This is a genomic window from Clostridium novyi NT (genome assembly GCF_000014125.1).
GTDB lineage: Bacteria > Bacillota > Clostridia > Clostridiales > Clostridiaceae > Clostridium_H > Clostridium_H novyi.
Genome location: NC_008593.1, coordinates 1 through 922,746, shown reverse-complemented (window position 1 = coordinate 922,746; position 922,746 = coordinate 1). Strand labels below are relative to the sequence as shown.

Below are 922,746 nucleotides of genomic sequence, written 5' to 3'. Positions count from 1 at the left end.
AAAGTGATACAAATAAGACCTCTAAAAGTAAGAAAAAAGTATCACCAAAAGATACTAATACTCTAATTATAAATCATGAAAATAAATTATCTGATGAACCCTGTATTAATAACTCTCCTAAATTAAAGTCAAATCAATTATCTATTGATCTAACAAATACTCAATCTAGTAGTGATATAAGTAACCTTAAAAATGGAAATAATGATGCCTTAAAATGTGATAATAGTAGTACTAATAAAATCCTTAATAAAGGTTCTTTAGATGAAACCATTTCGCCCTCTCAATATGCCGAATATATATCTACTTCTCCAAACGAAAAATTTTCTATATGTATAAACTCCTTTGTTATGAAATTACTTGAAGAAAGAGTATGTAATAAATATAACTTGCCCTTAAAAAGAAATCGTTCAAAAATTATTCAAACAGCTATAATAGAATATTTGCGAATTACTTATTAAAAATAAATGTACTATAAGAAAATAATAAAAAATATATGCTGTTATACTGAATTTTTATCTATTTTATTACCAATTTACCTAGTGTAAGAGATCAGTTTTGTCTTGGTGAAATCCATTTTTAATTATGTCTATGATATATAAGTATAATAACTTTTTTAAAGATTCATCTGTAGGAAATATGATTCTAGTTTTAGTACATTTTCTAATTTCTCTATTGAATCTTTCAAAAGATTTATAATATATATTATTTCTCCAATCTCGAGTAACAATTCCTAAACATAGATAGATCATCCCAATTATCATAACAAAAATCAATAACTATACCATACTTAGAAATCCTTTTTCATTAAGATTATCAAGTTCTAAAAGCGCTATCTCCTCAGTAATTGCTTTATAAATTAATTTTAAATTTTTTAACTTATGCCTTATAGTCAAAATCAAGTACTTCAAAATTTAAGATTTAAATTCCTTATAAATTCTTATAGTGGTGTTATCCTAAAATAACAAATCAACCATACAAAAATGTAGGTTAATCTGTTTTTACACAACTTAACCTACATTCCTATAATATTTTATGTATATTAATTCAATTAGTATTTTCAATTTTTTATGGCTAATTCAGTTTTATGAATTTTCATATGTATTTCATATTCTGTTGTTAATCAGCTCTACGATTTCATTAAGTTCATCATAGAAATCTTTCAAATCTTCTTTAGTACATACGGCAATTTCATCAAATGCATTATATACGTTACTTCCAAACCCCTTTAAAATTTCTTTATTTAAAACATTATTACATTGAAATCCCTTGTTAATTACTTCTTCATATTTATCATATATATTTGAATATAATTCTCTTATCCTATGATCTTTAAAATCTTTAATTTTCAATCCTTTTTTTAAATCAAAATATGATTTTTGTTTATTATCTAAATCAAAATACATATTAATATCATCATTATAAGATTGTTGCTTTTTCTGCCAACTTATTAGAGCTTTATCAGGTATATAGTTTTCAATTTCACGCCTACTTAAAATTATAAAGTCGTGTCCACATTCATCACATATTATTCTTAATCCATCTTTGCGTTGCAAACTATCTTGTGGATATTTCTTATCACTATCAACCAAACATATTAATCTACATGGTAATACATAAGTTTCCAATACTAAACCTACATTTCCTCCTCCACCATGTACAATTTTTAATTTTCCACTTAACTCAAGATCTTGCATTGTCGCATTATTATTAGTAATAAAATTATAAATGCTTCTAATAAATTTTCCATCAGAATCTTTATTCTCCACAACAATATATAAAGGTGAATTTAAGTATGAATTTATAATAGAAATATCTATATACTCAAATATTGTAGACGATTCTTTGTGGACAACCTTGTTTCCATTATAATGTATTTTTATGTTACTATCTATTGGTAATTTAAGTACTTCTTTTTGTGTAATCCTAATTAATCTATTTGGTAATTTACTATAGAATGAATGTTTTCCAATATTTTTTATAATCTCGGAATAACTTTGGAAATGTGCACAACTAATAATATCCTGTTCTATCATATTATTTTCAAAAATTAGTTCATGCTTACCTAGTTCCACCAAATTAAGTATTAGCTTAATTAGCTTAATTATATCTTTGTCATTATATAATATTGCCTTCTGCCAAATTTTACTTGATATGCTAATTACCATTCTATTTGTTCATTCCTTTTTTTTAATAATATACTTTTAATTTTCATAATTTCATTAAAATTTTCATCAAAAAACCCCTCAGGCCAATTGCTAATATTTCCAAACTCATCAAGGTGCAGTTTTTGTACACATGAATCATTATTAGACCTTTTTTCAATAAAATATAAACCAACATCATTAGGATTAATCTTATCTTCAAGTATTCTTCTTCTAAGTCTTAATATTAAGTGTTCACTGTGAGTTTCTATTAAAAAATAATTTTTTTTATCAATCTTATGTCCTTCTATAAATAAATCTGCTAAATTAGCTTGTGCAGATGGGTGTAAATGTAATTCTGGTTGCTCAATAATATTTAATTTTTTATTAAGAAATCGCCTAGTATAATTTTGTCTTATAGTTTTTGTATCATAATGCTTGTTCATAAAAACTTGTACAATTATAGGTAAAACTTGTGATAAACCAAATCCTACATCTATAATATTATTATTAACATTAGTCTCTAAATCTTTAATAAGAATTTTGTATAAATCTCCTTTTAAATCTTCAACTGTCAACTTCATTCCTAAATGTTTATTTAGCCACTCATTAATGTTTTCAAAAAATTTTGTATCACTTCTTCTATAATAACTAGCTAAAATTTCAGCAGTATATTGACCATCAAATCCTACATTCTCAAGATTTGCTTCTTTATACCTATAACTTCTCTCTGGAATCTTTCTAAAAGGTCCAATGTAAGAGATATTATCACATAATGTTGATAAATACATTTGTACAGCTCTTGTTATAGCTCTAACCATATATATTAATTCTTCTTTATATTCGCTTTCAGTATTATTAACACTTGGCTCCAAATCCATATAATTTATATTAGGTATAAAGCTATCGAATTGCAATGAATATTTTCCAAATTTTCTATCCATAACATTAACATCATACAATGTATCATTTTCATCACAGGATATTATGTTATCATCTCCTAAAAGTATTTGGAATTTTTTTACTTTTAATCCTTCTTTAGATTTAGAAACTTTTTTAGGTTTTCCTACTTCTACATGAATTATTAATTTCTTATTTTCAATATAAAATGCTTCCTTTAATTTACTAATTTTATAAGGTATATATGTTCTTTTTAATAAATACAAAAATTTCTCTGAATTAATTTCAATATCAAATGAAATATTTAAATTGGTATCGTGATTAAATACTACATCTTCAAAGTTTCCATAATCAATATATCTACCAAAACTTAAAAATGGAGAAACTGATTCTTGAACTGTTTGTTTTAAAACTAAAGGAAATCTAATTAAACTACTTTTTCCACTACTATTTCGTCCAATAATAACAGTTATCGGTTTTATCTCAAAACTTCCCGAATCCGGAAAGCCCTTGATATTCCTCAATCTAAAACTTTGCATAATCTCCTCCCTATGTACTTTATATAATATAATACTTTTTAAATATTTACACATCATTAACATTTAAATTATATCATAACTTTTCATTTGAGGAAATATTTACATTGAACATGTTCTTTAAAATGTATTCTAAAATATATATTATATCAACACTAGGAATATTCGTTTCAGTAATTATCTTAATTAAAATCTATCCTTTTTACCTTATATTTATTTAATAACCTTATTATTAAATAAATTATTTCTTCACTTTCAAAATCTTATCTGCTTAATGCAAATTTTTTATATAATAATACATTAATTCCACATCTTTTATTTTCATGACTATATTCTTCATGAAAAAAAGATACATCAAGATCCATAAATCCAATATTTTTTAATATTAGATAATCAAATAATGAATTGGATTTAACCATATTAAAATAATAGATTTGTGAAAACATACTATTAATCTCATAACTACTCAATTCTTTTTCAGATACAAATATGTATAGATTGTCCCATTCAAGATAATTATTATTTATGTAATCAAATTTAGTGTGTTTATTGATTTCAGTAAAATAATATGATGTAACTCTATCTTCTATAGGTTCAAAACAATTTTTTGATTCTTCTTGTATTTCAAAAAAATCTATTTTGCTCCAATTATATTTTATAAACTGTTTTTCTTTTAATTTTCTTCTAATCTTACCATATCCCCTTAATGGAGCAATCGCATAATAATATTTTTCATATTTATCTGTAAATTCCTTTAAATCTTCCAGTTCAATTAAACACATATTAATTTTATCTAATGCACTATATTCATGTTCTAATTTATAGTCCCAACTATACTTTCCTACATTAGACGCTGGTTCATACTTAGCTAATACACACATAATTTTCCCTCATTCTATTATATATTTAATATCTTGTTTTCTAATTACTAATCTGAATTTTATTTTAATCTATAGAACTTAACACTTCAACTAACAAATTCTCTCCGAATATTACTGAGCCTTTTCCCTAATACTATTAATAAACTTGTCTAATTCAATCTCACCATATTCATCTTTTAATATATTAATAATAATTCTAGCTTTTCTACGTTCTAATTCTATTAAATCTTCTTCACTATCCGGATAATTTAATTCTACTGAAATCTCTCTACTTTTTCTCATAAAATCACCAATATAAATATTATTCCATTATATAATATTGGTTTTCAGTAATTTTGTTACAATAACATTCTTTTAAATTATAATATAACATAAACTTTAATATGGTACTTTAACTTACTATGGAGGTGCTTTAATGATTGCAGCAATATACGCTAGAAAATCCATGGAAACAGACAAAGGAGAATCCATAGAAAATCAAATTCACCTTTGCAAAGAATTTGGTACTCGTGCCGGAGCTACAGAATTTTTATATTATAAAGACGAAGGTTTCAGCGGTGGTAATACTAATAGACCTAAATTTAAAGAAATGATACAAGATGCAAAATCAAATAAATTCTCTATGTTAATTTGTTATAGACTTGATAGAATATCTCGTAATGTAGCTGACTTTTCCTCTACTCTTGAAACCCTTCAAAAACATAATATAGATTTTGTATCAATTAAAGAACACTTTGATACCTCTACACCAATTGGTCGTGCAATGGTTTATATTGCATCTGTTTTTGCACAACTTGAACGTGAAACCATTGCTGAAAGAATTAGGGATAATATGCTTGAACTTGCAAAGACAGGTCGTTGGCTTGGTGGTATTACTCCCCTTGGCTTTAAGTCCGAAGCTATTAATTATATAGACTTTAATGGTAAAAATAAAAAAATGTATAAATTAATTGAAATCCCCGAAGAAATTGAACTTATAAAACTAATTTTTAATCTATATTTAGAAAAGAAAGGTTTTCCCTCAGTTGCAAACTATCTTTGCTCCCATAAATATAAAGGAAAAAACGGAGGAGAGTTTTCACAGGGGACTATAAAACAAATTATAGAAAATCCTGTTTACACTTATGCTGATAAAAAAATCTATAAATATTTTAAAAATAAAGGTGCAATACTTTGTGGCAATTTCGATGGGAAACATGGTGTTATCACATATAATAAGAGAGAACAAGGTAAAAAAGCAAATCCTATTAGTGAATGGATTGTATCCATCGGAAAACATAAAGGGATAATTTCAAGTGATGTATGGATTAAATGTCAAAACATTAATTCCTTGAATACTAAAAAATCCTCTCCTAGAAGTGCTACTGGAAACAAGTTTCTTTTATCTGGTCTTTTAGTTTGCAATGAATGTGGCAGTACAATGGGATCATGGAGTCGTAATAATCCTAAAAGTGGTAAATACGAAAAATATTATAGATGTAATTTAAAAAATAGAGCTTCAAATAGATGTAGTAGTAAAATGTTAAATGCCTATAAAGCTGAGGATTTAGTTTTATCTAGTATAAAAGGTGTTACTTTAAATGACCTTATAGAAGCTTATGATGATATAATCAATAATAAAAATGCCCTTTCTTCAATAAAAGAAAAACAAAATACGCTTTCAAAAGAAATAGAAAATAATAATAAAATAATCCATGGATTAATACGAAAATTAGCCCTTCTAGATGACGATCCTACTATTATTTCAGAATTCAAAAAGGAAATTAATAATTTAAATAAACAAAACACTTCTTTAAAAAAAGAAATAAACTCTTTAGAAAAATCCATTAAAAACACAAATTCTAATGCAAATTCCATTAATGAAATTAACTCTAAAATAAAAAACTTCAAAACTCTTTGTGATTCTACAACTGACACTGAAAAACTTCGCTCATATCTTTTAGAAATTATTAATTATATTGTATGGGATAGTAAAACATCAACATTAAAAATAAATCTTTTTAATGCTTCTTCTGATGTTCCTGTAGGTGGTATTAGAAGGCAAAAAGATAACTTGTCTTTTGGTAATAGTTCCAGATAAAACCATGCAACAAGTTTTATCTGGAAGTTCTGATATCGGATTTTGTGGACCTGAGCAAATAATCTATATTTACAATCAAAAACGTGAAGATTTACCTATTTTATTTGCTCAATTAACTGCAACAGACGGTGCTTTCTTAGTTGGAAGAGAAAAGACAAAAGACTTTGATTGGAAAAGTTTAAAGGGAAAAACTATTATAGGTGGAAGACCTGGTGGAGTGCCTGAAATGAGCCTTGAATATGTTATTAAAAAACATGGTCTTACTCCTAATAAAGATGTTAACTTAATAACTAATTTAGACTTTACTGCAACATCTAGTGCTTTTAAGGCTGGTACTGGAGATTATGTATCATTGTTTGAACCTAATGCAAGTGTTCTTGAAAATTCAAATGGCGGATATATAGTAGATTCTATAGGTGCAAATATTGGTTCTCTTCCTTACACTTGTTACTTTGCAACTCAATCTTATATGAATAAAAACCCTAAAGTAATTCAAAAATTCACAAATGCTATATATAAAGGTCAAGTATGGGTTTCTAATCATGGTGATGAAGATATTGCAAAAGCTATAGCCTCATTCTTCCCTGGAAGTGACATAAATATATTAACAAACGTTGTTAAAAACTATAAAAAGATAAATGCATTTTCTCAAAATCCATTAATAAAATCTGAAGATTTAAATAGACTTATGGATGTAATTCAAGGATATAAATCTGATTTAATAAAAGAACGTCCTAAATTTGAAACAATAGTAAATACTAAATATGCTGAAAATGCTATGAAATAAAAATACCCCCTATGACCTTTAATCATAGGGGGATTTATTAGTTTATACCACAAACTAGGTTAAGTCTATTTATCACTTGCTATTTCTTGTGCAGTTTTAAAAATAATATCATGTGCTAAATCATAATTATTATTTTCTAAATTTTTGTGTGCTACTGCCATCATTAACTTAATTCTGTTAATTTGATTTACTTCACTTGCACCAGGGTCATAATCTATTGCAACAATATTCGTGTCCTTATATCTTCTCTTTAATTCCTTAATAACTCCTTTTCCAGTTACATGGTTAGGGAGACATGCAAATGGTTGAAGACAAGCTATATTTTTAACTCCAGAGTTTATAAGTTCCACCATTTCAGCAGTTAAGAACCATCCTTCTCCTGTCTGATTTCCAATAGATAGTATAGGTTCTGCACCCTTTGCAAGTTCCTGTATTGATACAGGTGGTGCAAATCTTTCACTTTTTTCTAATGCCTTTTTAATATCTTTTCTGCAATGTTCTATATAAAATATTCCTATATCACTTAATAATTTAGATTTAAAATTGCCATTTAAATACTTGTGTTTAAATGTTTCATCATATGCACAGTAAAGGAAGAAATCAGTAAGATCTGGAACTACCGCTTCTGCTCCTTCGCTTTCAAGCATACCTACAATATCATTATTAGCTGTAGGGTGATATTTAACTAATATCTCTCCAACTACACCAACTCTTGGTTTTTTTACATCTAATAATTCTAAATTATCAAAGTCTCTAACTATTTCATATATATATTGTTTTACTAATTTAAAGTTTCCACATCTTAAAGCTTCTTTACACTTTTCATTCCATTTTTCATATAGTAAGTTAGCTGATCCTTTAATTTTTTCATAAGGTCTAACTCTATATAAAACCTTCATAAATAAATCACCTAATACAAGAGCCATTATACCTTTTTTCACCATAGAACGTGATACTTCAAATCCTGGATTATCCTCAAGTCCTACATAATTTAAAGATATAACTGGTACATTAGAAAATCCTGCTTCTTCTAGTGCTTTTCTTAAAAATCCTATGTAGTTACTTGCTCTACATCCTCCCCCTGTTTGTGAAATTATAAGGGAAGTATTATTAGGATCATATTTTCCCGATTGAAGTGCTTCTATAAGTTGTCCTATTACAATAATCGAAGGATAACAAGCATCATTATTTACATACTTAAGTCCAGTTTCAACTGCCCCTTTATCAACTGACGGAAGTATCTCTAAATTATATCCTGAAGATGAAAATGCTTCTTGTACAAGTTCAAAGTGTATTGGTGACATTTGTGGCGCTAATATAGTATGCTTTTCTTTCATTTCCTTTGTAAATGGTATTTTTTTAACAGGCTTATAGTTGTCCTCATGTTTTATTCCCATTTTTTCACGTTCATTCATAGCAGCTTTAAGAGAACGCATTCTTATTCTTATAGCACCTAAATTACTAACTTCATCAATTTTTATTAAAGTATAAATTTTATTATTTCCTCTTAATATTTCTTCAACTTGATCTGATGTTACAGCATCAAGACCACAGCCAAAGGAATTTAATTGAACAAGTTCTAAGTCATCTCTAGTAGCTACATAACTTGCAGCAGCGTATAACCTAGAATGATATACCCATTGGTCAAGTACCCTTAGAGGTCTTTTTACTTTTCCAAGATGAGCTAAAGAATCTTCAGTAAACACTACCATATCATATTCAGTAATTAAACTTGCAATACCATGTTGTATTTCAGGATCTACATGATATGGTCTTCCTGCAAGAACTATTCCTTTTTTACCAGTTAAGTTCATGTATGCAAGTGCTTCTTCTCCTTTATTTTGTATATCATTTTTAAAGCTTTCTCTTTCATTCCATGCCTTTTCCGTAGCATTTAAAATTTCTTGTTTTGAAATTTCAAATTCCTTTAAAACATCATAAAGTCTTTTACCTAGTTTGTTTTTATCATTCATTGCAATAAATGGATTCATAAACTTAATATTTTTTTCTCTTATAATATCCATGTTGTTTTTGATAACTTCAGGATAAGAAGTAACTATTGGACAGCTATAATTATTGTCCGCATCTTCTTGTTCCTTTTTATCAAATGGAATACAAGGATAAAATATCATATCAACATTTTTATTTATTAAGTCCATTATATGACCATGAACAAGTTTTCCCGGGTAACAAACTGACTCTGATGGTATAGTTTCCATTCCAAGTTGATATAATTCTTTTGATGATCTTCCTGAAATTTCAACTGTAAATCCAAGTTCATTAAAAAATGTAAACCAAAATGGATAGTTTTCATACATATTAAGAACTCTCGGAATACCTACAGTTCCCCTTTTAGCTTCACTGGATTCTAGCGGAACGTAATTAAATAGTCTTTTATATTTATAATCATAAAGATTAGGTATATGAGCCTTAGCTTTTCCATTACCTAAACCTTTTTCACATCTATTTCCAGATACAAAAACTCTGTTACCTGAAAATTTATTAATAGTTAAAAGACAATTATTTCCGCATCCTCCACACCGTTTTAGTGATGACTCTACTTGAAGTTTATCTAGTTCTTCTAAAGAAATTAATGTGGTTTCATGTCCCTTTCTATATCTTTCTCTAGCTATTAAAGCTACTCCAAAAGCACCCATAAGCCCAGCTATATCAGGTCTTACAACTTCTCTTCCAGATACATTTTCAAAACTTCTTAAAATGGCATCATTGTAGAAAGTTCCACCTTGAACAATAATTTTTTCTCCCATTTCTTCTGGGTTTCTAAGCTTTATAACCTTATATAGTGCATTTTTTATTACTGAATAAGAAAGTCCTGCTGATATATCAGCTACTGTTGCTCCTTCTTTTTGAGCTTGTTTAACTTTGGAATTCATAAACACAGTACATCTTGAACCTAAATCTACAGGTTCTTTTGCTCCAATTGCAGCCTCTGCAAATTCTTTAACACCCATATCTAAAGACTTTGCAAAAGTTTCAATGAATGATCCACACCCAGATGAACAAGCTTCATTTAGCATTATTCTATCAATAACACCATTTTTGATCATCATACACTTCATATCTTGTCCACCAATATCCAATATGAAGTCTACTCCAGGTAAAAAGAAATCGGCAGCTTTATAGTGGGCTATAGTTTCAATTTCTCCTATATCCATCTTTAAAGCATTTTTAAGTAGCCCTTCACCATATCCCGTTACCCCACAATTGGCTATTGTACAATTGCTTGGCAATTTCTTGTATATATCTTTTAAAATTTTAGAAGCAATTTTAAGAGGTTTACCTTCATTACTACCATAATAAGAGTAAAGTAAAGACCCATCTTCTCCAATTAAAGTTACTTTTGTAGTAGTAGAACCTGCATCTATTCCTAAAAAGCATTTTCCTTCATAGTCTTTTAACTCTTTTCTTTTAACTTTATACTTTTTATGTCTATTTTTAAAGTTCTCAAAATCTTCTTTTGTACAAAATAAAGGAGCTAGTCTGTTAACTTCACCATCAACATTCTCTTTTAATTTAGGCAATTTTTCATAAAGAGATTTAAATGTTATGGCTTCCTCTTCTCTAGCGCCTAGTGCAGCTCCCATTGCAACAAATAGTTGAGAATTCTCCGGGAAAATAACCTGACTATCTTCAAGTTTTAAAGTTTCTATAAATCTTTTTCTAAGCTCTGATAAAAAGTATAATGGTCCTCCAAGAAAAGCTACATTTCCTTTTATAGGTTTTCCACAAGCAAGTCCACTTATAGTTTGATTTACAACAGCTTGTAAAATTGAAACCGCTAAATCTTCCTTTGCTGCCCCTTCATTTAGAAGCGGTTGAATATCAGTTTTTGCAAAAACTCCACAACGAGATGCAATTGGATAAATAACTTTATAGTTCTTTGCAAGTTCATTTAATCCTTTAGCATCTGTTTTTAAAAGTACAGCCATCTGGTCAATAAATGCCCCAGTTCCTCCAGCACATGTACCATTCATTCTTTGTTCTATACCATCTTTAAAATATGTTATTTTCGCATCTTCTCCGCCAAGCTCTATTGCAACATCAGCTTCTGGAATAAACTCTTCCACTGTTTTTGTTGATGCAATAACCTCTTGAATAAATGCCACATTTAACCACTTGGATACTGCAAGACCTCCCGAACCCGTTATCATAATACTTATATTACAATCCTTAAATTCTAAGTATGCTTCTTCCATAAGATTAACAATAGTGTTTTTTATATCGGAAAAATGTCTCTTATACTTTCCATAAATTAGATTACTGTTTATATCCAAAACTACCAATTTAACAGTCGTCGATCCTACATCTAATCCAAAATACAATCTTTTTTTCATATTTTCCATCCTACTCTTTCCAATATTTTGTCTGTAAAAATAACCATAATTATTAGATAGCAGTATTTTTTTTAACATCAATAGATTTTCAATCTATTATAGAATTAATATTAATTTTTTTCAACACTTGCTTTTTATCCTTTATCACATTTTCACCTATTTATTCGCATATAAATTCCCACTATCTATTATAAACTGTCTATTATATTATCTATTGATATTTATGATTGTCCTTTTTTATTCATGTAACATATACTGAATTATAAAGTCTTAGGAGTTGATATTACATGAAAGAATTAAAAATGTCCCATATTTATCTAAATTACCACACAGTAAAAGGTGAAACTGAAGCATTAAAAGATATTACTTTTTCTATCCATCACGGGGACTTTATAAGTATTGTTGGTCCATCAGGTTGTGGAAAATCCACCATACTTAACATAATAGCCGGACTTTTACCTCCATCAAAAGGTGAGGTTTTAATAGATAATAAACATGCTTCTGAGTCTTCTTTAAAAATAGGGTACATGCTACAAAAGGATCACTTATTTGACTGGCTTTCAGTACTTGATAATGTCTTTCTTGGATTAAAAATTCAAGACAAGCTAACTGATGAAAATAAAAACAAAGTAAAAAAACTTCTTTTAAACTATAATCTTTGGGACTTTAGAAATCACTTTCCAAGTCAATTATCTGGAGGAATGAGACAAAGAGTTGCTTTAATTAGAACTCTTGCAGTAGATCCAGATATACTATTGCTGGACGAACCTTTTTCTGCTCTTGACTATCAAAGCAGGTTAAAAGCAAGTGATGATATATTTAAAATAATAAAAAACGAAAATAAAACAGCAATAATGGTAACTCACGATATATCTGAGGCAATTTCCATGTCAACTAAGGTTGTTATATTTTCAAAACGTCCTGCTATGATAAAACGTGAAATACCTATAGATTTATCTACAAAATACAATTCTCCTATTAAATGCAGAGAAGCTCCTGAATTCAGAGTTTATTTTAATGATATTTGGAAGGAGATTGATTCAAATGAATAACTACAGCTTAGAACATGAAAAATATTTAAAAACAGTAAAGAAAAATAAAAATAAGGTTATAACTACAAGACTTTTAATTCTAGTTCTGTTTTTTGTATTTTGGGAAGTTGCTGGAGACACCGGTCTTGTTGATCCATTTTTAACAAGTACTCCTTCAAGAATGTGGAAAAGCCTTGTTAAAATATATAGTGAAGGCACTTTATTTAAGCATATTTATATAACTTGCTTCGAAACAATACTCGGATTTCTTTTAAGTACAATAATTGGTACTATTATTGCAATACTTCTATGGTGGTCAGACTTTGCATGTAAAGTTTTAGATCCATACCTTGTAGTTTTAAACGCTCTACCAAAAGTTGCCCTAGCCCCTATTATTATATTTTGGGTTGGTAACGGAACATCTGCCATTGTTTTAATAACTGTTTTAATTTCCATAGTTGTCACAATACTTAATATTTTAAGCGGTTTTAAAGAGATTGACGAGGACAAAATTAAGCTTCTTAAAACCTTTGGTGCAAGTAAATGTCAGATTTTAAGATACCTTGTAATTCCAGCTACAATACCTACTATAATAGCATCTTTAAAAATAAATGTTGGTCTATCATGGGTTGGAGTTATTATGGGAGAATTCTTAGTTGCAAAAAACGGTCTGGGATTCTTAATAATCTTTGGAGGACAAATTTCTCAACTAGATATGGTTATGATGAGTATTTTAATACTTTCAATACTTGCATTCCTTATGTACGAGCTTGTAGCTATATTTGAAAAACGTATAACTAAAAATCAATTTCATAAAAATTAAATATTTTAAAACATATGAATAAAACTTCCTTGAAAAGGATATTAATTAAATATAATCATCAATTAACACATTTGATTAATGTTATCCAAACTTTAAGGAGGATATTATGAGTTACTTTGAAAATGCTAATGAACTTTACAATAAAAAAGAATATAAAAAAGCTATAGACATATATAAAAAAGCAATAAAGTTCAAAGAGAATACTACTGCTTCTTTATATAATACCGCAGTATGTTTTATTAAACTATGCGATTATAAAAGAGCAATTCCTCTTTTACGATCTGCCATAGAACAAAAGCAAGATAGTAAATATTATTTTAATCTAGGATATTGTTACTCTATGCTAAAAGACAGTAAAAAAGCTTTAATAAACTTTAACACTGCATGGGCTTTAAATAACGATGATACAGATTGTGAAAAGGCCATTAATATAATATTAAATAACTATAAAAACAAAAAGAGCTAATTACTTTTTAAGTAATCAGCTCTTTTTTATCCAGCTACTTTACCGTTCTTGTGATCTAAATTGAACACAGAACTATCAAAGTAGTTTCCGCCTTTATAAAATGTTGTATCAACATTTATCCATCTTTTTTCTTTTTCTATATACACTTGATTCCAAGCATGACTTATCCAATTAGAACCATTAAATCCCTCACCTGTTACTATTCTAACCTTTAATCCATTTGCCTTTGCCATTGCAGAGTAAAGACATGAATAGTCAAAACAAATACCTTTTCTTGTATAATAAGTATTTATGGCTCCTGATTTTATAGTAAAATTATTGTCTAAAATTTTATCAGCCTTTTCATAATCATAATCTATATTTTTTCCAATCCAATTGTAGATACATTTTGCCTTTGCTTTAGGGTCTCTAATATTTTTAGTTAAATTTCTTGAAAAAGCATCTATTTCACTGTTTGATTTTATTCCTTCAGTAAGAGTTATGCCATTATAATATACTATGGTTTTTCCTCTATTATTATTTTCACTAACTCCACCAGTTGCATCATTTTTAACTACAATCTTAAAAGAATTGTTAAGTATATTTGGTAGTTCACGAGCAAGGTTTGAATTTGTAATAGGATTTATAAATTTTTTAGATACAAAAGCATACAATTCTGATTTTTCTAGCTTAGCATTGTAACTTTCATTGACTCCAAGTATTCCAAAAATATTTAAGAAAAATGTACCTAAAAGAATAAAACATATTGCCTTTGGCAGTTGAAATAATGCTCCAATAACTCTTTTTGTAATGTTGCTTTTTTCCCTAAGTAATCTTTCAACACCATCTAAAAGTGGATAAAAAGTTACTTTATTGATACATAGCATTAAAATATCTACTATTTTATATATTATAAAAATAATAATAGGCATACATACTATATATATAATGATAGGTTTTCCTTCTATTAAATATATAATATTTTTCGGAATACAATTATATATAGTATTGTATATCCCTTTCTTATGTTCAATAAAAATACTCTTTGCAACATAAGTACCTAATATTGATCCTACTATAAATGATAAGTAACTTGAGCTTTCTTCTATATCACTTTTTAAGTTTTTAGACGAAAATTTAAATAAAAATCCTTTTAAAATAGGATAGATAAATATGATTAGCAACATCATATCAATGGGGTTTTCCCCAAAAAAATTCATCACATTATTCATTTTCCACTAGTTCCTTTAATGTATTTTTAATGTCTTCCCATAAATATCCTCTCCTCATAAGATATGCTGAGAGTTTTTTATAAATTTTCATAGAATCACTTTCAGATTTTTTTATTATTCTATATCTCTTTTCTGCCAACTCCTTCAAATCACCCTTTGCTTTGTCTTCCTGTTTTATATCTTCTGGTTTTATTATACGGTTTAATATACTATTTAAAATATTATAACTAAACCCTCTGCTTAAAAGATAATCTCCTGTTTTTTTATAAATCTTTTGATAATTTGTTTCTGAAGAAATCAGTAGTTTATATTTTTTTTCAGCTAGTCTATAGGCTACCTCTTTTTCAAAAGCTTCATCTATATCGTTTATTCTATATTCAATTATATCATCACTTATTCCTTTTTTAGATAACAAATACTTTATCTTATTTCTACCATAGGATGATATTTTCTCATTTATGAATAGTTTACAGTATCTATCATCATCTATGAAGTTATATTCCTTTAGAAAATTCATTATTCTCTCTATGGCTTTAGGTTCATATTCCTTAGCTTCTAGTTTATCTGTAATTTCTTTTTCTGTTTTATAACTTCTCTCTAATAACTTAAGAGCATAATTTTTTCCCTTTAAATAGTTATCCTCTGAAACTATCTCATTTAAAAATTCATCATTTACCTTTTTTCCTTTAGATAATTTATAATAATACACTAAATCTGCACTACAGGCAAAAGCAAATTCTTCATTTAAAAACACATTTACTCTGTCTTTATTTCTCTTGCCAACTTCTATTTTAGTTATTGTCTTTTCCATTACGTATCACTCTTTTCGCTAAGTAATATGTGTATTGTAGGATTTTTTAAAACTTTTTCTGCAACCTTATATATGTCCTCCCCCTTTATAGTTTTCATATTATTCATATCATCTACGAATTCATATATATCTTCATTGTCCATTACTTGATGAAGAATATAGTTTCCAAGTTCAGTTGAATCTTCTAATGTCTGAACTACAGCTGTTTTTAAAACCTTTTTCATAAGTGCTATACTTGTATCATCTAAAATTATCTTCTTATTAATTATATCATTTATTGTATTTTCTATAACATTTATACTTTCATCTACATCCTCTTCATTTACCGCAGTATAAATATTTAGTATTTTAACATTTTTAGTTGCATCTAATTCTGAATACACATCATATGCAAGTCCCTTTTCTTCTCTTAATTTTCTAAATAATAATGAATTTGCACTTTCTCCTAATTTATAATTTAATATTCTAAGTGCTAATTCCTCTTTTTTACTTAAATTATGAAATGTATATAAATATATTATGGTGCTTTGCTCTATATCTTTCTTATAGGAATACTTTTTAAGGGGAATATTTTTTTCGCAAATTATATCTTCCATTATAACTTTTTTTGAATCCCAATTTGAAAAGCATTCTTTTACTAATTGAAACACATAATCATGTTCCATTGATGATACTACGGTTATATATACATTGTTAGGTACATAATAAGATTTATAAAACTTAAGTAAATTCTCCCTATTAAATGATTTTACACTTTCATCTGTACCTATTGTATTTATTCTTATAGGACTTTCTTTAAATGCACATTCCATTGTCTTTCTATAACTATAATCCTCTATATCATCTTTGCTAGTCCTAATCTCTGCTAATATAACCCCTCTTTCCTTTTCTAATTCTTCCTGTGGAAAGTTAGAGTTTTTAACCATGTCTGAAATTAGTTCTAAGGATTTTATAAATTCTTCTCTTAAAGCAGTTATACTATACACAGTAGATGTATAATCAGTATATGCATTATACTCTCCTGCCCTTGCCTCTAATTCCTCATTTAATTTTTCATTATTTCTATTTTTAGTACCTTTAAATAGCATATGTTCAACAAAGTGGGCAATTCCTCTATTTTCTTTTTTTTCATATATAGAACCTATTTTTACCCCTAAGTTAATAGATGCTAGTTGAGTATCTTTTTTTATTGTTATTAAATTAATACCGTTTTCTAAAGTATATTTATTTAAGTCAAAAATGCTTTTATCCATATATTCTCCTTTTAAAATTTAATTTATAAAAACTATTATAAGTTAACTTTACTAAAATAAAAAGTTATATTAAGAAAAAAGGCATTAAAATCAAAAAAACTTGATTCTAATGCTTTAATCTTAATGTTATGAACTATAAATTCTATAATCTATATTTGGAAATATGTTATCTAAACTTTCTATATTACTTAACCATTTAGTATCTATTGAATTTCTACTTATATCTTCATAGATTTTATTAAATCTACTTATATGTGAGTTTACCCTTCTTACTGCATATTCAACAGTAGTATTATTTTTTATAATAAATGGCCAATCTGATGATTCTGCGAGCATAAGCTCCCTTGCAGCTTGATTTAATGCTCTCTTTGTTATTTCATCGGGTTCTTTATAAGTATTTGCAAGTCTTATCATAGCTTGTTCACTTCTATGAAGTTTTCTATATATCCAGTGATTAGAAGGATTTAACCAAACAGAATAATCACTATTTTCTCCCCAAGTAGAAGGACATGGACTTGAACATTGTACAATAGGATTTTCCTTTATATAATGATAAGGAGTTGTTAATTCATATTTAGTCCAATCTTCTGCTGACATTCTTATAAACTCATTTATAAAATCTGGACCTTCAAACCACCAATGTCCATATAACTCAGTGTCATAAGGACAAACTATTAAAGGAGAAACATCCATGTGTTCTTTTGCGTATTCTAGTTGAGCGTTTCTTCCATCAGCAAAGTGTCCCGCATGATCTCTTACCTTTTTCATTGCCATTTCTCTATTATAATATTGTTTATTGTCTGTCTTTCCAGTTATTTTATAATATTTTATTCCTGTATCAATTCTAATTCCACCTCTATTAATGTAAGGTGCTATATATTCCATAGGAGCTTCATATCCAATATCTCTATAGAATTCTCTATAATTAAAATCTCCAGGGTATCCCATGAAACTACTCCATACTTGTCTTGAAGACTCCATATCTCTTCCGAATACACATATACCATTATGAGTTGAAATAGGAGTGTATGTTCCATATTTAGGTTTAGGAGATGCATTTAATATGGCTTTACTTTCAGATATAAAATATTTTATACCATATTTTTTAAGTATTTTATCTAAATCGTAAGTATACGCACATTCAGGTAACCATATCCCCCTAGGTTTATGTCCTACACACTCTGTATATGATTGAACAGCAGTTGCTATTTGTGCTTCTATGGTTTCCGGATTTATTGTAAGCAATGGTAAAAGTGCATGTGTAGCCGAACAAGTTAATATTTCTAAGACTCCTAACCTATCAAATTTTCTAAAGGCGTTCATAAGTCTTCTATCATATTTATTGTATATATCAAGTATCTTTTTAAATCTATCATTATAAAAGTATGCTAACTTATTAAGTTCTTCATTATCCTTAGTTCTTATAATTTCATTTTCTGAAAGGTCTATTGATTGCTCTAAATAATTTAAATACCTCTCATTTAAATATTCATCTTCTAGCATGGACATAAGAGGAGGTGTTATAGACATTGTAATTTTAAACTTTATATTATCTTTAATTAAATTATCATATACATTTATTAATGGTATATAACATTCACTCATAGCCTCAAAGAGCCATCTTTCCTCTAGAGAATCCTCTTGCTCTGGATGTCTTACAAAAGGCATATGGCTATGCAATATTAATGATACATATCCTTTTTTCAAATTATCATCTCCCTTAAAAATAATTTATCTTGATGATCCTATCATATATTCACTTAAAACTTTTTGGAAATACTTATCTAAGTCCGAATCATAGGAATTTTTTTCTGAATTGTATATTAATGGATTATATTTGTATTTTTTTTTGAACTATTAAATGGATATGGTTTTGGTTCATTATGTCTAGTTTTATATTCATATTCATCATCAGAAACTGGTATCACTTCACTAGTATTGTCATCATAATCCTTAGAAACATCTATATAACAAATATCTCTATTGTAAGACTCTGAATCTCTTGGTGTTACAACTGTATTTGACATTGCAATAGATACAAATTTATTATTTGGAAGTAACCTTCCTAGCTTTACAAATACGTGTACATTAGCTTTAGTTAAATTTATATACCAATTATCAGCAAATACATCTAAATAAATCATTTCAACTTCTTTTGATTTTCCTTCATCCACCTCATAAACTTTTAAAACAGGTTTAGAATTTTTCCATGAATCCTCTCCATAAATATCTTGAAAATCTTTAATTGTCATAGGAGAAATTGTATAATAACAAAATACTTTATGAGAACTTTGAACCATAAGTACTATGGAAGATTTTTCATAATGTAACAAGTTAATCACCTCGCTTAATTACTCATTACAATTATACCTTATAATGGAATTTATGTCACTTATTATTCAGAAAATACATTTTGTATAAATAATTTTTCATGTAATAGATTGTGAATTTTTTAATTTTGAAAACGAATTCATACACTTATTTGTAGAATATTCTTATTTTTTAAAAGGATTTTTCTACATAACCATTGAATAAATTATAAAATATGATATCGTTATATTTATAACAATCATTTTAATTTATGCCAAAGGAGGATCTTATTATGATAGATTCATCTAATAAAAATAAAACAAATACTTCTTGTACCGAATCAAATACTGATTTAAATGATATTTTTTACTTTCAAATAACAGAAAAATGTGTAGGATGTACAAAATGCGCTAGAGTATGTCCTGTTTCCTGTATATCCGGTAAAGTTAAAGAAAGACATGTTATCGATACAACTAAGTGCGTTAAATGCGGTCAATGTATATCAGCATGTCCAATGGGTGCACTTCCTAAAATAAACTTTATATCAGAAGCTAAAAAAGCTCTTAATCAAAAGGATAAATTGGTTATTACTCAAGTTGCTCCTGCCATTCGTGCAACTCTTGGAGAATATTTTGGATTGGAACCTGGTACTTTAGTAACTGGAAAAATGGTAGCTGCTCTTCGTGCTATTGGCTTTGATAAAGTTTTTGATACAGATTTTGCTGCGGATTTAACCATAATGGAAGAAGCAACTGAATTTGCTCACAGACTTAAACATGGAGGTAAGCTTCCTATACTTACAAGTTGTTGTCCTGGATGGATAAACTTCTTTGAACACGATTTCAGAGATCTTGCTGATATACCTTCAAGTTGTAAATCACCTCAACAAATGTTTGGAACTATAGCCAAAACTTATTTTGCACAAAAAATGAATATAGAACCTAAAGATATTATAGTGGTTTCTATAATGCCTTGTCTTGCTAAAAAATATGAAGCTGCAAGACCTGAAATGACAACTGATGGAACTCGAGATGTAGATATTGTTATTAGCACACAAGAGCTTGCAGAACTTATAAAAGAAAACAATATAGATTTTAATTCTTTAGAAGATGATGACTTTGATAAACCTCTTGGAGAATCATCAGGTGCTGGAACAATTTTTGGAACTTCTGGTGGAGTGGCAGAAGCTGCAATTCGTACAGCATATGAACTGATTACAAATGAAACCATTCCAGCTTTAGAGTTTAAAGGTGTTCGTGGTCTTAATGGACTTAAAGAGGCGGAAGTAGAAATTAACGGAGAAAAAATAAAAATAGCTATAGCAAATGGTCTTGCAACTGCTCGTGAGCTTTTAAATTCCATTAGAAACGGTGAAAAAAATTATCATCTAATTGAAATAATGGCATGTCAAGGTGGATGTATTGGTTCCGGAATGCAACCATTTATAAAAAACCATTGCAATATAATACAAAAACGTTCGGAAGCTCTTTACTCAGAGGATAGACATAAAACTTTAAGAAAATCACATGAAAATCCTTATGTTTTAAAAATATATGAGGAATTTTTAGGAGAACCTTATGGAGAAAAAGCACATAAATATCTTCATACTGAATATGTAAAATAGGTTATTTCTTTTTCATTTGTATCATATGAATGTACCAAACTTACCATTTTAATAATATATCCATATTTTCGTATATTTTAACATTTATTCATATATATGTGATATAATTTAATAGTTATATACAAATGAAAAGGAGGATTTATATGCTAATACCAACAATTATATTTTTAGCAGTTTATTCATTAATTATTAGTGAAAAACTTAATAGAGTAGTAGCAGCTTTATTTGGGGCTTCTTTAATGTTACTTTTTGGATTTATAAGCCAAGCAGAAGCTTTTGCAAAAGTTGACTTTAATACAATTGGTCTACTAGTATCTATGATGATAATTGTCAACATCACAAAACGCACTGGAATTTTTGAATACGTAGCCATTAAAGCAACCAAGCTATCAAAAGGTAATCCCATTACTTTACTTGTAGTATTTTCACTGATTACATTTACTTTTTCAGCACTTTTAGACAATGTAACCACTGTTTTATTACTAGTTCCAGTAACTTTAGTTGTTACAAAAACTTTGGATACTAACCCCATCCCCTTTTTAATGTCTGAAATTCTGTCATCAAATATCGGAGGTACCGCAACATTAATTGGTGACCCTCCAAACATTATGATAGGTAGTGCAGCTAATCTTAGTTTTATGGATTTTATAGTAAACTTAGCACCAATAGTTGTAGTTATATTCATAATAAACATATTTTTAATAAAATACATCTACAAAAAAGATGTTCACACCACTGAAGAAAAGAAAAAAATAGTTATGGACCTAGATGAAACAAAAACAATAACAGACAGAGTTTTACTAAAAAAATGTTTAGTAGTTTTAGGTTTTACACTTTTAGGATTTTTAGTACATGGATATTTAGGATTTGAATCTGCAACTATAGCCATAATAGGATCTTCTGTTCTTCTTTTAATAAGTAAAGCAGATCCTGAAGAAATACTTCAAGAAGTTGAATGGGGAACTTTATTTTTCTTCATAGGTTTATTTATAATGACTGGGGTTTTAGAAAAAGTAGGATTAATGAATATACTTGCAGCTAAAACTTTAGAATTAACTAAGGGTAGCCTATTATTTTCTGCTGTTTTAGTATTATGGATATCTGCAATTGCATCATCATTTATAGACAATATTCCTTTTGTAGCTACTATGATTCCTTTAATAAAGGCTATGGCAACAGCAGGACATATGAATGTTCTACCACTTTGGTTTGCCCTTTCTTTAGGATCATGTCTTGGAGGAAATGGAACTATAGTTGGTGCTTCTGCAAACTTAATAGTAATCGGCATAGCAGAAAAAAGTGGACATAAAATAAGCTTTAAAGATTACTTTAAAATAGGATTTCCATTGATGTTAATATCTATTTGTATTTCTACAGTATATTTATTAGTTTTTTATTTATAGGAAATTAATAGTTAATCTTATATTATATGTTATAATATATTTAAGATAGGAGGTGTTACTGTGGACAAATATATGTCAGTACAAGAATCTATGCTAAAATGTCAGCTTGAACTTTTAGGTGCAAAGGTATACAAAATGAAAGGTTCAATTCGCTATGTAGAATTTTGTATAGACTCTATAAAATTTAAATATTTCTATCATGTTAATAGAAAAAATCTGTACTGTTTAGAAAGAATATGTCCTTACTCAATGCCTATTGCAACTTTTGAAAAAGAAGAACAAGTAATAAAATTCATAAAAGATGATATAGCTAAATTTAGAAATGCTCGAAATAGTAATAAGTTCGAAAGATTTATAAACACTAATAAAAACTTAGTTAAAATAGCCAAATCTTTTGAAGATATTTATCTTCATTATAATGTTTCAAAATATGACTTAAATGATATAGATGCAGAAATGGAAAAAATAGAATCTAAGCTTAACAAGATAATAAAAGAAAATGAAGTAGTTTATAAATTTTCCAAATAAAAAAAGGTAGAGATAATTTAAAGTCTCTACCTTTTTTTATTTATCCAATCAACTCTTTATTTACACAAATTTATCTTTTTACTGAAAGCGCTTTTATAAATACCTCAGCTGAACCTACATTTGTAGCTAATGGTATGTAGTGAACATCACATATTCTAAGTAATGCTGACACATCTGGTTCATGGGGTTGTGCTGTTAGAGGATCTCTTAAAAATATAATCATATCCATTTCACCTACTGCTACTTTTGCTCCTATTTGTTGATCTCCTCCAAGTGGACCTGATAAAAATCTTGTAACATTTAATCCTGTTTTTTCATTTATAAGTTTTCCTGTAGTTCCTGTAGCAAACAATTCATGCTCTTCAAATACATTCTTATACCTACTAACTAAATCAATCATGTCATCCTTTTTTCCATCATGTGCTATTAACGCTATTTGCATCTTGATTCCCCCTAATTCTATTAAAAGTTAATTTTCTTTCTTCTCATCCCTATATTTAAAACTAATCCTATAGACATACAATTGGATAAAATGGAACTACCTCCATAACTCATGAGGGGTAATGTTATACCAGTAATAGGCATAAGACCTATTGTCATACCTATGTTTTGTAATATTGAAAATAAAAATGTTGAAACAACTCCAACGGTTATTATTGTTCCAAAGATATCTTTTGAATTTTTTGCTATCTTTATAAATCTATAAACTAAGAATCCATATAAAAACAATAGGAATATAGCTCCTATAAGTCCCCATTCTTCTCCAACTACAGCAAATATAAAATCTGTATGTGCCTCTGGAATATTGTTTCCTGCAACTTGTAATCCCTTTCGAAATCCTTCTCCAAGTATATTTCCTGAACCTATTCCCATTATAGATTGCTTAAGCTGATATGTTAATCCTTGAACATGCGCCTCTGGATTTATGAAAGATGTTAGTCTTCCTTTCCAATAAGCAGGCATTAATGGTGAATTCCATACTCCTACAATAACTATAAAAATACTTACAAGTCCACCTAGTATTACTTTTAAATCAAGTCCACCTATAAAGAATATACCTAAGGCTATAAAGAATGTAACCATAGTCATTCCCATATCAGGTTGTATTACTATAAGTGTCATTGGTAAAATAGCATAAAAAGCTACTTTAAAGAAGTTTTTAGGTTCATTTATTTTTCCATCTATATCATCCCAAAGTTTTGCAAGCATTATAATCATTCCCAGCTTTGCAAACTCTGAAGGCTGAATAGCACGAGAACCTATTCCAATCCATCCTTTAGCACCTTTATGTGTACTTCCAAGTACGAAGTCATTTAGTATTAATAACACTATTCCTGCCCAATAGATAATACCTGCGTAATTTCCTATTATGACGTAATCTTCAAGAAGTATAATATATATGACTATTGCACCTACGATCATCCATAAAAACTGTAATTTAGCATAATAAATACCTACAGTTCTATATGTAGCACTATATATATTTAAACAACTAAATAATACTATTATTACACATGTAATTATAATTCCAAAGTCTAATTGTCTTAATAACTTTTTGCTTATCTTGAACTTATCTAGCACGTCTATCCCTCCATCATATATAAAAAATTATATCACATAACTGACAAAAAGCTATGCAGAAATATAAAATTTATGCATAGCTTTTAATTTATCTTTGTTTCATTTTTTTAATAGGTATACTTGCTATAAGTGCTGGAGAACTTGCATCTACTTCTTCTGTCTTAGTTAGCCTTACTTCAACTTCATCATCATCTATTATTACATATTTTGAAATAACCTTTAAAATATCGCTTTTCATCACTTCTAAAAGTTCTGGAGCAATACTTGATCTGTCATGAATTAGTATAAGTTTAAGTCTATCTTTTGCAACTTCTTTAGAGGAAGGCTTACCTGAAAATAATTTAAATAAATCCATTTGTTTTCCTCCTATTTTAAATTAAATATTTTCTTTAAAGATGCTAAAAATCCTGATTGATGGTTGTCAAATGTTTCAATTGGAATATCTTCTCCAGTTATTCTTCTTGCAATATTAGTAAATGCTTTACCCGAAATAGCCTTATTGTTTAAAACTACAGGTTCCCCCTTGTTTGTAGCTACAGTTATTTCTTCATCAATAGGAACTACTCCCATAAGCTTAATTGCAAGACTATCCAAAATATCATTTACATCTAACATGTCACCTTTTTTAACCATATCATAGCTTAGTCTATTTACTATTAAACGATGATCATCTATTCCTTTTGCATCTAATTTTCCAATTACTCTATCAGCATCTCTAACTGAAGTAACTTCTGGATTAACTACAACTAATGCTTTGTCAGCACCTATTATAGCATTTTCAAAGCCTTGTTCAATTCCTGCTGGTGAATCTATTATTACATAATCAAATTCCTCTTTTAGTGTTTTTACTAAATTAAGCATTTGTTCTGGACTTACATCATTTTTATCTCTTGTTTGAGCTGTAGGTAATAAACATAAATTAGGGAATCTCTTATCTTTAATAAGAGCTTGTTTAATTCTACATCTTTCTTCTATAACATCTAGTAGTGTAAATACTATTCTATTTTCAAGACCCATTAGAACATCTAAATTTCTAAGTCCTGTATCTCCATCAACAACAACTACCTTCTTGCCAAGAGAAGCAAGTGCAGTACCTATGTTAGCTGTAGTAGTAGTTTTTCCTACTCCACCCTTTCCTGATGTTATTACTATTGCTTCACTCATACTTTCTTTCCTCCATTATACAAATTTGTTCGGTAAATAAGGTTCTACTATTATAATTCCATCTTTTATTCTTGCAACTTCAGGGTACGAAGGTTTAGGTCCATCCTCTGGTGATCTAGTCATTATATTGGCAATTTGAAGTATACTTGGTTGAAGTTTAAAAGCTGCTATTATGGCTTTAGTATTTCCTGATGCTCCAGCATGAACTTCTCCACACAAATTTCCTATAACTATTACATTCCCACCAGCATAAACTTCTGATCCAGGATTCACATCTCCTACTATGACTATGTTTCCCGGATAATTTATTACTTGTCCACTTCTTAAAGTCCTACGATAAAATTTTGTACGACCTTCATAAACTCCTGTAAAAACCTTATTTTTTGTTTCCCTTATATCTTTAAATATACAATCTTTTATAAGGAAATCTTCAAATAAAACTTCTTCAAACTTTGATATTTGCTTTTCATTAAATTCTTTTAATTGGGTTGTGATTATTATCGTAGATCCCTTATAGAATTTCTTTCCTATGGACAACTTATGTATAAAAATTTCAAGCATTTCATCAAAATTTTGAAATTTATTCATATCAATTATAACATTTAAACCTTCTCTATTTCCTTTTACTACTATACTGTCCCTAACCATATTAAACCTCCATAACAGCCTTACTTAATATATTTCAACACATTTTTACTAATTCCTTCTTTTATATATAATAAACTTCAAATATATTACTAATATATATATTATATAATTTAACTACAAAAAACCAGATAAAATTATCTGGTTTTTTGTATATTATATATTATTGTCCATTACTTTCTGTATTAGGCTGATTTTCAGTTTCTGTATTTTCATTTTCTTTCTCTTTGTTTTCAGCTTCTTTACTTTGTGCATCCTTATTCTTCTCATCTTCTGATTTTTCTTTCTCTTTGTTAGATTTAAGTTCGTAGTTGTATCTTGGTTTATATCCTGGATATTCCTTTTGTAATCTCTCTTTGAAATATTGTTCATATACAGCTCTTGCAACAGATGCTGCCTCACCACCGTGACCACCATCAAAGATAATAGTGCAAATAGCTATTTCTGGATTATCAAAAGGAGCAAATCCTACGAATACCGCATAAGAAGTTCTTCCAAATTGATCTTGGACACTTGATACAGTGGCAGATCCTGTCTTACCACCATTTGATATTGGGAAGTTTCCAAGTGCAGCTCTTGCTGTACCTTCATTTACAACGTCCCTCATACCATTCTTTACAGTATTTATAGTACTTTGTTTTAGATTAACCTTTTCTACTATTTCTGGTTTAAATTCTTTAACTACTTTACCATCTTGGTCTAAAATACTATCTACTAAATGAACTTTAAATCTACTTCCTCCATTTACTAATGTAGCAACATAATTTGCCATCTGAACAGGCGTAAATTGGTTAGTTCCCTGACCTATTGAAGCATCATATACGTTATTTTGGTTGTTTATATTAAAGTTACCATCATCTATTGAATATGAAATAGCTGCCGTTGCTTGTTCAATTTGGTCACTTATAAACTTTTCTTTAGTAAATTTCTTTCTTTCATCACCTGAATAAGTATTTAAGTAATCTTCATATCCTTTATCATACTTTTCTTTTAGAGAAGCATCTTTTGTAGAAAGTTCGATTAAAATATTTTTTATATCATCTATTCCACGTTTCTTATACTTCATTTCATCAATTATTCTTGCTCTAAGTTTTTCCTTTATAGCTTTAACCTCATCTGAATCACTAGGCATATCGGTTATATTTATTCCTATGTAATGTATTCTATAATTAGGTGTTCTAGTATCTGTTCCTTTAGCAAGTAATCCTAGTAAAGAATTCATATATAATGATGAAAATATTGTTCTTCCTGATTCTAAATTGTATACTTGACCGAACTTTTCACTTATTTCTATTCCAGTTGAAGGATTAACTCCAGCTGGTGCACCAAGTCCAAATTGCCATGCATAATGAGCAATTGCATCAAATCCACCATTATATTGTTTTCTTTGTTGGTATAATCTGTCTCCAACTTCAAAGAAGAAATAGTTAATAGATTGTTCAAGAGCCATTGTAACATCAACGCCTGAATAACTATGTGAATTAAAGTTTTTACCTTTGTAATTATGTTTAGTAAATATATATGGACACTCCATAGTCTGTCCTGGTTCAATTACGCCTTCTTCCAGCCCTGCTACAGCTGTAAGTGGCTTAAATGTAGATCCAGGAGGCGCTAGAGTTTTTGTAGCATAATTGTAAAGTGGCTTAGGATATATATCATGATAATCCTGTCTTATAGTTTTATTATTAGCTATACCTTTATCTATAGGAAATAATATATCCACTATTTCATCTATAGATTTTCCACTATAAGCCTGATTTGCTTCATAACTTCTTCTAAGTAGTTTTGACACATATTGTTTTCCAAACTCACCTAAGTCAGGACTAAAAAATTGTTTTTGAAGTTCTGGCGTAAGTTTACCTGGCACTGCAAATAAATTGGCATCATATCCTGGTCTACTTGCCATAGCTAATACTTTTCCAGTTTTAACATCTATAACTACAGATGCACCTCTTGTAGCATTTGTAGTATCAACATCTCCATGTCTACCTATGGATTGAAGATATTTCATTGTATCATCTAATGCTTTTTCTGTTGTATTTTGAAGTTCAGCGTCTATTGTAAGTTTTACGGTTTTACCTGGATAAGGTTCTTTTCTTCCAAGCTCTCTCATTATTCTTCCGTATTTATTTATTTGAACTATTTTAGTTCCTTTAGAACCTCTAAGTGTACTTTCAAAAGCACCTTCTATACCATCTGAACCAATATAGTCACTACTTGGATCATATCCTTTTTCTTCATATTTTTTCTGTTGAGAAGGATTTATTTTAGATAAATATCCAAGGAAACTAGAACCAACTTCATTATATTGATACTCTCTTACAGGGTCTACTGTAACTTCTATACCTGGTAGTTCTTCGTATTGTTGCATAAATATAAAGGCTGTATTTCTTTTTATATTAGATGCAATAACTACTGGTTTGAATCCATAAGAACTTTGAAGCTTTATAGAATCTTTTATCATAATAAATTTTCTTTTTTCATCTAAAGAAAATCTATCTTTAGTTATATTATAAGATTTTAATAAACCTTCATAAACTTTGTCTTTGTCTAAATTTTTATATAATTGCTCATATTGCTTTTTTTTATCTTTCTCTTTAATATCATAAGATTTTAGATATTCTTTAAAACGAGCTTCTCCATTAGCTTCTTTTCTTATATTATCAAATAACTCAGTATATGCTATTTTGTTTTCTTCTGCATTTATTTTATATAAATCTAAAAGATAATTAAAAGTTTCTTCTGGTGTCTTTTTTAATAATTCTTCATCTATTTTCTTTTTATCATCTTCTGTTAACTCATCTGTTTTTTTATCTGGAAATAGTTCCTTTTGTACTTTTTCATTCATTCCTCTATCTTTTTTAAATCTAAGTTCAATAATGTTTCTAGCTTTTTCATTATTTGTACTAAATTCAAATCTAAATGGATCTATCTTTAATTCGAATGCATCCTGTACAACTTCACTATTTTCATCTAATATTTTAAACACTTTCTTCATTGTTGAAAAGAAATTTTCTTTACTGTCATCTGTTTCAGTAAAAGCTAAAGTATATCCTTGACTACTATCTGCAAATACTTTCCCGTTACAATCTATTATATTTCCTCTTGGTGGTGTAATGGGTATATTTCTAATGGATTTTTTACTAGTCATATCCCTATATTCGTCTGCTTTTACTATTTGTAGGTAGACAAGTTTTGATAAAATCAATGAAAAAATAAATACCATAACTACAGTTAAAGCTGTATATCTATCAAATTTATTATCTTTTCTCTTCTTGATTAAATTTTTATGTCTTTTAAATTTACCTATCATAATCAATCACCATTTCTAAAATCTCCATTTTTTAATCATAAAATCTTTTTGACATAGTCTATAAACCTTTTTATATATTAAAATAGAAATTATCATATTGTATAAGCTTACATATAGAATAGTATTAACATAAAAACGTTGTCCAACTAAATATAATATTATAAACATCAAAATACCCTTTAATATACTAAGTCCAAAACAAGTTATTATAGGTATAACTGATTTATCTTTAAATATATTTTTTCCGATTTCAGCTGCAATTAAACAAATAACCATATTTATAAACATATTGATACCAATACCATTCATAATATATACATCTTGTAACAAACCAGAAAATACTCCTACATAAACAGCACTTACATTGCCATTTATTATTGAATAAAAAACTACAAATATAAATACTAGACTAGGGTAAATATGCTTTATTGATAAAAAAGGCATTAATGAATTATCTAATATTGTGAGTAATATTAATATTAATGCAACAGTAACTACTCTTTTCATTTTTCATCCCCTGAATATGTAGCTTCACCATCTTTAGGAACTACAACAAATAATTCCTCAAGTTTGTTAAAATCAACACTTGGTTCAATTACTGCATTTTTTATTAATTTACCCTTGTCTTCTTCTACATCAATAACAGTACCTATTTTTATATCTTTAGGATAAAAAGGTCCTAATCCAGATGTTAATATAACATCACCTTTTTTAACTTTAGAATCTAATGGTAGGAAATAAAGTTTTGCAAGTAATTTATTACTATAATCTCTAAATCCTTTTACAACACCATCATTTTCTCTTGTACTATTTACCATTCCAGCTACTTGTATATTTTCATTAATTATTGACTGTACTATAGACCAGTTGCTACCTACAGAAGTAACCTGTCCAACTAAGCCATCGCCAGTTACTACAACCATTTTCTTTTTTATTCCGTCGCTGGCACCTCTATTTATAACAAATCCATCTAACCAATTTTCGCCGCTTTTTCCTATTATATCGCAACCTATATAGTTATATTCAGATTTTTGTTCTTTAAAATCTACCATCTTTTTAAATCTTTCATTTTCTTTAGCTAAAGTATCGTATTGTAAAGCTTTATCTTTTAATTTAGTATTTTCTTCTCTTAATCTTTTATTTTCTTCTTTTACATCTTTAAAATGAAATACAAAATTAACATTACTTTTTACTTTATTATTAAATTTATAAACAACACCCTGTACTGAATTTAAAACCATACCCATACCATTGCCCGCAGTAGACATTTTTTCTTTTCCTACAGTATAACCAATTAATATTAAAAAGCTAACTGACAGCACAATAACAGTAACTGTCAGTTTATTTTTGAATATTCCCATATATAGCCTTTTATTTTCTAGACATTTTGTCTATGTTTTCTAATGCTTTTCCTGCGCCTACTGCAACGCAGTCTAAAGGTGATTCTGCTATATGTACAGGCATATGTGTTTCCTTATGAATAAGCTTGTCAAGCCCCTTTAGTAAAGCGCCTCCTCCAGTTAGCATTATTCCTTTGTCCATGATATCCGCTGCAAGTTCTGGTGGAGTTTTTTCAAGGTTTGTTTTTATTGATTCTACAATAGCAGCTACAGGTTCTTTTAATGCTCCTCTAACTTCTACTTCACTTATTTCAATAACTTTTGGAAGACCTGAAATAAGATCACGTCCTCTTATTTCCATAATCTTTTCTCCGTTAACAACAGATACTTTAGATTTTCTCTTTTCTTCCTTATCATCCTTTTTATCTTCTTCTACAGCTATTTCTTCTTTGCTATCTTCTAAAACTTCTTCTTTTTCTACTTCTTCTTCATTTGTTGGATAAGCAGAACCGATTTCCATTTTAATATTTTCAGCAGTTCTTTCACCAATCATAAGACTATATTCTTTTTTAATATAAGCTATTATTGCTTGGTCTAGTTCATCTCCAGCAATTCTTAGTGACTTACTTGTAACTATTCCTCCAAGTGATATTACAGCTACTTCCGTTGTACCGCCACCGATATCAACAACCATGCTTCCTGTTGGTTCTTGTACTGGAAGTCCTGCTCCAATTGCAGCAGCCATAGGTTCTTCCATTAAATATACATCACGAGCTCCTGCTCTTTTACTCGCTTCTTCAATTGCTCTTCTTTCTACAGCAGTTATTCCTGTTGGAAAACATACAACTACTCTTGGACTTGTAAAAGCTGATTTTGAACATATTTTTGTTATAAAACTCTTAAGCATTTCTTCTGTAACATCAAAATCTGCAATAACTCCATCTTTTAGAGGTCTTATAGCAACTATATTTCCAGGAGTTCTTCCTATCATTTGCTTAGCTTCGTCACCTACAGCTAAAACCTTATTTGTTACCTTGTTAATTGCAACAACTGAAGGTTCCCTTAAAACTATTCCTTTTCCTTTAGAATAAACTAGAGTGTTTGCTGTTCCTAAATCTATTCCCATGTCCTTAGTCATACCAAAAAATCCCACTTGAAATTCTCCTTTCAATATTAAAACTACAAAATATTCTTTTCTTTTAAACTAATATAATTACTATGGCCAATTATTAAATGGTCTAATAAATTAATACCTAATATAATACCACATTGTTTTAATCGCTTTGTAACATTTATATCTTCCGAACTAGGTGTTGGATCACCTGAGGGATGATTGTGACATATTACAATAGACGCACTATTTTTTTTAAGAGCTTCACAAAAAACTTCTCTTGGATGAACAATTGCAGAATTCAAGCTTCCTATTGATACATCCTTACATGAAATCACTATATTTTTTGTATTCAACATTATAACTCGTAAATGTTCTTCTTTAAAATATTTCATTTCTTCCATAACTAATCCAGCTACATCACCAGGACTCTTTATTATGTATACATCACCAGATTTATAAGCCTTAAATCTTTTTGCAAGTTCTCCCACTGCTATAATTTTTGCAGCTTTTGCACTTCCAATTCCCTTTAAAGTCATAATTTCCTCTGGTGTTAATGTCAAAAGACCATTTAATCCTTCACATTGCTTTAATATTCTACTGCTAAGACTTAACACATTTTCATTACGTCCACCAGTTCCAAGTATTATTGCAATAAGTTCACTATTTGATAACGCCTGTGATCCATATTTTATAAGTCTTTCTCTAGGTCTCTCATTTTCAGGTAAATCTAAAATCTTCAAAGTATTAAACATTTTATATACTCCTCTTTTATAGATTTACCCCCATATCCCCAAATATCTTATATAATCTATTTAGAGGAAGTCCTACAACATTGTAGTAATCCCCATTTATTTCTTCTACAAAGACTCCCCCCAAACCTTGAATGCCATAGGCTCCAGCTTTGTCCATAGGTTCCTTTGTAGATATATACTTATTTATCTTCTCGTTAGTTATTGTTGAAAATTTAACATTAGTACATACACTCTCCGTACTAATATTGTTATTTTTAGTATCTAGTACAGCAATACCTGAATATACACTGTGTACATTTCCGCTTAAAGCTTTTAACATATTAAAAGCATGAGTTTCATCCTTAGGTTTGCCTAGCACTTTTCCATTAAAAGCTACTATTGTATCACATCCTATTACTATAGCATCTTCTTTTATATCCTTTGCTACTGATTCAGCTTTTCCCTTTGCAAGTTCTTGCACATACACACTAAAATCTCCATTAAACTTAACGGTACTTTCATCAAAGTCACTTACTATGATTTCAAAATCATCAATTATTCTTTTTAAAAGTTCTTGTCTTCTCTCAGAAGCCGATGCCAATATCACTTTCATGTGATCACTCCTAATATTTTCTATAAAGTAGTATAGCGATAATAACACCCACAATTGCCATTACATTAACATAAAAGTTTACACCAAATGTAAGCTCAACTACCTTTAAATTTAGTACAAATGGACTTGCTGTACCAATAGGATATGTAGCTTTCAAAAAGCCTAGGGGGGTTATACTATTTCCTAAAATTTCACCAATAAAACTTCCACATATTCCTCCTAGCAAAATAATAAATATGAAAAAACCACTCTTATTACTGCCTTTCACCATATATTCCCCTTTTAACTTTTTATCCTATATAGTTTATCACTTAATAGTGCCTTAAACAAGTATATATAGTTACATTTTTATTAATTTTACTTAAATAACATAATACAAATTTGTATTATAATACCTTGCATAGCTTATGTAATATCTATTGTAATAATTTTATATTTTTGTATAAGTTTTTATTTAATTCTTCTAAATTATCTCTAGTTATTTTTTCAGGTAATTTTTGAACATTGTTCCTTAAATCATTTAACACTTTATAATTTTTTTCATCTTCATTTACCTTATCTAATTTACTGCACCACTCTTTAATTTGATTTGTTTGTACAAATTTAGCTTTATTATCAGAAAAGCTATGTACTATTTGTAATTGTGCATTTATTATTTGAGCAATTTGTAAACTTGCTTTGTTTTCTAAATCAGGATTTATATTGACTTTAGTATATTCTATCTTTCCTTTATCTAAAGACTTTGTTACTTTGTCCACTTCTTCTTTTGAATAAACTCCAAGTATTACTTTGTACTTTTGATCTTCTTCACATATAAATGGATTTCCAAAATGCTTTATTTCATCTTTTAATACATCTGCATTCTCTACCTTAGAAAAAACACCACATTGTATTATTGTAAAGTTATCAATTTCCGTAATACCTTTATCTACTTTATTAGTTTTCTTTTTATTTTGTTCAGTTTGTTTTGAATTTTTTTGTTCAGAAGTCGCAGTACTTTTAGATTTTTTTATAAATACATTAGATATCATAGTTCCAGACACAAAGGCTACAATAAGAACTACACAAATTGATACTACAAATACAATACTATTGTTCTTTTTATTATTTTTCTTTAAATCATATCTAGTATACTTCATAATCCTACCCCCCATATTAAATTTATGCATTCTTACTTTAATCATATTTATAATTAATATCTTTTATACTATCATACCTATATTAACTAAGTTTTAAGCATATGTTTTTTTAATATGGTTACTTCTTCATTTTTATTTTTTAATGTTTTTGATACATAAAATTTATTTTTCTCAAAAAAATTTATGTATTTATAGTCTTCCTTTTGTACTCTAGTATAAAAATTAGATATACCGCAATCACAAAAGAAGTATTTTGATATTAGTTCTAAAATTTTACTTCCAACTTTATTATTTCTCATGTCCTTATCTAATAATAAATATCTTATCCAAACTTCATTTGGATTTTTAAACTCCGTTTTTCCTTTTAATACACCTATTAATTTATCATCTTTTTTAACTTTTAAAAAAAATTCACACTCGCTGAAATAATATTCTAAAAACCTATCGTAAAATTCACTATAATCTATATTATCCATATTTTTATTTTCAACATAAAAACTATTTTGCATCCTAATCCAATTATATATATCTTTAATATCTTCTCTTTCTACACTTGTGATTTTTATATTATTATAATCAAGTTTAATATCAAACATAATAACACACCTCTTTAATTTTATTTCTACACAAAGAAATTTTTTCCTTTAAAAAAACCTTTAAGCTTATAAAATAAACTTAAAGGTTATTTATTATTCAACAATTTATGTTAATCATTTTCATACATAAGAGTTACTGTTATTATCTTTTTTATAATTTTTTTAGCTTCTTCATAGGACATACCATATCTTCTTAAAAATTGAAATATTCCTGGATTATATCTCTCTATTTTCATTAAGATTTTATTTACATCTACAAAATCTTCGTAGTCCATATCACGAGATTTATCAACAGAATAGATATCTTCATCCATCATTTTCATTCCAAAATTATTTCTAAAATCAACATTTCTAAAATCATAGTTAGCAGATGAGTTACTATCGTCTAAATTATGGTCTATTTTATAATATGTCATAGGTTTAATACTATTACATTCCATATCATTTTGCCTAAACTGTGGCATAAAATAATTATTAGGATATCCTCCTTGAACCTCTTGGAACATTCTATAATTATTCATTGCTCTAATATAAGTATTAATAGGCACCATATCATAATCTTCATCTAATGTTTTTAAAGTGGTATCTTCTTTGTTTAAATTCATATACATACCTCCAAATAATATCAATATATTATAAGGTATGCTTTAATTTTTATTTTGAATACTCTTTTCTTTTTATTCCATAGCAATTAAAGATACTTTTACTACATTGTCCATCTCTTGCATCTCTCGAAGAAACTCATTTAACTCAACTACCATATTTGATATATCAAAAGTTATAGTAACACTAGCTGCATTATTTACTGGTATATCTTGATTTATAGTTAATATATTACCATTAATTTGAGCTATTCTGTCTAATATTCTTGAAAGAGTTCCAGCTTTATGCGATAACAAGAAACCAATTGTAGCCTTTTGCACATGAGTTCCTTCTAAAACGGAAAATACAAAGTCTTTATATTTATAATAAGAACTTCTACTAATCCCCACAATTTTAGATGCTTCAGTTATGTCTTTAGCTTTACCAGTTCTTAAAAGTTCTTTTGCTTGTAGCACTTTTCCAAAGACTTCTGGTAAAATTTTTGTATTTATTATTAAGTACTTATCCATATTCCTGTTGCCATCCTCCTAATATACCCAAAATCATTTTTTTATATATAAATAGAAAAGTGGCTAAAATGTTACGTTTAGCCACTTATTTGGTGCAGAAGATGGGACTTGAACCCATACACCAAATTGGTATACGCCCCTCAAACGTATGCGTCTGCCCATTCCGCCACTCCTGCATATATATTACAATTGTATAAATAATTTTATACTATCATAATATATATTGTCAATAGAACTATGAAAAATAACTTGAAATAACCTCTTTTATTCCCTTTATATATGCCTTATCTTTTTTATATAAAAATTCATATACGTTTTGGCTTACTTTAACCTTTTTCACATATTTATCTGTTTCCTTAAAAGGAATGTAGTGAAGGTCAACACCATTCTTTGAATTTTCCTCATTGTTAAGCCACTTTTTAACATTTCCTCTACCACCGTTATAAGCTGCTATAACAAGTTGCATATTATTATTAAATTCTTGTTTTAAATTGTCTAAATACCAACACCCCATTTTTATGTTAAACTCTTCATCATAAAGCATATCCACTTTAAAGTTTTTAACTTTCATTTGTTTTGCAGCCCATTTAGCTGTAGATGGTGTAAGTTGCATAAGACCAATTGCACCTTTATTTGACTTAGCATTCTTTTCAAAATCACTTTCTGTCTTTATAACTGATGCAACTAAATACGGATCTAAATTATATTGCTCTGAATATTTTACTATATATTCTTTATAATCCATAGGATAAAACATTCTACCTATTGGTTTTATACTAATAACAATTAAGATTAGTAAGATTAATATTCCCCAAACTGCAGTCAACTTTCTCTTTTTCATTTTTCCTCCTCAAGTCTAATAACCTTTCCTAAAACTTCTTCTAATTCTTTTTTTGTGTTATCTAAACTTCCACTATTATCTATAGTAAAATCAACATATTTACTCTTTTCTTCTAGAGACATTTGAGAATTTATTCTTTTTATAACTTCCTCATAATCCATATTATCTCGTAGTTTTACTCTTTCTATTTGAGTGTTCTTGTCTACCCAAACTAAAATATTATAATCCATTTTTTCATTTATTTTGTGCTCAATTAAAGTAGGCGCATCTACAACACAAATTTTTTCATTTAATTTATTACATTCTTCTATTCTATTAAATACTTCCTTTTTTATATATGGTATTATTATATTTTCTAGTTTTTTTCTAAGATCATCCTGTCCGAAAATATGATTTCCAAGTTCTCTTCTCTTTAAATTTCCATCCGCATCTACAAATTCTTCTCCAAAAGTTTCTTTTATCTCCTGAAGTATTTCTGGATATATATTTAGAACTTCTCTAGAAATAAGATCCGCATCTATAATAGGTATATCTTTTGACTTTATCATATTAGAAATGGTGCTTTTACCGCTTCCAATACCACCAGTTAATCCAACAGTTATCATAAAAATCCTCCCCCCAATTGTAGTAAATTTAAGTAACTAATTTTTTAATTTATTTTGCTTCGTACCATGTCTCTCCAACATTCACATCTGCTTCAAGAGGAACTAAAAGTTTCATTACATTTTCCATTTTATCTACTACCATTTCTTTAACTTCTTCTAATTCATCTTTGTAAACATTTAGTATAAGTTCGTCATGTACTTGTAATATTAATGTACTTTTTAAATTTCTATTTTTTAATTCATTGTAAACCTCAACCATAGCAAGTTTGATTATGTCAGCCGCACTTCCTTGTATTGGAGTGTTCATAGCAAGTCTTTCTCCAAATCCTCTTACTATTTTATTTCTTGATTGTATTTCTGGTATGTATCTTTTTCTATTTAATATAGTTGTTACAAAACCATCTACCTCTGCCTTGCTTATAATTTCATCTATATATTTTTTTACATTAGGATATCTACTAAAATAAGTATCTATATATTCTTTAGCTTCTTTTCTAGATACGTTTATGTCCTTTGATAAACTAAAAGCACCAATTCCATAAACTATTCCAAAATTAACTGCCTTTGCGTTGCTTCTCATAAGTGGTGTTACCTCATCAATTGGAACTTTAAACACTTCTGACGCTGTTATAGTGTGAATATCTTTGTGGTGTTTAAAAGCATCAATTAATTTCTCATCATCTGCAATATGTGATAAAATTCTTAATTCTATTTGAGAATAGTCCGCTGAGAATATAACTGATTCATCATTATTAGGTACAAATACCTTTCTTATCTCTCTACCCATTTCATGCTTTATAGGTATATTTTGAAGATTAGGTTCTGTACTTGAAAGCCTTCCTGTAGTTGTAACTGTTTGATTGAAACTAGAATGTATCTTTGCGTCTTCATCAATTACATTTTTAAGTCCTTCAACATAAGTAGAATCAAGCTTTGTTATTTGTCTGTACTCTATTATTTTTTCAATTATAGGGTGACTATCTTTAAGCTTTTCAAGAACCTCTGCATTAGTTGAGTATCCTGTCTTTGTCTTTTTAATTACTGGAAGATCTAACTTTTCAAATAATATTTTTCCTAGTTGTTTTGGTGATTTTATATTAAATTCTTCATCTGCAAGTTCATGAATTTCTTTTTCTAAAGTTTCTATTTCTTTTTTAAATTTTTCACCTATTTCAGTTAATCTATTTTCATCTACCCTAAATCCTTCACATTCCATAGAGGCTAAAACTTCAATTAAAGGTAACTCTACTGTATATAATAGTTCTTCCATATTTGATTTTTTTATGTCTTTTTCTAACTTTTCATAGACGTCTTTTATATAATAAGTTTCATTTATCTTTATGTTATCATCATCTTTTAAACTTAATAAAAGCATTTCTTCTATTAAATCCTTTAACATATAATCTGATTTTGATGGTTGAAGTAAGTAGGCTGCTATTTTAGTATCAAAAGCTATATTTTTTGCAGCAATATTGTGTTTCTTTAGAACAACATAAACTTTCTTACTATCGTGACATACTTTTTTTATTTTTTCGTTTTCAAAAAGATTTTTTAAAATTTCAAAATATTTTGCTCCATCTTTATCTTTTATTTCATTTGCACTTATTACGAAAACTTCTTCTTTGTGTCTTACATATAAATTATTAAATTCTATTTTTGAATAAATATTTTCATCTACAAAATCAGCTTGAATATAAATACTATCATCTATACCCTCTACAAATTTTGAAAAATTCTCTATTGTATTTATATTTGTAGATTTTATATTTATATCAGATTCCTTTACCTCTGCTTCATCTTCTTTATCTAAACCTTCATTATCACCTATATTGTCTAATAAAGATTTAAAACCTAAGCTCTGGAATAACAGTCTAACACCTTGTATATCGTAATCTTCTTTTGATTTTATTTCGTCTAAATTAATTTCTATAGGTACATCCTTGCATATAGTGGCCAGTTTTTTACTAAGAATAGCTTGTTCTCTATAGTCTATAAGATTTTGTTTCATTTTTTTACCACTTATGTTTTCTACATTTTCTAGAACATTTTCTATACTTCCATATTCTTTTATAAGTTTTAATGCAGTTTTGTTTCCTATTCCCGGAACTCCCGGTATATTATCCGATTTATCTCCCATAAGTCCTTTTACATCTATAAACTCAGTTGGAGTAACTCCATATTCTTCTATCATCTTATTTTTGTCGTATATTTCTTTTTCGCTCATTCCTTTTTTGTTTATAACAACACGGACATTATCAGTTGCAAGTTGAAGCGCATCACGATCTCCAGTTACAATGTAAACTTCAATACCTTTCTCTTCTGCAAACTTAGATAAGGTGCCTATTAAATCATCTGCTTCAAATCCTTCAATTTCAAATATGTTTATAGCAAGTTTGTTTAATATGTCCTTAACTATTGGGAATTGCTCGTTAAGTTCATCAGGCATTTTAGCTCTTCCTGCCTTATACTCTTCATACTCTTTATGTCTAAAAGTAGGAGCTTTTTTATCAAAGGTAGTTACTATGTAATCTGGTTTTATTTCTTCTTTCATTTTAAGAAGCATTTTTATAAATCCATAGATAGCATTAGTATGTATTCCCTCTTTATTAGTTAGTGGTGGTAATGCGAAGAACGCTCTGTACATAAGACTATGTCCATCAAGTATTAATAATCTTTCTTTATTCATTATAAACCTCCGTTATTAACTGTAATAACACAGTTATTTTAAAACATGTATACTTATTAGTTTACTAATTTTATATACTTATATCAATGAAATTAAATAATTCCTCCATTATTTATTATAACCAATTTTTATTAAAGATGAATCATGTGCTTTAACTACTTACCATGTGAATAAGTTCATATATGTCACTTATTCAATGTCAAATATGTATAATTAAGAAGCTTAACATATTTTATTAATTTTAATACATTGATTATTAAATTGATTTACAAAGATGTTTCAATATATTATACAGTATTTTATATTCTTTTAAAAACACCTCTATAAAATACAATATATTCATAAATTTATGTTATAAATTTCTATAATAAAATAATTTTCTTGACTTACTATTAAAAACATGTTACGATATTATTCGTAAAACGCGCCGAAGTGGTGGAATTGGCAGACGCAACGGACTCAAAATCCGTCGCTGGCAACAGCGTGCGGGTTCAAGTCCCGCCTTCGGCACCAATCGTATGTATGGCAAAAGGACTTTGGATTAATTCCAAAGTCCTTTTTTAATTAACATCTAAATTATCTACATACTCTTTTGCTTCCTTTAAACCCATACCAGTAACATCTCTTAGTTTTTTTATGGCTTTAACTTTTTGATCTGCTTTAATAAGTTTTATTAACTCATCTTTAAGTTCACAACTTATTTTTTCTTTATACTTATCCGGTACATCTATTCCAAAATAATCAATAATACTATTTAATTTTAATTCTATTTCTTCTTGATTACGTTGGAGCTTATTAATATTGCTATTTAATATAATACATAAAATGAGTACTAAACTTATAATTCCAGATTCCATATTCTCATCTCCCATAATTCTTTAATTTTAAATTTTTTTAATTAATTTTCATAGACTTATAATTATTTCACCTTATTCTTTTTTCTAATACATGCTCTAATAATATTAGATTTATTCATATATACCACCTAAACCCAACATTTTAACTTAATTGTATAATATTATAATATTAATTTCTACAGTCCACTTAATAATTTAGTTAAAATCATCTTTATATCTTAGAAACTATATAAAAAAGCTTATAACCTGAATGCTATAAAAATAGCAACCAAGCTATAAGCCTTTTAACTTTATATATTTATATTAAATTTCTTCTACACTTTCTTTTAAAATGCTGTATGCATACTCGATTATTTCTCTACAAGTTATGCCTTTTCTCTTTAATTCTATACATTCAAGTGTTCCATACTTTTCTTTTACTCTACTTACTAAATCTCTAGTATACATTCTTGAATTGTTTGCATCAGCAGCTTCTTCTCTACCCTTTAATGAACCTAATGCTATAAGCGCACCTGTAATAGCTCCACAAGTACCCCCTACAGCCATTCCGCCACCAAAAGGAGTAGCAACTGAAACTGGTATGTTTGTATTGTTTTCATCATTAAATGCCTTTACTATGGATTCGGCACAATTATATCCTTGACTATGATATTCTGATACTTTTGTCATTTTTATACCCCTCGTCTTAAATTTTAATTTTGTTTTAATAATCTTGTCTAAGGTTATTATAATATTAAACCTATTCTATATACAAATATAAATTTTAATCTTTAAATTAAATAATTGAATCTTTATTTTATACACTACAGCTATTTAGTGAATGCTTTAAAGCATATAATTTTTCTCTAAAGTTGTTATATAAGATTTTATCATTTTCAGCCCATATATACATTTCATATATATTAGATATTATTTTTTTCTTATTTTTTAAAACTTCTTCATAACTTTGTATATGACTATGAAGATTATCAAACTTTTCCTCTATAAGGGATGATATTATAAACAAATTTTCTATAGCATGATTATTATTTTTTTCTACTATATATAATTTAGCTTCTTCTATTAACTTGTCTACTGTAGAATTACCCATTTTAATTAGATCATCACTGGAATCCTTTAATATATAAGGTAGTATAAACTTACTTACAAGTAAAGCTAAAATTAATCCTAAAGACACAAATAACATTCTGTACAAAAACACCGTTCCTACACTAGATGTTATTGCCGCTGTTCCAAGGGCAGACAATGTGACGCATATCATTTTTCTATCGTATCTTGTGTTATATCCATCTATATATCCTGATCCCATTACGATTATTGATCTTATAAGTGGATTCTTAATTATAGTAAAAAGCACTAAGAATATTAACCCACCTATTAATGTTCCCTTTATTCTATTGTAAGATTTACTCTTTGAATTTTCCCCATACGGTTGTACAATTGCAAAAACTGTGTATGCCATCCATCTCGCTTCATATATTTTAAAATAATCCATTATAAATATAGATATGGTAGCACATATAGAAACTCTAATTGCATAGGTAAATCTTAAAGAACTACAATTAAAATTTCTTTTTAATATATTTATTATGTTAAAATCTTGTGGAATAGGATAATGTTTATTTATACAATCATGATTTTCTAACTCATTTAGTTGTATAAAATAATTGCATAAAATATCTAAGTTTACTAGTATTCTTTTTAATAGAGAATTACTTTTTATCTTTTCTTCATTTATACATTCCATTATTTCTTTTTTAATATTATTTAATGCATTTTTATCGTCTTTGCTCTTGTATAATCTTATAAGCTTATCTTGTACAGCTTTTAAAATTTCTTTATAGTCATTTTCCTCATAATCAGTGTATAAATCATTCATGCATAAATTTATACTTTGCAATATAAATGCTATATTAAGTTTTATTCGTCCACCTTCAGTTAAATAAAACCCATTTTTCCTTTTACCATATACTAGTTTTTTTATCTTTTTTATCTCTTTTTCAATACTTATATCTATACAATTATAATCTTCTTTAGATATTACTGCTTCGTTTTTATTAATTAATTCCTGAAATATACTTTCTATAGACTTATTTGTTGATTTTACTAGTCTATGCTTGTTACATATAAGTTGTAAAATCATAATAAAAACACTTCCAATTACTAAGGATAGTAATCTCATTAAAATTTGTTCATTAGAAACTGGTACACTTAACATAAATAAATACTGAAGTCCAAAAGGTATATAAAGATTAGTTTTTAAATCATAGCAAAATAAAAATCCTATAATAAACATTGCTATAAAATTTATAGGTATACCTACAAATAGATTTTTACTTGCAATAAATGAAAATACTCCAAGCAGAAGATTAATTGTTATTAAGTATGCCAAATGTTTCATAGGCGATATTGTCAAATCTTCTTCTAGTAGCATTAGTGCAGCAGTTATTACAGTTACCCCTATAAGAGTATTTTCTATTCCAAATAATTTTTGAAATAAAATTATAAAGGATATTATAAATATAAATAAAATAGTTTTTGAAAATATAAGTTTTTTATTTATCTTCATGCTCTTCCTCACTCCTTTTTTAGACAGTAAAGAAGAGTATATCACAAATAATGTTTATTTAACAATATTTTTATAATATTGAAACATGATAATAAAAACTATTTTCAATCGTTTTCATTTTTTTCATTATATTCATTTTATAACCTGTATTATTTTTGTCATTTCCGTACTATAATTAGCTTATAGTAATTCTAATTTTTATGAGGGGGTTATCATTATGACTAATGATGAAAAGATTTTATTAGAAAAAATTTTTAGAGAACTTCAAGATATAAAGGTTATCTTACAAGAAAATAGTGAATTTAATGATTCATATATTGAGAAATTAAAACAAAACAAAATTATAAAAGATAAATTACTAAATTTATAGCGTATACAAACTTAAAAGTATTATTAAAAAATATTTTATAGCCCATTTTTTAATAATACTTTATTTTTAAATTTTATCTATTATAATAATTTTTTATAGGTTCTTTAAAAATTACATTGCCTGTAAAATCCTCTTTTCTTTTTATGCTTTTAACCTGTTCTTTTAGTTCTTCTATTTCTTTTTCCATACTATCTATTTTCTCTTTTATATTTTCATCCATTTTTATCACCTCATTATTTAGTATTGATTTTTTAAATGTTTTTATGTAAGTTTCTAATTTTTTATTATAAAATAGCCAAGCATTTAGCTTGGCCTTTTAAATTTATTTTATTAATATTATATTTTTAATCCTTTTTGTCTATCTTATTTTCTTCTGTATTTGATGTATTTTTTAAATTTTGGTACACATTATTTATGGCTGAAACTATATCATGAGTAAAATTTGCTCCCCTTGAAATTACAATTCCAGTTAAAATAACCCCTACCCAAGGAATTTTAGTTGGTACTCCAGCAAGAGATAATATATTTATGTCTGTATCTAAAGCAAGTACTATGCAGACTACCAATGCACCTAATTTATCAATACAAATTTTTCCTTTTTGCCAAACCATTTTCAGACTCTCCCAAACAGCCTCTCCTACTATAGCAACTACAATTAAAGAAAAAATATTCATTGAATTTCCTCCTCAATTCATAGTATGTTTTTTGTCGTAATTTAGTGATATATGCATAAAAAATACAGCCAATTGGCTGTATTTTTTATATTCTATTATTCAATTATTTGAAGTTTTTTAGGATAACTATTTAATACCTTGCATCCATCTTTAGTTACTAGAACTAAGTCCTCTATTCTAACTCCTACTTTTCCTTGTATATATATTCCCGGTTCTATTGAAAAAATCATTCCTTCTTTTATGAGCATTTCATTATTAGCTCCTACATCTGGGAATTCATGAACATCTATTCCTGCATTATGCCCAGTTCTATGAGTAAAATACTCACCATATCCAGCTTTAGTTATTACATCTCTTGCTACTTTATCTACATCACAAAATCTAACACCTGGTTTTACTGTTTCAATAGCTTTTAAATTCGCTTCTAATACTGTATTATATATTTTTATATACTCTTCTTTTGGTTTACCGAAGAATACTGTTCTTGTCATATCTGAACAATAGAAATTTGTTTTTCCTCCTATATCAAGGATTATACTGTCTCCTATTTCTAATTTGCTATCATCTGAAGAATGATGAGGTTCTGCTGCATTTTTACCATAAGCTATAAGAGGATAAAAAGAAAATTCATAAGTTTCATATTTTTCATATATATCACCTAATAACTTACAAGCTTTATTTTCAGTAACATTCTTTGGTATAACATCTCTAATTAATTCTTCCATAGCCTTATCATTTACTTTTGATGCTTCTATCATAAGTTCAATTTCTTCATTATCTTTTACCATTCTAGCTTCATCCACTACTGATGAGCCATCTTTAAATTTTAACTTGCTATTTTTATTCATAAGACTAATTAAAAAATGTGAAGGCCACTGTTTATCTATTCCTAAAACTTCATTTTCATCTATAAAAGGAAGTAATCTTTCTATAGGATCTTCTGAATCACTATATACTTCCATGTCAACACCCAAATCCTCTTCTATTGGAAAAAGTCCGTTAACAAAAAACTTTGCATTACCATTGCTATTTATGTATAAAGCAAGCATTCTTTCTCCTGGTTCTATCCACTTTCCAGTTAAATAAAATATGGATGCTGTTGATGTTACAATTATTTGTTTTAAATTATTGTCATTCATATTTTGTATAATTTTATTTACTCTATTTTGATTCATTCTAAATCCTCCCCCTATAATAATACATTATTATTATACTCCTTGAAATATTATAAATAAACCAATTAAAAAGGTTGCTGATATTATCTTTATCAACAACCTTAAAATAATTAAATTATACAATTATCTTTTAAATAGACTTTAATCTAAATCTTCTTCAACTGATACTATTTTTGTTGTAGTTAAAACTAATTTCTCGTTTAACACCACTATTCCTCTTCCAACTCTAGTTATATTTCCAGTTAAAGTTCTAAATAATTCATCTCCTGAACGAGTATTTAATCTAACCATTTTTCCAGTTTCATTAGAAAGGCACTGTCTTAGATCTCCTTCACAACAATCACAGTTTATATCATTGTACGATTCTTCAGTATTCATTAAAGTAATATCTTTTATTGAATTTGTATAAATTCCTACAATTTGATATATAGGAACTAGTACATAATTATCTAAAGTTTGAAATTTTACAACTGATTTTTCTATTGAAACAACTCTACAGTTTAATATTGTTCCTTGCTTTTCTATACCTACCTCTAAATCATCTACATCATTTTGCATCAATTGTTGTAATACATGTTTCACAGGTTCTACACATACACTATTTATCCATTGAGATGGTGGTCCTTGTGGTCCCTCTGGTCCTTGTATATATCTAATGTTTTCTTCTATATAATCATCTTCAATATCTTCATCTATATCTTCTTCCACCTCACAATCTTCAATCTCATAATTTGAATGTACTAAATTACAATCATCATGGCATTTCCAACGAAATCCATCATTATAGTCACATTGGTCTCCCCATATGAAGTTATCATCCCAACTATAGTTTTCAGAATTACATATACAGTCCTTCCATCTATCAGTCATATACCATTCTTGTTTTTCATCTAACTTCATAAAACTCACATCCTTAATAAAATAAGTGTATATTATATATTCTTTCTCATTACTTATAATATGGTTGTACACTTACAATAGTTCATGATTATATCTAGTTTTAACTGTGAATTTTATGATAACTTTGTAAAAAAAACTAGAATTATTTTTTTATAATTCTAGTCAGGCTGTTGATAAACATAATTTGTCAACAGCCTTTTTACATTTATTACAAAAAGGGTTTTTAGTTTTTATGTAGAATATATATTTTAAACCAATAAATCTTTTAGCCCGTTAGGGCTCCTACGGAGGAAAAATGCTTACTAATAATGAAAGAAAACAAAATCAATTAGAACTAGTTTATATAGAAAATTTAGTACCTGAAAATCATATACTTAGAAAAATAGATAAATACATAGATTTTTCATTTATAAGAGATTTAACTAAGGATTTATATTGTCCTGATAATGGCAGACCTTCAGTAAACCCAGTTGTATTATTTAAAATGCTTTTTATCGGATACCTATTCGGTATACGTTCAGAGCGTCAGCTTGTAAAAGAAATCCAGGTAAATGTAGCTTACAGATGGTTTTTAGGATAGGACTTACTGATAAAATACCAAGTCATTCCACTATAAGCCAGAATAGAACAAAAAGATTTAGTAATACAAATATACATCAAGAAATATTTGATAATATTGTATTTCAAGCTATTAATAGAAACTTGGTTGATGGCAAAATTCTATATACTGATTCTACTCACTTAAAAGCTAACGCTAATAAACATAAATTTATTAAAAAAGAAATAACTAAATCCACAAAGGAATACTTTGATGAATTAGAGAATGACATTAATAAAGATAGAATTAATCATAATAAAAAGCCTCTAAAAAAAAAGACTAAAATAGCTGAAACTAAGGAAATAAAAGTAAGTACAACTGATCCAGACAGTGGATATATGGTTAGAGATGGAAAACCTAAAGGCTTTTTTTATTTAGATCATAGAACTGTTGACGGAAAGTATAATATTATAACAGACGTTCATGTTACTCCCGGGAATATAAACGATGTAGATCCTTATGTTAAAAGAATAGAAACTCAAATAGAAAAGTTTAATTTTAATACAAAATATTTAGTAGCAGATGCCGGATATTCTACGAATCCTATTTGTAAACAAATTTCAGACAAAAATTATCAAGGTGTTTTTGGGTTCCGTTTAGGACCCCATGTTAAAGGAAAATATACAAAATATAGATTTCAGTATGTTAAAGAATTAGATGGATATGTGTGTATTAATAATTGCTTTTTAAAATATAGAACTACTACGAGGGAAGGTTATAAAGAATATTTAAGTAATGCGGAGCATTGTGCTTATTGCAAATATAAAAATAATTGCTTAACATCTGATAAATCCATTAATAGAACTATACGTCGTCATGTTTGGGAAGACTATAAAGATCAAATTTTTAGCTTTACTAAAACAGAAAAAGGTAAAAGTATTTACAAACGACGTAAAGAAAAGATTGAGCGTAGCTTTGCTGATTCAAAAGAATTACATGGGCTACGTTATTGTCGCATGCGAGGAATTAAAAATGTTTCTGAACAATGCTTACTTACAGCGGCAGTTCAGAATATGAAAAAGATAGCCATGGTGCTATCGCATTATTTTTTGTGTACATTAATTCAAATTTATTCCAAATTAACATACATAATAAATATTTTTCGAATGCTATCGCATAAAAGAATTTTGGCGTAAACAAAAGCCCCCAATTGTTGGGGGCTTTTTGAACAATCTGACTAGAATTATTTTTTTATAATTCTAGTCTTTTTTATCTTAATATTAAAGTTGGTTTATAGGACAACCTTTACCTAATTTTCTTTTTTTATCTGTATTAGGCATTCCCATATCTTCGGCTGCTTCAGTATTTACCTTATCATATTCTCTTGAAAGCTTTTCTGTAATCATTTTAGATTTTTTATTTTTGTGATTTTTCAAAGTAGATTCCTCCTTAAATATATAATCTATACTTAGGATGCCCTACTTTATTTTAAACTTTCATTATACTGTATAATATTACATCAGCACCTGACACATGTAAACCTACACTATCTTTAATAACTCCTGATAGGGTTCCTAAATCTGCTGGTACATTTGATAAAAAATAATTAGCTTTACATATGCTCCAGGAACTGGTATGCTTCCTATTGTATTTGTTCTAAAATTGATTGTGCTAAAAAATAGTTGCATTAACTAAATTTGTATTAGTATTAAAGCTGTATTTATGGTATTATCTTAAATATATATCTTTTAAGGAGGACTTGTATGAACAAAAGAATAAAAGACTATCTAGTGATTGGTTTTGCACTTTTCGCTATGTTTTTTGGGGCAGGCAATTTAATATTTCCTCCTGCACTAGGACGAGAAACTGGATCAGGCTTTTTGATATCAATAATAGGATTTTTAGTAACTGGTGTTGGACTTCCTCTACTTGGAATACTTTCTTGTATAAAAAGTGGTGGAAATTTTGAATTAATGGCTAATAAGGTTGGGAAAAAGTTTTCAATAATAACTACTACAGCATTGATTCTATCTATAGGACCTATGGTTGCTATACCTAGAACTGCGGCTACAACTTTTGAGCTTAGTTTGCATCCATTATTTCCATCAATGAAACCTTTTATAATAATTTTGATTTATTTTATCATTACACTTGCATTCGTATTAAATCCAACCTCTATAGTGGATAATATAGGTAAGTTTTTAACACCTATTTTAATGATTATGTTATCTTTAATAATAATTAAAGGCATTATTTTACCAATAGGTCCAATCACAAATACTCATTTTAATAATTTGTTTTCTGGATCATTACTTCAAGGATATCAAACTATGGATGCAATGGCAGCAGTAATTTTTGCATCTATAATAATAACTTCTGTAAAAAATAAGGGGTATACCTCTTCTAATAGTATATTAAAGACAACCATATATTCTAGTATTGTTGCAGTAATAGGTCTTAGCTTCATATATGGAGGGCTTTTATATCTTGGATCACAAACTACTACTTTATTTGGACAAGATATAAGTAAAACTCAATTAATTACTGAAATCGCAAAAAATATTTTAGGTTCCTTTGGAACTGTTACCCTTAGCATATCTGTTGGACTTGCATGTTTAACAACGTCTATAGGACTTACTGCTACAGCATCAGAATTTTTTACAAGACTTTCAAAAGGAAAGCTACCTTATAAATTTAATGCTATAGCAATTTCTATAATAAGCATGATAATAGCACTTAATGGTGTTGATAAAATAGTATCTTTTGCATCACCAGTTTTAGATATTTTATATCCTGTGATAATAGTAATTATATTATTAAATCTTTTAGGTAATATAATTAAGAATAACTCTATTGTATCTATAACTGTTTATGTAACATTATTATTTTCTATAATAAGCACTATACATTCAATAAATCCTAATATATATTTTACAAAAACTATTTTTAATTTTATTCCACTATCTAGTTTAGGATTTATATGGGTTATACCCGCTTTAATTGCATTTGTAATTTCATACTTTACTTTAAACAATAAAGTATATAAAAATACTGATTTTAATAAAGAACTATTTGAAGAGCCAGGAATTTAATCCTGCCTCTTTTTATTTTGTAATATTATATTAAAGTTAATCATATTTTTATCTATATAAGTAAAAAAGGGGTGAACAGACTTTGAAAAAAGGAAGTTTTATATTTATTGTACTAGCATTGATTTCCTGTATTGCAATGTGTGGAAAAATGTACTTAACTAGAAAAAAGCCTAATAATTTTTATTATACAAATTTACTTGCTAAAAATTTAAATATAGATCAAAAAAAACAAGTTAAAGTTTTAGATACAAACTACTATAAAACCCAAGATGTTTCAAATGAGGACATACAAATAATATTTAGCTTTTTAAAAGAACTAAAAAAACCTAACTTTGTAACTCCTTCATCATCTTTTGATGAAAAACCTAGTTATAAAATATTTTTCTCATTCCCTGAAAGCTCTAAAAAATATGTTATGAATGTTTATAATCATGAATATTTATCTGTCCAGCCTTGGGATGGTGATTTCTCTATGGATTACATAAGTACAATAAATATACCTTATAGATTCAGTATATATAATGTTTGTAAAAATGCCTTCTTTAAAAATCAAAATAGTATAAAAAAATAAGAAATATAAAAAACCACCCTATTATTAAATAGAGTGGTTTTTACCTTTAATTTTATTTAAATACATCTACAAGTTCATTAAATAGTTCCTTGTTTTCTTTTATTTTTATGGAATTACCAAGTACACATATATAATTTTGATCCATACAATCCTTAATCATATTTGCAAATTCTCTTATATCTTCTTTTGTACAACTTAGAACTTCATCTCTTTCCTTTTGAATATCCTCTTTAGTTATATTACTCAAATAATAAGATATAGCTCTTTCTGATTTTAGTGAAGGAGTTAGCGGAGTATCAAGAGAACTTATTGTTCCTATTATATACTTTGTCATTTCTCTACTATCTGCATCAAAATTTCTTAAATATTCATAAGCATTATCATATACATTTAAGCTTTCTTTTATGTTAGGATCTCTGTATGATCCAAAGAACATGTTTCCACTTCTTCCGAAACTTGCAAAAGCACCATAAGCGCCTCCAATAACACGAATATTATTCCACAAATAATCTAAGCTTTCTATTACTTTTAATACTTGCATACTTCCCTTATAAGAATATCCTAAATCCTTATAATTATATCCTTTCATTACATACTGAACATTACCTTGAGTTAATAATCCTTCATTCTTTTTGTGGCATTTAAAATCATATTCATAAGTTTTAAGAGTTTCATTATTAAGTTTTCCTATAAATCTCTTTAAACTTTCTTCTACTTTTTCATAGTTTTCTTCTTCAACTGCAAAGTTTAAAATTAGATTATTTCTATTAAATACTGTTTTTTGTACTTCTTTTAGATTTTCTATGATTTCTTCATGTTTAGAATCAAAATTTTCTTCTATATCTTCTATAAATTTATAAAACTCTAATCCTGAAATCTTTTCTTCGTATTGTGATATATTTGAGAAATATGAAAGCAATCTATTTACTGCAACAATATGACCAGAATCAAACATAGCCATATCTAAACGTGATTTCATTTCTCTTATTATTTCTTTTAATCTATTTTTATCAAATTTAGTATTAAGTAAAATTTCTTCTATTATTTCAAATAACTTAGGAACTTTATCAACTATAGCCTTTGATTTTACAACAAATTTAGGCTTAAATTCATCCTTTGTATTGTTTTGTACAAATGTAACTGGAGCATAACTTATTCCACCAGTATATATATTAACCTCATTAGATAAATCTCCATAAGTATATTTATCTGTATCTATTTTGCCAAGTACTCCTGCTAAAAGTGATAAATAAGGGATAAGTTCCTCTTTTATAGTTTTAGTATCAAATATAAGTTTTACATAAGCTATTTTATTAGTAAACATAGGTTGGAATAATACTTTATTATCTTCAATACTTTTTTCTTGTAGTGAAAATTCTTCAGCCTTTTTATCTATATCTTCTAAAGAAAGTAGTGGTATTTTTTCTAAGTCTTCTTTTTTCTCACCACTCATTTGTCTTTCCTTTAAAGCCTTAGTTTCACTTACTAATTCCTCTAATTCCTTATCTGAAAGCGATGCTTTATATTCACTTAATTTCTTTCTTAATTCTTCATCCTTTGCTTCTGCAAGACCTGCTTTAGGATTTAATACTAGTAATGAGCCATGTTTTGTATTTATTAAATGATTTTCTATGAGTTCTTCAAAATACTTTGAAGTAAGTGCCTTTTTAACTTCTTTAAGTGCATTTTCATACTCTAAATAAATATATGGCTCTTTATCATATAACCAGCTATCCATTGCTTTAGTATAATAAATTAATCCCTTTGGATAAGTTCTTGTATCCATTTCTCTTAATTTAAATTCTTTTATATTTATACAAGCCTCTATTAAGTTCTTATCTATTCCATTTGAAACAAGATCTTTTAATATATCAAAAACTATATTACGAAACTCTTCTTTTTTAGATTCATGAGCATTTTTTACTACTATACTAAATACAGGTTGAAGTATTCCTGAATCAAAATATCCGTAAACATCTTTTCCTATTCCACTTTGTATAAGAGCTTTTTTAAGTGGTGCAGCTGGTGTTTCTAATAATAAGTACTCTAAAATTTCAAAGGCTAATGAAGTTTCTGGAGTGCTATTCTCTAAAACAAAGTTTAAACTAAAGAAACTTTTATCATTCCCTTCATCACCTTCTGCTACAGGATACTCATAAGTAAATTCTTTAATTTCACCAAATGGACTTTGAACTTCTATTTTAGAATCTACATCTATTTTTTCAAAGTTATTTAAGTACTCATCATTTATGAATTTAAGTTCTTTATCTAAATCTCCATTACCATATAAGTATATATAACTGTTTGATGGATGATAGAATTTTTTATGGAAATCTAAAAATTGCTCCTGTGTAAGCTTTGGAATAACTTCTGGGTCTCCACCTGATTCTACGCCATAAGTTGTATCCGGGAATAATGTTTCTTGTATTTTTCTAAATAATATATCTTCTGGAGATGAAAAAGCTCCCTTCATCTCGTTATAAACTACTCCTTTATAAGTAATTTCATCTTCTTTACTATCAAGTTCATAATGCCATCCTTCTTGCATTAGTATTTCTGGATGTTTATATATATTAGGATAAAATACTGCATCTAAATATACATCCATTAAATTGAAGAAATCTTTTTCATTTCTACTGGCAACAGGATATATTGTTTTATCTGAAAATGTCATAGCATTTAAAAATGTGTTCAGTGATCCTTTTGCAAGCTCTACAAATGGATCTTTTATAGGGAATTTTCTAGAACCACAAAGAACTGAATGTTCCATAATGTGAGGAACACCTGTGCTATCACTTGGTGGAGTTCTAAAACCAATTGCAAAAACTTTATTATCATCATCATTTTCTAAATTTAAAAGTTTTGCACCACTTTTTTCATGATAAAATACTCTAACTTTAGAATTTATATCTTTTATTTCTTTTTCTTCTATAAACTTAAATCCATGATATTCATTATTTAATTGAAACTCCATCTATATACCTCCTAGTTTAAATCTATATATTATATATTCTACCAAACTTCCCTCTAAAAAATATATAATTTTTGAAATTACCTTATTATTTCTTTATAATATTATATACTTAAGTGTATACTTACTAATAAGTTGTTTATTTTTTAATTAGAGGTGAATTTTATGTACAAAAAAGGCGATTTTCATTTACACACAACAGCATCCGATGGAAAACTCTCTCCCTATGAGCTTGTTAACTTAGCCAAAGAAGAAGGCTTTGATATTATAGCAATTACAGATCACGATAATACATTTGGAATAAATGAAGCTATAACTTGTGGCACAGAAGTTGGTGTTAAAGTAATTCCTGGTATAGAACTTTCAACAAGATATAATAATGAAAGTATTCATATACTTGGATATTTTAAAGATAATTCATACCAAAATGACTTTTTTCAAAATTATTTAAAAGAGATACAAGATTATAGAATAAAAAGGGCTAAGAAAATTTTAGATAATCTGTATAACTTTTTTAATATAAAATTGGACTTTCATAAAATACTTAAAGACAATAAAGGGGTAATTGCAAGACCTCATATAGCAAAAGCAATTGTTAATGCTGGATACCCTTATGATTTTGATTTTATATTTGATAATATGATTGGAAATGATAGTCCTGCTTATGTTCCTAACAAAGAAATTTCCATAGAAGAAGGTATTAAAGTTTTAAAATCTGCCAATGCAATTACATCACTTGCACATCCCACACTAATAAATAAATCTCCAATAGAAGAACTTCTAAAATATGATTTTGATTGCATTGAAGCCGTATATCCTTTAAACAAACCAGGTGAAACAGAAGTATTTATTAATTTAGCAAAGAAATATAATAAAAAAATTTCTGGTGGTTCAGATTATCATGGCCTCGGAAAAACAGATACAAAGCATGGCTATATCGGCGACGCATTTTTAACTAAAAATAACCTTGAAAGCTTTTTAAATCTTTTAAATTTATAATATTCTGTATCTTACCAATAATTTATTATTTATACAGGGGGGTTATCTTTAAAATGAAATTCTCAAACTTTAACAAAAATATTTTTAACAATTCTATTAACGATAAAGTTGTAGAAATTATAGCAAATAGAATATTAACTGAAAGTATAAATCCTAAAACTCATAGCCCATTTTTGTTAGAAGACATAGTTAATGATAAATATAGAGAAGCAGTTGAAGATTATATAATTCTTAATAGTGGTGCAATTTAGTTTATACATAAAATAAAAGGCATATTATTTATGCCTTTTATTTTTGATTTATTATGCTTCTTTTAAGAATGCACAATAAGCTCTCATAGTTTCATAAACATCTGCTTTAGAAACAACTTCCCATGGGGCATGCATATTTTGAACAGCAACTCCGCAATCTATAACATTCATTCCATATTCAGCAAGAATGTATGCTATAGTACCGCCGCCGCCTTCATCAACTTTTCCAAGTTCTGCTGTTTGCCATGATACATTGTGTTTTTCCATAATGTCTCTTATTTCTCCCATGTATTCTGCACTTGCATCATTTGAACCTGATTTTCCTCTAGCTCCTGTGTATTTGTTAAATACAACTCCTTTACCAAAATAAGCACAATTTCTTTTTTCCATTACTGATGGATAGTTTGGATCAAATGCAGCACTTACGTCAGATGATAACATTTTTGAGTTTGTAAGAGTTCTTCTTAATTTTAGTTCATTATAATCTCCTAATAGATTCATAACTTCTGCTACAACATTTTCAAAGAATTTTGAATGCATTCCTGTAGCTCCGACGCTTCCTATTTCTTCTTTATCAACTAATAATGCTACACAAGTTTTTGATGGATTTTCAACTTTTAATATAGCTTCGAAAGAAGTATAAGCACACACTCTATCATCATGACCATAAGCCATAACCATGCTCTTATCTAATCCATAATGTCTTGCACGTCCAGCTGGAACTACTTCTAATTCTGCTGATACAAAATCTTCTTCATCTATTCCATATTTATCATTTAATAATCTTAATATATTTTGTTTAACTCTATTTTTAGCTTCTTTATCTTTAATTGGCATACTTCCAATTAATACATTTAAATCTTCACCTTCTACTCCTTTTGCTAGTTTTTTATCCATTTGATTACCAGCTAAGTGAATTAAAAGATCTGATATTCCAACTACAGGATCGTTTTCATCTTCCCCTATAACAACTTTAACAACTTCTCCAGTTTTTTTTGCAATAACTCCATGAATTGCTAGTGGTAATGTAACCCATTGATACTTTTTGATTCCACCATAATAGTGAGTATCAAATAATGCTAAATCAGAATCTTCATATAATGGATTTTGTTTTAAATCAAGTCTAGGTGAGTCTACATGTGCTCCTAATATACTTAATCCTTTTTCAAAAGGTTCATTTCCGATTACAAACATAGCTAAAGTTTTTCCCATGTTGTTTGCATAAACCTTATCTCCTGGATTTAACTTTCCATTTTCAGCTATTAAATCATTAATATTTTTATATCCATTGTCTTCTGCTATTTTTATGAATTCATCAACACATTCTCTTTCAGTTTTACAATTTGACATAAAGTTTATGTATCTGTCATTTAATAAAAATACTTCTTTTAATTCTTCTTCTGAATATTTGTCCCAAGCATATTCATAGTTTTTTTCTAATTTAACTTTATTTTCTGCCATGGTTAGTCCCCCTTATTATAATTTTTATAGTTAAATATTCTTATTTACCATCATTTTTCATTATATCACAAAATATATATTTAAAAGTTTTTATAACCACTTTTTTATTTTAAAAATACTTATAAGAATACAAGTTGTTATAGCCATAATAATTAAAGTATAATAATATCCATATACTGAATTGCTAAAAATAATATTGGTAAAGTTCATTCCTTGAATACCGCTTATAAGTTCTAAAGGCAAGAATATACTTGTTATTATTGTAAATACTTTCATAAAATCATTAGTCTTATTGGAAACTTCTGATTCAAATGCTTCTCTTACCAAAGCTAAATTTTGCACTAGACTTTCTAAGTTGTTCATTAGTTTATTTATTTTTCCGTTAATATCTTTAAAATACTTTATATCCTTTTCATCAATTACTAGGTTATCGTTACTTATTAAAGTATCCCCTATATATCTCATTGGATTTAAGAATTTTCGTATTCTATACAATTGACGTCTTAAATGTATGAGAGCATCAGCTTGTTTCCTAGATGGACTTTTTAGTATTTCCATCTCTATTTTGTCTGCCTTTTCTTCAATAATACTCATTATGTCATAATTTTTTAGAATCATTCTATCTAATATATAGTAAAGTATCATTGAAGGTTTAGGATTATTTTTTAGAGTGAAACAATTTTTTAAATTCTTTATATCATCTATAAGCTCTTTTATAACTGTTATGTTATTATTATAAACAGTTATTATATAATCTTTGCTTAAATATATATCAAGCTCTCTAACTTTAATTATTTCATTTCTATAGGCTAGTATATTAAATCTTAAAAACATATAACTATCGAAAAAAATTATTTTAGATGAATCTCTTTTTAGAACTTCATTAAATTCTGTAAAATTATTCTCTAGAGAAATTTTATTTTGTATTTCTTTTAATTCTTCTTCATTAGCCAATATCCAGTAATTACTTTTGCCTACTTTCCAATTATCAGTACAATCACTAAAATCATTTATTATATCTATAACTTGCACCAGTCATCATCCTTGTATAAGGTTACATTTTTTATTAGTATTATCTTATAAATCTGTTATTATTCCATCTACTTTAATATCATGTTCTTCACAAGGAATATTCTCTAAAATTTGAAAATCATAGGCTAAAGCTATCTTTGGAATTCTACTATCTATTTTATTTAAAAATCTATCGTAAAATCCTCCTCCATATCCGATTCTTCCACAATTTTTATCAAATGCTACTCCAGGCATAAGTATAAGTTGTATATGACTTGTATTAATCTTCTTACAACTATCTTTAGGTTCTAATATATTGTACTTTCCAGGATTTAATTCATCAAAAGAATTTAGTATAATAGCTTCCATACCTTCTTTTTTAGATATTACTTTTGGTACACATATTGTTTTTCCAATATTTAAGGAATGTTTTATTAACCTGTGGGTATCAACCTCTCCCTTAAAACTCACATATAAAAAAATTACATTTGACTTTTTATAATAATCACTATTTATTATTTTGGTAAATATTTTTTCATCCTTAACTCTTTTTTCTTCTTCAGTTAAAGCATTTCTTTTTTCTTTAATTAAACTTCTTATCTTATCTTTTTGATTCATTTCGTACCATGCTTTCCATTCTATTATTTATTGTTTCAACAGGAGATACTTTGCACATTAACCCATATCTGTAGTTTGCTGCTGCTGCCTCAATTATTACAGCTAAGTTTCTTCCCGGTCTTATAGGTACAGTAAGTTTTTTTACTGGTACATTAAGAATTTCAAGAAAATCATCATCTATTCCAAGTCTATCGTAATTTCTATCTGGTTTCCATTGTTCTAGATATATTACTAAATGAATGGTTTTCTTTTGAAGTACAGAACTCAATCCATAAAGAGCAGGTATATCTATAATTCCCATTCCTCTTACTTCTAACATACCAGAAGTTATGTATGGAGATGTTCCTCTAAGTACACCATCTATTTCTTTTATGTCAACTGCATCATCTGCAACTAATCTATGACCTCTTTTTATAAGCTCTAATGCAGTTTCACTTTTTCCAATACCACTTTCCCCAGTTATAAGCATTCCTATTCCATAAACATCCACTAAAACTCCGTGCATTCTTGTTTCAGGTGCTAATTTTGCATCTAAATAATTCATGAGCTTAGTTACCACTTTAGTAGTTAATAGTTTACTTCTTAGAACCCATCTCTTATGTAGCTTAGCATTTTTTATTAATTGAGGATGTGGTTCTAGATCTCTTGCAATAATTATACAAGGGGTATCAAATTCAAAAAATTTCTTCATTCTTTTTCTTATAAGTTCTACAGGCATATTTTTAAGGAAACTCCATTCCGCATTACCTATAACTTGCACTCTGGAATTTGCAAAGTAACTATAAAATCCTGCAAATTGAAGTCCCGGTCTATTTATATCACTAGTTTTTATTTCTTTATCTTTTTCTCCTTGAACTAGTACCTCAAGTTCTAAATCTTTTATTATATCTTCAACAGTAATCTTCATTTACTCACCTTTTTCATATATAATTAATTAAATTTAATGATATCTATTATCTATCTTTTACATTATATCATTTTTTAATAAAAATAATTATATTTACTATATTAAAACAAAAGATCTATCTTATGTATTCACAAGATAGATCTTTCTTTGACTCTATGTATATTTATTTAAATTTTATAAAAGACAACTTTTTTCTGCACAGTGCACAGCTTCTACAAATCTTATAGTTCTTGTTTTTGATCTCATTACTACTGAATGAGTAGTTGCCATATCATTTTTTGAGAAAACTACTCCTTTTAATAAATCACTATCAGTAAGAGCTGTTGCAGCAAAATAAACATCATCACTTTTAACTAAATCATCTGTAGTTAAAACTTTATTTATATCTTCTATACCCATCTCTTTGCATCTTTTAATTTCTTCTTCAGTGTGTGGTTCTAATATAGCTTGCATTTCTCCACCCATACATTTAATAGCAGCAGCAGCAATTACTCCTTCTGGTGCTCCACCTGTTCCTATCATTAAATCTATTCCTGTGTTCTCAAATCCACATGCAAGTATAGCAGCTACATCGCCTTCTCCAAATAATTTTACTCTTGCTCCAACTTCTCTAGCTTGCTCTACTATATAATCATGTCTTTCTCTTTCTTGTACTATTATTGTTAAATCTTCTATATCCTTATTTAATGCTTTTGCAACGTTTATAATATTTTCTTTTGGAGATTTGTTTATATCAATTGCACCTACTGCTCCAGGTCCTACAGCTATTTTTTTCATATACATATCTGGTGCATGTAATAAACTTCCTTTTGGTCCCATAGCAACTACAGCTATTGAGTTTGGTAATCCTTTAGCAATAAGCACTGTTCCATCTATAGGATCAACTGCAATATCCATTTCTGGCATATCTTCTTGTCCAACCCCTACTTTTTGTCCAATATAAAGCATTGGAGCTTCGTCCATTTCTCCTTCACCAATAACAACATTACCTCTTATAGGCATCATATTAAAAGCTTTTTCCATTCCATTTACAGCTTCTTGATCGGCAGCATTTTTATCTCCTCTACCCATAAGCTTGGCCCCATTTAATGCAGCAGCCTCAGTTACTCTAACTAATCCCATAGATACATCTAAATTATTCATTCACAAACCCTCCACATTTTATATAAATAATAAAACTTTATTCGCATTATTTTTTATGTAAATTTAATATAATATATTCTTTTTTGAAAAATATCATAATTATTATAACACATTTATCATATAATACAAGATTAACATAAAAATAATCTACTCTATTTCAATGAATAATTTATTTTTTATTTATTTGTCTTTTTTTAAAATTTTATGTAAGTATTTTGATGTTGGTTTTGCTTGACATTGTTTTTATTTTTTGTAAAAATATACATAAGGATATTGAAAGGGGTGTTATATTATGGGTGTTGAAATATATTTATTGGAAAATCAAATTCAAATCTGTCGAGAGAATCTTCACGATTTAATATATATGTATCCACTAACTGATGATATAGTCGTTAATTGTAGTCATAAGTTGGACAAACTTCTTGTAGAATACGAAAAAAATATGTTCTTATATAAAGTTAGTCCAAATAAAAATTAGTTTTATGAAATTCATTGCATACTTACTGAGTGTATATCATAAATAAAATTCCCCACAAATAAAGTGTTATACTATTTGTAGGGATTATACATATGTTAGTATTATTTATTCATATTATTTAAGTAAAGAAATAAACTTATCTATAAATTCATCTGCTTCTTTAAAATCATTTTCTCCTGGAACAAATTTAAATCTAAATCCTTCGTCAACTACTTTCAATTTCATAGATTTTAATCTTGCTGTAAGCATAGGAACTGCTTCTCCACTCCATCCATATGATCCAAAAGCTGCTGCTACTTTTCCTCTTGCAGGTATTACACAAATAGATGTTAACACTTTCCATACAGGTTCAACCGCATCTTGATTTATAGTAGGAGAACCTATTAAAAATCCATTACAATTGTTGATTAATTCTAATGATTTATCTATTCCTATTTCTGTTATATCATGACATTCTGCTTTTATTCCTTTTTCATTTAATTTGTTACATATATACTTACTCATATCCTCTGTATTATGATAAGCAGATACATATAAAATTTGTATATTATTTTCAATAGATTTTTCTGTTGCCATGTTTCTATAGATTTCAAGAACCTTAACTACATTTTCTCCTTTATGAATAGGTCCATGACTTGGAGCTAACATATCAACATCTAAATCCTTTATTTTATTTAATGTAGCTAAAACAAATTTTTTAAATGGTGACATTATGCAGTTAAAATAATATTCAAATTCATGTCTGTATTCACTATCTTCAATATTGCTTTCAATGCTTCCATCTTCACTGCAATAATGAGCTCCTGTAACATCACAAGTAAATAGTATATGTTGTTCTGGCACATAAGTAACCATAGTATCTGGCCAGTGAACATTTGGTGTAGAAATAAATTTAAGTGTATTTTTACCTATGTTCAGTTCTTTTACTTCTGTTATAGCTTTTCCTTTAAAATCTCTATTTAAAATTTCTTTTAAATAATTTAAAGCAGCTATACTTGCTATAACTGTGGCATCAGGATATTCTTCTAAAAATTTAATAATAGAACCACTATGATCTAATTCTGTATGTTGAACCACTATGTAATCTACTTTTCTATCGCCTATTATTGATTTTATATTTTTTAAAGATTGATCCCAAAACCCATTTTTAACACTATCTATTACAACAACTTTTTCATCATCTATAAGATAAGAATTATATGTGCTACCTTTTTTTGTTTCCATTATAACGTCAAATACTTCAAGACCAGGATCTTTTACACCCACCCAATATATGTTTTCTTTTAACTCTATATTTTTCATAAAGTCCTCCTTACTAAAAGCTTTTTAACTTTTAAATACCCTAATTAAAAAACTCACACATGCTATCTTTATAAAATATATATTCAAAATGCAAAGCTCTTGTTAGGGCAACATATAAAAGCTTTTTATTCATTTCTTGATTACTGTAATTTTTATCATTACAGTTATATATTATAGAACAATCAAATTCTAGACCTTTTGTCATGTATGATGGTATTATTTTATTTTTGCTATTTAAACACTTTTCGTCATGTATAATATTCCACTGATTTTTACTAAATTTATTTAATATAGCATTAATATGATTACATTCTTTAATGTCTTTTCCTATTATACATATATTATTTTTTCCCAAACTATTTAATTTATCCACAATAGAGTCCACTTCATTACAAAAACATTCATCTTTAGCATATTTTATAAATTTTGGCTTCATACCATGCCTTAATACTGGCATTGCTGACTTTAGTGAATTATTTTGTTTTTCAAGAACTTTATTTGCAACTTCTATAATTTCTATAGTTGAACGATAACTTTGGGTTAAAGATACATAACTTACTTCATTTTTAAATATATCTTTAATAACCTTTTGCCAGTCTTCAATTCCCTTATAATAGTAAATTCCTTGCCCTACATCTCCTACAATAGTCATTGAATTATTTACTGAAAACTCTCGTATAACCTCCATTTGTAAGAAGCTATAATCTTGTGCTTCATCTATAACGATGTGTTTAAATTTTTTGTTAATTCCGTATAATTTAGATTTTAGATACATTATGGCAGCTAAATCATCACTATCAATTACACTGTTCTTTTTATTTTCATGTATCTCCTGTATCATATGGTCATGTAAAACCTTTGGAATTTTATTACTAGTTATAAGATTAAATAGGTTTTCATCTTCTATAAAATTATAATAGTCTTCTAATAAATCTTGTTTTTCCCATTGCTTAAAAAAGTTTTTTATAGAAGTTTTTAATTCTTCTCTTACAGTTTCCTTTTCCTTATCTCTTAAATCATATAATTCTATTATTTTGTTTCTTTTATCTTTCTCAAATAAATCTTCTTTTTTAATGTTGTTTATTTTGTTTTTATAATCTTCATCTATATATTCTTGTATAATTTTAGTTTTTTCTGTTATTTTTCCATTAAAGTATCTTTTTATTTCTTCTTTTCTTTTATTGAGTGATAGATACTTTAAATCTTTTAGATACAATTTTCTTATAAATGTCTTTTTAAATACTACATAATCTCTAACTTTTAAATCATCTATAAAGCAATCAGAATTTTCCAAATATTTTACATATCTGTCTATTATAGTTTTGAAAATTAAGCTTCCTTTTAATTTACTTGCATTCATTATTAAGTTCTTTTTGTTTTTATCTTCACATTCAAGTATATTAGAAAGTTTTTCATCCTTAGTATATATCTTATTATTTAGGTTTAAAAATTCTAAGGAAAAATCCTCAAATGTAGTCTGTTTTACTTCGTCCACACCTAAACTTGGAAGTATATCAGATATATAATCTAAAAATAATTTATTGGGAGCTATTACCATGACATCTTCCCCCATAATCCTATCTTTATACCTATATAACAAATAAGCTAGTCTATGCATGGCTATTGTAGTTTTACCTGAACCTGCTGACCCCTGAACTATTATAGGTTTTCTAAGATCAGCTCGTATAATGTCATTTTGCTCCTTCTGTATGGTTGCTACAATATCTTTTAACTTATTTCCTACATTTTTTTCTAAAGTTATTTTTAAAAATTCATCTATAAGAACATTTTCTTCACTATTGCTTTTTCCAGAATTTAAAATTATCTCATTGATACCTTCATCAAAAGCATCTACTAAATTCTCGTCTTTAAATAAAAACTTTCTCTTTAATAAAAGCTCTCCTTCTATCTCCCCCACAGGAGCTTTGTAACTCACTTTTCCTTCTGTCCCACTATAATATAAATCTGCTATAGGCGATCTCCAATCAACTACTTTTTCATTTTCAGTTTTATGATCATAAAGACTGAATTTTCCAATATATATATTCTCTATATCCTTATTTTTTTCTCTAAAATCAATTCTTGAAAAATACGGCTCACCATTTGCTTCTTTATATTTATTAAAGTTTTCAACTAATTTGTCATGTAATTTTAAATTCGTTTCAAACTCAACTTTATTTCCTTTTTTTTCTTTTTGTATTTTTAATAATTTTTCTTCTAATTCTTTCTTGTCCTTTTCAATATCATCAATCTGAATTTGTATCCAATTTCTTGTTTCTTTTAGCTTCTCTTGTTCACTATTCAATTCTTTATTATCTATACTCATAAGTTCTTCCTAATATAAAATTCTAATATACTAAAGTATCATAAGGATACATTTGCAAATATATCTCATATGCTTCTTTAGCTTCTTTTTGCGATATTCTTCCATCCTTTAAATTTCTATAAAGCATATATAATTTAACATTAAGTTCTTTGTTTTTCGTAGCAGATTCTTTCATTTTATTATAAATAATTTGTTCTAAAGTTTCTTTTGAATCTATGCTAGTAATTTCCCCTATCATCTGCATTAATTGATCAACTTTAAACTTAATAACATCATCGGAAGATAGATTTTCAATTTCTTTCAATTCTGATAGAATTTTTTTTACATCTTCTTCACTTATAGAAATCATACTTTTTTCCATTTACATCTCTCTCCTTTACTATATAATGTATCGTTTACTATATGGTAAATCTTGATTTTAAATATATTATACCATACTACTATATACATATTATTAATAAATACTTATTATTGCTTTTTACACATTTAAGGAAAGATATTATCCAGTATATTATTGAAAGTATGTTTCTTTCTTAAAACTTTTTATTCCTGTTTTTTTCATAGCTTCGACTATAATCAAAAATACAATTCCATCTGCTATATGATGAAGCATAGATCCTATTCCAACAACTACTAAAATCTTATAAACTGTAAATCCAAAGGGTATAACTGCAATTGCTTCTAATACCCCATGCAATGGAGCTGTTACTAAAATAGCCTTTTTCAAACTCATACCTCTTTTTATTAATATAGCTCCCAGTGAAGCTACAAACACATGCATTAATGCTCTAGCTGCAACTACTAGTGGTGAAGTAATTAAAAATCCAAAGGCTGATCCTAACGCAACTACAATGGCAATATACGGACCAAATAACATAGAAAAAAATACTGGTACATGAGCTCCTATTGTTGCTGTAAAAGGCCCCAGTTGTATTTTTAATACACCAAAACATACTGGTATTATTATTGCTAGTGCCGTAAGCAATGCTCCATAAGTTAATTTTTTTACACTATTTTTCATAAATATTCCCCCTTAATATATACTACTGTATATACAGTAGTATATATTAACTGTAATGTCATGTAAATATTTTTTGTAAAATAAGAACAGATAACCATATTGGAGGTCATCTGTTTAAGCTTATTAATTACTTTATAATTTTTAAATTATTGTTCTTCTTCTGTAGGTATCTTATACATTTTCTTAGCTAAATCCATATATAAAACTCCATCTAAATGATCTGTTTCGTGACATATAGCTCTTGCCATAAGTCCTGTAGCTACATATTGTACCATTTCTCCTTTTTCATTCATTCCAGCTACAATAACTTTTCTTGGACGTATAACTACTCCTTCGTATCCTGGATAGCTTAGGCATCCTTCTGCATCTTCATATTTACCTATCTTTTTTAATATTTTAGGATTTAATAATATTAATGGATCATTTCCATCTCTCAAATCTATTATAAAAGCTCTTTTTAAAACGCCTATTTGAGGTGCTGCAAGTCCAACTCCATCAGCTGAATATAATGTATCTTTTAAATCCTGTATAAGTTCTAGTACTTCATCATCTATCTTTTCTATTCTTCTGCTTTTTCTTCTTAATAATTGATTATCTGCTGTAACTATGTTCTTTATTGCCATTTAAATCTCTCCTCAAAAATATATACTTTTATTCTCACTATAATACATTATATATTTTTATATTTATTTTTTCTACCAAAATAGCCATTATAAATAACTTTAAATAAAATAGGGATAACCAATACTAAAACTTTATATTGATTATCCCTAAACATCTTTTCATATTGTTTATTATACACTTTCTTGTTCTTTTTCAAGCATAGTTTTTACTTTCATAAGTCTTGTAAGTGCTCCTCTTTCATTTTCTTCAAGTTTCATTTGAATATATTTTATAGTTTCTTCTAATTGAGGAATAGTCATATATTCAAGTGCATTAACTCTTCTTCTTGTTTTTTCAATTTCATCTGCCATAAGTTGAGTAGACTTTTCAACTTCTGCAAGTTCTAAAAGTTTTGGAAGTATACTATAAAGTTTTTCAATTGCATCATCAAGTTCTGCAGATGTATTAGAATAACCATAAGGATATATACTTCCATTGTCATCTTCTAATAGCCTTTTAAACTTCATTTCTGGAACATTTACACTCATTATATTTTTTATATTTACATCCAATGATATTTTTTCCTTTGGATACATAATAGCTTCTTCTAATATTTCAGATGACATTAATGCCCTTGCCATTACAAAATCCTTAAGAGAATTTTTTATCATTTCTTCTACATCTTTTCTAAGCTCATTGTTGTATTTAACAAGATCTATGAATCTTCTCATAAGTTCATCTTGTTTATCTTTTAATAGTTTATGTCCACGAGTTGCAGTAGTAAGCCTTTTTTTTAGCCTTGTAAGTTCCATTCTAGTAGGATTTACATTAAGTCTAGCCATACTTACTCACCCTCTTTTGTATCTAAGTATTTCTCTAAGTATTCATCTCTAATTCTCTTAAGTTCTGTTCTTGGAAGTATCTTTAGAAGTTTCCAACCTAAGTTTAATGTTTCTTCTATACTTCTATTTGTGTTAAATCCTTGAGATACATATTCTTTTTCAAATGCATCTGCGAATTTTGCATATGCTTTATCTATGTCAGACAACGCTGATTCTCCAAGTATTACTGCAAGTTCTTTTGCTTGTTTACCTTGGGCATATCCAGCAAATAATTGGTTCATTGTATCTGCATGATCTTCTCTTGTCTTATCCTTTCCAATCCCTTTATCTTTAAGTCTTGAAAGAGAAGGAAGTACATCTATTGGTGGCATTATACCTTTTTTATAAAGTTCTCTTGATAATATTATTTGTCCTTCTGTTATATATCCTGTAAGGTCAGGAATTGGATGTGTCTTATCATCTTCTGGCATTGTAAGTATAGGTATTTGTGTAATTGATCCTGGTTTTCCTTTTACTCTTCCTGCTCTTTCATATAATGTAGAAAGGTCAGTATACAAGTATCCTGGATAACCACGTCTTCCTGGAACTTCTTTTCTTGCAGCTGAAACTTCACGAAGTGCTTCTGCGTAGTTTGTCATATCTGTCATTATAACAAGTACATGCATTCCTTTTTCATAAGCTAGAAACTCTGCTGTAGTTAGTGCTATTCTTGGAGTTGCTATCCTTTCAACTGCTGGGTCATTTGCAAGATTCATAAATAAAACTGTTCTATCTATTGAACCTGTTTTAGTAAAGTCTTGTATAAAGAATTGAGCTTCTTCAAATGTAATTCCCATAGCAGCAAAAACAACTGCGAATTTTGAATCTGATCCTAAAACTTTTGCCTGTCTTGCTATTTGTGCTGCAAGTTCAGCATGTGGAAGTCCTGAACCTGAAAATACAGGTAACTTTTGTCCTCTAACTAGAGTGTTAAGTCCATCAATTGCTGATACTCCTGTTTGAATAAATTCTGACGGATAATCTCTTGCAAAAGGATTTAAAGGTTCACCATTAATGTCACGTCTTTCTTCTGGAATTATTTTAGGTCCTCCATCTTTTGGTCTTCCCATTCCATCAAAGACTCTTCCAAGCATATCCTCTGATAATCCAACTTCTAAGGGTTTTCCTAAAAATCTAGTTTTTGTTTCTTTTAAATTTATTCCTGTAGAACCTTCAAACAATTGTATCAAAGCTTTATCTTCTGATATTTCAAGAACTCTACCATGTCTTATTTCTCCAGTTTGAAGTTCTATTTCAACTAATTCATCATAAGTTACTCCCTTAGTTCCTTCAACTAGCATTAAAGGTCCAACTACTTCTTGTACAGTCTTATATTCCTTAAGCATTGATTACACCTTCTTCCGCTATTAACTTATCTATCTCTCTTCTTAATTCTTCTCCTATTTCATCAATTCTTCCCATTTCTTCTTCTGGAATAAATTTAGCTCTTGCTATTTTATCTCTTAATTCTACCATAGATGTTATCTTTTCTAAATAAACTCCTGCTTTTAAAGCACGCTCAGCCTCATCTTGGAATGAAAGAACAAGTTTTAACATTTTATATTGTTTTTCAAGTGAAGAATAAGTATCTACATCATGGAAGGCATTTTGCATTAAATAGTCTTCTCTTATGGATTTTGCAACTTCAAGTTTTAATCTATCACTTTCGGAAAGTGCATCTATACCAACAAGTCTAACTATTTCTTCAAGATTTGCTTCTTCTTGAAGTATTGTCATAGCTCTTGTTCTTAAATCTACCCATTCTTCTGAAACATTTCTATCCATCCACCTTCCTATACTATCCAGGTATAGTGAATATGAATTAAGCCAGTTTATAGCTGGAAAATGTCTTCTATATGCAAGTTGTGCATCAAGTCCCCAGAATACTTTAACTATTCTAAGTGTAGCTTGAGTTACTGGTTCTGATAAATCTCCTCCTGGAGGTGATACAGCACCTATTGCAGTAATGGCACCTTCTCTTTCATCGTCTCCTAAACACACAACTTTTCCAGCTCTTTCATAGAAATCAGCAAGTCTTGATCCTAAATAAGCTGGGTAACCTTCATCACCAGGCATTTCTTCAAGTCTTCCAGACATTTCTCTTAATGCCTCTGCCCAACGTGAAGTGGAATCCGCCATAAGTGCTACTGAATATCCCATATCTCTAAAATATTCTGCTATTGTGATTCCTGTATATATACAAGCTTCACGGGCTGCAACTGGCATATTAGAAGTATTTGCTATTAAAACTGTTCTTTCCATTATTGATTTGCCAGTCTTAGGATCTTTAAGTTCTGGAAACTCATTAAGAACATCTGTCATTTCATTTCCACGTTCTCCACAGCCTATATATACAACAATCTGGGCATCTCCCCATTTAGCAAGTTGGTGTTGAACTACTGTCTTACCACTTCCAAATGGTCCTGGCACAGCAGCTGCTCCTCCTTTTGCTACTGGGAAAAATGTATCTATTATTCTTTGTCCTGTAACTAATGGAGCTTCTGGATTTAACTTCTTAGCATATGGTCTTCCTTTTCTTACTGGCCACTTTTGCATAAGTTTAACTTTTTTAACACCATCTTTTGTGTCTATTTCACAAACTACATCTTCTACTGTATAATCCCCTTCAAATATAGTTATAACTTCTCCTTCTATGCCGTAAGGCACCATTATTTTATGATTGACAACTTCTGTTTCTTGAACAGTTCCTAATATATCTCCTGCCTTTACTTTATCGCTATGCTTAACTTTTGGTACAAAGTGCCACTTTTTATCTCTATTTAATGAAAAGACTTCAATACCTTTTGTTAGGTAACTTCCTGCCTTCTTTGCTATTGCTTCAAGAGGTCTTTGTATACCGTCAAACATAGATTCTATAAGTCCCGGTCCTAGTTCAACACTTAGAGGTTCTCCTGTAGTTTCAACAGGTGCTCCAGGTCCAAGTCCTGTAGTTTCCTCATAAACTTGAATAGAAGCTTTATCTCCTCTCATTTCAATTATTTCACCTATAAGACGTTTCTCTCCAACTTTTACAAGGTCATATATATTAGCCTCTTCCATACCTTCTGCTATAACTAAAGGTCCTGAAACCTTTATAACTCTTCCCGTCTTCAAGTTATCTACCTTCCTTCCTTATAAAATATTAACTCCTATAGCCTTTTCAACATTATCTTTAATTCTTTGTATACCGATATTTAAAGAACCTTGATTGCTTGGAATCAATATAATTGCGGGAAGTGTTTCCCTATTATATCTTTCTATAGTTTCTTCTATCCCTTTTGCAACCTGCTCAGTAACAAATATAACTGCATATTTATTTAAAGCCATTTTGTCTACAGTTTTTCTAGCTTCTTCTTCCTCTATAACAGGGTATACATCTATTCCTATAGCTTTGAAGGCTAATACTGAATCTTTATCTCCAACCACTCCAATCTTATACATAAATATCACGCAGCCTTTCTCTTATTACATCGGCATCAATGTTATTAAGTTTTCCAACCATTATTATTCGAACTATTTTTATTTCATTTTCTTTTGCAAATATATAAGCAATTAATGGCTCTGATCCAAAGCTTACATATTTTGCATCTTTTATAAAATTCATAATAAAATTATCTGAGAGTTTCTCAAGCACTTTTAAATTTTTGCTTTCAGTGTATTCCTCTATACCAACCTTTATTACATCCGTATAATCTGTGTACTGTAACTTATTAACTATATTTTCAACATTTAAGTTAAACATCTCAATGAACTCTTGTTTTTTTATTTCTCCATTATCTAATAAAACTTCTTTTAAAAAATTTCTAGATTTATCTTGCTTTTTTACTCTTAATAAAGTTTTTAAATTTGTTAAATCAATATTCATCTTTAAAAATTTTAAAAGATAACCATCATTTATTTCTTTAGCTCTCATCATCATGTCCTTATACATATAGTTATCAAGTACAACATCTATTTTTTGAGGATCTTTTTCTTCTTCAAAGACTTCCATAGATTTTTCTATTGCCTCTTTCATTGTTTTGGGAATGTCATTATAGTTTTCATTCAATATCCATTTTGTTAAAATATTAACATCGATAATACCCACAGGAATTAAAATTTCTTTAAAATCCTTGCCTAAAATTTTTGATTTTAATAACACTTTAATATTGTGGTAATCATATCTTATACTCATAATATCTATAAGCTTCTTCTCTGGAGTTATTTCGTACATAAAAGAGTATAATCTCACCAATTCCCTACTTAGAACTATTTCATAATCTTCAGGTCTCTTCACCTCTGCCATTAATGTCCCATAATCAGTTTCTTGTAATACTTTAAAAGCTTCATCAGCTGAGGTGCTATCTAGTAACCTTTGTATTTTAGCTCTATCTAGCAGTTTATTTTCAACTGCTCTTATTCTCGGCACAGCCTGAACATATTCAATGTTACTCATAAGCTATCCTCCTTTAGCTAAATAAAACTTTCGCAACTTCTGCTTCCATATCATCTCTTAGAGATTTTACTCTTGATTCAAAAGTATTATTTATTTCTATACCATTCTTAGCCAGTATATATCCACCTTTTATTTTAATTCTCTTTTGACTAAGCTTTATTTTTCCGAGTTTACCCTTGGCATTTAGTTCTTTATTGATTTCATTTATAAATTCAGTAGTTACTCTGTCCTCATTTTCTCCTACTATAATTTCTTCATCACCATCAATATCCAATAGTAAAATAGTATTTTTTATAAAATTTAATAATTCTCCTCCAGTCATTCTGCTAAGTTCTTCTACAGCAGCATTAAATACATTATCTAAAACTTCTATCTTAGCTGAAAGTTTCATATCTCTCACTTGCAAATTTGCATTTGAAATTATTCTTCCAGCCCTTACTTTTGACTCTTCTTCTGCCTTAGATAATATTAATTTTCTTTCATTTTCTGCTATAGAAACTTTTTCATCTATTATGATTTTTTCTTTTTTCTTTGCATCATCCATTATTTCTTTAGAAGACACTTTTGCATCTTCAATGATTTTATTGGTTAAACCAGTTATATTAGACATTCGTCTTCACATCCTATCACTGTTATATTCTCATTTTTATAATTGAATAAATAATATCATTAATAGAGATGATACGAATCCTAATAATGCATATGTTTCAACCATTACTGCAAAAAGTACACCCTTCATAACATGCTCTGGTTTTTTTGCAAGTATTGTCATTCCAGCTGCAGCTGTTTTAGCTTGTGATATAGCTGATCTCCAACCAGCAAAAGCTATTGGTAATGATGCTAATAGTAAAAGGAATCCTGTTCCAAGACTTATAGTTGATAAATTACCAGTTAGTAAACCTATTTTTGAAAGAATTATAATTGTTGTAACAAACCCATATAATCCTTGAGTACCTGGTAGTAATTCTAGGATTAAAGCTTTACCGAATTTCTCAGGATCTTCTGTAACAACCCCTGTTGCCGCTTCACCAACTAAACCTATACCTCTAGCTGATCCTATACCTGGTAAAAATGTTGCAAGTCCAGCACCTAATAATGTAAGCACTATTCCCCCATTTTGAATCATAAATTCCATAAAAGTTTTCATAATTTCTTCCTCCTAATTACCAAAATTTATTTTTACTTAATATTTTTCGCAATATTCTAAAAATTTACAATATTGAAATATCGCTTTACTTAATTGTCAATTTCTTCATTAGACACATTCATAAACTTACTTACTGATTTAAATGGAGTAAACTTTCTTCCTCCACCTTCATAAAACTTATTAAAAAATTCTAGGTATTGTAATCTACTTGAATGTACATATGCACCTAATGCATTTACTCCTAAATTAAATAGATGACCACCTATAAATATAATAGGTCCTACAAAATACTTAACTGGTGCTGGTATAAGATTTATCATTAGGTTAAATGCATTTGCTATAAATCCTGTTGCAAGACCTAATGCTAAAAGTCTGGAATATGAAACTATATCTCCAATATATCCTGTAATTCCATAAAGTCCATATATTCCTCCACCTAGTTTTCCACCAATTGTGTCTGCATCTCTTCCCTGTGTTAGTACAAGTCCTACAAAACCTACTATAACCATTATCTTGCCTATAGAACCTCCAACTTTGCCGAGCATTAAGAATATTCCTATAAGGGATATATACCATAGCCCTACATCATATATAGTGTCTAAAACTTTTCCTTGCTTTAATAAAATATAGGCTTTCATTCCAAGTCCAACAAATATGTGTATAACACCTAGAACTACAGCTAAGCCAAGTACTACCATTATTTGATTAGAAGGACTTAATAGATACGGAACTACTTTATGCATAAATTGTGAAGATGCATCACCAAACCATCCTCCATATATAGCTCCCCAAATCACTGTTGAAATTCCTAGATACAAAAATAATTTCATAAAATTTTTCATTGCTTTATCTAGTTTAAAAAGTTTTAAAGCAAGTAATGTAGTAACTACCATTACTAATCCATATCCTGCATCTGAAAGCATCATTCCAAAGAATATAAAATAGAATATTGCCATAACAGGCGTTGGATCTATTTCTTTGTAATTTGGAAGTGAATACATTTCTGTAATACTTTCAAAGGGTTCTACAAATCCATTATTTTTTAATTTGATAGGTACTTCTTCATCATTTGCCTCTTCAAAGGTTAAACAATAGGGATTCTTTGACATTTTTTTAACAATTGTTTCCAAGGTTTTGTTGCTTGATACGGTGTTCCACCCCTGTATAACAACTATATTATTTGATTCTAAGAAATTTAATTTAGCATTTTCCCTACATAATTCATTAGAATAATATTCATATACTAACTCTAAATCTTCTTCACACTTATTAAACTTCTTGAGTTCACTTATTATGCTATCTTTTTCATCATATATACTTTTAACTTTACCTTGTAACTCTTTTATTGTTTCAACTGGGTTGCCACTATAGCTTAAAGATATTTTTGAAAATCCAAATGTTCTCAAAATCTTACTAAAATCTTTTTCATATTCCTTTAGTGTCATTGCTAGTATATACATTTCATCCTTAGTTGTATTTATCTCTTCAAAATAGTACTGTAATTTACTTTCTTCTAAACTTTCCATAAGATCATTTTTTAATGCTAAAGGTATAGTTCCAAGAAAATAACTCGTTAGTTTCAAATCATATAAATCTTGAAATTTACCATCGAAGTTTTTCCAAGGTTCTAATGAAACAATATCAGTTTTTATCTTGGTTTCCTCATTATTTAGTTCGTTTACTCTATCTTCTCTAGACTTTAATTCATCATAAATTTTGTTCCAATTTATTGTTTTTACAGAATCTTCAAGCTCCTTAAAACTTATAGTTTTGGTACCTTCTTTTAAAGCTTGTAATGCTCCTTTTTTATCTGTATATGGCTTTAAATAATCTAAACAAAATTTAATTTTTGAGATTTTTTCTTGTAAGTCCAATGTTTTTTTATCTGAAGCTAAAGTTTTTAAAAAACTCAATTCTTCATTTTCTAGCTGAGGTTTAAGATCTACAAACTGAACTCCTTCAAATTCTTGTAACCTTTTTAGTAACTCCTCCTTATCCTTTTCAAAGGCAAGCAAAGTAAATTTATTCATCTTAACTATTGCCATTGATATTCACTATCCTCTCAATTACTAAATTTACTGCCTCATCTCTTTTTTTAGCACAAACACTTTTTATCTCTTGCACTTCTTTCTCTCCTTGCTGAATTATTGGAAGTGCCTCTTCTTTTGCTTTAGATATTGCTTCCTCTAAAATTCTATTTGCTTCTTCTTTAGATGTGTTCAAAATTCTTTTGTATTCTTCATCAGCTTTATTATGAGCATTTTTAATAATTTCATTACTTTCTACTTGAGCTGATTTTATGATTTCCATAGCTTTTTCCTCTGAAGACTTTATTTCTTTGATAACTTCCAGTGCCAAACTTATCACCACCTTCATTTTTATTAATATTCTAAAACCATATAAAATACTTGAAAGCATGTTATATGGTATTAATAACAGTTTAGTATATATATTATAAACCTTTATAGCTTAATATTACAAAATTAAAAAATTTGATTTTAATAAATCTTCAGTTTTTTTTGAATATTTTTCGTGTTTTTTCTTCATTATTCACTATAAAGCAATATTTTAAAAAAAATATTGCTTTATAGTTTTACTTAAATTTATATTATGCTAGTTACATCTGTTATATTATTTTCATTTTCACCATCATAAACTAAATATATATTTTTCTTTATAATTTTTTTCCTCAATATAAATTCATTTATATCTATATTAAATTCTTGCAAATACAATTTATTTTTATTTGCTTTAGGATTATTTTCTATAATTTTTTCTTTAATTTCATTTGTAAGCTTCTTATGAATTTTTGTTTCTAGGAATTTAGGCACCCAACTTTTTTTATTGTATTTAACATAATCATATTTTATAATATCTTTTAATATGTTATTATCTTCTCTTAGTTTTTCACTGTTAAACTCTAAAAATACCTTATAATAGTCGGTTCCTGAAATATTTCTATCAAAATATCCTTTTTGTTCAAAGAATTCACCTAATTGATAATAAAACTCAAAAGGTGTATCAAATTTTAATTCAAAATAACTTATAATATTATTAAATTTACCTGAATTATAATATTTATCAACCATAGCTTCTACTTTTTTAAGAAGTAATATCTCATCATAACTTATGTCCTTGGTGCTTAATATTTCATAAGGTGGATATGGAGAATATTTCATGCCCCATTTATCCTTTTCTTCAAGCATAGGGGAACCTTTTAGTAATTTTAAAAATCCTAACTGTATTTCTTCAGGTTTTATTGAATAAACATCATTAAATGAATTTATAAAAGAATTCAAATCTTCTCCTGGAAGTCCAGCTATTAGATCTAAATGTTGACTTATATTATTTAATTTTTTTATTTCTTCAACCTTTTCTTCTATATCTTTAAAATTTACATATCTATTTATATTTCTTAAAATTTTATTGTTTGTTGTTTGTACTCCTACCTCAAATTGTAATCTTCCCTTAGGTGACTTTGATAATACATTGAATTGTTTTTCTGTAAGAATATTAGCTGATATTTCGAAATGAAACTTTGTATTTGTATTTTGTTCAATTAAAAATTGCCAAATATCTATTGCAAATTGTTCATTAGCGTTGAAAGTCCTATCTACAAATTTTACTAATCTAACTTCTTTATCTATAAAATATTTTAATTCTTTTTTTACAGTTTCTATATTTCTAAATCTAAGATTTTTATCTACAGAGGACAAACAATATTTGCATCCATAAGGACATCCTCTTGAAGCTTCATAGTAAACTATTTTATTTTTCAAATCGTCATTTTCATCATACGGAAATACTACTTGATTAATGTCTATATTTTTTCTTTTGCTATTATAAAATACTTTTTCATCAATTTTATAGAAGAGACCTTTAATTTCGTTAATACATTTGTTATTTCCATCAATTTTACCAAAACTATCCTCATTAGTAAAGTTATTTTTTGAGTTACTGTGTAAAATTTTACTTTTAAAATTATAAATTTCAAATTCAATAAGCTCTTTAAATGTTTCTTCCCCTTCCCCTTCAATCAAATATTCACCTGGATTTAATGTTAAAAATTCTCTTCCATCAAAACTTACTTCTGGTCCACCATAAATTATTTTTATATTACTATTAACAATTTTTATTAAATTTGCAAGTTCTTTTATAAGTTCTATATTCCATATATAACAAGAAAAAGCTATTATATCTGCTTCTTCACTTATTATTTCCTTTAATATTCTTTCTCTTCTATCGTTAATAGAAAACTCTCTAATTTTACATTCATAATCTAACTCTTTAGTATATTCTCTTAAATATCTAACAGCCAAATTTGAATGTATGTACTTAGAATTTATCCCCACTAATAATGTTTTCAACTTTTTCATATTCACTTCTCCTTCTCTTTTGTGCCTTTATGTAATAACCACCATCAGAACACTTAAAATCTATTATATCAAAAAAGTCATTTAATATATTTTTAGTGCTTTCATAAGAACTCTCTTTAAATATATTAAACTCTTTAAAAATAATCTGTTTTGTAATATCATCACTTATTTTCACTTTTATATTTTCATTTAATATTTTTCCATATTTTTTATCTAAATCCCATATATAAAAAAGTCCATCTTCTCTTAAATAATCACATATTTTTTTAACAAGTTTTTGCTTATTTGCTTTTAACATTATACTACTAAAAGATAGAAACATAACACATATATCATAAGAATTATTCTTTATAAAATCTAGTCCTTTTTTATTATCTATATACTCAACATTAAAATCTGTGTTACTTTTTTTATATATATTATATATTACACCATAGTTATCCATACCTATATCTAGAATATCTCCATTAAAAACTTTTTTCTCCATGTTTATAACAATTTCATTATTCAATTTAAATGCACCTTCCTTTTCATTTTGCACAAAAACACCTTTTACATTTTTTGTAATTAATTATAGTATTTCTATACAAAAAAGATATCTCCTCCATTTACCGGAAGAAATATCTTCTCTACACTCAGATATTATTCAAATAATGAAATTGTATTTTTTATTTTATCATAATAATCAAGCATAAAACCTGCAGTAGTTATTTGAGCTTCTTCTATTATTATAGGTGCAACTTTCATATACTTTTCTTCTTTATTTTTCATATAATTATATCTAAAATAAACTGTATTTGCCATAAGTGCATTGGTTTGTATGTATTCTTCTACACTTCTGTACCTTTTTATATCTTTATCTGTTTCAAAATTATATCCTAGAAGTATTTGCTTTATAATCCATAGTTCAAAATCTCTATGTTTTTTTAAAAGTCTATTATTTACATGATGAGGTACAGTGGTGTCTTGTATTAAATGACAAGCTGCTCCAAAGAAAAACATACTTTTATGAACATCACCTATTTTTAGATATCTTAATGATAACTTATAATATTTTTTGCATTCTTCTAATGCATTTGAAAATCCATATATACCTTTTCTTTCATCAACATGATAAAAGTGATTTATACTTTTCAAATCCTGATCAGCCCAAGTTACTCCAGCATTTATATCATTTATATAATTTTTAAAATATCTATATTCGTGGATATATCCTTGAGTTTTTAGAAGTTCTAAAGATTTATTATTTATATATTTATGAGTAATGCAATGTGTTTTTATTACTGCCTTTTTTATGGGATTCACAGCTACCATAACACCTCTAGCTGTTTTGCCAAAAGCTCTTTCTAATATTGTTTTCATAGTATATCTGATTCTCCTTAAACTAAGTAATTTTTATTTTTTTCTTTTGTTAATTTAGAAATGAAAATCTTTAATATAGAAATTATCATAATAATTATTAATATTGATATAAAAACAATTATAGGCTTATTAGATATATTTTCTCCACAATTATTATTATATCCTATATTGTATATATTTCCAGTATTTGAATCTAATAAATATATATTATTAAATATGTTTTTTATACTTGTTATGTTACACTCTTTATAAAATTCTACCTTCTCTTTTACTATTCCTTTTTTATTTAACGAAAATAACTTTTTTTCTTTATTGTCAAAAAAACATATAGAATTTTTTTCTCCTACTATGCCACTTTTATCTACAAAAAGGCTTCCTAGTGTTCCTAAAGATTTGTGCATATATATAGGTGCACTTGGATTAGTTGTTGGATGATTATCTAGTATAAAATCCACTCTTCTATTTTTATTATCTTTAAATTTAGGTGAATTTACAGGATCTCCTCCACTGTAGTCAGGCCATCCATACCAATTTTCTTTATTTATTCTGTAGATATAATCTTTGTCTCCCTTTATTGGTCTTGAACCCCTATTTTCCATACCTCCTATGGATACTATAATTTTATCTTTGCTATCAAAATCTATTCCTTTTACATTTCTTATACCCCAAGCAAAGTTTTTTATTTTTCTATTTTTTAAATTGTAATATATTATAGAAGCATTTCCTGGAAAATGACCAGGTACTATTTGTCCTTGTATACTTTTTGTACCGTAATTTAAAAATCCACCTGTATTACCATTATAATTATTTCCTTTTAAAATAATCTTACGGGGAGAAATATCATGACCAAAAGGATAATCCCTCATCCACTTATTATCTTCTCCAACTACTCCTGAATTTGTAGCTGCTCCTATTGTTATATATAAAAAATCTTTATTTATTTTTATTAAACTTTTATTATAGTCTCCAAAATTAGGGATATTTTTTATGATTTCTGTTAGCTTTTTATTATGTAAATCATAACTATATACAGATGAATTACTTGCAAAGTATAGATTGTCCTTGTAATATTCAATACTATTTATATTAAGATTTTTATCTTTTAATACATCAAAGCTTTTACCTTGTTTGTCTATTAATTGTATTTTATCTTTATAGGCTATATAAAAATTTTTCTCATTATCTAATGTAAAATCTTTTGCACCTTTAACTCCCTTGTACTGCATGTTCACATTAATATTATCTTCTCTTACATGAATTTTATAATTTTTTATGTGATATTTTTTTAATAACAAAGCTATAATTGTAAAAATTATTATTATAACTAAAGATTTGAAGAATTTTTTCATTTTTTCCTCCTATTTTAAATTTCTCTTATATAAAATATACTTTATTTTAAAAACTATATGATTAAAATTTACTTTAATTGTTATTCTTTGATAATTTTAAGGTTAATTAATATAAAGCATGAGTATTTATCATTATTTTATTGATTTTATTATGAAATTATCTTAATATATCTATATATGTTTAAAATTTATCATATTATTTTATAAATAAATGAGGTGTATTTTGTGCAAAAGAAGAAAAAAAGCATTTTTAATAATCTAGGTGTATGGATTATAATTGCAATGATACTAGGCATTTTAGTAGGCTCTTTAATGGGTAGTAAGACATCTATATTTGCTCCACTTGGAGATGTATTTATGCAACTTATAAAAATGGTGGTTATTCCCCTAGTTGCAACATCAATAATTACTGGTGCTGCATCTATTGGTAATTCTAAATCAGCTGGAAAAATGGGACTTGCAACCTTTGCCTATTATTTAGGTACAACAGCTATAGCAGTTGCACTCGGATTAATTTTAGGAGAATTTTTAAAACCAGGAATAGGTATTGATAAAAGTGCTGTACAGTCTATGTTCTCACTTCAATACGCTTCTAAGGGTTCCATGCCAGGATTTTGGCAAACTATAAAAGAAATTATTCCAACGAATCCTTTTGAATCTTTAGTAAAGGGAAATATACTTGCTATTTTATTCTTTAGTTTATTCTTTGGATTTGGAATTGCATCTTTAAAAGATGACCGTAAAGATACTGTAATCTCATTTTTTAGTGGTGTCACAGATGCTCTTGTATATGTTATAACCAAAGTTATGTATACTGCTCCAATCGGGGTATTTGCATTAATGGCTGATGCTACTGGAAGTTTTGGAAACAAAGTTCTTTTACTTATTTTTAAACTTTTAATTATTTTCATATTTGGACTTTTAATACACATGTTTATGGTTTATGGAGGTTCCATTAAAGCATTTTCAAAAACATCTCCTATTAAATTCTTTAAAAAAATATATGAAGCTCAGTTACTAGCATTATCAACTGCATCTTCTATGGCAACACTTCCAGTTAGTATGGAAATATGCGAAAAAGAATTAGGAGTAAAAAAAGAAACAACTTCTTTTGTACTTCCTTTAGGAGCTACTATTAATATGAACGGTAACGCTATGTACTACGCTCTAGTGTGCTGTTTCTTTGCTCAAATGTTTGGAATGCATTTAGGATTCCATCAATACATTGCAATCATATTTACAGCAACAATAGGTTCTATAGGACAAGCAGGTGTGCCTGGTCCTTCTCTTTTAGTAGTCGCTGTACTAATATCAGCTGGAATTCCTGTAGAAGGACTTCCAATATTAATAGCAGTAGATAGAATTTTTGATATGATAAGAACTTCAGTTAATATAACTGGAGATGCAGCATGTGCTGTTATCGTTGATAGTATTGGTAAATCAAAATAAAATTTTACATTATGTTAAAAAGACTATGTTTCAAAAATTTTTGAAACATAGTCTTTTCCCACTATTACTACTTATCTTAACATTGCTTACAGTTGCAATCTAAATAAGAATATCCATACACTATAGCTACATTATTTCCTATTGAATCAGCTCTAGAATAAGAAGTTGCTAAATTTTCATTATTAATAACACCACTGTAAGAGTTGCTAGCCTTATCACCATATCCTTCTGATGAAGCATATCCTACGCAAACTAAGGTTACTCCATTTGATTTTATTATCTTTATATTGTCATCATCTATATTATTTATTTGTTCATATCGAGTAATCTTTATTATTTCATCTACATAACCTTTTATCCTTTGGCATTTATTTTTTATTGACTCTTTTAACTTTTTAATTTCTTTATTTTCTTCAATATCTTTATTAAATTTAGAAATATACTTTGTTTTCATATCTGTTCCATTTTTATTTTGCAAAGGAGCAAAATCACCACAAACACAACTCACCAAAGATTCTCCTCCTGCAATAGCATAACTCCATCCAATAGCTATTGCATAAAATTCACTATAATTAGGATAGGCCATAGTAGCAGTTGCAGTATACCAATCACTACTTGCCATTGCATTTGCCATTGAACTACAGTATACATCTCCATTACGCAAATTTGATGTTATTACTTCTGGATTAATTTCTTTTATATTCTTTATTATATTTTTTGAATTTTTTAACTCTAATTCTATTTCTTTTACTACTTCTTTTATTTTTTCTTTAAGATTATTTATATTATTCTTTAAATCTTCCATAATTGTCCAACCCCCTTACCATTAATGGCAATCCCTTATAGGTTTACATATACACCAATAAGCTCTATCATCACATTTTTTTGCACATTTACATTTTAACCAACTTGAAGTCATAGACCATACATTGTGCTTTCCGACTGCTATACTTCTTGCTACAGCTTTATTTTTAAGAACTTTATCCTCAGATACAGTATATCTTCCATGTGCTTCAGCAAAACTTTGTCCAGTACATTGTATTTTTCTATTTCCAGAACCATGTCTAGTAAATTTTTCATCATCATTTAAATGATTTATTCTATCTACATTATTGTTAATAATTTCTTCACTATTTTCTTCTATTCTATCTAATTCTTCATTTAATGATTCTATCTTATTTGTTTCTTCATTTATATTTTTAAAAAGCTCCATTAGTTTGTCTTCACATTTTTTTAAGTCTTCTAAAATATCTTCTTTACTTCTATTTTTAAGTGTTTCCAAAACACCCATCTCCTTTTATAAATTTTATACTTTCTAATTTATAATATGCTATTTGTCGAATTTAGTTCTTTTATATATAAATATAAATATATATGTAATATTTTCTGATTTATGAAATTTAGAATATAATGAGCTTCTGTAACATAATTATTAGTGTTATTAATTGTGAAAGGTTGGGTAATATGAAAGCTGATAAATTTGTAAAAAACTCCATACTATTAACCTTATCTAATTCTACAACAGGTATTTTAAAATTTGTTTTTTCCATAATCCTGTCTAGAGAACTTGGAGCTGAAGGTACAGGACTTTATGCTCTTATAATGCCTATATATGATTTGTTTTGTTGTCTTGTCTGTGGTGGTATGGTAACCGCCCTTTCAAAACAAGCCTCTTCATTTTATAGTAAAAATGACTGTAGAAACTTACATAAATGCGTTCATGCAACAATGGTATTTGATTTAATATGGGCTATTTTTATTGCTCTTTTTGTATCAATGAATTCAAAATACATAAGTATAAAAATTATAAAAGATCCTAGAAGTATTTATAGTTTAATACTAGTGTGTATCGCTTTAACATTCGTAGCACTTTCTTCAATAATAAAAGGGTATTTTTACGGAATATCCAATGTAAATACTCCTGCACTAATAGACATATTTGAAAAATTCATTAGGATAATAGTAACTATACTTATAATAAAAGCATTGCCTATAAAAGAAATAGAGTACACAGTAACCTCTGTTTATGCGGCCCTTGCTGCTGGTGAATTTGTAAGCTTCTTATTACTATATATTTTTTATAAAATAAGTAAAGCTAAAGATTTTAGTAAATGTGATGAATACCCTCTTGAAAATGGTGCTCAACTACTTTTTGATATTTTATTTATGGCAGTTCCGCTTTCATTAAATGGATTCTTAACTACAGCAATATCCACAGTTTCTACGTTAATTCTTCCAAGAAGACTTCTTCTTGCAGGATTTAGTCATACAACGGCTCTTGGAATGATTGGAAAGTTCTCTGGAATGGCGCTTACAATAATATTCTTTCCTTTAGTAGTTATAACATCAATGTCCATAGTTCTTATACCAGATATTGCAGAAAACGTTGAAAAGAAAGAATACATGCTTCTTGAAGAGAGATTAACACAAGTAATTAAACTTTCATTTTTAATTGGACTTGCGACTTTAATTGTATGTTTCAGCATTCCAACATCTTTAGGTAAACTATTCTTTGCCCGTGATGATCTTGGAACTTATATTAAGTTTGCCGCAATCTCTGCCCCGTTTACTTACTTATCAGTAACAACCTTTAGCATTTTAAATGGGCTTGGTAAACAAGGAGTTTTACTTAGGAATTCAATAATTGTAGCTGTGGAGGAACTTATTCTTTTATATATACTAACTTCAATTCCTAGCATAAACATACTTGGATATGGTATAAGCTTACTTATAACTTCCATAACTAGCTTTATTTTAAACATTCATGAAATAAATAAAAAATGTTATATGGAATTTCATAATGAAAATATATTTATAGATATTCTTTTAAGTCTACTAATTTATTTTATAATAAATATTATGAATAATTTAATACCAGGATCATTTTTTAAATTTAAAATAATAACAATAATAATTTTTGCCTTCTTCTTATTCTTCAGTATAAATTCTATTTTATCTAAAACACTAAAAAAACAATAATAAAATGCCCTAAAGAATAAGTCTTTAGGGCATTTTCATTATGCTAATTTTATTTTATTATATATTCATTCATTTATTATTTTACTTTTTCTAAAAGAAATTTAGGTATCAATCTTGTAATTTTACTTGGGAATTCATTCATATCTTCTTTTCTTATTCCACCTACTATAACAAGTCCATAAATGTATATAAACATACCTATTACAACGGCTATTATTGTAGATATGGCATCATTTAAATATCCTGTAACTGCAAAGTTCAGTATTAATATTTTAACTGAAATATATGAACCATAAACCACAATTCCCATTAAAACAGAAGCTAAGAATGGTTTTATAAAGTGAGCTATAAGTTTAACTCTTAATCTTAGAACTTTATTTATTAGTTTATAGTTAAGAACTAATGGTATTAAGAAAAACATCATGTTTCCAAATATAGCTCCTAATATATTTATTTTAGGAATTCCAACTAAAATGTAATTTGTAACTATCTTCCCAATAACACCAAACACCATAAATACTGTCGATGCATATAACTTTCCTATACTTTGAAGTATTGATGTTTGTATAAGAACTATAGCATTTAATATTAACACAATGGAACCATATAGAAGGAATACCCCTCCTTGCGATTCTTTAAATAATAATTGGAATACACCATCGTGTAACACTGCAAGTCCAATAGCAGATGGAACTGCCACTAAAAAGCAAAATCTAAATGCATAATTTACTTTATTTCTAACTTCATCCTTGTCCCTTATGGAATAAGCACTTGACACTGCTGGTAATACTGTTGCAGCAAGAGCAGATACCATAGTTATAGGAACACTAAGAAGCGTTCTATACATGTTAAATAAAGCCCACTTTTCATTACTTGCAACATCTGAAAGTCCACAATGTAATAATCTTCTCTTTACTATTCCAAGGTCAATTATATCTCCTGAATATTGAAGTCCAACACAAATTACTACAGGAAGTCCATAGAGAACAATTCTTTTTAATAGTTGTTTATTTGTATGCACACTTTTATCTTCATACTTATGTCCCTTTGGCACTCTAATAACTTTATTTTTTTCATATACAATTATAAGATATACAGCCGCAATAAGTGAACCAAGTGAAGTACCAAGCGTTCCCCCTGCACATCCTGCATCTACACCATACTTCATAAGCATAGCTGCAAATACAAGAGTAAAGATAGTATTTATTATCTGCTCTAATATTTGTGAAATAGCTGTTGGAGTCATATTTCCTCTACCTTGAAAATATCCTCTATAACAAGATACTATTGATGTAAAAAATATAGTTGGTGCAAGAGCCATTATAGATAATTTAGCATTAGGATACCCAATTGCATTTGCAAGTGGTCCCGCAAGAATAAACATAAATAAACTCATGACCGTTCCAATAATAAGCATCATAAATCTAGCTATTTTAAAACTTTTTATTGCATCTTTATAATGTTCAAGAGCCATATATTCAGATACTAGTTTTGATATTGCAACTGGTATACCTGAATTTGCAAGAACATATATCCAAACATATATTTTATAAGATGCACCATATATTCCATATCCATTTAAAGTTATTATTCTTTTTAAAAAGGGTATGTATAAAAGGGATAATAATTTTACAATTATCCCTGCTGCCGACAATATTGCGAACCCTTTAGTAGTTGATTGTTTCTTCATACTAAAACTCCCCTAAAATTTCAAAACATCCTTTTTTACCTTTTTAAATATTGGAGGTAAAGCTTGTGTTATGATTTTATTTTCCATATAAGCAAGTTCTTCTGGGCAATCTTTAAAGATTAATTTGTAAGCATACAAGAATTGAAAGCTCAATCCATATTTATTATTAAAGAAGCTATTTAACTTTCTATCACCATACTTATCATCACCTATTATTGGATTTCCAAGGAATGATAAATGTGCTCTAAGTTGATGGCTTCTACCTGTTATTAAATCAAGCTCTAAGAAAGAAAATGTTCCTACTGTGTCTATAACTTTTACTTCCATAGCTATTTTCTTAGAATTTGGTTTTTTGTTTAAATGTATTTCAGATATATTATTTATCTGATCTTTAGATATGTAAGCTTCATAACGTCCTTCTCTTATTTTTCCTTTAACTAATGCATTATAATATTTACTTATCTTTCTTTCTCTTATCATTTCATTTAGCAATTTCAAGCTTTTGAAATTCTTACCGAATATAACCATTCCAGAAGTGTTACGATCCAATCTGTTACATGGAGCTGGAGTAAATGTGACTTCATTTTCTGGAATATATTCTCCTTTGTTAAATAAGTAAGATAGTACATAATCTGTTAATGTAGGATCTCCATCTTTTTTATCAGAATGCACTAAAACACCTGGCCATTTTTCAATAATAAGCATATTTTCATCTTCATAAGCTATTTTAATTGAACTAAAATTAACTTCTTGAAACTTCTTTGGAACATTTTTTTTGTTTTTCTTGTAAGATTCAATGTATTTTGTCTCTACTACATCTTCTTCTTCAAGAAAATAATTTTGTTTTGCTTTTTTTCCATTTACTCTAATATCGCCTTTTCTAAGTGCTTTAAATATAGCTCCTAGTGGAACATCTTCTAACCATTTTCTGCAAAATTTATCTAGTCTTTGTCCCGCTTCATTAGGTCCTATTTCTATTCTCATATTATACCTCCAAATGATAATACCATATATTCTATTAATAATCTCTCTTTTTCGACGCAATACAAAAATTATATACTAATAAATATGAGTTTACAACTTAATTATTATATAAACCTTACAAGCCGTAGTTTATAATACTATAAATAGCTTGTAAGGTTCTTCTTTATAAGTTGTTTAAAAAGTCTATTACTGTCTTACAATGAATCTCAACACCAATTGTAATTGCATCTTCATCTACATTAAAATAATTACTATGAAGTGGATAATTTGTATCTTTTTCAGCATTACCTGTTCCTAAGTAGTAGAAAGCTGATGGTCTTTCCATAGAAAAATACGCAAAACTTTCAACTCCCATAGTTGGCTTCTTTAAAGATATTATATTTTCTTCTCCAATTATAGTTTTTGCTGAATTTTCAAGAATATCCACTACAGTATCATCATTATAAAGACAAGGATAACTTTCATCAATTTTAATTTCACATTTTCCTCTCATTGATTCTGTTACTCCTGTAACTACTTGAACTAATCTTTCCTTTACATACTCTCTATGCTCTTTTGTCATTGTTCTCATAATACCTGATATTTCAACTTCTTCTGGTATTATATTTTGAGCTGTTCCTCCATGAATTGACCCTATAGTAATTAAAGCCGCATCTGTTGGAGGTATTTCTCTACTAATTATATTTTGAAGTGCATTTATTACATTTGCACTTATTATAATAGGATCTATAGTGCTATGTGGATATGCACCATGACCACCTTTACCCATTATTTTTATGGTAAATGGATTGGATGCTGCATTTACAACATCTCTTTTTATTCCTATTTTTCCTGCACTTATATTAGGCTCTACATGAAGACCTATTATGGCATCAACTTTAGGATTTTCAAGAACTCCTTCATCAATCATATGAATAGCTCCACCTGTAGTTTCTTCTGCTGGTTCAAAAATAAATTTTACATTTCCATTTAGTTTGTCTCTCATGGTATTTAATACTTTACAGGCACCAATTAAAATAGTAGTGTGCACGTCATGACCACAAGCATGCATTCTTCCCTTTACTTTAGATGAATACTCACAATGTTTTCTATCTTCCATAGGTAGTGCATCCATATCCGCCCTTATTGCTATTGTTTTTTCACCATTTCCTCTTATAATAGCGCAAATTCCATTTTTAGATGTTCTGTAATATTCTATATTTTCTTTTTTTAATATTTCTTCTATTTTTCCTGTGGTCCTTGGAAGATCAAAATCTAATTCAGGATTCATGTGAAAATCTCTTCTTATATTAATTAATTCTTCTTTTATTTTATTAGCTTCTTTTATAATTTCCATTAGATTGCTCCCTTTTAGTTAAATATTTTCCCAAAATATTTTTATAACATCTCCGTCTTTAAGCTCATCATAGTATCCTGCTTTTTGTTCATTTAATAAAAGTACTAAATTTCCTTTTGAAACTGTTAAATCAAAGTCTATATAATTAAAAACATCAATAAATACATACTTTTCTTTTTCTTTTAAAGTAATTTTCTCATCATTAACTACTATATGAATTTCCTTATATAAGTTTTCACTTTTATTATTCATTTTATTATATTCTAAATTTTTTTCTTCTTTATTTTCAATGTCTTTATTTTCAATTAGCTCTTTACTTTCTTCAATTAATATTTGTTTATCTTTTCCATCTTTAATAATATTAGTGTTTTCTATGCAATCTTCAGTATACTTTTTTATTTTATATACTTTATCCCCTTCTTTAATCACATAAGAACAATCAACTTCACTATTATTTATATAATAACAATAATCTTCTTTTTCATCACTATTATAATATTTTATATATTCTCCTAAAGTATTTGGAAATGTTATTTTTACATTATCTCCTTCTTTTATAATATCATCAAATGATGCTTTTTCATCATTTATAAATACTATAGGATATATATTTTCTATTTCATCATTTAAATAAAAACTTACTGTATTAATATTTTTGAAATATTCTTTTACTGTAGGCGCTGCATCTTTTCCATCTTTTGCAAAGGAAATTTTAATTCTATCTCCCTCTTTTACTTCACTATCAATAGTAGCACTTTCTCCATTTACATATATTTTTGCACCTGTGGCTAGTGTTCCAAAGGCAACTCTTGTAATATCATTTAAAACAAATCTTATATTTTTACCATTCTTACCTATTAAGGCTTTATGATTTATTCCTGATTGAAGTACTACATCCATAACTTTATGTTTATGAGAGTTGAAAAGACTTATTACCTCATCGTTTAAAATAATATCAATAAAATCATGCCCTGACTTTTTAATTGCAACTAAAGCTATTCCAAGAACAGTAACACCTGTACTCCCTAAACTTTCATCATAATCTACACAATCTATAACTGCATCCCTTGATTTTATAGCTATTCTTTTTTCTATTAATCCTAAACTTTCCCCTAAGGCTTCCTTAAAATATGGTGTATGAGCTCCTCCACCAACTAAAAATAACGCATTTGGTGCTCTTCCGCCATTTAATTCAATTATCTTTTCTCCTATTTCTTCAGCTATTTTATTAGCAACTGGTTTTATAACTTTTTCAACATCTTCTACAGTAGCTTCATTTTCAATTCCAAGTACATCTACAAACTCTATATTTTCTCCCTTAGATGTTGCTATTTTTATCTTTTCGGCAGTATTAAAATCTACTAAAAAGTTTTGAACAATAGCTTCTGTAACCTCATCTCCAGCCATTGGCACCATTCCATAAGCACTTATACTATCATTACTACTTATGGCTATATCTGAGGTTCCTGCTCCTACATCCACTAATGCAATATTAAGTAGTCTTAATTTTTTAGGAACAACAGCTTCCATAGCAGCAATAGGTTCTAGTGTCAAGCTAGTTACATTTAGTCCAACTTTGTTCATAACCGAATAAAGGCTGTCCACTACAGAACGTGGAAGAAAAGTTGCTATTACTTCAATTGATATTTTTTCTCCTTTTTGAGAAAGTAAATTTGAAATTATATATCCATTTAAATAATAGTTTTTTACACTATAACCAACACAATATAATTTTCCTTGTGTTTTTTTGTTTACTTCTTCTTCTGCTTTTTTTACAGCGGTAAGTTCTAAACTTCTTATTATTTCTCTATCTATTTCCTTATCATCTTCTAAATTTATTTCTGCACTTACTTCTATTGTTCTTAAAAACCTTCCCGCTGCTGCTATAGATACATCTTGAAGGTTCACTCCAATTTCTTGTTCAATAGACTTTTTCACAGAATTTACTGTACTCGCCACCAAATTAATATCATGTATTTGACCATCTATCATGGCTCTTTCTTCGTGTTCTAAGTATTTTTCGCATATAGTATTAAATTTCTTATCCTTTACAATTCCTACATTTCCTATAATAGATCTAGTCCCAATATCTAGAGCAAATATTATATCTTTAGGATTTATATCTGAAATGTTCATATGCCATCTCCCTTTTTAACGCAATATAAAGGCTCATATTCTAAGAATATGAGCCTAATAAAATTATATATTATCCTATTATTTTATTCAATAAAGCCCTTAATTAGTTTTTTACTACCTACTCCATTATTTTAAGACCAGTAGCACTTTCACTAACATAAGGTAATTTTTTTAATATTTGATATACGCATCTGAATTTTTCATTAACTAATGCATCATCTTCTGATATGTTGTTGTTACAAATCATTTTACTCCATAAGTATATAAAATCGTCCTTATTTATAAACTCCATATCCTCATTTTCTTTTACCACAAATCCACCTTTATATGTTTCAACTATATTTAACTCCTTAACTTCATCTTTAGAAATCATTGTTAAAGAATCTTCCCACACTTTTTTAAAAGGAATCACTCTCTCACACCCCACTTAAGTATTATTTTCAACTTTCAAAATATACAAACAAACTTTCTTCAAACAGTTTAGCATATGAATATTAAAAATGTCAACATTTTTCACCTTATTAACATATACAATTTATAACTTAAAACATCATAATAAAAAACATTACTTTTATATGTGTTATACTAGTTTTTGTACAAGGCCATTATTATATAGAACTAATTTATCAAAACTTCTTTTTATGCTATTTTCAAATTCTATTTCAACTATGTTGTCATTTATATTAGTTATCTTACCTTTTCCAAAACTTTTGTGGATTACTATTTGATCTTTTTCAAATAACTTATCATAAACAGTTTTAAGGTTACATTCTTTTATAAATCTTGATGCTACTTTATTTTTTCCCTTAATTTCATTGCTCATACATATCCATAAATTTTCTATGGTTCTGGTTACCCCTACATAAAAAAGTCGTCTTTCTTCCTCTATATCTATATCCTCATGTTCTTTTCCAAAAGGAATATTATTTTCATTACAATTTATAATAAATACATTTTTAAATTCCATTCCTTTTACGCCATGAATAGTGCTAAATATAACTCCATTTTTTTCTTCATTATTTTTATTATTTTTTATTTCATCTTTTACTTCACTAATATGTGCAAGAAAAGTAATTATAGTAGTATAATCCTGTGATGCTGATATAAACTCTTCTAGAATCTCTTCTAATTCACTTATATCTAATTTAAATTTCATACTATAATCCTTTAAATACTGATAATAATCTAATGTATGTAATACTGAATTTATAGCTCCTGATAAAGACATTCTATTTAAATTTTGAATATCTTTCTTTATTTCATCTATTTTCTTTAATTGAAAAGGAGGAATTTTCTCATTTTCCTTTAAAATATCAAAACAATCATAACCAGAATTATCTTTTTCAACCTTTGCCAAATTAATTTTACTTATGTATCTAAAAGGCTTATTTATAATTCTAAGAAAACTTTCTTTATCTGATGAATCAATACTAAGTTTTAAATAGGCTATTATATCCTTGCATATAAAATGTTCAAAAAAATTGTATTCTTTATCTAATAATTTAAAAGGTATTTTCTTTCTAATAAATGAATCAATTAAGCTTCTACTCTCCACATTAGTCCTATATAAAATAGCATTATCCTCGTAGTTATAATCTCCCATAGACATTAATTTTGTAATATCCATAGCTATTCTGTCCGATTGTTCTCTTTCATCTTTATAACTTCTAACATTTATTTCTACCATATCTTTTTTATTAGCTTTAAAATTTTTATCATTCCTCATTTTATTATTTTTTATAAGATAATCTGATGCTCCAACTATGCTTTTAGGACATCTATAGTTTGTAGATAAAAATAACTTCTTTCCATCTTTAAAATACTTATGAAAGTTAACCATACATTCAGGTTTTGACCCTCTAAATCCATATATACACTGATCCTCATCTCCCACTGCAAATATTGAATTATCCTCATTTAAAAGTTTTAATATTTCAATTTGGATACCATCACAATCTTGAAACTCATCTATTAACATATATTTAAATAATTTCCTATACCCATTAAGTGTTCTTAGATTTTTAATAAACATATCTCTACACCTTAATTGAAGATCATCAAAATCCATAAGATTATTTCTAAGTTTAAAATCTTCATAGGCCCTGTAACATTCTGAAAATATATCTTTGTCCATGTTGGGGTTAAACTTTTCTTTATCATCAGTAAAAGTTTTGTAATAAGATATTGAATTTAATGTTTCTTTTACCTTATCATCACTTATTTCATCTAAATAAGTAGAAAGTACTCCCTTTATTAACTTATAAGATATTGATGTATTTATTATTTCTATTTTGTCTTCTGTTCTACTTAGAATTTTATAGAACAATCCATGAAATGTTCCGAAAAATGGGATGCCCTTGTGATTTCCAAGCTCTTTATATTTCTTTTTCATGTTTTTTGCAGCAGCTCTTGTAAAAGTTATGATTATTATATTATTAGAATCTATTGCCTTTTGTCTTAATAAGTAGTTCAACCTTGTATTTGTTTTATTATAATTAAGATAATCTTCTAAAATATTTAAATCCCTATTTGTGATTTCCTCTGGACAATAATCTGTGTTGTAAATAGGGCCAAATGTAACTAAATAATCTACTCTTCTAATAAGAGTTGTTGTTTTTCCAGCACCAGGACATGCTATTACTGCTAAATTATTTTCATCACTTAAAACAGCCTTCATTTGTTCTTCATTTAATTCTCTATATCTATTTTCAATAATTTTATCTCTTAAATAAAAAAACTTATCTCTTATACTATTTTCAACCATATTTACACCTACTTTACATTTACTGTTAATGTATAAACTATAACATACAGTATAACATATAATTACATATAGATTTTATTTAATAGTCTTTTCACATATATACCAATACACTTTTCATTATTTTCCTTTAGAAAATTAAAAATTGTTGTAATAATCTCAATAAAGGATTAAAATAATAGATGAGTAAATAAGTGTATATACACAAAGAATATACAAAGACTTTATTAGTTAGAGGGGAAATACATGGATATAAATAATATTTTTAGTGTTAAAAATACCAGAAATCTTACTATGCTTGTAGATTTCTACGAATTAACTATGGCAAAAGGATACCTTGATCATAATGTAGGAAATAAAATAGCTTATTTTGATATGTTTTTTAGAAGAGTTCCTGATGGTGGCGGATACTGTATAATGGCAGGAGTTCAACAATTAATAGAATATCTTTCTACATTGAAATTTACAGATGAAGACATAAACTATTTAAGAAGCAAAAATATGTTTTCAGAACAATTCCTAGATTACTTAAAAAACTTTAAATTTGAATGTGATGTTTGGGCTATACCAGAAGGTAATCCTGTTTTTCCTGGTGAACCATTAGTTACAGTTAAAGGACCTGTAATTCAAGCACAATTTATAGAAACCATGATTTTACTTACTATAAATCACCAAACATTAATAGCAACTAAAGCAAATAGAATATGTAGAGCAGCTGAGGGAAGACCTGTAATGGAATTCGGTTCAAGACGTGCTCAAGGATATGATGGAGCAATTTACGGTGCAAGGGCTGCTATTATAGGTGGTTGTAATGCAACTGCTTGTACAATAGCTGAGCAAATGTTTGACGTTCCATGTCTTGGTACTATGGCTCATAGCTGGGTACAACTTTTCCCTACAGAATATCAAGCCTTTGAAGCTTGGGCAAAATCTTATCCTGATGATTGTGTTTTATTAATAGACACATATAATGTATTAAAATCTGGACTTCCAAATGCTATAAAAGTATTTAATGAAATTTTATTACCTATGGGATACAGACCAAAGGGAATAAGAATTGATAGTGGTGATATTACTTATCTTACTAAAAAGTGCAGAGAGATTTTAGATGAAGCTGGTTTTGAAGACGTAAATATAGTAATTTCTAACTCTTTAGATGAACATATTATAACTGACGTTTTAAGTCAAGGAGCTCAAATTAATAGTTTTGGAGTTGGAGAAAGATTAATTACTGCAAGATCAGAACCTGTATTTGGGGGAGTTTATAAATTAGTAGCTGTTGAAGATGGTGACGAAGTAATTCCAAAAATAAAAATAAGTGAAAACGAAGAAAAGATAACTAATCCTGGATTTAAGAAAATATATAGATTATTTGATAAAAATAGTGATAAGGCTTTAGCTGATTTAATCTGTCTTAGAGATGAAAAGTTAGATTTTTCAAAACCACTTGAAATATTTAATCCTATTCATACATGGAAAAAGAAAAAACTTACTAATTATTATGCTAAAGAATTAATGATTCAAATATTTAACAAAGGTGAATGTTGTTATGAAAGCCCTTCTGTTAAAGAAATTCAAAATTTCGTAAAAAATGAAACTGAAAAACTTTGGGAAGAAGTTCTACGTTTTGAAAATCCTCATACTTATTACGTAGACTTATCAAGAGATTTATGGACATTAAAACATGATTTACTTGATAAATTCTCTAGTTTATACGAATAAAATTTTAGTGATTACATTTTATAAAATATATTATAATTTTATAAAGTGTAATCACTTTTTTAATATTTTAAATCCCTTGAAATATTTTTGTAAATTTTTTTTCTTCATACAATTCATCTAATAAACTGATACTTTGACTTTTAAATAAATCGTTATATAAATATCCTATTTTAAAGGTTTTATGTGTTTCCATTGCTTTAAAAGGACAAATTCCATCTGATTCTTCGTATTCATGAAATGGACATTCATCAAAACAATTAATTTTCTTTTTTTGTGTAGATAAGAATGGACACTTAGCCATATTTATACCCCCTAGACTTATATGAATAAGTCTATTATAACCCATTAATTGTAAAAAATGAATACCTTTTCTATTTTTTGTTATTTTTCTTTAATGGCTCGAAAGCTTCTTTAGGAGTAATAATTCTTCCAATAACTAAAACTACCAAAAGCACACCTACTCCAATTCCTATTCTTTGTTTAGAAATTTCTTTTTTACCTGCCGATACTTCCTTGCTTTTATCCTTGTTGTTTTGTCTTTCTTCTATGTTGTTTGTATTTTTAGTATTAGTATTTGCATATGCATAATCTCCACTAAAAAATACTACTTGAAACATTAAAATTAAACTTACTAAAACTCCAGATAATATCTTTTTTAAATTTTTTTTCATAACACATCCCCCTAAAAATATTAATATCCCATATCTTCTCCAACTATTATAACTGTCATATTAGCTCCCATAGGCTTTCTTTTTATTACAGAATAAATTCTACATATTCTGTCCTCATTTTTGCAGTTCATACATACCCCTGTTTTAGTACATGGCGTGCTTTTTGAAAGTCTTTTAGTGTTTTTGGGAGCTGCTAATACTTTAATTCTTTCAAATGCACTACTCTCATCAGTTGCAATTTTATTTATTCCAGCAACAACTATTACTTTTTTAGGTCCAAAGGTCATAGCTGCAACTCTATTACCAGCACCATCGATATTTACAAGCTCTCCATTCATTGTAATTGCATTACTACTACATAAAAATAAATCACTAGTTAACTGTGCTCTTTTTACATCTAGCTTTTCTTCCGCTGTAAGATTTGGATCTCCATGATCTAATATTGTTGTATTCATTTCTTTTATTTTCTCTTTTACGCCTAGTTGTTGTATAGTAACTGAACCTCCAAATCCTACACTATCTCCATCTTTTACGTTATCTAATATGTATTTTGCTGCATCTTCTCTTTTTTCAAAATATATTGCATCAAAATAATTTTCTTTTAAAGCTTTAACAACTTTTTCACCTATGATTTCATTATGCCATTTATTTATATTCTCCATTTGTTTTCTTTAGTGAAAATATGTATTTGACTACTTATTTATCACTAAATCCTCCTCCCTTTAACTTAATATATAAAAATTTCTTTATCTATATAATTATATTATAAATTTAAAATACATGTCTATTTTATCAAATCCGCAAATCTTTTTAAAATGGTTGCTGTAATACCCCATATAACATGTTCATTATAAGTATAAAAATATTGATTAAAAGTTTTTTGACTGAATTTATAATTTTTTCCATTAACTATTTTATCAAAAGGAAAATCCTCTTTAAAATGTTGTTTTATCAACACTTCATGTTCTTCCGGTTTGTTTTCTAAGAAAAATTTCACTGGAACTTTAAATACCTCAGCTACTTCATCTTCATTTCTATTAGGAAATCCATTAAAATTTTTTATTGTTCCAACAAAGGGATATATTACCGAATCAAAGGATGTTATAAAGTAATCCATTTCACCTATAACTTCAATATTTTCCTTTTCTATATTTAACTCTTCAAAAGTTTCTCTAATTGCAGCTTGTCTTGGAGTTTCCCCAATTTCTATTCCTCCCCCTGGAAGTGATATATCCCCTGGCTGCTTTCTTAAAGTTAATGCTCTTTTTTCTAAAATTAAGTATAAATCATTTTCTTCTTCAATTAACAAAATCATAACTGCACTTCTTTTTAACTTATTTATTGACTCTCCATTTCTACCACTAAAAATATCTACTATATGATTCATTGCTAAATTTCTCCTTTTAACTTGTTTATATTACTTTATATTACTTTTTTGTTGTTTATACCATATTTAAATGTTATACTAAAATCGTATTTAAATCTATTATAAATACATAAATTTTTAATTGGGAGAGATGGATTTTGAGACGTAAAATTTCAACTTTATTACTAACAACATTACTATTTCTTTCATTTTGTACAACAGCATTTGCTGATAATTTAAGTGAACCAAATATAGTTGGTAAATCTGCTATTGTAATTGATGCTAAAACAGGTGAAGTTATATATGCTAAAAATGCTGATGCATCTCCAATGTATCCAGCAAGCACAACTAAACTTTTAACAGCTCTATTACTAGCTGAAAACAAAAAACCTACTGATATGCTTACATATACTGAAGGTTCTATTAAACAACCAGAATATACTTTGCGTTCTTTCCTTAAAGGAAAACTTAAAGTTGGAGATACAATGAGTGCTGATGATGCAATGAAAGGACTTCTTCTTCATTCAGCTAATGACATAGCCTCTATGATAGCTGATAATGTAGGAGGAAATACTGAAAACTTTGCTAAAATGATGAATGACAAAGTAAAACAACTAGGATTAAAAAATACTCATTTTGTAACACCTAATGGATTAGATAGTGGAATTTCCGATCACTATACTTCGGCTTATGATTTAAGCATTATAGGTAAAGCTGCTTATTCTAATGAATGGATAAGAAACACTATGAATTTAAAAAAATCTAAAGTAGAATTATCTAATGGAATTCTTGGATATCCGCAAAATAGAAATAAACTAGTCGGCACAGTATTAGATTCTAAATTTCTTTCTACTATAGGAAATATTTCAAAAAACATTCCTGAATCTAATGCAGTATGTGTAGGTGGTAAAACAGGATTTACTACAAAGGCTGGAAGATGCTTAGTTGCTATGTTTAACAAAGACAATAGAGTTCTTATTGGAGTTGTAATGAAATCAGTTTACGATAAAAATGATACCTATGTTTTTAATGATATGGCTAAGATAATGAACTTTGCATATTTCCAAAAACCAGTTCCTCTATATAAAGCAAATATAGAATTAAAAACTTTACCAATACAGTATAGACCATTAAAATTCTTTGGTCCTGTAAAAACAATAAATGTTCCTGTAACTTTAAAAGAGGATGTCACTTACTATAATAATGAATTAAATAACTCTTATAATAAGACTGAATTTGAACTACCAAAACTTTCTATAGGCCAATTAGGTAAAAACACTAGTGTCGGAAAACTAGTTTTAAAAGAAAAAGGTATAACTAAAACTTATGACTTATACCCTACTATATCTTCTTCTACATTAGTTAAAGATAATATCTTTTTATACCTAGGTACTTTAGTTGGTGTTATAGTAATTATTGCATTAATTTTGGGTATAATTAAATTTATTTCAAATAAATTTAACCGTAGAAGAAATAGACGTATCTTTTAAAAAAAACTGCTGACTTTGCCAGCAGTTTTTTTATTATAATACTTCTTCTATAAGTTTACCATTTTCATAAAAAAGCTCACCATCAGCATATATCTTTCCGCCATTTCTCATGTCACAAAGCATATCCCAATGTATTGTTGATTTATTTTTTCCACCAGCTTCTGGCATAGAATCCCCTATTGCCATATGAATAGTTCCACCTATCTTTTCGTCAAATAACATATTTCTTGTAAATTTCTTAATACCGTAATTTGTTCCAATAGCAACTTCTCCAAATCTTGAAGCACCTTCATCAATTTTTAGTAAAGTATTTAGTAATTCCTCTCCCTTTTTAGCAGTAGCTTTTACAACTTTTCCATTTTCAACTTCAAGTCTTATTCCTTCAACTTCTTTTCCCATATAAATTCCAGGGAAACTAAAAGTTATATGACCATTAACTCCATCTTCTACTGGTGATGTAAATATTTCTCCATCTGGGAAATTAACTTTTCCATCGCAATTTATCCACTTTCTACCATCTATATTAACTTTTATATCTGTTCCATCTGATATAATATGTAATTCCTTTTTAGTGTCTAAATATTTTATCCATTTTTCATGATATTCACTTACTTTTTTCCACTCTGCTACTGGATCTTCAGTATCTAAAAGTCCTGCACCATATACAAAATCTTCATATTCACTAAGACTCATATTGGCTTCTTGAGCATCTGCATAAGTTGGAAATTGTGTACCACACCACCTAAGAGAACCGTCACCCATTTTTTCTGAATAAATTTCTCTCCAACTAGTGGCTCCCTTAGCAGCTAATTGAAGCACTTTAGAATCAATATTAGCATTTGCTTTAGTATTTTTTGTTCCCCATGCAGTAAGCCAAACATCAGCTTTTTCAAGTGCAACTTTTTGAATATAATTTTCTTCTTGTAGTTGTTCTTCTGAACTATATTTTAATTTTATTTGACTAACCTCATGAGAATCCAACTTAGTTTCTACATGAGCCCCTGCAAGTATAGCTTCCTTTACTACTTCTACCATCCAAGGTTCACAAACTTCATCACATTGTACAAGTACAAAGTCACCTTTTTTTACTTCTGCTGAATAATTCACCAAAAGTTTTGCAAGTTTTTTTAATCTTTCATCTGCCATTTTATTACCCCCTACACAAAATATTCTTCATAGATTATACATTTCCCCTATATATTCGTCAACTTAGCTTTTTTAAGAAATATATCACACATATCCAAAAGAAAACATATTGTATTATGTAGAAATATTTTAAAAGGGTGAATATTAATATGTACTTATATCCTGATTGGAAAAGACAATCTAAATCATTTATGAGATTATTAAATGCATCACCAAATGCACCAGCTGTAGATGTTTACTTTAATGGTCAATTAATAACTTCTAACTTAGCTTATAAAGAATTTACAGAGTATATGTCCACATCCCCTGGTCTATATAATGTAAAAGTATTTCCCCATGGAAAACTTTCGTCACCTATTATAGACACTAGAATGAAAATTCCAACTGATTCAATTTTAACTTTAGCTCTAGCCAATAATCTTCAAGATATTCAAATTTTACCTTATTTAGAACCTAAACTCCCAATTCCACCTGGAAATGCTTACGTAAAATTTGTTCATTTATCTCCTGGCACTCCAAATGTAGATATTACACTTCCTAACGGTACAATACTTTTCAAAGATGTAGAATTTGAAGAAGGCACAGATTATATACCTTTAAAAGTTGGAACTTATACAATAGAAGCTAAGCCTACTGGAAGTGATAAAACTGTTTTAACTGTACCTAATATCAATTTAAAACCAAATAGATTCTATACAATATACGCTGTAGGATATTTAGACGGTACTCCTTCTATACAAGTTTTAATTCCTCTTGATGGTAATTCATATATAAACTTATAACTACTTATATTTACTTAAATTAAATGGCAATAAGGCATACATTACAGAAGCTTTTAATAAATCATCAACTAAAACTTGTTCCCTAGGTCCATATGCAAGTATTTCCTTTCCAGGACCAAATCCTATAGTGGGAATATTAAATACACCAGCTGTAATACTGCCATTAGTAGTTAAAATCCATTTATCTATTTTAGGACTTTTATTATATAAGCTTTTATAAGTTTCAATTGTTGTTTTTAATATATAACTATTTTCCTCATTAATCCAAGGTAATAAAACGTGTTTTGCATTATAACCATATCCAGTATAGGTTTTTTTATTAGTAGTACTTATTTTGACCTCATAATTTTTAACACTTTTTAATGCTTTTACATCATTTAAAATATCACCTAAAGCATATCTATTCCACATTCTACTATCAACTTTTATGATACATTTATCTGGAACACAGGATTTACTTGGAGTTGTACAAATTATTTCATTAACTGATATTAAGGCTTTCCCTGAAAGATTCTTCATATATAGATCATTAAGTCTTTTTAATTCATTAACTATAGGGGAAGCCTTATATATAGAATTTATCCCTATTTTAGGGTACCCAGAATCAGCACTTAATCCCTTAATTATAATATCTATTTCAGCTCTACCCATACTCCCTATATGAATATTTAAATTTGTAGGTTCAGTTAATATAACATAGTCTGGATATATATTATCTTTATTAATTATGTATCTTAATGCCTCCCCATCATATTCTTCCTTCATTATGGATCCAATTATATATAAAGTATACTCTCCTTTAATATTCAAATCTTTTATAGCTTTTACTGCATATACCATAGAGGCAATTGCCCCCTTTTGCTCTAAAGTTCCCCTTCCATAAACTACACCATCCTTTATATTTGCTACAAAAGGATTTTGAACCCAAAGTTCTCTATCTCCAGCATTTACAGTATCTATATGAGCTTCTATTACTATAATATTTTTTCCATTTCCAACTTTTCCAATTACGTTCCCAAAATCATCAATAAAACTACAATCACACCCTACCCTATCCATTTCTTTTTTTATCCTAAAAGCAACCTTTTCCTCTTTTAACGTAACACTAGGTATATTTATTATATCCTTTAGAAAACTTACAATATCCTCTCTATATTTTTCTACATTAGCATTCAATTTATTTTCTAACTTCATACATACTGCTCCTTAATATTTTTCTATATATGGTATTGTAATTCTCAAAAAAATATAACCCTTTTTATAGTTAATATTTTTTTATTATCTTCATATATTTAAATTAAGATAGGAGGTATAAAATGAGAAAATGTGAAAACAATGCAATCATAATATTTTTTATTTTATTATTCATTTTAAGTAGCTTATGTATATGGAAAATTCATAAAAAATCTAACAATAATAATTTAGATACTAAAGCTATATCAAATACTAATACTTACAAAAACCCTCAACAAATAGAAGAAAAAAAGTCAGAAACTCCTAAAGACAAAAATAAATCTAGTGAATCAAAAGAAAAACCTAAAGAAGAAAAAATAACACCATTAAAACTTGGTTCTAAAGGAGATGACGTTAAAACACTTCAAAATAACTTAAACAAATTTGGATATAAAATAAAAGCAGATGGCGTTTTTGGATCTTCCACGGAAATTGCCATATATGATTTTCAAAAGAAAAACAACCTAAATAGAGATGGTGTTGCCGGAGAATCAACCTTAAAAAAATTAGCCTTAGAGCCAACAGAGAAAACCATGTATAATCCTAAAGACGATATTTTTTCTCCAGTAATTAGCTCTAATAACTTTGAAAATTTTATAAATAAAAGAAATGCTAATAGTCAAACAGACTATTATATATGGGTAAATACTAATACCCCAAAAACATATATATTTAAGGGTTATAATCATCACTGGAAATTAATTAAGTCCATGCCATGTACAGTTGGAAGAAGTTCCTCACCTACTATAAAAGGAACATTTAAAGTTGGAAATAAAGGAGACGCATTTATTGTGAAAAATAATCCTAGATTAATGTGCAAATACTTTACTCAAATATGTGGAAATTATTTATTTCATACGGTTTTATTAAATAGAAATGGAACTATTGCAAATGGTACTTTAGGTGCTAAAATTTCTCATGGTTGTATTAGACTTTCTATAGAAAACGCAAAATATATATATAATGAAATTCCTAAGGGATCAACCATATATATAAATTAAAAAAACTGTTTAAAGGCACAGCATCTTTTATACACAATTTGTAATTTGTGATGACAAAACATATAATTAATAATATAAGAAAAGTAATAAAAGTCTTTTTATTACTTTTCCTAAAAGCTTTTATTGAGCCAAAGGTCACTCCTAAAATTCCCCACAACTCTATTATGGGTATTCTATCTGGCATACAATTATCTATAAATAAACAAATAAAATTTAATGGTACATACATAAAAGAAATTATAGGTAAACAAACATTATATACAACATATGGCGATACTATTATTAAAAAGAAACTAACTAGTATTCCAATTGGAGACTTACTTATTAAAACAAATAATATGCTAAAAATTATAAAGCTTATAATCATATATTTAATTAAGTAGGATCTATTTTCAAAGACACTTAAAAAAGCACTATTAAAGTTCCCCCAAATATCATTATAGCTTGGACTATTATAAGTATAGCGATTATTGTATAATTGGAATAATCCCATTGTTCTACCTGAAAAAATGTAAATGGGCATGATAAAAATTAATCTTATTCCATAAAATATAAAGCAACACTTTATTATTTCTAATATACACTCATCAATTGAACTTCTCTTTTTTATAGTATTAAATGAAAATTTACTTAGGTCATCTATAATTATTAATTTGTCCTCCATATAGTCCCTCCATTTCACTTCCAATTATTTACATATATGTATATTACCATATTATGGAATAAAATGCACTAGACTATTTATTCATAATTAATAAAAAAATAATGCTATCTCAGAATATCTCTAAGATAGCATTTATTTTTATACTATATATTTTGTTGAATTATTCTTATTCATATTAGTATATATAAGTAAACTTATAAATACCAATACAGTTGATACCGTCCATCCTCCAACAACATCACTTATATAATGAACTCCAACATATACTCTACTTAGTCCTACTAAAGAACCATAAATATATACTAAAACACTTATTATAATAGCCAATGCTTTATTTTTAACTGTAGATAAAATAAAGTATATTATAAGTAGTGCGGCAGTCATGGAAAGAATTGAATGTCCACTTGGGAAACTATATCCCCCTATATGCACAAGCCAATTTCCTGTTGGTCTTGGTCTTTTAACTATGAATTTAATTCCTTGACTAATAAGTGCAATTATAAGAACTGTTATAGCATAAAAATATCCATCGCGTTTTCTTTTTTTAATATAGAAGAAAAAGAATACTAAAATCGTAAATATCATAGCAGTTATTGTATCCCCACTTCTACTTATTATAACTACCAATTTGTTAAGAGAAGCATTTCTTATGTTTGAAACATAATTAATAGCTAAGTTATCAAATTTGCCCCCTCCAGCTACAAAGCTATCTCTAAGTTTTAGTATAAAAAAAGATATCCAACCTATGGATAATAATCCTAAAAAGTATACATAATATTTTATACCGCCATTGTTATTATCTGAGTTACTTATGTACATTTTTTTCTCCCCTTTTTATATAATTTATATTTTAAATTTTTATTTAACTTCTTATTAATATAACACTAAAATTCTATATTAGTATACTATGTTTATATTACAATGTCATCTATAATTTAATAAATTTTCTTGAATAATTGACACACGCTATCCCTTAGTATATCATTAAAATAGAATTTCAATATACCTTTTATTACATATAAAGGGTATTTAAATATACATAACATAGGAGTGAAAATACATGTCAGCAAAGGAAGTTAGAACAAGATTTGCACCAAGTCCAACTGGATACATGCACGTTGGTAACTTGAGAACAGCACTTTACACTTATCTTATAGCAAAGCATGAAAATGGAAAATTCATACTAAGAATAGAAGATACAGACCAAGGAAGATATGTTGAAGGCGCCGTTGATGTAATATATAAAACTTTAGAAATGACTGGACTTAAACACGATGAAGGTCCAGATGTAGGTGGTCCTGTAGGTCCTTATATTCAAAGTGAAAGAAAAGGAACTTATATGGAATATGCTAAAGAATTAGTAGAAAAAGGTGAAGCTTACTACTGTTTCTGTGACAAAGAAAGACTTGATTCTCTAAAAGAAAACTCAGATACTTTTAAATATGATGGTCATTGTAGAAATCTTTCTAAAGAAGAAGTTGAAGAAAACCTTAAAAATGGAGTTCCTTATGTTATAAGACAAAAGAACCCTTTAGATGGAGTAACAACTTTTGAAGATGAAATATACGGAACAATCTCAGTAGATAACTCTGAACTTGAAGATATGATATTAATAAAATCAGATGGTCTTCCAACTTACAACTTCGCAAATGTTGTAGATGACCACTTAATGGGAATAACTCACGTTGTACGTGGAAATGAATACTTATCTTCAGCACCAAAATATAATAGATTATACAATGCTTTTGGATGGGATATACCAACTTATGTTCACTGCCCTCCAATAATGAAAGATGCTCACAACAAATTAAGTAAGAGAAATGGAGATGCATCTTTTGAAGACTTACTAAAAAAAGGATACCTAAAAGAAGCTGTTGTAAACTTTATAGCTCTTCTTGGATGGAACCCAGGAACAAATCAAGAAATCTTTACACTTGAAGAACTTGTTAAAGAATTTGATTATAAGAATATAAATAAATCTCCATCTATATTTGATACTACAAAATTAAAATGGATGAATGGAGAATATATAAAGAAACTTTCTCTTGATGAATTCCATAAGTATGCATTACCATACTATGAAGAAATATTCACAAAAGAAGAAATGGAAACTTACAACTTATTAAAATTAAGCGAACAAGTACAAACAAGAATAGAAGTATTCACTGAAATCCCTGAACTTGTAGCTTTTGTAAAAGAGTTACCTAATTATGATATTTCAATATACTCTCATAAAAAGATGAAAACTAATCCTGAAAACTCACTAGTAACTTTAGAAAAAGCTCTACCAGCTTTAGAAGCACTAGAAGATTGGACTTTTGATGCTCTTAATGATGTAATTTACTCATTGGTTAAAGAACTAGAAGTTAAAAACGGAGTTGTTTTCTGGCCTGTTAGAACAGCATTATCAGGGGAAGCATCTTCACCAGGAGGAGCTTTCGAACTTGCTGAAATTCTTGGAAAAAAAGAATCTTTAAGAAGAGTTAGAGTAGGAATAGAAAAATTAAAAGAAGCTATTAACTAATATAAATAAAAATGATATCTCAATATGAGATATCATTTTTATTTATTAATTAATATATAATTTATTATTACTTAATTATTATCCAATTTTTCTCTACCTTTTTACAATTTAATCCTATATCCTTGTTATCCTTTTCTATTTTTCCCTTACTTTTACTTGCAATTTCTGCATTAAAAACTATATACGCTGTATCTTTATTAACTTTCATTTCTTTTACTACAACTTTCCCCACTTTTACAGCTTCATTTCTGCCCTTTGCACTATCTTCAAATTCTTTTGTCCAATTATTAATTATAGTTTCCATAAATTCCTTATTATTCATATCCATGTTTATAGGTTTTATTATTTCAAATTTTACAGCATCACTAACCTTTGGAACTTTAATTACTGTAAATTTACCGTAAACAGGTTTATTTAGATTTTTACCTGATATTGATTTAACATCGTTCTTTACAACTATATAATAATCTCTTTCATCTTTATAATTTTTCTTTGGCTTTATTTTTATAGATTTACCATCATCATTAAGCTTAATGTCTATATCTTGTCTTTCTCCATCTTTAGTAACTACAATAATATTATTGTTATTTATAGTATCCTTATCTAACTTCATATTAAATTTTATAGTCCATTCTTTGTTATCTGCAACTAAACTATTTTCCTTAGGCATAACTTCTTTGTAATGAGCTGGATCTCTATCAACTTTCTCTCCATAACATATAACTCCTGAATTTATTGTACCTATATATACTCTACCATCATTTCCTTTAACCATACTTGTTATTTTATCAGTAGATGGTATATCATAAAGTCCTATAAACTTTTCCTCAGCTCTATCTTTTGTATACACCATATTTTTGCCAATCCATAAAACTAGTTTGCCATCATCTGTTCTACTTAATTTATTTATATCTTTATAAGTCTTCATTAACACTAGACCTTCATTATTAAACCTTTCATCTTCCTCTGGAAGAAGATTTTCATCTAGCTTGTATACTTTATACCCTGTTTTATTATCCTTATAAACAAATTCAAATTCATTATTTTCATTTAAAAATACATTAATAGGTTCTTTTCCATCTTGTGCTCTAAAATTAACTGCTCTAAAATTATTGCCTTCTAATTTATTGAATCTTATATTTTCACCACTTTGAGTTATTAAATAAACATTATTATCCTTGTCATTTTGTAATATATTTTTGTCAACTGATTTAAATGAATAAATCTTTTCTAAAGGTATATTGATTACATTTTTATTTTTATTTACAACATATATATTTTTATTTCCCAGAACATATATACTGCCATTTTTATCTGCTTTAGCATCACTTGCAAATTCATTATACTCACTTTTATTGAATTTAACATATTCTTTCATAGAATTATTTTTTAATGTATAAAGAGTATTATATTGTGCAAAATACACTTGTCCATTATATACAATAGCATTATTGTAATTAGCAAACTTAGTTACTGCTTTATTATTTAAATTAAATTTATCATCCTTTATACTAACATCCACTACAACATCATCATTTAAACTCTCATCTGAATACTGACTGTAATTATCACTTAATATTCTAATATCTGAATCATTATCCTTTAGAACTAATGCAGAATTTTGCACATAGCTATCTATTACAACATCTTCAGTTTTACCATTTTTTATAATTGTAAATCCTCTAGTGTTTTTAATTACTAAATTTTCTTTAGAATCTACACTTATTTCCTTACTATCCTCTGATACAGTATAAACTTTTTTAATTTTTCCATTACAAATTTCTTTAATAGAATCTCCTTGTAAAAGCCATATGTTGCCCTTACCGTCCTTTGTTATATTCTTTATGTTTGCTTCATTATAAGACTTTATAACTTTTCCATCTAAAGATATATGAGATATTTTCTCATTATCTAAAATCCATAAGCTTCCATCCTCTTCTATTTCATAATCATTAATATCACTTTTAATAGGAATCTTATCTGTTTTTCCATCTTTATGTACTTTAACTATAACATAATTTATTTTGCCATCTTTATCAGTCTCTTTAGTTTTAAAATAGTAACTTTCTTTATTGTCGGTTTTTAAATCAGTAATACTAGCATTGTAACTTAAAACTGTACTTTTTATAAAATCTTCTAATTTCTTAGGATTTCTTTTTAGTTTATCTATATCTATTATTACTTTATTATAAGATTCTCCCTCTTTACATGGAGTTAAATATATATATTTATCACACTTTAAAATATTTGTGTTTGATAGGATCTTTATTTCTCCTAAATCATATTTTTTACAATTTCCATCTTTTATTAGGTATAAGTTTGATTCACTTAGAGCCATTGTAAAATCTTCATTTTGTTCTACTTTTAATATTTTTTCATTAATTTTGTACTTATTTTCTATTTTTGTAGAACTTTTATCATAATCTTTATACCCTTCTAACGCCTGTGCATTGGTATTTGAAAAATTTATCGGTATTAATGAGAATATAAATAAACTTGCCACAAAACTTGTTACGCCATTCCTGTATTTCATTTTTATTCCTCCATTTCAATAATAACCATTTACAAACATTATACTACAATTAATATAATTCATTAAGTTAATTTTATTTTAAATAAATAAAAAAACCTGGCAGCAACTATACTACCAGATTTTTTTATTTATATTAATTAGATATTGAAAGGGCTTATTTAACTACCTTGTCAGGATTCAAGATATTTTTTTCATCAAAGGCTTTTTTAATACCTCTCATGATGTTCATGTAGTTTTGTCCATATTGTTCAAACATGTATTGTTTCTTAGCATATCCAATTCCATGCTCTCCTGATACAAGTCCATTTAATTCTTCTGACTTTTTATACATAAGTTTGAATAATTCATCTAAGTTCTTCTTCCAATCAGCGTCACTTAATTCATCACGACAGATGTAAACATGTAAGTTTCCATCTCCAGCATGTCCAAAGCTTGGAATTCTCATATTGAATTGTTTTTCTAATTCATGAGTGTATTTAATAAATGTAGCTACTTGATTTCTAGGTACAACAACATCACATTCATCCATTTCTGTAGTAGAACCTTTTATTGCTTCAAGGAATGCTCCTCTTGCTGACCATACAGATTCTTTTCTTTCATCTGTATCAACTATGAATACATCTAATGCTCCTTCTTTTAAGCAAAGGTCTGCAACTGTTTCATAATCACGTTCTACTTGTTCTGCACTATTTCCATCAAATGTTAATAGAAGGTATGCATCTGATGAACTATCTGGGAATTTCTTTCCTAGATACTCTTCAGCACATAGAATTACTTCTCTTTGCATGAATTCTATAGCTGTTGGTATTGCTTTAGATTTTATAATCTTTGGCACCATTTCAATTGCTGTATCTATATCTTTATATGGAATAAGTAAGCTTATTGATTTTTTAGGTAATGGTAATAATTTTAGTGTTGCTTTTGTTACTATACCTAATGTTCCTTCTGAACCAATAATTAAATCTTTTAGGCTATATCCAGAACTGTTTTTAACTACTTTTCCACCTAATTCTAAAACTTCCCCATTTGGAAGAACTACTTCAAGTCCTCTAACATAATCCCTTGTAACTCCATACTTAACAGCCCTCATTCCACCAGCATTTGTGCTTATGTTTCCACCTATTGTAGCACTTTTTTCACCTGGATCTGGGGGATAGAAAAGGTTGTTTTCTTCTACATATTTTCCTATTTCCATTAAAAGTACTCCAGGTTCTAGTGTTAGTGTTAAGTTTTCTTCATCTAATTCTAATATATGATTCATTTCAGTAGTTTCAAGCATTATTCCGCCGTGTAGTGGAACTGATGAACCAACAAGTCCAGTACCAGATCCTCTTACTACTACAGGTATAACATTTTCATAAGCGTGTTTCATTATCTTAGATATTTCTTCTGTTGAATGTACTCTTACTAAAACGTCTGGATAACTGCTTATACCACCTAATTCATCATGACTATAATCTTCGCTTATATCGTCTCCATATATAACATTATCATTACCTACTACTGATTTTAAGAATTCTAAGTCTTTATTATCTATTTTTTTGTATTCACACATTGCTATAACCTCCCTGATTTCAATACCGTAATTTTATTTAACTAATTATTTACAAGTTGAAGCTACTTCTTTTTTAGCCTCTTCTTTATTAAGTCTTTGTATTAAATTTGGTATTATTTCATAAAGATCTCCAACGATTCCATAGTGCGCTACATTGAATATTGAAGCATTTGGATCTTTATTTATAGCAACTATTGTATCTGCATTATTCATCCCAGCTACAAACTGTACTGCTCCTTGAATTCCTACAGTAATTATAAGTTTTGGTTTAACTGTTCTTCCGCTAAGTCCTATTTGTTGTTTTGCATCTATAAAGCCCGCTTCAACAAGTGGTCTTGTTCCAGCTATTTGGCCTCCTAATGCATTTGCAAGTTCTTCTATAAGCTTCATGTCTTTTTCTGATTTTATTCCTCTACCAGCTGCGACTATAACTTCTGCATCAGATATACTTACTTCTTTTTCTTTTTTAGTTATATTAAGAACCTTAATACCTGATTCAAACTTACTTTTATCAATTTCACAGTTAATAATTTCTCCATTAGGCATTTCTGTTCTATCTAGAGGTGAGAATATCTTATATCTAACTGTTGCAAACTGAGGTCTATTATTGCTTGTTATAATTTGTGCCATTATATTTCCACCAAATGCTGGTCTTATTTGTACTAAGTCTGTGTTGTCTTTCATATCAAGTATAGTACAATCTGCTGTAAGTCCAGTTTTAAATCTAGCTGCAACTCTTGGTGCAAGTGAACGTCCAACTGTAGTTGCTCCAACTAAGATTGATGATGGTTTAATATTTTCTATAAAGTCTTCAAATACTGCTGTATATGGCTCTATTCTAAACTCTTTTAGTTCTTCATAATCATAAACAAATACTTTATCAGCACCATAGTGTAGTAATTCTTGTGCTTTTTCTTTTATATTGTGACCTATGAATAGTGCGTACACTGGATGATTTATTTTTTTTGCAAGCTCTTTTCCTTTTCCAAGAAGCTCGTAAGTTACAGGATGGATTTCTCCTTCTACATGGTCTACATACACCGCAATTCCTTTCCATAAGTCTTTGTCTATTTGTTCAACTTTTTCCTCAACGTATTCAACTACGCCTTCAGGACCTTTTCTAACACATAACTTACACATTTTACACGCTGCTGATATTTCTAATTTATCTCCTTTTGCTTCCATAGCTCCAAAAGGACAAATCTTTACTAACTCATCAATAACTTCTTTGTTTAATTTATTTTCATGAATAACTAATTTTCCCATAATAAATCCCCCTTTGATTGTTTAAGGTTCTAGGCTATACTACTCGCCAAGAATTAGGTTCCATGTCTTAAATTTTAAACAAATTTAAGTTCTTTAAGTTTATTTAATAGTCTATCTGTAAGTTCTTCGCCACTTCCTTGCCACATTTCTTTGTCAGTATTGACTTCTGGTGGGAATATTCTTTCAACTTGAGTTGCAGATCCATTTAATCCGTAATGATTTTCATCTGTATCCTCAAAGTCTTTTAAACCAAATACTTTTATTTCTTTATCCTTAGTAGATAATTTAGTTTTGTAAGATGGTAATCTTGAAGTGAAAATATCCTTTTCTACAGTGATAAGACATGGATATTTAATTTCTTGTATTTCTACAGTTTCTGGCATATCCATTTCAACTGTTATTGATTTTTCATTAACTTCTACAATTCTTCTTACATTTGCTACATGTGGTATATCTAAATATTCTGCCATTTCTGGGCCAACTTGTGCTGTATCTCCATCAGTTGTTTGTTTTCCACATATTATAAGATCAGGATTTCCTGTCATTCTAACACCTTGAGATATTGTGTACGATGTTGCAAGAACATCTGCTCCAGCGAATTTTCTATCTGAAAGCAAAGTTCCTTCATCTGCTCCCATCATAAAAGCTTCTTTTATAATATCTTTTGCTTGAGGTGGTCCCATAGTGATTACGTTTACTTTACCGCCATTCTTTTCTTTTATTCTAAATGCAGTTTCTAAAGCAAATAAATCATAAGGATTCATTTTTGAATCTATTCCATCTCTTTTTAATACACCTGTAACAGGATCTACTTCAACCTTACTTGTTCCTGGCACTTGCTTTATACAAACTAAAATTTCCATAATTAATCCCCCAATCAAATATTAAAAATTTTAACTAAGCTTTAATACCACATTGTTATATATTTTTCAAACTTATTGATTTGTTATTGCGGAGCAAAACCTCCACCAAAATAAGCTATACAACCTAAAATTACTACATAAGCTAAACAGAATTTTAATGTTCCATTAAGGATTTTACCTTCTGTTCCTTGAATTCCTGTAGCTGCTGTTGCAACTGCTATACTCTGAGGTGAAATCATCTTTCCAGCTGTAGCTCCTCCTGTATTAGCTGCTGCAAGCCAATAAGGACTTAAATGTAATGAATTTGCAACTTTAACTTGAAGTTCACCGAATAAAACGTTTGCAGAAGTGTCGCTACCTGTTACGAATGTTCCAAGTGCTCCTATAACTGGTGCTATGAATGGATAGAATCCTCCAGTTATTTTAACTAATACTGCTGCAATTGCTGTTATCATTCCGCTGTAACCCATTACTTTTGCAAGTGAAACTATTGAAACTATTGTTATAGCTGACTTTGTCATTTGTTTTGTTGTATCCCAAAGCACTTTCATAATTTCACCAAACTTAGCTCCTTGAATTAATCCACCTATAGTAGTTGCTATTATTATAAGTGTTCCTGGAGTTGCTATCCATTTAAATACATATGGTTTAGCTCCTTGTCCAGTATAAATAGGAACTTCTGTTTTTATTGCTGATAATGCACTGTTAATAGGTCCGAATAATGGACTTGTAACAATTATAATTAAAAATACTAATATAAATGGTATCCAGGCTATGAATCCTTTTTTGAAAGGTATCTTTTCAGCACTTTTATCTGCTGTGTCTTTGTAGAATACCTTAGCCATTAATATAGTAACTCCCATACAAACTATACTTCCAAGTAATGCTGGTAATTCGGCTCCCATATACTTAGCCGCTAATACTTCTGGGATTGCAAATGCAAGTCCTGATGCAAGTGATATACCAAATACACCTTTTATTGCTTTTACATTTCTTTCTGTTATCATTACTAATAAAATAGGTACAATTGCTATTAATGCTCCCAGTTGAAGTGCTACTGCATAACTAAGTAATGTTGGATCTAATCCTGCAACCTTTGCAAGAGTTGATACTGGAATTCCAATTGCTCCAAATGCTGTTGGAGTAGTGTTAGCTATAAGACAAATTATTGCTGCAAATACTGGATCAAATCCTAATGCTGCCATAATACTTGCTGGTATTGCAACTGCTGTTCCAAATCCAGCTATAGCTTCTAAAAATCCACCAAATCCCCATGCTAATATTAAAACTAATATTCTTTTATCCGTAGTAATGCTTGTCATAATTTTCTTTATAATGTCCATACTTTTTGTATACATAGAAAGATTATAAGTGAAAACTGCTGCAATAATTACTAGCATTATTGGCCAAATTGCAAGAGCTGTACCTTCTAAAGTTGCAGTAAGTGCATCTATTATAGGCATCTTCCATACTATAACTGCTAATACAATAATTAAGGCCAAAGTAGCTGGACATGTTATATGTCCTGGCATTTTTAATGCACCTAATGAAACCATTAACCAAATGATAGGAACAAGTGCTATTAAACATAATACATACATATTCATTTTTTTACCTCCACATTTTTAATTTTTTACTTCGGTCTCAGTGGTATGACCATCTTTCCTGTAAATACATATTATCATAATTTTTAGACTATTTCTATAATAGTTATTTTATTAACATTTAAAATTTTCTAAAAACACTTAATTATTATTAATATTTTGTTAAAATTTTATAAAACACTTTTCATATAACAATCATTTATGTATATTTTTGACACAATATAGTTATTTTATTAACAATGTCGAAAAAATAATAAGAGTCTAGATTTTCATCTAAACTCTTATTAAAAACTAATTTAAATTTTCATTTATTAATTCTAAATGATTTCTCATAGCCTTTACAGCTTCATAGGGATTATGATTTTTTAGAGCTTTTAGTATATTATCGTGTTGTTCATCTATAATTTCTTTATGTAAATCACCTATTATGCTCTTTCTTGCATCCTTGATAAAATAATCCATAAGTGTAGAAACAGCATTTATTATACTCACTATTAAAATATTGTGACAAGCACCTGCAATAGAATAGTGAAATTGTGTATCCAACTTAACCTTTTCTTCTTCATCATCTGAGCTTTTTATTTTTTCCAAAATATTTTCTATTTTTTTTAACTCTTCATCAGTTATTCTTTCTGCTGATAATGCAGCAGTCTCTATTTCAATAACTTTTCTAAGTTCAAATATCTCTTCTAATTTACAATCATTAAGCATAAACATAATAGACAATGGTTCTAATAGAGTATCATTAAAATTAGTTCTTATAAAATTTCCCTCTCCCTGTTTACACTCTACTATTCCTACGATTTCTAAAACTCTTAAGGCTTCTCTTATAGAAGTTCTACTAACATGTAATTGTTCTACAAGATCCCTCTCTGATGGAAGTTTATCCCCTTTTTTTAAAGTTCCATCTTGAATCATTTCCTTAATTTGATTTATTACCTGCTCGTAAACCTTGGTATTCTTTATGGGAGTAAACACTTTACTCTTCTCCTTCCCCTATACTATAATAGTATTATACTTTTTCATTATATAATTTTTATACATATTTGGTCAATATTTCTTATTGTTTGCAAAAATTATTTATCCTTGACATTAATCTTGACATTAATATAATAAGTGATATAATACGAACATAGTTCATAAAAAGGTGGTTATTTTAATGCCTAAAATACTAGAAAATATAAAAGACACTATTTTAAGTGAAAGCAAAAGAATTCTAATAGAGGAAAATTACAAAGCACTTAACATAAGACAAATAGCTAAATCTTGTAATATTGGTATAGGTACTTTTTATAATTATTTTTCCACAAAAGATGAGTTAGTTATGGAAATTTTAAAAAATGATTTTAATAAAAGTATAGAACTTATTGAAGTCCTAAAGCATAGTGATATATCTTTCAAAGAAAAAATAGAGAAGTTATATAACTCTTTTAATTTATTTTTGGATGAATACATAGCTATATTTTATGAAATTTCCTCTGTAAAAGGAATTAAATGTAGACGTGATTCTTATTTTTCTAATCTATATAAACGTCTTAGTGAACTTATAGATATTGAAAAAGAAAAAGGAACTTTTAAGAATGATTTAGATTCATATAAATTTGCTATTTTTATAATATCTAATCTTTTTTATCTAACTAAAACTCACTACATATCTTTTGAGGAATTGTGTCAATTTCTAAATATATAAGTATATTATAAATATAAGTCTTGTAATGGGATTATTTGTTAGCTATTTATAAATATATTTTTAATATTTATTATTAAGAATATATTTATATATTTTATCTCTTTATGAACATAGTTCAACATTGAAAGGAGTTTTCTAACTATGAATAAAAAAAGTCATTTTGGAGCACTCATAGTCTTCTTATTAGGAATATTTATGGGTGCTATAGATAGCGGTATTGTATCTCCTGCAAGAACTGTAATAACAAACAGTTTTAATATAAGTGGGAACATAGGAGTTTGGATGATAACTATATACACCCTTGCTTATGCCGTTTCTATGCCAATTTCAAGTAAGCTTTCAGATATATACGGCAGAAAAAAAGTTTATGGTATTAGTATTGTGATCTTTGCCCTTGGATCAACCCTTTGTGGTATTACAAACTTTTATGGCAACTTCTCAATGCTTTTAATATCAAGAGTAATTCAGGCAATTGGTGGTGGTGGAATAATGCCTATTGCAACAGCTATGATAGGGCAAAGTTTTCCTAAAGAAAAAAGAGGTTCTGCTTTAGGACTTGTAGGTTCTATATATGGAATTGCAACAATGCTTGGACCAACTTTGGGCTCTACTGTACTAAACATAGCTGGAAATGAAAATTGGGGTTGGATTTTCTTTATAAATATACCTATAAGTATAATAATATTAATATTAATGAAGAATTTAGAAGAAAGTAAAGCAGATACTACAAAATCTTTAGATTTAAAAGGAAGTGTTATTTTAAGTTTAATTATAGTTTCAATTATGTATGCCTTAACTAATTTAAACTTCTTTCACTTTAAGGAAAGCATAAAAAGTACATCTGTTTATCCTTATCTTTTAATATTTGTTATTCTTATACCAGTATTTATTGCTGTAGAAAGAAATGTGGATGACCCTGTACTAAATTTAAAATATTTTAGTGATAGACAAATACGCCTAACTCTTGTAATAAGTTTTATTGTTGGTACAGGTCTTATGGGAGTTGTATTTGTTCCTCAATTTGCAGAAAATATACTTAAAATCAAAACAGGTAGTGGTGGCTACTTAGTTACTTTAATGGCCATATTCTCTGGAGTTGCAGCTCCCCTTGGTGGAAAATTAATTGATAAGTATTCAGCTAAATTTATAATGACTATTGGATTCTTATGCACCATTATAGGCACACTATTTATGGCATTTTTCGTAACATCTCATCCTGGATTTCTTTCTATTCTTATAGGACTTGCATTTATTGGTCTTGGAATGGGATTTACTATGGGAACTCCCCTAAATTACTTAATGCTAAATTATGTATCATCTGAAGAATCTGCCTCAGCTCTATCAACATTATCATTAATTCGTTCAATTGGAGTTACTATATCTCCAAATATAATGGTAAATTTTATAGTTGAGGCATCAAAAAAGATACCTAATAATATACAAAACATACTTCCTCCTATAAATGTTCCAGGATCACATGGACATGATATGATTTCAAATTCAATACCTAAACCTATTTTAGAAAAGTTTAAAACATCAGATGTTACAACAATAGTTGATGCAGTTAAAGATTTTTCATCAGCTATGATAGATAAAATGATGCCAAAAGGAAATCCTTTTGCCACTTCTTTTAAAGCTGATTATTTAAACAAAATAGAAAATAGCAGATTTTCAATAGAACAAGCTTTTCAAAGCACACTAAATAGTGGATTTAAAAATATGTTTATAGCATCTTGTTGTTTAGCTATACTAGGTTTAATATTTACTCTTATGCTTCGTAATAAAGCATCTAAAAATTAAATATATTATATAAAATAAAGGGATATATTAAGTAATATTTAGTACTTAATATATCCCTATTTTAATGGTATTAGTCTACATTTGGTAAACTATTTAATGCTTTAAAATTCATATTTCCATTAACTACAGCTTTATTTTTATCATTTTGTAATTCAATAGTGTTTTTCAATTCAAAACTTTTTTCTTTATTATTTTTGTCTTTATCATTATTACTAATATTTATAACATCTTCAACTAAAATATACTTGCCATTCTTTTTAAGAGTATTTTTAGGTATTTTAATACAATTATTCCCACTCTTTTTGATATTCTTTACTAACTGTATCTTGTCTCCATCTACTGAATACAATTTTAAATTAGATTTTCCAACTGTTTTTATACCAGAAATAGATGACTTTAGGATGCTATCATTTTCTATAAAATCTTCAGCCTTTTGTCCATCTCCTATATTTATAACAGTTCCTACTTGATATCTAAATCCATTTATTAATTTTATATCTTTATTTAAAATCTTTCCATTTTGTTGATAAAATACTCCCATCTTTTCTACAGATAAAGCCGCTTTATCATCTTTAATTGTAAATGTTTCTTTTCCGAAGGCTTTTTCTTGATGCTGTCCATCTACATCTGTATAATTTATACCTCCATAACTTTCTTTATCGCCTATTGTATATTCCCCACTTTTATTAGCTTTTACCTTTATACTAAACTTAAACTTCTCTAATTGATCCTTACTTACAACATATTTAATATTTCCATTTTCATCTTTTTCTTCATTGTATGATATATTATCTAATTTAAATTTTATACTTCTTCCATCTTTGCTTATGCTAACATTTAGCTTATCCTTTAAACTCTCTTTAGAACTATTTGAAACTATATCTTCTATAACTAATCCATCTGGTAAATTCAATTTAAATTCAATATCTTTTACTACGGGATTTTTTATTTCATCGGCTATTCTATTATAAACATCTTCAAGTTCATCACCATGCATAGCTTCTCTATAGTATCCATTACCTGCATCTGCTATCTGAGTTAGTTTATCTCTACTAATTCCATTACTAAAACCTACAACGAAGTTGTTTACCCCATTTTCACTAGCTCTTTTTAATGACTCTTTTGCGTAATTTAAAGCTATATTACCATAATCATTGTCACCACGATTTATAATAATATTTTCATCTGAATAAATGTAATCTTTAGGATTATACTCAAACTTATAGTTATAGTCTGTTATTAAATTAAATTTTTCTAACTCTCTTCCATATCCATCTAAAATTGCTCCAACTGGTGTATCATATATATTCCTTCTATAAAAATTACTATAATGCTCTGTTCTTTCACTTTTTACATTACTATAACAAGTAGCCGCTGTTGGAATACCATCTGTCATTAAAACTATATATTTATCAGCATTACTGCCATTGTTTAACAATCCATTAGCCTTTCTTATTCCATCTCCTATATTTGTAGCACCATAAACAGATAATCCATAATCTATTGAACTATTGATACGATCTAATTCATTAGTAAGCGAATGAACCACTTCTCCTTTATTACCATAAGACACTAAACCTATTTTTGTATTTGACTTTGTTTCAAACTTATTCACAAAATTCTTAGCCGCCTTTTGTAATTCATCAATTTTAGATTCTGAATATGCAATAGCATACCAACTTCCATCTGAATAATCATATTTTAAATAATATCTTTTATTATCTATCTCAATATACTCAGTATAAATTTGTCCATTTATTATAATATCTCTTTCAGATGTATATAACAATTCATGAATAATATACTTTTGTCCATTTTCTAAAGAAACTCTTCTGTACCATTTCCATTCTTTTTCAATAAATACTTGATCTACTGAATAATTTATTCTATATTTTCCCTCTACTTTTCTATCAATCATACTTCCAGAAGTATCTACTAGAAGAACTATTTCTTTATCCTTTGAATTAGCATCATCATAATCTTTTTTATTTACACCCATAAGAGAACCTATATCATAGCTTATATCAAATGTTTCACCTACTGTATAATTTTTTGCATTGATATTTTGTTTTAGTTGAAACTGGGATGTTAAATTAGATTTTTTATTTTCTGTAGCAAATACTTTTATACCTATACCCTGACTAATTATAAAAACTAAGCTCATAAACAAAATACTTATTCTTTTTAATTTTCTCATATTAACTCCTTCTTATTTATTTTAAATTCCTATTATTACATTATATTAATATTTACCAACTTATGATTATAACTACTTTTTTAGCTTTTATATTATACTATATTTTTCCAAAACAAAACACCACCTATTTAGAGGTGGTGTTGGTTTAATCAAGATTTGGTAAGTTATCAGTCTTATTTATTGTTATTTGTTTTGAAGTTTTATCACCATTTATTTCAATGTCATCTTTTAAGACTGTATTGCTTTCTATGTTTTTAAATAATATACCCTGGGTAACTATATATTGTTGTCCTTTTTTAAGAGTTCCTCCTTTTATAGTAATCTCTCCTTTATTCACAGATATTTTATCATTTGAAATTCTTTCTAAATCATTTCCATTTAACTCATATAAAAATACTCCATTAGGTGAATTTTCATTTATTAACTTAATATTAACATTATTATTTGTACTAAAACTATTTTTTATCTTTATATCTTCTTTTATATTACCTTCATCATTTTCATCTGATTTATTACAAGGTTTTATTACAATACCTACTTGATACATAAAATTATTCATTATCTTAATATCAGTATCTTGTATATAATTCTTTATAAAATCGTTATCTTTATCTAAATTCTCTTTATCCTTATCTGAAATTGACTTTAGTATTCCAAATTTATCAACTTCTATATCTAGTTTACTCATTGTTATATTAATTGTTGGAGTAAATCCTTCTGTATACTCAACACCATATAAATCTTTATAACTTAAAGTTGCTTTATTATTATTTTCACCTAATACATAGTCTTTGTTTTCTTTAATCTTTACTTTTATGTCAAAATTAATATTATCTCTTTCAGGAATATAAGTTTTTCCATCTTGGGACTTAATGTATTTTACATCATTTATTTTTCCTATAATAGTCGAAGAATTATCTGCGGATTTTTGCAATTTAAAATTTGAATTATTACTAAAGTCATCTACTAATTCTAAGCCTTTTGGAAGTTTTAAATTAAATTCTAAATTACTTACACAAGGTGCCTTTATAGTATTTATATCCTTTTGTATCTCATCATATTGTTTTGATAATTCACCTAAATCTTTAGCTTCTTTATATTGAGCATTATCTCCCGCTATTTCCTTTAACTTTTTAGTATCTATTCCATCACTAAAACCTACAATTACATTATTTATATTCTTACTCTTTGATTTTTGCATAGCTTGTTTAGCATATTCTAAAGCATTTTTATCATATTCATCACCAAATTTTATAACGTATCCTTCATCTCTATTATCATTTTCTAATTTAAAATCACCTTTGACTTCGCTATAGTAATACTTTCTATTATAACACTCAATATAACCTTCTGGACAATATCCCAAATCAAGTTCTTCTTCACCATATTTACAATTATTTAATGTCTTAATAGTGTTTGCATAACAAGTATACGCAGTAGGAACTCCATCTGTCATAAGAATCATATATTTTTCACTATCTTTATCACATTTATCAAGTATAGAATATGATTTTCTTATTCCATCTCCTATATTAGTAGCTACATCGGCTTTTAAAGAATTTATTCTCTTCTTTATTGTTTCATTATCTTTACTACTTAAAAATACCTTATTACTATTATCTAGTACTACATCTGCTTTACTTGAATATCTAACTATAGCAATTTCAGTATTTTCATCATCCTTAAACTTATCCACAAAATCATTTGCTACTTTTTTTACAGAATCAATTCTACTTCTATCTTGTTCATTAAATTCATATACTTTATTATCTTTTACATAATATTTCTTTCCATTAATAGTAAAGTTTCCACTTGCCAGTTGCACTGAAGATATTTCTATAGGATCTTCTCCAAAGAAAATATGTTGAAGTAATTCCATTAATTTTTGAAATGCATTCAATGGAGCACTAATTAAATTTTCATTTATGTCTATAAGTGTATCTATAGTCCTATCTATAAATTTTCCTCTTAATATCTTAGGAACAAATATTCCCTTACATAATTTAATTAAGTGAAATACTCTACCATTTATTTTTTGTAAATATCCTGGGGTTGCAATCATTGTGTTAAAATAAAAGTTAAGAGGTTTTCCCATAACTTGTGAAATAAACCCGTCTCCAAATATCCTATTCCAAAGTCCCTTAGTCTTATCATTATATAGAAACACTTTATACTTAAAAGTTTTTATATCAAAATAATACATTAACTTTCCCTTACATTTATCATCTTGTTGTTGTGATTCCGATAAACTTGCTTCTTTACTATCCATACTTCCAGATGTATCTATAGCTAAAACTATTCTTTTCTTTCTTTTTTTATTAACTTCTTCTTTTTTATTATCATTATTGGTTTCATTAAGATATTCCGTAGGTTTTAACTTTATATTATAATTAATTTTTATTTCATCACCCACATTATAACCTTTATCTTTTTTATCACATATATTTTGATTTAATTCTAATAAAGAATCTTTTATTATAATTATATCCTGTGAATTCGTGTATAAATTTTCTTTAGAATTATTTTCTTGTCTATTTATAAAGGATGTAATGCTGTATTTTCCCTCTTTTAAAGTTCTAAATTTTACTTTTATATTTAAATCTTTATTTTTACAAGAGTAAATATTAGAATTATCTTTATCAGAATCATAAACCATATTCTCTAAGTTGATATAGTATGCATTATTATCTTTTTTCATGAATTGTATAGTCTCATTTGTAATAGAATTTTTAAATTCTTCAATTGCTAATCCTTGTTGAACATTAAATTCAAGCTGTAAGTTCTTAATTAATGGCGCTTTTACTTTAGTTTCTATCTTATTATAAGCCCCATTTAAAGCATCTGTATTTCTAGCTTCTTCATATTCTCCACCTGCAGCTTTAGCTATTTTATTTAATTTCTCACTATTAGCACCATCACTAAAACCTATAATAAAGCTATTTATACCAACTTTTTTTAAACTATCGGCTTGATTTATAGAATGTTTCATAGCATAACCCCTATAATCATTGTAACCAAAATTTATAAAGGTATTATCTTGCACTTCATGTTCATTAAAATTTTCTTCAAATTTTTCACCCGCATAATCAAATGCAGTTGGAAAACCATCAGACATCAATATTACATATTTATCAGCATCTTCATTTCCTTTTTTTAGAATTTTTTGTGCACTTTTTAATCCAGCTTCTATATTAGTAGCTCCATTATAAGCTACTTTTAAATTATTTATACTGCTCTTAACTTCACTTAAACTTGATGTAAGCTCTTTTTGTTCAATAGCTCTAGTATCAAAAGATACTAATCCTATAGATATATTTTTATCATTTTCAAATTTTTTCACAAATTTTATTGCTGATTCTTGAGCATGTTTCAATCTATTTTTCTCATTATAAGAACTTTGTCTATAACATTTATTTCCCTGAATATAGTAGTTAGTAGTTCCCATTGTAATATAAAATAGTTTATGTCTACTCCCTCGCAAAAATGTAGTATTGACTAAATAACTTTTATCCTTAATATAAACTATATGACCTTCTTTAGTTGGAACACAATTATCAATATCATAACTTTCTGGTTCCACTAAACATTTCATACTTGTAGATGTATCCATAACCAACACTATTTCTTTTTTCTTATCTTTAGATTTGTACCAATAATCATATTCTTTCTTATTTATATCCTTAGGCTTGATTTTATAATTTATGTCAAAACTTTCCCCTAATTTATAAATATTATCTTTTGATTTTGGGGTGAAATCTTGTGTTACTTCTAATAATTTGTTTTGATTTTGATCGTTTCCTGTTGCCGCAAAGACTGGAACTGTAATTAGTTGAGTAATTGTAAAAATTGTAGATAGTAACAGCGTAAAAAATCTTTTAAAATTCCGACTTTTTTCCATATACATGCTACCTCCATTTTTATTAATTACATTATTATACTTCCTATAGCATTAATATAATTAGTTATATCTTTATCTTCAAGTTTTTTATCTAATGAAACTGTACTAATGTTTTTTATTAATTCTACTGAAATTCCCAATGAATTTTTCATATATTGACATAAACCAGGTATTTGGCTTGTCCCTCCATGTACATATACTTTTTTTATTTGCTTGTCTTTATTTTTGTTTTTAAAATAATCTAACATTCTAAGTATTTCTGAATTCCATCTATCAATAACATTTTTCATAGCTTCATTAACTATTTGTTTCTCTCCTGAAAAATTATCGAGAGTTAAATCTCCAAATATTATTTTCTTTTCTTCTGCAACATCCATATCAACTGAAAGTTCATTTGATATGCTTGAATCTATATAAGCACCTCCTCCCATAAGTACTCTTGTGAACTCTAAATTACCATTAGCTATTATGTTCATTTCAATTTCATCAGACCCTATATCAACAATTGCTATTGTATCTTCCTTTTGATAGTCTTTTTCATTAATTGTTATAATATCTTTAGATGATAATATTTTTTCCATTGCACTTAGACTTACTTCTAATGCCATTGGTTTAAGTTCTAATTCTTCTACTAAACTCCAATATGCTTTTGCCATTTTTTTAGGATAAACAACTACATTTGCTCTAACCATTTTAACTTCTTCCTTTTGAAATTCGTCTATTACTTTATGCTTTATTATGTATTCATTAAGGTCTATTGGTAAATATTGTTCTATATCATATTTTATCATTGATTTCATATCTTTTTCTTTCGCCCAAGGTATTTCTACTGTTCTTGTTATTATTGATGTGCTTTGAGATGTAAAGACCACATTTTTAGTCCTTGTTGATACTTTATCTATAAGTTTTCTAACTGCTTCTGCAATTAAATTAATATCAACTATACTCCCATCATTCATTGAATTTTTAGGAGTTTCTATCATGTCCATATTTGTAACAATAACTTTATCTCCGTCACATTTTCCTTCAACTAATTTTATATTTTTACTTCCAATATCAAATGATATAACTTTTCTTTTAAACATTTTGCACCTCCAGAACGTTTTTGTTTTTATGTTGTCTATTTTCTAATATAAATACCAGTTTATAATTTTTTCTCCAAACAATACTGCAATCATAGTTGCTATTGATATATATGGTCCAAATGGGATATAGTCTTTTCTACTTTTCTTTTTAGAAATAATGAGTATAGCCCCTACAGCTCCCCCTAATATAAATGATAAAAAGAGCATTAACACCGTCAATTTAGTACCTATATATATTCCGGAAAAAATACATATTTCAACATCTCCAAAACCCATTCCACCTGTTAATACTGCAATTAATAAAATAAATATTCCTCCTATAATAGCTCCTAGGAAATATGTTCTTACTGGTAATTTTAAATACCAATTTATAACTAAAAATAATATTCCAATTCCGATTCCAGTGGAAGTTGTGCTAAAGTAAACATCTGTTGTGTTGTAATCTATGCATCCTATTACAATTAAAAAACTAAACAAAATTAAGTATTTTATTAAGTCTAATGTTAGTCCATATTTTAAATATAAACTTAAAAACATAATTCCTGTAAATAGCTCCATAAGCGGTGATTTAATAGAGATTTTCTCTTTACAGTATCTACATTTTCCTCTTAAAATCACATAACTTACAATGGGAATTAAATCGTATGGTTTAATATTACTTTTACAGTTTGAACAATGTGATGGTGGATAAACTATTGATTCACCAGCTGGTATTCTGCATATACAAACACTTAAAAAGCTACCTATGATTGTCCCTAATATAAAAAAACTTACCGAAATCATTTTCCACCCTCTTCATTATTGTCTATTTTATTATTTTGTTTATTATAATTTCTAAAATAAACATCTGTACTTAGCTTTTGTTCTATTTTTTTCTTTTTTAAAGTTAATTTTATGTTTATTCCTTTAGCATTTTCTTCATTGCTTCCTTCTGGTAATAACTTCACCTTAATACCATTTTCATAATGGTTTTTCCATGTATACTCACTACCATCTTCATATTTGAATATTATTTCTTTTACATTATTTTTATCTTTTAATTCCTCTATTCCACTTGCTTCTAATGCCCTTTTGTTTATATCCTCTAAAATCTTTTCCCCTTTTCCTTGTAGCTCTAATCTTATATCAGCTTCATTTAAGGATTTAAAATTGCTATAAAAAAAGGGAGATACTATAGCTAGTAATATCATAAATATGACTAAAGCCAAGTTTACTTCTATTAATGTTAAACCATTCTTTATACGTATTTTTTCCATTTACATATCTCCCTTTTGATTATTTAATGATTTTCCAGTTTTTCATTTGTATAAGGTTATCTTTTTTAATAATAACTTCTTTGTCTACAATGCCTATACTTTCTTTACTTTCAAAGTTGTCTTTTTCTTTTATACCATCATCTACAAATATGTCCTTTAAAATTTTATAGTTATCCCATATTAAATTCATAATTCCTTCTTTATCCTCTGTTATGTCAAGTTTTCCACCATTATTTATTGTCAAGTTTTCTGTTACTATTAATATACCTGTAAATTTAAAATCTGAATCAACAGTTAAGTCACCATCTATTATCACAATAGATGCCTCATCTTTACTTAATAACTTTTCTAACTCTTTAGAACATACACTTTTATTTTTTATAATTATATTTGTAAGATTTTTAGTTTCATAATTTTCTACAATTTCTTTCTTATTAATAAACTTCTTTTTTTCACTTGTTTCTTCTTTATACATTTCTGTTACAGCCTTAACTTTATCTTGAATTTGATTATCTAAATTATATGTTGATTCATACAAATTTCCTTTTGAAACAATAGCACCTATAGATATATCGTTTTTTTTATTGGGTTTCCAATTTATATATACTCCTTTTTCCATATTATTGTTTTTATCCTTTTTATTATTGCCTTTATTTATTAACTCACTATAATCTTCATCTTCACAAATATATTTAAAATACTTACTTTTATCAAAAACATTTAATTTATCACCATTTAAAAACTTATCTACAAATGCTATATGTGGATACTCTGGATTTTTTATAAACTTATAATACTCGTATTCAACATCTAAAAGCTTTTTATAATACTTATCATCTTTATACTGATCTTTATAAATTAAAGGAAAACTATAAGCCTTATAGTTACCCTTTATGGATAAAGATTCTCCTGTTTGGTACTTTTTTTCTTCATCTTTTTTTAATTCTCCATTCTCATTTTTTTCCTCTTTATTTTTTATAAAATCAGCATAAGATGTTCCCATAATAATGCTTCCTTCATTCTTTAAGTCTCTTATTTTTAATAAGCAGTCAATATTTTCCATATTATCTACTGCATTTATATTAATAGAACTTGATTTATCAGCTGTTGAACTCTCTGATCCATCAGATAATCCATAATAAGCACCATCTATTAATACTTCACTTCCACTTGCATCAATCTCAAGGTCATCCTTAGTATACATTGATGCGTTTTTAACATTTAACGTGCTGTAAGGTGCATTTTCTTTAATTTGAACATTCTTTGCAAATAAGTCTCCTTCTACCATACACTTTGTCTTTCCTATAAATTTAAAATCCTCAGGTGTTGCTACTTTTCCACCAAAAGTTACATCTTTGGAACTATTTAATATGATTCCCCTATTTTCATTTATAGAATTTTTACCTTTTACATAAATATTTCCCTTTACCTTTGTTTCACCTTGAACATCCATGCTTCCATTTACTAATACATTTTTTTCTATAATTGGATATTTAGGTATTGATTTATTTTCAATTTCTTTATAATAAACTTTATTATAATCTGGTATATAAACATCATAATTGGTAGTTATTTCTTTAGGTATACCTTTGTGAATAAAATTAGATTTAATATTTATTGTTATTAATTTATTTTTTTCTTTTTCCGTAGCTTCTTTGCCTTCTGCAACTATTTTAGGTATTTCCTTATTACCATCTTCTTGAATGTTAAATTTATAATTATCCTCATTATTTAACTCATATACTATTCCATTATCTGATTCAGAACCCAATATATTCTCTTTATAAGCTAACTTAAATATTTTATTTTGACATTTTTTAAACTCATTATCTTTTAAAGTATAAATATAAGTCTTCTTATCATTCTTAATTTGGGGTTCATCTTTCTTATCAATACATAATTTATAGTAATTTTCCCATTCCATATGATTCAACTTTTGGAAATTACCTTTTTCATCAATCTTTTCTTCTGGATTTTGTATTATTGAATTTACTTCTTTTACAAATTCATTTACCTGCTCATCACCCTTAGTAATAGATTCATCAACCTTATTACCTATGATGCCATAAGCCTCATCAATTCCTGATTCTGCTCCATAAAGTCCTGTTTTTGCATTTGATTTTGCAATTCTTAATTTATAAGAAGATAGGGACATTGAAATAAAAGCCATACCTACTATACTAAGAAATGCAAACACCATTATAACAATGATTAAGCCTGAGCCTTTTTTAGATTTTTTTAATTTATCTATATTAATCAAATTATCACTTCCCTACTTTAAGAAAGTTCTATACCCCTCAATATTTTGTAGATTCTCACCTTTCTTACTTACCATAACTTTAATTTTATAAAGTCTACATGGCAAATAATTTTTCTTGTTGTTATTCTCATCGTTAATTAAATTAGAGAAAATTTTAACCTTTCCTTCAATCTCCTTAATGGTATAATCACAGGAACATCCAGAATCTTTTAAAAAATAAATATTTAAAGCTGAATTTATATTCCTATTTTCTATACTTACATTTACGTTATTATTTCCGCTTAATTTAACCTTTATATTTTTTTCATCTTTTCCCTGTTCATCATTTTTAATCTCTAAAGTTTTATTCTTATATTTATAGCTATCTACATCTATTTCTTCATCATATTTAATGTCTTTATATGCTTTATCCATATCTAATTCCTTAAACTTGTACTCTGTAGGCTCTACAAAAATTTTTACATTAAAATCATCTTTTTTATATTCCTTTTCTTTTTTTTCACTTCCAAATAAATTATCGTGTATATTGCCATTCTTTAACTTCTCCATTACCTCTTGCCCAATGGCTGAAGCTTTTAGTTTATCTTCTGATTGCTTTGTTATCTTTGTAGTTCCTAAAGTTAAAGAAAATATAGGAATTATTATTATCATAAATACTGCCAGTGCTATTATAACTTCTATTAAACTAAATCCTTTTTTTACTTTCATGGTCACCCCTCATTAAAACTTACTTACATTTATGGTTCCACCTTGTTTTATTATATTCACACGAGGTCTTTCTTTGTCATCACCTTGAACATCTACGTTTAGTTTTAGATTTGTTTTATTGTATATCTTTATATTTGCTCCAGCCTTATCATTTTTAGAATTTCTACTTGTAGAATATATCTTCATATTAAATTCCTTTGAATTTGGAGTAAATTCTTGTTCTTTCCCATTCTTCGGATATTGTTCTCCCTTAGTTTTATATCTATAGAAATACTTGTTGCCCTTTTGAACTAAGTATATTTCAACATCTTCTATACCATCATTATCAGCATAAACATAGGTCTTTCTTTCTTGATCCTTTGCCTTTCCAATCATTACTGTAGGTAAATCTGAAGATATTGGTTTTAAACTACAATAAAAATCATACTGTTTTTGAGGTTTACTAGATTCAAAAGCTTCTCCACTTGTTGTATTTGTAGCATTGTCTGCAGCTGTAGCGTCTCCATTTTGAGCTGGTTGTCCATTATATTTAAATACATCTACTCTTCCATATTCATCAGCAAAATTCCACTGTGTATATTCTGTATCATCATTATAAATCTTAGGAATAGCATAAAAATCTAATACCATATTTCCACTTATACCTTTTTCATCTACTGCAAAACTAATATTGCTTATTACTATTCTTTTATAAAATCCCTTTATTTCATCTATAAACTTTAATACATTTCCATAACTTCCTGTAAAATTAACTGTAATTGATAAATGTGTTGCCATAGGTTCTGATTTTTCATCTTTACTATTATTAGTTTTTTTAGGTTTATGTTCTTTACCTTTAACAGAAGTATTTCCTTCTAAATCATGGTACTTATTTACTAAATCTTCTAAAGGATTTTTTTCCTTCTCTTTACTATATTTTTTATCCTCATCTTTAAAAGTTTCTGTAACTGGTTCTGAAATTGACATTGAATTACACTGAACATTACATTTATTTATCATATCATCTAATGTTGTTATGATTTTTTCTTGAATAATTTCTGGGAAAAATGTACTACTAGAATCGTATATATTAGCATTTACTATTTTTATTTCTTTTTTTCTTTTTTCATTTTTTATTTTAAGTTGTGGTAGAGAGTCTACCTTTTCTTGAAGCTCTGTTCTTTGATCTGATAATGCTTTTATTTTTTCTGATTGCTTTGTGAAACTAAATTGATAATATAAAACTACTAAAGCTAAAATTCCTACTATTATTAATAATATTTTTTCTTTTTCACTAGTTTTTAGTTTATCTGATATTTTACTTTGCATTATCTTTGCCCTCCTTCAATTTAAAACTTATATTAAAATTGAAAGAATAACTGTTTTCATCATTAGAATTCTCTGATATGTCTGGAACATGTACTTCTTCAAAAATTCCAAGTTCCTTTAAATTATGTTCAAGTTCTCCCACAGCAACCCTAGTTTGTGATGTTCCTTGTATTGTAACTGTCTTATCTGAAACAGTAATATTTTGAAAAGAAACACTTTTAGGCACTGTACTTGATATGTCCTTTATTAAATCAGTATTTATGTAATCTTTTTTATTAACTGAGCTTTCAGCAGAAGAAACCAATTTATAGTAATCCTCTAATACCTTTAACTTTCTCTCCCCTTGCTCTTTTTCTCTATATGTAATCTTATACTCTTTTGAATTGATATTATCCTCTAATGATGCTATATCTTTTTTTAATAAATTAATTCTAAAACAATTTACAATAAATAAAGTAATCATGATTCCAATAACACAAGCCGCTCCAATAGCAGCATAAGTTGTTTTTGACTCTAGTCCACCTTTTTCTCCTTCAAAATACTCAAAGAAATTGTATCCCTTCATTTTCTCACTTCCTATCTATTGTTTTTAATAAACTCAATGCATTAAATGCATTGAGTTTACTTGACATTTATTCTTCTTTCTTATCACTAGCCTTGGGATAGTTACTTCCTTCTTTCAAAGGGTATAATTGACACGCTATAGTAGACGCACCATTTTCATCATTTTTTCCAACAACTTGAATAAAAACATTTTCTTCATCGTCTATTTTGATTTGAAATTTTCCATCTTCTAAAGCTTGCACTTTTGTTTTTCCATTTAACCCTTTTTCAACTATTTCCGTTGTGTCTTTATCTATATCTTTATACTCGTTAAATGTTTTTTTCAATTTTGAACTAGTCTCATCACCTTTAGCAAGTGCAGTAGAAACCGTACCTGCTATTGTTTTTGCAGTAGCTATATCTGCTTTAACTTTTGCATCCTTTTGTGCTGATCCAAACTTAGGTATTGCTATAAGTGCTAATATTCCTAAGATTGCTATTACGATAATAAGTTCAATCAATGTAAAACCCTTTTTCTTTTTTTGTTTTGCCTGGATACTTTCCATTTAAAACTCCCCCTATTCTAATTATTTATATATAACGTTTCCCCATAGAAACATTAATATCGTGACCTTCTGTAAATACAAGGTTATTTAAAAACCAGGGAGTTTAACTTAAAAGATATGACATAAATCAATTAGTGTTCTTTCCCTACTCCCTTGATCCTTCCCTTCCTATTCCCTTGTTTTACCTTTGCCCTTGTTTTGAAGTTTTCCCTATTGTACTGTCTTAAACATATCAAACATTGGCATTGCCATTGCTACTACTATTGCTCCAATTAAGATTCCCATGACAACTATTAAGATTGGTTCCATCATGCTTGTCATTTTTTCTAGGGATTCTTCTACTTCTTGTTCGTAGAAGGTGGCTGTCTTTTCTAGTATGTCATCAAGTCTTCCTGATTCCTCTCCTATTTTCGTCATAGCAAATAGCATTTCTGGAAATTCAGTTATATCTCTAAGGGATTCACTTAAAGTTATCCCTTTTATTACACTTTCTCTAGCTTTCATTATTTTTACTTCTATTAATTTATTGTCAATAACTTTTGCCACTATACTAAGTGCATTTATCATGCTAACTCCACTGTATAGTGTCGTTGAAAGTCCTCTTGAAAATCTCATAGCTACAATTTTTCTCATGGTCTTTTTTACTCCTGGAAATTGTAGCTTCATTTTATCTATAATTTTTGCCCCTTCTTCTCTTTTGGCAAATGCTTTAAGCCCTCCAAATATGAAAATTATTACTAATAATATTATGTACCAATGCTCTTTTACCCCATTACTGATTCCCATTACTACCTTAGTTGGTCCTGGAAGTTCTACTCCACTATCTTCAAACATTTGAACAAATGTTGGCATAACACAGGTTAATAAAAATGTTACAGCAGATACACATACTATAATTAATATTATTGGATACATAAATGCACCCTTTATTTTACTGTTTATTCTATGTTCTCTTTCATATTGCTCTGCCATCTTTTCCATAACAGAACCTAGTTGTCCTGTTTCTTCCCCTGATCTGACCATATTAACTAAGAGTTTTGGATAAACATCTTTAAATTTATCCATACAACTTGATAAAGTATATCCCTTTTGAATTTCTTCATATACAACTTCAAGACTATCTTTTAATTTTGGATTTTCAGCTTGTTTTCGGAGCAAATCAACAGAATTTAAAATATCTGCTCCTGCATCAAGTAATGTAGCAAATTGTCTACAAAATACAGCAAGATCCTTTGATTTTACTTTTGCAAAAGATTTTGCAATATCTATCTTTTTGCTTTCCACTTTTTCTTCTATTCTTACTGGTAAATAGTCTCTCCCTCTTATAATTGCAACAACTTCATTTGTACTACTAGCATTGACTTCCCCTTCAAGAAATCTTCCTTCTTTATTCATAGCCTTATATTTAAATATTGCCATAGGCTCACCTCCTTTTGTTTATTAATATTTATTCCTTTAAGAAAGATACTTTTGCAAGTTCTTCAACTGTTGTATCTCCCCTCATAACAACATCTCTGCAAGCCATTTTTATATTTTTAACACCATTTCTACTGTTAGCTTCCATAATTTCCTTCATGGATGCATTTCTTTGCATAAGTTCCCTAATCTCTTTTGTAATCTCCATTATTTCGTATATCCCAACTCTTCCACTATATCCTGTATTGTTGCAAAAGTTACATCCTCTCCCTCTGTAAAGCTTTACATTATCTTTCTCGCTAACTTCTAAAAGCTTTTTCTCATAATCATTTGCAATGTATTCTTCTTTACATTTAGGACATATTCTTCTAACAAGTCTTTGAGCTATTACTCCTGATAATGCCGCTGCTATAAGATATGACTCTATTCCCATATCCTTTAATCTTACAATTGATGAAGGTGCATCATTTGTATGTATTGTACTTAAAACTAAATGTCCTGTAACTGCTGCTCTTATGGCGATTTCTGCTGTTTCATTATCTCTTATTTCTCCTATCATAACCACATCTGGATCTTGTCTTAATATAGACCTAAGCCCTGATGCAAATGTAAGTCCAGCTTTAGTATTTACATTAACTTGATTTACTCCATCCATTATATATTCAACTGGATCTTCTATAGTTATTATATTTGTCTCTGTTGTATTAAGTTCTTGTAACATTGTATATAATGTTGTAGATTTACCACTTCCTGTTGGTCCTGTAACCAAAACTATTCCATAGGGACTTTTTATAATTCTTTCAAGCCTTTCAATATCACCTTTTGACATTCCTAATTTTTCTTTACCTATTAAAAAGTTTTCAGCTTTAAGAATTCTAATAACAATTTTTTCTCCAAAAATAGTTGGAAGGATGGATACCCTTAAATCTATCTTTTGATTATCTATTTTTGTAATTATTCTACCGTCTTGTGGAAGTCTTTTTTCTGCTATATCTAGATTAGCCATTATTTTTATTCTAGCAATGAGAGAATGTGCTGTTTCTATTGGAACTCTAAGCATTTCTTGAAGTGCACCATCTATTCTATATCTTATTTTCATATAGTTTTCAAATGGTTCTATGTGTATATCACTTGCTTTTGCTTTTACTGCATTTTTAGTAATGGAATCTATCATTTTTACAACTGGAGCATTTTTTACATCATACAACTCTTCTATATCTTCTGTTTGACTTTTTTGTCCAACACTTGATTTACTTAATTCTTCAGCTGCTTTTTCTACATCTTCACTAGAATAATACTTGTCTATTGCAGACTTTATACTAGCTTTAGACTCTATAAACGGAATAACTTGCTTTCCTGTAGATATATAAACATCATCTATTGCAAATACATTAAGTGGATCTACCATAGCTACTTTAATTTTATCTCCATCATAGCCAATGGCAATTAAATTGTATTTTTCAGCTAAATTTTCAGGAATAGACCTTACAGCATCTTTATCTAGTTTCATCATATCTAAATATACTCTTTGAACACCTAATTGATATTGAAGTACATCTATTATGTCATCTTCTGTTAATATATTATCTTTAACAAGTAATTCTCCTAATTTAATACCGGTAATCCTCTGTCTCTCTAACTCTTTAACTAATTGCTTCTCAGTTATTTTGCCAGCTTCTACTAATAAATCTCCTAACCTTTTCTTGTTAAATTTATTCATCCCATTAACCCCTATTTTATTCACATGTAAAATTTAGTTTGTTTTGTTATATTTACCTTTATTATATAGTATATTATGTTAAATTCAATAGATTTTATTACAAATAATGCATATTCACCTAATATTTTTCAATTTAAATTTTAATTTTTATTCAATTAATTTTTTCAATAAAAAAACATATTTTTCACAGGTATTTTCTTTATAACACATTATAAAAAAACAAAAATAAACATCCATAATCTTTCATGGATGTTTTAAAAGTTTGTAATTTTTTCATATTTTTAATTGTCATTTTCTTTTTTTAAATACTTTTTCCAACCTAAATATATGTAAAATAAACTAGATACATCTTGTTCATTATACAAAAGAATTCTCTGTCTTTTTTCTTCAGGCATTCTATTTATATAGTCAAAATCTTTCATAACTTTGCAAAATGTTTTAGATAAGTTTGAACCACTTATAACTTCACTTTCTCTTTCTATATTAAATTTCTTTTCTAAATTTTTTAGTCCAATATTTTGTCCCATAAGTTTTTCATATTCTCTTTGAAGATCTACTTTTTTAAAATGTTCGTCTATATTGAATTCTATTTTGCCCTTTTTATATAAATATTCTATTACATTAAAATCATTGTTTCCTGAAAAAGTTATTATATATCTTTTATTATGTTTTTCATACATTTCTTTAAAATACTCTTCGGATAATTTTAATATCTCTGGTGCATCTTTTTTATTTTCAATCATGTATTGAGTAACCTTAAGCTCATGGGTATCATTATCAAAATAACAACATCCAAATACTCCAATACATATTGGTTTTTTATATAGGTAATGCTCTAAATCAAAAAATATTGCATCCTTATATATATCACTTCTTCCATCAACTAGTAATGCAAATTCTTCAGACTCCTCCTCGATTTTAATACTGTTTTCTCTTGTAATCACCAAATCACTCTTTTCTAGATATGAATATTTCTTTATTTAAATTTAATATTTTTATTATCTCATACTTTTTCTTTTTTGTGAACATATTCATTGTTTTTATTTTGGTAACCTTTACTATTCCTTATATTAGGATATTTTATTGACAACTATCCTAATTGATGATATATTTTGGTTGATAATGATTTTCATATTTACATAAAGGGGGACGGACACATGAATATATTAGATCTAAAATCTGGTGAAATGGGATTTATAAAGGATATAAATGGAGATAAAAAACTTTCAAAACGTCTTTTAGCTTTAGGATGTATAGAGGGTACTAGTGTAACTGTAAAAACTTCAGCCCCTTTAGGAGACCCTATTATAATAAATGTTAGAGGTTTTGATTTAGCTATAAGAAAAAAAGATGCAAAGAACATAACTTTGAAGGAGGACTAAAATGTTAACAGTAGCATTAGTAGGTAACCCCAATGTTGGTAAAACTACTTTATTTAATGCTTTAACAGGTTCTAACCAATATGTTGGAAATTGGGCTGGAGTAACTGTTGAAAGAAAAGAAGGATTTTTAAAAAAATCTGCTAAAATAGTGGACTTGCCAGGAATATACGCAATGGATACTTATTCTAATGAAGAAAAAGTATCAAAAGACTTCTTATTAAATGGAGATGCAGATGTAATTATAAATATTGTAGATGCTTCTAATTTAGATAGAAACTTATACCTTACTACTCAATTAAAACAATTTAAAAAGCCAATAATTATGGTACTAAACATGATTGATGTCTCAGAAGCAAACGGTATAAGTATTGATTATGACAAACTTGCAAAAGAGCTTGGAGTTATGAAAGTAATTCCTATGTCAGCTTCTAAAGGAAAAGGTCTTATCAATTTAAAACAACTTATATTAGATTTAGATAAATCTAATCTTGCAATTTATAATGATTATGATTTTTATAATTTTGATAGTGAAAAAGAAGCCTATGCATTTATTGAAGGAGTACTTAATAAATGTATGACTAGAACTTCTAAAAATAAAATTAGTACAAAGGATAAAGTAGACAAAGTATTATTAAATAAATTTCTTGCATACCCTATACTTTTAGGTATTATGTTTATAATATTTAAATTTACATTTACTTGGGTTGGTCAACCTATAACTGACTTTTTAGATGATAAATTAAATCAACAATTACTACCTTATTTAAATACACTTTTAGTATCAAATAGTGATTGGTTTAGATCACTACTTGTAGATGGTATAGTTGGTGGTGTTGGATCTATAATTATTTTCTTACCTATAATACTTACATTATTTTTAGGTATATCTTTCCTTGAAGATAGTGGTTATATGGCAAGAGCTGCTTTCTTAATGGATAAATTAATGAGAAAAATGGGACTTTCGGGTAAAGCATTTATTCCTATGGTTGTTGGATTTGGATGTTCAGTACCTGCTATAATGTCTGCAAGAACACTTGAAAGCGAAAAAGATAGAAAACTTGCAGCACTACTTGTACCACTTATGTCATGTAATGCTAGACTACCTGTTTATGCATTATTTGCATCTATATTTTTCCCAGGACATGAATTTGAAGTAGTTTCTTCTCTTTATGTTTTAGGAATACTTATAGCATTCTTAGTGGGATTATTATTTAAAAATACATTATTTAAAAAGGATGAAGAACCATTTATTATAGAACTTCCTGAATATAAACTTCCTGAACTTAAAAATTTATTACTTCACACTTGGGACAAAGGAAAAGGATTTGTTAAAAAAGCAGGAACAATTATATTATCAATTTCAATATTAGTTTGGTTATTATCTAATTTTAACTTTACTGGACTTGTTGATATTAACGAAAGCTTCCTTGCATACATTGGAAAAGCCTTAACTCCTATTTTTAAACCTTTAGGATTTGGTAACTGGCAATCTTCAGTATCATTACTTGCTGGACTTATGGCAAAAGAAGTTGTTGTAAGTACTATGGGTGTTATCTTTGGAAGCAATCTTGAAACTATATTACCACAATACTTTACAGCAGTTTCAGCTTATGCATTTTTAGTTTTCACACTTTTATATACACCTTGTATAACTGCTATAGGTACAATGAAAAAAGAATTTGGTAGCAAAATGAGCCTATTTTCTATATTCTATCAACTTGTACTAGCTTGGGTGGTTTCTTTCTTAGTTTATAATATAGGTTCACTTTTAGTATAATATCTAAAATTTTATTATGTAAAAGAGGTATTTTTATGGAAATATTAATAGTTGTATTACTTGCTGCTCTTTCAATATTTATTATTGTAAGAAACTTTAAGCAAAAAGCCTCTGGTGGTGGATGCGATTGTGGAAGTTGTTCGTCTCACTGCGCTATGTACAAAAACACTGAAGAAAAGAAAGATAATAATAAATAACAACTGTTTTTAAAATTCTTTCAAAGTTTCTTTAAATATATAAAAAGATAGTAAAATTTATATATCAATTTTACTATCTTTTTTAAATTACATTAATAACTATCCTTAATTATTGCATTAAACTTATCTATATCTATATTTCCCCTTAGTATACTGTCTATAATTCTAGAGGCAGATTTTTTAGAAATTTTCTTTAAGTCATCTGTTACTTGAATATTATTCTTTTTCATCAAAAATCTTAGGTAGTCCAATTGTTTCTTTGTAATTCCACCTTCTCTTTTTAAAGTGTCATTTTTCTCAATATCATATGTTAGTTTGAATATTGATGGTAAATTTAATACATCTTCATAATTGTGAAGCATAATTACATATCTTAATCTTTCATCCTTAGTATCTAAAAAGTTATAATATAACTCCACACTTATTCCACCATCTATTTTGTCTGCTCTATGTATGCCTAAATACTTTTCTACACTTTTAAGATTACATCTTTCCATGCCTAATTGCTTATAATATGGTCTTATAATCCTATATAAGTCTATATGTTCTCTTGGTGGTGTAAATTCTATATTGTTTATATTCATTCTCTTTTTTATAAAAGGCTCATCAAAAGCCTTTCCATTATATGAACACCAGCTATTAAATTTTGTTACATCTTCTTTAAAAGCCTTTAATACCTGAACTTCTTCATCTAAAGACTCTGCAAAATATTGTTTTATTACAAATTTTTTATCTTGCAAAAACCATCCTCCAGATATTAATACAACTTTTTCTTTTTCCTTATCAAAACCTGTGGTTTCTATATCAAAAAATAAAATATTATCTTCTAAAAGCTTCTTATATATATCAAGTTCCAAATCTAAGTCTATTTGCTTTTGTACCTCTATCATAGCCTTTGTTCCACCTCCATCTATACATTATATTATTATACATATATATGTGCAAATTTTAATAAATTAAAAGACATACACTTTATTTGTATGCTAGTCAATATAACTGTGATACAAATTCACGCATATGCCTTTTATTATTTATAACTTAACTTTTATTTAATATTCTATTTCGTCTAGTATATTTTTTTCTACTTTTTTTATGTCTGGCACATAACTTTTTAATAACTTCATATTACCTTTTAATGTGTAATTTCCAAGAGTAGCTGGAATTAAAATGCTATCTCCAGTTTTTATTTCTTCTTTGCCATCTTTATATAAAATTTCTCCGTTACCTTCTACACATGTGAATATGAAGAATCTTTCTACATCACTTTCTTCTTCTGCACTGTTTTTTATATCATAAAGTTCTAAAGAAAAATCTCTTCCTAAGCATAGATAATTTTTTGTATATCCATCTTTTTTAATTTCTAAGCCTTCATTTTTTTCTCCATTTAGATTTAGATCTATAACATCTAAAGCCTTTTGAACATGAATTTCTCTTCCTCTGTTATAGTCATATACTCTATAAGTAGTATCACTATTTTGTTGTATCTCCGCTATTATTACTCCTTCTCCAATTGCATGAACAAGTCCACTTTGTACTAAATATACATCTCCCTTTTTAACAGGTATTTTATTTAGATAGCTATCAAGTTTTCCTTCTTCAATTGCAGCTTTAAATTCTTCTTTAGTACATTTTCCTTTAGTACCAACAACTAAATTAGCTCCTTCAAAAGCTTCAACAACGTACCAAACTTCAGTTTTACCCATATCTCCTTCAACTCTTTTAGCATATTCATCATTTGGGTGTACTTGTACTGAAAGTTTATCTTTAGCATTTATAAGTTTTATTAAAAGTGGAAACCAGTTTCTATCTATTTTAGTTCCAAGTAAGTTTTCCTTTTCCTTTTCTATAAGTTCATCTAATCTTAGTCCCTTAAATTCCCCATTTTCAACTATGCTCATACCATTTTTGTGACAAGCTACATCCCAGCTCTCACCGATATTTCCTTCTGGTATATCATCTCTAAATAGCTCTAAATCTCTTCCTCCCCATATTTTTTCATAATATAAGTTTTCAAATTTAATTGGATACATAATCTTCACCTCATGAATAATGGAATTAATTAAATCATTATTTTACTTTTTTTCTATTTTATATTACATTATTTTTGTTATTTTTTAAATATTTTTATCCATTTTATTAGTATTATTAAATTACATTCAATAAAAACGTTTAATTTTTGCTTTATTACGCTCTTATTATTATTTATGATGTTTTTTTATAATTATGTATCCAAAAAGAAAAAATCTAGTTACCTATTTAAATACATTTAAACTCATGTATCTAATAAGTAACTAGATTTTTAATTAATTATATCTTTATTACATTTTTTCTACAACTTCAATTCCAAGCAAGTTAAGTCCATTTTTAATTACTTGACATGTAGCTTCTACAAGTTTTAATCTTGCATTTTTAGTAGCTACATCTTCTGTTGCCATTATGTTATGAGCATTGTAGAATTTATTGAATGCTTTAGCAACTTCAATTGTATATCTTGTAAGAATTGATGGTTCTAATTTATCTATAGCATTTAATATAGCTTCTTGAAGGTTACCTAAAACTTTAACTAATTCAAATTCTTCTTTAGAATTTAAAGCGGCATAGTTAACTTCTTCTCCGATTTCTCCTGCACGTCTTAATATGCTCTTTCCTCTTGCATAAGTGTATTGAACGTAAGGACCTGTTTCTCCTTCAAAGTTTAACATTTCGTTCCAGTTAAACACAATGTCTTTTTCTCTCTTGTTCTTTAAGTAAGTAAATATAACTGCTCCTATACCTACCTTTTTAGCTACTTCTTCTTTATTTTCAAGTTCTGGATTCTTTTCATTTATAACTTCTAATGTTTTAGAAACTGACTCATTTAGTAAATCTTCAAGGAATATTACTTGACCTTTTCTAGTAGAAAGCTTTTTATCTGCAAATCTAACAAGTCCAAAAGCTACGTGTTTGCAATCCTTAGCCCAATCATATCCCATTTTTTCTATTGTCTTAAATACTTGTTTAAAGTGAAGACTTTGGTCAGATCCAACTACATATATGCTCTTGTGGAAATCATAATTTTTCTTTCTATAAAATGCTGCTGCAAGGTCACGAGTAGCATATATAGTCGCTCCGTCTCCCTTTACAATTATACATGGAGGAATGTTATCTTCATCCATCATTACAACTTTAGCACCGTTACTTTCAACAAGTAATCCCTTGTCATCTATTTCTTTTATTACAGCATCCATTTTATCATTGTAAAAACTTTCTCCAGCATATGAATCGAACTTAACTCCTAATGTATCATATACCTTTTCGAATTCTTTTAAACTTAATGTTTTAAATCTTTCCCATAATTCAACTTCTTCTTTTTCTCCATCTTCAAGTTTCTTAAAGTACATTCTTCCTTCATCTTCAAGTGATGGATCTTTTTCTGCTTCATCATGGAACTTAACATATATTCTAAGTAATTCTTTTATTGGATCTTTTTCTAAAGCTTCATCATCACTCCATCTTTTATATGCAGAGATAAGTTTACCAAATTGTGTTCCCCAATCTCCTAAGTGGTTTATTCCTATAGAATTGTATCCTTCAAAGTTTAACATTCTGTATAGAGCATTCCCTATTGATGTACTAAATAAATGTCCTACATGGAATGGTTTTGCTATGTTAGGTGATGAATAATCTATAGTTACATTTTTACCTTCTCCAATTTTAGAAGAACCATAATTATCCCCTTCTTCTAAAACTTTATTTAATATATCAGAAGTAAGAGATCCCTTATCCATAAAGAAATTTAAATAAGGTCCTAATGCTGTTACTTTTTCAAATCCTTCTTTGTTTATCTTTTCACTTAACTCCTCAGCAATCATGTTAGGAGCTTTTCTAAATGTTTTAGCTAGTTGAAAGCAAGGAAATGCATAATCTCCCATATCAGACTTTGGAGGTATTTCTATAAGTCCTTCTATTGTATTTACATCTAATTCTACATTTTCTTTTATTCTCTCAGCTATAATCTTTTTATAATCCATATGTACGTCCTCCTTATTTTAATTATGTACAAATCTAAAAATATAAAACTTAAATATAAAAAATCCGTCTCTATAAATATATAGAGACGGTTATATCCGCGGTACCACTCTAGTTGACTAAAAATTAGTCCACCTCATAACTTTATCGCAGTTAACGGCTTACCTCATCATAAAATTTAATATAACTTAGTAGCTTCTCAAAGGTTCTTTTCTCTAAATAAAATATTGTAGAACTTACACCATCTTCTACTCGCTTTTATATTTTAAAAAGATACTCTCCTTATCATCGAATTTTGTTTATATTATTATACTTACAGAATATTATATTATTACATTTTTCAATTTGTCAAGGATTATATAAAATCTTTGAGTGCACCTCTTATATTCCTAAAAAAAATGTGGCTGAAGTAAAATATATCATAAGTGCCACCGCATCTACTATTGTAGTTATAAGAGGGCTTGCCATAATTGCAGGATCCACCTTAAGTTTTTGAGCAATTATAGGTAGCATACCTCCTACAAATTTCGCAAGTATTACAGTAAAAAATAAACTTATACATACTGTTATTGATATATTAAAACCAACTTTGTCAAGGAAATATATTCTAATAAAATTTAAACTCGCCAAAACCGTTCCTACAAGTATTCCAACTCTAAGTTCTTTCCATAAAACTTTAAATATATCATCTAACTTTATTTCTCCAAGTGCTAACCCTCTAATAATAAGAGTGGAAGATTGAGAACCTGCGTTGCCTCCTGTATCCATAAGCATTGGAATAAAAGATGCTAATACAACTACTGATTGAAGAACATTTTCAAATCTTCTTATTATATTTCCAGTAAAAATTGCAGATATCATAAGCACAAGTAACCATATAATCCTATGCTTTGCTAAAACAAAGACGCCTGTCTTTAAATATTCTTCCTCTGATGGTTCCATAGCTGCCATCTTTTGAATATCCTCTGTATTTTCTTGCTCTATAATATCTACAACATCATCTATAGTTACAATACCAACAAGCCTACACTCTTTATCTACAATAGGCATAGTGACAATATCATACTTTTTAAATAGTGCTGCTATCTTTTCTTGGTCATCCATTGTGTGAGCATATATAACCTTTTTCTCCATAATATCTTCTATAATTTCATCATGATCACTTAATATCAATGTCCTTATTGATATAACCCCTTCTAATTTCCTTTTAGAACTAGTTACATAACATGTATGAATTGTCCTTTTATCAATTCCTATTTTTTTAATATGTTTAAGTGCTTCCTGTACAGTCATTGTTCTTTTAAGACTTACATATTCTATTGTCATTATACTTCCAGCAGAATCTTCTGGATAATTTAAAAACTGATTAATAAGTTTTCTTCTCTCTTCATCTGTATTTTTTAAAATTCTGCTTACAACATTTGATGGCATTTCCTCTAAAAGGTCAATTGTATCATCAAAGAATAAATCATCTATAATACTCTTAATTTCATGGTCTGTAATAGACTCAATTATATACTGTTGAAGCTCATTTGAAACATATGAAAATACATCTGATGCAATTTCTTTTGGAAGTATTCTAAAAACTATTAAAAGCTTTTCATTATCTAACTCTTCCATTAATTCTGCAATATCAACTACATTCATTTTTGATAAGTATTCTCTGGCTTTTACATAATGATTTTTGTTAATTAACTCTAATATTTCTTTTGTCATAGTGTAGCCCTCCTTATAACTTTAAGAACTACAACTAAATGTGATAGCTATAGTTCTTATACTCTTATTTAATTTCTGTACATACTGTTCGGGCACAGGACTTGATTCCATAACTACCACCTCCTAAATTTCCATAAAATAAAAAAATCCCCTTGCTAATACTAGTAAAGAGACTTTATAAAATTTAAACTAAGTTTAGTATAGTTTCTATTATATACGTTGTACAATAATTTGTAAACACTAGTATATTATTCTACATAATATTTATATTTTAATATCCCTAATTACATAATATGTTATGAATTTATCTATTGTTCATTTATTAAATTTTATTAAACTTTTTATAAATTGATTCATATTTATTCTAATTAAGAATAAAATTATTTAAATTGATTATTATAATATACATATGTAATTATTGACACTAGTAATGATCATTTATCTTTTTTATAATAGTATTTAATGGTCATGAGAGGAGATTTATATGAATAAAATTTTTAAAAACTTTATTATTGTATTTTTAATTATACTATGTAGCATAGCTTGTTCATTTTTGTATATTGAAAAATATAATAAAAAAAGTTCAGTATCAACATTAGAATATGAAAACTACAAAGGCAACACAGCAAATTTAAATAAAATAGTACAAAATGCTACAAAAGGTAAAAACAAAAGAGTTGCTAATAATTATAATAACATAAGATATTCTAGAGGATCACTTTCTTATAATACCGACTTTTACAATGAATACATTAAAAATCAAAAGAAACAAAAAGCATCTAAAAAAATAGAACTTTTAGATTGGAATACTGCTAAGAATATATTTAAAAGAGATTCAAAGGCTAAGGTTACAGATGTTTATACTCATAAGAGCTTTAATGTGCAAAGAACTATGGGTGATAATCACGCTGATACAGAAGCTTTAACCAAAGAAGATACTAAAATCATAAAAGAAATTTGGAACGGATTTTCTTGGACACGACGTCCTGTTATAGTTGAAGTTAACGGTAGATACTTAGCTGCATCTATGAGCGCTATGCCTCACGCTGGACTTGATAACAAACCTGCATTTGTGACAGTTGATAACCGTTCTGGTGGCTATGGTACTGGTGCAAATCTAGATGTTATTAAAAACAATGATATGGATGGTCATTTCGATATTCACTTTTTAAATAGCACAAGACATATGGATGGTAGAAAAGACCCTCAACATCAAAATGCAATTCAAATAGCTGCAAAATTAAAATAATCTTAAATTATATATTTTGTATGTTTTTTATTTAGATAAATAATAAAAAATAGCTGTAGGCTCTTAAACAATCTATAAAAAATACTCTCCTAAATAAAGGAGAGTATTTTTTATAGCATATTAGTTTTCTTCTGATTTTACTTCTTCAGATTTAGTTTCTTCTTTCTTAGGTTCTTCCTTCTTAACTACTGGTGCTGCTTTTTTTACTGGTTTACGGAAGTTTTGTATAGCTTTTGTAGGACATTTCATAGCGCATAATCCACAATTTACACACTTACTATAGTCAATTACTGGTAAGTTATTTTCCATAGTAATTGCTTCTTTTGGACATGCTTTAGCACAAAGTCCACATCCTATACATCCTGTAGAACAAATATTTTTAACATCTAATCCTCTATCATGAGAATTACATGATACTATTACTAATTGTTTCTTAGGTACTAATTCTATTATATTTTTAGGACATGTAGATACACAAGCTCCACAAGCAACACAGTTGTCCTTGTTAACTTTTGCAATTCCATCAACTATTTCAATAGCATCAAATTTACATGCGCTAACACAGCTACCGTATCCAAGACATCCAAAGCTACAAGCTTTTGATCCAGCTCCTGGAACGTTCATAGCTTCTCTACAGTCTTTTAATCCATAATAATTGTACTTTTCTTTAGCTTTTTCGCAAGTACCTTGACATTTAACATAAGCTACTTTAGGTTCTGAAGAATCTACTTCTATACCTAAAACTGATCCAATTTTAGCTGCAACAGGGGCTCCCCCTATTGGACAACAATTTGGAGGTGCTGATCCATTAGCAACAGCTTCTGAATAAGCATCACATCCAGCAAATCCACAACCACCGCAATTTGCTCCTGGAAGACATTCTCTAATTAGAGGAACTTTTGGGTCAACAGCTACTGCAAATTTTTTAGATGCATAACCTAATATTAAACCGAATAAAAGTCCAAGTCCACCTAAGCTAAGTACAGGAAATAATATTTCTTTCATCAAAGACCCCTCCTTATACTAGGCCTGAGAAGCCAAGGAACGCAATTGCCATTAATCCTGCTGTGATTAATGATGCTGGTAGTCCTTTTACCGCTTCTGGCATTTTGTCGTTTGCTTCCATTCTTTCTCTAATACCTGCAAGTAAAACTATTGCAAGCATCCAACCAAGACCTGAAACAACACCAAATATTAATGAATAAAGTAAGTTATAATGTTCATTCATGTTTATGATAACTGCACCTAGAATTGCACAGTTTGTAGTTATAAGTGGTAAGAATATACCAAGTGCTTTATAAAGTTCTGGCATAGTCTTTTTAAGTACCATTTCAACAAATTGAACTAATGCTGCTATAACTAATATAAATGCTATAGTATACATATATTCAATCTTTAATGGAACAAGTATAAATTTGAAAACTATATAAGATATAACTGATGCTAACGCCATAACGAAAGTAACTGCCATACCCATACCTTTTGCAGTTTCAACTTTTTTAGAAACTCCAAGGAAAGCACAGATACCTAGAAACTTAGCAAGTACCATGTTATTTACTAATAAAGCAGATACTATTAACGTAAATATACCCATTATCTATTCACCCTTCTTTCCTATTTCTTCTACTTTTTTTTCATTTTATATTGATTCATAATAGCCATTAAGATTCCAAGTGTAATAAATGCACCCGGTGCAAGAACAAATATTAGAGTAGGAGTTTCCATAACAGTTATTGGATGAATTCCATCTAGTATTTTTCCAGATCCCAATAGTTCTCTAATAAAACCAATAACTCCTAGAGATAGAGTAAATCCAAGTCCTTGTCCAAGACCATCGAAAATAGAAGCTATAGGACCATTTTTTGAAGCATATGATTCTGCACGTCCTAATATAACACAGTTAACAACTATAAGAGGTATAAATATACCTAATTCTTTGTTTAACGCTGGTACAAATCCAGCTAATAAGAATTGAAGTAATGTAACGAAGCCAGCAATAACGACTATAAATGCAGGTATACGTACTTTATCTGGTATAAAATTTCTAAGTAATGATATAACAAAGTTTGCTCCCATTAAAACTACAGTGGATGCAAGTCCCATACCAACACCATTTTTAAAGCTAGATGTAACAGCAAGTGTAGGACACATTGCCAAAACTTGTACGAATGTTACATTTTCTGTAATTATTCCATTCTTTAATCTTTCCATTAAAGTGCTCATTATTTTTGACCTCCCTTCAATTCTTTATTGTAATATTCAACTGCTTCATTAACACCTTTAGTTACAGCTTTTGAAGTAATAGTAGCTCCTGTTATAGCAGCTATATCATTTTCTTTTGATGCTTTTCCTTTAACTACTTCTAACGGTGTTTTAATTTCTTTTCCTTTGTATTGATCTGAAAAACTTGGTTCTGGTGCTTTTGCTCCAAGACCTGGAGTTTCACTATGGTTAAGTATTTTTATTCCATCAAGTTTTCCTTCTTTTGAAATACCAACCATCATTTCAATTTTTCCACCGTAACCTTTTGTTTCTACTTTGATAGCATATCCTGCAAGTTCGCTACCATTTTGACCCTTATTTACTTCAATGATAGAATTTTCTTTTGGTAAAACTTTATCTACTTTTTCGCCTTCTTTAACTTCTTGAGCAGCGATTTTTGCAAATTCTTTTGCTGATGGTAAAACTTGATTCATAGCTTCATTATTAGCTTTAACATTTTGCTCGTCGATACGACTTTTAGTTCCTACATATGCACATGATAAAACAAGTCCTGCAATGGCAGTAATTATTAATAATTTTAAACCTAATATTAATGTTTCTTTATTGCTATTTTGGTTTTCCATTTATTTCGCCTCCCCAGTTCCAAAGGTTCTAGGTCTTACATATTTGTCTATTAAAGGTACTGCTAAATTCATTATAAGAATTGAGTAAGAACATCCTTCTGGATATCCTCCAAATTTACGTATAATCATAGCTAAACATCCTGCTGCAATAGCAAATATTATTTGTCCTTTTTTAGTCATTGGTGAAGTTGTGTAGTCAGTAGCCATAAATATACCACCAAGCATAACACCACCAACCATTATTTCATATAAACCAGCCATAGCACCCATATCTCCTCTTCCGAAGATAGCTCCAAGTACAGCTACAGTTCCTATATAAAATACTGGTATATGCCAAGTTATAACTCTTCTATATAGAAGATAGATAAATCCTATAAGTAATGCAAGTGCTGATGTTTCACCTATACATCCACCAATTTGTCCTAAGAACGCTTGTGTAAGTGTAGGTAAATGTTGTCCAGCTGCTTCTCCACCTTTTAATATAGCAAGAGGTGTAGCCCCTGTAGTTCCATCTAGTGGATTTGTCCATGTTGTCATAGCTACTGGATAAGAAGCAAGTAAAAATGCTCTTCCTGCAAGTGCTGGATTGACAATATTTTGTCCTATTCCTCCAAATAAAGCTTTAACAATTATTATTGTAAATACTGAACCTACAACAACCATCCAAAGTTTAATTGATGGTGGAACGTTAAAAGCAAGTAAAAGTCCTGTTACAACTGCACTTAAATCTTTTGTTGTGTTGTTTGATTTAGTAACTTTACACCAAACCCATTCTGAAGCAACACAAGATATAACTGCTGTAAGGATTACCCATACTGCATCCCATCCAAAGAAATATATTCCTGCTACAGTAGCTGGTAATAATGCAATAATTACATCTCTCATAATTGACTGAACTGAACTATTGTCACGAATATGAGGAGATGATGATACTGTATACATTGTTTCAGCCATTATATTCACTCCTTATTTATTTTTTTCTTTTATTTGAAAGTACTGTTCTTTTTGAAGTACGTATAGATTGAATTAAATGACGTTTTGCTGGACATACAAATGTACAAGAACCACATTCTATACAATCTAAACCATTATTTCCTTCAAATTCTTCGTACTCATTTCTTCTTCCTAATGAATCAAGTTTTGATGGTATTAAGAACATAGGACATGCTTCAACACATCTTCCACATCTAATACAGCTTGACTCTTCTGGTAATACTGCTTGTTTTTCTGTTAAGCAAAGTATACCTGATGATCCTTTTATAACAGGTACTTCTAGTGTAGATACTGCCATACCCATCATTGGTCCACCTGATATTACTTTAACTGCTTCTTCTTTAAATCCTTCGCAAGCATCTACTAATTCTTTATAAGACATTCCTAATCTTACTCTTAAGTTTTTAGGATTCTTAATAGCTTCACCTGTTACAGTTACAACTCTTGATATAGTAGGTCTTCCATTTACAACTGCATTGTATACTTCTCTTACAGTATTTATGTTTTGAACAATACATCCTGCATCTGCTGGAAGTTTTCCTGAAGGAACTTCTCTTTTCATTACAGAATAAATTAATTGTTTTTCTGCACCTTGAGGATATTTAGTTTTTAATGCTTTAACTTCTATATTAGGTATATCTTTTGTAGCTTGTTTTAATGCCTCAATAGCATTTTTCTTGTTATCCTCTACTCCAATATATCCTTTTGCTTGTGGATGAATTTGTAGAATTATTTTTAAACCTTCTACTATCATATTTGTTTCCTCAAGCATTAATCTGTGGTCACATGTTAAATAAGGTTCACATTCTGCACCATTTACTATGATTGCGTCAATTTTTTTATCTGGTGGTGGAGCAAGTTTTACATTAGTTGGGAAAGTAGCGCCTCCCATACCAACTACACCAGCTTCTTTTACAAGTTCAATTATTTCTTCCTTGCTCATAGTTTTGTAATCTTTTGGCTTTGGCATTTCTATTTCTTCATATTGTCCATCATTTTCAACTATTACAGCAAGAGATTTTCCGCCTGAAGCTAAAAGTACAGGTTTTACATCTTTAACTGTACCTGATACACTACTATGAATGTTTGCAGAGATAAATCCATTAGCTTGACCTATTTTTTGACCAACTAATACTCTATCTCCTTTTTTAACTAAACATTCAGCTGGTGCTCCTATATGTTGAGACATAGGAAATACTAAAAGTTCTTTTGGTTCTAAGTCTTCTATGGCTTTATTTTCGGTAAGATATTTACCGTGAGGTGGATGGACACCTCTTTTAAAAGTTAAAAGTTCCATATAAATCCTCCTATCTTTACTTAAAATATGATACTAAATGTGAATTAATTTTTAAACTTATACTTGTACAGGAAACAAATTTTTCTACAAGTCAATAAAACTTACATTAAAAAATTTAACTACATATTAATATGTAGTATTTTTAACTTCCTTTAGATGCAACAATAAATATATAATAACACAATCTTCAGCAATTGTGTTAGATTATATACAATTTATTTTGACAAATTTTTCACTTTGTTTTTACTTAATATTTTTAGAATTTAATGACACTTTAATATTAATTTAATGATTTATTTTTATTCTATTACATAATATCACAAAATAATGAGTTTTTATTAATTTACAAAATATTAGAATAAGTCAATTTTATAATTAAATAAAGACTTTTATATAATTTATAAATCTTTTAATTTTTATGCTTTAAATTTGAATTTTTTTGAAAGATTACACCTAAGTAAATTTATTTTTAACAAATCTTTGTATATTCACCCCAGGTATACCAACGAAAAACACTTGTATTTTTAAATGTATGAATTTTCTCCTTCATTAAATTTCATGAATGCATTATTTAGGAGCATTTTGGGTAAATAACCTTGAAAACTCAACTAAATTTTACAATTCACTACTATAGGCTTAAAACATCTATAATTATAAAAAATTACGCTTTGAGTGTTATTTTTATTTATGCTACTATTAAGGCAAATAAGGACTAGTAAATTATTTATTTCACATTACTAAAATATATTTTAAGAGGAGAATTTTTATGAAAAATTTATTTAGGGACATAGGACTTCTAGTAGTAGGTTGTCTTGTATACTCACTTTATATTTCTGTACTTTTAGTTCCTAACAATATTGGTACAGGTGGAATTACTGGTATTTCTTTAGGCTTAAAACATTTATTCAACCTTCCAATAGGTCTCACAACATTGTGTTTAAACATTCCTTTATTTATTTTTGGATATGGTTTACTTGGAAGAAGTTTTGCTATTAAAAGCGGTATTATAGTTACAACTTCATCATTTATAATAGATTTTATGAATGCAAATTTTCATTTTAAACCTATAGGCGACTTATTAACAGCTACAATTTTTACAGGAGTAATTTCGGGAGTTGGAATGGCAATACTTTTTATGGCTGGAGCTTCCACTGGTGGACTTGATATATCAGGTAAAATGATAAAAAATAAATTTCATTCATTACCACTAACAAAAATTTTACTTGCACAAGATATTTTAGTATACATTTTTGTAGGACTAACTTTAGGTCCTCGTTCTGTAATGTATGCTATTATTATGAGTTTTATAAGATCAAAAACTATGGATGCCATGCAAGAAGGAATTGCATCTTCAAGACAATGTATAATAATTTCTGAAAATCCAGAACCAATAATAGAAGATATAAAAACTAAACTTGGTCGTGGTGTAACTCTTTTAGATGCTTACGGATGTTATTCACATACAAATAAAAAATTCATATATGTTGTTGTTCAAAAAATACAACTTAACTCTTTAAAAAATATAGTTAACGATATTGATCCACATGCTTTTGTAACGGTATCGTCTGTAAATGATATTCAAGGGAATTTTAAGCAAAAGACCCTTTCTATATAATTTTAAAACAAATCAATTAAATAAACTAAAAAACATGAAGAGTATAATTAAAAAAGGTAATCCATTTCAAATAATGGATTACCTCAGGCTGTTGATAAACATAATTTGTCAACAGCCTTTTTACATTTATTACAAAAAGGGTTTTTAGTTTTTATGTAGAATATATATTTTAAACCAATAAATCTTTTAGCCCGTTAGGGCTCCTACGGAGGAAAAATGCTTACTAATAATGAAAGAAAACAAAATCAATTAGAACTAGTTTATATAGAAAATTTAGTACCTGAAAATCATATACTTAGAAAAATAGATAAATACATAGATTTTTCATTTATAAGAGATTTAACTAAGGATTTATATTGTCCTGATAATGGCAGACCTTCAGTAGACCCAGTTGTATTATTTAAAATGCTTTTTATCGGATACCTATTCGGTATACGTTCAGAGCGTCAGCTTGTAAAAGAAATCCAGGTAAATGTAGCTTACAGATGGTTTTTAGGATATGGACTTACTGATAAAATACCAAGTCATTCCACTATAAGCCAGAATAGAACAAAAAGATTTAGTAATACAAATATACATCAAGAAATATTTGATAATATTGTATTTCAAGCTATTAATAGAAACTTGGTTGATGGCAAAATTCTATATACTGATTCTACTCACTTAAAAGCTAACGCTAATAAACATAAATTTATTAAAAAAGAAATAACTAAATCCACAAAGGAATACTTTGATGAATTAGAGAATGACATTAATAAAGATAGAATTAATCATAATAAAAAGCCTCTAAAAAAAAAGACTAAAATAGCTGAAACTAAGGAAATAACAGTAAGTACAACTGATCCAGACAGTGGATATATGGTTAGAGATGGAAAACCTAAAGGCTTTTTTTATTTAGATCATAGAACTGTTGACGGAAAGTATAATATTATAACAGACGTTCATGTTACTCCCGGGAATATAAACGATGTAGATCCTTATGTTAAAAGAATAGAAACTCAAATAGAAAAGTTTAATTTTAATACAAAATATTTAGTAGCAGATGCCGGATATTCTACGAATCCTATTTGTAAACAAATTTCAGACAAAAATTATCAAGGTGTTTTTGGGTTCCGTTTAGGACCCCATGTTAAAGGAAAATATACAAAATATAGATTTCAGTATGTTAAAGAATTAGATGGATATGTGTGTATTAATAATTGCTTTTTAAAATATAGAACTACTACGAGGGAAGGTTATAAAGAATATTTAAGTAATGCGGAGCATTGTGCTTATTGCAAATATAAAAATAATTGCTTAACATCTGATAAATCCATTAATAGAACTATACGTCGTCATGTTTGGGAAGACTATAAAGATCAAATTTTTAGCTTTACTAAAACAGAAAAAGGTAAAAGTATTTACAAACGACGTAAAGAAAAGATTGAGCGTAGCTTTGCTGATTCAAAAGAATTACATGGGCTACGTTATTGTCGCATGCGAGGAATTAAAAATGTTTCTGAGCAGTGCCTACTTACAGCGGCAGTTCAGAATATGAAAAAGATAGCCATGGTGCTATCGCATTATTTTTTGTGTACATTAATTCAAATTTATTCCAAATTAACATACATAATAAATATTTTTCGAATGCTATCGCATAAAAGAATTTTGGCGTAAACAAAAGCCCCCAATTGTTGGGGGCTTTTTGAACAATCTGAGGTAATCCATTTCAAATAATGGATTACCTTTTTTAATTAATATTATCACAAATAAAAGAATGTACTAAAGCAAAATACTCTCTTACATAATAATTAGGAGCTGATGATATATGCCCCTTAGACACAACTTCTTGAACTACAAGTCCACTTCTTTTTGCTAACATTTTGGCTCTAAGCATATGAAAATTTGTTGTAACTACAGATACTGTTGGTGTTCTACCATTTTCCATACTTCTTATGATTTTAGAAGAATACTTAAAATTTTCAGCTGTAGTTCTAGACTTTTCTTCCTTTATAATTTGATTATCACAAATGCCATTACTAACTAAGTACCTTCTCATGGCCTCAGCTTCAGTAATTGATTCTCCTGGACCCTTTCCCCCTGATACTATAATTTTTGTATTAGGATATTCTCTTAAATAATCTAAAGTTTTATCAACTCTTTCCTTTAAAATAAGTGACATATAATCTCCATGAACTGCAGCTCCTAACACTATAATATAATCACTTTTTACATACTTTTTAGAAATTCCAAAATAAATAATACAACTTTCTAATATGATAAATGAAACAAAACCAGCTATAATAACAAGTTTCACTAAAAATTTTAATCTTGAATTTAACAATCTATAAATATTAATTATAAATTTTTTAATAAAACTGTAAAACAAAAAACCTATTCCCATTAAAAACCAAATAATATGAAAACCTATTATACCTGAAAATCTAACAAAAAATAGATAATATAAAATGCTCAATACTCCAATTGCGTATCTAAAATTCTTTTTCCACATTTATTTCACTTCCTTTTCTTATATAAATTTTACTAAAAACATACTCTACTTATCACTATACATTAAATTAATATAAACCATATTTTCACAAATACTTTTAAGAGTGTTTCTATTAAATAATACTATATTATAACATATATTGGAAAGCGTTATATTGAAAAAATAAAATTTTATTCAAAAAACTTATAGACAATTTGTATTAAAAAAAACTAGTAATCCTTAATTTTTATATAAGAATTACTAGTTTTTTTGTACTTTATTATTATTTTTTAAATAAAAAAGCTAGACCAAATCACACTTTGACGTTAAGTAAATTATTTCCAATTAACTGATTCCATGTTAAAATCTTAATATCGCTTATTTGAATAAATTCAATAAATTAGTACATAATTCATTAATAGGATGGAGGTGTTTAACTATTAACATTAAAGCAACTTTAGGAATTATATCTTCAAAATTTATAATGAAACTATCAAGTTTGTTATATAAAGGTGGAACTAATTTTCCCGGAAAGGTAGCGCTTAAATTTGATAAAGATATATTGAGTAAAATATCTAAAAACTATAAAGTCATATTGGTAACAGGAACTAATGGTAAAACAACAACAACTAATATGATTTACTCGGTTTTAAAAAATGCTAAATTTGACGTAATAACAAATGATACTGGAGCAAATATGTATACAGGAATAATATCTTGTTTTATCAAAAACTTTAAATTCTTAAATACATCTAAAACAAGATATTGCGTACTGGAAGTAGATGAGGCAAATGTAAAGTACATTACGGACCATATACATCCTGAAATAATAACCATTACAAATTTATTCCGAGATCAATTAGATAGATATGGAGAGGTTTATTCAACATTAGATAAGATACTAGAGGGTATTAAAAAATCTCCAGAATCAACTTTAATTTTAAATGGAGATGAATCATTACTTGGCAATTTAGATGTTCCGAATAAAATACTCTACTATGGATTCAACACTCCAATTACAAAAACAGATAAACCCCCATTAAATGCTGATGCTAAATTTTGTAAAGTATGTAAACATCCATACAAGTATAACTTTATAACATATAATCATCTTGGTGATTTCTATTGCCCAAATTGCGGATATAAAAGACCTTCTCTAACTTATGTAGTAGATAATATATTAAATCTATATTCAGAAGGTTCTACAGTAGAAATAAACAAAGAAAACTATTATATAAATCAATGTGGAACTTACAATATTTATAATGCCCTTTGTGCTTTTTCAATAGGAAAATTGCTTGGCATTGAAAATTCTGTTATACGTTACACCTTGAAAAATATTAAAAGTAGCTTTGGAAGACAAGAAACCATAAAAATAAACAATAAAAATCTAAAAATAATACTAGTAAAAAATCCTGCTGGTTTTGATGAGGCATTAAAATCTATAAATTTAGATTCAGAAAATAAAAGTATAGCTCTACTTTTAAATGATAATTATGCCGATGGAAAAGATGTTTCTTGGATATGGGATGTAGACTTTGAAGATTTAAATGATAATAATATACACAATATTATGGTATCTGGTATAAGACTTTATGACATGAGTATAAGACTTAAAGTAGCTGGCTTTGATGAAGATCTGTTTTGCATATGTCATAACTATGATGCTCTACTTAATAGTATTGAGAATTGTAATGATTCTATGATTTATCTTCTAGCTACTTATACAGCTATGACAAGTTTCAGAAAGTTTTTAAATGCTAAAGGATATATTAAAAAATTATGGTGAGGTGGTATTTTGGAACTTAACATATGTCATATGTATCCAGATCTTCTTAATGTTTATGGAGATGTAGGTAATGTATTAATACTTAAATATAGAGCTGAACATAGAGGTATTAAAACAAATATTTTTAACATTAGTATAGGAGACAAATTCGATGCTAAAAAATACGATATTGTATTTTTTGGTGGTGGTCAAGATTATGAACAATCTATAGTATCAAAGGATTTAAATGAAAATAAAGCTAGTAGCATAATTGAATATATAGAATCTAACAAAGTCTTTCTTTCTATTTGTGGAGGATATCAATTATTAGGTAAATTCTATGTAACTCCTGATGGCAAAAAAATTAAGGGATTAAACGCTTTGGATATATATACAACTTCTAGCGAAAAAAGATTCATAGGAAATACCGTAATATATAACAAAGAATTTAAAGAAACTTATGTTGGATTTGAAAATCATTCTGGAAAAACTTATATAGGATCATTGAGACCTCTTGGAAAAGTTCTTTCTGGATTTGGCAATAATGGAGAGGATCATTCGGAAGGATGTATATATAAAAATACATTTTGTACGTATTTTCATGGTTCATTACTTTCTAAGAATCCTGAACTTGCAGACAGATTAATTTCCTTAGCTTTAAAAAATAAATATGGAAATCTATCTCTTCCAAGTTTAGATGATACTTATGAATTAAAAGCAAAAGAATTTATAATAAAAAGAGAATTAATTTAAGCAAACAAATACTACATTATCTTACTAATTCCCTCTCATAATATTTTTAAGATAATGTAGTATTTTAATTAATACTTGTATAAATTTTCAAACAATACAACTTATTATGTATACGTTTTAATATATATCTATAATTTCTTTTGTATAGATATAGCTAGTGTAAAGTATCTTAAAGATTCCTTAAGAGAACCTATTTCATAATATAATTCTCCCATAATCATATACATATCACATAGTTGCTTTTTATTCCCAAATTTAGTTAAACTATCCAGTGCTAAATTCATATACATTTCCGCTGATGCTAGATTTCCTTTTCTTCTTAAAAGTATAGCTTTTAAATAATAAGATTTTTCTATAAACTTTATATTATTAAGTTTTATAGCACAATTCAAAGCATTATCTATTAAATCCATAGCATCATGTAGTATTTCATTTTTTATAAGTTCTTCTGCACACAATAATGTAAATTTAACTAAATTATCTTTGTTCTCATTAGGATACATATCTATAGCTTTTTTTATGTAATCTATAGCTTCTTCTTTATATCCAACAGAAAACATAGTACACGCAAAATCCAGTATTGCTTTTGCACAATGATTTTTTTCTTCTCCGTAGAATTTATATGATTCTTTTTCATATTCTGAAAATTTTCCATCATCCATTTTTAATGACAATATAGCAAGTAATTTATACATTTTTGCTCTATCTACTAAATCACTTATACTGTCTATTAAATTTACTAGTTTATTTGCTACCTTATAAGCATCTTCATACTTTTTCATTTGTATATAGCATTTAGATTCACCATATATACTATAGGCCGCAAGCTGATCATCATTTTCATAAAGAGAATACATTCTAATGTTTTTAAAGTAACTAGCTGACTGATGAAACTCACTATTTTTATAAAAATAATTTCCTAAGTCCATATAATAAACATATTTTGCATATTTAGTATTACATTTATTACATATGTCATAATAAGTACCTATTAAATTTTGTACTTCTTGCATATTATTTTGCTTTAAAAAATGTTGAAATATTAAATGCATCATATTAACAGATAAGGAATAATATCCATACTTATCTGCTATTAAAAGATTATACCTTAGCTGTTTTGCATAATCTTTTGAATCACTATTTTCTAGTATGTTTTTCATGTTTTTCTTAATTTGTTTTTCTATATTTTCATTTAAATATTCTATATCCAACTTTAATTTTGAAGCTATATACTCAAGTACCCATTCTTCCGGAATTACCTTATTATTTTCAATACAACTAAGCTTAGAAACTGAAATTTTATCTCCGCAAACTTCTTTTAATGTATACCCACTATATATTCTAGCCCTTTTTATCTTTTCCCCAATTGAAAGAACTTCCATACAATCACCTATCCAATATTATGCTATTTTAAAATGCCTAATTTTTTAAATGCCTCAACCCCAGCATTTAAATATTTAGCAGCCTCACTATCATTACCATTATCAACATAAAACTTTCCAAGCAAAATAGATATTTCGGCATACTCATCACTTAATTCACTGATTTTTGCATATTGTAAGGCTAATATCAATGTATTTTCTGCTTCTTTAAAGTTTTCCTCCAACATATCTATTCTATATTTCAGTAAATAATACTTATAAAGGGTATACTTATCTCCATTTTCCTTATTGTCCAGTATTTCTTGCAAGATATCTTGAGCATTATCTATATCCTTTAGTTTTATATAATTTTTACATATATTTTCAAGAGTTTCTATATAGCTTGTATCTTTATATTCTTCTCTTAATTGCTTAGCTTTATTCAAATGAACAAAAGACTCTTCTATATTATCAAATTCAGCAAATAATTTTCCTAAATTATTTTCTATTTGAGCTATATACTTGCAATCATCTAATTCTTTTAGTAACTTTAATGTCTTATTAGAATATTTTATTGCATTATCAATATCGCCCTTTTCACTGTACTCTTTGGATAAAAGCATTAAAGACTTTGCATATCCTTTTTTATCATCTATTTTTTTGAATTTTTCATTTGCCAAATAAGAGTAATTTATAGCCTTATCTATTTCTTCTAATTTAAAATAAGTACTAGCAATATAATAATAAATCTGCCCTATTAAAAAATCGTTCCCTAAATTATTATCTTCATATACCTTTTCTGCTTGATGAAAATAACTGCATGCTGAATAATAGGCATGCATATCTAATGTTATAGATCCCAATTTTATATATGTATCGATAATTTTCTCGTAACAATTATCTCTTATAAATATTACATTGGCAGATAAAAAAAACTGTTGAGCCAAGCCCAATTCTTTTTTTAGAGTGTAAATTTCCCCTCTTAAATATAAATTTTTAGCTTTTCTGTATTCTAGTCCGTATTTTTCTCCATACAATATTGCATTTTCTACATATTGCTCTGCTAAGTTCAGTTGATTACTAAGGATATGAGATTCACATATATTTTCGTAATAAGCGCATATTTTCTCTGCTTGAGTTTCTTCAGATTCCATTAAATATTCTATTGATATATTTAATGAATCTGCTAAATATTCAAGCAAATCCATACTTGGATTAGACTTTCCTGATTCAACTAAACTTATTTGTCCCGGAGTAATTCTATCCCCAGCTAGATCTTTAAGTGTCATCCCCAGTTCTTTTCTTCTTCGCTTTATTTTTTCTCCTAAAGACAATATCTCCATACATGCATCTTCCTTTGATTTATTCTAGTTATCAAATTTAATACTACTTAATAATATAATAAATATTTATTACATTATAGCATATTCAAATGATTTTCTCCAAAAAAATATACAAGTTTTCAAAAATTATAAAAAAAATATCTCAACAAATTACTTTATTGAGATATTTTTCATCAACTTATAGTTACACTAACCAATCACCTAAATTTTCAAAAGCATTTTCTGCTTTATGCATCATACTTCTTTTTGCTCTCATAATCTTTTTCTTAGTTTTTCTATCCATTTGAGGTGACATCATCATCCCTGCAGTAGCTCCTATTATTGCACCTGCTGTAAGTCCTCTTAAAAATCTATGCATATTTACACACCCCTTTATTAATTTTTAATTATAGGTTGTGCAAATAATAATTTTTTAATCATTTTTATGTACTACAATTTTTTCTATATTAGTTTCATCTATTATTTCATTAAATTTTTCTTTTAAATTTTCACTTTCAACTATTATTGTGCCACTTTTTAAATACTTTTTAGTTTCTCCTTTTATAGCAACTCCACAAGCATATTTTGCAAATTCATCTACTATTTCATTAAATAAATCACCTGTATGACTATCTACCTTTACAAATGTTACATTTATATCGTTATCTTTTACTATTTTATTAAATTCATTATAGTATATTTCAGAAGATTCTTCTTTTCTCTTCCAAACACCAGTGGCATGATAACAAACTCCTACATAATCATGTATAATTAAGATATTTTTTATATTGTGCTCTGCTGCATACTTAAGAGATCTTATTGACGCTTTAAGTTCACCAGCTATCTGTCTTACATCTTTTTTTGAATTATTCTCTGCTCCACCATTTTCTATGTACTTAACTACTCCATTTTCCACCATAACCAATGCGTATGCATATTTTTGTATTTCTATATTATAACTTCCATCAACATAAAAATGCGGTATATCTTTAGGATAATTCTCAGCATCCTTTTTTAAAAGATTTTCTCCACCTTCAATGTATTCTTTTGCCTCAGAAAGACTTTTAAAACTTTTATACTTTGCACCCTTAGCACCTTTTACATATTTTAAACATTCATCCCATGTATCAACTATCATGTTTTCTACTTTTTTGTTTTGTACAAAATCAAATCCCTCTTTTATAGCATAAAATTTTTTAGCCATATATTGTCTTTAGTGAAAGAGTGTATTATAAATAATAATCCCTCACTAAATCCTCCCTTCTTATTTAGAATTACGTTTTCTATATATTAACTTTTTAGCCCCAATTAAACATCCGTTTATGGCCATAAGTGTATTTTTTCTTCCTATTGAATTAAACAAATTATTTTTTAGTTCTTTAATTTTTATTATAAATTCTCTATTACCTTTCCAATGTTTTAATATAATTTCTTCATCTACGCTATCTATAATCTTATCCAAAAGAACTAATCCTATTCCGATGTCGTCCATCTTACCTATAACTGGTATAGAATCCGGAATAATATCCACTGGAAGTAAAACATAGGTTATTGCAAGGCCAATTAATATTTTAGTCTTTTTATCAACTTTTTCATCCCTCATAAGAGAATATAGTAAATTAGTTATATCCGGCAATACCATAATATATTCCCCGAAGTCTCTATAATCCTCTGGAATTTTTTCTATTGCATCACATCTTGCTTTAGAATAACCAGTATCTTCTGTAACCACAGCTTCATCTTTTACTTCATCTTCCTTTAATTTATCTTTTAACTCATCTAAAGATAAAACATCATTCTTATCTTTATAAATTAAATCCTCAACATAAACCTCTGCATTATTTTCAAATAGTGTAATGTGTTTTAATGTAAATTCAACTAAAGGAATATATTTACAAAGCTTTTTAAAGTCAATAAATAATGTCTTTTTCTCTACTGTTAAGCCCATGTATTCAAAACTTTTTAATACCTTTTTTAATATATAATTTGCAAGGCCTGTACATATTCTTAATACCCCAACCTTTACTTTAAACACTCTTAATTTTAGTACATTGTCATCTATACTTCCTAATCCTAAAGTAACTTGAAAATTAAACTTTATTCCCTTTTTATAACTTCCCTTTACTTCTATAAGTTCTCCAATTTTTATATTATATATATTTAATTCTTTAATATTTAAAACTTCTTCTAAAATAGTTAGAATATCTTTTTCCGTTACTCTTACTTTAACATTTGATATATTCATACAAATTGCTCTTACACTATTTTATAAGAGCTTCCCCCTTCCCATTGAATATTATTACATCTAATGTAAAGTATACACAAGATTCTATTTATACACAACGCTTTCCACAAGTTTGGTTCACCATCCATGAATTACATTAACAAATATTATGAATTTCATTAGACACCCATGAAAAATTTTAATATAATAACCCTAACGAAAATTAAATTTTAATATTATATCATCTAGAAAGGGTGATAATTTGAAGAAATTCAAAAATAAATACATGATGATTCCACTTGTTACCTTAATACTTTCAATAGTATTTATGGGTATAAATATTTCTTTTATTTCTCCTAAGAAATCAGAAACTTACAATACATTCCTTAAAGACATTAAAGAAAAAAAAGTTGCTACTATTTACTATACAGATTCATCAAAATTAAAAGTTAAACTTTTTGATGGAAAAATCTACGAAACAGACAATCCTAGAAATAATGAGTTCAAAGAAAAAATGTTAAAAAACGGGGTAACTATTAATGAAAATCCTTATACATCACCACTTGATGTTATTCCTAAAGTTTTATTAGTAGTATCTATTGTAGCCCTTGTAACAATGGCAATAAAATCCTCAAGAGAAACTTCCAAAAATACATCTTCACTAGATTTTTTAGAAGCTAAAGAAATAACTGATAATAAATTTACCTTTGAAAATGTAGCTGGAAACGTTGAAGCTAAGGAAAGCATAAAAGATATAGTTGATTTTCTTAAAAATCCTGAAAAATATAATTCTTATGGAGCTAAAATGCCAAGAGGATTAATTTTATACGGGGAGCCTGGTACTGGTAAAACCCTACTTGCAAAAGCTGTAGCTGGAGAAGCAAACGTACCTTTTTATGCAATGTCAGGATCAGATTTTGTGCAAATTTATGTAGGTGTAGGTGCTAGTAGAATACGCCAACTGTTTAAAAAAGCTCGTTCTCATGGAAAAGCCGTTATTTTCATAGACGAAATAGATGCCATAGGTAAAAAACGTACAAACTCTCCTAGTAGTTCTGATGAAAGAGATCAAACCCTTAATGCATTACTTACAGAGATGTCTGGTTTTAAAGAAACCGATGGAATAATAGTAATTGCAGCTACTAATAGACTAGACATGCTAGATACTGCCCTTTTAAGACCTGGTAGATTTGATAGACACATAGAAGTTTCACTCCCTGATATTATAGCTAGAGAAAAAATATTAAATCTTTATCTTAAAGACAAGCCAACTAAAAATATAGATATAAAATCCTGGGCGGAAAAAACATCTATGTTCTCTGGAGCTAAACTTGAACACTTAGTAAATGAAGCTGCTATTTTAGCTTGTAAAGATGAAAATGATTATATCGAAGATATTCATCTTCACAAAGCATTTTCAATAGTTCTAGCTGGATACGAAAAACGGGATAGAGACCATATAAAAATTTTAGATAAAAAAATTACTGCTTTTCATGAAGCAGGACATGCTTTAATATCCTCAAAGGTTCTTCCTCTTGAAAAACTTTCTAAAGTAACCATAATTCCAACTACTAAAGGTGCTGGAGGATATACTCTTACAATACCAGAAGATACAATGTATCAAAGCAAAGAATACTTACTAAATAGAATAATGGTTCTTTTAGGTGGAAGAGCTGCTGAAGAAATTGTCTTTGGAAAAGATAAAATAACAACTGGTGCATATAGTGATTTAAAACACTCTACTAATATGATTAACAATATGATAACTTCTTATGGTATGGGTGAATCTCTTGGACTTCTTACCCTTGAGGAAATAGGTTCTACATCATCATCCATTAAAGATACAATAGTAAAAGAATGTAAAATCACTTTAGATAACTTATACAATAAAACCAAAGACATGTTAATAAAGAATAGAGAGCAACTAGAAAAATTAGCTAGTGAACTTCTTAAAGAAGAAACATTATATGAGAATAAGTTAAAAGACATATTAGATTTAAATTAAAAAACTAACTATTACAAATTATAATGAAGCTATTTAAACTAAAAAAAGAAAGGCTATTGATGAAACATAAATCAATAGCCTTTCTACTTAAACAATATTGATAATATTTTTATATTAGTAATATTGTTATATTACTAATAATACTTTTCTATTTTTCCGTTTTCTTCATACTCTCTTCTATATCTTGACATTATTTCTCCAAATATATCCCCTGGTGATGGAGGTGTCACAGTAATTGCATTTGCTCCTGCCTCTATAGTCTCTTTTATACTCTCATCAGTAGAACCACCTGTTGCAATTATAGGTATACTCGGAAATCTTTCTCTAATACTTCTAACAACCTCAGCTGTTCTCTTACCAGAAGAAACATTTAAAATGCTAGTACCTGCATTTATTCTCGATTCTATATCTTCTTTTTCAGATACTACAGTAACTATTACAGGTATATCTATTGTAGCTCTTATTTTAGTTACAACAGAATTTTCAGTAGGTGCATTTACTACAACTCCATAAGCTCCTTTAAATTCCGCATCTAGAGCTAAATTAACAACTCTCTTGCCTGTTGTTATTCCTCCACCTACTCCACAAAATACAGGTTTAGAATTTCCCATCATTATACTTGCAGTAATAACCGGTTGTGGAGTAAATGGATATACAGCCATTATAGCATCAGCATTTGTATTTTTTATAATTGCTATATCCGTTGTAAATAATAGTGATTTTATTCTTTTGCCAAGAACTATTATTCCACTAGCTTCTCTTATAATTTCTGGAACCTTAATCATATGACTTCTTAAAATTCCGTTTATTTCAGGTATATATTTTTTTTTCATTTGTTCCTCCTACTCCCTTAATATATTAGCTAAAATTACTCCTCCTAAAAGTCCTCCTAAATGGGCAAAATTATCTATATCGTTACTAGAAAGTCCTATAAAAATATTTATAACTATAATAAAAACAATATCTTTAATAACTCCATTACCAACTATATCTTTTCTTTCAATAGTAATTATAAGCATTACTCCTAATAAAGCAAATATTGCTCCTGATGCTCCAATTGATACACCTCTTAAAAAGAAGTGACTTGCAATAGAAGAAATAATTCCACCAACCAAGTATATTATAATATATTTAACTTTTCCATATATTCTTTCAACTATTGGTCCTATAGCACCTAAAGCATACATATTAGCTAGTAAATGAATAAGTCCTCCATGCAAAAACATACATGTAAATAATCTATAATATTCCCCATTTGAAACAAGAGTATTTTCATTTGCTCCTAAAAATAATAGTACCCTAATATCACTGTCTAAAATATTTTGAGAAAGTATCGCAGTAATAATATACATAATTACATTAATTATTATTAAAATAAATGTAACTCTTGATGTATCCTTTATATATTTAATTCGTCTTCCTATACTTTTTATTATATTATTTTCCTCCATGCTACCCCTCCTTATGTGCTTTAAATAGAATAACAACACCAAATAAGTTTTAAATAATATTTTACCTATTAGGTGTTGTTCTATATTATACAACAGAAATTATAGTTACATCCAATTTTTTTAATAAATCAATCTCATAATAAGGAATAGGGTTTTTAGTTGCTACATCGTATATAACTCTAATGATTGGCCTGTCTGGGAAACCCTTATTTTGCTTTACAACATATCCTTCTGTTCCATCTGAAAGCAGTACACAACATCCCAATGGATATATAGCAAAAGTATCCTTAAACTTCTTAACTATATCTGGGTCAAACATTCTTCCACTTTGACTTAATATAAACTCATATGCTTCATTTGGAGCTGCTTTTTTTCTATAAGATCTATCACTACTTAAAGCATCGTAAACATCACAAATACAAGCTATTTTACCATACTTAGTAATACAGTTTCCTTTTAGTCCATAGGGATAACCTGTTCCATCTACTCTCTCATGGTGTTGTTCAACCACATCTAATATAATATCTGAGATGGCAAAGCATTTTTTTAAAATGTTTTTTCCATATATAGGATGTTTTTTAATTTCTCTAAACTCTTTTTCAGTTAAAGACCCTTTTTTATTTATAATTTTATTTGAAATTTTTGTTTTACCTATATCATGTAGAATTGCACCTTTTCCAAGTTCTTTTAACTCATATTCATTTAAATTCAAAGACAATCCTAAAAATCCTGACATAATGCCAGTATCCACACAATGAACATAGGTATAATTATCATAAGTTTTTATATCATATAAACTTTTATTTACATCTCCATCACAAATAATATATTCCATTAAATTTTCAATAACCTTTAATGAATCTTTTGCTTTTTTATATCCACATTGATGAACACTACTTACAATTTCATTCATTCTCTTAATAGTTACTTGTTTCATTTCTTGAAGATGTTTATCTTCTATCTGTATATCTTCAAGGTTATCATCCTCTATATATAAATAAAGTACTCCAAGTTCTGTTAACTTTTTTATATACTGATTGGTAAGTTTTACACCAGCTCTCAGGAGTATTCCACCATCATTTGTAAAGATATTTTTGCCTAAAATATCATTTTCCTTTACTCTATTTATAAATTCTAGTCTCATTTGATACATACACCCCATAGTAATATAGTAATATTCTAATAAATTTCCTAAATTTAGACTTATATTATTATTATATTACAAATAGTATAATTTTTCACTTATTTTAATGAGATTTTTAATATAAATAAAATTTTCATTAATGTAACATATCAAGTAATTCGTTAAATCTCTTTATTGTATCTTCTATAGGTTTTGGAGTTGTCATATCTACACCTGCATTTTTTAATATGTTTATAGGATAATCTGATCCTCCAGCCTTTAAAAATCCTTTATATTTTTCTACAGCTTCTTCTCCATTTTCAAGTATTTGTTTAACAAAAGAATTAGCTGCTGAATATCCTGTAGCATATTGATATACATAAAAATCACTATAAAAATGAGGTATTCTAGCCCATTCCATATCAATTTCCTTATCGATAACCATATCCTCACCAAAATACTTAACATTTAAATCATGATAAATCTTGCATAAGTCCTCACTAGTAAGTGGATGTCCTGCATCTATTTTTTCATGAGTTATTTTTTCAAACTCTGCAAACATAACCTGTCTAAATACAGTAGTTCTTATTTGTTCTAATTGAGTATTTATTAAATATAATCTTTTATCTTTATCTGTTTCTTTTTTTATGAGATAATTTATAAGTAAGTTTTCATTTACTGTAGATGCAACTTCTGCACAAAATAAGGTATAATTTGCATATATATAAGGTTGCTCTTTTCTTGAATAATATGAATGTATAGAGTGTCCCATCTCATGTGCTAATGTAGAAACATCATTAAGTTCATGGTTATAATTTAAAAGTACATATGGCATAGTATCATATGTTCCCCATGAATAAGCTCCTTTTCTCTTTCCTTTGTTTTCATATATATCAATCCATCTATTCTTTATTCCTGAATTAAATATATTTAAATATTCCTCTCCCAATGGCTTTAGAGCATTATTTACCATATCTACAGCTTTAGAAAATTCTATATGTTCTTTTGGTGTATCAATTACAGGAACATATAAATCATACATATGAATTTCATCAAGTCCTAAAAGTTCTTTTTTTACTTTTACATATCTATGAAGACTATCCAAATTATCATTTATTGTTTTAATTACATTGTCATAAACTTCAACAGGTATATCATTAGGTTCTAGTGAACTTTCAATAGAACTATTATAATTTCTTTTCTTAGCTAAAAATGAAAAATTCTTTATAGATGATGTTAAAGATGTTGCAAGAGTATTTTTAAATTTATAATAAGTATTAAATAGTGCTTCAAATGCTTCTTTTCTAACTCTTCTATCCTTTGATTTTATAAATATAGAGTAATTTCCTTCTGTAAGTTCTACTTTATTACCATTTTCATCTTTTATAGTAGGAAAAGTCATATCCGCATTGGTAAGTATAGAAAAAATGCTAGCCGGTGCATTTAATGCATCTGAAACTGATGCTAACATCTCTTCCATTTCTTTGCTCAATGTATGAGGTTTTCTCTTTAGAATTCTATCCATCATAAGTTCATACATTTTAAGTTCTGGAACTTCATTTATTGCACTTTTTATAGTTTCTTCAGGATAAGATAAAATTTCTGGCACAAAGAAAGCACTCATAGCTGAAAGTTCTGCAAAATATGCTTCTATTTTATTTTTAAGAGCTTGATTTGTATTATTAGCAGTATCTTCATCAGCTTTTAAATAAGCATATACTAATAATTTTTCTCCAAGTCTTGATACCTTTTCATCTAACTTTAAAAATTCTAATAACATCTTAGGATCATTTAATTTCCCTTGAAAGTCTTGAAGTCCTTTTGCCATTTCAGTAAGATTATTAAAATCTTCTTCCCACTGTTTCTTATCAGCATATACCTTCTCTATATCCCATTTATCATCATTTAATATCTCTTCTCTAGTTTTTATCTTAGCTACTTCCATGAAATTACACACCCCACTTTTATTTTTAAATATATTCTTGTTTATTTTCTTCTGACTTTTTAAAAGCCTTTTCCATTTCAACCTTTATAAGTTCACAAACTTCAATTAGCTTTTCTACCATGTTTTTATAATCGTCAATATAGTTAAATTTTAATATCCAAGTAGGATTGTATTCATCATCCTTCTCTTCAACTTCAAATCCCTTATTTTCAAATACTTCTACATCAAATAAATCATATATTGCTGTATATTCCCACTCTTCAACATCTTTATGTGTATCAAAATATAATTTTACCTTTGCTTCTTCATCATTATAATAAAACTTTGTTATGTACTCTGCTCCGTCATTAACTTCATAACTTCCCATTTCTCTTATAAATTTATTATCTTTATCTACTTCCATTAATACCAATGCTGCAAAATCCATATAAATACCCACCTTTTATTAGTTTATTCTTTGTTAATTTATTTAATTTTATTATTCTTATTACATTCATCACATAGGCATTGAAACTTAACTTGTTCATCTATTACTGTAAACCCTGTTTTATTTTTTATAATTTCTTTAAGTTGTATCATTGGACAATCAATCTCAACTTCTTTATGACAAAGTTCACACTTTATTGTATGCTTATGCCACTTTTCTTTTAAAATATAGTTATATGTACCATCTTCCAGTGGAAATTTAGTTAATATATCCTTATCCTCTAGCATATCTAATGTTCTATATACTGTGGATAAATCTACTTTTTTACCTTCTTTTTTGCATTTATTATATATATATTCTGCTCCCACTGGTTCCACACTATCCATTAATATTTTAATGATAGATTGTCTTCCCTTTGTACTTCTTATATTGTTATTTTTTAAATACAATTGTATATCCATAATATCACCCAATAACTTTTATTATATAACAAACTTATTATATGTTATATTTAATATTAGCATATATAAATATTTAGGTAAATTCTTAATAACTATATTTTAAAAATTTAATAAGCTATCTAATTAAACCTATTAGATAGCTTACAGTATTTAACCAACATCTTTTGATGAATTATTCCAATCTAAAATATGTATCTCTTGAGCCACAACTTCACTCATAAATCTTCTATCTCCATTTTTAGTTTCATAGCTTTTTATTTGAAGTCTTCCTATGATATTAACACGGCTTCCCTTAGCAGTATATTTTGATAATATTTCTGCGTTTTTCTCCCAGGCAACTACTGGTATAAAATCAACGACTTTTTCGCCATTTTTGTCTATAAATCCTCTATCCACTGCTAATCTAAAATTGCAAACATATTTATTATTCTCTTTAAGTTGTCTTAATTCTATGTCCTTTGTAGTTCTTCCCATAATAATTACCTTGTTCATTCATATTCACTCCTATAATTTAAAGTTATTATTTAAATTATAGCCATGTAATAAAATTCTAAACTCTTTTACATAAATATCATTTCTAAACCAAATAACATTAAAATAACTCCACCAATATAGTTTGCATATTTAGATATAGTATTAATTCTTTTCAAGTAACCAGATATTAAAAAAGCAATTAAGCACAGTATAGAAGTTATAATCCCAATAAAGATTGTTGATTCTAATAATAAAAGTTTACTAGTTATACTATTTAATACTGTAAATCCTACAATAGCCGCATCTATACTTACTGAAATTCCTAAAATAAAGTACATTTTTTTATGGATATTCATATGTTTATTATCTTTTTTCATACCGTCCTTTAGCATTAAAATTCCCACTACAAATATCACTATTCCACCTATTATATTCGGTATAACTAATATGTATTTATTAAATAAAACCCCTAAATATGAACCTATATATGCAAGCATAAACTGAAAAAATCCAAAAGATATACAAAATAGTGCTTTGTTTTTATACCTTAGATTTTTACTTAATCCTATACTTAAAGATACTCCAAAAGCATCTAAAGCCAATGCTACAGCTATTACAAATAAAGAATATATACTTACAGTCATAAAAATTCCCTCACTTTAAAAATATAATTTACAAAATTAAATTTAACCTTAATTTTATATTTATACTATTAAATATGAGGGAAAAATTTCACTTATTACTATATTGTGATTATTATTTATAAATTGAGCTTTCTATTCAATGCTTATTACTTCTAAATCTCCAATTTCTTCTGAAGACGAGCTTCCACTATCTATGTCTGTATAAATAATTTTATTATCTGGAGCTGTTACCTTTTTAATCTTTTTAGGCATATCATTCATAGCCTTACCTACTTTTTCTGTGTAATTATCTAGGTTAAATCCAATTTTGCTAGCTTTACAATTTAAAAATTCTTTTTCAACCTCTTCATATGATATGTATTTTTTTGTATCATCATGAAAAGCATATAATCCATTTTTTGAAAATACCTTGATGTACTCTCTATATAATGCTGACTCTTCTCCACCTTTTACCTTTAAAAATGAATCTATTAATTCATTTTTATTAAAACTATAAACTACTCCTTGTGAATTGTCTTTAACTAAATATTCATCAGTTTGAGCATATGAGTTGGTGTAAATTCCAAACATCATTATCCCAGCTAAAAATAAAACAGAAAAAATTTTGTTTTTCATTAAATTATACCCCCTATTACGTAATTTTATTTTTGAGGTGTTATTTTTACACCTTTTTTTATAGCATTTTCATCATAAGAATCAACTATATTATGGAAAAACTTCTTTTCTTTTTTATACTCTAATTTTTTTCCTAATACTTCAACAGAGTATTTTTCAGGATTAGGTGTATTAAGTATAACTCTTACATATCTACTACTCATTACAAGTCCTGGAGCTATTTCAACTTTAGCTGATGGTATTCCTTTTCCTAAATTTATAGTAGTTCCATTAAAGTCAGATGCTACTTGATTCTTATACATAACCTTAACATTTACTTCTTTGCCTTTATATTTACTTTCAAGAGTTCTTGCATATTGTTCTGCAACATTATCTAATTGAATTTGATTTAATTCTTTAGTTGCAACTATAACTGCACTAACTGTATTATCTTTTACTTGAACTTTAGCGTTTTGCATATCTTTCTTTACATCTTCTGGTATGTCCTTGTTTAAAGTATCATTTATAGCTTTTTTATCTTTTGTACTTATGCTATCTTTTGTAACCTTTGTTTGATTTTCAGTTTTTGCACTTCTATTTCCAAATATACCTGCAAATGTGCTTACAATCATAGCGAGAGCTACCATAGCAATTATAATTTTCATAATTTTTTTTCTTTTTTCATTCATAAAAACTCAACTCCTTAGTTAACGTTACTATTTAATAAAAATTGTATTGTCCAATTTTTAAGATTATAATCTTCTCTTAAAAGTTCATCCTTTGAAAAAGTAAATAGATATACTTTTGCACTAATAGGATTTAAAGAAGCATCTTCTAAATAAAATGTACCTGACGCTACAAGCTTCTTGTCTTTATCATATATAGAAAGTGGAATTCTCTTTATATCAACTCCATTATGTCTTCCATTTCTAATTACTAATTCTACTGCTATTCCATCATCTTCATTAGTATAAACATCATAAGCATTCATAGTAACTTGTCCTTCTCTTAACAATGGAAGTTCTTTCAAAAACTTTTCATATTGTTCTCTTTTTTCTCTTGAAAGTCCTCTTGGAAGATTTTCGTATTGTACATTAACTACTCCTGCAGCTTTAATTCTACTATCGAATACTATTTTTAAATCTTTAAGATTTATACCCTCAACATTTAGTTCATCTTTTTCAAAATAAATTTTCCATGGTCTAACGCTTCTTGCAGGTATTTCGCCAACTTCTCTTAAATTAAATATTTTTCTTCCAACTTCTTTTTCATCTTTGTCCAATACTATAAATGGTATTTTTTCTAGATTAACTCCTGTACTTAGCCCATTTCTTATAAAAATACTAGCTTCGTATCTGTCGCCTAAATCAAAGAAAAAATCTACATTTACATCTAATTCACCTTCTTTTATGGCTGGAAGTGCTTCTAACTCTTCTTCTAAACATTCCATTTGAAATTTAGAAATACTTCCTTCCATGTCTGGATGAATAGAAATTTCTGTATTTATCGCCTTTCTTTTAGTCTTTTTTGCCATATAATTTCCCTCCAGATTTATAATTTAACTAATCTTTTCCTCGCAATCCATATTTACAAGTATATCACACTTAAAAAATATTTAAAATTAATTTTTTGTATATTCATATATTACCAATTATTTTACCATTGTTTTACCAAAAGATAAAAAGCCAAGATATAACTCTTGACTTTTTTATCTTTATTAATTTTTAGGTATTACTACGGTTTTATAACTTGAACTAACATTCCCTTTACTTGATGTAGATATTACATATACATAGTATGTTTTTCCTTTTTCTAACTTTGATATATCTATTTCTTGAGAGTTTCCATTCCCTGTTCCAACTTCTTTAACAATATCATTGCCACTGATATTTGACTTATCAGCAGAAACTACTATCTGATAGTTGTTTACAAACTTTTCTTCCTTAGCCTTATCAAAATCAACCTTTACTTTATTTCCTTTAAGCAATACACTTATAACTTCTGATTTAATGTCTATTCCTTTTACAGTTATATAGAATTCCTTTTTAAAACTTATATCCTTATCTGCATCTTTATCCTCTTTACTTTGTTTAGGATCATTTGAGCTATAGGTAACTGTAGCTGTAAGCTTCACTGAAGTATTTTTTAATGGTCTTTCAACTTGTCCATTATTTTTAATAACCTCTGGATTATCACTTGCCCATGAAATTTTAACATTACCATCTACAGGTGTATTTTCAACTAATTTTAAATCAGAATCTATAACGCTACTTTGCTTTACATACCCACCTTTCGCATCTCTTAAGTATAATCCATTAGATACAGCTTTAGCAATTTGCTTATGATTAGCTGTAAATCCTGGCACTCCTACTTTTTCCATGGAGCTTTCTACTCTATCACACATAGCATTTATATCATATTGTCTCTTTGTAGTTGCTATACTTAATAAATCTTTTGCTTGTTTTAATACAGGATCTAATGTTTTATGTTGATCATCATTTAGCATAAATAAATATTGCTCTGCTTTAGCTATAGTCTTTTCTAATTTTTCTACATCTACTATTATGTTAAAGAATACAGGTTTACTTATGTTTCCAGCTCTATCTACAGCAACAACTTTGTAGTTTGTTAAATCAGATTTATTTGGTCCTGCTCCTTTATAGTGTCTGTTATATTCATCCTTAGTAATAGCTTCAAGTCCTAAAACATTACAATTGTAAGGCACTCCTTTATTTACTGTGAATACTTTTCCTACCTTTTGTTTAACTGCTATATCTAATAATTCTTTATTATAGTCTTCTACTCCTATTTGTATTATATATATACTAACAGGATCACTTAAAGTATTTATATTCGTAACATCATCAAATACTTTAACTTTAAATGAATCTTCTGGTTTTCTATCTTCAATTTTCAATTGATGTTTTGCTTTTTCTTCTGGTGTTCCTTGAAGTATTGTTTTTGTTGCAAATTCATCAAACATTTCAGGTGCTTTATTATCTACTGTTATGCGTTCTTTAGATAATCCAGATGAGCCTACTTTATTAACTACAAGAACATTATATTCTATATCTCTATAGTTTTTATTTTCAGGTTTCATTCCCATAGGAGCCTTAATTACAGTTGCTGAACCATCACCTTCTAATCGTGTAGCTATCTTTTTAAGTTCTTCTATAGGCCAAACAACATCATTTTCTGAACGCCAATTTTCTACTTTTTCCATTATATTTCTCGAAACGTTTGTAGGTATAAGCCATACCTGTTCATCCTTTGAAGGAGCCTTACTAAGCACAACATCTGATAACCCTTGTACACTTCCTTTAGTCTTTAATGTTATATTTTGTGGAAGACGTTCTTCTGTAACATCAAAAGTTTCTGCATCACTACAAACCTTACCTTTAACTACAGGACTTTTACCTCTATTATCACAAGTTGCTGTTCCTTCAAAGTCTCCTACAACATAAAGGCTATACTTTCCTTGTTTTAAATCCTTACCACTACTATCAGTTTTTATATCTTTACTTCCTTGCCACTTCTTTTGATTTGCAGTTATTTTGTCTATAGGTTTAAATGTATCTTTACTTATATCAATTTTTCCAGAAGACAAAGTATATATATCATAACTAGATCTTCCCATAACTTGAGATGGTTCCCATGAAGTTATAGCTAAATCTCTTCCATCTACTCCAAGTCCTAATCCTTTATCATAAAATCTAAATGCTTCTGCATTATCAATATCTTCTCCTGTTGTAATACCTGGTACATCACCATGTTTTACTTCTGTAGGCTTACTTTGTGCTTTTCCTAACCTAGTTACAGTTATCCATACACTTCTTTGACCATATTTATCAATTTCTAATCTTTCTATTATAGCTTTATTGAATTTTCCATCTCTTATTACATTAGCTTTTCCTAAAAGCTTAGTACAATCTTCATTATCATATACACTAACTACGTCCCCCACATTTAATTTAGGTGGAATGGATACTAGATTATTATCATATGGATTTTCAACTATAATAACATCAGAATTTTTATCTGGATTATTATACACATTTATAGTATTGGTTTCATTTAACATTTCTGAAGGTATTGTAAGTTCTAGTTTAATTTTTCTATTATAACCTACTACATCTCCAATGTAAGTTCTTACTCCATTTCTAGCTTTCGCATTTTTTCTATCCCAATCAACAGTAAATTGATGCATTGTATTATCATCCATTATTCCAGGAACTTTTAAAGGTAAATACTTATTTTCCATATCTACCAGCTTCATATTTACATCTTCAAAAGCTACTGTAAGCTTTAAATCGTCCATCTGAATTATATTATGTTGTCCATTACTTTTGCTTATTTGTTGTGGCTTTATAGTACCATCTGTATCTATAGGTATCTTGAATAATTTACCTTTAGCTGTAAAGTAAATATCGTCACCTACAATATTTATATAATCTACTGTGTCATTTACTAATTTATGTTTTTCTCCACTTCCATCAGTACGTATTTTATATAACTTACCATTATCTAAATAGTTACTATAATATATCCAATCTCCTACTACATTTAAATGAAATCCCTTATCAAATTCCCTTGTTTGTCCTTTTATTGGAATTGTATGACCACTTCCATCTTTTCTTACTTTACTTAATACTCCTGTACTTGAAGTATAATAAATCCATTCTCCACATACTTGAATTGAATTTGCCCATTCTTCACTTAATTTTGCAATGTATGTACCGTCTGTATTTAATACATAAGGTCTATGCTTATCATTTACATTTGTAAAGTAAATCCAATCTCCTACTACGTCAATATAGGCTGTCTCATAATCCAATGACGAGCTAATTCTGCTTTTTTGTGTTCCGTTAGGTCTTATCTTATATATTCTACCTCCATCAGAATGGTTACAGAAATAAATCCAATCTCCTACCACTCTAACATATGATGCCATATCATCACATATCTTTTGTCTTGCTGTGCCATCAGTTTTTATCTTATAAAGATTACCCTTATCAGAATAATTAGAGTAGTAAACCCACTCTCCAACTACATTTAAATATTGAGCATTATCTTTTCCAATAGCATTGTTAAACATACCATTTCTATCTAATTTGTATAGACTATTTCTATCACCTGTATTATTGTAAAAAACATACCCCTCATTATCTTCCACAACATATCCATTATTATTTATGTTTCCACCTGTACTTCCTCTATTGCTATCAGCAATTTTTTTAAGAGATGTTGTTTTACTTGTTGAGAATTGAGTATTTAATCTTCCTTTAGCAATAACACTTTTGTTATAGTTCAATATATAAATAGGTTCTACTAAATCTTTGGATGTATATGCTATACTATCTCCTATTCTCTTACAATCATTACTATGTGCTAATCTAAAATATACAGCATCCTCAATTCCTTTTACTTCTTTAACTGTAACAGTTACTACTTTAGCTGAGGAATTAACTGTTACATCAGATTCTACAGATGGAGAAATCAATTCATATTCTTCTTCCTTACTATTCCACTTGTATATAGACTTATCTCCATTTCCATCTACATAAACCATCTTATCATAATGTTTATGAATTTGATCTTTGTCTAATTCTATATTTCCAAATATATTTCTTACCTTTTGTTCTGTAGGTTTGTAGCAATAATATATAGTATATGAATCATTCAAAAGTTCATTCTTAAGTTTAGAGTTCTGAGATAAATAATCTATTGAATAAGCCATATCCCTAACCACTATTAAACCATCTTCAAATGGTAACCCTGCAAAAGCATTTTTTATGTAAAAAAACATTCTAACATTTTTAGAATTTTTCTTACCATCTTTTTTAGCTTGGAATGCTTCCTTCTTTACAGTAATAGAATATCTCTTACCTTGTTTAAAATTACTATTTGGCTTAACTATAACTGTTTTTTTATCTTTATCATCTTTGTCTAAAGATACGTCACAGTATACCTTTTTATCATTCTCATCTTTAATTATTACATCATCATTGTTTATACTGCTTAAATCAAGTTCTTTGTTAAATTTTATCTTCCACACTTTGTTTTCTTGTACAGGATCTTTTTTGTATCTTAACTCACATTCAGAATCTTTGATATTATCACTAGCTGCGAATGTAATTTTAGGAACACTTAAAAGCATACTTAAAATAGTTAAGCACATGACTCCCGTTTTACACCTACTTTTCAAACTACTTCCCCTCCATTACTTTATTTAATTTATAGCATTAATATTATCTTCGTTCAAAATTACCAAAAGGTTATCCTTATTTTTAATTTCTATTAAATATTTTAACTATTCCAGATGGTTTTACATGCATACCATCATAAAAATCGTTTTTAGTACAAATTACAATTTCAGGATTATATGATCCATATACTTTAATATTCTCCTTTTTAGCAAAGCTCTTAAAGTATTTCTCTACATCAACTACTATCTTATAGTTGCTAGAATTTATTAGCGTATCATAAACTATTGGATGATATGGAGTTAATAAAAACTCTATTTCAACCCCATCTTTTTTTATAAGATTAATAAATCCCTCAAATTGTTTTTTATAATTTTCATCTATATTTTCAAAATTTCCAAAACAGTAAATAGGATTTTGTGATGCATATTTAATAGCTTCTTTGTCCACTTCATCTACAGTTTTATTTCTGAACTTTTCATTATAAGATAAACTTCCATCCTTCTTTTTCACATTAGTATTACAGTATTCAAGTTCAGTAGGCGTATATCCCTTGTTTCCTTTATCAGTTACCTTCTTTAGGGAACTCTGAAAATATGATAATGATATAAGTTCTAATGTTTTTTCATCAATGAAACTTTCTTTATATTTATTATTATTTACTAAATTACTTACATAAAAATAATACTCTTTTATAGATTTCCACCTATTTTGACCATTGTTTTTATTTAATATCCACGGATCCAATTCTAATATTATCTTTTTAGGCAACTTATTATCCTTTTTATATATTCCATATACGGCCATTAAATCTTCTAATGACGCTCCAGAAACACTACTATTAAACATGTTTCTTTCATTTAAAATTTTTGAACTTACCTGCATAGCCCTACTTGAACCAAGTATAACTACATCTTTAGGATAGGAAAGATTGTCCACATAAAACTTTTGAAGTAATCTCTCATCATAATTATCTAAATTATTTACATTCTTATTTGTACCTAATATCTTTACTATTCCTTTTTCATAAAAACCTTGTTTATAAAATATATTAGCTGCATCTCCAAAATAGTTAACACAAACTATTATTATTGGTATTGGAAGCAAAAATATTAATCTTTTAATAAACTTTCTCATATTTTCTACCTCGTTTTAAAATTGAAAATAAATAAATTGAGATTGCTCAAATACACCAAATACTATTATTGAAAAAATAATCGCATAATAACATATCCATCTAAATAACATTGGACTTTGAGATAAATTTTTTATTATATCTATCTTTCCTTTAATTAAGTGTATAATTTCCATTATTAATATTGAAATAACACCAATAAAAAATGAATTTTTATCAAGTCCCAAATTAAATAAACTGTTTAATGCACTATTTCCTATTTCCACATTAGTAAATAAATTTTTCACTATATATATGGCATCCTTCATAGAATTTGCTCTAAAGAAAATCCATGCAAAATCAACTAATACAAATGTAATTATCACTTTTATAAAATCATGAACCTTTGGAATCTTACTAATCCCTATAACATCTACGAATTTTTTTCTAACACTTTTAGTAATATGCCCTATAATTTGATAAACACCATGAAGGGCACCCCATATTACAAATGTCCAACTAGCTCCATGCCAAAGTCCACTAATTAGGAAGGTAAAAAATATATTAAAATAATATCTTGATATTTTAACTCTGTTTCCTCCCATAGGTATGTATAAATAATCTCTAAACCAAGTAGATAAAGATATATGCCATCTTCTCCAAAACTCTGCAATAGTCTTAGAAAAATATGGTCTATCAAAGTTCTTCATAAGGTCAAAGCCCATAACCTTCGCAGAACCTATTGCTATATCTGAGTAACCAGAAAAATCACAAAAAATTTGAAAAGCAAAAAATACAGATGCTACAATTAAAGGAAGTCCCCTATATTCAGTGGGATTATTGTAAACAGTGTTAACTAAAATAGCTAACCTATCAGCTATAACCACCTTTTTAAAATATCCCCATGCCATTATTTTAAGTCCATCGGTGACTCTTTTATAATCAAAGTTATGCTTTTCATAAAATTGAGGAAGTAGCCTGTCCGATCTTTCAATAGGTCCTGCTACTAATTGTGGAAAAAAGGAAACATATAATGCATATATTCCAAAATGTTTTTCAGCACTTTTAGTTCCTCTATAAACATCAATTGAGTAACTTAAACTTTGAAAAGTATAAAAAGATATACCCACTGGTAACAATAACTTAAAGTTAGGTATACCATATGATAAATTAAAATGATTAAATACATCTCTTAATGAGCCATTAAAAAAATTAAAATATTTAAATACAAAAAGTATTAATAAATTAGATATAATACTGAAATTTAAATAAAATTTCTTTTTTGACTTACTTTCTGTCTTTTCAATATATATTCCCGACAAATAAGATATTAATGTAGTTGTAAATATCAAAACTATATATTTAGGATTCCAACTCATATAAAAATAATAGCTTGATATTAAAAGTAATATCCACCTATATTTGTGGGGAATTAAAAAATATCCCCCCACTACTATAGGAAAAAATAAAATAAATCCTAACGAATTAAATAACATAAATAATACCACCTTATACAATTGTCTTTTTTAAATGTAAACATTAGATATATTGTATCATAATTTTATTTATATATAACATCAACAATCATACCAGGTTTTATTTTTCCATCTTCATTTTCAAATTCTAGTTCTATAGAGTTAAAGTTTTTCTTTATATCTTCCTTTTTATTAATTTTTACTATAGTCCCAATGGCTTTTTTCTTTGAAAGAGGAACTATGTACGATTCTAATTTATCTCCTACTTTAACCTTTTTTAATAAATCGTCATTTATTTCTATTGTTGAATATATTTTGTCCACATTAACAAGTGTCATAATAGGAGTTGAATTTGATGCAACTTCACCTTTTTTCACATTTATATTTAATATAACCCCTTTAATTGGTGCTTTAACTAGAGTATCTTCAACTGCTTTCTTTGCTTCTTCGTAAATTTTTTTAGATTGCTCATAACTTTCATTTGATACTTTTATTGTTTCTTTTGCTTTTCCAACACTTATTTGTGATTGCTTTAATGAATTTTCGGCAATTTTAAGATTATCATTTAAATCTTTTTTACTTCCATTTGCCGCTATAATATTAGCTTTTGTTAAATTATAACTAGCCTTTGATGCCATAAGTGCATCTTCACATTGCTTAAGTCCAATTTTGGCTTGTTCTACTGCTACAAACCAAGTATCCATAACAGTTTTAGATTGATTTATTTTATCGTTTATTTCTTTAGAGTCTAAAGTTGCAACAACATCTCCTTCATTTACAATATCTCCAACCCTTACAGGTAGTTTTTCAACTGTAGCTGATATTTTAGGAACAATAACTTTATTTTCTTTTGCAGAAAATGTTCCCGTTAAAACTATGCACTTTGAATCATCTTTATTTTTTACAACTGAAGTTTTTGCACTCTTTTCTTTTACATTTACTTTATCTTCTGTTTTAGTTTTACCTGAACATGCTGTTAGTGAAATTGTCAATATAGTAGAATAAATTAATATTTTTAATATTTTTCTTTTCATATTTTCCACCTTTTCATAAATTTTCTTACTATATAAATATATTGTATATCACATTAATATATATTTACAAATAAAAAATAATAAATTTAAACCTAAGATAAAAACTCCCTTTTGATATATGTGATCTTACTTATCACACTTCAAAAGAGAGCTTTAAATTTCTATAGTGCCACTTTTATATAGTTTTTGAAATTTTCTACTGCAATATAATAGTCAAGTTTAGCATTGTCATATTGTAATTTTGCCATAAGCAAAGCTTCTTCTGCAGCATCACATTGTATTTGTGTACTTGTTCCGACTTTAAATTTTGTCTTTTCAGTTTTAAATAAAGTATCTGCTTTGTCTACATCAAGCTTTTTAGCTTCAACATTATTTTGAAGATTTATTATATTATTATAGTCTATTCTAACTTTAGATTGTATTTTTTTCTTTTCATCATCCATTTTATATTTTATTTCTATTAAGTCATCTTCTAGGTCATCTTCTTTAGACTTATAGTTTTTCTCTGGATGCTTTGCAACCTCATCATCATCTTGAGCATTAGCATAACTATGAGTTATATTTTTTTCTTGTATCTTAGCATGTTCTTCCTTTTCTAGATACTTTATAGTATGGTACTTTTTAAGCATAGTGTCTATAACACTTTCTACATTATTAATAGTAAAAACCTTATATGGAACTTCTGCATCCTTTAACTTAACCTCTCCAGTTACAGGTGTACCCATTTTCATGTTAAGCTTCAATGCAAACTTCTCTTTATCCGATTTAAGTTCTTGAAGCTTCACCTCTGCATTTTTGAGATTAGTTTCGTCTCCCACCAAACTAATAGATGCTTCTGTACCCAATTGAATTTTTTTCTTTTTATTTTCTAATTCACGTTTTAGTCTTTCGACAGTTTTTTGCTGTACATCTATCATGCGATTTTGAAGTAAAATTTTATAATATAACTCTTTTGCTTCAACAGTTATTCTGTCTTGTATTTGCTCTCTTTCCCAATTCAAATTACCTAACTCAACTTCTTCTTTTAATGGAAGAACATCCTTTTTTATGTCCTCATCATAGTTAGAATCATTTTTTCTTTTCTTTTCCTCATGAGTATACCATTTTTCCCTAACTCTAACTTTATCTTTATAAAGAGTAATGTCCGAGTTATTTTCAACTACATTGCCTACTACATCATTTACACCAAGGGGGGAATCACTATTTGCACCAAAAACAACTTTCCCACCTAAAGTCATAACGGAAACCAATAGTATTGATGTGGTTAAAATTTTTGCCTTCTTATTCATTAAAAATCATCTCCCCCTTTGATTTCTTTAATCTTTTCTGCTACTTCAATTTGAAATGCCTTTACATTTTTCATGTCTATTCCAATGCCACTTGCTTTTTCAAGCTTATAAAGGGCTATTTTGTAATCCCTAATGGATGTATCATAGTCCATTTGTGCCTTTGCCACTGCAAGTTCTGCATCCCAAGTTAGTCCTATTGCCTTAACTCCTATTTCATATGCCTTATTTGCAGCATCTAGTTGAATTTGAGCCTTTTCTAATTTCTTTTTGTTCATTTCTATTTCATTTCTTTTTTGCTTAACCTCTAAATACTTATCTTCTATATCACGTTTAACATCTCTTTTAGCATCACTTAATGCTAGTTTAGTTTCATCTATTTGTTTTGCTACATTCATCCACTCATAATCATCATCTACAAAATAATCTTTTATGGTTTCAAAGCTTCTTTCATATTCTTTTAAATCTCTGTCAGCACTAAAAATTTCATATCTATTTTTAAAAGCATCATTTAAATATTCTTGAAATCCTTTAGGTTCCCTTACTGTTTTATCAATTTTGTCCTTTAACTCTATATTAGATGTTAAATCCACTCCAAGGGAACTTTTAAATTGAATTTTTCCGCTATCTACAGTTCTCTTAAGGGAATCCACATCAAGCTTCATTTGATCAAGAGATATTTTAGTTAAATCCTTTTGGAGCTTAGATGATGTTCCTATATCATAACTTTTAGTTACATCATTGTATCCCTTTTGTATTCTGTCACATAGCTTACTCTTTACCCCATATCCATCTTCACCATAAAGAATTTTTGTATATGCTTCATTTACTTGAACACTTGCAATAGACTTTACAAGTTCCTTTTGCTTTACGGCTTTTTCAAGTAAAACCTGAACAGCATAATATATTTCCTGTGGTCTTTTAAAATCATAATACTCTTCTTCTTGGGTAAGATTTAGTGGTTCTCCTGTTTTTATATCTACTAGTGGATACTCAAGACTTGTTCCTGGCTCTGAAAGTTCAATTAGGGTTTTCTTTCCTGCCTCAAACTCTGCAAGCTTTGCTTGTATTTCTGCATACTGCTTTTTAAATTCTGGATACTTTTCCTTTGCAGCTTCAATAGTCATGTTTCCCTGTTTTAGCTGAGATTCTATAGCCTTTTTAGTTCCTTCTGCCTTTTTTATTCCAGCTATTATTTGATTTTTTTGTGCCTTCATTTCAGGAGTTAACTTATCTTCTGGTATTTTATTTAATGCACTTAATTTTGCATTTAAATCTTTTAATACTTCATCAGATTTTGAATACCCCTCTACTGCTTTAATAGCACCTTCAAGCTTTGCCTTTGCAGCCTTAAATTCAGAACTGTTTATCTTTTTCCAAGCTTCTTTGTAGTCCGCAAACTTTTCTTCAAGTTCTTTTACTTTATCACTTAAATCTTTTGCATCTTTAAATTTTCTAGCTATTGTATCTACTCCAGTGTCAACTCTTTTTATGTCGTTGCTATTTTTTACAGCAAGTGCTACAGCTTCATCTCTAGATAATTTAAGTGGTTCTTTTGAGGATGCAGCACTTACTCTTAGTGCCGCTCCCCCTAAGAAAATGGATGTAATACCTAAAGTTAAGATTTTTAATAATCTTTTATTTTTCATAATTATCATCCTTCTAAAGTATTTTCTTTCTTTATTTTTCTACCACCAAATTTAAAATTGAATTTAAATCCACCTTTATGTTTGTTATTGAACTTATCAACAGAACTTTCAATTAAGTTGTATAAAACAGGTATTATAATAAGTGTCAATAGTGTAGATACTATAAGTCCACACATTAAGGCAACTGCCATAGGAACAAACATAGGATTTCCAGATGGTATTATAGGTGCAAGTCCCATAACCGTTGTAAATGCACTTAGTATAATAGGACTAAATCTCTTTTTCATAGCATCCATACAAGAATCATTTAATGAATATCCTTCTTTTCTTGCCTTATTTATATATTCAATAAGAAGTATTGCGTTTTTAACAACTACACCAACCAAACTTACAATTCCCATAAGAGCCATAAGTGATAGTGGTTGTCTAAATATAAATAATCCAAGTGCGGAACCAATTAATGATAATGGTATTGTAAGGAATATAATAAATGGTTGCATAAATGAGTTAAATTGTATAAGTAATATTATATATATGAAGAAAATAGCAACACCTGCTGATTGACCTAATGTTCCGAAGTATTTTACTATGTCAGCCTTTTCTCCAAAGAATTCTAATCTAACTCCAGGTAAATCTGTAGTTTTTATTTTTTCTTCTATTTTATCTTGAAGATCAACGGCGTTTCCACCTGGTTTAATATCCGCATAAACATTTATACAATCTTCTTTATTATATCTTTTTATAGTATCAATTTGTGTCTGTAGGTTAATTGTAGCAATTTCTTTTAATAAAACTTTGTGTCCTGCAAGAGTAGATTTTACAGCTAGATTTTCAAGTTTTTCTTTGCTATCTATATTACTCTTTACAATAATACTAAATTCTTTACCATTCTTTCTATAAACAGAACCTTCTGTTCCTCTTAAAGCTATGTTTATTTGTCTTTCTATATCGTATTTAATAATACCAAGTTGTGACGCCATATCAGAATCAATATCTACTTTATATTGATATGTTCTATCCGCTGCATCATCACGAACTTTAGTTGCACCATCAATTTGCCTAATTAATCCTTGAAGTTTTTCTGATGCTGCATATAATTTTTCCATATCATCACCTATAACTCTTATACCTATAGGAGCTTCTTTAGGTAATGCATATTGAAGTGGATAAACTGTACATTTAGCACCAACTATTTCAGAATCTAATTTTTCTTGAAGGAAATTTGCAAACTCTGCATTATCCTTAAATCTTCCACCCTTTTTAAGATCAAAATCAATCTTTGTTTGAGCAAAGTCATTAGATGGTACTGAAGGAGGCATTGCAACCCAGAATTTTGGAAGTCCATCTCCAATTCCTGTTGAATAACTCTTAACTTCAGGTTGTGCTTTTAATACCTTCTCTACAACCTTTGATAAATTTTCAGTTGCTTTTATGTCACCTTTTTTCTCAATTGTAGTATTTATATACATCATATTTTTATTGGCATATGGGAAAAACTGAAGTCCTAAAGTTGTTGTAATAAATGCTGCCACTGCTAGCATACCAAGAGAAATTAAAATAGTAAGCTTTCTCTTTTTAAGTCCAAAACTCAATGCATTTTCAAAGAATTTTTCAACTTTTTTCATTATCTTACCTTGTTTTGCATCTGATGTTTTCTTGTAACAAACTGCAGCTAATGCAGGGGTTATAAGCATAGCACATATATAAGACGCAATAAGGGATATTATAACAACCTTTGGTATACTCTCAACGTACTTTCCTGGAACTCCCGGTATTGTAAGTAATGGAGCAAAGGATGCAACTGTTGTAAGTGTTGAAGTAAATATAGGAATTGATGATTCTTTAGCACCTTCAAGGGCGGCTCGCACATTGTCAACTCCTTGATTTATCTTAACTTGAACAACGTCACTTATTACTATTGCATTATCAACCAGTATTCCCAGGGCAATAATAAGTGCCATAGTTGATATTTGGTGTACCTTTATTCCAGCAAAGTGCATCATTATAAAACTTAGAAGTATTGATATTGGAAGTGCTGTTGATACAACTATTGAGTTTCTAACACCAACACCTGCAAATATAACTACAATAACCAATATAATACCTTCTATTAAGTTAGTCATAAAATCAGAAACAGCATTATCAACATCTGTAGGTTGATATAATACTTCATAAAAATTCAAGTCATTTGGAAGCGTCTTTTTAATTGATTCAATTTCACGTCTTACATCTTTACCAATTAAAACTACGTTTTTGTTATCTTCAAAGTGACCTGTTAATAATATAGATTTTTTACCATCCTGTTTGTACTTAACATCATCTTGGTCATAATCCATATATATTTTTGCAATATCTTTAAGTCTTACTATTGCACCAGTGTCCTCTGACACATATACAACTACATTTTCTATATCTTTTATAGAATCGAAACCATTGCTTGTAATTACATCAATTTTTGAAGTTTTACTTTCAATAGCTCCTGGTGGTATTTTAACATTTTGCACCTTAAGTGCTTTTGTAACATCCTCTAATGATATTGGATAATTTTTTAATTTATCCATGTCCACATCAACTTTAACTTGTTTATCAAGCTTACCATCAATATCAAAACTGTTACACCTTCAATTTTACTTAATCTTCTGTTAATTTCTTCAGCATAACTATCTAATTGGTCGTAAGAGTAATTGTCTCCTGATAAACTTATTATCATTCCTGCTGTTGAAACCAAATCTGTATTTATTTGACTTGGAAAACATTCAGCTGGTAGTTCTGATTTTTTATCGTTTATCTTATCCCTAAGTTCTCTCCAAGCTTTATCATCATCTGCTGTATCTTTTAAATAAACAATTAATACAGATACACTATTTTTAGAATATGATTCCACATAATCAAAACCATCTATTTCCGATGCTGCATCCTCAAGCTTTTTAGTAACTAAGTTCTTAACGTCCTCAGGAGTTCCCCCTGGATATATAGTTAAAACTCTTGCTATTCCAACAGAAGCATCAGGATTTTCTTGCTTTGGTATTACTCTATATATGCCTAATCCAAAAATCAGTATTAATACCGTTAAAAATATGGTTATTTTTCGGTGTTTAATTGCACTCTCAACTAACCCTGACATATTTCCACCTCTTTTATTTTGCTATTTTAACTTTGTAACCTGGCTTAATATTTTTTAATCCCTCAGTTACAACTTGTTCGCCAACTGATACTCCTTTTATTAAAACTTTATCTCCAAATATGCTAGAGATTGTAATATTTTTTCTTGCAACTCTGCCCTTTTCTACTGTATAAACATAATCTTCTCCATCATTTAAAACAACTGTAACTGGTAACCAAATACCTTTTTCCTGTGCAAGTTTAATACTTACATTAGCTACAGTACCAACATAAAATTTATCCTTTGGAAGCTGTTTATCCATTCTTATTTTTGCTTTATAAGTTCTGCTTTTTGGATCTGGTACTTGCTCTATTTCAGCTATACTACCAGTTGTCTTTAAATCATTTATAGCTATATCTGCTTTTGCACCTACTTTTATCTTTTCTATATCATTTTGAGCTACACCAATATCAATTACTTGGTCATCTGTTCTTATAACTACTACTGGATATCCTGCTGCTACATTTTCACCAGCTTTGTTTAAAACCTTAACTACATATCCTGAAACACTTGCTCTTAACACAGTATCATCAAGCATACTTTGTTTTGACTCATATTGAGTTTGAGCAGATTCACGCATACCTTGTGCTGCTGCACTTTGTCCTTGCGCTGCATTTCTTTGTCCAAGGGCTGCATTGTATTGTCCTTGTGCTGCACTATACTGTGATTTTGCAGCTTCAAGTTGTGCTTTTGCAGCATTATAACCTGCTAAAGCTGCTCTCTTATCTTCTTCTCTAGCACCATTTTCTGCTTTAGCTAAAAGTTCCTTCTTATTGTCTAAATCTACTTTGGCACTATCTCTTTTTATTTTTATATCATCTAATTGTTGTTTTGACACAATACCTTCTTTATAAAGCTTTTCTATTCTTCCATAACTTTTTTCTGCGTATTCATAAGTATCTTCTGCATTTTTAACTGCAAGTCTTGCTCTATTTATGTCTTCTGCCTGAGCACCATTTAAAGCCTTATCATATTGAGCTTTTGATGCATCAACCTTAGCTTGTGCCATAGCTATTTGTTTTTGTGCAGCCTGCATTTGACCTTTAGCTGCTTCTGCTTGACCACCTGCTGCTTCTGCCTGACCATTAGCTGCTGAAACTTGCCCATTAGCTGCTTCAAGCTGTCCTCTTGCACCATTTACAGCAAAATTATAGTCTTTAGTATCAAGCTGACCTAATGCTTCTCCTGCACTTACATAATCTCCTTCTTTAACATTAAGCTGCGCAATCTTTCCAGGTAATTTGAAACTTAGCTTAATATTATCTGTAGAATTTGTATTACCTAAGTATTGTAGTAAAATTGGATTCTCTTCTTCATGGGCACCCATAACTTTTACCGGTAATACCTTTTCTTCTTCCCCTGATGCATTTTTCTTAGCACACCCAGTCATAGGGAAAATCATAAGTGCTGTAACTAAAAGTGAAATTATCTTTTTCATTGAACTCCCCCCAGAAGTTTTTTACTATAGCGACCACCTTGTCGCATAATCTAAAACAATATTACCACAGCAAGAAAATCATGTCAATAATCCCAGTATTAACTTTCCATAAATTTGCATTGACATTTTTCTCCAACTGTTTTATACTGACAATGTATTAAGTGACTACCTGGTCACTTTCCAAGGAGGTGATCTTTTGCCAAAACAAACTTTTTTGAATTTATCTAGCGAACGCCAAAAGGAAATTATAAATATTTCTTTAAAAGAATTTTCAAGTCATAATTTCGAGACCGCTTCCATGAATAAGATAATAACTGAACTTGGAATCGCAAAAGGAAGTTTTTATAGATATTTTAAAAATAAAAATGACTTATACTTATTTTTACTTGATTATGCCGTAGACAAAAAAATAGATTATTTAGAACGTCATATAGATACAGAAAGTAATAATTTTTTTGAGATATATAGGAGCGTAGTTTTTAATTACATGAAATTTGATTTAACTTTTCCTATAATGAGTAAATTTTTAAGAAGTGCTGTTGAAAATAGAGATATTGAGCAGACAAAAATATTAAATTCTTTAAATGGAAAAACTTTTATAGAAAATGTAGTTATTCACGGACAGGAACAGGGACAAATAAAGAAAACACTATCTGTAGACTTTATTATTCTTTGTATAATTAACTTGTCAGAATCTATTATTAACTACATAAAATTAAAACTAGGAATTGATTATAAAGATCTTTTAAATATGCTAGATGGCAAAGCTATTCATTATAAAAATCAACTAGAAGATATATTTAACCAATTAATGTCAGTTTTAGAAACAGGATTAAAGCCAGTGGAAATTCATTAATTTCCACTGACTTTAATCCTTGTCCTTTAATTTAATTATTTGTCTATTAATACATTTGCTAGATTCTTTCCATTTTGAACAACTTGTACATTTATCTTCATTCCTTTATATTCTTCTTGAAGATTTTTATATTCCTTTTTTAATTCTTTAGCATATTTATTTGCAAGGTCTTGTGCCTTCTTTTTAGCTTCCTTTTCTGGAACATCTTTTTTCATTATAACTGCCCCAATAATAGTATCTCCTGATATATATACTTTATTTCCACTTACTATTTTTTCTTTTTGTATTTTTTTAGTCATAGCTGTATCTTCAACCTTTTGTTTTGCATCTTTAGGACGCTCTACAGGCTTTGGCTTACCACAACCAGCAAGAGATGCTGTTATTGCCATTATTGAAATTACAGATAGTACTTTTTTTAATGATTTATGTTTCATAAAATCCCTCCACAGTATTATTTTTCTTGTACAGTATAATACTATATCACAAAAAATAAAAGGTATCATTTTAATGAATTATTTCATATATTTTTTTATTTTATTTAAAATAGATTTTTTTCTCTTTTGAAGCGTTCCATATTTTATTCCCTTTATTTTGCTATATTCTCTCATGGCGCCATGTCCATTGCTATAACAATATAAAATAAGTTCTCTTTCTTCACTGGATAGCTTCTTTAAGGCTTGTCTTAATCTTTTTATCTCAAAGTTCTTTAAAACTTCATTTTCTATATCTTCTTCATTTGTATATTCAAATCCTTCTTCTATTGATTTTTCATAACTAACATCATAATTTTCTTTTACTTTTCCTCTGATTTTATAATAGTAATTATTTTTTATAGAATTACAAACATAAGCAGTAAATGGAGTTTTACTATCTAAATCATACTTTTCAATTGCTTTTATTACACTTACATAGCCAATTTGAATTAAATCTTCTCTATCATATCCCTTTATGTACACACCCTGCATAGTTCTTAATATAAAGGGTCTATATTTTTCTATAAGTATCTTTGTTGCTTCTTCATCTTTAGCCTTACTCTTTTTTATCAATTCTTTTATATTCATAAGGCATCCTCCAAACTCCAGTTCTTGAACATAAGTTCTGAATATAATTATATATAAACATAAGTTCGTTGTAAAGTTTTTTATGGAAATATATTCAAATTACGTAAAAAAGGAACTATTTTAGAGGTATTCTAAAATAGTTCCTTTTAATTTTATATATTTAATTATAACCAGTTAAAATTAACTCTAATGTAAGAACCTGAGCTTGAAACATTCATTCCAAATCCATATATATTGTTATGTTGTGCAATTATTTGAATTCTTCTCATTAGATCATTTAATCCTATATTTACATTTTTCATTTTTAAACATAAACTTCCATCACGATTTTCTAAAGCTTTAAGTATTTCTGCGTGTAACTCATCTGAAGTTGTAAAATTAACAAAAAGTTTTCCATCAGCTGTGTATTCAGGAACATTAAGATTGTCAAATGAATATTTAGTTGCTGTGCAGCTTGGATAGTTTCTTGCAACTTCTCCTCTTGCATGATCTCTATTAAATATAGAATCTGGAACATTGAAATATTTATGACTAATTGGAACTAATGCATTTCCCCCTAAATTTCTATCTGATATTGGATCATCCCAAGTTGCATCAAGATTATACCATTGTCCATCTAATTTAACCATGTTCCAAGCATGTCCACCTCTATTACCATGTCCAGTAACATATTTACATTCAATTCCTACAGCATTTAAAAGTTCATACATTGCCTTTGCATAACTTTCACAAACTCCTGTATTTTTTACTAATACTCCATAAGCATTGTGATCTTCTGCTGTAACAACACCACTTCTATAATTTGCAACATTATAATCTGCATTTTTAACAACATAATCATGAAGTGCTAATTCCTTCTGTACATCTGTCATTCCAGGTTTGATAACTTCTCCTATTATTTTTTGAACCTTTGCTTTTACAGCTTGTTTTTCCATTTGCATAACTTCTTTAGTTTGTCTATAACTTATATTTACATTCATAGTCTTCTCTGGAGTATTATAGTATCCGTATATATTTCCACTTACCCCTTTATATCCATAATCTATTTCTGGATGCTCTAAAATAACCTTATTGAAAATATTTAAATTGTAATCTTTATTATTATAATCTGCAATTTTTATAGTTACATTAGTTTCAAAATTTTCTAAAGCACTCTTAACCTTGTCATAAAATTCTTCCTTGCTTTTAACTCCATCATTTTCTTTTACGTTTGTAGTTGCTGCTGCTACATTTGGATTTTTATAATCACTATATCTTGTTTCGGCATTAGCATTTGTAGCAAGTCCTCCCGACAATGCAATTCCTAAAATAGTAGCAATTGATAATGTTTTTAATTGTTTTGTATGTTTCATTGTTACCCCTCCTTAAATATTCGCTTATTAATAATATCGTTTTTTCTTTGAAATTTTCAAGATATTTTTGACATTTCTTCTTTAAACAGCACGAAATTTTCATTATTATGTATAATTTTAATAAAAAGATTTAATTTAAACTAAAAAAGTAATTAAATTAATACAAAAGTCCCTAGATTATCTCTAAGGACTTTTTATATTTAAACTATTTTATAATAACTTCTGTTTGATATCTTGATGCTTCTTTTTGTGTCAATATAACATTTGCTTGTTTAACTTCAATGTTATATAACCTTGAAATATTACTTTTTAATGCTTTAGCTATATTTTGAGCAACTTGTTCTACAGTCTCTTTTGCTTCTATTTCTACATTAACTTGTCCTAGTACATTTGAAGTTCCTTTAAGTTTCAAAGTAATATTTATTGTTGTCTTTTCACTTGAAGGTTTTTTTACTACTATTTGAAATTGTTCTTTTACTTCTTCTTTTCCTGGATCACCTGATGTTCTATTATCTTGGATAAACTTAATTTCATCAGTATCCTCTGCAAACTTATCAACATTTTCCTGCGCCCTTTTACAAATGTACCCAATACTAGCACCTTTTTCTTCTACAACCACATATCCTATATCAAAATTCCAATCTTTATGATCTTTAAAAGCTTCTAAAATTTTAGATTTAATCTTTGAACTATCGTCACCTTTTTCAAGTTTTATAACTTTATCTAAAACTTTAATTTCTTGATCTTTGTTTAGTTTATTTTGCTTTTCACCTTTAAATTTAAATCCAAAATGTCCTTCTTGCACTGTAGATGGTTGTACCACTGAACCCTCTTTTATAGATTCTGTTTCAATCAATAAAGTATTTTGCTGATTTTTTATCTTTTCTTTTTCAGATTGTTGATTTTCTGGTTGAATTTGTTTAATTTGACCTTCTTGTTGTTTTTTTTGTTCTTCTTCAACTTGTTTCTGTTTTAAATTTTCTGCTTCCTTATTTACTGGTGCACTTACACTTTCATGAGATTTTTCTCTATTATCTTCATTTTGAGATTTTTCCTCATTTTCAATTGTTACTTTAAGATTAAGCTTATCTGCTATATTGTTTTGTGTTAATACTATTTTATCTTCGTTATTTTCAACAGTGAAACATCTTTTTATTTCTTTATTTGCTTTTAATTCTGTAGCAATTCTTTGAGCCAATATATTTTTAGTTTCGCCACTTTTTACTTCTAATTTAAGTGTTGCAAATGTTTTATTAACAATATCTGATGAAACTTTAATATTTATAGTTTCATTCTTTTTACACTCATCTAAAACTGTAACTGTGCAAACTTCCCTATCTTCTCTAATACCTTTGAATCCATAAGCTTCATTTTTTATATTAAAAAATTCTATTCCATTTCCACTTACAAATAAGTTTCCTACATGATCTTCTGCTTTTTTAGCTTTAAATGTAAGATTAGATTGATAACCTGCTTGCACGTATTTATGTTCCACTTCCCAATGTTCATTGTTTTTAAAATGTTCCTTTATTTTGTCTGCTACTACACTATACTTATCGTCTTTTTTAACTTCTATCTTTTGTCCAGCAACTTCTATTTTGCCATCATTTTCTACAACACCTCTTATAAATACAGTAGTTTCTTGATTTATTGATGGATAACTCTTTTGAGCCACTTGTGTTATTTCACTTTTTAGTTTTACATCTTTTCCTGAAGTTATGGATGCTGGTTTTTCATTTTTTTCAACTACACATTTTTTTCCTTCAGTTATTTTAGGAATCATAGAATTTGTTTTTTCTTCTTTGTTCTTTTCAACTTCTGGTTTCTTTTGTACTTCTTCTTTCTTTTCTTCTGGTTTTACTACTTGATCCACTTTATTTTCTTCTTTATCTTTTACAACTTCTGGTTTCTTTTGTGCTTCTTCTTTCTTTGGCTCTTGATTTACTACTTCTTTTTTTGGTTCTTCTCTTCTTTTACTTGATGAACTTCTGCGTGATGAACTTCCCCCAGAAGATTTAGATGAACTTGTTGTTGACTTACTTGTTACTGTTTCTTCACTTTTTGCTTTATTATCATCATTTTTATTATCTTTGTTTTCATCTTCTTTTTTAGTTAAAACTTCGCTAATTTCATTTTTTTCATTAATTTTAATTTCTTTTACTGAATTTACTTCTATCGCTTTACAATCATCCATCTCTATAATTTTATCTATATTAAAAGTTTTTTTACTATATTTTGCTTCTAAAAAACCTTTTTCTAAAGTTTCATATGGTATAAATCCTTTTTTATCATCTTTAAAAGCATAAAATCCATTACCAGCTTTTAGCTTACTTTTAAAATCTTCATATAATTTTGCTGGTTTATTTATCTTATAATCTAAAAAAGAACTTATTAAATTATTCTGATTATAAGAATATACCTGATCATTTACCTTAATGGCATAATCAGTTACAACTGCATATGCTTCACTTTTTAATCCTGTCATTAACGCTCCACTTATAACTGCTACTGCAAATAATTTTCTAATTTTGTTTTTATTCACTAATAAATCATCTCCTTATTTTTATCATTTTATATAGTACTAAACTACTTATACAATTTATGATTATTTTTCGACTTTTTTTTTATGAACTTTATATATAAATTTTGATTTTCGAACAATTTATTTATAACTTTAAAAATTTACAGTAAATATCATTTATTTTATATAAAACAAAAGTTTATGTTATAATTTATTAAAAGAATTTTTCTAAGGAGGATTTAAATGTTAAACTTTAAATATGATATACCTACTAAAGTTTTCTTCGGCGAAGGACAAATTAAAGTTCTTGGACGTGAACTTAAAAAATACGGAAAAAAAGTGCTTTTAGTTTATGGTGGTGGAAGCATTAAAAGAAGTGGACTTTATGATAATGTTATTTCTATACTAAAAGAAAATGATTTAAGCTATATGGAACTTTCCGGAGTAGAACCAAATCCTCGTATTACAAGTGTTAGAGAAGGGGTTCGTATATGTAAGGAAAACAATATAGATGTTATACTTGCAATTGGTGGTGGAAGTGTTATAGATTGTAGTAAAATCATAGCTGCTGGATATTACTATGACAGTGATCCATGGGATTTTCTTATTGGAAAAGCTAAAATCAAAGATGCTCTACCTCTTGCAACAATTCTGACCCTTGCTGCAACAGGTTCTGAAATGGATAAAGGCGCTGTTATAAGTAACCTTGAAACAAATCAAAAACTATCTACTGGAAGCTCAAAAACTGCTCCTAGATTTTCTATATTAGATCCAACTTATACTTACACAGTTCCAAAACATCAAACTGCTGCTGGAACTATAGATATTATGAGCCATATATTTGAAGTGTATTTTTCTCCAACTAAAGGTGCATTTATACAAGATAGATTTGCTGAAGGACTTTTAAAGACAGTGTTCCACTATGGTCCAATAGCCTTCAATGAACCTACAAACTATGAGGCTCGTGCAAACTTAATGTGGGCATCTAGTCTTGCAATTAATGACCTTATTGAATACGGCAAAGACAGTAACTGGGCTGTTCACGCTATGGAACATGAACTAAGTGCATATTTTGACATTACTCATGGGGTAGGACTTGGAATATTAACTCCAGTTTGGATGGAATATATATTAAACGATAATACTGTAGATGATATTGCAACTTATGGAATAAATGTTTGGAACTTACCTTTAAATGAAGATAAGTATGTAACTGCAAAAGGAGCCATTAACTGTACTCGTAACTTTATAAAATCACTTGAAATTCCAATGTCCTTAAGAGAAGTTGGAATAAAAGAAGATAAACTTTCTGAAATGGCACACATGTGCATTGAAAATCATGGTGGAAAAACAACTGGAACATATCCTCCACTAACTGAGGAAGATGTTTTAAATATTTATAAGAGAGCGTTTTAGATATACATTTTTATATACTCTAAGAGTAGATTATTTTAATTCTAAACTAATTAAAAAAATAATTTTTTAAAAGCATAACAAAAAGCTATTAGAAAAATTATTCTAATAGCTTTTTAAATAAAAAACTTAAATCCTATCTTAGTTTAAATACACAATATGCATGACTTGAATCTGTAGGATTAACTCCATAACTGCTATATATATTTCCATCTAAAATTTTTCCTAGCATATTCATTAAATCTTGTTGGGTCATAGAAAATCCTTTAAATCTTACATACACTTCAGTTTTTCTATTTTTCATTACTTCTTTAAATACTCTTATAAGTTCATCTCTACTTGTTACTTTAGGTACTTTTGTTCCATCATTCATAAATTCATCTACATCGAGATTGTCATAGGAATATTTAGTTCCATTAGCTACTGGGTAATTATTTTGTTCAAAATCTCCTCTTATATGATCTTTATTAAATACTGAATCAGGTACATTAAAGTATGTATGAATAACAGGAGATACTATAGCTTCATTGTCACTTCTTCCTACTCTATCTGAAACTGGATCATCCCATGTTGCATCTAAGTTATACCACTCATTATCGAGCTTAACCATATTCCAAGCATGTCCACCACCTTTACCTCCATTAGGATTCCTTTTATATCCTGTTGCATACTTGCACTCTATTCCAACTTCATTTAATAATAAATGCATTGCTTTTGCATAACTTTCACATACACCTTTTCCTAAAACTAGTACACCATAAGCACTATGATCTTCTAAATCTGCTGGATTCTTATTAAGTCCAGCCATATTATAATCAGCATGTTTAACTACATAGTCATGTAATGCTAATTCCTTCTCTACATCACTCATGCCTGGTTTTATAACTTCTTTAACTATTTTTTTAACAACTTCTTCTGTAGCCTTTTTTTGTCTTTTTACTTCATCTATATCCCTTCTATAATTAAATTTAACTGTCATTTTTACTTTTCCATCAATTACAGTTCCACCACTTGTTTGAACTCCAGGCTTGCCATAATCATTTCCACCTAATTGAACCATAATATTATTGTAATTATTAAAATTATATTTGTTATACTCAGAATAAGGTACAACCGCTTCAAAACTCGGTTTTAATTGATTTAAAGATTCTTTTATAGCTATATCAAAGTTTTCTGGCTTTTTAAACTCTATTGGCTTATCTTCTTTTAATAATTCAACTATTTCTTCTTCTGTTTTTACTTTAGGTTTTTCTTGTGCCTTTACTATAGCTTCAAATTCTTTAGTTGATACCTCTTCACCTTTAGTAAATGTTGCAACTAATTTAACATTTTTGTCTTCACTATCTGCACTTGGTCTTGTAACTGTTCCATCACTTTTTATTGTTGCTTCATCATTAGACTTCCATGAAATCTTAACTCCATTGGAGTCTTCTGTTGATAATGTTAAATTAGCCTTTACATTAGCTAGATCTCCAAGATTCAAGTTATTTTTTGCTTCTTCTATCAATCTATTATTTTCATCTTTAATTCTTTGCTTTTCTTGTTCTTGTTGTCTTTTTAATGCTTCTTCTCTTTCTTTTGCTTCTCTTGCTTCTTTTTCTTTCTTTAATTGTGCTTGTCTTTCTGCCTCTATTTTTGCTAATCTATCCTTTTCTTCTTGCTCTTTCTTTAACTTTTCTTGTTTCTCTACTTCTTGTTGTTGTTTTAACTTTTCTGCTTCTTCTTTTTTCTTTTGCTCTTCTCTTCCTCTAGCTTTCTCTTGGAGTTTTAATTGTCTTGCTTCTTCTTCCTTTTGTACTTTTGCTTGATTTTCTTTTTCTATTTTATTCTTTTCTTCTTCTTGCTGTCTTTTTAGTGCTTCTTCTCTTTCTTTTGCTTCTCTTGCTTCTTTTTCTTTCTTTAATTGTGCTTGTCTTTCTGCCTCTATTTTTGCTAATCTATCCTTTTCTTCTTGCTCTTTCTTTAACTTTTCTTGTTTCTCTACTTCTTGTTGTTGTTTTAACTTTTCTGCTTCTTCTTTTTTCTTTTGCTCTTCTCTTGCTCTAGCTTTCTCTTGGAGTTTTAATTGTCTTGCTTCTTCTTCCTTTTGTATTTTTGCTTGATTTTCTTTTTCTCTATTTCTAGAATTATGCTTTTTCTTATGTCTTTTAGTAGCAGTATATTTATGACTTCCATTTTCTTCAGCTAATATACTAGATTTTTCATTGTTTTCATCGATTTTTTCTATATTATTATCTTTTACACTTGAATTATCCTTATCCTCTAATACATTTTGATTTTGATTTTCTTTAATACTATCAGTAATAGATTCTGGAGTAATATACTTAACATTTCCCTCCACAGTTACTATAGCCTTTTTAGTCCAATTAACTTCTATTATTTTACTTTCTTTAGATTCAGTATACTTTTCAACATTAAATTTAGTATTACTTTCTTTAGACTTTAAATAATTGTTTTCTATATCCTCATATTTTATGTATCCTCTTTTTTTATTATGAAAAGCATAGAAACCATTTGACATTCTTAATTTTATTGAAAAATCACTATACAGTTCAGCTTTGTTTCCGAGTTTATACTGTAAAAAATCATCAACTAATTCAATTTTATTATAGGAATATATTTCTTTTGAAATTTTAATTATATATGAATCTATAGCAGCTTCAGCACTTAGTGGCATACCAATCTGCATCATGCTACCCAATATAGCTCCAATAGATATTACTTTTAATAGTTTTTTATTCATCTAATACTTTCCTCCCAATTGTATTGAAATTTATTAATTTATTATCGATTACACAAAAAAAACTTTATCTAAATTATGGGAAATTATAATGAAACTTAATTTAATCCCATGTACCTCCACCAATGATTTCCCACTAAAAATATAAATTTTTATAAAATACACTATTTTAATACAAATACAATATTTTATGTACTTATAAATATTATTCTTGTAATGGAGAATTCATTCTAAAAATGGTATAATAGTACTTAAATATCCATAAAAAGGCGGTGTTTGACATTGAATGTAAAAAAAGCAATAATTCCGGCAGCAGGCCTTGGTACTAGATTTTTACCTGCAACTAAAGCTCAACCAAAGGAAATGCTACCTATAGTAGATAAACCTACTATTCAATACATAATCGAAGAAGCTGTTGCTTCTGGAATAGAAGAAATATTGATTATAACAGGTAGAAATAAAAGAGCTATAGAAGATCACTTTGATAAATCTATAGAACTTGAATTACAACTTGAAAACACCAATAAAACTGAATTACTTGAAATGGTAAGAGGTATTTCTAATATGGTTGATATTCATTACATAAGACAAAAGGAACCAAAAGGACTTGGACATGCTATTAGTTGCGCTAAAACCTTTGTAGGAAATGAGCCTTTTGCTGTTATGCTTGGAGATGACGTTGTAGATAGTGAAGTACCTTGTTTAAAACAACTTATAAATTGTTACAATGAATATAAAACAAGTATTCTCGGTGTTCAAAAAGTGCCTAAGGAAAATGTATGTAAATATGGAATAGTTGATGGCATTCATATAGAAGATAGAGTATATAAAGTTAAAGGTTTAGTTGAAAAACCATCTATTGAGGAAGCGCCATCAGATATAGCTATTCTTGGAAGATACATAATAACACCTGATATTTTTGATATTTTAGAAAACACTCCTCCTGGAAAAGGTGGAGAAATTCAACTTACTGATGCTCTTGGTATATTAATTCAAAATCAAGCTATGTATTCATATTGTTTTGAAGGAAGAAGATATGATGTTGGTGATAAACTAGGATTTCTTCAAGCTACTGTAGAATTTGCACTTAAAAGAGATGATATAAAAGAGCCTTTCTTAAAATATCTAAAGTCAATAGAGGATACTATTAATAAATAAAAATGAGAACATTCTTGGATGAATGTTCTCAGATTGTTCAAAAAGCCCCCAACAATTGGGGGCTTTTGTTTACGCCAAAATTCTTTTATGCGATAGCATTCGAAAAATATTTATTATGTATGTTAATTTGGAATAAATTTGAATTAATGTACACAAAAAATAATGCGATAGCACCATGGCTATCTTTTTCATATTCTGAACTGCCGCTGTAAGTAGGCACTGCTCAGAAACATTTTTAATTCCTCGCATGCGACAATAACGTAGCCCATGTAATTCTTTTGAATCAGCAAAGCTACGCTCAATCTTTTCTTTACGTCGTTTGTAAATACTTTTACCTTTTTCTGTTTTAGTAAATCTAAAAATTTGATCTTTATAGTCTTCCCAAACATGACGACGTATAGTTCTATTAATGGATTTATCAGATGTTAAGCAATTATTTTTATATTTGCAATAAGCACAATGCTCCGCATTACTTAAATATTCTTTATAACCTTCCCTCGTAGTAGTTCTATATTTTAAAAAGCAATTATTAATACACACATATCCATCTAATTCTTTAACATACTGAAATCTATATTTTGTATATTTTCCTTTAACATGGGGTCCTAAACGGAACCCAAAAACACCTTGATAATTTTTGTCTGAAATTTGTTTACAAATAGGATTCGTAGAATATCCGGCATCTGCTACTAAATATTTTGTATTAAAATTAAACTTTTCTATTTGAGTTTCTATTCTTTTAACATAAGGATCTACATCGTTTATATTCCCGGGAGTAACATGAACGTCTGTTATAATATTATACTTTCCGTCAACAGTTCTATGATCTAAATAAAAAAAGCCTTTAGGTTTTCCATCTCTAACCATATATCCACTGTCTGGATCAGTTGTACTTACTTTTATTTCCTTAGTTTCAGCTATTTTAGTCTTTTTTTTTAGAGGCTTTTTATTATGATTAATTCTATCTTTATTAATGTCATTCTCTAATTCATCAAAGTATTCCTTTGTGGATTTAGTTATTTCTTTTTTAATAAATTTATGTTTATTAGCGTTAGCTTTTAAGTGAGTAGAATCAGTATATAGAATTTTCCCATCAACCAAGTTTCTATTAATAGCTTGAAATACAATATTATCAAATATTTCTTGATGTATATTTGTATTACTAAATCTTTTTGTTCTATTCTGGCTTATAGTGGAATGACTTGGTATTTTATCAGTAAGTCCATATCCTAAAAACCATCTGTAAGCTACATTTACCTGGATTTCTTTTACAAGCTGACGCTCTGAACGTATACCGAATAGGTATCCTATAAAAAGCATTTTAAATAATACAACTGGATCTACTGAAGGTCTTCCATTATCAGGACAATATAAATCCTTAGTTAAATCTCTTATAAATGAAAAGTCTATGTATTTATCTATCTTTCTAAGTATGTGATTTTCAGGTACTAAATTTTCTATATAAACCAGTTCTAATTGATTTTGTTTTCTTTCATTATTAGTAAGCATTTTTCCTCCGTATGAGCCCTAACGGGCTAAAAGATTTATTGTTCTAAAATATATATTCTACATAAACACTAAAAATCCTTTTTGTAATAAATGTAAAAAGGCTGTTGACAAATTATGTTTATCAACAGCCTGAGAACATTCTTGGATGAATGTTCTCATTTTTATTTTCCTAATCTATGTTTTATCTCTTTTGCCTTGGCTACATCTACATAATTAAAAACCTGATTTTTAAATTTTGCCTTTTCTTTTGGAGGTAACGAATCATATATTTCCATTACCTTTTCTACATCTGGCCAATAATTATAAGAAATATTTGCATCTAACTTTGAAATAGTACTATTCATTATAGAAATCATTTGACTTTCTTTTGCTCCTAATGAAGATCTGCTATTATCACTTCTACTTGAAGAATTATTTGACTTATTACTAGCCTTACTATTTAATTTTGCACTAGATGCCTTTTCATTGATTTTGCTTTCTATTGACTTTGAATCTTTGCTATTTAATTTTTCTTCTATTTTCTTTTCCATATCCTTACTTTCAAACTTTTTTACAGCCTTATCTATTCTACCTGCCATCTTCTTTCCACTATCATTTATCTTACCCACAAACTTACCGTTTTCTATATTAGTAATTCTAACTTTTTTTGAAAATAAATTAGCATTAATTATTAACTTATCATCTTCAATATTTAATTTATTGTTATTCATTTTCTTTAGGTAGCTTAAAACTTTTTCTTTTGAAATAGAAATTTTACCTACCTTAAAATCTTCTGGCACATATATTAATTTAGAATCTTTCAATTGAATTTTTCCTTCAGTTGATAACATAAAAGGCAAAGATTTATACTTAACCGGAACTAACATCTTTATTTTATCTTTAGATATATTCGCATTGAAACCTTTTAGAGTTATGTTACCTTTTTTTATTCCTTGATTTAAATAACTTGATACTATTGAATTTAAACTTTCCTCATTTATTTCTAAAGAATCTTTACCCTTAGATGTTTCTAGAAGAATATCTATTAGATTTGCAAAGGACTCTCCACTTGTATACTCTTTATATCCATTTTTTGAAAATAACATATAAGAACATATTCCTATTATTAATATTAGTGCTGAAATTATTACCATTGGTTTTTTATGTTTCATAAATTCACCATCCCTCTTGTAATTTATTATATTTTTATCTTATTCCATTATTATAACTAAAATTCTAAATAACTTCACTAAAATTATAAAAATAATTCCTCCTAAGATAAAACTATACAATTAGTTCTATCTTAGGAGGATTATTTTTCATATTTAGATATTATATATCCTAAAATTCCTACAGTAGCTCCAGCAGTGTCAATGAAAACATCCTTAACCATTCCACTTCTACCTGGTACAAAAGTTTGATGTATTTCATCACTTATTGCATAAATAAAACAAATGAGTAATGCAAAAATTATGCCTTTATATCCCTTTACTCCACTTTTTCTTAAAGCACTTAAAGTTAATATTCCAAGAACTAAATAAATAAAGAAATGAGCATTCTTTCTTACCATATGATGAAATTCTATAATATTAAATTTAGTATTTGGTTTTACTTTTTCTATGGCTTTCACATTAATACTTGTTACTTTTGTGCTAAGTTTATTTGACTGGACTGCTGGCTGAGATGAAAACTTAAAAATAAGTCCCATCCACATAATAACAGTTAACCATAATAAAATTTTGCGCATTTTTTCACTCATAAATATTTTCTCTTTTATTTAAATTTTTTGTGCCAATTCCAGGCTGTTTCTATTATAGTTTCTAATGAATTGTATTTAGGATTCCATCCTAATTCTTTTTTAGCTTTATCACTAGAAGCTATTAATATAGCTGGATCACCTGCTCTTCTTTCTGCTATTTCAGCTTTTATATTACATCCAGTAACTTTTCGTGCCACTTCTACAACTTCTTTAACAGAAAATCCTTTTCCGTTTCCCAAATTATATGTTGCACTTTCTTTGCCTTTCTTTAATCTCTCTAGGGCAAGTATATGAGCATTTGCAAGATCTGTTACATGTATATAATCTCTAATGCATGTTCCGTCTTCTGTTGGATAATCCTCTCCAAAAATCATTATTTTTTCCCTTTTTCCTGATGCTACTTGAAGTATTATTGGAATTAAATGAGTTTCTGGATTATGATTTTCTCCTATTTCTCCACTTATATGAGCACCTGCTGCATTGAAATATCTCAAAGCAGTATACTTTATTCCATATGCTTTATCACACCATTTTAATATCTTTTCTACTGCAAGCTTTGACTCCCCATAAGGATTAGTCGGAAATGTTTTATCACTTTCTAGTATAGGAGTATTTTCAGGTTCTCCATAAGTTGCTGCTGTTGATGAAAATACTATATTCTTAACCCCGTGTCTTTTCATAACATCTAATAAATTTATAACAGATCCTATATTATTCTCAAAATATTTTAGTGGTTCTTCAACGCTTTCTCCCACTAAAGAATAAGCAGCAAAATCTATAACTGAATCTATATTGTTTTCAGTAAATACTCTGTCTAGTATTTTACTATCTCTTAAATCCCCTTCATAAAACTTACCACCTAGAACTGCTTCTCTATGCCCTTTTTCTAGGTTATCTAAAACTACTATATCTTGTCCATTTTGTAAAAGTTCTGCTACTGTATGACTTCCTATGTAACCAGCTCCTCCACAAATTAGTGTTGACATATTGATTACCTCCGTTTTGTATTTATTTCCTATTAATTAAATCACTTACTTCTTAACAAGTTTTCCGTATCCATTAGAATATATTTTGCCATAGTTAAAGTTTTGATAAAAATCGTAATTGCAAGAGTCTTTTATTACAAGCTTATCTGATAATATATTAAATTCTCTTACTATATGAACATCTCTATAAATAAGATATAGCTTTACACTATTAGAACTATAGTCCAATACATAGCACTTAGTTTCATTTTTCATAGAAAATGCATTAATAAAGGTATTTTGTTCCTCTTCCTTAATTATAGGTACATTATGAACTTTTATACTTCTAAACTTATCCCTTTTTTTAGGAAAAGGTGTATAAAGATACGTTCCTGGATCAACTATAATGTCTTTTCCTCCTAAATTTAGTTCAAAAGAAAGTTTATCATTATGAGCATGTCCTCCATTACCACATTGTCCGTTTTCCCCAGCCATAATACATAAATAAAACTCTTTTGATTTGTATAAGTATAACCCAAAGTTAGGATAATATATACTTTTTAATTTACTTATGTCTATACAATCATTATTATATTCTTTGAAATTTATTTCTTTAACTTTAACATAATCTAACTTAGGTATACTGCCTTTATATAAGTTTAACTTACTATGTTCCTCTACTTGAAAATCTATAGATATCCCTTTTGATAAAGACTTAACTATATTATATTCTATTGGATACTTATTATAGTATTCTTCAAATTCATTACTTGAAAAAAGTCCTCCTACTGCTGCAATAAAACTCTCTTGGTTTAATATATGTTCATCCCAATACTTATTTTCTCCATCTATACCATTGTAATTTTTTAAATTTAAGTATTTATTTTTTAATTCTCTTAAACTTAAAAATTCTCCTACAGGTGTAAATTTAAAAAATCTACCACTATCATTGTCACCTATTTGAGGTATATCATTATTTTCTTTAGTAATGTCTTTTGTAAATTTTGCAGCCTTATACAATCTTTCTAAATACCACTTCGGAAAAAATTCTTTATTTTCTAAATTATATAGTTGCTTTTCAAATGATAATAATCTCTTTATTAATTTATGATTGTAATTTTTTAAAGCATATTTTTTATCAGTATTTAATATTCCATATATAAGAGCCGTACTATATACCATAAGCTCCCCACTTAATCTATGATAACTTGTTGAAGCTTCAAAATTACTTCCATCTTCATAAAATTGATAATTCATCTCATTAATAATTTCTTGAACTGAAAATACAAGCCATGAATCCGTTTCTTCATTTCCATCTAAGTAAGCTGAAACAAATAATAATCCACAAATATCAGATAAATAGTGATTTCCTCTAATTTTTTCATACCATTCTAAATTATTTACTATAAACTTTCCGTGATCATAAACACTATTTGTAAAAATGCTTTTAAATTCTTCTCCTAATATATTATTTTCATCTATTTGAGAAAATATATCATAAGCTAAAAGCATATTTGATACTCTAATAGCTACATCCATAGTACATGTCCAGTTACATCCCATCCGTGGTGGATTCATTGCTATAAAATCAAGAACTTGATTTTTAAATTCTTTAATTAACTTATCTTTTAAGTCCTTAAAATTAACTGCACCTATAGCCATCTGTGGAAGATGTTGCATTCTAGATAATTCCCATGGAACTTTTATATCTACTCCTAAATCTTTTCCGATGGGTTGATCTTTATACCATCTCTTAGCACTATATCTATACCCACTTTTAAAATCCAATTGCCAATCTATGTACTCATACTCTTTACCTACTAATTTTAATATTTCTTTTGAATAAGTTATATGTAATGGCAACAATACTTTGTTAAGCCAATCCATGTTTTCTTTAAAATCATCTATGTTAAGTGACATAGAATAATTTTTATCTAGCACACCTATAGAATTTAATTTATAGTCTACTTTAATAAATCCACTACCTAGTAAGTCAAATTCATGAGATAGGTATTTATTGCATAAACTTCTTAGACTATTTAAATGATTATAATGTTTTATTACGGAATTGACCAATAAGTATGTATTATTTATTGATACATTCTTATCTGTAGTTCTAGTTTCTTTATTTAAATCTTTTTGTTTTAATAAAGTATTAGTAGATTTATTTATTATCTTTTTTAAAACCTTAGTGCAAATTTGTTTTAAGGTTAGATTTTTAAATTTATATAATATATCCATAAAATTATATTACTCCTTAAGTGTAGCTACTTCTTTACTACTTTCTAGCTCATCTACTGCCTTTTTATAATAATATACATGAGCTATATCATCTACCACTAAGCTTAATATAGTAGCCCAAATAGCTCCAATCATTTTATATCTAGGTATAAATAGAAAGTTAAACACTATATTAAATATAGTTAATATAAAAGCAGTATTTCGTAGATACTTCCCAAACCCCTTTACTGCTAAAAAATTATTATATGGTATAAAAAATCCTCTAAAAAAAGCTAATACTGCAAACCATATAAAGTTATCTGATATATACTTATACTTTAATCCAAACATAAGCATAAATATATATTTACCGATGGATATAAATAAAATTCCTACTCCAACTAACCATACAATATTTCCATAAATAATCTTTTTATCTAGCTTATTTTTTTTTGCAATATCACGAAATAATACAGACATTATTGAATCAGCAAACATAGTAATAGGATTTATACAACTTAAACCTAAATTATAAAATCCAACATATTTTACTTGTGAATATACTTTTATCATAATTTTATCTAAATCATATACTCCCATACTTGACACTCTTCCTAAATAAACATGGAAACCATACTCTTTTACTTTATCTATTAACAATGTCATATAAGATTTTATCTCTTTAAAGTTAGGCTTTAAATAATAAAAATAAATTATATTTGTATAGATAAAGTAACATAAAAAATAAATTATCAAATAATTTATATACGTAGTTTTAAATAAAATATATAAAATACATATAGTAATATTAATTAAAAAATTATTGAGAACCAATATTTTTACTCTCTTTAATGCAGTTACTATTCTATTTAATAGATCATTTATTATAATAGCATGAGAAAATAATATTAATAAAAAATTTATTTTTAATTCCTTATTATATGCTGCAAACACATAAAAAATAATGCAATATACAACGGAAAATATTATATTCGTTAAATAACCTAATCCACACAAGTTCTTATTTTTATAGTTATCATCACTATTTACAATTAAATTCATTAATGCATCATTAAATCCAAATCCAATAAATAGTGATATATACGCAGAAATAGAAATTACATAGGAATATTTGCCAAATAAATCAGTATCACAAATATTTTTTGTAGCCATATATGTAATTAAAAAACTTAATATGGCATTAATTACTTTAGATAAATACACTATACCTATAGACATATAATTATGATATCTTTTCATAATTTTTCTCCTTAATTCTGAACATCTTATTAAATAAGTACACAAAAAACATAGTGATTACTTTCTTAGTTATACACCATCTAATAAATTTCAAATATAAATTCTTTTCTTTTTTTAATTTTCTTAACCTCCACGCACTAAAACTATCTGAGAAAAAATTTTCTACGACTTCACAATAAAAATTAATCCAAGTACAATTTTCTAAATAATATTTATTTAAACTTACAATTTTTTTATAATTGTTATGTTCATCATTAATTTTTTTCAATACATTAGGTATCGTATTTTTAATGATAACGGGAATCAATTTATAATTTATTTTTCTCGACTTATCTACAAATACTTGTATTATATGAGAATATTTATCATCTATATCCGATGTAATAATTTGAAAATTTCCCAAAGAGTAAATAATTAACGAACCTTTATATTCTTCAATAGCTTGTATAACATGTGGGTGATGACCTATTATAATATCTGCCCCTAGATCAACTAATTTATGTGCTATATTAACTTGTCTAGGACTTTGACATAAAGACAATTCTTCCCCCCAATGTAAGTGTAGTATTACTAAATCAGCTATTTTTTTTGCATATATAACTTTATCGTATATATTCTTTATAGGTGTTAATCCAATATTATTTACCGATACATTATCACCATTATAAGCTCCAATAAAAGCTATTTTAATATTATTAATATTAACACAAGTAATACCTTGTTCTATATCTAGATTTGAAGAATACCCTGTATAATATATATTACTCTTGTTTAAATTCTCAATAGTATCTATAAAGCATTCTTCTCCATAATCAAAAATATGATTGTTAGCTATATTACAAATTATTGGACAATTTATACTATTTTTTAATGCATATAAATTATCATAATCAGTTTTAAAATTAAATGCTTTATTCCTTTTTTTTCCCTCTAATCCCGAAACAGTAGTTTCTAAATTAAATGTTATAAAATCATTTGTATTTAATATTTTACAAATATCTTTAAAATTTAGTGAATCTATAAATTTATTTTCTAGTAAGCAATCTCCAAATGCCATGAACTTAAAAGCACTTTCCAATTAAATAGCCCTCCCAAAATATAATTTATCTTTATGCTTAAATATTTTGTATTAAATATTTAAACTTGCCTCTTTTTGTTCTTTCTATATAGCCTACCTTTCTTGCTTCTATATGAATTTGTGGATAATACTTTATAAACACTTCCTTTATTTTATTTAAATCATACAGATCATTAACGTCCTTAAAATTTATATTTAATATAACTTTACCAGGCTCATTCTGTATGTATTGATATGCCCATATTCTATCTTTACATTGCCATAATGGATAATCAGCCCAGGTAAACGTTACTTTATTTTTATATAAATCTACAAAATATTCTTGTTTTCTCCCATCAATTTTCTTTATTAACTTATAATTTCTTCCGCAAGAACACTTTTCATTTGTATTTACTGCTATATCACATGTTTTGTACCTTATAAATGGAACTACATAGTTATTAAATCCTGTTGCAACTACTTCACCTAACCCATTTTCATTAGTTACTTCATTTCCATCGTCATCTATTAACTCCATATATCCATACTCACTTTGTATATGATAGTAGTTGTTTTTTTCACATTCCCCTCCTATACAAGCATGTTCTGTATGTCCATAAAAACTATAAACTCTAACCCCAAATGCATTCTCTATATCTTTTCTTTGATTTTTATAAATATTTTCTGAAGCACATATTATAGATTTTAAATTTTTACAATTAATTCTTCTATTTGTTTCATTTATATACTTTGATAATATAATTATAGATGAAGGATAGGCTTGTATGAAATCAGGGTCAAATTTTTCTATTAAATCTATATATTTATCCATGTTTTCTTCTGTTAACTTAAAAGATGATAAAATTAAATCTCTATTTTTATATTCATATATACCTTTATCAGGTACGTTACCTCTTAAAATTACACATCTATTGACTCTTCTTACATCATATCCTACTCTACTCCACATATGTGCTATAAAGGCCCATTCTCTAGCTTTATCATATTTAGGATCAATGTAAAATCCCATCGGAATTCCTGTGGACCCCCCTGTTGTTGCATAACTAAGTTTATTCTTATCAAACTTAGTAGATATTAAATCCTGTAAATTATCTTGTATTATCTGCTTTGTCAAATAAGGTATCTTTTTAATATCACTAAAATCCTGTATTTGTTTATAATTAATACCATATTCATTAAATAAACTTGTATAATAAGGTACTGTTTCATATGAATGTTTTATTATTTTTTGAAACTGTAAGATCTGATACTCTTTCTGTTTTTGTTTATCCCACCATTGAGATTCATTTAAAAAATTATATATTTGTCTTAACGTTTTTCCATATATAACATAATCAGGTATACTACCATATATATATCTTAAAGGTGTTTGAATAATTTTGGGAGTTTTTTTAAAAACATTTTTTATCATTTATTCCCTCCATTTTTTTGATATTTTTGCTTTTTTATATAAAAATTGCATATTCCTATTAATATCCAATATTCTAAATATGAAAAACTATCTTTATTACATCCGGACAATAATACACCTATTGAACATACTATTAAAATAATATTATTAATATTATCCGATTTTTTTAAAATATCAATTATATTTTTCAGTAAGTTTATCCATATATATCCCCATATCACCAATCCAATAATACCTAATTCGCAAAAAATTCTACAATATATGTTGTGAGTTGCCGGCCAAATATTCGATATTAAAACAGTATATAACTCATCATTTATAGGATAATTTTTTATAATATCTTTAAAATAAAATGCATATTGTCCCAATCCCACACCAAACACAAAATTATTAATTCCTAAATCTAAAGAAATTTTTTGTGAAGTAAACCTAGTAATATTAGATATATTATTTTTGTCTAGTAAAGATATTAAATTATTACTTAAATCCAATTTATATATAACTAAAATTATTATAAATATTGATATCAAAATTATACTATGAGTTGCATATATTTTTTTATAAATAGATTTTGAATGTTGTTTTAAATATAATACATTAAATATTATAAATTCAATTGCAATAACTATATATCCTGTTCTAGAATACGTATACGCTATTGTGAGCAATATATATATATTTAATAAAATGTACTTTAAATTATGTTTTTCAGTAAACACATAACTTAAAGTCCATGGGAAAATAAATGCTATATACATAGAATACCAAGATGCCTCTCCAGAAACAGATCTTAATTTATAATACTGGGAAAACCCCCATTCTTTGCCTCTTATTATCTCTCCAATAAAGTCCATATAATTACTTATATAATCTATTCTAAATCCTAATCTTAAAATTTCTATAAAAGCATATATTCCTGGTATAATAAATGATATTGTAATAATTTTTCTTATATAAAACATATCAGTTTTGTACTTATTTAGCATTAAATATATAAAATTTGAAACTAAAATACAAAATATTAATATAAATAAACTCAAAATAAATCTTTCTACTCCAGTTCTATTTTTATAAACATTGTCCAATATATTATTTAAATTGAAAATTGCTGATATTAAAGTCCAAATTAAAAATATAAATATTATTTTAAAACTTTTACTATTAATAAATGTTATTTTTTTATTTGAAATTATCTTTAAGTAAAATATTAACATCCCAATTAATAATGGATAAAATGCTCCTTCACTAGAAATTTCACCAAATACTTTTCTTAGATATGGTAAATCATTAAATGGTAATAAAATTATTGCTAAAATTATAAATAAATTCAGTTTCTTATCACGTAGCATATTTTCTCCTTCATTTATAGAATTTTTTCTATAAACTTAAATCTATTATTCCATGTATTCTCTTTAGCAAAATAAATATTTTTATGAACATTTTCTTTATTATATATAGCCATCTTTATATTATTTAAGAATTCATTATAATTATTAGCTACATAAGCTGGACTATCAATATAATTCATTTCTTTAAAATTTGTTGTTACTACATTTAATCCAACACTCATATATTCATATAATTTTATAGGTGTCACCGAATCAGTTAATTTATTTACTTTAAATGGAATAATCGCAACATCACTATAATATAAATAATTAGGTATATCCTTATAATTTCTGCCACCTAATACATGAATATTATTATATTTTTTTAATTGTTCCAAACTAATTTTTTCAGGTCCTATAATATAAAAATCTACTCCCGATAATTTTTTCACACAATGCTCAACTAAATCAACATCAAACCATGAATCTATAGCTCCTACATATATACATTTTTTATTATTATTACTTTCAAATTCTTTTGGTAATATATATTGATTTCTTATAAAATTACTTAGATCAACTCCATTAGGTAAATAAGTTAAATCCTTTCTTATTTTAGATTTCTTATCCATTAAATTCTTTGAAGTCACAAATGTTATATCTGATTCTTTTATTAATTTATTTTCAAATTCTATATAGCTATTAAATCCCTTATTAAATTCTTCCATATCATCACCGCATCTATGTATCATTTTTTTATAAGAAATCATATCTTTTAAATAGTAATATTTAGGATTAGTAATCCATAGTATATCTACTTTATCAAATCCACTTTTCTTCAAAACATTATCTATTTTAGGTATAGTCATTTTTAAACTTAATTTATTAAAAATTTTATTTTTCAATATTGGATAACTTCCGTACATAACCATAGAATATGGAGAATACGTATAAATATTATGATCAACTTCTACAAATTCATTTTTATTGTAACTTTTTCTCATATTATATGTTTCACGATTATTAAAAATAGATATAAAGTTATAAACTGGCAGCAGCCATAATACCTCATAACCATTTTCAGCAAATAACTTTGCATAATGATGTGCTCCAAATTTAAATACGCTATTATAATCAAAATACTCTGCCATTATGACTTTTTTCATCAAGTATCACGATCCTTTAATTAAATATATTTCTTTTACAAATCAACTTTTCATACTTTAATTCTTGCTCTACAACCTCATTGCATAACTCGTAAATATACACTAAACTATCTTTTCTACATTTAATCATTCTTTGCAAATTATCTATGTTTAAATCATTTTTTATACCTATACCTAGGTTGTATTTAGTAACTATCTCCTTTGGTGTTCTTAATGATTCCGATATTATAATATTTAACCCCGCTTCTATATATTCACTTACCTTATTAGGAAATGCTACATTATTAGTAAGATTATCATCCCTCAAAATTATTCCAAAATCACATGCAGTTAAAGCATTGATAACATCTTTAGATTTTAAACTTTTAATTATATACTTATCTTTATATAATGGATCAACAATATTATTTACCTTTTCTACTTCACCTGTAAATATACATAGCCTACTATTAGGTATATCTTTACTTAATTTATTATATAAGTTTATTATCTCGTTAATCTTTTGCCACTTTGACATTCCACCTGAATAAACAAATACAGTTTCATCATTATTTAAACTAAGTTTTTTTCTCCATTTGATTCTAGAATTTAATCTTTCATCTACACTTCTAAAAATAGAATCTATTCCACATGGAACATAATAAAATTGTAATTTATTTGCTATATTAGGATATTTAATTTTTACATACTTTTCCATCTCATGTGAAACTATAAATATTCCGTTACTTATTGATAATAGCTTTTTTTCTTGATGCTTAGTAAATAAATAATATATTTTTGACAAGAATTTGACTTTTATTCTAGGATGTACATATTCTATTGCCTCCTCAACACATCCATGCATATCATAAATTATTTTACACTTATTTCGTTTTATGTATCTTTTTAAAACATTGTGAAATAAGCCTATAAAATATCCCGATACTATTATAGTTGTTGGTTTCTCATCTTTTAAGTAATTAATCAGCTCCTTTTTAACGCTAAAGAATCTTTTTATAATATTGCCCAATTTATAATTCAAAAAAATTTTTTTATTAAAACATTCATAATTAAACAATCCTTCATCATAATGAGAAACCCTATTTTCTGTTTGGAAGGCAATAACATCCATCTTTTTTTTATAAACTTTAAAAGTTGCCATAGCTCGTCTATGTATTAAACTATATTCTCCCGTAGAACTAAAAATATTTCTACATGTAAATAATAAGTATTTCAAACTAATCACCAATACTTTCTAAACTCATATATAATTTTTTATATTCTTGTAACATAATTTTTTCATTATAAAACTTACAAATACTTTGTCTTGCACTTTTCCCAATTTCTTCTCTTTTTGAATCTTCTTCAATTAATATCTTTATTTTTTTTATAAACTCATCTACTCCACTGCAAACATATCCATTTTCATTACTTTCTATAACATCTCTATTTCCTATTACATCTGAAACAATTACTGGTTTTTCTAAATACATAGCTTCTAATAATGATATTGGCAATCCCTCCCACAACGAAGTCATTATATATATATCTAAATCTAGTAGCTTTTCTATGACTTTTTTTCTTTCCATCCATCCAGTAACCTGTATATTAGAAGATGTTAATTTATTTTTTAATTCTCCATCTCCTATCCATACAAAATTATACTTTGGAAACTTTTCAGCTATTTGATTAAATTGTTGAGGATTTTTTTGATAACATATCCTTCCTATGGTACCTATAGTAATACTTTCTTTTAAACCTTTCTTTTTATCTATGGATTTTAATATTTCATCTATTTTCTTTGTATTTATTCCATTGTTTATATTTATACAATTTTCTTGTATTTTTAGTGCTTCCTCATATTCACCTTTAGAACATCCAACAATACTTCCTCCAAATCTAGAAGCATATTTTTCTAATGCTAAAAATACCTTTCTTTTAAATTTAGACTCGTTCTGTTGTAAAAATGAAAATCCATGTGGATTGTAAAACACTTTATTCATATTAAATCTATTCATATAACTTGCTATTCTTCCTAAAAAACCAGCTTTTGAAGAATGTAGATGTATTATATCTGGATTTTCAATATCTAATACTTTTTTTAATTTAAATAAAGATCTTATGTTTTTATAAGGATTTAATCCTCTGCACATATCTACATGTACAAATTTCACTTTTTTACTAAAATCTTTTTTAAAGTTTTTAGGAGTTTGTTCTCTCACAGAATATACTACAACTATTTCATATCCATTTTTATCACATAGTGCATTACATAATTCAGTTAAAAAAGAATAAACCCCACCTCCAAAAGCTTCTACAACATGTACTATCTTCATTATATACCTCTCTTATATTCTCCAACATCTAATTCCGTATTTTTCAGCTTCAACTTGACTTATTACTGCTTTAGTATCAATACACACTGGTTTATCTTTCATAATGTTTGACATATGCTCACAATAATTAAAGTTTATTGCGTGTTGCTTTGTTAATATAAGCACTGCATCTGCACCTTTTAAAGCTTCATCTTGTGTATCCACTTTAAAATCATAACTTGTTGGAACTACTGGATCAAAGGCCTCAACATTAGCTCCTCTTTCTAATAATAATTTACATATATCAATTGGTGGGCTTATTCTATCATCGTTAGAATAATCCTTCATAGCTAACCCTAAAACTGCTATTTTAGAACCTTTTAAATTTTTATTTACATCTTTTAATAATTCCTCTGTTTTATTAACTATAAACTCAGGAAGTTGTGCATTTTTTTCTCTTGAAAGATTTAATATATCCATATCAACTGCCAATTCATTAGCTTTTGGTGCAATATAATGATAAGCATTTGGTATACAGTATCCTCCAACTCCTGGCCCTGGAGTTAAAAGATTAACTCTTTTATGAGTATTCGCAAGTTTTATAACTTCAAATATATCTATGCCAAGAGCCTCTGTAAATCTTGCAAATTCTTGAGACATAGCAATATTTACATCTCTTTGAACATTTTCAAATACTTTAGACGTTTCAACAGCTTTTATGCAAGTAGCAGGCACTACTTCTGCTTTACAAACTATAGATAATACCTCAGTTGCCCTATCTAAACTATCTTTATTTATGCCTGCAACTAATGTTGGCATATTTGCAAATTCATCAAAAGCATTTCCTTCTGCAATCCTTTCAGATGCATAAGCAAGATAAAAGTCGCTTCCAGCCTTCATTCCCGATTCTTTTTCTAATATGGGAAGTACAAAATCTTCTGTAGTTCCCGGTATAACTGTACTTCTTATAATCACCAAATCTTTCTTTTTTAAATTTTTTCCTATAGACACACAAGCAGCTTCTAAATAATCCATTATGTATTTACCATCTTTTATTGGAATACCTACAGTTACAATTATGTTATTGCATTCTTTAACTGCCTCTTCCGCCTCTGTTGTTGCCTTATATCTTTTTTCTTCTAATTGTATTTTTAATATGTCTTGTATAGTTACATCATAAAACTTTTCTGTATGATGCGTTAACCCTTTATTTGTATTAGCTACAAGAATATCATCTACATCAACTCCTATAGTACTACACCCTCTTAAAGCAAAACTCAATGCTAAGGGTAATCCAACAAATCCCTGTCCAAATACACAGACTTTTTTATTAATAGAATTTTCTTTTATATTTTCATTTAAACTCTTTATCTTTTCAATATTTGTATTCTTACTTTTAAATAACTCCATCTTTCTCCCCCTCTTTTCACCTTATTTTAACTTAATAAAAATTCTTCTAATTTATCAATATTATTTAAGTTAAAATAACATAGTATAGCTTGAACTATTCTATCTGAAGCTTTCCCATCTCCATATGGATTAACAGCTTCACTCATTTTTTTATAAACTTCTGCATTATTTATTAAAATTTCAGCACTATCAATTATACTATTAAAGTTTGTTCCCACTAACTTTACAGTACCCATTTTTACAGCTTCCGGTCTTTCTGTTACATCTCTTAACACTAAAACAGGTTTTCCCAAATGTGGTGCTTCTTCTTGAAGTCCCCCAGAATCAGTCATAACCATATAACACTTATTCATTAGATTATGAGTTTCCTTTGTATCTTGTGGAGGTAATAAATGCACTCTTTCTATTCCTTTTAGATGTTTTTCTACACCATCTTTTACAACTGGGTTTAAATGTACTAAATAAACTATTTCTACATTTTTATTATTTTCAACTATGTATTTAAGTGATTTACATATATTTTCTATGCCTTCACCCCAATTTTCTCTTCTATGTGCAGTTACCATTATTACTTTTTTATTTTTATAATCTATATTATTAAGTTCTTCTGTCTTAAACCTATAGTTTTTTTCAACTGTAGTATTCATAGCATCAATAACTGTATTTCCTGTTATATATATTAATTTTTCATCTATTCCTTCTTTTAATAAATTTTGTTTTGATTGATTAGTAGGTGCAAAATGAATGTCTGCAATAGACCCCGTTAACTTTCTATTCATCTCTTCTGGATATGGAAAATATTTATCAAAGGTACGGAGTCCGGCTTCAACATGTCCTACTTTTATTTTTTGATAAAAAGCAGCTAATGCTCCTGCAAATGTTGTAGTTGTATCTCCATGAACCAAGATCATATCCGGCTTTTCTTCTATAAACACTTCTTCTAACCCTTTAAGTACCCTAGAAGTTACCCCTGTTAATGACTGTCTTTCTTTCATAATATCTAAGTCATACTCAGGTTTTATATTAAATAAATTCAAAACTTGATCAAGCATTTCTCTATGTTGCGCTGTTACACACACCTTTGAATCTATGTATTCACATTTTTCTAATTTTTTAACTAAGGGAGCCATTTTTATAGCCTCTGGTCTTGTTCCAAATATAGTTATTATCTTTATTTTCTTCATACTCTCACCTTCCTACGCAGCATTTTCATCTCCCAAAAGTACTCCCACAGTCTTAAATATAAGTTTTATATCTACCCAAGTACTTCTTTCTTTTATATACTTAATATCAAGTTCCATCCATTCCTCAAAATCAATATTATTTCTTCCACTTACTTGCCAATAACAAGTAAGTCCCGGTTTTGCTAGAAGTTTTAATCTCTGATAATCGCTAAACTGTTCAACTTCACTCGGCAAATTAGGTCTTGGTCCTACTAGCGACATTTCTCCTTTTAATATATTTATAAGTTGAGGTAATTCATCTATACTTGTTTTTCTTATGAATTTTCCTACTCGTGTTACTCTAGGATCATCTTTCATTTTAAACATTGGACCAGACATTTCATTTTTTTCCTTAAGTTTATATAAAACTTCTTCTGCGTTTATAATCATTGATCTAAACTTATACATTTTAAATATTTTACCGTTTTTACCAACACGCTCTTGTGAAAAAAAAACAGGTCCTTTTGAATCCAATTTTATAGCTATTGCAGTTATTATCATTATTGGTGATAGAATAACAATGCCACATAAAGATCCAACTATATCAATTATTTTTTTTATAACAAAATAGGAAGTACTCTTTTTAAATTGACTTTTAATTCTAATTTTCTTATTTAAATTTAATTCCTCCACACTATACCTCCCTTCATCTTTTGGTTAATTCCGCCTGTAACAAATAATAGTATCACTAATTTATTATTTGTGTAACATATATACATTTATCTTTTATCTTCTCTTAAAAATCCCTAAAAATCCTCGTTTTACTTTAATTTTCTTATTTGTATAACATATTTCCTTATCATTTAATATTTCACAATTATTTTCAATTATTTTTTCATAAAGACTTTTATTTTTATTATGTATAATCATTAAAGCTTCTTTTAATTTTGGTGATCTTCGCCCTAAAGTATGAGCATCTGATGCAACAAAGTCACAAACTCCATATTCAATGAGCTTCATGGAAGTTTTTTGTACCTTCTTTCCAAAGACTCCTGTTATACTTCCTGAATTTAGTTGAAAATAACATTGTTCATTTATAAAGTCATTTAGTATAGTTAAATCATCCTGTACATATATGTATCTTTCAGGATGAGCTATTATTGGTTTTATCCCTTGTAGTTTTAATTCATATATTATGTCTAATGCATCTTTAGGATAATCCATCATTGAAAATTCAATTAACATATATTTAGTATCATTAAGCCCTTTTAATTTTTTCTCTTTGTAATACTTTAGAGTATATTTATCTAAATATATTTCTTGCCCAGGCAATACTTCTACATCAATATTATTTTTACTAGCCAATTTATTTAATTCTTCTACACTTTTAATTACATCCTGATATTCATTTTCGTAGTGTCCTCTATAAAAATGAGGAGTCGCGACTATTTTACTAATCCCATCCTCCTCCGCTATTCTAAGCATTTCAAGAGAAATATCTATATCCTTTGATCCATCATCAATACCAGGAAGTATATGACAATGAATATCTATCATTTTTTACTTTTTCTCCTTTTCTTGCTCTTTTCATCTTCATCTCCGTAATAGTAATAATAACTATACCCATATCCTTTTCCTTCATTTAAAGGGACCTTAGTTAGTACTACCCCTAATATATTTGCTTTTACTTTTAATAAAAGTTCCTTTGCTCTTATAGCAGCTTCCTTTTCAGCTTGTCCTGAAGCAGCTACAAGAAGTACACCATCTACTATTGTGGATAATATTTGTGCATCTGTAACAGCAATTACTGGTGGCGTATCTATAACAATGTAATCAAAATTTTCTTTTAAAGATTCCAAGAATTTTTTCATTTTCTTAGATGCTACCATTTCTGCTGGATTAGGAGGAATAGTTCCTGCCGGAAGCAAATATAAATTTTCATTATAATTAACTACTACTTCTTCAAAAGGGACCTCTCCAACTAAATAATTAGACAATCCTTTTTCATTGGATATATGAAACTTTTTATGTACTGTAGGTTTTCTAAGATCGCAATCTATTAATAATACTTTTCTATCTGATTGAGCCATAGACAAAGCTAAATTACCTGATGTTGTAGACTTTCCTTCTGAAGGTCCTGAGCTTGTTACTATTATTGTTTTTAATTCCTTATCAAATGAAGAATACTGTATATTAGTCCTTAAAGTTCTATATGCTTCTGCTGCAATGGACTTAGGTTCTTTTTCTACAATAAGCATGAAAAAACTCCTCTCTCTATTCTGATAAATGATTTGGTATTGTTCCAAGTACCGGAATATCCAAACACTTTTCTACATCTTCCTGTGTTTTAATTGTATTGTCCATATACTCAAGTACAAAAACTAGCCCTATAGATACCATAAGTCCTAAGAAAAAGGCTATTGCTACATTTAAAGCTTTATGCGGTTTTACAGGTTTTTCTGGAACTTGAACCTTGTCCAATATTTGAACATTTCCATTTGGTATTGTAATTTTAGATTTTTGTATAAAGATAGGTGTAAGAGTTTCAGCAATTTTTCTTGCTTTTTCTGGATCTTTACTTTGAACTTTTATGTCCATTATTTGAGTATCCTGTTGAGGTGTTACTTCTATCATTTTATCTAGCTCTTTTGTTGTAACATCTAAATTTAATTTTTCAATTACCTGTTCTAAAACGTCATTTGTTTTAGCAATGGTTGCATAAGTCTTTACAAGTCTTTGATACATCATAATATCTGATTCATTATATGATATCTTTTGACTTTGTTCATTTTCATTTTTTCCTATAAAAACACTTAATGTTGCCTCATATGTAGGATGTATTACAAAAAAACTTATAATACCTGATAATATTGTTGCTATTAAAGTAATGGATACTATTAATTTAAATCTTTTTCTTAAAACAAAAAAAAGATCACGCAAATCTAATGTTATTTCGTCTTCCATTATGCTTCCTCCATTCTAGTTAACTGGAATTATATATGTAAATTATAACATTTTTCACCTATTAATTCCATGGTAATCATTCTTCTATTTACTAATTATATTATATATATCCCTTATTGTAAATTATATCTTAGGAATATTTATGCTATATTAGCTTATTTCGATTATTTTTACCATAACTTTATAAATATACGTAATTTGTCATGTTAGAATATTTTACCAATTAGACATTAAAAATAAAGACTAATAGATCTTTCTTTCTACTAGTCTTACTTTTAATAATATTTAAACTCCTAACGCTTCTCTTATATCCATTAATTCTCCAATAGTAAATGTTGACTCAATAAGATTTTTGAATTCTTGTTGTTCTATTGATGAAAGACTTCTATATCTTTTCTTTACATCATCACTATTAATTTTGTATGATGGATTTTTCACTCTTTCATCAATTGTATTTATTAAATAATCTACTAACTGTTTTTCATTTTCAGTTTTTAATAATGGTTTTATTTTAACCAAACCTTCACGTGCTTTCTTAATAGATGGATTTATATTTGCAGTGCTTTCTTTATTTTCAGAAGTTGTAGTAGAACTGCTTGAACCTGAACCTCCAGTTGTTGTACCATTTTCTATTGTAAAACTCATTCTAGTTTCTTGTTTTAATGGTTTATTTGTTTTATCTTTTATTTTATTTGTAATTACAATTGAATATGTTTCCCCTTTTGTATACTTTGATTTTGCTAGAACTACTTCAACGGATTTTTCATCACCACTTAATATTAAGTTTATATCTATTGCTTGTCCGTTCTTATCTAAAACTTTTATAGCATCTTTTGTTAACGCTGCTTTATCTAATTGCTTAGAAAAATTTATTTTCCACTTTTTATCTATTGCTACTGGATTTTTAGGTGCATCAATTTGTTTTATTGAGTTATCACTTGCAAATGCTTTTCCATTACACATGAATATTAATGAAAATAATAACATTATAAGAAATTTATTTTTTGTTTTCATCTTTATACCTCCCTAAGAATTATATGTAACATTATATCACAAAAATTTTATTGTTCCATCTTGTATTTTTATAATTTTATCTGTTTTTTCTGCTATTCTCTCATCATGAGTAATTATTACAAAAGTAGTATTGAATTCTTTGTTTATTTTTCTAAATAAATTGTAAATTTCTTGTGATGATTTTGAATCTAGGTTTCCTGTTGGTTCATCTGCTAAAATTATTTTTGGATTATTCATTAATGCCCTTGCAATTGCTACTCTTTGTTGTTGCCCTCCTGATAGGTCATACACTTTTTTCTTTTTTAGTTCTAATAGTCCTACCATTTCTAAAAGACTTTCTGCTCTTTGCCTTTTTTTCTTTCCTATAAAAAAGCTTTTAATTCTACCTGGCATTAATACATTTTCTATTACATTAAACTCTGGAAGAAGATAATGAAATTGAAATACAAATCCTATGGTTTCATTTCTCATTTTAGATAAAGTTCTTCTACCTACCTTATTAATAATTTTTCCATCTATATATATTTCTCCACTAGATGGCTTGTCTAAAGTTCCTATTAGATTTAAAAGTGTAGTTTTTCCACTACCAGAGGCCCCTATAATTGAGTTAAATGATCCTTCTTCTATTGATAGGTTAATATTCTTTAGCACTTTAGTTTTTACTCTTTTTCCATATGTTTTATTTATATTTTTAAGTTCTATTATGTTAGCCATTTTTTATAACCTCCACAGGATTTAACTTAAAGGATTTTATTGATGGAAATATAGATGCAAATACTGATGCTATTACACTTATTGTAGCTGATTTTAAAATAAAATTCCTACTTATTATAATATTAACCAAAGGAACCCCTTCTTCTGTTAATATGTACTTATTAAATCCTTTAATATATAGCATACTTAATGCTATTCCTATTAAGGTTCCTAGAACACCTATAAATAATGCTTGGAAGAAAAATATTAATGATGTTTTACTGTTTTTCATACCCATGGCTTTTAGTATTCCTATTTCTTTATATTTTTGAACAACACTTATACTAAGTACACTAACTATACTAAGTACAGATGCTAAGAGTACAAAAAATTGTATTACAATTGTGCATACCTTTTGTCCCATTAATCCACTTACAATAAGTTTATTTTGTTGCTTCCAATTTTCTACTTTTAAATCTTTATCATTAAGAACCTTTTCTACTATCTTTCCTTCACTATCTGCTCCATAAACATTATTTATTGAAATTTCAATTGAACGTATTTTATTCTCATTTTGTAATCCAGAAAAATATTGAGCATCGCTTAAACTTGTCATTATCCAAGATTTATTTAACTTTATATTTCCTAAATCAAAAAATCCTGTAACTATAAATTCTTTATTTTTTCCCCATGGTGTTGTTATATTTATTTTATCTCCAACCTTAACTCCAAGTCTTTCTTTTAGGTCACTTCCAAGTATTGCTTCACCTTCATTTTGAAATAATTTTCCTTCATATATCTTGCTTTTAATTTTGTACATTTTATTAAGATCTTCGGAAGTAAAACCTCTTATTAATATGGGCTCTGTAATATCTTTTAGTTTTACATAGCCTTGTGTATCTACATTAGGAATTGCGGATACTATTTCTCCTTTTTTAGCCGTTAGCTTGGCTATTTTATCATCCCAATTGTCTATTGATCCATTTTTAGAATAAACAGTAATATGAGGTGCATTTCCTACTATTTTAAACAATAAGGTTCTTTCTAGTCCCTTACTTAAAAGTCCAATAAATATCTGAACAGATACTGCAATTGCAATTGACAGTATTATAACTAAACTTTGAAGCTTTTTCTTAGTTAAAAATCTCCATGCTACTTTTATAGACGCAAACATATTCTAATTTCACCTCTCTTAGTTAAAATAATGAAAAAAGAAAAGATGCTAAGAACTAGCATCTTTTCTAACGTCAGTGATAAGATCTGACCATTATGTGTTTGTGATTTGATTTTATTTGATGTGCTTGAATTTTGAAATGTTAATTACTTAAATTCCGTTCATCCATATAATAGCTGAATAAGAACCCGCTCTATTATATTCTTATTCAATTATAATTTAATTGCTTCAATTATACCAATCTAGATTCAGTGGTGATTGGGTTAGTGTTAAATATCATTATAATTTAAATAACCAATCATATAAACTAGTTTATATTGATTCCTGTTATTCTTTACTGCTATAAGATTTACTTTATACTATTTTATAGTATATCCGCCTAATTTAGCTTCTCCAAGTTCTTTAACGAAATTTTCTACTGTCATCTTCTTTATGTCTTCCATTGTCTTATCTTTAAATGAATTTTCTAATACCTTTTTGAAATCTTCATCTGATTGTAAGAATTTTAAAAGACCTAAGTTTTCATTATCTTTCTTAACTTCATCAATTATTGATTGTACTGTAGAAGCTTTTTTAGCTGCATCAATTGTTATTTCTTTTTTATCAGTATTTACTTTAGTACCTGCTCCAAGATATTTTTGTAATTGTCCTTCAATTATCTTATTATCTTTAATTTTATCGTTAGAATTTCCAACATGAACAGTTAATTCTGAAATTTCATTTCCTTTACCTTTATTAGCTAGTATAGCTTTATCACTTATTGGTTGATTTAATGATACAGTAAATCCTTGATCAATATCATCATCTTCATCTAATTTACCAGCAACATTTAATATAACCTTATTACCATCAACCTTAGTGTTAACTATTCTTAAATCTTCATAATCCTTGTGTTCATCTAATTTAAATGTATTGTTAGTTACAGAATTTGGATTTATATCTTCTTCGAATGTTAAAGTTATAGTACCAACAACTAACTTCTTACCATCAACTACTGGTGTTTCGTCAACTTTAGCTATAACTACATGTTCATTTTTGCCTACAGACGGATCCTTAGAAGCCTCTTTAAGTTTGCTATTATCCATAATTGCTGGTGCTATATGATCAACTACAGCTTCTGAAATACCTGCTTGTAATTTGGCGTCATATTTATTTTCAGACTTAATATCATCTTCTTTTTCTGTAGTCACAAGATATACTTGTTCCCCTTTGTATTTTCCATCATATGTTAATACATGATCTAATTTATCATCATCATATTTTTCATAGTTGTCTCCATCTTTTTCAAGAGTCATTGTAACAACAGTTTTTCCATCTTTTGATTCAGGATCCCATGCAGCTACTTTTACTTCATTTACAACTTTTCCATTTTCTATTTTTTTCTTTCCGTTATTTCCATAAACAAGCATTAAATCTTCATTTTTGAACTTTAATTCATCATCAAATACAACTTGAATTTTATCTGTAGAAATAGCTTTTAATTGTGCTTCTCCATCTTCTCTCTTAATTCCTACAGTATCTGATTTTTCAACTTTAGCAATTAATTCTACTGGATTTACATTACCACTAGCATCTTCAACTTTTCCAATATGAATTCTGAATTCTTTACCAGCTTTAATATCCTTTGCTAAATCATAAGAATCATCTTTATTATCTTTGTATGGCACTTGTAATTCTACTTTATGGCCATTTTGTATTACTTTAATATCTGAATTATATAAATCATCAATTAAAACAGTACTCTTTTCACCTTTAAAGTATTTTGAATCTGATACGCATTCTAAAGAATATTTTTTAATATCTCTTATAGAAGATTCTTTCATCTTTGTATCAAAATCCACTATAATTTTTTGTTTATTTCCTTCACCATATACGTGAACTTTACCTTCAATATCTTTGCTAGTTCTTGGATCCTTTTCATTAGCATTAAATGATACTTTTGTTTCTTTTATTGCCTTTCCGTCAACATCTTCAACATCTTTAATAGTTAAAGTATATTTTCCACTATCTAATTTCTTAGAAGTTTTAATTTTAACTTTTTTCTTATTATCACTATCTTTTTCAGCATTGTCTATGCTCCAGCTTCTTCCGTTTTCGTCTACTAACTTGTAGTTTGATGTATCTTCAGCTTTCTTAGTATCAACTTCTTTATTGAACTTAACTTCGATTAGTTTAGCATCATCTTTATCTTGCTCAATAGAATTAACTTTTAATTCAGAATCATCTACTTTTCTATTTACTGGTGCAACTATTTTTTCATTCTTTTGATTCCAAAGAGTTTTTAAGAAATCAGCTTTAATGTGAATATTTGCTGATCCTGCTGGTAATTCATAGTTTTCAAATTCTACTTTTAACTCTTTTCCATCTATTGTAGCTTTAGAAGCTTTATTTGTAGTATTAGTATGATAAATTGAATCATCTGTAATTTTCTTTTCTTTATTATCGTCACCATCAAATTTAATTTCTTCATTAAATATTAAAGTAACTTCACCTTTTTTAATATTTTTGTATCCTACTACTTCAGGCTTAGCTAAATTTTTCTTTACAACAAGATTTTCTTCTTTTACAGCAACTTCAAAGCCATTAAAATCTCCAACTTGACCTTTTACTTTTACTTTTATTTTTTGTCCATCTGTTAACGTATATCCTAATTTTATAATAGCTTCTGTATTATTATTGCATAATTCTACTTTGCTTACAGATATATCATCATTATTTATTTCAAAATCATCTGCTTTTAATTCGGGTTCTTTATCTTGATTATCCATATTTTCATCAGGTTTTACTGGTTTAGAGAATTTAACCTTAATAGAATCAGAACCTACAACTGTAATTGATTCAACTTTTAATACTTCAAAATCTTTAAAGAAAACTTTTTTAGTTTCTTCTTTTCCTGTTATATTATCTTCAAATTCTATTTTATATTCTTCTTGATTTTTTATTCCAAGATCAGTTTTATCTACTTCTCTTCCAATTTTACTATTTTTGAAATTAATTATAGCAAATTTTCCACTCTTATCTAATTCGACTTTATCAATAACATCAGTTACTTCTTTATCTTCATCATTGAATATTTTATAGTTATCTTCTTGTTCTATATCGTCTTTTTTATCAGAACTGGTTACAGCTTTATTGAAGTTAACTTTAACTTGTTTTAAGTTTAAAGCTTCAACTGAAGTAATTGATAATTCAGCTTTTTCATCTTCTTTTTTAACTTCATCAACATATTCAACTTTTCCGTCTTTAACTACTGCCTTTTTAACAACTTTAGCTTCTACGATTTTAGCATCTTTTGATTCAGTGAATGCATTGACATCAAATTTTTGACCTGCACCCTTAGCTTCTAAGAATTTAGCTTCGATTGAAGAGTAATCTACAAGTCCATTTTTGTTATCATTAAATCCGTAGAATCCTTTAGCTTCTGCTAATTTTTTAGTGAAATCTTCATATAATGCAGATTTTTCACCTGCTTTTGAATCTAAGAAAGATTTTTCAAGCTCTACTTTATCATATTTATATACTGCATCTCCAACTTTAACAGAGTATGCATCTACTGCTGCAAATGCTTGTGAAGACATCATTGCTGCAGCAATCATTCCTGCTACTGCTGTAGAAGAAAATACTTTAAGTGTCTTATTATTTGACATTATTTTTACCTCCCTAAAAATACCCTTTGATTTAATATTTATAATTTAGTTTCTATTTAAAATGTCTATTATTTTACAGTAACTACAACATGAGAATTTATTTCTTTTTCGTCTGTTTCAGTTACTACTCCTTGGAAGAATTTCTTTCCATTTTTATCAACGTATTGTAGTTTTTTACCACAAACTGTTACGTCGAATTTTTCTGGAGTTTTAGTGTCTAATGTTACTTTTACATATCTATCAAATGCAGTTAATCCTGCTTCAACAGCTTCAACTTTAAAGTTTGGAACTTCAACTTTTTCATTGATTTTTTCAACTTTAACATTAGCATTAATTTCTTTTTCGTCTGTTTCAGTTACTACCCCTTGGAAGAACTTCTTGCCATTTTTATCAACATATTTTAATTCTTTTCCACAAACTGTTACTTTGTAGTTTTCTGGATCACTTACGTTTAAAGTTGCTTCAACGTATCTATCAAATGCAGTTAAACCTGGTTCTATTTTGATAGTAGCTTTAACATCTTCGTCTTTGTTTTCTTCAACTGTTACAACTTTTAATTTCCATCCATCATAACCTTGAGCTTTAGCAGCATCTGAAGATTTGTTAGTCATTCCCCAAACGTCTACTAAATATTTTCCTGGTTTTGTGAATGTATAGCTTGTTGCATCACCAGTTTCATAAGTGTTGTCAATCTTCCATCCATCTCTTCTTACTTTAGCTGATGGATCATAGATGTGTAATTTATACTTATATCCATCTTTAGCTTTAAGAGTTACTTTTTCTCCTACTTTATAAGTATCTTTGATTCCTAAATCATTTAAGTTTACTCTATTTTCTAAAGATTTAGCAGTTCCAATTGAGAAGTTTTTAACATAATAAGTATCATATGAACCTAATGAATTTTTGTTAACTCCTTCTTTTACTTCTGCTCTTTTAACCCAAACAGAAGCTTTATATTTTCCTGCTGATAAGTTCTTTTTAATTTGTGGAATATATGGTACTTTTGCATTAACAGCTTCAGTATATCCATCTGTTAATTCTGTCCACTTTCCACCATCTTTTTGAACAAATATTCTGTATTGAACATCACCTTCATAGTTTGCAGCTTCTAATGCAAATGTAAATGGTACATTGTCAGTAGCAATAGTGTGTTCTGGTGCTATATAGCTTATAGCTGGTAATTGTTTTGGGGCATTTGCAGCAAATGCTGGTGTTGCCATTCCTACTCCTGATGCAACTACAACAGCTGATAGAAGTAAGCTCATTTTTCTTTTTATCACTTTCGTTCCCTCCCATTTGATAATTTATTTATAAAATAATAAAAAATTATTAACCTTTTTTGTGTATCTATGAATATTAATCCTTTATATTGGTAAAGATAAAAATATTAAAGAAGATACTATTAATATTAAAGAAAAAATAATGGTTATTTTTTCTTTAATAACATTAACTTTCATTCATATGAAAATTAAAACTCTATTTACATAATGAATACAATTAATATTATATAGGTTTTTATACCATTTATCAACAAAAATAAATATTTTATGTCTGGTAAATGTTACTACTAATACCTTATAAAATATAGTTTTTGTATTTTTTTTTAAATATGTATTGTATTTTTATGTATTACAGTAATATATTTTTCCTGTTTTTAAGGTAAATTAATTTACTATTGGTAAAATAATATAATGTTTTTCATAAATATTTCCTTATCGAATTGATTTTAAACTATTTTACCATAAAATGCAATAGTGCATAACACTTTTTTTATATTTATGATATTTTTGAGTTTATTTCTATATTTAATATTTCAAAATATAATTTTCCATTATTTATTATTTCACCCTCCTTCTAATGCATTTAAGTTATATTTCTGTTATATTCTTATATAATAGGAATTATTAATAAATTGATAAGGGGTTATAATTTTGAATAAATTAAAAAATAAAAATCTTATATTTAAGTTACTTTATAAATTAAAAAAAGATGAGATATTTGCACTTGCATCTCAACTTGCATATAGTTTGCTTCTTTCTTTTTTTCCTTTTTTAATTTTTTTATTTACTGTAGCAAGTTTTAGTTCTCTTAAAAGTGAAGGAATTATTATTACATTAAAAAGTGTAATTCCTGAAAGTGCCTATACTTTAGTTCATTCTATTTTAAATGAAACCTTTGAAGCTAGTAATGTAAATTTATTATCTTTCAGTTTTATAATAACCATATGGATAGCTTCAAATGGATTTAAGGCAGTAATAAGAGCGCTAAATAAAGCTTATGGACAAGAAGAAGAGCGTTCCTTTTTTAAAATTCAATTTATGGGAATCATCTCAACTATAATACTTACATTTTTAATTATATTTTCTCTTTTTATTTTGGTACTTGGAAATATAATAGGACTTAAGATCATAACAATGCTTTCTCTTTCAATTAATTTGTATTTTATATGGAATGTACTTAGATACTTTGTTATGTTGATTTTTATGATTGTTATCTTTGCTATAGTATATAAAATCACTCCTTGTAGAAAGCTAAAATTCAAAGATGTTATTCCAGGAGCTATTTTTGCAACTATAGGATGGATTGTAGTATCCCTTGGCTTTTCCTTCTATGTTGATAACTTTGCTAATTATTCAAGGCTTTATGGAAGTATTGGAGCTGTAATAGTTATTCTTGTATGGCTATTTTTATCTTCTATAATTATTTTAATAGGTGGAGAGATTAACGCTATACTTTTGGATGAATAATATTTTATCTGTCACATAGTTGTAACAAATGTATCTTATTATAAAGTTACAGTAAATCAATTAATAATTTTAAGGGGGAAGAGTTATGAATAATGATTACAATGAAAATGAATTTATAGATGTAAAAAAGAAAAGAGGTTTTGGTAAAGGGATACTTTCTTATATATTAGTTGGTGTGTTATCCGCATCTTTAGGTGGTACGCTTTCTACTATAGCTACAATTAAGTATTACAATAACAAAACCGCCACAGAGTATGTAGCACCAACCAATCCTTCTACAAATAAGCCTAGTGCATCTCCTGTTGCTATGTCTGTGTCTAATATTGCAAAACAAGTTGGTCCTGCTGTTGTTGGAGTTTCAACTAAAAGTATTTCATCTTTGGATATGTTTGGGTTTCCTGAAACTCAAGAAGGAATGGGTTCTGGAATTATATTTAGCGAAGATGGATATATACTAACTAATTATCACGTTGTAAAAGGCGCAAAACAAATTTCTGTTATATTTAACAACGGAAAAGAAGGCAAGGAAATACCTGCAAAAGTTATAAACTACAATGCTTCTATGGACCTTGCGGTTATAAAACTTACTGAAAAAGTGAAAGTACCTGCTGTAGCTCAATTTGGAGATTCTGATAGCATTCAAGTTGGAGATCCTGCTATTGCAATAGGTAATCCTCTTGGAAAACAATTCTTAGGTTCTGTAACATCTGGGGTTATAAGTGCCGTAAACAGACAAGTATCCGTTGGAGGCGAAAAACAAAAATTCATCCAAACAGATGCAGCTATAAACCCTGGTAATAGTGGTGGAGCCCTTGTAAATATGTATGGTCAAGTAATCGGAATAAATAGCGCAAAAATAGGTGGAAGTGAAGTTGAAGGACTTGGTTTTGCAATTCCTATTAATGCTGTAAAACCACAAATTCAAAATCTTACAAAACCTATACTTACAATAGGAATTATGTGCAGGGATATTGATTCTCAGATTTCAAAACAATTTAATCTTCCTATTGGAATTTATGTTCAGCAAGTTCAAGAATTTAGCCCTGCTGAAAAGGCTGGAATTGAACCTGGAGATGTAATTATTAGATTTGATAATAAGACTGTTAAAACAGTTCAAGAAATGAATGAATTAAAACAAAAACATAATTCAGGAGATAAGGTAGAAATTATAGTTAACAGAAACGGTAAAACTAAAAAGCTTACTTTAACTTTAAGTGCATAAAAAATAACCTAGATGAATTTTCATCTAGGTTATTTTCCTTTAATTAAATCAATATAATAATTATATCTGAATTAATTTATGCCTTATTTAATGTAAAATAAAACTTAACTCCCATTTTTGTGTTAACCACTCCATATTCACTACTATGAAGCTCTAATATGTTTTTTACTATGGCAAGACCAAGTCCTGTTCCTCCAAGCTTTCTATTTCTAGACTTATCTAGTTTGTAGAACTTATCCCATATCCGTGAAAGTTCTTTTTCATCTATGTGCTCCCCTTCATTTTCAACTTCTATTAGAATCTTATTATTCATTAACTTAGTTGAAACATATATATTACCTTTAGGCTTAGTGTATCTAATGGCATTGGTAAGAAAATTAGTTATAACCTGCTGTATTTTAGGTTCATCACCGAGAACTTGTAAATCATCTTTAAGTGAACATTCTATATTAATTCTATTAGTAAAATTTTTATCTTCATCTATTTTACTTAATTTTTTAACTACATTATTTATTAGATTATTTATATAGAAGTTTTTTATATTTATTTTTATGGTTCCCGATTCAAGTCTTGAAAGTTCTAACATATCCGTAACAAGCATTCCCATCTTTTCAGCTTCATCTATTATTACATTTATATAGTATTCTCTGTCTTCTTCTTCAAATATATTATCCTTTATTCCCTCTGCATATCCTTCTATTAAGCTTATAGGAGTTTTAAGTTCATGAGATACCGCTGCTACAAATTCTTTTCTCATTATTTCTAACTCTTTTTCTCTTTCTATATCCTTTTTTAATTTACTGTTACTTTCCTTTAATGATGATAGAGCAGAATTTAAATTATGTGATAAGAAATTTAAAGTTTTAGCAAGACTTCCTATTTCATCTTCCCTTGAAGTTTCACACTTTTCATTAAAATCTAGCTTTGCCATTTTAAGTGCCACATTGTTTAGGTTCACAAGGGGTTTTGATATCATCTTTGAATATATTGATGACAATATTAAAATTAGTATAATTGCTATTATATAAGTGTATATGTAAAAATCCTTCATTACTTTTACAGCTTCATCTACTGGCTGAAGTGATGATACTGCAAACAAAACCTTTCCTGCATGATTGTTTATTATTACAGGAGTTAATGCAACTATGTGTTTTAAATTATAATATTTATCGTTAAATATATAGGTTATTGTTTTACCCTGCTCTTGGATTTTTTTAAAGGCTTCTGGGTTTGATGTCCATTGCTCTATTATAGACTGAATTATGCTAACCTTATTTGTGTCCTTTAACTCTTCTTTGCTATCTGTTATGTAGCTTAAAAGTCCATTACTTTCTAGTATAACTATTTTTGCATTATTGTCTCTTTCAAACTTTTTTATATTAAAAAGAGTGGCTTCTGAATCTCTAAAATTCATAATATATTTTGCCTCAAACCCCTTAAAATTATCTTTTAATCTAGTAATTTTCCTATTTGTATAAAAGCTTTGAAAAAACAAAGATTGAAATACAAGTTGAGTTGTTATGAACAATACAAAAAATATAACTGTAGTCATAAATAGTTTTAATGTTATACTCTTTTTCATAATAAATTTTTTCATTATTTATTCCACCTCAAATTTATATCCTTTTCCCCTTACTGTAACTATATAATTTGATTTTTCTTTTAACTTTTCTCTAAGCCTTTTTACATGAGTGTCCACTGTTCTAAGTCCCCCATCATAATCAAATCCCCATACTTTATCTAAAATAGTATCACGGCTTAATACAATGTCTATATTATTCACAAAAAATATTAACAAATCATATTCTTTAGGGGATAAATTTACTATCTCTCCATGAATTTTAACTTCATTTGAAAGTTTATTTATGTAAAGTCCATTGTAGTTTTTTATATTAGTTTCTTTTTCTTCTATTCCACTTCTTTTTAATAGTGCCTTCACCTTTGCCACTAGTACTTTAGGACTAAATGGTTTTGTCACATAATCATCACATCCAAGTTCATATCCTAAAAGTTTATCTTCTTCCTCACTTTTAGCTGTGAGCATTATTATTGGAACTTTTGAATTTTGTCTTATACTTTTGCAAACTGTCCACCCATCTAAACATGGTATCATAATATCTAGTATGACTAAATCAACTGAATTTTCTTTGAAAACTTTTAATCCCTTTACTCCATCCTCCGCTTCTAAAACAGAAAATCCACTACGCTTAAAGTAATCCTTTAGTAACTTTCTCATTCTTTCTTCATCTTCTATAATTAATATTTGCATAAATATCCTCCTTTAACTATATACTTAATTTTATCACAATATTTAATTTTTCTACTTCATTATTTATATTTTCATTATGGTATCACAATTAAAAAATTTATAACAAATAACATATATCACTTGCATTTTATACGAAAATTGAGTATTATTTATATTTAATAATATACATTAATATATTCAATCTTTTATAAAATTAATAATATGATATAATATTATAGGTCAATATTTTATAGGGGGAGGAAACGGGATGACCTTCTGTGACGAAAACAATTTAGATTTAATCAAAAAAGACTTAAGATATTTAAAATTACTAGCTAATCAATATCCAAATATCTCTTCTGCAAGTACCGAAATAGTAAATTTAGAGGCTATATTAAATTTACCTAAAAGTACAGAACACTTTTTAAGTGATATTCATGGAGAGTATGAATCCTTTACTCACGTATTAAAAAACGCCTCTGGTGTTATTAAACGTAAAATAGATGATGTTTTTGGAAATTCTCTTAGGGATAATGAAAAATTAACTTTGGCCACGGTTATTTATTATCCTGAGCAAAAGTTAGAACTTATTAAGCAATCTGAAAAGGATTTAAGTGATTGGTACAAAATAACTTTATACAGACTTATTGAGCTTTGTAGAGTAGTATCTTCTAAGTATACTCGCTCTAAAGTTAGAAAAGCTTTACCTCATGATTTTGCTTATATAATAGAAGAATTACTTCACGAACATGATGGAACTATAAATAAACATGAGTATTATAATGGTATAGTTTCTACTATTATTGATATTGATAGAGCGCCTGAGTTTATAACTGCTATTTCAAAGGTTATTCAAAGATTGGTAGTTGATAGACTTCATATTATAGGGGATATTTATGATAGAGGTCCTGGTGCGGAAATTATAATGGAAGAATTAATGAAGCACCATTCAGTTGATATACAATGGGGAAATCACGATATTTTGTGGATGGGTGCTGCTGCTGGTTCTGAAGCTTGTATATGTAATGTTCTTAGAATCTCTCTAAGATACGCTAATTTAAATACAATTGAAGACGGTTACGGTATAAATTTACTTCCTCTAGCTACCTTTGCCATGGATGTTTACGAAAACGATCCTTGCAATAGTTTTATTCCTAAGACTATTAATAAGGAACTTACTCAAAATGAACTTAATTTAATATCCAAAATGCACAAGGCAATTGCTATAATTCAATTTAAACTTCAAGGACAAATAATAAAAAATCATCCTGAGTTTAAAATGGACGACCAGTTGCTATTAGATAAAATTAATTATGAAAAAGGTACAATAGATCTTGATGGACACATTTACAAATTAAATGATACTTTTTTTCCTACTGTAGATCCAAAAGATCCATATAAGCTTACAGAAAATGAAGACGATTTAATAAAGAAGCTTACTCGTTCTTTTGTAAATAGTGAAAAGCTTCAAAGACATATCCGTTTTATGTATAGTAAAGGATCTATGTATCTAGTTTATAATTCAAATTTATTGTATCATGGATGTGTGCCTCTTAATGAAGATGGTACATTTAAAGAAATAACAATTGACGGAGTACGCTATAGTGGAAAATCTCTTTTAGATAAGTTTGACTCACTTGCAAGAGAAGCATTTTTCTTTAAAAATGGTTCTTCCGCTAAAAGATTTGCACTTGATATGATGTGGTATTTATGGTGCGGTCCTAATTCACCTGAATTTGGTAAATTAAGAATGACTACTCTTGAAAGATACTTTATAGATGACAAGGGTACTCATATTGAATATAGAAATCCTTATTACAAGTATAGATCAAATGAAAAAGTCGTTACAAATATTTTAAAGGAATTTGGACTTGACCCTGATTGTTCTCATGTAATAAATGGACATATTCCTGTTAAAACTAAAGCTGGTGAAAATCCTATTAAAGCTAATGGAAAACTTTTGGTTATAGATGGTGGTTTTTGTAGGGCATATCAACCTGAAACAGGTATTGCAGGATATACTTTAATATATAATTCCTATGGACTTCTTTTAAGTTCTCATGAACCTTTTTCTTCTATTAGAAAGGCCATTGAGGAAGAAAAAGATATTTTATCTTCAACAATTATTCTTGAACAAGTTGTATCGAGAAAAAGAGTTGCTGATACAGATATAGGAAAAGAATTAAAGAAACAAATAGCTGAACTTAAAATGTTATTAATTGCATATAGAAAAGGTCTTATTAAAGAACAAGACAGCAAAAGCTAAGGATTTTTTCCTTAGCTTTTTATCTTACAATTTATTAAATATACTTTTATAATAAGTATACTTTTTATACATATAAATCTACTTTATAATTAACTAAATATGATTCATATTCTAGCTGATACCACTTGTTTACTTTAGCTTTATTCCCTATTAATTTATACATAGGTGATACATCCTTTTCAATATCTAGTGCATTTAATGTGTTAAACATAAATATTCCCTTTGCACCTGCTTTGTACCCTTCATATGCTCTATAAATATACTCTTCAGGTGTTAAATATTTATTTCCTGGTAATTTTCCATCTTCATCTAGGCTTTCTGAATCCTTTGTAGCATCTCCACCTTCTACATTTGCAGATATTCCAAGATACAATTCTACATTTGTGCCTCTTACTAGTTTTGAATATTTGTCTAAATTAAAGAAATCTTCATATGAAATTACTGATGGTATTATTCTATCAACAAGTCCTTCATTAACCCATGTTTTAACATCAAGTCCATATGATTTTGGATCCAAGTACGGAAATCTTACTGTTATTTTTTTTGAAGGTATTTCTTGTCTAACTTTTTTCATAAAGTAATTCATTATGTCTATCTTTTCTTTTAGTGTAGATTCACTTCCCATAATATATGGATATCTACAAAAATCTAATGTTATACCTTGAACATTTTCTGTATTTGAAATTTCTTTTAGTACATTTAATATATAGTTTCTATATTTAGGATAATAGTAACTTAACATATATCCTCCATTTTGATGACAGTCATAAAAGTCATCATACATAGAACCATTTAAATATCTTGTGTAGTCATTTGGATAAAATGTATTCATCCTTAAGCATCCATTTACTTTCATACCCAGTGTTTTTCCCTTGTCTGCTACGACTCCTAATGTTGATTTTCCTGAAGTATCTAGTATATTTAATATTTGCTTTCTTGCAAGTTTGTCTCCTTCTCTTACTTCATATTGGTATTTATAAAAATCTTCAAAGGCATCTCCTGCATATTTACTGTTGTAATTTAAAAGTCCTGTAGTTCCAACTGTCCAATTTAGTTCATGTGCATCTACTTTTGTCACTAAATTTAATGGTAATTCTTCTAAGGATTGTACACTTGGGTATCTTCCCCAAAAGAAATCTGTAAATCCATCATTATCATACACTACATTGCTGTCTACAGAATATGTTTTTTCATTATAAGCTTTAATTTGTTCTTTATTCAATGAAACTAGTTTTATATATGCTATATGAGTAGCTTTTCCCTTCTTAGGACATATTTCTATAACATCATCCTTAAAATCATTTGCAAAAATAAACCCTTCATTAATATATTTGTTTTTCCTATTTTTCTTGTAGTTATGATTTATATAGGTACTGGTTATATTTTTCTCTTTAACCTTCAAAGTTATTTCTTCTGTATCATTTAAATATCCAACATAAACTCCAAGCCATCCATTTAGTTTAAAAGGAAGTTGTATATTTTGTGCATTATCTGTGTTTATAATAAGTCCTTTTGTGTCTTTTAATTCATTGTATTGTATAACTCTTAATTTCCACCCATTTTCCTCTAATGTTTTTCCGTTTAAATTAGAAAGCTTTTGCATTTTATTAAATATGTATTTTTTTGTACCTATAGCTTTTATGGTGTCTTCAGGTTCTATACTAATCATATCTTTAAAAGGATTATCACATTTCACTCTAAAATCCACCTTTTTAAATTCTTTTAATTTTTTATCTCTATTTTTAGAATATATTTCTTTTTCTATATTTAAAGAATACGTTTCTCCTTGTATATATCCTCTTATAGGTGCTTTTACTTTTACTGTTTTTTCGTCATTTTTAAGTTCTAATCTAGCACTTACTTTTTCTCCATTCCTATCTTTAACCTTTATAAGTCTTACTGCCGTATCATAGCTTAGCTTGTCACTGAAAGTAATTGTCCAAGTTTTATGTGCATCTACCTTTGAATATTTTTCATCTAAAGCACTTACGGTTTTAACTTTAAACAGTGTAAAAATGCACATGAATATAGACATTATAAAAAATCTTCTTTTCTTCAAAATCTTCCCTCCCCACATCTTTTCACTTAAAGTTTGCCAATATATATATAATTATACACTAAAACCATATTATTTTATAACAACTAGTGCAATAAATATTTAAATCCCTGGAAACTTAGCATTATTTCCAAGGATTTAAATGAAATCAAATAACTTTTTTTACATCATATAATGAATTTAAAACAAGCCAATTTTGTGGGAAGTATTTTGATATAGTCCAGTAGCTTACTCCTCCTAAGTTATATCTATTTATAAGCATTAACTTTTCATTTATACTTCTAGCATCTTCAAACCAAACAACATGAGATCTTCCTAAATTATCATAATAATTAAAATATGGTGAAGCTGAACCCTCATCATACTTTATAATAGACCCTGTTCTCACTGCTAAATCTATGGCTTCTGTATTTGATATAGTTCTTGCAGCTGATCCTTTCATATAAGGTAAAGTCCAATCATATCCATAGTTTGGAATACTCATTAGAATTTTTTTACTAGGTATTTCTGTTACTGCATAGCTAAGTACTCTTGATACTTCATTAATTGGAGCTACTGCCATTGGAGGGCCATAGCTATATCCCCATTCATAAGTCATTATGATAACATGGTTTACTGTATTTCCATGGAAAGGATAATCATGAGATTCATATAATATTCCTGGTTGATTGGCTCTATATTTAGGTGCAACTGCTGTATTTACTATATACCCTAAATCATTTAATGTTTTTGTTATTTCTGATAAAAATCTATTGTATTTATCTCTATCTTGAGGATATACATATTCAAAATCTATATTTAATCCATAATAATTTTTAGATTGTAATTTATCAATTATATTATTTATTAGATTCTGCTTTATATCTTCATTATTAAATATTGAATTTAATATATCACTACTAAAATTTCTTCCTTTGTCTATATTGGTAATTACCATAAGTGGTGCAACTCCTGCGTCTCTTGCCTCTTTTATTAAGTTTTCATCAGGAATATCTACAAGCTCTCCACTTGCTGTTACTTCATAATTAAATATACTAAGATAAGTTAAGTAAGGTAGAGTTTTTCTTAAAACATCTACATTAATATTAGGATAAGCATATCCATTTACTTCTATGGTACCTATTTTTCTTGTGGATGGTATTGTTATAACTTGACCAACTGATAAGGACTCAGGATTTGTTATACTAGGATTTACTCCAAGTATACTTTGCACTGTTGTATTAAACTTTCTTGCAATTGTATAAAGAGAATCTCCACTTACTACAGTATAGGTTTTATCTTCTGGAAGAAGCACTAAAGACTGTCCAATTACTAGATGGTCTACATTGTTTATTTCATTATCTCTAATTATTTTATCTGGTGACATTCCATATCTATTAGCTATAGAATATATATTATCACCTGGTTTTACAACATAAATAACCAAGCTTTCACCTCATTTTAATTATTTATCTCATGTTATTATATGATTATCTTTTTAAAATGTTATAAAATAAAAAGTTGTAGATATACTAAATATCTACAACTTTAAGTTTAAGGTTTACCTTTTTTTAAAATCTTTAATTTTTTAATTTTATTTTTCTCGATTTCTTCTATTATTAATTTTACATCATCATATTCTACAAACTCACCTTTTTTAGGAAATCTGCCTACTTCTCCTATTACAAATCCACCTATAGAATCAAAATCTTCTGATTCTATATCTATTCCTAACATTTCATTTACTTCATCTATTTTTGTGCTTCCTTTTACTATATATTCATCATCTTTGATAAGTTTTATTTCATCATTTTGTTCATTGTCGTATTCATCTTCTATATCTCCAACTATTTCTTCTACCATATCTTCCATAGTAACAATTCCTGCTGTTCCACCGTATTCGTCAAGTACAACAGTCATTGCAACTCTATCTTTTCTCATTTCTTCAAATAGTTCTGTAGTTGGCTTATACTCGTAAGTGAAATATGGTTTTACCATATATTTTGTTATATCGAATTTTTCTTTTGAATTATCAAAGAAAACTAATTTTTTAATATGCAAAATTCCTATAATATTATCAGTGCTATCTTTGTATACAGGTATACGAGAAAACTGCTCTTTTTTTAATACTTCAAGAATTTCATCATAAGTTGAATCTATATCTACTGATGCCATTTCCGTTCTTGGCACCATAACATCCTTTACTTGAGAATCTCCAAATTCAAAGACATTGTATATCATTTTTCGTTCTTCCACCTCTAATACACCTTCTTCATGGCTCACATCAACTATAGTTTTTAATTCTTCTTCGGTTATGTGAGGCTTGCCCATACTAGCCTTACCTCCAAATATACCAACTATTTTATTTGTTAATGCCACAAATACAACTGTTAAAGGTCTTAATATAACTGTAGTAAAGTATATTGGTTTTGCTACCTTTAATGATACTTTTTCAGGATTGCTTGCTGCAATGGATTTTGGAGTTATTTCTCCAAAAATTAAAACTAATATTGTCATGATTCCTGTTGCAACGCCTACTCCCTTATCTCCAAAATATGTTATTGAAAGGGATGTAGCAAGAGCTGATGCAGCGATATTTACTACGTTGTTACCTATTAATATAGCACTTAATAATTTACTTGGTTTTTCTACTAACTTTCCAAGCAATTCAGATCCTTTTACTTCTTCATCAATCATATGTCTAACTCTTAACTTATTTAATGACATTAAAGCTGTTTCTGACGCTGAAAAGAAAGAAGATAATAATAAAAGAATTATTAAAGTAATTAACTGCCACGTACTGTCTGGATCCAATAAAAACACGCTCCTATAAATATATATTTTATGTTAATTATAGCATAATTTTTACTGTACTTTAAGTCAACCTATTTATTTTTTTATTAATAATTTTATTAAATACTTTATTCTTTTCTGCCTTTAGATACCAAAAATGCTAAGTCAATTAATAAAGTAGGCAATGACATAAATTGAGGATATGCCAAAAATCTGGATTCCCAATTTGGAGTAAACTTTTCTTTATATCTTCTAAGCCCCGAAAAACTATACCAATAGTTTCCGAATTTATATACAAGTTTAGCTAGTTTTTCTTGTTTATGAGCAAATGGTGCAACACCTACGTTGGAAAGTGGCGCCATACCCAAATTGAAGTATTTGTATCCATTTTCTTTACTCCAAAGCATTATCTTTAAAAATAATGTATCCATTGTTCCATTTGGAGCATCATTTACAAATCTCATTAAATCTATTGATATTGTTTTTCCATTATCGTATTTAGGCATCATTGTTGCAAAGGCTATTATTTCTTTATCTGAATTTTTTAATATAGCAACTGGCGCAGTATTTATATACTTTTCATCGAAGGCTCCAAGTGAAAATCCCTTTTCCTTTCTTCCATTAAGCCACTGATCAGATATTTCTTTTAATGTTCCCATAACTTCCCCTGAAAAAGGAGGATCTATAATTTCAAACTCCATGTTTTCTTTTTCAAATCTATTTCTAACAAGTCTTAAATCTTTTCTTTTTTTACCTTCTAAATTGAATTTTTCTAAATCTACTACTGCTTCTTCTCCAAGTTTAAAAAAGTAATACCCATTTTCATGATAGGTAGTAATGTACTTTTCTGCTACTTGATAAAACACTGGATAAAGGGCATACTTGTCTGCAAATATTTGTATTTCTTCAATTGCCTTTTGAAAATATTTTTCATCTCCAATAGGATCTCCCAGGATTACTAGCTTATCTCTTATATTTGCGTAGGCAATTAAAACCTTTCCCTCTTGCGCCCAATAAAAATTTTTATCTCTCATAAACAATAAATGTGTTAAATAGTTTCCCTCATATTTCTTTAAAAATTCTTTTAATTTATCTATATCTTCATCTGAAACTTTTATATCAAATGGTCTTTTAGGCTTTAATATAAAATATATTGTAAGTATTACCCACGCTAAAATAAATGCATATATTGCATTACATGTAAATTGTTTTCTAGTTATAAATATTTCAAATACTTTAGGTCCATTTTTAAATCCTGTAAAGGCAAAACTAATACTATGTCCAAGCATAGCATAAAATCCTATACTTACAGCACTTACAAGTATCATAATAAACACTGTAATTCCTTTTACAGGTACGCTTTCTCTGTAATATCCTTTTCTTGAAAACCTAAGTAGTGCTGCAACTATAAGTAGAAATATTGCTTCTTCATAATCAAGTCCCTTTGTAAATGTAAATAATGATCCTACTAAAAGCAACACTATAGTAAGAGAATATGCTCTTTTTAAATGCTCTCTTATTCCTTTAGATAATACAACAAGCATTACACCAATTATTATGGATATTCTATGAGAAAACCTCATAAATGTAAATGATGTTAACTTTGATATTATCTTTACCCTTTGAGAAACACTTGGTACCGCAGCTGATATAAGAAGTACAACTCCACATAAAAATACTAATACGGATAATGCTATTACTCCAAAATCACTTATTTCTTTGTAATTTTTAACCCAAACCTTTTGCCAATTGGATAGTGTTCTTGGAATAACTGTTGTTGGAAGCACTTCTCTCATATCTCTTAAAGATAATACCACCCCTAAAAACCAAGGAATTATATAATAAAACATTCTGTATATAATAAGTATTGCCACAGCTTCATTAGGAGTTGTTCCCATTAATTGAAGTCCCCTTGCACATACTAAATCAAAGGCTCCAATTCCTCCTGGAAGCAGGCTTATAATTCCTGCTGCTCCTGCAACTGTAATTACTCCAAGTGCCTCTCCATAAGTAATGTGATTAGTAAAAAAGTAACTTATAAACCAAATAAAACTTCCTGCACTTATCCATTCTAATAATGATACAAATATTAATCCAATTCTTATTTTCTTTGGTTCTTTAACACTTGTATCCTTTGATAAAAATTCACTTTTTAACCAAGGTATTTTGAATAGTAATAAATATATAACTATGTATATTTGAAATCCTATAATAGCAAACCAAAGAAACTTATGAAGAAAAAGTATCGGTTTTATAGTTATTATATTAAAAACACCAAGCCAAGCTAAAACGGAAAGCCCAACAAGTGTAGCTGGATTTATTAAAGAATTAATATATATTGCATCTTTTGACTCTATATCTTCTTTTTTATAAAAAACTGTTCTAAGTCCTGAACCTGTTAATCCTGCAAATCCTAAAAAATTATTAAAGGTATTTGAAATCCAGGATATTTTTAATACTTTTTTTATTGATAAGCTGTACTTTAAATGTTTTACTACAAAATAGTCATAAAGAGTAGTTGCACCTACTGCTATAATTCCAGCCACAAAAAATAGCCAGCCACGACTTCTCAATGCTGTATGTAAATAATATAATGAAATTCCTACATTAAAATTGTTTAATGCTATTTTTCCTTCTGAATAAATTATTATAAGTGCTGTAATAGATAAAATAATTTTTAATAACTTGTATTTGTTTTCAATAATAAAAGATCTAAATTTTATAAATATACTAAACACCTTCTTTCCTTAGTTAATTATATTTAAATTTCTTCCTAAATTCAACCTAATTAGTTTTAATAACCATATAATATAGTTTATTACTTCCTTATAGTATAGTTGTACCATATAACTATTAATATAGTTTCCGTAAAAGACTGCAAAACATTAATATACCATGCATAATAAACAGGCAATTTTAAAATACGTATACAGTAAAAAGTTAAAGGAAGTGCCACAATCCAACTGGATATTAAAGATATTACAAATGAGCTTTTTGTATCGCCCATACCTTTTAATGCTCCAGAGTACACAGCAAATATTGATAATGTAGGAAAAGAAACTGCTGAAATTACAAGACACCTTGAAGCAATATATATAACATTATTCTCCCCTTCTCCGGTAAATAAATCTACTATTTTTTCTGGGACTATAAAAATTACAATTGCTATTATAATCATAATAAATACAGCGCAAAACTTAGCATTTTTTACATATTCATTAGCTTCATTATAATGTCTAGCACCTCTTTTTATACCAACTAGTGAAGTCGTTGCTGTGGTAAAAGCAAATCCAATCATATCTGAAATACAGTAAATTGAATTTGTTATTTGATGAGATGCAAAAGAAACTATCCCCGTATACATGACAATATAATTTCCTATGAGTTTTCCTATGCTATAAGTCCCTTCTTCCATACCAGATGGAATTGATAAAAATAATAATTCCTTTATCTTTTTTAAATTTAAAGAAAACATATATCTAAATTTTAGCTTAACCTTTGATTTAAAAATAATATAAAATAAAGTAATAAAAAATCCTATAAATTGAGATATTACAGAAGATATTGCAGCCCCTAAAATTCCAAGTGGTTTTATTATTAATCCAAAAATTAATACAATATCTAAAAGTATTTTAATTAGTGCAGTAATTGAAGATATAATAAATGGACAATATGTATTTCCTATTGCTCTTAGTATAGAATATATTACATTGGTTATCATATAAAAAAATATAGCTATTGATGTAACTTTAGTAAAACTACAACTACTTATTAATATATCACCTTTTGCTCCCAAAATGGTTAAAATTTCTTCCGAAAATGTAAATATTAAGTAAGAAGTAAAAAAAGAGATTACTAATCCTAAAACAAATCCCACTGTTGCGTATTCCTCAACAACGTTATACTTTCTCGCACCCATATTTTTAGCTACAAATGGTGCTATTCCTATGCAAATTCCTTCTGAAACTAATATATCTGCAAAAGTAAATATAATACCATTTCCCAGTCCTACAGCTGCTACAGATTCATTTCCACCAAAATTTCCAACCATCATAAGGCTAAAAACTGAAGTTAAAGTAAAAATTAGCATTTCACAAACTACAGGAAAGGATAAACCCAACACATCTTTTATTATAGACCTATTCAACATTATTAATCATTACCTCTCTTTTATTGCCTATACTCTCAAATATATTAATGTGATTAGTGTTTTACCATAATTTACGATAAAAAAAATTAAATACTACCTTTTAAATTCTCCAATATGGATATACTAAAATTGATAATGTTTTACTACCACTTGGAGGTGATTTGTGTTTTATGAAATTCAGGCTATATAAAAACCTTAAAATAATATTTTTACCAGCTATAATATTTGCCATTTTTCTATCTAGTACCTTAGGATTAATGAGTTACAACATCGCCTATGCTGAGACTAAAAATACTTATGACAAAAAAGAAATAGAAGAACGAGTAAACACTATATTTAATGCGAGGTGTAAATCATTTGTCACCCATGACCTTCCTAGTCTTAAACAATATTTTGATACTTCTCAGAAGTATGGAGTATGGGGACTTGAACATGAAGTAAAAAGAGTAAAATATCTTAGAGACTGGTCTTATCAAAGACAAATGAAATTTACGGATGTAACTTCAACTGTAAATATAAGAAAAATTTCACCATGTTATCATGGAGTAAAGATTAATGCTCAAGAAGTTTATAAGTTTAATTATATTTACACTAATGATGAAACCCCTGTCACTAATACCTTTGGAGTTTCACTGGATCATTCACTTGTACTTACTAAAAAAAATAACGATTGGGTTGTTTATAATGATTGGTACTTAGATTGTTTTGAAGACGCTCTTAAAGCTTATTCTGGAGAGATAAAAGATTTAAGTAAAGAACCTATTAAAAAACCAGTATTTAAACTTGGAAAATGTCCAAAGAAAAAAGAACTAGTTAACGAAAAAAGATATCATAGAAAAAATGCTGTAGAATATGCTAATAAATATTGTGGCGTACCTTTTGGAAGCGGAAATAATTTGTCACATAACAAAAAGTATAGAAACTACACTGGCTCTGGTGGTGATTGTACCAACTTTGCATCTCAAGTTCTTGGAGATAAAGATGCCGGTAATTTAAGACATGACTACACTTGGAACTGTTCTAATCGTAAATATGGCTATAATGAAGGAACACAAGCTTGGGTAAATGCAGACGCCTTTAAAAACTATGTTTTGTATAGTGGAAAAGGTAAGCTAATAAAACGTGGAACCTTTCAATCTATAAATAAAGGACTAGAAGATTATCCTTGTGGATATGTTCAAAAATTAAATTATGGAGATCTAATATGCTATGCAATTAAGAGTGATGTAGATCACTTTGCTATAGTTACTGATTTTGATTCACATGGATATCCTATGATAAATTGTCATACTGTAAGTAGATATCATGTTCCTTGGGATTTAGGATGGGGAGATGATAAGATAAGCTTTTATTTAATTCATGTACGTTAGTAACAATGACACTATAATAATAACAAAACAAAGGAGAAAATATAAATGTCTAGTAGAATAAAAAAATTTACGCTTTGTGTAGTATCATTATTTGTGTTAAGTATAATTTTGCCTTGCTTTAGTTCTCTATGTTTTGGAACTTCAAGCAAAAATCCTTTAAGTGAATCTGCTCCAGATAAAAAAAAGGTATACTTAACCTTTGATGACGGACCAACATCTAAAATAACTCCTGATATTTTAGATGTACTAAAAAAGCACAACGTAAAAGCCACTTTTTTCGTGGTAGGAAAAGAAATTAATGGTTGTGAAGATGTATTAAAAAGAATTCACAAAGAAGGTCACTCTATAGGACTTCATACAGACTCTCATAGTTTTAAAAAAATCTATAGTAGCGACGATGCATTTGTTAATGAAATGCTAACTGTTCAAAAAAAGGTTAAAGATGTTACTGGATATGAAAGTCATGTTATAAGATTTCCCGGTGGAAGTTATAAACGTCTAAATAAAAATCTTTTAGAAAAACTTCATAAAAATAATCTTAAAATATACGATTGGAATGTTTGTATAGAAGACGGTGTAAAAGCAAACTTACCAGTAAAAACCTTTGTTAAAAATGCTAAAAAATATTACCCAAATGCTGATAGATTAATAGTTCTTATGCATTGTAACTGTAACAATCAAAATACTGTAAAAGCTCTTCCTGAAATTATCGCGTATTACGAAAGTTTAGGATTTGAATTTGATATTATAACAGAAAATACAAAAGAATATTACTACAAAATCAAAACAAAAAAATAATTAAAACAAGGGAAAACCTAAGAGAAGGGCGTAGGAAAAGCAAAACAAGGAAAACCTAAGAGAAGAACATAATCTTTCCTATCTTTTCCTATTTCCTCTCTTTTGTGCTTTCCCTATTCCCTACTGTTTTCCTACTCCCTCTCTTTTCCTATTCCCTACTTCCTATGTTCTTATTTTATAGAGTATTTCTTCAATTTTGTGAACGTTGTCTTTTCTCATTGCAGTTGACATTATAGCAACTCCACTTGCTCCTGCCTTAATAACACTGGATGCATTATTTTCATTTATACCTCCAATAGCAATTAAGGGTATATTTATATGATTACTTATATTTGAAACAAAATTTAGTCCTCTTCCCTTTAGTCCCTTTTTACAATCTGTTTCAAAGATATGACCTGCCACTATATAATCTGCTCCTGCTTTTTCTGCATTTATGGCTTCTTCTAAACTATGTACTGATGCCCCTACTTTTAGTTTTGATTTTTTCCATAGACTTGATTCCATTAATACATTATAGCTAAGCTGACATCCATATGCATTTATATCTTCTGCAACTTTTAAATTTCCATTTATAATAAGTGGTACATTATACTTATCAGTAATTATTTTTATATCTTTTGCTAAACTAAACAATTCCTCATCATTTAAATCTTTTTCTCTTAATGCTAAATAGTCTACCTTATTTTTTGCCACTCTTTCAATTACGTCATAAAACTCTTCATTTTGTACAAGTTTTCTATTGGTAACTATATAAAGTATTTGAATCCCCCCCTTAAATAGTGTCATAAGCATTAATAAAAACTACTTATTCTTCTCCTAGTATTATTCTAACTACTGTATTTGCTTGATGATTTGCAGCTATAGCAACTCTTGGTGCCATAAGTCCTGAGCCAGGTTTTGATTCATTTTCTCCATCACCAACAAAATATAAATTATCTCTAAGCTTTTTAGATACTATTGTGTTTCCTGTGTAATATCCTGCCATTCCTGATGCAATTACAAGCTTTTTCTGTCTCATCTTTGTTAAAACTGTATTGGTTATTGTGGCTTTCACTTCTGCTCTATCACAGGCTTCAACGATAATATCTGCTTCCTTAAAAATTTCTTCTATATTGTCTTTTGTCAAAAACACATCATTCTTTTCAATGTCCACAAAAGGATTGCAATTATTTATAACTTCTTCTAATGCATCTACCTTTTTCATTCCCAATTGATTTATAAAATACTGCTGACGATTTAAATTGCTCATTTCAACTACATCAAAATCAGCTATTATAAGCTTTCCAATTCCTATTCTAGCTAAAGATAATGCAACATTTGAACCAAGTCCACCTATACCTGCAATACCCACAACAGAATTTTTTAATTTATCCTGTACAGCTTGTCCATGTCTTTCTATAAGTGTCTTTTCCATTTGTTCTCTTGTTATTCTCTTCTCTTTCATATTCAGCCTCCTCCAACAAACTGAATTATTTCAACTTTGGAATTAGTGTCTAACTTTTTAATAGAATACTCATCTTTTGATACTATGGCTAAATCCACTTCTACAACAACTCTATTATCATTAAAATTTAACTTTTGTAGAAGTTCTTCAACAGTTGTACCTGCTTGTATATCCATTTTTTCTCCATTTACTATCATCTTTACCCCTCCTTTCTATGATGAATTTCGTAATCTTCAATTAGTCTACCAATTAAAAAATCTCCAAAAAGGTAGACTATTTCTAGTTTCATAAAGTCTGTGTATATCATAATTTTCTTCTTTAACATAATTTTCAATATCACTAGTTCCTGTTGGATTATATATAACTATATCAATACCCATAGAATTCATAAACATAAGTGTTACTGCATCTGCAAAGGTTAAGTTTCTTTTATTATTGTTATTGTATATTATTATTTTAGGTACTTTCATAGGATAATCAAATTTTTGAAGTAAATTTAACATGTCTTCATTTAAATTTGTTAAAACAGTGAATATTGATATTCTCATTATTCTCTCACTTCTTCCACCATCATAAATTAGTGTGGAAATAAAATCTAATATTCTATTTATTATAGACATTCTTAGTTTTATACTAAAGTTTCTATACTTCCAAAATGATGATATATCTGAAAATTCTATTATTTTATCAGCCATTCTGTTTTGAAGCACAGGATTAAGCTTGCTATATTTCCAATGTTCAGAGGTCATAAGTTTTTCTTTGTTTATTCTTCCTCTTACATCTAATAATGATTTATACACTCTATTCATATCTTTAGGATATTTTTTTCGATTCATTGGAAACTTTTTATAAAATAAGGTGTTTTCCTGTTGGATTAATGTGCTTATATCATTTTTGTACTGTTTTACATTTTCATGAACACCTATAACCTTTGAAAAAATATTAGGTATTGTAACTTCTTTATTTTGAACATTCCAACCAGGTCTTATCATAGCTTCTTGTGTTCCCCACAATACTATCTCATCATAAGTTGTTTTTAATGTATCCTTTTTAATGTTGTAATCTATAAACTGCCAAGGCTTATAGCATCCTGATTCCTCATCATGCAATATTTCATTAATCTCTTCACTTGCTTTAAAGGCTTGAGTTTCTGTCCTTATTTTAGTATATGGTTCCTTAAATTTATCATTGTTGGACATAATCACCCTACCACCTTTCTAAATTCTAAAGTTGTTTGTATATTTAAAATATATTTTATCATCTATAACCTTAAAAATAAACATCTGTAATAGTTTATTCCCGTTTTATTATTTTCATTCATAACATCTATTTATGTTATATAAGTATAAATAAAAAGACCTTAAAGCAAAATTGCTTCAAGATCTTTTTTATATTTAAATGAGTTTATGGCTTTACATTAGTATTCCTGCAATAGTACCGGTTAAACAAGTAGTTAAAAGTCCACCAACTAATGCTTTTACTCCTAGACTAGCTATATCTTTACGTTTTTCTGGAGCAAGACCACCGATACCTCCGATTTGAATACCTATTGAACTTATGTTTGCAAATCCGCAAAGTGCATAAGTTAATATCATTACAGTTTTTGGATTAAGTGTATTCATGATTTTTGCAAATTCAGCATAAGCTACGAATTCGTTTAACACAACCTTAGTTCCAAATAAGTTTCCTGCAGTTAATATGTCTTGAGTTGGTATACCCATTACAAATGCTAATGGTGAGAATACTCTTCCAAGAATCCATCCAAGACTTAATTGTGGCATTCCGAATAATCCACCAAAGAAAGCTATTATAGCGTTAACTAATGCAACTAATGCTATAAATGCAAGTAACATTGCTCCAACATTTAATGCAAGAGATAATCCTTCACTAGCTCCAGTTGAAGCTGCATCTACAACGTTTGAGCTTTGAACTTCGATATCAATTTTTACATCTCCACCTGTTTCAGTTTTTTCAGTTTGAGGATATAAAATTTTTGAAATCATAAGTCCACCTGGTGCAGCCATTATACTTGCTGCAAGTAAGTAAGAAGCGTTAATTCCCATAGCTACATATCCTGCCATTACTCCTCCAGCAACTGTAGCCATTCCTCCTACCATGATAGTCATTATTTCTGACTTTGTCATACCTTTTATGAAAGGTTTTATTAATAATGGTGCTTCTGTTTGTCCTAAAAATATGTTACCTACAGCTGATAGAGTTTCTGCTCCACTTGTTCCTAATAATTTTGCTATACCTTTAGCTAATACTGAAATTATAGCTTGCATTATTCCTAAGTGATATAAAATGCTCATAAAAGCTGAGAAGAATACTATTGTAGGTAATATTTGGAACGAGAATATTACTCCAAATTTTTGTGAATTAGCTAAATCACCAAATAAGAATATAGATCCTTCTTTTGTAAAGTCTAATAATTTATTAATTAAATTTCCAACAAATTCAAATGCCATTCTTCCTGGAGGGAACTTTAAAATTAATAATGCAAATACAACCTGTAATCCTATACTGATAGCTACTAATTTCCAATCAATTTTCTTCTTATCATTGGATAATAAATATGCTATCAATAGTATTACTGCTACTCCTAGTAATCCTACGAATCTGTTCATCATTTTTCTCCTTATTGTAAAATTTTAGTTAATGTGTTTTTTTTACATTAGTTTTGTGGTATATTATATCTTGTAAAGTAATTTTTTAACATTCAATTAATTGGAGGGTAGTTTCCCTAATTACTACCCATCCAATAATTTATTTTTTAGTTTATTGCTCAATATTATGCTATTAAAATTTTTCTATTCCGTCTTTTGTAACAATTCCTCTTATTAGCTTTTTAGTTTCTACTTTTTCACCAACAAAAGTGTATGCTGCACGTAATCTTTTTTCTGATTCTTTTTGCTTACCTTCATCATTTGCGTAAATAGTTGCGATAGCTTCGCCTTTTTTAACGAAATCACCTATTTTCTTGTGAAGAACTAATCCAACACCTAAATCAATTTCACTTTCTTTAGTTTCACGACCAGCTCCAAGAACAAGTGCTGCTATTCCAACATCATCAGCTTTTATTGCTTTTACATATCCATCTTCTGTAGCAAGTACTGGTTCTACTATGCTTGCAGATGGTAATAATGATGTGTCATCAACAGAATTAGGATTTCCACCTTGTGCTGCAACAAATTCTTTTAATTTTTCGATACCTTTGCCATTTTTGATTACTTCTTCAAGCATAGCTCTAGCTTCTTTAGCATCTTTAGCTTTTCCGCCTAAAACCACCATGTGAGAACCTAAAGTTAAGCAAAGTTCTGTAAGATCCTCTGGACCTTCTCCTTTTAATGTATCAATTGCTTCTTTAATTTCTAAAGCATTTCCTACTGCATATCCAAGTGGTTGATCCATATCAGTTATAACACCTATTGTGTTTCTTCCAACATGGTTTCCAATGTCAACCATTTCTTGTGCAAGTGCAAATGAATTTTCTTCAGTTTTCATAAATGCTCCACTACCTGTTTTTACATCAAGGACTATAGCGTCTGCTCCAGATGCTATCTTTTTACTCATGATACTTGATGCTATTAATGACATGTTGTCAACAGTTGCAGTAACATCACGAAGTGCATATAATTTTTTATCTGCTGGTGCAAGATTTGCTGTTTGACCTGCAACAGCTATTTTTAACTTATTTACGTTGTTTATAAACTTTTCAATAGGCATTTCTACTGATAGTCCTGGGAAGGATTCTAACTTATCTAAAGTTCCGCCAGTGTGGCCTAGTCCTCTACCTGACATTTTGGCAACTGGAACACCAACTGCTGCAACAAGTGGTGCAAGAACTATTGTAGTTGTATCTCCAACTCCACCAGTACTATGTTTATCTACTTTTATTCCGTTTATAGCTGAAAGGTCAATTACTTCTCCGCTTTCAAACATAGCTCTTGTTAAATCAGCTGTTTCTCTTTTATTCATTTTTTGAAAGTATATAGCCATCATCATAGCTGATACTTGATAATCTGGAATTTCACCTTTTGTAAATCCATCGACAAAGAACTTAATTTCTTCTGTTGTAAGTTCTCCGCCATCTCTTTTTTTCATAATAAGATCATACATTCTCATAGGAAAATCCCCCTATACATTATTATTTTCGAAATTAACTTAATTTAATTTTAAGGTTTAAAACTAGATTTCTTTTATTACGCCATTCATAAGTTTTATGAATGTTTCTCTAACTCTTTCAGATGTTTCTATAACTTCTTCATGGTCAAGTGGTTGATCAAGTATTCCCGCTGCCATGTTTGTCATGCATGATATTCCAACTGTTTTTATTCCAGAATGAGCTGCGATTATTACTTCTGGTACAGTTGACATTCCTGCTGCATCTCCACCTAAAGTACGAATCATTCTTATTTCTGCTGGTGTTTCGTAAGTTGGACCGCTCATAGCTGCATAAACACCTTCTTGAAGTTTAATTCCAAGTGATCCTGCTACTTCTTTAACTTTGTTTCTTAATTCTTTGTTATATGGATCAGACATATCTGGGAAACGTACTCCAAATTCACTTAGGTTTCTTCCTATTAGTGGATTTGCTCCCATTAAGTTAATGTGATCTGTGATTAACATTAAATCTCCTGGTTTGTAGCTTGTGTTAACAGCTCCAGCTGCATTTGTAACTATAAGTTTTTCTATTCCTAAAAGTTTCATTACTCTAACTGGGAATGTAACTTCTTGCATTTTGTATCCTTCATAGAAGTGGAAACGTCCTTGCATAGCTACAACTACTCTTCCTTGTAATTTACCTATAACTAAACGTCCTGCGTGACCTTCTACAGTAGATACTGGGAAATGAGGAATTTCGCTATATGGATAGTATTCTGCTTCTTCAATTTTATCTCCTATAGCTCCAAGTCCTGATCCTAATATAAGTCCTATTTCTGGAGTATATTTTGATTTTTCTTTTATATATTGTGCTGCTTCTTTAATTTGGCTGTATAAATCCATTGTTTTAACCTTCCTTCTTTTCAATTAATTTTAAATTATTACTTTAGTGTCATCTATTTAATTATTATTACTAATTATTATGTCCAATATTATTTAACAATTTCTTTAAGAAAACTTTTTCCATGTCTAATTGGTTCAACATCAAATATTTCTGCAATTGTTTGACCCATATCTGCAAAGCTTTCTCTTGTTCCTAGGTTAACATTTTCTTTAAGCGCTTTTCCATATGCTAAGAATGGAACGTGTTCTCTTGAGTGATCTGTTCCTGGCATAGTTGGATCGCAACCGTGGTCAGCTGTTATGAATAATACATCTGTATCTTTCATTTCATTTAGTATTTCTCCAAGTCTTACATCAAATGCTTCTATTCCTTTTCCATAAGCTTCAGCATCGTTACGATGTCCCCACTTCATATCAAAGTCAACAAGGTTTGTAAATATAAGACCTTTTTTATCTTCTTTCATGTATTCAAGAGTTTTGTCTACTCCGTCCATGTTATCTTTAGTGTGAACAGCTTCAGTAACACCTTTACCTGAGAAAATGTCTTCTATCTTACCAACAGCCATTACATTTAAGTTATTTTTCTTTAAGTTATCTAAAACTGTGTCGTATGGTGGTACAAGTGAGAAGTCTCTTCTGTTTGAAGTTCTTGTAAATGAACCAACTTCTCCTTCAAATGGTCTTGCAATAACACGAGCTACTGCATGTTCTCCAGTTAAAAGATTACGTGCGATTTCGCATATTTTGTAAAGTTCATCTAGTGGAACAACTTCTTCATGAGCAGCTATTTGGAATACACTATCTGCTGAAGTATAAACTATAAGTGCTCCTGTTTTTACATGTTCTTCTCCAAGTTCTTTTATTATTTCAGTTCCAGAAGCTGTTTTGTTTCCAATAACTTTTCTTCCAGTTAACTCTTCGAATTTTTCGATTAAATCCCTTGGGAATCCATTTGGGTATGTTGGAAATGCTTGTTCTGAGTTTATTCCAACCATTTCCCAATGTCCTGTAGTTGTATCTTTTCCATTTGACATTTCTTTAAAACGTGCATAGCATCCAATTGGACTTTCAACTTTTTCAATTCCTTTTATTTCGTCTATATTTCCAAGTCCTAATTTTGACATGTTAGGAGTTTTTAATCCTCCTAGGAACTTTGATACGTTTCCAATTGTGTTAGCACCAACATCTCCATATTTATCCGCATCTGGAAGCGCTCCCATTCCAACGCTATCAAGAACTATCCATATAACTCTATTTATCATAGCTAATACCTCCACTCTTTAGTTAATTAATAATTAGAATTAGAATTTAAATTTAATTATTAATTAATTATTAATTTTAAAAATTTGGAAAATTTAATTTATAATTGTTAATCGTGTTTTTTATTTTAAATTCTCTTTTTTAGTATCCTGCGTTTTCTGATTTTGTTCCTTCTACTATTGCAATTGATGAACTTGCTCCAATTCTGTTTGCTCCAGCAGCTATAACAGCTTCAGCATCTTCTTTAGTTCTTACTGCACCTGATGCTTTAACTCCCATATCAGGACCAACTGTTTCTCTCATAAGCTTAACATCTTCTACCTTTGCTCCACCAGTTGAGAATCCTGTAGAAGTTTTTACAAAATCAGCTCCTGCTTCTTTTGATAACTCACAAGCTTTAACTATTTCTTCTTTTTCTAAAAGACAGTTTTCAAGAATTACCTTTACTAATGCCTTTCCTTTAGCTGCTTCAACTACTGCTTCAATATCCTTTTTAACATAATCATATTTTTTAGACTTTAGAGCTCCAACATTTATAACCATATCTACTTCTCCAGCGCCTTGCTCTATAGCTTGTTTTGCTTCAAAAGCTTTAGTTTCTGTAGTTGTAGCTCCTAAAGGAAAACCAACAACAACACATGTTGTAACGTCTGTTCCTTCTAGTTCTTTGCTTACTAATGAAGTATAGCATGTATTAACACAAACTGAAGCAAAATTGTATTCTTTAGCTTCTTTACATATCTTTTTAATATCTTCCTCAGTTGCTTGTGGCTTTAATAATGTGTGATCTATATATTTGTTTAAATTCATTTCTCATCTCTCCTTACCAAACAATTATTAATTATCTTTTACAATTTTAATGAAATTTATGTTATGTCATATTACTATATCAAGTCAAAGAAACCGCTTACATCTTTTCGGAGCCCTTAAGTACTACTTTAGGACTTAAAATAATTCTTTTAATCTCTCTATCCTTACCTTTGTCCAACTCTTCTAAAAGCATATTCATACTTTTCATCCCAAGTTCCATAGTTGGCACACTTACATAACTTATATTTACCCCAAACAAACTCATCATGTCCAAATCATCATATCCCATAACAGCCATATCACCAGGTATTTTACAATTATGTTGAAAGATTGATTTTACACACCCAATTGTCATCATGTTACTGCTTACAAACACTGCTGTAGGTTTATCTTTCATTGATAGCATTTTATTCGTTAGCTCATATCCACTTTCCATTCTATAGTCTCCATAAAATATATAATCCTCGTTTAGTGGTATGTTGTTAATAGCCAACGCTTTTTTATATCCTACCAGTCTATCTTTTGCACTTTGAGAATTCATTCTTCCAGTTATAATTGCTATTTTGGTATGTCCATTTTTTATGAGAGCTTCTGTCCCTTTAAAAGCACCTTCAATATTATCAATGAAAACACCACTGAAATTGGAATACTTTACGTTTCCCTCTAATAAAACTACAGGTATTCCTACATTCTCAATTGCAGCCAAATATTTGCTATTAAATTCATCCTCTACAGAAGTAGGAGTTATTATCATTCCTTCTATTCTTTGCTGTTTTAAAAGCTTTATGGCTTTTATTTCTTTTTCTATGTTGTCGTCAGCATCACATAATATTATATTTAAATTATGATTATCTGCTATATTACTTATGCCTTTAATCGCATCACCAAAAAAAGGATTTTTTATATCAGGAACTATAACACCTATTATATTTGTCTTCTTTGTGGATAAACTTCTAGCTATAGCACTTGGTGAGTAGTTTAAATCTTTCATGACTTTTAGAACTTTTTTTCTAGTTTCGTCTTTTACATATCCAGAATTGTTCAATACCCGTGATACAGTTGTCTGAGAGACATTTGCTTCTTTTGCAATGTCACTAATTGTAACTGTCACTCTTTATTCCCCCTAATATACCGGAAACCGGTTTCATACTAATCATACACTATTTGCTATAATATTTCAATAAAATAGACTTAAATTTTTATTAAAATTCATAAAATTTTAGCTCTCCTCAGGCATTATTTCAATAAAATATTATTAAATTCATATATAACCATAATATGTATTTATAATTAGAGTATTCATGTATTTACGTAAAAATTTCATTAAAAAAATATTTATCTACATTTATGTTAGATTCTAATGGTTTAGTTACCATATATTTTACATGGAAAACTTATGGTAATTTTGTTACAATAACATCTGAACAATGCCGAATCTCCATTTGGAGTACGGGGGATATATTTTGGGGTGAAACTTATTTTTATATAAGTAGGGTTCCTCAATCCTAACCCGTCAACTAACCTCGGAGGCAAAACGAGGAGGAAATATTTTATGTTAACAAACAAAAGATTAAACAAATTTATAGCTACAATGTCAGTATCTTTATTATTATCTCAATCAGCCTTTGCAGCTACATACAAAGTAGTTCCTAATGATTCTCTTTATAAAATAGGTAAATTATTTAATACTTCTGTTACATCTCTTAAAAACGATAACAAGTTAAAAGGAGATATAATTTATCCTGGACAAGCTTTAAATGTGCCAGCTAAAGTACACACTGTTGTATCTGGAGAATCTTTATACTTAATTTCTAAAAAATATAATATATCTTTAGATTCTTTAAGAAAAGCTAATAATAAATGGGACAACCTTATATACCCAAACAATAAACTTTTAATACCTTCATCAAATGTAACGTCTAATAGTTCAAAAACATCTACAAATTCAGTAACTAATAAACCTTCATCGAATTCAGTACAAGCTTCACAAACAGCTAAATCTGTAATTCCGTATACACAAGCTGACTTAGATGTTTTATCTAGACTTGTTCATGCAGAAGCTGGTGGAGAAAGTTATAAAACAAGAGTATGTGTTGCCGCTGTAGTAATAAATAGAGTAAAGAGCAATCAGTTCCCTAACTCTATTCAAAAAGTAATTTATGAAGTATCAGATGGACATTATCAATTCACTCCTGTGTTAAACGGAATGATTAATAAGCCAGCAACTGAAGAAGATAAAAAAGCTGCACTAGAAGCTTTAAATGGAAATGACCCTACAAAAGGTGCTTTATATTTCTTTGATAATACAATTACAAATAAGTGGTTATTATCAAAACCTGTAGCACTTCATTCTGATAAAATGACATTTGCATACTAAAATATTTCTAAAAGCAGAGCCTACGCTCTGCTTTCAGGCTGTTGATAAACATAATTTGTCAACAGCCTTTTTACATTTATTACAAAAAGGGTTTTTAGTTTTTATGTAGAATATATATTTTAAACCAATAAATCTTTTAGCCCGTTAGGGCTCCTACGGAGGAAAAATGCTTACTAATAATGAAAGAAAACAAAATCAATTAGAACTAGTTTATATAGAAAATTTAGTACCTGAAAATCATATACTTAGAAAAATAGATAAATACATAGATTTTTCATTTATAAGAGATTTAACTAAGGATTTATATTGTCCTGATAATGGCAGACCTTCAGTAGACCCAGTTGTATTATTTAAAATGCTTTTTATCGGATACCTATTCGGTATACGTTCAGAGCGTCAGCTTGTAAAAGAAATCCAGGTAAATGTAGCTTACAGATGGTTTTTAGGATATGGACTTACTGATAAAATACCAAGTCATTCCACTATAAGCCAGAATAGAACAAAAAGATTTAGTAATACAAATATACATCAAGAAATATTTGATAATATTGTATTTCAAGCTATTAATAGAAACTTGGTTGATGGCAAAATTCTATATACTGATTCTACTCACTTAAAAGCTAACGCTAATAAACATAAATTTATTAAAAAAGAAATAACTAAATCCACAAAGGAATACTTTGATGAATTAGAGAATGACATTAATAAAGATAGAATTAATCATAATAAAAAGCCTCTAAAAAAAAAGACTAAAATAGCTGAAACTAAGGAAATAACAGTAAGTACAACTGATCCAGACAGTGGATATATGGTTAGAGATGGAAAACCTAAAGGCTTTTTTTATTTAGATCATAGAACTGTTGACGGAAAGTATAATATTATAACAGACGTTCATGTTACTCCCGGGAATATAAACGATGTAGATCCTTATGTTAAAAGAATAGAAACTCAAATAGAAAAGTTTAATTTTAATACAAAATATTTAGTAGCAGATGCCGGATATTCTACGAATCCTATTTGTAAACAAATTTCAGACAAAAATTATCAAGGTGTTTTTGGGTTCCGTTTAGGACCCCATGTTAAAGGAAAATATACAAAATATAGATTTCAGTATGTTAAAGAATTAGATGGATATGTGTGTATTAATAATTGCTTTTTAAAATATAGAACTACTACGAGGGAAGGTTATAAAGAATATTTAAGTAATGCGGAGCATTGTGCTTATTGCAAATATAAAAATAATTGCTTAACATCTGATAAATCCATTAATAGAACTATACGTCGTCATGTTTGGGAAGACTATAAAGATCAAATTTTTAGCTTTACTAAAACAGAAAAAGGTAAAAGTATTTACAAACGACGTAAAGAAAAGATTGAGCGTAGCTTTGCTGATTCAAAAGAATTACATGGGCTACGTTATTGTCGCATGCGAGGAATTAAAAATGTTTCTGAGCAGTGCCTACTTACAGCGGCAGTTCAGAATATGAAAAAGATAGCCATGGTGCTATCGCATTATTTTTTGTGTACATTAATTCAAATTTATTCCAAATTAACATACATAATAAATATTTTTCGAATGCTATCGCATAAAAGAATTTTGGCGTAAACAAAAGCCCCCAATTGTTGGGGGCTTTTTGAACAATCTGAAAGCAGAGCCTACGCTCTGCTTTTTTTTATAAAAATTTTTTTTATGCTAATACTAACTTTTAGAAAGGAGTGATTATATGAAAATGCCAAAATTATTTAAGAATCTAATTATAGCTTTAGTAATTATTTGTGGATTATCTGTTTCTCTTTTAAGTAGAAATATTATAATATCTTCTCATAAAAAGACTGTTCCCACTTCTAATTGTTCAAGCAACATTAAAGCTACAAATTCTAATAATTTAGATACTAAAGAATATAATTGGTATTTTAAACATGTAAAAAATGGTGTTCCTCCTGTAGAGCCACCTGAAACAGCAAGTTTTTTCTCTAAATATGATACTTACTTTTTAGGTGACACCTCTAAAAAAGTTATATATCTAACTTTTGATGAAGGATACGAAAATGGATATACAGGTCCTATACTTGATGTACTAAAAAAACATAAAGTTCCTGCAGCATTTTTCGTTGTTAAACCATATATAGACACTAATCCTGATTTAGTTAAACGTATGGTTGAGGAAGGACATCTTGTTTGTAATCATAGTTGGCATCATCCATCTATGGCTTCAATACATGACAAAGAAAAATTTAATCGTGAATTATCCGAGGTAGAAAAAGATTTTGAAAAATTAACTGGCAAAAAAATGCCTCATTATTTTAGACCTCCAATGGGTAAATATAGTGAACAATCTTTAGCATTCACAAAAGACTACGGATACAAAAGTATCTTTTGGAGTTTTGCATATGCAGATTGGGATCCTAAAAAACAACCTTCTCATGAATTTGCTAAAAAGAAAATATTAGATAAAACTCATAATGGAGCAATTATGCTTCTTCACGCTGTTTCAAAAACTAACGCTGAAATATTAGATGATGTTATAACTGAGTGGAAAAAACAAGGATACGAACTTAGACCACTTACAGATTTTAATTAAAATCTTCAAAAAAACTAACCAAAAATAAATTCAAGTAACACTTAAAACTCTCTAAAAAAATAAAACCGAGGAGATATTACTAATCCCTCGGTTTTATTTTTTATACTAGTTCATATTAATCATTATCTTATCAATCATTATCTTTATGGCATTTCTTATTACAACTTCCCATTTTCTTTATGCATATAACATTTTGTGACCCACAACTTGGGCATTTTTGTCTATCTTGTTCATAGTTTATGTTATAAACTTCTTCACAATCTAGACATTTAAACTTGCAATGATGAGTTGTATAATCTCCACCACTTATATTTATTGCACTACCTTTTGTTAAAGCTAGTGCAACTTTTTTTCTTGCACTATCAATTATGTTTTGGAAGGTTTGGCGTGACACTTGCATTCTCTCAGCACATTCTTCTTGATTTAAACCTTCAATATCTTTTAATCTCATAGCTTCGAGTTCTTCTAGTCTCAATTTAATTTCTTCTATTTTACACCTTTTCTTTCCTATTGGCATAAAGTAAGTGTTTTTAGGAATAAACTCTATCCTTCTACACTTTTTAGGTCTTGCCATTTTCTCCCCTCCAAATTTATATATTAGTCGTTACAATGTCCTTCGTGTTCATGTTTAGTGCAAACACTACCAGTTGATTTTAACGCACCTTTTATGAATTGGTCAACATTTTCTTCAATTGAACCTACAGCTCCAACTACAACTTGTATATTGTTTTGGGCAAATAATTCTTGTGCGTGTTCTCCCATACCACCAGCAATTATTACATTTGCACCTTTTTCATTTAAGAAAACTGGTAAAAATCCTGGTTTATGTCCTGGACTTTCAATATACTCTTTATTTACTATCTTGTTATCCTCTACATCAAACATTGTAAAACCTGCACAATGTCCAAAGTGTCCACTTACATTATTTCCTTCACTTGCAACTGCTATTCTCATTTTTAATTCCTCCTAATTTTTATTTAATTTTTTCAATTATAGAAACTTACTAAGTTTCTACCTTCCTTTTTATTCTAAGTATATATTAAAATTATTAAATTCTTTATAACAAAATTTTACAATTCTTATTTAGTTTAAATATTTAAACATTATAAAATTTTATTGTTTGAACAACGTGAGTTATAAAATTTTAGTGTATTATTTAAACTAAATTTAGAAATTGTTTTTGAGTTTATATGAATTCAATAATTTTTAAATGTATACTGTTCCACATATCCCTTATTGCTAAATTTGCCTTACTTTCATCGTAGTATATTATTGGTTTTAATTCATTTATAGATTTTATAACTGTATCGTCAAAAGGTATCATTCCAACAATATCAATATCTTTACCTCTGCAATAGTCTTCTATTTGTTTTGTCGTATCTAAGTTAATATCAAATTTATTTATGCAAACATTTATTTTAACTCTAAAGTGATTACATAAATCTGCTACTCTCTTTAAATCTTCAAGTCCAGATTTAGTTGGCTCTGTAACAATAAGTGCCATATCACTTCCCGTTATGGACGATATAACAGAACATCCAATTCCAGGTGAACCATCAATTATTGTAAGAGTGTTTTCCTTTGTGTATTCTTTTGCATCTTCTCTAAGCTCTGCAATTAATTTTCCTGAACCTTCACTGCCAATATCCATTTTGGCTCTTGATATTATACCTTTGTCTGTCTTTGTAATATAAATATCAGCACTTTTTTCTTCTTTAAGTGTTATAGCATTATTTGGACATACTAATATACATGTTCCACACCCTTCACAACTATAATTGCTTATTTTATTATTACTAATTGCATCAAATCTACAAACTTTTTCACACTTTCCACAGCCACTACATAAATTCTCGTTGATTTCTGCTATTTTTCCACCAAAGAAATCTCTATTTTTTATATCTTCTCCATTGTAAAATAGGTAAAGATTTGGAGCATCTACATCACAATCAACCTTAACTACATCCTTTGCAAGTTCTGATATTGCTGTTGCTATTGTAGTTTTTCCTGTTCCACCTTTTCCACTTAATATTACAAGTTCCAAAGTAGTTCCTCCTTTACCTTATGAGAAATTTCATCAAATACCTTTTTGTATTCCTCTATATGAACTAACATATTACCCGTTGAATATGTTTTTGCAGCTTCTTTTTTGTATGGTACAAATCCTAATATAGATATATTTTCTTTAATGCAATAATCAACTATTATGTTTTCTTTTGAAGTATTTTTGTTTACTACAACTCCAAAAGGAACCTTAAACATTCTTAAAAGTTCCACTGCCATTTTTAAGTCATGTAGTCCAAACTCCGTTGGTTCTGTAACTAAAATCGCAGCATCAGTAAATTTAATAGAAGATACTACATTACAAGAAGTTCCTGGAGGACAATCTATTATATTTATTCCTTTAGGCAGATTTCCTAAAAGCTCTTTTATTACTGGAACTGCCATAGGTTCACTTACATTTAAAATTCCTCTCTTGCAGGTATTCCCATTAAAATTTCCTTGTTCAATTACTCCAATAGGTCTTTTCTTGTAGGTTAAAGCACCTGTATCACACACAATTTCACAAGCACCACAACTATGACAAAGTCTTTCAAACAAGATAATATCTTTTTTAGTTTTAACTAATGCATTAAACTGACACACCTTAGCACACTTTCCACAATTTATGCACTTTTCATCATCAATAAATGGATTGTCCATATAAACCTTTTTAGATTTTATATTAGTTGGGTTTAAAAATATAAAACCATTAGGCTCTTCAACATCACAATCTATATAATTTGCACCCATTGAATATGCAAGATTAGTAGAAATAGTGGTTTTACCAGTTCCACCTTTTCCACTTAATACAGAAATATTCACTTTTGTTTCCTCCTTACAAATCAATGAATATGCTAGTTTCTCGCTGGTGATGCATATTCTAATTTTTCTAATTTTTTATTTTTATATAGTTCTATTGCTTCCTTTACTGTTCCTTCACTACATTTATAAGCTTCTATATCTGAACCTTCAAAAACATCAAAAGCATTTGGTCCAAGATATCCTGTAATTATTACATTAATATCTTCATCTAAAATTTGTTGTGCTGCTGCAATTCCTGCACCTGCACCTGTTTTATGCCCTTCATTTTCAATGAATCTTTCTTCATTTGTTTCACTATCATATATAACAAAATAAGTGCATCTTCCAAATCTGTCATCCATTTTATCGTTTAACTGTTTTCCTGTTGAGGATACTGCTATCTTCACTTTAATTCCCCCTCCAAAGTTACGTTATTGGCATATGCTATTTATAATTTTAGTCCATCTTTTAGTTATTGTCAAATGCCAATAACTAGTTTTAGCATTTTATATAAAATTTTTTATATAAAAATAAGAAGCCCAGCACTTAGCTAAGCTTCTTTTTAATCCATTAATTTTTATTATTATTTTATAAATATTTCTAAAGACCTATTTAAAATTCCAGTTAAATAAGCAAGTACCATCCCATAATTAACTATATCCACACCATTTTCTATACATGTGTTTATTCTTGATTCTATTGTTTTTTTATTTACCATACAAGCACCACAATGAATAATAAGGTTATAGTCTTTTATGTTTTCAGGGAAATCATGTCCCATTTTAAAATCATAGTTAAGTTCATGTCCTAAATGTTTGTTTAAAAGTTTTGGTATTTTCACTCTACCTATATCCTCGTGGGAATGATTGTGTGTACAACTTTCACTTATTAATACTTTAGAATTTTTATTTAAACTTTCTATTTTTTTTATTCCTTCTATGAAAACATCTAAGTCTCCCTTATGTCTTGCAAATAATATAGAAAAACTAGTTAATTTAATGTTACTTGGAACTATTTTATCTACTTTTTTAAATGCTTGAGAATCTGTAATTACAAGATCAACATCCTTAATATCATTAAGGGCTGATTCAAGTTCTGTATCACGCACTACATAACTTTTTATGCCGTGGTCTAGGCAATCTCTTATAATTTGCACTTGTGGAAGTATTAGTCTTCCCTTTGGCGCTTCTGAATCTATTGGCACAACCATAATTACTTTTCCACCATAAGGGACAATATCTCCTACTAGTGTTTCTTCTTCCTCATGATTTTCAAGTCTTTTTATGAGTTCATCTTTTAGAGTTAATATGCTTTCACTATTAAATGCAGATACAAATATTGCATCACTAAATTTATTTTTTATAGAATTTATTTTTTCTTCATCTACAGTATCAATTTTATTTATTACTGTAATATAGGGTATACTATGTTTTTTAAACTTTTCTTTAAACTCCGAATATTGATTCTCATCTATATTGTTTATATCCATAACATAAATTGCAAAATCAGTTTTGTTTAAAGTTTTCAGAGTTTTTTCTACTCTTAAACTTCCAAGTTCACTATTGTCATTAATTCCAGCTGTATCTATAAATAGTACAGGACCAAAAGGCAACAATTCCATAGCTTTGCTTACGGGATCAGTTGTAGTTCCCTCTACACTTGATACTAATGAAATTTCTTGTCCTATAATGGCATTTAAAATTGATGACTTTCCCGAATTGGTATTTCCATAAAAAACAATGTGTTTTCTATTTGAGTTTGGTGTATTGTTCATATATTATATTTTCCTCCTATATGAATAAGTCCCTCTCACCATTTTTGATTCTTTCAACATTATTTCTTACAAGTTCACGAATATCGTCTCTTTTTATTTTTTCTATTTCTTCTTGAATTAGGGCATATGCTTTATTGTAGAATTCTTCATCACCATAATCCATTATATATTCCATTAATGTCATGATTGCATTAGGTCCACATACATTTTGTATTTGTCCTGATTTTGCAAGGCTCATGAATCTATCTCCAGTTCTTCCTTTTCTATAACATGCTGTACAATAACTTGGTATGTACTTGCTATCAATTAAAGATTTTAGAACTTCTATTGGACTTCTATTGTCACCTTTTTCAAATTGGTCTACAACTTTTCCTTCTTCACGTTCTTTGTATCCACCAACACCAGTACATGAACCAGCACTTACTTGAGATACTCCATATCTTATAACTTCATCTCTCATTTCCGCTGTTTCTCTTGTTGATAATATTATTCCAGTGAAAGGTACTGCAATACGGATTATCGCAACTATTTTCTTAAACATCTCATCTGATAATAAGTGAGGGAATTCTTTAAGTGTCATTCCTTCTGCTGGTCTAAGTCTTGGAACTGATATTGTATGGAATCCTACTCCAAATTTTTCTTCTAAGTGTTCGTTGTGAATCATAAGTCCTAAAACTTCAAATTTAGGATCTGCAAGTCCAAATAAAACTCCGCCACCTACGTCATCTATGTGAGCTTCCATAGCACGATCAAAAGCAGTTAAATGATATTCATAATTTCCCTTTATGCTATTTGGATGCATTTTATCATATGTTGGTTTGTGATATGTTTCTTGGAATAATATATAAGTACCTATTTTAGCATCTTTTAATTTTTTGTAGTTTTCAACTGTTGTTGCTGCTATATTTACATTTACTCTTCTTATATTTCCATTTTCCTCTTGAGTATCATATATAGCTCCAATTGCATCAATTATATAATCAATAGGACAGTTTACTGGATCTTCTCCTGCTTCTAGTGCAAGTCTTTTGTGTCCCATTCTTTCAAGAACTTTTACTTCTTGTTTTATTTCATCCATAGTTAATTTTCTTCTTGAGAAGCAGTTCTTTCTTTGATATCCACAGTAAACACAGTTATTAACACAATAGTCACTTACATATAAAGGAGCAAACATAACTATTCTATTACCATATATTGATTTTTTTATTTCTCCTGCTATTTTATACATTTCTTTTAACTGTGCTTCATCTTCTATTTGAAGAAGTACAGCTATATCTTGGTGAGATAATCCTTTGTGCTCTTTTGCTTTTTCTAAAACCTTTTGAACATCTTCCTTAGTTGCATTTTTAGCACTTTCAAGTAATCCTTCTATATACTCTACATCAATAAACATATTATCTTCTCCTCCATAAATTATTATCCCCTCTTGACATATCAAGAGTAAAACCTGCACTTTCTATTCTATTTTGAATACACATTCTGCACTCGGCAGCTTCATCTCCAGTACATATTTTCCCATCATATAATGCATACTTTTCTCTAACACAGGTAGGTGATAAATTTGGCATCACAACATTTGCACCAGCTTTAAGCCCCATCTCTCTACCCATAGGATGTATAGTTCCAAGAGCAGTAGTCGATGGAAGTAACACCTGGGGTAGAAGTAACCTTATAATTGATAACATAAGAACAGTTACTTCAACCGTTCCCCCTTTTTCATTTCCAAGTGGCGTATCACACTGTGGAATAAATGGTCCAATTCCAACCATGTGAGGTTCTAATTCCTTTAAAAATAATAAATCCTTCACAAAATCTTCATTAGTTTGTCCTGGAATCCCTATCATAAATCCAGCACCAACTTGATACCCAATTTCTTTTAAATCTCTAAGACATCTTCTTCTATTTTCAAAACTCATTCCTGGATGTAACTTTTCATATAGAGTTTTAGATGCTGTTTCATGTCTTAAAAGGTATCTATCAGCACCAGCGTCATAATATTTTTTATATGACTCATAGGATTTTTCTCCTATGGAAAGAGTTACTGCACAATCTTTAAATTTTTCTTTTATGTTTTTTACAATTTCTACAATTTTATCATCTGTAAAATAAGGATCTTCTCCCCCTTGTAATACAAAGGTTCTATATCCTAATCTATAGCCCTCACTACAGCAATTTAAAATATCTTCTAAAGACAGTCTATATCTATCAACCTTTTTATTGAAAACTCTTATACCACAATAAGTACATGTATTCTTGCAGTAGTTGGTAAACTCTATAAGCCCCCTCATAAATACCCTGTCACCATAATACTTAAATCTAGTTTCATTTGCTTTAGCTTTTAGATATTCTTTATTTTCATCATCTATATTGTTTAATAAATATAAAAGTTCTTCACCGCTTAAATTGTTATTTTTATATAATCTATCAATAATTTTTTTCATAGGTTATATCTCTTTCTTTGCTATTGATGTTTTCACCAATACATTTTTAATATTTCCAAGCTTTCCTGTAAGGCTATTTATTTCGTTTAATTCTCCAACTACAGTAATACATATAACGGATATTCCATCTTCTTCAAAGGGGATCCCCATTCTCCCTTTAACAATTCCTTTAAAGTTGGACAAAATTTCATTAAACTCTTTTTGATTTTCCTTTGGTTCTTCTAAAATAGCACTAATAACAGCGATTTTTTTCAAATTTTTCTCCTCCTAATAAAAAAAACTTTCCTAAAAGGAAAGTTATCTATACACACTAAACAGACTTTTAGGTATACTGCACCCAAAGCCATATAAATTCGTATAAATGCCTTATCCTTTCAGATTAGATATCATCTTTTCTGTTAGGTAACAATTTTTTTAATTACTATACATAAAAACATAATTCTAAAGAATACTCTCTAAAATTTGAATCTATACATAAGAAATATTAACAAATAATTATTTTATATTAATTGTTAATATTTTATCAAATATACAATGTTTTGTCAATGCATATTTATCTGTATCATATTATTTTTTTTAACTACAATATGCATCTTTCTTGCTTTAAATCATAAATTAGTTTAAAATTGTTAGTTAAAATATGTTTGTGTTAATATTTACCGAAAATACAATATAAAAACTTTATTAATATAAAAAATTATGGGAGGATTATCAATGAAAATATTATCATTTAAAGATTACAATGAGCTGAGTAAGGAGGCTTCTAAAATTGTATTAAACCAAGTTATATCAAAACCAAATAGTGTACTTGGACTTGCAACTGGTAGTACTCCACTGGGAATGTACAAAAATTTAATAGTGGCTTACCAAAATAAAAATATAGACTTTTCAAAAATAAAAACATTTAATCTTGATGAATACTATGGCCTTAGTAAACACAATAATCAAAGTTATTACCATTACATGATGGAAAATTTATTTAATCATATTAATATAGATATAAATAACATAAATATACCTAATGGAACAGCTTCTGATATCTTAAAAGAATGTAGTGATTATGAAGATAAAATTAAAAACTACAATGGAATAGACCTACAAATCTTAGGAATTGGAGTTAATGGACATATAGGTTTTAATGAACCAAGTACATACTTTGAACCTAGTACCCATGTGGTAACTTTAGATAAAAAAACTATAGAATCAAACTCTAGATTTTTTAGTTCAAAAGAAGAAGTTCCAACTAAAGCTATAAGTATGGGCATAAAAACTATAATGAATGCCAAAAAAATAATTTTACTTGCAAACGGTAAAAATAAAGCTGATGCCATATTTAAAACAGTAAATGGGAAAATTGATCCTAATATTCCTGCATCAATTCTCCAACTTCATAATGATGTTACATTAATTTTAGACAAAGATGCCGCAAGTAAACTTTGAATATTTACTTTAGTTCTGCAAATAAACAGTTGAATTGATAATGGCTATTATAATTAACATATCTTACATAAAAAAGACTTCTGTAACAATTAAGCTACAAAAGTCTTTTTACTATAATTTAAATTTATTTTATACTAAACCTGGCAGTACTCCTTGGAATAATGATAAAATAGATACTGCTGCAAGTATTGCTAGACCTGCAATAAAACCTCCAACTGTCCAACCTCTAATAGTGTCACTAACAGAAATTTTAAAGAATCTACTAATTGCCCAGAACCCAGAATCATTTGGAAGTGATAATCCAATACCACCTGCACAAATAGCAATTCCACATAATATTGGTGAAACTCCTGAAGCTACAATTGTTGATGTAAGTATGGATGCTGTTGTTAAGAGAGCAACAGTTGTAGAACCTTGTGCGCAACGAATTATTTGAGAAATAATAAAGCAAAGTACTAGAATTGGAATAGCGAATCCAGATAAAGCTGATGCAATGTAATCTGCAATTCCTGTAGATTGAAGAACATTACCATAAGCACCACCTGCACCTGTTATTAAAAGAATTAGCCCAACTTGATCAGCAGCTTCAGTCATAATATCTGAAGCACTGCTTTTTATATATGGCATAGAAATAATGGTTGCATAAATGACACCAATAAGCATGGCTACATTTTTATCACCAATAAATTTAAGCAAAGAGGTTAATCCACTTTCTTTATCAAGAATCATTGTCCCAAAGCTGCCTACCAAAATAAGCATAATGGGTACAAGAAGTATAGATAACGATTTCATAAAACTTGGTTTTTTATTAGAAGATTCTGTTTTTACTGCCGGTTCTTCTAATTTTATATCTTCAAAAGAGTATGTATGATTGTTTTTATGATCAACTTTATCAACATATTTTCCGTACATAATTCCACCAACCAGTGTCCCTATAAAAGCGCAAACTAAAGCATATACAAAGAATACTCCTACATCTATTTTTAACGCTTCTGCTACTGCAAGTGGTGCTGGGGTTGGAATAACTAAAGCATATGTACATGTAGTTGCAACAGATAGTGCACCAGCATATGCCACCATAGAGACTCCTGTCTTTTTAGAAAGAACTCTAAGCATTGGAGCAAACATAATATAAACTACATCACCAAATACAGGAATCCCTGTAAGAAAACCAGACACAGCAATAGCTTGTGGTGTATTCTTTTCACCAAACTTTTTAAGAATAGTATTTGCCATTACTTCTATACTACCTGACTCAAACATAAACTTACCAAGCATAACACCAAGACCTGTTACAATACCTATACCTGCCAAAGTGTTACCAAACCCTTTAGAAATGGTAGCTGCAATATCTTCAACAGGCATTTTAACTAATACTGCTGTTGATATAGATGTAAGCAATAAGGATACAAATGCATTTAATTTGAATTTTATAATAGTTACTAATAAAACAACTACCGAAAGCAAAAATACTCCAATTAATAATGGTCCCGTTAACATAAAAACTCCTCCTCTAAAATTAATATTAAAAATTAGATTAAATGAATTTAGTATACTTTAAAAATTGTTTATATAATTGTTTCTATATTTCCTATGATTTAAATTATCTTGGAAAGATATATGGAGTATTACTCCATATATCCTCCTTTCATTGGTGATACTGCAAGCTTTGTATAAACACCTACAGCGCCCTTAGTATATTTTGGTGCTGGTTTTATCCATTTTGCTTTTCTTGCTTTTAATATTTCTTCTATTTCCTCTTCTGTTTTTTCTTGTCCTTTAACCCCAACTATTGCAAGCAATCTTTCTGGTATATTTATCTTTATAAGATCTCCATCTTCAACCAATGCTATAGGTCCTCCCTCACTAGCTTCTGGAGATACATGTCCTATTGCTGGTCCTCTTGTAGCTCCTGAATATCTACCATCTGTTATAAGAGCTATAGACTCAACCAATTCTGGATCTGAAGCTATTGCTTCTGTAGTATAAAACATCTCTGGCATACCAGAACCTTTTGGTCCTTCATATCTTATAAATACTGCATCTCCAGGCTTAACTTCTTTTGTAAGAACGGCCTTTAATGCATCTTCTTCACAATTATAAGTTTTAGCTTTTAATACAACATTCATTAATTTTTTAGATACAGCTGAATGTTTTACTACAGCTCCTTCTGGAGCTAAATTTCCTTTCAGTATAGCCATTGCCCCTTGAGCTTGAATTGGGTTATCTTTGGATTTTACTATATCTTCTTTTTTAATTCCTAAAGCTTCAAGATACTTATTACAATTTTCATAATATCCAGTTTTCTTTAGATCTTCTAAGTTCTCTCCTAAAGTTTTTCCTGTAACCGTCATAACATCTAAATGTAAAAATTCTTTAATTTCCTCCATTATAGCTGGTACCCCACCTGCATACCAAAAATAAGCTCCTGGATAAAATCCACTTGGTCTGATATTCAATATATAAGGAATTTTCTTATGAATTTCATCAAATAAATCTGCTTCTATTTCTATTCCAAGCTCATGTGCAATTGCTGGTATATGAAGTAAACTATTACTTGATCCAGCTATAGCAGCATGTACCATTATTGCATTCTCAAAAGCTTTTTTAGTCATAATATCTGAAGGTTTAATTCCCATTTCTACTAGCTTAAGAGCGTGTTCTCCTGCATTTCTAGCTGCTATTTTAATATTTTCTGATATAGCAGGCATAAGTGCTGTTCCTGGAAGTGTAACTCCTAAAGCTTCTGCCATAACCTGCATTGTAGATGCTGTTCCCATAAAAGAACATGCTCCACAACTCGGACAAGCATTATGTTTTAATGTAGTAAACTCTTTTTCTGATATTTCTCCTCTTTCGTACTGTGCACTATATGTTCCTATCTGCTCTAAAGTTAGCATATTAGGACCTGCATTCATTATTCCTCCTGGAACTACTACAGTTGGCATATTAAGCCTAGCTAAAGCCATAAGATGTGCTGGCATTGACTTATCACAACTTGTTATGAATACTCCTGCATCATATGGAGTTGCTTCTACATGTGTTTCTATCATATTAGCCATGAATTCTCTTGAAGCTAAAGAATAGTTCATTCCATCATGTCCTTGTGCTTGCCCATCACAAATATCAGTTACAAAATATTTAGCTGGTCTACCACCCTTGTTATTTATACCAATACAAGCTTCTTCAACTAATCCATCTAAGTGAGCACTTCCTGGATGACTGTGTCCAAAGCTACTTTCTACTATTATTTGTGGTTTTGAAAGTTCCTCTACTTTCCAACCTGAACCTATCCTTAAAGAATCCATTTCTGGCGCTTTTAATCTCATTTCTTGACTTCTTAGCATTTTAAAATCATCCCCCTTAACTACTTGTATGACATGTTGTCGTATATTTACTATTGTTTATTGGATATTTCGAGAGTTTTTATAAAAAATATATATTTTTTACCTCAGTTGTCTTACAATTACATTCTAATTTGAAAACGTTTTTTTGTCAATAGTTTTTGTTCGCTTTACGAAAATAGGTTTCACAAAGTGAAAAACCATCTATGTAAAAATACATAGATGGTTTTATTCATTAACTTAATTTTATATAGTTTAAAATTTACTTCTGTACACTTTTTAATTCTTTTATAGTTCTCTCTATATGTCTTCGTACAAATATTCCAGCAAGTTCAGCATCTTTATTCTTTATAGCATCAAGTATAAACTTATGCTCCTTAACACCTCCAACAGGTCCTAATGTATGATATAAACCTCTTTGATGATAGCCCAGTATATCTCTTAACATCTCATTTATTTTTATAATTAATGAGTTTTGTGTACCTTTCGCTATCTTCATATGAAATTCTAAATCTTTTTCCGTAAATTTATCCATATCTTCTTGATACTGAAGCATTTCACTATATGTTTTTTCTAATTCCTTTATTATATCCTCACTACATCTCCTAGCGCATAGTTTAGCACTTTCAACATCCATAACCAATCTTAATTCTAAAATCTCTATATAGTCATACTTATCCAAAATAAGTGCAGGTATTAAATTATTTAGATAAGTAGAAGTAGATAACTCACTAACAAAAGTACCTTCACCTTGCTTTTTTATTAATATGTTTAAAGCCACCATTTTTTCTATAGCTTCTCTAACAGACATCCTACTTACATTTAGTTCCTTTGCTAACTGTGGTTCAGAGGTGATTTTTGTACCAGGGTTCCATTCCCCACTAAATATTTTCTCTTCTATCATTTTAAATACAATATCACTTGTTCTTACCTTCATATTTTTCTCTCCTAGTATAATCTTTGTTTTTAATATATTATACTGTATATTTATTATGTTGTCTTGTGAACTTGTCTTTTTAAGAATGAAGCGTACCCATAGCATAAAATTTCTCTATAACCCCTTAGTTTTTTATCTTATAACACTTCCTGATGTATTTCCATTTACAACTTCCATAACTTCGTCAACAGTTACTAAGTTAGCATCTCCAGCAATAGTATGTTTTAATGCAGAAGAAGCTACTCCGAATTCAAGAGCTTTTTTATAATCCTTTTCCATAATTAATCCATAAATTATACCTGCTGCAAAAGCATCTCCTCCACCTACTCTGTCTTCTATATTAAAATCATATCTCTTAGATTGGTATATTTCTTTTCCATTATAAATAACAGCAGATAAGGCATTATGAGAAGCTGAAAAATTTTCTCTCATAGTTGTTACTACATACTTTATATTAAATTTATCTATCATCTTATTAAAAATCTCTTCAAATCTCTTAACATGAATTTCTTCTTTTGCAAAGTCAGCTACCTGATATTCCTCCTTTTTTTCCTCTACACTACTAAGCCATCCAAAGCATACATCTACGTCCTGTAGTAACTCTGACATAACTTTTTCAAATTCTTCTATTCCCCAAAGTTGTTTTCTATAATTTAAATCCAAACTTATTTTAACACCATTTTGTTTTGCAGCTTCTACAGCTTTCCTTGCAATCTTTATTCCTTTTTTTCCCAGAGCAGGAGTAATTCCTGAAAAGTGAAACCAATCTGCATCTTTAAATATTGTATTAAAATCAAAATCTTCTGGACCTGCCGTAGCCATTGAAGATTTTGATCTATCATATACAACTTTGGAAGGTCTTATAGAAGTTCCTTTTTCAAAAAAATATATACCTAATCTGTCTCCACCTCTAGCTACATAATCAGTTTTAACTCCAAATTTTCTTAAAGAATTTAGTCCACTTTCACCTATAGGATTATTGGGAACCTTACTCACAAAGTATGTATCTAATCCAAAATTGGCCAAAGATATAGCTACATTAGCTTCTGCCCCTCCATAAACCGCATCGAAGGATTCTGCTTGAACAAATCTTTTATAATCTGGAGTAGATAATCTGAGCATTAATTCTCCCATGGTTACAACTTTTTTACTCATGCCTTTTCCTCCTAAGCTAATTTCTCTCTTGCATCTTTAACTTTATTTACAAATTCTCTTGATAATCGAGCAATCTCTCCGTAATTTTCTGTTTTAGCTCCTTCAATTAATTTTCCACCAACACCTACTGCAACACACCCATTTTTAATCCATTCAGCTGCATTGTTTATATCAACTCCACCTGTTGGCATAATAGATACTTGTGGAAGTGGTCCTTTTATTGATTTAATTATACTTGGTCCATACGCACTTCCTGGGAACAATTTTATTATATCTGTTCCAGCTTCTAGAGCTTTTATCATCTCAGTTATAGTCATACAACCTGCCATATAAGGAATTTGGTATCTGTTGCAAAGTTTTGCTGTTTCTGAATCAAATCCTGGACTAACTATGTATTGCGCTCCAGCAAGTATAGCTATTCTAGCTGTTTCACTATCTAAAACTGTACCTGCTCCCACTATAAGTTCTTCTTTTGTAAACTTTTCTTTTAAAGATGTAATTACCTTATCTGCATTAGGAACTGTAAAAGTTACCTCAATAGCAGGTATCCCTCCTTCTATACAAGCTTTAGATATTTTTTCAGCCATATTAGCATTATCCGCCCTAACAACTGCAACTACCCCTACATCCATAATTCTTTTTAAAACATTCATTTTTTCTATCACTATAATTCTCCTCCTATATTCGTGTAATTTATTTCATTATACAAAATATAGTTTCACATATCAAAACAAACATTTTTTTATATTTTAAATTTATCAACTTCTACGCCTTTTTATATGTATCATTCTTTAGAATTCTTATTATTGTACATTTTTTTAAAATAAAAGGAACTTGACTACATTATTCTCTGTAGCCAAGTTCCTTAGATATTCTTTCTGCATATTCAATTATAAGTTTTGAAAACTCTTCTAATTTCTCTTTAGTAAAACTAATTATAGAACCTGAAATGCTTATAGCCCCACATATTTCGCCTTTATAGTTAAAAATTGAAGTTCCTACACATCTTACTCCGATTTCATTTTCTTGTTCATCTACTGCATACCTTTTTTTTCGTACCTCATTTAAACATTTTTTAAATTCATTAAAATCGGTTATAGTATGCTCTGTAAGTTTTTCTACATTACTTTCATTCCATATTTCCTCAATTTCATCATCTTTCATATAAGATAAAATAGATTTACCTACAGCAGTACAATAAAGAGGTCTTCTATTTCCTATCCTTGAGTGTGTTCTTATTGTATTTTGCGATTCTTCTTTTCCAACATAAATGATTTCAGTACCTTCCCTTACAACTAAATGTACCACTTCATTAGTGTTTTCCACTAACTCTTTTAGATATGGTCTTGCTACCGTAATCAAGTCCATTTTCTGTATTTTTTTATTTCCTAGTTCAAATAACTTTAATGTCAGCTTATACTTATTTGCTTTATCTTCTTGCTCAACATATCCCTTATATATCAACGTAGCTAGTAATCTATGTACAGTGCTTTTATGTAAGTTTACCTTTTCACTTATTTCAGTAATACCAAGCCCATTTTCATAATCAGATAATACTTCCAATATAGAAAGAGATCTATCTACGGATTGTACTATTTCCTGCATTTTTTTCCTCCCCTTTGTATTCCTATTCAAATAATTATATCACAACTTTTTTATAATTTAATAATTTAATCACCATAGTATAGGTTTGGTAAAACAGCCTTTTAATTTTTAGCTCTTTGCACCCTAACTTTTTTACCTTTTATAGTGTCTAAATTTTTAAGAACTATATTTCCCTTATTTCCTAGGATATCGACATAACTAAATGCATCTTGTACATCAATTATACCTATGTCCTCTGATGTTATTCCAGGTATATTGTTAATAGCACCTACTATGTCTCCTGCACGAACTTTCTTTTTCTTTCCTGCATTTATGTGTATCTTTGTTATCTTCTTATCTATTTCATGACCTTTTACTTTTTTAAATTTAGGTCGTTGTCTAGCTTTTTCTTCAAATAATTTTTTGCCCTTTTCTATTTCTTCCTCTTGTGGCATTTCTTTTTCTGGAACAGAGTATCCTATATACTCTTCTATTTCATTAAACATTCTTTTTTCATAATCTGATACAAATGTTATAGATTTTCCTTTATGTCCTGCTCTCCCTGTTCTTCCTATTCTATGAACATAACTTTCCTTTTCTACTGGAACTTCGTAGTTTATAACATGAGTTATTTCCTCTACATCAATCCCTCTAGCTGCCACATCTGTTGCTACTAAAAATTGAAATTTTCCTCTTTTAAAGTCATTTATAGTGTACAATCTATCCTTTTGATCCATTCCGCCATGAAGTGCTTTAGCATTAAACCCTTGGTTTTTCATTTTATTTGCTACATTTCCCACTTCAACTTTTGTATTGCAGAATATAATTGCACTATCAGGAACTTCAGCATATATTACCTTAGTTAATGTATTAAATCTTTTACTATGGTTAACTTTATAGTATTCTTGCTCTATTATATCTGTGGTAACATTTTTTTTGCTTATTTCTATCTTTTCAGGATGATTCATGTATCTTTTGCATAGTTTTTCTATTCTTTCTTCTAAAGTTGCTGAAAAAAGCATGGTTATTCTATCATTAGTTATTTCTTTTATAATATCCTCTACTTGATTTATAAACCCCATATTAAGCATTTTATCAGCTTCATCAATAATTAAATACTTTATGTCACTTAAATCCAAATTACCCTTTTGAATATGATCAAAGGTTCTACCTGGTGTACCAACTACTATATGAACCCTTTGTTTTAATTGATTCTTTTGAATACTTATAGGTTCTTTTCCATATACAGCAGTACATTTAACCTTTTTAAATCTTCCTATATTTGATATATCTTCTTTTATTTGAACTGCCAGTTCTCTTGTTGGAGTTAAAATTAAAGCTTGTGGTTTTTTATTCTCTAATTTTACTTTTTCACAAAGTGGAATACCAAAAGAAGCTGTTTTTCCACTTCCTGTTTGAGACTTTACAATTATATCTTTTCCCTGAAGCACTAGAGGAATTGTTTTTTCTTGTACTTCAGTTGGATTTTTATATCCAAGCATTTTTATTGTCTTTAATATTTCACTACTTAATTTAAAATCACTAAAATTCATTTGTTATAACCTCTTTATCTAATTTTCTTCATTATATCATATAATATGATTATTTCTTTGTTTATTATACAAAATATATAGTATAATAGTTCTTTAGAGAAATTTTTGCTAAAATCTAAACTTAGAGGAGAATTTTAAATGAGCGTATCATTTCAACAACTAGGATTAAATCCTAATTTAATAGAGGGACTTTTAAAAAATAATATTGAAGTTCCAACAGATATACAAGTTAAATCAATTGCACCAATAATGAATAACGAAAATATAATTGCCCAATCTCAAACTGGTACAGGTAAAACTCTTGCATATTTACTACCTTTATTTCAAAGGATAGATTCAACTAAGCGTGAGATGCAAGTAATTATCCTTGCTCCAACTCATGAGCTTGTAATGCAAATTCATAATGAGATAAGTCTTTTATCTAAAAACTCAAACAGCAACATTACTTCTTGTCCTATTATTGGAGAAGTTAATATTAAAAGACAAATAGAAAAGTTAAAAGAAAAACCACACATAATAGTAGGTTCTGCTGGAAGAGTTTTTGAACTTATAAAAAAGAAAAAAATATCAGCACACACTGTAAAAACTATTGTACTTGATGAAGGTGATAGACTTCTTGATAAAAGTAACGCACCTAAAGTTAAGGATGTTATAAAGACTACAATGCGTGATACACAAATCCTTATGTTCTCTGCTACTATAAGTCAAAGAACACTAGATATTGCAAATGTTATACTTAAAAACCCTAAGGTTATAAAAGTTAAATCATCAGAACTTATGAACCCGAATATATCTCATATGTATTTTCAGTGTGAAGCTAGAGATAAGATAGAAATTTTAAGAAAGCTTTTAGCTTCGATAAAACCTAAACGTGCTATAGTTTTTATAAATAAACCTACAGAAATTGATGTAACCACATCAAAACTTCAGTATCACAAAATAAATACTTACTCTATTTCTGGTAAAACTTCAAAAGAAGATAGAAAAAAAGCTATAGATGGGTTTAAAAAAGGAAAATATGAAATTTTAATAGCATCTGATGTTGCTGCTCGTGGACTTGATGTTTCTAATATCACTCATATATTCAACTTAGATCTTCCAAGTGATTCTATGGACTATCTTCATAGGGTTGGTAGATGTGGTAGAGGGAACAATTTAGGTACTGCAATATCAATAGTAACAGAAAAAGAATTATCTTTTATTAAAAAATATGAAAATAAGTTTAATATAAAAATAGATAAAAAAAGAATTTACAAAGGTAAAATTTCTTAAAAAGTAAGGACATACATCTTTAATATAAGATGCATGTCCATTTTTTAATTATTATTTATTGAATTTCTACTGAATGACGTGGATATAATGTTGTACCCCATATGTTAATAGTTCTTTTCTTAACTAAAGGTAAATTTTTATCATCTATTATAGTTCTCCACCATTCCCATGCAAGCCCTGTGCACTCTCTAACTTTAACATTAATATTTCTAGAATTTCCTTTTAGATATATTTCAGTGTTAAAATGACTTGTTCTATCCTTATAGTTTCCATCCCAAGTTTTGTGAGTAACTATTTCTTTACCATTCTTATCATAATTAACTTCATCCCAGCTTATATCATACTGAGCAACATATCCACCTTTATGATCAAGTACTAATTTTCCATTAGTGTATTCTGTAGCTGTAGTTTCTATATAATCTGTTTTGCTATTAATAGTTGCAACTGCATTATCTTTTAAGAATGTAGTTGTATATGATATAGGGTATCCTGGATTTCTAGGACTATATTCTGCATTATTTTTTATAACTTCTCTTATCTCATCAAAATTCTTAGTTATTACTTTATTGTGCTCTTTAGCTCCACCACCTAAAACAGTAGCAGTAAAAGAACTTTGATTTAATATGTCTTTATATTCTGTATTTCCACTTATATCTTGATTTTTAATTAATGCTTTAAAAGCAGCTTTTACATTTAAACTCTTAGAAGTAGTTTCTAACTTAACATATATAGTTCTTCCATAAGCAACATTAGAAACATATGCAGGTGGATTGTCCTTATTTAATCCTTTTGCCTTTAATTGTTTAAGTGTTACACTATCATCAAATAAATCTGAAGGATTTTCTGGTGCATCTACACTTACAGTATAAAATATTTGTTTATACGCAAGAAGCATTACTTGCTTTTCACCTTTATATATAGAATTAAAATCTATATTTAATGCTTTATCTAAAGCTTTAAAATTACATCCAAATGCAGTAGATAATTGTGATTTACTATACACCATAGAATCACTATAACTAACCCTAGCAGGAATAGCATATTTTGATGAATATTTAGTATTCCATTCATCTAATAAAGAATTAACAGCTGATTTAACTGAAGAATATGTTGGCGATGTAACTACTTTTCTGCCATCATCAGCCATACCCGGAAGGTCAACACTTATAGTTATTGGCTTTCTCTTGCATGAAATTATATCTGGCTTGTTTTCTACAAGATTTCTATTTGCAAGTTGTATTGCACCTGGATATGTTCTATCATTTATAGAATCTATAACTGATATGTCTGCTGTTGAATCTGATATGCTTTTCTTTTCACGCTTTATTACTATATATTTATCTGGATTTTCAAAACCTTCTGCTGGTGTAAAGTTTTCTACAGCTTCACCATTAAAGGCTAAAATTTTACGAGGATCATATTTCAAATCATAAATAGCATCATCAATTTCATTACCATTGGGGTTTTCATCCTCAAGTGCTCCTACACTTGTTGGCATTATTTCACCATAAGGTACAGTATAATTACTAAATGTAGTATCTAACAAATATTTATTAGTTACTAATTTAGTTAATTTAGATTTCTTTTCTAGTTGTGGTATTCTAGATATTTTTCTAAATTTTTTATTATCTGATTTTAAGCTTGATAATAAACCTTGTTCTGATTTTTCAGACTTTTCATCACATGTAACTTTAGGTATAATGTTTTGTTTTATATTAGGTTCTATACTGGGTTTTGCGTTAAGTTTTTTATTAGGTTCTGTATTAAGTTTTTTATTAACATTTGTGCTTTCTTTTACTATAGCATTGTTATTCTTCTTAGATTCTAATGTTTTATTGTCTAGTTTCAAAACTGCCATACCTACTATAACAACACTTACAACTCCTAAAACTACACCTTTATAATTTTTTTTAATAAAGTTCAATCTCTTTCCTCCCCTTCTTAATTTTAATAAACTAGTGTACTTTTTACATGAAATTAAATTATAGTTTTTTTTACTCAATTTCATGATTTTTAAAACCATATCCATGTATACGTTTAGTATACATTATTCGACATAGATTTGCAATATATTTTTTTATTGGTGCAATATTCCTAGTATAAAATAATTTTATTTAAATTTTAATATATCATTAAATTTCTAATAAAATAAATGTTTAATAACTGCCATTGGATTATAAATTTTACAATTTGAAAGTCTCATATGAGCATAATTCTTAAGTTCGCTACATTCATCACATAGCTCATCTTTATGATTATGCTTCTTCCTGCAATAAATTTTTATCATAAGTTCTACTATTTCTTTTTCTTTATCTATTTTTGACATATGATCATCCCCACTTTAAATTTCAAATTTAATATTAAATTATCACATTTGATAATTATTTTCAATTAAAAACTCCTATAAAATAAATTTTAATTACTATTTATTTCATAGGAGTTCTTTAATATTTAAATATTTACTTCTAAATTAATCTTTTATATTTCTCTAGTTTCTTTTGATAACCATTGTTTTTCTTCTTCATTTAGATATGGTGAAAGTTTACTATATACATCTTTATGGTAACCATTTAACCAATTAATTTCTTCAGTTGTTAACATGTCTTTATCAACTCCATCAAGATCAATTGGACAATAAGTAATGTGTTCGAATTTCATAAACTGACCAAATTCTGTCTTTTCATCTTCAACTACAAGCATCATGTTTTCTGTTCTAATCCCATGTTTTCCTTCTATATAAATTCCTGGTTCGTTAGTTATAGTCATTCCTTTTTCTAATACTACTGTATTTGGTACTGGACTAAATCTTTGAGGTCCTTCGTGAATATTTAAGAAGAATCCAACGCCATGTCCTGTTCCACACTTATAATCAATTCCATATTCCCAAATAGGTCTTCTTGCGATTATATCTATATTAGAACCTGTTGAGCCATGTAGGAATTTAAGTGTATTTAATGCTATGTTAGATTTTAAAACTAAAGTAAAGTGTTTCTTCTCTTCTTCTGTAAGTTTTCCAAGGACTATAGTTCTTGTTATGTCTGTTGTTCCATCAAGGTATTGTCCACCTGAATCTACTAAATACATACCTTCACTTTTTAATTGACAATTTGTTTTTTCTGTAGATTTATAGTGCATCATAGCAGCATGATCTTTATATGCTCCTATAGTATCAAAACTTATATCTACAAATAAATCTTGTTCTTTTCTAAAGTTTTCAAGTTTTTCTTCTGCAGAAAGTTCTGTAACATATTCTCCTTTATTTATAGATTCTTTTAGCCATTTTATAAACTTAACCATGGCAACGCCATCTTTAACTTGACAATTTTTTAGATTTTTTATTTCAACTTCATTTTTAATACCTTTAAAATCAGTTGTTATATTTAATTCTTGTATCTTTTCTACTTTTTCATCTAAAGAATTATATAAGTATATACTAGTTCTAGTGGCATCATATAAAACAGTATCTTTTTCTGTAAGAGTTTTTAAGAAATCTTCTATTTCACTATAATCTTTAACTATTACGTTTTCGCCTTCAAGTTCTTTCTTTACATCCTCTGGAACCTTGTTAAGATGTACAAATAAATAAGTTTTATCCATTGATATAACTGCATTTGATACTATAACTGGATTATGTGGTACATCTGTTCCTCTTATATTTAAAAGCCATGCTATATCATCAAGTGAAGTTAAAAGATAATAGTTTGCACCTTTTTCTTTCATATGTTTTCTTACTTCATTTAATTTTTCTGTTCTTGATTTTCCTGCATACTTTACATCGTATGTAAATATCTTTCCATCAGGAATTGCTGGTCTATCACTCCAAAGTTCATCTATTAAATCTTTGTCCCACTTTAAAGATATACTTTTATTTTTAAATTCTTTTTCCATGTATTTTACAGCAACTACTGAAACTACATTTCCATCAAATCCAACTACACTTTCTTTATCTAATACTGAATTTAACCACTGTATATATGTTGGAACTCCTGGTTCTGCCCCCTTAAATAGTTGAATTTCTGAACCTTCAAGTTGTTTTGCTGCTTGAATATAATATCTTCCATCTGTCCATAATCCAGCATCATCTAAAGTAATAACGCAAGTTCCTGCTGAACCTGTAAATCCTGAAATCCATCTTCTTGATTTCCAGTGTTCTGACACGTACTCACTTTGATGAGCATCTGAACTTGGAACTATATAAGCATCAATTCCATTTTGTTTCATTAGCCCTCTTAACTTTTCAACTCTTTCTTTAATTGTCATGCCTTGACCTCCCCAAATTTTCTAGTATTATATTTTTTAGATTCCCATTCATAAATCCATAATGCTAATAAAATACTTATTATTCCTGAAATGAATTTAACTATAATAAAACTTATAAGCATACTTGGCTCTACTCCTGAGATAAATCCAAATTGTCCACCAAACACAAAAGCACCACTTACAGCAAATGCAGTGGAAACTACTTTTCCCTTTGGATTCATTTTTTCATATGTACCAAAGGTCAATAGATTACTAGCAAGATTTCCTAAAATCCCCGCAACAGATGCGGAATTAATACCAATACTTTTTCCAATTTTATTGAATCTTTCTTTAAAAACAATATTTATAAATGTTAGCATTGGATATGCACCAGCAAGTACAAAAGCTATTTTTCCAACTATAAGCATAGATTCTGATAATGGTGCAAGTCCTTTTACTATCTTAAAACCAAATATTACATCTACCCCTTGTATCACAAGTCCAATAATACTTAAAACAATTATTATCTTTCCAATTCCATTAAATATTCTAATTAGAATACTCGGAATTTTTATAAGTCCTATGCTTAATAACATAGAAAAAATAAATATAGGCATAAGATTCCATAGTAGTATTTGAGATTTTATACCTTGGTATATTCCAGCCATAAAACATCCTATGGGTATACTTATAACTCCAATCATAACTCCCTTTGAAAAATATTTTCTATCATCTTTAGAAATCATTCCAAGTGCTACAGGCATAGTAAAACTGATGATTGTGCCTACAGTTGAAGCTATAATTACTCCTGAAAATGCAGCCATTTGTTTATTTAAAGCTAACTGACAGGACATTTTATACCCACCCATATCTGTGGCTAAAAACATAGCAGGTATTATAGAAGGATCTAGACTTAATCGTCTACATATAGGAACTATATTTATAGCAACAATTTTCGATATTATAGGCGATAAAGAATATATTCCAACCATTCCTATTGCAAGTGGTCCCATAGTCTTTATTCCTTCTTCAAATTTTTCTCCAAGTTTAAATCTATTTCCTAAAACATAATCAATTCCACCTAATAAAAAAAATACCCCAATAAAATACATCATTAACTTATCCACATGTGTTTTTCCCCCTTATTTTTTCATACATGAATATTATATAATAATAGGAATATAATTCAATTTAATTTACAAAATAATTTCATAAATAAGTAATTACATGTAAAATATATAATCTCATACAATAAATTTAAAATAATTTATCATATAGGATTATTTACTTTATATTCTATATTTACTTTTACCATTGATACATTAAAAATTTGCGTATATCTTTTAATTAAATATATCTATACTGTTAACCCTAATTTATTTAAAAGTTTTATATCATTTTTTATTCCATTTCCTTGTGTTGTGAGATAGTTTCCTGTTATAGTAGCTGATACACCTGATAGAAATGCCTCTTCACCATAATTTTCAAGACTTCCTCTCCCTCCAGCAAGTCTTATATCTGCTTTAGGATTTATGAATTTAAAAATGGCAATAGTTTTAAGTATTTCTTCATTATTTAATTTTCTTTGGTTTTCAAGAGGTGTGCCTCCTATTGGCATAAGAATATTTATTGGGATTGACCTAATTTTAAGATTTTTAAGTTCAAAGGCTAAATTTATTCTATCTATAAAGCTTTCTCCAAGCCCTATAATTCCACCTGAACATACATCAAGCCCTACCCCTTTTGCATTTTTTATTGTTTGTATTCTTTCATCATATGAGTGTGTTGTACAAATTTTTGAGTAAAATTCTCTGCTTGTTTCAAGATTATGATGATATCTACTAACTCCAGCTTCTTTTAATTTTTTTAATTGATATTTAGATATTATCCCAAGAGATGCACACAATTTAATTTTAGTATCTTCTTTTAGTTTTTTGTATATATTTAATATATCTTCAAATTCTTTTCCTGAAATTCCCCTACCAGATGTAACTAATGAATATCTATGAACCCCTTCTAATTCATTTTCCTTAGCTAATTTTAAAATTTCATCATAACTGCACAATGGATGAGTCTTTATATTTGTATTATAAAATATTGATTGTGCACAGAATTTACAGTCTTCAGAACATTTTCCACACTTTGCATTTATAATTGAACACAAATCCACATGTTTTCCACAAAATACCTTTCTCAGCTTTTTGGCTCCTTGTAGAACTTTATCTATATCCTCATCAATAAGTCTTACTGCTTCATCATAGGAAATATCATAACCCTCATTTATTATTTTATCTAATAATCTATTTACCATATACTTTCTTCTCCCTTAAAACTAAAAATTCTTCCATACATTCCTTAGCCGTCTCCACTGCAAATTTTAAATCTTCTTTTTCCACAACATATGGAAAGTTAAAATAAATTACATTTCCAAGAGGTCTTAAAAGCAACCCCTTTTTAAGTGCTAATTTATATATTTCATAGCCTACTCTTTCTTGCCATGGAAAACCTTCTTTAGTTTCTTTATCTTGTACTAATTCTATTGCTGCAATGAGACTTAACTGTCTTATTTCTCCAACATTTTTGTGTACATAAAACTTCCTATATAATTCATCCTTTAAATATTTTGCTTTCTCTTTATTTTTTTCAAGTATATTATCTTCCTTTAAAATCTTTAAACTCTCTAATGCCACCGCACATGCCATTGCATTGCCTGCATAAGTATGACTATGCATAAACGCCTTCATTTTATTGTAATCATCATAAAAAGCATTGTAAATTTTATTAGTTATCATAACAACAGACATTGGCATATACCCAGCTGTAAGTGCTTTAGACAAACACATCATATCTGGCGTTATACCTGCATTATCACAGGCAAACATCTTTCCTGTCCTTCCAAAACCCACTGCAATTTCATCTGCAATTAAATGTATATCATATTTATCACATATTTTCCTAAGTTTTTTTAAATACCAAGGAGAATATATCTTCATACCAGCTGCCCCTTGTATCATTGGCTCAATTATTACAGCACAAATTTCTTCATGATGACTTTCTAAAAAACTCTCCATTTTTTCAAAACATTCAGCATAACAGTTTTCTCTACATTTATTATATTTACATCTATAACAATCAGGTCCTTCTATTCTAAATGTATCTAATAATAGTGGTTTATATATTTTACTATATAGGTCTAAATCTCCAACTGATAATGCTCCTAATGTTTCTCCATGATAAGCATCCTTTATAGCTACAAATTTTGTTTTTTTAGTGTTTCCAATTTGTTGATGATAATGAAAACTCATTTTTAATGCAGCTTCTACTGAAGATGAACCATTATCATTAAAAAATATCTTTTCAAGTCCTTTTGGTGCAATTTTAACTAATTCTTCAGAAAGTTCAATTGCTGGTATATTTGTAAAATTTGCAAATATAACATGCTCTATTTTATCTATTTGTTTCTTTATTGCATTATTTATTCTTTTGTTGGCATGTCCAAGTGAATTACACCACCAGGAAGAAATACAATCTAAATATTTATTTCCATCTATATCGTAAAGATAAGCCCCTTTTCCCTTTTCAATTACTATTGGTGGTAACTTTTCATAGTCTTTCATCTGAGAACATGGATGCCAAATATGTTTTAAATCACGAACTTGATAATCATTCATTTTAATTACGCCCCTATACATTTTTTTATTTTTTTATAATCTAAATCATCAAAAACCTTTTTTATTTCTTTATGATTGTTATTATCTTTAATCCTTGGAATTAATGCTATTATATCTTTACTAGTTAACTTTTTTATCATTTTTACATTATCTCTATGACAAATATTATTTTCATCATATCCATTTACTATAATTCCTTTTATGTTAAGTCCTGCGTTTTCTATATATTTCACTGTAAGTACAGTATGATTTATAGATCCAAGTCCTGCACTTGCAACTAATAATGTATCTAAATCTAAAAGCTTTATGATATCTTCTAATAATATTGTACTTTTTTCATTATGTACCATTGGACAAACTATTCCTCCACTACCCTCTGCCACTATATAATCATACTTTTCTTTTACTTTTAAATATGAACTTTTTATAACTTCTAAATTAATAGGTATGTTTTCAATTTTAGAAGCTAAATGTGGTGACACAGCAGTTTCAAAAACATATGGAGTTAAAAAAGAATATTCTTCATTTAATCCACTTAAATCTGAAACAAATTTAGTATCACCTGGTATTAACCTTTCATTTACTTTTATTGCCCCACTTAATGCAGCCTTAAAATATGAAGCATTAACTCCATTCTTTCTAAGTAAATATAAAATTCCCCCTGTTACAAATGTCTTTCCAATATCAGTATCAGTTCCAACTATAAAAATTCCATTACTCAAAATAATCCCCCTAATTAACCTTATAAATTTATTTAATTCATTAACTTTTTTACATTATAAAATAAAATATTTTCTATTGCATTTGGCATATTAATTTATACTTTTATCTAATTTTTTAAATCATCACTTTTAATCCTTTTAACGCTTTTTTAGATACAAATGCAATAATTATACTTAATAATAAATCTCCTCCTATACATACAAGAACTCCCCAATAAACAACGTAACCTATAGATGTGGTTTTTCCTAAATAAAGATTCATAATTAGATAAAAATGAATTACTCCAAATAAATATACAAAAAATAATCCTGTTAAAGTTGTACGTAACGCTTTAATAAAATTTAATTCTTTTACTCTTTCCGATATAAATCCAATTACATAAGCTCCTACTATAAATCCAACTAGATACCCAAAAGTAGGTTTTACTACATACATAAACCCTCCACCTTCTGTAAATATAGGAATTCCTAGAAGTCCCATAGCTACATAAAGAATTTGAGATAATGCACCCAGTTTTGCCCCAAGTAACATGCCTGAAAAAGCACAAAAAAAGAATTGTAGCGTAAAGGGTACATTTGGAATTGGTATTTTAATAAATGCCCCAATTGCTGTAAGTGCAGCAAATATTGCTACCAATACTAAATCTTTCGTCTTCATAATTTCCCCCTTATTATTGTAAACTGTTTTTATTTTTAAAGTTTACAATAATATTATTCTTTTCCATTTAATTTGTCAATACTTTACTGAATTACTTTTTCAATTAATCCATTGTTAAAATTTCATATAAAAATAAGGCAAATTATATAATATAACTTGCCTTATACTTAATTATTTTATTGTTTTAAACTTTGCAATTGATTTAAAAAGGTCTCCATCAATTTCAATATCTAAACTTCCTCCCTGAAGTTCAGCTATGCTATTTGCAATTGCAAGTCCAAGTCCAGAACCTTCTGTACTTCTTGATTCGTCTCCTCTTTTAAATCTTTCAAAGATTTCATCGGCTTCAAAATTCATTTCATATGATGAAATATTTTTCATTGTTATAATAACTTCATCATTTTTTTCTTGTAAGTCAATATAAACTCTAGTATTTTCTTGAGAATATTTAAGAATATTCCCTATTAAATTTTCAAATAATCTCCAGGTTTTTTTACCATCTAAATTACAATAAATAGGCTTGCTTGGAAGGTTGATTCTAAAGCTTAATGATGAATTTTCTATTCTTTCACTAAATTCCCCTAAGGATTGTTTAAGTAGTGATACAACATCTAATCTTTCTATATTAAGTTCTACAGCACCTGTTGATACTTTTGATGCTTCAAATAAATCCTCTATTAAAGTTTTTAGTCTTTCAGATTTTCTATCTAAAACTCCAATATAACCCTCTATTTCTTCTTTTGATATACCTTCTTGCTGAAGAAGTTTTATATAATTTATTATAGAAGTAAGAGGTGTTTTTAAATCATGTGATACATTGGTTATAAGTTCTGATTTAAACTTTTGGCTTTTTATTTCCTCGGCAACTGCCTTATTGTACCCCTCTTTAATATTATTAATATTATTTGCAAGATCTACTAATATTCCTTTTCCTTTAACATCAATTGTGAAATTCAAATCTCCTTCAGTCATTCTTTTTGTTCCTTCTACAATTTTATTAAATTTACCTATATTTTTTATTACACATGGCACAATTATGAAAAAATACATAATCAGATATGCAAATGCAAATAAGAAAAGAGGAAGTTCCCTATATCCAATATTAAATGAGCCAATTCCTAAAAAAGATAATAATATAGCACAAGATACTCCTGTAGTAATTACTGAAAATAATACAACTTTAAATAGAACACCCTTACATGCAAGAGATTCTTTTAAGTATTTTGAAGCTTTACCTATACCACTTTCTTTTAAATATTCTTTATCATTTTTAAGTCTTTTTACATCATAAGCACAGCATACATAATATAAAACTATAAAAGCTATTAATGTTAAAGAAATAATTTCTTTATCTATAAGCATTCCCCTATAGAATTTTTCAAACCTCAGAAAATCGTCTAGTAGTGGAAACATTATAATTGCTAGTATAACTCTTATACCAAAATTTATTTTTATAAACTTATCATATACACACTTAAACTTTTCATAATAAACTTTATAATTCTTTTTCATGTGTAAAAACATTAATATAGTAGTTATAACTATTACAACGGATATAATAGAAAATACAATAAATTGCTTTGTACTTTTTTCATACATTGTATATTCTTTAAATATTGTACCATCATGTCTTATATCCTTTGGCACAATAAAATATACTTCATAATTATTATCTTTGCAGTATGAATTTATATCCCAATACCTACTCATAACATCATCTTCTGGTAATTCAACATAATACATTGAAGTATTTATAGCATTTTGTAACTTAGATGGATCATTTAAATTAGACTCTATTTTTCCAGTTGATTTATTCTTAATATAGTATTTTAAATCTGTATTCTTTTTTATAATTTCTTTATTCTTTTGAAATTTATCATTTTTTTCTTTTATGATTTCTTCTTTTATTTGTTCATTAGTTTTGGAATATATCTTTTTTGCCTCACTTATTTTTTTATCTCTTTCAATTATTAATGTACTTAATAAACTATTGTCTTGACCTTCTTTTGCAAGTTTAATTCTATCCTCGTATTCCTTTTCTATTTCCTTTTGCTTTTTATTTGATATACTTTGATACTTTGCTTTTCTCTCATTAAATTCCTCATCAGTTAAGTAATCACCTGGTTCTTTTGCTACACCATTAAACACTTCACATACACGAGTTGCAAAAGTTCCACTTTTAAAATAAGGTGTAGTATTCTCTCTTCCATCTTTAACTAAAGTTTTTATAAGTAGAATAGATATAACTAATAAATAAATTGAACATATAAAAATTAACGTTTCTTTAAATTTGCTCTTGGATTTTGTATCCAATTCCCCACACCACCTTTAAATATCTTGGTTCCTTCGGATTTATTTCTATTTTTTCTCTTATCCTTCTTATATGGACTGGAACTGTATTTTCTGCATTATAGCATGGCTCATTCCAAACATTTTCATATATTTGTTCAATAGAAAATACTTGTCCTGTGCTTTCCATTAAAAATTCTAAAATTTTATATTCTATTGGAGTAAGTCTTACCTCTTCCCCGTCTACAGAAACGCTCTTTGTATTTTTGTTTAATATAATTCCACCAACTTTTAATTCTTGACTATTGCTTTTGTAATTATTAAACTTAACATATCTCCTTAATTGAGATTTAACTCTAGCTATAAGTTCTAGTGGGTTAAATGGTTTTGTTACATAATCATCTGCACCTATGTTTAGTCCTAAAATTTTATCCGTATCTTCTGATTTTGCAGATAACATTATTATTGGTATATCTTTTTTTTCTCGGATTTTAAAAGTTGCCTTTATCCCATCCATCTTAGGCATCATAATATCCATTAATATAAGATGTATTTCTTGTTCTTGCAGTAACATTAAAGCATCTATTCCGTCCTTTGCTTCAAATACTTTTATACCCTCATTTTTCAAATAAATTTTTATGGCTTCTCTTATTTCCTTATCATCATCTACTACTAATACGTTATTTTGTGACACGCCTTTCCCCTCCTTACAATAAAATTATACCATTTTTGTTTCCTCCTTTCTCATCCTATAAATTTAGTATAAATATAACTTATTAAAATTTATCTATTAAAAATCTTACAAATTTCTTAAGAAAATAAAAAGGGTTATATACTAATAATAAACTTTACTAATATATAACCCTTAAGATCTTTTATTTTAATATATACAATTTTCATTTTTTAAGATATTGTAATTGTATTATTGCCTTGATTTAAATTTATAGGAATAATTTTATATGCTATAGAATTAATACTATAATCTAAAATGTATACTATGGTGTTTGTAATTTTGAAACAGTTTGTTCTCTTGAAAAGGATAATCCATTATACATTATAAGTATATTTTTTATATTATTCTTTTTTATATATTCATCTATATTATCATTAAAATATCTAAGATCAACCATATGAATTTCATCATAATGATTTGTTAAAAATGGTACTAAACTATGTGCATAGGAATCTTTTATAATCAGTAACTTCTTAGTTTCCTTAGCTTTAGTATACTTAACCTTTTTAGCATTTTTAACTTTTTTAATATTTCTTTTCTTTTTATTTCTTTTACTATTTTTCTTAACTATGTATTGTTTTTTATTTTCATTTTCATCTTTTAAGTAGGTATTTATAACAACTAAATCATGATTACCACCTAAAAATACAGAATATTTATCTTTCTTCTTTAAATTTTCCATTTCATATAAAGTATCTGTATCTTTTTTATCATCAAAATATTTAACTTTGTATTTTAGTTCCTTCTTTGGCTTAAATATTTGTATAGAATCCGGTTCAATCTCTCTATAATTTCCTTTAGAATAAAAAGTTCCATAAAAACTATCTGTAACCTTTTGTATGTTAAAATCATTTAATTCTAATGGTTTGTATGCTAAAGTACCTCCTAATTTTTTATATGCATAATATGCTCCAAGAGTTGTCCAATGATGATCTGTTTTATAATAAATATACTCTTTATTGTGCATATTCAAATCATCATATACGTCTACAAACTTAACATTTTTAGGATCTAAATTTTCTTTAACATCATCAATAATTTTCTTCTCATCTTCTGGTGTTGCATATTTAGGTAATTTACTTTTTAATATGTTTACTGAATTTGGAGCTAAAAGAAAGTTTACTTTGCAATTAGAATTACGCTTTGCAAATTCATTTATACTTTCTATATTATCTTCTAAAAGATCATTGTCTACTTTTGCTGGTTTTTCAAGAAGATATCCATTTAATCCTAAGTATACTCCATTGTTGTCTTTTTTACCTAATAGTTTATCTGAACTAGACTTAACTCCAACCCAAAAGTTTCTAAAAGCAAATTGATCTGTTATGTACTTTTCATATTCCTTAGTAAACTTACCAGACTTTAGTTTTTCAAATGAATATGTAGGTTTATTTTGAAGTACCCTATTTTCCGCTTCTGAAAATTTCTTATCCTTAGAAATTAAATTTACAACAAACATTCCCATAATAAAAACTATCATTAAGATAGATAAAAAAAACTTATGTACTTTCATACGTCACTCATCCTTATACGTCTTTAATTAATTTTTAGAGATGCTTTAATAAGCATCTTCTAGTATTATACATAATGCATTCTATCATATTTTGGATAAAAATTCTTTACATTTTAGTTAAATTAATTCTTTTAACAAAAAGAAGCGCTAAAGCACTTCTTTTTGTTAATTTTATATTTAATTACTTAGCTAAAACTTTTTCTATACATTTAACTAATTCTGTAGCAACATATTCCGCATCTTCTAAAGTTAATGTAGAGTATACTGGTAATGTTATTTCATTAGCATATTGTTCATATGCATTTGGATAATCCTTTATATCATATCCTAAGTTTTTGTAAAGAGTAAACATTGGAAGTGGTATAAAGTGAACATTTACAGCAATGTCTTTTTCAGCCATCATTGCAATTACTTCAGATCTTTGTTCGTCTGTAAATCCTTTTACTCTTAATGGATATAAGTGATATGATGATTCCATAATATCATTTTTATATTCTGGTATAATAGCCCATTCTTTATCTTTAAGAACATTTGTATATACTTCAAAAATTTCTGCTCTCTTTTTAAGCATAAGGTCATATCTTTCAAGTTGAGCAAGTCCGATTGCTGCCATTATATCTGTCATATTACATTTAAATCCATCTGTTAATATGTCATATTGCCATGCTCCAGCTTTCATTTTTGATAATGCATCTTTTGTTTGACCATTTAATGATGTATATTTAAATTCTTTGTATAAATCTTCTTTACCCATGAAGTTATTATTGTTGTATGTAATTCCGCCACCTTCAGCAGTAGTAAGATTTTTTACTGCATGGAATGAGAATACATGAAAGTCCATTTGTCCTCCAACTCTATTTCCTTTGTATTTAGCACCAAAAGAGTGAGCTGAGTCAGATATTAAAACTATATCTTCACGATTTTTAGCTTTTATAACTTCTCTTATTTTGTCATAGTCAACTGGAACTCCTGCAAAGTCAACTGTCATTATTGCCTTTGTATTTGGAGTTATAGCATCGTATATTTTTTGTTCATCTATTAAGAAACTATCTTTTTTTACATCTACAAATTTTGGTCTTAATCCTCTATGCACAATTACATTTGAAGTTGATGTATAAGTATATGGAGTAGTTATTATTTCGTGATGACTATTTCCTTCTCCGCCAATACCTAAAACTTTTAATATTAGTTCCATACCCATTGTAGCACTAGATACTGCAACACCTTTATTGGCATCTGAATATTTAGCCATTTCTTCTTCAAATTTTGCTGTTTTAGGACCTGATGTAATCCATCCTGATTTTAATGTATCAATTACACCATCAATTTCTGCTTGTGTTATATCTGGTGGTGAAAATGGTATTTTCTTTGACATAATAAAAACTTCCTTTCAATAATATGTTGTTTTTATTTTATTAAGATGTTTTATTTATAAGCATTTAACATAGACTACACTTAAAAATGTAGTCTATGTATTTTTTATAATTTATTTTTCGTAGAATTCTCTAATTGTCTTGCATACGAATTGCACTTCTTCTTCTGTTATTTCAGGATATATTGGAAGTGCAATAATCTTTTTAGCTATTTTTTCAGCTACTGGGAAATCTCCTTCTTTGTATCCTAAATAATCGAAACATTTTTGTTCATGAAGTGGCTTTGGATAGTATATGCTAGTTCCAATTTCTTTTTCTTTTAAGTATTCTTGAAGTCCATCTCTGTTTTCTACTATTATGTTGAATACGTAGTAAACTCCCTTTTGATCTCCGCTTATTTTTGGTATTCTTATTTCTTTGCAATCACTTAATCCATCAATATACATCTCGGCTACTTTTCTTCTCTTTTCAATAGCTTCATCTATATATTTTAATTTTACGCCTAATACAGCAGCTTGAATTGTATCAAGTCTTGAATTGTATCCTACATTGTCATAATGATATTTCTTTGATGCACCATGAACTCTGTATTGTTTTGCAAGTTCTGCAAGTTTATCATCATTTGTAACGATCATTCCACCGTCACCATATCCACCTAATGTTTTAGTTGGGAAGAATGAGTATACTCCAAAATCTCCAATTCCACCAGAGTGTATGTAATCTTCTCCATTACCTTTCCATCTCATACCAAATGCTTCTGCTGCATCTTCAAGAACTTTAAGGTTATGTTTTTTTGCTATTCTCATAACTTCATCCATATTTCCCATTTGGTTAAATAGGTGTATTGGTAATATACCAACTGTTTTATCAGTTATTTTTTCTTCTATTTTAGAAGTATCTATTTGTAATGTTTCTTCATCAATATCAACGAAAACTGGTATTCCTTTGTGTCTTGCTATACATGAAGTTGATGCTAAGAATGTAAATGGTGAAGTGATAACTTCAGCTCCATCACTAAATCCTAAAATATCAGATGCTATAACTAATGCGTCTGTACCTGATGCAACACCAATTGCATGTTTAATTCCTGTATATTCTTCTATAGCTCTTTCAAGTTCAGTAACCTTATCTCCTAGTATAAAGTTTCCTTTTTCAATAACACTTTGAATTGCTGTATCAAATTCATTCTTTTTTTCATGATATTCTCTTTGAGAAGTATAAAAATTAACTTTCATTTTCCACTTTCCTCTCTTATATTTATAAATTATTAATTTATTTTAATTTTTTAGCTATTAAAACTTTTACTTCCTTTTGCATCTTTTTGACTTCTTCTTCTGGAGCTTCCCAATCTGTTATTACTAAGTCTAACTCTTTCATGTCTAGTGTCTTTGAAAAAAATTCTATTCCTACTTTATCAAAATTAGCAAGACAGATTTTTCTTCTGGATACCTGTGCTACTGTCTTTTGAAATATAGAACCTTCTGGGGTAGCACTACTAAGTCCATGTTTTGCTGAAATTCCCCCTCCAGTTAAAAATGCTACATCTATTCTCAAAGTTCTTATAAACTCTGTAGCTAGTGCATCTACAACACCTTCATCATTTTTTATGTTTCCACAAACTATATAAGTTTCTACATTACTTAGTAATTTTAACTTTTGGGCTATAGTTAAGGAATTAGTAACAACTGTATAGTTTTTATCTAATGGAAGATATTTAAGAAGCACATAGTGTATACTAGCTCCACCTATAAATATAGTATCTCCATCATCTATATATTTTGCAGCTTTTTTTGCTACTGCATTTTGATGCTCTGTACCTTCATTATATCTTAGTTTATCATCAATAGGTAGCCTTCTAACCTTTGATAGAGGTATTGCACCTCCATGAGTTCTTTTTAGAAGTCTATTTTTTTCCATGACTTTAAGATCTCGTCTGATTGTATCTATGGAAGTTCCAAATTCTTCTGCTAAATCTTTTGCAAGTACTCTACCTTTAGTTTTTACAGTAGAAAGTATTTTATCTCGTCTTTCTTCAGCAAACATTCTTTATCTCCTTCCATAATTAATCCTGTAACCTACTCCTTAATAAGAAAAGTTTTGTATTTAACATCTTTTCCAAATTAATGATATCACGTTTATGCGTTTTTGTTAATAGTTTTATGCTTTTTTTTTCTGATTATTGCACGTTTTATTTTCAAATTACTAAAATTGTACGTAAAATAAGAGAAAATAGCTTTAAAGCTATTTTCTCAGGCTGTTGATAAACATAATTTGTCAACAGCCTTTTTACATTTATTACAAAAAGGATTTTTAGTGTTTATGTAGAATATATATTTTAGAACAATAAATCTTTTAGCCCGTTAGGGCTCCTACGGAGGAAAAATGCTTACTAATAATGAAAGAAAACAAAATCAATTAGAACTAGTTTATATAGAAAATTTAGTACCTGAAAATCACATACTTAGAAAGATAGATAAATACATAGACTTTTCATTTATAAGAGATTTAACTAAGGATTTATATTGTGCTGATAATGGCAGACCATCAGTGGATCCAGTTGTATTATTTAAAATGCTTTTTATAGGATACCTATTCGGTATACGTTCAGAGCGTCAGCTTGTAAAAGAAATCCAGGTAAATGTAGCTTACAGATGGTTTTTAGGATATGGACTTACTGATAAAATACCAAGTCATTCCACTATAAGCCAGAATAGAACAAAAAGATTTAGTAATACAAATATACATCAAGAAATATTTGATAATATTGTATTTCAAGCTATTAATAGAAACTTGGTTGATGGGAAAATTCTATATACTGATTCTACTCACTTAAAAGCTAACGCTAATAAACATAAATTTATTAAAAAAGAAATAACTAAATCCACAAAGGAATACTTTGATGAATTAGAGAATGACATTAATAAAGATAGAATTAATCATAATAAAAAGCCTCTAAAAAAAAAGACTAAAATAGCTGAAACTAAGGAAATAACAGTAAGTACAACTGATCCAGACAGTGGATATATGGTTAGAGATGGAAAACCTAAAGGCTTTTTTTATTTAGATCATAGAACTGTTGACGGAAAGTATAATATTATAACAGACGTTCATGTTACTCCCGGGAATATAAACGATGTAGATCCTTATGTTAAAAGAATAGAAACTCAAATAGAAAAGTTTAATTTTAATACAAAATATTTAGTAGCAGATGCCGGATATTCTACGAATCCTATTTGTAAACAAATTTCAGACAAAAATTATCAAGGTGTTTTTGGGTTCCGTTTAGGACCCCATGTTAAAGGAAAATATACAAAATATAGATTTCAGTATGTTAAAGAATTAGATGGATATGTGTGTATTAATAATTGCTTTTTAAAATATAGAACTACTACGAGGGAAGGTTATAAAGAATATTTAAGTAATGCGGAGCATTGTGCTTATTGCAAATATAAAAATAATTGCTTAACATCTGATAAATCCATTAATAGAACTATACGTCGTCATGTTTGGGAAGACTATAAAGATCAAATTTTTAGCTTTACTAAAACAGAAAAAGGTAAAAGTATTTACAAACGACGTAAAGAAAAGATTGAGCGTAGCTTTGCTGATTCAAAAGAATTACATGGGCTACGTTATTGTCGCATGCGAGGAATTAAAAATGTTTCTGAGCAGTGCCTACTTACAGCGGCAGTTCAGAATATGAAAAAGATAGCCATGGTGCTATCGCATTATTTTTTGTGTACATTAATTCAAATTTATTCCAAATTAACATACATAATAAATATTTTTCGAATGCTATCGCATAAAAGAATTTTGGCGTAAACAAAAGCCCCCAATTGTTGGGGGCTTTTTGAACAATCTGAGAAAATAGCTTTAAAGCTATTTTCTCTTATTTTAATATTTTTTATTTTTTCTTTTTATTCTTTCTCATTAAAACAACACCCATACCAGATATAGCGCTTCCTAGTGTGGCTAAAAGTCCACTTCCAAGTGGCATACCTGTTTGTGGTAATTTCTTTTCTTTTATTGATGTAGCTTTTTTATTTGACTTGCGTTCTTTAGTATTAGGAGATTTTTTTTGTAAACTATTACTGCTAGTTAATGCTTCTTCTTTATTGGTTTCTTTATGTTGTTGTTCTTGTTTTTCTTGCTTCTTATCTTCCTTTTTATCTTCTTTTGAAGATTCTTTCTTATTGTCCATATTTTTATCTTTAATTTCTACAGAATCTTTATTATTGATAGGATCATTATCTTTTTTATTTTCCTTATCTGTTTTTATATCCTTATCATCCTTTTTGTTATCATTCTTTACTTCTTTTATACCCTTTAATTTGATTGCAAAAGTTTCATCTTTATTTTCTTCTTCATTATGCATTGTAATTTGTACTTTTGATTTTTCATTTGGTATTTTAAATCTTATAGTAGTACTTTCTTTATTATCCTCCACTTTAAGATTTGATGCATTATTTAATGGTGCAAGTCTATTTACTTTTCCTATTTCTTCACCTACAACATCAAAGTTTTTAACCACATGTCCATCTACTTTTATCTCTTTAATATCTTTTTGTTGTGCTTTTAATTTTAATGTCATGAATATTTCTTTATCTTTTCTTTCAACATTTATCTTTTGCTTTAAGTCTATATATCTTTTTACCATTTTCTCATTTTGTTCATTTGTTTTATCAGCTAATTCAAGTCCTGCCTCATAAACTACTTCATTTTTGTTTTCTACTTCATTTTTATTTTCTGTTTGTTTTTCTTTGTCCTCAGTATTTTCCTTTGGCTTTTCAGATGAAGTTTCTTGTGGCTTTGATGATGTATCAGATTTTGATAATCTAAATGCTACTCTTGCATTTCCCATTGGCACTACATTCATTCTCATAGTTACTTCTTCATTTTCATTAGATACTTCAAATGTAAATTCTCCAACATTTCCATTTAACTTCTTTTCAGCAGCTACTTCTTTTCCACCTACTTCTATGGAAACATTCTTCATCCAATCCATTCTATTTAGTGTAACAGTGAAATATTTCTTGCCATCTTTTTCTGTATATTTTACTGTTTTATTTACGTATTGTGCTGCCATTGATGGCTCATTTGTTTTTTCTTTCAATATCTTGAAATCTATATTCTTTACTTTTTCATTTTTCTTATTGTCATTATCACTTGTTACTTTTCCTTCATCTTTATTAGTTTCCTTTTCTTTAGTATTATCCTCCTTTGGCTTTTCAGTTGAAGTTTCTTGTGGTTTTGATGATGTATTAGATTTTGATAATCTAAATGCTACCCTTGCATTTCCCATTGGCACTACATTCATTTTCATAGTTACTTCTTCATTTTCATTAGATACTTCAAATGTATATTCTCCAACATTTCCATTTACATTCTTTTCAGCAGCTACTTCTTTTCCACCTACTTCTATAGAAACATTCTTCATCCAATCTATTCTGTTTAGTGTAACAGTAAAATATTTCTTTCCATCTTTTTCTGTGTATTTTACTGTTTTATTTACATATTGACCTGCCATTGATGGCTCATCACTTTTTTCTTTTAATACTTTTACACTTATTGACTTTGTTGTTGCTTTTTCTTGTTCTTTTGATTTTTCATTTGATTGAACTGCATTATTTAAAGAATCACCAATATATGCAATTTCTTTAAAAATTAATGACTTTTCATTATTGGTACTACCGTATAATGATTTTACTATTCTATAATTATCATTATTATCTATATTACCTACTTTATAGCTGCCAAATTTATCTTCTTCTTCTTCTGTAGTTATTGTGTGAATTGTTTCAAATTCGCCCTTTTTATTTTTCTTTTGGATATCTACTTTTATAGTCCAATCCCAACCTCTATCATTTAAAACATCAATTGTACTTTTTCCATTTAAATATTGTTTATATTCTTCTAAAGTTTTAGGAACTATACTATCAAAAAATGAGTGTGGTGTTTCACCCCAACAAAGTACATCTAGTGATGACATTTTATGATCCCATCTTAAAGTACCATTATCATTGATTAACTTTAAATTAGTTAAGCTTTTTTGAGGTATATATTTAAACTTACCTATTTTTGATAATTCCTTTAATTTATCAGATATTTTTGTAAGCTCATTATACTTAACCTCAATACCTGCGGAATATGTTTCTTTAAATAAACTTGGTAAGATTTTATCTATATTATCAGGAATATTACTTATGTTATTATCATTCATTTCTAAAACATTTAGTTTCTTTAATGATTTAAATATATCTAGTGGAATCTCATTTATAATATTTCTACTTAAAATTAGTTTTTTAAGATTAACGAGCTTACCAAGTTCCTTTGGTAAAACTTCTATTCTATTATGCTGAGCCCTAATTTCACTTAAATTAGAAGCATTTTTTATACTTGTTGGTATTGATTTTATATTGTTAAAGCTGAAATCTATCACTCTTAATTCTTTATTATTGTTAAATAAATTATCTTGTATATTATCTAACTTATTCTCTGAAAAACTAATTCTTTTTAACTTAGGTAAGTTATCAAAAATTCCATTTGGTATACTTGTTAATTGGTTTCTATCAAGAGCTAATTCCTCTAAGTTAACCAATTTACTAAATACATCTTTATTTAAATTATTTAACTTATTACCTGATAAGGATAATGATTTTAACTTAGTTAATTTATCAAATATACCTACTGGTAAAGTACTTAACTTATTACCTGATAAATCAAGGGTTTCTAAGTTTGCTAATCTATCAAATACATCTTTTGGTATTTCTTTTATTCCGTTTGCATTAAGAAATAATTTCGTAACATCTCCACCTAGATATTTAACCCATGATATGTTAGATATTCCCTTGCATGATAAGTCTAGCTCTCCTTGGGCTCTATTTAAATCCGCAGAATCTATTACTCCATCTTTATTAAAATCTAATCCTGCTTCACTTAATGCACTAAAAATTTTATTTTGTTCTTGATACTTATCTTTTTTATTTTCTTTTTCGTATTTAAATCCTTCCCAATTTTTTATTATTTCTTTATCAAATACTAACTTTACTTTAGTATATTTATTTATATTTCCTATATCGCTTTTTTGTCCTCCCATAGCGCTAACAATAACTCCACCAATATGAGGTTTTATAAAATTGTCCATAGGAATTTCAAATGTTTGCATATTATATTTACCATAATTATCAGGTTCGCCATATTTAGTAGATTTAGCTTTTGGATACTTACCATTATTTTCAATTCTAAAATCATATAGCATATCAGCTTCTAACAAATTAAGCCATGTAGTATATATCTTTCCCTTTTTAACTTCTACTTTTACATTACTATCAAAAAAACCTCCAAGCATAGACGTATCTGTTGGATCATCTACTTTATATGCAGTAAATCCAATGGTATATTGTCCATCTTCTAACTTAGTATTCTCGCTTAAAAGTATCTTTTCTGAAGCTTTATTCCCTTTATCTTTATCTTCTTTTGTTGGATTTGTATGTTTCAAATTAAAATCTGGATCTTCTAATGGTTCAGTTGAATTTTCTGTAGCTAAACTTCCATCTTTTCTAATAAAAATAGTTATATCTTCAAATCCATCAGCTTTAAATACAACTTCATTTATATCTTTATTGAAAGATGCAGTATTTAAATCTAAAGCTATACTGCTAGCATAAAATGTATTATTCTCTGTTACCGTTAATGCTTTTTTATATCTTGTACCATTTACAACTACTTCTTTTAGTGCTTGTCTATAATTATTTTGCTCTGTATAACTACAATCCAAAATAACTTGATATTTGTTCTTGCCATCATTTCCATAATCCGATAAAGCTGTCTTCATAACACTTATTTTTTTCTTTTTATTGTCCATTGAGTCTTTATTTTTTTCATATTGCTCTTCATTAATCTTTAATATGCTTCCATCTTTTTTTACTGTTATTATAAAAGTATTATATTTATTTGATTTAATTTTAATAACATTTTGCTCTTTGTTAAATCCATTACTGCTTAAATCAAGCCCCATTAATCCAAAATAATACCTACTATTCTTATTTACTAATAAATCCTCTGAAGGATTGTACTTTATGTCATTTACTGAAACCTCTGTTATACTTTTAGTATAACTTGACATTACCTCCCATTTTGTTTTATTAGAAAATTCAACTCTGTATTTAGAATATTTATTACCTTCTTTTTGTGCAAATACTCTTTCAACTTTAGGCTTGTTTATGTCTTCTTTATTCTCATTTAAATCTTTGCCTGACTTTTCTTCTGCAGTAGACTTGTTGCTAGATTTATCCTCCTTCTTTTCTGAAGGTTTATTTTTAAGTTCACTTTCAGATTCTACTTTTTCTTTTTTAGGTTTGGTAGATGTCTTTGTATCTTTCTCCTTGTCAACATCTTCAGAACTTTTTTTAACATTTAAAACATTGTCTTTATAACCAGTAGCTTTAATTGTTATCACATTATCTTCTTTATTAAAAGCACTTATACTTAAATCTAATCCTAACATTCCAATATTATACTTATTATATTCTTTTACATTGCCATCTTTTGATACTTCATACTTTACCCCATTTACTTCAATTTCTTTTATACTACTTATGTAATCCTTTGGTACATTAGATGGAATTTCAATTCTATATTTTTTATATTCTCCATAAAAAGTTCCTAATGAAACTTTTTCCAACTTAGGAGCTTCTTTTAAATTGTTTACTATATTAGGTGCATTAAAATATAAATTTTCTTTTTCACTTTGAAAATTATATGTACCATCTATAATGCACTGTTCTATATCCTTACAAATTTTTCTCGCTTGTATTTTTTCAACAACACTAGGTTTAACCTCTGCATGTACTAATTGTGAAGTTCCCCCCATCAATATCATTGCTGTAGTTGCTACCCCTAATCCTTTATTAAACTTTTTAGATATACCCATTTTTTCACTCCTCTTTCACCAAAAATATTTTTTTAACCACAATTTTTTATATTTTAAATTACATATATGTTTTTATGATTAATCAACTTTATTTTTTCTTTCTATTCTTTCTCATTAACACAACACCCATGCCAGATATAGCACTTCCTAGTGTAGCTAGAAGTCCACTTCCAACTGGCATACCTGTTTGTGGTAATTTCTTTTCTTTTATTGATGTAGCTTTTTTATTTGACTTACTTTCTGCATTAGTTACTTTATTTTGTTGTTCTCTTTTATCTTGTTCTTTTTTCTTTTCATTTGGTTGATCTGCTTTATTTGAAGAATCATCAATTTTATTCTCTTTACTATTTTTATTGTTTTCTTTCTGTTTATTACTTGTACTTGTTGAGTTCTTTTTAGATTCTTCTACTTTTGCATGAGCTACATTAGTAAATACATACTGATCATCGCCATAGAAATTAGTTCTTAATTCTTCTAATATTCTATATTCATCATTAGCTTTCATTTCTGGATCTTTTATACTTCCTACTGTACTTCCATTGCCATCATTGATTATTTCTTTTATAGTTTTAAATTTTCCATCCTTATCTTTCTTTTGTATAATTATTTTTAGTTTTGGTTCATATCCTTCTTTGTTTAGCAATTCTAATGCTGTTTTTCCATTTAAATGCTTTTTATATTCTTCAACATTTTCAGGCATTTTTTCTCCGAGTATACTATGAGTTGTTCTTTGCCATGCTAATATATCAAAGGCAGATAATTCTTCATTCCATTTAATTTCTCCATCTTTAACTTCTAGTTTTAAATTCATAGGAGATTTTTGAGGTAAAGCATTTACAGTCTTTTTTGTACCTTCTGGTGCCTTTGGCATAGTTTTTAAATTGTTAAATACAAAATCATAACTGTTTACATTAGGAAATGCTTCAAATATTTTATTTGGAACCTCTTTTAACATATTTTCTGCTAAATAAAGATACTTTACATTATTTTTACCATTTAGTATTTCTTCTGGTATCTCTTCAATATAATTTGATGCTAAGTCAAGCCATGTTAAGTTTTTAAGTTTAGTCAAATTTTGTGGAATAATTTCTATTCTATTCTGTTTTGCACAGAAAGTTTCTAAATCATTTAGTTCTAGCATAGTTGTTGGTATAGAATCAATTTCATTTTGAGATACATCTATAAATTTAAGTTTTTTATTATTTTTAAATACATCATCATCTAAATGTTTAATATTATTTGTTGCTAATACTACTGTTTCTAAGTTAGGTAATTTATCAAATACCCCCTTTGGAAGTGTTTCAAGTTTGTTTCTTTCCAGGTATACTTTTTTTAAATTTACAAGCTTGTCAAATATACCATCTGGTAATTCTTTTATTTTATTAACTCTTAAATCTAAATATGTTAATTGAGTTAAATTGTCAAAAATTCCTTTTGGTAACTGTTCTATTCTGTTTCCACTTAAATCTAATTCAGTAACTTCAGGACCAAGTGCTTTCAATTGAGATATATCTGTTATTTTCTTTTTAGATAAATCAACTCTTCCCTTAGCTTCACTTAATTCTTTAACTGAAACTGTACCATCTTTGTCAGTATCAAGTCCTATTTCTATTAAGGCTTTATTTAAATTACCATTATCATTTTCCTTTAAAATACTTTCACTTGAATCAAAACCATTCCAACCTTTTGCAAAATCCTTATTGAATTTAAACATAACAGTTTTGTAATTATTAGCTTTATCATAAGTTACCTTACCGTAATCCGATAATTTTCCGCCCATTGGGCCTGCAAGTACACAACCCTTATGATCAGAATCTAAATCATCTATTTCCATTTTAAAAAGTTTAGCAGGATACTTTTCTGTATCTGGGTTTTTATTGCCATAATCACTAATTTGACTTTCTTTGAAAATCTTATTTGTTTCTATTCTAAAATCATATAATCCATCGGCAAAACAAATATTTAAGAATGTTATTGTCTTTTTTCCATCCTTAACTTCTAACTTCGCTTTTTTATCAAAGAAGTTATTTAGCATTGAATCTTCCGCAGGATTTTCTATTTTATACGCACGAAAAGTTAGAGTATACACTCCATCTTCTAAGTTATCAAAAACCTTTTCTTTAGAACTATCTTTTGCTTCTGTCTTTTCTTCTTTCTTTTGTGTATCCTCATTTTTTACTTCTTTATCTTTTACTTTTTCTGTATTAGCTTTATTATTTTGTTCTGCTACTACATCATTTTTTTTAGAATTTGTATTTGTTTCTTTTTGGTTATTTTCCTTATCTGTTTTTTTATTTTCTTCTCCTACAATTCTAAATTCAACTTTGCTATTCATAGGTACTACAAACATATTTAATTTAATATCAGGATTTATTTTAGGAACTTCAAATTTTAAAATTGCTCCTTTATGTTCTGCTCCAAATACTTCTGTTTTTCCTATGTCTTTTAATTGGCATTTAGCTTCATCACCATTAACTTTAACCTTTATATCATTCATCCAATCTGAAGCTAGTATTTTTAAACTACAATATATCTTTCCATTTTCCTCTGTATATGTAACTTCATTTTCAATATATTGACCCGCCATAGATGGCTCATCTTTATTTAATTTTAATGCTTGTATTTTTATCTTTTGTACTGGGCTTTCATTCATAATCTCTTTTTCTATGCTCTTACTTATCTGTTTTGCTTCAATAACATTAGGTTTATTATTAGTTGCTGCATGTACAACTTGCGGAGTACCTCCAATTATTATAATTGCTGTTGCAGCAGCCCCAACACCTTTGTTTAAATTTTTTATAATATCCATAATAACACCTCACTCTTATACTTTTTATAAAATATTTACCATTATATCATATTTGATATTCATTATCAATTGTTATCAATTATTATTCTCATTATATAATCCTAAAATTTCTCTATATATCTCTGTTTAAAATAAAAAAAAAGCAATTCTTATAAGAACTGCTTTTTCCTTTATATTTTATTTATTTTTTATTGATTTAACAAATTTTTCTATACGCTTTAATGCTTCCATAATATCTTCCATTGAACATGCATAGCAAGCTCTTATAAACCCTTCTCCACATTCTCCAAAAGCATTTCCTGGAACAGTTAAAACTTTTTCTTTCATTAGAAGTTGTTCACAAAACTCATCAGAAGTAAGTCCTGTAGATTTTATAGATGGGAAAAGATAAAATGCACCCTTTGGTTCAAAACAATCAAGTCCCATTTTCTTGAATCCATCTACCATAACTCTTCTTCTTCTGTTGTATTCTTTATTCATTATTTCTATATCTTCATCACTATTTTTTAAAGCTTCAATTGCTGCGTATTGCGCTGTTGTAGGAGCACACATAATTGCATATTGATGAATTTTTTTCATAGCATTTATAAGAACTTTATTTGCACATACATAACCCATTCTCCATCCTGTCATTGCATATGCCTTTGAAAAACCATTTATTAATATAGTTTTTTCTCTTACTTCTGGGAAACTTGCTATTGATACATGCTTTGTATCATAAGTTAATTCTGAATATATTTCATCAGATAAAATAATAATATCTTTATCTTTAAGAACATCTACAATTGCTTTTAGCTCTTCTTTTGTCATAATTGATCCTGTTGGATTATTAGGGAATGGAACAATTACCACTTTAGTCTTAGGAGTTATTGCACTTTCAAGTAACTCTGGAGTTAATTTAAATCCATCTTCTGCTCTAAGATTTAATACTACAGGAGTTGCCCCTGCAAATACAGTACATCCTTTGTATGCTACAAAACTAGGCTCTGGAATAATAACCTCATCACCTGGATCTACTAATGCTCTTAATGCAATATCTATTCCTTCACTTCCACCAACTGTCACAATTATCTCATCTTCAGGATTATACTCAAGATCATATTTTCTATTTAAAAATCCTGCTATTTCTTCTCTAAGTTCAATAAAACCAGCATTTGAAGAATAATGAGTGTGTCCTTTTTCTAAAGAATAAATACCAGCTTCTCTAACATTCCATGGTGTTACAAAATCAGGTTCTCCAACACCAAGAGATATTACATCTTCCATTTCATTTATCATGTCAAAATATTTTCTTATACCTGAAGGTGGCATAGTCCTTACCTTAGGTGAAATCATATCTTCTAATCTCATATAAATATTGCCTCCCTATCATCTCTCGTTTTCTTTTCAAATATTGTACCTTTATCTTTGTATTTTTTAAGTATGAAGTGAGTTGAAGTACTTAAAACTGATTCTTGAGTTGCAAGTTTGTTTGCTACAAAAAGTGCTACTTCTTTCATTGTTTTTTCTTCAACAATAACATTTAAATCAAATCCACCAGATGACATTAGATAACATGCTCTAACTTCTCTAAATTTGTATATTCTTTCAGCAACTTTATCAAATCCTTCTCCTCTTTGAGGTGTTACCTTTACTTGTATTAATGCTACAACACTGTCTTTGCTTGTCTTTTCCCAATTTATTAACGCTGGATATCCAACTATGATATTATCTTCTTCATATTTCTTTATGGCATTTTTTACTTCTTCTACAGTTTTTCCTGTCATGGCCGCTATTTCTTCTTCACTATATTTACTGTTTTTTTCAAGAATCTCTAATATTTCTTCCACTAAAATTACCTCCTTAATATTAAAACTCTATAAATTTATATATAAAAAACTCCTTTATCCCTAAAGGGACGAAGGAGTTTTCGCGGTACCACCCTGATTAGTGCAAATTGCACTCTCTTTACTGAAACTTATAATTTCATTCCTCAATAACGCGAGGTCACGTCTGTATCTATTTTAAGAATTAAACTTAATTCTCATTTCTCAATAAGCGATTCAAAGGCTGCGTTCTATAAAATTCCATTGCCAGGCTCTCACCATTCCAAGCTCTCTTTAAATTCTCCTTTTATATACTCTTCCTTATCACAATCTTTTTTATTTATAAAATTTTCAACTTATTTTCATATTATACTAAATCAATTTTTATTATTCAAGATTTATATCTTTTTAAATAGGTGAAATTTGTACATAATTGTCCCTAAAATCGTAAAAATAATCATAAAAATCAATAAAATCTTATAATATCTTTTCTTTAAACTACATCTTCTTATACTATTAATTGAATCATGATAAAGAATTGGCCAATCTTCCTCTATATCAATAGTTTCACTAAAGATATCCCTAACTTCAATTGGTATTTCAGAATTTTGCTTATTTTCTTCTGCCATATTATAAGCTTGTTTATATAATTCTTTTTTATAATTATACAGTATAATATATTCTTTTTTCAAAACATCAATACTACTTATTACACCTAAAAAGTCATTTTCTATACTTTCTCTTATTTCATTGATGTTCTTTTCCTTTTTTAGAATAAAATCCTTTTCATTATCTTCATCCCAATGGAGATAATATAAAATAGGCTTTTTCAAAACTTCCATAACTCTATTGTCATCTATTAGTAATTTAATATGATGAGATACCCTCAATAAGTTTTCAAATTTTTTATTTAATTTAACAAATTTTTTATTTTTATTATCAATAGCTATGGAAGTTTTACAAATTTTATTTCCAATTTCATAATTATTTTTTTCTAATAAATCTTCTGCATTTTTATACAATTTCCATAATATATATTCTTTAATTCTCTCTTCATCTGGAACTATATTTTCAATACATTTAAGAGTTTTTTCAATCATTTCTGTATTATTTATATCTATATACATATTTAAAATTTTTAAATAATACATAATCTGTCTAAAACAATCATCACTACTTTCTTCTATGCATTTATTTAAAAATTCAATTCCTTTATGATATTCACCTGTTGCTATATAGATGTCTCCCAAAACTAAAACTGTCTTTTCATTAGTCTCATCAAGCTCATAAGATTTTAATAATAACTCTTCTGCTAAATCATACTTCTTTTGCTCTTTGTAAACATAGGCAAGATTATTATAAAATATAGAGTTTTTAGGATTAATCTGTATTAACTCTCTAAACTGAATTATGGCTTCTTCATACTGTTTATTGTAGAAGAATACTAGTCCTAATTTATTTTTAGCAAATGTAATTTTCGGTTCAATAAGTAGTATTTTTTTATAATACAAAATAGCCCTTCTATACTGCTTTTTTTCTAAAGCATTGTTTCCCTTTTTTCTATATTCTTCAATCTTATCTTTATAATTCATAAAAGCATCATACTCTGCTTTTAATATTGGATCTACTAAAATTTCATAAGCTTCTCTTATTTTTTTGAATTGTTCTGGAGATTTTTCTGGAGGATACTGTCTAAGCATTTTTATATATGCCTTTTTTATTTCTATACTCCTTGCTTTATCATCTATTTGAAGAATATCATATAGATTGTCCATATCCTTCACTCTTTATCGCTCCTAACCCTTTTACTAGTTGTTTAATATCATTTTTACTGTTTTATTTACAAACATACTGTCTGGAACTTCTTTTTGTAATATACTTAAAACTTTCTTTGCTTTTTCCTTGTTTCCACTTCTATACAACATAATTCCACAGTTATATAAAGAGTCATCATAATAATTTTTCCCTTTATATTTATCTATATATTTATAATAAAGTTCCTCTGATTTTCCTATATTGTTTAGTTTTTCATAAGTTACTGCTGAAAAAAATGTAGCCTCTGCCACTATAGAACTATCAATTCCTCTATCCATTAAATAAGAAAAGTTTTCTATAGCTTTTTTGTAATCTTTTTTCTTGTAATTTAATATGCCATCATTAAACACTTCACTATCATTTTTTCCTTGAAATTTATTTTGTATCTGCCCTTTCTCCATATTAATAGAATTACTTAATTTGTTGTACTTTCCTCTTATAAGCTGAAGTTCCGTATTATTTATTTTATATTTATGTTCATATTCAGCTAAAGTATCTTTAATGTTAATATATCCTTTATAATTTTTATAATATAATACTGATGATGCTATTAATAGTATGGTAGAAACACTGGCTACAGTTTTAGCAACTTTGCTAGATTTATATTTTACAATAGTTACATTTCTCTTATTGTTTATCTCATTTAGATACATTAAGCATTTTCTATTTTCATTATCAATGTTAAGTGCCATTTCCATATACTTTTTTGCAATATTATATTTTCCTATGGCATAGTAACAAAGCCCAATTATTATATATGGTTCTAATAATTCATTTTCTTCTGTAATTATTTCTTTAAATTTTTCTATAGCTTTTTTATATTCATATCTATATAAAAATTCTATTCCTTCATTATATTCCTTAATAAACCTATTAAACTTCCTACTTTTTAATAGGTTTAAATATAATTCTGCTTTATTATTGTGTTTTTTATATTCTAAACTTTTGCTCCAATAAAAGTAGGCTTTATCAAATTCACATAAGGTATAATTGCATAGCCCCATTAAATTTAACACATCACAATCTTTAGAATATAACTTTAAACTTTTTTTAATGTTAGTAATAGCTTTTGAAATCTTATTTTCAGATATAAGCTTTAAAGCAGTATTATAATAAACAGCAGCTAATTCTATAACTTTTTCCATAAGTACACTCCCTAGAGTAAGACTACTCTAATTCAAAAATATAATCTATTAGTTTTTCATTATATTTTTCTGCATTTTCTTTATTATTTTCTTCTAATGCCTTTTTTAATTTATCTATACATTCCTTAATTTCTTCTTTTTTGTCACCATCTTCAAGAGAACTTATTTTTCCCTCTGAAAATTCTATTATATGTCCATATAAATCACGTAAATCTTGTCTTTCATTATTATGATCATCTTCATCCATTTCACCAAGTATAAAATTTGGTAAAAGTTTCCTTGATATATCTATTATTTTATTTAAAGTTTTTCCTGTGCTTAATACTTTTGCAGATACTTGAAGTATGCCATTTAAATCATATGTAAAAGACACTTCAATTAACTGTTTTCCTGCTGGAGCTTTAGGAATTCCTTTTAAAACAAATTCCCCTATTTTTGTGTTTTTAGATGCTAATTTTTGTTCTCCCTCATAGACATCAATAATAACACTTCTTTGATTATCTTTAATTGTGTAGTATTTTTTTCTTTTAGTGCAAGGTATTTTGCTATCTCTTAAAATAATAGGATCATATATTCCATCTATAAATCTACCATCACTTAACTTTTCTACTACGCTTGTCCCAAGTGTATGACTACATGCATCTGTTATTAAAATTCCTTCTTTAGAATCTATTTCATCGTTTTTTATAGCAGCTTGTATTGCAGCACCTAATGCTACTGCTTCATCTGGATTTACATTATATTTTATTTTATCTTTAAATTTATCTTCAAGCATTTTTCTAACGCATGGAATTCTACTAGAGCCACCAACTGCTATTACAACATCAATATCTGTAACATCATATCCAGCTGCTTTTATAGCTTCATCTATTATAATTTCAGTGGAATCTACTAAATCTTCAATAAATGCTTCAAATTTACTTCGTGTTAAACTTGTTTTTATTTCTAAAGGATTTTTTTCTTTATCTACAGCTATAAATGGTATGTTTATATCCACTTCTTCTTCATTTGATAACTTAATTTTTATCTTTTCTGCTTCTTCTTTTATTCTTGCAAGGGCTTTAATATCATCTCTTAGACTTACATCATGTTCCGCTTCAAAATTATTAATTATGTATTGTTCTATTATATTATTAAAATCCTTTCCACCTAATTTGTTATTTCCTCTGCTTGCTTTTACGTCTATAACTCCTGCAAATAGCTCTAAAACAGTAACATCAAAAGTTCCTCCTCCTAAGTCATATACGAGAACTTTTTCATCACTTTCCATATTATTAATTCCATATGCAAGTGCAGCAGCTGTAGGTTCATTTATAATTCTTTCTACTTTTAAACCAGCCATTTCCCCAGCTTCCTTTGTAGCTTTTCTTTGAAGATCATTAAAATTTGCTGGAACTGTAATAACCGCCTCTGTAACTTCTTCTCCTAAATATTCTTCCGCATCTTTTTTTAGCTTTTTTAATATAATAGATGATACTTCCTCTGGTAAAAGTTCCTCGTCTCCTATTTTTATTTTTGTTTCTTCTCCCATAAGCCGCTTAACTTCTACTATTGTTTTTTCTGGTTCTAAGACAGCTTGTCTTTGTGCAAACTCCCCTACAATAAATTCATCTTTATCTGATATCCCAACTACTGATGGAGTTATTTTTTTATTTAAATCATTTAATATAATTTCAGGTTGTCCATTATTCAAATAAGCAACTTCACAAGTTGTAGTTCCTAAATCAATTCCAATTACTTTTCCCATTTAGCATCTCCTTCCTCAAGCAAAACTATCTATAATTAAATATTTTAAGTATGCTCAAATAACTTAATTTTTATATATCAAAATAAATCATACCATAGTATATTATACCATTTTTATTATGTAATATAAAAAACTTATATATAAAACAAAAACCCCATGATTACTCATGGGGAATTAAAACTTATATTAATTAAAATAATTTAACTCAGTTAATGCTTCTGCTAACTTAGCTCTTATTTCCATACTGTCTATAATATTGTTTAACACAATTACTTTTCCGTCTAACATTCCTAATTGAGAAGAAATTTCTCTTCCTCCTATATATATTTCTGCTGGAATATTTTTAGCTGCACCAACACTAGAAACTTCTACATCAATATCATTAATTTCTAATTCTTTTAACGCCTTTTCAACATTTGTTTGTATCATAAAACTAGTTACGAGTCCACTTCCACAACATGTAACAATCTTCATAATGAATACCTCCCCCATTATCTTTTGTATATAGTTAATTATTTATACTTCCGTATTCATTATTATACCTAATTTAATACTGATTACAATGTCCAAATAACCCTTATTATATGACAAAATGGCCAATGTAAATCTTTCCTACTCTTGCTAATGTTGATTTTTATAATATTTAATGGTTATGATACTAGGTTCTGATACCTTTCAACTTTAATCATCTTTTTATTATTTATAGAATATATACTATCTGCTATGGCTACAGTAGACATTCTATGTGATACAACTATAACGGTTTTTTCGGTGCTTTCTTCTTTTATAGTTTTTATTATAGCTTTTTCGTTTAAACTGTCTAAATTACTAGTAGGTTCATCAAGTAAAATTATATCTCCATTATGGAGAAAAGCTCTAGCAATTCCAAGTCTTTGTCTTTCTCCACCTGATAGATTTTCTCCAAGTTCTCCTATATTTGTTTTATATCCCTTTGGAAGAGTTTCTATAAAATCATGTATTGATGCTTTTTTTGCAGCATTTTTTATTTCATCTAATGTAGCATCTTTTTTTCCAAGTCTTATATTTTCCTCAATTGTATCATTAAATAAAAATGTCTCTTGAGTTACAAAACTTTGCATTTCTCTAAGGGATTTTGTATTAATATTTTTAATTTCTTTATTATTTATTTTTATATAGCCTTTTTTAGTATCCCAAAATCTCATAATTAATTTTAAAAATGTACTTTTACCGCATCCACTATCTCCAACTATTCCTATTATCTCACCTTTATTAAAATTAGCATTTATATCTTTTAAAATCTCCTCATTATTATACGCAAAAGTAAGCCCATTTATTTCTATATCTCCAAATGAACAATTTTCTCCATCTGAAATTTCTTCTACTGCTGGAGTTTCTTCCAACAAGTTTAAGACTCTATCTCCTGAAGCTAAAGTTTGCACTAAATTATTTGATAAATTACTTAATGCAACTACAGGTCCAAAAGAACTCATTAATGCTATAGTAGATACAACCACATCTTTTACAGTAATAATATTTTGTCCATATAAATAAATTCCTGTAAACAACATTGCTGATATAAAAATTAGTATAGTTGAATCCGTAAATGCTCTTATTACGCCTTCATGTTTTTTTATTGTATCAAGTTCTGAATTTAAGCTTTTTCCTTTATTATTTATACTATTTAATCTCTTTTCTCCTAAATTAAACATTACTATTTCTCTCATTCCCTTTAGGGAATCTAGCATAAAACTATTTATACTTCCAACAGCATTTCTGTAATTAAGTCCTGCTCTGCTGCCCAATTTTGAAGAAAAGTATGGAATAATAAATCCTATTGTAATGTATCCTAAAAATGAAATTATCCCAAAATACATATGGATTTTTGCTACATAACATATCATAAATATGGATACTATTATGGCTATACTAATAGGTGCAATTGTATGAGCATAGAAAACTTCTAAAAGCTCTATGTCACTAGTTATAATGGATATAAGGTTTCCCTTCTCTTCACCTTCTAGTTTAGCCGGGGATAATTCTCTTAACTTTTTAAATACTTTATCTCTTAAAATAGCAAGTAACTTAAAGGCTATAAAGTGTCCAGTAAACTGCTCTAAATACCTTAATAATCCCCTAGATATAGCTAAAACGCCTATTATTATAAATATTTTTTTCATTGACATTAGCACATTAAAACCCATAATTTTAGAAACACCAATACCACCATAAATAGTGATGAAAATAGAAGCTAAAAACCCAAGTACCCCCATTGTTATTGTTACAACCATTATATGAAGTAATGGTTGTATAAGTCCTATGAGCTTGCCCATTATAACAATTCCACGTCTACGCACATTCCTCAGCTCCTATTCTCTCTAGTTTATTTTGTTCCTCTACTAAATTAAAATATAGTCCCTCTTTTTTCATAAGTTCTTCATGATTTCCACTTTCAACAATATTCCCTTTATCAAGTACATAGATATTATCTGATTTTCTTACATTATAAAGTCTATGAGAAATCAAAATTATTGTTTTGTTTTTCGATAATTCATATATAACATTCATAATGTCATCTTCACTTTCAACATCAATATTAGACGTCGCTTCATCAAATATATATATTTCACTATCATATAATAAGGCTCTTGCAAGTGCTAACCTTTGCTTTTGTCCTCCTGATAGATTGCTTCCAGCTTCCTTTATTTCTGTTTTTAATTTTTTTTCAGAGTTATTTACAAAACCATATAGATTTACTCTTTTTAAAACATCATACATTTCTTCTTCTGTTGCATTTTCTTTTCCCATTTTTAAATTATCTTCTATAGTTCCCGTAAATATATAACTATTATGATTTACTACATTTATTTTTTTCATAAGCTCATTTTCTTTAATGTTTCTAAGTTCCTTGCCATTTAATTTTATATTACCTGTGTAATCTTTATAAAATCCCATTATCATATTTGATATTGTACTTTTACCACAACCTGACTTTCCAACTAATGATGTGATTTTTCCACTTTCTATTTTTAAATTAATATCATTTAATATCTTTCTATCCTTATCATAATAAAAATTTACATTTTCAAATTCTATATTTATATCCTTCATGTTACTAATTTCTTCGTAATCATCATATTGAATCAATGGACAATCTATTATATTAAATATTTTTTCAGAAGCTGCTATACCATTCATAGCTACATGGAAAAATGAACCTAAAAGTCTTAATGGTATAAAAAATTCTGCTGATAAAAGCATAATTGAAAATGCTCCTGAAATACTAATGTTACCTACGCTTAGTTCTTTTAAGGCTATTATTATTCCTATGGCACTTCCTCCAAAAGCAATTAAATCCATAAACGTTATAGAATTTAACTGCATAGCTAAAACCTTCATAGTTATTTTTCTAAAGTTCTCAGCTTCTTCATTCATTTTTTCATTTCTATCTTCATCTCTACTATAGATTTTTAATGTTGTAAGTCCTTGAAGATTTTCTAAAAAAGTATCTCCAAGATTTACATATACTCCCCAATAGTCAGCAAGAATATTTTTTGCTATTTTCATTATTGCAACTATTGATATAGGTATTAATGGCACACATATAAGTAAAACAACCGCTGCCTTTACACTTATAAAACTCAACACACAAAATAAAGTGATTGGTGCTAAAAGGCTATAGAAAAACTGTGGTAGGTACTTTCCAAAATACATTTCAAGTTGTTCTATTCCATCAATAGCAACTTGTATAACTTCTGATGTTGAAGTGGTTTCATTATAGTGTATTCCCAGTTTTAAAAGCTTTTTATATAAAATATCTCTAAGTGAAAGCCTTGCATCACCTGAAGACTTACTTGAAAATTTAACCGCCATATAATTGCATATAAATCTAATTACTATAGCTGTAATTAATATACTTAGTGTACTTAAAGTTCTTTGAGAGCTTATCCCATTTAAATATGTATATTCTATATATTTTCCTATAGAAATTATAGCTAATATGTTTAAAATTAAGCTTATCCAGTTCATAAGTACAGTTAAAAACACCCACCTTTTGCACCCATCAACTAAATTTATCAGCCTTTTATTTATCATTTTTCCACCTCCACAATTTACTTTTATTTACTGATTCATTTCAGCTGTGACTATTAATCGTTTCTTACCTCTATTGCTACAAGTAACTATTGTCATAGTTTTCTTATTTTCATCTTGATTTAATACTTCAATTTCATTTGGTTCAACAATAAATTTCTTAGTTATATAATAATTAAATTCACCTTTTTTAGTTGTAAGTTTTATTACATCACCTACATTTACTTTATAAAGTTCATTTAAAATTTCATTGTATATAAAACTACTGTGTCCAGCTATGGAAAAGTTTCCGTTTTCACCTGGCATAGCTGTATCTTCAAAGTGACATAAGTAATATCTTAATTGTTCTTTTTTCATTCCTTCTACAATTACTGATTGAAGATCAATGGAAGGTATCTCAATTAATGCAAGTTCATTTCCATAGCTTATACCTTCATTTTTATTACCACTTTTATTACCATCTCTGTTTTTATCTTCTTTACCTTTTTGTTTATTTAAATTATTATTTTGTTTTTCCAATTTTATTTCTTCATTAAATTTTTTTATTAGACTCACTTCTTTATTTTTTGAATAACTTTTTAATCCAAGTCCAGTGCAAACCAAACACAATCCCACTACTATTAATAAAATTGGTATAATATTTTTTTTCATATTCCTTACCTCTTAGCTCCATATTACAAAGCCTTTTCTTTGTATACCTTCTTTGGAATGAAAATTATTTTTTCTCCAAATTGATTTTTTAATATATCCATGTCAACATTGTAAACACTTCTTATTAGGCTTTTATCTAAAATATCTTCTGGTTTTCCTTGTGCTTTTATTTCTCCATTTTTCAAAACCAAAACTTCACTACTATACTTTGCTGCTTGATTTAAATCATGAAGAACCATAACAACTGTTAAATTTAATTTTTCATTTAATTCTTTTACAAGTTCTAGTATCTCTATTTGATTATTTATATCAAGATAAGTAGTTGGTTCATCTAAAAGAAGTACCTTTGGCTTTTGTGCAAGTGCCATAGCAATCCAAGCCCTTTGCCTTTCTCCTCCTGATATATCTGATATATTTTTATTTTCCATGTGAGACAAATTTGTTTTTTCTATTGCCCAAGCAACTATATCTTCATCTTCTTTATTTAATCCTTGAAACCAATTTTTGTGAGGATTTCGTCCAAAAGAAACTATCTTTCTTATGGTCATATCTTTAGGAGCTGAATTATGTTGAGATAGACACGCCATTTCTTTAGCTATTTCTTTATTGTTCATTTCTTGAAGTAGTTTTCCATCTAAATAAACAACGCCATCCATTGGTTTTAAAAGTCTTCCTACAGCTTTTAAAACTGTTGATTTTCCTGAACCATTAGGACCTATTATTGTAAGCATATCGCCTTTTTGTACATGCAAGCTAAAGTCCTTAACTATTACTTTGTCATCATATCCTATTTTAAAATCTTTTATTTTTAGCATACTTATTTACGCCTCCTTAAAAGGAATAAGAAAAATGGTCCACCTAGCATAGCCATTAAAATACCTACTGGAAGCTCCACAGGTCTTGCAACAAATCTTGCCAAAGTATCTGCAAGAAGTAATAATATCCCCCCCATTATCGCACTCATGGGAATTAAATATTTATAATCATATCCAAGTATTAACCTACATATATGAGGAACTATAAGACCTATAAACCCTATAATACCTACAACTGATGTGCTAACCCCTGCTAAAAATACTGCAACTAAAGCTACTAAAAATCTAGTTTTTGTTACATTTACTCCAAGATTAGTTGCTACATCATCCCCTAATGCTAATAAATTAGCTCCTTTTGCACAAAGTAAGGCAAGAATTATTCCTATAACACTATATGGAACTAAATATTTTACTTCTGTCCAACCTTTGTAGGCTATACTTCCATTTATCCATAATAAAATACCTTGTATCTTGTCACTATTTAATATTGAAAGCAATGATGTTGCTCCAACAAAAACAGCATTTACTGCAACACCTGATAAAATAACCCTCATAGGATTTAATCCTTTGTCCCAAGATAATATAAATACCATCATACAAGCAACTATTGCACCTAAAAAAGCCATAAGAGGTAATACTCCATGTAACTTTGGGAAGTATAACATAACTGTTATAGCAAGGAGACTAGCTCCAGATGATACCCCTGTAATTCCAGGATCCGCTAGTGGATTATTCATGATTGATTGAAGTAAAGCACCTGATATTGAAAGTCCCGCTCCAACAAAAACAGCTATGATTATTCTAGGTAATCTCATATCCATAATAATACTTTCATTTATTTCATTTCCGTGTCCTAAGAAAGTATCTATAATTTCTTTTACTGATATACTTACACTACCAACACCAATAGTAACAATTATTAAAGCTACTAATAAGACTAATGACATCAATATTATTAACACTTTTAATTTATTGCTCATATTATTGCTCATATTTTTCATATTGCTCTCCATTCCAGCTATTTATATAAGTAATCTTTCATTTTTTGTAATGATTCTACTATATTTATATCTCCTGTAACTCCAAAATATTTTGGATCTAAATCATATATCTTATTTTCTTTTACAGCTTTAAACTTTTGCCACTGTGGATTGGTTTTAAATTCTTTATTAACTTGTTTTTTTGCTTCATCTATATAACCATGATACATTCTAAAAATTATATCTGGATTTTCCTTTAAAGCTGTCTCTAAAGAAAATGGTACATATTGTCCTTTAAGATTTGCTTTGTTTGCAATATTTTCTGCTCCAAGTTTTTCGATTAAACTTCCTGCAAAAGAATTTTTTGTAGATAACATAAAATGTCCTGGTGCTCCAAATAAAATCATTACCTTGACTTTTTTATTTTTATCAACACCCTTTAATACTTGAGCTTCTTTTTCATTTATTTCTTTAAGAAGTTTTTCTCCATTTTCTTTTTTATTAAACTTTTCTGATAGATGTTTTATGCTCTCTTTAACAGAATCATATGAATCTAAATTACAAAAATCAGTATTGACTTTGTTTTCTTTTAATCTATCTCCTATCATTTCTTCTAAAGCTCCAGAGGTTACATATACATCTGGTTTTAGTGCTTTAATTCTCTCTAAATCAGGATTCATAGGTAGTCCTATTTCAGGTACAGGTTTTACCTTATCTGATATATCATATTGAGTTGTAGGTCTTCCTACAATTTTTATATCTAATTTAGCTAACATTTCTGCAATAGACATACTTCCTGCAATTATTCTTACATCTTCTCCCTTTTTATTTGTAGATGCAGTTGTTTCCTTTGATTTATTTTTACTTCCACAAGCCATTAATCCTAAACTCATTACTGTGACCATTACCAAAGCCAAGACTTTTTTCATATTTATTCCCCCGCTTCCTTAGAAACAAACTCCATTTTAAGAAAGACACTACTTTCTTAAAATAGAGTTAAATTTAAACTTATTTATTTTTCTTCTTTAATAAAAATAATCCAGCCATACTAGTTAGTCCACCAAGTAGTGGTAATTCAGCTTGTGTAATAGGTAATCCTGTTTGAGGCAACTCTTTTCCATCTTTATCTTTTTTAACTTCTTTATTGCTAGTAGCACTAGTTTCTTTTGCATCAGATTTTTTTGATGTATTATCTTTTGATGTATCATTTATAGTAGCTTTTCCACTTACTGCTTTAATATCATTTTGAGGTACTACTCTAAAGGATACTCTCGCATTTCCCATAGGAACTACATTCATTTTAAAAGTTATTTTTGCATCTTTACTTGGAATCTTAAATTTAACTTTTCCTGCCTCATTTCCACTCATTGTCTTATCATATTTTGTATCTGTTCCATTAACAAATATGTTTATATTTTTCATCCAATCTAATCTTGAAATGTCTACAATAGCATATATTTGTCCACCCTTAACTTCTAATGTTATTTGTTGTCCTATATATTGTCCTGCCATTGATAAATCATTTTCTTTTTCCTTTAATACTTGAACACTTACTTTATATGTTCCATCTTTTAAAGAATCATTTTTAGCAAGTTTATTAGTAGCTTCTAATCTTATAGATTGATTTACACTACCTGTCTCTGCAAAAGCTTGTGATGATGAAAATAAAACCCCTCCAGCTAAAATTCCAACAGTTAATACTTTTAATAAATTCTTTCTCATTTTTTTACTCTCCCTTTTTTTTATTTTTTTTCATTAATGTAATTCCTAGCCCTGATAGTACTCCACCAATTGATGCTACTAATCCTCCGCCAAAAGGTAATCCCGTTTTGGGTAGTTTCTTTTTCGGTGCGCTATATTGAATATGATTATTATTATCATTATAGTTGTACAAATTACCCTTAGAATATTTACTTTCTTTAGATTCATTTGCTAAGTTATTTAAATATTCCTCTGCTTTGGTTGGATCATATTCTGTTCCTTCTAAAAATTTAAGTGAATCTTTTTGCATTAACACTCTAAAAGTAACTCTAGCATTATCCATTGGCTCTACATTCATTTTAAATTTTATTTCTGAATCTAAATTAGGTATTTTAAATTTTATTGTTGATATTTTTTCTCCAGTACTATTTGTTTTTACATTTACTACATCATATTTTTGACTCTTATTATTTACTAGAACATCCATGTTATTCATCCAATCACTTCTACTGAAAGTAACCATTGCATACTTTTTACCATTTTTCATTTGAACCTTTATCTTATCTCCAACATAAGTTCCTGCCATAGATGGTTCATTGTTGTTTTCCTTTAAAGCTTTAATATTGACTTCATATAATCCGTCTTTATCTTTATTTGATGCTGTAGTAACTTTTTCATATGATTTTGTTTCACTAGACTGTTTTTGTTTTGTACCCTTTTTATTATCAATATCTTTTTTATCACTTTTCTTATCCTTGTTATGTACTTCTGATTTTTCCATACCATCTGTAGAAGTCTTAGTTTGTGGTTTCTCATTTTCTTTTGGTTGTTGTTTTTCTGAAGTTTCAAATGTAGTTACTTTTTCTCCTACTACTCTAAATGTAACATCTGAGCTCATTGGTACTACATACATATGGAATGTTAATTTAGGATTTACCTTTGGCACTTCAAATTTTATTAATCCTGCAGTATGTTCCATTTCCATTACTTTTGCTTTTCCTGTTTCCTTTTGTGTATGCTCTACCTTCTTTCCTTCTACCTCTATAGATATATTTTTCATCCAATCTAATGCTAGAACATCTATTTCACAATATATTTTCCCGTTTTCTTTTATATATCTTGCTTCTTTATTTAAATATGTTCCAGCCATTGATGGCTCATCATTTTCTTGTTTTAAAGTTTTTATTTCTACTTTTGCTATTAATTCTGATTTATTTTCTGAAGATGTGTTCATATTAATACATGGACTAACTTTATATGTTCCACCTTTAATACTCTCTTCAATATCTTTACACAACTGTTTTTCTTGTATTTTAGGTGCATTTTCTGGATTAGTCACAGCATGAACTACTTGTGGCGTCCCTCCTGCTATTATTATAGCCGTTGCAGCTACTCCAACCCCCTTGTTAATTTTTCTAAAAATGTCCATAAACTCACTTACCCCCATTTATTTTTCAAAATTACTTTTTTTATTATATCATTATTGATTTTAATTTTCAATTATAATTGAGTATCGTTATCACGAATTACTATAACTATTTATATCTTTTTTCCTATTTTTTATGCATAATTAGCAAAAAAATAGTACTAAGAAACTTAATTGTTTCTTAGTACTATTTAAAATTAATAATTATATTTTTCTAATATTTTTATTACTTCTTCTTTACTGTGAGTTTCAAATATTTTTTGTAAATCCTCTTTATTCCTTAATAAATCAACTATTTCAGCTAAAAATTTAATATGATCTTTATTATTTTCAGATGCTATAGTTATAATTAATTTTACAGGATCATTTTTGTCATTTCCAAAATTTACCGGATTTTTTAAAGTAACTAAACTAAAGGAAGTCTTATTAACTCCATCTTCTGGTCTTGCATGAGGTAACACTATATTAGGTGTTATAACCATGTAAGGTCCAAGTTCCTTTAACTTTTCTAATATAGCTTTTTCATATGAATGCTCAACATAGCCTTTGTCTATGAGTATTTTTACTCCAGCCTCTATAGCTTCCTCCCAATTGTTACACTCTACATTTAATTTTATAACCTCTGGTGTTATTACTTCACTTAACATATCTTTACCTTCTCCATATACCACTTATTTTATTTATTTGAAGTTATCATATTTCAAATCTTTAAAATTATACTCCTTTATTGTGGCAATATCAACCAATTTTATAAATTTAACTACAACTCTATACTTACTAAAAAATATATATTAAAAGCTCATAGAAATAAATTCATCTATAGAAATTGAATACTGAATTTCCTTTGGAAGTTCTTTATCTTTTCTAAAACCAACTCTTTTAAATGCTCTCCTTGAACGCTCATTTTTAAAGTTAATTTTTGCTATAACTTCATCAACTCTCCAATTAAAAAATGCATGTTTTAATCCCTCGAAAATAGCATTGGAACCAAGTCCTTTACCCCATTTTTCTCTATCTCCTATAACTACTACCATTTCTGTTGCATCTTTTTTAGGTACTAATCTTAAAAATCCTATAGGCTCTTCTCCCTTTGTATTTGTTGTTATCATAAAAAAAGCTCCATCTTGATTAAATAAATGTGTAAGTATTGGCATATTAACTCTACGCATTACATCTTTAATACTATTACATACGTTATTATATTCATTTAAATATTGGGTAACCATATTATCATGTAACCAATCTATCATTTTCCACGCATCTGATTTGAAAACTTCTCTGCGCAATTTAATACTATTATGTTTCATTAATACATATCCTCCTAAATATAATAAAAAAACCTCGCTATATCTCTAATTATAGATATAACAGGTTTTTCTATAGACACACATTAATGATAACAATATATTATATTTTAAGCAAATATTGTATATAGCTGTTTTTATGGTTACCTAAAGGATACATAGTTTTATATTGATATCCTTTATGAAAAATGCGTATTGCTACCTTATTCAAGGTTGTTTGACTAAATTATTTGTTTATTTTCAATCTTTTTATAGGTAATATTAAAAGAATAATAATGCATAATGCCCCTTCAACTCCAGCATAAGATATATTATACATAAATGAATATAGCCATACATTCATACCCTTTGGCGCATATTGTCCAAAATATACAGCTCCTGAAAGTACATTTACAAATACACTTAAAACTACTGCCATTAAGCTTCCTAATCCTATTTTTATCTTATTATCATTTCCAAATGTTCCTGCTAATCCTAATGCCATAGTTGCAAATATATAATCTAATAAAAACTGAGCAGGATTAACTATTGTAGCTCCATTTAATAATTTAAGTAGTCCAAATAGAATACCACTTGTAAGTCCCAAAGTATTTCCATAAAGTATAGAAAGAAGCATTGTTGGTAGCATAGAAAACAATGTTATTCCTCCCCCTTGAGGAAATTTAATAAACTCTATAAGATACAATACAAATGAAATTGCACTAAACATAGCTATTGTAACCATCTTTTTTGTAGTAAACTGTTCTTTTCTAATTTTTAATATGTATAGTATAAATAAAATTGCACTAACTCCTAAAATAACATAATTAATCATAATTTTCTCCTTCCTTTATGCTTGTACATTTAAAATAATATCTTTAACAGTCAATAATATTTCCAACGTAACATATAAACGATTTATATTAAAACTGTACTATTAGCCTCCCTTTTTTGTATTCCATAGTTATATTCATAAAAAATAAAAGCTATGTTCCAACTTAGAACATAGCTTTTTATATAGATTACTTTAATCCAAAATCTACAATCTTATAACTAATAACTTTTCCTACGTTGGCATTATCCACATCAGGTACAAGGGTTGATAAACTTTATCTCTCAGCCTACATTTAGGTAAGCACCCCTAGTTAAAAATATTCTTTTATGAAATAATTATACATCATTTTTTTATAAAATTCTATAGATTATTTCATTACCATAACTCTTATATTATTTAATTCATCTTCTGTAAAGTGTCTAAAGCTTCCAATATCTATACCGTCAATTTTTAAATTCATAATCCTAATTCTTTTTAATTTTACAACAGTGTATCCAAATGCTCTTGTCATTTTGCGAATTTGTCTATTTAGTCCTTGAGTTAATATAATCTTAAATGTACATTCATCAATCCTTCTTACTATACAAGTTCTTGTTTTAACACCCTTTAATTGAACTCCTTTTGACATGTTTTCTATAAATTCATCATCAAAGGGCTTGTCTACTTTGACTACATATTCTTTTTCATGCATATTTTCAGACTCTAAAATCTTATTTGATAGTTCACCATCATTAGTTAAAATTATTAACCCCTCTGATTTTTTATCTAATCTTCCAACAGGAAAAATGTAATCTCTGTAGTTAACAAAATCTATTATATTGGCTTTTATATCTTTCGATGAAGTACAAGTAATACCAACTGGCTTATTAAGCAAAATATAAACTTTTTTCTTAGGCTTGATTCTTTTGTTGTCTAGTAATATTTCGTCACTTTCCTCTACCCACTGACCAGGAATGCATAGCTTGCCATTTACTATAATTCTATTTTGTTCAATAATTCTATTTGCTTCTTTTCTGGAACAAATTCCATAATTACTTAAAAGTTTGTTTATTCTCATTTACTCCGTCCAATCTTTTTAATTTTAATACTTTTAAAATTTATATAATCTAAATACAAGTAATACTTATTATACATTACAGATATACTTTAGTAAAAATGTTCTTAAAATTTATAATAAAAAAACAGCAACAATATGTATAATATCATTGCTGTTTTTTATTCTATAAAATCAATCCAACAATAGTGGCTGTTAACACACTTACTAGAGTTGCACCATATAATAATTTTAATCCAAAACGTGCAACAACGTTTCCTTGTTCTTCGTGAAGTCCTTTTACTGCACCTGAAATAATTCCGATAGATGAAAAGTTTGCAAATGAAACTAAGAATACAGAAACTATACCAGTTGCTCTTGCTGATAGGTGAACTTCTCCACTTGATAATAAATTCATAGCAACAAATTCATTAGATACTAATTTAGTTGCCATTACACTTGCAGCTTTTATTGATTCATGGAACGGTACTCCCATTAAGAATGCAAATGGAGAGAATACATATCCAAGCATGTTTTGGAAACTAATTTTGAATATTCCCTTAAAGATTGCATTAATCATAGTAATTATAGCTACGAATCCAATTAGCATAGCACCAACTATAACAGCTACTTTGAATCCATCCATAATATATTCTCCAAGAACTTCAAAGAATGTTTGTTTCTTATCTTCTTGAACTACTAATATATCTTCTTCATCTGTTACAGTATATGGATTTATGATTGAGGCTATAATAAATCCACCAAGAAGATTTAAAACAAGGGCTGTTACAACATATCTAGGTTGTAATAAAACCATGTAAGAACCTACTATAGACATTGATACTGTGGACATTGCTGAGGCACATAGTGTATATAATCTGTGTTTTGGTAACAATCCAAGTTGCTTTTTCACAGAAATAAACACCTCTGATTGACCAAGAATTGCTGATGCTACAGCATTGTATGATTCTAATTTTCCCATTCCATTAACTTTACTTAAAACTATACCTATGTACTTAACAATAAAAGGCAGTATCTTCAAATATTGAAGAATACCTATTAAAGCTGAAATAAAAACTATTGGTAGAAGTACACTAATAAAAAATGAAAATTCATTAACATTAACTAGTCCACCAAATACAAAGTTTACTCCTTCTGCAGCCCATTTAAGTAACTCTTCAAAACTTTTCGCAATACCGCCTATTAAATAGTTTCCGAATCCTGTGTTTAATAATATAAAGCCAAATATAAATTGTAAAATGATCATAGTAATTACAGGCTTATACTTTACATTTTTCTTGTCATTACTTCCAATCCAAGCGAGAAGTAAGGTAACAATTAGTCCAATAATTCCAATAATATATTTCATTCTTTTGTTCCTCCTTGAATACTGCATCTTTAAAATAACTCAAATATAATTAAGTATTTTCTATTATCATTAAAAATATGCGTATTCTTCTTCATTTGTAATTTGATTATTAAAGTTTAACATTATCCATTATAAATGCTAGAGAAACGTTTGTGAATGACTATTTAAAATTCAGAATTAATTGATATTTTATACGTAAACGTAGTCATTAGCTACTGGTTGGAGTCCACGCTCTTTTATGGCATTATATACTTCTTTTACAGAACGTGTGTCTGCAATTTCAAATTGGTCATCTCCAACTTCTTTTGAGTCTTCTGCATGACTTCCAATTCCCGTACTAACTCCTGCCGAAATCTTAGTTGCAGCTATTCCAATTACATTGTCACGAAATCTTTTGCATTCTCTTGTTGAAATAGTAATACTTGCAAATGGCATAAAAAGACGATACGCTGTGATGACTTGCAGTAGTTGTGGCTCATGTACGTCTTTTGGATTAATCTTGTCATTGTTAATAATAGGTCTTAGTCTTGGACAAGAAAATGCAATTTCAGCATGTGGATATTTTCTTTGAAGAAGATATGCATGAAGTCCTGTAGCAAAGGCATCTTTACGAAAATCATCTAGTCCAAGTAGTGCTGCAAAACCAACTCCACGCATGCCACCTTTTAATGCTCTTTCTTGAGCATTTGCTCTATACGGGAATATTCTCTTATGTCCTGCTAGATGAAGTGTTTCATATTTATTTGAATTATATGTTTCTTGGAATACGGTAACAAAATCTGCACCGCAATCTTGAAGATATTCATATTCATCAGAATTCATAGGATACACTTCAAGACCTACCATTTTAAAATATTTACGAGCTATTTTACAAGCCTCTCCAATGTACTTTACATCTGACATCTTTCTACTTTCACCAGTTAAAAGTAAAACTTCCTCTAAACCAGTTTCAGCTATAGCCTTCATTTCTTTTTCCATTTCTTCAAAGTTTAATTTTGCACGACGTATTTTGTTATGACAATTAAAACCACAATAAATACAGTAATTTTCGCAATAATTAGCAAGATATAATGGGGTAAACATGTAAACTGAATTTCCAAAATGCTTTCTTGTCTCCATTTGTGCTAACTGAGCCATTTCTTCTAAAAATGGTGTTGCTGCTGGAGACAATAATGCTGCAAAATCTTCTATGGTACGAGAATCATGATTTAAGGCTCTTCTCACATCCATAGCTGTATATTTATCATAGTCATAAGCTTTCATCTTGCTTATAACTTGATCTATTACATCCGATTCTAAAACTTCCATTCCTTCTAAATATTCCATATGGTTTATACGTTGTTCACTCATGTTTTTCCCTCCTATCTTTCTAAAAATCCAGTTAGTGGTGAAGATGCGGCTGCACCCTTGTCTAATACTCTACCTAAACCAGAAAGATATGCTTCACGTCCAGCTTCTATAGCTTTTCTAAATGCACTTGCCATAGTTGGAATATCTCCAGCAGTTGCGATTGCAGTGTTTGCCATAATAGCCGCAGCTCCCATTTCCATAGCTTCACAGGCTTGTGATGGACGACCAATTCCTGCATCAACTATAATTGGAAGGTCAATTTCATCTACTAATATTTTAATAAACTCCTTTGAAGCTAGTCCCTTATTTGAACCAATTGGTGATGCAAGTGGCATAATACAAGATGCTCCAGCATTAACTAAATCACGAGCCACATTTAAATCTGCATGCATATATGGCATTACTACAAATCCTTCTTTAGCAAGAATTTCTGTGGCTTTTATTGTTTCATAGTTATCTGGAAGAAGGTACTTTGAATCATGAATAATTTCAATTTTAACAAAATCTCCACATCCTAGTTCTCTTGCTAATCTTGCAATTCTAACTGCTTCCTCTGCATTTCTTGCTCCAGATGTGTTAGGAAGAAGTGTTACCCCCTTTGGAATATAATCTAAAATATTATCATTCCCATTAGTATTAGCACGTCTTACTGCTAGGGTAATAATTTCTGCTTTTGCACATTCTACTGCTGCCTTAATTAAATCTAAACTATATTTTCCTGATCCTAGTATAAATCTAGATGAGAACTCATGTCCCCCAATTGTTAATACGTCCTTTTTCATTATAAATTCCTCCCCTAAATACAATACTTTTTATGTTTTTTAATTCATTTACTTTTTTATACAGCAAAAAAAGGTCACACGAAGACTTACACCCAAGGTGGTGTACCCCTTCGTGTGACCTTTTTCACACTCTAATGGTATTTTATCATCACTTTACATTGCTGTCAAATTTAAGGTGGTTCGTTGATTAATACTTTTAAAAAAATCTATGTTATTTATATTATATTCTCTATATCAGTAATAAGTGATGTTTTTTGCTATTTTATTTAATCCAGCCTATGTATTTCAAGTCAGATTCTAACCAATTAAATACAAGATTAGTAACAGGCTTCTCACCAAATATATCTAAAATGTTTGATCCACTTAAAGAACGAATCCACTCACTTTTTTCGCGACGTATTACTCTTAATTTCTTCCATACTTTAGAATAATTTTCCATACTTTCATTTCGTCTGTTATTAATATCATCCAATCTAAAATTTACATAAGAACTCTCACCTTTTTGGAGGACTTCAAAATTCCAATTCATTGTTGGTCCTCCATGATATGCATTTTCTCTACTAATATGTATATCTCCATTTAATTTTACAGGAATCAAGTTATATAACGATAAATTTTCTTTAACGAGAGGAAACCATTTTTCCATTATTCTTAAATATTCTTTAATTGCGTTTTCATAAATAAAAACAGTCTTTTCAAGAATTCTTTGGTCTGAATATGGATCCCACACCCAGCCACCATTTCCTTTATAAGGAATATCATGTTTAGGCCATGGTGCACTTATAAACGTCTGCCCTCTATTAATTAACTTATCTATTTCATGAAAATAAAACTTCATATCAATTACTGTATGGTTAATATAAAAATTAGTTGCATATGAATATTTTCTATATTCCTCAATTTCAGAGATACTTATTACATCATCATATAAACTACCCCTATTAGTTAATCTACAACTTAAACCCCATATATATTCATCTAATAAAATACCATCTTCTAATAATAATGGTTTTTGTTTGATCATTTCTTTTAGATTATTACTAAGATATTCTAATGTATCTACCCATGGCCATATTGATTGTGCAATTGGAACATGAGATCTAATATTTCCACCCCAAAATAATAACTCTTTACCATCAAATGCTTTAATGTCTTCATTATAACTTTTTCGATTCCATGATACTGATATTCCTATTCCATCTATATCTACACCTAAGTCTGCAATTTTACCATATCTAAATGGAGCTATTATATAGGCTAAATTTCCTAATCCTTCAATCCATATTTTCATACATTCTTGCAACATCTTTCCGCATTCAATGGCCGTTGGTAATTCACTTTGTCTTGTAGTTTTTATTCCATCTCGTATAATAATAGAAGCAACCCCAGGATATTTACTTACAACTTTACCAAAAATAACTTTTGATTCATCATAAGTTATTTTTCCAAACAATATTGATAAAGGATACCTCCACTTTATTATTTGCTCTTCTGATTTAACAATTTCATCAATATTCTTATATTTAATTCTTAAACCTTCCGCTGAAAGCCATTGGGGTATTATTGAAAGTGGAAAATATAAATACTCACCATCCTCTTTATAAATAAGCCCTGATTTTAATAAATTATCTATATCAAAATCACTTCCTAGTTCACTTAAATGTATCTTTCCTAGTTTTTTATCTATAAAAATAATTGATAATCTAATTATTTGCTCATATATTTTTTCTCTTTGTATAGATAGTTTTGCAATTGATTTGTTAACTAAATAGTCTATCATCCTATTTCTATCAAAAATAAAATTGTTGCAATTATCCTTAATACATAAAGCAAATAAAATACAGAAAAATGGTCTTTCTATAGCCTCCTTAATATCCTTATCTAATTTAAATCCTATTATTGAAGCATATTCTTTTCCAGATATGCATTCAATAATCTCAACTATCTCATCCTCTTTTAAAACAGGTAACTGTTTGATATTATTATTACTAATCAATGACATAGGTCTAGTTGTTAATACAAAATAACAGTTTTCCCATAATTCTTCTAAAAATGTTACCTCATCAATAATTTTATTTACTAGACTATAATCAAGTTCATCTAATCCATCAATAAATATAATATACTTGCTATTTTTATCAAAGAAATATTCTTTTTCTATTTTTGTTTTTAAACTACTTATGCAATTATTCTTTAAATATATTGGAAATCTATCATCTACATCATTTAAATATGCTTCAGCTTGTTTCTGAAACATAATATCTACCGCATATGACTTTCCTACTCCAAATTCCCCAAATAAAATAATTAATCTTGATTCTCTACTATTTATAATATAATCAAATTTATCTTTCTTTATATCTTTTTCAATTATTTCAATAGCTAATTTCCTATCTACCCCATTAGTTCTAAATCTTGAAATACATTTTGCATGTACTTCTTCTAATTCAGTTTTTAGTTTTTTTTTAATTCACTACTATTCCCAAATTTAATCTTACTTAAGATACCTTCATTCTTGCTATCTAATGAAATTATACTACCTAACTGTGGTTTCTTTGTAAGTGGTTGCCCAGTAATATACCTGTATAGTTTCTCAAATTCTCCATTTTGATATAATTTATAATATGTATATGGTTGTAGCGCTAATGGAATTGAATCATTATCTGTAAAAAGTATAGGTAGCACTTTTTCATTGTATTCATCACTATATAATATCTGTGTTATATACTTTCCTTCAAACTTTGCACCGAGCCCAACTCCTATCTTTTCTTCATTTTCAAATCTTTTTTTATAATTTTCTGTACAAACACATAATATATAATCTGACTTTAGTATATTCTCTAACATATATTGTGGCCATCCTTGCACTGGATTTGTAGTATATTGATCTATCTCTGTTTGAATTCCATATTCTATTAATATATCTGCAAGATTTTTAACTTTTTCTTCTAACTCCTGAGAATCATGGCTATAACTAATAAATACTTTAGGCATATTAACCCCTCCTATATCTATAAAATAATATAACACTCTTTCTGATTATAACTTGTCATATATTATACCATATAGCCTTTGCAAATACATTATGTGGATAACCACTATTACAATTTATTCTTCTTTTATAAGCTACTGTTATTATCTATGATTCGGTACTTTTGACACTAAATCATTATTAGTTAAATTGTACCAATGATTAATGCTCTACATCTCATTTACTTATGGTACGGTTCACTATTTATAATTCTAAACTTCATTATAAACATACGAAATCATTAACAATTTATGATGAATTTAATTTAGTGGAACCAAAATACTACATTGGTAAATTCAATATAACCCTCGCCCCGCCAAGTTCTGTGGAATTCTCTAAAATTATACTTCCATTATGCTTTTCCATGATTTTTTTTGAAATATACAATCCCATTCCATAATGATTTTTTGAATTTCTACTTTTATCCCCTTGAAAAAACTGATCTGTGGCAAAACTTATTTCTTCTTTTGTAAATCCTTTTCCTGAATCCTCAATTGTAAATTGTATATTTTTATCATCAGAGTCAACGGTTAATAATATTTCCCCATTCTGCATGCAATAGTCAACGGAATTTGAAATAATATTATTTATAACTCGCTTTAGTGCTACTTCATCTATAAAAATAAATTCTGGTATGTTTTTAATTTCGCTTTTAAAGGTTAAATTCTTATTTTTACTAATGAAATTTGCGCTATTTTTTATATCATCAATAAACTCCACTAAATTTACTTGCTTTTTTTCTATCACAGCTTCTTTTTCCGATCTTGTAATTTCTATTAAAGATTTAATATAAAATTCCATATTCTTAATTTGATTTAAAGTAGCATCATTAAATTTAGCTTGTTCATCATTTAACTCTAATTCTCCTAAAAGTTCTGAATTTCCTCTTATTATCGTTAAAGGGGTTTTTATATCATGAGCTAATGCTCCTATTTGTTCCTTGCGGGTTGCTTCCATGTTCCACTGCTCGGTTAATGAATCACTAAGCTTAGTTTTCATCTTATCTAATGCATTAATTACATCATTTATTTCTACTATATTAGAGTACTTTACTTTAAACTCTAAGTTTTCCATTTGTATATTTTCTGTAATATCCTTTAAAATTTTCATTTCTTTTTGTAGTCTTTTTTTAAAATATTTTGAAAAAATAATAATTTGGATAACAAATAAAATAAATAATACTATAAGAGAAACTCTCTCAATATTTTTAATATATTTTCTTAAAGTTGGATTTGCAAAACTTACATTAAAAGTATATTCTACAACACAAATTCCATTATTTCTTTGAATAATCTTATAAAAATACCTTCCATTACTCATTTCATTATTTTTCACAAGATCCCACATATCTAAAGCTTTATCTTGTGAAACATTTCCTTGAAGTATTTTTCCATTTAAATCATAAACTGCATAACTACATTCTTCAGGTATTAATTTCTTTACATCTTTAGCTTTAGCTATTTCACTTCTTTGACTTTCAATTTTTCGTTCATAATAATTTGCTGGTAATATAAAACCTTTATTTAAACCAATTATACATAACCTTAAACTAATTATTGCCACAATAATTGTAACTGTACAAAACAAAACCACATATATTGCAAAAATTTTAGAAATACTTTTTTGTCTTTTTATTCTTTCCACTTATACCCTATCCCCCAAACCGTTTCTATCGGATTTATTCCTATGCTCTTAAGCTTACTTCTAATGTTCTTAATATGTTCTACAATTGCTGTGGTATCACTATTTCCATAAACTCCAAATACCTTTTCATATATTCTTTCTTTAGAAAATACTTGTCCATGATTAATAGCTAAATATTCACAAATACTATACTCACTCTTTGTAAAAGGTACTAATTTTTCATTATAATATGCCTCTTTTGCAGTTATATTAAATTTAACATCAGATACAGAAAAAGCGTTTTGTTTTTCTCTATGTTCACGTCTTAAATGTGCCGCTACTCTTGCTCTTAGTTCGCTAATTCCAAAAGGCTTGGATATATAATCGTCCCCTCCCAAACTTAATCCCATTACAATATCCTGTTCCATAGTCTTAGCTGTCAAAAATATTATTGGACAATCAACTAAATTTCGTATTTCCTTGCAAAGAGAAAAACCATCTATTTCTGGCATCATTACATCAAGTAAAATTAAATCATATTTTAAATACTTATCTTTTGAAAAACATGTGGGATTAGAAATTGTAGTTACATTATGTCCTTCTTTTTCTAATGCACTTTTTATAATATTTAATATTCCTTCTTCATCATCTATAGCTAAAATATATGCCATTTCAATCCCTCCCACATTAATTATATCTTATACTACCATGAAATCCCATTGTTTATTATTCACTTTTTCTCCCTTCAAAAAAGTTAAACCATATTCCAAATAAAATTCCTAAAATAATAGTATAAATAATACAATTTCTAAACCCTATTGCATTAATAGACAGTCCAGTATTAAAATCAGCTAACTTATTAAATATATCTATAGAATTAGCCTTCTTTATAAAAAAGTTGTTACAAAATCTAATGGACCATGCACAAGGAATCCATTGCCATATTCCATCACCAAGTCCTGTAATAATTAATGCTGAAAACAAGCTTTCAAATATGCCCATGCCTATAGATGCTCCACTTCCAAACTTAATGCTTAACCATAAATGAAATAAATATATAAATATCTGAGCCATAAATATTAATAAAGTTAAAACAGCATAAAACTTAAAGGGGAGTATATTTTGCCTTAAAATATATTCAAATCCAATAAAAAATCCACCTACAGCTAAACTAAGTGAAAAAAATCCCATAACAAGTACAACTAATACCTTACTTAAAAGGCATATCCCTTTTCCATATTCTACCGATAACATTTCTTTAAATTTTCCTGCCTTTAATTCTTGCTCTATTACCATGGAACACACAATTCCAATTACAACCGGAAACACTAACGATAATCCATCTAAATAACCATTTACCTTACCTATACTTCCCGCAATTGAAAATGAATAGTACCCTAAGAATATAAGGATCCCTATAATGGGCACACAAATATGAATCCAGTAAAATGAAGTATGTTTCATTTTTATAAAATCTGCTTTCATAAGGCGTAAAATCTTCATTATTTTACCTCCTGTCTTTCATACCATTTAGCTGTTAAATAAGTAATTGCTATAAATAACACTATAGAAACTCCAATTCCAAATGGTATCGATGATGTATTTAAAAGTTCTGGTGTGAATGTTTTACTACCTTCTTCTGCCAAAAGTCCATTTGGAAGAAGTCTTAATATAGGACACATAAGTCTAGATGTATATGAAAAAGGATTAACTATCCAAAATCTTTTTGTAGCTATAACCATAGAAAATATATTTGTAGCTAAACTTAATATGATACTTGGAAATACTCCTATCTTACTTCCTAAAAAAAAGTATAGTGGAATTTGCCAAACTGATGTAATAATTATTACTAGAATACCCACAAACCCACTTAACATGGAAATGTTAGATTCGCTTCTCATAGGAATAACAAATACACTTAACTGCCCTGCTATAAAAATAATCATACAAGAAATAACTATATTTTTTACTGCCACTAGTATTTTAGAAATCCACACCTTTTTTAAATCTACAGGTAGAGCCATTACTGATTTATTTTTCATATCCCCATCTATCTTATATAAAAAACATCCCTCTATGGCAATAACTCCTGGAAGAATAAAAGTATACCACCAATTATAAATATCTACTTGAAAATATGTTGCTGTTAAAAAAACTGAAAGAAGAATTACCATTGTGGGAGCTATCCATACTAATTTTTTTACAAATTTACGCTTTATCTTCATATTTTCTGAAATAAAGTATTTAATCATAATTACTTCTCCCTCCTATATTTTCCCGCAATATTCATAAATAATTTTTCTAAGTCTTCTCCTCTTTTTAACTCTCCTTCATATCCAAGAACTCCACCTGATATAATTCCAATATGGTCAGCAATCTGTTCCACTTCACTTAGTATATGACTTGATAATATAACTGTAATACCTTTACTTGGAAAAGAACGTATAAGTTCTCTTAATTCTTGTATGCCAAAGGGATCAAGTCCATTAGTTGGTTCATCTAAAATTAAAAGATTTGGATTATTTAAAAGTGCAATTGCAATTCCTAGTCTTTGTTTCATACCCATAGAAAATTGTCCTGCTCTCTTTTTTCCTGTGTCTTCAAGTTCTACTATACTTAATACTTCATCTATTCTTGAATCTGGAAGTCCAAGTACCGTAGTTCTAACCTTTAAATTTTCTCTTGCCGTTAAATTTTCATATAAAGGTGCTGACTCTATTAAGGAACCAATACTACCAAGATCCTTTCTACTCCATTTATGTCCATCGAATAAAACTTCACCTGAAGTTGGTCTAAGCATTCCTATAATCATCTTTAGTAACGTTGATTTTCCTGCTCCATTTGGTCCAAGTAATCCATATATTGAATTCCTCTGAACCGATATTGAAACATCTTTAACTGCCTCTTGTTTTTTAAATGTTTTACACAACCTCTTTGTTTGTAAAATAATTTCGTTCATTTCAATCATCCTCCCTACAATTAAATACTAAACCCCAATTATAAGGAATTTATAAGGAAATGAAATTTAACTTTATAATTTACCATAAAAAAACACCTACCTTTTTAAAGATAAGTGCTTTAAGCATTGTTTTTTTAATTTAATTCTAAATAGAATTTATTACTTCACATCTTGTAAATATTAATTTTTTAATTCCTTCTTTATACCAGTTAGGACAATTAAACCAATTTATATCATCTATTTTTAATCTTAATGTTTTAGTAAACCCTTTATATCTTTGCTTGTTTCTTTCTATAACATACTTCGCTAAATCCTTATTTTCTAATACAAAACTTGGATGAGATTCTGAATACTCTTTGAGGTCTTTATTAAAATCTTCTTCTAAGGCATTAGCCATTAAGGAATATCCTTGATCAAATAAGGGAGCAAAAGATAAAAGTTCTTGAGTATTATTATCTATAATAAATCCAAAGTTTCCAAGATGTCTGTCTCGATTTTCTATAATGTAATCAAATACTATCATATCTAAAAAATCTTGTTTAAATTCTTTAGGAATCCATTCTATGACATTGGCAAAACCCCATTTTTTTCTATTTGGCTCTATAGCTTCTAAAAAGTATCTAAAAGGTAAATATCCTTTATCTTTATTTGTAAATATCTCACACACCGAACAATTTTGATTATGCCATTTGTCCGTCCAATAAGGTATGCAATTAAGTCCTAAAATTTTTCCTATCTCACTAGCTATGGATTCTGAAAAATGTTCTTTATCTAAATTCGCCGCCCCTATATTTCCCCTTTTATATAGTAAAAGCTTATTATCTGTTCTCCTCCAAGCTTTATTCATAACTCCTTGAGTTGTAAGTTCTGGTGATGAAACTTTAGGAGTATTTACAGTACCTCCTAAACTAGTATTATTACCAAAGAAAGTTACAAGCCCCAAAGCTTCTTCAAATTTATTATCATATAAATTATATTTATCCCAACATAAATCCTTTGGATACATGCTACTAATGTCTAATGGTTTTATCCAATAACTATCATTTAAACTAAATCCATTATTTAATTTTAAATAATCTAAAGCTGTTGGTTTTTTTTCAAATTGCAAAGACTCAATAAGCTTTTCTAAATGATTTCTATTAGTAGGAATTACTCTACTTTTAAACCAATCCTTCAATCCCCCTATTTCGTGTTTTAAAATATAAGGAAGACTTTGTTCATTTATTATCTTTATTATTGGATAATCTCCATTAATGTTTAGTTTATCGCTAAAGATTAAAACAGGAATATCTTTATTCATAATATAAAAGTCACTCAAAAATATTCACTTCCTTTCCAAAAATCAATTTAAAACTTAAATTCTTTTAATTTATAATAGTATGTCCACTGTAAAAAGAACATCCAAATTTATAGTCATTTCTTTTACCTATAATTATATCCGTATTTATGAAATTTATAAAATAATTTTAAAGTAATAACATTAAAAAGCACTGTCCTATTAGGAATAGTGCTTTAAACTCTTAAAAATTCATATTAAATAGTCCAGCTCCCTTTACTATTTCCTGCTCCCTAAACAAACTTGAAACAGCCTCATTGTAGTCTCTTAAATTCTGAGCCTTTCTTATTTTTTTAGCATACTTTTTATTATCTGAAAATATATAAATCATATATCCCCATAGTTCTTTCATTCTAAACATTGCATTTCTATCTTCATTAAATAATTCTCTATAATTATTTAAAACCTCATCATGAAACTCTCTTAATACTTTTTTATCTAAAGTTTTATTTTCTTTAATCTCATTAATTAAACCTGGATTTGCTAATATTCCTCTTCCTATCATTACTGTTTCTACTTGTGGAAAAGCTTCTGTTAATTGTTTATAATCTGTAGAAGTAAAAATATCCCCGTTATAACATATAGGATTTACACTTAAAGATAGTGCATCTTTAAACACCTCTAAGTTAGGCTTATTTTTATAAAAATCTTCTCTGGTTCTAGGATGAATAATTAATTCTTCTAAAGGATATTTATTAAATATCTTTATTAACTCGTAAAATTCTTCTGGACTATCCTTTCCTAGTCTAGTTTTTATAGAAATTTTCATATCATCTATTTTAAATATTTCCTCTAAAAATCTATCAAGTTCTTCTCTTTTTGCTAGGAATCCAGAACCCCTATATTTTGAAACCACAGTTCCAGAAGGACATCCTAAATTTAGATTAATCTCATTGTATCCTAGTTCTTGTAGTTTTCTCGCAATGTTAATAAATCTTTCTGAATCATTGGTAAGTATTTGAGGAACTATATTTTTAACTTCATTATTTTCAGGCAATACATCTCTTAGCTCTTTAGCCTTAAAACCTATATTTTTATTTGTAACAATAAAAGGTGTAAAATATTTATCAACATTTCCGAAAAATTTTTCATAGGCATTTCTATATATGTATCCCGTTATGCCTTCCATTGGTGCTAAATAATATCTCATAGAAGTAACTCCTTTATAACTATTCTAAAAGAATATTATATCATCCTTGTTTTTTCTTATCTAGGTGTTTTGGTGTTATGTGAGCTATATTGAGTCACCAAATATCAATATCTTCAATAATCTCTTTTAAAGATTGATTAGTTAATTTTTCAGATTCTAGTGAAACAGTATATACCCTAATTTTCTTAGACTTATCTTTATCTAAATACCAAGACTCAATATATAGTTTATCATTTGTTTCTATTTTTTTATTTTGAGGATATAAAAGAATAGCTGTATTAACATTTTGATATCTTGTTAAATATGCGTACATTTGATAAATATCCTCTCTTTTAACTCCATGTCTATTATATTCATTAGAAACACTTTTCCACTTTGTATCTATTATTATTCTTTCTATACCATCCTTTTCAATTACAATATCCGGAATTAATTTAAAAACCTTTTTCTCTGTATCCTCATTTACTAATAATTTATATTTTGAATGTTGATAATGCACTATTGAATCTTCTAAATTAGTATATAATACTTTCTCTATATATTTTTCAAATACATCATTCATTTTAAATAAAATACCGTATGTTTTTTTGTCTACACCACTTCCCAAAGAAGAATATCCCATAATAATCATCTTAGCTAATTCAAATACTTGTTTATATCTATTATTAAGTCTATTAAATTTATAACTTAATATTTCATCATTGTTTATTTTTCTTTGTGTTATATCTACAAAACAAGCTTGAGCGTATCTTAATGATTTTATTGTCTCTTGATTTTTTACATTTTTAATTAATATATTTATACAATAATTTAATATTTGATTTAGCTTATTATCTACAGAAAATTCTTCATATCCACAAAATACTTTTGGCGTATGAGAAGCTATGTTTTTAATATGCTGTTGTATTAAAATACGTCCCTTTAATAAATTGTTATTTTTCTCAACATAAATATATTCTTGATAAATTCCCTTGATCAATTCTTTTTGCAGATTTTTAGCAAATAAAAATGATAATATCTCATTTAAATTCATCTTATATATATTTGATAAACTTATATCGGAATAACTAATATTTAATATCCCACATATTGAAAGCATATTTAATAATGCTTTTCTCTCTATTTCTGGATTCTCCTCATTAATACTTATTTTAGGCAATATTTCAATGTCTACTGTAGATAACTTTATATACCCAACATAATTTATAAAGATTATAGTATTTCTTGTCCAAATTATATTTTCCTTATCTAAGTTTTGCGAACATATATATTTTTGTAACTCATCAGCTTCCTTTGGACTTATATTTTTACTTCCTATCTCTTTAGAAATAGTTATATTATCATAACATTCCTTTATTATTATATGTCTCATTGTACTAATTCTCATTGTCCTCATAAATATTTAAAAAAGCTTTTTTACTTGGATTTTCAACTATTGAATACTTGAATTTTTCTTTGTAGTCATCTAATCTCATTCCTTTAAATAATTTGTTAGTGTCAACTTTTTCTCGTGATATAAAGAAATCTGTATTTCCTACATTGCCAAATCCACCAAGCACCAAAATAATTTTTTCCCAATCACCATAAAAATACTCTTGAATTAATGGAATTACTTTATTTTTCATTATTAGAACTAATGAATTAAAATCAATATTATCTTTTATAAAATAAGCATGTCCTATAGTATGTTCTCTATCAAATAAGTATTCAATTCTATCATTTATAACTTTTAAAAATTTCTTTAAATTTATGCCGTCAACATTTTCAGGTAATATTGACTCATTCGGCATATATTCAATAAAATCAAATCTCCTTCTTAGTGCATTATCTAATAAAGCAATAGATCTATCTGCTGTATTCATAGTTCCTAATATATAAAGATTATTGGGAACTCCAAATTTCTTATTAGAATATGGTAATACAACCTTTAATTCATTTTTTTCTCCTATTCTTTTATCATCTTCAATTAAGGTTATAAGTTCACCAAATATTTTAGAAATATTTCCTCTATTAATTTCATCAATAACAAGTACATAATTGTTGTTTTCTGATTCTTCAATTGAATTGCTACTAATTAATTCCCTTATTCCATTCATATTTAAATCATCTTTTTTAAACATATATATACTTTGCTTTGAAAATTGCTTTTTTATAAGTATTTTATTAACATCAATAGATTCTCCAACGTACAACCACTCTACATTTCTAAAATGTTTATATGATATTTCACTTTCATCGTCATATCTATAATCTCCAGTAATTCTCCCAATTGCTTTAGCCATTATATTTCCATCTGATATAATTACAATGTCATCTTTTTTCATCCACAGTTTAAATCTTTTTATTGCTTCTAATTCAAATTTAATAATTTAATCATCTGGATTGGAAACTAAAAATTCCTCTCTAATATCATCCATAGATTGGCAGTTTTTATAGTTTACATCACCACCCCAACCAAGTGCAATGCAATTATTGTCTATACAATATCTATAGATATCGTTATTTAATCCTTTTTCACCTAGAGACATCTTAAAAAAATTAATTTTGTTTTTATCAAAATTATATTTAGATCTTCGAACCTTATCTTTATTTAAAGCTCTTGTACATATTTGTTTAAATATACCATCTTTAGGTATAAAACCATTTCCTGATTCATTACTACGTAGCCCTTCTACAAAATCTTCATATCCATAAGATTGATGAAATGTACAAAATGATATTTGTCCATCATCAAGTAATTGATTAAATACTTTTATAGCCTCATCTCTTTTAAGTGGATTTTTTATTAAGTCATTATATTTTATATTATCTATAATCTCTAATGCCCTATAAATTACGTTATAAGTTTTTCCTGTTCCAGGAGGGCCACATAATATTTGATTTTTGCTAATACTAGTATAACTATTTTCTAAATTATCCATATATTCATCATCCCAAACTGCAATATCATAATATTTTTGAAGTTTTTTAACACTTTCTTTAAAAAAGTTTTCTATTTCATTAGTAGTCATCTCTTTTATAGAAGCATACGTTAAAGTATTACCTATTAATATTTTATTTTTTTCTCTACTCCTTACCTTTTTAATCCAATCACTCACATATTCTTTATTTAATCTTTGTAATGTTTTTGAATCATTGTCTATAAATGCAAAATACTCAAAATCAGAATTATCTATATCTAAAACATTCAAATATCTAAAATGTCTTAGATATTCTTTTTCATTACTTTTATGATCCTTAATTTCTAATGCCACCCTAAATCTAAGCTCATTTTGTGCTTCAGCAACTATAGAAATACTCGTATTTAACTTAACTTTGTTTTTTTTCTTCAATTCAATCCAAAAATAATTTCTAATCTTTTTATTACTTCCATCTAGCCAAGTTGATGCACTTCTGTCATAATTAAAATCATCTTTTATAAATTGGTCTCCAATATTCTTGAATTTTGTTATAACCAATTGTGCATTTGACTTTAAATTTTCACACCTATCTCTTTCATCTTTATCTTGTATTTTTTCTAGTTTAGTATATTCTTCACCCGAATGCTCCTTTAAAAACTCTAATATATTTAAGTAATCTTCCTTAGTTAGCTTTTTATGATCTTTAAGATTCTTTATAAATACTGTGTATTCATTATTTATAAAATCTATTAATTCTTCTATTGTCTTTTCTCCATTAATAGTATTAAATATTAAATCTACATTTAATTCATTAGGTTTTTCTTTAATACCATTTATTTCTCCATTATATACAAGCCTAACAAATGAATCCGATTTTCTTTTAATAAAATACTTATGTGATGCTTTGTCATTATCTGCATTTAAATGGTATGATATACGAGCATGTTCAATTTCTTTTGTGCATATATCATTGGCTTTTCTTAAAATTTCAGCTTGTTTAAAATATATATGATCTTCATGTAATTCTTTATCCTTCATTTTCATATATTCATTGTAAGTTAGTAATACTGCAGCAACCCATATGGCTTCATCTGCTTTTTCAAATTTATACACACATAATCCCCCTATTGTTGATTGATAAAACATCATGTATTAGCTATATTTTACCATATTCATATGTTTTATAACATATAACTACAGTATTTATAATAGTTACAGTTTAATTGCAAAAAGAAAAAGCACCTATATGATGAAAAATAGTGCTTTAAACTCTTAAATTTATAAAACAAAAATGTTATTTTACCTTTATTATATAATTGAATTTATCTATCCTTTTATAGTATAACTTTTTATTATATTTTTTAAATTCACTTTCTAGAAAATCAATATGTGAATAATATTCATCTTTTATTTCCTCTACTTGTTTTTTAGATAATTCGTTCACAATATTTTTTTCATCATCTTTACTTTTAAACATCAAATCTCCAATAACTATGATTCCATCATCTTTTAATACTCTTATCATTTCTTCTATTGCTATAACCTTTTCCACTTCATTTAAATGATGAAAGGCATACGTTGAAATAATAACATCAAAATATTTATTATCATATGGTATTTTCAAAAATTCACCTAGTCTAACTTTTAATCTAGGATATTTTTGTTTTGCCACTGATAACATTTCTCTGGATTGATCTATTCCTATTATATCAAAATTATTATTTAAAAACTTACTTTTAATATCTTTAATAGTTAATCCTATAGATCTATACAATAATATAGACTGTAATCTAATTATATCTTCCTCATTAAATTTTCTATATTCATTGTCTTTTTCTCTTATTGGTAACAGCAATCCTTTTTTCTCATAAAATCTAATTTTATTGGTAGTTATGTTAAAAATTTTAGCAATTTCACCAATAGTATATCCCTTTGCCACGTCCCCATCCCCTTGTATAAAATTCCGTTCTTTTAAGTTATATGAACATTGAACTATCTCATCCCTAGAGTTACAATAGTTTCACCACAAAATCATTATCCCCGTGGGAAAGGAGAATAGTCCAATGTCAAAAGCTAAATTAAAATGTCCTAGATGCCACCAGTCATAAACTAAATAAGTTTTGAAAAGACAAAGCAGGAAATCAAAAATATTAATGTAAAGAGTTCAAAAGACAGTTTACACCATGGGCTACGACCAAAGAGCGAAAGCTTTCTAAATATCCTCGTTATCCTTTACGTGGCAAAGCAACATACCTTCATGCATAATGATTCTTCAACAATAAGAATTTCTCAGTACCTAAAGATTACAATGAATATTAAAGTGTCCCATGTTACAATTGCATCTTGGACTAAAAAGTTTGCTCCAATATTTAAGAAAATATACGATAATATATTTTCTTAAATACATTTATCTGATTCAGATGAATGGTATGCAGATGAAACTGTAGTTTTTATAAACGGAAAAAAGCATTATCTTTTGTTAGTAATTGATTCTGAAACCAGATTAATTCTTTCTTATCACTTAACTCCAAGTAGATATAGTGAGCAAGCTTATTCCACATTAAATTCTAGTAAAAAAGTAGGAACTCCTAATTCTATAGTTCAGACCGATTACCTATATAATCAAGCAGTTAATGCTATATTTCCTGATTCTAAACATATTAAAGTTCAGAGCTTTCAAGATGATATAAGCAATAATCTTATATTTATGTTTATTTTTTACTACAATTTTATAAGACCTCATTCTTCTTTAAATCAGTTATCTCCTGTTGAAGTTCCAGGAATCAAACTTAATAGCATTGAAAAATCTACCTGATTACTTTCAGCCTAACGGCTAAAAAAATACCATTTAGATAGTTCTTTTTGTCATACCCTATTTTAAAGTTACATATAAAATAACTCCAAGCTAACGCTTAAATTCGTAACTTTGCGATTAAGATACTTAATCTACTATAATTAATTAACAGAACCTAAAATTCTTTCTAATGATTATTTTAAACTTTAGTGTAAGGTTAAGGTCAAGGAGGAAACTTGAATTATCTAGAAATTGAATTTATTTTGTAAAAATTATTTATTTTTGGGTATGTGTCTAAAATTAAATATAATATTATTTTAAGAAAAAATATGGATTTGTCGAAATATCAATATTGTATATTTTTTGTAATGCTATTTGATCAGATATCTCATTATTTTGATTTGCAATTATTAGTTTATTGTACTCTATTCTTTTTAATATTTTTAAAATTTCTATATAAATAGCCTTAATTACTTTTATATACTCCTTATAAATAAAAATAACCATACATTATATTATATGTATAGCTATTTTTATTTACTTATATCGAAATCTTAAAAACCATATTTATTTTCTCTTTGCTTAAATGCTTCCTTCCCACCTTCTAATATCTCACAGACATGCTCTTTTATTCCTCTACTAAAAAGAATAGACTCTTCTTCTTCTTTTCTAAAACTAAATTCTAACGGACCTGATACATATTCAAATCTATATTTCTTATTACCCTTACCATCCTTTCCAGATTGATTAGCAACTATAACTTCATCTGAATCAGCCAAAACAGTTAAATTTGGATTATGTGTTACCATAATTATTTGTCTATCTTTCTTTTTATCTAAAATAAAATTTTTTAGTTCACAAGAAATAGTCCTGTTATCTAAATTGTCTTCTGGTTGGTCTATTAATATAGGATACCTTTCAGAGCTTAAATGAATTAACAATTTAAGTACTATCAATCCTTGTTTTCCTGGTGACATAACATCAAATTTATCATCATTTTCTAAAATATCAACACTTAAATCTAAATAATCTTTCACTAAAATCTTTATTAAATCTAAATATCCCTTACCATTTTTATATTTATAATTTCCTATACCTTTTATAGAATTAAAAATTGTTTCAATTACAAAACTTTCATATTGTTCTATGCCTATATTTGTATCTAGTAATTGTTTTACCTCTACTGTAGTTTTATTTAATATACTTCCTATATCATCTTTTAAACTCTCATCTTTTAACTGCAATTCAAATTTCAGAATTAAATTAGTATCTTCTGATATATACTTAAATTTATCTTGATTAATAGTATCTATTAATTTTTTATATTCGTTCTTTCTATCATTAATAAGATCTTTTACTTTGCCTATTGTTTCATTTAAATTTTTTACTTTTATGCACAATACTTTTTCTATTTCTTCTATTTTTTCTTTTTTATTTCTCTCTTGTTCTAACCTATTATTTAGTTTATCTATTTCGCTTTTATTTTTAAGTTTTATTTTATAGTTACTAATATCATTCTGTAATTTATTATTTTCATGTGTTAATATATCTAATTTATTAATTAGATCAGTTTCTTTTATTGTTAATATATCTATTTTTTCCTTAATAAACTCATCTAAATTCTTCATATCACAAAATTTCTCAGTAAATATACTTTTAAAATCATCTCCTAATATGTTCTTTGAATTAGCTAAATTATATTCAAACTCCTTTTTAACCCTTATTTTAATATCTTTAAAATAACCCTTATATCTTCCCAACTCTGGAATGATAATATTTTTTATATTATTTATTTTTGAAAAATTATTACTTATTTTGTTTGTTATTCTGTTATATTCACTTATTTCTTCCACAGACATTTTAGATTCATTAACCAAAGCTTCTATAGCACCCTCAAGTTTCAGTATTTCTTTTTTTATACCTTCACTATCTCCTATATTAATTTTCTCAGTATTTTTACTTTTATAATCTTCTAGTATTTTTTCTATTTCATAAACTTTATTGTTTATCTCTAAATTTATTTTATTTAAATTTAAATTTAATTGCTCATATGCTTCTTTTACTTCTTTATTTTCCATTAATACTTCAGTAACAATATCTTTTAACTATTGTCTTTATTTTCTGCAAGTTTATTAACAAACATTTGACTAATATATTTTACTTTTCTATTTGGACTTTTATTAATAGTACTTAGTCTTGATACTTGTCCATCTTTCCAATAAACCTCAAAGTCATAGCAATAGCTTGATTGTAGCGTTTGGTAGTTCCCAAAATTCTCCTCTAAACCATTAATAGTTCTAGCAATATGACTTAATAATAAAGATTTACCTGATGACTTACCACCTATTATAGTATTTAAATCTTCATTAAAAACTATATCATCATTCATAAATATATTATTGCTGTCAATAAACTTAACTTTATCAATTACTTGATAACCAGCCTTTGTATTAGGTGCATCCTCCTGTATTTTAACTCTATTTTCAGGCTCAAAAATTATCTGCTTTAGCCCCTCGAAATTACCCATTCCTTTAATCCAAGTATATCTATTTGTATTACCTCTAGATGGATATAATAATGTTTCTAACTCATGTGAATCCGAACCCCAAACACACGGTTTTAATCTTCTAAACAATTTCTTTATCTCATCTTCACTTGTGCTTGAATCCTTACCTAATAAGAATTTAATATCTTTCTCCCTAGATGAAAAACAAATATCTGCTAAATATAACAACTGTCTTTTTACATTTCCAGCCCTTGCTTCATTCCATGACAATTCTGATAATGCCCCGTATCCATTATAAGCTACTACTGTAAGTATACAATTGTCTTTCAAATATTCATTTTCCTTATATCTAGCTTTAAAAGTATCAATTGTATCTGCTAAACTATCTTTAGTAACTGTTACTATAGAAATTGCTTTATTAATATATTTGCTTTCATCCTTTAAACTTAAGGTATCTAAATTATCATCATATGGTTGTTCATTGATTATTGAATATCCTATTTTAATTAATGTTTGTCTATCAGCTTTTAGGTTATCATAACCACCATAACTAATTTTAAGTTGATTTAAAAAGCCATTTTCTATATTTTCTGCACTTAATCTTTGATTGAAAAATATATGTACATTTATCGATTTTTCTTTTTGAGTAAAATTATCAATTCTCAGCTCTAATCCTGGTAGAATAGCTAAACTTCTTTGGTCATTAACATATAATTTATATGCTTCATTATCATTTGACCTTGTACAATAACTTATTACCTTTTTATATCCATCTAATGTAAAATAATCATTTATTATAATCACATCTGTTTTATGTTTAACCACCTTTTCTTTTAAGGCTTTTATATATTTATCAAAATCCGGAAAGTTATTTTCATAAGATATTGGAGTATGTACATGACAATCCCATTTTAGCCATGTTGACCCTCCATTTATATTATTGTTATACATACAAATCTCTCCCCCCTCTTTATTAATTATAAGTATATTTTAACATAAAATGCAATATATAGAGTATGTCATGCAATATTTTACACAATATCGACTTATTAATTTGAATCTTCAATTAATTTTAATTATTATATTTTGTAAAAGTAAGTCAATTCATCTAAAAGTCATATTATATATTCTCATATAAACTTAATACCTACTACTTAATGTGCTTATAACCCTACTAACTTTCCTCCCAAGTGTATATTCCTATATTTAACTATTATGCAACATACATTCTTTTAAACATAAAAGTAAATAATCCGTATATTTTGACCAAAATATTAATTTTATATTTTTGTTGCTTAAACAGGCTACATATTATAATTTTATTATTTTGAAATCCATCCTTTCATAATTACAATCAAATTTTTTCTAATGATTCTTTAAACTTTTATGTAATCTATATTGAATAAAAAACTATAATTATTTAGTAGTTAAATTTACTTTTACTAAAATCCTTATTTTTAGATATGTTATTGATATCAAACATAAAAAATACTGATATCCTTAATAAAGTAACTTTTATTAAGGATATCAGTATTTTACTAAATCACTAATTCATTTTTACATTAACATACACACAAGTTATATAGTTTAAAAACTTAATTTATTTATAATATATAATTCACATAAATTTCTTTAATATTCATCTCACAAATTTCATTTACATTACATTTTAAAATTTTCCATCAGATTCTAATTTGCCTAAGGATATATTGCCATTTCTTTAACAAAACTTTATGACCAAAAATATAAGTTCTCTAAATTACCTGTAAATTAAATATTATTACTCAATCATTATCATCGTTTATATTTTTAATCTATCCTTTTATGACACTCTTAATGATAATAGAAAAAGCACCCATCCTACGAAGACTAGTGCTTTAAACTCTTAAATTCATATAATAAATTTTATTCAATAGCCCTAAAACAAAATAAATGTTCTAAGAATTTGCTTAGTGTTACCGCACTAAGCTTTTCTACTTATATTATATCAAACTTTTTAAAAAAATAAACATATATTTTATTTTTGTAAATAAGGTAAAAGCTCTATGCAATCTGCATAGAGCTTTTTTTTCTGGTGGAGGCGAGGGGACACTTATTCCATTGTTATCCAATAGCGCTGACTATATCTCGAACTTAACTTTCTAGTTAAGTCCCTTGGCGTATTATAGAAGTGTATTATAGTTTTGAACCTTCTATCCTAGTACCTCATATTCTCTTATTTTGAGAACTTAGAAGCCTATAAGTCGATACGGGGCTGTTAGATTTCCCTACATACCCCTCGGTATTGCCGTCATCTTAGTATGTTACGGTTTCACCGATAAAGCCAAGTTTTCACTTATGAATCACTTCATAAGGCGACTCTTTCATGAATCGAACCCCTGTCCGAAAGTAGCAACACTACAGCATCTCCGAGTGCAGTCAGTATTTTAATATTCCCTACGTTCCCCTCCTACTGACAGGATTGAAATTTCGGTAGCTTCATAAATTCCGTCCTTAGGTCAAAGCTTTCCTAAGTGCGGTTCCCCACTAGTCGACGCCCTATCCTAAGTCGTGGGACTCTTAGGTAGAACGAGCAGCTATATTATGCTGCTAATGCAAAATTATCTTCTGCGTTTATCTTTAAATTCCCAGTTTTTTAACGCTGGTCCAGGAAACCATCGACTCGCTTCTGTAGCACAACATACCCCCGTCGAAAGCCATGTACGCCCCCATAGTGGTTGTGTGCTTTTAAGCACTATTTAATTTTTTTGATATACTAAGTATAATATATATTTATTAAATTGTCCAATAAAACAATTTAAATTAATAACGCATTCTTTCTTTCATTTGTCTATCAATGTCACGCTTTGCAGCCTTTGCAGCTATTGCATCCCTCTTGTCGTAGTTTTTCTTACCTTTTGCAACTCCAAGAGCAACTTTAACTCTACCATTTTTAAGGTAAAGGCTAAGTGGTATTAATGTATACCCCTGTTGTGCTGTGTAGCCTAGCAAAGTATTTATTTGACTTTTATGAAGTAGTAATTTTCTCTCTCTTAAAGGATCTCTATTGAATATGTTTCCTTGCTCATAAGGACTTACATGCATATTACATACAAAAACTTCACCATTTCTGATACTTGCATAGCTATCCTTTAGATTTGCCTTACCACCTCTTATAGACTTTACTTCTGTTCCAACAAGAGCTATACCTGCTTCAAAAGTTTCCTCTATAAAATAATCATGATACGCTTTTCTATTTTGCGCAAGGGTATTATTTTTTTTATCCTTTTTCCCCATACTAACACCTACTTTTTATATACTCTCTTGTGGAAATAAATTATATACCATAGCACTCTTTAAGTCAAGAATAAGTAGCAGTTAAAACCAATTATTTTAAACCTAGATTTTAACTGCTACATAGATTTTACTTAGCTATTTAGCATTTCATCTATCTCTTTATTTAATCTTTCATCTTCTTCAGATTGGCTTAACTTTTCACCAATTTTATTTATTTCTTCTGTAGGAATTTTAGGTAACTCTTCATCCTCTTTTTCATCTTTTATTAAATCAAAGTATATTTCATAAGATCCTAAGTCAACTCTGTCAACTTTTATTTTTACCTCATCACCTAATCTATATACGTTTTTATGTTTTTCTCCTACTAAACATAAGTGATCTTCATCATATACATAGTAGTCATCATCCATTGTACTTATGTGAACTAATCCTTCTATTGTATTAGGTAGTTGCACAAACATTCCAAAGTTAGTTACAGAAGATACTATACCAGTATATTCTTCTCCAATCTTTTCACTCATATATTCAGCTTTCTTTAAGTCATCAACTTCTCTTTCAGCTTCCATTGCAAGTCTTTCCATGTCTGATGATTGTACAGATGCATAATCAACTTTATTTTCTAAGCTTTTAAATCTCTTTTCATCTATAAGTCCATCTAATGATTCTTTTATTATTCTATGAATTATTAAGTCTGGATATCTTCTTATAGGTGATGTAAAGTGACAATAATATTTTGCTGCAAGACCAAAGTGACCTACACATTGTGGTGCATATCTTGCTTGTTTTAATGATCTAAGAAGTAATGTATTTACTACAGTTTCTTCTTTTTTACCTCTAGCACTTTCAATTATCTCTTGAAGTGCTTTTGGATGTACTTCTTTAGTAGGTTTTATAAAGTATCCTAAATTATATGCAAACTCTCTGAACTTTTGAAGTTTTTCTTCATCTGGATCTTCGTGAATTCTATATACAAAAGGAATCTTAGTCCAGTACATATGCTCTGCTACAGTTTCATTACATACAAGCATGAATTCTTCTATTATTCTATTTGCAATAGCACGTTCATATGGTTTTACATCTATTGGTTTTCCATTGTCATCTAAGATTATTTTACTTTCTTCAAATTCAAAATCTATTGCACCTCTTGAGATTCTCTTGTTGTATAAAATCTCACATAACTCTTCCATTAGCTTAAAGTATTTATATAAATCTTTATACTTTTCTATGGTTGCTTCATCTTTATCTCTAAGCATTTTTGTTACATCAGTGTATGTCATTCTTTCATTTGTCTTTATTACACTTTTAGTGATTCTATAGTTAACAACTTTTCCTTTATTGTTAATTTCCATAAAGCAAGTCATTGCAAGTCTGTCTACTTTAGGATTTAAACTACATATACCATTAGATAATTCCTTTGGTAGCATTGGTATTACTTTATTTATTAAGTATACAGAAGTAGCTCTCTTTAACGCTTCCTTATCTAATGGACTTTTTTCTTTAACATAGTGAGATACATCCGCAATATGTACTCCTAAAAGATAGTTTCCATTGTCAAGCTTTTCTATAGATACAGCATCATCTAAGTCTTTAGCATCTTCACCATCTATTGTAACCATTACAACGTCTCTTAAATCTTCTCTTCCCTTTGCTTCTTCTGGATCTATTTCCTGAGGAATATTATCTACATAGCTTTGAACTTTTGCTGGGAATTCTTCTGGAAGTTTGTATTTCTTTATAATTGTTAATATATCTATTCCTTTTTCACCTTTTTTACCTAATACCTCAACAACTCTACCTTCTGGGTTTCTTCTTTTTTCAGGCCACTGAGTTATGTTTACTATTACTACATCTCCATTTTTAGCACCTTTGGTATGTTCTTTTGGAATGAATATATCCTGATGTATTCTTTTTTCCTCTGGCACAACAAATCCAAAGTTCTTACTAGCTTCAAAAACACCTATTATTGTTTCATTGGCTCTTTCTGTAACTCTTATTATTTCACCTTCACGTCTTTTACCATTGTTCTCTTCTTTAAGAACTTGCGCTACTACTCTATCTCCATGCATAGCTCCATTCATATATGATGAAATTACAAAAACATCTGGGCTATCATCATCAGGTATAACAAATCCATATCCCCTTTGATGTCCTTGAAGTCTTCCTACTACAAGTCCCATTTTTTCTGGTATTCCGTAATGATTTGTTCTTGTTTTAATTATACTGCCCTCTTTTTCCATAGTTTTAATTAACTCTTTAAAACTTTTCATATCTCTTTTAGATATTCCAAATATTTTAGCAAGTTCTTGTATATCCATTGGCTTATATGCTTGTTCCTTCATAAAACCTAAAATTATACTTTTTATATTCATTTTTTCCCCTCCAATCAATTATTATTTTAATTATTTATAACATTATTAGTCTTAAACATTTAATAATATTGTATTCACCAATTTATATATTTTTTTTATTTTCACACCGCTATACTTACGAACATTATACCACTTATACCATAAAAATCATAATTAAAATTTTAATTATATTAAAAAGAATTTAAAATAAAAAACATCATGACCTAGAAAAATATGACCATGATGTTTTTCTCTTTTATTATAAATATCTATTTAAATAGGTTTAATAAAATGCCTCCATTGTTTGATATTATTGATGCAAATACAAGTGATACTATTGTCATAAGTTTTATTAGTATATTCATAGCAGGACCTGATGTGTCTTTAAAAGGATCACCTACAGTATCTCCTACAACAGCGGCTTTATGGGCATTACTACCTTTTCCCCCATGAGCTCCACTTTCTATATACTTTTTAGCATTATCCCAAGCACCACCAGCATTAGCCATTAGTATAGCCACAAGTACACCTGATGCAACTGCCCCTCCAATTAATCCTCCTAGTGCTTCAACACCTAAAAGCATACCAACTAATAAAGGAACTACTATTGCAAGTATACCTGGAAGTATCATTTCTTTTAATGCTGCTGATGTTGATATATCAACGCATCTTTTATAATTAGGTTTTGCTTTTCCTTCCATAATTCCTGGAATTGTTTTAAATTGATGTCTTACTTCTTCTATCATTTCATTTGCAGCTTTACCTACTGATTCCATAGTTAATGCTCCAAATAGGAATGGTAACATAGCTCCAATTAACAATCCTACTAATGTAACTGGTGTTAAAAGGTTTATAGCATCAAGACCTGTTTCTTGTGCATAGGATGCAAATAAGGCAAGTGCTGTAAGTGCTGCTGAACCTATAGCAAAACCTTTTCCAATTGCAGCTGTTGTGTTTCCTACTGAATCTAATTTATCTGTGATTTCTCTAACTTCAGGTGGAAGTTCTGCCATTTCTGCGATTCCTCCAGCATTATCTGCTATTGGACCATACGCATCTACTGCAACTGTAATACCTGTAGTTGATAACATTCCTACTGCTGCTAATGATATACCATATAGTCCAAGTTCAGCATTTTGAGTTCCACCCATTATATAAAATGAGAATAAAACTCCTATAGCTATAAGAATTATTGGCACTACAGTAGAATACATTCCAACTGCAAATCCAGATATTATTGTTGTTGCTGCACCTGTTTCTGATTGTCTTGCGATTCTTTGTACATATCTATATCTGTCAGATGTATATATTTCTGTTATTTTTCCTATTAATATTCCTACAATTAATCCTGCAAATATTGCACCAAAAGCTTTATAATCTCCAAATATGTTTTTACTAAATATAAATGATCCAATGATAACTAATATTCCACCTATATAAGTTCCTGTATTAAGAGCTTTTTGTGGATTATCACTTTTACTACTTCTTGCAAAGATTACTCCTATTATTGATGATATTATACCTATAGCTGCTAACATTAAAGGAAACATTATTTTATCTTGATTTCCTTCAAATAGAAAGTATCCTAAAGTTAATGCAGAAATTATAGAACCTACATATGATTCAAATAAATCGGCACCCATACCAGCAACGTCTCCAACATTGTCACCAACATTATCTGCTATAACTGCTGGGTTTCTAGGGTCATCTTCTGGTATTCCAGCTTCAACTTTACCTACAAGGTCAGCTCCAACATCCGCTGCCTTTGTATAAATTCCTCCACCTACACGAGCAAATAAGGCTATTGAACTTGCTCCAAGACCAAATCCAGTTATATAGTTTGGATTATCACCAAATAATAAACAAAATATAGAAAGTCCAACTATTCCAAGTCCTACAACTGATAATCCCATAACTGCTCCACCAGAAAAAGCAATTTTTAATGCTTTGCTTTGTCCGCTTCTTGCTGCTTGTGCTGTTCTCACATTTGCTTTTGTAGCTACATTCATTCCAAAGTATCCAGCTAAAATTGAAAATACGGCTCCACATACAAAACATATAGCTGTTCTATAATCAAGTGCTGCCATTATGATTATTGTTACAACTACAATAAATCCTGCAAGATACTTATATTCTCTTGTTAAAAAAGCCATAGCTCCTTCATGAATGTATCCTGATATTTCTGCCATCCTTTCGTTGCCTGCATCTTCTTTGATAATTCCATTACTTAGAATAAAAGCAAATACTAATGCTAATATTCCACACACTATTGGTAAATAAGCACTCATATTATTCCTCCTTTTTTTAATTAGTAACCTCTATGGAGCGCTATAATAATAAATGTCTATCTATATTATACACCAAAATAAAGATGTAATTACACATTTTACTTTTTTAGTTATATTATATACATATATAGCAAAATAAAAAAACATATAAACCTTTAAAGATTTATATGTTTACCTCTAAATTAAAATATGTATTTTTTATTTTAGTTAAAATCTTATTTTGCTGTTAAAGTTAAACCTATTGTTATTAGAGCAAAAAGTATTGCTAAAATAACTGTTGTTTTTGCTAATACTGATTCATATGTTTTTGTTTTATTCTTAGAATAAAAAGTTTCATTTCCTGAAGATATTAAGTTAAATCCATCTGCTTTAGCTGGTTGCTTTAATACTACAACTATAATTGCTATTCCAACTACTATTTCTGCTATTTGTAAAAATGTATGCATGCCATACACCTCCCCAATTCTTTTTATGAGTCCACTCCACGTTTACTATAAAAATTATTTTATCATACCATACATTAAATTACAACATAAACCAAATATATAAGTTATATATATATTTAAAATAGAATAAATGCTTATGATATTGAATCACAAGCATTTATTAAAAAACTTATATTTTATTTATTAAATTATTATTTTCTGATGTTATAGAAAGCTTTTAATCCTCTATATTCACCCATTGCATTTAATTCTTCTTCAATTCTTAATAATTGATTGTATTTTGCAACTCTTTCAGTTCTTGCTGGAGCTCCAGTTTTTATTTGTCCTGCATTAACTGCAACAACAAGATCAGCTATTGTAGTATCTTCTGTTTCACCTGATCTATGAGAAACAACAGCAGTATATCCTGCTCTTTCAGCCATTTCTATTGTGTTTAATGTTTCAGTTAATGTTCCGATTTGGTTAAGTTTTATAAGAATTGAGTTAGCAACTTTTCTTTCAATTCCCATTGAAAGTCTCTTAGTGTTAGTTACGAATAAGTCGTCTCCTACTAATTGAATTTTTCCACCAAGTTTTTCAGTCATTAGCTTCCATCCATCCCAATCTTCTTCTGCCATACCGTCTTCAATTGAGATAATTGGATATTTTTCTACTAACTTAGCATAGTATTCAACCATTTCTGCTGGAGTTAATTCTCTTCCTTCACCTTTTAATTCATACTTGTTAGTTTCTGTATTAAAGAATTCAGAAGATGCTGGGTCTAGTGCTATAAACACTTCTTCTCCTGGTTTGTATCCAGCTTTTTCTACAGCTTCTATAATAACTTGAATAGCTTCTTCGTTGCTTTCAAGATTAGGTGCGAATCCACCTTCATCACCAACACCAGTAGATAATCCTTTGTCTTTTAATATGTTCTTTAATGTGTGATATATTTCAGCACACATTCTTAATGCATGTGAAAAACTCTTTGCACCTGCAGGCATAATCATAAACTCTTGTAAATCTACGTTGTTATCGGCATGTGATCCACCATTCATTATGTTCATCATAGGTACTGGTAAAACTTTTGCGTTAACTCCACCTATGTATTGATATAAACTAATTCCTAAATATTCAGCAGCTGCTCTTGCACAGGCAAGTGATACTCCAAGCATTGCATTTGCTCCAAGTTTACCTTTATTATCTGTTCCATCAAGTTCTATCATTATTTTATCTAAAGCTACTTGATCAAAAACATTTAATCCAACTAACTCTTCTGCTATGATTTCATTTACGTTTTCAACTGCTTTCTCAACGCTTTTTCCCATGTATCTAGATTTATCATTGTCTCTTAATTCAACAGCTTCAAATATACCTGTTGAAGCTCCTGATGGTACTGCTGCTCTTCCTACTGTTCCATCCTCTAATTCAACTTCTACTTCTACTGTAGGATTTCCTCTTGAATCTAGAATTTGTCTTGCATAAACGTCTACTATCTCTACAAAAGTTTTCATTACCATTACCTCCTAATATTTAACATAAATTTATATAATATAGAGTAGACAGTAAAATTACTGCCTACTATAATTTTTTACAATTATACACTTTTTTATGCTTTGGCAAAAGATTATTTAAAAAGACTTTTTCCTGTCATTTCCTTAGGCACTTCAAGTCCCATAGATTGAAGCATTGTAGGTGCTATATCTGCAAGAATTCCTTCTTCTCTTAATTCTTTTTCTTTAGCATCATTTGCTATATAAGCAAATGGAACAAGATTTGTTGTATGTGCAGTCATAGGATTTCCAGTTGAATAATCTATCATTTGTTCACAGTTACCATGATCTGCTGTTATAAATAAAGCACCATTTTTCTCTAGTATTTTATCCATAACTTTGCCTAAACATTCATCAACCGTTTCAACTGCTTTAACTGCTGCATCTATAACTCCAGTATGGCCTACCATGTCTGGGTTTGCATAGTTTAATATAATCATGTCATATTCATCTGAATCAATTCTCTTTAGAACTTCATCAGTTACTTCATATGCACTCATTTCTGGTTTTAAATCATATGTTGCAACCTTTGGTGAAGGTATTAATGCTCTATCTTCATTTTGGTTAGGTTCTTCAACTCCACCATTAAAGAAGAATGTAACGTGAGCATATTTTTCTGTTTCAGCAATTCTTAATTGTTTCTTTCCTTGTTTGCTTACATATTCACCTAAAGTATTTACATAGCTTTCAGGTTTAAATGCAACTTCTACACCTTCGATTGTACTATCATATTCAGTCATAGTAACAAATACTAGGTTTAGAGTTTCTCTCTTGAAACCATCAAATTCTTTATCATTTATAGCTCTTGTTATTTGTCTTGCTCTATCTGGTCTAAAGTTAAAGAATACAACTGAATCATTGCTCTTAATTGTAGCAACTGGTTTTCCATCTTTTTCGATTACTGTTGGAAGAACAAATTCATCAGTTTTATTGTCATGGTAAGATCTTTCTACAGCTTCTTTTGGAGAAGTTGCAACTTCACCTTTTCCAAGTACCATTGCATTGTATGCAAGTTCTATTCTTTCCCATCTCTTATCTCTATCCATTGCATAGTATCTTCCTGAAACAGTAGCAATAGAACCTACGCCAACTTCTGCCATGTGTTTTTCTAAATCTTCTATATAAGTTAATGCTGATTTTGGAGCAGTATCTCTTCCATCTAAGAAAGCATGAACATATACTTTTTTAACTCCAGATTTTGCAGCAAAATCTATTAATCCCTTTAAGTGATCTATGTGAGAGTGAACTCCACCATCAGATAATAATCCCATAAAGTGAATAGCTGAATCATTATTTTTAGCATTATCTATAGCTTTTAATAATGCTTCATTTTTAAATATATCTCCATCTTCAATTGATTTTGTTATTCTTGTAAGAGCTTGATATACTATTCTTCCTGCACCTATGTTTAAGTGACCAACTTCTGAGTTACCCATTTGACCATCTGGTAGTCCTACTGATAATCCGCTAGCCCCTAGCACTGTGTGAGGATATTCTTTAAATATTTTATCTAAATTAGGCTTTTTAGCTAATGAGAAGGCGTTACCATCTTTATGATCTGATAATCCAAGTCCATCTAAAATAGCTAACATTACTGGTTTCTTTGCCATTTTATTCACCTCCGTATTTTTATAATGCCTAATAAATAAAATATTTATTAGGCATTACTCTACATCAATATATTATTTATCGAAATTTACTATTGCAGCGAAATCAGCAGCTTTAAGAGAAGCTCCACCTATAAGACCACCGTCTATGTTTGGTTTTGCCATTTGTTCTTTTATTGTTGCTGGTTTAACTGATCCACCGTATTGAATTCTCATTTTTTCAGCAGCTTCTGCTCCAAACATTCCTGCAACTGTCTTTCTTACGAAAGCTATAGTTTCTTCTGCTTGATCAGATGTAGCAGTTTTTCCTGTTCCGATAGCCCAGATTGGTTCATAAGCTATTACAGTTTCTGCTATTTGAGCTTCAGTAAGTCCTGCTAAATCAAGTTTGATTTGTTTTGCAAGTACTTCTTCAGTTACATCTGCTTCTCTTTCTTCTAAAGTTTCTCCTATGCAAAGGATTGGAGTTAGGTTATGTTCAAATGCTTTCTTCATTTTTTTGTTTAAGTCAGCATCATTTTCTCCGAAGTATTGTCTTCTTTCACTATGTCCTAATATAACGTATTTTACTCCTAGTTCTTCAAGCATAGCTGGTGCTGTTTCCCCAGTAAATGCTCCACTTTCTTCAAAGTGCATGTTTTGTGCTCCAACTTTTATGTTAGTTCCTTCAGTAGCTTTTACTACAGCATCTAAAGCTAATGTTGGTGGACAAACTACTACGTCACAGTTTGCATCTGCTACTAATGGTTTTAATTCTTCAACAAGTTTTAATCCTTGTGAAATTGTGTTGTTCATTTTCCAGTTTCCAGCTATAATTGCTTTTCTCATCTTTACACCCTCCAAATTTTATTTAGGTGTAGCAGAATTAAAAATGATGCATTTAAGCATTTCTTTCTTCTGCCTTCCCCCTAATATCTATTATTAATGAATTTTATTTTAAGTATACTATTATTTATCTGAAAGTGCTACTATTCCAGGTAATTCTTTTCCTTCTAAGAATTCAAGTGATGCTCCACCACCAGTTGAGATGTGAGTCATTTTGTCTCCAAATCCTAATTGGTTAACAGCAGCAGCACTGTCTCCTCCACCGATAATTGTTGTAGCATCAGCTTCAGCCATAGCTTCTGCAACTGCTATTGTTCCTTTTGCGAAGTTTGCAAATTCAAATACTCCCATTGGTCCATTCCATACAACTGTTTTAGCTGTTCTTACTGCATCTGCATATAATGCTGAAGTCTTAGGTCCAATATCAAGTCCCATGTATCCTTCTGGAATGTTAGCATCTTCAGTTGTAACAGGTGTTGTATTTGCATCAAATTCTTCTCCAACAACGTTGTCTACAGGTAATAATAATTTAACACCTTTAGCTTTAGCTTTATCCATCATTTCTTTAGCATATTCTACTTTGTCTTCTTCTACTAAAGATTTTCCTATTGTGTATCCTTGTGCTTTTAAGAATGTGTAAGCCATTCCTCCACCAATGATTAATGTATCAACTTTTTCAAGTAAGTTGTTTATAACATTGATTTTGTCTGAAACTTTAGCTCCTCCAAGTATTGCAACAAATGGTCTAACTGGAGTTTCAACAGCATCTCCTAAGAATTTTAATTCTTTTTGAATTAAGTATCCACAAGCTGCTTCATTTAAGAAATCAGCAACTCCAACTGTTGAGCAGTGAGCTCTATGTGCTGTACCAAATGCATCATTTACAAATACATCTGCAAGTGAAGCTAATTCTTTAGAGAAGTTTTCTTCGTTTTTAGTTTCTTCTTTTCTGTATCTTGTGTTTTGAAGTAATACTACATCTCCATCTTTCATTTCAGCTACAGCTTTTTTAGCATTTTCTCCAACTACAGTATCATCTGCAGCAAATACAACTTCTTTTTCTAATAATTCTGATAATCTCTTTGCTACTGGCGCTAATGATAATTCAGGTTTAGCTTCTCCCTTTGGTTTTCCAAGGTGTGAGCAAAGAATAACTTTAGCTCCTTCATTTACTAAGTATTTTATTGTTGGCATTGCTCCTACTAGTCTATTCTCATCAGTTATAACTCCATCTTTTAGAGGAACGTTGAAGTCACATCTTACTAATACTTTTTTCCCCTTAACTTGAATATCTTCTACAGTTTTCTTATTTAATTTCATAACCATACTCCTTCCAGTTTTTATTAATTAATAATATTTTTAAATATTAATTTAGTTACACATTTAATCCATAATAATTATTGTTCCACTGTTTACTATAATTATTATTTTTTGATACCCTATTTGTTGAGCAGGTCTTTAAATGTCCCGGGGTTTAATTATTTGTCCCACTTCCATTATAATGTAAATACTTATATTTTTAAATAGTATTTTAAAATTTTTATACATTAAAATTATTTTTATTTATTTAACTGAAAAAGTAAAAGCTTTCAGATAAAAATATACTTTATCTGAAAGCTTTTATTATAAGTTTTTCTTATCTTTGTCCTTTTATATAAGGTTTACCATCAGCTCTTGGAGCCTCTGTTTTTCCAATAAATCCAGTAAGTGCAAGCATAGTTAAGATATATGGTATGCTTTGATAAAATTCATTTGGTAAATTTATTGTGAATCCTTGAGCTATCATTTGGAAAGATGTTCCGAATGCAAATAACATACAAGCCCACATAGTTCCTATTGGTTTCCAATTTCCAAAGATCATAGCTGCAAGTGCAATAAATCCTCTTCCGGCAACCATTCCATCTTTATATAAAGGTGTCATACCAATTGATAATGTTGCTCCACCAAGACCTGCAAGTATTCCTGATATAATAACACATATATATCTCATTTTATAAACGTTAATACCCATTGTATCTGCTGCACCTGGATGTTCTCCTACCGCTCTTACTCTAAGTCCAAATGGCGTTTTATATAATATAAAATTAGATACGAATACTAATATTATAGCTATTATAACAAACCAGTTTAAGTTGTTTAAAATAGGTACATTCTTTAAAAACCCCGGCAAGTTATAAGATAGTTTTTTAACTACGTTAGTCTGTCCACCAGTTTTAAATATAGGTCCTATTAAGAAACTAGCAAGCGCAAGTGCAAATAAGTTTATGGCAGTACCCGAAATAATTTGGTCCGCTCTTAAATTTATACTTAAAAAGGCATGTACTAATGATATTGCTCCACCTGCAATCATTGCACAAACAACTCCAATTAATGGACTTCCTGTTTTATATGTTCCAAGTACTCCAAAGAAAGCACCCATTATCATCATACCTTCAAGTCCAATATTAACAACACCTGATTTTTCTGAGAATACTCCACCAAGGGCTGTAAATATAAGTGGCGCTGCCATCCTTAGTGTTCCTGCTATTAATGCTACAATAATACCATTACTCATTTATTACAGCTCCTTTCTGTTTCTTTTCTTGGAAATACTTAACTATATAATCTGTTGCAACAAATATAATTACTATGGATTGTATTAAATATACTATTTCTTTAGGTATATCATTTAATTGTAGTATTGCTGAACTACTCTTTAATGCACCAAATAATACTGCTGACGCTATACAACCAATAGGATTAGATCTTGCAAGAAGAGCAACTGCTATACCATCAAATCCAAAGCCTGGAAGCCCCATTAAATCTTGCATTTGATATCTTGCTCCTGCTGTGTAAGCACATCCACCAATTCCAGCTATAGCACCAGATAAAATCATAGCAAGTACTATATTTTTCTTTATATTTATTCCACCATATTCAGCTCCAAGAGGATTAAGTCCAACACCTCTTATTTCGTATCCTATAGTTGTTTTCCATAGTACCCAGTATATAAGTATGGCAACTGCTATTGCTAAGAAAATACTTATATTAGCCTCAGTTCCACTACTTAATTTAGGCAAGATAGCACTTTCCTGAATTAATGGTGTACTTGTTCCATTTTCAGTAGAAAATCTAGATTTTTTTACCACCCAGTTTACTAAGTTTAATGCTATATAATTCATCATAATCGTATTAACAACTTCATTAGTACCAAATTTAGCTTTTAAGGCACCTGGAATTCCTGCCCATACTCCACCTGCAATAATACCACCTAAAATCATAATAATTGCATGAACTACTGGGTTTAATCCTGGAATTAACCCAAGCAATGCACCAGCAAGCATTCCAATTACAAATTGTCCTTCTACTCCGATATTAAATAATCCACACTTAAATGCTATAGCATTGGCAATACCTGCGAATAAAAGAGGTGTTATATATGCTATTGTAGTAAGCATATTTCGCTCATTTGAAAAGCTTCCTTTCCATATCAAACTAAATAAGTCACTAAGTGCTGAAAAGTATTGTGATATTCCATAGTTTTTAGACCACATTACAAAGAAAACAGCCACAAATATAGAAACTATTACCGCAATCAATGGAAACACAAGACTTTTTATAGTATTTTCTATTAAACTTAACACTTTATTATTAGATGTGTTGTTTTTCTTTACACTCTTCAATGTCTTTCACCTCTATTTCACTATTTTCTAAAGTTCCACCAGCCATTAACACTCCTATTTTTTGTTCTGTAGCATCTTTTCTATCTAAGACTTTTACTATTTTTCCATCGTACATTACAGCTATTTTGTCTGATAAAGCTAATATTTCATCTAATTCAAATGAAACTAATAATACTGCTTTGTTATTATCTCTTTCTCCAACTAATCTTTTATGAATAAACTCTATTGCTCCTACGTCTACTCCTCTAGTTGGCTGAGATGCAATTAAAAGATTTGGATCCTTTGAAATTTCCCTTGCTACTATTAATTTTTGTTGATTTCCTCCTGATAAAGCAGATGCAGCCACATTTTCACTAGGAGTTCTTACATCAAATTCTTTTATAAGTTTTTTTGCATGTTCTTTAATTTTTTTATAATTCATAATCATATTTTTTGAAAACGGAGCTTTATGATGCATACCAAGTATTGAGTTTTCATATAAACTATATGGAAGTATAAGTCCTCTTTGTTGTCTATCTTCTGGTATATGTCCAACTCCTAGTTCCATTATTTCTTTCGTAGTTTTTCCTGTTATATCTTTTTCATTTAGCTTAATGGTACCGCTTTCAACTTTTCGTAAACCTGTCAACACTTCAACTAATTCTTTTTGTCCATTTCCATCTACCCCTGCTATTCCAACTATTTCTCCTCTTCTGACATTTAGATTTACACCTTTAAGTGCAGGAATATCTCTATTATCTTTAGCACATAATTCTTTTACTTCTAAAACTTCTTCACCTGGCACTGATTCTTTCTTTTCTACTACAAGATTAACTTTTCTTCCTACCATAAGTTCAGCAAGTTCATCTATTGAAGTATCTTTAGTTTTTACAACTCCTGTATTCTTTCCTCTTCTTATAATTGTTACCCTATCACTCATCTGCATAACTTCTTTTAATTTGTGAGTGATTAGTATAACCGACTTTCCTTCTGCTTTTAAATTACTTATTATAACTCCAAGTTCATCTATTTCTGCTGGAGTTAAAACTGCTGTAGGTTCATCTAGTATTAAGATTTCAGCTCCTCTATAAAGAGTTTTTAAAATCTCTACCTTTTGCTGTTGACCAACTGTTATATCTTCAATTAAATCGTCTGGATTTATATTAAATCCATATTTATCCGCCAATTCTTTAACGTCTTTTCTAGCCTTTTGAATATCTAATTTAATACCCTTTTTTGTCTCTTTACCAAGTATAATGTTCTCAGCCACTGTAAAATTATGAACTAATTTAAAGTGTTGATGAACCATACCTATTCCAAGACTTATGGCATCATTAGGATTTGATATTTTCACCTTATTTCCTTTTATATATATTTCCCCTTTTTCAGGTTGATAAAGTCCATACAATATATTCATTAAGGTAGTTTTACCTGCCCCATTTTCACCAAGCAATACATGGGTTTCCCCTCTTAACAAATCAAAATTAACATTATCGTTTGCTATAGTACCTGGAAATATCTTTGTAATTCCTTTCATTTCCACAACTTTATCCATATATAAATTCACCTCCAAGTATTTCTTATATACTATATTTTAAAAAAGCTAGATGTAACATCATACACCTAGCTTCTTAAATTTTATACAGCCATGTTAAGAATTCAATTTTATCTATTTTAAAGTTACACCTTTAAATTCTTTCGCTTCTTTTGGAGTTGCTGGTACTTTAATTTTTCCTTCTTTTATAGCTTCAGCATATTTATCTGTTAATTCAATTATATCCTTAGGCACATGTGATTTTACATATTTTTTCATGTCTTCTGGAATTTCTCCTCTTGATGTTGGAGCTATACATACACCGTCTTCTTTAAGTCCAAAGTTTTTAACTACTCCACCCTTGAATTTTCCTTCTTTAACTTCTTTTATAGCTTCAAATGTTGCAACGTCAACTTTTTTAACCATACTTGTAAGTATTACATCAGCATATTGTGGTTTACCCTTGCTGTCTAAGTTACTTAATGCTTGGTCCATATCAACTCCTATAGCCCATACATTTTTTCCATTTTTCTTTAACTCTGATGCTGCTTGGAATAATCCAATACCAACTCCACCAGCTGCATGCATTACTATATCACAACCTGAGTTGTATTCTGATTTTGCAAATTCATAACCTTTGTTTGAATCACTAAAGCTATCTGCATATCTTATATCTATTTTTATATTAGGATTAATAGATTTAGCACCAGCTACATAACCAGCTTCAAATCTTCCAACTACGTCTCCTTCTTTACCACCTATAAATCCTATTTTATTTGTTTTTGTCATCTTAGCAGCTATAACACCAACCAAGAATGATCCTTCTTGTTCTTTAAATAATAATGACTGAACATTAGGCATTTTTATTTCTGCATCTATGATAGCAAAATTCTTATCTTTATATTGACCTGCCACATCTTCTGTTGCCTTTTTCATTTGATATCCTACACCAAATGTTAAATCAGCATCAAAGTCTTTTGATAAAAGTTGAAGGTTTTGAACATAACTTTCTTTTCCCTTTGATTCTATTGGCTTATATTCTATTCCAAGTTCTTTTACAGCTTTTTTCAAACCTTTATCGGCAGACTGATTAAAGGATTTATCATTAAGTCCACCTTCATCTGTAGCAAGTCCAGCTTTAATTTGCTTTTTGCTAGCATCTCCTGAACTATTTGTACTTTGGGCACCACATCCTACAAACAAAGACCCAACCATTGCAATTGCTGCGATGCATGCAATTAGTTTTTTCTTTTTCATACTAATTCCCCCCTAATTTTTATAATCGCCGTAAACGTTTAAATACACGACAATCGGTTAATGTAATTTTAAAACTTCAACATATAAAACTATTTGTTTTTCTATATATAACTATATAATAATATATATACTAAATCAAGTAATTTAATCACATTTTTCCATTTAATTCTATACAATATATTGTGTCATAACAAAAAGAAAAACTAGAATTATTGATAAATTCTAGTCAGATTGTTCAAAAAGCCCCCAACAATTGGGGGCTTTTGTTTACGCCAAAATTCTTTTATGCGATAGCATTCGAAAAATATTTATTATGTATGTTAATTTGGAATAAATTTGAATTAATGTACACAAAAAATAATGCGATAGCACCATGGCTATCTTTTTCATATTCTGAACTGCCGCTGTAAGTAGGCACTGTTCAGAAACATTTTTAATTCCTCGCATGCGACAATAACGTAGCCCATGTAATTCTTTTGAATCAGCAAAGCTACGCTCAATCTTTTCTTTACGTCGTTTGTAAATATTTTTACCTTTTTCTGTTTTAGTAAATCTAAAAATTTGATCTTTATAGTCTTCCCAAACATGACGACGTATAGTTCTATTAATGGATTTATCAGATGTTAAGCAATTATTTTTATATTTGCAAGAAGCACAATGCTCCGCATTACTTAAATATTCTTTATAACCTTCCCTCGTAGTAGTTCTATATTTTAAAAAGCAATTATTAATACACACATATCCATCTAATTCTTTAACATACTGAAATCTATATTTTGTATATTTTCCTTTAACATGGGGTCCTAAACGGAACCCAAAAACACCTTGATAATTTTTGTCTGAAATTTGTTTACAAATAGGATTCGTAGAATATCCGGCATCTGCTACTAAATATTTTGTATTAAAATTAAACTTTTCTATTTGAGTTTCTATTCTTTTAACATAAGGATCTACATCGTTTATATTCCCGGGAGTAACATGAACGTCTGTTATAATATTATACTTTCCGTCAACAGTTCTATGATCTAAATAAAAAAAGCCTTTAGGTTTTCCATCTCTAACCATATATCCACTGTCTGGATCAGTTGTACTTACTTTTATTTCCTTAGTTTCAGCTATTTTAGTCTTTTTTTTTAGAGGCTTTTTATTATGATTAATTCTATCTTTATTAATGTCATTCTCTAATTCATCAAAGTATTCCTTTGTGGATTTAGTTATTTCTTTTTTAATAAATTTATGTTTATTAGCGTTAGCTTTTAAGTGAGTAGAATCAGTATATAGAATTTTGCCATCAACCAAGTTTCTATTAATAGCTTGAAATACAATATTATCAAATATTTCTTGATGTATATTTGTATTACTAAATCTTTTTGTTCTATTCTGGCTTATAGTGGAATGACTTGGTATTTTATCAGTAAGTCCATATCCCAAAAACCATCTGTAAGCTACATTTACCTGGATTTCTTTTACAAGCTGACGCTCTGAACGTATACCAAATAGGTATCCTATAAAAAGCATTTTAAATAATACAACTGGGTCTACTGAAGGTCTTCCATTATCAGGACAATATAAATCCTTAGTTAAATCTCTTATAAATGAAAAGTCTATGTATTTATCTATCTTTCTAAGTATGTGATTTTCAGGTACTAAATTTTCTATATAAACTAGTTCTAATTGATTTTGTTTTCTTTCATTATTAGTAAGCATTTTTCCTCCGTAGGAGCCCTAACGGGCTAAAAGATTTATTGTTCTAAAATATATATTCTACATAAACACTAAAAATCCTTTTTGTAATAAATGTAAAAAGGCTGTTGACAAATTATGTTTATCAACAGCCTGACTAGAATTATTGATAAATTCTAGTTTTATTTATATTCTATTAAACTTTTTATAATTTTATTTATTGTTTTCTTCTTTACTTACTTCTGTTTTGTTAACTTTATTCTTTGAACCTACAAATATGGATGCAATCATTGTTAAAGCTGCAACACATGCTATTATTTTTCTTTTCTTCATATAGACCCCACCTTATACATAAATGTTTTTTAATTATTATCTTATATTAAATATAAAATATTCCACCTTTTAAATCAACTTAATTTTTTAAAAGTTTTTTTGAACTTTAATATATTTATGTATTTTAATAAAAAAAGTCTAGAATTTCATAAGAAATTCTAGACTTATATGTTTAATCTATTACTCTAATTAATGACTTAAATTATTTTGCAAGGTTTGCAAAGTATTTTAAAGTTCTGATTAATTGAGAAGTGTAAGACATTTCGTTGTCATACCAAGAAGCAACTTTAACTAATTGTTGTCCGTTTACTTCCATAACTTTAGTTTGTGTAGCATCGAATAATGAACCGAAGTTGATTCCGATTATATCTGTAGATACGATTGGTTCTTCAGTGTATCCGAAAGATTCAGTAGCTGCTGCTTTCATAGCTGCATTTACTTCTTCTACAGTTACTTTTTTGTCTAATGTACAAACTAATTCAGTTAAAGAACCAGTTATTACAGGAACACGTTGAGCTCCACCATCTAATTTTCCTTTTAATTCAGGAATAACTAAACCGATTGCTTTAGCAGCTCCAGTTGAGTTAGGAATGATACTAGCAGCAGCAGCTCTAGCTCTTCTTAAATCACCTTTTCTGTGAGGACCATCTAAAGTGTTTTGGTCATTAGTGTAAGCGTGGATTGTAGTCATGAATCCTTTAGTTAATGTAAAGTTGTCATGAAGTGCTTTAGCCATTGGTGCTAAGCAGTTTGTAGTACAAGATGCACCAGATATAACTGTTTCAGAACCATCTAAAACGTCTTGGTTAACGTTGAATACAACTGTTTTGATATCTCCTTTAGCAGGTGCTGAGATAACAACTTTTTTAGCTCCAGCTTTGATGTGAGCTTCAGCTTTTTCTTTATCAGTGAATAATCCTGTACATTCAAGAACTATATCAACTCCTAGTTCTCCCCATGGTAGGTCTGCAGGATTCTTTTCTGCAACAACTTTGATTTCTTTTCCGTTAACGATGAAAGCTCCTTCTTTAACTTCGATTTCACCATTGAAACGTCCTTGAGATGAATCATATTTGAATAAGTGTGCTAATGTTGCAGCATCAGTTAAGTCGTTTATTGCAACCACTTCTAATTCAGGGTTGTCGATCATTAATCTTAATGCTAATCTTCCTATTCTTCCAAAACCATTAATCGCTACTTTTGTCATTGAAAATACCTCCTAAAAATTTTATATTAATTATATTTTATATAATTTATAACTTAGTTAATTAAAGACTATCTGTAATATTATTATCTCTTTTTATAATATTTATAATGTCTTTTGCAGCGCCTTCATCTGTTATTAGTATGTTATTTTTATTATAACTTTGTACTCCTAAGATAGCTTGTGCTTTACTCTTTCCTCCTGCTATTGCTATAAGTTTATTGATCTTCTTAGCATCTTCACCTTTTATTCCAGCAGTTGGAGTTGAGAATACTATTTCTCCATTATTATTAAAATAACAACCAAAAGCTTCTCCTACAGCGCCTTTTTCTTTTAATCTAAGGATTTCTTCTTCATCTAATCCTCTTTTTCTAGCCATTTCATCAGCCTTGCCAATTCCATATATCAATATATCTGCCTTATGTATCTTCTCAACTACTTCTTTTATACTTTCTTCATTTAAGATTTCATATATTTCAGCATAATCAACATTATCTATAAGTTGTAACATTCTATAATCAGCGGATAATTTTTCTGCTAATTTTGCAACCAATGTATTTGATTGTATTTCTACATTTCTTCCTATACCACCTCTAGCAGGTAACACTAAAATATCTTTATGTTCTGTTATCTTAGGCATGTTATCTACTAGCCTTTTAACACTTGTCCCACCAGTTAATGCTATTGTACATTTATTTTTGAGTATTCCTTTTAGATAATTTGCTGCACTTTTTCCTATTTCCTCTAAAACAAGTTCATTTTCATCTACATCACCAGGAACAACTAATACATGATTTAAATTTAGATGATCCTTTAAAAACTTCTCCATTTCCGACAATCCTCTTAGGTCATGAATAAATATCTTTAAAGCATCCAATACTTGTTTACCTTCGTAATTAACTTTCATTCCATCGGCATTAATATCAATTAAGCCTTGTTTTTTGAAAAAATCTATTTCATTTCTTACTATTCTCTCACCCATTCCAAGTTGATTTGCAAGCATTCTGCGTCCTATGGGCTGGTTATAATAAATATTGGTCAATATGTTATATCGTTTATCTAGCATTTCCAATAGTTCTGGAACTACTTTTTTTTGGACATCTAAGTATTTCACTTAAAACACCTCTCTGGTCTATTAATGTCCCGGTAGTATGATTAATGTCCCACCTATATTATAAATCAAATACTAGTTTTTTTAAAGAGATTTTGTAAAAAAAGTTATCAAAATTTTATTATATGTTATTTTAGGAAATTTTTATAAATAATAATCTAATTTTTAAGTTACTATTCCTTATTATTATTTATTAAAATTTATTATTTTATTCTAACTAAAATCTTTTTCTTTTACTTGAAGATGGTATACCCGCTTCTTCTCTATACTTAGCAACTGTTCTTCTAGAAATACTTACACCTTTCTTCTGCAAAAAATCACAAATTTTTTGATCTGATAAAGGCTTCTTTTTATCCTCTTTTTCTATTAATTTCTTTATATAGCCTTTAACTGTAATTGTTGACACATCTTCAAGGCTATCCATTTTAAACATCTTTGTGGTAAATAAATCTTTTATTTTTATGGTTCCATGTTTTGTATGAATATATTTATCCTTAATGGCTCTACTAACAGTTGATTCATGTATATCTAATTCATCTGCTAATTCTTTTAAGGTCATTGGTTTTAATGACTCTTGTCCATATTCAAAGTATTCTGGTTGCATTTCAACTATTTTTGTTAGTATTTTGTATATTGTACTTTCTCTTTGATTAATACTTTTTATTAAAAATACTGCTTTATCCAACTTTTCTTTAATGAAATCTTTCACTTCTTTGTTTTTATTTTCATTAAACATTTGTTTATAGGCTTTATTTATATTTAAAGTTGGTATATTTTCATTGTTCATTATTACGTAGTATTTATCGTTTATTCTTTTTATATATGCTTCTGGTATTATATAGTTTGTCTCTTCTCCTGTAAAAAATCCTCTTGATGGCTTAGGTTCTAAAGATTTTATAATATCCCCATAACTTTGAGCTAGTTTTACACTTATATTTAATTTTTTAGCTATTACATTGTATTTATTATCAGCTATTAGCGGAAGATAATTGTCTATAATTTTTACTATATCTTCATCATATATTTTTTTCATATTCAATTGAATTTTTAAACATTCTTTTAAATCTCTAGCTCCAACTCCATATGGTTCTAAGGACTGTACAATTTTTAAAGCTTCATAAGCACTATTTTTAGATATATTAATCTCTTTTTCTATATCATCTAAGTTTATATTTACATATCCTCTATCATCAATGTTTTCTACTATATATTCACATGCTTTTTTTATAGTTTTTTTATGACTTTGTACCAATATTTGTTCTTTTAAATATTCCTTTAGAGATTTCTTTTCACCTATAAAATTAAGTGGGGATACATAATCCTCATCTTTACTGTAGTTATTGTTATTATAATAATCAAATTCTAGATGTTTTAAAAATTTAGTATACTCTATGAAATCCTTTTCCTTTATAGCAAACTCCTTATTATCCTCCGCATCTAAAACCGGATTTTCCTGTATCTCTTTTTCCATATATTTTTGAATTTCTAAATTAGACATTTGAAGGAGTTTTATGGATAATTGCATTTGCTGTGTCATTATTAACTTTTGATGTTGTACTAGTTCTAGATTAAAATTCATCTTCATTTTTATCACCATCTCACACTCTAATTACTACTTTGTTATAATTATAACATAATAAAAAATTTTTAAAATTCTATAATTTCAAAAAAATTTATAATAAAAAAACAACATACGTTAATTAACATATGTTAGTTTTTTTATTTATTTAATATTCTTCTATAAATGCTACACCACAAGCGTTAGGTCCTGAATGTGTACCAACTACACATCCTACATCACACACTATAAAATCAACATTTTTTTCTTTTAATTCTTCTTCTAAAGCATATCTTATGTCAGTGTTATCTATTTGAAGTAAAATACTAGGTTCATTCTTGTCCATCTTTTCTAAATGGCTCAAAATTGTTTTTATTGCTTTTTTAGTACCTCTAACTTTATCAATTACAGCCATCTCTCCATCTACAACAGCTAGAATTAATTTTATATTTAAAAGATTACCTATAGCACCAATAGCCTTTGGAAGCCTTCCACCTTTAACTAGGTTGTCCAAACTTGCAAATGCATATGCATTTTTCACATGCGGTCTTTTTTCTTTTACTACTTCTTCAATTTGCTCTATTGTATAATTTTGTCCCGCAAGTTCTGCTGCTTTTATTACAAGTAATCCTAATCCTGATGTTACATTTAGGCTATCTATTACTACTATGTCATTAGTCTCTAAAATTTCTTTAGCCATACATGCGGATTGATATGTTCCACTCATTTTTGACGAAAGATGAATAGAAACAATTTTATAACCTTGATCTAAATATTTTTTATAGTATTCACAGAACTTATGTGGATTTATTCCAGATGTAGTGGGGAATATACATTCTTCATCCATTTTTCTTAAGAATTCCCTTGTGTCAATATCAACACCATCAAGGTAACTTTCTTCGCCAAAATTAACTATTAAAGGAATTACTTCTATATCATACTTTTCTATAGTTTCTTTGTTTAAATCGCATGTACTATCAGTAATTATTTTGATTTTTTCCATAGTAGTTCCCCCCTATTTCATATCCGGAAATCCTAATTGTCTTAAAGCTTCATAAGCAACTATTGATACCGTATTTGAAAGATTTAATGATCTTGTTGTAGTCTTAATCATAGGAACTCTTATTCTATTTTCTACATATCTATCTCTAATATATTCTGGTAATCCGGAAGATTCTCTACCGAAAACAATAAAATCTCCTGTTTTATATTTTACTTCGTCGTGATGATATTTAGCTTCTTTTGTTGTTGATAAATAAATATTGGCATCAGGATACTTCTTTATCATGTCATCAAAAGATTCATGTACTTCAACATCAAGATGAGGCCAATAATCAAGTCCCGCTCTTTTTAAACTTTTATCGTCTATTCTAAATCCTAATGGTTTTATTAAATGTAATTTACTATTAGTTAATACACAAGTTCTTCCTATATTTCCTGTATTCTGTGGAATTTCTGGCTCAAACAATACTATATTTAAATTTGGTGTATCTAACATTATACTATTCCCCCTATTTGATTTTAAATAAAATTGTACGTTTAACATTATATAATGTAATTTATCGCATCTTCACCAAAATATTTCGTTATATTATTGGTGAAAAACTCTTTCATATAGTCCAGTTGTTCTTTATTATATATGTACTTTCCATAACCAAACTGACCATATTTAAATTTTCTAAGGCTCTCTTCCATTGGAAGAAGAGTTTCCGGAAAAATATTTTGTATGTTTTCCTTTGCCCTTTTAGTAAATCTATGCGATATAACCTCAAACTCAAGTGGTACACCCATAAATTTATCAGCAATGTTGCTTATAAGATTTTTATATTCACTTTCCCAATTTTCATATAAAAACACTGGTGCAATTATAAATCCTATTTTATAACCACTTTTCGAAACTTTCAATGCTGCTTCTATTCTTTTTTCTAGAATAGGTGTTCTGTGTTCAAATTTTTTTATCGCATCATTTGTATTTAAACTAAATCTAATCATAGTTCTATTGTTATGTTGTAAATTTAGTAAACTATCAACATCTGTATATTTGGTTACAAATCTAAATTTCCCATGTGGATTAGTTCCAAAAAATTCAATAGCATCTTTAAGTGCATGAGAATATGACTCTACTGGTATAGGATCAGATGTAGCAGCGCCTTCAAATATTGTTATTTCAGGTTTTCTAGAATTTATATATTCATTTGCTTTATTTAAAATTTCATCATTATTCACATGTATCTTTATGTATGGTTTCTTTCCCATTTGAGTATTTAAATAACAATATTCGCACATTCCCATACATCCACTTACAAGTGGTAATTGATAATGAGCTGATGGTTTACAAGTCTGAAACTCAAGGGCTTTTCTTATCCCAACTACTAAAGTTTCTTTTCCCTCTTTATACATTTCTCCATGTTGTTTACCGGGTATTCCTGTTATTCTTCCATTTTTAGATATTTTAATTTCTATATTTTCATTTTTACAAAATTGATTATAAAGTTCTTTTCCTAATTTATATTCTAAGGCCTTTTCCTCAAAAATAACTCTTCGTGGTTTAAACATATACACTATCCTCTCATTTATTGTTAAAGATAGTATTAGTTTATAATCACTACTATATTCAATTATTTAGTCTAGTACAAATTCTTCTATAACTTTGGCTACCCCATCATTATCATTTGTATCTGCAATGTAATCTGCATATTTTTTAATAGCATCCGGTGCATTTTCCATAACAACTCCAAGTCCTGCATACTTTATCATAGATAAATCATTTTCTCCATCACCCATGCATATTACTTCATCTTGACTTATGCCATAAAAATCAGCTAATACTTTAACTCCCTTACCTTTTGAAACATCTTTGTTCATTATTTCAAAATTATCTCCAAGTGAACTTACAATTTCTAAATTTCCTAGTCTCTCAATCTCTTTTCTTGCATTTTCTAGTATTTCTCTGTTATCACTTATACAAATTGCTTTTACAATCTGTCCATTTCTATTTGTTGCTTCTTCTTCTAGATTTGTATTAACTTCTAAATGTACCTTCATGTTATCTGGCAATTCATTTGACATTTCAAGATATGTATATCCCTTAGGATAAGGTTTTGCAGATATAATTGTATCAAAAGTATTTAGATAAAAATGAAATTCATAATTTTTTGCTATATTTATAATGTCCTTACACAAACTTTCATCTATAGGTGATTTATATATAATTTCTTCTTTATCTTTTTCTCTAATATAAGCTCCATTTGAAGCAATAATCGGTGCTGATATTCCTAACATGTTCGCATAATATTTTGCTGAAATAAATACTCTTCCAGTTGATATAGCGATTTTAACTCCTTTTTCATGAGCTTTTTTTATAGCATTTTTTGTTCTATCACTAATTTTCTTATTTGTATCTAATAATGTTCCATCCATATCTAGACAGATAAGCTTATATGCCATGTTAATCTCTCCTTAATCATCAAGTAAAAATCTATAATATCACGTATTTAGAGTTAATAAAAATATTATATCATACTTGCTTTAATATAGCCCATTAAATAACTTTTCAATATATTTTTAAATTTTTTATAATTAAAATAGGTTATAAGTATATAATATGAAATCTATACTTATAACCTATTTTAATTTTATCCCATTTTTTAAACTTAAACTAATTTAAACTCTACTTTCTAGTACCTCTTTTTACAACACCATTCACAGGTACATAATAATCATTTGCGATTAATTCTTTTGCTACAAATTTTCCGTCTTTGTATATACTTCTGTATGATTTAACTCTATATCCTGTATGACCACTTTTTACAACTTCCATTGCTCCAGCTGGTAAGTTAGAATCATTGATGTATTCTGTTCTAGGTTCTATCTTTTTATAAACTTCAGATGTTATTTCACATCTTGTTCTAGCAAGTTCTGAGTTAGAATATATGTTAAAACCAACTTCTCTACCACCTGTATATCCTTGTATGTATATCGGATATTTGAACGTATTTTTAAATTTAAGGTCTATATTTCCCCAGTCTACTGTAGCGTCCAATCCTGTTGGTACATAACTTGACGGGAATGTATGATGTACTCTTTCTGTCATTTTTATATTTGATCTTAAAAGAGCATTATAAAGAGTAGATGAAACTTGACATACTCCTCCACCAAAACCTGATTCTAATTTTTGATTTACTATTACTCCAGCTTCTTTGTATCCTCTTGCTCTAGTTCTCTCTCCAACTACTTCATTAAAACTAAAAGTTTCTCCTGGCATTACTACTTTTCCATCAATGCTTCTTGTAGCAACTGCAACATTAGTAGCTCTAGCTTCAGATGATGTTGCGTAATTAGTTGAATATGAGCCTAACTTTGAATTAACAGACTTTAATACTTCAGCTGTTACTTTTGAAGCTATAACTTTAAAAGGGGCATTTATAACCACAACATCTTGGTGTTTATCATTAATATTAGAAATAATTTCTTTCTTTAATTTTTCTTTTTCTAATTCTACACCTTTCTTATCCTCTTTTACTCCAAAACTTCCGCCATCAAAACTAAGTTTCGCATCTACTGGCTTTACATTTGTTTCTTTTGCAATCTTATCTATCATTTTATCAATAGGCTTAACATCATATGATAACTCTAATTCATATATTTTGCTCTTCTTGCCTTTTATAATCATGTACTTAGAAAACATATTCTTATCTTTTCCATAATTCATTGCATGATTTACTGTATCATCAATGTTATATCTAGCTTTTAACTCTGGATAATTTATGAAATAATCTTTATCCTTTGCCTTGATATTTATTTTTTTATTTAACATTGCATCAGAATACTTTTCTCTTAAAATCTTCATTGCTTCATCTTTTGTGGCTCCTGATAAATTAACTTCTTCTACCTGAACCCCAGGGAAAATACTATCATTAAACTTTTGCACAGTAAAATATACGTAACTTACAACAGCACAAACTATAACTAGTATAATTGCAATGGATAATTTAAATATTTTTTTATTACTTTTTGCATTAGTTGAGCTTCCTTTTTTTCTTGCCATTTAATCTCTCCCCTCTTTCTTGTATATTATACTACAAAATTTGTACAGTTACATATAAAAATTGTTACATTTATTCTATTTTTATATTATGGTAAAATTTATTAGGAGAGGTGATTATTTTATGAATTACAATACTGATAAATTAATGAATTATATGCAGAATCTTCTAAGCGAACCCAGCCCAACTGGATATACAGAAGATGTTCTTAATTATGTAAAAGAACAACTAAACTTATTAAAAGCTCCATACATAGTTACAAACAAAGGTGCTGTAATAGTTTCCCTAAAAGGTGAAAATCAAGACTATGAAAGAACTTTTTCAGCCCATATTGACACACTTGGTGCTATGGTAAAAGAAATAAAATCTAATGGTACACTTGGAATTACTTTAATTGGTGGTTATATGTGCAATTCAATAGAAGGAGAAAATTGCACAGTTCTAACATTAGATGACAAAAAATATTCTGGAACAATCCAAACTATTAAGCCATCTGTTCATATAAGTGGAGATGATGCTCGTAATTTAACTAGAAGCGAAGAAAATATGGAATTAATTTTAGATGAAAAGGTTTTTTCAAAAGAAGATGTATTAAATCTTGGAATTAATGTTGGTGATTTCATAGCTTTAGATCCTAGAACAACAATTACTGAAAATGGCTTTATAAAAAGTAGACATCTTGATGATAAAGCAAGTGCAGCAATTTTATTATATACAATTGAATATATAATAACTAATAATATAGAATTGCCTTATACAACAAACTTCTTCTTTAGTAACTATGAAGAAGTAGGTCATGGAGCATCTGCTTGTGTACCAGATAAAACTAAAGAATTTATATCTGTAGATATGGGAGCCCCTGGACTAAATCAAAACTCATCTGAATACAGTGTATGCATTTGTGCTAAGGATTCTTCTGGTCCTTATGACTATTCACTTAGAAAAACTCTTGTAAATTTATGCAAAGAAAAAAATATCGATTTCAAAATAGACATATATCCTCACTACGGTTCAGATGCATCTGCTGCACTTAGAGCAGGACACGATATAAAAACTGCTTTAATTGGACCTGGAGTTTTCGCATCACACGCTTATGAAAGAACTCATGTAGATTCTGTAATATCCACATTAAGTTTAGTATTATCTTATTGTCAAACAAAATAAATAATAAAAGACATTGCCTGGGCAATGTCTTTTTACATATACTTACATATTACAATTTTAATATTCTTATTTCTATATTTTTTAGAGGATTTTCTCCATTTAAATAGAATTATTAGTATAAAAGTAATTTTTTGGCATATAATTTGCTTTATTTTTAGCTAAGGAGATGATTATTTTCTATGGACTACAAAGAAATATGTTTTTCATTATTAAATTCTCTAGAGACTCCAATAATTATAATTGACAATAACTACAAAATAAAAAATATAAATGAGAATGGCGTAAAAATTTTAAAGAAATTAAATCCTATTAATTTAAATATTAAAAATAACTTAAATTTAAAACTTCCTAATGAATTAGAAATCTTAATAAAAAAATTTATAAATAGTAATCTAAATGAACTTATGAAAGAAAAAAGTTTTTTTATAAATAATGAACTTTATTATCTTAAGTTAAAACTAAATAAAGTAGTAAGTTACTCAAATTCATCTAACAAAATTCTTATATCAATTACAAACATAACCGAACAAAAAAAAGCAGAAAAAATTTTACAAGAAAATACCTTAGAATTAAAAACCCTTTTTAAAGTTTTACCTGATACATATTTAAAAATTAATAAAAATGGTACACTCATATCTTTTATTAATAATAACAATAATAATGATTTAATATACACATCACAAGAATTTATAGGTGAAAATTTAGACACTTTTGTTCCATATAAACTCAGTTTAAAATTTAAATCAGCAATATTAAAATCAATAAAAACTAAATCGATTATTGTTTTTGAATATAAAGTTAAAGCTATTACTAATATTACGAATTTTTTTGAAGCTAGACTAGTTCCTCTATCCGATGATGAGGTGATATGTATAGTTCGAAATGTAACTCAAAAAAAACAAACTGAAGAAGAACTTTTAAAAATGGAAAAGTTAAATTCTATAAGCACCTTAGCTGGTGGTGTAGCTCATGACTTTAATAATATACTCACTATAATTCTTGGAAATATCTCTTTAATAAAAACAAATTTTGATACTGAAAATAAGCTATATGAAAAACTTATAACTATAGAAAAAATTATTCTACAAGCTAAAGACTTAACAAAACAACTTCTATCATTTTCAAAGTCTAGCAATCCAGTAAAAAAAATATGCTATATAGGTGATTTAATTAAAGAAACAACTAATCTTTCTTTAAGTGGCTCTAATGTATGTGAAAAATCTTATATTTCTGATGATTTATGGCCTGTTGAAGTAGATGTATCACAAATAAATCAAGTATTAAGTAACCTAATAATAAATTCTTGCCAAGCTATGCCTAATGGTGGAATTTTAACTGTGCGTTGCAAAAATATGATTTTAAAAGAAAATGAAATAGTAGGCTTACCAAAAGGTAAATACGTTAATATTTCTATAAAAGATCAGGGTTATGGTATATCTGAAGAAAACTTATTAAAAGTATTTGACCCCTACTTTACAACTAAAGATACTGGAATGGGCCTTGGGTTATTTTCTGCATATTCCATAATAAAAAATCATAATGGGCACATTTCAGTTAAATCTCGTGTAGGTAAAGGCACTATATTTCAAATTTATTTACCTGCTTGTAACATGATTCCTATAGAAATTAAAGCACCTACACCCAAGATATTCCACGGCAAGAGTAAAATACTCATAATGGATGATGATGAAGACATACTAGATATATTAAAATCCATGTTAAATTATTTAGGTCACACAACGGAAGTATCTAAAGATGGTAATGAAGCAATTTCCTTATATAAAAAATCACTGAAAGATAATAGTCCTTTTGATGCCGTAATTATGGATTTAACCATACCTGGCGGAATGGGCGGAGAAGAAACAATAAAACATATTCTAAAAATAGATCCTAATGTAAAAGCTATTGTTTCTAGTGGATACTATTCAAGAGGGATTATCTCCAATTATAAAGAACATGGATTTAAAGGGGTAATAAATAAACCCTATACTATAGAAGAACTTAGTACAGAACTTAACAAAATTTTAAGCAGTAGTTAAAATTAACTACTGCTTATTTTTATATTATATATTCACAATATGGTGCCACAGGACATTGGTCACATTGTGGTTTTCTAGCCTTACATATTTTTCTCCCATGCCATATTAAGTAGTGATGAGTATCACTCCACTTTTCTTTAGGAATATTCTTCATAAGTTCCTTTTCTACTATATCCACATTTTTTCCTTTAGCTATTCCTATTCTATTAGATACCCGAAACACATGTGTATCCACTGCAATGGCAGGTATTCCAAAAGCATTTGAAAGAACTACATTAGCTGTTTTACGTCCTACTCCAGGAAGGGAAACTAAATCTTCCATGGTATTTGGAACTTTTCCATTAAACTTATTTAAAATATCCTGTGATGCAGCTAATATATTCTTGCTTTTATTTTTATATAATCCACAACTTTTTATCTTTTCTCCTATTTCTTCCTGAGTTAATGTAACCATAGCTTCAGCTGAATTATACTTTTTAAACAATTCTTCCGTAACAACATTTACTCTTTCGTCAGTACACTGTGCTGAAAGCATAGTTGCTATTAATAGCTCATATGGATTTTTAAAATTTAATCCACACTTTGCACCTTTATAAGTATGTTCTAAAACATTTATTACATTTTCTATGTTTTCTTTTTTCATTTTATCACCTATTTATAAGTATTCTCCCTTATATTCATCTGGCAACAACTCAGCTATATTATTCATAATCATTTCCATAGCTCTTTCATCATATTCTTTCTTAGATTCACCTTCTAATCTAGGTGGAAGGGTAAATTGCTCTCCTATTTTAACATTTATGTCTGCATGGTGGAATTTTTCTTGTTCCATTTTTCCTTCCATGTTAATAGGTAAAAGCTTTTCTGTACCTGTAATACCAATTGGAACAATAGGAATATTGCATTTTTTTGCAATTAATACTATTCCTTTTTTACCCTTTATCATTTTTCCAGTTCTACTTCTAGTTCCTTCAGGAAAAATCAAAACATTTTTACCCTCATTAGCTATGTTTATAATTCTTTTTAACCCTTCTTTATCTGGAGAATTTGGATGAAGTGGTGTTGTTTTCACCACATCAATTCCAAGCTTAGTAAGTGAATTATCACTAAGCTTTACACCAGCTACAAAAGTAACATCAAAATCTTTTAAAACTCTATTTAAAACTAATCCATCTGAGTTACTAAGATGATTACATATAAAAACTACTGGTGTAGATACATTGTTTAAGTTTTCTAAATTTTCAACCTTTATATTGGCATACTTACTTACATATCCATTTATTATCCTATTCGCTAAAAAACTAACTAACTTTTTAGGTAATAATCCTATAAATTTCGCCATGGATGGAGATATCATTATAAATTCCACCTTTCCTATTTATATGCTTATATAATATCATATCTTTAAATTTTTCAAAAGTTTATTGTAATAATTTTGAACATATGGAGAAGTAAACTTTATTTCATCTTTATCATTTAAAATATTAAAATAATACATATTAATTAGTAAATTTCTCTGAATAATATTTTTTCCTCTCCATCCACAGGACGTTAATTTATACTTATCATTAAATTCTTTTTTTCCCATGTTAATAATATAGTCTATATCTATATCCTTCATAAAATCTAAGGGTTTAAACTCATCTATATTTGATTTTTCAGCCTCTTTGTTGTAAGGACATACATTTTGACAAGTGTCACATCCAAACATTCTCCCTTTAAATTTTTCAAACCAATATTCTTCTATATCCTTCTTTTGAGTTATATATGATAAACATATATTAGAATTATTTTCTCCTGATTTACATATAGCTCCTGTGGGACAAGCTTTTATACATAGATCACATTCTCCGCATCTATTTTTAATGGGCTCATCGCTTTCTATTTTTAAGTCTGTTATTATCTCTCCTAAAAATATATAAGAGCCATATTTCTTGCTAATAAGCATATTATTTTTTCCTATAAAACCTATTCCACTTAAATAAGCAATATATCTTTCAGGTAGAGAATTACTATCTACAAAAGAAATAGCTTCTCCACCAATACTCTTTATATAATCACATATTTGTTTTAGATAATACTCAACAACTTCATGATAATCTTTACCTAGTGTATACTTAGAAAAATATATTTTTGAATACTGAACTTTTTCATACATATAAGGAAAAGCAATAGATATTATTGTTTTTCCATTTTCCATATAAATAAATGGATTTATTCTTTTTTCTATATCATCTTCTTCAAATTCATTTTGAAGATTTTTTTCTTTTCTATTTTTATATTTTTCTCTTAACTCATCAAAAACTCTACATTTTGTAAATCCAATTAAGTCTAACCCTAATTTATTACAATACGTTGTTATTTTTTCTTTGTAATTCATACGCTTCTTCTTTCCTATTAAATCTATCAACTTTTATAACTTCAGCAGGCTTAGGTTTTGGATATACTACTTTTCCTGGAATTCCAACTACTGTTGAACCTTCTGGTATATCCTTTAAAACTACAGAATTTGCACCTACTTTAGAATTATCTCCTATATTTATAGGACCAAGTATTTTAGCCCCAGAACCTACAAGAATATTATTGCCAAGAGTAGGATGTCTTTTACCTTTATCTTTACCAGTACCACCAAGTGTTACTCCATGGTATAAAGTTACATTGTCTCCAACTTCCGCTGTTTCCCCTATTACTACTCCCATTCCGTGATCAATAAATAGTCCCTTTCCTATTTTAGCCCCTGGATGTATTTCTATTCCTGTAAGGAATCTTGCAAATTGCGAAATAAGTCTAGCTATAAAAAAGCATTTTTTACTGTAAAAAAAATGTGCTATTCTATAGTGGATTAATGCATTGATACATGGATATAATAGAAATACTTCCACCCTATTTCTTGCTGCTGGATCATTTTCTAAAACATTATCTATATCATATTTTAAAGTCTTAAAAAATTTAAACATACACACACCCCACCTCTAAAAATATATATAAAAAAAGCTCTATCTCTAGTAATCTAGAGACAAAGCTATTATACTCTGCGGTTCCACCCTAATTGAATAAAATTCCACCTTTTCAAGCACCGTCATTTAAAATATAATTTAAATTTTATGCTCTATTACTATAACGGGTAATCCCGTTGCAGCCTACTTTATTCGGTGCAAAACTCCAAAGGGCACTTCACATAAATCTTACATAGAAATCTCACAGCATATGATTTCCTCTCTGAATGCACAATTTATATTACTTTCCTTCTTCACTGTATTTCATACTATTTCACTAAGGATTATATTTTTATTATATGAATTTAGTATTAAATTGTCAATAACTTTTATTTTTAAAAATAACTAACTACAGAATCTGTGCTTTCCTATTATTTTTATAAGAGGTCTGGACCAAATCCATCCACTAGTTGCTGTATCAGGATTAAAATAATATACTGCTCCATCTGATGGATCCCATCCATTTAATGCATCTCTTGCTGCTTTAATTGAACTTTGCTGTATTTCTGCATTTATTTGTCCATCAACAATAGCAGTAAATGCTCCTGGTTGATATATTACTCCTGCAATGCTTGAAGGAAATCTAGCATCTCTAGTTCTATTTAATACTACTGCTCCTACTGCCACTTGCCCTTCATATGGCTCTCCTCTTGCTTCACCATTTATTAATCTTGCAAGTAACATCACATCTGAATTATTAGTTGTTGAGGTGTTTGAAGTATTTGAAGATACTTTTGATGTCCCCCCACCTGTTCCATCATTTATGCCAAGTGCAGATAGTGTAGAATCACCTACTATTCCGTCTACTGTAAGACCATTTTTTCTTTGAAAATCCTTTACTGCCAAATATGTTTCATATCCATATTTTCCATCAAGTGCTCCTTCATAATAATCCCATGCCTTTAATCTTCTTTGTATTTCCGTTACAATATTATTCTTTGAACCATATTTATACACAGAAGTTTTCATACTATTAAAATATGGAATTACCTGTTGAGGAATACTTGCATATGAAAATAGCATTAGTATTATTAATACAGATACTCTTTTCCAATCTAACTTATTTTTCATTAAAAGTCTCCTCCTAAAAATATTGAGTATGATTTCTTGTACTTATAGTTTGCTCATTTCTTTTTAAAAATACTCTTTAAATTAAAAAAGTCAGTGTAATTTTAAAATTACACTGACTTTTTTATAAAAGATTAACTAGCTTTTTTTGTTTTTCTTTTTATCTTTTCTCCTAAAAATTCTTCAAATATATCATTTATTATAACTATACCTTGTAGTTTTTCTTCCGCATCAATTACTGGAATTGTTATAAGATCATACTTAATAAATTTTTTAATAGCTTTATCTATATTTTCATCATCTTTTAACTTTATAATTTCTGTTTTCATTATATCTTTTATCTTTTTATTTGCATCACAAAAAACAAGTTGTCTTAATGATACAACACCTTGCAACTTACCTTTTTCATCTGTTATATATATATAATGACTTATCTTCTCTTCTGGTGATATTTCTTTTAAAAGTTCAATAGTTTCTGATGCCGTAATATTTACGTTAAAAGAAACAAAATCAGTATTCATAACACTACCTACTGTTTCTTCTTCATATCTCATAAGATCTCTTACTTTTTCTTCATCATCACTTTCAAGGGTCATAAGAAGCTTTTCTGCCATTTCCTCATCAACTTCTTCTAATATATCTGCTATTTCATCATTGGACATATTATTTAAAATTCTAGAAGCCTTACTTTGATTCATAGTTTCTAATATATCTGCCTGAATCTCTGGCTCAATTTCTTCCAAAGTATCAGCGGCTAAATGTTCATCTAAGCTTTCAAATATTTTATTTCTATACTTTAAATCAACTTCTTCTAATATATCCGCAATATCCGCTGGATGCAATTCAGATATCTTTTTGTAAGGAACTGAAATCTTTAAACTATCATCTATCATTTCTAAAGATTCAACATCATCCCACATTATAGTTTTATCATAAATAGGCTTTTTTAAAATTTTATAAAAAACTTTTACTAATGAATCTATGCCATATCTCCTGCTCAATGCTAAAAAACCAGTTTCAACAGCTATAACTCTAATATCAAAAGTAATATTAGCCATTATAAGATCATTAACCCTAACAACCTTCTTGCCATTTATATCTACTATTTGTTTATCTAGCAATTGTTTTGATAAAAGGTATGAATACGCTCTAGGAATTATATCTTTTACTCCCCTAACTCTTATAATTATTTTTCCATTGTCCTCATAAACCTGAACACTTCTGAATTCATAATTATAAATTTCTCCACCTTTTTTAACTTTATATCCTATTGCTTTAGGATATCCATCTCCAGCAGTAACATATATATCGACTAGTCTTCCTATGCAATCATTATATTCGTCATAAATACTTTTATGGAGTGCTTGACTTAAATAAAAACTATTAAGTTTATTCATGGATATTCCTCCCTTTATATAGAGAAACTCCTTTTATACTACTAAGGTTAATATTTGACAACTGACACATTAAAAAGTCTGTATTATCAATTCTCAATTATCAACTCTAATAATCAATCGTCAATTACAAACCATACATTAATATAAATCTATTCTCTATATATTGCTTATTATTTAGTTTTAAATTTGTATTAGATCTCCTTCTAAGGGGACCACCTTCCATTTATACCTCACCTCTCATAGCATAAGTTTATGCAATATATTAAAACTTATTTTTTTCTACTCTATAATAAATTATATTATACTTTTCTTAAAATGCAAATGTATTTGCGAAATTCCATTATTTTATTTGTTTATATCATTTTATTTAACTCTCAAATAAAATTTCAACGTTTTTCTTTAGTTTTTATTAATTTTCCTAATATTATTATATGATATGTATTTAAAATGTTTTATTTATATTTTGAATTTATTATGTTAATATTATTACTAGATTTGGAGGGACTTAATATTATGAAATTAAATAAAGAATTTTTACCTATTTGTAAAAAAGACTTAGAAAATAAAAATATAGATCAATTAGATTTTATCATAATAACTGGGGATGCATATGTTGATCACCCTTCCTTTGGTACTGCAATAATAGGGCGTGTTTTAGAAAGCCAAGGTTTTACTGTAGGGGTTATATCTCAACCTAACTGGCACGATGTAGAGGATTTTAGAAAACTCGGAAAACCTAAATATGCTTTTTTAATTAACTCTGGAAACATGGACTCTATGGTAAATCACTATACTGCCGCTAAAAAGAAAAGACATAATGATTTATTCTCTCCAGGAGGCGAAAGTGGCCATAGACCAGATAGAGCTATAATTGTTTATTGTAATAAAGCCCGTGAAGCTTACAAAGGAGTTCCTATAATTATAGGTGGTATCGAGGCAAGTCTTAGAAGATTTGTTCACTATGATTATTGGGACAACAAACTTAGACGTAGCCTTCTTTTAGATTCTAAAGCAGATTTATTGATATATGGAATGGGCGAAAAAACAGTAGTTCAAATTGCTGACTTACTTAAATACGGAATGAATATAAAAAATATAACAAATGTTCAAGGTACTGTTTATACAACAAATACTTTAGACAATGTTGATAATTATATAGAAGTTCCTTCATATGAGGAATGTGTTAACAGCAAAAAAGCATATGCTGAAAGCTATAAATTAGAATACTATGAACAAGATAGTATTAACGGAAAAAATATAGTTCAAAAACATGGCAATAGATATATTGTTCAAAATAAACCACAAGACACTTTAACTGAAACTGAAATGGATGAAGTTTATAATCTTCCTTATGCAAGAACTTATCATCCTATCTATGAAGAAAAAGGTGGAATACCTGCTATTAACGAGGTTAAGTTCTCAATTACTAGTCATAGAGGATGTTATGGTGGATGTTCTTTCTGTGCTTTAAACTTCCATCAAGGTAGAACAATCCAAAATAGAAGTCAACAATCTGTAATTGATGAAGCTAAACTACTTACAACTTTTGAAGACTTTAAAGGATATATACATGATATAGGTGGTCCTACAGCAAACTTTAGACACAAAGCTTGTGAAAAACAGAAAAAACACGGAGTATGTAAAAACAAACAATGTCTTTTCCCAACTCCATGTAAAAACTTAAAAGTAGACCACAGCGAATATTTAGATTTATTAAGAAAAGTTAGAAAGCTACCTAAAATTAAAAAAGTATTTATAAGATCTGGTATAAGATTTGATTACTTAATTGCAGACAAAAAGGATACTTTCTTTAAAGAATTATGTGAACATCACATAAGTGGTCAATTAAAGGTTGCCCCTGAACACATAAACGATACTGTTCTTAGTGCTATGGGAAAACCTAAAAATGAGGTTTATGAAAAATTTGAAGCTAAATATAAAGCTATAAATGAAAGACTTGGTAAAAAACAATTTTTAGTTCCATACCTTATATCAAGTCACCCTGGTAGTGATCTTAATATAGCAATCGAACTTGCATGTTATATAAAACATATGGGACATAGCCCAGAACAAGTACAAGATTTTTATCCTACTCCAGGAAGTTTATCTACTACTATGTACTATACAGAAATAAACCCTTTAACTGGAGAACATATTTATGTTCCTAAAACTTTTGAAGAAAAGTCTATGCAAAGAGCATTACTTCAATTTTCAAAACCTGAAAATTATAATTTAGTAAAAAAAGCTCTTATAAAAGCTGGTAGAGAAGATTTAATAGGATTCGGTAAAGACTGTCTTATACCACCAAGACCAATGAAAAGTAAAAATAAAAAATCAAATTCCAAAGGTAAATCTTCTAATAAAAGAACAAAGAAGTCAGGGAGATAATTATTTCCCTGGCTTCTTTAATTTACTTATTCCATAATTTAAAGTTAACATCCATAAGATATCTCCAATAACTAATTCTATAAATACACCCTTGCCTATTACAAAAAATAAGGTTTCTAATACGGTAATCATTGAAGATACTATTACAAATACTATTCCTTTTTTATCTAAGTTAGGCTTATATATATTTATAGCTAGTACGATTAATATAATATTCATCAGCATATATCCAATGTATATGTAAACACTGTTTTCTAATCTCATATAATACCCGTACATAATATCAACTTTTACTATTAAATTATATGTATTAACTATAAACCCATATAAAATTGATAATGCAATGGTTATTGGAAATATTAAAGAAAACTTTATTTTATAATCTCTCATAAATATATAAATTACAACAAGTCCGGTTATAGGTATAGATAATAAATTTAAAAAATACCCATATTTAAAAAGATAAAGATAACGTATATTTTGCACAAAGAAAAATCCAAATAAAGTTAAATATCGTATAAACATTATTAAGAATGCAAATATGCATATTAACTTAATTTTATGAGGAGATTCTTTTAAATTATCCTTAAAGCCTTTATAAATTATAAATAACATAACTGTTAAAAGTATTAAATAAATATATCCTTTCAATGTTTTATCACCCTAAAATTATTGTTATTTATAACTATTATATTTTTTCACTATTTATTACTGTTATTTATCTTTTGTACTCCTAAAACCTTAATTCCACCTTTAATGCATCTTATTGTTACAGGGAAATCAGGTCCTCTCTCTCCATCTATATCCGTTACTATGTCCTCATGGCACTCAATTTCTAATTTGTCAGTTTTAAAGTATACAAGCCCTTTTGTACCTTCTAAGTGTTCTCCCTTTAAAATTCTTATAAACAACCCTATTATATCTTTTATCATTCCTGCTTTTACTATAATTACATCAAGCATACCATCAGATAAATCAGCTTTATATGCTAAATGAAAATTCCCAGCTGTTTCTCCATTGAATACAAGCATAAGATACATATTATCATCAAAGTTCATATGTTCTGATTTAACTTTTATCTTTAGCTTTCTAAAACTCGGTATTTGCTCTATTCCCTTTACATAATAAGCAAGTTTTCCTATGGTGTTTTTTAAATTTACATCCGTCTTTTGAGAAACATCTGTAAAAAGTCCTGTACTTGCAACATTTATAAAATATTTTTCATTGATTTTTCCTATATCTAATGCTGTTGGTTTGCTACTTAATATTTGTTCACAGGCCTGTGATACATTGGTTGACATTCCTATAAACTTAGCGAAATCATTTGCCGTACCCATAGGAAGAATGCCTATTGGCAAATCTATATTTAATGTTTTCATGCAATTTACAACACTATCTACAGTTCCATCTCCCCCTGCTATTAATATGTATTTAAAAGTATCGTCTATATTATCAAAAGCACATTTTAGTTCTATATTTTTAGAAATTCTAAATGGCTCTACTATATACCCATATTTTTGATGGATCATTATTACTTTATCTATTTCATTTATAATTGCATTTTCCCCCGAGTAAGGATTGTAAATAAACTTAACTTTATTCATTCTTAATTCTCCTATTCAATTGTTCCCTAAAATTTGATGAATACTCTATAATATATATATTTATTTATATATTATAATATCATTATAAAAATTTAACAATTTATATTTAATTTATAGTATTAATGCCTTTAACTCGATTATTTTACTGTAAACATAAAAAGGCCTATGAAATTACAATGCAACTCATAGGCTTTTTTATAGATATCTATATAATATATTGTTAAATATTAGGGGTAGCTGGAGTTGATATTTCACCTAAAGTATTTTCAGATTGATTTAAACAACCTGACTCTACTGCTAAATCACCTAAAGCCACTATTCCAACAACTTTTTCATCTTCAACTACTGGAAGCCTTCTTATTTGTCTTTCTCCCATTATTCTTGCAACTTCATTTGTATCCATAGTTGGATTTACAACCACTGGATTTGAAGTCATTATATCCTTAACCTTTTGTTGATGCACATTTTTTCCCTCAGCAGATGATCTTAATGTAATATCTCTGTCCGTAACTATACCAACTACTTTTTCTCCTCTACATACTGGAATAGAGCCAACATTGTATTCGCTCATCATTTGAGCAGCACGTTCTACTGAGTCTTCTGGATTTATAGTTGCTACGGTTTTAGTCATTATATTTTTTATTTCCATCCAAGACACCTCCTAAAAATATTTTGCCCTGAAAACCGTAATATATTAAGTTTTTATAAAAAATATTATTTTACTCTTAAATATTTGTCTCAAATACTATATAATTATAAATATATATATATACTATTATTTATATTTAATAATTTTTAGGAGTGATATTATAATGATAAAAAAGGCAGTTCCAAATGCCTTCACTTTAGGTAATTTAGCTTGTGGTCTTATATCCTTAATAATGACATTTGAAGATAAATTTAGTGCTGCTTGTATCTTTATCCTATTAGCTGGTCTTATGGATAGATATGATGGTAGAATAGCTAGATATTTAGATGTTTCTAGTGAGATTGGAAAAGAATTAGATTCACTTGCTGACTTAGTTTCCTTTGGTGTAGCACCAGCTATATTAATTTTTCAACTATACAACTTTATCAATTTAGGAATTATAGGTTATTTATTAGTATTAATTTTTCCATTATCAGGTGCTTACAGACTAGCAAGATACAATTGTTCAGAATTTGAGGGTACTTTCATGGGAATACCTATAACTATAGCCGGAATGTTAATGGCAGTATATGCATTTATAAATATTAATCATACTTCTAACGTTTTAGTTACAAGTATATTAATGGTTGTTTTATCATACCTTATGGTAAGTAAATTAAAAATAAAAAAAGTGTGATTTTCTTTCACACTTTTTTTATTCATTAAAGCTCAGTTGCTCATTAATTTCTGATACTATATAATTCTCATTTATAGTATTTTTTATTATCTCAGATTTCAATTCACAATAATCCATATAATTGTCTCCTGACTGCTCTAAAACAGTTATAATTTCATCGATTATCCTTCCAAGCCTTCTAGCTCTTTGAAGCGTATCTTTTACTTGACCTTTTTTTGATAAAGCCATGCTATTTAACTGGGTACTACTGCTCACTAAAACTTGATATGATGTAACTAGTTTGCCAAGTAAATCTGCAAGTCCATTAATATCTACCTTATATGCTTCTATAACTTTTCTGCTTCCCACCACATCACCTTTATACTTAATTTCAATACTTATTATATTAGGTTTATAACAAAATAATACCTTTTTAACTGTATTTTATTACTTAACATTACATTTAATATTTATAAAAACAACTTCCTCCTACAAATTCCCTCACTATGGAATTCTCAGGAACTAAATTTTTATCTACATCTTTAAAGAAGTGTAAGAAACTCTTTAATCTCATAGCTTCATAATAAACAGGACTTTCTTCGCTTATCTTAGAAAGTTCAGGTTCTGCATATTTTTTTAACACACATAACTCATATATCAAGCTTGAATTAAACATAACATCGGCTTCTTCCTGGAATACAAATATATTTTTTTCTTCCCCACGTCTTATAGAAGGCCACATTTTCAAAGTATCTTCAGCACCATATCCTCGAGATAAACTATCCCTTACTATTCTTCTTATCATTCTCACATCAGTTGTAGCAATTCTATTATGATTATCTAGGTTTAATTGAGTTAAAGCACTTATATATATTTTAAACTTATTTTCTTTTGCAATAGACGCTGTCAACATTTCATTTAATCCATGGATTCCTTCAATTAAAAGAACTGCATTTTTAGGCAACTCTAAAGTCTCTTTTTTCCAACGTCTACTTCCTGTTTTAAAATCAAATTCAGGTACTACTGTTTTTTTACCTTCCATTAGATCACATAAATTTTTATTAAATAATTCTAAATCTAAAGCATATATAGATTCAAAATCATAGTTTCCAAATTCATCTTTAGGAGTCTTTTCTCTATCCACAAAGTAATCATCAAGAGAGATTGGAACTGGCATAAGTCCATTAACTCTTAACTGTATTGCAAGTCTTTTTGCAAAGGTTGTTTTCCCTGAAGATGATGGTCCCGCAATTAATACTACTTTTACATTTTTTCTATTATTAATCATGTCGGCAATATATGCAACTTTCTTCTCATGTAATGCTTCAACAACTCTTATAAGTGATGAAATATCCCCACTTTTAACATGGTCGTTTAAAGCTCCAACATCCCCAACATCTATTATCTGTGCCCATTTTTCACTTTCATAAAATATTTTTGCTAGTTTCTTTTGTTCAATAAATTTAGGTAACTTGTCACAATTATCTATAGTAGGTCCTCTTAAAATAAATCCTGGTTCATAGTACATTAAATCAAATAATCTAACATGTCCTGTTGAGTATGCCATTGGTCCATAAAAATAATCATACATTCCATCTAATTCATACAAAGTTACATTTTTATTATCCACATGAGCAAACATTCTGAGTTTTGCATCCATATCATATTCTTTAAATATTTCTATTGCCTTTTCCTTAGGAACAGAAAGCTTATGAATAACTATATCTTTATCTATAATTTCTTGCATTCTGTTTTTTATGTTTTTTACATCCTCCTGAGTTAAAGGAGTTTCCTTACTAACTTCCCCAAAAATACCTTTACTTAAAGAATGCTCTATACGCACCTTTACACCTGGATATAAATCTCTAACAGACTTTATTAAAATAAATTGTAATGTTCTCATATAAGCAAGTACTGATATTTTTCTCTTAGGATCAACTATTTCAAAGTTACCATCTTCATATACTTTATGATTAAGTTCATATATTTTTCCATTAAACCATGCAAGTATTGGAACTTTTTTATCTGGTACATGAAAAAATTTTGATATTTCATATAAGTTTGTACCTTTGCTTACAGAAATCTTCTTATTATCTTTAAAAGTTATATTTATATTACACATAATATCCCTCCATAAACAGCTGTAAAAATATATTTTCATATTTCATTCTATTCTCAAATAATCATAATTTCCTTCATAAATTTATTCTTTTAGGAAAAAATACATTTATGAAAGGAGTTTTTTTATGTTTATAGTGCTTATAAGAACAATTATATTGTATATTTTAGTAGTCGTTGTTATGCGTTTAATGGGTAAAAGACAAATTGGTCAATTAGAGCCATTTGAACTTGTTATTGCAATAATGATATCTGACCTTGCTTCATTACCTATGCAAGATCTTAGAATTCCACTTATTCACGGTATTATACCTATAATTACATTACTTGTACTACAATCTTTAATAACCTTGCTAGAATTGAAAAGTGAAAAATTTGGTTCAATTTTAACAGGTACCCCTAGCATACTAATTGAACACGGAAAAATAAATATAAAAGAACTTCGTAACCAAAGAATGGGGTTTAACGATTTAATAGAAAAAATAAGATTATGTGGTTACTATAATATATCAGATATCGAATATGCAATATTAGAGACCAGTGGACAATTATCCGTAATTCCAAAAAGTAAAGTAACACCTACAACTAGAGAAGATCTAAATATAGTACGTCCAGAAGAAAATTTACCCGTAACCTTAATATTAGATGGGAAAATTCATGGACACAATCTAGCAATAATAAATAAAGATAATAACTGGTTATACACACAACTAAAAGCTAACAATATATCTTCTGAAAAAGAAGTATTTTTAGCTACTTTAGATTCTAGTGGACAATTTTTCTATCAACTAAATGATGATAATAACTAAATTGGAAGGAGCATTGTAAATGAAAAATATTTTTACCTCATTTGTAATATTTATACTTCTAATTATTACTATATCAATTTCAATACATTATCTCAACACAAAATACTACTATTATGAAGAAAAAGTTAATTCATTAGAACAAATGGTTTCCGATGAACAATGGAATAAAGCATATGATGAATCTATAAGTTTTTTAGATTCTTGGAAAAAAGATTCTAAATTACTTACAGCTTACATACATCATGTACATGTAGAATCTATAAGCTCCGATTTACTACAATTAACCCAATATATAAAGTATGAAGAAAAAGTTGACGCCTTAGCTTCAATACATGAAATCAAATTTTTATTGAAGGAAATTACAGAAATCCAAAAAGTAAACATAACCAACGTTTTTTAAAAAAATTTTTTTATTATGTTTACGTTTTTATTGCATTATACGCTATGGTAAATATATTACTAATGGGGTATAATAACTTTGATAGCATTAGTCTCTAAAATATAACTAAAGATAATATAATCCTAATAATTATTTGGAAGGTGGAATTAGTATGGCATTAGTAACAACTAAAGAAATGTTCAAAAAAGCTTATGAGGGGAATTATGCTATTGGTGCTTTCAATATGAATAACATGGAAATACTTCAAGGTATTGTTGAAGCTGCCAAAGCACAAAAGTCTCCTGTAATAATCCAAGTTTCTAAGGGAGCATTAACTTATGCTGGTCCTAAATATGTAAGAGCTTTAGTAGAAGCTGCTGCTGAAGATAGCGGAGTAGATATGGCTCTTCACTTAGATCACGGTCCAGACCTAGAAACTATAAAAGTTTGTATAGAAAACGGATTTACTTCTGTAATGTTTGATGGTTCTCATCTAGATTATGAAGAAAATGTAAGAAAAACTAAAGAAGTTGTTGATTATGCTCATGCTCACGGAGTAGTTGTAGAAGCTGAACTTGGAGTTCTAGCTGGAGTAGAAGAACATGTAAAGAGCGATGTACATGTTTATACTGATCCAGACCAAGCAGTTGATTTCGTTAATAGAACTGGTTGTGATTCTTTAGCAATCGCCATTGGAACTAGCCATGGTGCATTTAAATTTGAAGGTGAAGCAAAATTAAAATTTGACATCTTAGAAGAAATTCAAAATAAATTACCTGGATTCCCTATAGTTCTTCATGGTGCATCTTCAGTTGATTCTGAACTTGTTAAGATTTGTAACGAATTTGGTGGAGAAATCCCATCAAAAGCAAAAGGAGTTCCAGCTGATATGTTAAGAAAAGCAGCTTCTATGGCAGTATGTAAAATAAACGTTGATACTGACTTAAGACTTGCTATGACTGCTGGTATCAGAAAATCATTAGGAGAAAAACCTTCTGAGTTTGACCCAAGAAAATATTTAGGACCTGGAAGAGAATTAATCAAAGGCCTAGTTGAAAAGAAAATCGTTAACGTATTTGGTTCAAACGACAGACTTTAATTTTAAGTACTAGAAAAAGGATATTGCTTAATTGCAATATCCTTTTCTTATATTTTAAATACTATTATCTTAAATTACTATTTTTCTATATAATTTGAAATATGCTTTATAACCATATTAATAGTCCCGTCTCCATTTCTAATTATCTCAAATCTACTATTATCATTATAAGCATCCTCATTTAAATATACATCTATATCCTTATCAATTTTAAGCCTTATTCTTTTAAACTTCTTATCTACCCACTCTTTATCTACAGCTACCTTTTCAACTCCGCCCTCCTCTTTAACAAAGTTCACAAAGCTTTCTTTAACAACTGTTTCATCTCCAAACAAATCTTCAGCAACTTCTTTTACATCAAACTCTTCTTCTTCACGAAGCTTCTTTTTAATAGTATTTCTGATGTTTTCTTGAGCTTCTGCATTTTCCTTTAAATTTGTTCTGGTCCACTTTTCTGCAGTTTCAACAAAACTTTTTGTAATATCTCTTTCATTGTCTATTACTCGGCACCCTAAATAATTTCCTATAAAATAATTTGAACCATATTCTTCACTTTTCTTATTTTTAGTTTGTTTATCTATTACCATAAGATCATATTCATTATCATCTCTAATTGGTTTAATAAAAGCACACTTATTTATTTTTTGTCCACTGGCTGGTAGCCCTGTGTACTGTGGAATTATATTAATATCTATTTTTTCATCTACTACCTCTACTGTATGAAAATAATTTTTTATATAATCCATTTTCATAACTCCAAGCATAGAACCATACTCTGTAGATATATGAACCACTACAAGATCGCAAGATGCTATACTTCCCTTTGATCTCATAAGTATAAACATTTGTCTTGCAAGTTCTTTTGACGCTTCTAAAAACTCACATTCCTTACTTAAAAACTCTTGAGATACATCCTTAACAATATTTCTTTCATCATTAAAAACAGCATATTTAAGTTCTTCATCTTTAAAACATTTTTGTATATGCTTAGTTAAAAATGTATATACCTCATCATTTAGTTCTAATTTATACTCATTTAAAATTGGCTCATCAGCATTATTATCAAGAATATGTATTACAGCCTCATTTATAGTAATATCATTTATATATTCCAAATCATTCACTCCTAAAAATCATAATAAACTATAACCCTAATTATATCATAAAACTTTTTGTCCTTATGGTATTTTTTATTTATGATATAATTATAAAATAACTATAAATGAGGTGAATTAAAATGAATGAAATAGAAACTAGAATAATAGATATTGATGTAGATGATGTAAGATCCAAAATGTTATCTGTAGGTGCAACTAAAGTAAAACAAGAAAATCAAATTAATAACATATATGACTTTGAAGATAGACGCCTTTTAAAAGAAAAAGGATATGCAAGAATAAGAATAGTAAAAGATGAACTTAATAATAAAGATGTTTACTTTATGACTACCAAAAAACTTTTAAGTCAAGATAAATATAAATTAATGAGTGAAAATGAAGTTACTATTAACAATGCACAAGAAGGAGCAAATATTTTTACCTCTCTTGGATTAAAACTATTTGAATCCATAAAAAAATATAGAGAAAGCTACAAATATAAGAATGCTCTTGTGGAAATTGATATAAACGAAAAAAGCTTTTGCCCATTTCCATATATAGAAATAGAAACTTCCGTTGAAGAAGAATTAGAAGAAGTAGTATCAATTTTAGGATATACTATGAAAGATACAACCTCTAAAACTATATATCAAATATTAGAAGAAAGAAATTCTAAATAGTATGTTCGGTTACGTTTTTCCATATAAAATGGAACTTAAAATAAAGGATTACGAAAAATTTAAAGCATATTATTGTGGACTTTGTTTATCATTAAAAAATAACTTTGGAAATCTTCCAAGATTATCATTAAATTATGATATGACATTTCTGTCAATCCTTTTAGACTCCTTAGATAAAACAAAAACCAACTATAATAATCATACTTGCATAGTTCATCCTATAAAAAGCAGAATCTTTGTTGTAAATAATAAAGCTTTAGATTATGCAGCATTCTGCAACGTATGTTTAACCTATTATAAACTTTTAGATGATTATAATGATGACAATTCATTACAAAGCAAACTAGTTTCTCTTATATTAAAAAAGTATTTGAAAAAACAACCTAATTACAATGAACTTAAAATCTATATTGAAAAAAAACTAAACCAATTAAACTCTTTAGAAAAAAATCCTCAAGATAAAAACTTAGATGAATTTGCTCATCCTTTTGCTGATTTAACTGGATTTATTATATCTTATTATATAGAAAATACAGATTATAAACTTGACCTATACTGGTTAGGATATAATTTAGGGAAATGGATATATATTATAGATGCTTATGACGACCTCGAAAAAGATATGAAAAGTCATAAATTTAATCCTATTAATCTATGTATAAATAAAGATAACTTGCCCTACTCAGAATTAGTAAAAGTTATAAGTTCTAGAATTGACTTTATTCTTTGTAATTGTGCAATGGAATGTTATAGCTATTTTCAAAATCTTCCTATACAAAAGAACTATGATTTACTTGAAAATATTCTTCACTATGGTTTACTTGAAAAAATGAATATAATATTTAAAAGGAGCGAATCTAACAATGAAAAATCCTTATGAAATTCTTGAAATAAATGAAAATGCTACAGAAGAAGAAATCAAACAAGCTTATAGAAAACTTGCAAAAAAATATCATCCTGATCAATACGGAGATAACCCCTTAAAAGATCTTGCAGAAGAAAAAATGCGTGAATTAAATGAAGCTTATGATTACCTTATGAAAAATCATCAAAATACTTCCTTTAATAATAATTCTGATTTTGGTAATTTTACAAACGCAACATCATTTAATGAAATTAGAATGCATATAAATAGAGGTAATATAAGTTACGCTGAAGCTCAATTAAATAATATGACAAATCATAATGCTGAGTGGAACTATTTAATGGGATTAGTTAATTTAAAAAAAGGATGGTATGACGCTGGAATTAATTATATAAGTATAGCTTGTAATTTAGATCCATATAATAAGGAATATATTAATGCTTTAAATATGCTGAAAAATAGGAATAATACATTTAGACAGGGATATAATACTAGTCGTAGAAGTGATTCTGATTTCTGTGATTGTTGTGTAAAACTTTGGTGTCTAGATACTATGTGTGAATGTTGTTGTGATGGTAATATAATTTCTTGTTGTTAAAGGAGATGTTTTTATTATGAAAGTATCTAACATTACAAAAGGTGGTATACTTATAGCTTTAACATTAATCTTTATTTATTTAAGCTCCATAATACCTACCAATAAATTATCCTTAATGACAATAACCTCTTTTATAATAATACTTTCAATTATCAGTTTAGGAGTAAAAACTGGTTTATTAGTCTTTGTTGCCAGTTCTATTTTGAGCTTTTTTATAGTTTCACCTAAAGAAATAGTTTTTACTTATATATTATTTTTCGGATTATATGGTTTTGTAAAATACTATATAGAACATTTTAATAATGTACCATTAGAATTATTTTTGAAACTTATTTATTTTAATGTTTCTATGTTTATATTATTTTACTTATATAAAACACTGTTTATAGGAGATTTTAGTTCCTATAAAATGTATTTCCCTATATATACAATTATAATTTTTGGTGAAATAATCTTCTTTATATTCGATTATGTACTAACATTATTTGTATCATATTATAATAAACACTTTGCATCTAAATTCTAAAATTATCTAAAATATTGACTTTTTATGAAAAAATGGTATAATTTATAACTGTTAATATTTTAAATATTGCCCAATAGCCAAGCGGTAAGGCACCTGACTCTGACTCAGGCACTCCGTAGGTTCGAATCCTGCTTGGGCAGCCAAACTTTATAAATTAGATTTAAAAGAGGCCTCTATAATAGAAGCCTCTTTTAACCTTTAATCATAAATTAAATATATTAACTTTTATATAAAAAACTAAAACTTAAAATTCTTTAATAAGTCTGCAAATGCAAAGTTTCCTTCATCTTCATCATTATATTTTTCTATTTCTTCTGCAACTTTATTTTCTGCATCTTTAATTGATAATGCTATTCTCTTATCGTTTTCATTTATTTCAAGTATTTTTACTTTTACTTTATCACCCTTCTTTAAAACATCTGAAGGTTTTGCTATATTTTCATCAGTTATTTCTGTAATATGAACTAATCCTTCTACTCCACCTAATATTTCAACAAATGCACCAAAATCTAAAAGTTTTACAACTTTTCCTTCAACTATATCATTAACTTTAAACTTAGAAGAAACATTATTCCATGGATCTTCTTCTACATTTTTAAGACTTAATGCAATTTTTCCTGTGTCCTTATGAAAATCAAGTACATAAACTTCTACTTTGTCTCCAACCTTTACAACATCTGAAGGATTATTTACTCTTTCCCAAGATAAATCTGAATTATGAATTAATCCATCTACTCCTCCTAAGTCTACAAATGCACCAAACTTTGCAAGTCTTCTTACAACACCACTTCTTTTTTCTCCTTTTTTAAGTGAAGCTAAAACCTTTTGTTTCTTATTTTCTATTTCTTTTAATTCAACTTCCTTAGCTGATAGAACTACTTTATTTTTCTTTCCATCAAATTCAATTACTTTAACCTTTAAAGTTTTACCTAAAAATACTTTTACGTCCTTAACAAAACTAGCTGATATTTGAGATGCTGGTATAAATGCTCTTATTCCATTTATATAACTTACAACTCCGCCTTTTACAACTTCATCTACTTTAGCTTCTAATATTGTTCCATTTTTAAATGCATCTTTTAATGTATCCCATGCTTTAACACTATCAGCTTTCTTTTTAGATAATAATACATTTCCCTCTCCATCATTTATCTTAACTATATATACATCTACCTTATCACCTGATTTTAAAATATCTTTAAGCTCTTCATCATCACTGCATACTTCATTCTTTTTTATAACTCCATCAGTTATATATCCTATATTCACTAAAACTTCATTTTGAGATACAGAAATTACTTCTCCTTCAATAATATCTCCAACATAAATCGGTTCCATAGTCTTATCTATAGCTTCCATAATATCTTGCATTGATTCTTCTTGTACTTTATCTTTTTCCATATGTATCTCCCCTTACTTTTATATTAAAATTCTTTTATACATTTAGTATACCAAAATACACTATATTAATAAATCTTATACATATGTTGAATAAAACCTTCTTATACTTGACATAATATACATATTACTTTATTTATATACAAATACCCTTGACAGTATTTCCTATTTACTCTATAATTAAAAAACAAAAGTTATATGTTATTGCTTTGAAAAGGAGTAGTAGTATTTTTTTCAATTTAAGAGAGTTGTCGGTAGCTGCAAGACAATATTGATAATTTACGAACTTGCCTTTGAGCTTATCTGTAAGAAGCAGATACGGATTAAACCGTTATATTTTTTAAAGTGAAGCTTTAAGCTTAATTAGAGTGGTACCGCGGAAATTACACCTTTCGTCTCTTTATTAAAAGAGATGAAAGGTTTTTTATTTTAAATTAATATTTTATTAAACTTATAAGGAGGTTATTTTATGGGAAACTACGGAACAACAGTAGATGAAAAATGGCAAAAGAAATGGGAAGAGTCTGGACTACATAATTTTGACGAAAATGCTCCAGGTGAAAAATTATACGTACTTGAAATGTTCTCTTATCCATCAGCTGCAAAATTGCATGCTGGTCACTGGTTTAACTATGGTCCAACAGATTCTTGGGCAAGATTTAAAAAAATGAATGGTTATAATGTATTTCAACCAATGGGTTTTGATGCATTTGGTCTTCCTGCTGAAAACTTTGCAATAAAGACAGGAATTCATCCTCAAGATTCAACAATGAAAAATATAGAAAACATGGAAGAGCAATTAAGATCAATGGGAGCTATGTTTAATTGGGATCATGAAATCATAACTTGTCTTCCTGATTATTACAAATGGACTCAATGGGTATTCTTAAAATTATATGAAAAAGGACTTGCATACAGAAAAAATGCTCCAGTAAATTGGTGCCCTAGCTGTAACACTGTTTTAGCTAACGAACAAGTATTAGATGGTCATTGTGAAAGATGTGATTCTTTAGTTGAAAAGAAAGCATTAACTCAATGGTTTTTAAAAATAACAGATTATGCTGATGAGCTTTTAGAAAAATTAGATGGTCTTGATTGGCCTGAAAAAACTAAAGCAATGCAAAAACACTGGATTGGAAAATCAAAAGGTGTTGAAGCAACTTTTAAAGTAGAAAATTCAGATATAACATTTGATGTATTCACTACTAGAGTTGATACTCTAAATGGTGTTACTTACGTAGTTCTAGCACCTGAAAATGAACTTGTTGATAGTCTTACAACTGAAGAAAACAAAGCTGCTGTTGAAGCATACAAAATAGAAGCTCAAAAACAATCAGATATAGAAAGACAATCTTCAACAAGAGAAAAAACAGGAGTATTCACAGGATCATATGCTATAAACCCTATAAACGGAAATAAAGTTCCTATTTGGGTTGGTGACTATGTACTTGCAACATACGGTACTGGTTGTGTAATGGCAGTTCCTGCTCACGATGAACGTGACTATGCTTTTGCAACTAAATATGATCTTCCAATAGTTAGAGTTATTGAAGGAGGAGATTCTCTTCCATTCACTGAATACGGTTCTCTAGTAAACAGTGGAGAATTTGATGGTTTATATGGTGAAGAAGCTAAAGAAGCTATTGTTAAGAAACTACAAGAACAAAAACTTGGAAATTGGAAAGTAAACTATAGACTTCGTGATTGGCTTGTATCAAGACAAAGATATTGGGGAGCTCCAATTCCTGTTGTTTATTGTGATAAATGTGGAACTGTAGCTGTTCCTGAAGAACAACTACCAGTTGAACTTCCATATAACATAGAATTTACTCCAGATGGTAAATCACCATTATCAAAAAGTGAAGAATTCTTACATACTACTTGTCCTAAATGCGGAGGTCATGCTGTTCGTGAAACTGATACTTTAGATACATTTGTATGTTCTTCATGGTATTATTTAAGATATGTTGATAACAATAACTCTGAAAAAGCATTTGACATAGATAAAGTTAATAAAATGCTTCCAGTAGATAAATATGTTGGTGGACCAGAACACGCTTGTATGCATCTTCTTTATGCAAGATTCATAACAAAAGCTCTTAGAGATATGGGATACTTAAACTTTGATGAACCATTTACTTCTCTTACTCACCAAGGATTAATACTTGGACCAGACGGACTTAAAATGAGTAAATCTAAAGGAAATACAATAGCTCCAGATGATTATATTAAAGAATATGGTGCTGATGTATTTAGAATGTACCTAATGTTCGGTTTTGCTTACTCTGAAGGTGGCGCATGGTCAGATGATGCTATAAAATCAATGAGCAAATTCGTAGATAAAGTTGAAAGAATTTTAGCTGATTCTAGAACACAAATGGCTGATTCTAAAAATACAAAAACAACTATTGAAAAAGCTGAAAAAGAATTAAATTACACAAGACACTACGCGATACAACACGTTACTGAAGATACAGAAAAGTTCCAATTCAACACTGCTATTGCTAGAATTATGGAATACACTAATTCTTTATCAAAATATTTAAATGAAGAAAACTTAAATGTTGAATTCCTAAAAGAAGCTTTAACTGATTACATTAAACTTCTAGCTCCTTTTGCTCCTCACTTCTCAGAAGAACAATGGGAACTTTTAGGTAATACATCTTCAGTATTCACTACATCTTGGCCAAAATTTGATCCTAAAGCTTTAGTTAAAGATGAAGTAGAAATAGCTATCCAAATTCTTGGTAAAATAAAAGCTAGAATGAACATTGCAACAAATCTTACAGACGAAGAAATAAAAGAAGCTGCACTTAACAATGAAACTATCAAGGGACTTCTTGAAGGAAAGAATATAATTAAAGTAATAGTTGTTAAAGGTAGCCTTGTAAATATAGTAGCTAAATAAATTTAAAATAAAACCTACAACCATAAAACATGGTTGTAGGTTTTACTCAGGCTGTTGATAAGCATAATTTGTCAACAGCCTTTTTACATTTATTACAAAAAGGATTTTTAGTGTTTATGTAGAATATATATTTTAGAACAATAAATCTTTTAGCCCGTTAGGGCTCCTACGGAGGAAAAATGCTTACTAATAATGAAAGAAAACAAAATCAATTAGAACTAGTTTATATAGAAAATTTAGTACCTGAAAATCACATACTTAGAAAGATAGATAAATACATAGACTTTTCATTTATAAGAGATTTAACTAAGGATTTATATTGTGCTGATAATGGCAGACCTTCAGTGGATCCAGTTGTATTATTTAAAATGCTTTTTATAGGATACCTATTCGGTATACGTTCAGAGCGTCAGCTTGTAAAAGAAATCCAGGTAAATGTAGCTTACAGATGGTTTTTAGGATATGGACTTACTGATAAAATACCAAGTCATTCCACTATAAGCCAGAATAGAACAAAAAGATTTAGTAATACAAATATACATCAAGAAATATTTGATAATATTGTATTTCAAGCTATTAATAGAAACTTGGTTGATGGCAAAATTCTATATACTCATTCTACTCACTTAAAAGCTAACGCTAATAAACATAAATTTATTAAAAAAGAAATAACTAAATCCACAAAGGAATACTTTGATGAATTAGAGAATGACATTAATAAAGATAGAATTAATCATAATAAAAAGCCTCTAAAAAAAAAGACTAAAATAGCTAAAACTAAGGAAATAAAAGTAAGTACAACTGATCCAGACAGTGGATATATGGTTAGAGATGGAAAACCTAAAGGCTTTTTTTATTTAGATCATAGAACTGTTGACGGAAAGTATAATATTATAACAGACGTTCATGTTACTCCCGGGAATATAAACGATGTAGATCCTTATGTTAAAAGAATAGAAACTCAAATAGAAAAGTTTAATTTTAATACAAAATATTTAGTAGCAGATGCCGGATATTCTACGAATCCTATTTGTAAACAAATTTCAGACAAAAATTATCAAGGTGTTTTTGGGTTCCGTTTAGGACCCCATGTTAAAGGAAAATATACAAAATATAGATTTCAGTATGTTAAAGAATTAGATGGATATGTGTGTATTAATAATTGCTTTTTAAAATATAGAACTACTACGAGGGAAGGTTATAAAGAATATTTAAGTAATGCGGAGCATTGTGCTTATTGCAAATATAAAAATAATTGCTTAACATCTGATAAATCCATTAATAGAACTATACGTCGTCATGTTTGGGAAGACTATAAAGATCAAATTTTTAGATTTACTAAAACAGAAAAAGGTAAAAGTATTTACAAACGACGTAAAGAAAAGATTGAGCGTAGCTTTGCTGATTCAAAAGAATTACATGGGCTACGTTATTGTCGCATGCGAGGAATTAAAAATGTTTCTGAGCAGTGCCTACTTACAGCGGCAGTTCAAAATATGAAAAAGATAGCCATGGTGCTATCGCATTATTTTTTGTGTACATTAATTCAAATTTATTCCAAATTAACATACATAATAAATATTTTTCGAATGCTATCGCATAAAAGAATTTTGGCGTAAACAAAAGCCCCCAATTGTTGGGGGCTTTTTGAACAATCTGAATAAAACCTACAACCATAAAACATGGTTGTAGGTTTTACTTATTTATAACTTTATATTTTTATTTATATATCTTTAAACTTTTTTCTGTAGATTTAAGTAAAGCATTTAATTCAAAGACTTCTCCCTCTGATAATACATCATTTAATTGATTTTGGAAACTCTCCGCTTCTACATTTCTTCCAGATGATATTAGTGCAAAAATATTATTCATAATATCTGATACTAAACTTGATTTAACCTCAAATAATTTTTGTGCATCCATTATTTCATCTTTTATCTCTAGCATTTCAGTATCTAATTTAAATGCTGCATCTGCGGCACCTTTTAACTTATCCTTTATCTCTTCTGGTATTTTATGTTTATACTTATAATTTAGAGAATGCTCAACTGTAGCCCAAAAGTTCATAGCAAGTGTTCTTATTTGAAATTCTGCTAATATTTCTTTTACCCCATCAGCCATATTTACAGGATATTTAACAATTATATGATAACTTCTATAACCACTTGCCTTAACATCAGTTATATAATCTTTTTCATACATTATCTGCATATCTTTTCTTTTTCTAATAAGATCCACAACTCTATAAATATCATCAACAAACTGACACATTATTCTAATGCCAGCTATATCCTCTAGTTCATATTCAATACGTTCTATAGGTATGTTAAATTTATTTGCTTTTTCAAGCATACTAGATAATTCTTTTACCCTTCCTGTTACAAACTCTATAGGTGAATTTTCATTTTTTCTTCTATATTCTCTTCTAATACTTTTAAACTTAACTTTTAGCTCCTCTACAGCTTGTTCATAGGGTATTCGAAATTCATTCCATTTTCTAACCGCCATATTCCCCACCCTTTATTTATGTATTTCATAAATTTTATATAATTCTAAACTTACAATATAATTATAATATATGATATATACTTAAACAATTGTTTTCAATAACATGATTTTTATATGGAAATTTGATATAATTTATTAATGGTAAATTTTTATACTCTGAGGTGAAAAAATAACAATGAAGAATATTTTTGCTGGACTTGATAAGCTTGGATTTGACGACGTAAATAATGTTGACTTATATAGAAATAAAAATAAAATAGAACAAGAAAATGATAATATTATAGAAGATAATACACCAGAAGAACTTCACCACCTGTATGATAAAAGTATTTCATGTCCTGTTTGTGATAATGAATTTACAGTAAAAGCAATCAAAACCTCTTCATATAAAATGAAAAGTAGAGATAGCGACTTTTTTATTAGATATGAACTTATAAATCCTTATTTTTATGATGTTTGGTTATGTAATAGTTGTGGATATGCCGCTATGAAATCAGATTTTTTAAGAATTCGTAGTTATCAAAAGGATGATGTATTAAATAATATAACATCAAGATGGAAAGGAAGGGAATACCCCGTACCTTATGATATAGATATAGCTATTGAACGTTATAAACTTTCTTTATTAAATTATTTCTATATGGATGCTCGTGATAGTCAAAAGGCTATGAATTGTTTAAAACTTTCATGGATGTATAGGCTCAAAGAGGATGAGGAAAATGAACTACTTTATTTAAAAGAAGCATTAGAAGGTTTTAAAGAAGCTTATTTTAACGAAGACTTCCCTATATTCGGCATGAAACGTTTTACCGTAATGTACCTTATAGGGGAACTTAATAGACGTGTTAAAAATAATAAAGATGCTCTAGTATGGTTTGGAAATGTCATAACATCCCAAGCTGCTGAAAGAAAAATTAAAGACCTTGCTCGTGATCAAAGAGATTTAATAAAAACCCCCGACCAACTAGATAAATCTTCTACTAATGATAGTAAACCTAAAAAGAAAAAGGGATTTTTTTCATCCTTATTCGAATAAAAATATTATCCTATAAAATAATAATTACATAAATATATTTTATAGGATAATTTAATAGGATTCTTAATTTAATTTTCTATAATATTTTTATTGGATCAAAGTCTATATAATCACATGAAGTCATTATATATTCTACTCCTTCATGTTCTCCTTCAAATATATTTTTTAAAGAAGGACCGTGTAAGTGTCCATATATAACTTTTTCTACATTATACTCATTAAATATTTCCGTTAATTCCGTTTTTTCAAACTTATCATTTACAGGTGGATAATGAACCATAACAATTATCTTCTCAAATCCCGCCTTTTTAGCAGCATCTAAAGATATTCTTAATCTTATTTGTTCTCTTTTATATATTTTATCATCATGTTCACTATACTTATCAGTTGGCGGATTCCATCCTCTTGTCCCACATATAGCATAATCTTCATATACAAAAAAGTTATTTTGTATAAATCTTATATCATCATACAAACTATTTAGCTTACTTATACTTCCCCACCAATAATCATGGTTTCCCTTTGAAATTATCTTTCTTCCTGGCAACTTATGTATCCATTCTAAATCCGCCATTCCATCTTCCATTTTCATTGACCATGAAATATCTCCTGCAATTAAAACAGTATCTTCATTTGTAATTTTGTTTATCCAATTTTCTTTTATTCTATTATCATGATTCATCCAATGGTCTCCAAATACATCCATAGGCTTATCACAATTTAAAGATAAATGTAAATCTGATATTGCGTACAGCGCCAAATTTTATCACCTTCCATTAGCAAGTTTATCTACATCCATTATATAAGCTATTACTTCCGCCACTGCATTATATAATTCTTCTGGTATATAGCTTCCTACATCAACATTTGTTAATAATTCTGCTAATTCTTTATTATATACTACAGGCACTTCATTTTTTTTAGCTTCTTCAATAATTTTATCAGCTACATATCCCATGCCAGCCGCACTAACTATAGGTGCATCATAATTCATTTCATATTTTAAAGCCGCTGCCTTTTTTCTATTGGATTTATCCATAATAAACACTCCAATTTTAACTTATACTTTAAAATTTATTCTTGCAAAATCGTTATCTTCAAAGAAATCATTGCATTCAACTAAATTTACTTCACTCTGTCTTTCATCTACCTTAACTCCTGCTATATATCCTACTTCATTTAACTTATTAATTATTTTATCTTTAGATTTTTCTAAAAGTTTTATCCATTTATCTTCACATTTTATATCAATATTTATATTTGAATTCATAACTTTTATATATGCATCTACAACTCCCATGTTTATGGTTTTAACACAAACTGCAAATTTAACGTTAGTTGAATCTATTTTCTTACCATTTTTTCTATCATCTTTTATTATTAATTTACATGGATATTGTTGTTCATTTATATTTACTGGAACATCTAAATAATAATATTGATTAGATAATGAATTAAAAATCTTAAAGTCATTCATTTTTCCTTGCAAACTCTGAAAAACTTTTCCCACAATAGAAGAATCTTTTTCTCCACTTTCTCCTAGAACTTGCTTTATTATTTGTTTCATTTCATTTGTTTTATTTTCTATTTGTTCTTTAATATTTTCAGCAGTTTCCATAGGTTTGTTATTTAATTTATCTAAAACTTTCTTTTCTAATTGTACTTCTTGATTTTTAGATTGTTCATTTGTTTTATTTTCTACACTACTAGTAGTAGTTTTTACTTCTACCGATTTATCCTGAGAGGTCATTTTTTCTTGTATACTACTATTATTTTCACTTTGTAATTCTTGCTCTTGCCCTTCTACTCCAAGTAGTCTTCTTAAAATTTCCTTTCCATCAATAGCACTATTATCATTTGTATAAGCTTTTGAATTATAGGCATTATTTTTGTTTGAAGTATTATTTGAATTTTCCTCCAAATTATTATTTGAATTTGAAGTATTGTTTTCATTATTAATGTTCTTAGTCTCTATTTCCTTAGATACGATATCATTTTCAAGTTCATCTAAAATGTTGCTACCATCTAATATTTCTTCATATATGGTCATAGAACCTTTATTTATATTGTTAAAACTTTTTATATTTTCTTCTGTAAGTTCTATTTTATTTTCAACTAATGTAAAAATTTCATCAACCTTTAACTTTTTAAATTCCTTAAAAAATCCCTTTAATATATTTTTAATGTCTTGCCCTTCTTCACTATTTAAACTAATATTTTTATTATTCAAATATTTTTCAATAAATTGTTCTTCTTCATTAGGATTTTCATTAATTTTACTTTGAAAGTCTATTAAAGTTTTCATCTTCGAAATATTTTCTTTAGTTAGTGGCATATTATATTTTATCATTTTTTTTAAAATATTATAATCTTCTTTTTTTACATTTACCCCTTGTTCTTCTAAAACATCAATTAAAGATTGTTCACCTTTTTTATTTTCTTCACCTATTAGTTGTAATAATATTTTCCCTTTATCATATCCTTCAACTACAAACTTTACTAATCCTTCTGGCGTGAAATCTATAGGCTCTTTTATTTGTGCTGAAAATTGCCATCCATCTAAAAGTTTTAATATAGCTTCGTTCGTTTCACCATCTATATTTATTATTCTAGCCAAAAATCTTTCTCCTATATCAAAAGATAATTTTTTATGGCTCTTACCTGAATTTACATTATAAGCATTACTTATGTTTGAAATAACTGCCACAAGTTTCACATCCTTTATAAAATATACTATTTATTAGTTATCGTAGTAATTAGAAAAATATTCATAAAAAAATGTGGGCCATGCCCACATTTAATAATACTGTATCTTATTTTACAACTATTCTATAGTATTTTTTCTTTCCTTTTTTAATTAATGTACTTCCATCTTTTAAATCTGATTCTTGTAGAACAGTATTAGGGTCTGTTACATTTTCATCGTTCATGTAAAGTCCACCTTGTTCTATTAATCTTCTACCTTCTTTTTTAGATGGAATTGCTTTTCCATTTAGAAGTATTTCTAATAATGATGTTCCAATAGCATCTTTTTCTACTTCTATAGTTGGAACATTGCTCATATCAGCTCCACCATTAAATAATGCTTCTGCTGCTGTTTGTGCTTTTTTAGCTTCTTCTTCACCATGAACAAGTTTTGTTACTTCAAATGCTAAAACTTTCTTAGCTTCATTTATAGCAGCACCTTCAAGAGAGCTTAATCTTTTAACTTCATCCATAGGTACAAATGTAAGTAATGATAAACATTTTTCAACGTCTGCATCAGCTACATTTCTCCAGTATTGATAAAAGTCATATGGAGAAGTTTTTTCAGCATCAAGCCATAATGCTCCACCAACTGTTTTACCCATCTTTTGTCCTTCACTATTTGTTAAAAGACTGCAAGTCATAGCAAAGGCCGGTTTTCTTTCTTTTCTTCTTATAAGATCCATTCCAGCGATCATATTTGACCATTGGTCATCTCCACCAAGCTCCATTACACAACCATATTTTCTGTTTAATTCTAAGAAATCATATGCTTGCATTAACATGTAATTAAATTCTAAGAAAGATAATCCTTTTTCTAATCTTTGCTTGAAGCATTCAGCAGTAAGCATTTTATTTACTGAGAAATGAACCCCAATTTCTCTTATAAATTCAACGTATTTAGCACCTAGAAGCCAATCAGCATTGTTTACTAAGATAGCTTTATCATCTGAAAAATCTATAAATCTTGAAAGTTGCTTCTTTATACCAGCTACATTAGCTTGTATTTGCTCTTCTGAAAGCATCTTTCTCATATCAGTTTTTCCACTTGGATCTCCTATCATTGCAGTTCCGCCACCAACTAATGCAATTGGTCTATGTCCTGCTTTTTGCATATGAGACATAAACATCATAGCTATAAAGTGTCCTACATGTAAGCTGTCTGCTGTTGGGTCAAATCCTATATAAAATGTAATTTTTTCTTTTCCTAGTAATTCTCTTATTTCTTCTTCATGTGTTGTTTGTTTTATGTATCCACGTTCCATTAACGTATCAAATACATTTACATTTTCCATTGTTATTCCTCCTAATTCAGTTTGTTTTTATAAAATAAAAAGTCCCTTTATAAATTAATATAAAGGGACGAAATTTTTCCGTGGTACCACCCAAGTTAATATGTTTATACATATTCGCTCATTTCCCTATAACGTTGGGATATCCGTATCAACCTACTAAGTTTAAACCGTTCAGTATAAAATTCAAGAATGTATTTCACTAAACTCATCAACTAGTTCACACCAACCACTAGCTCTCTTCATGAATCATAAAGCTACTTCTTTCCATCAAAATCTTTCTTCTTTATTCATTTAGATACTATTATATAAATAAACTTCCCAAATTGCAAGGAAATAAATGATTTAATTTTTAATATGTTTAATATGTGATTAAGCTATATATTTTTTCATAAATTCAGGAACTTCGTGTTTTTCAATATTTATATTAAGATAAAAGTCAACATTATACTTTTGTGATAATTTTTCTATTTTAGAAAACAAATGCGCCGTATCATCTATCTTTCTTTCTATGATGTTAAACAATCCATCTACATATACAACTGATACATCATAGTCTTGGGATAGAATACCGCACAAAAATCCGTAAAAATGATTACTGTCTTTTAAATCATATTCTTCTGTTGAAATGAACCTAATTTTATTATCTAATTGAAAAATAGGCCCATTATCGTCATCAATATAAACCACATTTCCTTTTGAATTAATGGCCATTTTGTTTGCAGATTCAATTAATGATTTAGTTTTTCCACTTCCTTTTCTATCACAAAAAATATGCAACATGTCAACCACTCCTTTTTTCTTATTTCTAATTATAAATTTCTTATCTTAATTATACAATATTCTGAATTTTCTATCAATATTATTATACCCTATATTTTACTGTTATTACTTTATAATGCATCTACACCTGGGTAAATTACTTTAAAGCTATTATCTCTCAAAGAATTTATAAATTTAACCTTTCCTATATCTTTAAAAGCTTTTTTCATTTTTGAAAATCCTCTTCCAGATTGCAAAAATATTTTTCTATTATCAAGTGTTATTATCTTTTCATATATCCACATGTTTCTTTTTATATAATTATGTGATAAATTCTCTGTTTCTTTATTTGTATCTCTTATTATAATTCCTGGACTAATTACTTCTAAACTATTGTTTTTTATTATTATTTCTATTTCTTTATTAATAATTGTATAGTCTCTATATAAGACTGCATTTTTAACTCCTTCATAGACAGCAAAAGTAGGATACTCCTTTGGTAATATATCATTTATAATTTCATTACTCTTTTCAAGCATACTCAATAAGTCTCCTTGAATTATAATAACTTCATCCTTACTTTTATCTATTTTATTTACTATTTTTATCATGTTATTAGGAGCATATATATAATTTATTTTAGAAAAAACTAAAAGACCACCTAATGTAGCATAATATCTTTTTTCTTCATTATCCATGCATATTATCTTAGAATTTTCCATAAGTATTTTTCTATTTTCATCATTAGTTGTTATATTGTGATTTGCAAAGTATTTATCAACTAAATATATATCTAAGTCTTCTATACTACTTTTAACCACTGGTGTAAGCTCTATGTTTAAACTCATGTTTTCTTGAAATGCAGTTATTAATTCCTGCTTTCTCATAGTATCTGTAGTAGAACCTCTTCTTATATAAAACGCACCATTATCCCTTGTTTGATGAGGCTTTTGATTACTTTGATATATAGTTATAACACCTACATCTTTTCCATAAATCTCTACAAAGTCTAAACTTATAGGTACAGGTGGTTCACATCTTGAAGATATTATCTGTTGTACTTGTTCCTCTGTAATTGAGTTTTTATCCATACCAACTACTTTCTTTGTCTTGTCCTCTACTCCTATTATAAGATGTCCTCTTCCCCCTCTTGAATTAGCTATCGCACATATATCCTTTGAAAATTCTTTTTTACCACTTTCCATACATAAATCCAATTTTAATTTGTAGTCTAATTTAACCCCTTCACGTCTTTTTAATAAGCTCAGTAATTTTTTCCTATTCATAAATATACCCTCAACTTTATAAATTAATTACACATTATTTTATTAAAAAAATAGCGATGAATACTCATCATCGCTTACTTATAAATTACTACATTCTTATTCGCCTTTTTTGCAATATATAACCTATTATCTGCCACAGATATTACACTATTTAAACTTTTTCCATCTTCCATGTAATATGCAATTCCGAAACTAGCTGTAATAGATACTTTCATTCCTTCATACTTAATAATATTTTCACTTATTTTTTTTCTTATACCATTAACGATATTGTATACGTCTTCTTTACTGCTGAAATTTGAAACATACATAATTATCTCTTCTCCACCATAACGTGCTACTATATCCTCTTTATTTAAATTGTCTACTATAATTTTTCCTGTCTCTTTTAAAACCTCATCACCTACTTGATGACCATACTTATCATTAACCTTTTTAAAGTCATCAATATCCATCATAACGATGGCAAACCGTTTACTAGCTTTATCTTTTTTTATTTTTTCTTCTACAATATTAAAAAAGTGCTTTCTATTATATATTCCTATTAAAGGATCTCTAATGGCTATTTGTCTTATCTTATTATATAGGGAGTTATTTTCTAAGGCTATTGCTATCTGATTTGCTATAGTTAAAATAAAGCTTATATGCTCGTGACTGAAAAAATTATTTAAAGTGTGTTTTACAACTATATATCCTATGAATTTTTCCCTTAAATATATAGGAACTCCTATTAAAGAATGTATATCATTCTTTAATACATTTTTTTTAACTAAAGGTTTTTTAGAATTTATTATAAAGTACTTTCCATTAAATAATTCCTTATATTCTTCATCATTATAAAAATCATAATCTAAATTTTCGATATTAGTAGCTTTTATCTTCAATTTTTCATCTTCAACTATATATATGGAAGAATAAGTTGCCCCTAGTATTCCTATTATCATATCATTAATCATGGGAATTAAATTTTCATTACTGAGAGAAACATTTATATATTTACTAATTTCCACTATGTTAATCATAGCATCTAATTTTTTTTCAATCTTTATATTCTTTTCAGTTATCATTTGAATTGTACTTTCAGCAAAGTTTTGATATGTTTCAAATTCCTCTTTTAATTTATTATATTCTTCCTCCATATTACTTTTCGAATCAGGTTGGTAAAACTTCATGTTATTTAACATTCCCCCACTTTAAATTTTATACACATATATATATATAGTGTTATTATATACTTACTATTTTACCATAAAATTTAAAAATAAGGAAATTCAAGAACCATTCTAATTTTTAATTGTTTTCTTTAATATTAAACTTAACGGAAGTGCTATAATAATTCCAGCAACTATTTGTGATATGTTACCTGGAATATCTTTCAAAGCTATTAAACATGCTTCATTTAATGTGGCTGCTTTGTAAACTAAAAATCTTGCCATTACAACACCACTTAAATAATAAGCTGTAATCATAAATATACCGGCTAAAATAAATCCAAATAAATTATTTATAAAGTTCTTTCCACCATAAGATTTTCTATAACATATATATCCTGCTATATATGCCATTACTCCTTTTATAATAAAGGTAAATGGCGCCCATAATACATATCCATGTAATATATCAAATAAACTCATTCCTATGGCTGATGCCATAGCGCCTTTCTTTCTTCCTAAAAGTATAGCTGCTAAAAATACCATACTATCACCTAAATGCACAACACCCATAATTGATGGAATATGCACTATAGATGTTGCAACAAATACTATGGCTGCCATTATTCCTACTTGTATTAAATCAATTACCTTAAGTCCACTTGAACTCATCCCCTGTTTTTGGTGTTTATGTTCCATAATTACTCCCCCTTAAAATTATCTCCTTTTTAACTATTATATGAATTTTTCAAACTTACGCAAATGTATGCATACATTAACTTTAATTTTTTATTTTCCTTCATACTATAACGAATAGCACTAAAGGTATAGGAATTAGAAACTAGGGGGTAGGACGTAGGAAATTTCATAAAATAAAAAAAACCAAAAAATTCAATAGAACATTATTCTATGATTTTAAGGTTTTTTCATTTTATTAAGCTTTACTTATATCTGATAATACAAGTCCATCATTATGTTCTAATGCCCAGTTTATTCCCCAGTCATTGCTGAAGATAAGTAACTGTTCATCTTTTAAGTCTTTAACAACTTTAGTATCACTAGTTATATTAAGATCATCTGGTTTAATTTTTGTCTCTTCAATCCATCTTATATATCTGTATGGAAGTCTTTCCATCTTAATATCAACATTGTACTCATTTTTCATTCTGTATTCTAAAACTTCAAATTGAAGTACACCAACAACACCAACTATGATTTCTTCAATTCCTATGTGAAGTTCTTTAAATACTTGAATTGCACCTTCTTGAGCAATTTCAGTCATACCTTTTATAAACTGTTTTCTTTTCATTGTATCTACAGTTCTAACTCTTGCAAAATGTTCTGGAGCAAACACAGGTATTCCATCAAATTTAAACTTGTTTGATGCTGAGCAAAGTGTATCTCCAATTCTAAACATACCTGGATCAAATACACCTATAATATCTCCAGCATAAGCTTCATCTACAATTTCTCTTTCCTCAGCTAAGAATTGTTGAGGTTGAGCAAGTCTAACTTTTTTACCTTGTTCCATATGGAATACTTCCATACCTTTTGTAAATTTACCTGAACAAATTCTCATAAATGCAATTCTATCTCTATGAGCTTTATTCATGTTCGCTTGAATTTTAAATACAAATGCTGTAAAATCTTCACTAAATGCATCAATTTCTCCAATATCAGAATGTCTATTTAATGGAGGTGGTGTAAGTTTTAAGAATCCTTCAAGGAAAGGTTGCACACCAAAGTTAGTTAATGCACTACCAAAGAATACTGGAGTTAATTCTCCATTTGCTATTTTTTCTAAGTCAAATTCTTCTCCAGCCTCATCAAGAAGTTCAATTTCATCAATTAACTTCTCATGAAGCTCCTCACCTATAGTTTCAATAATACTTGGATCATCTAAACTACCTTCTATTATGCTTACAGCACTAGAACCGTGATTTCCTCCATTGAAAAGTAATACTTGCTTTTTAAATCTGTCATATACACCTTTAAAATGAGCTCCACATCCTATAGGCCAATTCATAGGATAAGACTTTATTCCAAGTTCCTCTTCTATGTCTTCTAATAATTCAAAAGGGTCTCTCGCTTCTCTATCTAACTTATTTATAAAAGTAAATATAGGAATATCTCTTAAACTACATACATGGAACAACTTTCTTGTTTGATCTTCCACACCTTTTGCTCCGTCAATTACCATTACTGCACTATCTGCAGCCATAAGAGTTCTATATGTATCTTCACTAAAGTCTTGGTGACCTGGTGTATCTAGTATGTTTATACAATGGTTGTCATAGTTAAATTGTAAAACTGAAGATGTAACAGAAATACCTCTTTGCTTTTCTATTTCCATCCAGTCAGATACAGCATGCTTTGAAGCTCTTCTACCTTTAACAGACCCAGCTTCTCTTATAGCTCCTCCGTATAATAGAAGTTTTTCTGTAAGTGTGGTTTTACCAGCATCCGGGTGAGATATGATAGCAAAAGTTCTTCTTTTTTCTATTTCGCTTCTCAAATTTGCCACTTGCGTCTCCTCTTTCTCCTTTATTTTTACAGTTCATTTATGATTTTAGCTTTAATAAAAATTCCTGTCAAACATATATAATACCACAAATATAAACCTGCTAAAAGTTGTAACTAATAAAATAACTGTGATAGAATTTAAATTAATATATGAAGGTATAATATAATTATTACTTATTATATAAATTTTAATTCTCAAACAATAACTTAAAAATTTTAAACGCTTAAAATTTCTACAATAATTTATAAATTTGGAGGTATTGTATGTATAAGTTAATAGCTTTAGATATGGACAACACTCTTTTAGATAGTAGCAAAATGATAACATCTGATAATAAAACAGCAATTAATAAAGCTAGTGAAAAAGGTGTTAAAGTTGTACTTGCAACTGGTAGATTTATAACAGGTATTTCTAAATACCTAAAAGAATTAAACTTAGACAATAAAGACAATTATTGTGTTACTTGTAATGGAGCAATAGTAATAAATGCTGGAACACATGAAATCCTTTCCAAAACTTTACTAGAATATGATGATCTTTGTTACCTATATAACCTTAGTAAAAAACTCGGAGTTTATGTTCATGCACTTACACCTGAAAAATGCATTGTTCCTAAATATAATGAATTTAGCGCTATAGAAATTGGCATGAATCAAGTTGAATTTGAAGAAATGTCCTTTAGTGAATTAGAGCCTTCTGTAGAAATAATAAAAATTTTATTTGTAGGTCCAAAAGAAAAAATCGCCTCAATAATGAATACATTACCAAAAGAAGTTTATGAAAAATATACAGTTATGAGAAGTCACGATAACTTTTTAGAATTTCTAAATAAAAAAATAAATAAAGGATTCGGTGTTGAATGTCTTGGAGAAAAACTGGGCATAAAGAAAGAAGAAATTATTTGTGTTGGAGATGCGGAAAATGATCTTCACATGATTGAATATGCTGGTCTTGGTGTTGCTATGGGCAATGCTTTTCCCGATGTAAAAAAGGCCGCTGATTATATTACTTATACAAATGATGAAAGTGGCGTTGCACACGTTATAAACAAATTTATATTAAAAGAAGAAGATTAACTTAAAGCTAAGATAGGGGATGGATAAATGTATAAACTTATTGGAATTGATATAGATGGTACTTTAGTAAAAAATGATAAAACTCTTTCGCAAAAAACAATTGAAGCCATTGAAAAAGCTAGAAAAAAAGGTGTAAAAATTGTACTAATAACTGGTCGTCCCATTGAAGGTTTGCTTCGTTATACAACTAAGCTGAATTTAAACTCAGACAATGATTATGGTATTGCATGTAGTGGTGGATTTATTCAATGTCTTGGAAATAAACAAGTTCTATTTGAAAGTTCCATTACGCTAAAAGATTTTAATTATATATATAACGTAGCTAACAATTTACAAATTACATTAAACATATTATCTAAAGATACAATATACACTCCAACTTTAAATTTAACCACTCAAATTGAATCTTTTTTATCCAACATACCTATGGAAATAATAGATTTTAACAATCTTAAAGATGACATTTGTATAAATAGAGTTGTATATATAAACGAAAATAAAAGATTTACAGATCATTTACTGAACATAATAAAAAGACATAACATGGAGTATAAATCTTCTGATAAACTTTACGGAAATAATGATTTAATATTAGATGAAAACTCTTTACCAAGTGAACTTATAAATAATTTCACAGTATTAAGACCTTCATCTGGAACACTAGAAATCCAAGCAAAAGGAGTTAATAAAGGTTCTTCCTTAAAAATACTTGGAGAAAAATTAGGTATAAAACGTGATGAAATGATAGCTATTGGTGACTCAGGAAATGATATAGATATGATAAAATACGCAGGTCTTGGAGTTGCCATGGGAAATGCCCATGAAAAGGTTAAAGCAATTGCAGATTACATCACTTATACTAACGAAGAAGATGGTCTTGCTCATGTTATTGAAAAATTTATACTTAATAAATAGGTCTTGAATAATAAAACCTTAAGATTAACTCAAGGTTTTATTATTGGGAAAGCCCCCAACCATTGGGGGCTTTTGTTTATGTCATAATTTCCTTATGGATTAGAACTTTAAAAATATTTATTTTGTATGTTAATTTGATATAAAACATATATTCTACATAAACACTAAAAATACTTTTTATAACAAATACAAAAAATGCTAACAAATTATATTCATCAACAATATGACAATTTAAGACTGTATTTTAATTTATATATATTTTAAATTTATATATTTTTTTACATATTATATAACATTTAGATTTATTTATGGTATTATTTATAGTGGAATATTTTGTTATATAATAAGAGGGGGTTACTATGTTAAAAAAAATAATAAAATCTATATTAATAAGTTCAATTTTTGTAATAGGAGGAGGTTTGTATAATTGTCATAATGTATATGGATATGAAATAGATTTATCCCAATCGAAAAAAGCACCAGATACTTTATTAGTTGATTATCAATTTAAGAATTATGCAGAAAAAAATAATGCATTAATTGTAGACAATAATAAAGTTTGGGAAATAAAATTTAATAATAAATTATCAATAAATAATGATATGTATAATTATATTTATGTTTTAGATAAAAATAATAAAAAAGTTCCTATTACACTAAAACTTAAAGATAATGATTCTTGTACTATTCAGGTAATTCCTAAAAATAATTATATATTTGAAAAGGAATATGAATTAGTATTAGCTAAGGGATTAAACGGAGTAAATTCTGTATTAAAAAATAAAACAATAAAAAAATTTAAAATAGCTCCTAATATAAAATCTTTTTGTATGTTTCAAGTACCATTATATTCAAGTTGTCGTTGTTGTTCTTTAAGCGAATTAAACTCTATGTTTAAACCAGAAGGATTAGATAGTTATATAATGGTTAAAGCCACACAAAATGTAGATAATATATATCATTGGCCTATTGAATGGAATAAAGAGGATATAGAAAAAATACCTAAATATAAGTTTTGTGGAGATTTAGAAACAAATTTTATTGTTACTGTTGTAAAACCTGGAACTTATTATGTAAGAGGTCATTTTGCTGGATTTGATCCAAAATCACCAACTTATTCTTTTACACAAAAATTTGAAATAGACAAAGACTCTGATAAATATTATAGAGAACATAATTTATTAAAAGATAAGGAATAGAAATAAAAAAACAAGATTTTAGTTATAAAACCTTCAGATTATCCAAAAGCCTCCATCTATTGGAGGCTTTTGTTTACTTCAAAATCATTATAAATTTTTAAATACAAATCACTATGACTTAATAATTTTATCTTGGAATAAATCCAACTTTCTTTTGCATTTTTCTAAGAGTTTTATTAGCTATATAGTTAGCTTTTTCAGCACCTTTTTTGTATATACTTTCTAAGTATGATTTATCAGATACTAATTCTTTAACTTTTTCTTGAATTGGAGCTAATTCTCCAACTATAGCTTCTGCTACATCTTTTTTAAATTGAGCGTATCCTTGACCTTCATAATCTTTTTCTATTTCTTCTGGAGTTTTACCTGTAATTGCACTTAATATTGTAATTAAGTTTTTAACTCCTGGTTGATCATCTGAGTACTTAACAACTCCTAAACTATCAGTTACAGCTCTAGAAATTTTCTTTCTTATAACTTCTGGTGGGTCCATAATTAAAATAAATGAGTTAGGATTATCCGATGACTTAGACATCTTTTTAGTTGGTTCTTGAAGATCCATGATTTTTGCACCAGCTTCTGGTATATATGGTTCTGGCACTTTAAAAGTAGGACTATATGCATTATTAAATCTTTCCGCAAGATCACGAGTTAATTCTAAATGTTGTTTTTGGTCTTTTCCTACTGGCACTAAATCTGCTTGATATAATAATATATCTGAAGCCATTAAAACTGGATATGTAAATAAACCTACACCTATGTGATTTCCATATTTTTGAGATTTATCTTTGTATTGTGTCATTCTAGAAAGTTCACCCATATAAGAGTTACAGTTTAAAATCCAAGAACATTCTGCATGAGCTGGTACATGTGACTGTATGAATAATGTATTTTTTTCTGGATCAATTCCAGCAGCGATGTATATAGAAAGAAGTTCTAAAGTTCTTCTTCTTAAATCTTTTGGCTCTTGTCTTACAGTTATAGCATGCATATCAACTATACAGTAATAGCAATCATATTCATCTTGAAGTTTAACCCAATTTTTTAAAGCTCCCAAATAGTTTCCTAAAGTTAAATCTCCTGAAGGTTGTATTCCACTGAAAATAACCTTTTTTTGTTCTGCCTCTTGCACTTAGTATCCCTCCATTTAATTTGTTTTAATTTAGTTTTTATTTTAATTTTCTTAAGTTTTAGATATAACAGTAAATATTTATTATATATTATTATAAGACTAAATACTCTATATAACAATTATATTATCAACTACATAACAATTATATTATCATATGTACATAATTTTTGTATTTTCTTTTCTATATTTTCCTCTAAAGTTTTTATTGTTTTGTGGAATACTAATATAAAAGCTTCTTTAAATATAGAAAGGAGAAAAAAATTATGAGTAATCATATGAATAACCACTCAGGTAAAACTAACAAAAATAATTCTATTTATGCACCTAATATAAGAGGATTTATGGATAGTGATCCTAAACAGGTTCATTCTTGTTCAAAAGACGGAAAAAGTTGTGTTAAACTTCCAAACCACGTTACAGACCCTATTATATGTAATAATATTGCCACTTGGGAATTTGATTATACCTACAATGATGACAGTTTATTTCATGAAGACTTCCATAAATAAACTAGTTTTTTAATTCATTTTAAAAAGACTGTTGATAAAAATTTTATCAACAGTCTTTTATAACGGTCAAAGAATAGTAACCTTTGACCGTTATATTTTTATTTATATTATAACTTTTACGTTATGCACTCCACTTTCCATTAAAGGTATTATGTTGTTTCCTAATTCTTTATTATCCACTATGACCTTTTTAGTATCTCCTCTAGTTATGTCTATAATATATTTGCAATTATCCTTATTATATTCTATTTGGAAGGATTCCCAGCTATGTGGTACGTTAGGCTCTACAACAAAGCCTTCTTTTCCTTTGAATTTAAGTCCTAATATACCCTCTATTGCTACTCTATACATCCATCCAGCAGCACCTGTATACCAACTCCATCCGCCTCTACCTACATATGGCTCTCTTCCATATATATCTGCTGCTATTACATATGGCTCTACTTTATATCTTTCACATTCAAAATAAGACTTAGTATGATTTATAGGATTTAGCATATTAAATACTCTCCATGCCTTATCTCCTTCTCCTAACATTGCCATTGCAAGCACAACCCAAGTTGAAGCGTGAGTATACTGTCCTCCATTTTCTCTAACTCCTGGTACATATCCTTTAATATACCCAGGTTCTAATTTACTACTTTCAAATGGTGGAGTTAATAAAAGCACCATTCCTGTATCCTTCTTAACTAGATATTTTTCTAAAGATTCCATTGCAATTTTAACTTTATCTTCATTTCCTGCTCCTGATATAACAGCCCATGATTGAGCTAAAGAATCTATTTTACATTCATCATTTTCAATAGATCCTAATGGAATTCCATTATCGAAATAAGCTCTTCTATACCATTTTCCATCCCAAGCATTTTCATTTAGATTTTCCTTTAAAAATTCTTGCATTTCCTCATATCTATTAGCTTTCTCTTCATCATTTCTAACTTTACTGATTTCTTTGAATCCGTCTAATATACTATATAAAAACCATCCAAGCCATACACTTTCACCTGTACCCTTGTTTCCTACTTCACTCATACCATCATTCCAATCTCCAGAACCCATTAATGGTATATTATGAGGACCAAACTTTAATCCTCTTTCTATGGCTTTTATACAATGTTCATATATGGTTCCTTTTTTATCAGATTTTTGAGATACAGTATATCTTTCATCTTCTCCATCTTCTAGTGGTCTATCTTCAAGATATCCCACTTCTTCATCCAATATACTGTAATCTCCTGTTCTCTTTATATAATCCACTGTAACATAAGGTAACCATAAAAGGTCATCAGAAAATCTAGTTCTAATACCACTATCTACTACTGGATGCCACCAGTGTTGAACATCTCCTTCTACAAATTGCCTTGTGGCACTATATAAAATGTGATCTCTCATAAACTTAGGATTTACATACCCTGCTGCCATTACATCTTGAAGTTGGTCTCTAAATCCAAATGCTCCTCCTGATTGATAAAATGCACTTCTAGCCCATATTCTACAACTTATAGTTTGATATAATAACCACCCATTTAACATTAAATCCATAGTTTCATCAGGAGTTTTTACTTTAATTGTATGAAGAGACTTTCTCCAATAACTTTTGCTATTTTGAAGCTCTTCTGTAGCTTTACTTATATCCTCATATTTATCTACGATTTTTTCTATAGCTTCTATATTTTCATCTTCTCCAAGAATTATAAGTAGTTTTTTATCTTCTCCAGCTTTTATGGTAAACTTAGAATTTTCTCCAAAACAAGGATCCATTCCAGCACCAACACTATTTGAAAGTCTTATATTTTCTAGTGCTTTCGGATTTTTAAGAGATTCCCCTTTTCCTATAAATTCACTTCTATCACCAGTAAAGCTTTCTTCACTTCCACCTATAATTTTTAGATAAGCTGTTAAATTTCCAAAAGAATCACTGTATGGATTTCTAGCATAAATATACTTCTTTTCTTCATTTAGATAAGTTACAACATGAATATCTGTTTTTTGAGGTACAACACCTAATACTAGTTGAGCATAGTATGTTAAAGATAAATTTCTATCAACATCACAAATATTTTTTAAATCAACTTCACATATCTTAACATTTTCATTCATAGGCACAAACATATTTATATTACCTACAATTCCATGTGATTGATGCTGGAATTTTGAATATCCAAATCCATGATGTATTACATACTCTCCATTTTCTCTAATAGGTTCTGGTGTAATACTCCAAACTTCTCCCGTATCCTCATCTCTTACATAAATAACTTCTGCCGGTGGGTCTGTAATCCAATCATTTGACCATGTAGTTATTTTATTTTCTCTACTATTTTTATACCAAGTATATGGCGAACCACTAGCTGAAACTAAGAAACCAAAGTTCTCATTTGCTATAACATTTACCCATGGTGCTGGTGTTGTTTTTTCGTCTTTTAAAACAATAACATACTCATCATTTTCTAAATCGAATCCACCTATATCGTTATAGTATTCTAATTTGTTTATATCAAAATCATCAAAACTATAATTGTAATCTTTCTTAGAAACATTAAGTTTTTCTAATTGTTCTTTATCTAACTCTTCTGTTTGAATTTGTTTAGATAATAATCCCTTTTCTCCTTCTAAAACAAGAGCTGATATTGCCATTAAAAGATCGATATCTTCCTTTTCCATTGAGGACTTATTATTTAAAAATACTCCCCCACTTATATTTTCTTTATCTCGAGCATAACTAGCTGCTATTAAATCTCTTATATTATCTTGTAGTGGTTGGATGTATGCTATATCTTGCATATTTAAAATAACAAGATCAAACTTTAATCCTTTCCTTCTTATATACTCATGAGCATTTAATACTTGGCGAATTAAATCTATTTCTTCTTCGTCTTTTATAACAACAAGAACAATAGGCAAATCTCCGGATATACCATATTTCCATAAAGCTTGTTGTCCTCTTGTAATATTCTTTATATATTCTTCTCTTTCTTTGTAAGAATCACTTATAAACAAGATTTTTGATGCCATATCCTGATATAAATTTGCCTGTGGAGACTTTAATCCTAAATATCTCATATCCACAATGGTTTGACTTCGTGATAATTCAAATGCTCTATCTATATTTGCAAATTCTCTATACTTTTTAGCTATTTCTATTGCATCATCACGAGAATCAACTACAGCAGTAGTATATGCTATTTTACAAGTCTCTCCTGGAGCAATTTTCACTCTTTTTCTAATACTTATTATTGGATCTAAAACAGCTCCCTCACTGTTTTTAAGAGCCATATTATGTTCCATAGCTAAAGGACTAATTAAATCTCTATCTCTTCCAATAAAGTTAACTCTACTAGTCTCATATTGAGCCATCTCCATATCTTCCCCTTCAATACAAACGCATTGAAGTACATGTGGCTTTTTCTGCCCTTTTGCTCTTGGTCTTCTATTTGCAATTACACATTCTAAATCATTTAAAAATTCAGTTCTTATAAATAAATTACTAAATGCCGGATGAACTACATCAGCATCAAATGGTGCTAAAGTAACTTCACAGTAAGATGTTATTTCTATTATTTTGTCTTCATTAGAGTTATTAGTTAATGAAATTCTTCTAACTTCCGCATTGTCCTCACTAGATACAGTAACTTCAACATTAGATGTTATATCATTTTGAGATTTTTTAAACTCAGCTTTATACTGTGAAAATATAACCTCATATGAATCATTATCCTGTTTGCATGGTTCATATGTGGCACTCCAAAATTCATTTGTCTTTACATCTTTTATATAAAAGAACATTCCTCCTAAATCTAAAGTATTATCCCTTTTCCATCTGTATATGGTCATATCTTCTCTTTTTCCATATCCACTACCACTAGCTGTTATCATAGAAGAATAACTTCCATTAGACATTAATTGTATCTTTGGAATATTAGTTTTAGACGTCCTATATCCTCTAGCTATAATATGAGTTTTTTCATGGTCATTTTCTGTAGCCTCAAACTTCTGTTGTCTTTCATATACAATTTTGTTCGGAACTTTTTCTTCTAATAATACTTCTGTAGCTTTTACTTTAGGACTATTATGAAATCTCTTTCTAAAAATATTATCATTTAATACATTATCTAAAGACATTAAACTCATCCCCTCATGGTGAATCATAAAACATTTTACAATTCCACTTTCAACATTTCTCGGAAGTCTATCTTTTGTATAATCTATTGCTTCATATAAGCCGTATCTTCCCTCTAGCCCATTATTAATTAATCTATTAATATTTTCAATTGAACTATCTAAATCTACTTGTAGTGCCATAATTGTAGAATATGGTGAAATTACAAGCTCATCTTTAAGTCCTCTTTTAAGACCAATACCTGGTATTCCAAATGCCTTATATTGATAATTCATACTTACATCAAAGGCTCTATATGCTGACTCTGAAATACCCCAAGGAACCTTTTTTATTCTTCCATATCTCTTTTGCCCAGCTACAATGGACTTATAAGTTTCATCTAAAAGAGTATTTGGGTAAGGCTTCATAATAAGTAATGGCATCAAATACTCAAACATAGTTCCAGTCCAAGATACAAGCCCTTTATTCATTCCTATAGCCGCCATAGCTCTACCTAATTTAAACCAATGTGTTGTTTCTACTTCTCCTTTAGCTATGGCAACAAAACTTGCTTGCCTTGCCTCTGAAGCTAATAAATCATAATAACTGTTAGATAATGATTGATTTTCTATATCATATCCAATAGAAAACAATCCTCTTTTTTCATCATATAACATCTTAAAATCCATGTTTTGCACAAACACTTCACATTTTTTTATTAAATTATTAATTTCATCTATTAAAATGTGGATAGTTTCTTTAGTTTCTTCTATTGATTTTAGTGTATCTTCTTCAATATTGTTATTTTCACTAATAAATTTATCTAAAAATTTATTCACATTTTTTATTGATATATTAAACACAATCTTATCTACACTATTATCTTCTATTTCTTCTATCCATCCAAAGTTTTTTTGCACATTATAGTAATATCTTTTTACATCCTGTTTAAGTTTACTATTCCAGTAAAGTTCAGTATCATTTGCACTTTCTTCAATTATTACAAACTTTTTAGCTATGTTTTTTAAGAATTCAATCCAAAATTTTAAGCTAAAGTCACTTTCTTTTATATTATTTATATCATCAACATAAAAATCATTTATACCGAGTTTTAAATGAACTTCTTCATTTGCAAGTTCTAAAGTATCACATATTCCTTTTTTTACTGATGAATTTAAATATGAGGAATTTAAATATTCTTTTAAACTTTCTTCTAAAACCCACATATACGCAGCTAAATTACCACTATCTACAGTTGAAATATATCTAGGCATTAATGGAGCTTTAGTTAAAGTGTCATACCAGTTATATAAATGACCTTTATATTTTTCTAAACTCTCTAAACTCTCCATAATTTTAGATATTCTATCTACACTTTCTGTCATATCAATATATCCAAAATCATATGCTGCTAAACTTGATGTAAATCCCATACCAATGTTTGTAGGAGAAGTTCTATTTGCCACTCCCCTATATGGCTTAACTTGATAGTTATCTGGAGCTAACCAATTGTTTTCTTCATTAACAAAGTCATCAAAATATCCCCAAGTTTCTCTTGCCAATCTTCTTAACATATTTTCATCATCAGGAGATATATTATATGTCTTATTATCATTTTCCCGTCCTATATACCATGCAATTATAGGACTTAAAATCCATAATGTTGCTATTGGAATCATAAGTATTCCATTATTTCTACTATCCATAAAAGCTAGATAAAGTATAATTAATGCAATTAAGCTTCCTTGCCACATAAATGAAATATAGTTACTTAATGTTTTTCCTGAAGTTCTTTCAGCATCATCTGCTGTTTGCCACTGCAATAAATTTTTTTTGCTAAAAAACACTCTATATAAAGTTCTTATAATAGCATCCACCATCAAATACGCATTAAACGGTAAGAAACAAACAATAAGAAATATTTGCTCTATTAATGTTTTTCCTGTATTTATTTTTCCCGATAAACTAATTCCTCTTATGGGCATTGCTAAATTCTCTGTAATGTCAAAGATTAATGGAGTTATAAGTGATAAGATAGCTGCAACTATCCATTTATCTGTTCCATCTGGCAAAATGTTATACGAGAATGCACTAAGCAAAATTATAGATGGAGTAAGTAAACTTCTTCTTAGATTGTCTAGCATCTTCCATTTAGACAATCCATTAATAGATCTTTTTTTCTTAAACCAAGGTAGTAGTTGCCAATCTCCTCTAACCCAACGATGAAGTCTTTTACTACTTGAATTAAAATAAGCAGGATATCCATCAATAACTTCCACATCTGTTATAAGAGCAGTTCTAACATAAGATCCTTCAAGTAAATCATGGCTTAATACAGAGTTTTCAGGTATCTCATCTTCTAACATATAGTTAAATACATCTATATTATAAATTCCCTTTCCTGTAAAAATACCTTCTCCAAAGACATCTTGATACACATCTGAAACCGCCGTACTATAGGTATCTATACCTGCTTCTCCTGAAAATATTTTAGAAAAGATTGTTTTATTACTGCTTACAGTATCAATAGCTACTCTTGGTTGCATTATTCCATACCCACGAACAACTTTCTTTTTATCTTTATTTATATGAGCTATATTTAAAATATGGCTCATAGCTCCTATTAATTTTCTAGCACTATCTCTAGGCAGTTTTGTATCTGAATCTAAAGTTATTATATATTTAGCCTTACAAAGTTCATCTATATTAGAACTTATAACGTTATAGCTTGTGCTTTTATCCCCTCTAAGCAAATGATTAAACTCAACAAGTTTTCCTCTTTTTCTTTCCCAGCCTAACCATTTACCTTCCTTTTCATTAAATTTTCTACTTCTGCTAAAAAAATAGAATATATCATCTCTATCCTTTGCATATTTTTTATTTAACTTCTTAACGGCTTCTAAGGCTACATCAACTATTTTATTATCATTATCTTCTATTTCTTTGTGACTATCCTTAAAATCACTTAAAATAGCAAAATATAAATTTTCATCTCTATTTGCTAAATAATAAACTTCCATATTTGAAACTAACTCTTCGGCTCTTTTTGCATTATTGATAATTGTTGGAATAACTACTACAGTTCTATTTTCTGCTCCAATACCATGTCTTAAATCTAGTTTAGGAATAAATTTAGGATCAAGTATATTTGTTATAATCCAATTCAAAACAGAAATTACAATTTCACTACAAGGCACCACTAAAACTAATGTTGCAACTATATATCTCCACAACATTCTATTGGTGTCATTGGCATAACTTAAACATAAAAATACTCCGATAAAAAATATAGTTCCAAATATTATTGTTCCTATATAAGCTCCAAATGCACTTTCTCTTAAATTATCATTAAAAGATCCACTAAGCTTTTTACGTTGAAATATTTTTCTTTTTAGTGTCACTACTCCCTTGTCTATAAGATAGTATCCTACGTGTTTTCTGTATTCTTCTCCTTTTACGCTATCAGCTTCTTCTGCACACTCTATAGCTTTTTTCACTATAAATACTTCAGATTTATTTAAACTTTTAGCTAATTTTTCAACTTTATGTCTATAATAATCTCTTGATTCAAAATCCATATTTGAATATATATTTGTTGGATCTTTTCTTAAATATTTTTCAACAAAACTCATTTTTTCAAAAAGTTCTTTCCAACTCAATCCATCAATTTCTCTAATAGAATTTATACTATTTCCCATGGCAATTTGTTGAGATGCCTGTTTTAAATGCTCAGAATTTATTATTTTTTCAAAGTTATTATTTTCTACTTCTAATTTATCAAATATCCAATCATATATAGCTTTATTATCTATTCCATTGTCTCTTAAAATCTTTAATAATCTTTCCGTAAACTGTGTGGTAAAGTTTATATCTTCTTTAGTTATATTTTCTATTTCTATATATGAATTTTTACTATGTACAGCGCTTATTATTCTATCTGCTATATTGTCAGCTTTAATTCTTTCTTTAGAATAAAAAACCAAGTTATTTGTTATTTTACTTATATTTTGTATCAAAGCTATTCTAAGCATTATTGGTAAAGCCCAAAGTTCCCCACTAGTTAAAATAGTATTTGTTTGGTATGCACCTATAACTTCTTCTATGATACTCTCATCTATTTTAGAATTTATATGAGATACTATTTCTACTGCTATATGATAAATTCTAGGATAACCTTTCATAATACCTCTATCTATTACAGGAAGATCCTTATAATAAGACTTTGGCATATTATATTTTATATGTTTATACTCTTTTTCTATTAAATATAAATTGTCCAAAAGCCATTCTGAAGCTGGAGTTACTTCTTTTTTTTCTTTAAGGGTTTTATCTATGTATTCATGTCCATCTAATATTTTCTTATAGCTTTTATCTAAGCTTTTTATTAATTTCTTTCTACAATTACTATTGCCTTTAGTTGAATAATTGGCTATTTCTAAGGCATGTTTTTTTAGTTCTTCTTTACTTATATTTATAGCTGGAATATCTTCTAATATATTTTCTTCACTATTTTTTCTGCAATTATTTCCCTTTATACCTACAAATATAGCGAGCAATATAAATAAAATCCCTATACTGATATAAAGCATTTAAAGTCACTCCTCTACGATTTTTACATTATAATTTCTACAAATTAACTTCATTTTACCTAAATATTATTCCCAATCTTCCCTATATTTAAACAAAAAATAAAAGAAGAAAAGAACCCCTTAATTTTTAGGTGTTCTTTTCTTAAATGTATATAATATATTTTAAATTTGAATAACTTATTTATATATTTAAAGTTCTAATTCACCTGATACTAAATCTTCATAAGATTGTCTCTTGCAAATTAGTTTACTTTGTCCTCTATTTACAAAAACCACTGCTGGTCTTGGTATCTTATTATAGTTACTAGACATAGAATATCCGTAAGCTCCTGTTGTTAATACAGCTAAAATATCTCCACTTTCTGCATGAGACACTTTAACATTTTCAAGTAAAATATCCCCTGATTCACAACACTTACCTGATATTGTTACCTTTTCTTTCGATTTAGCTTTTACGTTATTGGCAACTAAACATTCATAACTAGCTCTATAAAGTGCTGGTCTTATATTATCAGTCATTCCACCATCAACAGAAACATACTTTCTTATTTCAGGTATTTCTTTTATAGACCCTACTGTGTAAAGGGTAGTTCCTGCATTTCCAACAATTGATCTACCCGGTTCTATAACTAATGAAGGTAATTCTATATCTAATTCTTTAGAAACTTTAACAGCTTCTTCTAAAATAGCACTACAAAAATCTTCAATCTTTTTAGGAGAATCTCCTTTTCCATAGTAAATTCCAAATCCTCCACCAAGGTCTAATTCTTTTATTGTGCATCCTAGCTTTTCTTTCACTTCTTTTATTAATGCTAGCATTATTCTAACTTCATCTCTATATGGCTCTATCTCAAATATTTGAGAACCTATATGACAATGAAAACCTACAAATTCTATATTGGAAAATTTATTTGCCATTTCAACAGCTTTTAATGTTTGATTTTGAAGCAAAGTAAATCCAAATTTTGAATCTATTTGTCCAGTTTTTATATAATCATGAGTATGAGCTTCTATTCCTGGAGTAATTCTTAAAAGTATCTTTTGAACTTTATCATATTTTTTAGCTATTTTATTTATATTCTCTATTTCATAAAAATTATCAGCAACAAATCTTCCAACTCCAAGTCTAACACCCATGTCAATTTCTTCTAAAGTTTTATTATTTCCGTGGAAATATATCTTTTCCATAGGAAATTCACTTTTATATGCAGTATATAATTCCCCACCAGATACTACATCTAGACACATACCTTCCTCATTAATAAGTTGACACATTGCTATTGTTAAAAAGGCTTTCCCTGCATATGCAACTTTATTCACTTCATTATTTCCTTTGAAGTTTTCACGGTATCGTCTGCAATTTTCTCTAATTAGTTCTTCGTCCATTACATATAAAGGAGTTTTAAATTCACTTGCTAATTCTCTTGTACCTACTCCCCCTATATATAATTCATTATCCATAACTTCCATAGTTCCAAATAATCTCATCTTATATGCCCCCATTTATTAATTTCAATGTTTAAGTTTTCTCTAATAATTTCTGCCCCTGTTAAAAAATGTTACCATTCATTATATAAAAAAATATTGCGTCAAGGAACACCCTGATCGCAATATTTTATACTCCGAACTTAGTGTAACCTTGTAGCTCTCCATATTAATAACAACATGACAGCGTCATACATATTATGCATAACGCCAGATAATAAATTTGCCAATTTGATTATCTTCGGCTGTAATCCCTTTTTTTACTTATCTTAATCTGCCGACTACTAGTAAATACTCTTAATTACAGCACCTCTACCTTAGGTAACTAATTTTTATTTTATTTTTTAATTTCATTCATTTAAATTATTCATAGTCTAACATAAAAGTTGAAACTATGCAATAATTTATTTAAATGGAATTTCAATTATTTCTGGATTTATGTTTTTTTCATCTAAATTTAATATGCCAAGTGAAATTGGTAATTTAAATCTACGTGGACCTGCACTTCCTGGATTAAAGTATAATACATCATCAATTGTTTTTTCACAAGATTTATGAGAATGTCCACTAATTACAACATTAAATCCAGCTTCTTTAGGCTCTAAATCTAATTCATCTAGATTATGTAATACATATATATTTATATCTCCAACTTCTAACACTTCTGTTCTTTTTAATATATATCCAAGTTCTCCATTATCACAATTTCCTCTAACCACTGTGACAGGAGCGATTTTTCTCAGTTCTTGTATTATAGATGAATCGCCTACATCTCCTGCATGGATAATAAAGTCCACTCCATTAAATACTTTTAAAACTTCTGGTCTTAATAATCCGTGAGTATCTGAAATTACTCCTATTTTATATTTGTTCATTAAAAGTTTCTCCTTAAAAATATATTAATTAGCCACAAATTGATTGGTTTCTGATTGGTATTTATAGCCTACATTATTGAGCTTATTTTTAAGTTCTTCTACAGTAACTTCAAAATCCTCACATAAATCATCTAAACTACTAAATTGATCTCTTAATTTCATATTAATTATGCTTAATAACATATACGGATCCATTTTCATTACTCTATCTCTATTCAAAACTCTCACCTACTTTTAATATAAATTTACCCTTTAATTTATATTATACCTTATATATTACATGTTAATAAGTTTTTACTAAGAAAATAACTTTTGCAGATTTTTAATTGCCTCATTAAATTCACCATAGTTATCTATAACTATATTAATAGATTCATTTTGTTGTCTTACTGAATTTAATGTATCTTCTACAGCTGATGTATTTTCCTCAGTGATAGCTGACATATTTGATATTTCTTTGCTTATATTCACTGATGTTTCATTGATTTGTTTTATAAAATCATTTACTGTACTTGTTTCATTAGCTAAACTTTCAATACTAATATTTATATTATTAAAAGTAGCTTGAACATTCTTTAATGATTCCAAATTTACCGACAATATATCTTGAGCAGAATTTGCAGAAGAATCAGTGTCTTTAGCTTGTACTTGTATATTTTGTAGTATATCTCCTATTTCTTGAACAGAATTACTTGAGTGTTCAGCAAGTTTTCTTATTTCTTCTGCAACAACGGCAAATCCTTTACCTTGCTCTCCAGCTCTTGCAGCTTCTATTGCAGCATTTAATGCAAGTAAATTTGTTTGTGATGCTAAATCATTAATTATACTTAATATATCTCCTATTTTTATGGTATTATCTTTTAATCTTTTAGTATTATCCTTTGTAACATCCATTATTCCTTTTACTTCTATCATTTTTTTAGATAGCATATCTACTTCTTCAATTCCTTCTTTTACAGAATTCATAGTGGACTTAGATGTATCATTCATTACACTTGATGCATTTACAAGGGTATTCATTTGATGTCCACTATCTATAACCGAATTATTTATCTCATTAATACTATTTGCTTGAGATTCTATACTCTCTGCAATTTCATTAAAAATTTCAGTTAATTTTTTTGATGTTTCCTGTGTGTAATTTATATTTCCTTTTAAATTTTCATTAAACTCCATAAATTCTATTACTGAATTCTTTACCTTCTCTAAAATTAATTCTACTTGTTTTTTAGCTTCTAAAGCATTCTTTTGAGAATCATTATTAGATTTTCTTAATTTATTACTAAATGTCTCTTGTATAATTAATAAAGCTAATATTATTACTATCATAAAATTATATATGATAATTCCTTTACTTGATTCTCTAACAATAAAATCAACTTTGTCTACAAAATATAAATAGTTATTCAATAACAAAACTAAAATGCCAGTAGTAATTGTAGCTTTTATATTTTGATATAAAAAAATTAACATCATGAAAAAAAATATACATGTATACATAGATGCAAATGGTATATATTTAAACAATACATATAAAAATATTGTCATTCCTACAATAAATATATACATAGTTTGCACTATAAATACTCTTTTCAATGTTAATATTGTCATAATACTACATATTATAATCCCCAAAATAATTAATGTAGCTATATGTACAATAGGCAATTGTAACACATAAAATAAAATTGATGCTGCAAATAAAGATGGCCATAATAGTTTAACTAATAACTTGTTTTGTTGATAAATTAACCCCAAGTCCTCCATTCCACTTCCCCCTATTAAAAATAATTTAATGCAATATTTTATCTAGCCATAATTTTTATTAAAAAAATATGTTTTCTTTTACATTATACAACCTTTTACGTAATTAAAGAATACCTTTTTATAATTTTTACCTTTTATTGATTTATACTCCTCATATGCCAATTTATATATGCACTCAATCCATCTAAATCAGGAAATAATGACAACCTATTAATTCCATAATAGGACAAATCAAATAATAATTCTTTCCTATATGTTTTATCGATAATAATTCTTTCTAGTATACAATTATCACTTATATTTTTTTCTAAACTTAAATTAGCAGGGCCATGGACTGTAAATATAGCACACTGTCTTACTATTCTTTGAATATCTCCATTAGGTACAAACTTACTTATCCCCTTATTTTTAAACAATCTATTTTCTTTTGGCACAATTGTTTTAGGATCAAAATATGCATATATTACAGCATCTGAATCATAATATTTATTTACAGCAAAATAAGCTGCAATTAATGGATTATGTGTCCAGTCTAAAAATCTAGTTGCAAATCCGTAATGTTGTGCTATAGCAAGTAAATTCCAATCATCATATTTGCCAGTATCTATAAATTCTGTAGCACCCCTTTTCCACTCCTTAAAAAATTTTTCATCGTTTGATTTATTATAGGGCATCCTTCCAGCCTTAGGTACTAGCTTCCATGATGCTTTACCCTGTCCTCTAAATATCCATTTGTCATCATTTTTATATTTTAATAATGCACTATGTAATTGCTGAAAATTTTCTATTTTAACTTCTTTCATACTATTACCTCACATCATTTATAAACTTATAATTTACCTATACTTGATTATGATGTGTTTTTTTTATGTATTATATTAATAAAAAAACCTTTTAATAATAAATAATTATTTAAAAGGTTTTAATGAAATTATTGAAATTTATATGGCCTATTTGGTCTAGATTTTAAATCTAGCACTTCTTTTGCGTCAAAGAACTTTAAAAACTTGCTTCTTCTATTTCTCATACTTACTCCATCTATAGCCAATCTTCCACCATGTACAACAGGTATATTTTTAGACATTATCTCTGTTGATGCACTGTCTACAGAATAAAATAAATTAAATCCCTTTGATCTAAGATATTTAAACTTTTCACCGTTTTCTTTTATACTATCCCCATGAGGATATATGTAAATTTGAGTATCTCCAACTACATTTTTGACCTCATTTTCCCAATGATCAGCATCAATTTTTAATTTTTCAGCTGAAACCTTATCGTGTGGATTATGTCCATAACTATGACTTGCAAAACTCCATCCATTTTCTTTTAATTTATTAGCAACTTTTTTAGCTTCTGCTATTTCAGATTCACGATTAGGAGATGTTCTTTCTGTTCTATATCCAAAAACACCTTCATAACCAGTTAAAGCTATTACTCCTTTAGTACCATCTAAAGAAAAGTCCGGATGTGTTTTTATAAAGTCATCTATTATTATTACTGTTTCATTATATCCTATTTGTACTTTACCACTCTTATCTTTTCTATATGTTGCAAGATCTCCCTTATCATCTATTATAAGTTTTAGGGCAGTTGCTTTTCTCATTCCTTCATTGTACGATAAGTCATCTATTGATAAAATTAATGGTTTCTTTCCTTTTGGTATCATTAAAGATTTTCTTCTTAATAATTCTTTTCCATCCTTTTGATACTTCTCGTAAAGTTTATTAGGATCAACTAATACATAACCTTTTTCATATATAGCATTTAAAATATTCTTAAATTCATCTACAGTTACAAACCAATCATCCATATCATCAGTTTGCCACTTAGGACCGTGAAAAGCTTCATAATTGTCCAAAATTAAAGGATGAAAAAATACATGTTCAATAACCCCATTATATTGCTCCATCTCAACATTTTTATTATCCTTTTTATTCTTTAGACCCTTTTCACTGTCTATATCTTTTGTAACCCCTATATTCTTTTCAAACTTATTTGCAGCTATGCTTTTTTCATTATTTATTAGCTTGTACAATTTAATACCACTTAAAAAAGCTACTAAAATTACTATTGGAATAATAATTTTTATTAATTTATTATTTTTCACCTGTATACCTCCAGCTATTAGTTAAATTACTAAATAAAATATTACTCTATACAATTCATAAATTGTTTACAAATTTGTGACTTTTTAAATTGTTTGAATTTTTTTATTATATATTAGCTTATAAAAAAACTACTTTAATTTAAGAATCATAATTTAAAGTAGTTTTTTATAACCCCTAATCTTATTATTTATAAATTATAAAATTCTTTAAAAACTTTCATTCCATAATAATGGTCATCTACTCCACAAAGTTCTCTTATAGAATGCATAGCTAAGAGTGGTGTTCCAATATCAACTGATCTTATATTTAAATGAGTTGAAGATATTGGTCCTATAGTAGAACCTCCTCTTTCATCAGAACGATTTACAAATTCTTGAACTGGAACATCTGCTTTACTGCACAAAGCTTTAAATACTGAAGATGAATTACTATCTGATGTGTAGCTTTGGCTTGCTGCTATTTTTATAGCCGGTCCTTTATTTAATTTTGGTCTATTAGTTGGATCACACTTTTCTCCCTTATTAGGATGTACAGCATGAGCTGAATCTGATGATATTATAAAAGATTTTGATAATGCTCTAAAAAAATCTTCACGATCTCCATTTAAAGAAATCACTATTCTTTCTAGTACATTAGCTAACATATTAGAATCTGCACCTTGTTTTGTAGAACTTCCAACTTCTTCGTTATCAAAACAAACTAAAACATTAGTTGCCTTTGAAACATTAGACTGAGTTAAGCCTTCTAATGCAGCATGCACTGCTTCTAAATCATCTAATCTTCCTGATGATACAAATTCATTTTCTATTCCAATAATGCTTCCTTTTTCATATTCGTATAAGAATAAATCAAAATCAATAATTTCTTTATAATCAACATCTAGTTCCTTTGCAATTGCCTTTAAAAGATAATCATTCTTTTCAAATTTATCATTTATAAGTCCTAAAATCGGAAGTGTATCTACTTGTCTATTTAGCTCTATTCCTTGATTTATATTTCTGTTCATATGAATAGCTAAATTAGGAATTATCATTATAGGTTTATTAATATTAACTAATTTAGTTTCAGGAAATAATATATTTTCTCCCTTTAATGTTACTCTACCTGCAACAGCTAGTGGTCTATCAATCCATGTATTTAGAATAGGTCCTCCATACACTTCTGTATTAAGCTTTATATAACTTTGTTCTGATGTCATTTCTGGATTTGGTTTTATTCTAAATGTAGGAGAATCTGTATGCGCTCCTATTATTTTAAATCCATCTTCATGAACTTCTCCATTTCCAACAACAAAAGCAACTATAGCTGAATCATTTTTTGTCATATAATATTTTTTACCTTTTTCAATATTCCATTTTTCACATTCTTTTAATTCACTAAATCCCTCTTTATTAAGAACTTTCTTTATAGTATCCACTGCATGAAAAGCTGTTGGACTTTTATATATAAAATCTAAAAGTTCATTTGCAAATTTTATTTTATTCTTCATAAAGATTTCCTCCCATATTATGCAAAATTTAATTATATCAATTATATAAATTTAATATTTACTAATTCTTCATAATTAAGTATACCAAAATATACAAATAAAGTCCTACCATATTCAAAAACATTTGATTTTAATAATAAAAATGTTATTATATATAACATAATTATTAAAATTTGGAGGAAGTATTATGTTATCAAAGTTTTTAGTATCTAAATTTATAAAAGATCATGAAAATATTTCCGATACCAAAGTTCGTGATTCTTATGGATATCTAGGAGGTATAATTGGTGTAATAGTAAATATGGCTCTTTTCCTTATAAAACTATCCGTTGGTCTTATAGTTAAAAGTATAGCTATTACTGCTGATGCATTTAATAACCTGTCTGATGCGTTATCCTCAATTATTACAATAGCTGGATTTAAAATAGCATCAAAACCTGCAGATGAAAAACATCCTTTTGGACATGGAAGAATAGAATACTTGTCTGGACTTATAGTTGCCTTCATGGTTATGCTAGTTGGTTTTCAATTTACTAAATCCTCGTTTAATAGAATTATGAATCCAGAAAAAGTTTATTTTCAAGCTATACCTTTTATATTAATACTTATATCAATTCTAGCTAAAATATGGTTAAGTAGATTTAATAAATATATAGGAATAAAAATTAACTCTTCAGCACTTCAAGCCTCTGCTTTAGATGCACTTGGAGATGTTATAACTTCTAGCACAGTAGCTTTATCACTATTATTATCTAAGTGGATTGATTTCCCTATAGATGGATACATAGGAATAGTGGTATCCTTATTTATATTGTATTCTGGTTTTTCTTTAGTAAAAGAAACAGTAGATCCTCTTTTAGGAGAAGCTCCAGATCCTGAATTTATACAACAATTAGAGAATGATATATTAAGCTATGATAATATATGCGGTGTTCATGATATAATAATTCACAATTATGGTCCTGGAAGAATAATGGGATCCCTTCATGCGGAAGTACCTTGTGATATATCAATAGTCACTATTCATGAAATTATAGATAAAGCTGAAAAAGAATTATCCTCAAAGTACGGATTGTTTTTAGTTATACATATGGATCCAATAAATACAGATGACAAAGATATTAATCGCACTAGAAATTACGTTGAAAAGATCCTAAAACAGTTTCCTGAAATAGAATCATTTCATGACTTTAGAATGGTTGGAGAGGGAGAATATAAGAATTTAATTTTTGATGTAGTAGTAAATTGTGATTTTGATGTTGAAAATAATGGTGAAGATATGTGTAAGAGAATAGATTCTGAATTAAAAAAACTTCACCCTAACTTTAATGCTGTAATAACAATTGACAAACATTTTTGTTAAATAAATCATAAAAATATACCTTAAAATACCAATAACTATTTTTAAGGTATATTTTTTATAAATTATTGGAAAAAATACACTTCTTGTTTAATATACTATATAAGATGTTAAAAAGGAGTGTGATTTTAATGAAAGGTGAATTTAAGCATTTTTTCCCTGGTGCTAATACATCAAGGGGCTTTTATTCTTTATTTGATTATATTTTACCAAAGGAAACAGCCACAAGAATTTTTTGTATAAAAGGTGGACCTGGTACAGGTAAATCATATCTTATGAAAAAAGTAGGGCAATATTTTAATGAAAAAGGATATAACATAGAATACCATCATTGTTCATCAGATAGTGATTCATTAGATGCTGTAGTAATAAAAAAATTAAAAATCGCTTTATTAGATGGTACATCACCTCATATTGTAGACCCTAAATATCCTGGTGTAATAGATGAAGTTTTAAACATGGGAGATTGTTGGAGGGAAAGTGGATTTTCATCTTATAGAACCGATATAATCTCTATTAACAAAGATATTAAAAATACTTTTAATCGTGCTTACAGATACTTTGCAGCTGCTAAAAGTATTCATGATGATTGGAGTTTTTACAATTCTGATGCATTAGATTTATCTAAACTAAATCTCTTAAAAGAAAATTTAAAAACAGAAATACTAAATAATATTGAAGTTTCATCTCTTGGACATGATAGACATCTTTTCGCTACTAGTTTCACTCCAAAAGGAATCATAACTTATATTGATACATTAATTAATAATTATAAGAGAATTTATGTGCTAAATGGTGGTCCTGGAACCTCAAAAACAAACGTACTAGATTATCTATGTAAAGAATCTATAAAACGAGGATTAAATGTTGAAGTATACCATGATCCTTTAATTCCAGAACGTATAGAACATATACTAATTCCATCCTTAAGTATAGCTATTGTAACATCCAATGAAATAAATCAGAAAAAATTTGTGGGTAATCAAATTTACATGGAAGAATTATGTGATAGTGCTTTATTAAAGAAATATTCTAACAACATAAATCAATCTAAAGAAAATTTCTACTCATTATTAAATCAAGGATTAGATATCTTAGCCTCTGAAAAACCTCTTCACGATAAACTCGAAGAATGCTATACTCCAAATATGAACTTTGAAAAAAATGAAACTAAGTTTAATGAAGTTATAAATAAAATTTTAAAATACGAAAAAGAATATAGATCTAAATTATAAATTAAAGGAGCTTCTTTAGATTAAAGAAGCTCAGATTGTTCAAAAAGCCCCCAACAATTGGGGGCTTTTGTTTACGCCAAAATTCTTTTATGCGATAGCATTCGAAAAATATTTATTATGTATGTTAATTTGGAATAAATTTGAATTAATGTACACAAAAAATAATGCGATAGCACCATGGCTATCTTTTTCATATTCTGAACTGCCGCTGTAAGTAGGCACTGTTCAGAAACATTTTTAATTCCTCGCATGCGACAATAACGTAGCCCATGTAATTCTTTTGAATCAGCAAAGCTACGCTCAATCTTTTCTTTACGTCGTTTGTAAATATTTTTACCTTTTTCTGTTTTAGTAAATCTAAAAATTTGATCTTTATAGTCTTCCCAAACATGACGACGTATAGTTCTATTAATGGATTTATCAGATGTTAAGCAATTATTTTTATATTTGCAAGAAGCACAATGCTCCGCATTACTTACGTATTCTTTATAACCTTCCCTTGTAGTAGTTCTATATTTTAAAAAGCAATTATTAATACACACATATCCATCTAATTCTTTAACATACTGAAATCTATATTTTGTATATTTTCCTTTAACATGGGGTCCTAAACGGAACCCAAAAACACCTTGATAATTTTTGTCTGAAATTTGTTTACAAATAGGATTCGTAGAATATCCGGCATCTGCTACTAAATATTTTGTATTAAAATTAAACTTTTCTATTTGAGTTTCTATTCTTTTAACATAAGGATCTACATCGTTTATATTCCCGGGAGTAACATGAACGTCCGTTATAATATTATACTTTCCGTCAACAGTTCTATGATCTAAATAAAAAAAGCCTTTAGGTTTTCCATCTCTAACCATATATCCACTGTCTGGATCAGTTGTACTTACTTTTATTTCCTTAGTTTCAGCTATTTTAGTCTTTTTTTTTAGAGGTTTTTTATTATGATTAATTCTATCTTTATTAATGTCATTCTCTAATTCATCAAAGTATTCCTTTGTGGATTTAGTTATTTCTTTTTTAATAAATTTATGTTTATTAGCGTTAGCTTTTAAGTGAGTAGAATCAGTATATAGAATTTTGCCATCAACCAAGTTTCTATTAATAGCTTGAAATACAATATTATCAAATATTTCTTGATGTATATTTGTATTACTAAATCTTTTTGTTCTATTCTGGCTTATAGTGGAATGACTTGGTATTTTATCAGTAAGTCCATATCCCAAAAACCATCTGTAAGCTACATTTACCTGGATTTCTTTTACAAGCTGACGCTCTGAACGTATACCAAATAGGTATCCGATAAAAAGCATTTTAAATAATACAACTGGGTCTACTGAAGGTCTTCCATTATCAGGACAATATAAATCCTTAGTTAAATCTCTTATAAATGAAAAGTCTATGTATTTATCTATCTTTCTAAGTATGTGATTTTCAGGTACTAAATTTTCTATATAAACTAGTTCTAATTGATTTTGTTTTCTTTCATTATTAGTAAGCATTTTTCCTCCGTAGGAGCCCTAACGGGCTAAAAGATTTATTGTTCTAAAATATATATTCTACATAAACACTAAAAATCCTTTTTGTAATAAATGTAAAAAGGCTGTTGACAAATTATGTTTATCAACAGCCTGAGCTTCTTTAGATTAAAGAAGCTCCTTTAATTTATTTATTTAAATACTCACTTATAGTTTCAACATCCTTATCTCCTCTACCGGATAAATTAACAACTATAATTTTATCTTTATCCATATTAGGAGCAAGTTTCATAGTATAAGCTATTGCATGTGAACTTTCTAATGCTGGAATTATTCCTTCATTAGCACATAAATACTTAAAAGCTTCAACTGCTTCTTCATCTGTTATAGATACATACTTTGCTCTTCCAATATCATTTAAATATGCATGCTCAGGTCCAACTCCTGGATAATCAAGTCCTGCTGAAATAGAATATGCTTCTTTTACATTGCCATTATCATCTTCCATAATAACTGTCTTCATTCCATGAATTACTCCAACTCTTCCATCAGCAAATGCTGCCCCATGTTCTCCTGTTTCTACACCTTTTCCTCCAGCTTCAACTCCTATTATTTCAATATTCTCATCTTTAATAAAAGGATAAAATAATCCTATTGCATTACTTCCTCCTCCAACACACGCAATTAAAGTATCTGGGAGTCTTCCTTCCATCCTCAATATCTGATCTTTTGTTTCTTCTCCAATTATCTTTTGAAATTCTCTTACCATAGTTGGATATGGGTGTGGTCCTACTGCCGAACCTAATACATAAAAAGTATCATCAGAACTTTTCACCCACTGTTTTATTGCCTCATCTACTGCATCTTTTAAAGTTCCATTTCCTGATTTTACAGGCTTAATCTTTGCCCCTAATAACTCCATTTTAAAAGTATTCAATTTTTGTCTTTTTATATCTTCTTCTCCCATGAATATAGTACATTCCATTCCGAATAGTGCAGCTGCTGTAGCTGTAGCAACACCATGTTGTCCTGCCCCTGTTTCTGCAATTACTTTTTTCTTTCCCATACGTTTTGCCAAAAGTATTTGACCAATAGCATTGTTTATCTTATGAGCACCTGTGTGATTCAAATCTTCTCTCTTTAAATATATCTTTGCCCCCCCTAAAGATTTTGTAAGTCTTTTTGCATAATAAAGTAACGATGGTCTTCCTATATAATTATTTAAATAATATATATATTCTTTTTTAAAATCATCATCATTACAATACTTAAAAAAATTTTCCTCCAAATTCTTTAATGTGCTAGTTAATTCTTTTGATACATATTGTCCTCCAAATTTTCCAAACTGTTTTTTCATAGAATGTTGCCCCTTTCTTATTTTTTAATTTATAAATAAAAAAACTCCATCCCAAATATATTGGGACGAAGTTTTATAATCGTTGTGCCACCCGAATTTAAAATATACCTTAAAATAAATTTAAAAGGTATTATACCTGAAAAAGATATAATACCTATACTATCTAAAATATATTTTCTCTTTTCAGATACGAAGTAAATAAATTACCATATATCCTATCTCTATAACGTGAGAATCACGGCATTAGCTACTCTAAAAAATTTCACCTAGCGTCTCATGGATCCATTCACTATAAGATTTGTTATTGGACATCACACCTAACTCCAACTCGCTGAAACAAATACTTAAAGCTACTACTTCCAGTCAATGACTTGTTTAACAAAATTTATTATATATTAACTCTTTATTTTATATTAGTCAATACTTTTATTTTATATTATATACATACAATTCATGTAATGCTCTTGTTGCCATAACATACATCATTTTATCTTCTTCTAAATCTATATCATAATGATTTATAACTATTACAGCATCAAACTCTAATCCTTTAGCAAAGTATGATGGTATAATAATTTCTCCTTTATTAAATATCATATCTTCACTATCTAAAACTTTTAAATTTACCTTTTGTTTTAATATCGAATGAACTTCTCTTGCTTTTTCTATATCCTTACAAATTACAGCAATACTTTCAAAGCCTTCTTTTCTAAGGGCATGTAAAGTTTTATCTACTTCTTCTACTAATTCATCATTGCTTGTAAAATCTTTTTCTACAACTTCTTTTCCTTGTCTTACAATAGGAACTATTTTATCTTCACTTAAGTATTTATTAGCATACTTCATAATTTGTTCAGTGGATCTATAGCTTTTATTTAATTTAAACTCTTCAACATTATCAAAGATTTCCTTTAATTTAGTCATAGGAACTTCATCAATAACTGGAATAAGTCTTTGATTTCTATCTCCAACTATAGTGTATCCATTGCAGTTTGTTAACTCTTTAATTACATTAAATTGAATTAAACTATAATCTTGAGCTTCATCAATTACAACATGCTTTATATCATCCTCTAACTTCAATCCTTCTAATTTTATTTTTAAATATAGAATTGGAGCTAAATCATCTACTGTTAATTCTTTGTCTCCATTTAATTCGTTATAAAGTTCAGAAGGACTTTCATTATCTAACCAGCCTAGAGATTTCTTAGCTATTATTACGCTTTTTATAACTTCTCTTATTTTAAGCTTTCTTTTATAATCTAAATCTCCTTCTTCTATACTTTTATCATCACCTTGAATGAACTCTAAGGATTTTTTATACCAAGCTTCTATATCTCTTACTTTAGCATCTCTTACATCTTTGATTTTTGAAAACAATATTCTTCTTATTTTCGCACTTCTTCTAAAAAGAGGCATTGATTTATAATAATCAAATAATTCTTCTATTGCATCCTTTGGAACTATAACTTCATTATCAAAATATAAATCTTCAATTATAAAATACTCATTGTTTAATACTTGAACAAACTTATCTAATTCATTTACAAATTGCTCTGAAGTTTTAAATAATATATTTTTTACAAACTCTTCATCCTTATTTACTACCTTCTCCATATATTCTTTAAAACTCATTACATCCTTTAGTTCTAATATCTCTTGGGCAAATTCCCTGAATGTTTGTTGTCTTACCCCTATTTCCCCTAAACTAGGAAGAACAGTTGAGATATACTCCATAAATATATCATTAGGTCCTAGTATTAGAACTTTGTCTTGAAGTATTTTACGATAATTGTATAAAAGATATGCAACCCTATGTAATGCTATAGTTGTCTTTCCACTTCCAGCAGTTCCATCAACTACTAAAGTTTTTTCCCTTGGTTGTCTTATAATGCTATCTTGTTCCTGTTGAATAGTCATTATTATATCTTTAAGCTTTTCTCCAGCTTTCTTACTTAAAACCATTTGAAGTATTTCATCTTTGACATCTAACTCTGAATCAAACATTCCAAGAAGATTTTCTTTTTTTATTATAAATTGTCTTTTACCTAATATATCTACATCTACATCTCCCATAGGAGCCTTGTAAGTTGCATCTCCAAGCTTTCCTGCATAAAATAAAGATGCAACAGGTGCTCTCCAATCAACAACTATAGGTTCGTAAGCCGCTTCATCTGTAACTCCAAATCTGCCTATATAAATATCTTCATTGTCATCAAATTCTTTTTCTTTAAAATTTACTTTTCCAAAATAAGGTGATGGCTGAAGAATTGTAAGTTCCTTAAAACGTCTATCTATAGCTTTAAAGCTTTCTTCTGCCACAAATCTTTCATGGTCAAAGAACTCTATTAATTTATCTTCATCATCTTTATACTCTTCAACAGCTTGTTTTCTAGCATCAACTAAATGCTCAGATAATTCTTTTCTTTTATCTATATAATTTAATATTTCTTTTTTTATTGTACTAACAGTTTCTTTAACTCTTTGACTTTCAAGTTCAAAGTCTAATTCTTGTTGAATTTCCTTTTCTAGTTCATTATTCTTCAATAGTATCATCCTTCTTATAACTATTTATTATATCCATAAACTCTTCACCCATTAAAGTTTCTTTTTCTATAAGTTTTTCAGATATAACAGTTAGTAATTCTTTATTTTCATTTAATATATCTATAGCCTTTTTGTGTGCTTTTTTTATTATAGTTAAAGTTTCCTCATCTGCAAGGGCTTGTGTTTGAGGACTACAATTTTCAACTGGTGTTCCATCTAAGTATGTGTTAGACATTGATTCTAATGCCATCATGTCAAATTTTTCTGTCATACCATATATAGTTACCATATTTCTAGCAGTTTGAGTTGCTTTTTCAATATCATTTGATGCTCCTGTTGATATTGAATTAAATTCAACTTCTTCAGCTGATCTTCCTCCAAGCATTACAGATATTTGATCAAGCATCTCTTCCTTACTAACCAAATACTTCTCTGCCTCTGGGAGTTGCATTGTATACCCTAATGCACCAGTAGTTCTAGGTATTATAGTTATTTTGTGAACAGGATCTGTATTTTTAAGTAATGCCGCAACTAATGCATGACCCACTTCATGGAATGCAACTCTTCTTTTTTCTGAGTCAGACATAATCCTATCTTTCTTTTCTTTACCTGCAATTATTATATCAATTGCTTCTTCAAGATCTTCTTGAATAACACTTTTTCTATCTTTTTTTACTGCTAAAAGTGCAGCTTCATTTACCATATTAGCAAGGTCTGCTCCAACAGCTCCTGGAGTAGATTTAGCTATTTCATCAAGATTAACATCTTCAGACATTTTTACATCCTTTGCATGGACTTTAAGTATAGCTTCTCTTCCCTTTAAATCTGGAATGTCAACAATTACTCGTCTATCAAATCTACCTGGTCTTAAAAGAGCTTTATCTAATACTTCTGGTCTATTTGTAGCTGCTAAAATAACAACTCCCTTTGAACCATCAAATCCATCCATCTCTGCTAGAAGTTGATTTAAAGTTTGTTCTCTTTCATCATTTCCTCCGCCAACGTTTCCATCTCTGCTCTTTCCAATTGCATCTATTTCATCTATAAAGATTATACATGGTGCTTTCTGTTTCGCTTGCTCAAATAAATCTCTAACTCTTGAAGCTCCCATTCCAACAAACATCTCTACAAAACTAGAACCTGAAAGAGAAAAAAACGGAACTTTAGCTTCTCCTGCAACAGCTTTTGCAAGAAGAGTTTTACCTGTTCCTGGAGGGCCAACTAACAAGGCTCCTTTAGGTAATTTTGCCCCAATTGCAACATATTTATCTGGATTATGAAGAAAATCAACGATTTCAATTAAAGATTCCTTAGCTTCATCTTGTCCAGCTACATCATTAAAAGTTTTTCCCGTTTCATTTTCAGCATAAATTTTTGCGTTATTTTTTCCAAAAGACATAACTCCACTGCCCATTCTTTTTTCCATAGAACCAAATATAATCCTACCTATAATCATAAAAATTAAAATAGGTAATATCCACTCAATAAAAAACTTCTTAATTGGATCATTATTACTTATAGGTCCATCAAATTCTACTCCTGCTTTTTTCAATTTATCTATAAGTGGTGTCATGTTTAATTTTTCAATATTGGTTGTATATTTCACTTTAGATTTTACATCTTTTTGTTCCTTAGGAATAATTATTATTTGATCATGAGTAAATTGAACTTCTTGAATAGTTTTTTGCTCTATCATTTTTTCAAAAGTACTATACTTTATATGTTCTGTTTTAGAACTTCTAAGCACCGAATTTAATACAAGAAGCAATACCATAACACCCATAACATAATACGCTAAGTATTTAAATTTCTTATTGCTAAACATCCTCTGCCTCCTAATTATATTTAATACTTAATGTTACTTTAAAATAAACCTTTATTGATTATTATACATTTAATAATTATACCCTACAAGGTTTTATATTATGTGGTATTTTATAACATTTTATAAACATTTTTTCTAATACATAAATATTTTTCTTTTAAATAAATATTTTTCTTATTAATTAAAAATATGCTAATACTTTTATTGACATTAAAATAAACTAATAATACAATATAAAGTAAGAATAAAATTTTTAATAAGCAATAGTTTATAATCCGATATATTAAATAACTTTTTAATATTATTAATATATAAACCACAAGTCATACATGGAACAGAAATCTAGTATTTCCCTCCCACCTCCATGTATGACATTTTTTACAGCAAAAATAAAGGTACCAGTAAAATCTGATACCTTTATTCAATATATTATTTTTCGACTGATTCTCCTATTTTAAACTTACCAGCTCTACTAAATGGGAATACTATAAATTGAGCTTTCCCTTTTATATCTTCTTCTGGAATATAAGTTTGATTCCAATATCTAGCATCCCAAGAATTAGCTCTATTGTCACCTAAGAAAAAGTAACATCCCTTTGGAACCTTATACTCTCCTGTTTTTCCTCCATTATAAACTACATATTGTTCATCAATTTCTTGTCCATTTATATGTACTCTTCCATCTATATCTACAATAATATTATCCCCTGGTAATCCAACTAATCTTTTTATAAGTGTTTTATCTAATTCTTTTGAGTAAAATACAACTATATCGCCTCTTTGTAACTTTTCTTTTTTGTATACTCTCGAAACAATTATTCTATCCCCTGTCTTTATTGTAGGATACATTGATCTCGTAGGAACTGATACTTGAAAAAATAAAAATTTATGTATTAATAATACAAGAATTACAGCAAAACCTATAGGCATTACCCATTCATTAAAAATCTTTTTTGAATTCATAAATAACATCTCCTTTTACATTAATAATTTTATCATAAATATTAAAATTTACTAGAATTATTTTATTATTTAATACTCTGTTTTAAAATCTAAATTAATTTTTATAAAAAAACTAAGTACCTTTTTGTATTCATTGAATACATTATATTATAAGCAAAATTCGTGAGGTGAAATTTTTGGCTTATTCTGATAGAGAACTTTTAGCTAGAATTATAAAATGTGAAGCTGGTGGCGAAGGTGAAGATGGTATGAAAGCTGTAGCCACTGTAATAATGAACAGAGTTAGAGTACCTTATGGTGAATACAATAGAATCTGTCAAGGTGATATAAGAAAAGTAATTTATCAAGAGGGACAATTTGACTGTGTTCGTTCAGTACTTGGGGGACAGCCTAACCCACAAACAATTTGGTCTAACCCTCCAGAACAAATTCACTATGACATAGCTGATTGGGCACTTGCTGGAAATAGACTATATAACATAGGTTATTCCTTATGGTATTTTAATCCATTCGCACCTAGTTGTCCATATAACTTTCCTTACAATGGTACAGGATCATTTCAAATTAGAGTAGTACAACACTGTTTTTATAATCCAACGGAACTTTATGCTGAAACTTAGACTATAATTAAAAATTTATAAATATATATTAATTATTTTTAGGAGGATTTTTTTATGGAAAATTGGTTAGATTTCGATTATAGACAAATGCCTGAGGTTCAAAATCCTATGATGCAACAAATGGGAACATATGCTCAACCTATGATGCCCGTAACTCCTGGGATGCCTTGTAATAAACAAGCTTCAAACCCTTTAGAATATCCACCAAGTCCAGTTCCAACTGCATCAACTAACGCAGCTGGTAATACTAATGTTCCAGTACAAGAAAACCCAAACTATCTACAAGGATACTTAAGAAGTCAAATTGGTAAAAATGTAAGAGTTGATTTTCTAATAGGAACAGGTATGCTTACCGACCGTGCAGGTAGATTAGTCTCTGTTGGTATAGATTATATTATACTAAATCCTGCTGGATCAAATAATTTACAAGTTTGTGACCTTTATTCTATAAAATTTGTAGAAGTTTTCGGTGGAGCAAACCAAACACGTTCTGAAAATACAGATAAATAATATTAAAATATGCCCTTAAAATTTTAAGGGCATATTTTTAAAATTTAAAATTTAAAGTATAAAAACGGATTATATGTATCATTTACAAGATAAGCTGTAGAAATAAACATTATAATTAAATATGCTACAGGTAAAGCTACGGAACTAATAGTATTTAATTTTTTCTTTATAAATGATATAACCTTCATAGGTAATGGTGTCGAACAAATGATTAAAATCACAAATAATATCCAATTAGTATACATATAGTACATTGCTTGTGTATTTACAATTGCATTTTTTCCAAATCCAAATAATACTTTCATAAAACTAATACAAGCACTCATATCGTCAAATTCGAATAAAACCCATCCTATAATAACTAAAAACATAGTATATATATGTGATATAAATTTAGGACTCTTTTTTAACAATTTTAAAATAAATATTTTTTCTAATGTTACAAAAACCCCAAAGTAAAGTCCCCATAAAACAAAGTTCCAACTAGCACCATGCCATAGTCCTGTTAAGAACCAAACTACAAATAAATTTCTATATTGTTTCAAAGCCCCATTTTTATTTCCACCTAAAGGTATATATACATATTCTCTAAACCAAGATCCTAATGACATGTGCCATCTTCTCCAAAATTCTGTAATACTTCTTGAAATGTATGGATAATCAAAGTTTTTAATAAGATCAAAACCAAACATTTTTCCAAGTCCTATTGCCATATCAGAATATCCGCTAAAATCGAAATAAATTTGAAATGTAAATCCAATTATTCCAATCCACGCAGATACTATTGATAATTCACCTAGTGGAGTTGTTTTTATACTTCTCCATAGTAATCCTACATTATTGGCTAAAAGAACCTTCTTACCAAGACCAATTATAAATAGTTGTGCCCCATCTCCAAATTTGTTTAAACTCTCTTTTCTCTTATTTAATTGCTTTGCAATATCTCCATACTTAACTATAGGTCCAGCTACCAACTGCGGAAACATAGTTACATATGTTCCAAAAGATATAATATTTTTTTGAACCTCTACTTTTTCAAAGTACAAATCAATTACATAAGACATTGTTTGAAAAGTATAAAAAGATATTCCTATAGGTAATGGAAAACTTGTTGTAGCTATATTTATATGTAAAATATCGTTTATGTTGCCTATTAAAAAATTATAATATTTAAAAAATCCTAATATACCTAAATTAACAATCATAGAATTTAAAAACACACATCTTGTAATTTTTTTATTGTCTTTGAACTTATCTATAAGAAGTCCATTACAATAATCAAATACAGTAGAAAATATCATGATTAATATATAAATAGGTTCTCCCCAAGCATAAAATACAAGACTAGCTAAAAATATCACTAAATTTCTAAAAGATTTTGGTGACAAATAATACAATATAAGTGTTATAGGTAGAAATACAAACATAAATGTCAAACTACTAAAAACCAAATGTATATCCCTCCATATATTTGTATGTATATTTATTCATTTTATTTAAACTATTTAAAACTTTCATCAATAGCTTTTTCAATTTTATCAACATCTTTTGATACTACTAGTATTACATAATTTCCATTTTCTTTTAAAACATGTTTTTCTAATACTGCATATTCTTCTGGAATATAATCTTTAAAGCTTGCCGTTTGTTTATTAAGTCTTTTTTCTACTTTTTCTTTTACTTCTTTAACTTTACTTGAATCTTTAACTTTTATTACAGCTATTTCGTCAGCTTTAATATTTGATGGTGCTGTATAAAGAATAAACTCTTCAACTTCACTAGGATCTATTTTGTATAGCTTTTTAAGTTTAGAATCATCTCCTTGTTTCATTTTAGATACATCTGTACTTTTAGAGATTTTTTGTCCAAGTTCACTTATTGACACGTCTTTTTTTGTCTCCTTTGAACATGCTAGTAAAACACTAGATGAAAAGATAAGTGTAAATAACACTAATAAAGTTTTCTTAAAATTTTTTCTTACATTACTCATATTAATCTCTCCTTTATTTATAATTTATTTTTAAATAATCTAACCATATTTTATAAAAAGGCTCTTTGAAATGAATTCCATCTGGTTCATAAACCCTCTTATCCAAATCCTTGATCATAGGCGATAGATCAATAAATTTTACATTTTCTTTTTCACAAACTTGTTTTAAATTATCATTGAAATTTTTTATGTTATCTGGTGATAGATATTTATGTTTTAGAGCTGCTTTTTCAGTAGCAGGAAGAACTCCTTGAATATATATTTTTGTATTTGGCATTTTTTCTTTTAATTTCTCTATTAATTGTGTGTAATTATTCATATTCATATCCATATTGTTCTCTAAATCATTATGTCCTAACATAATAAATAATTTATCAGGATTTCTATTCTTTATTTTATCAACATTGACAATAGCTTTTTTTATTGTAAGACCTATAATTCCCATTACATTTTCTTCATCTAAATCACCAAAAAAAGACATTGCTTCTATTATAGAATCTCCTAAAAATAAGGAATCTTTAAAATAAACCTTATTTTCCACTTCAATTTCTTTAGGTTTATTATCAGCTACAGCATCATTACTTTTTTCACTATTAACTATTTGATTTTGTAACTTTTCATTAACTTCATTTTTACTAGATACTTTAGCTGAAACATTTGCCTCTTTAGGTATTTTATGGGTTGCAACTAGGGAAATTCCAGTAAAAATCATAAAGATACATATTATATTTATTAAAAACCTTTTAAGACTCTTAATTCTTACCCTTCGCTTTGACATTTGTATTCTGTTATCCTCCTCAATTTATTAATATGTATTCAATATTTTATAAATAAAATATTTCCCAAACAACATTATAGTATATTTTTACTCCAAAAGGTTACATTTACTTTAAAAAGTACAAAAAAAATCCTTATATCTTTATATTATTTTAATTTTCTACACATAATTAATGTATATTTAATTACATTCTTCTTTAATTAATACATGTTTTTTGATAAAATTATTTCATAATTATATAAAAATATTTAAGGAGGCTAACTTAATGAAAACTAGAGAAACTTTCTCTGGGAAACTTGGCTTTGTTCTTGCGTGTTTAGGTTCTGCTATAGGACTAGGTAACATATGGATGTTTCCCTGGAGATTAGGTCAATTTGGGGGTGCCGCGTTTCTCATTCCCTACTTTATTTGCGTTTTTATTTTAGGTACTACGGGGCTTATTATAGAATTTAGTTTTGGAAGATCTAGAAGATGTGGTTCTTTGAAAGGAATTCAAGATACTTTTGAAGAAAAAAATAAACCCTTTGGTAAAATCTTAAGTATAATACCTACTCTTGCGGTAGCTTGTACACTAATTTTCTACTCTGTGGTTGTTGGATGGATATTTAAATATTTCTTCCTATCACTAAACGGTCGTATATATAAAGAAAATATAGGAAGCTATTTTGATAGCTTTGCAGGTACTTCTTCTAGTATTCCTTGGCACTTATTAGCACTTGTAATTACAGTTGCTATTGTTCTACTAGGAATAACTAAAGGAATCGAAAAAGCTAACAAAATTCTAATGCCTGGACTTTTCATAGTATTTATTATTCTTCTTATAAGATCAGTTACACTAAAAGGTGCTATTGCTGGACTTGAATATTTATTAGTTCCTCATTGGGAATTTTTATTAAAACCTATGACTTGGATTATGGCTTTAGGTCAAGCCTTTTTTACTGTTTCTTTAAATGGTGCAGGTATGGTTGTTTACGGTAGTTACTTAAAAGATAAAGAAGATATACCTTCTGCAGCTTTAAATGTAGCTATTTTTGATACTATTTCAGCATTACTTGCTGCATTTATTATAATGCCAGCAGTATTTTCTTTTGGACTTGATCCAACATCTGGTCCATCATTATTATTTATCACTATGCCACACATATTTAATTCTATGCCTTTAGGATACTTATTTGGAATACTATTTTTCTTAAGTATAATATTTGCTGGAGTTTCCTCTGCTATGAATATGCTTGAAGCTCCATCTGAAGCACTTATAAGTAAGTTCAAGTTTAAAAGAATTTTTGCAGTTTTACTTGTTGCAGTTATTGCATTTTTAATAGGACTTCCTTTAGATTTAAGCATGGATAGATTCGGTAAATGGGCTGATTTTGTTACTATTTATTTAGCACCAATAGGCTCAATTATAGCATCTATAACTTTTATTTGGGTATATGGATTCGATAATGCCATAAAAGATATTAATAAAGGTTCTAAAAAACCTTTAGGCAAATGGTTTAAACCAATGTCTACTATATTTATAGCAGCAGCTACATTAGTATTAATTCTTGGAATTATCTACAATGGAATAGGTTAAATATTAAAGCTCTCGATTTTAAATTCGAGAGCTTTATTTATTTGTTATCTAATATTTTTATAAGTTCATCTTTATTTCTAGGTATATTATCTTGTAATTCTATGTATCCTTTTTCAACTAACTTTTCATATACTTCTAGTACAATAGGCTTATCTAAATAAACATCCTTTATAAAATCATCATCCTTAAAAATTCCAACAGGTTCTCCTGATTTTACTACTTTTCCATCTTTCATAACTATAATATAATCTGCCCATGAATATGCAATTTCAACATCATGTGTTGATAATATTACTGTTATTCCAACTTCATTTATCTCATTAAATATCTCAACAATTTGCTTAGCGTGTTTTGGATCTAAGCTTGAAGTAGATTCATCAAATATTATGATTTCAGGTTCCATAACTAGTATATCTGCTATTGAAACCCTCTTTTTCTGACCATAACTTAAAAAGTGAACCGCTTTATCCTTGTATTCATACATATTAACACTTTTTAAACCCTCATCTACTCTTTTTCTAACTTCCGTCTCCTCTAAATCTAAATTCATAGCTCCAAAGGAAACTTCTTGGTAAACATTTGCTGAAAAAAGCTGATTATCTGGATCTTGAAATACAATTCCTATATTCTTTCTAAGTTCATTTAAGTATGAATGAGTATACTTTATTTTTTCTCCTTTGTATAAGACTTCTCCTGAACTTGGTTTTAATATACCATTAAAGTTTAAAAATAAAGTAGATTTCCCAGCACCATTTACCCCTAAGAAAGCTATCTTTTTTCCCTTTTCTATTTTTAAACTTATATTATTTAAAGCATTGGTTCCATCTTCATATTTAAAACTTAAATTTTTAGTTTCTAATATGTACTCTTTCATTAATTTTCCTCCAAATATTTAATATAGCCACAGATAATAAACTCTGTGGCTTTAAATATAAAAAATCTATAGTTAAATTTACATTTAAAATTTATACTTTACAATCAATAAAACTATCTGAAAAAATATTATCATTCCTATGTTTTTATAAGATATTTTATATCTTTTTTCTATTACATTAATCTCACCATTATAACATCTTGCTTCCATTGCAGTATACATATCTTGTGACTTTTTATAAGCTCTAACAAACAAAGTAGTTACCAATTGTCCTAATGACTTATACCCCTTTTTTACAGTAGAATAACCAAGTCTACCTGTTTGAGATATATAAATTGTATTCATAGTTTCAAAAAGTACAAATATAAGTCTATATATAAGTCCCATAAGTTCTATAAATAATTTAGGAACTCTTAACTTTTTTAGAACAGATAAAATTTCAACTATTGGCGTTGTAAGTGCAAGAAAATATAAGCATGATACTGATGCCATTGATTTAAATAATATCTGCATAGCATTATATATTCCCTCTTTTGTGCATCCCATAGTGAATCCAAAAATTTTAAAACTAAATAAAAACTCATTATTATACCCAATATTTATAGCTATTGTTATGATTCCTATAACCAAAAATACTAATGGTATTAATATTAATTTATAATAAGATATAAATGGTATCTTAGCTTTATACAATGTCATAAAAGACATTACTAAAAATATAATTATAGACACTAATATGTTATTTAAAAATATTCCACAAAACATAGTAATCATAGAAAATAAAAATTTTTCCATTGGATTTACATATCTTAATTTTGATATGTATGATAATTTATCTATTGAAATCATTATTTCTCACTTTCGTTATTTTTCTTTTTTCCCTTTGCATATCCAAAGTAATATCCTACTATTCCTGCACCAATAGCAGCTTGAAGTGCAAATAGTAAACTTTCTATTTCTCCACTTGGTGGTTCCCATACAGGTGAAAACCATGGTTTATAATTTTTATCTACTTGTGTAATAGCTTCTTCTGCTTGGTCATCTGAACCTGCAAATTCAGCACCTTTTGTAAAAATCAAAGGAGCAACAGCTATTACTACAACTAAAATTCCAAGAAATATATTCTTTTTAAACATAGATTTATTATTTGTTTTCTTTTCAGTATTCATACTATACCTCCTTTGAAATAACATCTAATTCTTCAAGTTCATTTTTGTTATAATTGAATAGAAGATTAAATACTATAACAGTTAAAATTCCTTCACTTATTGCAAGTGGTATTTGAGTTATAGCAAATATACCCATAAACTTTCCAAGTGACATCATAAATCCACCAGTCTTATCAGGGAATGCTAGTGAAAGTTGTATAGAAGTTGTAACATAAGTCATTAAATCCCCTAATGCTGCTGCAAAAAATATTGATATACTTCTTGATAAGTTTAATTTTCTTAATAGCTTGTACAAATAATATGATACTATAGGTCCTATAACTGCCATAGAAAATGTGTTAGCACCAAGAGTTGTTATTCCACCATGGGCAAGAAGTAATGCTTGGAATATGAGAACAATTAATCCTAAAACACTCATAACTGCTGGTCCAAATAAAATAGCTCCAAGACCAACTCCTGTTGGATGTGAACAACTTCCTGTAACTGATGGTATTTTTAAAGCTGATAGTACAAAGGCAAATGCTCCAGCCATAGCAATAAGCATTTTTATTTTGGGGTTTATATTTACCTTTTTCTTTATAGATATAAGTCCTTTAATTACAAAAGGTACACATAAAGCACCCCAAATTCCACACCACATTGGTGGTAAAAATCCTTCCATTATATGCATGGCATACGCTGTTCTAACAGTAAACATGCCCACAAAGAACACTAATAGAAACAATTGATACTTTCTTTTTAATTTCATTTACTAACCTCTCCTTTTTTTAGTTTAACAACATTTTGACTTTAGGTTTTTTCCAAAAAAGAAAACCCCTTCCAATAAACGTCAAGAGGTCAAAAAAAGTGTATAATATTTCATTAAAACACCCCCTATCATCCGTAGAGTTCATTGGTGTACAAAAATAGGCAGGTCTTCTGACTTGAGTATCATAATTTTTCTACCCTTCCCAATATCTTAAGATACCAGTGGTTTTGTTAAGAAAAACTCCTCTCTTACAGCGGCGGGACCGTGTGGGACTTTCACCCAGCTTCCCTTTTCACCAGTTCATAATCAAACTTTCAATTATAACTGACACCTACTTTGTATGTATTTTATATTTTGTTGTCGATATTGATTTTATATTGTTTTTAAACAAATTGTCAAGTTATTCCTCAACTTTTATAACAATAAGTATTTATATACTCTACAAAAATTCTTATAATTCAACTTATTTATAAACTTGTCCATATCATGTTTCCCACTTATGCCAACTCTGCTTATTTTATAGATTTCTTCATTTCTATCTGTCCATTTACAGTGAGTTGTAACAGCCATTTTATATCCAGCAGCTTTAACTGCCTTTATACTATCTTCATTATATTTTCCATATGGATAAGCTATATATTTTACTTTTTTATTTAATAGCTTTTCTAATTTTTCTTTAGAATCTAAAAACATCTTATATTGAGCCTGATAACTTTCTTTAGTTAATTTATTATGATTTGTTGTATGGCTTTCTATATCAAAACCATCCTTTTGCATTTCTTTAAGCTGATCTAAAGTTAAATATTCACCTGTTCCTATATAGTCACTTATCATAAAAAATGTGGCTTTAAAATTATATTTTTTTAGTATAGGTATAGCTGTTTCGTAATTATCCTTGTACCCATCATCAAATGTAAGCACTATGGACTTTTTAGGAATAGGTTTATTATTTTCTAAAAAATCATATAGTTCATCTAATGTCAAAGTATTATAATTATTATCTTTTAAATAGTTCATTTGCTCTTCAAATTTTTCCTTTGGAAGTCTTACAGGATTTCCTTTTTCGTACTTTATAGAATGATACATAAGTACAGGTATACTTTCATTTTTCTCAATTGATACATCATTTGTAGGATTTCTAAGCACTACAGTTTTAACACCAAATCTAACTAATGCTAATGCAATCACAAATAATACTAAAAATAATAGTCTTTTCTTCATAATTTCAATTCCTTTTAATTAATTTTTATAATATTAAATTTTATAATCTTTATTATATCATATTGTTTTTTAGCTGTATAAAATATAAATAATTATATATAAGTTTCTTTTTAGATTATATACAAAAAGAGAGTACATAATATTTTTTATATACTCTCGTAATTATTTTATTTATTATAATTTTTTATCAACATTTTCCTTAGCACGTAAAACATATTTAATTATGTCTTCTTTTAATCTTTCCTCTGAAAAATTCATATATGGTGACATTGGATAAGCCTTTATAGCTGCTATAGGTTCTCCATACTGTGATAATCTAAACTTACTTGTAAAGCTAAGAGCTGGTCCATTTTCCTCAAACATCATTCTTTCAAGTTCATTTGCAATTTTATTTTGGTACTCATTATATTTTTTTAATTGCTCTTTATAATCTGGATTAGTAAATTCATTTTTGTACTGTTCTTCAGCAAAATTTACTTTATTTATATTTTCTTTTAATTTATCTGGATATACTCTAAATAAAGTAACTAATCCATTATCTTTTTCATTTACACAAACAAGATTTGGTTCTTCTTTTATAACATTTCGTAAAGACATTTCACATTCTATTAAGTTTCCTAATATAACTCTATATCCTTCTAAGCCAAAGTACTGCAAATTACACCAAGCTGAAAGAGCATATCCTCCCCCTCTAGAACATTCTAATGTGTATTCTCCAGGAGTATACGCACTTGAATGGTATAGATAAGCCATCTGATCTTTATCTCTAGTTAGCATATCTATATCATTACAGTCTTTAATGCAAATCATGCTACAATTATAACAAGTAAATCCTGTTTTATGAAAATCTATTCCTATAGCGTCAGCTAAATTTAAATTTCTTATATTTGCTACACTTTTTTCTATAGATCTTAAAGTTTTTTCTGAAAACTCCATAGAATTTTCTTTAAAGTCATATGAATTAAATACACTCCATGCCCATCCTATTACTGCATCTGCATATATAAACGGTCTCTTTTTTAGATTATGCTTCCTTACAAATCTATCACAGATTTCTACTATACCTTTTATATTATCTACAGCAAAGGCATCTGTAGTTCCCATAGTGGCAACAATCATAGCTATAGGCTTTCCTTCTTTATAACATTGTTCCATAACTTCTTCTAAATGATTAAGATCCATGGAACTATCTTCATTAAGATTTATATTTCTTACGTTATTAGTTCCAAGTCCAGTCCAATCACTACAATTTTTCATTGCATAGTGACCTACATTAGATACTAATATTTGTGCATCACTTCTTATTCCGTTTTTTCTACTTTCTTTTCCAAGTAACTTAGTTAATGCAAGTTTAGTGGCAAACAAGTATGCCCCTGTTCCTCCAAATGTAAAATGTCCTGTAGCCTTTTTATAATCATATCCTACAAGTTTTGAAATTATTGCTGCAACCTCTATTTCAAGAGCTGCTATATTTCCTGAATACTCTTGCTCAACTATATTAGGATTAAAGATAGCTCCCATTAAACTTCCCGCAATTGATGGAATAGCAGCTGGAGGAGCTACATTAACCATTGATTTTGGATGCACCCAATTAAACATACCATCAAAATATTTTGAAGCACTTTTTATTACTTCTTCTATAGAAGATGATTTTTCTGGTATATTAGCGTTTCTCTTTACCTTATTAATTTCTCTATAATTTGATATACAACAATTTGATTTTCCTAAAAATGATTTTCCCTCTTCTTTACTTCCTTTTAACTCATTTAAAGTATATAATGTGTCATTAATTACATTTTTAAACTCTTCTTCTTTATTCTTTTCTTTCCAAGGTATTATAAATCCTGGATGTACTTTTTCCCTTAAAATTTTCTGCCATATTAATTCGCTTTTATTTTCTGTCAATTTCATCCCTACCTTCTAACTATTTTTCACTTAAAAAGCGTTAATAATATTATTAAAATTTATATAATATAAATTTATATCTATATTAGTCGTACATACCAAATATATTTTAATACTTATTGGTAATTTTATCTAACGCATCAATTTACAAATTTACCTATTATACTTATAAAATTTTATATAAATAAAAAAAACTACCCTAATTCAATAATAAATTTAAGGTAGTTTTTTTATATTATTTAGTCTTTTTTATATTTAATTATCTCCAAATATAAATCCATATATTGCATATCATTATCTATAGCCTCTTGTGTATACTTATATTTCAACGCCTTATTATAACAAGTTACTATATTAGTTTTTTAATAAGTTTTTCTAATATACTTACACAAATATTTATTTTTCTTTGATTAACTGTTCCGCTATTTTCTTGCAATCATCTAATGTAAAATTAGCTGTATTTGTAAATATAGTATAGTTTATGCCGTCCTCTTCCCATAATACAGATTTAAAATTATTAGCTTCTAAAATTTCTCCATCAAATCCTCTCACCTTAACTTTTTCAGCTATATCTAATTTTATTTCATCTTCTTCATTATCACTTTTTATAGCCTTTTTTGCAGAAATATTAAAAACTTCTACTCCCCTGTTGTCTACATATATTTCATTAATTTCATTACTTGTTTTATCAGCATCTTCTATACAGCATATTTTATCTAAATTATAGTCTATTCCTTTGTATATAAGTATTTCTTTTCCTATCTTTTTACTAGCATCCTTCACTGTTATACTTTTATTAACTTCCTTTTTATCTAAGTTTTCAACTTTAACACCTTTAGGTATTTTTTGAGTAAACATACTATTATCTATGTTAGGCTTAAAATTAACATTTAAATACTCAGAAACAACTCTAATATTTTCATTTTTACTATCACATTTCACTATAAACCAATTATCTTTGTCTATCCAATAATCAATTTTTCCTGCTGAAATTCCCTTTTTATTTATATCTTTAGGTTTAGCATACAAATGATATGTATTTCTGTTATTTACAACTTCTTCTCCCTTAATTTCAATTGTATGAGTTTTTGTTATATTAGCCATTTCATCCATAGCAAATTTTTTAGGGCTCTTACTCATAACCCAATTTTCTTTTATAATATTTGTACTTTGCATATAAACATCATTATTACGTAAAATCATTTTCTTTCCATCACAAGTCATTATAGCTTTATCAAATTTCCCATCACCTAAATCACTTGTAACTTCTCTTCTAACCTTATTTCCTGGTAAACTCCATTCTTTTAAATTTACAGTTGAAACTTTTTTTCCATTTTCATAAGTATCCATTTTACTTTCACCATAAAATGTCTTATTTTCTTTATCTAAGTTTACTACATTAGATATAATATCCTCTGGAATAATTGCAGAATTAGAATTGCATCCTGTAAAAATCATTGAACTTATACTTATAATCCCCAATAGCGCTAACCCTATTTTTTTTATTTTCATAGTCACCATTCCTCTTTAACTTTTCCTTTTTATAAAACATCCTACTAGTGTTCCAAAGCCATCTTTTGAAAAAATCTTAACACTTCCCTGATGTTTGTCCATTATAACCTTTACTATGCTAAGACCAAGACCTACACCACCACTTAAAGACTTACTTCTAGAATTATCTGATTGATAAAAGGCTTTAAAAATCTTTGATTGTTCCGATTCTGGTATTGCATCACCATTATTACTTACAAATACAAACATATTTTCTTTTATATTTTTATTTATTTCTCTCACTAATTCATCTGGTAAAAATTTAGGTAAATTTCCTTCTTCCGAATACGCTCCTAAATATATTTTCCCTCCGTTTTTTGTATACCTAATAGAATTACTTATTAAATTGTCAATTACTCTTATCATGGAATTTACATCTAAACAATAGTTTCCACGAACATCTATATTCTTGATGAGAATTATATTATTTTTTTCACATAATTCATCATATCCATAAAAAAGCATCTCTAAAAATTCTTCGCCATCTACTTCTACTAAATTCAATTCTTCTTCAGTTGTAAGAAGAGTATAGGCTAAAAGATCCTCAAGCATCTTTTTCATATAATCACTTTTATTTATGATTATTGAACTATAATCTTTTATTGTATCCTCGCTTAAATTATCATATCTATTAATAGCTTCAGAATAAGCCCTTATTGCCGTTAACGGAGTTTTTAAATCATGTGAAAGTGCAGCTATTAAATATTCTTTTTCTTTATGTTGTCTTTCTATTTCTTTTTTATTTACCTCAATTTCACCTTTTAGCTCATTAAAATGATTTATTAAATCCCCAACTTCATCACTTTTGTTATACTCAAATTGTATAGTAGGATCTCCCCTAGTATATGCTTTCATATCTTTAACAAGCATAGACATTGGGTTTAGAATTTTTTTATTTAGAAAATGAATAGTTCCTACAAATACTTCGATTAATGCTAATATAAATACTATTATAGATAAAATTACAACTGAATTTATATTATTTACTACATCATTTTTTAATATCTTTATTTTATAAAATCCTACTATTTTATCACCACTAAATACGGGTCTTTTTATAACATTGTAATTATATTCTCTCTTAATTACATATAAGTTTTTATACAATTCATCTATATTAACACTATTAGATACTATGGAATTTTTGTCTTCTGAAGAATATATTAAAGTTCCATAATTATCATATACATCTATTTCTATTAAACCGTTATCTTCTTTATCTAATAAGTTTACTTTTTCATGTAAATTCTTGTATATAGACAAATTTTCAAGTCTATTTTCATACTTTGAAATTATTCCTAGGGTATTTAAATAATACTCCAATTCAACTCTATTACTGCAAAACTTAATTCCATTATATACCATTATCGCTATAATTATCGGAAGTATCATAACAACTATGTAAGAACTTATAAGCCAATTTTTTAACTTCATATTATTTTTTCTCCGATAAACTTATACCCCGTTCCCCATACTGTTTGAATATACTTAGGGTTTTTAACATTATCTTTTAGTTTTTGTCTTAGCCCTTTAACATGAACAGTTATAGTATTATTTCCTTCTAAGTTATCTTGATTCCAAACATTTTCATATAGTTCTTTCTTTGTAAATACCTTATGTTCATTTTGAGCTAATACTACTAATAAAGAAAATTCCTTAGATGTAAGCTCTATTTCTTTATCATCAATTAAAACCTTCATTTCATCTTTTATTATCGTAAGTCCATTTTTATATCTCCATATACTATTGTCATCTGTTTTTTTATTATAACCTTTATATCTTTTTATGTTATTTTCAACTCTAGCTTCCAGTTCTATTAAACTAAATGGCTTTGTTATGTAATCATCTGCCCCAAGTTTAAGTCCCTTTACCTTGTCCACTTCTTGTTTCTTAGCACTTAATATTAATATAGGAACATTACTTAATAATCTAATATTTTTACAAACAGTAAATCCATCGATTTCTGGTAGCATAATATCTAATATAATTAAGTCATATGTATCTTTCTTAAAATCTTCTAACCCTTCTTTTCCTGTAGATGACCAATTCACACTATAATTTTCTCGTGTAAGATGACTTTGTATGATATTAGCTATTTCAACGTCATCCTCTATTACAAGTATCTTTCCATTCATTTTTCTCCCCCTTACAAACACAATTTTAAAAATCTATTTTATCTTCAAGTTTTCTAAAATAAGAATTCTCAAGATGTTTTATCTCTACAATATCAATAAGATTTGATGAATGAAAATCTATATTATAAGTACATAAATTCTTTCTTCTCTGAAAATAGTTAGAAGACATACTTATTGATTGTATGCTTTGAATTTTAATATAGATAGTTTCTTTTCTAAATCCTTTTGAAGAAAAAACAGCTATATCATCATTAAACCCTATACCTGCATTTTTATAATTTAAGTATCTATTTATCATAACAATAGGTACTAAAATGAAACTAAAACTTAATTTAACTTTTATAAATGATAGTAAAGAACATATTAATATTGTTATAACTGTTGGAAGCATCATATATTTCATAATGGCCTTTTTAGGAGCTTTATTAAATCCTCCACTATACTTAAACTCTGGAATTAAAGAATCTATTATATCTTCTAGCTTTTTCTTATTAGCTATTGGATAAAGTATAGCTTCTTCAGAATCCTCATCTCCATATCCAACCGTTGCAACTTCAATCCTGTATAAATTAAATTTTTGTTTTATTAAATTTTGTTTTAACTTTATTGCATGAATATTTTCCACATGTAATGAGTATGATTTTTTATTAAAAAATCCGTATTCTATAAATATAGTGTTATTTTTTCTATAAACACTAAAACCGTAATACTTTATTATAGTACCAATAACAGAACATGCTATGCTTACAATTAAAAACAAAATAAAAATTCCAAGTATAAAATATATAATGTATAGCATTGAATAATCATCAAATTTTGCTACATGTTTATACTTAGAAAATTTTGATGCTATATCAACTTTTAGTAGATCCTTTATTTTGTCTAAACCTTTTCGTACCGCAACTAATAATCCTATTCCATAAGCCAAATTATTGCCCGTAACTGCGGATAAAAAAAGTTCCTTATTCTTTACAGTTAGTTTATTTATAGGTTTCTCTGATACTTTATCGTATTCTTTTTCATGAGAAATTTTTTCATATATAACATCTTCATCATAATCATAAGTATTATTTCTTAAAACTTCTCTAAGTACAAAAGCTGACTTTTTCTTTAAAACAATTTTTATCTCACTACCATCTTTATTTAATCCAAGACTTCCACTATCTATTTTTACTTTATAAACATTAAAAATTCTTTCAAATAAATCCTGTTCAAGATCTATAGTAGTTATTTTATCTATTGGAACACTTACTCTTTGCTTAGATACTATTCCACTATTATAATTCAACATTCCATTTTCTATGGTAAACTTAGTAGTTCTCCACTTTAAAAAATTTTTTATAAATAAGTAACCGCACATTAAACCACATATTATAATAGCTTTACTTGTAGTTACTTTTATCAAAATTACAATAGCAAAGGCAATAAATGTCCTTAATTCTTTTATTATATTTATAATCATAGTGCAAAAATGATTTCTATACTCTTTATTCATAGTTCTTTTCCTCATTTCCTGCACTTAATTTTTCCTTTACTTTAACTTGAATTCTCTCTTTTATGTATTCACTAATTTCTTGAGCTTTTTCCTTTGGAATACCCTCTATTTTATGCACTCCCCCCGCTGTATGAATAGTTATTTTAGCAAGTTTATACATTCTATTTATTGGTCCTTCTTCAATATCTATATGTTGAATTCTTACCATAGGAATTATTGTAGTAGTTAAAAAATATATTCCATGGACAAATTCAATTCTATCCTCTGTTATTATATACTTCCACTGCTTATACTCTATTATTGGATTTATTAAAACATCAACAATAAGCAAAAATATTATTACTCCTACAATTATACTAGCCACAAACCCGTATTTACCTAACTTGTGATTAAATACAATTCTAAGTCCTATGGCTATTGCACTTACTATTATTAGTACTATAAAATTTGAAAGTCTCCATGCTTTTTTAGCATTTTCATTTAACTTATTATATTCCATTTATAATTATCCTTTCTCATTAAAATCCCATTATTTTCAGTATAACATAATTGATTTTTTAAACTTAAACTTTATAGTTTTTTTATATTTCAATAACACATACTACTTTAACCACTATAACTTGTTTTATATAAAAGAATGGATATAATAAAATAATGTACATATTTTATTAAATTAAATTTTTTTTAAAAAAGTAAGGAGATTAGTATGAAAATATTAGTTGTAGATGACGAAATAAGTATATTACAACTTATTGAAATGACTTTAGAACTTGAAAACTATGAAGTTATGACGGCAAAAACAGGATTAGATGCGCTAAATATTTTATCTAAAGAAAATATACAATTAATAATACTTGATGCAATGTTACCTGACATTAATGGATTTAATCTAATACCTAAAATAAAAAATATTTCTGATATTCCTATAATAATGTTAACTGCCAAAAATGATATAAACGATAAAATACTCGGACTTCAATTAGGCGCTGATGACTATATAACAAAACCATTTAATAGCACAGAATTAATACTACGAATAAAAATTGCTTCCAAACGAGTAAAAAAAGATATTGTTAACGAAAAAAATGAAATTATATTAGGTTCTCTTAGAATTTTAAAAAAGGAAAGAAAACTTATTATAAATTCTACTGAAGTGACTTTAACATATAAAGAATTTGAAGTTTTAAGTTACCTATGTGAAAACAAAGAAAAAGTTTTTTCTAGAGAAGAACTTTTAAGCAAAGTCTGGGGCTATGACTTTGAAGGAACTACACGTGCTGTAGACATATTAATTCAAAGATTAAGAAAGAAACTTGGGAAATGTCAAAATTATATAAAAACACTCTATAAAGCTGGTTACAAAATAGAAGTGGATAATAATGAATCTTAAATTAAACCTAAAGAGAAAAATAATTTTAACAAACATACTTATACTAGCCCCAATAATAGTTTTTATATACTTTATTACTGTAAGTACATTATCAAAAAATATAATAAAAAATTCTGTAGATTACTTATTAAATGAAAATAATTCTGCTCAAATATATATAAAAAACATATTAAGCTTAAAAAAACTTCAAGATCCAGAAGATGTATTAAAGGACAGTGCTCCCTTTATAGTAACTACCCTAAGCGAAAAATTTAATCTTAGAGTTCAAATGTTTAATACTTCAGGACAGCTAATTTATGACTCAGATAAAGACAAAATTAGTTTATATAATGAAGATATAAGTAATGCTTTAGAAAATAAAAAAGCTTATATAATAAAAAAAGTAGACGGTACTCCATATATATTTTTATCGAGTCCAATCCTTTATAATAATAAACTTTGTGGAACATTACGACTTATACTTCAGGAATCTGGAGAATTAAAAGTTATAAATAATACATTAATAATGATGATTATTGGTGGAATTATAGCCCTAATGCTTGGAATCATTTTAATACATAGTTTTGCAAAGGAAATTGTAAATCCTCTGACCACTTTAGAAAATCACTCAAATAAAATAGCCAAAGGTAACTTTTCTGAAAAAATCGAAATCAATAGTGGAGATGAAATAGAAGATCTTGCAAATACATTTAATTACATGAGCGAAAGCCTTGAAAAATATATTTCCGAATTGAAGGAAGCTAAAAATAATCAAAAGAAATTTTTTGATAATATATCTCATGAATTCAAAACCCCACTTACAGCAATTATAGGTTTTTCGGAAATTATCCCAAAACTAAAAGATAACAATAAAATTTCAGAAAGCTCTATGCTTATACGTAAAGAAGGAAAACGTCTTTTAAACTTAGTAGAAGAAATTTTATTGCTTTCTAAATTAAATACCAATGAATTTAAAATAGAATACACCTATGTAAACATTAAGTCATTAATTGATGATGTTATAAAAATGCTTTACATACGTCTTGAGAAATATCACATATGTGTTGAAACTAATTATGAAGCTCTTTTTATCTATGCTGACTACAATAAAACCAAACAAGTTCTTATAAATATATTAGATAACGCAATAAAATATAGCGGTTGTGAAAATATATTTATATCTTCTAAAATGTTTGATGATAAAATTCAAATTTCAATACGTGATGATGGTGTTGGGTTCGATGTTACAAGTCCAATAAAACACAATGGAAACGGCTTTGGACTTAACATATGTAGAGAAATATTAAACAATGAAAATGGAGCATTTGAAATCAAAAGCAACCTAGATTTAGGTACAGAAATAATTTTAACTTTTTATAGATAATTTTTTAATGAAAGGAGGCTATCATAGTTGATACGAAAAAAGATAATTTTACTATACATACTTTTGTTTTTAATGTGTATATCTTCTTTTATATACTACAACAAAATTATTTATAATAAAGTCAATATAATATCAAATTCCAGTAATATGCATGAACCACTAGACAATAAACTTCCTAATAAAATTAAAATTTCAAATTCAATACTGGGTTCAACAGAAATTACTGATAAGTTTTTATTAAACGATATACTTAAATATATTAGAATTATTTCTAATTCTAACACTAAATCCTCTGCCAATTTATCAACTAATAACGTAATATCCTTAAAAGGCACTATAGTTTATCTAAATGGAGAATTTGACAACTTTGAAATAGATAATCGTTTGCTTATGAACGGTAATTATATATCTAGCAATTCATATTTAATAAGTATACTTAGAAATATGTTAGTAGACTCACTATATAAATTCAATAATTTGTTAAATATATTAAATAAGGATACAAGTTCAATAATATTCTCCAATTCAAATTCTGAATTTTTATTGAATGATAGTAGCAAAAAAAAGTTAGTTGCAAACTTTAAAAAATTAAAGATAATGAGCAACAATAAAGATTTTTTAGAAACTAATTTAAATGAAAACCCTAAATTCCATTTGAAAATATACATAGATAACAAAGAAAAACTTACTTCTGAAAATATTATACTTTTGGATGTATATGAAAACTACGTAATAATTCAATATTTAGGTGATGAAAACGGAAAAAATATATATGTAAAGGGGAATATTAATGAGAACTTTTACAAATAAACGCTACTTAATATCAGTTATATTAAGTGTTGTTTTAATTTTTTTTATTTACCTCTCCTTCTCTTTAAATTCCAATTTAAGTTATCCTGATCTTAGAAATAAACACATAGTAGTGTATGTTGCACTTAGAGAAGAAGAAGCTAAATATCTTTTAGAACTATTTAAGCAAAAAACCGGTTGTACATATGAATATATAAAACTTCCAACAGAAGAAGCAGTAATGAGAATACTTGACGAAAAATCCAATCCCCAGGGCAATATATTTATAGGTGGAACAGCCGATGGGTATGAGCTTTTAAAAAGTTACGGTGTACTTTCAAAGTATAAATCACCTAATGCTAAAAATATATCTTCAAACTATAAAGATAGTGATAATTATTGGACCGGATTTGAAATTGAACCTCTTTCTATAGGTATAAATAAAAATACTTGGAATAAACAATTTGGTTCTAAAATTCCTATGCCAAAAACCTTTGAAGATTTAACGAATCCATTATATAAAGATAAAATTATATTGCCAGACCCTAAGTCTTCAGGAACAGGATATACTTTTTTAGCTAATTTATATCAACAAATGAACGAAAAGTCATTTTCTCAGCTTATAACTGCACTAAAAAATAATACAAATAAGCTAACAATAAGTGGATTTAACTCTATTCAAAGGGTTTCCTCTGGAGAATATACAATGACAGTTAATTTTCTTGGTGATCAAAAAATAATGGGTAAATCCAATAAAGATATTGTTACTATTATTCCTAAAAATACAGGTTGGAATGTAAATGCTATTGCTGCTATAAAAAATTCTAAAAATACCAAGGAAGCTAAAGCATTTATAGACTTTTGTTTATCAGATGAAATTGCTGAAAAACTCTCTAGGTTTTCTATGGCAACTTCAACGAAAAATTACGAAAACATAAATTATGATATATATAAAAAGTATAGTTTTGAAAAAGCTGCCTATGATAGAAACAAAATTATGAAAATTTGGGACAATAAATAGCCAAATTATTATTTTTTTTAGAAATCTCTCAAATGTTACATTTACGAAACATTTGAGAGATTTTGTTGTATATTCTTTCTTTTATTATTTATGTATAGAGTTCAATTGTGAAAACATTACCAGTACCAATTGAAACATTTACACAAATTCAAGGAGGATTTTATATGTTTAACTTTTTAAAATCTGCACCTGCAAAAGAAAGGCTTCCAGAAAACAAAATAGCCTCAACATATAAGCTTTATAGAATTCGTATGTTTTTAATGATTTTCATAGGCTATTCTGGGTACTATCTAGTAAGAAAGAACTTTGCAGTTGCATCACCGTTTTTAATGACTCATTTTAATTTTACTAAAACTCAAATCGGTTTAATAAGTACCGGACTTGCTGTTGCATATGGTCTAAGTAAATTTATATTAGGTGGATTGTCGGATAAGTCCAATGTTAAGTATTTTATAGGTATCGGACTTTTAGCTTCATCTGTAGTTAGTATTTTAATGGGATTCACAAGTTCTGTTGGATTATTCTTACTACTTATGATATTTAATGGATTCTTCCAAGGTATGGGTGCTCCACCTTGTTCTATAGTTATCGGAAAATGGTTCTCTCAAAGAGAAAGAGGACTTAAAATGGGAATTTGGAATACCTCTCACAATATAGGTGGAGGGCTTATTGCACCAATCGCTACTTTATGTTTATTTATATTTGGTGAAAAATACTTCCAAAGCATATTCTTTATTCCTGCTTTTATTTGTATCGCAATCGCTATATTTGTATTTTTAATCGGAGCTGATACTCCAGAATCAGTTGGATTACCTCCAATAGAAGAATTTAACAATGATTATCCTGAAGTTAAAGAAGAAGTAGCACCAACACACTTATCTTCAAAAGAAATCATGGTTAAATATGTACTTAAAAATAAATACGTTTGGTACTTAGCATTAGCTAATATATTTGTTTATTTAATAAGACAAGGAATTGTAAACTGGATTCCAATATACTTAAAGCAACAAAAAGGATTTTCTATTGCAAACGCTAACTCAGCTATGTTCTTATTTGAATATGCAGCTATTCCAGCATCTATATTACTTGGATGGCTTTCAGATGTATTATTTAAAGGTAAAAGAGCTCCACTTAGCATACTTTGTATGATAGGAGTTATAATAGCTACACTAGCATATTGGCAAACTTCAAACTACTTAATAACAATGATATCCGTTGCATTTATCGGTTGCTTCATCTATGGTCCACAATTATTAATAGGTATGAATCTTATAGATGTTGTTCCAAGCTTTGCTGTTGGTTCCGCTACTGGTTTCTCAGGACTTTGTGGTTACCTATGCGGAGAACTTATGGCTGACTTAGTTCTAGGAGCTATTGCTGATAAATTTGGATGGAATGGTGCATTCATATTCATCTTATGCGGATCAATAATAGCACTTGTATTATTATCAATGACTTTAAAAATTAAGAAAGTTGATAATAACTGTGTAGCCGCTGACGCTTAGTTCTTAAATTTATATATACTTAAAAACCACAAAAAAAGTCTCCAAATAATTGGAGGCTTTTTTATTTATTATATTTTAACTAAAGAACATTATGTACCACGTTTAAAATTTCTTTAAGTTCTTTTACTTGTAGTTGGCCTGGTGCTGAAGCTTTTTTACTAGCTCCAAAAGTTACTGCTGATCCAAAAACCTCTCCTGATATGCGACTTATCATTCCAACGCCCTTCATTGACATTGTTATAAATGGAGTTTTTGCATACTTTATTTTCATATCATTTGTAGCCTCAAGCAATGTTAATACATCTGACGAACCTTTAGGCATTACAGCAATCTTAGTAACATCCGCTCCAAGTTCTTGCATTTTTACTAAACGTGAAATCATTTCTTCCTTTGGTGGAGTTTTGTGAAAATCATGATTAGACATAACTACTTTAACATCTTCATCATGTGCAATTTTTATTAATTCTAATATACTTTCTTCCTCATTAAACAATTCAATATCTATAGCATCTATAAGCTTTGTTTTTATTATTTCTTTATTAAGCTTACAATAAAATTCACTTTCAACTTCTCTTTCTCCGCCTTCTTTGGCACTTCTAAATGTAAATAATATTGGTTTTTCCTTTAATGCTTCTCTAATTTCTAAAAGCACCTCTTTAACCTTTTGAATATTTTCTACATGTTCAAAAAAATCTGCTCGAAATTCTACTAAATCACAATCTATATCTTTAAGTAAATTTATTTCTTCTCTTAATTCTTTTAAACTTCTTCCAACTAAAGGTGTACAAACTTTTGGTATACCTTCACCTAGAATTACCCCTCTTATATTTACAGTTTTCATAAAAATACCCCTCCGAATGTTTAACTTTTATGTATATACTATTATATATAAATTTTTTATTTTATGTAATATAAAAATACTCTTAGAATATTCTAAGAGTATTTTAAATAAAATTTTATCTAGCTTTATCCATATTTAATGATCCTACTTGAACTTTACTTTTAAAGAATTTTAGAACTAATCCTAAAGCACAACCCACTACTGTAGGCATTACCCATCCAAGTCCTTGTGAATAAAGTGGTAGTTTACTAAACATAGTTTCTACAAATCCAAGATTTAATCCGGCACCCTTTAGGGCATAAACAACACTTACACATCCAGTAAATAATATTGTACTACAATAAACTATATTACTTTCACCAAACAAACCATCAACCATAGAAAGTAGTATAAGTACTATAGCTATAGGATATATTGCATCTAATACTGGTACAGATACTGCAAGTATTTTAGTAAGCCCCATGTTGGCTAAAACCATACTTGAAAGAGATAATCCTCTTACAAAAGTTATATACTTTACACTTGGTATTATTGTTACAAAATATTGACTACATGAAGTTATAAGTCCTACACATGTTGTTAAACAAGCTAATGTAAATATTACTGACAATAATACAAGTCCTGGCTTTCCAAATATATACTGCATTATATTTGCTAATGTTTGTGCTCCATTTTCTGTTGCTCCAAATCTTCCTCCACTTGTTGCTCCTAAATGTGCAAGCATTGAATATATAAATATTAATAAAGAACCTGCTATTAATCCTGCCTTTATAGAATTGTTTATAATTGCTTTTTGAGATTTAACTCCTTTAGCTTTTACAGCTAATGATATTACTATTCCAAAATTTAAAGCTGCTATTGTATCCATTGTCAAATATCCATCTAAAAATCCCTTAACTAAAGGTGATTTTACATATTCTCCAGTTGCTTCACCGTATCCACCTAATGGTTTAAATAAACTTGCTAAAAATATACCTGCTATTAATGTTAACAATGTTGGTGTTAAAACTTTTCCCATACGATTTACGAGTTTTGATGGTGTTAAACATAACCAATAGGCTACTGAAAAAAATACAAATGTATATAAAAATAATGCCAATCTATTAGATATAAGTCCTTCTGGTAAAAATGGTGATACTGCCATTTCAAATGGCAAACTTCCAGCTCTAGGTATTCCAAGACATGGTCCTATTGATAAATATATTAATACTGTAAATACAACTGCAAATACTGGATGAACCTTTTTTGATAAGGCATGAAGTCCACCTGATTTTGCAACAGCTATTACTCCAAGTATAGGAAATCCTACTGCCGTAACGAAAAATCCTAGCATAGCTATCCAAGTATGTCCTCCAGCTGCTTGACCTAAGAATGGAGGAAATATTAAATTTCCGGCTCCGAAAAATAGTGAAAAAAGCATTAAGCTTACAAGTAATAAATTTTTAGTTGATAATTTATCTGTTTTATTCATTTTAAAATCCCCCTATTTTATTTCTAATCTTTTCTGTTAATTCTAATATCAATGTCTCCTTCTATATCCATAAAACTGCCCCCTTAAAAATTAATTCCTAAAAAAATATAAAAAAACCTCATCCCTAATAAAAGGGACGAGGTATATTCGCGTTACCACCCTAATTCTATAAAAATATAAAACTAAACTATATTTTCATAGCACTCAATTACGTACTAAATAATACGCTTTTCTTTTAACGGTGAAATTTCCGATAAAACTTACTAAACTTTCAGCTTTACTTCTCAGAGATGATTTTCAAATATACATCGAACATTGGCTTTCAGCAAATCACCAACTCTCTTTGGAACAACAATATATCCTACTTTTTCTCTTCATAGAATTTAATTAAATTTTCCATTTGTTATATATTATACCTTTTTTGCTTTTCATTGTCAATATATTTTTATTAAAATTTCTGTATGTTTCTAATTTGTTTAGATATTGAAATAAATTTATCAGTATATTATCATCTCCTAATTATTTTTACTAAGAGCTAATAGCAAAAAACAAAAAACTGCAATAAAACACATATTACAGGTGTTTTATTGCAGTAAAATTTTTTAATTATCACTTTATAATATACTATTAGTAAATCAATAATTTTTTAGATAATATATAGCAAGTTGCGTTCTATCTCTTAATTGTAACTTTTGAAGTAAATTGGTTATGTAATTTCTAATGGTTCCTTCACTTAAATAAACCTTTTTAGATATTTCTTTATTAGAAAGACCTTGTCCTATAAGTGCAAGTATTTCAAGCTCTCTCTCTGTTAAGTTTATTTTATTAGAAGATTTCTTTTTATTTTTAATCATGCACATTAGAGAATTTAAAATATCTCTTTGAAAAACCCCATTCCCATTATAAACTGTCCTAAGACATTCAATAATACTATCTGAATTTTGATTTTTAAGTATATATCCTTCTGCTCCATTCTTTATAGCTTCTGCTATATATTCATCATCTTTGAATGTAGTCAAAATGATTATTTTAATATCCTTTTGTTGTTCTTTGATTTTTTTTGTTGCAAGTACCCCATCTAATATAGGCATTCTTATATCCATAAGAACTACATCTGGAGAATACCTTCTAGAGCAATCTATTACTTCTTGACCATTTTTAGCAGTTGCAACCACTTCAATATCGTCCTCAAGTTCTAAAATTAATTTAAGACTATCTCTTATTAATCCATCATCATCAGCTATTACAACCTTCAAATATCTCACCTCTAAAATTATTAATAGGGATAACACATACTATCAAAAATCCATCCTTAGAATCAATTGATATACTTCCACCAATGTTTTTTATTCTTTCTTTCATACCACTTATGCCTAATCCCTCTTTTATATTTTGGCATCCTATCCCATTATCTTTTATATAAAGTCTTATATAATTTTCATTTGCATCTAAATTTATATAAACATTATCCGCCATAGAATATTTAGAAACATTAGTTAGCGCTTCTTTTATATTAGTTGATATAATTTCCATAACATTAGAAGATACATTATTGAAGTTTCCCGTTCTCGCAAATTTTACTGTACAATATTTGAAATCTTCTACTATTTTCATAATATATTCTATTCCTACTGTTTCTACAGGTTTTATATTATACACCGTATCTTTAAGCAAAGATAAAATATTGGAAAGTTCATCTACAGATTTATCAACTAGTTCATCTGATTTTTCTTTGTTTTTACCTCTTATTTTTGATGCTGCTTGTAGTTGCATATATAGTCCTGCTATGCTATGACCTACAGTATCATGTATTTCCCTTGCTATTCTATTTCTTTCTTTAATCTCGGTTAAATGTTCTACTTGTGATGAATATTGAATAAGCCTATTCTTTGTTCCTTCTAGTTCATATCTTATTCTTCTTTCATTATCATATAAAAATTTATACTTTTTTTGTTGTGCTATATATTTATTATAAATGTACCCATAGAAATTACTAATAAGAAATAATAATACATTTATAAACATTTGTTGTAATGATAAGATTTTCATAATAGGCACAATAAAAATCACTCCTAAATAATCTTCTCTTTTCATAAGTTCATAAGAACATAGATTTAAAAGTACAATAAAATTTGGATTATAATAACTTACAATTATTATAATAATTGATTGAAAATATATAAAAATTTTATATGGTATATATCTTTCAATGAGAATATCCATAATTATTATTAATAAAAAAGATGCAACACACAGATATGTTACATTCTTTTCTATTATACTTGTGGATATTACAAAACTATAAAAACATAGTTTAAATATATACTCCACAGATTTCACCCCAAACTTTATAAATTAACTATATCTTTTCTTCGCCATGATGCTAATAGTAAAAATACTATGGAAAAAAGAACTATTATAGATATTTCCTTCAAAATACTCAATAAACTATTATTATATAATAACTTATTTATGGCCTCCATCATCCATGTCACAGGAATAAATTTAGAAACTTGTTGCAAAACACTTGGCATTATTTCTACTGGCCAAAAACACCCTCCTAACATAGCCATAGGAATAGCTGTACCTCTAGAAATAATTGAAACTGTTCTTGAATTATCGGATATATTAGAGATAAATAAACTATAGGCAACAACAAATACTCCAAAAATTAAAAACATTAAAAATATGCTTTTTAAGTTGGGAATACTTATATTTAATATGGCTACTATAAATGTAAGTAGTATGATTATTTGAATAATAAGTACAACAAAAAAACTCATAAGATTTTGTAATGTATAATTTTGTGGTTTAATTGGAGATACAAATATTCTATAGTACACCCTACTTATTTTATCTTTAATTATTATTGGGGCCATATTAATTCCTAGCATAAGCATATTAAATATTAGAATCCCTACACAAAATTCTATATTATTCTGATTTATTGGACTTTTATCCATGTTTTCTAAACTTACATCCAAAATTCCCTCTCTATATTTTTCTAATGCATTATAAAAAAGTTTTTCATTTCCTTTAACATACTTTCCTATATCTTTTGATGTACTTATAAAGTTTTCTATATTAAATTTTAATGCACTAGACGCATTTATTCCATCAATTTCATACCCTTTTATCTTTTTATCATGTCCATTTATAACTTCCTTTGTAAATCCTTTTGGTATTTCTATTATATAATCATTTTGAAAATTAACTAATGACTTATCTATATCTTTTTGATTTAAATAATTTATTTTACTATCCTTACCAATCTCTTTTGCTAAAATTTCTGTAAAACTTGTATTATCATAATCTACAATTCCTAAGGAAAATCTTCTTCCTCCTCTATTAATTGAAATCATAAATATTATTAATACCACAGGTAGTATAACCATAAAAAAAATGTTTGTTTTTGATTTAAAAATTCTTTTTAAGTTACTTATAAATATAGTCATATTACCCCTCCCTTTTTCTTGCTAATAACGATGATATAGTAATTAAAAAAATTATTGCAATCCACATAGATAAAATGCTTGAAATAACTATATTTTTATTAAATCCATATATACAATTAAACATGGCATTATGCGCCATCATATTAGGTACAAATTTAATAACCTTATTGTATATATGGTTATTTATGTTCATTGGCGTATATCCACCTGATACAAAGGTACAAACAATAACAATAACATCTACCACATAAAATTCGCCTTTATAATTTCTTTTAATCACGGCAATTGTCATTCCTATAAAATTTGATAATACAGACATTGTAAATATAATAAATATTATTAATGGCATGTTATTTCCATAATTAGCTTTAAAAATATACTTGGCTATTATCATAATTAAAACTCCTGAAGCAAATACAGTAATAACTGATGATGAAATATATCCAATTAAAATTTCAAATTTTTTTATTGGCGCAATTTGAATTCTTTTTCCCGCTTCCTGATTATATATCTCTTCTATTGCATACTTACCATAACTTGCACCATACATTAATGTCATAACTAACATAGTTATAGCGTAATAATCTATAGCTCTTGGAGTTTTTCCATGAATATTAATTTTAGAAGTTACTAATGTATTTTTTGTTGGAACATATTTTGCTTGTCCTCCAATACTATAAATCGCATAAATTGAATTTACATTACTTGCAAAACCCTCCAAAATATTTTTAACAATTTGTGTTTGTATAGTACCTTTTTCATTATATAAAAATATTCCTTGTTTCTTACCCTCACTTATGTCTTTAGAAAAGTTATTAGGTACATATACAAATGTAGCATAGTTATCCTTTTTTATAAGGTCAAGCCCCTCCTTTTCACTACATACCTTTGTTACATCAACTAAATGTTTTAATTTGTCACAAGATATATATGAATATAATCCATCTGAAATATTCTTGTTATCTTCTGAATAATAATAGACTTTAGCCTTTTTTATATTTTCAGGAATATATGCATTTTTTAATGCCATACCAAGTATAAATATAAATATTGAAGGAATAAGTATCATATTTATTAGATCTTTTTTATCTCTAAAATTTCTTTTTAAATTATAAAATATAATATATAAAATTCTCATACTATCCTCCTAATCTCTTAATTTTCTACCTGTAAGTGTTAAAAATACTCCTTCTAGTGAAGGCTTATCCATATTTATTTTATTTATCTCTGCTCCATAATCTACAATTATATCTATTATTTCAGATAAATTTGCACTTCCATTTTTTGAAATAATATTTATAACATTATTGTCTATAACACATTCCTTTACACCTTGTACTTTTTTTATCTTATCTATTATGCTGTAGCTTATGTTAGAAACCCCTATACTCACCTTATCCTCTGTAGCTATAAGTTCTTTTAATTCTTCCTTTGTACCTTTTGCAATAACTTTTCCCTTATCCATTATTACTATTTCATCACATAGATCCTCTATTTCTTCCATGTAATGAGATGTGTATATTATAGTAGATCCCATTTTATTTAATTTTTTTATGGAATTTAATATATGCTTTCTTGATTGAGGATCTATTCCAACTGTAGGCTCATCCATAATTATTAGTTTAGGTTTGTGAACTATAGCACATGCAATATTAAGTCTTCTTTTCATACCACCTGAATATTGTTTTGGATAATCCTTTCTTCTATCCCAAAGTTCTGTAAATTCTAAGGCTTCTTTTACCCCATCTTTGAGTTCTTTACCTTTAAGCCCATATAATCTACCAAAGAAAGTAACATTCTCATATGCCGTTAAATCATGAAATAATGCAGCTTCTTGTGGTGCAATTCCTATTTGCGATTTTATATACATTTCATCCTTTACTAAATCTTTTCCAAAAACATTTACTTCACCAGAATATGATTTTAAAAGTCCTACTATAATATTTATAAGCGTAGTCTTACCAGCTCCATTAGGTCCTAAAAGTCCAAAAATCTCTCCTTCTCTCACAGATAAACTGGCATTATCTATTGCTAAATGTTCTCCATATCTTTTTACTATATTTTTTGCTTCAAGTATCAATATTTTCACCCCTCAACTTTAGTTTCTAGAATCTAATACCATATTACTATACTATTGATTTGTAACGTAGTGAATTAAGTATTGATTTGTATATGACAAATGTCATAACTTTTATAAAAACAATATTCTATAAATTTCAATGATGATAATTTGTATACTTTATATATTCATGGAACTTCACACTGATTATATATAAAAATTTATCGTCAATCATTATAAAAATAATGATTGACGATAAATTTTAAACAACTTCATGATTTTTAAAATTGTAAAAAGCAATAGGTACAAATATACAAATTCCTATAACAGAAAGTATTGTTATTAATTGAGGTGCTAATAAAACTATATTTTTAAAAACATAGGTATCGTATGAAGAAAAATTTACAAAAGCATTAACTGCATTTCCTGGAAACAAGTTCATAACTCTATTCAATGCTAAATTCTCTTTATCTCTTCGAACTAATATTGGAACAAAAATCAATAATCCACTAATGACCATAATAGCTGGTGTTTTAATCTTTGATGATAATAACATAATAAACGAAGAAAATGCCAATATAACTAAATATCCTATAGCAACTCCTAGTAAATAAACCTCTAATACAGAATAAGGATATACTGATTTAATAGATATAACTTGAAAAGAAGCATTCCACCCATATGTTCCATAACACCATAACATACCTAATGTAAATATAATAACAACTGTAAAATAAATAAAAGTTACACATAAAAGCACAGCCAAAATCTTTGCTATAATTAATTTATTCTTTCCATACCTTGTAGATAAAATAACTGAATCCGCTCCTGTTTGATATTCTAATGCAAATATAGGGGCAACACATATGCTTGTAACCAAAGTAATGAGCATTGCCATTACTGGAAATAACATTTTCAAAATATCCTCCCATCCATTAAAATAGTTAAAATAAAATGGTCTGGAAATTTTTTGATTTAAAGAAATCACATAATCTTTTTCACTTTGTGAATAGCTTCCATGTGCATATTTTTTATTTAATATTTCTTTAACTTTTTCATCACGTCTTTTATAAAAATCTTTCACATCTTTATTAGACAATGAATCTATAATGTCATAATTATATTTATCAGCATAAGAAAAATCTTGACGTAAAAGATCTAAAATTTCATGCTTATCAACATACTTTGCAAAAGCTTCATTCTTTAACCACTTTGAATTAGGTTGATAATTTTTACTGTCCTTAATTATTTTTTGATAATCATTAAATACATTTGTTAATTTATCTTTGGATAAATATCCTTCATGTTTTGTTACTGCTACTTTCTTTAATTCAATAGATTTTAATCCATTAATCCCTTTTCCACTTTTATCTGTATAATCATTGTCTTTTATAATAATACTACCCCAACATAATAGCCATAATAACATAACTACTAAAGATACCTTAGTACTTTTTCTTCTAAAAATTTTTTTAAGTTCGTATTTTATTAACGTTCCCATTTATTATATCTCCTCATAAGACTGTTCATCTTGAAAATAATATAGATATAAGTCTTCTAAAGTTGGAATTTCAGGTAATGCATCTTCTATTGGTTTCTCTTTAGAAATAATTCTAAGTTTAACCTTCCCATTTAAATGATGTAAATTTCCAATACAATATTTGCTTTGATACTTTTCAACTTCTCGTGAATCAACTACACACTCCCAAACATATCCCTTCGCTAATGCTATAAGCTCATCAACAGTTCCCTGCATAATAAAATTTCCTTCTTTCATAATAAAAATTTTATCTGCTATATATTCTATATCCGAAACAATATGTGTAGATAAAATAACTATTTTATCCTTTGCAAAATTAGCTACTAAATTTCTAAAACGAACTCGTTCTTTAGGATCAAGTCCCGCTGTAGGTTCATCTAAAATTAATATTTTAGGATCATTTAAAACAGCTTGTGCTATTCCTAAACGTTGTTTCATTCCACCTGAAAAAGTACCAATTTTTTTATTTGCAACTTTTGATAATGCTACCATTTCTAATAATTCTTTTGTTTTTACTTTAGCTCTTTTAGTATTAATACCTTTTAAAGCGGCAATATAATACATAAACTCCTTTGCCGTAAAATCTGGATAATAACCAAAATCTTGTGGTAAATATCCAAGTAAATTTCTATATTCTTCTCCAAGGTCATGTATATTATTATTATCCAATAATATCTCACCTGATGTAGGATTTATAACACCACAAATCATGCGCATAAGTGTTGTTTTCCCAGCACCATTGGCCCCAAGCAATCCATAAACTCCAGTTGAAATCTTTGTTGATATCTCATTTACAGCTATTTTATCATTAAATTTTCTTGTTAATTTATTAAAAGTAAGTTCCATAACCTCTCCCCCTAATTTGTATATATAGACCCTGAATTTTCGCTACAATTTTTCACCAATTTATACACCTCTGCAATAACTCCAATAAATGCGACTATGAATAAAACTCCCCACAATAAATAAGCTGAAGGTTTATATAAATTAGGCCAAAACGCTGCTGTAACTGTAATTAAAGCTACCGTAGCTATTCCCATTACTGTACACATATAATTACAATCTGTATTTTTAAAATAATTTAAGATAAATAGTGAAGTGAAACACGTAACTAAAAATGGTACAAATATATATAATATCAATACAATTAAATTTAGATTAAGATTTATTCCTGATAAAATTAACACAATAGTTAAAATAAAAATATCTACTAATCCTAAAATTGTAATACGAGTAAGAATAAGTTGTTTAAATGAATATATTGTTGATAATTCAATTTCAAGAGTTTTATATTTATAGGATCTAGTTACTTCCTGTATTCCTGCAAGTATTAATAATGGTGCTGTAGAAGAAATCATGACTAATGTATCAATTCCATCTGAAAAGCAAACTAATCTTATACTGCACAATAAAACAATTAACATTTGAATTATCCAAACCTTTTTTCTAATTAAACTAAATTGAGCCAAAAAGAATTGTGGGAAGGATGTTCTAGTCTGCTGATGTTGTACCACCAACTGACGTACTTTTAAAATTGTTTCTTCAAGACCATCTTCTTTTGAACAAGATGGCACAGAATCATATAATGATTTAATACTCTCCTGTAGGTCTTTTTTCATAGTCAATACCTCCTTCTTTTAATTTTTTCTTTAAAATTGCTAATGATTTTTTTATTCTATATTGTACAGTAAATCTTGTGGTATCAGTTATAATTGCAATTTCTCCAAGTTTTAATCCTTGTCCAAACCTTAATAATATAACTTCTTGTTGTTCTTTTGAAAGTTCCCCTATAAGTTTTTGCAAAGTAATCTTATCAATAATATTTTCAAAAATATCCCCTGTTATTGAGTTAATAATTATTTCATCAGAATTCAAAACCTCTCTATTACATTTTTTATACTCATTAATGCACAAATTCTTAGCAATGGTATACAAGTAGGCTCTCGGCTTCCCGCGTTCCGAATAACAACCAATATTTTTAATAAATTTTAAGAAAACTTCTTGGGTAATGTCTTCTGCCTTTTCACTACTTCCTACTTTCCAATAACAATATTTATAAATATCCTTATAATTTTCCCTAACAATGCTTTCAGCTAAATCCGCATCTCCATTTTTAATATCTCTTATTGGTTGTTGTGCCACATAATCACCTCCCATAATGTATAACAACTGAAGTGCATAAAATGTGTAAAGTTTTTCAAACTACCTCATGATTTCTAAAATTATAAAACGCAATAGGTACAAATATACAAATTCCTATAACAGAAAGTATTGCGGTTAATTGGGGTGCTAGTAAAACTAGATTTTTAAAAGCATATGTATCACATGAAGAAAAGTTTCTAAAAGCATTAACTGCATTTCCTGGAAACAAGTTCGTAAATCTATTCAATACTAAATTTTCTTTATTTCTTTGAAAAAATATTGGTATAAAAATCAATAATCCACTAATTACCATAATAGATGATGTTTTAATCTTTGATGATAATACCATAATAAACGAAGAAAATGCTAAAGCAACCAAGTATCCTAAGGCAACCCCTAGTAAATAACCCTCTAATACTGAAAAAGGATAAACTGATTTAATAAATATAACTTGAAGTGAAGCATTCCATCCATGTATTCCATAAATCCACAACATACATACCGTAAATATTAATACTAATCCAAAGTAAACAAAGGTTGTACACAAAAATACAGCTAAAATCTTTGCTATAATTAACTTATTCTTTCCATACCTTGTGGATAAAATAATAGAATCTGCTCCCGTTTCATACTCCAATGCAAATATAGGTGCAACCCATATACCTATCACAAAAATAATACTAATCAATATTATGTGAAATAATTCTCTAAAAATCCCTTCCCATCCATCAGAATAATCAAAATAAAAAGGCTTTGAGATTTTATTGTTTATAGCGCATACATATTTTTTCTCACTTTCTGAATAACTTCCATGTGAATACTTCTTATTTAATATTTCTTTGATTTTTGTGTCACGTCTTTTATAAAAACTTTTTATATCTTTATTTGATAATGAATCAATATCATAATTGTACTTATCAGCATAAGAAAAATCTTGACGTATAAGATCTAAAATTTCATCTTTATTCATAATATACTTTCCAAAAACTTCATCCTTTAACCACTTTGAATTAGGCTTATAACTTTTACTGTCCTTATTTATCTTCTGATAATCATTAAATATATTTGTTAATTTATCTTCTGATAAATATCCAGCATGCTTTGTTACTTGTTCTCTTTTTAATTCAATAGCCTTTAATCCATGAATCTCATTACCCATTTCATCCACATACAATCTATGTTTTATATTGGAGACCACCGAACATGCCATCAATAATAGAATAACTATTAAAGAAACCTTAGTACTTCTTGTCTTAAAAATTTTTCTAAGTTCATATTTTATTAACGTTCCCATTTAAATACACCTTCTATAATTTCCATAACTGTCCCTCCTAAATTGAAGTATCTAAAATGTGTACTTTTTTAACAATTTTAGGTCTTGACTAATATTTATTTAAGCATTTTTATTTATTCTTTTTGAAAATATGATAGGTGAAAATATTATTCCTGTGATTGAACAAAGTATGGAAATAAGCAAAATTACATATGCAGTAAGCGCTTTATACGATCCTAATTGATAGATTAATAAGCTATTCATAAAAGGAACCAAACTAACTCCATTTATAGGTTGTACACATAAATATCTTTGAATTTTTGCCGATACTAGTGTATTGTTTTTTAAAAACATTGGAGTAACTGTTAAAAATGCCGCTATTGTCAATGATGCATATGTTTTTTGTATGATAGAATTGATAAATGCTCCAATAAGTGCTACAGATAATATGCTTATCCAAGCAATTATAAAATGATTAATAAACATCTTTCCAATAAACCAATTATATATATTTGCAAAAAATTTCGGTAAGATTTGTATTTGACAGTTCCAACCACTAGCACCAAACATTCCAACAATAATAGTTGTACAAATAACAGTACATAGTATAAATTCTAAAGTCAAGTAAGCTATCATAGCAAATATTTTTCTTAATCCTATGCTTACAAGTTTTTTTCTACCTGCAGAATTTAATATAATATCCATATTATTTTCTTTCTCGAATGAGAAAAGCTGATTTGATATTAAAATTCCAGATAAAATTATAAATATATATACTAATAGTAAGGACTTAATTAAAATTGTCCATTGATCAACAAATTCAATATTATAGGGTTTACTTATACTAGCTGCCCTATTTATTCCTTCTTGCTTTTCACTTGTGGAAATAACATTCTTACCAAATAAATTTATCTTTTCTTCTACTCTTTCTGTACTTTTGTTGTAAAAATTATCAGCATTTTGTATACTACTAACATCAAATGAACTTCCACTTCCATAAGGCGCATATGCATCCTTTAAAAAAGAATACATTCCAGGATATTTGTCTTCTATTTTAAAATATGCATCATCTCCTTTTGGCTGAGATTTATAAAAATTAAGGGCTTTATTCAGTTTATCTGTACTCAAAATTCCAGAAACTTTTTGCATCTGTTGTTTTCTATAATTAAGTCCCTTAACACCTTCTATTACAACTTCCTTTCCATTAGAATAGTCGTAACTTGCATAATCATATATAAATAAAATAGGCATTCCTATTGCTAATACTACCGATAAAACAAGAGAAATTATTATAGCTGTATTTTTATAAAACTTCTTCATTTCAGAAAACATAATCTACCTCCCTTTGATATTTAAATAATAAAATATCTTATGCATTTTTTATTTTGGCAAAAAACAGACGGGGTGATATAAATATACAAATTCCTAAAATTATCATAGCGTTAACAATAATAGCAGTCATAGTAAGTGCATGAAAAAATATAAAATTAAATATTTGAAGGGATTCTAAATTTCCAATGATAGAAAATGCATTTATTGGTTGCATCTTAAAAAACTTTGTTATAATAACTGGAAACATATCTAATTTTACAGCAATCATTGGAATAAACGTTATAATAACTCCAAGAAATAAGGTAGTATAAGATTTTTGCTTATAAGCATTTAAAGTTGCAGTAAACATTCCTATAGCTATAATACTAACCCATCCAGTAAATATAATTAATAAGTATGCTTGTCCAAAGGTCAAATTGTATATTGAAGTAAAATATTTTATTTGTATTTGACTATTCCAAGCACTAATTCCAGTATTTGAAAACATCATAACTGATACTATACTTACGCTTATTAAAAGCTCAACTGTTAAAAAAGTAATCAATGCTTTTATCTTATTTATTCCAATTTTTCTAAGAGATTCATCTCCAAGAGAAACCAATAAAACATCCATATTTTTGTCTTTTTCATAAGAAAATAAGCGTGAACCTATTACAATAGCAGAAATAGCAATGACCATAAAACAAATTATAAAACATGTATATACTAGTTCCCAGTGTTTATTAAAATCAATATTAAATGGTTTATTAATATTTTTTGCTTTTTCAATAATAATATTTTTTTCCCAAGATTCATAGTTATTTTTTTCATTATTTAGCTTTTCTGTAATTACTTTTATATTTCTAGTGTAAAAATCATTCATGTCCTTCAGTTTATGAAAGACAGCTGATTCTTTTTGAAATATGAATGATTCTTGTGTATCATCATATATATAAGCTTTTTCCATTAAATGCAAAACCACCGGATACTTAATATCTGTTTCTAAAAATGCTGTTTCACAATCTGGCTTTGACTTATAATATTTTAAAGCCTTATTAAGTGTATCTATTGTAAGAATTCCCTTAGTATTCTTATATTGTTCTTTCATTAAAGGTATTGCAGCTTTACCTTCTATCATTTTAGAATCTGTAGATTTTAGTACAAAAAAGCAATTACTATTACTAGCGGAATGTGCTGTAGCAATTGATACTAAAATAACAAGTAAAATTAAAATTTTTATATGAAGTTTGCTTGTAAATTTTTTAAGCTCATTTAGCATTAGCTTGTGCCTCCTTTTTAAAATTAAAAAGATATATGTCATTTAAAGTTGGAACTACGTTTATGGCATTAGGTACAGGAGGTTTCTCACTAACAACTCTAGCCTTTGTTATTCCACCATCATCATAAATCATTGAAATAGTATAATCCTTTAGGCGATTATGTAATTCCATTTCATTTTTGAAACTTGCTTCCCACACAAGATTATTGCAACGTTCAACTAATTGTTTTTCGTTTCCTTTCATTACAAAGTTACCATCTTTCAATATAAATATTTCTTTTGCTATAAATTCTAAATCACTAACAATATGCGTAGAAACTAATATTGTTTGCTCTCGACCAAACTCTGAAATATAATTTTTAAACCTTATTCTTTCTGTTGGATCAAGTCCTGTTGTAGGTTCATCAAGCATTACAATTTTGGGATTTAATAAAAAAGCTTGAGCAAGACCTACTCTTCTTAGCTGTCCACCAGATAAAGTTTTAAGTTTCTTATTTTTAAAATCCGTTAAACCAAACAACTCTAGTTTTTCATCAATTTCTTTATTGATTATATTTTTTGAAGCATTAGCCTTAATACCTCCTATATACTTCAAAAATTCCTGAACAGCCATCTCTGGATAACCAGTAAAACTTTGTGGCAGAAATCCTAATAAAGTTTCATTTTTATCATTAAGTTTAGGATAAACTACCTTTCCTTTGTAATCCGTTAAAAAACCACTAATTACCTTAAACAAAGTAGTTTTTCCAACACCATTAGCTCCTAAAAGTCCATAAATACCATTTTCAAGTTCAAGATTAATGTTGTCCAGTATTACATTGTTGCCATAAGACTTTGTAACATTTTCTAATTTTAAACCCATTACTGTATCCTCCTAACAAATTAAATATTTTGAAGAATATATATCCACATTTTTAACATTTCTTAGCGGTTATTATCTCTCCATAATGTATAACAATCGAAGTGCATAAAATGTGTAAAATTTTTTTAAAATATTTATTTATGTTTTTCATAAAAAACTCCCCACAACATAGATTTTAAAATCTATGTTGTGGGGAGTTAAATACCCAATTAATCTTTCATATAGATTTACTATTTAGCTTTTTATACCTTTATTATTTAAATGATTTTATTTATAAATAACTAAAGACATTTCCACTAAAAGCAGAAATGTCTTTAAAATTTTACATATTACACCTTAAGTTACCACTGAATTATTTTACAATAATATTTCATAACAAACTAATTTTACCTCTTCATCTCTACTACTTAATTTTTTATCTTCTTGATCTAAGTCTATATAACTTAAAATCTCATCTAATCTATCCATAAGTTCATCATCATTAAACTGCTCTATTTTCAATGACTTTAATTTCATAATTGTACCTTTATGAAGTGGCTTTCTTATCTTTTTTCTTATAAGTCTTTGTTCACTAGTAATCCTACTTCTATATTTTGCCTTTAAAAACATATTCTCAATACGTTCAGCTACTTCTCTTTGAACTTTACCAATTTCAGTTGGAGCTATTTGACTTTGTATTATGTCTTGTACTTTTTCACATACAATTTTTCTACCTTTTTCAAGAATTCCTTCTACATCAATAGGAATCTTTTTCCTTATAGGTTTAAATTCTAAAAAATTACCTGAAGAAATAATACTATATATCTTAGCTTTATTAGTTATAAATTCATCAGTTAATATATCATAAAATAACAAATAATTTTCTTTTCCAACTTTATAATACATATATATTCCTTTATTTTCTGTTGAAGTTTTTATTGAATATATTCCATCCCCCATTTGGTTAACTTTTTTAATATTATCTGTGTTGTTAAATAAGTAGTTTTTATAATCTTCTTGCATCTCCTCTTCTGACGGTAAAATATTGTCTTGTTTATTTTCTATATCATTTATAATTTCCGATTTATTTTCTTTATTTTTTAGTTTTCTTAATGTTTCAGTATCTTCTTCATCATTAAATATTTTATCATTTGTTAACTCTGTAGAAGTAAGTATTTTACTCTCATTTCCTACAGTTTCATTTATGTATTTTATCTTAATATTAATTTTATCAACTAAGTTAAGCAAGTTTTCTAATTTATCTTCAGGCATAAAATTGTAAATAAATATTTTATCAAATTCTGTAGTAATTCTATCTATTCTACCTTCCCTTTGAATAATCTTCACTGGGTTCCATGATAAATCATAATTTATAATAATATTACAATCTTGGAGATTTTGACCTTCAGCTAAAACATCTGTGCTAACTAAAACATCTATCTCTTTTTCATTAATTGCGAGTTCATAATTATTGGCTTTAGGTGCAAAACGATTTACTATTTTTATTTTACTCATCTTATTACTACTATCTAATTCAGCTACTTCTACATTTATATTATTTTTAATATAATTATATATATATTTAGCTGTATCTTTAAACTCTGTAAATATAATTACCTTTTTTCCTTTTAGATCCCACTGTAGCTTATTTATTAACATTTGGAGTTTTGCATCTTTTTTTTCGTTTATATTTTCAATTTTCTCTAGAATATATTTAAAATCATAATAATCACTTTTTATATTACTAATTAGTTTTTCTACATCTCCATCATATTGTGATAATTCTATTTTATTAAATTCATCAATTTGATAGAAGTCCTCCACACTATCTGACATAATATATTTTTTAGATACTAAATACCCTTGATTTATTGAATCAATTAAAATATCACAGTATTTAATTTGCTTTTTAATTGATTCTCTAAATGCTTCAATAGAACTTTCCAACCTTTTAAGGAACATTTTTCTAATTAGACCAATCATTAACGCAATTTGTTTTGAAGATAATTTTTCATCTGTTATAACCGGCAAATTTAAATTTTGTAATTTTTCTGATATGTCTTCATACAAATTTGAACCATATACATTTGCTATTGAATAATTAATATTTTCTATTTTTCTTGAAGGGAACTTTAATTTTTTACAATTTATTATCAACTCATTGTTTTTCCCATATTTTTTTCTTATAAAGCTTCTGCTTCGTCTTATCAATATCTCACTTAAAATATTTTCAACCTTATCTTTATTTTGAGGATAATTATTAAATAAGTCTCTAAGCCTCGGAATTCCAAACTTTTCTTTGAATTCATCTTCTTTTACAAATAAAGTCATTATATTATATAAATCAAATATTGAGTTATTTATAGGTGTAGCTGTTAGTTCAACTATTTTTTTTCCCATTGTACCTTTTATTAATTCCTTAAATCTACTTGCATTTTCATTTCTAAAATTATGTGCTTCATCAATTATTATAGACTGTACATTATTTACTATTCTAAAATCAATACCATTTACCCCTATGCTTTCTTGACTAATAACATTTACTCCTATAGATAAATTTTTGGATTCAGTAGTCCACATATTTTTTAATGAAGCTGGACATATAATTAATGTATCATTTTCTATATTTTCAAAGTATTTTAGTAACCCTTTTGCTACATATGTTTTACCTAATCCTACACTATCAGCTATTATTACCCCATTATACTTATTTAAAATTCTAATGGCTCTTTTTACAGCAAAAGCTTGAAACTCTGTTAATTCATGTAAATTTAAATTTTTTACCTCTTCAAATGTATTATCATCTTTATAAAGATTATATAATGTCTTTAAAATTATATCCATTGGTGAATATGTAAGCTTTTCTACTTTTAAATTTCTCTCTATGATATCCAAAAGTTCCATGTTAAAATCTTCTGATTCATTCCAAATATCTTCATACCACTTTTTAACTTCATTTATTGCAGAGTGTTGTCTTAATACTGCATTTAATTCTGTATTACTTCCAGCACATGTCTCAGCTCCAAATCCCCTTTTTGTGAAATTACTTGAACCAATAATTGCATAACTATCTTTAACATCTCCATCATTGTATTCAACATCAAAAATATAAGCCTTAGAATGAAATTTTTCTTTAGTATATATCTTAAAATTAACTCTACCTGCTTTTATCATTTCTGATAAATCGTATATTCTTTCTTCTTGTTCTTCATTTATATTATGAAAAGATTTTTCCATAGAATGTGCAATATAATCTGAAAGAGGATTTATGCTTTTTTTTGCATAACCCTCTTCAATTGTAGCAGCAGTTAATTCATCAGTTTCAGTTCCAATAATAATATCAAGAGTACAATTTTCGCCTATATTTTCCTTTACTAGTTCAAATCCATTCAAATAAAAATATCCTGCTGCTATTCTAGCTTTTACTGAATATTTTATAATTTGATTAATTACATCTTTTAACTTATATTTTCTATTATCAATTATTTCAGGTATTTCCGCCATAATATTCACTCCTAAATATTTATGCCATAAAGTTTATACACAAAGTCATCTACCTTTTGTTGAATCTCATCTAACTTATCTTTAGTTTCCTTTTCAGATATTTCTCCATTAAATTGTTTCTTCTTAATTTGCATAGCTTCATCAACTATATTATTTATATAAGTTAATTGTTTTTTATTTGGAATAATTACTGGTACTTTTCTAGCATCATTAATTTGAAAATGTGAAGTACCATTTAAAAATTCTTGAACAAATTCGCTCATAAATTTAGAATTAATTAAAGATACTATATATTTTTCAGTAATAACATTATCTTTTAGCATACTAAATAAGCTCATACTTAAAACATCATGAACACTTATTGTTTTTATCCTTGATTTTAAATATACTGAATTCACATCTGTCCAACAAAAACCTTCTCTAAAATAATAATCCTTATTTCTAACTACTGGCATTCCTGATCCTTTTTTTCCCGAATTATTCATTAAAAATTCAACACTTGGCTTACTCCAATTTATATAATAAGGAGTTTCTAAATACCATCTATTTCCATCTTTATCGCCTTTATCATAAGGTGCATATATTCTTTTATCATCAAGAATTCCAATAGTTTTTTCTTCATCAGTTAATTTATATATATCAGCAATTTCTTCTTTAGATATAATCCTGAATAAATATCCTTGCCCAAAAACATCCCTACCAAATTTCTCTTTTAAATCATCAAAAAGACTTCTTATTTCATATTCAGATAAACCTTTTAAAAATTCTTCAACATTATTTTTAGTTGTAATCTTAGAGTATTGAGGATAAATTTCTATGAACTTTTGCCTATTTATTTGTTTTTTAATTATTGCTTCATAGAATTTCTTAATTCTAGACTGCTTAATTTTTTCAGCCCACTTGCTTCCTTCTATAACTCCAACAAATTTTCCATTATCCCCTGTTTGAAGTCCAACTCCACCATCAGTAATTAATCCAAGTAAAGTAAAGTCCCCTGCTTTTAAATTTTCTCTATATTCATTTAATTCATTTTTATTATTTTTGATCTCCCTACTTGTGCTTATTTTATTCCACCACATATCATAAAGCTTTTTAATTTTTGAAATATGCTTTTTATAAATCTGCATATTTATATTATCTGGTTTAAAAAATACTTTCATAAGATTATTTCTAAATATTTTTATTTCTACATTGTATTTATTAATAATGTCATTTTTTAAAAACAATGAATCCATATTGTAAAAGTCTTCCACCGACGCCTTTGTAGCATCTATAAAGTCAAATTCATAGCTACTTTTAATATCTTTATTTCTTACTATAAATATAGCAGTATCAACTAAAGCCTGAAACGCTTTAGGTGTTATAATAAGTTCTTTTAAATGCTTTTCTTGAAGTAATTGCCTCATATTTAATTTTGTTTGAATAGTTAAAAATGTATTTGATGTAATAAATGCTAATGTTCCATTTTCTTTAAGTAATCTAAACCCTTTAAACGTAAAGTGATTGTATAAATCATCTCTAAAACCATATGTTTTCTCCAAAACCTTCTTGTACTCTAGTTTATTTACATCCTTTGTATTTACATAAGGTGGATTACCAATGATAATGTCAAATCCTCTATCATTATTATCTTTATTTACAAAAACATCCGAAAAATTTAATCCCCATGAAAAAAACATATCTTTTTGATATCTTAACATTTCTTCAACTTGTTCATCAGATTCAAATTTATTTACCTGCTTAAGTATTTCCTTTATTAAATTAAATTCGGATTCAAATATCTTTTTTTCAAGTTGTTTTTTATTTGCAGTTGCTGAAAAATATTGCTCTTTATTTTGAATTATTATACTAAAATGTTCCCTAAATATTTCCGGAAACAAAGTTAATTGATGTATGTTATTTTTAATGCTAAATATTCTTTCATCAAAGTCAATACCTTCAAATTCAGATATTAAACTATTTCCCTGCATAATTTTATATGTTAAATTTGGAAGTGGTTTTATATCTTCTATAGATTTAGCATCATATTCGACCGCTAAAGAAAGCCATAATCTTAAATGTGCAATCTCCGTTGCCCCTTCCTGTATATCAACTCCATATAAATTATTTTTTATTATCTCTTTTTTAGTTTCATATAAATCTATATTTTTATTATAACAATAATAATTTAACTTTTTCTTTAATATAACAAGCAATTGCAACATTCCCAATATAAACGCACCTGACCCAACTGACGGATCGCAAATTTTTACATTATCAAGTAAAATAATTATGCGCTGCATTTCATCTTTTGTCATTAAATATGTACTTCCATCAACAATAGTTTTTCCCTTTGTCGTTTTATTTACTGTTATAGTTCTATCTTTTGAGTATATTCCTTCTTCTTCTATGCTATCAATCAAATAAATAATCTTTTGAGACTGTATATTTTTTAAATTCTGAATTAAATATTCTTTTATACTTTGTTTGCACATATAACTAATAATTGCTCTTGGGGTATAAAAACTACCTGTAGTTTTTCTTTCCTCTGAATTTATCATATTTTCAAATATTCTTCCTAACAGTTCTGGGTCCACAGCTACATCTGCATCATATCCCAAATCTTCTCTTACTGTGAAATTGTATTTTTCCAACAAATTTTCAAGAATTTCTTTAAAAACATTATTTTCTATGCTTATTTTTGTATCAATCTCATACTTAGGATGTCTTTCAAATAATCCACCATTTAAATATGGAATTCCTTGATACTGAGAATCACATATTATATCTGTCTGTGATTCAAAATTTTCATATAACTTTTTAGCTTTTTCACTTCTATTTTTTATCATTCCTACATCCATTGGTGTATTTAAGCAATCAAAAAACAAAGGTTCTAGTATTTCATTAAAATAATTTAATTGTGGTGTTGAATTTATACAGTACTTGTACCTATCAAATAAAAAGTCTTTTTTTCCATTAAGCCATTTTTTCTTTTGAATAAAATATAAAAACACTAGTCTGCTTGCTAAAAGAACAGCATAGTTTCTTCTATCTTGTTTATTTTCAAGTCCATATACATGCTTTTCAATATTGTCAATTTCTCTTTTAAATTCAGCAAAAAATTTCTTGGTAACTTCCTCTATATCAAATGCTTTTCTATACTCTAATTCTATATCAAGATCATCTATAACTTTTTTATTTTTAATACCTATTGAATATAAAATATCCAAATCAGTCCTTGTAAACCGACAGTCTTCAATATTAAGTCTTCTTATCTTTAATTTTTCTTTTTCCTCCTTATAATAATGTAAAAATGTTATTTCACTATATGTTTTATTAGAAAAAATTAATAAATTATATTCAAACGGGTTACTATTATATAATTTACTTGCAACCTTATTCATTGTATCAGTTTTTATAACTTCCATTTCAAAAATCCATATCTTAAAATCTAACGTATCACTTAAAAGATGTACACTTTTAATTTCATCAATACTATTAAGTTTAATTTTTGATTTATCATAATTAAAATATGGATTATTTTTATAACCTAATTCATCTATAAAAAATTGGAGTAAATCTTCTTTACATTTTATACTTAAGCTCATTTTATCACCTACGAACATTATTTTTGTATATATTATAACTTGCATAAAAACGTATTAAAAACTAATTATTTTCTTTCCAGCTTCACTACGCACTCAACATGACCTGTTTGAGGGAACATGTCAACTGGTTGAACTTCTTTAGTTGCATATCCTAATTCACCTAAAATGGCTAAGTCCCTTGCAAGTGTGCCTGGATCGCAGGATACATATACTATTCTGTCTGGTTTCATGTTTCCTATGGCATCTAGTAGTGCTTTATCACAGCCTTTTCTTGGTGGATCTACTACAACTACATCAGCCTTTATTCCTTGATTAATTAAGTTTGGTATAACTTCTTCTGATTTACCAACTATAAATTCAGCATTATCTACGTTGTTTTCTTTTGCATTTATTTTTGCATTTTCAATAGCTGCATCTACTATTTCTACACCATATACTTTTTTTGCATTTTTAGATAGGAATAGTGATATTGTTCCTGTTCCACAGTAAGCATCAAATACTACTTCATTTCCTGTTAATGCTGCATATTCCAATGCTTTATTGTACAATACTTCTGTTTGTATTGGATTAACCTGAAAGAAGGATAACGGTGATATATTAAATTTAAATTCACCTATATAGTCACTTATATAGTCCTTTCCATATAAAGTTATGTTTTCTAATCCTAATATTACATTAGTTTTTTTAGAGTTTATGTTTTGAACTATACTAGTTATTCCGTCTATTTTCTTTAATATTAATTCTACTAATTCTTCTTTGTGTGGTAATTCATTTGTTCTAGTAACTAAAACAATCATAACTTCATTTGTATTAAAGCCACGTCTAACCATTATATGTCTTACAATACCAGTGTTTTTTTCTTCATTGTAAGGTTTTATATTGTAAGTTTTCATCCACTGTTTTATTAAACTTACTATAGTATCTCCAACTTCATCTTGTATATGACAAATGTCCATATCAATTATGTCATGGCTTCTTGGAGCATAAAATCCTACTTTAATTTCTCCATTTTCTTCTCCAACAGGAAGTTGAACCTTATTTCTATATCTATAAGGATTTTTCATTCCTAGTGTATCATGAAGTATAATTCCTTTATTTTCATCACAACCGTTACCAGTTTCTTCATTATTAATAGAAACTTCTAATTTTCCTATTCTCTCTAAACAATCTTTAACTCTGTTTTTCTTAAATTCTAATTGAGATTTATAATTGAAATGTTGAATGCTACATCCACCACATCTTTTATAAATATCACATACTGGTTTTTCTCTATCTCTTGATTCCTCTAATATATCAATTAGTTTTCCGTAGGCAAAATTCTTTTTTACCTTAACTATTTTTATCTTAACCTTTTCCCCAACTAATGCATCTTTAATAAATATTGTATAATTATCTATTTTTGCAATTCCTTCTCCTTCAAAACCTAGAGATGAAATTTCTACAATATATTCTTTATTTTTTTCAACAGGTATAACTTTATTCATTAAATCTTCTACCTTTCTTTTTCGTTTTATCCTCTTGTATATTATAAACTGTTTTTTGCATTAAAGTAATGTATTTTATAATAATTTAATATAAACAAAAATAAGCACCCTTATAATAAGGGTGCCAAAATGGAATCAGTTGCTTTCATATTGAATTATTCTAACCAATAATATTATGATTATACCAAAATAATTTCAATATTTAAAGCTTCTAATTAAATTTTTTTATTACTATTTTCCTACAACGTGTACTTTGATCATGTTAGTAGTGCCTGATTCATGTATTGGAAGTCCAGCAGCTACAACAACAGTATCTCCATCTTTAACGTGTCCTGCTTCTTTAGCAAATGCAACTGATTTTTCGATCATTTCATCAGTTGAGTTGAATGCTGTAGCAGTTATTGGATATACTCCGCTTGATAAAGATAATCTTCTTGTTATCTTATCTTCTGGTGTTACAGCGATGATTGGGCATGCTGGTCTATATTTAGCGATCATTCTAGCAGTTGCTCCAGATTTAGTTGGAACGATGATTGCAGCAGCGTTTAATTCCATAGCTGCTTCACAAGCGCTTAAGCTTATAGCGTCTGCTACATTAGTTACTTTTTCTGCTTTTCTCTTTTCTAGAGCAGCTTTGTGATCAACATACTTTTCTGCAGTTTGAGCTATTCTAGCCATAGTTTGAGCTGCTTGGATTGGGTAATCTCCGTTTGCAGATTCTCCACTTAGCATTGTAGCATCTGTTCCATCAAATATAGCGTTTGCTACGTCTGATGCTTCTGCTCTTGTTGGTCTTGGGTTTCTGATCATAGAATCTAACATTTGTGTTGCTGTTATAACTGGTTTTCCAGCTTTGTTACATTTGTTGATTATCATTTTTTGAACTATTGGAACTTGTTCTATAGGAATTTCAACTCCCATGTCTCCTCTAGCTACCATGATACCATCAGATGCTTCTAATATTTCATCAACATTATCTACACCTTCTTGGTTTTCTATTTTAGAGAATATTCTTATGTGGCTTCCACCATTTTCTTCTAAAACTTTTCTTATAGCTTTAACATCATCTGCTTTTCTTATGAATGAAGCAGCAACCATATCAACTTCTTCTTGACAACCGAAGATTAAATCTCCCTTGTCTTTTTCAGTGATAGCTGGAAGTTTGATGCTTACGTTTGGAACGTTAACTCCCTTTTTGCTAGATACAACACCGTCGTTTGCAACTACACAGTGGATTTTAGTATCTTCGATTGATTCTACAGTAAGAGCTACTAAACCATCATCTATTAAGATAGTGTTTCCTGGTTTAACGTCTTTGTATAGTTCAGTGTAAGTGATGCTACATTTAGTTGCATCTCCCATTACGTCTTCTGTACAATATACAGTGAATTTGCTTCCTTTAACTAATTGTACTTTTCCATCAAATTCTTTAGTTCTGATTTCAGGTCCTTTAGTATCTAGAACTATAGCTACTTGCTTGTTTAATTCTTTTCTTAATTCTCTTATAGTCTTAATTCTTGCACCATGTTCTTCAAAATCACCATGTGAAAAGTTAAGTCTAGCTGCACTCATTCCAGCTAAAATAAGTTCTCTTAAATATTCTTTGTTCTCACTTGCAGGTCCAATTGTAAAAACCATCTTAGTTCTTTGCATAAATCACTTACTCCCCTTTAAGTTAATTTTTATTTTATATTTATATTTTAATAAGATAGTATTTTTGCTATATCATATAGTTCATCATCAAATTTGCTTTTCATTGATAACGCTTCATCTATATCATCATCAACTACCTTATTATTACGTAAACCAACTACTCTTGAAGATTTTCCTTCTAGTAATAATTCAACAGCTTTAACTCCTAATCTAGAAGCTAGAATTCTATCAAATGCAGAAGGGCTTCCTCCTCTTTGTAAATGTCCTAAAGTTGTTAATCTAGTTTGTATTCCTGTTGTTTCTTGAACTTTTTTAGTTAGAGCTTCTCCTCCACCTACACCTTCTGCTAAGATGATAAGGTTGTGAAGTTTTCCTCTTAACTTACCTTCTAATATTGTTTTACATAATTCATCTTCATTGAATTCTTTTTCTGGAACGATTACGCTTTCAGCTCCTCCACCTATTCCTGCGAATAGTGCTAAGTCACCGCATCCTCTTCCCATAACTTCAACTATACTAACTCTTTCATGAGAAGATGAAGTATCTCTTAATTTATTGATAGCATCTAAAACTGTGTTAGTGGCAGTGTCAAAACCAATAGTATAATCTGTATATGCTAGGTCATTATCTATAGTACCTGGTATTCCTATTGTTTTAACTCCTAATTTTGATAGCAATTGTGCTCCTTGGAAAGATCCATCTCCACCTATTACAACAACTCCATCAATACCAAAAGCTTTTAAAATATTAACACCTTTTTTTCTTCCAGCTTCTGTCTTAAATTCTTCACAACGAGCTGTTCTTAAAATTGTCCCGCCTCTATGTATTATATCGGCAACACTGTAGCGGTGCATTTCAAAAATTTCTCCGTTTATTAAACCACTGTATCCTCTTTGTATTCCCATTACTTTTAGACCCTTGTCTAATCCTGTTCTTACAACTGCTCTAATTGCAGCATTCATTCCAGGTGCATCTCCACCACTTGTTAAAACGGCAATTGTTTTCATCACTTATTACCTCCCAAAAACACTGGGACATTTTTTATCCCATAAAGCATGTAAATTGTTAATTTTAAGTTTTTTATTAGCTATGAATAGTATACCACCATATTTATAATTTTGCATTTAAAATTTAATTAAAATAGGAAATTTAGCGTTAATTCTTTCAATTTTATTAATTTTTATATTTAGATTATATATATTTTGTACATCCTTAGTTTGTTTTTATTTATGATAAATATACTATATATTTTTAGATAATTAATATTTATAAAAGCTTTACGTTTTCTTCACCATATTTTTGTTTAATAATTTTTAAAACATCTTCATTTTCATTAATCCAAAATTCTCTGGATATTAAAAATTTTTTTCTTTCTTCTTTTGTACAGATGTATATTGGTATATTCCCATTATTTAAAATAGCAATTTTTTTTATGTCACTCTTAGTTTGTGAAAGCATTTTTTTATTTTCAATTTGAATATAAAGTTTTTTTGATGAGAAATTAAATACTCTCTCTATATAATCACAAATAATTTTAGGTTGTTCATCTTCTCTCTTTGTAACTCTTCCCTTTATTAGTACAATTTCATCTTCCATTATTATTTTATTGAACTGTTCTAAAGTTTTTGGGAATATTATAACTTCAATAGAACTATATAAATCTTCTAAAGTTATAAAAGCCATCATGCTATTTGTTCTTGTTATTTTTCTAGTTACATTAGTGATAAGTCCACCTATTATTACTTTATCGCCATCTTTTATTTTTGAGTTTTGTTCTTCAATATGAAGAGTTACTTCATCTATAAGTTCTTCTTCTAATGATTCATCTACTATAATGTCAGTAGTTTTTGCACTAGTTCTATTTTTTAGTACTTCTTCATAATCTTCTAGTGGATGACCTGTTAAATATAGACCTGTCATTTCTTTTTCCATTGCTAATTTACTTTTTTTATCAAACTCGTCTATGGCAGGATATTTTATTTCCGTATCTTTAAATTCATCATCAAAACTTCCAAATAAACTCATTTGTCCATCTATATTTTTCTTTCTTTGATTTACTACAGAATCTATTATTTTTTCATACACAGCTAAAATTTGTGAACGGTAAATTCCAAAACAATCAAAGGCTCCTGCTTTAACTAAGCTTTCAACCATTCTCTTATTTATACTTCCTGATGAAATTTTGTTGCAAAAGTCCACAAATGAATTAAATTCTCCCTTTTCCTCTCTAACCTTTGCTATATTATCAACTACATTTTCACCTACATTTTTTATAGCAGATAATCCAAAGCGTATTTTACCATTTTGAACAGTAAATTTACCAAAACTTTTATTTATCTTAGGAGGCAGTACTTCTATTTCCATTTGTTTTGCTGCTCTTATATAAGCTGCAACTTTATCACTATTTCCTCTTACACTATTTAAAATCGCCGCCATAAATTCTGTTGGATAATAATAAACCAAATAAGCTGTGTAGTAGGCTACAACTGCATATGCCGCAGCATGGGATTTATTAAATGCATAACTTGCAAAGTCCATCATTTGATCATAAATTTTATTTGCAACTTCTTCACTAATACCATTTCTTAAGCATCCTGGTACTATTACATTTCCTTTTTCATCTTCAATGCCGTATATAAAGTTTTTTCTTTCTTCTTCCATGACTTTATGTTTCTTTTTAGACATGGCACGACGAACCAAATCACTTCTTCCCATAGAATATCCTGCAAGATCTCTAACTATTTGCATAACTTGCTCTTGATACACCATAACTCCATAAGTTACATTTAATATTGGTTCAAGCTTAGGTGTTAAATATTCTATATCTTTAGGGTTGTTTTTATTTTTTATATACTTTGGTATTTCCGCCATAGGACCTGGTCTGTAAAGACTTATTCCAGCTATTATGTCTTCTAAGCTTTCTGGTTTAAGCTCTTTCATGAAGTTTGTCATTCCAGCTGATTCTAATTGGAAAACACCAACCGTCTTTCCTTTTCCAAGCATTGCATATACATTTTCATCTTCGAAATTTATTTTATCTAGGTCTATTTCAGTCCCAGTCTTTTTCTTAACAAGATCTATTGCATCTCTTATAACTGTTAAAGTTCTAAGTCCTAAAAAGTCCATTTTTAAAAGTCCAAGTTCCTCAAGTGTTGTCATTGTAAATTGAGTAACTATTGCTTCTTCATTTTTAGAAAGTGGCACATAATTAACAAGTGGTTGGGATGCTATAACTACACCAGCTGCATGTGTTGATGTATGTCTTGGTAGTCCCTCAAGATCTCTTGCTACATCTATAAGTTCTTTTACCCTACTATCAATGTCATAAGCTTCTTTTAACTCTGGATTCATTTCTAATGCTTTATCTATTGTTATACCAAGCACCGTTGGAATCATTTTAGCTATTCTATCTACTTCTGCATAAGAATAATTCATTGCTCTTCCAACATCTCTTATACAAGCTCTAGGAGCCATCGTTCCAAATGTAACAATTTGAGATACATTATCTTTTCCATACTTTTCAACTACATAATCAATAACTTCTCCACGTCTTTCGTAACAAAAATCCGAATCTATATCAGGCATAGATACACGTTCTGGATTTAAAAATCTTTCAAATATTAAATTATATTTAATTGGGTCTATCTTTGTAATTCCTAAAGTGTAGGCAACAAGGGACCCTGCTGCTGAACCCCTTCCTGGACCTGTCATTATTCCTTTTTCATGAGAAAATCTAAAAAAGTCCCATACAATTAAGAAATAATCTACATACCCCATTTGCTTTATAACCCCAAGTTCATATTCTAGTCTTTCCTTTAACTCTGGAGTTATTTCCGGATATCTAACTTTAAGTCCCTTGTAACATAACTCTTTCATATATTCAAAATGATCCTTACTTTCTGGAAGTGGGAAGTTTGGAAGTTTAGACTCATGAAATACATAATCAAAATTACACTCTTCAGCTATTTTAACTGTATTTTCTAAAGCCTCTGGTACATATGAAAAAGTATCGTACATTTCCTCAGGTGATTTTAAATAAAAGTTTTGAGGTTCATATCTCATTCTATCTGTATCATCTAATGTTTTTCCTGTTTGAATGCAAAGTAATACATCATGAGATTTTGCATCTTCTTTTTTTATATAGTGAACGTCATTTGTTGCAACTAGTGGAATATCTAACTCCCTTGATAATTCTATTAACATCTCATTTACTCTAAGTTGTTTATCTATTCCATGATATTGAAGTTCTAAATAAAAGCCATCTTTAAATATATCTTTATAAAATAAAGCAACCTCTCTTGCTTTTTCTTTAGTTCCATTTAATAAATTATAGGAAACTTCTCCTGCAAGACAAGCACTTAGTGCTATAAGTCCTTCACTATGTTCCCTTAAATATTCATGATCTACTCTTGGTTTATAATAAAATCCATCTATAGCTGCTTTTGATACTATTTTCATAAGATTTTTATATCCAATTTCATTCTTTACTAAAAGAACTAAATGATGATTTTTATTTTCTCTATCATTTCTTTTAATATTCATGGACTTTGAAGCTACATATATTTCCGACCCTATAATAGGTTTTATTCCAGCTTCTTTAGCTTTTTTATAAAAATCTACACATCCAAACATAGTTCCATGATCCGTTATTGCTAAACTATCCATACCTAATTCTTTTGCTCTTTCTATTAATCCACCAATTTTACCGGAACCATCTAACAGACTATATTCTGTATGGGTATGTAAATGAACGAACTTCTGTCCTTTCATATTTTCCTCCTTATATTAATAAACATAACTTATATATTAATGTTATTTTTAATTGTTACCTAAAAGATTAATATTTAAATTTTAAAACTATTTTAAATAATAAACTTAATTTTAAAATATCATATATTAGATTTTAACACATAATATTAAATTTTTAGTTATTTACATACAAAAAACTGTTGATAAATTATGTTTATCAACAGTTTCTTCAACAGTTTCTCTATACCTTTATAAATTATTTTATACTTAAACTATACTTTCCACCATTCTCACTTATCTTATATACACTTATATAATATTTTCCTGGCTCTGTAATAAATTTATTACTCATATTATTTCCATTCTTTAATGCATAGAACTTATAGTTAGTTAAATCATTAGCACTGAATACTAGCCAATTAATCTCTCCACTACCTAGTTTAGATAAATTTATACTTACTTCTCTTTTGTCTTTTATATCAAATGTATATATATCCATATAATCATTTTTACTTACTTCACCTAATATTGTATCACCTAACTTTAACTTATTAGCTTGTTCAAAGCAATTATTGGGTTCTGATTCAGCTACCATTTCCTCATCATTAAGTCCATCTATTTTAAAGTTATAATCTACTGTTTCTTTTGAGTACTTGTATACAACTAAATAATACTTACCTTTTTTACTAACATGAATTTTTCCATTTAAAAACTTACCATTAATATTAGGATATCCAATGCAATCGTCTATATTTTCTTCACTATATACCTTCCATGCTATTTTTTCATTACTTTTATTCTCTAAGTTTATATCTATATCTGTTGGTTTATCTATATTAAAATAATATATTTGCTTATAATTTTCTTTTAAAGTACCTAAAATATTATTTGATTTTATTGGTCCTATAGCATCTTCAAAAGAACTTCCGTTTTTCACTTCTGATTTTCGTTCATTTATAGTTTTACCATCTTCTTTAACATCTTTTGAACTTTTAGTATCTGGATCCTTTTTATTATCAGTTACATGTACCTCATCTTTTAGTATTCCATGGAATACTATATCATACTCTAAATTTCCTAATTTATTTACTCTAGGATTTACAAAATAGCAAGTTAAAGTTTTATAGCCAGACCAGTTAAGCTTTTCTAAATCATTTAAAAACTTATTGCATAAATTGTTCATATCATTCCAATCTTGCATCTCATCATTACTCGTAGATTTTTCGTAAGTTCCTCTTAATGTAAATGTATTAAAAAATTCTCCTTTTTCTTCTGATATCTTAATATCTTTTAAATTACAAGTCTTTTCTATATCAGAGTAAACTTCCTTTGAAGTTTTATTCGGATGTTCTTTTAAATAATCATCTGATACTAATGGCGTTGTTAAGTTATCATAGTTTTCAAATAACTTTTGCATATGATTTTGATATTTTTTATTAAGATTTTCTCTAGCACTTAATTTTTCTATATAACTTTCATATCCTTTAACATCATTTTGCTTTATATAATTAACCAAATTATTTAATATATCTTTTTTGTTATTATAAATATAATCATTAAATGCAAATCCATAATTATAGAAATCAAAGGATCCATATTGAGAATGTAAAAGCTTTGTTACACTAAATCTTCTTTCAGGACTCCATGATATTCCCTTTACTTCTGATTTTCTTGGCAATATATTATCTTTTCTTGTAGCTCCTGCAAAAAATTCCGCTGAGCCTTCCTCAAACCAAGTAAGTCTACAATTATTACCTTTATAAAAATCACTAACACCCCACATACCTGGAACCAAGTATCTTCCTTGAAGATAATGCGTAAACTCATGTCTAAATAATTCTTCTAGGCTAAAAATACTATCCTTCTCTGTTCTTTCATAAGTAAAAAATGTTCCTTTATTTTCAATGTATATACCACCATTATCTGTACTATATCCATACAAAATAGTATTAACTTTGTATTCCTTTGGATTATTATAAATAACTATATTTAGTATATCATCTGGATGCCCTTTTTCTAATGGATTATCACTTCCAATTACTCTATGAAATTGAGCCTTTACCTCTTTAGATGCCCAATAAAGTCTTTTTATCTTTTCTTCTGAAACCTTATCTCCTGCTTTAATAACTACACTACCATTATCAAATTTATATGTTTTAGGAGTATACTTTTTCTTTGCTTCTTCTTTTATATTACTTAAATCTATTTTACTTCCATCTAACTTTGTACCATTAAATTTATATGCTATAGTCTCTACTGCCTTTAAATAATGATCACTTAAATATGGATATACTTCTAATGCTTTTTCTAATGTTTTTTGAGGAACTCTCATATCACTATGAGCCTTAGCTAATCTTCCACTATAATATATACCATTATCTATAAGCCATTCATTATCATCTGTAATATTATTTATTAAAGAAAGTTTTGAAACTTCATTAATAAAACCATCTATATTTTTAAACCATACAGTATTATCTACTTTAACATTGGACTTATCCAAGTATGATTCTATAGAATAGCTAACCCCCTCTATAATATTATATATAGCTTGTCCTTTAGTATAATCTTTAACATTTTCATCCACATTACTATTATATTGAACTAATATAGGTGTTAACTTATTTACTATCTTCTCATCACATGTAGTATTACTTATTAATAATCCTACACTTTTTATAATTTCGTTTTGACAAGGTGTACCTAATTTAAAATTAGAATTATTTATTACAGAATTAATCGCTGGAATACATCTTTCCTTATACTTTATACTGTCAAAATCACTTAATTGTTTATTATAGAATCCCAAATAAAATCCAGCTCTTAAAACCTCTATTAATGTTGGAATACCTTTATCATTTTCTTCAGTATATTGTGAGCCTCTTTCTTTTATTGCATTTATAATAGCTTGTACCCTACTGTAATCAGAATAAAATTTTCTAGCTCCATCATTATATTGCATAAAATCTGTTATATCATTCCACTTTATCTTTGAAAGAGTATCTATAAGTTTTTCATTTGATAACTTTTCTAATTCACCTATAGAATATTTTTTATTAATAGTATTTTCTCTACTTACAACAATATTATTTTGAATATTATCTACTGCTAAAACGTTTACTGATAAACTACTTGAAACTAATCCTACAGCTATTAAATTGCACATAAGCTTTAACATCTTTCTTTTCATTATTGTACCCCCTAAATTTTTCTTTGGTTGAATTATTAACATGTTATAATTTTTTCCATTAATAATATTCGAACTAAATATATAAATTTAAATAAATAAAGTAAAAAAATCAGAAAATTTTCTGATTTTTTTACTTTATTTAATAATATTATTATCTTTCCGCAAATGTCACATCTAACTTATCTATTTCAAGCCCAGTCATTGCCTCACCTAATCCTTCTGAAACCTCAGCTATTTTTAAAGGATTATTATAATTTTTAACGGCTTCAACTATAGCTTTAGCTCTCTTAGTTGGATTTTCTGATTTAAATATTCCAGAACCAACAAACACACCATCGCAACCAAGTTGCATCATAAGTGCTGCATCTGCTGGTGTTGCAATTCCCCCTGCTGCAAAATTTATAACAGGTAGCTTCCCATTTTCTCTTACATATTCAACCAAATCATAAGGTGCACCCAGTTCCTTTGCAGCTATCATAAGTTCCTCTTTAGGCATAACTTTAAGTTTTCTTATTTGAGATTGAATTGTTCTCATATGTCTTACCGCTTCAATTACATTTCCAGTACCTGCTTCCCCTTTTGTTCTTATCATACAAGCACCTTCTCCAATTCTTCTTAAAGCTTCCCCAAGATTTCTAGCACCACAAACAAAAGGTACATTAAATTCTTTCTTGTTTATATGAAACAAATCATCTGCTGGAGTTAATACTTCACTTTCATCAATATAATCAATTCCTATAGCTTGTAAAATTTGTGCTTCAACTACATGCCCTATTCTCACCTTTGCCATTACAGGAATTGAAACTGCATCTATAATTTCCTTTATCATTTTAGGATCTGACATTCTAGATACTCCACCTTCTTTTCTTATATCGGATGGTACTCTCTCTAATGCCATTACAGCAACTGCTCCTGCTTCTTCAGCAATTTTAGCTTGCTCCTTGTTTACAACATCCATTATAACTCCGCCAATTAATCTTTCATTTACTTCGCACTTAGTATTCAATTTGATTCCCCCTATTTATTAAATACATTGTACGTACAATATTTATTCTCATGAGTATGTATATATTTTCGCTCAAATTTTACCATAAGTCAATTGTATGGATACATTATAAACACCACACTATTTTTAAATATTTGTAATACAAAAAGAGACACCATTAAGGCATCTCCTTTTTTGTAGTTGTATTTATTTTTTGGATAACTAATTTCCTTCACATGAAACTTCTAATTCTGCTTCTTCTTCCTTAGAATTATCGTGTACATTCCAAGTAAGTCCAAAGAATACTATTGCTAATGCTGCTGAAGCCATTAATGTGATAAATCCTCCATTCCAGCTAAACTTATCAACTACAGCTCCCATTGCTGCTTCTGCTAATACTTGGCCACCTAAGTAACCAAATAATCCAGTAAATCCTGCTGCAGTTCCTGCTGCTTTTTTAGGTACTAAGTCAAGGGCACTAACTCCGATTAACATAACTGGTCCATATATTAATGCTCCTATTAAAGATAATGCTATATTAATAGACATAACGCTTGAGCTTTTCCAGTAAACGAATACTCCTGCAATAACACCTATCATACAGAATACACCCATTGGTGCACGTCTTCCATGGAATACTTTATCACTTAACCATCCAACAACTATAGTTCCTGGTATAGCTGCATATTCAAATAATGAAAATGCTAATGTAGATTCTTTTACTGAAAAATGTTTTACTTGTTCAAGGTATATTGGTACCCAGTTTACTACACCGTATCTTACAAAGTATACAAAAACGTTTGCAAAAGCTATAAACCATAAGAATTTATTCTTTAATACATACTTAACTAATATTTCTTTTGCTGATAATTCTTTTTCTCTATCTTCAACTTCAACAACAAGGTCTGGATAATCATCTTTATATTCTTCAATTGGAGGTAATCCTACAGATTGAGGAGTATCTTTTGCGAAAATCATGAATAGTATACCAACAACGATAGCTATGATTCCTGGGAAGTAGAATGCTCCCTTCCAACCTCCAAAAGTATTAACACCATAGACAACGATTACAGCTATAAGTCCGCCACCTACATTATGTGCAGTGTTCCAAATTGACATCTTAACTCCACGTTCTTTATCTGAGAACCAGTGAGTCATTGTTCTACCACATGGAGGCCATCCCATACCTTGGAACCATCCATTAAGTAACATTAAAACAAACATAACTATATTACTAGTAGTTGTTGCAAAAAGAACATTTACAATACCTGATAAAATAAGTCCTGCTGCCAAGAAATATCTCGGATTCGACCTATCAGATACATTTCCCATGATAAATTTACTTATACCATAAGCAATTCCAAGTCCAGATGCTATAAATCCTAATTGTGCTATTGAAAATCCTTCTTTTACTAAGTACATTTTAGCAACTGAAAAGTTACTTCTTACAAAATAGAATGTTAAATATCCAATATATATACTTAAAAATACTTGTATACGATATCTTTTATAACTAGCATCTATTTTTTCTTTAGGTAATCGATCAACATGAGGTGCTGGTTTAAATAAGTTCATATAAATTCATCCTCTCTTCATCTTATTGTTTATCCTTACATAATCTTTTTTAATTCTTCTAAAAGTTCACTTCTATCCTTTGCTGCTTTATTAAAGTTATATGTACTACTCAACTTATAAAGTTCAGTATTCTTATTATCTGCGTTATCATTAGTTGTAGGTATTGCCATTGAAAATTCTCTTAATGCTTCCATGGCTTCTTTGCTTGTACAATACTCTATAAAAGCATTGGCAACCTTTTCATTCTGGCTATTCCTTATTTTTGCTACTGGACATATAGTCCATCCTGCATCCTTTGGAACAATGGACTCTATTTTAAATCCTGAATTTTTTACTATTAACTGTTGATTTATAAAATCTACTGTTAATAGATATTCTCCCAGTCCAACCTTTTTTGCTGGTGTAAATCCACTATCCGTAAATTGACCTACATTATTTTTTAATTTCTTAAAGAATTCTAGTCCTTTATCTTTTCCCATGCTCTGCACTATATAAGATAAAAAAGTATATCCTGTACCAGATGTTCTAGGGTCAGGTAAAACGATTTCTCCTTTAAATCTAGGATTTAATAAATCTTCTAATTTAGTTGGTTTTTTTAAATCTTTAAATTCTTTATTCCATCTTTCCTCATTTATTCCTATAGAAAGAGGTTCTATATAAAGACCTGTCCAATAACCGTCATTGTCTCTGTACTGTTCTGATATTTTTTTGGTATTTTCAATGACATATTTATCTAAACAGTTATTATTCTTTAGTAGCTCAATAGCATCAGCCGTTCCCCCTAAAAATATATCAGCCTTCTGAAACTGTATTTCCCTAACTACATTTTCTGCTGCTTCCTCAGTTGGAAATCTTAAAAAAGAATAATCACATCCTGTTTTTTCTTTAAACCCTTCCAGTAATACTTTTGCTTCATCTTCATTAAAAGCTACATAAACTAAAAGTTTTTTTCCCTTAAAATTAGGTAAACGGTTACTAGACTTTTGAAGTAAATTAAACCCAATTATACCGGTTAATATAATTAATAAACTAAACAACATAAGACTAAAATATCTCTTATTAATCTTCACTTTAATTCCCCCATTTGTATATTAACGTTTTAATATACTTTTGCAAACATTAGTCAAATTACCTTCCATGCAAAAAGTGTCCACTGTATCATTACCATAATCTCTAATAACTGCACAATTATTTTCATAAACGCTTATACTTATAATGTCATAATTATCTTGTTTTATCTTGGATAAATTAATATTACTTCCATTGGAGTTTTCCATATATATCTTTATATGATAATTAAGCTTTCCCTTGCTTGTTATTGTTTTTTGGAGTTTTTCATTATTGCTAATTCTTCTTAACTTAGTGATTTCATTTTTAATTAAAGTTTTATCATTGCTTCCACACTTACTAGCTTCACTTAATTTATCTTCGATTATGACTTTATTCTTATCGTTTACAATAGATGCAAGCATAGATGGTGTACACATAATATCATTGATATAATTTCTTAATCTATTTATATATGCATAACCTCTTTCGCCACCGTAATAACTATCATCTATTTTTAAATTATGATTTAAACACATAGTACTTCTTTTTCCATTTAAGTAGAAAATTGTCCCTATTATGTCATTGGGTGAATTCTCAATTTTAGTAGATCCATAAAAGTTTTTACTTCTAGGCATAGACTCAACAATATCCCAAAATTCCTTTAATGAATTATTATAAGTTATAGATGTCTTGCCCCATCTTTTACTATAAAGTTCAATCTTTACAGGAATAGAATTTGATGAATATTGAATCACTTGTTCCTTATCATCAAATACAACTAATTTATTACTTATTGACTTCCTTAGATATATACCCATGATTATCATTATTAAAAATGATATAATATATAGGCATAATATTTTTTTGTATTTAAAGCTTGTCATGACGTCACTTCACCTTATCTTATTTATTATAATACTCTCTAATCTTTTCATAATTTCATCATAATTGTGTCAAAATTGTAACGGTTACATGTCAAAATCAATTTTAAATGTTAAAATTACTTTTGCTCCATCTTCATTTTGCATTTCTATATCTCCAAACTGCTTAGTCATAATTTCTTTACAAATAGCAAGACCAAGACCACTTCCCCCATGCTTATTCTGTAAACTTTTATGAGCAGTATAAAAATGCTCGAATACTTTTTTTAAATCTTTCTCTGGTATGCCTTGTCCATCATCTTTTATGTATAATTTCACAAATTCCTCATTGTAGTCCATATTTATTAAAATCTTATCGCATTCACTATACTTTATAGCGTTATCCAAAACATTTAATATAACTTGCTCTGTCTTTTTTACATCTGCAATTATATTTTTAGACTCAATATTAATGTCTATATCTATACCAAATTTACTCATTCTTGGCTTTAATAGCATTGCAGCATTTTCTACTATAGGCTTTATATCTGTGGTTTCAGTATTAAGTTCAAATTGATTTTTATTTAATACTGATAACTCTAACAATTGTTCAACAAGATTTAATAATCTATCACTACTCTTTTTTATGTACTTTATACACTCTTTTGTATCTTTTTCATCTTTAACTCTAAAAAGTAAATCTGAATATCCCATTACAGCCGCAACAGGTGTCTTAAATTCATGTGTTATATTATCTAAAAATCTTTTTTGATTTTCTTTTTCTTCCTTTAATTTTGCAATCATGTTTTCTATGTTGTTAGACATTATATTAAATGATTCCGCCAAATCTTCTATTTCATCATTACTGCTTATTTTAAATCGTTTAGAAAAATCCCCAAGAGACACTTGTCTTGCAAGTTTTCGAAGCATAACTATTGGTTTTACTATTTCATTTGAAAATGAATTACTCATAAATATAGAAATTAATACTGAAATTATAGTAAAAAAAGTCATACTTATAACTGTATCTAATATTATTTTGTTTTCGTTTTTTAAGTTATAAACATATCTTATGCATCCAATCTGATCTTCCTTATTATAAATGGGACTTGAAAATAACACATAATATTGTCCACTTATTTTTCTTATGATGTACGCTTTTTTTCCCATTAATGCCTCATTTACGTCACTGTCTCTTTTTATAGTTGGATAATTTTCTGAGTCTCCTATAATAGAAGTTTTGTTATACATTTGTACTCTAACTTTACTTTTACTAGATAAATAGCTTGAAATAAAAGGACTCATATCATTTAAAACCTTTTCTATGTCGTCCTTATTTTCATTTTGCAAGTATTCCATAACAAAAGCCTGGCTACTATAACTTTCTTTTTTTAACATCTCTATAGAGTTGTTTGTTATTCTAGTATATAATTCATATATTGTTACAACATATATTCCTACAATGGCTATTATCAAAACGCAAATATTCATAAATAGTATTTTTCTTTTAATTCCAAATTTCATAATGTTATACCTCGAATCTATACCCAACCCCATATATAGTTTTTATAGCGTCCTCGTGCTCTAATAATTTTTTTCTAATTCTTTTAATGTGAATATCTACAGCTCTTGTGTTTCCTGAAAAATCATATCCCCATATTTTATCTAAAAGTTCTTCTCTTGTAAAAACTTTATATGAATTCTTTACCATAAGAACTAACATCTCAAATTCAATATGAGTAAATATAACTTCCTTTGAGTCAATAAAAACTCGTCTTTCATCTTTCATTATTTTTATAAAACCCTTTTCAATAATGCTACTTTGTTTTTTATTACTTAATAATTTAGCCTTGTTTATTCTTCTTGATATAGCCCTAATCCTCAATATTAATTCTCTACTGTCAAAAGGTTTTGTTATATAGTCATCTGCTCCTAACTGTAATCCTAAAAGTCTATCATTTATTTGATTTTTAGCACTAAGAACTATTATTGGAACCTCATTGTTGATTTCCTGGATTGCATGAATAACTTGAAACCCATCTATATCCGGAAGCATCAAATCCAAAACTACTAAATCTGGGGATTGAGTTTGAAATAGTTCTATTGCAGTTTTTCCACATTCTGCAGTGATAACTTCGTAGTTTTCAAACATAAGATTTATTTTTACTAAGTTTAAAAGTGATTCTTCATCGTCTACTAATAAAATTTTCATTTCCCATACCCCTTTTCAAAACAGATTTATTTTTAATTACTTGCTTGTATTTTTTAAGACTTATAAAAACAAATAATTGTCGCATTATGACTATAATTATTTAATTTTAACATAAGATTACAAAAGCACTTGTGCTATGATTATATCACCAATTAAACATTTTCAAAATACCTATAATAATTTTAAAAATATTCGTAAAAAATACACAGAACCCAAATAGAGTTCTGTGTATTTTAATAATTTCTATAATAAAGTTATACCTAATTCTTCACATTCCTTAATAACATCTTCTGACCATATTGATGCTTGAACTTCACCTATATGTGCTTTTCTTAAGAAGAACATGCATATTCTAGATTGACCAATTCCTCCACCTACTGTATAAGGAAGTTTCTTTTCTAAAAGCATTTTGTGGAATTCAAGTTCAGCTCTTTCTTCACAGTTAGCTTTCTTTAATTGATATTTTAGTGCATCTTCATCAACTCTAATACCCATAGAAGATAACTCAAGCGCACAGTTTAAAACAGGATACCAGAATAATATATCTCCATTTAAACTCCAATCATCATAATCTGGAGCTCTTCCATCATGTTTTTCTCCTGATGCTAATGTATCTCCTATTTTCATTAGGAATACTGCTCCCTTTTCTTTTGTTATGGTATTTTCTCTTTCCTTTGGTGTTAAGTTTGGATACATATTTTCTAATTCTTGTGAAGTTATAAATGTTATTTTTTCTGGAAGTGTTTTATCTATTTCAGGATATTTATCACTTACAAAGTTTTCAGTGCTTTTGAACACTTCATATATTCCTTCTACTATTTCTTTTAATTTTGCTTCAGTTCTATCTTCTTTTTTTATAACCTTTTCCCAGTCCCATTGGTCAACATACATAGAGTGAATGTTATCTAATTCTTCATCACGTCTTATAGCATTCATATCTGTGTATAATCCTTCACCTGGTTTAAATCCATATCTATGAAGAGCCATTCTCTTCCACTTAGCTAGAGAATGTACTATTTGAATTTCTTCTTTTTTTATATCTAATGCATCAAATGCTACCGGTCTTTCAATACCATTTAAATTATCATTAAGCCCACTAGATTCTTTTACAAATAATGGAGCTGATACTCTTATTAAATTTAATTTATATGCAAGCTCTCTTTCGAAAAAATCCTTAAGCTGTTTTATAGCTATTTCTGTTTTCTTTAAATCCATACTTGATTTATATCCTTCTTTGACTATGAATTTCTTTTGTGTTGTCATAATACATCCTCCTTATACTACTCCGTTTCAATTTAATAAAAATTATACTTGACTACTTTTAATATGTCAATTATATTTGATAATATTTAATTATTTAATAATATTATGCCATTTTTATTATTATTTTATTATTTTATCCCTATTTTTTGACACTATAATGTTGATTTAATAATAAAATAAAATTTCCTTTACCTAAAAGATAAAGGAAATTTATTTCATCTTAATATTTTTGCCGAAAGCATACATCTTGCTATTAATTCTTTTTTCTTATGGATATTTACTTCAACTTTACAGAAATTTCTTCCCATATCTATAATTTTAGTAAATATATCAATTATACTGTCCATTTGCACAGGTTTCATAAAATAAGTAACTATACTATCTACAGATATATTAATGCTATTTTTATGTCTTAAAGTTAGTATTCCAACAGTAGATAGTAACATATTCATAGAACTCCATGAAGCTGTTCCTAATTGATCCAACATTTCAGGTATTATTTTTCCTGTAAAATGCATTACATCATCTTCTACTTTATATTGAAAGTTTTTAAGAATTAAGTCTTCTAATGTTTCTCCAACTTGAGGTTGTCTTGATATATGTTGAATAGCTTTTAATATGTCTTCTGTACTTACAACTCCTATTAGTTGTCTTCCTTGTACAACTGGACATAATTCTATACCTTCCCATCCCATTATATGTGCAGCATAAGCAACTGTAGTTTTTTCAGTTACAGTTATTAGCTCTTTACTCATTATTTCTTTCACTAACTTATTATCATTTTGCTTTTGTAAATCTTTTATGGTTATAATTCCAACAACATTTTTGTTATTGTCCACCACTGGATATCTTTGATGCTTATTTTTTTCTATAATATTTTTAAAGTTCTCTATAGTATCATCGAATTTAACATATATAGGATCTGTAATCATTATATCCTCAATTAGTACAATATCTTTTTTTATCAAACTTTCTGATATTGCTCTATTTATCATAGTCGCTACTGCAAAGCTGTCATATGTAGAGGATATTATAGGTAACTGTCTTTCGTTACCTATTTTCTTTATTCTATCACTGCAATCAAATCCACCTGTTATTAATACTGCGCATCCATTTTTAAGTGCCTCTTCTTGCATGTCTTCTCTATTTCCTACTATAACTAAACATCCTGGAACCATATACTTTTTAGCATCTTCTACTTGCATGGCACCCATTATAAATTTGTTCAATCTCTCATGAATACCATCTTTTCCTCCAAGTAAAGTTCCATCAACTATATTTACAACTTCTGCATAACTAAGAGATGTTATATTCTTCTTTTTTACTTTTTCAATTCTTACTGTACCAACTCTAGGTATAGTTGAAACAATACCTAACACTTCTGCATCTTTAATAGCTCTATAGGCAGTTCCTTCACTAACACTTAACTTACTTGCTATACGTCTAACAGATATCCTTGTTCCAACACTTAAAGTAGATATGTGCTTTATTATTTCTTCGTGTTTTGACATGTAAAACTTCCTACTTTCCTTCTTTTCTTAATTCCTCCGCTATTTTTTCTATTCTTCTAAGTCTATGATTAATCCCTGATTTACCAACCGGAGGATCTAACATTTGTCCTAGTTCTTTTAAAGATTCATTTGGGAAATTTAATCTAAGTTCTGCAACTTCTCTTAAATTTTCTGGAAGTCTTTGTAATCCAATTTCCTCTTCTATAAGTTTAATACTTCCTATTTGTCTTACAGCAGCATTTACAGTCTTACTCAAATTGGCCGTCTCACAATTAACTAATCTATTAACATTGTTTCTCATTTCTTTCATTATTCTAACATTTTCAAGCTCTAAAAGAGAATCATGAGCTCCTATTATATTTAATAAGTCTACTATTTGTTCTCCCTCTTTTAGATATATTACAAAGCTACTTTTTCTTTGAATAACTTTTGAGTTTAAACCATATGTGTTGATTACTTCACTTAATTCTTTTGCATAATCTTCATGGTGTGTTACAAACTCTAGATGATATGTTTTTTCAGGATTGCTTATGCTACCTCCCCCTAAAAATACTCCTCTTATGAATACTCTTCTACAATTATCATCTCTAACCATTCTTTCAGGAACACTATAATCTAAAGTTATCATTCCCTCTTCTTCTTTTAGTACTCCAACTTCTTTTAAAAGGTCTTTAACACCCATATTATTATCTATAACAACTAAATATATATTATTTTTCTTTAATGAATTGCTCTTTTTCACAAATATTTTTGTGTGAATATTAAAATGATCTTTAAGTAGTTTAAATGTAAGTCTTGCAATGGCTGGATTTTCTGTTGATACTCTAAAATTCATTTTCATATCACCACTAAATCCTAAAGTTCCACTTACTTTCATTATTCCTGAAAGTTCTGCTATGGCTTCTTCTCTACTTAATTCCGTATATCTACATATCTCATTTTTTACTTTTGAAGAAAATGACATGTCTTTCTACCCCTTACTTCTCTTGTTTTCCTTTAATCTTTGAGACAAATAAAAATACTCTAATATCTTCCTTTTGTCATATAAAAGTTTTTTATCCATTATTGTCTCCATTAAAAATTTGGCTAATTTATCTGGATCATGTCTTACAAATCCATTTTTTATAGTCACAAATTCTCCTTCTACTATTTTTACACCTAAATCTTCTATATTCTTTTCATCTACTTCTACTTGCTTAGCATTTTTTTCTAGATACTTTTCCATCATAATATTATTTATATCTTTAGTATTAGTAGCTACATAATCTATAATTCCATTTCCACCATGTTTAAAAATAGCTTTTATATGATGAGATACTTTATAATTATCAGTTTCCCCTTCTTGTGTCATTATATTAGAAACATATAATTTTAAAGCTTTAGTATCTTTTAATGCTGATGAAATATCCTTTACTAAAAGATTAGGAATAACACTAGTATATAGACTTCCTGGTCCTAAAATTATGGCATCAGCATCTAATATTGCTTCAACTGCTTCACTTAATGCCTTTGCATCACTTGGTTCTATAAAAATTCTTTCTATAGCACTTTTTTGTTTTTTTACTTCACTAGGAATATTAGATTCTCCCTCAACTACATTGCCATTTTTAAGTTTCGCTTTTAATACCATATCATCCAAAGTGACAGGTAAAACTCTACCTGTCACCGCTAATACAGAACTCATTTTTTGAACAGCTTCTTCAAAATTTCCTGAAACTCCATCCATGGCTGCTAAAAATAGATTCCCAAAACTTTGATTTTTTAAGTTTCCCTCTTTAAATCTATATTGAAGCAAATCTTCCATTAGTGGCTCAGTGTCCGCTAATGCTAATATGCAATTTCTTATGTCTCCTGGTGGTAATATACCAAGTTCTTCTCTTAAAGCTCCGGATCCTCCGCCGTCATCTCCCACTGTTACTATAGCGGTTATGTTTGATGTATAATATTTTAGTCCTCTAAGCATTGTAGAAAGTCCAGTTCCGCCTCCTATAGTAACTATCTTAGGTCCCCTTACTAAAAGCCTTTTTTCACAAATAAGATTTTCAAGTCTTGTTGAATCTATTGATATATTTAAATATCCTTGATTTATTAAAGATATAATTGATTGAATTCCTTGATTAATAGAAATATATAAAATAAATATTCCTGAAATTATTAGGAAAATATAAAAAAACATATATCCCTTATCAGTAATATTTTTGGTAAAAAACTCAACTGCTGCAAATACTATAAAAAGTATTCCCATGCCTCCAAGTGCAATCCACCTTTTGAGTTTAATTCCGGGCTTTAACCACTTTACTATTTTCATAGCTTTCTTCCACCCTTTTTTATATCCTCATTTATATCTCTGTGTTCTTTACTTACTTTGTGTCCTTTTTCTTTTAGTCTATCATATATAGCATTTGCTATAGTAACCGAACGGTGTCTTCCTCCAGTACAACCTATTGCAACTACTAATTGTATCTTTCCTTCTTTTATATAATTCGGTATTAAAAATTTTAACATATCATCTAATTTAGCAATAAACTCTTTAGTTTCCTTAAAACCTAATACATAATCTTGTATTTCTTTATCATCGCCTGAGAACTGTTTAAGTTCTGGAATATAATATGGATTTGGTAAAAATCTAACGTCAAATACTAAATCAGCATCAACTGGTATACCATATTTAAATCCAAAGGATAAAACATCTATTATAAGTCTATTTTCTATTTGTTCATCGTCACCATAGATTCTCCATATTTTTTCTCTAAGTTGCATTTGAGTCATATTAGATGTATCTATTATATTGTTTGCCTTGTATTTAACTTCATTTAATCTTCTTCTTTCAAGTTCAATTCCTTGAATTAATCTTCCTCCTGGTGCTAATGGATGTGTTCTTCTTGATTCTTTATATCTCTTAACTAATACTTTATCACTAGCATCTAAGAATAGTATTTCATATCTATAATTTTGCTCTTTTAAGTATTTTAGATTTTCAAATAAATCATCAAAGAATTCTCCGCCCCTAATGTCAATAACCAAAGCTATTTTATCTATTTTTCCATCCGTCTGGTAGCAGGCTTCTGCAAACTTTCCCATTAAAGTTGGAGGTAAATTATCTACACAAAAATATCCTAAATCTTCCAAGCTTCTAATTGCTTGACTTTTTCCAGCTCCCGACAATCCTGTTACAATTACAAATCTCATATTTATCCCTCCTACATTAATAAAGTTATATTTATATTATATCATGTTTTTTATATAAATTCTTTAATTTATCCCTTGCCTTGCTTTATAAAAAAAGAACTAATATAGGCTATTTCCTATACTAGTTCTCACTTTCCTCGCCAACTATTCTAACCTCTGTATTTAATTCAACATTAAATTTCTCTTTAACAGTTTTTTTAACTACTTCAATTAAATCCAGTATATCTTTTGCAGATGCTTTTCCTTTGTTTATTAAAAATCCTGAATGTTTTATAGAAACTTCTGCATCTCCAACATGTGTTCCTTTAAGCCCAGAATCTTCTATAAGCTTTGCAGCAAAATATCCTTCTGGTCTTTTAAATGTACTTCCTGCTGATGGATATTCTAATGGTTGTTTTTCTTTTCTTCTTCTCATTAAATCGTCCATTCTACCTTTTATAGCATCATGGTCTCCCTTTTGTAATGCAAATGTAGCATTTAAAACAACATATCCATTTTTTAATATTATACTATTTCTATAACTTAAATCTAGTTCTTCTTTAGATAATTTTATTATCTTACCATTATTATCAATTACAGTGGCACTTTCTATAACTTGAGAAATCTCTCCATTATATGCTCCTGCATTCATAGTAACAGCTCCCCCTACACTTCCTGGTATCCCATGAGCAAATTCTAATCCTGTTAAGTCACTCTTTAATGCAGTATTTGCTACCATAGAAAGAAGCGTTCCACTTTCAGCAATAACCTTATTTCCTTCAGCATAAACTTTGTTAAGCTTATTGAAGCTAACAACTACGCCTCTAATTCCTCCATCTCTTACTAGTACATTGGAGCCATTCCCCAAAATAAAATATGGTATGTTATTTTCTTTACAAATGTTTATTACTCCTTTAACCTTTTCATAGCTATTAGGTGTAACAAATATGTCTGCAGGTCCTCCAACTTTAAATGAAGTATAGTTTTTCATTAAAATGTTGTTTTTTATTTCTTCTTTGTCTAAAATACTCTCTAATTTTTTATTAATATCTATACTCTGAACCATTCGCTTCTCCTTGATAATTATTATTATGTATTAATTGTTATAATATTTTATTAATTAATCAATAACTAAGTCTTTTAATTTTCCTTTACTTTTTAGATATGTTAAAAGTTTTTTCTCATCAGTGTTTATTATTAGTTCTTTAGGCATATCTATACTATCTAAAATTTCTTGTATCTTGTCAAAGTTACCAATAGTAAAGCATACATGAGAATCACTACCTAGTATTATATTAACACCATGTTTTTTGCATAGTTTTACGATTTCAGTACAATTAGGCACGCTTCCTATACGCGATGTCTTAAAAGAACTATTATTTATTTCTATTAGTATATTTTTTTCCTTAGCCTTTTTTACAACTTCTTCTGCATTTATTGGATAAGCAGGATTTCCAGGATGTCCTATAATATCAACATATGGATTATCCATAACATTTAAAATAGCAGCTGTATTTTCTTCAATTGTTCCAGGCGTTACACATGGTTCATGTAAACTTGCTATTACTATGTCTAAATCTTTTACAATATCTTCTGGTAAATCTAAGTTTCCCTTATAATCAACCACATTTACCTCACATCCATGTAGCATTGTAACACCATATATTTTTCTTGGCAATACTTTATAATTATAAAAGTACCATATATGTGGTGCATGTGGCATTTTCGGACCATGCTCTGTAGTTCCTAGTACCTTTAATCCTATTTCTGAAGCATATTTAGCATTTTCTAATAATGTAGTATACGCATGACCACTAGCTACTGTATGTGTATGTACATCTAAAACATATTTCATTTGTATCTTCCTCCTTATTTAGCATTATTAAAGTAATCTATTATGCTTTTTGCTGCCTTTTGATTTATTGAGTTAGTATCTAATAATTCATCATAAGAAGCTTTTTTTATATTTTCCACACTTCCAAATTTTTGGAGCAATTCTTTTCTTCTTTTCTCACCAATGTTCGGTATATCCTCTAATACAGAATGTAAAACTCTTCTGTTTCTAAGACTTCTATGATAAGTTATAGCAAATCTATGAACCTCATCTTGTACTCTCGTGATAAATTGCATAATTTTATTATTAGATTTTATATTTATTTCCTTATTATTATATACCAAACCTCTTGTTTTGTGTTTATCATCTTTAACCATACCACAAACAGGTATATTAATATTTAACTTTTCTAACACTTCTAAAGCAATATTTACCTGACCTTTCCCACCATCCATTAATATTAAATCAGGAAATACACTGAATTTAGCTCCACTTAGTAAAAGGTTTCTTTTTTGTATTTCTTTTATTTCTTCAAGTCCATGAGTAAATCTTCTTGTAAGTATTTCTCTCATGCTATCATAGTCATTAGCGCCTTTTACTGTTTTTATTTTAAATCTTCTATAATCACTATTTTTAGGCTTACCTTTGTCAAATACTATCATAGAGCCAACTGAATCTACTCCTTGTATGTTTGATATGTCGTAAGCTTCTATTCTGTTTGGTATCTCTTCAAGTTCTAATATATTTTGTAACTCTTTTAAAGTATTACTGTAAAGCTCTTTATCTACTTTTAACTTTAATTTAAACTGTTCCAATGTATTTTTGGCATTGCTCTCAACTAAATCAAGTATCTTTTTCTTTTCGCCTTTTTGAGGTATTTTTATTGATACTTTAGAGCCTTTTTTAGATGAAAGCCAATTCTCTAACAGTTCTATATCCATGACTTCTGGAACATATATAGTTTTAGGTATAAAAGCAGTTCCTCCATAAAAATCTTTTATAAAATTAGATATTATATCTGCATTATTACCAAATATACTTCTATCCAATATAAAATGCTCTCTACCCATTATTTTCCCATCTCTTACAAAGAAGATTTGAGCGCATAAATCTATCTCTTCACTGTACATATTTATGAAATCTTCATTTTCGAAGTTACTGCTAATTATTTTCTGTCTTTCTCTTATTTTTTCAACTGCTAATAATTTATCTCTAAATGAAGCAGCTTCTTCAAACTTTAATTCACTAGAAGCCTTCTCCATTTTTATTTTTAAATCATTAATTACCTCGTTATCTTTTCCGTTTAGAAGATCTATTATTTTTTTTATGGTTTTTCCGTATTCTTCTCTACTTATGTATCCTGCACAAGGTGCTGTGCATAATTTTATATGATAATTTAAACAAGGCTTTACAGGTTCTCCATTCTCTTTTATATTTAATCTACAAGTTCTAAGAGGAAATATCTTTTTTATGAGTTCTATGGTTTCATAAACTGCAGATGTTTCTGGATAAGGCCCTAAATATCTTGCTCCATCTTTCGCCCTAACCCTTGTAACAAATATTCTTGGGAAATCTTCATTAGTTGTGATTTTTAAAAAGGGATAATGTTTGTCATCTTTAAGTAAAATATTGTATCTAGGTCTATACTTTTTTATTAGATTACATTCTAAAATGAGAGCTTCCATTTCAGAATCTGTAATTATGTATTCAAATTCAGCAATATTTTTAACCATTGCTCGAACTTTACTTCCATGATTCTTAGAGTTTTGAAAGTATTGACGCACTCTATTTTTTAGCACTTTTGCCTTTCCTACATATATAACTTCTCCTAAAGAATTTTTCATAAGATATACCCCTGGTTTCTCTGGTATAATCTTTAACTGATATTCAAAGTCAAACATATTTTAGCACCTCTTTTTCACTAAAAAATACCCGGTAATCTATATATTATGTAAACAAGGGAAATGATTATTAAAAGTTCTTCTAAATCATTACCTCTTTTAGAGTTAACATTATAAGTAAATGGTAGCTTATACTTTTTATTTATAAATGGATAAAACATTGGTATTCCCATTTTGGTTGCCATATCACAAAATAAATGCATTCCGTAACCAATAACAAAATAATATGCACTTGCAGGAATGGCATAACTTTTTCCTACATAGCTTGCTATTATAGTAAATGATATTAATCCTATTAAGCTATGAGTTAATCCATTTCTATGTGAAGATACTGCTATAAATATAAACGCTATACCTATAGCTTTTGAAACAGGTGATTTTGTATACATATAATCGGAATATAATACAATTACAGCTAAAGCTAAATATACTGCTGTTTTGGTTTTTTTATTTTTAAATGGCAATATGTATTTGTTTATAATACTTTTAGGATGATCTATATCCGGTAATAAAGATGCAATCGCTACTATAAACACCCCTAAATAATTAAATCCTCCAGGTACTCTATCATATACAGACATAAATGTAGCCATACCTATAGCCGCATGAGTTTTTCCTTTCATCTTTTCTCCTCTGTATTTCTTATTTTTAAATATAAAAAGCCAAGATTAAAGCGTCTTGACTTTATTATATCATTTATTTTATTTTTCACGTAGTGCTTCTCTTATTACTTTTCCCGCTATCTCTGTGGATATTCCTCCACCTACACCACCGTTTTCCACAATAACCGCTACAGCTACTTGAGGATTTTCATATGGTGCAAATCCAATAAACCAAGAATGAGGTTTTTCTCCTGATCTTCCTGTATCAGCAGTACCTGTCTTACCACAAACGGCTATTGAGTCTACAGCAGCTGCACCTGCTGTTCCTCTACTTACAGTATCCTTCATATATTTTTTTACAAGCTTTGCGTTTTCAACAGTTGTAACAGTATTAACAACTTCATTTTTTATTTTTTTAACACTATCTCCTGATGGATTTAAAACTTCACTTACTAAATAAGGTTTCATTAATACACCATCATTTGCTATAGTTGATGCAACAAGTGCCATTTGAATTGGAGATGCTAAAACTTCTCCTTGACCTATAGCACTTTGAGCCATATTTCCTTTTTCATAAGACTTTAAATTTGGAAATTTACTCTTTTTAGCTAGGAAGCCATTACTAGGTATTACATTGTTAAAACAGAACTTCTCTGCTGTTCCTCGAAGTGCGCTATTTCCTAATTCTATACCAAGTCCACCAAACACAACATTACTAGACTTTACAAGAGCACCTTCTAAATCTAAACTTCCATATACATGTCCGTTATAGTTTTTTAAAGATTGCTTAGAATTAAATACTAAAGCTCCGTTATCCTGAAAAGTTCTATTAGATACATTTTTAATATTATCTAATGCACTTACTGTAGTTACTACTTTAAATGTAGAACCTGGAGGATATAGTCCAAGTATAGCTCTGTTGTATAGTGGTATGTTTTTATCACTATTTATTTGCTTCCAATTTTCTTGAAGATTATTAGGATCAAAGGACGGTTTAGAAACCATTGCTAAAACTTCTCCTGATTTAGGATTAAGCACCACAACTGAACCTTTGTTATCTCCTAATAATTCAAACGCCTTTTGTTGAACCTTAGAATCTAATGTTGTTCTAATATTATATCCTAACTTTGGTTGCTCTTTCATAGATGTTAAGAACTTTTTGAAATCCATAGTATCTGTACCCGTAAGAACAGAATCATATTCCTTTTCAAGTCCTGTTATTCCATATTGAGGGTGAACGTAACCTAATACATGTGCAAAAGCTTCTCCCCCAGTATATGTTCTCTTTTGATTTAGAGTATTCTTTCTTTTACTTTCAGTTAATGTCTTCATGTTTCTATCATATATAGTTCCTCTTAAAACTTCATTTCTCTTAGCTTGAATTCTTCTATTATAAGGACTTTTTACAAGCTGATCAGATTTAAATATCTGAAAATATGTTATATATGATATAAGTCCAATAAAGCATAATAAAAATACTGCAAGAACTAATTTTATATTTCTAGAAATATCATTCAACTGCTGTTCCCTCCTCAGAAATCTTTTGAAGTATACCTAATGCAAAGAATGTGGTAATCATAGAACTTCCACCATAACTTATCAAAGGTAATGTTATTCCTGTTAAAGGAATCATGTTTATAACTCCTCCAACTATAACTAAGACCTGAGTTGCTATCATTGAACTATATCCAACTGCAACTAATGCAGAAAATTTATCTTCTGTGTATACCGCAGCTCTCATACTTCTGTACAATAATAAGAAGTATAATATTAAAACTGCAAATGCCATAAGTCCACCCATTTCTTCACTTAAAATAGCAAAGATGAAGTCTGTTGTATTTATTGGAACAAACTGTGGATAACCTTGTCCTAGCCCAACACCAAATAATCCTCCTGATGCAATTGCAATCATTGATTGAACTATTTGATATCCTTGAGTGTGCACATAGTTCCAAACATTATTCCATATATCAAATCTAACCCTTACATGGGGAAATAATTTATAACTTATAACAGAACCAGCTGCAAACAGCCCAAAACATGTAAGTACATATTTAACTTTCGATGTAGCTATATAAAGCATAGTTACTGATATACCAAAGAATAATAATGCAGATCCCAAATCCTTTTGCAGTACCATAAATCCCAAGCATATCATAACTACAATAGCTGGTTGTATTAAATCTTTATATTTTTTGTAATTCTTTAGAGAAGATGCTAAATAAGCAACTAAAAACAACTTTCCAAATTCCGATGGCTGAAACACAACTCCACCTATTGATATCCAGTTTTTAGAACCATTAGTGGCTTTAGCAAAAAGTGTACCCATAGCCATTAGAATTACAGTAAACACCAAATAGACATATTTATATTTAGCAAACCTTTTTAAATCAGGCAATAATACCACTATCATTATGAAACCTACCATGCCCACAGTAAACCATATAATTTGTTTTATGGCATGACCACTATCTATTCTATATAATAACACTATACCTATTACTGTAAGTATACTTGCGAAAATCTGTATATACTTATCTCCATCGGGAAAAAATTTTCTAATTACAAAGTGAGCATAAGCTATAAGTACACAAACTATTAATCCAATAATTATTGCATTCTTATCAAAATTTTCTCTTGGCCAACGTAGAATACCTAGGTTGACAAAACACACCAAGCAAAAAATATAAGTAAATCTTAAAAGTTTCTTTTCATCACGCATACTATTCATAAAGTTATTCACCAATCTTTCTAACCAATGACTTTAAATACATACTCACCAATAGTAATCTCATCATCTACTTTTAATGCTTTCGATTTTTCTAATTTCTTATTGTTAAGTAATGTACCATTTGTACTATTTAAGTCTTTTATATAATAGGTATCATTTTTTACAAAAGCTACTGCATGATTTCCCGAAACATATTGATCATGTAAAACTAACATATTGTCTTCTTTTCTTCCTATGGTAAGTTTAGCGTGTATCGGTATCACAGAACCAACCTTTAAGTTGGAACTATCATCTCCTACCCTCATTACCTCAAATCCTAAATGCTTTGATACTTTTTTCCTTTTGTTTCCACCTTTTATATCCTTATACATAATTCGTAAAGCCATAACTATTATTATATATATTATAACAATTATAAGGACTTTAAAAATCATTCTTATTAACGGCATATAATCACCTACTTACTTAAAATATATTACAAGACTAGCATCAAAATAGTGCTAGTCTATTATACATCATTATTTTTTATTATAACATCTTTTTTAGATAATATCCTGTATAGGAAGCATTATTTTCAGCTATTTTTTCCGGTGTCCCTTCTGCTATAACGGTTCCTCCCTTATCTCCACCTTCTGGTCCTAGATCAATTATATAGTCGGAACACTTTATAACATCTAAATTATGTTCTATAACAACTACACTATTTCCGTTATCAACAAGTCGTTGAATTATACTTATTAGTCTGTTTACATCATCCGTATGTAATCCTGTAGTTGGTTCATCTAATATATATAATGTTTTTCCTGTACTTCTCTTAGATAGTTCAGATGCAAGTTTAACCCTTTGTGCTTCTCCTCCTGATAGTTGAGTAGATGGTTGACCAAGCTTTACATATCCTAGCCCCACATCTATAAGAGTTTGAAGCTTGTTTTTAGCTCTTGGTATATTACTAAAAAACTTTAAGGCTTCTTCTACAGTCATATTTAATACTTCATCTATGTTCTTACCCTTGTATTTTATATCTAAAGTTTCTCTATTATATCTTTTTCCTTTACAAACCTCACAAGGAACATATACATCAGATAAAAATTGCATTTCTATTTTTATTATTCCATCTCCATGACAAGCTTCACATCTTCCACCTTTTACATTAAAACTAAATCTTCCAGGTTTATATCCCTTCATTCTTGCATCTGGTGTATTAGAAAATAGTTCTCTTATTACATCAAAAACCCCTGTATATGTTGCTGGATTTGATCTTGGAGTTCTTCCTATAGGACTTTGATCTATATTTATTATTTTGTCTATATTTTCTTCCCCTATTATCTCTTTATACTTTCCTGGTATTACTTTAGATTTATTTATCTTTTTATTAAGTCCTTTATATAAAATTTCGTTAACTAAAGTACTTTTTCCTGAACCTGATACTCCTGTAACAGATGTTAATACCCCTAGTGGAAATTCTACATTTATATTTTTTAAATTGTTTTCCTTAGCTCCAATTATTTTTATAGATTTTCCATTGAATTTTCTTCTCTCCTTAGGTACATAAATTTGTTTTTCTAAATTTAGATATTGTCCAGTTATAGACTTAGAACAATTTTTTATATCTTTTAATGTTCCGGCAGCTACTATTTCTCCACCATGTTCACCTGCTCCTGGTCCAATATCAACAATGTAATCAGCAGCCTTAATTGTATCTTCGTCATGTTCTACTACAACTAAAGTATTTCCTAAATCTCTTAAATGCTTTAATGTTGCAATAAGTCTATCATTATCCCTTTGATGCAGTCCTATGCTTGGTTCATCTAATATATATAAAACTCCAACAAGCCCTGATCCTATTTGACTTGCAAGTCTTATTCTTTGAGACTCGCCTCCTGATAGGGTTCCTGCTTTTCTGTTTAAGTCTAGATAATCAAGTCCTACATCTCGTAAAAACTGTAATCTACTTTTTATTTCTTTTAATATTTGGCTTGCTATTATAGTATTCTTTTCTGAAAGCTTTAATTCCTCTATAAAGGTTAATTCATCTTTTATTGACATATTGCTAAATTGATATATATTTTTATCTCCAACAGTTACAGCTAACACTTCATCTTTTAATCTTGCACCGTGACATTTTGGACAGTTTTTATCACTCATATACTGCTCTATTTGTTTTTTTATAAAATCAGAATTAGTTTCCATATATCGTCTTCTTAAATTATTGATTATTCCTTCATACTTATGACTATATGTATTTAATTCTCCATCTTTTTTATAATCAACTTCTATTTTTTCTCCATGTAATCCATACAAAATTTTATATAGTATATCCTCAGGTAATTTTTCAATAGGAGTATTTAAATCAAACTTAAACTTTTCACTTAAAGATACTAGTATTCTATATGTCCAAGCATCTTCTTTTAAAGCACTTTCTCCAAGTGATATTATTCCGCCCTCTAAAATACTTTTACTTCTATCTGGTATAAGCAAATCTTCATCTATTTCCATAAGACTTCCTATACCATCACATCTATCACACCTTCCAAAAGGAGAGTTAAAAGAAAACATTCTAGGTGCTAATTCATCTATACTTATTCCACATTCAGGACAAGCAAATTTTTCACTAAATAAAATATCTTCTGCGCCAATTATATTTGCTATTAAAAGTCCATCTGATAATCTTAATGCAGTCTCTACAGAATCAGTAAGTCTAGTTTCTATTCCTTCTTTTATTATAAGTCTATCTACTACAACTTCTATGGTATGCTTTTTGTTTTTATCTAAATTTATTTCTTCTTCTTGAAGGTCATATATCTCTCCATCTATTCTAGCTCTTACAAATCCATTTTTCTTTATGTTTTCTAAAACCTTAACATGCTGTCCTTTTCTTCCACTTATTACTGGAGATAATATTTGCAATTTGGTTCTTTCCGGTAACTCCATTATTTTATTTACCATAGTATCAACACTTTGTTTTTCTATTTCTCTACCACACTTTGGACAATGAGGGGTTCCAACTCTAGCGTATAAAAGTCTTAAATAATCATATATTTCCGTAACTGTTCCAACTGTAGAACGTGGATTTCTACTAGTAGTCTTTTGATCTATTGATATTGCTGGAGAAAGTCCTTCAATGTATTCTACATCTGGTTTATCCATTTGCCCTAAAAATTGTCTTGCATAAGCTGATAGAGATTCTACATATCTTCTTTGTCCTTCTGCATATAATGTATCAAATGCTAAAGAAGATTTTCCCGAACCTGAAAGCCCAGTAAATACAACTAACTTATCTCTTGGTATTTCTAAATCAACACCTTTTAAATTATGAACTTTTGCATTTTTAATAAAAATCTTGTTTTTCACTTTTACTTCACTCCCTTCTCCTATGTTTGCTTCAAAAAATCTATTATTATTGTTCCATTATAATTGCTCTTTAAGCTTTAATATTTCATCCCTAAGTTCTGCTGCTCTTTCAAATTGAAGCTCTTTTGCAGCTACTTTCATTTCTTCTTCGTATTTATTTATAAGTTTTTCTATTTCTTTCTTACTTAATTTATCCGTATTATTGTTAACCTTATACTCTGCTTCATCTTCTGCAACTTTAGTTTGAATTACATCTCTTATATCCTTCAATACAGTTCTCGGAACTATTCCATGTTTGTCATTGTATTCCATTTGAATTTTTCTTCTTCTGTTTGTTTCACTAATAGCCTTATCCATTGCTTTAGTTATATTATCTGCATACATTATAACTTTACTTTCAGAGTTTCTAGCAGCTCTTCCTATGGTTTGCACAAGAGATGTTTCTGATCTTAAAAATCCTTCTTTATCTGCATCTAATATGGCAACTAATGCAACTTCTGGAATATCTAATCCTTCTCTTAAAAGATTAATTCCGACTAAGACATCAAATTTACCTTTTCTTAAATCTCTTATTATTTCCATTCTTTTTATAGTATCAATACTTGAATGGAGATATTCTGTTTTTATACCCATGCTTTTTAGATAATCAGTTAAGTCCTCTGACATCTTTTTAGTTAGTGTAGTAACAAGCACTCTAAAGCCTTTATCTATAGTTTCCTTAATGCTAGCATATAAATCATCAATTTGACCTTTTATAGGTTTTACTATAATTTCCGGATCTAAAAGTCCAGTAGGTCTAATTATTTGTTCTGCTACATTAGTGGAATGTTCAAGTTCATACTGAGCTGGTGTAGCACTTACAAATACAGTTTGATTTAATTTACCTTCAAATTCATCAAACTTCAAAGGTCTATTATCGTATGCACATGGAAGTCTAAAACCATATTCAACTAAATTATTTTTTCTAGATCTATCTCCACCATACATAGCCTTAACTTGAGGTAAGGTTACATGACTTTCATCTATAAATAAAAGAAAATCATCAGGAAAATAATCCATTAATGTTTTAGGTGGTGTACCAGGAGCTCTTCCATCTAATACCCTAGAATAGTTCTCGATTCCACTGCAATACCCAACTTCTCTCATCATCTCTATGTCAAAATTAGTTCTTTGTCTTACCCTTTGAGCCTCTAATAATTTATCTTCTGCTGTAAGAACTTTAACCCTATCTTCTAATTCTTCTTCTATTTTCTTTATTGCAATTTCTAGTTTGTCTTTAGATGTAGCAAAGTGTGATGCCGGGAATATAAGAGCATGTTTTCTTGCACTTATAATATTTCCTGTTAAAACATCAAACTCTCTTATTTTATCTATTTCATCACCAAAAAATTCAACTCTTATACCTATATTAGTTGATGACGCTGGAAATATATCCAGAACATCTCCCCTTGCTCTAAATGTTCCACGGACAAAATTAATTTCATTTCTTTCATACTGTATATCAACTAGTTGTCTCATTATTTCGTCTCTATCTTTTTCCATGCCTTCTCTTAAAGATACAGTTAATTTTTTATACTCTTCTGGATTACCAAGTCCATAAATACAGGAAACTGATGCTACAACAATTACATCATTTCTTTCAAATAAAGCAGATGTAGCTGAGTGTCTAAGTTTATCAATTTCATCATTTATAGATGCATCCTTTTCAATAAAAGTATCAGTTTGAGGAACATATGCTTCTGGTTGATAATAATCATAATAAGATACAAAATACTCCACACAATTCTCCGGAAAAAACTCTCTAAATTCTGATGTCAATTGTGCCGCCAATGTTTTATTATGAGCTAAAACCAATGTTGGCTTTTGTACTTTTTCTATTATGTTTGCCATAGTAAATGTTTTACCAGAACCAGTTACACCTAATAATGTTTGAAACTTCTCTCCTTTTAGTATACCCTCTGATATACTTTTAATAGCCCTAGGTTGATCTCCCGTAGGCTTGTATGGGGAATGTATTTTAAATTGATTCATATTTTCATCTCCTAAGAACATTTGTTCATTAAATAAATTTTATACTTTGTGCTTATATATGTCAATTAAATTTCATAGTTTTTTACATTATTATACCATTATAAAAAATAGGTTTAAGGAGAAAACCCCCTAAACCTATTTTATTTGTCTTTGGACTTCATTTTATTTAATATTTCACTGAATTTATTTTCATCTACTCTTAAAACCATCTTTTCCTTTGGAACATTCATAGGAACAAATACAATTCCAAGATGTTTTGAATTGTTAATATTTTTATATCTTATTTCCTCTAAATATCCCGCTGTACGTTTAACCTTAAACCAAGCTATATTAGAAGCTCCTTTAATCATATTCACTATATCATCTTCTTTAAACACTCTTTTATCGTTAACTTCTAACAATATGTCTCCACTTCTAATTCCCATATCATATGCTGGTGAATTAGGCGCAACTTCTAAAATCATCATTCCACTTTCATTGCTAATATACTTTGGATCCTTTTTAACCTCTGAACGTCTTTGTATATACATCATAGCTTCATGAGCAACAGGGGCAAATATAACTACGAATAGCTCAAAGAATATATTTAAAATTGCAAGTCTAGCAAATATAAATAAAACTATGCTATAAATCATTATCATAAGTCCAGATGTAATTGACTTTTCCCTCTTAGTTTTTGTAAAGGTAACTGTACTATATCCCACAACTCCATAAAAAGGCATTAATAATATTGCAACATTTTCTATGATACTTAATGGTGTAGTTGGATTTAAAAATGTTTTCCAGCTTCCTATAGATATTATTTCATTTAATGAGTACCCATTACAATTTACTAATAATGCTATAATGATTGGCATAACCCAATATCTTTTTAGGGCAAATCCCCCTATAATTTCTCCGTTCTTCTTTGTAAATATAGGTATAGAACCTCTACTTCCATCTATCATTACTAAAATTCCTTCTACAAAATGCATAACAGCTACTAGTGTCATAAGTGCCACAACATCTATACTTAAAAATCTAAGTTGAGGAATTGTAACACCATACATTTTATGCATCATTTCAAGCAATATACTTATAAAACCTAATACTGCTCCCGAATATGAAAAACATATATATTTAGGTTTTATAAACATTAGTAATATGGATAGAAAAAATATTAATTCTATAGATGTATTTTCATCAAATGAAACTCCTAAATAACTGAGCATTATACTTCCAACAGCACCACCTATTATTCCTAAAACTATCTGTGATACTGTAAGTTCTAATGTAGAATTAAGTTTTTCTCCAATAATCATCTTTTGAATAGATACTATTTTCTTATTATAGTTATAATATACAACTATAAACATTAATAACACAAACACATAAGGAGATGTAACCATAGCATATGCTACAGATTTTAATGTACTTATTACAACATTCATGAAAAATTATTTCTCCTCTCCTTTTTGTTTATTTTACTTTTTCACTTATTACTTCCATAGCTTTTTTTAGTTGTGGATCATTTTTTCTATCATAAGGTTTTTTCAATAATTCCTCTGGATATTTTACTTCTATATCAGGATTAATACCCTTATGATGTATGTTTTCCCCTTTAGGAGTATAATATTTTGATGTAGTAACTTTAAGTGCAGTACCATCACCAAATCCTAACTTTCTTTGATATAAAACACTCTGAACTATTCCTTTTCCAAAGGTTTTTTCTCCAATTAGGGTTCCTAATTTATAGTCTCTAATAGCTCCTGAGAAAACTTCTGAAGCACTAGCTGTCCCTCCATCTATTAAAACAACAAGAGGCATTCCTATGAGATTTCCACCCTTTGATTTGTATTCTTCTTTATTTTTATATTTATCTTCTGTAGATACTAAAACTTTATTCTTTGGAACAAATTGTGATGTAATATCAACTGCTTGAGTTAACCATCCACCTGGATTTTGTCTTAAATCTAAAATCATGCCCTTCATTCCACTGTTAGATAAGTTCTTTACAGTTTTACTAAATTGATCATAAGTATGTTCATCAAAAACGCTTATTTGAACATATCCTATTTTATCATTTATCATTTCTCCCTTAGATGAAGTTAATATAATCTCATCTCTCTTTACTTTTAAATCAAAAGTACCTTTCCCTTCTCTACTTAAAGTTAAAGTAGCATAAGTACCCTTTTTACCTTTCATCTTGTTTACTGCTTTATCGTATTCCTTAGCAATAACCCTTTCACCATCTACTTTTTCTATTATATCTTTTGGTAATACTCCTGCTTTTTTAGCTGGTGAATCATCAAATACAGCAATAACAACTACCTTGTCATCCTTTACACCTATCTGAATTCCAAGCCCCACATAATTTCCTTCAGTTTGGTTTGAAAATTCTTTATAATCTTTTTCATTCATGTAAACTGTATAAGGATCTTTTAGGCTTTCTGTCATGCCTTTTACCGCTCCATCAACTAGAGCTTTTTCATCTATTGTACCATCATAAAAGCTTTCTAAATTCTTTTTTACTATAAATAACTTTTGAAATTTAGATACTTCATCATAGGTTTTTTCACTTATTCTTCTAGTACCTTTTACAGGTAATCTAGTACCAACAATATAAGTAACAAAATTGGTTAAAACTAAAAGAAGAACTACAATCAGTAACCAACCTCGTTTACTTTTTTTGTTATTTAAAATTTTATCACTATCTTTTATATCCTTTTGTCCCAATTATTTATCACCTCTTGTATATATACTAGTTATATTTTTACGTTAATATGATAGTATTTATACCTTTTTATATTAAAATTAATAAATATTAAGGCTGACTAAATAGTCAACCTTAATATTTAATGAACACTTTGTTTATACTTCTAAGAATTTTCTAATTGAAATTATACTTCCAAGTCCACCAATTATAATTCCTGATAATATGAATACCCAAACAATATTCATAGCAAAATATCTAGGAGTTAGTATATTTAATAACATTATTATACCTGTAAGTTTATGATAAACAGCTCTATATACATAGTACAAGCATCCACTGGATATTAGTGAACCTATTACTCCAATAATTACTCCTTCTATGATAAATGGCCATCTTATAAACCAATCAGTAGCTCCAACGTATTTCATTATATTTATTTCTCTTTTTCTTGCATAAACTGCTAATTTAATTGTATTGCCTATAAGGAACAAGCAAATAGGAATCATTATAAATAATGATACAACACCTATCCATTTTACTCCTCTTGTTATTTTAGAAATTTGATTTACTAAATCTTCATTTGCAACTGTTTTTTCTACAGTTTTAATATCTTTAGTTTTATTTACTACCTCTTTAATTATTGAGGCATCGTCTACCTTTACAATAAAAGATTCTGGAAGTGGATTTTTCTTATCAAATCCTTTTACTAAATCTTTATTTTCTTCACCTAATTGATTTTTCCATTTTTCTAATGCTTCTGTTTTAGTTATGTATTTAATTCCTGATACACCTTTTATGTTTTTTAATGTACTTGCTACTTTTTGCTTTTCAGCTACAGCAACATTATCTTTTAAAAATACAGAAACCTCTAATTTAGATTCTAAATTTTTTAAAAGTTGATTAGCATTAAGCATAGTTATTAAAAATATTCCAAACAAAAATAATGTTAATGAAACAGTGATTATTGATGCTATACTTAATGTTTTATTTCTTCTTAAACTTATTAAGGAGTCCATGGAAAAATACTTTATAGTACTAATCTTCATATCCGTATTTCCCCCTTTGTTCATCTCTTACTATTATACCTTTTTCTATTGCAATAACCCTTTTCTTCATGCTATCTACTATTCCTTTGTCATGAGTTGCCATAAGAATAGTTGTTCCAGCATGGTTTATATCATTTAGTATTTTTACAATTTCACCAGATGTATCTGGATCTAGGTTACCAGTAGGCTCGTCCGCAATTAGTATAGCTGGATTATTTACTATTGCTCTTGCAAGAGCAGCTCTTTGTTGTTCTCCTCCTGATAATTCATGTGGGAAACATTTGAACTTATGTGATAATCCAACCATAGATAGTACTATTGGTACTCTCTTTTTAATTTCTCTGTATGGTGTTTCTACAACTCTCATTGCAAAAGCAACATTTTCATAAACATTTAAAGTAGGTATTAGTCTAAAATCTTGGAACACCATACCTATTTTTCTTCTATAATAAGGTACTTGTTTTCTTGGAATCTTAGTTACGTCTTGTCCATTAACAATTAATCTTCCTGTTGTAGGCTCAACTTCTTTATAAAGTAATTTTATAAATGTGGACTTTCCAGCACCACTTGGACCTACAAGGAAAACAAATTCCCCTCTGTCAATATCTAAATTAATATTAGAAAGTGCAAAAATATTATTGTCATATATTTTAGTTGTATTCTTAAACTCTATCATAATATAACTCCTATTCTAGTTTGTATTATATACCACATTCATTTAATATTATAACATAAACTAGTGGATATTTAATTAACATATTATTAAATTTTATTATTCAAATATATTCTTAAATCCTTCACCTAATACTTCACGTGCTTCACTTACGATTATAAAGGCTTTAGGATCAATTTCCTTTATATAAGTTTTTAAAGTTATAAATTGTTTTCTATCTAGAACAGTGTACAATATTTCCTTATTTTGTCCACTGTATGCACCTTTTCCCTGTATCATTGTGCATCCTCTATTAAGTTCTTCAATTATAAATTTATTTACCTCATCATTTTTTGATGTTATAACAATTATTGATTTACATGCATTTAATCCTTCAATAACAAAATCTATTATTACTCCCATTAATATTACAGATAATATTCCATACATTCCAATTTCAGCTGAAAAAGTAAATCCAGAAATAACTGCTATTATAAGATCTACAATTAAAAGTGCCTTACCTATATCTAAATTTTTAAATTTAGTTAACATTTTAGCGAAAATATCTGTACCGCCTGTTGATGCATTTCTGTTGAATACAATTCCCATTCCAATACCTATTATTACTGTTCCAAACAATGTAGCTAAAAGAAGATCATGAGTTGCTGCAACTGTAGGTGGTATAAACTTATCTAAAATAGTAAGTAACACTGATAATCCCATTGAAGCATAAACTGTTCTTGCACCAAATGTGCCATCTATAACTGAAAAGGCCAACACAAATAAGACACCATTTAATATAACCATTAATAATCCAACGCTTAATTTTGGAATAAAATAATTTATTATAATTGCAACTCCAGTAATTCCTCCATTGGCTATTTTATTAGGTGCTAAAAAAAACTTTATAGATATAGCTATTATTATAAAGCCTAGTGTTATTACTATATAATCCTTTACAGTATCATTTAACTTATTCCTCATAATTAAATAACCCCCATTTTCATATAAATATTTTTCCTCAAATCATTTATTATTATCCTTATTTTTTTACTTTATCGCTTTATTTAAAAAAAGAGAAGGAGTTAAACCTCCCTCTCTTCTTATTAAAACTTACTATTTAAGTGATATTCCTTTTTTAACAGCTTTAACTATATCTTCTGCTGTTAATCCATATGCTTTTAATAATTCAGCTGGCTTACCACTTTCACCGAATGTATCTTTTACTCCAACTCTCATTACTGGAACTGGGTGATTTTCTGATACAACTTCGCATACAGCAGAACCTAATCCGCCTATTACACTATGTTCTTCAGCAGTAATTAATACTCCTGTTTCTTCAGCAGATTTAACTATTAATTCAGTATCAATAGGTTTTATTGTATGTATATTAACAACTTTAACCTTTATTCCTTCTTCTGCTAACATATTGTATGCTTCAAGAGCAGCTTCTACCATTATTCCTGTAGCTATTATAGTAGCATCTTTACCTTCTCTTAATGTTATACCTTTTCCAATTTCAAACTTGTATTCTGGATTATCATTTATTGTTTCAACTGCAGCTCTTCCAAGTCTTACGTAGCAAGGGCCATTGAACTCAGCAATAGCTCTTATTACAGCTTCTGTTTCAACTGCATCACTTGGATTTATAACTGTCATGTTAGGTATGCTTCTCATAAGTGAAATATCTTCTACTGATTGGTGTGACGCTCCATCTTCACCAACTGTTATACCAGCATGAGTTGCACATACTTTTACGTTTAACTTTGGATAACAAATAGTATTTCTTATTTGTTCAAAAGCTCTTCCTGATGCAAATACAGCAAATGTACTAGCAAATGGGATTTTGCCACAAGTTGCAAATCCAGCTGCAACGTTCATCATATTAGCTTCTGCAATTCCCATGTTAAAGTGTCTTTCTGGACAAACATTTTTAAAATCAGCAGTTTTTGTTGATTTAGATAAATCCGCATCAAATACTACAACATTAGGATTTTCCATTCCTAATTTTGCAAGTGCCTTTCCATAAGCTTCTCTTGTAGCCATTTTATTTCCCATTATTCTTCACCTCCAATTTCCTTTATCGCTTGTTCGCATTGTTCCTTACTAGGAGCTGTTCCGTGCCAGCTAGCAACGTTTTCCATGAATGATACGCCTTTACCTTTTACTGTTTTAGCAACTATCATTGTTGGCTTTCCTTTTATATTTTTAGCTTCTTCTATAGCTTTTATAACTTCTTCAATATCGTTTCCATTGATATTTATAACATGCCATCCAAACGCTTCAAATTTTGCATCTATTGGATCAGAACCCATAACGTCTTTTGTCTTACCATCTATTTGTAATCCATTGTAATCAACAAAAGCTGTTAGATTGTCTAATTTGTAGTGTGCAGCAGCCATTGCAGCTTCCCATACTTGACCTTCTGCTAATTCTCCATCTCCAAGTACTGAGTAAACTCTAAAGTCCTTTTGGTCTATCTTTCCTGCCATAGCCATTCCTACTGCTACAGAAATTCCTTGACCTAATGAACCTGTTGACATATCAACTCCTGGAACATAATTCATGTTAGGATGTCCTTGAAGTATTGATCCAAATTTTCTTAATTTCATTAATTCATCTGGATTAAAGAATCCTCTTCTTGCAAGAGCGCTGTATAGCACTGGAGCTGCATGTCCTTTTGATAATACAAATCTATCTCTATCTTGATTTGTAGGATCTTCAGGGTTTATGTTCATTTCTTTGAAGTATAATGCAGTTAAAATTTCTACTATTGAAAGTGATCCACCTGGATGACCAGAGCCTGATTCTGTAAGCATTTGTACAATATCTTTTCTTATTTGCTTAGCAATTTGCTTTAGCTCAAGAATATCTTTTGTCATTGTTCTAACTCCTCCTAGTTTTTTATCCTTTTTAATTATTATATCAATATATTAAAAAAATTACACTAAAAAACTCAAAAAAGAGCATCTCTGCTCTTTTTTTTTATAAACCAACGCTTATTAATAAAGCTTCATCTACTTTTCGCATGTCTTTATCAGACATATGTCCAATTTTTTCTTTGAGTCGTTTTTTGTCTAAAGTCCTAATCTGTTCCAATAAAACTACTGAATCTTTATTTAATCCATACTCTTCTGAAGAAATTTCAACATGAGTTGGAAGTTTGGCTTTATTTATTTGAGATGTAATCGCAGCTATTATTACAGTAGGACTGTACTTATTGCCAACATTATTCTGAATAATAAGCACCGGTCTTATTCCGCCTTGTTCCGAACCCACAACTGGGCTTAGATCAGCATAAAATATATCTCCTCTTTTTACTACAATTGTCATCGGGTAAATCACTCTCCGCAAGCTTAGCTTCATATTCTTTTAATACTACCATATCCTCTGCAAAGCCCATTTCGCAAATATTTAAATTAATTTGAGACATTTCTAAATAGCCTTGTTTAAATTTATCTAATTTATTTTTAACCTTAATATATTGTATTAAAGAAACCTTAATTAATTTACTATTTTTTTTATACTTTTTTATACTTTTTCTATTAATTATAATATTTATCAAATCTTTCTTCTGTGCTTTGGATAAAGTAATTTTAAATTTCTTTGAACTTGACATAGAGTTACTATACCTCCTAATTTAACATAAAGAAAATATAAACTATGTTCCATATTATACTTTAAGATTTGTCAAACTGTCAAAGAAAGATGAGAGTTTTCAATCTAGTAACCTGTTGTATTTTACTTACCGAAGTAACGTAATCTTAAATATAATTTCTAACTTTTATCACTTCTCCATTTTTTATGTACACTCTTGGAACTCTTTTACTAATCATGCAAATAACTTCATAATTTATAGTACCTAGCATTTCTGCAATATCATCTGCATCTATCTTTACTCCATTTTTTTCTCCTATTAGGATTACTTCCTCTCCTACTTTTATATCACCTTTTATATCAGTTATATCAACCATACATTGATCCATGCATATTCTTCCCACTACTGGTGCTAACTGTCCATTTATTATAACTTTTGCTTTACCAAACAATAATCTAGTGTATCCATCAGCATACCCAACTGGCAATGTTGCGATCAAACTTTCTCTATCTGTCTTAAACTTTCTTCCATAACTTATATATTCTCCAGAAGGTATCTTTTTTATGTGAACCACATTAGTTTTTAATTGCATAACTGGTTTTAATTCTAGTTTAGTTTTATCTACTTCATTTGATGGATAATATCCATATAATATTATGCCTGGTCTTACCCCTTCAAATATAGTTTCTGGTAAGTCCATTATTGCAGCACTATTTGATATGTGTCTAGTTTCTATATTTACATTTTCTCTTTTTAAACCTTCATAAAACTTGTTGAATTGGTTTAATTGATAAGCACTATATTCTTTATTTTTCTCATCTGCTGTTGAGAAATGTGAAAACATACCCTTTATTTTTATGTTAGGAAGCATACTTATTGCTTTAACATCTTGTATGCTTTGTTCGTTAGGTAAGAATCCTATTCTCCCCATACCTGTATCAACTGCTATATGAATTTTAGCAACTTTATGCATTTTTTCAGCAGCTTTTGAAAGTTCCTTTGCATAATCCAAAGAAAATACTGTTTGTTCTATATCATGTTTTAATAACATGTCAATTAAGCTTGGTGGAGTAAACCCTAAAACCATTATAGGACATTCTATTCCTCCACGTCTTAATTCTACTCCTTCACTAACAACAGCTACAGCAAGTGCTGTTGCTCCATTTTCTATAAGTGTAGGAACTATATCTAAAGCTCCATGCCCATATGCATCAGCTTTTACTATTCCTATTATTTCCTTAGTATTTGATAGCTCTTTTATATGTTTCATATTTGAAGCAAGATTATCTAAATTTATCTCTGCCCAAACTGGTCTTAAATGTTTAAACATTTTACTACCTCCATAATGAAGATATATTTTATCCTCATGTCTTTTGTATTATAAATTTATTTTTTAAATACTTCTTCTGATATTTCTGCATTAGAAACAAAATTTTTGTATGTGAAACTAACCCTTTCTTTTCCTTTAATATCATAAAGAATTATTTTTTCGGGATAGTTATACTCAATATTAACATACAATACAGCTCTATTGAGATTTCTGTTATTGCCAGGTACAGTGAGATCTATTAATTCATACTCTCTATCATTTATATTTTTAAATGATGTTTCTACATTGTGATTTGTATACAATAGTCCAATGTATTCTTCTAAAAAACTTAGCTTGTATACATCATCAAAATCTTTATCTACACTATACTGCATATTGTTGTTTAAATCTCTAACCAGAATATCATTATCCTTATAAATTAATACTCTTTTGTCGCCTATATCTAATCTATGACCATAGTTTTTATTATAGAACTGTTTGCATTCTTTTTCTATCTCCTGTTTACTATTTTTTATATGTACAGTTAATTCACAACTATAACTATTTAAATTTTTCAAATAATCAATTGCATCATTGGGATTAACCTCTTTTTTTGAACTACCTCCAAAAATTAAAACCCCAATGGCTATTAAAAAACAACAGCTAAGGGTAAATAGTATAATTTTCTTTTTCATAAAACTCCTCCAAAGATATATTTTATGTTAATAATACTATTCTCCCTTGCTATATAATATTACAATTTTATAATTACTTAGTTAGCATTTTGTATATCCTTAATAGAAAGTGGAATTTCATTTAAAATATCAGTTGCGTTTACTGAATACTTATTTAAGGATAATTTATCCCCACAATATCCATGTATATACGCCCCAACATAAGCTGCCTCAAAGGCATCTAATCCTTGTGATATTAATGATGCTATAATTCCAGTTAAACAATCTCCCATTCCCCCTGATGCCATAGAACTATTACCTGTCGTATTTATAATTGCTGTAACTCCATCGGTAATTACTGTATTATACCCTTTTAATAACAGTATAATGTTATATTCCTTAGCAAACTGTTTTGCAATATCTATTCTATTTTTTCTTATAGCTTCTATTGGCATTCCTGTTATTCTAGACATTTCTCCTAAGTGTGGAGTTAAAATTATTTTATTATTTTTCTCTTTTAAAATATCAAGATTATCTTTTAAAACATTTATACCATCAGCATCAATTACAATAGGACAAGTAGTATACCTTATTGTATCGCTTACTATTTTATTTGTTCCTTCATTATTGCCCATTCCAGGTCCTATTGCTATAGCATCACTATTTTTTAATATCTCATTTAATTTATTTGTATCTTTAAATGATATTGTCATGGCTTCTACCAATTTATTGCTTAATATATTTTGTATAGATTCTGGGCAACAAAGAGTCACAAGGCCTGATCCCGTTTTTACTGCCGCTTGTGTTGATATATATGCAGCTCCCGTAAATCCTAAAGAACCAGCTACAATCGATGTTCTTCCAAAATCCCCTTTATGACAATATTTTTTTCTAATTGGTATTAACTTTTTCACGTCTACTTCATCAATTAAATAATCACTTATAAGAAATTTTTTTGAAACTTCACTAGGAATACCTATATTTTCAATAATAATTTCTCCAGTATATTCAAAAGATTTATAATTCAAAAATCCCTTTTTATAAAATTGAAAAGATATAGTTTTATCTGCTTTAACACAACACCCCATAACTTCTCCAGTATCAGAATTTAACCCTGATGGAGTGTCTACAGCTATTGTAGTTGCTTTAGATTCATTAATAGCTAAAATAACTTCTTTATGTATTCCTTTAACTTCTCTTGAAAGACCTGTTCCTAGAATAGCATCAATTATTACTTCTCTTGTATTAATAGACTTCTTTAAAGTTTCCAAATGATCTATTGTTGTAATAAAGTTAACTCTTATATTGAAATTTAATAATATCTTATAATTAAGGCTACAATCTTTACTAAGATTATCTTCTGTTCCTATTACAAAAATATCTATATGTTTCCCTAGTACACTTAAATGTCTTGCAATAGCTAGTCCATCCCCCCCATTATTTCCATTTCCACATATAATAGAGTAACTATCATTATTATCTAGATCTATGTTTTTAATTACCTTTAATGCTGCATTTTCCATTAAAACCATACTTGGTATGCCTATACTCTCGATAGAAAATCTATCTATGTCCCTCATCTTTTGAGCTGTTACAATTTCCATTGTTATCAACCTCCAAAATTGCGTAGGCTATAGCATTTTCTCTACCATGAGATATACTTAAATGTAGTTTATAATCACCAAATTTATTTGCTGTTTCCTTAGCCCCTCCACTTAAATGAACTAAAGGTTTTCCAAGTTCATCTTTATCTATTTCTATATCTCTAAATCCAAATTTTCTAAATCCAGTTCCCAATGCTTTAGCCACAGATTCTTTAGCAGCAAATTTCCCAGCAATAAACTCTGGTCTCATTTTTCTGCTTATAAAATATTCTATTTCCTTTTTGGTAAATAATTTATTTATAAAATTCGGGGTACGCTCAATTGATTTGTTTATTCTGTCAATTTCAACTATATCCGTACCTATACCAATAATCAAATTTTTATCACCTCCAAGTCATAATAATAATTTTACACCTAAAGTGCACTTTAATAAATGATAAAAGCATTTAAAATTAAGCTTTTATATATTAAAAAAGAAGGTCTCTTTGAGAGATCTCCTTTTTTAACATGAGCATATGTTTTTGATTACTTCATCGTAATCTGTTATATAATCATCTATGTACTCACCTAATATATCAATTAGGTGTAATGGTGACACCGTATTGCTATATAGCATTTTGGCTAGACTACATACCTTACTTTTACACGGACTTATGTTTTTTACAAAATCTCTTTCTATATTAATAAGTATACCGTTTACAATGTCTCGTCTTTCTATTTCTATACCATAAGATTGTATCTCAGCCTTATATATCTCTGGAAAAGCAACTTTGTTTTTTATTACTCTATAAGAATAATCGCATCTCATATCATCTATATATTCGCTTCTAGTTAAATTCTCTACAATTAACATTGTCCTTCTCCCCCTGCACTCTTCTTTACTTATATACTATCACTTTTTTTTCAAAAAACATGTCATTTCATAATAGTAATTTATATATTTTTATCTCTAAGTTATGACATTAATTACGGTTATAATTTAAATATACCCTTTCATATCCTTTTTTTATAGGCAAAAATAAATCTGTATAAAATTTTTTGTCGAATTTGATACATTTTCCATTTAATATATTATTATTTATACATAGAGAGTACAAATATTTAAATAATATTCGTACTCTCTATTTAATTTATAAATTTATATATATAAATTTAATTAATCTTATACATCCAATTTAACTTTTTCTTTTCTCGCTACCTTTAAAAATATTAATAATGCTATAACAGCTGCTACCATTCCAACTGGAAGTCCTATTACCATTGATAATTTAAATCCTTCTGGAGCTACTAGTATATAAGTTGTGCATACTGCTGTCATAAATACTGCTGGCACTGTAGCAATCCAATGATTTCTTCCTTTTTTCAATAGATACATAGCACCTGTCCAAAGAACTATTGTTGCTAAAGTTTGATTTGACCATCCAAAATATCTCCAAATTTGAGTAAAGTCTATAAATGTTAATGCAAACCCTATTGCAAATAAAGGTATACTTATTACAAGTCTTTTCTTTATACTAGTTTGATCATAATTAATTGAATCGGCTATTGTAAGTCTAGCACTTCTAAATGCCGTATCTCCTGATGTTATAGGACATGCAACAACTCCTAATATTGCAAGTGCACCTCCAACCTTTCCAAGTAAACCATTACACACTTTATTTACTACTATACCTGCATTACCCTTATTGAGTGTCATAAATGCATTTAGTTCTGGAACTCCGCCAAAGAAACTCATTGCAGCTGCTGCCCAAACTAAAGCAACTATACCTTCTGCTATCATAGCACCCAAGAAAATTCTTCTTCCTTGACTTTCTTTAGTTATACATCTAGCCATTAATGGAGATTGAGTTGAGTGAAATCCTGAAATTGCTCCACATGCAATTGTTATAAATAACATTGGGAATAATGGATGTTTAACTGGTTCTGAATGCATATTAACTAAATTCCCAGCAACTTCTGGTATTGGTGCTCCATTTATTATAAGTGCTCCACCAACTCCAATAGCCATAATCAATAAGCATATCCCAAATATAGGGTAAATTTTTCCTATTAATTTATCTATTGGCACTAATGTTGCTAATAAATAATAAGCGAAAATTATATATAAAAACTTTTGTTTACTAATTGAAGCTATTAATCCATGTAAAAGTCCTGCAGGTCCACTTACAAATACAACACCTGTTAAAACAAGTAATATAACTGAAAATACAACCATAAACTTTTTAAATCCATTTCCAAGATATTTACCAACCACTTCTGGAACACTAGCTCCATCATGTCTTACTGATAACATTCCTGATAAATAGTCGTGAACTGCTCCTGCAAATATACATCCAAATACAATCCACAAAAATGCTGCTGGTCCCCACATAGCTCCTGCTATAGCTCCAAATATAGGTCCAAGTCCTGCTATGTTTAAAAATTGTATCAAGAAAATTTTCCACTCAGGCATTGGCACAAAGTCAACACCGTCTTCTAGTCTGGTAGCTGGAGTTTCGATATCGTCATTTGCTCCAAAACACCTTTCAACAATCTTACCATACACCACATAACCAACTACTAAAGCTATTATTGATAATATGAATGATACCATAAACTCTACCCCCTTATTTTTTTATTCCTTTTCTTACTTATATTATATAAACTTTAACATTAATTGTAATTTAATCTTCACGGAATAACATAATAAGGGAATGAGTTGCCTTTATATATTCATCAACTGCTTAAAATCATTCATTTTATTTCTACTTACAGGTATTTCTTCATCTAACCCTTTCAATTTAATAATATAGGTATTATTAAACCAAGGAATTATTTCTGTTATTTTATCTAAATTAACAATATATGATCTATGAGTCCTAAAAAACACTTTCTTAGGTAATTTTTTATAAAAATCAGATATACTACAATTCTCTATATAATCATCAATAGCTGTATATACTATGGTCTTCTTTTCATCGGCTCTACAATAACATATATCAGAAATACCCAATACCTTTAATTTTTCATCTTTTCTAAGAGCTATTTTATTTTTAATGCAATTATCATTTTTTTGACTCTCTAAATTTTCTAGTCTTTTTAATGTACTTATTATTCTTTCCTCTGAATAAGGTTTTAAAATATAATCAAATGCCTCTGTTTCAAAAGCTTCTATTGCATGTTCTTTATATGCTGTAATAAATACAACTATTATCTTATTATCCATTTCATTAATTATATGAGCTAAAGACATACCATCTAATTTAGGCATACTAATATCTAAGAATACAACATCTGGTTTATTTTGCTGAATATATTCTAAGGCCTCTATTGAATCATCAAATTCTTCATCTATATCTATATTACTAGCTTGTTTTATAAAAAATTTTAATTCTTCCCTTGATGGATATTCATCATCTACAACTATACAATTCACAAAATCACTCCTACCTTTTTATAATGAATGAAGCTCTTGTACCTTCTTCTAATCTTTCAATTTTAAGTCCCTCACCATAAAGAAGCTTTAATCTGTTATTTACGTTTGATATTCCTATTTTATTTTCTTTCATAGTACCATTATATACCTTCTCAATAATATCCTTCTCAATTCCCACTCCATTGTCTTCTACCGCTACTTCAAAAGCATAATCATTTATATATTTTATATCTATTTTTACAATTCCCTTTCTTCCTGATTTAAGGATTCCGTGTTTTATTGAGTTTTCAACTATAGGTTGTATTATCAAACTAGGCATTTTTATATCTATATTATCTTGTATATTGTAAATCACCTGTAATTTTTCTCCAAATCGTGCTTTTTCTATAGCTACATAGGCCTTAACTTGTTCTAGCTCACTATAAACATCTACAAGTTCATCACCTATTTCTAAATTATATCTTAAAAATACAGATAAATTTATTATTAATTCTCTAGCTTTAGCGGGATTAATTCTAACAAATGAAGCAATTGTATTTAATGAATTGAATAAAAAATGTGGATTAATTTGTGTTTGTAGAGCTTTAATTTCTGCTTTAGTTGCCATTTTTTTTAGCTTTCCTATTTTGCTTATTTCAAGCTGAGTTGAGATTATTTGAGAAAGTCCTATGGCTAAGTTTTTGTTTTTGAATGAGATGGAATTATTCTTTCCGTAGTATATTTTTAAAGTTCCAATAATATTGTTTCTTTCTTTTAAAGGCAATATTATGCCTGATTTTAATGGACAAAATGGATATGCACAATTTATTTCACTAGCATTAGTTAATATTAAAATTTTTCCTTCTTTTATTACTCTTTCAGTGGCTTGTGTTAATATTTCAGCTCCTTTTATGTGATGTTCTTCTCCAAGTCCAACATGAGCAAGAACATGTTTTTTATCTGTAATTGCAACTGCATCTGCTTTAATAGATTTTTTTATAATTTTACAAATCTTTTCAAATGACCTACTATCCATATCTCTAAAATACGGCAATGTCTTGTTTGCTATATCTAGTGCTAACTTTGCTTGTTTTGCAGCAACTTCTTCTTTTTGTTCATATATATTTTCTATTAATAAAATAAGCAGAGATATTCCAATAGCATTTGCAAATCCCATGGGAATATATATATTTTTTACTATGTGGACTGCCAAATCAAAAGGCTTTGAGAATATAAGTATTAAAATCATTTCTAAGGTTTCTACTACTATTCCCCCAATAAATCCGTATATCCATCTATTTGTTTGATTTGCATATTTGTGAAGTATCCCACCTATAAATCCACTAGCAACTGTTGTAATAGCACATGGTATAGCAGTTACCCCTCCACTATCTATTAGAAGCCTATGTGTACCTGATATAATTGAAGATGCAATGCCAATTATAGGACCACAAAAAATACCACCGGCCATAACTCCCACAATTCTTGTATTGGCTATGGCCCCATGGATTTCTGTTCCTATGTATGTTCCTAAAATTCCAAGACCACCAAAAAGAATAGATAATATAACTAAATCCTTTTTACTGAACTCTTCCTTTATAATGATATTCTTTAAACTTTCACATTGGGATAACACAAATGCTATTAAAATAAAGTATCCTATATTATTTATAAGACTTTTTATTAATTCCATAAGATATTATCACTCCTATCTTAAGCTCCAAACATTTTTGAACATAATGCTGGGAAAGCAACCATTCCTCCTGTTATTATAAGTGCTGATGTTAATGCACCTATAGCTGCACATAATAATGATTTTTTAAAATCTAATTTTAAAAACGCCGCTACTACACTACCTGTCCAAACCCCTGTTGTTGGAAGTGGTATTGCTATAAATGTAATTAGTCCTATTTCTTTATACTTTTCTAGCTTAGCCGAGTTTTTATCTATCTTTCGTTCTATTAAGTTATTTATCTTTTCAAAAGCTTTATATTTTTTCATCCATGTAAAAATTTTATTAAATAAAAGCAATATAAAAGGTACTGGAAGCATGCTACCAAAAAAGCTCACCCAAAATACTGTCATAGGATTTAATCCAGCTATTATTCCCATTGGTATAGCACCTCTCTGTTCTACTATTGGAACTGCTGATAATAAAAATATTTGTAATAACTTACTCATTTGTATTCTCCTTTTTTGAGTATATTTTAAATGTCTGTATTTTATACTATCAATAATATTATAAATAATTGGTTACATAAATTCTACACTTTTAAATTTTATATATTTATAAATCATAAAATATAATGACAAATGAATATTTTATTTTATAATTAAATTATAAATAATTCATTTATAAGGAGAATTTATCTATGAATAACTATAGTGTGTTTGATATAGTAGGTCCAATAATGGTCGGCCCTTCCAGTTCCCATACTGCTGGTGCTGCAAGACTGGCAAAGCTAGCTAGTCTTATTTGCGGTAAAAATATAGTAAAAGTTGAGTTTATGCTTCATGGTTCATTCGCTAAAACTTACAAAGGACACGGCACTGACAAAGCATTAGTTGCTGGAATACTTAAAATGGATCCCTGGGATGAAAATTTAAGAAATTCATTTGAAATAGCTAAAGAAAAAAATATTGAAATTATATTTACAGAATGTGATCTTGGAGATGTGCATCCTAATACTGTAAAATTCATCATGACTCGTAAAGATGGCACTACTTCTGAAGTAACGGGTTCTTCTATTGGTGGAGGAAATATATTAATCTTTGATATTGAGGGACAAGATGTGGAATTTAGAGGAGATTATCCAACTTTAATAACTACTCATAAAGATACTCCTGGAGTAATTTCAAAAATCACAACTATGCTATACACTGAAAATATCAATATAGGCTCTATGAAAGTTTATAGAGGTGGAAAAGGTGTAAATGCAACTATGGCCCTTGAGACTGATAATATAATCCCTGAAGATATAATAGATAAAATAAAAGGAATTACTGAAATACAAAAAATCAGAGTTATAAATCCAATAATAGAAGGCGAGGCATAGGCTTATGTTTGTTAACAGTGGAAAAGACCTCATAGAGATTTGCAATAAAGAAAATTGTAGTATATGGGAGTATACCCTAAAATGCGAAGCAGAAAACAGTGGTTTATCAGAAGAACAAGTATTTGAAAAAATGAAAAAAAATCTTGATGTAATGAAAGAATCTACAAGCTTTGCACTTAAGAACGAAATTAAATCAGTAAGTGGATTAATCGGTGGAGATGCTCTAAAATTAAATATATACGTTGAAAGTAATAATACTTTAACAGGAAACTTCATAGTAAAAGCTATGGCACGCGCTATTTCCTGTTCTGAAGTAAATGCTGCCATGGGAAGAATAGTTGCATGCCCAACAGCTGGTTCTTGCGGTATACTTCCAGCTGTAGTAATATCTGCTGGAGAAAAATTAAATAAATCTGATGATGATTTAGTAAAAGCTCTTCTTACAGCTTCTGGAATAGGCATAATTATAGCTAAAAATGCAACAATTTCTGGAGCTGAAGGCGGTTGTCAAGCTGAGTGTGGTTCTGCCGCTGCAATGGCTTCTGGTGCAGTTGTTGAAATGATGGGGGGTTCCCCTTCCCAAGCACTTCATGCTAGTGCAATAGTTATAAAAAATATTTTAGGACTTGTTTGTGATCCTGTTGCTGGTCTTGTTGAAGTTCCATGTGCAAAACGTAATGCATCTGGTACTGTTGCAGCTCTTACAACTGCTGATATTGCAATGGCTGGTGTAGAAAGTATAATTCCTTTTGACGAAGTAGTTCTTGCAATGTATAAAGTAGGTAAACAACTTCCTTGTGAATTACGCGAAACAGCACAAGGTGGTCTGGCTATCACACCTACTGGACTTAAACTAAAAGAAAAAGTGTTTGGAAAAAATTAGTTGAAGCTTAATTCTATAATATTAAAATAATTAAGTTAGGTATGTGCAAAAGCACATACCTAACTTAATTTCTAACAATCAATTTCCATAATAATAACTTTGTTTAAAGCAGAATTATTTCCACTATCTTTTAAATCATCACTAATAAAAAGTACATATTGATTATCATAATCAAATTGTTGATTTTTATTTATTTCAATTGTCTTTCCTTCATTGGTTAATTTAATATCTATGTCCACCTTATGACCTGTATTTTTATTAAATATAATAACTTTTGATTTTAAATCATCTGCACTTACTTTCTTATTAAAATTAATTTTAAAATTATGATTTAATTCTGTTTTATGGTTTTTATTAGGATTGCCCCAAAATTGAATTTTTTCTTTTTTAGAAGCCTTTGCTATAATTTGCTTTGCATCTAAAACCTCTTTTGATTCTGTACCATTAATTTTTAATACAGAATTTATAAATTCATTTTTTTCATATATACTTTCGTCCTTTTTTATATACTTTTTTCTATCTGGTAATTTTATATCTTTTTCAATAATTATTTTTTTTATTTTGTCAATTAAGTTTTCCTTCTTACCATCTTCTTTTAATGTTTCTGAACCATCTTCTGCTAATTTCTCAATTGTTTCAATCACTTCAGATATCTTATCTTCTTTTAACTTTTTTATATCAGATATAATTTGTGACTTTTTATCTTCCTCTAATTTCTTTAAATCTTCTACTAAACTTTTTTTCTTTTCTTCTTCTAAACTTTTTAACTCTTCTATTAATCTTGCTTTACTTTCATCTTGTAATTTTTTAATTTCTTTTAATGGCTTTAATATTTTAGCTTCTTCTAATTTCTTTTTTCTTTCCTCTAATTTCTTTTTAGCTTCATCTAGTTTATTTTTTTCTATAATATCCTTTGACTTTTCTTCATCCTTTTTAAGAACTGCATCTTTATTAGATTTACTTCTTCCTATTTCTTTAAGTATAGCTTCATTTGTAACTACATCTGAATAAACAGTATTGCATTTAGGAAATTTTTCTGGATTATTGTACGTGTGATCCTTTTGCATTTCCTTATCACTAAGATTAAAATAGTCATATCTTTTATAGTTAGTGTTAGGTGGGTTCATTATTGGATCATCCCAAGTTAAATCTATTTGATACCAATTATCATTAATTTTTATTAAATTCCACGCATGTGGTTGAGGTTTTTGATTAGCCGATTTTGAAAAAGCATTTCCTGTCATTATTCTAGCTTCAAGTCCAGCTTCAGTTGCCATTTTATAAAATAAAAGTGCATATCCTTGACATACAGTTTCATGTGGTTCTCCTGCTTTATCTGTAAATAAAGCTGAATAAGCTGTATGAGCCTCATTACCATCTCTCATTCCATTTATATCATATTGGACATGAGTAACTATGTAGTCATGTATTGCTTTTACTTTTTCATCTTCTGACATATTAGGCTTTATTATATCTTTGATAATTCTTTTTACTTCAATTTTAACTTTTTCTGTTTCTTCAACTGTTTCAAAATAATCGAACTTAAAAGCAGTTTCTTTTCCACTTACACCAAAACCATATCTATTCATTTCATTTATATAATAATCATTTTTTGATTTATAACCAGCTTCAGTTAGTAATTGTCCTAAATATTTTTCATCAGTTTTACGAAATTCTTCTACAAAACTTTGTTCAAGATTAAGTTTTACATCTGTAGCTCCATTAGCTAATGCTTTTCCTAATTCATCTGTTAACTGATTATAGTTTTTTACTTCTATGTTACTACTGTATACTTGGTTTCTGTTTTCTGCATAAACAGCTATATTCCCATAACTTGATACAACAGCTGTCATTATAATTGCCAACATTATCTTTTTTGTTTTTATCATTCCATTTTCTCCTTCATTTCACAAGTATTTAATAATATTATAATATTTATTCGTGTTTTTTCTACATTAATATCCATTTTTTTATCTATATAAATAAAAAAATCCTATAAAATAGTTTTTATAAACTATTTCATAGGACAAATCTTTTATTTTTTATTTACTATTCATCAACAGTTTTTACTACCGCACAATTTGCAGTTCTAGGTATTCCAAATACTATACATAAAATTGCACATATACCCATTAGGTATGGATAATATAAATATTTCATAATATCAAAAGGAGATATTACAGCTCCTGCAACTCCTACTGCTGTTAATATTTGAGCTCCATAAGGTATAGTCCCTTGAAAGAAACAAGAAAAAGTATCTAATATACTTGCAGATCTTCTAGGATCAATTCCATACTTATCCGCAATATCTTTTGCTATAGGACCTGCCATAACTATGGCTATAGTATTATTTGCTGTACAAATATCAACTACGCTAACAAGTGCCGCTATACCAAATTCTCCACCTTTTCTACTTTTAATTCTTTTAGTAATTAAATTCAATAAGAATACTATTCCACCATTATGTTTAATAACCTCAACCATACCTCCGATTAATAATGAGATTATTATAAGTTCAGACATTCCACCAATTCCACTTTCAATTGCCTTCATAAAACCCCAAATGTCAAATGAATGAGTTGCAATTCCAACTACTCCTGCAAATATAGTTCCTCCTACTAATACAAGCATTACATTCATTCCACATAAAGCTGAAACAAGAACTACTAAATACGGAAGTACCTTTACAATACTGTACTCATATCCACCAGTAAGTACAGTTGTTTTTCCCATACTTATTACAGCAAAAATTACTGCTGTTATTATAGCTGCTGGTATTACAATTGAAATATTCATTTTAAACTTGTCTTTCATTTCACAACCCTGTGTTCTAGTGGCAGCTATAGTAGTATCAGAAATCATAGATAAATTGTCTCCAAACATAGCTCCACTTATTACTGCCCCAAGTGCAAGTCCAATTGGTAATCCTGTCTTTTGAGCAATTCCTAAAGCCATAGGTGCAAGTGCTGCTATAGTTCCAACAGATGTACCTATTGATAATGATATAAAACAACAAATAATAAAAACTCCTGCAAGAAGTATATTTCCCGGTAAAATTGTAAGTCCTAAGTTAACAGTAGATGATACTGCCCCCATTTCTTTTGCAACTTGTGCAAATGCACCAGCAAGTATGAATATTATACACATTAATATAATATTAGAATTTCCTGCACCTTTGCAAAACACCTCAATTTTTTTATTTATCTTTTCTTTTCGATTTATAGCTATAGCTACAAATGACGCAACCAAAAAGGATACACTAACGGGCATCTTATAAAAATCTTTTGTCACTATAGATGGAACTAAGTACATAACTAAGAACACTCCTAGTGGCAGTAACGCCCACCCGTTCCCCTTTTTCGCATTGTTATTATTTTCTTTCATAATTTAAATATTTCCCCCTATATTTTGGTTTACTTCGACTATATATGGTATATATTTCTACATTTCATAGCATTCTAAAGTTCTTATGCTAAATATATAATACATTATTTTTTTTAGTAAATCTACTTTAACTATATTCCAATGTTACCTTACTTCCCCCTTCACCAGGTTTTGCAGGAGAAACTATTAGCTTTACAGGTACTCTATTTTTTAATTCTTCAACGTGACTTATAATTCCAACAGACAGTCTAGAACTGTGAAGTTTTTCAAGAGAGCTCATAACAATGTCTAATAAATCTGTATCTAGTGTACCAAATCCTTCATCTAAGAAGAAAAATTCAAGTGGCGCACTTCCCTTTAGCTGAACTTGAGATGATAGTGATAGTGCTAATGATAATGATGTTAGGAAGGTCTCTCCCCCTGATAATGTACTTGCATCTCTTATCTGTCCACCATTAAAGTCATCTCTAATTGCAAAGTTTCCTTCTGAATCTATTTCAAGTGCATATCTATCTCTTGTTATATCTTTAAGTCTTTTAGATGCTTCTCTTGCTATATATTTTAATTGATTCATGGCAACAAACTCTACAAATTTATTTCCTTCTACCAGTTTCATTAAATCACGTATAAGACTTAATTTATGATCTAATTGTTTTTCTCTTTTTCTTAGCTCCATTAAATTCTTTAAATCTTCTTTGAAGTCATCAATGATTTTTTGAAGTGTAGCTATTTTCTTTATATTATCAGATATATGTTTATCTATTTCTGATTTATAACTAGTTAACTCTTCCCACGCTTCTTTTTCTATTCGATTTCCTTGTAACTTCTCTTCGATTCTTTTTATATTACTTTTTACCTCTTTAACCTCATCATCAAAAATGTTTATTTCATTTTCCATACTTAATAATGTAACTTCATCTAATAAATATTTTTTTACTTCTAAAACATCATTAAACTCATTATCTTTTAAGGACATTTCTAATTTTGATTGTTGCTGTTTTAAAGTTTCATCAAAAATATTTGCTGCTTTTTCTAAAGTTAATTTTTCATTAGAAATTTTCTCTTTAAGTTCTTTTTCTTCATCTAATTGTTTTTTTAATTTAGTATTTCTATCTGATATTTCTTTAATTTCTTTTTTTATTTTAGGTAAATATTCTTTTGGGTTTTTATCACCACAAAGCCTTTTTATATCTTCCTTATTTTCTTTTATGACATTACTTTTTTCTATGCCACTTTGTTGTATCTGACTTAAAACTTCTATTAACTTTTTATCTTCATCAGCTAAAGTTTGTTTGTTAACATCATAATTTTCTACTATACTTCTTAATTCTTTTTCTTTATTTTTTAGCCTTTCTGATTCCTTTTCAATCTTTAATACTTCTTTTGCCTTTAATGAAATTTCCTCTGCACAGAAATATTCCTTTAATGATTCATATTCATTAGATAAACCATGAAAGTTTTTATTTTCTTTTTCTAATTCCCCTTTTAATTCTTTAATCAATAAGATTTCGTTTTTTACATTTTCACTTAACTTAGATTCAGCTAAATCTATTTTTGATTTTTTCTCTCTTTCAATTTGCAAAGTTGATTCTATATCATTTTTTTCACTATTATATTTATCTATTTTTTCTTTTAACTCTTTAAATTTAGCTTCTTTACTTTCTTTTTCTTTATTTAATTCTGTTATATCAACATTCTCTAAACTTTCTAATACTGATTTTAATTCTTCTCTACTATGCTCTTCTTCCTTTGATATACCAGCAACTTCAATAGATAACTGAGTCATTTTATTATTTAAATCCTCAATTATTTGTTGAAGTTTTTTTCTATTTTCCTCGTGTTTTAGAATTTCATTATTATCTATTTTTTTAGCAATATCAGTGTGATGAATAGAACCACAAACTGGACATGGACTTCCTTCCACTAATTCACTGGCAAGTAAACTTGCTAAATTATTTTTCTTTATATTTTCTGTTTTGTTATCTAGCTCTTGTAATTCTTTTTTGTTCTTGTCTAAATCATTTTTTACTTCTTCTAACTTAGTAGTAAGAGGATTTTTTCTGTCATTAATGTCTTTTATAATTTTTTCTAGGTCACTTTTTCTATTGATTTCATTTATTACTTCTTCAACTTTTTTAGCTATAACATTTAATTCTTGGGATTTTTCAAGTAATAATGAATTATCCCCTGGATTATTTTCTTTAAGAATCTTATTTTTTTCTTCTAATTGTTTCACTAAATTATCTTGTGAATTTTTACTACTTAAAACGCCGTTGTATTCTTTTGATACTTCCTTTAAATTTTTCTCTTTTTCTTGAAGTTTATTATTTAATTCTTTTTTATTGTTCAATGATTTTTTATAGTCATTTTCTATCTGTAATGCATATTGTAGTTTTTCTCTGTATTCTGGATCTATTTTTATCTCATTTAATCTTTCTTCAATATCCTTTATTTCAATAGCTAATTTTTTCTTATTATCATCTATCTCTTTTAGTTGTTTAACTATTTTATCTCTCTTACTTTTTATAGATTTATACTCATTTCTTAAAGAGTTAACTTCCATTTCTAGTTTTTCTGTTTTATTTATAGTGTCTATAGCTAATAAAAAATCACGCTCCATATTTCTAAGTTCTGGAATCCTTTCATCCTTTTCTTTCTCAGAAACAATATAATTTTCTTCTGTGACTTTTACTTTTTCGGATATACCCTCTAAATTATCTATAGCTTCTTTTAATTTTTCTCTATTATCTTTTATATTTTTATTAGTGGCTTCTACTTCATCCATAAATGGTTTTATCTTTATTGCGTTTTGCCCTCTTTTTAAGCTTTCTCTCTTTAAATTTATGTCTTCTAATTTTTCTTGTAATTTTAATTTTTTATCTATAAAAGCATCTAACTCTTTTTGAAGCGTCCAAACTTCTTTGTACATTTCATATTTTTCATCTATTTGTTTCTTTTCATTTTTTAATCTTTCTTCATTTTGTAATTCTAACTGAAGTTCTTGTTGTTTTGCTTTATAATCTTCTTCAGTTAAATTTTCATATTTTTTAAGTTCTCCTTGTAAAACATCTCTTTCTTTTAAATTAGTATTTCTAACTTTTTTAATCTTTTCCACTAGAGATTGACCATACTTTTCAAGGGCAAAAATTCTCTCTAGCATATTTCTTTTTTCTCTTCCACCTAATTTTAAGAACTCACTAAATTTTCCCTGTGGCAACACAACAGATCTTGTGAAATCATCTACTGTAAGCCCAATTATTTTATGTATTTGATTTTGAAGTTCAGTAGGTCCTTCAGCTATGATTTTAGATTTATCACCGTTCTTCTCTATTAAACGAGCATATTTAGTATTGTATCTATCATTTTTATTTATCTTTATATTTCTTTCAGCTAAATAAACTTTTCTATCCTTTGCTCCCCCAATTTCAAATTCATAACTTACAATTAAATCTTTAGTTGTTGTATTTATAAACCCTTTATTTGTTCTTGTTATTTTTCCGTATAATGCAATAGTTATGGCATCTAATATAGTAGATTTACCACTTCCTGTAGGACCAAATATACCAAATAAGCCCTTTTCAGTTAATCTATTAAAATTTATTACTTGTTCTCTCTCAAAACTATTAAGTCCACTTATTTTAAGAACTCTAGGCTTCATTTTCTTCATCCTCCTCTTGCACTATACTTAAAAATAAATCCATAATCTCATCACTTGGTTCTGCGGCTCTCTCCTTAGTATAAAAATCTTTAAATAGTTCTTTCATACTTTTTTCTTTAATATCATAAAATTCATCTTCATAATCATCCTCTCCAATGATTATAGGTCTTATTTCTAATATGTCTTTTTTCAAAGTTTTCATTTCTTTGATTTCTTCTTGTGATATAAATCTATCTGTCTTTATTTCTAAATAAACCCAAACTTCTCTATTACTATTTTCTTCACATTTTTTTATGGCGTTTTCTATTCCATCACATTTCCATACTTCAATAGGCTTATAATTTCTAAAGGGTACACTTTTTACTTCTGGTTCTTTTCCTGCTTCAACATCAACAATGTAGCAACATTTTGTATATCCAATTTCACTTTTACTGTATTGAAGTGGAGAACCTGCATATATACATCTACTTTTTGACTTTACTTCCTGTGGTCTATGTAAATGTCCAAGTGCTATATACTGTGCCTTTTCAGGAAAAACTGATGCACTTACAGCAAGACTTCCTCCAAGTTGTATTGGTCTTTCTGAGTCCGTTTCCTCTCCCCCTAAAACAAATAAATGTGATACTAATAAATTTATAGTGTCCTCTCTATACTTCTGTGATAATATATCAAATATATGTTTTATCTTGTCCGAATAATTTTTCTGCCTTTCTTCCTCTTCTATATTTTCAAATAAAACTTCGTTTAATCTTTTTTCACTAGGGTAAGGAAGTGTTATAATAACCGCTTTTTCACCATTCATTTCAAACTCTAAATATCCTTCTCCTGAATCAATAATACTATACTCTCCACATGGACCTATCTCTGCATAACTTTTAGGTTTTCCAAGTATTATTACTCCTTGTTCATATGTAAGTGGTGTTACTGCTGATAACCTTTCTGGATTATCGTGGTTTCCAGCTATAATTAGTACCATCCTTTTTCCATTATCAGATATTTTCTTTAAAGCTTTATAAAATAATTGTTCTGCCCTAGCAGGTGGATTGCTGTTATCATATATATCTCCTGATATAATAACCAAGTCTATGCAATTTTTATCCACAATGTGGATAAAATCTTCAATAAACTGTTCCTGTTCTTCTATTCTACTAGCTCCTTCTAAATTTTTTCCTAAGTGCCAATCAGATGTATGTAAAATTTTCATGGTATCACCTTTCTTAAATTACTCTTTAAATCTCTTTTTTAAATTTTATCACTTATATTTACTTAAATACACATTGATTACTGAAGTTTATTTAAAAATAATTATAAGAAAAAGGCTATCTCTAGCCTTTTAATTGTTATAATACAGATTATTTTAAATTAAACTAAATAACATATATCCTAATGTAATTTTATGTTGTATTTACTTATTTTTCTATATATGGTAGCACGACTTATACCTAAAATTTTAGCCGCTTTTTCAACATTTCCTTCACAATATACAAGAGACTTTTCTATATTCTGTTTCTCTAATTCTCTAAGTGAATATATATTTTTATCATTTACACTATTTTCATTAGAAATATTGTTTTTGTCATTACATTTTGGTTTATTATATATATAATCTAACAAAAATTTTCTCGTTATGTTACTTTCATTACAAAGATAATATAACTTTTCAACAAAATTTCTAAGCTCTCGTATATTTCCAATCCACTTATAATTTTTTAATTCATCAATAGCATCTTCATCAATAGTTTTCTCTTTACCTAAATTAATAGCATTTAGCCTTTCCAAAAAGTGTTTCACTAATAGTGGTATGTCTTCTTTTCTTTCTTCTAAATCTAATAACTTAAGATTTATTACATTAAGTTTATAGTAAAGGTCAGCTCTAAAACTTTTATTGTTTACTTCTTCTATTAAGTTTTTATTTGTTGCTACTATAATTCTAACATCTATATTATTTTCATCTGATTGTCTTAAAGATGCCTTATTATCATCTAATATCTTTAGTAAATCTTCTTGCATATCCAACGGTAATTCTTCTATATTGTCTAAAAATAATGTTCCTCCATCTGCAAGCTGGAATTTTCCTGGATATTCTTCTTTTTCTCCGGTAAACGTTTCCTCACAGTATCCAAATAATCTTCTTTTTAATAATTCTCTAGGAACAATCGCACAATCCGCAACTATAAATGGTCCATCTGACCTTTTGCTATAATTATGTATGGCTTCAGCAAAAACTTCTTTTCCTGTCCCATTACTTCCTTGTATTAAAATACTACAATCTGTATTAGCTGCCTTTTTAGCGTACTGCACTATTTTTTTTACGTTTTGATTTTTAGTTACAATATCATCAAAAGTATAAATAGCTGTTGCATAAATAAAATTATTTATTAACTGGTTTATATAATCTATATCCTTATCTTTAGTAACTTTCAATATACAGTTCAATAATTCTTTTTTCATAATTATTTACACCTTCTTTTGAATTACAGTTGTATTTATTATCTCACAAATTTTTAAAATGTAAAATATAGGATTTCAAATTTTTAAAATTTATTTATTAATTTTATATTCCATATAAATTAAAAATCTCCTTGCATGCATTTACAAAGAGAAATTTAATAGGATTTATGGATATATATTATTTTCTGTGTTACTTTCTATGTGTTTTTTATTTGTCTATACTATAACACAACACGACAATTATGTCAATATTTTAACAATCATTTTCGATATTATAATTGATTTTTTGCTGTTATATAATAGCTTTGATTTTACAATAGTATATGTTATAATATTTTTTTAATATTATTATATTTATTAATTAATCTTATAATGAGAAATGGTGTGATGATATGGAAAGATACAATATAATAAAAGAAAAAAATCCTAGAGAAATTGTACTTTTAAAATCCAAACCTTGTTTTTGGGGAAAGTGTAGTTTCTGTGATTATATACACGACAATTCTTTAAATGAAGAAGAAATGAATAAATTAAATTTTGACATATTACAAAATATAACTGGCATATATAAAACTTTAGAAGTAATAAATTCAGCTAGTTGTTTTGACCTTCCACAAAAAACTATAGACCAAATAAAGAAAATAACTATAGATAAAAATATAGAAAAACTTTTCTTCGAAAGCCACTGGATTTATAGACATAAACTAAAGGATTTTAGAGAATTTTTTAATAATGTACCTTTACTTTTCAAAATAGGTATTGAAACATTTGATAATGACTTTAGAAACAGTTTTTTAAATAAAAATGCTATCTTTGATGACTATAGAGATGTTCAAAAGTATTTTGATTCTGTTTGTATAATGGTAGGAATAAAAGGTCAAACAAAGGAAATGATAAGAAAAGATATAGATATTCTTTTAAATCACTTTTCATATGGTACCGTAAATATTTTTACTGAAAATTCTACTAACATTCAAAGAGATGAAGCTATAATTTCGTGGTTTAAAGATGAATATAAATTTTTAGATGATGTGAAAAAAATAGAAGTATTATATGAAAATACTGACTTTGGAGTTGGTGATTAATTTATAGTATAATTATATATAAAAATTTAACGATATGGGAGTCATTTTATGAAAAAGATAGGAATGAGAAATCTTAAAACCTCAATTGCTGTTGTACTATGTGTAATAATAATAAGAATTTTTCATATGGATTCTCCTTTTTATGCATGTATAGCCGCAGTAATTTGTATGCAAACTTGGGTATCAGATTCTTTTATAGTTGGTAAAAATAGAATGATTGGTACTTTTATAGGAGCTGTAATAGGTCTTTTATTGGCCCTTATACAACCTGGAAATATAATTTTAATTGGTATTGGAATAGTTGGAGTTATTTATATATGTAATCTTTTAGGTAAAAATAAATCAATAACCATAGGATGTATAGTATTTCTTGCTATAATGGTTAACTTAACAAATAAAACTCCTTTAATTTATAGTACCGATAGATTAATTGAAACTTTTATAGGCATCCTGGTTTCTGTACTAGTAAACTATTTTGTATTTCCTAGAGATCACTCAGAAAATCTATATAACGTTAGACAAGATGTAATGGATACTATATTAGACTTATATAAAAATAAAATTCACAAAGGTGAAAACATAGATTTATCTAGCTTAGATAATCAAATATCTAGATTTGAAAATTTACTTAATTCTTATATGTCAGAAATAACTCGTCAAAAGCTAGAATCCGTAGAAATAAGTAATTTAAAAAATCAACTTCATATATTTAAAGATGCCTATAATCATCTTTGCATGCTTAATTTTGTTACATCGGACTCATGTGTTGATAAGGAACATCCTTCTTTAGATATAGTTTATAACTATCACCTTGAAAGCTTAAATAAAATACTAGATATATTAAAAACACAATTTAATTAATAAACTTTAAATATAAAAAGCCATATTTTTTTAAACATGGCTTTTTATATTTTTATTATATTATTCTTCTACTGTAATAGCTTCTACTGGACATGATTGTCTTGCTTCTGATGCACTATCTTTTGAAGCTTCTTCAACTTCATCTACAGTTACATGTGCTTTTCCATCGTCCCCCATATCAAAAACTTCTGGACATATAGATGGACAAAGTCCACATCCTATGCATAAATCCTTATCTACATCAGCTTTCATATTTTATCTTCCTCTCCATTTATTATTTATAAATTATTTCTTTATAGTTTTTCCTTTTTTCTTAATTAATATTAATTAATTTTGATTATCACTTATGTATTTAACTTTATTAATCCTCTTTTGCATTATAAGCTTCTAATACCCTCTTAAATTCTGCTCCTGAACCTATTGATGCATATTCTACCTCTCCATTTTTTCTGTTTACAGCTCTATAAGCATTAGCTGTATCTGAACCTGGCATAGATACTATTACATATTTATCATTTTTTATTGTAATTACATCAATTAATTCTAGTTCCATGTCTTTTCCATATTCATTCTTCACCATTATGCTTTGTTGATTTTCCATAACTACACTTCCCTTCATTTTATTCTTTAGTTTTCTCTAATTTTTTAAAATTTATTATAATTAAACCTAATTTCTATAAGTATCCTAAATAATCAAATAAATTCATAATTTTTTAAATTTACTGTTTAAAAATTCAAATTATGTCAAGGATTAAAATAAACAAACATTTTGAAAGGGGTATTAAGTATTATGAAACCAGAAATAAAAAAAGCTTTAATAATAATTTCTTCATCTGTTGTATTATTTGTTTCAGTATTCTTTTTAACATTCAAATTAAATAATCTATCACCAAATGAAACTAAAAATAACTCTGTTAGTTTAAATAAAAACTCCTCAGATAAGGTTGAAAGTGATGATATAAAAGAAAGTAACAATTTAAAAGATAATGACACTAATACAATTGATATTTCTAATGAAAAACATACTGAATACATAGTTAAAGAAGGAGACACTTTATTTAGCATTGCTAGAAAGACAATGCCATGGAAAAGTCAAGAAGATGCTGTAAAGACATTACAAGTTATGAATAGTCTTAAAAATCGTGAGTTGCTTACTGTAGGTTCTCATTTAGTTATTCCAGTTAACACTATAGATGTATCTGGATGTACTAAATACATTGTTCAACAAGGAGAAAATCTATATACTATAGCTGAAAAACGTATGCCTAGTTTAAATCCTAATGATGCAGTCAAAATTATTATGCAAAAAAATAATTTATCTGATCCATCTGTATTAAGCACTGGTCTTGAAATATATATTCCTAATGAAAGTGCCGAAGCAAACTCAAACTCCGTAAAAAACGATGCTACCAAATAAATCTCATATTAATATAAAAAACAACAATACGACAGATGTCATATTGTTGTTTTTTATTTATTTTATTTACTAGTATTCCATATTTTTTTTGAATATTTATCTATAGTATTATCACTAGAGAATATTCCGGATTTAGCTATATTGATTCCACTTATCTCCATCCACTTACTTCTATCTCTATAAATAGTATCAATTCTTTCTTGAGCTTTTACATAAGAATCAAAATCTTTAAATACAAAATACTCATCATTTTGTTCCATTAAATGTTGATATATATTTTTAAATTCAGAACTTGGAACACCAAAATATCCATTTGTTATTTGATCCATTATTTTATGGATTCTTTCATCTTGATTATATATTTCTCTTGAATTATATCCACCATTTTTTTCATAATTCATAACTTCATCAGCATTCAATCCAAAAGTTATTATATTCTCGTCACCAACAGCTTCTCTTATTTCTATATTAGCTCCGTCTAATGTGGCAAGTGTAATTGCTCCATTCATCATAAATTTCATATTTCCAGTACCTGATGCTTCTTTTGAAGCTGTTGAAATTTGCTCACTTACATCCGCACAAGGAATTATTTTTTCTGCAAGTGATACTCTGTAATTTTCAAGGAATACAACTTTTATTTTATCTTGTATATCCTTATCATTATTAATTTTTTCTGCTACAGTGTTTATTAATTTTATTACTTCTTTAGCTAAATAATAGCTTGGTGAAGCTTTAGCTCCGAATATAAATGTTCTTGGCACTATATCTAATTTTGGATTTTCTTTTAGTTTATTGTATAGGTAAATTATGTGGAATAAATTTAACATTTGTCTCTTGTAGGCATGTAATCTTTTTACTTGAACGTCAAAAATTGAGTTAGGATTTATATCTATATTGTATTTTTTCTTTATTTCATTTGCAAACTTTGTTTTGTTATTTCTTTTTATATTATATAATCTTTCTTGGAATTTTTTCTTATCTACATACTTTAATAAATAAGTTAATTTTTTAGGATCTTTTATCCACTGATCTCCGATGGCTTCTGTTATGAATTTTGCAAGTTCAGGATTTGATTGTATTAGCCATCTTCTATGGGTTATTCCATTAGTCTTATTATTAAATTTGTCAGGATATAATTCGTAGAAATCAGCAAGTTCTCTTTTCTTTAATATTTCTGTATGAAGTTTTGCAACTCCATTTACAGAGTGTCCTCCAACAATAGCTAAATTGGCCATTCTTATTTTTCCTTGATTTATAATAGCCATTTTATCTATTTTGTATTGATTATCGCCGTATTTAGATTTTATTTCTTCTACAAATCTTCTATTTATTTCTTCTACTATCATATAAATTCTTGGGAGTAATTCTCTAAACATATTTATATCCCATTTTTCTAATGCTTCTGCCATTATTGTATGGTTTGTATATGATATAGTTTTTGTTGTAATATCCCATGCTTTATCCCAATCTAATTCTTCTTCATCTATGAGTATTCTCATAAGTTCGGGAACTGCAAGTGAAGGATGAGTATCGTTTATATGAATTGCTATATATTTATCTAATTCAGTAATTGGTTTATTTCTCTTTTTATAATTTCTTATTATGCTTTGTATACCAGCACTTACAAAGAAATATTGTTGTTTTAATCTTAATATTTTTCCTTCATACTGAGAGTCATCTGGATATAGCACTTGAGATATTGATTCAATTGATGATTTATATTCTACTGCTTTTGAATAATTTCCGTACTTAAAAAATGAAAAATCTAAATCTTTATCTTGTTCTACTGTTTCAGCACTCCACAATCTAAGATTGTTTACAGTATCATTTTCGTATCCCACTATTGGAGTATCATATGGCACAGCTCTGACAGCTTGATAATTTTCATGTTTAAAATTCAATCTTCCATTTAGCATTTCTGGTGTTACTTTTCCACCAAACTTAACTATTACAGATTTATTATCTTTTCTTGTTTCCCATACGTTTCCTTCTTTTAACCAGTTATCTGGTATTTCAACTTGATATCCATTTACGATTTTTTGTTCAAACAATCCATACTTGTATCTTATTCCGCAACCATGACCTGCAATTCCTAGCGATGCCATAGAATCTAGGAAACAAGCTGCAAGTCTTCCAAGTCCACCATTTCCAAGTCCAGCATCTAATTCTGCATCTTCTAATTCTTTTATATTTATACCAAGTTCAGCTAAAGCCTGTTCACTTTCTTCTACTATTCCAAGATTTAATAAGTTACTCCTTAAAAGTCTTCCTATTAAAAATTCCATAGAAAAATAATAAACTTGTTTTTCTCCTTCTCTTATATATCTCTTGTTTGTTTTCATCCAATTTTCAGCACAGTAATCCTTGATTAAACTACCAAATGCCAAATATTTATGATGTGTAGATGCTTCCTCTATATCCTCTGAAAACATAGTTATAAGTTTTTTAACAAAATCCTTCTTTATTGTTTCTTTACTTAACTTCATTTATTTCACTCCTAAAATTTCATTAATCTACCATTTATGAAGTATGTTACTATATACCCTCATATATTTCTCAGCAGCTTTTTCCCAACTGTAATCTCCATTCATACCCCTTTGAACCAATTTACTCCATACATCTTTATCATAATAAAAACCTATAGCTCTTTTTATAGTATATAGCATATCCCTAGCATTAAAACTTGTGAAACTAAATCCATTACCTTCTCCAGTAAATTCATTATAAGAAAATACAGTATCATTAAGTCCCCCTGTTTCTCTAACAATTGGAACACTACCATATCTTAAAGCTATTAATTGACCTATTCCACATGGCTCAAATCTTGATGGCATTAAGAACATGTCTGATGCTGCGTATATCTTTTGTGCAAGACCTCCATCAAAATATATATTAGCTGATAACTTGTCTGGATATTTCCATGCAAAAAACTTGAACATATCCTCATACCTTTGATCTCCAGTTCCAAGCACCACTAATTGTATATTTTCTTGTAATAATTCTTCTATAACTTCCTTAATAAGTTCAAATCCCTTTTGTTCTTCTAATCTAGCAACTATGCCTATCATTGGAATGTCTCTATTTTTAGGTAGGTGTAGCATCTCTTGCAATTTTTCTTTATTTCTTGCCTTAGCTTCGAGGTTATTCACATCATACTTATCAAATAAGAACATATCTGTGCTTGGATTATTTACATCTGTATCAATTCCATTTAATATTCCATATAAATCTTTTGATCTACTTTGTAGAAGTCCATTTAATCCTTCACCATAATATTCTGTTTTTATTTCTTCCGCATATGTTGGACTTACTGTAGTTATTGCATCTGCATATACTATTCCCGCTTTCATAAAGGAAATACTATCATAGTATTTGAACTTATCTTCTGAAAAATACTCATCACCAAATCCAAGTAATTCCCAGAGAATCTCCTTTCCAAATCTTCCTTGATACTTTAAGTTATGAATAGTATAAACAGTTTTTATGTTATTTAATTTGGGATTATTAAAATATTGATCTCTTAGCATTGGTATTGTCATAGCCGTATGCCAATCATTGCAATGTAGTACGTCAGGTGTGAAATCACTTATATGATTTATAGATTCTAAAATAGCTCTTGAAAAAAAAGAAAATCTTTCGCCGTCATCCATTTGTGCATAAGCAGAATTTCGCTTAAAATAATATTCATTGTCTATAAAATAAAATTTTACTCCATCCTTTTCTAATTCTAAAAGCCCACAATACTGACTTCTCCATCCTACCCCCACAGTAAACTCTGCTACCTTCCTCATATTATCTGCATATTCCTGTGGTATTGAACTGTACTTAGGTAATATAACTCTTATATCAGTTCCTTTTCTTTTTAACGCTTTAGGAAGTGCATAAGATACATCTCCAAGTCCACCTGTCTTTATAAACGGAAATGCTTCTGATGTAGCAAATAATATATTCATAAGCTCCCCCTCTTTTCTTTTATTTGGTTTAATAGTATTATTCTACACAAAACACTTTTTCCCTCCAAATGTATAATACATTTGTAAGATTATGTTATAAAAGCACTACAAAAGAGGTGATTATATACATAATCACCTCTTTTAACATATGCACTTAATATTTAATTTTATTCCTTTAATTTTATTCCTTTAATTATGCATTATTTTGATTTGATTGAAAGCTTTCTGAATATGGCAAGAAGTATTTTTGAGGGTATTGACATACTGGGCAAATTTGTGGTGCTTCTTTTCCTGTAACTATGTATCCACAATTGCTACAAATCCATGCAATTTCGTTATCTCTTCTAAATAGATTGTTATTTTCAAGTTCTGTTGCAATTCTATTAAATCTTTCATGATGCACTTTTTCTATTTTTGCTATTTCTGCAAAAACATATGCTTCTCTTTCAAATCCTTCTTCTTTTGCTGTTTTACTAAATTCAACATATACATTTTCTGCTTCTTCATTTTCATTATGTGCGGCATCTTTTAATAAATCTAATGTATTGTCTTTTAAATCTACTGGATATCCACCTGCAATGTCTACATTTGTTTCTCCTGCTCTTTTAATTAATTTAAAGAATTGTTCTGCATGGGCTTTTTCTTGTGCTGCTGTATAGTTAAACACACCTTCAATAACACTGTATCCTTCTTTTTTAGCAACTTCTGCTGCAAATGTATACCTATTTCTCGCTTGGCTTTCACCTGCAAATGCCTTCATTAAATTTTCAAGAGTTTTACTGCCTTTAAGTTCCATTATAAATTCCTCCTAAAATTAAAACAGATAATAATTACCTTTATAATAATTATTATCTGTTTAATTAAGGAACATTATTCATTTCTATTCTTGAATATTATTATTATCTAACCACTCTTCTAATGGCTCTACAACTTTTTTCATGCATCCATCTTCAAAAGGATTCTTTAAGTTTGCTACTTTTAAAAGTTCTAAGAAAGGCTTACTTCCCCCTTCTTTACATAACGCTAAATAATCCTTCCATGCATTTTCTCTATTTTCATGTGATTTAATCCAAAATTGGAATGCACAAACTTGAGCTAATGTATAATCTATATAATAGAAAGGTACTTGGAATATATGTCCTTGCTTAAACCAAAATCCTCCCCTATTATAAAAATCATTATCTTCGTAATCTTTACCAGGTAAGTATTTTTTCTCTATTTTTCTCCAAGCAAGTTTTCTTTCCTCTGGTGTAACCTCTGGATTTTCATAAACAAAGTGTTGGAATTCATCTACAGTAACACCATAAGGTATAAATGTAATTGCTTCTGATAAATGAGCAAATTTATATTTTTGTTCTTGTTCTTCAAAGAACAGATTCATCCATGGCCATGTTAAAAATTCCATACTCATTGAGTGAATTTCAGCAGCTTCTGAAGTTGGGAAAGCATACTCTGGAATTTCAAGACTTCTACTTAAATAAGTTTGAAAAGCGTGACCTGCCTCATGAGTAAGTACATCAATATCTCCTGAAGTTCCATTAAAGTTAGAGAATATAAATGGTGATTTATACTTACTGATATAAGTACAATATCCACCACCTGCTTTTCCTTTTTTGCTTAGCAAATCCATAAGCTCATGGTCTACCATAAAGTTAAAGAACTTATTAGTTTCTTCTGACAATTCTTTATACATAGTTTTTGCGTTATTTAAAATATGCTTATAATCACCCTTTGGAACTGCATTTCCTGTTAAAAACTTTATTGGTTCATCATAATATTTTAATTCTTTAAGTCCAAGTCTTTCTGCCTGTCTTTTCTTTAATTTTTCAGCAACTGGCACAATATATTTTAAAACTTGTTCTCTATATGTAGATACCATTTCTGCATTATAATCAGATCTTTGCATTCTCATATACCCAACTTCAACAAAGTTTTTATATCCTAATTTTTTTGCAATCTTATGTCTTACTTTAACTAACTTATCATATATCTCATCAAATTTTGCTTCATTTTCCTTGAAGAAATTTGAATAAGCTTCATAAGTTTTCTTTCTCATACTTCTATCTTGTGATTGCATAAATGGTTCTAATTCAGAAAGATTTCTTTCTTTTCCTTCAAACATTATTTTTGCTGAAGCTTTTAACTTATCATATTCAGTAACTAATTTATTTTCTACTTGAAGATCTTCAATTATATCTGGAGAAAATGTCTTTATTTGCATTTCTGCTAATTTAAATAATTGTTTTCCCCACTTTTCTTCTAGCTTGCTTCTAAACTTTGAATTAATAAGAACTTTATAATAATCTGAAATTAGTCCTTGATATATAGGACTTACCTCATCCATAAATTCTTTTTCTTTTTCGTAGAACTCATCAACAGTGTTAATGGAATTTCTAATGTAAACTAACTCCATCATAGATTCTACTTCATTTCTTATAAGTTTTATTTCTTCAAGTATACTATCTTGTTCATCAAAGGAATTAGCTTTTTGAAATCTGCTTATAAGTTCATTAAACTTATCTTTTACTTCATCAATATTTGGTCTTACATATTCATATTCACTAAACGTAATCAGGTAATTACCCCCTTTTTTGTTATATTTATATATTACCATTAAGTTTATTTAATTATAAGTCATTAAGTAATTTTATATTTTAGGGGTATTATTTTTATTTATTCCTATTGATTATAGTTTTCTAAATCTAAAACTGCCTTATATAAATTTTCTTTATTAACTTCAAAAGCAACTGAATTTAAGTCTGGTACAGATACTGCTTTTTCTAATACCCCATCAAGTTCATCTAAAGTTACATCTAAATCAATAAGTTTTGTAGGTAATCCAACTTCCTTATAGAATGGAAGTAATTTATCTATAAATTCTAATTTATTATCTAACATAAGCTGTACCAAAACCCCATAAGATACTACTTCTCCATGTAAATGATTTTCTTCAATTTGTTTAAGAGTTGTAAATCCATAGCACATAGCATGAGCCACAGCACTGTTATAATCTAAATTTAAATAATTTGATACAAGACCTGTACTTACTATTATTCCAAGTACTGTTTCTTCTAACTCTCTAGAAACTTTATTTTGCTTACAGTCTTCAAGACCTTTTTTTCCATATTTTCTAAGAGGTTCACCACACATTACAGAAAGAGAAACTCCAACAGCATTAGCATGATCTAAAACAATATTTCTACTAGAAAACTCAGGTTCATATGCCTTTGCCAAAGTGTCTCCAATACCTGCCCACAAATATACATCTGGTGCTTCTGCAATGATTTTAGTATCTATAAAACAATGTACTGGCGGTTTATCATATCCTCTTGCACAGCGAAATACCCCATCTTTATAATACATAGCACTTACTTCGCTTACAGGAGCACAAGTCCCTGCAATTGTAGGAAAGGTAAACAATGGTTTATTTAAATCTTCACATAAACTTTTGCAAGTATCAATGGCTTTACCCCCACCAACTGCAAATACCATATCTGCTTTTTTTACATTTTCATTTTCTGCAAGCAGTTCAGCATTTTCAAATGTAGCCTCCCCACCATACCATAAAGTTTCAAGAACATTAAATTTTTCTGGTAATGATTCTTTTATTTTTTTCTCAGCCTTTGATAACGCTGTTTTACCACCTATAATTACAACATTATTTCCATATAAACTACATACTCTTTTAATATTCTTATAAGCCCCTTCCCCTATACTATAACTTGGTAAAAATGTATTCTTACTTTCCATATTAAACGCCCCCTATTAATATCTTTTACCCATATAACTTTTTATTATTTAAACATTTGCCAATTCTTTATTATCTTCAACTTCTGTATCAAAATCTTTTCTAGTAAATAAACTTGCAAGTATTGATCCTGATATCTGATGTACTACCATGGCTACAATTGCTGGTAACAAGCATATTGGATTTTGAAATTGTGCTCCTAATCCAACAGCCAAAGCTGAATTTTGAAGTCCAACTTCAATTGATACTGCACGTTTCTTTTTATCATCCATACTAGATACTTTAGCAATAACATATCCAATTAAAAATCCTAACCAATTATGTATACATACTGCAGCAATTACTACAAACCCTGACTTAACTAAAGACTTTGAATTAGGTGCAACACTAACTGCTATTATGAAAAGTACACTTAAAACTGATGTTAAAACTAAAATTTTATCCAAAACTTCTGAATTTTTTGTAACAAAACCATGAGCTATAATCCCTAATGTAACTGGAACCACAACTACTTGAAGTATGCTTATAAGCATTGACATCATATTAACTTCAACCCACTGCCCTGCAAGTAAAAAAGTTAATACTGGTGTTAAGATTGGTGCAACTAAAGTAGATACCATGGTCATAGCTACTGATAATGATACATCTCCCTTAGCTAGAAATGTCATTACATTACTTGCAGTTCCCCCAGGACAAGTTCCAAGTAAAACAAGTCCTACTGCTAAAAATGGATCTAAAGAAAATGCTTTAGCAATAAAAAATGCAACTAGTGGCATAACTGTAAATTGAGCTAAACATCCAATTAAAACTTCTTTAGGCCTTGTAAATACAACTTTAAAATCCCCTAAATTTAATGTAAGTCCTACCCCAAACATAATTATTCCAAGTAATAAACTTGTAATAGGTTGCCCTAAGACTTTTACCTTCCCCATTGGTAAAAATAATTCAGGTTTTAACAGTGACCAACCTGCTACAATAATTACTAATAATGCTAAATATCTTCCTGCAAAATCACTTACTTTGTAAAAATACTTCATAATTTTTCGCCCCTTTTTATTTTTTTGTATAAAAAAAAGTTTCATCTCACTTAAGAGACAAAACTTATATTCTGCGGTACCACTCTAATTGTTATTTTCATAACCCCTCAAACATCTCCAGATAAAAATCCTTCCAATGCCGAACACAATAACGAGTGTCAATCCGTTCTTACTTACTTGATTATTCTTTCAGTAGACTGTTCATGGGTGATTTTCATGTTTATCCTAGTACTGTTTTCCACCAAACAACAGCTCTCTGTAACTACCCCAAAACACTACTTTTCCCAATCAAAACATTTGTTAACATTTTCTTTGTTGAAAATTATTATACATTATTTTCACTTAATGTCAATAGCTTTTTTTCAAAAAAAATTCTCACTTTTTAACTTAATACACCACACTCTGTAAAAATATTATATTAAAAATACCCTATTTACACACAATAATGCGTAAATAGGGTATTAATTTAAAATTCTATAAATCTTCTCTTACGGGTCTATATATTTTTCTCTTATCTAAAGACCATACAGGATTTGAAAATTCTCCTCTATTTGTTTCACCAATTGCTTTTTTCATGTCATAAAGACTTGCATCCATAACATCTAAAAAGTGAAGCATTTGTGCTTCTGGTATCATTGGTTTTTTAGGACTTCCAAATTCAGGTTCATAGTGGTGAGATAATATCATATGTTGTAAAAGCATTGTAACTTCTTTATCTGCACCAACTTTTTGTGCTGCTACTTCTATATTTTTTACCCCTTCAATTATATGTCCTAATAATTGTCCTTCTATAGTGTAATCATCAACTATTCCAAGTTCACTTGAATTCATTTCATCCATTTTTGCAAGATCATGAAGTATTACTCCTCCAAACAATAAATCAGTGTTTATAAAAGTATATACTTCTGATAATTTTTCTCCTGCTTTAAGCATAGTTGTTGTATGATATAAAAGTCCAGATCTTATAGCATGATGATTTTTTTTAGCTGCTGGAAAGTGCATTATTTTGTGCTTATTTTCATCTAAAATATAATTTATTATGTTTCTTATGTCCTCGTCCTTTATTTTAGATACAAAATCCATCATCTCTTTATACATACTTTCTGGAGAATATGGTGCAGAAGGCACAAAATCTGCTATGTTAACATCTTCATTTTTTCTTGGCAATCTAATTCTATCTATTTTAAATTGCATATTATTTTGCCATAATGTAACACTACCTCTTACTTTTATTAGTGTATTAGGTTTGTAAACTTCCTCGTCACCTTCATTGTAATTCCAAAACTTTCCGTTTATTTCTCCTGTTTTGTCTGCAATAGTGAAATCTAAATATTTTTTACTATTGCTAGCCGTTCTACATTCAGCAGTTTTTATTAAAAAAAATCCCTCTATTTTGTCATTTACTTTAAATTCTTCTATGGGTTTCACTAGTATCTCCACGATTATTCCCCCTTGCATTTATAGTTTAGAATATTATTTACTTTATTTCAACTTCTTTATCTCCATAAAATAAATATAAATATTTTTCTTTTACTACTTTCCCTGTCAATTCTTCTATAGCCCTTGCGTAATAATCTATTTGCACTTTATATTTTTTTATTATAGCTTCCTCTTGCCCCTCTTTAAAATAGTCACTCTTATAGTCTAAAAGAACAATTCCATCCTCTTCTTCAAAATAACAGTCTATTATTCCTTGAATCATTATATTTTCATTTTCATATATTTCTTTTGGCAAGCTTTCATATATTTCCGTGCTTTTTAATTCCATGTGAAAAGGAGTTTCTCTTCTTACATTCTCAGCTTTTAAAAGTCTTTTTCCTATATTACTTTTAAAGAAATTTAATATTTTTTCTGCTTCTACGCTATCTGCTTGCTCTTTTGTAATAAATTCTTTTTCAACCATAGTCTCCATTTGTCTATTTATATCCTCTATGGTTAATTCTTCACTGTAATTAATCTTTTGCATTACAGCATGCATAGCAGTACCCTTTTCTGCACCTTTTAGTTTTTTATCCTTTTCCATGAACATAGGTTTTTTCACAAGTTTGGGAGTATACATATCCCTTGAATAATCTTCGTACATACTAGAATTTTTCATTCTTTTTAATTCAGTAACAGTTAACAATGTTGGTAATTTTGAAGATTCAATGTACTTATATTTAAAGTTTAACCTCTCATTGATTTCATCATAATAAGAACTACTTTCTTCTATATCTTCTATTTCCTTTATATCCTCTAAAATAATTTCATTAGTTTCATCATCATTTTGTAATATTCCACTAATATTATCTGTGGTAATCTTCCAACTAGACTCATCACTTAATAAATTAACTTTTTCAAAAATCTCTATACCTGCAAGTTCCCTTAAAACTTCACCATCTTTATGTCTCATAATAACAGGACATATCCAATCTAAATAATTTTTACCTGTCATAACTTGATATTGTGAAAGTTTATAATCTTCCCCTTCAAGGGCATAAGACCATTTTTTCGCAGATTTTTCAATATCATTTACGGCACCAGTTAAAATAAGTTTTTCTTTTGCTCTTGTAAGTGCAACGTATAGTATTCTCATTTCTTCTGATAGGCTTTCTAATTTTATTTTTTTCTTTAGGGCAGATTTTGGTACAGTTTCATATATGATTCTCTTATCTAAATCAATATAATCAGGACCAAAGCCAAGTTCATCATGATAAAGTATTCTTTTATTTAAATCCTGCATGTTAAAGTTCTTTCCAAGGGCGCTTAATATAATAACTGGAAATTCAAGACCTTTACTTTTATGAATACTCATTATTCTAACTACATTATCATTTTCTCCAAGTATTTTGGCACTTCCCATATCGCCACTACTAACCTTTAATCTGTTTATAAAGTTTATAAAATTAAACAATCCTTTATAACTAGTTTTTTCATATTGTCTAGCTCTTTGAAATAATATTTTAAGGTTAGCCTGTCTTTGCATTCCACCAGCTAATGCGCCTACATATCCGTAGTATCCCGTTTCCATATACAAATACCATATAAATTCATCAATTGGCATATGTATGGATTTTTCTCTCCAATAGTTAAGTTTTTCTAAAAAGGAATTACATTTTCTTTTAAACAAAATCCAATTATCATCTCTATCTTCACTACTTGCTACTTTTAATAATCCACCATAGAAATCTCCATCTTTGTTTTCTAATCTTATATCTATAAGTTCTTCTGGTGTAAATGATGCAATAGGTGAACGTAATACTGCAATAAGAGGTATATCTTGTCTTGGATTATCTATAATTTCAAGTAAAGATAGTATAGTTTTTATTTCAACAGTTTCAAAGTATCCGTTTCCTACATCAGCATAAGCTGGTATTAGGTTTTCTTTCATTTCATCTGTAAATACAGGAGCCCAATTTGATGTACTTCTAAGAAGCACTACTATGTCTCTATATTCAACATTTCTATATGCCTTTAATTCATTATCATAAACTTTAAAAGGCTCTCCTATTTTAGGATTTACAAGTTCATTTATTTTTTTAGCTACAAATCTTGCCTCAACTTGTATATTAGATAAAATCTCCTCTTCTTCACTCTCCTCTTCTTTAGTTTCATCTTTTGATTTTTCAATAAGATTAAGTTCAATTGGTCCACCTACAAGGGATTTATCCTCATATTGTTCAAAATCAGCACCTAAATATAGTGCCTCATCATCTCCATATTCAAGTTCCCCTATATTCTCAGACATTATCTGTTTAAATATAAAGTTGACCCCATCTAAAACTTCTTTTCTACTTCTGAAGTTCTTAAATAAATTTACTTTTCTCTCTTTTGCATTTTCTCCTTCTAAATAAGAATTATATTTTTTAAGAAATAATTCTGGTTTTGCTTGTCTGAAACGATATATACTTTGCTTTACATCTCCAACCATAAACACATTAATTGGATTTCCTGTTTCCTCATGTCGTCTTGCTATAGAATTTATAATTGCCTCTTGTACATAGTTACTATCCTGATATTCATCCACTAATATCTCAATATATTTTTGTCTTAATTTTAATGCCACTTCCTCATGACCTAAAATCTCTAAACAAAAATGTTCAAAGTCATTAAAATCTATAATTCCTCTTTCCTTTTTAGCCTTAGAATATCTATCCATAAACTCTATTACTAAGTCACAAAGGGATTTCATTATAGGATATAGATTTCTTAAATCCGTTACAATTTCTTTTGTACTGTATGATGTTATTTTCTTCTTTATCTCATCCTGTAATTGTTTTTTTACCTTGTTTCTTATGTCTTTAACCTTTTCTTGTGTTTTTTTATCTTCACAATTTCTACAAGTTTTTAATCTTCCAAATTTAACTTCTGATAAACCATTATATAAGCTATCCCAAGATGTTTTTGCATTTAAAATTAAATCATTAATCATTAAAAGTTCATCTGTAAATCCTTCTAAATAAGCATCAAGTCCATTGGTATCATTGATTAATTTTAAGGCTTCTTCCATCATATCTTTAAGTCCACTAAGTTCCAATTCCACATCATCCATTAAAACCTTAGCCCATTTAGACTCTCCAAAATTATAGCTTTCATCTACATTAAATTGTTCCGCCATATCCTGAAGTTGTTTTTTAGGATTTTTTGAACTCATTACAAAATCATATAAATTTAATACTATATTTTGAAGGGCAACATCATCCTTATTGCTACTATAAAATTCAACTAAATTTAAAAATTCCTGTGTACAATTTTCAGGTTCATATAAATCTTCAAAAATCCCCTCTATAATTTCACCTTTTAAAAGCACAGTTTCCGTTTCATCACCAATTCTAAAGTTTGGATCCAAGTCTATATAGTGAAAATTATTTCTTATAGTTTCAAGACAAAATGAATGTATAGTTGTTATACTAGCTCTGTTTAGTAGTGTTAGTTGTCTTTGAAGTTGTTTTGACTTTGGATGTTTAGTTAATTCTTTTCCAATGGCTTTTCCGATTCTCTCTTTCATTTCAGATGCTGCTGCATTGGTAAATGTCACAACAAGTAATCTATCTATATCCACTGGATTTTTTATATCTGTTATCATTTTTATTATTCTTTCAACAAGCACTGCTGTCTTTCCCGAACCTGCTGCTGCTGAAACTAATAAATTACAGCCATGTACATCTATAGCCTGTTGTTGCTCTTTAGTCCACTTTACTTCTCCCAAGACTCTTCCCCCTCTTTTCTTAATAATTCCCAAACCTCTTCATCCTTTTTCTCTTGAACAACTTTAAATTCATTATCTTCAAAGTTAGTATCAAATTCACATATAGAAGAATACAGACAATATGTACAAGCATCTGCATTTTTACTTCTAATTGGTCTTATTTTAATATCACCTTTTAACATATCTTCACAAGCTTTAATTAGGTTCTTTTTTACATGTTCTCTTAAAAGTCTAAATTGTTCTTCTGTACCAACTGATGACTTTCCAAGACTACCATCTTTGTTTATTCTTGCAGGGATTATAAGAGAATTTCCTTCAATTTTTCTATCCATTTCTTTAACAACCTCTTCATCTGCTAAAAGAAGTCCCTTCATTTTTAAAGCTTTCATTATTTCATCTTGAATTTCTTCCTCTGAAAGATTTCTCTTTCCCTTTATTATAGGATCATCTATTTTTAAATATAAAACTCCCCCTGGAAGTGCTTCTTCTCTATCTTTTAATTCCTCATTTGTAAGTATTGCATCTAAATAAGTTAAAAGTTGAAGTTGTAATCCATAATACACATCAGATAAACTAAAGTCTTTATTTCCTGACTTATAATCAATTATTCTGTAGTAATCTTTCTTTTCCATATCAAGTTTATCTACTCTATCAATTCTTCCAATTAACTTAACTTTTTCTCCACTTGAAAGTTCAATTTCTATAGGTGGATATTTTTCATCATTTCCAAAGCCAACTTCATGTCCTATTGGCTGGAATCCACTTCTCTTTAAATGTTCTATAATAACTAAAATAGTCTTTATTAAAACTCTTTTTAATCTTTCGGTAAAGTATTTATATCTTGCTGAACTTGTGAAAATTCCTCCAGCTGATTCTTCTGCTTTTCTATCCACAATCTCTGATACTGTATCTTTGCACCACTTATCCTCTATTTCATACCACTTAAACCCACTTTTATCCACAACTTCAGAAAATTCATCAATAACATTGTGCATAAATGTACCTAAATCAGGTGGTGTAAGTGCAAAAATCTTTCTTTCTTTTGCCTTTAATCCATATTTTATATAATATCCAAATGGGCATTGTGCATATTTTTCAAGTCTAGAAACTGTTAAATATAATTTATTGCCGTACATTTTTCTTATTTTTTCTTCGCTTATATCATCCACAGCATTTGTATATGATATTGCTGAAAATACAGTATCTAAAGTTTCCTTCCATCTAGGATTTTCACTATACCATTTATAAACATCACTCCAAAATGGACTAACTTTTACTTTATTATCTTCTCTTCTTAAAACTGATACTAAATTATTAAAAGTAGGAATTTCTCTTGATATAAGATCTATATTTTCTTCCTCATAATCCATAGCTATGTTGTCACTTTCCTCTGCTATTTTAGGAAACAATGACTTAAATCTACTTACTATAATTGATGGTCTTAGTGCCTTTCCTTCATAATCAGCAATTGAATAACATATTCTCAAATACTTTTGAGTTGTTGTAAGTGTTCTATATATTAAATATTGTTCTTCAAATGCTTTTGATTTAGTGTCTTCTGCAATTTCTATTCCTATTTTTTTTAGGCTTCCACGGTCACTATCTGAAAGTATTCCTTCATCCTTAGAAACAGCAGGGAATATTCCATCATTTACTCCTATTATATATAGAAGTTTAATCTCATGAGTTCTAACTCTTTCAACATCAGATACTAAAACTTGATCTAGTGATGGAGGAATAAGTCCCATTTTATAATCCTTAAATCCAAGTGATAAAATCTTTACAAAATCCTTTAGTTGTAACTCTTCTTCTTTAAAGACTTCTACTACTTGGTCTAAAAGTTCAATTACCATATTCCAAATCTGACTATACTCTTTCGCCAGTGCTTGATTTCCTTCATTTTTAAACTTATAAACCCATTTTTCAATGGTTTCATTTACTCCTATGCTACATAAAAAATTGTATACTGCACTACAAATTTCATCAGCCTTACTCTTTCCTTTAAGTTTTGATGAAAATTTTATAAGAGGCTCTGAAACTTTAATTCTAATTTCATTTATTTTTTCTAATATGTTCTCATTTCCGTATTCCCAAGGAGATTGCCACTTTTTCTTTCCTCTTATACCATAGGCTAAAACATAATTTTCTAATAAGTCCACTTCTTCTTTTGAAACATTTGAAAGCCCTGTTTTTAAATATCTAAACATAGCCTCATAAGACCAACTTTTATTAAATATTTCTATAACTGATGTTATAAGCACAATAAGAGGATTATCATCTATTTCTTTCTTTTTATCTATAAAGTAAGGTATTTCGTATTCATCAAAAATTGTTTTTACTATTTTTTCGTACCCTTCTAAATCCCTAGTTATAACTGCAATATCCCTGTATCTTATGTTACTTTCCATTGATATTTTAGCTATTTCTTTTGCTATATTTTCAACTTCTGAATAAGGATTTAATGCTCTTATAATCTTTATATCGTCAGTTGTCTTATCATACGGTTTATATGGATACTTAAAATAATTTTCTTCTAAATATTTAAGCTCACTACTATCCTTAAATCTATTTACATCATCATTGTTTAAAATAATAGGCTTATCAAGTTTAACATCTTTCTCTTTTAAGATTTCTCTTAATTTTTCTTCCGTTCTCTTTGTTGGGGCAAAAACATCAGTACCGTCTATAACTCTATAGTAATCCATACATAAAGTTATATTTACTCTACTTGCCTTTTCCATAAGTTTTTCTAAAATTTTATATTGTTGGGGAGTAAATGAACTAAATTCATCTATCCATACTTCTGCCCCATCAAACATTTTAGATGTATCAATTTTTCTATATAATAAAGTAAGCTCATCTTCAGAATCTATATAATTTTTGTGAAGGCTTTCTTGAAATTGTTCAAATATATAACTTATATCATTTATCTTATCCTTTAAAAATTCATCTTCTATAAGATTTAAAGTAGCTCTAAGTTCTGTCGCTGTAACGTCATATCTTTTCAATTCAGTAATAATATCAGATATATTATTTACAAACCCCTCTTGATTTGCAGCAGTTGCAAATACCTTAAGTTCATCTTTTAAATTATTTATTATATTAAATATAAGCATAAGTTTTCCTGAAGAATTTATAATCTTATGAGTTGACCCTCCAACTTCATTAAATACATCATAAGCAATTCTTTCAAAACTAGTTACTTTTACATTAGTTATTCCTGTACCTTTAACCTTTTCTACTACACTCTTTTCAGCTTGAAATGAAAACTGTTCTGGCACAATCAATATAAGTTGTTTATTTGTATCTTCTTGTAATCTTTTTTCTATATCATCTATGCAAAATTTACTTTTTCCACTTCCTGCCCTACCATATATAAACCTAAAACTCATCTATTTTCACCAACTTTTATTTTTATTTCGAACATATATTCTATTAATAATTATACCATAGTAATATTATAAAATAAAATAAGGCTAGTTTGAATTTGCAAAAGCAAATTAAACTGACCTTTTAAATAATTTAATATCACAAATAACCTTTATTACAATTACCATAAACAAATTTAAAGTAGCAAGTGAAAAGTACATAATGGATAACCAAGTATTTTCTTGCCATTTAGCTACGTTTTGAAGCTTTTCACTGGTTATATATTTTTTACTTATTATATTTAACATTTCTCTTAAATCAATACTATTTAAATTTTTAATTAATGTTTCCTTATTATCAGTATCCTTTGCGTCTTCCATACTTCGAATTAATTCATTTAAACTAGGATTATTATAATTCTTTAACTGATGTATATAATTATCCACTCTATCTTTTATATCATTTATTTCAAATTCTCTTACATTCACTGGAACTGCTTCTTTATAATCATAAATTATTTTATCTATATCTTCCTTTGTAACTCCTGCTTTTTCATTTTTAGCTTCTAAAAATATCTTTAGTCTATTTGCATATATAAAACTGGCTCCTTCATTTGTATGAGATACCCCTATAATAAAAAATATAAAGGCGCTTATAAGCATAAATATTAATATCTCTCTATTGTATTTCATTTCTTCCTTGCCAAGTCCAATTAGTCTACCAATAATCTTTAACATATATAAATTCTCCTAAATTCATTAATTAATTCTATTATTGATATTATTGACAATGTTAGTTTTTATAATCACTATAAATGATTTTATATAGAAAAAAGGACCTTTGTAATTTTACAAAAGTCCTTTTAATTTATATATTAAATATTAAAATTCAGAAACTCCTGGAGTTCTTGGGAATGGTATTACGTCTCTTATGTTGCCCATTCCTGTTAAGTACATTATCATTCTTTCAAATCCAAGACCATATCCAGCGTGCTTAGTTTCTCCGTATTTTCTAAGTTCTAAATACCACCAGTAATCTTCTTTTTCAAGTCCAAGTTCAGCCATTCTAGCTTCAAGAATATCAAGTCTTTCTTCTCTTTGGCTTCCTCCAATTATTTCTCCGATACCTGGAACTAAAAGGTCAGCTGCTGCAACAGTTTTGTTATCATCATTCATTCTCATGTAGAATGCTTTAATATCCTTTGGATAATCTGTTACGAATACTGGTTTTTTATAAATTTGTTCTGTTAAATATCTTTCGTGTTCTGTTTGAAGATCAATTCCCCATTCAACAGGATATTCAAATTCTGCTCCTGATTTTTGAAGGATTTCTACAGCTTCTGTGTAGCTTATTCTAGCAAAATCAGAGTTTACAACATTGTCTAATCTTTCTAATAATCCTTTGTCAATAAACTTATTGAAGAATTCCATTTCTTCTGGAGCATTTTCTCTTACATAGTTGATTATATATTTAACCATTTGTTCTGCTACATCCATGTAGTCCTTTAATTCAGCAAAAGCCATTTCAGGTTCTATCATCCAGAATTCTGATGCGTGTCTTGCTGTGTTAGAGTTTTCTGCTCTAAATGTAGGTCCGAATGTATAAACATTTCTAAATGCTAAAGCGTATATTTCAGCTTCAAGCTGTCCACTTACTGTAAGGTTTGCTTGTTTTCCAAAGAAATCTTCTTTGTAATCTACATTTCCCTTTTCATCCTTTGGAGGGTTTTCCATATCTAAAGTTGTTACTCTAAACATTTCTCCTGCACCTTCACAGTCACTTCCTGTGATAATTGGTGTATGAACATAAACAAATCCTTGATCTTGGAAGAACTTATGTATAGCATATGCTGCTAATGAACGTACTCTAAATACTGCTGAAAAAGCATTACTTCTTGGTCTTAAGTGAGCTATGCTTCTTAAATATTCAAAAGTATGTCTTTTCTTTTGAAGTGGATAATCAGCATCAGATTTTCCTTCTAATACTACTTTTTTAGCATGAATTTCAAAAGGTTGTTTTGCTCCTTCTGTAATTACAACTTCCCCTTCTACACTTATGCTTGAGCTAATAGCATATTTTGATATTTCTTTAAAGTTTTCAAGTTCAGCACCAAATACAACTTGAATATTTTTAAAGAAACTTCCGTCATTAACTTCTATAAACCCAAATTTATTTGAAGCTCTAAGTGTTCTTATCCATCCACTTATTTTAACTTCTTTTCCTGCAAACTTTTCTGTTTCTCTGTAAAGTTGTTTAACTAATACTGTTTCCATTGATATCCTCCTAATCCTAATCTATATTTATTTTTACCAATATATAAATAAAAAACCTTCATCCTAAAATTTTATCAGGACGAAGGTTATATATTCGCGGTACCACCTAACTTATCATAAATATGATCTCTTTAATAAGCACATTTATTATGCTCCCCAAATTTAACGGTTTGGTCTCGTCTAAATCTACTCTTACATGTAATTTCGGTTAGAAATTCCGAGGTGTTCTTCCATATAGACTTAATACTGATCTCACACCATTATCAGCTCGCTAAAATCAAGGCTCTATACTTACTCTCCTCTTCATAATCTTTAATCTCATTAATTTTACATAAATACAATTTAATTAGAATTATAATATTAAATAAAATATATGTCAATAAATCAAGAAAGTTTACTAATGAAATCACTTCATATTTTACTTATTTTTTACATTAAATAGTGATATAATATATCTAACATAGGACATGCGAGGTGGGTTTTATGAAAATCATTGATTTTCACTGTGATACCATATCTAAAATATATTATAATAATTCCCAATTAAATCATAATAGTTTTTCTGTTGATATTACAAAATTAAAAAAATCAAATTCTTTAGCTCAATTTTTTGCCTTATTTATCGAAAAAAAATCTAACGAAGATCCTTTTGATTTATGTTCAAACATGTTAAATAAATTTTATTGTGAACTTGATAAAAATAAAGAGCATATTTCACTTGCTACAAATTATGATGAACTAATAAAAAATAAATCACAAAATAAAATTTCAGCATTTTTGACAATAGAAGAAGGAGCTGTTCTTAAAGGCGACCTCTTAAATTTAAAACATTTCCACGAAAGAGGTGTACGTCTTATTACCTTGACTTGGAATTTTCCAAATGAAATTGGATATCCAAATGCTATACCTAAATATAAAAATAAAGGTCTTACTCCCTTTGGAATAGAACTTATAAATGATATGAATAATCTTAACATGATAATTGATGTATCCCACCTATCTGATGGTGGATTTTATGATGTAGCTAAATATTCTAAAGCCCCATTTGTAGCTTCTCATTCAAATGCTAGAAGCATTACAAATCACTCTAGAAACCTTACAGATGATATGATAAAAACCCTTGCAAATAAGGGTGGAGTCATAGGAATAAACTTTTTTGGAGAATTTTTAGGTGGCGGAAAATTTAGTAGAATAAACGATATGCTAACTCATATAAAACATATTAAAAACATAGGTGGTATAGAAGTTATTTCTCTTGGATCTGACTTTGATGGAATAGATTCAATTTTAGAAATAGATAATATAGGAGAAATACACAAACTTATTGATGCATTAAAAGTTAATGGATTTACTGAAAATGATATAGAAAAAATTTGTTATAAAAATGCATTGAGAATTATAAAAGAAATTTGTTAGTTGTATATAATATATAGTATTTTTACAAAATATAAGGATGTGTCATTATGTGTCAGTTAAAAAATTATAGTGAGGAAGCAGTAGATAAATTACTTGCTAAAGTATTAGCTAAATATGAACATATATGTAAATGTGAACAATGTCAACGTGATATTAAGGCATATGCCTTAAATTATATAGCTCCAAAGTATATAACATCTGAAAAAGGCGAAATATATGCAAGAGCTCTAAGTGAAATAGATAAACAACAAACTATAAACATAATAAATGCAATTATGCGTGGCATTGAGGTAGTTAGCAAAAATCCAAAGCATACCTACTAGTTAGTAAAAATTTTGTTAAGGAGTGATTTTCAATGGATTATATCAAAGTATATGAAAAATGGCTTAATGATGATTTTATAGACCCAAAAACTAAAGAGGAATTAAAGTCCATAAAAGACAACAAAGAAGAAATCCAAGATAGATTCTATAAAAACTTAGAATTTGGAACTGCTGGTCTTCGTGGTAAATTAGGTGCTGGTACTAATAGAATGAATATATATAATATTTCAAAGGTAACACAAGGTATAGCCGATTTTATAAAGGAAAAAGGTCAAAATTATATGAATCGTGGTGTTGCTATTGCCTATGATGTTAGACACTTTTCAAAAGAATTTTCTAAAACTGCCGCATTAGTTCTTGCTGGAAATGGTATAAAATCTTACTTATTTGAAGATATTCGCCCTACTCCTGAACTTTCTTTTACTATTAGAAAACTTAACACAGCTGCTGGAATTATAATAACAGCTAGTCATAATCCTAAAGAATATAATGGCTATAAAGTTTACTGGGAAGATGGCGCTCAAGTTTTATCAAGTATCGCTGATCCTATGACTGAAAAAATAAATGAAATTAAAGATTTTAAAGATGTAAAAATCATGGATGAAAAAGAAGCTATAAATAAAGGTCTTTTAAATATTATAGGAAAAGAAATAGATGATGAATATATAGAAAAAGTTAAATCATTAAGTATAAGAGATGACATTGATAAAGATATAAAAATCGTATATTCTCCACTTAACGGAACTGGAAATATTCCAGTAAGACGTGTTTTACGCGAAAGAGGATTTACTAATATAATAGTAGTTCCAGAACAAGAAAACCCTGATCCAGATTTTACAACAGTTGGATACCCTAACCCTGAAGATACAAAAGCATTTAAATATGCTGAAAATCTCGGAAAAAAAGTAGACGCTGAGCTTTTAATTGCAACTGATCCTGACTGTGACAGACTTGCAATAGAAGTAAAAGATAAAAATGGAGAATATGTTGCATTTAATGGTAATCAAACTGGAGCAATACTTATTAAATATATAGTTGAAGGTATGCACGATAAAGGAACTCTTCCTAAAAATGCAGCTATAGTAAAATCTATAGTTACAGGTGATCTTGGAAAAGTTATTGCTGAAAAATACGGTGTTACAACCTTTGAAGCTTTAACTGGATTTAAAAATATATGCGGTAGAATTCCTAAGTTCGAGAAAACTGGAGAATATGAATTTATTTTTGGATATGAAGAAAGTATAGGATACAATGCTAGTACATTTGTAAGAGATAAAGATGGAGTAAGTTCATCTATGCTTTTATGTGAAGCTGCTGCTTATTACAAAAGCATAGGAAAAACTCTAATAGATGTGCTTAAGGAAGTATTCAAAGAACATGGATATTATAAAGAAAAACAAATTTCATTAGTTCTTGAAGGTATAGAAGGTCAAGAAAGAATATCAAGAATGATGAAAGAATATAGAAAATCATATCCTACTAAAATAGGAAATATGAAACTAAAAGAATGCATTGATTTTATAGATGGTTATAAAGATATTGGTGCATCAAATGTTTTAAAATTCTATCTTGATGATGGAAGTTGGTATGCAGTTAGACCTTCTGGAACAGAACCAAAAATAAAGATCTATCTATATACTAAAGCTGATACACCTGCTAAATCAGAAGAAAACTTAAAAGTTATGGAAGACGTTATTATAGGAAAACTTAACTCTATAGAATAATCCATAAAAAAATCCTATGGAATAGATAATTTATCTACTCATAGGATTTTTTATTTATAGAATTAAGTTTTAAACTATTTAGCTTTTATTTCAGTCCAAGCTCTATCGTATTCTTTTATGAAATCTCCTAAATCAACAAAAACATCACATTTCTTTATTTTTGCATCTTCTGGATAAGCTGTTTTGTTATTTCTTTCTTCTGGTGTCATCATTTCAAGTGTTTTTGTATTTGGAGTTGAGTATCCAATATATCTAACATTTTTTAATGCGATATCAGGTCTAGTCATGAAATTAATGAACATTTCAGCTTCTTTTTTATGCTTACTTCCTTTAGGAATAACCATATTATCAAACCATAGGTTACTTCCCTCTTTTGGTATAACGTATCTTAAATTTTTGTTGTTCTTCATCATTGTAACAGCATCACCTGACCATACAACAGCTATAGCACCTTCTTCATCAGTCATAAGGTCCTTAACTTCATCTCCAACATATGCATGAACAAGTGGTTTTTGTTTTATAAGTTCTTGCTTAGCTTTTTCAAGTTCTGCTTTGTTAGTTGTATTCATTGAATATCCTAACTTTTTAAGTGCAACTGCAATAGCATCTCTTTGGCTATCAACCATTAATATTTGACCTTTATATTTAGGATTCCATAAAGCATCCCAGCTATCTATGTTATCTTTTATAAGCTTTGTATTATATATAATACCTACTGTACCCCACATATATGGTACTGAGTATTGATTTTTAGGATCAAAAGCTAAATTTTTAAATTTGCTTGGTATATCCTTATAATTTGGTATGTTATTCATATCTATCTTCTCTAACATATTTTCATTTATCATTTTTGTTATCATATAATCAGAAGGTACTAAAACATCGTAGTCAGTTCCACCCTTCTTTATTTTTACATACATATCTTCATTAGTCGCAAATGTTTCATAGTTTACTTTTACGTTGTACTCTTTTTCAAATTCTTTAATTACAGATTCATCAATGTAATCTCCCCAGTTGTATACATTTAAAGTATCTTTACCTTTTCCACATCCTGAAAGGGAAAACATCATTATACCTATTAACATAAATACTAATGATAATCTCTTAAATTTTTTCACTATAAGCCACTTCCTCCCTGTAATTTAGTTTCTGGCGATCTTTTATTTATTATAAGTAATAATACTAATACCGTTACAAATAATAGTGTAGAAATTGCATTTATTTTTGGATTTATTCCACGTCTGGCCATAGAATAAATTGTAATAGAAAGGTTACTTACACCTTCACCTGTTGTGAAGAAACTTATTACAAAATCATCTATAGACATAGTAAAGGCCATAAGTGCTCCTGTTACTATACCTGGTTTAATTTGTGGTAATATAACTTTTCTCAAGGCATATGATGGAGTGGCTCCAAGATCCATAGCCGCTTCTGTAGTATCTTTAGGTAATTGTCTTAATTTAGGCAACACCGATAATATTACATATGGTATGTTAAAAGTTATATGTGAAAGTAACATAGTTAAAAATCCTAAGTTTAATTTAGCAAATATAAATAAACTCATTAACGCAACACCTGTTACTATATCTGGATTTAAAACTGGAAGATAGTTTATATTAAGCATTATCTTTTTACTAACAGACTTCATATTGTTTATTCCAATTGCCGCAGCTGTTCCAATTATGGTTGCTACAAGTGATGACAACACTGCAACTGCAATAGTATAATAAAGGGATTTTAAAATCTGCTGATCATTAAATAATGCCATGTACCATTTTAAAGTAAATCCATCCCAATGTGCTCTAGATTTAGAGTTGTTAAATGAAAATACTATAAGTACCACAATAGGTGCGTAGAGGAATACGAATATTAAAAATGCATAAAATCTTTTCAAAAACTTATTTACCATAATCCTCCACCTCCTGTCTGTTCACCATCATATTTTGTCATAATAAGCATTGAAATTAATATTAAAATCATCATTACAATAGATATTGATGATCCAAAATGCCAATCACCAGTAACCAAGAATTGTTGTTCTACAAGGTTACCTAAAAGCGTATATTGTCCACCACCTAAAAGTCTTGAAATTACGAATGTACTAACAGCTGGCATAAACACCATAGTTATTCCAGACATAACACCTGGAAGACTTAGTGGGAAAATAATTTTTCTAAAAATCGTAACTTTATTTGCTCCAAGATCACTTGCAGCTTCTATTATACTTTTGTCCATTTTAGAAAGAACAGTATATATAGGTAAAACCATAAAAGGAAGAAAGTTATATACCATTCCAAGCACAACTGCTCCGCTATTATATAAAAGATTTAACTTAGGCATACCTAAACTTTCTAAAACCGTATTTATAAATCCATTCTTTCCTAGAATAGCAATCCAAGAATATGTTCTAAGTAAAAAATTCATCCACATAGGCACAACAAATAACAAAACTGCTAAACCTGTTTTATTTATTTCTTTATCAGCAAGTATCATTGCCATTGGATATCCAACAATTAAACAAACTACAGTTGATACAAGAGCAAGATTTATAGATCGCATAAATACTTTAACATAAAGTGGCTGAGCCAAAACTTTATAGTTATTTAAAGTAAAATGTGTTCCTGTATCTCCACCAGTAAAACTAAAATAAACTACTAAAAATAATGGAAAAACTATAAACAAAACACTCCAGATTATATACGGAGAGGATAACCATTTTTTCATAATTAATCACTCACCTTTTTCATGATATGAATGTCCTCTGGGAATATGTTCATTCCTACCACTGTACCTACTTCTGATTTTAGAGTACTATGCACTAACCATTCTCTGTCATTTTCTTTCACTATCATTTCATAATGAACACCTTTGAATGTTTCAGATTCTACTACTCCTTCAAGCATACCTTTATCTTTATCCACTATTTTTATATCTTCTGGTCTTACTACAACTTGAATATCTTCATTAGGTTCAAAACCCTTATCAACACATTCAAATTTTCTTCCTGCAAAATCAACTAAAAAGTCTTCTATCATAATTCCATCGACAATATTACTTGCACCTATAAATTTGGCAACAAATGCATTTTTAGGTTCATTGTATATGTCTTCTGGTGTTCCCATTTGTTGTATTTCACCTTTATCCATAACTACAATCTTATCTGACATAGTTAAAGCTTCATCTTGATCATGAGTAACATATATAAATGTTATTCCTAATTGCTTCTGCATCTTCTTTAGCTCTATTTGCATTTCTTTTCTTAGTTTTAAATCTAAAGCTCCTAAAGGTTCATCAAGTAATAAAACTTTAGGTTCATTAACTAAGGCTCTTGCTATAGCTATTCTTTGTTGTTGCCCTCCACTTAATGAATCAATTGATCTGTTTTCATATCCTTCTAAATCAACTAATTTAAGCATTCTTTTAACTCTTGTTTTTATCTGATCTTTAGGAACTTTTTTTATGTTAAGTCCAAAAGCAATATTTTCAAAAATACTCATGTGAGGGAACAAGGCATACTTTTGAAACACAGTATTTATTTGTCTTTTATACGGAGGAACGTCATTTATTTTCTTACCTTCAAATATAACTTCTCCATTTGTCGCATCTTCAAATCCACCTAATATTCTAAGTGTAGTAGTCTTACCACACCCACTTGGACCTAATAAAGTTAAAAACTCATTTTTCTTTATATTTAAGTTTATGTCCTTTAATATAGGTACACCATTAAATTCTTTATAAACATTTTTTATTTCGATTATATTCTCTGCCATTTGCCTTACCCCCCATAGACTCTATTATTTTAAATTTTTTAGAAATATGGTGGTGTACTTACCCACAATACTTTCGCTAAACTTTTTCCTGCATTTGATATATAGTGATTTTTTCTTGCTTTATAATAAAAGCTTTCTCCTTTTTTGGCCTTGTATTTCTTATGACCTAAATGTATATATACAGTACCTGCAAGCACATATCCAAATTCTTCACCTTCATGAGGTTCATCATTTTTATATTGCCCATTTGGTTCAAGCGTTACAAGTATTGGTTCCATCATATTCTTTTGCGCATTAGGAATTACCCACTGTACGTTGTAATTTAATTCAGTATCTTCCGCTTCAAATATATCTTCTTTGGAAAATACTATTTTTTCTTCTTCATCATTATTAAAAAAATCTTTTAAGTTTGTACCAAGACACTCCAATATATCTACTAAAGTAGCTATAGATGGTGATGTTAAATCTCTTTCCAATTGTGATATAAATCCTTTGGATAGTTCACATCTACTAGCAAGATCCATTTGAGTAAGACCTTTTTCTATCCTTAGCTGCTTGAGTTTTTCACCTATATTCATAAGTTCACCTTTCTTCATTCCTCCTAATACTAAACCTAAAGTTTATAATTACTAAACTTTTTACTCATCTATTATACTAATATAAATTTTAAAAATCAACATTTTTTATAAATTCATATTATTTTTTTAATAATGTTTTTTGTTTCAACCTTTTAGTAATTTCAATGGCTAAAATATACAAAAAAAGAACTATATCCATACAAAATATATGGCATATACTTCTTTATAAAAGGTTATTTTATTTATATATGAAACATACAAGCCATACACTTTATATTTGAAAATAACATCCTTGTAACTAACAATGTCCTTATAAAATAGTATATGAAATAGCTCTATTAAGTTACCTATTTACACTTTATTATCTTTTGGAGTCTCCTAAAAAATATGCAAAAAAAATAGTATGAAATATATAAATATTTATATAATCTCATACCACTTTTATTTTATATGCTTTTTACTTCTTCTCTTTACATGTTTTTTTATATCTTTTCCACATAAAGTATCCAAACAAATACCCTCCAATAGAGAATCCAATACATGATATTATTAAATTACTTAGAAAATAATCTGATATAAACGCCGTTTTATGAAGATCTCTTTCTGTAAACGACATTATAAATGAATATATTATAGCTATCGGAATTCCCCATTGTAAAATTCCATGCTTTATAATAAAAGTCTGTTTATCCTCTGATTTCATAACTTAAACTCCTTATTACTTTAACGAATTATATTAAAATTATATCATAAATCATCACTTAATAAAATCCATACACAACGTAGCTTTTTAAAATTATTTACTATATGCCCAAATATATACAAATATTTTTTGAGTCATATGTACATGGCTAAAGGAAGCAATTCTATAAGCGGACACTCTTTATTTATTATATTCTTATACATATTTCTGTCTATCAAATCCGTATCTTCTAAGTACCTTTTTTTAAATTCATCAATGTATTTTTGAGTTAAATAATCACAACATGTACCTCCACATAAATTTATGTTACCCTCTTTACTATTCTCTTCTTTTCTTAAAACCTTTCCCATTACTGTAACTCCAAGTTTATTTTGAGAATCTAAATTATCTTGTAAATACTTCATTTGTATAGGCATTATAGCCCTAACATCCGTACCGCATATTCCATCAGTATAACATTTTAAGCAATTATCTTCTTTTATAGCATTTAGATACTTGGACAATAACTCTATGGTTTCAGATATATTATTTTTAGATGTATATCCAAAAATTTGCTTCATCTTTAAACAATTTATTATATTCTCTATTTGTCTTACTTGCGGATTTTTATTTAGAGTACATCTAAATTCTACATACTCACCTGGCATTATATTTGAAACATCATCTTTATTTTCTATATTTTTTAATAAATTATTATTGTATAATATACCTCTTGTTTGAAGTAAAATCCATATATTCATAGACATACTTTCCTCTGTTCTCTGTCTTGAAAATTCATTTAACAAATCCAAATTAAATCTACCTTGAACATATCTACCTTTCATTACATTTGCCAAGGGAGTATCTATTTTTATTATTTGTTGGCTTCTTGTTGTTACTGTCATACTTTGTTTAAACTCTTGTACAAGTACCGTAAATAAGTTATTCATCAAATTATTGTTTACATATAAAGGGATAATATCTTTATTAAATAACATTTTCTCCCCCCATTTTAAAAAGTATTTCCTATAATATTCTTATAAATTTATATGTAATTTTAGAACATTTATTTTTTTCTTACCTTGTTTTCTTCTTTGGACTCTAAATAATATTTATTCAACTTTCTTAAATTTATTAACCAAAGATATGCTATAAAAGGTAAAAAACATATAGCTAAAAACATATTTTTAGACATAAGTATAAAATCAAATATTCCATGAAACAAAACTGGAATTAAAAGAGACTTTTTTAAAAATTTTCCTTTTAAAACTCTATCACTAGAAAACTTGCTAAGAGACATATAATATCCCATAGTTACCCCAAATAAAAGATGAGCTGGTACAGAAAATATTGCCCTATATAAGCCCACATAATAACTAGAAGATACATCAAAGACTACATACATTATATTTTCTACAGTAGCAAATCCCAATGCCGAAAATGAACAATATATTATCCCATCTAATTTTTCATTAAATACCTCTTTATTAAAAACACTTTTTAAAACAACTTCCCTTTTAAAAAATTCTTCCGTTAATCCTGCCACTATAAATGCATTAAAGGCAACTTTTAATAATCCACTAAAATAATTTAAAGATGTCAAAAACTTTTCTATAACAATCGTAGGTATTACAGAAATAGACCCTAATATAATTACCTTTATTAAAACATCTATAGGCTCTTTATCATATCTATCTACTAAATATATAAGTATTGCTAAAAGTACGCCTGGAATTACTGCTATTATAAATAAATTATTAATCATATGAATTTACCTTTCTTCTTAATAAAATTTTATACCCCATCATGTTTCCATATTATTTTTTCCTAAAAAAATAAAGTTATTAAAAATGCTACTAGCAAAAATATGCTAGTAGCTATTAATAACAACTTTTAGGCTCCAATAGTACAAATCAATCCCATATCCTCAACTATCTTTTTAAAATAATTCATCTTATCATCTGAAGGAGGTTTTAAGTCTTTAAGGAAATAATTTCTACCAATTGTTTCATACTTATTCTCTCCGTAACTATGATATGGGAGAAGGTCTATTCTATTTACTTTGTTTAAAGTTTTGGCAAACTCTGCAATATCACGTATACTTTTTTCATCACTATTAAATCCTTCAATTACAGGAACTCTAATAATGATTTCCTTTGCAATTTCATCGCTTAATCTTATATTATTTAATATAAGATTATTATCCACACCCGTAAACTCTTTATGTCTTGAGGTATTCATACTTTTTACATCTACCAATATTAAATCTAAATACGGTACTACTTTTTTAACAGTTTCAGATTTGACATACATGGCCGTTTCTATAGCCGTATGCCATCCTAAGGCTTTACATCTTTTTAAAAGTTCTACAGCAAATTCTGGTTGGAGTAGAGCTTCTCCCCCTGAAAGAGTTACTCCTCCCCCAGATCTTCTGTAATAAATACTATCTTTTTTTAACTTTTCTATGGTTTCATCAACACTAACACTTTCACCGGACATTACTAATGCTTCTGTAGGACAATGTTCCACGCATTTTCCACAGGCAATACATCTTTCTCTATCTATTCTATTAAGGGAATTTAGATTAATAGCTGAACTTTTACACACTTCATTACATGTTCCACATTCAAGGCACAAACTTTTATTATACATAATTTGAGGAGTAACACATTGTGATTCTGGATTACTGCACCACAAACAAGACATTGGGCAGCCTTTAAAAAATACTATACTTCTTATTCCTGGTCCATCGTTTAGGGAAAACTTTTGAATATTGAATAAGCAGCCTTTAATACTATCTTTACTCATCTTTATATCTCCTAAATTATTTTTACATAACATGCTCTGTTCTTTTTATAATATCATCTTGTATAGTTTTATCTAGTGAAATAAATTGAGCGCTATATCCTGCAACTCTTACAATTAAGTCACGATAATCTTCTGGTTTTTGCTGAGCTTTAATTAATGTATCTCTATCAATTACATTATATTGTACATGCATACCTTTTTGATCAAAATAACTTCTAACTACAGCAGCTAAATTTTGAAGTCCTTTATCCCCTTTTAGTGCTGCTGGATGGAATTTTTGGTTAAATAATGTTCCATTAGATGCAATAAAATGATCTAATTTTGCAACAGAATTACCAGCTGCAGTAGGACCTGAAACATCTTTACCTCTTGATGGTGATACTCCATCAGCCAGTGGTTCTTCTGCACTTCTTCCATCTGGTGTAGCCCCTGTAAGACTACCAAAATATACATTTATTGATGAAGGATATAATCCTGGTTGGAATTGTCCTCCTCTTGGGTTTGTATATTTATTTACTTCTTTACTGTAAACTAAAGCACCTACTCTTGCGAGTTCATCTACTTCATCAATGTCATTTCCATATTTAGGCGCTTGTTTAGAAAGAATTTGTTTTACTTCTGGATATTTTTCAAAATTACTATCTAAGGCTTCTTTTAATTGTTCTTTGGTTATTTTTTCATCTTCAAAAACAAGTTTCTTTATTGCCATTAATGAATCTCCAACATTTGCAACGCCTACTCCTTGAGGACCTGAGAAATTGTAATGTGCTCCACCTTCTTGTAGTGATTTACCTACACTTATGCAATTCTCTACCATAGATGATAAGAATGGTAATGGAGCTCTTTCAGCATGAGCTATATCTATACAGTTATCAGCTACACACATATGTTTTACAAAATACTCCATTTGAGCTTTGTAAGCTTCCATAAATTCATCAAAAGACTTCATTTCTGTAAATTCCTTAGTTTTAGGTCCTATTTGAACTCCTTTATCCTTTCCTGAATGTATAGCAAGTTCTACTATTCTAGCAAGGTTAAAAAATGCAGAATCATGCCATCCTTCAGTTTTTCCAGGACATTGAGGTTCAACACATCCTATAACTCCGTATGATCTAGCATCTTCTAGAGTTACCCCTCTAGCAACTAACGCTGGTATTATAACCTCATCATTATAATAAGCTGGCAGTCCTAATCCTTCTCTAGTTAATTCACAAGCTCTTAGTAAGAATTCATCTGGTGTCTTATTCCAAATTCTAACTGATAAAGACGGTTGAGGTAATCTTACATGAGCAGAAGCTTCTAATGCCATGTATGATAACTCATTTGTAACATCTTTTCCTTCAAAATTTTGTCCACCAACTATTAAGTTTTGATACATTGGATATCCACCAAAATATTTAGTAGAAATTTCATCTCTAACTTTATTAATATCATTTAATTTTATCCAAATACAATCTACTAATTCTTGTGCAAAGTCTTGTGTAATTTTGCCTTCATCCATATCCTTTTTATAATAAGGATACATATATTGGTCAAATCTAGTTGGAGAAATCGAGTGTCCATTGGATTCTACATTTATAATTGCATGAACAAACCAAAATGCTTGACATGCTTCATAGAAAGATGAAGCACCTTCCTTTGGAACTTTACTACAAATTCTCGCAATTTCATTTAACTCTGATTTTCTTATTGGATCACTTGTTTTATCAGCTAATTTTTTAGCTTCATCAGAGTATCTTTTAGCATAATCAATTGCTGCTTCACAGCTAATAATTACACTATTTAAGAACTGTTCCTTCTTTATATATGAAGGACTTGTTTTGTCACTTGATTCTAATGATTTCTTTGCTTCTTCTATAATTCCATTAAATCCAACAGCTAATACTTTACCATAGTTTACCGAAATATGACCTACTCCATTGAAATAGTAATTTCCTACAGTAAATATATCAGAATTCATGGCATCTATTGTTTCCTTGGACATATATGATGTAGCAAGTTCATGTGTAGTTTTTCCATCCCAGTATTCAAAAACTTCTTTTAATTTCTTTTTATCTTCTTCGGCAATCTCAAATACATCGCCTTTTCTTTTATCTAATCTATCTAATTCATCTTGTAACCACTTATTAGAGAATTCCGGGAAAACCTGTGAAGATCTTGGTCTTTTAGTAAGACTTCCTACTATTAATTCTCCTTCTCGAATTACAATAGGTAAGTTATTTAAGATTTTCTTTAAAGCCAATGCTCTTCTTAATATCATTGGTTTTTCTTCTGTCTCTTTATAAGATTCTGTTATTAAAAGTGCTCTTTCTGTTTCAACACAAGGTACTACATCTAAAATTTGCGCTCTTAATTTTTTTACTCTTTCTGTTGGAGCACTAAAACCCCTGCTCATACATACTCCCCCTTTAACTCAAGACTAATAAGCTGCTTTAAATATATTTACTATATCTTCTTCGGTACCTTTTCTTGGGTTACTAAATGCATTTCCATCTTTTAATGCATTTCCTGCCATGTATTCAAAGTCTTCTTCTTTTACACCTACATCTCTTAATCTTCTTGGAATTCCAATGTCTTCTGCTAATTTAAACATAGCATCTATTGCTTTTTCAGCAGCTTCCATTACTGAAAGTCCTTCTATATTTTCTCCCATGAATTCAGCTATATCTCTGAATTTTTCAGGATTTGAAATTATATTATAACGTTCAACATGTGGAAGAAGCATTGCATTTGCAACACCATGGGCTAAGTCATATTGTCCACCAAGTTGGTGTGCCATAGCGTGTACATAACCTAAGTTAGCATTATTAAATGCCATACCTGCAAGTAATGAAGCATTTGCCATGTTATCTCTTGCTTCAAGATTTTCTCCTAGTGCAACTGCCTTACGTAAATTTTTTGAAATTAATTTTATAGCTTGTATTGCTGCTGCATCTGTAACTACATTTGCATCTTTTGAAACATAAGCTTCTATAGCATGTGTTAATGCATCCATTCCTGTAGCTGCTGTTAATCTTGGCGACATATCAACCATTAATAATGGATCATTTATTGAAACTTGAGGTAAGTTTCTCCAGCTTACAATTACAAATTTAATTTTCTTTTCTGTATTTGTTAATACACAGTGACGAGTAACTTCACTACCTGTTCCCGCTGTAGTATTTACTGCTACTATTGGTGGAAGTGGATTTGTTAATGTTTCTATTCCAGCATAGTCATAAAGATCTCCTTCATGAGTAGCACCAATTCCTATTCCTTTACCACAATCGTGTGCACTTCCTCCACCAATTGTTATTATCATGTCACAGTTTTCTTTTTTAAATAATTCAACACCTTTTCTAACATTTATATCTTTTGGATTTGGTTCTGAACCACTAAAATGTACATAATCAATGCCTTCATCTGTTAAATATTTAACTACTATTTGTAAAGGTCCATTCTCCATAGATCCAATATGTTTGCCTGTAACTATAAAAGCTTTCTTTGCACCTAATAATTTACATCTTTCTCCTATAACCTTTATACATCCTGGTCCCATAAAGTTTACATTAGGAAGAAGATAATCATACATTCTCATAAAATTTACCCCCTATAATTTATTAATAATATTTATTTTCTTTTTTCTATGTTTCTATCTTATCATTTAATTGATATTTTTTTAACAAAGTATTTTGGTATTTATTTGTACTTTGTTGGCATTTTGCTTTTTTATATTTTAAAATAGCATTTTATTGTCATTAATGTGTACTTTTTCAATATATTATACAGCAAAAAACTACTAGACAGATTAAATCCAGCAGTTTTATTTATTTTCATTTCTATATATTGATGGTGTAATCCCTACAACTCTTTTAAAAACCTTTGAAAAATATCCCGACTCATCATAGCCAAGATGTATTGCAATATTTACAATAGATTCATCAGTATATTTAAGTATTTCTTTAGCTTTCTCCATTTTATATAAAGTAACATAATCTACAAATTTTATATTTGTATCCTTTTTAAACAACTTACTAAAATAATACATGTTCAAATTACAAATACTAGCCGCCTCTTCTAAAGTTATTTTTTCTTTATAGTTCTCTTCTATGTATTTAAATATAGGTTGTATATTTTTATTAATACTTCTTCCATTAATCAACTTTTCAGTTATATTAATATCCTTCTTATCCTTGAATATTAGATCAAAAAGTTCATCTATAATATCCTTTATGGACTCTATATCATCCTTAGAATTTATATTATCTATGTATCTTTTATTATCAATGTCCTTTAAAAATCCTATATGAACATTACAGTACACCTTTATTATGTTTTTTGCTAATTTGATTATCTTTTCTTTAAATAATTCTAAATCATTGTTGCTAGTGAGTATATATCCCCTAATAATATCTTTGAGTAGACTTTCACACACGATCTTTTCTTCTAGCATTATATGATCTAAAAGCATAAATTCCTTCTCTTTTAAATTGTTAGGATTAGTTTTTAAATTTATTATTTTATCTTTCAAAACATTTAATAACTCATCTTTATCTATAGGTTTTAATAAACAATAATCCACATAACTGCTTTTCTTTATATCCTGATATAAAAACTCTTTATTGCATCCTTTAAGTATTATAACTATTTTATCTTTGTCTTTACTCTTTATATCTCTTAAAACATCTACAAAATTAATTCCAGGAATATCATCAGCCAGTAATATTATATCAGGATCAAACTTTTTATAATTTTCTATAGCTTCCTCTCCACTTTTAGAAATTGACACTAGTTCTATTTCATTCTCTAAAGAGCTTATCATTAGTTTTATAACTTCTACTTCTAGTGCATCATCATCAATTAGTGCAAGCTTGTACATTTTTATCCCCTACTTACATATCCTTATAGATTTTTATTTTTATTTCTGTACCAATATTGGTTTTACTATTTATATCTATTTTATAATTATACCCATAAAATTTATTCATTCTTTTTTTTATATTACTTATACCATTGGTAGAAAATTTAAGATTATCATTTTTATTATTTATATCTAATAAATCCCTCTCACTTATACCTACTCCATTATCTGCTATTACTATCATAAAATATTGTTCTTTTTCTATAATACTTATATTTATTATTCCCTCATCTTTTTTTCTTTTAATTCCATGATTTATAGCGTTTTCAACAAATGTGTATATGATCATGCTGGGAATTTTAATATTATAGTATTTTTCTTCTATGTTTATATTAAACTTTAATCTATCTCCAAATTTTATTTTACATAATTCTAAATAAGATAGAATACAGTTTACTTCTTCTTTTAATGTAATAATTTTATTTGCATTTTCTAAGGTATCTCTAATTATACTGGCTAGCTTATTAACTACTTCTCTTGTTTTATTAGCATCTTCTAAAAAAGCTAGTGAAGATATACTATTTAAAGTATTAAATATAAATTCTTCATCTATACGCCCTTCTATTTTTTTTGTTAATAACTTATTTACTTCTCTTTCAAGTCCTATCTCACTTTTTTCAGCTTTAATAATCTTATTATTTTTTTTAGTTACTTCTTCTTCTGCCCTTTTTAAATTCACTTCTTCTATAATATAATTTGATATGTGAAACATCATATTAGCAATAGCCTTTATTTTTTCTAGTGGTATTACATTTAATTTATTATAAGCTTCATTGATTAATAGATCATCTTCATTTTCATTATTAGTTTTTATAATCTCCTCTAATTCAATTGCACTTGCATCTTCTGTTAAAACTTGTCCTGACATTAATGAACCTAAATACTGTTCTTCCACAATTATTGGAACAGCAAAATCAATAAGTCCCCTATGGCATTTATAAATGTATGGTCTACCACTCCTTGCGGCTTCAAGACCTCCCCTAGAATCGCATTTTTCACATAACTCTTTTAGATTATCTTTACTTCTAATAATTTTACAAAATTCCGTGCAAGAGCTATGTTCAGTTACGGGTTTTCCTCTGTAGTCTGTTGTTATAATAGCAACTCCTGTTGCTTTGGCAATGTCATTTTGAATCTTCTGAAAACTTTCTATATTTATTATGTCTTTTATATTGATTCCCCTACTCAAAGCATCCCCCCCTTAATAATAAAATTAATCCTCTTAATAATAAATTTTATCATTAAGAAGATTAAATTTAAAGTAATCTTATATCCATATTAAAGCAAATATAAAAGTTAAAATAACTCCTACCAGTACTGGAATTAAATTTTTTTTAGCAAGTTCAATAGCATTTACATCACAAACAGTTGATACCGGAAGTAAACTCCATGGTATTACAGTTCCTCCACCTATCCAAACAGTTATAATTTGACCAAATGCAGCTATTTTACTTAAATCAACATTAGTACTTCTTGCAAAAGTATTAGCAAGAGTTCCAACTAGAGGAATTCCTCCAAAACCAGAACCACTTACCCCTAACAATGCACTTATAAACCCTTCTACTGTTATAGCAGTTACTTTTGTTAATTTTATTTTTGTAGATATATATAATCCAATATCATTTAAAAGTCCTGTTGCATTATTTCCTAGTATTTCTCTAGCTGTATTGTCACTTCCTAAGAAAAATAATGCCCCTATTATTATTATTGGTGAAAATATCTTCATGCCAAACATAAATCCATCTCTTATATAATTAGTAAAATTTTCAAAGGCATTATTAAAACCATAGTTTAAAAAGCTAACTACTATTAATATTATAGTTGCTGTACTTCCTATTAATGCTGTTGCCTCACTACCACTTAACTTTGATACATTCATAACTATAATATCTATTATAAACCCAATGATTGTTACTAATGCTGCTATCTTTGCCTTTTTAATTTCTTTATATTTATCTTTTATAAAAACATTATGTTGTCTATTTGTACTTTCATTATGTGTTTTTTTCTCCATTATATTATCTTTACTTGTTGTATAGTTATTTTGATTATTTTTTCTAGTGTCTAAATTCATAATTAAAAATGAAGTCGCTATAACACTTATGCTCATAACTATCCAAAATGGTATACTTGCTTTTATTATATCTATAGTACTTTTTACTCCAGCACTTTTAGCTGTTATAGATGGTGTACCTTGTATAAAAAAGTCACTTGAAAGAGCAACTCCTTTACCAAATAAAGATAATGCCACAGCTGCCCAAATCTTAGGAAGCCCTACTTCAATTGTAGGTGGTACCATAATTGCACCTATAAGCATAACAGCTGGTGTAGGCCAAAATAACCAAGACATTATTATATTTGTAATTCCAAGAACCATAAAAGCAGTATTTTTACCTACCATAAATTTTTTTATTGGAGATATAATTATTTTGTCTGCTCCAATATCACTTAAAGACTTAGCCATGCAATTTATTATAGATATTATAATAAGAACATCTATAAAATGCTTACCTGAAACCACAATAGACCTATATATAATCTTTATTCCATTTAAAAAGTTATGAGTTGATAGTATCCCTATAAGTCCAACTCCTAAAATACATATTAAAGTTACATCCTTTTTAAATATTATAGCAAGTATTATAAATAAAATTATTAACAAATAAATATAATGAATATATGTTAACATCATAATTTTTAATCCCCTATATCTCTCTATTCTATGTAACAATTTGATATTGTTGGTTATATTTTGTATAATATCATTTAATATTATTCATAATTTTATGAATTTTAAATTTATTTTCTCATTTATGTATATACTAAATATATTTATAGGAGGATATATAGAATGGTTATGGGTTTTTTAAATATGTCTAAAAGAGATTTTGCAAAAAAAACTTTTTTAATTATCTTTGGTTCATTGTTAAATGCCGTAGCTTTAAACCTATTTTTAATCCCCATTAATTTGCTTAGCGGTGGAGTATCTGGTATAAGTCTTATACTACTATACTTATTTAAAATTCCAGCAGGATTATCTTTGCTCTTATTAAATATCCCCCTTTTAATAATAGCGTTCTTTAAAACAGATAAGAAATTCACCTTTTTTACTATTGTGGGAACTGTGTCCTTATCATTAACAATTATGCTAACTTCCCCACTTTCAAAAATACTTACTTCTTCACCTACTAACAGATTGCTTTATGCAATATATGGTGGAGTTTTAAGTGGACTTGGTGTAGGTATAATATTTTCAAACCATGGTTCTACTGGAGGAATAGACATAATAAGCATGATTATTAAAAAGAAATTTGACGTCGACGTTGGCTTTGCAAGTTTTATTTTTAATCTTATTATTGTATCTGTTGGTTCTTCTTTTCTTGGAATCGAAACTGGATTATACACACTTATTATGATGTATATAACTGGAGCCTTTACAGATAGAGTTTTAAGAGGTTTTAGTAAACAAAAAATGCTTATAATCGTTACAAGAAAACAACAAGACATGGCATCAGCTATAATGAATAAACTTCACCGTGGAATTACAATTCTTTATGGCGAAGGTGCATATACAAAAGAAAAAATAAACATACTTTATTGCATTGTATCACCAAGACAAGTTCCTAGAATAAAACAACTTGTTGGAGAAATTGATGAAAATGCATTTATATCAATTACCGATACAGCCGAAGTTCAAGGACAAGGATTTAATAAGATATTCTAAAAATAGTCTTCTAAAAAATAATCTCCTAAAACTATTTTTTATATAGTTTTAGGAGATTTACTTTTAATATTTAAAATTCTTTTTTAAATCTATTTTCTTTTATACTTTTAAACTCTGATAATAAAAATCCTCCAGCTATTAGTGTAGAAAGGCCATCACTTAAAGCTCCTGTAAGCCAAATACCAGTTAGTCCAAGACCACCAACCCTAGGTAAAATAATCATTAATGGAATAAACAATATTACTTGTCTTAACAAGCTTAAAAACATTGCCACTTTAGCTTTTCCAACTGATTGATAGTAGTTAGATCCTATTATAGAAATTCCTATAACTGGCATCATTATTAAGAATATTCTTATTCCCTTTACCCCTATTTCTAGAAGTTTATCATCTTTATTAAATACTTTTATTGCAGCTGCCGGGAATGATTGAATTAAAATACTTCCTATAACTAATATAATTGTAGCAGCAATTATAGAAATCTTAACAGCATCTTTCATTCTATGATACTTTTTAGCACCATAATTGTATCCTATAATAGGTTGTGCTCCTTGATTTATACCAAATATAGGCATTAAAAATACCATTGCTATAGATGAGATTACTGCCATTGCTCCAATAGCCAAATCCCCACCATAAAGTTTTAAAGTATTATTAGTTATAACTTGTACAACACTAGATGCAATTTGCATTGAAAATGGCGCAACACCAATTGCAAATGTAATCTTCACAAGTTTTTTATCTAACTTAAAGTTTTTAGTTTTTAATTTTAAATTAGAACTTCCTTTAGTGTAATAATAAATTATCCATATAGTTGATACTATTTGAGCTATTACTGTTGCAAGTGCAGCTCCCTTTATTCCTAAATTAAATACAAATATAAAAACAGCATCTAAAACAATATTAACTAAGCAACCTAATATCATAGTAAAGGCCGCTATTTTAGGGCTTCCATCAGCTCTTATTGTACTATTTAATGCAAAATTTAATATATTAAAAATAGCTCCAAATAATATTATATTTATATATTCTTTTGCATAGTAAAGTGTATTTTCACTTGCACCAAAAACTCCTAATATCTTATTTACAAATAAAATACCTATTACAGTTAAAACAGCAGAAATTATTATGCTTAAAGTAAAACAATTTCCTAATAACTTTTCTGCGTCTTCTCTTTTTCCTTGTCCCATTTTTATGGAAATATTAGCAGTAGTTCCTATACCAACTAACATACCAAAAGCCAATAATATATACATTATAGGCATAGTAATGCCAACACCTGTTATTGCTAAAGCTCCCACATTAGGAATATGTCCAATAAATATTCTATCAACAATATTGTACAATGCATTAACAAGCATTCCTATAATAGCTGGTATGGAATATTTAAGCAGTAATTTTCCTATAGGTTCTTCGCCTAACATACTTTGTTCTTTCATATTATTCCTCCCAATTTGTACTTTGATTTTTGCAAATACTCTTTAATACTTCTATAGTTTGCAATATTTCTTCTTCTGTAATTCCTTTAACTAACTCGTTATCCCATTCATCTAATATATTAAAAAATTCTTCTTCAATATCTTTAGCTTTATCTGTTAAATACACTTTATATGCTCTTTTATCTTTTTCATCTCTACATCTTTTTACAAATCCAGCTTCCTCTAACTTCTTTATAGCTCTTGCAGTAGTTCCCTTATATATATTTAACCTTTCAGAGATTTCTTCTTGATTTATTCCATCTTGTTTATATAGCACAATAAGAAACATATATTGACCATAACCTATACCATACTTACTAAATTTTTTGCTTAATACCGAACTACTTTTTCTATATAATTGCGAAATATATTTTCCTAAAGGCTCTCTACTTAAATTATGAATTTTTTCTCACTCCCCCACAAACAATTAGTTGCATACACAACTATTTTTATAGTATATCTTAACTTAGTTGCATATGCAACTAAATATACAACTTTTTTTTCATGTAATCATTATCATCTTTTATATTTAAAAGTAGTATTTTTATTTTTAAATTTTTTTAAATATCATGTTTAAAATTTTTTATTTTGTTTATAATCTTTAATAAGTTGTACTTGATACAAACATTATTCATAATTCCCCCATTAAAAATAAATTAATGCCTAAACCTCTAGGCATTGGCAACTTTAAGTTGTCAAAACTGTGTAAAAGGGTAAGCTTTAATAAAAAGCTTACCCTCAGGCTGTTGATAAACATAATTTGTCAACAGCCTTTTTACATTTATTACAAAAAGGATTTTTAGTGTTTATGTAGAATATATATTTTAGAACAATAAATCTTTTAGCCCGTTAGGGCTCCTACGGAGGAAAAATGCTTACTAATAATGAAAGAAAACAAAATCAATTAGAACTAGTTTATATAGAAAATTTAGTACCTGAAAATCACATACTTAGAAAGATAGATAAATACATAGACTTTTCATTTATAAGAGATTTAACTAAGGATTTATATTGTGCTGATAATGGCAGACCATCAGTGGATCCAGTTGTATTATTTAAAATGCTTTTTATAGGATACCTATTCGGTATACGTTCAGAGCGTCAGCTTGTAAAAGAAATCCAGGTAAATGTAGCTTACAGATGGTTTTTAGGATATGGACTTACTGATAAAATACCAAGTCATTCCACTATAAGCCAGAATAGAACAAAAAGATTTAGTAATACAAATATACATCAAGAAATATTTGATAATATTGTATTTCAAGCTATTAATAGAAACTTGGTTGATGGCAAAATTCTATATACTGATTCTACTCACTTAAAAGCTAACGCTAATAAACATAAATTTATTAAAAAAGAAATAACTAAATCCACAAAGGAATACTTTGATGAATTAGAGAATGACATTAATAAAGATAGAATTAATCATAATAAAAAGCCTCTAAAAAAAAAGACTAAAATAGCTGAAACTAAGGAAATAAAAGTAAGTACAACTGATCCAGACAGTGGATATATGGTTAGAGATGGAAAACCTAAAGGCTTTTTTTATTTAGATCATAGAACTGTTGACGGAAAGTATAATATTATAACAGACGTTCATGTTACTCCCGGGAATATAAACGATGTAGATCCTTATGTTAAAAGAATAGAAACTCAAATAGAAAAGTTTAATTTTAATACAAAATATTTAGTAGCAGATGCCGGATATTCTACGAATCCTATTTGTAAACAAATTTCAGACAAAAATTATCAAGGTGTTTTTGGGTTCCGTTTAGGACCCCATGTTAAAGGAAAATATACAAAATATAGATTTCAGTATGTTAAAGAATTAGATGGATATGTGTGTATTAATAATTGCTTTTTAAAATATAGAACTACTACGAGGGAAGGTTATAAAGAATATTTAAGTAATGCGGAGCATTGTGCTTATTGCAAATATAAAAATAATTGCTTAACATCTGATAAATCCATTAATAGAACTATACGTCGTCATGTTTGGGAAGACTATAAAGATCAAATTTTTAGCTTTACTAAACAGAAAAAGGTAAAAGTATTTACAAACGACGTAAAGAAAAGATTGAGCGTAGCTTTGCTGATTCAAAAGAATTACATGGGCTACGTTATTGTCGCATGCGAGGAATTAAAAATGTTTCTGAGCAGTGCCTACTTACAGCGGCAGTTCAGAATATGAAAAAGATAGCCATGGTGCTATCGCATTATTTTTTGTGTACATTAATTCAAATTTATTCCAAATTAACATACATAATAAATATTTTTCGAATGCTATCGCATAAAAGAATTTTGGCGTAAACAAAAGCCCCCAATTGTTGGGGGCTTTTTGAACAATCTGAGGGTAAGCTTTAATAAAAAGCTTACCCTTTTAATTTCTTTATAATATATTTTTAAAAATAGCCCCCACTAATTTTTTATACATTATAATACCCTATAATACTTATTTATGTTCATATGGTGTTTCTTGATATACATAATAATTTAGCCAATTTGAAAATAGTAAATTAGCATGAGATCTCCATCTTACAATAGGTTCTTTTGTTGGATCATCATTTGGATAATAATTTTTAGGAACATCAATATCCATTCCCTTTGCACTGTCTCTATCATATTCCCACTTCAAGCTACCAGGGTCATATTCTGAATGTCCCATTACAAATATTTGTTTAGCCTCTTTTGTTGCTACTATATATAAACCTGATTCCTCTGACTCTGATAAAATTTTAAGTTCTGGAATTTTAAGTATATCTTCTCTTAAAACTTCTGTATGTCTTGAATGTGGTACATAAAACTCGTTATCAAATCCTCTTAATAGTTTTACTCCATCTTTATTTAATGTATGTTTAAATACTCCAAACATTTTCTTTTTTAATCTATGTTTAGGTATTCCATAATGATAATATAATCCTGCTTGCGCGCCCCAACATATGTGTAATGTAGATGTTACATTTGTAACTGAAAACTCCATTATTCTCTTTAGTTCTTCCCAGTAATCAACTTCTTCATATTCTAAAGTTTCAACTGGAGCGCCTGTTATTATCATTCCATCAAATTTTTCATCTTTTACATCATCAAAAGTTTCATAAAATCTAAGTAAATGCTCTTTTGATGTATTTTTAGATTCATGAGATTCTATGTGTAGTAATCTTACATCCACTTGCAATGGAGTATTTCCAAGCAGTCTTAAAAGTTGAGTTTCTGTTTGGATCTTTTGTGGCATTAAGTTTAAAATCAGTATTTTCAACGGTCTTATATCTTGACTTAATGCTCTAGCCTCATGCATAACAAATATATTCTCTCCAGTAAGAGTATTACTTGCTGGTAAATTTTCAGGTATTATTATAGGCATTCTTATCCCGTCCTTTCATTACTTAATGTTATTTAATGCTTGGTCGAAATCTTCTATTATATCCTCTATATCCTCAATTCCAACAGATACTCTTATTAAATCAGGAGTAACCCCTGCTGATAATTGTTCTTCTTCTGTAAGTTGTCTATGTGTTGTACTTGCTGGATGAAGTACGGAAGTTCTAGCATCTCCTAAATGTACAACAAGTGCAGCTAATTTAAGATTTCTTATAAATTGTTTTCCAGCTTCAACTCCACCTTTAACTCCAAATGTTAAAATTCCACTAGCTCCCTTTGGCAGATATTTTTTTGCAGTTTCATAAGTTGAATGGCTTTCAAGTAGTGGATAACTTACCCAACTAACTTTACTATGTTTTTCTAAAAATCTACCAAGTTTTATAGCATTATCGCTATGTCTTTCCATTCTAAGATGTAGTGTTTCAAGACCAAGACTAAATAAAAAAGCATTAAATGGACTAGTACAAACTCCTAAATCCCTTAAAAGTTGAACTCTTGCCTTTACAATATAAGCACTATCTCCAAAAGTTTCAGTATATTTAATACCGTGATAACTTGGATCTGGTTCAGTAAAATCAGGAAATCTACCATTATTCCAATCAAAATTTCCCCCATCTATAATAACTCCACCTACAGTTGTTGCATGACCATCTATATACTTGGTAGCTGAATGTACAACTACATTTGCCCCTAGTTTTAGTGGATTACAAAGATACGGTGTTGCTATTGTGTTATCAACAATAAAAGGTGCTTTAATCTTTTTTGCTACATTTGAAAACTTCTCAAAATCTAATACGTTTAATCCCGGATTTCCTATTGTTTCTCCAAAAACAGCTTTAGTATTTTCTCTGCAATTTTTTAAAATTTCTTCTTCTGTAGCTTCAGGATCTACAAAAGTTACGTCTATACCAAATTTCTTTAATGTTGTTGAAAATAGTGAATATGTCCCTCCATATAAAGTTGATGCAGCAACAACATGTTCCCCACTTTTACACACGTTTAATATTGAGAGTGTACTTGCTGATTGACCTGATGCTACAGCTAAAGCACCAACGCCCCCTTCAAGTGCTGCTATCTTCTCTTCAAAAGCAGCTACAGTTGGATTGCTTATTCTTGAATACATATGACCCTCAGCTTTTAAATCAAATAACGCTGCAACTTCATCCGGATCGTTGTATTTGTAAGTTGTACTTTGATATATTGGAAGTACTCTTGGTTCCCCAGACTTTGGAGTATATCCTCCTTGTATACATATAGTCCCCTTTTTCCAATTATTCATTTTATTTCCCCCTTTTTATTTATATTAAAAAAATCGCTTCTTAAAAAATAAGAAGCGATTATAAAATCTAAATTATATATTCTAAAATACACCTCTTATCTTTCAGGAAAATTTCCTGCTGGAATTAGCACATTACTAATTTAAATGAAAATTAGTTGTTGCCGGGTTTCATAGGGCCAGTCCCTCAACCACTCTTGATAAGATTTATCAATTTATATTCAATTTTAAAGTCTATTTTACACTTCATTTTTGGGTGTGTCAATAGCAAAACATAAAAAAATTAGTATTATAAATTATAGAAATATTTAGGAGATCTATCATGTCATCTAAAATTATTTTATTAATATTAATGTTTTTATCCTTTATAAGCAAAAATAAAAGTCTAGGAATTGCAACCATAGTTATGCTATTCATATCTTTTTTTAATACAGAAAAATGCATTACTTTTATGGAAAATCACTTTATGAATTTAGGAATGACATTTCTTATGATATGGATGCTTATACCTATAATTAAAAATCCTGAGTTTACTGAAAACATAAAAAACGCATTTAATTTAAAGGGAATTGTTTGCTTTTTGTGTGGAGCTATAGTGGCAGTTTTAGCTTCAAAAGGAGTTGGATTTTTAAAGGGAAGTACAGATACTTTAACTGGAATTATTCTTGGCTCTATAGTAGGTGTATCACTTCTCGGCGGAGTTCCCGTGGGTCCTTTAATTGCATCAGGTATCGCCTATGAAGTTGTATTTATTATTAATTTAATATTTAAAAATAACTGTTAAATACTATATAATAAATTTAAAACTTTTGTATAGGAGCGAAAATATATGTTAAGTATTGTAGTTGCAATTGGAAAAAACAATGTTATAGGTAAAGATCATTCTCTCCCATGGCACCTTCCAAATGATTTAAAATATTTTAAAAAAGTTACTTTGACTGAAAGTAAAACTATGATTATGGGACGCAAAACTTTTCAATCTCTAAAAGCGTTACTCCCTGGTAGAAAACATATAATTTTAACTAAAAATAAAAATTTTAATATGAAAGATTCCAATGTTGAAATTATCAATAAAATAGATATGTTAAAACCAATTATAAATGATAAAAAAGAATATTTTGTTATAGGTGGTGGTGAAATTTTTTCTCTACTACTTCCATATACCGAAAAAATTTATATGACTAAAATCCATCATAACTTTATTGGAGATACTTTTTTTCCAAACATAAATAGATATGACTGGAATACAACAAAAGAAATTCAAGGAATTACAGATGAAAAAAATGTATACAATCATACTTTTTTAATATTAAATAGAATTAATAATAAGAAAAGTCTTTGATTTAACATAATCAAAGACTTTTCTTATACTAAATATTGTATATATCTGAAAATTCAATTTCAGCTTTCTTTAATTTATCTTCTTTTAGAGTAGTATTAAAATCATCTTTTTCATCAAAACACTCTTTATAATCTCCCACTTTTACCGGTAAATCTATTATAAATTCACTGCCCTTTCCATATACGCTTTCTACACTTACCTTTCCATTATGCATCTCAACTAGAGCTTTAACTAGATAAAGACCTATTCCACTACCTTCTGTACTTCTAGTAAATGATTTATCCACCTGAGTGAACCTATCAAATATCATATGTATTTTATCCTCTGGTATTCCTATTCCATTATCCCTTACAGTAATTCTTAACTTGTCTCCATCATCATGTATATTAACTTTTATTTTTCCACCTTTAGGAGTAAATTTAACAGCATTAGATAATAAGTTTAATATTATTCTTTCTATTTTTTCCTCATCACAAAGTGTTATTTTCTCTTCAGTATCTGTATCAAATATAACTTTTATATCTTTATTTTTAGCATAATCTACTACAGAAAGAGTTATATCCTCTATTATACTTACTATGTTTCGGTTTTTTAAATTCATTGCAAAAAGTCCTGAATTTATTATTGTAATATCTATTATATTGTTAATAAGTCTGAGTAATCTATTGCTATTTTGCTTTAATATTTTTAAATTCTGCTTTATTTTTTGTGAATTAACATTACACTCATCTAAGTTTTGTAAATACAAACTCAATAATTGTTGAGATCCTAAAATTATATTTAAAGGTGTCTTTAACTCATGAGACAAATTTGCAAAAAACTCTGTTCGGATTCTATTAAATTCCCTTTCTTTTTCTAATAGAATTCTATTTTCCTCTGCTTTTTGTTTTATTTTTTGTAATTGCAAGTATTCCGTTATATCCCTAAATACTGTGAGAATTTTAACTCCAGTTTCATCACATAAGGTTGTAGACCAAGTTTCTATATCTATAACATTTCCATTTACGCAAATTGCCCTATTGTGAAATGGAGGTAATATCTTATCTGCATGATCCTCGATTTTTTTTAACTGTACTTTTGAAGACTCTATATTTTTTTCATATATAAAATCAAAAGCACTTTTATTTATTAGTTCATCCTTATCTTTTACTCCAAGAATATCTGCACACTTTTTATTTGCAAATTCTATCTTACCATAATCATAAATACACACAGCCATTGGAAGTAATTCCGTAAGTTTTCTGTGTAAACACTCACTTTCTTTCAATGCCTTTTCATATTTTTTTCTTTTAGTTATATCTCTAACTATTACTATCTTGATTTTATCTTCATAACTTTCTTCTGGTGAAAAATACATAGACTTTACTTCAACATCTATAACTTCTCCATTTAGTTTTACAATTCTTTTTTCCCTTGTAGCTTCTTTATCACTTTCTACGGTCTCTCCATATAATTCTTCTTCAGTTTTTTGAAATTTTTCATCTAAAAATTCCATTACACTTTTTCCCAAAATATCCTTCTTATCTATTCCACCTAAAAGTTTAATTGCCTCATCATTTGCAAATATAAACTTTTCATTTTTCTCTAAAAATATTGCATCCGGTAATATTTTCATTAAATTCTTATAAAATAGTCCATCTTCATCTAAAAACTGTCTTTCGTTAACTATATCTTTATCACTTCTATACATATTAAGTCTCCTTAAAATCCTAGATAAAACAATACTCGAATAAAATATTAATTATTTTATAATAATTGCCATTATTTTTTAAAAAAATTATATAAATATTTCCATAAAACTTTTAAAAATAATGAAATTAAGTTATACTTAATTTCAAATTGTATTTTTATTACCATTTTGGTTTATTTTAATATTTAAATTACTACAAAAAGGGGGAAATTTCAAATGGGAAATATTCTCATAAAAAAGTTGCGTAAGGAACATCAAGATTATCTTCGAGATGAATCCCGAAAAATTGGTTCAGCAGAATCTATTTCATTTCCTAAAAACGAACAGGAAATAAAAGATATACTGTTATACCTAAATAATACTAAAACACCAGTAACCGTACAAGGGGCACGTACAGGCATTACCGCTGGTGCAGTACCTAAAAATGGTCATATACTAAATTTGAGTAAAATGGACAATATAAAATCTCTAAGTTATGACAAAAATTTAAATACTTTTTTAGTTACAGTTGAACCAGGTGTTATACTGTGTAAACTAAGAAATACCTTACAAGCTAAAAATTTTGACACTAAAAATTGGGATGAAAATTCCTTAAATTCACTAAAACAATTTCAATCTTCAGATGAATTTTTCTTTTCTCCTGATCCTACAGAATCAACAGCTGCTATAGGTGGAATGGTTGCATGTAATGCTTCTGGAGCATGTTCCTTTAAATATGGTTCAACTAGAAATTACGTAGAAGGATTAAAAGTTGTCTTAGTCAATGGAGATACCTTTTCTATTAAGCGTGGGGAAAGCAAAATAAAAAATGGCAAATTTTCAATAACTACAGATTCTGGACAGGTTATTGAAGGATATATTCCTAAATACTTTATGCCAAAAGTTAAAAACGCTTCAGGATATTATTCAATGGAAAACATGGATTTAATAGATCTTTTCATAGGTTCTGAAGGAACTCTTGGAATTATTACAGAAATTCAGCTAAAACTTTTAAAAAAACCTAAATCAATATATGGCGTAACAGCATTCTTCGATTCTGAGGAAAAATCTTTAAACTTCGTTGAATCTCTTCGAGAAAATTTAAATCCTGCAGCTATAGAATTTTTTAATAATAACGCTTTAAACTTGATAAGAAAAGAAAAAGAAAAAAATCCAGCTTTTGAGAAACTTCTGGATTTACCTGAAAATTTTCATACAGCAATATACAGTGAATATCATGATATAAACAATAATAAAAATCTAGATACACTTCTTAAAGTAGGAAAACTAATGGAAAATTGTGGTGGAGATGAAGCTAACACCTGGGTTGCTACAAATGCACAATCAGAAGAACAACTTCATTTCTTTAGACATGCTATTCCAGAATCCGTAAATCTTCTTATAGATGAGATAAGAAAGGAATATCCTTCTCTTACAAAGCTTGGTACAGATATGGCAGTTCCTAACTCAAAACTAAAAGAAGTTATGAAATTATACAATAAAACATTAGAAGATTCTAATTTAGAATCAGTTATTTTTGGACATATAGGAGATAATCATCTTCATGTAAACATAATTCCTAAAAATATGGATGATTATAGAAAAGGAAAAGAACTTTACAATTCTTGGGCAGAAAAAATTGTTTCTATGGGAGGAACTATCTCTGCTGAACATGGTGTAGGTAAACTAAAAACTTCTTTATTTAAGCAAATGGTAGGTATCTCAGGGCTAAAAGAAATGAAATCTTTAAAACTTTTATTTGACCCTTATAATAGATTAAATTGCGGAAATCTTTTTGAGGAGTAGGTGATAAAATGAACGTAATTGTATGTATTAAACAAGTTCCTGGAACTACTGAAGTAAAGATGAATAAAGAAACCAACACCATTATTAGAGAAGGTATAAAATCAATTATAAATCCATTTGACACCTTTGCCATAGAAGAAGCTCTTAGAATAAAAGATAAATTTAATAGTAAAGTTACTGGACTAAGTATGGGAATTCCTGATACCTCAATTTTATTAAAAGAAGCTATGTCCCTTGGAGTAGATGAAGCTTATCTTTTAAGTGATAGAGCTTTTGCTGGTGCTGATTCTCTTGCTACAGCCTATACGCTTTCCATGGGAATTAAATATATAAATGATTATGATCTTATAATATGTGGTAAACAAGCTACAGATGGAGACACCGCACAAGTAGGTCCAAGTCTTGCTGGTAAGCTAAATATCCCATATATAACATATGTAAGTGAAATTCAAGAACTAAAAGATGGATATATAAGATGTAAAAGACTTATAGAAAATGGTTATGAAATAATAGAATCTACCCTTCCAGCTTTAATTACTGTTGTAGAAGATATAAATGTTCCTAGACTTCCATCTATAAAAAATTTAAGAGAATCATTTGATAAAAAAGTTACTATGCTAACTGCAAATGATATAAATGCTGACACTACCTTAACAGGTTTAAACGGTTCTCCAACTCAAGTAGTAAAAACATTTATACCTGAGTACGATATAACCAGCGAAATTATAGAGGGAAATCCAGATGAACAAGCTGATAAATTAGTGGATAAATTATTATCTATGGGGCTATCAGTTTCAAAATAGGAGGTAACTTATATGAGTAGTATAACTATATTAAAGGACAAATGTGTAGGATGTAAAATTTGTGCAAATACTTGTCCTTTTGGGGCTATAGAAATTGAAAATAAAAAAGCTATTATTAAAGATAACTGCACTCTTTGTGGTTCTTGCATAAATGTATGTAAATTTAATGCTATAGAACTAAAAAAAGATACGGTTACAAATGTTGATATATCATCTTACACTGGAATTTTTGTATTTGCAGAACATAAAAATGGCATAATTGAAGATGTTGTATTTGAACTTTTAGGTAAAGCAAAAGAACTATCTAATGATTTAAATACAAAAGTTTCAGCAATCATACTAGGAGAAAATTTAGATAAAAGTTGCAAGGATTTAATAGCATATGGTGCTGACATTGTATATTGTATAGACAATCCTGAGTTCGCTAATTATAGTGACGAAAAATATTCCTTAGCTATATCTAAACTTATAGAAGATAATAAACCTGAAATAGTATTGCTAGGTGCTACATCATATGGTCGTTCTCTTGCACCAAGAATAGCATCTAAATTAAATACAGGACTTACAGCAGATTGCACAATTTTAGAAATAGATTCTAAAGAAAAATTATTACAACAGACAAGACCTGCCTTTGGTGGAAACTTAATGGCTACTATTGTGTGTCCAAATCATAGACCTCAAATGGCAACTGTTCGTCCTAAAATTATGAAGGCCCTGGAACCTGACTACTGTAGAAAAGGTAAAATAATAAATTGTAACAACTTTGATTTACCAAAATCTAAAACAAAGGTTATAGACATATGTCAATTTAAAAATGAAAGTTTAAATATTGAAGATGCCGAAATTATTGTAGCTGTTGGACGTGGTATTGGTGATTCTAATAACATGAAGCTAGTAGAAGAATTAGCTCATTTGTTAAATGCTCAAATCGGAGCATCTCGTGCTGCTGTAGATGAAGGCATTGTAGATTATAGTCATCAGATTGGTCAAACTGGTAAAACAGTTTCTCCTAAATTTTATTTTGCACTTGGAATTTCTGGTGCAATTCAACATACCGCAGGAATATCTTCATCAGACATAATAATTGCTATAAATAAAGATCCTGATGCGCCAATATTTAAAATTGCAAATTATGGACTTGTAGGTACTATTGAAGATCTTCTTCCAAAGATCATTAAAAATTTAAAAGAAAAATCTCTTTAAAGTTTAACCCTTATAAGATTAAAGACATATTATATAATGTATTACTTACAAGGAGTGTTTTATAAGTGTCTTTTAATCCAGATTTTAGACAATTCCCACCGGGTCCTCCTCCATTTGGATTTCCAGGTGGAAACATTGGTCCACAGGATGGTTTTGGTCTAGGAGGTGGAATGAATCAAGGTCCTCCATCAGGTCCTCCCCCTCCATTTACTCCATCGAAGTCCGAAGGTAAAAATGGAATAAATGTTAAAGCCGTTGATCCTGGTTCAATTAAGTTCTGTAGATATAATTATACTTATATCTGGTTAAATAACGGGACTTCATTTTGGGCATATATAATTTATGTTGGAAGACGCTCCATAGCAGGTTTTAGATGGGTACGTCGTCGCTGGGTTTATTTTGGAGTAGATTTAAGACAAATAGACAGTTTTATATGCTATTAGCAAAAAAGACCGAGTATATTTAATATATTCGGTCTTTTTATATTTGGATTTTGTTTTTATATTTTTTGTATTATTTAAGCTTTATATTTGTCCTAAAGATTTTAATATAAGTTGAGCGATTATTGCAGATCCTAAATAAGTTCCTATGAATACAGCACATGATACAACAATAATTCTCCAACCTGATTTTTTAAAGCTATCTAAGTCTTTTCCTATAGAAATACCTACATACGCAAGTATTGGAGTAGTTAAAGATAAGAAATCTACCTTTGACATATACTTAGAAACTATAGCTGCACCAGGAAATCCTGGATAAGTAACTATACACCCTAAAGTAACAATATATGCAACAGCAGGTATCTTCCCTGGTATTACCTTTGCAAGTATTATTCCAACTATAGATATTAATACAAGTATAGCCATTCCCGGTAGTGCTTCAAATATACCATGTTTAGGTCCAACTAAATTTCCTACTAGAGATAACATCCCCATTAAAATTAATACAAATAAAGACTTTCCAATTTTCATAGTTTAAACCTCCTTAGATACTACGCTCTTTTTTTCAACCTTTGGAGGTTGTACACCATACTTTATTCTATAAACCTTTCTGTAAAGCCATTCTGCAAGTGGAATTGCAACCCATAAAGACATATAAAGCCCATCAAGTCCTGATAACATGTTACTTGCTGCTCCAAAGGCAGTTAATGTTTCTTGCATATTTGGGAACATGGCACTTAAAGAACCAACTGCCGCTGTCATCATACTTGCACTTCCAACACCTGATGCCATTGCTAATGAATATGGATGTAATGGAGTATATGCAGCACAGAAAGTCGCAATTAATCCAAAGAATACTGTTCCAAAAACAGTTCCGCAAATGTAAACTCCCATTACCCCTTTTCCTTCTTCTCCATCTAATCCATATATATCACTTATTAAAGCAATATTAGGTTCACGAGATATAGAGTGGGCAGCACCAATTGTTTCTCTCTTTAATCCTAAGAATATTGCTAAAGGCACTCCTAAAAATACTGTTCCTATATTACCAAACTCTTGCAATATAAGAGCAGGACTTGATTTTATAATCTTAGGAAGTGTTGGTCCTATTGTAGTTCCGTATCTTGCCATAAGAAGCATTAAAGAAATAGTTATAAGTGTTCCTGCATCTTTCATATCTTTCTCATTTACAATCTTTAAAAACTTAGGACCCAAAAATATTCCAATTATAAGTGCGTAAAGCATAGGTAAAAACACTAAAGTCCCTGGTCCCACTTTAAACTTTATAACCCCTATAAATTCAGCTATAATAACCACAATTAAAACAATAATATGATTTTTCCAATTCTTCATTAGTTCACCTTTCTTTCAAAACAGCCTTCTAAAAATTTTATATATTCATCCTTGCTCTCAAATGTAGGTTCAAAAGCTTCTATAACTTTTTTCCCTTCTTTAGCATTATTAAATAATAAATCCACAACAGTCATAGCCATTAATTTTGCTGGTAAAATTAATGCTGCATCATAATCTTCTACTTTAAAATCTTTTGTATGAAGATTTCCTGAAACTCCCCCTATAAAAGGATGTATTGATGGTATAAGATTAGAAACGTCTCCCATGTCTGTTGAAGCTGTAAAATGTCCTGCATCTATAACTTGTTCCTCTGGTAATAATTTTTTTGCATTTTCCTCAAACATATTGTTCATGATTGATGAGCATCTTAATGGAAGATGTCCTGGAATTGTATTTATAGTAGTTTCTGCTCCAATTGCATATCCACCAGCAAGTAATGCACGATCAACTTTTTCATTAGTTTCTTTCATAGCTTTTATATTTTTCGCTCTTACATAAGACTCCATTCTTACATCTGACGGAACACTGTTTACAGTATCTCCACCCTTTGTAATAATAGGATGTACTCTTATAGAATCCTCATCTCTAAAAGTCTCTCTTAATGCATTAATTCCCATTATTCCAAGCATAGCTGCATTTAAAGCATTTACTCCAGCATGAGGTGCTTCTGCTGCATGAGCTGCTTTTCCCTTATAATGAATTGTCTTTCCTAAAAATCCATTACTAGTTTCGCCAGTAGCAACTGTAGGAGTTGGACAATTTTTTAATGAATGAAACATCATTGCTATATCTACATCATCAAATTCTCCGTTGTAAATCAATTCTTGTTTTCCAGCTAAGAAATGAACTTTTCCTTCTTCCTTTAGCTTACTTCTATATGCAATTTCAATATACTCTTCTGATGGAACTGCCATAAAAGTTACATTACCATATAGTTCATTTTCAATATTTGCTTTTTTAAGTCCAAGTGCTGCCCCAAGCATAGCTGCCATTTGTAAATGATGTCCACATGTATGAGTTGCCCCTGTTTTTTTATCCGCCTTTGGACTATCAAAACAAATTACTCCATCAAGTTCACTTAATATAGCTACATTGGGTCCTTTTGATTCATTTTTTAATTTAGCTTTTACCCCTGTTAATGCAAGTCCACTTCTATAATTCAATCCTAATTCTTCAAAAAAATCTGTAATCTTTTTTGAAGTTTTAACTTCCTTATATCCAAGCTCCGGTTCTTTTTCTATTTCTTTTGCTAGAAATATAATTTTTTCTGAATTTTCATCGATTAAATCACATATAAGTTGCTTGATTTTTTGTTTTTCCACAATTTTTACCCCTTTTCAACAAATTATCTTTTATTTTGTCAAAATTTGATGACAAGTGAATTATAATATGCATAGTAAACTATTGTCAATGTATATAATCTTAATAATACTTTACTTATTTACGGTATAAAAAAAGGCACTATTTTACATAGTACCTTTCCTACTTTAATATAAAATTTTAATCATTATATTTTAATACTCTCATTGCATTTAATACAGCAATTAAAGCAACTCCTACATCAGCAAAAACAGCTTCCCACATATTTGCAATACCAGTTGCTCCAAGTATTAATACTACTAATTTAACTCCTAGTGCAAATATTATATTTTCAAGTACAATTCTTCTTGTTCTTTTAGCTATTTTTATAGCAGTAACTATCTTAGATGGTTCATCTGTCATTATAACTACATCAGCAGCTTCAATAGCTGCATCTGATCCAAGTCCCCCCATAGCTATACCTATATCCGCTCTAGCTAAAACAGGCGCATCATTTATTCCATCTCCTACAAAAATAATCTTTCCATTTGAAGATTTATTATGATAAATATTCTCTAACTTTTCAACTTTATCATTTGGTAATAATTCAGTACAAACTTCATCCACACCCAATGCACTTGCAACTGTTTCTCCAACTTCTTTGTTGTCCCCTGTAAGCATTACAGTATTTTTAACACCTATATTTTTAAGTGCTTTTATAGTTTTATTTGAGTCTTCCTTAACTTCATCTGAAATTAATATATATCCTTTGTATTGTTTATCTACAGCTACATATATTATGGTACCTGCAGCTTTAACTTTATTATATTTAATATTTGCTTTATCCATTAATTTATTATTACCAGCAAATACTTGTTTTCCTTTAAATCTTATAGATATGCCATGTCCAAATATTTCATTGTAGTCTTGTATTTCTTCTTTATTAATAGGCTTATTATAATAATTTAATATTGAAATTGCTATAGGATGGTTAGAATAGCTTTCTGCATAAGCTGCATATTCTAATAATTCTTCCTTAGTTACACCATTTAATGGACATACTTCTGTTACATTAAACACTCCCTTTGTTAGTGTTCCTGTTTTATCAAAAATAACAGTTTCAACACTATTAAGAGCTTCTAAATAATTACCACCCTTTACTAGTACCCCATTTCTAGATGCAGCTCCAATTCCTCCAAAGAAACTTAGTGGTATTGATACTACTAAAGCACAAGGGCAAGATACTACTAAGAAAATTAACGCCCTATATAACCATTTTGAAAACTCAGCATCTTGAATTACAAGTGGTGGAATTATGGCAAGCATAACCGCTGTAATAACAACTACAGGAGTATAAAATCTTGCAAATTTAGTTATAAAATTTTCTGTAGATGCTTTTTTAGAACTTGCATTTTGCACTAAATCTAGTATCTTAGAAACAGTTGATTCTGTAAATTCTTTTGTAACCTTAATTGTAATTAATCCATTCTTATTTAAAAATCCACCTAGAACTTCACTACCAGCTTCCACTTCTCGTGGAACAGACTCTCCTGTTAATGCAGAAGTATCTAACATAGATTTTCCATCTACAATTACACCATCTAGTGGAATCTTTTCTCCTGGTTTAACTACTATAATATCATTAATCTTAACTTCTTCTGGTGATACTTTCTTTATATTTTCTCCAATTTTTATATTTGCATAATCAGGTCTTATATTCATAAGATCACTTATAGAACCTCTTGAACGTTCAACTGCTTTATCTTGAAAGAACTCTCCAATTTGATAAAATAGCATAACTGCAACGCCTTCTGGAAATTCCTTTATAGCAAAAGCACCTATTGTTGCTATAACCATTAAAAAATTCTCATCAAACACTTGTCCTCTTGAAATGTTCTGCAATGCCCTTAAAACAACTTCTCCACCAATTAAAATATAACTCATTAAAAACAATGCCAATTCTATTTTAAAGGAAAACTTAAATACCATAGCTATTATAAAAATTACAGTTCCAAAACCAAACTTTATAAAATCTGTTTTGCTAGTTTCTTGTCCATGTGAGTGATCATGAGAATGAGCATGTCCATGAATTTTATGATTGTAATTTAATAACACCTTTACATCAGGTTCTATATCATTTACTATTTTTATGGCTTTATTTAATACAACATCTAGCTTTTCACTATCTTTTGCTTCTATAGTAAGTTTTTTTGAAATAAAATCTAAAGAAGCATTATCAACATCCTCTAACTTATTTACACTTCTTTCTATTTTAGCTGCACAATTTGCACAACATAATCCTTCTAATATTATTTCTTTCTTTGCATTATCACTCATAGATTTCCCCCCAAATCACTTTTCATTTATGTGTTCAAGTCCACAATTGAAAATTCTTTTTATATGATCATCATCTAAAGAGTAATAAACCACTTTCCCATCACGTCTTGGCTTAACAAGTCTTGTTTGCTTTAATACCTTTAGCTGATGTGACACTGCTGATTGGCTCATTCCAAGCAATGAAGCTAGATCACACACACACATCTCTGCTTCAAATAAAGCATATAATATTTTAGTCCTTGTGGTATCTCCAAACACTTTAAATAATTCAGCAAGGTCATACAAAACTTCATCTTCTGGCATACCTTTCTTAACCTTATTTATTACATCAGAATGAATTGTGTTACAACTACATCTATCAATTTCTTTTAAATCGTTACTCATTTTATCCCTCCTACATTTGAACATATATTCATATGTTCATATTTATTATATTTTTTTCACAAAAAATTGTCAACGTTATAAAAGATAAAAAAATAAAAGCTACATAAACTTTGTAGCTTTAAAATAAACCTATATATTTTATTTAAAATTATATTTTATTATAACTATTATTTATAAGTAGCTTAAAATATAATACTAATTTTCTTCTTTATTTATCATAAAATTATTAATGCACTTCTCCATATGCGACCAAGATCTTTTTGCATAAATAATATTATTACACTTATCATTTTTATTAATTTTATTTTTTAAATTATTTACTATAACATGATTAATATAATCCACTAAAACTATTGTTAAATCAGCCTTTTGCATTTGTGAATAAATTTTTATCTTTCTTTCTCCACATTTTCGTCCTGTTATATGCTTAATATCAGTAAATCCCTTTTTATGTAATTCATCTGTTATTTTTCCTAGTCTATCTCCCCCTATTATTAAAGCACTCATATTCTTAAACCCCTTTCATTTAAATTGATAATCATTCTCATTAATATGATACACCAACTTACTTTTCTTGTCAATAGCTTAATATTTTAAATTTTTAGATTTATTTTAATATATTAATATTTAAATAAAAAAGCTGTTGATAAATTTTGTTTATCAACAGCCTAAAAAACTATTTAAAGTGTGGTTTTTCTTTCACTTTTTTAAATCTTAAATTTTCCTACCAATTCATTAAGTTTTTGGGCAATACTTGCTTGATTTTCAGATGTTTTAGCAATTTCATTCATTGCCTTTGTTGTTTCATCAATACCGCTTAATATATCACCTGTATGTTCTGCTGCATCCTGAGCTCCTAAAGCAATATTTTGCACTGCACCTGTTATTTGATTTGTTGTAGCATTTATTTCTTCCGTCATAGATGCAAAGTTTTCTGTCATTGTACTTATATAGTCCGAATCATCATAATATTGTTTTGAAACACTTAATGAGCTATCTAATAACTCTTTAACTTTAGTATTCATGAAATCTAATAATTGATTTCCGTTATCTGATAGATTTCCAAAGGCACTTTGCACTTGTGTTATTGTATTTTTTATAACTAAAACACTTTCTGCTGATTGTTCTGCAAGCTTTCTTATTTCATCTGCAACAACTGCAAATCCCTTTCCTTGTTCTCCTGCTCTCGCTGCTTCTATTGCTGCATTTAATGCAAGTAAGTTAGTTTGTTCCGCAATTTGAGCTATACTATCTGCCATTACTCTTATTTCCGAAACTACTTTACCATCTTCTATTGCCTTTATTATTTTTTGTTGTCTTTCTTCATAAATACTATTTGTCTCTTTTATTGCATCTTGTAAATATTCTTGAACTTCTTTAGCCTTTCCCTTTGCCACATTTGAGTTATTACTTCCTTCTGTTGAACTAGTAGCTAATTCTTCTATACTAGAATTAACTTCTTCCACTGAAGCATTTAACTCTTCTGTACTTGCACTAAATTCCTCTATACCCTTGTTTATTTCTTTAGTGGCTTCATCTATTGTAATTACTTTACTTGTTATTTCTTCAACCGTTGCAGATAATTCTTCGCTCATAGCTCCCATAGTTTCTGCATCTAAATATATTTGCTTAACTAAATTATTAACATTTTTTTGTGCAGAATTTAAATCCACAGCAGTCATGCATAGTTCATCTGTTCCTCTAACAACTATTGGAGTAGAAAAATCATATTCAGAAAGTCTTCTAGCATATGCTCTTATTCTATTAAGAGAACTAATAATATCTCTTATCATAATAATAGCTAATACTAAAGCTAATATAATTCCAACAATAGTTACTGCTGAAGAAATAAATATTATGTTTTGAAAAACTTTTCTATTTTCTTCATCAGAAATCTTTGCTTGCGTTTCATTCATGTCATTTATAGCATTTAATTTGCTTTCAGTTTTTTCTCTAATAGGTTTTATCTTAGATGCAAAAATTTGCTTAGCTCCATTTATGTTTCCATTATTAACAAGAGTTAATATGTCGCCTCTAACATTTCTATAATTTTCCAATTCATGTTTGAATTCGTTATAATCCCTTTTTTCTTCTTCAGTAAAAGGGATCTTTTCATACTTTTCGAAAAGTTCTTGGTTTTTATTTTTTAAATCTACAGTTATATGTTTATAAATATTGTTTCTATCATTTTGATTTAAATCTTCATTATAAATAATATTTAATATACATGTTGCTTCCTCATCTATATTATTTTTTATTTCTTGAATATATTCTATTGATTGTAGTGATTTAAAATACATTTGCTTAGAATTATCATTTAGTTTTTTAGCACTAACAACACCAATAACTCCAGATATTATCATTAGCATTAGTAATGCACTATAACTAAAAATCATTTTCTTTTTTACGCTAATCTTTTTTAAAAAATCCACTAAAACCCCTCCTATTGTTAAAATTTATATTTATTCCTAATGTAAACCTCTATATTTAAATTAGTCATGTTTATATATTATATTCCATCAGCGATATTTTTCAACCTTTTTATACATTTTTTTCATATAAATCATATAAATCATATAAATCATATAAATATTTATAGTTTTTTTACATTTAATTATAAAGCTTGAAATATTTTCAACGATAATCAAAATATTATTTTTATATAATTATTCGGTTTCATTAATTGATGCTTTAGATTTAACTAATTTACCTTTATATCAATTAAGAAATCACATTATTTTTAAAGGGGGTAATTTTTATGTTAAGAAAAAAAGTAATTCATTTATTAGCTGCTGCTATACTTGGAATGTCGTTTATAAACATTCAACCAGTATATGCTACTCCAAAACCAACAGCTAATAACGCTAAATCATCTATTACAAAAAAAGCAAAAGATGAAAGTAAAAAAGAACAAAAGGTAACTATATTGTATTATTGCGATGCTGACAATAATTTAGAAGATGCATTAATGAGTGACATCGCAGAAATGAAAAAAGGTTATGTTAATAACCCAAATTTAAATCTAATAGCTCTAGTAGACAGAACTCCTGGATATAGCGAGGATTCAACTGCTTTAGGAGAAAACTTTGAAGATACTCGTTTGTATAAAATTGAACATAACAAAGCTACTAGATTAGATGGAGGTAAGTATTTTCCCGAAATCAAGGTAAATGGAACATATGAAGCTAACATGGGTGATCCTGAAACCCTAAAAAAATTCATAGAGTTTGGTAAAAATAATTATAAGGCAGATAAATATGTTCTTATAATGTCTAATCATGGAGGTGGAGCAAAAAATAAGCCAAATGTAAATGAAAAGTTAAATAAAGCTATTTGTTGGGATGATAGCAATCTTGACGGAGAAAATCCAGATTGTCTTTATATAGGTGAAATATCAGATCATTTAGATGAAAGCCACTCTGTAGATGTACTTGCTTTTGATGCTTGTTTAATGGGTACTGCTGAAGTTGCATACCAATACAGACCAGGAAATGGTAGATTTTCAGCAAAAACTATGATCGCATCAAGTCCTGTTGTATGGGGTGCTGGATTTAAGTATGATGATATATTTTCAAGAATAAGATCAGGAAATACATTTACTTTACAAAAAGATTTAACTCTAGGCGGAAGAGAACGTTGCTTTGATCCTGCAACAATTACAAATGAACAAATAGGTGCTTTATTTGTTGAAGAACAACGTGATTCAACATCAAGATATTTCCGTTCTGATCAACAATTAAGTTGTTATGATTTAACTAAGGCTGAAAACATAAAAAAATCTTTTGATAAATTAGCTGTTGATTTAAGCACAAAAAATAAGAAAAGCGCCATAGAAAAATTAAGAGGAAGTAAAACTAATGTAAACTTAATGCATTACTTTAATGAAAAAGACCAATTAGACTGGATAGAATATCCTTACTTTGATATCTATGATTTATGTGAAGGAATATCTAAAAGCAATGACTTTGATGAGGAAACTCAAAAACTTGCTAAGGATGTTATGAAAAACGTTGATAGCATGGTTCTTTACTCATTTGGTGGTAAGAAATTTAAAGGGGTAGGTAAATTTAAAGAAGGTAAAAATGGATTAAGTGTATTCTTACCTGATGGAAATAGAATTTATACTAGCCGTTATTCTAATGCTAAAATTCCTCATTGGCTAATCCAAAGCTGGTATAATTCTATTGATACAGTAGCTTCTGGATTAAATAATCCTTATGGAAAATTAAGTTGGTGTAAAGATGGACAAGATCCTGAAATAAATAAAGTGGGAAACTGGTTTGAACTTTTAGATTCTTGGTTTGATAAAACAAATGGACCTGATGGCGGATTTAATCACTATCAATGGTAGATTATAAATATTAAAAATGGATTTAGATGATTTTTAAATCATCTAGATTCATTTTTGTTTTTTGCATATTCACATTTCATTTATTATATTTCAAACTATTCTTCAGCATTCCTCAAAATTACTCATTATAGTTAAGTTTTTTGTAACATCACTACATAGAACTTAATATATTGAAGAGTATAACAGAGTATATCGGGGGGATATGTTTGGATATCTTAGCCATAATTTTATTTGCACTTTCAGCCAATTTAGATAGTTTTACTGTAGGACTATCTTATGGCATAAAAAAAATAAACATAACTCCATTAATAAATATTTTAATTGGATTTATAACAAGTCTAGGTACTTTCATAGCCATGTCAATTGGACTAGCTATTAGTAAGTTTCTTTCAATAAAAACTGCTAATATAATTGGATCTGTTATGCTGATTGGAATTGGAGTTTGGTTAACTATAGATTTTTTTAAAAAACCTGATAATGATGAAAATACGCACATAACTTATGATAATGAAAATCTTACAGCCTCTCAAATATTGGACAATCCTGAACAAGCTGATGTGGACAACTCTGGTTCAATAGATTTAAAGGAAAGTTTAGCCCTTGCACTTGCTCTTACAATAAACAACTTTGGACTTGGACTTGGAGCTAGTATTGCTGGACTAAATATAGTTTTGACTGTTTTATTTACTTTTTTATCAAGTGTAATAACCATCAAACTAGGAGAGATTACTGGTAAGAAATACTTATCCAAAGTTTTTGGAAAATACGCTTCACTAATTTCATCTATAATAATTATTATTATAGGTTTGTACGAGCTGTTTTTGTAAAAATCAAAGAGGTTACCTAAAGCTAATTTTAGTAACCTCTTTTTATATACTTAAACTTTATATTATTTTTTCCATTACAATCATATCTTTATCAGTCTTATAACCATTTTTACAATAAAAGCCTTCTGTACTTTTTCCTCTTAAAGTATTTAATTCAATGATTCTTACTGATAATTCACTTAATCTTTCCTCTAATGCTCCTAACATTTTGCTACCTAATCCATTGCCTTGACACTTACTATCTATAAAAAACTCTTTTAGTATATATTTTTTGCCAACATCCCAATGCTCTATATTTCCTAAAATACCCCCAATAATTACTCCATTTTTCATATAAGCTATTCCAAAAAAATTAGGAGTATCATAAACTTCCTTTAATCTTTTATATGCTATATCCTCTGTCCAACTTTCACCCCAAGGCTCCTTATTAAATATACTTGGATAAATTTTTGAACATTCCTTAAGATATTCCCCGTTAAATATTTTAATATCCTCCATACTTATTCCCCTTATCCACAAATAATTTATATTTCAAATTACTTATTAACAATTAATGCATTTCTATATTATCAAAAATCTTTCTATTAAAAGTCAATATAATACTTGAAACAATGCAATTATATATAATTAGAGAAATATAAACTAAATACTTTCCAAACTGTAATCCATCTTTAAATCCAAAGTAAGCTGACAATGCTATACCTGGAAGTACTATTATAAATGCAAATATAAACTTTAAAAATGATTCAAGTGTCTTGCTTTCAATTTTAAAAATTCTTCTTGATAATATATCTATATAAGTGTATATAGTTCCAAAACTAGCATAAGATAAAGCACATAAAACTATAATTATAGGGCTTGTTTTTAACTTTATTCCAACTACAATAAAAAGCACAAATCCATCTATAAAGTTCTTTATATTATCTGCTAATGTAGCATAAAAGACTTTAGAAAAAGAACTTATAGGTATCAAGTATATGTATGGCTTTTCAAGTTCACTCATCCATTTACCTTGAAGTGAAAAGAATAATAGCATATATACACAGAAATATAAAACAGCTAATATATTATCTTCACCCACCGACATTCCAAAGAAAATGCCTATAATAATCATAGTTACTGTTCTAATGTTTATAAAGAAAAATCCTGTTTTTTTATACTCTAACATCTGTCTGGAAAATATAGCTCTGCCAGCACTTCCTCTGTATCTTTGCTTTACTTTTCTAACTTTCTTAAAACTAAATTGAGATTTTCCCTCTTTTTTATTTTGAAGCAATTTTTCTTTGTAATCTGTTGCTTCTAAAACATCTTCATAATAATCTGTATTCATATTGTATATAGCTAAAATTATAATAGCTATAGCCACTAAATCCATAACTAAATACATATAAAAACTACTATTAATTCCAACTACAGTTGCCATTATAACTTCTTTAGTCCAGCCCACAATAGGAATATACGAAAAATATCTACTACCAAATATGTTTTCACAAGATAGAATAAAGTTCTTTGTTTTTAAAACTTCAATTAATAAAAATACTATAAATATACCACCCAGTATATTCATTAACATCTTAATACCTGTTCTCCACTTTGGTCCTTTAGCTGCAATTGAATAAATCAAAATGCCAATTATAGATATTATAAACATAAAAAGAAATGAGCCTAGCACTAAAACTCCGATTCCACAACTTTTTATATTAAACCAATTTCTTATATTAGGTATTTGAACTACAACAAAGAAAAGCATAACAAATGTCATATATAATTGTTTTAAAATACCATATATTAAAACTTTTTTGGGAGAAATCGGTGCAGTAAATACTAAATTAACATCCGCTTTTCTAAAAAATGAACTTCCTCTATTTATTCCCTCTTTAACAGTAAGATAGAAAAATCCAATTAAAACTACTCCTACTATAAATCCAAATCTATTATTACTTAAAAATTTTCTTGATTGATCAGATGCACCTGACCCACTAAGTATAGCCAATACTATCATAGCTATAATAAAAATATATCCTATAAGCGCAGCTGGTTTTTTCTTTAAATCCTTAATAAAATTTTTAAGTCCTTTTCTCATCAAATAAAATAACGGCTTCATATACTATTCCTCCGTAACTTCAAAGAAAATTTCTTCTAGTGATTCATTTTTCTCTTTAAGCTCACTTCTAGTTGTTTTATATACTATGCTTCCTTTATTGATTACTATAGCCTTGTCCCAAATATCATCAATACTATCAATTATGTGAGTACTTATAATTACAGAACACCCATTTTCTTTAAGCTCTAAAAACACTTTTTTAAGTTCTTTTATAGCTTTAGGATCAAGTCCTATCATAGGTTCATCAAATAGTATAACTTTAGGTTCAGTTAAAAGCCCACAACATATACTAGCCTTTTGTTGCATACCTTTTGATAATTCTTTTCCTAGCTTGTCTTTTTTGTCATAAAGATCAAATCGTTTTAATAAAGCTTCTGCCTTTTCTTTATAATTATCTATTTTGTACGCATTTGCTATATATTCTAAATGCTCGTATATAGTTAACATATCATAAAGAGCAGGTGTTTCTGGAACATAACTAAATACCTTTTTCGCCTCAAGTGTTTTATTTTTATGTCCTTGTATTTCAATATCTCCGTCATATCTTAATAAACCACAAATACATTTTATGCTTGTACTTTTTCCCGCTCCATTTGGTCCTAAAAGTACAGCAATTTCACCATCTTCAACTTCAAAACTCATATTATTTACTGCAAGTACTTCATTATACTGTTTAGTCAAATTATCAATTTTTATCATTTGCCACTTCATCCCTCTCTATTAAACTTACATATAATAATTTGTTCACATTTTACTTTATATACTAAGTATTGTAAATGTATATTTTGAAATTTAGCTCTATTTTATAAATTCTTTATAATTAAATAATCTGTTTTAAAAAAGTTATTATAAATTTTGTTCCTTTTTCTTCTATACTATTAACACTTATAGAGCCATTTTGAGATTCAATTATAGATTTACTCATAGATAATCCAATTCCTATACTTATGGATTTGTGGAATTTTCACTTTTGTAAAATCTATCAAAAATCTTTCCTAGCTCATGTTTAGCAATTCCTTCTCCATTATCTTCTATACAAATAGAAACACTTAATGGAGTCTCTAACAATTTCCATTTTTTCTCCCCCCTATTAAACTTATCTTACAAGTTAAATTATAGAGGATTATTATTACAAATACATAAAAGGGACTATTACAATTTCGTAATAATCCCTTTTATGTGCTAAAAAATATATATTAAAAAGTAAATTCTACTTAATCTTTAACAGTAAAACCTTTTATTTTTATATACACCAATTATTAAAAATAATATTCCTATTAATAAGAATATAAAATATTTTGTACCTATAAGTTGCATGGAAATTATTTGTTCACCTTGAAATATACTTATATACTTCGTAAATTCACATCTTATAAAAAGACATAATAATTCATATACAATTAAAAACATAAAACTTATAGTAGTTGACTTTAAAGTATAAATAAGAGTATATCCTAATGATGTAAAGAAAAAACATTGAATAACGGTTTTTAAAAATTCTAATAGTACATTATCCAAAAAGAATCCATATACTAAAAATAAAATACTTACGTGTATAATATACCAACTAAATATTAATGCAATATGTTGTATTTTAAGTTTACTTGAGGAGTCAATACAATATAAAACTTCATTCCCATCTCCATCGATGTATTCTTTAAATATAAAGGTAGTCCACCATAAGGATAAAATAGGTATATACTTTTCAGCTTCTGCAAATATGGATAAATAAGCATTTTCAATATTCCCTGACATATTAATAAGTCCAATGTCTAAAATAGGAATAACAATATACAAAAATATTAAAGGAATAAAGTAATAGACTTTTAAATTTTTCATAGAAAGATATATGAGTTTTAATTCCATCTCTTTATATTCCTTTCAATAGACACATATATCCATCTTCAATAGTAGGTTTTAAACCTGTATATTCTTCAGTTTCATTTGAGAGTATTCTTAAAAATCTTTTACCGTCTTTTTCAAAAGTTTTTTCTACAAAGTGATTAAAATTAATTTCGGTTTCTTCAGCAATTTCAAAGACTTTTCCTTTTGCTACTGATTTAATTTCATCACTAGTTCCTTCTTTAAGTATTTTTCCATCATCCATAATAATTATCTTATCACAACAGGCTTCTACGTCTTCAACGATATGTGTAGAAATTATAATTATCTTATCTTTCTTTATATGGGATAATAAATTTTTAAATCGTAATCTTTCTTCTGGATCAAGACCAGCAGTGGGCTCGTCAAAAATTATTATCTTAGGATCGCCTAAGATTGCTTGAGCAATCCCTAATCGTCTAATCATGCCCCCAGACAATGTTGATATTTTATCTTTTAGTTTGTCATCTAGATTGACTATCTCAAGGCTAGATTTTATATACATGTCTATTGATTCTTTAGGTAGCTTTTTAAGAACCGCAAAATACTCCATCATTTCATATACTGTTAATTCTTTAAATAATCCAAACTTTTGAGGCAAATAACCAATATTCTTTGAGAAACTAATGTCATTTGCAATATCTTTTTCCTCAAATTTTATATTTCCTTTTGTAATATTGTACAAATTAACTATACATCTCATAAGTGTAGTTTTGCCTGCTCCATTTTTGCCTAAAAGCCCATAAATTCCAGTGTCTAAGTTTATAGAAATTCCTTTTAATATTTCTTTTCTTTTAAAAGATTTATGTAAATCTAAAATCTTTAACATTGAACTTCCCCCTAATTATTTTAAGTTTTTAATAAAGGTTATGGAGTCTCTTTTATCATTTTTATCTATTAAAAATTTATAGCTATTTTTAACAACATAATCCTCACCTAATTCATTTATCTTTTTTACGAATAAAAACTCTATTTGAAAAAGAGGATCTTCTAAAACCTCTTTGGGAGCATCTTCAGATAGATCGTTGCTTGTAAATGCATTTTTGTTTAAAAGATAATTAAATAATATAAGACTAATTCTTCTTTTCTTTATATCTTGAGATAAATTAGACTGGATTAAACCAAGGGCTAATCCTTTTATATCTGATTCAGATATAAAAATATGATCTTTTAAACTTACTATGCCATTACCAATAACTTTACAAGAAATTACTTGTGGTGATTGAAATATTTTTTTTGATTTTATATCAAATGTGTAGTTGTCCGAAAAAATTTTTTTATATAAGTTCAGAGTACTATCTATATTTAAAATGACACTTGTATCTATGCCATTCAATGATAATTCATAAAAAATATTATCTTTTATATGCTTTTCTTTTAAGAACCCACCAATTAGGGTAGCCTCTTGAGCTTTACCATAGAATTTAGTATCATTTTTATTAAGATTTGATGAAACATCTAAGTTCGATTTTAGAGATATATCAAAATTCACAATATAATCTCTTATTATTGGAACAAATTTACCTTCTTCTTTTATATATATCTTTTTATAACCTTCCATTGGATAGTATGGAAAATATCCCGGTAGCAAAATCCCTTGAGAATTACTATAAAATACGGGACTATATCCACTATATAAAATTCTAATCTGCTGAAGTTTATTGTTATCAGGGTTAACTACTTCTAAATAGTCCCCATCTCTTTTATATTCTAAAACTTTATTGTTTTTGCCAAGAATTTTTTTAATTTTATAGTTTCTATATAATGTGAATTTATAAGTTTTCAAAGGTTCCTTTTCATCTAAATAAATAGTTGTATCACTTTGTAATTGTCTATTTATATTTAGTTTCATATCATATTTTAAAATTTTAAATAATGCTTTTTCTTCTTTCTGTACATCATCTGAATAATATATCTCGTCAAAAGCGGTGAAATTTTTAGGGTTATAATCTTTTTTTACAATACTTCCTGGCTTAATGAATCCATAGAAATTACCTAGTGAGAATATTAGTAAAATTGCGGTTACAATATTAAAAAAATTATGCTTTCTTTTATATAATTTTATAAGTATAAAAAAGTTAAAAAGGCTTATCCAAAAGAAGATTAAATTCCATCTATATGGTTCTAGAGACAAGCCATATAAATAATCACTTTTCCAACTTAAATTAGGAGGTAAAATATTGAATGGTTCTCTTAAAAAATATATATCTATATGATAGCCCATGTAAAGTATATATGGAATCATTTCAGAAATTGGACTTATTAAAATTACTGAAAGTATCATTATCGCATACGCAGAAAATCTTTTAAAATATAATGATATAGTGCTTCCAATACATATAGCAAAAATAGATACTAAGAATATATTTAATAAGTTATTTAAGAATATATGAAGTAGGTATGATATAGAATGTACCTTCATTACAATATAGACAGCAAAATTATATGCAAATATATTTAATGTCATAATTAATATAATTGCTATAAGAACTATAAGTTTTGAAAAATATACTTTTAAGGTTCCTTTATTTAAAATTGAAATGCATTCTAAGAGATTAACGTTTTTACTTTTAACTAAATATTCATAGGATATAAACGTAAAAAAAACAAAGAAAAACATACTGATTCTTTGACTATATTGTAAATAAAAAAATGCGTCTTTATGTATATTTAGATTATAAATACCTAACCCCAAATACCAATTTATTACAATAAAAAATACTAAAAGAGGTATAAATAAATATATACTTCTAAAAAGTATTTTAAAATTATTTTTTAATAAATTTATCATTTAAAGTTCTCCTTATAAAATGTATCTTGAAAGTAACAAGAGACAAAACAAGACTAGTAACTAATTTTCTTTTTTTCAATTTAATTACCGTCATAAAATATATTTTTATAAAACAACACTATATATTATTATAGATTATCCTTAACACTTTTTCATTATATTTTCCTTAAAAAACAAATATTGTTACAAAAATAACCTTTAACCTTCTTTTATTAGCACATTTAATCCTTTTATGTATCATTTATTTGTATACATTTGTTTTTATGAAATAAACCTAAATAATAATAATTTAAAAAGAATTGGTTCAAACTAACTTTTGACCCAATCCTTTCTTCTACTTAAATCTTTATATCATCATTACAAACCCTATAAACACTACAATACATACAACTGTTGATAATACAACTTCATTATTGACAAGTTCCGTATCTTCTTTTGTTCCATACTGCGATACAAAGATTGGAAGTGAAAACAGAATAGGCAAAATCAAAAATGTAAAATATACATAGTTAAATAATTTATCGGGAGTAATTATTTTATCAATTACAAAAAATTTGAATAAGTATCCAACTACTAATATTACTGTTAATCTAATAGCCACAAAAAAATAAAATGCAAATAGTAGAAATACAGTTGCAATCATAATTACAAAATATTCTTTTCTTATTTCCATATTTACAAAGGTTATAAAGAGTATCGCTGGCAAAGATATATCAATAACTATTTTCTTTATACCCTTCATAACATCTTCCGTTAACATATCTTTATATCTTATAAAATAACCAAAGCATATTAATAGTACTATAGGGATTACATTAGAAACTATATCTGACATTGTATTCTCTCCTCTTTTGTTTTTTACTAATATATCACTATAAAACATTTACATTGTCAGATATATTCTCTATTTTACTTACTTTAAAACCATGAAAGTAGATGCAACAACCTTTTCTTTATCAGCACAAGGTTTATTAATTACTTTATCTTTGTAATACATAGTGGACACAGTTCCCCCATCTAAATTAGATGCATTTACAGCACCATATTTTTTCATTATATCTTGTACATCTTTTATAGTTGCCCCCATACTTTTAAATCCTCTACCGTCAATTACAAGGAATAGCACACTTCCATCTCTTCTTTGTCCAATTGCAGTTCTAGGAGCAACTCCCCATCCCCCATCACCTAATATATTAACAGGATTTCCATCTACTATAAGAGCCGGTCCAAAACTTACAGCTTCTTTTATATTAATATTTTTAAGTTCTTCTAATGTATATTTTCCAACTATAAGCTTACCCCTTTTACTAAATCCTACTATATCTATTTTTTCGTTTTTCCTACCTTTATCATCGTTATATACAAATTCTCCATTATGAATTAAAATCCCACATGGCTTTCTTGTTTCATAACCTGAATCTGGATTCAGTACTACCTCTGCACTTTTACCACTTACATCATCAGTAAATCCACCAGCATTTATAGCACAAATAGCATTATTTTCTTTTGCAATTTCACTAGTAGTTTTACCAACTTTACTTGGAGACTCCTCATTAAACCCTATTACAATTTTTTTAGAATTAGGTACTATTAACATTTTCCCATTAAATCTATTAGTTTTTATATCATATTTTGTTATTTTATTTATGTTATCTAATTTATTACTCTGCTTATTTGATGTAACAACAATATTTTTCTTTGGATTAGTTAAAGTAACAACACCTATTAAAATTAACAATACTATAGCTATTGCTGACCATTTATACGAATTCTTTTTAAATAAAGATATCATAGTAATCCTCCTTTTAAGTCCATGTTTATCATTTACTATACATTGAACTCCACAAATTCCATTACACCTTTTATGATTTTCTAATAATTTTATAATTGTATATCCGTACTTTGTATAATCATTAGAATCAATATATGACAATGCAAATGCATCACAAGCAACTTCCCTATCTTGTCTCATCTTATAAAATGCATACCATAATATAGGGTTAAACCAATGTAATATTTGTAAAATAGATATTATGAATCCTATAATAGTATCCTTTCTTTTTAAATGCGCCATTTCATGTAAAATTATATATCTTAACTCATCATAATTTACTTTATCACATACTTCTTTAGGTAATATCAACCTAGGATTTATAAATCCAAATATTGCTGGACTACTTGAATTTTTATCGCTTATAATTAATATCTTTGATTTTATACCCATATCCTTTTTACACTTTGATACTAACTGCAAAATTTTTTCATCACTACATAACTTTTGTTTCTTTAAGTCCATATGAAATCTTAGTGTTTTATTTATTGTAAAAGTTACTAAAATAGCTTACTCCTAAGATCCAGATTAAATATCCAACTTTTATAATTAAACCATCATATTTTTTTCAACAAAAGCTGGGGACTTTTCATCATTATTATTGTTTTGTTTTAATTCTTTATTGTTAATATTATTCATTTTCATAACATTACTAGTATTATATAATTTTTCATTTTGAGTATTGTCTTTATTATCCTCTATATTGTCACCACTATTTAAACTAGATATATAATTTATATTTGCTTTATTAGTATTATTTAGATGAGCAATATTAAAAATACTTAGAGAACTTCCAGGACCATACGGTACTATAAGCTTAATTATTAATACTAGCCAAAGACAATATCCAAACCTTGCCCCTAGCTTCTCTTTTAATACAATTCTTAACAATAAAATTATAATACTTATGATACTTCCTAAAATTGTACAGTATAGAATAAATCTAAAGAGCGGTAAAAACATCGGCATATTCCCACCATTTATCCTTTCTTTTTATTAAGAATATCTTTTAGTTCATCAATTTCTTCTTGTGATAAAGATTCATTATCTATAAAATTGGCCATCATCATATTTAACGAACCATTAAATACACGTTTTATAAAACTTTTACTTTCCACTTTAACGCATTTTTCCTTAGATATTAAAGGATAATAATGATATGTCTTTTTGTTATTAGAATCTACTGTAATCTTTATAGCTATATATTACACTTGTAATCTTTTACTGTAAATATTATATTTTATAAGAATTTTATGGTATAATATGCAGTGGTTTTAAATAAACTGTTCCAATTTAAAAGGAGTGTATACCTATGAACAAAAATTTAAGAAAAATAATTTTCACTATAACTGCTTTCACATTCATTACATTATTAAGCAGCTGTACTAATTCTAAAACACCTGAACCATCAAATGAAAAAACAACTTCTATACAAAAAAATTCAAATTCTGATAATACAAGTTCTGCAAACAACAATACTTTAAATACTAATTCTTCAAATGAAAAAATTCATACTAGTAATCCTAGCACCCCAAATAAATCTATAAACAATATAAACTCTACTAAAAAAACAAATATTACACCTTCTAAAAATAATAACTCTAAATCATCTCAAAAAGATCAACCTAAAAAAATAAAAGGTAAAAAACAATCCTACTTAAATAAATTACAATCTACAAAAAATAACTTAGATAAACGTTTAAAGAAAAAATATGCTGGAACAACATTAGAAATGCGTCAAGCTGCTGAAGAAGAATATATGACATGGGATAAACATTTGAATGAAATATATTCTGAATTAAAAAAAGATTTATCTAAAGATACTATGGAAAAATTAAAAAAAGAAGAAACTCAATGGATTTCCTATAGAGATAGAGAAGCTAAAAAAGACGCTGATTCATTTAAAGGTGGATCTTTTATGCCAGTTCAAAATCTTTTATCACTAGGAGATTTAACGAAACAAAGATGTTATGAACTAGTTAATAAATATATGGATTAAGTACCTAAAATTTATATGAGGTGATATTTATGAAGAGTATAAACATATCAAAATGTCCTTATTGTGACGGAACAGAGTTTGGCGAAGGATATCAAGACCATCAAGCAAAATTACTATCAAAAAATAATATATTCAAAAGTGCTCAGATTTTTCACATTGTTTGCATTAATTGTGGAAGTATAGTTCATAGTTATGTAAATAAACCTGAAATTTTTATCTCAAAATAAAAAAGGTATATTATACCAAAAATTATTTTTTTAGTATAATATACCTTTTGCTCAAAACTAAAGTTAATTTATGTGTTCTACTAAACTATATCTAAACTCTTCTCTTTTCTGAATCTTACTATCATTAATATTAATTGTATAAATGTTATATTATACCAAGATGGTATTTGATTAAAAACGGAATTTACACTGCAATCAAAAAACATACTTGTATTATTATTCCTATATAATATAAATAAAATTATAATATCAACAGTTGTAATAATAAGCGACGCTATCATACTCGCCACTATTTTATCTTTAAATATTTTTCTACCATTTTTACAAGTATACTGAATATCTCTAATGTTATTTTTTTTATCTTTAAAATATATAGGTAATATCATAAATACGATTCCTATTATTATAGTTGAACAAGTACCTCTTATTAAGTTATTATAATTATCCATAAATATACTGCTAAATATAGAAGTTTCATCTCCTCGCTTTACTATTTCTTCAACTCTAGACTTTATATTGGGATTATTAGCAATCATAGCAGACATCATACTATCTTTATTATTGTACCAATTTATAAACCATTCTATTGATTCTAATTGATAAAACACCTCTACTTCCCTTTTAAACATTATATCTTCATATATATTTACAATTTTCTGTGAGTCTCTATCTGTTTTATCTGATGCTATATTATATTTTTTAATAAGTTCATCATAGTTTTTTATTCCATATTTATTTAACTCACTGTTATTTTCAATATGTTTATTTGCCTCTTTTATTTTTTCATTATAATAACTTTTTTTAAAATCTTTAAATTCAGCTTTATCCATATTATTTCCATACTTATTTCTCATTTCAACATACATTTCATGCATATCTTTATCATGACCTTCTTTAGCAAAATATGTTACATCCAACCTTATAAATAAAAAATACATTATTAAATTTATAATTATTAATAATAGAACCATATTAAAATTAAATATTTTTTTTAATTCATTAAAAACTATTCTCATACATACACCCTACCTTATATCTACTTTATTGAATCTTTTAAATGTTAATATGTTCAATATAATCATAATAAACAAACACGTTCCAAGAGTTATAACTTCATAATACTTGAATGTAAAGAAAGCTCCTGCTTCCATAAACCATATTCCGCAATTTATTGCTAACGTAAACAAATTAAATCCATTTATAAAAATAAGATTATTATCTGTAGAAATTCCTGGTATACCTATAATTCCTACAGCAGCTATTATGAAAAATATAGAAAATACAATATAACTATTTTTTATATATATTGATATAAAAAATGTAATAGCATTAAATAATAAATTACAAACATATATAGTTAATATAGTTAATAACATATATTTAACAAAAGAAATATTCCACCAACAAAGAGCACTAAATCCTAAGTCTTCATTAAAATAACTACTTATAGGAACATTCCAAACTGTAGAATAATCAAATATAGTAAAATAAGTTAAAAGTCCTATTGCCATTATAATCGTAGCAAATATACTAGTTATAACTATTGAAACCCATAACTTGTCCAATGCTAATTTTCTTCCTCGTTTTGTTGAATACATTAAGTTACTTGTTCCACTATCAAATTCATAATTTATTAAATATGCCGTTATAATTACAGAAAGTATCATTATTTCAAACAAAAACTTCTTAAATAAATTTTTAAATAAAATTTCACACTTTCTTATTGGAGAAATAGTTTTATATTCTTTATTTTTAACTACCTCTTTAAATCTTTTATTAAGCTTCCTATATTCTCTCTTTACAGTCTCAGCAGCACTTCCATTTAACCTATATTTTTTTATTTCTATTGTTGCAATATTCATAATATCCTTTTTTTATAATAGTCATCTATAAATCTAATCTCTTCATTGTAATTTTCTAATACTTGTACTTTATTAAAAAATTTAATATCCTTTTCACTATATAAATGATTTTCCTCTTTTAAGTCACTGGCTACCTCTAAAACATTTTTATACTTTTTTCCTGTGGTCTTATATGTAATTTCATTCATTTTTTTTATTTGGTCATAATAATATGGTTTAAAATTTTTTATCATATCCTCATCTATTTTATATCCAAACTTTTTAACAATATCATTTGTAACTTTAAAATCATCTCTCATGTCTAAATGTTCACATATTATAAATATATTAAATAAATTAAATATCACAAAAAGGAATATTATTACTGGAGATGCTATAACTTTTTTAAATTCATTTATCTTTATTTCCATATTTCTTTACTCCATATCTAATTTTTTATCTCTATAAACATATAAAAATACATCTTCTAAATTAGGATATACAACATTCCAATTATCTTTACCTTTATCTTCTGATATAAATCTAACTTTCATATCTCCTTCTTCCTGTCTTTCAGATAAAGAAAAATATTTGCGTCTAAAATCTACCATATCATCAAATTTAACATTTGTTTCATAAACCTTTCCTTTAAGCATTCCACATATATTTCTAACACTATCCTGACATACAACTTCACAATCTTTTATCATTATAATTTCGTTAGCTATTGATTCAATATCAGACACTATATGTGTTGATAAAATAACTATTCTATCTATGGATAATTGAGAAATTAAATTTCTAAATCTAACTCTCTCCTTTGGATCTAGTCCAGCAGTTGGTTCATCTAAAATAAGAATTTTAGGGTCATTCAGCATAGCTTGTGCTATACCAACCCTTTGAATCATTCCTCCAGAAAATTTCTTCATTTTTTTATTTTCAACATCTTCAAGTCCAACTAATTTTAAAAGCTCAACTATTCTTTCTTTTGCTTTTTCCTTTTCTATTCCTTTAAGTGCTGATAGATACATTAAATATTTTTTAGGAGTATAATTCTTGTAATATCCAAACTCTTGTGGCAAATAACCAAGTATATCTCTATATTCCTCATCTAGCTTAACTATGTCTTTTCCTTTGTATAATATCTCACCTTCTGTTGGAAATATTAATGTTGTAAGCATTTTTATAAGCGTGGTCTTACCTGCTCCATTAGGTGCAAGAAGTGCATATACCCCTTTTCAAACTCTAGATTTATATTTTTTATAGCGCAAAAATTTCCATAGTTTTTTGTAATATTTTTTACCTCTAACATGTTACATCACTCCTTTTATAGCTGTAAGTTCAATAAGTTCCCTAAGTTTTTTTATATAAAAACAAATACATATAACTGTCACAATGAAATATACTCCTATAGGTAAAGCCGTAAGAATATTTGTATACAATTTATTATTGAAAATATAGAGTAGTAGATTAATAACTATCCATGCTAAAATAGCTAAATATTTAGTAATCTTTGAACGAATCTTAATTATTAAATATAAAAACATTGTTGAAAATAAAAATAAAGACGTTATTGAAATCATAGTTGCTCTTAAAAAATTTATGCTCCCAAATTTACATACAATATTGAAAATTATTGATACATTAAATAAAATACATATAACACTAAATACAAACATTCTAAATGCAGATAATTGATATAAATTATATTTACATGTCATTTCTATTTCATAAGTTCTATTTTCTTTTATCCTAATTAATGATATTAATGATAATATTAAATATAAAATAGGAGATGATATCATTATCAATCCATATATTTTCTTAACTTCTTCATAATCTATTGCTCCTTCATTAAATTTAATTACTAAAAACAGACTTAAAAATATTAATAAAGTAAAAACTATCTCTACAAAATCATGAAATATTACCTTTAATCCTAACTGCTTATACATTTTTCTCATATAGCTAAAAAAACTTTTCTTATGCTTTAATCCTTTATCTAAAATAATATTTATTTGATTTTGTATAGTCATTTCATCTGGCATATCTATACAGAACTTTTCTTTTTTCATCTTCTACTCCTCACATATTTTTTTTATTTTTCTTATAATAGAATAATATTTTGTCTTTACAGTTGATTCAGGCATTTCTAGAATTTTAGATATTTCTAAAAAAGTATATTCAGCAAAAAGTTTTAGCCTAAATATTTGCTGTAATATTTCATCAAAGTTATCCACAATGTTGATAATTTTTTTAACATCTTCTTTATATTCTAGTGATACTAGAATATCTCCATCATCATAAATATCAGTGTCATCAATATTTACTGATAGTTTTTTGTATTTATAGTTTTTAGACCTAAAATAATCTATAATTTTATATGTAGATATTCTATATAGCCAAGTTCTGAAGGAAGATTTTTTATCATCATAAGTATTTATTGACTTTAACATATTTATAAATATTTCTTGTGTTAAATCCATAGATATTTCTTTATCCAAAGTTTGTTTATATACATATGCATATATCTCTTTATAATAATTAGCTATAAGCTCATTGGCGGCTTTTCTACTACTTTTATTTTTAATCTGTTTTATTAACTTTTTCTCATTATTCATTTGTCACTCTCTTTCACTTAATTTAAATAACATTTGTAAATTTCATTTAACTTTCATTATTATATTCGAAATAAATTTGTAAATAGTTTTAAAACAAAAATAATTTATCATATATAAAAAGACTGTAATTTAATTTGTTTTTATACAAGTTAAATTACAGTCTAAAAACTTCTCACATGATATAAATTCTATACTACACCTTATTTACAATTTACAATAAAGATTTATACCATTTTCCTAGTTTATCTAATTTTCCTGTTGTTACATTATAATAAACGCCGTTTACATTTACCCTATCTCCTGTAGATATTATTTGCAAAACATTTTTATTATCTACATAAAAAGTAACTCCAAAACTATAACCAACTATTTCATGTTGATCTGATGATTTTTTATACCTTTGATTATTTAGCAAATTTATAAGTTCTTTAATTTTTCCTTTATCAGTACTGACAATGGTTTTTCCTGTACTTCCATCAATCATTTCTACCCTAGATATTTTTTGTTCATTGTTATCTATAAAATCCGAAAACTTTTTATACTTCATGTTATTACTTATTAAATAAATAATAACTAATGTCAAAACTCCCACACCAATAATTAATAATAACTTATTTTTTCTTATCATCACAGTGAACTACTCCCTCCTTATTACCCCAAACTTTATTTTCATATATTTTAATACTATCATATTGCATTTTAAATGTTAATATCTACAAAAATTATAAAAAGTGCTATCATGTTTATATAATCCAAAATAGAAAGGAGTGCTACTCATGGATCTTGAAAAACTTGCTAAAGAGTGCGGAGAAAAGTTGGGTAGATTTTTGTTTGACAGAAAGGAAGAAATAATGGAGAAGATAAATATTGAAAAGCTTACCCCAAAAGATATCTTTAAAATTTGTTTCAATAAATTACTTCATGAAGGCAACTATAACAAGGCAGAAGATTTACTTTTTGATGAATTGAGAAAAAATAATTCTCCAGAGTTATATGAAATTGCACTTCAGTTTTACAATTCTTTAGAAAAAAAGAGCGATGAAGAATTATCTGCTCATAACTTTCCAAGAGATGAAATTTATCAGGGATTAAATGATATAAAAAAGTTTAAACCTAACGTATAAAGGAAACCTAAACAATAAAATTACCTCCAGCTAAAGTTACTATACACTAGTATAATTCCTTTGCTAGAGGTAATCATTAATTTTAATCTAATACAAAATTAGGGATATTTCCGATTTGATTTTTACTTTTTAATATTTCGTTTGTTCTTTCTATAGCTTCATCAATGCTATTGCAAAAATTATCTCTTCCTACTTTATCTACATATCCATATCTATCTAAAACTTTTAGTACATCGTCTTTTGCTTCTACTATTATAAGTTCAGTACCAATTTTTCCGTTACTATTACATAGATCATATAGCTTTTCAAACTTACGATATGCAGTAGCATCAATATTAGGTACTTTATTCATTTTTATTATTAAAACATCACAATTTTTCTTTAATCTATTAGAAATCTCTTGGAACTTTTCTGATGAAACAAAGAAAAATGGTCCTTTAAATTCGTAAAATGCAACTCTAGTTACGTCTTTTACTCTATTTAAAATTTTACAGCTACATCCATCATCTTTTTCATCTAATAAGTATTTAATCTCTGTATTATCTGCCATTTTATTCATAAATAAGAATGAAGATAATACAACTCCAACACCTATAGCAACTACAAGATCTAATAATATAGTTAATGAAAATGCAATTAAAAATACAAGTGCATCTCCCCTTGGTGCTTTTCTAAGGTTAGCAAACTCTTTCCAATCACCCATATTATATGATACCACTATTAATATTCCTGCAAGTGATGCCATTGGTATTAGTTTTACAAGTGGCATAAATATAAGCATTATAAGTAATAATGAAATAGCATGTACCATACCACTTATAGGAGTTCTTCCTCCATTTTTTACATTGGCTGCTGTTCTTGCTATTGCACCTGTTACAGGTATTCCTCCGAATAATCCTGAAAACATATTTGCAACTCCTTGAGCTACAAGTTCCATGTTTGAACGATGATGTCCACCAATCATTTCATCTGCAACTACTGCTGATAAAAGTGATTCTATGGCAGCAAGTATTGCAATAGTCATTGCTGGGAACATAAGCTCATTTATCATTTTCATATTAACATTATGTATTGCTATTTTAGGAAGAGCAGAAGATATTGTTCCGAAACGACTTCCTATAGTTTCTACATTTAATTTAAAAACCATAGTAATTAATGTTGTTATAATTAATGCTATAAGTGTACCTGGTATTTTATCACTTATTTTTGGACATATAACTATAATTACTATAGATAAAACTCCTATTAAAGCTGTTTCTAAATTTATAGTGTTTAAATGAGTTATATACACTGCCCATTTGTGTATAAATTGTGATGGTACAGTTTCTATATTCAATCCTAAGAAGTCTTTAATCTGAGTTGAAAATATACAAACTGCAATACCACTAGTAAATCCAGTAGTTATTGGATATGGTATATATTTTATCGCCTTTCCAAATTTAAGAACTCCCATTATGATTAAGAATATTCCCGCCATCACTGTAGCTACTGTAAGTCCTGTTATTCCGTACTTTTGGACAATTCCATAAACAAGTATTATAAATGCTCCTGTAGGTCCACCTATCTGAACTCTACTTCCACCTAAAAAAGATACTATAAATCCACCAATTATTGCTGTATACAATCCTTTTTCAGGGGATACACCCGATGCTATTGCAAGTGCAATAGATAATGGTAATGCTATTACTGCTACTATAATTCCTGCAATGAGTTCCTTTAAAAATTGTTCTTTTGTATAACCTTTCATGCAAGTAAATAATTTAGGAACTAACACGTTTTTCACTCCTTCTTAAACTGTAATTAAAACCCTTTGTTTTGACCAACTTTTTTATTATATTCTTATTTACTTGCATTGGCAATAAATTTTTTATATTTTTTTATATTTAAAGTTTGATTACATTTATTCCAGTTTCTGCATCAGGAATACGTTGTAATTCTCCATCAATTTCAGTTATAAACATTTCACAAGTAACTGTTATAGTTCCTTCTATGAAATGTCCACCATATCCTACACAATCTGCACCTGTAAAGTTTATGTGAATATGTGTATAAGGTTGTCCATCTTTTGTTGATATATTTCCAGTCAAACTTGTTATTTCATAATAATCACTAAAGTTTGTTTCATTATACTCCTTAGTGTTAATATCAAAATATCCTATTTTTATATCTTTAGCTGCTCCTATAGCATTTACAATTCCAGCCTTTATTCCTGTTTCACTACAAAACTTTTTAATACTTTCTGTTATTTTTTCTCCTTTTTCAAGTACTATAACCCATGTATTACCTCTTTTTGAATAGTTCATGAGAATCCTCCTTTAAAATTTATAACTGTATAAATTATTCTTTGTATACCTTATTATACCTCTAATTTACAGCCGTTAAAACAAAAATACCTATGCATATCTAATTATACGCATAGGCATTGCCATTCTATGAATATTTTTTATTCAGTTTTTGAGAATTGATCCTTTCCCACTCCACAAAGAGGACATAACCAATCCTCTGGAATATCATCAAAAGATGTTCCCGGTGCTACTCCATTATCAGGATCTCCAACTGCTGGATCATATATATATCCACATACGTCACAAATATATTTTTGCATATTAACCCTCCTACTAATATGATAATGAAAATTTGTATCTTAACTTATTATTTTCAAATTACCTATATTTATTCTATAGTTTTCATTCGATATATATAAAGGTTTTTAGATTTTTACAAACTAAGGGGGGAAACATATTGAAAAAAACTTTTAAAAGAGAATTGATAATAAAATCTGGTATTACTTTATTTATTTCTCTTGCATTTTGCACTTTTGTATTTATATATTTACACATTAATTATATGTCAAAAACTAATACTAGATACTTAAATCAAACTTCTATGGATTCTGAACAAATAATAGTACATGCTATTAATTCTGTAAAATCTTCAACAGACTTGTTATCAGATACTCTAGGTACCTTTAACAATCTAGAAGCTGAGGACAATAAAAAAATACTTGAAAATTTAGTATGTAGCAATACATTTATAAAAAGAGCCTATATAACTAGAACCGACGGAATGCAGATTGCCAAGTACCCAAGTATAGGAAATATAAGTATTGCTAACAGAGATTATTTTAAAAAAGCCATGCAAGGACAAGGTAACTTTTCACCTGTTATAATTTCTCATTTAACCGGGAAAGCTGTTATAATCTACTGTAGTCCTATAAAAAATGGAAATTCTATAATAGGTACTGTATCTTCCATACTTGAAATAAATAGTTTATCTAATTGTTTAAGTTTAACTACTAAAAATTTAGATTGTACATTCGGATTACTAGATAATCATGGATCATTGCTACTAACCAATAAAGATAACTCACTATTACTTGATAAATCTAATAATAAGTCTACAGATTTATCTAAACTACAAAAAATAATAAATTTATCAAGTTTGGAACCTGTACAAAAAATGATTAATAATGAATCTGGAGTAGGCAAATTTGTTTTAAATAATAGAAAAACACTAACCAACTATAAATCTTTAAAAGATTATGGACTTAATTTACTTATAGCCGTTCCATATTCATCTATAACCAACAGTATTTACACATACACATTAATTGCATTAGGCATTTTAGTAATCATTTTAATAACATCAGTACTTTTAATTACACGTTTTACAAATAAAATCACTAATCCAATTACAAATTTGTCTATGACATTAAAAAAATTCTCAGAAGGAAATTTAAATTTAAGCATAGATAAAAGATTACTAAAAAGAAATGATGAGTTTTCTGAACTTGGCAATAGTTTTGATATATTCTCTAAAAAAATAAAATCTACAATTGAAAATTTTAAAACAAATGCAATAGACTTAAATACTTATTCTAATAATTTAAAACAAACAATACAAGATAACGAAACTAGTCAACTATATATTACTAATACTCTAAATGACGTTAATACTAAAATGAATGAAAACTTATTATCTTTAGAGGAAAACTTAAATATACTACAAGAATTTTCTAAAGGTATAGAAAACGTAAATTTAAATTTAGAAAATCTTCATTCAACAGTAAATGATTCTACATATTCAGTTGAAAATGGAGTTAATCATGCTAACAATATGGAATGTACTCTTAATGAATCATTTACATCATTAGAAAATATAAATGCTAAAATTAATAATTTAACTAATTTATCAGCTAAAATAAATTCACTATTAGATATAATAACTTCTATATCTAAAGAAACTAATTTAATTTCTCTTAACGCTTCTATTGAAGCTGCTAGAGCTGGTGAATCTGGTAAAGGGTTTGCAATTGTTGCTGAAAAGATCAAAAAGCTAGCTGAACAAAGCTCAATATCCTCTAAAAATATTGATGCATTACTATCAAGCATTCAGGACGAGATACTGTCAACTTCAAATATTGTTGATGATATGAATACTAAATTTAAAGATTTAATACAAAGTATAAAACTTACTACAAACTTAATGAATGATATTAAAAGCAAGGCTATTAATTCTCAGCTTTCAGTTGAAGAAATTATATCCGTAATGGAAGAACAAACTGCGGGAATTGAAAATAGTACACAATCATTAACTAAAGTAGTTAATTATATAAATGATACTGTAAAAGCTTCTCAATCTATTAGTAATAAATTAGATAATCACTCTGAAAACCTAAATATATTATTTAATGTATCTTCTTCTTTAAATAATATAAGTAACGATATAAAAGAAGATCTTGATTTTTTTAAATAATTTATATTAAAAATAAACACCTACTAAACATTCAATACTTATTTATAAAATGTTTAATGGGTGTTTATTTTAATAATACTATAAATTATTTCTCACTTTTCTTTCATAATTAACTTTCCTAACTACTAAGTAACTAAGCAACACCAACTATTATCGTTTATTTTTAACTTGTGCTTGCCCTGATGCAAGTATTGCAAGAGGTACTCTAAATGGTGAACATGAAACATAGTCTAGTCCTATGTTATGAAAAAATTCAACAGATGCTGGATTACCACCATGTTCTCCACATACTCCAAGTTTAATATTTTCTCTTGTTTTCTTTCCTTTACTTACTGCCATTTCAATTAACTTACCTACACCCCTCTGATCAAGTTTTGCAAATGGGTCTTGTTCATAAATTCTATTTTCATAGTATAATGATAAAAATTTTGATGCATCATCTCTGGAAAATCCAAATGTCATTTGAGTTAAATCATTTGTACCAAATGAAAAAAATTCAGCTTCTTTTGCTATTTCATCTGCTGTAATAGCTGCTCTTGGAATTTCTATCATTGTACCAACTTTATATTTTATTTTAATTCCCTTTTCTTCCATAACTTGTTCAACTGTTTTAACAACTATGTCTTTAACGAATTTTAACTCTTTTATTTCTCCAATAAGAGGGATCATTATTTCTGGTACTATGTTGTACCCTTTTTTCATTGTAACCTCTATTGCCGCTTCCATTATTGCCCTAGCTTGCATTTCGGCAATTTCACTATATGTTACAAATAATCTACATCCTCTGTGTCCCATCATTGGATTAAATTCTTTCTTTTCAGAAACTGTAGACTTTATTTCCTCAACATCCATGTTAAGTTTTTCAGCTAAAGAAACCATTTCCTCATTAGTATGAGGTAAAAATTCATGAAGTGGAGGGTCTAACAGTCTTATAGTTGCTGGCATTTCTTTTAATTCTTCATATATTTCTATAAAATCTTTTCTTTGCATTGGCAGTATTTTATTTAATGCATTTTTTCTCTTCTCTTGTGTTTTAGCTAATATCATTTCTCTAACAGCTAGTATTCTATCTTCTTCAAAAAACATATGCTCTGTTCTGCAAAGTCCTATTCCTTCAGCACCAAATTCAATGGCTTTTTTAACATCTCTTGGTGTATCAGCATTTGCTCTAACTTTTAATTTTTTTATTTTTTCAACCCAATCCATAAATACAGCAAAATCTCCTGTTATCTCCGGAATAGCAGTTTTTATTTTTTCTCCATAAACTTTACCTGTTGATCCATCTATAGATATATAATCATCAGTTGTATACATCTTGCCTTGTATTTCTAATGTCCTATTTTCTTCATTTACCTTTATATCTTCACATCCTGCAACACAACAAATTCCCATTCCCCTGGCAACAACTGCAGCATGTGAAGTCATTCCTCCTCTTACTGTCAAAATTCCCTTAGATGCAATCATACCTTCTATATCCTCTGGTGAAGTTTCAAGTCTAACAAGGACAACATCTTCTCCTTGTAAAGCTCTTTTTTTAGCTTCCTCAGCAGTAAATGCAATTTTACCACAACCAGCTCCCGGTGATGCTGGTAAACCTTTTGCTATTGACTTTTTACTTTCTAATTCCTTTTTATCAAAAGCTGGATGAAGTAATGTTTCTAATTGTTTAGGTTCTACTTTTAAAATAGCTTCTTCCTTAGTTATCATTCCCTCTTTAACTAAATCAACAGCTATTTTAAGGGCGGCTTTTGCTGTTCTTTTTCCGTTTCTAGTTTGAAGGAAATAAAGTTTTCCTTCTTCTATTGTTATCTCCATGTCTTGCATGTCTTTATAATGATTTTCTAGTTTCTTTATTATAGTTATAAGTTCTTCGTAAATTTTAGGGTTTTGTTCCTGTAATTTTTTTATTGGAAGTGGTGTTCTTATTCCTGCAACAACGTCTTCTCCTTGAGCATTCATTAAATATTCACCGTAAACCTTATTTTCTCCACTGGCAGGATTTCTTGAAAACACTACCCCAGTTCCTGAAGTTTCTCCTTTGTTTCCAAATACCATTTCTTGAACATTTACAGCTGTTCCCCATTCAAACGGTATATCATTTAGTCTTCTATAAACTTCTGCCCTTGAATTGTTCCATGATTCAAATACAGCCATTACAGACTTTATTAATTGTTCTTCAGGATTTTGTGGAAACTCTTGTCCTATTTCGTTTTTATATATTTTTTTAAACTCTAAAATAAGCTTTTTTAAATCTTGTGTATTTAATTCTGTATCAAATTTAACACCTTTTTCAAGCTTAATTTTATCTATTTTCTCTTCAAACAAATCTTTTTTTATACCCATAACTACATCTGAAAACATCTGAATAAACCTTCTATAAGAATCATAAGCAAATCTAGAGTTGTTAGTTAACTTCGCCATAGCTTCTACTACAGTGTCGTTTAATCCTAAGTTAAGTATAGTGTCCATCATTCCTGGCATAGAAGCTCTTGCCCCTGATCTTACTGAAACTAATAGTGGATTTTCTTCACTTCCAAATTTCTTATTAGTCTGATGTTCAATTTCCTTCATATAATATTTTATTTCTTCTAAAATATTATCCGATATATTGTTTCCATCCTCATAATACTTATTGCAAGCTTCTGTTGTTATAGTAAATCCCTTTGGAACTGGAATTCCCAAACTATACATTTCAGCTAAGTTTGCTCCTTTACCACCTAAAAGATCTCTCATTGATGCATTGCCTTCCCTAAACAAATAAACAAATTTTTTCTTCACCCAACATCCCCCATTCAGTAATAGCATTCTCACATCCAACAGGATTTTTAACATCCTGAAGTAAATCTCTTAATAATTCTTTAGATTAATAAATAATTTAAAATGATAGTCTCTAAAATATAATAATATATCCTTTTTATATTTATCGTATACTATTTGATTTAATTTACATATATATTATATGTTTTTCATCAATATAGTATACTAATTATACAAATAGTATATCATAAATATCTTTTTTACGCACTATTATGTGTTATTTATTTTTAATAAAATTAAATAGCCACACACTAATTAACTTTAGGTGTGTGGCTTAAAACTCACGCTTTTACTCTTCGGTTGCATTTCTCTACATTCTTATTTTATATTAAACACTTGTGAGTTATTTTTTATTTATTATTTATTTTTTAAATAATTTAAGTATCTTATATGCAGCACTTATATAGCCATTAAATAACCACGTTCTAGGCTTATATGGTAACACTGAAGTAATAAACATACCTACATTAAAAATATTAATATTAAAACTTCAAACATAAATCTAATTATCAGTTTCATTATATAACTTCACCTAATTCCTTATTTAAATAATATAAAACATATGACTTCATTAAACTTTTAACATTGACGCCCTCCACCTTATAGATAGGTCTAATGATAGTAGCACATAAAAAAAGACCAGACATTCATATAAAATGTCTAGCCTTTTATGGTTTATTGATTTTATCAATTACTCAACAGTTACTGATTTTGCAAGGTTTCTTGGTTTATCAACGTCACAACCTTTTTCTATTGATACATAGTAAGATAAAAGTTGTAGTGGTATTACTGAAAGTATTGGTGCTACGATTGGCATAACTCTTGGAATATAGATAGCTGAATCAACTGTCTTTTCGATTATGTCATGTCCTTCCATAGCTATTGCTATAACTTTAGCCCCTCTTGTTTTTACTTCTTTTATGTTACTTAGCATTTTTTCAAATAAATATTCTTGAGTTGCAAGACCTATTACTGTTGTTCCTTCTTCTATTAATGCTATAGGTCCATGCTTTAATTCTCCAGCAGCGTAAGCCTCAGAGTGGATGTATGATATTTCTTTAAGTTTTAATGACCCTTCCATTGCTACTGCATAGTCAAGTCCTCTTCCTAAGAAATACATATCTTTATCTTCAAATACTTCTTTTGCAAATTCTTTTATTTTTTCTTTATCATTTAAAACTTCAGCAGCTTTTTCTGAAAGATTTAAAAGCTCTGATTTGATTTTTTCTATTTCTGTGCTTCTTACACTTTCTTTGTTTTCAGCAAAGTATAAAGCTATTATATACATTGCAACAAGTTGAGTTACATATGCTTTTGTTGATGCAACTGCAATTTCAGGTCCTGCCCATGTATATAATACATCATCAGCTTCTCTTGCAACTGAGCTTCCAACTACGTTTGTAACTGCGATAACTCTTGCATTTTGAGCTTTAGCAAGTCTTAATGCTGCTAATGTGTCTGCTGTTTCTCCAGATTGGCTTATAACTATCATTAATGTTCTTTCAGTTATAAGTGGTTCTCTATATCTGAATTCTGATGCTACTTCTACTTCTACTGGTATTTTTGCAAGTTTTTCTATTGCAGTTTTACCTACTACCCCTGCATGATAAGCAGTTCCACATGCTACTATATAAATTTTGTCTATGTTTTTGATTTGTTCTTTTGTTATGTTAATGCTATCTAAGTTAACTTTTTCTCCTTTAACTATTCTTGAAGTTAAAGTATCTTTTATAGCTTTTGGTTGTTCGTGAATTTCTTTTAACATGAAGTGATCATATCCACCTTTTTCAGCTGCGTCTGCATTCCAAGTTACGTGGAAAATATCTTTTTTAACTTCATTTTTGTTTTCATCAAATATTGTAATCTTTCCATCTTCTATAAGAACAAATTCATTATCTTCAAGTAAGTATACTTCTCTTGTATGGTTTAAAACAGCTGGGATATCTGATGCTATAAAGCTTTCTCCTTCCCCTACACCAACTATTAATGGGCTGTCTTTTCTTACTGCTACTAATTTGTTAGGTTCATCTTTGCATATTACTCCGATTGCATAGCTACCTTCCATCTTTTTAACTGCTTTCATAACAGCTTCTACTAAGTTTCCTTCGTAGTAGTAGTCAACTAAGTGAGGGATAACTTCTGTATCAGTTTCTGATTTGAATTTATATCCTTCTGAAGTTAACCAATCTCTTAAAAGTATATAGTTTTCAATAATTCCGTTATGAACAACTGCTATTGTTCCTTTTTCATTTGTATGAGGATGTGAGTTTACATCAGATGGAGCTCCGTGAGTTGCCCATCTTGTATGACCTATTCCAATGTGTCCTGTTAATTTATTTTCTTCAAGTACAGCTTCAAGATTTGCAAGTCTTCCTTTACGTTTGTTAACAACTATTTCATTGCCTTCAAGAACTGCAACTCCTGCTGAATCGTATCCTCTGTACTCAAGCTTTGATAATCCTTCTACCAAAACTTCTGCTGCATTTTTGTTACCTAAATAACCAACTATTCCACACATATTCAATTCTCCCTTTTTATAAAATTTATTGTCATTAAGGGACTAAATAACCATCATGTACCTAGTTAGATTTGTGCTAAAAATCGCTTTTTAGATTTGCTAACTGTTATCGGTAGTACATAAATACCGTGGGACATCCGCCGAATTCTCGATACTCCCCATCCTCGTCAACTTAAGTGAGCCTCCAAATCTACGATTTGGTTAAGGCGAACTTACTCAAACATTTAGTTTGAGTTTCCTTAACTTCTTAAATCTATGATTTAGTTAGTCGAACTTACTCAAACGTCTAGTTTGAGTTTCCTTTATTCCCTCATTTACTCAACTTAAGTTCTGGCGCTTTAATATTATTTCTTTATGCTTATCTTTTATGATTTTTCCCTTAATTCCTTTGGATTGTGTTAATCACACCTATACATTATATTTGACATTATATTATACGTCAATACACTTAATTATGTTTCAATGATACTATTTTTTCACTAATAAAAAAGAGTATTTCCAAAAATGGAATACTCTTCAATTATATCTAGTTACGCATTTGCTTTTTCTTCTATCATTTTTGCAAGAGCATGTGCTATTTTATCAAGTTCTTCTTGATTTTCTCCCTCTAGCATAACTCTAACTAATGGTTCAGTACCTGAAGGTCTTATTAAAACTCTTCCGCAACCATTTAATTTTTCTTCTATTTTCTTTATTTCTTCAGCTATTTCTGCGTCTTTTTCATGTATATCTTTCATGTTGTTAGGTACTTTAGCATTAACTAAAACTTGTGGAAGTTTTGTCATAATTGATGCAAGTTCTGATAATGTTTTACCAGTTTCTTTAACTATTGATGCAATTTGAAGACCTGTAACAAGTCCATCTCCAGTTGTATTATAGTCTAAGAAAATAATATGACCTGATTGTTCTCCACCTAATTTGTAACCATCTTTAACCATTTCTTCAAGAACATATCTATCTCCAACTTTAGTTTTTATAGTAGATATATTTTCTTTATCAAATGCTAAGCTTAAACCAAGGTTACTCATTACAGTTACAACTACCATGTTATCTTTTAGTTTTCCTTGATCCTTTAAATGTTTACCGCAAATAGTCATTATGAAATCTCCATCTATAAGATTTCCTTTTTCATCTACAGCAAGACATCTGTCAGCATCACCATCAAAAGCAAGACCTAAGTCACAACCTTGTTTAACAACATAATCCATTAATTCTTCTGGATGAGTTGATCCACAGTTTTTATTTATATTTACTCCATCTGGGTCATTGTTTATTACAACAACTTCAGCTCCAAGTTCTCTAAATGTTTCAACTGATGTTTTGTAAGATGCACCATTAGCACAGTCAAGAGCTATTTTTAATCCTTTTAAGTCTACATCTATTGTAGATTTGGCAAATTCTACATAATCATCAATTGCTGATTCACATGTAATTTTTCTTCCTAAGTTTTCACCTGTTGGTGATGGAACTCCTTCAAAATTGTTTTCTATTATGCTTTGAATTCTATCTTCTAATTCATCTTTTAATTTATATCCATTTTTGTTAAAGAACTTAATTCCATTATATTCTACAGGATTATGAGAAGCAGAAATTACAACTCCAGCATCAGCTTTATATTTTCTTGTTAAGTAAGCTATTGCAGGTGTTGGTACAACTCCTACACATATTGCTTCAGCACCAACTGATAAGATACCAGCTACTAAAGCCGCCTCTAGCATGTCTCCTGATATTCTTGTATCCATTCCTACTAATATTTTTGGCTTATGAGTTCCTTCTGTTAAGACGAAAGCTCCTGCTCTGCCTAATTTAAATGCAAGATCTGCTGTTAATTCAGTATTTGCAACTCCTCTAACTCCGTCTGTTCCAAATAATCTACCCATATATTTGTACCTCTCTTTATCTGTTTTTATTCCTCTTACACATATTCCACATAATTATATTACATATTTTACAATATAACAACTATGATTTAGTTACAAAACCGTATTATATAAGAGTTAAATAAAAAAAATGAGGCAATTTGCCCCATTTTAAATATTGCTTTTATAGTGGTGAGTATTCATTTATTATACTCTCTGCTGACTTTAATCCATCTACGGCAGCTGATATTATTCCACCAGCAAACCCAGCTCCTTCTCCTGAAGGATATAAACCTTTTACTGATATACTCTCTAAGACTTCATTTCTTTCTATCTTAACTGGAGCTGAGGTTCTTGTTTCTATTCCAGTCATTACAGCATCATCTGTTGCAAATCCATGAATTTTTTTATCAAACTGTACAAGTCCATCCTTTAGGGTATCTATAACACCCTTTGGAAGACACTCTCTAAGATCTCTAAATTCATATCCCGGTCTATATGTTGGTTTAATAGAACCTAGTTTTGTTGAAACTTTATTCTTTAGAAAGTCACCAACTAATTGAACAGGGGCTACATAATTTCCTCCGCCTAATTTATATGCTAAACTTTCATAATGTCTTTGAAATTCCATTCCTTTAAGTGGCGTATCTCCAATAAAATCATTTTCTCCAACTGTTACTACAAGTGCTGCATTTGCATTTTCCTTATCTCTACTATAATAACTCATTCCATTAGTAACAAGTCTGCCATCTTCTGATGCTGCTCCTACAACTTCTCCACCTGGACACATACAAAAACTATATACTGCTCTTTTTGTATTTGGACTTGTATATGCAAGTCTATAATCCGCCGCTTTAAGTCTTGGATGATCTTTAAATTTTCCATATTGATTTTCATTTATAAAGTTTTGAGAATGTTCTATTCTAACTCCTATTGCAAAAGCTTTTGGAGACATAAACACCCCTCTATTAAATAACATTTCATAGGTGTCTCTTGCACTATGTCCAAGGGCAAGTATCATTACTTCACATGGAATTTCTTCTCCATTTACTACAACGGATACAATTTTATTATCTTTTATTTTTATATCTTCAAGTTTGCTATTAAATCTTACTTCTCCGCCTAATCTTATTATTTCTTCTCTTATATTTTTAACCACATCTTTTAATATATCTGTTCCTATATGAGGTTTACCCATATAAGTGATTTCTTCTGGTGCTCCTGCATTTACAAATTCTCTTAATACAAAATCACATCTTTTATCTTTAATTCTAGTAGTAAGTTTTCCATCAGAAAAAGTTCCAGCTCCTCCTTCCCCAAATTGAACATTTGAGTTTAAATTAAGCTTTCCAGATTTCCAAAACTCTTCTACAGATTTTGTTCTATCTTCTACATTTTCTCCTCTTTCAATGACTATTGGTCTATATCCATTTTGAGCTAAGCGTAATGCTGCAAACATTCCTGCAGGACCCATTCCAACTACAATAGGTCTGTGATTTAATTTTTTATTTCCATAAACTATACTTTCTTTAATTTCTTCTTTTTCTAACTTTGCATCATTAGTTTTTGCTCTGCTTACTACCTTTGATTCATTATCACACTTAACTTCAACACTATAAGTAAATCTTATAGTGTTCTTTTTTCTAGCATCTATAGACTCTTTTATTATCTTCAGACTTTTTATATGAGCTTTATCTATTTTTAATTTTTTAGCAACTTTCTTATATAAAGCATCATGATTTTCATCTATATCCAAAACTAAATTGTTTACTCTTATTGACATACTTATCCTCCGATATTTTTTATCTGTGTTTCCTTACGTTAGTTGAATTAGTTGGTTTAACATCTCCATCAGTATTTGTTGTTTCCTCAATACCATTTTTATTATCAGAAATTGTTACTTTAATACGCTTATAATTTTGAGATACTATTGAAATTCCTTTAGGACTATCAACATTTATTGGAACTGTATGATCACCTTTCCCAAGCCCTCTTAAATCAACATAACATTTTAATCCTTTTGCTGTAATTTCATTTATGGTATTTCGTCCTCCAGATACAACTAAGGAAATTGTATTTCTCTCTAGTTGAGCTGTAAGTCCACTTCCAAGATTTCTAGTTTCTAAAGTAGCTGTTACATTTTGTTTATCCATTTTATCTAAAACAACTTCAACATCTACAACATCACCATTATCAGCTAACTTTATTCCTTCTGGAATTATAAGCTTAACCTTTACATTAGAATTTTCTGTTTTTATGTTTCCTAAATCTATAGGTTCTGTATCTAATTTATTAATCTTTGACAATACCCCAGGCTCTCCTGTTATACTTACTTTACCCTTTAAAAGTTTCAATCCCTTTAGAGTATAATCCTTTCCTAATGTTCCAGTTGTCTTTATATTTACTCCTACTTCTTTAGTCTTTTTAAAAGGAACTAGTACAGTAACATTTTTAGGATTTATATTAACCTCACTAACTTCTCTATTATCCTTATCTACAGCTTTAAGTTCTACTGATTTTGTTACATCTTCCTCAGAATTTCTAAATTCTATAATTCCTTTTGCTTTCACAACAGAATTTACATATTCCTCAGCACCACTAATTACTGCCTTATCAGTTTTTAATATGGGTTTATTTCCACCTAGTTCATTTTCACTTTTTCCCCTTACCTCAACTTCTATAGGCACACTTTTTTCTTTATAATTATCTACTTTAATTGTCATCCACATACTATTGTCATTTATTATATTAACGTTATTCGGTTTATTAACTATGGTTATTGGAACTTTATTTTCCCCTCTTTTTAATGCATATACACTTAAATCCACTTGTAACTTAAAATTTTCAGCCTTTACTCCATAAATATCCGTAGATTTACCTGTTATCTTTAAAGATGTGGTGAAATCTTGATTTGGAGAAAGTACAAATCCTGATTGTTTTAAAGAATCGGAATTAATGATTTCTATTGGTATGCTTGAAATCTTATTAGTCCTTATTGTATTTCCATCATTGGAAGTGTATAGCCATAATATAAAAGCTGCAATAACACAACAAATCTTTATTATTATTTGTTGCTGGCTTTTTTTATCCATGACTTCACCTTCTCTCTATAAGTTACCTTTTTAGTCTGTCTATATGTAATGATCTTTATTAGAATATCTTTTAATCTCTCTTTTGTATAATACCTTGTTAAATTTCCATTAACAGCAAGGGATATAACCCCTGTTTCTTCTGAAACTATTATAACTAGCGCATCTGAAACCTCCGAAATTCCAATGGCAGCTCTGTGTCTTGTTCCTAGCTGTTTATTTATTTCAGTATTATTGGTTAAAGGCAAAAAACACCCTGCTGCTGCTATTCTATCATTTCTTATAATAGAAGCTCCATCATGCAGCGGTGTGTTAACAACAAATATATTTTCAAGTAATGCCGCTGAAACAACTGAATCAAGTTTAGTCCCTGTACTTATAACATCACCAAGTCCTGTTGTTTGTTCAAATACAATAAGTGCACCTGTTCTTGATTTAGATAAGTTTTCTACAGCATTTACTATTTGTGTTACAACCTCATCCATCTTTTCTTCATTTTCTAAAATATGCTTATCTGTAAAAGCACTTCTTCCTATGTGTTCTAAGGCTTTTCTAATTTCAGGCTGAAAAATAATAATAAGGGATAATACCCCTATAGTAAGAGTTTTGTTAAGAATCCAATTTAACGTAGTAAGGTGAAGCAAACTACTTATTGGAATCAGTAAAATAATGAATAAAATTCCCTTTAGTAATTGTTCAGCACGTGTTTCATTCATAAGCATATAAAATTTATAAAAAATATATGATACCACAATAATATCTAATACCGAAAATACACTTATATTTTCCACAGTATTAGTTATCATGTTTACAAAATCCATACCTTTCACCTCTTACCTTAAGCATCTATCTTAATTATACACTATAGTTTGAATATTAATAATATATGCATTGTTTATTTAACAAAATTTTATTTTTTTCTAATTAAAATTTATATAAACCAGTAATATTTTTTAGAAATAGTAGAATAATATCCTCAGTATATACTATTGCGTTCATAATTTAAAGGAGTTGATTTCTTGAAGAACTCACAAAACAAGTTTTCAAATGTAATTCTTATTATATTATCTGCTATTATAATCGGGTTAGTTGCTTTTTTTTCAAGTTACTATTTTTTTATGAACAAATCATTAACTAAATATAAGAACAAACTAAATTTTGAAATCAAAAACATAAACAGCGTTAATATGTCCGTTTCAGAGATTAAATTTAGCGAAAGTTCCATTAGAAACAATGATAGAATAATTAATACTATGCACAAAAATATATCTTCATTACAGAATTATCTTTACGCTATTAAAACACTTAATCCAAGTACAAAATATGCTAACCAGCATGAAAATTTAATAAATGGTGTACAAAGTAATATATTAATTTATAAACAAGTACTATCTATAGCTAAATCTATTGAAAATATAGATGGTAAAACATTAAATAGATCCTTAAGCGATTTAGACAAATACATAAATGACACCTTAAACTTTTATTCACAAATATCAATTCGAAATATAAAAATAGATTTACCAAATGAAACTTTAAATTTTCTAAACTCTTTTAAAAATCAAGCTGAAAAACAAGCTAAAGCCACAATAAGCACTAAAGTGACTAAACATAAGACCACTGACTTCATTGATTACTTAAATGATATAAGTATTAAATTTAATAACTTAAAAAAAGACTATATAAATGACATCACAAAAGGATTAGAAGTTAAAGGATATAGCGCATTATTAAATGAAATTTCTAATGATGAAGTTACATTAAGTGCACTAAGGGCTAATTTATCTATTCTATCTGTGCCAAGGGATGCTAATATAGTTTATGATAATTTTTATAAAACACTTGATGATTATAATTATTATCTTGAAAATTTAAGATACAATTTAAATATAGAAGAATTAACATCTAGTAACGATAGCATTAGTAAAAGTTCTTTGAAAAATATTTATACTTCATCTAGAGATGACTTAAACCAAGTAGAAAAATCCTATGAAAAATTTTTAGATTTATTTACGAAATTTAAAAACTATTGAATTATTTTTCCCATTATGGATACAATATTAATAAACCTACTTTAAATATTAGACTCCAAAAATTTTAAAGGAGAGGATTTTAAAAATGAAAAAGATTTTTGTTAGCATGATTACATTAATAGCTTTATTAATATCTCCATTTTATTGTGCTAACGCAAAAGTAATACAGGATTCTGAAAGTCAAACTTTGTATAAGGAACAATCAGAAGTTGTAACTGTATTTAACAACCAAGGAAAACATTTTTATATAACTAAAGATGATATAAATTTAATGGCTCAAATTGTATATGCCGAAAGTTGTGCTGAACCATATGAAGGTAAAGTTGCTGTTGCTTCAGTTATATTAAATCGACTTAAAGACTCTCATTTTCCAAACAATATAGAAGGAGTAGTAAAACAAAAATGTGCTTTTTCTTGTGTTAGAAATGGTCAAATAGACGTAATTCCTAATGAATCTTGCTTTAATGCAGTTATGGACGCTTTAAGAGGAAAGGATCCAACTAATAATGCAGTCTTTTTCTATAATCCAAAGATAGCCACATCCACTTGGATGAAAAATATAAATAAAAAGAACGTAAAAAGAATAGGAAACCATGTATTTTTTATCGTCCAATAACACAAAAGACAGTTGAAAAGATATCAACTGTCTTTTATATATTATATAGTTAGCGTTCTAATTACAATTCTTCTACTGCAGTTAATGCAGCTATAAGCCCTTCACCTGCTGATTTTATATATTGATAAGGCTTTCCAACACAATCTCCAGCAGCATAACATCTTTCTATGTTAGTTCTCATTTTTCTATCAACCTTTATATGATCATCTTCCATTTGTAATCCTGGCACTAGTTGACTTGGAGATATACTATCTTTTAAAATAAATATTCCATCCGTATCTATTGTATTGTTATTCAAAACTAATTGTTTAACTCTTTCTTCTCCAACCACTTCTTTTGGAACGCCTTTTACAATCTCTATATTATCATTTAAACTTAGTTCTCCATTGTTCATAGGAACATAATATACTTTTGATGCAAGTTCACTTACATAATTAGCTTCTTTTTCTGCTTCTTTATTATATCCAACAATTGTTACAACTTTTCCTTTATAAAGAGGTGCATCACAAGTAGCACAATATCCTACACCCTTACCTAAAAACTCTTCTTCTCCCTTTAAAGGCTTTCCATACTCAATTCCAGTAGCGATTATTACAGATCTTGCTTCATACATTTTGTTATTTACCATTAATGAAAAGTATTCTCCCATTGCATAAACAGAATCTATTCTTTCTTCTACTATTTCTATATTCATGGAATCTATATGTTCCTTAAATTTATCTTTAAGTTCTTTTCCTGTTAAATTATAAAACCCTAAATAGTTATTTACTTTAGGCGCTTTCATAAGCTTAGGACTGAAATTCTTATTTCCAAAGACAATTATATTCTTGTTTCTTATTTTTGCATTTATAGCCGCCTCTATACCTGCTGGACCACTACCAACAATAGCTATATCGTATCTTTCACTCATTTATCTCACCACCTGTATATAATAAATCCGACAATGTTTTTCTTAACATTGTCGGTATAATATTAAATATGTTTTCCAATTGATTTTTCAAAATCTTGTTTTGGTCTAAAGCCAATTAAGTTTTCTACAACTTTTCCGCCTTTAAATACCATAACATTTGGTATACTGCCTATTTGAAATCTTTGAGCAATTTCAGGATTTTCATCTACATTTATTTTAAAAAATTTAGCTTTACCTTCCATATCATGTGAGAGTTCTTCCATTACAGGGCCTAACATTTTGCATGGACCACACCAAGGAGCCCAAAAATCAACTACTACTGTTTCTTCTGAATTCATAACTTCTTGTATAAAATTTGATCCGCCAATTTCTCTTATCATTAATATCCCTCCACAAAACAGTTTGTTTATACCCTTATATGGTATATTGAAATATTACCTCTTTTTTCTTAAATAGTCAAGTATTTTTGTTAAATAATAATAATTATTATTTAATCTTTTTAGTTTACTTTTATATTATACTGATGGTCAACATTTATTGTTCCCTAATTTACATACTAAAATACGATATGTAGAACTGTATTACATATCGTATATAGTTATTTATTTAATATATCTTTGATTTTTGAGTTAGCATACTGGCAATCTGGATAATTGTCCATAAGTTTTTTTGCATATTCTTTTGACTTATTTAAATTTACATCTTTATATAATATAGCGGTTCTATACAAAACTTCTTGTATATAATTTTCATTAGAATATTTAGCTTCATACTCCTCATAACATTTTAAAGCATTACTAATATCTTTTTTATTTTGATATGATACTCCTAACATAAAAAGTATGTGTCCATATAAATAACTATCACTTCCATAGTCATAAGCCTTTTGTAAGTTAGACACAGCTTCCTCCACTTTATTATTAGCTTCTAAATATTCTCTCCCTGTATTGTAAAAATGCTTAACTCCATCATCTTTTAGTATATCTTCGCTTTTCACTAAAAGCGTTTTATCTTTTACATTTAATTTATCCTTTTTATCCTTCCAAGGCTTTGATAATGTATATATTTTATTAAAATCTTTACTGTCTATTGCATTTGATAATTCTTTATATTTAAATTCAGTTTTTATATTTTCTTGATTTTTAACTTTGTCTACCTTTTGTGAGGAATTTTTCTTTGATTCACTACTATTTTTTTGTTTATTATTAGTATTAGCCAAATTGCTGCTTATATTATTATGTTTATTGTTAAATTTGTTAATCATATTTGCTATGTTGCCCTTATACATTTTTAATGTAATACCTATTACCGTTATTACTAAAATCATTATGATTGGAATTAAAATTACTTTCTTATTACTTTTTTTATTATCAGATTTAGTTTTTCTATTTTTCAATTTCTTTTTATTATTATTAGCAGTAATGTTCTTAACATCAATTTCCAAAACCCTATTGATATATCTAGTGGATTTATCATACTGTTTTAATTTTAAGTAACATGTAGCAATACTATTGTCTACATTGATTCTGTTATAATCGCTATCTTTACATTTTATAAATATTTTTAAAGCTTCATCAATTTCGCCATTACGCATTAGCTTTATAGCCGATGCATACATTGAAAATCTTTCTTCATCATCCTTTAATCCATCTAAATATTTCTTAGCTACATTATCATTATTAACTTCATAATTTAATTTCCATAATGCTGAGGAACTTTTTAGATCTCCTTTAAAATAGTACAGAAGTCCTTTAAGATTTATAGCAGGTTTATACTTCATACTTAAAGACAGTATTTCTTCACATATATCAATGGCTTCATCAATATATCCATTTTCATATTTTTTCATAGCCTTTTCATATAGTTTTTTTGCTTTATTCATTAATTCTTAATACTTCCCTCTAGAATTTATTTCACGGTTATAGTTTTTGTTTCTTCATGTGATTCTAATAAATCATCATCTTCATATACTAATATCTGAACATCTATCTTATCACCTTTTTTAACTGCATATACAACCTGCTTTTTATTGTCTTTAGTATTATAAAGTTCAGTAGCTTGTCCTGTTTCTATGTTAACTTTATACAATATTCCCCCTTGTGAAACTGTTCCGTGAGCTCTACTTATTACAACCATTAAATTATTATCATCAAACCAGTCAATATATTTAGGAGTATTCTTTTGCTGATCTTGATCAAGATCTAATTCCCATTTTGATTGTTCTTTTAAATTTTTAATATATATTTTTCCTACTCCTTCTTCTAGTGCATTTTCTCCCTTTCCTTCTATACAAGCACTAAATTTGTTATTACTAGAGTTTTTCCACTTTGTTGCAAAAGTAGGTTTTGAATTTTTTCCTAGTTCTTTTTTTAAAAACATCTTTTTGCTATTATCTTCTTTTACCTTTGCTTTTTTTGCAGATTGCTTTTCTACACTTACATTTTCTTGTGTATTATTTACATTTTCTTTTTCTGAATCTTTTTTATTTGTATTTGTTTCTATCTTAACGTCCTTTTTGTTTACTTCTTCGCCTTTTTTTGAACATCCCATAAACATTATTGAAGAGATTGTCATACTAGCACATAAACAATATATTACCTTTCTTCTTAATTTTAATCTGTTTAATTTCATGTTATTCCCTCCAAAATCAAATTATTTTTACAAACTTTAACCAAATTCATGGTCTATATTACTAATTATACCTTAAATTAAAAGAAACACATAGCATTTTATTTTTTATCCTTTGCTATGTGTTTCTAAATTAATGTTTTGACTATGAATACCTATTTTTATCTTTTATTTTTGGTCAATATTTATTTTATTTATTTAATTGTTCATTATTATTTGTTTTGCTTTTAATATTGATGTAGCACTCATTGAAAATTCATCTAAACCATATTCCACAAGTATTGGTATCATCTCTTCATCTCCCGCAGCTTCTCCACACATTCCACACCATTTTCCTTCTTTATGAGCTGCATCTATTGTCATTTTTATTAATTTAAGTATAGCAGGATGTTTAGGATTATAAAGATATGAAACCTTCTCATTCATTCTATCAGCAGCAAGAGTATACTGAATTAAGTCATTTGTTCCTATACTAAAAAAGTCAACGTATTTTGCAAGTTCCTCTGCACATATTGCTGCAGCAGGAATTTCTACCATTATTCCAACTTCTAAATCTTTATTAAACTCTTTTCCTTCCTTACTTAATTCATTCATACATTCATGAAGAAGTTCTTTTGCTTCTTTAAATTCTTTTAATGATGAAATCATAGGGAACATTATTTTTATATTTCCAAAAGCAGATGCTCTTAGCAATGCTCTTAATTGAATTTTAAATATATCTTTTCTATCTAAACAGAGTCTTATTGCTCTATATCCTAAGAATGGATTCATTTCCTCAGGTAATGGTAAGTATTCTAACTTCTTATCTCCACCTATATCTAAAGTTCTTATAACTATTGGCTTTCCATTACCCTTTTCGGCTACATACTTGTAAGCCTCAAATTGTTCCTCTTCAGTAGGCATGTTCTGTCTATCCATATATAAAAACTCTGTTCTGAAAAGTCCTACTCCTTCTCCCCCATTTTCTAAAACTTGATCTATGTCTTTTGCCTTACCGATATTTCCACAAACCTCAACATGTTTTCCACCTTTAGTTACTGTTTTTACATCTATTAATTTTTTTAATTCTGCCTTTTCATTTTCAAAAGCTTCTTTTCTTTTTGTGTATTCTTCTATGGTTGATTTATCTGGATTTATTATAACTTCTCCTTTGATTCCGTCTACAATTATATTATCTCCATTTTTAACACTAGATGTTATATCATTTAACCCAACAACAGCTGGTATTTCTAATGTCCTTGCCATTATAGCACTGTGAGATGTTCGACCACCTATATCCGTTACAAATCCTATAACCTTACTTCTATCAAGTTGAGCCGTATCAGAAGGTGTTAAATCATAGGAAACAATAATAGTATCTTTATCTAAAATTCCCTGGGATTCATCAATATTTCCCAGTAAATTATCTAAAATCCTTCTTCCTACATCCTTAACATCAGCAGCTCTCTCCCTCATGTATTCATCTTCCATAGATTTAAATATACCCATATACATTTCAACTACATCATTTAACGCTTTTTCTGCATTAACCTTATTATTATTAATATTCGTTATTGCAGTGCCAGTAAACTCTGGATCTTCTAAAAACATTATATGACTTTCAAAAACTGCTGCTTTTTCATGTCCAAGTTCCTTTTCGGCATTTTCTTTTATTTTTTTCAATTGTTCTTTAGATGCATTTATAGCATCTTTTAATCTTTCTTCTTCTTCCGCTAAATTTTCTATAGTTCTTTCTACTATATTTATATCCTTAACTTCTTTTATAAAAGCCTTTCCAATAGCATATCCTTTTGAAGCAGGAATACCTTTTTTCATGAAGTTCCCTCCTAAATCATACACTTTTTAAAGTTACACTTATTATTTGTTAGTAAACTACATAAAATACACTTTAATATATGTATTTTAATTTATTATTTAAATAAAATTGTTTTATAATATTAATATTATAAAAATACTGAATTTTATGTTATAATTTAAAAGGTTATATATAAATTAATTGTTTTTTGTAAAAAAATATTTGTTTAAGTACACTTAATTACAATCTTAGTATTTTTTCACTATTTTTTGCTTTTTCTGTTTTTTTATATATATCCCTTTATTTTTTTACAGTTTTAATATAAACTTAAAACTAGTGTACTATAATTTTTTAAAACTTAATATCAAAACAAAAAGAAATTTGATAGGAGATTGAGATTGAGTATGGACTACAAAATGATTTTTGGATTACTAGGAGGACTTGGATTATTTGTCTACGGTATGAAACTTATGGGAGATGGCCTTCAAAAAGCCGCTGGAGATAAGCTGAAAAGGATTTTAGAAGCTTTAACTAGTAAAACCATATTTGCCATACTAGTAGGTGCAGTAGTAGCTGGAATAATTCAAAGCAGTAGTGCTACAACAGTAATGACCATTGGATTTGTTAATGCTGGTCTTATGAACTTGTTTCAAGCTACTGGAGTAATTATGGGTGCAAACATAGGTACAACCATAACTGCTCAACTTATAGCATTTAAGTTAACAGATGTTGCTCCTTTAGTGCTCGCTATCGGTGCAGCTATAGTTCTTTTTTCAAAAAAGAAAAAGACTAAGGATATTGGTGATATAATTCTTGGATTTGGTATCTTATTTATTGGTATGTCTATGATGGAAAGTTCAATGAAGCCTTTAGGACAATTACCAATATTCAAACATTTGATTATTAGTATAGGCAGTCATCCACTATTAGGTATTCTTGTTGGTTTAGGGATGACAGCAACAGTTCAAAGTAGTAGTGCCACAATTGGTATATTAATGGCTCTTGCAGCTAATGGTACAATCGGACTTAATGTAGCTCTTCCAATACTTTTCGGAGACAACATAGGAACATGTGTTACTGCACTTCTTGCTGGTATTGGAACACACAAAAATGCAAAACGTGCATCAATAATTCATCTTACCTTTAATACAATCGGAACACTTATATTTATGGCTGCTTTTCCACTAGTATTGAAAATAGTTCCGCTATTTGGTGGTACTATTCAAAGACAAATTGCAAATGCACACACATTATTTAATATATCTAATGTACTTATACAAGCTCCATTTATACCTTTACTTGTGAAGTTTGTAAATAAAATAGTACCTGGTAAAGATAAAGACGAAACTGTCTTTGCACTTGAACATCTTGATAAGAGACTTTTAGAAACACCTTCAATAGCATGCGGTCAAATTGTAAAAGAAATTTCTAGAATGGGCAAAATTGCTGAAAATAATTTAGCAGACTCTATGGCTTGTTTTATTAATAATGATGAAAACTTAATACCATCAGTAGTAGAACATGAAAACTTAATAAATTTCTTACATAGAGAAATAACAGACTATATGGTTTCGTTATCAAGTACAAATTTATCTGAAGCTCAATCAGAGCTTATAACATCTTTATTTCACGTAGTTAGTGATATAGAAAGAATTGGCGACCATGCAGATAACATAGTAGAAATTGCTGAAATAAAAATAAATGATAACTTACCATTTTCAAAGGAATCACTTGATGACATAAAAAATATGTATGAAATAACAAAATCAGCAGTTAATAGAACAATATTTGCTTTAGAAAACTTCGACGTGGACGCAGCTAGAGAAGTTTTAGATATAGAACGTAGCATAGACCTTATGGAAAAACAACTTAGAAAAGAACACGTTACTAGATTAAACACTAGAACATGTAATGCTGTTAGTGCTTCTATATTCGTGGATTTACTTACAAACTTCGAAAGAGTTGGTGACCATTCAAATAATATAGCTCAAATGGTTATAGAACAAAAAGGTTAATAACATAAATAAAAAAGAAAGTGGCATAATACCACTTTCTTTTTTATTTTATTAAATTTCTATTTCGCATACATTCATATGCATATTGTTTATACTTATCATATGCATATTTCACCATATCTTTTTGAGAGTGTTTCTTATTTTTTATACACTTCTCAGCATCACCATTACATAGATAACATCTTCTTTTTAATTTTCCTATATCAATTCTACTAATCTTTTTAGTATCTTTATTAAATACATCAATATTAATACATTTACCCAATAAATGGTTTTCTTCAATTTGCAAAGCTATTTTTTTTATTTCAAGTGCATTCCTATTTATTATAAATATAGAATTATATCCTTCAGAAGTTTCCCTAGATAATATAAAATATATATATGGACTAAACATATCCGATACTATTCCCTCTATTGTTTGTACTATGTCAAAAATCGTATTGTTCATTTTAAGCTCAGTTAAACAATTAAAACTTATTGATACTAAAGGCATATTATACTTTTTTATTAATTTATCTTGCAAATTAATACGTTCTTTTATATCTTCAGCAAGACTATTGCATCTACCCATCATAGATTCCAGGAAATATACTCCCGTTTCCCCCTTATTTATATATATTACCCATTAAGATAATTGTATTTATTTCCAAATATTCATAATATAATAAAATATACATCTTTAAACATTATATACCAACAAAAAAATATATACAACAATATATTAATGTTTTACCTTATAGAATTCTTCTACAGAATTTGCTATAGATTTTGCTATTTTTTCCTGATAGTCATTATCCTTTAATTTTTTCTCTTCTTCGGCATTAGATAAAAATCCACACTCAACTAATATAGATGGAATATGGTCATTACATCTTAAAATTTTATAAGCCCCTTTTGCACATTTCTCTTGTCTATGATTACTTTTATCTAAGTCTTTAATTAAGTTTTTTTGTACAATATGTGCAAATTCCGCACTTTCTCCTTCTTTAGAATACCAAACTTGTGCTCCATGATATTTACTTTGTGTAAACATATTTAGATGTATACTAATAAACAAATCGCAATTTGTGCTAACTTTCATTTTACATCTATTACTTAAATCTTCATTCTTTTTATCCCTAACGCTACCTTTATTTGAATATAATCCTTTATCTTCTTCTCTAGTCATTTCTACTTTATAGCCTTTTTCTTCTAAGCATTTTCTTAGCTTTTTGGATATCTCTAAATTAATCCCTTTTTCTGATGTACCATTCTTAGAAACAGCACCTCCATCCATTCCTCCATGACCAGGATCAATTAAAATTATCTTCTTATTTTCCTCTTTGCTTTCATTAATAGTATATGCACTACATTTAATACTTTGTAAACTAAATATACATATTAAAAAAATTGATACTAAAGTAATTTGTTTTATCCATTTGTTATTTGTCATTTTCATTCCTCCTGTTTTGGCTTTTATAATTTATTTTGCCCTATAATAAAGATTTTTAATTTGTTTATCAGGAGAAAAATTTATGAATCTCATACTTTAAAAAGCAATATATGAATTTTAATTAGCTAAATGTATGATTTAACTTAAATATTTGTATAATATTGTTAATATTATTGTATACCAACTATTTAATTACATTAGTACATTAATATAATATTATTAATATTTGCAAATCTGCATCTGCGCATAAAAAAAGAACAAAAAGGTTAATTCCTTCTTGTTCTTTAAAGAAAATAATACTATCTCTTTGAGAATTGTGGTGCTCTTCTTGCTTTTTTAAGACCGTATTTCTTTCTTTCTTTCATTCTTGGATCTCTTGTTAAGAATCCAGCTTTCTTAAGTTCTGGTTTTAAAGTTTCATCAGCTTTAACTAATGCTCTTGTGATACCGTGTCTTATAGCACCAGCTTGACCTGTGAATCCACCACCATTAACATTAACAATTACATCAAATTTGTCTTTAGTTCCAGTTAAAACTAAAGGTTGATTTACAATGTATCTTAATGTTTCTAATCCAAAATAAACTTCTATGTCTCTTTTGTTTATTGTAACTTTACCGTCTCCTGGTACAAGTATTACTCTTGCTACTGATTTCTTTCTTCTTCCTGTTCCAAAATATTGAACTTTAGCCATCTATATGTATCCTCCCTTCAGCTCCAAATACTAGTATCTTAACTCTAAAACTTCTGGTTTTTGAGCTTCTTGATTGTGTTCTGAACCTCTGTATACTTTTAATTTTTTAAGCATCTTTCTTCCTAAAGGTCCTTGTGGAAGCATTCTTCTTACAGCTTCTTGGAAAACAAATTCTGGTTTGCTTTCTAATGCTTTCTTGTAAGATATTTCTTTTAATCCACCTGGATATAGTGAGTGATGTCTTAACATCTTTTGATCTAATTTTTTACCTGTTAATGCTACTTTTTCAGCATTTAATATGATAACATAATCTCCAGTATCAACGTTTGGTGTATAAGTTGGCTTATTTTTTCCTCTTAAGATTGTTGCAACTTGGCTAGCAGCTCTTCCTAGCGGTTTTCCTTCAACGTCGATAACATACCATTTTCTTTGAACTTCATTTTCTTTTGCAAGATATGATTTCATCGTTTTCCCTCCTTGAACTTTTTCCTATTGAGTAACTGATCTTGTTTTCTTTCTTCTATATCAAGACCGGGGCTGTGGTCTTATATACTGAAATTTACAACAATACATATTATAATACAATCAGCCTGGCGTGTCAACACACTTTACCTAAAACATAAAAATATTTAAGTTTTTAGTATAAAACCTCTTCTAAACATAGTCCTTGAGGCGGTAAAGACCTGCCAGCCTTTTCTCTATCTTTAGCCAGAATTATATTTTTAATATCCTCTGGCTTTATTCTGGCTATCCCAACTTCAACTAGAGTTCCTGCAATTATTCTAACCATATTATAAAGAAAACCCTCTCCTATAACTATGATTTTAATAATATCATCAACTTTAGTAACATCACAATAATATATGGTTCTTAATGTAGACTTAACTGAACTTCCAGCCTTTTTATAAAAAGAATCAAATTCGTGAGAACCTATAAAATATTTACTTGCACTTCTCATAAGGTCAACATCTAACTTTTTATTAAAATGATATACAACCCCTCTATCTATTGTAGGGGGTTCTTCTCTGTTCAATATAGTATAAACGTACTTTTTTCCCTTACTTTGAAATCTTGCATGAAAATCCATTGGAACTTCACATGAATTTTTTATTACAATATCTTTAGGTAATTTACTATTCATAGCATATTTAAATTTTTCTGGCGGTATACTGCTATCAATAATAAAATTAGCTACAAAATTTCTAGCATGTACTCCAGCATCTGTTCTACTGCAACCATTAACTTCTATCTTTTGCTTTGTAATATCAAAAATAGCTTCTTCTATCCTCTGTTGAATCGTCATTGAATGTTTTTGTTTTTGCCATCCAGAATAATTACTTCCATCATACTCTATAACAAGTTTTATATTTTTTTTCATTATAAACACTCCGGCAAAATTTTATATTTGATGTCTAGGAAAAACTTCTGCTCCAAATAGATACTATAACTAATAAAATAGTTATAAATGTAGCAACAAAATCTCTATTATGTAACTTTAATATTTTCATTCTAGTTCTTCCTTCTCCACCTTTATAACACCTTGCTTCCATAGCCATCGCAAGTTCATCAGCACGTCTAAATGAACTTATAAATAGCGGCACTAATAGTGGTACTAAGTTTTTAGCTCTACTAACCAAGTTTCCTGATTCAAAATCAGCTCCTCTTGCCATTTGAGCCTTCATTATCTTATCGGTTTCATCCATAAGAGTTGGAATGAATCTAAGAGCTATAGTCATCATCATAGCTAATTCATGAGCTGGTAATCCTATCTTTTTAAATGGATTTAATAATTTCTCTAATCCATCAGTAAGTTCTATAGGCGATGTTGTTAATGTAAGTAACGATGTTCCTATAATTAAAAATACTAATCTTACTATCATAAACCCAGCCAATAATAAACCTGCTTTATATATCTTTAAAAATTTCCACTGCCAAAGTGGTGCTTCTCCAGAATTACCACCAGTCATAAATATATTCAACAAAGCCGTTATAATCAGTAATATGAATACAGGTTTTAAACCTTTATATATATATTTAAAGGGAACTTTTGAAATAATAATTATTGCAACTGTAAACGCTACAACAAAAATATACCCTTTAAAATTATTTATTAAAAATAGGTTTATTATATATATTATTGACAATAATATCTTAACTCTAGGATCCAATTTATGAATGAAAGATTCTCCGGGAACATATTGCCCTATAGTAATATCTTTAATCATGTTTATTAGCTCCTCTTATTAGTTTTAAAATTTCATTTTTAGCTTCCTCTATAGTAAATATATCTTCAGGTATATTAAATTCTTTACTTTTTAATGCTCTTACTAGATAAGTCACTTGTGGAACTGCAAGTCCGACACTTTCTAATATATCTACTTCATTGAACACTTCTTTTATAGTACCATCTAATATGCATCTTCCTTTATCCATAACTAAAACTCTTTCTGCTATTTTAGCTACGTCTTCCATACTATGTGATACCAATATTATTGTCATATTGTATTCTTCTTTAAGTTGTTTTACTTTTTCTAAAATATCTTCTCTACCTTTAGGATCTAATCCCGCAGCTGGTTCATCTAATATTAATACTTTTGGTTCCATTGCTACAACCCCAGCTATTGCAACTCTTCTTTTTTGTCCACCACTTAAATCAAATGGCGACTTATCTTTGTATACATCATAGTCTAGTCCAACTATGTTCATAGCTTTTTTTACTCTTTTGGACACTTGTTCATCATTTAATCCTAAGTTTTTCGGACCAAACGCAATATCCTTTTCAATAGTTTCTTCAAACAGTTGATATTCTGGATATTGAAATACAAGTCCTACTTTTTTTCTTATTTCACTTAATTTAACCTTTTCAGATGTTATATCCACACCATCTATAATGATATTGCCACTAGATGCTTTTAATAATCCATTTATATGTTGAATTAATGTAGACTTTCCTGAACCCGTATGTCCTATAAGTGCAACAAATTCACCATCTTCAATTGATATATTTACATTATCTAGAGCTTTTCTCTCAAATGGTGATCCTGGCATATATATATGTGTTAAATTTTTTATTTCAATTGACATAATGCATTCACCATCTCATCTATAGTTAATATATCTGAAGCTATATTTACTCCACTATTTTGGAGTTCATATGCAAGTTCTGTCATCTGTGGAACATCAAGCCCTATGTTTTTCATTAGCGGAACATTACTAAAAATTTCTCTTGGAGTTCCCTCCATTACAATTTTACCTTTATCCATAACCACTATTCTATCAGCTTCTACAGCTTCCTCCATGTAATGTGTTATAAGTATAATTGTAATACCATAACGTTCATTAAGTTCTTTTATAGTATTAACAACTTCCTTTCTTCCTGAAGGGTCTAGCATAGCTGTAGGTTCATCAAAAATAATACATTCTGGTCTCATTGCCAATATTCCAGCTATAGCAATTCTTTGCTTTTGTCCACCTGATAATAAGTGTGGTGCATATCTTCTATATTCATACATATTTACTCTTTTTAAGGCTTCATCAACTCTACTTCTTATTTCATCTGGTGCTATTCCTAAGTTCTCTGGTCCAAAAGCAACATCTTCTTCTACAATAGTAGCTACAAGTTGATTATCTGGATTTTGAAATACCATTCCTGCGTTATTTCTTATTTTCCATATGTTGCTTTCATCTTTAGTATCCATTCCCGATACGTATACTGTTCCCTCACTTGGAAGCAAAAGTGCATTCATGTGTTTTGATAAAGTTGATTTTCCTGATCCATTGTGCCCTAATACAACTAAAAATTCACCTTTTTTTATATCAAGGTTAACGTTGTCAACGGCAACTTTAGATTCTTCTTCAGCTTTTTCATATTTATATACAACGTTTTTACATTCAATCATGTTTTCATTCATAAGAGATAGATGCTCCTTTTAAACTTATTAAAGGATATAGTAAAACGGGGACTAAGCCATATGCCTTAATCCCCTTTTACAGCATTATACTAACTCAAGTATAACTACTTCTGCTCCGTCGCCTCTTCTTGGTCCCATTTTGTACATTCTTGTATATCCACCATTTCTATCTGCATACTTTGGAGCGATTTCTGCAAATAAATGATCAACTACTTCCTTTTCAGTTACATATGCTAACACTTGTCTTCTAGCGTGAAGATCCCCTCTTTTTGCAAGAGTAATCATTTTTTCAGCCATGTTTCTAGCTTCTTTTGCTCTAGTTATAGTAGTTTCTACTTTACCATTTTTTAAGAAACTAGTTACTAAATTTCTTAGCATAGCTCTTCTATGATCAGTTGGAAGTCCCAACTTACGTTGTTGTGCCATGTTTCATCCTCCTTTACTCATCGGATTTCTTTAAGCCTAATCCTAAAGCAGCAAGTTTTTCTTGTACTTCTTCAAGGGATTTTTTACCTAAATTTCTAACCTTCATCATATCATCTATAGTTCTTTCAGTTAGCTCTTGTACAGTGTTTATACCTGCTCTCTTTAAGCAGTTATAACTTCTTACTGATAAGTCTAACTCTTCTATAGTCATTTCAAGAACTTTTTCTTTCTTATCTTCTTCTTTTTCTACCATTATTTCTACGTTGTCAGCATGGTCTGTAAGAGTCATGAATAACTTAAAATGCTCTATAAGAATTTTCGCTGAAAGACTTATAGCTTCTTCTGGTTGTATAGTTCCATTAGTCCAAACTTCTATACTTAACTTATCATAATCAGTGATTTGACCAACTCTAGTATTTTCTACTGTGAAGTTAACTCTCTTTACTGGTGTATAAATTGAGTCAACAGGTATAGTACCTATTGGTAAATCTTCCTTCTTATTTTTATTTTGAGTAACGTATCCTCTTCCATTATCTACATTAATCTCCATGTAAAGTTTTCCGTCATCATCTAATGTAGCTATATGCATATCTTTATTCATTATTTCTACATTACCATCAGAAATAATATCAGCAGCAGTTACTTCTCCAGGTCCTTGTGCATCTATGTATATAGTGCTAGGTCCTTCGCCATTCATTTTTAGCGCTAATCCTTTAATGTTAAGGATTAGTTCAGTAACGTCTTCTTTAACTCCTGTTACAGTTGAAAATTCATGAAGAACGCCATCTATTTTGATAGAATTTGCAGCTCCTCCAGGTAAAGATGATAATAAAATTCTTCTAAGTGAGTTACCTAAAGTTATTCCATATCCTCTTTCTAAAGGTTCTATAACAAACTTACCATAAGTACCGTCTTCCGATGCTTCAACACATTCTATTTTGGGTTTTTCTATTTCTAACATACGAACCCTCCTTCAATGAATTATACCATACTGAGGGCAACTGATTCCAATCTAATTACCAATCTTATTTACTATATAACTCAACGATTAATGTTTCGTTTACTGGAACATCAATGTCAGCTCTAGTTGGCTCAGCAATAACTTTTCCTTCAAAGTTTTCTATATTTCCTTCTAACCAAGCTGGTAATGTCTTTGGATTTTCAGCAAAAGTCTTAAACTTCTCAGTACCTCTGCTTTTTTCACGAACAGATATTACATCTCCAGCGCTTACTTGGTAAGAGATTATATCAACTTTCTTACCATTTACTAAGAAATGTCCGTGTGTAACTAATTGTCTAGCTTCTGCTCTAGAACTTCCAAATCCTAATTTATATACTACGTTATCTAATCTCATTTCAAGAAGTTTTAATAAGTTTTCACCTGTAATACCTCTCATTGTTTCAGCTTTTTCGTAGTATTTTCTGAATTGAGCTTCAAGAATTCCATAGATTCTTCTAGCTTTTTGTTTTTCTCTTAATTGAACACCATAGTTAGAAAGTTTCTTTCTACCTTGTCCGTGTTGTCCTGGTGCATAGCTTCTTCTAGCGAATGCACATTTATCTGTATAACATCTATCTCCTTTTAGAAATAGTTTCATACCTTCTCTTCTACATAATCTACATGTAGCTCCAATGTATCTAGCCATTCAAGTAACACCTCCTGTTTCTATATACTAAACTCTTCTTCTCTTTGGTGGTCTACAACCATTGTGTGGTATTGGAGTAACATCCTTTATTAAAGTAATTTCAAGTCCTGCAGCTTGTAGTGATCTTATAGCAGCTTCTCTACCAGCTCCTGGTCCTTTTACATATACTTCGATGCTCTTTAAACCGTGTTCCATTGCCGCTGTAGCTGCTGTTTCAGCTGCCATTTGAGCTGCGAATGGAGTACTTTTTCTTGATCCTTTAAAGCCTAAAGCTCCCGCACTTGACCAAGATAAAGCATTACCAACTGCATCAGTTATTGTAACTATTGAGTTGTTAAAGGTTGATTTTATATGTGCACAACCGTGCTCTATATTCTTTCTTTCCTTTTTTCTTCTAGTTTTTCTAGTATTAGCTTTTGCCACTTGTCATCCCTCCTTACTATTTGTTTTTCTTACCACTAATAGCTCTTTTTGGGCCTTTTCTAGTTCTAGCATTTGTCTTAGTTTTTTGACCTCTTACAGGAAGACCTCTTCTATGTCTGATTCCTCTGTAACATCCAATTTCAACTAATCTCTTTATATCAAGAGCTATAGTTCTTCTTAAATCTCCTTCGATAACGAAGTTTTTACCGATATAATCTCTTATTGTGTTTACTTCTTCTTCACTTAAATCCTTAACTCTAGTGTCTGGATTAACTCCTGTTTCTTTAAGAATCTCACGAGATCTGTTTATTCCAATCCCGTAGATGTAAGTTAGACCCACTTCAACTCTTTTTTCCTTTGGTAGGTCAATACCAGCTATTCTAGCCATTGACTTTACACCTCCTAATTTTCAACTTTCATCCTAATTTATGTTAGCAGCCGCATATAAACTTTTTTAAGTTTTAATTTATATCATACTTATACATGATATTGCAATTTAATTGATTTATCAACTATTTTTAATAACTTTTTTACGTTTATATATTAACCTTGTTTTTGTTTATGTTTAGGATTTTCACATATAACCATTACTTTACCTTTTCTTCTTATTACTTTGCATTTTTCACAAATAGGTTTTACTGATGGTCTTACTTTCATTCCTAACCCTCCTTGCTATTTAGCTCTCCAAGTTATTCTACCTCTTGATAGATCGTATGGAGAAAGCTCAACTGTAACTTTATCACCTGGTAAAATTCTAATGAAGTTCATTCTTAATTTACCAGATACGTGACCTAATATTGTCTGACCGCTTTCTAGCTGAATTTGAAACATAGCATTAGGCAAAGCTTCTAAAACTGTACCTTGCATTTCTATTACATCATCTTTTGACATAAGGTACTTAACCCTCCTTAATAGCGTCCCTATTTTTCAAAAATCTTCTTACTTTTATATTACTAATACTATTATTAGAAATTATCATATCTCTTGCATCTTCCATTACCTCATCATTAACTTCTAAATGCTTTATTTTCTTCTTTTTAGGTTTTTCTACTGTTCTCAAGTCTCCATCTACAATATTAACATAATCATCATTTATTACATCAAATATTATAAAGAATCTTCCTTGATCTCTTCCAGCTTTCGAGTATGCAATTCTTCCTATAAGTTCGTTATATTCCACCTTGTCACCTCAATTAACCTAAAGTTAATATTTCAGGCCCGTTATTTAATATGGCCACAGTATTTTCATAATGAGCTGATAATTTTCTATCTCTAGTAACTACTGTCCAATCATTTGATAAAACTTCCACATATAATTCTCCAACGTTAATCATTGGTTCAATTGCTAAAACCATGCCTTCTACTAATTTGGGACCTCTGCCAGGTCTACCGAAATTAGGCACTTCAGGTTCTTCATGCATTGCCGTTCCAATACCATGCCCTACATAATCTCTTACTACTGAGTATCCATGAGATTCAGCATGTTTTTGGATTGCAGCAGATATATCTGTTAGCTTATTACCAACTATAGCATTTTCAACTCCCTTAAAGAAACTATCTCTAGTAACTTTAATTAAGTCTTCAGCTTCTTTTGATATATTGCCTACAGCAAAAGTTCTCGCTGCATCCCCATGATATCCATTTAATATAGCTCCACAATCAATGCTTATTATATCACCTTCATGTAATACTCTATCTCCTGGTATACCATGAACAACTTCTTCATTTACAGAAGTACATACTGAAGCAGGAAAACCATAATATCCTTTAAATGATGGAATAGCGTTACATTTTCTTATGTATTCTTCTGCTATTCTATCCAAATCTTTAGTTGTTATTCCCGGCTTTATAGATTCCTCTAAAAGAGCCAAAGTATCCCCAACTATTTTTCCAGCGTGTCTCATATACTCAATTTCTTTAGAGTTTTTAATAGTTATCATCTATTTATCGCCTTCTATGTGATTAGAAATGGTTTCAAAAACCTGATCAATTGATTGTGTACCATCAACCACAAATAATTGATCCTTAGATGAATAAAAATCTACTAATGGTTGAGTTTGTCTATCATACACTTCTATTCTTTCTTTTACAGTTTCCTCAGTATCATCTTTTCTTTGAATGACTTCTTTTTTGCAAACATCACATAGTCCTTCAATTTTAGGAGGGTTGAATTTTATATGATAACTTGCACCACATGATGGGCAAACTCTTCTTCCTGTCATTCTTTCAAGTATAAAAGAACTTGGAACATCTATAAGCAATGCAGTATCTAAACTTTGATTGTTTTCTGTTAAGAATTTTTCTAAAGCTTCTGCTTGCTTTACTGTTCTAGGAAATCCATCTAATAAAAAGCCTTTTTTACAATCTTCATGTGTTAGTCTATCATTAACTAAATCTATAGTTAGTTCATCTGGAACTAATTGTCCTTTATCCATATACTCTTTAGCTTTTACTCCTAAAGGTGTCTTTTCTGATATATTCTTTCTGAATATATCCCCTGTAGATATATGAGGAATAGAGTATTTCTCACTTATTAATTTTGCTTGTGTGCCCTTACCTGCTCCAGGAGGTCCTAACAAAATCATTCTCATACATATCAACTCCCAATTATATACTATTTATTTTAAGAATCCTTTGTAGTGTCTCATTACTAATTGAGATTCTAATACTCTCATGAAGTCAAGAGCAACTCCAACTTCTATCAGTAATGCTGTACCTCCTAAGGATATTCCTTTGAATGCTCCAACTGATTCAAAGATCATAGGAACTAATGCTATAAATGTAGCAAATATTCCTCCAAGTATTGATACTCTCACTAATACTTTTTCTATAAATCTTGCTGTTGCTTCACCAGGTCTTACTCCTGGGATAAATCCAGCAGATTTATGTATATTTTCTGCCATTTCATCTGGTTTAAAAGTAACTTCAGTATAAAACCAAGTAAAAAATATAACTAATATTGCAGTAATAATAGCATATGGCCATGAGTTCATTCTAAATACACTGTACTTACTTGCAGTAACAAATTTATAGAATGCAGATTGTGGCCAAAAGCTTCCAATAGTTGCTGGAAATTGCATTACCGACATAGCAAAAATTATAGCTATGATAGCAGATGAATTCATGTTTATAGGTATATGTGTTGATTGACCTTTTAACATTCTTCCGCCAGAATTCTTAGCTGCATATTGAATAGGTATTCTTCTTTCAGCTAATGTAGCTATAACAACACCAGTAAACATCAATAACACAAACACTATTAGGAAAATTACTTGAACTATACTAACTGTTTGATTTTGTTGCAAACTGTTAATTTTCAATACTTTTTCTGGCAATCTTGAAATTATATTAACAAATATTATTAATGAGATACCATTGCCTATACCTTTTACAGTTATTTGGTCTCCTAACCACATCAAAAATGTTGATGCAGTAGTTAGTGTAAGAACCATCAAAAATATATCAAACTTTCCTATATTAGTAGCGGCTCCATAGTTTCTTATTAATGCATAAGTTCCAAATGATTGAAGTGCTCCTAAAAGAATTGCTGCATATCTTGTATATTTTTGAATCTTCTTTCTACCTTCTTCTCCTTCTTTAGATAATTGTTCTAATGAAGGGATAGCAATCGTTAATAATTGAAATATTATTGATGAGTTGATATAAGGGATAACCCCCATAGCAAAAATACTAAAGTTACTTAATGCACCACCTGACATTAAATCATAAAAACTAAACAACGTCCCCGCTTTTGTCATGTTAGCTAGTGCTCCGGTATCAATTCCAGGAACAGGAATATGATTTCCCATCCTGATAATTGCTACCATAAATAATGTAAATAAAATTCTTTTTCTTAATTCGGGAACTTTCCAAGCGTTACGTAAGGTTGACATGTTATATCACCTCTGCTTTTCCCCCTATGGATTCTATCTTTTCTACAGCACCCTTAGTAAATTTAGTTGCTTTGATAGTTAACTTCTTTTCTAAAGTGCCGTTTCCTAGTATTTTAACTCCATCTTTAACTTTACTGATTACACCATTTGCTTTTAATACTTCTGGTGTAACTTCAGTTCCGTCTTCGAAGATATTTAATCTGCTTACGTTCACTTCTACATATTCTTTAGCGAATATATTAGTGAAACCTCTCTTAGGTAATCTTCTGTATAAAGGCATTTGACCACCTTCAAATCCTGGTCTAACACCACCGCCTGATCTAGCGTTTTGTCCTTTATGACCTTTTCCTGCAGTTTTACCTAATCCAGAACCGTTTCCTCTACCAACTCTTTTAGGAGCTTTCTTTGAACCTTCAGCAGGTCTTAATTCATGAAGTTTCATTTAGTACACCTCCTCTTAACTATATTTCCTGACTATATTTCTTCAACATTTAAAAGATAACTTACTTTGTTAATCATACCTCTAATTTGAGGAGTATCTTCGTGCATAACACTCTTGCCTATTTTCTTTAATCCAAGAGCATTAACTGTAGCAATATGGTCTTTCTTTCTACCTATGATACTCTTTGTTAGTGTCACCTTAAGCTTAGCCAAGGTTGATCCCCTCCTAACCTAAAATCTCTTCTACAGATTTGCCTCTTAATTTAGCAATCTGTTCAGCAGTTCTTAATCTTGATAATCCATTAATTGTTGCACCGACCATGTTTTTAGGGTTGTTAGAACCTAATGATTTAGCTCTAACATCCTTTAATCCTGCTAATTCCAATACGGCTCTAACAGGACCACCAGCGATAACTCCAGTACCTTCTGTAGCTGGCATTATTAAGACTCTTCCTCTTCCAAATTCTCCTTGGATTGCATGTGGAACTGTAGTATCAACCATTGCTACTTCAACTAAGTGTTTCTTAGCATCTTCAATACCTTTTCTTATAGCTTCAGGTATTTCAACAGCTTTACCCATTCCTACGCCAACGTGTCCGTTCTCATCTCCTACTACAACAAGAGCACTAAATCTAAAGTTTCTACCACCTTTAACAACCTTAGCAACTCTGTTTATAAATACAACTTTTTCTTTAAGATTTAGCGTGCTAGGATCTATTCTCATTATTTTCCCTCCTTTTTTAGAATTTCAAACCTGCTTCTCTAGCTGCATCTGCAAGTTCTTTTACTCTTCCATGATATACATATCCGCCTCTATCGAAAACAACTTCTTCTATGCCTTTTTCTAAAGCTCTTTTAGCTACCATAGTACCTACTGCTTTAGCAGCTTCTTTGTTGCTTCCAACTTTTTCTGCGAACTCTTTATCTAAAGTTGATGCAGAAACTAAAGTTATTCTTGCAACGTCATCAATAATTTGAGCGTATATGTTCTTTTCACTTCTGTAAACCGCTAATCTTGGTCTAGCAGCTGTTCCAGAAATCTTGTTACGCACTCTTAAGTGACGTTTAACTCTAGCTTTCTGTCTGTTTTCCTTATTGAACATGAGATTCACTCCTTTCTGCTGTTAATTCTGTTATTTACCTGTTTTACCTTCTTTACGTCTTATAACTTCTCCAGCGTACTTAATTCCTTTTCCTTTGTATGGTTCAGGTTTTCTCCATACTCTTATATTAGCTGCAACTGATCCAACTAATTCTTTGTCAATTCCGCTAACAACAACTTTTGTTGGTTCTGGAACTTTATATTCTACGCCTTTAACAGCCTTTATTTCAACTGGATGTGAATATCCAAGATTTAATGTTAAATCTTTTCCTTTTAATTGAGCTCTATATCCAACACCAACTAATTCTAGTGTTTTTTCATATCCTTGTGTTACACCAACAACCATATTGTTGATTAACGCTCTAGTTAATCCGTGTAATGCTTTATGTTGAACATTTTCACTTGGTCTTGTAACAACTATATTGTTTTCTTCTACAGCTATGTTCATATCTTCGTGCATAGCCTTAGTTAATTCTCCTTTTGGTCCTTTTACAGTAACAACGTTCTCTGGTGTTACTGTAACATTAACTCCATTAGGTATTTCTATTGGAAGTCTTCCTACTCTTGACATAATTGCACCTCCCATTCACGTTAAATTAAATTACCAAACGTAACAAATAACTTCTCCACCTAGACCTAATTTTCTAGCTTCTCTATCTGTAACAATTCCCTTTGAAGTTGAAATTATAGCAACTCCTAGTCCGTTTAATACTTTTGGAATGTTATCTTTCTTACAATAAACTCTTAAACCTGGTTTAGATATTCTCTTAAGACCAGTTATTATTCTTTCTTTTCCATTATATTTTAAAGACAATCTAATCATTGGGACTGCTCCATCAGCATATTCCTCTATATCCTTAACATATCCTTCTTGAACTAATATATTGGCTATAGATTTTTTTACATTTGAAGATGGAACTTCAACAACTTCATGTCTAACTATGTTTGCATTTCTTATACGAGTTAGCATATCTGCAATAGGATCTGTCATAACCATTTAGTATGCCTCCTTTCTAATCTCTATGTTTTTACCAACTAGCTTTTTTACATCCAGGGATTTGTCCTCTGTATGCTAATTCTCTAAAGCAAATACGGCATATTCCATATTTCTTTAAAACAGAATGAGGTCTTCCGCATATTCTACATCTTGTATAAGCTCTAGTAGAATATTTAGGAGTCTTTTTCCATTTTTCTATCATCGCCTTACGTGCCATGTTTTCCCCTCCTTATTATTGAGCAAACGGCATTCCAAGATATCTAAGCAATTCTCTTGCTTCTTCGTCAGTCTTTGCAGTAGTAACAAATATTATATCCATACCTCTTACTTTATCTATTTTGTCATATTCGATTTCTGGGAATATGATTTGTTCTTTAATTCCTAAAGCATAGTTTCCTCTACCGTCAAAAGACTTAGCTGAAACTCCTCTAAAGTCTCTAACTCTTGGTAACGCGATATTCATTAATTTATCTGCAAATTCAAACATCATGTCTTTTCTTAGTGTAACTTTACAACCAATAGGCATGTTTTGTCTGATTTTAAAGTTAGCTACAGATTTCTTTGCTCTTGTTATTACTGGTTTTTGTCCTGTAATTTGTTGTAGGTCAGCAATTGCTGATTCTAAAACTTTAGAGTTATCTTTAGCTTCTCCAACACCCATGTTCACAACTATTTTCTCTAGTTTTGGAACTTGCATTATATTTTTATATCCGAACTTCTCCATAAGAGCCGGTATTACTTCTTTATTGTATTTTTCCTGTAGTCTACTCATCAGTGAACCCTCCTTTCAAAGTCTATAGTATTTCTCCGCACTTTTTGCAAACTCTTACTTTTGTACCATCTTCTAAAAGTTTCTTGCTAATTCTTGTTGCAGAATTACAGTTTGTGCAGTATAGCATAACTTTTGAACTATTCATTGGCGCTTCTTTTTTAACAATTCCGCCTTGCATATTTTCTCTATTAGGTTTCACGTGCTTAGTAACAACATTTGCATCCTTAACTAATACTTTACTAGTTTTTGGATAAACAGCTAATACTTCGCTTACTTTACCTTTATCTTTACCTGAAATAACAACAACTTTATCTGTTCTTCTTACATGAACTTTAGCCATCACAGCCACCTCCCTTTTATAGAACTTCAGGTGCTAATGATAATATTTTGTTGAACTCTTTATCTTTTTCTCTTAACTCTCTTGCTATAGGTCCAAAAATACGAGTTCCTCTTGGTTGTTTGTCGTCTTTGATGACAACAGCAGCATTTTCATCAAACTTTATGTATGATCCGTCTGCTCTACGTACTCCTCTTTTAGTTCTAACTATAACGGCCTTAACTACTTCACCTTTTTTAACAACACCGCCTGGTGTTGCACTTTTAACGCTAGCAACTATTACGTCTCCAATGTTTCCAAACTTTCTCTTGGAACCGCCTAAAACTCTTATGCACATAATTTCTTTTGCTCCAGTGTTATCTGCAACTTTTAAGCGAGTTTGTGGCTGTATCATATAAATGCCCTCCTTTCAATCATTGAACTATTTAGCTTTCTCAACGATTTGTACTAATCTCCATCTCTTATCTTTAGATAATGGTCTAGTTTCCATTATTAATACTCTATCATTAATTCTAGCTTCATTATTTTCATCATGAACCTTGAACTTTTTACTTCTGTTGATTGTCTTACCATATAATGGGTGACGAACTTTTCCTTCAACTGCAACTACAATAGTCTTTTCCATTTTATCAGAAACAACTCTGCCTATTCTAGTCTTTCTATTACTTCTTTCCACAGGATTACCTCCTTTCAGTATACTACTGTTCAATCACTTTTAACTCTTTTTCTCTAAGTATTGTCTTAACTTGAGCTATTGACTTCTTTACCTGTCTAATTCTCATTGGGTTTTCTAGTTGACCAGTTGCTAATTGAAATCTTAAATTAAATAACTCAGCTTTTAAATCATTTAATTTAGCTGACAATTCTTGAGCAGTATTTACTCTCAACTCTTGTAATTCATTAGCCCTCATTTACTTCACCACCCGTTTGTTCGAAATCTTTTCTTGTTACGAATTTAGTCTTCATAGGAAGCTTATGTGAAGCAAGTCTCATAGCTTCTCTAGCAACATTTTCTGGTACACCAGATAATTCAAATAAAACTCTACCAGGTTTAACAACAGCAACCCAATATTCTGGTGAACCTTTACCAGAACCCATACGAGTTTCAGCAGGTTTTTCAGTTACTGGTTTATCTGGGAATACTTTGATCCAAAGTTTTCCACCTCTTTTTATATATCTATTTATAGCTATTCTGGCTGCTTCTATTTGGTTGCTTGTTAACCATCCGCATTCAGTTGCTTGTATAGCATAGTCACCATAAGCAATGAAGTTTCCTCTTGTTGCTTTACCCTTCATTCTGCCACGTTGAACTTTACGATGTTTTACCTTCTTTGGCATCAACATACCTAATTCCTCCTTCCCTATTGGCTAATTTCTTCTGTTCTTACTTTCTTTGTAGGAAGAACTTCCCCTTTATATAACCAAACTTTAACACCTATTTTTCCGTAAGTTGTATCTGCTTCTGCAAATCCATAATCAATGTCAGCTCTTAATGTTTGTAGTGGAATAGTTCCTTCATGATATTGTTCTGTTCTAGCTATTTCAGCTCCGCCAAGTCTTCCTGAACAAGCAGTCTTAACACCTTTTGCTCCGCTTCTCATAGCTCTTTGAATAGTTTGTTTCATTGCTCTTCTGAAAGATATTCTCTTTTCAAGTTGTTGAGCAACATTTTCTGCCATTAATTGTGCATCAGTTTCTGGTCTTTTAACCTCAACTATGTTTATTATTACATTCTTTTCTTTGATCATCTTAAGTATTTCAGACTTTAATTCTTCAATACCTTTTCCGCCTTTTCCTATAATCATTCCTGGTTTTCCAGTATGAATATTGATCTTAACTCTTTTTGCTGTTCTTTCTATTTCTATTTTAGCAATACCAGCTGAGTAAGATCTTTTCTTAACAAATTTTCTAATTTTATCATCTTCTATTAGATTATCAGCAAAATTTTGACTGTTTGCATACCATTTTGCATCCCAATCCTTTATAACTCCGACTCTGAGGCCATGTGGATGTACTTTTTGTCCCACTCTATTTCCCTCCTTCTATGCTCTTTCTTTAACTACTAGTGTAACGTGACTAGTTCTTTTCATTATTGAATATGCTCTACCTTGTGCACGTGGTTTAAATCTCTTTAATGTTGGCCCTTGGTTTGCATATGCTTCTGCAATATATAATTTATTAACATCTAAGTTGAAATTATTTTCTGCATTAGCTACAGCTGATTTTAAAACTTTTAAAACTACAGTAGCCGCATCCTTTGGAGTATATTTTAATATAGCAAAAGCTTCGCTTACATTTTTACCTCTAACTAAGTCAAGAACAACTCTAACTTTTCTTGGAGACATTCTTACATATTTTGCTATAGCTCTAGCTTCCATTTTAGTTCCTCCTTCCCCTTACTATTTTACACGTGTTCCTTTTTCAGTTTTATCTACGTGTCCTTTAAATGTTCTTGTCAAAACAAATTCTCCTAATTTATGTCCTACCATATCTTCGCTTATATAAACTGGAACATGTTTTCTACCGTCATGAACAGCTATAGTATGACCTAACATTTGAGGGAATATTGTTGAACTTCTTGACCAAGTTTTTATAACTTTCTTTTCACCCTTTTCGTTCATTTCCTCTATTTTCTTTATTAAAGATTCTGCAACGAAAGGTCCTTTTTTAAGTGATCTACTCAAGTGAACGTCCTCCCTTCATAAATTATAAAATGTAGGAAGAGAATAAATATTCTCTTCTTATAATTTATTTAATTATTTTTGTCCTCTTCTCTTGATGATCATGCCATCAGAGTATTTCTTATTCTTTCTAGTCTTATATCCAAGAGCTGGTTTACCCCAAGGAGTAAGTGGACTTGGATGACCAATTGGAGATTTACCTTCTCCACCACCGTGAGGGTGATCGTTAGGGTTCATAACAGAACCTCTTACAGTTGGTCTGAAACCTAAGTGTCTCTTTCTTCCTGCTTTACCTATGTTTATAATGTCGTTAGTTACATTAGAAACAGTTCCTATAGCAGCTCTACATTCAATTCTTACATATCTCATTTCACCACTTGGAAGTCTTAATATAGCATATTTTCCTTCCTTGGCCATAAGTTGTGCAGAAGAACCTGCAGCTCTTACTAATTGAGCACCTTTTCCAGCTTGTAATTCTACATTGTGAATTACTGTACCTACTGGTATATTCTTTAATGGAAGTGCGTTTCCTACTTTAATATCTGCATCTACTCCAGACATTACAACGTCTCCCACTTTTAATCCTACTGGTGCAATTATATATCTCTTTTCACCATCAGCATATACTACAAGCGCAATGTATGCTGTTCTGTTTGGATCATATTCTATAGATGCTACCTTTGCTGGTATACCATCTTTAGTTCTTTTAAAATCGATTATTCTGTATTTTCTCTTAGCTCCACCACCACGGTGACGTACAGTTATTTTACCTTGAGAGTTTCTTCCTGCTTTCTTATTTAAAGAAACAAGAAGTGATTTTTCAGGCTTATCAGTTGTGATCTCTTCAAAAGTAGCAACTGTCATTTGTCTTAGTGAAGGTGTTATGGGTCTAAACTTCTTAACTGCCATTTAAATTCCCTCCTTCTGTAGCTTATCTGGCATTCCACCAATAAATGCTTTATCTAAAAATTACATTCCTTCAAAGAATTCAATAGTTTTGCTATCTTCTGTTAGCTTAACCATTGCTTTTTTGTAGTCAGATCTCTTTCCAACGTGAACTCCAACTCTTTTAACTTTTCCGTCAAATCTTGCAGTTCTAACTTCTTCAACTTTTACACCGAACACTTTTTCAACTGCTTTTTTGATTTGAGTTTTGTCAGCACGTATATCTACTATAAAGGTGTATTGTCTATCTGCCATAGCAGCCATGCTTTTTTCAGTTATTACAGGTCTTCTTATTAAATCGTAACTGTTTAACATTATGCATACACCTCCTCAATCTTAGATACTGCTTCTTTTGTTATGATAAATTTATCGTGTTTTAATATATCATAAACGTTTATATTGTTTACTGGTACTACAGTTGCACCTTCTATATTTCTTACTGATTTATAGATAACTTCGTTACTTTCTGGTACTACGATTAATGGTTTTTTACCTTCGAAAGCATTAATCATTTTAACCATTTCCTTAGTTTTTGGTGCATCTAATTCTAAACTTTCAAGAACTACTAATTCATTTTCATTAACTTTGCTAGTTAACGCTGATTTCATAGCAACTCTTCTCATTGATTTTGGAATAGACATTTTATAGTCTCTTGGCTTTGGAGCGAAAACTACACCACCGTGTATCCATTGTGGAGCTCTAATAGAACCTTGTCTTGCTCTACCAGTTCCTTTTTGTCTCCAAGGTTTTTTTCCACCTCCAGAAACCTCAGCTCTTGTTTTAGCTGATTGATTTCCTTGTCTTTTATTTGCAAGTTGTGCAACTACAACTTGATGTAAAACATCTTCATTAACTTCTACTGCGAATACAGTTTCAGCTAATTGTAAATCTCCAACTTTTTGACCTTCTATATTATATAAATCTACTGTAGGCATTCTTTATCCTCCTTTCTCAAAGACATTAAGCTTTTACTGTATCTTTAATTACAACGTAGCCCTTATTTGGTCCTGGTATTCCACCTTTTATTAAAAGAACGTTTTTGTCAGCCATTACTTTAACAACTTCTATGTTTAAGATAGTTGATTTTTTGTTTCCCATGTGTCCTGGCATTTTTTTGTTCTTAAATGTTCTTGATGGATCAGATGCTGCTCCCATTGATCCAACAGCTCTGTGGTATTTAGAACCGTGAGCCATAGGTCCTCTGTGGAAGTTCCATCTTTTAATTGTTCCTTGGAATCCCTTACCTTTTGAAACTCCAGTTACATCAACTTTATCTCCTGCTGCAAAAACGTCAGCTTTTATTTCAGTTCCAACTTCATATTCATCAATATTTTCTAATCTAAATTCTCTAACTATTCTCTTTAAAGATACACCAGCTTTTGCAAAGTGTCCTTTCTTAGGTTTGTTAGCTAATTTTTCTCTAATATCTTCAAATCCTACTTGTATTGCATTATATCCATCTTTTTCTTCAGTTTTCTTTTGAAGAACAGCACATGGACCTGCTTCTACAACTGTAACTGGGATAACTTTTCCATTTTCATCGAAAATTTGAGTCATTCCAATTTTTCTTCCTATTATAGCTTTTTTCATTTCCCTTGCACCTCCTAGAATATTAGCGGATCGTATTCCAATCATAATACCTATTTTTCAACTTATTAAAGTTTTATTTCGATATCAACACCTGCTGGTAAGTCTAATCTCATTAAAGCATCAACAGTCTTTGGTGATGGACTTAATATATCGATTAATCTCTTATGTGTTCTTATTTCAAATTGTTCTCTAGAATCTTTATATTTATGTGTAGCTCTTAGTATTGTAACTACATCTTTTTCAGTAGGTAGTGGTACTGGACCAGCTACTTTAGCTCCTGTATTTTTTGCAGTTTCAACAATTTTTTCAGCTGATTGATCTAATATGTTATGATCAAAAGCTTTTAATCTAATTCTTATTTTTTGATTTGCCATTAAATTTCCCTCCTTTTCGTTGCTCAATAATTCAAAATGTAACATCAGTGTTATGTAAACTGCTCCAGGTGTTGCATATTACATTCAAACTCACCTCAAAGCCATAGCACCGTCGCCTGATTCAAGATCAAAGCATGCTCAGCTAAGAATAACCTGGAAACCTCCAGCAACCTCTTGCTTCATCGCCTTTTCCGTGTCACAACTATTATATTGTATAATATTTTTTTTGTTTTGACAAGTATTTTTTATTTATTATAAAAATTTATTTTATTATATGAATTTTTACAAATAAAAGGAGAAGGGCGTCCCCCTCTCCTTTTATTCAAAGGCCTTTTTTCTCATATTTGCAAATAATTTAATTCATTTTATAAAATTTTTATATATAATCTTTTTAATTAAATAATTATAAATTATTCAACTATGCTAGTAACAACTCCTGAACCTACTGTTCTTCCACCTTCTCTGATAGCGAATCTTAGGTTGTTTTCCATTGCTACTGGTGTGATTAATTCTACGTTCATGTCTATATGGTCTCCTGGCATTACCATTTCTACTCCTTCTGGTAAAGCGATTGATCCTGTTACGTCTGTTGTTCTGAAGTAGAATTGTGGTCTGTATCCGTTAAAGAATGGAGTGTGTCTTCCACCTTCTTCTTTCTTTAATACGTAAACTTGACCTACGAATTTTTTGTGAGGTGTTACTGAACCTGGTTTTGCTAGTACTTGACCTCTTTCGATTTCGTCTCTTTGTACTCCTCTTAATAATGCTCCGATGTTATCTCCAGCCATTGCTTCATCTAACATCTTTCTGAACATTTCTACTCCTGTGATTGTTGTCTTTCCGATTTCTTCTTTCATTCCTACGATTTGTACTTCATCTCCTACGTGTAGTACTCCTCTTTCAACTCTTCCTGTTGCAACTGTTCCTCTTCCTGTAATTGTAAATACATCTTCTACAGGCATTAAGAATGGTTGATCTGTTGCTCTTTCTGGAGTTGGGATATATTCATCTACAGCTTTCATTAAGTCTAGGATGCATTGGTCATCCCCTTCTTCGATTGCTTTTAATGCTGATCCTACTACTACTGGACATTCGTCTCCGTCAAATCCGTATTCGCTTAATAATTCTCTTACTTCCATTTCTACTAATTCTAGTAATTCTGGATCATCTACTTGGTCTGCTTTGTTTAAGAATACTACTATGTGGTTAACTCCTACTCTTGATGCTAATAGGATGTGTTCTCTTGTTTGTGGCATTGGACCATCTGCTGCTGATACAACTAAGATAGCTCCGTCCATTTGTGCTGCTCCTGTGATCATGTTCTTTACATAGTCTGCGTGTCCTGGGCAGTCAACGTGTGCATAGTGTCTGTTTTCTGTTTCATATTCTACGTGTGATGTATTGATTGTGATTCCTCTTTCTTTTTCTTCTGGTGCTTTATCAATATCTTCGTAGTTTTGTACTTCTGCTCCACCTGCTTTTGCAAGTGTCATTGTGATTGCTGCTGTTGTTGTTGTTTTACCGTGGTCTACGTGACCTATTGTTCCTATATTTACGTGTGGCTTATTTCTTTCAAACTTTTGTCTTGCCATTTTTTATTCCTCCTGTTCACCTTTAAATTCAATTATATTATATTTAAATTTAAATTAAATCTTATTATTTATTTTCTCCTACAACTTTTTCAGCTATACTCTTTGGTACTTCTTCATAGTTAGCAAATTCCATGCTGTATGTTCCTCTACCTTGAGTTCTAGATCTTAATACAGTTGCATATCCAAACATTTCTGAAAGTGGTACAAATGCTGCTATGACTTGTGCTCCACCTCTTGGGTTCATTCCTTCGATTCTACCTCTTCTAGAGTTAACGTCACCCATTACATCTCCCATGTATTCTTCAGGTACAACTATTTCTACCTTCATTACAGGTTCAAGTAATACTGGTGTAGCTTTTGCCATACCATTTTTGAACGCCATAGAACCAGCAACTTTGAATGCCATTTCAGATGAGTCAACATCATGGTATGATCCGTCATAACATTTAACTTTGAAGTTTATAACCGGATATCCACCTAAGATACCACTTTGAGCAGCTTCTTGAATTCCGTTATCTACAGCTGGAATATATTCTCTTGGAATAGCTCCTCCAACGATAGCATTTTCGAATTCATATTCTCCTTCGTGTGGTATTAATTCTATCCAACAATGTCCGTATTGTCCACGTCCACCTGACTGTCTTACAAACTTACCTTCAGCTTTAACAGCATTCTTGATAGTTTCTTTGTAAGCAACTTGTGGAGCACCTACGTTACATTCTACTTTGAATTCTCTTTGTAATCTATCAACTATGATTTCAAGATGAAGTTCACCCATACCAGCGATAATTACTTGGCCTGTTTCTTGGTCAGTATAAGTTTTGAATGTTGGATCTTCTTCAGCAAGTTTAGCTAGAGCTATACCCATTTTTTCTTGAGCTGCTTTTGTTTTTGGCTCAATTGCTACAGATATAACTGGTTCTGGGAATTCCATGCTTTCAAGGATAACTGGTGCATTTTCATCACATAAAGTATCTCCAGTTGTAGTATTCTTTAATCCTATAACTGCACCTAATTCTCCAGCATATAATTCTTCAACTTCTTCTCTGTGGTTAGCATGCATTTTAACAAGTCTTCCGATTCTTTCTTTCTTGTTCTTGTTACTGTTTAATACGTAACTTCCGCTATGCATTACCCCTGAGTAAATTCTTACGAAAGCTAATTTACCAACGAATGGGTCAGTAGCAATCTTAAATGCTAATGCTCCTAAAGGTTCATCATCTGATGCGTGTCTTTCAACTTCGTTACCATCTTCGTCAACACCTTTAATTGAAGGTATATCTAATGGTGATGGTAGGTAAGCAAGAACAGCATCTAATAGATGTTGGATACCTTTGTTTTTGTAAGCAGTACCGCAAAGAACTGGAACTATTTCATTAGCGATTGTAGCTTTTCTTAAAGCTGTATGTATTTCTTCTTCAGAAATTTCTTCACCTTCAAGATACTTCATCATTAATTCTTCATCAGTTTCAACTATTGCTTCAATCATAGCTGATCTATATTCTTCTGCTTTATCTTTTAAGTCTTCTGGGATTTCTACTTCATCATAGTTAACTCCTAGTTCCTTATCAAATATAACAGCTTTCATTTTTATAAGATCAACATGTCCTGCGTAGTCATCTTCTTTTCCTATAGGAATTTGTATTGGCACTGCATTTGCACGTAATCTATCTCTTACTGTTTGAACTGACATATAGAAATCAGCACCTAATATATCCATTTTGTTTACGAATATCATTCTAGGTACTTGATACTTATCTGCCTGTCTCCATACTGTTTCAGTTTGTGGTTCAACTCCACCTTTTGCATCAAGAATAGTTATAGCACTATCTAATACTCTTAAAGATCTTTCAACCTCAACAGTAAAATCTACGTGTCCTGGTGTGTCGATTATGTTTATTTGGTGATCTTTCCAAAAACAAGTAGTTGCAGCAGAAGTAATTGTTATACCTCTTTCTTGTTCTTGAACCATCCAGTCCATTGTAGCTGCACCTTCGTGAGTTTCTCCTATTTTATGAGTTTTACCAGTGTAAAATAATATACGCTCAGTTGATGTAGTTTTACCTGCATCGATATGCGCCATTATTCCAATGTTACGAAATTTATTTAACGGATATTGTCTAGCCATTCATTTTCCTCCTCTCAACGAGTTAATATATATAAGCAATCTTTAATATTACAATTGGATAAAACTGTTTTGGAAATTCCAAAACAGTTTTATTTTCAAGATTAAATTTTTATTAGTATCTGTAATGAGCGAATGCTTTGTTAGCTTCTGCCATTTTATGAGTATCTTCTCTCTTCTTAACAGCAGCTCCTGTGTTGTTAGCAGCATCTAATAATTCTCCTGCTAATCTTTCTCTCATATATTTTTCGCCTCTTTTTCTTGAAGCGTCAACAATCCATCTGATTCCTAGAGTCTGTCTTCTGTCAGCTCTAACTTCTATTGGAACTTGGTAAGTTGCCCCACCAATTCTTCTAGCTTTAACTTCTAACAATGGCATAACATTGTTCATTGCTTCTTCAAAAACCTCTAATGGTTCTTTTCCTGTTTTTTCTCCCATGATAGCAAAAGCGTCATAGCATATTTTTTGAGCTACCCCTTTTTTACCATCTAGCATTATGCTATTGATTAATTTTGCAACAACTTTATTGTTGTATAATGGATCTGGTAGTACATCTCTTTTAGGTGTATTTCCTTTTCTTGGCACTTTTCTTCCCTCCTTAACCTTTCATATTTAATTCATAGGTACTCGGTAACCTTACCGCAAAGCGCTCTCTTCTGCAAAATATAAGTATATAATCTATATCAACGCTGAAGACATAGCACTGTTTTTATTAACTATTTTTGTTTTGGTTTTTTTGCACCGTATTTTGATCTTGCTTGCATTCTGTTAGCTACTCCAGCAGCGTCTAACGCTCCTCTTACTATATGGTATCTAACACCTGGAAGGTCTTTTACTCTTCCACCTCTTATTAAAACAACACTGTGTTCTTGTAGGTTATGTCCTATACCTGGAATGTAAGCTGTAACTTCATAACCATTTGTAAGTCTAACTCTTGCTACTTTTCTTAAGGCTGAGTTAGGTTTCTTAGGTGTGCTTGTTTTAACAACAGTACACACTCCTCTTTTTTGAGGACATTGTTTTAATGCTGGTGAATTTGACTTATACTCTGCTGTCTTTCTTCCTTTTCTTACTAATTGGTTAATAGTTGGCATGTCTTCACCTCCTTGATTATTTCATGAAATTATATAAATTTTAGTTATAGCATAATTATTTTTTTATAAGTAATGCCACTGCTGCTCCTACTTCTATTCCACAAAACATGCCTAATTTTTTCATAGTATCTATATATATTATTGGGAGTAATCTATTCGTGGCTAACTGTACAACAGGATCCGTTAATTTACCATCTGCATTTTTCGCCACATAAAGACATTTTCCTTTATCGTTTTGAATATACTTCATAGTTTGCTTTAGGCCAATAACTTTTTCTCCCTGAATTCTGCCAACCATTTAAGGCCCCCCTTAAATATATTATGTCAGAGACAAAGGTTTTTCACCTTGTCTCTAAGCATAATCTATACGCACAAAATGTATTTTATCATTTTAATTTTATCATGTCAATAAAATCAATACTAAGCTTCGTCAACATTTACTAATTCTTCGTCATTTTCTTCTTTGTCTGTATTTAATTTTATTGATCTATATCTCATCATCCCTGTTCCAGCTGGTATTAATTTACCTATTATTACATTTTCTTTTAAACCTAATAATGGGTCACTCTTACCTTTTATAGCTGCATCAGTAAGTACTCTTGTAGTTTCTTGGAATGATGCTGCTGACAAGAATGAATCTGTTGCAAGAGCCGCTTTAGTTATTCCAAGTAAAGCTATATCTCCTGTAGCTTCTTCTCCACCTTGTTGGCGTATTTTTTCATTTACTTCTTCGAAATCAAATACATCCACTAAAGTTCCTGGTAATAATTCAGTATCTCCAGATTCTTTTATTTTAACTTTTCTAGTCATTTGTCTTACAACAACTTCTAAGTGCTTGTCGTTGATATCAACACCTTGTAGTCTATATACCTTTTGTACTTCTGACAACAAGTAATTTTTAACTTCTTTAGGTCCTTTTATTGCCAAAATATCATGTGGATTAACTGATCCTTCAGTAATTTCATCTCCGGCTTCGATTCTGCTACCATTTGAAACCTTTATTCTTGATCCAAATGGTATATCATAGCTCTTATCTACACCTTCATCATCTATTACATGAACAATTCTCTTTTTCTTAGTTTCTTCTAATTTAACAGTACCAGCAACTTCTGTTATAATTGCAAGTCCTTTTGGTTTTCTAGCTTCAAAAAGTTCCTCAACTCTAGGAAGACCTTGAGTGATATCCGCTCCAGCAACACCACCTGTGTGGAATGTTCTCATTGTAAGCTGAGTACCAGGTTCTCCGATAGATTGAGCTGCAACTATACCAACAGATTCTCCAATGTTTATCTTATTGGCTGTTGCCATGTTCATACCATAACACTTAGCACAAACGCCGTGTTTTGATTTACATGTAAATACAGATCTAATGTTAACTTTCTTAACTCCATGTTTTTCAACTTTTTCAGCTAAATCTGCATTCATGTAAGTATCTGCAGGTACTATAACTTCACCTGTTTGAGGATCTACGATATCTTCTATTGAATATCTTCCTGTAAGTCTTTCAGTTAATGTTTCGATAACTTCATTTCCTTCTTTTATTTCAGAAACTTCGTATCCGTGTGTTGATCCACAATCTTCTTCTCTAACTATAACATCTTGGCTTACATCAACAAGTCTTCTTGTTAAGTATCCTGAGTCAGCTGTTTTAAGTGCTGTATCGGCGTTACCTTTTCTAGCACCGTGAGTAGATATGAAGTACTCTAATACGTCAAGACCTTCTCTGAATGATGCTCTGATTGGTAACTCGATAATCTTACCTGATGGGTTAGCCATAAGTCCTCTCATACCAGCAAGCTGCTTGATCTGAGACTTAGATCCTCTGGCTCCTGAGTCAGCCATCATGAAGATCGGATTAAATCTATCTAGATTATCCATAAGTGCATTGGCAACATCTTCAGTTGTTTGAGTCCATTTTTCAATTACTCTTTCATATCTTTCATCTTCAGATATGAATCCTCTTCTGTACATCTTTTCTATCTTTTCTACAGCTAAGTCTGTATCAGATAGCAATCTGTTTTTAGATTCTGGAACTGTCATATCAGATACTGATATTGTTATAGCTCCTATAGTTGAATAATGGTATCCTCTTGCCTTAATTTTATCTAGCATTGTAGATGTTTCAGTTGCACCATATTTTGTATAACATTTATCTATTATCTTTCCTAAGTTTTTCTTAGTTACTAGAAAATCTATTTCTAACTTAAATTCATTTTCAGGATTGCTTCTATCTACAAATCCTAAATCTTGTGGTATTGAATCGTTGAATATTAATTTTCCTGGTGTAGTTTCAATTATTCCGCTAATGATTTTTCCGTCTTTTTCTTTAGTCATTCTAACTTTTATCTTAGCGTGAATGTTTATAGCACCAGTTTGATATGCCATCATAACTTCATCTGGGTTAGAGAATATTTTTCCTTCTCCTTTAACTCCATCTTTATCAAGTGTTAAATAATAAGAACCTAAAATCATATCCTGAGTAGGTACACAAACTGGTTTACCATCAGAAGGTTTTAATATATTATTTGCTGCAAGCATTAAGAATCTAGCTTCTGCTTGTGCTTCAACTGATAAAGGTACGTGCACAGCCATTTGGTCTCCATCGAAGTCGGCGTTGTATGCTGTACATACTAATGGATGAAGTTTTATTGCTCTTCCTTCAACTAATACTGGTTGGAATGCTTGAATTCCTAGTCTGTGAAGAGTCGGAGCACGGTTTAATAATACAGGATGCTCAGATATAACTTCTTCAAGTACATCCCATACTTGTGGCATAACTCTTTCAACCATTTTCTTAGAACTCTTAATATTATGAGCTGCTCCACTTTCAACAAGTTTTTTCATAACAAATGGCTTGAATAATTCAAGTGCCATTTCCTTTGGAAGACCACATTGATACATCTTTAATTCTGGTCCTACAACGATAACCGAACGTCCAGAGTAGTCAACACGTTTTCCAAGTAGATTTTGTCTGAATCTACCTTGTTTACCTTTAAGCATATCTGATAATGATTTTAAAGGTCTGTTTCCTGGTCCTGTAACTGGTCTTCCCCTTCTACCATTATCTATAAGAGCATCTACAGCTTCTTGTAGCATTCTCTTTTCATTTCTTACTATTATGTCTGGAGCACCTAAATCTAAAAGCTTCTTTAATCTGTTATTTCTGTTTATAACTCTTCTATATAAATCATTTAGATCCGATGTTGCAAATCTTCCTCCATCTAATTGAACCATAGGTCTTAAATCAGGAGGGATTACTGGTATAACATCTATAATCATCCATTCAGGTCTATTAGTTGATTTTCTAAATGATTCAACTACTTCAAGTCTTCTTATAGTTCTTACTTTCTTTTGACCTGTACTTGTTTTTAAAGCTTCTTTTAATTCTTTAGATAGTTGTTCTAAATCTATTTCAGCTAAAAGTTTTTTTACTGCTTCCGCACCCATTTCAGCATCAAAAGCTTCTTCTCCATATTTGTCGACGCTTTCTCTGTACTCTTTTTCACTAAGTAATTGCTTCTTTAATAGTGGAGTCTCTTTTGGATCTAAAACAACATATGATGCAAAGTATAATACTTTTTCTAAAGATCTTGGTGACATATCAAGTATAAGTCCCATACGAGATGGTATACCTTTGAAGTACCATATGTGTGATACTGGGGCAGCAAGTTCTATATGCCCCATTCTCTCACGTCTTACTTTTGATTTTGTAACCTCTACTCCACATCTATCACATACTATACCTTTATATCTTACTCTCTTGTATTTACCACAATGACATTCCCAATCTTTTATAGGTCCAAATATTCTTTCGCAGAACAATCCGTCTTTTTCAGGTTTTAAAGTCCTATAATTAATAGTTTCAGGTTTTTTAACTTCCCCTCTTGACCATTCTCTTATTTGCTCTGGTGAAGCTAAACCAATTTGCAATGCCTCAAAATTATTTAACTCTATCAAGGGTAAATCCTCCCTCCACATTAATGTTCATCATTAAAATCTTCTAACTCAAGCCCATTTTCTAGTTCATCTAGTTGTAAATCATCATACTCTAACTTTATATCTTCAAACTCTTCGTTATCAACTAATTCTAATGCTTCTTCATCTTGGTTCGATGATCTTTTTTCTGCCGTTGGAACAATTTCGTCTTCAGTTCCTTCTATATTAACTCCTAAATCTTCCATGTCTTCTTCAGAAGATTCCTTTATTTTGATTTCTTCGTTAGTATCACTTAGTACTTTTACATCTAAGCATAATGCTTGAAGTTCTTTTATAAGTACTTTAAATGATTCTGGTACTCCTGGTTCTGGAATGTTTTCACCCTTAACAATAGCTTCATAAGTCTTAACTCTTCCGACAACGTCATCTGATTTAACTGTTAAAACCTCTTGAAGTGTATGAGCTGCACCATATGCTTCAAGTGCCCAAACTTCCATTTCTCCAAATCTTTGACCACCAAATTGAGCTTTACCTCCTAGTGGTTGTTGAGTAACCAATGAGTATGGTCCTGTAGATCTTGCGTGTATCTTATCATCAACTAAATGGTGAAGTTTTAAGATATACATGTATCCTACAGTAACTCTATTGTCAAACGGTTCTCCTGTTCTACCATCATATAAAACAGTTTTACCATCTTCACTGTATCCAGCTTCTTGTAATAATTCTACAATTTCATCTTCAAATGCACCATTAAATACTGGTGTTGCTATATGCCATCCCATTTCTCCTGCAGCCCATCCTAAATGAACTTCAAGTACCTGACCGATATTCATACGAGAAGGTACACCTAGAGGGTTTAAGCATATTTGAAGTGGTCTTCCGTCTGGTAAGAATGGCATATCTTCTTCTGGTAATATTCTAGAGATAACACCCTTATTACCGTGTCTTCCTGCCATCTTATCTCCAACTGATATCTTTCTTTTTTGTGCTATATAACATCTTACTAGTTCATTTACTCCTGGAGGTAACTCATCACCGTTTTCTCTTGTAAATACTTTTACATCAACGATTATTCCAGCTTCTCCATGAGGAACTCTTAAGGAAGTATCTCTAACTTCTCTTGCTTTTTCTCCGAAAATAGCTCTTAGAAGTCTTTCTTCAGCTGTAAGTTCAGTTTCTCCCTTTGGAGTAACTTTACCTACTAATATATCGCCTGATCTTACTTCAGCACCTATTCTTACTATTCCTCTTTCATCTATGTTTTTAAGAGCATCTTCCCCTACATTTGGTATATCTCTTGTTATTTCCTCTGGTCCTAACTTAGTATCTCTAGCTTCAGATTCATATTCTTCTATATGAATAGATGTGAATATATCATCACGAACTAATTGTTCTGAAACTAACATAGCATCTTCGTAGTTATAACCTTCCCAAGTTATGAATCCCATACGGATATTTTGACCTAAAGCAATTTCTCCAAAGTCTGTAGATGGTCCATCTGCTAAAACATCTCCAGCTTTTACTTTTTCGCCTTTGCTTACAATAGGTCTTTGATTTATACAAGTACCTTGGTTAGATCTCTTGTATTTAAGAAGTTTATGTTTATCAAGTCCACCATCTGAATCTCTTCTGATCCTAACTTCTGTTGAACTTACATATTCAATAACACCATCATGTTCAGCCTTAGGTAATACCCCTGAATCTACAGCCGCTTTGTATTCTATTCCTGTTCCTACAATTGGAGCTGCTGGTTTTAATAGTGGTACTGCCTGACGTTGCATGTTAGATCCCATAAGCGCACGGCTGGCGTCATCATTTTCAAGGAATGGTATCATAGCTGTTGCAACAGATACTATTTGACTTGGTGAAACGTCCATTAGATCAACTTGATCTTTAGACACAACTATAACATCTTCCAAGTCTCTGACTGTTATCTTTTCATCTATAAAGCAACCATTTTCGTCTAACGGTTCTTTAGCTTGTGCAACTAAATAATGGTCTTCTTCATCTGCTGTTAGATATACTATTTCATCTGTTACTCTAGCTTCCTTTTTATCAACTAATCTATATGGAGTTTCTATAAATCCATATTCATTAACTTTAGCATAGCACGCAAGTGAGTTTATAAGTCCTATGTTAGGTCCTTCTGGAGTTTCTATTGGACACATTCTACCATAGTGAGAGTGGTGAACGTCTCTAACTTCGAATCCAGCTCTTTCTCTTGAAAGTCCTCCTGGTCCTAATGCTGATAATCTTCTCTTATGAGTAAGCTCTGATAAAGGATTTGTTTGATCCATAAATTGTGAAAGCTGTGAACTTCCAAAAAATTCCTTAATTGCAGCTGCTACTGGTCTTATATTTATTAATGCTTGAGGTGTTATAACTTCTTGATCTTGAATAGTCATTCTTTCTTTGACTACTCTTTCCATTCTTGATAATCCAATTCTAAATTGATTTTGTAATAATTCACCAACAGATCTTAATCTTCTATTTCCTAAGTGATCTATATCATCTATTGTACCAATTTCATATGGTAATCCTAATTCATAACTGATAGTAGCATAAATATCGTCTACAACAATGTGTTTTGGAATTAACTCATGTATGTTTTTCTTAATTTCTTCTTTTATGCTTTTTTCATCTGTATAATTATCAAGAATATTTTTTAATGTAGGATAATGTACATGCTCTTTTATTTTCAAATCTGAAATGTCAAAATCTATAAATTTATGTATGTCTACAAAATTATTTCCTATGACTTTTATAACTTTATCTTCAACTTGAATGTTTACAGCATTTATAGCACAATTTTGTATTTCTAATGCTTTTTCTCTATCAATAGTTTCACCTTTTTGTACTATAATTTCCCCTGTAAATGGGTTAACAACATCCTCTGCTGCTACTTGGTTAAGTAGTCTTATATATATAGCTAGCTTCTTATTAAACTTATATCTTCCAACTCTAGATAGGTCATATCTTTTAGCATCAAAGAATAAAGAGTTTATTAATGAAAGCGCACTATCTACTGTAGGTGGTTCACCCGGTCTTAATCTTTTATATATTTCAAGTAATGCTTCTTCTCTAGTCTTAGTATTATCTTTTTCTATTGTCGCTTTTAATCTTTCTTCTTCGCCAAACCAATCAACGATTTCGGCGTCGCTTCCTAATCCTAATGCTCTTATTAAGATACTTATAGGAAGTTTTCTTGTTTTATCTATTCTTACATATATAATGTCGTTAGAATCTGTTTCGTATTCTAACCATGCTCCCCTATTAGGTATTACTGTAGATGAAAATAGTTTTTTTCCTGTTTTATCCACATCATATCCATAGTAGGCACCTGGTGATCTAACAAGCTGACTTACTATAACTCTTTCAGCTCCATTGATAACAAACGTACCCTGTTGTGTCATTAATGGGAAATCGCCCATAAACACTTCTTGTTCTTTAACTTCACCAGTTTCTTTGTTAAGTAATCTTACCTTAACTTTTAGAGGTGCAGCATATGTCGCATCTCTTTCTTTACACTCTTCTACCGAATACTTAATAGCATCTTTGTCTAAGTTGTAATCAATAAATTCCAAAATAAGGTTTCCTGTGTAATCTTGTATTGGATTAACATCATCAAATACCTCATTTAGTCCTTCTTTCCAAAACCAATCATAAGAATTTAATTGTACTTCTATAAGATTTGGCATTGGACACATCTCTTTTACTTTTGAAAAGCTCATTCTCGTTCTTTTACCAATTTGAATAGGATGTACCATTAAAATTTTCACCCCTCGCATAAGAATAACAAAAAATGTAACACTCTAGGAACTGATATTTCCTAGAATACACACGCTCATCCTGTTAGTATAACCAAAAAAGCTATATTCATTCAATAATTGTTAATTATTAATTATACCATTTGTTTATACTTTCATGCATTAAATTATAATATCACAATAAGTTTTAAGTGTCAACATTTTATAACAGTTTGTTGCATTTAAAAAAGGCACTTATATAAAAGTGCCTTTTTATTATATAAAAGTCTTATTTTAATTCTATAGTAGCACCAACTTCTTCAAGTTTAGCTTTCATTTCTTCAGCAGCTTCTTTAGCTACGCCTTCTTTAAGTGTTTTAGGAGCTCCGTCAACTATTTCTTTAGCTTCTTTTAATCCTAATCCAGTTAATTCTCTAACAGCTTTGATAACTTTGATCTTTTGAGATCCTGCGTTAGCTAATACTACATCAAATTCTGATTTTTCTTCAGCAGCTCCTACAGCTCCTGCAACTCCTGCAACTGCAACTGGTGCAGCAGCACTTACTCCAAATTCTTCTTCACATGCTTTTACTAGTTCGTTTAATTCTAAAACTGACATTTCTTTTATAGCTTGAATCATTTCTTCTCTTGTCATTATAATCGCACCTCCATAATATTTTCAACGTTATACGTTATTTTTCTTATTCTTCAGCAGAGCCATTTTTTTCTGCTATGGCATTTAATAAGTAAACAAAATTTGACATTGGAGCTTTTAGGCTGCCAAGTAATTTTGCAATAAGAACTTCTTTTGGTGGTATTGTTGCAAGCTCTTTGATTTCCGCTTGATCAAATACCTTTCCTTCAACTACTCCAGCTTTTAATTCTAATTTCTTGTGATCTTTTGCAAAATCATTAAGTATTCTTGCTGGTGCTGTTGCATCTTCGTAACCTATAGCTAAAGATACTGGTCCTTCTAAGTATTCAACTATACCATCCATACCTAATTCTTTAGCAGCTAAAGTTACTAATGTATTTTTGTAAACTTTGTATTCTACTCCAGCTTCTCTTAATTGTTTTCTAAGTTCTGTATCTTCTTCAACATTAAGTCCTTGATAGCTAGCTAATACAACTGATTGAGCTTTTTCTAATTTTTCTCTGATTTCTTGTACTTTAGCTTCTTTTAATTGTCTATTTTTACTTGCCACCGTAGCCACCTCCTTAACAAAAACTAAAAGCCTCTTCCCAGACACGAAGAGGCTTAATATATCCAAAATACCGAATATCTAAATCCTCGGTAGGTTGGTTCCCCGTTATGCTTTCGCACCTACTGTCTGCGGAGTATTATCTTATTTAATTTATAGAACGTTAAGTATTATATCAATTTCAACCTAAGTTGTCAACACTAAGCTAAAACTTTTGCTGGATTGATTTTTACTCCTGGTCCCATTGTGCTTGATATGCTTAATGATTTAATGTATTGTCCTTTAGCTGCAGCTGGTTTAGCTTTAACTATAGCTTCCATTAAAACATTGTAGTTTTCAGCTAATTTTTCTTCTCCAAAAGATTTCTTTCCTATTGGAACGTGAATGATAGCTGTTTTATCTAATCTATATTCAACTTTACCAGCTTTGATGTCAGCTATTGCTTTTGCTACATCAAATGTAACTGTTCCTGATTTTGGGTTAGGCATTAATCCCTTAGGTCCTAATACTCTACCTAATCTACCTACTACTCCCATCATATCTGGAGTTGCAACAACTACGTCGAAATCAAACCAGTTTTCTTTTTGAATTTTGTCTAAGTATTCTTCTGCTCCTACATAATCTGCTCCTGCAGCTTCTGCTTCTTTAGCCTTATCTCCCTTAGCAAATACTAAAACTCTAACTTTCTTACCTGTTCCATGAGGAAGTACTACTGCTCCTCTAACTTGTTGATCTGCATGTCTTGGATCAACACCAAGTCTTATAGAAAGTTCGATAGTTTCATCGAATTTAGCTTTTGCTGTTTTTAAAGTAAGATCTATAGCTTCAGAAGGTGTATATAAAGAGTTTTTATCAATTAGCTTGATGCTCTCTGAATATTTCTTACCCATTTTTGCCATATTCTTTCCTCCTTGTGGTATTAGCGGTATTTACCTCCCACTAATTAAATGTATTATTCTTCTACTGTAATACCCATACTTCTAGCAGTTCCTGCTATCATGCTCATAGCGCTTTCAACTGATCCAGCGTTTAAGTCTGGCATCTTAGTTTCAGCAATTTCTTTTAATTGAGCTTTAGTAATCTTTCCTACTTTAGTCTTGTTTGGTTCACCTGAACCACTGTCTAATCCAGCTGCTTTTTTAATTAAAACTGCTGCTGGAGGAGTCTTAAGAATGAAGCTGAAAGATCTATCTTGATATACAGAAATTATAACTGGAATAGTCATTCCTGCTTGATTTGCTGTTTTAGCATTGTATTCCTTACAGAAAGCCATAATATTTACACCGTGTTGTCCTAATGCTGGTCCAACTGGTGGTGCTGGAGTTGCCTTTCCTGCTGGAAGTTGAAGTTTAATCATTCCTACTACTTTTTTTGCCATAGTTTACACCTCCTCATATGTGGTAATGCGAGCTTTTAAGCTCTCCCACTGTAAGACTTTGTCTTATAGCAGATTAATCTAGTTTTTCTATTTGATTAAAATTAAGCTCAGTAGGCGTTTCCCTACCAAACATATTAACTAACGCTTTAATCTTTTGTTTTTCAACATTGATTTCTTGTATTACTGCAACAAAACTATTCAGAGGTCCTGAAATTACCTTTACACTTTCTCCTACGGAAATATCAATGTCCACGTTCTTTTCACTTATACCCATAGCTAACACTTCTTCTTCAGTAAGAGGTACTGGTTTTGACCCAGGGCCTACAAATCCCGTAACTCCCCTTGTATTTCTAACTATGTACCAAGATTCATCTGACATGATCATTTTTACAAGGACATATCCTGGAAAGACCTTCTTTTGAGTTACCTTCTTCTTTCCATCCTTTACTTCTACTACTTCTTCCATAGGGACTTGTATGTCGTGAATTAGATCGTGTAATCCTCTGTTTTCTATTGTTTTTTCAAGATTTACTTTTACTTTGTTTTCGTAACCAGAGTAAGTATGAACAACATACCAACGAACTTTTTCTGCCATATTTCAGGAAATGAGATAAATCTCATTCCTACCTCCCTTTTATTTTAATATTATAAATTTATTTATCTTAAATAATATATAAATTTAATATTATCTTATTTATAAATCTAAAATTATCTCTTATTTGAAAATAATTTTGTAAAGGCCATTAAACCCAGAATCCATAAGTCCTATTATAAAAGCACTAACTGCACAAAAAAACAATACTATAATAGTAGACTTCTTTACTTCTTCTTTAGGTGGCCAAGTTATTCTTTTTGTCTCTGCCTTTAATTCTTTTAAGAACTTGCCTATACCCACAGATGACTGCTTTTCAAGCTTCTTGCTTTCATTTAAAGCCATTATATTCACATCCTTATATTTTTAGTGAATACAAGTAACTATTTTGTTTCTTTGTGAAGTGTGTGCGTGCGGCAGAATTTGCAATACTTTCTCATTTCAATTCTTTCAGAATTGTTCTTTTTATTCTTCATTGTATTGTAATTTCTTTGTTTACATTCTGTACATGCTAAAGTTACTTTTACTCTCACAACCTACACCTCCATATTCTGCGTATACACACACAGGTCTTACTTCCATGTGTAGTATATAAATGTTTATTACTTTATATAAATACTACGCTAAGTTTGTGCGTTACCTTACAAACTTATCACAAGTTACTGTATATGTCAACTTTTTTTTGTATATAATCACTTTATCTTAAATTATATACCACTTTTTACAATTAATTCATTTTAAATGCATTTAAAATGTTTTTTCTTTCAAAAGGACTAAGTTTAAAACCTAGTCCTATTATATTTAATCTATTTTAAGTTTAAATAATTATAAATTATTCAACTATGCTAGTAACAACTCCTGAACCTACTGTTCTTCCACCTTCTCTGATAGCGAATCTTAGGTTGTTTTCCATTGCTACTGGTGTGATTAATTCTACGTTCATGTCTATATGGTCTCCTGGCATTACCATTTCTACTCCTTCTGGTAAAGCGATTGATCCTGTTACGTCTGTTGTTCTGAAGTAGAATTGTGGTCTGTATCCGTTAAAGAATGGAGTGTGTCTTCCACCTTCTTCTTTCTTTAATACGTAAACTTGACCTACGAATTTTTTGTGAGGTGTTACTGAACCTGGTTTTGCTAGTACTTGACCTCTTTCGATTTCGTCTCTTTGTACTCCTCTTAATAATGCTCCGATGTTATCTCCAGCCATTGCTTCATCTAACATCTTTCTGAACATTTCTACTCCTGTGATTGTTGTCTTTCCGATTTCTTCTTTCATTCCTACGATTTGTACTTCATCTCCTACGTGTAGTACTCCTCTTTCAACTCTTCCTGTTGCAACTGTTCCTCTTCCTGTAATTGTAAATACATCTTCTACAGGCATTAAGAATGGTTGATCTGTTGCTCTTTCTGGAGTTGGGATATATTCATCTACAGCTTTCATTAAGTCTAGGATGCATTGGTCATCCCCTTCTTCGATTGCTTTTAATGCTGATCCTACTACTACTGGACATTCGTCTCCGTCAAATCCGTATTCGCTTAATAATTCTCTTACTTCCATTTCTACTAATTCTAGTAATTCTGGATCATCTACTTGGTCTGCTTTGTTTAAGAATACTACTATGTGGTTAACTCCTACTCTTGATGCTAATAGGATGTGTTCTCTTGTTTGTGGCATTGGACCATCTGCTGCTGATACAACTAAGATAGCTCCGTCCATTTGTGCTGCTCCTGTGATCATGTTCTTTACATAGTCTGCGTGTCCTGGGCAGTCAACGTGTGCATAGTGTCTGTTTTCTGTTTCATATTCTACGTGTGATGTATTGATTGTGATTCCTCTTTCTTTTTCTTCTGGTGCTTTATCAATATCTTCGTAGTTTTGTACTTCTGCTCCACCTGCTTTTGCAAGTGTCATTGTGATTGCTGCTGTTGTTGTTGTTTTACCGTGGTCTACGTGACCTATTGTTCCTATATTTACGTGTGGCTTATTTCTTTCAAACTTTTGTCTTGCCATTTTTTATTCCTCCTGTTCACCTTTAAATTCTTAATTAATATTTTTAACCTTTTCGTAAACCTGTCCTGGTGTGTTGTCAGCTGTTTTAATTCATGGAGCCCACGACCGGGCTTGAACCGGCGACCTCCACCTTACCAAGGTGACGCTCTGCCAGCTGAGCTACATGGGCATCTTTCCTTTTTTCGATATTACAGGTATCGAGCCCACGACACCCAATTTAGGAGATTAATCATCTCCCCATATGTTGTTTTTCAAAAGCCCTATACCAATTATTTATTTTACTATTTACACTTTTTTTTGTCAACAATTTTTCACCTTTTTATTCAAGCATTTTTCAAGCTTTCTCTTTACTCTTTGTAATGCATTATCAATGGATTTAGAATGTCTATCCAAATCACATGCAATCTCTTGATATGATTTCCCTTGAAGATAAGAATTCAACACTTCTAATTCAAGTTCTGAAAGCACTTGTTCTATTTCTTTTTCTATTTTAATAACTTCTTCTTTACTTATAACAAGTTCTTCTGGATCACACACTTTTACTGTAGATAATATATCCAAAAGCGTTCTGTCAGATTCTTCATCATAAATCGGCTTATTTAAAGAAATATATGTATTAAGAGGTATATGCTTTTGTCGTGTTGCTGTTTTTATAGCTGTTATTATTTGTCTTGTAACACATAATTCCGCAAAAGCCTTAAAAGAAGATAATTTGTCTGGTTTAAAATCTCTTATAGCTTTATAAAGCCCAATCATACCTTCCTGATATATATCTTCTTTATCCGCACCTACCAAAAAATAAGATTTTGCTTTTGCCTTAACAAAATTTTTATACTTATTTATTAAGTATTCTTGAGCTTTTATATCGCCATTTTTTGCATCTAATGCTATATCTTCATCTAACCTTTTTTCAATTTGATCTTCTCTTTTTTTATCGGTTTCTTGTACTTTACTTAACAAAACAACCCCTCCACCCCATGCATGTCAAAATTAACTAATAAAACACACCTTAATATACATTATATATGTAATTATACATTAAAAGGAAATTACCTTCAATGTTTTTATCAACTTTTTCTAATTTTTTGTAATTTTTCTAGTACTTTCTTGTCTATTCTGTCTTCTAAAAGAGTTCTATTAGCGCTGATATTCTTTTTTGTCTTATTGGTAATTTTTTGGGTAGTAGTTTTAACTTCATTATAAAACTCTATGGAGGACATCCTTGTAGCTCCTCTTTGAAAAGTAACTTGTTGTTCTAAGGAGTCAGAAGTTACAACACACACTTCTACTTTTCTACCTATGTTGTTAACATACCTTTCTATAAAACTGTCTGCTGTTTCTCCTTCCTTTGTAAAAACCACCATCAAGTTACTCATTCTTTCTTTTTTCTCAATACTCCCCTTTACAAGATGAGCATCAAAAACTAAAAATATCTTATATCCATTATAAGCTCCATAATTCTGCATAATTTCTATAAGCTTATCTCGTGCTGCCTCAAAACTGTATTCTTTAATTCTATTTAGCTCCGGCCAACTATTAATAACATTATATCCATCTACAAATACATTTCTCACGGCTTTTCTCTATTCCATATTTTGTTTCAAAACCTCATACATCATGATACCGGCCGCTACAGATGCATTTAAAGATGTTATTTTTCCTACCATTGGTATCTTGATTAAAACATCACATTTTTGTTTAGTAAGTTTTGAAATTCCTTTTCCCTCACTACCTATTACTAATGCCACAGCACCTTTAAAATTTGTTTGGAAACAGTAGTTTTCTCCGTCCATATCTGCTCCATATACCCAAATTCCTCTTTCTTTAATTTCATCAATGGCTCTATTTATATTTGCAACTTTTGCTACTTTAACATATTCAGCTGCTCCTGCTGATGTTTTATATACAGTTGGTGTAACACCTACATTTCTTCTCTTTGGTATTACAATACCATGTACTCCACATATTTCAGCTGTTCTCATTATAGAACCTAAGTTATGGGGATCTTCTATTTCATCTAATACTAAAATAAAAGGTTCTTCCCCCTTTTCTTTTGCATAATTAAAAATATCCTCAATTTGACTATATTTAAATGGAGTTACAATAGCCATAACACCTTGATGCGCCCCTGTTATAGACATTGAGTCTAGTTTTTTTCTATCAACCTCTTTTATAATTATGCCTTTATCTTTAGCAATTCCTAAAACCTTGTTTATAGAACCACTAACATTTCCTTTAGCAACCATTACATATTCTATAGTTCTATCACTTCTTAATGCTTCTATAACCGCATTTCTTCCTTCTATTAAATCTTCTCTTTCTTCTTTTTCTTCTCTAATATTAAAGTTTCTTTTATTATTACGGTTTTTTAATTCTTTCATAAAATACCTCTCTTGTTTTATAAAATTTTGATTTATGAATACTTTGTTCTAACCTCTTCTATATGTCCACAAGTCATAGTACCCTCTGGACATCTACCTTTAACACATGAAGGTCCAGCTTTTTTAAATAATATTGGAGCTACTTTTCTAACCTGTTTCAACATTTCATCCGCTAATGCATGTATTTCCCATTGAGCTCTATTACAACATCTATGCTCAAAGAAATTCATTAAACTTCTAGCATTCATAGTAAGAACTATTTTTGTTTCACATGCATTTGGGAAAACATATCTAGCATCTTCTATAGCTTTCTTTTCCGCAGATAGTTTTTTCATTCCGCTTTCTATATGCTTTTCTCTTAGTATATCAACGATCTTGTCATAAGCTTTTTGGCTATTTTCCATAGCTTCAACAAAAATTTTCTTAGCATTATCATCTTTCTCTATTTCTGGTGGAACTATGTATTCAAACTGATTTAATTTTACATATCTTTGACTTTGCTGTGAGTAAGATGCTATTCTATGTCTCACAAGTTGATGTGTTAACGATCTTGAAACTCCCTCAACTCCAAAAGTAAAGGAAACATGTTCAATTGGAGAAGCATGTCCATAAGACATTAATCTTTGTAGGAAACTCTCTACATTCCCTTCATCTAATCCTTCTAATATATCATCTATAGAAGATGCACTATAACAAAGTTTAGCCGCCGACGCTATAACCTTTTCTGGATTTGGTGTATACTCTATTAACTTAACTTTTAACGCCATTTTCCCACTCCCTATTAAATTAATTAACCATGTATTTTTATACTCATATTCATAAGTTCATTAAGTCTATCTAACTGATTTGTCAAATATAAGAATCCCATTAATGCTTCAAAGCCAGTTGCCATTCTATACTCTCTAACATCTGCATTTTTAGGAACTGTTCCTGATTTTGCATTTCTTCCTCTTTTAAAAATTCTTTCTTCTTCCTCAGTTAAAGATTCTTTTATTTGCTTCATTATCTCACTTTGAGAATGTGCTTTAACATAAGATACAGCTTTAACATGAAGTTTATGTGCAGACATATCTTGATTTTGTTCAACTAAGTATCTTCTTACAAAAACTTCATAAATCGCATCTCCTACAAAAGCTAAAACTAAAGGATTTAACTGAACAGCTTCATTTATAGTAAACTTATTCCTTAAAAAATCAATCTCCATTAAAATTTCTCCTTTAATTACTAAAGTTATTATTCTAATGATACTATAATTTTAATAAATTTAAAAGCGTAGTCAATAATATGACTACACTTTATAAAAAACAATTATTGTTCCCTTTTCCATCTAACCCCTTGTGGAGTATCTTCAAGAACTATACCACGAGCTTTAAGGTCATCTCTTATCTTATCAGCTAAAGCCCAATCTTTATCTTTTCTTGCTTGTTGTCTTTGTTCTATTAGTTTTTCTATTTCTGCATTTAGATCTAACATTGTAGATTTTTGAAGTATTCCAAGCGGTTTACCAAGTTCTCTTATTAATTCTAATGAATATTCAACAAGTTCTTTTGATGACTCTGTATTTATATTAGTATTTATATCTTTTACTAAGTCAAAAATTACAGATATTGCATCAGCAGTGTTAAAATCATCATCCATCTTTTCTATATATTTTTCTTTATATGACTCTAAATTCTTAACATATTCTTTTTCATTTTCAGTAACTTTATCTACTTTTACTTCATCTAAAAGTCTTTCTAAGTTTCCTATTGCATTATAAAGTCTTTCATTAGAAGCCTTAGCACTTTGTAATAAATCGTCACTGAAGTTTAGTGGTGTTCTATAATGAGCAGAAAGCATAAATAATCTTATTACTTCAGCATCATACTTTTCTAATATTTCTCTTGTAGTAAAGAAATTATTTAAAGACTTAGACATCTTTTTATTATTTATGTTTAGGTATGCTGAATGCATCCAGTAGTTCGCAAAAGTTTTTCCATTTCTAGCTTCACTTTGTGCTATTTCATTTTCATGATGAGGGAACACTAAGTCAGCTCCACCTGCATGTATGTCTATTGTATCTCCTAATAACTTGTGAGCCATACAAGAACATTCTATATGCCAACCTGGTCTACCTTTTCCCCATGGACAATTCCAAGAAGGTTCACCTGGCTTTTCACTTTTCCAAATAGCAAAATCCATTGGATCTTTCTTTCTCTCATCTACTGATATTCTAGCTCCAGCTTGAAGATCATCCAAATTTTGTCCTGATAATTTTCCATATTCTTTGAATTGTTTTGTACTGAAATATACATCTCCATTAACTTCATATGCATATCCTTTATCAATTAAATCCTTAACAAACTGTATTATTTCATCCATATATTCTGTAGCTCTTGGATTAGCAGTAGCTCTTTTTATATTTAATCCATCTGCATCTTTATAGTATTCGTGTATGAATCTATCTCCTAATTCTTTTACAGTGATATTTTCTTCATTAGCTTTTTTTATCATTTTATCATCTATATCTGTAAAGTTTTGAATGAAATTTACTTTGTATCCTCTGTATTCAAAGTATCTTCTTATAGTATCAAACACTAAAAAAGTTCTTCCGTTTCCTATATGAAAATAGTTATATACTGTAGGTCCACATACATACATGCTAACCTCTCCGTCTTTAATAGGTTTAAACTCTTCCTTTTGTCTAGTCATTGTATTAAATAATTTCATTTTATTGCCTCCCAACAAGTTACATTCAACTTATTCTATTTATTATAACCTAATTTTAAAGGATATTATCGCACTAAATGCCCTATTATAAATTATACATATTTATTGTTTATTCTTCCACTAATAAATAACCTTATTTCTAGAGTATTTTAAAAATTAATAAACTCTTTCTAATAAAATATTAGAAAGAGTTTATTTTATGTATCTTAACATGTTTTAATATTTTCTAGTATACTCTCTCCCATAGGCAAATCTTCTGGAGTTGTTATTTTTATATTGTTATAACTTCCCTCATACAAATACACTCTATGGCCATAACTTTCTACAACAGATGTATCGTCAGTAACTTCAATGTTATCTTTTAAAGCTTTTTTGTGACAATTTAATATTAAATCATATTTAAAACACTGTGGAGTTTGAACTGAAAATAACTCTTCTCTCTTTAACGTATCTTTGGAAAATCCATCTTCAGCTATAACTTTTATAGTATCTTTAACTTTTACACCACAGGCAGAAGCTCCGTATAATTTAGCATATTTTATTCCATCTTCAATTATTCTATCTTCTATAAATGGTCTTGCTCCATCATGTATTAACACAATTTCACTATCTTTAACTGCATTTAATCCACTTATAACAGATTCTTGTCTTGTTTTTCCACCCTCAACTATATGAGTTACTTTATCTAAATGGTACTTTTTCAATACATTTTCCACGCAATACCCAATTTCATCTTTTGATAGAACTAAAACTATATTATCTATAGATGTATTATCTTGAAACTTCTTCAATGTATAATATAAAATTGGATTTCCTTTTAAATTTATAAACTGCTTGTTTATGTCAGTATTCATTCTAGTTCCTTTACCTGCTGCTACTACAATTGCACAATTCTTGCTCACACTAAAACACCTCTTTTAGTATTTATCTCTTGATTTTTGCAAATATCATTCTACCAGCAGCAGTTTGCAATACAGATGTAACTATAACGTCTTTCACTTCACCAATGTGTCTTTTTCCACCTTCTACAACTATCATTGTACCATCGTCTAAATAAGCAATTCCTTGTTCCTGCTCTTTTCCATCTTTAATTATTTGAAGTATCATTTCTTCTCCTGGAAGAACTACGGACTTAACAGCATTTGCAAGTTCATTTATATTTAATACTGGTACTCCTTGAACTCCTGCTACTTTATTTAAATTATAGTCATTAGTTATTACTTTACCTTTTAAAACCTTAGCCATCTTCAATAGCTTACTATCAACTTCCTCTATTTCTGGGAAATCTTTATCTGTTATCTTAATATCTAAATCTAATTCTTTTTGAATTTTATTTAATATATCAAGACCACGTCTTCCCCTATTTCTCTTTAAACTATCAGAAGAATCGGCTATATGTCTTAATTCATCTAATACAAAGTTAGGTATAACTAGTGTCCCCTCTATAAAACCTGTTCTGCATATATCAAGAATTCTTCCATCAATTATTACAGATGTATCTAATACCTTTGGAGTTCCTTTATATGAAGCTTTAAGCTTCTTTTCTTTAGTAGTATTAGTTTTTTTCAAATTAGATATAACTCCAATTATATCTTCTTTTTTCTTGACGCATACATCAGCTGATACTGATGATACTATAAGAACTATAATTATCCCTATTATTTTTAACACAAGAGTGTCATTAAATAAACTCACTACAGGAATAGAAATTATTAATCCTATAATAGCGCCAATAGCCCCTATTAACACATCAATTGTAGGGGTTCTTTGTATACTATCTTCAAGATATTCCATAACTCTAGTTATTAACGCACTAAAAACAGGTGAAATTAAAAATAATATAAGTCCAAGAATCAAAGAAGAAAAAATAATAAATACAATTCTAAGTATAGTATTGCCAGCAAAATATGCTAGTTGATTTAGATTAAGAAGCCACTCACCAGTTAAGAATCCAAGCACAATTCCCATTAAAGTAAAAAGACCTCTAAGTACTTTTTTAAACATAGACTTCACCTCCTCAAAATAATATAAATCCAAAATCATTGTTTAACTTTTTTAATAACAATATATATTATTATATACGTTATTGCAACTAAAGGAAAATTTGTTTATAAATTATTCACGGACATATTCCTTTATATATATTTTTGACTAAAATTTAACTTATTAATCCCCCTATTAATAAATTTTTTAATGTTTTATTATATATGTGTATTAATTAATTATTTACCATTCATTGACAAATGGTTGTGAAACATTTTATAATTAATTTGTAATATATTGGTTAAACATTGCGAGGAGTTGAAATTATGAAAGACGTTATTTTTGATGATTTTCAAAACGCAGTAGATGAATCTCTTTTAAGACACAGAAGCTTACTTGATATAATTACAAAGCTTCAGGAAACCCAAGGTAGAATTAACCGGGCTATAGCCAAATCTGTTACTAATTGCGGCTGTATAGAAATAGATGCCAAAAAACAATCTTTGTCACCTGCTTACAATACGTCACTAGATTCTTTAAAACTTAATCTTGATAATCATCTACACGGAGAACTTTGTGACAAATGTAGAGAAATTATAGAAAGAGAAATAGGAAATAATTTATTCTACTTAACATCATTATGTAACTTATTAGATTTAAATCTATACGATATACTTTTAAAGGAATATGATAAAACAAAAACACTTGGAAAATATAATTTAAGATAAACAAATATAGCACAAAATAAGATATCTTATTTTGTGCTATATTTGTTTATCTATCATAAATTGTTCTCTTAATCTTCTAAGTCCATTCTTAATGGCTTTAGCTCTTGCCTCTCCAATACCTTCTACATTATCAAGTTCTTCATATGATGCCTCCATAACTTCTTTTAGTTCCTTGAAGTTATTTACTACATTTTCAATAACATTAACAGGTATTCTAGGTATTTTGCTAAGCATTCTGTATCCTCTTGGTGAAATCAATGTGTCTACTAGAGGTACTCCCGAAGCATATCCTAGTGCTTTAGAAATTGTATCAAGTTCTAGTATTTCATCTGAAGACATATTTTGAATTTGTTCATATATTTTATTATAGTCCATATCATCTTTACAATAATCTCTTATTAAAAGTATACCGTCTTCTTCAACACTTTTAACAAGTTCACTAAGTTGCATTGATATAAGTCTTCCTTCATTTCCAAGCTCTATTATGTATCTTTCAACTTCATCAACTATTCTCATTACCATTTCAGTTCTTTGGATGGCTGTCATTACATCAAATAATGTAACTAAATCTTGAAATTCTAATAAGTTTAAATTACTCATTACTCTTTCTAAAACAGAAACATACTTCTCTAAAGTTTGAAGTGCCTGATTTGCTCTTGCAAGTATTACACTACTATCTCTTAATACATATTTAATATCATTTTTATACACTGTTATTATATTTCTTCTTTGAGATATAGCAATTACAATACATCCTGTCTGTTTTGTAACTCTATGAGCTGTTCTATGTCTAGTGCCTGTTTCAAATGTTGGTATAGATGCTTGTGGTATAAGTTGCGTATTTGCATATAATATTTTCTTTAAATCGCTACTTAAAACTATAGCTCCGTCCATTTTGGCAAGTTCATATATATATGAAGAACTGTATTCGGAGTCTATGTTAAATCCACCATCTACAATTTCTAATATTTCCTCACTATCTCCAAGTATTATAAGTCCCCCAGTTTTAGCTCTTAAAATATTATCTAGTCCCTCTCTTAGTTGAGTTCCTGGTGCTGTTATCTTTAATATTTCAATAAGCTTTTTATCCTTTTCAAGCCTCATATACTTCCCCTCCTTCCCTTATATTTTTTTATTAAAATACTTTTGATATAGCCTCTTTTAATGATGAAACACCAATTATATTTTTATTTTTTGTTGTTATTTTATCTTTATTTCTAGTTGGTATAACAATATTCTCAAATCCCATTTTTATGCCTTCATTAACAAGTCTATCGCATAATGAAATAGGTCTTACTTCTCCTGTTAACCCAATTTCTCCAAAAACAATCATCTTATTTAACTTAAATTCTCTACTTTTTATACTTGAAACTAATGCAAGTGCAAGTCCTAAATCTCCATAAGTACCCTCTATGTCAATTCCTCCAACTACATTTACATAAACATCACAATTATAAAAAGGAATTTTTAGCTTTTTCTCTAAAACAGCTAATATAAGATTTAATCTAGCATTATCAACACCCACTGCTGTTCTTCTTGGCATAATTGCCTTAGTTTCTGTAACTAATGCTTGTATTTCTACTAATATAGGTCTAGTTCCTTCCATTACACCTATAACTATTGAACCTTCTGCATTAAAATTAGTTTCTTCTAAAAATACTTCAGAAGGATTAAAGATTTCTCGAAGCCCTTCTTCTCTCATTTCAAAAACACCAATTTCGCTTGTAGTTCCAAATCTATTTTTTAATGTCCTTAATATTCTAAATTCTTGAGTTCTTTCACCTTCAAATGATAAAACTGTATCTACCATATGCTCTAATACTCTAGGTCCTGCAAGTTCTCCCTGCTTTGTTACATGGGCAACTATAAATAATGGTATATTTTTAGTTTTTGCTATTCTCATAAGTTCATTAGAACACTCTCTAACTTGAGATACACTTCCTGGTGCTGACTCAATAGACGGTTTAAACAATGTCTGTATAGAATCTATTATAACAAATACTGGATTCATTGAATTAATATGTTCTTCTATTATTTCTAAATTAGTTTCAGATAATATATAAAGTTCAGAGGATATATTTCCTATTCTGTCACCTCTTATTTTTATCTGTTCACCGGACTCTTCTCCTGATACATATAATACTTTTCCTATTTTTGTAGCAATGTTGTTTGCTGTTTGAAGAAGTATTGTTGACTTCCCTATACCGGGAGCCCCTGATATTAATGTTAAAGAACCCTTAACAAGTCCTCCACCTAAAACCCTATTAAGTTCTCCAATACCAGTATCATATCTATTAAATTCTCCTGATTTTATGTTTAGTATACTCTCTGGCTTACTGTTATTTTGAGTTATTCCAACCCTTTTACTTTTTACAGTATCCATTTTCTTTTCTTCAACCATACTATTCCATGTGTTACAACCAGGACATTTTCCAAACCATTTAGGAGCCTCATATCCACATTCTTGGCATACAAATACGCTTTTATTCTTAGCCATATCACATCACTCCTATTTATTCATACAAAATATTATTATACATTATTTTAGTATAAAATTGTATGAAATAAAAAATTTTTATAGAAATTAGTTAATTTATGATAATTTTAAAACCGACAGCATAACAATGGTTACACTAATCGGTTCTAATTATCTCTAAAATTTAGTTGATTTTCTTAAATATTAACTCATTATTTTCAACTGTAGTATATACTTTATCGCCTTTTTTTATAACACCCTTTAATATTTCTTCTGATAATTTATCTTCTATTATTCTTGTTATAGTTCTTCTTAATGGTCTTGCACCATAAGTTACATCTATACCTTTTTTAACTAGAAGCTTTTCTGTTTCATCATCAAAATCAATATATATATCTTTATCTTTTAATCTATTTGATACTTCATCTAGCATAAGTTTAACTATTTCCTTTAAGTTTTCTTCATCTAATGAATGGAATACAATAATATCGTCAATTCTATTTAAAAATTCTGGTCTAAAACTATTTTTTAATTCTTCCATTACATTATCTTTCATCTTTTCATATTCATCTTCCGCTTCATCTTCACTTCTTGAAAATCCTAAAGTATTTTGCTTATTTATTCTTGAAGCACCTACATTTGAAGTTAATATTATTATTGTATTTTTAAAATCAACAGTCTTTCCTTTTGAATCAGTAAGTCTTCCATCTTCTAAAATTTGAAGTAGTATGTTAAATACCTCTGGATGAGCTTTTTCAATTTCATCAAATAAAATTACTGAATAAGGATGACGTCTTACTTGTTCTGTTAATTGTCCACCCTCATCATGTCCTACATATCCTGGAGGAGAACCAACAAGTCTTGAAACTGCATGTTTCTCCATGTATTCTGACATATCAATTCTTATCATATTATTTTCATCACCAAACATAGCTTCTGCAAGTGCCTTTGATAGCTCTGTCTTTCCAACTCCAGTAGGTCCTAAAAATATAAATGAACCTATTGGTCTTTTAGAATCTTTAAGTCCAACTCTCGCACGTCTTACAGCTCTTGCTATGGATTTAACTGCTTCATTTTGACCAATTACCCTTTTGTGAAGAGTTTCTTCTAATTTTAATAATCTATCTGCTTCTTTTTCTGTCAATTTTTCAACTGGCACATTGCTCCAAGTAGATACTACCTCAGCTATTTGATCTTCAGACACAATTTCAGTTACCATGTGGCTTTGTTTTTTCCAGTTGTCAGTAAAATCTTTTAACTGTTGCTTTAAGTTTTTCTCCTTATCTCTCAAAGATGCAGCTTTCTCAAAATCTTGAACTATAACAGCATCTTCTTTTTCCTTAACAACCTTCTCAAGTTCTGCTTCCATGTCTTTTAAACTTGGTGGGGCTGTTAGATTTTTTATTCTAACCTTCGCACCAGCTTCATCTATTAAATCTATAGCTTTATCTGGTAGAAATCTATCTGTTATATACCTATCTGAAAGTTCAACTGCTGCAACTATTGCATCATCTGTTATTTTAACTCCATGATGAGCTTCATACTTATCTCTAAGTCCCTTTAATATTTCTATAGATTCTTCCTTTGTAGGCTCTCCTACATTAACTGGTTGAAATCTTCTCTCCAGTGCAGAATCCTTTTCTATATATTTTCTATATTCATCTATAGTTGTAGCTCCTATGCATTGAATTTCACCTCTTGCAAGTGCAGGTTTTAATATATTAGAAGCATCAATGGCCCCTTCAGCTCCACCAGCTCCTACTATAGTGTGAATTTCATCAATAAATAAAATTACATTTTTGTCTTTGTATATTTCATCCATTATTTTCTTAACTCTTTCTTCAAATTCACCTCTATACTTAGAACCAGCTACCATAGATGATATGTCTAGTGCTATAACTCTTTTATTTTTGAGTATTTCTGGTATATTACCTTGCACTATCTTTTGTGCAAGTCCTTCAGCAATAGCAGTTTTTCCAACTCCAGGATCTCCTATTAAGCAAGGATTATTTTTAATTCTTCTACATAAAATCTCAAGGACTCTTTCCGTTTCAGCACCTCTACCTATTACAGGATCTAGTTTTCCTTCCTCAGCCATCTTAGTTAAATCACGACCATGCTTATCTAAAGTAGGTGTATTATGAGACACTCTTTCATTACTTTCTCCTGAAACTTGTTTTCCTTGTTTCAAATTAGGATCATTTTCTAGTTGGGCTTCAAGTTTTTCAAAGTTAACTCCTAAATCATTTAGTATAGTATAAGCAAGTCCGTCTTCCTTTTTTATTAAAGCTAAAAGCATATGTTCAGGAGTAATATAATTATGTCCTTTATCCCTTGCCTCAAGTAAACTAAGCTCCAATAATCTTTTTGTTCTTGGAGTTAGCGGTATCTCTTTTTGATTTAATTCAAATTCTCCAAAAGATTCATATTGGGCAATTAAATTCTTAACATTTTCTTCATTTACATTCATATCATTTAAAAGATTTTTGGACATTCCCTTATCTTCTTTTAAAAGTCCAAGCAATATATGTTCAGTTCCAATATATCCATGCCTAAATTCTTGTGCTGCTTGCTTTGCATAGTAAAGAATATTCTGCGCTCTTTCTGTAAATCTTCCAAATATCATAAAATATATACACCTCCTAATAAAACTTTTAAAGTTCTATACCCTTTAATCCTTCTTTAACTATTTTTGCTCTTTCAATTTTTTCTTCTATATCAGTTAATTTCTTTTGTGATGACTTTTTAATACTTGCAGATTGAGTATTTATTAAAAGATTATTTAATATACTTTTATCAATATTGCTTATTATTCCTTCTTCAACTCCAAGTCTCACATTTGAAAGTAGGTTTAAAACCTCTCTAGCTGTTAATATTCTTGCAGACTTTAAAACTCCTAATGATCTAAATATCTTATCTTCAACCTCATATTTATATTTAGTTTTCATTCTTTCTCTTGCTAATCTTTCTTGCTGTATAATTTGCTTTACTATGCCCTCTAAACTAGTAATGATCTGTTCTTCCGCACGTCCTAAAGTAATTTGATTAGATATTTGATATAAGTTACCATAAGCTTTTGACCCTTCTCCATATAACCCTCTTATAGTCATACCAAGTTGAGTTATTCCATTTAAGATCTTTACTATATCCTTATTGGCAGTAAGAGCAGGAAGATGAACCATAGCTGATGCACGAAGCCCTGTTCCAAGATTAGTTGGACATGCTGTAATATACCCAAGTTTTTCATGAAAAGCATACTCTAAATTTTCTTCAAGTAGATCATCAAGCTCATTTATAGATTTAAAAACCTCTTTAAAATTTAAGCCTGATGTTATTGTCTGTAATCTTAAATGGTCTTCCTCATTTATCATAATGCTAATAGTTTCATCATTGTCTATTAAAAATGCAGAACCTTTAGCATGTTTTATAAGTCCCCTACTAATAAGATGTTTTTCAAGATACATCTTATTAGTTTCATTATCATTTTCCCATAAATGATTACTTTTTAAATTATCTTTCAAATCAGGTATTGTAAAAATAGCATTTTCAACCTTCTCCACAACGTCTTTTGCAGAATCCACAGTTAATTTATTTGGAAAAGGTATTCCCTTTAGATTTCTCGCTAGTCTAATCCTACTACTAAGTACAATATCTTCACTTGCATTATTTACATTTATCCAATTCTCCATACTCTCACCCCCTATTTTTCTGTAATTTCCTTTTCTATTTCTTTTATTTTATCTCTTATTTCTGCAGCTTTTTCGTATTCTTCCAAAGCTATAGCTTTTTGCAATTGTTCTTTTAAGTTTAGGATTTTTCGTCTATGAATTAAGTCTTTTCCTAGCTTTTTAGGTATTTTTCCAACATGCTCAACATTTCCTTGAACTCCTCTTACAACTGATAATATAGCAGGACTAAAATACTTATAGCATTCACTGCAACCAAGCAATCCCTTTTCTTTAAACTCTCTATAAGATGCTCCACAATTTTTGCATTTTATCTCTTCAACTGTATTATTCTTAGTAGTATTGTTTACATAGTCCATTAAGCCACCTATAATATTTTGAAAAGAAAATGGAGCCATTATATCCATATCAGAAGTTAAATTAAAACCTTCACTTTTTCCTGCACACTCTGAACATATGTTAGCTTCTTTTTTTACCCCATTCACTATTTTAGTTATGTGTATTGTAGCTTCATTTTTATTGCATAACTCACAAAGCAAAATATCACCCCTCTGAACTTTTGTAAATTCTCTTACATATTCTATATTTTACCACTTTTCTTGAATTTTATAACAAAATAATATTTAACATAGCTTTTAATATTTGAGCCCTAAGAATATTTCTTTCTTCTGGTGCTATAACTAAATTTCTATCATTTACTGATATCTTCATAAGTTTAGCTTCTCTTTCTGTTATAAAATCTCTCTCTTGAAGTCCTTGGATTATGCCATAAGCTGTATTTTGGGTAATACTATTTCCTATTTTTTTATCAAATAGATATTTTAAAGAATCATTATTCTCATACTCTATTTTTCTTATCTTTATACAGCCTCCACCCCCCCTTCTACTTTCAACATAATATCCATTATCCGTTGAAAATCTGGTAGTTAGTACATAACTTATTTGAGATGGAGCACATCTAAAATGACTTGCTAAATCATTTCTCCCTATTTCAAGTTCACTATTTTCACTGTCATTTAACATATCTTTTATAAATTCTTCGATTATATCTGATAATCGCGCCATATAATCACCTCTATTGACTTTGTCTTTCTTTGACTTTAATTATATTATATTATTTTTGTAAAATAAATTCAATTACTAATATGTTATTGGTTTTAATCGTTTTTTATACAAAATTAAAAATAAAATACCCCATAATTATATGGAGTATTTTATTTCGTAAGATAATTAATTTTATTTTTTTGTTTTATCTATATTTGACATATATTTATTAACATATTAAAGCAAAGGGATTATCCGAAATATCTGTTTAATAATCCTCTGAATGCTGATCCGTGTCTAGCTTCATCTTTACACATTTCATGAACTGTGTCATGGATAGCATCGTAGTTTAATTTTTTAGCAAGTGTAGCTAATTTTTTCTTTCCTTCACATGCACCATGTTCTGCTTCAACTCTCATTTGTAAGTTTTTCTTAGTGTCGTTTGTTACAACTTCACCTAATAATTCTGCAAATTTAGCAGCGTGTTCTGCTTCTTCAATAGCTATTCTCTTATAAGCTTCTGCAACTTCTGGATATCCTTCTCTATCAGCTTGTCTACTCATAGCTAAGTACATTCCAACCTCAGTACATTCTCCTGTAAAGTTAGCTCTTAATTCTTCTATAACTTCTGGATCTATGTCTTTTGCGATTCCTACTCTATGTTCATCTGCCCATTCTAAGTTTTCACATTCTTCATTCTTTTCTACAAACTTATCTTGTGGCGCTTTACATTGAGGGCAAAATGCTGGTGCTTCTTCTCCTTGATGAATATATCCACATACTGTACAAACAAATTTTTTCATAATAATATTCCTCCTAGATTTAATATATAATTCTTTTTATTTTCATTTTATATTTAATTCGTATTTGTTAATACTCTTTTGTTTTTAATAATAATTATTAATTACTGTAGTTATACTATATCTCATATCATATATTTTTTCAAGATATATTTTTTTAAAATTAAGGTATTTTATAAAAATAACTCATTTATTATTTGTTTTTCTTTTATTTACGTCCTTTTTTAATCTATATAGGAATTTATTCTTTTATAGTTATATTTTTAAAATACTTTCTTTTGTCCATTTCTCCATAGCTTTTATATCCACACATACTTTTAGCTTTTTTAACTCCATTAACAATAGCTTTTTCCATTACCCTTGCAGCAAGTAATCCAACTACATTTACATCTGCACTAACTTCTCCTGTTGCCATTGAAAAAATAGTGTCTCCGTCATACATAGTGTGTACTGGATATATACTTCTTGCATATCCATTGTGAGCCATAGATGCTACCTTATTTATTTCTGACTTAGTTAATTTAGCATTAGTTACTATCGCCCCTATTGTTGTGTTACCATTAAAAGCATTTTTATTATCACTATATTTACTTATCATTATTTGTTCTGTGTTTCTAAATCCAAATTTATCTTCATTTAAAATTCCAGCAACCACATCTCCTGTTTTTGAATCTATTACATCTCCTAAACAATTAACTGCAACTATAGCCCCTACCATTAAATCACCTTCTTGTACTGCGTAGGTTCCAAGTCCACCTTTCATAGCATATTCTCTGCCTAAAACTTTACCAACTGTAGCTCCAGTTCCAGCACCTACACTTCCCTCCAAAGCTTCATCACTAGTTGCATTTAAACAAGCCTCATATCCCATATCTTTATCTGGTCTTATTGTGTGATCGCCTACTACCAAATCAAACAATGCGGCTCCACAAACAATAGGTACTTTTGTAACTCCAACATCAAATCCAAATCCCTTTTCTTCTAAATACTTCATTACACCTGATGCTGCATCAAGCCCAAAAGCACTTCCTCCAGTTAAAAGTATAGCTTGTACTTTTTCCATCATATTTAACGGATTTAAAAGGTCTGTTTCTCTAGTGCCAGGAGCCCCTCCTCTTACATCTACTCCAGCTACTGCTCCTTTTTCACATAGAATAACAGTACATCCTGTAGGTCCATCAAAATTTTGAGCATGTCCTATCTTTATTCCTCTTATATCTGTAATTTTTATATTTTTCATTGAAACTCCCCCTATTTTTTATAACAATTAAGCTATGTCTAACATGTATAGTCTATCTAAATACTACACCGAAAACATAGCTAAATTAAAATTAAAGTAGTAAAATCCATAGATTCTACTACTTAATATATAAATTCTTAATTATTTTCTTATTTTTTTACCTGCAAATACAATTGGTATTGTTATTACTATAGCAACTATCATTTCAAGCCAACAATGGCTTACACCTATTCCTAAAACCCATTTTCCTATAGTGCTAGGGTCTCTTTTTAAAGCTTCTGCTATCTTATTGCCATATATTATGTATCCCATACCTAAGAAACCAACAGTATTCATTAATGTTCCAAAGGCTGCTGATGCTCCTACCTTTACGCTTTCCTTTTTACCTGGGAAAAACTTATATACATAGTAAGCAACTAATCCTATTAATATTCTTGGTGCTATAGACACAAGTGGATTATAGGCTATAAATGATATTACAGTAGGTCTCATAATAGCAGTTGCAAAACTTATAATACCAAATACCAATCCCATAAGAGCACCCATTAATGGTCCTTCTAATATTGCAACAATTATTACTGGTACATGAATTATTGTTGCACTTACAGGTGGAATTGGAATTATTCCAAGTGGAGTAAATCCAAGTATTATTGATATTGCTGCAAACATTGCAAATACAGTGATTTTTCTTGTTTTTTCTTTTGTAGTCTTTACAGTCTCCTTATTATTGTCAGTTGAAATATTTTTTTCCATAATTATTCCCCTCCGTTCTTATTCCCTTTTAGGATATAAGTCGAATTAACCAAACTTAATTATTAATTTTAAAATGTTTTAAGTTCACTTTCTTTTTAGAATACCGACTTTGTTAACATTCTAACACCTTTTTTATAAAATTCAAAGAGTTTTTTTAGTTTATTTCCATTATTTTATACTATAAATTTTTATGGGATTTCTTGCTGTGAATTTCAACTTTGTATAAAACATACATCATAACTGCTGCTACCACAGAACATACTGCAATAACAAGCCACGCCCAATTTAAAGCTCTATTTTTTATGTATAATCCCATAATTTTAGGACCTATCGCATAGCCTGTACCTGCTATTAAAGGAATGATAGAATTAACCCTTCCTCTATGGGACATTGGTGTGTGATTTGCTATATATACTCCTTGGTTGGTTGAGGCTATTATCTCTCCAACAGTCCATATAATTGTTGATATTATAAAAAATTCATAGCTTTTTACATAAAAAAGCATTCCAAAACCTACAGTATAAAATATTCCTGAGAGTACCATATTAAAAATGGCATAATTTTTTCTAGTTAAATGTATTATAATAAACGTGAAAAATACAACTACTATAGCATTTATGGACATTAAACTTCCATAAAGCACAGCTCCATTTTCAGGATACGTTTCTTTCACTTGAAGGGGAATCAAAAATCCATTTTGAGCGTAAACAAAGGAATATATTAAGCATACTAATGAAAATATAAGTAAAGTAGGCCTTTTCATCATTATCATAAATAAATTTCCTTCCTCACTTTTTTCATCAATATTATCTTTTTCTATTTCCTCTTCTCTTATATCGTGTATACTCTCTTTTACAAAAACTATAATTAATATCAAGGAAGATAAAGTAGTTATTGCATCTCCCCAAAATATCCATCTAATATAATTCTTATATAGAACCCCTGCAATTAATGGTCCAACTGCAATACCTATATTTATTCCTAAATATAAAAGCGAAAAAGCTTCCTGTCTGTTTTTAGTATTAGTAAGATCTCCTATTAAAGCTGCACTTGCTGGTTGAACAGCCCCTCCAAAAAATCCAGAAATAATTAAAAGCCATGGCGTTATCATAGAATACTCATAAAACCCACATGGTATAAGGGTTATTGCAGACATAGCTTGGAATATCAATATAATCTTTTTACGTCCTATTATATCTGAAAGTTTACCTCCAACTATTGACCCTAAACCCATAAATATTGCTGCCATTAACATAAAGTTTCCAACTCTATCTGATGTCATTCCCATCTTTTCCGTTAAATAAATCGTTAAAAATGGGTAAACAAAGTTTCCCAAACTATTTATAATTCTTGCAAAAAATATAGCAATTATACTTTTTGGTAATCTAGCATATCCTCTTATTGTATGTTTAAGCCCCATATTTCCTCACCTATTCCTTTAAAATATGATATATGGAAATATAATCTACCAAAATATAAAAAATTATATTCTAATAGATTATATTTAACCATTTTTATAAATACTATTTTAGGTTTACCTATTATTTTGCAAGTTCATACATAGCATGAGCATAAATTTTAGTGTTTTTAATTAAATCATCAATTTTCATATACTCGTTAGCTTGATGATCTAAGTCAGGTTCACCTGGGAATATTGGGCCAAAGGCAACTATATTAGGCATCTCCTTTGCATATGTTCCTCCACCAATTGATAGTAATTTTGTTTTATCTCCTGTTTGTTCTTCATAAACCTTTGAAAGTACTTTTATAATCGGATTATCCTCTGGAAAATATAAAGGTTCTTGATGATCCATATTTTCTATCTTTATATCTGTGTTAGATAATGTTTTATTTAAACCATTTATCATATCTTCAAATTTACATGTTACAGGGTATCTTAAATTTAATGTCATAGTTACCTTATCTTTATTCATATTTACTACACCAACATTAAATGAAAGTTTTCCTGATACTTCATCTTCAAGTCCAACACCAAAAGATTCTCCGTAAACTTCCATACCAATGTGCTTATTCATAAATTTAATAAAGTTAACTATATCACTCTTTTCAAGTGGTAATTCTCCTATAAACATGAATAATTGCATTATGGCGTTTTTACCTAGTTGTGGAAGGCTTCCATGTGCTGCAACACCCTTTGATTTAACAACTACCATATCATCCTTTGGTTCTACTGATATATCAAATCCTGTTTTATCAACAAACTCTTTTGCTGCACTTATAACTAAATTAGCATCATTAATTAAAATTCCAGCTTCACAGTAGTCAGGAACCATATTTGCCTTTTGACCACCCTTTATATAAGCTATAGAACTATTTTTACTGTCTAATTCTTTTACTAAATCAAATATTGTAAGTCCCTTTTCTCCATTTATAATTGGATATTCAGCATCAGGAGTAAATCCAGCAATAGGTGCTTTTTCACTTTCGAAATAACGATCTATTTCTCCTTCTGAACCACTTTCTTCGTTAGTTCCAAAAATAATTCTTATTTTTTTAGAAGGTTTAATTCCAGCATCTTTAATAGCCTTAAGACCATATACACAAGCAATCATAGGTCCTTTATCATCCATAGTACCACGACCAAATATTTTGCCATCATGTACTTCTGCTGCATAAGGTGGATAAATCCAGCCATCCCCTTCTGGAACTACATCAACATGACCTAAAACTCCTATGTAATCTTCTCCCTCACCGTATTCTGCATAACCTATGTAATTATCTAAGTTAACTGTTTTAAACCCTAGCTTATCACATAAATTTAAGCAATATTCAAGAGCTTTTGCTGGTCCTTCTCCAAAAGGCTTATTTTCCTTTGGTTCTTCTTTAACACTTTTTATTAATATTAACTCTTGAGTAGACTTTACAATGCTTTCTTTCATGTTATCTACTAAATTATTTATCTTCATAGACACTTCCCCTTTCTTTAGTAAATATCTTTGTAAAATTATATCATAATAATAATATTTGCATATACATATATATTATAACAAAATAGTAACTCTAAAGGTTTATAATTTGCTTCCACTGGTAATAATGTTAAAAGAAGTAGTATTACAAAAGATTGGAGGAAGGTATATGGAAAAAGATCTTTTATCATATGATGTATTAGAACGTAAGATTATAAGTTACATATCTACAGGTCGCGACTTTTTTAAAAATAACAACATACATAAAGCATTTTCTATGTTTGATAAAGCCTTAGAACTTAACAATGATTACGCTGAAATATATTTGGCAAAAGGAGAGGCTTACATTGAGATGTGCGATATAAGTTCAGCTGAAAAGTGTATAAAAAAATATATACGAATAAGCAACGATACCTTTAAAGGATATTTAAATATGATAGAAATCTATATAATGTCTGATGACTTTGATAAAGCACTTGTATTTTGTGATAAACTCATATCTCAAAATAAAGCAAACTATATGGTTTATTACAAAAAAGCTTATGTGCTTGTTCAATTAGGTAAAGTCTTTGATGCTTTAAAATGCTATGATAAATGCATAGCTTTAAACGAGAATTTTTATGAAGCCTATTGTAATAAAGGAGAACTTTTAATAGGTCTTTGTATGCATGATGAGGCTTTAAGCACATACTCTAAAGCAATAACTATAGATAATGACAATTGTGAAGCTTATATAGGTAAAGCCCTTGTTTATTTAGATATGGGTGATTATAAATCTGCTTTTCCACTAGCTAAAAAAGCTTACAAATTAGAACCTGATAACAATTGGTGTAAATGCTACTATACAATAATTAAAGACACTATAAATAGACAATCAAAATCCCAAGGTAACATATTATTTCCTTTTGAGTGATTTAAAAATACCACAGACTTATAATAAACCTGTGGTATTTTTTATATATTCTTTTCAATTATTTTATTATTTTTAAGACTACTTTTTACATCTATAATTCTTTGATTGCTAGAGCCAGTATATTTTTTAGCTCCTTCTTTAAGTCTTTTATCAAACTTTCCATCTATAAGTACATCAACAGATTTTAATAATTTTAATTTATCCTTATCTTTTAAAATTTGTTCAAAAGTATATCCTGTGTAACACCAAATATCAAGATTTTCTTCTTTTAGTTTATTAGCAAGAACAGTAAGTTCTCTGCATTGTTCAAATGGTTCCCCTCCAGAAAAAGTTACCCCTTTAATTAATGGCATATTGGATTTTATTCTATTTAAAATATCTTCAACTTCAATATCGTCGCCATAATTTGCATTTTGCATCTCTTTATTTTGGCACTCATCACAATTATGATTACAGCCTGATAAGAATAATGCGCTTCTTATCCCTTTGCCATTTACCATAGTATTGTCTAAGAACCCTGCTACACGAAGATTCATCTTTTAATCACTCCAAATTATTAATAAGTATTTATATGTCTATCTCCATTGTGTGAAAGTCTATCTCTACGTTCAGCTACTTTTCCAGCACCAAATCTTTCATCTAAAGAAAGATATCCTGTTACCCTTGATATTCCTTGTATGTTTGTGCTTCCACATTTAGGACAGTTACTTTCAAATACTTCTATCTTTTCACCACAATCTCTACAATATCTCATATGGAAGTTGATACCTATATAACTTATATTAGTTTGTTTGTACGCATAATCTATTATAGATTTTACATCTTCTGCTTCTGGATAGCCATCCATTTCAATGTAAGTTATATGTCCACCGTTACATATTTTATGGAATGGTGCTTCTAAATCTATTTTATCTTTAATTGATATCTTGTATCCAACTGGGATATGATAACTATTTGTATAGTAATCCTTATCTGTAACTCCCTTTATTTCTCCAAATACATTCTTATCGTGAACAATGAATTTTCCTGAAAGTCCTTCAGCTGGAGTTGCATAACAAGACCAATTTAATTTATCTATTTCTTTATATTTATCACAGAACTCTCTTATGTAAGATACTATTTTAATTCCTAAATCATGAGTTTCTTTATCTTCTCCATGATGTTTTCCAACTAGAGCTATTAAAGTTTCTGCAAGTCCTATAAATCCAATTCCCCAAGTTCCTTGTTTTAAAATTGGTTCTATAGTATCTTCTGGTCCTAAGTTTTCAGAACCTCTCATTAATTTTTCTCCTGCTACAAATGGTAAATCCTTAACCTTTAGATTCTTAAGAACACTGTATCTGTGAAGTAAAGATTCTCTTGCTAAATTTAATCTGCTATCTAATAATGAGAAAAACTTAGTTACATCTCCCTTTGCAAGTATTCCAAGTCTAGGTAAGTTTATTGTAGTAGGCGCTATGTTTCCACGGGCTGCTGGCCCTGGTTCTCCGTTTACATTTGACATTATATAAGTTCTACAACCCATTGTTGCAGCAACTACTCCTTTGTCATAGTATTCCTTATTAAAGTCCGCATCTAAATTCATAAACATAGGATTCATTCTTTTACTAGCAACTCTACACGCAAGTTTGTAAAGATCATAATATGGGTCTTGTGGTTCTCTATTTACACCTTTTTTAACTCTAAAAATTATATTAGGGAAAATAGGTTGTTCTCCTTTTCCAAGTCCTTTTTCATACTCTTCTAAAAAGATTCTATCAATCATAGCCGCATCTTTGTTATCTGGTAATCCAAGGTTTATAGAACTAAAAGGTACTTGGCTTCCTGCTCTTGAATGCATGGTATTTAAATTATAAACAATACCTTGCATTGACTGATGAACTACTTTTTCTAGTTTCTTTTCTACAATCTCATCTAAGTTATCTATATCACCTAGATATTCTTTGTATTCCTTTTTAATTTCTTGTCTTGACATATCTACAAAAGGAGCCATGTCATTATCAAAGTTAGTGTGAGATTGTCCTCCGAACATATCATTTTGAGTGCTTTGAAGTAATATACAAGATAACTCCGCTGCTGATTCTAATCTCTTTGCTGGAAGAATTGTTCCGTATCCTGTGTTAAATCCTCTACGCAATATCTTTCCAGTCTCTATATTTAAACAATTTATTGTTAGATTATATGAATCTAAATCATGATAGTATAAATCTCCGTTTTCATGAAGCTTTGCTAAATGCTTTGGCATCATTCCAAGATTGTGCCACTTATTAGATTCACTAGCTATTCTAAGAAGTTTTGAACTAAAGTTATTTCCTACATTTGCATTATCTCTATCTGTTTCTACACCGATTTTTTGGATAACAGTCATTAAATGTGATTTCTTTTCTCTTATCTTAGTTCTTTCTCTTCTGTAATTAGAATATGTTTTCCATATTGTTTCATATCCATTTTGTTGAAGAACACATTCCACAATATTTTGTATTTCTTCTACCGAAATTTCTTTACAATTTATAATTTCAATTTGCTCTATAACCTTTTGTGTAAGCTCTATAATCTCGCTTTCTTTCAAGGCAAAAGCTATCTCATCCGCCGATCCCTTTATAGCATTCTTTATATTTATTGAATCGAAGGGAACCCTTCTCCCATCCCTCTTAACCACATATAGCATATTATTTTCCTCCAACCACAACATATTGTACTTTGCCTATTATACTCTACAAAGATTTTTATGGCAATTCTATAATAAACTATATTAAATTAATACCATGAATTTAGTTTTCTTTTCTTCCTTTTATTCCGTTTTTTAAACTCTTAGTAATATTGACATTAATTAAAATTTATTTATATATTAAATTTATATTCCCAAAATATGGTTTTATTGAATAGTATAATAATATATAAAATTTAGGAGGTCTTTATTTTATGAGTTATACTACCAATAAACAACCTCAAGGTTATCCATACTTTGTAACAAGTAAATTAAGGGAAGATATGATTGGCGAACTAGTAGCAATAAATGACTATTCTTTTATTATTTCAAATTCCAATATAAAAGAAATAAATGATGTTTTATATCACATTAGACAAGAGGAACATAATCATTATGGAATGCTTTTAGAACTTCTTAGAAAATATGATCCTATGGAAATGGATGCTTATTTAAGAGTAATTGCACACACCACCTTAACACCAGTAAAGGAATACTTAACTGTAAATAGTGGAATAACAGATAAATTATTATTAAATTATCTAAGGGAAGGTGCTAAAGGTGAACTAGAAGCCATAATATTATATGAACAACATTTGGCTGAAATACCTTACTCAGATATAAGAGAAACTTTGCAAAAAATTGTATATGAAGAAAAAGAACACCTTGAAGAACTTACTCTAGTATTAATTAACTATGATAAGGACAAATATGGTTCTATTAAAAAATAATATAATTCATAGTATAACATTGTTAGGATATAGTGCATATTATATATTATAATTTAATAATATTTATAGTTAGCACAAAAAATATTATCCTATTCTCTTGATATTTTTACCATATTATAGTTGAAACTTCCAGTGGTAAATAATATAATATAGTTAATATTCAGTATTTTCTAAAAATAACAAGGAGGAATGCATATATGAAAAAAGCTGATGAAATAAACACACAAAATGAAACTAATAACTCAACTACCAATCCTAGTAAGGAGCTAAATGAAAAGAAACCTTTCTTAATTACTAAAGATGTTATAGACGATTGTCTATCAACTTCTATCGATTAATGTCATTATGAGTACTATAAGAAAATTAAAGCAAAAGCAGAAACCTTTTGTAATTAGTTTCTGCTTTTACTAAAATATTTTCTGTGTTTTTAATTTCTTTCATAATTCGATATCTTATTTATTGTATTATCTTCATTTGCAAATACTACAATAGGTTTGTAATCTTTCGCTTCTTGTTCATCCATTGAACAATAACACATAATAATTACCTTATCTCCTACTTGTACACATCTTGCTGCTGCTCCATTCAAGCAAATAACTTTACTATTTTCCTCACCTGGAATAACATACGTTTCAAATCTAGCCCCATTATCTATATCTACAATCTGAACTTTTTCATATTCTAATATGTTTGCCGCCTTCATAAGTGCCTTATCTATAGTTATACTTCCTACATAACTTAATTCTGCTTGTGTTACAGTTACTCTATGAATTTTTGATTTTAACATATTTAATTCCATTGTCTATTCCCCCAACTTAAAAATAAAATTATCTATTAATCTTGTTTTTCCGATAAAAACTGCAATAGCAACTAATACATCTCTTTCTATATTTTCAACTGGTTCTAATGTTATACTGTCTACAACTTCAATATAATCAATTTTACCAAGATGTGATTTCTTTATTTCATTTTCTATTGTTTCCTTTATTTTTGAAGTTTTTCTAATACCCCCATATAATAATTCTTTTCCTTTTCTAAGTCCCCTGCTTAAAACTAAAGCCTCTACTCTTTCTTCCTTAGATAAATATTTGTTTCTAGAACTTTTAGCAAGTCCATCACTTTCTCTAACTATTGGGCAACCTACAATTTCCACATTAAAATTTAAATCTCTAACCATTCTTTTTATAACAGCTAATTGTTGAGCGTCCTTTTGTCCAAAATAAGCTCTTGTTGCTTGGGATATGTTAAATAACTTACTTACAACAGTGCAAACCCCTCTAAAATGTCCTTCTCTCTTTGCACCACATAATCCATCAGTTAAATTCTCTACATTTACATAGGTACAAGCATCATGAAAATACATTTCTTTAGGATCTGGATTAAATACTATACTTACCCCTGCCTTATTACATAAATCAACATCATTTTCTATACTTCTAGGGTACTTATCAAAATCTTCATTAGGTCCAAATTGAGTTGGGTTTACAAATACACTTACTATAACTTTGTCATTTTCCTTTACCGCTCTATCTATAAGACTTTTATGTCCTTCATGGAGACAGCCCATAGTTGGAACAAGGCCTATAGTTAATCCTTCTTTTTTCCACTCATCAACATATTTTTTAACTTCATTTATTTTATTTAATTTCAACATATATAAACACACAAAACTGCATTAACAGCCTGTATTTCCCCCCTTTATATTTAAAACCACTAGTATAATTTATCTAAAACACTTTCATCTATTTTGAAGCAATGTTCTTTTGATGGAAAAGTTCCCTCTTGTACTTCCTTTATATAAGCCTTAAAACCGTCCTTCATAAGTTCACCTACATCTGCAAACTTCTTTACAAACTTAGGACTCATATCTGAAAACATACCTAACATATCTTGATAAACTAAAATCTGTCCATCGCAACCAGCTCCTGCACCTATTCCAATTGTAGGTATTGAAACCGCCTTAGTTATAAGTTCCGCAAGTTTTGCAGGTACACATTCTAGTACAATTGCAAAAGCCCCTGCTTCTTCTATCTTTTTTGCATCTTCTATTAATTTTTGAGCTTTTTCCTCATCTTTACCTTGTACCTTAAATCCACCAAATACATTTATTGATTGTGGAGTAAGTCCTATATGAGCCATTACAGGAATTTGAGCATTTACTATAGCTTTAATTTGCTCGATTACAGTTGCTCCCCCCTCTAACTTTACAGCTGTAGCTCCACCTTCTTTTATAAGTCTTCCTGCATTAACTACTGCATCATAAACTGAAGATTGATACGACATAAAAGGCATGTCTCCAACAACTAAAGTATTCTTTACACCCCTTGAAACCGCTCTAGTATGATGTATCATATCTTCCATAGTTACACTTAAAGTATCTTCATATCCAAGACAAACCATTCCTAATGAATCCCCTACTAATATTCCGTTTATACCTGATTCATCAATTAGCTTTGCTGTAGAATAGTCGTAAGCTGTAAGCATTGTAAGCTTTTCTCCATTATTTTTGGCCTTTTGAAATGTTGTTACAGTGTTTTTCATTTATATTCCCCCCAAATATTCTTCTAATTCCCCATAATTAACTTCTGAATTTTTAATTTTAGAAAGTTTTAATAGATTTGAAGATAAACATTTATACATTTCTTTATCTTCACTTGGAATAACCTCTATATGTTTTTTTATTGTTCCTATGTCCCCTCTTTCTACTGGTCCAGTTATAGCCCTTAAAACTCCATTTTCCTTTAGGTTTTTTATATTAGACTCTATAAGTGGGAAAAATGCATTAATTGCATCCTCATTTGATATTCCACACTTATTTAAATACTCACATCCTAAATTAATAATAGATAACACTAAATTAGACACAGTGACATTTGCTAAATGATATAGCTTTTTGTTTTGTGGCTTCATCAAAAGAACCTTATTTCCTAAAGAAACTAAAACTGAATACAAGTAATTGAGATACTTGGTATCACCTTCTATAGAAAAATAAGCAGTATTTAATTTTTTATAATCATTGAATTTATCACAAAATGGGAACATTGGATGAATAGAATATCCAAAGGCACCTGAATTGTCTATATTTGAAAAGATTTCTGAAGATAATGAACCACTGGTGTGGCATATGATTTTGTCCTTAATATTTAAGTTGCACATTTTATTCCATATATCATGTATTACATCATCAGGAGTAGTAATAAATATTGTATCACTATTTTCTATAAGATCATTTAATTTTTCATAACAATTAGAATCAGTAAATTTAGAAGCCTCATATGCAGACCTATAGGTTCTGCTATAATACCCCGAAACACTTATTCCTTTTTCAAAAAAATATTTGCCAAGAGAGAATCCAACTCTCCCTGCTCCAATAAAACCGATTTTCAATAGGCATCACCTCTTTATTTAAATTTAAGACGTGATACAAAAGTCTCATTCCTGACGATATGAGCAACGATTAAAAATATTATCTTTTAATATAACAATTAGGTGTAGCTCTCCATAGATACTACCCATCTTTTTGATTTTATCATATTTTTTTCCAATGTTAAACAAAAAAATAAGAAAAACCTCAAATTACTTTTGAGGTTTCCATACATATTCTCCATTTTTATCTATATATCCTATTTTTCCTTTAACTTCAACAAGTGCTAATCCATCTATAAATTCATATGCATCAGTAAACTTAGGTTCTATGACCATTTTATTTTGCATATCAATATATCCCCATTTTTCACCCACTTCAACAGCAATAAGACCTTCACTTATTACATCAACGTTATCGTACTTCGCTTCTATTACTACATTTTCATCTTTATCTATATATCCATATTTATCATCACTGCATACTACAACATATCCATTGTTAAAGTCATCAGCTTCTTCATATTTAGGCTCTATTACTATATCACCACTTTTATTTATAAACCCAAATCCCCTTTTAACCTCAACTGCAGCTAATCCTTCTTTAAAATCTCCTGCTGATAAATATTTAGGAGGTAATACAACTTCTCCATTTTTATCTATATATCCAAACTTTTTATTTATATCTACAGCTGCAATTCCCTCACTAAAGCTGTGTGCATAATCATATTTAGGTTCTATTACAACTTTTCCTTCTCTATTTATATATCCTTGTTTTCCACCAATCTGTACTAAAGCTAATCCTTCACTAAAGTTATAAGCATCAATAAAGCTAAATGGAATAACTTCTTCTCCATTTTTATTTATGTATCCCCACTTATATCCCATTTGTACAGCAGCTAAATCTTCACTAAATTCATTAGCACTTTTAAATTTAAAATCTATAACAGTTTCACCTTTTTTGTTTATATATCCAAGCTTTCCGTCAATACCTGCAATAGCTAAATCATTTGAAAATTCTTCTGCATAATCGTATTTAGGTTCTATTACTATATCTCCCATTTTATTTATGTAACCATATTTCTTATCTACAAGCACTGGATATAATGTTTCTTTATTATTTTCCATTTTAATTCCTCCTAATTTATAGTAACTACAAATCCATTCTTCATATTTTGCCCTTCTTCAATTGCAAAATTCTTATATCATATACATATTTAATGTATTTATTTCTTCACTAATGTTTTAACACATTTTTATTTGTAAATGTGTTAAAATAATATCTATCTAAAAATTTTTAATGTTAATATTCATTATAGGAAAGGATGTTGTATTATATGGTAACTATATCAATATCAGATAAAGCATATATCGAACTTAAACAAATGCTAGATGCCCATAAAGAATATTCTTGTGTACGTTTATCTTATATAAAGGGTTGTTGTAAATCCTGTAGAGTAGATATATTTTTAGATGACCTAACTCTCAAAGAGGACTATATAACAAAATCCATAAAAGATATAAAATTTATATATAATAAAGATTTTAATGTTAATATTAATAGTGTAGGTATTATATATAAAAATTCTTCATTTATGATTAAAGTTATTCCAAATAAAAGTTGCTCTAATTGTAATTCTAAATCATCATCAAATAAATGCAATGGTTGCAATAACTGTAATCATTAATACTCTATTATTATATATGGAGGTTTAAAAATATGCACTACTTATTTACCACATATAAGATTCTAACATATTTGAACCTTATATTTGCACTTTTAATTATATTCTTTGAAAGAAAAAATCCTTCTGCCACCTGGGCTTGGTTAATGGTGCTAATTTTAATACCCGGTGTGGGATTTATTTTATATCTTCTTTTAGGACAAAACTTAAGTAGAAACAAAATGTTTAAATTAAAAACAACAGAAGACAGATTTCATAAAAAACTGCTTTCACAAGGAAGACAACTCACAAATGACACCATGGAATTTAAAGATAAAAATATGATTAATTATAAAGATATGGTTTATATGCATCTTAAAAATAGTCAATCAGTATTTACTCAAGATAACAATGTAAAAATATATACAGATGGCTACAATAAATTTAATGATTTATTATCCTCCATTAAAAACGCTAAACATCACATTCATATGGTATACTACATAATAAAAAATGATTCACTAGGCAATTATATAATGGACGCATTAACAGAAAAAGCAGCACAAGGAGTTGAAGTTAGATTATTATACGATGGAATGGGTTGTCTTAGGCTTTCTGATCGTTTCTTTAATAATTTAAAAGCTGCTGGTGGCAAAGTTTCTTGTTTTTTCCCTTCATTATTGCCATTTGTAAATATTCGTATTAACTATAGAAACCACCGAAAAATTGCTGTAATTGATGGTAAAGAAGCTTATGTTGGTGGATTTAATATTGGAGATGAATACTTAGGTAAAAATAAAAAGTTCGGCTATTGGCGTGATACTCAAAAGGTAACTGGTAGTGCTGTTGATTCTCTTCAACAAAGATTTTTACTAGATTGGCGTTATGCATCTAATGAAAAAATAACCTTTGATAAAAAGTATTTTCCAACGAAACGTACAACTGGAGAAATAGGAATGCAAATAGTTTCTAGTGGACCTGATTCTGAATGGGAACAAATAAAAAATGGGTATCTTAAAATGATTCAATCTGCAAAAAAAAATATTTATATACAAACACCTTACTTCATACCAGATGAAAGTATATTTGAAGCTTTAAAAATAGCTTCTCTCTCAGGAGTAGATGTTAAAATTATGATTCCAAGTAAACCTGATCACATGTTTGTATATTGGGCATCTTTTTCTTATCTTGGCGAATTGCTTAAAAGTGGTGCTCAAGGATATTGTTATAAGAAAGGTTTTATCCATAGCAAAACATTAGTTGTAGATGGTAAAGTTTGTTCTATAGGTACTGCAAATATGGATGTTCGAAGTTTTAAATTGAATTTTGAAGTTAACGCTTTTATATATGATAGTAATGTTTCAGCTGAATGTGAAGAAATATTTAAAAATGATATGAAAGAATCTATTAAGTTAACTCAATACACATACGAAAATAGATCTATAATCATAAAATTTAAAGAGTCTATCTCTAGACTACTTTCTCCAGTATTATAAAAAAACAGCATTTTAATAATCAATGCTGTTTTTTTATTTATATATTTTCAATTTTTCTTCTTTCTGGTTTTTTATTTCCTACTTTTTTTCTTCTTTTATTTAATTCATTTTTTATATCTTCTAATTTAACTTCCTTTTCTACCATAAGTACAACCATATGATATATAACATCACAAACTTCTGCTATCAGATCATCTTTATTTGTATTTTTTGCAGCTACAATAACTTCTGTAGTTTCTTCTCCTACTTTTTTTAAAATCTTATCTATTCCCTTTTCAAATAGATAATTTGTATAAGAATTTTCTTTTCCATTTTCTTTTCTATCTAATATTACATTATATAATTCTTCTATAACATCTATATTATCCAATTATACTCACTCCTATGCTTAATCTATAGTATGTTTAACTATAATTTTTTATAGTATATTAAACTATAATATATTAAATCCTACCATCTATATTTCTATAAAAACAACTTCTATGCCCCTTATGACAGGCATTTCCTATTTGCTCTACTTTAATCAAAAGAGTATCATTGTCACAATCCATACTAATTAATTTTACATATTGAGTATTTCCTGATGTTGCTCCTTTGTTCCAAAGCTCATTTCTACTTCTACTCCAGAACCATGTAATTCCTGTTTCTATTGTTTTATTAAAGGATTCTTTATTCATATATCCAAGCATTAAAACCTGTCCATTTTTAAAATCTTGAATAATTGCAGGGACTAATCCACTTCCCTTTTTAAAATCTATTTTATTTATTAATTCTTTTTTTCTAAAATCTATATAATCCTTAACTTCTTTAATAGTCACTTCTCTAAAATGAAACATTGAGGCTGCCAAAGCACCACTTACTGTTGTTTTTTCAAAAATATCACCAAAGTCTTGAAGTTTTCCACAACCACCTGATGCAATTACAGGAATATCCACAGTTTTACAAACCCCATCTGTTAACTCTATATCATATCCTTCTTTTGTGCCATCTGCATCTTTACTGGTTAAAAGAATTTCTCCAGCTCCTAATTCTTCTGCTTTTTTTGCCCACTTAAAAACATCCAATCTAGTATCAATTTCTCCACCGCTTATAACTACGCTCCAACCATTATCATCTTTATTTCTTTTTCCGTCTATAGCTACCACAAGAGCTTCTTTTCCAAATTCATCTGATATTTTTTTTATTAAATTTGGAGTTCTTACAGCAGCTGAGTTTATAGATATTTTATTTGCCCCAGCTTCTATTACCTTTTTAGCATCTTCAACTGTCCTTATCCCTCCACCAACAGTAATTGGTATGGATACATTTTTCGCAACTTTTTTAATTACATCAATCATAGTTTCTCTTTCTTCAGAAGTTGCAGAAATATCTAATAAAACAATCTCATCTGCTCCTTCTTTTTCATAGAATTCGGCTATTTTAGCTGGATCACCAACATCTTTTAAGTTAGTAAATTTAACTCCCTTTACAACTCTCCCCTTATTAACATCAAGACAAGGTATTATTCTTTTATTTTTCATACTTTTGCCCCCTACTTTTCACTTAACTTTATTGCTTCCTTTAAATCTATATTATTTGAATATATAGCTTTCCCAACAATTGCCCCATAAATATTAAACTCTTTAAGTTTTTTAATGTCATTTACATCTTTAATTCCTCCGGATGCCGTTATATTGCAATTAATGTTTTCTTTTAGTTTTAATAATGCATCAAAATTTGGTCCATTTAGCGTTCCGTCTCTACTTATATCTGTAAATATAATATTTTTAACTCCTATACTCTCCATTTTCTTAGCAAAATCAATATAATTAACATTACTTAAATTTAGCCAACCTTCTACTGCAACATACCCATTTTTAGCATCTATACCTACAGCAACTTTGTCATCGTATCTTTTTATAGCTTCCCTAACTAATTTTTCATTATTTAATGCGGCTGTTCCAAGTATAATCCTACTAACTCCTATATCAATTAAATAATCTATAGTCTCTATATCTCTAATGCCTCCACCAAACTCTATAGGAATATCCACCTTTTTTATGAGTTCACAAACTATATCCAAATTTATACCTTTTCCCTTTAATGCCCCATCTAAATCTACAATGTGAATATATTCTGCCCCACACTCTTTAAACATAAGTGCTGTGTCCACTGCACTTTCTGCAACTATTTCTGTTTTATTAAAATCTCCCTTATACAATCTAACGCATTTTCCCATTCTCAGATCTATTGCCGGTAAAATTATCATTAATTAAGCCCCCTTTTATCTATATAATCCCCTTCGTTGACATCACCCCTTTTATTTTTTCATCTATTAATACAGCCTCTTTAATTGCACGTCCTAATGCCTTAAAAATAGCTTCTATCATATGATGATTGTTTTTACCATATAATATTTTAGTGTGTAATGTTATCTCTGAATTAAATGCAAAAGCTCTTAAAAATTCTTCCACAAGTTCAGTGTCCATATCCCCTACTTTATCCACAGTAAATTCACAATTATAAACTAAAAAAGCTCTACCACTTATATCTATGGAAACAAAGGCTAGTGATTCATCCATAGGCAAAAAACAAGTTCCGTATCTTTTTATTTTTTCCTTATTTCCTAAAGCTTCTTTAAGTGCTTTTCCAAGTACTATTCCTATATCTTCTACAGTATGGTGAGCATCTACTTCTAAATCTCCAATAGCTTTTATGTCTAAATCTAAAAAACCATGCTTTGTCATAAGATTTAACATATGATTTAAAAATCCTATACCTGTATCTATATTAGATTTTCCTTCTCCATCTAGATTTAAAGACAAGGAAATTTCACTTTCAGAAGTTTTTCTAAACTTATTACATTTCCTTGTAGTCATAGTTATCCCCCTTAATACAATTAATAACTTCTATATTTTGCTCTCTACTTCCAACGGTTATTCTTATAAAATTTTTTAAATTCTCATCAGTAAAACTTCTTACTTTTATTCCAATTTTAATTAGGCTCTCGTTTATCTCATTTGCATTTTCATTATAAATTAATACAAAATTTGATTTAGTTTCATAAACCTTTAATCCATCTATCTTTTTTAGCTCTTTTAATAAATAATTTCTCTCATATAAAACTTTATCTATAGATTCTCTAATAAAATCTTTATCTTTTAATATAATCTCACCAATAACTTGGCTTACTGAATTAACATTAAAAGGCGGCTTTACTTTTTTTATTTCTCTTAAAAGGGTATCATTTGTTATTAAAAATCCTAATCTTAAAGCAGCACTTCCTATAGCTTTGGATGCTGTTCTTAAAACTATTAGATTATCATATTTCTTAATATAATCCAATATAGAATCTCCATAAAACTCCATATATGCTTCATCAACTACTACTATGCAATTTACATTCTCAATTATTTTTATGATGTCATATTTAGGTATTACCCCTCCTGTTGGATTATTGGGATTTGAAAAAATAAACATTTTAGGTTTTTCTTCATTTATATACTCTATAATCTTATTCACATTTAATTTAAAATCTTCATCTAAATCAAACACTGAAACCTTTCCTCCACGGACTTTTGTATAAACTTCATACATAGAAAAGTCTGGATTAAGAGTTACTATTTTTTCATTCTTATCTAAAAAAGCATTTGTAAGTATTTGTATAAGTTCATCTGAACCATTTCCAACCATTATATTTTTTTCATCTATACCAATATAATCTCCATAAGCTTTTTTAAGCTTTGTTGCATCTGGATCTGGATAATTGTTAAATTCCAATTCAATTAAACTTCTTATTATTTTGTTCTTAATTTCCTTTGAAAGTCCTATAAAACTTTCATTAGCATCTAGTTTAATTTTATATTTCTCTCCTTTTGCATCATAAGGTCTAAAATCTTTAATATCTTTCCTAAATAGTTCTTGAATCATTATTTAAACCTCACTTCAATTGAATTAGCGTGAGCTGTTAACCCTTCTGTTTTAGCAATTGTAACTATATCATCTTTAACCTTTTTTAATGCATTTTCTGAGTAATATAAATAACTTGACTTTTTTATATAATCATCTACTGATAGTGGAGAGAAAAATTTAGCACTTCCATTTGTAGGTAATACGTGGTTTGGTCCAGCCATGTAATCTCCTAAAGGTTCAGGCGCAAACTTTCCTAAAAATATTGATCCTGCATTTTTAATTTCTCCAAGCATAGAAAATGGTTCTTTAACTAATACTTCTAAATGCTCTGGTGCTACAACATTTGCCATATCAATAGCTTCTTTTAAATTTTCTACTACTAGTATCGCTCCATAATTCTTTAAAGATTTTTCTATTATACTTTTTCTTGATAACTTTCTTATTTGTTTTTGCAATTCCTCTTTTACTTTTATAGCTAAATCATTAGATGTAGTAACTAATGTTGAAGATGCAAGCTCATCATGTTCTGCTTGTGACATTAAATCTGCAGCTATGAATTTAGGATCATTATCTTCATCAGCAATTACTAATATTTCACTTGGACCTGCTATCATATCAATATCCACATATCCATAAACACTTCTTTTAGCCATGGCAACATATATGTTGCCAGGACCAACTATTTTATCAACTTTACCTATACTTTCTGTACCAAAAGCAAGTGCAGCTACTCCTTGTGCTCCTCCAACTTTATATATCTCATCAACTCCAGCAACCTTAGCTGCAACTAAAATATTAGGATTTATACTTCCATCCTTTAATGGGGGAGTTACCATAACTATTTTTTTTACTCCTGCAACTTTAGCTGGAATTGTATTCATCATTACTGAGGAAGGATATGCAGCTGTTCCTCCTGGCACATATATTCCAACACTGTCTAGTGGTCTAATTTGTTGTCCTAATATAACTCCATCTTCTTTCGTAACAATCCAAGAATTCCTTTTTTGCTTCTCGTGGTAAAAAAATATATTTTCTTTTGCTTTTTTTATTGCTTCTATAAAATTTTTATCCACAAGAGCATATGCCTTTTTAATTTCCTCTTCAGTTACTTTTATATTTTGTGAATTAATATACCTACAATCAAATTGATTAGTGTACTTATTAACAGCTTTATCCCCATTTTCTCTAACATCTTTTATAATTTCATCAACTGCTACAAGAACTTCTTTTTTTACACTTTGAGACCTATCCTTTAGAATTTTTATATAAGATTGTTTGTTTTCTTTAGTAACATTTATAATATCTATCATTTAAAATCCCCCTAATTATTTACTACCCTATTTACATTTTCAATAATCTTACTAATTTCATTTTGCTTAGTTTTCATGCTAGTCTTATTCACTATCATTCTGGCACTTATATTACATATATCTTCTACAACTACAAGCCCATTTTCTTTTAGTGTTGATCCTGTTTCTACTATATCTACAATAGCATCTGCAAGTCCTACTATTGGTGCTAGTTCAACTGATCCTTCTATTTTTATAAGTTCAACATCAATTCCTTTATTTCTAAAATATTTTCTTGCTACTTTTGGATACTTTGTAGCTATTTTTTTAATATTATATCCTTTATAAATATCAATCTCAGGTAATGTAGCCACTGCAAACTTACACTTTCCTATTTTTAAATCCATAACTTCATAAAAATCTTTTTCTTTTTCCATCAAAGTATCTTTTCCAACAATACCTATATCAGCTGCCCCATAGTCTACATAGGTTGTTACATCTGGTGCCTTAACAAGAAAAAACTCTATATTATATTCTTTATTTTCACTGTGAAATATAAGTTTACGCCCCTTATTAAGTAACTCATCTACATTCACACCAATATCCTTAAATATTTCAATAGCTTTCTCTTCAAGTCTTCCTTTAGTCAAAGCTATTTTTACCTTTTTCAAATAAACGCCCCCTAATCTATAAATTTTAAATTAATTCTTCTAAAAAATTATCAATAATAACTTCCTTACTCTTATTAAAATTAATATCATATATCTTAATAAATTCTCTATTATCAATGAATATAATCTTGTCTACACACTTACTCCTTGCATATTTAATAGTATCTTCAATTGTGTCCCTCAAACTTATTTCACATATAATATTATTTTTTCTAACTCTATTTGCAATTTTATATGCTCTATTTAAATACTTGTTTTCACAATGTAAAATAACATTTCTAAACTTTCTTATATTTAAAACCTCATATATTCTAAGCGCTTCTATAATATTATCAATGTTAATTCCAAATCCAGTAGAGGGAAGATCACATCCAAAATTACCTATTAACTTATCATATCTTCCACCACTTAAAATATAATCACCAACCCCTTCTACATATCCCTTAAAAATTACCCCAGTATAATAATCAATGTCTTGTATCATCCCTAAATCAATAGAAACATATTTACTTAACCCAACTTTATCAATTATTTTATACAAGCTTAAAATTTCATCTAAGGCCTTTAGTTGTTCATTATCATTAACTAAATTTTTAGCTTCGTAAACTACACCTATATCACCAAACATCCTTGGGAGTTGTTCTAGTATTTTTATAGTATCCGCTTTAATAATTTTTGTTTTTTCCTTTAAATAATCTTTTAATGCTACATAGTTCTTATTTTCAATTAAGTTTTTTAATGTAAAAACTTCTTCTTTATTTATGTTTTCATTTTTAATAATTTCTTTAAAAAACTTTGACTGTCCAAGTTCTATTTTAAAATTTTTAAGTCCAAGTTGTAATAAAGATTCTATTGCTGTTATAACAACCTCCGCATCAGCTTTTATATTTTCAATACCTATTATTTCAATCCCCGATTGAGTTATTTCGCTAGTCTTTCCATTTAAGTTTTCATTAATTCTAAATATATTTGATGTATAACAAAGCTTCAAAGGATAATCCTTATAATTTACTTTAGTTGCTACAATTCTTCCTATTGGCATTGTCATATCAGGCTTTAATACTAAAATTCTTCCATTTCTATCAAATAATTTATACATCTTTTCCTGGGCAATTGGTTGATTTTCAAAATTAAATACATCATAAAATTCTAAAGTCGGAGAGATTATCTCTGAAAATCCATTTAGCTTATATAAATTTCTCAATTTTTTTTCTACATATAATTTTTCTTCACATTCCTTAAATAAAATATCCCTCATACCATCAGGCGTGTACTTTTTCAACTTATCCAAATTGTCGCCTCCTCACTCCATCACTTTATCACAGTAAAGTATTAAATTATATTAAATATTACTATTTATACTTAAATTTGTCAAGACTGTTTGTAAATATATTTTTATTTTTTAACTTCCACCTACTTTTGCAAATTAAAAATCACTTAATTTCATAAATTAAAAGGCAGCTGATATTTAGCTATATCAACTGCCTTATTAATAAAAGTAACATTAAATAACACAAAATACTATTTTAAATTATTAATTATGATTTCTTTTAACTTTTTCTTCTGATCATAAGCATCACCTATATTATGAATATTATTAGTTCCAAATTCCATTTCCTCCAAGCTCTCCATATTGCCAGTAGTACTAGAATAAAAATCAGTAATATTATCTCTATGGAGTCCTTTTTTTGCAACCCATGATTCGTAGTTGTTCATTTTCATATCCACCTTTCCAACTTACATCAAAATTATTATTCTCCATCATATAACAAATCATTTTTGTATCTTCTTTATTGTTTTCATTTAATGTAACTACAACCCTATCATCGTTGTTAACTAAATTCATATAATCATAAAATTTACTATAATCACTAAGATCCATTTCATTTTTTATATTTAAACTGTATTCTGACATGTTGTACTTCCTTTCGATGTGTTTAGTTATATTTTCTTCAATTTTCTTTAAATTATTCTATTGATAGTGATTATTAGGTAATAAAAATGTTGAATTATTAACATTAATGATATACAATTAAGAAAAGACAAGTTAATCCATAAGGGGGTATTTTTATCATGAAGAATTTAAAAGGAACAAAAACAGCTGAAAATTTATTAAAAGCTTTTGCTGGAGAATCCCAAGCTACTATGAAATATACTTATTATGCATCTAAAGCAAAAAAAGAAGGATATGTACAAATTTCAAATATATTTACTGAAACAGCAGGAAACGAAAAAGAACACGCTAAAATATTTTTAAAATATTTATTAGAAGATGAATCTTTACCTGATACAGCTATAGATATTAACGCTGGATATGCAGTTGCTCTTGGAGATACAAAAGCAAACTTAAATTCTGCAGCTAATGGTGAAGAAGAAGAATGGGACAAGCTATACCCTGCATTTGCTAAAGTTGCTGAAGAAGAAGGATTCGCTGATATAGCTGAAAGCTTTAGAATTATTGCTGGAATAGAAAATCATCATAAAGAAAGATATAGAAAATTATTAGCTAACATAGAAGATGGTTCTGTATTTAAAAAAGAAAATTCTACATTATGGAAATGCTTAAACTGTGGATATATATATGAAGGTGCTGCAGCCCCTGAAAAATGTCCTGCATGCAACCATCCACAAGGATACTTTGAAATATTATCAGAAAACTATTAATAATAATAAAAACTCACCAATGCACTTATTGCATTAGTGAGTTTTTTAATTTCTTATATATTTAATTTATTTTTGTTTGCAATTTAATCATTTTTACTGATTTTACACTTTATTTTATAGTAACTTTATTTTTTTACTTATCCTCCTTAATCTTATTTATAATTTTTTCTGCTTCATTATACGGAACTTCTTCATATCTTTCAAACTTCATTTTAAAACTTCCTCTAGCTCCAGTTAAAGCTCTTAAATCAGTTGCATACTTAAGAACCTCAGCTAGTGGTACTTCTGCAATTATTTTTTCTAAATCTCCACAGGAGTCCATTCCTAATACTCTTCCTCTTTTTTTATTTATATCTGCCATAACATCGCCCATATAATCATTTGGAACATGAACTTCCAAATGCATTATAGGCTCTAACAATACAGAGTCTCCTTGTTGCATAGCTTTCTTATATGCAATTGACGCTGCTATCTTAAATGCCATTTCAGAAGAATCTACTGAGTGATATGAACCATCATGTAAAGTTGCCTTTAATCCTATAACTGGGAAACCAGCTAATGCACCATGTTTCATAGATTCTTTTAGTCCCTTTTCAACGGCTGGTATATATTGTTTTGGAACTACTCCACCAAAAATTTTGTCTATAAATAATAAATCAGTTTTCCCATCACATCTAGGCTCAAATTTTATCTTTACATCCCCATATTGACCATGTCCACCACTTTGTTTTTTATGCTTTCCTTGTACATCTGAAACCTTCCTTATGGTTTCCCTATATGGAATTTTAGGATCTTTTAATTCTATAGATACTCCAAACTTATTTTTAAGTTTATTTACAATTACATCTAAATGAGTTTCTCCAACACCAGATATTATAGTATCCGCATTTTCTTCATCTCTAGAAATCGTAAAGGTTGGATCTTCCTCTGTCAATTTATATAATCCTGATGATATTTTATCTTCATCTCCCTTAGACTTTGGAACTATAGCCATAGAAATTACTGGCTCTGGAAAATCTATTTTTTCATACATTACTGCATATTTATTTTCACTTAAAGTATCCCCTGTAGATGTATATTGTAATTTAGGAACAGCTCCTATGTCCCCAGCTACTATTTCCTTAGCACTAATTTCATCTTTTCCTCTAACCACATATAAATTACTGAACTTTTCTTGCTTTTTCTTGTTAACATTATAAACAACGCTATCAGATTTAATTTTTCCTGTCATAACTTTAAAAATAGAAAGCTTTCCTACAAAAGGATCTGCAACTGTTTTAAATACAAACGCAGAAAATGGCTTATTCTCATCCATTTTTATATTAATTGGCTCATTGTTTCCTGTATTAATAGCCTGAATTTCTCTACATTCTTTAGGACATGGGAAACACTCCATTATATCTTCTAAAAATGTATTTATGCCTATACACTTAAATGCTGATCCACAAAGTACAGGAGCTATATCCCCATCTCTTGCTCCACTAATGATTCCATTATATAATTCACTATTAGTCAATTCTCCATCATTTAAATACTTTTCTAGTAATACCTCATCAGTTTCTGCAACTGACTCAATTATCATTTTTCTATATTCATCTACTTTAGGTAACAACTCAGTAGGTATTTCACTAACTTCCATTTGTTCATTTTTAGGATTAAAAATTCGGGCTTTTTTGTCTATAAGATTTATAACCCCTTTAAATTCTTCTTCCTTTCCTATAGGATATTGAATAGGCACTACAGACATCCCAAACCTATCTTTTAATTGATCTAACACCTTTTCAAAATTACTATTTTCTCTATCTAATTTGTTGATAAAAAAAGCTCTAGGTATGTTTAGTTTATTTACATACTTCCAAACTTTTTCCGTTCCAACTTTAACCCCCGATTTACCAGATAATGTAATTATAGCAGTATCTACTGCTCTTAAAGCTTCTATCATTTCTCCTACAAAATCAAAATATCCAGGTGTATCCAATATGTTTATTTTTATATTATTCCATTCACATGGTATAATACTTGTTGCAATTGATATTTTTCTTTTCTTTTCCTCAGGGTCATAATCACTTATGGTATTGCCTTCAGCTATCTTACCAAATCTGTCAATAGTTTTTGTACAATATAGTATTGCCTCTGTAAGAGTTGTCTTACCAGAACCACTGTGACCTATAAAACCTATATTCCTTAAATTTTGGGTGCTATATGACTTCATTATGATTCCCCCTTTTAATAACATATTAATTTTTTAATAACATATTGTTTGTTAATATATTCTCTTTTTTTATTAAAAGTCCTTTAATCTTTTATAAATTTTCAGAATTTTTAATCTTTTTAAGATATATATTTACTTAATTAATATTTACTTTATTTATATTCGTATTATTAAATTTATTTTTTTACTATGTTTTATATTACACTTAATATTTATTTAATTATATATAGTTATTAGAGGTTATATAAAACTTCAATGTTTCTTTAATCTTTAACAAATTTATAAATAAAATAAGTAAATAAAAAAAGCTTTGGCTAGATATAGTCAAAGCTTTTGATTTCTTTATAAATGATATGTTAATTTGTCAAAAAATAAAAATGGCTCCGCGAAGAGGACTCGAACCTCCAACCTATCGGTTAACAGCCGAGTGCTCCACCATTGAGCTATCGCGGAACATTACCTGGCAACGACCTACTCTTCCACACCGTCTCCAGTGCAGTACCATCGGCGCTTTGAAGCTTAACCATCGTGTTCGGTATGGGAACGGGTGTTACCTTCAAGCCATAATTACCAGATTACTTATTAAATTAAATGGCTCCGCGAAGAGGACTCGAACCTCCAACCTATCGGTTAACAGCCGAGTGCTCCACCATTGAGCTATCGCGGAACATTAATTAAAAGAACTAATTGTTCTTTCAAGATTACACAGTGATAATAATTATTTGATCAAGCCCTCGACCTATTAGTATTGGTCAGCTGAATACATTACTGTACTTACACCTCCAACCTATCAACCTGATAGTCTTTCAGGGGTCTTACTAGCTTACGCTATGGGAAATCTAATCTTGAGGTGGGCTTCACGCTTAGATGCTTTCAGCGTTTATCCCTTCCCAACATAGCTACCCAGCTGTGCTCCTGGCGGAACAACTGGTGCACCAGAGGTTGGTCCATCCCGGTCCTCTCGTACTAAGGACAGCTCCTCTCAAATTTCCTACGCCCACGGCGGATAGGGACCGAACTGTCTCACGACGTTCTGAACCCAGCTCGCGTGCCGCTTTAATGGGCGAACAGCCCAACCCTTGGGACCGACTACAGCCCCAGGATGCGACGAGCCGACATCGAGGTGCCAAACCTCCCCGTCGATGTGGACTCTTGGGGGAGATCAGCCTGTTATCCCCGAGGTAGCTTTTATCCGTTGAGCGATGGCCCTTCCATACAGAACCACCGGATCACTAAGCCCGACTTTCGTCCCTGCTCCACCTGTATGTGTCGCAGTCAGGCTCCCTTCTGCCTTTGCACTCTACGCGCGATTTCCGACCGCGCTGAGGGAACCTTTGGGCGCCTCCGTTACCTTTTAGGAGGCGACCGCCCCAGTCAAACTGCCCACCTAGCAATGTCCTGTGACCAGATTCATGGCCTCCAGTTAGAATTCCAGTACTATCAGGGTGGTATCCCAAGGATGACTCCACCAAAGCTGACGCCCTGGCTTCTAAGTCTCCCACCTATCCTGTACAGACAATACCGAAATTCAATGCTAAGCTACAGTAAAGCTCTACGGGGTCTTTCCGTCCAACCGCGGGTAGCAAGCATCTTCACTTGCACTACAATTTCACCGGATTTACTGCCGAGACAGTGCTCAAATCATTACGCCATTCGTGCGGGTCGGAACTTACCCGACAAGGAATTTCGCTACCTTAGGACCGTTATAGTTACGGCCGCCGTTTACTGGGGCTTAAGTTCATAGCTTCGCTTGCGCTAACTATTCCCCTTAACCTTCCAGCACCGGGCAGGCGTCAGCCCCTATACATCAGCTTACGCTTTAGCAGAGACCTGTGTTTTTGATAAACAGTTGCTTGAGCCTATTCACTGCGGCCTACTCTCGTAGGCACCCCTTCTCCCTAAGTTACGGGGTCAATTTGCCGAGTTCCTTAGCAGTAATTCTTCCGACGACCTTAGGATTCTCTCCTCATCTACCTGTGTCGGTTTGCGGTACGGGCACCATTTTGCTCCATAGAGACTTTTCTTGGCAGCGTGGAATCAGATACTTCGTCAAAAATGACTCCCCATCACACCTCAGGCTTAATGTTAAGCGGATTTGCCTACTTAACACCCTAAGTGCTTAGACGCACATCCAATAGTGCGCACATCCTATCCTCCTGCGTCATCCCATTTGTCAAACGCATTATGGTGGTACTGGAATATCAACCAGTTGTCCATCACCTACGCCTTTCGGCCTTGGCTTAGGTCCCGACTAACCCTGGGAGGACGAGCCTTCCCCAGGAAACCTTAGATATTCGGTCAACAAGATTCTCACTTGTTTTTCGCTACTTATGCCAGCATTCTCACTTCTGTACTGTCCACCACTCCTTACGGTATGGCTTCAACCTGTACAGAAAGCTCCTCTACCACGTATACAAAGTATACATCCATAGCTTCGGTGGTAAGTTTGAGCCCCGTTACATCTTCGGCGCAGGATCTCTCGACTAGTGAGCTATTACGCACTCTTTAAATGAGTGGCTGCTTCTAAGCCAACATCCTAGTTGTCTTAGAAATCCCACATCCTTTCCCACTTAACTTACACTTTGGGACCTTAGCTGATGGTCTGGGCTGTTTCCCTTTTGACCACGGATCTTATCATTCGTAGTCTGACTGCCGGGGTACAAGTATATGGCATTCGGAGTTTGATAGGGTTCAGTAACTGTTGTCAGCCCCTAGCCCATTCAGTGCTCTACCTCCACTACTTAATTACCCGACGCTAGCCCTAAAGCTATTTCGAGGAGAACCAGCTATCTCCGAGTTCGATTGGAATTTCTCCGCTATCCACAGCTCATCCCATGGCTTTTCAACGCCAACGTGGTTCGGACCTCCACGGAATTTTACTTCCGCTTCATCCTGGCCATGGATAGGTCACCCGGTTTCGGGTCTACAATATGCAACTAGTTGCCCTGTTCAGACTCGGTTTCCCTTCGGCTCCACACCATAAGTGCTTAACCTTGCTGCACATCGTAACTCGCTGGCCCGTTCTACAAAAAGTACGCCGTCACACTTTAATGTGCTCCGACCGATTGTAGGCACACGGTTTCAGATTCTATTTCACTCCCCTCCCGGGGTTCTTTTCACCTTTCCCTCACGGTACTGCTTCACTATCGGTCACTAGGTAGTATTTAGCCTTGGGAGATGGTCCTCCCAGCTTCCCACAAGGTTTCACGTGTCTCGTGGTACTCTGGAGTAGATCTACTTTTCTTTCCTTTTCGCTTACAGGGCTATTACCTTCTATGGCGGAGCCTTCCAGCTCTCTTCAACTAAAGAAATCAAAGCGTTGTGATCTATCCGCAACCCCAGGAACAAGTTCCTGGTTTGGGCTCTTCCCCTTTCGCTCGCCGCTACTTAGGGAATCGAATTTTCTTTCTCTTCCTCTGGGTACTTAGATGTTTCAGTTCCCCAGGTGTACCTCCATATACCTATATATTCAGTATACAGTATCTAGCAAAGCTAGATGGGTTTCCCCATTCGGAAATCTACATATCACAGGCTATGTGCGCCTACATGTAGCTTATCGCAGCTTATCACGTCCTTCATCGGCTCCTAGTGCCAGGGCATTCACCGTGCGCCCTTTGTAGCTTGATCTATCATCATCTACTAATTTTCATTAGTGTCTAGGTTTAGATTATTTCTAATCTTATTAATTCGTTTCTTTATCACTGTGCAATTTTCAAAGAACAATTTCTTGAAAGACTTAGTCTTTCAAAATTAAACAGAATCAGGTTTCCAGTCTGGAAGCTTTGCTTCCATTCTCCCTAGAAAGGAGGTGATCCAGCCGCAGGTTCTCCTACGGCTACCTTGTTACGACTTCACCCCAATCACCAATCCCACCTTCGACCGCTGGCTCCTTACGGTTACCTCACGGGCTTCGGGTGTTACCGGCTCTCATGGTGTGACGGGCGGTGTGTACAAGACCCGGGAACGTATTCACCGCGACATGCTGATTCGCGATTACTAGCAACTCCAACTTCATGTAGGCGAGTTTCAGCCTACAATCCGAACTGGGACTGGCTTTCAAGTTTTGCTCCCCCTCGCGGGATTGCTGCTCGTTGTACCAGCCATTGTAGCACGTGTGTAGCCCTAGACATAAGGGGCATGATGATTTGACGTCATCCCCACCTTCCTCCACGTTAACCGCGGCAGTCTCGTTAGAGTGCTTAACTTAATAGTAGCAACTAACAATAAGGGTTGCGCTCGTTGCGGGACTTAACCCAACATCTCACGACACGAGCTGACGACAACCATGCACCACCTGTCTTCCTGTCCCCGAAGGGACTTCCTCAGTTACGAGTAATTCAGGAGATGTCAAGTCTAGGTAAGGTTCTTCGCGTTGCTTCGAATTAAACCACATGCTCCGCTGCTTGTGCGGGTCCCCGTCAATTCCTTTGAGTTTTAATCTTGCGACCGTACTCCCCAGGCGGAATACTTAATGCGTTTGCTGCGGCACCGAGGGTGGTACCCCCCGACACCTAGTATTCATCGTTTACGGCGTGGACTACCAGGGTATCTAATCCTGTTTGCTACCCACGCTTTCGTATCTCAGTGTCAGTTACAGTCCAGAAAGTCGCCTTCGCCACTGGTGTTCTTCCTAATCTCTACGCATTTCACCGCTACACTAGGAATTCCACTTTCCTCTCCTGCACTCTAGACACCCAGTATCAAATGCAGCTCCCAGGTTAAGCCCGGGAATTTCACATCTGACTTAAATGCCCACCTACATACTCTTTACGCCCAGTAAATCCGGACAACGCTTGCCACCTACGTATTACCGCGGCTGCTGGCACGTAGTTAGCCGTGGCTTCCTCATTAGGTACCGTCATTATCGTCCCTAATGACAGAGTTTTACGATCCGAAAACCTTCATCACTCACGCGGCGTTGCTGCGTCAGGGTTTCCCCCATTGCGCAATATTCCCCACTGCTGCCTCCCGTAGGAGTCTGGACCGTGTCTCAGTTCCAATGTGGCCGATCACCCTCTCAGGTCGGCTACGCATCGTTGCCTTGGTGAGCCGTTACCTCACCAACTAGCTAATGCGCCGCGGGTCCATCTCAAAGCGGATTGCTCCTTTGATTATTCTACGATGCCGTAAAATAATGTTATGCGGTATTAATCTCCCTTTCGGGAGGCTATCCCACTCTTTGAGGCAGGTTACCCACGTGTTACTCACCCGTCCGCCGCTAATCCACTTCCCGAAGGAAGCTTCATCGCTCGACTTGCATGTGTTAGGCACGCCGCCAGCGTTCGTCCTGAGCCAGGATCAAACTCTCAATTTAAAAGTTTAATCTTACTCAAATTTATTGACTGGTTTATTACCTATATTCTGTTTAATTTTCAAAGACCATTTTCTTTCGCCATCTCTTGACAGCTCATTCATTATATCAATTTGAAATCTCTTTGTCAACAACTTTTTTAAACTTTTTTAATTTCTTAAAATCATTTATTAAGTTGTTTCCTTGATTTCGTATCGTCTCTCGTGACGACAAGGAATATCTTATCAGAATTTTAGGCTTACGTTTTTTATGTGCATTTATATTTTTAAAATAAAATCTCAAATGCTATATATTTCTTTTATTTTCTCACTTTTTCGCAAAATGATACTCCAGGTAAAGTATATTTACCTACAAACAAATTTTCATAAAATACACTCACAATTATTAGCTCTAATATGCATATTTAAAACACTTTATCAAATATTTTATTAATAAACATACACCTCTACTCATAAAATACCAAATAAAAAAAATTTAAAATACTAAAATAAATAAAAATAAAAACCTCCGTCAAACTTTAACGGAGGTTTTCTTATATAATTTATAAAATAAATTTTCATAGTTATAATTTAGACTGAATAAATTATCTCTATAGATTATTAACTATTTCTTTAAATTTGTTTCCTCTTACTTCAAAATTAGGGAACATATCAAAACTAGCACAAGCAGGTGATAAAGTAATTATATCCCCTTCATTTGCAATATCCTTAGCTCTATAAATAGCTTCATTAAAGCCATCTTCCATGTATATAGGTATGTTTATACCCCTGTCTTTCATAGCTTTATCAAAAGCATCTTTAATTTTATTTTTAGTTAGTCCCGTCAATACTAATGCTTGTATTTTGTCTAATCCTTCTTCTGCTAATGGTTCAAAAGGAATATGTTTATCATATCCACCAGCTATTAATATTACTGGTTTTTCAAAAGCTCTAAGTCCCGCAATTGTTCTTGTTGGACTTGATGCTATAGAGTCATTATAATATTTAACTCCATCGATTTCTCTTACAAACTCACATCTATGCTCAACACCAGTAAAAGTTGTAGCTACCTTAGCCATACTTTCAATACTTGCATCTTCAGACACAAGACAAAAAGCAGCTAAAAGATTTTCTACATTATGCATTCCCTTTAACTTTATATCTTCTAAAGCACAAACTTCTTTTCCAAGTAACACTAACTTATCTCCATTTAGATAAGCGCCACTTTCAATTTCTTCTTTTCTGCTAAATTGCATAACTCTACTCTTAGCTTCTTTAACTAAAGAGTTCGTTATATCATTATCTCTATTTAAAACTAATAAGTCATTAACTTCTTGATATTTAAAAATATTCTTTTTAGCATCAACATACTCATCCATATCTTTGTGAATATCTAAATGGTTAGGTGATAAATTAGTAACTAATGCACAATTTATCTCTTCTTTCATAGTCATAAGTTGGAAGCTTGATAATTCTAGTACAACCTTATCTTCTTCTTTCATTTCTTCTATATTAGAAAAAAGAGGATTTCCTATATTTCCTCCAACCCATGTTTTATATCCTTCTGTCATTAATATATTGTATACAAGAGTTGTAGTTGTTGTCTTTCCATCACTACCTGTTATACCAAATATTTTTGCAGGACAGTATTTTATAAACTCCTCCATTTCAGAAGTTATATATGCTCCTGATTCTTTAGCCTTTACTAAGGCTGGATTATCTATTCTCATAGAAGGTGTTTTAAATACAACATCAAATCCTTCTAAATTATCTAAGTAGTTTTCTCCAAGTTGTAATTTTATACCCTTGCTTTTAAATTCTACTGCCACTTCTCCTAGAGCCTCTTCACTTTTCTTATCAAAAGCTGTTACATTAGCTCCTAGTTTAACTAGAAAATGAATTAGGGGAATATTACTTATTCCTATTCCTACAACTGCCACTTCCTTATTTCTTATAAAATCCTTAAACTCATTAAATGTTTTTTTCATGAGAGAACCCCCAAAATGCTTAATATTATAAAGTGTTATTTTCTAATCAATTATAGCACTTTATATATTCTTATTGTATAGATTTGAAACTTTTTTAGTGCTTTTTTATATTCAGAATATTCTTATTAGATTTAAAATAAAAACTTTTTTATAGTATATTGCAAAATTTTGTCGTAATATGTTATAATGCTAGGGTGTCGTAAGTATTTGATGGTATGATTCCCCAGATTTTATTAGACACATAACATATCCCCATAATTAAACCTTATTTTCACCGGATGTATTTTTCCGGTGTTTTTTTTATTTTAAAGCAAATAATAAAGACCACTAACAAGTTAGCAGCCTCTATTATTTGTATTATTTAATTAGAATTGAACTTTTTCTTCTAAGAATTTCTCTAATTCGTCAATTGATAATCTTATTTGAGTCATGTTATCTCTGTCTCTTACTGTTACAGTATTATCTTCTAAAGTATCAAAGTCAACTGTTATACAGTATGGAGTACCTATTTCATCTTCTCTTCTGTATCTCTTTCCTATACTACCTGCTTCATCATAGTCAATGTTGAATTTCTTGCTTAATTTAGCATACACATCTAATGCCTTTTCAGATAATTTCTTTGATAATGGTAATATAGCAGCTTTAAATGGTGCTAATGCTGGGTGAAGGTGTAATACTGTTCTCTTATCTCCATTTTCTAATTCTTCTTCATCATAAGCGTCTACTAAGAATGCAAGAGCAACTCTATCAGCACCTAATGATGGTTCTATTACATATGGAACGTATTTTTCATTAGTAGTTGGATCTAAGTAAGTTAATTCTTGACCTGAATGTTCCATGTGTTTCTTTAAGTCGTAGTCAGTTCTATCTGCAACGCCCCAAAGTTCTCCCCATCCAAATGGGAATAAGAATTCTATATCAGAAGTAGCATTACTGTAGAATGATAATTCTTCTTCACCATGATCTCTGAATCTTAAGTTGTCTTCTGTCATGCCTAAGTCTAATAAGAACTTCCAGCAATAATTTTTCCAGTAGTGGAACCATTCTAAATCTGTTCCTGGTTTACAGAAGAATTCTAATTCCATTTGTTCGAATTCTCTAGTTCTGAAAGTAAAGTTTCCTGGAGTTATTTCATTTCTAAATGATTTACCTATTTGACCTATTCCAAATGGAACTTTTTTTCTTGAACTTCTTTGAGCATTTTTAAAGTTTACAAAAATACCTTGTGCTGTTTCTGGTCTTAAATAGATTTCTGCACTTGAATCTTCAGTTACCCCTTGGAATGTTTTAAACATAAGGTTAAATCTTCTTATGTCAGTATAGTTTTTCTTTCCACACTTAGGACATACTATGTTATTTTCATCTATGTAATTCATTAATTCTTGATTAGTCCATCCATCTGCGCTAACATCATCTTTTCCATTAGCAGCTAAATGTTCTTCAACTAATTTGTCAGCTCTAAATCTAGCTTTACATTCTTTACAATCCATTAATGGATCTGAGAATCCACCAACGTGTCCTGATGCTACCCAAACTTCTTTGTTCATAAGAATGCTTGAATCAAGACCTATGTTATATGGACTTTCTTGGATAAATCTCTTCCACCAAGCCTTTTTTACGTTGTTTTTAAATTCAACTCCAAGCGGACCGTAATCCCATGAGTTTGCAAGTCCACCGTATATTTCAGATCCTTGAAATATAAAACCTCTACCTTTACAAAGTGCTACTACTTTTTCCATAGTTTTTTCAAAAGCCATTTGTAATTACCTCCTAATTTATAATTTTACGTATAAAAAAAAGACCTATATCACCTAAAGGGACGAAAAACATACTTCCGCGGTTCCACCCTTTTTGGCTATTAGCCCTCCTTACAAATTCATACACTCCAAAGCTCCATTCATAGTAAGTTTTTAGTTGTTTACACCACCCACAACCTCTCTTTTAAAAACTTAAAATTACTCTTCTTTGTCATTGTGTTTTATTCTCTTTTAACTTATCCTGTAAATCGAAATAATATTCTTTATCAAAAAATAAAAAAATGGCTCCGCGGAGAGGACTCGAACCTCCAACCTATCGGTTAACAGCCGAGTGCTCCACCATTGAGCTACCGCGGAACGTTCATTACAATAAACATTATATCATGTTTTCTATAAATTGCAATAGTTATTTTTTATTTTTTTAAAATTTTTACCCTGATTATTTATTAATAACCAGGGCAATTTTATTTAATATACTTTTATACTATTTTGTTGGTTTCATTGTTGGGAATAGTATAACGTCTCTGATTGAGCTAGAATCAGTTAAGAACATTATTAATCTATCTATACCTATTCCAAGTCCACCTGTTGGAGGCATACCTATTTCTAACGCATTTATGAAATCGTCATCCATCATGTATGCTTCATCATCACCAAGTTCTCTTTCTTTAAGTTGTTGCATGAATCTTTCTTTTTGAACTATTGGATCATTTAATTCTGAGTAAGCATTACAGATCTCTCTTCCGTATACGAATCCTTCGAATCTTTCTGTTAACTCATCATTTCCTCTTTTCTTTTTAGTTAGAGGTGAGTTTTCCTTTGGATAATCGCAAACGAATGTTGGTTGCATTAATTTCTCTTCACCAAATTCTTCAAATAATGCTACTAAGATATCACCTTTTGTGCAATCTTTTAGTTCTTTTTTAAGTTCTAATTCCTTTGATTTTGCAATTTCTCTTGCTTCTTCATCAGTTTTAACTTCATTGAAGTCTACTCCTGCATATTCTTTTACTGCATCCACCATTGTGATTCTTCTCCAAGGTGGTTTAAAGTCTATTTCAGTACCTTCGTACATAACTTTAGTTGTTCCATTAACTTTTTCACAAACATAAGCAACCATATTTTCAGTAATTTCCATCATATCATTGTAATCAGCATATGCTTCATATAATTCTATTGCTGTAAATTCTGGGTTGTGTCTTACGTCTATTCCTTCGTTTCTGAAGTTTTTACCTATTTCATATACTTTTTCAAATCCACCTACAATAAGTCTCTTTAGGTAAAGTTCTGTTGCTATTCTAAGATACATATCTATATCTAAAGCATTGTGGTGAGTTATGAATGGTCTTGCAGCAGCTCCACCTGCTATTGGTGATAAAATTGGAGTTTCAACTTCTAAGAAATCTCTATTGTCTAAGAATTCCCTAATAGCTTTTATTATAGCAGTTCTCTTCATGAATGTTTCTTTTACGTCTTCATTCATTATTAAGTCTACATATCTTTGTCTATATCTTAAATCTGGATCTTTTAAGCCATGGAATTTTTCTGGTAATGGTTTTAAAGATTTGCTTAGTAATTGGAAATCAAGAATATGTAAAGTTATTTCTCCAGTTTTAGTCTTAAATACTGTACCTGTAATAGAAACAAAGTCACCGATATCGAATGTCTTATATTCTTTAAGTTTTTCTTCTCCAACATCATTGATCTTTATATATAATTGTATTTTTCCGTATCTGTCACGAATATCAGAAAATCCTGCTTTACCGTGTACTCTTTTAGACATAAGTCTACCAGCTACAGTTACATTCTTTCCTTCTAATTCATCATAGTTGTCTTTTACTTGTTGTGATGTATGAGTTCTTTCTACTTTGTATACATCAAAAGGATCTTTGCCTTGCTCTTGAAGATTTTCAAGCTTTTGCATTCTTTCTTTTACTAATGCATTAAATTCTGCTTCTTTTTTGGCTTCCATCTTTCTTGCTTTGATTTCTTCCTTTGTCAATTGCTTTTCTCCCATAAAAGCATCCCTCCGTTTATTCAGTTGTGTAAACCTACTTAAATTTTATTTATACTCTAATTTCCAAAATTTCAAATTTGCTTATTCCGTCTGGAACTGGTACATTAATCACATCTCCAACTTTTTTGCCTATTAATGCGCTTCCTACTGGTGACTCATTTGAAATTTTATTTTCCATAGGATCTGCTTCTGCTGAACCTACTATGTGGAAATCTATTATCTCATCAAAATCGTAATCTTTTACTTTTACAATAGATCCTACACTAACAGCATCTAATGATATTTCACTTTCGTCAACAACATTGGCATTTCTTAGCATATTCTCAAGTTGTACTATTCTTCCCTCAACAAATGCTTGCTCGTTTTTAGCTTCATCATATTCTGAGTTTTCGCTTAAATCCCCGTAAGAAAGTGCTACTTTTATCTTTTCTGTAATTTCTCTTCTCTTAACTGTTTTAAGATATTCTAATTCTTCTTCCAATTTTTTAACACCTTCGGCAGTCATGATATATTGTTTTGAATCACTCATTTTTTACTCCCCTTTAAAGTATTATTTGTTTAAAATTTTGTAATGTTATTGACACATAACTATTTAAGTAATTATAAAACAGTCAGTTTCTAATGTCAATACACTTATTCTATATTTTACCATAACTATATTATTATGTATATTCTGTTTTCATATTATCTTAATATGACACTTTTTAGATATAACTTATTAGTCTATTATTACTTTGAAACGATTTTTAATACGATTTTAAATTAGTTGTTCTTTGTAATCCGTAAGAATTTTAACCACATTATTAAAATCTTTTTCCACATTTATCTTGTTCTTTATTTCCGTACATTTTTTAATTCCTTTTATGTACCAAGCTATGTGCTTTCTCATCTCGCGGACACCTTTTAACTCTCCATGATAATGCACTGCAAGGTTTAGGTGTCTTATGCATAAGTCTATCTTTTCTATTGGAGTTGGATATATAACTTCTTCTTCATTTATAGCTTGTTGTATTTGTTTGAATATCCAAGGGTTACCCATAGCACCTCTAGCTACCATAATACCATCACAATTTGTAGAATTTTTTAGTGCAAATGCATCTTCTGCTGAAAATACATCCCCATTTCCAATAACGGGAATAGATACACTTTCTTTAACTTTTCTTATTATATCCCAATCCGCTTTTCCTTCATACATTTGCGCTCTTGTTCTTCCATGAATAGCTACAGCATCTGCTCCTGCCTGTTCCATTGCCATTGCAAAATCTACAGCATTTATATTATCATTGTCAAATCCTTTTCTAAACTTAACTGTTACAGGTTTGTTAGATACCTTTTTCATTTCTCTTACTATTTCCCCGGCAAGTTTAGGATTTTTCATTAAAGCAGAGCCTTCTCCATTTTTAACTATCTTAGGTGCAGGACATCCCATATTGATATCTACTATACCAACACCATCATCTTCGTTTAAAATCTCACAGGCTCTTGCCATAACTTTTGGATCACTTCCGAATATTTGAGCCGCTACAGGTTTTTCTTCTTCACTTAGCTTAAGTAATTTTTTTGTGTTTTCATTATCATAATACATACCTTTGGCACTTATCATTTCTGTGTATACAAGCCCACAGCCCATTTCCTTGCATAATCCTCTATAGGCTATGTCTGTTACCCCTGCCATTGGCGCTAAAAACACATTGTTATTAAAACTTAGTTTGCCTATTTTCATTTATATCCCTACTCTTTATTTTTTTCATAAATTACTCTAAGACCTTCTAGAGTTAAGAAAGGACATACCTCGTCTATTGTCTTAGATTCTTCTGAAATAAGTCCAGCAAAACCACCTGTTGCAATTACATATGGTTCTCCTTCTCCTAATGCTATCATTTCTTCTTTAATTTTTGAAACTATATAGTCTACTTGCCCAATATATCCATAAACTATTCCAGCCTGCATACTTGATACTGTATTTTTGCATATAACATGAGGTGGTTTTATAAGTTCTATTCTTGGAAGTTTAGCTGCTTTTTCAAATAAAGCTGCCGCTGATATTTTTATACCAGGACATATTGCCCCTCCTAGATAATCTCCCTTTTTAGTAACTGCACAGTATGTTGTTGCTGTACCAAAGTCTATTATTACCAATGGCTTTTCAAATAATGCATGTGCTGCTACTGCATTAACTATTCTATCTGCACCTACTGATTTAGGATTATCGTATTTTATATTTATACCAGTTTTAACTCCAGGTCCCACAACTATTGGGTCTATTTTAAAGTACTTTCTAATCATATGTTCAATTGAATACATTATATTGGGAACAACAGAAGATATTATAACACCTTCTATGTCTTTAGGATCTATGTTATTATGTGATAATAATTTTAATACTTGTATACCATATTCATCAGCTGTTCTTTTAGCATCTGTTCCTAGTCTACATTCTAAAACTAATTCTTTTCCTTTATAAATTCCTAATACAATGTTTGTATTTCCTGCGTCTAAAACAAATAACATTGTCATGCACCCCTTAATAAAACTATAAGAGCAGTATATATACTGCTCTTATATTAGAATTTAACATCTTAACTATAACAATTTAATTTTAACAACTGGTATCAATTTGTCAAGTATATTATATTAGAAAAGCCCTTGTATTGTGCCACCTTCTAAAATATCCATTTTGTTTGCAGCTGGTACTTTTGGTAATCCTGGCATTGTCATTATATTTCCAGTTAATACAACTATAAATCCTGCACCATTTGATACTTTAACTTCTCTAACATTTACTCTAAAGTCTTCAGGTTTTCCAAGTAAACTTGGGTTATCTGATAAAGAATATTGAGTTTTTGCAACACATATAGGAAGCTTATCTAATCCTAGCTTTTCTATATCTTTTATGTCTTTTTCAGCCGACTTATCATAATCAACTCCAGAAGCTCCGTAGATCTCTCTTGCTATTATATCCATTTTTTCTTTTATAGATAATTTCTCATCATATAAACATTTAAAATTACTCTTTTGTGTGTCTAAAACATTAATTACTTTTTCAGCAAGAGCAATTCCACCTTCTCCGCCTTTTTCCCACACTTCAGCAAGGGCAACTTCTACCCCTTGTTTATCACAAAATTCTTTTATAAATTCTACTTCTTCATCACTATCTGTTATAAATTTATTTATAGCAACAACAACAGGTACACCGTACTTTTTCATGTTTTCTATTTGCTTTTGAAGATTTGAAACTCCCTTAGATAATGCCTCTATATCTGGAGTTGATAGTTCATCCTTTGATACTCCACCATGATGTTTTAACGCTCTAATAGTTGCAACAACGACAATACAGTCTGGTTTTAGATTACCGTATCTACATTTTATGTCTAGAAATTTTTCCGCTCCAAGATCTGCTCCAAATCCAGCTTCAGTTATTGCATAATCTCCAAGCTTCATAGCCATTTTTGTAGCTAATATACTATTACATCCATGTGCAATATTTGCAAAAGGTCCTCCATGGATTATAGCTGGTGTATTTTCTAGTGTTTGAACTAAGTTAGGTTTTATAGCATCTTTCATAAGCATTGCCATGGCACCATGAACATTTAAATCCTTACAATAAATTGGTTCACCATCTAAGTTATATGCAACTAGTATGTTTCCGAATCTTTCTTTAAGATCCATTAAACTATTACTTAGGCATAGTATAGCCATTATTTCAGATGCAACAGTAATTGTAAATCCATCTTCTCTTAAGAATCCATTTACTTTTCCACCCATTCCAACTACTATATGACGTAATGCTCTATCATTCATGTCCATTACTCTTTTAAATAAAATTCTTCTTGAATCTATTTTTAAAGTATTTCCTTGATGTATATGATTATCTATAGCTGCTGCAAGTAAGTTGTTAGCCGATGTTATTGCATGCATATCCCCAGTAAAGTGCAAGTTTATATCTTCCATAGGCACAACTTGAGAGTATCCGCCTCCAGCGGCCCCTCCTTTTATTCCAAATACAGGTCCAAGAGATGGTTCTCTTAAAGCTATAACTGCTTTTTTATGTAACTTACAAAGTGCTTGCCCCAAACCCACTGTTATAGTTGATTTTCCTTCTCCTGCCGGTGTAGGGTTAATTGCTGTTACAAGTATTAACTTTCCATCAGCTTCATTATGTTTGTTTTTTAATACATCTAATGATATTTTGCATTTATATTTTCCATAAAGCTCTATATCATCTTCTCCAAGTCCTAATTCTTTAGCTATATCAGCTATTTTTTTCATATTTGCACTTTGTGCAATTTCAATATCACTTTTCATTTTCTACATAGCACCCCTTAATTAAATTTAATAAACGTTATTATATTACTTTTTAGTTTAATATAATAACGTTTATTAGTCTTACTTATACTTAGATTATATTATTTTTGAACGTTTTTAACAAATTCTTCTGAATTTACGATATATCTAGTGTGAGTTCCTTCTCCTATTTTTCCATCTTCATCATATGCTTCTACTTCGAAAACTAATTTCTTTCTATCTACTTTTATAAGTTTAGTTTCGCATCTAACTTTCATTCCAATTGGTGTAGCTTTCATATGTTTTACACTTATGTCTATACCAACTGTAGCATATCCTTCTGGTAAGCTATCTTTTACGCTTGCTTGAGATGTGTTTTCCATTAAAGCGATCATAGATGGTGTAGCAAAAACATCTACTAATCCAGAACCTACTCTCTTTGCAGAATGTTGATCTTCAACAACCATTTCCATTATACCCTTTGTTCCTTCATGTACATTAAATTCCATGATATACACCCCTTTGTAATTTTTGATTTATACAATATAATTTTTTATAAAAAACAGAATATTTGTATTAATAATCATAATTATAAAGAAAACAAAACAAAAAGTATAGAGTTTATATAAAAACTCTATACTTTTTAATAATCTAAATTTCCTTTTTATCTTCTTCTAAATCCGTGTTATTAGCAAAAGCATCAGTAGTCTCAATATTATCCTCTGATGTATCTTTTATATTAACTCCTTCTACATCATCATGAACTCCTTCTACATCATCATGAACTTCTTCTACATTATCATGCTTTTCTAAATCAATAGCATTTTCTTTTTTATTTAATTCTTCTAAAGGTCTTCCTTCTACTATAGCATTAAATTCTTCTCCAGTTACTTTTTCCTTATCTAAAAGAACTTTAGCTACAGCATGAAGTTTATCTATATGCTCAGTTAATATTTTTTCAGCTTTCTTGTAAGCTTCATCAACTAAAGCTTTAACTTCATTGTCTATTTCAAAAGCAACTTCTTCACTATAGTTTTTAGACTTTCCAATTTCTCTTCCTATAAATACTTCATCATGATCGCTTCCAAATGTTATAGTTCCTAGTTTTTCACTCATACCATATTCCATAACCATTTTTCTTGCGATATTTGATACTCTTTGAATATCATTTGATGCTCCTGTACTTATATCTCCAATTATTATTTGTTCAGCAACTCTACCTCCAAGTAATCCTACCATCTCATCCTTTAATTTTGATTTAGACATGTAAGATGTATCTCTTTCTGGAAGATGCATTGTGTATCCACCAGCCATACCTCTTGGTATTATGCTTATTTCATGTACTGGATCTGAGTGAGGAGAGAATTTCATTACTATAGCGTGACCTGCTTCATGATAAGCTGTAATTTTTCTATCTTCCTCATGAATAACTCTACTTTTCTTTTCAGGTCCAGCTATAACTCTTGTTATTGCCTCTTCTAATTCTTCCATTCCTATTTGCTTCTTATTAGCTCTAACAGCAAGTAGTGCAGCTTCATTCATTAAGTTTTCAAGATCTGCTCCCACAAATCCTGGTGTTCTCTTTGCAAGAACCTTAAGATCAACGTCATCTGATAAACGCTTATTTCTAACATGAACCTTTAATACTTCTTCTCTTCCTTTTGCATCTGGTGCGCCAACTAGTATTTGTCTATCAAATCTACCTGGTCTTAAAAGGGCTTTATCTAATATGTCTGGTCTATTTGTTGCAGCAACTAAGATTATTCCTTCATTTACTCCAAAACCATCCATTTCAACTAGCAATTGATTTAGAGTTTGTTCTCTTTCATCATGTCCTCCACCAAGACCTGCTCCTCTTTGTCTACCAACAGCATCAATTTCATCTATAAATATGATACATGGTGAATTCTTTTTAGCTTGTTCGAATAAGTCTCTAACTCTAGATGCACCTACACCAACAAACATTTCAACAAAGTCAGAACCTGATATGCTAAAGAAAGGTACTCCAGCTTCCCCTGCTACAGCCTTTGCAAGTAATGTCTTACCTGTTCCTGGAGGTCCTACAAGTAGGATTCCTTTAGGTATTCTAGCACCCATATCTAAGTACTTTTTAGGCTCTTTTAAGAAATCAACTATTTCTTCAAGTTCACCCTTTTCTTCATCAGCACCTGCTACATCTTTAAATGTAACCTTTTGGCTATCTGGAGTAGCAAGTTTGGCACGACTTTTTCCAAAGTTCATAACGCCTCTATTACCACCGCCACCACCTTGTGACTGTTGCATAAACATAACCCAGAAACCAACCATTACTAAAATCAATATTATAGTAGGTATCCAGCTTATCCACATAGGCATAGATGATGCTGGTTCAAACTTAACATTTACAGAAGACTTTGGGTTATTTACAAGTATGTCTTGTACTAATAAGCTTTGTGGAACTACAACTTGAAATTGAGTCTTGGCCTTATCGTTGAGTTCTCCTGCAACTGTTCTTCCATCTTGTTTTATTTCAACTCTTGAAACCTTATTTTCAATCCAATACTTTTTAAATTCATTATAGGATATAGCTCCTGATGTTTTACTACTTTCTAACACTGTTATTGCAGCAAAGAATAAAACTATCAGTAACACAATCCAAATTGTCGCACTTGAAAGTCTTTTTTTCACATTAATGCCCCCCATCTTTCCGTTATTTTTATATTTGATTGTATCATATGAATTTTTCCTTTACAACAATGTAACTTTTATACTTTTATTTAGTATATACACTCTCTTTTAGTATTCCTATATAAGGTAAGTTTCTATACTTCTCAGCATAATCTAATCCATATCCAACTAAAAATTCATCTGGAACTTTAAAACCTTCGTATTTAACTTCCACTTCAACTTTTCTTCTATCTGGCTTATTAAGAAGACATGCTACTTCAACACTGTTTGGCTTTTTAGCCTTTAAATATCTTTTTAAATATTCAAGTGTAGTTCCTGTGTCTACTATATCCTCTACAATAAGTATATCTTTTCCTTCAACTTCAAATTCTAAGTCTTTAAGTATTCTAACAACACCTGAACTTTCTGTAGAATTACCATAACTTGATACATCCATAAAATCTATCTGACAAGGCATTTCTACACATTTCATTAAGTCAGCCATAAATGGTACAGATCCCTTTAATATTCCAACTAATATTAATTGTTTTCCCTTATAATCCTCCGTTATTTTCTTTCCAATCTCTTGAACTTTTGCCTTTAACTTCTCTTCACTAAACAGTACTTCTTTAATGTCGTTTGTCATGCTATTCTTCCTCTCTTTCAATTTTGATTTTCAATATGCTTTTTGTATCTTTATTAATTTTAAACTTATCACTTATCCTATATCCTACTATCCATGCTATATCATCACCAAATGTAATTAGTGGTATACTATCTCTTCTTTCCTTTGGAATTTTCAAATCTATAAATAAGTCTTTAAGTTTTTTACTTCCACTCATACCAAACGGCATAAATTTATCCCCATTTTTTCTATATCTTAACTTTATAACACCTTTTATTTTATCATAATCAAAATACTTAATTAAAGGATTTTTATCAAATTTAATATCCTCTTTACTTTTTATTATATCCAATGTAATTTTAAGTTTATGATTAGTTAATACATTCTCTTCAAGTAAGTTTAATTCTACTTCTTTATTAATTTTCTGTACTTTATGTTTCTTTTCCTCTTTATATACATAAATATCTCCATAATTATTTGTAACTCTTATGCCACTTGGAAGCATTATGTACTTACCTGTAGATTTTTTTTGAATATCAATTATATCATATATATGATTTTTTTCTAGATTATTTAAATTGCCTTTTATATTTTTTATGGCAATTCTTATAACTCTAGTTAAAATAGCCTCATGTTCTTTAAAAAGCTGTCCTTTAAGTATAATTTTTTCTTCACTAATTTCACTATACTCATTATACTTTTCTTTGGCTACATTATTTATGTATTCATTATCAACCTTAACAGTATCAGAAAATCTATTTAAAACTTCTATCACATCAGAATTAAAGTTCTTTTGTATGTATGGAATTAATTCTAATCTTATTTTATTTCTTGTATATATGTTTTCAAAATTAGTTTTATCTATTCTAGGATTTAATTTGTTTATATCACAATAATTTTCAATTTCATCTCTAGTTAAGTTTATAATAGGCCTTACAAAAATATTATCTCTAACAGGTCTTATGCCAACCAATCCCTCAAGTCCAGTTCCTCTAAGTATCCTCATAAGAACAGTTTCTGCTTGATCATTAGCATTATGTGCAATAGCTATTTTGTTTCCATTAATTTTATGTAGCACTTCTTCAAAAAACTGATATCTTACTTCTCTACCAGCCATTTCACAGGAAATGCCTCTCTCCTTAGAAATTCTATGTACATCTTCCCTTTTAACAAAGCACTGAATTCCTAACTCTTCACAAATTTTTTTAACATACATTTCATCATTATCCGCAGCTTCACCTCTTAGACAATGATTTACGTGAGCAGCCACAATACTTATATTAATTTCATCTTTAAGAGTATGAAGTATATGTAAAAGACATATGGAATCAGGGCCTCCAGATAGTGCTACAACTACTTTATCATTAACCTCGAACATATTATTACATTTAATTGTGTTTATAACCTTTTCTATCAATATAAACCCTCCCATCCTATTGCATATTTATTTCTTTATTATAACATAAATATAGGCTATATTTAAAAATGACTAATCTCAATAACACTTTTAATCATAATAAATATAGCCCTTTTTATTTTTTTGTAATATGCACTAATATAAACTATACACTTTACTAACTATAGCTGTCATATCGTCTTTAGCTTTTCCCCCACTAAGCATTTTAGCTGTAGATATAAGTCCATCTACTAATTCTTTTGGACTATTTATGTTACTATTTTTCAAGTAATCTACCACCCAATCAACTTTACCTACATTATTATTGTTATAATCTAAAACGCCATCACTTAACATTATGATCATATCTCCACTTTTCAACTTTTTGTGAGTTACTTCTAAATCAACCTTGTCCAAAACCCCTATAGGAAGAGTATTAGATGTTACAACCTCTACTTTGTCTCCTGATTTTATAAAACTAGGCACAGCTCCAACCTTCATAAAATCTATTTCTCCATTATATAAATCTAAACTACTTAAATCTAATGTTGAAAACTTTTCATTTTCCGAAAACTTTAATGACATTATTGAATTCACTGTATTTATTGCAGTTTCTTTGCTTATACCAAAATGGGTAAACTTCTCAATAAGATCCACAGCAACTCTACTTTCTTCACTGGCCTCAGGACCCGATCCCATTCCATCACTTATTATACACATATAATCCCCATCATTGGTTTTCCCAAAGCTATAACTATCACCGTTATGCTTTTCTCCATTTTTACACTGTCTACCAACATAAGATGCAACATGAAATTTTGCAGTTTGTTCAAAAGTTATCGTGCACATTCCCGTTTTAGGATCTATAATGCACCCCTCATCACTTATACACATATTTTTTCCTACAGCTTCATTTATAAGAGGTAAAACTTTCTTAGAACATATTTGTGCGCCTCCACATGATTTTAGATACAGTTTAACAACTAATCTTTTATTTTTATCATCATAGCAGAATATATCATTGTACTTAAATGTCTTATTTTCAAAGATTTTTCTAATCCTTTTTTCAGCCTCACTATTAAACTTTACATCTGAATTAAATTCTTCGATAACTTCCTTTAGTGAACTTGCCATATTTTTTATTTGTCCTGCTACAATTTCACGCCCTTCGCTTAGTCTTTTTCTCCACATTTCATTTATAATATAATTGTTAACTATATCTTTTGTATTATTTAAAAGTATAGTTCTTTTAACACATTTTCTATTTATCTCCTTTGGCAATTTATTTTTTTTACCTTCTTGATGATTTTGAATCAATTCACCAAAAGCTTCATAGGTAATGTATGCTTCCTTTTTCCAACAATTATAATGCATTTCACATCCACTACAAACTCTATCAGCAAGATTTTGTATAAGGGCACTACTTTTATTTTTCATAACTAATTTATCATTATCAGCTAAGTTATTAAGATTTCCAGATATATTAGTTAGCACATCAGAAAAACCATATAATCTTTGGAATAGCATGTCCTTAATTCTATTAATATAATTTTTATTTATATATTCTTGCTTCTTTTCCCAATCTAGCTCTAAATTTATTTTTTCATAAACCCTACCTGGTATAATTAAAAATATCCCTGTGGCTATAATCATTTCTATTAATTTAAATTCTACATCTATATTAGAGTATAATTTTAAAATCAAAAAAGTAATTACATACGATGTACTTGTTAATATTTTTCCACTTTCTCTAAAAATACCTGCAATCAATCCACACAATCCATACACACTCATAAAAATAAGTATATTTTTTGAGGATATTCCTATAATTGATCCTATGGCAATTCCACTGGCAGCCCCTACATTGCTTCCATTTATATAACTAATCATGAGTATAAAGTTTAAAGCTAAAATATTTCTAATGGATACACCTAAAATTTGCATACCCCAAGTACCGGCTAATATAAGAGAAATCAATATTGATATGCTTATAACTTCTTCGCTTGTAAATAAATGTTTTGTTTTTAGGGATTTTAAACATATTAAGGAACGTTCTAGAATAAAATATAATGGTATAATACATATTACCTGTAAAAACATAGTTAAAAATGCAACATTCATTGTGATATGCCTAATAAAGAATTCACTTAATAATATTTCAATTGATGTAATGCTAAACATAACTACCAAACTTTTTATTTTGGATTTTTTGTTTAAAAGATAAGATAATATAAATATAGTGCCTGTTACTATTAGATATTGGGGAAGATTTGTAAGCTTATTACTTAAAGATATGTACCCTATAATACACCCCATAGAAACAGGAAACACCGCCCGTTCAGCTTGCATTACACTTGCAATTAGTAGCGCTATCCCAAAAGGAGCAGTTGTATTATCCTCACTTAATAATAGCACCCTACTCACAAGTAAAGCACTAATGCAGTACACTAGATTTTTCAAAATAATAATCCGTTGCAATTGTTTTTTCTCTTTTTCTTCTTTACTAACACCTTTAACTCTTTTATATGGCAAAATTTCTGAATTACATTGCATAATCAGCACCTCCTAATTTCACAGTTACTAAAAAAGATTATAACAAAACTCCCTGGAAATTATTGTCAGTTACTGAAATAGAATTTATTTTTTCGTAAGACATTTACTTTATAACTTTTGTAATATTTTACCATTAGCGATTTTTTTCTACTACCTTTTGTGAGAAAAATATATTCACATATATTTAGTTATATTTCAACACATATACATATATTTTATCCACAGTTGTGGAAAAGTTATGGTTTAATACCTTAATAGTTTTTAAATTTATTATAGACATTAAAAAATCCACAACTATTTAACGTTGTGGATTTTGGTAGCGGAAATAGGACTTGAACCTACGACACTTCGGGTATGAACCGAATGCTCTAGCCAGCTGAGCTATTCCGCCATATTTCATTTTAAAATATTTTTCAAAAAATAAATGGTTGCGGGGGCAGGACTTGAACCTGCGACCTTCGGGTTATGAGCCCGACGAGCTACCAACTGCTCCACCCCGCGATAATTGGTGCCGGAGACCGGACTTGAACCGGTACGGAGTGTTAGCTCCGCAGGATTTTAAGTCCTGTGCGTCTGCCGATTTCGCCACTCCGGCGTATGCAATTTATTGGGTATAAATTGCTGTTACTTATTAAGTTGTAACTGGTAGCGGAAATAGGACTTGAACCTACGACACTTCGGGTATGAACCGAATGCTCTAGCCAGCTGAGCTATTCCGCCACGTTTGGTTGCGGGGGCAGGACTTGAACCTACGACCTTCGGGTTATGAGCCCGACGAGCTACCAACTGCTCCACCCCGCGATATTGGTGCCGGAGACCGGACTTGAACCGGTACGGAGTGTTAGCTCCGCAGGATTTTAAGTCCTGTGCGTCTGCCGATTTCGCCACTCCGGCGTATTACATCATGTCTTGATGTTTTATCTTTTGTTTTTGTCGCTATCTCCTGGCGACATAGACTATTATATATTAATCCATTATAGTTGTCAACGCTTTTTTTAAAAAAATTTTTTAAAAAATAAAAGAGACTTTCTCAAGTCCCTTTTATACTTATTTTTAGCTCTTTTTAGAATACTTATTTCCCTTTAAATTTTGATGTTTTCTTATATCTTGAAATCTTTCTTCACTATCTTTTAAGAATCTTGATATAGCATCTTCAAAGTTTACATTAGGTGTTGCCTTTTTCTTTTCCTTTTCCCAATCTATTTCAACTGGTTTTACTGACTTTCTGGTTGGCATAGCTTGTTTTATAGATAAACTTAGTCTACCATTATCATCTACTGATATAACTTTTACCTTTACTTTATCTTGTTCTTTTATATGCTCTCTTATGTCCTTTACATATGTGTCTGCTACTTCAGATATGTGTACTAGACCTGTCTTCCCCTCCACTTCTATAAATGCTCCAAACTTTGTTATATTCACTACTGTACCTTCTAAGATACTACCCAACTTTAAGGCCATGTTAATAAAACTCCTCCTTGATATGTTTATATATTAAATTATAATAAGCAATATTTAGTCTTTTTTTTGAACTACTGCACTTTCTCCATGTTTTACGAAGCCAAGTCTTTCTCTAGCTAATTCTTCAACATATCTATTAGTTTCAGACATTTTTATTGTATCTACTAACTTTTGATGTTGATCATCAACTTTTTGTAATTCAACTTTGCAGTTTTCCAGCTGAATCTTTTTATTTTTTATAGTTATTTGCTGATGTACCGCTATGTAACAAGCATATATAACCATTACAGTCAAAATTACATTTTTAATTTTTCTTTTCTTCTTCATAATCATTCCCTCTGAAATTTATATTTTGACTCATATTTATATTTTAGTTTTCTTTTGTGTTTTATTCAAGGAATTTTTTAATTTATTTTTACCTGTAATCTTGCAAAAGAATGTTTCTATAAAATAAAAAAATATATTTTTCAATATTCTTAAAAATTTTAATATACTATTTATTATTTTATATTGAATTCTTAAGAAATGAATACTGATAAGTCTTATATAAATGTATAGCCCAAAGGCAATATATAAATATAAATATATTCCTACATAAACATGACCAGTATAAAGCAAAAATGCAAATACTGATATTGCTGCAAAAATCCAAAATAGTATATCCTCAATAAAAGTTAATACTTTATTTGGATTTTCCATTCCTCTTATTATTCTATATATATCAAATAAAACCCCTGTTAGTACCCCTGCAAGTACACTATAAGCTATTAAATTAAATTGACTTCTTATAGGAATTAGCATACCTTTTACCTAAACAACCTTGCTATTATACTATCTTTGTCTTTTTTACTTTCAGTTGTAGTATATACGCAGGAATTTATACGTCCTATTATGGCAACTTCTCCATTTTGGACATCTAATTTTTGAACTTTAAGTCCTTCTCCTTTAATTGTTAAGGTTCCAAGTTTAGTATCTAGGATTATTAATTTCTCATCAAAACAAATAACTTCTACTACACCAGTTATTTGCAACTTATTTCTATTTTCAAGTATTAAATTACTTTTTTTCTCTTCTAATGATGTTTCCTTTTTTACTTCCATCTATATCCCTCCCCTTTATAAATATGTATATGTGTAAAATATCTAAAATATACTTTTATATTTAAGGGAAGACACATAAAAATCATTAATAATACTCTTAATAATATATAGTATACTAATCTTCTTTATTTGCAACTGTATTATCTAAAATAATCTCATACATTGTCTTAGCATCAGCTTTTGCAACGTGATGAGCAATGTTTACAACCTTAGCTTTTAGTGAACTGTTGGCAAATTTAACTTCTATTATATCATTCTCATTAACTTCTGTGCTTGGCTTTGCAACCTTATCATTTATAAATACCCTGCCACTTTCACAAGCTTCCTTAGCTATAGTCCTTCTCTTTATAATTCTTGAAACTTTAAGATATTTATCTAGTCTCATGTTATCCCTCCTGATTGTAAAAATAAAAAACCTAGATTTTCACCCAGGTTTTTTATTTTAAATTTTTAGCAAAATTACTTTCTGCAAAACTATTTATTGTTTACTATTTCTTTGAATTCTTTTCCTGCTTTGAATACTGGAACAGTTGCTGCTGGTATAGTTATTTCTTCTTTAGTTCTTGGGTTTCTGCCTTTTCTTTCAGCTCTTTCTCTTGTTTCGAAAGTTCCAAATCCAACTAATTGAACCTTATCTCCATCCATTAGTGCTTCTTCAACACTTTCTATAAATGCTTTTAAAGCAACTTCTACGTCTTTCTTAGTTAATTGGCTCTTTTCTGCCATGCTAGTAATTAATTCTGATTTATTCACTTTTGTTACCTCCTCTTATTATTAACCATTACATAATAATTGATTTAATTCTTCATTTAAATTAAAAATCCTTTTTATATAAATTTTTAATCAAAATAGCATAAAAATTATTGTTCTTTTGACATTTTCCAAAATTCATCTAGTTCTTGTAATGTCATTTCAGTTATGTCTTTTCCCAATTCTTTTACCTTAGTCTCTATGTAATAAAATCTTGATATGAATTTATCTATAGTATAATTTAATGCATATTCTGGGTCAATGTCAAGAAATCTTGCTACATTTACTGTACTAAAAATTAAATCTCCTAATTCTTCTGTTATTTTTGACTTGTTATGGGATTTATATACACTTTTTATCTCGTTATACTCTTCTATTACCTTATCTAAAGCTGGTTCTATATCATCCCAGTCAAATCCCACTTTAGCCGCCTTCTTTTGAACTTTATCAGCTCTTATTAAAGCAGGTAAGGTTTTTGATATATGTTTTAGTTCATCAGTATATGATTCAAATCCATATTCTTCATGTTTTATTTCTTCCCATGTCTTTGAAACTTCTTTAGATGAATCAATTAAAACATCACCAAAAACATGAGGATGTCTATTTATAAGTTTCTCACAAATTCCCTTAATTATATCATTAATATTGAAAAATCCATCTTCTTTTCCAATTTGAGCATGGAAAACAACTTGAAGTAATATATCCCCTAATTCTTCTACTAAATTTTCATCATCATCTTTTTCTATTGCATCAATAGCTTCATAACATTCTTCAATTAAACTTCTTTTTAAAGATTTATGATCTTGTTCTCTATCCCATGGGCAACCATTTTCTCCCCTTAAAGTCTCCATTATATCTAACAAATCTTGAAAATCTATTGCAGCTTTAAGGTCTTTTGGTATATATATTGATGTTAAATAGTCAATATCCTCTTGTCTATCTAATTCATATAGAGGTATCTTTCTTATAATTTCAAGTTCTTTAACTCCTGCAGCCCTTACAAAGTATATTTCCATATCATCTTTATAATATTCAAGAAGTGCAAGTTTAACTTCAGATGCTATAAATTTATTATAAACTTGCGTTATAACAGTTCCAACTCTTTTATCCAAAATTTGATTTTTTATATCAAATGCATCTATAACTTTTATGCCATTTACAGGATCTAGCTTTAAACTTTCCATCATAGCATCAATAAAACTTATAGCAGGATATATATGAGTTTCTATATTTCTTTCCTCACAAAGCTTAAGCAATATATTTACTGACTTTTCCGCAACTAGTGGATGTCCTGGAACAGCATAAACTAAATCTTCATTTTCCTTGTGCTTTTCAACTAAGTCTTTAGCTATTGACTCATAAACTTCATCAAATGCATGAGAACTTTCATATTTATTATCATAGCTTTCAAATTTAACACCCAATTCTTTCAGATAATTAACATTTGGATGAATTTCCGTCCTAAAATATACATTTTGACTATTCTTAAGCATATCAAGGGTTCCAATGGTAATTGCATCTTTACTTCCTGGACCCAATCCCACAATTTTAATCATAGTTATTCTCCCTTTATAATTTAGTACTTTACTAGTTTTTCGTCGATCTAAGTTCAGAATAATCAATTACTCCAAACAAAAGCATCAACATTCCATATAATACTATACCTAAAAATATAGCTACTATACAAGCAATTGAATTACTCATTGTATAATTATAGACTTTTATATATATAAATACAACTGATAATATCATAGCCATAGAAGCATATGCTGGTTTTATAAATACCTTATTTAAATCTATTTTTATATGTAATGTTTTCTTTATAAGTCTTATATTTAAAATAACAGCAACCAAATATGCTGAAATAGTACCAACTATTGCTCCATAAACATTTATATTAGGTATAGGTACTAGTGCACTCGTTATGATAACTTTGACTATACATCCTATTAATAAATTGACTATTGGCATTTTTTTCGAACTAGTTGCTTGAAGAATAACTGTTGTTGTCTGAGCTAATATTATAAACGGAATAGCCAGTGATGAATACTTTAGAATCATAGCTCCACTTGCCTGATCTCTAAAAATTAAATTTAATACCTGTGAAGATAAAAAATATAATCCACAAAGCGATGGAAGAGCTATAACAGTAGATATTTTAATTGATGATAATACATTTTTATTTAGTTGATTCCTTTTATTTAAAAAATAAGCTTCTGATATTATTGGAACAACAGATGCACATATAGCTGCTGATAAAGTTAACGGAACATTAACAAGTACCGCTGCTTTTCCTGTAAGCTGACCATATAAAACCGCTGCTTCTCTTGATGAAAATCCAGCTTGAAGTAATCTTTGAGGAACCATAATAGAGTCTATAACATTCATTATAGTACCAACTGCTGCTCCTAAAGATATTGGTATAGCTGTTTTCAAAAGTTTATCCATAATATTAGAATCTAATTTTACTTTTCTTGTATCAAAATTTTTAGTAACTTTCTTATACTTAAAAATTAGATATATTCCTGCAAGTATTCCTCCTGCCGCAGCTCCAAGTGTAGCTCCGCCTGCAGCGTACTCAACTCCTTTAGGTAATAACAGTATAGCAAGTCCTATACCCACTACTACCCTTGCCACCTGTTCTAGTATCTGAGATATAGCAGTTGGTGTCATTGTTTGGAGACCTTGAAAAAAGCCCCTAAAGACACTTATTATAGATATAAAAAATGGTGCTATTCCAAGTGCAATTAATGAATAGTATGCTTTTCTATCCCATTTAAAAAAAGTTATTAATTTCCCTGAAAACAAAAGCATAATAACGCTTGTACCTGTGCCAAGTATAATCATTAATAATAAAGCTTGTTTTAGAACTTGGATTACTCCTTTTTTATTTCCTAATGCATTTTGCTCTGATATCATCTTAGACATAGCAAGTGGTACTCCTGATGCTATTGCAATAAATAACATATATAAAGGATACGCCATTTGATAATAGCCAAGCCCTTCATCTCCTACAAGTATAGTAAGTGGTATTCTAAAAAACATTCCTATACATCTAGCAAATATTCCTGCAAAGCCTAATATAAAAGTACCCTTTATTAATGATTGCTTTTTCAAAACAATACCTCCAAAACATTACTTAGTATAAATATTTATATTTATGTTTTGTAGATATTATTACTAAAATAAACAATGGCAGACAAGCTGCCATTGTTTATTCCATTTGTTTTCCTAAGAATGATGCAGCAGCTTCTGCTAGCTTAATTTCAACATCACCAAAAGAAGTTTCTTCTTCTTTAGATGCAATTATAACAGCTCCAATAGCATCTCCTTCTGCAATTATAGGAGCTATTACTTGTGAATAGTATTCTTCACCAGTTTCCTCATCATCTGTTATAGGAATAGGTTTTTCATTATCTTCTCCCATGATTGCAGAACTTCTTTCTTCCATAAGTCTTTCAAGTTCTATGCTTATCTTTCTGTCCATGTATTCTTTTTTAGTAGCTCCACTTACAGAAATTATATTATCCTTATCACAAATAAGTATAATGTTGCCAATAGTACTTTGTAATGCTTCTGCGTACTCCTTAGAAAAATTACTTAATTCTTCAATAGGTGAATACTTCTTTAATATTACTCCACCATCTCTATCTGTAAATATTTCTAAAGGATCTCCTTCTCTAATTCTTAAAGTTCTTCTAATTTCTTTAGGTATTACCACTCTTCCTAAATCGTCTATACGTCTAACTATGCCGGTAGCTTTCATTCAACGTTTACCTCCTTGTCTTTATTTTAATATGTTTGACAGTAATATTATCCGTCTAAACATGAAATTTTATACACAAATGTATAAGCTTTAATCTTTATGATAAAAAAAGATTTTGAATATAAACCTTATGCTTATCACAAATTTTCCCTTATGATGTAAAAAAATTGTCGAAAACCATTAATGTATAATTCTCTTAAATTCTTCTTTTATAATAATAAATTACTTTTTTATAAATTGATAGCGGAAAGTTCTGGTAATGTTTTTATTTATTCGGTTATTCAATTAAAAATTCCATTGCAAATTTGTAGTTTTTTGTCGTATACTTATTGGAAAATTAAAATAAAAAAGCAACCTATATAGGTAATACTACCCAATAGATTGCTTTTTAATACTCTTTTTATAAAATTTTATGATATTTTATCTTCAAATACTTTTACTTTAGCGTTATCTTGTATTTGTTTAAACTTATCTTTTATGATTTTTCCCTTTTTCTCTTCAAGTAAGAACTTATTTATTTCATTTTTAACTTCAGCAAAAGTCTTGCATGGCTTAACTTCTTTTTTAATCATTTTGATTATGTGATATCCAAATTGTGTTTTTACAGGTTCTGATATTTGACCATCTTTAAGTGGTAATGCAGCTTCCATAAATTGTTCATCAAATCCTGAGTCAACTGTTGGAACTGTTCCTAAGTCTCCACCTTTTTCTTTAGAACCATCTTGGCTATATTTCTTTGCAAGTACTGAGAATTCCGCACCTTTATTAAGTTCTTCTTTTATTGATTTAATTTCGCTTTCACATTTAGCTAAATCTTCTTGTGATTTAGGTTGAAGTATTATATGTGCTAAATGAACCTTTGTAGGATTCTTTACATCTTTAGGATACTTATCCTTATGTGTTTCATAATACTTTTGCATTTCTTTTTCATCAACTTTTACATTCTTAGTAAGTTCATTTTGAAGTTTTTCTAATATTATATTGTCTCTTACTAAACTTTCAAATCCTTCTTTAGTAAATCCACTTGCTTTTAACATCTTTTCAAATTCTTCATTACTCTTTATGTTTTGTTCTTTTTTCATTTCTTGTATCTTTTTATCTGTTTCTTTCTTTAATTCAGCTTCTTTAGGAACTAATCCTAACTTTTCAGCTTCTTGTTTTAAAGCTTCTTGAGCTGCCATTTGTTGAACAGTAGCTACTTTAACTTGCTTTAATTGTTCCTTAACTTGTGGATTTTCAGCATACTTATCTCCATACTGAGCTTTAAACTGTTCTTCATATCTTTTTACTGCAAAGTTTGAATCTAATTCTCCCTTTGTTATCTTCTTATCTCCAACTTTAGCTACAACTGTTTTATTTATAGCTTCCGGTGTTTTTTCTATCATACTGCATCCAACAGCAGACATTGAAAATACACATACGGCTACTGTTGCAACTAATTTTCTTATATTTTTCACTTTCTATTCCCCCATTTTATTGTATTTTATCAATAGATTTATTTTATCATAAAATTATTTGATTTCCACTATACTTTGTAAATATTGTAGAAATTCCCTTAAATGCATTATTAATTCTTCCTTCTTTATTTTTCTTGTATTGTAGCCTAGAGAAGGCTCATCTCCTAACTTAAACATAACATTCTTGCTATACTTATCCATTATACCTTTTATTAATTTTGGATTTATATATTCTTTGTTTTGGAATTTTATAATTACCTCATTTGGTTTTTCCTTCACTTCTACAATTCCTAGGCTGTTTGCAATAGTTTTTATGTAGGCAATATTAATAAGATTGTCTACAGATGGTGGTATATCCGAGAACCTATCTTCTAATTCTTCTTGTATATCCATCATGCTTTCTTTAGAATCTATATTTGCAATTTTCTTATATACTTCTATCTTTTGAACCTCATCTTTTATGTAGTTACCTGGTATATAAGCATCAACCTTTAGATCAACTGTAGTTTCTATAGGCTCCTTATCTATCTCTCCTTTCACAAGCTTTATTGTATCTTCAAGCATTCTACAGTATAGATCATATCCTACAGATGCCATATGTCCATGCTGTGCTGCTCCTATTAAGTTTCCAGCACCTCTTATTTCAAGATCTCGCATGGCAATTTTAAATCCTGATCCAAGCTCTGTAAAATCCTTAATTGCCTTTAATCTCTTTTCTGCAACTTCAGTTAATACCTTATCCTTTTTATATGTTAAATAAGCATAAGCCATTCTATTTGTTCTTCCAACTCTACCACGAAGTTGATAAAGTTGAGATAGTCCAAATTTATCTGCATCATAAATTATCATAGTATTAGCATTTTGAATATCTAATCCTGTTTCGATTATAGTTGTGCATACTAATATATCGTATTCTTTCTTCATAAAATCAAACATGACTTTTTCAAGTTCTCTTTCAGGCATTTGTCCATGTGCAATTCCAACCTTTGCATCTGGAACTAACTTTGCAAGATATGCCGCCATTTCTTTTATAGAACCAACTCTGTTGTAAACAAAGTATACTTGACCGCCTCTATCCATTTCTCTAGTTATGGCATCTAATATAAGCTGATCATTAAATTCTACTACATAAGTTTGCACTGGATATCTTTCTTCTGGTGGCGTTTCTATAACACTAATATCTCTAATACCTGTAAGTGACATATGAAGTGTTCTTGGTATTGGTGTAGCAGTTAATGTTAATACATCAACATTCTTCTTTAGATTTTTTATCTTTTCTTTATGGGTAACACCAAAACGTTGTTCTTCATCTACTATTAATAACCCTAAATCCTTAAATTCCACATCCTTTTGTAGTATTCTATGTGTTCCAATTAAAACATCAACATTTCCAGCTTTAACTTCTTTTAATATAGCTTTAACTTGAGCGGATGTTTTGAATCTACTTATCATATCTATTTTAACTGGGAAGTCACAAAATCTTTTTACTAAGTTAGTATAATGTTGTTCTGCTAAAATTGTTGTAGGAACTAATAATGCCACTTGTTTTCCATCCATTACAGATTTAAAAGCAGCTCTTATTGCAACTTCAGTCTTACCATAGCCAACATCTCCACATAAAAGCCTATCCATAGCCTTTGAAGATTCCATGTCTTCTTTTATTTCTTGAATAGCAGTAAGTTGGTCTGGAGTTTCATCATATGGGAACTCATCTTCAAATTGCTTTTGCCATACTGTATCTTTTCCAAACTTATGCCCTTTTAGGGTTGATCTTATGGCATAAAGTTTTACTAGTTCTTCAGCTATTTCATTTATAGCTTTTCTAACTTTCTTTTTAGCTTTTGTCCATTCACTTCCGCCAAGCTTATTTACCTTAGGAGATTTTCCTTCACTTCCTATATACTTTTGAACTAAGTCTAATTGTTCTACAGGAACATATAGTGTATCTCCAGCATTATAACTAAGTTCTAAATAATCTTTTTTATGACCTTGTACCTCTAATTGTTTAATGCCCTTATAAACACCTATACCATGATTTGTGTGAACTACATAATCTCCTGGCTTTAACTCATCAAAGCTCTTAATCTTGCCTACACCTTTTTTATTTTTTCTTTTAATTCTTTTTCTAGATTTACCGAAAAAGTCTTTATCTGATATAACACAAAGCTTTAACTCAGGGTACTCAAATCCTTTAGATTGATTTCCAAATGTTATTACAACTTCTCCAAACTCAATATTGTCTACAACATCTTTATAAGCACTTTCAATATCATAATCTCTTAATGCATCAACTAGTCTTTCTCCTCTAGGTCTAGTACCACTTAATATTAATATCTTGTATCCTTGACTTTTCTTACTATTTATTTCTTCTATTAAAAAGTCTAGTTTTCCTCCAAAGGAATTTAAAATTGTTTGATTAAAACTCTCTTTATGTTTAGATTTTAATACATCCATCTCTTTAGATATTATATTTAAGGTTACAATATTAGATTTTTGTATTTTTTCTAATATATCTTCCTTTGATACTAAAAGTTCTAGTTGTTTTGAAAGAATAGTACCTCTTTCTAAAAGCTGTTTATAATTCTCTATAAATTCAAAGTATACTGTATCGAGTTTTCCAAGTGATCTTTGTACATCAGTTACAAATACAAGTGAATCATTCATATAATCTAGTAATGTAGCCGTGTTTTCATAGAAATATGGTGTAAAACTATCTATATTTTCAAAGCTCCATGTTTCTTTTAAAGATTCTAAATTAGATATTGTATTCTTCTCTAAATTATCTAATAACTCTCTATCATCAACTAGTTTTTCTTTAGCCTTTTGTAAATCTTCTTTTATAGAATTGTATCCCATGTCTATATTTTCTTTTGTAAGTATCATTTCTTTGGCAGGAAATATTTCAATAGATTTGCTCTTCTCTATACTTCTTTGTGATTCTGTATTGAAACTTCTTATGGAATCTACTTCATCTCCAAATAACTCTATTCTATATGGAACAGATGATATTGGGGAATACACATCAATAATTCCACCTCTTATTGAAAATTCTCCTTTACCTTCTACAATGCTTGTTCTTTGATAACCACCTTGTATTAATTTTTCACTCAATTCTTCAATATCAATAACATCACCAACAGACACTTTTAATGTATACTTTTTGTATAATTCAGGAGATATATAAGTTGATGCTAAAGTTTCTATAGATGCTACTATTACCTTTTTGCCCTTCTTTAACATCTCCCTTATTACTTTAAGTCTTTCCCATCTTAAATCTCCAGAGATTGCATAAACATTATAAAAAACAACCTCTTTATTAGGAAAGTAATATACATTAGGTACATATAAAGATAAATCTTCATATAAATTTTTAGCTTCAACATCACTATTAGTAAATATAAATATAGATTTGTCTTCCTGTTCATATATACCATTTATAAAGTAAGCTCTTCCTGACTCTGAAAGTCCTGTTATCTCAATAGGATATTTCCCATCTTCTATACTTTTTATTGTATTTTGAAATTGAATGTTATCTAATAAAGGCTCCATAAGCCCCTTTAACCTCATGAGTATACCCCTCTCATTTACTACTAAGCTTTGAATCCATTAAACTTATTCATAGCTTCAGCAGTTCCTTTTTCTATAATATTTTCTGCTGCATCACTTGCAGCTTCAAAAACTTTAGATAATATCTCTCTATCATCCTTATTGAATTTTCCTAGTACATGGGATACTAAATCCCTTTGCACTGGCTGTCCTACCCCCACCTTAATTCTTGGGAAAACATCAGAACCAAAGTGAGCAATTATATTTTTTATACCATTATGCCCTCCAGCACTTCCTTTTTCTCTTATTCTCATTCTACCAACTTCTAAGCTTATATCATCGTATATAACTATTACATTTTCTTTAGGTATCTTGTAAAAATCTGTGACTTCCTTAATGCTTTCTCCACTTAAATTCATGTATGTTAATGGTTTTAATAAAATAACCTTCTCATTAGCTATAGTGCCATCCCCATACATCCCTTTAAATTTTTTCTTATTTAGATCTATATTATACTTCTCCGATATTACATCTATAATGTCAAACCCCACATTATGTCTTGTATGTTCATACTCTTTGCCAGGGTTTCCAAGTCCAACTATTAAAAACATGTCTTTTACCTCCAATATTGTCTTGCTTTTTCCACACTTATCTATAATACATTAAAAATAACATTTTTTAAAGGAAATAGACAACTAACCCATGAGAAGCTACTCACGGGTTTTAGTCTACTAATTCAGTTTTAATAACTTAAATAGTTACATTTAAATCTATTAATTTTTCTCCTCTTAATATACTGCACTTTATATTATCTCCAATTTTATGAGATTCTAAAATATTTTCTATATCCTTAAATTTACTTATTACCTTATTATCTAGCTTAACTATAATATCCGTTGGTCTTATGCCAGATTTCTCTGCAGCACTTCCTTTTACGACTTCACTTATGTAAACACCTTTTACTTTGTTTTTGTCTCCAGAAACTACAGCTCTTCCATTGATGCCCATAGTAGCTTTTTTAACTTTTCCATACTTAGTTATTTCACTTGCTATTATTTTAACTTCGTTACTTGCGATAGCAAATCCTATACCTGATACTTTTTTATTATTTAGATCAACACTATTTATTCCAATGACTTCTCCTTGCTTATTGCAAAGAACTCCTCCACTATTTGTATAATTTATAGAAGCATCTGTTTGAAGTAATTGATATGTTCCATCTACACCACTCACTCTTTGACTGCATCCACTTATTATACCTAGAGCTACATTTCCCGGAAATTGTTCTCCCATAGGATTTCCTATGGATATTGCAATATCTCCTATTTGAACTTTTGATGAATCTGCAAAAGTTGCCTTAGGCAAATTTCTAGCTTCTATTTTCATAACAGCAATATCAGATACTTCATCTTTCCCAATAAGTTTTGCTTTTAAACAATTAGGACTGTTTGCAAGCTTAACCTCTATCTCTCCCAATGAATCTACAATATGAGTATTTGTCAATATATAACCGTCAGAAGAAAATATAACTCCTGACCCCTTGAAATCATATTTATTTTCAGTAGAATTCATGGATTTTTCCATTATTCCTACAATGCTAGGAGCAACTTTATCTGCCACTTTTGATACAGTGTTGGAAAGCTCTTGTACACTAGCTTCCCTAAGATTATTATTTTGCAACTTTTCATCTCTAAACTCACTGAACTGTTTGTACTTTCTTTCAATTGTTAGCTTCGATGATATAACCCCAGAGAAAACAGCAATTATAATAAGAATAATTAACTTTATAAATTTCTTTATACTATTTCTATTTTTTCTAAATTTAATATTACCAAAATTGTCTTTATGTACATCTTCCCACTTTACTTCCTTAACATGAAAATTTTTATGATTCAATATTTATCACCTCCTATTATAAAATCTCTTATATACTCTAATTTATTGATCTCTTTAGTGTAAATATAAATTTAACACCTTTATCCTCTTTGTTTTCAAACCAGATATCTCCGCCATGTTTTGTAACTATTCTTCTAACAATAGATAATCCAAGCCCCGTACTTACCTTCATTGTTCTAGATTTATCTCCTTTGTAAAATCTATCCCAAATATATTTACCATCTTCTTCTGAAATATTAGGACCATCATTATATACAGATATGTATATATATTGACCTCTTACTTTTGTCCTAATTTCTATATTTCCTTCTTCTTTTCCATACTTTATAGCATTGTCTATTAAATTGGTTATAACTTGTATTATCTTATCTCTATCTACTAAGGCATAGACACTTTCTTCTTCAAGCCAAACCTCTACATTTAATTTTTTAGATTTAATTATTGTTTCAAATTTTATAATAGAAAGTCTTATTATCTCGTTTATGTCTTCCTTTTTCATATTAAGTACAAACTTTCCTGCTTCAATAGTAGATAAATCTAATAAATCATTTATAAGTCTTGTAAGCCTTTGTATTTCTTCATAAGCTATTGATAAATAATATTTTTCTTTTTCCTTTGGTATAATTCCATCTAATATCCCACCTATAAACCCTTTAATAGATGTTATAGGCGACCTTAACTCATGAGACACATTGGATATAAATGATCTTCTGTTTTCATCTACTTCTTCTAAGGATTTTGCCATTGAATTAAAGGATGTAGCAAGTTCCCCTATTTCGTCATTGGATTCTATATTAACCCTTTTATTAACTTCACCTTTTGATATTTTATCAGCGGCACTATTTATCTCCTCTAATGGTTTTATTATTATCTTTTGAGAGAAGTAATAGATTATAATACTTGAACATATTATGGCAAGTATAGCTGACACCCAAATTATTTGATAAACCCTTCTAAGTGGTGCTTTTATAAGCTGCATGGATGTACTAAATCTCAATGCACCTTGAAATATTCCTCTATAAAATATAGGTATTTCATAAACATATCTTTTATTGAATTCACTATCTATGTCCTTTTTTTCAATGAAATTTCCATCTCGTAAATTTTCAAGTTCATCTATTAAAAGCTGATTTCCTATAAACTTTTTATGTTTAGGGTTGGATGCTGCATATACATATCCATATCTATCAAATAACAAAATATCCATAGATGAATAACTAGAAACGTACTCTAATATATCATCTGTTTTACTAAGAGATGCATTCCCTTGTAAATACTGAATAGCTGCGTTTGATAATATTTGCGATTCTGATATTAACTGTTCTTTTCTTTGTGATAGAAAATATCCTTCAAACCAAAATGATAAAAAAGAAGCCAGTATTATAAAACTCATAGCAATTATCAAACTATATGTTGCTACCATCTTTGGAAAGAGGCCTTTTTTTCGCATCTATTTCACCTCGAATTTATACCCAACACCCCAAACTGTTTCTATTTGCCAGTTTGGACCTCCTTGAAGTTTTTCTCTAAGTCTTTTTATATGAACATCAACCGTTCTTGAATCTCCAGGATAGTCATACCCCCACACTTCACAAAGTAATTGTTCTCTTGTAAACACCTTGTTGCAATTACTTGCAAGATAATACAATAGTTCAAATTCCTTTGGTGGCATTTTTATTTCATTGTCTTTATATACAACTATATATGAATTTATATCTATAGTAAGACTTTTAAACTTAAGAACATCCTTATCTTCATTCTCTACATTATATCTTCGTAGTACAGCCTTTATTCTAGCTATTAATTCCTTAGGTTCAAATGGTTTTACAATATAATCATCTGCTCCAAGCTCTAAAGCTAACACCTTATCAAATGTTTCTCCCTTTGCAGTTAGCATAATAACTGGAGTTTCACATTCTTTTCTTATCCACTTTAAAACATCTATACCATCCATATGTGGTAACATAACATCCAGTAATACTAAATCTGGTTTATATTCATAAAAAGCAGTTTGTGCTGATTTTCCATCATAACAACATTCAGTTGAATACCCCGAACTTTCTAAATACATTTTTATTATTTCACATATATTTTCATCGTCATCTACAATTAATATTTTTCCTAACATTCCTTCCATGTATTTCACTCCCCTTTAACAAATTATTATAAATAAGATTACTTATACTTTATCATATTTTAAATAACATTTATCTTTTTAATACATAAATTAAAATAAATGTTACAATCATTATTTTTCTTTTAAGTAAAACAAGAGCATATAAGATATTTAATATCCTATATGCTCTAATTATACTAACTAAAAATTATACAAATAATTTGCTTATTGAAACATCTTCGTATATTCTTCTGATACCTTCAGCAAATATTGGAGCTACTGATAACACTTCAAATTTGTCTGATATTTTTTCACTTGGTATGTTTATTGTGTTTAAAGTAACTAATTTCTTAATTGCACTTTTTTCGATTCTTTCTATGGCTGGGCCTGATAATACTCCATGTGAACAACAAGCATATACTTCTTTTGCTCCTCTTTCAATTAAAGCATTAGCTCCATTTGTGATAGTTCCAGCAGTATCAATCATATCATCAATTAAGATAACTGTTTTACCTTTAATGTCACCTATTACATTCATTACTTCGCAAACATTAGCTTTTGGTCTTCTTTTGTCTATTATAGCTATTGGCGCATCTAATCTTTCTGCAAAGTTTCTAGCTCTTGTTACACTTCCTAAATCTGGAGATACGATAACAACATCGTCTCTTTCCTTAAATCCTGCTTCTAAGAAATATTTTGCAAGGATTGGTTCTCCACGAAGGTTGTCAACAGGGATGTTAAAGTATCCTTGAATTTGTGCAGCGTGTAAATCCATAGTAAGAACTCTGTCAGCTCCTGCTGTTGTTATTAAGTCTGCAACTAATTTTGCAGTGATTGGATCTCTTGCCTTAGCTTTTCTGTCTTGTCTTGCATATCCATAGTAAGGAATTACTGCTGTTATTCTTCCTGCTGATGCTCTCTTAAATGCGTCAATCATTATTAAAAGTTCCATTAAATTATCATTTACAGGGTTATGTGTTGGTTGGATAACAAACACATCAGATCCTCTAACTGTTTCATTTGTATTTACAGAAATTTCACCATCGCTGAATTTTCCTACATTGGAATCTCCAACAGTTACTCCTAAGACATCAGCTATGTCTTTTGCTAACTCTGGATGTGCATTACCTGTAAATATTTTAATACTTTTACCATGGGTTATCATATGTAGACCTCCTTAAAATTTTAAACACTGAATCCTTCTATTCCGTTACTTTTTTAGACCTTTTTTCGCTACCCAGCCCTTTATATTGACTTGTTTTGCTCTTGCAATAGCGAGATCACCTTCTTGAACTTTTTTAGTAATAGTTGACCCAGCTGCTATATATGTATTGTCTTCTACTTCTACTGGAGACACTAAGTTAGTATTACATCCAATAAAAGAGTTATCACCAATAATAGTTTTGTTCTTTGTTTTTCCATCATAATTTACTACAACTGTTCCACAACCGAAGTTACATCCACCACCAACTTCAGCATCCCCTATATAAGTTAAGTGAGAAACCTTAGTTCCATTTCCGATAGTTGACTTCTTAATTTCTACAAAGTCTCCTATTCTAGCACCTTCCCCTATTTTACTTTCAGGTCTTATATAAGCAAATGGACCTACTGTAGTATTCTTACCTACATGACTTTCTAAAATTACAGAACTTTGAATCTCAACTCCACTTTCAATTACACTGTCCTTTATTCTAGAATTTGGATAAAGCACACAACCTTTTTTGATTACAGTTTTTCCTTCTAAAACATTTCCAGGATAAACTATAGTATCTTCTTCAATTTCAACATCTGTTCCTATATATGTATTTTTAGGATCAATTAAAGTTACTCCGTTTTCCATATGTCTTTCATTTATTCTTAATCTTAATATTTCTTCTGCTTCTGCAAGTTGTCCTCTAGAATTTACTCCTTTTATTTCATCTGGATTAACACTAATAGCTCCAACTTTGCAACCTTTTTCTTTTAAAAGTTCTATTATGTCTGTTAAATAATATTCTCCTTGGGAATTGTTATTATTTAATTTATCTAAGTTGTTTAAAAGTTCTTTTATATCAAAACAATACATACCAGAGTTAATTTCATTAACTTTTAATTCTTCCGGAGTACAATCCTTGTGTTCTACTATTTTTTTAACTTCTCCGTTTTCATCTCTTATTATTCTTCCATACCCAAATGGATTTCCCACTATAGCAGTTAAAATAGTAGCCTTGTATTCTCCTTTGTTATGGAATTCTATGCAATCTTTTACTGTTTCACTTGTAATTAATGGAGCATCACCTGTAAATACAGCTACCACACCGTCTTTGCCTTCTAGAAACTCTCTAGCACACATAAGTGCATGACCAGTTCCTAATTGTTCTTCTTGAATAGAATATAAAACATGTGTATCTTTAGTAGCTTTTTTTACTTCTTCTGCTCCGTTTCCTATAACTAAATCTATATCTTCTATATCACTTTTTCTTAAAGTATCTATTACTTGATTAACCATTTCTTTTCCACAAACTTTGTGCAAAACTTTAGGTAAAGCTGATTTCATTCTTGTACCTTTACCTGCCGCTAAAATAACAGCACTTTTATACAATATTAACACCTCTCAACACGGTATAAATTAACGCTTCATGGCGTATTATATACTTTTTAATATTAATGCCTATTATATTATATTTTATATAAGTGTTTTTTTCAACCTATATAACCCTTATAATATATCATAAATGCAGTATAATATGATATATCATGAAAACATAGCCAAAAAAATAATAAAAAGGAGTAATTAAAAGTAATTACTCCTTTTTATTTAATCTTCACTTGTTATTTCTTCACCATTTTCGTTGTTAGTGGTTTCATTCTTAACTACTTCATACTCATCTAATATTGCCTTTTGAATTTTTTGTCTTGTTTCTGTATTAATAGGATGAGCTATATCTTTAAATTCTCCAGTCGGAGTTTTTCTACTAGGCATAGCTATAAAAAGTCCATTTTGTCCTTCAATAACTTTGATATCATGAACAACGAACTCATTATCAAAAGTTACTGATACAATAGCCTTCATTTTTCCTTCAGCAGAAATCTTTCTAATTCTTACATCTGTAATTTGCATAAACTCCACCTCCAAAGATGCTTTAGTTATAGTATTCTCCATAATTTCTCTTTTTCCTTCTTAATTTTTAGAAAATTTTATTTTTTGTGAATTTTATCTGGATAAACTATAGGATTATCATTTTCATCAATTCCCGCAAACTTTATTATTGATGTATAATCCTTAACTAATTTTTTGTCGGTATTTATGTTATCTACAAGAACTCCTATTCCTACAAGCTCACTTTCAAACTCTTTTAATAGATTTATTATTCCAAGGGCAGTTCCTCCAGCCTTCATAAAATCATCTATAAAAATACATCTGCTACCTTTACTTATACAACGTTTAGAAAGTGACATTGTTTGAATTCTTTTAGTTGATCCTGAAATATAGTTAATAGATACAGTAGGTCCTTCTGTTACTTTGTTATCTCTTCTTACAATAACAAGGTTAACTCCTAACTTTTTAGCAACCTCATATGCAAGTGGAATTCCTTTTGTTTCAACTGTAACTACACAATCTACATTTAATTCTTTGAATTTAGATGCTAATATAATAGATGCTGTTTGAATTATATCAGGATTAAACATTATATCACTTATGTACATAAATTCTCCTGGTACTATTCTTTCCTTCTGCTTTAGAATTATGCACAATTCTTCTGTGAATTCATCAATTCTCTCATCAGATATTCCATAAGTATATCTAATTCCACCTGCAGCACCTGCAATTGTTTCAATGTTCCCCATTGATAATTTGTTTAATGTTTCTCTAACTACAACAATATCCTCACTTATAGTAGATTTTGCTGCATCAAACATATCAGTAAATTTATTTAAATTTATAATTTTATTTGGATTTTCTATTAATGTCTTTGTAATAGCTGTAATTCTCTGGTTTCTAGTAAATTTTTTCATATCTCTCTCCTATTTTAAATTTACGAATCATTCTTTTAAATAATCATGTTATTATTCATATTTTAGTTCAATTATTTACTATTATCAACACAATTTTAAAATATTATAATGTTTGTTCCAAATATTTTATAATTGCAATAAGTTTTTTATTAGTTATTTATAGGAATTTTATTTAATATTATTAATAAAAGGTATTGATTTTATAAAAAGTTGTATATAATTAGATTGATAATAATTTTAATTATTTTATCCATTTAAGGAGCTGATTGATTTGTCATTTAATTTTTTAAAAGATAATAATAAAAAAGTACATTTTATAGGTATTGGCGGTATTAGCATGAGCGGACTTGCCGAAATACTTTTAAATAGTGGCTATAGAGTATCTGGTTCAGATAGAAGTGAATCTGACCTTACAAAACATCTTCAAGCTAAAGGTGCAGAAATATACATAGGACATAATGGTAATAATTTAAAAGATGTAGATTTAGTAGTCTACACAGCAGCTATCCCAGATAGTAACCCTGAACTTGTAAAGGCTCGTGAGTGTAATATTCAAACAATGGATAGAGCTGAATTTTTAGGTCATGTAATGCAAGGTCACAAGTATAATATAGCTATCTCAGGTACTCACGGAAAAACTACTACAACTTCTATGTTTTCACACATATCACTAAGTGCAAACTTAGATCCAACTATTTTAGTAGGTGGAAACCTTGATGTAATAAACGGAAACGTAAGAGTTGGAAATAGCGAATATTTTGTTACTGAAGCTTGTGAATACAAAGCATCATTTTTAAAATTCTATCCTTATATAGGAGTTATATTAAATATAGAAGCAGATCACTTAGACTTCTATAAAGACATAAATGATATACAAAACACATTCTTAAAATTTGCAAAACTCATCCCAAATGATGGATTCTTAATTGTAAATGCAGATGATAAGAGATGTGTTGAAGTATCTAAACAAGTAGATTGTAATGTAATAACATTTGGAATAAATAACGGAGATGTAAGAGCTAAAAATATAGTATTCAATAACGGTCGTCCAACTTTTGATGTTTACAGAAATGAAGAAAAACTATTTACTTTAACATTAAATGTTCCAGGAAACCACAACATTCTTGATGCACTAGCTAGTATAAGTTCTGCATTAAGCTTAAATGTTCCTGTAGATTCTATAATAGAAGGACTTTCAACATTTAACGGAGCTCATAGACGTTTTGAAATCAAGGGAAAAGTAGATGGAATTACTGTAGTTGATGATTACGCTCATCACCCAACAGAAATAAAAGCAGCTTTAAATGCCGCTAAAAACTTCCCTCATAAAAGAGTATTTTGTGTATTCCAACCTCACACTTACTCTAGAACAATAAGCTTATTTGATGATTTTGCAAATTCTTTCTCAAATGCTGATACTTTAGTTTTAGCAGATATTTATGCAGCAAGAGAAAAAGATACTGGAGTTGTAAGCTCTACTATGCTTGGTGATAAAATAAGAGAAAACGGAGTAAACTGCAAAAACCTTCATAGCTTTGAAGATATAGTAACTTTCCTAAAAGGCGAACTTAAAGATGGAGATTTACTAATTACAATTGGTGCTGGGGATGTTTATAGAGTTGGAGAAATGTTCTTAGAAGCAAAATAAGAAATAAAAAGAGGCACTTCATTTAATTGAAGTTACCTCTTTTTTTGTTTATAAGTTTCTTTAAAAATGAAATTATAACATAACTTGCAACGGCAACTATTATAATAGATGCACCTGATGCTATATTAAAATAATAAGAAATTGCAAGTCCTGCAAATCCAAATATAATTCCTAAAAATGAAGATACTATCATAATTGACTTTAAGTTAAATGTAAATTGTTTTGCAATAGCTGGTGGCACTGTAAGAAGTGCTATTACTAATATTATTCCAACTACTCTAATTAAAACAACTATAGTACAAGCTATTGTTACATATGTTAAATACTCTAAAAAGGAAGTATTAATTCCAAGAACCTGAGTAAATTCATCATCAAATAAGTATGCTTTAAAATAATTAAATAAAATCACTATAATAGCCACAACAATTACATCTAATGCACCCATTATTTTTACATCCATACTAGAAACTCTTAATATGTTTCCAAATAAATAAGAGTTCATATCTGGTGGATATCCTGGAGTAAATGCTATAAAAATTATACCAAGTGCCATACCAAGAGACCAAAACATTCCTATTAATGTATCTGAATTTGTATTTGTACTTCTATTTATTTTTGCAATTCCAAGAGATGAGAGTACAGAAAATATAAGCGCTCCAATCATAGGTTCTATACCCAGAAAATATCCCATACCAATTCCACCAAAGGCAGTATGTGCAATTCCTCCACTCATCATAACTAATTTTTTCTCAACAACTATAGTTCCAATTATTCCACAAACTATACTTGCTAAAATTACTGCAATAAATGCATGCCTCATAAAAGCATATTGAAAAAATGCATTAATCATCTAATTCCTCCCCACATGCCTCTAAATGGCTTTGAATTTTGTCCTTTGATATAGGCTCTATTGGGTAACTATATATTTTACTTAAAACTTCATTACCTGACTGTGCCTTTCCATAATAGTATAATTTATTATCTATACAAGCTATTTTAGTTGCATATGTTGAAATTATATTAACATCATGAGTTACAATTACTATCGTCATTTCACTACTTAATTCTTTTAAAAGTTCGTATATTTGAATTTTAGTTGCTGCATCAAGACTTGCCGTAGGCTCGTCTAAAAGCAATATTTTAGGTTCAATTAAAAGTGCTCTTGCAATCAATACTCTCTGCATTTGTCCTCCAGACAATTGTCCTATTTGCCTATCTTTAAATTGATATATATTTAATTTTTTCATTATGTCTTCAACTTTTTTATGATCTTCATCATTAAACTTATGAAATGGTTTAATTCTGCCTCCAAGCCTCCCCATAAGCACAACTTCCTCTACGCTAATTGGAAACTTTTTGTCAAATTTAGTGAACTGCGGTACATATCCAACCAAACTTCTACTCTTTTTAGGACTTTTGCCAAGTATCTTAATATCTCCACATGTAGGTTGTCTAAAGCCTAATATAAGCTTTAATAATGTACTCTTTCCCCCTCCATTGGGTCCTAAGATAGCTAGAAATTCATTTTGTTCAACTTTTAAATTTATATTACTCAATGCAGAAACATCTTCATAATAAACATCTACATCATTTATTTCAATTATATTTTCCATAAGCACCCCTCATTCCACTTTTAACGCATAAAATCATTTTAAACAATAATGCATATCAATTGCAAGTTTTATTTTGAATTTTTACGGTATATTAAAAATTATAGTCTTTAAAATAAGATTTTAACCCTAATATTATAAATGATTTTATAAATTAAGTCTAAAAATATAAAAATTGGGGAAAAATATTAATAATTAAATATTTAGGAGGATTTTATTATGAGAAATTTTTTAATCTCTGCCGTAGTAGATATTATTCTTATATTTGCTTTTTACTATTTGTTTAGAGCAATGATACCAAAGCCAACTCGCAATAAGTTATACGAAAAATACATAAGTTCATTTGCAAAGTTCGTTATATATCTATTTGTTGTAACATTAATAATAATAGGTGTATCAACTTTAATCCTTTATAGAACTCGCTATGTAAATTACTTAAATGTAATATCATCTGCATTAGTATCAATTTTCGTAGGATTTGTAATATCACTAGTTCCTACTACTGGTGCTGGAGATAAAAAAGAAGAAAAATAGTTGTTTTATTCCCCTAAATAAGGGATACAGAAAGTTATATCCATAATTTTACTTTATGGCATATAACTTTTTTAATTAAAATATAAAATTTATTGTTGACTTTTTATAAAAACCATCGTATAATAATTCTTGTTGACGGGGTATAGCGCAGATGGTAGCGCGCGTGGTTTGGGACCATGAGGCCGCGGGTTCAAGTCCTGCTACCCCGACCAGTAAAAAGAGTTAATTTTATTAACTCTTTTTTTTATTTTTTGTAAAACTACACTATACGCTTTAATACTTAATAATGTTATAACACCTTATATTGTATACAAATATATTTAACTGCTAAAAATAAGCTTAAATACCATACAGTAAAAGGAGACTGCATTATGAATAAAAAATTTGATAACTTATTTAAAAAATTAGTTAAAGCATATTATAATGATAATTTCGAAGAAACAGTAACTCATATATTATCAAAAGAAACTGAAGATAAAGAGTATTTATCCAAGGTCATTTCTTCCTTATGCGGAGTTAATATAGAATTCGATGATAACTTTATCATAAACTTAAAGAAAGCAATAGGTAATTATGAAATTCGTCATAAAATCGTTCATAAAGTACATGATTGCTCTATGGACTGCTCTAAGGATGGTGAGAAAACTCGCTGTCAGAAATCTTGTCCCTTTGATGCTATATTAGTAGATAAAAATACCAGTACGACATACATATCTCTTGGTAAATGCGTAGATTGTGGATTTTGCGTAGACGCATGTCCTACAGGTAGCATTTTAGATAAAGTAGAATTTATTCCCCTTATAGACTTACTAAATAAAGAAGACATAGTAATTGCCGCAGTAGCCCCTTCAATAATTGGACAATTTGGAGAAAATGTATCCATGAATAAGCTTAGAACTGCCTTTAAAAAATTAGGCTTTACTGATATGGTCGAAGTAGCATTTTTTGCAGATATGCTGACTTTAAATGAAGCCACTGAATTTAACAAAAATGTAAATTCAATAGATGACTTTATGATAACTTCATGTTGTTGCCCTATGTGGATGGCTATGCTGAAAAAATCCTTTAAGGAACTTCTTCCTCATGTTTCTCCTTCAGTATCACCTATGATTGCAGCAGGCAAAGTATTAAAAAAATTAAATCCTAAATGTAAAGTGGTATTCATAGGACCTTGCATAGCTAAAAAATCTGAAGCAAAAGAAAAGGATCTTGCGGGAATAATTGATTTTGTTCTAACCTACAAAGAAACTAAGGACATTTTTGATGCTCTAAATATACATCCGGAAGAACTAAAAGAAGATAACACTATAGAATATTCATCAAAGCAAGGATTAATATACGGATTTACAGGTGGAGTATCAAAAGCAATTTGCGATACCATAGAAACATTATTTCCAGACAGAAAAGATCTTCTTAAAACCACTAAAGCTAACGGAATTAAAGAATGCAGGGAAGTTTTATCATTATTAAAACAAGGTGATTTAGATTCAAATTTTATTGAAGGTATGGGCTGTGTTGGTGGTTGTGTTGGTGGTCCTGGTACTATAATTTCAAAAGAAGAAGGACAAAAATCACTTTCAAATTTAGCCAATAACTCTGAAATATCAATATCAACACAAAATCATTGGATGAAGAATATACTAAATAATCTAGATATTTATTCCATAAAAGACTTTGAAAACAAAGAAAAAACAGAAATATTTCATAGAAACCTTTAAATGTTTTCTCTTGCTACATTCAATTGTTCTATCTTATAATGATAATAAACATTATTTACGAAAAAGGGGTGTTATTTATGCTTAAAGATATAAAAGGCGCTATATTTGATATGGACGGCACTCTTGTTGATTCTATGTGGGTATGGACAAAAATAGATAGAGATTTTTTAGAAAAAAGAAATATAGAATGTCCAAAAGATTTAAAAGAACAAGTTCAAGATTTATGTTTTGAAGAAGCTGCTTTATACTTTAAAAATACATTTAATTTAGATGAGTCTGTTGAAGAAATTTGTACTGAGTGGAACAATATGGCTCTAGATGAATACAAACATAATGTTACTCTTAAACCAGGTACACTAAAGTACTTAAATTTACTTAAATCAATGGGAATTAAAATAGCCCTTGCAACTAGCAATTGTGAATTATTGCTTACAACAGCATTAAAAGCAACTGGTATCTATGATTATTTTGATTCTATTACAAGAACAGATGAAGTAAGTAGAGGAAAGAACTTTCCTGACGTGTATTTACTTGCAGCTAAACGTCTAAATGTTGACCCTTCTAAGTGTATTGTATTTGAAGATATATTCCCAGCTGTAGTTGGTGCTAAAGCTGCTGGAATGAAAGTGATTGGTATTTATGATGATTTTTCAAGTTATCAAAAGGATAAGATTATAGATATTGCTGATAAATATATATATAAATACGATGATCTTATGGGTGACGCAATATAACAAAAAAGATTATGTAGGAATTTAAGTATACCTACATAATCTTTTATTTTTATATATATTCTTTTCCTTGATATATATTATCATTTTTAAACTTGGCATCTATAGCATTTAAAACTTCCCACTTTTTCAAACTCCACATAGGTCCTATTATTAAGTTTCTAGGTGCATCCCCAGTTAATCTGTGTATAACTATGTTTTGAGGTAACATGCTAACAGCCTTTACTATAATATCTATATATTCATCTTGTTCTAAAAATTTAAGTTTCCCTTGTTCATATAGTTTAACCATAGGAGTTCCTTTAAGTAAATGAAGAAGATGTATTTTTATCCCTTGAATATCCTTTTTTCTTAAATATCTTATAGTATTAAGCATATCTTCTCTATCTTCTCCTGGAAGTCCAAATATGGTATGTACTACAACATCTATGTTTTTTTCTCTAAGTCTAGTTAAAGCATCCTCAAATATAGGAAGATTATATCCTCTATTTATAAGCTTTGCCGTACATTCATTACTAGTTTGAAGTCCAAGCTCTACCCATGTGTATACTCTATCATTAAACTGACTTATTAATTCTACAACCTCATCACTTAAACAATCAGGCCTTGTAGCTATGGCAAGAGCAACTACTCCCTCTTCATTTATAGCCTCTTCATACTTTCTTCTTAGTTCTTCTACAGGAGCATATGTATTTGTATATGCCTGAAAATAAGCTATATACTTTCCCTTTTTCCACTTATTTTTCATCATTTCTTTTATATCATCAAATTGAGAACTTATAGAAAAATTCCTATCACCTGCAAAATCTCCCGAACCTCTTTCACTGCAATATATACATCCACCTTTGCTTATGGTTCCATCCCTATTAGGACATGAAAAACCAGCATCTAGTGATATTTTAAATACCTTTTCTCCAAATTTTTCTCTTAGAAAATAATTTAAAGTATGATACCTTTTATCTCCCCACTTTTCTTTCATGTAAATTCGCTACTCCTTTTCTTTTATAAATCTACCAAACAAAAATGCCTATAGAGTATTATACACTATAGACATTTTTATATAAAATTATTTCTTGGCTTTAGATATTTTGTAAGATTGTAAATTAAGTTCCCATTCCCCAATATATTTGTTGTCTTTTTCTTTGCTATCCTTATTTATAACACTAAAAATCATTTTATCCTTTTTAAACTCTCTAAAAACTACATTAACTTTACTTAATGGATACTCACTTTCAAAATTTGTAGGTATCGGTTCACCACTTTCTGTATTAAATACCTTTATGCAAGTATCTTTATCTTTACTATATTGGACAAGCAATAATTTATCATCTTGAGAAAAAGTCATGTTTTCTATCTTAGCCTTTTTTAATAAGTCACATAATAAAACATTTTTTCCTATAGGTTTTTCTTTTACAAGATTTGAACCTTCTTTATTTTGTGATGAATCTCCACCTTCATCTTTATTACTAGTTTGAGTTTGGATAGTATCATCTAAATCTATAATTCCAACAAAACTTCCATCACCTGTAGTAGTTATTCCAAGCATATCTCCTGAATAACTTAAACAACAAATACCAAATTTGTTTTTAGGTATTAACTCACTTTGAAGTTTTCCGCTATCACTTTTGGCATATCCATACTTCGGAATACCATCCATATCTGTTATCAACAAAGTTTCAACATTATTTTCTTTTCTAAATCTTATCTGATTCTTTTTTTGAAATGCTTCTTTAAAAAGAGAAGTGGACACTTCTGTAATTTTATAATCCAAACCTTTTTTAGCCACTTTTATTCTGTAGTCTATTACTTGAGTTTCAGGTTTATCCACACTAGACTTTATAACATCTACTTTAAAATCGCCCTCTCCTCCACTTTCAGTAACTTCACTGATTCTATAACCTCTTATTCTTAACTTAGAAGGCTTTAAATCCTTGGTATCAGTTTTTGCTTTCTCATCTAAAAGCTTTGCTGACTCCTCATACTTATCTGCTTTTGTATAATTAAAATATGCCTCTACTATTTTAGTAGCGACTTTCATATTAAATACATCCTTTTCCTTTACATTTTCATATTGATTTTTATTACATCCTACACACATAAAAATAGTTAAAAAAATTAGTATATAACTTGTATACTTTTTTATCACATCTTTCACCTCTCTTTAATTTATTTTGCCACTAAAATAAAATTTAATTTATATAATCATTATTTTTATTAAATTTTATATATTTATAATGAGCGCTTGTTTTATAAATGTAATGGAGGTATAATTTTGAAAAAAAATTTAACGTTAATCTTTGAATTAACAGCAGTATTCATTGGAACCATTGTTGGTGCTGGACTAGCTTCTGGTGAAGAAATAACACTTTTTTTCACTAGGTATGGCTATAAAAGTTTTTTGGGCATTCTTATATGTATGTTTATCTATATATTTATGGGGTTTAACATAATACATATTGGCGGTAAATATAATTTAAATTCTTATAGCTCATTTATAAAAACTGTTAGTCCAGGAATATGGGGCAAAATAACCCAGCTATTCACCACCATTTGTTTAATTACTAGTTCTTCAATAATACTTGCTGGTAGCGGCTCTTTAATTCATCAATATTTTAATGTTCCAAAGTGGGTTGGAATATCTATAATGGCAGTAATCGCACTTATTACACTATTTCGTGATACCAACGGACTTATAGAAATAAATGCCTTTATAGTTCCTTGTCTTATAATTGTAATCACAACTATCTTTTTATTGTTTTTACTACTTTCTAAGGATACAGCTAATGTAGGTTATATTAAACAGATTCCTTCAATTAAGGGAAGCTGGTTTATTTCTTGTTTATTATATGGAAGCTTTAATTCCCTATCTTGTAGTGGAGTTTTAGTTCCATTAACTTCAGAAACAAAGGATAAATCATCCTGTAGACTTGGAATATTCTTTGGTGCTTTAGGTCTTACAATTCTTGCCTGTATGATAAATTTTATGCTACTTTTAAACGTGCCTAACATATATAAATACGATATTCCACTATTATATGTAGCCAATCGCTTCGGAGGACTTATACAAATATTTCTTCTCGGAATTATGTGGCTTGAAATGTTCTCAACTGAAGTGTCCGACATTTATAGTTTAAGTAAGACCCTTAGAGATGTATTTAAAATTCCATATAAAAAGGCTATAATACTTATATTGCTTATTGATATTCCAATTTCCCAATTTGGATTTGTAAATTTAATAAGCCATGTATATCCTGTATTTGGATTTGTAAGTTTAATTTTTCTAATACAGTGTATTATATTTAGGATTAAAGATAGACATTAGATGATAAAAATTTATATAGTAACAAAGGATGTGATTTTATGTTAGAAAACTGTAATTTATGTTATAGAAATTGTAACGTAAATAGATTTAATGGAGATATCGGTTTTTGCAAATCAAAAGACAAAGTAAAACTTGCCAGAGTATCACTACACGCCTGGGAAGAGCCTTGTATTTCAGGAAGCAATGGCTCTGGCACAGTATTTTTTTCAAACTGTAATTTAAAATGTGTTTTCTGTCAAAACTACGCCATTAGCACAGATGGTGTTGGACAGGAAGTTTCCATTGAACGTTTAAGCGAAATATTTTTAGAACAACAACAAAGAGGTGCAACTAATATAAATTTAGTAACTCCAACACACTTTGTACCTCAAATAATATCTGCTCTTAAAATAGCCAAAATGAGGGGACTCAATATTCCCATTGTCTATAATACAAACAGTTATGAAAACATAGAAACACTAAAATTATTAAATGGCTATGTTGATATATATCTTCCAGATTTTAAATATTTTAAAGATTCCTATGCAATTAAATATTCTAATGCTCCCGATTATTTTAAGGTAGCATCCAAGGCCATAATGGAGATGTTTAAACAAGTTGGAACACCTGAATTTGATCATAAGGGAATTATGAAAAAAGGCGTTATTGTAAGGCACTTAATGATACCAAGTCTTTTATTTGATTCAAAAAAAATAATAGATTATCTATATAAAACATATAAAGATTCTATATACATAAGTATAATGAATCAATATACTCCAACCAAAAACCTTGCAAAATATCCTGAAATAAACAGAAAGGTTACTAAAAAACATTATGATGCTTTAATAAATTATTGTTTAAATCTAGGAATTAAAAATGCTTTTATACAAGATGAGGGAACAGCCTCTGAAAGTTTTATTCCAGATTTTGATTTAAGGGGAATAAATAAGTCCTAACAGATAACTGCTAGGACTTTTATTTATATCTTATATTTTCTTAATTCATCTTTAAACTGTTCTGTTAGATTTTTAAACTCTGAAATACTACTAATTAAGTTCTTTATTTCACTAGTATAGTTAGATACACTTGCACTAACTTCTTCTGAAGATGCTGAATTTTCCTCAGCAATTGCTGATAAAGATTCTATGTTATTATATATCTCTGCTATAGTTTGTGATTCTGAAGTTAATTCATCTATTGTTTTTATCATAGATGCAGATACAGTTTGTATTGCATTAGTAGCATCTAAGCTTATATCCCTAACTTCTTTAAGACTTCCAGTTTCCTTTTCCAAAACTGAGTATTGAGAGTCTATTTTTGTAACTAAATTCTTAATAGCCTCTACAAACTCTCCAAGATTAGTATTTATTTGCTCCACAGCTTCTTGTGTTTGTTCTGCAAGCTTTCTAACCTCTTCAGCTACAACTGAAAATCCCTTTCCTGCTTCTCCTGCTCTTGCTGCTTCAATTGATGCATTTAGCGCTAAAAGATTTGTCTGTTCTGATATTTGAGAAACAATTGAAACAATGTCAGTTATGCTATGAGCTTTATCTTCAAGTTCCATTCCATTATTTCTTACTTCTTTAAACTTATTAAGTGACTCTATTATATTTTTACTTGAATTATCAACATTATTATAACTATTATCAATCTTGCTTATTGCCTGTTCTAACTGTTCTTTATTTTCATTTTCAACATTAACAATATTTTTTAAAGCTTCTATATTTCCATTTAAAATAGTAGCAGCATCTTGAGTATTTTCAGCTTGGCTTATAGCAGCGTCTGCAACTTGCTCAACTACCCCTGATATCTCTTCAGACGTAGACATCATGGAATCAGATATTTTATTTATATTTCTAACAAATGTACCCATTTCATCTGTAACACCCTTAAAGCCAACAAAATCTGCTCGTACACCTTTTCTATGTTCTTTTAATAATTCATATATGTCTTCAAAAACATCCCCTGTAACAATCTGTCCATCCTCAGTATAATTATTTTTATTGATATTATTTATTTCTTTTTTAATTAAACCTACTGGCCTAAGTAGTACAGATATAGCAAATGCTGATGCTAAAGATGATATAACAGCTATACCTAGTTCTTTTAGTATATTTGTAAACCCAAACATAGGAATACCAACAAGTAAGGATATTATAAATGTTAAAACACCAACTTTTGCAGGTATACTTTTCATAAATCCAAAAGATAGCATCTTATTAAACTTATAAACTCTTTTATAAAAAATATCATTTTCAAATGTGAATTCTAATACTAGTTCACCACTACTTCTACTAATTTCTTTTACCTCTAAATTTTCCTTAAAATACTCCGAACTTCCATCAATTAATCCTAAACAATAATCATACATTTCTCTTTTGGAATTGTATTTAAAAATAGCTTTTTTACTTGATATTGGCTTTATATCAATAATAGGTGGCTTTGCGCCCTTAAACTTTTTAACCATTTCAACGTGAACATCAAACATAGATCTAAAAAATGAATATAGATTTTCATGTTCAAAAAAAGCTGGAAAATCTTTAAAGAAGGTTTTTATATTATCTTTTCCTATAGCTCTCCATAATTCATTTATGCTTATGTTCCTACTTTCAGATATGTACTTCATTATGTCCTGTACATATCTATCATCAACATCCTCTATGGGAGAAAATATTCTGTTTTCTTTCCACCCAACTGATTGCATAGCAAGTGCAACTGTATTTTTATCATAAATTTTTCGGCATGTATTAATCCAAGTCGCAACAATAGTACCTTTCATTATTTATACCTCCAGTAATATTTATTAATATACAATAAATCCAAAATGTAGCACTAATTTAATTATATATTATTTTTATATGTTTGTAATCATCAATTACATTAAACGACAAAAATATACTATTAACGGAATATGTTCCTGTCAAATTAACATTTGTATACTATTTTACCTCAAGAAAGTAATTATTGTATTTTTATTATCTAAATTGTATGTTATCATTAATATATATGTGTAGTTTTTATTATTAATAATGATTTTACTTTATACAAGGAGAATCCTTAACTATGAGAAAAATATCTATTTCACAAATAAAAGATGGCCAAATACTAGCAAAACCAATTTATGATGCCTCTGGTAGATTACTACTTTCTAAAGGCACAAAATTAAAACCTGGATACAAAATGAGATTAACTAATATAGGATTATTTTCTGTTTTTATAGATGATGAATTTTCTAAAGATATTCAAATGGATGAAATTATTTCAGAACAAACTCGCGAAGAAACTAAGGCAGTTTTAAAAAGTGAATTTACTAAATTTATTTCTAAGCAAAGCTACCCATCAAAAGAAATTTATACTGTAGTTAATAATATAATTGATATTATATTATCTCGTGAGGACGTAATGGTTAATATTTGCGATATTAAATCTAAGGATAAATATCTTTATGAACATTCAATAAATGTATGCGTTTTATCTTTAATACTTGGGGTTTATCTAAAATACCCTGAAAATCGTCTTAAAGAACTGGCCATAGGAGCTTTATTACACGATATAGGTAAACTTTTAACTCCTAAAGATATAGTTGAAAGATTTAGAAATGGTAATTTATCAAAAGAAGAATTTGAAATTTTTAAAAGCCATACTATAGATGGATATGAAATTATAAATCAAAAAGAAGATATAAGTTACATATCAAAGGCAATTATACTTATGCACCATGAACATTTCGATGTACAGGATTTCCTTTAGGACTTAGTGATGAACAACTTCATGAAACGGTTAAGATTGTGTCAATATGTAATACCTTTGATAACTTAGTTTCTGACTTTAGTGGTTATACAAAAATGGAAGTTTATAAAGCATTAGAATATCTTATTGCTATGAGCCAGACTATTTTTGATAAAAAACTTGTAGATGCTTTTGTTAAAAATATAGCAGCTTACCCTTCTGGCACAATAGTAAAATTAAATACAGGAGATTCAGCAATAGTATTAAAACAAAATGCCTCACTTCCTTTAAGACCTGTAGTTAATATAATTTTTGATAAAAATAATTGTAAACTAGATAATCCTATAACTTTGGACCTTTCTCAAGAAAACACTGTGTTTATCGTGGATACAGTAAATGATATATAATAAATAAAATAAACCATAAGTCCTTAATGTAACTTATGGTTTATTTTCAACCTCTATCTTGCGTTAGCAGGTTCTATATTTATCTTTTTGCCCTTTATTGTATTATTCTTCATTATTCCTAATACTTCTCTAGCATTTTCTCTTGGCACTTCAACAAAAGTAAATTTCTCATATATATCGATTTTACCTATTACTTTTCCTGGTATTCCAGTTTCTCCAGCAATTGCACCAATTACGTCTCTAGCTTGGATTTTATGATTACGTCCTATATTTATAAATAGTCTAACCATTCCAGGTTCTGCACCAGTTTCTCCGATTTCTTCTTGAATTTCTATAACCTCTTCTTTCTTTTCTTCACCTAAAGCCATTTTAAGTAAAGCTGAAGCTATATCTATAGTAGCAAAATCTTCATCAAGTAAGTTTTCTATATAATCTATATATTTTCCTAAATGTCCATCTTCTATAGTATTTTTAACTTTTTCTAAGAAAGTATTAGCTTTAAATTCTTCTACATCATTAGCTGATGGAATTTCCGCACGTTTAATTTTTGTTTTCGTGTATCTTTCTATATCTCTTAGCTTACGCATTGCTTTTCCTGCAACAAAAGTAAATGCTATTCCTGACCTTCCCGCTCTTCCTGTTCTTCCTATTCTGTGAACATAATACTCTTCATCTTGAGGTAAATCGTAGTTAAATACTGCTTCTACATCATCAACATCTATACCTCTTGCCGCTACGTCTGTTGCAACTAAGATTTCAATAGTACCATTTCTAAACTTGCTCATTACACGGTCTCTTTGAGGTTGCTTCATATCACCATGAAGTCCTTCAGCAAAATATCCTCTTGATTGAAGTTCAGATACTACTTCATCAACTCTTTTCTTTGTATTACAGAAGATTACTGATAATTTAGGATTTCTCATATCTATTAATCTTGATAATACTTCGATTTTAAAGTTTTCTTTAACTTCTATATATCTTTGTTCTATATTAGGGACTGTTAATTGTCTATGAACAACTTTTATGAATTCAGCTTTAGTTTGATATTTCTTACTTAATTCAACTATAGCCTTAGGCATTGTAGCCGAGAATAGTATAGTTTGTCTGTTTTCTGGTACAGATTGGATTATTGTTTCTATATCGTCTCTAAATCCCATGTCTAGCATTTCATCTGCTTCATCTAGAACTACCATTTTTATATTGTCAGTTTTTAGAGTTTTACGATTTATATGATCTATAACTCGTCCTGGTGTTCCTATTACTATTTGAACTCCTCTTTTTAGAGCTTTTATTTGACGATCTATTGGTTGCCCTCCATATATAGCAAGGACATTTAATCCTTTTTTATATTTTCCAAGCTTTGTAATTTCTTGAGTTGCTTGTATTGCTAATTCTCTTGTAGGACATAGTACCATGATTTGTAAATTTCTATTATTAAGATCTATAGTATCTAAAGCCGGTATTCCAAAAGCTGCTGTCTTTCCTGTTCCTGTTTGTGCTTGCCCTATTATATCTTTTCCACTTAATATAAAAGGAATTGCCTTTTCTTGAATTGGAGAAGGTTCTTCAAATCCCATATCCGCAATTGCACTTTTTATTTCATCTGATATTGGTAAATTTTCAAACTTAATTTTTTCCATATTAACTTCCTTCCAAATGTTCGTTTTTATTTCATTAACCTAACCATTATATATGTATTATGTTCAATATGCAATAAATTATATTCCTAATTGTTGAAATATAAAATTAATTTGTCGTATTATAAGTTTTTCAGTTTAATAAAATATTTATAATTTTTTTATAAAAAAAAGATTGTTTAAAAGTTTTAAACAATCTTAAGAGATTTTAATTTTATAACACATTATGAGTAAAAGCTACTATTTTATCAATTGGAATGTCTGTAATAGTTCCTAGATTATTACACACCGTTTTATAATCATTTTTCACAGGAAAAGAACATCCATTACCAACCGGACACTCTGGTGCAGAACCGACTCTAGTTATAAGCCTTAAAAAACATCTATTTACACTTAAAACAACTCCAGTAAATCCTAGTCCGCCTCCCCCTCCAGTTGTCACAAATATAGTTACCGTTTGTCCTATGTACTTTGAAAAATGCGACGATAGTTTCATATTTTTGTCTACACTATTTTTTATTTTAACTGTTTTGTCTTTATTCATAATATATCACTTCCTAAAAACTTATAATAATAAACTTATATTTGTAATTTATATTTATGAATTTTTATACTTTTTTATGATATAAAAATTTGACACCAATAAACATTGGTGTCAAATAAAATACTATATTTTTAAATTAGTTGTTCAATGAATTGTGAACAAATGCTACTATTTTGCAAAGAGGAATATCTGAAATTGATCCTACATCTCTTGCATCACAACGTATTACTCCATTTCCATCCATACCATAGTCGTCTCTATCACATTCTCCATAGCCACCATAACCATTATCATATGGTGATTCCATTGAATCTCTATGAGAACAACAATTTCCAAGTGCACATGCTGGCGCTGGTCCTACATGTGTTGTAAGTCTGACATAACATTTATTTACATCTAGTAATATACCTGTAAATCCTCTTCCTGATTGTCCACCACTTTCAGTAAATATAGTTACTGTTTCCCCTATATTTTTACACATATGCTTTGCAAAACTAATATCACACATTAATATCACTCCTTAATAATAATAGATTAAAATAAAATTTGTTTAAGCTTCAATTAAAGAGCGTTATGAACAAATGATACTATTTTGCAGATAGGAATATCTGTTACAGAACCAACAGTGTTTCCATGACAACTAAATCTTTGGTTGTGATGATGATAATTGTTATTATTGTTATCTTTGCCTTCCTTACAGATATCTTCTTCACCATTTCTTGGTCCACCAAATCCAGAACAGCAATTTCCAAGAGCGCATCCTGGTGCTGGGCCTACTTGTGTTGTAAGTCTTACATAACAATTATTAACTGTTAATAATATACCTGTAAATCCTCTTCCTGATTGTCCACCACTTTCAGTAAATATAGTTACTGTTTGTCCAATATACTTACATAAATGAGATACTAAACATAGTTCATCCATTTCTTTTTCCCCTCACTAATTAAATTTTCTAATAGCTATCCTATTTCTCTTCTTTCATTCATCATTTTCTATTCTAATGTAAATTAATAAATCGAAATTTTTGTTAATAACATTGTTACTTGTAGGATAAATAAATCCTTTGGACTAGCTATCCTAATTTCATATTATGTAAATTAATGTATTTTGTTACTTATTCTAAATTTTTTTAAATAAAAATAAGCTATAGCTCCACGCTATAGCTTTTAAACTTATAGTTATATATCCGAATTTACTACTAAATCATCTATTTTACACCTTAAAATACTTGCTAGAACAACTACTTTTCGAAAACTTGGATTCTTCTTATCCCCTCTTTCCAATTCTTCTAAATAGGATTTTGAAATAGAAGTTTCATACTTAGGATTTTTCGTAAGACTTTCTATATCCTTAGCTGTATACCCTAAATTTAATCTAAACTCTCTGATCTTTCTACCATTTAACATTAAAAAGACCCCCCTATAAAGTTATTCCTATTACAATTATACTACTTTTAAATATAAAGAAGTAGCATTTTAATAGCATATATATTTGTTAATTAATAAATACTATTAATATATATTTATCGTATTAGGAGGTATATGCATGACTGTAATAAATAAACTAAATCAAACTATGGCTCTTTTAAAAAGTGCAGAATCTAACTTCTTAACATTTTCATTAGATACTCAAGATCCAAACGCAAAGCAAATGTATACTCAAATAGCTGATAGTTTAAATCAATCAATAAACACATTTCAAAGTAGAATAAATTTTGTTATGAGTGAGGAACCTTCATATCAATCTTCAAAACCTAAAACCCCTGTGCAAGATTTAGAAAATAATTAATTGACTCTATACTTATTTATAATTAATAAAAGCTGTTGATTAAAGATAAAATCAACAGCTTTTATTAATTTATTGTAATTCTATTGGATCATATTTTTTTAAGTAATTTTCTATATTTTGTTTGTCTTCTATACTGCCATATATGGTTAACATACAATATCCTGGCTTTACTGTCTTTATAGGTCTATATAACATTAGTATTGCTACAAAAAATGCAAACAATGTAGCTCCAATTCCACATCCTAAAATTATACTAACGCCAGTTCCTCCAGCAGATACAGAATTAAATATTGGCAATGCTATTTTGCTTCTTGAATGAAATATAGAAATAAACATTCCCAAAAATCCACCTACAATAGTAGCTGTCAGTATATATATACCTTCTTTAAATGTGAATATATGCATATCATAAATTTCTTGTATATAATTTTCCGTAAGTGTTTTACTATTTAAGTTCATTATATTATTGTTCATTAAATCATCTATTGCCTTTTGCATAGTAGCTTTATCCCTAAAATATCTAACTGTCTTATATCCGAAACGTGGGAGGTTTTCTAGTCGTTGCTTCATTTGTTGTTGTAGTTGATTTTCTTTTTCTATTTCATTTTTACGTCTTCTCATATCTTTATTATTGTTAATCATAAATTACACCTCCCCATAATCTAGCCACTTATCTAATTGCCATTGAATACTTGGCATTATTTCATTTTCACTTCCGATTATCCACCCATGATTATATATTTGTCCTTTGGCAGATGTTTTCATAGGCTTTACTGTTTCTAAATATTTAGTTACTTCCTCTGATATTTTATCTTTTTCAACTAATATCATAGGTCCAAACTTCCCTTTGTAACTTAATCCTGCCGCTGCAATTGTACTTTGCCATTCATTTGGATTTGCAAAAATAAAGTTATGTCCTGCTTCCGCTATTCCCCATCCAAAATGTCTAGGATTTTTATTTATCCACCAAGCGGAATTCTTTCCTATATCTCTAAATGATGCAAAGCCCACAGATTGAGAATACACACTGTTTTCTAAAGGAATATTTTGAATGTAGCCTCTCTTTAAAAGTTCATCCTTAACACCTTTTGAAATTAACTTTTCATTACCCATTAGATAAATATATGAACCACCATGTCTTAATCCAAGAGCCTCACTAGTTGGCTTTGGAACATCATTTCTATTTATAAATAATATTGGATCTCCTGAATATGAAGACCAAGCTGTTTCTGCTAATGCAAAATCCGCCATATCAACAGGAACCGTCATTACTATATCCCTGTGATTTCCTTTGATTGTTGCACAATAATCATCAATATTTTTTCCAAGTTCAAATATATCTTTTCCTGTTATATGTCTAAAGTTTAAATTATTTTTATTTAGCTGTTCTTCTATTCCCTCTCCCACATCACCAATTAAAATTATTTTCTTATTTCTATCAACTCTAATGCCCTTTGGATTTAATCTTTTTATCTCATCCATTGTAACATTTGGCACTATGTCTTTATCTATATATAAAATAGGTGCATTTATAGGATCGTGCATAAGTCTTGCTGATAATATTGCTTCTTCTTTTTTATCTCCCCTTACAAGAATAATGCCGTTTGGTCTATCATCATTGACTGTTGCCGGATAATTTAATTGAGATATAGCAACTGCTGTCTCGTAAAAATCCTTTCCGTAAACCCTAGTTGTATTTCTTGTTACAATAGGTTTTTGCACATTAAATTTGTCTTCTTTAAATTTATTAGAATAATGTGGTTTATAAATAAACATAAAGTATATGAAAATAAGAGCTAATATAATTTCTATTATTAAAGCAGTCTTAAACTTTTTATCTAAATTTTCCTTTGTTATCATAGTATCACCCCTTATACAACACCAAGTTCTTTACCGAATTTCACTAAAAGCCAATTAGGTATATATGATATAATTCCACCTATTACTACTGATAGATGCATAAAGCCCCACCAAAGTATATAGTCTTCTTCTGGTATTCTTGGAGCATACACAACACTTAGCCACCACATGCTTAAAGCTATTCCTATAAATATTGAAGTTATAGAAACAACAACTGGTACAAAAGCTTCTTTTTTAGCATGTGTATATGATATATTTTTTATTTCTATAAATAAGTCTGGGACAAAGAAATATACACTTAAAATAAACGAAAGTATATACGAAACTATCATAAGAATTATTATTGGATTTCCCAGAAGGTACATTCCTGATTTTTCTGGGAATATAGCCATTGGTAATCCTATTTTTGTCATAATATATTGTATTGCTATAATAGCTGCCCCACCAAAAGACAAACTCATTACAGTGACAACTAAAACTTGTTTCCACACAGGTCTCATACATATAACTTTATTGTTTACATTCATCCATGGAGAATCTACATAAGATATTATATATATCCATAGTCCTAAAGCTCCAAGTAGTAACACTGTTAGTATCCACATAAGCTTAACTAATGGAGATAATCTTCTCATCCTTAAAGATAGATGTAGGGCAGTCCATATGGCTCCAAGTACAGATATTAAAATAGAAACTATACATAAAGCTTCAATTCCACTTACGCCTCCATGTCCCATCATTTCATAAGAATTAATTCCCTGAGAGTAATCCACTGTACCTTGTATTCCATAATCTAAAATGTTGTTGTTTCCTATTATCCAAACATTATTGTATGGACCTTCTGCACCGCCAACCCAGTAGTTTGGCTTCATTCTCCAAAGGTAATTTTCAGTTATAGGTGATAACCCTTTACTTTCAGTCCATAAAAGTGGTCCTGTTCTTCCCCTAGTTGCTAATTGTGACGCAACAACCGCCATCATGGGATTAGATTTTGAACATAATATGTAATTATGTCCCTCATTATTTCTCTTTCTATCTGATGCCCATCCTACTGAATTCTTTTCATCATTAAATCTTGCAAACTTAACAGCAAATGATTCAGGATTAAAAGCTACAAGTCTGTTTACCTTTACTTTAAATGGTTTTAAAATACCATCTCCATCAAGAGTTTTATCTGCTAATACATAAACATTTTTGATATTTTGACTTTTTAAAATTTCCTTTGATGATTCATATAATTTATTATCTTTATCAGCATAAAGTAACACTCCGCCTTCCTTTGCAATCCATGTAGCAGATGGAATTGATGCTAAGGGATTATCCTCCTTAACTAAAAAGGCATATTTCTCATCATTTAACACATTAGGCATTCCATAAATATATTTTTGAAGCTCATCTGTTGTTTTATATGATAAATATGTAGATTTTAAATTAATATTTTTTAATTGAGTTTTTATATTTTCTATATTCTTTCCAAATACAAATAACTGAGTTCTATTTATATCACCTGCACCCTTAGGTAATGATGCATTTATATAATCATAAGCCTGTTTAGATACACTATTTCCTACATTCATTAAAACCCCATTGTACTTTCTAATCATAGGCATAAGTGCAAGTGCATCTTGCCAATTATCTGATTGTAATAATATTATTGAACCTAAGTTACTTTCTTTAAATCCCGCTGGATATAGAATTTTTGACACTTCAGCTCCTATATCCTCTGAAGTTTCCCCTAGAACTCTTGTTGTATTTGATGTATTTAAATGAACCCTATTATATTGATTTTTATATACTGATGGATAAAGTAATCCTCTCAAAATACTTAAAGGTCCTAGTAATAATATAAAGCACAATATACTAGCCAAAATAACAGATACCTTTTTCATACTTACCCTCCTACATTAAGTAGTCTTACATAACATTAGTCTATATTTAATATGCGCATTTCAATATTTTTTAATGTATAATCCCAAAAGATTTTCACACTTCGAATTTTAATTAATATACTGATATTGTAATTTCATTAAAAGAGGTGACAATATGTATCAAAACTTCATGCCATATATGAATCCAATATATATGTTAAACACTAGAAATGCTATGCAACCAAAATGGGAAATGGACCTAGCAAGAATTTACTTTCAACCTCAACCATTCGTAGGTATATTCCCAGTGGATGAAGCTATGTATAAAGGAACAGTATTTCCTAACCTATATGCAGCTTACCCACCACCAATAGGACAATTTGATAATAGGAGGAAGTAATTATGGATCAATTTTCTTACAATACCCTATCTCGCGAAGATTTAATGAGAAAAATTCAAGAACTAGAATTTGCTACTGTTGATTTAAATTTATTCTTAGATACTCATCCTGACAATGCAGATGCATTAGAAGCATTTAATGAAATATCCCGAAATGCAAATAAACTTAAAAAAATTTATGAAGTTAACTTCGGACCTTTAACTAACTTTGGATATGATCAAAGTAGTTCTCCTTGGGCATGGGTTGATGAACCTTGGCCTTGGGAAAAATCTTCAAAATAATTTAAAGGGGAGATATACTAAATGTGGATATATGAAAAGAAGTTAGAATATCCGGTTAATCTAAAAAGAAAAGATCTTAGAATGGCTAAATTTTTAATAACTCAATTTGGGGGTCCTGATGGAGAACTTTCTGCAGCTCTTAGATACTTAAGTCAAAGATATGCAATGCCCTGCGGCAAAACCAAAGGACTCCTTACTGATATAGGTACAGAAGAATTAGCTCACGTAGAAATAATCTCTGCAATGGTACATCAATTAGTAGATGGTGCAAGCATAGATGAAATTAAAAAAGCAGGCCTTGAAGGATATTATACTCAGCACGGTATTGATGTATTCCCAGTAGATGCAAACGGCGTTCCATTTTCTTCTGCATATTTCCAAGCAATTGGAGATCCTATAGCAAACTTAAACGAAGACCTAGCTGCAGAACAGAAAGCCAAAGTAACATACGAACATCTTATTGCTCTAGCTGATGATCCTGACATTAAAGATATTCTTAAATTTTTATGGGCAAGAGAAATTGTACACTATCAACGTTTTGGTGAAGCTCTTGAAAGTGTTCAAGACTCTATGGATAGAAAAAAGATTTATTAATAAAAAACCTGTTGCAAAAATGCAACAGGTTTTTTCCTCATTTTACTATATGTTCTAAAGTTTTATTATATACTATTACTATAAAGTTTTTTATTATCCCTTAAAATTTCAGTAAATCCTTCTCCAGATACAGGCTTACTAAAATAATATCCTTGTATTGTATCACATTTTCTAACTTTTAAAAACTTTATATGATCTAATGTTTCAGTTCCCTCTGCTACCACATTCAAATGTAAACTTTTAGCAAGCTCAATAATTATATTTGCAATGGCACCATTATCTTCTTTAGGTATACCCATAATAAAAGATCTATCTATCTTTAATCTATCAATAGGAAATTCTTTAAGATAACTCAAAGAAGAATACCCTGTTCCAAAATCATCTATAGCAATTTTTACTCCTATCTCTTTAAGATCATTTAAAGTTTGTATTGCCTTATCAGTATTCACCATAAGAATTCCTTCAGTTATCTCAACCTCTAAAAATTTTGGATCTAATCCAGAAGTTTTTAGTGCATCTACTATTACATCTACCAAATCTTCCTTTTCAAATTGAAGTGCAGATAAATTTACGGAAACAACTAACTCTTCAAATCCACTATCATGCCATATTTTATTTTGTCTACAAGCCTCTCGTATTACCCATTCTCCCATAGGTATAATTAATCCTGTTTTCTCTGCAAGTGGTATAAACTTATCAGGATATACTAGTCCAAGCTTAGGATGATTCCACCTTATTAAAGCCTCCACTCCCATAACACTTCCTGATTCAAGACTTACCTGTGGTTGATAATGTAATACAAATTGATTGTTTTCTACAGCGTGCTTTAAAAGCGCAATCATTTCTATTCTCTTATAAGCATTTTTACTAATATCTTTAGAATATATTTTATAATCATTCTTACCATTTTTCTTAACAAAATTTTGAGCTGATGTAGCATTCATAATCAACTCATTTGCATTAAGTGCATCCAAAGGATAAATGCTAATCCCTATACTAGCAGTTACAAAAACTTCTTGATCATTTATAACAAATGCTTTACAGAACAACTGTTGAATATGATTAATCCTATTCTCTATATCCTTAATGTCTTCACACTCAGTTAAAATTATTCCAAATTCATCTCCAGTTATTCTCGCTAAAAAGCACTTTTTATCTAATGTTTTTAATCTTCTTGTCACATCTCTTAATAACCTATCACCAGATAAATGTCCCATGGCCTCATTTATAAATTTAAAATCATCTAATCCTAAAGTGACAACCCCTACTAATTTTCCTGTTCCCTCTAATCTAATTATCTCATCTTTTAAATTCTTAACAAACAGTTCCTTTTGTGGCAATTGTGTAAGTATATCATATTTTTTAAGATAATTTATATCTCTTTCACTCTCTTTAAGTTTTGTTACATCCTCAAATATTACAATATAATATGTTTGTAGATCTCTTTGACTGATTATGCTTTTCCCTAAAATAGATAGAGAATACATCCTACCGGATTTAGATCTATATTCTAATTCACCAGTCCAAATTTTATTTTGTTTAATATTCATAACTATATTTTTATAGAACTCTACTTTTATCTTATTTATATTATATATTCTCTCATTTATAACTTCCTCTACATTTCTCTCACAAATCTTCAAAAGCGTATAATTAGCATATAATACCGTTAAACTTTCATCTAATATCATTATTCCTTCTTTAGAGCTGTCTATAATTTCAGAAAATATAGAATATTCAAGCGGGCAATCATTTCTTTTATATGAACTGGATACATCATGAGAATTCTGCAAAATAGATTTATTGTCCGAATTATTAACTTGCTGATTATCTTTTCTCATAACTCACCTCCATAATTTTACCAAAACTCCTAACATTTTGTCGAATTTATATATAATTATATCATGTTTTTACGATTTTTACTTATAATTTCCTTAAATTGCTTTATAATGTATGTAAAATTTATAAAAAAGCCTCTAAATGATTTCTTATTTCATCTAAAGGCTCCCTTAATGACTATATATTTAATATTCGTGCTATGTTTTCAGAAGTTTTTTGTATATTTTTACTCCCACTTCTTAGTGCTTCATCCAAATTAGTAACTCCTTGAAGTATTCCAACAATAGAATTTATTCCATGCTTATATAATTCTTCTACACCATCACCGATTCTTCCTGCAAAAGCAATGGTAGGAATGTTATATTTTTTAGCTACCGTAGATACTCCAAAAGGAGTTTTTCCAAATACTGTTTGAGAGTCTACACTTCCTTCTCCTGTAAACACATAATCAGCACCCTTTATCTTTTCTTCAAGCTTAGTATACTTTATTACAAGTTCTACTCCCTTTCTTAAATCAGCATCTAAAAATGCCATAAGTCCTGCTCCAAGTCCACCGGCTGCTCCTGCTCCTGGTACATTTTCAACATCACAACCTAATTGCTCTTTTATAACTTTTGCATAATTTTTTAATGAATTATCAAGATCTTTTACCATATCTTCCGTAGCACCCTTTTGTGGTCCAAATATATAAGAGGCTCCATTTTCTCCCGTTAGTGGATTATTAACATCACATGCAACTTCAATATTTACATCTTTTACTCTTTCATCAAAGTTAGATAGGTCAATTTTTTCAAGCTTTTCAAGGGCACCACCACCAAATGCTAGTTCATCTCCGTACTTATCGTAAAACTTAGCTCCTAGTGCTTCGAGCATTCCTGCACCACCATCATTAGTGGCACTTCCCCCTATCCCTATAAGTATATTTTTAACTCCTCTATTTAATGCGGATTTTATTAATTCACCAGTTCCATAAGTTGTTGTATATAATGGATTTCTTTTTTCTTTTTTTACAAGATGAATTCCACTTGCACTTGCCATTTCAATTACAGCCGTCTTTCCATCTCCTAAAATTCCATAAACAGCCTTTACTTTATTACAATCAGGTCCTGTTACTTCTACCTCAATGATTTCTCCATCCGTTGCATCTACTAAAGATTGAACAGTTCCTTCTCCACCATCTGCCATAGGAACTTTTATACACTCAGCATCAGGTATAGCTTTTTTTATTCCTCTTTCCATAGCTTCTGCTGCTTCTTTTGCTGTCATACTTTCTTTAAAAGAATCTGGCGCTAAAACAAATTTCATATTATTTATCCCTTCCTTTAGTGTTCTATTTATATTAACCACCTATAGATTTTTTTAAAAATTGCCTGAGGATTTATTAATCTTCAGGCAATTTATTTAAGTTAATTACATTATGATTCCAAATATTATTGTTGATATTATTGTCATTGTTAATCCTATTAATGATTCATATGGTATAAGTTTTAATCTTTCTTTCATATCCATATAAACACTACCACCAGTTGAGTGGAAGAAACTTCCGTGTGGTAAATGATCTAATACAGTTGCTCCTGAATGAATCATAGCCGCTCCAGCTAATGGTTTTATTCCAAGTTGTAATATTGTCTCTCCAAATACTTGACTTGCAACAGCAGTTCCAGAAGTTGTGGATGCAGTTGCACCACCCATTAATATACCTGCTATTGGTGCAAGTAAAAATGCTGGAAGACCTAAAGAACTAATTCCATGTATGATTACATCTTTTAATGCTGAATTTGATATTATTCCTGCAATTGTTCCTGTTCCTAGTAATAAGATTGCAACTCCACTCATTTTAGCAAGACCTGATGAAGCATATTTATTTATGTTTTTAATTTTTCCCATGCACAATGCACCTATTACTCCCCCAACAGGTAATGCAATGAGAGGATCAACACTTATATTACATATTGGTCTTAAAGCCAATAGTATAATAGCTACAAGTGGTCCTACAATTGCACCAAGAAAACTAGGCTTTTCTTCGGTATTTTCTTCAATTTCATGATCTTTTACATAAGATCCTTTGTTAGATAATTTTTTAGCTACTATGCATGTAACTACAACACCAACTATTGCAGGTATAATTCCTGCGCCCATAACAGATGTTAACGGTATCTTAAAAGCATCTGAAGCTGCAATAGCATTTGGATTAGGTGACATAATATTTCCGGCCTTTCCTCCACCTATCATAGCAATAAGTATTGATGTTTTAGTTAAATTTGCTCTTTTGGCAATTGCAAGTGCAATTGGCGCTACTGTTATAACTGATACGTCTACAAATACTCCTACTGCTGTTAACACTAAAGTTGCTAATGCTAGTGCAATAAGAGAATTAGATTCTCCTAGTTTGTCCACTATACTCTCAGCTATCTTAGCAGCTGCACCTGATTCAATAAGCACTCCAGCTAAAACTCCTGCTGTTAATATTCTTAGTATAGCAGGCATTATTCCTTTGGCACCGCCTATCATCAAGGTAACGGTTCCAGCAAGTCCAGCACCACCTATAAGACCTCCTACAATTGCTCCTAGTATAAGTCCATAAGCAGGGTGAACTTTTCTTATGATTAATACAATTGATAAAACCAATCCTACAATTGCTCCTAAAGCAGTAACTTGCATAATCATTCCCCCATTCATGATATTTTGTATAGGGTTATTATACTTCCTTTAATTTATAAATACATTGTCTTATTGTCCAATTTTTTCATATTATATATTGTTCAAATGCACAATATACTATTTTAGTTTATATAAAACACAAGCCACTAAAAGTTCCAATAAATCCATAATATCTTTTGGGTTCTTTCCTGTAATATCATATATTTTTTTCAATCTATAATTTAAACTATTTCTGTGGATATGAAGCTTTTCCGAAACATTCTTAACATCACAATTAAACACTATATATGTTATTAAAGTATCTATTAATTCAAATTTATTTATTTCTGTAATCTTATCCACTAATGTTTCAATACTTTTTTCTTTAATGTTATTTGATATAACATCAAAAAACTTTACATCACTATACTTGCATAAACTATATCCTAATGCTAATTTATCATTTATTTCTATAGCTCTTGATGCTTGTTCCACTGACTTAGTCATTATTTTTTCATGTAATCCAATTCCGATTTTTACTTTTTCATTTAGCTGATAATATATATTGCTAACTCTTTTATATATTTTATTGTCATACTTCATAAAAATAAGAACATCTTCCGCATCAAATCTTATTACATACTCACAATCATATATATATTTTTTTATTGTATTTACTATGTTTTTCTTATCCTCACCTTTTATAACAACTGCAACCCTATCTATATTTAGATTTATTCCAAGGACATCTGCTCTTTGAAAGAAGCTCTCATCATATTCATTATTTAAATATGACCATTGATATAAAAACTCTTCCTCTATTTGTTCTCGTACTCTTCTTTCGTTAAATATATACTCCTGTTTTATTAATAACTCTGAAGTTGCCTTCACAATGGCTGCAAAAGAAATAACTTCTTTAGGATCTCCACTAATGCCTATAACCCCCATTAGTGTATCATTAAAGTGAATGGGCATATTCACTCCTGGTTTTGCTCCCACACCATCCTTATATATTAAATTAAGCTTGTTTCTAGAAATCGCATCTACTGCACCTTCGTGTAATTGTCCTATTCTCTTCTTGTCACCACTTCCAATAATAACGCCTTCATTATTCATTATATTTACGTTGTAAGGAATAACATTCATCATTCTATCCACTATACTTTGAGCCATTTGCTCTGTAAGTTTTATCACAAATCTTCCCCCTTACCTCACAAAAGTTGCCACAATCTTTAATTTCCTTATTTTTTATCTTCTAATATCTTCTTTATTATGTCATTCTCTATAAGTTCACTTTTGCTAAACCCTTTTCTAAAGTATCTTATTTGCTTATACTTTATTCCTGCCATTTCAAAATCTAAAATATCAATTCTATCTCCCTTGTAAATTACAGGTTCTTTTTGTCCTTTTAAGTACACTCTTAATTCCATTTATTTAACCACATTCCTTTTTTCATTATTTAAAAAAGCATTTATATTCAGCTTAATTTCTTTGACTAATTTTTTTCTAGCTTCAACACTTGCCCATGCAATATGAGGCGTTATAAGAAGTTTTTCTTTACTTTTAATCTTTAAAAGTGGATTATCCTCACCTATTGGCTCACTTTCCATAACATCCAGTGCTGCAGCCCCAATCACTTCTTTGTCTAATGCCTCTGCAAGAGCTTTTTCATCAATTATTTTACCCCTACCAACGTTAATTAATATAGCTGACTTTTTCATTTGTTTTAGTTGCTCCATTGATATAAGATTTTCTGTCTCCTTATTTAATGGACAATGTATAGATACTATATCGCTCTCTTTTAATAGTTCCTCTAAAGTCTTTCTTTTATATGACGAGTTGTTATTTTTACCAGAAGTTGAATAATAGATTACATTACACCCAAAGCTTTGTGCTATCTTAGCTACATTCCTTCCTATTTCCCCAAGTCCTATTATGCCCCATGTCTTGCCTGAGATTTCCCAAAACGGTTTCATAAAGTGAGTAAATGTATCCTCTTTTGAATACTGTCCAGATTTAGTGTATTCATCATAATATCTTAGATTTTGAAGCAAATAAAATAAGCATGAGAATGTATGTTGCACAACGCTACTCGTAGAGTATCCTGCAACATTTGTAACCACAATTCCTCTTTTATTTGTATAATTTAAATCTACATTGTTAGTACCAGTTGCACAAATACAAATAAGCTTTAGTTTATGTGCTTCTTTTAGATTATCCTCATTTAAAAGAATTTTATTTGCTATTATAATATCTTTATCTTTTATTCTCTCTAACACTTCACTAGATTTAGTAATATCATAAATCTCCACTTCACCAAATTCATTAAAAATTCTTAAATCAATATCTTTCCCCAATGTTTTAGCATCTAATATAGCTATCTTTAACATATTAACCCGCCCCTTATGAATATTTTACTTAAATACATTTTACTATATTACACTATAATATAATAAGATATATTTAAATAAAAGCCTTATTCAATGCAAATTATTGAATAAGGCTTTTAGATCGTACTTTAAAATTCATATATTAGTTTATATAGTATTTTTCATTTCCATGAATCCATTTATTTATTTGTTTTTCATATTGAACAGAACCATCGGCAATAACTTTTATACCCTTTACCTTCCAATCATCTGAAACTGGAGTAAAGTTTGCTTTTCTAATCCACATACGATTTATATCACTAAACTTAATACTTGGTTTTTTTATTTTTAATATATACGTATCTTCTTGGTTAGCTTCAAAATCATTTCCTGGATTGTCTAATGTCCATTCTTGAACAGTTCCATCTTTTCTTTCTATTCCAAAATAAACATAATCATCAGTACCTGCTGCTATTTCATTTGCAGTCTTTATAACCACCATTAAACCATTAATTTTATGATTTTCTGTTGGTAATAAATCTTTAGATACATCATATAAAAATCTATATATACATCCTGCTGTTCCCATTTGTGCATTCTTTAAAGCGTGACTTGCTGAATAATCCCAATCTTCATTTGTATGTTTCATAGTAGAATGACTGTAATATAAGTTTTTAGCTTGTTTTGCCCAACCTTTACAATACTCTTTTGACCAGGAATCAAAATTACTATTTTTTAATGCATCAGCATAAAAGCCTTCATTTGTTTTAATACCTGTTGTATTAATTCTATATTGGTCTTTTCTTTTTTCTGCAAATCCTTCATATTTAGTGTGTCCTATACTATCTACTGCTGTTACATTTGCTGCATGATATGGAGTATTTAAATCTCCAAAGTAATGCATAGCTTGTCCGAAATACCATGTTGCCTTTTCATAATTTCCTTTTTCCCATTCATTTCTAGCTAATGCTGTAAACTTTCTTACTTGTGATTCAGCTGTATCTTTTATTGAATATGAAAGATACCACAAATTATCCTTTGAAAAATTATGATCTGTATCGGGGTCCCAAAAATGATCTTGGAATAGCTTGTACGCATTCGGATCATAATCAGGATAAGTAGATCCTAACTGAAATTTATGCATATTATCTTGTAGTATTTTAAAGTTCTGCTTTACAATTTCAGGTTCATCCTTTGACATATCATTTTCTAGCACTTTAACTGCTTGTGTTACAATCATGGAATGAGTTCCTGTACCATCTTTTTTACCATCCCATCCATACGCTTTACTTGATGCTCCTAAACATGTGATTGAAATTACAAAAGCACAACATAAACCTTTTAAAAATTTTTTCTTCATATATTACTCCCCCTCTCATTTATAGTATACAAAAAAATCTCTATTTTGAAAACGTTTTGTTCATATTTAATTCATATTATTCCTTGTATGTCCTTTTAATAAGAAAAAGGAAAAGATCAGCTAATTCAAGCTGACATTTTCCCTTTTTTTAGGCCAATTTCTAACTATATACCATATTGCAATGATAGATGTAACACAAAATATTGCTATAGCTGGTTTTCCGAGTAAAAGCAGGTCATTAATGTCTGTCTTGCTAAATTCATCAGTGCCACCACCATGAATACTCGGCAAAGAACATAAAAAGTTATTTATACAATGAATAAGCATTGTTACAAATATATTTCTAGTTTTCATATATACAATACACATCATTACTCCAAATAAAAATGCTCCTATAACAGCAAGATTTATATGTAACACTCCAAACAATATAGAAGATACAATAATAGCTGAACCTATTCCCCATCTCATTTTTAGTCTATTTAGAATAATACCTCTAAATACAAGTTCTTCTATAATAGGCGCAAGTATAACCACCAAAATAAATTCATAAATAGCATCATATATTGTACCGCTATTTTCTAATATCTTCTGTCCCATCATCTTTTCTGATAAACCAGGATTTATTTTATACACTATATACGCAATACCTATGGCTGCTGCTATTGCAAGAATTCCATGTATAACAATAATTATCAGACCATCTTTATATTTAGGTTTACTTTTAAAATCTCTTATTGAATCTTTAAAGTTAAATCCACTCTTTTTGAGCTTATACACAATAAACCCTATTAAAAGCAACTGCGAAATTATACTAAAAAAATTATCATTAAAAATATTTTGTGCACATACACTTATTTTACCACTAATTTGTGATGCTATAAATGCAACAACTCCCACTAAAATATAAACTCCTAATAATACTGGTATAGTTATTTTTTCAAAGTATTTATCCATATTTAATGTCCCCCTTACTCTAAGTTTAATACAACTTCAAATATAGTTTTATAATTATCATCGCCTTTTAATACAATCCATCCATTATGTTTCTCAACTATTTTTTTAGCAATAGATAACCCAAGACCCGTACCTCCCGTTGAAAGCCTTGATAAATCACCCCTTGTAAATGCCTCAAATATAGTTTGTTTTAATTCATTAGATATACCTATTCCATCATCAGCAATAATTATACTTATATCAGAAACATTTTTCTTTAATTGTATTTTAATCTTTGTCTTTAAAGGATTATACTTCATACAATTAGAAATTATATTGGCTATAGCCCTTGTAAATTCACTTTTATCCACCTTATGCATAATTGATTGTTCAGGTATATCTATATGACAATCAAATTGCTTTTCTTCTATTTCAAAATAAAACCCTGCGAGTATTTCTCTTAAAAGCTCACATATATCAGTGTATTCCATGGACATAGAGTAACTTTCATTTCCTAACTTTGCAAGTTCATGAACATTTTCAACTAAGCTTGTAAGTCTCCTTGATTTATCATAAATAATCTTAATATATTTTTGTTTTTTTACATCATCTTCTACTACACCATCATATAAAGCTTTAGAATACCCTTGAATAGATGTTATTGGGGTTTTTAAATCATGAGATATATCCGTAAACAGTTGTTGCTTAAATTGTTCATTTCTTTTTCTTTCTATATCTCCTTGTTGAATTTTTTCAGCCATAAAATTAAAGGCATCTTTTATTTCAGAAAATTCATTTTCACGTTTAAATTTAATTCTTGCCTCATAATCTCCTTCTGTCATTTTTGATATACCCATAAGTATTTCTTTTAAAGGTTTAATTATTCTATTAGATACCCAAGCACTATATATTAATATCAATAAAACCACTAATATTATAATATACAGTACTCCCTTTGATACTTTAGTTACTACCTTTTCTATATACTTTTCCATAGCTTTTTTCTTGTCTATATCTATTTGCATAGTGTCATTTGGCACTTTAACAACACAATAATACTTTCTGCCATTAGAATAAAATGGTTCTATTGAACACAGGTAACTATTATTAGTCTTATTTATATCCAAATTTCGCTCTACAGCTAATAGTAATTCATCTTCACTATAGACCATTTTTTTATCTTTCTTTTTTCCAATTATATGAATAACTTTTTTATTACTATCTAGTATTTCAACCCAACCACCAATAGATATTACTTGTTTTGCATCTATATTCTTATAATCACTTTTAATAATAACTTTAGCCTTATAAAATTTGTTTATATCATTTTTATATTCATTTGAATCAATAAGCCTTCCAATGCCTACAAATATTGCTACAATTCCTACAGAAAATATTGTTACTATGAAAAATAAAAATATTATATATTGTTTAAATGTAGTAGTATACACTCTTTTATTTTGTTTTTTTAAACCAAACATTATAATGCTCCTTGTTTAATCATATGTTTGAATCCAATTTATATCCAAGCCCCCTTATAGTCTTTATATAATGTGGGTTTTTAGAATCATCCTCTATTTTATCTCTAAGATTGCTTATATGAACCATTATGGCATTATCATCTCCATAAAATGGTTCTTCCCAAACATATTCAAAAATTTGTTTTTTTGTAAATACCTTCCCCTTATTTTCTAGTAGATAAAAAAGTATTTTATATTCAGTAGACGTAAGATAAACTTCTATATTTTCCTTATATAACGTACACGTGTTAATATTTAATCTTAATTTACCACATTCTAAATATTGTTTTTCGCATTTTTCTTTTTCAGACATACTTTTATTGTATCTTCTAAGTTGTGCCTTTACTCTAGCTAAGACCTCCATTGCATTAAAAGGCTTTGTTATATAGTCATCAGCTCCAAGATCAAGTCCAAGTATTTTATCACAATATTCACTTTTTGCCGAAAGCATAATAACAGGCATATCGTAATTTTCTCTTATTTTTCTTACAAGATGATACCCATCAATTTGTGGCATCATTATATCTATAATTGCTATATCAACTTCATTATTATTTATAATTTGAAGTGCTTCTAATCCATTTACCGCTGAGTATATACAATGACCATCCTTTTCTAAATATAAAGATAATAATTCAATTATTTCTTCTTCATCATCTGCAATTAAAACCCTTGCCACTACATAACAGCTCCTTTTTCACATATACCAAGCCCCTTAAAAAACTTTTTAAGCTTGTCCACGTCTTTTGTATCTATTTTTCTTAAATTTATGTTTAAATCATTATTTTTACCTTTTACTATTATATTCTTTCTCCTTATATTTCCCTCAAAACTATAACTCTTTATATCGCTAATATTTATAAAATCATACTTAGCTATTTTTTTATTGCAAACTTCTACTTTTTCATGATTTGCTTTAATATAAGCAAACTTTCTTATGTTATATAGTTCAATTATGCTACTTATAATTTCAACTAAATTAAATATTAATAATATTCCTCCAAGAATAATAAACCATTTTCCTTTACCTTCCATTATATGTCTAAATGACAAACTTAAAATTATGAAAAAATATAATATACAGCTTAGTATGGCATTAATATTCTTCTTCTTGTAGTTTTTTGAAAATTGTAAAACTAAATTTTCTTCCATGTCTCTCCTCCTTTATATCTTTCAATATCTATTCTACAAAAACTTCTTTTAACCTGTCTTAAGGAATTCTTAAAATTACCTTAAGAAAAATCACAAAATAAAAGTATAAATAATTTAAAATAACCATATATATAAAAAAATTTTAGAAAATTAATGGCGAACGCAGTACACGCCATTACCTCTCTAAAACCCTTTTTAATTCTTCTAATCCTACTCTATCAATAAAAAAGCTTAACTTCTCTCCAAGCTCTGCATTTTCTTTATAATATTTTATAATCTTATCTACCATATCTAAAGCTTCTTTTTCAGATAATCCCTTTGCCACAATATCTGCAAGTCTTGGATTGTACCCAGCTGATCCTCCTACTGTAACCATTAATGTTCCATCTATATCTGCTATAACTCCTATATCTTTGCTATAAACACTTCCACAAGCATTTCTACATCCAGAAACACCAATTTTAGTTCTACAAGGCATATCCATCCACTGATATTTTCTAGATAACTTCATACCTATACCAATTGTATTATGCTTAGAACGCTTACAAAATCCTGCTGGACACATCTCAACATTTTTAACTGAATTTTGGCTTTTCACCGCTGCTTCCATATCTAGCTCTTCCCATATACTTGGCAAATCACTTTCTTCTAAATTAGTTATCATTATTCTTTGACCTGATGTTATCTTTAAAGCTCCATTATATTTTTTCGCAACTCTAGCTATTTTTTCAAGCTTTTCTGGAGTTATAAACCCTCCAGGTATATGTGGCGTTATTGCGTATTTTCTTATACCATCTCTTACCTTTTGTAAATTTCCAAAATGGTTTGCCATGCTCTCTCCTCCATGTCATATTAAGTATTTATAAGCACATACTATATAAACATATTATTTTACACTATTATATATTATATGAACTTATAATACATCATAATTTTAGTCATTTGTGAACAATTGGTTAATTTTTGTATTTTTAGTAGGTAACTGGTTGGGTTTTCCTCCTTGTTGAGTTAGAATGTAACTATATACGTCAAAATAAAAACTAATACACATATCCATCATCAATACTATTTATATGATAAAATCTTTGTTTTTTCACACTATAATATGACATTTTTCTAAACTGATATAGAAAAATTTAATAACTGTATTAAAATAAAAGAAAAGAGGGGTTTATTATGTCACAAGCAGCAATTGCTATAAGCGAAAGACAAAAAACAGATACCGCTAACAAAATAAGAAGAAACGGAGAGGTTCCTTGCATAATTTATGGAGAACATTTAGAAAAATCAATACCTGTAAAAGTGTCATACAATAAGTTAATGAGATTACTTAAAGAGAATTCTAAAGGCTCTATTTTTAAATTAAAATTAAACGATGAAATAAGAAATTGCGTTATAAAAGAAATTCAAAATGATGCTTTATCCGGAAATGTTATACATGTTGATTTTCAAAACGTAAACAAAAATGAAGTTATAAAAATGACTATACCAGTTGAATTTACGGGTATTGAAAGCTTACAATCTAGAAAATTAATATTAGAAACTTTCATAACTGAAATAGAAATGCAAGGAAAGGTTGAAGAAATACCTGAGAACATTGTAATAGATGCTTCAACTATGAATTTTGACGATAAAATATTTGTTCATGATATAAAATTACCTGAAGGCATTAGACTTTTATCTGAAGCAGATGCTCTTGTAGCTGTTGTTAATAGCACAGATCAATCAGTTAAAACTTCTAGTGAAGATACAGAAGAATAAAATAAACCTCATTCACTTAGTGAATGAGGTTTATTTTATACAGGCTGTTGATAAACATAATTTGTCAACAGCCTTTTTACATTTATTACAAAAAGGGTTTTTAGTTTTTATGTAGAATATATATTTTAGACCAATAAATCTTTTAGCCCGTTAGGGCTCCTACGGAGGAAAAATGCTTACTAATAATGAAAGAAAACAAAATCAATTAGAACTAGTTTATATAGAAAATTTAGTACCTGAAAATCATATACTTAGAAAAATAGATAAATACATAGATTTTTCATTTATAAGAGATTTAACTAAGGATTTATATTGTCCTGATAATGGCAGACCTTCAGTAGACCCAGTTGTATTATTTAAAATGCTTTTTATCGGATACCTATTCGGTATACGTTCAGAGCGTCAGCTTGTAAAAGAAATCCAGGTAAATGTAGCTTACAGATGGTTTTTAGGATATGGACTTACTGATAAAATACCAGTCATTCCACTATAAGCCAGAATAGAACAAAAAGATTTAGTAATACAAATATACATCAAGAAATATTTGATAATATTGTATTTCAAGCTATTAATAGAAACTTGGTTGATGGCAAAATTCTATATACTGATTCTACTCACTTAAAAGCTAACGCTAATAAACATAAATTTATTAAAAAAGAAATAACTAAATCCACAAAGGAATACTTTGATGAATTAGAGAATGACATTAATAAAAATAGAATTAATCATAATAAAAAGCCTCTAAAAAAAAAGACTAAAATAGCTGAAACTAAGGAAATAAAAGTAAGTACAACTGATCCAGACAGTGGATATATGGTTAGAGATGGAAAACCTAAAGGCTTTTTTTATTTAGATCATAGAACTGTTGACGGAAAGTATAATATTATAACAGACGTTCATGTTACTCCCGGGAATATAAACGATGTAGATCCTTATGTTAAAAGAATAGAAACTCAAATAGAAAAGTTTAATTTTAATACAAAATATTTAGTAGCAGATGCCGGATATTCTACGAATCCTATTTGTAAACAAATTTCAGACAAAAATTATCAAGGTGTTTTTGGGTTCCGTTTAGGACCCCATGTTAAAGGAAAATATACAAAATATAGATTTCAGTATGTTAAAGAATTAGATGGATATGTGTGTATTAATAATTGCTTTTTAAAATATAGAACTACTACGAGGGAAGGTTATAAAGAATATTTAAGTAATGCGGAGCATTGTGCTTATTGCAAATATAAAAATAATTGCTTAACATCTGATAAATCCATTAATAGAACTATACGTCGTCATGTTTGGGAAGACTATAAAGATCAAATTTTTAGCTTTACTAAAACAGAAAAAGGTAAAAGTATTTACAAACGACGTAAAGAAAAGATTGAGCGTAGCTTTGCTGATTCAAAAGAATTACATGGGCTACGTTATTGTCGCATGCGAGGAATTAAAAATGTTTCTGAACAATGCTTACTTACAGCGGCAGTTCAGAATATGAAAAAGATAGCCATGGTGCTATCGCATTATTTTTTGTGTACATTAATTCAAATTTATTCCAAATTAACATACATAATAAATATTTTTCGAATGCTATCGCATAAAAGAATTTTGGCGTAAACAAAAGCCCCCAATTGTTGGGGGCTTTTTGAACAATCTGAATAAAATAAACCTCATTCACTTAGTGAATGAGGTTTATTTTATATCATATTTTTTTCTCTTTTATATTCCATATCTCCTGTGCATATTCTTTAATAGTTCTATCACTACTGAACTTACCTGCGCTTGCTATATTTATAAGGCATTTCTTTGCCCATGAAAGTTTATCCCTATAATCTTTATCTATTAAGTTCCTTGCATTTATATAGTCATTAAAATCTTTAAATATAAAATAATTATCTGGAGTATGCCAACTAGCCCCCTCCAATAAGGATCTATATAATTCTTTAAACATACCAGTTCCATTATCATCAAAAGTTCCATCTATTAGTGTATCTACTACTCTTTTTAAATTTTTATCTTTTTTATAGTAGTCCTTTGGATTATAAGAATCCTTAATTTTTTCTAATTCCTCAACTCTTGCTCCAAAAATAAAGTTATTTTCTTCTCCAGCTTCTTCTACAATTTCAACATTAGCTCCATCATAGGTTCCAAGAGTAGGTGTTCCATTTAACATAAACTTCATATTACCAGTTCCTGATGCTTCCTTGCCCGCTGTTGATATTTGCTCTGAAATATCTGCTGCTGGGAATAGTTTTTCTGCATAAGAAACCCTATAGTTTTGAACAAATACAACTTTAATCTTTCCATTTATATCTCTATCATTATTTATAAGCTTTGCTATTTCATTTATAAATTTAATAATTGCTTTAGCTCTAACATATCCTGGCGCTGCCTTTGCTCCAAATATAAAAGTTCTTGGCACTATATCAAGCTTTGGATTTTCTTTTAATTTAAAATATAAATCTAAAATTCCAAATGCATTTAAAAGTTGTCTTTTATATTCATGTAGTCTCTTTATTTGAATATCAAATATTGAATCAGGATTTATTGTAACACCTTCATGTTTTTCAATATACCTTGCAAGTTCCTTTTTTTTCTCTTTCTTTATATCTAAAATTTTATTTAATACCACATCATCATCTATATATTTTTCTAATTCCTTTAAATCATCCAAATTCACTATCCAATTTTCGTTTCCCAAAAGCTCAGTTATTAAATTTGATAGTTGAATGTTGCATAATTTTAACCATCTTCTAGGTGTTATTCCATTAGTTTTATTTAAAAATCTTTCTGGATATAACTCATACCAATCCTTTAACTCTTGATGTTTTAATATATCTGTATGAAGTTTTGCAACTCCATTTGTAGCATGAGTACCATGTATAGCTAAAAACGCCATTCTTATTTTATCTTTATATATAATTCTCATTGAATCTATTTTTTCTTCTTTGTATTTTTTCTTTTTTAATTCTTTTACAAAATTATTATCTATTTTCTCTATTATTCCATAGATTCTTGGTAATAACTTTTTATATAACTTAACATCCCACTCTTCTAGTGCTTCTCTTAAAATAGTATGATTTGTATAAGCAAAAGTATTGATTGCAATATTCCATGCTTTATCAAATTCAAGCCCTTCATTGTCTATAAATATTCTCATAAGTTCTGGTATTGCAACTACTGGGTGAGTATCATTAAGTTGAATTGCGTGAAATTCATTAAACTTTTCAAAGTTATTTCCATGATTTTTCTTGAATTTTTTAACTAAATCTTGAAGTCCCGCTGATACAAAAAAGTATTGTTGTTTTAATCTTAATATCTTTCCTTCTTCAGTAGAATCATTTGGATAAAGTATCCTTGAAATATCCTCAGCTCTATTTTTTTCTTCAACAGCTTTATTATACTTTTGATCGTTAAACAACTCAAAATCGAACTCATTTATAGGTTCTGCCTTAAATAATCTTAAAGTATTAATATTTTTTGTTCTATATCCAACAATAGGAGTATCATAAGGCACCGCTTTAACTTTTTCATCATCAAACTCTACAATAATAGTATCTTCATCTCTACGAATTGACCAGGGATCTCCATATTTTAACCAGTTATCAACTTCTTCTACTTGAAATCCATCTACAAATCTTTGTTTAAACAATCCATAACTATATCTAATTCCATATCCTGTTACAGGTAGATTTTTAGTTGCCGATGATTCCATAAAGCATGCTGCAAGTCTTCCAAGTCCACCATTTCCAAGACCAGCATCTTCCTCTATTTCTTCTATATCATTTATATTTATACTAATTTCTTTTAATACATCTTTAACCTCATCATAAATCCCAAGATTTATTAAGTTATTTCCCAATGCTCTTCCCATGAGAAACTCTGCTGAAAAGTAACTTGCTTGTTTTCCTTCTTCATATTTATATTGAGTTTTTTCCCATCTATCAACTATTTCTGCCATAATAGCTTTACAAACTGCATTGTATTTTTCATAGTCTTTTGCTTTGTTTAATGATTTACCATAATCAATTTTTAATATTTTCTCTATTGTTGATTTTAGTTCTTTAGAATTAAACATCTTATCCCTACCTTCCATACAGTTTGGTAATTTCACATATTTTCTTGCTCAAATCTCCGTTTATATCTTTCTTTTTAGCTCTCCATCTCCAATTGCCACCTAATGTTGATGGAATATTCATTCTTGCTTCTGTTCCAAGTCCTAAATAATCTTGAAATTGTGCAATAGCAAGGGAAGCTACTGAACTTAAAGCTCCTCTTATAAATCCCCAGTTATATCCTTCTTCCTTAGTAAGTTTTAAATATTTTATAGCAAAATCCACATCACTTTTATTAGCGTTTTCAAACCATCCATTTACAGTATCATTATCATGTGTACCTGTATAAACTACACAATCTTTATCATAATTATGTGGAAGATAATCACTTTCCTCTCTAGCATCAAAAGCAAACTCTAATACCTTCATACCAGGATATCCACTATCTTCTCTAAATTTCCTAACCTCATCTGTTAAATATCCTAAGTCTTCAGCTATTATATCTACATCACCCAGTTCTTTTTTTATAACATTAAATAATTTCATAGCAGGACCTTTGACCCATTCACCATTTATAGCGGTTTCTTCTCCGTAAGGAACTTGCCAATATGATTCAAACCCTCTAAAATGATCTATTCTAGTTACATCATAAAGTTTACTATTAGCTTTTATTCTTTTTACCCACCAACTGTAATTTGTCTCCTCTAAATACTTCCAATTATATATTGGATTTCCCCAAAGCTGTCCAGTTTCAGAAAATCCGTCTGGGGGACAGCCGGATACAACTATTGGTCTTTTATCTTTATCTAATAAAAATAGTTCACTACTTGCCCATGTATCTGCACTATCTTCTGCAACATAAATTGGTATGTCTCCAATTATCTTGATTCCATTTTTATTAGCATATTCTTTCAAATTGTTCCACTGCTTATAAAACATAAACTGTAAAAATATATTATAATCTATATCATCTTTAAGCTCTTTTTTCGCCTTATTTAAGGCATCCTTTTTTCTAAGTTTTATATCCTTGTCCCATAGTTGCCACGACTTTAAATTATTTTTTACTTTTAACGCCATATATAAAGCATAGTCTTCTATCCATTCATCATTTTCTTCTTTAAATTGTTGTAACTCATCTCTATATTTATCTTTTAAATTTTTAAAAGCCATTTTTAATATAGGCATTTTATTTTCTGCTATTTTTTGAAAGTCTACTTCTTCACAGTTATACCCAAAATTTATATATTTATAATCATTAACTTCTAATAGTCCTTCTTTGCATAGCAAATCTAAATCTATAAGATATGGATTTCCTGCAAAAGCTGAAAATGATTGATAGGGAGAATCTCCATATCCAGTAGGTCCTAAGGGCAAAACTTGCCAATATTTTTGTCCCGCTTTAACTAAGAAGTCTACAAATCTATAGGCTTCTTTTCCTAAAGTCCCTATTCCATAGGGACTAGGCAAAGAAGTAATATGCATTAAAATTCCACTGCTTCTCTCAAACATAACTCCTCTCCTTTCTTGTTACAAATTTATTGTTTTTAAATAGACTTCACCTTGCGTATTCAATATTTCAAATTTAATTTCTTGTATATTATTAACTTTATTTTCATTAACTGTTATGTCATAATCCTTTTCATTCTTTGTTATATTAATATCTAATTCTAAATATTTACCCTTTTTATAATCATAAGTTATACCATCATCATCATAGTATTTATAGTGAGCATTCTTTTCAACAAAAGCTATTACAGTTAACTGCCTATTATCAATAGAATCAACATTTTGTGCTGAATTCCCTACAACTAACATCTTATTCTTTCTAATAAAAATAGGTACTTCATCAATATCTATGTCTATATAACTATGTCCCTTTGAAACTACCTCATAATTTTTTTCTTTATAATTTTTCGCTTTCCATAAAAGCATATCTTCTGGCAAGTATATATATCTCCCCTTAGCATTCTCTTCATATATAGGTGCAACCATCAATGATTTTCCTACTAAAAGCTGATCTTCCACTCTTCTTGACATTTCATCATCATATTCAAACATAATTGGAGAAAAATACACCTCTTTATTTATAACAGCTTTCATGTATTCAGAATAAATATATGGTATTAGAGCATATCTAAGTTCTATTGTATTTCTCATAATTTCTGTAGTATCTCTATCGAAAGCAAAAGGTTCTTGTTTTCTTGTTCCCCTTGCTGAATGATTTCTAAAAAGAGGAGTAAATATACTAAATTGTGTCCATCTTATTATAAGTTCAGCATTAGAATTACTTCCAAAACCGCCTGTATCCCCACCTATATATAAAAATCCACACATATTTAATGAAGGCATCATTTTTATATTTAATAATATATGTTGCCACCAAGAACAGTTATCTCCTGTCCATATTCCAGAATATCTATGCATTCCTATATAGGAAGATCTTGAAAATAATAAATATCTCTTATTTTTATCTATCTTTTTAAGTCCTTCACTGGCACTTTTGGTCATGTTATACCCAAATAAATTATGAACCTGGTAGTGGTTTACCTTATTTCCATCTATGTTGTGGTAGAAGCTCTTATAATCTAATAAATTATTTGACATACCCTTAAACTTATCTTGTAATTCAAAATGAGAATTAATATCTAGATTTTTTCCTTCTGACTCTTTTGCAAAGTCAATTGCTTCTTTAAGTCCCCTATCTGTATAAAATATTGCAGGTTCGTTCATATCATTCCAAAACCCCTCAATACCTAAATCTGTTAAAATTTTATATTTAAGTCCAAACCAATCTCTTGCATCTTTATTTAAAAAATCTGGGAAATGGCATTTTCCAGGCCACACTGCAACTAAAAATGGCTCATCATTTTCATCCTTGCAGAAATAGTTGTTTTTAATACCTTCCTCATAAATGTCATATCCATCTTCAATTTTTACACCTGCATCTATAATTGGTATAAGTCTAAAACCTTTTTTCTTCATCTCTTGTGTAAATTTTTTAAAGTTAGGAAACGCATTATTATCTATTGTAAAATCCTTAAATCTCTCCATATAATCTATGTCCAAATAGATTGCATCACATGGTATTTTATTTTCTATAAAGTTATTTGCAACTTCATTAATTTCATTTTTATCTTTATAACTCCATCTTGATTGCTGATATCCAAAAGCCCATTTAGGAGGAACATAGCTATCTCCAATCAAATTTAAAAAATTCTTAACTATCTCCTTTATAGAATTGCCCTTTATTATATATAAATCTAAATTAATATTTTCAATTATTATACTCAACTTATTTTTATTAGAATATCCAACATCAAAAATCACCTTTCCTGGGAAATCAACAAATACTCCAAAGGCTTCTTTTCCATCTACTACTAAAAAATTGTGAGCTCCATATAAAGACTTTTTATCTTCTGTATGAAAAGGATCATCTGTGCAAAACGACTCATATATCCCTCCCCTTTTGTTTATTCCTCTTTGATTTTCTCCAAGTCCCAGAACTATATCTTCTTTATCTAAGTTATAGCTAAGTACTATACTTTCATTCTTATTTATACTTAAAAATTCTAATGGTTCCTCCATTATTTCTGTTCCCTCTACTAATACAGTTTCAGTATTAAAAGGTTCTCCGAACCTATATTTTTTCACCTTATTATCTATTTTAAAAACCTTCACGCAATCCCCTCCAGCTATCTATTTTATAGAACCTTGTGTAACACCTTTTACTATGTGTTTTTGTGCAAAGAAATAGAATACTATTATTGGAATCATAGCAAGTACAAGTCCCGCAAGTGCTAAATTCCACTTCTTTGAATACTCTCCAAAGAAATAAAACATTTTTAGAGGAAGCGTTTGCCACTCTGGTTTGTTTATAACAAGTTGTGGTAATAAGAAATCATTCCATATCCACATTGCGTTTAGTATGCTAACTGTCACTGTTATTGGTTTTAATAAAGGAAAAACTATTATCCAAAACACTTGAAATTTATTACAACCATCAATAATAGCTGCTTCTTCTAACTCAAGTGGTATATTTTTAATAAACCCATGATACATAATTATTGATAAACTTGAACCAAATCCTAGATACATAAATACTAATCCTACAGGATTTAATAAATTTAATTTTCCCATTATATTTATGAGTGGTAACATTACAGATTGAAATGGTATAAGCATTGCTGCTGCAAATAAGAAAAACAAGAATTTGCTTAATTTTGTTTTAGATCTGACAAGCATCCAAGCTGCCATTGAAGAAAATATTACAATTAAAACCGTACTTATTGTTGTGATTAAAAAAGAGTTCAAAAATGAATGAAAAAAATTCAAATCTTCAAATGCTCGAATATAATTATCTAAAGTAAATGTATCTCCTTTAGGTAATCCTAAAACATTAAGATATAACCCCTTTTGTGTTTTAAATGAATTCGTAAAAGCTATATAAAGAGGTGCCAAAAATATAATTGCTACAAAAATAGATAGTATGTTCCAACCAATTTTCTTTAAAAGTCCTTGTTTCATTACATCTCAACCTCCTTCTTCTTATTAAAGTTCAATTGAGTTAATGTTATTACTGCAACGGTAATTAAGAATATTACTGCTTTAGCTTGTGATATTCCAAATTCATTTCTTGCAAAAGCTGAATTATATATATTAAGTGCTAACATTTGGGTTGAATTGTAAGGCCCTCCACCAGTTAATGCTAGATTTTGATCAAATAATTTGAAGCAATTAGATAAAGTTAGAAATATTCCTACTGTAAATGCTGGTGCAACCAAAGGAATTGTTATATTTATAAGTCTTTGGAATGGGTTTGCTCCATCAATTTCAGCAGCTTCTTTTAAGTTATCTGGAATTCCTTGAAGTGCCGCAATATAAACAACCATCATATATCCTGACATTTGCCATGACATTAATATTACAAGAGCCCAAAATCCAGTTGCTGTTGTAGATAGCCAGCCTGTCATGAACTCCCATCCTAGTTTCATTCCTATTGTATTGAAAGCTTTAGTAAATATAAACTGCCATATAAATCCTAAGATAAGCCCTCCAACCATATTAGGCATGAAAAATATACTTCTTAAAATATTACTAATTTTCATTTCTCTAGTTACTAATAGTGCCAAAGCAAAACCTATTAAGTTTATCATTATTACTGACACTATTGAAAACTTTAAAGTAAATATAAAGGATTGCAAAAATCCACTATCTGCACTAAATATTTGCCTATAGTTTTGAAGTCCAACAAAAGGTGCGTTATTATCTATTCCATTCCAATCAGTAAATGAATAATAAATTCCCGTTATAGCTGGTATAATTACTACAATTAAAAATGAAATTAATATAGGTGCAACAAAAAAGCTAAACCATAACCTTGATTTTTTCATAGTGTCCTCCTCTTTCTTTATAATAAGGGAGGGATTTCTCCCTCCCCCTCACATTATTTTTTATTTCTCATAGTTGTCCATTGATCTTGAGAATCTTTTATAACTTCATCCCAAGTCATTTTTCCAGCCAAATATTTTTGTATATTTTTACCTACAACATTCATACCCCAATCAGTTGGATATCCCATAAATACCCATGGTATTGTCTTACCTTCTTTAATGTATCTTTCTGTAGCTACTGCAAGAGAATCTTTTGCAGGGTATTTTTCATATCCTTTAAATGGAGGAATAAAGAAAAATTTATTTACAATCATATCCTTTCCTTCATCTGAAGTATATAACCAATTTAAAAAGTCTTTAGCTGCTTCTTGTTGTTCTTTTGATACCTTGTTATTAACTGCCCAGTACATTGGAACTCCAAGGGCTATAGAATCACCTTTTCCACCTTTAATTGCGATTGGTAATATGTCTAGTTTTTTGGCAACCTTTTCATCAGTCTTATCAACATCATTGAATATCCAGTTTCCTTGTTGAATTATTGCAACACGTTCAATTGCTATCCCTTGACCAACTTGAGTTGCATAATCAACAGCATTTAATTTTCCCTTAGAATTTGCATTTGGGGAATAATTTGCTTGTAAATCAATTAAACTCTTAAATCCATCTCTATATTTAAATTGAACCTTATCAGATTTAAATGAATCTAATGAACTGTTAAATTCTTGTGCTAATGCTACATTTGATGAATGAAGTCCAGTTATCCAAGTTTCCTTTGCCGGCATTTCAAATACAGCTTCTAATTGAGGATATTTATCCTTTAATTTACCTGATTTTATTTCATTATCAAGCTTTTTAACCGCCGCCTCCAAAGAATCATAACTATTTATTTTTGACGCATCTATTCCTGCATCTTTAAAGATTTCTTTATTGTATATTAAACCATAGGATTCCACAGCAAATGGCATGCCATAAATTTTCTTATCTTCGGTTACACCATCTAAAACTCCTTTGATAGATTCTTTTACCCAAGATTCTCCTGATAGGTCAACTAGCCTAGCTTTCCAGTCTTTTACATCCTGTGGTCCTCCTATATTAAATATTGCTGGTTCCTCTCCTGATTGTATTTTTGCTCTAAGCGCTGCTCCATAGTCATCTCCACCACCAACAGTATTTATATTAATTTTTACATTAGGGTGTTTTTCTGAGTATTCTTTTGCAGCTTTTTCAAGTTCTTCTTTTACTTCAACTTTAAATTGAAATATATTTAAAGTTACCTTATCTTTTTGATCCCCAGTACTCGTTTGTGTCGATTTGGATGCGCAACCTCCCAGAGCTAAAGAAGACATCATCATAACTGATGTGATTGCAAATGCAACAAGTTTTTTAACATTTCTCATAAATTACCCCTCCATATTTTTTATTAAATTTTATAAAGTTATATTTTTTTCAGTATCAATATCAAATATATGACAATTGTCCATATTAAACATAAGCTTTATCTTATCATTTGTTTTTATGTTACTAATGTCTGATAATTGTATATTTGAAATAAATTGTTTAGCGCCTAATTTAAAATAAACAAATGCTTCACTTCCCATATTTTCAACAAAGTCCACAATTCCTTCAATACCAATGCTGTTAACGTTTTCTTGAAGGTTAATGTCTGAAGGTCTAATTCCAAACCAAACCTTTTTATCAATATATCCTTGTACCTTATCTGCCTTATCTTTAGGAAGCCTTAATTTAATATCACCTACTTTTATTAAAACTAGGTCATCTTCTTTTATAAGTTCTCCTTCTATTACATTCATTGTAGGCGAACCAATAAATTCAGCTACAAATTTATTAACAGGATATCTATATAAATTTAAAGGTGTATCAACCTGCATTATTCGTCCAAAATTCATAACACAAATTCTGTCACCCATAGTCATAGCTTCTACTTGATCATGTGTTACATATATCATTGTTGTTTTTAATTCTTTATGAAGCTTAGATAGTTGAACTCTCATGTGCACTCTTAATTTTGCATCTAAATTAGACAAAGGTTCATCAAATAAGAATACTTTAGGATCTCTTACTATGGCTCTTCCAACTGCTACCCTCTGTCTTTGCCCTCCTGACAATTCCTTAGGTTTTCTCTTTAAAAGTTCCTCTAAATCTAAATTTTTAGCAGTTTCTCTTACCTTTTTATCTATGATATCTTTTGGAACTTTCCTTACCTTTAAAGAAAATGCCATATTATCATAAACAGTCATATGTGGATATAATGCATAATTTTGAAAAACCATAGCAATTTCACGATTTTTAGGTGGAACATCATTTACAACCTTATCTCCAATAGAAATAGTTCCTGATGTTATCTCCTCAAGGCCGGCTATCATTCTCAAAGTTGTTGACTTTGCACATCCTGATGGTCCTACAAAAACCATAAATTCACCATCATTTATTTCTAAATTAATTCCATGAACAGCTTTGAATCCATTTGGATAAATCTTTTCAACGTCTTTTAAAATTACCTTAGCCATACTTTACCCCCCTATATATTTTTGCAAGATTCTCTCTTCACTAGTTTAGTTTTGAGAACTAAGTGCTGATGTTTTTTGCTTCCATTTATTAAATCCAGTAAAATTTCTATGCTTTTTTCAGCCATAATTTCTACTGGTTGTTCAACTGTAGTTATTGATGGATGAAAAAATCTTGAATAATCAATTCCATCAAATCCAATTATAGATATATCCTCAGGTATTTTAAGCCCTCTATCTAAAATAGCCTTTGCAGCACCAATTGCCATAATATCAGTAGTTGCAAATATTGCTGTTATTTTTAAATTCTTATCTAAAAACTTATTCATTGCCTTATAACCTGATTCAAAGGTGTATTCTCCTATTTCAACAAACTCTTTATTAAACTCTATATTGTTTTTAGAAATGGCTTTTTTATACCCAGAAAATCTAAGCCTTCCGACACTTCTATCATCTTCCCCAGAAGTTATAATTCCTATGTTTTTATGCCCTAGTTTGCATAAATAATCAACTGCATCAAAAGCAGCTTTTTCATTCTCTATAACTACACTTGAAAAAAGGGTATTGTTTATATTCTTTGTTACATTACTAGATGTAACAACTATGGGTACGCTTATATTTTCTAATTGTTTTCTATCTAAATTATTAAAATCACCACCAAGACATATAAGTCCCTTTAACTTTTTCTCCTTTATAAGTTCTATTGCAGAATCACAATCATCCTTCTGACTTTCATTGTAATGAAGTATCATAGAATATCTTTTACTATCAATCTTTCTTTCTATTGATTTTATCATCTTTGAAAAAAAGGGATTATCTATACCTTTAATTAAAATCCCTATACTTTTTGATGTATTTCTCTTTAGGTTTCTTGCACTATTATTAGGTATGTAATTAACCATTTCTATTACATCCAATACCTTTTTTCTTGTTTCCGCCTTAACATCTGGATGATTATTTAAAACTCTTGAAATAGTACTAACACCAACTCCAGCCATCCTAGATATATCTTTTATAGTTATATTAGCCATTAGATACCCTCTTTTCTTAAAATATATCTATATATAAATTATTTTTAAAACTTCTTTTTGGAAACGTTACTGGTAACGTTTCCAATATCTATATACTATTATAACACATTTTAAGAATCTTTAAATAACTTTTGTAAAATTTGGTATACTATAATGAATTTTTATAATATCTATCATATTTTACACCATTAATTTATATAACCTCTCCTTATTAAATAAAAAATCCTACAGAAAGATTTTAACAAATCTATTCCGTAGGATAATTTTCTAAGTATATTAAAGCTTTTTAACGAACTCTGATTTTAAAAGCATTGCTCCAAAACCATCTATTTTACAGTCAATGTTATGATCTCCATCAACTAAACGTATATTCTTTACCTTTGTACCCTTCTTTAAAGCATTTGAATATCCTTTTATTTTAAGATCCTTTATTATTGTTACAGAATCTCCATCACTTAATATATTTCCATTTGAATCTTTAACAACATTTTCATCCTCAGCAGGCTCATTTTGTGCCTCTAATGTAAACTCATGAGCACATTCTGGACAAATTATAAGATTTCCATCTTCATAAGTATATTCCGAATTACATTTTGGACAGTTTGGTAAACTATTCATAAATTCATTCCTTTCAATTTTTCATTAATTGTGTTCTATTTTATGAAATGCCTTTATAATATATCACAGTACGCTAATATTATCAAATACATTAATTTATATTGTATATAATCATGTTTTCTATTTTATTCTTTGTAATTTGACTTATTTCTAATTTTATCGAGCATATCTAATACTATTTTAATTGCTATAATATCATCTAAAAAGCCTATTGGAAATATAAAGTCAGGAATAATATCTATAGGAGTTACAAAATATAGAAGTCCACTTCCTATTAAAAGTAGTTCTTTTATTGGTATATCCTTAGAACAAAATTGTTTATACATATCTTTTAACTTCTCTACAAATACTCCGCCCTTATCTATTTTCTCTATCTTATTATTGAAATTTTTATAAAGTACATCCTTTCCCTCATCTGTCTTTAAATATAATTGATATTTATTTAATTGAGATTCTATCAACCCTTTAAGCTCTGTATTTTCAACCATTGATGATAGTTTAAAAATATCATCAATGCTCTCATAGTTGTTGTTTATATCAAATTCTCCCTTATGTTGAATATTTTCATTGTTTATGTTATATCCATCTTCCACTAATAATTCTTCTAATGGTATATCTAGTGCCTTTGATATTTTTTCTAAATGATTTATATTTGCTCTTTGTTTATGATTTATAATTCTTGATATTGTTGATTTATCAATTCCTGTTAAACTACTAAGTTTACTTAAAGATAAGGATTTTTCCTTTAGTTTATCCTTTAGATATAATCCAAAATCACGACTTTCCTCCGAATTACTCAACCCTATTCACCTCTAAAGTACTTTTATATATTAATATGATATGAACTTAACATTATTATAGTGTTGTTTTATTGTTGATTTTTCATCAACATCTTTTGATATTTTAGGAACAATTTTTGATACTTTAAATAATATGGTATTATAAATAACTTAAATTATTAAAGAGGTGCATAAAATGCTTCAGTCAATACTATTAGTTACATCTTTATGTATAGATGCTTTTGTTGCGAGTTTTGGTTACGGAACCAATAAAATAAAAATTCCTTTTTCATCAACTACAGTAATTAATGTTGTTTGCTCAACAGTTCTTGCAATTTCATTATTTGCTGGTTCAATAGTAAGAAAGTTTCTTCCTGAGAGTTTAACTATAGCTATATGTTTTGGTATATTATTTATTTTAGGTTCACTTAGGCTGTTTGAAAGTTTATTTAAATCTCATCTAAGAAAAAATGAACTGACAAATAAATCATTTAACTTTAAGATTTTTGATATTAACTTTGATTTAAACTTGAGTGCTGATGAAGATGTTTTAGATACTAGCAATCATAGAATACTTAAACCTGGTGAAGCTTTCACCCTTGCCCTTGCTTGTAGCCTAGATGGCATGGCAATTGGTTTTGGAAGTGGACTTGCTGGTGTTAATTATTTTCAAGTTGTAGGATTCTCCTTGATTTCAGATATGGTTGCAGTAATGCTCGGCTCTTTCCTCGGAAGAAAAATAGCTGAAAAAGTGGATTTAAATCTATCATGGCTTAGTGGTACATTACTACTTGTCCTTGCCTTTATGAAATTATAACAAAAGCCCCTTTCTTATGTAAGTAAGGGGCTTTTAAATACTGATTTTTATTTAAACTTATATATTTTATACACTAGTACTTTCTATATTATTTTTCTTTGGAAATTTGATTTGTGATGCAAGTATACCTACTAATATGAATGCACATCCTAGAAATCCTCTTGTTGTCATTTCTTCTCCAAGTAAAAGAACGCCACCAATTGCACCAAATACAGCTTCCATGCTAAGTATTATAACTGCATGAGATGGTTTTGCACTTTTTTGTGCTACAACTTGAAGAGTATAGGCAACCCCTACTGATAAAAAACCACCATAAAGTAAAGGTATCATAGCATTATATATGGATTGTAATGTAATAACTTCGACACATAGAGCAGTTAAAAAACTTAAAATACCACAAGTTATAAATTGAATACATGATAACTTCAACGAATCAACTTTTTTTGAAAAATAGTCTATCAAAAGAATATGAGTTGCCCAAAATACAGCACCTATAACTTCAAGTAAATCTCCATTGCTTATAGCGAAGTTTTCATTTATGCTCAATAAATACAAACCAGCAACTGAAAATAACATTCCAATCCATGCACCCTTATCTATTTTATGTCCTATAAATATACCCATAATTGGTACAAGCACTATGTAAAGTCCTGTTATAAATCCAGCCTTTGCAGCGGTTGTATAAGCAAGTCCTATTTGTTGTAATGTAGCCGCTATATAAAGCGCTCCACCAAGCATGATCCCAGGCAATACTTCTTTTTTAAAGCCATCTGTAACTGCAACTTCATCCTTTTTACTTTTCTTCTTTTCTTTATTAAAATAAAGAATCAAAGGTATAAGTGAAATTCCTCCAAGACCAAATCTTATAGCGTTAAAAGTAAATGCTCCTAAATTTTCCGCTCCTACCCTTTGTGCTACGAAGCCAAGTCCCCATATAGCAGCTGTAATTAATAACAGTGCATTTGCTCCTAATCTTTTGTTCTTCATTGTTTTGCCCCCTTTTAAGATTGATTATTATTTTAATTTTATAAAATACTATATTTACAAATCTTACTCAATAAAAAATATATAACAATCATAAACCCACATAATATTATATAATATATTTTACAAATATGAATTATTTTAGTTTATTATTCTATTTTATTTCCTCATTTTGAAAATACCCATCTATTAACCATAAATGATTTAATTCTTCTTCTTTTCTTCCATTGTTTTTTCTATCCCTTACCTTTTTTATAGGAGCACCAATAACTAAAGAATTTTCTTCTACATCTTTATTTACTATAGATCCAGCTGCAACTATAGCTTGGTTTCCTATTGTAATCCCTGGTAAGATAGTACATCTTGAATATATCTTTACATAATCCTTTAAAACTACAGGCTTGTATTCTCTTACAGTATGATCCTCTTCAGAATGAGAATGTGTAAATACATATGTACCTTCAGCAATTCCTGATGAATTTCCTATTTTAAATCCACCCTTTGAATCTATGAAAATATCATTGCTAAAAATAACGTTATCTCCAATTTCTATTTTATCTGGCACATTAAATCTAACATTGTTTTGAGCTATAAAATTTTTACCACAAGATTTAAATAATTTCTTTGCAAGTATTCTTCTAAATGGAATAGCAAAATTAGTTACAATACTCATGGGCGATTTATCTAGCATATCCCATAAGAAATGCAAATATCTTTTTTCTTTTGAATAGTTTATATTCTTAGGTAAGTAATCTACATATAATTCAATCTCATCTAAGTCACTAATAGGAAGGGAACACTTTAGCATGTCTAATATTCTTTTAACTCCTTCATCAGTTATTCCATTGTTAACTATTTCTTCTACTTCATTTAATAACATATTTATTTGGCTCATAATATACTCCTTTTTCTTTTTATAAATAGTTTGCTTTATATATTATATTAAAACATAACATGATTTCTCAAAATATATTATTACACTATTTTGAAATTTTTTAAACATTTTGGTTATATTTAATAAGAATATAGAGTTTTTTATTTTACAAAAAAAATAGTAACTAATTTTTTATTAGCTACTATTTTAAACACTAATTTATTCAAGGAAGATATTGTTGTTCATATTTAACTATAATCCCATTTTTCAAAAATATATAAGATAGTATTTGATTATATTGACCATTATTTAATTTACTAAACCTCTCATAATTAATCTTATTTTGACCTGCTGAACCACTTGAATTAACCATATACTCACATACACTTATACTAGCATTTGGAGCCATTTCATATACCTTCATAGGTTTGTTTAAATCTCTAATATAATAATCATCATCTACTCTACCATCTATTAAGTAATCGGCATGACCATCTTGAATTGCCATTCTTTCAGCTATATCCATATCTTCATCTGTATCTCTAAAAAACTCTACCTCTCTTGTTTTTAAATATCTCCTGTTATTTTTAATATAAGTTCCCATTGCATATACTGTCTTTTTAACGGTTTTTACAGGTAATATACTTAAATTTAATTGAACCTCTCTATCATACCCCTGTGCTTTACCTGTATATTTTTTCACTTTAACTTTGGTTGTATCCACCTTAGGATTATTCCAAACAACATTCACTTGTTTTTCCTCATTATTTATTTTTATTTTTACACTACTTGGCAATGAGTATTTACCATATTCATAAGCCTTTTGTTCTATGATAGGTACTTCAAACTTAGATTTTATATCACTTGAAAGTTTCTTCATATTTTCAGTATCAACATTATTTTTAACAGCTAAATTTATAATTTGATATGCATCATCCATTCTTTGATTTTCCATATACTTATCTTTTATTTTAATATAAGTGTCTTTATTTGACTTATCCTCTGAAATAGCTTTTTGAAATGCACTTTTGGCTTCATCAAATTTCTTCTCACCTAAAAGCTTACTTCCTTCTTCAATATAACTCTTAATTTTATCATCTTTTAGTTTTGCTTCTTTCTTAACATCACTAGTAACTACGTTACCTTTTGATTCATTTGCACACCCTGAAAAACTTAATATAATCATGAATATTACTATTAACGAGATTATATTTTTTCTTTTCAAATATTTTCACTCCTTATATAATATATAAACATCTATTATAATATATATTTTAATAATAGAAATAAATGAATACTAACGGTTACTCTTTAAGTCTTTCAGCGTAAATTTTAAAAGCTTCTCCCATAAATTTCGATGCACCATAACCATATTTCTTATCAATTATTTTTATAAAATTAGAATCTGATAAATAAAGTTCTGACATATACCCCCAATGATTTTCTCCTGAATCTATTTTGTAAAATTCATTGTTTTCTTTAGTTGCATCTGATATTTCTTCAACAATTTGTTGAATTTCCCTAGAAGAAGGATCTTTACATAAATCAAATACAAGCTTTTCATATAATATTTCTAATTTAGGACGTTTATCTCCTAAATAATTTTTTAAGGCTTTTCCAATAAATTTGGATGAACCACTACCATACTTCTTATCAACTTCTTTTATCCAATCTGGATATACTAAAAATATTTGAACCATATAAAACCAGTGATCGTCTCCATTTTTCATATTAAAAATTTCATAATCCTCTTTAGCTGTATTTGTTATCTCTCCAGCAATTTGTTGAATTTCGGCTGAAGAAGGTTCCTTCTTTAAATCACATACTAACTTTTTATATAGTTCTTTTAATTTTGGATTATTATCTTCTAATAAATCTTTTTTAAATTCGTCATATCGCTCTGCTAGATTTAATATACCACTATTAAAATTTTTCTTAATTGCCTTAGCATATTTCTCAATACTTCCATATTTCTTTATGGCCATTTTAGCAATTTTGCCCTCTTTAGATTTCATTTGTTCAATATATTCGTTATACTTGTCTACACTTCCATAAAGCTTGATTATCTTGTCCTCATGCTCTGTTTTAAATTCCTCTAATACATTAAAATACTCACTCATATCAAATTCTTTAAAGCTCATGGTACTCTCCCCATTTAATGTTTTATTTATAAGTTCAATTAAAGCATTTAATCTCTTTCTTTTTAAAATAAGTAGCTTTCTCTGATTTTTAAGTGCCTCTACTTTATCAAAATACGGACTAGACATTATCTTTTTAACTTCTTTTAAAGGTATATCAAGCTCCTTGAAAAACAAAATCTGTTGCAAAGCTTTAATATCCTCATGATCATAAAGTCTATATCCTGCATCTGTAACTCTACTTGGTTTTAATAATCCTATTTCATCATAGTAATGTAATAAACGTACACTTATTCCCGTTAAATCCGAAACTTGTTTCACTGTTCTCATTTTTACACCTCAAAGTTTAATTTACTAGCCTAATACCTTCAAGCTATATTTTTATATTACACTATGACGTAATGTTAGGGTCAACACTAATAAATGACAAACAAAAAGCCTTAACCAATTAGTTTCAATGGTTAGGCTTTTATTTATTTTACAAGTAATTGTTCTTTTGCATGAACAAGCATAGTAAGAAGATCATTATATTTTGTATCTATATTAAATTCTTTTCCTTTTCTTGATACATATCCATTTATATAATCAATTTCTGTTAAACGATGTTTTTGAATTAAGTCTTGATGCATTGATGGATAATGTTCTCCAGCTTGACTTGGATCATATATTTTCTCTATTCCTTTTGCAACTTGTTCAACATTTAAATTTACACCGTATTTAGTAGCGACATCTGCAAACTCTTTTATGATGTTACGAATAAGTTCTGGTGCTTCTTTTAATTCGCCAAATTGCTTTATATTACAATCTAAAATTGTACAACAACTATTTAAAGTTCCATTTACACAAGCTTTTCTCCAAATTGAGAATATAACATCCTCACTATAGTAAGCCTTGAGCCCTGCCTCATTTAATACATCGCAAACTTTTTTTACCTCACTATCCATACTTTGATCAATATTTTGTACCTCTAAATTTCCATCTCCACTTAATAAAACATGACCTGGGCCTTTTAAGTTGGCAGTCCATAAAGTTACTCCCATAAATATATTTTTTGTATCTATATACTTTTCTAAAGTTTCATTATGTCCTAATCCATTTAACAAACATAATACCTTTGTATCTTTTCCTAAAATGCCTTTTACAGCTTTCAGCATAGGTTCTAGTCCCATTGATTTTGTAAATAAAATCACTAGATCAGGAACTTCATGAGCATCTTCAGGTAGCATAGCTGGAATTTTTACCTTTTTGAACTGTCCATTTTCTTCAATTGTTAATCCCTCTTTATTTATAATATCTACATGTTCCTTCCAAGCATCTATTAAGAAAACTTCATTGCCACCTTCATGTAACATATATCCATAACGAGAACCCATAGCTCCTGCTCCAACAATTGAAATTTTCATTTTTACATCTCCTCTTTAGTATATATTACTCACTAAATATATTTGTAGATACTCACATCATATAAATGTAATACTTTTCTGCACAATATATCAATTAAAAACGCACCTACAAATGGTACAACAATAAACGCCATTGCAGCTCTAAAAACTGATCCTGTAGGACTATTTATTGAAGCTAATGGTCCAACTAATCCAACTAGTCCAAATCCAGCACTACTAGGTGTCCCTACAATATGAAATATATAAGCACCAATTCCACTTATAATTCCATTTAAAATAATAGGAACTGCTATAATCGGATATGCTACTAAATTTGGCATCATCATCTTCATAGCTCCTAGGAGAACTGATAATGTAACTCCACTTTCATTGACTAATCTTGAACCAATTACAAGAACTGCTGTACATGCCGCAACTCCAATTGCAGCAGCACCTGCTCCTAATCCTGTTATGCCTATTGCAATACCAATTGCCACAGTTGATATTGGAGAAATAATCAAAATTGAAAATGAAACACTAATCAAAATACACATTAATAATGGTTGTAAAACTGCAAAATTATTAATTACATTTCCTATTGCAACAGTAATTTGTCTTACATATGGAAGTGTAATAATTCCAATAACACCTACCGCTGCACCTACAATAGGTAGTAGTAATATTGTTAATGATTTTAATTTATTCCCTATTAATCTAACAAAATAAACTGCTATACATGCTACTAACATTGTATTTATCAAATCACCTATACCAATCATTTGTACCCCATTACTAGTAACTTTATATGCACCTGAACCTAAGAACACCGCTGCACCTACCACAACTGTTTGCATGGGTCCAAGCTGAAATTGTAATGCTACTAAGACACCCACAAGAACTGGCACAATAAATTGCATAATATTAACAGCATTATAAAGTACAGAAAATATAGGCGAAGTATTTATTAGTCCTTTAAATATGGCTCCCAAAATTGCATTTGGAATTAATCCAACAACTATTCCTGTTGCAGTTCCAGCTAAAACCTTATTTAAATAATCCTTAGGTGTTAACTTTTCTTTTTCATTTACGTCCTTTGCCATAATATTTTTCTCCTTTCTACCGTTAACTTTATCTTTAGCAATTCTTTATTTTTTATCATATAGTTTTTTGATTTCAAGAAATTTTTTACTATAAAATTAATAGAAACTTATATTAATTTTGGTGGCTTATAGTTTGTTTTCTTTAGTAAATTGTAATCAAAAAATAGCTAAAGCCTTAATAGACTAGCTACTTTTTTTCACTAAAATTCTAGATATAATTTTACGTTAAATTTAAATCATTATATTATAAAAATAAAAAACCGTATCTATTTATGATACGGTTCACCTGCATTAATTTTATACGCTCTATAAATTTGTTCTAACAAAATAACTCTCATAAGTTGATGTGGAAATGTCATCTTTGAAAAAGATAACTTGTAGTTTGCTCTATTTAAAACTTCCTTAGATAATCCTAAAGAACCTCCTATAACTAGAGCAATATTACTTTTACCTTTAAGTCCTAAATCACCTATTAATTCTGCAAGTTCTTCTGATGATGCCATTTTTCCATTTAGATCTAATGCGATTACATACATATTTTCTTTTACATGAGCTAATATTTTGCTTCCTTCTTTTTGTTTTATTATAAGCTCATCTTTTTCTGAGGCATTATCTGGTGTTTTCTCATCATTTAACTCAACTATGTTTAGCTTACAATACCTTGAAAGTCTTTTACTATACTCATCAATAGCTAACTTTAAATACTTTTCCTTCAGTTTACCAACACAAATTATTGTTATGTTCATTATTTCTCCATTCTTTTAATAACGTTTATTTTACCTACAATCTTATCTTGTACTTTTTCTAAAAGTTCATTCTTATTTTGACCTTCTTGTGGATACTTTGCAAAGGCACATTCTAAGAAATACTTATCGTGTGTTTTACTAAGCTTCTTTTCATCATTAAATATTTTCTTTATTTTATTTGTTAAGTCTTGTTCTTTTATAGGTTTTAATTCTTTAAATACACCTACAAAACTTTGTTCTCCATACTTTGTAAATATTTCGGCATCTGAAAATAGTTCTTTCAATTTAGGATATATCTTTTTAGTTAAGTCATTGTATTCTCTTTGCACTTCTTGTGTAAATTCATCTACAGCTTTAAATATAGTTAGCATAACCAATGAAAATTCATTAAAATTTTTCTTAGATTTATAAACTTTTTCAGATAGATACTTATTGAAATCCACACTTTCTTCCTTTTTACTATTATCAACTATAGATTTTGATGATTTCTTTACTATTTTACTATCTTTATTATTTTTTTCAATATCTTTTACTATTCTCTTCAATAAAAATTTACCTTCAAATGGTCTTAAAATATAATCTGTTGCTCCCGCTTTAATTCCTTCTATAAAAGTTTTTTTCTTATTTTCAGATGTTAGTATTAATATAGGGCATTTAATTCCCTTTTCCTTTATCCTTTTTATTATATCTATTCCACTTTCTTTTCCTAAATTTACGTCTGTAATAATTAATTCAGCATTATTATTCAACTTTTGTAATGTACTAAATACTTCAAAAGAATTTTTAGCCTCATATACTGTTATATTATAATCTCCAACCAATTCTTTAATTGTATTTATACTATATGGTTTGTTATCTATCATTATTATGTTTTTCAAAAAACCAGCTCCTTAAACCTCGCTAAACTCATGTATTCCCTTATATTACTATTCGTCTAAAATTTGGTTTTCTGAATTAATTTTAAAATAAAAAAATGACTACATACAAAGTGTAATCATTTTTGTGTAAATATTATGCATTTTTTCCACAACATTTTTTATATTTCTTACCGCTTCCACATGGACATGGATCGTTTCTTCCAACTTTGTCTTCTCTAATAACTGTTTTAGAAGCTCTCCATTCATTTCTTATTTCTTTTCTCTTTTCTTCTGAGAATATTCCTTCCCATTGTGGAAGATTGTATAAATAGTCTGCTTTAGCATCTATCATGTTAAAATATAATTTTTCTAAGTTAACATTTAATTTAATTTGAGTGTCTTTTTCTATGTTTTCTATATCCATTTCTTCTTCAAGACTTTCATTTATTCCATCTAAAAATCCAACGAAGAAATATAATGGAGTTTCAAATTTTTCTGCTAATTCTTCTGTTGTTCCAGCAAATACTTCTTCATGATCTGCTAATAATTTAGAGTATATATTCTTTTCCATTTGGCCGTATTCTTTCCAAAATGCAGCTTCTCCCTTATGTTTTACATAATCTATAACCATGTCTGTCCATTCTTTATATAAACTCATTTTCTATTCTCCTTCTGTAAACTATACTTTATTTTATTTTCGTATTTTATTTATATCTTCTTTACCAAAAGGTTTTGATATATCGTAGTTTCCACCTAAAGTATCTACATTTTTGTTGTTAATTAATATCTTAACCTTATTAATAGATTTTATCTGATTTAAGGATAAAACGATCCCCTTTAAAAAAGCTTCTTCTGTTGATTTGTTCATTTTATATTGAGCCTCTTGACTTAAGTTAATATACGCTATGTTATCCTTTATAGCAAAACTTAATAATTTTGTGTCCTTTGGAAATATAGGTTTTAACTTATTCTCAATAGAAGGCCCTTTTATAAGCTCTCTAAGTATAACTTCTCCTAAAAGCTCATCCTTATTTATTATTCTTTCTTCTTTTAGCATATCAACATTTTTGTGGTTTTTTGAAGCATCAAAATATATATTGAACTTAACAAGTGAATCATCATTTTCTGATAGCTCCAAAATCTTTAGCTTTTTATTATTATTCGCTGATACTTTATCTTTGTCATCACATCCAACAAAAATCATGTTTAAAGAAGCTAATATACATATGAGTAAAAATATTTTGTATATTTTTTTCATTATTGTATCCTCCTTTAAAACTCCATATAATTACTTGGCATATCTCTTTTTGCCATGCTAATGTTAATATCCTTATTCAATTGTATTTTGTTTTCACGAAGAACTTCTACAACAGTTTCATATGCAAGATCTGGATAATTGTTTGTTTTACTTAAATGTCCTAAAATAATATTTTTGCAATTATTTTCAGTCATAGTAACTATCGCTTTTCCACAATCATCATTAGATAAGTGTCCTACATTACTTAAAATTCTTCTTTTTAAGTTATATGGATATGGTCCAAATTTAAGCATTTCAACATCATGATTGCTTTCTAATAATACTACATCAGCATCTTTTGTATTTTCTCTCACTTCATCAGAGAAATACCCAAGATCTGTGGCTACACAAGCTTTACTCTTTCCAGAGTAAATTGCATACCCAACTGGATCTACGGCATCATGAGATATACTATAGTTGAATATATCCATATCTTTTATAGTAATATTTTTATGTTTTGAAATTATGTTTATGTTTTCTTCTTTTATTTTTCCTATATTCTTTTTCATTCCTTGCCATGTAAGTTCATTGGCGTAAATAGGTATATTATACCTTCTGGATAACACCCCAACCCCTTTAACATGGTCTATATGTTCATGGGTTACAAATATTCCATCTATGTCGTTAGGATTTTTATTTATTGCTTCAAGTGCTTTTTCTATATGTTTTCCAGGAAGTCCAGCATCAATTAATATACTACTTTTTCCTGATGATATATAAACACTATTACCACTACTTCCACTATATAAAGGACAAAATATCATTATACTATATTCTCCTACCTTAGTATTCAACCCTTTTAATTTTAGCACCTAACTTATTGAACTTTTCTTCTATATAAGGGTATCCTCTATCTATATGTTCTATATTAGTAACTTCAGTGATTCCATTAGCGATAAGTCCAGCTATTACCATAGCAGCACCTGCTCTTAAATCTGTAGCTTTTACTTTAGCTCCACTTAAAGATTTTACACCTTCAATCATAGCTATATTATTTTCTACGCTTATTTTAGCACCCATTTTCTTTAATTCATCTACGTGCTTAAATCTGCTTTCCCATATGCTTTCATTAACTATGCTACTACCTTTTGCTATACTTAATATAGTAGTCATAGGTTGTTGTAAGTCAGTTGGGAAACCTGGATATGGAAGTGTTTTAATGTTTACTCCATTTAGATTTCTTGTACTGTTAATAGTTATACTATCACCATTTTCAATTACATTTACACCCATTTCTATAAGTTTAGCACTAATAGATTCTAAGTGCTTAGGTATAACATTGTTTATAGTTACGTTTCCACCACAAGCTGCTGTAGCGATCATATATGTACCAGCTTCTATTTGGTCTGGTATAACACTGTAGTTACATCCTGTTAGTTCTTTTACTCCATTTATCTTTATCACATCAGTTCCTGCACCCTTAATGTCAGCTCCCATAGAATTTAAGAAGTTTGCAACATCAACAATATGAGGTTCTTTTGCTGCATTTTCAAGAACAGTTTTTCCTTCTGCAAGTGTAGCTGCAAGCATTACGTTTATTGTAGCTCCAACACTTACAACATCAAAGTATATGTTAGTTCCAACTAATTTTTCAGCTTCAACAACTACTGCTCCATGTTCTATAGTAACATTGGCTCCTAAAGCTTCAAAACCTTTTATGTGCTGATCAATAGGTCTAACCCCTATAGCACAACCTCCTGGCATTTCTACTCTTGCCTTTTTAAATCTTCCAAGAAGGGCTCCGATTAAATAATAAGAAGCTCTCATCTTTCTAACATCTTCTGTGTTTGCATCACTACTATTTATAGATGTGCTATCTATTATTACAGTATTATTTTTTCTTGTTACTGTAGCTCCTAAGCTTTCTATTATTCTTTCAATACATTCAGTATCACTAATCATAGGTATATTATCAATAACACAAATTCCCTTGCTCGCCATTATAGCCGATGGTAAGATAGCTACAGCTGCATTTTTTGCTCCACTAATCTCTATATCTCCATTAAGAGGTCTACCTCCATCAATAACCAATTTCTCCATATGATTATCCATCCTTATTACTTATTTTTATTTTAACTTTAATGTTATTCTTTTCTGTTTGTTTTATATATACGATAAACCATTTACAAATTTTACATTTGTAAATTTCCACAACTTTTATTATATCATTAATATTAAGTTTTTTTAATACAAAATTTTAATTATATTTAGATAGTTTGTATTGATATATAATAAATTTAATTCAATCTCTTAATTACATTTATATTTAATTATATTTTTCACTTCTTTTTATAACAAGTGGTATTTTATTGAAGTTTGTGTATTTTCCTTCTTTTAACTGGATTAGATTTATAAAAATTACATATTTAATGTACAAATTACTTAAATATGATATAATATCAATTAATAATCAATAAATTCATTGCCACTGGGGGATTAAAATGAAATATCATTTAGTTGCATTGTTTGATGATGAATCTAATAGATTTATAGAATCAACACAAAAAAAACTATGCAAAAAATATAGACTATACAAGACAAATAATCATCAATTCTGTATACACGTACAAACAATAACAAATCCTGACATGGATAAATTAAACAAGATTATTAATGACACATTAGCACCTTATAAAAATTTTAAAGTGCAAATAGATCCTAGTTTTCATTTAGATAAATCCTTAAAAACTGTAAATTTAAAGATTGCAAAGAGAGGATATATAACAAGAATTATAAGAAATATTTCTGATACGCTACATTTAAGCGGATTTAATATACAAAACAATCTTAAGCGTGAACTTTTAATTTCTCTTGCAAATTCAAATTACTCTATGAGAAAATCTGCAAATGGAGAAACTCCAACAGTGCTTGCTTACAGAAACTCAGATATGAGTTATAACTACATAAAAATAAACCGTTTTGAGCTTTGGAAACCAATTAATAATAAAAAAGACATATTAATGGTTGACTACCCACTTAAAATGTTTTAATAAATACCAAACCGAAATCAAGGTCATTTTTCCTTGATTTCGGTTTATTTTTTTATAAAACTTCATGTAAACGTTTATGCATTCTTCCAATATCTCATAAAATACTATAGAATAGATTAAGGGAAAACTAAAGAAAGGCGGAATTTCAAATGAATCTGGATAAGTTATTTAAATTACAGAATACTCTTGACGAAAGAATTATTAAAGAACATAATCTGCATGGTCAATCTCTTTGCTCGAAAAAAATCCTTGCTCTTCAAGTTGAAGTAAGTGAACTTGCTAACGAAACTCGTTGTTTTAAATTTTGGAGTACTAAAGAACCTTCTCCTAGAGAAGTAATTTTAGAAGAATATGTAGACTGTCTTCATTTTATATTAAGTTTAGGGCTTGAATGGAATTATTGTGACATAAAATTAAACTGTAAAAATTATAATAGCGAATTGACAGAAAAGTTTAACAATATTTACATAGACATAAACGACTTCATTGTTTGCCCATCAAAGGATAATTATAAAACTCTTTTTGAGGACTTTTTCTGTCTAGGACATGATTTAGAATTCACTTATGAGGAAATTGAAAAAGCGTATTTAGATAAAAATGCTACAAATCATGAAAGACAAGATAATGGATATTAGCTTCTTATTTTAGCATTTATTTTCCTTTCAAATTTTATATATTATGTTCTATTTAGGGCATACTATGGTTGGAAGGTGATATTGTGCTTGGATTTATTTATTCAGTAGTAGCTGGTATTTTCATGAGTATTCAAGGTGTATTCAATACACGTCTTGGTGAAAAAATAGGACTTTGGGAGACTAATACTTTAGTTCAAGGTATCGGATTTATAATAACCTTAATAATTATGTTATTTGCAGGTGAAGGAAATATAAAAAATATTACAACTGCAAACAAGCTTTATTTACTTGGGGCACCGCTTGGTGTAGGTATTACATTTACAGTTATGCAAGGTATCGGAAAACTAGGTCCTGCCTACGCAACATCCGCAATTCTCATTGCACAATTGTTGTTTTCTGGCATAATAGAAGGGTTAGGATTATTTGGTTCTGAAAAAATTCATTTTGGTATTACTAAAATATTAGGTTTTATTATTTTAATCATTGGAATATTGGTTTTTAAGTGGAATAAATAAGGAGCTAGCTATGACTAACTCTTTATTTTTTTATATGTTAACACTTCATATGGAAAAATACTATATTATAATAGAGTATTTCTTTAGGAGGATATGTATGTTTTCCTTAAAAAATAAGGTAGATATAAACTTAAAAAATGCTATTAATAGTAAACTTTATAAAAACTATAGGGTTATTATTCATTGCAAAACTTTTGAAGACAAAATAGAAAAAAAACTCCAAAGATACAAATGTGAAATAATACGGTCCATTCCATCAATAGGATGTATATGCGCCTACGTTTCTCCTTCTGTTATTGAAAGGATAATAGAATATCCTCAAGTTGATTATATATTCTTTGATAGTTATGCTTTTTTGTGTGGCAATAATAGTATTCTTTCATCCAATGGTATTTTTTTCGATATAAATTCTAAGCTTTCAGGAAAAGATGTATGCGTAGGGATTATTGATAGTGGAACTTATCCTCATGCTGATTTAAAGAAACCTTTAGATAAAATAGCTAATTTTAAAGATTTACTTAATGACTTTAATTATCCATACGACGATAATGGCCATGGTACCTTTGTTAGCGGTCTTATTTGTTCTAATGGCTATAGTTCAGAAGGAGTTTACAAGGGTGTTGCTCCTAGAAGTAAAATATATATGGTAAAAGCATTTAATAGTGCTTCTCGTGGTTTTATATCTGATATTTTATTTGGAATAGATCTTTTAATAAATGAAAGTGAAGAATACGGAATCAAGGTAATATGTCTTCCATTTGAGATTGTAGAATATAATGAATTTGTTTTATCTCTTTTTTCGAGACTTTTTGATATTGCCGTAGAAAAGAATATAACTGTTGTGGTTCCTAGTGGTCACAATGGAAATGTAGATAATTCTCTAACAGGAATAGGTCTTCTTAAAAATTGCATAACAGTAGGTGGACTAGATACAACTAAGGGCAAACAGCCTTATACAATGTCCTCAGCTGGTAGCAATACAAAACTTGAAAAACCAGATCTTTGTGCTGCTTGCGTGGATATTTGTTCTCTAAACTGTGATGTTAATTATATTTCCGAAAGAAATGGACACAAGTTATATCCACGTCCACTTAAAGAACCATATACGTTTTTTACAGGTACTTCTTGTGCATGTGCTTATATATCTGGTATTTGTGCATTACTATATGAGAGTAATCCAAGTTTAACATACAAAGATGTGTCTTCTTTACTTAAAATGTCTTGTAACTTACTTGATATGCCAAAGCCTATTCAAGGATGTGGAATGGTGGATATTCATAAGTTATTTTCACCAAAATAAAAAAAGTGATTGCGCCCCATGCAATCACTTTTTTCTATTTGCAATATAATCAACTATAATTGCTATTGCTCCGTCTCCAATTACGTTAGTCGCAGTACCAAAACTATCTTGTGCTGAATGTAATGCTATCATAAGTCCTTGTTGGGCTGTACTAAACATTAACATATCTTGAAGAAGTCCAAGTGCTGCCATAACCCCTCCACCTGGTATTCCTGGCGCTGCCACCATAGTTACACCAAGCATTAGTATAAAAGATATCATAACTGTAAACGTAGGATTTTGACCATTTATAAGCATAACGCCCATAGACGCTAATACCAAGGTTATTGTATCTCCAGCTAAGTGAATTGTTGCACATAATGGCACAACAAAGTCAGTTATTTCTTCAGATACTCCATTTTTCTTTACACATTGTAAATTTACTGGAATAGCCGCTGCTGATGATTGTGTTCCAAGCGCTGTAAAATATGAAGGAATCATATTTTTTAGAGCTTTTATCGGATTTTTTCCACTTACAATCCATGATAATCCGTATTGAATTATTACATATACTACTTGTAATAATAACAATATTATATATACAGAAGAAAAAGTCTTTAATGTTTTAAATATTTCTCCTAAGATTGTTAATCTTACAAATATACCGGTTATGTATAATGGAACAAAAGGTATTACAACTTTCTTTACTACAAGAGATACTATATCCTGAAAGTCTCTCATTGTACCTAATAATGTTTTTCCCTTTATATAAGACATTCCTATTCCTAACATAAATGCAAGAACAAGCGCTGTCATAACTCCCATTAGAGGATCTATCTTTATAGTAAAGTATGGATCCAATTTAATTGATGACTTTTCAGCAATACTTGCTGCCTTTATAACCTTTGGTAGTATTGCATTTCCCACGAAATAAGCCATTATTCCTGAAACTACTGTTGATATATACGCTATTAATGTAGTTATAACTAATAATTTACCTGACTTATTTCCAAGATCAGCAATGCTCGGTGCAACAAAGCCAACTATTATACATGGAATTATAAATTTTAAAAAGTTAGAAAATATATCAGTGAAAGTTATAAATATTCTAGCTACTGAATACACTCCAGCACTTCTAGAAATATAACCTATTAGGATACCTAAGAGTATACCTAAAATTAACCTTGGTAAAAGGCCTATTTTTCTCATATAAAAAGCCCCCTCCTTCATCTTTTGTACTCGTTTTGAAAACATCTGTTTATTTATGAAACACAATAAATGTTATCATCTTTTAAAAAGCTTGTCAATATAAATATTTTTCTGTCTAAAATAACGAAAAACTGATTAAATCAAAATAAATTTCAATCTAATCAGTTTTTTAATATCTTTTATTACTTTATTCCTTTTCTTATAAGCTCACGTCTTAACCATTCTAAAGCCCTTATAACTGTATGCTGTCTTACTCTTTGTCTATCTCCAACTAAGTGTAATTCCTTAGTTTTTACATCACCTTTTATACATATACCAACATAAACAAGCCCCACTGGTTTTTCTTTTGTTCCTCCATCAGGTCCTGCAATTCCTGTTGTTGAAATTCCAATGTCACTTCCCGTTACCTTTGCTACTCCTTCTGCCATTTCTGCTGCTGTTTGACTACTAACTGCACCATACTTTTGAAGCGTATCCTTCTTTACTTTTATTCTTTTCATTTTAGCTTCATTGCTATAAGTAATCATACCTTCTTTAAATACAGAAGATATTCCTGGATAATTTACAAGTCTACCTGCAAGAAGTCCTCCAGTACAAGATTCTGCTGTAGCAATTGTTATATTATTATCTATAAGCATTTTTCCTAGTACTTCTTCAAGAGTTACTTCTCCATCTGCGTACACAGAAAGTCCTAATCTATCTCTTATTTCCTGTTCAACAGGCTCAATTAACTTTTCAGCATCTTCTATAGTTTTTGCCTTAGCTGTAATTCTTAAAGTTACTTCGCTATCCTTTGCATATGGTGCAACTGTTGGATTTGTTGAATTTTCAAGTATATCATCTACAATTTCAGCTACTCTACTTTCTCCAACACCTAAAATTCTTAGTGTTTTTGAATGAAGTACATTCTCTTGAAACTTTCTTAGATACGGTACTAAGCTTTCTTCAAACATAGCCTTCATTTCTCTTGGTGGTCCTGGTAAAACAGCTAATATTTTTTTATTTTCTTCTATAATGCATCCTGGTGCCGTACCATTATTATTTGGCATTATTATAGCATCCTCTGGGAAACATGCTTGTTTTTTATTACTATCTACCATAGGTCTATCTATCTTTTTAAAATAATCTTCTATTCTTCTAAGTGATTCTTCATGTAGTTTAGCTTCTTTTCCTAAGTATTCAAAAGCAACTTCCTTTGTTAAATCATCCTTTGTGGGTCCAAGTCCTCCTGTAGTTATTACAAGGTCAGCCCTTTTAAAAGCTAATTCATAAGCTTCCCTTAATCTTTCAGCATTATCCCCAACAACCGATTGATTGTAAACTTCTATCCCTAAATCGGCAAGTCGTTTTGATATATATTGAGCATTTGTATTTACTATATTTCCAAGCAATAATTCAGTTCCTACAGCTAATATCTCAGCCTTCATAATTATACCTTCTTTCTTTTTCAATACAAATATTATACCAAAATCTTAATTATAAACACATAAGATTGAAAATAATTTTCACTTTCCATAAATTTTATACCACTATTTTCTAGGTAAGTTTAGTTACATAAATACCCTTATGTTCTATATTTAGTGTTAAAATTATTATTGATTAACTTTATAAAATACTAAATATGAAAGGACATACACAAATGAAAAAGTTATTAAAATTAACACTAGTATTATAATTAACATTATTGCTCTCAGCATGTTCTACAAAGGCACAAAAAGAATTTAATGAGGCCTTAAAACTTCAACAAAACCAGAAATATGATGATGCCATAAATTTGTACAAGGATATTATTGATAATCATCCAAAAAGCAAATTAGTAGCAAATTCAGATGTAAAATTACATGAGTGTATTGATTTAATTGTAAAACAAGGTGATGAATTAGCCTCTAAGAAAAACTACATTAAAGCTATATCTTGTTATGAAAATGCTTCTAAATTTAAACCTACTGATGATTCAATTAAAAATAAAATTTCTGCTTGTAAAAAACTTGCTATAGATACCTTTAAAAAAGATGAACCTAAACTTGTAGAAACTAAGAGTAGTGAACCAAAGGAAATAAAAATCACTAACTTTAATAACAATAGCAAAATCTCTCAAATGATAGTTAACTGGGAATCTGCTTGGGAAAGTCAAGATATTAATGTTTATAGAAATTACTATGATACTGATTTTGTTGGCACTGTTAAAGGAAAAACTATGGACTATACACAGTGGATGAATTATAAAGAAGAACTTTTTAATAAATACTCTAATATTACTTTAGCAAGTAAACTTATAGACGCAACATTAACTAAAGATAAAATTACGGTTAGATTTGAGCAATGGTTTACTGGATATGGTTCTAGTCATTATTCTGACCATAGTAATAAAGAACTTATCTTTAGATACTCTAAGGATAGAGGTTGGCTTATAATTAGTGAAAAAACAAGGATGTAGGTTGATATATGTAAAAGCACTATAATCATTTTATTTACTAAATGAAACATACCCTTAATTTCTTCTAGTGTTATAATCTATACTTATTGTAAGTTATACTCAAGCAAAACTTTACAATTCAATACAGGGTTAAAATTAGCTAAAAATGATTTTAAAAAATCTCAAATTATTTTTATTTATTCAGCAGCCTTAAACGGCCAATCTATAGAAAAGATTTTTGAAAATTTAAAAATAGCATAAAATAGTATTTATCTATTCAACTATAAAATTATTCAATTTAAAATGTTTAATCCAGTAAATAAAGAAAATTGGTATTATCTTTATTGATTCTCCAATGATAAACCTAAAGATACTTTTGTTTTGCATACAACCTATAAAGATAATAAATTTTTGCCTAAAGAATACATAGAGTATCTGGAAAACATGAAATAAACTTCTTTTATTAGTTAATAAAAGAAGTTTATTTCTATAGTTTACTCACTTAATTTTTTCCCTATTGTTCCCATGAAGAATACCATACAAAGTCCTGTTAGTCTTAAAGGAAGACTTTTAGTATAAAGTCCCACTTCAATAAAAAGGAAAACAGCGATGATATTTGAAACAATATATAATACTTTTGAAATTATTTTTTTAAATTTATTATCTTTATGAGTTTTATTCCAGTAAAAAACATATACAGATATCAATTGTAAGCATATAAATGCAGTAAAGCATTCTTTTAAGTGTAAATTTGTATATATTGTTTCGTTGAAAGTAAAAGTAAATGGATTAAACATTTTATACCCCTTATATCCTTATATGAATAGAGGATTATATCCAATATTTGTACGATACCATTCAGTAGATTGACCTGTTTGTAGGTTTCTAACAGTAGCTCTTACATATCCTATACTTGATGAAAAAGGATGTTTCTTTAATATATCATAATCTATGCATCTTGTTACGGTAAGTTGATATTTAACCGGTTTTTTATTAGGATTTGCCTTTGTTAACTTAATCCATCCTGCAGCACTTGTAAAAGCTGTAATAAGTTTACCAATTGCTACCGGAGCTCCAAAACCACCAAATAATCCTAAAGCTATCAAAGCAGCTTCGCCATCTTGTTGTTTTTTATTACCAATAGGATCATAATATAGAATTTTGCTTTTTGATTCACATTTCATTTCAGCAAATGCAGGTGTAGCTGATGTTGTAAATATAACAAATGCTAATAAAAAAATTGATATTTTCGTAATAAATTTCTTTTTCATAATAACTTCTCCTTTAATGTATAATATTGATACATGCACATGTAACAATATTATACATTAATTTTTTTTAAAAAAATGTATAATATTGACATATAAAATATTTTTTAATTTTTTTTATAAATATAGTATAAAAACACTGTTAATTACATTGGTTAATAACTTTACTTCAAAATATATTTTAAAAAAAACATTGAAATATATTGATTTTTTTCAAAAAACTAAAATGAAATTTAAAAATATGTAAAATATACAGTGTTAAAATTTTTGTTTAGAAAATAACTAAAATAAAAAAAACATATCATTTGTTTTATATTTGAAATGCTATTTTTAAAAATCTTCTTTTCTTTAAAAGTTGTCCTTTGGGACACCTTTTTGTTTGTTAAATTTCAATTAATATTTATGGTATACTAGCATTTTTTATTACTTCTTTGCATACGCTAGGAGTATGTGACGTAGCGAAGGCAAGGAGTACCTCATAGCTTTCATATGCTACCTATAGCCTTTTTATTTAGGCTTATTTTTTTATCCTTTTTTGTTCAATTCTTAACTCTTTTGGCAGTTGCAGAAATGGAACGTAATACAATAATAGAACGTACACAAGCTGGAAAGGCTATTGCAAAAACAAAACCAGGATTTAAAGAAGGTAGACCTAAAAAATATACAAAGGAACAAATAGATCATGCACTAAATCTATTAGAAAGTAATAGTTACTCATATGTTGAAAGAATTACATGTATAAGTAAGAGTGCTTTAATTAGAGCTGTTAGAGATAAAAAATATAATTTATTTTATATTAATATCCTTTGAAAATTTCAATTTCATTTGAATAAGATTAAAGCCTTATTTTATAAGGCTCAGGCTGTTGATAAACATAATTTGTCAACAGCCTTTTTACATTTATTACAAAAAGGATTTTTAGTGTTTATGTAGAATATATATTTTAGAACAATAAATCTTTTAGCCCGTTAGGGCTCATACGGAGGAAAAATGCTTACTAATAATGAAAGAAAACAAAATCAATTAGAACTGGTTTATATAGAAAATTTAGTACCTGAAAATCACATACTTAGAAAGATAGATAAATACATAGACTTTTCATTTATAAGAGATTTAACTAAGGATTTATATTGTCCTGATAATGGAAGACCTTCAGTAGATCCAGTTGTATTATTTAAAATGCTTTTTATAGGATACCTATTCGGTATACGTTCAGAGCGTCAGCTTGTAAAAGAAATCCAGGTAAATGTAGCTTACAGATGGTTTTTAGGATATGGACTTACTGATAAAATACCAAGTCATTCCACTATAAGCCAGAATAGAACAAAAAGATTTAGTAATACAAATATACATCAAGAAATATTTGATAATATTGTATTTCAAGCTATTAATAGAAACTTGGTTGATGGGAAAATTCTATATACTGATTCTACTCACTTAAAAGCTAACGCTAATAAACATAAATTTATTAAAAAAGAAATAACTAAATCCACAAAGGAATACTTTGATGAATTAGAGAATGACATTAATAAAGATAGAATTAATCATAATAAAAAGCCTCTAAAAAAAAAGACTAAAATAGCTGAAACTAAGGAAATAAAAGTAAGTACAACTGATCCAGACAGTGGATATATGGTTAGAGATGGAAAACCTAAAGGCTTTTTTTATTTAGATCATAGAACTGTTGACGGAAAGTATAATATTATAACAGACGTTCATGTTACTCCCGGGAATATAAACGATGTAGATCCTTATGTTAAAAGAATAGAAACTCAAATAGAAAAGTTTAATTTTAATACAAAATATTTAGTAGCAGATGCCGGATATTCTACGAATCCTATTTGTAAACAAATTTCAGACAAAAATTATCAAGGTGTTTTTGGGTTCCGTTTAGGACCCCATGTTAAAGGAAAATATACAAAATATAGATTTCAGTATGTTAAAGAATTAGATGGATATGTGTGTATTAATAATTGCTTTTTAAAATATAGAACTACTACGAGGGAAGGTTATAAAGAATATTTAAGTAATGCGGAGCATTGTGCTTATTGCAAATATAAAAATAATTGCTTAACATCTGATAAATCCATTAATAGAACTATACGTCGTCATGTTTGGGAAGACTATAAAGATCAAATTTTTAGCTTTACTAAAACAGAAAAAGGTAAAAGTATTTACAAACGACGTAAAGAAAAGATTGAGCGTAGCTTTGCTGATTCAAAAGAATTACATGGGCTACGTTATTGTCGCATGCGAGGAATTAAAAATGTTTCTGAGCAGTGCCTACTTACAGCGGCAGTTCAGAATATGAAAAAGATAGCCATGGTGCTATCGCATTATTTTTTGTGTACATTAATTCAAATTTATTCCAAATTAACATACATAATAAATATTTTTCGAATGCTATCGCATAAAAGAATTTTGGCGTAAACAAAAGCCCCCAATTGTTGGGGGCTTTTTGAACAATCTGGGGAGATACTTTTTGTATCTCCTTTTAATTTTTCTAAATAGTAATTACTACTATCTTTGCTTACTAAAATTATACTCTAACGGATGTAGGTTGATTTGTGTAAAAACAAATTAACCTACATCTTTTTTGTATGGAAAATTGGTTAGTTTGGAATAATATACTTATAAGAATTTAGGAGGAATCTAAATGAGAAATTTTGAAGTACCTGATTTTGACTACAAAGAAGAAGTTAAGAAATGCAAAAGTTTAGATGATGTTATGGGTAAAAACGGACTAATACAAAGAATGTTAAAAGACGTTATTCAAAATATATTGGAAGCAGAAATGGAAGATCATTTGGGAAGAGATAAATATGAAAGAAATCCTGAAAATAATAGTAAAAATTATCGCAATGGCTATAGTAAAAAGAATATACGCAGTAGCTTTGGAGATATAGATGTAGATATTCCAAGGGATAGAAATGCTGAATTCGAACCAAAAGTAATTAAAAAGTATGAAACTGTTTGCAATGAATTAGACAAAAAGGTTATTGGTCTTTATGCACGGGGTATATCTACACGTGATATACAAGCGGAAATAGAAGATCTTTATGGGATTACTATATCACCATCAATGGTATCAAAAATCACTGATAAGGTAATTGGCGCAGCCACTGCGTGGCAAAACAGAACATTGGATAGAATTTATCCTATAGTATATATGCATGCTATGCATTTTAAAGTAAGAGATGACAATAGAATTGTTAGTAAAGCAGCATACTTATGTATGGCATATGATATGAGTGGTCATAAAGATATTTTAGGTATTTGGGTTGGAGAATCCGAAGGAGCGAGGTTTTGGTTGTCAGTATGCAATGATTTGAAGAATAGAGGTGTTAAGCAAATACTAATTGCATGTATGGATGGGCTTAGAGGTTTACCAGATGCTATAAAAACCGTTTATCCAGAAGTAAGTATACAAACATGTATAGTACATAAAATTAGAAATTCTCTGAATTACATAGCGTCAAAAGATAAAAAAGAATTCATTAAAGATTTAAATTTAATTTATAAAGCAACTACCGAAGAACTAGCGCTCCTAGAACTTGATAATCTCAAGGAAAAATGGGGTTCTAAGTACGGTATAGTTATTGATTCTTGGTATAATAATTGGGATAATTTATCCACATTCTTTGAATTTTCACCTGAGATTAGAAAAATGATATATACTACAAATGCCCTAGAAGGATTTAATATACAGATTAGAAAATTTACTAAAACTAGAACCGTATTTCCTACGGATGAATCCTTAAAAAAGTCATTATATCTAGCAACCATGGAGATAATGAAAAAATGGACTTAACCAAGACAAAATTGGGCTCTTACACTAGACCAATTAACAATTACATTTGGTAATAAAATAGATGAATTTTTAGCATAACAACTTGTACTTTTTAGAAATTTTATGTATATTTAAATCTTTATTACACACTATAATTAGCCATTATTAGTATGTTTTAAATTTTAAAAAATATTACTAGAAAGGTGAATTTCCAGAAATATTTTCTGATACTAATTAGAAGTACACAAATCTATCTATATTCTCTATTAAAATTAAAGTATGACCTAAAATCTAGGTCATACTTTATTCCAAAAATCATTTACTTTATCCTTAATACTTTCTTTCCCATCTACCCGAAATATATCATTCCATTCCCTAGGTAATAATTTAAAGTAACTAGAATATCTAAACCTTTCATCTATTAATAAAACTACTCCTTTGTCTTCTTCAGTTCTTATAACTCTACCTGCTGATTGCATTACCTTGTTCATACCTGGGTATATGTATGAGTATTCAAATCCTTTTCCGTTCTTCTTTTTAAAATAATCACTTATTATGTTTCTTTCTAGTGAAACCTGTGGCAATCCAACACCAACTATTATACTTCCAATTAATCTATCATGCGTTAAATCAATTCCCTCTGAAAAAAGCCCACCCATAACAGCAAATGCAAGTAATGTACTCTTTGGATTTTCACAAAAGTTTTCAAGAAACTCCTCACGCTGTTCCTCACTCATATAACTTTCTTGGCAAATCACATTAATTTCTTGATTGTTTTCTATAAATCTATCATAAACTTCATTCATATATTTATATGATGGAAAGAACACCAGGTAATTTCCCACCTTACTACTTATAACAGCTTCTATATCAGAAACCACACTATCATAGGTAAATTCCCTCATTTTGTACTTAGTTGAAATTTTAGAATCCATCATAACACAAAGATTTTCTCTTTTAAAAGGAGATGATAACTTTACTCTATAGTCTTCACTAGTTCCCCCTAAAATATCAATATAATAATTCATTGGCATCAATGTAGCTGAAAAAATTATGGTAGCCTTGCATTTCTTCATGGTTTCACTTAAAAGATAAGAGGGATCTAAGCAAAACATTTTAAGAAAAACCTCATCATTAATTTTCTCAGCATATGTTATATACCTTTCGTCATAACATTCATAGGTTCTTATAAATCCTAATGCCTTAAAATAAAACTCTAAAAGAGATTCCTTAAATCCATCTAAAGCATTCTTATTTTCTAGTAGCCACTTTTCACAAACATAAGTAAACTCACGAAGTATAGGTATTAACTCCTTTGGAGGTTCCTTAACAACCAAAGTATTGTCCTTTGCTTCACATTCCTTTCTTATATCTATTAAATATGAATTTATCTTATTTAATATCTTAGAAATACCTTTTGCACCTTTTGATGTATCCTTCTTTAACTTTAATACTTCCTTTTTACTAATGTCTGATGAAAACATCTCTCTTGCTCTATCAACTAAATTATGTCCTTCATCAACTAGTAGTGTAAAATCACCGTTTCCCTCTGAAAAAAATTGTTTAAGTGATACTCTAGGATCAAAAACATAATTGTAATCACATATTATACAATCACAAAAGTTGCAAAGTTCTAAGGAAAATTCAAATGGACAAACCTTGTGCTTTCTTGCATACTTTTCTATAACTTCTCTTGAAAATATATCTTCTTTATAAATATCAGAAAGAGCATCATTTATTCTATCAAAGTGTCCCTGTGCAAACTGGCAAACCTCTGGATTACATCCATCTTCTTTACAAAAACATACCTTATCCTTAGCTGTAAGTGTAACACTTTTTAATTTAAGCCCTTTGTTTCTCATATTTTCTATTGCTTTTTCCGCAGCAGTTCTTGTAATTGTCTTTGCAGTTAAATAAAATATTTTTGAAGTATATCCTTCTTCCATAGCTTTAATAGTTGGAAAAAGTGTGGCTATAGTCTTTCCTATTCCCGTTGGAGCTTCTGCAAAAAACTTTTTGCCCTCAGCTACAGTTTTATAAACTCCAACAGCAAATTTTCTTTGTCCCTCTCTATAGCTTTTAAAGGGAAAAGTTAATTTCTTTATGGATTCATCCCGTATATTTTGAAAGTCCTTTAATGTTCTAGCCCATTTAATATATCTATCTACAACATCAAAGAAAAACTCCTTTAACTCTGTAAAACTAAACCTTCTCTTAAACCTTTTTATGTCCTTACTTTCCATTTCATAATATGTAAGTTGAATATCTATATTATCTAAATTATTATCATTGCAATAAATAAAACCATAACATTTAGCTTGAGCCCAATGAAGAATGTTGTAATCTTCCTCAATTAATTCTAGCGGTTTTGTAGTAGTCTTTATCTCATCTATAATTACATTATTATCTTCTTTTATAATTCCATCAGCACGTCCTCCTACTTCTAATACAATATCCTCTGTTTCTACTATATAGGATAGCGTTACTTCTGGAGTATAGTTGTCTCCAGATGATTTTTGTATCTTTTGATGTGCTTTTATAGCATCTACATTTCTTGAACTTCCCATAAATGTAGACACTAGATTTCCCGACCTAAGTATAAACTCCACAAGATTTCTAATGGATACTTTAATGGTACTTTTATCCTCCATAACTTTAATCCTCTCCAAATTTATATTATGCTCTTATTATAACAATAAAATTTTAAATAAATCGAACTTAATCCCTTCCCCATTCATCTAATATATAGAAATATAAAATCGGTGGTTATGCTGGAGGCGTTGTTGGCAATCTTTGGTTTGAAGCTACTGATTCTAATAACTTAATTATTAATGTTAAAAATACTAAAACATCAGAGGAAAAATCTATTCAGATTAAAATAAGGTAGAAAGAATTATTTTAAGATTCTTTCTACCTTATTTTAATATATTACGTATCCATTTTTATTTTATAAATATAAACAGGTCTAATTTCCTTATCCTCAAACCTACTTAAATAATTGTAAAAGGATACATCTACAGCGTTTTTAGTATGTTGAGCCATAAATAAATCATATCTTCCTATCATTGGATTAAACTTCTTATCTACAATTACTTGAGTATGGTATGGAATCTTACTATAGGTACTTCCATACTGAATAACATCCCCTATATCTAAAAAAGCATATATTTCTTTAAAATTATATAGTACTTTTTTAGCTGTACTCTCTATATACATAGCTGCCTTATTTTCTCCAAATCCATCTTCATTTCCAAAATACCTTCTAAAATAACGGGCAGCTCTCCAAGTAATAGATATATTACTTAAGTTTTCTGTACTATTGGTACGACAAAACCACGACTCAACTCTATCCCAATCGCTACCTTCTTCTGGCATTCCACCAGCCCTTAATACTTGGGATACAAAATTAGCACAATCATCATTTTCAAAATACGGATACTTACTTGTATTTGGCGTTAAAGCATACTTTTCAGCATATGCTTTTGCTAAACTACGATTATAATTTGAATTTAAATGATTAATTTTGTAATTTTTTTTATAATACTCTCCCATCTCAATCCTCTAAAAATTGTTTCAATATTATAGATATACCTTTGTTAATTTCTTTATGTCTTTTTTTAAAGAATTATATTTAATATTTTATACCTCTGCATTAACTTTCATTTTATCTTCTTTTATTTCTACCTGTAATAAATCCTTTTTAAAATACATAATATTATCTTCATTACTTAATTCAATATAACAAAACCCCGAGCATTTATTGCCCGGGGTTTTGTTATAATACCTTACTTAAAAAGCTTTTTGTTCTTTCTTCCTGTGGATTTTCAAATATGTCAGTTGGACTTGCGTCTTCAACTACAACTCCGCCATCCATAAATAATACTCTATCTGCAACTTCCCTTGCAAATCCCATTTCATGAGTTACAACTACCATAGTCATACCTTCTTTTGCAAGTTCTTTCATTACTCCTAAAACTTCTCCAACCATTTCTGGATCTAGTGCCGAGGTTGGTTCATCAAATAACATTACATCTGGTGACATTGCAAGTGCTCTTGCTATTGCTATTCTTTGCTTTTGTCCACCTGATAATTGGTTTGGATAATTTTTAGCTTTATCTTTAAGTCCTACACGATCTAATAGGTCTAATGCTATATTCTCAGCATCTTCCTTTGAAAGTTTGTTTAACTTTACAGGTGCAAGAGTTATGTTATCTAAGATATTTAAGTTAGGAAACAAGTTAAATTGTTGAAACACCATACCCATCTTTTGTCTTTGAAGATTTATATCATTTTTCTTCGATGTTATTTCTTGTCCTTCAAAAATTATTTCTCCTGAAGTAGGTTCTTCTAAAAGATTAAGGCATCTTAAAAACGTACTTTTTCCTGAACCCGATGGTCCTATTACTACTACAACTTCACCCTTTTTTATGTGAGCATTTACTCCCTTTAATACTTCTAAATCACCAAAACTTTTGTGTAAATCTTTAACCTTAATCACTTAGCTTCATCCTCCTTTCAAATATTCCTAATAATTTTGAAAGCGTAAATGTTAATATAAAATACATTGCCGCTGCTGTTAAATATGGTGTAAATATCATCATTGTTGCTCCTGATGCCGCTTGTGCATTACGCATAAGCTCCTTTATTCCAACTACAGATACTATAGATGATTCTTTTATAACTGTTATAAACTCATTTCCAAGGGCAGGTAATATATTTTTTATTGCCTGAGGAATTATAACATATCTCATTGCCATTCTATGAGTTAATCCAAGTGATCTTGCAGCTTCCATTTGTCCTTTATTTACTGACTCTATTCCACTTCTAATTATTTCTGCAACATAAGCCGTACTGTTAAGCGCCAGTGTTATTACAATCATACAAAGCCCTGTAAAATCATTTCCCATTACATCAATCTGTGGAAGTTCAACTCCTGCATTTTGTAGTAGTGTTGGTATTCCATAATAGAAGATATATACTTGTACAAGTAAGGGAGTTCCTCTGACTATTTCTATAAATACATTTGAAATTACTTTTAATATTTTAATTTTAGATAACTTCATCAACGCAAATATTGTACCTAGTATTGATGAAAAAATTACTGTTATTAATGATAATACTATTGTTATACCTGCACCATTTAAGAAACAAGGTAAATAAGCCTCTAAAAACTCTTTAGTCTCTGCCATGTAATCCTCCCCCAAATTGCTTTAATTCTTTCTACTCAACTAAGTCCTTTAATTCCTTTGAATACTTATCAACCATTTTTTCAATTTCGTGTTTTGAATTTAATCTATCTATTGTTTTGTTTACTGAATCAACAAACTCTTTATTTCCCTTTTGAATTCCAACTGCTGAACCTTCATTAGGTTTTCCAACATTTATATTTGCTATAGTTGTTCCTGGATATTTTGCAACATAAGCTTTTGCAACAGGTTCTTCAACGATTACGGCATCAACTTTTTTCGTTTTTAATGCAGTTACAAGTTCATTAACCTTTCCAAGAGAAGTAACTTTAGCACCTTTTATTTCTTCTTTTGCAATTTTCTCTTGAAGTGAAGTTAATTGAGCACCTACTTTTTTACCTGAAAGACTTTCAACACTTGTTAACTTCGCTTTATCTTCATCTCTTATAATTACGCTTTGTTTTGCTCTATAATAGATTTTAGAAAAGTCTATTTCCTTTTCTCTATCTGGTGTTGGATTCATTCCGGAAATAACCATATCTATTTTACCTGATTTTACTGAAAGCACTAATGGATCAAAGTCCATATCCTTAATTTCTAATTTAACTCCTAAATCCTTTGCGATTTCTTTTGCGATTTCAATATCAATACCCACGATTTCTGGTTTACCGTCTTTAACTTGTTGTGCTTCATATGGTGGATAGTCAGCACATGTTCCAAGCACTAATTTTCCTGATTTTTTTATCTTCTCTATTTTTGTTAGATTCTTATCTTCTTTTGCGTCTTTATTCTTATTGCCACATCCAACAAATAATGTAGCTCCCATTGTTAACATTAATCCACATATTATTAATTTTAATTTTTTTCCCTTTAACATTTTTAATCCCCCTGTATCTCTTGATGTGTATTATTATACTCTTATATTTATAATTATGCAATAGTTTTATGAATATTTATGTATATTTTTTATGATTTTATTTATATTTATACACCAAATGCATAAAAATATACATAGCATGGGTTTTTACTTGCCATACTATGTATCAATCTATATTATATTTATTCTGCATATTCTCCAATTGCTCTGTATTTATTATATCTTTTTTCTAAGGTTTCATTTATATTTTCTTGCATATTTTTAAAATCTATAGTTAATAATTCCTCTTTTATATTCTTTGCCATTAAATCTATATCTTTATGAGCTCCACCTTCTGGCTCTTTTATAATTCTATCTATTATATTATACCCTTTTAAATCTTTTGCTGTTATTTTCATTAGTTCTGCTGCTTCTTTAACCTTTGAACCATCTTTCCATAGAATAGCTGCAAATCCTTCTGGAGAAAGTACCGAATACACACTATGTTCAAGCATCCATATTTCATCTCCAATAGATAATCCAAGGGCTCCACCACTTCCCCCTTCTCCAATAACAATTGAAATGATAGGTGTCTTTAAAAGCGCCATTTCCATTAAGTTTTTAGCGATGGCTTCTCCTTGACCTCGCTCTTCTGCTCCAACTCCACAAAATGCACCTGGAGTATCAACAAAACAAATAACTGGTCTTTTAAATTTTTCTGCCTGCTTCATTAATCTTAAAGCTTTTCTATATCCTTCAGGGTGTGCCATACCAAAGTTCCTCTTTATATTGTCTTTAGTATCACGTCCCTTTTGTTGCCCTATTACAGTAACAGGTATACCATTAAATTTAGCAATTCCTCCAACAATACTAGGATCATCTTTAAATCCTCTATCTCCATGTAATTCTATAAATCCATTAAAAATTCTATCTATGTAATCAAGGGCTGTAGGTCTATCTTTCATTCTAGATAATTTTAGTTTATCTAAAGGAGATAACTCTACTTTTGTTTCAATAATCTGTTTTTCATTTTGTAGCAAAAATATCACCCCTTCATAGCTTTAAATCACCTTTAGTGTAATTCTAAAATCTTATATAATACCTTTTTTAATTCATTTCTATTAACGATTTTATCTAAAAATCCATGTTCTAAAAGAAACTCTGCACTTTGAAAATCATCAGGTAACTTTTGTTTTATTGTTTGTTCTATAACTCTTCTTCCTGCAAATCCAATTAAAGTACCAGGCTCTGATAATATAATGTCTCCAAGCATTGCAAAACTTGCAATAACGCCTCCTGTTGTTGGATCAGTTAGAACTGGTATATATAAAAGTCCAGCTTCATTATGTCTTGCTATTGCAGCACTTGTCTTTGCCATTTGCATTAGTGAAAACATGCTCTCCTGCATTCTGGCTCCTCCAGATGTTGTGAATATTATTATTGGTAATCTTTCTTCTGTAGCCTTTTCTACTGCCCTTGTTATTTTTTCGCCTACAGCTGATCCCATACTTCCCATCATAAATCTACTGTCCATAACTGCAATTACAACATTCTTTCCGTAGATTTTTCCTTTTCCAGTGATTACACCTTCTTTAAGTTTAGTTTTTTCTTTTATCCCCTTTAATTTATCTTCATAGCCACTAAAGTCTAGTGGATTTTTAGATGTAATATTCTCTCCAAATTCTCTAAAGGTTCCCGTGTCTACTATTAAATCAATTCTCTCCCAAGCATTCATTCTATAATGCTTATTGCAAAATTTACACACCTTTAAATTTTCATCTAAATCTTTTTTATAAAGGGTTTTTCCACATCTATCACATTTAACCCACATACCCTCTGGTATGTTAGGAATATTTTCTTTATTTATATTATTATCCTTAGAAGTATTTATAGTTATATATTTAGTTTTCTTAAATATAGGATTAATTTTAAACATAATCTTCACCTACTCCTAATAGCTCTTAGCTATCATACCTTCTTCTTAATATCCAAATTCTTTATTTATAAATCCAGTGTTATATGTTCCCTCATTAAAGGTTTTATTATTTAAAATTTCAAATTGAAAAGATATGTTTGTATCTATTCCTTCTAAAATAAATTCTCCTAATGCTCTCTTCATCTTACTTATAGCCTCATTTCTATCTTTTCCATGTACTATAAGCTTTGCAATCATTGAATCATAATTTGGTGGCATTTTATATCCTTGATATAATGCACTATCTATTCTTATTCCACTTCCACCTGGAATACATGTTACACCTATTGTGCCTGGTGATGGCATAAATCCTTTTGATGGATTTTCCGCATTAATTCTGCATTCTATAGAATGTCCATTAAACTTTATATCTTCTTGAGTTACACTTAGTTTTTCTCCATATGCTATTTTAATTTGCTCTTTTACTAAATCTATTCCTGTTATCATCTCAGTTACAGGATGTTCTACTTGTATTCTTGTGTTCATTTCCATAAAGTAAAACTCACCATTTTTATCTAGTAAAAACTCAATTGTTCCTGCTCCCTTATAATTCACAGCTTTAGCTGCTTTTATAGCAACTTCACCCATTTTATTTCTTAATTCTTCTGTCATTATAGGACATGGTGTTTCTTCTAATACCTTTTGATTTCTTCTTTGAATAGAGCAATCTCTCTCTCCAAGATGTACTACATTTCCACAGTTGTCTCCAAGTATTTGAAACTCAACATGCTTTGGATTTTCTATGAATTTTTCCATATACATGCTTCCATCTCCAAAAGAGGCTTCAGCTTCTCTTTTTGCGGTTTCAAACATTTTTATGAGTTCATGAGAATTTTTAACTATTCTAATTCCTCGCCCTCCACCACCTGCTGCTGCCTTTACCATAACAGGATAGCCTATTCTCTCAGCTTCTTTTAATGCTTCCTTGGATGTTTCTACGTTTCCTTCTGTACCTGGAACAATAGGCACATTTGCCTTCATCATAATTTCTCTTGCCTTTGACTTATTCCCCATATTGTTCATTGTTTTAGTATCAGGTCCAATAAAAACAATATTACATTCCTTACACATCTGGGCAAATTTACTGTTCTCAGATAAGAATCCAAAACCAGGATGAATTGCTTGTGCTCCTGTAAGTACCGTTGCACTTATTATATTTTCCATATTAAGATAGCTTTCACTTGGCTTTGCAGGTCCAATACATACAGCCTCATCTGCCATTTGAACATGAAGTGCCTCTCTATCTATATCCGAATATACAGCAACAGTTTCTATTTCCATTTCTCTACATGCTCTAATTATTCTAACTGCAATTTCCCCTCTATTAGCAATTAAAATTTTGTTAAACATTATATCACCTACTTTCCTACTGCAAACATTATTTCACATTCAACAGCTTTTTCACCGTCAACAGTAGCTATGGCCTTACCAATTCCAGCAGGTCCCTTCATTTTTACAATCTCAATTTCTAATTTAAGTACATCTCCTGGAACAACCTTGCGTCTAAATTTAGCCTTATTTATTCCACCAAAGTATGCAATCTTACCTTTAAACTCATCCATACTTAAAAGTGCAATTGCCCCAAGTTGTGCTAGTGCCTCTATTTGAAGAACTCCAGGCATTACCGGTTCTTCTGGAAAATGTCCTTGAAAGAAATACTCATTCATAGTAACGTTTTTATACCCTACAGCCCTTTTTCCTGGTTCTAATTCTTCTACTTTATCTACAAGTAAAAATGGATATCTATGTGGTATAATTTCTTGAATTTCTTTTATGCCAAGTGCCATTATGTTTGCCCCCTATACTCTAACTTTGAATAGTGGTTGTCCATACTCAACCATTTCTTCATTCTTTACTAGTATCTCAACTATCTCACAATCTTCTTCTGCTTCTATTTCATTCATAAGCTTCATTGCCTCTATAATACAAAGAGTATCTCCCTTTTTAACCTTACTTCCAGACACTACAAAATCTTCTTCATCAGGAGAAGGTGCTGTATAAAAAGTTCCTACTATAGGTGATTCTATAATAGTTAAATTTTCATCTTCTACTTTGCCCTGTTGCACTGTTTCTATAATTTCTTCTTCCTCTACAATATTTTCTAAATTCTTAACTTCTTCTTTATGATTATTAAGCGTAGTTACTGCCATTATGTCTTCTCTACTTATGCTCTCTACTACTTCCCCCTTTTTCATGATAATCTTCATATCTTTTGTTTCTATTTCCAAAGATGTAAGCTCTGAATTACTCATTGTTTTTATAATTTCTTGTATTCCCTTATAATCCATAACCTATTGTCCATCCCATTTCTTTAAGATTATTGTTGAGTTGTGACCTCCAAAACCTAATGAATTAGACATTGCATACTTTATATTTTTCTCTCTACCTTCATTTGGTACATAATCTAAATCACAATCCTCATCAGCTTCCCTGTAACCTATTGTTGCAGGTATAAATCCATCCTGTAATGCTTTTGTGCAAACTATTGCTTCTACTGCTCCAGCTGCTCCAAGTAAATGTCCAGTCATTGATTTAGTTGAGCTTACAGGTATTTTATATGCATCCTCTCCAAATACAGTTTTTATAGCTTCTGTTTCAAACTTATCATTGTATGGAGTGCTTGTTCCATGAGCGTTTATATATGAAATTTCATTTTTCTCTATACCAGCATCCTTTATAGCAATTTCCATAGCCCTTGCTCCACCTTCTCCATTTGGTGCTGGTGAAGTTATGTGGTACGCATCACAAGTTGCTCCATATCCAACTATTTCACCATAAATTTTTGCATTTCTCTTTAATGCGCTTTCAAGAGATTCTAATACTACAATTCCAGCCCCCTCTCCCATTACAAATCCATTTCTCTCTTTATCAAATGGAATTGATGCTCTTAGTGGCTCTTCGCTAGTGCTTAGTGCCGTAAGTGATGTAAACCCAGCAACTGCAAGTGGTGTAATTGATGCTTCTGCCCCTCCTGCTATTATTACATCTGATATTTCATTTCTAATGTTATGAAAAGCCTCACCTATTGCATGAGTTCCAGTTGCACAAGCTGTTACTATATTGGTGCAAACACCTTTGGCACCAAACTTAATTGCTATATTTCCTGCCGCCATGTTGCTTATAATCATAGGTATAAAAAATGGACTTACTCTATTTGGTCCTTTTTGTAAAAGCTTATTGTGTTGTTCTTCAATTGTTCCAAATCCTCCAACCCCTGAACCTACAATAACTCCCATTCTGTATTTATCCACATTTTCATCTGTAATTCCTGCACTCTTTACTGCCTCATCTGCTGCAACTAGTGCAAAATGACAAAACCTATCAAGTCTTCTAGCTTCTCTTTTTTCCATATAATCTGTAACTTCAAAATTTTTAACTTCTGCTGCAAGCTTTGCCTTATAATCCTCAGTATCAAAGAATGTTATTTTATCAATTCCACACTTTCCTTCTCTAACTCCGCTCCAAAAATCATTAACGCTATTACCTATGGGAGTTATAGCTCCCATACCAGTGATTACAACTCTGTTTTTCACTTAAATTCACTCCTTATATATGCATTCCACCATCTACGCTTATAACTTGTCCAGTTATATAAGCTCCCATATCAGATGCTAAAAAGGCAACTGTATTTGCAATATCTTTTCCTTCTCCAATTCTTCTTAGAGGAATGTTTTTCTTTATTTCCTCTTTAACTTTATCTGATAATACATCTGTCATATCTGTACTTATAAAACCTGGTGCTATTGCATTTACAGTTATTCCTCTTGTAGCTATTTCTTTTGCTACAGACTTTGTAAAACCAATTATTCCTGCCTTTGCAGCTGCATAGTTTGATTGTCCAGCATTTCCTGAAAGCCCAACAATTGAAGATATATTTATTATTCTTCCACTTCTTTGTTTCATCATTATAGGCACAATATTTTTGGTGCAGTTAAATACACCTTTTAAGTTAACTTCTATTACCTTGTCAAAGTCTTCTTCCTTCATTCTCATAAGAAGTGTATCCTTTGTTATTCCTGCATTGTTTACTAGAATATCTATTGAACCTAGCTTTTCTTTAGCTTCATCTACTACCTTTTTTGCATCTTCAAAGTTACTTACATCACCTTGAATTGCCATAACTTTAACGCCCTTTGTTTCTATTTCTTTTATAACTTCTTTAACTGATGCTACATTATTTCTATAATTTAAAATAATATTAGCTCCAAGTTCTGCAAGTTTTATAGCAATAGCCCTTCCTATTCCACGACTTGAACCTGTAACTATAGCATTTTTTCCAGTTAACATTATTTCTTTCATTAATTCTTGTCTCCTTTTAATTCATCTACAGTTTTCCTTAAAGAATTTAAATCCTCAACATTTAAAACTTTTACTTTTCTATTTATCTTCTTTACAAATCCACATAAGGCTTTTCCAGGTCCAATTTCTATAAAAGTATCTACGCCTTCTTCTATCATATTTTTTATTATGTCTTCCCAAAGTACAGAGCTCATAACCTGCTCTTTTAATATTCCTTTTATATCATGAACATCATTTATATAAGTTCCAGTTACATTTGTCATTACAGGTATTTTTATTTCCTTTAACTCTATATTTTGAAGTTCACTATATAATTTCTCTCCAGCACCCTTTAGCATGGAAGTATGAAATGGCGCACTAACTTTAAGTTTTATAACTCTCTTTGCACCTAATTCCTTTGCTATCTCTAAAGCTTTATCTACTGCTTTTATTTCCCCAGCAATAACTATTTGCGACTGACAATTATAATTTGCAACCTGAACAATTCCTTCCTTAGATGCTCTAATGCAGGCTTCCTTTATCTTTTCCCTTGCTAAGCCTATTACGGCAGCCATAGTTCCAACTCCAAAAGGAACTTCTTCTTGCATGAACTTACCTCTCTTTTTTACAACTCTTACTGCATCTTCAAAGTCTAAAACTCCACTACATACTAAAGCTGAATACTCTCCAAGGCTAAGTCCTGCAACCATATCTGGCTTTATTTCATGTTTTTCTAATGCCTTTAATGTAGCTATACTAGTTGTGAGTATTGCAGGTTGAGTATTTTCCGTTTTATTTAAATCTTCTAAACTTCCACCAAAACATAAATCACTTATAGAAAATCCAAGGGCAATATTTGCTTTATTAAATACTTCTCTGCTTTCATAAAAATTATCATATAGTTCTTTTCCCATTCCTATGTATTGGGACCCTTGCCCTGAGAATAAAAATGCAATTTTACTCATTTTCTCTCTCCCTTTTAAAACCCATTAATATATTGTCAGCTTCAGTAAATAATTCTTCTATAATTTCACTGCAAGTTTGCTCTTTTTTTATAAGCCCTGCAATTTGTCCTGCCATAACGGAACCCATTTGAACATCTCCATATCTTGCGGCCTTTTTAAGTGTTCCTGCTCCTAATTTTTCGTATTCTTCAATGGTTGCTCCTTTTTTTTCTAAAGCTTTAAACTCACGAACAAGCTTATTTCTAAGGCTTCTTACTGGATGTCCTGTGGCTCTTGCAGTTACTACTGAATCTATATCCTTAGCTTTTATAACCTTATCCTTATAATTTTCATGAACAGTACATTCCTTAGCAACTAAAAATCTGGTTCCCACTTGAACTCCAGATGCACCAAGCATAAATGATGCCATAACACCTCTACCATCACCTATACCCCCTGCTGCAATTACAGGTATGTCTACAGCATCAACTATTTGTGGTACAAGGACCATAGTTGTAAGTTCTCCAATATGTCCTCCAGCTTCACATCCTTCTGATATAACTGCATCTGCTCCACTTCTCTCCATTCTCTTTGCAAGGGCAACCGATGCTACAACAGGAATAACTGTAATGTCATGTTCTTTCCACATATTCATATACTTTCCGGGGCTTCCTGCTCCAGTTGTAACAATCTTTACTCCTTCTTCACATACAAGCTTTGCAATATCATCTGCATTATCACTAAGAAGCATTATATTAACTCCAAAGGGTTTATCGGTTAAACTTTTAGCCTTTCTAATTTCATCACGTACATACTCTACAGGAGCATTTGCTGCTGCAATTATTCCGATTCCTCCAGCATTTGATACTGCTGCTGCAAGTGAACTATCTGCAATCCAAGCCATGCCACCTTGAATTATTGGATATTTTACTCCTAGTTTTTCAAATAAATCGCAGTTTTTCATTCTATCCTCCTATAAAATAAGACTGCGCATTTGCAGTCTTTAATTTTAATTTTTTATACTTACTCACATCTTGAATCTATATACTTTACTAAATCTTCAACAGTTTTTACATTTTCAATATCTTCATTTGGTATTTCAAGATCAAATTCATCTTCTATTTCCATCACTATTTCAAATATATCTAAAGAATCCACTCCTAAATCATCTTGGAAATTTGATCCTAATTTTATTTCATCTTCATTAATTTCTAAATGGTCTGCCATTATCTTTTTAACTCTATTTAATGTCATTTTATTTTCCCCCTTGATTGTTTTTAATTTATACTAATTCCATTGAATTAAGTGAGCTCCAAATGTAAGTCCTCCACCGAATCCAACTAAAATAATTTTGTCGCCTTTTTTTAGCATATTCTTCTCATTCATTTCATCTAAAGCTATTGGTATACTAGCTCCTGATGTGTTTCCATACCTGTGTAAATTTATATAAAATTTATCCTGTGATACTTTTAGTTTTTTAGCTACATATTCTATTATTCTTATATTTGCTTGATGAGGTACTATATAATCAATATCTTCTATAGTGTAATCTGTTTTTTCTAGAACCTTGTGGACAGAATCAATCATTGCATTTACTGCAAATTTAAAAACTTCTCGTCCTTCCATTGAAAGCTTGTTTAAGAACTCCGTCTTTTCACTTACATATGGATTTTCAACAGGTAGAGCATCACATTTTAAAAACTTTCCCCCAGTACCATCTGAACATGTATACTGAGAAATAAGTCCTACCTCTTCACTTCTAGTTAAAATTGCCGCTCCTGCACCATCTGCAAATAATACGCATGTACCTCTATCTTGCCAATTAATCATCTTGGACAATGTTTCAGCTCCAATTACTAAAGCATTTTTACTTTGTCCTGATTTTATAAATTGGCTTGCAACAGAAAGTGCATACATGAATCCAGTGCAAGCGGCATTTATATCAAAACATGTAGCCTTTGTAGCACCTATAGCATCTTGAACAATACAAGCCGTGGAGGGTACGAAGCAATCTGGTGTACATGTGGCTACAATGATTAAATCTAATTCATCAGCTTTTATAGAGGATTTTCTTAATACATCCTTTGCTGACTTTATTGCCATGTGAGATGTATTTTCACCTTTTGAAATTCTTCTTTCTTTAATTCCAGTTCTCTCTCTTATCCATTTATCATTAGTATCTACAATCTTTGAAATGTCCTCATTTGTAACGATGTTATCTGGCACATATCTACCAGTGTTCTCAATCTTTACATTATACATATTATTTATTCCTTTTTATCTTCATTTTTTTCTAAGTAGTTGTTTTTAAAAAAGTCATTTAGTTTACCAAGTGCAGCTGCTAAAAGAACCTCTTCTTCATCAGTTAATCCATCTATTGTTGCCTTTATCATATCTGAATGAAATTTTTCGTGAACCCTATATGCAAGCTTGCCCTTTTTAGTAAGCACAATCTTAACTACCCTTCTGTCATTTTCATCTTTCTGTCTCTCAACATACTCTTTTTTCACTAAATTGTTTATTGCAGTAGTTAATGTTCCAACAGTTATTCCAAGGTCTCCTGCAACCTCTGACATGGTTCTTGGCTTATACATTCCAATAGCTTCTATTGTATGTATTTCTGTTACTGATAAATCATTTAACTTTCCTGACTTTAATGCTGTCTGCTCAATAGTTAATATCTCATTAAAGGTACTAACTAAAAGTTCATTTAAAATTGTTTTTATATTCTTATCCACTATATATCACGCATCCCTCTAAGTTTAAAATTACTTTAACTAAAATATATTTGGATAATCAAATATTTTGATAGTCAAAGTATATATCAAAAAATCCTTTGTGTAAACTATAAAAGTTTCTTAAATTTTTGTATATTTTCATTAAAAATTAAGTATTACTCCTATTTATTTTAACTTTCTTTGTTTTTTAATTTATAATATAACTTTATTTATATTAATTATTATTTTATTTTTAGTTCTCTAAATCTATTTAAAGCTGCCATAATCTCATGTTTTCTAACTATAGCAAGATTTCCCCCTCCACCTTTTTTAGAAGAAACTACAATGAGTCCTTTTTCCTTAATATCTTCAACAACTTTACCTACTACATCATGTAAGTTTAACTTGTCATTAACAGTATTCTCTTTTATGTATTTTATAATTTCTCCAATGGTATTAACTTGGCTTCTATCTACTATTTGCTCTAAATATCTTAAATTTATTTCAGATTTATTATAAAGAAGTGCTTCCTTTCCAACAGATTTTATTTTTACTCCTTTATATCCTTCCTTAAAGCTATTTTTAAGTAAAACTCTATTAAAATTTAAAGAATACCTATCTTTATTTATATCTATATTATTACTATTCTCATTACTGTTTTTACTTATTTCCTTAGCCTTTTTAGTTACATCTAAAATCCTATATTCATCCATCATAATTACATTGTCAGCTATAGAAAAATAGTCTCCAGAACTTCCTACAACTATAATAGTTGAAATCCCGTTTTTCTCATATATTTCTCTTGCCCTTAATATAAATGGGGTTATAGGCTCCTTATCATCACTTACAAGTAACTGCATATTCTTATCTCTAATCATAAAATTAGTTGCACTTGTATCTTCATCAATAAGAAATACCCTTGCCCTACTTTCTATTGCCTCAACAATATTTGCAGCCTCTGATGTACTTCCACTGGCATTTTCAGTAGTAAATTTAACTGTGTCCTTTCCATTTGGAAGATTGTTTATGAACATTGATATATCTACTTTTTCGATGCTTCTTCCATCTTCTGCTCTAATCTTCACCGCAGTGTCATCTGTTATTACAAATTCACGCCCATCACCTTTAATGTGATTATAAACTCCAAGTTCTAGGGCCTTTAAAAGTGTAGACTTACCGTGGTATCCTCCGCCTACAATTAAGGTTATTCCCTTCTTAATACCCATTCCAGATATTTTGCCCTTGTTTGGAAGATTTATTTCCAACTCAAGTTCTTTAGGACTTAAAAACTTAACTGCATTGTTCTTTAATGGTTTTTCTGATACTCCACTTTCTCTTGGAAGTATAGAGCCATTAGCTACAAAAGCACACAACTGAAGTTCATTTAATTTATTTCTTATATAATTTTGATCTTCTGAAAGACGCACACTTTCTATTAACTTTTCTTTATTAATATTATTGAAATATAAAGTTTTATCTACTATTTTGGGTATAAAATTAAAAAAGATCTCTTCAGCTTCTTTTGATAAAACCCTTCTTCCATTTGCCGGAAGACCCACTTCTATCCTAGCTTCAACCTTATTTTTATCAATACAAATAGCTGTTCTATCTAATACTTCTTGACCGCAACTATCTATACTTAAAAGTCCACTTTTTCCTGAACCCTTAACTCTAGAATAAATCTTATTTATATTTTCATAAAATAAACGAGCTAAAAAATCCGTTAAAGCTATTCTTCTGTAAGATTCATCAAAAAGGTTTTCTGGAAACTTAGAATTTTTCTGATTTACACTAATTCTAACTCTAGAAGGACTTGCAAATGGATCTCCTTGAACACTATCTACATGTAATATGTATTTTCCAAAATCATAGGCTCCAGCTATATCCTTATATGCCTTATACCCTTTACCATTTATACTTTTTAATATATTTAATAAATCTACTGAATTCTTCAATAAACTTCCTCCTACCATAAACTTATGTATTTAAAATACCACCAAATATTGTTTATTTCAATAAATGTAATTTTTCTTCCATTCTTTAATTAATTGAGTAAAACCCATTATTTTGTTATAATTAAATTTAAAGTTACTATATATAGTGTTTATAATAGAAAGGTGTGACTGCATGAACACATTCATGTTTAACCACAAGAATGTCAAGTACACTCTTGTAAGTAACATATTTATAGATAAATTTATGACATCAGCTAGAGGGCAATACGTAAAGGTCTATTTACTTGGTCTTAGATATTGTATGTCTGGTGAACTTGGGGTAAACTCTGCTAGTATTGCAGATACTCTTCACATATTAGAAGATGATGTTATGAATGCATGGAATTACTGGAGTGATGAAGGGGTAATTAAGATGAATTCCCTTGACGATTCAGGTACTTATTCTATAGAATTTTTAGATTTAGACAATGCACCAAAACAAGACCCTACAGATACTGCTATACTATCAAAATTAAAGGATAATTCTATTAAGGGTATGATGAAAGAAATAGAACAACTCCTAGCACGTCCTCTTTCAAATAAAGAAATGACAATGTATTTAAGCTGGCAAAAAGACTTTGATTTTTCTCCAGAACTTATACTTCTTTTAATGCAGTATAGCGTTTCAAAAGGAAAACGTGATTACAGATATATTGAAAAAATAGCAATAGCATGGCATGATGCTAAAATTAAAACAGTTGATGATGCCCAAGCTTTTATTAAAGCTCATGAAGACAAATGGCTTAACATTAAAAAGATATTAAATTACCTAGGAATTAAAAATTCAGAAGTTATGAAGCCACAGGAGCAAATGCTTGATAAATGGATTAGTGTTTACAAATTTCCTTTAGATATAATATATAAAGCTTGCGATATTTGTTTTGAAAGATTAAATAAAGCTGAATTTAAATATATAGATGGAATTCTAAATAATTGGTTTAAAAATGATTTAAGAACTATTGAAGATATAGAAAAGAAAGATAAATTAAAAGGTAACTTTAAGAAAAAGAACTATTATGGCAATAATACTAATACTAGCACAGATTCATTTAATAACTATGAGCAACGCTCTTATGACTTTAGTGAACTAGAAAAAAAATTACTAGGATGGGATAATGATGATTAAGGGTTACCAACATAAGATTTTAAAAATGTACGAAAAAATAAGAGAAGATGAAACACATAATCTTAAAAATAGAAAAGAAGAAGTTTACTCTAAGTTTCCTGAGATTGAGGAACTGGAAAAAGAGATAAATAAACTATGTGTAAAACTTTCTATAAGTGCATTTAAACCAATAAAAAATAGAGAAGAATTCTTACATGACCTACGTGAAAAAATAACTGACCTTAGAATGAAGAAAACAGAACTTTTAGTGTCTAATGGTTATGATATGGATTATCTAAAAACTAGATACCAATGTCCTAAATGCAAAGATACAGGTTTTATTGGACCAACTAAATGTGAATGTTATAAACCAAAATTAATTAAGCTTTACTATGAAAACTCTGAACTTAGTCAGCTACTTAGGACTAATAATTTTAGAAACTTTAAATATGACTATTATCCATCAACTAGAGATAGTGAAAATCCCAAAAGTTCTAGAAAGAACATGGAAGAGATAATAAAAACTATTATGTACTTTATAGAAACTTTTGATAGTGGAAAAGATAATCTCTTGTTTTATGGAAATTCAGGCACAGGAAAGACTTTTTTAACTCACTGTATTGCAAAGGAACTTCTAGACAGAGGAAATTTAGTAATTTATAGAACCGCTGAAGATCTTATTAAAAACCTTAGAGAAATAAGACTTGAAAATAATTACGAACTTGAAGATATACTTATCAATTGTGACTTACTTATAATTGACGATTTAGGTACTGAACAAATAAGTAATTTCACTAAAACAGAACTTTTTAATCTTTTAAATAAGAGAATACTTAAAAATAAAAAAATGGTTATTTCAACAAACTATACTTTAGAATCATTACTTAAAACATATTCTGAAAGAATAACTTCAAGATTATTTGGTAACTTCACTTTATGTAAATTTTATGGTGAAGATATACGTGTTAAAATAAATTTATCAAAAATGAGGTCTCAAAATTTATAGATATATCGGTTAGACCATACTAAAAAACGAGTAAATTATGAATACTATAATTTACTCGTTTTTTTTGCTTATATATTTTATATATACAACTAGATTTATACTTTTTAATTAATTAACAAAAAAATAAAAAACTAAGTAAAATTACTTAGTTTTTACTGGTGCTGGCACCAGGACTTGAACCCGGAACCTACTGATTACAAGTCAGTTGCTCTACCAGTTGAGCCATGCCAGCTAATATGGCGACCTAGAAGGGACTCGAACCCTCGACCTCCGGCGTGACAGGCCGGCACTCTAACCAACTGAGCCACTAGGCCACATTTGTTTTATGGTGGGCACAACAGGGCTCGAACCTGTGACCCCCTGCTTGTAAGGCAGATGCTCTCCCAGCTGAGCTATGCGCCCATAAAACTGTAAATGGTGACTCCTAGGGGAATCGAACCCCTGTTACCACCGTGAAAGGGTGGTGTCTTAACCGCTTGACCAAGGAGCCTTATTAAATTTTAAAATTGGTGCTGGCACCAGGACTTGAACCCGGAACCTACTGATTACAAGTCAGTTGCTCTACCAGTTGAGCCATGCCAGCTAATATATGGCGACCTAGAAGGGACTCGAACCCTCGACCTCCGGCGTGACAGGCCGGCACTCTAACCAACTGAGCCACTAGGCCACATTTTGTTTTATGGTGGGCACAACAGGGCTCGAACCTGTGACCCCCTGCTTGTAAGGCAGATGCTCTCCCAGCTGAGCTATGCGCCCATAAAACTGTAAATGGTGACTCCTAGGGGAATCGAACCCCTGTTACCACCGTGAAAGGGTGGTGTCTTAACCGCTTGACCAAGGAGCCTTGGTTTAATCTTTTGTTTTTCAAGTGTTTCGTTTCCGTCACACCCGACGAAGAATATATTACATGATATTTGATAAAGTGTCAACACATTTTCTGCATTTTTTTTTAATTTTATTATTTATTTTTTGTCATGTTATAGTTTTCAACCCCTAAAACCCTTATTTAATGGGAGTTTCGTCATTTTTCAAAATATAAAAATTTATTATATATTTTTATATTTCTTTATATAATTAATGCTATTTTTATTATTTTTTCTCTATTTTTATTTTTAAATTTATAAGTTTTTTGTACTAATTTTATTCTTTTATTTTTATTTTTTAGCTTTTTGTCTATTAAATTTTATTCTTTTTCTTTATTAAGATATAATAAAATATAAATGCATAACATAAGGAGAGATCATTTTGAAACATGATGTTATTATAGTTGGCGGAGGTGCCTCCGGAATCATAGCAGCTATTAATGCTAAAAATTTAGGATTAGACGTTGCCATAATAGAATCTAATAATAGAATTGCAAAAAAACTTTTAACAACAGGAAACGGTCGTTGTAATATTACAAATGAAAATATAACACTTGATAGATACCATAGCGAAAATAAAAGCTTTTTTAAAACTATTTTATCAAAATTTACTGTAGATAAAATCGAGGAATTTTTTAAAACTATAGGTATTTACCTTACAACTTTAGAGAACGGTAAAATGTATCCTATGTCCCTTCAAGCTTCATCTGTAATAGACGTATTAAAATCTACCTTAGAAGAGAGAGAAATACCTATTTACTTAGAAACTAAAGTAAAGGATATTATCCACTCTAAAAAAGGTTTTAAAATCTTTACTTCTTCAAATGATGATTTAACTAAAGAATTTAACTGCAATAAGTTAATTCTGTGTTGTGGAGGAAAATCAGCTCCTAAAACCGGCTCAGATGGCTCAGGATTTACTTTAGCTAAGAAATTAGGTCATAGCATTATAGAACCTATTCCAGCCCTTGTACAGCTTAAATTAGATTATAAAAAGCTAAAATCAATATCTGGGGTTAAGTTTGATGGAAGCGCTAAAATATTTATAGATAATGAATTTGTTCAAGAAGAACTTGGAGAGATTTTGTTTACTGATTATGGTATTTCAGGCCCACCAATACTTCAGCTTAGCAGAAATGCATCTTATTCAACTTCAAAGGGTAAAAATGTTACAATGTCAGTTGATATGATGAACAATTTTTCTAAAGAAGAATTAATTCATTTTTTAGAAAATCACTGGGGTGTTTTTGGATACAAAAGTGTTTATGATTCTCTTATAGGCATAATAAATAAAAAAATTATACCTATTCTTTTAAAAGAAGCTAACATTGAAAGTATACATAAACCTTGTTGGGAACTTACTTGGAAAGAAAAGAACAATATTTTTGATCTTCTTAAAGATTGGAGATTTAACGTCACTGGTACTAATGGCTTTAATAACGCTCAGGTCACTGCTGGGGGCGTAAATACTAAAGAAGTAGACGAAAGTACCCTTGAATCTAAAATCGTTCCTAATTTGTACTTTTGCGGTGAAATCTTAGATGTTGATGGTGATTGTGGTGGTTTTAACCTACAATGGGCATGGGCATCAGCTCTCGCAGTCTCTAATGTGCTGTATGAATTTTAGTTTTAAATATTAATTAAAAATAAAAAAGGATGGTAACAAAACATTTTGCTACCATCCTTAACCTTTATAAAACAAATAATAGTTATGTACCTTATTATTTATTTTTTTCCCAAAGAGTTTCTCCCTCAGTTAAAAGTTCTCCATTTTCTCTTAATATATTATGTACAAATTTCACTTTATCTTCATCTTCTTTAATTTTTCCTGTTATAACTTTTATACTTTCTCCGTACATAGTTTCTTTTTTATATGTTATTTTTGTATTTTTAAGAGTGTAATTTAATATTATATCTCGAGGAATACTTTCTATCATCCATGCAACGTATTTTTCATTATTAACATGACCATTAGTATCAATGTCACTATACCTTACCTTAAAGTTTATTTCTGTATTTTCTTCAGGTAGTTTATGTACATTTTCAATTTCTAATGTTTCTTCTTTATTTTCAAGTCCAAAAGCTTTAACCATCTCTTTAGAAATTCTAAGTGGTCTTCTCTTTTTTGTATCTATTAGTAGCCATGTAGATTTTGCCGATGCTATAATATTTCTATTTTCATCTAATATATAAAACTTTCTATAAGCATAGAATTTTTTTATGGAATATGGCTCTGTAACTGCTAATATCTTCTCTCTATACCTTGGATATCTCTCTACATTTATGTCCCATTTGTATAATATCCAAGCCATATTATTTTCCATCATGTAATTAATTCCAACACCTAATTCTTCCGATTGAAAAGTTGAAACATCTGTAAAAAAGTCTATTATGTTAGTAATTGTGGCTTGTTGTTTTAAGTGTGCTTCATAATAATGAATTTCATACTGTTTTTCTGTTATAATTCCGCTCATAAGTATCCTCCTTAAAATCCACATTTTAAATAAATAGTTAAAAGCACTATAATGTGCATTCAGTCTGCATTATTATAGTGCTTTTAATTATATTAAACTTATATTATATAGCCTTATTTAAAGCTTCTAAAAGTTTTTCAATATCCATACCATGAACCATTGCTGCTTGTTCTAAGCTTTCTCCTTGAGCTGATGGACATCCAACGCAACCCATTCCGAAGCTCATTAATATTTCAATTGAACTTGGGAAATTTCTTACGATTTCTCCTATAGTCATATCCTTAGTTATTTGCATTCTCTTCACCTCGTTTCAGTTTATTTAAGATAATTATACCAAACTTATAACGACGAATAAAGAAAATTTAAATTTCGCCAACTACTATAGTTTGATCTCTCTTTGGACCTACTGATACTATAGAAATTTTTGTATCTGTAAATTCTTCTATTTTCTTTAAGTAAATCTTAGCATTTTCAGGTAATTCTTCATAACTTCTAGCATCAGCTATGCTGTCGTCCCATCCGTCAAATTCTTCGTATACTGGTTTGCATTTAGCTAAATCTTCTAAAGATGCTGGGAAGTAATCTATTACCTTTCCGTCAAATTCATATCCAGTACAAACTTTAATCTTGTCGAATCCTGCAAGTGTATCTATTTTAGTTACAACAAAGCTTGTAAGTCCAGATATTCTAGCTGTACTTTTTAAGATTACAAGGTCAAGCCATCCACATCTTCTTGCTCTTCCTGTAGTTACTCCGTATTCGTGTCCCTTTTCTCTTAACTTTTCTCCCATTTCATCAAGAAGTTCTGTTGGGAAAGGTCCTTTTCCTACTCTTGTAGTGTAAGCTTTTGCAATACCTACTGCTCCTGTTATAGCTGTAGGTCCAACACCTGCTCCTGTGCAAACTCCACCAGCTACAGTGCTTGAAGATGTAACATATGGATAAGTACCATAGTCTATATCAAGTAATGAACCTTGAGCTCCTTCAAATAGTACATTCTTATTTTTCTTCATTTCATCATATATTATTACAGATATATCTGTAACATATGGTCTCATTCTGTCTGCATAAGCATTATATTCTTCAAATATCTTATCGAAGTCTAATTCTTCTCCGCCATAAAGTCTTATTAATTCATTTTTATCATTTATGTTTTGTCTTAACTTTTCTTCAAAGACATCTTTATGCATTAAATCGCAAACTCTAATTCCACTTCTTTCAGCTTTATCAGTGTATGCAGGTCCTATTCCTTTTCCTGTAGTTCCTATATCATTTTTTCCTCTAGCTTTTTCTTTTAAGCCATCAAGGATTCTGTGGTAAGGCATTATAAGTTGAGCTCTATCACTTACTTTTAATTTTTCTTTAGTAACTTTAACTCCTAAATCTTCTAGGTAGTTTATTTCTTCAAATAGAGCTTTTGGATCTATTACAACACCATTTCCTAATACATTTATTTTATCTTCATATAATATTCCTGATGGAACTAAGTGAAGTTTATATTCTTTATCTCCTACTACAACTGTATGACCAGCGTTATTTCCTCCTTGGAATCTAACAACAACGTCTGCTGTTTCAGCAAGATAATCTGTCATTTTTCCTTTTCCTTCATCGCCCCATTGAGCACCTAATACTACAAAAGCTGACATATGTTTCCCTCTCTTTCACCATACATTACATGATTTTTTTATCATAATGTAATATATTATTTTCTATTTATATTTAATTATTTTAACCTATTTTTTAATTTTTTTCACTATATCTCTTGCTACAATTACCCCAGTTGAAGAAGCCTGCATAAGTCCTCTTGTAATTCCTGCTCCATCTCCTATTGTATATAAATTATTTATATCAGTTTCAAATTTATTATTTGTTTCAAATTTACTTGAATAGAATTTAACTTCAACTCCATAAAGTAATGTATTTTTACTATAAAGTCCTGGAGCCACCTTATCAAAAGCTTTAAGTGCTTCTATTATAGATGTTAAATGCCTTTGAGGAAGTACAAAACTTAAATCTCCTGGTACTGCTGATTTTAATGTAGGTATTGTAGTAGATTTCTTTAATCTTGATTCGTCTGTTCTTCTACCCTTTAACAAATCCCCTAATCTTTGAACCATTATTGGTCCACCAGTTAACATATTTCCAAGCTGAGCTATATATTTTCCATAGTCAATTGGTTGATTAAACGGTTCTGTAAATGATGTTGATACAAGCATTGCAAAGTTAGTATTGTTAGTTCTTAACTTTTCTTCTGAATAACTATGACCATTTACTACTGCTATATTATTGTCATAATGTTCTTCAGATACCACACCACCTGGATTCATGCAAAACGTTCTAACTTTATTATCAAAGGTATCTGAATAATAAACAAGTTTTGCCTCATATAAGTCCTTAGTTAGGTGATCCATTATAGAATTTGGAACTTCAACTCTAACTCCTATATCAACCGCATTATTTTTAGTTTTTATATTTAATCTTTCGGCTTCTTTTGAAAGCCATTCAGCTCCACCACGACCTGGTGCAACTACAACATATCTACCCTTAATTTCACATCTTCCATATTTTGAATTAACTATAATTCCTGTAACTTTATTATCCTCAACAATAAGTTCTTCAGCTTCTGTAAGTTCGCTAAAGTCTGTATTGGTATTGTCTATAAGATGATGATACATATCCCTTAACACGTTATAAGCAAGTTCCGTTCCAAGATGTCTTACAGGACACTCCACTAAACGAATATTATGTTTACTTGCTTCGTATTTAATTTCTTCAACTCTTTCATTATTTAAACCATGAACTACCTTATTTGCACCAAACTTCAAATATATATTATCACAATAATTTATAAGATCTTTACATTCTTCTTCTGAATAATATTCAAGTATTCTTCCACCAACTTCTGGACTTAATGAAAGTTTTCCATCTGAAAAAGCACCTGCACCTGACCATCCGAATGTTATTGCACACGGATTGCAATTAACACACTTACCTGTCTTTCTTACAGGACAAGTTCTTTTTTCTATATTTCTTCCTTTGTCAATTATCAAAACACTTAATTCAGAGTTTAATCTTGTTACTTCTAAAGCCGTAAATATACCTGCTGGACCTGCTCCAATTATTATAACATCATAACTTTTTTTCATGGCTAAATCCCCCCTTACCTATAGTAGCAAAGGTGTGTTGGTTAGTCAATACAAATTGCGAATTATTAATATGTTTATTAAAATAATATTCGTAATTTTTTATTTTTTACACCCAAAAACTACTTATGTATACAAAATATAATAAATAAGGGTTTTTTGTTCACAATATACGTAAGGAACATTTATATATATTTAATATTCTCCTATTTTATATAAAATATAAAAAACCTATGAAATAAAATTTTTATTTCATAGGTTAATGTTTTTTAATTAGATTTTAACTTAATTAATTACTCTATATTATAATATTTGTTCAGTTTAATATATTATTTAATGTTATTTACTCATATTTTCAGCTTTTCTTACACACTTTTCAATAGATTCAATTACAGCTGCTCTAAATCCGCTCTTTTCTAATGAGTAAACAGCTTCTATTGTTGTGCCTCCTGGTGAACAAACATCATCCTTTAAAGCTCCTGGATGTTTTCCTGTTTCTAAAACCATTTTTGCAGAACCTAAAACTGCTTGTGCAGCCATTTTGTATGCCTTATCTCTTGGAAGTCCTTCAAGAACAGCTCCATCTGCTAAAGCTTCTATAAACATATAAACGTAAGCTGGTGATGAACCCGTTAATGCTGTAACTACGTTAATGTACTTTTCTTCAACTACTTCTACTTTACTAAAACATTTAAATAAATTAACTATTTCTTCAAGCTCTGCATCATTTATATTCGCATTAGGACATAATGCACTCATACCTTCTCCAACTAAAGCTGGTGTATTTGGCATTACTCTAACAACCTTTATTTCTCTACCAAAATTAGTTTCAGTTGTTTTAATATCAACTCCAGCTGCTATTGTAACTATAATAGTTTCTTTTTTAACTTTATCCTTTATTTCATCAATTACAGCTTTGTACATGTTAGGTTTAACTGATAAAAATAAAACATCTGCAAACTCTGCAACTTCATTATTATTATTTGTTGTTAAAATTCCTATTTCATCTTTCATAGCCTCTAATTTTTCTAAAAAATAATCACTTGCCATTATATTTTTAGAATCAACTAAGTTAGATTTAACAATTCCCTTAATCATGGCACTTCCCATGTTGCCACATCCGATAAATCCTATTTTCTTGTTCATATTGACCTCCTGTAAAATTGAATTAAATGTTTATTATATGATATAATTTGCTAAATTGATAATAATAATTTTATTATACACTTTTTATAAAAAACAACCTAATTATTAAATAAATTTAAGGGAGGTAAAACTGTTTTACAGTTATAAAATATGAACAATTTAAGAGAAACCTACATAAAAGACGTAAAAAGAATCGTAGTAAAGGTCGGTACATCAACATTAACTTATCCCACAGGACTACTTAACTTAAATAAAATAGAAAACCTAGTTAGACAGCTTTCCGATGCCCAAAATCGTGGAATTGAAGTTATTCTTGTATCATCTGGTGCAATAGGAGCAGGTATTGGAAAACTTGGACTTAAAGAGAGACCTAAAACTATTCCTGAAAAACAAGCAGCTGCTGCTGTAGGTCAAGGTATACTTTTACATATGTATGAAAAGATTTTTTCAGAATACGGAAAACCAGTAGGACAAATACTTTTAACTCGCGAGGACTTATCTCATAGAACTAGATTTTTAAATGCTAGTAACACTTTCTACTCACTACTTGAACAAGGCGTAATTCCTATTGTAAATGAAAATGACGCTATAGTAGTAGATGAAATTAAATTTGGTGATAACGACACTCTATCAGCTATGGTAGCAAGTCTTGTTGACGCTGATTTATTGATTTTAGTTACAGATATAGATGGACTATATGATTCAAATCCAAAAACAAATCCTGATGCTAAATTTATTCCTGTAGTTGATGAGATTACAGAGGATATTGTAGCTGCTGCAGGTGGTGCTGGAAGTTCACTTGGTACTGGTGGAATGGCAACTAAAATAAATGCAGGTAAAATCGCAACATCATCAGGTTCATCAATGGTTATCGTAAATGGAGACAATCGTAATTTCCTAACAGACATCCTTGATGGAAAAGAAATAGGTACATTATTCCTAGGACAAGAGGATCATGTTAAAGCAAAAAAACATTGGATGGCTTTTGCAACTAAGCCAACGGGTTCTATAATAGTAGATGATGGTGCAGAAAAAGCACTAGTAAACCATAATAAAAGCTTACTTCCAAAGGGTATAATATCTATTGATGGTACTTTTCAAGAAGGAGAAGTTGTGTCAATTTTAAATTCTAAAAAAGAAGAAATAGCACATGGAATTACAAATTATAACTCTATGGAAATTGATTTAATAAAGGGATTAGATTCTAATATAATAGAAGATAAACTAGGTTATAAAAACTATGATGAAGTAATTCACAAAAACAACTTAGTAATATTAGAAAACCTATAAGGAGGAACTAAAATGAACATAGAAAATTACGTAATTGAAACAGCAAGTCTTGCAAAATCCGCTGCAAGAAAAATGTCTATTGTAAGCACAGTTACTAAGAATAATGCTTTAAACGCTATGGCAGATGCTTTGATTGAAAATACTAATGCTATAATTGAAGCTAATAAAAAAGATATGGAAAACGGTAGAGAAAAGGGCCTTACTGAATCTTTACTTGATAGACTTCTACTTGATGAGGCAAGAATTAAATCAATGGCTCAAGGTTTAAGAGACGTTGCATCACTAGAAGATCCAATTGGAGAAGTAATAAGAATGTGGAGAAGACCTAACAATTTAAAAATTGGTCAAATTCGTGTTCCTCTAGGTGTTATCGGTATAATATATGAAGCTCGTCCTAACGTTACTGTTGACGCTGCTGCCCTTTGCGTAAAATCAGGTAATGCAGTTATTCTAAGAGGTGGTTCTGAAGCTATAAACTCAAACACAACTGTAGCTAGAATAATTTCAGAGGCTGCTACAAAAGCTGGTCTTCCAGAAGGTGCTATAAACCTTATCGAAAACCCAAGTAGAGATGCAGTAAATGTAATGATGAAATTAAATGATTATATAGATGTTTTAATTCCAAGAGGTGGAGCTGGACTTATAAATGCAGTAGTTAAAAACGCAACTGTTCCAGTAATTCAAACTGGTGTTGGAAACTGTCACGTATTTGTAGACGCATCTGCTGACCTTGAAATGGCTGCAAACATAGTTATAAATGCTAAAACTCAAAGACCAGCAGTATGTAATGCAATGGAAAGCTTACTTGTACACAAAGATATAGCTGATAAATTCCTTCCATACCTTGCTGAAAAATTAAAACCTTTAAATGTAGAAATAAAAGGATGCATAAGAACTCAATCTCTAGTTGAGGGAGCAACAGAGGCAACAGAAGAAGACTGGGCAAAGGAATATTTAGACTTCAAATTTGCAAGTAAAGTTGTTGACTCATTAGATGAAGCACTAGATCACATATATAAATACAGCACAAAACACTCAGAAGTAATAGTTACAAATAACTATGAAAACTCTCAAAGATTTTTAGCTGAAGTTGATGCTGCTGCTGTATATGTAAATGCCTCTTCACGTTTCACTGACGGGTCAGAATTTGGATTTGGTGCTGAAATCGGAATAAGCACACAAAAACTTCATGCAAGAGGACCTATGGGACTTAAAGAACTTACTTCTTCAAAATACATAATTTACGGAGAAGGTCAAATTAGATAACAACTAAGAAACTAAAATAGTGCGGATAATTTTTTATCAGCACTATTTTTATTTAAGTTTTATCTTTAAAATTATATAATTTTAAAATTATAAACATAATAGCAAAAAGACAGATACACAACGTTATACCTGTCTTTTTACTATTATTTAAGTTTATCGTTATCCTTCTTTCCCTCATAAAAAATTACAAGTATAACTATGCATATAACAATATACATAAAGTTTACGCACCTTGAAAATGCACTTATAAAAGCACTATAGTCAACTTCATCAATAGAATTATTTTTAAAAACTATTAATCTTTCGGCAATCTTAGCAGAAAATATATTAAATATTGATAATATAACTATAGAGCTAAATACTTTTATCTGTTTTTCCATAACCCTCCCCCCTGTTTTATTCATTGTATAAACGGCGTCTAAAACGTTTACAATGGCATGTACGAATTTATTATATAATACATTATTTTCTATTAAAAGTTATTTTCAATAGATTTTTATAAAAATGTTTTAACTTATTATAAAAATTTATAATTAAAGGAGCATTTGTAATAATTCAAATGCTCCCCTATTTATTCAAATAAATCTTTTGTAAGATCTTCTATCTCTCTTTTTCTTTTTTCAGTTTCTTTGTAGTCTATAGTTATTATGTCATGATGAAATTTTAACACGTCTCCCTCTTTTGCTTCTTTTGGGAGTTTATTTTTTAATATATTTACTACTTTTCTATCATCAAATTCTACTACTGCAAATTCCTCTTCAAATCTATCTATTGTCCCAAACATACCTTATCCTCCTTACACATATCCATACATTCCTCTAACGGATACCTCTCCAGATACAATTTTGTCCACTTTGCCATCATTGTATTCAACTATTAATTCTCCATCTTCAGTTAATCCAATAGCTTTTGCAAAGACTTCTTCATTTCTTTTTATTATCTTTATGTCATTTCCTATAAGCGCAGAGTTTTCTCTGCAAATATTTATGGATCTTTTTATAGTTTCGCTGTTTATAAATTCATCATATAGACTTTCAAAATTATTAAATATACTTGCAACAAGTTCCTTACGTTTAACTTTTTTCCCACTTTCTATTTTTATTGATGTTGCTATATCTTTTATATCTCCTGGGAAATCTTCATCTTCTATATTTACATTTATTCCAATGCCCATAATTATGTAGTTTATCTTATTTAGTTCTCCGCTCATTTCCGTTAAAATTCCACATACCTTTTTTCCATTTAAAACTATGTCATTTGGCCATTTTATAGTAGCCTTTAGTCCTAACTCATTAATGCTCATGCACACTGCTGCTGCACCAATTTGAGTGATTTTAGAGGCATCCATTGGTTCTATATCAGGTTTTAAAATAATAGACATCCATATACCATTAAATTTAGGAGATACCCACTGACGTCCAAGTCTACCTCGTCCCCCTGTTTGTTCTTCACTTATAACTACTGTTCCTTCTTTTGCTCCAGCAGTTCCTAGTTCCTTTGCTTTAGTATTAGTTGAATCTATTGTATTATAATATCTTATATCTTTTCCTATGTATTTTGTATTTAAATAAGGATTTACTTCTTCAAAAGTAAGTAAGTCTGGTGAAGAAATAAGCTTGTACCCTTTTCTTGATATTGATTCTATTTCATATCCATCTTCTTTTATTGATTTAATATGCTTCCAAACAGCAGCTCTACTTATACCAAGTTTCTCACTTATTTTCTCTCCAGATATGAAATTATCTTCATTTTCTTTCAGTAGGTTTATAATTTCTTCCTTCACTTTAAATCCCCCTTTTACTTTTTAAATAATTATATCATACAAAAAAGGATAAGAACTTATTTGTTCCTACCCTTATATAGTATATGAAGTCTATTTTATTTATATATTTAAAATTCTTTTTATTTCTTCTTTCATATTATCTTTATTGCATACTGCATTATGAAGAACTTCTCTTTTTTCTATATCCTTTATTGCTTTTGGTTCTTCAGCTCCTACAAATTTATTCATTTCCTTTATAAGTTTAAAATCATTGTAATTCTTAAAGCTATCATCTAAAGCATTCATAACTGCATAAGTGAATTTATATGGACTAGCTGTTGATGCTATTAAAGTCTTTTTATTATCATTAAATTCTTCTTTATACTTTTTATTAACACCATATGCAACAGATGTATGAGTATCAATTAAATATTTACTACTTCGATAAACTTCCTTTATTCCTTTTCTTGTTTCATCTTCTGATGCAAAATTTCCGTAGAAATCTTTAATTCTTTCCTTCATATCACTTGTTATTTCATAGCTTCCTTTACTTTCTAGATTACTCATAAGCGACCTTACCAAATCTTGATTTTCTCCACTTATGCTATATAAAAGTCTTTCAAGGTTACTTGAAATTAATATATCCATAGAAGGTGATATTGTTGTTACGAATTCTCTTAGCTTATCGTACCTTCCTGTGCTTAAAAATTCATATAGTACTTTGTTATCATTAGATGCACATATAAGCTTATTAATTGGAAGACCCATTGTTTTTGCATAATATGCTGCAAGTATGTTTCCAAAGTTTCCTGTAGGAACAGTTACATTTATGCTTTCTCCTAAAGTTACTTCTTTCATATTACACATTTTTAAATATCCATAGAAGTAATATACAACTTGAGGAATTAGACGACCTATATTGATTGAGTTTGCAGAAGAAAACACATAATTGTTTTTATCTAACAGCTCTATAAAGTTCTCATCTCTAAAAATCTTTTTAACTCCACTTTGAGCATCATCAAAATTTCCTTCTATTCCAACTACATAAGTATTGTTTCCTTTATGAGTAACCATTTGTTTCTTTTGAATTTCACTTACCCCTTCTTCTGGGAAGAATACTATAATTTTTGTTCCATCAACATTTGTAAAGCCTTCAAGTGCTGCCTTACCAGTATCCCCTGATGTTGCAGTTAAAATTACTATTTCTTTGTTTAGGTTTTGTTTTTTAGCAGATGTAGTTAAAAGATGAGGAAGTATTGATAAAGCCATATCCTTAAATGCAAGAGTTGGTCCATGATAAAGTTCTAAAAAGAAATCATTACCTACTTTTTTTATTTCAGCTATATTTTCTGTATCAAACTTGTTATCATACGCCCTGTCTATACATATCCTTAGTTCCTCTTCAGTAAAATCAGTAAAGAATTTGCTCATAACAAAATATGCAAGTTCTCTATAATTCATTTTACTTAATTCCTGTAGTGATTTATCTATTTTAGGAATTCTGTTTGGTACAAATAATCCTCCATCATCTGCTATTCCCTTTAATATAGCTTGTGATGATGATATGTTATCTTCTCTCCCTCTTGTACTTCTATAAAAAATCTTTTCCATGTATCTAGCCCCCTAAACCCTTATTGTAACTTTTCTACTCTTATAATATTTTCTATACTTTGAACGCTACTTAGCTTTTTCATTTCTTCCATTGACTTATTTATATTGCCTTCTAATGTTTTATGAGTTATAAACACTAGCTTTACAGATTCTTCTTCTTTGGCCTTTTGTATTACTGAAAGTAAGCTTACATCATGTTTTCCAAGAATACCTGCTATATTACCTAAAACTCCTGGTTCATCATTTACAGTCATTCTTATGTAATATTCACATTCCGTATCTTCCATACTACTTACCTTTTTAACGTTTCCTAATTTATGTTTTGATAGTTTAAATAATGGATCTGTTTCATTTCTTAGTACAGAAATTATATCACCAACAACCGCACTTCCTGTTGGAAGATCTCCAGCTCCACGTCCGTACATCATTAAATCTCCAACTGCATTTCCCTTTAAGAATATTGCATTGAAAGAATCATTTACATTAGCAAGAGGATGTCTCTCTGGAATCATTGTTGGATGAACTCTTAATTCTAAAGTGTCATTTACATCCTTAACTATTGCTAAAAGCTTTATCACATATCCAAATTCCTTAGCATAATCTATGTCTACTGATTCTATCTTTTGAATTCCTTCTCTATATATTGAATCTACATTTACCTTTTTACCAAATGCAAGATAAGTTAATATAGCAAGTTTATAAACAGCATCATATCCTTCAACATCTGATGTTGGATCAGCTTCTGCATAACCCTTTTCTTGTGCTTCTTTTAGCGCTTCTTTAAAATCCATATTATCTAAGCGCATTTTTGTTAATATGTAATTTGTTGTTCCGTTTATAATCCCCACTATTTGTTCAATTTTATTTGCTGTTAAGCTTTCACTTAATCCATGTATTATTGGAATTCCCCCAGCAACACTTGCTTCATAACATAATCTTACGTTTTCTTCTTGTGCTGTTTTTAAAAGTTCAGAACCACAAGTTGCAACTGCAAGTTTATTTGCTGTTACTACATGTTTTTTATTTTTCATAGCCCTTATCATATATTCTTTAGCAGGATCAACTCCGCCCATTAATTCTACTACTATCTTTATATTTTCATCTTCAAATATTTCGTCAGCATTAGTTGTTATTATTTTATCTGGTACATCTATGCCCCTATTTTTGTTTCTATCCCTAACTAATATTTTAGAAACTTCTATTTCGTAACCAGATCTTTCTCTTATCTCCTCTTTATTTGCATCTAGTATCTTCCATACTCCCCTACCTACATTTCCAAGTCCTAATAATGCAATGCTTACTTTTTTCATAATCTATGCCCCCTTATTTATATCATATATAATATTATAATTTCATTTTGTTTTTTATCGGCAAACAAATGTACTAAATATAACTACTCCTATTATACTTATTATTTATAAAATAATAAAGTACTTATATAAAATTATTTATAAATTTTCAATATGAGGAATTTTATTACTTAAATATAGATAAATAAAAATCACATAACCAATTGCTTTAAAATATCAATTCGTTATGTGATTAATTTATCTAAAACGCTATTACAAGACCTCCATTATCTGCATAAGTTGTGCTTAGTCCAGACATTTCAACAACTACTATGTCCTTAAAATTATATCTCTTTAAAACCTCTTCTTTAAATTGAAGAGCTCTTTCAAGACAATTGCAATGAGCAATTCCAAGTACCTTTTGCTCTAAGTTGCTTCCTTCTTCTCCGATTATATCTATAAATCTCTTGAAGGCTTTTTTATAACCTCTAGTCTTTTCAACCATTCTTATAGTTCCATCATCATTAGAACCCATAATTGGTTTTATAGATAACATGTTTGCAACCTTTGCAATAATAGGATTTAATCTTCCTGCCTTTGCTAGGTGATCTAAACTTTCTAATAAGAAAAATGTTTTCATTTCACTTATGTATTTATTAACCTTTTCTACAATTTCTAATTCTCCTAAATTAAGCTTTGAAAGCTCATTTATTTTAAGAGATATTATAGTTTGACCTACTGATGCTGTAACAGAATCAAATACATGAATGAATTTGTTTCCTATTTCATCTAAAAATAAATTCTTAGCAAGTACAGCACTGTTGTAGCTTCCACTTAATTTTGATGATAATGGCACTACAAATACACTTTCTTCTCCTTTATATTTTTCTATATAATCTTGTGGAGAAGGACATGCTGTTTTAGGTGATGTCTTACAGTTTGCCATATTCTCAATATATTCTGATACATTTAATTCTTCATTGTCTATATATTCTTTGCCCTCTAAAATTAATGTTAAAGGAGCAATGTCGATGTTCATTTCTTCTTTTAATTCCTGTGATAAATCACAACTACTATCTGCAACAATTTTTATATCCATATGCTTTATCCCCCTTACTTATTTAATATCGTTAAGAAAAAATACTGCAACAGTTCCAGGTCCTACATGGGAGCCTATTACTCCTCCAATGGTACTTATTAAGAAATCCTTTGAGCCAAATTCTTCTTTAAAGATTTCCTTTACTTTTTCTGCTGCTTCTATATCATCTCCATGAGATATTGCTATTGTTTGATTTTCTAAATCCACACCACGTTCTCTTACTAACTCTAAAATTTTCTTTAAAACTTTTTTTCTTCCTCTAACTTTATCTATAGGAATTAGTTTACCCTTTTCTATATTTAATATAGGTTTAATATTTAAAAGTCCACCTATTACGGCAGAACCCCTACTTACTCTTCCGCCTTTATATAGATATTCTAAATCATCAACAGTAAAGATTCCTTCCATATGTTTACTGTTAAACTCAATAGCTTCTAAGACCTCTTCTTTAGTCTTTCCTTCCATAACCATTTGAGCAGCCTTATAAACCACAAGTCCAAGTCCCAGTGATGCAGATTTTGTATCTATAACATGTATATCAAAATCAGGATATTCTTCTAAAATATCTTCCTTTGCTATCATTGATGATTGATAAGTTCCTGAAAGTTCTGACGAAAAACCTATATAAATACATGTATCATTGTTTTCAGCACACTCTTTAAAAGCATCATAAAATACATTTGGTGGTATTTGGGCTGTCTTATACATATTGCCCTTTCTCATACCATCATAAACTTCTTTATGTTCAATAGTTACGCCGTCTAAATATGGTTCATCGTTAACATATACATATAAGGGTAAAAACTTAATATTATACTTTTCAATAATATCTTTAGGTAAATCAGACCCGCTATCAGTTACTATTCTTATTGCCATTTTAAAATCTCCTTTATGTTCATTATAAAGTATAACTTGTACTTTATACCATTTTTATTTTCATTACTTATTATTTTACTACAATAGTATATCTCAAATACCCTTTATTTTGTACTTTTTTTCTTGAATACTACCTCTCTATGAAAATTACTTGTTTATCAAAAAATAAAAGAGGCTAAGATATGTTTGTAATCTCAACCTTCAAGCTAATAACTTTTCTTGGTGCTCCTAACAGGATTTGAACCTGCGACCTACTGATTACGAATCAGTTGCTCTACCATCTGAGCCATAGGAGCATTTTATTTATATATACAATTTTACTCCTAATTAAAAATTTAATCAATGTTTTGTGCAATAATCAGTATTCTTCTTAAAATTTTTTAAAAATCCACTTATTATATTAAAATTTATTATTATTTTAAAATATTAGACTCTTTATATTTCTTTTTAATTATAGCTTTTTAAACCTCAATTTTTTAGACTTTGACTTTCTTTGACTTTTAGCTTATTATATAAGCATACAAGGTAATCACCTGGTAGTTAATAGCAAGTTAATTTAAATAAAATATTTAATATATTAAGGAGGTTTTTTATAATGTTTGAAATGATTCCTTTTAGAAACCATGGAAATTTAAGAAGGAGAGAAGACTTTTTCAATAATTTATTTGATAACTTCTTTAATGATGACTTCTTTCCAAAAACTATGAACAATGGATTTAATGTAGATGTTAGAGACACTGAAAATGCTTACTTAGTTGAGGCTGATCTTCCTGGAATGAAAAAAGAAAATTTAGACCTTTACTATGAAAATGGATATTTAACAATTTCAGCAAAACGTGAAGATTCTATAGAAGATAAAGATGATGAAAATAACTATGTAAGACGTGAAAGACATTATGGAGAATTTAAAAGAAGTTTCTTTATAAATGATATTGATGAAGATAATATTGAGGCTAATTTTGAAAATGGTGTTTTAAAATTAGTTCTTCCAAAGAAAAATAACAGAAATCAAAAAAGAATAGAAATTAAATAATAAAAAAAGATGTGATTTTTATAGTCACATCTTTTCTTATTCTTGATGTATAATATCTAATCTACCAAACTTACTGTACTGTCCAAGCCAAGCAAGTTTTACAGTTCCAACTGGACCGTTTCTTTGTTTTGCAATTATACATTCTGCTATATTTTTGTCTTCAGTTTCCTTGTTATAATACTCATCTCTATATAAGAACATAACAAGGTCAGCATCCTGCTCTATTGAACCTGATTCTCTAAGGTCAGATAACATAGGTCTGTGATCTGCTCTTTGCTCTGGAGCACGAGATAACTGTGATAATGCTATAACTGGACAATGCATTTCCTTTGCCAGTGCTTTTATGGATCTTGATATTTCAGATACCTCTTGTTGTCTACTTTCAGAACCTGAACTTCCACTCATAAGTTGAAGATAGTCTATTACTATAAGGTCTATTCCATGTTCTATTTTTAATCTTCTGCACTTAGATCTCATTTCCATAACAGATACACCCGCAGTATCATCTATATAAATATTTGATGCTGCAATAGGTCCTGAAGCCTTAGCTATTCGTTCCCAATCCCCATCTTCTAATTCACCAGTTCTTAGTTTTAACATATCTACGTTTGCTTCTGAACAAAGTATTTTATATGCTAATTGTTCTTTTGACATTTCAAGTGAGAACACAACAACATTTTTACCTTCTCTTATAGCTGCGTATTCAGCTATATTTATAGCAAATGTTGTTTTTCCCATAGAAGGTCTTGCTGCAATTAATATCATATCACCTGGTTGAAATCCTGATGTTTTTGCATCAAGCTCTGGAAAACCTGATGGAATTCCTGTTGTTTCTCCCTTATTATTAAAAATCTTTTCTATTTGCTCAAAGCCTCTTTCGAGAACATTACTTATAGGTTCAAAATCACTTGAAGTTCTCTTTTCTGCTATATCAAATACTCTTTTTTCCGCTTTATCAAGTACACTTGGTACATCTTCTTGATTTAAGTAACACTCTTCTGTAATATCTGCTGAAGCTTTTATAAGCTTTCTTAAAATAGATTTTTCTTCAACAATTTTTATGTATGAATTTACGTTTATAGTTGATTCGACGGAATTACTTAATTCCGTTATATAAGTAATTCCGCCTACAATTTGTAACTTATCAGTAGATTTTAATTTCTCTATTAATGTTACCATATCTACAGGAATGTCTTTTGAGTAAAGCTCATATATAGCATTAAATATAATCTGATGACTTTCCCTATAAAAATCTTCTCCCCTTAAAGCCTCTGCTGATTGAGCAATAGATGTTTTGTCTTTAATCATACATCCAAGTACTGTTTGTTCAGCCTGTATATTATGTGGCAAAACTCTAAGAGGTGTTTCCATTTTTATCTCTCCTACTAGTAATTAAAATTATTCTTCAAAAACAATCTTAATTAGTTCCTCAATATTATCTACAGCTTTAATTTCTATGTCATTAAGACCTGTTGGTACTTCTCTTAAATTATCCTTTGGTATAACTACACATTTAATGCCTTTTCTTCTTGCACCATATACCTTTTCAAATATGCCACCTACTGGTTTTACTTTTCCTCTTAATGATATTTCACCAGTTACTGCAACATCTTGTCTTATTGATTTATTTAAAAGAGCACTTATAATACAAATTGTTATAGCAGCACCTGCTGATGGACCATCTATTCTTCCACCACCTACTGCGTTAACATGAATGTCATAATCTTTTATATCTTTGTCTGTAATTTTTCTAATAACAGATGCAGCATTAAATACAGAGTCCTTTGCCATACTTCCCGCTGTATCGTTAAATCTTACAGAACCTTTTCCCTTATCCTTAGCTTCAAATATAGCAGCTTCAATTTCTATTGTTGAGCCAATATATCCACTAACTCCAAGTCCATAAATATGACCAACTTCTCCTTTTTCATTATTTAACTTTTCTTCAAAAGGAGTTAATCTTGATATTGATATTATCTCTTCAAGATCCTTTACTGTTATTGTAACTTCGCCTTCTGATATATTTTTATTATATAAAACATATCCATAGGCATCAGCTAAAATATTTACAGCTTTTCTTCCCTCTATAGTATACTTGCTTATTAAACTACTTACACCTTCTTCTAGGTTTATGTTAAGTCTAAGGGCAGCATTTTCTACTATGTTCTTTATATCACCTGCTGATAAAGGTTCAAAATAAACTTCTGTGCATCTTGATCTTAATGCTGGATTTATATCTTTTGGTTCTCTAGTTGTAGCACCAATTAATACAAAATCGGCAGGAGCACCATTTTCAAATAAGTATTTTATATATTTAGGTATGTTCTCATCATCTGGATCATAATATGATGATGAAAACTCTACTCTTTTATCTTCTAATACTTTTAAAAGTTTATTTTGAAGTATAGTATCAAGTTCTCCAATTTCATCAATAAATAAAACCCCACCATGAGCTTCAGTAACTAAACCTGGCTTTGGTTCAGGAACACCAATTTCAGCTAAATCTCTTTTACTTCCTTGATATATAGGATCATGTACAGAACCTAAAAGCGGGTTTGCAATTTCTCTTGGATCCCATCTTAGTGTTGTTCCATCTACTTCTACGAACTTTGCACTTTCTCCAAAAGGAGTATGTTTAAGTTTTTTTACTTCTTCTAGTGCAAGTCTTGCAGCTGTAGTCTTGCCTACTCCTGGAGGTCCGTATAAAATTATATGTTGCGGATAAGGTGATGCAAGTTTTGATATTAAAGACTTTATTGGTCTTTCTTGACCTACTATTTCTGAAAAGCTACTAGGTCTTAACATAGATAGTATATTATTGGTCAATTTTATAGAATCTAATTCCTTAAGTTTAGAATATTTTTTAAGAGTTTTTCCATTTTCAGAACCTTTTCTCTTTCTAATTATTCCAAGTCTAACATCTTCTATATATTTTTCTTGCTTTTCTATAATGGCCTTTTCAACATCTTTTTCTATGCTATTTTCAACATATTTTCTTGCTACTACTTCGGCAATATGAACTTTTGTATTTTCTAAAGCCATTACTATGTTTTCTTCATCTGGAACTACATCAATTCCCTTACCGTCACTAACGATCTTATTTATAGCATAAGTTTTTTTATATATATCATTTGAGTGTAATTGTTTATTAAGTTTATACTTTATAACTCTAGTTCTTATAGTTTTATCATCCATAATTTTTCTCATAATATCCTCTAAAACATCTACTTGAACCTCAAGAGGCATATTATCATTTAAAAAGTCTATTTGCTTTTTTAATTTTTCATCTAATACCGAAAATTTCAATATAGTTTACCCAAGGAAAATTTCATCTTAAAGTTCCTTTGGGTATCCCCCTTTCATCTAGACATTATTTTTCTGAAATAATTACTTTTATCTTAGTAGATATTTCTGGGTAAAGTTTTAATTCAACTTCATATTCACCTAATTGTTTTATTGTTTCTGTAACAACTTTCTTTTTATCTATATCAACTTTAAATTGTTTTTTTAATTCTGTTGCTATATCCTTGTTTGTTATAGCTCCAAATAATCTTCCATTTTCTCCTGCTTTACCAATCATTTTTAATTCTTTATTTCTTAAACTTTCAGCTAATGCTTGAGCTGCTTCTGTTTCTTCTAACTTCTTCTTTCTTTCTGCTTCTTTTTGTCTATTTAGTATGTGCATATTTGAATCTGTAGCTTCTTCTCCAAGTCCTCTTGGTAATAAAAAGTTTCTTGCATATCCATCTGATGCATTTATAACTTCTCCCTTTTTACCTTTTCCCTTTACATCTTTTAATAAAATTACCTTCATTTTATTCACCTTCCCCTAAGTATTCATAAATAGCATTTTGCAATTTTTCCTTTGCCTCTTCTATAGATATATTTTGCAGTTTTGTTCCTGCCATTGTCATATGTCCACCGCCACCTAATGTTTCGAGTATAACTTGAACATTTATGTCTCCAAAAGACCTTGCGCTTATAAATACACTATTATTTATTTTAGCAATAACAAAAGATGCCTGAACCCCTGTAATATTTAATAATTCATCAGCTGCCTGAGCCACTAATATATTATCATTTATATCAGGTGGACAAATAGCTATAGCTATATCATCCTTAACTTCTGCTAAACTCATGATTTCTGCTTTTTTAATATAAGTCTCAAGGTGACCTGCAAACATCTTCTTTACATCTATTATATCAGCTCCAAGCTGTCTTAGGTATGCAGCTGCCTCAAAAGTTCTAACTCCAGTTTTAAAATAAAAATTCTTAGTATCTATATAAATCCCCGCCAGCATCATTTCAGCTTCGAATGGACTTATATTCTTTTTAGGACTTTCTATCATGTACTGTAACATTTCTGTGACAAGTTCACAAGTTGAAGATGCATAAGGTTCTATATAACTTAAAAGAGCATCCTCTACAGCCTCAGTTGATTTTCTATGATGATCTATAACAACTACTCTATCTATGTGCTTTAAAACTTCTTTACTTTGCACATATTCTTTACTATTAACATCTACAAGTATAAGTAAACTATTTTTATCATGAGAATTTATAGCTCCTTCTGAAGATATAAAAGTCTCATCATACAAATTATTTTTTTTGATTCTATCTATTGCATTTTCTATACCTGTATTTACGCCATCTAATATTATCCTACCTCTTTTGCCCAGGGTTGTAACAACACTTCTAATTCCAATGGCAGCTCCTAGAGCATCAATATCTGGGCTCACGTGTCCCATTATATAAATATTACTACTTTCATTTATAAGATTAACTAATGCATGAGCAATAACCCTCGCCCTTACCTTAGTCCTTTTTTCGAATTCTTTAGTTTTACCACCATAAAATTGTAGATTATCTTTATTTTTTACTACAACCTGGTCTCCACCTCTACTTAAAGCTAAATCCTTAGCAGATGCTGCAAATTCATAATTTTGAAGTGGTGTTTCTCCACCAATACCAACTCCAACGCTTAAAGTAACAGTTAGCTTATTTCCATAGTTTATTTCTCTAATATCATCTAATATATCAAAATTCTTATTCATTTCTTCTTGTATATCTTTGTAATACGAAACTACAACATATCTACTTGAAGAATATTTTATAATCATGGAATTCAAACTTTGAGCATAATTTTTTATAGTTCTTTCTATTTCTGCAGACAATAAAACTGCATTATCTTCTTCTGTAGTTTTTAAAACATCATCTAAATTATCCACATCTATTAACATAATTATGTGATTATTTTCTTTGATTTCTCTCATAAGTTCTACTTCATGTGTAACATCACAAAAATAAAAAATTATAGAACTATTATCTTTACCATTAGTACCTTGATTTTCACTAGTGTTTGCAAATATATTATAATGTTTATTTTTTATATTTACATACTTAAAAATTTCTTTCTCGCCATTTAAAATCTTATTTATATTTGTGTCATTTATTATATCCTTTAAGTTCCTTGCTATAAATTCTCCCTTTTCAAATATCTCTAAAAATTTTTTATTGTACCATAAAATATCCCCTGTATTTTCTGCAATGACCAATGGAAAAGGTGATTTTATAAGTAAATTCTTCGAGTATATATCCATCTTAGCTGAAAAATCTTCTATAAATTTTTCCCATTCATCATTTTTCACTTTAGAACTCTTAAATTTATATAAAAGAAAATTCAAGTAACCAAAAAGAAGAATACCTCCTATTTTTACATGACCTAGTATAAAAAAAAGAGAGATAGTACCTAACATAATGACTATATAAACCTTATTTCTAAAAAAATAGTTATTATTCATTTTACTCCCTCGATTTTACCTTTCTTATTGGGTCAGGATCAAGTCCCCTTAGATTTAACAATATATCTGCACTTCCTAAAACTAAATAAAGTTGTTGAAACAACGGCATAACGAACCCAATAATCAATATAATTATAGTTAAGCCCTTAGATTTTTTATATTTTCTTCTTAAAATATATGTTAAATAACTAATTCCATCAAAAGTAACTAGTATTATGCTTATGTATTGAAATATATATCTTAAGTACCCAGCCCACATAATTCCTCTTGATTTTAATATTACCCCTAAACAAGTTATTATTATACTTAAAGCAATAATTCTATTAGATACATAAAATTCACTAGCAGGAATAGGTTTTTTCATTTGAACTTTAAGTCTAGCTAAAATTTTGTAAGTTATTATGTGGTTTATATACCCTTGTATCAGACTATTTATAATAAGCACTATGGGTAAAACTATAAGTACATTTTTAAAATTTATTAAATCTATTAATTGATTAATTTTATTCGCTACATCAGGAGATCCGTTTTGCCCAATATATATAGCATTTATATCTATATAATATTGTCTTATCTTTTCTATAGAATAATTTAAAGTACTTACTATGCCTTGCTTTCCTATGAATAAAGCATATATTAGATATGTTATTATATTTCCTATTAATATGGAACCTGAAACTATAGTTAACAATACTGTATTTTTCTTTTTATTCCTTATGCAATATCCAAATGCACAACCAGTTAATCCATAAGATATTCCAGAAGCTAGTGCTGTTACAGGTCCAAAAAATAGGCTCATTACTATTATGCTCATAATTATAGCAGTAAAAGCAACTTTAAAGTTATATCTAGTATAAAGCAGTATTATTGGAATCGGCAAAATAAACATCCCTATAAAAGTTAAAGCAGGTATTGTAGTTGTTATAAGCATTATCAACATTATAATTACAAACATAATACCTGTTTCAGCTATTGCTTTTGGTGAATAACTTTGTCTTTTCATATACTCCTCCATATATTATCTTTTAAAATGTCTTTGTAATCTAGTTAATCCTTTACTTTCCTTTTCTATTATATCCTCTTCACTAATACCTATTTTTAATTTAGTATCTATATTCTCATCTATTTCATTATAGGAATAACCTAGTTTATCCCCTAATAAATATAAAATTATTATAGCCCCTGAAATACATTCTAAAATTGCATTTTGTGCAACGTTACTTCCTCTTGATAATAATTTAAAAAAATCTCCTATTATGCATAGAAGTTCAGCCTTTAGATTTTCTATTATTTTTATATTAGTCATAATATTAAAATCTTCGTTTTTCATATAACACCATCCTCAATATATGCTATATATATATTTTAGTTATTTTTAACCATATATGCAACTTTAGTTTATCTTCAATGATATTATATAAATTTAAAGTTATAATTGTATCAAAAAAGCAGTGTCCTATTTTGACACTGCTTTATATTCTTATTAGTCTGTTGTAAATGGTAATAAAGCTACGTTTCTAGCTCTCTTTATTGCTAAAGTTAATTCTCTTTGGTGCTTAGCACAGTTACCAGAAATTCTTCTTGGAAGTATCTTTCCTCTTTCTGTAACATACTTTCTTAACTTGTTTACATCTTTGTAATCTATTGAAGATGATTTATCTGCACAAAAAGCACAAACTTTTTTTCTTCTTCTTTTTGCACCTTTTTTATTTAAAGCCATATCTTTTCCCTCCTTAACCTAAACTTATTGACGTAAATTATTAGAATGGTATATCTCCATCATCTATTGGAGTAATTTCTTCATCATAACCTTGATCGAAAATATCGCCACCATTAGATGAATCATTTTCATTCATTCCTGTAGACCTTGGCTCTGTTCTTGAGACAGCACTTCTTGAATCTAAGAATTGCACCTCATCAGCTACAACCTCTGTAACATATCTTCTTGTTCCATCTTTAGCTTCATAACTTCTTGTATGTATTGAACCACTCACTCCAACTTGACTACCCTTACCAACATAGTTGGCAGTGTTTTCAGCTTGTTTTCCCCATACTACGATAGGTAAAAAGTCAGCTTCAGGTTGGCCTTGGCTTTTAAACCTTCTGTTAACAGCTAAAGTAAAAGTTGCAACTGCTTTCCCAGCTCCTGGTGTAAATCTTAGTTCTGGATCTTTTGTCAATCTTCCAACTAAAACAACTCTATTCATCTTTACACCACCTATTTTTCAGGATTAACTACCATAAATCTCATAACTCCGTCAGTAATTCTGAATACTCTTTCTAATTCTCTAGGTAATTCAGGATTAGCTTTAAAGTTGATTAGAGTATAGTATCCTTCGTTGACTTTGTTTATAGGATAAGCAAGCTTTCTTCTTCCCCATTCATCAACGTTTTCTACTACTCCGCCTTCTTTTTCTATTACACCCTTGAATTTTTCGATAGCAGCTTTAGTAGCTTCTTCGTCTAAAGAAGGGTTTAATATAAATAAAGTTTCGTAATTTCTCATTGATTTCACCTCCTCCCCTTGGACTAACGGCTGTGCGTGTGACACAGCAGGGATCACATTTTTTAATTTTATCATTACAACTTATAAAAATCAAGATATTATTTTTATTTCCTTTTATTTCAAGCTGATTTGTTCTTATTCTACATTTTCTGCCCTATTTTGTTTTACTATTTTCTTTACCATTTTTTCAAACTTACTTCTAGGTAACATAACAATTCTGTCACATCCAGTACATTTTATCTTTATGTCTGCTCCTACTCTTATTACTTCCCATTCTTTACTTCCACATGGATGTTGTTTTTTCATTTCAACAATATCCCCTAAGAAAAATTCTTTAACCAACAGTATCACCCCTTATACCCTTTATAATAAAACACTAACATAAACTAAATTATTTTTGTAAATTACATTTTTTTAGTTTATTATATTTTATATACAATTATATAATAAATTAAACAATAATATAATAAATTAAATAATGACATAAGTATATAGTTATAAATACTTTTATAAAAACAAAAGTTTAAAGGAGATTATAATGTGTAGCATACTTTGTATTTTAAAATCTATATTATATGGTTACATTATGGGAATTTTAATTTCTATCCCCCTTGGACCTTCTGCTATAGAGTCTATCAATAGAAGTATTTCTAAAGGTTTTAAGGAAGGATTTTTGGTATCTTTAGGAGCTATTAGCGCCGATATCTCTTATTTAATTATAGTCAATTGTGGTTTATTTAGTCTTTTAAAACTAAATAAAAATGCAGAATCTTTTTTTTGGATTATTTCAGGTATTGCTATGATTTTAATTGGACTTAACTCCACTAAAGAAAAAAACTATTGTGATGCTTCAAAAAAATCGTATTCATTTTTTGCTGGTTACATAATAACTTTTTTAAACCCAATGACACCAGCTTTATGGATAGCTCTAAGTACAACAGTTATAAATAACTGGCACTCTAAAGGCATTCTTATTTGCACCCTGTCTATTATTTCTATGATACTTGGAATGATTTCTTGGTTTGTACTTTTAAATGTACTTGCCCTTAAAGGTCTTAAACTTGCAAAGCCAACAAGATCAAAAAAAATAACCATAGTAATTAAATACAGCATACTCATATTAGGTATAGGCTTTTTAATCTTTGGTATTTATAAAATCATTTCTTTGTGACCTAGTAAATATTTCAATTTTATGTAATATTATTGAATAAAAGTTCTTTCTTTGGTAAACAATTTTAACAAAGGAGGAATTTTTATTATGAATAATAAAGTTATATTAAAATCTAAAGAACAGGATTGTATGTATAAATTAAGAGATGACCTATCTATTCGCCTTTATAAAATACTTAAAACTAAACGTCCAATAATTTTTCTATGTATTGGAACAGATAGATCCACTGGAGACAGCTTAGGTCCTTTAGTTGGAGAAAAATTAAAATCTTTAATTTCAGATGAATTCATTATATACGGAACACTTGAAAGTCCTGTCCATGCAAAGAATTTAAATGAAATTTTAAATGAAATTCATAATAAGTATACATACCCTTATATAATCGCTATAGATGCTTGTCTTGGTAAAATTGATAGCATTGGAAATATAATTATAGATAATACTCCTATAACCCCTGGAGCTGCTATGCATAAAAAACTTCCTGAAGTTGGTGATTTAAGTATTACTGGAATTGTAAATGTATCTGGTGCTTTAGAATTTATGGTTCTTCAAAACACTAGATTATATACTGTAATGCATCTTGCAAACACAATTGCTTACGGAATTCATCACTCTATTTTAAAGACAATGGGTTCTAATAATATGGAGAGCTTTAATTCAATGTTTGACAATGCACTTAAAAATTTAAGAGCTAAATATAAATAAAACCCTAAGAATTATAATTCTTAGGATTTTATTTATATTTGTTATTCTTCTATATTTTCTGAGGCCTTTATTAACACTTCTTGTTCTTCTTGTGATAAATCATATCTTGAAATACCTTTATCTATAGGTTTTGCATAAACTGTACTATCATTTCTTCCGTATATACCAGTAATAACAACTCCATCATTATTGCTATCTAATAAAGCTATTGAGAAGCTAAGGTCACTACCAACATCTTCAAAAGCTTTATATCTTACAACACCAACTCTTTGCACACATTTACTTAATGTTTCACTAAGTTCTTGTTGTTGCTGTCTAACCTCATTTGATTCTTCTTTAACTTCATCTATTTTATCTAAATAAGAAGTTATAATTTCTTCTAGGTTTTTATTATTCATTCCTCTTGTAAGCCTTCTTTGTCTCTTTTCTAGCTTACTAATAGATTTTAAAAGTGCTAACATCATAATTAGTAGTATAACTACAACAACTATAAGGCCGAGTATTATGTAGGGTTGTACACCAATTAAATGTGTCATTATTTGTTTCATATTCCTAGTCCTCCCTAAATGTTTCACATGAAACATTTTTGAAAATTATATTTTTAATATATCAATTATTCTTTGAAGATCTTCCTCAGAATAATATTCTATTTGTATTTTACCTCTATTTCCCTTAGACCTCAATACTACTTTGGTATTAAACAAATTTTCCAATTTATTTTCTATAGCATTATAATATGGCTTTATATTAGCGTCGTCTTCTTTTTTATTTATACTTTTTTTCTTGAAATTTTTTATAATACTTTCCGTTTGTCTTACACTTAACTCTTTGTCTATTATATCTAGTGCCATTTTATACTGCATTTCTTTATCTTCTAGGGATAATAAAGCTCGTCCATGTCCTTCTGTTATTACTCCATCAATTAAGTAATCTTGAACCCTAGAATCTAAATTTAATAATCTCATACAATTTGTAATAGCAGTTCTTGATTTTCCTATTTGCTTTGATAACTCTTCTTGAGTTAGTTTAAATTCATCAATTAATTTTTTATATGCTATAGCTTCTTCTATAGGATTTAAGTCTTCTCTTTGTATGTTTTCTATTAATGAAACCTCTAATATTTGTTTATCACTTAGTTCATTAATAACTGCTGGTACTTCCTTAAGGCCTACCTTTTTAGCAGCTCTCCATCTTCTTTCTCCTGCAATTATGCTATATATGTTTCCTCTCTTTTGTAATATCAATGGTTGAATTATTCCATGTTCCTTAATTGAATCTGCTAATTGAATTATTTTTGCTTCATCAAAGTTTTTTCTAGGTTGATCAATATTTGGTTTTATCAAATTCATATCTATTTTTAATATTGAATTTTTCTCTTCGTTAGGTTCTTCTGGTATTAAAGCTCCAAGCCCTTTTCCTAATCCAAACTTTTTACTCAACAGTTACCACTCCCTTACTTTGTCTACTTAAAAATTCATTTAATAAATCTCTATATGCTTCCGCTCCCTTGCATTTATCATCATAGAGAACTATTGGAAGTCCAAAACTTGGGGCTTCAGCAAGTCTTACGTTTCTTGGTATTGTAGTATTATAAACTTTATCCTTAAAGTACTTGATTACTTCTTGTGCAACTTCATTACATAGCTTAGTTCTGTTATCATACATACTCATGACAACACCTTCAACTTCTAAATCTTTGTTTAAAGATTTTTTAACTAATTGAATTGTATTTAAAAGTTGTCCAACTCCTTCTAATGCATAAAACTCACATTGTATTGGAATTAAAACACTAGTAGCAGCAATAAGAGAATTTATTGTTAAAACCCCTAGTGAAGGAGGACAATCTATAAATATATACTCAAACTTATCCTTTATACTTTCAATTTTTCTTTTTAGTATAGTTTCTCTTCCTTTAACATCAATAAGTTCAACTTCTGCACCAACTAAGTCCATATTAGATGGAACTACATAAAAATTATCAATAAGTTCACTTTCTATTATAGCTTCTTCTATTGAAATGTCCGATGTAAGAACATCATATGTTGAATATTTTATTTTATTTTTATCAATTCCAAGTCCACTTGTTGTATTTCCTTGCGGATCAATATCAATAGATAATACTTTATGACCATGCATTGCTAAATTGGCACATAAATTTATATTAGTAGTAGTCTTTCCAACTCCACCTTTTTGATTAAAAATACATATAACTTTCATGATTTTCCCCCCAAAACCAAACCTCTAGTGTACATAATTTAGTAAATTTTATTTTAAAATCTAATTTTATACTGTTAATATATATTATAATATCTTACCATAGTTTTATAAATATATATAAAATAAAAAACACCTAAAATTTCTTAAAAATAAAAGAAATTTTAGGTGAATGTTTCACGTGAAACATTTAATATATTTATTAAATTTATTTTTTAGGAATACTTATTATAACCTGTATATTTTTATCGGACTCCTTAGTTCTATATGTAGCATTAACTCCATACTTATCAAATACTTGTTTTACGGTATTTACATAAACCCTTGGAGCAAATATTCCTTTTATTTTTTTCTTTCCATCTGCGGCAAGTTCTTGTCCTGATAACTTTAACAGCTCTTTATTTATAAGCTCTTCTGTCTTTTTTACATTGAAACCTCTTTTTATAACATTTTTTAGTACTTTCTTTTGAAGTTCCTTTGAAGGTAACTTTAAAAGTGCCCTTGCATGTCTTTCTGTTAAATTATTTTCCAAAACTTGTTGTCTTATAACTTTGTCTAATTTTAAAATTCTTATTTTATTTGCAATAGTAGATTGTTTCTTGCCAATGATATTTGCAAGTTCAGCTTGAGTGTATTTATGTTCTTTTATAAGATTTTCATATGCTTCTGCCTCTTCTAAAAAATTTAAATCTTCCCTTTGAATATTTTCTAAAAGTGCTATTGCAGCTGAATCTTTATCACTAATATCAGTAACTATTACAGGCACTTCTTTTAATCCTATCTTTTTAGCTGCTCTAAATCTTCTTTCTCCTGCAATTAGTTCATACTTGTTATCTTCTATTTTTCTAACAGACAAAGGTTGAATTATCCCATAAGTTCTAATGGACTCTCCTAATTCATCAATAGTATCCTCATTAAAGTATTTTCTAGGCTGATAAGTATTTGGAATAATTATATCAGTAGATATGTACTTAATATCCTTTTTCATAAATTCCCCATCCCTCTATAATTTACTAATACAAATACTATTTTAACATTAATTATATAATTTTTGACAATAATTTTAAAAATTTTTAAAACTTATATTAGAGGTTTTTTAGTTGCAGTTCCAGGTTTCCTTGGATATTGCTTAGGTGTATTTTTTATTTTCTTAATAATAACTAAGTTATGTTTTAAGTCACTATCTTCTATTTCGACTTCTCTTATTTCTTCTAATTTTCCCCCTAGAATACTTATAGCTTTTTTAGCTATCTTAACTTCTTCATCAACAGCTGGTCCTTTTAAGGCTACAAAATATCCACCTACCTTTACATAAGGTAAACAAAATTCACTTAAAGATGCTAAGTTAGCAACAGCTCTTGAAACTACTGCATCAAATTTTTCTCTATACTTAGGATTCTTTGCAAATTCTTCTGCTCTACCATGTATAGTTTCTACATCATTTATTCCTATTTTATTTAAAATATCATCTAAAACATTAATTCTTTTCTTTAATGAATCTAAAAGAACTATATCTGCGTCTGGTCTCATTATTTTCATAGGTATACCAGGGAATCCTCCCCCGGTACCTATGTCTATAATTTTATTTGCTTTTCTCAAATATTCAAATTGAAATATCTTCATTGAATCTATGAAGTGTTTCTTTATTATTTCCTCATCTTCAGTTATAGCAGTAAGATTTACTTTTCCATTCCAATCTTTTAATAAATCTTTATACTGAATAAACTGATTGTACTTCTTATCATTAAATTCTAAATCAACATTCTCTGCTGCAACATTTAATATATCATAAAATATCTTTTCACTATTCAATTAAAATTCTTCCTCCTTATGACCTTTATTTCTGTTGTATTGTTCTAATACTATTAAAAGTACAGATATATCAGCAGGAGATACCCCTGAAATTCTAGATGCCTGACCAATATTTACTGGTTTTATCTTATCTAATTTTTGAATAGCTTCCGTTCTAAGTCCTTTTACTAGTTTATAATCAAATTCTTTTGGAATTAATCTATTTTCTAGTTTCTTAAATTGTTCTACTTGTTCTAATTGCTTTTGAATATATCCTTCGTATTTAGATATAATATTAACTTGCTCTTGTACATCACGCGGAAGCTCTGCTCTATCTTTATCTAAATCTTTTACTACAAAGTAATTAAGTTCTGGTCTTTTTATAAGTTCATATAAACTTATTGGTTTCTTTAACCCTGCTGAGTTTAATCCTTCTAAAAACTTATTTACTTCTTGCTTATTTGTGATTTGTATATTTTTTAATCTTTCTATTTCATCTTCTATAGCTGTTTTTCTCTTTGTGAATCTTTCGTATCTATCTTCTTTAACAAGTCCTATTTTATGACCCATTTCTGTAAGTCTTAAATCGGCGTTATCTTGTCTTAATAATAATCTATATTCAGCACGAGATGTCATCATTCTGTATGGCTCTTGTGTTCCCTTTGTAACTAGGTCATCAATAAGAACTCCAATATATGCGTCTGATCTTTTTAAAATTAAAGGTTCTTTTCCTTGAAGTTTTAAAGCAGCATTTATTCCAGCTATAAGCCCTTGGCATCCAGCTTCTTCATAACCTGAACTTCCATTCATTTGTCCAGCTGAGAATAATCCGTCTATATCTTTAAATTCTAAAGAAAGTTCTAATTGTGTTGGATCTATACAATCATATTCTATTGCATAAGCTGTTCTCATCATTTCAGCATTTTCAAGACCAGGTACACTTCTTAACATTTTTAATTGTACATCTTCAGGAAGAGAACTTGACATTCCTCCAACGTACATTTCTTCTGTATTTTCTCCTTCTGGTTCTATGAAGATTTGATGCTTATCTTTTTCAGGGAATCTCATTATCTTATCTTCAAAAGAAGGACAATATCTTGGTCCTACACTTTTAATTGAACCATTGTAAAGTGGTGATCTATCTATGTTTTCTAATACAACCTTTTTAGTTTCATCTCCTGAGTAAGTTAGATAACATGATATTTGTTCTCTTTCAATATTTTCACTCATAAATGAGAATGGAACTATATTCTCATCACCCTTTTGTTCTATCATCTTTGAAAAATCAACTGTTCTTCTATTTATTCTAGCTGGAGTTCCTGTTTTAAATCTAGTTATTTTTATACCACTTTCTATTAGACTTTGTGATAACATGTTAGCTGGAGCAAGACCACTCGGACCGCCTTCATAGTTTATATCTCCAATTATTATTCTAGATTTTAAGTAAACCCCCGTACATAATATTGCAGCTTTAACTTTATAGTAAGCTCCGTTTTTAGTTAAAACACCTTTAACTTTGCTATCTTCTATATCAACTTTTATAATCTCTGCTTGTTTTAAATGTAAATTATCTGTAGTTTCTAAAACATGCTTCATTCTCTCAGCATATTTTCTTTTATCAGCTTGTGCTCTTAATGAGTGTACAGCTGGTCCTTTAGATGTATTTAACATTCTAGATTGTATATATGTGTGGTCTATGTTTATTCCCATTTCCCCACCTAGAGCATCAATTTCTCTTACTAAATGTCCCTTTGCTGTTCCTCCTATATTAGGATTACAAGGCATCATTGCCACACTTGCAAGATCAGTTGCAAATACAACAGTACTTACTCCAAGTCTTGCACTAGCAAGTGCAGCTTCACAACCCGCATGACCTGCACCTATAACTGCTACATCAAATTCACCTGCAAAATAACTCATATTCCTCTCCCCTTACTTTCCTAAACAAAATTTAGAAAATATCTTATCTATTATATCTTCTTCAACTGTATCTCCATTAATTTCTCCAAGACTTTTCCACGCATTTCTAAGGTCAATAGACGCAAGGTCTATTGCAAATGTGTTGTCTAAAGCATTCTTAGAAGCTTCTAAACTTTCTTTTGCTCTAATTAAAGCTTCTTTATGTCTTGTGTTTGTTATCATAACGTCCTTTGAAGCTACTTTTCCGCTAAAGAATAATTCTTTTATAACTTCTTTAAATTTATCTAATCCACTACCTGTCTTTGCGGATATTTCTATTATATATTTAGAATTTAGCTCTTTTAACGCTTCTTTATCTATCTTTGATTCTAAATCCATCTTATTTAATAATACTATATATTTCTTATCTTTTATAAAGTTAATTATCTCCTTATCTTCATCATCTAAACCTCTACTGTTATCAAGAACCAAAACTGTAAGATCGGAGTTGTTTATTTTCTCTCTAGATTTTTCTACACCAATTTTTTCCACAACATCATCAGTGTCACGTATTCCAGCTGTATCTATTATCTTTATTGGAATTCCATCGATACTCATGTACTCTTCAATTACGTCTCTTGTTGTTCCAGGAACATCAGTAACAATAGCTCTTGTTTCCATAAGTAATGCATTTAAAAGTGAAGACTTTCCTACATTTGGCTTACCTACAATTACTGTATTTAATCCTTCTCTTAAAATCTTTCCTTCATCTGCATGATCTAATAAAGAATCAATTTCATCAAGTAATTTGCTAACAGATTCCCTACCTTTTTCAGAAGTAACTTCTTCTAAGTCATCTTCTGGATAATCAACTGTGGCTTCTATACTTGCAATAATTTCAAGTAACTTATTTCTTATTTTACCTATTTCCCTTGAAAGTTTACCTTCTGATTGTTCAAGTGCTGACTTTGCACTTAACTCAGTTTTTGCATTTATTAAATCAATAACAGCTTCCGCTTGGCTTAAGTCAATTCTTCCATTTAAAAATGCCCTTTTAGTAAATTCACCAGGGGATGCAAGTCTTGCCCCTGCCGCTACAACTTCCTCAAGGATTCTCTTTGTTACAACAACCCCACCATGACAGTTTATTTCAACAACATCTTCTGCTGTAAAACTTCTAGGGCCTTTCATATAACTTACTATAACCTCATCTAACTTTTCCTTTGTATCTTTATCTATAATAAATCCATATCTCATAGAATATGTTCTAATATCATCTAACTTTCTATCATTCTTTCCAGTAAAAATACTGCTAACAATACTTAATGCTTTATCTCCTGAAACTCTTATAATTGATACTCCACTTTCACCTAAATTTGTTGCAATCGCCGCTATAGTATCAAATTCCTTCATTTCTTCCATCCTTTCTAATTTTATAAACCTTTTTTATTATAAAGCAAAAGAAAGCCTCAATCTAGGCTTTCTTTTTTAAATCTATAATTACTCTTCTATGAGGTTCTTCTCCCTCACTATATGTAACCACGTACGAATCATTTTGAAGTGTTGAATGAATTATCCTTCTCTCGTAAGGATTCATAGGTTCAAGCTTTACAAACTTACTAGTTTTTTTAACTTTATAAGCAAGTTTTTCTGCAAGTCTTTTTAATGTTTCTTCTCTTCTACTTCTATAATTTTCCGTATCTAAAGTTACTTTCTTATATCTTTCATTATTTTCTTTATTCACAACTAAACTAACTAAATATTGAAGGGAGTCTAAAGTTTCGCCTCTATATCCAATAATCAATCCCATTTTAGGACCTACAAGATTAATTTTAAGTACATTATCTTCTTCTTTAATCTTGATTTCTGCAAGGACTCCCATAGAATCTAGTACATCTCTTAAAAACTTTCTTGCCTTGTCTTCAGCCTTTTCTTTAACAATAACCTCAACCTCAGCATCTTTAGTTTTAAATATACCGAAAATCCCTTTACTTCCTTCTTCTATTACATTAGTTTCAACTTCATCTATTGTAACATTAAGTTCTGTAAGAGCTTTTGAAACCGCATCTTCTACAGTTTTTCCACTCATTCTTATAGATCTCATGTTTGATACACCTGCCTTCCAAATGTTAAAACTAGGCATACATCTCCAATATTGTTGTTTAAATTACTTAACTTCTTCTTTTTTTACTTTTTGAGAACGTTGTGTAACCAATGTTTGACCTATTTGGAATAAACTATTAGTTACCCAATATAAAACTAAAGCTGTTGAGAATTTAAAACTCATATATGTTATAAAAAGAGTCATAAATCCACCCATCATTCTTGTTTGCTTAATTTGAGCACTATCTGCATTTTTAGAAGTCATTATTGCAGTTGATAAATAAGTTAACAAGCCTGATAATATTGGTAATATCCATGTATACCAATGACTTGGACTTAATATTGCTGGATTCATAAGTTTAAGTCCTAAGAATGTTACATTAGTTATACTAGGATCAATTTTGCTTAAATTATTAAATACATAATAAAGAGCAATAAGTATTGGCCATTGAATAAGTAGTGGTAAACAACCTCCTAGAGGATTTACACCATACTCTTTATATAGTTTCATCATTTCTTGTTGTTGTTTTTGAGGATCATTTTTATATTTGTTTTGTAATTTTTTCAACTCTGGTTGAATTTCATTCATAGCTACCTGAGATTTTATTTGCTTGTAATTCAAAGGAAATAACACTAACCTAATTATTATGGTTACTATTATTATAGTTAGACCATACGATATGTTTGGATTTGCAACTACGCTATGAATCCAATTATGCATAACTTGAAAAAATTGAATAAAGGCATTATTCAACCAATTGATTGAAAAAAACGCCGAACCATAATTTCCAAAAAGAGTTCCCAAGGCAAAACCTCCTTAAACCTATTTAACTGGATCATATCCACCTGGATTAAATGGATGACACCTTAAAATTCTTTTTATAGCCATAATACTACCTTTAAAAGCGCCATACTTATTAATAGCATCTAGTGCATACTTAGAACAAGTTGGGTAAAACCTACAACAAGGCTTTTTTAAAGGAGATATATATTTTCTATAAAACTTTATTATATGAATTAATATTATTTTCAACATTAATTATATAGACCTGCCCTTTTTAATAAATTAGTAACAGAACCTTCTATTTCTTTATAAGTTTTATCTTTTGATTTATTTCTAGCAACAAAAACTAGATCATATTTTTCTTTTATGTTACTACAGTTCAATCTGTAACTTTCACTAATCAATCGTTTTACTCTACTTCGAACTACACTGTTTCCTACTTTTTTACTAACTGATATTCCTACTCTACTTGTATCTACATTATTATTGTTTTTAAACACATACAGCACTAACAAACTATTAGAATATGATTTTCCTCTTCTATATACTCGACGGAATTCTATATTTTTTCTTATTCTTTCATTCTTTTTCATTATATAAGTGCTCCTTTTTTTTCTGCAATTGCAGAAAAAGGCCACCAATGCGGCCTCTTATGCTGTCAATTTTTTTCTTCCTTTTTGTCTTCTTCTTTTAATGATGTTTCTTCCAGATAAAGTTCTCATTCTTTTTCTGAAACCATGTTCTTTTTTTCTTTGTCTGTTTTTTGGTTGGTATGTCATCTTCATGTGTATACACCCCCTTTTTTTATATACTATTGCACTTTATATTAAGCAATACTATTCATCTTATCATCTCAAAATAGTTTTACTATTAAATTATATATAGACACCTTAGTATTGTCAAGATTTCAAGCCATTGTTGATAAATTTTTAATTATTGCTTCTTTTTTGTGGATAAGTTCTTGAACACTAGGTATTCTTTTGATATTATTATTGATGAACTGTTAATAATTTTAATCTTATTAGACTTATCCACAGGTTGTGTATAAGTTTGTGGATAACTTGTTCAATTCTTACTAATTATAGCCTTTTATTTACTGTATTTTGTACTATTTATCTC

General features: G+C 28.8%; 813 protein-coding genes, 23 tRNA genes, 3 rRNA genes, 1 other RNA gene, 10 pseudogenes, 5 riboswitches and 9 other annotated features (1 of these 864 only partly in view). Of the genes and pseudogenes, 146 read left to right on the top strand and 704 right to left on the bottom strand.

All coding sequences use genetic code 11. The annotated features are described in order from the left end of the window. Positions 1-458 carry the 3' portion of a hypothetical protein gene (locus NT01CX_RS04175; RefSeq protein ID WP_011721800.1) on the top strand. Its footprint begins 208 nt before the window's first position, so only the last 458 of its 666 coding nucleotides appear in the window; its start codon lies beyond the left edge, outside the window; its stop codon occupies positions 456-458. A gap of 94 nt (positions 459-552) precedes the next feature. Here the strand turns inward: NT01CX_RS04175 and NT01CX_RS12420 are convergent. From NT01CX_RS12420 to NT01CX_RS12220, 5 genes and pseudogenes are all read right to left on the bottom strand, one after another. After that, a pseudogene (locus tag NT01CX_RS12420) lies at positions 553-908 on the bottom strand (transposase); the annotation flags it as partial. 195 nt (positions 909-1,103) lie between these two features. After that, positions 1,104-2,033, bottom strand: a complete 930-nt coding sequence (locus NT01CX_RS04170; RefSeq protein ID WP_141640118.1) for a hypothetical protein — start codon at positions 2,031-2,033, stop codon at positions 1,104-1,106. A gap of 125 nt (positions 2,034-2,158) precedes the next feature. Continuing rightward, positions 2,159-3,580 carry a DUF3696 domain-containing protein gene (locus NT01CX_RS04165; protein WP_011721798.1) on the bottom strand — a complete coding sequence of 474 codons (1,422 nt, stop codon included), beginning with the start codon at positions 3,578-3,580 and terminating at the stop codon, positions 2,159-2,161. Between the two features lie 260 nt (positions 3,581-3,840). Beyond that, entirely contained in the window at positions 3,841-4,458 is a 618-nt protein-coding gene (locus NT01CX_RS04160) for a hypothetical protein (protein ID WP_011721797.1), read from the bottom strand. Positions 4,459-4,569: 111 nt separating this feature from the next. Then, positions 4,570-4,740: a hypothetical protein gene (locus NT01CX_RS12220; protein WP_003375496.1), complete on the bottom strand. Its 171-nt coding sequence runs from the start codon at positions 4,738-4,740 to the stop codon at positions 4,570-4,572. 133 nt (positions 4,741-4,873) lie between these two features. Here NT01CX_RS12220 and NT01CX_RS04155 point away from each other — a divergent pair, with 133 nt between their 5' ends. Next, positions 4,874-6,538: a recombinase family protein gene (locus tag NT01CX_RS04155; protein WP_011721796.1), complete on the top strand. Its 1,665-nt coding sequence runs from the start codon at positions 4,874-4,876 to the stop codon at positions 6,536-6,538. Positions 6,539-6,542: 4 nt separating this feature from the next. Further along, the gene (locus tag NT01CX_RS04150) at positions 6,543-7,325 is read left to right on the top strand and encodes an ABC transporter substrate-binding protein (RefSeq protein WP_043878487.1); all 783 of its coding nucleotides are present in this window, start codon (positions 6,543-6,545) and stop codon (positions 7,323-7,325) included. A 65-nt stretch (positions 7,326-7,390) separates the two neighbouring features. On the opposite strand, the gene NT01CX_RS04145 is transcribed toward NT01CX_RS04150, so the two are convergent. After that, complete coding sequence (locus tag NT01CX_RS04145; protein ID WP_011721794.1) at positions 7,391-11,680, bottom strand: 2-hydroxyacyl-CoA dehydratase; 4,290 nt, start codon at positions 11,678-11,680, stop codon at positions 7,391-7,393. 287 nt (positions 11,681-11,967) lie between these two features. Between NT01CX_RS04145 and NT01CX_RS04140 the strand changes: the two genes are divergently transcribed. The 3 genes from NT01CX_RS04140 to NT01CX_RS04130 all read left to right on the top strand — a co-directional run bounded on the left by NT01CX_RS04140 (position 11,968) and on the right by NT01CX_RS04130 (position 14,000). Then, on the top strand, positions 11,968-12,732 hold the full coding sequence (locus NT01CX_RS04140; protein ID WP_011721793.1) for an ABC transporter ATP-binding protein: 765 nt from the start codon (positions 11,968-11,970) through the stop codon (positions 12,730-12,732). Continuing rightward, positions 12,725-13,534 carry an ABC transporter permease gene (locus NT01CX_RS04135; protein WP_011721792.1) on the top strand — a complete coding sequence of 270 codons (810 nt, stop codon included), beginning with the start codon at positions 12,725-12,727 and terminating at the stop codon, positions 13,532-13,534. Before NT01CX_RS04140 ends, NT01CX_RS04135 begins: the two co-directional genes overlap by 8 nt. A gap of 106 nt (positions 13,535-13,640) precedes the next feature. Beyond that, positions 13,641-14,000, top strand: a complete 360-nt coding sequence (locus tag NT01CX_RS04130; RefSeq protein WP_011721791.1) for a tetratricopeptide repeat protein — start codon at positions 13,641-13,643, stop codon at positions 13,998-14,000. A 26-nt stretch (positions 14,001-14,026) separates the two neighbouring features. On the opposite strand, the gene NT01CX_RS04125 is transcribed toward NT01CX_RS04130, so the two are convergent. From NT01CX_RS04125 to NT01CX_RS04105, 5 genes are all read right to left on the bottom strand, one after another. After that, positions 14,027-15,211, bottom strand: a complete 1,185-nt coding sequence (locus NT01CX_RS04125; protein ID WP_011721790.1) for a transglutaminase-like domain-containing protein — start codon at positions 15,209-15,211, stop codon at positions 14,027-14,029. Further along, positions 15,204-16,022, bottom strand: a complete 819-nt coding sequence (recX, locus tag NT01CX_RS04120) for a recombination regulator RecX (protein WP_011721789.1) — start codon at positions 16,020-16,022, stop codon at positions 15,204-15,206. The genes NT01CX_RS04125 and recX overlap by 8 nt, the downstream gene beginning before the upstream one ends. Then, complete coding sequence (locus NT01CX_RS04115; protein ID WP_011721788.1) at positions 16,022-17,275, bottom strand: M16 family metallopeptidase; 1,254 nt, start codon at positions 17,273-17,275, stop codon at positions 16,022-16,024. Before NT01CX_RS04115 ends, recX begins: the two co-directional genes overlap by 1 nt. A 126-nt stretch (positions 17,276-17,401) precedes the next feature. After that, positions 17,402-18,982 carry a glycoside hydrolase family 57 protein gene (locus NT01CX_RS04110; protein WP_011721787.1) on the bottom strand — a complete coding sequence of 527 codons (1,581 nt, stop codon included), beginning with the start codon at positions 18,980-18,982 and terminating at the stop codon, positions 17,402-17,404. A gap of 116 nt (positions 18,983-19,098) precedes the next feature. Then, complete coding sequence (locus tag NT01CX_RS04105; protein ID WP_072060522.1) at positions 19,099-19,608, bottom strand: DUF4912 domain-containing protein; 510 nt, start codon at positions 19,606-19,608, stop codon at positions 19,099-19,101. Positions 19,609-19,877: 269 nt separating this feature from the next. On the opposite strand from NT01CX_RS04105, the gene NT01CX_RS04100 reads away from it, so the two are divergent. From NT01CX_RS04100 to NT01CX_RS04090, 3 genes are all read left to right on the top strand, one after another. Continuing rightward, entirely contained in the window at positions 19,878-21,209 is a 1,332-nt protein-coding gene (locus NT01CX_RS04100) for a [FeFe] hydrogenase, group A (protein ID WP_011721785.1), read from the top strand. Positions 21,210-21,352: 143 nt separating this feature from the next. After that, positions 21,353-22,612: an SLC13 family permease gene (locus tag NT01CX_RS04095; protein WP_011721784.1), complete on the top strand. Its 1,260-nt coding sequence runs from the start codon at positions 21,353-21,355 to the stop codon at positions 22,610-22,612. Between the two features lie 60 nt (positions 22,613-22,672). After that, positions 22,673-23,140 (top strand): hypothetical protein, encoded by a 468-nt coding sequence (locus NT01CX_RS04090; protein ID WP_039227322.1) that lies wholly within the window; start codon positions 22,673-22,675, stop codon positions 23,138-23,140. A 70-nt stretch (positions 23,141-23,210) separates the two neighbouring features. Here the strand turns inward: NT01CX_RS04090 and mgsA are convergent, their stop codons facing one another. The 20 genes from mgsA to polA form a co-directional block, all read right to left on the bottom strand. Further along, positions 23,211-23,582: a methylglyoxal synthase gene (mgsA, locus tag NT01CX_RS04085; protein ID WP_011721782.1), complete on the bottom strand. Its 372-nt coding sequence runs from the start codon at positions 23,580-23,582 to the stop codon at positions 23,211-23,213. Positions 23,583-23,602: 20 nt separating this feature from the next. Continuing rightward, entirely contained in the window at positions 23,603-24,721 is a 1,119-nt protein-coding gene (gene rodA, locus NT01CX_RS04080; RefSeq protein WP_011721781.1) for a rod shape-determining protein RodA, read from the bottom strand. Between the two features lie 88 nt (positions 24,722-24,809). Continuing rightward, entirely contained in the window at positions 24,810-25,076 is a 267-nt protein-coding gene (gene minE / locus NT01CX_RS04075) for a cell division topological specificity factor MinE (RefSeq protein ID WP_011721780.1), read from the bottom strand. Between the two features lie 11 nt (positions 25,077-25,087). After that, positions 25,088-25,885, bottom strand: a complete 798-nt coding sequence (minD, locus tag NT01CX_RS04070) for a septum site-determining protein MinD (RefSeq protein WP_011721779.1) — start codon at positions 25,883-25,885, stop codon at positions 25,088-25,090. 15 nt (positions 25,886-25,900) lie between these two features. Further along, complete coding sequence (gene minC / locus NT01CX_RS04065; protein WP_011721778.1) at positions 25,901-26,533, bottom strand: septum site-determining protein MinC; 633 nt, start codon at positions 26,531-26,533, stop codon at positions 25,901-25,903. Between the two features lie 160 nt (positions 26,534-26,693). After that, complete coding sequence (locus tag NT01CX_RS04060; RefSeq protein WP_011721777.1) at positions 26,694-29,843, bottom strand: penicillin-binding transpeptidase domain-containing protein; 3,150 nt, start codon at positions 29,841-29,843, stop codon at positions 26,694-26,696. A gap of 15 nt (positions 29,844-29,858) precedes the next feature. Then, positions 29,859-30,350 carry a rod shape-determining protein MreD gene (mreD, locus tag NT01CX_RS04055; RefSeq protein ID WP_011721776.1) on the bottom strand — a complete coding sequence of 164 codons (492 nt, stop codon included), beginning with the start codon at positions 30,348-30,350 and terminating at the stop codon, positions 29,859-29,861. Then, on the bottom strand, positions 30,347-31,204 hold the full coding sequence (mreC, locus tag NT01CX_RS04050; RefSeq protein WP_011721775.1) for a rod shape-determining protein MreC: 858 nt from the start codon (positions 31,202-31,204) through the stop codon (positions 30,347-30,349). Before mreC ends, mreD begins: the two co-directional genes overlap by 4 nt. A 10-nt stretch (positions 31,205-31,214) precedes the next feature. Further along, the gene (locus NT01CX_RS04045; RefSeq protein ID WP_039227221.1) at positions 31,215-32,336 is read right to left on the bottom strand and encodes a rod shape-determining protein; all 1,122 of its coding nucleotides are present in this window, start codon (positions 32,334-32,336) and stop codon (positions 31,215-31,217) included. 26 nt (positions 32,337-32,362) lie between these two features. Then, positions 32,363-33,049, bottom strand: a complete 687-nt coding sequence (gene radC / locus NT01CX_RS04040; RefSeq protein WP_011721773.1) for a RadC family protein — start codon at positions 33,047-33,049, stop codon at positions 32,363-32,365. 16 nt (positions 33,050-33,065) lie between these two features. Further along, positions 33,066-33,641, bottom strand: coding sequence for a Maf-like protein (locus NT01CX_RS04035; protein WP_011721772.1), 576 nt, complete (start codon positions 33,639-33,641; stop codon positions 33,066-33,068). 10 nt (positions 33,642-33,651) lie between these two features. Further along, positions 33,652-33,909 carry a DUF4321 domain-containing protein gene (locus NT01CX_RS04030; protein ID WP_039227218.1) on the bottom strand — a complete coding sequence of 86 codons (258 nt, stop codon included), beginning with the start codon at positions 33,907-33,909 and terminating at the stop codon, positions 33,652-33,654. Between the two features lie 148 nt (positions 33,910-34,057). After that, positions 34,058-34,780, bottom strand: coding sequence for an SPOR domain-containing protein (locus NT01CX_RS04025; RefSeq protein WP_011721770.1), 723 nt, complete (start codon positions 34,778-34,780; stop codon positions 34,058-34,060). An 86-nt stretch (positions 34,781-34,866) separates the two neighbouring features. Then, a complete protein-coding gene (locus tag NT01CX_RS04020) occupies positions 34,867-35,376 on the bottom strand; it encodes a GNAT family N-acetyltransferase (protein ID WP_011721769.1) in 510 nt (169 codons plus the stop codon). A 110-nt stretch (positions 35,377-35,486) separates the two neighbouring features. After that, a complete protein-coding gene (locus tag NT01CX_RS04015) occupies positions 35,487-35,981 on the bottom strand; it encodes a hypothetical protein (protein WP_011721768.1) in 495 nt (164 codons plus the stop codon). Positions 35,982-36,053: 72 nt separating this feature from the next. Continuing rightward, positions 36,054-36,488, bottom strand: coding sequence for an ACT domain-containing protein (locus tag NT01CX_RS04010; RefSeq protein ID WP_011721767.1), 435 nt, complete (start codon positions 36,486-36,488; stop codon positions 36,054-36,056). Positions 36,489-36,578: 90 nt separating this feature from the next. Beyond that, positions 36,579-36,664 (bottom strand) — tRNA-Leu (locus NT01CX_RS04005). 59 nt (positions 36,665-36,723) lie between these two features. Continuing rightward, on the bottom strand, positions 36,724-37,329 hold the full coding sequence (locus NT01CX_RS04000; RefSeq protein ID WP_011721766.1) for a lytic transglycosylase domain-containing protein: 606 nt from the start codon (positions 37,327-37,329) through the stop codon (positions 36,724-36,726). Then, the gene (gene coaE, locus NT01CX_RS03995; RefSeq protein WP_011721765.1) at positions 37,326-37,934 is read right to left on the bottom strand and encodes a dephospho-CoA kinase; all 609 of its coding nucleotides are present in this window, start codon (positions 37,932-37,934) and stop codon (positions 37,326-37,328) included. Before coaE ends, NT01CX_RS04000 begins: the two co-directional genes overlap by 4 nt. A 49-nt stretch (positions 37,935-37,983) precedes the next feature. Beyond that, positions 37,984-40,620 carry a DNA polymerase I gene (gene polA / locus NT01CX_RS03990; RefSeq protein ID WP_011721764.1) on the bottom strand — a complete coding sequence of 879 codons (2,637 nt, stop codon included), beginning with the start codon at positions 40,618-40,620 and terminating at the stop codon, positions 37,984-37,986. Positions 40,621-41,046: 426 nt separating this feature from the next. Here polA and NT01CX_RS03985 point away from each other — a divergent pair. Beyond that, positions 41,047-41,133 (top strand) — tRNA-Leu (locus NT01CX_RS03985). Between the two features lie 47 nt (positions 41,134-41,180). Here the strand turns inward: NT01CX_RS03985 and NT01CX_RS03980 are convergent. The 3 genes from NT01CX_RS03980 to NT01CX_RS03970 all read right to left on the bottom strand — a co-directional run bounded on the left by NT01CX_RS03980 (position 41,181) and on the right by NT01CX_RS03970 (position 44,046). Next, a complete protein-coding gene (locus NT01CX_RS03980) occupies positions 41,181-41,477 on the bottom strand; it encodes a ribosomal protein L7/L12 (RefSeq protein ID WP_011721763.1) in 297 nt (98 codons plus the stop codon). Between the two features lie 303 nt (positions 41,478-41,780). After that, positions 41,781-42,146 (bottom strand): C-GCAxxG-C-C family (seleno)protein, encoded by a 366-nt coding sequence (locus tag NT01CX_RS03975; RefSeq protein ID WP_011721762.1) that lies wholly within the window; start codon positions 42,144-42,146, stop codon positions 41,781-41,783. 127 nt (positions 42,147-42,273) lie between these two features. Further along, positions 42,274-44,046, bottom strand: coding sequence for an FUSC family protein (locus NT01CX_RS03970; RefSeq protein WP_011721761.1), 1,773 nt, complete (start codon positions 44,044-44,046; stop codon positions 42,274-42,276). A 217-nt stretch (positions 44,047-44,263) separates the two neighbouring features. On the opposite strand from NT01CX_RS03970, the gene NT01CX_RS12215 reads away from it, so the two are divergent. Beyond that, positions 44,264-44,416 (top strand): hypothetical protein, encoded by a 153-nt coding sequence (locus NT01CX_RS12215; protein ID WP_011721760.1) that lies wholly within the window; start codon positions 44,264-44,266, stop codon positions 44,414-44,416. Positions 44,417-44,489: 73 nt separating this feature from the next. On the opposite strand, the gene NT01CX_RS12210 is transcribed toward NT01CX_RS12215, so the two are convergent. From NT01CX_RS12210 to NT01CX_RS03955, 4 genes are all read right to left on the bottom strand, one after another. Next, positions 44,490-44,636, bottom strand: a complete 147-nt coding sequence (locus tag NT01CX_RS12210; protein ID WP_187146699.1) for a hypothetical protein — start codon at positions 44,634-44,636, stop codon at positions 44,490-44,492. Positions 44,637-44,760: 124 nt separating this feature from the next. Continuing rightward, a complete protein-coding gene (locus tag NT01CX_RS03965; protein ID WP_011721758.1) occupies positions 44,761-45,090 on the bottom strand; it encodes a hypothetical protein in 330 nt (109 codons plus the stop codon). Between the two features lie 95 nt (positions 45,091-45,185). Then, positions 45,186-46,265, bottom strand: coding sequence for a M24 family metallopeptidase (locus tag NT01CX_RS03960; RefSeq protein WP_011721757.1), 1,080 nt, complete (start codon positions 46,263-46,265; stop codon positions 45,186-45,188). A gap of 141 nt (positions 46,266-46,406) precedes the next feature. After that, the gene (locus NT01CX_RS03955; protein WP_011721756.1) at positions 46,407-47,165 is read right to left on the bottom strand and encodes a hypothetical protein; all 759 of its coding nucleotides are present in this window, start codon (positions 47,163-47,165) and stop codon (positions 46,407-46,409) included. Between the two features lie 295 nt (positions 47,166-47,460). On the opposite strand from NT01CX_RS03955, the gene NT01CX_RS03950 reads away from it, so the two are divergent. Further along, positions 47,461-48,899 (top strand): IS1182-like element ISCno1 family transposase gene (locus tag NT01CX_RS03950; RefSeq protein ID WP_148195532.1). Its coding sequence is split into 2 segments (ribosomal slippage): positions 47,461-47,743 and positions 47,743-48,899, totalling 1,440 coding nucleotides; the frame shifts between segments, so codons are not numbered across the junction. Between the two features lie 84 nt (positions 48,900-48,983). On the opposite strand, the gene NT01CX_RS12205 is transcribed toward NT01CX_RS03950, so the two are convergent. Continuing rightward, a complete protein-coding gene (locus NT01CX_RS12205) occupies positions 48,984-49,139 on the bottom strand; it encodes a hypothetical protein (protein ID WP_011721753.1) in 156 nt (51 codons plus the stop codon). A gap of 327 nt (positions 49,140-49,466) precedes the next feature. Here NT01CX_RS12205 and brnQ (NT01CX_RS03945) point away from each other — a divergent pair, with 327 nt between their 5' ends. Both brnQ (NT01CX_RS03945) and NT01CX_RS03940 read left to right on the top strand, forming a co-directional pair. Further along, complete coding sequence (gene brnQ, locus NT01CX_RS03945) at positions 49,467-50,795, top strand: branched-chain amino acid transport system II carrier protein (protein WP_011721752.1); 1,329 nt, start codon at positions 49,467-49,469, stop codon at positions 50,793-50,795. Between the two features lie 82 nt (positions 50,796-50,877). Then, on the top strand, positions 50,878-51,366 hold the full coding sequence (locus tag NT01CX_RS03940; protein ID WP_011721751.1) for a DUF4883 family protein: 489 nt from the start codon (positions 50,878-50,880) through the stop codon (positions 51,364-51,366). Positions 51,367-51,418: 52 nt separating this feature from the next. On the opposite strand, the gene NT01CX_RS03935 is transcribed toward NT01CX_RS03940, so the two are convergent. Beyond that, a complete protein-coding gene (locus tag NT01CX_RS03935; RefSeq protein ID WP_011721750.1) occupies positions 51,419-54,340 on the bottom strand; it encodes an insulinase family protein in 2,922 nt (973 codons plus the stop codon). A 162-nt stretch (positions 54,341-54,502) separates the two neighbouring features. Between NT01CX_RS03935 and NT01CX_RS03930 the strand changes: the two genes are divergently transcribed. Further along, a complete protein-coding gene (locus NT01CX_RS03930) occupies positions 54,503-55,336 on the top strand; it encodes a PHP domain-containing protein (protein ID WP_011721749.1) in 834 nt (277 codons plus the stop codon). Positions 55,337-55,389: 53 nt separating this feature from the next. After that, the gene (locus tag NT01CX_RS03925) at positions 55,390-55,587 is read left to right on the top strand and encodes a hypothetical protein (RefSeq protein ID WP_011721748.1); all 198 of its coding nucleotides are present in this window, start codon (positions 55,390-55,392) and stop codon (positions 55,585-55,587) included. 51 nt (positions 55,588-55,638) lie between these two features. Here NT01CX_RS03925 and NT01CX_RS03920 read toward each other — a convergent pair whose 3' ends face one another. From NT01CX_RS03920 to glpX, 5 genes are all read right to left on the bottom strand, one after another. Next, positions 55,639-57,048 carry an aminopeptidase gene (locus NT01CX_RS03920; protein WP_011721747.1) on the bottom strand — a complete coding sequence of 470 codons (1,410 nt, stop codon included), beginning with the start codon at positions 57,046-57,048 and terminating at the stop codon, positions 55,639-55,641. Between the two features lie 90 nt (positions 57,049-57,138). Continuing rightward, positions 57,139-58,080 carry a magnesium transporter CorA family protein gene (locus tag NT01CX_RS03915; RefSeq protein WP_011721746.1) on the bottom strand — a complete coding sequence of 314 codons (942 nt, stop codon included), beginning with the start codon at positions 58,078-58,080 and terminating at the stop codon, positions 57,139-57,141. 45 nt (positions 58,081-58,125) lie between these two features. Further along, positions 58,126-58,677 carry a 5-formyltetrahydrofolate cyclo-ligase gene (locus tag NT01CX_RS03910; RefSeq protein WP_011721745.1) on the bottom strand — a complete coding sequence of 184 codons (552 nt, stop codon included), beginning with the start codon at positions 58,675-58,677 and terminating at the stop codon, positions 58,126-58,128. Then, complete coding sequence (gene hprK / locus NT01CX_RS03905; RefSeq protein ID WP_011721744.1) at positions 58,661-59,584, bottom strand: HPr(Ser) kinase/phosphatase; 924 nt, start codon at positions 59,582-59,584, stop codon at positions 58,661-58,663. Before hprK ends, NT01CX_RS03910 begins: the two co-directional genes overlap by 17 nt. A 174-nt stretch (positions 59,585-59,758) precedes the next feature. Then, positions 59,759-60,727, bottom strand: a complete 969-nt coding sequence (gene glpX, locus NT01CX_RS03900; protein ID WP_011721743.1) for a class II fructose-bisphosphatase — start codon at positions 60,725-60,727, stop codon at positions 59,759-59,761. A gap of 292 nt (positions 60,728-61,019) precedes the next feature. Here glpX and NT01CX_RS03895 point away from each other — a divergent pair, with 292 nt between their 5' ends. Then, complete coding sequence (locus NT01CX_RS03895; RefSeq protein WP_039226166.1) at positions 61,020-61,205, top strand: aspartyl-phosphate phosphatase Spo0E family protein; 186 nt, start codon at positions 61,020-61,022, stop codon at positions 61,203-61,205. A gap of 114 nt (positions 61,206-61,319) precedes the next feature. Here the strand turns inward: NT01CX_RS03895 and NT01CX_RS03890 are convergent, their stop codons facing one another. From NT01CX_RS03890 to NT01CX_RS03805, 18 genes are all read right to left on the bottom strand, one after another. Beyond that, positions 61,320-62,507, bottom strand: coding sequence for an FprA family A-type flavoprotein (locus tag NT01CX_RS03890; protein ID WP_011721742.1), 1,188 nt, complete (start codon positions 62,505-62,507; stop codon positions 61,320-61,322). Between the two features lie 40 nt (positions 62,508-62,547). Continuing rightward, on the bottom strand, positions 62,548-64,833 hold the full coding sequence (helD, locus tag NT01CX_RS03885; RefSeq protein ID WP_011721741.1) for an RNA polymerase recycling motor HelD: 2,286 nt from the start codon (positions 64,831-64,833) through the stop codon (positions 62,548-62,550). 22 nt (positions 64,834-64,855) lie between these two features. Continuing rightward, positions 64,856-65,194, bottom strand: coding sequence for a hypothetical protein (locus tag NT01CX_RS03880; protein ID WP_011721740.1), 339 nt, complete (start codon positions 65,192-65,194; stop codon positions 64,856-64,858). A gap of 150 nt (positions 65,195-65,344) precedes the next feature. Continuing rightward, positions 65,345-65,854: a hypothetical protein gene (locus NT01CX_RS03875; protein WP_011721739.1), complete on the bottom strand. Its 510-nt coding sequence runs from the start codon at positions 65,852-65,854 to the stop codon at positions 65,345-65,347. 146 nt (positions 65,855-66,000) lie between these two features. Beyond that, a complete protein-coding gene (def, locus tag NT01CX_RS03870; RefSeq protein WP_011721738.1) occupies positions 66,001-66,477 on the bottom strand; it encodes a peptide deformylase in 477 nt (158 codons plus the stop codon). Between the two features lie 171 nt (positions 66,478-66,648). Then, the gene (locus NT01CX_RS03865; RefSeq protein WP_011721737.1) at positions 66,649-67,299 is read right to left on the bottom strand and encodes a V-type ATP synthase subunit D; all 651 of its coding nucleotides are present in this window, start codon (positions 67,297-67,299) and stop codon (positions 66,649-66,651) included. 2 nt (positions 67,300-67,301) lie between these two features. Further along, positions 67,302-68,684, bottom strand: coding sequence for a V-type ATP synthase subunit B (locus NT01CX_RS03860; RefSeq protein ID WP_011721736.1), 1,383 nt, complete (start codon positions 68,682-68,684; stop codon positions 67,302-67,304). After that, positions 68,677-70,452 (bottom strand): V-type ATP synthase subunit A, encoded by a 1,776-nt coding sequence (locus NT01CX_RS03855; protein WP_011721735.1) that lies wholly within the window; start codon positions 70,450-70,452, stop codon positions 68,677-68,679. The genes NT01CX_RS03860 and NT01CX_RS03855 overlap by 8 nt, the downstream gene beginning before the upstream one ends. A gap of 18 nt (positions 70,453-70,470) precedes the next feature. Then, a complete protein-coding gene (locus NT01CX_RS03850; protein ID WP_011721734.1) occupies positions 70,471-70,779 on the bottom strand; it encodes a V-type ATP synthase subunit F in 309 nt (102 codons plus the stop codon). Continuing rightward, a complete protein-coding gene (locus tag NT01CX_RS03845) occupies positions 70,772-71,773 on the bottom strand; it encodes a V-type ATP synthase subunit C (protein ID WP_011721733.1) in 1,002 nt (333 codons plus the stop codon). The genes NT01CX_RS03850 and NT01CX_RS03845 overlap by 8 nt, the downstream gene beginning before the upstream one ends. Positions 71,774-71,786: 13 nt before the next feature. Next, on the bottom strand, positions 71,787-72,383 hold the full coding sequence (locus NT01CX_RS03840; protein WP_011721732.1) for a V-type ATP synthase subunit E: 597 nt from the start codon (positions 72,381-72,383) through the stop codon (positions 71,787-71,789). Positions 72,384-72,419: 36 nt separating this feature from the next. Continuing rightward, positions 72,420-72,920 carry a V-type ATP synthase subunit K gene (locus NT01CX_RS03835; RefSeq protein WP_011721731.1) on the bottom strand — a complete coding sequence of 167 codons (501 nt, stop codon included), beginning with the start codon at positions 72,918-72,920 and terminating at the stop codon, positions 72,420-72,422. An 89-nt stretch (positions 72,921-73,009) separates the two neighbouring features. Further along, positions 73,010-74,965 (bottom strand): V-type ATP synthase subunit I, encoded by a 1,956-nt coding sequence (locus tag NT01CX_RS03830; protein ID WP_011721730.1) that lies wholly within the window; start codon positions 74,963-74,965, stop codon positions 73,010-73,012. Beyond that, positions 74,952-75,278 carry an ATPase gene (locus tag NT01CX_RS03825; RefSeq protein ID WP_039226183.1) on the bottom strand — a complete coding sequence of 109 codons (327 nt, stop codon included), beginning with the start codon at positions 75,276-75,278 and terminating at the stop codon, positions 74,952-74,954. The genes NT01CX_RS03830 and NT01CX_RS03825 overlap by 14 nt, the downstream gene beginning before the upstream one ends. A gap of 245 nt (positions 75,279-75,523) precedes the next feature. Then, a complete protein-coding gene (locus tag NT01CX_RS03820) occupies positions 75,524-77,296 on the bottom strand; it encodes a B12-binding domain-containing radical SAM protein (protein ID WP_011721728.1) in 1,773 nt (590 codons plus the stop codon). Beyond that, entirely contained in the window at positions 77,256-77,837 is a 582-nt protein-coding gene (locus tag NT01CX_RS03815; protein WP_242648502.1) for a class I SAM-dependent methyltransferase, read from the bottom strand. Before NT01CX_RS03815 ends, NT01CX_RS03820 begins: the two co-directional genes overlap by 41 nt. 101 nt (positions 77,838-77,938) lie before the next feature. Beyond that, positions 77,939-78,658 (bottom strand): zinc dependent phospholipase C family protein, encoded by a 720-nt coding sequence (locus NT01CX_RS03810; protein WP_011721726.1) that lies wholly within the window; start codon positions 78,656-78,658, stop codon positions 77,939-77,941. A 17-nt stretch (positions 78,659-78,675) separates the two neighbouring features. Continuing rightward, positions 78,676-80,007, bottom strand: a complete 1,332-nt coding sequence (locus NT01CX_RS03805; protein ID WP_011721725.1) for a membrane protein — start codon at positions 80,005-80,007, stop codon at positions 78,676-78,678. Between the two features lie 225 nt (positions 80,008-80,232). Between NT01CX_RS03805 and NT01CX_RS03800 the strand changes: the two genes are divergently transcribed. After that, positions 80,233-81,456 (top strand): dicarboxylate/amino acid:cation symporter, encoded by a 1,224-nt coding sequence (locus tag NT01CX_RS03800; RefSeq protein WP_039242359.1) that lies wholly within the window; start codon positions 80,233-80,235, stop codon positions 81,454-81,456. 76 nt (positions 81,457-81,532) lie between these two features. Here the strand turns inward: NT01CX_RS03800 and NT01CX_RS03795 are convergent, their stop codons facing one another. Continuing rightward, positions 81,533-82,261 carry a hypothetical protein gene (locus tag NT01CX_RS03795; RefSeq protein WP_011721723.1) on the bottom strand — a complete coding sequence of 243 codons (729 nt, stop codon included), beginning with the start codon at positions 82,259-82,261 and terminating at the stop codon, positions 81,533-81,535. Between the two features lie 21 nt (positions 82,262-82,282). After that, positions 82,283-82,738, bottom strand: coding sequence for a hypothetical protein (locus NT01CX_RS03790; protein WP_039227039.1), 456 nt, complete (start codon positions 82,736-82,738; stop codon positions 82,283-82,285). Between the two features lie 182 nt (positions 82,739-82,920). Between NT01CX_RS03790 and spoVB the strand changes: the two genes are divergently transcribed. After that, positions 82,921-84,435 (top strand): stage V sporulation protein B, encoded by a 1,515-nt coding sequence (gene spoVB / locus NT01CX_RS03785; RefSeq protein ID WP_011721721.1) that lies wholly within the window; start codon positions 82,921-82,923, stop codon positions 84,433-84,435. Between the two features lie 76 nt (positions 84,436-84,511). Here spoVB and NT01CX_RS03780 read toward each other — a convergent pair whose 3' ends face one another. The 6 genes from NT01CX_RS03780 to NT01CX_RS03755 form a co-directional block, all read right to left on the bottom strand. Then, on the bottom strand, positions 84,512-86,125 hold the full coding sequence (locus NT01CX_RS03780) for a putative polysaccharide biosynthesis protein (RefSeq protein ID WP_011721720.1): 1,614 nt from the start codon (positions 86,123-86,125) through the stop codon (positions 84,512-84,514). A 12-nt stretch (positions 86,126-86,137) separates the two neighbouring features. Further along, a complete protein-coding gene (locus NT01CX_RS03775) occupies positions 86,138-87,109 on the bottom strand; it encodes an RluA family pseudouridine synthase (RefSeq protein ID WP_011721719.1) in 972 nt (323 codons plus the stop codon). A 163-nt stretch (positions 87,110-87,272) separates the two neighbouring features. Further along, on the bottom strand, positions 87,273-88,445 hold the full coding sequence (locus tag NT01CX_RS03770; protein WP_011721718.1) for a M20 metallopeptidase family protein: 1,173 nt from the start codon (positions 88,443-88,445) through the stop codon (positions 87,273-87,275). Positions 88,446-88,463: 18 nt separating this feature from the next. Beyond that, positions 88,464-90,581 carry a cell division protein FtsA gene (locus NT01CX_RS03765; RefSeq protein ID WP_011721717.1) on the bottom strand — a complete coding sequence of 706 codons (2,118 nt, stop codon included), beginning with the start codon at positions 90,579-90,581 and terminating at the stop codon, positions 88,464-88,466. Between the two features lie 118 nt (positions 90,582-90,699). After that, positions 90,700-90,993, bottom strand: coding sequence for a hypothetical protein (locus NT01CX_RS03760; RefSeq protein WP_011721716.1), 294 nt, complete (start codon positions 90,991-90,993; stop codon positions 90,700-90,702). Between the two features lie 168 nt (positions 90,994-91,161). Continuing rightward, the gene (locus NT01CX_RS03755; RefSeq protein WP_011721715.1) at positions 91,162-93,345 is read right to left on the bottom strand and encodes an ATP-dependent helicase; all 2,184 of its coding nucleotides are present in this window, start codon (positions 93,343-93,345) and stop codon (positions 91,162-91,164) included. Between the two features lie 243 nt (positions 93,346-93,588). Here NT01CX_RS03755 and NT01CX_RS03750 point away from each other — a divergent pair, with 243 nt between their 5' ends. After that, positions 93,589-95,064: a nicotinate phosphoribosyltransferase gene (locus NT01CX_RS03750; protein WP_011721714.1), complete on the top strand. Its 1,476-nt coding sequence runs from the start codon at positions 93,589-93,591 to the stop codon at positions 95,062-95,064. A 67-nt stretch (positions 95,065-95,131) separates the two neighbouring features. On the opposite strand, the gene NT01CX_RS03745 is transcribed toward NT01CX_RS03750, so the two are convergent. The 4 genes from NT01CX_RS03745 to NT01CX_RS03730 all read right to left on the bottom strand — a co-directional run bounded on the left by NT01CX_RS03745 (position 95,132) and on the right by NT01CX_RS03730 (position 97,122). Further along, the gene (locus NT01CX_RS03745; RefSeq protein ID WP_011721713.1) at positions 95,132-95,365 is read right to left on the bottom strand and encodes a hypothetical protein; all 234 of its coding nucleotides are present in this window, start codon (positions 95,363-95,365) and stop codon (positions 95,132-95,134) included. A gap of 70 nt (positions 95,366-95,435) precedes the next feature. Then, positions 95,436-95,735, bottom strand: a complete 300-nt coding sequence (locus NT01CX_RS03740; protein ID WP_011721712.1) for a hypothetical protein — start codon at positions 95,733-95,735, stop codon at positions 95,436-95,438. Between the two features lie 20 nt (positions 95,736-95,755). Beyond that, positions 95,756-96,397 carry a lactate utilization protein gene (locus NT01CX_RS03735; protein WP_011721711.1) on the bottom strand — a complete coding sequence of 214 codons (642 nt, stop codon included), beginning with the start codon at positions 96,395-96,397 and terminating at the stop codon, positions 95,756-95,758. A gap of 122 nt (positions 96,398-96,519) precedes the next feature. Continuing rightward, positions 96,520-97,122, bottom strand: a complete 603-nt coding sequence (locus tag NT01CX_RS03730; RefSeq protein ID WP_011721710.1) for an NUDIX hydrolase — start codon at positions 97,120-97,122, stop codon at positions 96,520-96,522. A 137-nt stretch (positions 97,123-97,259) separates the two neighbouring features. Between NT01CX_RS03730 and NT01CX_RS03725 the strand changes: the two genes are divergently transcribed. After that, positions 97,260-98,591, top strand: coding sequence for a D-alanyl-D-alanine carboxypeptidase family protein (locus NT01CX_RS03725; RefSeq protein ID WP_011721709.1), 1,332 nt, complete (start codon positions 97,260-97,262; stop codon positions 98,589-98,591). 33 nt (positions 98,592-98,624) lie between these two features. Here the strand turns inward: NT01CX_RS03725 and NT01CX_RS03720 are convergent, their stop codons facing one another. After that, a complete protein-coding gene (locus NT01CX_RS03720) occupies positions 98,625-99,737 on the bottom strand; it encodes an aminopeptidase (protein WP_011721708.1) in 1,113 nt (370 codons plus the stop codon). Positions 99,738-99,886: 149 nt separating this feature from the next. Between NT01CX_RS03720 and NT01CX_RS03715 the strand changes: the two genes are divergently transcribed. Continuing rightward, positions 99,887-100,519 (top strand): DUF4397 domain-containing protein, encoded by a 633-nt coding sequence (locus tag NT01CX_RS03715; protein ID WP_011721707.1) that lies wholly within the window; start codon positions 99,887-99,889, stop codon positions 100,517-100,519. Here NT01CX_RS03715 and NT01CX_RS03710 read toward each other — a convergent pair whose 3' ends face one another. Then, positions 100,520-101,713: a YgeY family selenium metabolism-linked hydrolase gene (locus tag NT01CX_RS03710; protein WP_011721706.1), complete on the bottom strand. Its 1,194-nt coding sequence runs from the start codon at positions 101,711-101,713 to the stop codon at positions 100,520-100,522. A gap of 122 nt (positions 101,714-101,835) precedes the next feature. Between NT01CX_RS03710 and NT01CX_RS03705 the strand changes: the two genes are divergently transcribed. Beyond that, complete coding sequence (locus tag NT01CX_RS03705; RefSeq protein ID WP_011721705.1) at positions 101,836-102,753, top strand: L,D-transpeptidase family protein; 918 nt, start codon at positions 101,836-101,838, stop codon at positions 102,751-102,753. Between the two features lie 50 nt (positions 102,754-102,803). Beyond that, the gene (locus tag NT01CX_RS12200) at positions 102,804-103,136 is read left to right on the top strand and encodes a hypothetical protein (protein WP_187146698.1); all 333 of its coding nucleotides are present in this window, start codon (positions 102,804-102,806) and stop codon (positions 103,134-103,136) included. A gap of 419 nt (positions 103,137-103,555) precedes the next feature. On the opposite strand, the gene NT01CX_RS03695 is transcribed toward NT01CX_RS12200, so the two are convergent. Then, a complete protein-coding gene (locus NT01CX_RS03695) occupies positions 103,556-104,236 on the bottom strand; it encodes a phosphatase PAP2 family protein (protein WP_011721703.1) in 681 nt (226 codons plus the stop codon). A 241-nt stretch (positions 104,237-104,477) separates the two neighbouring features. Here NT01CX_RS03695 and gltX point away from each other — a divergent pair, with 241 nt between their 5' ends. Continuing rightward, on the top strand, positions 104,478-105,941 hold the full coding sequence (gene gltX / locus NT01CX_RS03690) for a glutamate--tRNA ligase (RefSeq protein WP_011721702.1): 1,464 nt from the start codon (positions 104,478-104,480) through the stop codon (positions 105,939-105,941). Between the two features lie 67 nt (positions 105,942-106,008). Here the strand turns inward: gltX and NT01CX_RS03685 are convergent, their stop codons facing one another. From NT01CX_RS03685 to NT01CX_RS03660, 6 genes are all read right to left on the bottom strand, one after another. Next, positions 106,009-108,474 (bottom strand): Ig-like domain-containing protein, encoded by a 2,466-nt coding sequence (locus NT01CX_RS03685; protein ID WP_011721701.1) that lies wholly within the window; start codon positions 108,472-108,474, stop codon positions 106,009-106,011. Positions 108,475-108,628: 154 nt separating this feature from the next. Continuing rightward, entirely contained in the window at positions 108,629-110,029 is a 1,401-nt protein-coding gene (locus NT01CX_RS03680) for an FAD-binding oxidoreductase (protein ID WP_011721700.1), read from the bottom strand. 45 nt (positions 110,030-110,074) lie between these two features. Beyond that, positions 110,075-111,295 (bottom strand): electron transfer flavoprotein subunit alpha/FixB family protein, encoded by a 1,221-nt coding sequence (locus NT01CX_RS03675; protein WP_011721699.1) that lies wholly within the window; start codon positions 111,293-111,295, stop codon positions 110,075-110,077. A gap of 74 nt (positions 111,296-111,369) precedes the next feature. Then, a complete protein-coding gene (locus tag NT01CX_RS03670; protein WP_011721698.1) occupies positions 111,370-112,158 on the bottom strand; it encodes an electron transfer flavoprotein subunit beta/FixA family protein in 789 nt (262 codons plus the stop codon). 83 nt (positions 112,159-112,241) lie between these two features. Next, positions 112,242-113,765: an L-lactate permease gene (locus NT01CX_RS03665; protein ID WP_011721697.1), complete on the bottom strand. Its 1,524-nt coding sequence runs from the start codon at positions 113,763-113,765 to the stop codon at positions 112,242-112,244. Between the two features lie 288 nt (positions 113,766-114,053). Then, the gene (locus NT01CX_RS03660) at positions 114,054-114,740 is read right to left on the bottom strand and encodes a FadR/GntR family transcriptional regulator (RefSeq protein ID WP_011721696.1); all 687 of its coding nucleotides are present in this window, start codon (positions 114,738-114,740) and stop codon (positions 114,054-114,056) included. Between the two features lie 181 nt (positions 114,741-114,921). Here NT01CX_RS03660 and NT01CX_RS03655 point away from each other — a divergent pair, with 181 nt between their 5' ends. Continuing rightward, entirely contained in the window at positions 114,922-115,452 is a 531-nt protein-coding gene (locus NT01CX_RS03655; protein WP_011721695.1) for a TetR/AcrR family transcriptional regulator, read from the top strand. Positions 115,453-115,593: 141 nt separating this feature from the next. Next, positions 115,594-117,252 carry an MFS transporter gene (locus tag NT01CX_RS03650; RefSeq protein ID WP_011721694.1) on the top strand — a complete coding sequence of 553 codons (1,659 nt, stop codon included), beginning with the start codon at positions 115,594-115,596 and terminating at the stop codon, positions 117,250-117,252. A 70-nt stretch (positions 117,253-117,322) separates the two neighbouring features. Here the strand turns inward: NT01CX_RS03650 and NT01CX_RS03645 are convergent, their stop codons facing one another. The 13 genes from NT01CX_RS03645 to NT01CX_RS03585 all read right to left on the bottom strand — a co-directional run bounded on the left by NT01CX_RS03645 (position 117,323) and on the right by NT01CX_RS03585 (position 135,153). Further along, positions 117,323-119,449 carry a vWA domain-containing protein gene (locus tag NT01CX_RS03645; RefSeq protein WP_011721693.1) on the bottom strand — a complete coding sequence of 709 codons (2,127 nt, stop codon included), beginning with the start codon at positions 119,447-119,449 and terminating at the stop codon, positions 117,323-117,325. A 145-nt stretch (positions 119,450-119,594) separates the two neighbouring features. Continuing rightward, positions 119,595-123,347, bottom strand: a complete 3,753-nt coding sequence (locus NT01CX_RS03640; RefSeq protein ID WP_242648501.1) for a vWA domain-containing protein — start codon at positions 123,345-123,347, stop codon at positions 119,595-119,597. Positions 123,348-123,373: 26 nt separating this feature from the next. Continuing rightward, positions 123,374-124,432: a type IV pilus assembly protein PilM gene (gene pilM / locus NT01CX_RS03635; protein WP_011721691.1), complete on the bottom strand. Its 1,059-nt coding sequence runs from the start codon at positions 124,430-124,432 to the stop codon at positions 123,374-123,376. Positions 124,433-124,474: 42 nt separating this feature from the next. Then, positions 124,475-125,215 carry a prepilin peptidase gene (locus NT01CX_RS03630; protein ID WP_011721690.1) on the bottom strand — a complete coding sequence of 247 codons (741 nt, stop codon included), beginning with the start codon at positions 125,213-125,215 and terminating at the stop codon, positions 124,475-124,477. Next, positions 125,212-125,688, bottom strand: a complete 477-nt coding sequence (locus tag NT01CX_RS03625) for a type II secretion system protein (RefSeq protein WP_011721689.1) — start codon at positions 125,686-125,688, stop codon at positions 125,212-125,214. Before NT01CX_RS03625 ends, NT01CX_RS03630 begins: the two co-directional genes overlap by 4 nt. 19 nt (positions 125,689-125,707) lie before the next feature. After that, positions 125,708-127,948: a hypothetical protein gene (locus tag NT01CX_RS03620; RefSeq protein ID WP_011721688.1), complete on the bottom strand. Its 2,241-nt coding sequence runs from the start codon at positions 127,946-127,948 to the stop codon at positions 125,708-125,710. Positions 127,949-127,960: 12 nt separating this feature from the next. Further along, positions 127,961-128,656: a type IV pilus modification PilV family protein gene (locus NT01CX_RS03615; protein ID WP_011721687.1), complete on the bottom strand. Its 696-nt coding sequence runs from the start codon at positions 128,654-128,656 to the stop codon at positions 127,961-127,963. Positions 128,657-128,668: 12 nt separating this feature from the next. Next, positions 128,669-129,964 carry a hypothetical protein gene (locus tag NT01CX_RS03610; RefSeq protein WP_011721686.1) on the bottom strand — a complete coding sequence of 432 codons (1,296 nt, stop codon included), beginning with the start codon at positions 129,962-129,964 and terminating at the stop codon, positions 128,669-128,671. Beyond that, positions 129,954-130,529 (bottom strand): PilN domain-containing protein, encoded by a 576-nt coding sequence (locus NT01CX_RS03605; protein WP_011721685.1) that lies wholly within the window; start codon positions 130,527-130,529, stop codon positions 129,954-129,956. The genes NT01CX_RS03610 and NT01CX_RS03605 overlap by 11 nt, the downstream gene beginning before the upstream one ends. Positions 130,530-130,596: 67 nt before the next feature. After that, positions 130,597-131,073: a type II secretion system protein gene (locus NT01CX_RS03600; RefSeq protein ID WP_011721684.1), complete on the bottom strand. Its 477-nt coding sequence runs from the start codon at positions 131,071-131,073 to the stop codon at positions 130,597-130,599. Between the two features lie 210 nt (positions 131,074-131,283). After that, a complete protein-coding gene (locus NT01CX_RS03595; protein ID WP_011721683.1) occupies positions 131,284-132,492 on the bottom strand; it encodes a type II secretion system F family protein in 1,209 nt (402 codons plus the stop codon). Positions 132,493-132,520: 28 nt separating this feature from the next. Then, positions 132,521-134,209 carry a GspE/PulE family protein gene (locus NT01CX_RS03590; protein WP_011721682.1) on the bottom strand — a complete coding sequence of 563 codons (1,689 nt, stop codon included), beginning with the start codon at positions 134,207-134,209 and terminating at the stop codon, positions 132,521-132,523. Between the two features lie 281 nt (positions 134,210-134,490). Then, positions 134,491-135,153 (bottom strand): ribonuclease H-like domain-containing protein, encoded by a 663-nt coding sequence (locus NT01CX_RS03585; RefSeq protein WP_011721681.1) that lies wholly within the window; start codon positions 135,151-135,153, stop codon positions 134,491-134,493. Between the two features lie 213 nt (positions 135,154-135,366). Between NT01CX_RS03585 and NT01CX_RS03580 the strand changes: the two genes are divergently transcribed. From NT01CX_RS03580 to NT01CX_RS12040, 3 genes are read left to right on the top strand one after another with little or no spacing between them, the layout of a single operon-like run. Beyond that, complete coding sequence (locus tag NT01CX_RS03580; RefSeq protein WP_039226740.1) at positions 135,367-135,591, top strand: FeoA family protein; 225 nt, start codon at positions 135,367-135,369, stop codon at positions 135,589-135,591. 1 nt (position 135,592) lies between these two features. After that, positions 135,593-137,368 (top strand): ferrous iron transport protein B, encoded by a 1,776-nt coding sequence (gene feoB / locus NT01CX_RS03575; RefSeq protein ID WP_011721679.1) that lies wholly within the window; start codon positions 135,593-135,595, stop codon positions 137,366-137,368. Between the two features lie 35 nt (positions 137,369-137,403). Beyond that, positions 137,404-137,565: a FeoB-associated Cys-rich membrane protein gene (locus NT01CX_RS12040; RefSeq protein WP_011721678.1), complete on the top strand. Its 162-nt coding sequence runs from the start codon at positions 137,404-137,406 to the stop codon at positions 137,563-137,565. A gap of 92 nt (positions 137,566-137,657) precedes the next feature. Here the strand turns inward: NT01CX_RS12040 and NT01CX_RS03570 are convergent, their stop codons facing one another. The 4 genes from NT01CX_RS03570 to mgtE all read right to left on the bottom strand — a co-directional run bounded on the left by NT01CX_RS03570 (position 137,658) and on the right by mgtE (position 143,289). Further along, on the bottom strand, positions 137,658-138,455 hold the full coding sequence (locus NT01CX_RS03570) for a ribonuclease H-like domain-containing protein (RefSeq protein WP_011721677.1): 798 nt from the start codon (positions 138,453-138,455) through the stop codon (positions 137,658-137,660). Between the two features lie 159 nt (positions 138,456-138,614). After that, a complete protein-coding gene (locus NT01CX_RS03565; protein WP_011721676.1) occupies positions 138,615-139,595 on the bottom strand; it encodes a type I phosphomannose isomerase catalytic subunit in 981 nt (326 codons plus the stop codon). 288 nt (positions 139,596-139,883) lie between these two features. Beyond that, positions 139,884-141,575, bottom strand: a complete 1,692-nt coding sequence (gene argS / locus NT01CX_RS03560) for an arginine--tRNA ligase (protein WP_011721675.1) — start codon at positions 141,573-141,575, stop codon at positions 139,884-139,886. A gap of 379 nt (positions 141,576-141,954) precedes the next feature. After that, positions 141,955-143,289: a magnesium transporter gene (mgtE, locus tag NT01CX_RS03555; RefSeq protein WP_011721674.1), complete on the bottom strand. Its 1,335-nt coding sequence runs from the start codon at positions 143,287-143,289 to the stop codon at positions 141,955-141,957. 484 nt (positions 143,290-143,773) lie between these two features. Here mgtE and NT01CX_RS03550 point away from each other — a divergent pair, with 484 nt between their 5' ends. Continuing rightward, positions 143,774-144,538, top strand: a complete 765-nt coding sequence (locus tag NT01CX_RS03550) for a hypothetical protein (protein ID WP_011721673.1) — start codon at positions 143,774-143,776, stop codon at positions 144,536-144,538. A gap of 120 nt (positions 144,539-144,658) precedes the next feature. Here the strand turns inward: NT01CX_RS03550 and rnfB are convergent, their stop codons facing one another. From rnfB to rsxC, 6 genes are read right to left on the bottom strand one after another with little or no spacing between them, the layout of a single operon-like run. Next, the gene (rnfB, locus tag NT01CX_RS03545; RefSeq protein WP_011721672.1) at positions 144,659-145,543 is read right to left on the bottom strand and encodes an RnfABCDGE type electron transport complex subunit B; all 885 of its coding nucleotides are present in this window, start codon (positions 145,541-145,543) and stop codon (positions 144,659-144,661) included. A gap of 13 nt (positions 145,544-145,556) precedes the next feature. Next, on the bottom strand, positions 145,557-146,132 hold the full coding sequence (locus NT01CX_RS03540; RefSeq protein WP_011721671.1) for an electron transport complex protein RnfA: 576 nt from the start codon (positions 146,130-146,132) through the stop codon (positions 145,557-145,559). Positions 146,133-146,161: 29 nt separating this feature from the next. Next, on the bottom strand, positions 146,162-146,761 hold the full coding sequence (gene rsxE, locus NT01CX_RS03535) for an electron transport complex subunit RsxE (RefSeq protein WP_011721670.1): 600 nt from the start codon (positions 146,759-146,761) through the stop codon (positions 146,162-146,164). After that, entirely contained in the window at positions 146,761-147,384 is a 624-nt protein-coding gene (locus NT01CX_RS03530; RefSeq protein ID WP_011721669.1) for an RnfABCDGE type electron transport complex subunit G, read from the bottom strand. Before NT01CX_RS03530 ends, rsxE begins: the two co-directional genes overlap by 1 nt. Then, positions 147,385-148,338 (bottom strand): RnfABCDGE type electron transport complex subunit D, encoded by a 954-nt coding sequence (locus NT01CX_RS03525; protein WP_011721668.1) that lies wholly within the window; start codon positions 148,336-148,338, stop codon positions 147,385-147,387. 16 nt (positions 148,339-148,354) lie between these two features. Continuing rightward, positions 148,355-149,674 carry an electron transport complex subunit RsxC gene (gene rsxC / locus NT01CX_RS03520; RefSeq protein ID WP_011721667.1) on the bottom strand — a complete coding sequence of 440 codons (1,320 nt, stop codon included), beginning with the start codon at positions 149,672-149,674 and terminating at the stop codon, positions 148,355-148,357. A 766-nt stretch (positions 149,675-150,440) separates the two neighbouring features. Here rsxC and NT01CX_RS03515 point away from each other — a divergent pair. Continuing rightward, positions 150,441-151,289 (top strand): YitT family protein, encoded by an 849-nt coding sequence (locus NT01CX_RS03515; RefSeq protein WP_011721666.1) that lies wholly within the window; start codon positions 150,441-150,443, stop codon positions 151,287-151,289. Positions 151,290-151,505: 216 nt separating this feature from the next. Continuing rightward, positions 151,506-152,945 carry an IS1182-like element ISCno1 family transposase gene (locus tag NT01CX_RS03510; protein ID WP_011721582.1) on the top strand — a complete coding sequence of 480 codons (1,440 nt, stop codon included), beginning with the start codon at positions 151,506-151,508 and terminating at the stop codon, positions 152,943-152,945. Positions 152,946-153,018: 73 nt separating this feature from the next. Here NT01CX_RS03510 and NT01CX_RS03505 read toward each other — a convergent pair whose 3' ends face one another. Next, positions 153,019-153,780, bottom strand: coding sequence for a YdcF family protein (locus NT01CX_RS03505; protein WP_011721665.1), 762 nt, complete (start codon positions 153,778-153,780; stop codon positions 153,019-153,021). Between the two features lie 463 nt (positions 153,781-154,243). Between NT01CX_RS03505 and NT01CX_RS03500 the strand changes: the two genes are divergently transcribed. Both NT01CX_RS03500 and NT01CX_RS03495 read left to right on the top strand, forming a co-directional pair. After that, complete coding sequence (locus NT01CX_RS03500; protein WP_039238455.1) at positions 154,244-155,548, top strand: Mur ligase family protein; 1,305 nt, start codon at positions 154,244-154,246, stop codon at positions 155,546-155,548. 9 nt (positions 155,549-155,557) lie between these two features. Continuing rightward, on the top strand, positions 155,558-156,280 hold the full coding sequence (locus NT01CX_RS03495; RefSeq protein ID WP_011721663.1) for a type 1 glutamine amidotransferase: 723 nt from the start codon (positions 155,558-155,560) through the stop codon (positions 156,278-156,280). Between the two features lie 128 nt (positions 156,281-156,408). Here the strand turns inward: NT01CX_RS03495 and NT01CX_RS03490 are convergent, their stop codons facing one another. The 5 genes from NT01CX_RS03490 to NT01CX_RS03475 all read right to left on the bottom strand — a co-directional run bounded on the left by NT01CX_RS03490 (position 156,409) and on the right by NT01CX_RS03475 (position 161,208). Next, on the bottom strand, positions 156,409-157,662 hold the full coding sequence (locus NT01CX_RS03490; protein ID WP_011721662.1) for a helix-turn-helix domain-containing protein: 1,254 nt from the start codon (positions 157,660-157,662) through the stop codon (positions 156,409-156,411). Between the two features lie 23 nt (positions 157,663-157,685). Next, entirely contained in the window at positions 157,686-158,984 is a 1,299-nt protein-coding gene (locus NT01CX_RS03485; RefSeq protein ID WP_039225441.1) for a helix-turn-helix domain-containing protein, read from the bottom strand. A 184-nt stretch (positions 158,985-159,168) separates the two neighbouring features. Continuing rightward, on the bottom strand, positions 159,169-159,342 hold the full coding sequence (locus NT01CX_RS12145) for a YtxH domain-containing protein (protein ID WP_011721660.1): 174 nt from the start codon (positions 159,340-159,342) through the stop codon (positions 159,169-159,171). 54 nt (positions 159,343-159,396) lie between these two features. Beyond that, positions 159,397-160,167: a viroplasmin family protein gene (locus NT01CX_RS03480; RefSeq protein ID WP_039243211.1), complete on the bottom strand. Its 771-nt coding sequence runs from the start codon at positions 160,165-160,167 to the stop codon at positions 159,397-159,399. A 60-nt stretch (positions 160,168-160,227) separates the two neighbouring features. Continuing rightward, a complete protein-coding gene (locus tag NT01CX_RS03475) occupies positions 160,228-161,208 on the bottom strand; it encodes a YkvA family protein (RefSeq protein ID WP_011721658.1) in 981 nt (326 codons plus the stop codon). 241 nt (positions 161,209-161,449) lie between these two features. Here NT01CX_RS03475 and NT01CX_RS03470 point away from each other — a divergent pair, with 241 nt between their 5' ends. Beyond that, on the top strand, positions 161,450-163,192 hold the full coding sequence (locus tag NT01CX_RS03470; protein WP_039225449.1) for an ATP-dependent metallopeptidase FtsH/Yme1/Tma family protein: 1,743 nt from the start codon (positions 161,450-161,452) through the stop codon (positions 163,190-163,192). 134 nt (positions 163,193-163,326) lie between these two features. On the opposite strand, the gene NT01CX_RS03465 is transcribed toward NT01CX_RS03470, so the two are convergent. The 19 genes and pseudogenes from NT01CX_RS03465 to NT01CX_RS03375 all read right to left on the bottom strand — a co-directional run bounded on the left by NT01CX_RS03465 (position 163,327) and on the right by NT01CX_RS03375 (position 187,673). Beyond that, a complete protein-coding gene (locus NT01CX_RS03465; protein ID WP_011721656.1) occupies positions 163,327-164,025 on the bottom strand; it encodes a hydrolase in 699 nt (232 codons plus the stop codon). A gap of 9 nt (positions 164,026-164,034) precedes the next feature. Continuing rightward, on the bottom strand, positions 164,035-164,643 hold the full coding sequence (locus tag NT01CX_RS03460) for a rhomboid family protein (RefSeq protein ID WP_011721655.1): 609 nt from the start codon (positions 164,641-164,643) through the stop codon (positions 164,035-164,037). Positions 164,644-164,728: 85 nt separating this feature from the next. Beyond that, positions 164,729-165,787 carry an HD-GYP domain-containing protein gene (locus tag NT01CX_RS03455; RefSeq protein WP_011721654.1) on the bottom strand — a complete coding sequence of 353 codons (1,059 nt, stop codon included), beginning with the start codon at positions 165,785-165,787 and terminating at the stop codon, positions 164,729-164,731. Positions 165,788-165,923: 136 nt separating this feature from the next. Next, on the bottom strand, positions 165,924-167,711 hold the full coding sequence (gene pepF / locus NT01CX_RS03450) for an oligoendopeptidase F (RefSeq protein WP_011721653.1): 1,788 nt from the start codon (positions 167,709-167,711) through the stop codon (positions 165,924-165,926). Positions 167,712-167,736: 25 nt separating this feature from the next. After that, the gene (locus tag NT01CX_RS03445) at positions 167,737-168,138 is read right to left on the bottom strand and encodes a DUF6762 family protein (RefSeq protein ID WP_039225454.1); all 402 of its coding nucleotides are present in this window, start codon (positions 168,136-168,138) and stop codon (positions 167,737-167,739) included. Between the two features lie 38 nt (positions 168,139-168,176). Next, a complete protein-coding gene (locus NT01CX_RS03440) occupies positions 168,177-168,599 on the bottom strand; it encodes a Fur family transcriptional regulator (RefSeq protein ID WP_011721651.1) in 423 nt (140 codons plus the stop codon). Between the two features lie 150 nt (positions 168,600-168,749). Next, entirely contained in the window at positions 168,750-169,091 is a 342-nt protein-coding gene (locus NT01CX_RS03435) for a single-stranded DNA-binding protein (RefSeq protein ID WP_011721650.1), read from the bottom strand. 68 nt (positions 169,092-169,159) lie between these two features. After that, entirely contained in the window at positions 169,160-169,717 is a 558-nt protein-coding gene (locus NT01CX_RS03430) for a manganese efflux pump (protein ID WP_011721649.1), read from the bottom strand. A 132-nt stretch (positions 169,718-169,849) separates the two neighbouring features. Further along, on the bottom strand, positions 169,850-170,332 hold the full coding sequence (locus tag NT01CX_RS03425; RefSeq protein WP_011721648.1) for a hypothetical protein: 483 nt from the start codon (positions 170,330-170,332) through the stop codon (positions 169,850-169,852). Between the two features lie 26 nt (positions 170,333-170,358). Continuing rightward, positions 170,359-171,000 carry a hypothetical protein gene (locus NT01CX_RS03420; RefSeq protein WP_011721647.1) on the bottom strand — a complete coding sequence of 214 codons (642 nt, stop codon included), beginning with the start codon at positions 170,998-171,000 and terminating at the stop codon, positions 170,359-170,361. Positions 171,001-171,014: 14 nt separating this feature from the next. Continuing rightward, a complete protein-coding gene (locus NT01CX_RS03415) occupies positions 171,015-171,845 on the bottom strand; it encodes an SLAP domain-containing protein (RefSeq protein ID WP_011721646.1) in 831 nt (276 codons plus the stop codon). A 183-nt stretch (positions 171,846-172,028) separates the two neighbouring features. Then, on the bottom strand, positions 172,029-176,516 hold the full coding sequence (locus NT01CX_RS03410; protein ID WP_141640109.1) for a DUF5050 domain-containing protein: 4,488 nt from the start codon (positions 176,514-176,516) through the stop codon (positions 172,029-172,031). Between the two features lie 82 nt (positions 176,517-176,598). Next, positions 176,599-177,651, bottom strand: coding sequence for a hypothetical protein (locus NT01CX_RS03405; RefSeq protein WP_011721644.1), 1,053 nt, complete (start codon positions 177,649-177,651; stop codon positions 176,599-176,601). A 15-nt stretch (positions 177,652-177,666) separates the two neighbouring features. Continuing rightward, complete coding sequence (locus NT01CX_RS03400) at positions 177,667-179,124, bottom strand: MBOAT family O-acyltransferase (RefSeq protein ID WP_011721643.1); 1,458 nt, start codon at positions 179,122-179,124, stop codon at positions 177,667-177,669. A gap of 65 nt (positions 179,125-179,189) precedes the next feature. Next, a complete protein-coding gene (locus tag NT01CX_RS03395) occupies positions 179,190-180,137 on the bottom strand; it encodes an efflux RND transporter periplasmic adaptor subunit (protein ID WP_011721642.1) in 948 nt (315 codons plus the stop codon). 161 nt (positions 180,138-180,298) lie between these two features. Continuing rightward, the gene (locus NT01CX_RS03390; RefSeq protein WP_011721641.1) at positions 180,299-181,426 is read right to left on the bottom strand and encodes a TolC family protein; all 1,128 of its coding nucleotides are present in this window, start codon (positions 181,424-181,426) and stop codon (positions 180,299-180,301) included. Next, positions 181,426-183,072: a TolC family protein gene (locus tag NT01CX_RS03385; protein ID WP_011721640.1), complete on the bottom strand. Its 1,647-nt coding sequence runs from the start codon at positions 183,070-183,072 to the stop codon at positions 181,426-181,428. Before NT01CX_RS03385 ends, NT01CX_RS03390 begins: the two co-directional genes overlap by 1 nt. Before the next feature lie 5 nt (positions 183,073-183,077). Beyond that, positions 183,078-186,196 (bottom strand): annotated as a pseudogene (locus NT01CX_RS03380) (efflux RND transporter permease subunit). Positions 186,197-186,209: 13 nt separating this feature from the next. Further along, entirely contained in the window at positions 186,210-187,673 is a 1,464-nt protein-coding gene (locus NT01CX_RS03375) for an efflux RND transporter periplasmic adaptor subunit (RefSeq protein WP_011721637.1), read from the bottom strand. 196 nt (positions 187,674-187,869) lie between these two features. Between NT01CX_RS03375 and NT01CX_RS03370 the strand changes: the two genes are divergently transcribed. Beyond that, positions 187,870-188,529 (top strand): TetR/AcrR family transcriptional regulator, encoded by a 660-nt coding sequence (locus NT01CX_RS03370; RefSeq protein ID WP_011721636.1) that lies wholly within the window; start codon positions 187,870-187,872, stop codon positions 188,527-188,529. 35 nt (positions 188,530-188,564) lie between these two features. On the opposite strand, the gene NT01CX_RS03365 is transcribed toward NT01CX_RS03370, so the two are convergent. From NT01CX_RS03365 to NT01CX_RS12140, 4 genes are all read right to left on the bottom strand, one after another. Beyond that, positions 188,565-188,963 (bottom strand): hypothetical protein, encoded by a 399-nt coding sequence (locus tag NT01CX_RS03365; protein ID WP_011721635.1) that lies wholly within the window; start codon positions 188,961-188,963, stop codon positions 188,565-188,567. Positions 188,964-189,041: 78 nt separating this feature from the next. Beyond that, positions 189,042-189,590 carry a sigma-70 family RNA polymerase sigma factor gene (locus tag NT01CX_RS03360; RefSeq protein WP_011721634.1) on the bottom strand — a complete coding sequence of 183 codons (549 nt, stop codon included), beginning with the start codon at positions 189,588-189,590 and terminating at the stop codon, positions 189,042-189,044. Between the two features lie 164 nt (positions 189,591-189,754). Next, positions 189,755-190,942, bottom strand: a complete 1,188-nt coding sequence (locus NT01CX_RS03355) for a transglutaminase domain-containing protein (protein WP_011721633.1) — start codon at positions 190,940-190,942, stop codon at positions 189,755-189,757. Positions 190,943-191,147: 205 nt separating this feature from the next. After that, entirely contained in the window at positions 191,148-193,484 is a 2,337-nt protein-coding gene (locus NT01CX_RS12140) for a hypothetical protein (protein ID WP_052294509.1), read from the bottom strand. 222 nt (positions 193,485-193,706) lie between these two features. Here NT01CX_RS12140 and NT01CX_RS03345 point away from each other — a divergent pair, with 222 nt between their 5' ends. Next, positions 193,707-194,879 carry an iron-containing alcohol dehydrogenase gene (locus NT01CX_RS03345; protein ID WP_011721631.1) on the top strand — a complete coding sequence of 391 codons (1,173 nt, stop codon included), beginning with the start codon at positions 193,707-193,709 and terminating at the stop codon, positions 194,877-194,879. 133 nt (positions 194,880-195,012) lie between these two features. Here the strand turns inward: NT01CX_RS03345 and NT01CX_RS03340 are convergent, their stop codons facing one another. Continuing rightward, positions 195,013-197,619 (bottom strand): immunoglobulin-like domain-containing protein, encoded by a 2,607-nt coding sequence (locus NT01CX_RS03340; RefSeq protein ID WP_011721630.1) that lies wholly within the window; start codon positions 197,617-197,619, stop codon positions 195,013-195,015. Between the two features lie 279 nt (positions 197,620-197,898). Between NT01CX_RS03340 and galU the strand changes: the two genes are divergently transcribed. Beyond that, positions 197,899-198,774, top strand: a complete 876-nt coding sequence (gene galU / locus NT01CX_RS03335; RefSeq protein WP_039227378.1) for a UTP--glucose-1-phosphate uridylyltransferase GalU — start codon at positions 197,899-197,901, stop codon at positions 198,772-198,774. Positions 198,775-198,843: 69 nt separating this feature from the next. Here galU and NT01CX_RS03330 read toward each other — a convergent pair whose 3' ends face one another. The 23 genes from NT01CX_RS03330 to NT01CX_RS03220 form a co-directional block, all read right to left on the bottom strand. Further along, the gene (locus tag NT01CX_RS03330; protein ID WP_011721628.1) at positions 198,844-200,283 is read right to left on the bottom strand and encodes an IS1182-like element ISCno1 family transposase; all 1,440 of its coding nucleotides are present in this window, start codon (positions 200,281-200,283) and stop codon (positions 198,844-198,846) included. A gap of 161 nt (positions 200,284-200,444) precedes the next feature. Continuing rightward, positions 200,445-201,434 carry a hypothetical protein gene (locus NT01CX_RS03325; protein WP_039243379.1) on the bottom strand — a complete coding sequence of 330 codons (990 nt, stop codon included), beginning with the start codon at positions 201,432-201,434 and terminating at the stop codon, positions 200,445-200,447. 140 nt (positions 201,435-201,574) lie between these two features. Next, positions 201,575-202,021, bottom strand: coding sequence for a VanZ family protein (locus tag NT01CX_RS03320; protein WP_011721626.1), 447 nt, complete (start codon positions 202,019-202,021; stop codon positions 201,575-201,577). Between the two features lie 14 nt (positions 202,022-202,035). Continuing rightward, positions 202,036-203,007 carry a UDP-glucose 4-epimerase GalE gene (gene galE / locus NT01CX_RS03315; RefSeq protein WP_011721625.1) on the bottom strand — a complete coding sequence of 324 codons (972 nt, stop codon included), beginning with the start codon at positions 203,005-203,007 and terminating at the stop codon, positions 202,036-202,038. Between the two features lie 45 nt (positions 203,008-203,052). Further along, positions 203,053-205,227 carry a heparinase II/III family protein gene (locus tag NT01CX_RS03310; protein WP_011721624.1) on the bottom strand — a complete coding sequence of 725 codons (2,175 nt, stop codon included), beginning with the start codon at positions 205,225-205,227 and terminating at the stop codon, positions 203,053-203,055. Between the two features lie 9 nt (positions 205,228-205,236). Further along, positions 205,237-206,466 carry an oligosaccharide flippase family protein gene (locus tag NT01CX_RS03305; protein ID WP_011721623.1) on the bottom strand — a complete coding sequence of 410 codons (1,230 nt, stop codon included), beginning with the start codon at positions 206,464-206,466 and terminating at the stop codon, positions 205,237-205,239. Beyond that, on the bottom strand, positions 206,450-207,544 hold the full coding sequence (locus NT01CX_RS03300; RefSeq protein WP_141640008.1) for a CapA family protein: 1,095 nt from the start codon (positions 207,542-207,544) through the stop codon (positions 206,450-206,452). Before NT01CX_RS03300 ends, NT01CX_RS03305 begins: the two co-directional genes overlap by 17 nt. 37 nt (positions 207,545-207,581) lie before the next feature. After that, positions 207,582-208,955, bottom strand: coding sequence for a phenylacetate--CoA ligase family protein (locus NT01CX_RS03295; protein ID WP_011721621.1), 1,374 nt, complete (start codon positions 208,953-208,955; stop codon positions 207,582-207,584). Continuing rightward, complete coding sequence (locus NT01CX_RS03290; RefSeq protein WP_011721620.1) at positions 208,952-210,304, bottom strand: O-antigen ligase family protein; 1,353 nt, start codon at positions 210,302-210,304, stop codon at positions 208,952-208,954. The genes NT01CX_RS03295 and NT01CX_RS03290 overlap by 4 nt, the downstream gene beginning before the upstream one ends. 14 nt (positions 210,305-210,318) lie before the next feature. After that, entirely contained in the window at positions 210,319-211,449 is a 1,131-nt protein-coding gene (locus NT01CX_RS03285; protein WP_011721619.1) for a glycosyltransferase, read from the bottom strand. A gap of 16 nt (positions 211,450-211,465) precedes the next feature. Further along, the gene (locus NT01CX_RS03280) at positions 211,466-212,590 is read right to left on the bottom strand and encodes a glycosyltransferase (protein ID WP_011721618.1); all 1,125 of its coding nucleotides are present in this window, start codon (positions 212,588-212,590) and stop codon (positions 211,466-211,468) included. 76 nt (positions 212,591-212,666) lie between these two features. Then, positions 212,667-213,764 carry a glycosyltransferase family 4 protein gene (locus NT01CX_RS03275; protein ID WP_011721617.1) on the bottom strand — a complete coding sequence of 366 codons (1,098 nt, stop codon included), beginning with the start codon at positions 213,762-213,764 and terminating at the stop codon, positions 212,667-212,669. A 12-nt stretch (positions 213,765-213,776) separates the two neighbouring features. Further along, a complete protein-coding gene (locus NT01CX_RS03270) occupies positions 213,777-215,153 on the bottom strand; it encodes a nucleotide sugar dehydrogenase (protein WP_011721616.1) in 1,377 nt (458 codons plus the stop codon). Between the two features lie 26 nt (positions 215,154-215,179). Continuing rightward, positions 215,180-216,337 (bottom strand): non-hydrolyzing UDP-N-acetylglucosamine 2-epimerase, encoded by a 1,158-nt coding sequence (gene wecB, locus NT01CX_RS03265; protein WP_011721615.1) that lies wholly within the window; start codon positions 216,335-216,337, stop codon positions 215,180-215,182. Positions 216,338-216,349: 12 nt separating this feature from the next. Then, the gene (locus tag NT01CX_RS03260; RefSeq protein ID WP_011721614.1) at positions 216,350-217,009 is read right to left on the bottom strand and encodes a sugar transferase; all 660 of its coding nucleotides are present in this window, start codon (positions 217,007-217,009) and stop codon (positions 216,350-216,352) included. A 93-nt stretch (positions 217,010-217,102) separates the two neighbouring features. Continuing rightward, entirely contained in the window at positions 217,103-217,873 is a 771-nt protein-coding gene (locus NT01CX_RS03255) for a tyrosine-protein phosphatase (RefSeq protein ID WP_011721613.1), read from the bottom strand. Beyond that, complete coding sequence (locus NT01CX_RS03250) at positions 217,870-218,574, bottom strand: CpsD/CapB family tyrosine-protein kinase (protein ID WP_011721612.1); 705 nt, start codon at positions 218,572-218,574, stop codon at positions 217,870-217,872. The genes NT01CX_RS03255 and NT01CX_RS03250 overlap by 4 nt, the downstream gene beginning before the upstream one ends. Positions 218,575-218,590: 16 nt before the next feature. After that, positions 218,591-219,280, bottom strand: coding sequence for a YveK family protein (locus NT01CX_RS03245; RefSeq protein ID WP_011721611.1), 690 nt, complete (start codon positions 219,278-219,280; stop codon positions 218,591-218,593). A gap of 285 nt (positions 219,281-219,565) precedes the next feature. Next, positions 219,566-220,294 carry an Ig-like domain-containing protein gene (locus NT01CX_RS03240; RefSeq protein WP_011721610.1) on the bottom strand — a complete coding sequence of 243 codons (729 nt, stop codon included), beginning with the start codon at positions 220,292-220,294 and terminating at the stop codon, positions 219,566-219,568. A 36-nt stretch (positions 220,295-220,330) separates the two neighbouring features. After that, a complete protein-coding gene (locus tag NT01CX_RS03235) occupies positions 220,331-221,008 on the bottom strand; it encodes an ABC transporter ATP-binding protein (RefSeq protein WP_011721609.1) in 678 nt (225 codons plus the stop codon). Next, positions 221,001-222,161, bottom strand: a complete 1,161-nt coding sequence (locus NT01CX_RS03230; RefSeq protein WP_011721608.1) for an ABC transporter permease — start codon at positions 222,159-222,161, stop codon at positions 221,001-221,003. Before NT01CX_RS03230 ends, NT01CX_RS03235 begins: the two co-directional genes overlap by 8 nt. 359 nt (positions 222,162-222,520) lie before the next feature. Continuing rightward, entirely contained in the window at positions 222,521-225,808 is a 3,288-nt protein-coding gene (locus tag NT01CX_RS03225) for a hypothetical protein (protein ID WP_011721607.1), read from the bottom strand. 68 nt (positions 225,809-225,876) lie between these two features. Next, complete coding sequence (locus NT01CX_RS03220) at positions 225,877-227,088, bottom strand: hypothetical protein (protein WP_039225386.1); 1,212 nt, start codon at positions 227,086-227,088, stop codon at positions 225,877-225,879. A gap of 651 nt (positions 227,089-227,739) precedes the next feature. Between NT01CX_RS03220 and NT01CX_RS03215 the strand changes: the two genes are divergently transcribed. Together NT01CX_RS03215 and NT01CX_RS03210 are read left to right on the top strand one after the other, a co-directional pair. Continuing rightward, the gene (locus NT01CX_RS03215) at positions 227,740-228,555 is read left to right on the top strand and encodes a YihY/virulence factor BrkB family protein (RefSeq protein ID WP_011721605.1); all 816 of its coding nucleotides are present in this window, start codon (positions 227,740-227,742) and stop codon (positions 228,553-228,555) included. A gap of 85 nt (positions 228,556-228,640) precedes the next feature. Further along, positions 228,641-229,777: a S1C family serine protease gene (locus NT01CX_RS03210; protein ID WP_011721604.1), complete on the top strand. Its 1,137-nt coding sequence runs from the start codon at positions 228,641-228,643 to the stop codon at positions 229,775-229,777. Between the two features lie 76 nt (positions 229,778-229,853). Here NT01CX_RS03210 and NT01CX_RS03205 read toward each other — a convergent pair whose 3' ends face one another. Both NT01CX_RS03205 and NT01CX_RS03200 read right to left on the bottom strand, forming a co-directional pair. After that, positions 229,854-231,374 carry a HAMP domain-containing sensor histidine kinase gene (locus tag NT01CX_RS03205; protein WP_011721603.1) on the bottom strand — a complete coding sequence of 507 codons (1,521 nt, stop codon included), beginning with the start codon at positions 231,372-231,374 and terminating at the stop codon, positions 229,854-229,856. A gap of 3 nt (positions 231,375-231,377) precedes the next feature. Further along, positions 231,378-232,046 carry a response regulator transcription factor gene (locus NT01CX_RS03200; protein ID WP_011721602.1) on the bottom strand — a complete coding sequence of 223 codons (669 nt, stop codon included), beginning with the start codon at positions 232,044-232,046 and terminating at the stop codon, positions 231,378-231,380. A gap of 247 nt (positions 232,047-232,293) precedes the next feature. Between NT01CX_RS03200 and NT01CX_RS03195 the strand changes: the two genes are divergently transcribed. Then, positions 232,294-234,291, top strand: coding sequence for a fructose-1,6-bisphosphatase (locus NT01CX_RS03195; protein ID WP_011721601.1), 1,998 nt, complete (start codon positions 232,294-232,296; stop codon positions 234,289-234,291). Between the two features lie 64 nt (positions 234,292-234,355). Here the strand turns inward: NT01CX_RS03195 and NT01CX_RS03190 are convergent, their stop codons facing one another. From NT01CX_RS03190 to NT01CX_RS03170, 5 genes are all read right to left on the bottom strand, one after another. Then, complete coding sequence (locus tag NT01CX_RS03190) at positions 234,356-236,350, bottom strand: hypothetical protein (protein ID WP_141640107.1); 1,995 nt, start codon at positions 236,348-236,350, stop codon at positions 234,356-234,358. Positions 236,351-236,495: 145 nt separating this feature from the next. After that, on the bottom strand, positions 236,496-237,773 hold the full coding sequence (locus NT01CX_RS03185; RefSeq protein WP_039238682.1) for a LysM peptidoglycan-binding domain-containing protein: 1,278 nt from the start codon (positions 237,771-237,773) through the stop codon (positions 236,496-236,498). A gap of 107 nt (positions 237,774-237,880) precedes the next feature. Beyond that, a complete protein-coding gene (locus tag NT01CX_RS03180) occupies positions 237,881-239,140 on the bottom strand; it encodes an HlyC/CorC family transporter (protein ID WP_039225401.1) in 1,260 nt (419 codons plus the stop codon). A 107-nt stretch (positions 239,141-239,247) separates the two neighbouring features. Further along, positions 239,248-241,857, bottom strand: a complete 2,610-nt coding sequence (gene mprF, locus NT01CX_RS03175) for a bifunctional lysylphosphatidylglycerol flippase/synthetase MprF (protein WP_011721597.1) — start codon at positions 241,855-241,857, stop codon at positions 239,248-239,250. A gap of 80 nt (positions 241,858-241,937) precedes the next feature. Next, positions 241,938-243,269, bottom strand: a complete 1,332-nt coding sequence (locus NT01CX_RS03170) for an MATE family efflux transporter (protein WP_011721596.1) — start codon at positions 243,267-243,269, stop codon at positions 241,938-241,940. A 170-nt stretch (positions 243,270-243,439) separates the two neighbouring features. Here NT01CX_RS03170 and NT01CX_RS03165 point away from each other — a divergent pair, with 170 nt between their 5' ends. Then, on the top strand, positions 243,440-244,639 hold the full coding sequence (locus NT01CX_RS03165) for an amidase domain-containing protein (RefSeq protein ID WP_011721595.1): 1,200 nt from the start codon (positions 243,440-243,442) through the stop codon (positions 244,637-244,639). 45 nt (positions 244,640-244,684) lie between these two features. Continuing rightward, positions 244,685-245,437, top strand: coding sequence for a polysaccharide deacetylase family protein (locus tag NT01CX_RS03160; protein ID WP_011721594.1), 753 nt, complete (start codon positions 244,685-244,687; stop codon positions 245,435-245,437). A gap of 162 nt (positions 245,438-245,599) precedes the next feature. Here NT01CX_RS03160 and NT01CX_RS03155 read toward each other — a convergent pair whose 3' ends face one another. The 10 genes from NT01CX_RS03155 to NT01CX_RS03110 all read right to left on the bottom strand — a co-directional run bounded on the left by NT01CX_RS03155 (position 245,600) and on the right by NT01CX_RS03110 (position 255,069). After that, the gene (locus NT01CX_RS03155) at positions 245,600-246,223 is read right to left on the bottom strand and encodes a thiamine phosphate synthase (RefSeq protein ID WP_011721593.1); all 624 of its coding nucleotides are present in this window, start codon (positions 246,221-246,223) and stop codon (positions 245,600-245,602) included. Between the two features lie 19 nt (positions 246,224-246,242). After that, a complete protein-coding gene (thiF, locus tag NT01CX_RS03150; RefSeq protein WP_011721592.1) occupies positions 246,243-246,881 on the bottom strand; it encodes a sulfur carrier protein ThiS adenylyltransferase ThiF in 639 nt (212 codons plus the stop codon). A 2-nt stretch (positions 246,882-246,883) separates the two neighbouring features. Further along, the gene (gene thiS, locus NT01CX_RS03145) at positions 246,884-247,078 is read right to left on the bottom strand and encodes a sulfur carrier protein ThiS (protein WP_011721591.1); all 195 of its coding nucleotides are present in this window, start codon (positions 247,076-247,078) and stop codon (positions 246,884-246,886) included. A gap of 45 nt (positions 247,079-247,123) precedes the next feature. Continuing rightward, entirely contained in the window at positions 247,124-248,080 is a 957-nt protein-coding gene (locus NT01CX_RS03140; RefSeq protein ID WP_011721590.1) for a YceG family protein, read from the bottom strand. Positions 248,081-248,293: 213 nt separating this feature from the next. Continuing rightward, positions 248,294-249,508: a NupC/NupG family nucleoside CNT transporter gene (locus NT01CX_RS03135; protein ID WP_011721589.1), complete on the bottom strand. Its 1,215-nt coding sequence runs from the start codon at positions 249,506-249,508 to the stop codon at positions 248,294-248,296. A gap of 172 nt (positions 249,509-249,680) precedes the next feature. Then, entirely contained in the window at positions 249,681-251,006 is a 1,326-nt protein-coding gene (locus tag NT01CX_RS03130; RefSeq protein ID WP_011721588.1) for a pyrimidine-nucleoside phosphorylase, read from the bottom strand. 63 nt (positions 251,007-251,069) lie between these two features. Further along, positions 251,070-251,888, bottom strand: a complete 819-nt coding sequence (locus NT01CX_RS03125) for a purine-nucleoside phosphorylase (RefSeq protein WP_011721587.1) — start codon at positions 251,886-251,888, stop codon at positions 251,070-251,072. Between the two features lie 89 nt (positions 251,889-251,977). Next, positions 251,978-253,150, bottom strand: a complete 1,173-nt coding sequence (locus NT01CX_RS03120; protein WP_011721586.1) for a phosphopentomutase — start codon at positions 253,148-253,150, stop codon at positions 251,978-251,980. A 139-nt stretch (positions 253,151-253,289) separates the two neighbouring features. Beyond that, positions 253,290-253,958, bottom strand: coding sequence for a deoxyribose-phosphate aldolase (gene deoC, locus NT01CX_RS03115; protein WP_011721585.1), 669 nt, complete (start codon positions 253,956-253,958; stop codon positions 253,290-253,292). 97 nt (positions 253,959-254,055) lie between these two features. After that, positions 254,056-255,069 (bottom strand): LacI family DNA-binding transcriptional regulator, encoded by a 1,014-nt coding sequence (locus NT01CX_RS03110; RefSeq protein WP_011721584.1) that lies wholly within the window; start codon positions 255,067-255,069, stop codon positions 254,056-254,058. Positions 255,070-255,376: 307 nt separating this feature from the next. Beyond that, a riboswitch (cyclic di-AMP (ydaO/yuaA leader) is annotated at positions 255,377-255,505 on the top strand. A gap of 5 nt (positions 255,506-255,510) precedes the next feature. On the opposite strand from NT01CX_RS03110, the gene NT01CX_RS03105 reads away from it, so the two are divergent. The 3 genes from NT01CX_RS03105 (at position 255,511) to pdaA (ending at position 258,917) form a co-directional block, all read left to right on the top strand. Continuing rightward, the gene (locus tag NT01CX_RS03105; protein WP_011721583.1) at positions 255,511-256,335 is read left to right on the top strand and encodes a cell wall hydrolase; all 825 of its coding nucleotides are present in this window, start codon (positions 255,511-255,513) and stop codon (positions 256,333-256,335) included. A 166-nt stretch (positions 256,336-256,501) separates the two neighbouring features. Beyond that, positions 256,502-257,941 (top strand): IS1182-like element ISCno1 family transposase, encoded by a 1,440-nt coding sequence (locus NT01CX_RS03100; RefSeq protein ID WP_011721582.1) that lies wholly within the window; start codon positions 256,502-256,504, stop codon positions 257,939-257,941. Positions 257,942-258,065: 124 nt separating this feature from the next. Then, positions 258,066-258,917 (top strand): delta-lactam-biosynthetic de-N-acetylase, encoded by an 852-nt coding sequence (gene pdaA / locus NT01CX_RS03095; protein ID WP_039243249.1) that lies wholly within the window; start codon positions 258,066-258,068, stop codon positions 258,915-258,917. Between the two features lie 130 nt (positions 258,918-259,047). Here pdaA and NT01CX_RS03090 read toward each other — a convergent pair whose 3' ends face one another. The 9 genes from NT01CX_RS03090 to NT01CX_RS03050 form a co-directional block, all read right to left on the bottom strand. After that, complete coding sequence (locus NT01CX_RS03090; RefSeq protein WP_011721580.1) at positions 259,048-259,491, bottom strand: DUF134 domain-containing protein; 444 nt, start codon at positions 259,489-259,491, stop codon at positions 259,048-259,050. A 23-nt stretch (positions 259,492-259,514) separates the two neighbouring features. After that, the gene (locus NT01CX_RS03085; protein WP_011721579.1) at positions 259,515-259,871 is read right to left on the bottom strand and encodes a NifB/NifX family molybdenum-iron cluster-binding protein; all 357 of its coding nucleotides are present in this window, start codon (positions 259,869-259,871) and stop codon (positions 259,515-259,517) included. A 232-nt stretch (positions 259,872-260,103) separates the two neighbouring features. Then, positions 260,104-260,961 carry an ATP-binding protein gene (locus NT01CX_RS03080; RefSeq protein WP_011721578.1) on the bottom strand — a complete coding sequence of 286 codons (858 nt, stop codon included), beginning with the start codon at positions 260,959-260,961 and terminating at the stop codon, positions 260,104-260,106. Further along, positions 260,949-261,782 carry a 4Fe-4S binding protein gene (locus NT01CX_RS03075; RefSeq protein ID WP_039225486.1) on the bottom strand — a complete coding sequence of 278 codons (834 nt, stop codon included), beginning with the start codon at positions 261,780-261,782 and terminating at the stop codon, positions 260,949-260,951. Before NT01CX_RS03075 ends, NT01CX_RS03080 begins: the two co-directional genes overlap by 13 nt. A 32-nt stretch (positions 261,783-261,814) precedes the next feature. Next, entirely contained in the window at positions 261,815-262,168 is a 354-nt protein-coding gene (locus NT01CX_RS03070) for a NifB/NifX family molybdenum-iron cluster-binding protein (protein ID WP_011721576.1), read from the bottom strand. A gap of 176 nt (positions 262,169-262,344) precedes the next feature. Next, positions 262,345-263,535, bottom strand: a complete 1,191-nt coding sequence (gene hydF / locus NT01CX_RS03065; RefSeq protein ID WP_011721575.1) for a [FeFe] hydrogenase H-cluster maturation GTPase HydF — start codon at positions 263,533-263,535, stop codon at positions 262,345-262,347. A gap of 16 nt (positions 263,536-263,551) precedes the next feature. Further along, positions 263,552-264,928, bottom strand: coding sequence for a [FeFe] hydrogenase H-cluster radical SAM maturase HydG (hydG, locus tag NT01CX_RS03060; protein WP_011721574.1), 1,377 nt, complete (start codon positions 264,926-264,928; stop codon positions 263,552-263,554). 1 nt (position 264,929) lies between these two features. Next, complete coding sequence (gene hydE, locus NT01CX_RS03055) at positions 264,930-265,976, bottom strand: [FeFe] hydrogenase H-cluster radical SAM maturase HydE (protein ID WP_011721573.1); 1,047 nt, start codon at positions 265,974-265,976, stop codon at positions 264,930-264,932. Between the two features lie 3 nt (positions 265,977-265,979). After that, complete coding sequence (locus NT01CX_RS03050) at positions 265,980-266,231, bottom strand: TM1266 family iron-only hydrogenase system putative regulator (protein WP_011721572.1); 252 nt, start codon at positions 266,229-266,231, stop codon at positions 265,980-265,982. A gap of 459 nt (positions 266,232-266,690) precedes the next feature. Between NT01CX_RS03050 and nagB the strand changes: the two genes are divergently transcribed. Then, on the top strand, positions 266,691-267,416 hold the full coding sequence (gene nagB, locus NT01CX_RS03045; RefSeq protein WP_011721571.1) for a glucosamine-6-phosphate deaminase: 726 nt from the start codon (positions 266,691-266,693) through the stop codon (positions 267,414-267,416). Between the two features lie 129 nt (positions 267,417-267,545). Here nagB and NT01CX_RS03040 read toward each other — a convergent pair whose 3' ends face one another. The 7 genes from NT01CX_RS03040 to NT01CX_RS03010 form a co-directional block, all read right to left on the bottom strand. Then, entirely contained in the window at positions 267,546-268,916 is a 1,371-nt protein-coding gene (locus tag NT01CX_RS03040) for a GntP family permease (protein ID WP_011721570.1), read from the bottom strand. 128 nt (positions 268,917-269,044) lie between these two features. Next, a complete protein-coding gene (ilvD, locus tag NT01CX_RS03035; RefSeq protein WP_011721569.1) occupies positions 269,045-270,763 on the bottom strand; it encodes a dihydroxy-acid dehydratase in 1,719 nt (572 codons plus the stop codon). Between the two features lie 259 nt (positions 270,764-271,022). Then, a complete protein-coding gene (locus NT01CX_RS03030; RefSeq protein WP_011721568.1) occupies positions 271,023-271,697 on the bottom strand; it encodes a FadR/GntR family transcriptional regulator in 675 nt (224 codons plus the stop codon). Between the two features lie 132 nt (positions 271,698-271,829). After that, complete coding sequence (locus NT01CX_RS03025; RefSeq protein WP_011721567.1) at positions 271,830-272,852, bottom strand: sugar kinase; 1,023 nt, start codon at positions 272,850-272,852, stop codon at positions 271,830-271,832. Between the two features lie 11 nt (positions 272,853-272,863). Further along, positions 272,864-273,517, bottom strand: a complete 654-nt coding sequence (locus NT01CX_RS03020) for a bifunctional 2-keto-4-hydroxyglutarate aldolase/2-keto-3-deoxy-6-phosphogluconate aldolase (protein WP_011721566.1) — start codon at positions 273,515-273,517, stop codon at positions 272,864-272,866. 178 nt (positions 273,518-273,695) lie between these two features. Beyond that, positions 273,696-274,457 (bottom strand): IclR family transcriptional regulator, encoded by a 762-nt coding sequence (locus tag NT01CX_RS03015; RefSeq protein ID WP_011721565.1) that lies wholly within the window; start codon positions 274,455-274,457, stop codon positions 273,696-273,698. A 101-nt stretch (positions 274,458-274,558) separates the two neighbouring features. Beyond that, positions 274,559-275,989: a DEAD/DEAH box helicase gene (locus NT01CX_RS03010; protein WP_011721564.1), complete on the bottom strand. Its 1,431-nt coding sequence runs from the start codon at positions 275,987-275,989 to the stop codon at positions 274,559-274,561. Between the two features lie 138 nt (positions 275,990-276,127). Here NT01CX_RS03010 and NT01CX_RS03005 point away from each other — a divergent pair, with 138 nt between their 5' ends. Continuing rightward, complete coding sequence (locus NT01CX_RS03005; protein ID WP_011721563.1) at positions 276,128-277,261, top strand: DEAD/DEAH box helicase; 1,134 nt, start codon at positions 276,128-276,130, stop codon at positions 277,259-277,261. Positions 277,262-277,316: 55 nt separating this feature from the next. Here NT01CX_RS03005 and NT01CX_RS03000 read toward each other — a convergent pair whose 3' ends face one another. The 14 genes from NT01CX_RS03000 to NT01CX_RS02935 form a co-directional block, all read right to left on the bottom strand. Continuing rightward, complete coding sequence (locus NT01CX_RS03000; protein WP_039243244.1) at positions 277,317-279,185, bottom strand: thiol-activated cytolysin family protein; 1,869 nt, start codon at positions 279,183-279,185, stop codon at positions 277,317-277,319. Between the two features lie 216 nt (positions 279,186-279,401). Beyond that, a complete protein-coding gene (locus tag NT01CX_RS02995) occupies positions 279,402-279,587 on the bottom strand; it encodes a nitrous oxide-stimulated promoter family protein (protein WP_039225502.1) in 186 nt (61 codons plus the stop codon). A 152-nt stretch (positions 279,588-279,739) separates the two neighbouring features. Beyond that, positions 279,740-281,521: an aminopeptidase P family protein gene (locus tag NT01CX_RS02990; RefSeq protein ID WP_011721561.1), complete on the bottom strand. Its 1,782-nt coding sequence runs from the start codon at positions 281,519-281,521 to the stop codon at positions 279,740-279,742. Beyond that, positions 281,518-282,627 (bottom strand): ethanolamine utilization protein EutH, encoded by a 1,110-nt coding sequence (gene eutH, locus NT01CX_RS02985; RefSeq protein WP_011721560.1) that lies wholly within the window; start codon positions 282,625-282,627, stop codon positions 281,518-281,520. The genes NT01CX_RS02990 and eutH overlap by 4 nt, the downstream gene beginning before the upstream one ends. A 230-nt stretch (positions 282,628-282,857) precedes the next feature. Continuing rightward, positions 282,858-283,811 carry a biotin synthase BioB gene (bioB, locus tag NT01CX_RS02980; RefSeq protein WP_011721559.1) on the bottom strand — a complete coding sequence of 318 codons (954 nt, stop codon included), beginning with the start codon at positions 283,809-283,811 and terminating at the stop codon, positions 282,858-282,860. Continuing rightward, positions 283,801-285,171 (bottom strand): adenosylmethionine--8-amino-7-oxononanoate transaminase, encoded by a 1,371-nt coding sequence (gene bioA / locus NT01CX_RS02975; protein WP_011721558.1) that lies wholly within the window; start codon positions 285,169-285,171, stop codon positions 283,801-283,803. Before bioA ends, bioB begins: the two co-directional genes overlap by 11 nt. Before the next feature lie 5 nt (positions 285,172-285,176). Continuing rightward, positions 285,177-285,893 (bottom strand): dethiobiotin synthase, encoded by a 717-nt coding sequence (gene bioD, locus NT01CX_RS02970; protein ID WP_011721557.1) that lies wholly within the window; start codon positions 285,891-285,893, stop codon positions 285,177-285,179. A gap of 115 nt (positions 285,894-286,008) precedes the next feature. Then, the gene (locus NT01CX_RS02965) at positions 286,009-286,551 is read right to left on the bottom strand and encodes a biotin transporter BioY (RefSeq protein WP_011721556.1); all 543 of its coding nucleotides are present in this window, start codon (positions 286,549-286,551) and stop codon (positions 286,009-286,011) included. 171 nt (positions 286,552-286,722) lie between these two features. Then, on the bottom strand, positions 286,723-288,864 hold the full coding sequence (locus NT01CX_RS02960) for a sensor histidine kinase (protein WP_011721555.1): 2,142 nt from the start codon (positions 288,862-288,864) through the stop codon (positions 286,723-286,725). Further along, positions 288,836-289,534 (bottom strand): response regulator transcription factor, encoded by a 699-nt coding sequence (locus NT01CX_RS02955; RefSeq protein ID WP_011721554.1) that lies wholly within the window; start codon positions 289,532-289,534, stop codon positions 288,836-288,838. Before NT01CX_RS02955 ends, NT01CX_RS02960 begins: the two co-directional genes overlap by 29 nt. A gap of 301 nt (positions 289,535-289,835) precedes the next feature. Beyond that, the gene (locus tag NT01CX_RS02950; protein WP_011721553.1) at positions 289,836-291,086 is read right to left on the bottom strand and encodes a DHHW family protein; all 1,251 of its coding nucleotides are present in this window, start codon (positions 291,084-291,086) and stop codon (positions 289,836-289,838) included. Positions 291,087-291,267: 181 nt separating this feature from the next. After that, positions 291,268-292,461, bottom strand: coding sequence for a DegT/DnrJ/EryC1/StrS family aminotransferase (locus tag NT01CX_RS02945; RefSeq protein ID WP_011721552.1), 1,194 nt, complete (start codon positions 292,459-292,461; stop codon positions 291,268-291,270). 111 nt (positions 292,462-292,572) lie between these two features. Then, positions 292,573-293,694, bottom strand: a complete 1,122-nt coding sequence (locus NT01CX_RS02940) for a DegT/DnrJ/EryC1/StrS family aminotransferase (protein ID WP_011721551.1) — start codon at positions 293,692-293,694, stop codon at positions 292,573-292,575. 37 nt (positions 293,695-293,731) lie between these two features. Then, a complete protein-coding gene (locus tag NT01CX_RS02935; protein ID WP_011721550.1) occupies positions 293,732-294,502 on the bottom strand; it encodes a DeoR/GlpR family DNA-binding transcription regulator in 771 nt (256 codons plus the stop codon). 339 nt (positions 294,503-294,841) lie between these two features. Here NT01CX_RS02935 and NT01CX_RS02930 point away from each other — a divergent pair, with 339 nt between their 5' ends. Beyond that, positions 294,842-296,281 (top strand): IS1182-like element ISCno1 family transposase, encoded by a 1,440-nt coding sequence (locus NT01CX_RS02930; protein ID WP_011721549.1) that lies wholly within the window; start codon positions 294,842-294,844, stop codon positions 296,279-296,281. Positions 296,282-296,363: 82 nt separating this feature from the next. On the opposite strand, the gene NT01CX_RS02925 is transcribed toward NT01CX_RS02930, so the two are convergent. The 36 genes from NT01CX_RS02925 to NT01CX_RS02750 form a co-directional block, all read right to left on the bottom strand. After that, positions 296,364-301,391, bottom strand: coding sequence for an NEAT domain-containing protein (locus NT01CX_RS02925; RefSeq protein ID WP_011721548.1), 5,028 nt, complete (start codon positions 301,389-301,391; stop codon positions 296,364-296,366). 88 nt (positions 301,392-301,479) lie between these two features. Further along, positions 301,480-304,200, bottom strand: coding sequence for an NEAT domain-containing protein (locus NT01CX_RS02920; RefSeq protein ID WP_011721547.1), 2,721 nt, complete (start codon positions 304,198-304,200; stop codon positions 301,480-301,482). A 177-nt stretch (positions 304,201-304,377) separates the two neighbouring features. Next, positions 304,378-305,550: an aminotransferase class I/II-fold pyridoxal phosphate-dependent enzyme gene (locus tag NT01CX_RS02915; RefSeq protein ID WP_011721546.1), complete on the bottom strand. Its 1,173-nt coding sequence runs from the start codon at positions 305,548-305,550 to the stop codon at positions 304,378-304,380. Beyond that, positions 305,547-306,029: an Lrp/AsnC family transcriptional regulator gene (locus NT01CX_RS02910; RefSeq protein ID WP_011721545.1), complete on the bottom strand. Its 483-nt coding sequence runs from the start codon at positions 306,027-306,029 to the stop codon at positions 305,547-305,549. The genes NT01CX_RS02915 and NT01CX_RS02910 overlap by 4 nt, the downstream gene beginning before the upstream one ends. A gap of 61 nt (positions 306,030-306,090) precedes the next feature. Continuing rightward, positions 306,091-306,342 (bottom strand) — a binding site (T-box leader). A gap of 61 nt (positions 306,343-306,403) precedes the next feature. Then, positions 306,404-307,780 (bottom strand): J domain-containing protein, encoded by a 1,377-nt coding sequence (locus tag NT01CX_RS02905; RefSeq protein ID WP_011721544.1) that lies wholly within the window; start codon positions 307,778-307,780, stop codon positions 306,404-306,406. Between the two features lie 33 nt (positions 307,781-307,813). Beyond that, positions 307,814-308,965, bottom strand: a complete 1,152-nt coding sequence (locus tag NT01CX_RS02900; RefSeq protein ID WP_011721543.1) for a tetratricopeptide repeat protein — start codon at positions 308,963-308,965, stop codon at positions 307,814-307,816. A 22-nt stretch (positions 308,966-308,987) separates the two neighbouring features. Beyond that, positions 308,988-310,712 (bottom strand): Hsp70 family protein, encoded by a 1,725-nt coding sequence (locus tag NT01CX_RS02895; protein ID WP_011721542.1) that lies wholly within the window; start codon positions 310,710-310,712, stop codon positions 308,988-308,990. A gap of 186 nt (positions 310,713-310,898) precedes the next feature. Then, positions 310,899-311,186, bottom strand: a complete 288-nt coding sequence (locus tag NT01CX_RS02890; protein ID WP_011721541.1) for a PTS sugar transporter subunit IIB — start codon at positions 311,184-311,186, stop codon at positions 310,899-310,901. A 176-nt stretch (positions 311,187-311,362) separates the two neighbouring features. Beyond that, positions 311,363-313,024 (bottom strand): amino acid ABC transporter ATP-binding/permease protein, encoded by a 1,662-nt coding sequence (locus NT01CX_RS02885; RefSeq protein ID WP_011721540.1) that lies wholly within the window; start codon positions 313,022-313,024, stop codon positions 311,363-311,365. A gap of 16 nt (positions 313,025-313,040) precedes the next feature. After that, positions 313,041-314,786: an ABC transporter ATP-binding protein/permease gene (locus tag NT01CX_RS02880; RefSeq protein WP_011721539.1), complete on the bottom strand. Its 1,746-nt coding sequence runs from the start codon at positions 314,784-314,786 to the stop codon at positions 313,041-313,043. Positions 314,787-314,813: 27 nt separating this feature from the next. Beyond that, positions 314,814-315,434, bottom strand: a complete 621-nt coding sequence (locus tag NT01CX_RS02875) for a class D sortase (protein ID WP_011721538.1) — start codon at positions 315,432-315,434, stop codon at positions 314,814-314,816. A gap of 23 nt (positions 315,435-315,457) precedes the next feature. Further along, complete coding sequence (locus NT01CX_RS02870; protein ID WP_011721537.1) at positions 315,458-316,249, bottom strand: ABC transporter ATP-binding protein; 792 nt, start codon at positions 316,247-316,249, stop codon at positions 315,458-315,460. A gap of 2 nt (positions 316,250-316,251) precedes the next feature. Next, positions 316,252-317,250: a FecCD family ABC transporter permease gene (locus NT01CX_RS02865; protein ID WP_011721536.1), complete on the bottom strand. Its 999-nt coding sequence runs from the start codon at positions 317,248-317,250 to the stop codon at positions 316,252-316,254. Positions 317,251-317,267: 17 nt separating this feature from the next. Further along, positions 317,268-318,158: a heme ABC transporter substrate-binding protein IsdE gene (isdE, locus tag NT01CX_RS02860; protein ID WP_011721535.1), complete on the bottom strand. Its 891-nt coding sequence runs from the start codon at positions 318,156-318,158 to the stop codon at positions 317,268-317,270. Positions 318,159-318,237: 79 nt separating this feature from the next. Then, a complete protein-coding gene (locus NT01CX_RS02855) occupies positions 318,238-318,951 on the bottom strand; it encodes an NEAT domain-containing protein (RefSeq protein WP_011721534.1) in 714 nt (237 codons plus the stop codon). A gap of 4 nt (positions 318,952-318,955) precedes the next feature. Next, positions 318,956-320,359, bottom strand: coding sequence for an NEAT domain-containing protein (locus tag NT01CX_RS02850; RefSeq protein WP_011721533.1), 1,404 nt, complete (start codon positions 320,357-320,359; stop codon positions 318,956-318,958). A 194-nt stretch (positions 320,360-320,553) separates the two neighbouring features. Continuing rightward, positions 320,554-321,003 (bottom strand): PTS sugar transporter subunit IIA, encoded by a 450-nt coding sequence (locus NT01CX_RS02845; protein ID WP_011721532.1) that lies wholly within the window; start codon positions 321,001-321,003, stop codon positions 320,554-320,556. Between the two features lie 144 nt (positions 321,004-321,147). Further along, the gene (locus tag NT01CX_RS02840) at positions 321,148-321,663 is read right to left on the bottom strand and encodes a GNAT family N-acetyltransferase (RefSeq protein ID WP_011721531.1); all 516 of its coding nucleotides are present in this window, start codon (positions 321,661-321,663) and stop codon (positions 321,148-321,150) included. 223 nt (positions 321,664-321,886) lie between these two features. Then, positions 321,887-322,474: an energy-coupled thiamine transporter ThiT gene (gene thiT / locus NT01CX_RS02835; protein WP_011721530.1), complete on the bottom strand. Its 588-nt coding sequence runs from the start codon at positions 322,472-322,474 to the stop codon at positions 321,887-321,889. A gap of 210 nt (positions 322,475-322,684) precedes the next feature. After that, positions 322,685-322,792: riboswitch (TPP riboswitch) on the bottom strand. Between the two features lie 49 nt (positions 322,793-322,841). Further along, positions 322,842-323,531 (bottom strand): pseudouridine synthase, encoded by a 690-nt coding sequence (locus NT01CX_RS02830; protein WP_011721529.1) that lies wholly within the window; start codon positions 323,529-323,531, stop codon positions 322,842-322,844. Positions 323,532-323,694: 163 nt separating this feature from the next. Continuing rightward, positions 323,695-324,876, bottom strand: coding sequence for a NupC/NupG family nucleoside CNT transporter (locus NT01CX_RS02825; RefSeq protein ID WP_011721528.1), 1,182 nt, complete (start codon positions 324,874-324,876; stop codon positions 323,695-323,697). A gap of 189 nt (positions 324,877-325,065) precedes the next feature. After that, positions 325,066-326,226: a 2-iminoacetate synthase ThiH gene (gene thiH, locus NT01CX_RS02820; protein WP_011721527.1), complete on the bottom strand. Its 1,161-nt coding sequence runs from the start codon at positions 326,224-326,226 to the stop codon at positions 325,066-325,068. A gap of 11 nt (positions 326,227-326,237) precedes the next feature. Further along, entirely contained in the window at positions 326,238-327,008 is a 771-nt protein-coding gene (locus NT01CX_RS02815) for a thiazole synthase (protein ID WP_003363910.1), read from the bottom strand. Between the two features lie 262 nt (positions 327,009-327,270). Next, the gene (locus NT01CX_RS02810; RefSeq protein ID WP_011721524.1) at positions 327,271-329,265 is read right to left on the bottom strand and encodes a hypothetical protein; all 1,995 of its coding nucleotides are present in this window, start codon (positions 329,263-329,265) and stop codon (positions 327,271-327,273) included. Between the two features lie 197 nt (positions 329,266-329,462). After that, on the bottom strand, positions 329,463-330,002 hold the full coding sequence (locus tag NT01CX_RS02805; RefSeq protein WP_011721523.1) for a toll/interleukin-1 receptor domain-containing protein: 540 nt from the start codon (positions 330,000-330,002) through the stop codon (positions 329,463-329,465). Between the two features lie 319 nt (positions 330,003-330,321). Beyond that, entirely contained in the window at positions 330,322-331,683 is a 1,362-nt protein-coding gene (locus tag NT01CX_RS02800) for a sensor histidine kinase (RefSeq protein WP_011721522.1), read from the bottom strand. Next, positions 331,671-332,333: a response regulator transcription factor gene (locus NT01CX_RS02795; protein ID WP_011721521.1), complete on the bottom strand. Its 663-nt coding sequence runs from the start codon at positions 332,331-332,333 to the stop codon at positions 331,671-331,673. Before NT01CX_RS02795 ends, NT01CX_RS02800 begins: the two co-directional genes overlap by 13 nt. Positions 332,334-332,388: 55 nt before the next feature. Further along, the gene (locus NT01CX_RS02790) at positions 332,389-333,165 is read right to left on the bottom strand and encodes a lantibiotic immunity ABC transporter MutG family permease subunit (protein WP_011721520.1); all 777 of its coding nucleotides are present in this window, start codon (positions 333,163-333,165) and stop codon (positions 332,389-332,391) included. Continuing rightward, entirely contained in the window at positions 333,165-333,914 is a 750-nt protein-coding gene (locus tag NT01CX_RS02785; RefSeq protein ID WP_011721519.1) for a lantibiotic immunity ABC transporter MutE/EpiE family permease subunit, read from the bottom strand. The genes NT01CX_RS02790 and NT01CX_RS02785 overlap by 1 nt, the downstream gene beginning before the upstream one ends. A 2-nt stretch (positions 333,915-333,916) precedes the next feature. Then, entirely contained in the window at positions 333,917-334,621 is a 705-nt protein-coding gene (locus NT01CX_RS02780) for a lantibiotic protection ABC transporter ATP-binding protein (protein WP_011721518.1), read from the bottom strand. 145 nt (positions 334,622-334,766) lie between these two features. After that, positions 334,767-335,921: a hypothetical protein gene (locus NT01CX_RS02775; RefSeq protein ID WP_011721517.1), complete on the bottom strand. Its 1,155-nt coding sequence runs from the start codon at positions 335,919-335,921 to the stop codon at positions 334,767-334,769. A gap of 220 nt (positions 335,922-336,141) precedes the next feature. After that, positions 336,142-337,107 carry a tRNA dihydrouridine synthase gene (locus NT01CX_RS02770; protein ID WP_011721516.1) on the bottom strand — a complete coding sequence of 322 codons (966 nt, stop codon included), beginning with the start codon at positions 337,105-337,107 and terminating at the stop codon, positions 336,142-336,144. Between the two features lie 94 nt (positions 337,108-337,201). Continuing rightward, complete coding sequence (locus NT01CX_RS02765) at positions 337,202-338,494, bottom strand: McrC family protein (protein WP_242648500.1); 1,293 nt, start codon at positions 338,492-338,494, stop codon at positions 337,202-337,204. Beyond that, positions 338,484-339,431, bottom strand: a complete 948-nt coding sequence (locus tag NT01CX_RS02760) for an AAA family ATPase (RefSeq protein WP_039243125.1) — start codon at positions 339,429-339,431, stop codon at positions 338,484-338,486. Before NT01CX_RS02760 ends, NT01CX_RS02765 begins: the two co-directional genes overlap by 11 nt. Positions 339,432-339,476: 45 nt before the next feature. After that, complete coding sequence (locus tag NT01CX_RS11935; protein WP_011721513.1) at positions 339,477-341,120, bottom strand: hypothetical protein; 1,644 nt, start codon at positions 341,118-341,120, stop codon at positions 339,477-339,479. Between the two features lie 181 nt (positions 341,121-341,301). Beyond that, positions 341,302-341,946 carry a MerR family transcriptional regulator gene (locus NT01CX_RS02750; RefSeq protein ID WP_011721512.1) on the bottom strand — a complete coding sequence of 215 codons (645 nt, stop codon included), beginning with the start codon at positions 341,944-341,946 and terminating at the stop codon, positions 341,302-341,304. A gap of 124 nt (positions 341,947-342,070) precedes the next feature. Between NT01CX_RS02750 and NT01CX_RS02745 the strand changes: the two are divergent. After that, a pseudogene (locus NT01CX_RS02745) lies at positions 342,071-342,822 on the top strand (DDE-type integrase/transposase/recombinase). Between the two features lie 291 nt (positions 342,823-343,113). Here the strand turns inward: NT01CX_RS02745 and NT01CX_RS12135 are convergent. From NT01CX_RS12135 to NT01CX_RS02630, 25 genes are all read right to left on the bottom strand, one after another. Continuing rightward, on the bottom strand, positions 343,114-343,308 hold the full coding sequence (locus NT01CX_RS12135) for a hypothetical protein (protein WP_011721511.1): 195 nt from the start codon (positions 343,306-343,308) through the stop codon (positions 343,114-343,116). A 47-nt stretch (positions 343,309-343,355) separates the two neighbouring features. Further along, on the bottom strand, positions 343,356-344,879 hold the full coding sequence (locus NT01CX_RS02740; protein ID WP_011721510.1) for a DNA repair ATPase: 1,524 nt from the start codon (positions 344,877-344,879) through the stop codon (positions 343,356-343,358). Positions 344,880-344,902: 23 nt separating this feature from the next. Further along, entirely contained in the window at positions 344,903-346,258 is a 1,356-nt protein-coding gene (locus NT01CX_RS02735; protein WP_011721509.1) for a hypothetical protein, read from the bottom strand. A gap of 1,415 nt (positions 346,259-347,673) precedes the next feature. After that, positions 347,674-348,008, bottom strand: a transfer-messenger RNA (tmRNA) gene (ssrA, locus tag NT01CX_RS12015). Positions 348,009-348,109: 101 nt separating this feature from the next. Further along, positions 348,110-348,583, bottom strand: coding sequence for an SsrA-binding protein SmpB (gene smpB / locus NT01CX_RS02730; RefSeq protein WP_011721508.1), 474 nt, complete (start codon positions 348,581-348,583; stop codon positions 348,110-348,112). Between the two features lie 131 nt (positions 348,584-348,714). Further along, positions 348,715-350,952 (bottom strand): ribonuclease R, encoded by a 2,238-nt coding sequence (rnr, locus tag NT01CX_RS02725; protein ID WP_011721507.1) that lies wholly within the window; start codon positions 350,950-350,952, stop codon positions 348,715-348,717. 248 nt (positions 350,953-351,200) lie between these two features. Then, the gene (locus NT01CX_RS02720) at positions 351,201-353,219 is read right to left on the bottom strand and encodes a sodium-translocating pyrophosphatase (RefSeq protein WP_011721506.1); all 2,019 of its coding nucleotides are present in this window, start codon (positions 353,217-353,219) and stop codon (positions 351,201-351,203) included. A 215-nt stretch (positions 353,220-353,434) separates the two neighbouring features. Continuing rightward, the gene (secG, locus tag NT01CX_RS02715) at positions 353,435-353,665 is read right to left on the bottom strand and encodes a preprotein translocase subunit SecG (protein ID WP_011721505.1); all 231 of its coding nucleotides are present in this window, start codon (positions 353,663-353,665) and stop codon (positions 353,435-353,437) included. 191 nt (positions 353,666-353,856) lie between these two features. After that, entirely contained in the window at positions 353,857-355,158 is a 1,302-nt protein-coding gene (gene eno / locus NT01CX_RS02710; RefSeq protein ID WP_011721504.1) for a phosphopyruvate hydratase, read from the bottom strand. A 113-nt stretch (positions 355,159-355,271) separates the two neighbouring features. Further along, positions 355,272-356,807, bottom strand: a complete 1,536-nt coding sequence (gpmI, locus tag NT01CX_RS02705; RefSeq protein WP_011721503.1) for a 2,3-bisphosphoglycerate-independent phosphoglycerate mutase — start codon at positions 356,805-356,807, stop codon at positions 355,272-355,274. Positions 356,808-356,879: 72 nt separating this feature from the next. Next, entirely contained in the window at positions 356,880-357,632 is a 753-nt protein-coding gene (gene tpiA, locus NT01CX_RS02700) for a triose-phosphate isomerase (protein WP_011721502.1), read from the bottom strand. A 120-nt stretch (positions 357,633-357,752) separates the two neighbouring features. Continuing rightward, a complete protein-coding gene (locus NT01CX_RS02695) occupies positions 357,753-358,949 on the bottom strand; it encodes a phosphoglycerate kinase (RefSeq protein WP_011721501.1) in 1,197 nt (398 codons plus the stop codon). A gap of 316 nt (positions 358,950-359,265) precedes the next feature. Then, on the bottom strand, positions 359,266-360,183 hold the full coding sequence (locus tag NT01CX_RS02690) for an ABC transporter permease (RefSeq protein WP_011721500.1): 918 nt from the start codon (positions 360,181-360,183) through the stop codon (positions 359,266-359,268). Beyond that, a complete protein-coding gene (locus tag NT01CX_RS02685; protein ID WP_039223207.1) occupies positions 360,176-361,291 on the bottom strand; it encodes an ABC transporter permease in 1,116 nt (371 codons plus the stop codon). The genes NT01CX_RS02690 and NT01CX_RS02685 overlap by 8 nt, the downstream gene beginning before the upstream one ends. Then, positions 361,260-362,825 (bottom strand): ABC transporter ATP-binding protein, encoded by a 1,566-nt coding sequence (locus tag NT01CX_RS02680; protein WP_011721498.1) that lies wholly within the window; start codon positions 362,823-362,825, stop codon positions 361,260-361,262. Before NT01CX_RS02680 ends, NT01CX_RS02685 begins: the two co-directional genes overlap by 32 nt. A 114-nt stretch (positions 362,826-362,939) precedes the next feature. Next, positions 362,940-364,061, bottom strand: a complete 1,122-nt coding sequence (locus tag NT01CX_RS02675) for a BMP family lipoprotein (RefSeq protein ID WP_011721497.1) — start codon at positions 364,059-364,061, stop codon at positions 362,940-362,942. 267 nt (positions 364,062-364,328) lie between these two features. Next, positions 364,329-365,768 (bottom strand): IS1182-like element ISCno1 family transposase, encoded by a 1,440-nt coding sequence (locus NT01CX_RS02670; RefSeq protein ID WP_011721496.1) that lies wholly within the window; start codon positions 365,766-365,768, stop codon positions 364,329-364,331. A 511-nt stretch (positions 365,769-366,279) separates the two neighbouring features. Further along, complete coding sequence (gap, locus tag NT01CX_RS02665; RefSeq protein WP_011721494.1) at positions 366,280-367,284, bottom strand: type I glyceraldehyde-3-phosphate dehydrogenase; 1,005 nt, start codon at positions 367,282-367,284, stop codon at positions 366,280-366,282. A gap of 61 nt (positions 367,285-367,345) precedes the next feature. After that, complete coding sequence (locus NT01CX_RS02660) at positions 367,346-368,347, bottom strand: sugar-binding transcriptional regulator (protein WP_043878483.1); 1,002 nt, start codon at positions 368,345-368,347, stop codon at positions 367,346-367,348. Between the two features lie 262 nt (positions 368,348-368,609). Then, positions 368,610-369,971: an RNA polymerase factor sigma-54 gene (gene rpoN, locus NT01CX_RS02655; protein ID WP_187146705.1), complete on the bottom strand. Its 1,362-nt coding sequence runs from the start codon at positions 369,969-369,971 to the stop codon at positions 368,610-368,612. 148 nt (positions 369,972-370,119) lie between these two features. After that, the gene (locus tag NT01CX_RS02650) at positions 370,120-370,953 is read right to left on the bottom strand and encodes a DegV family protein (protein WP_011721491.1); all 834 of its coding nucleotides are present in this window, start codon (positions 370,951-370,953) and stop codon (positions 370,120-370,122) included. Positions 370,954-370,965: 12 nt separating this feature from the next. Further along, positions 370,966-371,448 carry a tRNA (uridine(34)/cytosine(34)/5-carboxymethylaminomethyluridine(34)-2'-O)-methyltransferase TrmL gene (gene trmL / locus NT01CX_RS02645; protein ID WP_011721490.1) on the bottom strand — a complete coding sequence of 161 codons (483 nt, stop codon included), beginning with the start codon at positions 371,446-371,448 and terminating at the stop codon, positions 370,966-370,968. 47 nt (positions 371,449-371,495) lie between these two features. Further along, on the bottom strand, positions 371,496-372,506 hold the full coding sequence (gene splB / locus NT01CX_RS02640) for a spore photoproduct lyase (RefSeq protein ID WP_011721489.1): 1,011 nt from the start codon (positions 372,504-372,506) through the stop codon (positions 371,496-371,498). A 66-nt stretch (positions 372,507-372,572) separates the two neighbouring features. Beyond that, positions 372,573-373,397 carry a Cof-type HAD-IIB family hydrolase gene (locus NT01CX_RS02635; RefSeq protein ID WP_011721488.1) on the bottom strand — a complete coding sequence of 275 codons (825 nt, stop codon included), beginning with the start codon at positions 373,395-373,397 and terminating at the stop codon, positions 372,573-372,575. Positions 373,398-373,620: 223 nt separating this feature from the next. Then, positions 373,621-374,997: a VanW family protein gene (locus NT01CX_RS02630; protein WP_011721487.1), complete on the bottom strand. Its 1,377-nt coding sequence runs from the start codon at positions 374,995-374,997 to the stop codon at positions 373,621-373,623. A 121-nt stretch (positions 374,998-375,118) separates the two neighbouring features. Between NT01CX_RS02630 and NT01CX_RS02625 the strand changes: the two genes are divergently transcribed. Together NT01CX_RS02625 and NT01CX_RS02620 are read left to right on the top strand one after the other, a co-directional pair. After that, the gene (locus tag NT01CX_RS02625; protein WP_011721486.1) at positions 375,119-376,159 is read left to right on the top strand and encodes a M42 family metallopeptidase; all 1,041 of its coding nucleotides are present in this window, start codon (positions 375,119-375,121) and stop codon (positions 376,157-376,159) included. A gap of 179 nt (positions 376,160-376,338) precedes the next feature. Continuing rightward, entirely contained in the window at positions 376,339-378,198 is a 1,860-nt protein-coding gene (locus NT01CX_RS02620; RefSeq protein WP_011721485.1) for a hybrid sensor histidine kinase/response regulator, read from the top strand. Positions 378,199-378,217: 19 nt separating this feature from the next. On the opposite strand, the gene nth is transcribed toward NT01CX_RS02620, so the two are convergent. From nth to NT01CX_RS02590, 6 genes are all read right to left on the bottom strand, one after another. Beyond that, positions 378,218-378,841, bottom strand: coding sequence for an endonuclease III (gene nth, locus NT01CX_RS02615; protein WP_011721484.1), 624 nt, complete (start codon positions 378,839-378,841; stop codon positions 378,218-378,220). A 12-nt stretch (positions 378,842-378,853) separates the two neighbouring features. Continuing rightward, complete coding sequence (locus tag NT01CX_RS02610; protein ID WP_011721483.1) at positions 378,854-379,555, bottom strand: lysophospholipid acyltransferase family protein; 702 nt, start codon at positions 379,553-379,555, stop codon at positions 378,854-378,856. A gap of 39 nt (positions 379,556-379,594) precedes the next feature. After that, positions 379,595-380,578, bottom strand: a complete 984-nt coding sequence (gene queG, locus NT01CX_RS02605; protein WP_011721482.1) for a tRNA epoxyqueuosine(34) reductase QueG — start codon at positions 380,576-380,578, stop codon at positions 379,595-379,597. Next, complete coding sequence (gene epsC, locus NT01CX_RS02600) at positions 380,544-381,155, bottom strand: serine O-acetyltransferase EpsC (protein ID WP_011721481.1); 612 nt, start codon at positions 381,153-381,155, stop codon at positions 380,544-380,546. Before epsC ends, queG begins: the two co-directional genes overlap by 35 nt. 52 nt (positions 381,156-381,207) lie before the next feature. Beyond that, positions 381,208-381,461, bottom strand: a binding site (T-box leader). A gap of 78 nt (positions 381,462-381,539) precedes the next feature. Beyond that, positions 381,540-382,265, bottom strand: a complete 726-nt coding sequence (gene sleB / locus NT01CX_RS02595; RefSeq protein WP_011721480.1) for a spore cortex-lytic enzyme — start codon at positions 382,263-382,265, stop codon at positions 381,540-381,542. A gap of 131 nt (positions 382,266-382,396) precedes the next feature. Then, positions 382,397-383,659: a magnesium transporter gene (locus NT01CX_RS02590; RefSeq protein ID WP_011721479.1), complete on the bottom strand. Its 1,263-nt coding sequence runs from the start codon at positions 383,657-383,659 to the stop codon at positions 382,397-382,399. Positions 383,660-384,172: 513 nt separating this feature from the next. On the opposite strand from NT01CX_RS02590, the gene NT01CX_RS02585 reads away from it, so the two are divergent. Then, positions 384,173-386,047, top strand: coding sequence for a YgiQ family radical SAM protein (locus NT01CX_RS02585; RefSeq protein ID WP_011721478.1), 1,875 nt, complete (start codon positions 384,173-384,175; stop codon positions 386,045-386,047). Here NT01CX_RS02585 and NT01CX_RS02580 read toward each other — a convergent pair whose 3' ends face one another. The 3 genes from NT01CX_RS02580 to NT01CX_RS02570 form a co-directional block, all read right to left on the bottom strand. Continuing rightward, entirely contained in the window at positions 386,048-386,698 is a 651-nt protein-coding gene (locus NT01CX_RS02580; protein ID WP_011721477.1) for a hypothetical protein, read from the bottom strand. A 50-nt stretch (positions 386,699-386,748) separates the two neighbouring features. Further along, positions 386,749-387,651, bottom strand: a complete 903-nt coding sequence (locus tag NT01CX_RS02575; RefSeq protein ID WP_011721476.1) for a YegS/Rv2252/BmrU family lipid kinase — start codon at positions 387,649-387,651, stop codon at positions 386,749-386,751. Positions 387,652-387,871: 220 nt separating this feature from the next. After that, positions 387,872-388,300, bottom strand: coding sequence for a CBS domain-containing protein (locus tag NT01CX_RS02570; RefSeq protein ID WP_011721475.1), 429 nt, complete (start codon positions 388,298-388,300; stop codon positions 387,872-387,874). 163 nt (positions 388,301-388,463) lie between these two features. Here NT01CX_RS02570 and pssA point away from each other — a divergent pair, with 163 nt between their 5' ends. Further along, complete coding sequence (gene pssA / locus NT01CX_RS02565; RefSeq protein WP_011721474.1) at positions 388,464-388,976, top strand: CDP-diacylglycerol--serine O-phosphatidyltransferase; 513 nt, start codon at positions 388,464-388,466, stop codon at positions 388,974-388,976. An 18-nt stretch (positions 388,977-388,994) separates the two neighbouring features. Here pssA and NT01CX_RS02560 read toward each other — a convergent pair whose 3' ends face one another. Both NT01CX_RS02560 and NT01CX_RS02555 read right to left on the bottom strand, forming a co-directional pair. Beyond that, positions 388,995-389,324 carry a hypothetical protein gene (locus tag NT01CX_RS02560; RefSeq protein ID WP_011721473.1) on the bottom strand — a complete coding sequence of 110 codons (330 nt, stop codon included), beginning with the start codon at positions 389,322-389,324 and terminating at the stop codon, positions 388,995-388,997. A gap of 94 nt (positions 389,325-389,418) precedes the next feature. Beyond that, a complete protein-coding gene (locus NT01CX_RS02555) occupies positions 389,419-391,077 on the bottom strand; it encodes a nucleoside kinase (protein ID WP_011721472.1) in 1,659 nt (552 codons plus the stop codon). A gap of 124 nt (positions 391,078-391,201) precedes the next feature. Here NT01CX_RS02555 and NT01CX_RS02550 point away from each other — a divergent pair, with 124 nt between their 5' ends. From NT01CX_RS02550 to fba, 3 genes are all read left to right on the top strand, one after another. Continuing rightward, positions 391,202-391,882, top strand: a complete 681-nt coding sequence (locus tag NT01CX_RS02550) for a DUF421 domain-containing protein (RefSeq protein WP_011721471.1) — start codon at positions 391,202-391,204, stop codon at positions 391,880-391,882. Positions 391,883-391,901: 19 nt separating this feature from the next. Beyond that, positions 391,902-392,282, top strand: a complete 381-nt coding sequence (locus tag NT01CX_RS02545; RefSeq protein ID WP_039223248.1) for a DUF4363 family protein — start codon at positions 391,902-391,904, stop codon at positions 392,280-392,282. A 151-nt stretch (positions 392,283-392,433) separates the two neighbouring features. Beyond that, positions 392,434-393,360, top strand: coding sequence for a class II fructose-1,6-bisphosphate aldolase (gene fba, locus NT01CX_RS02540; protein WP_011721470.1), 927 nt, complete (start codon positions 392,434-392,436; stop codon positions 393,358-393,360). A gap of 77 nt (positions 393,361-393,437) precedes the next feature. Here the strand turns inward: fba and NT01CX_RS02535 are convergent, their stop codons facing one another. Beyond that, complete coding sequence (locus NT01CX_RS02535; RefSeq protein ID WP_039223251.1) at positions 393,438-394,475, bottom strand: nucleoid-associated protein; 1,038 nt, start codon at positions 394,473-394,475, stop codon at positions 393,438-393,440. 122 nt (positions 394,476-394,597) lie between these two features. Here NT01CX_RS02535 and NT01CX_RS02530 point away from each other — a divergent pair, with 122 nt between their 5' ends. The 5 genes from NT01CX_RS02530 to NT01CX_RS02510 all read left to right on the top strand — a co-directional run bounded on the left by NT01CX_RS02530 (position 394,598) and on the right by NT01CX_RS02510 (position 397,269). Further along, on the top strand, positions 394,598-395,137 hold the full coding sequence (locus NT01CX_RS02530; protein ID WP_011721468.1) for a class IV adenylate cyclase: 540 nt from the start codon (positions 394,598-394,600) through the stop codon (positions 395,135-395,137). Between the two features lies 1 nt (position 395,138). Then, complete coding sequence (locus NT01CX_RS02525) at positions 395,139-396,017, top strand: DUF5685 family protein (protein WP_039223257.1); 879 nt, start codon at positions 395,139-395,141, stop codon at positions 396,015-396,017. Further along, positions 396,001-396,600 carry a DnaJ domain-containing protein gene (locus NT01CX_RS02520; RefSeq protein WP_011721466.1) on the top strand — a complete coding sequence of 200 codons (600 nt, stop codon included), beginning with the start codon at positions 396,001-396,003 and terminating at the stop codon, positions 396,598-396,600. The genes NT01CX_RS02525 and NT01CX_RS02520 overlap by 17 nt, the downstream gene beginning before the upstream one ends. 16 nt (positions 396,601-396,616) lie before the next feature. After that, positions 396,617-397,126 carry a hypothetical protein gene (locus NT01CX_RS02515; RefSeq protein ID WP_011721465.1) on the top strand — a complete coding sequence of 170 codons (510 nt, stop codon included), beginning with the start codon at positions 396,617-396,619 and terminating at the stop codon, positions 397,124-397,126. Between the two features lie 67 nt (positions 397,127-397,193). Continuing rightward, a tRNA-Gln gene (locus NT01CX_RS02510) sits at positions 397,194-397,269 on the top strand. Positions 397,270-397,363: 94 nt separating this feature from the next. Here NT01CX_RS02510 and rpsA read toward each other — a convergent pair. Beyond that, positions 397,364-398,527, bottom strand: coding sequence for a 30S ribosomal protein S1 (rpsA, locus tag NT01CX_RS02505; RefSeq protein WP_011721464.1), 1,164 nt, complete (start codon positions 398,525-398,527; stop codon positions 397,364-397,366). 197 nt (positions 398,528-398,724) lie between these two features. Beyond that, positions 398,725-398,927, top strand: a binding site (T-box leader). 66 nt (positions 398,928-398,993) lie between these two features. On the opposite strand from rpsA, the gene leuS reads away from it, so the two are divergent. Continuing rightward, a complete protein-coding gene (gene leuS / locus NT01CX_RS02500) occupies positions 398,994-401,432 on the top strand; it encodes a leucine--tRNA ligase (RefSeq protein WP_011721463.1) in 2,439 nt (812 codons plus the stop codon). Between the two features lie 179 nt (positions 401,433-401,611). Then, positions 401,612-403,051, top strand: a complete 1,440-nt coding sequence (locus NT01CX_RS02495; RefSeq protein WP_011721461.1) for an IS1182-like element ISCno1 family transposase — start codon at positions 401,612-401,614, stop codon at positions 403,049-403,051. Positions 403,052-403,151: 100 nt separating this feature from the next. Here the strand turns inward: NT01CX_RS02495 and NT01CX_RS02490 are convergent, their stop codons facing one another. Beyond that, entirely contained in the window at positions 403,152-403,940 is a 789-nt protein-coding gene (locus tag NT01CX_RS02490) for a GTP pyrophosphokinase (RefSeq protein ID WP_011721460.1), read from the bottom strand. A 175-nt stretch (positions 403,941-404,115) separates the two neighbouring features. Between NT01CX_RS02490 and NT01CX_RS02485 the strand changes: the two genes are divergently transcribed. Beyond that, on the top strand, positions 404,116-404,976 hold the full coding sequence (locus NT01CX_RS02485; protein WP_011721459.1) for a DUF2225 domain-containing protein: 861 nt from the start codon (positions 404,116-404,118) through the stop codon (positions 404,974-404,976). A gap of 76 nt (positions 404,977-405,052) precedes the next feature. On the opposite strand, the gene NT01CX_RS02480 is transcribed toward NT01CX_RS02485, so the two are convergent. The 9 genes from NT01CX_RS02480 to NT01CX_RS02440 all read right to left on the bottom strand — a co-directional run bounded on the left by NT01CX_RS02480 (position 405,053) and on the right by NT01CX_RS02440 (position 414,736). Then, positions 405,053-405,736 carry a metallophosphoesterase gene (locus NT01CX_RS02480; RefSeq protein WP_011721458.1) on the bottom strand — a complete coding sequence of 228 codons (684 nt, stop codon included), beginning with the start codon at positions 405,734-405,736 and terminating at the stop codon, positions 405,053-405,055. A gap of 6 nt (positions 405,737-405,742) precedes the next feature. After that, the gene (locus tag NT01CX_RS02475; RefSeq protein WP_011721457.1) at positions 405,743-406,015 is read right to left on the bottom strand and encodes an EscU/YscU/HrcU family type III secretion system export apparatus switch protein; all 273 of its coding nucleotides are present in this window, start codon (positions 406,013-406,015) and stop codon (positions 405,743-405,745) included. A 21-nt stretch (positions 406,016-406,036) separates the two neighbouring features. After that, on the bottom strand, positions 406,037-407,683 hold the full coding sequence (locus NT01CX_RS02470; protein ID WP_011721456.1) for a hypothetical protein: 1,647 nt from the start codon (positions 407,681-407,683) through the stop codon (positions 406,037-406,039). Between the two features lie 106 nt (positions 407,684-407,789). After that, positions 407,790-409,016, bottom strand: a complete 1,227-nt coding sequence (tyrS, locus tag NT01CX_RS02465; protein ID WP_011721455.1) for a tyrosine--tRNA ligase — start codon at positions 409,014-409,016, stop codon at positions 407,790-407,792. A 60-nt stretch (positions 409,017-409,076) separates the two neighbouring features. Further along, positions 409,077-409,296 (bottom strand) — a binding site (T-box leader). A gap of 89 nt (positions 409,297-409,385) precedes the next feature. After that, positions 409,386-409,796, bottom strand: coding sequence for a hypothetical protein (locus NT01CX_RS02460; RefSeq protein ID WP_011721454.1), 411 nt, complete (start codon positions 409,794-409,796; stop codon positions 409,386-409,388). Positions 409,797-409,906: 110 nt separating this feature from the next. Further along, positions 409,907-411,061: an AlbA family DNA-binding domain-containing protein gene (locus NT01CX_RS02455; RefSeq protein ID WP_039238051.1), complete on the bottom strand. Its 1,155-nt coding sequence runs from the start codon at positions 411,059-411,061 to the stop codon at positions 409,907-409,909. Between the two features lie 74 nt (positions 411,062-411,135). Next, positions 411,136-412,233, bottom strand: a complete 1,098-nt coding sequence (locus NT01CX_RS02450; RefSeq protein ID WP_011721452.1) for a sensor domain-containing diguanylate cyclase — start codon at positions 412,231-412,233, stop codon at positions 411,136-411,138. A gap of 111 nt (positions 412,234-412,344) precedes the next feature. Further along, positions 412,345-412,911 (bottom strand): ECF transporter S component, encoded by a 567-nt coding sequence (locus NT01CX_RS02445; RefSeq protein WP_011721451.1) that lies wholly within the window; start codon positions 412,909-412,911, stop codon positions 412,345-412,347. Between the two features lie 235 nt (positions 412,912-413,146). Further along, positions 413,147-414,736: a peptide chain release factor 3 gene (locus NT01CX_RS02440; RefSeq protein WP_011721450.1), complete on the bottom strand. Its 1,590-nt coding sequence runs from the start codon at positions 414,734-414,736 to the stop codon at positions 413,147-413,149. 263 nt (positions 414,737-414,999) lie between these two features. On the opposite strand from NT01CX_RS02440, the gene yidA reads away from it, so the two are divergent. The 3 genes from yidA to NT01CX_RS02425 all read left to right on the top strand — a co-directional run bounded on the left by yidA (position 415,000) and on the right by NT01CX_RS02425 (position 417,926). Beyond that, on the top strand, positions 415,000-415,812 hold the full coding sequence (yidA, locus tag NT01CX_RS02435) for a sugar-phosphatase (protein WP_011721449.1): 813 nt from the start codon (positions 415,000-415,002) through the stop codon (positions 415,810-415,812). Between the two features lie 27 nt (positions 415,813-415,839). Beyond that, positions 415,840-416,727 carry a Cof-type HAD-IIB family hydrolase gene (locus NT01CX_RS02430; protein WP_011721448.1) on the top strand — a complete coding sequence of 296 codons (888 nt, stop codon included), beginning with the start codon at positions 415,840-415,842 and terminating at the stop codon, positions 416,725-416,727. Positions 416,728-417,086: 359 nt separating this feature from the next. Beyond that, positions 417,087-417,926, top strand: a complete 840-nt coding sequence (locus NT01CX_RS02425; RefSeq protein ID WP_011721447.1) for a hypothetical protein — start codon at positions 417,087-417,089, stop codon at positions 417,924-417,926. Between the two features lie 127 nt (positions 417,927-418,053). Here the strand turns inward: NT01CX_RS02425 and trpS are convergent, their stop codons facing one another. After that, positions 418,054-419,058, bottom strand: a complete 1,005-nt coding sequence (gene trpS, locus NT01CX_RS02420) for a tryptophan--tRNA ligase (RefSeq protein WP_011721446.1) — start codon at positions 419,056-419,058, stop codon at positions 418,054-418,056. Positions 419,059-419,321: 263 nt separating this feature from the next. Between trpS and NT01CX_RS02415 the strand changes: the two genes are divergently transcribed. Continuing rightward, positions 419,322-419,567, top strand: coding sequence for a hypothetical protein (locus NT01CX_RS02415; protein WP_242648499.1), 246 nt, complete (start codon positions 419,322-419,324; stop codon positions 419,565-419,567). A 102-nt stretch (positions 419,568-419,669) separates the two neighbouring features. Here the strand turns inward: NT01CX_RS02415 and NT01CX_RS02410 are convergent, their stop codons facing one another. From NT01CX_RS02410 to NT01CX_RS02375, 8 genes are all read right to left on the bottom strand, one after another. Continuing rightward, positions 419,670-428,255, bottom strand: coding sequence for a GH36-type glycosyl hydrolase domain-containing protein (locus NT01CX_RS02410; protein ID WP_011721444.1), 8,586 nt, complete (start codon positions 428,253-428,255; stop codon positions 419,670-419,672). 189 nt (positions 428,256-428,444) lie between these two features. Then, the gene (lysA, locus tag NT01CX_RS02405; RefSeq protein WP_011721443.1) at positions 428,445-429,743 is read right to left on the bottom strand and encodes a diaminopimelate decarboxylase; all 1,299 of its coding nucleotides are present in this window, start codon (positions 429,741-429,743) and stop codon (positions 428,445-428,447) included. A gap of 146 nt (positions 429,744-429,889) precedes the next feature. Continuing rightward, positions 429,890-430,063: riboswitch (Lysine riboswitch) on the bottom strand. Between the two features lie 81 nt (positions 430,064-430,144). Beyond that, positions 430,145-430,615 (bottom strand): metallophosphoesterase family protein, encoded by a 471-nt coding sequence (locus tag NT01CX_RS02400; protein ID WP_011721442.1) that lies wholly within the window; start codon positions 430,613-430,615, stop codon positions 430,145-430,147. Positions 430,616-430,639: 24 nt separating this feature from the next. Beyond that, positions 430,640-430,843 (bottom strand): DUF4250 domain-containing protein, encoded by a 204-nt coding sequence (locus tag NT01CX_RS02395; RefSeq protein WP_011721441.1) that lies wholly within the window; start codon positions 430,841-430,843, stop codon positions 430,640-430,642. A 69-nt stretch (positions 430,844-430,912) separates the two neighbouring features. Continuing rightward, positions 430,913-432,382: a methyl-accepting chemotaxis protein gene (locus NT01CX_RS02390; RefSeq protein ID WP_011721440.1), complete on the bottom strand. Its 1,470-nt coding sequence runs from the start codon at positions 432,380-432,382 to the stop codon at positions 430,913-430,915. 134 nt (positions 432,383-432,516) lie between these two features. Further along, a complete protein-coding gene (locus tag NT01CX_RS02385; RefSeq protein ID WP_011721439.1) occupies positions 432,517-433,185 on the bottom strand; it encodes an FRG domain-containing protein in 669 nt (222 codons plus the stop codon). A gap of 128 nt (positions 433,186-433,313) precedes the next feature. Then, positions 433,314-434,492 (bottom strand): polysaccharide deacetylase family protein, encoded by a 1,179-nt coding sequence (locus tag NT01CX_RS02380; RefSeq protein WP_011721438.1) that lies wholly within the window; start codon positions 434,490-434,492, stop codon positions 433,314-433,316. A gap of 188 nt (positions 434,493-434,680) precedes the next feature. After that, a complete protein-coding gene (locus tag NT01CX_RS02375; protein WP_011721437.1) occupies positions 434,681-435,982 on the bottom strand; it encodes a M18 family aminopeptidase in 1,302 nt (433 codons plus the stop codon). Between the two features lie 187 nt (positions 435,983-436,169). Here NT01CX_RS02375 and NT01CX_RS02370 point away from each other — a divergent pair, with 187 nt between their 5' ends. Further along, the gene (locus NT01CX_RS02370; protein ID WP_011721436.1) at positions 436,170-437,345 is read left to right on the top strand and encodes a cation diffusion facilitator family transporter; all 1,176 of its coding nucleotides are present in this window, start codon (positions 436,170-436,172) and stop codon (positions 437,343-437,345) included. Between the two features lie 128 nt (positions 437,346-437,473). Then, a complete protein-coding gene (locus NT01CX_RS02365; protein WP_011721435.1) occupies positions 437,474-438,577 on the top strand; it encodes a PRK06851 family protein in 1,104 nt (367 codons plus the stop codon). 71 nt (positions 438,578-438,648) lie between these two features. On the opposite strand, the gene NT01CX_RS02360 is transcribed toward NT01CX_RS02365, so the two are convergent. The 5 genes from NT01CX_RS02360 to lepB form a co-directional block, all read right to left on the bottom strand. Continuing rightward, positions 438,649-440,088 carry an IS1182-like element ISCno1 family transposase gene (locus NT01CX_RS02360; protein ID WP_011721434.1) on the bottom strand — a complete coding sequence of 480 codons (1,440 nt, stop codon included), beginning with the start codon at positions 440,086-440,088 and terminating at the stop codon, positions 438,649-438,651. 163 nt (positions 440,089-440,251) lie between these two features. Continuing rightward, positions 440,252-441,421 (bottom strand): tryptophan synthase subunit beta, encoded by a 1,170-nt coding sequence (trpB, locus tag NT01CX_RS02355; RefSeq protein WP_011721433.1) that lies wholly within the window; start codon positions 441,419-441,421, stop codon positions 440,252-440,254. Between the two features lie 426 nt (positions 441,422-441,847). Then, positions 441,848-443,968 carry a HelD family protein gene (locus NT01CX_RS02350; RefSeq protein ID WP_039223300.1) on the bottom strand — a complete coding sequence of 707 codons (2,121 nt, stop codon included), beginning with the start codon at positions 443,966-443,968 and terminating at the stop codon, positions 441,848-441,850. Further along, positions 443,958-445,793: an ATP-dependent zinc metalloprotease FtsH gene (ftsH, locus tag NT01CX_RS02345; protein WP_011721431.1), complete on the bottom strand. Its 1,836-nt coding sequence runs from the start codon at positions 445,791-445,793 to the stop codon at positions 443,958-443,960. Before ftsH (NT01CX_RS02345) ends, NT01CX_RS02350 begins: the two co-directional genes overlap by 11 nt. A 429-nt stretch (positions 445,794-446,222) precedes the next feature. Continuing rightward, a complete protein-coding gene (lepB, locus tag NT01CX_RS02340; protein WP_011721430.1) occupies positions 446,223-446,756 on the bottom strand; it encodes a signal peptidase I in 534 nt (177 codons plus the stop codon). Between the two features lie 176 nt (positions 446,757-446,932). Here lepB and NT01CX_RS02335 point away from each other — a divergent pair, with 176 nt between their 5' ends. Next, positions 446,933-447,376: a cell wall hydrolase gene (locus NT01CX_RS02335; RefSeq protein WP_039238061.1), complete on the top strand. Its 444-nt coding sequence runs from the start codon at positions 446,933-446,935 to the stop codon at positions 447,374-447,376. Positions 447,377-447,430: 54 nt separating this feature from the next. Beyond that, positions 447,431-447,886, top strand: a complete 456-nt coding sequence (locus NT01CX_RS02330; protein ID WP_011721428.1) for a hypothetical protein — start codon at positions 447,431-447,433, stop codon at positions 447,884-447,886. Positions 447,887-447,930: 44 nt separating this feature from the next. Here NT01CX_RS02330 and NT01CX_RS02325 read toward each other — a convergent pair whose 3' ends face one another. Genes NT01CX_RS02325 through NT01CX_RS02315 form a run of 3 tightly spaced genes read right to left on the bottom strand, consistent with a single transcriptional unit; the run spans position 447,931 to position 450,654 of the window. Then, entirely contained in the window at positions 447,931-449,337 is a 1,407-nt protein-coding gene (locus tag NT01CX_RS02325; RefSeq protein WP_011721427.1) for an MBOAT family O-acyltransferase, read from the bottom strand. 50 nt (positions 449,338-449,387) lie between these two features. Further along, positions 449,388-449,876 carry a DUF4358 domain-containing protein gene (locus NT01CX_RS02320; protein WP_011721426.1) on the bottom strand — a complete coding sequence of 163 codons (489 nt, stop codon included), beginning with the start codon at positions 449,874-449,876 and terminating at the stop codon, positions 449,388-449,390. Positions 449,877-449,889: 13 nt separating this feature from the next. Beyond that, entirely contained in the window at positions 449,890-450,654 is a 765-nt protein-coding gene (locus tag NT01CX_RS02315) for a GDSL-type esterase/lipase family protein (RefSeq protein ID WP_011721425.1), read from the bottom strand. Between the two features lie 265 nt (positions 450,655-450,919). Between NT01CX_RS02315 and NT01CX_RS02310 the strand changes: the two genes are divergently transcribed. Beyond that, the gene (locus NT01CX_RS02310) at positions 450,920-452,230 is read left to right on the top strand and encodes a sodium-dependent transporter (protein ID WP_011721424.1); all 1,311 of its coding nucleotides are present in this window, start codon (positions 450,920-450,922) and stop codon (positions 452,228-452,230) included. A gap of 37 nt (positions 452,231-452,267) precedes the next feature. On the opposite strand, the gene NT01CX_RS02305 is transcribed toward NT01CX_RS02310, so the two are convergent. The 11 genes from NT01CX_RS02305 to NT01CX_RS02255 form a co-directional block, all read right to left on the bottom strand. Next, the gene (locus NT01CX_RS02305; RefSeq protein WP_011721423.1) at positions 452,268-453,104 is read right to left on the bottom strand and encodes an energy-coupling factor ABC transporter ATP-binding protein; all 837 of its coding nucleotides are present in this window, start codon (positions 453,102-453,104) and stop codon (positions 452,268-452,270) included. An 84-nt stretch (positions 453,105-453,188) separates the two neighbouring features. Further along, positions 453,189-453,953, bottom strand: coding sequence for a cobalt ECF transporter T component CbiQ (gene cbiQ / locus NT01CX_RS02300; RefSeq protein WP_011721422.1), 765 nt, complete (start codon positions 453,951-453,953; stop codon positions 453,189-453,191). Further along, complete coding sequence (locus tag NT01CX_RS02295) at positions 453,953-454,273, bottom strand: energy-coupling factor ABC transporter substrate-binding protein (protein WP_011721421.1); 321 nt, start codon at positions 454,271-454,273, stop codon at positions 453,953-453,955. The genes cbiQ and NT01CX_RS02295 overlap by 1 nt, the downstream gene beginning before the upstream one ends. A 1-nt stretch (position 454,274) precedes the next feature. After that, on the bottom strand, positions 454,275-455,021 hold the full coding sequence (locus tag NT01CX_RS02290; RefSeq protein WP_011721420.1) for an energy-coupling factor ABC transporter permease: 747 nt from the start codon (positions 455,019-455,021) through the stop codon (positions 454,275-454,277). A 142-nt stretch (positions 455,022-455,163) separates the two neighbouring features. After that, a riboswitch (cobalamin riboswitch) is annotated at positions 455,164-455,371 on the bottom strand. Between the two features lie 64 nt (positions 455,372-455,435). Further along, entirely contained in the window at positions 455,436-456,242 is an 807-nt protein-coding gene (locus NT01CX_RS02285) for a polysaccharide deacetylase family protein (protein ID WP_011721419.1), read from the bottom strand. A gap of 174 nt (positions 456,243-456,416) precedes the next feature. After that, positions 456,417-458,153, bottom strand: a complete 1,737-nt coding sequence (locus NT01CX_RS02280) for a pyridoxal phosphate-dependent decarboxylase family protein (protein WP_011721418.1) — start codon at positions 458,151-458,153, stop codon at positions 456,417-456,419. A 390-nt stretch (positions 458,154-458,543) separates the two neighbouring features. Then, entirely contained in the window at positions 458,544-459,659 is a 1,116-nt protein-coding gene (locus NT01CX_RS02275; RefSeq protein ID WP_011721417.1) for a LolA family protein, read from the bottom strand. A 15-nt stretch (positions 459,660-459,674) separates the two neighbouring features. Then, positions 459,675-461,132, bottom strand: a complete 1,458-nt coding sequence (locus tag NT01CX_RS02270) for a HAMP domain-containing sensor histidine kinase (RefSeq protein ID WP_011721416.1) — start codon at positions 461,130-461,132, stop codon at positions 459,675-459,677. Beyond that, positions 461,129-461,833 carry a response regulator transcription factor gene (locus NT01CX_RS02265; protein ID WP_011721415.1) on the bottom strand — a complete coding sequence of 235 codons (705 nt, stop codon included), beginning with the start codon at positions 461,831-461,833 and terminating at the stop codon, positions 461,129-461,131. Before NT01CX_RS02265 ends, NT01CX_RS02270 begins: the two co-directional genes overlap by 4 nt. Before the next feature lie 25 nt (positions 461,834-461,858). Further along, positions 461,859-463,328 (bottom strand): PH domain-containing protein, encoded by a 1,470-nt coding sequence (locus tag NT01CX_RS02260; RefSeq protein WP_011721414.1) that lies wholly within the window; start codon positions 463,326-463,328, stop codon positions 461,859-461,861. Next, positions 463,321-463,827, bottom strand: a complete 507-nt coding sequence (locus NT01CX_RS02255) for a PH domain-containing protein (RefSeq protein ID WP_011721413.1) — start codon at positions 463,825-463,827, stop codon at positions 463,321-463,323. Before NT01CX_RS02255 ends, NT01CX_RS02260 begins: the two co-directional genes overlap by 8 nt. 207 nt (positions 463,828-464,034) lie before the next feature. On the opposite strand from NT01CX_RS02255, the gene NT01CX_RS02250 reads away from it, so the two are divergent. The 5 genes from NT01CX_RS02250 to NT01CX_RS02230 all read left to right on the top strand — a co-directional run bounded on the left by NT01CX_RS02250 (position 464,035) and on the right by NT01CX_RS02230 (position 469,396). Beyond that, the gene (locus tag NT01CX_RS02250; RefSeq protein ID WP_011721412.1) at positions 464,035-464,718 is read left to right on the top strand and encodes a response regulator transcription factor; all 684 of its coding nucleotides are present in this window, start codon (positions 464,035-464,037) and stop codon (positions 464,716-464,718) included. Then, complete coding sequence (locus NT01CX_RS02245; RefSeq protein WP_011721411.1) at positions 464,708-466,081, top strand: sensor histidine kinase; 1,374 nt, start codon at positions 464,708-464,710, stop codon at positions 466,079-466,081. The genes NT01CX_RS02250 and NT01CX_RS02245 overlap by 11 nt, the downstream gene beginning before the upstream one ends. Before the next feature lie 27 nt (positions 466,082-466,108). Next, entirely contained in the window at positions 466,109-466,891 is a 783-nt protein-coding gene (locus NT01CX_RS02240) for a DUF3919 family protein (protein WP_011721410.1), read from the top strand. Next, on the top strand, positions 466,872-467,891 hold the full coding sequence (locus NT01CX_RS02235) for an ABC transporter substrate-binding protein (protein ID WP_011721409.1): 1,020 nt from the start codon (positions 466,872-466,874) through the stop codon (positions 467,889-467,891). The genes NT01CX_RS02240 and NT01CX_RS02235 overlap by 20 nt, the downstream gene beginning before the upstream one ends. Positions 467,892-468,055: 164 nt before the next feature. Then, positions 468,056-469,396, top strand: coding sequence for an MFS transporter (locus tag NT01CX_RS02230; protein ID WP_011721408.1), 1,341 nt, complete (start codon positions 468,056-468,058; stop codon positions 469,394-469,396). Positions 469,397-469,475: 79 nt separating this feature from the next. Here the strand turns inward: NT01CX_RS02230 and aroD are convergent, their stop codons facing one another. The 60 genes from aroD to NT01CX_RS01930 form a co-directional block, all read right to left on the bottom strand. After that, positions 469,476-470,237, bottom strand: coding sequence for a type I 3-dehydroquinate dehydratase (aroD, locus tag NT01CX_RS02225; protein WP_011721407.1), 762 nt, complete (start codon positions 470,235-470,237; stop codon positions 469,476-469,478). A gap of 115 nt (positions 470,238-470,352) precedes the next feature. Then, entirely contained in the window at positions 470,353-471,708 is a 1,356-nt protein-coding gene (brnQ, locus tag NT01CX_RS02220) for a branched-chain amino acid transport system II carrier protein (RefSeq protein ID WP_011721406.1), read from the bottom strand. Between the two features lie 129 nt (positions 471,709-471,837). Continuing rightward, positions 471,838-472,095 (bottom strand) — a binding site (T-box leader). A gap of 248 nt (positions 472,096-472,343) precedes the next feature. Then, positions 472,344-472,964: a response regulator transcription factor gene (locus tag NT01CX_RS02215; protein WP_039242045.1), complete on the bottom strand. Its 621-nt coding sequence runs from the start codon at positions 472,962-472,964 to the stop codon at positions 472,344-472,346. Next, a complete protein-coding gene (locus tag NT01CX_RS02210) occupies positions 472,945-474,039 on the bottom strand; it encodes a sensor histidine kinase (RefSeq protein WP_011721404.1) in 1,095 nt (364 codons plus the stop codon). The genes NT01CX_RS02215 and NT01CX_RS02210 overlap by 20 nt, the downstream gene beginning before the upstream one ends. Positions 474,040-474,056: 17 nt before the next feature. Then, positions 474,057-475,163, bottom strand: a complete 1,107-nt coding sequence (locus tag NT01CX_RS02205; RefSeq protein WP_011721403.1) for an ABC transporter permease — start codon at positions 475,161-475,163, stop codon at positions 474,057-474,059. Position 475,164: 1 nt separating this feature from the next. Further along, complete coding sequence (locus NT01CX_RS02200) at positions 475,165-476,301, bottom strand: ABC transporter permease (protein ID WP_011721402.1); 1,137 nt, start codon at positions 476,299-476,301, stop codon at positions 475,165-475,167. A gap of 9 nt (positions 476,302-476,310) precedes the next feature. Further along, complete coding sequence (locus tag NT01CX_RS02195; RefSeq protein ID WP_039243133.1) at positions 476,311-477,243, bottom strand: ABC transporter ATP-binding protein; 933 nt, start codon at positions 477,241-477,243, stop codon at positions 476,311-476,313. 241 nt (positions 477,244-477,484) lie between these two features. Next, complete coding sequence (locus NT01CX_RS02190) at positions 477,485-478,723, bottom strand: ABC transporter permease subunit (RefSeq protein ID WP_011721400.1); 1,239 nt, start codon at positions 478,721-478,723, stop codon at positions 477,485-477,487. Between the two features lie 3 nt (positions 478,724-478,726). Next, complete coding sequence (locus NT01CX_RS02185) at positions 478,727-479,608, bottom strand: ABC transporter ATP-binding protein (protein ID WP_011721399.1); 882 nt, start codon at positions 479,606-479,608, stop codon at positions 478,727-478,729. A gap of 11 nt (positions 479,609-479,619) precedes the next feature. Continuing rightward, complete coding sequence (locus NT01CX_RS02180) at positions 479,620-480,381, bottom strand: hypothetical protein (RefSeq protein ID WP_011721398.1); 762 nt, start codon at positions 480,379-480,381, stop codon at positions 479,620-479,622. After that, the gene (locus NT01CX_RS02175; RefSeq protein ID WP_242648498.1) at positions 480,353-480,904 is read right to left on the bottom strand and encodes an RNA polymerase sigma factor; all 552 of its coding nucleotides are present in this window, start codon (positions 480,902-480,904) and stop codon (positions 480,353-480,355) included. Before NT01CX_RS02175 ends, NT01CX_RS02180 begins: the two co-directional genes overlap by 29 nt. A 55-nt stretch (positions 480,905-480,959) precedes the next feature. Then, entirely contained in the window at positions 480,960-482,198 is a 1,239-nt protein-coding gene (locus tag NT01CX_RS02170) for an ABC transporter permease (RefSeq protein ID WP_011721396.1), read from the bottom strand. Between the two features lie 99 nt (positions 482,199-482,297). Beyond that, entirely contained in the window at positions 482,298-483,509 is a 1,212-nt protein-coding gene (locus NT01CX_RS02165; protein ID WP_011721395.1) for a hypothetical protein, read from the bottom strand. Positions 483,510-483,546: 37 nt separating this feature from the next. After that, positions 483,547-484,767: a hypothetical protein gene (locus NT01CX_RS02160; RefSeq protein ID WP_011721394.1), complete on the bottom strand. Its 1,221-nt coding sequence runs from the start codon at positions 484,765-484,767 to the stop codon at positions 483,547-483,549. Beyond that, complete coding sequence (locus tag NT01CX_RS02155; protein ID WP_011721393.1) at positions 484,757-485,629, bottom strand: ATP-binding cassette domain-containing protein; 873 nt, start codon at positions 485,627-485,629, stop codon at positions 484,757-484,759. The genes NT01CX_RS02160 and NT01CX_RS02155 overlap by 11 nt, the downstream gene beginning before the upstream one ends. A gap of 357 nt (positions 485,630-485,986) precedes the next feature. Next, positions 485,987-489,112, bottom strand: coding sequence for a helicase-related protein (locus tag NT01CX_RS02150; protein WP_011721392.1), 3,126 nt, complete (start codon positions 489,110-489,112; stop codon positions 485,987-485,989). An 11-nt stretch (positions 489,113-489,123) separates the two neighbouring features. Next, positions 489,124-492,744, bottom strand: coding sequence for an Eco57I restriction-modification methylase domain-containing protein (locus NT01CX_RS02145; RefSeq protein WP_242648497.1), 3,621 nt, complete (start codon positions 492,742-492,744; stop codon positions 489,124-489,126). 20 nt (positions 492,745-492,764) lie between these two features. Next, on the bottom strand, positions 492,765-494,183 hold the full coding sequence (rlmD, locus tag NT01CX_RS02140) for a 23S rRNA (uracil(1939)-C(5))-methyltransferase RlmD (protein WP_011721390.1): 1,419 nt from the start codon (positions 494,181-494,183) through the stop codon (positions 492,765-492,767). A 231-nt stretch (positions 494,184-494,414) separates the two neighbouring features. Next, positions 494,415-495,836: a pyruvate kinase gene (pyk, locus tag NT01CX_RS02135; RefSeq protein WP_011721389.1), complete on the bottom strand. Its 1,422-nt coding sequence runs from the start codon at positions 495,834-495,836 to the stop codon at positions 494,415-494,417. Positions 495,837-495,883: 47 nt separating this feature from the next. Beyond that, positions 495,884-496,843: a 6-phosphofructokinase gene (pfkA, locus tag NT01CX_RS02130; RefSeq protein WP_011721388.1), complete on the bottom strand. Its 960-nt coding sequence runs from the start codon at positions 496,841-496,843 to the stop codon at positions 495,884-495,886. Positions 496,844-497,102: 259 nt separating this feature from the next. Further along, positions 497,103-500,606, bottom strand: a complete 3,504-nt coding sequence (locus NT01CX_RS02125; RefSeq protein WP_011721387.1) for a DNA polymerase III subunit alpha — start codon at positions 500,604-500,606, stop codon at positions 497,103-497,105. A 235-nt stretch (positions 500,607-500,841) separates the two neighbouring features. Beyond that, on the bottom strand, positions 500,842-503,775 hold the full coding sequence (locus NT01CX_RS02120; protein ID WP_011721386.1) for a collagenase: 2,934 nt from the start codon (positions 503,773-503,775) through the stop codon (positions 500,842-500,844). A gap of 151 nt (positions 503,776-503,926) precedes the next feature. Then, entirely contained in the window at positions 503,927-504,781 is an 855-nt protein-coding gene (pdxS, locus tag NT01CX_RS02115; protein WP_011721385.1) for a pyridoxal 5'-phosphate synthase lyase subunit PdxS, read from the bottom strand. Positions 504,782-504,982: 201 nt separating this feature from the next. Continuing rightward, the gene (glpT, locus tag NT01CX_RS02110) at positions 504,983-506,335 is read right to left on the bottom strand and encodes a glycerol-3-phosphate transporter (RefSeq protein WP_011721384.1); all 1,353 of its coding nucleotides are present in this window, start codon (positions 506,333-506,335) and stop codon (positions 504,983-504,985) included. A 35-nt stretch (positions 506,336-506,370) separates the two neighbouring features. After that, positions 506,371-507,375, bottom strand: coding sequence for an ABC transporter substrate-binding protein (locus NT01CX_RS02105; protein ID WP_011721383.1), 1,005 nt, complete (start codon positions 507,373-507,375; stop codon positions 506,371-506,373). A gap of 51 nt (positions 507,376-507,426) precedes the next feature. Continuing rightward, on the bottom strand, positions 507,427-508,269 hold the full coding sequence (locus tag NT01CX_RS02100; protein ID WP_011721382.1) for a DUF3919 family protein: 843 nt from the start codon (positions 508,267-508,269) through the stop codon (positions 507,427-507,429). Positions 508,270-508,353: 84 nt separating this feature from the next. Then, entirely contained in the window at positions 508,354-509,769 is a 1,416-nt protein-coding gene (locus tag NT01CX_RS02095) for a sensor histidine kinase (RefSeq protein ID WP_011721381.1), read from the bottom strand. Between the two features lie 4 nt (positions 509,770-509,773). After that, positions 509,774-510,457 carry a response regulator transcription factor gene (locus NT01CX_RS02090; protein ID WP_011721380.1) on the bottom strand — a complete coding sequence of 228 codons (684 nt, stop codon included), beginning with the start codon at positions 510,455-510,457 and terminating at the stop codon, positions 509,774-509,776. 243 nt (positions 510,458-510,700) lie between these two features. Further along, the gene (gene asnA, locus NT01CX_RS02085; RefSeq protein ID WP_011721379.1) at positions 510,701-511,720 is read right to left on the bottom strand and encodes an aspartate--ammonia ligase; all 1,020 of its coding nucleotides are present in this window, start codon (positions 511,718-511,720) and stop codon (positions 510,701-510,703) included. 215 nt (positions 511,721-511,935) lie between these two features. Then, the gene (locus tag NT01CX_RS02080; RefSeq protein WP_011721378.1) at positions 511,936-513,231 is read right to left on the bottom strand and encodes a DRTGG domain-containing protein; all 1,296 of its coding nucleotides are present in this window, start codon (positions 513,229-513,231) and stop codon (positions 511,936-511,938) included. Positions 513,232-513,241: 10 nt separating this feature from the next. After that, entirely contained in the window at positions 513,242-514,195 is a 954-nt protein-coding gene (gene whiA / locus NT01CX_RS02075; protein WP_011721377.1) for a DNA-binding protein WhiA, read from the bottom strand. A gap of 6 nt (positions 514,196-514,201) precedes the next feature. Further along, positions 514,202-515,539, bottom strand: a complete 1,338-nt coding sequence (locus NT01CX_RS02070; protein ID WP_011721376.1) for a gluconeogenesis factor YvcK family protein — start codon at positions 515,537-515,539, stop codon at positions 514,202-514,204. Then, positions 515,536-516,420 carry an RNase adapter RapZ gene (gene rapZ / locus NT01CX_RS02065; RefSeq protein ID WP_011721375.1) on the bottom strand — a complete coding sequence of 295 codons (885 nt, stop codon included), beginning with the start codon at positions 516,418-516,420 and terminating at the stop codon, positions 515,536-515,538. The genes NT01CX_RS02070 and rapZ overlap by 4 nt, the downstream gene beginning before the upstream one ends. A 121-nt stretch (positions 516,421-516,541) precedes the next feature. After that, a complete protein-coding gene (gene murB / locus NT01CX_RS02060) occupies positions 516,542-517,465 on the bottom strand; it encodes a UDP-N-acetylmuramate dehydrogenase (protein WP_011721374.1) in 924 nt (307 codons plus the stop codon). A 54-nt stretch (positions 517,466-517,519) separates the two neighbouring features. Continuing rightward, entirely contained in the window at positions 517,520-518,254 is a 735-nt protein-coding gene (locus NT01CX_RS02055; RefSeq protein ID WP_011721373.1) for a phosphatase, read from the bottom strand. 14 nt (positions 518,255-518,268) lie between these two features. Continuing rightward, on the bottom strand, positions 518,269-520,134 hold the full coding sequence (gene uvrC, locus NT01CX_RS02050) for an excinuclease ABC subunit UvrC (RefSeq protein WP_011721372.1): 1,866 nt from the start codon (positions 520,132-520,134) through the stop codon (positions 518,269-518,271). A gap of 20 nt (positions 520,135-520,154) precedes the next feature. Continuing rightward, positions 520,155-520,757, bottom strand: coding sequence for a metal-dependent hydrolase (locus NT01CX_RS02045; protein WP_011721371.1), 603 nt, complete (start codon positions 520,755-520,757; stop codon positions 520,155-520,157). A gap of 78 nt (positions 520,758-520,835) precedes the next feature. Further along, the gene (locus NT01CX_RS02040; RefSeq protein ID WP_011721369.1) at positions 520,836-522,254 is read right to left on the bottom strand and encodes a peptidoglycan D,D-transpeptidase FtsI family protein; all 1,419 of its coding nucleotides are present in this window, start codon (positions 522,252-522,254) and stop codon (positions 520,836-520,838) included. Continuing rightward, a complete protein-coding gene (locus NT01CX_RS02035; RefSeq protein ID WP_011721368.1) occupies positions 522,247-523,467 on the bottom strand; it encodes an FtsW/RodA/SpoVE family cell cycle protein in 1,221 nt (406 codons plus the stop codon). Before NT01CX_RS02035 ends, NT01CX_RS02040 begins: the two co-directional genes overlap by 8 nt. A 20-nt stretch (positions 523,468-523,487) precedes the next feature. Next, a complete protein-coding gene (locus tag NT01CX_RS02030) occupies positions 523,488-523,916 on the bottom strand; it encodes an FHA domain-containing protein (RefSeq protein ID WP_011721367.1) in 429 nt (142 codons plus the stop codon). A gap of 79 nt (positions 523,917-523,995) precedes the next feature. Next, on the bottom strand, positions 523,996-526,818 hold the full coding sequence (uvrA, locus tag NT01CX_RS02025) for an excinuclease ABC subunit UvrA (RefSeq protein WP_011721366.1): 2,823 nt from the start codon (positions 526,816-526,818) through the stop codon (positions 523,996-523,998). Positions 526,819-526,875: 57 nt separating this feature from the next. Further along, positions 526,876-528,849 carry an excinuclease ABC subunit UvrB gene (gene uvrB / locus NT01CX_RS02020; RefSeq protein WP_011721365.1) on the bottom strand — a complete coding sequence of 658 codons (1,974 nt, stop codon included), beginning with the start codon at positions 528,847-528,849 and terminating at the stop codon, positions 526,876-526,878. Positions 528,850-528,989: 140 nt separating this feature from the next. Next, positions 528,990-530,279, bottom strand: coding sequence for a PDZ domain-containing protein (locus tag NT01CX_RS02015; RefSeq protein ID WP_011721364.1), 1,290 nt, complete (start codon positions 530,277-530,279; stop codon positions 528,990-528,992). Positions 530,280-530,307: 28 nt separating this feature from the next. After that, complete coding sequence (locus NT01CX_RS02010) at positions 530,308-531,564, bottom strand: S41 family peptidase (protein WP_011721363.1); 1,257 nt, start codon at positions 531,562-531,564, stop codon at positions 530,308-530,310. Between the two features lie 135 nt (positions 531,565-531,699). Next, a complete protein-coding gene (gene ftsX / locus NT01CX_RS02005) occupies positions 531,700-532,590 on the bottom strand; it encodes a permease-like cell division protein FtsX (RefSeq protein WP_011721362.1) in 891 nt (296 codons plus the stop codon). Then, positions 532,580-533,266: a cell division ATP-binding protein FtsE gene (ftsE, locus tag NT01CX_RS02000; protein WP_011721361.1), complete on the bottom strand. Its 687-nt coding sequence runs from the start codon at positions 533,264-533,266 to the stop codon at positions 532,580-532,582. Before ftsE ends, ftsX begins: the two co-directional genes overlap by 11 nt. A gap of 96 nt (positions 533,267-533,362) precedes the next feature. Further along, the gene (locus tag NT01CX_RS01995; RefSeq protein WP_011721360.1) at positions 533,363-534,226 is read right to left on the bottom strand and encodes a YitT family protein; all 864 of its coding nucleotides are present in this window, start codon (positions 534,224-534,226) and stop codon (positions 533,363-533,365) included. Between the two features lie 132 nt (positions 534,227-534,358). Continuing rightward, positions 534,359-535,300 (bottom strand): transketolase family protein, encoded by a 942-nt coding sequence (locus tag NT01CX_RS01990; RefSeq protein WP_011721359.1) that lies wholly within the window; start codon positions 535,298-535,300, stop codon positions 534,359-534,361. Next, positions 535,300-536,124 (bottom strand): transketolase, encoded by an 825-nt coding sequence (locus tag NT01CX_RS01985; protein ID WP_011721358.1) that lies wholly within the window; start codon positions 536,122-536,124, stop codon positions 535,300-535,302. The genes NT01CX_RS01990 and NT01CX_RS01985 overlap by 1 nt, the downstream gene beginning before the upstream one ends. A 103-nt stretch (positions 536,125-536,227) precedes the next feature. After that, entirely contained in the window at positions 536,228-536,575 is a 348-nt protein-coding gene (locus NT01CX_RS01980) for a type II toxin-antitoxin system PemK/MazF family toxin (RefSeq protein ID WP_003363828.1), read from the bottom strand. Continuing rightward, positions 536,535-536,861 (bottom strand): hypothetical protein, encoded by a 327-nt coding sequence (locus tag NT01CX_RS01975; protein WP_011721356.1) that lies wholly within the window; start codon positions 536,859-536,861, stop codon positions 536,535-536,537. Before NT01CX_RS01975 ends, NT01CX_RS01980 begins: the two co-directional genes overlap by 41 nt. A gap of 145 nt (positions 536,862-537,006) precedes the next feature. After that, complete coding sequence (gene alr / locus NT01CX_RS01970) at positions 537,007-538,170, bottom strand: alanine racemase (protein ID WP_011721355.1); 1,164 nt, start codon at positions 538,168-538,170, stop codon at positions 537,007-537,009. A gap of 56 nt (positions 538,171-538,226) precedes the next feature. Continuing rightward, complete coding sequence (locus NT01CX_RS01965; protein WP_011721354.1) at positions 538,227-538,844, bottom strand: germination lipoprotein GerS-related protein; 618 nt, start codon at positions 538,842-538,844, stop codon at positions 538,227-538,229. A 77-nt stretch (positions 538,845-538,921) separates the two neighbouring features. Next, on the bottom strand, positions 538,922-540,427 hold the full coding sequence (locus NT01CX_RS01960) for a bifunctional ADP-dependent NAD(P)H-hydrate dehydratase/NAD(P)H-hydrate epimerase (protein WP_011721353.1): 1,506 nt from the start codon (positions 540,425-540,427) through the stop codon (positions 538,922-538,924). Then, positions 540,387-540,803 carry a holo-ACP synthase gene (acpS, locus tag NT01CX_RS01955; protein ID WP_011721352.1) on the bottom strand — a complete coding sequence of 139 codons (417 nt, stop codon included), beginning with the start codon at positions 540,801-540,803 and terminating at the stop codon, positions 540,387-540,389. Before acpS ends, NT01CX_RS01960 begins: the two co-directional genes overlap by 41 nt. Positions 540,804-540,929: 126 nt before the next feature. Beyond that, positions 540,930-541,280 (bottom strand): DUF6514 family protein, encoded by a 351-nt coding sequence (locus NT01CX_RS01950; RefSeq protein WP_011721351.1) that lies wholly within the window; start codon positions 541,278-541,280, stop codon positions 540,930-540,932. A gap of 309 nt (positions 541,281-541,589) precedes the next feature. Continuing rightward, positions 541,590-543,020, bottom strand: coding sequence for a carbon starvation CstA family protein (locus NT01CX_RS01945; RefSeq protein ID WP_011721350.1), 1,431 nt, complete (start codon positions 543,018-543,020; stop codon positions 541,590-541,592). Positions 543,021-543,131: 111 nt separating this feature from the next. Next, a complete protein-coding gene (locus NT01CX_RS01940) occupies positions 543,132-543,842 on the bottom strand; it encodes a LytR/AlgR family response regulator transcription factor (RefSeq protein ID WP_011721349.1) in 711 nt (236 codons plus the stop codon). A gap of 10 nt (positions 543,843-543,852) precedes the next feature. Beyond that, entirely contained in the window at positions 543,853-545,514 is a 1,662-nt protein-coding gene (locus NT01CX_RS01935; protein ID WP_011721348.1) for a sensor histidine kinase, read from the bottom strand. Between the two features lie 20 nt (positions 545,515-545,534). After that, entirely contained in the window at positions 545,535-546,002 is a 468-nt protein-coding gene (locus NT01CX_RS01930) for a COG2426 family protein (protein ID WP_011721347.1), read from the bottom strand. 191 nt (positions 546,003-546,193) lie between these two features. On the opposite strand from NT01CX_RS01930, the gene sdaAB reads away from it, so the two are divergent. Together sdaAB and sdaAA are read left to right on the top strand one after the other, a co-directional pair. Next, positions 546,194-546,877, top strand: a complete 684-nt coding sequence (gene sdaAB / locus NT01CX_RS01925; RefSeq protein ID WP_011721346.1) for an L-serine ammonia-lyase, iron-sulfur-dependent subunit beta — start codon at positions 546,194-546,196, stop codon at positions 546,875-546,877. A gap of 4 nt (positions 546,878-546,881) precedes the next feature. After that, the gene (sdaAA, locus tag NT01CX_RS01920) at positions 546,882-547,760 is read left to right on the top strand and encodes an L-serine ammonia-lyase, iron-sulfur-dependent, subunit alpha (RefSeq protein ID WP_011721345.1); all 879 of its coding nucleotides are present in this window, start codon (positions 546,882-546,884) and stop codon (positions 547,758-547,760) included. Positions 547,761-547,831: 71 nt separating this feature from the next. Here the strand turns inward: sdaAA and NT01CX_RS11930 are convergent, their stop codons facing one another. The 5 genes from NT01CX_RS11930 to NT01CX_RS01895 all read right to left on the bottom strand — a co-directional run bounded on the left by NT01CX_RS11930 (position 547,832) and on the right by NT01CX_RS01895 (position 557,253). After that, positions 547,832-549,649, bottom strand: coding sequence for a transglutaminase domain-containing protein (locus tag NT01CX_RS11930; protein ID WP_011721344.1), 1,818 nt, complete (start codon positions 549,647-549,649; stop codon positions 547,832-547,834). 160 nt (positions 549,650-549,809) lie between these two features. Continuing rightward, positions 549,810-551,144: a Na+/H+ antiporter NhaC family protein gene (locus NT01CX_RS01910; protein ID WP_011721343.1), complete on the bottom strand. Its 1,335-nt coding sequence runs from the start codon at positions 551,142-551,144 to the stop codon at positions 549,810-549,812. A 127-nt stretch (positions 551,145-551,271) separates the two neighbouring features. Further along, positions 551,272-554,802 (bottom strand): AAA family ATPase, encoded by a 3,531-nt coding sequence (locus NT01CX_RS01905; protein ID WP_011721342.1) that lies wholly within the window; start codon positions 554,800-554,802, stop codon positions 551,272-551,274. Continuing rightward, positions 554,792-556,006 carry an exonuclease SbcCD subunit D gene (locus NT01CX_RS01900; RefSeq protein ID WP_011721341.1) on the bottom strand — a complete coding sequence of 405 codons (1,215 nt, stop codon included), beginning with the start codon at positions 556,004-556,006 and terminating at the stop codon, positions 554,792-554,794. The genes NT01CX_RS01905 and NT01CX_RS01900 overlap by 11 nt, the downstream gene beginning before the upstream one ends. A 179-nt stretch (positions 556,007-556,185) precedes the next feature. After that, positions 556,186-557,253, bottom strand: a complete 1,068-nt coding sequence (locus tag NT01CX_RS01895; protein WP_011721340.1) for a sigma 54-interacting transcriptional regulator — start codon at positions 557,251-557,253, stop codon at positions 556,186-556,188. Between the two features lie 392 nt (positions 557,254-557,645). Here NT01CX_RS01895 and NT01CX_RS01890 point away from each other — a divergent pair, with 392 nt between their 5' ends. Both NT01CX_RS01890 and NT01CX_RS01885 read left to right on the top strand, forming a co-directional pair. After that, the gene (locus tag NT01CX_RS01890; protein WP_011721339.1) at positions 557,646-558,338 is read left to right on the top strand and encodes a radical SAM protein; all 693 of its coding nucleotides are present in this window, start codon (positions 557,646-557,648) and stop codon (positions 558,336-558,338) included. A 48-nt stretch (positions 558,339-558,386) separates the two neighbouring features. After that, positions 558,387-559,199, top strand: a complete 813-nt coding sequence (locus NT01CX_RS01885; RefSeq protein WP_011721338.1) for an FUSC family protein — start codon at positions 558,387-558,389, stop codon at positions 559,197-559,199. A gap of 60 nt (positions 559,200-559,259) precedes the next feature. On the opposite strand, the gene NT01CX_RS01880 is transcribed toward NT01CX_RS01885, so the two are convergent. Beyond that, positions 559,260-559,451, bottom strand: a complete 192-nt coding sequence (locus NT01CX_RS01880) for a ferredoxin (RefSeq protein WP_011721337.1) — start codon at positions 559,449-559,451, stop codon at positions 559,260-559,262. Between the two features lie 109 nt (positions 559,452-559,560). Further along, positions 559,561-559,818 carry a DUF1292 domain-containing protein gene (locus tag NT01CX_RS01875; protein WP_052294505.1) on the bottom strand — a complete coding sequence of 86 codons (258 nt, stop codon included), beginning with the start codon at positions 559,816-559,818 and terminating at the stop codon, positions 559,561-559,563. 171 nt (positions 559,819-559,989) lie between these two features. Here NT01CX_RS01875 and NT01CX_RS01870 point away from each other — a divergent pair, with 171 nt between their 5' ends. Beyond that, the gene (locus NT01CX_RS01870; RefSeq protein WP_011721335.1) at positions 559,990-560,616 is read left to right on the top strand and encodes a LysM peptidoglycan-binding domain-containing protein; all 627 of its coding nucleotides are present in this window, start codon (positions 559,990-559,992) and stop codon (positions 560,614-560,616) included. 62 nt (positions 560,617-560,678) lie between these two features. On the opposite strand, the gene NT01CX_RS01865 is transcribed toward NT01CX_RS01870, so the two are convergent. The 11 genes from NT01CX_RS01865 to asnS all read right to left on the bottom strand — a co-directional run bounded on the left by NT01CX_RS01865 (position 560,679) and on the right by asnS (position 580,184). Then, complete coding sequence (locus NT01CX_RS01865) at positions 560,679-563,102, bottom strand: glycogen/starch/alpha-glucan phosphorylase (RefSeq protein WP_011721334.1); 2,424 nt, start codon at positions 563,100-563,102, stop codon at positions 560,679-560,681. Between the two features lie 27 nt (positions 563,103-563,129). Next, on the bottom strand, positions 563,130-564,569 hold the full coding sequence (gene glgA, locus NT01CX_RS01860) for a glycogen synthase GlgA (protein ID WP_011721333.1): 1,440 nt from the start codon (positions 564,567-564,569) through the stop codon (positions 563,130-563,132). Positions 564,570-564,762: 193 nt separating this feature from the next. Beyond that, complete coding sequence (gene rbr / locus NT01CX_RS01855) at positions 564,763-565,365, bottom strand: rubrerythrin (RefSeq protein ID WP_011721332.1); 603 nt, start codon at positions 565,363-565,365, stop codon at positions 564,763-564,765. Between the two features lie 84 nt (positions 565,366-565,449). Next, positions 565,450-567,183: a M3 family oligoendopeptidase gene (locus NT01CX_RS01850; RefSeq protein ID WP_011721331.1), complete on the bottom strand. Its 1,734-nt coding sequence runs from the start codon at positions 567,181-567,183 to the stop codon at positions 565,450-565,452. Positions 567,184-567,248: 65 nt separating this feature from the next. Continuing rightward, positions 567,249-568,319 carry an iron-containing alcohol dehydrogenase family protein gene (locus NT01CX_RS01845; protein ID WP_011721330.1) on the bottom strand — a complete coding sequence of 357 codons (1,071 nt, stop codon included), beginning with the start codon at positions 568,317-568,319 and terminating at the stop codon, positions 567,249-567,251. A 48-nt stretch (positions 568,320-568,367) separates the two neighbouring features. Beyond that, entirely contained in the window at positions 568,368-569,354 is a 987-nt protein-coding gene (locus NT01CX_RS01840; protein WP_011721329.1) for a bile acid:sodium symporter family protein, read from the bottom strand. Between the two features lie 50 nt (positions 569,355-569,404). Continuing rightward, positions 569,405-569,655 (bottom strand) — a binding site (T-box leader). Positions 569,656-569,828: 173 nt separating this feature from the next. Then, the gene (locus NT01CX_RS01835; RefSeq protein WP_080347080.1) at positions 569,829-570,794 is read right to left on the bottom strand and encodes a 3'-5' exoribonuclease YhaM family protein; all 966 of its coding nucleotides are present in this window, start codon (positions 570,792-570,794) and stop codon (positions 569,829-569,831) included. A gap of 37 nt (positions 570,795-570,831) precedes the next feature. Further along, a complete protein-coding gene (addA, locus tag NT01CX_RS01830) occupies positions 570,832-574,542 on the bottom strand; it encodes a helicase-exonuclease AddAB subunit AddA (protein WP_011721327.1) in 3,711 nt (1,236 codons plus the stop codon). Beyond that, positions 574,530-577,934: a helicase-exonuclease AddAB subunit AddB gene (addB, locus tag NT01CX_RS01825; protein ID WP_011721326.1), complete on the bottom strand. Its 3,405-nt coding sequence runs from the start codon at positions 577,932-577,934 to the stop codon at positions 574,530-574,532. Before addB ends, addA begins: the two co-directional genes overlap by 13 nt. 108 nt (positions 577,935-578,042) lie before the next feature. Then, positions 578,043-578,648, bottom strand: coding sequence for a hypothetical protein (locus tag NT01CX_RS01820; RefSeq protein WP_011721325.1), 606 nt, complete (start codon positions 578,646-578,648; stop codon positions 578,043-578,045). A gap of 144 nt (positions 578,649-578,792) precedes the next feature. Further along, on the bottom strand, positions 578,793-580,184 hold the full coding sequence (gene asnS / locus NT01CX_RS01815; RefSeq protein WP_011721324.1) for an asparagine--tRNA ligase: 1,392 nt from the start codon (positions 580,182-580,184) through the stop codon (positions 578,793-578,795). Between the two features lie 72 nt (positions 580,185-580,256). Beyond that, positions 580,257-580,500 (bottom strand) — a binding site (T-box leader). A gap of 167 nt (positions 580,501-580,667) precedes the next feature. On the opposite strand from asnS, the gene NT01CX_RS01810 reads away from it, so the two are divergent. Genes NT01CX_RS01810 through NT01CX_RS01800 form a run of 3 tightly spaced genes read left to right on the top strand, consistent with a single transcriptional unit; the run spans position 580,668 to position 583,647 of the window. Beyond that, positions 580,668-581,600 carry a dipeptidase gene (locus tag NT01CX_RS01810; protein ID WP_011721323.1) on the top strand — a complete coding sequence of 311 codons (933 nt, stop codon included), beginning with the start codon at positions 580,668-580,670 and terminating at the stop codon, positions 581,598-581,600. Between the two features lie 47 nt (positions 581,601-581,647). Next, complete coding sequence (locus NT01CX_RS01805; RefSeq protein ID WP_011721322.1) at positions 581,648-581,923, top strand: late competence development ComFB family protein; 276 nt, start codon at positions 581,648-581,650, stop codon at positions 581,921-581,923. A 32-nt stretch (positions 581,924-581,955) separates the two neighbouring features. Further along, complete coding sequence (locus tag NT01CX_RS01800; RefSeq protein WP_011721321.1) at positions 581,956-583,647, top strand: phospho-sugar mutase; 1,692 nt, start codon at positions 581,956-581,958, stop codon at positions 583,645-583,647. A 74-nt stretch (positions 583,648-583,721) separates the two neighbouring features. Here NT01CX_RS01800 and NT01CX_RS01795 read toward each other — a convergent pair whose 3' ends face one another. The 14 genes from NT01CX_RS01795 to NT01CX_RS01730 all read right to left on the bottom strand — a co-directional run bounded on the left by NT01CX_RS01795 (position 583,722) and on the right by NT01CX_RS01730 (position 599,077). After that, positions 583,722-584,732 (bottom strand): ABC transporter substrate-binding protein, encoded by a 1,011-nt coding sequence (locus NT01CX_RS01795; RefSeq protein ID WP_420834412.1) that lies wholly within the window; start codon positions 584,730-584,732, stop codon positions 583,722-583,724. A 32-nt stretch (positions 584,733-584,764) separates the two neighbouring features. Continuing rightward, entirely contained in the window at positions 584,765-585,556 is a 792-nt protein-coding gene (locus NT01CX_RS01790) for an ABC transporter permease (RefSeq protein WP_011721319.1), read from the bottom strand. Then, complete coding sequence (locus NT01CX_RS01785) at positions 585,550-586,371, bottom strand: ABC transporter permease (protein ID WP_011721318.1); 822 nt, start codon at positions 586,369-586,371, stop codon at positions 585,550-585,552. The genes NT01CX_RS01790 and NT01CX_RS01785 overlap by 7 nt, the downstream gene beginning before the upstream one ends. A 2-nt stretch (positions 586,372-586,373) precedes the next feature. Beyond that, complete coding sequence (potA, locus tag NT01CX_RS01780) at positions 586,374-587,417, bottom strand: spermidine/putrescine ABC transporter ATP-binding protein (RefSeq protein WP_011721317.1); 1,044 nt, start codon at positions 587,415-587,417, stop codon at positions 586,374-586,376. A 38-nt stretch (positions 587,418-587,455) separates the two neighbouring features. After that, positions 587,456-587,995 carry a helix-turn-helix domain-containing protein gene (locus NT01CX_RS01775; protein WP_039223551.1) on the bottom strand — a complete coding sequence of 180 codons (540 nt, stop codon included), beginning with the start codon at positions 587,993-587,995 and terminating at the stop codon, positions 587,456-587,458. A 457-nt stretch (positions 587,996-588,452) separates the two neighbouring features. Then, entirely contained in the window at positions 588,453-588,698 is a 246-nt protein-coding gene (locus NT01CX_RS01770) for a hypothetical protein (protein WP_039223521.1), read from the bottom strand. 134 nt (positions 588,699-588,832) lie between these two features. Then, positions 588,833-589,675 (bottom strand): hypothetical protein, encoded by an 843-nt coding sequence (locus NT01CX_RS01765; protein ID WP_011721314.1) that lies wholly within the window; start codon positions 589,673-589,675, stop codon positions 588,833-588,835. Positions 589,676-589,743: 68 nt separating this feature from the next. Continuing rightward, on the bottom strand, positions 589,744-590,442 hold the full coding sequence (locus NT01CX_RS01760; protein WP_011721313.1) for a PrsW family intramembrane metalloprotease: 699 nt from the start codon (positions 590,440-590,442) through the stop codon (positions 589,744-589,746). 128 nt (positions 590,443-590,570) lie between these two features. Then, positions 590,571-591,485 (bottom strand): glycyl-radical enzyme activating protein, encoded by a 915-nt coding sequence (locus NT01CX_RS01755; RefSeq protein ID WP_011721312.1) that lies wholly within the window; start codon positions 591,483-591,485, stop codon positions 590,571-590,573. Positions 591,486-591,507: 22 nt separating this feature from the next. Next, entirely contained in the window at positions 591,508-593,880 is a 2,373-nt protein-coding gene (dhaB1, locus tag NT01CX_RS01750) for a glycyl radical glycerol dehydratase DhaB1 (protein ID WP_011721311.1), read from the bottom strand. Between the two features lie 24 nt (positions 593,881-593,904). After that, positions 593,905-595,062 carry an iron-containing alcohol dehydrogenase gene (locus NT01CX_RS01745; protein WP_011721310.1) on the bottom strand — a complete coding sequence of 386 codons (1,158 nt, stop codon included), beginning with the start codon at positions 595,060-595,062 and terminating at the stop codon, positions 593,905-593,907. A 225-nt stretch (positions 595,063-595,287) separates the two neighbouring features. Further along, positions 595,288-596,343 carry a response regulator transcription factor gene (locus NT01CX_RS01740; protein ID WP_011721309.1) on the bottom strand — a complete coding sequence of 352 codons (1,056 nt, stop codon included), beginning with the start codon at positions 596,341-596,343 and terminating at the stop codon, positions 595,288-595,290. A 13-nt stretch (positions 596,344-596,356) separates the two neighbouring features. After that, positions 596,357-597,574, bottom strand: a complete 1,218-nt coding sequence (locus tag NT01CX_RS01735) for a PocR ligand-binding domain-containing protein (RefSeq protein WP_011721308.1) — start codon at positions 597,572-597,574, stop codon at positions 596,357-596,359. A gap of 78 nt (positions 597,575-597,652) precedes the next feature. Beyond that, entirely contained in the window at positions 597,653-599,077 is a 1,425-nt protein-coding gene (locus tag NT01CX_RS01730; protein WP_011721307.1) for a hypothetical protein, read from the bottom strand. Between the two features lie 159 nt (positions 599,078-599,236). Between NT01CX_RS01730 and NT01CX_RS01725 the strand changes: the two genes are divergently transcribed. Next, positions 599,237-600,109: a YitT family protein gene (locus tag NT01CX_RS01725; protein WP_011721306.1), complete on the top strand. Its 873-nt coding sequence runs from the start codon at positions 599,237-599,239 to the stop codon at positions 600,107-600,109. 70 nt (positions 600,110-600,179) lie between these two features. Here the strand turns inward: NT01CX_RS01725 and NT01CX_RS01720 are convergent, their stop codons facing one another. Next, the gene (locus NT01CX_RS01720; RefSeq protein ID WP_011721305.1) at positions 600,180-601,547 is read right to left on the bottom strand and encodes an MATE family efflux transporter; all 1,368 of its coding nucleotides are present in this window, start codon (positions 601,545-601,547) and stop codon (positions 600,180-600,182) included. Between the two features lies 1 nt (position 601,548). Continuing rightward, positions 601,549-601,953 (bottom strand): MarR family winged helix-turn-helix transcriptional regulator, encoded by a 405-nt coding sequence (locus NT01CX_RS01715; RefSeq protein WP_223316904.1) that lies wholly within the window; start codon positions 601,951-601,953, stop codon positions 601,549-601,551. Between the two features lie 504 nt (positions 601,954-602,457). Between NT01CX_RS01715 and NT01CX_RS01710 the strand changes: the two genes are divergently transcribed. Then, positions 602,458-603,896, top strand: a protein-coding gene (locus NT01CX_RS01710) for an IS1182-like element ISCno1 family transposase (protein ID WP_011722872.1) whose coding sequence is annotated in 2 segments (ribosomal slippage) — positions 602,458-603,619 and positions 603,619-603,896 — 1,440 coding nt in all. Because the reading frame shifts where the segments join, the coding sequence is not laid out codon by codon here. Between the two features lie 142 nt (positions 603,897-604,038). Here the strand turns inward: NT01CX_RS01710 and metA are convergent. Together metA and NT01CX_RS01700 are read right to left on the bottom strand one after the other, a co-directional pair. Beyond that, positions 604,039-604,947: a homoserine O-acetyltransferase MetA gene (metA, locus tag NT01CX_RS01705; protein WP_011721302.1), complete on the bottom strand. Its 909-nt coding sequence runs from the start codon at positions 604,945-604,947 to the stop codon at positions 604,039-604,041. 18 nt (positions 604,948-604,965) lie between these two features. Beyond that, positions 604,966-606,243 carry an O-acetylhomoserine aminocarboxypropyltransferase/cysteine synthase family protein gene (locus NT01CX_RS01700; protein ID WP_011721301.1) on the bottom strand — a complete coding sequence of 426 codons (1,278 nt, stop codon included), beginning with the start codon at positions 606,241-606,243 and terminating at the stop codon, positions 604,966-604,968. 92 nt (positions 606,244-606,335) lie between these two features. Continuing rightward, positions 606,336-606,447, bottom strand: a riboswitch (SAM riboswitch). A 115-nt stretch (positions 606,448-606,562) separates the two neighbouring features. Here NT01CX_RS01700 and NT01CX_RS01695 point away from each other — a divergent pair. Next, a complete protein-coding gene (locus NT01CX_RS01695) occupies positions 606,563-607,024 on the top strand; it encodes a DUF441 domain-containing protein (protein WP_011721300.1) in 462 nt (153 codons plus the stop codon). A gap of 45 nt (positions 607,025-607,069) precedes the next feature. Then, entirely contained in the window at positions 607,070-607,582 is a 513-nt protein-coding gene (locus NT01CX_RS01690) for a dihydrofolate reductase (RefSeq protein WP_011721299.1), read from the top strand. Between the two features lie 28 nt (positions 607,583-607,610). Here NT01CX_RS01690 and NT01CX_RS01685 read toward each other — a convergent pair whose 3' ends face one another. Next, a complete protein-coding gene (locus tag NT01CX_RS01685) occupies positions 607,611-609,272 on the bottom strand; it encodes a sensor histidine kinase (protein ID WP_011721298.1) in 1,662 nt (553 codons plus the stop codon). Positions 609,273-609,488: 216 nt separating this feature from the next. On the opposite strand from NT01CX_RS01685, the gene NT01CX_RS01680 reads away from it, so the two are divergent. The 4 genes from NT01CX_RS01680 to NT01CX_RS01665 all read left to right on the top strand — a co-directional run bounded on the left by NT01CX_RS01680 (position 609,489) and on the right by NT01CX_RS01665 (position 613,506). Then, positions 609,489-611,057, top strand: coding sequence for an FAD-binding oxidoreductase (locus NT01CX_RS01680; RefSeq protein WP_011721297.1), 1,569 nt, complete (start codon positions 609,489-609,491; stop codon positions 611,055-611,057). 8 nt (positions 611,058-611,065) lie between these two features. Beyond that, positions 611,066-611,860: an electron transfer flavoprotein subunit beta/FixA family protein gene (locus NT01CX_RS01675; RefSeq protein ID WP_011721296.1), complete on the top strand. Its 795-nt coding sequence runs from the start codon at positions 611,066-611,068 to the stop codon at positions 611,858-611,860. Between the two features lie 12 nt (positions 611,861-611,872). After that, positions 611,873-613,063, top strand: a complete 1,191-nt coding sequence (locus NT01CX_RS01670; RefSeq protein ID WP_011721295.1) for an electron transfer flavoprotein subunit alpha/FixB family protein — start codon at positions 611,873-611,875, stop codon at positions 613,061-613,063. A gap of 65 nt (positions 613,064-613,128) precedes the next feature. Continuing rightward, positions 613,129-613,506: a hypothetical protein gene (locus NT01CX_RS01665; RefSeq protein ID WP_011721294.1), complete on the top strand. Its 378-nt coding sequence runs from the start codon at positions 613,129-613,131 to the stop codon at positions 613,504-613,506. An 81-nt stretch (positions 613,507-613,587) separates the two neighbouring features. Here the strand turns inward: NT01CX_RS01665 and NT01CX_RS01660 are convergent, their stop codons facing one another. The 7 genes from NT01CX_RS01660 to NT01CX_RS01630 all read right to left on the bottom strand — a co-directional run bounded on the left by NT01CX_RS01660 (position 613,588) and on the right by NT01CX_RS01630 (position 621,308). Continuing rightward, entirely contained in the window at positions 613,588-614,034 is a 447-nt protein-coding gene (locus NT01CX_RS01660; protein WP_011721293.1) for a LysO family transporter, read from the bottom strand. Between the two features lie 3 nt (positions 614,035-614,037). Next, positions 614,038-614,856 carry a DUF3100 domain-containing protein gene (locus NT01CX_RS01655; RefSeq protein WP_011721292.1) on the bottom strand — a complete coding sequence of 273 codons (819 nt, stop codon included), beginning with the start codon at positions 614,854-614,856 and terminating at the stop codon, positions 614,038-614,040. Further along, positions 614,856-616,178: an amidohydrolase gene (locus NT01CX_RS01650; protein ID WP_011721291.1), complete on the bottom strand. Its 1,323-nt coding sequence runs from the start codon at positions 616,176-616,178 to the stop codon at positions 614,856-614,858. The genes NT01CX_RS01655 and NT01CX_RS01650 overlap by 1 nt, the downstream gene beginning before the upstream one ends. 178 nt (positions 616,179-616,356) lie before the next feature. Next, the gene (locus NT01CX_RS01645) at positions 616,357-618,492 is read right to left on the bottom strand and encodes a heavy metal translocating P-type ATPase (protein ID WP_011721290.1); all 2,136 of its coding nucleotides are present in this window, start codon (positions 618,490-618,492) and stop codon (positions 616,357-616,359) included. A gap of 15 nt (positions 618,493-618,507) precedes the next feature. Next, entirely contained in the window at positions 618,508-618,876 is a 369-nt protein-coding gene (locus NT01CX_RS01640) for an ArsR/SmtB family transcription factor (RefSeq protein WP_011721289.1), read from the bottom strand. Positions 618,877-619,071: 195 nt separating this feature from the next. Beyond that, positions 619,072-619,383, bottom strand: coding sequence for a DUF2325 domain-containing protein (locus NT01CX_RS01635; protein ID WP_011721288.1), 312 nt, complete (start codon positions 619,381-619,383; stop codon positions 619,072-619,074). Positions 619,384-619,583: 200 nt separating this feature from the next. Next, a complete protein-coding gene (locus NT01CX_RS01630; RefSeq protein ID WP_011721287.1) occupies positions 619,584-621,308 on the bottom strand; it encodes a methyl-accepting chemotaxis protein in 1,725 nt (574 codons plus the stop codon). A gap of 326 nt (positions 621,309-621,634) precedes the next feature. Here NT01CX_RS01630 and cloSI point away from each other — a divergent pair, with 326 nt between their 5' ends. Then, positions 621,635-623,227, top strand: coding sequence for a clostripain (cloSI, locus tag NT01CX_RS01625; protein ID WP_011721286.1), 1,593 nt, complete (start codon positions 621,635-621,637; stop codon positions 623,225-623,227). 206 nt (positions 623,228-623,433) lie between these two features. Continuing rightward, complete coding sequence (gene ytaF / locus NT01CX_RS01620; RefSeq protein ID WP_011721285.1) at positions 623,434-624,054, top strand: sporulation membrane protein YtaF; 621 nt, start codon at positions 623,434-623,436, stop codon at positions 624,052-624,054. A gap of 57 nt (positions 624,055-624,111) precedes the next feature. Here ytaF and NT01CX_RS01615 read toward each other — a convergent pair whose 3' ends face one another. From NT01CX_RS01615 to NT01CX_RS12400, 11 genes and pseudogenes are all read right to left on the bottom strand, one after another. Continuing rightward, on the bottom strand, positions 624,112-624,552 hold the full coding sequence (locus NT01CX_RS01615; RefSeq protein WP_011721284.1) for a GNAT family N-acetyltransferase: 441 nt from the start codon (positions 624,550-624,552) through the stop codon (positions 624,112-624,114). A gap of 52 nt (positions 624,553-624,604) precedes the next feature. Beyond that, positions 624,605-626,158: a putative ABC exporter domain-containing protein gene (locus NT01CX_RS01610; protein ID WP_011721283.1), complete on the bottom strand. Its 1,554-nt coding sequence runs from the start codon at positions 626,156-626,158 to the stop codon at positions 624,605-624,607. 3 nt (positions 626,159-626,161) lie between these two features. Further along, positions 626,162-626,857: an ABC transporter ATP-binding protein gene (locus tag NT01CX_RS01605; protein ID WP_011721282.1), complete on the bottom strand. Its 696-nt coding sequence runs from the start codon at positions 626,855-626,857 to the stop codon at positions 626,162-626,164. Positions 626,858-626,978: 121 nt separating this feature from the next. Next, positions 626,979-627,250 (bottom strand): annotated as a pseudogene (locus NT01CX_RS12030) (sensor histidine kinase); the annotation flags it as partial. A gap of 129 nt (positions 627,251-627,379) precedes the next feature. Then, positions 627,380-627,997 carry an ABC transporter permease gene (locus tag NT01CX_RS01600; protein ID WP_242648496.1) on the bottom strand — a complete coding sequence of 206 codons (618 nt, stop codon included), beginning with the start codon at positions 627,995-627,997 and terminating at the stop codon, positions 627,380-627,382. 31 nt (positions 627,998-628,028) lie between these two features. Next, complete coding sequence (locus NT01CX_RS01595) at positions 628,029-628,868, bottom strand: ATP-binding cassette domain-containing protein (protein WP_011721278.1); 840 nt, start codon at positions 628,866-628,868, stop codon at positions 628,029-628,031. 15 nt (positions 628,869-628,883) lie between these two features. Then, positions 628,884-630,830: a hypothetical protein gene (locus NT01CX_RS01590; protein WP_011721277.1), complete on the bottom strand. Its 1,947-nt coding sequence runs from the start codon at positions 630,828-630,830 to the stop codon at positions 628,884-628,886. A gap of 346 nt (positions 630,831-631,176) precedes the next feature. After that, positions 631,177-631,665: a malate permease gene (locus tag NT01CX_RS01585; RefSeq protein ID WP_011721276.1), complete on the bottom strand. Its 489-nt coding sequence runs from the start codon at positions 631,663-631,665 to the stop codon at positions 631,177-631,179. 78 nt (positions 631,666-631,743) lie between these two features. Then, on the bottom strand, positions 631,744-632,427 hold the full coding sequence (locus tag NT01CX_RS12410; RefSeq protein ID WP_242648508.1) for a phosphodiester glycosidase family protein: 684 nt from the start codon (positions 632,425-632,427) through the stop codon (positions 631,744-631,746). 201 nt (positions 632,428-632,628) lie between these two features. Further along, a pseudogene (locus NT01CX_RS12405) lies at positions 632,629-633,624 on the bottom strand (M56 family metallopeptidase); the annotation flags it as partial. A 17-nt stretch (positions 633,625-633,641) separates the two neighbouring features. Then, the gene (locus NT01CX_RS12400; protein WP_080504851.1) at positions 633,642-633,851 is read right to left on the bottom strand and encodes a BlaI/MecI/CopY family transcriptional regulator; all 210 of its coding nucleotides are present in this window, start codon (positions 633,849-633,851) and stop codon (positions 633,642-633,644) included. A gap of 122 nt (positions 633,852-633,973) precedes the next feature. On the opposite strand from NT01CX_RS12400, the gene NT01CX_RS01565 reads away from it, so the two are divergent. Together NT01CX_RS01565 and NT01CX_RS01560 are read left to right on the top strand one after the other, a co-directional pair. After that, entirely contained in the window at positions 633,974-634,660 is a 687-nt protein-coding gene (locus tag NT01CX_RS01565; protein WP_011721272.1) for a lysozyme inhibitor LprI family protein, read from the top strand. Between the two features lie 29 nt (positions 634,661-634,689). Then, positions 634,690-634,887 carry a hypothetical protein gene (locus NT01CX_RS01560; protein WP_011721271.1) on the top strand — a complete coding sequence of 66 codons (198 nt, stop codon included), beginning with the start codon at positions 634,690-634,692 and terminating at the stop codon, positions 634,885-634,887. An 80-nt stretch (positions 634,888-634,967) separates the two neighbouring features. On the opposite strand, the gene NT01CX_RS01555 is transcribed toward NT01CX_RS01560, so the two are convergent. The 7 genes and pseudogenes from NT01CX_RS01555 to NT01CX_RS01530 form a co-directional block, all read right to left on the bottom strand. Next, a complete protein-coding gene (locus NT01CX_RS01555) occupies positions 634,968-635,903 on the bottom strand; it encodes a hypothetical protein (RefSeq protein ID WP_011721270.1) in 936 nt (311 codons plus the stop codon). Positions 635,904-635,912: 9 nt separating this feature from the next. Beyond that, on the bottom strand, positions 635,913-636,749 hold the full coding sequence (locus NT01CX_RS01550) for a hypothetical protein (protein WP_011721269.1): 837 nt from the start codon (positions 636,747-636,749) through the stop codon (positions 635,913-635,915). Continuing rightward, positions 636,746-637,159 carry a hypothetical protein gene (locus NT01CX_RS12395; protein ID WP_011721268.1) on the bottom strand — a complete coding sequence of 138 codons (414 nt, stop codon included), beginning with the start codon at positions 637,157-637,159 and terminating at the stop codon, positions 636,746-636,748. The genes NT01CX_RS01550 and NT01CX_RS12395 overlap by 4 nt, the downstream gene beginning before the upstream one ends. A 6-nt stretch (positions 637,160-637,165) precedes the next feature. Beyond that, positions 637,166-638,040: pseudogene (locus tag NT01CX_RS01545) on the bottom strand (ABC transporter ATP-binding protein). Between the two features lies 1 nt (position 638,041). Then, the gene (locus tag NT01CX_RS01540; RefSeq protein WP_011721266.1) at positions 638,042-638,803 is read right to left on the bottom strand and encodes a hypothetical protein; all 762 of its coding nucleotides are present in this window, start codon (positions 638,801-638,803) and stop codon (positions 638,042-638,044) included. 3 nt (positions 638,804-638,806) lie between these two features. Further along, positions 638,807-639,349 carry an RNA polymerase sigma factor gene (locus tag NT01CX_RS01535; protein WP_011721265.1) on the bottom strand — a complete coding sequence of 181 codons (543 nt, stop codon included), beginning with the start codon at positions 639,347-639,349 and terminating at the stop codon, positions 638,807-638,809. Positions 639,350-639,560: 211 nt separating this feature from the next. Further along, complete coding sequence (locus tag NT01CX_RS01530; RefSeq protein ID WP_011721264.1) at positions 639,561-639,977, bottom strand: hypothetical protein; 417 nt, start codon at positions 639,975-639,977, stop codon at positions 639,561-639,563. A 148-nt stretch (positions 639,978-640,125) separates the two neighbouring features. Here NT01CX_RS01530 and NT01CX_RS01525 point away from each other — a divergent pair, with 148 nt between their 5' ends. After that, the gene (locus NT01CX_RS01525) at positions 640,126-640,473 is read left to right on the top strand and encodes a DUF6483 family protein (RefSeq protein ID WP_011721263.1); all 348 of its coding nucleotides are present in this window, start codon (positions 640,126-640,128) and stop codon (positions 640,471-640,473) included. An 82-nt stretch (positions 640,474-640,555) separates the two neighbouring features. Here NT01CX_RS01525 and NT01CX_RS01520 read toward each other — a convergent pair whose 3' ends face one another. The 3 genes from NT01CX_RS01520 to rd form a co-directional block, all read right to left on the bottom strand. Then, positions 640,556-642,247 (bottom strand): SulP family inorganic anion transporter, encoded by a 1,692-nt coding sequence (locus NT01CX_RS01520; protein WP_052294503.1) that lies wholly within the window; start codon positions 642,245-642,247, stop codon positions 640,556-640,558. A 109-nt stretch (positions 642,248-642,356) separates the two neighbouring features. Next, on the bottom strand, positions 642,357-642,776 hold the full coding sequence (locus NT01CX_RS01515; RefSeq protein ID WP_011721261.1) for a PPC domain-containing DNA-binding protein: 420 nt from the start codon (positions 642,774-642,776) through the stop codon (positions 642,357-642,359). Between the two features lie 140 nt (positions 642,777-642,916). After that, on the bottom strand, positions 642,917-643,078 hold the full coding sequence (rd, locus tag NT01CX_RS01510) for a rubredoxin (protein ID WP_011721260.1): 162 nt from the start codon (positions 643,076-643,078) through the stop codon (positions 642,917-642,919). Between the two features lie 137 nt (positions 643,079-643,215). Between rd and NT01CX_RS01505 the strand changes: the two genes are divergently transcribed. Then, complete coding sequence (locus tag NT01CX_RS01505) at positions 643,216-645,228, top strand: methyl-accepting chemotaxis protein (RefSeq protein ID WP_011721259.1); 2,013 nt, start codon at positions 643,216-643,218, stop codon at positions 645,226-645,228. Between the two features lie 150 nt (positions 645,229-645,378). On the opposite strand, the gene ppdK is transcribed toward NT01CX_RS01505, so the two are convergent. The 6 genes from ppdK to cdaA all read right to left on the bottom strand — a co-directional run bounded on the left by ppdK (position 645,379) and on the right by cdaA (position 656,332). Continuing rightward, positions 645,379-648,006, bottom strand: a complete 2,628-nt coding sequence (gene ppdK, locus NT01CX_RS01500) for a pyruvate, phosphate dikinase (RefSeq protein ID WP_039241929.1) — start codon at positions 648,004-648,006, stop codon at positions 645,379-645,381. Between the two features lie 730 nt (positions 648,007-648,736). Next, positions 648,737-650,563 (bottom strand): glutamine--fructose-6-phosphate transaminase (isomerizing), encoded by a 1,827-nt coding sequence (gene glmS, locus NT01CX_RS01495; RefSeq protein ID WP_011721257.1) that lies wholly within the window; start codon positions 650,561-650,563, stop codon positions 648,737-648,739. A 530-nt stretch (positions 650,564-651,093) separates the two neighbouring features. After that, positions 651,094-652,443 (bottom strand): phosphoglucosamine mutase, encoded by a 1,350-nt coding sequence (glmM, locus tag NT01CX_RS01490; RefSeq protein ID WP_011721256.1) that lies wholly within the window; start codon positions 652,441-652,443, stop codon positions 651,094-651,096. Positions 652,444-652,606: 163 nt separating this feature from the next. Continuing rightward, complete coding sequence (locus NT01CX_RS01485; RefSeq protein ID WP_011721255.1) at positions 652,607-654,205, bottom strand: NAD(P)/FAD-dependent oxidoreductase; 1,599 nt, start codon at positions 654,203-654,205, stop codon at positions 652,607-652,609. A gap of 19 nt (positions 654,206-654,224) precedes the next feature. After that, positions 654,225-655,514 (bottom strand): CdaR family protein, encoded by a 1,290-nt coding sequence (locus NT01CX_RS01480; protein ID WP_011721254.1) that lies wholly within the window; start codon positions 655,512-655,514, stop codon positions 654,225-654,227. Further along, the gene (gene cdaA, locus NT01CX_RS01475) at positions 655,487-656,332 is read right to left on the bottom strand and encodes a diadenylate cyclase CdaA (protein ID WP_011721253.1); all 846 of its coding nucleotides are present in this window, start codon (positions 656,330-656,332) and stop codon (positions 655,487-655,489) included. The genes NT01CX_RS01480 and cdaA overlap by 28 nt, the downstream gene beginning before the upstream one ends. 198 nt (positions 656,333-656,530) lie before the next feature. Between cdaA and NT01CX_RS01470 the strand changes: the two genes are divergently transcribed. Together NT01CX_RS01470 and NT01CX_RS01465 are read left to right on the top strand one after the other, a co-directional pair. Further along, positions 656,531-657,544: a hypothetical protein gene (locus tag NT01CX_RS01470; RefSeq protein WP_011721252.1), complete on the top strand. Its 1,014-nt coding sequence runs from the start codon at positions 656,531-656,533 to the stop codon at positions 657,542-657,544. 85 nt (positions 657,545-657,629) lie between these two features. Beyond that, complete coding sequence (locus tag NT01CX_RS01465) at positions 657,630-658,160, top strand: cell wall hydrolase (RefSeq protein WP_011721251.1); 531 nt, start codon at positions 657,630-657,632, stop codon at positions 658,158-658,160. Positions 658,161-658,221: 61 nt separating this feature from the next. Here the strand turns inward: NT01CX_RS01465 and NT01CX_RS01460 are convergent, their stop codons facing one another. From NT01CX_RS01460 to ptsP, 5 genes are all read right to left on the bottom strand, one after another. Next, complete coding sequence (locus NT01CX_RS01460) at positions 658,222-659,070, bottom strand: NAD(P)/FAD-dependent oxidoreductase (RefSeq protein ID WP_011721250.1); 849 nt, start codon at positions 659,068-659,070, stop codon at positions 658,222-658,224. Between the two features lie 62 nt (positions 659,071-659,132). Then, positions 659,133-659,450 carry a thioredoxin gene (gene trxA, locus NT01CX_RS01455; RefSeq protein WP_011721249.1) on the bottom strand — a complete coding sequence of 106 codons (318 nt, stop codon included), beginning with the start codon at positions 659,448-659,450 and terminating at the stop codon, positions 659,133-659,135. A 218-nt stretch (positions 659,451-659,668) separates the two neighbouring features. Beyond that, positions 659,669-660,952 (bottom strand): tetratricopeptide repeat protein, encoded by a 1,284-nt coding sequence (locus NT01CX_RS01450; RefSeq protein WP_011721248.1) that lies wholly within the window; start codon positions 660,950-660,952, stop codon positions 659,669-659,671. 26 nt (positions 660,953-660,978) lie between these two features. Then, positions 660,979-661,701: a DUF4652 domain-containing protein gene (locus NT01CX_RS01445; protein ID WP_011721247.1), complete on the bottom strand. Its 723-nt coding sequence runs from the start codon at positions 661,699-661,701 to the stop codon at positions 660,979-660,981. Positions 661,702-661,896: 195 nt separating this feature from the next. After that, positions 661,897-663,513 (bottom strand): phosphoenolpyruvate--protein phosphotransferase, encoded by a 1,617-nt coding sequence (gene ptsP / locus NT01CX_RS01440; RefSeq protein ID WP_011721246.1) that lies wholly within the window; start codon positions 663,511-663,513, stop codon positions 661,897-661,899. A 384-nt stretch (positions 663,514-663,897) separates the two neighbouring features. Between ptsP and NT01CX_RS01435 the strand changes: the two genes are divergently transcribed. Further along, on the top strand, positions 663,898-665,508 hold the full coding sequence (locus tag NT01CX_RS01435; protein WP_011721245.1) for a Na/Pi cotransporter family protein: 1,611 nt from the start codon (positions 663,898-663,900) through the stop codon (positions 665,506-665,508). A 43-nt stretch (positions 665,509-665,551) separates the two neighbouring features. Here NT01CX_RS01435 and citX read toward each other — a convergent pair whose 3' ends face one another. The 64 genes from citX to NT01CX_RS01115 all read right to left on the bottom strand — a co-directional run bounded on the left by citX (position 665,552) and on the right by NT01CX_RS01115 (position 711,944). Further along, entirely contained in the window at positions 665,552-666,079 is a 528-nt protein-coding gene (gene citX, locus NT01CX_RS01430; RefSeq protein ID WP_187146697.1) for a citrate lyase holo-[acyl-carrier protein] synthase, read from the bottom strand. A gap of 150 nt (positions 666,080-666,229) precedes the next feature. Then, positions 666,230-666,946 (bottom strand): N-acetylmuramoyl-L-alanine amidase CwlD, encoded by a 717-nt coding sequence (cwlD, locus tag NT01CX_RS01425; RefSeq protein ID WP_039226799.1) that lies wholly within the window; start codon positions 666,944-666,946, stop codon positions 666,230-666,232. A 293-nt stretch (positions 666,947-667,239) separates the two neighbouring features. Next, positions 667,240-667,632: a 30S ribosomal protein S9 gene (gene rpsI, locus NT01CX_RS01420; RefSeq protein WP_011721242.1), complete on the bottom strand. Its 393-nt coding sequence runs from the start codon at positions 667,630-667,632 to the stop codon at positions 667,240-667,242. A gap of 30 nt (positions 667,633-667,662) precedes the next feature. After that, a complete protein-coding gene (gene rplM, locus NT01CX_RS01415) occupies positions 667,663-668,097 on the bottom strand; it encodes a 50S ribosomal protein L13 (RefSeq protein ID WP_011721241.1) in 435 nt (144 codons plus the stop codon). 172 nt (positions 668,098-668,269) lie between these two features. Further along, on the bottom strand, positions 668,270-669,010 hold the full coding sequence (gene truA, locus NT01CX_RS01410) for a tRNA pseudouridine(38-40) synthase TruA (protein ID WP_011721240.1): 741 nt from the start codon (positions 669,008-669,010) through the stop codon (positions 668,270-668,272). 34 nt (positions 669,011-669,044) lie between these two features. After that, positions 669,045-669,857 (bottom strand): energy-coupling factor transporter transmembrane component T family protein, encoded by an 813-nt coding sequence (locus NT01CX_RS01405; RefSeq protein ID WP_011721239.1) that lies wholly within the window; start codon positions 669,855-669,857, stop codon positions 669,045-669,047. Beyond that, positions 669,850-670,716 carry an energy-coupling factor transporter ATPase gene (locus tag NT01CX_RS01400; RefSeq protein WP_011721238.1) on the bottom strand — a complete coding sequence of 289 codons (867 nt, stop codon included), beginning with the start codon at positions 670,714-670,716 and terminating at the stop codon, positions 669,850-669,852. Before NT01CX_RS01400 ends, NT01CX_RS01405 begins: the two co-directional genes overlap by 8 nt. Further along, positions 670,701-671,543 carry an energy-coupling factor transporter ATPase gene (locus tag NT01CX_RS01395; protein ID WP_011721237.1) on the bottom strand — a complete coding sequence of 281 codons (843 nt, stop codon included), beginning with the start codon at positions 671,541-671,543 and terminating at the stop codon, positions 670,701-670,703. The genes NT01CX_RS01400 and NT01CX_RS01395 overlap by 16 nt, the downstream gene beginning before the upstream one ends. 84 nt (positions 671,544-671,627) lie before the next feature. Continuing rightward, on the bottom strand, positions 671,628-671,969 hold the full coding sequence (rplQ, locus tag NT01CX_RS01390) for a 50S ribosomal protein L17 (protein WP_003367772.1): 342 nt from the start codon (positions 671,967-671,969) through the stop codon (positions 671,628-671,630). Positions 671,970-671,982: 13 nt separating this feature from the next. Continuing rightward, a complete protein-coding gene (locus tag NT01CX_RS01385) occupies positions 671,983-672,930 on the bottom strand; it encodes a DNA-directed RNA polymerase subunit alpha (RefSeq protein WP_003367785.1) in 948 nt (315 codons plus the stop codon). A 64-nt stretch (positions 672,931-672,994) separates the two neighbouring features. Beyond that, positions 672,995-673,615 carry a 30S ribosomal protein S4 gene (rpsD, locus tag NT01CX_RS01380; RefSeq protein ID WP_011721236.1) on the bottom strand — a complete coding sequence of 207 codons (621 nt, stop codon included), beginning with the start codon at positions 673,613-673,615 and terminating at the stop codon, positions 672,995-672,997. A gap of 27 nt (positions 673,616-673,642) precedes the next feature. After that, positions 673,643-674,038, bottom strand: coding sequence for a 30S ribosomal protein S11 (rpsK, locus tag NT01CX_RS01375; RefSeq protein WP_011721235.1), 396 nt, complete (start codon positions 674,036-674,038; stop codon positions 673,643-673,645). Positions 674,039-674,054: 16 nt separating this feature from the next. Continuing rightward, complete coding sequence (gene rpsM, locus NT01CX_RS01370; RefSeq protein WP_011721234.1) at positions 674,055-674,426, bottom strand: 30S ribosomal protein S13; 372 nt, start codon at positions 674,424-674,426, stop codon at positions 674,055-674,057. Positions 674,427-674,581: 155 nt separating this feature from the next. After that, positions 674,582-674,695 (bottom strand): 50S ribosomal protein L36, encoded by a 114-nt coding sequence (rpmJ, locus tag NT01CX_RS01365; RefSeq protein WP_003156543.1) that lies wholly within the window; start codon positions 674,693-674,695, stop codon positions 674,582-674,584. 15 nt (positions 674,696-674,710) lie between these two features. Continuing rightward, positions 674,711-674,929 (bottom strand): translation initiation factor IF-1, encoded by a 219-nt coding sequence (gene infA, locus NT01CX_RS01360; RefSeq protein WP_003367774.1) that lies wholly within the window; start codon positions 674,927-674,929, stop codon positions 674,711-674,713. Positions 674,930-674,936: 7 nt separating this feature from the next. Continuing rightward, entirely contained in the window at positions 674,937-675,218 is a 282-nt protein-coding gene (locus NT01CX_RS01355; RefSeq protein ID WP_011721233.1) for a KOW domain-containing RNA-binding protein, read from the bottom strand. Between the two features lie 13 nt (positions 675,219-675,231). Further along, positions 675,232-675,978 carry a type I methionyl aminopeptidase gene (gene map / locus NT01CX_RS01350; protein WP_011721232.1) on the bottom strand — a complete coding sequence of 249 codons (747 nt, stop codon included), beginning with the start codon at positions 675,976-675,978 and terminating at the stop codon, positions 675,232-675,234. Beyond that, positions 675,979-676,629 carry an adenylate kinase gene (locus NT01CX_RS01345; RefSeq protein WP_011721231.1) on the bottom strand — a complete coding sequence of 217 codons (651 nt, stop codon included), beginning with the start codon at positions 676,627-676,629 and terminating at the stop codon, positions 675,979-675,981. It abuts the gene before it with no gap. 27 nt (positions 676,630-676,656) lie between these two features. Beyond that, positions 676,657-677,931: a preprotein translocase subunit SecY gene (gene secY, locus NT01CX_RS01340; RefSeq protein WP_011721230.1), complete on the bottom strand. Its 1,275-nt coding sequence runs from the start codon at positions 677,929-677,931 to the stop codon at positions 676,657-676,659. A gap of 1 nt (position 677,932) precedes the next feature. After that, on the bottom strand, positions 677,933-678,373 hold the full coding sequence (gene rplO / locus NT01CX_RS01335) for a 50S ribosomal protein L15 (RefSeq protein WP_011721229.1): 441 nt from the start codon (positions 678,371-678,373) through the stop codon (positions 677,933-677,935). A gap of 32 nt (positions 678,374-678,405) precedes the next feature. Beyond that, the gene (rpmD, locus tag NT01CX_RS01330; RefSeq protein WP_011721228.1) at positions 678,406-678,585 is read right to left on the bottom strand and encodes a 50S ribosomal protein L30; all 180 of its coding nucleotides are present in this window, start codon (positions 678,583-678,585) and stop codon (positions 678,406-678,408) included. Positions 678,586-678,598: 13 nt separating this feature from the next. Next, complete coding sequence (gene rpsE / locus NT01CX_RS01325) at positions 678,599-679,096, bottom strand: 30S ribosomal protein S5 (RefSeq protein WP_011721227.1); 498 nt, start codon at positions 679,094-679,096, stop codon at positions 678,599-678,601. 16 nt (positions 679,097-679,112) lie between these two features. Beyond that, entirely contained in the window at positions 679,113-679,475 is a 363-nt protein-coding gene (rplR, locus tag NT01CX_RS01320; RefSeq protein WP_011721226.1) for a 50S ribosomal protein L18, read from the bottom strand. A 30-nt stretch (positions 679,476-679,505) separates the two neighbouring features. Then, positions 679,506-680,045: a 50S ribosomal protein L6 gene (gene rplF, locus NT01CX_RS01315; RefSeq protein WP_011721225.1), complete on the bottom strand. Its 540-nt coding sequence runs from the start codon at positions 680,043-680,045 to the stop codon at positions 679,506-679,508. A 30-nt stretch (positions 680,046-680,075) separates the two neighbouring features. Continuing rightward, positions 680,076-680,471: a 30S ribosomal protein S8 gene (gene rpsH / locus NT01CX_RS01310; RefSeq protein WP_011721224.1), complete on the bottom strand. Its 396-nt coding sequence runs from the start codon at positions 680,469-680,471 to the stop codon at positions 680,076-680,078. A gap of 31 nt (positions 680,472-680,502) precedes the next feature. Beyond that, positions 680,503-680,688, bottom strand: coding sequence for a type Z 30S ribosomal protein S14 (locus NT01CX_RS01305; protein ID WP_003375310.1), 186 nt, complete (start codon positions 680,686-680,688; stop codon positions 680,503-680,505). Between the two features lie 15 nt (positions 680,689-680,703). Then, the gene (gene rplE / locus NT01CX_RS01300; protein ID WP_011721223.1) at positions 680,704-681,243 is read right to left on the bottom strand and encodes a 50S ribosomal protein L5; all 540 of its coding nucleotides are present in this window, start codon (positions 681,241-681,243) and stop codon (positions 680,704-680,706) included. A 22-nt stretch (positions 681,244-681,265) separates the two neighbouring features. Further along, complete coding sequence (rplX, locus tag NT01CX_RS01295; protein ID WP_003367871.1) at positions 681,266-681,583, bottom strand: 50S ribosomal protein L24; 318 nt, start codon at positions 681,581-681,583, stop codon at positions 681,266-681,268. A gap of 16 nt (positions 681,584-681,599) precedes the next feature. Continuing rightward, positions 681,600-681,974 carry a 50S ribosomal protein L14 gene (rplN, locus tag NT01CX_RS01290; protein ID WP_003367798.1) on the bottom strand — a complete coding sequence of 125 codons (375 nt, stop codon included), beginning with the start codon at positions 681,972-681,974 and terminating at the stop codon, positions 681,600-681,602. A 27-nt stretch (positions 681,975-682,001) separates the two neighbouring features. Beyond that, positions 682,002-682,256: a 30S ribosomal protein S17 gene (gene rpsQ / locus NT01CX_RS01285; protein WP_003367863.1), complete on the bottom strand. Its 255-nt coding sequence runs from the start codon at positions 682,254-682,256 to the stop codon at positions 682,002-682,004. 22 nt (positions 682,257-682,278) lie between these two features. Further along, positions 682,279-682,491 carry a 50S ribosomal protein L29 gene (gene rpmC / locus NT01CX_RS01280; RefSeq protein WP_003367823.1) on the bottom strand — a complete coding sequence of 71 codons (213 nt, stop codon included), beginning with the start codon at positions 682,489-682,491 and terminating at the stop codon, positions 682,279-682,281. Continuing rightward, positions 682,481-682,924, bottom strand: a complete 444-nt coding sequence (gene rplP / locus NT01CX_RS01275; RefSeq protein WP_011721222.1) for a 50S ribosomal protein L16 — start codon at positions 682,922-682,924, stop codon at positions 682,481-682,483. The genes rpmC and rplP overlap by 11 nt, the downstream gene beginning before the upstream one ends. Positions 682,925-682,941: 17 nt before the next feature. Further along, positions 682,942-683,607: a 30S ribosomal protein S3 gene (rpsC, locus tag NT01CX_RS01270; protein ID WP_011721221.1), complete on the bottom strand. Its 666-nt coding sequence runs from the start codon at positions 683,605-683,607 to the stop codon at positions 682,942-682,944. 15 nt (positions 683,608-683,622) lie between these two features. Then, the gene (rplV, locus tag NT01CX_RS01265; protein ID WP_011721220.1) at positions 683,623-683,958 is read right to left on the bottom strand and encodes a 50S ribosomal protein L22; all 336 of its coding nucleotides are present in this window, start codon (positions 683,956-683,958) and stop codon (positions 683,623-683,625) included. Positions 683,959-683,979: 21 nt separating this feature from the next. Further along, the gene (gene rpsS / locus NT01CX_RS01260; RefSeq protein ID WP_011721219.1) at positions 683,980-684,264 is read right to left on the bottom strand and encodes a 30S ribosomal protein S19; all 285 of its coding nucleotides are present in this window, start codon (positions 684,262-684,264) and stop codon (positions 683,980-683,982) included. Positions 684,265-684,336: 72 nt separating this feature from the next. After that, entirely contained in the window at positions 684,337-685,170 is an 834-nt protein-coding gene (rplB, locus tag NT01CX_RS01255) for a 50S ribosomal protein L2 (RefSeq protein ID WP_011721218.1), read from the bottom strand. A gap of 60 nt (positions 685,171-685,230) precedes the next feature. Continuing rightward, a complete protein-coding gene (rplW, locus tag NT01CX_RS01250; RefSeq protein ID WP_141639427.1) occupies positions 685,231-685,524 on the bottom strand; it encodes a 50S ribosomal protein L23 in 294 nt (97 codons plus the stop codon). Beyond that, positions 685,521-686,141: a 50S ribosomal protein L4 gene (gene rplD / locus NT01CX_RS01245; RefSeq protein WP_011721216.1), complete on the bottom strand. Its 621-nt coding sequence runs from the start codon at positions 686,139-686,141 to the stop codon at positions 685,521-685,523. The genes rplW and rplD overlap by 4 nt, the downstream gene beginning before the upstream one ends. Positions 686,142-686,166: 25 nt before the next feature. Next, positions 686,167-686,796, bottom strand: a complete 630-nt coding sequence (gene rplC / locus NT01CX_RS01240; protein WP_011721215.1) for a 50S ribosomal protein L3 — start codon at positions 686,794-686,796, stop codon at positions 686,167-686,169. A gap of 65 nt (positions 686,797-686,861) precedes the next feature. Beyond that, a complete protein-coding gene (gene rpsJ, locus NT01CX_RS01235; protein ID WP_003367878.1) occupies positions 686,862-687,170 on the bottom strand; it encodes a 30S ribosomal protein S10 in 309 nt (102 codons plus the stop codon). Positions 687,171-687,580: 410 nt separating this feature from the next. Next, positions 687,581-688,762 (bottom strand): elongation factor Tu, encoded by a 1,182-nt coding sequence (tuf, locus tag NT01CX_RS01230; protein ID WP_011721203.1) that lies wholly within the window; start codon positions 688,760-688,762, stop codon positions 687,581-687,583. Between the two features lie 64 nt (positions 688,763-688,826). After that, positions 688,827-690,890 (bottom strand): elongation factor G, encoded by a 2,064-nt coding sequence (fusA, locus tag NT01CX_RS01225; protein ID WP_011721214.1) that lies wholly within the window; start codon positions 690,888-690,890, stop codon positions 688,827-688,829. Positions 690,891-691,002: 112 nt separating this feature from the next. Next, entirely contained in the window at positions 691,003-691,473 is a 471-nt protein-coding gene (rpsG, locus tag NT01CX_RS01220; protein WP_011721213.1) for a 30S ribosomal protein S7, read from the bottom strand. Between the two features lie 131 nt (positions 691,474-691,604). Continuing rightward, a complete protein-coding gene (rpsL, locus tag NT01CX_RS01215) occupies positions 691,605-691,982 on the bottom strand; it encodes a 30S ribosomal protein S12 (protein ID WP_003367791.1) in 378 nt (125 codons plus the stop codon). 55 nt (positions 691,983-692,037) lie between these two features. After that, positions 692,038-692,280 (bottom strand): ribosomal L7Ae/L30e/S12e/Gadd45 family protein, encoded by a 243-nt coding sequence (locus tag NT01CX_RS01210; RefSeq protein WP_011721212.1) that lies wholly within the window; start codon positions 692,278-692,280, stop codon positions 692,038-692,040. Between the two features lie 122 nt (positions 692,281-692,402). Beyond that, positions 692,403-695,939: a DNA-directed RNA polymerase subunit beta' gene (gene rpoC / locus NT01CX_RS01205; protein ID WP_039226969.1), complete on the bottom strand. Its 3,537-nt coding sequence runs from the start codon at positions 695,937-695,939 to the stop codon at positions 692,403-692,405. A 20-nt stretch (positions 695,940-695,959) separates the two neighbouring features. Continuing rightward, positions 695,960-699,685 (bottom strand): DNA-directed RNA polymerase subunit beta, encoded by a 3,726-nt coding sequence (gene rpoB / locus NT01CX_RS01200; protein WP_011721210.1) that lies wholly within the window; start codon positions 699,683-699,685, stop codon positions 695,960-695,962. 268 nt (positions 699,686-699,953) lie between these two features. Further along, positions 699,954-700,319: a 50S ribosomal protein L7/L12 gene (gene rplL / locus NT01CX_RS01195; RefSeq protein ID WP_011721209.1), complete on the bottom strand. Its 366-nt coding sequence runs from the start codon at positions 700,317-700,319 to the stop codon at positions 699,954-699,956. 46 nt (positions 700,320-700,365) lie between these two features. Further along, positions 700,366-700,869 carry a 50S ribosomal protein L10 gene (rplJ, locus tag NT01CX_RS01190; RefSeq protein ID WP_011721208.1) on the bottom strand — a complete coding sequence of 168 codons (504 nt, stop codon included), beginning with the start codon at positions 700,867-700,869 and terminating at the stop codon, positions 700,366-700,368. Positions 700,870-700,883: 14 nt separating this feature from the next. Further along, positions 700,884-701,019, bottom strand: a sequence feature (ribosomal protein L10 leader region). Between the two features lie 47 nt (positions 701,020-701,066). Beyond that, positions 701,067-701,756 carry a 50S ribosomal protein L1 gene (gene rplA, locus NT01CX_RS01185; RefSeq protein WP_039226971.1) on the bottom strand — a complete coding sequence of 230 codons (690 nt, stop codon included), beginning with the start codon at positions 701,754-701,756 and terminating at the stop codon, positions 701,067-701,069. Between the two features lie 62 nt (positions 701,757-701,818). Further along, complete coding sequence (rplK, locus tag NT01CX_RS01180; RefSeq protein ID WP_011721206.1) at positions 701,819-702,244, bottom strand: 50S ribosomal protein L11; 426 nt, start codon at positions 702,242-702,244, stop codon at positions 701,819-701,821. A 73-nt stretch (positions 702,245-702,317) separates the two neighbouring features. Beyond that, a complete protein-coding gene (gene nusG, locus NT01CX_RS01175) occupies positions 702,318-702,839 on the bottom strand; it encodes a transcription termination/antitermination protein NusG (protein ID WP_011721205.1) in 522 nt (173 codons plus the stop codon). Between the two features lie 120 nt (positions 702,840-702,959). Continuing rightward, positions 702,960-703,181 (bottom strand): preprotein translocase subunit SecE, encoded by a 222-nt coding sequence (gene secE / locus NT01CX_RS01170; protein ID WP_011721204.1) that lies wholly within the window; start codon positions 703,179-703,181, stop codon positions 702,960-702,962. Between the two features lie 38 nt (positions 703,182-703,219). Continuing rightward, positions 703,220-703,369: a 50S ribosomal protein L33 gene (gene rpmG / locus NT01CX_RS01165; protein ID WP_003367776.1), complete on the bottom strand. Its 150-nt coding sequence runs from the start codon at positions 703,367-703,369 to the stop codon at positions 703,220-703,222. A gap of 299 nt (positions 703,370-703,668) precedes the next feature. Continuing rightward, positions 703,669-704,850 carry an elongation factor Tu gene (tuf, locus tag NT01CX_RS01160; protein WP_011721203.1) on the bottom strand — a complete coding sequence of 394 codons (1,182 nt, stop codon included), beginning with the start codon at positions 704,848-704,850 and terminating at the stop codon, positions 703,669-703,671. A gap of 93 nt (positions 704,851-704,943) precedes the next feature. After that, positions 704,944-705,019 (bottom strand) — tRNA-Thr (locus NT01CX_RS01155). A 131-nt stretch (positions 705,020-705,150) separates the two neighbouring features. Then, the gene (sigH, locus tag NT01CX_RS01150; protein ID WP_011721202.1) at positions 705,151-705,810 is read right to left on the bottom strand and encodes an RNA polymerase sporulation sigma factor SigH; all 660 of its coding nucleotides are present in this window, start codon (positions 705,808-705,810) and stop codon (positions 705,151-705,153) included. 107 nt (positions 705,811-705,917) lie between these two features. After that, positions 705,918-706,424 carry an NYN domain-containing protein gene (locus tag NT01CX_RS01145; protein ID WP_011721201.1) on the bottom strand — a complete coding sequence of 169 codons (507 nt, stop codon included), beginning with the start codon at positions 706,422-706,424 and terminating at the stop codon, positions 705,918-705,920. A 9-nt stretch (positions 706,425-706,433) separates the two neighbouring features. Then, positions 706,434-707,231: a 23S rRNA (guanosine(2251)-2'-O)-methyltransferase RlmB gene (gene rlmB / locus NT01CX_RS01140; protein WP_011721200.1), complete on the bottom strand. Its 798-nt coding sequence runs from the start codon at positions 707,229-707,231 to the stop codon at positions 706,434-706,436. A gap of 32 nt (positions 707,232-707,263) precedes the next feature. Beyond that, positions 707,264-707,998, bottom strand: coding sequence for an FAD-dependent thymidylate synthase (gene thyX, locus NT01CX_RS01135; RefSeq protein ID WP_011721199.1), 735 nt, complete (start codon positions 707,996-707,998; stop codon positions 707,264-707,266). A 23-nt stretch (positions 707,999-708,021) separates the two neighbouring features. Beyond that, on the bottom strand, positions 708,022-708,435 hold the full coding sequence (locus NT01CX_RS01130) for a Mini-ribonuclease 3 (RefSeq protein WP_011721198.1): 414 nt from the start codon (positions 708,433-708,435) through the stop codon (positions 708,022-708,024). Between the two features lie 104 nt (positions 708,436-708,539). Beyond that, positions 708,540-709,940, bottom strand: a complete 1,401-nt coding sequence (gene cysS, locus NT01CX_RS01125; RefSeq protein WP_011721197.1) for a cysteine--tRNA ligase — start codon at positions 709,938-709,940, stop codon at positions 708,540-708,542. Positions 709,941-710,146: 206 nt separating this feature from the next. Continuing rightward, positions 710,147-710,842: a 2-C-methyl-D-erythritol 4-phosphate cytidylyltransferase gene (gene ispD, locus NT01CX_RS01120; RefSeq protein ID WP_011721196.1), complete on the bottom strand. Its 696-nt coding sequence runs from the start codon at positions 710,840-710,842 to the stop codon at positions 710,147-710,149. A 22-nt stretch (positions 710,843-710,864) separates the two neighbouring features. Beyond that, a complete protein-coding gene (locus NT01CX_RS01115) occupies positions 710,865-711,944 on the bottom strand; it encodes a PIN/TRAM domain-containing protein (RefSeq protein ID WP_011721195.1) in 1,080 nt (359 codons plus the stop codon). A 305-nt stretch (positions 711,945-712,249) separates the two neighbouring features. On the opposite strand from NT01CX_RS01115, the gene NT01CX_RS01110 reads away from it, so the two are divergent. Next, positions 712,250-712,651, top strand: a complete 402-nt coding sequence (locus NT01CX_RS01110; protein ID WP_011721194.1) for a hypothetical protein — start codon at positions 712,250-712,252, stop codon at positions 712,649-712,651. Between the two features lie 36 nt (positions 712,652-712,687). On the opposite strand, the gene disA is transcribed toward NT01CX_RS01110, so the two are convergent. The 11 genes from disA to pepV form a co-directional block, all read right to left on the bottom strand. After that, positions 712,688-713,755: a DNA integrity scanning diadenylate cyclase DisA gene (gene disA / locus NT01CX_RS01105; RefSeq protein WP_011721193.1), complete on the bottom strand. Its 1,068-nt coding sequence runs from the start codon at positions 713,753-713,755 to the stop codon at positions 712,688-712,690. Between the two features lie 31 nt (positions 713,756-713,786). Next, the gene (radA, locus tag NT01CX_RS01100) at positions 713,787-715,148 is read right to left on the bottom strand and encodes a DNA repair protein RadA (RefSeq protein ID WP_011721192.1); all 1,362 of its coding nucleotides are present in this window, start codon (positions 715,146-715,148) and stop codon (positions 713,787-713,789) included. 163 nt (positions 715,149-715,311) lie between these two features. Next, the gene (locus NT01CX_RS01095) at positions 715,312-717,753 is read right to left on the bottom strand and encodes an ATP-dependent Clp protease ATP-binding subunit (protein ID WP_011721191.1); all 2,442 of its coding nucleotides are present in this window, start codon (positions 717,751-717,753) and stop codon (positions 715,312-715,314) included. Positions 717,754-717,781: 28 nt separating this feature from the next. Next, entirely contained in the window at positions 717,782-718,816 is a 1,035-nt protein-coding gene (locus NT01CX_RS01090; RefSeq protein WP_011721190.1) for a protein arginine kinase, read from the bottom strand. Between the two features lie 11 nt (positions 718,817-718,827). Continuing rightward, complete coding sequence (locus NT01CX_RS01085; RefSeq protein WP_011721189.1) at positions 718,828-719,352, bottom strand: UvrB/UvrC motif-containing protein; 525 nt, start codon at positions 719,350-719,352, stop codon at positions 718,828-718,830. A 67-nt stretch (positions 719,353-719,419) separates the two neighbouring features. Then, a complete protein-coding gene (locus tag NT01CX_RS01080; RefSeq protein ID WP_011721188.1) occupies positions 719,420-719,878 on the bottom strand; it encodes a CtsR family transcriptional regulator in 459 nt (152 codons plus the stop codon). A 230-nt stretch (positions 719,879-720,108) separates the two neighbouring features. Beyond that, complete coding sequence (locus NT01CX_RS01075) at positions 720,109-720,660, bottom strand: NADH peroxidase (protein ID WP_011721187.1); 552 nt, start codon at positions 720,658-720,660, stop codon at positions 720,109-720,111. 238 nt (positions 720,661-720,898) lie between these two features. Next, positions 720,899-721,897: a P1 family peptidase gene (locus NT01CX_RS01070; RefSeq protein ID WP_011721186.1), complete on the bottom strand. Its 999-nt coding sequence runs from the start codon at positions 721,895-721,897 to the stop codon at positions 720,899-720,901. Between the two features lie 141 nt (positions 721,898-722,038). Continuing rightward, positions 722,039-722,650, bottom strand: coding sequence for an ECF transporter S component (locus NT01CX_RS01065; RefSeq protein ID WP_011721185.1), 612 nt, complete (start codon positions 722,648-722,650; stop codon positions 722,039-722,041). Between the two features lie 178 nt (positions 722,651-722,828). Then, positions 722,829-724,070: an MDR family MFS transporter gene (locus NT01CX_RS01060; RefSeq protein ID WP_011721184.1), complete on the bottom strand. Its 1,242-nt coding sequence runs from the start codon at positions 724,068-724,070 to the stop codon at positions 722,829-722,831. 121 nt (positions 724,071-724,191) lie between these two features. Next, positions 724,192-725,577 carry a dipeptidase PepV gene (gene pepV / locus NT01CX_RS01055; protein WP_011721183.1) on the bottom strand — a complete coding sequence of 462 codons (1,386 nt, stop codon included), beginning with the start codon at positions 725,575-725,577 and terminating at the stop codon, positions 724,192-724,194. 169 nt (positions 725,578-725,746) lie between these two features. Here pepV and NT01CX_RS01050 point away from each other — a divergent pair, with 169 nt between their 5' ends. Next, complete coding sequence (locus NT01CX_RS01050) at positions 725,747-726,490, top strand: tetratricopeptide repeat protein (protein ID WP_011721182.1); 744 nt, start codon at positions 725,747-725,749, stop codon at positions 726,488-726,490. Positions 726,491-726,531: 41 nt separating this feature from the next. Here NT01CX_RS01050 and nrdG read toward each other — a convergent pair whose 3' ends face one another. Both nrdG and nrdD read right to left on the bottom strand, forming a co-directional pair. After that, positions 726,532-727,026 carry an anaerobic ribonucleoside-triphosphate reductase activating protein gene (gene nrdG, locus NT01CX_RS01045; RefSeq protein WP_011721181.1) on the bottom strand — a complete coding sequence of 165 codons (495 nt, stop codon included), beginning with the start codon at positions 727,024-727,026 and terminating at the stop codon, positions 726,532-726,534. 20 nt (positions 727,027-727,046) lie between these two features. After that, positions 727,047-729,158, bottom strand: a complete 2,112-nt coding sequence (gene nrdD, locus NT01CX_RS01040; protein ID WP_011721180.1) for an anaerobic ribonucleoside-triphosphate reductase — start codon at positions 729,156-729,158, stop codon at positions 727,047-727,049. 254 nt (positions 729,159-729,412) lie between these two features. Between nrdD and NT01CX_RS01035 the strand changes: the two genes are divergently transcribed. Together NT01CX_RS01035 and NT01CX_RS12185 are read left to right on the top strand one after the other, a co-directional pair. After that, positions 729,413-729,928, top strand: coding sequence for a ferritin family protein (locus tag NT01CX_RS01035; RefSeq protein WP_011721179.1), 516 nt, complete (start codon positions 729,413-729,415; stop codon positions 729,926-729,928). 197 nt (positions 729,929-730,125) lie between these two features. After that, positions 730,126-730,266, top strand: a complete 141-nt coding sequence (locus tag NT01CX_RS12185) for a hypothetical protein (protein ID WP_011721178.1) — start codon at positions 730,126-730,128, stop codon at positions 730,264-730,266. Positions 730,267-730,355: 89 nt separating this feature from the next. Here NT01CX_RS12185 and panD read toward each other — a convergent pair whose 3' ends face one another. The 5 genes from panD to NT01CX_RS01010 form a co-directional block, all read right to left on the bottom strand. Then, positions 730,356-730,727, bottom strand: coding sequence for an aspartate 1-decarboxylase (panD, locus tag NT01CX_RS01030; RefSeq protein ID WP_011721177.1), 372 nt, complete (start codon positions 730,725-730,727; stop codon positions 730,356-730,358). A gap of 3 nt (positions 730,728-730,730) precedes the next feature. Beyond that, positions 730,731-731,582, bottom strand: coding sequence for a pantoate--beta-alanine ligase (panC, locus tag NT01CX_RS01025; RefSeq protein WP_011721176.1), 852 nt, complete (start codon positions 731,580-731,582; stop codon positions 730,731-730,733). A gap of 59 nt (positions 731,583-731,641) precedes the next feature. After that, positions 731,642-732,469, bottom strand: a complete 828-nt coding sequence (gene panB / locus NT01CX_RS01020; protein WP_011721175.1) for a 3-methyl-2-oxobutanoate hydroxymethyltransferase — start codon at positions 732,467-732,469, stop codon at positions 731,642-731,644. Next, a complete protein-coding gene (locus NT01CX_RS01015; RefSeq protein WP_011721174.1) occupies positions 732,470-733,315 on the bottom strand; it encodes a Rossmann-like and DUF2520 domain-containing protein in 846 nt (281 codons plus the stop codon). A gap of 189 nt (positions 733,316-733,504) precedes the next feature. After that, complete coding sequence (locus NT01CX_RS01010; protein ID WP_011721173.1) at positions 733,505-734,419, bottom strand: WG repeat-containing protein; 915 nt, start codon at positions 734,417-734,419, stop codon at positions 733,505-733,507. 209 nt (positions 734,420-734,628) lie between these two features. On the opposite strand from NT01CX_RS01010, the gene NT01CX_RS01005 reads away from it, so the two are divergent. Further along, positions 734,629-734,979 (top strand): hypothetical protein, encoded by a 351-nt coding sequence (locus NT01CX_RS01005; protein ID WP_039242422.1) that lies wholly within the window; start codon positions 734,629-734,631, stop codon positions 734,977-734,979. Positions 734,980-735,011: 32 nt separating this feature from the next. Further along, positions 735,012-736,451, top strand: coding sequence for a cardiolipin synthase (cls, locus tag NT01CX_RS01000; protein WP_011721172.1), 1,440 nt, complete (start codon positions 735,012-735,014; stop codon positions 736,449-736,451). A 37-nt stretch (positions 736,452-736,488) separates the two neighbouring features. On the opposite strand, the gene hisE is transcribed toward cls, so the two are convergent. From hisE to NT01CX_RS00950, 11 genes and pseudogenes are all read right to left on the bottom strand, one after another. Next, positions 736,489-736,821 carry a phosphoribosyl-ATP diphosphatase gene (gene hisE, locus NT01CX_RS00995; protein WP_011721171.1) on the bottom strand — a complete coding sequence of 111 codons (333 nt, stop codon included), beginning with the start codon at positions 736,819-736,821 and terminating at the stop codon, positions 736,489-736,491. A 73-nt stretch (positions 736,822-736,894) separates the two neighbouring features. Continuing rightward, positions 736,895-737,218, bottom strand: coding sequence for a phosphoribosyl-AMP cyclohydrolase (gene hisI, locus NT01CX_RS12580; protein ID WP_420834411.1), 324 nt, complete (start codon positions 737,216-737,218; stop codon positions 736,895-736,897). Between the two features lie 21 nt (positions 737,219-737,239). After that, a pseudogene (hisF, locus tag NT01CX_RS00990) lies at positions 737,240-737,971 on the bottom strand (imidazole glycerol phosphate synthase subunit HisF); the annotation flags it as partial. Positions 737,972-737,982: 11 nt separating this feature from the next. Then, complete coding sequence (hisA, locus tag NT01CX_RS00985) at positions 737,983-738,699, bottom strand: 1-(5-phosphoribosyl)-5-[(5-phosphoribosylamino)methylideneamino]imidazole-4-carboxamide isomerase (RefSeq protein WP_011721169.1); 717 nt, start codon at positions 738,697-738,699, stop codon at positions 737,983-737,985. A gap of 19 nt (positions 738,700-738,718) precedes the next feature. Then, positions 738,719-739,309 carry an imidazoleglycerol-phosphate dehydratase HisB gene (hisB, locus tag NT01CX_RS00980; RefSeq protein ID WP_011721168.1) on the bottom strand — a complete coding sequence of 197 codons (591 nt, stop codon included), beginning with the start codon at positions 739,307-739,309 and terminating at the stop codon, positions 738,719-738,721. Further along, complete coding sequence (gene hisC / locus NT01CX_RS00975) at positions 739,290-740,360, bottom strand: histidinol-phosphate transaminase (RefSeq protein ID WP_011721167.1); 1,071 nt, start codon at positions 740,358-740,360, stop codon at positions 739,290-739,292. Before hisC ends, hisB begins: the two co-directional genes overlap by 20 nt. Then, on the bottom strand, positions 740,360-741,652 hold the full coding sequence (hisD, locus tag NT01CX_RS00970; RefSeq protein ID WP_011721166.1) for a histidinol dehydrogenase: 1,293 nt from the start codon (positions 741,650-741,652) through the stop codon (positions 740,360-740,362). The genes hisC and hisD overlap by 1 nt, the downstream gene beginning before the upstream one ends. Positions 741,653-741,663: 11 nt before the next feature. Next, positions 741,664-742,302 (bottom strand): ATP phosphoribosyltransferase, encoded by a 639-nt coding sequence (gene hisG, locus NT01CX_RS00965; RefSeq protein ID WP_011721165.1) that lies wholly within the window; start codon positions 742,300-742,302, stop codon positions 741,664-741,666. Between the two features lie 25 nt (positions 742,303-742,327). Then, positions 742,328-743,593, bottom strand: coding sequence for an ATP phosphoribosyltransferase regulatory subunit (locus NT01CX_RS00960; RefSeq protein ID WP_011721164.1), 1,266 nt, complete (start codon positions 743,591-743,593; stop codon positions 742,328-742,330). A 230-nt stretch (positions 743,594-743,823) separates the two neighbouring features. Next, positions 743,824-744,018 carry a hypothetical protein gene (locus NT01CX_RS00955; RefSeq protein ID WP_011721163.1) on the bottom strand — a complete coding sequence of 65 codons (195 nt, stop codon included), beginning with the start codon at positions 744,016-744,018 and terminating at the stop codon, positions 743,824-743,826. Continuing rightward, complete coding sequence (locus tag NT01CX_RS00950) at positions 743,975-744,217, bottom strand: hypothetical protein (protein WP_011721162.1); 243 nt, start codon at positions 744,215-744,217, stop codon at positions 743,975-743,977. Before NT01CX_RS00950 ends, NT01CX_RS00955 begins: the two co-directional genes overlap by 44 nt. 158 nt (positions 744,218-744,375) lie before the next feature. Between NT01CX_RS00950 and rbr (NT01CX_RS00945) the strand changes: the two genes are divergently transcribed. Continuing rightward, on the top strand, positions 744,376-744,966 hold the full coding sequence (rbr, locus tag NT01CX_RS00945; RefSeq protein WP_011721161.1) for a rubrerythrin: 591 nt from the start codon (positions 744,376-744,378) through the stop codon (positions 744,964-744,966). Positions 744,967-745,099: 133 nt separating this feature from the next. Here the strand turns inward: rbr (NT01CX_RS00945) and fusA (NT01CX_RS00940) are convergent, their stop codons facing one another. The 44 genes from fusA (NT01CX_RS00940) to purR all read right to left on the bottom strand — a co-directional run bounded on the left by fusA (NT01CX_RS00940) (position 745,100) and on the right by purR (position 789,821). Continuing rightward, positions 745,100-747,178 (bottom strand): elongation factor G, encoded by a 2,079-nt coding sequence (gene fusA, locus NT01CX_RS00940; protein ID WP_011721160.1) that lies wholly within the window; start codon positions 747,176-747,178, stop codon positions 745,100-745,102. Between the two features lie 378 nt (positions 747,179-747,556). Next, a tRNA-Asn gene (locus NT01CX_RS00935) sits at positions 747,557-747,631 on the bottom strand. A 5-nt stretch (positions 747,632-747,636) separates the two neighbouring features. Then, positions 747,637-747,753, bottom strand: a 5S ribosomal RNA gene (gene rrf / locus NT01CX_RS00930). Positions 747,754-747,770: 17 nt separating this feature from the next. Next, positions 747,771-747,845: transfer RNA gene (locus NT01CX_RS00925), tRNA-Asn, on the bottom strand. A 55-nt stretch (positions 747,846-747,900) separates the two neighbouring features. Beyond that, positions 747,901-750,805 (bottom strand): 23S ribosomal RNA (locus NT01CX_RS00920). Positions 750,806-750,979: 174 nt separating this feature from the next. Beyond that, a 16S ribosomal RNA gene (locus NT01CX_RS00915) occupies positions 750,980-752,492 on the bottom strand. Together the 16S, 23S and 5S rRNA genes with 2 tRNA genes alongside form the textbook arrangement of a ribosomal RNA operon. Positions 752,493-753,078: 586 nt before the next feature. Then, positions 753,079-754,455, bottom strand: a complete 1,377-nt coding sequence (gene murD / locus NT01CX_RS00910) for a UDP-N-acetylmuramoyl-L-alanine--D-glutamate ligase (RefSeq protein WP_011721159.1) — start codon at positions 754,453-754,455, stop codon at positions 753,079-753,081. Positions 754,456-754,820: 365 nt separating this feature from the next. Next, complete coding sequence (locus NT01CX_RS00905; RefSeq protein WP_011721158.1) at positions 754,821-756,212, bottom strand: glycine--tRNA ligase; 1,392 nt, start codon at positions 756,210-756,212, stop codon at positions 754,821-754,823. Between the two features lie 55 nt (positions 756,213-756,267). Next, positions 756,268-756,436, bottom strand: a binding site (T-box leader). Positions 756,437-756,494: 58 nt separating this feature from the next. Continuing rightward, positions 756,495-756,569: transfer RNA gene (locus NT01CX_RS00900), tRNA-Asn, on the bottom strand. A gap of 127 nt (positions 756,570-756,696) precedes the next feature. Next, positions 756,697-758,229 carry a lysine--tRNA ligase gene (lysS, locus tag NT01CX_RS00895; RefSeq protein ID WP_011721157.1) on the bottom strand — a complete coding sequence of 511 codons (1,533 nt, stop codon included), beginning with the start codon at positions 758,227-758,229 and terminating at the stop codon, positions 756,697-756,699. A gap of 49 nt (positions 758,230-758,278) precedes the next feature. Next, positions 758,279-758,758: a transcription elongation factor GreA gene (gene greA / locus NT01CX_RS00890; RefSeq protein ID WP_011721156.1), complete on the bottom strand. Its 480-nt coding sequence runs from the start codon at positions 758,756-758,758 to the stop codon at positions 758,279-758,281. Positions 758,759-758,986: 228 nt separating this feature from the next. Then, entirely contained in the window at positions 758,987-759,952 is a 966-nt protein-coding gene (gene dusB, locus NT01CX_RS00885; protein WP_011721155.1) for a tRNA dihydrouridine synthase DusB, read from the bottom strand. An 8-nt stretch (positions 759,953-759,960) separates the two neighbouring features. Further along, complete coding sequence (locus NT01CX_RS00880) at positions 759,961-760,740, bottom strand: type III pantothenate kinase (RefSeq protein WP_011721154.1); 780 nt, start codon at positions 760,738-760,740, stop codon at positions 759,961-759,963. Positions 760,741-760,863: 123 nt separating this feature from the next. After that, positions 760,864-762,534, bottom strand: coding sequence for a formate--tetrahydrofolate ligase (locus tag NT01CX_RS00875; protein ID WP_011721153.1), 1,671 nt, complete (start codon positions 762,532-762,534; stop codon positions 760,864-760,866). A 101-nt stretch (positions 762,535-762,635) separates the two neighbouring features. Next, a complete protein-coding gene (locus NT01CX_RS00870) occupies positions 762,636-763,022 on the bottom strand; it encodes a thioesterase family protein (RefSeq protein WP_011721152.1) in 387 nt (128 codons plus the stop codon). Between the two features lie 142 nt (positions 763,023-763,164). Continuing rightward, the gene (gene ftsH / locus NT01CX_RS00865; protein ID WP_011721151.1) at positions 763,165-765,195 is read right to left on the bottom strand and encodes an ATP-dependent zinc metalloprotease FtsH; all 2,031 of its coding nucleotides are present in this window, start codon (positions 765,193-765,195) and stop codon (positions 763,165-763,167) included. A 70-nt stretch (positions 765,196-765,265) separates the two neighbouring features. Beyond that, positions 765,266-765,805 carry a hypoxanthine phosphoribosyltransferase gene (hpt, locus tag NT01CX_RS00860; protein ID WP_011721150.1) on the bottom strand — a complete coding sequence of 180 codons (540 nt, stop codon included), beginning with the start codon at positions 765,803-765,805 and terminating at the stop codon, positions 765,266-765,268. Between the two features lies 1 nt (position 765,806). Further along, positions 765,807-767,201, bottom strand: a complete 1,395-nt coding sequence (tilS, locus tag NT01CX_RS00855) for a tRNA lysidine(34) synthetase TilS (RefSeq protein ID WP_011721149.1) — start codon at positions 767,199-767,201, stop codon at positions 765,807-765,809. A 135-nt stretch (positions 767,202-767,336) separates the two neighbouring features. Then, complete coding sequence (gene spoIIE, locus NT01CX_RS00850) at positions 767,337-769,733, bottom strand: stage II sporulation protein E (protein WP_011721148.1); 2,397 nt, start codon at positions 769,731-769,733, stop codon at positions 767,337-767,339. A gap of 314 nt (positions 769,734-770,047) precedes the next feature. Next, a tRNA-Met gene (locus NT01CX_RS00845) sits at positions 770,048-770,124 on the bottom strand. Positions 770,125-770,158: 34 nt separating this feature from the next. After that, positions 770,159-770,234, bottom strand: a tRNA-Met gene (locus NT01CX_RS00840). A 5-nt stretch (positions 770,235-770,239) separates the two neighbouring features. Further along, a tRNA-Leu gene (locus NT01CX_RS00835) sits at positions 770,240-770,328 on the bottom strand. 48 nt (positions 770,329-770,376) lie between these two features. Continuing rightward, positions 770,377-770,453, bottom strand: a tRNA-Met gene (locus NT01CX_RS00830). A 5-nt stretch (positions 770,454-770,458) separates the two neighbouring features. Next, positions 770,459-770,534: transfer RNA gene (locus tag NT01CX_RS00825), tRNA-Met, on the bottom strand. A gap of 4 nt (positions 770,535-770,538) precedes the next feature. Beyond that, positions 770,539-770,627: transfer RNA gene (locus NT01CX_RS00820), tRNA-Leu, on the bottom strand. A 159-nt stretch (positions 770,628-770,786) separates the two neighbouring features. Continuing rightward, positions 770,787-771,194: a S1 domain-containing RNA-binding protein gene (locus tag NT01CX_RS00815; RefSeq protein ID WP_011721147.1), complete on the bottom strand. Its 408-nt coding sequence runs from the start codon at positions 771,192-771,194 to the stop codon at positions 770,787-770,789. A gap of 54 nt (positions 771,195-771,248) precedes the next feature. Then, the gene (locus NT01CX_RS00810; RefSeq protein WP_011721146.1) at positions 771,249-771,521 is read right to left on the bottom strand and encodes an FtsB family cell division protein; all 273 of its coding nucleotides are present in this window, start codon (positions 771,519-771,521) and stop codon (positions 771,249-771,251) included. 36 nt (positions 771,522-771,557) lie between these two features. Next, positions 771,558-771,995 (bottom strand): spore cortex biosynthesis protein YabQ, encoded by a 438-nt coding sequence (gene yabQ, locus NT01CX_RS00805; RefSeq protein ID WP_011721145.1) that lies wholly within the window; start codon positions 771,993-771,995, stop codon positions 771,558-771,560. A gap of 5 nt (positions 771,996-772,000) precedes the next feature. Beyond that, positions 772,001-772,294 carry a sporulation protein YabP gene (yabP, locus tag NT01CX_RS00800; protein WP_011721144.1) on the bottom strand — a complete coding sequence of 98 codons (294 nt, stop codon included), beginning with the start codon at positions 772,292-772,294 and terminating at the stop codon, positions 772,001-772,003. Positions 772,295-772,409: 115 nt separating this feature from the next. Next, entirely contained in the window at positions 772,410-772,679 is a 270-nt protein-coding gene (locus NT01CX_RS00795) for an RNA-binding S4 domain-containing protein (protein ID WP_011721143.1), read from the bottom strand. Positions 772,680-772,768: 89 nt separating this feature from the next. Further along, positions 772,769-773,047, bottom strand: a complete 279-nt coding sequence (locus NT01CX_RS00790; protein WP_011721142.1) for an HU family DNA-binding protein — start codon at positions 773,045-773,047, stop codon at positions 772,769-772,771. A 107-nt stretch (positions 773,048-773,154) separates the two neighbouring features. Beyond that, positions 773,155-774,600: a nucleoside triphosphate pyrophosphohydrolase gene (gene mazG, locus NT01CX_RS00785; protein ID WP_011721141.1), complete on the bottom strand. Its 1,446-nt coding sequence runs from the start codon at positions 774,598-774,600 to the stop codon at positions 773,155-773,157. A 31-nt stretch (positions 774,601-774,631) separates the two neighbouring features. Beyond that, entirely contained in the window at positions 774,632-776,161 is a 1,530-nt protein-coding gene (locus NT01CX_RS00780) for a putative polysaccharide biosynthesis protein (protein WP_011721140.1), read from the bottom strand. A 97-nt stretch (positions 776,162-776,258) separates the two neighbouring features. After that, positions 776,259-776,810 carry a stage V sporulation protein T gene (gene spoVT, locus NT01CX_RS00775; protein WP_011721139.1) on the bottom strand — a complete coding sequence of 184 codons (552 nt, stop codon included), beginning with the start codon at positions 776,808-776,810 and terminating at the stop codon, positions 776,259-776,261. 410 nt (positions 776,811-777,220) lie between these two features. Beyond that, complete coding sequence (locus tag NT01CX_RS00770; RefSeq protein ID WP_011721138.1) at positions 777,221-778,267, bottom strand: peptidylprolyl isomerase; 1,047 nt, start codon at positions 778,265-778,267, stop codon at positions 777,221-777,223. Between the two features lie 54 nt (positions 778,268-778,321). Beyond that, a complete protein-coding gene (gene mfd / locus NT01CX_RS00765) occupies positions 778,322-781,834 on the bottom strand; it encodes a transcription-repair coupling factor (RefSeq protein ID WP_011721137.1) in 3,513 nt (1,170 codons plus the stop codon). A 23-nt stretch (positions 781,835-781,857) separates the two neighbouring features. Further along, positions 781,858-782,424, bottom strand: coding sequence for an aminoacyl-tRNA hydrolase (gene pth / locus NT01CX_RS00760; protein WP_011721136.1), 567 nt, complete (start codon positions 782,422-782,424; stop codon positions 781,858-781,860). 139 nt (positions 782,425-782,563) lie between these two features. After that, entirely contained in the window at positions 782,564-783,709 is a 1,146-nt protein-coding gene (locus NT01CX_RS00755) for a S1C family serine protease (RefSeq protein WP_011721135.1), read from the bottom strand. Between the two features lie 37 nt (positions 783,710-783,746). Then, positions 783,747-785,159, bottom strand: coding sequence for a HAMP domain-containing sensor histidine kinase (locus tag NT01CX_RS00750; RefSeq protein ID WP_011721134.1), 1,413 nt, complete (start codon positions 785,157-785,159; stop codon positions 783,747-783,749). Beyond that, positions 785,160-785,846, bottom strand: a complete 687-nt coding sequence (locus tag NT01CX_RS00745; protein WP_011721133.1) for a response regulator transcription factor — start codon at positions 785,844-785,846, stop codon at positions 785,160-785,162. It lies immediately after the preceding gene. A gap of 187 nt (positions 785,847-786,033) precedes the next feature. After that, positions 786,034-786,990, bottom strand: a complete 957-nt coding sequence (locus tag NT01CX_RS00740) for a ribose-phosphate pyrophosphokinase (protein WP_011721132.1) — start codon at positions 786,988-786,990, stop codon at positions 786,034-786,036. 45 nt (positions 786,991-787,035) lie between these two features. Further along, positions 787,036-788,406: a bifunctional UDP-N-acetylglucosamine diphosphorylase/glucosamine-1-phosphate N-acetyltransferase GlmU gene (glmU, locus tag NT01CX_RS00735; protein ID WP_039224383.1), complete on the bottom strand. Its 1,371-nt coding sequence runs from the start codon at positions 788,404-788,406 to the stop codon at positions 787,036-787,038. A 216-nt stretch (positions 788,407-788,622) separates the two neighbouring features. Beyond that, positions 788,623-788,925 (bottom strand): septation regulator SpoVG, encoded by a 303-nt coding sequence (spoVG, locus tag NT01CX_RS00730; protein ID WP_011721130.1) that lies wholly within the window; start codon positions 788,923-788,925, stop codon positions 788,623-788,625. Between the two features lie 77 nt (positions 788,926-789,002). After that, complete coding sequence (gene purR / locus NT01CX_RS00725) at positions 789,003-789,821, bottom strand: pur operon repressor (RefSeq protein WP_011721129.1); 819 nt, start codon at positions 789,819-789,821, stop codon at positions 789,003-789,005. A gap of 271 nt (positions 789,822-790,092) precedes the next feature. On the opposite strand from purR, the gene murC reads away from it, so the two are divergent. Then, on the top strand, positions 790,093-791,469 hold the full coding sequence (gene murC / locus NT01CX_RS00720; protein ID WP_011721128.1) for a UDP-N-acetylmuramate--L-alanine ligase: 1,377 nt from the start codon (positions 790,093-790,095) through the stop codon (positions 791,467-791,469). 22 nt (positions 791,470-791,491) lie between these two features. Here murC and NT01CX_RS00715 read toward each other — a convergent pair whose 3' ends face one another. Both NT01CX_RS00715 and NT01CX_RS00710 read right to left on the bottom strand, forming a co-directional pair. Continuing rightward, positions 791,492-792,319 carry a metal ABC transporter permease gene (locus NT01CX_RS00715; protein ID WP_011721127.1) on the bottom strand — a complete coding sequence of 276 codons (828 nt, stop codon included), beginning with the start codon at positions 792,317-792,319 and terminating at the stop codon, positions 791,492-791,494. After that, the gene (locus tag NT01CX_RS00710) at positions 792,312-793,082 is read right to left on the bottom strand and encodes a metal ABC transporter ATP-binding protein (RefSeq protein ID WP_011721126.1); all 771 of its coding nucleotides are present in this window, start codon (positions 793,080-793,082) and stop codon (positions 792,312-792,314) included. The genes NT01CX_RS00715 and NT01CX_RS00710 overlap by 8 nt, the downstream gene beginning before the upstream one ends. A gap of 216 nt (positions 793,083-793,298) precedes the next feature. Here NT01CX_RS00710 and NT01CX_RS00705 point away from each other — a divergent pair, with 216 nt between their 5' ends. The 4 genes from NT01CX_RS00705 (at position 793,299) to NT01CX_RS00690 (ending at position 796,065) form a co-directional block, all read left to right on the top strand. Further along, complete coding sequence (locus NT01CX_RS00705) at positions 793,299-793,613, top strand: hypothetical protein (RefSeq protein ID WP_011721125.1); 315 nt, start codon at positions 793,299-793,301, stop codon at positions 793,611-793,613. 136 nt (positions 793,614-793,749) lie between these two features. Beyond that, positions 793,750-793,825 (top strand) — tRNA-Pro (locus NT01CX_RS00700). Between the two features lie 159 nt (positions 793,826-793,984). After that, on the top strand, positions 793,985-795,331 hold the full coding sequence (locus tag NT01CX_RS00695; protein ID WP_011721124.1) for a [Fe-Fe] hydrogenase large subunit C-terminal domain-containing protein: 1,347 nt from the start codon (positions 793,985-793,987) through the stop codon (positions 795,329-795,331). Between the two features lie 77 nt (positions 795,332-795,408). Further along, entirely contained in the window at positions 795,409-796,065 is a 657-nt protein-coding gene (locus tag NT01CX_RS00690) for an HAD family hydrolase (protein WP_011721123.1), read from the top strand. Positions 796,066-796,114: 49 nt separating this feature from the next. On the opposite strand, the gene NT01CX_RS00685 is transcribed toward NT01CX_RS00690, so the two are convergent. Both NT01CX_RS00685 and NT01CX_RS00680 read right to left on the bottom strand, forming a co-directional pair. Beyond that, positions 796,115-797,041: a TIGR01212 family radical SAM protein gene (locus NT01CX_RS00685; protein ID WP_011721122.1), complete on the bottom strand. Its 927-nt coding sequence runs from the start codon at positions 797,039-797,041 to the stop codon at positions 796,115-796,117. An 87-nt stretch (positions 797,042-797,128) separates the two neighbouring features. Then, positions 797,129-798,208 (bottom strand): hypothetical protein, encoded by a 1,080-nt coding sequence (locus NT01CX_RS00680; protein ID WP_011721121.1) that lies wholly within the window; start codon positions 798,206-798,208, stop codon positions 797,129-797,131. Between the two features lie 126 nt (positions 798,209-798,334). Between NT01CX_RS00680 and NT01CX_RS00675 the strand changes: the two genes are divergently transcribed. Both NT01CX_RS00675 and NT01CX_RS00670 read left to right on the top strand, forming a co-directional pair. Beyond that, entirely contained in the window at positions 798,335-799,384 is a 1,050-nt protein-coding gene (locus NT01CX_RS00675) for a YkvI family membrane protein (protein ID WP_011721120.1), read from the top strand. A 38-nt stretch (positions 799,385-799,422) separates the two neighbouring features. Further along, positions 799,423-800,322: a radical SAM protein gene (locus NT01CX_RS00670; RefSeq protein ID WP_011721119.1), complete on the top strand. Its 900-nt coding sequence runs from the start codon at positions 799,423-799,425 to the stop codon at positions 800,320-800,322. 23 nt (positions 800,323-800,345) lie between these two features. Here the strand turns inward: NT01CX_RS00670 and NT01CX_RS00665 are convergent, their stop codons facing one another. After that, positions 800,346-802,145 carry a heme NO-binding domain-containing protein gene (locus NT01CX_RS00665; RefSeq protein ID WP_011721118.1) on the bottom strand — a complete coding sequence of 600 codons (1,800 nt, stop codon included), beginning with the start codon at positions 802,143-802,145 and terminating at the stop codon, positions 800,346-800,348. Between the two features lie 284 nt (positions 802,146-802,429). On the opposite strand from NT01CX_RS00665, the gene NT01CX_RS12385 reads away from it, so the two are divergent. Together NT01CX_RS12385 and NT01CX_RS12380 are read left to right on the top strand one after the other, a co-directional pair. After that, positions 802,430-803,116 (top strand): HD-GYP domain-containing protein, encoded by a 687-nt coding sequence (locus NT01CX_RS12385; protein ID WP_011721117.1) that lies wholly within the window; start codon positions 802,430-802,432, stop codon positions 803,114-803,116. A gap of 38 nt (positions 803,117-803,154) precedes the next feature. Continuing rightward, a complete protein-coding gene (locus tag NT01CX_RS12380) occupies positions 803,155-803,502 on the top strand; it encodes a hypothetical protein (RefSeq protein ID WP_011721116.1) in 348 nt (115 codons plus the stop codon). Positions 803,503-803,555: 53 nt separating this feature from the next. Here NT01CX_RS12380 and NT01CX_RS00655 read toward each other — a convergent pair whose 3' ends face one another. The 5 genes from NT01CX_RS00655 to NT01CX_RS00635 form a co-directional block, all read right to left on the bottom strand. Then, positions 803,556-805,142, bottom strand: coding sequence for a DEAD/DEAH box helicase (locus NT01CX_RS00655; RefSeq protein WP_011721115.1), 1,587 nt, complete (start codon positions 805,140-805,142; stop codon positions 803,556-803,558). Between the two features lie 211 nt (positions 805,143-805,353). Further along, entirely contained in the window at positions 805,354-805,683 is a 330-nt protein-coding gene (locus NT01CX_RS00650) for a hypothetical protein (protein WP_011721114.1), read from the bottom strand. Between the two features lie 136 nt (positions 805,684-805,819). Then, positions 805,820-806,191 (bottom strand): hypothetical protein, encoded by a 372-nt coding sequence (locus NT01CX_RS00645; RefSeq protein ID WP_011721113.1) that lies wholly within the window; start codon positions 806,189-806,191, stop codon positions 805,820-805,822. Positions 806,192-806,244: 53 nt separating this feature from the next. Next, positions 806,245-806,607, bottom strand: a complete 363-nt coding sequence (locus NT01CX_RS00640; protein WP_011721112.1) for a hypothetical protein — start codon at positions 806,605-806,607, stop codon at positions 806,245-806,247. 254 nt (positions 806,608-806,861) lie between these two features. Further along, positions 806,862-807,089, bottom strand: coding sequence for a helix-turn-helix domain-containing protein (locus NT01CX_RS00635; protein WP_011721111.1), 228 nt, complete (start codon positions 807,087-807,089; stop codon positions 806,862-806,864). A 139-nt stretch (positions 807,090-807,228) separates the two neighbouring features. On the opposite strand from NT01CX_RS00635, the gene NT01CX_RS00630 reads away from it, so the two are divergent. Next, positions 807,229-807,471, top strand: a complete 243-nt coding sequence (locus NT01CX_RS00630; RefSeq protein ID WP_011721110.1) for a DUF1657 domain-containing protein — start codon at positions 807,229-807,231, stop codon at positions 807,469-807,471. Positions 807,472-807,540: 69 nt separating this feature from the next. Here NT01CX_RS00630 and NT01CX_RS00625 read toward each other — a convergent pair whose 3' ends face one another. Genes NT01CX_RS00625 through NT01CX_RS00615 form a run of 3 tightly spaced genes read right to left on the bottom strand, consistent with a single transcriptional unit; the run spans position 807,541 to position 811,220 of the window. Further along, a complete protein-coding gene (locus tag NT01CX_RS00625; RefSeq protein WP_011721109.1) occupies positions 807,541-808,113 on the bottom strand; it encodes a hypothetical protein in 573 nt (190 codons plus the stop codon). A 3-nt stretch (positions 808,114-808,116) separates the two neighbouring features. After that, positions 808,117-809,331 (bottom strand): cell wall-binding repeat-containing protein, encoded by a 1,215-nt coding sequence (locus tag NT01CX_RS00620; protein ID WP_011721108.1) that lies wholly within the window; start codon positions 809,329-809,331, stop codon positions 808,117-808,119. A gap of 11 nt (positions 809,332-809,342) precedes the next feature. Beyond that, on the bottom strand, positions 809,343-811,220 hold the full coding sequence (locus NT01CX_RS00615) for a DUF4396 domain-containing protein (protein WP_011721107.1): 1,878 nt from the start codon (positions 811,218-811,220) through the stop codon (positions 809,343-809,345). A gap of 154 nt (positions 811,221-811,374) precedes the next feature. Between NT01CX_RS00615 and NT01CX_RS00610 the strand changes: the two genes are divergently transcribed. From NT01CX_RS00610 to NT01CX_RS00600, 3 genes are read left to right on the top strand one after another with little or no spacing between them, the layout of a single operon-like run. Next, positions 811,375-811,599: a spore coat associated protein CotJA gene (locus NT01CX_RS00610; RefSeq protein WP_011721106.1), complete on the top strand. Its 225-nt coding sequence runs from the start codon at positions 811,375-811,377 to the stop codon at positions 811,597-811,599. 2 nt (positions 811,600-811,601) lie between these two features. Beyond that, complete coding sequence (locus NT01CX_RS00605) at positions 811,602-811,880, top strand: spore coat protein CotJB (RefSeq protein WP_011721105.1); 279 nt, start codon at positions 811,602-811,604, stop codon at positions 811,878-811,880. A 21-nt stretch (positions 811,881-811,901) separates the two neighbouring features. Further along, a complete protein-coding gene (locus NT01CX_RS00600) occupies positions 811,902-812,474 on the top strand; it encodes a manganese catalase family protein (protein ID WP_011721104.1) in 573 nt (190 codons plus the stop codon). A 65-nt stretch (positions 812,475-812,539) separates the two neighbouring features. Here the strand turns inward: NT01CX_RS00600 and NT01CX_RS00595 are convergent, their stop codons facing one another. The 12 genes from NT01CX_RS00595 to NT01CX_RS00540 all read right to left on the bottom strand — a co-directional run bounded on the left by NT01CX_RS00595 (position 812,540) and on the right by NT01CX_RS00540 (position 825,122). Then, the gene (locus tag NT01CX_RS00595; protein ID WP_011721103.1) at positions 812,540-814,315 is read right to left on the bottom strand and encodes a sensor domain-containing protein; all 1,776 of its coding nucleotides are present in this window, start codon (positions 814,313-814,315) and stop codon (positions 812,540-812,542) included. Between the two features lie 175 nt (positions 814,316-814,490). Then, a complete protein-coding gene (locus NT01CX_RS00590; protein ID WP_011721102.1) occupies positions 814,491-815,618 on the bottom strand; it encodes a glycerate kinase family protein in 1,128 nt (375 codons plus the stop codon). Positions 815,619-815,723: 105 nt separating this feature from the next. After that, the gene (locus tag NT01CX_RS00585) at positions 815,724-816,980 is read right to left on the bottom strand and encodes a GntP family permease (protein WP_039225766.1); all 1,257 of its coding nucleotides are present in this window, start codon (positions 816,978-816,980) and stop codon (positions 815,724-815,726) included. Between the two features lie 111 nt (positions 816,981-817,091). Next, positions 817,092-818,147 (bottom strand): CdaR family transcriptional regulator, encoded by a 1,056-nt coding sequence (locus NT01CX_RS00580; RefSeq protein ID WP_011721100.1) that lies wholly within the window; start codon positions 818,145-818,147, stop codon positions 817,092-817,094. Positions 818,148-818,194: 47 nt separating this feature from the next. Then, on the bottom strand, positions 818,195-818,383 hold the full coding sequence (locus NT01CX_RS00575) for a hypothetical protein (protein ID WP_011721099.1): 189 nt from the start codon (positions 818,381-818,383) through the stop codon (positions 818,195-818,197). Further along, positions 818,384-819,343 (bottom strand): D-2-hydroxyacid dehydrogenase, encoded by a 960-nt coding sequence (locus NT01CX_RS00570; protein WP_011721098.1) that lies wholly within the window; start codon positions 819,341-819,343, stop codon positions 818,384-818,386. Positions 819,344-819,485: 142 nt separating this feature from the next. Then, positions 819,486-820,682 carry a phospholipase C gene (locus NT01CX_RS00565; protein ID WP_011721097.1) on the bottom strand — a complete coding sequence of 399 codons (1,197 nt, stop codon included), beginning with the start codon at positions 820,680-820,682 and terminating at the stop codon, positions 819,486-819,488. 120 nt (positions 820,683-820,802) lie between these two features. Continuing rightward, positions 820,803-821,639 carry a CPBP family intramembrane glutamic endopeptidase gene (locus NT01CX_RS00560; protein ID WP_011721096.1) on the bottom strand — a complete coding sequence of 279 codons (837 nt, stop codon included), beginning with the start codon at positions 821,637-821,639 and terminating at the stop codon, positions 820,803-820,805. A 14-nt stretch (positions 821,640-821,653) separates the two neighbouring features. Next, the gene (locus tag NT01CX_RS00555; protein WP_011721095.1) at positions 821,654-823,099 is read right to left on the bottom strand and encodes a sensor histidine kinase; all 1,446 of its coding nucleotides are present in this window, start codon (positions 823,097-823,099) and stop codon (positions 821,654-821,656) included. 19 nt (positions 823,100-823,118) lie between these two features. Then, positions 823,119-823,817: a response regulator transcription factor gene (locus NT01CX_RS00550; protein ID WP_011721094.1), complete on the bottom strand. Its 699-nt coding sequence runs from the start codon at positions 823,815-823,817 to the stop codon at positions 823,119-823,121. Then, complete coding sequence (locus NT01CX_RS00545) at positions 823,817-824,290, bottom strand: hypothetical protein (protein ID WP_011721093.1); 474 nt, start codon at positions 824,288-824,290, stop codon at positions 823,817-823,819. Before NT01CX_RS00545 ends, NT01CX_RS00550 begins: the two co-directional genes overlap by 1 nt. A 175-nt stretch (positions 824,291-824,465) precedes the next feature. Then, positions 824,466-825,122, bottom strand: a complete 657-nt coding sequence (locus NT01CX_RS00540; RefSeq protein WP_011721092.1) for an NAD(P)/FAD-dependent oxidoreductase — start codon at positions 825,120-825,122, stop codon at positions 824,466-824,468. A 344-nt stretch (positions 825,123-825,466) separates the two neighbouring features. On the opposite strand from NT01CX_RS00540, the gene NT01CX_RS00535 reads away from it, so the two are divergent. After that, on the top strand, positions 825,467-826,051 hold the full coding sequence (locus tag NT01CX_RS00535) for a 50S ribosomal protein L25 (protein ID WP_011721091.1): 585 nt from the start codon (positions 825,467-825,469) through the stop codon (positions 826,049-826,051). A gap of 172 nt (positions 826,052-826,223) precedes the next feature. After that, positions 826,224-827,662 (top strand): IS1182-like element ISCno1 family transposase gene (locus NT01CX_RS00530; RefSeq protein ID WP_148195531.1). Its coding sequence is split into 2 segments (ribosomal slippage): positions 826,224-826,530 and positions 826,530-827,662, totalling 1,440 coding nucleotides; the frame shifts between segments, so codons are not numbered across the junction. A gap of 85 nt (positions 827,663-827,747) precedes the next feature. Here NT01CX_RS00530 and NT01CX_RS00525 read toward each other — a convergent pair. The 10 genes from NT01CX_RS00525 to NT01CX_RS00480 form a co-directional block, all read right to left on the bottom strand. After that, positions 827,748-830,123, bottom strand: a complete 2,376-nt coding sequence (locus NT01CX_RS00525; protein ID WP_011721088.1) for a glycogen/starch/alpha-glucan phosphorylase — start codon at positions 830,121-830,123, stop codon at positions 827,748-827,750. 7 nt (positions 830,124-830,130) lie between these two features. After that, a complete protein-coding gene (gene malQ / locus NT01CX_RS00520) occupies positions 830,131-831,609 on the bottom strand; it encodes a 4-alpha-glucanotransferase (protein WP_011721087.1) in 1,479 nt (492 codons plus the stop codon). 18 nt (positions 831,610-831,627) lie between these two features. Beyond that, the gene (locus NT01CX_RS00515; protein ID WP_039243258.1) at positions 831,628-833,778 is read right to left on the bottom strand and encodes a TIM-barrel domain-containing protein; all 2,151 of its coding nucleotides are present in this window, start codon (positions 833,776-833,778) and stop codon (positions 831,628-831,630) included. Between the two features lie 18 nt (positions 833,779-833,796). Next, positions 833,797-834,624 carry a carbohydrate ABC transporter permease gene (locus NT01CX_RS00510; protein ID WP_011721085.1) on the bottom strand — a complete coding sequence of 276 codons (828 nt, stop codon included), beginning with the start codon at positions 834,622-834,624 and terminating at the stop codon, positions 833,797-833,799. Continuing rightward, the gene (locus NT01CX_RS00505; protein WP_011721084.1) at positions 834,624-835,490 is read right to left on the bottom strand and encodes a carbohydrate ABC transporter permease; all 867 of its coding nucleotides are present in this window, start codon (positions 835,488-835,490) and stop codon (positions 834,624-834,626) included. Before NT01CX_RS00505 ends, NT01CX_RS00510 begins: the two co-directional genes overlap by 1 nt. Before the next feature lie 53 nt (positions 835,491-835,543). Then, positions 835,544-836,887: an ABC transporter substrate-binding protein gene (locus NT01CX_RS00500; protein WP_011721083.1), complete on the bottom strand. Its 1,344-nt coding sequence runs from the start codon at positions 836,885-836,887 to the stop codon at positions 835,544-835,546. A 30-nt stretch (positions 836,888-836,917) separates the two neighbouring features. Then, entirely contained in the window at positions 836,918-838,018 is a 1,101-nt protein-coding gene (locus NT01CX_RS00495; RefSeq protein WP_011721082.1) for an ABC transporter ATP-binding protein, read from the bottom strand. A gap of 11 nt (positions 838,019-838,029) precedes the next feature. Beyond that, positions 838,030-839,046 (bottom strand): LacI family DNA-binding transcriptional regulator, encoded by a 1,017-nt coding sequence (locus tag NT01CX_RS00490; protein WP_011721081.1) that lies wholly within the window; start codon positions 839,044-839,046, stop codon positions 838,030-838,032. A gap of 276 nt (positions 839,047-839,322) precedes the next feature. Then, positions 839,323-839,664, bottom strand: a complete 342-nt coding sequence (locus NT01CX_RS00485; protein ID WP_011721080.1) for a zinc ribbon domain-containing protein YjdM — start codon at positions 839,662-839,664, stop codon at positions 839,323-839,325. A gap of 125 nt (positions 839,665-839,789) precedes the next feature. After that, a complete protein-coding gene (locus NT01CX_RS00480; RefSeq protein ID WP_011721079.1) occupies positions 839,790-840,464 on the bottom strand; it encodes a DUF1232 domain-containing protein in 675 nt (224 codons plus the stop codon). Between the two features lie 175 nt (positions 840,465-840,639). Between NT01CX_RS00480 and NT01CX_RS00475 the strand changes: the two genes are divergently transcribed. Further along, positions 840,640-841,260 carry a manganese efflux pump gene (locus NT01CX_RS00475; RefSeq protein ID WP_011721078.1) on the top strand — a complete coding sequence of 207 codons (621 nt, stop codon included), beginning with the start codon at positions 840,640-840,642 and terminating at the stop codon, positions 841,258-841,260. A 66-nt stretch (positions 841,261-841,326) separates the two neighbouring features. Here the strand turns inward: NT01CX_RS00475 and NT01CX_RS00470 are convergent, their stop codons facing one another. From NT01CX_RS00470 to NT01CX_RS00415, 12 genes are all read right to left on the bottom strand, one after another. Further along, a complete protein-coding gene (locus NT01CX_RS00470; protein WP_011721077.1) occupies positions 841,327-842,247 on the bottom strand; it encodes a DMT family transporter in 921 nt (306 codons plus the stop codon). Positions 842,248-842,398: 151 nt separating this feature from the next. Beyond that, positions 842,399-843,139 carry an acyltransferase gene (locus NT01CX_RS00465; RefSeq protein WP_011721076.1) on the bottom strand — a complete coding sequence of 247 codons (741 nt, stop codon included), beginning with the start codon at positions 843,137-843,139 and terminating at the stop codon, positions 842,399-842,401. Between the two features lie 202 nt (positions 843,140-843,341). Further along, on the bottom strand, positions 843,342-844,343 hold the full coding sequence (locus NT01CX_RS00460) for a tetratricopeptide repeat protein (protein ID WP_039243259.1): 1,002 nt from the start codon (positions 844,341-844,343) through the stop codon (positions 843,342-843,344). 79 nt (positions 844,344-844,422) lie between these two features. Beyond that, positions 844,423-845,586 carry a MerR family transcriptional regulator gene (locus tag NT01CX_RS00455; protein ID WP_011721074.1) on the bottom strand — a complete coding sequence of 388 codons (1,164 nt, stop codon included), beginning with the start codon at positions 845,584-845,586 and terminating at the stop codon, positions 844,423-844,425. A 143-nt stretch (positions 845,587-845,729) separates the two neighbouring features. After that, positions 845,730-846,659 (bottom strand): 2-dehydropantoate 2-reductase, encoded by a 930-nt coding sequence (locus tag NT01CX_RS00450; RefSeq protein WP_011721073.1) that lies wholly within the window; start codon positions 846,657-846,659, stop codon positions 845,730-845,732. A 32-nt stretch (positions 846,660-846,691) separates the two neighbouring features. Next, a complete protein-coding gene (locus NT01CX_RS00445) occupies positions 846,692-847,738 on the bottom strand; it encodes a PTS transporter subunit IIC (RefSeq protein ID WP_011721072.1) in 1,047 nt (348 codons plus the stop codon). A 266-nt stretch (positions 847,739-848,004) separates the two neighbouring features. Continuing rightward, positions 848,005-848,484 (bottom strand): 23S rRNA (pseudouridine(1915)-N(3))-methyltransferase RlmH, encoded by a 480-nt coding sequence (rlmH, locus tag NT01CX_RS00440; RefSeq protein ID WP_011721071.1) that lies wholly within the window; start codon positions 848,482-848,484, stop codon positions 848,005-848,007. Further along, positions 848,484-849,362: a response regulator gene (locus NT01CX_RS00435; protein ID WP_039223600.1), complete on the bottom strand. Its 879-nt coding sequence runs from the start codon at positions 849,360-849,362 to the stop codon at positions 848,484-848,486. Before NT01CX_RS00435 ends, rlmH begins: the two co-directional genes overlap by 1 nt. Positions 849,363-849,495: 133 nt before the next feature. Further along, positions 849,496-849,999 carry an SEC-C metal-binding domain-containing protein gene (locus NT01CX_RS00430; RefSeq protein WP_011721069.1) on the bottom strand — a complete coding sequence of 168 codons (504 nt, stop codon included), beginning with the start codon at positions 849,997-849,999 and terminating at the stop codon, positions 849,496-849,498. A gap of 33 nt (positions 850,000-850,032) precedes the next feature. Continuing rightward, complete coding sequence (locus NT01CX_RS00425; protein WP_011721068.1) at positions 850,033-850,599, bottom strand: GerMN domain-containing protein; 567 nt, start codon at positions 850,597-850,599, stop codon at positions 850,033-850,035. A gap of 14 nt (positions 850,600-850,613) precedes the next feature. Continuing rightward, positions 850,614-851,402: an MBL fold metallo-hydrolase gene (locus tag NT01CX_RS00420; RefSeq protein ID WP_011721067.1), complete on the bottom strand. Its 789-nt coding sequence runs from the start codon at positions 851,400-851,402 to the stop codon at positions 850,614-850,616. Positions 851,403-851,421: 19 nt separating this feature from the next. Then, positions 851,422-852,678: a UDP-N-acetylglucosamine 1-carboxyvinyltransferase gene (locus NT01CX_RS00415; protein ID WP_011721066.1), complete on the bottom strand. Its 1,257-nt coding sequence runs from the start codon at positions 852,676-852,678 to the stop codon at positions 851,422-851,424. A gap of 401 nt (positions 852,679-853,079) precedes the next feature. On the opposite strand from NT01CX_RS00415, the gene NT01CX_RS00410 reads away from it, so the two are divergent. The 4 genes from NT01CX_RS00410 (at position 853,080) to NT01CX_RS00395 (ending at position 856,078) form a co-directional block, all read left to right on the top strand. Further along, positions 853,080-853,628, top strand: coding sequence for a hypothetical protein (locus NT01CX_RS00410; RefSeq protein ID WP_011721065.1), 549 nt, complete (start codon positions 853,080-853,082; stop codon positions 853,626-853,628). Between the two features lie 149 nt (positions 853,629-853,777). Further along, positions 853,778-854,263 (top strand): dUTP diphosphatase, encoded by a 486-nt coding sequence (locus NT01CX_RS00405; RefSeq protein ID WP_011721064.1) that lies wholly within the window; start codon positions 853,778-853,780, stop codon positions 854,261-854,263. Positions 854,264-854,346: 83 nt separating this feature from the next. Beyond that, positions 854,347-854,778, top strand: coding sequence for a DMT family transporter (locus NT01CX_RS00400; RefSeq protein WP_039223714.1), 432 nt, complete (start codon positions 854,347-854,349; stop codon positions 854,776-854,778). A 97-nt stretch (positions 854,779-854,875) separates the two neighbouring features. Further along, positions 854,876-856,078 (top strand): S8 family serine peptidase, encoded by a 1,203-nt coding sequence (locus tag NT01CX_RS00395; protein ID WP_011721062.1) that lies wholly within the window; start codon positions 854,876-854,878, stop codon positions 856,076-856,078. A 24-nt stretch (positions 856,079-856,102) separates the two neighbouring features. On the opposite strand, the gene NT01CX_RS00390 is transcribed toward NT01CX_RS00395, so the two are convergent. Beyond that, on the bottom strand, positions 856,103-857,266 hold the full coding sequence (locus NT01CX_RS00390) for a dicarboxylate/amino acid:cation symporter (RefSeq protein ID WP_011721061.1): 1,164 nt from the start codon (positions 857,264-857,266) through the stop codon (positions 856,103-856,105). Positions 857,267-857,448: 182 nt separating this feature from the next. Continuing rightward, on the bottom strand, positions 857,449-858,693 hold the full coding sequence (locus NT01CX_RS00385) for a competence/damage-inducible protein A (protein ID WP_011721060.1): 1,245 nt from the start codon (positions 858,691-858,693) through the stop codon (positions 857,449-857,451). 257 nt (positions 858,694-858,950) lie between these two features. Between NT01CX_RS00385 and NT01CX_RS00380 the strand changes: the two genes are divergently transcribed. The 3 genes and pseudogenes from NT01CX_RS00380 to NT01CX_RS12515 all read left to right on the top strand — a co-directional run. Then, positions 858,951-859,703, top strand: a complete 753-nt coding sequence (locus tag NT01CX_RS00380) for a L,D-transpeptidase Cds6 family protein (RefSeq protein WP_011721059.1) — start codon at positions 858,951-858,953, stop codon at positions 859,701-859,703. A gap of 72 nt (positions 859,704-859,775) precedes the next feature. Beyond that, a pseudogene (locus NT01CX_RS12575) lies at positions 859,776-859,943 on the top strand (IS701 family transposase); the annotation flags it as partial. Positions 859,944-860,051: 108 nt separating this feature from the next. Beyond that, positions 860,052-860,135: pseudogene (locus NT01CX_RS12515) on the top strand (phage terminase large subunit); the annotation flags it as partial. 41 nt (positions 860,136-860,176) lie between these two features. Here NT01CX_RS12515 and NT01CX_RS00375 read toward each other — a convergent pair. Continuing rightward, a complete protein-coding gene (locus NT01CX_RS00375) occupies positions 860,177-860,479 on the bottom strand; it encodes a hypothetical protein (protein ID WP_039238828.1) in 303 nt (100 codons plus the stop codon). 18 nt (positions 860,480-860,497) lie between these two features. Then, positions 860,498-860,953, bottom strand: coding sequence for a hypothetical protein (locus tag NT01CX_RS00370; protein ID WP_011721058.1), 456 nt, complete (start codon positions 860,951-860,953; stop codon positions 860,498-860,500). A 486-nt stretch (positions 860,954-861,439) separates the two neighbouring features. On the opposite strand from NT01CX_RS00370, the gene NT01CX_RS00365 reads away from it, so the two are divergent. The 3 genes and pseudogenes from NT01CX_RS00365 to NT01CX_RS00355 all read left to right on the top strand — a co-directional run bounded on the left by NT01CX_RS00365 (position 861,440) and on the right by NT01CX_RS00355 (position 864,839). Further along, positions 861,440-861,760, top strand: coding sequence for a recombinase family protein (locus NT01CX_RS00365; RefSeq protein ID WP_011721057.1), 321 nt, complete (start codon positions 861,440-861,442; stop codon positions 861,758-861,760). Between the two features lie 180 nt (positions 861,761-861,940). Continuing rightward, positions 861,941-863,380, top strand: coding sequence for an IS1182-like element ISCno1 family transposase (locus tag NT01CX_RS00360; protein WP_011721056.1), 1,440 nt, complete (start codon positions 861,941-861,943; stop codon positions 863,378-863,380). Positions 863,381-863,606: 226 nt separating this feature from the next. Next, positions 863,607-864,839, top strand: a pseudogene (locus NT01CX_RS00355) (IS256 family transposase). A 197-nt stretch (positions 864,840-865,036) separates the two neighbouring features. On the opposite strand, the gene NT01CX_RS00350 reads toward NT01CX_RS00355, so the two are convergent. The 18 genes from NT01CX_RS00350 to NT01CX_RS00265 all read right to left on the bottom strand — a co-directional run bounded on the left by NT01CX_RS00350 (position 865,037) and on the right by NT01CX_RS00265 (position 882,651). Further along, positions 865,037-867,391 carry an ATP-dependent DNA helicase gene (locus tag NT01CX_RS00350; protein ID WP_011721054.1) on the bottom strand — a complete coding sequence of 785 codons (2,355 nt, stop codon included), beginning with the start codon at positions 867,389-867,391 and terminating at the stop codon, positions 865,037-865,039. A 277-nt stretch (positions 867,392-867,668) separates the two neighbouring features. Further along, a complete protein-coding gene (locus NT01CX_RS00345) occupies positions 867,669-868,292 on the bottom strand; it encodes an amidase domain-containing protein (RefSeq protein ID WP_011721053.1) in 624 nt (207 codons plus the stop codon). A 223-nt stretch (positions 868,293-868,515) separates the two neighbouring features. Then, on the bottom strand, positions 868,516-869,238 hold the full coding sequence (locus NT01CX_RS00340; RefSeq protein WP_011721052.1) for an amino acid ABC transporter ATP-binding protein: 723 nt from the start codon (positions 869,236-869,238) through the stop codon (positions 868,516-868,518). After that, positions 869,231-869,929: an amino acid ABC transporter permease gene (locus tag NT01CX_RS00335; RefSeq protein WP_011721051.1), complete on the bottom strand. Its 699-nt coding sequence runs from the start codon at positions 869,927-869,929 to the stop codon at positions 869,231-869,233. Before NT01CX_RS00335 ends, NT01CX_RS00340 begins: the two co-directional genes overlap by 8 nt. Positions 869,930-869,960: 31 nt before the next feature. Next, the gene (locus NT01CX_RS00330; protein WP_011721050.1) at positions 869,961-870,803 is read right to left on the bottom strand and encodes a transporter substrate-binding domain-containing protein; all 843 of its coding nucleotides are present in this window, start codon (positions 870,801-870,803) and stop codon (positions 869,961-869,963) included. 182 nt (positions 870,804-870,985) lie between these two features. Further along, positions 870,986-871,798, bottom strand: coding sequence for an acetyl-CoA carboxylase carboxyltransferase subunit alpha (locus tag NT01CX_RS00325; protein WP_039238967.1), 813 nt, complete (start codon positions 871,796-871,798; stop codon positions 870,986-870,988). 56 nt (positions 871,799-871,854) lie between these two features. After that, a complete protein-coding gene (accD, locus tag NT01CX_RS00320) occupies positions 871,855-872,718 on the bottom strand; it encodes an acetyl-CoA carboxylase, carboxyltransferase subunit beta (protein ID WP_011721048.1) in 864 nt (287 codons plus the stop codon). A 45-nt stretch (positions 872,719-872,763) separates the two neighbouring features. After that, positions 872,764-874,107, bottom strand: a complete 1,344-nt coding sequence (locus tag NT01CX_RS00315) for an acetyl-CoA carboxylase biotin carboxylase subunit (RefSeq protein ID WP_011721047.1) — start codon at positions 874,105-874,107, stop codon at positions 872,764-872,766. An 8-nt stretch (positions 874,108-874,115) separates the two neighbouring features. Then, positions 874,116-874,544, bottom strand: a complete 429-nt coding sequence (fabZ, locus tag NT01CX_RS00310) for a 3-hydroxyacyl-ACP dehydratase FabZ (protein WP_011721046.1) — start codon at positions 874,542-874,544, stop codon at positions 874,116-874,118. Positions 874,545-874,556: 12 nt separating this feature from the next. Continuing rightward, a complete protein-coding gene (gene accB / locus NT01CX_RS00305) occupies positions 874,557-875,045 on the bottom strand; it encodes an acetyl-CoA carboxylase biotin carboxyl carrier protein (RefSeq protein WP_011721045.1) in 489 nt (162 codons plus the stop codon). 3 nt (positions 875,046-875,048) lie between these two features. Next, positions 875,049-876,290 (bottom strand): beta-ketoacyl-ACP synthase II, encoded by a 1,242-nt coding sequence (gene fabF / locus NT01CX_RS00300; protein ID WP_011721044.1) that lies wholly within the window; start codon positions 876,288-876,290, stop codon positions 875,049-875,051. Between the two features lie 13 nt (positions 876,291-876,303). Further along, positions 876,304-877,044 carry a 3-oxoacyl-[acyl-carrier-protein] reductase gene (gene fabG, locus NT01CX_RS00295; RefSeq protein WP_338032961.1) on the bottom strand — a complete coding sequence of 247 codons (741 nt, stop codon included), beginning with the start codon at positions 877,042-877,044 and terminating at the stop codon, positions 876,304-876,306. A gap of 11 nt (positions 877,045-877,055) precedes the next feature. Further along, positions 877,056-878,000, bottom strand: a complete 945-nt coding sequence (gene fabD, locus NT01CX_RS00290) for an ACP S-malonyltransferase (RefSeq protein ID WP_011721042.1) — start codon at positions 877,998-878,000, stop codon at positions 877,056-877,058. Then, complete coding sequence (gene fabK, locus NT01CX_RS00285; protein WP_011721041.1) at positions 877,993-878,943, bottom strand: enoyl-[acyl-carrier-protein] reductase FabK; 951 nt, start codon at positions 878,941-878,943, stop codon at positions 877,993-877,995. Before fabK ends, fabD begins: the two co-directional genes overlap by 8 nt. 59 nt (positions 878,944-879,002) lie before the next feature. Beyond that, entirely contained in the window at positions 879,003-879,233 is a 231-nt protein-coding gene (gene acpP, locus NT01CX_RS00280; RefSeq protein WP_011721040.1) for an acyl carrier protein, read from the bottom strand. A gap of 33 nt (positions 879,234-879,266) precedes the next feature. Further along, complete coding sequence (locus NT01CX_RS00275) at positions 879,267-880,241, bottom strand: beta-ketoacyl-ACP synthase III (RefSeq protein ID WP_011721039.1); 975 nt, start codon at positions 880,239-880,241, stop codon at positions 879,267-879,269. A gap of 5 nt (positions 880,242-880,246) precedes the next feature. Next, positions 880,247-880,717: a MarR family winged helix-turn-helix transcriptional regulator gene (locus NT01CX_RS00270; RefSeq protein WP_011721038.1), complete on the bottom strand. Its 471-nt coding sequence runs from the start codon at positions 880,715-880,717 to the stop codon at positions 880,247-880,249. 221 nt (positions 880,718-880,938) lie between these two features. Next, positions 880,939-882,651 carry an ABC-ATPase domain-containing protein gene (locus NT01CX_RS00265; protein WP_039243110.1) on the bottom strand — a complete coding sequence of 571 codons (1,713 nt, stop codon included), beginning with the start codon at positions 882,649-882,651 and terminating at the stop codon, positions 880,939-880,941. 172 nt (positions 882,652-882,823) lie between these two features. On the opposite strand from NT01CX_RS00265, the gene NT01CX_RS00260 reads away from it, so the two are divergent. Together NT01CX_RS00260 and NT01CX_RS00255 are read left to right on the top strand one after the other, a co-directional pair. Then, a complete protein-coding gene (locus tag NT01CX_RS00260; RefSeq protein WP_011721036.1) occupies positions 882,824-883,816 on the top strand; it encodes a DnaD domain protein in 993 nt (330 codons plus the stop codon). Next, on the top strand, positions 883,809-884,801 hold the full coding sequence (locus tag NT01CX_RS00255) for an ATP-binding protein (protein WP_011721035.1): 993 nt from the start codon (positions 883,809-883,811) through the stop codon (positions 884,799-884,801). The genes NT01CX_RS00260 and NT01CX_RS00255 overlap by 8 nt, the downstream gene beginning before the upstream one ends. A gap of 156 nt (positions 884,802-884,957) precedes the next feature. Here NT01CX_RS00255 and NT01CX_RS00250 read toward each other — a convergent pair. The 8 genes from NT01CX_RS00250 to NT01CX_RS00215 all read right to left on the bottom strand — a co-directional run bounded on the left by NT01CX_RS00250 (position 884,958) and on the right by NT01CX_RS00215 (position 885,645). Next, positions 884,958-885,033: transfer RNA gene (locus tag NT01CX_RS00250), tRNA-Thr, on the bottom strand. Between the two features lie 5 nt (positions 885,034-885,038). Beyond that, positions 885,039-885,115 (bottom strand) — tRNA-Asp (locus tag NT01CX_RS00245). A 12-nt stretch (positions 885,116-885,127) separates the two neighbouring features. Next, positions 885,128-885,203 (bottom strand) — tRNA-Val (locus NT01CX_RS00240). Positions 885,204-885,216: 13 nt separating this feature from the next. After that, positions 885,217-885,291 (bottom strand) — tRNA-Glu (locus tag NT01CX_RS00235). 17 nt (positions 885,292-885,308) lie between these two features. Then, positions 885,309-885,384, bottom strand: a tRNA-Thr gene (locus tag NT01CX_RS00230). Between the two features lie 7 nt (positions 885,385-885,391). Next, a tRNA-Asp gene (locus NT01CX_RS00225) sits at positions 885,392-885,468 on the bottom strand. A 13-nt stretch (positions 885,469-885,481) separates the two neighbouring features. Beyond that, positions 885,482-885,557: transfer RNA gene (locus NT01CX_RS00220), tRNA-Val, on the bottom strand. 13 nt (positions 885,558-885,570) lie between these two features. Continuing rightward, positions 885,571-885,645, bottom strand: a tRNA-Glu gene (locus NT01CX_RS00215). Between the two features lie 401 nt (positions 885,646-886,046). On the opposite strand from NT01CX_RS00215, the gene NT01CX_RS00210 reads away from it, so the two are divergent. Next, complete coding sequence (locus NT01CX_RS00210; protein WP_011721034.1) at positions 886,047-887,291, top strand: NAD(P)/FAD-dependent oxidoreductase; 1,245 nt, start codon at positions 886,047-886,049, stop codon at positions 887,289-887,291. 94 nt (positions 887,292-887,385) lie between these two features. Here the strand turns inward: NT01CX_RS00210 and NT01CX_RS00205 are convergent, their stop codons facing one another. From NT01CX_RS00205 to proC, 5 genes are all read right to left on the bottom strand, one after another. Next, entirely contained in the window at positions 887,386-888,138 is a 753-nt protein-coding gene (locus NT01CX_RS00205; protein ID WP_011721033.1) for an acyl-[acyl-carrier-protein] thioesterase, read from the bottom strand. Positions 888,139-888,241: 103 nt separating this feature from the next. Beyond that, on the bottom strand, positions 888,242-888,433 hold the full coding sequence (locus tag NT01CX_RS00200; RefSeq protein WP_011721032.1) for a DUF1858 domain-containing protein: 192 nt from the start codon (positions 888,431-888,433) through the stop codon (positions 888,242-888,244). A gap of 67 nt (positions 888,434-888,500) precedes the next feature. Further along, positions 888,501-889,784 (bottom strand): adenylosuccinate synthase, encoded by a 1,284-nt coding sequence (locus NT01CX_RS00195; protein WP_011721031.1) that lies wholly within the window; start codon positions 889,782-889,784, stop codon positions 888,501-888,503. Between the two features lie 87 nt (positions 889,785-889,871). Beyond that, positions 889,872-891,284 carry an NAD(P)/FAD-dependent oxidoreductase gene (locus tag NT01CX_RS00190; RefSeq protein ID WP_011721030.1) on the bottom strand — a complete coding sequence of 471 codons (1,413 nt, stop codon included), beginning with the start codon at positions 891,282-891,284 and terminating at the stop codon, positions 889,872-889,874. Between the two features lie 336 nt (positions 891,285-891,620). Continuing rightward, positions 891,621-892,427, bottom strand: coding sequence for a pyrroline-5-carboxylate reductase (proC, locus tag NT01CX_RS00185; RefSeq protein WP_011721029.1), 807 nt, complete (start codon positions 892,425-892,427; stop codon positions 891,621-891,623). A gap of 150 nt (positions 892,428-892,577) precedes the next feature. On the opposite strand from proC, the gene proB reads away from it, so the two are divergent. Beyond that, complete coding sequence (gene proB / locus NT01CX_RS00180; protein ID WP_011721028.1) at positions 892,578-893,717, top strand: glutamate 5-kinase; 1,140 nt, start codon at positions 892,578-892,580, stop codon at positions 893,715-893,717. 12 nt (positions 893,718-893,729) lie between these two features. Then, a complete protein-coding gene (locus NT01CX_RS00175) occupies positions 893,730-894,983 on the top strand; it encodes a glutamate-5-semialdehyde dehydrogenase (protein ID WP_011721027.1) in 1,254 nt (417 codons plus the stop codon). 143 nt (positions 894,984-895,126) lie between these two features. Here the strand turns inward: NT01CX_RS00175 and NT01CX_RS00170 are convergent, their stop codons facing one another. From NT01CX_RS00170 to NT01CX_RS00135, 8 genes are all read right to left on the bottom strand, one after another. After that, positions 895,127-895,363: a hypothetical protein gene (locus NT01CX_RS00170; protein WP_011721026.1), complete on the bottom strand. Its 237-nt coding sequence runs from the start codon at positions 895,361-895,363 to the stop codon at positions 895,127-895,129. Positions 895,364-895,554: 191 nt separating this feature from the next. Then, positions 895,555-895,767: a DUF3006 domain-containing protein gene (locus tag NT01CX_RS00165; RefSeq protein WP_011721025.1), complete on the bottom strand. Its 213-nt coding sequence runs from the start codon at positions 895,765-895,767 to the stop codon at positions 895,555-895,557. Positions 895,768-895,779: 12 nt separating this feature from the next. Next, positions 895,780-896,766: a biotin--[acetyl-CoA-carboxylase] ligase gene (locus NT01CX_RS00160; RefSeq protein WP_011721024.1), complete on the bottom strand. Its 987-nt coding sequence runs from the start codon at positions 896,764-896,766 to the stop codon at positions 895,780-895,782. A 99-nt stretch (positions 896,767-896,865) separates the two neighbouring features. Then, positions 896,866-898,356, bottom strand: coding sequence for a threonine synthase (gene thrC / locus NT01CX_RS00155; protein WP_011721023.1), 1,491 nt, complete (start codon positions 898,354-898,356; stop codon positions 896,866-896,868). A 20-nt stretch (positions 898,357-898,376) separates the two neighbouring features. Beyond that, a complete protein-coding gene (locus tag NT01CX_RS00150) occupies positions 898,377-899,666 on the bottom strand; it encodes a homoserine dehydrogenase (protein ID WP_011721022.1) in 1,290 nt (429 codons plus the stop codon). Between the two features lie 241 nt (positions 899,667-899,907). Beyond that, positions 899,908-900,744, bottom strand: a complete 837-nt coding sequence (locus NT01CX_RS00145) for a DegV family protein (RefSeq protein WP_011721021.1) — start codon at positions 900,742-900,744, stop codon at positions 899,908-899,910. Between the two features lie 18 nt (positions 900,745-900,762). Next, complete coding sequence (locus tag NT01CX_RS00140; RefSeq protein ID WP_011721020.1) at positions 900,763-901,620, bottom strand: DegV family protein; 858 nt, start codon at positions 901,618-901,620, stop codon at positions 900,763-900,765. Between the two features lie 220 nt (positions 901,621-901,840). Further along, a tRNA-Thr gene (locus NT01CX_RS00135) sits at positions 901,841-901,916 on the bottom strand. Between the two features lie 299 nt (positions 901,917-902,215). Between NT01CX_RS00135 and hsp18 the strand changes: the two genes are divergently transcribed. Further along, positions 902,216-902,653: a heat shock protein Hsp18 gene (gene hsp18 / locus NT01CX_RS00130; RefSeq protein ID WP_011721019.1), complete on the top strand. Its 438-nt coding sequence runs from the start codon at positions 902,216-902,218 to the stop codon at positions 902,651-902,653. 36 nt (positions 902,654-902,689) lie between these two features. Here the strand turns inward: hsp18 and NT01CX_RS00125 are convergent, their stop codons facing one another. From NT01CX_RS00125 to NT01CX_RS00080, 10 genes are all read right to left on the bottom strand, one after another. After that, positions 902,690-904,024, bottom strand: a complete 1,335-nt coding sequence (locus NT01CX_RS00125; protein WP_011721018.1) for a replicative DNA helicase — start codon at positions 904,022-904,024, stop codon at positions 902,690-902,692. A 27-nt stretch (positions 904,025-904,051) separates the two neighbouring features. Beyond that, on the bottom strand, positions 904,052-905,899 hold the full coding sequence (gene lonC / locus NT01CX_RS00120; protein WP_072060516.1) for a Lon family ATP-dependent protease: 1,848 nt from the start codon (positions 905,897-905,899) through the stop codon (positions 904,052-904,054). Positions 905,900-906,023: 124 nt separating this feature from the next. Next, complete coding sequence (rplI, locus tag NT01CX_RS00115) at positions 906,024-906,467, bottom strand: 50S ribosomal protein L9 (RefSeq protein WP_011721016.1); 444 nt, start codon at positions 906,465-906,467, stop codon at positions 906,024-906,026. Between the two features lies 1 nt (position 906,468). Continuing rightward, positions 906,469-908,454 (bottom strand): DHH family phosphoesterase, encoded by a 1,986-nt coding sequence (locus NT01CX_RS00110; protein ID WP_011721015.1) that lies wholly within the window; start codon positions 908,452-908,454, stop codon positions 906,469-906,471. Between the two features lies 1 nt (position 908,455). Next, positions 908,456-909,457, bottom strand: coding sequence for a YybS family protein (locus NT01CX_RS00105; RefSeq protein ID WP_011721014.1), 1,002 nt, complete (start codon positions 909,455-909,457; stop codon positions 908,456-908,458). Between the two features lie 15 nt (positions 909,458-909,472). After that, positions 909,473-909,784, bottom strand: coding sequence for a MazG-like family protein (locus tag NT01CX_RS00100; RefSeq protein ID WP_011721013.1), 312 nt, complete (start codon positions 909,782-909,784; stop codon positions 909,473-909,475). Between the two features lie 153 nt (positions 909,785-909,937). Then, positions 909,938-910,174, bottom strand: coding sequence for a 30S ribosomal protein S18 (gene rpsR, locus NT01CX_RS00095; RefSeq protein WP_011721012.1), 237 nt, complete (start codon positions 910,172-910,174; stop codon positions 909,938-909,940). Between the two features lie 40 nt (positions 910,175-910,214). Continuing rightward, positions 910,215-910,661 (bottom strand): single-stranded DNA-binding protein, encoded by a 447-nt coding sequence (locus NT01CX_RS00090; RefSeq protein WP_011721011.1) that lies wholly within the window; start codon positions 910,659-910,661, stop codon positions 910,215-910,217. An 11-nt stretch (positions 910,662-910,672) separates the two neighbouring features. Beyond that, positions 910,673-910,960, bottom strand: a complete 288-nt coding sequence (rpsF, locus tag NT01CX_RS00085; protein ID WP_011721010.1) for a 30S ribosomal protein S6 — start codon at positions 910,958-910,960, stop codon at positions 910,673-910,675. Positions 910,961-911,095: 135 nt separating this feature from the next. Then, positions 911,096-911,302, bottom strand: coding sequence for a DUF951 domain-containing protein (locus NT01CX_RS00080; protein ID WP_039238402.1), 207 nt, complete (start codon positions 911,300-911,302; stop codon positions 911,096-911,098). Positions 911,303-911,498: 196 nt separating this feature from the next. Between NT01CX_RS00080 and NT01CX_RS00075 the strand changes: the two genes are divergently transcribed. Then, on the top strand, positions 911,499-912,131 hold the full coding sequence (locus tag NT01CX_RS00075) for a LysE family translocator (RefSeq protein WP_011721008.1): 633 nt from the start codon (positions 911,499-911,501) through the stop codon (positions 912,129-912,131). Between the two features lie 87 nt (positions 912,132-912,218). After that, entirely contained in the window at positions 912,219-912,836 is a 618-nt protein-coding gene (yyaC, locus tag NT01CX_RS00070; protein ID WP_011721007.1) for a spore protease YyaC, read from the top strand. Between the two features lie 41 nt (positions 912,837-912,877). Here yyaC and NT01CX_RS00065 read toward each other — a convergent pair whose 3' ends face one another. From NT01CX_RS00065 to rpmH, 12 genes are all read right to left on the bottom strand, one after another. Then, positions 912,878-913,384: a DUF4446 family protein gene (locus NT01CX_RS00065; RefSeq protein WP_011721006.1), complete on the bottom strand. Its 507-nt coding sequence runs from the start codon at positions 913,382-913,384 to the stop codon at positions 912,878-912,880. Positions 913,385-913,429: 45 nt separating this feature from the next. Next, entirely contained in the window at positions 913,430-914,275 is an 846-nt protein-coding gene (locus tag NT01CX_RS00060) for a ParB/RepB/Spo0J family partition protein (protein ID WP_011721005.1), read from the bottom strand. After that, positions 914,268-915,053, bottom strand: coding sequence for a ParA family protein (locus tag NT01CX_RS00055; RefSeq protein ID WP_011721004.1), 786 nt, complete (start codon positions 915,051-915,053; stop codon positions 914,268-914,270). Before NT01CX_RS00055 ends, NT01CX_RS00060 begins: the two co-directional genes overlap by 8 nt. 205 nt (positions 915,054-915,258) lie before the next feature. Continuing rightward, complete coding sequence (gene noc, locus NT01CX_RS00050) at positions 915,259-916,038, bottom strand: nucleoid occlusion protein (RefSeq protein WP_011721003.1); 780 nt, start codon at positions 916,036-916,038, stop codon at positions 915,259-915,261. Positions 916,039-916,130: 92 nt separating this feature from the next. Next, positions 916,131-916,862, bottom strand: a complete 732-nt coding sequence (rsmG, locus tag NT01CX_RS00045; RefSeq protein WP_011721002.1) for a 16S rRNA (guanine(527)-N(7))-methyltransferase RsmG — start codon at positions 916,860-916,862, stop codon at positions 916,131-916,133. After that, a complete protein-coding gene (gene mnmG, locus NT01CX_RS00040; protein ID WP_011721001.1) occupies positions 916,863-918,761 on the bottom strand; it encodes a tRNA uridine-5-carboxymethylaminomethyl(34) synthesis enzyme MnmG in 1,899 nt (632 codons plus the stop codon). Positions 918,762-918,773: 12 nt separating this feature from the next. Further along, positions 918,774-920,153, bottom strand: coding sequence for a tRNA uridine-5-carboxymethylaminomethyl(34) synthesis GTPase MnmE (mnmE, locus tag NT01CX_RS00035; RefSeq protein WP_011721000.1), 1,380 nt, complete (start codon positions 920,151-920,153; stop codon positions 918,774-918,776). A 61-nt stretch (positions 920,154-920,214) separates the two neighbouring features. Continuing rightward, positions 920,215-920,844 carry an RNA-binding cell elongation regulator Jag/EloR gene (gene jag, locus NT01CX_RS00030; RefSeq protein ID WP_011720999.1) on the bottom strand — a complete coding sequence of 210 codons (630 nt, stop codon included), beginning with the start codon at positions 920,842-920,844 and terminating at the stop codon, positions 920,215-920,217. Positions 920,845-920,907: 63 nt separating this feature from the next. Next, positions 920,908-921,648, bottom strand: coding sequence for a membrane protein insertase YidC (locus NT01CX_RS00025; protein WP_011720998.1), 741 nt, complete (start codon positions 921,646-921,648; stop codon positions 920,908-920,910). Between the two features lie 18 nt (positions 921,649-921,666). After that, positions 921,667-921,879: a membrane protein insertion efficiency factor YidD gene (gene yidD / locus NT01CX_RS00020; protein ID WP_003366840.1), complete on the bottom strand. Its 213-nt coding sequence runs from the start codon at positions 921,877-921,879 to the stop codon at positions 921,667-921,669. After that, a complete protein-coding gene (gene rnpA / locus NT01CX_RS00015) occupies positions 921,879-922,220 on the bottom strand; it encodes a ribonuclease P protein component (RefSeq protein WP_011720997.1) in 342 nt (113 codons plus the stop codon). The genes yidD and rnpA overlap by 1 nt, the downstream gene beginning before the upstream one ends. 57 nt (positions 922,221-922,277) lie before the next feature. After that, positions 922,278-922,412: a 50S ribosomal protein L34 gene (rpmH, locus tag NT01CX_RS00010; protein WP_003366894.1), complete on the bottom strand. Its 135-nt coding sequence runs from the start codon at positions 922,410-922,412 to the stop codon at positions 922,278-922,280. Positions 922,413-922,746: the final 334 nt, after the last annotated feature.

What these genes read in the sequence shown, in the direction of transcription:
- NT01CX_RS04170 (WP_141640118.1), bottom strand. Translation starts at nt 2,033, where the DNA reads ATGATAGAACAGGATATTATTAGTTGTGCACATTTCCAAAGTTATTCC.
- NT01CX_RS04165 (WP_011721798.1), bottom strand. Translation starts at nt 3,580, where the DNA reads ATGCAAAGTTTTAGATTGAGGAATATCAAGGGCTTTCCGGATTCGGGA.
- NT01CX_RS04160 (WP_011721797.1), bottom strand. Translation starts at nt 4,458, where the DNA reads ATGTGTGTATTAGCTAAGTATGAACCAGCGTCTAATGTAGGAAAGTAT.
- NT01CX_RS12220 (WP_003375496.1), bottom strand. Translation starts at nt 4,740, where the DNA reads ATGAGAAAAAGTAGAGAGATTTCAGTAGAATTAAATTATCCGGATAGT.
- NT01CX_RS04155 (WP_011721796.1), top strand. Translation starts at nt 4,874, where the DNA reads ATGATTGCAGCAATATACGCTAGAAAATCCATGGAAACAGACAAAGGA.
- NT01CX_RS04150 (WP_043878487.1), top strand. Translation starts at nt 6,543, where the DNA reads ATGCAACAAGTTTTATCTGGAAGTTCTGATATCGGATTTTGTGGACCT.
- NT01CX_RS04145 (WP_011721794.1), bottom strand. Translation starts at nt 11,680, where the DNA reads ATGAAAAAAAGATTGTATTTTGGATTAGATGTAGGATCGACGACTGTT.
- NT01CX_RS04140 (WP_011721793.1), top strand. Translation starts at nt 11,968, where the DNA reads ATGAAAGAATTAAAAATGTCCCATATTTATCTAAATTACCACACAGTA.
- NT01CX_RS04135 (WP_011721792.1), top strand. Translation starts at nt 12,725, where the DNA reads ATGAATAACTACAGCTTAGAACATGAAAAATATTTAAAAACAGTAAAG.
- NT01CX_RS04130 (WP_011721791.1), top strand. Translation starts at nt 13,641, where the DNA reads ATGAGTTACTTTGAAAATGCTAATGAACTTTACAATAAAAAAGAATAT.
- NT01CX_RS04125 (WP_011721790.1), bottom strand. Translation starts at nt 15,211, where the DNA reads ATGAATAATGTGATGAATTTTTTTGGGGAAAACCCCATTGATATGATG.
- recX (WP_011721789.1), bottom strand. Translation starts at nt 16,022, where the DNA reads ATGGAAAAGACAATAACTAAAATAGAAGTTGGCAAGAGAAATAAAGAC.
- NT01CX_RS04115 (WP_011721788.1), bottom strand. Translation starts at nt 17,275, where the DNA reads ATGGATAAAAGCATTTTTGACTTAAATAAATATACTTTAGAAAACGGT.
- NT01CX_RS04100 (WP_011721785.1), top strand. Translation starts at nt 19,878, where the DNA reads ATGATAGATTCATCTAATAAAAATAAAACAAATACTTCTTGTACCGAA.
- NT01CX_RS04095 (WP_011721784.1), top strand. Translation starts at nt 21,353, where the DNA reads ATGCTAATACCAACAATTATATTTTTAGCAGTTTATTCATTAATTATT.
- mgsA (WP_011721782.1), bottom strand. Translation starts at nt 23,582, where the DNA reads ATGCAAATAGCGTTAATAGCACATGATGGAAAAAAGGATGACATGATT.
- minE (WP_011721780.1), bottom strand. Translation starts at nt 25,076, where the DNA reads ATGGATTTATTTAAATTATTTTCAGGTAAGCCTTCCTCTAAAGAAGTT.
- minD (WP_011721779.1), bottom strand. Translation starts at nt 25,885, where the DNA reads ATGAGTGAAGCAATAGTAATAACATCAGGAAAGGGTGGAGTAGGAAAA.
- minC (WP_011721778.1), bottom strand. Translation starts at nt 26,533, where the DNA reads ATGGTTAGGGACAGTATAGTAGTAAAAGGAAATAGAGAAGGTTTAAAT.
- NT01CX_RS04060 (WP_011721777.1), bottom strand. Translation starts at nt 29,843, where the DNA reads ATGATAGGTAAATTTAAAAGACATAAAAATTTAATCAAGAAGAGAAAA.
- mreD (WP_011721776.1), bottom strand. Translation starts at nt 30,350, where the DNA reads ATGAAAAGAGTAGTTACTGTTGCATTAATATTAATATTACTCACAATA.
- mreC (WP_011721775.1), bottom strand. Translation starts at nt 31,204, where the DNA reads ATGGGAATATTCAAAAATAAACTGACAGTTACTGTTATTGTGCTGTCA.
- radC (WP_011721773.1), bottom strand. Translation starts at nt 33,049, where the DNA reads ATGTTTAATACTTTGAAGATTTTAGATTTACCTGAAAATGAGAGACCT.
- NT01CX_RS04035 (WP_011721772.1), bottom strand. Translation starts at nt 33,641, where the DNA reads ATGAAAGTGATATTGGCATCGGCTTCTGAGAGAAGACAAGAACTTTTA.
- NT01CX_RS04025 (WP_011721770.1), bottom strand. Translation starts at nt 34,780, where the DNA reads ATGAAGTATACTAGATATGATTTAAAGAAAAATAATAAAAAGAACAAT.
- NT01CX_RS04020 (WP_011721769.1), bottom strand. Translation starts at nt 35,376, where the DNA reads ATGTTTGATATTAAACTTGATTATAATAATATAAAAATCACAAGTGTA.
- NT01CX_RS04015 (WP_011721768.1), bottom strand. Translation starts at nt 35,981, where the DNA reads ATGAATTTAAACAAAGAAGATACCACTTTAAAAACATTAGATGAAGAT.
- NT01CX_RS04010 (WP_011721767.1), bottom strand. Translation starts at nt 36,488, where the DNA reads ATGGATAAGTACTTAATAATAAATACAAAAATTTTACCAGAAGTCTTT.
- NT01CX_RS04000 (WP_011721766.1), bottom strand. Translation starts at nt 37,329, where the DNA reads ATGAAAAAGAGAAAGTTGACTGCAGTTTGGGGAATATTAATCTTACTA.
- coaE (WP_011721765.1), bottom strand. Translation starts at nt 37,934, where the DNA reads ATGATAACTGTTGGATTAACTGGTGGTATTGGAAGCGGTAAAAGCACC.
- polA (WP_011721764.1), bottom strand. Translation starts at nt 40,620, where the DNA reads ATGAATAAAGAAAGATTATTAATACTTGATGGACATAGTCTTATGTAC.
- NT01CX_RS03980 (WP_011721763.1), bottom strand. Translation starts at nt 41,477, where the DNA reads ATGGAATCTGGAATTATAAGTTTAGTACTCATTTTATGTATTATATTA.
- NT01CX_RS03975 (WP_011721762.1), bottom strand. Translation starts at nt 42,146, where the DNA reads ATGACAAAAGTATCAGAATATCATAGTCAAGGATATAATTGTGCCGAA.
- NT01CX_RS03970 (WP_011721761.1), bottom strand. Translation starts at nt 44,046, where the DNA reads ATGAAGATAAATAAAAAACTTATATTTTCAAAAACTATTTTATTTATA.
- NT01CX_RS12215 (WP_011721760.1), top strand. Translation starts at nt 44,264, where the DNA reads ATGACTAATGATGAAAAGATTTTATTAGAAAAAATTTTTAGAGAACTT.
- NT01CX_RS12210 (WP_187146699.1), bottom strand. Translation starts at nt 44,636, where the DNA reads ATGGATGAAAATATAAAAGAGAAAATAGATAGTATGGAAAAAGAAATA.
- NT01CX_RS03965 (WP_011721758.1), bottom strand. Translation starts at nt 45,090, where the DNA reads ATGAATATTTTTTCTTTAATTGTAGTTGCTATAGTAGGAGAGGCTGTT.
- NT01CX_RS03960 (WP_011721757.1), bottom strand. Translation starts at nt 46,265, where the DNA reads ATGAATCAAAATAGAGTAAATAAAATTATACAAAATATGAATGACAAT.
- NT01CX_RS03955 (WP_011721756.1), bottom strand. Translation starts at nt 47,165, where the DNA reads ATGAAGTTAGATGAAAAACAAGAATGGTATATGACTGATAGATGGAAG.
- brnQ (WP_011721752.1), top strand. Translation starts at nt 49,467, where the DNA reads ATGAACAAAAGAATAAAAGACTATCTAGTGATTGGTTTTGCACTTTTC.
- NT01CX_RS03935 (WP_011721750.1), bottom strand. Translation starts at nt 54,340, where the DNA reads ATGGAGTTTCAATTAAATAATGAATATCATGGATTTAAGTTTATAGAA.
- NT01CX_RS03930 (WP_011721749.1), top strand. Translation starts at nt 54,503, where the DNA reads ATGTACAAAAAAGGCGATTTTCATTTACACACAACAGCATCCGATGGA.
- NT01CX_RS03925 (WP_011721748.1), top strand. Translation starts at nt 55,390, where the DNA reads ATGAAATTCTCAAACTTTAACAAAAATATTTTTAACAATTCTATTAAC.
- NT01CX_RS03920 (WP_011721747.1), bottom strand. Translation starts at nt 57,048, where the DNA reads ATGGCAGAAAATAAAGTTAAATTAGAAAAAAACTATGAATATGCTTGG.
- NT01CX_RS03910 (WP_011721745.1), bottom strand. Translation starts at nt 58,677, where the DNA reads ATGAATCAAAAAGATAAGATAAGAAGTTTAATTAAAGAAAAAAGAAAT.
- hprK (WP_011721744.1), bottom strand. Translation starts at nt 59,584, where the DNA reads ATGAAGATTACTGTTGAAGATATAATAAAAGATTTAGAACTTGAGGTA.
- glpX (WP_011721743.1), bottom strand. Translation starts at nt 60,727, where the DNA reads ATGAATAATTTAGATGTATCTATGGGATTAGTTAGAGTAACTGAGGCT.
- NT01CX_RS03895 (WP_039226166.1), top strand. Translation starts at nt 61,020, where the DNA reads ATGGGTGTTGAAATATATTTATTGGAAAATCAAATTCAAATCTGTCGA.
- NT01CX_RS03890 (WP_011721742.1), bottom strand. Translation starts at nt 62,507, where the DNA reads ATGAAAAATATAGAGTTAAAAGAAAACATATATTGGGTGGGTGTAAAA.
- helD (WP_011721741.1), bottom strand. Translation starts at nt 64,833, where the DNA reads ATGAGTATAGATAATAAAGAATTGAATAGTGAACAAGAGAAGCTAAAA.
- NT01CX_RS03880 (WP_011721740.1), bottom strand. Translation starts at nt 65,194, where the DNA reads ATGGAAAAAAGTATGATTTCTATAAGTGAAGAAGATGTAAAAAAAATT.
- NT01CX_RS03875 (WP_011721739.1), bottom strand. Translation starts at nt 65,854, where the DNA reads ATGAAAAATAGTGTAAAAAAATTAACTTATGGAGCATTGCTTACGGCA.
- def (WP_011721738.1), bottom strand. Translation starts at nt 66,477, where the DNA reads ATGGCAATAAAGAACATAGTTACAGCAGATAATCAATTATTAAGAAGA.
- NT01CX_RS03865 (WP_011721737.1), bottom strand. Translation starts at nt 67,299, where the DNA reads ATGGCTAGACTTAATGTAAATCCTACTAGAATGGAACTTACAAGGCTA.
- NT01CX_RS03860 (WP_011721736.1), bottom strand. Translation starts at nt 68,684, where the DNA reads ATGCTTAAGGAATATAAGACTGTACAAGAAGTAGTTGGACCTTTAATG.
- NT01CX_RS03850 (WP_011721734.1), bottom strand. Translation starts at nt 70,779, where the DNA reads ATGTATAAGATTGGAGTGGTTGGAGATAAAGATTCAGTATTAGCCTTC.
- NT01CX_RS03845 (WP_011721733.1), bottom strand. Translation starts at nt 71,773, where the DNA reads ATGAGTAACATTGAATATGTTCAGGCTGTGCCGAGAATAAGAGCAGTT.
- NT01CX_RS03840 (WP_011721732.1), bottom strand. Translation starts at nt 72,383, where the DNA reads ATGTCTAATATAACTGGTTTAACCAATAAAATCATTGAAGATGCAAAA.
- NT01CX_RS03835 (WP_011721731.1), bottom strand. Translation starts at nt 72,920, where the DNA reads ATGAAAACTTTTATGGAATTTATGATTCAAAATGGGGGAATAGTGCTT.
- NT01CX_RS03830 (WP_011721730.1), bottom strand. Translation starts at nt 74,965, where the DNA reads ATGGCAATAGTTAAGATGAATAAATTTACTTTGCTTGCCTTTGAAAAG.
- NT01CX_RS03820 (WP_011721728.1), bottom strand. Translation starts at nt 77,296, where the DNA reads ATGAAAAAGTTGAAAACATTATTAGTGGGGATAAATTCTAAGTACATA.
- NT01CX_RS03810 (WP_011721726.1), bottom strand. Translation starts at nt 78,658, where the DNA reads ATGAAAACAATATTAGAAAGAGCTTTTGGCAAAACAGCTAGAGGTGTT.
- NT01CX_RS03805 (WP_011721725.1), bottom strand. Translation starts at nt 80,007, where the DNA reads ATGAAAAAATTCTTCAAATCTTTAGTTATAATAATAATTTTTACAATT.
- NT01CX_RS03795 (WP_011721723.1), bottom strand. Translation starts at nt 82,261, where the DNA reads ATGGAAGATTTAAAGAATAATATAAATAATCTTAAAGAAAAAATAAAA.
- spoVB (WP_011721721.1), top strand. Translation starts at nt 82,921, where the DNA reads ATGAAAGCTGATAAATTTGTAAAAAACTCCATACTATTAACCTTATCT.
- NT01CX_RS03780 (WP_011721720.1), bottom strand. Translation starts at nt 86,125, where the DNA reads ATGAAGAAACAATCAACTACTAAAGGGTTCGCAATATTGTCGGCAGCA.
- NT01CX_RS03775 (WP_011721719.1), bottom strand. Translation starts at nt 87,109, where the DNA reads ATGAGAATAGAAATAGGACCTAATGAAGCGGGACAAAGACTAGATAAA.
- NT01CX_RS03770 (WP_011721718.1), bottom strand. Translation starts at nt 88,445, where the DNA reads ATGGAAATTATAAAAGAAGCTAATAAAATAAAAGAAGAATTAATTAAT.
- NT01CX_RS03765 (WP_011721717.1), bottom strand. Translation starts at nt 90,581, where the DNA reads ATGAACATTTCAGATATAAATCCTAAAGATATAATATTTGCTCTAGAT.
- NT01CX_RS03755 (WP_011721715.1), bottom strand. Translation starts at nt 93,345, where the DNA reads ATGGTTGAAAATAGTATAAGAGATAAGTTTTTTTATTTAAGAGATAAA.
- NT01CX_RS03750 (WP_011721714.1), top strand. Translation starts at nt 93,589, where the DNA reads ATGGATATAAATAATATTTTTAGTGTTAAAAATACCAGAAATCTTACT.
- NT01CX_RS03745 (WP_011721713.1), bottom strand. Translation starts at nt 95,365, where the DNA reads ATGGCTAAGTGTCCATTCTTATCTACACAAAAAAAGAAAATTAATTGT.
- NT01CX_RS03740 (WP_011721712.1), bottom strand. Translation starts at nt 95,735, where the DNA reads ATGAAAAAAAATTTAAAAAAGATATTATCTGGAGTTTTAGTAAGTTTA.
- NT01CX_RS03735 (WP_011721711.1), bottom strand. Translation starts at nt 96,397, where the DNA reads ATGGAGAATATAAATAAATGGCATAATGAAATCATAGGTGAAAAAGTT.
- NT01CX_RS03730 (WP_011721710.1), bottom strand. Translation starts at nt 97,122, where the DNA reads ATGAATCATATAGTAGATATTTTTAGTGGTAGAAATGGAGAGTCAATA.
- NT01CX_RS03720 (WP_011721708.1), bottom strand. Translation starts at nt 99,737, where the DNA reads ATGGCAGATGAAAGATTAAAAAAACTTGCAAAACTTTTGGTGAATTAT.
- NT01CX_RS03715 (WP_011721707.1), top strand. Translation starts at nt 99,887, where the DNA reads ATGTACTTATATCCTGATTGGAAAAGACAATCTAAATCATTTATGAGA.
- NT01CX_RS03710 (WP_011721706.1), bottom strand. Translation starts at nt 101,713, where the DNA reads ATGAAGTTAGAAAATAAATTGAATGCTAATGTAGAAAAATATAGAGAG.
- NT01CX_RS03705 (WP_011721705.1), top strand. Translation starts at nt 101,836, where the DNA reads ATGAGAAAATGTGAAAACAATGCAATCATAATATTTTTTATTTTATTA.
- NT01CX_RS12200 (WP_187146698.1), top strand. Translation starts at nt 102,804, where the DNA reads ATGACAAAACATATAATTAATAATATAAGAAAAGTAATAAAAGTCTTT.
- NT01CX_RS03695 (WP_011721703.1), bottom strand. Translation starts at nt 104,236, where the DNA reads ATGTACATAAGTAACTCAGATAATAACAATGGCGGTATAAAATATTAT.
- gltX (WP_011721702.1), top strand. Translation starts at nt 104,478, where the DNA reads ATGTCAGCAAAGGAAGTTAGAACAAGATTTGCACCAAGTCCAACTGGA.
- NT01CX_RS03685 (WP_011721701.1), bottom strand. Translation starts at nt 108,474, where the DNA reads ATGAAATACAGGAATGGCGTAACAAGTTTTGTGGCAAGTTTATTTATA.
- NT01CX_RS03680 (WP_011721700.1), bottom strand. Translation starts at nt 110,029, where the DNA reads ATGTGTGAATACAAAAAAATAGATAATAAAGACTTAGAATTCTTAAAA.
- NT01CX_RS03675 (WP_011721699.1), bottom strand. Translation starts at nt 111,295, where the DNA reads ATGGGAAAATTAGTTATTCATGAAAATAAATTAAACAAAGAAGTTATT.
- NT01CX_RS03670 (WP_011721698.1), bottom strand. Translation starts at nt 112,158, where the DNA reads ATGGAAATTTTAGTTTGTATAAAGCAAGTGCCAGGAACAAGTAAGGTT.
- NT01CX_RS03665 (WP_011721697.1), bottom strand. Translation starts at nt 113,765, where the DNA reads ATGAATATGTATGTATTATGTTTAATAGCACTTGTTCCTATCATTTGG.
- NT01CX_RS03655 (WP_011721695.1), top strand. Translation starts at nt 114,922, where the DNA reads ATGCCTAAAATACTAGAAAATATAAAAGACACTATTTTAAGTGAAAGC.
- NT01CX_RS03650 (WP_011721694.1), top strand. Translation starts at nt 115,594, where the DNA reads ATGAATAAAAAAAGTCATTTTGGAGCACTCATAGTCTTCTTATTAGGA.
- NT01CX_RS03645 (WP_011721693.1), bottom strand. Translation starts at nt 119,449, where the DNA reads ATGAGAAAATTAAAAAGAATAAGTATTTTGTTTATGAGCTTAGTTTTT.
- NT01CX_RS03640 (WP_242648501.1), bottom strand. Translation starts at nt 123,347, where the DNA reads ATGGAAAAAAGTCGGAATTTTAAAAGATTTTTTACGCTGTTACTATCT.
- pilM (WP_011721691.1), bottom strand. Translation starts at nt 124,432, where the DNA reads ATGTTTAAAAGAAAAGTTATATCATTTGATATTGGAAGTAAAAATATA.
- NT01CX_RS03630 (WP_011721690.1), bottom strand. Translation starts at nt 125,215, where the DNA reads ATGATTTCGGTAAGTTTTTTTATATTAGGGACAATCATAGGTAGCTTT.
- NT01CX_RS03625 (WP_011721689.1), bottom strand. Translation starts at nt 125,688, where the DNA reads ATGGAAAAAATACGTATAAAGAATGGTTTAACATTAATAGAAGTAAAC.
- NT01CX_RS03615 (WP_011721687.1), bottom strand. Translation starts at nt 128,656, where the DNA reads ATGAAAGTAAAAAAAGGATTTAGTTTAATAGAAGTTATAATAGCACTG.
- NT01CX_RS03610 (WP_011721686.1), bottom strand. Translation starts at nt 129,964, where the DNA reads ATGCAAAGTAAAATATCAGATAAACTAAAAACTAGTGAAAAAGAAAAA.
- NT01CX_RS03605 (WP_011721685.1), bottom strand. Translation starts at nt 130,529, where the DNA reads ATGAAGGGATACAATTTCTTTGAGTATTTTGAAGGAGAAAAAGGTGGA.
- NT01CX_RS03600 (WP_011721684.1), bottom strand. Translation starts at nt 131,073, where the DNA reads ATGGAAAGTATCCAGGCAAAACAAAAAAAGAAAAAGGGTTTTACATTG.
- NT01CX_RS03595 (WP_011721683.1), bottom strand. Translation starts at nt 132,492, where the DNA reads ATGGCAATATTTAAATATAAGGCTATGAATAAAGAAGGAAGATTTCTT.
- NT01CX_RS03590 (WP_011721682.1), bottom strand. Translation starts at nt 134,209, where the DNA reads ATGAATAAATTTAACAAGAAAAGGTTAGGAGATTTATTAGTAGAAGCT.
- NT01CX_RS03580 (WP_039226740.1), top strand. Translation starts at nt 135,367, where the DNA reads ATGAATATATTAGATCTAAAATCTGGTGAAATGGGATTTATAAAGGAT.
- feoB (WP_011721679.1), top strand. Translation starts at nt 135,593, where the DNA reads ATGTTAACAGTAGCATTAGTAGGTAACCCCAATGTTGGTAAAACTACT.
- NT01CX_RS12040 (WP_011721678.1), top strand. Translation starts at nt 137,404, where the DNA reads ATGGAAATATTAATAGTTGTATTACTTGCTGCTCTTTCAATATTTATT.
- NT01CX_RS03570 (WP_011721677.1), bottom strand. Translation starts at nt 138,455, where the DNA reads ATGATAGAGGTACAAAAGCAAATAGACTTAGATTTGGAACTTGATATA.
- NT01CX_RS03565 (WP_011721676.1), bottom strand. Translation starts at nt 139,595, where the DNA reads ATGTATCCAATTAAATTTGAAAACTTATATTATGAAAAAATATGGGGA.
- argS (WP_011721675.1), bottom strand. Translation starts at nt 141,575, where the DNA reads ATGGATTATAAAAAGATTATAGCTGAGAGAATAAAAGAAAATGTAGAA.
- mgtE (WP_011721674.1), bottom strand. Translation starts at nt 143,289, where the DNA reads ATGACAAAAGAAATATTAGAGTTAATTAACAAAAATCATTATGTAAAA.
- NT01CX_RS03550 (WP_011721673.1), top strand. Translation starts at nt 143,774, where the DNA reads ATGAATAAAATTTTTAAAAACTTTATTATTGTATTTTTAATTATACTA.
- rnfB (WP_011721672.1), bottom strand. Translation starts at nt 145,543, where the DNA reads ATGAAAGAAATATTATTTCCTGTACTTAGCTTAGGTGGACTTGGACTT.
- NT01CX_RS03540 (WP_011721671.1), bottom strand. Translation starts at nt 146,132, where the DNA reads ATGGGTATATTTACGTTAATAGTATCTGCTTTATTAGTAAATAACATG.
- rsxE (WP_011721670.1), bottom strand. Translation starts at nt 146,761, where the DNA reads ATGAGCACTTTAATGGAAAGATTAAAGAATGGAATAATTACAGAAAAT.
- NT01CX_RS03530 (WP_011721669.1), bottom strand. Translation starts at nt 147,384, where the DNA reads ATGGAAAACCAAAATAGCAATAAAGAAACATTAATATTAGGTTTAAAA.
- NT01CX_RS03525 (WP_011721668.1), bottom strand. Translation starts at nt 148,338, where the DNA reads ATGGCTGAAACAATGTATACAGTATCATCATCTCCTCATATTCGTGAC.
- rsxC (WP_011721667.1), bottom strand. Translation starts at nt 149,674, where the DNA reads ATGGAACTTTTAACTTTTAAAAGAGGTGTCCATCCACCTCACGGTAAA.
- NT01CX_RS03515 (WP_011721666.1), top strand. Translation starts at nt 150,441, where the DNA reads ATGAAAAATTTATTTAGGGACATAGGACTTCTAGTAGTAGGTTGTCTT.
- NT01CX_RS03510 (WP_011721582.1), top strand. Translation starts at nt 151,506, where the DNA reads ATGCTTACTAATAATGAAAGAAAACAAAATCAATTAGAACTAGTTTAT.
- NT01CX_RS03505 (WP_011721665.1), bottom strand. Translation starts at nt 153,780, where the DNA reads ATGTGGAAAAAGAATTTTAGATACGCAATTGGAGTATTGAGCATTTTA.
- NT01CX_RS03500 (WP_039238455.1), top strand. Translation starts at nt 154,244, where the DNA reads ATGAAACTATCAAGTTTGTTATATAAAGGTGGAACTAATTTTCCCGGA.
- NT01CX_RS03490 (WP_011721662.1), bottom strand. Translation starts at nt 157,662, where the DNA reads ATGGAAGTTCTTTCAATTGGGGAAAAGATAAAAAGGGCTAGAATATAT.
- NT01CX_RS03485 (WP_039225441.1), bottom strand. Translation starts at nt 158,984, where the DNA reads ATGGAGATATTGTCTTTAGGAGAAAAAATAAAGCGAAGAAGAAAAGAA.
- NT01CX_RS12145 (WP_011721660.1), bottom strand. Translation starts at nt 159,342, where the DNA reads ATGCATAGATTTTTAAGAGGACTTACAGCAGGTGCAATAATAGGAGCT.
- NT01CX_RS03480 (WP_039243211.1), bottom strand. Translation starts at nt 160,167, where the DNA reads ATGGCTAAAAAATTTTATGCTATAAAAGAGGGATTTGATTTTGTACAA.
- NT01CX_RS03475 (WP_011721658.1), bottom strand. Translation starts at nt 161,208, where the DNA reads ATGAATATATCAAATGTTAAAGTAAGAGTAACGGAAAAAGATATTCTA.
- NT01CX_RS03465 (WP_011721656.1), bottom strand. Translation starts at nt 164,025, where the DNA reads ATGAAAAAAAAATATATACCTGAAATAAACGGAATTTTAAGAAGTCAT.
- NT01CX_RS03460 (WP_011721655.1), bottom strand. Translation starts at nt 164,643, where the DNA reads ATGGAGGAAAATAATATAATAAAAAGTATAGGAAGACGAATTAAATAT.
- NT01CX_RS03455 (WP_011721654.1), bottom strand. Translation starts at nt 165,787, where the DNA reads ATGAGACTAGAATTTATAAATAGAGTAAAGGAAAATGATATTTTAGGC.
- pepF (WP_011721653.1), bottom strand. Translation starts at nt 167,711, where the DNA reads ATGGAAGTAGCTAAGATAAAAACTAGAGAAGAGATATTAAATGATGAT.
- NT01CX_RS03445 (WP_039225454.1), bottom strand. Translation starts at nt 168,138, where the DNA reads ATGGATTTTGCAGCATTGGTATTAATGGAAGTAGATAAAGATAATAAA.
- NT01CX_RS03440 (WP_011721651.1), bottom strand. Translation starts at nt 168,599, where the DNA reads ATGGATATACAATTGTATTTAAAAAATAACAATATAAGAAGTACAAAG.
- NT01CX_RS03435 (WP_011721650.1), bottom strand. Translation starts at nt 169,091, where the DNA reads ATGAACAAGGTAATTATTATGGGAAGAACTACAAAGGACATAGAATTA.
- NT01CX_RS03430 (WP_011721649.1), bottom strand. Translation starts at nt 169,717, where the DNA reads ATGACTGTAAGTATATATTCTTTATTTGTAATAGCTGTAGCATTGGCT.
- NT01CX_RS03425 (WP_011721648.1), bottom strand. Translation starts at nt 170,332, where the DNA reads ATGAAAAACAAAATTTTTTCTGTTTTATTTTTAGCTGGGATAATGATG.
- NT01CX_RS03420 (WP_011721647.1), bottom strand. Translation starts at nt 171,000, where the DNA reads ATGAATGAAAAAAGAAAAAAAATTATGAAAATTATAATTGCTATGGTA.
- NT01CX_RS03415 (WP_011721646.1), bottom strand. Translation starts at nt 171,845, where the DNA reads ATGGCAAAAAAGACTAAAAGAAAGGCGATAAATACAGAAATTTCTATT.
- NT01CX_RS03405 (WP_011721644.1), bottom strand. Translation starts at nt 177,651, where the DNA reads ATGAGAAAGTTTATTAAAAGATTAATATTTTTGCTTCCAATACCAATA.
- NT01CX_RS03400 (WP_011721643.1), bottom strand. Translation starts at nt 179,124, where the DNA reads ATGTTATTTAATTCGTTAGGATTTATTTTATTTTTTCCTATAGTAGTG.
- NT01CX_RS03395 (WP_011721642.1), bottom strand. Translation starts at nt 180,137, where the DNA reads ATGAAAAGAAAAATATTAAAAATATTAATTTATTCTACTATATTGACA.
- NT01CX_RS03390 (WP_011721641.1), bottom strand. Translation starts at nt 181,426, where the DNA reads ATGAATAAGAAGGCAAAAATTTTAACCACATCAATACTATTGGTTTCC.
- NT01CX_RS03385 (WP_011721640.1), bottom strand. Translation starts at nt 183,072, where the DNA reads ATGAAAAATAAAAGATTATTAAAAATCTTAACTTTAGGTATTACATCC.
- NT01CX_RS03375 (WP_011721637.1), bottom strand. Translation starts at nt 187,673, where the DNA reads ATGAAAAAGATAATTTCACTTTTAGTTACAGCACTTATGATTTTCCCT.
- NT01CX_RS03365 (WP_011721635.1), bottom strand. Translation starts at nt 188,963, where the DNA reads ATGAAACATAAATCATTAAAAAAAGTACTATCTGTAATTTCAATAATG.
- NT01CX_RS03360 (WP_011721634.1), bottom strand. Translation starts at nt 189,590, where the DNA reads ATGAATATAAAAGAATTGATAAAAAAGAGTAAGGCTAAAGATGAAGAA.
- NT01CX_RS03355 (WP_011721633.1), bottom strand. Translation starts at nt 190,942, where the DNA reads ATGAAACATACAAAACAATTAAAAACATTATCAATTGCTACTATTTTA.
- NT01CX_RS03345 (WP_011721631.1), top strand. Translation starts at nt 193,707, where the DNA reads ATGTTAAACTTTAAATATGATATACCTACTAAAGTTTTCTTCGGCGAA.
- NT01CX_RS03340 (WP_011721630.1), bottom strand. Translation starts at nt 197,619, where the DNA reads ATGAATAAAAAACTATTAAAAGTAATATCTATTGGAGCTATATTGGGT.
- NT01CX_RS03330 (WP_011721628.1), bottom strand. Translation starts at nt 200,283, where the DNA reads ATGCTTACTAATAATGAAAGAAAACAAAATCAATTAGAACTGGTTTAT.
- NT01CX_RS03325 (WP_039243379.1), bottom strand. Translation starts at nt 201,434, where the DNA reads ATGAAACATAAAAAACCAATGGTAATAATTTCAGCACTAATATTAATA.
- NT01CX_RS03320 (WP_011721626.1), bottom strand. Translation starts at nt 202,021, where the DNA reads ATGAGTGAAAAAATGCGCAAAATTTTATTATGGTTAACTGTTATTATG.
- galE (WP_011721625.1), bottom strand. Translation starts at nt 203,007, where the DNA reads ATGTCAACACTAATTTGTGGAGGAGCTGGTTACATAGGAAGTCATACA.
- NT01CX_RS03310 (WP_011721624.1), bottom strand. Translation starts at nt 205,227, where the DNA reads ATGGATATATTATATAAATTTAAAAATCTAACCTTAAAACAAATTTGC.
- NT01CX_RS03305 (WP_011721623.1), bottom strand. Translation starts at nt 206,466, where the DNA reads ATGAAAAGATATCATAATTATATGTCTATAGGTATAGTGTATTTATCT.
- NT01CX_RS03295 (WP_011721621.1), bottom strand. Translation starts at nt 208,955, where the DNA reads ATGATAAAAAATGTTTTTAAAAAAACTCCCAAAATTATTCAAACACCT.
- NT01CX_RS03290 (WP_011721620.1), bottom strand. Translation starts at nt 210,304, where the DNA reads ATGCTACGTGATAAGAAACTGAATTTATTTATAATTTTAGCAATAATT.
- NT01CX_RS03285 (WP_011721619.1), bottom strand. Translation starts at nt 211,449, where the DNA reads ATGAAAAAAGTCATAATGGCAGAGTATTTTGATTATAATAGCGTATTT.
- NT01CX_RS03280 (WP_011721618.1), bottom strand. Translation starts at nt 212,590, where the DNA reads ATGGCAACTTTTAAAGTTTATAAAAAAAAGATGGATGTTATTGCCTTC.
- NT01CX_RS03275 (WP_011721617.1), bottom strand. Translation starts at nt 213,764, where the DNA reads ATGAAGATAGTACATGTTGTAGAAGCTTTTGGAGGTGGGGTTTATTCT.
- NT01CX_RS03270 (WP_011721616.1), bottom strand. Translation starts at nt 215,153, where the DNA reads ATGGAGTTATTTAAAAGTAAGAATACAAATATTGAAAAGATAAAGAGT.
- wecB (WP_011721615.1), bottom strand. Translation starts at nt 216,337, where the DNA reads ATGAAGAAAATAAAGATAATAACTATATTTGGAACAAGACCAGAGGCT.
- NT01CX_RS03255 (WP_011721613.1), bottom strand. Translation starts at nt 217,873, where the DNA reads ATGATAGATATTCATTGTCATATACTTCCTGGTATTGATGATGGATCA.
- NT01CX_RS03250 (WP_011721612.1), bottom strand. Translation starts at nt 218,574, where the DNA reads ATGCTTATTGTAGAAAAAGAACCTAAGTCCATTGCAGCAGAAGCATAT.
- NT01CX_RS03245 (WP_011721611.1), bottom strand. Translation starts at nt 219,280, where the DNA reads ATGGAAGACGAAATAACATTAGATTTGCGTGATCTTTTTTTTGTTTTA.
- NT01CX_RS03240 (WP_011721610.1), bottom strand. Translation starts at nt 220,294, where the DNA reads ATGAAAACAAAAAATAAATTTCTTATAATGTTATTATTTTCATTAATA.
- NT01CX_RS03235 (WP_011721609.1), bottom strand. Translation starts at nt 221,008, where the DNA reads ATGGCTAACATAATAGAACTTAAAAATATAAATAAAACATATGGAAAA.
- NT01CX_RS03230 (WP_011721608.1), bottom strand. Translation starts at nt 222,161, where the DNA reads ATGTTTGCGTCTATAAAAGTAGCATGGAGATTTTTAACTAAGAAAAAG.
- NT01CX_RS03225 (WP_011721607.1), bottom strand. Translation starts at nt 225,808, where the DNA reads ATGTCAAATAATAAGACACTTAAAGTATTTTCTTCTACAGCAGTAGCA.
- NT01CX_RS03210 (WP_011721604.1), top strand. Translation starts at nt 228,641, where the DNA reads ATGAATAATGATTACAATGAAAATGAATTTATAGATGTAAAAAAGAAA.
- NT01CX_RS03205 (WP_011721603.1), bottom strand. Translation starts at nt 231,374, where the DNA reads ATGAAAAAATTTATTATGAAAAAGAGTATAACATTAAAACTATTTATG.
- NT01CX_RS03200 (WP_011721602.1), bottom strand. Translation starts at nt 232,046, where the DNA reads ATGCAAATATTAATTATAGAAGATGAAGAAAGAATGAGAAAGTTACTA.
- NT01CX_RS03195 (WP_011721601.1), top strand. Translation starts at nt 232,294, where the DNA reads ATGACCTTCTGTGACGAAAACAATTTAGATTTAATCAAAAAAGACTTA.
- NT01CX_RS03170 (WP_011721596.1), bottom strand. Translation starts at nt 243,269, where the DNA reads ATGTTGAATAGGTCTATAATAAAAGATGTGTTGGGTTTATCCTTTCCT.
- NT01CX_RS03165 (WP_011721595.1), top strand. Translation starts at nt 243,440, where the DNA reads ATGAAATTCAGGCTATATAAAAACCTTAAAATAATATTTTTACCAGCT.
- NT01CX_RS03160 (WP_011721594.1), top strand. Translation starts at nt 244,685, where the DNA reads ATGTCTAGTAGAATAAAAAAATTTACGCTTTGTGTAGTATCATTATTT.
- NT01CX_RS03155 (WP_011721593.1), bottom strand. Translation starts at nt 246,223, where the DNA reads ATGACACTATTTAAGGGGGGGATTCAAATACTTTATATAGTTACCAAT.
- thiF (WP_011721592.1), bottom strand. Translation starts at nt 246,881, where the DNA reads ATGAAAGAGAAGAGAATAACAAGAGAACAAATGGAAAAGACACTTATA.
- thiS (WP_011721591.1), bottom strand. Translation starts at nt 247,078, where the DNA reads ATGATAGTAAATGGAGAAAAAATGGATATACAAGCAGGTACAACTGTT.
- NT01CX_RS03140 (WP_011721590.1), bottom strand. Translation starts at nt 248,080, where the DNA reads ATGTCCAACAATGATAAATTTAAGGAACCATATACTAAAATAAGGACA.
- NT01CX_RS03135 (WP_011721589.1), bottom strand. Translation starts at nt 249,508, where the DNA reads ATGAACAGATTCGTAGGATTACTAGGAGTAGCAGTAATACTATTGATA.
- NT01CX_RS03130 (WP_011721588.1), bottom strand. Translation starts at nt 251,006, where the DNA reads ATGAGAATGTATGATCTTATTATGAAAAAAAGAGATGGCGGAGAACTT.
- NT01CX_RS03125 (WP_011721587.1), bottom strand. Translation starts at nt 251,888, where the DNA reads ATGGATTTATACAGCCAAATTAAAGAAGCAGCACAATATATAAAAGAA.
- NT01CX_RS03120 (WP_011721586.1), bottom strand. Translation starts at nt 253,150, where the DNA reads ATGATAAATAGAGTTATATGGATAGTTCTTGATAGCGTTGGAATGGGA.
- deoC (WP_011721585.1), bottom strand. Translation starts at nt 253,958, where the DNA reads ATGAATTTAAACAAATATATAGATCACACATTATTAAAGCCACAAGCA.
- NT01CX_RS03105 (WP_011721583.1), top strand. Translation starts at nt 255,511, where the DNA reads ATGTTAACAAACAAAAGATTAAACAAATTTATAGCTACAATGTCAGTA.
- NT01CX_RS03100 (WP_011721582.1), top strand. Translation starts at nt 256,502, where the DNA reads ATGCTTACTAATAATGAAAGAAAACAAAATCAATTAGAACTAGTTTAT.
- pdaA (WP_039243249.1), top strand. Translation starts at nt 258,066, where the DNA reads ATGCCAAAATTATTTAAGAATCTAATTATAGCTTTAGTAATTATTTGT.
- NT01CX_RS03090 (WP_011721580.1), bottom strand. Translation starts at nt 259,491, where the DNA reads ATGGCAAGACCTAAAAAGTGTAGAAGGATAGAGTTTATTCCTAAAAAC.
- NT01CX_RS03085 (WP_011721579.1), bottom strand. Translation starts at nt 259,871, where the DNA reads ATGAGAATAGCAGTTGCAAGTGAAGGAAATAATGTAAGTGGACACTTT.
- hydF (WP_011721575.1), bottom strand. Translation starts at nt 263,535, where the DNA reads ATGAACAATACACCAAACTCAAATAGAAAACACATTGTTTTTTATGGA.
- hydG (WP_011721574.1), bottom strand. Translation starts at nt 264,928, where the DNA reads ATGTTTATTGATGTAGAGTATATAGAAGGATTACTTGAAAGTGCTAAA.
- hydE (WP_011721573.1), bottom strand. Translation starts at nt 265,976, where the DNA reads ATGAAAAAAATTATTGATAGATTATATAAAAATAACAATTTAAGCGGT.
- nagB (WP_011721571.1), top strand. Translation starts at nt 266,691, where the DNA reads ATGAAAATATTATCATTTAAAGATTACAATGAGCTGAGTAAGGAGGCT.
- NT01CX_RS03040 (WP_011721570.1), bottom strand. Translation starts at nt 268,916, where the DNA reads ATGTTAACGGGACCATTATTAATTGGAGTATTTTTGCTTTCGGTAGTT.
- ilvD (WP_011721569.1), bottom strand. Translation starts at nt 270,763, where the DNA reads ATGCTAAGAAGTCAAGAAATGAGATTAAAAGCGCCAGAAATGGATTCT.
- NT01CX_RS03030 (WP_011721568.1), bottom strand. Translation starts at nt 271,697, where the DNA reads ATGAAGGTAAGAACAAGTGATATTGTATTTAAAATGATAGAAGAGAAA.
- NT01CX_RS03025 (WP_011721567.1), bottom strand. Translation starts at nt 272,852, where the DNA reads ATGAGTAAAAAAGTTGTAACCATGGGAGAATTAATGCTCAGATTATCT.
- NT01CX_RS03015 (WP_011721565.1), bottom strand. Translation starts at nt 274,457, where the DNA reads ATGCAGGAAATAGTACAATCCGTAGATAGATCTCTTTCTATATTGGAA.
- NT01CX_RS03010 (WP_011721564.1), bottom strand. Translation starts at nt 275,989, where the DNA reads ATGAATTTTAGTGATTTTAAATTAAGTAGTGAAATATTAAAGACAATA.
- NT01CX_RS03005 (WP_011721563.1), top strand. Translation starts at nt 276,128, where the DNA reads ATGAGCGTATCATTTCAACAACTAGGATTAAATCCTAATTTAATAGAG.
- NT01CX_RS02995 (WP_039225502.1), bottom strand. Translation starts at nt 279,587, where the DNA reads ATGTCAAAAATAGATAAAGAAAAAGAAATAGTAGAACTTATGATAAAA.
- NT01CX_RS02990 (WP_011721561.1), bottom strand. Translation starts at nt 281,521, where the DNA reads ATGACAATTAAAGAAAGAGTTGAAAAGTTAAGAGGGCTAATGAAACAA.
- bioB (WP_011721559.1), bottom strand. Translation starts at nt 283,811, where the DNA reads ATGGTAAATAGATTATTAGATAAAATAATAAATGAGGGTTATGATATT.
- bioA (WP_011721558.1), bottom strand. Translation starts at nt 285,171, where the DNA reads ATGAATGATTATCAAGTTCGTGATTTAAAACATATTTGGCATCCATGT.
- NT01CX_RS02965 (WP_011721556.1), bottom strand. Translation starts at nt 286,551, where the DNA reads ATGAAGACGAAAGATTTAGTATTGGTAGCAATATTTGCTGCACTTACA.
- NT01CX_RS02950 (WP_011721553.1), bottom strand. Translation starts at nt 291,086, where the DNA reads ATGAAAGTACATAAGTTTTTTTTATCTATCTTAATGATAGTTTTTATT.
- NT01CX_RS02945 (WP_011721552.1), bottom strand. Translation starts at nt 292,461, where the DNA reads ATGTCAAAGAAAATACCATTTTCACCACCAGATATAACACAAGCAGAA.
- NT01CX_RS02940 (WP_011721551.1), bottom strand. Translation starts at nt 293,694, where the DNA reads ATGAAAGTTAATTTTTATACTTCTCAAAGAGAATATCATGAAAAAAAG.
- NT01CX_RS02935 (WP_011721550.1), bottom strand. Translation starts at nt 294,502, where the DNA reads ATGTTTGCTGAAGAAAGACGAGATAAAATACTTTCTACTGTAAAAACT.
- NT01CX_RS02930 (WP_011721549.1), top strand. Translation starts at nt 294,842, where the DNA reads ATGCTTACTAATAATGAAAGAAAACAAAATCAATTAGAACTAGTTTAT.
- NT01CX_RS02925 (WP_011721548.1), bottom strand. Translation starts at nt 301,391, where the DNA reads ATGGGTATATCTAAAAAGTTTAATAAAGGATTAGGGGTAGCAACTACA.
- NT01CX_RS02920 (WP_011721547.1), bottom strand. Translation starts at nt 304,200, where the DNA reads ATGGATATTATAAAAAATTTAAACAAAGGTGTTGGGGCTGCTGCAACA.
- NT01CX_RS02915 (WP_011721546.1), bottom strand. Translation starts at nt 305,550, where the DNA reads ATGAGATTAGAAGATATGATTTCACCTAAGGTAAGGACTATGCCACCT.
- NT01CX_RS02905 (WP_011721544.1), bottom strand. Translation starts at nt 307,780, where the DNA reads ATGGACAATCTATATGATATTCTTCAAATAGATGATAAAGCAAGGAGT.
- NT01CX_RS02900 (WP_011721543.1), bottom strand. Translation starts at nt 308,965, where the DNA reads ATGGAAAAAGTTATAGAATTAGCTGCTGTTTATTATAATACTGCTTTA.
- NT01CX_RS02895 (WP_011721542.1), bottom strand. Translation starts at nt 310,712, where the DNA reads ATGGGAAAAGTAATTGGAATTGATTTAGGAACTACAACTTGTGAAGTT.
- NT01CX_RS02890 (WP_011721541.1), bottom strand. Translation starts at nt 311,186, where the DNA reads ATGAAGATTGTTACATGTTGTGGAAGTGGACTCGTAACTAGTTTTATG.
- NT01CX_RS02885 (WP_011721540.1), bottom strand. Translation starts at nt 313,024, where the DNA reads ATGGGCAAGCTCATAGGACTTATACAACCATTACTTCATATAATGGTT.
- NT01CX_RS02880 (WP_011721539.1), bottom strand. Translation starts at nt 314,786, where the DNA reads ATGATAAATAAAAGGCTGATAAATTTAGTTGATGGGTGCAAAAGGTGG.
- NT01CX_RS02875 (WP_011721538.1), bottom strand. Translation starts at nt 315,434, where the DNA reads ATGAAAAAAAATATTATACCAATTTTATTAATAGTAGTGGGATTGTGT.
- NT01CX_RS02870 (WP_011721537.1), bottom strand. Translation starts at nt 316,249, where the DNA reads ATGCTAAAAATAAAAGATTTTAAAATAGGATATGATGACAAAGTAATA.
- NT01CX_RS02865 (WP_011721536.1), bottom strand. Translation starts at nt 317,250, where the DNA reads ATGAAAAATATGAGCAATAATATGAGCAATAAATTAAAAGTGTTAATA.
- isdE (WP_011721535.1), bottom strand. Translation starts at nt 318,158, where the DNA reads ATGAAAAAAGTCTTGGCTTTGGTAATGGTCACAGTAATGAGTTTAGGA.
- NT01CX_RS02855 (WP_011721534.1), bottom strand. Translation starts at nt 318,951, where the DNA reads ATGAGAAAGAATTTATTAAAAGTATTAACTGTTGGAATTTTAGCTGGA.
- NT01CX_RS02850 (WP_011721533.1), bottom strand. Translation starts at nt 320,359, where the DNA reads ATGGACATTTTTAGAAAAATTAACAAGGGGGTTGGAGTAGCTGCAACG.
- NT01CX_RS02845 (WP_011721532.1), bottom strand. Translation starts at nt 321,003, where the DNA reads ATGTTAAGTGAAGTAATAACACCAGAGGTTATAAAATTAAATGTAGAG.
- NT01CX_RS02840 (WP_011721531.1), bottom strand. Translation starts at nt 321,663, where the DNA reads ATGAAACATAATAGTATTAAATTGCGCAGAGAAGTTTTCAAATCAGAT.
- thiT (WP_011721530.1), bottom strand. Translation starts at nt 322,474, where the DNA reads ATGATTAATTATGTTATTTTAGGAGTTAGTGCAATTTTATTTATACTA.
- NT01CX_RS02830 (WP_011721529.1), bottom strand. Translation starts at nt 323,531, where the DNA reads ATGAGAATAAACAAACTTTTAAGTAATTATGGAATTTGTTCCAGAAAA.
- NT01CX_RS02825 (WP_011721528.1), bottom strand. Translation starts at nt 324,876, where the DNA reads ATGAAATATATTATTGGAATTATTGGACTAATTGTTACCTTACTTCTC.
- thiH (WP_011721527.1), bottom strand. Translation starts at nt 326,226, where the DNA reads ATGAGTGAACAACGTATAAACCATATGGAATATTTAGAAGGAATGGAA.
- NT01CX_RS02815 (WP_003363910.1), bottom strand. Translation starts at nt 327,008, where the DNA reads ATGAAAAAGGACGTATTAACAATTGGGGGACATGAGTTCTCATCTAGA.
- NT01CX_RS02810 (WP_011721524.1), bottom strand. Translation starts at nt 329,265, where the DNA reads ATGTTTCAGAAACAAGCTGAAGCATATTTAAATGATGTAGATGATAGA.
- NT01CX_RS02805 (WP_011721523.1), bottom strand. Translation starts at nt 330,002, where the DNA reads ATGCCTAAAGTATTTATTAGTTATAGCCATGATTCTCAGGAGTTAGAA.
- NT01CX_RS02795 (WP_011721521.1), bottom strand. Translation starts at nt 332,333, where the DNA reads ATGGCATATATTTTAGCTATAGATGATGAAGAAGGAATATTAAATATT.
- NT01CX_RS02790 (WP_011721520.1), bottom strand. Translation starts at nt 333,165, where the DNA reads ATGAAGATTTTACGCCTTATGAAAGCAGATTTTATAAAAATGAAACAT.
- NT01CX_RS02785 (WP_011721519.1), bottom strand. Translation starts at nt 333,914, where the DNA reads ATGATTAAATACTTTATTTCAGAAAATATGAAGATAAAGCGTAAATTT.
- NT01CX_RS02780 (WP_011721518.1), bottom strand. Translation starts at nt 334,621, where the DNA reads ATGAACGAAATTATTTTACAAACAAAGAGGTTGTGTAAAACATTTAAA.
- NT01CX_RS02775 (WP_011721517.1), bottom strand. Translation starts at nt 335,921, where the DNA reads ATGAATAAAGATATTCCTGTTTTAATCTTTAGCGATAAACTAAACATT.
- NT01CX_RS02770 (WP_011721516.1), bottom strand. Translation starts at nt 337,107, where the DNA reads ATGAGATATTATTTAGCACCAATGGAAGGCATAACGGGATACATATAT.
- NT01CX_RS02765 (WP_242648500.1), bottom strand. Translation starts at nt 338,494, where the DNA reads ATGAGAATTAGTACAATGAGACATATAATAATAAAGGAATGTTATGAT.
- NT01CX_RS02760 (WP_039243125.1), bottom strand. Translation starts at nt 339,431, where the DNA reads ATGAAAAAAGATGACATTGTAATTATATCAGATGGAAATATAATGGCT.
- NT01CX_RS12135 (WP_011721511.1), bottom strand. Translation starts at nt 343,308, where the DNA reads ATGGTTATTTTTATTTATAAGGAGTATATAAAAGTAATTAAGGCTATT.
- NT01CX_RS02740 (WP_011721510.1), bottom strand. Translation starts at nt 344,879, where the DNA reads ATGGAAAATAAAGAAGTAAAAGAAGCATATGAGCAATTAAATTTAAAT.
- NT01CX_RS02735 (WP_011721509.1), bottom strand. Translation starts at nt 346,258, where the DNA reads ATGTATAACAATAATATAAATGGAGGGTCAACATGGCTAAAATGGGAT.
- smpB (WP_011721508.1), bottom strand. Translation starts at nt 348,583, where the DNA reads ATGGGGAAAAAGGATAAAAAAAATAATACCCTTGCGCAAAATAGAAAA.
- rnr (WP_011721507.1), bottom strand. Translation starts at nt 350,952, where the DNA reads ATGAATATAAAAAGTATAATTTTAGGTTTTATGAAGGAACAAGCATAT.
- NT01CX_RS02720 (WP_011721506.1), bottom strand. Translation starts at nt 353,219, where the DNA reads ATGAGTGCTTATTTACCAATAGTGTGTGGAATATTAGCATTAGTATTT.
- secG (WP_011721505.1), bottom strand. Translation starts at nt 353,665, where the DNA reads ATGCATACATTTTTACAAATAGCAGAAATAGTAGTTGGAATAGCAATT.
- eno (WP_011721504.1), bottom strand. Translation starts at nt 355,158, where the DNA reads ATGAAAACTTTTGTAGAGATAGTAGACGTTTATGCAAGACAAATTCTA.
- gpmI (WP_011721503.1), bottom strand. Translation starts at nt 356,807, where the DNA reads ATGGCAAAGAAACCAGTAATGTTAGCTATTTTAGATGGACTTGGATTA.
- tpiA (WP_011721502.1), bottom strand. Translation starts at nt 357,632, where the DNA reads ATGAGAAAAGCAATTATAGCTGGAAACTGGAAAATGAACAACACAATT.
- NT01CX_RS02695 (WP_011721501.1), bottom strand. Translation starts at nt 358,949, where the DNA reads ATGAAATTAAATAAGAAAACTGTAGAAGATATTCAAGTTAAGGGGAAA.
- NT01CX_RS02690 (WP_011721500.1), bottom strand. Translation starts at nt 360,183, where the DNA reads ATGAGTAATGGTATTATTGTAGCATTAATAGCAGGAACACTAAGGATG.
- NT01CX_RS02680 (WP_011721498.1), bottom strand. Translation starts at nt 362,825, where the DNA reads ATGGATAAAGTTGTGGAAATGAAAGGAATTACAAAGATATTTCCAGGT.
- NT01CX_RS02675 (WP_011721497.1), bottom strand. Translation starts at nt 364,061, where the DNA reads ATGAAAAAGAAAAAACTAATTGCATGCATCGCAGCAATTGCAATGGTT.
- NT01CX_RS02670 (WP_011721496.1), bottom strand. Translation starts at nt 365,768, where the DNA reads ATGCTTACTAATAATGAAAGAAAACAAAATCAATTAGAACTAGTTTAT.
- gap (WP_011721494.1), bottom strand. Translation starts at nt 367,284, where the DNA reads ATGACAAAAGTAGCGATTAATGGTTTTGGAAGAATAGGAAGATTAGCA.
- NT01CX_RS02660 (WP_043878483.1), bottom strand. Translation starts at nt 368,347, where the DNA reads ATGCTAGATAAACGATATAACATATTGACCAATATTTATTATAACCAG.
- rpoN (WP_187146705.1), bottom strand. Translation starts at nt 369,971, where the DNA reads ATGAATTTTAATCTAGAACTAGTACAACATCAAAAGTTAATAATGACA.
- NT01CX_RS02650 (WP_011721491.1), bottom strand. Translation starts at nt 370,953, where the DNA reads ATGGAAAAAATCAAAATAATTACTGATAGTACATGCGATTTAAACAAA.
- trmL (WP_011721490.1), bottom strand. Translation starts at nt 371,448, where the DNA reads ATGTTAGATACACCAAATTTAAATATAGTATTGTTTGAGCCAGAAATT.
- splB (WP_011721489.1), bottom strand. Translation starts at nt 372,506, where the DNA reads ATGTTTAAACCACGAAGAGTTATTTTTGAGGAAAAGGCCTTAGAATAT.
- NT01CX_RS02635 (WP_011721488.1), bottom strand. Translation starts at nt 373,397, where the DNA reads ATGGCATATAAGCTTATCTGTCTAGATATGGATGGAACATTATTAGAT.
- NT01CX_RS02630 (WP_011721487.1), bottom strand. Translation starts at nt 374,997, where the DNA reads ATGGCAAGAAAAAAAGGAAGCTCAACTAATGCAAAAAGTAATAAAAAA.
- NT01CX_RS02625 (WP_011721486.1), top strand. Translation starts at nt 375,119, where the DNA reads ATGAATTACAATACTGATAAATTAATGAATTATATGCAGAATCTTCTA.
- NT01CX_RS02620 (WP_011721485.1), top strand. Translation starts at nt 376,339, where the DNA reads ATGGACTACAAAGAAATATGTTTTTCATTATTAAATTCTCTAGAGACT.
- nth (WP_011721484.1), bottom strand. Translation starts at nt 378,841, where the DNA reads ATGAAAAAAGAAAACATAGAAAATGTAATAAATGTTTTAGAACATACT.
- NT01CX_RS02610 (WP_011721483.1), bottom strand. Translation starts at nt 379,555, where the DNA reads ATGATATCTCCATCCATGGCGAAATTTATAGGATTATTACCTAAAAAG.
- queG (WP_011721482.1), bottom strand. Translation starts at nt 380,578, where the DNA reads ATGAATTACAAAGAAAAAATAACAACGTATTGTAATAAATTAGGGTTA.
- epsC (WP_011721481.1), bottom strand. Translation starts at nt 381,155, where the DNA reads ATGTTTAAATTTTTTAAGACTTTAAAATATGATATAGATAATGTTTTA.
- sleB (WP_011721480.1), bottom strand. Translation starts at nt 382,265, where the DNA reads ATGAAAAATAAGTTAGATTGGAAAAGAGTATCTGTATTAATAATACTA.
- NT01CX_RS02590 (WP_011721479.1), bottom strand. Translation starts at nt 383,659, where the DNA reads ATGAATAAACTTAATAGTTTTTATTTAAGTCAAGCACTCCATAAAAGT.
- NT01CX_RS02585 (WP_011721478.1), top strand. Translation starts at nt 384,173, where the DNA reads ATGAAATTAAATAAAGAATTTTTACCTATTTGTAAAAAAGACTTAGAA.
- NT01CX_RS02575 (WP_011721476.1), bottom strand. Translation starts at nt 387,651, where the DNA reads ATGAATAAAGTTAAGTTTATTTACAATCCTTACTCGGGGGAAAATGCA.
- NT01CX_RS02570 (WP_011721475.1), bottom strand. Translation starts at nt 388,300, where the DNA reads ATGGAAATAAAAAATATAATGACTAAAACCGTAGCAACTATAAATCCA.
- pssA (WP_011721474.1), top strand. Translation starts at nt 388,464, where the DNA reads ATGATAAAAAAGGCAGTTCCAAATGCCTTCACTTTAGGTAATTTAGCT.
- NT01CX_RS02555 (WP_011721472.1), bottom strand. Translation starts at nt 391,077, where the DNA reads ATGTGTAATATAAATATAACTTTTAAAGATAATAAGAAGATTTCTGTA.
- NT01CX_RS02550 (WP_011721471.1), top strand. Translation starts at nt 391,202, where the DNA reads ATGTTTATAGTGCTTATAAGAACAATTATATTGTATATTTTAGTAGTC.
- NT01CX_RS02545 (WP_039223248.1), top strand. Translation starts at nt 391,902, where the DNA reads ATGAAAAATATTTTTACCTCATTTGTAATATTTATACTTCTAATTATT.
- fba (WP_011721470.1), top strand. Translation starts at nt 392,434, where the DNA reads ATGGCATTAGTAACAACTAAAGAAATGTTCAAAAAAGCTTATGAGGGG.
- NT01CX_RS02530 (WP_011721468.1), top strand. Translation starts at nt 394,598, where the DNA reads ATGAATGAAATAGAAACTAGAATAATAGATATTGATGTAGATGATGTA.
- NT01CX_RS02525 (WP_039223257.1), top strand. Translation starts at nt 395,139, where the DNA reads ATGTTCGGTTACGTTTTTCCATATAAAATGGAACTTAAAATAAAGGAT.
- NT01CX_RS02520 (WP_011721466.1), top strand. Translation starts at nt 396,001, where the DNA reads ATGAAAAATCCTTATGAAATTCTTGAAATAAATGAAAATGCTACAGAA.
- NT01CX_RS02515 (WP_011721465.1), top strand. Translation starts at nt 396,617, where the DNA reads ATGAAAGTATCTAACATTACAAAAGGTGGTATACTTATAGCTTTAACA.
- rpsA (WP_011721464.1), bottom strand. Translation starts at nt 398,527, where the DNA reads ATGGAAAAAGATAAAGTACAAGAAGAATCAATGCAAGATATTATGGAA.
- leuS (WP_011721463.1), top strand. Translation starts at nt 398,994, where the DNA reads ATGGGAAACTACGGAACAACAGTAGATGAAAAATGGCAAAAGAAATGG.
- NT01CX_RS02495 (WP_011721461.1), top strand. Translation starts at nt 401,612, where the DNA reads ATGCTTACTAATAATGAAAGAAAACAAAATCAATTAGAACTAGTTTAT.
- NT01CX_RS02490 (WP_011721460.1), bottom strand. Translation starts at nt 403,940, where the DNA reads ATGGCGGTTAGAAAATGGAATGAATTTCGAATACCCTATGAACAAGCT.
- NT01CX_RS02485 (WP_011721459.1), top strand. Translation starts at nt 404,116, where the DNA reads ATGAAGAATATTTTTGCTGGACTTGATAAGCTTGGATTTGACGACGTA.
- NT01CX_RS02475 (WP_011721457.1), bottom strand. Translation starts at nt 406,015, where the DNA reads ATGGATAAATCCAATAGAAAAAAGGCAGCGGCTTTAAAATATGAAATG.
- tyrS (WP_011721455.1), bottom strand. Translation starts at nt 409,016, where the DNA reads ATGGAAAATGTAAATGTATTTGATACGTTAATGGAACGTGGATACATA.
- NT01CX_RS02460 (WP_011721454.1), bottom strand. Translation starts at nt 409,796, where the DNA reads ATGTTGCATATTTTTTGTGATAGAAAAGGAAGTGGAAAAACTAAATCA.
- NT01CX_RS02455 (WP_039238051.1), bottom strand. Translation starts at nt 411,061, where the DNA reads ATGAATAGGAAAAAATTACTGAGCTTATTAAAAAGACGTGAAGGGGTT.
- NT01CX_RS02450 (WP_011721452.1), bottom strand. Translation starts at nt 412,233, where the DNA reads ATGAAGTTTTACCAACCTGATTCGAAAAGTAATATGGAGGAAGAATAT.
- NT01CX_RS02445 (WP_011721451.1), bottom strand. Translation starts at nt 412,911, where the DNA reads ATGGAACATAAACACCAAAAACAGGGGATGAGTTCAAGTGGACTTAAG.
- yidA (WP_011721449.1), top strand. Translation starts at nt 415,000, where the DNA reads ATGTATAAGTTAATAGCTTTAGATATGGACAACACTCTTTTAGATAGT.
- NT01CX_RS02430 (WP_011721448.1), top strand. Translation starts at nt 415,840, where the DNA reads ATGTATAAACTTATTGGAATTGATATAGATGGTACTTTAGTAAAAAAT.
- NT01CX_RS02425 (WP_011721447.1), top strand. Translation starts at nt 417,087, where the DNA reads ATGTTAAAAAAAATAATAAAATCTATATTAATAAGTTCAATTTTTGTA.
- NT01CX_RS02415 (WP_242648499.1), top strand. Translation starts at nt 419,322, where the DNA reads ATGAGTAATCATATGAATAACCACTCAGGTAAAACTAACAAAAATAAT.
- NT01CX_RS02410 (WP_011721444.1), bottom strand. Translation starts at nt 428,255, where the DNA reads ATGCTTTATATCAGTATAGGGATTTTATTTATATTGCTCGCTATATTT.
- lysA (WP_011721443.1), bottom strand. Translation starts at nt 429,743, where the DNA reads ATGAGATTATTTGGAACTATGGAAGTTATGGATAATGAATTATATATA.
- NT01CX_RS02400 (WP_011721442.1), bottom strand. Translation starts at nt 430,615, where the DNA reads ATGAACAAATATAAAATAGGAGTAATTTCAGATACTCACGGATTATTA.
- NT01CX_RS02390 (WP_011721440.1), bottom strand. Translation starts at nt 432,382, where the DNA reads ATGGAGGACTTGGGGTTAATTTATCAACAAAACAAGTTATTAGTTAAA.
- NT01CX_RS02385 (WP_011721439.1), bottom strand. Translation starts at nt 433,185, where the DNA reads ATGAAAGAAGTTAAAATAGAAAATTTTCAGCAATTACATAGTGCATTA.
- NT01CX_RS02375 (WP_011721437.1), bottom strand. Translation starts at nt 435,982, where the DNA reads ATGAAGAATAAAATAAAATTTGCAAATGAACTTTTAGATTTTATATAT.
- NT01CX_RS02370 (WP_011721436.1), top strand. Translation starts at nt 436,170, where the DNA reads ATGTTATCAAAGTTTTTAGTATCTAAATTTATAAAAGATCATGAAAAT.
- NT01CX_RS02365 (WP_011721435.1), top strand. Translation starts at nt 437,474, where the DNA reads ATGAAAGGTGAATTTAAGCATTTTTTCCCTGGTGCTAATACATCAAGG.
- NT01CX_RS02360 (WP_011721434.1), bottom strand. Translation starts at nt 440,088, where the DNA reads ATGCTTACTAATAATGAAAGAAAACAAAATCAATTAGAACTAGTTTAT.
- trpB (WP_011721433.1), bottom strand. Translation starts at nt 441,421, where the DNA reads ATGAAAAAACAGTTTGGAAAATTTGGAGGACAATATGTATCAAAAGAA.
- ftsH (WP_011721431.1), bottom strand. Translation starts at nt 445,793, where the DNA reads ATGTTTAGCAATAAGAAATTTAAATACTTAGCGTATTATGTTATGGGT.
- lepB (WP_011721430.1), bottom strand. Translation starts at nt 446,756, where the DNA reads ATGAATTCAAAAAAGATTTTTAATGAATGGGTAATGCCTATAGGTTTT.
- NT01CX_RS02330 (WP_011721428.1), top strand. Translation starts at nt 447,431, where the DNA reads ATGGAAAATTGGTTAGATTTCGATTATAGACAAATGCCTGAGGTTCAA.
- NT01CX_RS02320 (WP_011721426.1), bottom strand. Translation starts at nt 449,876, where the DNA reads ATGAGTAATGTAAGAAAAAATTTTAAGAAAACTTTATTAGTGTTATTT.
- NT01CX_RS02315 (WP_011721425.1), bottom strand. Translation starts at nt 450,654, where the DNA reads ATGTCAAAGCGAAGGGTAAGAATTAAGAGTCTTAAAAGGTTTTTAATA.
- NT01CX_RS02310 (WP_011721424.1), top strand. Translation starts at nt 450,920, where the DNA reads ATGAAAACTAGAGAAACTTTCTCTGGGAAACTTGGCTTTGTTCTTGCG.
- NT01CX_RS02305 (WP_011721423.1), bottom strand. Translation starts at nt 453,104, where the DNA reads ATGAAAGAGTACATATTAGAAACTAAAAATTTAAGTTTTAAATATGAA.
- cbiQ (WP_011721422.1), bottom strand. Translation starts at nt 453,953, where the DNA reads ATGATTTCAATAGATAAATTATCATACATATCAAAATTAAGATATGTA.
- NT01CX_RS02295 (WP_011721421.1), bottom strand. Translation starts at nt 454,273, where the DNA reads ATGAATACTGAAAAGAAAACAAATAATAAATCTATGTTTAAAAAGAAT.
- NT01CX_RS02290 (WP_011721420.1), bottom strand. Translation starts at nt 455,021, where the DNA reads ATGAAATTAAAAAGAAAGTATCAATTGTTTCTATTAGTGTTCTTTGTG.
- NT01CX_RS02285 (WP_011721419.1), bottom strand. Translation starts at nt 456,242, where the DNA reads ATGAAGAAAAGACTATTATTTTTAGTATTATTTGTGATTGCATTAGCA.
- NT01CX_RS02280 (WP_011721418.1), bottom strand. Translation starts at nt 458,153, where the DNA reads ATGAAATTGACAGAAAATAAAAGCGAATTAATATGGCAGAAAATTTTA.
- NT01CX_RS02275 (WP_011721417.1), bottom strand. Translation starts at nt 459,659, where the DNA reads ATGAAAATAAAAAAAATAGGGTTAGCGCTATTGGGGATTATAAGTATA.
- NT01CX_RS02270 (WP_011721416.1), bottom strand. Translation starts at nt 461,132, where the DNA reads ATGAAGTTAAAAAATTGGCTTATAAGTTCTTACATAGTTGTTATGATA.
- NT01CX_RS02265 (WP_011721415.1), bottom strand. Translation starts at nt 461,833, where the DNA reads ATGAATGGAAAGATACTTGTAATAGAGGATGACGTTGAAATAGCTAAT.
- NT01CX_RS02260 (WP_011721414.1), bottom strand. Translation starts at nt 463,328, where the DNA reads ATGAATAAAGAGTATAGAAATCATTTTTGCACTATGATTATAAATATA.
- NT01CX_RS02255 (WP_011721413.1), bottom strand. Translation starts at nt 463,827, where the DNA reads ATGGAATATAATAAGTTAAATGAAAATGCTAAAAAAGCATGGAGACTT.
- NT01CX_RS02250 (WP_011721412.1), top strand. Translation starts at nt 464,035, where the DNA reads ATGAAAATATTAGTTGTAGATGACGAAATAAGTATATTACAACTTATT.
- NT01CX_RS02245 (WP_011721411.1), top strand. Translation starts at nt 464,708, where the DNA reads ATGAATCTTAAATTAAACCTAAAGAGAAAAATAATTTTAACAAACATA.
- NT01CX_RS02235 (WP_011721409.1), top strand. Translation starts at nt 466,872, where the DNA reads ATGAGAACTTTTACAAATAAACGCTACTTAATATCAGTTATATTAAGT.
- NT01CX_RS02230 (WP_011721408.1), top strand. Translation starts at nt 468,056, where the DNA reads ATGTTTAACTTTTTAAAATCTGCACCTGCAAAAGAAAGGCTTCCAGAA.
- aroD (WP_011721407.1), bottom strand. Translation starts at nt 470,237, where the DNA reads ATGAAAACTGTAAATATAAGAGGGGTAATTCTAGGTGAAGGTATACCA.
- brnQ (WP_011721406.1), bottom strand. Translation starts at nt 471,708, where the DNA reads ATGAATAAAACAGATAAATTATCAACTAAAAATTTATTACTTGTAAGC.
- NT01CX_RS02205 (WP_011721403.1), bottom strand. Translation starts at nt 475,163, where the DNA reads ATGACTATATTTATAAGTAACTTAAAAAGAATTTTTAAATCAAAAACA.
- NT01CX_RS02200 (WP_011721402.1), bottom strand. Translation starts at nt 476,301, where the DNA reads ATGAGAATTTTATATATTATATTTTATAATTTAAAAAGAAATTTTAGA.
- NT01CX_RS02190 (WP_011721400.1), bottom strand. Translation starts at nt 478,723, where the DNA reads ATGGGAACGTTAATAAAATACGAACTTAAAAAAATTTTTAGAAGAAAA.
- NT01CX_RS02185 (WP_011721399.1), bottom strand. Translation starts at nt 479,608, where the DNA reads ATGGAACTTACTTTTAATAAATTAACAAGAAAATTTAATGATAAAATA.
- NT01CX_RS02180 (WP_011721398.1), bottom strand. Translation starts at nt 480,381, where the DNA reads ATGAAAAAAGACCTACAGGAGAGTATTAAATCATTATATGATTCTGTG.
- NT01CX_RS02170 (WP_011721396.1), bottom strand. Translation starts at nt 482,198, where the DNA reads ATGGGAACGTTAATAAAATATGAACTTAGAAAAATTTTTAAGACAAGA.
- NT01CX_RS02165 (WP_011721395.1), bottom strand. Translation starts at nt 483,509, where the DNA reads ATGTTTTCTGAAATGAAGAAGTTTTATAAAAATACAGCTATAATAATT.
- NT01CX_RS02160 (WP_011721394.1), bottom strand. Translation starts at nt 484,767, where the DNA reads ATGCTAAATGAGCTTAAAAAATTTACAAGCAAACTTCATATAAAAATT.
- NT01CX_RS02155 (WP_011721393.1), bottom strand. Translation starts at nt 485,629, where the DNA reads ATGGGTTTAAAATTAGAAAATGTTACAAAGTCTTATGGCAACAATGTA.
- NT01CX_RS02150 (WP_011721392.1), bottom strand. Translation starts at nt 489,112, where the DNA reads ATGGCGGAAATACCTGAAATAATTGATAATAGAAAATATAAGTTAAAA.
- NT01CX_RS02145 (WP_242648497.1), bottom strand. Translation starts at nt 492,744, where the DNA reads ATGCAAGTTATAATATATACAAAAATAATGTTCGTAGGTGATAAAATG.
- rlmD (WP_011721390.1), bottom strand. Translation starts at nt 494,183, where the DNA reads ATGAATAAAGTTATACCTGTTGAAAAAAATAAAGAATATATTGTAGAA.
- pyk (WP_011721389.1), bottom strand. Translation starts at nt 495,836, where the DNA reads ATGCAAAGAACTAAGATGGTTTTTACAATTGGACCTGCAAGTGAGAAC.
- pfkA (WP_011721388.1), bottom strand. Translation starts at nt 496,843, where the DNA reads ATGAAAACAATTGCCGTTTTAACAAGTGGTGGAGATGCACCTGGAATG.
- NT01CX_RS02125 (WP_011721387.1), bottom strand. Translation starts at nt 500,606, where the DNA reads ATGAAAGGACAGAAGTTCGTTCATTTACATACCCATACAGAATATAGT.
- NT01CX_RS02120 (WP_011721386.1), bottom strand. Translation starts at nt 503,775, where the DNA reads ATGAAAAGAAAGATGTTAAAGCTTATGTGCAATTTAATAGCTGTAGGA.
- glpT (WP_011721384.1), bottom strand. Translation starts at nt 506,335, where the DNA reads ATGAACTTATTTAAACCAGCACCTCATGTTGATCGATTACCTAAAGAA.
- NT01CX_RS02105 (WP_011721383.1), bottom strand. Translation starts at nt 507,375, where the DNA reads ATGTTGTTTAGTTTATTAATTATATTAACCGGTATAATTGGGTTTAAT.
- NT01CX_RS02100 (WP_011721382.1), bottom strand. Translation starts at nt 508,269, where the DNA reads ATGACAAGCTTTAAATACAAAAAAATATTATGCCTATATATTATATCA.
- NT01CX_RS02095 (WP_011721381.1), bottom strand. Translation starts at nt 509,769, where the DNA reads ATGAAATTTGGAATTAAAAGAAAAATACTATTTATGAATATTTGCGTT.
- NT01CX_RS02090 (WP_011721380.1), bottom strand. Translation starts at nt 510,457, where the DNA reads ATGAAAATTTTATTAGTAGACGATGAAGAATCACTTTTAAACTTAGTA.
- asnA (WP_011721379.1), bottom strand. Translation starts at nt 511,720, where the DNA reads ATGACAACACAAAAGAAATTCATAGTCAAAGAAGGATATAAATCAAGT.
- NT01CX_RS02080 (WP_011721378.1), bottom strand. Translation starts at nt 513,231, where the DNA reads ATGTCAAAACACGAAGAAATAATAAAGCACATATCTACTTTAAGTGTT.
- whiA (WP_011721377.1), bottom strand. Translation starts at nt 514,195, where the DNA reads ATGTCATTTTCTTCAAAAGTAAAAAATGAGATATGTAGATATACGGAA.
- NT01CX_RS02070 (WP_011721376.1), bottom strand. Translation starts at nt 515,539, where the DNA reads ATGAAAATAGTAAAGTGGTTAAAGCCCGGAATTAAACTCAAAAGGTGG.
- rapZ (WP_011721375.1), bottom strand. Translation starts at nt 516,420, where the DNA reads ATGAGATTTGTAATTGTAACAGGATTGTCGGGAGCTGGAAAAAGTCAA.
- murB (WP_011721374.1), bottom strand. Translation starts at nt 517,465, where the DNA reads ATGGTTCAGAGTATAGATATTAATAAAAAATTAGAGAGTATTTTAGAC.
- NT01CX_RS02055 (WP_011721373.1), bottom strand. Translation starts at nt 518,254, where the DNA reads ATGAAATATGTTTTAGATGTACATACACATACAGTAGCTAGTGGTCAT.
- uvrC (WP_011721372.1), bottom strand. Translation starts at nt 520,134, where the DNA reads ATGTTTGACTTTGAATATCAGTTAAAGATTATACCAGAGAAACCAGGG.
- NT01CX_RS02045 (WP_011721371.1), bottom strand. Translation starts at nt 520,757, where the DNA reads ATGAAAGGAAAAACTCATGCGGCTATAGGTATGGCTACATTTATGTCT.
- NT01CX_RS02035 (WP_011721368.1), bottom strand. Translation starts at nt 523,467, where the DNA reads ATGAATAGTATGCGTGATGAAAAGAAACTTTTAAGATTTACTTATATT.
- NT01CX_RS02030 (WP_011721367.1), bottom strand. Translation starts at nt 523,916, where the DNA reads ATGCCGTTAATAAGAATGATTTTTAAAGTCCTTATAATTGTTATAATA.
- uvrB (WP_011721365.1), bottom strand. Translation starts at nt 528,849, where the DNA reads ATGAATCAATTTAAAATACATTCCCCATACAAGCCTACGGGAGATCAA.
- NT01CX_RS02015 (WP_011721364.1), bottom strand. Translation starts at nt 530,279, where the DNA reads ATGAATGTTGTAATAAGTACATTAAAATCTGTAGCATATGCTATGGTT.
- ftsX (WP_011721362.1), bottom strand. Translation starts at nt 532,590, where the DNA reads ATGAAGATTAGTACTATAAAGTATTTTTCCATGGACTCCTTAATAAGT.
- ftsE (WP_011721361.1), bottom strand. Translation starts at nt 533,266, where the DNA reads ATGATAGAGTTTAAGAATACAACTAAAATATATGACAATAATATTTTT.
- NT01CX_RS01995 (WP_011721360.1), bottom strand. Translation starts at nt 534,226, where the DNA reads ATGAGGAATAAGTTAAATGATACTGTAAAGGATTATATAGTAATAACA.
- NT01CX_RS01990 (WP_011721359.1), bottom strand. Translation starts at nt 535,300, where the DNA reads ATGGGAAATAAAATGGCTACAAGAGAAGCTTATGGAAAGGCACTTGCA.
- NT01CX_RS01985 (WP_011721358.1), bottom strand. Translation starts at nt 536,124, where the DNA reads ATGACAAAAGATATTCTTGAGCTAAAGCAAATTGCTAAGCAAATAAGA.
- NT01CX_RS01980 (WP_003363828.1), bottom strand. Translation starts at nt 536,575, where the DNA reads ATGACAATTGTAGTAAAAAGAGGAGATATATTTTATGCTGATCTAAGC.
- NT01CX_RS01975 (WP_011721356.1), bottom strand. Translation starts at nt 536,861, where the DNA reads ATGTCAAGTTCAAAGAAATTTAAAATTACTTTATCCAAAGCACAGAAG.
- alr (WP_011721355.1), bottom strand. Translation starts at nt 538,170, where the DNA reads ATGTTTAAACATTTAAGACCAGTTTGGGCAGAGATAAATTTAGATAAT.
- NT01CX_RS01965 (WP_011721354.1), bottom strand. Translation starts at nt 538,844, where the DNA reads ATGAAAAAGAAAATTATACTATTTACCCTTAGCTGTTGTTTTTTAATA.
- NT01CX_RS01960 (WP_011721353.1), bottom strand. Translation starts at nt 540,427, where the DNA reads ATGGAAATTGTAACAGCTCAAAAGATGAGGGACATAGATAGATTTTCT.
- NT01CX_RS01950 (WP_011721351.1), bottom strand. Translation starts at nt 541,280, where the DNA reads ATGTTAATTGTAGAGAATTTAACTAGAAGCGAATATATAGATGATATG.
- NT01CX_RS01945 (WP_011721350.1), bottom strand. Translation starts at nt 543,020, where the DNA reads ATGGTATCATTCATATTATCAATAATAGCTTTAGTAGTTGGTTATGTG.
- NT01CX_RS01935 (WP_011721348.1), bottom strand. Translation starts at nt 545,514, where the DNA reads ATGGAATTAATAAAAAGTCTTATAAATAATATAGGATACTTTATTTTA.
- NT01CX_RS01930 (WP_011721347.1), bottom strand. Translation starts at nt 546,002, where the DNA reads ATGAGTAAGTTATTACAAATATTTTTATTATCAGCAGTTCCAATAGTA.
- sdaAB (WP_011721346.1), top strand. Translation starts at nt 546,194, where the DNA reads ATGAATAACTATAGTGTGTTTGATATAGTAGGTCCAATAATGGTCGGC.
- sdaAA (WP_011721345.1), top strand. Translation starts at nt 546,882, where the DNA reads ATGTTTGTTAACAGTGGAAAAGACCTCATAGAGATTTGCAATAAAGAA.
- NT01CX_RS11930 (WP_011721344.1), bottom strand. Translation starts at nt 549,649, where the DNA reads ATGATAAAAACAAAAAAGATAATGTTGGCAATTATAATGACAGCTGTT.
- NT01CX_RS01910 (WP_011721343.1), bottom strand. Translation starts at nt 551,144, where the DNA reads ATGAAAGAAAATAATAACAATGCGAAAAAGGGGAACGGGTGGGCGTTA.
- NT01CX_RS01905 (WP_011721342.1), bottom strand. Translation starts at nt 554,802, where the DNA reads ATGAAGCCTAGAGTTCTTAAAATAAGTGGACTTAATAGTTTTGAGAGA.
- NT01CX_RS01900 (WP_011721341.1), bottom strand. Translation starts at nt 556,006, where the DNA reads ATGAAAATTTTACATACATCTGATTGGCACTTAGGAAAAAATTTAGAA.
- NT01CX_RS01895 (WP_011721340.1), bottom strand. Translation starts at nt 557,253, where the DNA reads ATGAAAAAAGAATTATTGAACTGTATATTGAAAGTTACTAAAGATAAG.
- NT01CX_RS01890 (WP_011721339.1), top strand. Translation starts at nt 557,646, where the DNA reads ATGGAAAGATACAATATAATAAAAGAAAAAAATCCTAGAGAAATTGTA.
- NT01CX_RS01885 (WP_011721338.1), top strand. Translation starts at nt 558,387, where the DNA reads ATGAAAAAGATAGGAATGAGAAATCTTAAAACCTCAATTGCTGTTGTA.
- NT01CX_RS01880 (WP_011721337.1), bottom strand. Translation starts at nt 559,451, where the DNA reads ATGAAAGCTGATGTAGATAAGGATTTATGCATAGGATGTGGACTTTGT.
- NT01CX_RS01875 (WP_052294505.1), bottom strand. Translation starts at nt 559,818, where the DNA reads ATGAAGGGAAGTGTAGTTATGGAAAATCAACAAAGCATAATGGTGAAG.
- NT01CX_RS01870 (WP_011721335.1), top strand. Translation starts at nt 559,990, where the DNA reads ATGAAACCAGAAATAAAAAAAGCTTTAATAATAATTTCTTCATCTGTT.
- NT01CX_RS01865 (WP_011721334.1), bottom strand. Translation starts at nt 563,102, where the DNA reads ATGAAGTTAAGTAAAGAAACAATAAAGAAGGATTTTGTTAAAAAACTT.
- glgA (WP_011721333.1), bottom strand. Translation starts at nt 564,569, where the DNA reads ATGAATATATTATTTGCTACATCAGAAGCATTTCCGTTTATAAAGACA.
- rbr (WP_011721332.1), bottom strand. Translation starts at nt 565,365, where the DNA reads ATGGAACTTAAAGGCAGTAAAACTCTTGAAAATTTAATGAAGGCATTT.
- NT01CX_RS01850 (WP_011721331.1), bottom strand. Translation starts at nt 567,183, where the DNA reads ATGGTAATATATAAATATAACAAAAAAGGGGGTAATTACCTGATTACG.
- NT01CX_RS01845 (WP_011721330.1), bottom strand. Translation starts at nt 568,319, where the DNA reads ATGGAAAGTAAGAATACATTTTTACCAAGTTATAGTATAGGGGAAGGG.
- NT01CX_RS01840 (WP_011721329.1), bottom strand. Translation starts at nt 569,354, where the DNA reads ATGAAGTATTTTTACAAAGTAAGTGATTTTGCAGGAAGATATTTAGCA.
- addB (WP_011721326.1), bottom strand. Translation starts at nt 577,934, where the DNA reads ATGAGTTTTAGGTTTATATATGGTAGGGCAGGAAGTGGAAAAAGTAAA.
- NT01CX_RS01820 (WP_011721325.1), bottom strand. Translation starts at nt 578,648, where the DNA reads ATGTTAAAGATTATTGGTAGACTAATTGGACTTGGCAAGGAAGAAATG.
- asnS (WP_011721324.1), bottom strand. Translation starts at nt 580,184, where the DNA reads ATGGAAACAGTATTAGTTAAACAACTTTACAGAGAAACAGAAAAGTTT.
- NT01CX_RS01810 (WP_011721323.1), top strand. Translation starts at nt 580,668, where the DNA reads ATGAAAATCATTGATTTTCACTGTGATACCATATCTAAAATATATTAT.
- NT01CX_RS01805 (WP_011721322.1), top strand. Translation starts at nt 581,648, where the DNA reads ATGTGTCAGTTAAAAAATTATAGTGAGGAAGCAGTAGATAAATTACTT.
- NT01CX_RS01800 (WP_011721321.1), top strand. Translation starts at nt 581,956, where the DNA reads ATGGATTATATCAAAGTATATGAAAAATGGCTTAATGATGATTTTATA.
- NT01CX_RS01795 (WP_420834412.1), bottom strand. Translation starts at nt 584,732, where the DNA reads ATGTTAATAGGTATAATGATGTTTTCCCTTTCAGGATGTGGAAAAGGT.
- NT01CX_RS01790 (WP_011721319.1), bottom strand. Translation starts at nt 585,556, where the DNA reads ATGGTAAATAAGTTTTTGAAAAGATTTTATGCATTTTTAATATTCGTA.
- NT01CX_RS01785 (WP_011721318.1), bottom strand. Translation starts at nt 586,371, where the DNA reads ATGAAAAAATGGTTATCCTCTCCGTATATAATCTGGAGTGTTTTGTTT.
- potA (WP_011721317.1), bottom strand. Translation starts at nt 587,417, where the DNA reads ATGGCAGAGAATATAATCGAAATAAAAAATGTTTATAAAGAATTTAAT.
- NT01CX_RS01775 (WP_039223551.1), bottom strand. Translation starts at nt 587,995, where the DNA reads ATGAATATAGGTGAAAAACTCAAGCAGCTAAGGATAGAAAAAGGTCTT.
- NT01CX_RS01770 (WP_039223521.1), bottom strand. Translation starts at nt 588,698, where the DNA reads ATGAAATCAGAGGATAAACAGACTTTTATTATAAAGCATGGAATTTTA.
- NT01CX_RS01765 (WP_011721314.1), bottom strand. Translation starts at nt 589,675, where the DNA reads ATGTTATTTAATAAAGATATTATCCCTTTATATGTAAACAATAATTTG.
- NT01CX_RS01760 (WP_011721313.1), bottom strand. Translation starts at nt 590,442, where the DNA reads ATGATTAATAATTTATTTATAATAGCAGTAATTCCAGGCGTACTTTTA.
- NT01CX_RS01755 (WP_011721312.1), bottom strand. Translation starts at nt 591,485, where the DNA reads ATGAGTAAAGATAGTATTAAAGGCTGCTTATTCAATATTCAAAAGTTT.
- dhaB1 (WP_011721311.1), bottom strand. Translation starts at nt 593,880, where the DNA reads ATGAGCAGGGGTTTTAGTGCTCCAACAGAAAGAGTAAAAAAATTAAGA.
- NT01CX_RS01745 (WP_011721310.1), bottom strand. Translation starts at nt 595,062, where the DNA reads ATGAGAATGTATGATTATCTTCTTCCTAATGTAAACTTTATGGGACCA.
- NT01CX_RS01740 (WP_011721309.1), bottom strand. Translation starts at nt 596,343, where the DNA reads ATGTACAAGCTTGCACTAATTGATGATGATGCACTAGAAGTAGAAGTT.
- NT01CX_RS01730 (WP_011721307.1), bottom strand. Translation starts at nt 599,077, where the DNA reads ATGATGTTAACATATATTCATTATATTTATTTGTTAATAATTTTATTT.
- NT01CX_RS01725 (WP_011721306.1), top strand. Translation starts at nt 599,237, where the DNA reads ATGGTTATGGGTTTTTTAAATATGTCTAAAAGAGATTTTGCAAAAAAA.
- NT01CX_RS01720 (WP_011721305.1), bottom strand. Translation starts at nt 601,547, where the DNA reads ATGAAAGAACAAAGTATGTTAGGCGAAGAACCTATAGGAAAATTACTG.
- metA (WP_011721302.1), bottom strand. Translation starts at nt 604,947, where the DNA reads ATGCCTATAATAATACCTGAAAATTTACCAGCAAGTAATACTCTTACT.
- NT01CX_RS01700 (WP_011721301.1), bottom strand. Translation starts at nt 606,243, where the DNA reads ATGAATAATTGGAAAAAGGGGACTATATGTATACAAGGAGGATATACT.
- NT01CX_RS01695 (WP_011721300.1), top strand. Translation starts at nt 606,563, where the DNA reads ATGTCATCTAAAATTATTTTATTAATATTAATGTTTTTATCCTTTATA.
- NT01CX_RS01690 (WP_011721299.1), top strand. Translation starts at nt 607,070, where the DNA reads ATGTTAAGTATTGTAGTTGCAATTGGAAAAAACAATGTTATAGGTAAA.
- NT01CX_RS01685 (WP_011721298.1), bottom strand. Translation starts at nt 609,272, where the DNA reads ATGTATAGAAGTGATAAAGATATAGTTAACGAAAGACAGTTTTTAGAT.
- NT01CX_RS01680 (WP_011721297.1), top strand. Translation starts at nt 609,489, where the DNA reads ATGGGAAATATTCTCATAAAAAAGTTGCGTAAGGAACATCAAGATTAT.
- NT01CX_RS01675 (WP_011721296.1), top strand. Translation starts at nt 611,066, where the DNA reads ATGAACGTAATTGTATGTATTAAACAAGTTCCTGGAACTACTGAAGTA.
- NT01CX_RS01670 (WP_011721295.1), top strand. Translation starts at nt 611,873, where the DNA reads ATGAGTAGTATAACTATATTAAAGGACAAATGTGTAGGATGTAAAATT.
- NT01CX_RS01660 (WP_011721293.1), bottom strand. Translation starts at nt 614,034, where the DNA reads ATGAAAATTGGAAAGTCTTTATTTGTATTAATTTTAATGGGGATGTTA.
- NT01CX_RS01655 (WP_011721292.1), bottom strand. Translation starts at nt 614,856, where the DNA reads ATGAAGAATTGGAAAAATCATATTATTGTTTTAATTGTGGTTATTATA.
- NT01CX_RS01645 (WP_011721290.1), bottom strand. Translation starts at nt 618,492, where the DNA reads ATGAGTGATAATGCAAAGAAAGAAATAATATTAGAAGGATTATGTTGT.
- NT01CX_RS01640 (WP_011721289.1), bottom strand. Translation starts at nt 618,876, where the DNA reads ATGAGTAACGATTTAAAAGAAATTGATAGATGTAGTTGTAACACAATT.
- NT01CX_RS01635 (WP_011721288.1), bottom strand. Translation starts at nt 619,383, where the DNA reads ATGAGTGCTTTAATAATAGGGGGAGATAGACTAGGAAAAATAACAGAT.
- cloSI (WP_011721286.1), top strand. Translation starts at nt 621,635, where the DNA reads ATGTTAAGAAAAAAAGTAATTCATTTATTAGCTGCTGCTATACTTGGA.
- NT01CX_RS01615 (WP_011721284.1), bottom strand. Translation starts at nt 624,552, where the DNA reads ATGGAGGATATTAAAATATTTAACGGGGAATATCTTAAGGAATGTTCA.
- NT01CX_RS01610 (WP_011721283.1), bottom strand. Translation starts at nt 626,158, where the DNA reads ATGAAGCCGTTATTTTATTTGATGAGAAAAGGACTTAAAAATTTTATT.
- NT01CX_RS01605 (WP_011721282.1), bottom strand. Translation starts at nt 626,857, where the DNA reads ATGATAAAAATTGATAATTTGACTAAACAGTATAATGAAGTACTTGCA.
- NT01CX_RS01600 (WP_242648496.1), bottom strand. Translation starts at nt 627,997, where the DNA reads ATGAAAAATTTAAAAGTCTATTACTTTATTCCTTTAATATTTTTGTAT.
- NT01CX_RS01595 (WP_011721278.1), bottom strand. Translation starts at nt 628,868, where the DNA reads ATGTTAAAGATTTTAGATTTACATAAATCTTTTAAAAGAAAAGAAATA.
- NT01CX_RS01590 (WP_011721277.1), bottom strand. Translation starts at nt 630,830, where the DNA reads ATGATAAATTTATTAAAAAATAATTTTAAAATACTTTTTAGAAGTATA.
- NT01CX_RS01585 (WP_011721276.1), bottom strand. Translation starts at nt 631,665, where the DNA reads ATGTCAGATATAGTTTCTAATGTAATCCCTATAGTACTATTAATATGC.
- NT01CX_RS12410 (WP_242648508.1), bottom strand. Translation starts at nt 632,427, where the DNA reads ATGTTAATAGTACCTAATTCTAAAAAAATTGTAATAGGGTTTAATGAG.
- NT01CX_RS01565 (WP_011721272.1), top strand. Translation starts at nt 633,974, where the DNA reads ATGAACAAAAATTTAAGAAAAATAATTTTCACTATAACTGCTTTCACA.
- NT01CX_RS01560 (WP_011721271.1), top strand. Translation starts at nt 634,690, where the DNA reads ATGAAGAGTATAAACATATCAAAATGTCCTTATTGTGACGGAACAGAG.
- NT01CX_RS01555 (WP_011721270.1), bottom strand. Translation starts at nt 635,903, where the DNA reads ATGAGAATAGTTTTTAATGAATTAAAAAAAATATTTAATTTTAATATG.
- NT01CX_RS01550 (WP_011721269.1), bottom strand. Translation starts at nt 636,749, where the DNA reads ATGAATATTGCAACAATAGAAATAAAAAAATATAGGTTAAATGGAAGT.
- NT01CX_RS12395 (WP_011721268.1), bottom strand. Translation starts at nt 637,159, where the DNA reads ATGGAAATAAAGATAAATGAATTTAAAAAAGTTATAGCATCTCCAGTA.
- NT01CX_RS01540 (WP_011721266.1), bottom strand. Translation starts at nt 638,803, where the DNA reads ATGAAAAAAGAAAAGTTCTGTATAGATATGCCAGATGAAATGACTATA.
- NT01CX_RS01535 (WP_011721265.1), bottom strand. Translation starts at nt 639,349, where the DNA reads ATGAATAATGAGAAAAAGTTAATAAAACAGATTAAAAATAAAAGTAGT.
- NT01CX_RS01530 (WP_011721264.1), bottom strand. Translation starts at nt 639,977, where the DNA reads ATGATAAGAAAAAATAAGTTATTATTAATTATTGGTGTGGGAGTTTTG.
- NT01CX_RS01525 (WP_011721263.1), top strand. Translation starts at nt 640,126, where the DNA reads ATGGATCTTGAAAAACTTGCTAAAGAGTGCGGAGAAAAGTTGGGTAGA.
- NT01CX_RS01515 (WP_011721261.1), bottom strand. Translation starts at nt 642,776, where the DNA reads ATGAACTATTCAAAAAGAGGTAATACATGGGTTATAGTACTTGAAAAA.
- rd (WP_011721260.1), bottom strand. Translation starts at nt 643,078, where the DNA reads ATGCAAAAATATATTTGTGACGTATGTGGATATATATATGATCCAGCA.
- glmS (WP_011721257.1), bottom strand. Translation starts at nt 650,563, where the DNA reads ATGTGTGGAATAGTTGGTTATTTAGGTAACAAAAATGCAGCAGAAGTT.
- glmM (WP_011721256.1), bottom strand. Translation starts at nt 652,443, where the DNA reads ATGGGTAGATTATTTGGAACAGACGGAGTTAGAGGAGTTGCAAATACT.
- NT01CX_RS01485 (WP_011721255.1), bottom strand. Translation starts at nt 654,205, where the DNA reads ATGTCAATAAGAGTAAACAATTTAGTTTTGGATATAGATGAAAATCAT.
- NT01CX_RS01480 (WP_011721254.1), bottom strand. Translation starts at nt 655,514, where the DNA reads ATGGATAAAAAAAGCCAGCAACAAATAATAATAAAGATTTGTTGTGTT.
- cdaA (WP_011721253.1), bottom strand. Translation starts at nt 656,332, where the DNA reads ATGGATTTTGTAAACATGATAACTAATACTGTGGAAAATATAAGTGTA.
- NT01CX_RS01465 (WP_011721251.1), top strand. Translation starts at nt 657,630, where the DNA reads ATGAAAAAGATTTTTGTTAGCATGATTACATTAATAGCTTTATTAATA.
- NT01CX_RS01460 (WP_011721250.1), bottom strand. Translation starts at nt 659,070, where the DNA reads ATGAGTGAAAGATACGATATAGCTATTGTTGGTAGTGGTCCAGCAGGT.
- trxA (WP_011721249.1), bottom strand. Translation starts at nt 659,450, where the DNA reads ATGATAAGAGAAATTGGCGGATCAAATTTTATACAAGAAGTTATGAAT.
- NT01CX_RS01450 (WP_011721248.1), bottom strand. Translation starts at nt 660,952, where the DNA reads ATGAATAAAGCAAAAAAACTATATGAAAAGGCTATGAAAAAATATGAA.
- NT01CX_RS01445 (WP_011721247.1), bottom strand. Translation starts at nt 661,701, where the DNA reads ATGAAATTAAACAGATTAAAATTAAGAAGAAAGGTAATATATTGTTTA.
- ptsP (WP_011721246.1), bottom strand. Translation starts at nt 663,513, where the DNA reads ATGAAAAAAGGTATTCCTGCTTCAAAAGGATATGCTATTGGAAAGGCT.
- NT01CX_RS01435 (WP_011721245.1), top strand. Translation starts at nt 663,898, where the DNA reads ATGGACTACAAAATGATTTTTGGATTACTAGGAGGACTTGGATTATTT.
- citX (WP_187146697.1), bottom strand. Translation starts at nt 666,079, where the DNA reads ATGGGTAGATGCAATAGTCTTGCTGAAGATATAAAAGAACGTATTAAT.
- cwlD (WP_039226799.1), bottom strand. Translation starts at nt 666,946, where the DNA reads ATGAAAATGACAAATAACAAATGGATAAAACAAATTACTTTAGTATCA.
- rpsI (WP_011721242.1), bottom strand. Translation starts at nt 667,632, where the DNA reads ATGGCTAAAGTTCAATATTTTGGAACAGGAAGAAGAAAGAAATCAGTA.
- rplM (WP_011721241.1), bottom strand. Translation starts at nt 668,097, where the DNA reads ATGAAATCATATCTTGCAAAAGAAAATGAAGTTCAAAGAAAATGGTAT.
- truA (WP_011721240.1), bottom strand. Translation starts at nt 669,010, where the DNA reads ATGAAAAAAAATATAAAACTTGTTATAGAGTATGATGGAAGTAATTAT.
- NT01CX_RS01405 (WP_011721239.1), bottom strand. Translation starts at nt 669,857, where the DNA reads ATGATTAAAGATATTACTATAGGGCAATATGTTCCCGGAGAATCTTTC.
- NT01CX_RS01400 (WP_011721238.1), bottom strand. Translation starts at nt 670,716, where the DNA reads ATGTCAATTGAAATAAAAAATTTAACACATATATATATGCCAGGATCA.
- NT01CX_RS01395 (WP_011721237.1), bottom strand. Translation starts at nt 671,543, where the DNA reads ATGAATGAAAACATGATTGAATGTAAAAACGTTGTATATAAATATGAA.
- rplQ (WP_003367772.1), bottom strand. Translation starts at nt 671,969, where the DNA reads ATGGCACAACAACGTAAGTTGGGACTTCCAACTGATCATAGAAGAGCT.
- NT01CX_RS01385 (WP_003367785.1), bottom strand. Translation starts at nt 672,930, where the DNA reads ATGTTAGAAATAGAAAAACCCAAAATAGAATGTGTTGAAGCATCGGAA.
- rpsD (WP_011721236.1), bottom strand. Translation starts at nt 673,615, where the DNA reads ATGGCTAGATACATTGGAGCTACATGTAGATTATGTAGAAGAGAAGGT.
- rpsM (WP_011721234.1), bottom strand. Translation starts at nt 674,426, where the DNA reads ATGGCTAGAATAGCTGGTATTGACCTACCAAAGGAAAAAAGAGTTGAA.
- rpmJ (WP_003156543.1), bottom strand. Translation starts at nt 674,695, where the DNA reads ATGAAAGTAAGACCATCAGTAAAACCTATTTGTGAAAAATGCAAAGTA.
- infA (WP_003367774.1), bottom strand. Translation starts at nt 674,929, where the DNA reads ATGTCAAAAGATGATGTAATAGAAATGCAAGGTACAGTTTTAGAAGCT.
- map (WP_011721232.1), bottom strand. Translation starts at nt 675,978, where the DNA reads ATGATAACTATTAAAAACTCTAAAGAAATTGAGTATATGAGACACGCT.
- NT01CX_RS01345 (WP_011721231.1), bottom strand. Translation starts at nt 676,629, where the DNA reads ATGAGAATGATTTTGTTAGGACCTCCTGGAGCAGGTAAGGGCACACAA.
- secY (WP_011721230.1), bottom strand. Translation starts at nt 677,931, where the DNA reads ATGTCAACCTTACGTAACGCTTGGAAAGTTCCCGAATTAAGAAAAAGA.
- rplO (WP_011721229.1), bottom strand. Translation starts at nt 678,373, where the DNA reads ATGAAACTTCATGAATTAAGACCTGCTGAAGGTTCAAAGAAAGCTCCT.
- rpsE (WP_011721227.1), bottom strand. Translation starts at nt 679,096, where the DNA reads ATGAGAATAGATCCTAGCACGCTAAATCTTAAAGAAAAAGTTGTATTT.
- rplR (WP_011721226.1), bottom strand. Translation starts at nt 679,475, where the DNA reads ATGTTCAATAAGGAAAACAGACAGAAAGCTAGAGTTAAACGTCACTTA.
- rplF (WP_011721225.1), bottom strand. Translation starts at nt 680,045, where the DNA reads ATGTCAAGAGTAGGAAGACTTCCAATAGAAATACCTAATGGAGTTAAT.
- rpsH (WP_011721224.1), bottom strand. Translation starts at nt 680,471, where the DNA reads ATGGTTATGACAGATCCTATTGCAGATATGCTAACTCGTATAAGAAAT.
- NT01CX_RS01305 (WP_003375310.1), bottom strand. Translation starts at nt 680,688, where the DNA reads ATGGCACGTAAGGCGATGATAGAAAAATGGAAAAAGACTCCTAAATAT.
- rplE (WP_011721223.1), bottom strand. Translation starts at nt 681,243, where the DNA reads ATGAGTAGACTACAGGAAAAATACAATAAAGAAGTAATACCGGCTCTT.
- rplX (WP_003367871.1), bottom strand. Translation starts at nt 681,583, where the DNA reads ATGGCTAAAGTTCATGTAAGAAGAACAGATAAAGTTGTTGTTATTTCA.
- rplN (WP_003367798.1), bottom strand. Translation starts at nt 681,974, where the DNA reads ATGATACAGCCACAAACTCGCTTAAAAGTTGCAGATAACACTGGAGCA.
- rpmC (WP_003367823.1), bottom strand. Translation starts at nt 682,491, where the DNA reads ATGAGGGCTAATGAATTACAAGAGTTGAGAGTAAATACTGCTCAAGAA.
- rplP (WP_011721222.1), bottom strand. Translation starts at nt 682,924, where the DNA reads ATGTTGATGCCAAAGAAGGTAAAACATCGTAAAGTTCAACGTGGCAGA.
- rplV (WP_011721220.1), bottom strand. Translation starts at nt 683,958, where the DNA reads ATGGAAGCTAGAGCTATAGCAAAATATGTAAGAATGTCTCCAAGAAAA.
- rplB (WP_011721218.1), bottom strand. Translation starts at nt 685,170, where the DNA reads ATGGCAGTTAAGAAGTTTAGACCCATAACACCTTCACTAAGACAAATG.
- rplD (WP_011721216.1), bottom strand. Translation starts at nt 686,141, where the DNA reads ATGCCTACAGTAGATTTATATAATATAGAAGGTCAAAAAGTTGGAGAT.
- rplC (WP_011721215.1), bottom strand. Translation starts at nt 686,796, where the DNA reads ATGAAAAAAGCTATAATAGGAAGAAAAATTGGAATGACTCAAATTTTC.
- rpsJ (WP_003367878.1), bottom strand. Translation starts at nt 687,170, where the DNA reads ATGGCAAATCAAAAAATAAGAATTAGATTAAAAGCTTTTGATCATAAC.
- tuf (WP_011721203.1), bottom strand. Translation starts at nt 688,762, where the DNA reads ATGGCAAGACAAAAGTTTGAAAGAAATAAGCCACACGTAAATATAGGA.
- fusA (WP_011721214.1), bottom strand. Translation starts at nt 690,890, where the DNA reads ATGGCTAGACAATATCCGTTAAATAAATTTCGTAACATTGGAATAATG.
- rpsL (WP_003367791.1), bottom strand. Translation starts at nt 691,982, where the DNA reads ATGCCAACTATTAACCAATTAGTAAGAAAAGGAAGAAAGACAGCAGAG.
- NT01CX_RS01210 (WP_011721212.1), bottom strand. Translation starts at nt 692,280, where the DNA reads ATGGTTGGCAGAATTCAGGGAGAAAAAGTTATTGGCCTAAAGCAAACT.
- rpoB (WP_011721210.1), bottom strand. Translation starts at nt 699,685, where the DNA reads ATGGTACATCCTATTCAAATTGGTAAAAGAACGAGAATGAGCTTTTCA.
- rplL (WP_011721209.1), bottom strand. Translation starts at nt 700,319, where the DNA reads ATGACAAGAGAAGAAATGATTCAAGCTATAAAAGAAATGTCAGTTTTA.
- rplA (WP_039226971.1), bottom strand. Translation starts at nt 701,756, where the DNA reads ATGGGTAAGAAATATTCAGAGAGCATCAAGCTAATTGATAAAAACTCT.
- rplK (WP_011721206.1), bottom strand. Translation starts at nt 702,244, where the DNA reads ATGGCAAAAAAAGTAGTAGGAATGATTAAACTTCAACTTCCAGCAGGA.
- nusG (WP_011721205.1), bottom strand. Translation starts at nt 702,839, where the DNA reads ATGGCAGAAAAAGTTCGTTGGTATGTTGTTCATACTTACTCTGGTTAC.
- secE (WP_011721204.1), bottom strand. Translation starts at nt 703,181, where the DNA reads ATGGCTTTAAATGAAAGCAAGAAGCTTGAAAAGCAGTCATCTGTGGGT.
- tuf (WP_011721203.1), bottom strand. Translation starts at nt 704,850, where the DNA reads ATGGCAAGACAAAAGTTTGAAAGAAATAAGCCACACGTAAATATAGGA.
- rlmB (WP_011721200.1), bottom strand. Translation starts at nt 707,231, where the DNA reads ATGAAAGAATTAAAAAACCGTAATAATAAAAGAAACTTTAATATTAGA.
- thyX (WP_011721199.1), bottom strand. Translation starts at nt 707,998, where the DNA reads ATGGCGTTAAAAGTTAAGTTAATAGAGTATACACCAAATCCAGAAAAG.
- NT01CX_RS01130 (WP_011721198.1), bottom strand. Translation starts at nt 708,435, where the DNA reads ATGGAGATTGATTTTTTAAGGAATAAGTTTACTATAAATGAAGCTGTT.
- cysS (WP_011721197.1), bottom strand. Translation starts at nt 709,940, where the DNA reads ATGAAATTATTTAATACAATGACTAGACAAAAGGAAGAGTTTAAACCT.
- NT01CX_RS01115 (WP_011721195.1), bottom strand. Translation starts at nt 711,944, where the DNA reads ATGTTTAAAAAAGTACTTAGAGGTCTTTTTACTTTAATGGGAATTGTG.
- NT01CX_RS01110 (WP_011721194.1), top strand. Translation starts at nt 712,250, where the DNA reads ATGAAAGACGTTATTTTTGATGATTTTCAAAACGCAGTAGATGAATCT.
- disA (WP_011721193.1), bottom strand. Translation starts at nt 713,755, where the DNA reads ATGAGGCTTGAAAAGGATAAAAAGCTTATTGAAATATTAAAGATAACA.
- radA (WP_011721192.1), bottom strand. Translation starts at nt 715,148, where the DNA reads ATGGCTAAGAATAAAAGCGTATTTGTATGCCAAGAATGTGGATATGAG.
- NT01CX_RS01095 (WP_011721191.1), bottom strand. Translation starts at nt 717,753, where the DNA reads ATGATATTTGGAAGATTTACAGAAAGAGCGCAGAATATTCTTTACTAT.
- NT01CX_RS01090 (WP_011721190.1), bottom strand. Translation starts at nt 718,816, where the DNA reads ATGGAGAATTGGATAAATGTAAATAATGCAAGTGAAGATATTGTACTT.
- NT01CX_RS01080 (WP_011721188.1), bottom strand. Translation starts at nt 719,878, where the DNA reads ATGGCGCGATTATCAGATATAATCGAAGAATTTATAAAAGATATGTTA.
- NT01CX_RS01075 (WP_011721187.1), bottom strand. Translation starts at nt 720,660, where the DNA reads ATGAAAAAATTTGTTTGTACAGTATGTGGATATATTCATCAAGGAGAA.
- NT01CX_RS01070 (WP_011721186.1), bottom strand. Translation starts at nt 721,897, where the DNA reads ATGAAAAATATAAAAATTACAGATATAAGAGGAATAAAGATAGGACAT.
- NT01CX_RS01065 (WP_011721185.1), bottom strand. Translation starts at nt 722,650, where the DNA reads ATGGAAAAAAATATTTCAACTGACAATAATAAGGAGACTGTAAAGACT.
- NT01CX_RS01060 (WP_011721184.1), bottom strand. Translation starts at nt 724,070, where the DNA reads ATGGGGCTTAAACATACAATAAGAGGATATGCTAGATTACCAAAAAGT.
- pepV (WP_011721183.1), bottom strand. Translation starts at nt 725,577, where the DNA reads ATGAAGATAAATAATTTAGTAGATAACATGAAAGAAAGCATTGTAAAG.
- NT01CX_RS01050 (WP_011721182.1), top strand. Translation starts at nt 725,747, where the DNA reads ATGGAAAAAGATCTTTTATCATATGATGTATTAGAACGTAAGATTATA.
- nrdG (WP_011721181.1), bottom strand. Translation starts at nt 727,026, where the DNA reads ATGAATCTTCGTGTAGCAGGGTTCTTAGACAATACTATGGTAAATGGC.
- nrdD (WP_011721180.1), bottom strand. Translation starts at nt 729,158, where the DNA reads ATGCTATATGTGGTTAAGAGGGATGGGAGAAGGGTTCCCTTCGATTCA.
- NT01CX_RS01035 (WP_011721179.1), top strand. Translation starts at nt 729,413, where the DNA reads ATGAGTTATACTACCAATAAACAACCTCAAGGTTATCCATACTTTGTA.
- NT01CX_RS12185 (WP_011721178.1), top strand. Translation starts at nt 730,126, where the DNA reads ATGAAAAAAGCTGATGAAATAAACACACAAAATGAAACTAATAACTCA.
- panD (WP_011721177.1), bottom strand. Translation starts at nt 730,727, where the DNA reads ATGGAATTAAATATGTTAAAATCAAAAATTCATAGAGTAACTGTAACA.
- panC (WP_011721176.1), bottom strand. Translation starts at nt 731,582, where the DNA reads ATGTTGAAATTAAATAAAATAAATGAAGTTAAAAAATATGTTGATGAG.
- panB (WP_011721175.1), bottom strand. Translation starts at nt 732,469, where the DNA reads ATGAAAAACACTGTAACAACATTTCAAAAGGCCAAAAATAATGGAGAA.
- NT01CX_RS01010 (WP_011721173.1), bottom strand. Translation starts at nt 734,419, where the DNA reads ATGGAAAATAATAAAGAAACATTATATCCAGTGCTTGTAGATAAGAAA.
- NT01CX_RS01005 (WP_039242422.1), top strand. Translation starts at nt 734,629, where the DNA reads ATGGTAACTATATCAATATCAGATAAAGCATATATCGAACTTAAACAA.
- cls (WP_011721172.1), top strand. Translation starts at nt 735,012, where the DNA reads ATGCACTACTTATTTACCACATATAAGATTCTAACATATTTGAACCTT.
- hisA (WP_011721169.1), bottom strand. Translation starts at nt 738,699, where the DNA reads ATGATAATTTTACCGGCAATAGATCTGAGAATGGGAAAATGCGTTAGA.
- hisB (WP_011721168.1), bottom strand. Translation starts at nt 739,309, where the DNA reads ATGACTACAAGGAAATGTAATAAGTTTAGAAAAACTTCTGAAAGTGAA.
- hisC (WP_011721167.1), bottom strand. Translation starts at nt 740,360, where the DNA reads ATGATTCAAGAACTATTTAGGAAAGATATTAAAGATTTTAGACCTTAT.
- hisD (WP_011721166.1), bottom strand. Translation starts at nt 741,652, where the DNA reads ATGATAGATATTATAAATGTTACTAAAGAAAACAAACAATCTTATATA.
- NT01CX_RS00955 (WP_011721163.1), bottom strand. Translation starts at nt 744,018, where the DNA reads ATGAACAACTACGAATCATGGGTTGCAAAAAAAGGACTCCATAGAGAT.
- NT01CX_RS00950 (WP_011721162.1), bottom strand. Translation starts at nt 744,217, where the DNA reads ATGTCAGAATACAGTTTAAATATAAAAAATGAAATGGATCTTAGTGAT.
- rbr (WP_011721161.1), top strand. Translation starts at nt 744,376, where the DNA reads ATGAAGAATTTAAAAGGAACAAAAACAGCTGAAAATTTATTAAAAGCT.
- fusA (WP_011721160.1), bottom strand. Translation starts at nt 747,178, where the DNA reads ATGAAGTCATATAGCACCCAAAATTTAAGGAATATAGGTTTTATAGGT.
- murD (WP_011721159.1), bottom strand. Translation starts at nt 754,455, where the DNA reads ATGAAAAAAACATTTAATGAGTTTAAGGATTTTATAAGAAATAAGGAA.
- NT01CX_RS00905 (WP_011721158.1), bottom strand. Translation starts at nt 756,212, where the DNA reads ATGGCTTTTGAAAAAACTATGGAAAAAGTAGTAGCACTTTGTAAAGGT.
- lysS (WP_011721157.1), bottom strand. Translation starts at nt 758,229, where the DNA reads ATGGGAGAAAAGCAATTGACAAAGGAAGAAATCAAAGCAAGAAAGATG.
- greA (WP_011721156.1), bottom strand. Translation starts at nt 758,758, where the DNA reads ATGAGTGATTCAAAACAATATATCATGACTGCCGAAGGTGTTAAAAAA.
- dusB (WP_011721155.1), bottom strand. Translation starts at nt 759,952, where the DNA reads ATGAAAATAGGCAAACTAAGTTTTAATAACAATGTGTTTTTAGCGCCA.
- NT01CX_RS00880 (WP_011721154.1), bottom strand. Translation starts at nt 760,740, where the DNA reads ATGTTATTTGTTTTAGACGCAGGAAATACAAACATTGTATTAGGAATT.
- NT01CX_RS00875 (WP_011721153.1), bottom strand. Translation starts at nt 762,534, where the DNA reads ATGAAAAGTGATATTGAAATTGCACAAAGTGCAAATATGAAAAAAATA.
- NT01CX_RS00870 (WP_011721152.1), bottom strand. Translation starts at nt 763,022, where the DNA reads ATGGAATTTAATGTACATGAAGGAACAAAGGGTATAATGGAAATGGTT.
- ftsH (WP_011721151.1), bottom strand. Translation starts at nt 765,195, where the DNA reads ATGGGGGGCATTAATGTGAAAAAAAGACTTTCAAGTGCGACAATTTGG.
- hpt (WP_011721150.1), bottom strand. Translation starts at nt 765,805, where the DNA reads ATGACAAACGACATTAAAGAAGTACTGTTTAGTGAAGAGAAGTTAAAG.
- spoIIE (WP_011721148.1), bottom strand. Translation starts at nt 769,733, where the DNA reads ATGCAATGTAATTCAGAAATTTTGCCATATAAAAGAGTTAAAGGTGTT.
- NT01CX_RS00815 (WP_011721147.1), bottom strand. Translation starts at nt 771,194, where the DNA reads ATGGCCTTAAAGTTGGGTAGTATCTTAGAAGGTACAGTAGTGAATATA.
- NT01CX_RS00810 (WP_011721146.1), bottom strand. Translation starts at nt 771,521, where the DNA reads ATGAAGAAGAAAAGAAAAATTAAAAATGTAATTTTGACTGTAATGGTT.
- yabQ (WP_011721145.1), bottom strand. Translation starts at nt 771,995, where the DNA reads ATGCTAATTCCTATAAGAAGTCAATTTAATTTAATAGCTTATAGTGTA.
- yabP (WP_011721144.1), bottom strand. Translation starts at nt 772,294, where the DNA reads ATGGAAGTAAAAAAGGAAACATCATTAGAAGAGAAAAAAAGTAATTTA.
- NT01CX_RS00795 (WP_011721143.1), bottom strand. Translation starts at nt 772,679, where the DNA reads ATGAGACTAGATAAATATCTTAAAGTTTCAAGAATTATAAAGAGAAGG.
- mazG (WP_011721141.1), bottom strand. Translation starts at nt 774,600, where the DNA reads ATGATTAAAATTGTGGGATTGGGTCCAGGAAGTAAAGATGCAATTACC.
- spoVT (WP_011721139.1), bottom strand. Translation starts at nt 776,810, where the DNA reads ATGAAAGCTACCGGCATAGTTAGACGTATAGACGATTTAGGAAGAGTG.
- mfd (WP_011721137.1), bottom strand. Translation starts at nt 781,834, where the DNA reads ATGAGGTTAAAGGGGCTTATGGAGCCTTTATTAGATAACATTCAATTT.
- pth (WP_011721136.1), bottom strand. Translation starts at nt 782,424, where the DNA reads ATGTTTTTAATAGTTGGACTTGGAAACCCTGGCAAAGAGTATGAACAT.
- NT01CX_RS00750 (WP_011721134.1), bottom strand. Translation starts at nt 785,159, where the DNA reads ATGCGAAAAAAAGGCCTCTTTCCAAAGATGGTAGCAACATATAGTTTG.
- NT01CX_RS00745 (WP_011721133.1), bottom strand. Translation starts at nt 785,846, where the DNA reads ATGGAAGGAATGTTAGGAAAAATATTAATTGTAGATGACGATGAAAAT.
- NT01CX_RS00740 (WP_011721132.1), bottom strand. Translation starts at nt 786,990, where the DNA reads ATGATAACCCATGGTAAAAGTATTAAAATATTTACAGGTAATGCACAT.
- spoVG (WP_011721130.1), bottom strand. Translation starts at nt 788,925, where the DNA reads ATGCAAATTACAGATGTAAGAATTAGAAAGATTTCTGCTGAAGGAAAA.
- purR (WP_011721129.1), bottom strand. Translation starts at nt 789,821, where the DNA reads ATGAAAAAATTTACTAGAAACCAGAGAATTACAGCTATTACAAAGACA.
- NT01CX_RS00715 (WP_011721127.1), bottom strand. Translation starts at nt 792,319, where the DNA reads ATGATTAATGCATTTTTTCAATATGCTTTTATGAGGCATGCATTTATT.
- NT01CX_RS00710 (WP_011721126.1), bottom strand. Translation starts at nt 793,082, where the DNA reads ATGGAAAATATAATTGAAATAAATGATGTAGATGTTTATTATGAAGAT.
- NT01CX_RS00705 (WP_011721125.1), top strand. Translation starts at nt 793,299, where the DNA reads ATGAGAAATTTTTTAATCTCTGCCGTAGTAGATATTATTCTTATATTT.
- NT01CX_RS00695 (WP_011721124.1), top strand. Translation starts at nt 793,985, where the DNA reads ATGAATAAAAAATTTGATAACTTATTTAAAAAATTAGTTAAAGCATAT.
- NT01CX_RS00690 (WP_011721123.1), top strand. Translation starts at nt 795,409, where the DNA reads ATGCTTAAAGATATAAAAGGCGCTATATTTGATATGGACGGCACTCTT.
- NT01CX_RS00685 (WP_011721122.1), bottom strand. Translation starts at nt 797,041, where the DNA reads ATGAAAGAAAAGTGGGGAGATAAAAGGTATCATACTTTAAATTATTTT.
- NT01CX_RS00670 (WP_011721119.1), top strand. Translation starts at nt 799,423, where the DNA reads ATGTTAGAAAACTGTAATTTATGTTATAGAAATTGTAACGTAAATAGA.
- NT01CX_RS00665 (WP_011721118.1), bottom strand. Translation starts at nt 802,145, where the DNA reads ATGAAAGGTACTATTGTTGCGACTTGGATTAATACATGCCGAAAAATT.
- NT01CX_RS12385 (WP_011721117.1), top strand. Translation starts at nt 802,430, where the DNA reads ATGAGAAAAATATCTATTTCACAAATAAAAGATGGCCAAATACTAGCA.
- NT01CX_RS00655 (WP_011721115.1), bottom strand. Translation starts at nt 805,142, where the DNA reads ATGGAAAAAATTAAGTTTGAAAATTTACCAATATCAGATGAAATAAAA.
- NT01CX_RS00650 (WP_011721114.1), bottom strand. Translation starts at nt 805,683, where the DNA reads ATGAATAAAGACAAAACAGTTAAAATAAAAAATAGTGTAGACAAAAAT.
- NT01CX_RS00645 (WP_011721113.1), bottom strand. Translation starts at nt 806,191, where the DNA reads ATGTGTGATATTAGTTTTGCAAAGCATATGTGTAAAAATATAGGGGAA.
- NT01CX_RS00640 (WP_011721112.1), bottom strand. Translation starts at nt 806,607, where the DNA reads ATGGATGAACTATGTTTAGTATCTCATTTATGTAAGTATATTGGACAA.
- NT01CX_RS00635 (WP_011721111.1), bottom strand. Translation starts at nt 807,089, where the DNA reads ATGTTAAATGGTAGAAAGATCAGAGAGTTTAGATTAAATTTAGGGTAT.
- NT01CX_RS00630 (WP_011721110.1), top strand. Translation starts at nt 807,229, where the DNA reads ATGACTGTAATAAATAAACTAAATCAAACTATGGCTCTTTTAAAAAGT.
- NT01CX_RS00625 (WP_011721109.1), bottom strand. Translation starts at nt 808,113, where the DNA reads ATGATTAACAATAATAAAGATATGAGAAGACGTAAAAATGAAATAGAA.
- NT01CX_RS00620 (WP_011721108.1), bottom strand. Translation starts at nt 809,331, where the DNA reads ATGATAACAAAGGAAAATTTAGATAAAAAGTTTAAGACTGCTTTAATA.
- NT01CX_RS00615 (WP_011721107.1), bottom strand. Translation starts at nt 811,220, where the DNA reads ATGAAAAAGGTATCTGTTATTTTGGCTAGTATATTGTGCTTTATATTA.
- NT01CX_RS00610 (WP_011721106.1), top strand. Translation starts at nt 811,375, where the DNA reads ATGTATCAAAACTTCATGCCATATATGAATCCAATATATATGTTAAAC.
- NT01CX_RS00605 (WP_011721105.1), top strand. Translation starts at nt 811,602, where the DNA reads ATGGATCAATTTTCTTACAATACCCTATCTCGCGAAGATTTAATGAGA.
- NT01CX_RS00600 (WP_011721104.1), top strand. Translation starts at nt 811,902, where the DNA reads ATGTGGATATATGAAAAGAAGTTAGAATATCCGGTTAATCTAAAAAGA.
- NT01CX_RS00595 (WP_011721103.1), bottom strand. Translation starts at nt 814,315, where the DNA reads ATGAGAAAAGATAATCAGCAAGTTAATAATTCGGACAATAAATCTATT.
- NT01CX_RS00590 (WP_011721102.1), bottom strand. Translation starts at nt 815,618, where the DNA reads ATGAAATTTGTTTTAGCGCCAGATTCTTTTAAAGAAAGTATGACAGCA.
- NT01CX_RS00585 (WP_039225766.1), bottom strand. Translation starts at nt 816,980, where the DNA reads ATGATTATGCAAGTTACTGCTTTAGGAGCAATTGTAGGATTGGTTTTA.
- NT01CX_RS00575 (WP_011721099.1), bottom strand. Translation starts at nt 818,383, where the DNA reads ATGGAATTAAGAGTGTACTTAAAAGGACAAAAAGAACCTGTAATTTAC.
- NT01CX_RS00570 (WP_011721098.1), bottom strand. Translation starts at nt 819,343, where the DNA reads ATGTTAAAGATAGCTATATTAGATGCTAAAACATTGGGGAAAGATATT.
- NT01CX_RS00565 (WP_011721097.1), bottom strand. Translation starts at nt 820,682, where the DNA reads ATGAAGAAAAAATTTTTAAAAGGTTTATGTTGTGCTTTTGTAATTTCA.
- NT01CX_RS00560 (WP_011721096.1), bottom strand. Translation starts at nt 821,639, where the DNA reads ATGGATAAATACTTTGAAAAAATAACTATACCAGTATTATTAGGAGTT.
- NT01CX_RS00555 (WP_011721095.1), bottom strand. Translation starts at nt 823,099, where the DNA reads ATGTTTGGTTTAAAAAAACAAAATAAAAGAGTGTATACTACTACATTT.
- NT01CX_RS00545 (WP_011721093.1), bottom strand. Translation starts at nt 824,290, where the DNA reads ATGGAAGAAAATTTAGTTTTACAATTTTCAAAAAACTACAAGAAGAAG.
- NT01CX_RS00540 (WP_011721092.1), bottom strand. Translation starts at nt 825,122, where the DNA reads ATGGCAAACCATTTTGGAAATTTACAAAAGGTAAGAGATGGTATAAGA.
- NT01CX_RS00535 (WP_011721091.1), top strand. Translation starts at nt 825,467, where the DNA reads ATGTCACAAGCAGCAATTGCTATAAGCGAAAGACAAAAAACAGATACC.
- NT01CX_RS00525 (WP_011721088.1), bottom strand. Translation starts at nt 830,123, where the DNA reads ATGTTTAATTCTAAAGAACTAAAATCAACAATAGAGAAAATATTAAAA.
- malQ (WP_011721087.1), bottom strand. Translation starts at nt 831,609, where the DNA reads ATGTTTGAGAGAAGCAGTGGAATTTTAATGCATATTACTTCTTTGCCT.
- NT01CX_RS00510 (WP_011721085.1), bottom strand. Translation starts at nt 834,624, where the DNA reads ATGAAACAAGGACTTTTAAAGAAAATTGGTTGGAACATACTATCTATT.
- NT01CX_RS00505 (WP_011721084.1), bottom strand. Translation starts at nt 835,490, where the DNA reads ATGAAAAAATCAAGGTTATGGTTTAGCTTTTTTGTTGCACCTATATTA.
- NT01CX_RS00500 (WP_011721083.1), bottom strand. Translation starts at nt 836,887, where the DNA reads ATGAGAAATGTTAAAAAACTTGTTGCATTTGCAATCACATCAGTTATG.
- NT01CX_RS00495 (WP_011721082.1), bottom strand. Translation starts at nt 838,018, where the DNA reads ATGGCTAAGGTAATTTTAAAAGACGTTGAAAAGATTTATCCAAATGGA.
- NT01CX_RS00490 (WP_011721081.1), bottom strand. Translation starts at nt 839,046, where the DNA reads ATGGCTAATATAACTATAAAAGATATATCTAGGATGGCTGGAGTTGGT.
- NT01CX_RS00485 (WP_011721080.1), bottom strand. Translation starts at nt 839,664, where the DNA reads ATGAATAGTTTACCAAACTGTCCAAAATGTAATTCGGAATATACTTAT.
- NT01CX_RS00475 (WP_011721078.1), top strand. Translation starts at nt 840,640, where the DNA reads ATGCTTCAGTCAATACTATTAGTTACATCTTTATGTATAGATGCTTTT.
- NT01CX_RS00470 (WP_011721077.1), bottom strand. Translation starts at nt 842,247, where the DNA reads ATGAAGAACAAAAGATTAGGAGCAAATGCACTGTTATTAATTACAGCT.
- NT01CX_RS00465 (WP_011721076.1), bottom strand. Translation starts at nt 843,139, where the DNA reads ATGAGCCAAATAAATATGTTATTAAATGAAGTAGAAGAAATAGTTAAC.
- NT01CX_RS00455 (WP_011721074.1), bottom strand. Translation starts at nt 845,586, where the DNA reads ATGAGAACAGTGAAACAAGTTTCGGATTTAACGGGAATAAGTGTACGT.
- NT01CX_RS00450 (WP_011721073.1), bottom strand. Translation starts at nt 846,659, where the DNA reads ATGAAAATTTCAATTGTTGGAGCAGGAGCTATGGGTTCTCGTTATGGA.
- NT01CX_RS00445 (WP_011721072.1), bottom strand. Translation starts at nt 847,738, where the DNA reads ATGGCAAAGGACGTAAATGAAAAAGAAAAGTTAACACCTAAGGATTAT.
- rlmH (WP_011721071.1), bottom strand. Translation starts at nt 848,484, where the DNA reads ATGAACATAACAATAATTTGTGTTGGTAAACTGAAGGAAAAGTATTTA.
- NT01CX_RS00430 (WP_011721069.1), bottom strand. Translation starts at nt 849,999, where the DNA reads ATGAGTTTATATAAAGAATGGACAGACATGGTTATAGATTATGTAAAA.
- NT01CX_RS00425 (WP_011721068.1), bottom strand. Translation starts at nt 850,599, where the DNA reads ATGAAAAAAATATACAAAATATTTTTACTCATATGTATATTAGCTTCT.
- NT01CX_RS00420 (WP_011721067.1), bottom strand. Translation starts at nt 851,402, where the DNA reads ATGATATTTTGTCCTTTATATAGTGGAAGTAGTGGTAATAGTGTTTAT.
- NT01CX_RS00415 (WP_011721066.1), bottom strand. Translation starts at nt 852,678, where the DNA reads ATGGAGAAATTGGTTATTGATGGAGGTAGACCTCTTAATGGAGATATA.
- NT01CX_RS00410 (WP_011721065.1), top strand. Translation starts at nt 853,080, where the DNA reads ATGAAATATCATTTAGTTGCATTGTTTGATGATGAATCTAATAGATTT.
- NT01CX_RS00405 (WP_011721064.1), top strand. Translation starts at nt 853,778, where the DNA reads ATGAATCTGGATAAGTTATTTAAATTACAGAATACTCTTGACGAAAGA.
- NT01CX_RS00395 (WP_011721062.1), top strand. Translation starts at nt 854,876, where the DNA reads ATGTTTTCCTTAAAAAATAAGGTAGATATAAACTTAAAAAATGCTATT.
- NT01CX_RS00390 (WP_011721061.1), bottom strand. Translation starts at nt 857,266, where the DNA reads ATGAGAAAAATAGGCCTTTTACCAAGGTTAATTTTAGGTATACTCTTA.
- NT01CX_RS00385 (WP_011721060.1), bottom strand. Translation starts at nt 858,693, where the DNA reads ATGAAGGCTGAGATATTAGCTGTAGGAACTGAATTATTGCTTGGAAAT.
- NT01CX_RS00375 (WP_039238828.1), bottom strand. Translation starts at nt 860,479, where the DNA reads ATGTTTAATCCATTTACTTTTACTTTCAACGAAACAATATATACAAAT.
- NT01CX_RS00370 (WP_011721058.1), bottom strand. Translation starts at nt 860,953, where the DNA reads ATGAAAAAGAAATTTATTACGAAAATATCAATTTTTTTATTAGCATTT.
- NT01CX_RS00365 (WP_011721057.1), top strand. Translation starts at nt 861,440, where the DNA reads ATGCTACCTATAGCCTTTTTATTTAGGCTTATTTTTTTATCCTTTTTT.
- NT01CX_RS00360 (WP_011721056.1), top strand. Translation starts at nt 861,941, where the DNA reads ATGCTTACTAATAATGAAAGAAAACAAAATCAATTAGAACTGGTTTAT.
- NT01CX_RS00350 (WP_011721054.1), bottom strand. Translation starts at nt 867,391, where the DNA reads ATGGAGGATAAAAGTACCATTAAAGTATCCATTAGAAATCTTGTGGAG.
- NT01CX_RS00345 (WP_011721053.1), bottom strand. Translation starts at nt 868,292, where the DNA reads ATGGGAGAGTATTATAAAAAAAATTACAAAATTAATCATTTAAATTCA.
- NT01CX_RS00335 (WP_011721051.1), bottom strand. Translation starts at nt 869,929, where the DNA reads ATGGCAGAGACTAAAGAGTTTTTAGAGGCTTATTTACCTTGTTTCTTA.
- NT01CX_RS00330 (WP_011721050.1), bottom strand. Translation starts at nt 870,803, where the DNA reads ATGTTAAAGGGAAAAAAATTAAAATTAATAATATGTGGATTAATGTTA.
- accD (WP_011721048.1), bottom strand. Translation starts at nt 872,718, where the DNA reads ATGTTTAAAATTAATCCTATATTTAAGAAAACTAAATATATAACTATA.
- NT01CX_RS00315 (WP_011721047.1), bottom strand. Translation starts at nt 874,107, where the DNA reads ATGTTTAACAAAATTTTAATTGCTAATAGAGGGGAAATTGCAGTTAGA.
- fabZ (WP_011721046.1), bottom strand. Translation starts at nt 874,544, where the DNA reads ATGGCACTTGGCATAAAAGAAATTCAAGAAATTATACCACATAGATAT.
- accB (WP_011721045.1), bottom strand. Translation starts at nt 875,045, where the DNA reads ATGGATTATAAGGGAATACAAGAAATTATAAAAACAATGAGTAATTCA.
- fabG (WP_338032961.1), bottom strand. Translation starts at nt 877,044, where the DNA reads ATGTTAACTGGAAAAAATGCTATAGTTACAGGTTCAAGTCGTGGAATA.
- fabD (WP_011721042.1), bottom strand. Translation starts at nt 878,000, where the DNA reads ATGAGTAAAATTGCATTTTTATTCTCAGGGCAAGGGTCCCAATACATA.
- fabK (WP_011721041.1), bottom strand. Translation starts at nt 878,943, where the DNA reads ATGAAAAACTGCGATTTATTTGAAAAACTAGGAGTAAAATATCCAATA.
- acpP (WP_011721040.1), bottom strand. Translation starts at nt 879,233, where the DNA reads ATGACATTAAATAGAGTTAAAAAGATAATGGCAGACCATTTAGAAATT.
- NT01CX_RS00275 (WP_011721039.1), bottom strand. Translation starts at nt 880,241, where the DNA reads ATGTATAATGTAAAGATTGAGAACACTGGTAGATATGTGCCAGATAAC.
- NT01CX_RS00260 (WP_011721036.1), top strand. Translation starts at nt 882,824, where the DNA reads ATGAACACATTCATGTTTAACCACAAGAATGTCAAGTACACTCTTGTA.
- NT01CX_RS00255 (WP_011721035.1), top strand. Translation starts at nt 883,809, where the DNA reads ATGATTAAGGGTTACCAACATAAGATTTTAAAAATGTACGAAAAAATA.
- NT01CX_RS00205 (WP_011721033.1), bottom strand. Translation starts at nt 888,138, where the DNA reads ATGAGCGGAATTATAACAGAAAAACAGTATGAAATTCATTATTATGAA.
- NT01CX_RS00200 (WP_011721032.1), bottom strand. Translation starts at nt 888,433, where the DNA reads ATGCAAATAACTAAGGATATGACTATAGGAGAAATCGTAAGAAATTTC.
- NT01CX_RS00195 (WP_011721031.1), bottom strand. Translation starts at nt 889,784, where the DNA reads ATGTCAGCTTTTGTAGTATTAGGTGCTCAATGGGGCGATGAAGGAAAA.
- NT01CX_RS00190 (WP_011721030.1), bottom strand. Translation starts at nt 891,284, where the DNA reads ATGAAAAAAAGTTATGATGTTATAATAATTGGAGCAGGTCCAGCAGGT.
- proC (WP_011721029.1), bottom strand. Translation starts at nt 892,427, where the DNA reads ATGAACAAGAAAATAGGATTTATCGGATGTGGCAACATGGGAAGTGCC.
- proB (WP_011721028.1), top strand. Translation starts at nt 892,578, where the DNA reads ATGAACAATTTAAGAGAAACCTACATAAAAGACGTAAAAAGAATCGTA.
- NT01CX_RS00175 (WP_011721027.1), top strand. Translation starts at nt 893,730, where the DNA reads ATGAACATAGAAAATTACGTAATTGAAACAGCAAGTCTTGCAAAATCC.
- NT01CX_RS00170 (WP_011721026.1), bottom strand. Translation starts at nt 895,363, where the DNA reads ATGGAAAAACAGATAAAAGTATTTAGCTCTATAGTTATATTATCAATA.
- NT01CX_RS00165 (WP_011721025.1), bottom strand. Translation starts at nt 895,767, where the DNA reads ATGTTTGGGACAATAGATAGATTTGAAGAGGAATTTGCAGTAGTAGAA.
- thrC (WP_011721023.1), bottom strand. Translation starts at nt 898,356, where the DNA reads ATGGAAAAGATTTTTTATAGAAGTACAAGAGGGAGAGAAGATAACATA.
- NT01CX_RS00150 (WP_011721022.1), bottom strand. Translation starts at nt 899,666, where the DNA reads ATGAAAAAAGTAAGCATTGCATTATTAGGACTTGGAAATGTAGGTAGG.
- NT01CX_RS00145 (WP_011721021.1), bottom strand. Translation starts at nt 900,744, where the DNA reads ATGGATATAAAAATTGTTGCAGATAGTAGTTGTGATTTATCACAGGAA.
- NT01CX_RS00140 (WP_011721020.1), bottom strand. Translation starts at nt 901,620, where the DNA reads ATGGCAATAAGAATAGTAACTGATAGCGGGTCTGATTTACCTAAAGAT.
- hsp18 (WP_011721019.1), top strand. Translation starts at nt 902,216, where the DNA reads ATGTTTGAAATGATTCCTTTTAGAAACCATGGAAATTTAAGAAGGAGA.
- NT01CX_RS00125 (WP_011721018.1), bottom strand. Translation starts at nt 904,024, where the DNA reads ATGGAAACACCTCTTAGAGTTTTGCCACATAATATACAGGCTGAACAA.
- lonC (WP_072060516.1), bottom strand. Translation starts at nt 905,899, where the DNA reads ATGCCTCTTGAGGTTCAAGTAGATGTTTTAGAGGATATTATGAGAAAA.
- rplI (WP_011721016.1), bottom strand. Translation starts at nt 906,467, where the DNA reads ATGAAGGTAATTTTATTAAAAGATGTAAAGGGAAAAGGTAAAAAGGGA.
- NT01CX_RS00110 (WP_011721015.1), bottom strand. Translation starts at nt 908,454, where the DNA reads ATGAATAATAACTATTTTTTTAGAAATAAGGTTTATATAGTCATTATG.
- NT01CX_RS00105 (WP_011721014.1), bottom strand. Translation starts at nt 909,457, where the DNA reads ATGAAAAGACAAAGTTATTCACCAAAAGCAATAGCTGAAACAGGTATT.
- NT01CX_RS00100 (WP_011721013.1), bottom strand. Translation starts at nt 909,784, where the DNA reads ATGAAAAACGAAGATTTTAATATTATGACTAATATAAAAATAATAGAA.
- rpsR (WP_011721012.1), bottom strand. Translation starts at nt 910,174, where the DNA reads ATGGCTTTAAATAAAAAAGGTGCAAAAAGAAGAAGAAAAAAAGTTTGT.
- NT01CX_RS00090 (WP_011721011.1), bottom strand. Translation starts at nt 910,661, where the DNA reads ATGAATAGAGTTGTTTTAGTTGGAAGATTGACAAAAGATCCAGAACTA.
- rpsF (WP_011721010.1), bottom strand. Translation starts at nt 910,960, where the DNA reads ATGAGAAATTACGAAACTTTATTTATATTAAACCCTTCTTTAGACGAA.
- NT01CX_RS00075 (WP_011721008.1), top strand. Translation starts at nt 911,499, where the DNA reads ATGTGTAGCATACTTTGTATTTTAAAATCTATATTATATGGTTACATT.
- yyaC (WP_011721007.1), top strand. Translation starts at nt 912,219, where the DNA reads ATGAATAATAAAGTTATATTAAAATCTAAAGAACAGGATTGTATGTAT.
- NT01CX_RS00065 (WP_011721006.1), bottom strand. Translation starts at nt 913,384, where the DNA reads ATGAAACAAATAATGACACATTTAATTGGTGTACAACCCTACATAATA.
- NT01CX_RS00055 (WP_011721004.1), bottom strand. Translation starts at nt 915,053, where the DNA reads ATGAAAGTTATATGTATTTTTAATCAAAAAGGTGGAGTTGGAAAGACT.
- noc (WP_011721003.1), bottom strand. Translation starts at nt 916,038, where the DNA reads ATGAAAAAGGATATTAAGTACATATCTACTGATATAATTATTCCAAAT.
- mnmG (WP_011721001.1), bottom strand. Translation starts at nt 918,761, where the DNA reads ATGAGTTATTTTGCAGGTGAATTTGATGTAGCAGTTATAGGTGCAGGT.
- mnmE (WP_011721000.1), bottom strand. Translation starts at nt 920,153, where the DNA reads ATGAAGGAATTTGATACTATAGCGGCGATTGCAACAAATTTAGGTGAA.
- jag (WP_011720999.1), bottom strand. Translation starts at nt 920,844, where the DNA reads ATGAGATCTATAAGAATGAGTGGAAAAACTGTAGAAGATGCGGTTTCA.
- yidD (WP_003366840.1), bottom strand. Translation starts at nt 921,879, where the DNA reads ATGTTGAAAATAATATTAATTCATATAATAAAGTTTTATAGAAAATAT.
- rnpA (WP_011720997.1), bottom strand. Translation starts at nt 922,220, where the DNA reads ATGAAAAAGAATGAAAGAATAAGAAAAAATATAGAATTCCGTCGAGTA.
- rpmH (WP_003366894.1), bottom strand. Translation starts at nt 922,412, where the DNA reads ATGAAGATGACATACCAACCAAAAAACAGACAAAGAAAAAAAGAACAT.